Raw genomic sequence first — 670,698 nt, 5'->3', positions numbered from 1 at the left:
GCCGTCATCTTACTTTCGTTCAAGACCCGGACGACGGCCTTTCGTAGCGTTCCGTTCATGAACGAAATCGGGGGTTTCAGGAATCCTGCGGCCGAAAAACGCTACTTCGCCGCCTATGACCGCGCCATGGCCGAATGCCCGGAACCGGACGCGATCTTCGACGTCGAAACCCGTCACGGCACCACGCGGGTCTACCGCTACGGCGACGGTGGCACTCCGATCGTCCTGCTGCCCGGACTCCTGGCGACCTCGGCTTGCTTCGCGGCACTGATTCCCGCCTTGGCGTCACGGCACGCCGTCTACGCGATCGACACCCTCGGCGAAGCGGGTCGCAGCGTGCAGAAGGTGCCGTTCAAGGACGTCCGCGACCGCGCGAGCGCCCTCGACGACGTCTTCGAGGACCTGGGGCTGACCGGCGTGCGTCTCGTCGGCGGTTCGACCGGTGGCTGGCACGCGGTCAACCAGGCGATCCACGCGCCCGGCAGACTCGGCTCCATCGCGTTGCTGGACGCGACCACCGTCACGGCGCCGTTCACGCGGAAGGTGTTCCTGTACGGCCTGGTCGCCGCCGTACTCGACAGCGACCGGCTGTGGCGCCGGTTCTTGACGTGGTCCGCCGGCGAGGACGTCTTCGATCAGCCCGCCGCCCGGCTCGTGCTCGCCGGGATCCGTTGCTATCGCGCCCGGGTGCCGTTCCAGGCCTGCCCGGCCGAGGAGGCGTTGCGGTCCATCGAAGTTCCCACGCTCGCGTTGTTCGGCGGGCACAGCGTCGTGCACGATTCCGCCGCGGCCGCGGCACGGCTGGAAAGCCTGCTCCCCCATGCCGACGTCGAAATCCTGCCGGACGCCGGTCACTATCTCTATCTCCGCCCGCGGGATCGCGATCTGATCATCGAGCGAATCCTCGGCACGGCTGCTTAGGCCGCCCGCGCGCCGGCGCCGCGGCGTGCCGCGGCCAAACTCGCGCGACAGGCGGCGATCAGACGGGCCGAGGCGGCGCTTTCGCCGTGGCCACACCGAGGACAGGACATCGTGACGTCGCCGGACAGCTCGTCGACGGAGACGGTCAGCGCGGTCGCGCACGAACGGCACCAGCGGTGCCGCGTGATCGGGTTGACGTGCAGCGGGGAAGCCACGCACTGGTGGATCCAGCGGCCGTGCACGTGGCAGGTCAGGCGGTCGTCCGGGGACAGGCGGCCGACGTCTTCGGCGTCGTCCTCCATCGCCAGCAGAACCGGCAGGGTGCGGCTCACCGGGTTCAGCCGCGTGGTCGAGGCCAGTGTCGTGGTGTTCATCGCTTTCTCCTTCCGGCTCTTATCAGGACGTCGAACGGGAAGCGCCAGATACGACACGGCCGGGCAGCCTTCTCGCCGAAACCTCCCTCAGCCGGGTGAATTGATCTTGGTCGAATCCGAACCGTTACCCCGTTCGGGTTAATCGCGCGTATCTTTCGGATCATGACGGCCGCACTGGTTTCACTGTCCACATCAGACAGTCGCGGACCCGGCTACCTGCTGTTTCCTCCCGCGGGCGGCATCAGCCGGGCGTTCGACGCGCTCGCGGGCGCGGTCGACGCGGATCTCCGAGCCTTCGAATACCCCGGACATGGAGAACGGCTCGCGGAATCCCCGGCGTCGTCTCTCGAAGAACTCGCCACACACCTTGCCGCCGAGACACCGAGGGCCTGGTTCTCCAGTTCCGTGGCGATCGGATTCGGAATGGGCGCCTTCGTGGCGTTGGAGACCGCTCAACGGCTCGGCGTCGCCCCCGGCGCGCTGATCGTCGTCGACGCGTGTGCCCCGCAGCGGCGCTCACCGGACAAGAACGCCAAGGCGGGCGCGTCGGCGATGGGACGGGTGTTCGGCCGCACCGGGCTCACCCCCGTCGCGGGCTACCGCGACTCGCCCGAAAGCTGGGAGTACGCGCTGGACCTGCTTCTCGGCGACCTCCAGTTGCTGAACGCCTACCGCGGGCCCGCCAGGACGCGGCTCCCGTGCCCGATCGCGGCGATCCGTGGCACCGACGATCCCGCGTCCGCCTCGGGCGACGACGCCACGGGCGGCTGGCGGGTCTGGACGTCCGGGCCGTTCGTGGGGCGCGTCGTACCCGGTGGATATCTGGGCGTACTCGAGGCCGGCAGGGAGGCCGAGTTCTGGGCCCGGATCCGCCGGCTGGAAGCGGCCTTCGTGGACGTCGAGCCGGAAGTCGCCTAGTGACTTACACCGGTGACGTCGTCCGACGGTCGCCGCGCCAGGAGTCGTCCTCCTAGTTTCGTCCCGTACCAGGCGTTTCGCGGGAGGAATCAGGATGCTCAGCAGGAGAAGGTTCGCGCAGGCCGTCGTCGCCGCCACGGCGGGAGCCACCGTGGCGGGCTGCTCGGCCCAACCCGCGGCGGCACCGGCGGCCGCGCCCGCCACGACCGGCGGTAACACGTCGTTCGGCCCGATCAAGCAGATCGACGCCGGGGAACTGAGCATCGGTTACGCCGAAGCGGGCCCCGCCGGCGGTCCGGTGGTGGTCCTCCTGCACGGCTGGCCCTACGACATCCACAGCTACGTCGACGTCACCCCGCGCCTGGTCGCGGCCGGGTACCGGGTGATCGTGCCGTTCCTGCGCGGCTACGGGCCGACCCGGTTCCTGTCGAAGGACACGTTCCGCAACGGCCAGCAGTCCGCGATCGCCGCCGACATCGTCGCGCTGCTGGACGCCCTCAAGATCGAGAAGGCCGTCTTCGGCGGCTTCGACTGGGGCGCCCGCACGGCCGTCATCATCGCCGCGCTGTGGCCCGAACGGTGCAAAGCGCTCGTCTCGGTGAGCGGCTACCTGGTCACCAACCGGGAGACGAACAAGCAGCCGCTCTCCCCGGCCGCCGAGCTCGGCTGGTGGTATCAGTACTACTTCGCCACCGAGCGCGGCATCCTCGGCTACACGAAGAACCGCCACGACTTCAACAAGCTGATCTGGAAGATCGCCTCGCCGAAGTGGGCCTTCGACGACGCGACCTACGACCGTTCCGCCGCCTGCTTCGACAACCCGGACCACGTCGCCATCGTGATCCACAACTACCGGTGGCGGCTGAGCCTCGCCGACGGCGACCCGAAACTCGACGCGCTGGAAGCGAAACTCGCGCAGGGGCCGGCGGTTTCGGTGCCCACCATCACCATCGGCAGCGATTTCGACGGCCCGAACACCGACGGGAAGGCGTACCGGTCGAAGTTCTCCGGCAAGTACGAGCACCGCGTACTGAACGGGATCGGCCACAACGTCCCGCAGGAGGCCCCGGCGGAGTTCGCCAAGGCCGTCCTGGACGTCGACCGGTTCTAGCGTGCCCCGGTGAGGTGTTCGAGGGCCAGCTGGGACAGGCGGATGAAGCCGTAACCGCGTTCCGCGGCCTTGTCCGGATCGAAGTCCTCGAACGCCGATCGGTCGGCCAGCAGATCCGCCGCCGTCTCGCCCTCGCCGAGGGTCGGCGTCGCCAGTTCCGGGACAAGCGCGGTTTCCAGCGCGGCACGCACCTCGGGATCGGCGCGGAACGCGCGGGCGCGCTCGGCGAACAGGAGGTAGCTCGCCATGTTGGCCTCGGCACTGGCCCAGACGCCGTCCATGTTCTCCGTGCGCAGCGGCTTGTAGTCGAAATGCCGCGGCCCGTCGTAGCCGCCGTGCTCCAGCAGATCGACCAGGAAGAACGACGACAGGACGTCGCCGTGCCCGAACACGAGGTCCTGGTCGAACCGCGGGCCGCGCTGGCCGTTGAGGTCGATGTGGAACAGCTTGCCCTGCCACAGGGCCTGCCCGATGCCGTGGACGATGTTGAGCCCGGCCATCTGCTCGTGCCCGACCTCCGGGTTCACGCCGACGATCTCGTGGTTGTCCAGCGTGGAGATGAACGCCAGCGCGTGCCCGATGGTCGGCAGCAGGATGTCGCCGCGTGGTTCGTTCGGCTTCGGTTCGAGCGCGAGCCGGAGGCCGTAGCCCTGGTCGAGGACGTACTGGGCGAGGAAATCGATACCCTCGCGGTAGCGGTCCATCGCCGCGCGGACGTCCTTCGCGGCATCGGTTTCACTGCCTTCGCGGCCGCCCCAGAGCACGAACGTCGACGCGCCGAGTTCGGCGGCGAGGTCGAGGTTCCGCAGTACCTTCCGCAGCGCGTACCGGCGGACGTCTCGGTCGTTGCTGGTGAGGCCGCCGTCCTTGAAAACGGGGTGGCTGAACAGGTTCGTGGTGACCATCGGGACGACGAGGCCGGTCTCGTCGAGCGCGCCCTGGAAGCGCTTGAGGTGCCGTGCGCGGTCCGCGTCGGCCGAGCCGAACGGGACGAGGTCGTCGTCGTGGAAGGTGATCCCCCAGGCGCCGAGATCCGAAAGGCGGTGCACGGCTTCGACCGGATCGAGCGGCGGACGGCTCGCCGGGCCGAACATGTCGTTCGCCTGCCAGCCCACGGTCCACAGCCCGAAGCTGAACTTGTCCTCACGCGTCGGTGCCTGAGCCATCTCGCCTCCCAATTAGTTTGATGCCTGAACTTATCGACGGCACTCGGGCGGGTCAAGGCTTTCGTTCAGGCATCGAACGAATACAATCGCGCGATGATCGGCACGCGCCCGGCGGGACAGCACACCGTGCGGCAGCACAACGCCGCCCTCGTCCTCGGCGCGATCGCGGACGGGCCGGGTACTTCGCGGGCAGGCCTCGCCGCCGCCACCGGACTCACGAAGGCCACCGTGTCCGCCGTGGTCGACCGCCTCATCGCGGCGGATCTCGTGGCCGAAGGCGAGCCGGAACAGCGCGCCGGCCCCGGACGGCGCGGCACCGTGGTGTCGCTCTCCCCCACCGGCCCGCATGGGCTCGGCATCGAAATCGGCGTCGACTACCTGGCGTCCTGCCTCGTCGACCTGACCGGCACCGTCCGGGCGCAGGAGGTCCGGTACGCGGACAACCGGACCCCGCGCGTCTTCCAGCGCGTCTCGGCGTTCCTGCGCAAAGCACGGAAGCAGGCGGACGCGCTCGGTGTCCCCGTCGGCGGCGTCGGTATCGCGGTTCCGGGCCTGGTCGAATCCGGGCTCGTGCGGCTCGCCCCCAACCTGGGCTGGCGCGACGTCGACCTCGCCGACCGGCTCGGCGAAACGTTCACCGTCGCCAACGAAGCGAACTTCGCGGCCCTCGCGGAGCTCTGGCACGGCTCGGCGTTGCCGGATTTCGTCCACGTGTCCGGGGAGATCGGGATCGGCGCGGGCATCGTGCTGGACCGCGCCCTGTTCGAAGGCGTCCGCGGCGCGGGCGGCGAGATCGGCCACCTGCCCGTGGCGCCCGACGGACCGCCGTGTTCGTGCGGCGCGAACGGCTGCCTGGAACGGATGGCGGGCCAGGAGGAGATCCTCCGGCTCGCGGGCGCGGACACGGTGGACGATCTCGTCTCCGCGCTGGAATCCGGCGACGGCGCGGCGGTTTCCGCGGTGACCACCGCCGCCGGGCACCTCGGCGTCGGACTGTCCACTGTGGTCAATCTGATGGACGTTCCGGCGGTGGTGCTAGGCGGAACCTACGCGCGACTGGAGCCGTGGCTGCGTGAGCCACTCCTCGCCGAGCTGGAACGCCGCGTGCCCAGCACGGCGTGGTCGCCGGTGCGGGTCGTCCGCTCGGCGCTCGGCACCGGAGCCGCCGTTCGCGGGGCCGCAGGCTCGGTGATCCGCGGCATCCTCGCGGACCCCGAGCACCATCTCACGACTCACTGGCCATCCGATCAGGACGCTCGGGATCGGTGACCCCGGGCAACGAGGGCTCGATGGACTGCGCGCGCTCCTCGATGTCGGCACGCTGGACGCGCCGGGCGTAGGCGATCAGTTCGTCGCGATCCGCGTGCGGGAGCCAGCCCTGCTCACAGCCGGTCTCCAAGCGCACGAGGTACCGCACCAGCTCCACCGATTCGGCACCGAAATCCCGCATGCGACGCGTCAGCAGCTCCGCCGCGGCGAGGTAGCCGTTGTTCCACGCGTGGACCGCCAGCAGCTGCGCCGTCGCGGCGAGGATGTCGCCGAGGTGGAATCCGCCCTCCGCCGCGAGATGCCCCGCGAGGCGGAAGCTGCGCCTGCCCTCGCCGACCGGCCCCTCCTCCCGAATCGCTTCGAGCAGAGCCCCGATCTGCCGCGTCAGGTAGTCCTGACCCGCGCCCTCCACCGTCACCGCATTCCTCCACCCAGTCGCCGCGATCGTAGGAAGGTGTCAATGGGGAGTAGGTCAGATACATCGAATGCCGAACCGTTATCACCCGAATGGCGTGTGTCGTTCAACAGGGGGCCACCGCTCCGGTCTCGCCCGCGGCGCACCAACCCGGATGCCGACGGAGCCACTCGTCGCGCTGCTTCTCGACGTCACGTTGTGTCATCCCGCGTCCGGCGTTGACGCAGCCGCCGGTCTGGCATTTGGTGTCGGTCCCCGGTTCGGAGCAGTGATTCTCGTCCTTGCGGCAGGCCACCCGCCCCTTCGTCTTGGCCGGGACCTTGCTCGTGGTCGGTGTGGTTGTCGTCGAGGTGCTCACGACGCTCGTGGTCGGCGTGGCGGTGACGGGTGGTCGCGCCGGCGGAGCGGGCCTCGCGCAGGCGACCGCCACGAAGCACGACACGGCTACTGACAGCAGGAGCAGGACCCGCGCCATGATTCCTCCGCATCCGCCATCGAACCCGCCTGTACTCGGCGGGAAGGCGAAGACCGTTACAGCGCCGACGCGAGGCGAAGGTCGGCCGGTGGCGGCGTGACCGGATTGCCGCAGCTCAGGCCACTAGTCGCTCGGCGACCAGGACCGTTCCCACCAGGATCATCGAAACCCCCGAAATCCGCGAAACGGTCCGTGTCACGGCGGGGCGGGTGCGCAGCAGGGCTTGTGCCCCCGCCCCGACACACGGATAGACCACCGCACAGGTGCCGACGAACGTCAGGCCGAGCACCCCCAGCTGGACCGATACCGGCCAGCGCGCCCCCGGGTCGGTGAATTGCGGCAGCATCGCGACGAAGATCAGTAGTCCCTTGGGATTCAGCCCGCTGACCGCCATTCCCGCCAGCAAGGTGCCACAGCGACTTCCGATGTCGGCGGGAGCGCCGGAGGGCTCCGCGGGATCGCGCACCGTCTTGAACCCGAGCCGGACGAGGTAGATCCCGCCCGCGACGGTGATCGAGAGCAACGCGGCGGGCGTCGAAGCGATGACGACGCCGAGCCCCGCCGCGACCACCATCGTCATGGCCAGGTAGCCGAGCACGATGCCGCCGGCGGCGGGCAGGACGTGGCGACGCAGCCCGGCACTGATGGTGAACGCCCAGTCCGCGCCGGGCACCGCGATGAGGAGGGCGGCGACGCCCCAGAAGGCGAGAACGGATCCGAGAGGCATCTTCGAAAGCTATTCGCGCTCTGCCCGAAGGTGCTTTCAAGTTCCGCCTGGGATCGCGCACAGCGTGGAAGGATCTTCTCCATGGACGCTGTCGACCGGAAGATTCTTGCCATCCTGCAGGAAGAGGGCCGCCTGACGCTCACCGAACTGGCGCAGCGGGTCCGGTTGAGCGCGTCACCGTGCCACCGCCGGCTGCGTGCACTCGAACGGGACGGCACGATCAGCGGGTACCGGGCGGTGGTCGACCCGGCCGCGCTGGGGCTGAACTTCGAGGCGCTCGTGTTCGTCACCATGCGGCAGGAGGACCGCGAGACGCTGCTGGGCTTCGAAGACGCCGTCGCGCGGATCCCGAACGTCCTGCTCGCGCAGCGTCTGTTCGGCGACCCCGACTATCTGCTGCGCATCCTCACCGCCGACCTCGCCGCGTATCAGCGGCTCGAGGACGACGTGCTGTCCGCGTTGCCGGGGGTGCAGCGGCTGAACTCGACGCTCGTGATGAAGCAGGTGGTCAACGACCGGCCGCTGCCCACGGACTCGTGAGTGGTAAGGACGGTTAGAACCGTCCTTACCACTCACGAGGGGCGGCGCCCGGCTGCTCCTCGAAGATCAGCCAGGTCCGCGTCGACCGCACGCCGTCCAGCGCCTGCAGCCGTTCCAGCACGACATCGCGCAGCGAAGCGTTGTCCGGCGTCCGTACCAGCAGCAGGATGTCGAAGTCGCCGCCGACGAGCGAGACGTGCTCGACGAACGGGATCTGCCGCAGTTCGGCCGACATCGTCCGCCATGACGTCTGCTCGACGGTGATCAGGATGTACGCGCTCGTCCCGAGTCCGGCGCGCCGCGGATCGATCCTCGCGCCGAAGCCGGTGATGACGCCTTCGGCCATCAGCCGGTCCAGTCTCGCGTAGGCGTTGGTGCGCGAGATGTGCAGCCGTTCCGCCAGGGCGCGGACGGCGAGCCTGCCGTCGGCGGTCAGTTCGGCGAGGATCGCGCGATCGATGTCGTCGAGGGCAAGGACCGTTCGTCCCGGATCCGCCCCGTGAGCCACGCCACTACTGGACGGTTGGCTCGACTGAACCGATCCGGCGGACAGTTTGTCGCTCATTTCGCGTGCCTCTTGAACACTGGGACTCCGGAAACCACCATCTCAGCATCATATGTCTGTGAAAGGTGGTGCTGCGCCATGTCGCGGGAGACCCCTGCCGCCGCGTTGCTGCCGTCCGAAGTCCCGGTGCGGTTCCTCGCCGAGGACGGCACACGCGTCGACGAGCACGGTCACTACTCCGAGCCGCCGTCCGAGCGGCTCGTCGAGGCCTACCGGCTGATGGTGCTCGGCCGCCGGTTCGACGCCCAGGCGACCGCCTTGACCAAGCAGGGCCGCCTCGCGGTCTACCCCTCGAGTGCCGGCCAAGAGGCTTGCCAGGTCGCGAGCGCGATGGCCCTCACCGACGCCGACTGGCTCTTCCCCACCTACCGTGACTCCGTCGCGCTCGTCGCCCGCGGGCTCGAACCGGGCGAGATCCTGACGCTGCTTCGGGGCGACGCGCACTGTGGCTACGACCCCGCCGAGACCCGTGTCGCCCCGCAGTGCACGCCGCTGGCCACCCAGACCCTCCACGCGGCCGGGCTCGCCCACGCGATGCAGCGCCGCGGCGAAGACAGCGTCGCGTTCGCGCTCATCGGTGACGGCGCCACCAGCGAAGGCGACTTCCACGAGGCGCTCAACTTCGCGGCCGTGTTCAAGGCGCCGGTGGTGTTCTTCGTGCAGAACAACGGTTTCGCGATCTCCGTGCCGTTCGAGAAGCAGAGCGCCGCCCCCGCGCTGGCGTACAAGGGCGTCGGCTACGGCGTCCGCTCCGAGCAGGTCGACGGCAACGACGCGGTCGCGGTCCTTTCCGTGCTGGACGACGCCGTCGCGCACGCGCGGTCCGGTCGCGGGCCCGTCCTGGTGGAGGCGCACACCTACCGGATCGACGCGCACACCAACGCCGACGACGCGACCCGCTATCGCGACCAGGCCGAGGTCGAGAAGTGGCGCGCGGCCGACCCGGTTCGCCGTCTCGAAACCTATCTCACCACCAAGAACCTGTTGTCCGACAACGATATCGAGCGATTCCGGGCCGAGGCTGAGACGTTCGCCGCCGGGGTGCGCGACACCCTCAACGCCGACGTCGAGCCGGATCCGATGTCGCTGTTCGAGCACGTGTACGCCGTCCCGACCCGCCAACTGGCCGCCCAGCGCGCGCTGGTCGCCGCCGAACTGGAGGCCTGATGACCGAGATCTCGATGACACAGGCACTCAACGCCGCTCTGCGCGACGCGGTCAAGGACGACGACCGCGTGCTCATCTTCGGCGAAGACGTCGGCCCGCTCGGCGGCGTGTTCCGGGTGACCGACGGCATCACCGCCGACTTCGGCGAGGAGCGCTGTTTCGACACGCCGCTGGCCGAGTCCGGCATCGTCGGCTTCGCGGTCGGGATGGCGATGGGCGGGTTCCGGCCGGTGGTCGAAATGCAGTTCGACGCCTTCGCTTACCCCGCCTTCGAGCAGATCACCTCGCACGTCGCGAAGCTGCGGAACCGCACTCGCGGCGCGTTGTCGCTGCCGATGGTCATCCGCATCCCCTACGCGGGCGGGATCGGCGGAGTCGAGCATCACTGCGATTCGAGCGAGGCCTACTACACCCACACGCCCGGCCTGCGCGTCGTCACGCCCGGCACTCCGCAGGACGCCTACGACCTCCTGCGCGACGCGATCGATTCACCGGATCCGGTGATCTTCCTCGAACCCAAATGCCGCTACTGGTCGAAGGAACCCGTGTCCTTCATCCGGGAGGGCGCGGCCATGGACCGAGCGGTCGTGCGCCGCGAGGGCAAGGACGTCACGCTGATCGCGTACGGCCCGATGGTCGCCACCGCACTGGAGACGGCGGAGGCCGCGACCGCCGAAGGCTGGGACGTCGAGGTCGTCGATCTCCGGTCGCTCAGCCCGTTCGACGACGAGACCGTGACCGCTTCGGTGCGCCGCACCGGGCGCGCGGTCGTCGTCCACGAGGCGGCCGGGTTCGGCGGCTACGGCGCCGAGGTCGTCGCCCGGGTCACCGAGCAGTGCTTCCACCAGCTGCACGCGCCGGTCCTGCGGGTCACCGGCCTCGACATCCCCTATCCGCCGCCGAAATTGGAGCGCCACCAGCTCCCGGACGTCGACCGGATCCTGGACACCGTCGCCCGGCTGCAGTGGAACGACGAACCGGTGGTGGCCGGTGCCTGACTTCCTGCTCCCGGACCTCGGTGAGGGGCTCACCGAAGGCACCATCGTCACCTGGCTGGTCGCGGAGGGCGACACCGTCGGCGTCGACCAGCCCGTCGTCGAAGTGGAGACCGCGAAGGCCGCGGTCGAGGTGCCGGTGCCGTTCGCCGGCGTCGTCACCCGCCTCCACGGCGAACCCGGTCAGTCGCTGCCGGTCGGCGCTCCCCTGCTCACCATCGGCCCCGGTTTCACCGAACCCGGCGTGACGACCGCGAGCGAAGGCAGCGGCAACGTCCTCATCGGCTACGGCACGACCACCACGACGAGGCGCCGCCGGACGCGTACCGTCGTCACCGCTCCCGAAAAGCCGTCGAAAGCGCCCGGCGTGATCTCGCCGTTCGTCCGCAAGATGGCCGCGGACAACAAGATCGACCTGACAAAGCTGACCGGCAGCGGCCCGGGCGGCATCATCCGGCGCGCCGACGTCGAAGCCGCGCTCACCGTGCCCGAACAGAGGGACGGCGAAACTCGGATCCCGCTGACCGGCGTTCGCAAGGCGGTCGCCGACAAGCTGACGACTTCGCGCCGTCAGATCCCCGAAGCGACTGTCTGGGTCGACGTCGACGCGACCGGACTCGTCGCGGCGCGCAAGGCGCTCAACGCCTCGGCACCGGATCGCCCGGTGAGCCTTTTGGGTCTCGTCGCCCGATTCGCCGTGGCGGGCCTGCGGAAGTACCCGGAGCTGAACTCGCGCGTCGAGGGCGATGAGATCGTGCAGCTGCGGGACATCAACCTCGGTTTCGCCGCGCAGACCGACCGCGGTCTCGTCGTACCGGTGGTCCGTGACGCGGGCTCACTGTCCACAAGGGAGCTTTCAGCCGCGATCGAAGAGCGGACCACGCAGGCCAGGGAAGGGAAACTCGGCCCGGCGGGCCTCACCGGCGGGACCTTCACGGTCAACAACTACGGAGTGTTCGGGGTCGACGGCTCGGCCGCGATCATCAATCACCCGGAAGCGGCGATCCTCGGCCTCGGCCGGATCATCGACCGCGCCTGGGTGGTCGACGGCGCGCTCGTGGCGCGCAAGATCTGCGAGCTGACCCTGGCGTTCGACCACCGGGTGTGTGACGGCGGGGTCGCAGGCGGGTTCCTGCGGTTCGTCGCCGACTGTGTCGAGTCCCCGGTCACCGCGCTCGGGGACCTCTGAGCGGGTCGCACAACCCGCGGTTGTGACCCGCCAACGACCCGTTGTTCGACTTGCGCGACCCGGCTTGCTTGGATCTCGCGAGTGGGTGGGAGATCGCTGGGGCGACGGTTCGGCTGGCTGTGGGCGGCGTACGCGGCGAGCGCGTTCGGAACGAGGTTCGCGTTCGACGCGTTCAGCCTGATCGCCATCGTGGCGCTGGGCGCGGGCACCACGGAGGTGTCGCTTCTGGCGTCGGCCGGGCTCGTCGCCGGCGCGGTGGTCGCGCTGCCGCTCGGCCCCTGGGTCGAGTTCCGCCGCAAACGGCCGGTGATGATCGCGATGGACCTGATCCGGTGTGCGGCGTTGCTGACCGTCCCCGTGGCGTACGCGTTCGGGCTGCTCGGATTCGGCCAGCTGCTCGCCGTGTCCGTCGTCGTCGCCGCGGCCGACATCACGTTCCTCGCCGCCAGCGGGGCGTTCCTGAAAACCCTGCTGCCACGGGAGGACTTGCTCGTCGCGAACGCCCGCTTCGAATCGACGACCTGGACGGCGACCGTCCTCGGCCCGCCGCTGGGCGGTTTCGCCGTCGGCCTGTTCGGTCCGGTGGTCACGATCGCCGCCGACGCGGTCAGCTATCTACTTTCGGCGCTCGGGATCCGGGCGGTCGGTGGTTCGGAGCCACCACCCATGAAACCGGAAAGCCCCCGGCTGACCGGCCGCGACCTGCGGGAAGGCTGGCGGTTCATCCTCACCCACCCGGTGCTGCGGCCGCTGTTCGTCAACACGATCGTCGTCAACGGCCTGATCATGGCGACCGCGCCGCTGATGGCCGTCCTGATGCTCGGGCAACTGGGGTTCGCGCCGTGGGAGTACGCGGTGGCCTTCGCCGTGCCGTGTCTCGGCGGGCTGCTCGGGGCGAGGCTCTCGCGGACCGTGGTCGCCCGGTACGGCCGGGACAGGGTCCTGTTCGTCGCCGGTTGGCTGCGGGTCTGCTGGCCCGTGGGGCTGGTCTTCATCCAGCCCGGTGTTCCCGGTCTGATCCTGGTGATCGTCGTCGAATTCGGCCTGATCACCTGCATCGGCGTGTTCAACCCGGTGCTCGCCACCAGCAGGCTCGAGCAGGTTCCCCTCGACCGCGCCGCGCGCACGCTGTCGGCCTGGTCGATCGCCGGAAAGCTCACCACCGCCTCGCTGACCGCGCTGTGGGGCTTCCTGGCGGCGTTCACCGGACCGCGCGCGGCGGTCGGCATCGCCGGTGCGCTCATGCTCGCGACCCCGCTCCTGCTCCCCCGAAACCGTCGGACCCCTGTGCGAGTATCCGCACATGCCGATCAAGAGAGTGGTAGCCGACCTCGAGACCAAGTCACTTGAGCAGGCGAGGGCCTTCTACGAGCGTGTGCTCGGCTTCGAAGTGGTGATGGATCACGGCTGGATCGTGACCCTGGCCGATCCGGAGCGGCCGGAAGTGCAGCTGAGTCTCATGACCCACGACGAGACGGCGCCCGTCGTCCCGGCCGTCTCGATCCAGGTGGACGACGTCGACGCGGCGTACGAGGAAGCGAAGGCGTCCGGTGCCGAGATCGTGCACGAACTGACCGACGAACCTTGGGGCGTCCGGCGCTTCTTCGTCCGCGACCCCGGTGGTCACGTGGTCAACGTGCTCGCGCACCGCTGAGGAGGTTTCATCAAAATTTCATGACTCGTCCCTAGCGTTCGGACACGCACCGTAATCGAACGAAAGGACGATGGATGAAGAAACTCAGGGGGGTCCTGGCCGCCACCGCACTGGCCGCCGGTCTGCTCGGCGCCGTCGCGCCGACCGCGCAGGCCGATCAGTCGCGCTACTACATCCTCATCGGCGGCACCTGCGACGGGGCCGCGACCGTCTACAACGACGCCTGGTTGCGGGGCGGGATCAAGAAGGTGGTCCACTACCCGGCCGGGGCCGCCGGAGCACCCAACTGCGACCAGACGCCGATGGACCAGAGCGTCGCGCGCGGGCACGAAGAAGCCCGCCGTGTCGCCCAGAGCTCCTTCGACGAGAACCCCGGCGCCGAATTCACCGTCGTCGGCTACTCGCAGGGCGCGCTGGTCGCGAACCTGGTGCTGAACGACATCGCCGACGGGAAGCTGGCGGTGGACAAGTCGCGGTTCAGGGCGAAGATCTTCGCCGACCCGATGCAGCCCGTCGGTCCGCCGGGACGCGGGATCAGCGCGGTGCTCCCGCCGGGCACCGGGGCGCCGTCACCGTTCGGCGGTTACGTGTCGTTCGGGCCCGGCCGCACCGATTTCGGCGGTATACCGTACATCCGCTACTGCATCGAAACCGACGGTGTCTGCCACTTCGACACCCTCGAAGCGCCGGGCGGGTACTTCGCCCAGCACCTGTGCTACCAGTGGGCCCGGCCTGCCGATCGGCGCTCGATCATGGAGGACACGATCGCGGACGGCGTGTACACCAACGGATCGCACGCGCTGCCGCGGCAGAACTGCCGTCCGCCGTGGCCGGCGGCCTGACCGGCTGAAAACGGCTGTCACCCGGCGCCCGATCGCCGGGTGACAGCGGTTCGGGCGATGGCCCGCCCACAGTGCTGTGGGCGGGCCATCGTCGAGCTACCGGACCGGTTCCACCGGTGCCGGGGCGTGCCCGGTCGGCCGGGCGGTGAACGTCCCCCGGCCCTGGGTCCGGCTGCGCAGCCGCGTCGCGTAGCCGAACAGCTCGGCCAGCGGCACGGTCGCGGTGACCACGGTCGTGCCCGCGCGCACCACCGAACCCAGCACCCGGCCACGCCGGGCGGCGAGGTCACCGAGCACCACGCCGACGGCGCTTTCGGGCACGGTGACGGTCACTTCGGCGACCGGCTCCAGCAGTGTCATCGCTCCGGCACGCAACGCCTCCCGGAGCGCGAACCGCCCGGCCGTACGGAACGCCATCTCCGACGAGTCCTTCGAGTGGGTGGCCCCGTCCGTCAGCGTGACCCGGACACCGGTCACCGGATGACCACCGAGCGGGCCTTCCGCCAGCGCGTCACGGCAGCCCGCTTCGACGGCACGGACGTATTCCCTCGGCACCCGGCCACCGACCACAGTGGACTCGAACTCGAATTCCCCTTCCGCCAAGGGTTCCGTGTCGATGACGACGTGGGCGAACTGCCCGGCGCCGCCGTCCTGCTTGACGTGGCGGTAGACGAAACCGGACACGCCGCGTGCCACCGTCTCCCGGTAGGCGACGCGAGGCCGCCCGACGCCGACGTCGAGCCCGTGGTCGCGCCGGACCTTCTCCACCGCCACCTCCAGATGCAGTTCACCCATTCCCGAAAGCAGGGTCTGGCCGGTCTCGCGATCGGTCCGGATGCCCAGCGACGGGTCTTCCTCGACCAGCCGCGCCAGCGCCGTCATCAGCCGTTCCGTCTCGGTTCCCGTCCGTGCCTCGACGGCGACCGACACGACCGGATCGGCCACGACGGGCGGCTCGAGCAGGAGCGGCTCCGACGGCGTGCACAGCGTCGTGCCTGCCCGCGCCGTCTTCAGCCCGACCACCGCGACGATGTCACCCGCGACGGCACTGTCCACCCTGGTGTGCCGGTCCGCCTGGACCCGCAGGATGCGGCCGACGCGCTCGACACGACCGGCGCCCACGTCCATCACCGCCTCCGAAGTCCGGATCGTCCCCGAATACACCCGCAGGTACGTCAACCGCCCGGTGGCGGTCGAAGTCACCTTGAACACCAGTGCCGCGAACGGCGCCGCCGGATCGGCGGGCCGTTCCAGGGTCGTGCCTTCGTACTCGCCCCGCACCGGCGGCACATCCGACGGCGAGGGCAGGTACGCCACCACGGCTTCCAGCAACGGCTCCACACCGCGGTTCCGGTAGGCCGAGCCGCACAGCACCACGACGCCGTCCCCTGTGCGAGTCAGCTCGCGCAGTGCCGAGACCAGCGTGCCGGTCGACACCGCCGAAGACTCGCAGAACTCCTCCAGCGCGGCCGGATGGAGTTCCGCCACGGTCTCTTCGAGCAGCCGCCGACGCCGGTTCGCTTCGTCCACAAGGGACTCCGGAACCGGTCCTTCCTCGGCCGCCCCGGCGCCGTCGGCCCAGACGAGCGACCGCATCCGCAGCAGGTCGACGACGCCCACGAAACCGTCTTCGGCCCCGATCGGCAGCTGGACCACCAGCGGGCGCGGATGCAGCCGCTCCCGGATGGACTCCACGGCCGCGTCCAGATCGGCGCCCGCGCGGTCGAGTTTGTTGACGAACGCGATCCGCGGTACGCCGTGCCGGTCGGCCTGGCGCCACACCGATTCGCTCTGCGGCTCGACCCCGGCGACGCCGTCGAACACCGCGATCGCCCCGTCGAGGACCCGCAGCGACCGCTCGACCTCGTCGGAGAAGTCGACGTGGCCGGGGGTGTCGATCAGGTTGACGAGATGACCGTCCCACGTACAGCTGACGGCGGCGGCGAAGATGGTGATGCCACGGTCTCGCTCCTGGGAATCGAAGTCGGTCACGGTCGTGCCGTCATGGACCTCACCGCGTTTGTAGGTGGTGCCGGTGACGTACAGGATCCGTTCGGTGAGGGTGGTCTTGCCGGCGTCGACATGGGCGAGGATGCCCAGATTGCGGACGGCGGACAGCGGGACGGTGCGCATGGCGCGGGCCTTTCGGAAGTGATCTCCAAAGCTCGGAACGCGCGATTCGGGCGAACGCGGGCACGCGCCCTCGCCGCCGGGGAACGACGGGAAAGAGGGCGCGAAGAAGCCAGGCGTTCGTCAGCGGGCCGGTGCTAGCCGCGCGGCAGGCACCGGACGCGCGGAGACACGAGGATCACCTCGTAGCGGGCCGAGGGGACGACGACGGCGTGGTGACGACGCACTGTCCTGTCCTTCCTCGCCGGGATGATTCGCGAGGAGTGTAGCCACCCGGAGGCGGGCCGGGAACCGGTTTTCCTCGGATTCGGAGGAAACTGGGCGACGACCGACCAGTTTCCGGCGACGCCGGTGTCCATCCTTTCGAGGGACACCACAGGAGGAAGGAACCGGCATGGGGGCGGACGAGCTGCTGACCTTGGCGAAGACCGGTGACGGCGAGGCGTTCCGTGACCTCGTCGCGCCGTACCGCCGTGAGCTGCAGGTGCACTGCTACCGCATCCTGGGCTCCGTGCAGGACGCCGAGGATCTGCTGCAGGAGACGTTGCTGGCCGCGTGGCGCGGGATCGGCGCGTACGAGGAACGCGCCTCCGTGCGGACCTGGCTGTACCGGATCGCGACCAACCGCTGCCTCAACGCGCTGCGTGCGGGCGACCGCCGCCCGCACGACCACGCGGCCTACCGACCGGAGGTCGAGTTGCCCGAGCCGTCGCGCCGCCGCCCCGAACCCAGCTGGCTGGAGCCCTACCCCGACGTCCTGCTCGACGGCATCGCCGATCAGCTGCCCGGGCCGGAGGCGCGCTACGAGACCAGGGAGTCGATCTCGCTCGCCTTCCTGGCGGCGCTCCAGCAACTTCCCCCGAAGCAGCGGGCCGTGCTGGTGCTGCGGGACGTCCTCGGCTTCCGCGCCGCCGAGGTGGCCGGGATCCTCGACACCACGGAGAACGCCGTGACCAGCGCGCTGAACCGGGCTCGTTCGGCGCTGGCCAAGGAGATGCCCGGTAGTGGACGCGAGACCGCTCCCTTGCCGGATTCGCCGCGGGAACGCCGGATCGTCGACGAGTTCACCCGCGCCTTCGAGGCCGGCGACGTCGACGCCATCGTGGCGCTGCTGACCGACGACGCGTGGCTGACCATGCCCCCGCTTCCCCTGGAGTACCAGGGTCCGGACGCCGTCGGGCACTTCCTGGCGACCGTCGCGTACTGCGACGGCCGCCGGTACTCGCTGGTCCCGACCCGGGCGAACGGCCAGCCCGCCTTCGGTTGCTACCTCCGTGATCCGGGGACGCCGATCGGCCACGCGCACGGGGTTCTCGTGCTGGAACTGGCCGGTGACCGGATCACCGCGGTGACCCGGTTCCTCGACAACTCGCTGCTCGCCGCCTTCGGCCTTCCGCGCTCGCTGCGCGACTGATCACCCGCTCTTCCGTGGCCACGCCCGCCGGGCAGCGTTCGGTCGTCGGGGCGCCCGAGATCGGGCAGTCGTCGGGCGTGTTCATGACGTTGCGGATCTTCGGCGGGGTGTTCGGCGTCGCGGTGGCGGTCGCCGTCTTCGCCGGCTCCGGAAGTCACGGGTCGCCGGAGGAATTCGGCGGCGATTTCACCGCGGCGATGGGCACCGTCGTCGCGTTCGCCTTCACGGGACTGCTGGTCGCCTTGGGGATGCCGGGCAGGCGACCGGCCGGAACACCACGGGCATCCGCCCTGTCCGGTACCGATCGAGGAGGAGACCGATGACCGACCTGAACGCTGGAGCCGAGACGCTCCGTGCCCTGCACAGCGGGGAAATGCTGGTCCTGCCGAACGTCTGGGACGCCGCGAGCGCCGAAATCGTGGCGGAGGCTGGGTTCCCCGCGATCGCCACCGCCAGCGCCGCCGTGTCGGCGATGCTCGGCTATCCCGACGGTGAAGGCGCGCCGTGGCAGGAGATGTTCGCGGCCGCGGGCCGGGTCGCCCGCGCGGTCTCCTTGCCGGTCACCGTGGACGCGGAAGCGGGCTACGGCCTGGCGCCGCGGGAATTCGTGGACCGGCTGCTGGAGACCGGCGCCGTCGGCTGCAACCTGGAGGACACCGATCACCGGACCGGCGAGCTGATCGACGCCGGCCACCACGCTCAGCGCCTCGCGGAGATCCGCTCGGCCGCGACCGAGGCGGGTGTCCCGATCGTCGTCAACGCCCGCGTCGACGCGTTCCTGGGTGATCGCGGGGTCCCGGAGCCGGAAAGGCTCGCCGAGGCCATCCGGCGGGGCAGGCTCTACCGGGAGGCAGGTGCAGACTGCGTGTACCCGATCGGCGTGCGACGTCGCGCCGACATGGCCGCGCTGGTCACCGAACTCGCGTGCCCGGTGAACGGCAACGTCGGTGAGGAGCTGGATCTGGCCGCGCTCCGCGAGATCGGCGTGGCCCGGGTGTCGTACGGCCCGCGCTTCTATTTCGCGGCCCTGGAGGGATTCCGGACGGCCATCGAGAACCTGTAGCCCGTGGGTCGGGGTGGTCGTGAGTGGCGATTCGGGTTAGAACCCGAATCGGCACTCACGACCACCTGCACCCGTCACTTGCAGAACGCGGCGTCCACAGTGGCCATGACCGCCTTGGAACCCTTCTCACCGTCACCGAAGGTGCCCGGCATCGCGGTCACGGCGAGCCCGACGCCCCGGCCGTCTTCCGTTGCCCCACCACGGGTTTCGAAGCCGTGGATGTCCCCGCCGTGGCCCCAGTACACGCCACCGCAGCTGAGCGGATTGCTCATCAGGCCAAGGCCGTACTTGGTGCCGGGGAACAGCGGCGCGTCGACCGTCTTCCGCATTTCGGCCAGCTGCGCGGCGGGCAGCAGCCTGCCATCGAGCAGGACCTTGAAGAACTTGCCGAGGTCACTGGGCGTCGAGATCAGCTGCCCGGCGGCGCCGCCCCAGGACGGGTCGAGCTCGGTCGCGTCGATCACCTTTCCAGTGGCGGCGTTGCCGATGGCGTAGCCCTGCGGATGCCGTCCCTGGATGGTCTGGTCGCCGACCTGCGGCCAGTAGGTGTGCTTCAGGCCCGCCTTCTTGATCACGCGTTCGGTGATCTGTTCCTGGATCGGGCGTCCGGTCACCTTCTCGATCAGCATGCCCGCCAGCAGGTAGCCGGTGTTGCTGTACTCCCATCCGGTGCCGGGCGCGAACTTCGCCGGGTGGCTCAGGGCCGCGGCGAGCAGCTCGTGGTTCGGGATGTACCGGTGCTGCACCTGCTCGAAGTTCTCCAGGCCGAGGTACTCGGTGTAGTTCGGCAGCCCGCTCGTGTGCTGAAGCAGCTGCCGGACGGTGATCTTGGTGGCGTCGATGCCCTCACCTCGCACGATTCCGGGCAGGTACTTCTCGATCGGCGCGTCCAGCTCCACCTTGCCCTCGGCCACCAGTTGCAGGACCGCGACCGCCGTGAAGGTCTTGGTGTTGCTGCCTGCCCGGACCGTGCCGTCCCGGGGAACCGGGACCTGGCGATCGATCCGCGAAGACCCCGCGACCAGCGACACCGTCCGCCTTCCCTCCGCCACGTAGGCGAGCGCGGCCGGGAACTTCTCCTGACGCACCAACGAGTCCAGGCTCTTCTGCAGCTCCGTCCCCTTGGCCGGGGCCGCGTCCGCCGCCGTGGTCCACGCGGCGCCCATCAGGCCAGCCACCGTCAGGACGACGACACCCTTGCGTACTGTCATTCGCACTCCTCGTTCGATCGGATCGACGTCTACGACCTTGGCCGAACCGGGCACGAAGATCAGGAGTGCTGACTGCCGAATCCCGGGTAGCGCTGGCGCTACCCCGCCGAAAATTTTCGGACCAGAATTCGTCCCACCATTGTCGGCGCGGGATGCGGCTGACTAAGGTCAGTTCGGTAAGTGGACTAGACCACCCGAGGCCGGGAGGCGACGATGCCCCTCGACGAACAGCAGACCTGGGCGCTGCTGCGCGAGCTGGACCAACCCGGCCACTGGGAGGTGCCGCACGACTTCGACGGACCGGCCGAACGGGCCCGCTTCGAGCGACTGGCCGAACGGCTGGGCCACCGATTCGGCTGCACCTGCGAAGTCGACCGCAACGTCCAGGACGCCAGCCACCTCGGCAGGATCACGATTCCGGCGAGCGCGACCTCCGCCGGAGATCTGGTGACCGTCACGGTCAGCAATTTCGGTGGGCTCGTCGCGGTGACACTGGGGAATCCGGGCAGCTACGACGAAGACGAGGAACAACAGTTCTTCCCGGCACCGGCCCGAAGACAGGTCGAAGACGAACTGGAAGCACTCGGCTACCTGCCCGTCTCCGAACACCCGTTGTGGACCAAGTACACCGGGATCAGCGGGTTCGACACCCTCTACCCCCGGGACCGGCCGCCGTCGTGGTGGAACCGGTTCTTCGACTACCTCTAGGCGTTGCTCGGCGCGAGCGCGCCGGCGAGTTCCGCCGCGTTCGGCACGCTGACGAGCACCTCGTCGAACGGGAGCCCGGCGGCCTCGCGATCGACCGCGATCCACAACCCCGGCATACCCCTGCGGACGGACACCAACTGACGGACCCCTGCGCCCAGCCCCCAGTAGCCGACCTTCAGCACCCCGCTGATCAGCGCGCCTGCCCGTCCCCCACGCGTCCGCCGCAGGGGCGCGTCGACGTACTCGACGGCCTTGATCGCCGCTCGCGGCACGACCACTTCGTCACGCCACACCGCCAGCCGCTCCCAGGCCGAGAACCGCACCCGCACTCCGCCATCGGTGATGTCCATCATCGCCATCGTGACCACTTCCCTCCATAGCCAGCTGATGTAGTTGTTATAGCAAGTGTATAGCAGATATCCTAGTGGGGTGTTGCTGACTCTCGACCTCGACAGCGAGGTTCCGATCTACCAGCAGATCCGCGACCGGATCGTCGAAGCCGTCGCCGACGGCGTGCTGGCCGAGGGCAGCGCCCTGCCCTCCACCCGGCAGCTCGGCGCCGATCTCGGGATCAACTTCCACACCGTCAACAAGGCCTACGACCTGCTGCGGACGCAGGGCTTCATCCGGATCAACCGCAAGACCGGCGCGGTCGTCCGGCGGGACGCGTCCTCCGGTCCGGCGGAAGACGGCTACGCGGACGAATGGCAGGAGCGCCTGCGTACCTTGCTCGCCGAAGCCGTCGCTCTCGGTCTCGGCCCGCGCGAGGTGACCAGCCGGTGCGAGTCCGTGCTGGACTCCTTCGCCGTGAGCGCCCGGCGATGACCGGACCGCTCTGGCTGAACCTGGCCCTGATCGCGTTCACGGCGGCCACTTTCGCGTCCGCACCCGCGCTGGCACGGCCGACCCTTCCCTTCGGCGTCCGGGTCCCGGCCCGGCGCACCGGCGAGGCCGTCATCCTCCTCGCGCGCCGCCGCTACAACCGGGGAATCGCGGTGGGTGCGGTCGTCGCCTGCGGCGTCGTCCTTGTCGGCGGGATCGGCCCCGAGATCGTCCTGGTCGGTCTCGTCGCGGCCTATTCGCTCCTCGGCGGCCTGGCCGGTCGTTCGATCGCCGCCGCGAAACGCGAGGAGGGCTGGTACACCGGGACACCGCAGGCGGTCACCGCCGACACGTCGCTGCGCTCGGATCCGGTCCGTCCACAGTGGATCCTGCTGGCGCCGGCAGTACTGCTCACCGTCGTCACGGCGGTCATCGGCCTGTTCGCGGACACGGCGAACTTCTCGACGGTCCTCACACAGCTCCTGGTCCTGGTGCTCGTCCCGATCCTGACCATCGCCATCTCACGGGCCCGGCCCGAGATCGACGCCGCACAGCCGTCCGCGTCGGCTTCGCGCTACCGGGAGTACCTGCACGGGGTGCTCAGCCTGCTCCTGATCTCCGTGGGCTGTGTCAACGCGACCATGCTCGTCGTTTCGCTCCAGCTCTGGCAGGTCGTGGAGACGACGGTGCCGACCACGATCGTGGCCTACCTGCCCCTCGTCGCCGCCTTCATCGCGTGGATCGTCTTCTCCGTCCGGGCAGGCGACGCCGGGCACCGGTTGTCGCCAACCGGCGACGAACCGGAGACCCGGTACGAACAACGCGACGACGACCGCTACTGGCACGCCGCCGGAATGGTCTACCTGAACCGGAACGATCCCGCGCTCCTGGTGCACCGGCGGGTCGGGACCTACTGGACGCTCAATCTCGGGCATCCGATCGCCTGGGTCGTGCTCGCCGCGGTCGCCGTGACCGGGCTGCTCGCCGGGCTCGGCGTCGTGACCCTCCCGGCGAAGAGCGGCTGACGGTACCCTGGCCGTGGGTGAGGAATCGTGGCCGTGGTGCCGGACTTCGTGGGAAAGCAGGCTCTCGACGCCTGGCTGGCCGGGCACGACGCGGGTCTGTCGCTGCAAGGCCCCGATCCGGACAGCCCCCATCCTCTGCTGAACGGCCAGGTCGTCGCGCAGGTGCCCGCGGCCGGGACGCGGCTGCCGCGATGGAGCGTGGTGACCGTCTGGATCACCGGCGGCGGCGACCCCGCCGGCGTCCGTGAGCCGCGTCGGCCGCTGCCGAACCTGCTCGAAGACCAGGCCGAGGGCTGATCACCGGGTGTGATCGGCGGTGCCCGGGCCGCTCGTTACCCTGAGGGAATGACGTCGCAGAAAACCCCTCAAACCATGAAGCCCGCGACAGCGGCGAAGAAGCTGGGTGTGTACCTCGAGGCGACCCCGGCGGAGTTCCAGGAGGGTGTCGTCTCCCGCGACGAGCTGAACGCGCTGCAGGCCGAGCCGCCCGAGTGGCTGCGGGAACTGCGCCGCAACGGGCCGCATCCGCGTCCGGTCATCGCGGCGAAGCTGGGCGTCTCCATCAGCGGTCTGGCGCGGGGCGGGATCACCGGCGCCCTCACCACCGAGCAAATCGACGCGATCAAGAACGAGAACCCCGATTGGCTGAAGCGGGAGCGCGAGACACAGGCCGAGGTCCGCAAGGAGGAGGCGCGCCTCAAGGCCGCCCGCAGCGAGAGCTGACCTCAGTTCAGGCCGTGCCGGAGGACGTCGCGAAAGCCACTTTCGGGACGCCTGATGTCCCGAAAGTGGCTTTCGCGACGTCCTCCGCGACCAAGTGCGGCCCCGGCCACCGGTGCTAACCGCGACGACGGGGTTTGCCGCGCTTCCCGCCCTGAGGAGCGCGGCGATTCCCGGCCTGCGGCTTCCGGCCGGCGGGCTGAGGGCGTTTGGCCTTCGCGGGGGTCTTCTTCTCCGGCGCCGGCTTTTCCTGGGCCTGCTGCCGCCCGCGCGTGCTGTTGACCGTGCGGCCGCGCACGATCCCGATGAACTGCTCCATCAGGTCGGAGGTCTCTTCGTCCGGCCAGGACAACGCGACACCGGATTCGGGCGTGCCGGAGATCGGGCGGTAGGTCAGGTCACGCCGGTGGTGCAGCCGTGCGAGCGACTGCGGGACGACGAGGAGCCCGACACCGGCGGCGACCAGCTCGATGGCGTCCGCCGTGGTGGCGGGTCGCTCCAGCGCGGGTTTCCCCGGCGGCTGTTCCCAGTCCAGCGTGTCGTCGAGCGGGTGCAGCACGATTTCGTCGGCGATGTCGTCGACGGAGACCTCGTCCGCAGCGGCGACCAGGTGGTCCTTGGGGACGACCACGACGGTCGTCTCGGTGTAGAGCGGGATCGCGTGCAGTCCCTCGCGGTCGATCGGGAGCCTCAGCAGGACGGCGTCCACCTCGCGCTCCCGGACCAGCCCGGCGGCCTCGGCCGCGGTCGTCTGGACGAGTTCGAGCGGCACGTCGGGCGACCGCTCGTTCCAGATCCGGACCCACTTCGAGGGTGTCACGCCGGGGACGTACGCGAGCTTGAAGGAGGCGGGTGTATCCGGGCCGGTCATGAGCGCAAGGTTACCGGGCGTGGTCGGCCGGGTCGTGAGTGGCGATTCGGGTTAGAACCCGAATCGCCACTCACGACCCACCGGGCCGACTACGGAGCCCAGGCCGAGGACACCGCCCACGTGACGTCCTGGTCGTACGAGACCGGGTTGTCGAACGGGTGGCCACCGCCGCTGGCGGCGACGTAGACCTCCTCGGCGTAATGCCGCATGTTCGTGCCCAGTTCGTTCAGCGACGCCAGCCGCACTCCACCGGCCCCGGGCTGCGCACAGAACGTCGCGTCCTTCCGGAACAGGTCGGTGTTGTCGTTCCCGCCCAGCCGCACCCGGAAGTCCGCGTGCCGCAGGAACCGGCCCGGATAGTTGCGCGCCTCCAGCGAGTAGCACGACGGATCCGCGAGACCGCGCCGCACGACGAACGTCGCGTCCGCCTTCAGCAATGCCGCACTCGACGCGTTCACCACGTCCGTCCGCGCGAGACCGTCACGGTGCCGCAAGAACCGGTCGGTGAAGCCGGGAGTCGTCACCTTGAACGACCGCGCCTGGTCCAGCGGCAGATCCGCGCCGCTGCGCCAAAGCGGGACCGAAGCCGCCCACGTCGTGTCCGCCGCGAAGCTCGACGGAGTGTCCCACGGGTTCGGCCCGCCGCTGCGCGCCAGGTAGACGGTCGCGCCGTAGTGCCGCAGATACGCGCCACGCTGGTTGAAGGACTCCAAAGCCGTTCCGCCGGCCCCCTCCCTCGCGCAGAAGGTCGCGTCCCCGGCGAACAGCGCCGAGCCGTCGTTCGCGTCCTTGCGGATCCGCGACGACGCGTGCCGCAGGAAATGCCCGGGGTAGTTCCGCGACTCGAACGACAGGCACGACGCGTCGGCCAACCCCTGGCGGGCCCAGAACGTCGCGTCCTTCTTGGCGAGGTCCGCGCTGCCCTCGCCCAGGACGTCGGTCCTCACGAAGTCGTCCTGGTGCCGAAGGTAACGATCCGTGTACCCCGCCGTCGTGACCCGCAACGACACGAGTTCACCCCGGCCGACCTCGGTGCCCTTGGCGATGGCGAGCACCTTCTGGTTGATCTCGCGCACCCGCGCCTCGGTCATCTTCAGCACGCGGCGGTCGTAGGTGTAGAAGCCGTTGACCTCGTTCTCGACGTCGTACGGCTCGGTGTAGACCGACGCGGAAAGCCCGCGGTCGTGCACGAACCGCCCGACCTGCTTCGTGATCTCCACGTACCGGTTCGTCAGCGACGTCTCGTCCGGATACAGCGCGCCGTACGCGAAACCCTTGCCCGGTTCCCATTCGTGCCCGGTGACGCGTCGCCCGAGGCCGCCGTACTCGCCCAGGACGGCGATCCGGCGTGCGTCGGGTTGCCTGGTACCGGTGGAGACCTGATACGCGTGATCGTCGATCACGTCGCCGTTGCCCGGGTCCGGATCGGACACACAACAGTTCGATCCGGAGTTGTGGTTGATCAGCCTGGTGTCGTCGATCGAGCGGACCAGATCCACGATGCGCCCGGCCTCGTACTCGCCCCAGCCTTCGTTGAACGGCACCCACTGCACGATCGACGTGATGCCCTTGTGCTGCTCGATCATCCGCCGCAGTTCGGCCTCGAAGTTCGCGTGCCCGTTCGGGACCTCGTCGATCGAGTCGAGCGACGGCATGTCCTGCCAGACCATCAGCCCGAGCCGGTCCGCGTGGTAGAACCACCTCGCCGGCTCGACCTTGATGTGCTTGCGGACCATGTTGAAGCCCAGCGCCTTCTGCCGTTCGAGATCGAACCGCAGCGCCTCGTCGGTCGGCGCGGTGTAGATGCCGTCCGGCCAGTATCCCTGGTCCAGCGTGCCCAGCTGGAAGACGAACTTCCCGTTGAGCAGCGGGCGCATCACGCCGCCGATCATCGCCTTGCCCAGCGACCGCATGCCGAAGTACCCGGTGACGGCGTCGCCTCCCGGCAGCCGGACGCGCAGGTCGTAGAGGAACGGATCGTCCGGTGACCACAGCCGCGCGTTCGGCACCGGTATCCGCAGGTGGGAACCGACGGCGCCGGTGGCGGTCCCGACCACCTGACCGCCCGAAAGCACCTCGGCGGTCGCCTGCTGCCCGGGTGTCCCCTGCACGACGAGGTCGAGCGCGCCACCAGGAACGTCGGGAGTGGTGTCGAGCCGCGTGATGTGCTCGGCGCGCACGGGTTCCAGCCAGACGGTCTGCCAGATTCCCGACGCCGCCGTGTAGAAGATTCCGTCGGGCGTCTTGCGCTGCTTCCCCACCGGGTACCGGCTTCCGTCGACCGGCGACGCGACGCCGACGACGATCTCGTTCTCCCCGGCCTTGAGCGCAGGCGTGATGTCGAACGAGAAGGCGTCGAAACCGCCGGTGTGGCTCCCGATCGACGTCCCGTTGACCCAGACCCGCGTCTCCCAGGTGACGGCACCGAAATTGAGCTTCACCCTGCGACCGTCCCAAGTGGACGGTACGGTGAACGTCCGACGGTAGAACATGTTGTCCTCATGCCGTTTGATCCCCGAAAGCATCGACTCGATCGGGTAGGGCACGAGGACGTTTTCGCTCAGCGGCCTGCCGATCGGCGGCGAGTTCAGGTTCGGAGCGCCGGTGAAACCCCAGGTGCCGTTGAGGTTGAGCCATTCCGAGCGCACCAGTTGCGGGCGCGGGTACTCGGGCAGCGCGTTCGACGGGGAGACCTGGTTCGTCCACGGCGTCGGGAGGGGGACGGGGGCGGCTTGGGCGACGGGGACGAGTGTCGTCGCGGCGGCCAGCAGACCGGCCACGACGCTCAGGGCGCGCGCGGTTCTTCGGTGCATGCGATCTCCCTATCTCCGGGCGGTCGTACGGGCCAATGACCGTTGCAGCACAACGACCACCAAGAGGAACGCACCGCTGACCACCGACTGGTAGTTGCTGTCGAGAGTTCCGATCTGGTTGATGACGTTCTGGATCACCGTCCGGATGCCCACTCCGATGACCGTGCCGAGAATCGTGCCCATTCCGCCGGTCAGCAGGGTGCCGCCGATGACGACCACGGAGATGGCGTCCAGTTCGAGGCCCACCCCGATCACCGTGACACCGGATTGCAGGTACGCGGCGGTGAGCGCGCCCGCCAGCCCGGACAGGACGCCGCTCATCACGTAGACGGTGACCTTGGTGCGCGCCACCGGCAGCCCCATCAGTTTCGCGGACTGCTCCGACCCGCCGGTCGCGAACACCGACTGCCCGAACCGGGTCCGCCGCAACAGCAGCCCGCCGATCAGGCAGAGCGCCGCCGCGATGAACACCGGATAGCCGAACCCGAACAGCGTGCCGCGCCCGAGTTCGACGAACGCCTCGCCTTCCGGGATCTTGTACGTCGTCGCACCCTCGCTCGTGATCGCGAGCAGCAGCCCGCGGGCGAACAGCAGGGACGCCAGCGTGACGATGAACGGTGCCATCCCGGTCTTCGCGACGAGCAACCCGTTGATCAGGCCGATCAGCCCGCACACCGCCAGCGGCAGCAGCAGCGCGACGAGGAATCCCCATTGTGACCCGTAGGCGGCGAGGACCCCGCCGAGCGCGTAGACCGACCCCACCGACAGGTCGATCCCGCCGGTGATGATCACGAACGTCATCCCGAGCGCGATGATGGCGAGGAACGAGCTCTGCAGCGCGATGTCGCGCAGGTTGTCCAGACTGCCGAAGCGCGGGAAGAGCAGCCACGCGACGGCGACCATGAGCACCAGCGCGATCGCCGCGCCCTGTTTCTGCAGGACCCCGGTCATCAGCTCGCGCCGCGTGGAGTCCTGGGCGGCCATCGTGGGCGCCGCGGTCATCGGCTGCTCCGTTCCCGTGCGACGTACACCGCGCCGACGATGATCGCGGCCTGGATCATCTGCGCGGTCGAATCCGGCAGGTTGTGCTTGATCAGCGTGGCGCGGACGAGCTGCATGAGCAGGACCCCCATCACCGTGCCGAGGATGCGGACGCGCCCGCCGGTCAGCGGGGTGCCGCCGACCACGACCGCGGTGATCGCGGACAGTTCCATCAGGAGGCCGGCGTCCGCCGGGTCGCCCGCGCCGAGCCGGGCCGTGGAGAGCACTCCGGCCAGCGCCGCGAGCAGCCCGCAGATCGCGTAGACGCCGATGAGGACGCGGGTGACCGGCAGCCCGGCGAGCACACTGGCCCGCCGGTTGCCACCGATCGCGACCAGCCGCCTGCCGAACGCCGTCTTCCCGACCAGCGCGGCCATCAGCACGGCGAGGACGGCCGCGATGAGCACGCTCACCGGGATCCCGAGCACCTCACCGGTGCCGAGCGCGAGGAAACCCGGATCGTGCAGCTGGATCAGCTGGCCGTCGGCGAGCACCAGCGCGAGGCCGCGCCCGCCGACGAGCAACGCGAGCGTCGCCACGATGGGTTGAATCCCGACTCTGGCCACGAGAACCCCGTTGAACGCCCCCGCCGCCAGCCCCGCGGCCAGCGCGATGGCGACCGCGGGCAGCGTTCCGTAGCCGAGGTAGAGCGGGACGAGCGCGGCCGACAGCGCCATCACCGCGCCCACCGACAGGTCGACGCCCTCGGTGCCGATCACCAGCGCCATCCCGAGCGCGACCACCAGTACCGGCGCGGCCTGGATGAGCTGGGTGCGGAAGTTGCCGACGGTCAGGAAGTTCGCCGTGAACGCGATGTTGAACAGCACGAGCGCGACGACGGCGACGTACACGCCGTACTCCTGGAGCCACCGCGCCGCCCGGGTCCGGTCCACCGTTTTCGCTGTATCGGTCATGGTGCTTCCCGGATCCTCTGTTCGTTGCCGGGTGCTAGTGGTTGCCATCGGAAGTCCTTCGGGGGTATTCGGCGGATCCAGGTTTCCGCTGGGCGTGCGGCCGCGAGGGCCTCGTACCGGGTTGTACTCGGGTCTCGCGGCCGTGCGTCCAGCGGGAAGCTGGGCCGTCGAGACCTCCGGAGGACTTCCGATGGTGACCACTAGTCATCCGCGCCTCCCGAAGCGATCGCGGCCAGCACGTGGTCCTGGGTCAGCTGCTCCCCCGCCAGTTCCCCGACCACCGCGCCGTCCTTGAGCACGATCAGCCGGTCGGCGCCGTCGAGGAGTTCGTCCATCTCCGACGAGATCAGCAGGACGGCGAGCCCGTCCTTCGCGAGTTCGTCGATGAGCGCCTGCACCTCCGCCTTCGCGCCGACGTCGATCCCCCGGGTCGGCTCGTCGAGCAGCAGCACCTTCGGTTCGGTGCAGAGCCACCGGGCGAGCAGCACCTTCTGCTGATTCCCGCCGGAGAGCTCCGCGACCTTCTGGTCCGGGCTGGACACCTTGATCCGCAGGCGTTTCACGAACGTGTCGACGATCCTGTCCTGCTTCGCCCGGCTGACCAGGCCGAACCGCGACAGCTTCGGCAACGCGGCGAGCACGATGTTCTCCCGTACCGACAGATGCGGGATGATGCCCTCGGTCTTGCGGTCTTCGGCGAGCATGCTGACGCCCGCGCGCATCGCGGCCGCCACGTTCCCTTGCGGGACTTGCCTTCCGCCGACGAGGACGGTGCCACCGGACAACGGCAGATCGCCGACGATCGCCCGCGCGGTCTCGGTCCGGCCGGAGCCGAGCAGGCCCGCGAGGCCGACGATCTCGCCGGGCCTGATCTCCACCGAGACGCCGCTGAGCCGGTTGCCGCTGGTGAGGTCCTCCGCGCGCAGCACCGGCTCCCGGCCGGCCTCGTGGTCGCCCTCGAACGCCGTCGCGCCGTGGGAGCGGATGTCGCCCACACTGCGGCCGAGCATCATCGACACCAGTTCCAGCCGCGGCAGGTCGGCGAGCGGTCCGGTGTGGACCCGCTTGCCGTCCCGCAGCACCGTCACGCGTTCGCAGATCCGGTACAGCTCGTCCATCCGATGGCTGACGTACACGATCGCGATCCCGCGTTCGTGCAGCCTGCCGATGACCTCGAACAGCGTCTCGACCTCACGTGGCTCCAGCGAGGACGTCGGCTCGTCCATGATCACGACGTCGGCGTCGACCGACACCGCGCGGGCCAGCGCCACCATCTGCTGCGCGCCGACCCCGAGTGTCCCGAGTGGACGGCGGACGTCGGCGTCGATGCCGTAGTCCTTCAGCAGCGCCGCCGCGTCGGCGTTCATCCGCGCCCAGTCCACCAGCCCGAACCGCTTCCGCGGCTCGCGGCCGAGGTACACGTTGCTCGCCACGCTCATCAGCGGGATGAGATTGACCTCCTGGTAGATCGTGGAGATCGCGCCCCGCGCGTGGATCGTGCCGGAATCCGGCCTGTGCACGCCGGTGAGCACCTTGATCAGCGTCGACTTCCCGGCGCCGTTCTCGCCCACCAGCGCGTGCACCTCGCCCGGCCGCAGCGCGAACGACACGTCGTCGAGCGCGCGCACCCCGGCGAACGTCTTCGTCACGCCTTCGACCTCGAGAACCGGTTCCATCGTCAGTACGCGTTCCCGAGCTTCTGGGCCGCGTTCGCCGAGTCGTACTGGTCGTCGGAGATCACCACGGTCGGCGGGATCTCCTTACCGGCGGCGAAGTCCTGCAGCGTGGAGAAGGCGAGCGGGCCGAAGCGCGGGTTGGACTCGATCACCGCGTTGTAGCTGCCGTCGGCGATGAGCTGGACGGCGTTGCGGGTGCCGTCGATCGAGACGATCTTGACGTCCTTGCCCGGCGTCTTGCCCGCGGCCTTGAGCGCGGTGACCGCGCCGATGCCCATCTCGTCGTTCTCGGCGTAGACGGCGGTGATCTCGGGGTTGCTCTGGATGAGCTGCTCCATCACCGCCTGGCCCTTCGACCGGTCGAACTCGCCGGTCTGCTCGGCGACGATCTGGATCCCCGTGGTGGCGGCGATCTCGTCCTTGAAGCCCTTGGTGCGGTCGGTGGTCACGTTGTTGCCGGACGCGCCGAGCAGGATCGCGACCTTGCCGGTGCCGCCCGTGGCCTTCACCATCTCCTGCGCGGCGCGCTTGCCCTGCTCGACGAAGTTGGAGCCGATGAAGGTCAGGTAGTCGGTGCACGGCTGCGAGGTCACCTTGCGGTCGATCGTGACGACCGGGACCTTCTTGGCCTTCGCCGCGTCGAGGGCGGGCTGGAGGCCGTCGGAGTTCAGCGGGGCGACGATGAGCAGCTGCGCGCCACGGTCCAGCAACGACTTGATGTCGCTGACCTGCTTGTTGAGGTCGCTCTGCGCGTTGGTGATCAGGAGTTTGTCCGCCGGGACGCCGAGTTTCGTCGCTTCGTCCTTGATGGACTGCGTCTCGGCGATGCGGAACGGGTTCGCCTCCTTCTCCGACTGGGAGAAGCCGATGACCGCGTTCTTCACGTCCACCTGCGGGTAACCGGTCTTCTCGCGGGCGCATCCCGGCCCCGCGGCCTGGCTCGGCGCCGCCGAGGCGGCCGGGCCCGCCCCCGACGGGGCGGATTGCTGGTTCTCGCGGCTGGTGCAGGCCGTCAGCGCGAGCGCGAGGCCGGTCACCAGGAGCAGGGTGCGGCGGATGGGCAGGGACATCGATCGCTCCTCGGGGAAGTCGAGCACACGGATCTGCGGTGACCCATGTCACTCATAGGGACGATGCCAGATTTACATCGTTGGTACAACGTTGTAAATCCGCCGTTCGCGCGGCTAGGCTGTGCCGGATCTGTGCCGGAGCACTGCAGAGGGGAGCGAGGGTGGCCACGCTCAAGGACGTCGCCAAGCTTGCGGGCGTCTCGGTCAAGACCGTGTCGAACGTGGTCAACGGCTACGACTTCGTCAAGCCGGAGAACCGCAAGCGCGTCGAGGAGGCACTGGCGTCGACCGGATACCGGCCCAACCTCGGTGCCCGGAACCTCCGCCGCGGCCGCACCGGGTTCCTCGGGCTGATGCTGCCCGAGCTGAGTATCCCGTACTTCGGTGAGCTGGCGGGTCTCGTCCTGCAAGCGGCGCAGGAACACGAGTGGAACGTCCTGATCGAACAGACCCTCGGCACCAGGGAACGGGAGCGCAACGCCCTGTCCGCGCTGGGCCCGCATCTGATCGACGGCGCGATCATCAGCCCGGAAGCGTTGCACACCAACGACTTCGAGGATCTGGCGCCGGGCGTGCCGCTGGTGATGCTCGGCGAGCACGTCGTCGACGTCCCGATCGACCACGTCGGCATCGACAACGTCCAGGCCGCCCGGATCGCGGTGCGGCACCTGATCTCGCTCGGCCGCCGCCGGATCGCCGCGATCGGTGCGCATCCGCAACGCCACACCGCCGCGCAACGACTGGAGGGCTACCACTCCGCGCTCGAAGAAGCCGGTCTCACGCCCATTCCCGAGCTGGTCCTGCCCGCCCTGCGCTACCACCGCGCCAACGGCGCCGAGGCGATGGCGCATCTGCTCGCGTTGCCGGAACCGCCCGACGCGGTCTTCTGTTTCAACGACCTTCTCGCCATCGGCGCTCTTCGTGCCGCGGCCGAACGCGGCGTCCAGGTGCCGTCGGACATGGCGATCGTCGGCTTCGACAACAACGAGGAGAGCGCGTACAGCCTGCCTTCGCTCACGACGATCGCGCCGGACAAGGCGGCGATCGCGCGGGCCGCGGTCGATCTGCTGCGGCGGCGTATCGCCGGCGGGAGCGACCTGGAACCGGAAGACGTCCAGACGCCGTTCTCGCTGGAGATCCGGAACAGCACCATCGCTTGACCCCCCCGGGGCCGAGTGAGGTTGCGAAAGCCACTTTCGCAACGTTGAAGGTTGTGAAAGTGGCTTTCGCAACGGGCCCTTCCGCCGCCTACCCGGAAGCCAGCACCCTCACTTCGGCGCCGGTTTCGACTGTCGCGAGCCCCGCGGAGCCCGCATTCAGAGGACGAAACGCGGGACTCGTGGCATGGTGTGTCCGTGAACCGGGCCCTGGCCGTGCTGACCCTCGTCGCGTACGTGACGTTGCCGCTCGGCTCGGCCAAATACGAAACGCTCGTGCTGCCGACGCTCCTCGCCGGGCTGGTCTACGCGGCGATCGCGATCGCCGGCTTCCCCTGGGTGCAGAAGCACGGGCGCGCGTGGGCGATCGCGTACGTCTGCGTTCAGTTACCGCTCGGCTTCACCCTGTTCTCGCTTTCGGGCGCAGCTGTCGGCGCCGTCCTGCTTCTCGTGGTCCTCGTCTGCCACACCGTGTTGCTGCTGCCGCTGCCGGTGGCCTTCGGGGTCGCGGTGGTGATCCCGTTGATCCACCTGCCGATGGCGCCGCTGGACGGGCTCCGCGAGGGGCTCGGGACGCTGGCGGTCATGGTCTTCGCCGCCGTGGTTACCGAGCTGGTCGTCCGTGAGAAGCGGGCCCGGGAGGAACTGGCCGAGGCGCACGAACGTCTGCGCGACCAGGCCGCGCAGGCCGAACAACTCGCCACGATCCAGGAGCGCAACCGCGTCGCGCGCGACATCCACGACGGGCTCGGTCACCATCTCACCGTCGTCCAGATGATGCTGCAGGCCGCCCGCGCGGTGATCGGCACCGGCGACACGGAACGGGCCGACGGGATGCTCGCCAAGGCACAGGACCAGTCGCGGGAGGCACTGGCGGAGGTCCGCCGGTCGGTGTCGGCGTTGCGGGAGCCGCGTTCCGAACCGCTCACGGACGCCGTGCGGACACTGACCGAAGAGACTTCCGCGGCGGGCGTGCCGACCGGGTTCGAGGTCAAGGGAACTCCGAGGGACACCCGCGCCGACGTGGAGGAGTCGCTGTTCCGGGCGGCTCAGGAGGGACTGACCAACGTGCGCAAGCACGCGCGGGCCACCGCCGCGACCGTGGTACTCGACTACGCCGTCGCCGATCGAGTCCGGCTCGAGGTCCGCGACGACGGTATCGGGTTCACCGGAGATCCCCAGCCGGACAAGGGTTTCGGTCTCGTGGGACTGCGCGAGCGGGTCGCCGGGCTCGGCGGCAGTGTCTCGGTCGACTCCGCGGAAGGCCACGGCTCGACGCTCACCGTGGAGGTGCCGGGATGAGCGTCCGGGTGCTGATCGTCGACGACCAGGCGTTGTTCCGCGAAGCGTTGGCGACCCTGCTGGAGGTCCAGCCGGAGATCGACGTCGTCGGTGAGGCTGGCGACGGCGAGGAGGCCGTCCGGCTCTGCGCCGAACTCCGTCCCGACGTCGCGCTGATGGATCTGCGGATGCCGGTGTTGGACGGAATCGCCGCCACAGCCCGGCTTCGGGCCGAGCAACCGGACGTGCGCGTCCTGGCGTTGACGACGTTCGACGACGACGAGGACGTCTTCGCCGCGTTGCGCGCGGGCGCGGTCGGCTACCTGCTCAAGGACGTCTCGTCGACGCGGCTGGTCGAAGCGCTGGTCGCGGCCCAGCGGGGCGAATCGGTGCTGCAGCCGTCGGTCGCGGCGAAACTCGTCGCGCACGTGGCGCGGCTGCCCGCCGAGACACCCCGGCCGTCGACGACGCCGCTTTCGGATCGTGAACTGGAGGTCGTCCGGCTCCTGGCGGACGGCCGCAGCAACCGCGAGATCGCCAAGACGTTGTTCCTCGCCGAGGGCACCGTGAAGAACCTCGTGACGAGTGTCCTGTCCAAGCTCCAGGTGCGAGATCGCACCCAGGCGGCTCTGCGCGCGAAGGAACTCGGCCTGTTCTGAGCGGTGGGTCGTGACCGGATAGACGACACGCGTGACTGGACGGACGACACGGTCACATGACCTCGCGCATGACTTCCGGCACCTGCCCGCGTGACCCGCCCCGGCCGAACATTGCTCCCGTCGCACCGACCGAGGGAGCTGGAAATGAAGCACACGACCGAACCGAAGACCCGCAAGCAGGCCGTTCTGCACTTCGTCCGCCACGCCGTGGAAATGCTGATCGCGATGGTGGCCGGGATGATCGTGCTGGAACCGGTCTGGTCGTTCCTGTGGCCGGGTCTTGCCGGGAACGTGACCGCGAACGCGCTGGTCATGGCGACGAACATGTCGCTCGGCATGGCGCTGTGGATGCGGATCCGGCGCCACGGCTGGGCTTCGATCGCCGAGATGTCGGCCGCGATGTACGTGCCCTATCTGCTGTTCATGCCGTTCTTCTGGACCGGCCTGATCTCGGGATCGACGCTGATGACCGCAGGTCACGTGCTGATGGTGCCCGCGATGCTCGCCGCCATGCTCCGCCGCCGCGCCGAGTACGGGCTCTGACCATGCGATCCTTCCTGCGCGTCACGCTGACCGTGCTGGCGTTCACCGTCGCCGCCCTGGCCCTGCCGGTTACCTTCGGCGCGGTCACCCTCAACGCCAGCTTCGAAGACCGCTACACGCCGAGAAACGACGGCATCGTGCCGCGTCCCGCCCACCGGCCGCACGATCCCGCGAAACCGACCGCGGTGGTCGTGGTGGGCAACGAGGGCGCCGTCGTCTCCGACGCGCTCGCGCCCTACGAGGTCCTGGCCGCGTCCGGCGCGTTCAACGTCTACACCGTCGCGCCGGAGGTCCGGCCGGTCACGCTGACCGGCGGGCTCGACCTCATCCCGGACCTGGGTTTCGCCGACCTCGACAGGCTGCTCTCGTCCGCCGCGCCGGACGTCGTGGTGGTGCCCGCGTTGCCGGATCTCGGCGAGCCGACCACCCGGCCGGTGACCGAGTGGCTGATCCGGCAGTCGGCGCGGGGCTCGCTGCTCATGAGCGTCTGCAACGGTTCGGGCGTGCTCGCCACGGCCGGGCTCCTCGACGGGCGGAAGGCCACCGCGCACTGGATCCGCATCGACGGCTTCGACGACGAATTCCCCTCCGTGGACTGGATTCGCGGCAGGCGCTACGTCGACGACGGGAACATCCTGACCACGGCGGGGATCCTCTCCGGGATCGACGGGGCGCTCCGGCTCACCGAGCGCTTCGCCGGCACCGAGGCCGCGCGGAGGGCGGCGGAAGCCGTCGGCTGGGCCCACTACTCCCCCGGCTCCAGCCCGCCGATGGAGCAGAACAGCTTCGAAGCGGCGGACACCGTGGTCGGGTTCAACACCGCCTTCCGATGGGACAAGCCCAGGCTGGAAGTCCTGCTGACCACCGGGATCCGTGAGCTGGAACTGGCCGCGGTGTTCGACACTTACGGCCAGTCCCTCGCGGTCGAAACGCGAGCGGTCGGTCTCGACGGCACGCCGATCCGGTCCCGGCACGGCCTGACCTTCGCGCCGCGCGGGACCCCCACCACCGAGCTCGACCGGCTGATCGTGCCCGGCACCGACGCGGCCGCGAGTCACGCCGCCGACCGGTATTCCGGCCTCTCACCGGTGTACCTGCACGCCGAACCGGCATTCCCGTTCGACGCCGTCCTCGAAGACCTGGCCCGTACGACGGACGCCGCGACCACGCGATGGACGTCGAGGACGCTGGAGTACCGGCCCGCCCACCTCGCGCTCGACGGCGAAGCGTGGCCGAGGACGGTCACGCTCCGGCCGTTCGGGCTGGCCGCCCTCGGCTTGCTCGCGGCCTTCGGGATCCGCGCCGTCAGCCGGCGATTCGCGGGCCGGGGCCCGTCTCCCGCACGACGCGGTAGCGGGGATTCGCACTGACCAGCGACTCGACCTCGCCGGGCAGGCCGTCGAGCGCGGCTTGGATGGCCGCGAGCCGTCCCTCGGTATCCGACGTCTCCTCGAAATGCCGGTAGTCCGCTTCACTCGCCCAGCTGACGACGTTCACGACCCTCGTCCCGTCCACGCTCGCGTGGAAACGGGCCGAAACGTAACCCGGGTAGAACCGGACCCAGCGGTCCTGGATCTCCGCGAAGGCCTCGACCAACGCCGCCTGGGTCTCCGGTCCGTCGACCGCGTACTCGATGATCGAGTAGAAACCCTTGTCTTCGCCCATGTTCACTCCTTGACGCGATTCGGTGAACACCAGGCTTCACCCTCCACCGAACTGGAGATCAAGTCCGGCCCGCCTCGTGGGCGACGATCGCGAGCTGGATCCGGTTGGTCAGGTCGAGCCGGGTCAGCGCGCTGGAAACGGTCGCCTTGATGCTCGACCGGGAAAGATGCAGGCGTTCGGCGATCTCCGCGTTGCTCAGCCCCTCCGCGACGGCGTGCGCGACGTCACGTTCCCGCTCGGTCAGCAGCTCCATCCGGTCCCTCGCGGTTCCGCGATCCGGGCCCCGCCGCGCCGCCATCGCGATCACGGTCCGGGTCACCTCCGGCGACAGCACCGGTTCCCCGGCCGCCGCGCGCCGGACCGCCTCGACGATCTGCTCCGGCGGAGTGTGCTTCAGCAGGAACCCCGCCGCGCCCGCCCGTAAGGCCGCGAGCACGGTCTCGTCGGCGTCGAAGGTCGTCAGGATGACCACGGCGGGTGCGTGCTCGCCCGTCCGCCCGGCGAGCGCGGCGGTGGCGGCGATCCCGTCGAGCACCGGCATGCGGACGTCCATCAGCACGACGTCCGGCCGTAGCCGGGTCACGGCGCCAGCGACGTCGGCGCCGTCGGCCGCCTCACCCACGACCTCGACGTCGACCGCTCCGCCCAGCATGAGCCCGAGCCCGCCGCGCACGAGCGGATCGTCGTCGACCACCAGTACCTTGATCACGGCACACACGGTATCCGGGCCCGTACGCGGAACTTGCCGTCGCTGATCTCCCTGCTCAGCTCCCCGCCGTGCAGCGCGATCCGCTCGGCGAGCCCGATCAGTCCCGCGCCCGCGCCGGGGATCTCGCTGGTGGTGACGCCGATCGGCGCGGCGTTGGCCACCTGCACCAGCACCTCCCCCGTCGCCGATCCGCTCACCAGCACGTCGACGGCCGCGCCGGGGGCGTGTTTCCGCGCGTTCGTCAGTCCTTCTTGGACGATGCGGTAGATCGTGCACTGTAGCTGCGGCCGCAACTCCCCGAGTCCCTCGGCGAAAGCGGCCCGCACCTGCTGTCCGCTCTGGCGGGCTTCGTCGACCAGAGCGGGCAGCCGGGCCACCGTCGGCTGCGGCGCCTCTCGGCCGTCCTCGCCGTCGGGCCGCTGACGCAGCAGGTCGAGCACCTCGCGCAGTTCGTCCAGCGCCTGGTTGGCGTTGGACCGCACGACCGCCACGACGTCGCGGACTTCGGCCGCCGTGGGTTCCGGCGCGGCACCGCGTTCCGCCTGCGCCGTGCGGTATTCCAGCGCCCCGGCGTGCACCGCGAGCAGCGAGATCCGGTGTGCGAGGACGTCGTGCATCTCGCGCGCGATCCGCTGGCGTTCGGCCAGGCGGCTCTCCTCCAGTTCGCGGCTATGCGCCCGTCGCTCAGCGTCCGCGCGCATCCGCAACGCCAGCACGACCTGACGGCGGGCGCGCACGCCGATCCCGGCCGTCACCACGAGCGCGGCGCCAAGCACCAGGCTGATCAGCCAGGGCAGGGGTTGCGCTGCCACGCCGGGGAAGTACGCGTGGATGTACGGGACGCTGATCAGCACCGCCACCGACGTGATCGGGACCGCCGGCTTCCAGCCCCGGTGCAGGGCGAGGGAGAACAGCAGCAGGATCATCGCCGCCGCCGCGGTGTTCGCGAGCGCCCCGGCCGTCGCGGCCAGGACACCGCCCGTCACCGGGAACAGCCGTCGCCACCAGAGCGCCAGGCAGACGATCCCGCCAAGGACCGCGTCGGCCACCTGCGTCCAGCTCGGCAGCCCGAGCACGCCGGGAAGGACGAAATACCGGAACTCGAGGAACCAGACGAGGGCCGCGACCGCGAACATCGTCACGTCCACCGCCCAGTCGCGCGGCGTGCGCGTCCCGGACCACTCCCCCGGCTCGGCGGCACGGGCGAGCTCACCGGGCAGCATCCAGCGGTCCACCGTCACGGCCATCCTCGCAGTGTAGATACCGACAGACCGGACAAGTGGCCACGATCTTCCTGGCCACCCGGCCATCGAATCGGTCCCGTAGACCGAAGCGGCGCGCGTACCGCGGCGGTCAGGGTGGGCCCCATGCTGAGCGAACCGGCGCCCGCCCTGCGACTCGACGGGCTCACCAAGGCGTTTTCCGGGAAGACCGCCGCCGACCACGTGGGGCTCACGGTGCCGCCCGGGTCGCTGACCGGGCTGGTCGGCCCGAACGGCGCGGGCAAGACCACCTCGCTGGCGATGGCCGTCGGGTTGCTGCGCCCCGACTCGGGGAGCGCGCTGGTCCACGGCGTCGACGTCTGGGCCGAACCGGCCAGGGCGAAGGCCATGCTCGGCGTCCTGCCCGACGGCCTCGCCCTGCCCGAACGCCTGACCGGCGCCGAACTGCTGACCTACTGGGGGCTCCTCCGGGGCATGGACGCCGCCGTCGTCCGGTCGCGGGCGGCCGAACTGCTGCGGATCCTCGAACTCGAAGAGGCCGAGGAACGCGGGGTGCTCGTCATCGAGTACTCGACCGGGATGCGGAAGAAGATCGGGCTGGCGACGGCCCTGCTGCACGCGCCGAGGGTGCTCGTGCTCGACGAACCGTTCGAGGCCGTCGACCCGGTTTCGGCGCGGGTGCTGCGCGCGATGCTGCTGCGGTTCGTCGCGGCGGGCGGCTCGGTCGTCCTCTCGTCGCACGTGATGTCGCTGGTCGAGGACCTGTGCGATCGGGTGGCGATCATCGCGGACGGGAGTGTCGTGGCGAGCGGCACGCTTGCCGAGGTGCGCGGTGATTCGACCCTCGAAGACGTGTTCGTGCGGCTCGTCGGCGAGCGTTCGGTCGGAGCGGAGGACCTGGCGTGGTTGGCGACCTGATCCGGCTGAAACTCACGATCCAGCGGCATACGCCGAGCTGGAAACGAGTGCTCGGCCTGCTCGCCGGAGTGCTGGCGGCCGCGGCGACCTGGGCGGCCGTGTTCTTCGCGGAACCGGCCTCCCGCACCGACGTGCTGCTGCTCGTCCTGGCCTTCTGGACGGCGGGCTGGCTGGTCGGCCCCGTCCTCACCTCCGGCGCCGCGATGCTGCGCCCGGAATACTTCACCCTGCTGCCGCTCGCGCGGCGCGGGCTCGGCGCCGGGCTGCTGGCGTCCGCGTTCGCCGGAGTCGGCGGTGCCGTGACGACGATCGCGGCGCTGGCGTTGATCCCGTACGCCCTCGTCACGGCGACCGGCGGCACCGCGATCGCCTCGGTCGCCGTGGCCGTCGTGGGCGCGGTACTCCTGGTCGTGTTCCTGGTGGCGCTCTCCCGGACCGTTTACGCGTTGCTGGGCGCCGCGATGCGCACCCACCTCGGCGTGGAGCTCGCCGCGGTGCAGTACGGCCTGCTGTTGTCGTCGATGACGGCGGGCTGGGCCATCGTCCGGCCGGTACTGGAGTCGATCCCGGCGTTCCTGCGTGACGGTTTCGGTACCGTCCCCGCCCGTGCGGCGCTGGAGTGGACGCCGTTCGGGCTGCCGCTGCGCGCCGTCGGCGAGATGGCCGCGGGACGGCCGATACCCGCGCTGGGCTCGCTCGCGTTGCTCGCCGGTGCGGCGGCCGCCGTGGCGACGGCCGCGATCGTGTTGCTGACCCCACATGTCGGCGCCCGCACCGCGCGACGCCGTCGCCGCCCCCTCGGCAGCCGCGTGCTCACCCGCGCCCGGCTGCTCCCCGCGAGCCCGCTCGGCGCCGTCGTGGGCAAGGAACTCCGTACCTGGTGGCGAGATCCCTGGCGGAGCCTGGAGGTCCGTTCGGCCATCTGGTTCGGGGTGTTCATCGCGGTCTACGGCGCGATCGCAGGAGTACCCGAGATCGCCGGGCTCGCCGGTGCCGCCGTCGCGCTCACGGTGGCGCTCAGCGGCGCGAACCTCTACGGCCAGGACGGCACCGCGCTGTGGCAGCTCGTGGTGGCCGAGAGCCCGGCGACGGTGCGTGCCGACGTCCGCGGCCGCCAGATCGGCATCACCGTCCTCTTCGGACTGCCCGCCCTCGTCCTGTCCGCGGCGATGATGGCCGTGACGGGGATCTTCACCTACGCCGTGCCGATCCTCGCGGTGCTGATCGCGCTGCTCGGGGTCGGCTGCGGTACCGCGGTGGTGATGTCGGTGCTCGGCGCGACACCCGGCGTCGACCCGCACCGGCGCGTCAACGCCACCGATGCCGGCGAGAACACGGCCGGGATCTTCGCGGCGTTCCAGATCCAGCTGTGGGCGACCGCGCCGACGGCCGCGGCGCTGACCTTCGCCGGTGATGCGCTCCCGGCCTGGTTCGGGGCGGCGACGCTCGCGGTCGCCTCGGTCAACGCGGTGGCGGGCGCCTGGATCGGCGGTGCCCTCGCGACCCGCAGGCTGGCGGCACGGCTCCCCGAGACCTTCGCGAAACTGCGGTGAACCGGGCACGTTGCTCCGGCCGGGTCTGGCGGGCGGGCGTCCACTCGACAAGGATCGGCCGATGCGCGAGAGCAAGACGTTCGGCCTGATCGCCCGAGGCGGGCTCGTCTGCTACGCGATCGTGCACCTGCTCGTCGCCTGGCTCGCGGCGCAGGTCGCGCTCGGCGACAAGGCGAAGGCGGACAAGGCGGGCGCACTGCAGATGGTCGTCGCCGAGGGCGGCGCGTGGTTGCTGTGGCTGATCGCGGGCGGTCTCGCCGTCCTGGCGTTGTGGCAGCTCAGCGAGGCGATCACCGGACACCGGCACGTCAAGGCGCGGCGGCGGACCGTGCGCCGGATCGTCAGCGCCATCGAGGTCGTGCTGTACGGCCTCGTGTCCTACAGCGCGGTGAAGCTCGCCACCGCGGGCGCCGACGACGGGCAAGGTTCCCTCGTCGCCGGGATCCTCGCGGAGTCGTACGGGCCGGTCCTGGTCACCGCCGCCGGGATCGCCGTGGTCGCGGTGGCGGTGTTCCTCGCCCAGCGCGGATTCCGGAAGACGTTCGTGCGGGAGCTCGACTTCGGCGGCGCCTCCAGCCAGACCCGGACCACGACGATCCGGCTCGGGCAGATCGGCTGGATCGCGCTCTCCGCCGCGTACGGCACCATCGGCGTGCTGACGGTCGTCGCCGCGGTCACCTTCGATCCGGCCAAGGCGAGCGGCCTCGACGCCGCGCTGAAGACGCTGTCGGCCCAGCCGTACGGCGGCCCGATGCTCCTCGCGCTCGCGGCCGGTATCGCCGCGTTCGGCGCCTTCGCGCTGCTGGACGCGCGCTTCCGCAAGATCTGATCTGCCCGCCCGCCCGACCTGTGGCACCGTGAACGACGTCTGGAGGTCGTGATGGCAGGTGTGATCGAACTGATTCGCGAGGGCGGCGAGGACGACCGTCAAGCGCGGATCGTCGAAGTGCTGGTGGACGCCTTCGAGGACCTCATGCGCGCGGACGCCGACGCGTTCCGCCGCAAGTTCCGCAAGATGGCCGCCGCGCCGTTCGCCTTCTACCGCGGTTCGGCGTGCCTGTTCTACGCGGACATGGCGCACGAGGACGACCCGTGGGCGAACGCGGAGACGAGTCGCGTGTGGATCCAGGGCGACCTGCACGCCGAGAACTTCGGCAGTTACATGGATTCTTCGGGGACGCTGGTGTTCGACGTCAACGACTTCGACGAGGCGTACCTCGGCTGCTTCACCTGGGACCTCAAACGACTCGCCGCCAGTGTCGCGTTGCTGGCGTGGAGCAAGGCGATCTCCGACGACGACATCGAGACGCTGATCGGCACCTACCTGCGCGCCTACGTCAAGCAGGTCCGCGAGTACGCCGAGCGTCCCGGCGACGAACTCGTCCGCCTCCAGCTGGACAGCACCGAGGGCGCGCTCCACCAGGTCCTGCTGAGGGCCCGGCTCAAGACGCGGATCGACCTGCTCGACGAGCTGACCACCGTGGAGGATTACGACCGCAGGTTCCGGCACGGGCCGGGCGTCCGGGTACTGGACAAGGCCGAGCACGAGATCGCGGCCAAGGCCTTCGAGTCCTATTTGGACACCATTCCGGAGAACAAGCGGTTCGGCAGCATCACCTACCGGGTCAAGGACATCGTCGGCCGGACGGGATTCGGTATCGGTTCGGCCGGGCTGCCCGCGTACAACATCCTCGTCGAAGGCCGCACCCAGGCGTTGGAGAACGACGTCGTCCTCTCGATGAAACAAGGCAACGTCGCGGCGCCGAGCCGGATCGTGTCCGAGGAGAGCATCCGTGGCTACTTCACCAACGAGGGGCACCGCACCGCCGTCTCCCAGCGCGCGTTGCAGGCGCACGCGGATCCCTGGCTGGGATACACGGAGATCGACGGGACCGGGTTCGTCGTCTCGGAGCTCTCGCCCTACGTCGACGACCTGGACTGGTCGGATCTGACCGAACCGTCGGAGATGGGGCCGGTCCTCGACTACCTCGGCCGGGCCACCGCGAAGATGCACTGTGTGTCCGATTCGGACTCCGAGCAGACCCTCGTCGATTTCCAGAGCGAAGCGGCCATCGCCGCGGTGATCGGCGACCGCGAGGAGGAGTTCGTCCGCACGCTGACCGAGTTCGGGATGGCCTACGCCGAGCAGTCACGGAACGACCACCGGCTGTTCGTGGATGCCTTCCGCGGCGGGAAGATCCCCGCCGTCCGGCCCGCCGCGGAGGGCTGACCGGACGACGGGGACGCGCTACTCGCGGAGACCGATCGCCTCGATCGGCTTCGACCGCAAGGCCACGCGGGTGGCGAGGCCGAGCGACAGGACACCGAGCAGGATCGCCCCGGCGATGACACCGCCGAAGACGGTGATCGTGCCGGACGGGAGCGGCGTGCCGCGCAGACCGAGGTTGAGCAGTACCAGCGGAACCCCGGCGACCACGGTCCCCAGCAGCGCCGCGACACCGGCGGTCGTCAGCGCTTCGAAGCGCATCATCCGCACCACCTGGCGTTTCGACGTGCCGACCAGGCGCAGGAGCGCGAACTCCCGGGAGCGCTGCGCCGTGCTCATCACCAGCGTGTTCGCCACGGAGATGACGACGTAGCCGAGGATCACGCCGACCGCGACCAGGTTCACGTAGAACTGGGCCTGCTGCTGCCCGCCCGCGGGAGCGGCCACCGCCGATCCCGGTGTCACGGCCAATCCCGGGTAGCGGGTCGCGAGATCTTTCAGCGCGGCGGTGACGGTTGCGGCGTCCGCGTCGGGCTGCTGCCGCACCAGCACCGCGTCGTCCATCCGGTCCCCGGTGTGCGCCCTGGCGAGGTCCGCGGGCAGCACGTAGCGGCCGAACGCCTGGTCGCGGGTGTAGGTGGCGACCAGCCGCAGTTTGGCCGGGGCGCCGTCACCGAAGAAGAACTCGACCTCGTCGCCGACCTTCTTCTCGTACCAGCCTGCCTCCGATTCGCTCATCGCGACGGTGTTCCCGGTCAGGTCGGTGATCTTGCCCGACACGACGCCCAGTTCGAGGTTCCCGCGGATCTGCGCGCCGTCCAGTCCCTGCGCCGCGTACCGCTCGACGCGCAGGCTGTCCTGTTCCCGCACCGTGTTGATCACCTCGGTGCGGACGACCGGGGTCGCGGCCGCGACGCCGGGGATCCGCCGTGCCGCCTCGGCGACCTCCGGCGAGAGCCCGCCCGTGGCACTGGCGAGCACGTGGTCCGCGGTCGTCGACTCGACGGTCTCTTCCTGGCGCGCGGCGGCCGCGGAGGTCTGGCCGTAGAACATCGTCAGCGCGAACGAGACCGCCAGCATCACCGGCGTCACCGCGGCGGCGAGACGGCGCGAGTTGGCCTGGTTGTTCGCCGCGGCCAGGTAGCCGCTGATCCGCGACGTCCGGTTGAGCACCGGCGCGATCAGCCGCGTCATCACCGCGACCACCTTCGGGCCGACCACGGCGAGCCCGATCACGATGACCAGCGACGAACTTCCCGAAGCCGCGAGCCCCGCGTCACCGCTGAGGAACATCGGGACCATCGATCCGCCGAGACCGGCCACCACCAGCGCGCAGCCGATGAGGACGCGCACGCGCCCGAGTTCACGACGCTCCACCGCGGCCTCGCCGAGCGCCTCCACCGGGCGGATCGACGACGGGCGCCGCGAAGCCGACCAGGCGGCCAGGCGGGCCGTGCCGAGGCCGAGCGCCAGCGCGGCGACGAGCGGGATCGGGCTGATCGCCAGTTCGAAGTCCGGCGGGATCACGCCGATGGCCCCGAACGCGTTCCTCAGCCCGAATCCCACGGCCACACCGAGTCCGCTGCCCAGTACTCCGGCCACCACCGCGACGATCATCGTCTCGGCGCCGATGAGCTTGCGGATCTGCTGCGGGGTCGCCGCGATCGCCCGCAGCAGCGCGAACTCCCGGCGTCGCTGGTTGATGACCAGCGCCAGCGTGCTGGCCACGACGAACACCGCGATGAGGAGCGCGAAACCGCCGAACGAACCCGCGAGCGCCATCAGCAGCATCCGGGTCTGGCTGACGTCGAGGAACTCGACCGTGCTGCGCTCGACCCCGGTCGTCACCGTCACCTTGTCGGTGCCGACCGCTGCCCGGATCCGGTCGGCGAGGTCCCCCGACGTGACTCCAGGGTCCGCCAGCACACCGATCGCGTGCGCCTGTCCGGGTGTCCCGGCGAGTTCGGCGGCCCTCTCCGGAGAGAAGAACACCGCGGATTGCCGGGCGAGGCCGTCACCCGACTTCGGCGCGGCGATACCGGAGACGCGGAACTCCACCGGCGTCGAGCGGACGGCGATCTTCACCCGCTGGCCAGCCGACACTCCGCTGCGCGACGCCAGGTCCGCGTCCAGGACGACCTCGTCGGCACCCGCGGGTGCCCGGCCTTCACGCAGCGAGAACGGCGCCAGCACCGCGGCGTCCCAGTTGTGCCCCAGCGACTGCCCGCCTTTCGGACCGCTCAGCGTCCGGCCGTCGGCCGTCACCACGGTCGCCGGGAAGCTCTGCTCCGCCACCACGCCGCGGACCCCCGGCACCGCGGAGATCACCCCGGCGAGGCTCACCGGCACCGAAGCCTGCTCGGCGACCTGCTGGGTCTCGAGCGGACCGGCGCCCGGCGGGTCGACCTTCTGCTGACCGCCGACGACGACCGCCGCGTCCGCGTACCGCTGTGTCGGGACACCCGCGCGCAGACCGGACTCCATCAGGATGCCGCAACCGGCGACCAGCGCCGTCCCGCAGAGGATCGCGACGAACGCGCCGACGAAACCGCTCAAGCGGGTCTTCGTCGTCTGCCAAGCCAAATCCCACATGACGTCACCACTCCCCGAGGTGGGTCATGCGCTCGGCGACCCGTTCGGGAGTCGGCTGCGGGAGATGGCCCGCCAGCTTGCCGTCGGCGAGGAACAGCACGCCGTGCGCGGCCGAAGCCGCGACCGGATCGTGGGTGACCATCAGCACGGTCTGCCCCATACCGTCCACAATGGAGCGAAGCAGGTCGAGGACCTGGCGCGCGGTGCGCGTGTCCAGTGCCCCGGTCGGTTCGTCGGCGAGGACGACTTCGGGCCGGGTGATCAGCGCGCGGGCGATCGCGACCCGCTGCTGCTGACCGCCGGAGAGCTCCGACGGACGGTGTTCGAGCCGCTTCGCGATCCCGACTCCCTCGACGATCTCGCGCAGCCACCGCGGATCCGGCTTCTTCCCGGCCAGCCGCGTCGGCAGCGTGATGTTCTGCAGCACGTTCAACGACGGCAACAGGTTGTAGGCCTGGAAGATGAACCCGATCCGGGTCCGCCGCAGCTCGGTGAGCGCTTTCTCGCGCAGCCTGTTCAGTTCCGTGTCCCCCAGCAGCACCCGGCCGGAACTCGGCTTGTCCAGCCCCGCCGCGCAGTGCAGGAAGGTGCTCTTGCCCGATCCCGACGGTCCCATCACCGCGGTGAACGAGCCCTTGCGCACCTCGACGGTCACCCCGTTCAAGGCCGTGACCGCGCCGTCGCCGGATCCGTAGACCTTGCTCACGGATTCCAGCGTCAAGGCGCGTGTGCCCCCTGAATTCATCATTTCCCCTTAACCGGTGGTGATCTCTCTCGAGGAAACCTACGGCCGGCGAGGGTCCGGATCGATCCCGCGTGAGGGAAGACTCGTGGTAGCGCTGGCACCACCATGACGCCGGTCACCCCGGCCTGCGGGCGGTGTGACCACCGGCTTTCTCCAGCGCGTGCGCGATTCCGAGAGCGCGCAGGTCGGCGTGGTGTGCCGTGACCACCTGGACACCGACCGGCAGTCCTTCGGCGGTGAAGCCGGCCGGGACGGCGGTCGCCGGGCATTCCGTGGCGGAGATCAGGTAGGCCGCCCGCATCCAGTGCAGGTAGTCCTCCACCTCGGACCCGCCCACCGTTTTCGGGTACTCCAGTTCCGCGTCGAACGGAAGTGCCTGGCTGGCGGGAAGAACGACGGCGTCCACAGTGGAGAAATAGGCGCGGACACGGTGGAAGAGTTCGGTGCGCAGCCGGATGGCCGTCGCGACGTCGGCGCCGGTGAGCGCGCGTCCTTTCGCGACGTTCCAGCGGATGGCCTGCTTGACCTTGTCCGGTTCGGCGTCGATGAGGTCACCGACCCCCTGCGCGTAGTACAGGGCCCGGAAGGTCTGGAAGACCTCCTCGGCTCCGGTCAGGTCGGGACAGCCGGAGACGACTTCGGCACCGAGGCCGCGCAACACGTCCACCTGGGCTTCCACGATCGCCGCGACCTCCGCGTCGACAGGTACCCGGCCGTCCAGATCGGGTGAGACCGCGATGCGGAAGCCGTCCAGCCGCGTCGGCAACCCGGCGGCGAACACGGCACCGGATTCGGGCAGCGACAGCGGCGCGCGCTCGTCCGGTCCCGCCTGGACGGACAGCAGCAGGGCCGTGTCGGCGACCGTGCGCCCCATCGGACCTTGAACACCGAGGGTGAACCAGGCGTCTTTCGCCGGCCACGCGGGGACTCGTCCCGGACTCGGCCGGTGGCCGACGACGTTGCAGAACGAGGCCGGATTCCGCAGCGATCCGCCCATGTCGCTGCCGTCGGCCAGCGACGTCAGCCCCGCCGCGAGCGCGGCGGCGGCGCCTCCGCTCGAACCGCCCGCGGAGCGGTCCGGCGCGTAAGGATTGCGGGTCAGGCCGAACACCGGGTTGAAGGTGTGCGAACCCGCGCCGAACTCGGGAACGTTCGTCTTGCCGAAGACGATCGCCCCCGCCGCCCGCATCCGGGCGACGACAAGCTCGTCCGCGTCGGGCACGTTGTCCTCGAACGCGGGCGAGCCGTAGGTGGTGCGCATGCCGGCGGTCGCGTGGAGATCCTTCACGGCGAGCGGGAGCCCGTGCAGGGGCCCGAGCGACCGCCCGGCCGCGTGCGCTTCGTCGGCGGCCGCGGCGGCGGCCCGCGCGCTCTCCTCGTCGATGCTGACCACGGCGTTCAGCTTCGGGTTCAGCTTCGCCACGCGGTCGAGCGTGGCGTCGAGCAGTTCCCTCGCCGACAACTCGCCGGAGGCGAGCATCCGGGCCTGGGTGGTGGCGGGCAGATCGTTGATCGCGCTCACGCGCGGACCTCCTCGGGGTCGGGGACTCGGTAGGGAAATCCTTCAGTCCGGCAGCGGGTTCCTCCAATAGGCGGGGCACGCGGAGCTTCCTACGTTGGGACGAACGTTGCCGGGGAGGGGCGCAACGTCGACCGTCCCGTCACGTTCAAGGAAGAGCGCATGACAGCATCCACCGCTCCATCCAAGACCACCTCCGCCCAGACCCGCAGGCTCGCGATCGGCGCGGGCGCCGGAACCTCGCTGGAGTTCTTCGACTTCTCGATCTACACGGTCGCCTCCGCGCTGGTCTTCCCGAAGGTGTTCTTCTCCGGCGACACCGATCCCTGGTTCGCCTCGTTCATGAGCCTGGCGACCTACACGATCGGCTACGTCGTCGCGCCGCTGGGCGCGATCGTGATGGGCTGGGTGGGCGACCGCTACGGCCGCCGCCGCGCCATGCTCATCACCTTCTACCTCATGGGCGCGGCCACCGTCCTGATGGGACTCCTGCCCGGCTACGCCACGATGGGGGTCGCCGCGCCGTTGCTGCTCGTCCTGTTGCGCCTGGTGCACGGGTTCTCCCGAGGCGGGGAACTGGGCGGCGCTTCGGTGCTCGCCGTGGAGCACGCGCCACCGTCACGGCGGGCGGCGTTCGGCGCGTTCGTCGCCTTGGGGTCGCCGGTGGGGGCGCTGCTGGCGAACCTGGCCTTCGTGCTGATCTTCTACTTGCCGCAGGGGGTGATCACCAGCTGGGGCTGGCGGATCCCGTTCATCGCGGGCGCGGTCGTCCTGGCCATCGGTGTCTGGGCGCGGCGTGCCCTCGAGGAATCGCCCGTGTTCCACGAGCTCGCGGCCAGCAAACTGGACAAGAAGATCGTCAAGCTGCCGATCTGGAACGTCATCCGGGACAACTGGGGCAAACTGCTGCTCGCCGCGGGCGCGAACACCGGGCTCAACGGCGTCATGTTCGTCCTGGCCGGGTTCATGCTCTCCTACGCCGCCGGTCCCGCGCCGAAGGGCCTCGGCCTCGACATCCAGGACGTGCTGTGGGGCACCCTGCCCGGCCTCGCGCTCCACGCGGTCACGGTCGTGATCGGCGCCCGGCTCTCCGACAAACTGGGCCGCAAACCCGTGATGCTCGCGTCGGCCGTCGCGGTACTGGCCTACATGTTCCTGCTGTTCCCGATCGCGCGGATCGGCACGCTGACCGCGTGGGCGCTCGCCATCGCCGTCGGTTTCGCCCTCACCGGCTTCCTGTTCGGCCCGCTGATCACCTACCTGACGGAGCTGTTCACGCCCGAACAACGGCAGTCCGGCGCCGGGCTGGCCTACCAGCTCGGCGCGGTGCTCGGCGGTGGCCTCGCGCCGTCGATGGCGAACCGGCTCATCGAATGGACCGGCTCCTCGACGTCGGTCGGCTACTACCTCGCCGGCGGGATGGCGCTGACCGTCGTCTGCCTGCTGGCCCTCCCCGAAACCGCACCAGTGAGGACCCGCCGATGAAGGACGAACTCGCCGAACTGCGTCACCGCGTCGAGGTGCTGGAGGCCGAGGCCGAGATCCGCCGGATCCAGGCTCGCTACATGTTCCTCTGCGACACCCCCTGCCCGGAGTACGGCGTCACCGGCGACGACCACCGCATCGAGCTGATCCTCGGGCTGTACACGGAGGACGCCGTGTGGGAGGGCGTCGGCGAGTACTACGACGGGCAGTTCGGCCGCGCGGTCGGCAAGGACCGGATCCGGGCGCATTTCGAACGGTTCTGGGGCGAGAAGCGGGATCCGGCCCTGGTCCTCAACGCCCACTACCTGACGTCCGAGCAGATCCACGTCGACGGCGACCGGGCCGAGGGGCAATGGATCCACGTCCAGCCGTGGCTGTACGCCGACGGCACCGGCCTGCTGCGCTCCAGCAGGCTCAACAACGCGTTCCGGCGCCAGGACGGCCGCTGGCTCATCAGCCGCACGCGGACCGAGAACGTCTTCATCGCTCCGCTGCCCGGGGGTTTCGCCTCTGACTTCCCGGCGTCGTCGGTGCTGATGGCGCCGGGGGCTCGTGAGTGAGGACGGTGTGACTGGACGGACGCCACACGTGTGGGGATGGACGACACGCGTGATTGGACGGACGACTCGTGGCGGAGCCTGGCCGCGCGTCGTGTCGTCCGCCGGATACGTGTGTCGTCCGTCCAGACACGTGTGGCGTCCATCCGGTCACACGACATCGCCGGTGCTGATGCCAGGCCTAGTCCGTGAAGGCCCCTTGAGGAACCCAAAGTCCCTCAAGGGGCCTTCACGGACTCCGCAATCGCCCCCTGTGCATCAGCAGTCACAGCGGCTGCGCGTGAAGGCCCCCTTCCCTCGGCTCAGCCGAGGAAACTCGACCTTCACACCTTCCCGAGTACATGAAGGCCCCCTTTCTTGCGTCTAGGTATAGGAAGGGGGCCTTCATGTACTTCGGCGGGCAAGAAGACCCCTGTGCCTAGACGGTGACCTGGTGCTGCAGGACATCGCGCACCAGGGTGCCGAGGCTGTCCGATTCGGTCTTGGCCTTGATCCGGGCCCGGTGCACGTCGACGGTCTTCACGCTCGTGCCCAGCTGCCGCGCGATCAGCTGGCTGGGCAGGCCGTCGATCACCAGCCGGAGCACCTCCCGCTCCCGCGGGGTCAGGGTCGCGATCCGCTCGGCGACGGCTTTGCGGCAAGCCGCCGCCGAGAACCGTTCCGACGCGACCACCAGCTGCGCCTGGACGACTTCCAGCATCCGCTGCGGCTCGTACGGCTTCTCGAGGAAGTCCACGGCGCCCAGCCGCAGCGCACGCACCGACATCGGGATGTCGCCGTGCGCGGAGCAGAAGATCACCGGGGCCGGGAATTCGCGCGCGACGAGCTTCTCCTGCAGTTGCAGCCCGCTGAGCCCGGGCATCCGGACGTCGATGATCAGCACGCTCGGCTCGTCGGGGTCGAACTCCTCCAGGAACGTCGGCCCGTCCGGGTAGACGAGCGCCTGGATACCGACGCTCTCCAGCAGGAACACCAGGGATTGGCGGATGGCCTCGTCGTCGTCGACGATGTAGACCACCGGCGACGTCTCGCCGCCGGGCGCGGACTCAGTGGTGGTCATGCGGAGCTCCTCCTGGTCGAAGGGTAAGCCAAGGGGCGGACGCGCACGGTCGGAGGCCATGGCGCGAAAGCCACTTTCGCAACACCTCGCGGGCACTCCAAGAGGCCCCTCACTCCCCAGATGACGGCCCGGCGAGCACCCGTTCCACCCAGCACGCGTGTCCGAGCAGTTCGGCATCCCCGCCATGGCGGCCGACGAGTTGAAGCCCGAGCGGCAGCCCCGCCGCGTCGGTGAACCCGGGCAGCGCGACTACCGGCAGGCCGAGCGCCTGCCAGCCCCGGCTCAGCACGGGATTCCCGGTCGCGTCCAGTCCTCGTGGCGCCGCGCCGGGCGCGGCCGGGCCGAGCACGACGTCGTACGAGCCGAACACCTCCGCGAGCCGGATCGCGCCGTCGGCGATGGTCGCGCGGGCGCTTTCGTACTCGTCGGTCGAGGTCGCGGCGCCGGTCCGCAGCAACTGCGCCAAGGGAGCGCTCAACCGGTCGGCCGAGGCGAGCTCGGCAGCCCGTTCGCGGGCCGCTTCGTAGGCCATCACCACGGGATGGGCGGCCGTGAGCTCGGCCATCAGCCGTTCATCGAGGAAAGCCGAAACGGTCGCCCCTGCCTCCCGCAGCCGCTTCGCCGCTTGTGTCACGGCGTGCCGCATCGGCGCTTCGACGACGTCGAGCGCGTCGGCGGACCACACCAGGATCCGCGGCGGCCGCGGTTCCGGATCGGGATCGGCGGTCAGCGCCGACCAGGCGATCGCGAGGTCGGAGGCAGTGGCCGCGAAGACGCCGTGACTGTCCAGGCTGGGGCTCAGCCCCGTCACACCGGTGACCGGATATCGGCCACGGCTCATGACCAGCGACGCGACCCCGCAGTACGACGCCGGTCTGGTGACCGATCCGGCGGTCTGCGAGCCCAGCGCCAGCGGGACCTGCCCGGACGCGACGGCGGCGGCCGATCCGCTCGACGAACCGCCCGGGGTATGGCCGGGAGCCGCGGGATTATGGGTCGGGCCGGGGGCGAAGAACGCGAACTCGGTGGTGACCGTCTTCCCGAGCGGCACGGCGCCGGCCGCGCGCCAGGCGGTCACGATCGCCGCGTCCGAGGCCGCCGGAGCGGCTTCCGCGCGCAGCGCCGAACCGCACCGGGTGGGCACGCCCGCCAGATCGATGATGTCCTTGACCCCGAGTGGCACGCCCGCACCCGGCAGGAAGGCCGTCCGGTCGACCCAGGCGTGCAGATCCGCTTCCGTCTCGGCGATCCGGGCCAGCGCGCGCTTGTGAGCATCCTCCGGAGTGGTCCGCCCCTCCCGCAGATCCCGGACGAGTTCCCGCAGCGACCACCGGCGCGAGAGCTTCATCGCTCCACCCAGGCGGCGTCCGCTTCCCAGAAGTCCACGCCGCCGGCGCTCACCCCGTGCCGCCACTCCGAGGTGCGCCTCAGCAGGGGTTCGACCCGCGCGGTCACCTCGTCGGCGGCGTCGGGGCCGTCGGCCGGGACCTGCCAGTGGACCCACTCCAGTTCGCGGCCCTCGGCGTCGTGCACGAACAGGTCCACATGACGCCAGCCGTACCCGTGGTTGTCGTTGTAACACATCAACGTGGTGCGCTCGCTCATGGCGCGATCCGGTGGAATTCGCGGCGGAAGTAGGCGAGGCCGCCGGCGCCCTCGTCGACGAAGACGTCCTCGACCTCCACGAAGAGCACGGTGTGCGTGCCCTGGGTGAACTCGGCGCCGACACCTCCGATCAGGACGGCGGCCGCGTCGCGGACGACGGGGATGCGGAACCGGTCGTGATCCCAGACCTCGGACCGGAACCGGTCGAGCATCGGCACGTCCGTCGCACCGGCGAACTGCAGGGCGAGGTCCTTGTGCTGGGGCGCCAGGACGTTGATGGCCATCCGCCCGTTGGTGCGGAAGATGTCGTGCGTGTAGCTGGACTGGTTGACGCAGACCAGCAGGGTCGGGGGTGAGTCGGTGACCGAGCAGACCGCGCTCACCGTGATGCCGGCGCGGCCGCTGACGCCGTCGGTGGTGACGATGTTGACAGCCGTCGAAAGGTTCGCCATCGCCGCGCGAAACCGTCGCTGGGTCGTGGTCAGCTCATCGGGCATACCTCGACGCTAGAGCCGTGGCCGAAACCGGCGATATCCCGAGTTCCACCGCGCCGCCTGAGGATTTCCCTTACGTGGCCAGCGGCAGCGCGAACCCGAACCGGGAGCCGCCGCCGTCGCGCCGCTCGGCCCAGATGCTTCCGTGCTGCCGGGTGATGATGCGGTGGCTCAGCGCCAGCCCGATACCGCTGCCTCCGGGTTTGCTGGTGAAAGACTCGGCGAAGGGATCCCTGGCGACGCCACGGCCGTGATCGTCGACGGTGAGGACGCCGACGCCCTCCTTGGCGCGGGTGCCCACCGTGATCCGCCGTTGCGCCGGTTCGCATTCCGCGGTCTCGTCGATCGCGTTGAGGCACAGGTTCATCACCACCTGACCGGTGAGGACGCGTTCGCACCGCACCAGCACCGGCGCCGGATCGAGCCGGACGCGGACCTCCACGGCGTGCGGCGCGGCGCTCAGCTCGATGAAGTACAGGCATTCCCGGACGATCTCGTTCAGATCGACCATCTGCTCGACCTGCTCCAGATGCCCGACGAAGGACCGCAGTGATCCGACGATGTCCTTCGCCCGGTCGATCTGGCGAGCGACGCTGTCCAGGCCGTAGCCCATCTGCTCACGGACGTCACCGCCGGTCGCGATCGTGGCGGCACGCGCGCGGATGCCCGCGATGAAGTTCGCGGCGGCGGCCAGCGGCTGGCCGAGTTCGTGCGCGATCGCCATCGCCATGTCCCCCATGGCGTTGTAGCGGGCCAGATAGTTCTCGTGCCGCAGTTCCAGCTCTCGCCGCGCCTCGCCACGCACCCGCTCGGAGACGTCGTGCAGGATCATCAGATACGCGTCGACCTCGGACTCCGACAGCCGCTCCAGGCTCCCTTCCAGCCAGGTCGCGTTCTCCCCCGGCAACTCCAGCTGCACCGGCCCGACCGGATCCGCGCCGGCCACCACCTCGGTCCAGCGCACCGGCCTGCCGCCCAGATGCAGCCGCGCGTACGCGGTCAGCGGCTCCCCGGCCAGCCGATCGTCGTCGCCGGTCAGGCCGAGGAAGGTCAGCGCGCTGTCCGTGGCGAACCGCACCGCTCCGGCGGCGTCGAGCATGAACGCCACGGTCGAGGTGTGCCGCGCCAGCGCGTCGACGTACGACGTCGTCAGCTTCAGCTCCCGCTCGACCTCCTCCGCGCGCTGGATGTCGCGGAACTGGACCATCACCGCGGGTCCCCGCTCCAGTTCGACCCGGATGGCCACCGCGTCGGTGGGGATCACGCGGCCGGATTTACTCCGGTAATGCCACACGATGCGGCTCGAACCGTGTTCCACCGCGGCCTGGAGCCAGGCCCGCCCGATGACCCGGTCGTACTGCTGCGCGGAACTGCTCATGTGGTCGGCCTTGAGCGGGCGCAGCTCCGAAAGGCTGAATTCGAGCATCTCGCACGCGGCGGGATTGGCCCACAGGATGTTCTTGGTCGCCGCGTCGTGGACGAGCACGCACACCTTCGAGGCGTTCATCATCGCCACGAAGTCGCCGGTGGCCAGCTCGGGCGCGATCGGATCGACGTCCACGGCCTCAGCATAGGAGTTCGCCGCCGGGCCCTCCGGTAAGGATTTCCCCTACCGCCCTGCGTGGGAATCCCCCGCCGTCGGCAGGCAATGACCAATGGCCACGCGCGCCGGTGATCCCTAGCGTCGGAGACATCTTCCCTACGACGCGAGGAGCGCCAGATGGCCCAGATCCAGGAGAGCCCGGCCACGACGCTCGAGGATGTCCTGGCCGAACTCCTCGAGCGCCGTCAGGAGTTCCGCGACCAGCGGTACGTGCCCCGCGACTTCGTCACCCGGCTCAAGGAAGCGGGCGTCTACCGCTCCGCGACACCCGAACGGTTCGGCGGTGCGCCTCTTCCGCCCGCCGAATTCCTCCGGATCGTGGAGCGGATCTCCGTCGTCGACGGATCCACCGGCTGGGTGGCCAGTTTCGGCTCCGCGTTGGTCTATCTGGCGGCGCTGCCCGTCGAGACGCAGGCGGAGCTGTACGCCGACGGTCCGGACGTGTGCTTCGCCGGCGGTCTCTTCCCCGTGCAGCGGGCCGAACCCACCGCCTCCGGCTTCCTGGTCGACGGCCGCTGGAAGTTCGCGAGCGGCTGCATGGGGGCGGACATCCTCGGCGTGGGGATCCCCGGCGACGACACGACCGCCGGAAAGCCGCGCACCGCGCTGCTGCGGCCCGAGCAGGTCAAGATCATCCAGGAGTGGGACGTCGTCGGGATGAAGGGCACCGGTTCCTTCGACCTGGTCGTCGACAAGGTCGAGGTTCCACGCGAATGGACGTTCATCCGCGGCGGTGAACCCACGATCGACGAGCCGCTGTACCGCTACCCCACCCTCGCCTACGCCTCCCAGGTGCTCGCGGTCGTCGGCGCCGGGGTCGCTCGCGCGGCGCTCGACTTCGCGACCGAGGTCGGGAGCGGCCGTTCGGGTGTGACGGGCGCACCGAAACTCGCCGACCGCGCCTACTACCGGACGGGCCTTGCCGAAGCCGAGGCGACGATGCGTTCGGCGCGCGCGTACTTCTACGAGGTCACCGACGAGGCGTGGCGGACCGTGCTGGATGGCGACCCCGTGACGCCGGAGCAGAACGCGCATCTCCGCCTCGCCTCGACCCACCTCGCCAAGACCGCCGCGGAGACCGTCAACCGGGTCATCGGCCTGTCCGGGACCGGCGCCATCGCCAACGACCACCCGCTGCAGTGGCTGCTCGGCGACGCCCTGGTCCCCCAGCAGCACGCCTTCCTGGGGCCGGCCATGTACGACGCCGCGGGTGCCGTGCTGATGGGGCATCCGCCCACCGTTCCCGGCTTCCAGTGACCCACCACCGACCACTGACGAGGAGTTGGACCACCACCATGAGCGATACCCCGCTGCGCGTGCTGTTCTGCATCGGTATCAACCAGAACTTCTTCGACCTTCCCGAAGGCGGCGTCGCCGCCGGCGACGTCTGGACGGCCTTCGTCGCGCTGATGGACGGCATCAAGGGCCTTCCCGGCGTGGACTTCATCGGCGACATCGACGACGACTCGCATATGGTCGGCCCGTCCGACGGCTGGCCGTGGACGTGTTATCTGCTCTGCGACGTCGACTCGCAGGAGACCGTCAAGCAGGCGTGCGACTTCCTGCGCTCCACGCCGGTCGGCGACAGCCCGTGGAAGCTGTGGAAGTACGCCAAGATCGAAGCGCGTATCGGCCGCGCCCTCACTCCGCGCGAATACCGGGGTTGATCGCGATGACGACAGAATTCACCGCAGCGACCGTGCACGACCTGCCGCCCGCGGACCTCGTCCTCGGCGACCGGGTCGCCGGGCGGATGTACACCGACCCGGCGATCTTCGACCAGGAGATGACGAAGATCTTCGAGCGGGCCTGGATCTGGGTGGCGCACGAATCGGAGCTGCCCAAGGCGGGCAGCTTCAAATCGACGCACGTCGGACGTCATCCGGTCATCGTGACCAAGGACCGCAAGGGCGAAATCCGCACGCTCGTGAACCGCTGCCGTCACCGGGGCGCGTCACTCTGCGAGAAGAAATCCGGTCACGCCAACGGGTTCACCTGTCCGTACCACGCCTGGTCCTACGGCCTGGACGGCAAGCTTCGCGGCATCCCGTACCCCGACGGGTACGAGGGCGTCATGGACAAGGCCGATCTCGGCCTGAAGACCCTGCGCACCGAGTCCTACGGCGGGATGATCTTCGCGACCTTGAACGCCGACGCCGAACCGCTGGCCGATTTCCTCGGCGACGTCAAACTGTGGATCGACCGCTTCATGGCGCAGGGCGGCGGCTATCCGGTGAAGGTGCTCGGCACGCACCGGTTCACCTACCGCGGCAACTGGAAGATCCAGCTGGAGAACACCACCGACGGGTACCACTTCCCCATCGTGCACCGCTCCTGGATGGCCTCGGTCGACGCGGAAACCGCCGAGATGATGTCGTTCATGATCGATCCGACGGCGGTCACCCACGACCTGGGGAACGGCCACTCGGTGATGCAGATGGTCCCCGAGCACTCCGATCTGGAGGCGGACGACGGCAGCGAGCCGCTCCAGCCTCGGTTCGACGGACTGGTCGCCCGGCTGGAAGCCGCCGGAGCGGACGAAACCGAAGTCCGGAGGCTCGTCCGTGCCGTGCACGGCACCGGGTTCAACCTCAACCTGTTCCCCAACGTGTCGATGTCGATCTCGTTCTTCCGGGTACTGCGGCCGATCAGTGTCGACGAGACCGTCATCGAGCACGTCGCGCTCGGCAGTGACGGCCCGCCCGAGATCGTCGGCCCGGTCAACCGGGAGCGGTTGCGCGCCCACGAACATTTCCAGGGTCCGTTCGGTTTCGGCACGCCGGACGACTCCGAAGGCTGGGACCGGGTCCAGCGCGGCGCCCAGGGCGCGCCCGAGATGCCGATCATGGTCAACCGCGGTCTCGGCCGCGAAAAGCCCTCCCCCGAGGGCTGGCCGACCAGCCACGTCACCGACGAGACCGGGATGCGGGCGGCGTACGCCCAATGGAAGCGGATGATGAGCGATGACTGAGACCCTCACCGATCCGCGGGTGGTCCGCGCGATCGAGCTGGCGTGGCGCGAGGCCGCGTTGCTGGACGCCAAGGATTACGAGGCCTGGCAACGGCTTTACGCCGACGACGGGATGTACATCATCCCGATCGACCGTGACGCCGAGGACTTCGACGACGTCCTCAACATGGTCCACGACGACGCCCGGATGCGCGGGCTGCGGGTGCGGCGGATGACCGAGGGTTACGCGCTCGCCGCGGTCGACTCGGCGATCACCGTGCGGACCGTCTCGCGTTTCATCCCCGCCGACGTCGACGACCGGTCGGTTACGCTCAAGGCCGCCCAGATCATCGTCGCGTACAAACGGGGCCGCCACGACTTGTGGGCCGCGGACGTCGACTACGTCGTCCGCCTCGGCGCAGGTGGCGACGAGGATCGCTTCGCCCGCAAGGTCGTCCGGTTGGTCAACGCCGACGAAGCTGTTCCCGCCGCGGGATTCCTGCTGTGAGCGCCACCGCGCCGGTCGCCGTGGTCACCGGCGGGGCGACCGGGCTGGGCGAGCGGATCGCGCGGCGTCTGCACAGCGGTGGCCATCGGGTGGCGATCGCCGACCTCGACGAGGCGGCCGCGAAACGCCTCGCGACCGAACTGGACCGGACCGGGGCACACGCCCAGAGCTACCGCGTCGACGTCGCCAGCCGTCCGGACATCGACCAGCTGCTCGCGTCGGTGCTCGGTGACTTCGGCAGCGTCGAAGTTCTGGTCAACAACGCCGCCCGCACCCAGGCGCGGCCGTTGCTGGAGATCACGCCGCAGGAGCTCGACGAGGTGATGGCGGTGAACTTCAACGGCACCTTCCACGCCTGCCAGCTTTTCGGCGCGCATATGGCCGAGGCCGGGTACGGCCGGATCGTCAACATGGCCTCCCTGGCGGGACAGAACGGCGGCACCACGACCGGCGGGCACTACGCGTCGTCCAAAGGCGCGGTCCTGACGGCGACCAAGGTGTTCGCCCGCGAGCTCGCCGCCAGGGGCGTCACCGTGAACGCGGTCTCCCCCGGCCCGCAGGACAGCCCCATGGTCCACCGGCTCGTCGGCGAGGAGAACCTCGACCGGCTGACAGCCGGGATCCCGGTGGGGCGGCTGGGCAGTATGACGTTCATCGCCGAAATGGTGGCGTTGCTCGCCTCCCCCGAAGCCGCCTCCGTCACCGGCGCCTGCTGGGACGCCAACGGCGGCCTGTTCATGCGCTGATCTGGAGGCACCTGGATGACGAACGTCCTCTTCCGCGTCGTCGAAATCACCGAAGAGACGCCGGAAATCCGTACCCTGCGGCTGGTCCGGCAGGACGACGAGCCGCTGCGCGTCCGGTACCGGGCGGGGGCGCACGTCGACGTGGTCGGTCCGACGGGGGTGTTGCGGCAGTATTCGTTGTGCGGCGCCCCCGACGATCCGCGTTCGATCCTGATCGCGGTCAAACGGGAGCCGAATTCGCGGGGCGGATCCGCGGCGATGCATCAGGTTTCGGTCGGTGATCACCTGAAGATCAGCGAGCCGCGCAATCTGCTGACCGTCGCCGAAGACGCCGACCGGCATGTCCTCGTCGCCGGCGGTATCGGTATCACCCCGCTGCTGTCGATGGCCTACGAGCTCTACACCTGGGGCAGCGAATTCGAGCTCCACTATTTCGCGCGCTCGCGGGAAACCGCGGCGTTCGTGGAACTGCTGGAAGAACGGGTGGAGTTCGCCGACCGGATCCGGCCGCATTTCGGCGTGCCCCGCGGCGAACATCCCGCCGTCCTGCGGGCGATCGCCGAAGACCTGACACCGTCGGCGCACGTCTACACCTGTGGCCCGGACGGTTTCATGCGGCAGGTCGGTGACGTGCTCGGGCCGGTCGTCGGCGCGGACCACGTGCATGTCGAGCATTTCGAAGCCGCCGAGGCGGACACGTCGGCCGACCGGCCGCTCACCGTCGAACTCGACACCGGTGAGGAATTCGAAGTACCGGCGGGGAAATCCATCCTGTCGGTCCTCGAGGACAACGGCATCGAGGTCTTCAAGTCCTGCGAGGAAGGCATTTGCGGCTCCTGCGTGTCCGGCGTGCTGGAGGGCACCCCGGACCATCGGGACAACTGCCTGACCGCCGCCGATCGTGAGAGCCAGATGGCGCTTTGTGTCTCACGCGCGCTCACCGACAGGCTCGTCATCGAGCTGTACTGAGCGCGAATTCGCCACCGAATGGCGAATAGCCGGGCGACGGCGCCGCTGGCAGGGTGGATTCGGTCCGCTCCGCCGAGAAAGGGTGATCCCCGGTGACGCGTCCCCTGGTGCTGGACCCGAACGGCCACGACATCCACGCCGAGAACGAGCGATTACGCGAGCTCGGCCCGATCACCCGGGTGGAGTGCCGGGCGGTGTGGTGGCGTGGTCGGTCACGGGTCACGAACTCCTGCGAGACCTGCTCAGTGACCCGCGCGTGTCCAAAGACGCGCGTCAGCACTGGCCTGCGCTGGCCGACGTCAGCGCGGACTGGCCGTTGCTGGTGTGGGTCTCGGTGCGGAACATGTTCACCGCATACGGCGCCGACCACAAAAGGTTGCGCTCGCTCGTGACACAGGCCTTCACGGCACGCCGGATCGCCACGCTGGAACCCTGGATCACCAAGGTCGTCGACGACCTGCTGACCGGGCTCGAAGCCCTGCCCGCCGGCGAACCCGTTGACCTGCGGGAGAATTTCGCCTACCCCGTGCCGATCGAAGTGATCTGCCACCTGTTCGGCGTACCGGACTCCGCGCGCGGCAGACTGCGCAACTCCGTCGACGCCTTCTTCCGGACCTCGGCGAGCCAGGAGGCGATGCTGGCCGCCTACCAGGACATCCACTCGGTGTTCACCGAACTCGTCGCCGAAAAGCGGGCGAATCCCGGCGAGGACCTCACCACCGCGCTCATCACCGCGCGGGACGACGGCGCCCGGCTGGACGAAACCGAACTCATCGACACCCTGATCCTGTTCATCTCGGCGGGCCACGAGACCACCGTGAACCTGCTCGACCAGGCCATCACCGCCCTGCTGACCCATCCCGGCCAGCTCGCCATGATCCGCGACGGCCGCGTCTCGTGGAGCGACGCGATCGAGGAAACGCTGCGCTGGCAGGCACCCGTGGCGAATCTGCCGTTGCGCTACGCCGTTGAAGACATCGCGGTCGCCGATGTGGTCATCCGCCAGGGTGACGCGATTCTGGCCGGATACGCCGCCGCGGGACGCGACCCGGCGGTGCATGGGCACGACGCCGACGCCTTCGACGTCACGCGCGCCGACAAGGCGCACGTCGCGTTCGGCTACGGCGCGCATTACTGCATCGGCGCCCCGCTGGCGCGGTTGGAAGCGGCGATCGCCCTCCCGGCCTTGTTCGCACGGTTCCCGGACCTGAGCCTCGCGATCTCTCCCGACGCGATGCGGCACCTCGACTCGTTCATCTCCAACGGGCATCGTGCCCTGCCGGTGATGCTGAACCGCCGGGTGGCCGCGTCGTAGCTCAGTCCTGGCGCTCGCGTCGCGAAAGCCACTTTCGGGACGTCTGATGTCCCCAAAGTGGCTTTCGCGACGTGCTCCCGGAGCCGCCAGGGTGTCAGCGCCGCCGGAACCGTGCGGCCAGCGCGGCCATCGGCGACCGCCGCGCCCGCACCGGCAGCCTGCCGGACGTGATGTCCTCCAGCAGCGTCGCCACGGTCTCCCGCGCGCAAGTGCGGTTCGCGCCGATACCGCCCGAGGGACCACGTTTGATCCAGCCGACCACGTAAGCGCCGCTGCGCCCGTCGACGCGACCGGCGGTGTTCGGGATCGTGCCGCGCGTGTCGTCGAACGGAAGGTCCGGCACCGGGACACCCCGATAGCCGACCGCGCGGACGACCTGACCCGCCGCGATCTCGACCGGCTCGTCCCGGCCCGTGACCCGAAGGCCCCGCACCTGGGTGTCGCCGATGATCGCGGTGGGCGCGGAGTGGAAGCGCAGGACGATCCGGCGCGCGTCCGAGGCCGGCGGCACGGTCCAGTCGACGGTCTCGCGGCCGAGTTCGCGCAGCAGAGCCGCTTTGCCTGTGCCCGCGTCGATCGCGGCCGTGGTGCGCGGGTCCGCGTCGTCGACGACGAGCGGCACACCGTCGCGCCCCGCCAGCGCGAGCAGCTCCGGAGAGGTGTACGCGGCGTCCTCCGGCCCCCGCCTGGCGAGCAGCACGACTTCCCGGATCTTGCTGGTACGCAAGCATTCCAGCGCGTGCGGGGCGATCGTGGTCCCGGCGAGGTCGTCGGGGTCGGCGGTGAGGATCCGGGCGACGTCGAGCGCGACGTTCCCCGTGCCGACCAGAACGACCCGTTCCGCGGACAGGTCCACCGCGTTCGCGGGCACGTCCGGATGACCGTTGTACCAGGCGACGACGGTGGTCGCGGCGATGCTGCCGGGCAGTTCCTCGCCCTCGATGCCGAGACCTCGCGCGGAAGAGGCACCGACCGCGTAGACGACCGCGTCGTGGCGCTCGGCCAGTTCGTCCACGGACACGTCGCGGCCGACCTCGGTGCCCAGGCGCATCCGCAGCCGCGGATGCTCGTGAAGGCGCGAGAAAGTCTCGCCGATCCGCTTCGTGGCGGGGTGGTCCGGGGCGACGCCGTAACGGACGAGCCCGCCCGCGACCGGCAACCGGTCGATCAGGGTGACCCGCGCGTTCGTGTGGAGGAGCAGGTCCTCCACGGCGTACATCCCGGCCGGGCCGGTGCCGACGACGGCGATGTCCGGCGGCGCGAAATCGCTCGGGATGGCCCGGTCGAACGTCGGCGGCGCCCACCGATGGAAGTTCGGCGCGGGATCCGCCGACGGGACGGGCTCACGGTCGGCGTAGAAGGCCGCGTTGATCCCCGCGTAGACCTCCAGCGGTCCGGTCAGCAGGTCCGCCGGGAAGATCGCGTCCACCGGGCAGGCGTCCGCGCAGGCTCCGCAGTCGATGCACGAGGCCGGATCGACGTAGAGCATCTCGGTGGTGCCGAAGTCGGGCTCGTCCGGCGTCGGGTGGATGCAGTTGACCGGGCAGACCGACACGCAGGTGGCGTCGTTGCAGCAGGTCTGGGTGATCGCGAAGGCCATGTCAGATCAGGTTCGCCCGCTTGTAGAACACCAGCGCGGGGCGGGTGAGCAGACCGCACGAGCCGAGGAACTCCATCAGACCGGCGCAGCTCGACCGCATCATCGCCTTGTGGTGCTCGTTGGCCTTCGCCTCGCGCAAGGCGCGCTTGGTGTCGAGCCCCGCGTTCTTGTAGACGTCGCGGTTGATCATGCTGCTGACGATGAAGTACGACGCGATCGCGATGACCAGCGCGTTGATCCGGCGGCGCACGAAACCCGCGCCCTCCAGCTGTTCCCGCGTCTCCTCACGGGCGAACTTCATGTGCCGCGACTCTTCGACCACGTGGATGTTGTTGATGGTGCGCACGAACGGGACCACGCGCTCGTCACGCATCCAGTCGCGCTGCATCACGTCGAGGACCTCTTCGGCCACGAGGATGGCCGCGTACGCCGCTTCGCCGCTGGCCGTCGCCTTGAAGACCCGGCCGAGTTCGACGGCGAGCCGGCGTGGGCGGTACGGGGGCGCACCGAGCTTCTCGGCGCCGCGCGCGAACATGATCGAGTGGCGGCATTCGTCGGCGATCTCGGTGAGCGCCCACTGGAACGCCGGGTCGGTCGGGTCCTTGGCGTAGAAATCCCGGAGCACCATCTGCTGCAGGATCATTTCGAACCAGATGCCGGTGCTCGCGACCGAAGCGGCTTCCTGGCGCGTGAGCTCCTTCTGCTGCTCCGTGCTCATCTCGGCCCAGTAACTCGTGCCGTAGAGCGTGCTCCACTCCGGGCTGGCGCCGTGGAAGTTCTTGTCCAGCGGCGTCTCCCAGTCCACCTCGGTGGCGGGGTCGTAGGACAGCATCGCGGACGAATCGAGAAGCCGCCGCGCGGTCTCGTGGCGGCCTGCCCCGGCCGTTGCCGCGGTGCGTGGCACATCGGTGCTGGTCATACGGACCTCCCTGACGACGTCGACAGAGTGCGCGGCTACCTGTTACCGCGATTCACTGTTACTCAAGGTAACATATAGGAGCAGTCCACGAAAGAAGGGGAGATCCGCCCATGACCACACCCCGCCGCATCGCCACCTTCGACCACGACGGACTCATCTTCGACGTCCGGGACACCGGCCCGCTCGACGGCGCCGTCGTCGTCCTGCTGCACGGTTTCCCGCAGACCGGCGCCTCCTGGGCAGAGACCGCCACCCTGCTCCACCAGCGGGGATATCGCACGATCGTGCCGGACCAGCGCGGCTACTCACCCCGTGCCCGCCCGCGAGGCCGCTTCGCCTACCGATCCGGCCGCCTCGTGGCCGACACCGTCGCCCTGATCGAGACCCTCGGCTCCGGACCGGTCCACCTCGTCGGACACGACTGGGGTGCCGTCGCCGCCTGGTCGACCGCGGCACGCCGACCGGACCTGGTCACGTCGCTGACCACCGTGTCGGTCCCGCATCCCGCGGCGTTCCTCCGCGCGATGCTCACCAGCGACCAGCTCGTCCGGTCGTATTACATGTTCCTGTTCCAGCTGCCCTGGCTGCCGGAACTCGCCCTCCGGCGCCTGCCACGCGTACTGGAACGCACGCTGGCGGGAACCGGGATGACGCCGGCCCAGATCGAGCAGGTCCGCCGGGAAATCGTCCACGGTGGAGCCCTCACCGGCGGATTGAACTGGTACCGCGCGATGCCCTTCCAGCGCCCGGGCGCCCTCCGCGCCCGGGTCACCGTGCCGACCACGCACGTCTGGAGCGACGGCGACACCGCGCTGTCCCCGCGAAGTGCCGAACTCGCCGGGCAGTACGTCGACGCCGGCTACCGGCTCGAAATCCTGACCGGCGTCAGCCATTGGGTCCCCGAGGAAGCGGCCACGGCACTCGCCGCGATCATCGACCGCACCGCCACGGAGGCGGCTAGTCGACCGGCGTGACCTCGGCCATCTCCGACCACGCGTCGCCGTCGAGGTTCTGGTAGTTGATCCGCGGTTTCGCCGCGACGACGGTCGCCATGAACGGGAAGAACTCCTGGGCGTGCCGCGTGGCGACGTGCGCGTCGCCCGCGGCGCTGTCGGCGAAGACCTCGACCAGGACGAACTCGTTCTCGTCACCGGCGTTCTGGTAGTAGTCGAACGAGATGTTCCCGGGTTCGCTGCGCACCTGCTGCGTGTAGCGCTCGATACCGGCCAGCCATTCGGTTCGCTTCTCGGGACGGATCTGTGCTTTGAGGACGATCAGGATCATGGCCCGAGTATCGCAAAGCGGGCCTTCACGCGCTCCGCTCCGAGGCCGGATGAAAGACTGTCCCCGTGATCACGCGGCTCCAGTCCTGTTGGTCCGCGATCCGGTACCTGGCGGTCGGCGCGGCCTCCTCGATGGTCGCCTGGTTCGTCCTCGTCGGCATGCTCTTCGTGCTGCTGATGTGCCCGTTCGGCGTCGGGATCCCGGCGTTGCCGATCGCGCTCCAGCTGATCCGCCGTCCGGTCGGCTTCGAACGCCGCCGGGCCGCCCGCCTGCTGGGTGAGCCGATCCCCGAGCCGTACCGGTCCGGGAACCCGGTGACCGACCCGGCGTCGCGCCGGGACCTGGGCTGGCTCCTCTTCCACGGCGCCACCGGTTTCGTCGTCGGCATCTTCGCCATCGCCCTGCCGCTCGGCGGGCTCCGGCAGATCGTCACGGCGTTCATCTGGCCGATGGTGCCCGGCGGGGTGGAAAGCTCGCTCGGCTTCATGGTGACGTCGTGGCCGATGGCCGCCCTCAGCCTGGTCACCGGTGTCGGCATGGTCGCGCTGATCTTCCTGTACCCCCGCGTGGCCCGATGGCAGGCCTCCGTCGCGCGCAGGCTGCTCGCGCCCGCGCCGGGTGTCGTGCTGACCGACCGCGTCGTCGAACTGGCCGCGTCGCGTGCCGCCGCGCTGGAGGCGCACGGCGCCGAACTCCGCCGCCTCGAACGGGACCTCCACGACGGGACGCAGGCGAGGATCGCCGCGGTGGTCCTGCAGCTGGGGATCGCCGATTCGCTGTTCGACAAGGACCCTCAGCGGGCCAGGGAGCTGCTCGGCAAGGCGCAGGACACCGCGACCGGAGCGCTGGCCGAACTCCGGACCGTCGTGCGCAGCATCCACCCGCCACTGCTGACCGACCGCGGCCTCGACGGCGCCGTCACCGCGCTGGCCGATCGCTGCCCGGTCCCGTGCACCGTGGACGTGCGCAGCCGCGGCCGCCGTCCCGCCGCCGTCGAAGCGGCCGCCTACTTCGTGGTCGCCGAGATGCTGGCCAACATCACCAAACATTCCGGCGCCGGACACGCCTGGATCACCCTCGACGGCACCGCCGACACCCTGCTCATCGAGATCCGCGACGACGGCCACGGCGGCGCGGACGAAGCCGCGGGCAGTGGCCTGTCCGGGATCCGCAAACGGGCCGAGGCGTTCGACGGGACCTTGGAACTGTCCAGCCCCGCCGGTGGGCCGACCGTACTGAAAGTGGAGTTGCCATGCGGGTCGTGATCGTCGAGGACGACGCGCTGCTGCGCGAAGGCCTGGTGATGCTGCTGAACACCTCGGGCATCGACGTCGCCGCTGCCGTGGACGACGTGGACCAGTTCCTCGAACTGGTCGCCGAGGACCGGCCCGACGCGGTGATCACCGACGTCCGGCTGCCGCCCACCCACACCGACGAAGGCCTCCGGGCCGCCGTCAAAGCACGGAAGATGTATCCAGGGCTGCCCGTGCTCGTGCTGTCCGCGCACGTCGAAACCAGCTATGCGGCGGAACTCCTCGCCGACGGCAAGGGCGCCGTCGGGTACCTGCTCAAGGAGCGGGTCGGGAAGGTGGAGAAGTTCCTCGACGCGCTGGACCGCGTCGTCAAGGGCGGGACGGCCATGGACCCCGAGGTCATCACGCAGCTGATGGCGCACCGCCGGGCGACCGACCCGCTCGAAGGGCTGACCGCGCGGGAGCGCGAGGTGCTCGGGCTGATGGCGGAGGGCTACAACAACACGACCATCGCCGAACTGCTCGTGGTGAGCGACGGCGCGGTGCACAAGCACATCCGGAACATCTTCGCGAAACTCGGGCTGCCGGAGGACAGCGGGCACCGTCGGGTCCTGGCGGTGCTGGCCTACCTGGGCGGCAAGGGCTGAACTCACGAGCCTCCGAGTTCTTCCGCGAGCCCGACGACGATGCCCTCGGGACCCCGGACGTAGCAGAGCCGATAGATGTCCTCGTACCGTTCCACCGCACCCACGAGTTCCGCGCCATGGCCACGCAGGCGGGCGACGACGTCGTCGATGTCGTCCACCGCGAACATGACACGGCGGATCCCCAGCGTGTTCGCCGGAGCGACCTTCGGTTCGGGCGTGATGGCCTTCGGCCGATGGAACTTCGCCAGCTCGATCCGGCCGGGACCGTCCGGGACCCGCAGCATCGCGACGTCCTGGCGGACGTCTTCGAGCCCGACCACCCGTTCCGCCCCCGGCCAATCGAGTGGCCCCTTGCCCTCCAATTCCATTCCTAGTTCGACGAAGAACGCGATGACCGCGTCAAGGTCTTCGACGACGATGAGCACGTTGTCCATCCGCTGGATCGCCACGTTGGATCTCCTTCGCTCGGCGCGGTCGCGAAGGTAGCGCCAGCACCACCTCGCGACGGGGGCCACTCCCCTGTTCGCCCGCGCTGCCCGACCGTAGCGTCTTTCTCATGAACGACACCGAAAAGTCCGGCGGCGCACTGGTCACCGCTTCCCTCTGGCTCGTCCTCCTCGTCAGCGCGGCCACCAACGCGATCGGCCAGTTCGCCGGGATGGACTACACCTTCCGCATGATCGCCGGTGCCATCGCGATCGTGTGCATCGTGCTGCTGATCATTCGCCATCTGGCTCGCCGGAAAGCCTGAGCCATTCGACGGCCCGCGCCGCGGCGAACCCGATGAACGCGTCCCGCTCCGGCACACGGGACCGTGCGTCGACGGCGTCGGTGAAAACCCCGACCGCGTAACGGCCGCCATCGGGATACTCGACCACGCCGACCTCGTTGCGCACGGACGGAAGAGTCCCGGTCTTGCCGCTGACGCGGATCCCGTCGTCCGGGAATCCGGAGCGGAGCCGGTGCGGCCACACCTGGAGTTCCATCCAGCGCCGGACGTCCGCGCACGCGGACGGCGACGCGGCCTCGTCACGCCAGATCATCCCGAGCAACCGGGTGATCTCTTCGGCCGTCGTGGCACAGCTCTGCTCCGGTTGGAGCGCGCGCAACGACGCGATGCGCTCCATTGGGAGTTCGGTCAGCACCTTTTCGTCGTCCTCGTAGGAGATCCCGAGGTCGTCGCCGATACCGCGGAGCACCTCCCCGCAGTCCTGTGACACGGTGGTGTGCTCGAAACCGAGGCCGCGCAACGTTTTCTCCGTCGCTTCCTTGCCGACGCGGTCGAGGATCAGGTCGGTGGCGACGTTGTCGCTGATCCCGATCATCAGGATCGCGAGGTCGTACCAGGACATCGAGATCTCGTGCCGGAAGGTGGCGAGGCCGTACGGGCTCGGCGTGGGGTGTCCGGGTGGGACGGTGACCCGCTCGCCGAGGTCGAGCCCGCCCTCGGCGCCCTGCTTCGCCAGCTCCAGCGCGATCGGGACCTTGAAGACCGACGCCGTGACGACGGGGGCGTGCTCGGCGACGCCGATCCGCCGGGTGCCGTCGATTTCGGCCGCGTGCAACCGGACGCGGACGCCGGCCTGCTTAGCTCGTTCGGTGATCGTTTCGATGACTTCGGACTCGGTGGGCATGGGACTCCTGTCTGATCGAGGCGAGGCGGGCTGGGGCGGTGATGCGAAAGCCACTTTCGCAACGTTGAAGGTTGCGAAAGTGGCTTTCGCAACGTCTTCCGGTGGCTCACGTGGCAGGTGGTCATGGGGCCCAGGTGGTCGTGAGCACGCCGTGTCGCGAAAGCCACTTTCGGGACATCAGGTGTCCCGAAAGTGGCTTTCGCGACCCGCGCCGAACTACCGAACACTCACGAGGCCGAGCTGGATTTCGCTGGAGCGAAAGAGAACTGCCCCGGGTTCTGCGGCACCCAGAACGCCATCACGGCGGTGAGGAACGTGGTACCGATGAGGAATCCGAACGCGGCGGTGTAGGAGAAGGTGTCGGCGAGCCACCCCATCGCCACCGGCGCGACCGCGCCCGCCACCTGGCCGCCGAAGTTCATCACTCCCATGCCGATCCCGGTGACCGCGGTGGGAAGAACCCGCAGCGGCAGGCCGAAAACGGCCATCGTCGCCATGCCGAACACCGCGAGGGCGAGCGTCTCGTAGAGAGTGAACTCCGCGGTGCTGTCCGCGTTCACCATCAATGTCAGCAGTACCACGGTCACCAGCGAGATCGAGCCGAGGTACCAGCGGCCGTGATCGTGGAAGTACCGGTCGAACAGCCAGCCGCCGAGAATGGTCGTGCCGATGCTGACGAGCATCGGGATCGCGGCCAGGATCCCAGTCTGGCTCAGCGACAGTCCCCTCGACTCCAGCAGGTAGCTGGGCACCCAGGTGATCATCCCGTAGTTGAGCATGTTGGTGACGCAGAAGAGCAGGGTGAACTTCCAGATCACCGGCGACTTCAGGACCTGTTTCCGGGACACCTCGGGGGTTTTGACCTCGTCGCGCGGGAGGCTGCTCAGCCTTTCGGGCAGTGCCTTGGGCAGGATCGTCCACACGGCCACGCCGATGAGCGCGCCGACCCCGGCCATCCAGAAGAACGTGTGCCGCCAGCCGACCGCCATCAGCAGCGGGCCGACGATCAGCGGCGCCAGGCCGGCGCCGATACCGCCCGCGGACAGCATCACACCGGTCACCGTCGCGCGATTGCCGGGGGTGGTCCGTTCGGCGATCGCCTTGAACGACGCCGCCGGGAAAAGCCCTTGGCACACACCGAAAAGGCCACGGACGACGAGCAGCATGCCGAAGGTGCCCGCCATCCCGGTCATCGCGGTGAACGCCGACCAGAGCAGCAGCGTGACCAGCATCGGCCCGCGCGAGCCGTACCGGTCGGCGAGGAAACCCGCCGGGATCTGGCAGACCATGTACACCAGCGCGAACACGGTGACGAGCCAGCCTTGTTCGGTCTTGCTGAGCTCGAATTCGGCGCCGATCATCGGCAGCGCCATCCCGATCGAGAACCGGTCGATGTAGTCGACCGCCCACGCGCACACCATCACCACCATCGTGATGAGCGCCGTCCGGTTGATCCGCCGTGCTGTCCAGGTGTCCTCGTTGACCACTGCCGTCATGGCGCCTCCGCGGGATCTTCGGGAGAGGAAGGGAGACCGGCGCGAGCGTGGCGCCGATCACTCATTCTGAAACGCGGTCGCCGGACGGAGTTCGTGCGATCACACGAACATCGGCCGTCCTTTCGGGACGGGAGACCAAGGTCAGTCTTCGGCGCCCGGCGGCCCGGTCCGCGCGTCACGGGGCAGCAGCCGCAATTGCAGCATCGCGGCGAACCGCTCCCCCGCGTCGTCGAGGTCGATCTCGCCGACTTCGGCGAGGCGCCGCAGCCGGTAGCGGAAGGTGTTCGGATGGACGTAGGCCGACGCGGACGCCGCCCCGATGTCACCGAAGGCGTCGAGCCAGCACCGAAGGGTGTGCACCAGTTGTGACTGGTGCTGGGCGTCGTAGGCGAGCAACCGCGCGACCGGTCCGGTCGCGACGTCCCCTCTGGCCGCGGCGAGGTCGGCCAGCTCCAGCATGAGCGCGTCGACGTGGGCGTCTTCGGCGGTCGCGACGCGTTTGGCGCCACCGTTGGTGAGCAGCACGCGCAACGCCCGGTCCGCGCCGTCGCGGGAGGCGTGTAGTCCGGACGCGTCGAGCGCCAGCGGTCCGATGCCGATCGCGGCCGCCGCCCGGCGGCCCGTGCGCTCCAGGAAGGTCGACGCGACCCGCACCGAACGCTCCTGGCAGTCGGTCTGACCGCCGGGCATCGGGAGGATGCCGTAGGCGACGTCGCCGACCAGTGCCACGGCCGAACGCGGCTGGACGGCGCTCAGGTGCATGGCCAGCGCGTCGGCGACCCGCTGGCGATCCGCGACCAGCCGGAGATCGTCCTCGGGGTCGGGTGCGCCGAGCAGGCCCATCGCGAGCACGATCGACGGCTGGCCGAGCAATCCGAGCCGGGCGATGGCCTCCGGCGCACCGGAGCCTCCTTCGAGTGCCGTGCTCACGAGATCCGCACGCAGCCGCCGTTCGACGTCGGCGCCCGCGCGCAGCCGGAGCAGGTGCAACGCGACGAGTTTGGCGGCGTCGATCAACGCCTGGGTGCGCTCCGCGCTGAGCGGTTCCCGGACCGCCGCCCAGATCGAGCCGAGCACCTCGTCGCCGGCGCGGACGGCGAGCGCCACGCGGGGAAGCGCGATGGCGTTGTCGTCGTACCGCTGGGGATCGACGTACACGGGCGCGTGGTCCCGGTACAGCTTCTCGAAGACGCCGTCCTGTTCGAGGCCGCGGGCGAACCGCTCCGGCACCTGCCTGCCGAGGATGGTTTCCACCCGGGACGGATCCGCTTCGTCCTGGCGCCCGGAGAACGCGAGAATCCGGTTGTTGCGATCCTCGATGGTCACCGGAGCGTCGATGAGCGCGGCGATCGCGTTGGCCAGCGCGAACAGATCACCTGAAGGCATTCCGCCGAGGGTCTGCGGCGAGACCTCGCCGACGTCCTCTTCGGCGAGCAGCGTCCTCAGCATGGCGGCGAGCTGCGCCCAGGAGGCGCCGCGCGCGAGCCCCAGCAGGGCGACGCCGGACGACTCCGCGGCTCGCCGGAGTTCCGGCGCCGGGGTGACGGGAGACCGGACGACGAGCGCCGCCGCTCCTCGCGCACCCACGTCGTGCAAGAGGCGGACGACCTCGTCCCGGTCCCGCACCCCGACGCCGAGCACGACGGCCCCGCCAGGGATTTCGGATTCGTCGTGCGGATCGTGGATGACCACCCCGCCGAGCTGCTTGCGGGTGGTCCGGCCGACCACGACCGGCTCCAGGAGCACGTCCCCGAGGTCTTCGAGGACGCGTCCCAAGCTCGTATGCGGCTTGCTGGGCACCGGTGTCAGCACCCCCCGAAGTTAAACCCGGCCTCACCGAACCGACTGGTCCGATCCGACCAAATCTAGCCTCGGATTTCGTAGTCCGCTACGAACCGATCCACGCTTTCTCCGTGGTGACCTCGTCCAGAAGATCGGGAATCGGAGTCACGCCGAGTCCCGGCCCGGTCGGTACCGGCAGGTGCCCGGCGTCGAGCACGAACGGTTCGGTGATGTCGGTGCGGTAGAACCGGCCGGACGCCGAGGTGTCACCCGGCAGCGTGAATCCGGGCAGGGAGGCCAGCGCGACGTTGGCCGCCCGGCCGAGCCCGGTCTCGATCATCCCGCCGCACCACACCGCGATCCCGTGCGCCGCGCAGACGTCGTGCACCCGGCGGGCTTCGAGGTACCCGCCGACCCGGCCCGGTTTGATGTTGACGATCTGGCAGGCGCCGAGCTTGATCGCGTCCGCGGCCGCCTTGGCCGAGACGATCGACTCGTCGAGGCAGATCGGTGTCCGGATGCGTTTCGCCAGTTCGGCGTGGCCGAGCACGTCCTCCTCTTCGAGCGGCTGCTCGATCAGCAGGAGGTCGAACGGGTCGAGCCTGGACAGCAGGGGCGCGTCGCCCAGGGTGTACGCGGTGTTGGCGTCGACCTGCAGCAGCACGTCGTCGCCGAAGCGCTCACGCACCCGGCAGACCGGTTCGACGTCCCAGCCGGGTTCGATCTTGAGCTTGATCCGGACGTAGCCCTCGTCGAGGTAGCCGCCGACGACGTCGAGCAGATGCGGGATCGAGTCCATGATGCCGACCGAGACCCCGCACGCCACGGAGTCCCGGGTGGACCCCAGCTCGGCCGCGAAGGACCGTTCATGCGCGCGGAGTTCGGCGTCGAGGACCGCCATCTCCAACGCGCCCTTCGCCATCCGGTGGCCCTTGAACTTCGCCAGCAACGGCGTCACCTTGTGCGCGGTCACGTCGTCGGCGGCCAGCAGGGCGGGGATCAGATGGTTCCGCAGCACGTGCTCGGCGGCGTCGTTGTACTCCGACGAGTAGAGCGGCGCCTCCATCGCCACGCATTCGCCCCAGCCCTCGCCCGCCGGGGTCACCGCGCGGACGAGCAGCAGTTCCCGTTCGGACTGGGTCCCGAACGACGTCCGGAACGGGGCCACGAGCGGCATCCGGACCCGGCGCAGTTCCACACCGCTGAGTTTCACGACTGCTCCTTGGAGATCACGTACCAGCCGGCACGATCGAAACCGGCGACGTGGGCGTTGTCCGCCATCAGTCCGCCGAGGACTTCGCGTAGGGCGACCCGCCACGCGTTGCCGCGACCGGGATCGGTGCGGCGTAACCGTTCGATGTCGGACGGGACGGCGACGAGGACGGTCGGCCCGGCGGTGGATCCGATGCTCGGGCCGCCGTCGGGGCCGACGGTGAGCGCCTTCGCCGCGCCCAGCGCTTCCGCGTCGATCAGTACCGGTTCGCCGAAGGCGGCGGCGCGGACCTCCGGGCTCCGGAGGTCCCAGCCGACCATCAGCCGGTCGGTGTCGCCCGAACCGTTGATGTCGTCCTCCATCGGACCGTAGAAGTCGCGCAGGTAACCGATCGGGCGCGCGCCGAGTTTGCCGAGGTTGAAGTAGGCGTTGCGCCGCACCAGCGGGTCGAACGTCCAGGTGATCACCGAAACGCCCTGCAGCAGTGCCCACCCGCGCTGGTGCAGTTTGAGCGCGTGCCCGATCCCGCGGCCCGCGCCCGCCTTGGCGACACCGGCGATATGGCTGTGCAGGCTCGCCTTTCCGGGGCTCCCGAAGAACCCGAAACAGGCACCCAGCAGTTCACCGTCCGCGAACGCGCCCGCGACGTAGTTCCCGGCCGTGGACATCGCGCGGAGCAGTTCCGTGCTCACCGGCCTGCCGCCCGGCCCGGACCGCCAGATCGACTCGAACAGGCCGACCACCGCGGCCAGATCGGCGATTTCGGTCAGTTCGCGGATTTCGACGCCCGAAGCCACGGCCGCGGCCCGCGCGGCGGCGACGGCCTCGTCACGCACCACCGCCGGCGCCGGACTGTCCGCGTTCGTAGCAAGATTCGTCACGGGGCAATCCTTTCCCGGCGCGTCGGCCGAGTCACCGTCGTGCCCTACCAGATTCGCCCGCGGGATTCGTCGCGCCGGACGGACCCCGCTTCGCGAGGACGTTCTCCACGAGCGCGGCCAGCAAAGCGGTCCGGCGCGGCAGTTCCGCCACGACGACGTGTTCGTGATCCGCGTGCGCGCCGCCACCGACGGCACCCAGGCCGTCCAGGGTCGGGACGCCCAACCCGGCGGTGTAGTTGCCGTCCGAAGCACCGCCGACCGACGCGGAAACCAGTTCTCCGAGACCGAGCTCCTCCGCCAGATCCTGCGCCAGGGCGAACAATGCCGCCGACGAGCCCTCTTCGAGCGGCGGACGGTTGATCCCGCCGGTCACCCGGACCTCGGCGTCCGCCACGACCGGGCGAAGTTCTCGGATGGCCCGGTCGACACGGAGTTGTTCCGCCTCGTTCCAGACACGGACGTCCACGGCCACCCTCGCCGCGGCGGGAACGGTGTTGACCGTCGTACCCGCCGAGACGACGGTGGGGGTAACGCTGGTCCCGGCATCGGGATCGGCGAGCGCGGCCACCGCGAGGATCTGGTGGGAGATCTCGATTCCCGCGTTGACGCCCTTCTCCGGTTCGAGTCCGGCGTGCGCGGCGCGGCCGGTCACCTCCACCCGGTAGTGGGAAACGCCCTTACGGCGGCACTTCAGCGCGCCGCCGTCGGCAGCGGCCTCCAGCACGAAGGCCGCGTCGCATCCCGCGGCGCTCTCCTCGATCAGCGCGCGGGAGGACGGCGAGCCGATCTCCTCGTCGCCGGTGACCAGGATGGACAGTCCACCGCGATCGGGCACGGTCGCGGCGGCGTGCAGAGCCATCACGACTCCCGCCTTCATGTCGAAGCAACCGGGTCCGCGCAACACTCCGTCCCGCACGGAGAACGGATGGGTCTCCAGAGAACCGTGCGGCCATACCGTGTCGTGGTGGCCGAGCAGCAGGACACGCGGCGGTCCGGCGCCGAAGCTCCAGCGCAGATGGGTGACGCCGTCGACGACGATCCTCTCCGGATCCACGCCGAGCAGTCTCCGTCCGAGTCCGGCCACCACGTCGGCGCTGCGGGCCACCGCTTCGTGGTCCGACGACGGCGATTCGCAGCGGACGAGCGTTTCGATGTCCGCGAGCAGGTCGCTCATCGCGGCTCACCCCGCAGCGGCTTGCCGGGGAAGGCGTCCGTGCGCAGATTCCCGTCGGTGACGACCGGGACACCCGAGACGAACAGGTGCCGGACACCGACGGAAGGCCTGGTCGGGTCGAAGTAGGTGGCCGCGTCGGTGATCGCGTGCGGGTCGATCACGACGATGTCCGCGTCGGCACCGACGTTGAGCCGCCCCTTGGCCAGCGCCCCGGGGGCGACCTCGTCGAGCACGCGCGCCGGCAGGTAGGAGCATCGCCGGAACGCCTCCAGCCAGGTCCAGGCCTTGCTTTCACGCACCATGAGGCGCAACGTCTTGGCGTAGGTGCCGGAAGTGCGCGGATGCGTCGCACCGCCGGGCGGAAGCGGCCATTCGGTGCTCTCGCTGGTGCCGTTCTTCCAGTACACGGGCAGCGCGTCGCTGGCGACGATGGCGTCCGGGAACGCGAGCGCCTGGTGCAGCAGGCCGAGGTCGTGCGGGCTGCTCTCGTCGAGGAACTCGAGGATGCACGGCGCGCCGGGATCCTCGGCGCGCACCTGGAGCAAGCGGCCTTCGTCGGCGATACGCTCCCCCGACTCCAGCATGATCACGCTGGACGGGGACAGCCCCTTCATCTTCAACCGCTCGGGCGAAAGGAAGGCGGCGCCGATACCCGTGCTGCCCGCCCCGTATGGATAGGCCTCGACGGTCACCCTCGACCCGGCCGCCCGTCCCGTTTCGAGCGCCGCGAGCACCCGCTCGATCTGGTGGCCGGACGTGCTGTTCACGTGACAGTGGTGCATCGCGGCACCGGTCTCGGCCGCGACGATCGCGATCTCGGCCGAACCGTCGATCGGTGTCTCCGGGTTCACCTCGACCAGTTCACGGACATGGGTGTACGTCGGCGCCCCGGCCTCCTTGGCCAGCCGGGCCAGCGCGAGGAACTCGCCGGGGTCGGTGTCGGGCGCGTAGCCGAGCAGCACGCCGACGCCGAGCGCGCCCGCGGCCAGTTCACCGTCCACAAGAGACAGCCAGTCCGCCAGTTCCTTCGGTGACGAAGTCCTTTGCCAGGCAGGGTTTCCGAGCACCGCGAGCCCGCTGTCGATATTCGCGTCCGGCTCGATCCCGGCGAGCACCTGCGCCCGCGCGGCACCCCAGGACGCGGAAAAACCGTAGTGCAGCGGGCGACCCGCGGCGGCCGCCTCGGCGTAGGCCCGCTCGATCGGCATCAGCCCGGCTTCAAGGTCGAGCGCGGTGGTCACCCCGTCCATCGCCTGGAGCCGCTGGCCCGCGATGGTGTGCACGTGGCTGTGCAGGTCGATGAAACCCGGCCCGACGACGAGCCCGGAGACGTCGATCTCCACGTCGCCCGCCTCCGCGGTCAGCCCCTCGCCGACGGCGGTGACCACCCCGTCGGATACCAGCACGTCGGCCGTGCCGTCGAACCCCGTCGCCGGATCGATGACACGACCGCCACGCAAGAGTGTCCGCATGCTTCGCCTCCTAGGATCGCCTCGTTCATGGCGACCCTAGGAGGTTTCGGCGGGCGTCCGTTCGTACCGCGCGACGAATCCGGACCCCTCGATCCATCCGCCCGTACCAACCGCTCGTGAGTGGCAAGGACGGTTCCAACCGCCCTCGCCACTCACGAGCCCGCTGGCGGTTCCCAGCCGGTCCGGGCCCGCGGAGCCACGTCGCGAAGTCTCGTTCTCAGCGGCCGCGAGCTTGAGTGTCGCGAAAGCCACTTTCGGGACGTCTGGTGTCCCGAAAGTGGCTTTCGCGACGCGGGCCTTCGGCGCGAAGGAAGCCGGTCAGCGGCCGCGGTGCTCGGCGATGATCTCCGCGTACCGGTGCCCGCTCGCCTTGACCGTGCGGACCTGCGTGTCGTAGTCGACCCGCACCAGCCCGAACCGTTTGCTCAGCCCGCTGTCCCATTCGAAGTTGTCGAGCAGCGACCACGCGAAGTAGCCCTTCACCGGAGCCCCCGCTTCGGCGGCGCCCGCCACCGCGCCCAGATGTTCCTCCAGGTAGGCGATGCGGTCCGCGTCGTGGATCGATCCGTCCTCGGCGACCTTGTCGTCGAAGGCTGCCCCGCTCTCGGTGACGTAGATCGCGCGGGCCCCGTACTCGTTGGCCAGCCGGTGGATCAGGTCCGCCAGCCCCTGTCCGTGGATCTCCCAGCCCATCGCGGTGGTTGCCGCGCCCTCGACCGGCACCTGCCGGGCACGCGGGGCCGGCCCCTCCGGGTCGTCCTCGACGATCTGCCGGAAGTAGTAGTTCAGCCCGTGGAAGCCGACCGGCGCCGAGATCACCTCCAGGTCGTCACCGACCACGGGTGGTTCGACGCCGTAGACCTCGATCATGTCCGCGGGGTAGCCGCGGCCGTTCGACGGGTCGAGCCACCAGCGGTTGACGTGCCCGTCCATCCGCGCCGCCGCCTCGACGTCCGCGGTGGAGTCCGACGCGGGCTCGATCCCGCTGAGATTGACCACGAGACCGATGTTCGCGGGCTGGACGGCGTTCGCGGTGATCGCCTGTACCCCGAGGCCGTGCGCGAGCAGGAGATGGTGCGACGCGTGGACGGCCTGCTCTAGATCCTTGACGCCGGGGGCGAAACGGCCTTCGAGGTAGCCGAGCCAGGCCGAGCACAGCGGTTCGTTGACCGTGTTCCAATCCTTCACGCGGTCGCCCAGCCGAGCCGCCACGACCGCCGCGTAGTCCGCGTAGGCATACGCCGTGTCACGCTCGGGCCAGCCGCCCTCCAGCGCGGAAGGCAGGTCCCAGTGGAACAGCGTGGCGAACGGCCGGATCCCGGCTTCGAGCAGCGCGTCGACCAGCCGGTCGTAGAAATCGAGACCAGCCGCGTTGACGGCGCCGCGACCGGTCGGGATCACCCGCGGCCACGCGACCGAGAAACGGTAGGCGCCGAGGCCCAGCTTCTTCATGATGGCGAGATCCTCCGGCCAGCGCCGGTAGTGATCACACGCGACGTCGGCGGTGTCGCCGTTCAGGACGGCACCCGGGACCCGGACGAAGTCGTCCCAGATGGACGGGAGGCGGCCGTCGGCGTCGACGGCACCTTCGACCTGGTACGCGGCGGTGGCCGCACCCCACAGGAAATCGGCGGGCAGGTGCAGATTCAAGGCGGACCTCTCTGTACGGAGCGACGGGCGGGTCATTTCACGGCACCGGCGGTGAGCCCGGCGACGAGATAACGCTGCAGCAGCAGGAATCCGGCGACGACCGGGACGGAGACGATCAGGGACGCGGCCATGACCTGGTTCCAGTACACCTGGACCTGGGTGGAGTACTCCTGGAGACCGACCGCGAGGGTCCGCGTGCCCGAATCGGTCATCACCGACGCGAACAGCACCTCGCCCCAGGCCGTCATGAACGAGTAGATCCCGACCGCGACGATGCCCGGCATGGCCGCGGGGATGACCACCCTGATCAACGCGCCGAGTGGCCCCGTGCCGTCGACCATCGCGGCCTCGTCGAGTTCCTTGGGGATCGAGTCGATGTAGCCGGCCAGCATCCAGATCGCGAACGGCAGCGAGAAGGTCAGGTAGGTGATGATCAGCCCGAGCCGCGAGCCGTACAGGACGATGCCGGTGGTGTTGCCGATGTTGACGAAGATGAGGAACAGCGGCAGCAGGAACAGGATGCCGGGGAACATCTGCGTGGACAGCACGGTCATCTTGAAGAAGTTCTTGCCCCGGAACCGGAAGCGGCTCAAGGCGTAGGCCGCGAAGATCGCGATCACCACCGACAGGATCGCGGCCGAGCCGGAGATGATCAGGCTGTTCACGAAGTATTCGGCGAGCGGGATGGTCTCCCAGATGTCGAAGAACGGCTGGATGGTCAGCGTCGTCGGCACCCATTCCCAGGCGCCCTGCACGTCCCCGAGCGGCTTCAGCGACGAGGAAACCATCGCGTACAACGGCACCAGCGTGAACAGGGCGAGGAAGCCGAGGACGAATCGGCGGGCCCACGGGACCCAGCGGGGCTCAGACAACGGCGTTCCTCCTCCGCGCGGTCAGTCCCAAGTAGACGGTGCTGACGATGAGCAGGAACAGCAGCAACAGCACCGACATCGCCGAGCCGAGGCCGAAGTTCCAGGTCACGAAGGAACTCTGGTAGATGTGGATCGAGATCAGCGACGCCTCCTTCGGCGCGGACGCTCCGAAAAGGACATACGGCGTGTTGAAATCGTTGAAGGTCCACAGGAACAGCACCAGCAGCAGCACCTGGTTGACCGGACGCAGCATCGGCTGGGTGATCGCCTGGAACTGACGCCACCAGCCCGCGCCGTCGATGGCCGCCGCTTCGTACAGTTCGCCGGGGATGTTCTGCAGCCCGGCCATCACGATCAGGAACGCGAACGGCCAGTTCCGCCAGACCGAGACCACCACCAGCGACCAGAAACTGTTGTCCCCGATGAGCCAGAAGGAGTCGGTGCCCAGCAGATCGTTCACCAGGCCGGTGTCCTTCTGGAACATGAACGACCAGGTGATCACCGCGGCGTACATCGGCAGCGCGTACGGCACCAGGAACAGCGTCCTGAGCAGGCCACGTCCGCGGAAATTCTTCTGCATCAGCACGGCGGCCGACGTGCCGAAGAGCCAGCAGAACCCGACCGAGAGCACGGTGTAGAGGACGGTGATCCAGAAGGAGCCGAGCAGCGACTTGCCCGCCGCCGAGTCGAAGTCCAGGACGAACCTGTAGTTGTCCAGCCCCGCGGCCGGGGCGGACGAGAAGTCCCGGATGTAGAACTGCGTCAGCTTGAAGAAGCTCATCACGAGCCCGGCGACCATCGGGATCAGGTGGACGAGCAGTTCGAGCAGGATCGCGGGCAGCAGGAGCAGATACGGCAGCGCGACCATGCGCCGTTTGCGCCGGACACGCCGCGGCCGGGGCGCCCCGGCCGCCTTCACGGCCGGGGCGTCGTCGAGAGCGGTCGGCATCAACTACCGGCCGCGATCTGCTGGTCCGCCTGGTTCAGCTGGTCCCGGATCTTGGCTCCGTCGACCGGCTTGCCCGCGGCGACGTCGGCGAACATCGCCTTCATCGCGGTGCCGATCAGGGTCTCGAACTGCGACTCCTGCGGGACCTGCGGCATCGGCTCCGCCGAATTCGCGAGCACGTTCTGGAAGACCTTGACGTCTTCGGTCTGGAACGCGGCGTCGCCGTAGGCGTCCTGGACGGTCGGCAGCGAGCCGTAGGTCTTGTTGAGCAGCGCCTGCTCCGGCGCCGAGATCATGAACTTCACGAAGTCCAGTGCGGCGTCGGGGTTCTTGGTGTTCTTGAAGACCGCCATGTTGATACCCGCGACGAAGCTGGTCACCTTCCGGCCGTTCGGCGGCGCGGCGGCGGGCAGCGGGATCGGCGCGACGCCGAGGTTCGCCATGTCCATCCCGATGTTCTTGAACGACCCCGCGGAGGCCTGGTTCATGAACATCGCGGCCTTGCCGTCCGACAGGTCCTTGAGGGATTTGGCGGTGTCGGCGTACTCGGCGTTGGCCGGATCGACGATCTTGTCCTTCTGCATCAAGTCGACGAACTGCTGCACGGCCGCGACCGACGGCTCCGAAGCCAGCTGCGGCTTGCCTTCCGGCGTGAAGAACCGCGCACCGTGCTGGGCACCGAGGATCGCCGCGTGGTGGCTGTTCTCGGTGACCTGACCGGCCTGGAGCGACAGCCCCCACTGGCCCTTGTCGGGTTTGGTGAGCTTCTTGCCCTCCTCGACGAGCTCCTCCCAGGTGGCGGGCGGCTTGGCGATGCCGGCCTCCGCGAAGAGTTTCTTGTTGTAGTACAGGCCGTACGCCTGGCCGTAGAGCGGTACGCCGACCGGCGGCTGCCCGCTCGCCCCGGTGGCCGCCAGCGACGGGCCGAGGAAGCGCGATTTGCCGCCGACCTTCTCCAGCGCGGCGTCGTCGAACGGCAGGAACGCCCCGGTCGCCTGCAACGAGGCCGACCACGTGTTGCCGATGTTGAGCACGTCCGGGCCCTTGCCGGAGGTGGTGGCCGCGAGGATCCGGTTGAGCAGATCCGTCCACGGGACGACCTCGAGCTTGACCTTGATCCCGGAGGCCTTCTCGAACTTGTCGAGTTCGGGCTGCAGGACGGCCTTGTCGTTGTCGAGACTGGTGCCCTGGTTGGACGCCCAGTACACGAGCTCCTTGGGGGCACTGGACGACGTGTCGCCGCCGCCGCACGCCGTCGTGGCGGCGGCCGCCAGCGCCAGGACGAGCGCGGGAGCGATCTTTCCGATTCGCATCGATGGTCCTCGGGGTGAGTGGCCAAGCCGCGCCCGGAACCTGTGACCCGGGACACGTCTTATTTCAGGGCTTGAGTTAAGCCTTGGCCAACCTTGCCGTCAAGACCTTGAACGCCAATTCGTCCGGCTCGTTCACTCCCTCGTCAGCACGGCGAAGGCCTCGCCGCGATGGACGGCGAAGAGTTCGAGCGCCTTCTCGCCGTCACGAGCACGAAGAGCGGCCGCCAGCCGGCGATGTTCGGCCGGGATGCTCGCGAGGTAGCCGTCGGAGCTCACGCCGATCCGGGTCAGCAGGAACAGGTGCACCTGCGACCGGATCGCCTGCCACGCCTCGACGAGCCGCCGATGACCGGACGCCGCGTAGACCGCGTCGTGGAAGTCGATGTCACAGCGGACCATCTCGTGTTCGTCGCGTGCCCGGTCCATCCGGTCGACGACCTCGTCGATCGCGGCCAGGTCCGCGTCCGGCGCGTTCGCGACCACGAGCCGGACGGCCAGCTGTTCCAGCGCCGACCGCAGGCTGTCGAGTTCCGCGACGTCCACATCGGACAGGGTCGTGACGATCGCGCCGCGGTGCCATTCGCTGCGGACCAGGCCCTCGCGCTCCAGTTTCAGCAGCGCTTCGCGCACCGGACCGCGGCTGACGCCGAGCGCCTCCGAAAGCTCGACCTCGCGCAACTGCGCGCCGGGCGGATAGGCGCCGCCGAAGATGGCGTCCCTGACCCTGTCGGCGACCTCGTCCGCCAGCCCGCGACGACGTGCCGGCACCACCCTGCCGGGTTCGCTCATCCTCATCCTTCCGACCGGAACGCCCGATACTAGCGACCCTGCTCTTGTCCTAATGTTAACATTGCGACAACCGCCGTCCCGCCGGAAAGGATGCCCCGGACATGACCGTCCTCGACTCCCCCATCCCCCGCTTCCACCTCGCCATGCCGGTCGACGACCTCGCCGCCGCGCGCACCTTCTACGGTGAGGTCCTCGGCCTCGAACAGGGCCGCAGCTCCGACACGTGGATCGACTGGAACCTCCACGGCCACCAGTTCGTCACGCACCTCGCGCCGGAGCGGCCGCAGAGGATCCACAACCCCGTGGACGGGCACGACGTTCCCGTGCCCCACTTCGGGTTGATCCTCACCGTGCCGGAGTTCCGGAAGCTCGCGGACCGGCTGCGCGCGGCGGACACCTCGTTCGTCATCGAGCCTTACGTCCGCTTCGAGGGTCAGACCGGGGAGCAGTGGACGATGTTCCTTCTGGACCCCGCGGGCAACGCCCTGGAGTTCAAGGCTTTCGCCGACGACTCGCAGGTTTTCGCCGCCTGACCGCGGTCCGTGAAGGCCTCCTTGCCTACCCTGACGGTAGCGAAGGAGGCCTTCACTACCGCCAGGGTCGCCACTCTCGGCCCAGATACACCAGCGACCACACAGCCACAGCGGCGGCTGCGCGTGAAGGGCCCCTTCCCTCGGCTCAGCCGAGGAAACTCGACCTTCACACCTTCCCAGCACATGAAGGCGGGCCCGCAATCGATAACCTCCGCATTATCGATCGGGTCGACTTTCCGCGTTGATCAAGGGCAGGCGCGGCGAGAAGCTGGTCCTGTCAGATCACGAAGGACCAAGGAGACGCCGCCATGTTCGACCCCATCCTGCTCCGAGCCGCCGACGCCGAGATCGTCAGCGACGCGCCGGGCAGCGAAATCACGCTGCTGGCCGACTCGGACACCACCGGCGGGGGCTTCACCGCGAACCGCGCGACCCTGAAGGACGGCGTCTTCGGTACCCCGGCGCATTTCCACACCCGGGCGACCGAATTCTTCTTCGTGCTCGAAGGGAAACTCCAGGTGCTGGTCGAGGAAACCCTGCACACGCTGGAGAAGGGCGACTTCCTCGCGGTGCCGCCCAAGGTGCCGCACGCGTTCGGCCCCGCCGCCGGATCGGACGCCGACGTCCTGGTCACCTTCACGCCGGGCATGGCCCGTTTCGACTACTACCGGCTCCTCGACCGGGTCGCGCGTGGCGAAGCCGACCCGGCGGAGATCGCGGCGACGTCGAAGCAGTACGACAACCACTACGTCGACAGCCCGGTCTGGCGCGCCGCGCGCGGTCAGTGAGCGCTCAATCGACGACCGCCGTCGCCTCGACCTCGACGAGGTGTTCGGGTACGTCGAGGGCCGCGACCCCGATCAGCGTTCCCGGCGGGACCGGGGTACCGCCCAGCTTGGCTGCCGCCCGGTCCACCCCTTCGAGGAACAGCGCGAGTTTGTCCGGCGTCCAGTCGACGACGTAGACGGTCATCTTCGCGACGTCGTCGAAGGTGGCGCCGGCCTCGGCGAGCGCGGTGCCGATGTTGAGGTAGCACTGTTCGACCTGCGCGGCGAGGTCGCCCTCGCCGACAAGGGCGCCGTCTGCGTCCCAGGAGACCTGCCCCGCGACGAAGACCAGTTTCGACCCGGTCGCGATCGAAACCTGCCGGTAGGCGGGGATCTCCGGCAGGCCCGCGGGGTTCACCAGGGTGATGCTCATCCGTACTCCTCGTAGTCACTTGTGGTTACCCAGGAACTGTAGGAGAGTGTGCGGCGGCCTGGAAGAACGCACTTTTTCGTGACTGGGGAACCTCATGGTGACCAAGCAGCTCAACGGTTCGGACGACGCCGATGTGATGCGGGCGGACTCGCTGGCGCGGGAGATCTTCTCCGACGTCGCCAACAAGTGGGCGCTCCTGATCATCGAGACGATCGGTGACCACACCCGGCGGTTCACCGAGCTGCGGAACGACATCGAGGGAATCAGCCACAAGATGCTCACCCAGAACCTGCGCATGCTGGAGCGCAACGGCCTGATCGAGCGGACGGTGCACCCGACGGTGCCACCGCGCGTCGACTACACCCTCACCGAGGCTGGGCACGGCCTGCGCGCGACGGTCGACGGGATGTGCGACTGGACCCATCGGTTCCTCGGCCACATCGAAGACTCGCGACGACGGTTCGACGCGCCCATCGACAGTTGACGAGGTCCCGCACCGGCGATGTCACGTGACTGGATGGGACGACACGAAGCCCTACGGCAAACGCACGACCCGCAGGAAGGCGGGCAACAGCCACGGTCGCGGACCGCTGACGACGATCTTGCGCGTCAGCGCGGAACGCACCTTGCCGACCCGGTGGAACAGCATCAGGTTCAGCGTCGGCGGGTCGAAGGAGATCCGCACGTCGACCGGCCCGCCGGGCTCCTCCACCGTCACCCGTCCCCGCTGCAGCACCAGCACGACCGGGGACGTGTACGCCGACCGGAACGCCACGGCGATCCGCCGATCCCGCGGTGGTTCGTCGGTGTCGAGAAGGTGCCCGACGTCGTGGCTCAGCACACCCACCAGGAACAGATCGAAGAACAACGCCGCGTCAGCCGGGTCGATCGTCCACGGCAGCTTCTGCGCCTTGGCGATGTCCCAGCCGTGGATCTGCAGTTCGTCGACGAGGTGCGCGAGGACGCCGGCCAGCGGCACCTTCGAGCCGCCGAGCCAGTCCAGCGGCGTGCCGGGGTCCGCGTCCTCGGTCCCCCGCAGTACTTCCTCGATGTCCGCGAGCAATCCGGCGACGAGCACCTCGGTGTCGCGTTCGCGAAAATCGCGCAACACCAAGGTGTTCAGCACGGAAACGGTGTCCACAGTGGTCTTCTCGACCTGGTCCTGCCCGCGAGCGTCCAAAACCGACGCGCTTTCCGGGCGCACCAGGGAGGTGTACATCTTCGCGATCATCGCGACGTGGGCGACGGTTTCGGCCACCGTCCAGTCCGCGGTGACCATCGCGTCCGGATCCGGAACGCGGGCGACCAGTTCCGCGAATCGCGCGCCCGTCACCCGATAGGCTCGCCGCACCGAATGCCACCGATCCGCGGCGATCGCTCTGGTCACCTCCCGATTTTATCGTGCTGCCACCGGAAATCCGTTCCGCTCGCGTGCGGTCCGCCGCTGCCCGAAAGCGCAGTGACCGTACTCACTACGGAAATTCACGTGACACACACCGACCGGCACAGGCAGACTGAACGAAAGACTCAGCCTCGCCTTCGCTGTCACCGCTGCCGGCGCCGAAGGCGGCCGACGCGGACCCGCGCCCTTCCAGGAGCCCTTCACTGATGACCGAGACCCTGCCCGAAACCGCCCACGACCAGCAAAGGGCACCGGCGAAAGCCGGCCTCCTGATCGGGGTCCTGGTCCTTTCCGCGTTCGTGATGATCCTCAACGAGACCATCCTGAGCGTCGCGCTGCGTGACCTGACCGTCGACCTCCAGGTCCCGACCACCACCGTCCAGTGGTTGACCAGCGGCTTCCTGCTCACCATGGCGGTCGTCATCCCGACCACCGGGTTCCTGCTCGAGCGGTTCACCCCGCGCCAGGTGTTCCTCGCCTCGCTCACCCTGTTCAGCACCGGCACCCTGGTCAGCGCGCTCGCCCCGGGCTTCGCCCTGCTGCTGACCGGCCGGGTCATCCAGGCCTGCGGGACGGCGGTGATGCTGCCGCTGCTGATGACCACGGTGATGCGCCTGGTCCCGGTCGAGAAGCGCGGCGCCACGATGGGCACGATCACCATCGTCATCGCGGTCGCTCCTGCGATCGGCCCGACCATCGGCGGTGCCGTGCTCTCCTCGCTCGGCTGGCGCTGGATGTTCTGGATCGTGCTGCCGCTCTCGCTCGCCGCCCTGGTGGTCGGCATGATGCAGCTGCGGCTGGACAGCGACACCCGCAAGGTGCCGCTCGACGTGCTGTCGGTGGTCCTCTCCGCGCTCGGTTTCGGCGGCGTGCTGTACGGCCTGTCGGTGTCCGGCGAATCCGCGGGCGGGCATCAGCCCGTGCCGCCGTGGGCGCCGATCGCCGTCGGTGTCGTGGCGCTCGTGGTGTTCACCTGGCGCCAGCTGCGCCTCCAGAAGGAAGACCGCGCGCTGCTGGACCTGCGTCCGTTCACCCACCGCAGTTTCGTCGTCTCCCTGGTGCTGACGGCCCTGCTGTTCATGTGCCTGCTCGGCGCCGCGGCGATCCTGCTGCCGCTGTACCTGCAGACCGTCCTGCACACCACCACGTTCGTCAGCGGGCTCGCGGTGCTGCCCGGCGGACTGGTCCTCGGCCTGCTCGGCCGCCCGGTCGGCGCGTTGTACGACCGCTTCGGCCCGCGGCCCTTGGTCGTCCCCGGTGCGGCCGCGATGGCGATCTCGCTGTGGCTGTTCGCCCTGCTCGGCGCGGAATCACCGCTGATCGCGGTCATCGCCATCCACGTCCTGCTGATGGGCGGGCTCGGCCTCATGATGACGCCGCTGATGACCGAATCCCTCGGTTCGCTGCCCGAACACCTCTATTCACACGGCAGCGCGATCCTCGCCACCCTTCAGCAGCTCGCCGGCGCCCTCGGCACCGCCATGTTCATCGCGGTGGCCACGGCCAGCACCACCACCGCCGGGGCGGTCAGCCCCGACGCGGGCGGCATCCGCACGACGTTCATGGTCGCCGGCTGTGTCGGTCTCGCCGCGTTCGTCGGATCGCTCTTCGTCAAGAAGAGCGCCGGCACCGGTGCGGTGGCCGCGCAGCACTGACGTTCGCCTCGCGCCCGCCGTCGCCTCCGCCGGAGGAACGGCGGGCGCGCGTCGTCCGATCACCTTCCGGCCGTAGGCGATGGCGGGCTGTTCGATCCAGCGGCGCAGCGCGCAGGCGAACACCAACGCGACACCGGTGGTCGCGGCGGCCTTGGCGAGCCCGCTGGGCAGCAGCCAGCCCGTGACTCCGGCCGCGCCGGTCTGGGCGAGGTAGAGCGCGTACGAACGGTCTCCGACGAAGGTCAGCGGCCTGCTCGAGAGCAGCGTCCGGACCGGGCCCGGCGACACGACGGCCACGAGCAGCAAGGCCGAGCCCGCCGCGTAGACCGGCACCACGGACTGCCAGTGCCCGCCGAGCGCCTTCGCCAGCGGGCCGACGGAGAACTGCAGCACGACGAACCCGCAGCCGATCGCCGTGGCGACGGCCGGGCTGGTCAGCGGCCGGACAAGGGCGAAACCGCGCGGATGGTGGAGCGTCATCGCCAGCAGGCAGCCGACGACCAGCGAGCAGTAATGCACCGAAAGACTCGCCCAGGTGTGCGAGGGTGCCAGCGGCAGCGCGAACAGCACGACACCCAGGACGGCCGACGCGCCCAGCAGCAGGCGCAGCGCCGTCTTCCCGCTTCGCGCGAACGAAGTCAGCACCAGCAGCGCGGGCCAGACCAGGTAGAACTTCTCCTCCACGCCCAGCGACCACGAGGTCGGATAAGGCGTGTTGAAGTCGACGAGTTCGTTGCCGAAGACGAGGTAGTACGGCATGGCGTCGGCGAGCCTGCTGCTCTGGTACGTCCCGCCGAGCAGGACCGCGACCGTGGTCAGCGCCAGGAGCAGGAAGTACACCGGCATGATCCGGAAGACCCGGCGAAGGTAGAACCCGCGCAGTGAGATCCGGCCGTCACGGTCTTCCTCGCGCAGGGCCAGCGTCGTGATGAGGAAGCCGGACAGCACGAAGAACAACTGCACGGCGATCCAGCCTTGGAGGCGGTCGACGACCGGGCCTCCGTAGTGGAAGAACACGACGGCCACGGCGGCGAGCGCGCGTACGCCGGTCAGGCCGGGGAACCACGACGATGCCAGGTAGTCGGCGTGGTCGAGGGGGCGCCACCACGAGCGGCGTGCGGGAGCGAACATGCCCCGAAGGTTCGTGCGCGGACGCTGAACCGAAGCTTAAGGAAGCTGAAGAGGTCTTCAGCTTCGCGCTTTCGCCAACGGCAGGCGAACGACGAGCCGGGCACCGCCGTCATGGTCGGCGACTTCGACGGTGCCGCCGTGCGCATGGGCGATCTCGGCGACGATCGCCAGCCCCAGACCCGCGCCACCGTCGTCACGCGCACGTCCGTCGTCGAGACGCACGAAGCGATCGAACACCCGGTCACGGTCCGCGGCGGGAATGCCTGGCCCGTCGTCGGTCACCTCGACCACGGCGTACTCGTCCACAGTGGACACCCGCACTTCGACACCGGTGCGGGTATGGCGTTGCGCGTTGTCCACCAGGTTTCGCAGCAACCGCTCCAGCCTGCCGCGGTCGCCGAGGACCATCGGATCCCCGTCGATCCCGGCCCGGACACCCCGCCGGCCGGAGAGGCAGGATTCGACCACTTCGGACAGTCGCACCGGGGTGGTCCGTTCCGGTTCCGCGTTGTCCAGCTTGCCGAGCAGCACGAGATCCCCGACGAGGTCCTGCAGCCGGGTGATGTCGAGGAGCGCGTTGCGGCAGGCGTCACGCCAGTCCAGCCGGTCCGGATGCGCGAGCAACACCTCCAGCTGGGTCCGCAGGGAAGCCAGTGGAGTACGCAGTTCGTGCGACGCGTCCGAGGTGAAGCGGCTCTGCCGGGTGACCGCCGTGTCCAGGCGGGCGAGCATCGTGTTCATCGTTTCGGCGAGCTTCGCGATCTCGTCGGCGCTGTCCGGGGCCGGGACCCGGCGGGAGAGGTCGTGCGCGCCGATCTCCGCGACTTCCGCGCGTATCGCCTCGACCGGCCGCAGCGAACGGCGTACGGCGAGCCACGCGACCGCCCCGATCAGCAACGCGATCACCGGGACACCCACCAGCAGCGTCACGCGTACCGCGTCGAGCGCCGCCTGCCCGGACTCGTCGACCACGGCGGCGCCGTAGATCCGGTACTTGCTGTCGCCGCTCGTCTCGGCCGCGACGTGCACGCGTGTCTCGGTGGTCTCGACGTCACGTCCGAGCACTCCCCGGCAGCCGACCGAGCCCGCCATCGACTCGTCGACCGCGCCCGCCTCGAGAACCGACACGGAATCACCGCGCTGATAATCGTCCGCCTGGACCAGCAGACCGTGCCGCAGACCCGGGCATCCGACGACGCGCATGCCGGACTGGTCGACCACCTCGTAGGCCGAATCCCGGACGAGCAGGAGCAGATCGGCCGGCGCGGCGCCGGTGTTCAGCAGCTGCACGATCGCCGCCGCGCGAGCCCTCGCCACCTGCGCGGCCCCCGCCCCCAGCCGGTTCTCGGCGTCGAGCACGAGCCAGGCCGAAACGACGCCGAGCGCGACGAGCGACGTCACGAACGAAGTCAGCGCGACCCGGAAGCGGGTCGTCCGCAGGAACTCACGCACCGGAGCCCACCACGTGATAGCCGGCGCCGCGCACCGTGCGGATCGTCTCCACCCCGAACGGCAGATCGATCTTGCGCCGCAGCGCGCTCACGTGGACCTCGACGAGATTCGCGGTCGCCGACGCGGTGAAATCCCAGAGGTTCTCCAGCAGTTCGGCCTTGGTGACCACCTCGCCCTGCCGTTGCATCAGATACGCCAGCAGGGCGAATTCCTTGGTGGTCAACGGGATCTCGGCCGTACCGCGACGGCAGACACGGCTCGCCTGGTCGAGTTCGAGGTCGCCGAGCCGCAGCGTGCCCGGCCGGGTCGCTCCCCCGCGCCGGATCAGCGCCCGGAGCCGGGAGAGCAGGACGCCGTAGGAGAACGGCTTCGGGAGGAAGTCGTCGGCGCCGGTGTCCAGCGCCTCGATCTCGTCGTCCTCGCCGTCCTTCGCGGTCAGCATGAGGATCGGCGTGGTGTCGCCCCGTTCGCGCAGCCTCCGGCAAACGCGGTAGCCGTTCAGCCCCGGCAGCATGATGTCGAGGATCATCGCGGAATACGGATGTTCGGCGGCGTACCAGAGCGCGTCGCGGCCGTTGTGCGCGACGTCCACGGCATAGCCCTCGGCGCTCAGCCCCGCGCGCAGCGACTCGGCCAGCCGTCGCTCGTCCTCCACGAGCAAGATCCTCATCCGCTCACGATCCCATACGGCCCGGCCACATTCGGTCACCGCCCGCCCGCTGTCCGGGTGAAGGCTTCGCCGCCGTCAGGACGAGTCCTCCACCGGCCGGCTCAGTCCTTTGGTCGTATTCCGGGAGCGATCCCACATTTCGGATCGCTCGGCCTTGTCACGGCCCGGCCGCCCCTTTACGGTCCTCGATGGGAGCGCTCCCACAAATCGGATTCCGGTCGCAAGGAGGCGACGTATGAGATTCCGCAGAAAGGGTGTTTCGGCACCATCGGCCGTCTGCGCGGTACTCGCGATGGTGGCGGTGCCGGTGGTGCTGGGCTCGAACGCCGAAGCGGCGCCGGGCTGCAAGGTCGACTACACGATCACCAACCAATGGGACACCGGTTTCGGGGCCACCGTCACCGTCACCAACCTCGGCGACCCGATCAGCGGCGGCTGGACGCTGAGCTGGGACTTTCCCGGAAACCAGCAGGTGCAGCAGGGCTGGAACGGCAACTTCGGTCAGCAGGGCGCACGGGTCACCGTCCGGGACGCGGGGTGGAACGGCTCGCTCGGCACCGGCGCCACCGTCTCCCCCGGCTTCAACGGCACCTACTCCGGCACCAACGCCAAACCCGCCGTCTTCACCCTGAACGGCACCACCTGCACCGGTTCCACCGTCCCCACGACCACCACCCCGACCCCGACCACGACCACGACGACCCCCGGTCCCGGCGGCCCCAAGGCGGACAACCCCTACGCCGGCGCCGGGGTGTACGTGAACCCGGACTGGTCGGCGAAGGCCGCGGCCGAACCGGGTGGCGCCCGGATCGCGAACCAGCCGACCGGCGTCTGGCTCGACCGGATCGCCGCCATCGAGGGCACGGCCACGAGCCGCGGGCTGCGCGGCCATCTCGACGAGGCGCTCCAGCAGGCCGCCGGGAAACCGCTGGTCGTCCAGCTGGTGATCTACAACCTGCCCGGCCGTGACTGCTCCGCGCTCGCGTCGAACGGCGAACTCAAGGCGGACGAACTCCCGCGCTACCAGGCCGAGTACATCGACCCGATCGCCACGATCCTCGCCGATCCGAAGTACGCGGAGTTGCGGGTGGTGACCGTGATCGAGATCGACTCCCTGCCGAACCTCGTCACCAACGTGACACCGCGGCCGACGGCCACGCCCCAATGCGACGTCATGAAGGCCAACGGGAACTACGTCGCCGGCGTCGGCTACGCGCTGGCGAAGTTCGGCGCGATCCCCAACGTGTACAACTACATCGACGCCGGGCACCACGGCTGGCTCGGCTGGGACGACAACCTCGGCCCGTCCGCCGCGCTGTTCGCGCAGGCCGCGAAGAGTTCCGGCAGCACACTCGCCAATGTGCACGGCTTCATCGCGAACACCGCGAACTACGGGGCGCTCAAGGAGCCGTACTTCACCGTGAACGACAGTGTCGGCGGCACTTCGGTGCGGACGTCGAAGTGGGTGGACTGGAACCGCTACGTCGACGAACTGTCCTACGCGCAGGCGTTCCGGCAGGAGGCGATCCGGGCGGGCTTCCCGGCGGACGTCGGCATGCTCATCGACACCTCCCGCAACGGCTGGGGCGGCGCCGCACGGCCGACCGGACCCGGGCCGTCCACCACGGTCGACGCCTACGTGAACGGGAGCAAGACGGATCGCCGCATCCACCTCGGGAACTGGTGCAACCAGGCGGGCGCGGGACTCGGCGAGCGCCCCAAGGCCGCGCCGGAACCCGGGATCGACGCCTACGTCTGGATCAAGCCGCCGGGTGAATCCGACGGTGCCAGCAAGGAGATCCCGAACACCGAGGGCAAGGGTTTCGACCGGATGTGCGACCCGACGTACACCGGCAACCCGCGGAACCAGTACAACCTGTCCGGCGCGCTGCCCGACGCGCCGCTCTCCGGGCACTGGTTCTCCGCCCAGTTCCAGGAGTTGCTGAGGAACGCCTACCCGGCTCTGTAGGCCGTGGGTCTCGTGAGTGGCAGGGACGGTTCTAACCGTCCCTGCCACTCACGAGGCTTCTCCTTGCGCCGCACCGGTGATGTTGCGGACCATGCCACCGAAGACGACACCGTGGAACGGCGCGATCCCCTTCCAGTACGCGTGCCCCGCCAGCCCGTGCGGCTCGAACACCGCCCGCTGCCGGTACACGGTCCGACCGTCCTCATCGGACTCGACGCCGAGTTCGAGCCAGGCGCGGCCCGGCAGCTTCATCTCCGCCCGCAGCCGCAGCAGGCGCGGCCGGTCGAGGTATTCGACGCGCCACCAGTCCAGTGCCTCGCCGAGGTGCAGCCGTCGCGGATCCCGCCGCCCGCGCCGCAACCCGACGCCGCCGACGAGCCGGTCGGCCCAGCCGCGGACCGACCAGGCCAGCGGGAACGAGTACCACCCGTGTTCCCCGCCGATCGACTCGATGACGTCCCACAGCGCCTCCGGGGAGGCGTCCGTCCGCTGTGCCCGATCGTCCTCGTACACCGTCCCGCCCGCCCACTCCGGATCACTCGGCAGCGGGTCCGAAGGCGCCGCGGCGCTCGACGCGTCCGACCAGCGGGTCGGCACGTCGGCGTTGCGGATCCGGGTCAGCGCCAGTTCGACGGCGTGCTCGTAGTGCGTCAGCCCGTCCTCGGGATCGGGGATGTGCTCGGCGATCGAATGATCGTGACAGACCACCTCGTGCACCAGCGATTCGATCAGCGGTACGGCGATCGACTTCGGCACGGGAGTGACCAGGTTGACCCATTGCGCGGACAGCCACGGAGTGAGCACCGGCACCGGTACGACGGCTCGCCTCGGCAGACCGGCGACGACGGCGTACCGGCGCATCATGTCCAGATAGGTCAGCACGTCCGGCCCGCCGATGTCGAAGGCTCCGTTCACCTCGGCCGGGAGATCGGCCGCGTGCACGAGATAGTGCAGCACGTCCCGGATCGCGATCGGCTGGATGCGGTTGCGCACCCAGCGCGGGGTCACCATCGCCGGGAGCCGCTCGGTCAGGTAACGCAGCATCTCGAAGCTCGCCGAACCCGAACCGATGATCACCGCGGCCTGCAGGACGACGGCGGGCACTCCGGAATCCAGCAGGGCCCGGCCCACTTCGGCGCGCGACGCCAGGTGCGGCGACAACTCCTCGTCGTCCGGCACGATGCCGCCCAGGTACACCAGCCGCCGCGCGCCCGCCGCCTTGGCCGCCTCGGCGACCGTGCGCGCCCCTTCCCGGTCGACGTCGACGAAGTCCTTGCGCGCCAGCGAATGCACGAGGTAGTAGACGACCTCGCAGTCGCTCAGTGCCGTCTCGATGGAGGCCGGATCGGTGACGTCGCCGCGTTCGACCTCGACACGGTCACGCCACGGCTCCTCGGCGACCTTCTCCGGCGAGCGCGCCACCACGCGCACCTCGTGACCCGCGTCCAGCAGTTGCGGTACCAGCCGTCCGCCGACATAACCCGTCGCTCCCAGCACCACACATCGCATGTCCCCGAGTGTTCACGGCGCCAGGCGACCGCGCACTTCGACGGTCGCGGCGATACTGCTCCGGAGGAACCGGGCGACCGTCCGCCGCTCGTCCTCTCCCATGTCCCGCCACGCTTCGGCGTAGCGCCGTCCGAGCGGCTGGAAGAACTCGGAGCCGATCTCCCGCGCCTTCTCGTGCATCCGCAGTTCGACCTTGCGCCGGTCGGTCGCGCTCCGGTCCCGGAAGAGGTGCCCGGCCCGCTCCAACCGGTCCAGCACCGCCGTCGTCGCCGACGCGCTCAGGTGCAGGGCGCTCGCGAGCCTGCTCGGGCTCATCGGGTCCCCCATCCGGGCGGCGTCCATGATCACGGCGAGCGCATTGAGGTCGGTCCGGTGCAGGCCGTGTGCCTCGCCGAACATCTCCGCGAACCGGTCCGACTCGACCGTCAGCTGCCGCAGCAGGAGGACGAGCAAGTCGTCCGTGACGGGCTCCGTGTCCTCAGGCATGTCCGGAACCTCCCCTCACGCTGCCCCGTCCGGGCCACCACTCTACTATTTCGATGGTCGAACTATTCACTCGTCGAAGTAGCACTGCCACGGGAGCCATCCGTCCATGATCTCGGAAGTCGAACGCCCCGCCCGCACGCGGTCACGTCTGCGATGGCTGCTCCCCGCCCTGATCGCGGTCGCGTGGCTGATCTTCGGCGGATTCAGCGGACCGTACGCGGGCAAGCTGAGCCAGGTCACCGAGAACGACAGCAGCAGCTTCCTGCCGGCGTCCGCCGAGGCGACCGAGGTGGGCGAACTCCAGAAGCAGTTCTCCAGCGCCGCCGTCATCCCGGCGATCGTCGTCGCCGAACGGCCCTCCGGCCTGACCGAGGGCGACAAGCGGTTCCTCGCCGACCGGACCTCGAACGCCCGGCTCGTCCCGGCTCCGCGGAGCGACGCGGGCGCGCAGGTCGTCGTGCTCCTGGACGCCACGGGCGACCCCGGGGACGGCGTCGAGGCGCTGCGAGAAGCGCTCGCCCGTGACACCCCGGCCGGGTTGAAGGTGCTCGTGACCGGCCCGGCCGCGCAGGTCGCCGACCTGAAGGAGGCGTTCGGCGGGATCGACGGCCTGCTGCTCCTGGTCGCGGGCGCGGTGGTCGCGGTCATCCTGGTCGTCGTCTACCGGAGCCCGCTGCTCCCCCTGCTCGTGCTGCTGTCGGCGGTGTTCGCGCTGGGAACGGCGAGTCTCGCGGTGTACCTGCTCGCGGATCACGACGTCCTGGCGCTGAACGGGCAAAGCCAGGGCATCCTGTTCATCCTCGTCTTCGGCGCCGCCACCGACTACGCGCTCCTGATGGTCTCGCGGTACCGCGAAGAACTCCGGGCGACCGACGACGCTCGCTCCGCGCTCCGCACAGCCTGGCGCTCGACCATCGAACCGATCGCGGCGTCGGCCGGCACCGTGATCCTCGGCGTGCTCTGCCTGCTGTTCAGCGATCTGAACTCGAACAAGGGACTCGGCCCGGTCGCCGCCATCGGCATCGGCGCCGCCTTCCTCACGACCATCACGTTCCTTCCCGCGGTCCTGGCCTTGTGCGGCCGCAACGCTTTCTGGCCTTTCCGCCCCGTGGTGTCTCCGCCTCGCGAGGAGAACGGTGGACTCTGGAGCCGCGTGTCGGGCTGGGTCGCCCGCGCACCGCGCACGATCTGGATCGTCACCACGGTCGTCCTGCTCGCGGGCGGCGCGTTCCTCCCCCAGCTCAAGGCCTCCGGCACCGCGCAGTCCGACGTCTTCCTCACGCCGGTCGATTCCGTCGCGGGGCAGGAAGTCCTCTCGCGCTACTTCCCCGGCGGCTCCGGTTCGCCCACGGTGATCATCACCCCCGCCGGCCAGACCCCGGCGGTCACCGCGCTGGCCCGTGTCCCCGGCGTCTCGGACGTCCGCCAAACCGGCGAAGCGGGCGGGCTCGCGAAGATCGACGCCGTTCTGGCGGATCCCCCGGACTCCGACGCGGCCGTCGCGACGGTTCAGCGGATCCGCGAAGCCGTGCACACCGTCGACGGCACCAAGGTCGGCGGCCCCACCGCCACGCTGCTCGACACGAGGGAGACCTCCGAGCACGATCGGTTGCTCATCATCCCGATCGTCCTGGTCGTGATCTTCCTCGTGCTCGCCCTCCTGCTGCGGTCACTGCTCGCGCCGCTGCTGCTGATCGGCACGGTGGTGCTGTCCTTCGCCGCGACGATGGGCGTCTCGGCGCTGGTGTTCAACCACGTCTTCGACTTCCCCGGCGCCGATCCGGTCGTCCCGCTGTTCGGCTTCGTCTTTCTTGTCGCGCTGGGGATCGACTACAACATCTTCCTGATGACCAGGGTCCGCGAGGAGGCGGGCTGGATCGGCACGCGGGACGGGACGCTGCGCGGCCTCCGCGTCACCGGCGGCGTGATCACCTCCGCGGGAGTCGTGCTCGCCGCGACCTTCGCCGCGCTGGCCGTCCTGCCGATCCTCTTCCTGGCCCAGCTGGCGTTCATCGTCGCGTTCGGCGTCCTGCTCGATACGCTCCTGGTGCGCTCGCTGCTGGTACCGGCTCTGGCGGTGGACGTCGGACGGAAGATCTGGTGGCCGTCGAAGCTGGCGAAGTCCGGCCGGGAATGAACACGGCGATCGCCAGCGCGAGGAGCGCGGTCGCCGAACCGAGTCCCATGATCAGCTGGAAACCGTCCTGGGACGGGACCTGCACCGGTTCCAACGAGACGGTCAGCTGCGCGAGGATCACGCCGGCGACGGCGCTGGAGATCGACGCGGCAGCCGCCGCTTGCCGTACATGTCGCCGAGCCTGCCGACGACCGGTCTCGCGACGGCGCTCGCGAGCAGCGTCGCCGCGATGACCCAGGCCGCGTCCGCGGGCGACGCGCCCAGGAGTTCCGGCAGTTTCGGGATCAGTCATGCGAAGCCTCCGGGAGATCGCGAGCGAGCTTCTTCAAATTAAGTCAGTTGATTGACTTATGCCAACAAGCCGGGCACTGTGTGAACCACCGAACCCCCGCCACGCTGAAGGAGCCTTCGATGACGGAGCGTCCGCCGAGCTTCCCGTTTTCCACCGAGGCCGCCCTGGCACCGCCCGCCGAATGGGCCGAGTTCCGCGCGAAGTGCCCGGTCGCCAGGGTCTCCCTCGCGAGCGGAGACGAGGCGACGCTGATCACCCGCTACGAGGACGTCAAACGGGTCCTTTCCGACCCCCGGTTCACCAGGCCGACTCCCGCCGACAAGGCGGCGCGGGTCGCGGACACCGAATCGGGTGGGGTCTTCAACAGCGAGATGGCGGGCGTCATCCCGCAACACGGTGAAGCGCACCTGAAATGGCGCCGGATGCTCGGGAAGTGGTTCACGGCCAAGCGGATGAACGCCCTGCGGCCGGGGATGGAGGCGATGGCCGTCCAGCTGATCGACGAGATGGTGGCGAAGGGACGGCCCGCGGACCTCAAGGCCGGGCTGGCCTTCCCGCTGCCGGTCTGGGTCATCTGCGACATGCTCGGCGTCCCGGACACCGACCGGGAACGGTTCGCCCACTGGTCCGACGTCATGCTCAGCATGACCCGCTACACCCAGGCCGAATTCGACGTCGCCCAGGCGGAATTCGGCCGGTACATGGGCGGGCACATCGCGGCCAAGCGGGCGGAGCCGGGCGAAGACATCCTCAGCGCGCTCATCACCGACACCGACGTCGACGGCGAGCACTGGACGGACGCGCTGCTCGTCGCGACCGGGATCGGCCTGCTCATCGCCGGGCACGAGACCACCGCGAACATGATCGCGAAAATGGTGGCGATGCTGCTGGAGGACCGGAGCCGCTGGGAAGCGCTGCTCGCGGACCGGTCGCTGATCCGCACCGCAGTCGAGGAATCCCTGCGCATGGACGCCAACGCGGGGATCGGCATGTCGCGCTACCTCACCGAGGACTTCGAGGTCGGCGGGACGATCCTGCCGTCGGGCACCACCGCGATGTGCAGCATGGCTTCGGCGAATCGCGACGAGAGCGCCTTCGACGGCGCCGCCGACATGGCGCTCGACCGGAGCCCGAACCCGCATCTGGCGTTCGGCGCCGGAGCGCACGCGTGCCTGGGACAGCCGCTCGCCCGTACCGAACTCCAGGTCGTCCTCGGTGTCCTGCTGGAGAAACTGCCCACGCTGGAACTCGCGGTGGCGGCGGAGGACCTGCGCAAGGTCGAAGGGCTCGCCGTCGGCGGACTGCGGGAACTGCCCGTGCGATGGTGATGCCCATGACGAGTGAGATCACCGGTGCCCGCGCCGAACGGGCGCACGCGACGCGGGAACTGATCCTGACCGCGGCGGAACGCCTGTTCGCCGAACACGGCGTGTTCGCGGTGTCCAACCGCCAGGTCAGCGAAGCGGCGGGGCAGGGCAACAACACCGCGGTCGGCTACCACTTCGGCACCAAGGCCGATCTGGTGCGCGCCATCGCCCGGCGGCATTCGGGGCGGATCGAAGAGATCCGCCGCCGGATGCTCGCCGGTATGGGCGAGAGCACGGAGCTGCGGGACTGGATCGGCTGCCTGGTCACGCCGGTGGCCGAGCACCTGGCCGCGCTCGGGAGCCCGACCTGGTTCGCACGGTTCGGCGCGCAGGTGATGACCGACCCCGCGCTCCGCCCGATCATGGTCGAGGAATCGCTGACCTCGCCGTCGCTGGTGCGGATCGTCGAAGGGCTCCACCGGTGCCTGCCCGACCTGCCCGCCGAAGTCCGCGCCGAACGCGGCGACATGGCCCGCCAGCTGCTGGTCCACATGGTCGCCGAACGCGAACGCGCCCTCGCCGAGGGCACCCCCACTCCCCGGTCCACCTGGCACGACGCCGCGACCGGGCTCATCGACGCACTCGCCGGGATCTGGCTCGCACCGGTCACTCCCGGCCCGGACGAAGGAAAAGGACCATGAAGATCACCGTCGACCAGGACAAGTGCTGTGGCGCCGGAACCTGCGTGCTGCTCGCCCCCGACGTGTTCGACCAGCGGGAGGAGGACGGCATCGTGCTCCTGCTCCAGGAGACTCCCGACCCCGGCTCGCACGACATCGTCCGCGAGGCCGCCGATGTCTGCCCCGGCGCCGCGATCACGGTGAGCGAATGACCGTGCTCGTGGTCGGCGCCTCCGCCGCCGGCCTCGGCACGGTGGAGGCCTTGCGCCGCAAGGGTTACCGGGACCGGATCATGGTACTGGGCGCGGAGCCGCATCTCCCCTACGACCGGCCCCCACTGTCCAAACAGGTCCTTTCCGGACAGTGGGAACCGGGCAGAACCCAGCTTCGCCCCGCCGAACGCTTGTCCACATTGGACGTCGAGTTCCTGCTCGGCGACGCGGCTGTCGCGCTCGACGTCCGCGAGCGGACCGTCCACACCGCCTCGGGGCGCGCGCTGACCGCCGACGAAATCGTGCTCGCCACCGGGCTGCGACCGCGCACTTTTCCCGGCCAGAGCGAACTCCGCGGCGTTCACGTTCTCCGCACCCTCGACGACGCGCTGGCCTTGCGGGCGAACCTGCTGTCCTGCTCGCGGGCGGTCGTCGTCGGCGACGGCGTCCTCGGCACCGAGATCGCCGCGAGCGCCGCCGGGATGGGTGTCCCGGTCACGCTGGCCGGTCCGCAACCGGCACCGCTGGCTTCCCAGTTCGGCCCGCTCGTCTCGGATCTCTTGGCGGATCTGCACGCCTCACGCGGTGTCGGCCTGCGGCTCGGCGCGGCGGTCGCCGGACTGGACTCGCGCGACGGGCGCGTCACCGGGGTACGCCTGGAGACCGGCGAGGTGCTCCCCGCGGACGTCGTCGTGGTGGCGTTCGGCGCGGCACCGGCGACGGAATGGCTCGAAGGCAGCGGGCTCGCGCTGGCGAACGGCGTCGTCTGCGACTCCCGGTGCCGTGCGGCGCAGGGTGTCCACGCCGTCGGCGACGTGGCCCGCTGGCAGCACGAAACCCTCGATGTGGCCTTGCGCCTGGAGAACCGGACCAACGCGACCGAGCAGGCGGGGCACGTCGCCGCCGTCATCCTCGGCGACGACCGGCCCTACACCCCGGTCCCCTACTTCTGGACCGACCAGTTTCGACACCAAGATCCACGTCTACGGCACCCTGTTCGCGGATGCCGAAGTGTCCATTGTGGAGGGCTCGGTGCCCGAACGCCGGTTCGTCGCCGAATATCGGCGGAACGGCGTGGTGACCGGTGTCCTCGGCTGGAACATGCCCAAACAAGCCCGCCTGCGTGGCCTTCGGCTTCGGCGTGCACCATGCCCGTAACCTGGTGCCATGAGCGCTGATCAGGACGCCATCGACGAGCGGATCCAGGACGCCGGGGAACGCGGCGACCTGGACGAACTACGGCGGCTGGCCGACGCCGGCAGCAGCGACGCGGCGGACCAGCTGATCGAAACGGCGACCGAACTCGGCGCGCTGGACGAACTGCGTCGACTCGCGGAAAGTGGCAACCGGGACGCTGCGGAGCAACTGGCCGAACTCACCGAGGAGTAAGCCGGTCCCGCATCGCCGGAATCAGCACGGGGAGCGCGGCCAAGAGCGCGAGGCCCCGCGCGACACCCGCGACCGGATACGGGATGCGAAGCCCGAACCTGTGTGCGAGCAGTCCCCCGGTCAACGCGCCGAGCGGCATCAGCCCCCAGCCGAGCAGCCGGTAGACGCTGTTGACGCGGCCGAGCAGCGACGCGGGGACGTCTCGCTGCCGGACGCTGACCGTGACGACGTTCCAGATCGTCGTCACGAAACCGCTCACCGCCAAGAGCCCGCCGAGCACGACGACGTTCGGGCTGAACCCCATTCCGACGAAGACGGCGGCGTTCACGGCGAGCGAGATGAGGAGCGCTCGGAGGTCGCCGAGCCGGGCGGCCAGGCGCGCGACCACCAGTCCGCCCACGATGCCGCCGAACGCCGCACCGGCGAGCAGCAGACCGAACACTCCCGCGCCGAGATGCAGCACGTCGGTCACGAACAGGACGAGAGTCGCGTTCCCGAACTGACCGCAGAACGTGTTGACGCCCAGGAGCAGAGCAAGAGTGCGGAGCACGCGGTGTTTGCTCAGCCAGCGAAGTCCGTCGAGGACCTTCACTCGTTCCGAGGGCGCGGGGCGTCGCTTGGGCAGCCCTGCCAGAAGCAAGGCGGCGAGGACGAAGGACACCGCGTCGACGGCGAACGGGACCGTCCAAGCGAGCGCGAAGAGCAGGCTCCCCAGGGGCGGCCCCACGAACTGCCTGCCGACGACCAGCGCCATCTGCTGGCCGCCGTTCGCCTGGTGCAGCAGGCTTTCCGGGACGAGGTCCGGGAGCGCCGTCTGCGCCGCGTTGTCGTAGAAGACGTCGCAAGACCCCAGCGCGAACGCGAGTACGACGAGCACCGGCACGGTGACGGCCTCGGCCGCGACGAGCGCGGTGAGCACGCCGACGATCAGGGCTTGGAGCGTCTGCGTTCGCCACATGAGGGTGGTCCGGTCGACCCTGTCGACGACGGAACCGGCGGTGAGGGACAGCAGAAGCCACGGCAGGTACGTCGCGGCGGAGACCAGGGCGACATCCCGCGCGTCGCGGCTCACCGTCACCGCCAGCAACGGCAGTGCCGCCGTGAAGACGCCGTTCCCGAGACTGTCGATTCCGGTGGCCCACCACAGTCGTCGGTAGGCGCGGGGCAGGTTGCGCATGATCGGATCGTGGCCGGGTCCGGTGTTCCGGAGACACCATTTAGCTCCCGCCTACATACTCGGGCGATGCCGATGACCATCGAAGTCGGTGTCGCCGAACTGGCCGCGACCCGGTTCGCGATCTCGCCGCTGTCCGAGACCGTGGCCGGTGTGCAGCAGCTCGCCGGGATCGACCGGAACGCGGTCAACCTGCCCTGGCTTCGGTGGGCGCGCGAAGAACTCGATCGCGAGCCACTCGACCTTTCGAGGACCTGGCCGTTGCTCGTGACCGGCAGGCTCGTCTGGCCGGAGTTCCTCGCCCCCGCCCCGCGAGACTCGGGGGATTCCCTCGACAACGACCTCGACGCGCTGCGGCGAACCCCGGCAGACCGGGTCAGGGCGAGCCTCGGCCGGGTCTTCGGCGCGAACCTTCCGGGTGCCGTCGCGGCCCTCGCCGACGACCCCGCGTCCGTACTGCGGGAGGTCGCCGAGGAACTGCGCGCCGCCCACGACCGCCTTGTCGCGCCGCATTGGCCGCGGATCCGAGCGGTACTCGACGCCGACGTCGGTTACCACGCCCGTGCGCTGACCGCGGGCGGTGCCGAGCGGTTGTTCGCGGACCTGCATCCGGATCTGCGCTGGCACAACGACCGGGTGATCCTGGCCGGCGAGCGGTGGCGCGATCAGCATCGTGTCGTCGCGCGCGGGCCGGGCGGTCTCGTGCTGATGCCGGTCGTCCTCGGGTCGCCGTATGTCCTGGTCAAGGGGAACACCTCGACCCAGACCACGATCCGCTATCCGGCGAGGGGAACCGGCGCCCTGTGGACCGCCGGAACCCGGCCGCCCCGGTCCGCCACGGTCCGGCTGCTGGGGCGGACGCGGGCGGACCTCCTCTCGGCGCTGTCCTCCCCCGCGACCACGACCGATCTGGCCCGCGCTCTCGGCGTGACGCCGAGCGCCGTTTCCCAGCACCTCAAGGTCCTGCGGGACAGCGGCCTGGTCGCACGGGAACGCTCCGGCCGCAGCGTTCTCTATCTCACGACACCGCTCGGCGAACGCCTGCTCTGACGGTCAGAGGTCGATCAGCTCGACGGTCACCTCCGCCACATCACCCTCCTCGATCCCCTCGGCTTTACGAACGGCTTTCTTCACCGGCAGCACGTACGCGCCTCGTTTGGCGTCCGGGAAGATCGACGTCTTCCATTCGCTGCCACCGATACCGGCCTGGACCCGGACCGCGCCGAACCCCCGGCGCGGGCCGTCGGTGATCTCGCGGATCTCCTCGGAGACGTCCTGGGGCAGGCTGACGAAGGTCCAGGTCTCCCCGCGGCGGGCGTCCCAGACCCAGAGCTCGGCATCGAACACGACGATCATCGGTGGAGCCTCGCACACGGGTCCGACAGTTTCCGCGTCGTGTCACATGCGGGCAAGGACGGAGGGATTTGGACGCTGGGCATCGGGCGGCACGCGCCCAGCGGAAAGCGGCAGCGCCCTAATCCTGCGAAGGATGCCGCAGTGACCGAGCCGTCGTCGCGCCGAGCACTCGCGAAGCCATCCACGCCAGCGCGTCGGCCGTGCGCGCCGGGGTGTCCGACGGCTGCATGATGTGGCTCAGCACGGTCCGCACCACGACGTCGATCGCCACATCCAGCTGCGAAGCGTCCAGCGGCGGGCCGTAGGCGCGGACACGACCGCGCAGCATGACCGTCGCTTCGCTCAGCAGGCTCCCGGCCCGCGACGTCAGCAGCGGCAGCAATTCGGTGTCGGCACCGTGCGTCGCCGAGACGATGGCGCGCAGCAGGAGGTTGTCGTCGGCGAGTTCGAGGACGCCGCGGACGGCGTCGTGAATGGCCTCGACGAGGTCTTCGGGGTGCCGCTCGAACGCGTCCCGGACCACGGAGAGGAACCGGGCGAGTTCGTGCGAGATCATCGCTTCGGCCAGCCGGCTCTTCGAACCGAGTTCGTTGTAGACGGTCTGACGGCTGACGCCGACGATCTCCGCGATTTTGCTCATCGTCACCGAGGACCAGCCGGAACGCACGGTCAACTCGATCGCCGCCGAGACGATCGGTTGACGGTACGGACCTCCCGCGACCGGTGCCTCACTCATGATCGTCATTCTAGGCGGCCGTTCCCGTCGCGAACGCCAGCGCGTCCGGCCACGGCGTCCGCCCCGCGATATGGCGGCGGTACTTCATGATCTCGCGCGGCCGGTCGATCGTCAGCGCCCCGACGACCCGGTCCCCGCGCCGGTACAGCGCCGTGAAGCCGCCGGCCTCCGGGACGGCGGCCACCACCTCGTCCGCCAGCGGGGTGCCGACGAATTGGATCCGGTGGTCGTACCAGTCCGACCAGAAGTACGGCACCGGCGCCAGCTCGCGGGCCGACTCCGGGGCGAGCGCGTGCCGAGCGGCCGCGGCACCCTGCTCCGCGGCGTTCGTCCAGTGTTCCAGCCGCATCAGCTCGCCGTCGAACAACGGGTTCGGGGCGTGCGCGACGTCCCCGGCGGCATACACGCCGGGGATTCCTGTCCAGAGCGTCGCGTCGCACACCACGCCACCGTCGCGCTCGTGCAGCGGGACCCCGCTCCCCGCCAGCCAGCCGGTGGCCGGGACGACGCCGATACCGGCGACCACCAGATCCGCGGGCAGCACCTCGCCGGTCGATAGCCGGACACCGGTCACCGCACCGCCGTCGGATTCCAGGCCGGTGACCGTCGTGGACAACCGCAGTTCGGTGCCCGCTTCGCGATGCAGCGAAGCGCACACCGCGCCGGCCTCGGCCCCGACGGACCTGGTCAGCGGGACGTCGAGCGCCTCCACGATCGTCGTCGCCAGCCCGCGTTTCCGGGCCGTGGCGGCGACCTCCGAGCCGATGAAACCCGCCCCGATCACGACCGTGCGCGCGCCGTCGTCGAGGGCGGCACGGACGGCGAGCGCGTCCTCGGCGGTCCGCAGCGTGTGGACCCCCGCGATCCCGTCGCTTCCGGGGAGTCGCCGCGCGGTGGCGCCGGTCGCGATCACCAGCGCGTCGTAGGGAACCGTCCTCCCGGCGACCGACACCTCACGAGCGGCCGGGTCGAGCCCGTCCGCCGGCGCGCCGAGCATCAGCTCGACGCCGAACTCGTCGCGCAGTACGGCTCCGGTGTGGAAGGGGTCGACCCGCCCTGGGCCTTCCGTGGCCAGGAAGGACTTCGACAGCGGGAGCCGGTCGTAGGGCGGGTGGTCCTCCGCGCCGATCAGCACGATCCGCCCCCGGTACCCGTCCCGGCGCGCGGCCTCGACCGCGCGCAGTCCGGCCAGCGACGCTCCCACGACGACCAGTGCCACGGTCAGTCCCGCAGCTTCAGGGCGAGGACCGGGCAGGCGTCGACGGCGGCGGACAGGTCCTGGCGGTGTTCCTCACCGGGCCGCTCGTCGAGCACGACGACCGTCCCGTCGTCGCCCACCTCGAAGAAGTCGGGCGCCATCGCCTCGCACATGCCCAGCCCGTCGCATTTCGCGCGGTCCGCCTCGATCCTCATCATGCTCCGACCCTTCCCGGTGTCACGAAATCGACCTTCTCCCGCACGCCGCAGTCCGGGCAGCACCACGAGTCCGGGATCGCCGACCACGGCGTTCCGGCGGGGAAACCCTCACGCGGGTCGCCGAGTTTCTCGTCGTAGACGTAGCCGCAGCCCGGGCACATCCCGCCTTCGGTCGCGTCGCCGTGCGTGTCGGCGACGACCCGGGAGGGCACGGTGACGCGTGTTCCGTAGCGCGCCAGGATCTTGGCCCGTTTCGAGGGCTGGATGTTGGCGCGGGACATGTCGCCGTCGAAGTGCGCGAGGACGCGCGGGTCCATCACGCGCCGCCACACCGGCGGGAACAGCGCCAGCACGATCATCCCGGCGTAGCCCGTCGGCAGCACCGGCGATTCCGCGAAATCACGCAGTGTCTGGTAGCGGCGGGTCGGGTTGGCGTGGTGATCGCTGTGCCGTTGAAGGTGGTAGAGCAGCACGTTGGTGGCGATGTTGTTGGAGTTCCAGCTGTGGCTGGGATCCACCCGTTCGTAGCGGCGCCGGTTCGGCGGGCCGACCTTCTGCCGCCGCATCCCGTAGTGCTCCATGTAGTTCACGACCTCCAGCAGCGAGAAGCCGATCACGGCCTGGATCACCAGATACGGCAGGATCCCCGGCCCCAGCCACACGGTCATCGCCGCCCACAGCACCGCCGACATCAGCCAGGCGTTGAGCACGTCGTTGCCGATGCGGAACGGATGCCGGTCGCGCCGGGCGTACCGCTTGCGCTCCAGGCCCCACGCGGATTTCAGCGAGCCGAACACCGTGCGCGGCCAGAACCGGTAGAAGCTCTCCCCCACCCGGCTGCTGGCCGGATCCTCCGGGGTCGCCACCCGGACGTGGTGGCCGCGGTTGTGCTCGATGTAGAAGTGGCCGTAGAAGCTCTGTGCCAGCGCGATCTTCGACAGCCAGCGTTCGTGGCTCTCCTTCTTGTGCCCCAGTTCGTGCGCGGTGTTGATGCCGATACCGCCGATGCAGCCGATCGAGATCGCCAGCCCGATCTTGTCCGCGACGGACAGGTCGCCGCGAGCGATCAGCCAGAACGCGAGCACGAAACCCGCGTACTGGATGGGCAGGAAGGCGAAGGTGATCCACCGGTAGTAGCGATCCTTCTCCAGCCGTTCGATCACGTCGTCGGGCGGATTGCTGCGGTCCAGCCCGGCGAGCAGGTCGATCAGCGGCACGATCACCAGGATCACGATCGGCCCGATCCAGAACCACACGCCCCAGCCGGTGGCCGCGTGCAGCCCGATGGCCAGGAAGGCGAGCGAGGGGACCACCAATCCGATCAGCCAGAGGTACCGCTTGCGGTCCGTCCACCGTTCGGTCGAGCCCGCCGGGATCGTGCCCGTCATCTCGCTCATCGCACCCTCCTCCGTTGGCTGGGTTTACAAAACTGTAGGTGATGTACACCAGGTTTGACAAGTGGACACTATTTGTAAATCCGGCGTTGCTTCGTTTCGTGGGAACCTGGCGATATCTTGTATTCGTAAGGAAACTTACTTAACTTGTGAAGACACGCCGCGACCCACTTCGTCCGCCCCCGAAGGAGCGCGAATGCCCCGATCAACCCGCCGGATCCGGCCCGCCGCCGCGGCCGCCGTAGCCGCCGCCCTGCTGGTCCTGCCCGCCATGCCCGCCGCCGCGAGCACTTTGGCGAACAGCCCCTGGCCTGGCGCTTCAGCCGTCGCGAACGCCGACGGTTCGAACGTCCTCGGCGGCAACATGAGCGGCCTGTCGTTCGGCAGTCCCGACGTCCTGTGGGCGGTCAAGAACGGTCCCGGGACGCTGTACCGCCTCGTGCGCGACGGCGCCAAGTGGCGGCCGGACACCACCAACGGCTGGTCGTCGGGCAAGGCGCTGCGCTACCGCGACGGCAAGGGCGACCCCGACGCCGAAGCCGTCGTCGCCACCCCGGACGGGGTGGTCGCGGCCACCGAACGCGACGGCGACAACAGCAAGACGAGCGCCCTCAAGGTGCTGCGGTACGACGTGTCCGGTTCGGCCAAGACGCTCAGCGCCAAGGCCGAATGGAACCTGACGGCGGACCTGCCGAAGGTTTCGGCCAACGACGGCCTCGAAGCCGTCTCGTGGGTCCCGGACAGCGCCCTCACCGCCAAGGGATTCGTGGATCAGCGCACGAAGGCGCCGTACAACCCGAGCACCTATCCCGGCCACGGCACCGGCCTCTACCTCGTCGGCCTCGAAAGCAACGGGATGATCTACGCCTACGCGCTCGACCAGGCGGGCGGGAAGTACACCCGCGTCGCGAGTTTCGCGAGCGGGCTCGGCTCGATCATGGAACTCGAGTACGAGGCTTCGACCGGCAAGCTGTGGGCGGTCTGCGACGACACCTGTGGCGGTGACTCGACGACGCTGGCCGTCGACGCGCAGGGCAAGTTCGCCGTCACGGCCACCTACGACCGTCCGGCCGGGATGCCGGACTACAACAACGAAGGGTTCGCGATTTCGGCCACGTGCGCCTCCGGGAGCAAGCAGGTCGTCTGGGCCGACGACGGCAACGAGGGCGGCCACGCGCTGCGCGCCGGCACCCTCTCCTGCGGCTGAACGGGGCGCGACATGAAATTCGCCTCCCTCGCGATTCTCCCGGCCTTGACCATTCCCCTGTTCCTGCCGTCCGCCGCACTGGCGGACGACGGCTGGGAATCCATCGGCACCGGCATGACGTCCGGCGCCAGCGGTATCGCCGTCCTCGACCGGGACGACGACCGGATCGACGCACTTGTCCTCCGGGACAACAAGAAACCCGGCGAGAATCGCGCCGTCCGGGTTCGTCTCGACCACGGCAAGGTGTCCAAGGTGGACACCATCGACTGGCCCGGCGAGCTCCCGGTCGATCTCGAAGCGGCCGAACCCGTACCGGGGAAGAACGGCGAATTCGTCGCGCTGGCCAGCGACGGCAACGGCTTTCACTTCGCCTTGAAGGACAGGCGCCTGAAAGTACTCGGCACTTTCCAGGTGCCGAAGGGCGACCCGGAGGACAATTACGAGGGTTTCGCACTGAAAAAGGTGAATGACCGGTTGTTCGCGGTCTGGGCGGACCGCGGCCAGGACGCCCGCCCGGCCACGCTCTACTCGGCGGAGTTCTCGGTCTCGAAGCTGTCCTTCAAGAAGCCGAAGTCGATCCCGTTCCGCGTCACGTACCCGGCCACCCACGTCCGGCACACCTCGGACGTGGAGATCACCGCGGACGACCGAGTCCTGATCTCGGCCGCCTCGGATCCCGGCGACGAAGGCCCCTTCGATTCGGCCGTGTACGAGGCCGGTGTCCTCCGTTCCGACGGTTCGATCGCCCTCTCCCCTGTCCCGGTGAAGATCGGCGACTTCCCCGGCCACAAGATCGAGGCCATGACATGTCTGTCCCGCTCGTGTGGCAGCCTGCTCTACGGTACCGACGACGAGGCTGCGGGCGGTAGGCTCCGGATCGCGACCAGGACCGGCCCGGAGGACCAGTGATCAGCGAAGACCTGCGCGAGCGCCGCCTCAAGATCATCGAAGAGCACATGGACACCGAGGTGGCCCACGAGTTCGACCGCACGCTGGGCACCTTCAACGGGCATCCGCACTACGAGATCATGGCCACCGGGCAGATCTTCGACGGTGACGAAGAGGTCATGGCGTACTACCGCATGACCCGGACGGCGTTCCCGGACCAGCGGCACGACAACGTCCGGTATCACTTCGCCGACGAGTCGGTGATCGTCGAATTCGACCTGCTCGGCACGAATCTCGGCGAGTTCTACGGCCGCCCGCCCACCGGCAAGGCGTTCCGGGTGCCGATCATCGCGGTGTTCTTCTTCGACGAGGACCGGATCACCAACGAGCGCATCTACTTCGACGCCGCCAGCCTGATCACCCAGGCCGGGCACGCCGAACTGCTGACCCTCCTGGCGTCCGGCGACGTCTGAGCCGACACCGGCCGAGGATTACCCCGGAGCACCCGGGGTACCCGGCCGGCATGGCAGAAGCAGAACGAGCCGACGGCGCACAGCGCACCGGACGGCGTCCTCCGCAAGTGGCCGCGCAGGTCGTCGGTGCGGTCTTCCTCGTGGTCGGCGTCCTCGGCTTCATCCCGGGCATCACCACCGGCTACGACGGGCTCGAATTCGCCGGGCACCATTCCGAAGCCCGGCTGTTCGGCGTCTTCGCCGTGTCGATCCTGCACAACCTGGTGCATCTGCTGTTCGGCGTGGTGGGCGTGTTCGCCGCGCGCAAACGCGCCGCTTCGCGGATCTTCCTGATGGTCGGCGGTGGGAGCTATCTGCTTCTGTGGATCATCGGCCTGGCGATCCCGCAGAGCAGCCCGGGGAACTTCCTGCCGTTCAACGTCGCCGACAACTGGCTGCATCTCGGCCTCGGCGTCGGCATGATCGCGCTGGGTGTCTTCACCACCGCGCTCGAACGCAAGGCGGGCGACTATCCGGAACCGGATCTGCAGCACCAGTGAAAACGTCCGGGCCCGCCGTGGAAGCGACGGGCCCGGACGTTCCGATCAATCTCAGACCAGGTCGTACCGGTCGAGGTTCATGACCTTGTCCCACGCGGAAACGAAGTCACGGACGAACTTCTCCTTCGCGTCGTCGCTGGCGTAGACCTCCGCCACCGCGCGAAGCTCGGAGTTGGACCCGAACACGAGGTCGGCGCGGGTACCGGTCCACTTCACCTCGCCGGTCGCGGAATCGCGGCCCTCGAAGGTCTCCGCGTCCTCCGACGTGGCGGTCCACCGGACGCCCATGTCGAGCAGGTTCACGAAGAAGTCGTTGGTCAGCGACCCCGGCTTCTCGGTGAACACGCCGTGCTTGGACTGCTGGGCGTTCGCGCCGAGGACCCGCAGGCCGCCGACGAGGACGGTCATCTCGGGCGCGCTCAGGTTCAGCAGATTCGCGCGGTCGATGAGCAGGTACTCCGTCGGGAGACGGTGCCCCTTGCCACGGTAGTTGCGGAATCCGTCGACGGTCGGCTCCAGCGGGGCGAACGACTCGGCGTCGGTCTGCTCCTCGGTCGCGTCGGTGCGGCCCGGGGTGAACGGCACGGTGACCTCGAAGCCGCCCTCCTTCGCGGCCTGCTCGACGGCGGCGACGCCGCCCAGCACGATCAGGTCGGCGAGCGAGACCTTCTTGCCGCCGGTCTGGGCGCTGTTGAACGCCTCCTGGACACCCTCCAGGGTCCGCAGCACCTGCGACAGCGTCTGCGGGTCGTTGACCTCCCAGTCGCGCTGCGGCTCGAGGCGGATGCGGGCACCGTTCGCGCCACCGCGCTTGTCGCTGCCGCGGAAGGTCGAGGCCGACGCCCAAGCGGTGGAGACCAGCTGCGAGACCGAAAGGCCCGAAGCGAGCAGCTTCTCCTTCAGGGAGGCGATGTCCGCCTCGTCGATCAGCTCGTGGTCGACGGCGGGCACCGGGTCCTGCCAGATCAGCGTCTCCTGCGGCACCAGCGGGCCGAGGTAGCGCTGGATCGGGCCCATGTCACGGTGGGTCAGCTTGAACCAGGCGCGGGCGAAGGCGTCCGCGAACTGGTCCGGGTTCTCGTAGAACCGGCGCGAGATCTGCTCGTAGACCGGGTCGAAACGCAGCGCCAGGTCGGTGGTGAGCATGCCGGGCGCGCGGTTGAGCTTGCCGTCCTCGGGGTCCGGCACGGTGTTCTTCGCCTTGCCGTCCTTCGGGACCCACTGGTGGGCGCCCGCCGGGCTCTTGGTCAGCTCCCACTCGTACTCGAAGAGGTTGTGGAAGAACCAGTTGCTCCACTGGGTCGGGGTCGGCGTCCAGGTGACCTCGAGACCACTGGTGATAGCGTCGCGGCCCTTGCCGCTGCCGAAGGTGTTCTTCCAGCCCAGGCCCTGCTCCTCGATCGAGGCGCCTTCGGGCTCGGGGCCGACGTACTTGTCCGGGTCGGCCGCGCCGTGCGTCTTGCCGAAGCTGTGGCCGCCGGCGATCAGCGCGACGGTCTCCTCGTCGTTCATCGCCATCCGGCCGAACGTCTCGCGGATGTCGCGGGCCGCGGCCAGCGGGTCCGGGTTCCCGTTCGGGCCTTCCGGGTTCACGTAGATGAGACCCATCTGCACGGCGGCCAGCGGGTTCTCCAGCTCGCGGTCGCCGGTGTAGCGCTCGTCGCCGAGCCAGGTGCGCTCGGGACCCCAGTACACGTCCTCGTCCGGCTCCCAGACGTCGGCGCGGCCACCGGCGAAGCCGAAGGTCTTGAAGCCCATGGTCTCCAGGGCGCGGTTGCCGGTGAAGATCATCAGGTCGGCCCACGAGATCTTGCGGCCGTACTTCTTCTTGACCGGCCAGAGCAGGCGGCGGGCCTTGTCCAGGTTGCCGTTGTCCGGCCAGCTGTTGAGCGGGGCGAACCGCTGCATGCCAGCGCCCGCGCCACCGCGGCCGTCCTCGATGCGGTAGGTGCCCGCGCTGTGCCACGCCATGCGGATCATGAAGCCGCCGTAGTGGCCGAAGTCCGCGGGCCACCAGTCCTGCGAAGTCGTGAGGACGGCGTCGACGTCCTTCGCGAGCTCGGTGAGGTCGAGGGTCTTGAACTCGGCCGCGTAGTCGAATCCGGCGTCCATCGGGTCGGACGCGGCCGAGTGCTTCCGGAGGATCTTCAGGTTGAGCTGGTTCGGCCACCAGTCGCGGTTGCCCGCGCCTTCGGTGGGGTGGTTGCGGCGGCCCGACGAGAGGGGGCAGCCGCCCGCGCTCTCTTCGTTCATTTCGCCGATGACGGCGTCCGGGCTGTCAGACACGGGAATCCTTCCGGGAATCAGAACTGCAGGGCTCAGGAACGGGGTTCGATGGCACAGTCGGGACACAGGCCCCAGTAGATGACCTCGGCCTCTTCGATCACGAAGCCTTGGTCGTTCGACGCGGTCAAACAGGGTGCGGGACCGACGGCGCAGTCGACGTCGGCGATGGCACCACAGGTCCGGCACACGACGTGGTGGTGGTTGTCCCCTACCCGGGACTCGTACCGTGCCACGGATCCCGACGGCTGGATCCGCCGTACGAGACCCGCGGCGGTCAGTGCCCGCAACACGTCGTAGATGGCCTGGTGAGAGACCTCGCCGAGTTCCGCGCGCACGGCCCCGATGATCGAGTCGGTGTCGGCGTGCGGGTGGTCGCGTACCGCTGTCAGCACGGCCACCCTGGGACGCGTCACGCGCAGGGAGGCCCCGCGCAGCATCCGCTCGAAGTCCGGGGTCGTGGGCACGGCCGCAGTCTGGCCCATTTTCTGGAATGAATCAAGTTCTTGCGTCCCGGGCGTGTCCCCGCCCACGCCGGCCTCGCGAGTGGCTAGGACGGCTCGGTGGCGCGGACTGGGCTTGACTGGGGTTGCGAAAGCCACTTTCGAGACGTCTGGTGTCCCGAAAGTGGCTTTCGCGACACCGCCTCCAGACCCCTGGCGCAGGATCGACAGCGGCCGGGAGCCAGTGGACACGAGGAGATCCCGTCACTCGTCGCGCGCCAGCAGTTCCCGGACCCGTTCCTGCAGCACCTCCCTCGGGTACGCGTTCACCTGGGCGCCCGCCATGCGCACCGGGTCGCCGAAGAAGAAGTACTCGTACAGCGACTCCCGTCCGGCGAAGCTCGAGACCGACGCGTCGAACGCCAGCTTGAACAGCCGAGCGCGGTCCTTGGCCGGCAGCGTGGCCGACTGGAGGTACGTGTCGATGTCGGGACGGCCTTCGGCCTCGAAGTCCGCTTCACCCGGCAGGGCCATGAGGCCGGAGGCGGAGAACTTGCGGATGATCTCGGTCAGCCGCGGCGAGACCTTCGTGGGGTACCAGTTCCGGGCGGCGTTGAGGACTTCCCACTTGGGCAGGAAGACGCCGTCCTCGCTGAGTTTCCCGTCGGCCTCGGCCGCGCGCAGCACGGCCTTCTCGATCTCGACGTAGGAGATCAGCTCCGACAGGTCCTGCTGGATGTGCTGGAAGCCGCCGATGCCGATCGCGGCGGCGATCTCACTGGCGAGGCCGAGGTAGAACTCCGTCTTGGCCAGCGTGCGCGTGACGACCTGGTGGGTCATGAGCGCGCCGGCGCCGGTCTCGGAGTACCAGGCGTTGCACAGTTCCGGGTGCCCCAAGAGGAAGACCCGCTCGTTCGGGACGAAGACGTCGTCGAACACCACGACCGCGTCCATCTCCTCGAAGCGGGAGGCGAGCGGCTCGTCGAAATGCGATCGGCCGTGGTCGAGCCCGGCCCGGCAGAAGTACTTGAGGCCGGGCGCGTCGTTCGGGACGGCGAAAGCGTACGAGTACGGCGCGTCCTCAGGAGTACCGCGCAGAACCGTCGACGGGAAGACCAGGAGTTCGTCGGCGATCGGCGCGATGGTGGCGAGCATCCGGGCGCCGCGGACGACGATCCCGTCTTCCCGTTCCTCGACCACCTTCGCCGACAGGTTGCCGCCACCCTGCTGGCTGCCCGACACCGAACGGTTGACCTGCGGCGGGATCAGGGTGTGCGTCGCGAGGAGATCGTTCTCGCGCGCCATCTCGTAGTACTTCTGGATGCGTTCGCCGTAGACGGGATCGGCCTGGGAGAAGAACTTCTTCGCGGTCGAGAGCGCGGTGAGCGACGAGTTCATGTAGTCGCCGGTGCGGCCGAGGAAGCCGTTGGAGTACTGGGCCCACACGGAGAAGGCGGCGCGACGGCGCTTGAGGTCTTCCTCGCTGCGCGGCACCAGGAACGACGTGCCGACCCGCTCCCCCGTGGTCGGCGATTCGTAGGTCAGGACGTCACGGTGCGCCGGATCGTGCTGGAGGTCGAACAGCTTCGCGTAGGTCAGCGCGTTGTTGCGGAACGCCGGGTGCTCGGCGACCTTCGAGGTCACCTTCTCGCCGTCGACGTACAGCTCCGGCGTCATCGCGTTGAGCTTGTCGAGGTACTGCTGTCCGGTACGGGCTCCCATGTCGTGCTCCTTCTCGGGTGGACGTCGTTGTCAGAACAGGGATTCGTGGCCTTGCGCGGATTCGTGGATGGTCGAGAACTGCCCGTTGACGAAGCCGAGCGCGTCGCCGGAGCGGTAGTCGAACTCCTGCACCTCGCCGAGGAACAGGGTGTGGTCGCCACCGTCGTAGGCGGCCCACGGCGTGCAGTCGAACCAGCTGAGGACGCCGCCGAGCCGCGGCGCGTGCCCGCCTTCGACCCACGTCGGCGCGCCTTCGGGGGTCGGGCGGCCGGCGAAGTTCATCGCCAGCGCCTCCTGTTCGGCTCCGAGGACGTTGACCGCGAACGGGCGCCCGGCGAGCAGGTCGTGGCTTTTCACGGTGCGCTGGATGGAGACGAGCACGAGCGGCGGATCCATCGAGACCGCGGTGAAGGAGTTCACCGTCAGGCCGTGCCGTTTCGTGGCGGCATCGAAGGTCACCACCGCGACACCCGTCGCGAACCGGCCGAGGCAGCCGCGGAAGAACTGCGCGGGCGGCCGGTACAGGCTCGATCCCGGCGAGAAACTGGTTTCGCGTGACATCATGACCATCCCGCCTGTTCCTGTTCTATAATCGAACAGCCAGTTCAACTATCGAAATGGATCGTATACGATGATTTCGGAGTCCCGCAAGACCGCGAGCACGTCCCAGACGCTCAGCCGCGGCATCCGTGTCCTCGAAGTCCTTGCCGACGCCCAAGAACCGCTCAGTGTCGACCGGATCGCCGAACGGCTCGGGGTGCACCGCTCGATCGCGTACCGGCTCATCCGCACCCTCGAAGAGCACGGGCTCCTCACGCGGGAACCCGCCGGGAAATACGAACTGGGCGCGCGATTGGCCGCGCTCGCGGCAGGCATCAAACACGATCTGCAGGCCGCGGCCTTGCCAGAACTGACGGCGGTCGCGAACGAACTCGGCATGACGTGTTTCGTGGCGGTGATGGACCGCGAGGAATGCGTGACCCTGGTCAGCGTGGAACCCCGGCACGCCGTCGCGTCCGTCGCGCAGCGCCCGGGGTCCAGGCATCCGTTCACCGCCGGCGCTCCCGGCCGCGCGATTCTTTCCCAGCTACCGGAAGAGGACTGGCCGGAGGGGATCAAGGAAGTCACCGACCGCGGCTACGCGGACAGCCACGGCGAGGTGATCGAGAACCTCAGCTCGGTGGCCGTGCCACTCCCCCTGCGCGGACACGCTCCCGCGGCGCTCGCGGTCGTCTACCTGTCCAGCACGCGAACCCCCGCCGAGCTCGCGGAGCGGCTCAAGGCGGCGGCGAAGGCCGTCCGTGACGCTCTCGGCGGGTGAGCGTCACGGACGGCGGGATCACTTCGAGAAGCGCAGCGGGCTGACCGCCTGCTCGGCTTCGTGATCCGGCCCGAGCGGGATTCCCGACCGGTCACGCAGCAGCAAGGTGGCGATGAGGCCGATGACGGTCATCCCGCCCAGATAGACGGCCACGGACACCGACGTGCCGGTCGCGCCGACCAGCGCGGTGGCGATCGTCGGCGCGAACGCGCCACCGAGGATCGCGCCGAGCGCGTACGAGATCGAAACACCGGAGAACCGGATCGACGCGGGGAACAGCTCCGCGTAGAACGCCGCCTGCTGGCCGTAGGTGAACCCGAGCCCGACGCTGAGGATGATCAGGCCCAGCGCCAGCAACACGATGTTCCCGGTGTCCACCAAGGGAAAGAGCAGCGCGACGCCGGCGAGCTGCGCGATCCAGCCGACCACGTAGGTGCGCCGCCTGCCGATCCGGTCGGACACCGCGCCCGCCGCCCACGTCGAGAGCAGCCAGGTCGCCGCCGACGCGGTCACCGCCCACAGCACCGGGCCGCGGTCGAGCCCGATCGGGCCCTTCGGGTTGGTCGCGTAGTTCTGGATGTAGCCCCCGGTGGTCATGTAGCCGACGGCGTTGTTGCCCGCGAACACCAGCGCGGCCACCAGAACGAGCACGGCGTGTTTGCGGAACAGCTGGATGATCGGGGTCCGGGTCTGCTCGCGGCGTTCGGCGATCTCCCGGAAGACCGGGCTTTCCTCGACGCGGCGCCGCACGTAGTGGCCGACCAGGATCAGCCCGACACTGAGCAGGAACGGGATCCGCCAACCCCAGTCGAGGAACGCCTGCCCCGGCACGAGCAGGCTGGTCAGCGCCAGGACACCGGAGGCCAGCAACAGCCCGAGCGGGACACCGATCTGCGGCGAGGCGCCGAAGAGTCCCCTGCGCTTCGACGGCGCGTGCTCGACGGCCATCAGGACGGCGCCACCCCATTCACCACCCGCCGAAACGCCCTGCAGGATCCGCAGCAGGATCAGCAGAACCGGCGCGAGGACACCGATCTGATCGAACGTCGGGAGCACGCCGATCAGCGTGGTCGCGACGCCCATCAGGATCAGGGTGAGCACCAGGACCACCCGGCGGCCGTACTTGTCGCCGAAGTGCCCGGCGAGGAACGCGCCGAGCGGACGGAACAGGAAGCTCACGCCCACCGTGGCGAAGGAGACGAGCGTGCTGTTGGCACCGAGGCCGGAGAAGAACAGTTTGCCGAAGACGAGACCGGCGGCGGACGCGTAAACGAAGAAGTCGTACCACTCGACCGTGGTGCCGACGACGGTCGCGAACGCGACCCGGCGCCGATCGGAAGACGGTGGAGCGGTCCGGCCGGGCGTGCGTTCATCCTGCGCTGGATTCGACACCTTGACTCCTTTGACATAGGCCTGACGCGAGTGGCGGCCCGCAGGGATCCCCGGGCGAGGCGAAGGCCACTCGGTGACCGCCTTGCCACTGTGGCACGGAATCATATACGTTATTAGATACGAAGCAAGGGTCGAGGATTCAGGGGAACATGGGCACTTACGAGGCAGCATCGCCTTCCGGCCGCGCGTCCGGTCCGCTGGACACCCGGCCGGGCAAGATCATCGCCGTCCATCTCAGTTACGCGTCCCGCGCCGAGCAGCGCGGGCGGCGGCCGGCGAACCCGTCGTACTTCTTCAAGCCGTCGAGCTCGATCGGCACTTCCGGTGGCACGGTCGAACGTCCGGCGGGCACCGAACTGCTGGCCTTCGAAGGCGAGATCGCGCTGGTCATCGGCACCACGGCCCGCTGGGTGAAACCGGACAAGGCATGGGAGCACGTCGCCGCGGTCACCGCCGCGAACGACTTCGGCCTCTACGACCTGCGCGCCGCGGACAAGGGCTCCAACGTCCGTTCCAAGGGCGGCGACGGCTACACCCCGCTCGGCCCCGGCCTCATCGACGCGCGCGACATCGATCCCTCGTCGCTGCGCATCCGCACCTGGGTGAACGGCGACCTGGTGCAGGAGGACAGCACGGCCGGGCTGCTGTTCCCGTTGCGGCAGTTCGTTTCCGACCTGTCCCAGCACTTCACGCTCGAACCTGGCGACGTCATCCTCACCGGGACCCCCGCCGGCTCGACGGTGGTCTCCCCCGGTGACGTCGTCGTGGTCGAAGTGGACGTTCCCGGCACGTCCCTCAGCAGCGGGCGGCTCCACACCACCGTCACCCAGGGCATCCGGTCCTTTTCGGACATCGGCAGCCTGCCCGAGGTCGACGACAAGCAGCGCGCCGAAGCTTGGGGAACTTCTGCCGAAGCGGTCGAAGAGAACTCGCCAACACTCAGCGAGGAACTGCGCGCCAAGCTTCTTCGCGCACCCGTCGCGGGTTTGTCGGCGCAGCTGCGCAAACGCGGGCTGAACAACGTCGCGATCGACGGCGTGCGCCCGAATCTGCCCGGCTCGAAGGTCGTCGGCACGGCGAGGACGCTGCGTTTCGTCCCGAACCGCGAAGACCTCTTCAAGTCCCATGGCGGCGGTTACAACGCACAGAAACGCCTGTTCGACTCTGTCGGCGCCGGCGAAGTGATCGTCATCGAAGCCCGCGGTGACAAGGGTTCCGGGACGCTCGGGGACATCCTGGCGCTGCGGGCGCGCTACCTCGGCGCCGCCGGGGTGATCACCGACGGCGGGGTCCGCGACTTCGAGGCCGTCGCCGCGACCGGCCTGCCGGTGTTCTCGCAGGGCCCGCATCCGGCGGTCCTCGGCCGCAAACACGTGCCGTGGGACACCGACGTCGCGGTCGCCTGCGGCGGGGCCACCGTGCTGCCCGGCGACATCATCGTCGGCGACGACGACGGCGTGGTCGTCCTCCCGCCGTCGCTGGCCGAAGAGATCGCCGACGCGGCGCTCGTCCAGGAGGACGAAGACGCTTGGATCGCCGAGCAGGTCGGACAGGGCCGCCCGATCGAGGGGCTCTTCCCGCTGAACCCGTTGTGGCGGGAAAGGTATGAGGCATGGCAGAAGAAGCAGTGAAGACGACCAGCAAATCCGAACTCGCCTACGAGTGGCTGCGTGAGCGGATCGCCCGGCACGAGTACGGACCCGGCTACCGGCTCGTCCTCGCCGAGATCGCCGGCGCGCTCGACATGAGCGTCGTCCCGGTGCGCGAGGCGATCCGGCGGCTGGAGGCCGAACGGCTGGTGACCTTCGAGCGCAACGTCGGCGCGCGCGTGGCGATGGTGGACCAGAACGAGTACGTCCACGCGATGCAGACCCTCGGTGTCGTCGAAGGTGTCGCCACCGCGCTGTCCGCGCCGCAACTGTCCGAAGAGAACATCGCGCGGGCGCGGCGGGTGAACGAGCGCATGATCGCGCTGCTGGACCACTTCGACGCGCACGAGTTCACCGCGCTGAACCAGCAGTTCCACTCGCTGCTCTTCGAATGCTGCCCCAACCCGCAGATCCTCGACCTCGTGCACCAGGGCTGGACCCGGCTGTCCGGGCTGCGCGACTCCACGTTCGCGTTCGTGCCCGACCGCGCGCACCGGTCGGTCGAGGAACACGAAGAGATCCTCCGGCTGATCATCGAGAAGGCCGATCCGCTCGACATCGAATTCGCCGCGCGCAATCACCGCTGGGCCACCATGCAGGCCTTTTTGGACGCTCGAGAGCGCGCGAACCGCTGACTGAGGAGGGCTAGTCTTGACCACCACCACTCCCCGGCCGATCCCGGACGGTGTCCCGGAGCGGATCCGGCACTACATCGGCGGCGAACTCGCCGATTCGGCCGACGGCGCCGTCTTCGACGTGCTCGACCCGGTCACCAACGAGGTCTACGTCCAGGCCGCCGCGGGGAAGAAGGCCGACATCGACCGCGCCGTCGCCGCCGCGCGGAAGGCGTTCACCGAGGGGCCTTGGCCGAAGCTGCTGCCGCGTGAGCGGTCGCGCGTGCTCAACCGCATCGCCGATCTCGTCGAGTCGCGGGACAAGCGGCTGGCCGCGCTGGAGAGCTTCGACTCGGGTCTGCCGATCTCGCAGGCGCTGGGCCAGGCGCGCCGGGCGGCGGAGAACTTCCGGTTCTTCGCCGACCTGATCGTCGCGCAGGCCGACGACACCTACAAGGTGCCCGGCCGTCAGATCAACTACGTCAACCGCAAGCCGATCGGCGTCGCCGGCCTGATCACGCCGTGGAACACGCCGTTCATGCTGGAGTCGTGGAAACTCGCGCCCGCGCTCGCGACCGGCAACACCGTCGTGCTCAAACCGGCGGAGTTCACCCCGCTTTCCGCGTCGCTGTGGGCGGAGATCTTCGAGGAGGCCGGGCTGCCGCCGGGCGTGTTCAACCTCGTCAACGGCTTCGGTGAGGACGCCGGCGACGCGCTGGTGAAGCATCCGGACGTCCCGCTCATCTCGTTCACCGGCGAGAGCGGCACCGGCAGCCTGATCTTCGGCAACGCGGCACCGTTCCTCAAAGGACTGTCGATGGAGCTGGGCGGCAAGTCGCCCGCCATCGTCTTCGCCGACGCCGATCTGGAGACCGCGATCGACGCGACGATCTTCGGCGTCTTCTCCCTCAACGGCGAGCGCTGCACAGCGGGCAGCCGGATCCTGGTCGAGCGCGCGATCTACGACGAGTTCGTAGAGCGCTACGCCGCGCAGGCCAAACGGGTCAAGGTGGGCGACCCGAGCGACCCCGAGACCGAGGTCGGCGCGCTGGTGCACCCCGAGCACTACGACAAGGTCATGAAGTACATCGAGATCGGCAAGACCGAGGGCAGGCTCGTCGCCGGCGGCGGCCGCCCGGACGGCTTCCCGACCGGGAACTACGTGGCGCCGACGGTGTTCGCCGACGTCAAACCGGACGCCCGGATCTTCCAGGAGGAGATCTTCGGCCCGGTCGTCGCGATCACGCCGTTCGACAGCGAAGAAGAGGCGCTGGAGCTCGCGAACAACACGAAGTACGGGCTCGCGGCCTACGTCTGGACCAACGATCTCAAGCGGGCGCACAACTTCGCGCAGTCCGTCGAGGCGGGCATGGTGTGGCTCAACTCGAACAACGTCCGCGATCTGCGCACGCCCTTCGGCGGGGTGAAGGCGTCCGGGCTGGGACACGAGGGCGGATACCGCTCGATCGACTTCTACACCGACCAGCAGGCGGTGCACATCAACCTCGGCGAGGTGCACAACCCCGCCTTCGGCAAGGGCTGAACCCGTTCCCCCGTCCACAAAGGATGACGCAATGAAGCCGATCCCCACCCCTAAATCACCGCCGCCGGACGTCCTGCGCTGCGCGTACATGGAACTCGTCGTCACCGATCTGGCGCGGTCGCGTGCCTTCTACGCCGACGTCCTCGGCCTGACGGTGACCGAGGAGGACGAGACCACGGTCAGCCTCCGTACGATCGACGAGTTCATCCACCACAACCTCGTGCTGCGCCAGGGTCCGGTCGCCGCGGTGGCGGCCTTCTCGTACCGGGTGCGGTCGCCGGAGGACCTCGACAAGGCCGTCGCGTTCTACACGGAGCTGGGCTGCCGGGTCGAACGCAATGAGAACGGGTTCACCAAAGGCATCGGCGACTCGGTGCGCGTGCAGGACCCCCTCGGCTTCCCGCTCGAGTTCTTCCACGACGTCCAGCACGTCGACAGGCTCAGCTGGCGCTATGACCTGCACGTCCCCGGCGCGCTGGTGCGGCTCGACCACTTCAACCAGGTCACGCCGGACGTCCCGCTCGCGGTGAAGCATATGGAAGACCTCAACTTCCGTGTCACCGAAGACATCCAGGACGACCAGGGCGTCACGTACGCGGCTTGGATGCGCCGCAAGCCCACCGTGCACGACACCGCGATGACCGGCGGCGACGGGCCGCGGATGCACCACGTCGCCTTCGCCACGCACGAGAAGCACAACATCCTGTCCATTTGCGACAAACTCGGCTCGCTGCGGATGTCGGACCACATCGAACGCGGTCCCGGCAGGCACGGCGTCTCGAACGCGTTCTACCTGTACCTGCGTGACCCGGACGGGCACCGCGTCGAGATCTACACGCAGGACTACTACACCGGCGATCCCGACAACCCGGTGGTGACCTGGGACGTGCACGACAACCAGCGCCGCGACTGGTGGGGCACGCCGGTGGTCCCGTCCTGGTACACCGACGCCTCGCTCGTGCTCGACCTCGACGGCAAGCCGCAGCCCGTGGTCGCGCGGACCGAGGAAAGCGAACTGGAGGTCACCATCGGCGCCGACGGCTTCTCCTACACCCGCAAGGGCGACGACGAAGGCGAATTGCCGGCGTGGAAACAGGGCGAGTACAAACTCGGCAACCAGCTCTGAGGCGGGGACATGCTCGAACAGGAAACGATCGCCGCGATCGCCGACGAACTGGCGGCCGCGGAGGAGGCCCGGGAGACGATCCCGCTGCTGACGGCGCGCTATCCGGACATGACCGTCGAGGACTCTTACGCCGTGCAGAACGAATGGCGGCGCCGGGGTATCGCGGCGGGACGCCGTCCGGTCGGGCGCAAGATCGGGCTCACGTCGAAGGTCATGCAGGCCGCGACCGGGATCACCGAACCCGACTACGGCGCAATCTTCGCGGACATGGTGTTCGAGAACGGCTCCGTGATCGAGCACGGCCGGTTCTCGAACGTGCGCATCGAGGTCGAGCTGGCCTTCGTCCTTCGTGACTCCCTCTCGGGGCCGGGCGCCACGGTGTTCGACGTGCTGCGGGCGACCGAGTACGTCGTGCCCGCGCTGGAGATCCTGTCGTCGCGGATCGAGATGGCGGGCCGGACCATCGTCGACACGATCAGCGACAACGCCGCCATGGGTGGGATGGTCTACGGCGGCAACCCGGTAGCCGTGGACGCCGTCGACCTGCGGTGGGTTTCGGCACTGCTGTACCGCAACGAGACCATCGAGGAATCCGGAGTCGCCGCCGCGGTGCTGAACCATCCCGCGAACGGCGTCGCCTGGCTGGCGAACAAACTCGCCCAGCACGGTGACAAGCTCGATCCGGGCGACATCGTGCTGGCCGGGTCGTTCACGCGGCCGATGTGGGTGCACCCGGGCGACACCGTGACCGCCGACTACCGGGATCTGGGGGCGATCACATGCCGCTTCGTCTAGATCCGCCGTTCCGGGATCGGCTGGGCGAGCGGCCGCTGGTCGGCATGTGGGTCACGTCGGGCAGTCCGGTCGTCGCGGAGATCTGCGCGGGCTCCGGGCTCGACTGGCTGCTCGTCGACACCGAGCACTCCCCCGCCGGGCTCGAGACGGTGCAGTCGTTGCTGCAGACGATCGCCGCGTATCCCATCACGCCGATGGTGCGCGCCCCGTCCGGTGACGCGGTCGCGCTGAAGCAGCTGCTCGACCTGGGCGCGCAGAACCTGCTGGTGCCCATGGTCGACAGCGCGGAGGAGGCGGAGGCCGTCGTGCGGGCCGTCCGCTATCCGCCTCGTGGCGTGCGCGGTGTCGGCAGCGCTCTGTCGCGGTCGGCGCGCTGGAACCGAGTCGAGGACTATCTCGCGAAGGCCGAGGAGTTCACGTCACTGTTCGTGCAGATCGAGTCGACGGCGGGAGTCGCGGCGGCCGCCGAGATCGCCGCTGTCGATGGCGTCGACGGGGTGTTCGTCGGGCCGTCCGACCTGGCCGCCTCGATGGGCCTGCTCGGAAAGCAGACGCACCCCGACGTCACCGCGGCCGTCTTGGGCACCTTCGAGGCCGTTCGCGCGCAGGGAAAACCGGTCGGCGTCAACGCTTTCGACCCGGCGCAGGCCCAGCGTTATCTCGACGCCGGTGCTTCGTTCGTGCTGGTCGGCGCCGATGTCACCCTGCTCGCTCAAGGTTCGGAGGCCCTCGCGAGGCGGCATCAGGCTTAAGGTCTTGGCATGCTCCCGTGGCTGCTCGACTCCGACCCCGCCCTGCGCTGGCAGGTGGAACGCGACCTCGCGCACGAGCCGCCGGAGGTCTGGGAGGCGACTCGGGCGCGGATCGCGACCGAAGGTTTCGGCGCGCGGCTGCTCGCCCACCAGGACCCGGACGGCCAGTGGGCGAGCGGCGCGTTCTTCCCCGCCGGGTTCACCGGCGCGGAAGGCGAGCAGCCGTGGACCGCGACGACGTGGTCGCTCAACACCCTGCGTGAGTGGGGCATGGACGCCGCGGCCCTTTCCGGGACGGCCGAACTCCTCGCTCGGAACAGCCGTTGGGAGTACGACGATCTCCCGTACTGGGGTGGCGAGGTCGACTGCTGCATCAACGCGTGGACCCTCGCGAACGGTCTGTGGCTCGGTGCCGACGTCGCCCCGCTCGTCACCTGGTTCTCGGAGCATCAGCAACCCGATGGTGGCTGGAACTGCGAGTGGGTCTCAGGTTCCCAGCGCTCGTCCGTGCACTCGACGCTGAACTCGCTCAAAGGCCTGCTCGCCTTCGAAACCGCGACCGGTGGCACTCCGGCTTCGCGGGCCGCGCGGCGCGCGGGTGAGGAGTACCTGCTGGAGCGAGGCCTGTTCCGGCGGCTGTCGACGGGTTCGGAGATCGCGCCGTGGATCACGGTCTTCGCGTATCCGTTCCGCTGGTTCTACGACGTGCTGAACGCGGCCGACTACTTCCGGGAGGCTTCGCTGCACGATGGTACGGCTCCGGATCCGCGAATGGCCGAAGCCGTCGAACGCATCCGTGCCGCACGACAGCCGGACGGGACCTGGCTACAGGCCCATCGGCACGCCGGGAAGGTGTGGTTCGAGGTCGACGTCGCGGCGGGTGAGCCCTCGAAGTGGCTGACGTTGTATGGCAGCCGGGTGCTGAACTGGTGCGACGCCGCGGCGTAGGTCGGAGTTCGTGGGTTTGGTGCCGGGTCTTCTGGTTGTGGCTGCGGTCGGCCGCCGTTCCGGCCTGGCGGGAGCTACACAGACGCGATGATCGCCAAGCATCAGCGTCCACCGCGATTCATGCCGTCCGAGGCTCCGTTCTACCCGTGGGCATGCCGAAGGGCCCGTCGCCGGTGTGGCCGACGGGCTCCTCGGGTTCAGCGGTGATGCAGGGTGTTGCGGCGGGGTTGTCGGAGCGGATCCCGGTATTGGGGCGGGATGAACTCGGGTAACCCATCGGCGGCCATGCGGACTTCCCAGTCGCCGTGGTGGATCAGCCGGTGGTGGAACCCGCACAGCAGCACCAGATTCCGAAGATCCGTGGGTCCGCCGTCTGCCCAGTGCTCAATATGGTGGGCGTGGCAATTCTTGGGTTTCCGATGACAGCCCGGGAACGCGCAGCCACCATCGCGGATGTTCAACGCGCGCCTTTGCCCTGGGGTGACGAAGCGTCGTAGCCGTCCCACATCCAGGGGTTCTCCGGCGGCGCTCATCACGACCGGCAACATCAGGCAATCGCAAGCGGCGAGCCGGGCTTCGCGGGCGGTCATCGTGCCGACGAAGTCGAGGCAGGCGGTGCCGAGGCCGGATTTGAGTTCGTCGAGTCCGATGGTGACGTTCACGAGGGTGCGGTAGCCGCTGGTACCTGGCTGGTCGGGGCAGGCGATCGCGAGGTCGAGGAGGTCGGCCCAGGCGTCGCCCAGGCGTTCGCATTTCATCCGCAGGTCGGCTTGGCCGAATTCGTCGACCGGCCGTGGTTGGGCGTAGGCCTCGAGTGCGGCGGCGGTGCGGGCACCGGTCTCGTCGTCCAGGAGGCCGGTGAGTTTCCAGAACCCGTCCCTGCGGCGTTCCAGTGTGATCTCGCGGCGTGGTTCTTTGGGTTCGGGGTCTTGGGGTTCGTTGCCGTCGGGGTCCAGCCAGCCCAGCAGGTTCGCCTCAGCCTTGGCGAGCTGCTGCGGACCGGCGGTCGGGGCCAACTCGGCGAGGATCTTCTCCGCGACCGCCCGATCCTCAACCGAGGTGTCAGCAGGCAGCCTCTTCAAGATCTCCAGGATCTGGTCGATCCGCTCATCCCCGACCAAACCTTCCGCGGCGACCGCGGCCGTCTCGGGTGCCACGGCCGGGGCTTCGGTGCCATCCAGGTTCCGCGTCGGATTCAAAGCGACCGCCCGCTTCACCACCGCACCCGCCTCAGCCCGCGACAACCCCGCCATCTCCGCGAACCAACTCGCCGTAGTCCCATACCCGAACAAATCTTTCGCACCCCGAGACTCGACCTCCGCAAGAAACCGCCCCAAACCCGCGGCGGCCATCCTGATCACCCGCAACGACTGCAGCACACCATGCGCAAGCTCCAGCTTGCCGGCACGCCACAACTCCTGCGGCAACTCAGGGAGGAAGGTCTCGGACACGCCTTCATGATACCAAACTTCATCGAACAGGTGTTCGTAATTTTAAGCAACAAGCGAAACGCGCGCGCAACACTGAAGGGTGAATCCGTCACCAAGAGCGGTTCACTCTGAGCACGTCTCGCAATTAGTCGACTAATTGCGAAGTAAGCCGAGCATCTCAAGTCCGCTCGCGAAACGTGCCCTGGCCAGAGGCCAACCGAAAGCCGGGGCCGCAGCCACTCGCCCAGCCTCCCACAAGCGTTGCGAAAGCCACTTTCGCAACCCTCAACGTTGCGAAAGTGGCTTTCGCAACCCCACCGCGAGGACCGCCGGAGGCGACACCCTCCGATCCACAGGGCATTAACGCGACCCAAGCAAAGCACCCGAACCACCGCAATTAGCCGACTAATTGCGAAAGGGCGACCTCAAGCCACCTCGATCACCCGAGAGCGCCCAGGCAGCCGGAGCGCGGCCGCGACACCACCGACGGCGACAAGACCGACGAACCCGAACACGACCCCGAAAGCCAAGCCCGGCCGCGATTCGAGGCCCGCCAGGATCGCGCCGGTCGCCGCCACCCCGGCCACCGCACCCACCTGCCTGACCGTGTTGAACAGACCAGAGGCACCGCCCGCGACAGCGGGGTCGACGGACGCCATCGCGATGGCGGACAGCGGTGACCACGCCATCGCGTTGGCAGCGCCCAGCAGCGCGGCGCCCACCGAGATCCACCAGGGATTCAGGTTCAAGACCACTACCAGCCCGATGAGCAGAAGGCTCGTCGCGAGAAGGCTCATGCCGAGTATCGCCGGCCGGCGCCCGCCCACCCGGTCGACCCAGCGGCCGGCCGGTGGCGACAGCAGGATCGCGACGACGGCGTCCGGCGCGAGGACCATCGCGGCCTCCATCGGGCCGAAACCACGGCTGTCCTGGATGTAGAGCATCGTGGGCAGTGCCATCGCGAGAACCGTCGCACCGAGCGACGCCATCGCGAGGCTCGCGGACAGATACCCGGGCGAGCGATAGAGCCGCAACGGCGCGAGGGCGTCCTCGCCTTGCCCGCGCTCTCGGAACCAGAAACAGACGAGCAGCGCGACGGCGAGGGCGGCCGCGGGCAGCGAAAGCGGGCTCCATGACAGCAATGCCCACACCAGAAGACTCAAACCCGCCGTACTCGACACGGCTCCGAGCAGATCGAAGCGTGTCGCACTTCCTTGGCTTCCCGGAATCAGGCGGATGCCCACGACCACGGCGATGACGCAGAGCGGCACGTTGACCCAGAAGATCCAGCGCCAATCCAGGCTCGCTGTCAGCAGCCCGCCCAGAATGGGCCCCAGCAAGGTCGCGGCCGCCGCCACCGAGCCCCAGATGCCGAACGCGCGACCCCGCTCGTCTTCGGCGAAGAGCCGCCGGATCAACGTGAGTGGTTGCGGTGACATCGCGGCCGCGGCCAGGCCTTGCAGGATCCGGAACGCGATGAGCCAGCCGATCGACGGCGCGATCCCGCACAGCGCCGAGGCGACGCCGAAGCCTGCCATGCCGAACAGGTAGACACGTTTGGGGTCGAAGAGATCGCCGAGACGACCGGCGACCAGCAGCGGAACCGAAAACGCGAGCAGGTAACCCGCCGTCACCCAGAACAACGCGGCGACGTCCCCGCCGAGATCGGCTTGGATGCTCGGGCTCGCCACCGCGACAATGGTCGTGTCCAGCAGAAGCACGAAGAATCCCGCGAGCAGGGCCGCGAGCCCGCCCCACCTCGAGGAACCCATGTCACACACCTTATCCACGCGAAACAGCGAGTCTTCGCCATGAGCGCTCTTCCGCGCGGCGGACGCCCCGCCGAGGCCCTGGCCGCCGTCGAAACGAGTATCGAAGACCGATGGCGGTTGTTCCTCGCGGAATACGGGGTGGTAGCCGGGACCAGTGACGAGGTCGACCTCGCCGAATCGGTCGTCGCCGACACTTCCGTGTTCGAATGGCGGGTCGTCGACGCCGCCTTCGACAGGCTGACCTGCTCCGACTGCGGCAACGGGCTCGGCTCGGGGCCCGTCGGCTGCGGGAAATGCGACCAGGCCGACGGGTTCCGTTTCGCGGCCATCGAAACCGACCGGCCCGCCACACCGCCGGGCACCGAGCACGGTCTCCGCGTCGCCACCGCGGTCGCCCGCACCCGGCACCGCTACGGCGCGCGGGCGCGCTGCGGTTTCGAACTCGGTCTTCCGCTTCTCCTCGACGGCGAACTGCCCGGTACGCCTCAAGCGCAGGCTTACCGGGCAGCGATCAACAGGCTCACGGAAGAGGAATGCGAACTCGTGACCTCGTTCGACGAGGTCACGCGGCTCAGTAGTCGTCGCGTCCGGTGAACTGCTGTTCCAGCAGCTCCGCCGAGCCCGCGACGAGTTCGAGCGGGTCGGTGAACTCGTTGATGTCGAGGTTCACCAACGGCAGGGAATGGCGCAGCACCAGGTGCTCGCCCATGACCACCAGTCCCCCGACGACGATCGTGTTGCCGATCTCGGTCAGCACGGTCGTGAGGTCGACCTGGTCGACGCGCGCGAACGGCGTCGCGATCTGCACCCAGTCCTCGCGGCGGTCGAAGACCTCCCGCGCGATGACCACGGTCTGGGCCCGCTCCTCGTAGTCGTCGTCACCGTAGGACAACCGGATGCGGATTTCGTCCGGTTCGTCCTTCACCACCCGATATTCGTGCCGTACGAACGCGACCAGATCGGCCCATTCCGCCATGAATTCAGTCTCCCTCGCAGTCGAAGATCAAGACTAGCGACTGCCGCAACTCGTGAGTGGTAAGGACGGTTAGAACCGTCCTTACCACTCACGAGGCGCAAAAGGTCAGCCGCCGGTCGGCACCCCCGCCCGCGCTTCCTGCTGCGTCAACGGCCGGAGCGACAGCGTGTACTCATACGTGCTGTCCGGTTGGACCTGGCTGCGTTCCCGCACCGGGTTCGGCGTGTCACCGACGCCGGTCACCGCGTGACTCGCGTGCAGGGTGAACCAGCCCTTGTTGCGCTGCAACTGGAAGGGATACGCCGCCCGGTCGAGATCGTCGAACGGTGTCACGCTGACGTCGTTCGCGCCGCCGACCAGCAGGCCACCGGTCCGGCCGTCGGTGAGCAGCGCCCACCGGCTGTCGGTGTGGTTTCCGTGGTCCTGCGGCCGGTGGTACTCGACGTACTGCTGGTCCACCGTGCTCGACTGCACGCCGATCGGCGTCCCGTCCTTCCGGTCGACGTAACTCTCGGCTTTTCGCCCATACCAGGCGAACCGGTCGTATCGGTCCGGTACCGCGAGCGAGACACCGATCCGGGGCAGATACGGCAGAGTGCGCACACTCCCCTGCGGAATCACCCGATTGCCGAGGCTCAGCGTCCCGGTCCGGTCGACGGTGTAGGTCATCGTCTGGTCGAACCACGCCCCGGTGACGTCCGGCGCCGCGACCCGGCTGTCGACGATCACCCGCACACCGCGCGAGCCGTCCTTCTCGACCCGCACTCCGGTGACCGTGGTCTTCAAGCGGTCCAGGCCCGCTTTGCGCCAGTCCTCGCCCTCGGCCCTGCCCCAGGCGAAGGTCTCGTTGCTGATGGGGGCCCGCCACGCGTCGAGCTTCGGCCCGGCGGTCAGCAGTTCCTTGCTCTGGTGCCGGATCGACGCCAGCGCACCGGTGGCCTTGTCCACCCGGTACGTGACACCGGCCGCCGACGCCGTCACCGAACCCGCGTCCTCGACGACGCCGACGGACTTCCCGTCGAGCGGCGACCGGTCCAGGCCCGGAACCCGCTTCCCGCCGAGAGAGAACTGGTCGTGGGCCAGGACGTGTCCCCGCGCGAGCATCGGCTCGCCCTGGGTCGTCACCGCCTCGACGGTGAGGAACCGCTCCCGGTCCGCGGGATTCGGCGGCACGGGTACGGCGATCCGTCCGGTCGTCCCGGCGCCGACCCGCAACGGCTGCTCGCCACGGGCGACGATCCGGGAGCCTTCCTGGATCCGCCACCGCAGGTTCAGCTCGTCGGTTCCCTTGAACTGCCGTTCGTTGGTCACCGACAACGAACCACCCGAGTAGGCGAACCGGAGCGGCTGATGCGCCCACGCCATCTGCGCGGTCTCCGGCTGCGCCGAACGATCCGAGTCGATCAGACCGTCCACACCGGACAGACTGGAGCCGTAGGACAGGTGGCTCCCCCGGTCCGCGACGCTGTCGAAGTCCAGCGCCAGGACGGCACCGCCGGCCGGAGTGGAGCCGGACAGCTCCGCGGCGGACAGCGGCTTGTCGTAGATCCGGACGTCGTCGACCGCGCCGCGGCCCATCCAGCCGATACTCGACGGATCGTTCCACGACGTCTCGAAGTCACGGCCGATGTTGACCTCCGCCGAGGACGAATCGATCGCGCCGGTGAACGGTTTGCTCCCGATCTCCTTGCCGTCGAGGAAGAGCCGCAGGGCGGTTCCGTCGTAGGTACCGCTCACCCGGTGCCAGTTGCCGTAGAAATCGGCGGGCACCTTCGCCTGCACCGCCTGCCACGTTCCACTGTGGATGAAGAACTCCAGCGTGTCCTGCGTCTTCATCTTGAGCGCGTACTGGTGGTCGCCCTTGCCGAGGATGCGGAAATCGCCGGTCCACTTCCCCGGTTTCACCCAGGCGTCCAGGGTCAGCGCCTTCCCGGTGATGTCGAGCTTCCGGTCGCGGTAGACCTCGACGAAATCGTCCAGCCCGGACAGCGCCAGCGCCTTGCCACGATGACCGTCGACCAGCTCCGGCTTCCCGCTGAGATGCGCCGAAATGTCGTTACCCGACGAATCGGGCGTGATCCGGATGCGCTGCCGGATGTTCTGCTCCGCCCAGTCCCAGATGAACCCGCCCTGGGTCTGCGGATTCGCCCGGATCGTGTCCCAGAACTCCCGGAAGTTGCCGAGGCTGTTGCCCATGGCGTGGGCGTACTCGCCGAAGATCAGCGGCTTGGTGGTGTTCTTCGCCTGCTCCTCGAACTTCTCCGGAGACGGATACCGCGGCCCCCACACGTCCGCGAACGGCGCGTCCCCGTCCGGGCTGTTCGACTGGTGGTAGATCGGCCGCGTCGGTTCGTTCGCGTCCAGCCATTCCGCCAGCGCGAAGTGATGCGCGCCGAGGCCTGCCTCGTTGCCGGTGTCCCACAGGAAGACGCTCGGGTGGTTCTTGTCCCGCTCGACCATGCCGATCATGCGGTCGAAGAACGCGTCCCGCCAGGCCGGGTCGTTCGCCTGGCAGTACCGGGCGCAGTTCTCGTGGTTGTGGGTCTCGATGTCGATCTCGTCGTCGATCCAGAGGCCGTGCCGGTCGGCCAGCTCGTAGAAATAGGGATCAGACGGATAGTGCGAGGTGCGGACCGCGTTGACGTTGAGCTGCTTCATCAGCGCGACGTCCCGTTCCTGCGCGCGCCGGGGCACGTGCCTGCCGTGGTCGGGGTCGGTCTCCGCCCGGTTGACCCCCTTGAACAGCACCCGTTTCCCGTTGACCAGCAACTGTTTGTCGCGGATCTCGATCTCACGGAACCCGACCGTCTCGCTGGTGATGTGCGTGACGCGGCCGTCGGGCGCGGTCAACGTGAGCACCGCCGTATACAGGTTCGGCGTCTCGTCGGTCCACTTCGCCGGATTCCGGACGAGCAGGCTCAACGCGGTCTTGCCACCCGCGTCGACCTCCCCGCTCGTGGTCCCGACTTCCTTGCCCGCCGCGTCACGCAGGCTCAGTCCGGCACGATGCTTGCCCGTGGTCCCGCCGGGTTTGGTGGCGACCTCGACCGCGGCCTTGAGGGTGGCGTCGGTGTAGGTCGAGTCGAGGTCCGTCGTCAGTCCGACGTCCTGGATGAACGTCCGCGGCGCCGAATGCAGGGTCACCGAGCGGAAGATGCCGGAGTACCGCCACTGGTCGACGTCCTCCAGGTACGCACCCGCGCTCCAGCGGTGCACCTGCACGGCGATCCGGTTCGGGCCAGGGCGCAGCGCGGAGGAGATGTCGAACTCCGCCGGCGTGTAGCCGCCCTGGTCGTAGCCGATGTACTTCCCGTTGACCCAGACGAAGTACGCCGACGTGACACCCTCGAAGCGCAGGAAGGTCTCTCGTTCCGTCCAGTCCGCGGGCAGGGTGAAGTCGCGGACGTAGGCGCCGGTCGGGTTGACGTCACGTGGGACGCGCGGCGGGTCGTCGGGCTGGATCTCGGTGGCGATGTTGCGGAAGATCGGGTGGTCCAGACCGTCCGTCTGCCAGGTGTGCGGGACGGACACCTCGCGCCAGCGCGACGCGTCGTAGCCGTCCTCGTGGAATCCCTTCGGGACCTGCGACGGGTTGTCCGCCATCGCGATCCGCCACTTGCCGTCGAGCGACTGGGTGTACGGACTGCGTTCATCGCGGCGGGCCGCGGCGGAGACGTCGGCGTAGGGGCGAAGGAAGGCGTGCGGTGGCTCCTGTCCTTCGGCGACTTTGCGTGGATCGTCGAGATAGGACTGGACGTCGGCGGCCGCCGGAGCGGCGGCCGCTACGAGGGTCCCGGCGAGCATCGCCAGGACCACGACGATGGGGCGTGTTCGCAGCACTGCGTTCAACCTCCCAGAGAGTTCAGCTGAGCCGGAAGCTGACCCGTTGACGATCCCGCACCGCGGTACCGGGGCGGAAGACCAAGATCCTTCCCTTGTCGTGGGCCAAATAGGTGGCAGGTTCACCCGCGAGGCGGAACGACACCGCCAGCCGGTCGGAAAGACCAGGCACCTGGGTGAAACTCGCCGCCCGGCCGTACGCGTCGCTCTCGTCGTACGGGTCGATCCGCACGGTCGTCGCGTCCACGACCCGGACGTACCGATCCGGGAAGTTCACCGACTGCAGCGCGACGGTGCCCGCTCCTCGGAACCCCGCCACGATGCGGAACTGCGAATCGGCGAGCTCGCGGACGTTGCCGTCGGCGGTCAGCCGGTACTCGTAGTGCCGCACGTACAACGCCGGGTCGTCCAACGGGGACAGACGGACGCAGGGGCCGCCCTTGCCCACTGGGACACCGAAACTCGGTGTCCCGTCGTCGTTCCAGTACAACCGCTGCACCCGGGTGTGCCGGTTCGGGTCGTACAACGGGTCGCCGGTGATGTCGCGGTAGTCGCGGGCGTGGTACACGAGCACGTCCGAGCCGTCCTCGGCGACGGTGAACGAGTTGTGCCCCGGCCCGTACTGCCGGGTGGCCTCGTTCGTGGTGAACACCGGCTGCGGTGACTTCGTCCACGACCGCGGGTCGAGCAGGTCCGAACGTTCGTCCGCGGTCAGCAGGCCCATGCAGTACCGGGCGTCGGTGGCACTCGCCGAGTAGGTCATGAACACCCGCCCGTTGCGGATGAGCACCGCCGGCCCCTCGTTGACCTTGAAGCCCTGGATCTCCCAGGGCAGGGTCGGCACCGCGAGCCGGACGGGATCACCCTTGAGGGCCAGCGGTGAGGCCATCTCGGCGAGGTACAGGTTGCTGTTCGTCGCGATCCCGGGTTCGCTCTGCGCCCAGGCGAAGTAGCGTTTGCCTCGATGCTCGAACGTCGTCGAATCGAGCGTGAAGGTGTCCCATTTGGTCACCATCTGCCCGCGCAACACCCACGTGCCCGCCCGCGGATCGTCCGAAGTGGACTCCAGCACGTACGTGCGGATGCGGAACACGTCGTCGGAGTCACCCGCGGCGAAGTAGACGTACCAGCGTCCGTCGATCCGGTGCAGTTCCGGCGCCCAGATGTGGCCGCCCATCTTCCCGGACGACGGACGACGCCAGATCGTCGTCTCCCTGGCGGTGGCCAGGCCGTCGATCGTGGCGGCGCCGCGCACGACGATGCGGTCGTACTCGGGCACCGAACCGGTCAGGTAGTACATCCCGTTCACCGGCCGGGTGATGAACGGGTCGGCCCGCTGTTCGACCAACGGGTTCCGGGTGGTCAGCGACGCGGGAGCGGCCTCGGCGGCTTGGGCCGTACCCGGCACCAGGCTGCCGACGGCGGTGACGGCCAAGAGCCCGCCTCCGGCTTTGAACAGGTCACGACGGTCGATGGTCATGGTCATCCCCTCACTCGGGCCGGGAACCGTAGGAAGGTCACGGAGTTCGGCGGGAACGTGTAGGTGAAGCCGTTCGACACCCCGGAGAACCGCGACTCCCGCGGTGCGATCGGCGTGGCGAAGGCGGTGTTGACGTCGTCCGGAGAGCCTTGGAGCGTCGTCACCCGGGCGGTCGAACCCGGCTGGACGCGGGTGCCGAGATCGACGCGGGTGCGGGCGGCCGCGGCTTGGGCGTTGACGACCTTGACCACGAGTTCACCGGTCTTGACGTCGCGCGTGACGACCTGGCGGAACGGCTCGGCGACCTTGTCGTCGGTGAACGAGCCCCATTTCTGTCCGTCGAGGAACAGGGTCACCTGACGGCCGCGGACCTCGACCCGCAGGTCGTACTGCCTGCCGGTCTCGATCTTGGTGTCGTTCTGGAGCAGGGTCGATTTGCCCCCGCCTTCGGTCTTCTCGACGGCGGAGACGGTGTTGTTCCAGCCGCCGAGGTTCCACCAGTAGTTGTTGCCGGTGTCCTTGACGCCGAACGCGACCAGGAAGCCTTCCCTGCCGCCGGTCTTGGTCGCCTTCACCGAGAAGTCGTAGTTGCTCCACGAGGGATCACCCGCGGTCACCAGCGTGTTCTCGGCGGCCTGGTCCGACTGGACGTAGGCCCCGTTCGACACCGCCCAGGAACCCCGTCCGGCCACCTTCGACCAGCGCGAGTCGTCGCCGGAGAAGTCGTCCGAGAACAGCTGCGCCCCGTCGGCCGACGTGACCTTGACGTCGTCGTAGGCCGCGCTCGTCGCCCAGGTGGACAGTCCGATCGCGCCCGAGATCGGCGCGATCGTGGCGGGCGTGGCCGATGCCTTGCTCGGGACGACGTGGTCACCGACGTTGGTCATGAACAGCTTCTGCGTCTCATAGCTGGCCGAACCCCACGAGCGCTGGTTGTCGAACCAGATCATGTCCGGTTTCCACTGCACGTAGTCGGTGTTCGCCAGTAGCGGCGCGTACGACGCGAGCTTGACGACGTCGGCGTTCCGCTCCAGCCCGGTCATGTACGCGGCTTCGGCCAGCGCGTTGCCGAACTTGTTGTCCAGCGACGCGTACTCGCCGAGGAACACCTTCGGGCCGTTGCGGTCGTAGGTGTCGTACCGCTGGTTGTTCTGCAGGAACCACTGCGGGCTGTTGTAGTAATGCTCGTCGACCATCGAGACCTTCGCGTTCCGGTTCAGGTCCCACAGCCGGTCGAACGTCGTGCCGGTGTCGTCCGGTCCCGAGTTGCTGATCACCGTGATCCCCGGGTACTTCGCCGCGATCGCCTTGCGGAATTCGGTGAAGCGGGCGAAGAACTCGTCGGGCAGGTTCTCTTCGTTGCCGACGCCGACATGCGTCAGGTTGAACGGCGCCGGGTGCCCCATCTCGGCCCGCTTCTTGCCCCATGTCGAGGTGACCGGGCCGTTCGCGAACTCGATCAGGTCGAGGGTGTCCTGGATGTGCCGCCGCAGCAGCGCCGGATCGTCGGTCGCCTTGTTCTGCCCGCAGCCGGTGACCAGCGCCGGCACCACGGGCAACGGCATCGCGCCGATGTCCTCGGAGAACTGGAAGTACTCGTAGTAGCCGATGCCGTAAGTCTGGTTGTAGCCCCAGAAGTTCGCGTTCGTGGCCCGCTGCTCGACCGGGCCGATGGTGTCCTTCCACTGGTACGAGCGCTTCCGCTCCCAGTTCGGCGCCTCGTAACCCTGGTGGCTGCCGGTGTTGACCAGGCAGCCGCCGGGGAACCGCACGAAACCGGGCTTGAGCGCGGCGATCTTCTCGGCGAGGTCGGCCCGCATGCCGTTGGGCCGGTTCTTGTAGGTGTCGCGCGGGAACAGCGACACCATGTCCAGCCGCAGCGTGCCACCGCCGGACGCGGTCAGCGCGAGCCTGCCCAGCGCGCTCGACTCCCGCGCGCGGAACGCGCCGGTGTACTTCACCCAGCCGTCGCCGCGGACCTGCACCCGCAAGGGATCGGCGAGCGCCTTGCCCGCCGGATCGGTGACGGCGGCCGTGAGCGGGGTGCCCGCCGCGCGATCTGTCCGTGCGAACACCGAGAAGTCGTACTGCTTGCCCTTCTCGACCCGGATGCCCGAGTTGTAGCCGGAGTTCGCGACGCCGTACTCACCGCCGGCGAGGTCGAGTTTGAGGTAGCGGCGGTTCCGCTCGTTGAGCCGCCGGTCGTCGTCGGCCACCGTCGCCGTGCCGGTTCCGCCGTTGAGCGACGTGGGCGCCCATGAGGTCAGCGGCGTATACGACGCGTTGTCGGCCTTGTCGTACTCGAAGGACCGGTTCTGCACGAGTTCGGCGTACAGCCCGCCGTCCGCCGCGCGGTTGATGTCCTCGAAGAAGACGCCGTACATCGAACGGTCGATCGTGGCACCGCGTCCCGCCGCGTCCACGGCGAGGCTGTAGTCGGTCGTCGGTGTCTGGCCCGAAGCGGTCTGGACGGGCACGAGGACACCGGCGGCGATGGTCAGGGACAGCACACTGATCCGGGTTGACCTGCTGCGCACAGCACTTCCTTTCGCGACGTTGCGAGGGGAACCGGGGGTGAGGCGTCGGTCAAGTTGGTCGTGAGTGGCGATTCGGGTTAGAACCCGAATCGCCACTCACGACGTCAGGCGGCGGTCCGGGCCCGCCGTTTCGTCCAGATGTCGTAGGCGACGGCGGCGAGCAGCACGAAACCCTTGACCAGGTTCACGCTCTCGGTCGGCGCGCCGATGAGGGACATACCGTTGTTGATCACGCCCATGATCAGACCGCCGGTGATCGCGCCGACCACCTTGCCGACCCCGCCCTGCACCGCGGCGCCGCCGATGAACGCCGCGGCGATCGCGTCGAGTTCGAACATGTTGCCCGCGGTCGGCCCGGCCTGGTTGAGCCGTCCGGCCACGATGATCCCCGCCAGGGCCGACAGCACGCCCATGTTGACGAAGATCCAGAACGTCACGGACTTGACCTTCACCCCGGACAACGTCGCGGCCTGGAGGTTCCCGCCGATGGCGTAGATGTGGCGGCCGAACACCGCGCGCGTCGTCACCAGCGAGTAGCCGATCACCAGCACCGACAGCAGGATCAGCACCCACGGCAGGTTCTTGTACCGCGCCAGCTGCACCACCACGAACAGCACGACGGCGGCCGCCGCGACGATCTTCAGCAGGAACATCGGCAGCGGGTCCACCTCCTGCAGGTAGTTCAGCCGCGCCGTCCGCTTGCGCCACCGCGACACGACCGCGCCCGCGATCGCCAGCGCGCCCACCAGGAGGCTGACCACGTCGGCGCCGCCGAGCGGACCGAGCCCGATGTTGCCGAGGTAACCGCCGGTGAACCCGTTCGCCAGCGTCCGCACCTCGTCCGGGAACGGGCCGATGCCCTGGTTCCCGAGCACGGTCAGGGTGAGGGCGCGGAAGATCAGCATTCCCGCCAGCGTCACGATGAACGCCGGGATGCCGAAGTAGGCGACCCAATACCCTTGCCATGCCCCGATCACCGCGCCGACGGCGAGCGTGATGAGCAGCGCGAGCGGCCACGCCATACCCATGTTCACCATCAGCACGGCCGAGATCGCGCCGGTCAGCGCCACCACGGAACCCACCGACAGGTCGATGTGCCCGGCGATGATGATCAGGATCATGCCGATCGCGAGGATCAGCACGTACGAGTTCTGCACGATCAGGTTCGAGATGTTCTGCGGTTCCAGCAGCGCGCCGCCGGTGAGGATCGAGAACAACACGACGATCAGCGCGAACGCGACGTAGATGCCGCTCTCGCGCGGGTTGAACGAGATCCGGCGCGGCGCCCTGGCCGGCGCGGCTCCCTGCTGGTCACCGACACCGGTGACGGTGTCGGCGGAGGCGGTGCTCATGTCTTACTCCTGTTCCCTGGTCATCGCCCGCATGAGGACCTCTTGGGTGGCCTCGGCCCGGCCGACCTCACCGGTGATCCGGCCCGCCGACAGCGTGTAGATCCGGTCGCACAGACCGAGCAGCTCCGGCAGCTCGGAGGAGATGACCAGCACGGCCTTCCCCTCGTCGGCGAGCCGGTTGACGATCGTGTAGATCTCGTACTTCGCGCCTACGTCGATGCCGCGGGTGGGCTCGTCGAGGATCAGCACGTCCGGATCGGTGAGGATCCATTTGGACAGCACGACCTTCTGCTGGTTGCCGCCGGAGAGCGTGCCGGTCACGCTGCGCACGTCCGGTGCCTTGATGTTCATGCTCTTGCGGAATTCCTCGGCGACACGATGTTCTTCGTTCTCGTCCACCCAGCCACGCCGGGCGAGTTTGCCCAGCGCCGCGCCGGAGATGTTGCGCTGGATGTCCTCGATGAGGTTGAGCCCGTAGCGTTTACGGTCCTCGGTGGCGTACGCGATCCCGTTGGCGACGGCGTCGCCGACCGTGCGCACCTCGATCTCCTTGCCGTCCTTGACCAGACGACCGGAGATGTCCTTGCCGTACGAGCGGCCGAACACGCTCATCGCGAGCTCGGTCCGCCCGGCGCCCATCAGCCCCGCCAGCCCGACGATCTCGCCGCGCCGCAGCGTCAGGCTCGCGCCGTCCACCACCACCCGGCCGTGCTGCGTCGGGCTGTGCACGGTCCAGTCCTCGATCCGGAGGACCTCGTCGCCGATCCGCGGTTCCCTCGGCGGGAACCGGTTCTCGAGCTTCCGGCCGACCATCCCGGCGATGATCCGGTCTTCGGTCACCGTGCTCGCGTCGAGCGTCTCGATCGTCCTGCCGTCCCGCAGGATGGTGATCGAGTCGGCGATCGCGGCGATCTCGTTGAGCTTGTGCGAGATCAGGACGCAGGTGACGCCGTCGTCGCGGAGACCGCGCAGCAGTTCGAGCAGATGCGCCGAATCGTCGTCGTTCAGCGCCGCCGTCGGCTCGTCCAGGATCAGCAGTTTGACCTCTTTGGACAGTGCCTTGGCGATCTCCACCAGCTGCTGTTTGCCCACACCGATGTCGAGTACCGGCGTCACCGGGTTCTCCCGCAGGCCGACGCGTCGCAGCAGCTCGCCGGCCTCGGAGTTGGTCCGGTTCCAGTCGATCAGCCCGCCGCGCGCCTTCTCGTTGCCGAGGAAGATGTTCTCCGCGATGGACAGCTGCTGGCACAGCGCGAGTTCCTGGTGGATGATCACGATGCCGCGGCGTTCGCTGTCGCGGATCGCGGAGAACGCGCACGGCTCGCCGTCGAAGACGATCTCGCCGTCGTACGAGCCGTGCGCGTAGACGCCCGAGAGCACCTTCATCAGCGTGGACTTGCCCGCGCCGTTCTCGCCGCAGATCGCGTGGATCTCTCCCCGGCGCACCGACAGGTTGACGTCCTGCAGCGCCTTGACGCCGGGGAAGGTCTTGGTGATCCCCCGCATCCGAAGGATTTCGTCGGTCACGTCGCTACCTCAGCTGTTCCGCTTTGTAGTAGCCCGAGTCGATGAGTTCCTTCTGGTAGTTGCCCTTGTTGAGGATCACCGACTCCAGCAGGAACGCCGGGACGACCTTCTGGCCGTTGTTGTAGTCCGTCGTGTTGTTGGTCTCGGCCTTGCCGCCCTTGAGCACCGCGTCGGCCATCTTGACCGTGGTCTCGGCGAGTTTGCGGGTGTCCTTGAAGATCGTCGAGTACTGCTCGTTCGCGATGATCGACTTCACCGACGCGACCTCGGCGTCCTGGCCGGTGACCACGGGGTACGGCTGGCCCGGGGTGCCGTAGCCGTTGCTCTTCAGCGCCGAGAGGATGCCGATCGAGAGCCCGTCGTACGGCGAGAGCACGCCCTGCACCTTGTCGCCGGAGCTGTAGGTCTTGGTCAGCAGGTCTTCCATCCGCCGCTGCGCGGTCGCCGCCTGCCAGCGCAGGATCGCCGCCACGTTGAACGCGGTCTGGCCGCTCTTGACGACCAGCGTCCCGTTGTCGAGGTACGGCTTCAGCACCGACATGGCGCCGTTGAAGAAGAACGTCGCGTTGTTGTCGTCCGGCGAACCGGCGAAGAGCTCGACGTTGAACGGTCCCTTGCCCTCACCAGGCGAACCGTCCTCCTTGAGCACCTTGAGCCCGGTGAGCAGCGAGGTCGCCTGCTGCACGCCGACCTTGAAGTTGTCGAAGGTCGCGTAGTAGTCGACGTTCGGGGTGTTGCGGATCAGCCGGTCGTAGGCGATGACCGGGATCTTCTTGTCCGCGGCCTCCTGCAGCTGGGTGGTGATCGCGGTGCCGTCGATCGAGGCGATCACGAGCAGCTTCGCGCCCTTGGTGATCTGGTTCTCGATCTGGTTCACCTGGGTGGGGATGTCGTCCTCGGCGTACTGCAGGTCGACCTGGTAGCCCAGCTTCTCCAGCGCCGCCTTGATGTTGTCGCCGTCGTGGATCCAGCGCTCCGACGATTTGGTCGGCATGGTGACGCCGACCAGGCCGCCCGCGGCACCGCTCGTGGCCGCCTGCTGATCGACGGTCTTCTCACTCGAACCGCAGGCCGTGAGCGCGGCACCGAGGCCGACCGCCACGGCCAGTGTGGCCAGTTTCGTGAACTTCATTGTTCCTTCTCTCCGGTGGGGACCGATCAGAATCCTTGTGCGAGCCGGTAGTAGGCCTGGTTCCAGCGCATCCGGTCGGCGATCGAGGCAGGGGTCGTGGTCTGGTCGATCACCAGCAGTTCGACGTCGAGCATGGTGGCGAAATCCCGGATCGTTTCGGCGCCGACGGCCTGCGTGAGCACCGTGTGGTGCGGCCCGCCCGCGGTGATCCACGCTTCGGCGGACGTCGCCAGCGACGGCGCCGGCTTCCACACCGCACGCGCCACCGGCAGATTCGGCAGCGGCTCGTCCGGAGCGACGACCTCGACTTCGTTGGCCACCAAGCGGAATCGGTCGCCGAGGTCGGCGAGGCCGATCACGACGGCGTCACCGGCGGCGGCGTCGAACACCAGCCGGACGGGATCCTCGCGGCCACCGATCCCGAGGGGGTGGATCTCGCACGAAGGTTTGGCGGCGGCGATGCTCGGACAGACCTCGAGCATGTGCGCGCCGAGGATCTTCGGTTCGCCGGGCCCGAAGTGGTAGGTGTAGTCCTCCATGAAGGACGTTCCCCGCTCGGAGTCACGGCCCATCGCCTTCACCGCGGTCAACAGCGCGGACGTCTTCCAGTCGCCCTCGCCGCCGAAGCCGTAGCCATCGGCCATCAGCCGCTGCACCGCGAGACCCGGGAGCTGCCGCAGGCCGCCGAGGTCCTCGAAGTTCGTGGTGAACGCTCCGAAGCCGCCGTCCGTCAGGAACGTGCGGAGCCCCTTCTCGATCCGGGCGGCGTACCGCAGCGACTCGTGCCGCTCCCCCGCCTTGGTCAGCTCCGGCGCGAGCGCGTACGTCTCGGCGTACTCCTCGACGAGCTTGTCGACCTCGGCGTCGGGCACCGCGTCGACCAGCGCGACGAGTTCGTTGACGCCGTAGGTGTTCACCGAGACGCCGAACTTCAACTCCGCCTCGACCTTGTCCCCGTCGGTGACCGCGACGTCGCGCATGTTGTCACCGAACCGTGCGAGCTTGAGCGAGCCGATCGTCTGGCGGCCGACCGCCGCGCGGACCCAGGCGTCGATCCGGTCGGCGACCGACGGATCCGCCGCGTGCCCGGCGATGGTCTTGCGCGGCACCCCGAGCCGGGTCTGGATGTAACCGAACTCGCGGTCGCCGTGCGCGGCCTGGTTCAGGTTCATGAAGTCCATGTCGATGGACTGCCACGGCAACGCCTCGTTGAGCTGGGTGTGCAGATGCAGCAGGGGTTTCCGCAGCGCGTCGAGCCCGGTGATCCACATCTTCGCCGGCGAGAACGTGTGCATCCAGGCGATCACGCCGACACAGGCGTCGTCCGCGTTCGCTTCAAGCATCACGCGCCGGATCGCCGACGGCTCGGTCAGCACCGGCTTCGCGACGATCCCGGCCGAGATGCGGCCGGTGTCGGCCAGCATCCGCTGGATCTGCAACGACTGGCCCGCGACCTGTTCGAGGGTTTCCTCGCCGTACAGCGCCTGGCTCCCGGTGAGGAACCAGACCTCGGTCTTCCGCTGTGTGCTCACTTCTCTCCCTGCTGGCCGTAGACGTTCTGGTAGCGCGCGTAGAGCCGGTCCACGTCCTGTTCGGACAGTGGTTCCGGCGTTCCCAGCGCGGAAGCGATGTGGACGGTCTTCGCGACGTCCTCGACCATCACCGCGGCCTTGACCGCGTCCCGTGCGGTGCGGCCGACGGTGAACGGGCCGTGGTTGCGCATCAGCACCGCGGGCGAGCGGCTGGACCGCAGCGTCTCGACGATGCCCCGGCCGATCGAGTCGTCACCGATCAGCGCGAACGGCCCGACCGGGATCTCGCCGCCGAACTCGTCCGCGATCATCGTGAGCACGCAAGGGATGGGCTCCCCGCGCGCCGCCCACGCGGTGGCATACGTCGAATGCGTGTGGACGACTCCGCCGACCTCGGGCATGTGCCGGTAGACGTAGGCGTGCGCGGCGGTGTCCGAAGACGGCGCCAGGTCACCGTGGACGACTTCGCCGTACAGGTCGGTGACGACCATCGTGTCGGCGGTCAGGTCGCCGTAGGACACCCCGGACGGTTTGATCACCATCAGGTCGTGCCCGGGGACGCGCGCCGAGACGTTGCCCGCGGTCCAGATGACCAGTTCGTAGCGGGTCAGCTCGCTGTGCAGCCGCGCGACGGTGTCCCGCAGTTCTTCGAAGGTGTCCGTGATCTCCACGGCGAGGCTCATCGGTGCTGTCCTTTCCTGACGGCGCGACGGCGGGCGGCGAGCCGGTGCATGACGTCGTTGGTCCCGCGGCCGAAGTAGTCGTGCAACGCGGCGTACTCGGCGTAGAGGTCGTTGTAGGCCTTGACGTTCTCGGGGATCGGCCGGTGGACCGCGCGGCGGACCGAGCCCATCGCGAGCGCGGCGGCCGGGACGTCGGCGTGCGCTCCGGCGGCGACGGCGGCGTGGATCGCCGAGCCCAGCGCGGGACTCTGCGCCGAGCCCGCCACGGAAAGCGGCAGGTTCGTGACGTCGGCGTAGATCTGCATCAGCAGCGGGTTCTTGACCAGGCCGCCGGCGACGATCAGTTCGGTGACCGGCACCCCGGCACGGTCGAAGGTCTCGATGATCGTCCTGGTGCCGAACGCGGTCGCTTCCAGCAGTGCGCGGTACGTGTCCTCGGCACGGGTCGCGAGCGTCTGCCCGACGACGACGCCGGACAGTTCGTGGTCGACCAGCACCGACCGGTTCCCGCTGTGCCAGTCGAGCGCGACAAGACCGTGCTCGCCGATCTCCTGCGTCGCGGCGAGCCGGGTGAGCAGTTCGTGGACGGAGATCCCCGCCTCCCTGGCGTCGTCCACATAGGACGCCGGGACGCCGTGTTCGACGAACCACGCGAAGATGTCCCCGACCCCGCTCTGCCCGGCCTCGTATCCCCACTCCCCGGACACGATCCCGCCGTCGACGACGCCGCACATGCCCGGCACTTCGCGCAGTTCGGCACCGTTCATCACGTGACAGGTGGACGTGCCCATGATCGCGACCATCTGGCCAGGCTCCACAGCCTGGACGGCGGGCGCGGTGACATGCGCGTCGACGTTGCCGACGGCGACCGCGATCCCTTCCGGGAGCCCGGTCCATTCCGCCGCCTCGGCGCTGAGGCTTCCTGCCTTGGCGCCGAGAGCGCCCAGGGGATGGACGAGTTTGTCGTCCACAAAGGACCCGAAGCCGGGCGCGAGCTCTTCCAGGAACTCGGCGCTCGGGTAGTGGCCGTCCTGGAGAATGCCCTTGTAGCCGGCGGTGCACGCGTTGCGGACGTAGGTCCCGGTGAGCTGCCAGACGATCCAGTCGGCGAGTTCGACCCAGTGCCGCATCCGGTCGTAGACGTCAGGCGCCTCTTCGAAGACCTCCAGCGCCTTGGCGAACTCCCACTCCGACGAGATCAGCCCGCCGTAGCGCGGGAGCCAGGACTCGCCGCGCTTGCGCGCCAGCGCGTTGATCCGGTCCGCCTGCGGCTGCGCGGAATGGTGCCGCCACAGCTTCACGTAGGCGTGCGGGTTCCCGGCGAACTCGGGCAGCTCGCACAGCGGCGTGCCCTCGGCGGTGGTCGGCACCATCGTGCAGGCGGTGAAGTCGGTGCCGATGCCGATCACGTCGGCCGGATCCGCGCCGGCGGCCCGAATGGCTTCCGGCACGGCGGTGCGGAGGACGTCGACGTAGTCCGACGGGACCTGCAGCGCCCAGTCCGGCGGCAGACCGTGCCCGGTCTCGGGCAGGATCCGGTCGATCACGCCGTGCCGGTACTCCGAAACCGCGCTGCCCAGTTCCGCGCCGTCACGGACGCGGACCACGACGGCCCGGCCGGACAGCGTCCCGAAGTCGACGCCGACGACCAGCGGCTCCCCTGTACTCACTTCTTCTCCCGCATTGTTAACGTTCACATTTCTGGTCGGAAACCACGATCACGCGTGTTTGAAGCCGTAACTCACGTGATTGAAGGCGTAACTCACGTGATTGGGGGCGATCCGGCTCCAATCACGCGAGTTACGCCTTTGATCACGCGAGTGACGTCATGGCGCTCGCCTGCCGACGAGGCGCTGCAGGACGATGAAGGCGAACAGCAGCGCACCGGTGATGATCGAGGTCCACCACGAGTTCAGCGTGCCGTCGAAGGTGATCAGGGTCTGGATGATGCCCAGCACCATGATCCCGAGCACCGTCCCGAGGACGTAGCCGGAGCCGCCGGTGAGCAGCGTGCCGCCGATGACGACGGCCGCGATCGCGGTCAGTTCCAGCCCGACGCCGTTGAGCGGGTCGCCGGAGGACTTGTACAGCACCAGAAGCAGACCGCCGAGTGCCGAGCAGAACCCGCTGAGCGTGTACACCGAGATCCGCGTGCGGCCGACATTCAGCCCCATGAGCAGCGCCGACTTCGGATTCCCGCCGATCGCGTACACCGTCCGGCCGAACCGCGTTCCGTAGAGGACGTACGCGGCGGCCGCGACCACGACCAGCGCGACGACCACGCCGATCGAGATGTGCAGATCCGCACCGAGCGGGATCTGCGTCTGCGCGAGGCTCGCGACCGTCGGGTCGTCGATCGAGTACGCCTGGGTGCTGATCGTGTAGCAGAGCCCCCTGGCGAAGAACATCCCGATGAGCGTGGCGATGAACGGCTGGATCTCGAAGACCTGGATCAGCACGCCCATCCCGAAGCCCAGCGCCGCGCCGATCGCCAGTACCGCGGGGATCACCGCGAAAACCGGCCAGCCCTGGTTCTGCAGCAGGTCGGCGGAAACCACAGTGGACAGCGCCACCACCGAACCGACCGACAGGTCGATTCCGCCGGTGAGGATCACGAATGTCATCCCCACGGCGACGACCAGCAGGAACGCGTTGTTGATGAACAGGTCGAGCACGACCTGCCCGGAGCCGAACGCCGTGTAGCTCGACGCGCCGTAGATGTAGGCGGCGATGAGCATCGCCATCGTCGCCAGGATCGGCAGATGCCGCTGCCTCGGCCGATAGCCCTTGATGCGGTCGAGTGTGGTCATACCCCGGCCTCCACCTTTTCCGGCACGACGGCGGCAGACGGCGGGGCCGTCTTTCGCCGCCTCGCGAGCTTCTTGCGGAACACCGGCGACTGCAGCAGGCAGACCGCCAGCACGACCACGGCCTTGAACAGCATGATCGCCTGCGGTGCGATCCCGAGCGCGTACACGGTCGTCGTCAACGTCTGGATGAGCAGCGCGCCGATCACCGAGCCGGTGAGCGAGAACCGGCCGCCGGTCAGCAGGGTCCCGCCGATCACGACGGCGAGGATCGCGTCCAGTTCGATGAACTGCCCGGCGTTGTTGCCGTCGGCGCTGTGCACGTTCGCGCTGATCATCAGTCCGGCGATGCCGGCGCAGAGCGCACAGAAGACGTAGGTGAGCCAGATCAGCCGGGCCGAGCGGAGCCCGGCGAGCCTGCCCGCCTCCGGGTTCCCGCCCACCGATTCGACCAGCAGTCCCAGCGCCGACCGGCGGACCAGCACCGCGGCGATGGCGAACACCGCCAGCGCGATGAGGATCGCGCTGGGCAGGCCGAAGGTGAAGCCGCTGCCGATCCACTCGTACGGATGGGAATTGACGGTGATGATCTGACCGCCGGTGATCAACTGGGCGATACCGCGACCCGCGACCATGAGGATCAGCGTCGCGATGATCGGCTGAATGCCCAGGACCGCGACGAGCCAGCCGTTCCACACCCCGAGCGCGAGCGCCAGCCCCAGCGCCATCCCGACCGCGGCGAGCGTCCCGCCGAGGCTGTTCTGGTCACCGAGCCCGCTGATGTGCAGGCAGGCGAGCGCGCCGCTGATCGCCACGACCGCGCCGACGGAGAGGTCGATCCCCCGCGTCGCCACCACGAGCGTCATGCCGATCGCGATGAGGATCAGCGGGGCGCCGTTCTTGAGGATGTCGATCAGGTTCCCGTAGAGGTGCCCGTCGCGGAATTCGATCGCGAAGAACGCCGGATGGACGATGAGGTCGCCGAGCAGCAGCGCCAGCAGCGCGACGACGGGCCAGAACAGACGATGCTTGGTCATCGTGCGACTCCTTCGGCCATCGTCGCCATGACGCGGTCCGCGGTCAGCGATTCGTTGTCCAGTACGGCGACCACCGCGCGGTCGCGCAGCACGACGACCCGGTGGCTCAACCGCAGCACCTCCTCGAGTTCGGCGGAGATGAACACGACGGCCATCCCCTCACTCGAAAGCCGGGCGACCAGCCGCTGGATCTCGGTCTTGGCCCCGATGTCGATACCGCGCGTCGGCTCGTCGAGGATCAGCAGCCGGGGCTCGGTGATGAGCCACCTCGCCAGCAGCACCTTCTGCTGGTTGCCGCCGCTCAGGTCGCCGACCTTCGCTTCCGCGTTCGCGGGCCGGATGTCGAGCATTTCGATGTAGCGCTCGGCGATCTCTTCCTGCCGCTTCCGCGGGATCGGCCGCGCCCAGCCCCGTGAGGCCTGCAGCGCGAGCACGATGTTCTCCCGCACCGTGAGCTCTTCGACGAGCCCCTCGGTCTTGCGGTTCTCCGAGCAGAACGCGATGCGGTGGTCGAGCCCGGTCCGCGGCGTCTTCAGCGACACCGGCTCACCGTCGATCCGCACGGAACCGCTGTCCGCGTGATCGGCGCCGAACAGCAGCCGCGCCAGTTCGGTGCGGCCCGAACCGAGCAACCCGGCGAGGCCGACGACCTCGCCCGCCCGGATGTCGAGCGAGAACGGCGCGACACCGCCCTTGCGGCCGACGTCGCCCGCTTCGAGGAACACCGGCGCTCCGGCGAGGTCGTGCCGGCTGTGGCCCGCGTCCTCGATGTCTTCGAGTGCTTCGAGTTCCTTGCCGATCATCCTGGTGACCAGGTCGACCGGGGTGATCTCCTCGGTGCGGTACTCGCCGATCAGCTTCCCGTTGCGCAGCACCGTCATCCGGTCCGCGACGGCGAAGACCTGCTCGATGAAGTGGGAGACGAAAAGGATCGCCATCCCTTGGTCCCGCAGTGAACGCACCACATTCAGCAGTTGCTCGACCTCCCCGGCGTCCAAACTGGACGTCGGTTCATCGAGCACGAGCACCCGCGCGTCGACGTCGAGTGCTCTGGCGATCGCGACCAGTTGCTGCACCGCGATCGAGCAGCTGCTCAGCTCGGCCGAAACGTCCACTTCGACGTCCAGCCTGGCCAGCAGCGCGGCCGCCTGGCGGCGCGTCTCACGCCAGTCGATGCGGCCGCGCCGTCGCGGCTCCTTGCCGAGGCAGATGTTCTCCGCCACCGACAGGTTCGGGCAGAGGTTCACTTCCTGGTAGACGGTGCTCACGCCGGAGCACTGTGCTTCTCCCGGGCCGCTGAACGCGACCGCGGAGCCGTCGAGTTCGATCGTGCCCGCGTCCACCCCGTACACGCCGGTGAGCACCTTGATCAAAGTGGACTTGCCGGCGCCGTTCTCACCCATCAGTGCGTGCACTTCGCCGGGGAACATCCGGAAGGAGACGTCGTCGAGGGCGACCACGCCGGGGAATTCCTTCCGGATATGGCTCATCCGCAGAATCGCAGGGGGTTCTGTCATCGCTGACCTTGTTCTCGGGGGACGCGGGTCCGGGATCAGTACTGGCGTTGCGGCAGTGCGGCCTTCGCGGCGGCCTGGTCGAATTCGGTCTCGGTGGTCTCGATGCGCGGGGGCACCTGCTCACCGGCGGCGACCTTCTTCACCAGCTCCATCAGCTGCGGGCCGAGCAGCGGGTTGCATTCGACGACGTGGTTGATCTTGCCGTCGGCCAGTGCCTGCAGGGCGTCACGGACACCGTCGACCGAGACGATCTTGATGTCTTTGCCGGGTACCTTCCCGGCCGCCTCGATCGCTTCGATGGCGCCGAGCGCCATGTCGTCGTTGTGCGCGTACAGCACGTCGATCTTGGGCTGGGACTTCAGGAAGGCCTCCATGACCTCCTTGCCCTTGGCCCGGGTGAACTCACCGGTCTGCGAAGCGACGACCTTGAACTTCGGGTTCGAGGCGATGACGTCCGCGAAACCCTTCTTGCGGTCGTTCGCCGGCGCCGAACCGGTGGTGCCCTGCAGTTCCACGATGCTGACGTCGCCCGCCGCGGAGCCGAACTCCTTGGCCAGCCACTCGCCCGCCTTCCTGCCCTCGGCGACGAAGTCCGAGCCGAGGAAGGTCTTGTACAGCGACTTGTCCGGCGAGTCGACGGCCCGGTCGGTCAGGATCACCGGGATGTTCGCCGTCTTCGCCTCCTTCAGCACGGTGTCCCAGCCGGATTCCACGACCGGCGAGAAGGCGATCACCTTGACCTTCTGCTGGATGTAGGACCGGATCGCGGCGATCTGGTTCTCCTGCTTCTGCTGCGCGTCGGAGAACTTCAGCTCGATCCCGGCCGCCTTCGCGGACTCCTGGATCGACTTCGTGTTCGCCGTGCGCCAGCCGCTCTCCGCGCCCACCTGTGCGAAGCCGAGGGTGAGGGCGCCGCCGCCACCCGCTCCGCCGCCACCGCCGCACGCGGAGAGCAGGAGCAGCCCGGCCACTCCGGCCACGATCGCCGTCCACGGTTTTCTTGCCACATCGACTCCTAGATCCGCACTGATCATTTGAGTTAGCGTTAACACTCGCGCCTTGAGCCCTGAAAACGGCTCCCGGCGCTACGAAAGACCGGTGCTCTCCCGCACGATCAGTTCGGGGACCACCAGGTCGCGGTCACGGTTCTCACCGCCGTTCATCCGGCGGCGGAGCAGGTCGAACGTGCGCCTCCCGACTTCGACGAAGTCCTGGCGCACCGTCGTCAACGGCGGCGTGTAGTAGGCCGCCTCGGGAACGTCGTCGAAGCCGACGATCCGCATCTCCCCCGGCACGTTGACCCCGGCTTCGGTGCAGGCGCGAAGGAAACCGAGGGCCATCTGGTCGTTGGCCACGAACACCGCGTCCAGGCCCTTTTCACCGACGAGGGATCGCCCCGCCGCGTACCCGGAACGTGCGCTCCAGTCGCCGCGGATGACGGGCGGGATCCGCGCGCCGTGCCGCTGCAGGGTCTCGCGCCAGCCACGTTCGCGGTCGAGCGCCTCCAGCCAGTCTTCGGGCCCGGCCACATGCCAGACCGTCTCGTGGCCGAGGCCGAGCAGGTGCTCGGTGGCGCGCCGCGCGCCGTCGTACTGGTCCACCGAGATCACCGGGACCGGCGCCTTCTGCCCGCCGCCGACCGCGACGAGCGGCACGTCGCTGGGCGCCGCCTCCAGCGCGCGTGCGGCGGTGACATGCGGCGCGATCACGACGATGCCCTCGACGGCCTGGCGGCGCAGGCGCTCGACCGCGTCCGCGATGGACGACCGGCCAGGACGGCTGATGCTGGTTATGGTCGTCGCGTAGCCGGCCTCGCGGGCCGCGTGCTCGATCCCGCTCAAGGTGCTGGCCGGACCGTAGAGGTTCGCCTCCAGTGCGACCACGCCGAGCGTGCCCGAACGGCCGGTGACCAGGGCGCGGGCGACCGAGTTCGGCCGGTAGTCCAGCTGCTCGATGGCGGCGTTGACCCGGACACGCGTCTCGGCGCGGACCGGCCCGGTGCCGTTGATGACCCGCGAGACCGTCATATGCGAAACACCCGCGAGCGCGGCCACGTCGGTGAGACTGGCCTGCTTGCTCTCGGTGGTGTCGCGCGCCATCGCCTGTCTCCCAATCCCGGTACCGTGTGACGAGTGCCGCAAGTGTTAGCGATAACACGAGCCGGGTCAAGCGCTCTTCGAGTCACAGTCGGGTCACGGAGCCGCCTCCGTGCGCGGAGAGGTGAATCGAACGCGGTGTGCCGCGAAAGCCACCTTCGGGACATCTGATGTCCCGAAAGTGGCTTTCGCGGCTTCGATCGCCGGAGGCGCGTCCAGCCCGGAAGCGGCCGAGTCAGCTGGAGGCGCGATGCGTGAGCGAGACCGGCAAGATCCGCTGGCGGGGCTTGAACTCACGGTCGTCCATCACCGCGAGCAGGGTCTCGACCATCACGCGCACCTGTTCGCGCGGGTCCTGGTGGACAGAGGTCAGCGGCGGGTCCATCTCCGGCGCGAGGGTCGCGTTGTCGTCGAAGCTGACGACGGCGACGTCCGACGGTATCCGCCGTCCGGCGGAATGCAGGGTGCGGAGCGCGCCGAGGGCCATCATGTCGCTGGCCACGAAGACGGCGTCGAGGTCGGGGCGCCGGGCGAGCAGGTTCGACATCGCCTTCGCCCCGCCGGTCAGGGTGAAGTCGCCTTCCTCCATCAGGTCCGCCGGGTCGAGCCCGGCGTCGAGGAGGGTCTTGCGCCAGCCGGAGAGCCGGTCGATCGCCGCGCTCTGGTCCTGCGGGCCCGCGATCGTGGCGATCCGGCGGTGGCCGGCCTCGACCAGATGCGCGACCGCGAGCTTCGCGCCGCCCTCGTTGTCGAAGTCGACGACGTGGACACCGCGTTTCAGCCCGGCCGCCTGCCCGCCGTACACCACCGGGATCCTCAGCTGCCGCAGCGCCTTGGGCAGCGGATCGGTCCGGTGCGGCGCGAAGACCAGCACGCCGTCGACGTGCCCGCCGTCGAGGAACCGGACCGTGCGGTCGAGATCCTCGCGGGTGTCGCTGAAGATCAAGACCATCTGGCAGCCGACGTCGGCGAGTTCGCGGTAGCCCGCGCGCATGACCGCGGTGCGGTACGGGTCGTCGAGCAACCGCGCCTCCGGCTCCGACAGCACGACCGCGACCGCGCCGGTCCGCCTCGTCACCAGCGATCTGGCCGCCTGGTTCGGCGAGTAACCGAGTTCGCGGGCCGCGGCCTGGACCTTCTCTCGGGAGCGCGCGCTGACGTAGCCGTCGTCGTTCAGCGCACGGGACGCCGTCGACCGGCTGACCCCGGCGGACGCGGCGACGTCCTCCAGCGTCGGCCTGCCGTCTTCCTCTGGTCGAGGCCCCACCCGCGCCACCTTCACTCTTCAGCTCCATCCGGACACCGACAGCTTAATGCTCGGCGAGCGGCGACACTGAGAGCGCTCCCCTGATGGAAACACTCTCATTACAAGCCCTTGACACCGCCATACCTTGGCGACAGACTCTGCGCATCCTGGGAGCGCTCCCATTTTCTCCTCACCCCATCAGCAAGGGACGCAAGAGCGTGAAAAGAGTCCACCAACCCATCGGCGCAAGGGGTTAAGAACCGTGAGAAGCATCCGGAACGGCCTGGTGCTGGCACTGGGTATCACGATGACGACGTTCGGCCTGGCGGCGTGCGGCGGTGACGACGGCGGCGCCCCCGCCGCGTCGGACCCGAACGCGAAGGTCGAGCTGTCGCTGGCGACGTTCACCGAATTCGGCTACGAGGAGCTGATCCCCGAGTACGAACGGCTGCATCCGAACATCAAGATCACCCACCGCAAGACCGGTCAGGGCGGGCCGTACCACCAGGACCTGATCACGAAGCTGGCCGCGGGGTCCGGCCTCGCCGACGTCACCGCCGTCGAGGAAGGGCACCTGTCGAACGTTCTCGACAAGGGCTCGAAGTTCAACGACCTGACCAAGATCGGCCCGGCGGAGGCGTCGCCCGACCGCTGGCTCGGCTGGAAGTACGAAGCGGCGAAGACCAAGGACGGCAAGGTCATCGGATACGGGACGGATATCGGCCCGCTGGCGATGTGCTACCGCAAGGACATGCTCGAAGCGGCGGGGCTGCCGTCCGATCCCGAAGCGGTCAAGCCGCTGTTCGCGACCTGGGACAGCTACTTCGCCGCCGGTGACCAGTACGTCGCCAAGACCGGCGGGAAGGCGTGGTTCGACTCGGCCGCGCAGAACTTCAACGCCATGGTCAACCAGCTCCCCACCGGCTACATCGGCAACGACGACAAGCCGACGCTGGAATCGAACCAGGGCATCAGGGACGCGTGGACCAAGGTGACCGGCGCCGTCGCGAAAGGACAGTCGGCCAAGCTGACCGCGTTCAGCAACGAGTGGAACTCCGGTTTCAAGCAGGGCGCGTTCGCCACGAAGGTGTGCCCCGCGTGGATGCTCGGCGTGATCGAGGAGCACTCCGGCCCCGAGAACACCGGCAAGTGGGCGGTGACCGCGGCCTTCCCCGGGGGCGGCGGGAACTGGGGCGGCTCGTACCTGACCGTGCCCACGCAGTCGAAGCACCCGAAGGAGGCGGCCGAACTCGCCGCCTGGCTGACCGCGCCCGAGCAGCAGATCAAGGCGTTCAAGGCGAAGGGCACCTTCCCCAGCCAGGTCAAGGCGCTGGAGGACCAGGCGCTGCTGAGTGAGACCGACGCCTACTTCGGCGGCGCCAAGATCGGCCAGCTGTTCGCCGAGCAGGCGAAGAAGGTCGCGAAGCCGCAGTACAAGGGCCCCGGCGACGGCCAGATCCAGGAGAACGCGTCGAGCCCGGCGCTGCAGGCCGTCGAACAGGGCAAGTCCGCGGACGAGGGCTGGGCGCAACTGATCGACGCCGCGAAGAAGATCACGCGCTGACCGATGACCGTCGTCGACAAGGTCGCGCCGGACGAGGAGAAGGCCGGGGTGCGCACGTCGCCCCGGCCCACCCTCCGCCATCGGCTGAGCCGGTGGGACGTCAAGGTCTCGCCGTACCTCTACATCGCCCCTTTCTTCGTCGTGTTCGGGATCGTCGGGCTGTTCCCGCTGCTCTACACGGCGTACGTCTCCCTGTTCAGCTGGGAGGCGGGTGACGACAACCCCGTTTTCATCGGGCTGGACAACTTCAAGGAGCTGTTCGCCGACACCCAGTTCTGGAACGCGCTCGAGAACACCGTCAGCATCTTCCTGCTCTCCAGCGTTCCGCAGCTGATCATCGCGGTGCTACTGGCGGCGCTGCTCAGCGCCAGGCTCCGCGGGGCGACCGGCTGGCGCGTCGGCGTCCTGCTGCCCTACGCCGCCAGCCTGGTGGCGCTCGGGATCATCTTCGCGAACCTGTTCGGGCCGAAGTACGGGCTGGTCAACGGCCTGCTGCAGACGATCGGGCTGGATCCGGTCGACTGGCAGGCGGGCCGGTTCAGCAGCCACGCCGCGATCGCGATCATGGTGAACTGGCGCTGGACCGGGTACAACGCGCTGATCGTGCTCGCGGCGATGCAGGCCATCCCGAAGGAACTGCACGAGGCCGCGCTGATCGACGGCGCGGGCGCCGCACGCCGGTTCTTCAGCATCACGCTCCCCTTGCTGAAGCCGACGCTGATCTTCGTCACGATCACCTCGACGATCGGCGGCCTGCAGATCTTCACCGAGCCCAAGCTGTTCGACGCCATGCCGGGGTCGAACAACGGTGGCTCGTCCAACCAGTTCCAGACCGTGACGCTGTACCTGTACCAAACGGCCTTCGAGAACTACGAACTCGGTTATGCCTCGGCGATCGCGTGGGTGCTGTTCGTGATCATCGTGCTGATCGCGCTGGTGAACTTCTTCCTCACCGGCAGGCTCACGGCGGTGAAGAAGAGATGACGGTCATCCACAGTGGACTCAAGCGAGGCGTTTCGGCGCTGGGCAAGCCGCGCAGGGCGACGTATGTCGTGCTCACGATCTTCGTGCTGGGCTCGCTCTTCCCGTTCTACTGGTCGTTCCTGGTCGCCAGCCGGGACAGCGGGATGCTCACCGAACGGGTCCCGCCCTTCCTGCCCGGCGGGAACTTCTTCGCCAACGCGGCGAGGGTGTTCGACACCGTGCCGTTCTGGAAGGCGCTCGCGAACAGCCTGATCGTGTCCGGGACGGTCACCCTCACCACGGTGCTGTTCTCGTCGCTGGCCGGGTTCGCCTTCGCCAAACTGCGGTTCCGCGGACGGAACGGCTTGTTCGTGTTCATCGTGATCACCCTCGCCGTACCGACCCAGCTCGGCATCATCCCGCTGTTCATGGCGATGTCGGAGTTCGGCTGGGCGGGCGGGTTGCAGTCGGTGATCGTGCCCAACCTGGTGACCGCGTTCGGTGTCTTCTGGATGCGTCAGTACACAGTGGACGCCGTCCCGTACGAACTGATCGAGGCGGCACGGGTCGACGGCTGCAGCATGATCCGGATCTTCTGGAACGTCTGCCTGCCCGCGGTGCGCCCGGCGGCGGCGATCCTGGCGATGTTCACGTTCATGACTTCGTGGAACGACTTCCTGTGGCCGCTCGTGGTGCTGGACGCCGGCAACCCCACCGTCCAGCTGGCTCTGGAGAAGCTGCAGAGCGGCTACTACGTCGACTATTCGCTGGTGCTGGCCGGAACGACCCTGGCCACCATCCCGATCCTCATCGTCTTCCTCCTCCTCGGCCGTCAGATCGTGGCCGGGATCATGCAAGGTGCCGTGAAAGGGTGACCATGTCCGCTCATCCCGACAGTGTCCGGGCGAAGACCGCGCTGCTGTTCCCGCCCGGATTCGTGTGGGGCGCCGCCACCGCCGCCTTCCAGGTCGAAGGGGCGACGACCGCCGACGGCCGGACCGATTCCATCTGGGACGTCTTCGCCCGCCGCCCCGGCGCCGTCGTCGGCGGCGACACCGGGGAGCCGGGCGCCGATCACTACCGGCGCTACGCCGAAGACGTCGATCTCATGCGACGGCTCGGGCTCGGCGCGTACCGCTTCTCCCTGTCGTGGCCGCGGATCCGGCCCGACGGCGGAGCTCCGAATCCCCGGGGTCTCGCGTTCTACGACCGGCTCGTCGACAAGCTGCTCGAAGCCGGAGTGGAGCCGTGGGCGACGCTGTATCACTGGGACCTCCCCCAGTCGCTGGAAGACGAGGGCGGCTGGGCGGCGCGCGAGACCGCGTTCCGGTTCGCCGAATACGCTGAAACGGTCGTGGCGCGCCTGGGTGACCGGGTGCCGCGCTGGTCCACCCTGAACGAGCCATGGTGCGCCGCGATGCTGGGCTACGCGCGCGGGATCCACGCGCCCGGCAGGCAGGAACCCCGCGCCGCCGTCGCGGCCGCGCACCACCTGCTGCTCGGACACGGGCTGGCGATGGACGTCCTGCGGCGGCACGCGCCGGCCGCGTCGTCGGGGATCACGCTGAACCTGTACCCGGTGTCCGCGGTCGATCCGTCGTCCACTGTGGACTCCGAAGCGGCGCGCCGGATCGACGGCCTGCAGAACCGGCTGTTCCTGGATCCGGTGCTTCGCGGCTCCTACCCCGAGGATCTGCTGACCGACCTGGCGCACCTCGGCATCGGTGAGCTGGTGCGGGGCGACGACCTCGCGACCATCGCCGCTCCGATCGACTGGCTGGGCATCAACTACTACCGCGGCTACCAGGTCGCGGGCACCCCGATGCCCGGCAGCGAACCGGCGGGCGCCGACTGGCTCGGCTCCCCCGACGTCCATTTCGTGCCCGACGAAGCGGCGCCTCGCACCGACTCCGGCTGGGAGGTCCAGCCCTCGCGGCTCACCGAGTGCCTCCTCCAGGTCCATCGCGACTATCGGCCGATCCCGTTGTACATCACCGAAAACGGTGCGTCCTACCCGGACGCGCTGATCGGCGGGGACATCGCGGACACCGACCGGATCGCCTTCCTCGACTCGCATCTGCGCGCCGCGTACGAGGCGATCGAGGCGGGCGTCGACCTGCGCGGCTACTTCTACTGGTCGCTGCTCGACAACTTCGAGTGGGCCGAGGGGTACGGCAAGCGGTTCGGGCTCGTCCACGTCGATTACGCGACGCAGCGGCGGACGCCGAAACAGAGCGCGCTCTGGTACGCCCGGGCGATCAGTCTCAACGGGCTGAGCTGAGGCCGAGTGTCGTTCAGGACGTTCTTCGTCCTGAACGACACTTCGCTGGGGGGGATTGCGGTGGCCGCGCTCCGGCAGGTCTTGTTATCGTGGATACGGACCTGATCAACGAGCAGTGGAGACCAGACGTGGCAGGTGAAGACGACATCTCCGGGTGAGCCGGAGTTGGCAGGCCACCGGCGTCGACGCCGAGGCGGCCTCTTTGTCGTCCCCTCAAGCCACGTCCACCGCGGTGCAGCCTCGAGGCGCCCGCTGTCTTCCACGAGGTCATTTCCATGTCAGACGCCTTCGTCGTCGTGTCCGCCCTCTCCTTCTCCTGGCCGGACGACACCCCGGTCTTCGACGACCTGTCCTTCACCGTGCCCGGTGGCCGCACCGGACTGGTCGCGCCGAACGGGGCGGGCAAGAGCACGCTCCTCAAACTGATCGCCGGCGAACTGCGTCCGACGTCCGGGTCCGTCTCCGCCCAGGGGGTGCTCGGCTACCTGCCGCAGTCGCTGCCGCTCACCGCCGACCTGACAGTGGCCGAGGTGCTGGGCATCGCGCCGCAGCTCGCGGCGCTGAGCGCGATCGAGTCCGGCGACGCGAGCGAAGAGCACTTCACCACCATCGGGACCGACTGGGACATCGAGGAACGCACCCGCGCCCAGCTCGACCGGCTCGGCCTCGACGGCATCTCGCTGGACCGGAGCCTGCACACGTTGAGCGGCGGACAGATCATCTCCCTCGGCCTGGCCGCGCAATTGCTGAAGCGGCCCGACATCCTGCTGCTGGACGAACCGACCAACAATCTCGACCTCGACGCCCGCCGCAAGCTCTACGGGGTGCTCGAAGACTGGTCCGGCTGCCTGCTGCTGGTGAGTCACGACCGGGAACTGCTCGACCGGATGGACCGGATCGCCGAACTCGACCGCGGCGATCTCCGGTACCACGGCGGGAACTTCTCCCAGTACGAAGCGGCGGTCAAGGCCGAGCAAGAGGTCGCCGAACGCAACGTCCGCAGCGCCGAACAAGAGGTCAAGCGGGAGAAGCGGGAGATGCAGCAGGCGCGCGAGCGGGCGGCGCGCCGAGCGGGCAACGCCGCCAGGAACCTCGGCAACGCCGGCCTGCCGAAGATCTTCGCCGGCACCATGAAACGCAACGCCCAGGAGTCCGCGGGCAAGGCGAACGAGACGCACGCCGCCCGGGTGAGCGAGGCGAAGAGCCGCCTCGACGAGGCCGAACGCTCACTCCGCGACGACCACAAGATCGCGCTGATCCTGCCGGGCACCAACGTCCCCGCCGGGCGCACGATGTTCCAGGGCGAGCACATCCAAGTCCGCTACGGCGACCGGAACGTCTTCGCGGGCGACGGCGTCGACCTGACGATCCGCGGCCCCGAACGGATCGCGCTGACCGGCGGGAACGGCACCGGCAAGTCGACCCTCCTGCGGGTGCTCAAGGGAGATCTCACGCCGGACAGCGGCGTGGTGAAACGCGCCGAAGGCCGTATCGCGTACCTTTCCCAGCGGCTCGACCTGCTGGACCTCGACCGGACGATCGCCGAGAACTTCGCCGCGTTCGCCCCAAGCCTCCCCGAATCGCAACGGATGACCCTGCTCGCCCGCTTCCTGTTCCGAGGCGCGCGAAGCCAGCTTCCCGTCGGCGTGCTCTCCGGGGGCGAACGCCTGCGAGCCACCCTGGCCTGCGTCCTGTTCGCCGAACCCGCGCCACAACTCCTGCTGCTCGACGAGCCGACCAACAACCTCGACCTCGTCAGCGTCGGGCAGTTGGAGAGCGCGCTGGGTGCGTATCAAGGGGCTTTCGTGGTCGTGAGCCACGACGAGCGGTTCCTCCGGGAGATCAAGGTGGACCGGCGGGTGCGGTTGACCGATGGAGCGCTCGTGGAGTCCTGAGGCTCGCGTTCCCGCTCACACCGGATCTGCTCGTGTCTTGAGGCGTTTCCTTGGCTACGCGAGCAGGTCCGGTGTTCCGGCCTGCAGATCGGGCCCTTTCCTGCCTTCGGATCCGGCATGGCACCCGGCCGGTCACTCGAACGCGAAGATCGCGGCGAGACTCTCATTGCTCTGCATGGCTTCTCCCGGGACACCGCGGCTTCCTGGAAGACGCGCAATTAGTCGGCTAATTGCTTTAGGGTAATCGCCGCTTCGCCACTAAATCACTCGTCAGTGTTATTTGCACGTTTCGCTTGTCGCTTAAAATTACGAACACCTGTTCGATTTTGCCGGGTATTATGGAGGTGTGTCCGAGACCTTCCTTCCCGAGTTGCCGCAGGAACTGTGGCGTGCCGGCAAGCTGGAGCTTGCCTATGGCGTGCTGCAGTCGTTGCAGGTGATTCGGATGGCCACCGCGGGTTTGGGGCGGTTTCTGGCGGAGGTCGAGTCTCGGGGCGCGAAAGACTTGTTCGGGCATGGGACTACGGCGAGTTGGTTCGCGGAGATGGCGGGGTTGTCGCGGGCTGAGGCGGGTGCGGTGGTGAAGCGGGCGGTCGCTTTGAACCCCACCCGCGCTTTGGATGGCACGGAGGTTCCACCGGTCGCGCCTGCGACCGCCGCGGTCGCTGCCGAGGGGTTGGTCGGGGATGAGCGGATCGATCAGATTCTGGAGATCTTGAAGAGGCTTCCTGCCGATACCTCGGTTGAGGATCGGGCGGTCGCGGAGAAGATCCTCGCCGAGTTGGCCCCGACCGCCGGTCCGCAGCAGCTCGCCAAGACTGAGGCGAACCTGCTGGGCTGGCTGGATCCCGACGGCAACGAACCCCAAGACCCCGAACCCAAAGAACCACGCCGGGAAATCACCCTGGAACGCCGCAAAGACGGGTTCTGGAAACTCACCGGCCTGCTGGACGACGAGACCGGTGCCCGCACCGCCGCCGCGCTGGAGGCCTACGCCCAACCACGGCCAGTCGACGAGTTCGGTCAGGCGGATCTGCGGATGAAGTGCGAACGCCTGGGAGACGCCTGGGCCGACCTCCTCGACCTCGCGATCGCGTGCCCGGACCAGCCCGGAACCAGCGGCTACCGCACCCTCGTGAACGTCACCATCGGACTCGACGAACTGAAGTCCGGTCTCGGCACCGCGTGCCTGGATTTCGTCGGGACGATGACCGCCCGGGAAGCGCGGCTCGCCGCTTGCGACTGTCTGATGTTGCCGGTCGTGATGAGCGGTGCCGGAGAACCCCTCGATGTGGGACGGCTACGACGGTTCGTCACGCCCGGTCAGAGACGGGCGCTGAACATCCGCGACGGTGGCTGCGCGTTCCCGGGCTGTCACCGGAAACCCAAGAACTGTCACGCCCACCACATTCATCACTGGGCAGACGGCGGACCCACCGACCTCCGGAATCTCGTGCTGCTATGTAGTTTCCATCACCGCCTGATTCATCACGGTGACTGGCAAGTCCGGATGGCCGCCGACGGGTTACCCGAGTTCATCCCACCCCAATACCGAGACCCACTCCGAAAACCCCGGCGCAACACCCTGCATCACCACTAAATGTCGAGGAGCCCGTCGGCCACACCGGCGACGGGCCCTTCGGCATGCCCACCGGCCGCCACCCAGGTCACGCCGTTCACGGGCCCCTTGCTGATCGGACCGATCACGCACGACTGTGTGGATTTCGGGACGTCAGATGTCCCGAAATCCACACAGTCGTGCGATCGTGCCGAACATCCGGTTCATGGCCACCGACGGCGCCTAGTTCACCGGCCAGACGATGTTCCCCAACGGCGGCTACACCACCCGCTGACCTTGCCCTGGCCAGGACACCGTAGCCCGGACACCAAGGGCAGTGAACAAGTCCCTCACTACCCGCCACAACGCGATCACACCCGATCCTGAGGCGGCGGTGCCGGCTAAAGCGTGACGTGCCGTTTAATCCCTCCGAAGCCGGACCGTACGCGCGCGCCCACAGCCGGACGACGAGAGTTCTCCTGCCGCGACATGCAACCACTCGAGCAAAGAGAGACTCCCTCCCGACATCCAAGGTCGGACAACGGCCCAAGGACCACCGCTTCGAAAGCACCGACCACGAAAAAGCCCGCCGCCGGACCGGCGACGGGCGAGGAAAGAAAAGGTCCCGCTTCCGCTCAGCGAAGGCTGGGGGTTCCTGCGAGCAGGAAGCGGGAGTTTGTGGCCGGTACGGGGGCCGCCTCTCGGCGAAAGGCTCAACACGGCTCCGGCCGAACCGGTATTCCGTGAAGGCGAAGGGTGAGGCCCGGGGGCACCATCCGTACCGACACTCTCTACAACGCACCACCGTTCGAAATGTTCCCCGGCGCCGATCCCGAATAGGTGTGACCCGTGTCTACACTCGAATGCACGACTCGAATGCTCAAAAAACGTCCGCCTCCGCTCAGCGAAGGCCTGGGGGTTACCTGCGAGCGGAAGCGGACAATTGTCATAACGCGGCGACACACCGAAATGTTCCCATCGAGCGAGTGACCTGGGTCAAGCCGAAAACCGCCGGACGAAAAAGACCCGCTCCCGCTCAGCGAAGGTCTGGGGGTCACCTGCGAGCGGAAGCGGGAGCGAAGGCCGATACGGTGGGCCGCCTCTCGGCGAAAGGCACGACATGGCTCCGGCCGAACCGGTATTCCATGAAGGCGAAGGGTGAGGCCCGGGGGCACCATCCGTACCGACACCCTCTACAACGCCACGACCCGGAAAACGTTCCCCACGAAAGAAGTGACGCGCGTCAACACACGAATGCGGTAACGCTCAACAGGGCGGCGGAACCTGATCGACCAGTTCTTCGGGAGCGGACAGCCGCCATGCCTCGTAGACCAATTCGTTCAGCTCGTCGGATTCGATGCCGTCGAGGTACACCACCACCCAGCCGAATCCCCCGGCCGTGAACTGCACCTCGAAGACGTCCGGCCGCTCGGCCACGAGGGCTTCCTGTTCCGAGAGCGTCTGCTTCAGGCCGACGGTCTGGGTCCGCGGCCAGAAGTAGCCGAACCGCTTCCCGCGCACACTGAACGACTCCCACTCCTTCGCGTCGGATCGCTCGACCTCGGCGAGCGTCTTCAGCATCCGGTGGAACTCGTCACTCGACACGCTCATCGTGAACCCCAAACCCCAGTAACTCCGTCGGCCTCAGTCTAGGTGCCCGGGTGGTCCCGGCATTCGAGGACGTCGATCGGTAGATTCGCCGGAGGAAGATCCACTCGACCCGGGGAGCTGTGCCATGGACCGTCCGGCCACGGCGGCAGAGTTGTTCGACGCCATAGGTTCCGCCTACGAAGACGTCTTCGGCCGGGCGCCGGTGGTCGACAGGGCGGTGCGGCAGCTGCTGGACGGCCTGCCGCCGTCATCGAGGGTGCTCGACCTCGGCAGCGGCACCGGCAGGCCGGTGGCCGAGGACCTCTCCGCCGCGGGCCATCGGGTGACCGGGCTCGACGTGTCCCCGGTGATGATCGATCTCGCGCGTGAGCAGGTTCCCGCCGCCACCTTCGTCCACGCCGACGTGCGTGACTGGACCTCGCCGCCCGGGTCGTGGGAGGCCGTCTGCGCCTTCTTCCCGTTCCTCCAGATGCCGCGCAGGGACACCGAAGCTGTGCTCGCCGACATCGCGCGCTGGCTGGTACCGGGTGGGCTCTTCGCGCTCGTCACCGTTCCGCGTGACGCCGAGGACGCGCACGCGGAGTTCTTCGGCCGCACGTTCCGCGTGACCAGTTTCGCCCCGGACGACCTCGTCCGGCGGGTCGAGGCGGCCGGGATGGAGGTCACCGGCACCCATTCGGAGGTCTTCACGGCGGACGAACCGGGGACACCGCCAGAGGAACACCTCCTGATCACGGCTCGACGCCCGGTCTGATCGTGCGTGTCGTCAGCGTGATCACCCCGGTCCACCCGCCGAGCCTTCCGTACCTGGCCGAGGCGTACGAATCCCTCGCCGCGCAGGAACTCCCGCCGGGCTGGGCCTGGGAATGGCTGGTGCAGGAGGACGGCGAGACCGGTCTGCTCGACGGCGTCCTCCCCGCGGACGACCGCGTACTGCCCGGCTCGGGGCGCCGGGGCGGCCCCGGGGTCGCGCGGATGCTGGCCCTGTCGCGCTCCACCGGTGAGCTGATCAAGGCACTCGACGCGGACGACCTCTTGGCACCCGGCGCGCTCGCGCGGGACATCGCGGCGCTGGAGGATCCCGACGTCGGCTGGACGACCTGCCGGGTGCTCGACCTCTTTCCCGACGGGACCACGGCCGGCGTCGACAGCGACCCGGAAGAGGGAAGGATCGAACGCGGCGCGATCCTGCGCCACTGGCAGCGAAACGGCTACGTGTCGTCGGTGGTGGCCGGGACGCTGTGCATCCGCCGTGAGCTGTTGCTGGAGCTCGGCGGCTGGATGGCGTTGCCCGCGTCGGAGGACACCGGGCTGGTCCTCGCCGCGAACGCCTGCTCCGACGGCTACTTCGTCTCCACGTGCGGCATGTTCTACCGGAAGTGGGCCGGGCAGGTCACCCGGTCCGCGGCGCACAACGACGACGGCGAGCGGCTCGCGCGAATGAAGCTGATCGAGGAGCGCGCCGAGGTCATGCTGGCACGTCGACGAGGTCGAGCAACGCCTTCGCGCACAGATCCCGGATCTCGTCCCGGGTCAGCTTCCGGTACTTGAGCCAGTCGAGGCAGACCGCGACGACGAAGGCCAGCCAGCCCCGCACGAGCACCCGCAGGGCCTCCGGCGGCTCGCCGTCCGGGCACAGCACCTCCAGGATCCGGCGTCCCTGCTCGGCGAAGTTGTTGTCCAGGACTTCGCGCACGCCGTCGACGGCGATCGACGTACCCGAGTGCAGCGCCCGGTAGCCGTCCTCGTTGGCTTCGACGTAGCGCAGGTACGCGTCGAGGCCCGCGGTCAGCTGCTCCGCGACCGGGAGTGTGCGATCGGACTCGGTCATCTTGAGGAGCCGCTCGCCCTCGGCCCTGATGACCTCGGTGACGAAGTCCCGCTTCGTCGGGAAATAGTGGTACAGCAGCCCGCGCGACACCTCGGCGATATCCGCGACCTGCTCGATCCACACGTCGTCGTACGGCCGCTCCGCGAACAGGCGGGCGCCGATCCGCAGCAGCTGTTCCCGTCGCTCGGCGGTGCTCAGCCTGCTGCGGGGTTTCCCGGAGGTACTCGGCGCCATCTGGGCATCGTACTTACTTGACACGAGTTCAGTAACAGGCCACGCTCGCTATTGGATGCCGGTTCAACAGTGCACACAGTGCTCATCAGGAGGGGCTCGATGGCCACCGCTCTCCCCCATCCCCCGCGTCGGATCCCGCTGATCGGCGACGTGCTCGGCGTGTCGCCGAAGACGCCGGTCCAGGACTCGATGCGGCACGCGGCCGAGCTGGGGCCGGTCTTCGAGCGCAAGGTATTCGGCCGGAGCATCGTGTTCGTCAACGGTGCCGAGATGGTCGCCGACCTCTCCGACGAGAAGCGCTTCGCGAAGCACGTCACGCCCGCGATCTCGAACCTGCGCCCGCTCGGCGGCGACGGTCTGTTCACCGCCCACAACGAAGAGCCGAACTGGCGGCGCGCGCACGAGATCCTCGCGCCGGCGTTCAGCCGCAACGCCATGCAGCGCTACCACCCGACGATGCTGGCGATCACCCGCGAGCTGCTGGACACGTGGGACAAGGGTGGCGAGGTCGACGTCGCGGACGACATGACCAAGCTGACGCTGGAGACCATCGGCCGGACCGGATTCGGTTACAGCTTCTCTTCCTTCGAACGCGCCGAGCCGCATCCGTTCGTCGCCGCGATGGTTCGCACGCTGCGTCACGCGCAGCGGATGGCCATCCAGCCGCCGGTCATCGGCCCGCTCCTCAGCCGCAAGGCGAACCGGCGCAACGAAGCCGACCTGGCGTTCCTCCACTCCGTCGTCGCCGACGTCATCGAAGCGCGCCGGGACGACACGAGCACCGAAGACCTGCTCGGGCTGATGCTGAACACCACGCAGCCGAGCACCGGTGAGGCGCTGGACGAGGACAACATCCGGCACCAGATCATCACCTTCCTCGTGGCCGGGCACGAGACCACGTCGGGCGCGCTGTCGTTCGCCCTGTACTACCTCGCCAGGAACCCGGACGTCCTGGCCCGCGCACAGTCCGAAGTGGACAAAGTCTGGGGTGCGAATCCGGACCCGTCCTACGAGGAAGTGGCGAAGCTCCGTTACGTCCGGCGAGTGCTCGACGAAGCGCTCCGGCTCTGGCCGACGGCGCCGGCCTTCGCGCGCCAGGCCCAGGTGGACACCGTCGTCGGCGGCGAGTACCCGATGCGGAAGGGACAGTGGGCGCTGGTCCTCATCCCGGCGTTGCACCGCGACCCCGTGTGGGGAGAAGATCCCGAGTCGTTCGATCCGGACCGCTTCTCGCCGGAACGCAACCGTGCCCGTCCGGCGCACGTCTACAAACCCTTCGGCACCGGCGAGCGGGCCTGCATCGGGCGGCAGTTCGCCCTGCACGAGGCGACGCTGGTGCTCGGGATGCTGCTGAGCCGGTACGAGCTCCGTGGCGACCCGTCTTATCGGCTGAAGGTGCAGGAACTGCTGACCCTCAAGCCGGAGGGCTTCAAGCTGGAGGTTTCGCTCCGCGACCGGGCATCGGTGGCCGCGACCACCTAAGACCTCAGAAGCCGGTCACATCTCCGTTCCGGGATCCGTCAGTGCGGTGAAAGCAAGACGGAACCCCGGAGGAGAACGAATATGGAAACCCGCATCCCGAATCCCGCCCTCGCGAACCCCGCCACTTTGAAGGCCTTGATCGCGCTGGCGGAGTCGACCGGCGACACCGGTGTCCCGAAGACCACGCACTACCTCATGCACGTCCGCGCGAGCCAGATCAACGGATGCAGCGGCTGCCTGGAGATGCACACCAAGGAGCTGCGCAAGGCGGGCGAGTCCGACGAGCGGATCTTCACCGTCGCGGCATGGCGCGACACGGCCTACTTCACCGACGCCGAACGGGCCGCGCTCGCGCTGGCCGAGGCCATCACCCGGATCGCGGACCGAGCCGACCCGGTCGACGACGAGGTCTGGAACGAGGCGGCCCGGCACTACGACGAAGCGCAGCTGTCGAGCCTGGTCCTCTCCATCGCCGCCATCAACACCTGGAACCGGCTCAACGTCGCCACGCGGCAGATCGCCGGCGCCGCCTGATCGGCCTACTCGGCCTGCCGTAGTTCCACACAGCACTCCGCCGCGCCGGGAACGAGGGCCGCCTCCACGTTCCCGGCGCGCACGCCGTTCAGGAAACCGGCCAGGAAGGCCTGATTGATCCCGCAGACCAGCTCCGGAGCCTCGGCGGCCAGCGGATGGAACGGGCAGTTCCGCAGCCGGACACAGGTCCTGCTGTCCCGGCTCGGCTCGAAGCCGTAGCGGCGAAGCACCCCTTCGGCGACGGTGAGCGCGCGTTCCGCGCCGAGCCTGCCCGGACGCGTTCGTACGCGTTCCTCTTCACCCGCCGCGAAACCGCGCTCCCCCGCGACCCGCAGCACCGCTTCCCGCGCTGTCTCACCGCTCCCTTCGGCGAGCACGGCCTCGGCGAGGATGCCCGCCAGGATCTCGTGCCGCCGGGCGGGAAGCTGCACCTGGATGGCCTCGTCGACGGGTTCGTAGACCTTCGGCCTCCGCCCCACCTTCACCACCGGGCCTGCCGCGAAGCCGAATCTGAGCAACCCGGCCGCCACGAGCTTGTCGAGATGGAAGGCGGCGAGCTTGCGGGAGATCCCGACCGCCGCCGCGGCTTCGTCACGCGTGACAGGCCGCCTCGCGCGCCGGGCGTAGGCGTACATGCCGCGACGGAGGTCGTCGTCGAGCGCCGCCACCGCGGCGATGGCGGGGGCGTCGAGGCCGTCCGGGTCTGGCGGGTCGGGCACTGTCACGTTCACCACGATATCGCCTATCTCAACCGGCGGAACATTCTGGAGTGTCGATCTACCATGTAAGATAAGCCGCCGGGTGCCAAAACACCCAAAAGTCTTGGTTTAATCCACCGGGGGATCGGTTCAGCCTAGGAGGCCCAATGTCCACTCCTGCCTTGCGCGTCGTGCACGAATCCGGGCCGGGGCCGGACCTGGCGGCTGCCGAGACCGCGGCCGCCGATCTCCTCACCGCACTGGGCATCTCGCTGGACTCCGAGAGCCTCCGCGGCACGCCCGGCCGGATGGCGCGCGCGTACGCCGAGCTGTTCACCCCTCGGCCGTTCGATCTCACGACCTTCCCCAACGATGAGGGCTACGACGAGCTCGTCCTCGCCAGGGGGATCCCGGTCCGGTCGGTCTGCGAGCACCACCTGCTGCCGTTCGTCGGGGTCGCGCACGTGGGCTACCTGCCGGGAGACCGGATCCTCGGCCTGTCGAAGCTGGCCAGGATCGTCGAGCATTTCGCCTGCCGTCCGCAGGTTCAGGAACGGCTCACGAAACAGGTCGCCGACTGGCTCGAAGAGCAGCTCGAACCGCGCGGCGTCGGCGTGGTGATCGAAGCGGAGCACTCGTGCATGACGTTGCGCGGGGTCCAGGCCGTCGGGTCGAGCACCGTCACCTCGACCCTGCTCGGCACGCTGCGCGAAGACGCTCGTTCGCGCCAGGAGTTCTTCGCGCTCACCGGGATCAACGGCTGACAGCGGGCTCTTGCGCGTAGGCCGCGGAGACGACCTCGCGGTCGAAAACCCGCCAGGTGAGCGCGGAAACGATCACCGCCACCACGAAACCGGCCCAGTACGGTGTCGTCAGCCCGAACTTCGACGCCACCGCCCCGCCGAGCAGCGCACCGACGCAGTTGCCGCCGGCGATGACGAACAGACTGGTGCTGCCGACCCGGCCCAGCATGCCGGGCGGGGTGAGCCGCTGGCGCAGGGAACTGCCGACGATTCCCCACAGGGCGCCGTGCACCCCGAAGAGGAACAACGTCACCCCGACGACCGGCCCGCTCGTGCTGGTCGCGAGGACCAGATGGGTCCCGGCCTCGATCAGCAGCCCGATCCGCAACGTCCAGGTCGGCGTGCACCAGGCGATCAGCCGGGCCCCCATGACCGAGCCGAGCAGCCCGCCCACCGCCATGCAGGTGAAGAGCAGGCCGTACCCGACGGAACCCAGCCCGAGCCGTTCCTTCGCGAGCAGCACCAGGACCGAGGTGGCCGCGACGAGCGTCAGGTTCAGCATCCCGATCAAGCCGATCATGGTCCGCAGCAGACGCTGGCCGGCGAGCCAGCGGAACCCCTCGGCCACCTCCGATCGCATCGACCGGCGCTCGGCCGGCTCGACGGGCCGTGACCGGTACGCGCCGGCGATCAAGCCGAGCAGCAGGGCGCTGACCGCGTACGTGCCGGCGTTGACGTAGAACGGGATGCTCGCCGCGACGCCGAACAGGAATCCGCTCAGCGGACCGGAAAGCATGCCATGGGCCAGCGTCGTCCCGGCGTACAGCCGCCCGTTCGCCCGCTCCAGCAACGCCTTCGGCACGATCGCGGGCAGCATCGCCCCGCTCGACGTCCGGAACACGACCTCGCACGCGTTGATCACGAAGAGGACGGCGTACAGCAAGGCGATACTGACGTCGCCCATCGAGATCGCGATGGCCAGCAGGGCGACGGCGGGCACGCGGATCCAGTCCAGGGTGATCATCAGCTTGCGCCGGTCCACCCGGTCGGCCAGCACTCCGCCGGGCAGCGAGAAGAGCAGCCAAGGCAGCCACGCCACGGCGAACCCGCCCGAGACCACGAGCGGCTCGTCGGTGCGGGAAGCGATCAGCAACGGCGCCGCCACCGTCGCGAGACCGCTGCCGAGCGCGGACGTCGTACTCGCCGCCCAGAGCTTCGCGTACCTTCCGTCGAGCCTCTCCCCCGTCATGGGACCAACGTAGCGACCGGTGACCGAGCGGATGCGGAGTTTCACCCACAGCTGAGCGACTGCCCCCTAGACTGCCCTTCCGTTCGGCCTTGGGAGGGGAGCACGGATGGTGCTGGTGCGCGACGTCGATCCGGTGAGCCTGCTGAAGAACTCGCCCATCGGCGGCGACCCCGGTCCGTATCTGCCGCGGGACGTCGACCGGGATCTCCGGGCCGCGCTGTCGGCCGCGTCGTTCACCGTGATCGTCTACGAGCACAATTCGGGTGCCCGGCGGACCGCCTACGAGGCCTTGCTGGCGTCGTGTCCCGACCACGAGCTGATCGTCAAGCCGCGGAGCGTCGACCTCGCCCGGCAGCAGGGTGCGGCCATGGCCGTCGTCTGGCTGGACGGAGAGCTGGACGAGAACTTCACCGATTTGAATCGCCCCTTGGCGGCCTGGCTCGACAGGTACAGCTCCCGCCGCGCACTGGGTGTCATCCGCGAAGACCGGTACGAGAACCCGAAGTTGCGAGGGGTTCTTGATCCTCTTCGCCCCACGGTCGTACGGCTCGCCGCCGATCTTTCCGGCGGCGAGCGTCTCGTCGGAGACCAGATGTTCCCCGCGGCGGCACCCCTTCGCCAGGCGGGACAGCTCGCCGGTCTGCGGCCATCGGGGCCGGTCCGCACCCCGGTCCCCGATCCGTTCGCCGCCCACGTCGCCGATTACCGGCCCGACACCGACGACGGCGTCGACCGCCTCGGCATCGGTCCCGACGTGCGTATGCTCGCCGACCTCGTCGTCTCGCGGATGATCACCCCTCCGCTGTCGATCGGCCTGTTCGGCAGCTGGGGTTCGGGCAAGAGCTTCTTCATGCGCCAGATGCAACTGCGCGTCCGCGAGCTCGCCGATTCCGCGCGAGTGGCCGAAACCGAGGCAGGCGCGCACGGGAAGTCCGTGTCCTCCTACTGTTCGAGCGTTCGCCAGATCAGCTTCAACGCGTGGCACTACAGCGAAGCGAACCTCCTGGCCAGTCTCGCCACGCACATCTTCGACAACCTCGCCGCGAGCGGCGCCGAGAACGACCTTCAGCGCCAGGCCGACCTGCTCGCCGAACGCCGCAAGGCAGAGAAGACCCTGCTCGGCAGGCTCAGCGCGGTCCGCCTCGAACGCAGAACCTTGACAGCTCAACAGAAACAAGCGAAGCGGCGGCGCCGGAAGCCGCGCGAGTACGTCCGCGCGGTGTTCGACAGTCTCACCGAGGCGGACAAGGCGTGGATCGCGTCCAGGATCGGCGTCGACCGGCCGACCGCCGAAGACCTCGAACGGCTTGCCCAGGAAACAGGCGGGCTCCGGTCGGACGTCGCCGAATTCTGGCGACGCCTGCGGCAGGATCCGGTTCCCCTGCTGGTCCTGATCGGTGGGCTGGTGACGGTCCTGGTGGTCACGTTGCTCGTCGGCCGGTCGCAGGTGTCCGGCGTGCTCGGCGGGCTGACCGCGGTGAGCTCCGTGCTGACCGTCGTCCTGCGGATGCGCGCCAGCGCGGGCCGGATCCACCAGGCGCTCGACAAACTCGGCGGACCGTCCGAAGAGGACGAAGAGACCGAGCGGCGGCTCGCCGAACTGGACGCCGAATCCGACCGGCTCGAAAAGGCGGTCGCCGAACTCGCGCCCGGGCTCGATCTCGTGTCGTTCGCCGAGTCCCGGGTTTCGGACTACGTCGAACATCTAGGCGTGGTCTCCTTGCTGCGCAAGGATCTCGAGACGTTCGCGACCATGCTCGCCGAGGTGCCGCACGGTTCGGGGAAGATCGAACGGACCGTGTTGTACGTCGACGACCTCGATCGCTGCCCGCCCAAGGTCGTCGTCCAGGTTCTCGAAGCCATCCATCTCCTGCTGGCGCTGCCGGTGTTCGTCGTCGTGGTCGGCGTCGACTCCCGCTGGCTCAAGAAGGCCGTCGAGCAGCATTACGAGGAGATGCTCGGCGACGACCCCGAATCCTTCGCCGAGAGCTACCTCGAGAAGATCTTCCAGGTGCCGTTCACGTTGTCCCCCATGGACGATCCAGGGTTCGCGGGGCTCGTGCGCGGGCTCGCCGATACCGAGGTCCCGGAGGCGGGCCCGGCGCCCGCTCCCGCCGGAACGGATCAGGCCACCGGCGAGCGTCCTCTCCTGGCCGCGGCCGCTCCGGCTCCTCGCGCGGAAGCACCGAAACCGTCGTCCGAACAGTCCACAATAGACGTACGACCTCCTCGACTGGTGATCTCACGGGCGGAACTGGACTTCCTGCCGACGCTCGCCCCGCTCATCCGCTCCCCACGGGCCGCGAAGCGGCTGCTGAACCTGTATCGCCTGCTGCGGGCGCGTTTCGCCGGTGAGGAACTGGCCGAGTTCCTCACCGACGGCGACCGCGAGGCACCGTTCCGCGCGGTGCTGGTGCTGCTCGCGGTCCACGTCGGGCATCCGGACGCCGTCCGGTGGTTCTCGAGCCTCGAAGGGACGGACCCCGAAGACAAGGCCGTCGAGATCGTGTCGTCGATGAACGACCACGAGCTGCGGCCGAAGCTGGAACGCGGCCTTTCCGGCGAAATGTGGCCACAGCTGGCCGCGTCCTATCAGCGCTGGCTGCCGCTGGTGAACCGGTTCTCGTTCGCCCGCGACCGCTCGATGTCCGGCCCGCGGTAGAGCCGTTCCGGGATCCGCGCCAGTGTCGACGGATGGACCTGCGGGCCGAGGCCGTAGAGCTTCTGGAAACTCATGATCAGCGGCCGCCACCGGTCCGGGTCGATCCGGTCTTCGGTACCCGGCATCCGCACGTCGTCGTGAACGTGGACGCGCTGCACGCGCACCTCGAACACGAGGACGCCGCCGCGCTGTTTCGGGTCGTCCTCCGCGAGCGGGTGGAAGGCCTCGACGACGGCCTCCATCGTCACGGGGCATTCCGTGACCCGCGGCGGCCGGACCGTCTCCGAATCCACCGGCGTGAGGCCCGCTCGGGCGAACTTGTCCGGTTCGTGCCGGTAGCCGCGTTCGTACTTGCGGGCGGGGACGGGATCCGACCCGGTGGTCAGCGCCAGCCTGTCGACTGCGGCAGCCAGCGCGTCGGAAGGGAGATTCAGAACACATTCGCGGTTACGCATGAGATTCTGCGCCGTCTTGGATTTCGCGCCCAAGCCGAGCATCCCCCGCCACCCGAGCCAGAACGCCGACGACATCGGCGCCAGGTTCGGCGCGCCGGCCTGGTCGACCGTGGAAATGAGCACCACCGGGGTGCCGAAGTACAGGATTCCGGGCTCGATACGGGTGTGCGCGGCCTCGGCCGCCGTCGTGGAAACTGTCACGTTCGCCAGCTTCGCCGCCTCTCGCGTGGGAGACCGGCGTAAATCGGACGTCGCGATCGACACCGTCGGCGGACGGCGTCGCGCCACGCGAACATCTACCCTTTCCGTGGTGGTTCCCCTTGAACGAACGCGAACCCGCGGTCGTTCGGAGTATTGCGTTCGGCCGATTGCTGGTAGGTTCGCCGGACTTGAACGACGAAGGAGGCGCCGGCAGCGGCCCGGTCAACACCCGAACGCGCGTGGTGAGGCGAATCGCATGCGAGACGATGTGGTCCAGGCGAGCTCGATTCTCGGGCATTCCCCCGGCCAGGTTTGGGAAGTGATCGGCGATCCCGAGTCCTACTCGAGGTTCGTCGCGGAGATCAGCTGGTGCGAGATCCAGCGCCCCGCCGAACGCGGGCGCGGTCCGAAATGCCTCGTCCGGCTGGAGCCGCGGCCGGGCACACTCGTCGTCGGCGATATCGAAGCCCGCGTCTGGCGGCCGGGCGAACACGTCGTCTGGTGCGGCGTCGAGGACGACGGGAACTGGGTCTCGGTCGAGCTGAGGCCGGCTCCCGACGGCGGCACGGAACTCACCGCCCAGCTGATGCTTCCGGCGCCGCACGCCAGTCTGGTGTCCGCCGCGTCCTTCAAACGCACCGTCCGCGCGACGGCCCGCCGGATCGATCTGCACCTCTCGGGCCGGGCGGCGTCGCCCCAGGAGGAACCGGCGCACACCAAGGCCACCACGCTGCACACGGCGAGCACGCTCATCAAAGCCGGGGTGCTCGCGGCCGCGCGACCGGACAAGATCGCCCGGCAGCTCACATCGTTGTCGCAATGGGGCGCCACCGTCGCCGGCGGCTACACGGCCAACGCCGCCCGCGTGCCGGACGACGTCGCGTTGCGCGACGAACGCAACGTCCGGACGTTCAAGCAGACGGCCGATCGCAGCAACCAGCTCGCGAACGCGCTCGCGGCCCGCGGCGTGCGCGCCCGTGACCGGATCGCCTTGCTGTGCCGCAACCACGCCGCGATGGTCGAGTCACTGATCGCGTGCAGCAAACTCGGCGTGGACGCGATCCTGCTCAACACCGGGCTTTCCGCCGGCGCGGTCGCGGACGTGATCGGGCAGCACAAACCGGTCGCGGTGCTCGCCGACGACGAGTTCTCGCAGATCATCGCCGGCATCCCCGGCGATTTCCTGCGGCTGTCCACCTGGCCGGAGACCGAGAACGGCTACCCGACCATCGATCAGCTGATCGCCGGGGTGCCCGCCACCAAACTCAAACCGGTGGACCGGATCGGCAGGCTCGTCGTCCTCACGTCGGGCACCTCGGGAACCCCCAAGGGCGCGCGCCGCCCGACCCCGAAGGGGTTGTCGACATCGGCCGCCATGCTCGACCGCATCCCGCTCCACTCCGGAGACCGGTTCGTGGTGGCCGCGCCGCTGTTCCACAGCTGGGGGCTCGCCGGGATGCAGATCGGGATGGCCGTGCGCGCGTCCTTGTCGCTGATCCGCCGGTTCGACGCCGAGGAGATCCTGCGGACCATCGCCGAACACCGCTGCGGTGTGCTGTTCGCCGTGCCCATCATGTTGCAGCGCATCCTCGACCTGCCGGAACGGATCCGCGCCCGCTACGACCTGTCGTCGCTGCGGATCGTCGCCAGCAGTGGATCCGCGCTGCCGGGCCCGATCGTCACCGAGTTCATGGACACCTTCGGCGACGTGCTCTACAACTTCTACGGCTCCACCGAGGTTTCGTGGGCCAGCATCGCCACGCCCGAGGACCTGCGCGCCGCGCCGACGACGGCAGGCCGGTGCCCGCCCGGCACCCGCGTCGCCATCCTCGACGACGACCACAATCGGGTCCCGCCGGGCTGGGAGGGACAGATCTTCGTCGGCAACGACATGCTTTTCGACGGCTACACCGACGGCGCCAGCGTGCCCCGCGCCGAGAACCTGATGGCGACCGGCGACGTCGGCTACCAGGACGCCGCCGGACGCCTCTTCGTCACCGGCCGGGCGGACGAGATGATCGTGTCCGGTGGGGAGAACGTGTCCCCTCGCCCGGTCGAGGAGGCCATCGCCGCCCTGCCCGGCGTCCACGAGGCCGCGGTGATCGGCGTGCCGGATCGTGAGTTCGGGCAACGGTTCGCGGCGTACATCGTGCCGAAACGCGGTGCCCGCATGAGCGCGGACGACGTCCGCGCCTACATCCACCACCGGCTGGCGCGCTTCGCGGTCCCTCGGGACGTGTACTTCGTCGAGGAACTGCCCCGCAACGCGACCGGCAAGGTACTCAAGCGGTTGCTGAGGGACGAAACGTGGCCGATCGATCAGTAGCATGCCGCTCCCGCAGGAGAAAGCGCTGGATCTTCCCGCTGGGTGTCTTGGGCAGCTCCGTCACGAAGTGCACCTCACGCGGGTAGGCGTGCGCGGCAAAGCGGGTCTTCACCAGCTGCTGCAACTCGGCCACCAACGCGGTGTCGGCGGAAGCACCGTCCCGCGCGACCACGTACGCCACGATCACCTCGCCGCGCAGCGCGTCCGGGACACCGACGACGGCGCATTCGGCCACCGCGGAATGCTGCTGCAGAACGCTTTCCACGTCGAACGGGCCGATCCGGTAGCCCGCCATCAGGATGACGTCGTCGTCCCGCGAAGCGAAGGTCAAGTAACCGTCGGCGTCCTTGGCGGCGACGTCGCCGGTGTAGTACCAGCGGCCGTCGGGGCTGAAGCGCGCGGCGGTGCGCTCGGGCGCGTCGCGATAGCCCCGGAACCACACCAGCGGGCTCGCCGGGAGATCCACGGCGACGCGTCCCCGTTCTCCCGGCTCGGCCACCACGTCGGCGTCTTCGCGGAGGACCTCGACCGCGAAGCCCGGCAGGACCCGCCCCATCGAGCCGGGTTTGACCTCCGAGCGGAGGTCCGGATGCCACGCGTTGCCCACCACCATGCCGAGTTCCGTCTGTCCATAGTGGTCGTAAACGCCGACGCCGAGCTTCGACGACGCCCACTCCAGGACATCCGGGGTCAACGGTTCCCCCGCCGAAGAACAGTGCCGCAGGCGAAGACCGTCCGGCACCGGGGCGGCCGAGTTCCGGAGCGCGCGATACACCGTCGGAGCCGCGGCGAAGTTGGTGACACCGAACCGCTCCAGTACCGCCCACGTCAGTTCGGCCGAGAAACCCGCGTGCAGCAACAGACTCCGCCTGCCGGTCGCCATCGGCGTCATGATCGCGTAGTACAGACCGTAGGCCCAGCCGGGGTCGGCGGCGTTCCAGAAGACGTCGTCGGCGCGGACGTCTAGCGCGAAGTCCTGGTACGCCTGGAAACCCGCGAGCGCGCGGAGCGGAATCGGGACGGCTTTGGGCGTTCCCGTGGTCCCGGAGGTGAACAGCTCGACCAGTACCCCGGCCCCTCCGGTCACCGCGGCTCCCCGCAGCGGCGCGGCGTCGGCCAGCATCTCCCGGAACGACAGATCGCCCGGCTCGCCGTCACCGACGACCACGATCCGCCGCGAGGGGTCGTCCGGCAGGTCAGCGGACGGCGTCAGCTTCGAGCGCTGGCCGGCGTCGGCGATGACGACCTTCGTGTCGTTGCCGGTGACGCGCAACGCGATGGCGGGCGGCGCGAACGCCGTGAACAGCGGGACGTGCACCGCGCCCAGCCGCCAGATCGCCAGCAGCGCCACGACCAGCTCCGTCGACTTGCCCATCAGCGTCGCGACGCGGTCCCCCGGCCCGACCCCGAGGCCGAGCAGTGCCCCGGCGAAGCGCTCCGACTGCTCGCGCAGCTCGCCGTAGGTGAGATCGTGGCTGGTCAGATCCGCTTCGACCACGGTGAACGCCACCGCCTCCGCCGGATGCCGGTCGCACAGCAGCGTCGCCGCACTGGCCCGCTCGTCGTCGTAGACCTCGAGCAACCGCCGGACGTGAGCTTCGGTCATCGTTTCTCCCGGGACGTTGGCGAAGGCGTACAGTTCCGGGAATCGTGCGGGCGGGCCCGATCCGTCCACCACCCCCGATCGAGGGGGATCACCAAGGAGGGTGAGCCGATGCCGGTCGACGACGCCCAGCTCCTCGGCGCGGTCTCGGACCTGCGCCGCGACACCGGTCTGCCGGTCGGCTTCGCCGGGGTCGCCGGCACGTCACCGCGGATGCGGCTGACCGCGTTCCTCGGCAATCGCGGCACCGCGCTGAACGGCCTGTCCGTCCGCGCGGGCCGCGGCCTCGGCGGCAAGGCGCTCGCGCTGACCCGGCCGGTGGTCGCCAACGACTACCACAGCGCGACCACGATCAGTCACGACTACGACGAGCCGGTCCGCGACGAGGGCATCCACTCGGTGGTCGCGATCCCCGTCGTCGTGCGCCGGCGTGTCCGCGCCGTGCTCTACGGCGGCCTGCGCGACGAGGCAACCCTCTCCGACCGGACGATCACCGCCGCCCTGCACGCGGCGCGCGATCTCGAACAGACCCTGGCCGTCGAGGACGAGATCGAGCGGCGGCTGGCCGAAGCACGGCCGCTGGCGGAGCATCGCGAGGAGGCCGCGCCGCGGGAACGGCTGCGTGAGGTCTACGGCGAGCTTCGAGTGCTCTCCGGTCAGATCGCCGACGGCGTTCTGCGTGACCGCCTCGACGAGGTGTGCGCCAACCTCACCGGCGCCACTTCCCCCGTGGTGCGCCTGGCGCCGAGGGAACTGGACACCGTCGCGCTCGTCGCGCTCGGCCTGACGAACGCCGAGATCGCGCACCGGCTGGGGCTGACCGCGGAGACGGTCAAGAGTTACCTGCGGGACGCGATGCGCAAGCTCGACGCGACCTCCCGGCTGCAAGCCGTCACGCACGCGCGGCGGATCGGCCTGCTCCCCTGACTCAGCCCGCGGGCACGGGCGAGACCGAAGCGATGCAGTACTTGTCGCTCGCCTCTCGCCGGACCTCCATCGTCCCGGTGAAGTTCTCGCTGTAGTTCAGGGTGCCGGTCATGGTCACCACGATCAGGTCCGGGCCCGCCGCGCGCGGTTCTTGCGCGGTGAGCGACGCGTTGCGGTCGCCGTACTCCTTCGCCGCCTTGCGGACCGCGTCCTTGGCGTCCGCGCAGGCCGACTCGGCGGCCTTGGCCGGCTCGTCGCCGAACACCGCGAGCATGAACTTGCCCGCCAGCACCGGGCCCCAATCGAGGTGCAGCGGGGCCTGCGTCGCGCTCGCCGAGCTCGAGGATTTGCCGTCGCTCAGCAGGAATCCGGGCGCGACGAACGCGAGGATCACGAAGACGACCACCACGAGCGCGCCGCCGCCGGCGATCAGCCCGATCAGCAGGCCGTTGCCCTTCTTCGGCGGCTGCTGACCCGGGTACTGTGGCCCGCCGTAGCCCGGCGGCGGGTAGCCCTGCTGGGGATACTGCTGCTGGGGATGTTGTTGCTGGGGATAGCCCTGCTGCCACTGCGGCCCTTGCGGTCCCTGCGGGTACGACATCGACGCTTCCTTCCCCCTGGCAACCTGTGCGCGAGGAATCTACCGTCCCCTTCGGACAGTCGATCACCGGCTCCGCCGCAGGTCAGGTCTCGTGAGCGGTAATGACGGTTAGAACCGTCCTCACCACTCACGAGTCTCTAGAATCGCCCCATGAGACGGCTGGCCGTGGTGGTCTTCAACGGGGCGTCGCTCGGTGCGATGTCCTTCGCGTTCGGCGTGTTCGAGATGGCTTCGGCCTTCGGGGAGTTGCCCGACCTCGAACTCAAGGTAGTCGGCGGCGAACCGGGGACCGCGTTGCGTGGCGGCGGGCTGACCGTGCCGGTCCCCGAAGACCTCGCCGCGGTCCGGGACGCCGATCTGGTGCTGGTCCCGAACTGGCGGTCGCCGATGGAGGATCCGCCGGAAGCCGCCCTGGAGGCGCTCCGCGCGGCACACGACCGGGGAGCCAGGGTGGCCGGGCTGTGCAGCGGCGCCTTCGTCCTGGCCGCCGCCGGCCTGCTCGACGGACGCCCCGCCACCACGCACTGGGCGATGGCCCCGCTGCTCGCCGCCCGGTTCCCGGCCGTCCTCCTCGACGAATCGGTGCTCTACATCGACGACGGCGACATCCTGACCGCGGGCGGCGGCGCGGCGGGGATGGATCTCGGCCTGCACCTGATCCGCTCGTGGTGCGGCGCGGAGGTGGCGAACCGGCTGGCGAAGGGCATGGTCGTCCCGCCGCACCGGCCCGGCGGGCAGGCGCAGTACATCGAGTCGCCGATGCCGGAACTCGACGAGGGCGACCCGGTGTCGGAGACGATGGCCTGGGCGCTGACCCGGCTGGACACGGCGCTCCCGGTCGACGAACTCGCCAGGCGGGCGCATATGAGCAGGCGCAACTACGACCGCCGGTTCCGCGAGATCACCGGTGCCGCGCCCGGCACGTGGCTCACCCACCAGCGTGTCATCCGCGCGCAGCAACTGCTCGAATCCACCGACCTCCCGGTGGACGAGATCGCCAGGTACTGCGGGTTCTCCTCGTCCGCCGCGCTCCGCCCGCATTTCCGGCGGCAGGTCGGGGTCACGCCGGTGTCCTACCGCGAGACGTTCGGGACCAGGCTCAGCGTGCTCGAACCCATGCTGTCTTGACCGGGCTGTCTCAAAACAGACCCCGGTTGGCGAAAACACCGCTCACGGTCGGAGCCTGGGCCCGGCCACGATCGAGGCATGACCGAGAACAGCCGTTCCTTCCTCAACCGCCGGTCCATGCTCACCCTCGGCGCGGGTGCCGCGGCCGCGCTGGTGGCCTCGGGTGGCATCGCCGAGGCCGGCCAGTCCGGCGTCCCTGGCGACGCGGAACTCGCCCGGTCCCTCCCCGGCGGTTTCCGCAGCGAGTACGCCCACGTCAACGGGACGCGGCTGCACTACGTCGCCGGCGGCCGCGGCGAGCCGCTGATCCTGCTGCCTGGCTGGCCGGAGACGTGGTGGCAGTACCGCAAGGTCATGCCGGAGCTGGCGAAGCGATACCGCGTCATCGCCGTCGACCTGCGGGGCATGGGCGGCTCGGGCAAACCGCGAGGCGGGTACGACAAGAAGACGATGGCCCGCGACATCTTCGAACTCCTGCGCTCGCTGGGCCTCCGGCAGGCGCATATCGCCGGGCACGACATCGGCGCCATGGTCGCGTTCGCCTTCGCCGCCAACCACCCCGAGGCGACGAAGACCGTCACGCTCATGGACGTCTCGCATCCCGACGAAAGCCTGTACCAGCTCCCCATGCTGGCTCCGCCCGGGCAACCGGTGAACGTCTGGTGGTTCGCCTTCAATCAGGTCGCGACCCTGCCCGAACAGCTGCTGGCCGGCCGGTCACGTTTCCTCGTCGACTGGATGTTCGACCATCTCGCGGCCGATCCGGCCTCGATCGGTGCCCGGGACCGGGCGATCTACGCCGCCGCGTACGACCGCCCGGACGCGATCCGCGCGGGGAACGGCTGGTACCAGGCGTTCGGAGCGGACATCGAGGACCAGAAGGCCTACGCGAAGATCACCGCCCCGATGCTGGGGCTGGGTTCGGAGTTCAACTACGACTACCTCGCCGCGGTCCTGCCGTCGAAGGCGGCCGACGTCCGGGTGCGGAAGATCTCCGGTTCCGGGCATTTCGTCGCCGAGGAACAGCCGCGAGCGGTCGCCGACGAGCTGCGCACCTTCCTCGGGTGAGCCCATACCCCGAATGGGTCAATGTCGCCCGCCGAACGGACCGATTCACTCGGTCAGGTGAAAGACGCGGCCACGCGTCATTCTCGCGACGGGGTTCCCTCTTCTCTGGTGTGTCGGTACCGGCCGGACAGCCCCCCGAACGGCCGGTACCGACATGGAAGTTCAGCTCAACCGATCCACCAGCGGGCCTTGTAGATCCACGCGCCGTGCAGCGCCAGCTCGGCGCGTGGAAAGGCCAGCCGGACGGTGTCCGTGCACCACGTGCACAGGTGCCCGTCCTGCACCGAGGCGGTCACGACCTGCCCGGTCCGGGGGTTCGTCGACACACTCTTCACATGCGGCCGGTCGATCTCCCGCGCGCCCGCGTAGCGCTGGGTGAACCCGCCGCTCGTCTTCGAGAACTGGTACACCCCCGCTTCCGTGGTCACCCACAGCAGATCCGGCCTGCCCGGGACCGGCTGGAGATCGTGCCCGCCCTTCGTCGGCACCGGCACGGAGCGCTGCTCGGCCAGCACCGGCGCGGCGGGCGTGCCGCCGACGGTCAACGCGACGAGCGCGTCCGTGCCCAGCGCCCACAGCACGTTCCGGCCGGCGTCCCACACCACGCCGTGCGCCCCCACCAGCCGGTACTCGGTGTAGGTCGTCGAACGCTGCCCCTGTGAAGCGGTGTAGACCCGCACCCAGCCACCGGTGCTGGCCGCCACGGCGACGTTCCCGTCCGGCAGCAGCTCGATGCTGTGCGGGTTGGCGGGCCCGCCGACGTTCGCCGCCCAGTACGCCCGGTCACCCGCCGGATACGGTACGACGGCGGCGAAACCGCCCGACGCCGACGTCAGCAGGTACTTCTCGCCGCCTCGCTCGGCGAGCTTCGCGTCGCTCGGGTTGCTCCACGAACCCGCGAGGTCCGCCAGCCCGTTGGCGGCGTTCGGGGCCCACGCCCAGCTCACCTTCCGGTTCTGCCAGGAGGCCCGGTCGGCGGGCAGGACCAGGATCCGCTTGGACGCCTGCTCGGTGATGACGATCGAACCGCGATCGCGTGCGCCGGCGTCCGCCACCGCCGGCGCGGACGCCGCGACCGAGAGGCCCGCGATCACCAGCGCCACCCAGGATTTCCGCATGATCTTCATAAGGGAGACCGAACCCGCCCCGGGTGACGGGTGGGTGGCGGCGGCCCGAAACATGGATGTCGGCCAGATGACCCCGGATCAGAGGCTCACCCCGGACCGCCGGAGCAGGACTTCACCGACCTCGCGGCGGGCCGTCATCGGCACCGGGCGGCCGTACCCGAAGCGCACCACGGCGTGCGGCCGGCCGAGGTCGGCGAAGACCCGGTCCATAGAGGCCCGTGTCTCGGGGGTTTCGAACGGCCTGCCGACGAACGACGTCGCGAGCCCGGCGGCCGTCGCCGTCAGCAGTACCCGCTGCAGCACCATTCCCGCCCGAAGATCCGCGGCAGGTCCGCCGTCCGCGGTCAGCACCGCGCCGAGCACCGGCTCACCACCCTCGGGTTCGGCGGCGAAGAAGGGCTCCTGCGCCGGAACGGGATGGGGTGACGGAGGCCTGGTCGCCGCCGGGACGCCGTCCGGCGCGTGCGGCGTCCGCCTGGTCCACAACGCGACTTCCGCCTGGAACGCTCCGTTGCGTGCCTGCGCGGCCTCGGCCCGGTGCAGGACGCGCGCGACCGCGTTCGCCCGGTCGCCACGCCCGAACAGCTCCAGCAGCCCGCCTTCCACGAGCGCGGCCGCCCGCACCGTCGTCCGCGCCCACACGGGCACCGGCCGGTCCAGGAACGGACGGCGGTTCGTGTGACGGCGGAAGACGACTTCGGCCAGCCGCCGCTCCTCCGGCGAGGAGAACCGGTCGCCGTCGATCTCGAGTTCGGCGAGCAGATCGGGCTCGTCCGGCTTCGGCATCGCCCGCAGCGAAAGGGTCTTGCCGTTGGATCGCAACGAAATCATCAGGTTGAACATCGCCGCGCCGCACGACAGCCGCGCCTCGCGGGCGTCCGGGTCGGCGATCCGGAGCACCCTCGCGCGGTCGAGCCACACCTCGATCCGGTCCCGGTCGGCGACGAACCGCCATGGCTGGGTGTTGAGCGGGGACGGCGCGCGGACGGCGGCCGCCACCGCCTGGTCGACATGGGTCGGCAACGGGATCTTCATCGTGGTCTCTCTCCGGAAGACAAGGGTTGGTCCACCTTCGGCCGGGGTACCCGGCGACCGCAGCGGCCGCCGGTCACGACTTCCGAGGACTTTCGCCCCCGATTCGCGGGAGCGAGGACTTAGGACCCTGTGCCACGAACGGCGGTGATGGGAGTCTCGATGACCGGAACGGAGCCGACGATGACGGACAAGTGGACGATCGACGTGTCCCTGCAGCACGAGCCGTACCGGGTGCGCGCGGAAGCGTTGCTCCGGCTCGAAGACGGCGGCGAATTCGTCGGTGTCGGAATCGCGGAGGCCGGGCTGAGAAACGGTTCCGCCTCCCAGATCGGCTCGTACCTCGCGGTGACGCGGGCGCTTTCGGACCTCACCGCGGAACTGCTGGAGACCGTGGCTTCCGACGTCGCCCGCTCGGTCGAAGTCGACGGGGTCCTGACCACGCAGTCGACGAACTGACCGCGGTCAGCGCAAGGGGGCGGACCACTCGATCCTGGTTCCGCCCTCTTTCCGCGTCTCCGCCTGGAAAGCTCCGCCCGCCTTCTCCGCGCGATCGCGTAGGTTCCGCAGCCCGCCGGGCTCGACGGGTTCACCGCCGATACCGGTGCCGTCGTCGGTGACGACGATCCGCAGAACGTCGTCCTTCACCGCCACGCTCACCGAAACCCCGCTCGCCCGCGCGTGCCGGACCACGTTGCCGACCGTTTCCCGCACCACCGCTTCGGCGTGTTCGGCGAAGGCGAGCGGCATGGAGTCGAGCGGCCCGGACAGGCTGACCGTCGGGTGGATGGGCGTGTCGTCGGTGAGTTCGGTGATCGAGTCGTAGAGCCGGTGCCGCAGCCGCACTCCCTGCTGGCCGGCCTCGCCGCCGTGGAGATCGAAGATCGCCGTGCGGATCTCGTGCACGATCTCGTGCATCTGGTCGATGCTCTCGCCGATCCGCCGCCGCAGTTCCGGCGACTCCGCCCGGCGGTGGGTGCTCTGCATGGCGAGCCCGACCGCGAACAGCCGCTGGATCACGTGGTCGTGCAGTTCCCTGGCGATCCGGTCGCGGTCGGCGAGCACGTCGAGTTCCCTGGCGGTGCGCTGCCGCGCCGCCAGTTGCAGCGCCAGCGCGGCCTGGTCGGCGAACGAGGCCACCACCGGCAACTGGGAGAGTTCGAAGGGGACGGCGCCCGGATTCCGGACCGCCATCAGCACGCCGGACGTCCGCTCTCGCGCCCGGAGCGGCACCACGAGCGTCGGCCCGAGGCGCAACTCCTCCTCGGCGCCGAGCACGAGTTCGGGCACGCTGCGCGGCGTCCGGTCGCGGTAGACCGCCCCCGGCAACGAGGTGGCGACCTCGATCCGTGTCCCGGTCAGCTCCGCCGCCCGCGCGCCCGCGCAGACGGCGATCGTGAGTTCGTCGGCCTCGTCCTCCCCGTCCGGGCTGACGTCGAGCCTGCCGGAACCGGGCAGTGCCAGCAAAGTGAGGTCGGAACCGGTCAGTTCCAGTGCCCGGCCCGCGATCAGGTTGAGCGCGTCCACCGGATCGGTGCCGCCCAGCAGTTCCGTGGTCACCTCGCTGGTGGCGGCCTGCCACTGCTGGCGGATCCGCGCCCGCTCGTAGAGATGGGCGTTCTCGATCGCGATCCCGGCCGCGGCGGCGAGGGCCTGGACGACCACTTCGTCGTCCTCGGTGAAATTCTCCCCGCGTTTCTCGGTGAGGTAGAGATTCCCGAACACTTCGTCGCGCACCCGGACCGGCACGCCGAGGAACGAGCGCATCGGCGGATGGCACGGCGGGAACCCTGCCGACGCGGGATGCCGCGAGATGTCGGCCAGCCGCACCGGTTTCGCCTCGTCGATGACGAAACCCAGCAGGCCGTGCCCTTTCGGGAGATGCCCGATCTGTTCCTTCGTCTCGCCGTCGATACCGAGATAGACGAATTCGGCGAGGGAACCGTCGTCCGCTATCACTCCCAGCGCGCCATAAGTGGCTTCGCCGAGATCGATGGCCGCCTGCACGATCCGGCGCAGCGTCGCGTCCAGCTCCAGCCCCGAGGCGACCGCGAGCACCGCTTCGAGCAGGCCGTCCATCTTGTCGCGGGTGCCGACGAGCCGCTCGATGCGGTCATGGAGATCCCGCAGCACCTCACGAATCCGCAGCTGGGAAAGGGCACCGGTGATCCGGTCGTCGTTTCCGCCCAGCCGGTCATGAGCCGACATCCTGCCGCGCCTCCGAAGATCGGGACGACTCGCTGCCGTGGTGACTTTCTCCTCTTTCGGCCCCGCACCGCGGGCGGGGACCGTTTCACGAGACAACCTTATTGCCCGTGGCGCGGCGGCGGGGGAAACCATGACCATACAAGTCACCAGGGTCGGACGCTTGAACTCCGAACAGGTGAATTCCGTGCTCCGGTCGGCCACGCTGGCCCCGTCGACGCACAACACCCAGCCATGGCTCTTCCGGTGCACCGGCACCGGAATCGAAGTCCACGCGGATCCGCGCCGGCTCCTGCCCGCCACCGATCCCGACGGCCGGGAAATCGTTCTCTCGTGCGGCGCGGCCCTCTTCACCCTCCGGACGGCGATTCACGCACTGGGCTTCCATCCGGCGACGACGCTGATGCCGAGCCGCGCCGATCCCGATCTGCTGGCCGTCGTCCGCCCGCTCGCCGAGCGCACGCCGGATCCGAAGGTCGTCCGGCTCGCGCGTGCGATCCCCCGACGGCGGACCAACCGGCGGCCCTTCCTGTCCAACGCCGTCCCGGAACCCACGCTCACCGCGCTCCGCCACGCGACCGAGCTCGAACACGCGTGGATGTCGAGCCTCGACGCGGACCAGTGCCGTCTGCTGCACGACCTCACCTCCCGCGCCCGGCGCGAGCAGCTCTCCGACCCGGCGTTCCTCGCCGAACTCGGCCGCTGGACCGGGCTGGCCGCGAGCACTCGCGACGGAGTGCCGTCTTACGCGACCGAGGGCTCCCCCGTCAACGAAAGCTGGCTCCTCGACGAATTCGGCGAAGGCCACAGCGGCACGCCGCCACTTCCGCTCGTGGTGGTGATCGGATCGCTGACCGACGAACGGCTCGACCGGCTGCAAGCCGGCCAGGCACTGCAACGGGTGCTGCTGACCGCGACCTCCGCGGGGCTGGACGCGTCGTTCATCTCGCCGCCGATCATGGTCCGCGGGGCACGCGCCGAACTCCGGCGGCTCCTCGGCTGCGGGGTGTGGCCGCAGGTGCTGCTGCGGGTCGGCTACGGGTCGCCGCTGCCGTGGACGCCGCGGCGCCCGCTGGAGGACATGCTGCTCGACACGCTCATCTCCGCGTGAGTCAGGGTCACGGCCATCAACCTCGCGCGAACGGCGATCTCGCGTGCTTGAACGGACGACACGCGTGACCGGATGGACGACACGTGTGTCCAGCCGGACGGCACGAGGCCGGCTCCGGCCGGGCGCTGTGTCGTCCGGCCAAGCACGCGTGTCGTCCGTTCAATCACGCGTGTCGTCCATCCGAGCACGTGGGCTTACTGCCGCCGAAGTTCCGTGGCCAGCACGGCCGCCTGGGTCCGCCGCTGCATTCCCAGTTTCGTCAGCAGCCGGGACACGTAGTTCTTCACGGTCTTCTCCGCGAGGAACATCCGCTCGGCGATCTGCCGGTTGGTCAGTCCCTCGCCGATCAGTTCCAGCAGGGTGCGTTCCTGGTCGGAAAGCCCGGCGAGCGGCCCCTTCTTGACCGCGTCGTCGCGGAACTTCGCCATCAGCGTCGCGGCGGCCCGCGTGTCCAGCAACGACCGGCCGAGGCCGACCTCCTTGACCGCCGCCACCAGGTCCATCCCCCGGATGTCCTTGATGACGTACCCGCTCGCGCCCGCCATGATCGCGTCCAGCATCGCCTGCTCGTCGGTGTAGGACGTGAGCATCAGGCATTTCAGCCCGGGCATCTTGGAGCGCAGTTCGCGGGCGAGCTCGACGCCGTTGCCGTCCGGCAGCCGCACGTCGAGCACGGCGACATCCGGCCGCAACGCCGGAATCCTCGCCAGCGCTTGGGAAAACGTGGCGGCCTGGCCGACGACGCACAGGTCGCCGTCCTCCTCGAGCATGTCCGCGACCCCGCGACGGACCACCTCGTGATCGTCGACCAGAAACACCCGGAGCATTCCGACCTCCACGGTTTCCCTCCTCGGATATGAGCGTACGGCGCACGGCCGGTCACTGCGACAGGCCAAAGGGCCCTGTTCGGCGCCCGTTCGAGTGGCCGCCACCGGCCGGACCAGGTCCATTTGCATCATTCGAGTCAGGACGTTCTCTTCTTCCGGAGCAGTCCGGCCGCTGCGACGATCGACCTCATGTCCGAGACCACGCTTTCGACGGCCCCTTCGGCCGGATCCCCCGACCCGGCCGACGACCTCGTGGCCATGCGCGACCGCATCCGCTTCTACCGGGCCCGCGCCGAGCAGCTCCAGTACGCGCTCGACCACCGGCTTCCCATTGAACAGGCGAAGGGGATCCTCGCCGAGCGGTACCAGATCGACGTCGACGCGGCGTTCGAACTGCTGCGCTCGTTCTGCCGCAACAACAACATGAAGATCCACGACGTCGCCAGGACGCTCATCGAGCAGCCCAGCGAGGGCGACCGCCGGATCTCCTGCTGAGTCACGCCAAGTTCGGCGGGGGGCCCGCGACCACCACCGGCGCCGCAGACCGCGCGGGCTCGGACCGGGTGATGAACCGAACGCCGCCCCCCAGACTCCGGGTGCTCGTCGCGGACGACAACCCGGTCATCGGGGACGCCCTGCGGGCCCTCCTGGATTCCGAACCGGACATCGAGGTGGTCGCCGTCGCGGTCGACGCCGGTGAAGCGGTCGCGCTCGCGGAGCTGCTGGTCCCGGAGGTCGCGCTGCTGGACGTGCGGATCCCCGGCGGAGGCGGCGCGTGGATGGCGCGGGAGATCCGGCGGCGGGTGCCCCATACGCGGCTGATGGCGTTCTCCGCGCACAGCGACACCCGGTCCATCGCCCAGATGGCGTCCGCGGGTGTCACCGAGTACCTCGTGAAGGGCAGCCCCAACACGGAGATCGTCGCGGCCATCCGCCGCGTCTGCGCGAGCGGCGCCAACGGGACCGAGTAGCCGCCGCTCAATCCGCGAGCCAGCGTTCCATGCACGCCAGCAGTTCCTCCGCGTTCACGGGTTTGGTGACGTAGTCGCTCGCCCCGGCGGCGAGACTCTTCTCCCGGTCCCCCTCCATCGCCTTCGCGGTCACCGTGATGATCGGCAGGCCGGCGAACTTCGGCATCTCGCGGATCGCGGCGGTCGTCGCGTGGCCGTCCATCTCGGGCATCATCACGTCCATGAGGATCAGGTCGATGCCGTCGTCGGCCAGCAGTTCCTCGATGCCTTTGCGGCCGTTGGGCGCGTGCACGACCGACAGTCCGTGCAGTTCGAGCATCCCCGAGATCGCGTACACGTTGCGGGGATCGTCATCGACGAGCAGCACCTTGCGGCCCTGCAGCCGCGGCCGTCCGGCGGGCAGGCCGGACGGCCGGTCCGACGACGGCACCGTCTCCTCGGGCTGCTGCATCAACGGAAGGATGCCTTCGAGCTCGCTGGCCGAGATGTGCAGCATGATGCGTTCCCGCAGCATGTCCAGCGACGGCAGCAGCTCGACCGGATGCACTTTCGCGTGTCCGTGCAGCAATCGCTCCTGCGCCGCGCTGAGTTTGCGGGTCGCGTGCGCCAGCACCGGGACCTCGACGGGGTCCGGCCCCTCGGCGAGCCGTTTGAGGAAGCTCAACGCGCTCGTCCCGGGGATGCTGGTGTCGAGGACGACGCAGCGGTAGCTCTCCCGCTTCACTTCCTCGAACGCTTCCACCGGATCGGCCACCGCCCGGACCTGGACCGAGCCGTGGCTGTCCGCGACGTCGGCCGCGACACCGCGGGCGAGCAAGGTCAGCAGGCTGTTCTGCTCGCCCTCCACGACCAGCACCCGCCGTTCCGCGCCAGCGTTGTCCACAATGGACTCGTCGAGGCTCGCGGGCGTGGCGAACCTGGCCACCGGCAGGTAGAGGGTGAACGTGCTGCCCGTCCCCAGCACGCTGTCCGCGCGGATCTCCCCGCCGAGCAGGTACGCGACCTCTCGGCTGATCGACAGGCCGAGCCCGGTGCCGCCGTATTTGCGGCTGGTTGTGCCGTCGGCCTGCTGGAAGGCCCCGAAGATCGATTCGAGGTTCTCCTCGGCGATCCCGATCCCGGTGTCGATGACGCTGAACGCCACCAGCGCTTCGTGCGGGAGCGCGCCCGACGGCGAAACGACGGTGTCGACCAGTTTGACCCGCAGTTCGACGCTGCCGCGTTCGGTGAACTTGACCGCGTTCGACAGCAGGTTCCGCAGGACCTGCCGGAGCCGCTGTTCGTCGGTGAAGAGCAGTTCCGGCACGTTGGGTTCGACGGTGACCTGGAAGTCGAGCCCCTTCTCCGCGGTCAGCGGCCGGAACGTCGTGCCGACGTAGTCGAGCAGCTGCCGCAGCGGGAACGGCTCGTGATGGATGTCCATCTTGCCCGCCTCGACCTTCGACAGGTCGAGGATGTCGTTGATCAGCTGCAGCAGGTCGGTGCCCGCGGACTGGATCACCTTGGCGAATTCGACCTGTTTGGGCGTCAGGTTCTGGGTCGAGTTCTGCGAGAGGACCCCGGCGAGGATCAGCAGGCTGGTCAACGGGGTGCGGAGTTCGTGCGACATGTTCGCCAGGAACTCCGACTTGTACTTCGAGGCCAGCGCGAGCTGCTGCGCGCGTTCTTCGATCTCCTGACGTGCCTGCTCGATTTCGAAGTTCTTCACCTCGATGTCGCGGTTCTGCCGCGCGAGGAGTTCGGCCTTCTCCTCCAGCTCCGCGTTGGACACCTGGAGCTTCGCCTGCTGCGCCTGAAGCTCCTCGGAGCGGGCCTGCAGTTCCTCGGCGAGCCGCTGGGACTCCTCCAGCAGGGAGTCGGTCCGCGCGTTGGCGATGATCGTGTTGACGTTGACCCCGATGGTCTCCATCAGTTGTTCGAGGAAATCCTTGCGGACGGCGGTGAATTCGCCGAACGACGCCAGCTCGATGACACCGAGCACCTGATCCTCGAAGACGATCGGCAACACGATCAAGGTGACCGGCGGGGCGGAGCCGAGGCTCGACGAGATCTTCACGAAACCCGGCGGTGTCCGGTCGACCACGATCGGTTTCTTGGTCTGCGCGGCCTGGCCGATCAGCGACTGCCCCATCGCGAAATCCGCGGGCGTGTCCGGATCCTCGCTGTGCCCGTAGCTGGTTATCAGCCGCAGCCGGGTGCCGTGTTCACCGGATTCGGTGAGGAACAGCGTCCCGTGCTGGGCGCCGACGAGCGGGGTCAGTTCGTTCATGATGAGCGTGGCCACCACCCGCAGGTCCCGGTGCCCCTGCATCAGCCCGGAGATCCGCGCCAGGTTGGTGTTGAGCCAGTCCTGTTCCTCGTTCGCCCGCGTTGTCTCGCGCAGCGACTGGACCATCGCGTTGATGTTGTCCTTCAGCTCCGCGACCTCGCCCTGCGCCTCGACGGAGATCGACCGGGTGAGGTCGCCGGTGGCCACGGCGCTAGTGACCTCGGCGATCGCCCGGACCTGGCGGGTCAGGTTCCCGGCCAGCTCGTTGACGTTCTCCGTCAGCCGTTTCCAGGTGCCGGAAACGCCTTCGACCTCGGCCTGGCCGCCGAGCCGTCCCTCACTGCCGACCTCGCGCGCGACGCGGGTGACCTCCGCGGCGAACGCCGAAAGCTGGTCGACCATCGTGTTGATGGTGGTCTTGAGTTCCAGGATCTCGCCCCTCGCGTCGACGTCGATCTTGCGGGACAGGTCGCCCTGCGCGACCGCGGTGGTCACCTGCGCGATGTTGCGGACCTGGCCGGTGAGGTTGTTCGCCATCGAGTTGACGTTGTCGGTGAGGTCCTTCCAGGTCCCGGCGACGTTCGGCACCCTGGCCTGCCCGCCGAGGATGCCCTCGGTGCCGACCTCGCGCGCCACCCGCGTGACCTCGTCCGCGAAGGCCGACAGCGTGTCGACCATGGTGTTGATCGTCTGCGCGAGGGCGGCGACCTCGCCCTTGGCCTCGACGGTGATCTTCTGCGACAGATCGCCCCTCGCGACCGCGGTCGCGACCTGGGCGATGGACCGCACCTGATCGGTCAGGTTGTCGGCCATGACATTGACCGACTCGGTCAGGCCCTTCCATGTCCCCGACACACCCTTGACGTCCGCCTGACCACCCAGCCGGCCTTCCGTGCCGACTTCGCGGGCGACCCGCGTGACCTCGTCGGCGAACGACGACAACTGGCCGACCATCGTGTTGATGGTGTCCTTGAGTTCCAGGATCTCGCCGCGGGCGTCGACGCGGATCTTCTGCGACAGGTCGCCTTTCGCGACCGCCGTGGTGACCTCGGCGATCGACCGCACCTGATCGGTCAGGTTGTCGGCCATGACGTTCACCGACTCGGTCAGGCCCTTCCACGTCCCCGACACACCCTTGACGTCCGCCTGACCACCCAGCCGCCCCTCGGTACCGACCTCCCGCGCGACCCGCGTGACCTCGTCCGCGAACGACGACAACTGATCCACCATCGTGTTGATCGTGTTCTTCAACTCCAGGATCTCGCCGCGGGCGTCCACGGTGATCTTCTGCGACAGGTCACCCTTCGCCACCGCCGTGGCCACCTGGGCGATGGAGCGGACCTGCGCGGTGAGGTTGCCCGCCATGAAGTTCACCGACGTCGTCAGATCCCGCCAAGTGCCGGCGACGCCGGGAACCTGGGCCTGCCCGCCGAGCGCTCCCTCGGTGCCGACCTCACGCGCCACCCGCGTGACCTCGTCCGCGAACGACGACAACTGATCCACCATCGTGTTGATCGTGTTCTTCAACTCCAGGATCTCGCCGCGGGCGTCCACGGTGATCTTCTGCGACAGATCGCCTTTCGCCACCGCAGTCGTGACCTCGGCGATCGACCGCACCTGATCGGTCAGGTTGCCCGCCATGAAATTCACCGACGTCGTCAGATCCCGCCAGGTCCCCGCCACCCCGGGGACTTCGGCCTGCCCGCCGAGCCGCCCTTCGCTGCCGACCTCACGCGCCACCCGCGTGACCTCGTCCGCGAACGACGACAACTGATCCACCATCGTGTTGATCGTGTTCTTCAGCTCGAGCATCTCGCCCTTGACGTCGACGGTGATCTTCTGGGACAGATCACCCTGTGCCACCGCCGTCGCGACCTCGGCGATGTCGCGGACCTGGCCGGTGAGGTTGCCCGCCATCGCGTTCACCGAATCGGTGAGGTCCTTCCAGGTCCCCGAAACCGAGGGCACCGCCGCCTGGCCGCCGAGCTTCCCGTCGGTCCCCACCTCGCGCGCGACCCGCGTGACCTCGGACGTGAACAGCGCCAGCTGATCGACCATCCCGTTGAAGACGAGCGCCATCTCGTCCATCAGGACGTCGTCCACCTGGGGCAGCCGGGTGCTGAAGTCACCGTCGCGGACGGCTTTCAGCCCCTCCAGCAGGCGCTGCAGGCCCTGGTCGTCGATCGCCCCGCCGACCCGGGCCGTCTCTCTCGATCCACGCTTGCTTCCCGGTTCCGGCATCGGGATGCCTCCTTCGTTCTGCTACTCGCGGGGAGGGCCCAGTGGAATCCAGAAGGTCACCGACGTACCTTCGCCGGGTCTGCTGGAGATCCGGAACCAGCCTTGCGCCGCTTCGGCACGTTCACGCATCGACGCCATGCCGATGTGCTCGCCCGACAACGTTTCGTGCCCGCTCTCGCCGTCCGGTTTCATCCCGTCGCCGTCGTCGGCGACCGTCACCAGCAGGCCGCCGTCCTGCCCGGTCAGCGAGACCACGACGGAGGTGGCGTTCGCGTGTTTGCGCACGTTCACCAACGCCTCCTGCAGGATCCGGAAGGCGGTGACGACGAGATCGGGCGGCGGCCGGACCGCGAGGTCGTGCCGCAGCGTGCATTCGAGGCCCCAGCCCGCGACGACCTCGTCGAGATAGTCGCGGACGGAAGCGATCAGATCCTCGTCGTTCAACGCGGGCGGCCGCAATTGGGCGACGAGGATCCGCAATCGCCGGATCGCCCCTTGAATCGCTTCGTCGAGTTGCTTCAGCGCGGGATCCCGACGTTGCGCGGCGAGCATCTGCAACCGCATGCTCACCGCGATCATCGACTGAATGGAATCGTCGTGAACATCCCACGCGATACGGCGACGTTCGGTTTCCTGCGCCCGGACCAAATGCGCGAACGCCTGGCGGCGTTCGGTCCTTTCCTCCAGTGTTCTCCGGCGTTCGGTGAGATCACGGGTGACTTTGCCGAAACCGACGAGGTCGCCTTGTTCGTCCCGCAAGGCGGTGATCACGGTGTTGGCCCAGAACCGTTCGCCGCCGCGCCGGACGCGCCAGCCCTCGTCCTCGTGACTTCCCATCTCGGCCGCGACCAGCAGTTCCGCGGCGGGTTTGCCGGCGGCGACGTCGTTCTCGGTGTAGAAGACGGAAAAATGACGGCCGAGGATCTCCTCCTCGGAATAGCCCTTGATCCGCTCCGCCCCCGGATTCCAGCTGATCACCCGGCCCTCGACGTCCAGCAGGTAAATGGCGTAGTCGACGACGCTGTGCATGAACAACTCGAAGAGCACAGCGCTGCGGTGATCGGACGGCTGTTCCGATGGCAGCATGGCCATAGTGCAGCTTGGCACTCGGATACGGCTCCCCGCTACGGCCGTTCGAGGAGGCCATTCTTGCGCGCGTGCGCCACGGCTTCGAGTTTCGAATGGGTCCCGGTCTTCACCAGGATCCGCTGCACATGATTCCGCACGGTATTCCGCGCCAGCCGCAGCTCTTCGGCTATCCGGTCGGTTCCCGCGCCTTCGGCGATCAGGCCGAGCACCTGCCGTTCCCTCAGGGTCAGTACCGGCCCGAGCCTGCCAGGGCTGCCTGCCAGCATGGCCAGCGCACCGCTGAGCAGTTCGGGGTCGATGACCACGTCGCCAGCCGCGATGGTCCGGATCGCCGTGACCAGTTCGTCGAGGAGACCGGATTTCAGCAGCAGCCCGGCCCCGCCGACCTCCAGGATCCTGGCGGCGATGGCGCTGTTCGCGTCGCCGGTCAGCACCAGCACCCTGCTCGACGGCGAGATCGCGCGGAACCCGGCGATCGCCTCGATCCCGTCGCCGTCCGGCAGCCGCCGGTCGAGCAGCACGATGTCGGGCAGCTGCTCCGCGGCCGCGGACATCCCGTGCGCCAAGGACTCCACCGACGCCACCAGGTCGATCTCCGGGAATTCCTCGAAGGCCGCGCCCAGCGCTTCGGCCACCATCTTGTGGTCCTCGACGAGCAGCACCCGGATCGGTGCCGGGGGCACGGGCCGCGGGGAGTTCGGGTTCGGCATGCACCTTCTCCGTCGATCGTCGTCTCGCCGGACCATTGTCCGGCGGATTCCCGGAAATCGATCCCGCCGGCGACCGGCGCATTGTCCCACCGGCTCCGGCCCGGCCGCGGTTTCGAGGCCAACCCGTGACCCGCCGTACCCGCCTCGCGACCGAGTGGGGTCTTTGTGCCCTCGATGGCACAACCTTCGGCGCTGACCGGAACGGCCCTCCGTGGCCCATCGTCGTACGTGACGAGAGCGCGGGGAAGGGCGGCGGTGACGTGACCACGAGAATCTGCGAGACCCACCGCCGTTCCGGCACCCACGCCGCCAGACGCCTAGCGCGGGTCGCCGGCGAACCCGGGCGGCCGCCGAGGGTCGTGGCGAAACCCGAGACGCACGCTTCGCTGCTCGACGACGTCCTCACCGCCATCCGGCATTTCGACGGCGCGGCACTGGCCACGCGGTCGCGGCGACGTCTGCCGGGATGGAGCCCGCGAGACCGCCGCGTCCAGCGATTGCGCGGCTGGCTCAGCGGCGCACCGGGCTGATCAGCGGGCGACGGTCACACCGGGCGCCACCGGCCGATGTCGGACTCCATCGGCACGATCCGCGTCAGCGACGAGCGGATCTTCAGTTCCAGCGCCCTGTCCCGGCCATGGGATCCGCGGCGCGCGTACGGGTAGAAGGTGCCGCGCTCCCGGCGATAGACCATGGTCAGCTTCGGATGACGCATGTCCCGCAGCTCGGCGAAGTCCACCGTCGTGTGCAGCAACCAGGACGCGAACCCGGCCTGCGCCAACCGCTCGTTGACGTCGGCGAGATCGTCGAGCAGCCAGCCGAGATCCCCGTTCTCCCGCCAGCAGCGCACGATCGTCCGCCCGAGCGCGTCGTGATCGACCACGTTGCGGCGGACGGAATCCCCGGCGAGCCCGGCGACGATCTCCGCATCCGTCCCCCGGCCCGGACGGCCTTCCGCGACGAAGCAGACCGTCCCCGATCCGGTGGGCGCCAGCCCGTACCCGGACCGCAGCGCCAACGCCGCGGACCTCAGCTCCAGCAACGGAAGCAGGCTCGGCCGCACCGACCGGCCCCGCCCGCGCAGACTTCCCAGCAACGCCATGACCTCACCGCACCCTTCCGATGCGTGAAGCCTCTCCGATGCCGGCCTCGCCCCCTAGGGCCGCACGGTCGCGCGTCGCCCGGGACAAGTCCCCGGTTCCGGTGACCAACGGCCCTACCAGCGTTTCGCGCGCCGTTCCCGGCAGTTCTCACCCAAGTTCCCCGGCGTCCAGCGTGCCGTCGACGACGCCGCGCGCGACCTCCGACAGCTTCCTGTTCGTGCCGCGGGCGACGGAACGCAAGCGTTGGAAGGCGGTGCCGACGTCGACACCGCCGCGTTCGGCGAGCATGCCTTTCGCCTGTTCGATGACGACCCGGCTGTCGAGCGCGGTCTGCAACTGCTCCGACAGCTTCCGATAGTGCCGCAGTTCCCGCTGCTGCAGGAGACACGACGTCGCGACGTCGGCGAGTGCCCGGCCAAGACGGCGGTCTTCGACGCTCAGCACCACGGTTTCGGCACTGAAGAAGGCGATCGCACCGACGGTTTCGTCCACCGTGCGCAACGGCAGCGCGGAAACCGCGGCATAACCCTTTCTCGCCATTTTGGCGGCATAACCCGGCCAGCGCGAAACCTCCGCGGAGAGGTCGTGGACGGCGATGTCGTTCCCGGTTTCGAACGACTCGCGCGCGGGCCCTTCCTCCACCACCGCGGGATGACGTCCGAGCTCCAGGCCCGGCAGGAAGATCTCCGTGGAAGCGATCGGAAGCAGCCGGACACATTCGCTGGACAAGGTGTCCACCACCCGATCCGGCCCGAGGTCTTCCGCGACACTCGCGGTCAAACTCGCGAAGGCGGCACAGACCGCGGGTTCCCGGTCCGCTCGCCAGCTGCTCACCCGAGCGATTCTGGCCCCCACCGCGACCAGCGGCAACGACCAGATGGAGGATCCTGTACCGACGGTGTCACGCACGGCGACGGCCGTTGATCTCGGCGGGATAACGGCGAAGGTTCTCAGTTCCGCCGCAACGAAAACGGCGGGACGGTGTTCGCCCTCAACGCGTCCTCGTCCATTGTGGACTCCCCGATTCCCGCCTTGCCGATCCTTTTTGCGACGAACGAGCCGGGATCTTCGAGAGCGTCCACCCTGCCGGTCAGGAACGCCCACTCGTGCTCGTCCGAACCGTAGTAGAGAACGGTCCCGAACGACTCGGTGAACCGGCGCCACGACGAGATCAGCGTCTGGTTGCGCCAAAGCGTCGGGCAGCCTGCCTGACACCCGACCACTCCACCGTCGGTGAGCAGTTCCGTGCACCGGGCCAGGAAATCGGTACCGTACAACCGGTTGTGCTGCGCCTCCGGATCGTCGTTCTCGTCCGGCAGGTCGATCACGACCACGTCGTAGGAGTCCCCGCGTTCACGCGCCTCGGCGAGGAATTCCCAGCCGTCGCGGTAATGGATCCGGATCTTCCCGTCTCCGCGCTCGGCCCGGGCCAGATCGTCGAGCGTGTAGCCGTAGGGAAGGTGCTCGGCGCAGGCCCGCACCGCTTCGGCGTCGATGTCGACGTGGTCGACCACCTCGGCGCCCGCGGCGACCGCGAGCTCGGAAGCGACCCCTTCGCTGGAGCCGATGATCAGCACCCGCTCGACGCGCTCGGCGAGCAGCAGCGACGGGACCATCAGCGCCTCGTGGTAGACGAGCTGGCTCAGCTCGGTGCTCTGCCGTTCGTCGTCGCAGAACAGGGAGATCCCCTGCGCGGTCCGTCCGATGAGGACGTTCTGGAACGCGGTGCGGCCCTCGAACAGGACCTCCTCGACGTCCCAGTTCCGGGTGAGCCCCGCGCCCATCGGCTCGACGATCACTCGCTGCGCCATCACTTCTCTCCTCGTTCCACGGTGGACATCCGGACGGTCCCGGCGCCGAGCAGCTTCGCCAGCAGTGCGACCGCGCGTTCCGGATCCGCCCGGTCCCCGCAGGTGAACACGTCCACGAACACCGAGCCGATCTCCGGATAGGTGTGCACCGACGCGTGCGATTCCGCCAGCAGCGCGAGCACGGTGACCCCTTGCGGGGCGAAGGAATGCGACACGACTTCGCAGACCGTCGCCCCCGCCTCGGTCACCGCTTCGGCGAGTGTCTGCTTGAGGAGCAGGGCGTCGTCGAGCAACGACGGCTCGATCCCCTCGAACTCCGCGAGTACGTGGCGGCCGGCGAACCGGCCGACGAGTGGTACTTCACCCGGCATCGGCGAACCTCCCCACACAATAAGTACGCAACGGCTCGATTCCGTTGAACGCGACGGACGAATAGCTGGCGGTGTACGCACCGGTGCCCGGGATGTCCAGCCGGTCACCCGCCTTCAACGACAGCGGCAGGGCGCACGACGTCCGCTGGTAGAGCACGTCGTCACCATCGCAGGTCGGCCCGGCGAGGACCACGGGTCCTTGCGGTCCCTTGACGCCGACGGCCTCCAGCCGATACGCGACGGCTTCGTTCTCGCACTCCGCCATTCCGTTGTACCTGCCGACGTCGAGATAGACCCAGCGGCGTTCGTCGGCGGCGGCGCGGGTCGTGACCAGGACGACCTCGGTCCTGATGAGCCCGGCGTCGCCGACGATCACGCGACCGGGCTCCAGCAGCAACTCCGGCCCCGGCAGATGCTCGCGGCGGGCGTCGTGGATCACCGCGGCGTAGTCCGTCAGCGACGGCACCGGCTCCCGGTGTTCGGTGGCGAACCCGCCGCCGATGTTGAGCCGCTCCAGCGCGACTCCGGCGTCGGCGGCGACCTTGGCCGCGGTCGCGATCCCGATCTCCCAGGCGGCCGGATCCGGCTGCTGCGAGCCGACGTGGAACGCGATTCCCGGCCGCAGGCCGGCTTCCACGACCTGGCGGAGCAGGTCGGCGGCAACCGCGGGCTCGCAGCCGAACTTGTGACCGAACGGCGTGACCGAGTCCGGGCCGCCGGTCAGGAGACGGATCGAGACCAGCGAACCGGGCGCCTGCCGGGCCAGGTTCGCCAGATCACCAGCGGAATCCGTGGTGAATTCACGGACCCCGCGTGCGTAGGCGAAGGCGATGTCCACCGGTTTCTTGATCGTGTTGCCGTAGGCCAGGTCCGCCGCCCGCGCGCCACGGGACAGGCACAGCTCGATCTCCGCCGTGCCCGCCACGTCGAAGCCGGCGCCGGTCGACGCGACCGCGTCGAGGACCTCGGGAGCCGGATTGGCCTTGACCGCGTAACGGATCAGCGCGTCCGGGAACGCCGCCGAGACCGCGGCCGCACGCTCCGCGACCAGGTCGGTGTCGACGACCAGGCACGGTGTCGGCGGCTCACGGTCCGCCAGGAAGGCGCGGATCCGGTTCAGGCTTGCGGTCACCAGCCCAGGGTGTCAAAGGCCGATCACCGGCTCGGAACCCGGGGTCACGCCCGGACGTCACCAGAGGATTGCTCCGGCAGTTCCACACCGTGTTCGGCGGCCAGTCGCTCCAGGTTGGCCAGATCGGCGCCGACGGCCGAAGCCCTGTCCTCGTCCGAGGCCTGTTTGGCGATCTGGACGTCTTCCCTCGCCTGCCGTACCCGGTCCCGCAGATTCACCGCGAACTCGCTCATCGTGCACCCCCGATCTCCCGCACCTTGTCTGCTTTCACCCTAGGACCCTCCGAATCGGTCACCCACGTGATCTGCGTCATCACGGGTTCGTTCGTGTCGGAGTGAAGCAGTATGACGGCAGGCCCCGGGTTTCGCAGATCAGCGGAGCCCGGCTTTTTCGGCGGGTTCCGGCGCGGGCGCCCGGCGGCCGATCACCGCGAGCGGGGCGAGGGCGCACAGCCCGCCCGCGACCGCGACCAGAACGTATCCGCCCAGGCCGAAGAGCTGCCCGGCGAGCAGGCTCGCGGCGGCCGAGGTCCCCCAGACGAAGGCGTCGACGGTGCCCTGCGCCCTCGTCCGCTGAGCGGGCGGGAGATCGCGGCTGAGCAGGCTGCTGCCGCCGACGAACACCAGGTTCCAGCCGTAGCCCAGCAGGAACAGCGCGACCGGGATTCCCACGTGATGCGAATCCGGGGCGCCGATGACGGTCACCGCCGCGACGGTGAGCGTGCCGATCCCGCCGAAGATGGTCGCGCGGCCACCCCAGCGGTCGGCGATCCAGCCGGACAACGGCGCCAGCGCGAACATCCCGGCCAGATGGGCGCTCAGCACCCAGCCGACGACGTCGAGCCCCTGACCGTGCTGGTGCAACTGGACCGGCGTCATCGTCATCACCGCCACCATGGCCAGCTGCGCGCCGACCATCGCCACGAGCGGCCCGAGGATCGCCGGGTTCCGCACGGACATCCGCTCCCGCCTCGGCACCCCCTCCGCCGGGGCGGCGAGCCCTCGCGGAAGGGTGGCGACGGCGACCACGGCGATGGCCACGACGATCGCGCCCGCCACGATCGGGCCGGACAGGGCGGGCAGATCCGCGGCTTCCGCCTTCGCCGCGGCAGGCGCGATCAGTGCGGGCCCCGCGATCGCGCCGACGGTCCCCGCCCAGACCATTGTGGACAGTGCGAATCCCTTGCGGTGCTCGGGCGACAGGTCGGCGGCGGTGTACCGGGACAGCTGCGCTCCGCTGTTGCCGAAGCCGATCAAGGGCATCCCCGCCACCAGCGCGAGCACGGATCCGCCGAGCACGCCGGCGAACGAGATCAGCGCGCCGGCCACCGCGGCGCCGTACATCAGCACCAGGACGAGCCGCCTGCCGTAGCGGGCGGCCAGTGCCCCCGACCACAGCGAACCCGCCGCGGAACCGAGTACCAGCACGGCGTTCGGCAGCCCGCTCCACGCCGCGCCGGCGTGTTCGACCACGATCAGCGCCGCCGTGGTGGACAGGCCGACGACCGCGGTGCTGAGACAGGCGACGCCCATGAAGAGCGCCAACATCGGTTTCATGCTTCAAACCTAAGGATTCCGGGCGCCGCGGCGAATAGGCTGTCGAAGGCCTCGGGGGGGTGCGAGGCGCATGATGGAAGGAATCCGGGCGGTATGACCTTACGATCGGAAAGGGCGCTGGACGACCTCGACTGGCGGCTCCTCGAAACGCTCCAGAGCGACGGGCGGCTCTCGTTCAAGGAACTCGGCCGCCGCGTGAACCTCTCCGCCCCCGCCGTCGCCGAACGGGTCCGGCGGCTGGAGGAGGCGGGGGTCATCACCGGGTACCGCGCCCAGGTCGACGCCAACCGCGCCGGATACGGCCTGCAGGCGTTCGTCGAGATGCGCTGCTCGCTCGGTAGCTGCCTGCTGCGCACCAGCAAGTCCGAGGACTATCCCGAGGTCGTCGAGCTGCACCGGCTCAGCGGCGACCGCTGCACCATGCTGAAGGTGCGGGCCGTGTCGCTCGAACACCTCGAAGGCCTCTTCGAGCGGCTGGGCAAACACGGCGAGCTCCGGTCGTCGGTGGTGCTGTCGACCCAGTACGAGGGCAGGCCGGTCGGCCCGCCGGTCGAGGACTACCTGAAGGCGACGAAGAGCGAAGGCTGGAGCGTCTGAACGTCACCGATCAGGAATCGAGAAGCGGGCGGCCCCCGAACTCACCTAGCGTGATCATCGACGAGGACGAACGGCTCGAACCTGGTTAGATCGAGCCCGGTGAGGCTGACGGACAGTGCACGCGGCCCCCTGAGGATGGAGAGAAGATGCGCAAGACCACCCGGCCGCAGCCGCCCGAGCAGCACCCCGCCGACAGCCACGACCTGATCCGCGTGCTGGGCGCGAGCGAGAACAACCTCAAGAACGTCGCCGTCGAGCTGCCGAAGCGACGGCTGACGGTGTTCACCGGGGTTTCCGGTTCGGGCAAGAGCTCCCTGGTCTTCGACACGATCGCGGCCGAGTCGCAGCGGCTGATCAACGAGACGTACAGCACCTTCGTCCAGGGCTTCATGCCTACGCTGGCCCGGCCCGAGGTCGACGTGCTCGACGGCCTGACCACGGCGATCATCGTCGACCAGCAGCGGATGGGCTCAGACCCGCGCTCCACGGTCGGCACCGCCACCGACGCCCACGCCATGCTGCGCATCCTCTTCAGCCGGCTCGGCAAGCCCCATATCGGCTCGCCGCAGGCCTTCTCCTTCAACGTCGCGTCGATCTCCGGCGCGGGCGCGGTGACCGTCGAGAAGGGCGGGCGGACCACGAAGGAACGGCGCGAGTTCAGCATCACCGGCGGTATGTGCGCCCGTTGCGAAGGCCGGGGGCAGGTCAACGACATCGACCTCACCGCGCTGTACGACGACACCAAGTCCCTCAACGAGCATGCGCTGACCATCCCCGGCTTTTCCATGGACGGCTGGTACGGCCGCATCCTGCGCGGCTGCGGCTTCTTCGACCCCGACAAGCCGATCAAGAAGTACACGAAGCGGCAGCTGAACGACCTGCTCTACAAGGAGCCGGTCAAGCTCAAGATCGAGGGCATCAACCTGACCTACTCGGGATTGATCCCCACGATCCAGAAGTCGTTCCTGTCCAAGGACCGCGAGGCGATGCAGCCGCATATCCGCGCGTTCGTCGACCGGGCGGTCACCTTCGCCACCTGCCCCGAATGTGACGGGAGCAGGCTCAGCGAGCTCGCGCGTTCGTCGAAGATCAAGCGGATCAACATCGCCGACGCCTGCAAGATGCAGATCAGCGACCTCGCCGACTGGGTCCGCGGGCTCAAGGAGCCGTCGGTCGCGCCGCTGCTCGAGAAGCTCCAGCACACGCTCGACTCCTTCGTCGACATCGGTCTCGGCTACCTCTCCCTCGACCGGCCGTCCGGCACGCTTTCGGGCGGCGAGGCGCAGCGCACGAAGATGATCCGGCACCTGGGCTCTTCGCTCACCGACGTCACCTACGTCTTCGACGAGCCCACCATCGGGCTGCACCCGCACGACATCCAGCGGATGAACAACCTGCTCCAGCAGTTGCGGGACAAGGGCAACACGGTGCTGGTCGTCGAGCACAAGCCGGAGACCATCGCCATCGCCGACCACGTCGTCGACCTCGGGCCCGGCGCGGGTACCGCGGGCGGGACGATCTGCTTCGAGGGCACCGTCGAAGGTCTGCGTGCCAGCGACACCATCACCGGCAGGCACCTCGACGACCGGGCGTCGCTCAAGGACAGCGTCCGCACGCCGACCGGCAAACTGGAGATCCGCGGCGCGGACCGTCACAACCTCCGGAACGTGGACGTCGACGTTCCGCTCGGCGTCCTCTGCGTGGTCACCGGTGTCGCCGGTTCCGGCAAGAGTTCGCTGATCCACGGTTCGATCCCCGCCTCCGAGGGCGTGGTCTCGGTCGACCAGACCCCCATCCGCGGCTCGCGGCGGAGCAACCCGGCGACCTACACCGGGCTGCTCGAACCGATCCGCAAGGCCTTCGCCAAGGCCAACGGGGTGAAGCCGGCGCTGTTCAGCGCCAACTCCGAGGGCGCCTGCCCGAACTGCAACGGCGCGGGCGTCATCTACACCGACCTCGGCATCATGGCGGGTACCGCGACGACCTGCGAGGAATGCGACGGCAAGCGGTTCCAGGCGTCGGTGCTGGAGTACACCTTCGGCGGCAAGAACATCAGCGAAGCGCTCGAAATGCCGGTGTCGGAGGCCGTGAAGTTCTTCGGCGAGGGCGACGGGCGTATCCCGGCCGCGCACGCCATCCTCAGCAGGCTCGACGACGTCGGTCTCGGCTACCTCAGCCTCGGCCAGCCGCTCACCACGCTTTCCGGTGGTGAACGGCAGCGGCTGAAGCTCGCGACGCATATGGGTGACAAGGGCGGCGTCTACGTCCTCGACGAGCCGACCACCGGTCTGCACCTCGCCGACGTCGAGAACCTGCTGGGCCTGCTGGACCGGCTCGTCGACGCGGGCAAGTCCGTGATCGTGATCGAGCACCACCAGGCGGTCATGGCGCACGCCGACTGGATCATCGACCTCGGCCCCGGCGCCGGCCACGACGGCGGCAAGATCGTCTTCGAGGGCACGCCGTCCGACCTCGTCGCGAGCGCTTCGACGCTCACCGGCGAACACCTGGCGGCCTACGTCGGCAAGTGACCCTCCCCCTTCCGAATTTAGTCCTCTGAATGCGGAAGGGCGCGGGTTCGCACGCGTCGCGAAAGCCACTTTCGGGACATCTGGTGTCCCGAAAGTGGCTTTCGCGACAGCCGAAGCCGGCGCCGAGGAGGGGGCGGGCTCCACGGGAGGCGGCGGCAGGGCACGTTGCGAAAGCCACTTTCGCAACCTTCAACGTTGCGAAAGTGGCTTTCGCAACCCCTCACTGGCCCCACCAGAACGGCATTTAGCCCTCTGAATGCGGGTCGCTTACTCGCTCGCCCTTCGCGGTGCCGCCTCCGGGGAGATCACTCGCCGTCGGTGTCGAGGCCTTCGCGGTCCGCCCACTCCAGCAGGGTGTCGAGCGAGTAAGCGGTGTCGTCGATGCCCGCGTGCAGGTCCCCGAGTTCGGCGAAGCGCGCGGGCACGGTGGCGATGGTGAACTCACGCGGTTCGACGTCGTCGATCTCGTCCCACCGGATCGGCGTCGAGACGACGGCTTCGGGCACGCCCCGAACCGAGTACGCGCTCGCGATGGTGTGGTCGCGGGCGTTCTGGTTGTAGTCCACGAACAGCTTCGAAGGGTCGCGGTCCTTACGCCACCAGGTGGTGGTGACCTCGTCGGGCATCCGGCGCTCGACCTCGTGCGCGAAGGCCAGCGCCGCCCGGCGCACCTCCTGGAAACCCCAGCGTGGCTCGATCCGGACGTAGACGTGCAGGCCATGCCCGCCGGAGGTCTTCGGCCAGCCGGTGATCCCGAGTTCGTCGAGGGTCTCGTGGACCGTGTGGGCGACCTTCCGCACGGTGGAGAACGGGCAGTCGGGCATCGGGTCGAGGTCGATCCGCCATTCGTCGGGGCGTTCGGTGTCGGCGCGGCGGGAGTTCCACGGGTGGAACTCGACGGTCGACATCTGCACCGCCCAGATCACGTCCGCGGGATGGGTGACGCACAGTTCGTAGGCGTGCCTGCCGGAGGGGAAGTCGACGCGGACGGTCTGCAACCAGTCGGGAGCGCCGTTCGGCACCCGCTTCTGATGGACCTTCTCCCCCGAAACGCCGGACGGGAACCGGTGCAGCATGCACGGCCGTTCCCGCAGCGCCCGCACGATCCCGTCGCCGACGGCGAGGTAGTACCGCACGAGGTCGAGCTTGGTCTCGCCCCGTGCCGGGAAGTAGACGCGATCCGGGTTCGAGACGCGCACCGTCCGGTCGCCGACCTCGATCTCCACCGCCGAGCTTTTCGCCATACAGGGAAACTAGCCCGAAAGCCGCCGGTCCGCGTCCGCTCGACGGCGATCCTCGCTCTGCCAGGATGACCGGCATGGCACCACGGACACGCGCGGAGGCACTGTCCCGCGAGCGCATCGTCGAGGCCGCCGTCGAAATCCTCGACGCGGCGGGCGAGCGCGGGCTGACCTTCAAGAGGCTGACCGAACGCCTCGCCACCGGCCCCGGCGCGATCTACTGGCACGTGCCGAACAAGGGCGCGCTGCTGGACGCCGCGACCGGGTCCGTCATCGCCGCCGCGCTGAGCGTCGGGGCCGGCGGCTCACCGGAGGACGAGATCCGGGCAATCGGGCTCGGTCTGTTCGAAGCGATCGAGCGGCACCCGTGGCTTTCCCCGCAGCTCGCCCTCCAGCTTTCCCGTAGCCCTCGTGGCTCGGTGACCCCGCGCATCTTCGAAGGCATCGGACAGCGGGTCAGCGCGCTGGGCATCCCCGAAACCACCTGGTTCACGGCGACCTCGGCACTGGTGCACTACATCTTCGGCGCCGCAGGCCAGAACGCGGCGAACTCCCAGGTGGCCGGGCCAGGGGTGGACCGCGCCGAATTCCTCCACGCGGCCGCGAACGCCTGGGAAGGGCTCGATCCCGGCGAGTTCCCCTTCCTCCGGGCCGTCGCCGCCGAGGCCCGCGAGCACGACGACCGGGCGCAGTTCCTCACCGGGATCGAGCTGATCCTCGCCGGGATGACCGGCGCCGGTGGATCGCGGCGACCATGACCGCGAACACCGCGCCGAGGAAGGTCAAGTCCACGGCCGGGACCCAGCGCACCTCGCCGCCTTTGAGGACGTACGCGCCGACAGGCCGCGCGGCGAGGATGAAACCGCCACCCTCGCCTTCCTTGTCCTGCTCGGCGCCGTGGCCGCCACCTCCGCCGCCGATCACGCTCGCGGCCGGGATGACCACGACGCCGTCCTTCTCCACGGGCTCGCCGTAGACGCGCCGGACGGTGAGGTTGTCACGCATGACGCCGACGACCTTTTCGAGTCCCATCGAGGTCAGCCTTCCTGAGGCAGCGCCGACATCACTTCGGACACCGGGCGCAGATGTTCCTCCAGCAGCCGCGACGCCTCTTTGACGTCATGGGCGTCCAGGGCGGCGACCAGCGCCCGGTGTTCCTCGTTGATCACCGTCAGCCGCTCCGGGCGCGCTTCCAGCGCGCGGACCGTGACCCGCTGCTGCCGTGAACGGAGCGTGTCGTACAGCTCGGTCAGGACGGTGTTGCCCGCGGCGTTCACGATGGCGCGGTGGAACCGCCGGTCGAACCCCGAAACGGCGAACCAGTCGCGTTCGGCGCCGGAGCTCACCATCGCGTCGATGAGTTCCGGCAGTTCGGCGGGAGCGCCCGCCCGGTTCGCGCAGAGCGTGGCGATGGCGTGCCCTTCGATCAGCCGCCTGCTCTGGTAGACCTCTTCCAGTTCCCTGGAGGTCACCGTGCGCACCTGGGCGCCCTTGCGGGGCAGGAGGCTGATGAACCGCTCGGCGGCCAGGCGGTGGAACGCCTCGCGCACCGGTGTCCTGGACACCCCGACGACACCGGAAACCCACATCTCGTCGAGGAAGCGGCCGCCTTCCAGCTCGCCCGAGATGATTCCGTCGCGCAGCCACGTGTAGACCCGCTCGCGCGCCGGGCCGCCCCCTTCGGCGGTCACAGTCATCTCGTTCCCCCTCTATTCCGTCACTTTCCGCGACAGAGCCTACACCTGGACCAGCCAAGTATCCATCATGTATACAAGAGTTCCACTGATTGGAAGGGGTCCCATGGTGCACGTCGCGGTGGCGCAGTTCGCGCCCGGCAACGATAAAGAGGCCAACCTCGCCCGAGTCGCCTCCCTCGTCGGCGAAGCGGCCGACCGCGGTGCGCGGGTGGTCGCCCTGCCCGAGTACTCGCTGTTCACCGTACCGACGATGAGCCGGGAATTCGTGACCTCGGCCGAAGAACTCGACGGGCCGTTCGTCACGGAGTTACGCGGCCTCGCGAAGGACCGGCAGATCACCGTCGTCGCGGGCATCAACGAAGCGCTCCCCGGCGGCGAGCGGATCTCGAACACGCTGGTCGCGGCCGGTCCCGACGGCGCGATCGCCGCGCTCTACCGCAAGCTGCACCTGTACGACGCCTTCGGTTTCCGCGAATCGGAACTGGTCCGGCCCGGCGACATCGAAGCGCCGGAGACGTTCGAGGTCGACGGGATCACCTTCGGTCTCCAGACCTGCTACGACCTGAGGTTCCCGGAGGTCACCCGTCGTCTGGTCGACGCGGGCGCGGATGCGGTGCTGCTGCCCGCGGAGTGGATGCCCGGCCCGCTCAAGGAGGACCACTGGACCACCCTGGTCCGGGCCAGGGCGATCGAGAACACGATCTACCTCGTCGCGGCGGGGCAGGCCGCGCCGGCGGGTTCGGGGCACAGCATGATCGTCGACCCGATGGGCGTCGTCGTCGCCTCGCTCGGCGAGCGGACGGGCACCGCGACCGGCGAGGTCTCCGCCGAGCGGATCTCCGAGGTACGCGCCAAGAACCCGGCGCTGCAGCTGCGCCGGTTCGCCGTCACCCCGAAGTCCTGAGTATCTTCTGACCCGGAGGTCCGTTCGTGAAGACACGCCCTCGGGCGTGGTGACGCGGCTTCCGTTCGCCTGGGTGCCGGGTGGCCGCCCGGCACCCAGGCTCGTTTCACGGCACCAGCAGTCCCCAGTGGACGGCCCACGGGACGAACAGCACGGTCCCTGCCAGCAGCAGGCCGACCCGGACTCCCCCGCGTTCCTTCTTCCGCCACCACGAAACCGCGGTCGCCGCCGCGGCGGCGACGACTCCGGCCGCGACCAGCTGCAGCGCGAGCCACGGCAACGTCCGTCCCAAAAGGACCGGACCCGGCGCCATCGCCGCCCCCGTCGTCAGCACGACGTAGTAGACGAGGAATCCCACCGTCCCGAGCAGGCCGGCCGACGCCAGCCAGCGTGCGGGCCTGGCGAGCGGAACCTCCTTACGACGGCGGAACAACGCCGTCACCGGGTAGGCCGCGAACGCCAGCAACGCCAGCGCCCAGACCCCGATCTGCAGCCACGGCGCCTCGTACCAGGCGAGCGGTGCCAGCGCGGAGCTCTGGCTCGCCTGGACCGGCGGCGGGTCGGCCGACGGCCCTTCTTTCGCCCCGTTCACCCAGTTCGCGACGAGATCGAGGTAGCCGGGAGCGAACCCGTCGAGCTTGTCGAAACCATCGGTCGTCCGCCGGAGCCCGTGCTGGGCCTGTGGGAACACCTTCAGCGTGTACTGCCGGTTTCCGGCCCGGTCCAGCGTCTCCCGGAAGATCCGGACGGCCTCGCCGGGCGGGGTGAGCCGATCCAGTTCACCCCAGAGGCCGAGCACCGGCTGACGCACCTTCTCCAGCACCGGGACCGGGTCGTATCCGGCCTCGGGGAACACGCCCGCGCCCGCGAGGGTGCGCATGTTCGTCGACGACACCATGTCCACCATCGAACCGGTGACCCCGCCGCGGCGCAGATAGGTCTCGAAGGCCCACGACTGCTGACGATCGGGTGAAACGCCGTTGGCGCCGACCGTGACCACGAATCCGACGTCCTTCGACTTCGACGCCGCCAGCGGCGCGACCCAGCCTCCCTCGCTCAAACCCCACACGCCGACCCGGGCCGGATCCACTCCGGGATGTGAACGCAGCGCCTGGACGGCGGCGAGAGCGTCGTCGGCCAAGACCGAGTAGTCCCGTTCGAACAGCGAATAGCCCTCGGTCCGCTTGTCGTAGATCAGGGTCGCGATCCCCGCCTTGGCGAAGGATTCCGCCTCGGCGCGATAGTCGTCCCGGTCGTGTTCGCCGGATCCGTGCACCATGACGATGCCTGGAGCCGGACCGCCGCCCGCCGGCGCGACCACAGTTCCCCGCAAGGTGACCCCGTGACTGGTGAACGAGACTTCGCCGTCCGGAGCCGCGGCGGGCAGCGGTGACGAGACCGCCACGACGGCCGCGAGCAAGGCGGCGATCATCGCCTGCTCACCCGGACGACCTCCAGCGACGGCGACGAGAGGATGTCCTTCTCGCAGTACCGTTCGGTGACCCATCGCTTCCGCGAGTACAGCTCCGTCTGGTCGCTGTGGTGCGCGGACTCCGGGTTCGCGGACTGCGAGTAGGTCATCAGCGTCGTCGTGTCCGGGCAGCCGGTCCCGTTGAACGCCACGACGTGCAGATACGTCCCGCCGTGCGTGAACTCGGTGTAGCCATGGGCCGGATCCCAAGGGCCGCCCAGGGAGTCGTAGACACCACGCCCGGCGGTTCCGCCGCCCAGCGGGATCTTCCGGCCGTCACGGACGACGTAGTGGTTGTCGCCGTACGGCGCGTCGAGCGGGATCTTCGCCGCTCGCAGCTCCGCGACGGCATCGGAAAGCGCCTTGCGGATCGCCGCGTTCCCCGTGTCGAGGGTGTTCGGCGTGTGGACCGGATCCTTGGCGTCGAACGGGATCTTCCAGATCGACGGCCCCATGCGATCGACGAGTGCCCAGAACCGGTCGAACAGCAGCGCGCCCCGGCTGTCCGCGTCCGAACGGCCGTCCCAAGCCGCCAGCGCGGCGCACGCGGCCTCCATTCCCGGCATCGTGCGGCACATCGCGACGACGTCGGCCCGGACGAGTTCGGCGGCGTGGTCCCGGTGCGAGAACATCAGGTCCCGCATCGCTTGCCCGGTGAAGCCGCCCTTCTTCAGCTGATCGGCGATCTCGACGAAGCCGCCCCGCGTCCGCATGTTCTGTTCGTAGCGGACCGGTCCCACGATCCGGGGGAAACCGGCCTTCGGCGCCGCGGGATTCGGCAGCCAGTAGCTGTCGTTCGAGTTCGCCACGTAGTCGGTGCGGCTCAGGCTCGGCAGGCTGGACGGGCCGAAGACGCCCGGCCTCAGCGCATCGCGATCCCGGCCCCACGCGCAGGCAGTCTTCGAGCCGTCGAGCACCGCGACCCCGTCGGCATCGAACAGTTCCTTACCCAGCGGGGTGTTGCAGCGCGCCGCCTTCTCGTCGGTGACGTGCGGGACCCCGTGGATCTGGCTGAACTCCACCCGGCCGCGGTCGTCGGTGGCGAGGATGTTCATCCACGGCAGCCCCTGTGTCTCGCGGACCGCGCCGATCATCTCCCCCGCCGTCCGGCCGCGGGCGATCGCGAACATCGAGTTCGTCATCCCGAGGTTCGTGGCGTTGGCGTCCGCGATGGCGTACGCGGCCGACGCCGTCCACGGCAGTTCCCGCTGCCCGAGCCTGGTCGTCACCGGCCCGTACCGAGTAGTCCACTGTGGACGCACGATCCGTTCCAGAGTGCCGTCCGCCTTGCGCGACAGGACACTCACGTCGTGGCGGCGCATCCGCTCGGGCTTCCCGTCGACCAGATACGTCGTCGGCGAACCGGGCACGAGCTTCAGCTCGAACAGCGTGTACGTACGCGTGGTGTCGGTCGCGGTCCCGCTCCAGGCGGCGGTTTCGTTGTGTCCCAGCCACATGAGCGGAATACCGGGGATACCGGCGCCACTGACGTTCAGCTTGCCGGGCAGCGTCATCTGCGACTGCCACAGCCTGGTCCCGCTCAGCTGCCACGGCAGGTGCGGGTTGGCCAGCGAGACACCACGTCCGTTCGCCGACGCGGCCGAACCGATCGCGATCGCGTTGCTGCCGATCCCGGTCTCCCCGAGCATCTGTTCGGTACCGCCGCCCGACGGCGGGGCACCCGGCAGTGACGCGGTGATCGAGTCCGCGACACCGCCCTGTCCGAAGATCATGCCGACCGCGTGGGCGTGCCGGTGGACGTCGAGTTCGGTGATCGGCTTCAGCCAGCCGGCGCCCCGGCAGGCCGGATCGGTGATCTCACCGGTGCGCAGGTACTTGTTGACCCCCTCGACGTACCCGCGGATCAGTTCGCGGACCTCCCGGTACGGCCCGCGCGGCGCGGGCGCCGAAAGGAGCCGCTCGATCACCCCGCTGTCGTTCAGGCCTTGGAAGTACAGGTCGCTCGCGAGGTTCGTGCTCGCCTGGCTCACCCCGCTCGTCGGCGGCGCGTCGGGCCCCAGCCAGCGGGAACGCTCGGCCCGCGTCGTGACCGCGACGTCCGCGATCGCGCAGATGTTGTCCTTGGCCGCGGCGAACCCCTGCCCGAAGCCCAGGTCCGCCCAGTCGTTCGCGACGATATGCGGGATGCCGTATTCGGTGTAGCGGATGGTGGCGTCCGGCCGGGATACCCCGTCCGGCGGTTGCGCGGCCGTCGCGGTCCCCGCCGCGAGCAGGCCCGCCGCGGCGCAGACGGCCGCGATCCTCTTCCAGAGCAGCATGCTGCTCCCCCTTGTCTGTGGAGTCGTTCGTGAAGACACGCCGTCCGGCGTGGTGACGCGTTACCGGTGGTCGAGTGGCCGCTCTCCCACCGGTTTCTCACTTCCCTTCCCTCACCTCCCCGTCGGCGTCCGGGAACGCCGTCCAGCGCACGAGCACCTTCCGCGCGTCCGGCCCGGGTTCCGGCCGCCAGTAGCGGCGCAACAGGTCCAGGTACTCGTCGAAGAACTCCTTCAGCTCTTCGAGGTTCAGATAGACCGAGCCGCGGGAGAACACCAGCGCGTCACCCCATTCGCCCAGCTCACCGCGCCGCTCGAGGAAACGCGCCAGCTGTTCGAGGTCTTCGGTGAACGCGGCGCGCTGCGCCTCGTCGAACACGGCGCGCATCTCGTCGTTCTGCTCGCTGTGCCGGGGCCAGCGGATGTCGCGTGGCCGGGCGCGCCACCAGCGCTCCTTGCCGTGCGCGAGCTCCGGTGCCTCGTCGACGAAGTCGTACTTCGCCAGTTCCCGCAGGTGGTAGCTGGTCGCGCCCGAACTCTCCCCCAGTTCTTTGGCCAGCTTCGTCGCCGTCGCGGGTCCGCGGCCCAGCGCCTCCATGATCCGGCGGCGCAGCGGGTGCATCACCGCCTTGAGCACGGCGGCGTCGGCGATCTCTTCGGGCGGCGGCGGACCGGTCATGGCACCAAGGTAGCCGTGCAAAGGAGATTGTGCAAAGGTTTCTTTGCACGCGGTTCAGACCACCCCCCGCGGAGCGGTCGAGGATTCTGCTGACGTTTCGGTGAACTCAGCGTGAAATTGACAACTTCACTACGAAGGTCTTGTGCCGGGCGGACGAAAACTCGACAGGTTCGCGGGTTTTTCGTTGCGTCGTCCCCGAAATTCGGTTGTATCGGATAGTTTTGCCCGGAGTCGACCTAGCGGGAGAGAACATGCCGAAGCACCGCCCTCGACAGACGGACAAGTTGTCCGCCCGGCACCGGACGGCCTTCGCGCTCGCCGGTGGCGCGCTCGCCGTCCTGCCCGCGGTCACCGCGTCGGCGGGCCCTGACGCCCCGGTCGCCGCGCCGAAACCGGCCGCACCGCAGAACCAGGCCGCGGCCTGGCAGCCGCCCGCGGGCACGGTCCCGGAGATCGCCGTCGACGGCAGCCTCCCCCAGCCGCCCACGCCGGACCCGCTGACCGTCCCCGGCCACAGCGGCAACGTCGGCGGCGCGTTCGCGCCGTCGGGCGCGCTCGGCATCCCCGCCAGCATGATGAAGGCGTACAAGAACGCGGCCGACATCCTCGCGAAGGAACTGCCCGGCTGCCACATCGACTGGGCTTTGATCGCGAGTATCGGCCGCATCGAGTCCAATCACGCACGCGGCGGTTACGTCGACGCGAAGGGCGACACCCTCGAACCGATCCTCGGCCCGCAGCTCAACGGCGCCGGGCCGTTCGCCGCCATCTCCGACACCGACGGCGGCAAGTACGACGGCGACACGGTGTGGGATCGCGCCGTCGGCCCGACGCAGTTCATCCCGTCGACGTGGAAGGGCTACGCCTCCGACGGCAACGGCGACGGCGAGTCCAACCCGAACAACATCTACGACGCGACGCTCGCCTCGGGCCGGTACCTCTGCTCCGGCGGCGTCGACCTGACGTCCGAGCAGACGCAGCGTGTCGCCGTGTACCGCTACAACCACTCGCTGTCCTATGTGGACACCGTGATCCGATGGGCGGTCGCCTACCGCGGCGGCGTCGCGACCACGCCGGACAGCCAGGTGCCCGTCGGCGCTCCCGACTCGCCGGACGTCGCCGCCGGCACGCCCGGCGGCGAGGTCCCGGTGCCGACCCTGCCCGGCGCTCCCCCGCCCGGCACGACCACGCCGCCGCCGACCTCCCAGCCCGGCACGTCGCTCCCGCCGAGCAGCACCACACCGCCGAGCAGCACGTCGCCCTCGAAGCCGACCAGCACCCCGCCTTCGTCGACGCCTCCCTCGTCGACACCGCCTTCGAGCACGCCTCCGCCCTCGACGACGCCTCCTCCGTCCAGCACGTCTTCCGCGCCGCCGGCCTCGACCCCGGCCGAGAACACCGGTGAGACGAGCCCGACCAGCACGACCGCTTCCCCGACCCCGTAACGCCTCGTGAGTGGTAAGGACGGTTACAACCGTCCTTACCACTCACGAGGCCGAGCGCCCGGAATGCCCCGAGGACCGGCCGCGTTATCGCTTCTCGTAGCTCACCAACCGAGAGAAGCGAGACACGGATGTCGTCTTTCGTCATGACCGCCGAAGAACGGGAAGCCTTCCTGAGCGAGGTCCACATCGGGGTCTTGGCCGTGGAGCGGGAAGGCCGGGCCCCGCTGGCCGTGCCGGTCTGGTACGACTACGAGCCCGGCGGCGAACTCCTGATCTGGATGGACGGCGGTTCGGTCAAGGACAAGGCGATCAAGAAGGCGGGCAGGCTCAGCCTGGTCGCGCAGACGGAGAACTTCCCCTACAAGTACGTGACGGCCGAGGGTCCGGTCATCGCGAACGACACGCCCCCGACCCGGGAGCAGGCGCTGAAGATCGCGCACCGCTACCTGCCCGGCGAAGAGGGCACGAAGTACGTCGACGGCGCGCTCAGCGAAAACTCCGTGCTGGTCCGCGTCCGGCCGGAGAAATGGCTGAGCAACGACCAGAGCAAGGCCTGACCGCATGACGGTGTCCCGGCGGGAGGCCCGCCGGGACACCGTCGTCAGCCCGCGATCGGTTCGAACTCGACGACGCTGTCGAGCGCCTTGCCCATCGCGGCGTTCCCTTCGCGTTCGATCATGATCTCCACCAGCACCGGCCGCGACGTCCGCTCGGCCTCCTTGCGCGCCCACTCCAGTGACGTCCGGATCTCGCCCGGTTCGGTGACGCGGGTGCCGGAGCAGCCGTAGGCCTCCATGACCTTCACGTTGTCCGTGCCGATCTTGTCGTAGTGGATGTCGACCTCGAAGTTCATCTCGTAGCCGGTCTCGGCCTGCCGGATGAGCCCGAGGTACTCGTTGTTCAGCATGATCAGCACGAACCCGACGTCGTACTGCGCGGCGACCGCCAGCTCCTCGACCAGGAACTGGAACGAGTAGTCCCCGACGACGCCGACGACCTCGGCCTCCGGTTTCGCCTTCTTGACCCCGATCGCCGCCGGGATCTCCCAGCCGAGCGGTCCGGCCTGGCCGCACACCTGATAGTGCCGCGGCTTGTGCGCGCGCTGGAACTGCCCGGACCAGATCTGATACAGCCCGATCGCGGTGACGAAGTAGGCGTCCTCGCCGTAGAACTCGTTGATCTCCTTGAAGACCCGGGGCGCCTTGATCGGCGTGTCCTCGAAGTCCTCACGTCGCGGCAGGCTCTCCTTGAGCTCGCCGATCCGCCGCGGCCACGCCCGATCCCGCGCCGGGGAACGCTTCGACGCCGCCTCGATCAGCGCGTCCAGGAAGGCGCCCGTGTCCGAGACGATGCCGAGATCCGGCCCGAACACCTTGCCCAGTTGCGTCGGCTCGATGTCGACGTGGATGAACTTCCGGTTCCCGCGGTAGACGTCGAGGTCACCGGTGTGCCGGTCGCCGAACCGCGCGCCCAGCGCCAGCACCAGATCCGCTTCGAGGAACGCCGCGTTCGCCCAGCGCTGCGAGGTCTGGATCCCCGCCATGCCGGCGAACAGTTCGTGGTCCTCGGGGAAGGTCCCCTTGCCCATCAACGTCACGCCGACCGGGACACCGAGCAGTTCGGCCGCGGTGCGCAGCCGGTCGCTCGCGTCGCCGAGCACCACGCCGCCACCGGCGAGGATCAGCGGTCGTTCGGCGGCGAGCAGCAGGTCCAGCGCTCGCTCGACCCTGGCGGGCGACGGCGTCGCCTTCGTGACCGGCAACGGCGAGTCGATACTGGAGTCCCACTCGATCTCCTGCCGCTGGACGTCGATCGGCAGGTCGATCAGCACCGGCCCCGGGCGGCCGGACCGCGCGATCCGGAACGCCTCACGGAACACCCACGGCAGCTGGGCCGCCTCCTTGACCTGCACGGCCCATTTCGTCACCGGTTTGGCGATCTCGACGATGTCGACGGCCTGGAACGCCTCGGTGTGCAGCTTCCGCGAATCGGCCTGCCCGGTGATGCACAGGATCGGGATCGAGTCGGCCTGGGCGGTGTAGAGACCGGTGATCATGTTCGTCCCGGCGGGCCCGGAGGTACCGATCGCGACGCCGACGTTGCCGGTGGTCCTCGCCCAGCCGTCGGCCATATGGGTCGCGCCCTCTTCGTGGCGCACGATCAGGTGCTCGATCCCGCTGTCCTGCATCGCGTGGTACAGCGGGAGGATCGCGGCGCCGGGGCAGCCGAACGCGGTGTCGACGCCCTCACTGACCAGGACGTCGACGACGGCCTGCATGGCGGGGATTCTTGGCATGCGTCACTCCTTGTTTTCCGCGCCGGACAGCGTTTCGACGACCTTCAGCAGTGCGGAGTGATCGAGCGAGCCGTGGCCCATCGCCCGTCCGGCGGCGACGAGCTGGGCGACCAGCCCGGTGAGCGGTAGCGCGACATCCGCCTGCCTGGCGGCGGCGAGCGCGATGCCCATGTCCTTGTGGTGCAGATCGATCCGGAAGCCCGGCGCGAACTCCCGCGCCACCATGGACTTCCGCTTCAGTTCGAGGATCCGGCTGCCCGCGAGGCCGCCCGCGAGGACGTCCAGCCCGACACCGGCGTCCACGCCGGAGGCTTCGAGCAGCACGATGGCCTCGGCGATCAGCGCGTAGGTTCCGCCGACCACCAGCTGGTTCGCGGCCTTGACGACCTGGCCTGCGCCGTGCGGTCCGACGTGGACGATCGTCTTGCCGACCGATTCCAGGATCGGGAGCGCCGCGGCGAAGTCCTCGCCGTCGCCACCGACCATAATGGACAGTGAAGCCTGCTCGGCTCCGGCCTGGCCACCGGAAACGGGCGCGTCCAGCACCCGGATCTCCCGTTCGGCCGCCCGCTCGGCCACCTCGATGGAGGTCTCCGGCCGGATGGTACTCATGTCGATCAGCAGGGTGCCCGGTTTCGCCGACTCCAGCACCCCGCCCGCCGCGAGCACGACGGCCTCGACCTGCGGGTGGTTCGGCAGCATGGTGATGACGACCTCCGCGTCCGCCACGGCGTCCGTCACCCCGTTCGCGGCCCGGCCGCCCGCGGCTTCCAGCCTCGCGAGCGCTTCGGCGTTCGTGTCGAATCCGCTCACCTCGTGGCCGGCGGCGACGAGATGTCCCGCCATCGGCCCGCCCATGATCCCCAGGCCGATGAATCCCAGCTTGGTCATGCCAGTCCCCTTCGTTCGAAAGGCAGCCACGACAGCGACTCCGCGCTCGGCCCGTCGGGTTTGTACTCCACGCCGACCTGCCCGCGGTAGCCCGCCGTCTGCAGCTTTTCCAGGTATCCCTCGATGTCCAGCGTTCCGGTCCCCGGCTGGTGGCGCCCTGGGGCATCGGCGATCTGTACGTGGCCGATCCGTCCGGTGTGGACGGTGGTGACCGTGTCGAGGTCGTCACCGTTGACCGCCAGGTGGTACAGGTCGGCCAGCAGCTTCACGTTGTCCCGCCCGAGTTCGTCGAGCACCTTCAGTACGTCGTCCGCGGTCTTGAGCGGGTACTTCTCCGCCCCCGACAACGGCTCCAGGACGATCTCCGCGCCGATGCGCGCGGCCGCGTCCGACGCGAGCGCCAGATTCGAGAGGCCGAGCTTGTCCTGCGCGGCCGGATCCGCGCCGTCGATCCGGTTGCCGTAGAGCGCGTTGAACCGGCGGCAGCCCAGCCGCTCGCCCAGGTCGATCGCCGAGGCGATGCCGCGGGCGAACTCGTCCTCACGACCGGGCCAGGTGACCAGGCCGCGATCGCCGCCCGCCATGTCACCGGGGAAGAAGTTCAGCCCGGTCACCGCGACGCCCGCCCGCTCGACCGACGCCACGAAGGCGTCGACCTCGGCGGCGTCCGGCACCGGCGTCTCGAACGGCCACCAGTACTCGACCGCGGTGAAGCCCGCCGCGCGCGCCGCCTCCGTACGGTCGAGCAGCGGCAACTCGGTGAAGACCAGCGACAGGTTCAGCACGTAGGGCAGCGTGTGGCGCGAACCGGCAAGATCAGCCATCAAAACCTCAGTTATTTCGCTATGCGGAAACTTTCTTTCGTATATCGAGAATAGCCCGCTGACCTGTCCTCGGTCAACGGGCTTGTGCCGGGGTGAAGACGCGCGCGTGTCGCGTTCGGGTAGGCGGTCGGGCGCCTGGCGCTGATGTCCCGAAAGCCACTTTCGGGACATCAGAGGTCGCGAAAGTGGCTTTCGCGGCACGCGCGCCGCCGCCGCGGGGCATGTCACGATCGGCCCGCACCCTGCCCCAGCGACGCGTTGCGAAAGCCACTTTCGCAACCTTCAACGTTGCGAAAGTGGCTTTCGCGGCACGCCACCTGGCGCCGCTCACGACCTCAGCGGTTCTGGACGTGCTGCCAGCCGAAGCGGCCCTTGATGCAGAGGTTCCCGTGGGTCACCGAACTCTCGTGCGGTGAGGTGACCTTGACGATCTCGTTGTCCTGGACGTGCAGGGTGAGATTGCACCCCACGCCGCAGAACGTGCAGACGGTGGTCGTCGCGGTCTGCCGCGACTCGTCCCAGGTCCCGTCCTCGCGCTTGTCGTGCTCACGTTTGAAGCTCAGCGCACCGGTCGGGCAGACTTCGATGCAGTTTCCACAGTAGACACACGCGCTGTCCGGCAGCGGGTTCGCGAACTCCGTCGAGATCCGCGCGTCGAAACCCCGTCCCGCCATGGTGATGGCGAAGGTGTTCTGCCACTGCTCACCGCACGCGTCGACGCACTTGTAGCACTGGATGCATTTCCCGTAGTCGCGGACGTACAGCTCATTGTCCACTTTGACCGGCTGGCGTACCGTCGCCGCCGTCATCCCGTCCGGGATCTCGTGCTCTCCCGGGCGGCGCTCGTCCCGGTCTTCCGCCGGCGGCGCGGGCGGCCCGAAACGTTCGGGTGCCGCACCGCTTTCGGCCATCCAGTCCGCGACGCCGGGAGTGGTGGACAGATCCGTCGCCGAGCCGAGGAGTTCGAGCACCACCTTGCGGCTGAGCCGCGTCCGATCGGTCTCGGTCCGCACCACCATGCCCGGTTCCGCCTTACGGGAGCACGACGGCACGAGCGTGCGCGAACCTTCGACCTCCACCATGCAGACGCGGCAGGCGTTGGCCGGTTCGAGGGTGTCGCCGTAGCAGAGTGTCGGGATTTCCTTGCCCGCCGCGGTACACGCGTCGAGGATCGTGGAGCCCTCCGGAACCCGGACGGACGCACCGTCCACAGTGAACTCGACGAGCCGACGCGGGAGTCCTATCTCGACAATGGTCACGGCTGCTCCTCCAGTGCGCCAAGGCGGTCGATCGCCGACTCGATGGCGTTCCATGCGGTCTGGCCCAGCCCGCAGATGGACGAATCACGCATCACCTGCCCGACCTCACGCAGCACCACGAGGTCGTCCCCACCCGTACCGGGCTTGCGTCCGCCGACGATCCGGTGCAGCGCCTCCTCCTGCCGCACGGTCCCGATCCGGCACGGCACACACTGCCCGCACGACTCGTCCCGGAAGAACGCCGCGATCCGCAGCAGGAACCCGCCGAGGTCGGCCTGATCGTCCAGCATCAGCACGACACCCGAACCGAGGGTGGTGCCCGCCGCGCGGGCGTCCTCCATGGTCAACGGCAGGGTGGTTTCGTCCGGGCGCACGAAACCACCCGCTGCGCCGCCGAGCAGGATCGCCCGCAATTCGCGGCCCGCCGGCACTCCCCCGCCCAGGTCGATCAGTTCACCCAGCGTCGTCCCGAACGGCACCTCGTACACGCCGGGGCGCCGGACGTTGCCGGACAGGCAGAACAGTTTCGGTCCGGACGAGCGTTCGGTCCCGATACGGCGGTAGGCCTCGCCGCCCTCGGTGAGGATGAGCGGAACGTTGACCAGGGTCTCGACGTTGTTCACCACCGTCGGCTTGCCGAACAGCCCCTTCTCCACCGGGAACGGCGGTTTGGTCCTCGGCTCACCACGGAAGCCTTCGATTGAGTTGAAGATCGCCGTTTCCTCGCCGCAGATGTAGGCGCCCGCACCCCGCCTGATCTCGATGTCGAACGAGAAACCTCGACGCCCCATGATGTCCTCGCCCAGGAACCGTCGTTCGCGGGCGATGTCGATGGCGTTGCGCAGCACCCTCAGCGCGCGTGGATACTCGCCGCGAAGATAGACGTAGCCCTTCTGCGCCCCGATGGCGAAAGCGGCGATCGTCATCGCCTCGACGAGCGCGAACGGGTCCCCCTCGATCAGCACCCGATCCTTGAACGTGCCCGGTTCGCTTTCGTCGGCGTTGCAGACGAGGTACCGCGTTCGCACCGGTTGCCTGGCGGTGGCGTCCCATTTCCGGCCGGTCGGGAACGCCGCCCCGCCGCGGCCCATCAGCCCCGAGTCGGTCACCTCGCGGATGACCCCGGCCGGTCCGAGCAGCAATGCGTTCCTCAGCGCCGCGTATCCACCGGAAGCCCGGTAGGCGTCGAGGCTCTCCGGGTCGACGACGCCGACGCGACGCAACAGGCGTAGCCCCGGCTCGCCTTGCTGGGGCACCGATACCGGCGGTTCGTCCCTTTTGGACGTTCTACGGGCGAAGTCGCCCGGCGTGGCCGGAGCGAGGACTCGGTACTCAGCGGGGTCGCCCGCCTCGAAGTCCAGCGCGGCGGGGGCTCGTTCGCAGACACCCAGGCACGGACTGCGATGCCACTCGTGCCCCGCCGCGTCGGCGGCTCCGGTCAGCGCCTCCGCACCGTTGACCCGGCACGCCAGGTCCGTGCAAACGTGGAGAACACGCGGTGGCCGCTCCTTGAGCGAGAACAACGCGTAGAAGCTCGCCACACCGTACGCCTCGGCCGGAGGGACGTTCAGCCGTCGGCAGATGTGGTTCAGCGCTCCCTGGCTGACCCAGCCGATCCTGTCGTTCACGGCGTGCAACGCGGGAAGCAGCTGATCGCGGCCTCCCGCGCCGAGCGCGTCGACCGCGGCCCGCTCGATGTCCGTCGGTTCGGCGTTCAGGAAGCGCAGGTCCATTCCGGACTCCTCACACGGTGGCGGACAGCTTCTCGACCCGGATCGCGGCGGCCTTGTACTCGGCCGTGCCCGCGACCGGGCAGGTCGCCTCGATGGTGATGACGTTGACGTCGATCTCGTCCGGGAAGTGGAAGGTCATGAACGCCAGCCCGGGGCGCAGTCCCTCGTCGATCCGGACCGGCGCCTCGATCTCGCCACGACGGGAGGAGATCCGCACGACCTCGTCCTCGACGACGCCGAGTGCGGCGGCATCGGCCCGGCACAGGTCGAGTGTCTCCCCGCGACGCAGTGGCGAGGGGAACCCGCCGGACTGGACACCGGTGTTGTAGGAATCCAGCCGCCTGCCGGTGGTCAGCCGGATCGGGAAGTCGTCGGTGAGCAGATCCACCGGCGGGCTGTGCGCGATCACGGTGAACGGCGCCGGGCGGCCGCGTTTCACCGGATCCTCCTCCCAGAGGCGGCCGTGCAGGAAGGTCGGCTCGAGTTCGTCCTCGCGGAAGCACGGCCATTGGATGCCGCCGAGCTCCTCCAACCGCGCGTAGCTCATGCCCGCGTGCATCGGTGACAGCGTCCGGAGCTCGTTCCAGACGTCCTCGCCACCCACGTAATTCCAGTCGTGGCCCAGGCGCCGGGCCAGTTCACACAGCAGCTGGATGTCGTCGCGAGCGCCCTCCGGCGGTTCGAGCGCCTTGCGGACGCGCTGGACCCGGCGTTCGCTGTTGGTGAAGGTGCCGTCGGATTCGCACCAGGCCGCCGAAGCCGGCAGCACGACGTCGGCCAGCCGCGCGGTCTTGGTGAGGAAGATGTCCTGCACCACCAGATGCTCCACATTGGACAGACGTTTGATCGTGTGCTCGCAGTCCGCCTCCGACTGCACCGGGTTCTCCCCGATGATGTAGACGCAGGTCAGCTCCCCGCGCTCCATCGCGTCGAGCATCTGGGTGAGGTTGAGGCCCTTGTGCGGCGGGATGGCGGAGCCCCACGCCGCGTCGAACTTCGCCCTGACGTCCGCGTCGAGGATGTTCTGGAATCCGGGCAGCCGGTCCGGGATCGCGCCCATGTCCCCGCCGCCCTGGACGTTGTTCTGCCCGCGCAACGGGTTCAGCCCGGCGCCGTACCGGCCGACGTGTCCGGCCAGCAGCGCGAGATTGATCAGGGACAGCACGTTGTCCGTGCCGTTGTGGTGTTCGGTGATCCCCAGCGTCCACGACAGCTGCCCGCGGTCCGCGCGGGCGTAGGTGTGCGCGAGTTCGCGGATCAGCTCGGCCGGGACGCCGGTGACCTCCTCGGCGGCCTCGAGTGTCCAGGGTTCGACCGAGGCGGCGAACTCGGCGAACCCCTCGGTGGCACGTTCGATGAAGGCGGTGTTGGCCAGTCCGGAGTGGATGATCTCGCGGGCGACCGCGTGCGCCAGCGGGATGTCCGTGCCGACGTGCAGCTGGAGCTGCCGGTGCGCCCAGCTCGCGGTGCTGGTCCGGCGCGGGTCGATGACGAACAGTTCGGCGCCGCGGTGGACGGCCTTGAGCACGTGCTGGAAGAAGATCGGATGCGCCTCGCGCGGATTGCCGCCCCAGACGACGATGACGTCGGCGTCCTCGATCTCCTGGTACGACGACGTCCCGCCGCCGCTGTCGAACACCCGCGCCAGCCCGGCGACACTCGGCGCGTGACAGGTGCGGTTGCACGAGTCGACGTTGTTCGTGCCGATCACCGCGCGCGTGAACTTCTGCGCCACGTAGTTCATCTCGTTGGTCGCCCTGGCACAGGAGAACATGCCGAAGGCCTCGGGCCCCTTGGTTTCGAGCGTGCGCCGGAACCCGGCGGCGGCGCGCTCCAGCGCCTCCTCCCAGCTCGCCGGGCGCAGCTCGCCCGAGTCGCGGACCAGCGGCTGGGTGAGGCGGACGTACGGTTCGGTGTTCCTGCGCTTCATCGGGTCCCTCCGATTCAATGCGCTCCGACGGGAACGGCGTTCACGGTCTGGTCGAGCAGGCCGATCGCCGCGTGGACGTGCCGCAGCGCCGGTGCGGGCACGCCGGTCAGCTCCGAGAGTTCGACGACGGCGCCGATGATCGCGTCGATCTCCAGCGGCTTGCCCGCTTCGAGGTCCTGCAGCATCGACGTCTTGTGGTGGCCGACCCGCCAGGCGCCGTCGATACGTTTCTCGACCGACACCTTCGGGTCGGAGCCGGCGGCGCGGGCGATCGCGAGGGTCTCGTTCATCATCGCGGCGACGAGCTCCCTGGTCTCCGGGTGCTCGCAGATCTGGACCATGGTCGCCCTGGTCAGCGCGCTGAGCGGGTTGAAGGCGACGTTGCCCATGAGCTTGACCCAGATCTCGTCGCGCAGGTCGAGTTCGACCGGCGCCTTCAGGCCGCCCGCGATCATCGCGTCGGCGAGTGCCGCGCACCGGGACGAAACGCCGCCTTTGGGCTCACCCAAAGCGAACCGGGTCCCTTCGAGATGCCGGATCACGCCGGGCTCCTCGATCACCGTCGAGCAGTAGACGACGCAGCCGATCGCGCGGCGTAGTTCGAGGACATCGCTGACCGCGCCGCCGGGGTCGACCGTCTCGATGCGCCGGTTCTCCAGCGGATGTCCGGTGAGACCGTGGAAATACCACCACGGGATCCCGTTCTGCGCGGCCACGATCGCGGTGTCCTCGCCCAGCAACGGCGCGATCAGTGGTCCGCACGAGGCGTACGAGTTCGCTTTCAGGCCGAGGAAGACGAAGTCGACCGGACCGACTTCCGCGGGATCGTCGGTGACGTGGGGCCGGGCGGTGAAGTTCCCGCGCGGGCTGAGCACCCGCACTCCGTGCGCGCGCATCGCGTCGCCGTGCGCCCGTCTCGCGATGAGGTGGACCTCCGCCCCACCTCGGTGCAGCGCGGCCCCGGCGTACGCGCCGATCGCCCCCGCACCCAGAACAGCGACCTTCATACGTGCCTCCTGCTCACCCGAAGACCAGATTGCATACAGTATCCTGTAGATGGTCTCCGCGCTAGACCTCCCGCATTTCGTCCTCTAAATGCGCCCACGTACGCGTGCTCGCACCGGCACCTCGCGTGCTCCAACCCGTAACTCGCGTGATTGGAGGCGTAACTCGCGTGGTTCAGCCCGTAACTCGCGTGCGTGAAGCCGTAACTCGCCGAGCGATCGAGACCCGGCGAGTTACGCCTTCAATCACGCGAGTTACGCCTCTAGTCACGCGAGTTCCGCGCCCAAGCACCGGAGTCGCGCCTTGCTACCCCGCATTCAGAGGACGAAATGCGGAACTAAGCGGGGATTGTCGGGATTTTGCATACCAAAACCTGTATCCTGAACCGGACGAGTCTTCCGGAGGTCCTGTGAGCCAGCCCGTTTCACCCCTTCCCGACCGCGGTCCCACCGGCCGCAGGACGAAGGGCACGCTCAACCCGGCGACGGCCAAACGCGTCGAGCGGCCCGCTCCCCTGCGCCAGGTCGTCTACGACGCGCTCGCGGAGCTGATCATCAACCGGACGCTCGAACCCGGCCAGCACCTGGTCGAGGCGGACCTCGCCGAGTACCTGGGCGTCAGCAGGCAGCCGGTCCGCGAAGCGTTGCAGCGGCTGCAGAGCGAAGGCTGGGTCGACCTCCGCCCCGCGCAGGGCGCCTTCGTGCACATGCCCACCGACGAGGAGGCCGACCAGCTGCTCAGCGTGCGCACCGTGCTGGAGGCGCACTCCGCCCGGCTCGCCGCCGACCGGGCCGGCGAGGAGGACGTCGAACGTTTGTGGGAACTGCAGAAGACCGGGCTGGAGGCGTTGGCCGCCGACGACACCGAAGGCCTCGTCGCGGCCAACGCCGCGCTCCACGCGTTCATCACCGAGCTGTCCGGCAACACGGTCCTCGCCGAGATGATCGGCATGGTCGATCGCCGGGTCCGCTGGTACTACACGCCGATCGCCCGTCCCCGCAGCCACGACGCCTGGCAGGAACACGAGGAACTGATCAAGGCCATCGCCGCCGGGGACGCCGTCGCCGCCGAAAAGATCATGAACCAGCACACCGAGCGCACCCGGCAGGCCTTCCACGAACGTCCGAAGGAGGACTAAGCCGGGTTCAGCTCCTGCTCACGACGCGGGGTACGCGTGCGCGAACGCCCCGGCTGGCGCAGCAGGAGGCTGAGCGCGGCCGCGAACAGACTCGTCGCACCGGCGAGGAAGAACGCGCCGCCGTAGCCCCAAGCCACCACGACCATCGCCCCGACACCGGAGCCGACCAGGCCCGAGATCAGCTTCGAGCTGTACACGAGGCCGTAGTTGCTGGCGTTGTTGTTCTCGCCGTAGAAGTCCGCCGTCATCGCCGCGAACAGCGGGAAGATCGCGCCGCCGCCGAAACCGGAGATCATCGACGCGAGCAGGAACAGCGGCATGCTGCCGATCGAGCCCGACAGGTACACGGCGAACTGCGCGAGGCCCAGCACCACGCAGACCATGAACAACGTCTGCCGCCGCCCGTAGCGGTCGGAGATCCAGCCGATCACGCCGCGGCCGGTGCCGTTGATGATCGCCTTCAGGCTCATCGCGAGCGCGACGATGCCGCCCGCGAAGCCCATCTCGTTGCCGAACGGGACCTGCATCGCGATGCCGAAGATGTTCACCCCGGCCGTGCACAGCAGGCAGAACCACATCAGCGGCAGCATCCCGGTCCGGAGTGCCTCCTTCGGCGTGTACTGCCGGACCGCCGGCGGGTTCTTCAGCAGCGACCGGCGGACCCGCGGGTCGTCGGAAACCTTCAGCGGGTCCACATGCGACGGCCACCAGTTCTTCGGCGGGTCCTTGAAGAAGAAGCCGCTGACCGCGACGGTCGCCGCCAGGAAGAGGCCGACCACGAGCAGGACGCCCGAAAAGTTGGAAAGATCCATATAGGACGTGAAGATGAAGATGAAGGGCACCGAGCCGTAGGCGAATCCGCCGTTGACGAACCCGGTCTTCCCGCCCCTGCGCTCGGGGTACCACTTCCCCACCATGTTCACGCAGGTCGCGTAGACCAGGCCGGCCCCGCCGCCGCCGAAGAAGCCGAAGCCCAGATACGCCCAGAACTCACTGGGCGCGTACGCGAGGGCCAGATAGGACAAAAGGGTGCCTGTCGCGCCCAGCAGCATCGCCGCTTTGGCTGGTAACGTCCCGTTCTCCCGCATCTTCCCTGCGGGGAACGCGACGATCGCCTGGAAGAACACCCAGACCCCGAGCAACCAGAAGATGGTCGCCCCGTGCCAGCCGTGCGCGCCCGCCAGCGTCTCCTCCGCCGACGTGAACGCGTATTCCGAGGAACTGATGGCCATCATGGCGATCCAGGGCAGGATCACCATCGTCCATCGTGGACGGCCCATGATGTCTCGATCGGTTTCACCGACGCGATAGATCCGGCCGTTCGAATCGACTACTTCGTTGTACGCTCCGGGTGGTTGTGCCGCGGTCGATGACGTCATTGTCATTCTCCTTGGTCGGGTTGATCCGGAAAGTCAGCCGAGCAGTCCCGCTGAACGGGCCCAGCGATACTTCGCGCCGAGCACGGCCACGGGTTTCTCCGTCGTGTACGGATAGGCCACGACGCCGTGCTCGTACAGGAAACCGCTGGCCTGTTCGACCTCGACATCGCCTGCCAGCGAGGCGACGACGGGCTTGTGGATCCCTTTCGCGCGATATTCGGATACGACTTCCGAAACGAGTTCCGCGAAGATCATCGGCGGGGTGACGATAGTATGCCAATAGCCGAGGATCAAGGCGTGGATTCGCTCGTCCGCCAAACCGAGCGCGATCGTGTTCCGGTAGGTGGCAGGTGGTTCGCCGCCGGTTATGTCCACCGGATTGCCCGCCGCGCCGAACGGCGGGATGAATTCCCGGAACGACGCGTCGAGATCGGGCGGGATCTCCATCAGGTTCAGCCCGTTGTCCACACACGCGTCGGAAAGCAGGACTCCGGAGCCGCCCGCGCCGGTGATGATGACGACGTTCTCGCCCTTGGGCGTCGGGAGAAGCGGGATCCCGCGCGCGTATTCGAGCAGATCGTTGAGCCCGGGCGCCCGGATGACGCCGCTCTGGCGCAGGATGTCGTCGTAGACCTTGTCGTCGCCGGCGAGCGCACCGGTGTGCGAGCCCGCCGCTTTCGCGCCTTGGGAGGTCCGGCCCGCTTTGAGCACGACGACCGGTTTCCGCACCGAAACCCGTTTCGCCGTTTCCGCGAACGCCCGTCCGTCTTTGAGATCTTCGAGATGCATCGCGATCAGGTCGGTGTTTTCATCCTGCTCGAAGAATGTGAGCAGATCGTCCTCGTCGATATCGGCCTTGTTGCCGACGCCGACGATCGAGGAGACACCCATTTTCGCCGACCGGCTGAACCCGAGGATCGCCATCCCGATGCCGCCGCTCTGCGAGGAAAGCGCGACCCCGCCCTTGACGTCGTACGGCGTGCAGAACGTGGCCGACAGATTCTCGGGCGTGTAGTAGTAGCCGTAGATGTTGGGGCCGAGGATCCGGACGCCGTGCTCCCGCGCGATCGCGACGACCTGGTCCTGCAGTTCGATGTTGCCCGTCTCGCCGAAGCCGGACGGGATGAGGATCGCCCCGGCCACCCCCTTCCGGCCCGCTTCCTCCAGCGCGGCGGGCACGAACTTGGCGGGAATGGCGAACACCGCGACGTCGACGTCGCCCGGCACCTCGGAGATGCTCGCGTAGGCCTTGCGGTCGAGGATCTCGGTGGCCTTGGGGTTGATGGGGTGGATCCCGCCCGCGAACCCGCCGTCGACCAGGTTCCTCATCACCGAGTTGCCGATCTTGCCCGCCTCGGCCGACGCGCCGATGACGGCGATCGACGCCGGTTTCATGATCCGGGTCATCGACGCCAGGATCTCCTCCTGGCTGAACCGCACGGGCTCCCGCGCCGCTTCGGGGTCCACCAGGATCCGGACGTCGACGGCGGTGGCGCCGCCGGGGGTGGCCAGCACCGGGTTGAGGTCGACCTCGGCCAGTTGCGGGAAGTCGGTGACCAGGGCACCCACACGGGTGAGCACGTCGGCCAGCGCGTCCCTGCTCACCGGCTCCGCACCGCGGACGCCGCGCAGGATCTCGGCGGCCGCGATGCCGTCGATCATCGAGAACGCCTGGTCACGGTCGAGTGGGGCGAGCCGGAACGTGACGTCCTTGAGCACCTCGACCAGTATCCCGCCGAGCCCGAAGGCGACGATCTTGCCGAAGGTCGGATCCGTGGCGGCGCCGATGATCACCTCTTGCCCGCCGCTGAGCATCCGCTGCACCTGGACGCCGGTGATCTCGGCGTCGGCGTCGTACGCTTCGGCGTTGGCGACGACGGCCCGGAAACCGTCCGCCACCGCGTCCGCCGTCGCCAGGCCGACCAGCACGCCGCCGGCCTCGGTCTTGTGCAGGATGTCCGGCGAGACGATCTTCAGCACCACCGGGAGGCCGATCTCCTCCGCCTGCGCGACGGCCTCATCCGCGGTGGTGGCAAGCCGTTCCGCCGGGGTCGGGATGCCGTACGCCTCGCACACCTGACGGCCTTCCGGCGCGGTGAGCGACGCCCGTCCCTCGGCGGCGACCTTCTCGAGGATCTTCTCGACGATCTCTTTGTCTGCCATGAAGTCCTCCTCAGATCACGCCGGCCGCGCGCAGCCGGTCCAGGTCGTCCTCGCCGTAGCCGAGTTCGCCGAAGACCTCGGCGTTGTGCTCACCGAGCAGGGGCGAGCGTTCGACCTCGACCGGCGAATCCGACAGCTTCAACGGGCAGCCCACCGTCTTGAAGGCACCTCGTTCCGGGTGCTCGACCTCGACGACCGAGCCCAGTTCGGCCAGGGTCGTGTCCTCGGCGAGCTCCTTGGTGGACAGGATCGGGCCGCAGGGGATGTTGTGGGCGTTGAGCGCCTCCATCACCTCCCACTTGGTGTGCTTCTCGGTCCATTCCTCGATCATCCCGAACGCCTTGTCCAGTTTGGACAGTCGCGCTTCGGGGGTGGCCCAGTCCGGGTCCTCGGCGAGTTCGGGTTTCCCGATCAGCCGGGTGATCGGCGCCCAGCCGACCGGCTGGATGATCACGTAGATGTAGTCGTTCGGCCCACCCGGCGCGCATTTCACCGCCCAGCCCGGTTGCCCGCCGCCGGACGCGTTGCCCGAACGTGGGACCTCGTCGCCGAAGACGTCGTTCGGGTACTCGCCGAGTGGACCGTGCGCCAGCCGTTGCTGGTCACGGAGTTTGACGCGGCACAGGTTCAGCACGGCGTCCTGCATCGCGACCTGGACCCGCTGCCCCCGGCCGGTGTTCGTCCGCTGGTACAGCGCGGCCAGGATCGCGGCGACCAGGTGGATCCCGGTGCCCGAATCACCGATCTGCGCGCCGGTCGCGGTGGGCGGGCCGTCCTCGAAACCGGTGGTGCTCATCGCACCGCCCATCGCCTGCGCGATGACCTCGTAGGCCTTGAAATCCGCGTACCGTCCGGGGCCGAACCCCTTGATGGAGGCGTAGATCAGCCGCGGGTTCAGCTCCGCGAGCCGGTCCCAGGGGTAACCGAAGCGATCGACCACTCCGGGGCCGAAGTTCTCGACCAGCACGTCCACACTGGACACGAGCCGCTCGAAGACCTGCTTTCCCTGCTCGCTCTTCATGTTCAAGGTGATGCTGCGCTTGTTGGCGTTGAGCATCGTGAAGTAGAGACTGTCCACCCCGGGGAGGTCCCGGAGCTGGCCGCGGGTGATGTCGCCGCGGCCGGGTGTCTCCAGTTTGATCACGTCCGCGCCGAGCCAGGCCAGGATCTGCGTGGACGAGGGTCCTGATTGGACATGCGTCATGTCGAGGACACGGACGCCGCCGAGTGCCTTTCCCATCGGTGATCCCTCCCGGCTACTTGTACATGGTCTGGTTCATGGTTCCGGGCGCGTAGACGTCCGGGTCGATCCAAACGTTGATCAGGGACGGCTTTCCGGACTCGCGGGCGCGCAGCAAAGCGGGCCCGATGTCCGCGGGGTCGCGTACCGCCTCGCCGTGCCCGCCGAGCATGCGGGCGAACTCGTCGTAGGGGACGTCGCCGAGCGTGTTGCCGACGCGTTCCCGGCCGAGACCGTACTTCGCCGCCTGGCCGTAGCGGATCTGGTTCATCGAGGAGTTGTTGCCGACGATCCCGACGAACGGCAGGTTGAACCGCACCAGGGTCTCGAAGTCCCAGCCGGTCAGGCTGAACGCGCCGTCACCGAAGAGCGCGACGACCTCCTTCTCCGGACGTGCGTGCTTCGCGGCGAGGACGAACGGGATCCCCACCCCGAGGGTCCCGAGCGGGCCGGGGTCCATCCAGTGCCCCGGCGCCTTCGGCTGGACGACCTGCCCGGAGAAGGTCACGATGTCTCCGCCGTCGCCGATGTAGAGCGAGTCCTCGGTGAGGAACTCGTTGATCTCGTGCACCAGCCGGTACGGGTGGATCGGGCTCGCGTCGGAATGCTGGAACGGCAAGCGCTTCTGCTTCGCCTTCGTCTCGACGTCCTGGAGTTCCTCGAGCCAGGCCTTGCGCGCCACGGCACCGTTGTCGACCCGGCCGGTGGCCGCCTCCGCGACCGCGGCGAGCACCTGACCCGCGTCGCCGACGATGCCGAGGTCGACGTCCCGGTTCTTCCCCACGGTCCGGTAGTCGAGATCGATCTGCACGACGGTCGCGTCCGGCGAGAGCCGTTTGCCGTAGCCCATCCGGAAGTCGAACGGGGTGCCGACGATGACGATCACGTCGGCGTTGTCGAACGCGTACCGGCGCGAGAGCTGGAAGTGGTGCGGGTCGCCGGGCGGCAGCGTGCCGCGCCCGGCACCGTTCATGTAGGCCGGGATGTTCAGCCCGCGCACCAGCTCGGTCGCCGGTCCGGTGGCGCGGGTCGTCCACACCTGGCTGCCGAGCAGGATGGCCGGCTTCCTCGAATGGACGAGGAGATCGGCGAGTTTCTCGATGTCGGCCGGGTCGCCGGCGTTGCGGGTGGACGCGCGGTACCGGCCTTCGGCGGGGATCCTCGCCTTCTCCACCGGCACCTTTGCGTCGAGGACGTCGCGGGGAATCTCCAAAAAGGACGGTCCGGGCGCACCGTGGTAGCACTCGCGGAAGGCCATCGAGACCAGGTCCGCCACCCGCGCGGTGTGCGGGACGGTCGCGGAGAACTTGGTGATCGGCGCCATCATGTCGACGTGCGGCAGATCCTGCAGTGAGCCCATCTTGTGCTGGGTCAACGCACCCTGCCCGCCGATGAGCAGCATCGGGCTCTCCGCGCGGAGGGCGTTCGCGACACCGGTGACGGCGTCCGTCGTTCCCGGCCCCGCGGTGACGACGGCGCAACCGGGGCGGCCGGTGATCCGCGCGTAGCCGTCGGCCGCGTGCGCCGCGACCTGCTCGTGCCGGACGTCGATGACCTCGATGCCCTCGTCGACGCAGCCGTCGTAGATGTCGATGATATGGCCGCCGCACAACGTGAAGATCGTGTCGACACCCTCCGCCTTGAGCGCCTTGGCCACCAAGTGGCCGCCGGAGATCAGCTCCGGGGCGGGTTCGGAACCGTTGGTGGTGGCCTTCGTCGCGGTGTCCCGCGCAGCGGTGCCGGTCGTTGGCGACATCGTTCAACTCCTCCATCTCGCACGCCGGACCTCTCTGATCCGTGCGCTCGTTTCCGGTTCTGCTCCGTCCGCCGGCCCTGGCCGAAGCCGCTGGCAGCGGCAGACTGTAGATTGCATACCGTATGAGGTAGGCATATAGTTACTCTTCGAACGCTCCGGTGTCCAGGGCCGCTAGCAGGTTTCCTCTCCCTTCGCGAAAGGATTTCGCGTGGACCTTTTCGAGCACGAGGCACGAGATCTCTTCGAGCGGCACCACGTCCCGGTCCCCCGGGGGAAGGTCGCCGTCACCCCGGAACAGGCGAGGGCGATCGCCGTCGAACTGGGCGGATCCGTCGTGGTCAAGGCCCAGGTGAAGACCGGCGGGCGAGGCAAGGCCGGCGGTGTGAAGGTGGTCCGCTCCCCCGACGACGCCGAGCAGGCGGCCGAAGACATCCTCGGCATGGACATCAAGGGGCACCGCGTACACGAGGTGCTCGTCACCGAAGCGAGCGCGATCGCCGAGGAGTACTACCTCTCGTTCCTGCTCGACCGCGCCGAACGGACGTTCCTCGCGATGGCCTCGGCCGAAGGCGGGATGGACATCGAGACGGTCGCGGCCGGGAAACCCGAAGCCCTGGCACGGATCCCGGTCGATCCGCGGACCGGCGTGGACCGAGCCCTGGCGGGCCGGATCATCGAAACGGCCGGGTTGCCCGAGGCCGCGGCCGACGCCGTCGTCGCACTGTGGAACGTCTTCGTCGCGGAAGACGCGACGCTGGTGGAGGTCAACCCGCTGGTGCTGACCACGGCGGGGACGGTCGTCGCGGTCGACGGGAAGGTCACCCTCGACGCCAACGCCGCGTTCCGGCACCCGGCTCATGCCGTCTTCGTGGACTCACCGGACGAGGATCCGCTCGAACGACGTGCCCGCGAAGCCGGGCTCAACTACGTCAAACTCGACGGCGACATCGGCGTGATCGGCAACGGCGCCGGACTGGTGATGTCCACATTGGACGTCGTCGCGGCCGCGGCGGTGGACGCGGGGGGCGTCGGGCCCGCGAACTTCCTCGACATCGGTGGCGGCGCGTCGGCGGAGATCATGGCGGCCGGGCTCGGCGTCATCCTCGGTGACCCGCAGGTGCGCAGCGTCTTCGTCAACGTCTTCGGCGGGATCACCGCGTGCGACGCGGTCGCCGACGGGATCGTGCGCGCGCTCGCGCAGCTCGGCGAACGCGCGGCCAAACCGATCGTGGTCCGGCTCGACGGCAACAACGTCACCGAGGGGAGGCGGATCCTCGTCGAGGCCGCGCATCCACTGGTGACCCTGGCGGACACGATGGACGACGCCGCGGGCGCGGCGGCGAAACTGGCGGCCGCGGAACAGGAGGCGTGAGATGGCGATCTTCCTCGACGAACACAGCAGGATCGTCGTCGCCGGCATGACCGGCGCCGAAGGCCGCAAACACACCGCGCGCATGCTGGCCGCGGGAACGAAAGTCGTCGGCGGGATCAACCCGCGCAAGACCGGGCAGGAGATCTCCCTCGGTGGGCGCGCCCTGCCGGTGTTCGGAGATGCCGCGGAAGCCGTCGGCGCGACCGGCGCGGACGTGTCGGTGCTGTTCGTGCCGCCGCCCGCGGTGAAGGACGCCGTCATCGAGGCCGTGGACGCCGGAATCGGGCTGGCGGTGGTCATCACCGAGGGTGTCCCGGTGCACGACGCGGCCGCTTTCTGGGCCCATGCCAAGGGAAGTCCGACCCGCGTCATCGGGCCGAACTGTCCCGGCGTGATCAGCCCCGGCCGGTCCAACGCCGGGATCATCCCGGACGGGATCACGAAACCCGGCCGGATCGGGCTGGTCTCCAAATCCGGCACCCTGACCTATCAGCTGATGCACGAACTGCGCGACCACGGCTTTTCGACCTGTGTCGGCATCGGCGGCGACCCGATCATCGGCACCACGCATATCGACGTCGTCGAGGAGTTCGAAAAGGACCCCGAGACCGACGTGATCGTGCTCGTCGGCGAGATCGGCGGCGACGCGGAAGAACGCGCGGCCGAGTACGTCCGGGCGAGGGTGAGCAAACCCGTCGTCGGCTACATCGCCGGGTTCACCGCACCGGCGGGGAAGACGATGGGGCACGCCGGCGCGATCGTGTCCGGATCGAGCGGCACCGCCGAGGCGAAGAAGAAAGCACTCGAAGCGGCGGGCATCCCGGTCGGCCGCACCCCCAGCGAGACGGCGGCGCTCGTGCGGGAAGTGCTGTGAGCGAGATCGACGCACTGCTGGTGAACGCGCGCGGCTACAAGGAGATCATGGGCGCGGCGCCGCGACGGCCGCGACGGCGGATCGCGGTGGTGGCGTGCATGGACGCGCGGATCAGCGTGTACCGGCTGCTCGGGCTGCGCGAGGGCGAGGCACACGTCATCCGGAACGCCGGCGGCGCGGTGACCGAGGACGCGATCCGGTCGCTGACGGTGAGCCAGCGGCTGCTCGGCACCCGCGAAATCGTGCTCATCCACCATCACGACTGCGGGATGCGGACGTTCACCGACACCGACTTCGCCCGGCAGATAGAGGCGAGCACGGGAATCCGGCCGCCGTGGGCGGCGGAGACGTTCACCGATTCGGCACAGGACGTCCGGCAGTGCATCGCCCGGCTGCGGACGTCACCGTTCCTCCTGCACACCGCCTCGGTTCGGGGTTTCGTCTACGACGAGCGGACAGGAAAGCTCGCCGAGGTCTCCTAGCTCCCTTATGCATTTAGTCCTCTGGATGCGTGCAGTCAGGACAGGCCGAGGCGGTCCGGGCGGGTGTACACGTTCATGGAGGCGCCCCGCAGGAAGCCGACCAGGGTCAGGCCCATCTCCGCGGCGAGGTCCACCGCCAGTGACGACGGCGCGGAAACCGCCGCCAGCAGCGGGATTCCGGCCATCACCGCCTTCTGCACCAGTTCGAACGACGCCCGTCCGCTGACCATCAGCACCGTCCCGGACAACGGCAGCCTCCCGTCGCGCGCCGCCCAGCCGACCACCTTGTCGACGGCGTTGTGCCTGCCGACGTCCTCCCGCAGGCACAGCAGTTCCCCGTCGGCGCCGAACAACCCGGCCGCGTGGAGCCCGCCGGTGCGGTCGAAGACCAGCTGCGCCGTCCGGAGCCTGCCCGGCAGTTCGGCCACTGTGGACGGTGTGATCACCAGATCGTCGCCGTCCACCGGCCAGGTCGCGGTGGTCCGCACGGCGTCGAGGCTCGCCTTTCCGCACAAGCCGCACGAAGACGTGGTGTAGAAGTTCCGCTCCAGGGAGGCATCGGGCGGAGCCACGCCATCGGCGAGAACGACGTCCAGCACGTTGTAGGTGTTGGCACCGTCGGTGGTCGCGCCCGCGCAGTAGCGGATCGAGTGGATGTCCTTCGCGGACCGCGAAACCCCTTCGCCGACAAGGAATCCGGCGGCGAGGTCGAAGTCGTGCCCTGGGGTCCGCATCGTGATCGTCAACGGCTTCCCGCCGACGCGGATCTCCAGTGGCTCTTCCACGGTCAGCGTGTCCGGGCGGGCACCCGGCACACCTTCGACGACGCGGACCACGCGCCGTCTGGTCGTCACCCGGCCCATCAGCGGATCGCCGGCAGCAACGACTTCGGCCGTCCCGGCTGGGAAAGCCGTCCGCCGAGCAGAGCGCCGAGGACGCTGAGCGCGCCCGCCACCGCGAACGCGCCGAGATACCCGTGCGTGGACACGACGAACGCGGCCAGACCGACTCCGAGCAACGCGCCGACGGCCTTGGCACTGTACAGCACCCCGAAGTTCTGCAGTGCCGACTCCTCCCCGAAGTAGTCGCGGACCAGCGACACCAGCAGCGAGTAGCAGCTCCCGTTCCCGAGCCCCGCCAGCGCGGCACCGGCGACGAGCCCCACCGCGTGATCGCCCGAGTAGAGCAGGACGAACTGCGCGATCCCACCGGTCGCCAGTGCCAGTCGCAGGATCCGGCGCCTGCCGAGCCGATCGGACAGCCCACCGAGCAGGACGCGTCCCGCGCCGGTCACCCCGGCGAGCACCGCGAGCGCGACGGCGGCGAGTTCCGGTCCGCCTCCCTGCGCCGCCACGAAAGTCGCGAGGTAGGCGACGTCGAAGAGGAGGACCGCGGCGGCCAGCACGACGATGAGGTACATCGCCACCGCCGTCGGACAGCGGAGCACCTCCCCCGGCCGGTACTCGCGCAGGGCGGGCCGGTTCACCGCGACCCCGGGGTTGCGCACCTTGTCTGCCGCCCACGTACGCGGATCCGGCCGCTCCGGCCACCACCGGGGCGGCGGATCGCGCAGCAGGACCGCGGTACCCGCGATCATCATGAGCACGGCCACCGCGACGACGTCCAGGAACGGGCGGCGGTTGGCCTCCGACAGCCAGAAGCCCGCCCCCAGCACGAAAAGCACACTGCCGTAGGCGAAGGCGCCGCTGACCGCGCCCACCCGCGCCGGGACGCGATCGGGGAACCAGTTCATCACCGTGCCGACGCAGGTCGCGTAGACGACGCCCGTCCCGATCCCGCCGAGCACCGAGTAGCCGATGAAGATCGCGGCCAGGTTGTTCGCGTGCCCCAGGGTGAACATCCCGGTGGCACAGAGCACTCCGCCGGCGATCACCGCGACCGAGGGCGGGAACATCCCGCGCTCGCGCAGACGGGCGACCGGGTACACCGCGCACGCCTGGCACACCGTCCAGAGCGCGAAGGAGGCGATCACCTCGGGGAACGTCCAGCCGTAGGTGTCCATCAGGACCGGTGCGACGACGCCGAAGCCGTATTGCTGGATCCCGGCGGCGAACATCGCGGTCCAGCAGAGCCAGAGCATCCACGACCGGGGCCTGCCGATCAGGTCCACGTCGCTTTCGCCGACGCGGTACCGGCGGCCGTAGTGGTCTCGCAGGATTCGAGGATCGGGCATGGGTCCCACCCCGCTCACGGCAGATTGTATACAGTATGTAGTTTGGTTATAGCATTCAGGCGGCCGGAAGTCCACGAATTGTCGGACCCCTTCGTTAGCGTCAGCCGGCATGGACAGCACGCCGTTCCAAGCCCGGATCCCGGAGGCCGATCTCGAAGACCTCCGCGATCGGCTCCGCCGTGCCCGCTGGCCGGAAGACGAGACCGTCGACGACTGGTCGCAGGGCGTACCCGCCGCCTACCTGCGTGAACTGTGCGCCTATTGGGCGGAGGCCTACGACTGGCGGGCAACCGAGTCGCGGCTCAACGCGTTCCCCCAGTTCCGGACCGAGATCGACGGACTCGGCATCCACTATCTGCACGTCCGCTCCCCACATCAGGACGCGCTGCCGCTGGTCCTCACGCACGGCTGGCCGGGCTCGGTCTTCGAGTTCCTCGACGTGCTCGGCCCGCTCACCGATCCGGTCGCCCACGGCGGGGACGCGGCGGACGCCTTCCACGTCGTCGTCCCGTCCCTGCCCGGGTACGGCTTCAGCGACAAACCCACGCGGGCCGGCTGGTCGATCCAGCGCATCGCCGACGCGTGGATCCGCCTCATGGAGGGGCTGGGATACGAGCGCTACGGCGCCCAAGGCGGCGACTGGGGCACCAGCATCACCACGCTCATGGGCCGGACGGCGCCCGAGCGGCTGGCCGGGATCCATCTCAATCCACCGCTGGCTGCGCCGGACCCGGCGACGTTCGGCGAGCTGACCGAGTCCGAACGGAAATCGCTCGCCGACCTCGAACGAGCCAAGGCCGACGGCTCGGGCTACGCGATCCAGCAGGCGACGAGGCCGCAGACGATCGGCTACGCGCTGGCCGACTCACCGGTCGCGCTGTGCGCGTGGATCGTCGAGAAGTTCCAGTCGTGGACGGATTGCGACGGCCATCCGGAGAACGCGCTGAGCCGCGACGCGATGCTCGACGACATCACGCTCTACTGGCTGACGGGCACCGGCGCCTCGTCCGCCCGGTTGTACTGGGAGAGTTTCGCCGAGGTGTCGAGCTGGTTCGCCGAGTCCACTGTGGACACGATCACCGTGCCGACCGGCTGTTCGATCTTCCCGCGCGAGACCCCGCGCCCGTCCCGCCGCTGGGCGGAGCGCCGCTTCACCGACATCCGGTACTGGAACGAACTCGACCGGGGCGGACACTTCGCGGCGTTCGAACAGCCCGACTTGTTCACCGAGGAGGTGCGGTCGTTCTTCCGGCTCGTGCGGTGACCGCTTGACTGTGACACCGTGTCAGGCTGTGCGCTGGGAGGCGTCATGTTCAGTATCGGAGATTTCGCCAAACACGGCCGGGTGTCGGTCCGGATGCTGCGTCACTACGACGCCATCGGGCTGCTGCGCCCCGCCCACGTCGACCCGTTCAGCGGCTACCGGTCCTACAGCGGCGAGCAGCTGGCCCGGCTCAACCGGGTGATCGCGCTCAAGGATCTCGGCTTCACCCTCACCCAGGTGCAGGAGATCCTCGACGCGGAGATCGGTGCGGACGAATTGCGCGGCATGCTGCGGCTGCGCCGCGCCGAACTCGAAGCGGCCATCGAGGCCGACGAGGCGCGGCTCAAGGCCGTCGAAGCGAGGCTCCGGTCGATCGAAAGCGAGGGAACCATGCCTTCCGAAGACGTCGTGGTCAAGAGCCTGCCCGCGGTGCGCGTCGCCGAACTGACCGGGACGGCGAGCGGTTACGTGAACAACGAGATCGGGCCTGTCGTCCAAGGGCTCTACAAGGAGCTGTTCGGCGCGCTCGGCCCGATCACGCCGTCCGGGCCGCTGATCGCCTACTACGAAGACGACGCAGACGGCGAACGGGTGCTGATCCACGCCGCGGTCCCGATCTCGGCCGAAACCGATGGCACCGAAGGATTCTCGACGGTCCGTCTCGCCGAAGTCGCGACCGCGGCGACGATCCTGCACCGGGGTTCGATGGAGACAGTGCTCCCCAGCTACCAGGCACTGGCGAAGTGGGTCGACGCCCACGGGTACCGCGCGAGCGGCCCGGCGCGGGAGTTCTACCTCGAATGCCCGGAGGACGGGGACAAATGGGTCACCGAGCTGCAGCAGCCGATCACCAAGGCCTGACCGTCATGAGTCGATGAGCGGTGCCGCGAAAGCCACTTTCGGGACACCACACGTCTCGAAAGTGGCTTTCGCGACACGCCTCCGCCAGCGCCGGAGGTCCCATCGCGTCCGGCCGATCCGACGTTGCGAAAGCCACTTTCGCAACGTCGAAGGTTGCGAAAGTGGCTTTCGCAACCCGTTCGCCCGCCTCTGTTGCGGGAAACTCCCCTTCATCCCGAACAATGCGGGGCGGTCAGGAAGTCGAGCACGGCAGAACGGAACTCGTCCGGCGCCTCCAGCCACGGCACGTGCCCGACCTCCTCGAACCGCACCCGCCGCACCGACGGCAGAGCCCGCTCCAAGGAGTCGACGGCCCACCGGGGCCGGTTGTCGGCCATCCCGTCCACGATCAGCGTCGGCACCCGCAGCGACTCGCAGGCCGAGATCAGCTCCCGCTCCGGCACGGTCCGCATCTCCTCGCTGAGCGCCGCGTTCGCCTCGTAGTTCACCCGGAACCAGGGCGTCGCCATCGCTTCGGCATGGCGCGCGCCGTCGGTCACGAAATCGGCCGTCCACTGCCAGATCGCGCGTTCGCGTCCGTCGTCGCGAGGCTTCTCCCCCGCCACCCGCTCGAAGTTCCGCTTGAACTCCGCGTGCCATTCGTGCCCGAGCCCGACGCCCGACACGTACACGAGCGCACTCACCCGTTCCGGTCGTGCGAGCGCGTAGAGGAGACCGAGATGCGCACCCCACGAATGCCCGAGAACCGGGACGCGGTCGAGGCCGTGCCACTCGCGGACGGCGTCGACGTCGGCGACCATCCGTTCGAGCGTGTACGGGCCACACGCTTCCGATCGGCCGGCACCGCGCTGATCCCACCGGATCAACCGGAAACGCGGTCCGAGATCGAGGGTGCCGAACATGTCCCACAGACCGGGGCCGCCGTGACAGCACAGGATCGGTTCGCCAGGGCCGGTCGCCGAGGTCCACAGCTCGCAGCCGTCGTCGGTGATCATCACGTGATTATCCGGTAGGCGGAGCCACGGCAGTTGGCTATCTTCCGCGACATGACGACGTACACGCCTCAGCAGCGGACGGCCACCCTCGCCGACGCTCCCGCCATCGCGGCGCTGATGCGGGCCTCGGTGCTGGAGTTGTTCCCCCGGTTCTACGACGAGCGGCAGACCGCGAGCGCCGCCGACCACATCGCGCGCCTCGACCTCCGGTTGATCGAAGACGGCACCTACTTCGTGCACGAGGCGGACGGCGAGATCGTCGCCTGCGGAGGCTGGAGCAGACGCAACAAGACCCACGCGGGCGCCGGCGACGCGTCGGACGACGACCGTCCGCTCGACCCGGCCACCGAACCCGCGCGCGTGCGCGCCATGTTCGTCCGCGGCGACTGGACCCGCCGCGGTCTCGGGCGCGCGATCCTCGAGTCCTGTCGTCTCGCCGCGAAGGCCGAGGGCTTCACCTCGCTGACCCTGACGGCGACCCTGCCCGGCGTTCCGCTGTACCGGTCGTTCGGCTTCACCGAAGTCGAACGGGTGACCGTCACGACGCCCGACGGCGTCGACGTACCGGGCGCCGTGATGGCCAGGGGCATCGACGAGCCGGATAGCATCCGGACATGATCTCCGGGGCCACCGCACTCTCGTTCGTCCTGATCTGCCTGCTCGGCGCGATGGCACCGGGCCCGGATTTCCTGGTGGTGACCCGCAGCGCGATCCTCGGCGGGCGCAAGGCCGGGATCGCCGCCGGACTCGGGATCGCGCTCGGCGTCTTCGTCTGGGTGGTCGCGATCGCGCTCGGCGTCGCCGCGATCCTCACCGCGTCGGCCATCGCCTTCACCGTGGTGAAGCTGATCGGCGCCGCGTACCTGATCTTCCTCGGTGTCAAGGCGTGGCTGGCGGTGCGCCGCGGCGACTACAGCGAACTCAAGGACAAGGTCGCACCGGTCGTCGCGCCCAAGGAGGCCTTCCGGCAGGGATTGCTCACCAACCTGTTCAACCCGAAGGTCGCGATGTTCTTCCTCGCGCTGATCCCCCAGTTCCTCCCCCATTCGGCCTCGACCGCGCAAACCCTGCAGCTGGCCGTGCTGGCCACCACGGTCGCCGTCGTCTGGACCTTCGTCCTGGCGACGCTGGTCGGTTCGCTGCGGAGGTTCTTCGGCTCCGGCAGGGTGCGTCGCACGATGGACGCGGTGATGGGCACCTTCCTGGTCGGCCTCGGCATCCGGGTCGCGGTGCAGAACTGACCGAAGGCGCCCATCACCCGGCGTCAGAGGGATTCGGCGGCGAGGCGCGTGCCTTCGACGCGGGCGGCGATCTTGGCGAACGCGATCTCCCGCGACGTCGAGGTGTCGTCGGCGAACGGTGAGAAACCGCAGTCGTCGCAGGTGCCCAGGCGGTCCAGCGGGATGTACCGCGCCGCCTGGAGGACGCGGTCCCGTACCTCTTCGGCGGTTTCGACGCGCGGGTCGATCGGATCGGTCACGCCGACGAAGACCCGCTGCTCCGGCCGAGAGTGCTCGGCGATCACCCGCAGTGCCCGCTCGGGATCCGGCTCGCTGGCCAGCTGGACGTAGACGTTGCCCACCTTCAGCTCGAACAACGTCGGCAGCAGGCCGGCGTAGTCGACGTCCAGGCTGTGCACGGAGTCCTGGTCCCCACCGGGGCAGGTGTGCACGCCGATCTTCTTCCGCTCCTCCTCCGAGAACCGGTCCAGTACGGTGTTGTTCAAGTCCACAAAGGACTTCAGCAGACCGCCGGACGGATCGAGCTTCAGCGACAGCCGGCCTTCGGTGAAGTCGATCTGGACGCTGTCCGCGCCCGCGTCGAGGCTGCGGCGGATGTCGGCCTCGGCCTCGTTCACCAGGTCGGCGATGAACTGCTCCTTGTCGTATCCGGCCAATTCTTCACCGGGGTAGACGAGACTGATCGCCGAAGCCGCGATCACCGCCTGCTTCACCGGCCGGGTCGCGTACTTCTTGGCCGCACGCAGATAGCTGTCGGCGTAGGTCTGATAGCGGAACGGCCCGGCGGTCAGCCTCGGAAGCTGCCGGGTGTGCCCGTCGGCGAACGGGATGACGACGCCGTCCGGCGCCAGCGAAGTGAGGCCCGCCAAGGGATACGTGGCGAAACTCGGCTTGCCCTGTTCGCCGTCGGTGATGACCGGCGAGCCGGTCGCCTCGAATCGTTCGATGGTCTCCACGAGAGCTTTTTCCTGCGACTCGCCGAGTCCGTCGGCGTCGAGCCGTCCCGCCGCGTACTCGCCGAGCGCTTCGACGAGATAGGCGGGACGGGGAATACTGCCGATCGGTTCGGTGGGGATGGTCATCGCTCGCGTCCTCCCAGCTGGCACCGCGGCCGCCCTGGCCACAAGCGTGGAAACTACCGAGCCTTTCCCCTCCTTGACGATCTTTCGGCGTGCCGAAACCCCCAATGGCGCAATGGTTAGGGCTTCGAAGAATCTTCGACGGCGATCCGTATAGGTCGTTATACGAAGCTCGGTGAAATTCGATGCTTATCCGGCCCTCCCCCTGGGTATTCCGTGGATGTCGACGGCCGGGGCGCGCCGAAGGAGAAACCGATGCTGAGCCATCATGATCGGCAAGAGCTGGAAAAGATCGAGCGCTGGTTCGAGCTCACCGAGCCGGCATTGGCCGCCCAACTCCGGTCCGGCAGGCCCGCCCGGCCACCGCTGCTCCGGCTGGCGCTCGTCCTCAGCCTCGACATCACCGCCGGACTGTTGATGCTGCTCGGCATCGTGGTGAACAGCCCGGCCCTGCTCTTGATGGGAATGATCACCGTGACCGCGGCGGTGATCGTGCATCTTTCCCGGTTCGGGCGCGCCTGATCGTCTTCCCGTCCACCGGTAGAGTCCGGGCGATACGTCCGGTTCACTGGGAGGAAGACGCATGCGGTTCATGATCATCATCAAGGCGGACGAGGATTCCGAAGCCGGGAAGATGCCGCCGATGGAGGCTCTGACCGCCATGGCGAAGTTCAACCAGGAGATGCTCGACGCCGGAGTGCTGGTCGGTGGCGAAGGCCTGCAGGAAAGCGCGAAGGGTGCACGGGTCACACTCAACGCGGCCGGGGCCACCGTCACCGACGGCCCGTTCACCGAAGCCAAAGAACTCGTCGGCGGCTTCTGGATCGTCGACGTCCCTTCGCGTGCCGAAGCGATCGAGTGGGCGAAGCGCTGTCCCACTCCCCCGACCGGCGACACCGTGCTCGAGGTCCGCAAGATCCTCGAAGCCGAGGACTTCGGCGAGAACTTCACCCCGGAGCTGCAGGAGAACGAGCAGCGGATGCGCGACGAGATCGCCGAACGGTCCTAAGCTCGGTTCCATGGCCGCCGGGGAGTGGGTACTTCACGTCGACCTCGACCAGTTCATCGCGGCGGTCGAGGTCGCCCGGCGGCCTGAGCTGCGCGGTAAGCCCGTCATCGTCGGCGGCACGGGCGATCCCACGGCACGGGCCGTCGTGGCGACGGCGTCGTACGAGGCGCGGGAGTTCGGCATCCAGTCCGGGATGCCCTTGCGGACCGCCGCGAAACGCTGCCCTGACGCGATCTTCCTCGCCACGGACGCACCCGCGTACCAAGAGGTGTCCGATCGGGTGATGGCGGTACTGCGGGAATTCCCCGTGGTCGTCGAAGTGCTCGGCTGGGACGAAGCGTTCCTCGGCGTCAACACCGACGATCCCGAAGCCCTCGCCGCCGACATCCGGCGGCAAGTGGCCGAGGAGACCGGCCTTTCCTGCTCCGTCGGCATCGGGGACAACAAGCTGCGCGCCAAACTCGCCACCGGATTCGCCAAACCCGCGGGGATCTTCCGGCTCGTCCAGGACAACTGGTGGGACGTCATGGCCGAGCGGCCGACGGACGCCCTGTGGGGTATCGGCAGCAAGACCACGAAGAAGCTCGCCGAGGCCGGCTACCACACCGTGCTGGAACTGGCGGGCGCCGATCCGGCGGACCTCGCGGCCCGGTTCGGCCCGAAACTCGGCCCTTGGTACCGGATCCTCGCCGGCGGGATCGGCGACGCCGAGGTCACCGCGACGCCGTACGTCGCGCGATCCCGCAGCCGCGAGACGACCTTTCAGCAGAACATCTCCGATCCCGAGGCCATGGCCGCGGAGGTCGTCGTGCTGGCGAAACGTGTCTCACAGGACGTCGCCGAGGAAGGCAGGCCCGCCGCGCGGGTCGCGGTCAAGGTCCGGTTCGCCCCGTTCCAGACCCATACGCACAGCATGACCCTGCCCGCACGGACCTCCGACCCCGCCGAAATCGAGAAGGCGGCGCTGGCCGTTCTCGGCATGTTCGACCTCGGCAGACCGGTCCGCCTGCTGGGTGTCCGCGCCGAATTCCCCTCGACCGCGGAGCGATCCGCGTCGCCTTGACAGCGCTCGCGGCGCTTTGCCATTCTGGTTCCGGGTCGAGAGGCGCTGCGACGGAATTCTTCCGCCACGCTCGGCCCGCCGCGACAGACGTAAGGGCGCCTCCCACTGTGGAGGTGCCTTTGTTGCGTCCGAACCCTTTTCCGGTCTTCGAGGCCGAGCACTGAAACCCCCGCACTGACGTCGTCCTTCCCGCCACCGGCGAAAAGGACCGCTCCACCCTGCCTTTCCTGATGATTGGAGAACCCATGAGCCCGACCCTGTCCAAGGTCAACGGGATCGAATTCGCCGTCGCCGATCTCTCCCTTGCCGAGGCCGGCCGCAAGCAGCTGCGCCTCGCCGAGGTCGAGATGCCCGGCTTGATGGCGCTGCGCCGCGAATACGCCGGCTCGCAGCCACTGAAGGGCGCGCGGGTCGCGGGTTCGCTGCACATGACCGTGCAGACCGCCGTGCTGATCGAGACGCTCGTCGCGCTGGGCGCCGAGGTGCGCTGGGTGTCCTGCAACATCTTCTCCACGCAGGACGAGGCGGCCGCGGCCGTCGTCGTCGGCCCGGACGGCACCGTGGAGAAGCCGTCGGGTTCGCCGGTGTTCGCGTGGAAGGGCGAGACGCTCGCCGAGTACTGGTGGTGCACCGACCAGCTCTTCGACTTCGGTGACGGGCGCCTCCCGAACATGATCCTGGACGACGGCGGCGACGCGACCCTGCTGATCCACAAGGGCGTCGAGTTCGAGGCCGCCGGTGCCGTACCGCAGCCGACCGAGGAGGACCCCGAGGAGTACCACCTCGTGCTGGAGACCCTTCGCGAAAGCCTCGGTCGCGACACCAGCCGGTTCACCCGTATCGCCAAGGAGGTCCGCGGGGTCACCGAGGAGACCACCAACGGCGTCAAGCGGCTCTACAAGCTCGCCAAGGAAGGCGAACTGCTCTTCCCGGCGATGAACGTGAACGACTCGGTGACGAAGTCGAAGTTCGACAACAAGTACGGCATCCGCCACTCGCTCATCGACGGTCTCAACCGCGGCACCGACGTGATGATCGCGGGCAAGGTCGCGGTCGTCTGCGGCTACGGCGACGTCGGCAAGGGCGCCGTGGAATCGCTGCGCGGCCAGGGCGCCCGCGTGGTCGTCACCGAGATCGACCCGATCTGCGCGCTGCAGGCGGCGATGGAGGGTCTCGACGTCGTGGAACTCGACGACGTCGTCGAGCGCGGCGACATCTTCATCACCACCACCGGCAACTTCGACATCATCATGGCCGACCAGATGGCCAAGATGAAGCACAACGCGATCGTCGCGAACGTCGGGCACTTCGACAACGAGATCGACATGGCCGGCCTCGCGAAGATCCCGGGCATCCAGAAGATCGAGATCAAGCCGCAGGTGCACGAGTGGGTCTTCCCCGCGACGGCGGACCGCGAGGCGCACTCGATCATCGTGCTGTCCGAAGGCAGGCTGATGAACCTCGGGAACGCGACCGGCCACCCGAGCTTCGTGATGTCGAACTCCTTCACCAACCAGACGATCGCGCAGATCGAGCTGTTCACGAAGCAGGGCGAGTACACCACCGACGTCCACGTGTTGCCGAAGCACCTCGACGAGAAGGTGGCCCGCCTGCACCTCGACGCGCTGGGCGTCCGGCTGACGAAGCTGACCAAGCGCCAGGCCGAGTACATCGGCGTGGACGTCGAGGGCCCGTACAAGCTGGACCACTATCGGTACTGAGGCTCAGCGACCGTAGCGGTCCCACAGGTGGTGAAGGCCTCCTTCCCTCCCCTCAGGGTAGGCAAGGAGGCCTTCACGGACCGGGAAAGGTGTGAAGGTCGAGTTTCCTCGGCTGAGCCGAGGGAAGGGGGCCTTCACGCGCAGTCGTGCCGCCTCCAGCCGTCCTAGCCACTCACGAGGCGGGCAGCCACTAGGCCGAATGCGTGAAAACTTGCGCCGGATGGACCTGTTTTCGCCCCGATCGAGGCGGGAATCCCTCCAGTAGCCACACCCCGGCAGCACTCGGGCCGGGCGACTACGAAGGAGAAGGTGTTCCCGTGATCATTCTCGGCGTCATCCTGATTGTCGTCGGTGTCATCGCCAGCATCCCCGTCCTGTACTCCATCGGGATCGCGCTGGCGGTCATCGGCATCATCCTGGCCGTTCTCGGGAACACCGGGAAGGCCATCGGCGGTCGCGCCCACTGGTACTGAGCACCGGACCGAACCGGTACCGAGCCCCCGGTACCGCGCTGAAAAACGGCCCGGGCACCCGGCGTTCCCCTCACGCCGGGTGCCCGGGCCGTTTTCGTACTCCGCCCGCCGGGTATCCACCCCGGACGAGGAGAAGGAGGGAGAGCCGATGACAGGGATGGACCCTCGCCCGTACCTGGCGGACGCGAAGTACCCGTGTGGACGTGACGAACTCCTACGGGCCGCCGCGGCGGCCGGGGCGGGCGACGATGTCCTGGGCCCCTTGGGCACGTTGCCCGCCGACGACTACGCGGACGGGGACGGCGTGTGGGAGGCCGTCCGCTCCTGCAACGGGGCGCCGATCCACGACACCGCGAAGGAAGCACCGTGACATGAAGGGGCCCCCCGGCTCCGAGGGGGAGGGAGAGCCGGAGGACCCCGTCATAGTTAACACATTCCCGGCCGCGATGTACACGAACGCATACACCTTCGAGTGGCAATCGGGCACGAACGCCCGAATCGGGCCGGACTGGTGTATTGGCCGCCGGTCAAGAAGCCCGCAGCAGCAGCTGGGCCGCCATCTCGGCGCACGAGCAGCCGCCGTCGACGTCGAAGCAGTCGATCGTCAGCGTGTGCCGGGAGAAGTCGAGGTCGACGCAGCCGTCTTCGCTGCATTCGGTGAAACCACCGTCGACGTGGACCACCAGGGTCCCGTGGCAGTGGTCGAGCTCGCCGGCGCAGAACGCGCACTCCATGTTCATGCCGCCTCCCGCGATCAGGTCGAAGATCGCTTCGGAAAAGTTCTCCTCGATTGCCTTACTACCACCGAGGGGCGACAATTTCCGGCATACGCGCGGCGTGTCGGAGCACCCGGTGCGGTGACACCGGGCACAACCGTCCACAAAGGAGAGTCAGGCGCTCTTCGGGGTTCGCTTGGCCGACGCGGGTTTCTTGGCCGCGGTGGCTTTCTTCGCCGCGGTGGGCTTCCGGCTCTTCTTCGCCTCGCTCACGCTGGCCTGCAAGGCTTCCATGAGGTCGACGACGTCGGCCTCAGCGCCGACGGACTTCGGTTTCGTCGTCTGGTTGCCCGCGGCCTTGGCCTCGATCATGGCTTCCAGTGCCTCGCGGTACGAATCGCTGTACTTCTCCTGCTCGAACACCGGCTCCGAGAGCGAGTCGATCAGGGAGCCCGCCATCGTCAGCTCCTGCGGCCGCACCTGCGGCGGATCCTCGTGCAAAAACCCGAAATCGGGGACGCGGACCTCGTCGGGCCACAACATCGTCGTCATCGTCAGGACGTCGCTGTGGACCCGCAGGATCGCGAGCGTCTCCCGCTGCCGGATGGCGACCTTCGCGACCGCCACGTGACTCGCCTTCTGCAGCGCGTCACGCAGGACCACGTACGGTTTGACGGCGTTCTTCTGCGGTTCGAGGTAGTAGGTCTTGTCGAACTGGATCGGGTCGATGGACTCCAGCGGCACGAACTCGAGCACGTCGATCGCCCGCGACGACGCCAGCGGCAGCTCGGACATGTCCTCGTCGGTGAGCACGACCATCTCGCCGTCGGGCAGTTCGTAGCCCTTCGCGATCTCGGCGTAGGGCACTTCCTCGCCGTCGATCGTGCAGAACCGCTTGTACTGGATCCGGCCGCCGTCGGCCTCGTGCACCTGGCGCAGCGAGACGTTCTTGTTCTCGGTGGCCGCGTAGAGCTGGATCGGGATGCTCACCAGCCCGAAGGACACCGAGCCCTTCCACATCGAACGCATCGAGCCGCACCTCCGCTGCCGTCACCGACCGTACTCACACACGGTGACCACGGTAGCCCGAAACGGCGCACCGCGACAGTCCCGCGAACCCGATCGCGGGACTGTCGCGGTCCCGGAATCAGACCTCGGCCAGGTACTTCTCCGCTTTCGCGGGGTCCAGGAACCAATGCTGGAAGTCGGTCGGATCGGAGAACCCGTTCGCGAACCGCTGCGCCACGGCGGGCTTCTCCCCCGCCGCGCCGATGATCTGGAGCACGTGCGGGGGCGGCGGCTGCAGCATCGCGTTGGTCCAGATCGTCACGTGCTGGGCGTACTCCCAGTACTTCTCGAACGACGCGGACATCCACTCCTCGTCGAACGGCTTGTCACCGCGTTCGAGAATCGAGTCCAGATAGGACGCCGCGCAGTGGCTCGCGTTGTTGGAGCCCTGGCCGGTGATCGGGTCGTTGGCCACCACGACGTCGGCCATGCCGAGCACCGCGGTCCCCGAGTCCAGCTTGCCGACCGCGTTCCGCACGACCGGCGTGTACCCGCCGGCCAGCGTCGCCTTGTCGTCGGTCAGCACGGCGTTCCGGGACCGCTCGTACTCCCACGGGAGGAACTGCTTCATCAGCGACAAGATCCGGTCGAGATGCTGCTGCGGCGTCGGCCGGTCGTCCCAGCAGTCGAGCGGGCCGCCGGGGATCCCTTCGAAGAAGAGGATGTCGCAGTTCCCGCTCAGCGTGTACGCGGGGATCATGAACAGCTCACCCACACCGGGGATGATGTTGAACCGCACCGCCGCCTTGTCCGGGTGCTCGGGCCGCCGCTCGACACCGTGCACGTAAGCGAGCGAAAGCGCGCGCTGGGGTTCGGTGTACGGCGAACGCTCCGGGATCCGGTCGAACAGCTGGACCAGCTCGCCCTTGCCCGCCGCGATGACCACCAGGTCGTACAGCTTCGCCAGCGGCGCCAGGTCCGAGGTGGTGACGCCGTGGATGACGACCTTGCCGCCGCGGTCCTCCACCAGCTCCAGCCAGGCGGCCATCTTCACCCGCTGGTCCACCGACTGCGCGTAGTGCTCCAGCGGCCCGAACCAGTCCAGCACGCGGCTGGAGTCCGGTCCCGCGATGGAGACGCCGAGCCCCTCGACCTTGACGGTCTCTTCCTCCCACAGGTTCAGCTTGTGGTCCCGCTCGTGCTGCAGAGCGGAATGGAACATGCACTGGGTCGACATCACCTTGCCGGAGCGGATCTCGTCCGGCGTCCGCGCCGACATCACCGTGACGTCGTAGTCGTGGGCGAGCAGGCTCAAGGCCAGCTGCAACCCCGACTGCCCGGCACCGACGATCAGAACCTTGCGCATCCTCTGTGTTCCTCCCAGAACCCGTTCAGCTGAGTGAGGCGAACTCGCGGCCAGGCCCCGAGACCACCGCGAGGGACAGCGTGTGCGACACCAGTTCCTGCAGCGTCGCGACCGCCGACTTCGGGTCGCGGGCGTCGCAGGTGACCAGCGGGATGTCCGGGGACAGCGCCAGCGCGTCGCGCACCTCTTCGAGGTCGTGCACCGGCATGCCCTCGAACTGGTTGACCGCGACGATGAACGGCAGCTCGGAGTCGTTCTCGAAGTAGTTGATCGCGGCGAACGACTGGTCGATCCGGCTGGTGTCGACCAGTACGACGGCGCCGAGCGCGCCGCGCGAGAGGTCGTCCCAGAGGAACCAGAACCGGGCCTGTCCGGGGGTGCCGAACAGGTACAGGAGCAGGTCTTCACGCAGGGTGATCCGGCCGAAGTCCATCGCGACCGTGGTGGTGGATTTGGTTCCGGGCGGCACGAGCTCGTCGACGCCGGCGCCCGCTTCGGTCATCCAGGCCTCGTTGCTCAGCGGGGGGACCTCGGAGACGGAGCCGACGAAGGTCGTCTTGCCAACGCCGAATCCACCGGCGACCACGATCTTGGCGGAAATCGCCAGCAGACTGGGGTCAGACCGGGAGGCGCTTGAGTCCATCGAGGATCCTCTCGAGCACGTTCGTATCGTGGTTGTAGGCGTGGGCCGTCGGGTGCACGAAGACGGCACCCTGGGTGGCGAGGTCGCCGACGAGCACCCGGACCACGCCCAAGGGCAGATCCAGTCCCACCGAAAGCTCGGCGATCGACGAGCGATCCCGGGCGCGCTCGTACAGGGAGCGCGATTCGGGCATCAGCGCCTCGGCCAGTGACGGGTCGTAACGCGGGACCGAGATCAGGGTCTCCACCAGCAGCAGCTGGCTGCTCTTGGTCCGGCCGCCGGTCAGCGCGTACGGCCGGATTCTGCGGCTGCGCATCTTGACGGGCCGGTCCGGAGATTGGTCGCTGGACACGGTCATCCCTTCCTTCTCCGGATTCTCAGGCCTGCGGCCGTCGGGCGGTCAGGACCTGCCGGAGTCCCGCTCGCACCTCGGGGGTGAGCGCGTGACCGGCGTTGGTGATGAACTGGGTCATCTCGTAGGCGACGACCTTCATGTCGCAGTCCGGTTCGGTGAGCACCGCCAGCCCCGCCTCGGCACCGATCCCCATGAACAGGAAGTACCCGCGGGTGAGCCGGATGATGATCTGCTCGCAGTTGCCCTTGCCGAACAGCGCCGCGCTGTTGCCCGCGAGGCTGAGCAGTCCGCTCGCGATGGCCGCGAGCTGCTCGGCGTCGTCGCTGGACACCGATTCCGAAGCGGTCAAAGGGAAACCGTCGACGGACATGATCAGCGCGTGGCTGGCACCGTGCACCTTGCGCACGAAGTCGTCGAGCAACCACGTGAAATCCGTGGTCGCGTCCTGGGCGGTCACTGGGTGTTTCCTCCGGTCTCACGCTCGTGCCGGTCGTCGAGGGCGGCACGCTCGCCGTCGGTGAAGGCATCGAGGTCGGCCAGCAGCGCCTCGTGCCCGTCCGCCGCGTCGGCGGGCGGGGTGGTCGGCGGGGCCGGTTCGTCGGGCAAAGTCCTGATACTGCGGGAAACCCGGCGCGGCAGGCCGCTGGCCGTGGTGCCGCCGTCGGCGGGCGGCTCGAAGGCCGTGCGCGGTCGCGGGCTGGGCTTCCGTTCCGGTTCCGGTGCCGCCGAAGGAGCCGGGCGGCGCCGCGGCAGGCCGGACGGTGTCGCGACCGGGGTCCCCACGGGTGCTCCGTTGGTGATCCTGGCCTGCGGCAGCACGACGGTCTGCGAACCGGACCACTGCTTCTCGGCCAGTTCCGACACCACCGGGACCGGCAGCAGCACGGTCGCGACCGTGCCGTGCGGGGTGCGGCGGTCGAGTTTGACGGTGATCTCGTGCCGGTCGGCGAGCCTGCCGACGACCGCGAGTCCCATATGCCGCACGGACTCGTCGTCGAGCACGGGGCCGGCCGCCAGCCGCTCGTTCAGCGCCGCGAGACGTTCGGGCGGCATGCCGATGCCCTCGTCCTCGATGCGGATCAGCACGCTGCCCTGTTCGGTGAGATGCGCGCTGACGCTGACCGGCGAACTCGGCGAGGACTGGTTCGCCGCGTTGTCGAACAGTTCGGCGAGGATCCGGCTGACGTCTTCGGCGGCGAAACCGACCACACCGAGCGAAACGACCCGGCCGATGGTGATCCGCGAGTAGTGGTCGATCGACGACATCGCGGCCCGCATCACGTCGAGCACGGACGAGATCCCGGCCGTCGTGTCGTCGGCGTCGCGGCCGGCGAGGACGCGCAGGTTCTCGGCGTTGCGCCGCAACCGGGTCGCCAGGTGGTCGAGCCGGTAGAGCTCGGCGAGGCGGTCGGAGTTCTCCTCCCCCGCCTCCATCGTCTCCAGCTGCGCGAGCAGCTGGTCGAGCAGGTTGAGGTCGCGCAGCGCGACATTGGAGCAGACCCCGGCGAGCGCGCCGGCGTCCGGCGCCTCCACGGCGGGCCTCTGCTCCACCTCCGGTTCGGCAGGCGGAGCCGACGGAGCGTGCCGGGGCGGGGCGGCGAGGAACTGCGCCGCGGCGACCCTGGAACGGTCCAGAAGAACCCGTGAGCGGTCAAGCAAGCCTCGAGCCCGCGTCACCATGTGCTTCCACTTCTTTCTCTTCGCATACCCGGACCCGTGTCGCACTCCCCAGCACAACGACGGCCATGCAAGCAGAAGTCACTATCCGTGTCCACAGTCGGTTTCCGTTCAACCGCTGGCAGTGACGTGGTCACGAACGCGTTACGGCTGGTGAGCGCGGCGCGCTAGGCCATTCGGCTGCATCTGAGTGTTCCGCGCCACGGGGGATGCCCGAAAAGTGCGTGCCGCGCATTAATTTGCGCGCCCCGCAACTTTTCCCTAGGCTGAACGCATGTCCTCCGACCCGAACCCGCCGCTGGGGCTGCGCGAACGCAAGAAGCGTGCGGCCCGTCGCGCCATGAGCGAGGCAGCGCTCAAACTCGCCATGGAGAAGGGCGTCGAACAGGTCCGCGTCGAGGACATCGCCTCCGCCGTCGGGGTCTCGCCACGCACGTTCAACAACTACTTCTCCAGCAAGGAGGAGGCGATCTGCTCGTTCATCGTCGAACGGCAGGAACTCCTGCGGGAGGCGCTGCGCGCGCGGCCTTCGGAAGAGACGCTGTGGGAGGCTGTCGGTACCGCGACGGTGGAGGCCTACGGCAGCTTGGGAGAACCGAATCGCGGCTCGGTCGAGCTGGCGCGGTCACTGCTTTTGCACCCGTCCGTGCAGGGCGAGTTCCTCAAGGCGCATGCCAAGGTCGAACAGGTGCTGGCGGACGCCATCCTGGAACGTGCGGGCGCGGGCCCGGAAAACGCGTTGAACGCGCGGCTCATGGCGGCGATCGTGGAGTCCGCGGTGAAGACCGCGTTCTTCAGCTGGCTGATCGATGAGGGCTCCAGGCCGTTCCTGGAGACGCTCGACGTCCTCCTGCACGAGGCCGCGGCGGGCATTCCCTCGCTCACCGGCCCGAACAAGAAGTAACACCCTACCCACCACTGGGGAGAAACCGTTGTGCTGACCAAGCTGTTGCGCGTTCACCTGCGCCCGTACCGGCGAGACCTGTGGCTCATCGTGCTGCTGCAGTTCGTCCAGACCCTCGCCGGGCTCTACCTCCCCACGCTCAACGCCGACATCATCGACGGCGGTGTGGTCACCGGCGACATCGACTACATCCTCGGTGTCGGCGGCGTCATGCTGCTGGTGTCGCTGGTGCAGATCGCCTGCTCGATCGGCGCCGTCTACTACGGCGCCCGGACCGCGATGGCGGTCGGCCGGGATCTCCGCGGCGCGATCTTCCACCGGGTCCAGGACTTCTCCGCCCGCGAAGTCGGCCAGTTCGGGACGCCGTCGCTGATCACCCGCACCACCAACGACGTCCAGCAGGTGCAGATGCTGACGTTGATGGCCTTCACCCTGATGGTGTCCGCGCCGATCATGTGCTTCGGCGGCATCATCATGGCGCTGAACCAGGACGTCACCCTTTCGTGGCTGCTCGTGCTCGCGGTGCCGATCCTGGGTGTCTCGGTCGGGATCATCATCGCGAAGATGCGCCCGGCGTTCCGGCTCATGCAGGAGCGTCTCGACAAGATCAACCAGATCCTGCGCGAGCAGATCATGGGCATCCGCGTGATCAGGGCGTTCGTCAAGGACACCCACGAACGGCGCCGGTTCACCAAGGCCGACACCGAACTGCTGGACGTCTCGCTCGTCGTCGGCAGGCTGATGGCCCTGATGTTCCCCATCGTCATGTTGGTGATGAACGCCTCCAGCGTCGCCGTGCTGTGGTTCGGCGGGCTGCGCATCGACGACGGCAGCATGCAGATCGGCGCGCTCACCGCGTTCCTGTCGTACCTGATGCAGATCCTGATGGCGGTCATGATGGCCACCTTCATGTTCATGATGGTGCCCCGCGCCGAGGTCAGCGCCGAACGCATCACCGAGGTGCTCGACACGCACACCAGCGTCGTCCTCCCGGCGAACCCGGTCAGCCCCGGCGAGGTGCACGGACGGCTCGAACTGTCCGATGTGGAATTCCGGTACCCCGGCGCGGAGAAGCCGGTGCTCCAGGAGATCTCGCTGCTGGCCCTGCCCGGCGAGACCACCGCGATCATCGGCAGCACCGGCAGCGGCAAGACCACGCTGCTCAACCTGATCCCCCGCCTGATGGACGCCACCGGCGGCTCCGTGCGGGTCGACGGCGTCGACGTCCGGGAACTGGATCAGACCGTGCTGTCCGACGCCGTCGGGCTGGTGCCCCAGAAGCCGTACCTGTTCGCCGGGACGGTCGCGAGCAATCTTCGCTACGGCAAATCCGACGCCACCGACGAAGAGCTCTGGCACGCGCTGGAGGTCGCCCAGGGCAAGGACTTCGTCGAGCGGATGCCCGAGGGGCTGAACTCCCCCATCGCCCAGGGCGGGACCAACGTCTCGGGCGGGCAGCGGCAGCGGCTCGCGATCGCGCGGATGCTGGTGCGGCGCCCCGAGATCTACCTCTTCGACGACTCCTTCTCCGCGCTCGACTACGCGACCGACGCCGCGCTGCGGCGGGCGCTCACGGCCGAGACCGCCGAGGCGACCGTGGTCATCGTCGCGCAGCGGGTCAGCACGATCCGCCACGCCGACCGCATCGTCGTGCTCGACGAAGGCCGCGTCGTCGGCAGTGGAACCCATACCGAACTCATGGACACGAACGAGACCTATCGGGAGATCGTGCTGTCCCAGCTGACCGAGCAGGAGGCCGCCTGATGAGCGCGCCCGAATCCACACAGTCTTCTTCGGACACCCCGGCCAAACCGGTGGGCGAGCGCGCGAGCGCCGCGCGGGGACCCGGCCCCGGAGGCGGCAGTCTCGGCCGTGGCCCCGCCGGCTTCATGGGCGGGCCGTCCGCCGAAAAGGCCTTGGACTTCAAGGGATCCCTGAAACGACTGCTGCGTCTGCTGCAACCGCAGCGCGCCATGCTGTACGGCATCCTGATCTTCGGCATCGCCAGTGTCACGCTGAGCGTCATCGGCCCGAAGATCCTCGGGATGGCCACGGACCTCATCTTCGCGGGCGTCGTCGCGAAGGACATGCCCGCGGGAGTGAGCAAGGAACAGGTCATCGCCGGGCTGCGGGCCGCGGGCGACAACACCGTCGCCGACCTGTACTCGGGGATCGATTTCGTCCCCGGTCAGCGCATCGACCTCGACGCCGTCGGCCAGGTCCTGTTGTGGGTGCTGCTGCTCTACATCGTGGCGTCGTTCTTCTCGCTGCTGCAGGCCAGGCTGACCACGAACCTGGTCCAGCGGGCGGTGTTCGACCTGCGGGAGCGGATCGAGGAGAAGTTCGCCAAGCTCCCGCTGAGCTACTTCGACCGTCAGCCGCGCGGCGAGGTGCTGAGCCGGGCGACCAACGACATCGACAATCTCGCGCTGTCCCTTCAGCAGACCCTCGCGCAGATCGTATCGTCGCTGCTGATGGTCGTCGGCGTGCTGGTGATGATGTTCGTCATCTCGCCCCTGCTGGCCCTGGTCGCACTGCTTTCGGTGCCGGCGTCGGTGCTGGTCGCGGCCAAGATCGGCAAGAAGGCGCAGCCGCAGTTCATCAAGCAGTGGTCCACCACCGGACGGCTCAACGCGCATATCGAGGAGATGTACACCGGGCACTCGCTGGTCAAGGTGTTCGGCCGCCGCGAGGAGGCCGAAGAGGTCTTCCGTGAGCACAACGACACCCTGTACGGCGCGAGCTTCAAGGCGCAGTTCATCTCGGGCACCATCCAGCCCGCGATGATGTTCATCGGCAACCTGAGCTATGTGCTCGTGGCCGTGATCGGCGCGCTGCGGGTGGCGTCCGGAACCCTGTCGCTCGGCGACGTCCAGGCGTTCATCCAGTACTCGCGGCAGTTCAGCCAGCCGGTCACGCAGATCGCCAGCATGGCGAACCTGCTGCAGTCCGGGATCGCGTCCGCGGAGCGGGTCTTCGCGCTGCTCGACGCGGACGAGCAGGAACCCGAGCCCGCCGAACCCGCACGGGTCGAGGAGGTACGGGGGCAGGTCGAGTTCGAGCACGTGTCGTTCCGGTACACCGAGGACACGCCGCTCATCGAGGACCTGTCGCTCACCGTCGAACCGGGGCACACCGTCGCCATCGTCGGCCCGACCGGGGCGGGGAAGACCACTCTGGTCAACCTGCTCATGCGGTTCTACGAACTCGACGGCGGCCGGATCACCCTCGACGGCGTCGACATCGCCGGGATGGACCGCGAGGACCTGCGGGCCAAGACCGGCATGGTGCTGCAGGACGCGTGGCTGTTCGGCGGCACCATCGCGGAGAACATTGCCTACGGTTCCGAAGGCGCCACGCACGACGAGGTCGTCGCGGCCGCCAAGGCGACCCACGTCGACCGGTTCGTCCGCACCCTTCCGGACGGCTACGACACGGTGATCGACGACGAGGGCGGCACGGTCAGCGCCGGTGAGAAACAGCTGATCACCGTCGCGCGGGCGTTCCTGGCGAAACCCGCGATCCTCATCCTCGACGAGGCCACCAGCTCCGTCGACACGCGGACCGAGGTGCTGATCCAGCGGGCGATGAACTCGCTGCGCGAAGGACGGACGAGTTTCGTCATCGCGCACCGGCTTTCCACCATCCGCGACGCGGACGTCATCCTGGTGATGGAGAACGGGTCGATCGTCGAGCAGGGCGACCACGAAACACTGCTGCTCACCGGCGGTGCCTACTCCCGGCTCTACGCCGCGCAGTTCGCGGAGGCACTGGCCGAGACCGACTGAACCGCATCGGCGTGAAGGCCTCTTTTCCTGCCGTAACCGTGGGAAAAGGGGCCTTCATCGCACGAAAGGACCGTGAACGGCGCTAGGCTTGCGGGACCCGATCCGAAAGAGGGGTGCGCTGGCCGGCCATGGCGGAGAAACTCGGCGAATACCGCCGTAAGCGCAAACCGGGACGAACTCCCGAACCTCTCCCGGATCGCGACGGGGACACCGGGTCCGACGATCTCTTCGTCATCCAGGAACATCACGCGAGCAGCCTGCACTGGGACATCCGCCTCGAACGGGAGGGTGTGCTCGTCTCCTGGGCGGTGCCGAAGGGCCTGCCGATGTCACCGGATCTCGAACGGCTCGCCGTGCACACCGAAGACCACCCGATGGAATACCTCACCTTCGAAGGCGAGATACCCGCGGGCGAATACGGCGGCGGCACCATGAAGATCTGGGACACCGGCCGGTACGAAACGCTGCACTTCAACGACCACAAGGTCGAAGTCGTCTTCCACGGCGAGCGAGCACGCGGGAAATACCTGTTCCTCAACGTGAAGAAGGACGGCAGGGACAACGGCTGGCTGCTCAAAAGGCTCGACCCGGCCGATCCCGGCCGCGCGGAACTCCCCTCCTTCCTCGCCCCGATGCTGAGCAAACCGGGGCGGCTTCCGTCGACGAGTGAAGACGCGGACTGGGCCTACGAATTCGACTGGTCCGGGCGCCGGACGCTGATCCGGGTGTCCGGCGGACGGATCACCGCCTACGACGATTCCGGGGACGACGTCACCGGGCTGTTTCCCGAATTCCGCGGCCTCGGTGAGCAACTCGGTGCCACGGAAGCGTTTCTGGACGGGGAAATCGTCGTCTTCGACGGTGGGAAGCCGAGTCCGGAAGGGCTCGGGCACCGCGCACGGGCGACGAAGAGTTCCGCGAAGCGGCTCACGTCCCGGTATCCGGCTTTCTACCTGGTGAACGATCTCCTGCATCTCGACGGCCGCTCCTGTGTCGAGACGCCTTATGTCGAACGACGGGAACTCCTCGACGAACTCGGGCTCGCCGGGTCGCATTGGCAGGTCCCTCGGTACTACCTCGGGGACGGCGGCGCGGTCGCGCGGGCCGCCCGCGAACACGGGCTCGCCGGCATCGTCGCCAAACGGGCCGGCTCCGCGTACCACCCGGGCAGGCGCACCGGGGAATGGCTTTCCATCACCGGAACCCTGGTGCAGCAGGTGGTTCTGGGCGGCTGGCGGCCGGGTGGCGGCAGCCGGGCGGACACGTTCAGCTCGTTGCTGCTCGGCGTCCCGCACGGGGATGGCCTGCGGTACATCGGAAACGTCGGTGTCGGCTTCGCGGGCGACGAACTGGCGGAGCTTTCCCAGCGGCTGTACCGCTTGGAGCGCAAGACATCCCCGTTCCACTCCGTCCCGGACAAACAGGCGCGGGACGCGCGCTGGTCGCGGCCGATCATCGTCGGCGAGGTCGTCTTCGGCGGCTGGACCGACGCGGGCTGCCTGCGCAATCCGCGCTGGCGCGGCCTGCTGCCGGACGTCACGGCCGCCGAGGTGGAGCTCGACGGCGGCCGGGACTAGACGCGCACGTCCTCGAGGTCCCACCGGACGTCGAGATCGGCTCCGACCCCGCTGACGTCCAGGATCCGTGACACCAAAGCGGTCTTCACGATCACCGAGAACCGAGGTGAGACCGCGTTCGCCTCCTCGAGCGCCTGCAGCCCGGCACAGCTGAGGAAGCGGACACCGGAGAGGTCGAGGATCACGTGCTTTCCTTTGCCACACGCACCGCTGAGCTCGGTGCGGAACCGGCCGACCGTGGCGGCGTCGATCTCCCCCACCGCGGTGAGGACGAGGACGCCGTCCTTGCGGCGGCTGGTGGTCACGGCCAGGGGCGGCGCTTCGCCGGGTACGCGCTGGCCAGGCAACATTGGGGGCGCCTCTCTCCAGACCACCAAGTTCCCTCGACGGTACTCGGCGACGGCGAGAGGTCAACCCGGGCTACCTCATTTGAGCCATTTCGGGCGGGAACCTTTACCCAAGTCTTGCCATTCTCCGGTGAAGCGCCGGTGCGCGGACTCGGCCGCGGCGATCGAGCGGCCGTGCAGAACCCCGAAGGTGAAAGCGTTTTCGTTCTCGGCGTACGCGCGCAGGCCGAGAAGCCGCAGGACGTCCCGGGTGACCACGATGTCGTGATGCGTACCGAGCGTGGACTGCACCGCCTTGACGTTCTTTCGCCATTTTCGAAGTTTCCGACCGGATACCGGCCGGACCGTATCCGCCGCGTACCTGGCTCGTTTGGCCTTCTTGCGCACCTCGTGCAGTGCGGCGTCCTGCTCCGCGCCGGGCTCCAGCTCGCGTGCCGCGGCGACGGCCTTGCCGAGCTTCCGGCTCGACCGAGCGACCGCCTTGCGCAGTTCCTTCTTGCCGTCCTTGATCTTCCGGGGTTTGCGGACGAGCTTTTCCAGTGCTCGCAACAGCTCCGTGTACCGCTTGCTGTCGAGCGCCCGGATCGCCCGTGCCTTGGCCTCTTCGGCCTCGCGCGCGAAGTGCCGCGTCATCAGCTGCTCGACGTTGCCCAGCACCAGCTCGGCCGGCAGCGCCTTGACCTCGTCGTGCAGGCGCGCCGACATCACCTCCGTGTCCCTCGCCGGCCCGAGTTCACCCGCGAGCCAGCGGAGTTCGGCGGTCAGCCCGTCCGCGACGTCCGGATCGAGGGAGCGCCGGAACGTCCGCAGCGCGCTGCGCAACCGCCTGCTCGCGACCCGCATCTGGTGCACCGCGTCCTCCGCGTCGCGGCGGACCCCGATGTCGTTGCGTCGCAGCGCGTCCAGCTGCGCGGCGAGGTAATCCGCCAGCACCGAACCCGACTTCCCCCTCGCGGAGGGCACGAGCTCGTCGGTCAGGCGCCGGAGCTTCGACGGCCAGCGCGACCGCTCCGCCCCCGCTTCCAGGACCGCGTGGTCCAAACTGTCGAGCACTTCGGGATCGGCACCGGGTGAGAGTTCGATCTCGATCTCCCGCCAGCGGTCGAGATGCGCCTTCTCCCCGCCCGCTTCCCCGGTGACGACGTCGTCGGTCAGCGTCGCGACCTCGCGGCCTCCGGCGTCGAGCAGGGCATACGAAGTGCGCTCGGTTCGCAGATGCGCGGCCTGGACGAGTTTGGCGCCGAGGGTGTGCGCCCGGACCAGCTTCGCCAGCGCACCCGGCACCTTGTCCGGCTTGCCCGCCAGCGGGAGGCGGAGTTCTTCACGCCGGTCTTCCCCGACCGGGAGTTTGAGGTGCCAGCCCTCGTCGCTCCCGCCCAGCCGCCGCCGCAGCGTGATGCCGGCCTGGGCGAGACGGAAGTCGGAGGTGTCGAAGTACGTGGCGTCGAGGACGTCGACCCTCGGCTCGGCCTGGTTCGTCACGGGGCCGATCGGAACCAGCGGCGGGATGGGCCGGTCGGCCGCCAGGTCGTACTTCCGCTCGATCTCCGTCTCGGCGACCGGGGCACCACCCTGCGTCTTCGTCACCACGAACTCCTTCTTTCGGCTACCCGGAAGGATTACCCCCGGAAGTGCCCGCGGGAAACCTCGGACGGTTCACTCCTCCATCCGGTCGTACCGGTCCGCCCATTCGGCGAGCGTTTGCCGTGACCTCTCCTCGGTGAGGGTATCGCTTTCCAGTCTCGCGACAAGGGAATAGTAGGCCTCGACCGCCACCCGGTCGTCGATGAACACCCCGGCCGCATAGGAATCCGTGTACACCACCGCCGGATGTTCCGTGAATTCCATGATGGTGAAAGAATTCTCGAGCACCGTGCCGACGCCGCCGCTTTCCGGGACGATACGAATGGAGCAATACGGCAGGTTCGCCGACAGGACGAGGTGCAGCAGTTGCTCGTGCATGATCCGGGGGCCGCCGACGACCGACCGCAGCGCGCGCTCGTGGACGTAGAACCGGCACCGCGGCGGACGATCGCGTTGCAGCAGCCGCTGCCGCTCCATCCTGGCGTTCACGACCTGATCCAGCTGTGCCTGATCGCGGTTGCCGATCAGCTCGAAGGCGGTGCGGGCGTACTGTTCGGTCTGGAGCAGCCCTGGCAGGGTCAGCGACTCGTAGCGCACCAGTGTGTGTGCGAGATTCTCTTGGATAGCAAGGGATTTCATCGGATCGACGAGTTCGTCGAAGTACGGCCGAACCCAGTACAGGTCTCCGCCGGGCTGGGTCAGTTCCAGCAGCAGGTCACGCTCGGGCTCCGCCTCGCCGCAGGTCGCGAGATACAGCGCCGCGTCCACCACGGACAGCTCGCGCAGCCCTTGTTCCCACCTCGTGACCTTGCTCTGCAACCAGCCGTTACGGCGGCTGACGTCGGCTCCGCTGAAGTGCCTGCGCTGCCGGAACGCCTTCATGCGGTGGCCCAGTTCCCGGGTCCGCGCCGTCGAATCCTTCTCAACCATGCGGGCAAAACTAGGGCCGAACTCCGGCCGCGCGGTGATTGCCACGCGGTGATTCACCTCAACTGCTGATAACTTGCGCTCGCGCATTTCCGCGAAGGGCCACTTCGCAAGCGAAGCACCTTCGCGCGCGAAGCGTTCTTAAACTTTATAGCGGACGAATGGAATGGGGGCGAGTTGTCCGGGAAGTGCTTTTCTTGCGGCACGGCACCCGGGGGCCTGGTGCGGTCCAGCGTCGGGGGCCATCGCGGGCTTCCGCCAGCCGAACGTGCCGCGAAAGCCACTTTCGGGACATCAGGCGTCGCGAACGTGGCTTTCGCGACGCGGGCGCCGGTGGCGAGGAGTCGGGGCGGGCGCTTGGCTCGCGCGAGGTCCGGCACCTGACGTCCTGTTTGAGACTTTCGCGAGTATCTAGCAAGAGACCTCGCCCTAAGTTTCAACCGAAGCATCAACGATACGCTTGAACCTCATGAGTCAAGACATCCGAGACTTCGTGACCCCCTCCTGCGACCTGCTCGCCCTCGGCGAGCCGACGCACGCGACCCCGGTCTTCGCGGACGTCCGCAACACACTGTTCGCCCAGCTGGTCGACCGCGGCTTCCGCTCGATCGCCCTCGAAACCGATCGCGTCGCCGCGCTCGTCGCGAACGACTTCGTCCGCGACGGCACCGGGACTCTCGACCTCGCGATGAGCGAAGGCTTCTCGCACGTCTTCGGTACCGTCGAGGCGAACAGGCGACTGATCGCCTGGATGCGCGAGTTCAACGAGAACCGGCCTTCCGAAGAGCGGCTTTCGTTCCACGGCTTCGACACCCAGACCGAGAACACCTCCGCGCCCAGTCCGCGGCCCTACCTCGAGTACGCCCGCGACTTCCTGGGCATCGACGTCGACATCGCGGGCCCGGCGGGCGACGACGAACGCTGGAGCCGCACCGAAGCCGTCATGGACGCGGCTTCGTCACCTGGTGCCTCGGCCGACGCTTACCGGCTGCGCGCGATCGCGGCCGATCTGCTCGCCGCGCTCCGCTCCCGGAAACCGGAGCCGGTCACGGACGACTGGTCGCGGGCGGAGATCCAGCTCATGGCCGGCATCGATCTGCTGCGCTACCACCGGCAATGCGCCGAACCGCTGGAGCCGCACGAGCGGTACGCACCCCTCGTCGCGACCAGGGACGCCATCATGGCGCGGAACCTGCTGGACATCCGCGCCACCGAAGCCGTCCGGGGCAGGACGCTCGTCTTCGCCCACAATCTCCACCTGCGCCGCCAGGCGAGCACGATGCGGGTGGCGGGGACGGAGACCACCTGGTTCCCCGCCGGCGCGCTGGTGGCCCCGCTGCTCGGTGACCGCTACGTCTTCGTCGCGACCAGCCTCGGCCGAAGCGACGCCATAGCGCTCGACGAGCCGGAACCCGATACCTACGAAGGGTTTCTGCAGAAGCACGTCACCACGGACTGGGCCCTGCTCACCGCGTCCGAGATCCCGCCTGCGAGCGTCCGGACCGACCCCATCCCGCGACAGGGTTACTTCCCGCTCGACCAAGGGATCCTGACCGACGCGGACGCGATCCTGCACGTCCGGGCCTAGCCGTCGAACCGGGTGACGCCTCCTGCCCTCGGAAGGCGTCACCCGGCCACGAGCACGCGCCGCCACCCCCAGTGCCGCGAATCCGGGGCGGCGCGAAGTCCGCTCACTTGAGCAGGAGTCAACACGCCGGTGCCATAACTTCGCCAAACGCCGCGGCCGGCGGTGGTCCACCGGGCTATGCCGGAGTCGCCCCGAAGCGGATCTTCGTCAAGGCTTCACGAGCCCGGTCCCGCTGGCGGCCGCTCTGGTCCACGGCGGAAAGATCCTTGAGCGCGCGCAATTCCCACACCGGGAAGCCCAGTTCACGGAACAGCCCCGCCGCGGTCCGGAGCCCGTCGGCGGCTTCGGACGCGACGCCTTCGTCGGCCCGCAGCCGCCCGAAGCTGAGCAGGGCGTATCCACCGCCCCGGCGGTCGCCGAGTTCACGGAAGGTGCTCATCGCCAGGTTCAGGTGCTCGGCGGCGCGGCCGTGTTCACCCGCCAGGCGTAACGACTCGCCGAAGCTCCGGTGCGTGTACGCGGCCGCATGCCGGTGTCCGACGTATTCGAACAGCTCCAGCGACCGCGCGAGGCATCGTTCGCTCTCCCCCGCGTCGCCGGCCTTCGCGTGGAGATCGCCGAAACTCCGGAGGACGTGCGCCTCCCAGTGGCGTTCCCGCGAGCTGCGCGTGCCGATCAGCGCGCTGGTCAGCAGCTCGCCCGCCTCGTCCATCCGGCCGTTGCGGCGCAGGACGTCGGCGTAGCGTTTGGCGGACCTGTCGTGCTGCCGCCCGTCCTCGCAATGGAGCGAAAGCATCAGGCTCGCGTCGAAACATTCCTGCGCCCGCCGGAAATCGCCGAGGTCGTCCCACAACGAGCCGAACTGCGCCGACGCCATCGCCTGCCCGGCGAGGTCACCGCAGTCCCGCAACAGGTCCAGTGCCTCCCTCAGCGCGTGGACCGCCGCACCGGTCCGCCCGGTGTCGGCGTCGACGTCGGCGAGCGCGATGAGCGCGGACCCGGTGCCGGGATGGTCACCCACGGAGCGGAACCTGGTCTCCGCCAGCGAGAAGCAGGTCCGCGCCCGCGCCAGATCCCCCGCGTCGGCGTGGGCATGCCCGAGCTTGAGCAGCTTCCCCGCCTCGGCTGGGAGATCGACGCGGTCGCGCACGATGCCGAACCCGAGCCAGGCCGGGGATCCGCCTTTCGCCGGGCCGACGAGATCGCTGTAGGCGTCGGCCAGCCGCATGGCCAGCTCGGTCCAGCCGTGGTTCTTCGCGGTCCGGACGGCGAGCGCGAGGTTCGCCCTTTCCGTGTCACGCCAGCCGATCGGGTCGGCCGCGACGCGATCCGAAACCGCCGCCGGGACGTCTGGGCGCCGAGACGGCGGGTACTCGGCGCCGAGGGCCGCCAACGCGTGTTCGGCCAACGCCGCCATGGCCGTCAGCGCACGCCGAAGGGCTCCGGGATCCGGCGGTTCCCGGAGCGCGAGCCTGGTCAGGGCCGGTAGCCGGTACCGGACGACGCCCATTCGATCGGGCTCGGCGTGCAGCATGTGGTCGTCCACCAGCTCGTCGAGCAGTTCGGCCGCCTCGCCTTCCGATCGGCCGAGCATCGCCGCCGCGAACCAGCCGGCGAACTCGGTGGCGCCGGGGAACCCGAGCAACCGCAAGGATTTCCGTTGCCGTGGCGACAGCTCGGCGAGGGCATCGGCGAGCACCGGGCGGACGCCGAGGTCACCGGCGGCGAGTTCGTCGAGGCGCCGGCGCTCGTTCTCCAGGCGCGCCGCGAACTCGGCGACGCTCAGCCGCGGCCGCTGCAGCAGCTTCATTCCCGCTGCCCGCACCGCCAGCGCGAGACCGTCGCACCGGGTCAGCACCCGGCGGACCGCGTCGGGTTCGGCGGACAACCGGGCCTCACCGGCGATCGCGCCGAGCAGGTCCCGCGACTCCGCGTCGGACAGCGCGCCGACTTCGACGAATCTGGCGCCGACGAGCCCGGCCGGCCGCCGCCGCGTGGTGACGATCGCCGCGCAGCCTGGCCCGGTCGGCAGCAACGGCCTCACCTCGGCCTCGGACCGGCAGTTCTCGAGGATCACCAGCAGCCGCCGGTCCGCGGTGTGGCTCTGCCACAACGAGATCCGCCCGGCCCGCTCGGTGGGGATCTCCTCATCCGCGAGGCCGAGCGCGCGGAGGAACCCGGTGAGCACGTCGCCGGTGTCGCGCAGATCGCCGACGAGCTGCCCGTCCGGGAACCGCTTGCGCACCCGCCACGCGGCTTGGACGGCCAGCGCGCTCTTCCCCGACCCCGCCGCTCCATGGAGCACGACCGGCGCCGGACCGCGCAGCGCGCGTCCCACCTCCGCCAGTTCCCCGGCCCTGCCGGTGAAATCCGGCGTCGCCGGCGGCAGACGGCACGGCGCGCCGCCCGCGGACCAGCCGGTGCCCGTGATCCGGCGATGGGCCGCGAGCAGCTCCTCCCCCGGCGAGACACCGGCGTGCTCCCACAACGCCTGACGGCATCGGTCGAGGACGGCCAGCGCCGCGTCCCGCCGCCCGAGCCCGTGCAGCGCCTCGGCCAGCCACCCGGCCAGACGCTCGTCACCCGGCCGGGCGGCCAGTTCGGGTCCCAGCCTGTCGGCGACCGCCTTGTGGTCACCGGCCGCCAGTTCCAGCTCCACGAGCTTGCCCAGTGCCGAACTCCGCTGGTCTTCGAGCCACAGGCGGTGCGCCTCCACCAACGGGCCGACCGGCACGTCGGCGAAGGCCCGCCCACGCCACAACCCCAGTGCCTGTTCGAGCAAGACCCTGCGCTCGGCTCCGGTCGCCTTCGCGGCCGCGGCGGTCAGTTCGGAGAACGCGGTGACGTCCAGTTCTCCGTCCGACACCGTCAGCCGGTAACCGCTCCGGCCGGACCGCAGCCGCTGGCCGACGTCGTCGACCGGCACCCCGGGCGACAACGCCTTGCGCAGCTTGGAAACCGCCATCTGCACGACCGCGGCGGCACTCGACGGCGGCCCCTGCGGCCAGAGTTCGTCGACGAGGGTGTCCCGGTGGACGAACTCGTTCGGCCGGGCCAGGAGCACCGCGAGCACCCGGCGGGGCTGAGCCGCCGACGGCAGCGGGACCGAGGCCGCGAGCGGGCCGAGCACCTTGAACTCCACGAACCACCTATCACCTGGACGGATGACCCAGAATGTAACCCGGTGCCGTCCCCGTGACAGCGACTTCTCACCCGGATGGCCGCCTCTTACTGCCCGGTGTGCGCGAGCAGCTTGTCCCGGAGCGCGGGTTCGTCCGCGAGTGCCTCGTTCAGCGTGTGCTCCAGCAGGGGCTTGAGATCCCCGTACGGCCGCTTCGACCAGTCGAGCGGGCCCAGCGGCGGCTCCGGGTCGTATTCGATGACGAACTGGATCGTCCTGGCGATCTCGGTGCCGACGAGCCGCTCGACCAGATGCAGCGCGAGGTCGATCCCCGCCGACACCCCGGCGGCGGTGATCACGTTCCCGTCCTCGACCCAGCGCTCGGCGACGGGCTCCGCGCCGAAAGCGCCCAGCAGGTCACGGAACATCCAGTGCGTCGCGGCTTTGCGGCCCTTCAGCAGTCCGGCCTGTCCCAGCAGTAGCGAGCCCGTGCACACCGAGGTCACGAGTTCGGCGTTCGCCCCGGCGGTCCGCAGGTATCCGACCAGTTTCTCGTCGGCGAGCGCCTTCAGCGTCGGCGCGGCGCCGCCGGGCACGAGCAGCGCGTACGGCGATGGGACTTCGTCGTAGGTGTGGGTCGCCACGAGCTTCAGCGGGTTGTCGGTGGTGACCGCGTCCTTCGTCTCACCGACCACGACCGTCCGGTACTCCTGCGCCGTGCTCGCCATCCCGTCCAGCACGGTCAGCGGACCGACCATGTCCAGCGGGGTCATCCCCGGGTATACCACGAACGCGATCGTCTTCTTGTCGTCTGTCATGGGACAACGGTGTCGCAGGCGCGGGACCGTGGTGGCCCCGATGTCCGGATTCCTGCGAACAACGTCCGACGGCCGGGCACTACTGGTAGCGTTCGATCATGCCGGGTTCACCCAGACGAGTGTTGATCGTCGGCTACAGCAACGCCGAGCTGCTCGACATCGCCGGTCCGTCGGACGTCCTGGACGCCGCGACCAAACTCGGCGGCAAGCCGGGGTACGAGATCATGCTCGCGAGCGTCGACGGGCGCGGCATCCGCTGCGAGTCCGGGCTGACGCTGCAGGCGCAGCACCGGCTCGACCAGGTGACCGGCGAACTGGACACGCTGATCGTCGCGGGCGGCACCGGGCACGAGGCGGCCGCCGCCGACCCGAGGGTCGTCACGCACGTCCGCAGGCTCGCGCAGCAAAGCCGCCGCGTCGCTTCGGTGTGCACCGGCGCCACGGTGCTCGCCGCGTGCGGGCTGCTCAACGGGCGGCGCGCCACCACGCACTGGCGGTTCGCGAACCGGCTCGCGACGAGCTACCCGCAGGTGAACGTCGATCCGGTGCCCTTGTACGTGCGCGACGGCAACGTCTACACGGCGGCGGGTGTCACCAGCGGGATCGACCTCACCCTCGCGTTCGTCGAGGCCGACCACGGCCCGAGTGTGGCCAGGGAGGTCGCCCGCATGCTGGTGACCTACCTGCAGCGGCCGGGCAACCAGGCCCAGGTGAGCATGTTCCTGTCCGGCCCGCCGCCGGAGAACCGGCTCGTCCGCGACATCACCGCGTACGTGGCGGAACATCTGGCAGGCGATCTCGGCACCGCCGTCCTCGCCGAACGGGCCGGGATCAGCACCCGGCAGCTGACCAGGCTGTTCGACGCGCATCTGAGCACCACGCCGAGCAGGTACGTGCGGGCGGCGAGGACCGAGAACGCGGCGAAACTGTTGTGCGGCACCGAACTTCCGCTGACCTCGATCGCGAGACGCTGCGGTTTCGGTTCGACCGAGACACTGCGCCAGGCCTTCCTCGATCACTTCGACACCCCGCCTTCGGCCTATCGCCGTGTCCACCTTCGGCAGGCGTTCGGCTAGGCCGTGTGCGGCGCGCGCCGCCGACTGTGGAGGATGTGCGGGTGAACCGCCGCGACATCTCCGACGACGACACCGGCCCGATTCGCCGGGTCACGGACGCCCCGTCCGATCGTTCGCCCGGAACGTCCCGTTCGCCGCGCCGGACTCCGCCGCCCGAGGGGACACGGCGCCCCCGTCCTCCGGCCCAGCGGCCGCGGCAGGCGGAATCGGGCCGGCGTCGCGCCCCGGAACCCAAGCCCGAATCAAAGCCCGAACCGCCGGTCGGTCACGGGCATTCGCACGGCCACGGGACGGCGGCACCGGCGTCGCGCCGGGTCCGGCTCCTGCTGATGTGGCTGCTGATCCCGCTCGCCGCCGCCACGGTCGTCGGGATGATCGTGCTCTACCCGTGGGGCGGGGATCCGGCGAAAAGCGTCTTTCCCCAGGGGACACCGGTGAACGCGACGATCACCGGGACGATCACCGGCCCGTGCCTCGCCGAAGGGCAGGTGCAGGTCGGCGAGCCGCCGCCGGACGCGAAGCCGTGTCTCACCAGCGAGCTGACGATGACCGACGGCCCCGGGACCGGGAAGTCGCTGAAGCTCACGCTTCCCATCGAGCCGAGCACGCCGCGGTTCGCCGCGGGCGACGACGTGGTGCTGTCCTACAACGGCGGCGACGTCGCGAACCCCGCGTCGTTCCAGATCGTCGACTTCCAGCGCGGAACCCCGTTGCTGCTGCTCGCCGGGTTGTTCGCGCTCGCGGTGATCGTGCTGGGCCGCTGGCGGGGACTCGCCGCGCTGGTCGCGCTGGGGCTGAGCTTCCTGGTACTGGCGTTCTTCGTGCTGCCGTCGATCCTCGCCGGGGAAAGCCCGCTGCTGGTGGCGATCGCGGGCGCGGGCGCGATCATGTTCGTCGCGCTGTACCTGACGCACGGGTTGTCCGCGAGAACGTCGGTGGCGGTGCTGGGCACCTTGGTGAGCCTGGTCCTGATCGGCGTCCTGTCCGCGATCTTCTCGGCCGCGGCGTCGCTGACCGGGCTCGACGACAGCACTTCCCAGCTGATCGGTTCGCTCGGGCACGGGATCGACGCGCGCGGCCTGCTGCTGGCGGGCGTCGTGATCGGCGCGCTCGGTGTGCTGGACGACGTCACGGTGACGCAGACGAGCGCGGTGTGGGAGCTCCGGCGCGCGAACCCGTCGCTCGGCTGGCGTGAGCTGTACGGCGCGGGCCTGCGGATCGGCCGCGACCACGTCGGCTCGGCGGTCAACACGCTCGTGATGGCGTACGCGGGCGCCGCGCTGCCGGTGCTGCTGTACACGTCGCTTTCCGGGGTCGGGCTCGGCTCGATCCTCGGCGCGGAGGACATCGCGCAGGAGATCGTCCGGACGCTGGCCGGCAGTGTCGGCATCGTCGCGGCGGTCCCGGTCACCACCGTGCTGGCCGCGCTGATCGCCTCGCGGGAGCCCCAAGAGTCCCTGTAACCACAAGCGCCCCAAAGCGCGAGCCCGCCGCGCGATCACGGGCCGGAGTCGGGTACGAAGAGGCCGCACCCGAGGTTCGCCGCGTGATCGGAGGGGCCATGTTCGACGTGTTCGCCGTCCCCAGACAGCTGACCGCCGTCGCGCGGCGCGTGCTCGGCTCGGCGTGGGAAGCCGTCGAGGCGGTACCCAAGATCGCCGCCGCGCTCGACGACGTCCGGTCGACGCTCAAGCACTCGGAGCGGCTGGCGACCTTCGCCGCGGGCGAGCTGCCGGAGATCGTCTACCAGCTGGAGGAGATCAAGGCGCGGCTGGAGAAGCTGGAGACCCGCACCGAGAAGGCCTAGCCGGTGTCGCGAAAGCCACTTTCGGGACATCAGACGTCTCGAAAGTGGCTTTCGCGACATGACCACCAGGACGAGCACCCCGCAGAATCCCGGTACCGAGCGGGTCTGGTCTCGTGAGTGGTAAAGACGGTTCTAACCACTCGCGAGGCCGAGCGCCGTCCGCGCGGCTCAGTCCAGGGTCGCCACGAACCGGCTGACCGCCTCCATCGTGAACCGCTGGATGTACTTCCCGGCGGGCGCCGCCGAAGCCAGCCGGTAGAGCGGGCGCTCCGCCGCCGCGTCCCCGCGCGCCTCCGATTTCAGCTGCGCCACCAGCAGTTCCGAGAACACCAGTCCGTTCGCGTCGGTGTTGTTCAGCAGCGCGTTCGCCAGCTTGCGCAGTTGCAGGATGCCCAGCTCCCGGCCGCCCGCACCGGAGTAGACGGCAAGGTCGACCTTCGCGACCTTGCGGCGTTTGCCCGCGTTGACCAGCAGGCTGACCGTCCGGGTGCCGCGCACGTCGCTGATCACCAGGTCGATGCGCTCGGCCGCGGTCAGGTCGATCCGCCGCACACCCCAGGTCCGCACGATGAGCGTGTCGCCTTCGAGCCACACCCGGCGCCGCAGGTTGTAGAACATGATGTAGAGCAGCGGTATCGCGATCACGCCTGCGACCACGAGCCCGGCGATCTCACCGCCGATCAGCCCGGCGATCCCGCCGAACGCGGCCGCGAAGATCACGACGCCGACGACGCTGGAGCAGCCCCGCCTGCGGCGCAGCTTGGGGTCGTCGTGGAACAGCGGGAGACGTTCGGGGGTCTCCGGGGTCCCGGTCGGCTCGGCCATCACGCGCCCGTCCCGGCCAGGAACGGGTTCCCCGCCCGCTCCTGCCCGATCGTGGTGGCCGGGCCGTGCCCCGGGAGGACGACGGTGTCGTCGGGCAGCGTCATCACCTTGGCACCGAGCGACCGCACGAGTTCGTCCCCGTCCCCGGCGGACCGGCCGATCGAACCGGCGAACAGGCTGTCCCCGGTGAGCACGATCCGGCCGCCCTCGGCGGAGGTCAGCCCGAACACCACCGAACCGGCGGTGTGCCCCGGTGTACCGGACACCGTGATCTCCAGTCCGGCCAGCCCGAGCGGGCCATCGGCGAGTGGCACGATCCCGTCCTTCCGTTCTCCGGCGTCCCGGCCGAGCAGTGGCCGGTCCGCCTCGTGCAGATAGAGAGGTATTCCGTGGCGCGCGCCGATCTCGTCCGCCGAAGCGACGTGATCGGGGTGGCCGTGGGTGGCGAGCATCGCGACCGGTGTCAGGCCGTGGGTGGAAAGCGCGGCCGCGAGCGGTCCGGCGACGTCCTCCCCGGGATCGATGATCACGCACTCCCCGCCGCCTTCAGGGGCGAGCAGGTAGCAGTTGGCTTCGAGGGGGCCTGCCGGAAAACCGACGACCAGCACGAAACGCCTCCTCAGTTCTTCCGCCGAACAGGTGACAGGATGGCCCTGATCACGATCAAGTAAGCCTAGCGGCCCCTGTACGGGGGCCTCACAGGCTGTGCCAATAGACTCCCGCTACCTCAGACGTGTGACATCGAGTGGAAACCGGGAGGGCGGGTGCCGACCAACCAGCAGCGCCGCGAAGCCGCGAAGCGCAAGCTCGAGCGACAGATCGTGCGACGGGCCGAACAGGCCAAGCGGCGCAGGATCGTCGGCTCGGTAGCGGTCGTCGGTGTCGTCGCCATCGTGGCGGGCGCGGTGTGGTGGATCGTCAGCAGCAACAGTGGTGACGATGCCGCCTCCGACGCTTCCCCGAGCTCGGCCCCTCCGACCCCCGAGGTCACCATCCCCACGGAGCGCGCTCCGATGCCGAAGCGGCCGACGCCGCTGGCGAACCCGGTGGCCTGTGACTACAAGGACGACTCCAGCAAGCCGGCTTCGAAGAAGGTGAACAAGCCGGAAGGCAAGGACGTCTCCTCGAACGGCACGGTGAACGTCGTGCTGAAGAGCACCGCGGGCGACATCCCGCTGACGCTCGACCGGGCGCTCGCCCCGTGCGCCGTGCAGAGCTTCATCAGCCTCTCGCAGCAGGGCTACTTCAACGACACCAAATGCCACCGGCTCGGCACCACCGGCCTGCAGATGCTGCAGTGCGGTGACCCCGAAGCCAGCGGTATGGGCGGCCCGGGCTACACCATGCCGGACGAGGCGTTCCAGGAGATCAAGTACGGCCGCGGCATCCTCGCGATGGCGAAGACGCAGCAGCCGAACTCCGGTGGCAGCCAGTTCTTCATGGTCTACGGCGAGGCCGAGCTGTCCCCGGACTACTCGGTCTTCGGCAGCATCTCCGACGAGGGCCTGAAGGTGCTCGACAAGGTCGCCAAGGCGGGCGCGAACGCGCAGGCAGGCAACGGCGACGGCACCGGCCCGCCCAACACCGAGGTCAAGTTCACCGGCGTCACGGTCAACGCCTGACGTGAAGCTGGAAGTCAACGGCGCGCCCGCCCGGTCGGAAGACCTGGCGGGCGCGTTCGGCTATGGCCACTTCACCGCGATGCAGGTCCGCGACGGCAAGGTCCGCGGGCTCGACATTCACCTTCACCGTCTCGCGACGAGCACGCGGCGCATGTTCGCCCACGACCTCGACACCGAGGCGGTGCGCGGGTACGTACGGCAGGCGATCCGGGGTGAAGACGCGTTGTCCGTACGGGTGCTGATCTTTTCCCGGGCGTTGGACTGGTCCGATCCCGGCGCACCGGCCGCACCGGACGTCCTCGTCCGCGTCGGGCCGCCCCGTGAGCACGAGATGACACCGCTGCGCCTGCGATCCGTGCGCTACGAACGGGTTCTCCCCGAGGTCAAGCACGTCGGCACGTTCGGGCTGCTCCACCACACGCGCGAGGCGAAGCTGGCGGGCTACGACGACGCGCTGTTCGTCGACCACCAGGGCCGGGTCAGCGAGGCGTCGATCTGGAACGTCGGTTTCCTCGACGGCGGCACCGTGGTCTGGCCGCAGGCACCGGTGCTCGACGGGATCAGCCAGCAGCTGGTGCGTCGCGGCCTCGAGCGAAACGGGATACCGCAAGAGATCCGCGACGTCCGCCCCGCCGATCTGCCGGGATTCGACGCCATGTTCCTGACCAATTCGGAGTCGGTCGGCTGGCCGGTGGCGTCGGTGGACGACGTCGTACTGCCGTTCGCTCCGGAGACGGGGCGGATCCTCACCGAGGCGTACGAAAGCAACCCCTGGGACGAGATCTAGCGCGCTGACCGATCGGTCCAGGTGGTCGTGAGTGGCGTTTCGGGTTCTAACCCGAAACGCCACTCACGACCACGGCGAGCTCAGCGGTAGGTGAACTTCGGCGGCCGCCGCGCCAGGAACGCGGCCACTCCCTCCGCGTAGTCCTCACCGTGCAGGGCACCGAGCCGGATCTCGTCGACCTCGGCATCGGATTCCTGTTGTCCCGCCACGATCTTCTCGATGATCCGGTTCATCCCGCGCACCGACGCCTGCGAACGCGAAGCCAGCGTCTCGACGAACTTCGTGGTCGAAGCCTCCAGCTCATCGGCCGGGAAGACGTCGTTCAGCAACCCGATCTCCCGCGCCCGGCGGGCGTCGACGAGTTCACCCGAGAGCAGGAAGTACTTCGCGTGCGCCGGGCCGACCAGCGAGACCAGCCGCCGCGTCGAGTCGAAGTGGTAGACGATCCCGAGCTTCGCCGGCGTGATGCCGAAACGCGAGCCCTCCGCGGCGAAGCGGAAGTCGCAGGCGACCGAGATCTGGCATCCGCCGCCGATGCAGTTCCCCTGGATCATCGCGACCGTCGGCTTCCGCGACGCCGTCAGCGCCGCCACGGCCCCGTCGACGGCCTTGTCGTAGGTCTCGGCCGCGTCGGCGGTGGAGCGCAGCTCCCGGAACTCGCTGATATCGGCGCCCGCCGAGAAATGCGCGCCCGCGCCGGTCAGCACGAGGACCTTGATCGCCGGATCCGCCTCCACCCGCGCCACCACGTCCGGGATCGCCGACCACATCCCGTAGGTGATCGCGTTCATCTTCTCCGGCCTGGTGAACGTCAGCCGCGCGACCTCGCCGTCGCGAGTGAACTCGAACCCGTCAGTCATGCCCGGACTCTAACCGGGACCGACCGAAGATCACGAAGCCGAAGTGACCCGATACACGTCGTAAACGCCTTCGACGCCCCGGACCACCTTCAGCACGTGCCCGAGATGCTTCGGGTCGCCCATCTCGAATGAGAACCGGCTGACCGCGACCCGGTCGCGTGACGTCGTGACCGACGCGGACAGGATGTTGACCTTCTCGTCCGCGAGCACCTTCGTGACGTCCGAAAGCAGGCGGTGCCGGTCCAGCGCCTCGACCTGGATCGCGACGAGGAACACCGAAGACGCCGACGGCGCCCATTCCACCTCGACGAGCCGCTCGGGCTGGGCCCGCAGGTCGTCGGCGTTGGTGCAGTCGGTCCGGTGCACGCTGACGCCGCCGCCGCGGGTGACGAAACCGAGGATCTCGTCGCCGGGCACCGGCGTGCAGCAGCGGGCGAGCTTGGCCCAGATGTCGCTGGCGCCCTTCACCACGACGCCGACGTCGTTCGAGCCGCGGCGGCGGGTGACCGTGGACGGGGTCGCGCGCTCGGCGAGCTCCTCCTCCGCCTCGTCTACCCCGCCGATGAGCGCGACCAGCCGCTGCACGACGTGCTTCGCGCTGGTGTGGCCCTCGCCGACGGCCGCGTACAGCGAACTGATGTCCGGATGCCGGAGCTCGGTGGCGACCGCGCCCATCGACTCGGCGGAGACCAGCCGCTGGATCGGGAGGCCGACCTTGCGGACCTCCTTGGTGATGGCCTCCTTGCCGCCTTCGATCGCCTCGTCGCGGCGTTCCTTGGCGAACCACTGCCGGATCTTCGCGCGCGCCTTGGGCGAACCGGCGAACTGCAGCCAGTCGCGGCTCGGCCCCGCCGTCTCGGCCTTCGAGGTGAAGATCTCGATGACCTCGCCGTTCTCCAGCTTGCGCTCGAGCGCGACGAGCCTGCCGTTGACGCGGGCCCCGATGCAGCGATGACCGACCTCGGTGTGCACGGCGTAGGCGAAGTCGACCGGCGTCGAATCGACCGGCAGCGTGATCACGTCACCCTTGGGCGTGAACACGAAGATCTCGCGCGAGGCGAGCTCGTAGCGCAGCGACTCGAGGAAGTCCCCCGGGTCCGCCGCTTCACGCTGCCAGTCGAGGAGCTGGCGCATCCACGCCATCTCGTCGACGTCCATGGCGTTCCCATTGTGGGTGCCCTTGGTCTCCTTGTACCGCCAGTGCGCGGCGATGCCGTACTCGGCGGTGCGGTGCATCTCGTAGGTGCGGATCTGGACTTCCAGCGGTTTGCCGTCCGGCCCGATCACCGTGGTGTGCAACGACTGGTACACACCGAACCGCGGCTGCGCGATGTAGTCCTTGAACCGGCCGGGAACCGGCTGCCACAGCGCGTGGACGACGCCCATCGCGGCGTAGCAGTCACGGACGTCCTCGACCAGGATCCGCACGCCCACCAGGTCGTGGATGTCGTCGAGGTCGCGGCCGCGGACGATCATCTTCTGGTGGATCGAGTAGTAGTGCTTCGGCCTGCCCTCGACCTTGGCGGTGATCCGCGAGCCTTCGAGGTTGCTGGTCAGCTCGGTGATCACCGAGCGCAGGTAGGTGTCGCGCGAAGGCGCGCGATCGGCGACGAGGCGGACGATCTCGTCGTACTTCTTCGGCTGGAGGATGGCGAAGGCCAGGTCCTCCAGCTCCCATTTGACCGTCGCCATGCCGAGCCGGTGCGCCAGCGGGGCGAGGACCTCCAGGGTCTCGCGCGCCTTGCGGGCCTGCTTCTCCGGCGGCAGGAAGCGCATCGTGCGCATGTTGTGCAGCCGGTCGGCCAGCTTGATGACCAGCACGCGCGGGTCGCGTGCCATCGCGATGACCATCTTGCGGATGGTCTCGGCCTCGGCGGCCGTGCCGAGCTTGACCTTGTCCAGTTTGGTGACGCCGTCGACGAGCTCGCCGACCTTCTCGCCGAAATCGGCCTTCAGGCTCTCCAGCGAGTAGCCGGTGTCTTCGACGGTGTCGTGCAGCAGCGCCGCGACCAGCGTCGTGGTGTCCATGCCGAGTTCGGCGAGGATGGTCGCGACCGCGAGCGGATGCGTGATGTACGGGTCGCCGGACTTGCGCCGCTGCTCGCGGTGCAGCTCTTCGGCGACGTCGTAGGCGCGCTGGAGCTGCGCGAGATCGGCGTTGGGATGCAGCTCGCGGTGGATGACGGCGAGCGGCTCGAGAACCTGCTTGACCGGCGCGGCGCGCTGCGCGGTGATCCGGCGGGCGAGGCGGGCGCGCACGCGGCGCGTCGCGGACGGCGTCGGCGCTGCCCCCTGTCGCGCCGCACCGTTCTGCTCGGTGCCGTCCTTCGAGGACACCGCGGCATCGAGCTCTTGGCTCACCCGCACCTCCTGCGCTTCGTGCGGCCTTCGGACATCAAGGGTAACCGCTCCCCCTCGCGGCTCACTTGGTACGCCCGGTCAACACACCCGGAGGGCCTCCACACGGCGCCCTTCAAGCACGGAACGACCACCGAGCGCGCCGAGTTCCATGACCACAGAAACCCCGGTGACCTGCGCCTTCGCGTCTTCCAGCAATTTGCAGGTGGCCGCGACAGTGCCACCGGTGGCGAGCACGTCGTCGAGGACCGCGACACGCTGGCCGGGCTCGACGACGCCTTCGGGGAGTTCGACGGTCGCGGTGCCGTACTCCAGCGTGTACCCGACCCTGCCCGCGACCCGGGGCAGCTTGCCGGGCTTGCGGATCAACGCGACACCGAGCCCACGGGCGTAGCCGACGGCGGCGGCCAGCAGGAATCCGCGTGCTTCCACCCCGGCCAGCAGATTGGCGTCGGGATCGACGGTGGCGGCCAGCGCGTCGGTGACGGCCTTGAAGCCCGCCGCGTCGGCGAACAGCGGGCTCAGGTCCCGGAACAGCACGCCGGGTTCCGGGAAGTCCGGCACGTCGGCGATGAGGTCGAGTGCCTTGTCCAGCTCCATCTGCTTCCTGCTCTCCTGAACACCAGGAAAGGTCCTTCCCTCACGGAGTTCGCAAGGAAAGGACCTTTCCGGGGGTTTGAACTCGATTACCTCTTGCGCTTGCCCGACGGACGGCCCTTGTGGGCCTTCTGGTTCCGGGCGGGGACGCTCGCCGCGGCGGCGTACGCCTTCTCCTTGCGGAGCTCGGCGGCCAGGGCGTCCTCGTCGTTCGGGTCGAAGTCGTCGTCGCGCTCGGCGGCCTTGCGGGCCTGGTTCGCGCGCCGCGCGGCGACCCGGTCCGCCTGCTGGCGGAACTTCGGGTCACGCATCTTCAGGTCCACCAGCAGCGGGGTGGCCAGCGCGACCGACGACAGCACACCGACCAGGGTGCCGGTGAGCTGCACCAGCGCCAGGTCCTGCAGCGTGCCGGAGCCGAGCAGGATGTACCCGACGACGAGCAGGCCGAGAATCGGCAGCATCGCGATCAGCGCCGTGTTGAACGACCGCATCAGCGTCTGGTTCAGCGCCAGGTTGGCCGCCTCGCCGAAGGTGCGGCGGGTGAGCCCGAGCAGACCGCGCGTGTTCTCGCGGACCTTGTCGAACACCACCACCGTGTCGTACAGCGAGAACCCGAGGATCGTCAGCAGACCGATCACCGTCGCCGGCGTGACCTCGAAGCCGATCAGCGAGTACACACCCGCCGTCACCACGATGTCGTGCAGGAGCGAGATCAGCGCCGCGGCGGCCATCCTGACGTCGAAGTACAACGCCAGGAACAGCGTGACCGCCAGGAGGAACACCCCGAGCGCGATCAGCGCCTGCCGCGAGATCTCCCCGCCCCAGGACGCGCTGACCGCGCTGTCGCTGATGGCCTGGACACTCGGCTGGCCGCTGCTTCCGATCGGGCCGAGGTCCCGGAACAGCGCTTCCTTGATCTTGGCGACCTCGCCGGCGTCCAGGGTGTCCGAACGGAGCTGGATGGTCGACGAGGCACCGCTGCCGACCTTCTGCGCCTCGTCGGCCGGACGGCCGAGCGCGTCGGCGAAGACGTCCTTGGCCTGCTGTTCGGTGATCTGGCCGTTCTTGCCGTTCGCGGGCAGCTGGATCTGGGTGCCGCCTTCGAAGTCGATCCCGAAGTTGAAGCCCTTGATCCCCATCGACGCGATGCAGACCAGCACCAGCGCGCCGAAGAAGATGTACCAGCGCTTGCGCTTGCCGACCACGTCGAACGCGCCCGTGCCCACATAGAGGCGGCGGAAGATGCTCTCGCGCTTGCCCGCGGTGGTGGTGTTGTCGTCGACCACGGTCACGCCTCCTTGACGTTCGGGCGGCCGGCGGCCGGACGGGCCGCCTTGCGCTCCGAGCCCACCTGCTGCACGGCACCGAGGCCGAGGTTCTTGGGGTTGGACAGGAACTTCGACTTCGAGCGGGACACCATCGAGACCAGCGGGTGGGTCACGAGGTAGACCACGACGAGGTCGAGGACCGTCGACATGCCGAGGGTGAACGCGAAGCCCTTGACCTCACCGACGGCCAGCCAGTACAGGATGGCGGCGGCGAGGAAGCTGACCGCGTCCGACGCGAGGATCGTGCGCTGGGCACGGGACCAGCCTCGCGGTACCGCGGAGCGGAACGTTCTGCCTTCCCGGATCTCGTCCTTCAACCGTTCGAAGTAGATGACGAACGAGTCCGCGGTGATACCGATCGCGATGATCAGGCCCGCCACGCCGGCGAGGTCGAGGGTGTACCCGATCCACCGCCCCAGCAGCACCAGCACCGCGTAGACCAGCGAGAACGACAGGGCGAGCGACAAGATCGTCAGCACACCCAGCAGCCGGTAGTAGAACAAGCAGTAGATGAAGACGATCAGGAGGCCGAGGCCACCGGCGATCAGGCCCGCCTGCAGCGACGCGAGACCCAGGGTCGCGGACACCGTCGTCGCGTCCGAGGACTCGAACGACAGCGGCAGCGAGCCGTACTTCAGCACGTCGGCCAGGTCCTTGGCCTCGGTCTGGCTGAAGCGGCCGGTGATCTGGGTCTGCCCGCCGAGGATCGCCGACTGGATGGTCGGCGCGGAGACGACCTGCGTGTCGAGGACGAACGCGGCCTGCTTCTGGACGTTCTTCGAGGTGAAGTCGCCCCAGATCCGGGAGCCCTCGCCCTTGAAGTTCAGGTTGACGACCCACTGGGAGTTCTGGGTGTCGTAGCCCGAGGAGGCGTCGGAGATCTCGGTCCCGGGCAGGAACTCCGGCTCCAGCAGGTACTTCATGGTGTTCTTGTCACCGCAGGCGACCAGCGGCTTGTCCGTGAGGTCGTTGCCGACCAGCGGGTCCGACACCTTGGGGTCGCAGTTGAGGGCCGCAAAAGCCTTCTCTGCGGCCGCGGCCTGCTTCGCCTGGTCCGTCGAAAGCAGATCGGGGTTCTGCCGGAGACTCCGGGCTTCCTCGATCTCCTTCTTGGTCTGCTCGTCGGAGTCGCCCTGCTGCTGCGGCGCTCCGACAGCGCCACCGCCACCGTTGGCCGGGCTGGTCGGCGGGGCGCTCACACCCGGCGAGGTCGGCGGCGCCGAAGACGGCGTGCCCGAGGCGGGCGGGGCCGACGGCTGCTGCACCGGGGTCACCGGCTGCGACGTCACGACCTTCCGGAAGCCGAGCTTCGCGGTCTTGCCCAGCGTCTTGGCCTGGTCGCCCTGCTCACCGGGGACGGTGATGACGACGTTGCTGCCGTCGAGGACGACCTCGGTGCCGCTGACGCCGATACCGTTGACCCGGCGCTCGATGATCGAGCGGGCCTGTTCGAGGGACTCTCGCGGAGGGTCGCCGCCGTCGGGGTTTCGGGCGGACAGGGTGACCCTCGTGCCGCCTTGCAGATCGATGCCGAGCTTCGGCGTCGGCTTGCCGCTACCGGTGAAGAACACCAGGGCGTACAGCGCCACCACGATCAGGGCGAAGAAGGCGAGATAGCGTCCCGGGCGGAGATGCCCGGCCGGTGCGGCCACTGTGCTTCGGTCTCCTCGGACGGACTGGGTTTTTCCCCAATGGACTTGGCTGTTCACTCACTGGACGGGAGTCCGGCGGTACCGCGAACGAGCACGACTATGACGACGGACACGCACGCAGCACCGAGACACTACTCGGTGCTGCGTGAGCCCGGCGTTGGCCCCGCACCTACGAAAGTCTGGTGTCGGGGATGGCCTTACAACCGCTACTTCTTGCCGTGCTCCAGCGGAGGAGCGATCTGCGCGCCCGACTTCTCCTCGACGCGCTCGTCGTCCTTCGACTCGACGACCGGCGCTTCGACGACCTCGTCGGTGTCGGTGGCGTCGGTGACGTCTTCGTCGGTCTCGACGACCGGCTCGACCTTCTCGCGGACGGCCTGGCGCAGCCAGGTGGTCACGACGCCCGGAGCGATCTCGAGGTCGATCGTGGTGTCGGCGGAAGCGTCGGCGACGGACGCGTAAAGACCGGAGGTGGTCATCACCCGGTCACCGGGAGCCAGGCTCGCGAGCAGCTCCTGCTGCGCTGCCGCCGCCTTCTTCTGCTTACGGGTGCCCATGACGAGCGGAATCGCCACAACGAGCATCAGGAGCAGCGGCAGCAATAACTGGTTCATGATTCTCCATTTCGAGCGGACGCCGCGCGGTGCGCTGTTTTGTCCGGTTTGGCGGGGTGTGCTCTCTCCGAGTGTGCCAGGTGCCAGCGGAAACTCCACCACCACCCGTCGTCACCACGGGCCTCGGACCGCGTGAACGGTCCGGTCAGTCCTGGTCGAACAGGGTCGGTCCGCCCTGATCGCCGCGCGTGGCGCCGGCCGGGACCGGCAGGCCGAGGTGTTCCCACGCGGCCGCTGTGGCGACCCGGCCGCGAGGAGTGCGGGCGAGCATACCGGCGCGGACCAGGTAAGGCTCACACACCTCTTCGACGGTGGTCGGTTCCTCCCCCACCGCGACGGCCAGCGTCGACACGCCGACCGGGCCGCCGCCGAAGGAGCGGACCAGCGCGGTCAGCACCGCGCGGTCGAGCCGGTCGAGGCCGAGTTCGTCGACGTCGTAGACCTCCAGCGCGGCCCGCGCGATCTTGCGCGTGACCTTGCCGTCGGCCCGGACCTCGGCGTAGTCGCGCACCCGGCGCAGGAGCCGGTTCGCGATCCGGGGTGTGCCGCGGGACCGGCGGGCGATCTCCGCGCAGCCGTCCCGGTCGATGTCGATGTCGAGGATCGTGGCGGCGCGGCGGGCGACGAGTTCGAGTTCGCTGTCGCTGTAGAACTCCATCTGGCCGGTGAAACCGAACCGGTCGCGCAGCGGGCCGGTCAGCGAACCGGACCTCGTCGTGGCGCCGACCAGCGTGAACGGGGCGATCTCCAGCGGGATGCTGGTGGCGCCGGGCCCCTTGCCGACGACGACGTCGACACGGAAGTCCTCCATCGCGAGGTACAGCATCTCCTCGGCGGGACGGGCGATGCGGTGGATCTCGTCGATGAACAGGACGTCGCCGGGCGCCAGGTTCGACAGCATCGCGGCCAGGTCGCCCGCGCGTTCCAGCGCCGGTCCCGAGGTGATGCGGATGGCGGCGTTGAGTTCGGCGGCGACGATCATCGCCATACTCGTCTTGCCGAGCCCCGGCGGACCGGAGAGCAGGACGTGATCCGGCGGGACACCCCGGCGTCGCGCGCTCTCCAAGACGAGTTCGAGCTGTTCACGCACCCGCGGCTGACCGACGAACTCGTCGAGTTTGCGCGGGCGCAGCGTGGTCTCGACCTCGCGTTCGCCCGTCTGCGGCAGCGCCGAAAGCGTCTCGTCGTCGGCGTCGAATTCCGTCACGGCCTCATAGTCCATGTGGCCGGTTACCGCTTACGCCCGAGGGTGGCCAACGCGGCGCGCAGCACGGACGACGTCGTGTGGCCTTCGCCTTCGCCGAGCACCTTGTCGACGGCCTGTTCGGCCTGCTTGGCCGGGAAGCCGAGACCCGCGAGCGCCTCGACGACCTCGCCTCGCAGCGCACCGGGCGCCACGACCGCGGGCGAACCGTCGGTCGGACCGGCGAGCGCGGTGACCTTGTCCCGGAGTTCGAGCGTGAGCCGCTCGGCACCCTTGCGGCCGATACCGGGCACCTGGGTGAGCACGGTGATGTTGCCTTCGACCAGCGCGGAACGCAGCTTGTCGGGATCGAGGACGGCGAGTGTCGCGAGCGCGAGCCGCGGGCCGATCCCGGAGACCGTCTGCAGCAGGCCGAACAGTTCGCGGGCGTCGGCGTCGGCGAAACCGAACAGCGTCAAGGAATCCTCGCGGACCACGAGCGCGGTGTGCAGCATCGCCTCCTCACCGCGGCGAAGCGTCGCGAGGGTGGCGGGGGTGGCCTGCACGGCGAAGCCCACTCCCCCGACCTCGATCACGACGTGGTCGAGACCGATGGAGAGGATTTCACCGCGTACCGAGGAGATCATCGAGCCGCTCCCTGCGTTTTGGCTTGTTTGGCCGCGGCGGCGAGCCTGGCCTTGTGGTTCTTGGCGATCTCGGCCGCCCTGGCCTCGGCTTCGGCGAGCCGGACCCGCATCGGCTCGCGCCACAGGTGGCAGATGGCGAGCGCGAGCGCGTCCGCGGCGTCCGCCGGATGCGGTTTGACCTCGAGACCGAGCAGCCGCATGACCATACCGGTGACCTGCGCCTTGTCCGCGCGCCCGGAGCCCGTGACGGCGGCCTTGACCTCGCTCGGGGTGTGGAACACGACCGGCAGCCCGCGCCGGGCCGCGGCGAGCGCGACGACGCCACCCGCCTGCGCGGTGCCCATCGCGGTGCGCACGTTGTGCTGCGCGAAAACCCGTTCCACGGCGACGGCCTCGGGCTTGTACCGGTCGAGCCAGCGCTCGACGGCGTCGGAGATCCCCAGCAGCCGCACGGAGAGATCGGCGTCCGGCGGGGTCCGCACGACGTCGACGGCCACGGCGCGGACGGTGCGGCCCGTGCCGCCGTCGACCACTCCCAGCCCGCACCTGGTCAGACCGGGGTCGACCCCGAGTACCCGCACGCGTTTTCCTCCGCTCCAGCGAACATCAGTTCGAGATCCGAGGCTACCCGGAGCGGGGTCGGGGCAAGATGAGGACATGCCGAGTCCCGACGACTTCACCGCCCATCTGGGTCTCCAGCCGTTGCCCGTCGAGGGTGGCCGCTGGGCACAGAGCTGGCGCGACGAAACCGCGTCCGCGATCTACTACCTGCTGGCGCCTCCGGAAACCTCGGCGCCGCACCGGCTGGACCGGCTGGAGATCTACGCGCACCACGCCGGGGCGCCGGTGCGGATGCTGCTGCTGTTCCCGGACGGGAGTGTTTCGCGGCCGGTGCTCGGACCGGACGTCGCCGCAGGTCAGCGACCGCAGGTGGTGGCGCCCGCCGGGGTGTGGCAGGCGTCGGTGAGCACCGGCGAGTGGAGCTTGGTCGGGACCGTGGTGGTGCCGCCTTATACGGACGACTGCGTGGAGTTCCGGTCCGCGGCGGCTTTGGCCGCCGAGTGGCCGGACGCGGCGGAGGACCTGGCGCCCTGGCTTGAGTGAGCGTGGGTCTTTGCATGTCCTTGCCTGACGTCCGCCCCAGCACGCCGACTGTGTGGATTTTGGGACGTTGGATGACCAAAAACCCACACAGTGCCCACGTGACCGGTCCGGTCACGATGCCAGACCACCGGAGACGTGAGGGGTGTGTGGAAATAGAGACGTTGAACGTCTCTATTTCCACACACCCCTCACCTGCGTTAACACTCGGCGCACGCCTGCCCCAAGTCCGTGATGGCCCCCTTCACTGCGTCTAGCGCAGTGAAGGGGGCCATCACGGACTTAAGCGAACCTCAGGGGCCGTCGACGCCGGGCGTCCAGCTCTCCGGGTCACCGGATTCGGTCAGCACCGGCTGGTACCGCGCGAAGCCCTCGGGCGCGTCCGCGTGCCACGGGAAGTGACCGTCCGGCGTGGCGACGATCAGTTGCAGCGCCGGGAAGTCCCCGTCCGGGTAGATCAGGAACGCGCTCCCGAAGTACTCGGGATAGTGCCCCTTCGCGACCCGTTCGAAGACCACCGGCGCGCCCTCGAAGAAATCGTCGTACTGCTTGCCGACCTCGAAGATCTCGCCGGCGGCCGCGCGGTCGACGTAGGCGTCGAGCAGGACCGGCCCCATGTGCTCGGGCAGTCCGATCACGACCGCTTCCGCGACGTTGTGCAACGCCCAGGCGCACGCGGTGAAGCAGAACGGCGCTTCCTCCTCGTCGCCTTCGACCGCGATGACCGCGTTCCCTCTCGCCTTCGCCTGTCCCTCGATCCACTGGATGAGTTCGGTTTCTTCGGCGGTGAGGGCGTCGGCTTCGGAGGTCGTCACGCGCGACATTGTGCCCCACGCGAGCGCCCGCACCTAGCCCCGGGACCGATTTTCCGCGGCATGGCGGGAAAATCGATCAGCCGACCTCGGCCATGACCTCGTCGGACACGTGGAATCCGGCGCAGTGCGTAGACGTTCTGCCCGTCGTCGCGCGCGACCGATCAGCCGACCTCGGCCATGACCTCGTCCGAAACGTCGAAGTTCGCGTACACGTTCTGAACGTCGTCGCAATCCTCGAGCGCGTCGATGAGCTTGAAGACCTTCTTCGCGCCTTCGACGTCCAGCGGGACGCTGACCGACGGCAGGAACGTGAGATCCGCGGACTCGTACTCGAAACCGGCTTCCTGCAAGGCTTTCCGGACCGGGACGAGGTCGGTGGCCTCGGAGACGATCTCGAAGTTCTCGTCGAGGTCGTTCACCTCTTCGGCACCCGCGTCGAGTACGGCCATGAGGACGTCGTCCTCGCCGGCGTCACCCTTGGGCATGATCACGACGCCCTTGCGGTTGAACATGTAGGCGACCGAACCCGGGTCGGCGAGCGAGCCGTTGTTCCGGGTGAGCGCGGTCCGCACCTCCATGGCGGCGCGGTTCTTGTTGTCGGTGAGGCATTCGATCAGCACGGCCACACCGTTCGGGCCGTAGCCTTCGTAGGTGATGGTCTGCCAGTCGGCACCACCGGCCTCTTCACCGGCGCCGCGTTTGCGGGCGCGCTCGATGTTGTCCTGCGGGACCGAGTTCTTCTTGGCCTTCTGGATGGCGTCGTAGAGCGTCGGGTTGCCGTCCGGGTCGCCACCGCCGGTCCGGGCCGCCACCTCGATGTTCTTGATCAACCGGGCGAAGAGCTTGCCGCGCTTCGCGTCCAGGTTGGCCTTCTTGTGCTTCGTGGTGGCCCACTTGGAGTGGCCGCTCATCTCTCCTCCATCTACTCCTGTGCCCGCCGCTGAGCACAGTGTCGGTTTTGCTAAGCCTGCCGCACGAGGTCGACGAACAGCCTGTGCACGCGTTCGTCCCCGGTGAGTTCGGGGTGGAACGACGTGGCGAGTACCGCCCCCTGCCGGACCGCGACGATCCTAGCGGCCGCGTCCTCGGAGCCCGGCATTTCGGGGACACTGGCGAGTACCTCGACCCCGTCGCCCGCCTTTTCGACCCACGGGGCGCGGATGAACACAGCGTGCACCGGGCCGCCTTCGACCCCGGTGAAGTCGAGGTCGGCTTCGAACGAGTCCACCTGCCGCCCGAATGCGTTGCGCCGGACGACGACGTCGAGACCGCCGAGTTGCCGCTGGTCAGGCCGTCCGTCGAGGGCCTGGCGGGCGAGCAGGATCATCCCGGCGCAGGAGCCGAACGCGGGCATCCCGTCCGCGATGCGCTCGCGCAGCGGCTCCAGCAGTTCGAAGGTCTCCAGCAGCCTCGACATGGTGGTCGACTCGCCGCCGGGCAGCACCAGGCCGTCCACTTCGGACAGTTCACCCGGGCGGCGGACCGGCAGCGCACGCGCACCGGCGCGTTCCACCATCGCGGCGTGCTCCCGCACGTCGCCCTGCAGTGCGAGCACGCCGACCACCGGCCGTGCCCCCGTCGCGATCGCCACCCGACCTCCCGAAAGACCTTCCCCCTAGCTTAGGCGCTTCGGGGAACGGCCAGGTCAGGGGACCCCGGCCAGCCGCAGCAGGGCGGCGGTCGCGGCGGCCGCCACGACGACCAGCGCGAACGGCAACTTGCGCCAGGCGAGCACGCCGCCGACCAGGACTCCCGCGGGCCGGGCGTATCCGGCGAACTCGTGTCCTTCGGTGAGCGCGGCGACGGCGACCAGCGCGGCCAGCAGGACGACGGCCGAACGCGCCATCAGTTTCTCGGCCTTGGGCGACACGGTGAACCGCGCCTTCAGCACCGGCCCGGCGAACCGGAAGGCGAAGGTCCCGGCCGCGAGGACCCCGCCGGCGATGATCAGTTCCAGCGGGTCCATCAGTGCACTCCCTCGGGTTCGCGTTCGGCGGGTTCCTTGGCGGCCACCCCGGCCAGCACGCCGACCAGCGCGAGCAGGACCGGCAGCCCCGCGGGCAGGAACGGCGTCGTGGCCAGCGCGACGGCCACGCCGACGAGCACCGGCAGCCGGGCGGCACGGTCGCGCAGCGACGGCAGGACCAGCGCGAGCAGGACCGCCGGGAAGGCGGCGTCGAGCCCGAAGGCGTCGGTGTCGCTGATCGCGGTCCCGGCGTAGGCCCCGGCGAGGACGCCGACGTTCCAGCAGACGAACAGCCCGATCCCGCACACCCAGTACGCCGCCTTGCGCCGCTCTTCATCGCGCTGGGCGAGGGCGAACGCGACCGATTCGTCGATCATCAGATGGCTGCCGACGATCCTCGACGACCACCGCTTCCCCAGGACGTCGCCGATCGCGAAGCCGAAGGGCAGATGCCGCGCGTTGGCGAGCAGACCCGCCGCGACGGCCGCCACCGGGCTGCCGCCGGCGGCGATGATGCCGACGAACATGAACTGCGAGGCACCGGCGAAGACCAGGACCGAAAGGAGCATGGGCGCCCAGATCGGGAAGCCGGAGCCCACCGCGATGGCGCCGTAGGAGATGCCGACAATGGTGTCGGCGAGGCAGACCAGCCCGATGTCACGGAGAAGATCGCGCCCCAGGACACGAGTGGTTGTTCGCCATATCGAACGCATAGCGTCATACAATGAACACAGCCGTGTTCGTCAAGGCGAACGCAACGACCGATGGAGCGAACGCATGTCCCCGACCGCGTCCGACGGCGCACCTCTGGACGTCATCGCCATGTCCCTGCGCCGGGAACGGGCCCGCACCGGACTGTCCCTCACCGAGGTCGCCAAACGCGCCGGCATCGCGAAGTCCACGCTCTCGCAGCTGGAATCCGGGACCGGGAACCCGAGCGTCGAGACGATCTGGGCGTTGTGCGTCGCGCTCGACGTCCCGTTCTCCCGCGTCGTCGAACCCGAACGCCCCCGCGTGCAGGTCATCCGCTCGGGCAGCGGGCCGACGGTGTTCGCCGAGCACGCCGATTACGCCTGCACGCTGCTCAGTTCCTGCCCGCCCGGCGCCCGGCGCGACGTGTACCTGATCCGCGCCGAGCCCGGGAAACCACGGCTCTCCGATCCGCATATGAGCGGCATCGTCGAGCACATCGTCCTCAGCGCGGGCCGCGCCAAGGTCGGGCCGCTGGACGAGCCGGTCGAACTGCTGCCAGGCGACTACATCTGCTACCCCGGCGACGTCCCGCACATCTTCGAGGCGCTCGAACCGGGCACGTACGGCGTGGAGATCGCCGAGTACACCTGATCAGGCCGGCTCCTTCTCTTCGGTGACCTCGGCGAGCTTCCAGCCGCCCTTCCGCCGCAGAACCAGGACGTAGTAGGCGATAGACAGCAGGGCGACGCAGGCCGTGACGATCAGGCTGGGCCGCCCCACCGCCGGATCGAGCAGGTTCTGGTAGACCACGAACACCAGCACCGCCAGCGCCAGCACCGGCGCGACCGGGAACCACGGCATCCGGTACTTGGCGTGCGCGGTGGCACCGGTGCGCCTTCCGACGATCGCGCCGAGGCAGAGCGCCGCGTAGACCGCCACGATCGACGTGCTCGTCACCACCAGCAGCAGTTTCGGGTCGACGAAGCAGAGCAGCGCGGCCACCAGGCCCGTGCCGACGGTGGCCACCCACGGCGTCCCGAACTTCGGGTGCACCGCGGCCAGCGCCCGGTTGACCGGCCGGGGCCACGCGCGGTCGCGGCCGCTGCTGAACAACATCCGCGAACTGATCAGCACGATCGCCAGCACGGCGTTGATGATCGCGAGCGCGACCGCCAGCCCGAGCACCGTGTCGAGGGTTCCGCCGCCGCGCGAGTCGATGAAGTAGGACAGCATGTTCTCCGAGGCGAACAACGCGTTCAGATCGGGCGCGCCGAGCAGGACCGCGGTCACCGGGATCAACTCGGCGAGCACCGTGATGCCGAGGGCCATCAGGATCGCGCGGGCGATGCCGCGCGAAGCGTCCTGCGTCTCCTCGCCGAAGTACACCGCCGAGCCGTAGCCGTTGTAAGCGAAGATCGCGACCGAGGTGGCGATCGCGATGGCGCCGACCGTGGCCGGTCCGCCGTCCGAGGCGACCGGATGGGCCAGCAGGTCGGTGAAAGAGCGCGCCGGGTTCAGCAGTCCGAGCGCGCTGACCACGATCAGCGCGAGGATCTCGATCGCCAGGAAGATGCCGGTGACCCAGGCGTTGAGCTTGATGTCGAACACGCCGACGACGGCCGCGACCACACAGGTCACGGCGGCGATCACCGAGCCGGGTACGCCGGGCAGGAGCACGCCGAGGTAGGTGCCGACGCCGAGCGCGATCACCGCGACGATGAGCACCTGCGTGATGATCATCAGGCCGAGTACTGCGAACCCGGGCAAGCGGCCGAGAGTGCGGGTGACGATCGCGTACTCGCCGCCCGCCAACGGGAACGCCGACGCCAGTTCGGCGTAGACGAAGGCCATGAACACTCCGACCACCGCGGCCGCCACGAAGCTGTAGAAGGCGCCCGTCCCGGCACCGGAGATCACCCCCGGCGCGATGATGAAGACCGACGAGGCGGGGCTGATCGCGGAGAGCGTGATGAGCAGCGTGCCGAGGGTGCGCAGACCGCGGCGCAGGGCTGGAGTGGACACGGCCGACCTCCTACAAGGTGGGTTCCTTGAATCTCCTTCGAAAAACCGTTGAGCACGCATCAAAGGCCTTCGGCCGTGTGACGTCAAGGGTTGATCGCGTACAACGCTTGCGTTTTTCGAACGAGATTCGAAGAATGGGGGCATGGCGAGACCCAGCAAGGCGGCGGAGCGACGGACCGAACTGATCGAGGTGGCCAGACAGGCCGTCCTCGAACGCGGCGTGCTGAACCTGCGGCTGAGGGACGTCGCCGAGGGCGCGGGCCTGTCGCCGGGCTCGGTCCTGTACTACTTCCCCACCCTCGCCGACCTGCTCCAGGAGGTGCAGCGCGAGGCGGTGGCGCGATTCTGTTCGGCGAGGGAGCTGGCCGCGGGCGCGAAGACGACCCCGTCCGGCCGGCTGCTGGCGATGATCCGCAGCGGCCTGCCGACCGGTCCCGACGACGAACTCTGCGTGCTGCTCTACGAACTCGGCACGATCGCCCGCCGCGATCCCGTGTACGCCGCCCGGCACATCACGCTCTACGAGCAGCAGGTCCGGATCTACACCGGAATCCTCGAAGCGGGCGCCGCCACCGGCGAGTTCACGCTGACCGCGGACGCGGTGTCGATCGCGCGGAACCTCGTCGCGCTGGAAGACGGCTACGGCCTGCACCTCACGCAGGCCGTGCCGACGCTGGAAACCGCCACCGCCGAGGCGATGTTGCTCTCTTACGCCCGCACAGCCACCTCGAACCCCTTGGAGGACCGTCCATGACCCGCGCCCGCGACCTGGGTGTCCCGCTGCCCGGCCGGACCGGCGAGCACAACGCGCTCACCGACGTCCCCGGCGTCGAGATCGGTTTCACGACCCTCGTCGAAGGCGAGTCGGTGCGCACCGGCGTCACCGCCGTCCTGCCGCGCGGGCGAGCGGACTTCGCCGTACCGTGCGCGGCGGGGACGTACGCCCTCAACGGCAACGGCGAGATGACCGGTACCGCGTGGCTGGCCGAAACCGGTTCGCTGACCCTGCCGGTGCTGATCACCTCCACCCACGCCGTCGGCGCGTGCCACCGCGGCACGATCGACTGGGTGGTACGGGAACGGCCCGACGTGGCCGCCGAATGGCTGCTGCCGGTGGTCGCCGAGACCTGGGACGGCTACCTGAACGACAGCACCGCACCGACCATCCACAGTGGACACGCCATCGCCGCGATCGACGCCGCGCGAACGGGTCCGGTCGGCGAGGGTTCCGTCGGCGGCGGTACCGGGATGACCTGTTACGGCTTCAAGGGCGGCACCGGCACGGCCTCCCGCGTCGTGTCCTACGGGGACGACGAGTACACCGTGGGAACGTTGGTACAGGCCAACTTCGGCTCACGTCGCGAGCTCACCGTCGCGGGCGAACACGTCGGAGCCGAACTCGGCGCCGACAACCCGATGGAGGAGGACTGGGCGGCGCCGTCCGGCGCGGGTTCGGTGATCGTGCTCGTGGGTACCGACGCTCCCCTGCTGCCCGGCCAGTGCACGGCTCTCGCCCGCCGTGTCCCGCTCGGCCTGGCCCGCACGGGCACCGCGGGTTCGCACTTCTCCGGCGACCTCTTCCTCGCCTTCAGCACGGCGAACCCGGGAGCGCTCACCAGCCGGTTCCCGCGGACGGAGGCTGCCGAGTACGAAAGCATGCGCTTCATCCCGTGGGGCAGGCTCGACCCGTTCTTCGAGGCCGTGGTGCAGGCGACCGAAGAGGCGGTGCTCAACGCCCTGTTCGCGAACGAGGAGATGACCGGTCACCGCGGCCACCGGGTCCCCGCACTCCCGACGTCACGTTGGCGCGCCTAGAAGCGGGGCTGTATCAGTCTCCATCGACGGTGAACCGCACCGCACCGGCCAGCCTCCGCGCGAGGTCGCGGGCGGCTTCCGGGGTGTCCGCACCGACCACCACGACGCCTGCCCGGTCGCCGGACTGGTGCACCGGGCCGATCCGGTCTCCGGGACGGACGGTCAGTTCGGCGTGCAGCACGGCCGGATGATCCCGCACCCGCTCCCAGCCCTCGATCCGGACCAGGCGCCCTGGCCGCGCGGTGAAAAAGCGGGCCGCTCCCGCGCGGCTGGGCGCCGGGCACCCGGTGGACGGGCGTCCGAGCAGATCGTCGAAGATCAGGCCGAACAGCTCCAGACCGGGAATGGCGTGCGCGAGCAGCCGGTGCAACCAGTCCCCGCCGGGCCGGACGTGCACTTCGCCGAGCACGACTTCCCCGGCACACAGCCACAATTCGACGTGGAAGACGCCGAAACACAGGCCGAGCGCGGTGAGCGCGGCGGTGACCTGCCGCTCGATCTCCCGGGTGCACTCCTCCGGCAGGTCCGCGGGAAGCAGATGCCCGCTCTCGACGAAATGCGGTGGTGGCAGCTTTTCCTTCTCAGTCACCGCGAGAACACGCGGCCGCCCGCCGAGGAAGACCCCTTCCACGCTGAATTCGGGACCGGACACGAATTCCTCGACGAGGAACAGTTCGCGATCGGGTAGTGCCTCGATCGCGGCGGGGAGATCGGCGGGCGCGGACACCTTCCGCACGCCGATGCTGGCCATGCCGTCTCGGGGCTTGACCACCCACGGGCCGGTGGAGGCGGCGAGGAATTCGGCCGCCTGGCCGGCGCCGGCGCACAGCCGCACCGACGGCTGGCGGAACCCGGCCGCGGCGAGCGCCTCCCGGCAGGTGTCCTTGTTGCGGACGCGGGAAACGGCGTTCGGCGAGTTCCCCACCGCACCGAAGACCCGTGCGCATTCGGCGACCGCGGCGAGCACGGTGTCCCGCAGTCCCAGCACCAGCTCGAACCGGTCGCCCGCCGCGAACCGCTCACGCGCCCATCGCGCGCAGGCCACCGGGTCATCGGGATCCACCACGGACACCTCGTCGGCGAGCGCGGTGACCTCCTTGGTCTCGGCCAGCAGTTCGGCCCGGCTGAGGATGTGGGTGCGGATTCCGCGGGCACGTGCCTGGTTCAGGGCGTCGGAGACGATGTCCCGGCTCGAGGAGATGGGGCCCGCACCGCCGACGAACAACAGGCGAGGCTCGTCTGACACGCTCATGATCTACCGTGCCAGCAGACGGCGCAGCCAGTCGAGCCGCGCACGCTGGGCGGTTTTCGAGACGACGGCGTCCGGCACCCATTCGTCGAAACTGTGGAACGCACCGGACCAGACGTGCAGTTCGGCCTCGCCACCCGCCTGCCAGATCCGGCTCGCGTACCGCACCGCTTCGTCACGCAGGGCCTCCACCGAACCGACGTCGATGAACGCGGGGGGCAGGCCCGCCAGGTCGTCCGCCCTCGCCGGTGCGGTGTAAGGGGAAACGTCGTCGGTGCCCCGGCGCTCGCCCAGCAGCGCCGTCCAGCCCGCGAGGTCGGAGAGCCGGTCCCACAGGCCGACGCCCTCCATCTGGAACGAGGACGGCGTGTCACACCGGTCGTCGAGCATCGGGCATTGCAGCATCTGTCCCAGCAGCGCGGGCCCGCCCCGGTCGCGGGCGAGCAGGCTGACCCCGGCCGCGAGGCAGCCACCCGCGCTGTTGCCAGTGATGACAATCCTGGCCGGGTCGAATCCGTGTTCGCCGGCGGCCGCGGCCACCCACTCCAGCACGGCGTAGCAGTCCTCCAGCGGTGCGGGGTCCGGGTTTTCCGGTGCCAGCCGGTAATCCACCGCGACCACGGCGAGCTGGAGTTCCTGGGCGCGGTCGAGCTCGCCGGCGAGTTCGACGGTCCGGTTGTTGCCCGCGACCATTCCGCCGCCGTGCGTGTTGTAGAGCACCGGATGCGGTCCTGGGCTCCCGGTCGGCAGGCATACGAGCACGGGGACCTCCGGTGCGTCCGGTGGCCCCGGCACCCGCAGCTCCCGGAGTTCGAACGCGCCGCCGCGCCGGATGTCCTCGTCCGACAGGCTCCCCGCCACGGTCCGCGCCCGGCGGTCGGCGAAGAGTTCCGGTGTCAGCGGCCCGCCCAGATCCGCGAGAATGTCCCGCAGCGGCGCGGCCAGCTCGTGGTCGAGCGGGGGTGGCGGGCCGACACGCGTGTCTTCGGAACCGGGGTGGGGTTTCGTGCCGGTCATTCCGCTCCTGCCGGGTTCGACGCCGGGTCCAGGTAGCGCTGGAGCAGGGCGTATGGCGGTCTCGGGGTCAGATAGAAGTGGTCGCCCGGTACGACGTGCTCGTCCAGGGTCGACGCGGTCAGCTCGCGCCACGGCCTGCGATCGGCGTCGACGTCCTCATCGCCGAAGATCGTCGTGACCGGGCACCGCAGGATCGGTTTCAGTGGATTGGCGTAGGCGTGGAACATCGCGCCATCGCCGATGATGTAGGGCAGCACCAGCTCCTGGAAGTACGGGTCCGCGGCCAGCTCGGCGTCGGTGCCGCCGAGCTCGATCAGCCGCTGGGCGACCGATTCCGGCGCCGGGTCCTCGTACTCGCCGGCGTCGGGCAGCGGGGCGTCCCGCGACCCGGAGGCGAACAGTCGCGCCGGGCCGCGGCCGAGTTCTTCCAGCCGCCGGGCGGTTTCCAGCGCGACCACCGCGCCGAGGCTGTGCCCGAACAAGGAAACGGGCAGGTCGTCGCCGAGCGCCGCCACCGCGTCGGCGATGTCCCTGCCGAGCCGGATCAGATCCGTCGGCGGCTCCTCGGCGATCCGCTCCGCGCGGCCCGGGTAGCACACCGCGAACACCTCGACGTCGTGCAGCTTCGCGCCCCAGTCACGGAAGAACGACGCCGATCCGCCGGCATGGGGGAAGCAGACGAGCCTCGCTTTCGCCAGCGGCCGTTCGACCGTCCGGTGCAGCCAAAGCGTGGCGGCCCCGGTCATCGGGCCGGTCCCTCGGTCGCGCGCTGCCTTCTGGCCCGCAGGGCACGGGCGCGCCGGGCCGCGGCCTGACGCTGCTCGGCCGACGCGCCCTGCGCTCCCCTGCCGCCCCCGCTGATCAGCTCGGCCTGCGCGGACACGGTGGTGTGCCGGAACAACGTCACGACCGACGGGCGGGTCCCGGTGTGCTGTTCCAGAGCGTTCTGCAACTGGAACAGGGTCAGCGAATGACCGCCGAGGTCGAAGAAGTTGACGTCGACGGGCACGTCGGGAAGCTGGAGGACCTCGGCCCACGCCGCCGCCACCCTGGCGGGCATTCCCTCGGTCGTCCGGTGGCCGTCGCCTGCCGGGCCGGGCCGCCGCAGGACCTCGTCCGCCGCCTCGCGTAGCCCGACGCGGTCGAGCTTGCCGGTGACGGTGACCGGCAAGGTGTCGACCAGCTCGAACCGGCTGGGCAGCGCGGCGGGGCCCAGCCGTTCGGCCAGGTGTGCGCGCAGCGAGTCCGCGCTTGCCCCGGGAGACGCGACTACGAACGCCACCAGCCGGGTCAGTCCGGAGTCCGGCGAAACCGCGCCCGCCCGCACACCCGGCGCGCCGAGCAGGGCCGTCTCGACCGCGCCGAGTTCCACCCGGTGCCCGCGGATCTTGACCTGGTGGTCGCTCCGGCCGAGAAAGTCCAGGGTGCCGTCGTCGTTCCAGCGAGCCCGGTCACCGGTGCGGTACATCCGCGCGCCTTCCACGCCGGCGAACGGGTCGCCGGTGAACACGCGGGTGGTCGCTTCGGGACGGCCGAGATAGCCGAGAGCCACGCCCGTCCCGCCGATGTACAGCTCACCGGCCACGCCTCTCGGCTGTGGAAGTCCTTCTTCGTCGAGCACGTAAAGGCGGGCGCCCGGCACCGGAACGCCGATGGAGACCGGGCCGGGGCGGTCGAACCTGCGGTAGCTCGCCCAGACGGTGGCCTCGGTCGGACCGTACTCGTTGATTAGCGCGACAGAGCGGCTGTGCCAGGCGAAATGCCGCTGTACCAACGGTTCCGGCAACGCCTCCCCCGCGACGATCACGGTGTCGACGGTCGACAGGCGGTTCCCTCCGGCACGTTCGGCCGCGTCCAGCAGCACACCGTAGAGGGAGGGCACGCACAGGAACCTGGTCACCCGGTGCGTGTCGATGAGGTCGACCAGCCGCGCCGGGTCACTGACCTCGTCGGGTCCGGCAACGACCAAGGTGCCGCCTGCCGTCAAGGTGCCCCACAACCCCGCCACCGACGAATCGAAGGCCAGCGGGGAGACCAGCAAGAACACGGAACGCCCGGGATAGACGGACCTGCGGGCCGCCGTCGAAGCGGCGAGAGCGCCGTGGTCGACCAGAACGCCTTTCGGCTCACCGGTGCTGCCCGAGGTGTAGATGACGTAGGCGGGGTCGCCGATCCCGGCCACGGGAAGGGTCGCGTCCGGTGCCGGGCCGTCGTGTTCGGCGGGCACCAGCCGCACGTCGAGCCCGTCGAGGCGGTAAGCCGACTCGGCGGCGACCACGGCGATCTCGGCCCCTGAGTCTTCCAGCACCGCGGCAACGCGGCGGCGGGGCTGGGCGAGGTCCACCGGGACGTAGGCGGCGCCCGCCCGAAGCACGCCGAGCACGGCGGCGATCATCGCCGCGGACGGCGGCACCAGCACGGCGACCCGGCTGCCCGGACCCGCTCCCGCCGCGAGCACCCGAGCCGCGACGCGCCCGGCCCACTCGTCGAGTTCGGCGTAACCGAGCGCTTCCCGGCCGGACCGGACGGCGACGGCATCCGGCGTGCGCCGCGCGAAGTCCGCGACCAGTTCGTGCACGGGCCGGGGCTCGTAGTCCGGTGGCGGGGCGTGGCCAAGGGCCAGCACGTCGGCTTCCGGGCTGTCGGTCCGGTGCCAGGTTTCGCGCAGGCGGTCACTCTGTCGCAACGAGAACATCACAACTCCTCCGGCGATGGTCGGATGCGGTGTTCGGGCCGGGGGCCACGGCAGGACCACCGGGTGGTTCCGCCCGCCGCAGGCTTTCGGTCAGGACGGCGATCTGACGGCCGAGGGTGCGGCCCGCGAGCATCGCCCGCAACGGCACCCGCACCCCCAGTCTCTGGTGGACGCGCCGGGCGAGATGCGTGATCAGCAGCGAATCACCGCCCAGCTCGAAGAAGTCCGACTCCGCGCCGACCTCCGGTGTACCGAGCAACTCCTGCCACAGCGCGGTCAGCAGTTCCGCCGGGCCCGGCGGCGCGGTGTCCGGGGTCTCCGGCGCCGGTTCTTCGGCGGTGACGGGCTTTCTCCCCAGCTCGGGTGCCATCCACCGCGGTCCTCCGAACGGGTACCCGGGCAGGTGGATCCGACGTCCGTCCGCGCACACGGACGTGATCGCGAGCGGCTGACCGCGCACCCACAACTCCCCGAGCGCGCCGAGCACTTCACGTCCGGGGGCCGGCGTCCGCTGTGCCGACAACGGGACGGTGGCCAGGCCCACCGCCTCGGCCAGCCCGGACAACGCCCGCCCCGGCCCGACTTCGACCAGCAGGGCACCGGGGAACCGCCGCGCGATCGCCGCGAGCCCGTCGCCGAACCGCACCGGGTGGCGGGCCTGCTCGACATAATCGCGCGGGCCGATCACCGCACCCGGGTCCAGCAGCTCGCCGGTGCGGTTCGAGACGAGCGGCAGCCGTGGGCTGCCGAACTTCACCCCTGCCAATTCCCTTGCCAGCGCGGGCAAAGCGGGCTCGATCAGCTTGGTGTGGAAGGCATGGGAGGTGTGCAGGACCTTCGCGTGCACACGATCGCCGAGAAAACGCCGGAAGGCGGCCACCTCGTCCGAAGCGCCGGCCAGCACACAGCTGTCCGGTCCGTTGGCCGACGCGAGCTCCACGTCCGCGCCCGCCTCGACTGCCAGCGCCATCGCCGTTTCCCCGTCACAGCCGAGCGCGAGCATCGTCCCCTGTGGACACTGGTGCATGGCGAGCCCGCGGGCGGCCACGAAGCGGGCGGCGCTGCGAAGGTCGAAAATCCCGGCGAAGCAGGCGGCGGTGATCTCGCCGAGGCTGTGCCCGGCGAGCGCGACCGGCTCGACACCCAGCTCGCTCAGCCCCACCGCGGCCGCGTACTCCACCGCGAACAGCGCGGGCTGGGCGAGATCGGTCGCGGCCAGCTCGGTCGCGGGGAACCCCGGATCGGACAACGCGGCACGCACCCGCTCCGCGAGCGGCGGCGCGAACGCGTCGAGGCACCGTTCCAGCACCTCGCCGAATCCGGGCAGCGCGTCGGCGAAGGCGGCCGCCATCCCCGGCCGCTGAGTGCCCTGGCCGGGGAACAGGAACACCACCGGCGCGCCGCCTTCGGCCGGGCGCTCGGCCCGCACGACCCCGGATCCACTGGTGAGGCGTTCCGCGAGTTCCAGCGGATCGCGGCCGGCCACGGCCAGCCGGTGGGCGAGTTCGGCCCGGCCCGCGGCGAGGGTGAACGAGACGTCTCCGGCGGGCGGCCGCTCGGCGGACAGGAACGTGGCAAGCCGCCCGGCAGACCGGGTGAGCGCCCCCGCGTCCGCGGCGGACAGCACCACCAGCCGGTCGACGTCGACGTCGGCACCGTCCGCGGCGAGCACGGGTGCCTGTTCGAGGACGACATGGGCGTTCGTGCCACCGATACCGAACGAACTCACCCCGGCCCGGCGAGGCTCGGGGCCGGACCATTTCTCACACGTGGTCGGGACGTACAGCGGCGAATCCTCCGGTTCGAGCAGCGGGTTCAACCGGGTGAAGCCCGCCACCGGCGGCACGAGCCCGTCCCGCAGCACCAGCATCGTCTTGATGAGCGAGGCGAGACCGGAGGCGGAGTCCAGGTGCCCGATGTTGGCCTTGAGCGCACCGACGGCCACCTGCCCCGGCACCGCACCCATCCCGGAAAGCGCGGCCGACGCCGCCGACCACTCGATGGGGTCGCCGACCCGGGTTCCGGTGGCGTGGGCCTCGAGGTAGCCGAGGGACTCCGCCTCGACGTCGGCGGCCGCGAGCGCGGCGCGGATCACCGCTTCCTGCCCGGCGGCCGAAGGGGCGTAGTAGCCGACCTTCGCCATCCCGTCGTTGTTGACCGCCGAGCCGAGGATGACGCCGTGCGGCTGCGGACCGTCGTCGAGTACGTCGGACAGGCGGCGCAGGACCACCGCCGCCACACCGGATCCCGCGACGACGCCATCGGCGTTCTCGTCGAAGGGGCGGCAGTCGCCGGATGCCGACTGGATGCCGCCGGGGACGTGCAAATGCCCGCCCTGCGGGAAGTCGATGCCCGCGGCCACGACGACGGCCTGGTCGCAGTCACCGTTCAGCAGCGCCTGCCCGGCGAGGTGCAGCCCGACCAACGACGACGAACAGGCGGTCTGCACCCCGACCGCGAGCCCGGTGAGCCCGAGCTTGTAGGAGACCAGGCTGGCGATGAAATCCGGGTCGGTGCCGTGGATGGCCTGATCGAGGGTCTGCGGGTCCAGCGGTCCGTTGGCCAGCATGGTGCGCAGGTAGCCGCTGCCACTGCCGCTCGCGAACACGGCGGTCACCCGGTCGCCGCCGGGACGGCAGGCACCGGCGTCCTCCATCGCCTCCCACGCGACCTCGAGCATCAGGCGGTGCTGAGGATCCATCAGTTCGGCGTCGCGGGCACCCACCCGTAACAAGGTGTTGTCGAAGCGGTCCGCGTCGGCCAGCCTGCCGCGGACGGGGACGTAGTCGGGGTCATCCGCGAGATCCGCGGGCACCCCGGCCTCGGACAGCTCGTCGCGGGTCAGCCGGGTGGTCAGCGTCCGGCCGTCGAGCAGCGCCGCCCACCACGCGGCCAGGTCGGCGGCGCCGGGCACGCGGATCGCCATTCCGGTGACGGCAAGGTCCAAGGACCGGTCGCGCTCCATTCCCCACCCCTTCGGTTCCCGCCTCCGGGCCCTTCACGCACGGATACATGGCAACAGATTGCCATTCGCACTAAGCGATGGCAACCTTGTTGGCAGAAGTTGGCAACCCGCTGTGCGGGCAAGCCACCCTCCCCGTCCGAGGAGCCAGCCATGACCGATCCCGCCCGGCTCACCGATCCCGCACTGCACGCGGACGGCGATCCACACGCGGTGTGGCACTGGATGCGCGGGCACTCGCCGGTGCACCGGCACGAAGCGAGCGACCTTCCCGCGTTCTGGTCGCTGACGAGATACGAGGACGTGCGTGCCGCCTATCGCGATCCGAAGGTGTTCAGCTCCGCGCGCGGGGTGCTGTTGCGCCCGTCGAAGTTCGGCGAGGATCCCGGCGCCGGAATGACGCTGGCGCTGACCGATCCGCCACGGCACAAGGATCTCCGTGCCGTGGTCGCCGGCCGGTTCACCACCCGCGCGGTCCGGGAGCTGGAGGACTACATGCGCAAGGCCGTGCGCACGATCCTCGCCGATGCGATCGAGCGGGAGCGGTTCGACTTCGTCCACGACGTCGTCGGACGGCTTTCCATGTACACGATCGGGCACATCATGGGCGTGCCCGACGAGGATCACGAACAGCTCTACCAGTGGACCAACGAGGCGTTCGAAGCGGGAGTTTCCCTTGCCGCGCACCAGGAACTCATGCGGTACTTCATCGATCTGATGTACGCCAGGATGTCCGGCCCCGCCGACGACGTGGTGAGCCTGCTGGCCGGGGACACCGTTCAAGGAGAACTGCTCCCCGAGGAGGAGATCCTCCTCAACTGCGAGAATCTGGTCGGTGCCACGGAAAACGGACGGCTGGCGCTGGCAGGCGGGATAGAGGCCTTCCTCGAACACCCCGGCGAATGGGAGCGGCTGCGAGCCGATCGCGATCTGCTGGCCCCGGCGATCGAGGAGATCCTGCGCTGGACTTCCAGCGCGGTCCACAGCATGCGTTCGGTGACGGAGCCGGTGGTGATCGGCGGGCAGCGGATCGAAAGGGGCGACTGGGTCGTGCTGTGGGTCCCCTCGGCCAACCGCGACGAAGAGGTGTTCCCGGAGGCCGGCCGCTTCGACATCGGGCGGTCCCCGAACCGCCATCTCGCGCTCGGCGGGGGCGAGCATTTCTGCCTCGGCAGCGTCCTGGCCAGGGCACAGGCCCAGCTCCTGCTCACCGAACTCCTCGACACACCACACCGCATCGAACAAGACGGGCCCGCGGCCAGAGTGCGCTCGATCGCCGTCAGCGGACCCGAAACCCTGCCCGTACGGCTGGCATCCGTCTGACCGGGCGGAGGAAGGACACTTGATGGCGAAGGGGAATGTCCTGCTCATCGGCTGGCGTCCGGAAGCGGTGCGGGCCCTGCACGCGCTCGGCGCCGAGGTCACCTGCGTACTCGCCGCGGGTGAAGATCGCGACCGGGAGGGCGTACTCGACGACGCGCACGTCGTGCCGGTGCAGGATCCGGCCGACACCGAATCCACCCTGGCCGGGCTGCAACGCCGCGGGATCTCGGCCGACGCCTTCGATGTGGTGTGCAGTCAATACGAGTTCACCCTTGTCAACGCCTCCGTGGTCGGCGGGCCGCGGGCGCCACACTCCGCGTCGGACGCGTTGTTGTTGCGCGACAAGGATCTCCAGAAGCGAAGCATCCGGGCGGCCGGCATCCCCGTCGCGGAGTCGGCACTCGTGGTCCAGCCTGGGGATCTGGCGGCGTTCGACCAGTCGCGCGGGGCGCTCAAGCCGCTGGCCGACTCCGGCACTCGGGGCGTGCGAGCTTGGCGCACCCCGGCGGACCGCCTCGAACTGGCGCGCGAGCTGGACGTCGCGGCCGGGCCGTGGCTCGCCGAGGAATGGATCGACGGACCCGAACTGCACGTGGACGGGATCGTGCGCGACGGCCGCGTGCTGTTCGTCTCCGTCGGCCGCTACCTGGACAACGTGCTGGCGATCCGCGAGGGCGGCATCGTCGCGACCGTGGTGCAGCATCCGCTGGCGTGCGACAAACTCTACGATCGTTGCCGGGCACTGGCCGATCGCTGCATGGCCGCGCTGCGGCACCGCGACGGGGTGTTCCACCTGGAGGTCTTCGAAAACGACGACCGGCTGGTGTTCGGCGAATGCGGTGGCCGGATCCCCGGCGGGTCGTTCGACGAGATGATCCGCCTCCAGCACGGGGTGGACCTGCACGACGAGTGGGCGAGAGCAGTGCTGGAACTGGGCTCCGCCGTGGCGCCCGACGTCGCGGACGGCTGGTTCGGAGACGTCTTCCTCGCCACCGGGCCGGGCACGCTGCGCTCTTGTCCCGGCGAGCGGGAAATCCTCGCGCGGCCCGGTGTCCGCCATGTCGCCCTGCGGTCACGCCCCGGTGACACGCTGGCCGACTCCTCCACCGCGTCCAACATCCACGCCGGAACGGCCGTGGTCGAGGGGACCGACGAACACGACACCGCGGACCGGATCCGGCGGCTCGCCTCGTGGTTCTCCAGCGAGACCGTGCTCACTCCTGGCTGATCGCGCGGTCCGGGCTCAAGCCCGGCGGCGGGCGGAAACGACCAACAGGACGCCGATGCCCGCCAAGGTCGGCCAAGCGAGCAAATGCCAGTAGAGCCAGGCTTCCCCGCGAAGCCGCAACCACAGGTAAAGGCCGCCACCCGCCAGCGAACCGAGCGCCTCGCCGACGGTCCAGCAGACCTGCCGCAGGTTGAACGACTCCAGGCTGGACTCGATCGGCAGCCCGGCGAACGCCGTGCTCACCATCGGGGTGAACAGCATCTCCGCCAAGGAGAACATCGCCGCCGCGAGAACCGCCCCGGCCACCAGCGGCAGTCCCGCCCCCAGGAACAGCATCGCCACACCGAACACCATGGTCCCCGCACCGAGCACGGTGAACGGTTTGACCCCCGCCTCGAGCAACCGGGTGACCACCTTGGTCACGGCGGCCTGCAGCAGCACGATCAGTATCGCGGGAGCGGCGAGCAGACCCGCGCGCAAAGCCACCGAACTGAACGAGTCGGCGACGAAGAGCGCGAAGGCGGAGAAGAACTGAGCGTAGACGAACGCGCCGACCACGCACACCACCAGCACCCGCACGATTTCCGCGCTGCGAAGGGCTCTCCCCAGGACGGCCCGGCTCACCGGCCACCTGCCGCTGGTGGGCGGCGGATATTCCCGGGACGGCATGGCGAAGCACAGCGATGCGGCACCGCCGACGTAACACAGGGAAACGATGGCGAGCAGCAACCGCGGGTCGGCGGCGAACGTCACGCTCGCGACGAGCGGTCCCACCGCGGCCGCGGCGTTCACCGCGATCTGCAGCAGGGAGTAGATCCGGTTACGGCCGATGTCGTCTCGCACCAGCTCGGCGACGAACACCCTCGACAGGACAAAATGGACACTCACGCCGAGCCCGGCGAGTACGAGCAGCCCGCACAACACCCAGCCCGCACGGACGTAAGGAAGCAGCCCGAACGCCACGGCCGACAACAGCGCGCTGCCCGCCATGCCGTGCCGATAGCTCAGCCGGGGAAGCCATCGATTGAGCAACAAAGCGGAAAGACCCGCCGAAGCCGTGTAGCAGAAGAGTCCCACACCGACCAGGGCCGCGTTCGACGCCGACCCCTGCGATGCCAGCATCACGCCCAGCACCGGGAAAAGGCTGAACAGACCGAGAGCGACCAGCAGCTGATCCACCGCCAGTACCACGCGCACCCGGCGGCCGCCCGGCGAAACCGTGCTTTCTCCAACCTCGGCACCCAGCATGGCAAAAATATTGCCAGCCCATACCTGGATTAGCAAACGGTTTGCGCTTGCCACCGCACGTCGAGTTCGGTCACGCCCTCGCTGAACTTACCGTCCAGCCATCGGAAATTGCCAAGTTTGGCAATTTCTGGCAGCATGGCTCCGAACCTCCGGTCTGCCCTCCCTCGACGTCTGTCCGAGCACCCAGAGAAAGGCTTGCCCCATGACCGAGACCATCGCGCCGGCCGATATCGAGATCACTCGGCTGGCCGGGAACATCGGCGCCGAGATCCACGGCGTGGACACCACCGGCCCGCTCAGCGACCAGACCATCGCCGGCGTTCGCAAGGCGTTGCTCGACCACAAGGTGGTGTTCCTGCGGGATCAAGGCCTGGACTACGACAGCCAGGTGGCGTTCGCCCAGCGCTTCGGCCCGTTGACGCTGGGGCACCCGATCTACGGCGGCCCGGAGGAACGGCCGCTGGTACGGGAAATGGATTCGCGCGGCGAAGGCACCAGGGCGAACCACTGGCACACCGACCTGACCTACCTCGCGCAGCCGCCCTCGTTCGCGTTCCTGCACAACAAGGTCAATCCCCCGCTGGGCGGGGACACCCTGTGGGCGAACACCGCGATCGCCTACGACAGCCTTCCCGAGGGGCTGCGCACCCTCGCCGACGGACTGCGGATCGTGCACTCGAACGACTCCGACTACACCGACGACACCTACGACGGCGACCAGAGTTTTCGCGCGAACTACCTCGCCTCGATCTTCGAAGCCGAGCACCCCGCTGTCCGCGTACATCCAGAGACGGGGGAACGATCGCTGCTGATCGGTGGCTTCGCCCGCCGCGTGATCGACTACAGCCCGCAGGCCGGCCGCGACCTGATCCGCATGCTGCACGAGTACGCGACGAAGCCGGAGAACACCGTGCGCTGGCGCTGGCGCCAGGGAGACCTCGCCATCTGGGACAACCAGTCGACGATGCACTACGCCATCTACGACTACGGCAAGGCACACCGCCGGGGAGAACGGGTCACCTCCGTCGGCACCGTTCCGGTCGGCGTCGACGGCCGCCCGAGCGTTCCGTTGCGCGGACAGGCCGACTCGTTCAGCACCAGCGCCGAATGACCGGCGGAGCCGGCGCGCCTGCCGCGATCTGAGCATCGGGCCACCGGACGAGCGAATGAGGGTGACGGCAGGCGCCGTCACCCTCATTCGGTCGTCCGGTGCTCACCCGCAGACGCGCCCGGTCACCCCTCCGGGAGGATCGCGAGGCCGTCGATCTCCATCAGGAGCTCCGGCCGGAACAACGCCACCACCTGGACGACGGTGCTCGCGGGAGGGCGGGTGGTGTCGATGAATTCGTCGCGCACGGCGAGAATCGCGGGAACCTGACTGATATCGGTGAGGTAGTAGTTGAGCCGGACGATGTCGTCGAAGGACGCCCCCGCCGCCGCCAGGCAGCGGCCCATGTTCTCGAACACCTGCCGGGCCTGTCTCGCGGGATCGCCTTCACCGACGATCTCGCCGTCGGGAGAAAACGGCATCTGACCGGCCAGCGCGATCACGCGGCCGGGGCCGGTGACGACGTGGCTGTAGCCGTCACTGGGGAAAACGCCGTCAGGGGCGGAAATGTGAGTGAGTGCCATGGTCCTTTCCCAGGCCGGAGGAGCAGGTGGCCGACAAGCCGTCGTCGGTCACATGTTGCCGCACTAGACAACTTTAAGGCAAGCTTGTGACATTCGGTTGGCAACCCAGCCGCTTGGCGACTCCACCGAGGGGACACCGTGCTGCCAGACACGAAATGGACGAAGGGGCGCCCGAACATCGCCCCTGGCGAAGGCCTGCACCAAGCCGTCGCGCGCGTCGCGCTGCTCCGCCCGGACGCGATCGCACTCGTTTCCGGCGGCAGGCGGATCACCTACGCCGACCTCGATCGCACAGCCGACGCCTGGGGAGCGCTGCTGGCGGAAACCGGAGTGGGCCGGGGAGACGTGGTCCCGATCGTCCTGCCGAGGGGCCCGGAACTGATCCTCGCGCTGCTCGCCGTACTCAAGACCGGCGCGGCGTACGCCCTCCTCGACCCCTCGTGGCCGGAGGCACGGGTCGGCGAAGTGATCGACCTGCTCGACGCGCGCCTGCTGATCTCGGACACCGCGAACCATCCCGCGCTCCAAATCTGGTCACCACCACGGCACCCGGTCGAGCCGCCACCCACGTTCCGGCCCGCGACGGTCGCCGGAACGGATCCGAGCAATGTCTTCTTCACCTCCGGTACGAGTGGCCGTCCGAAAGGCGTGCTGGTCCCGCACCGGGCGACCCTGCGACTGTTCCAGCGCAACGGATTCGCCCGCTTCACCGCCACCACCGTCATGCCGCTGGCGGCGCCGGTGGCCTGGGACGCCTTTTCCCTGGAGCTGTGGTCGGTGCTGGTGAACGGCGGTACGTCACTGATCATCGACGAGCCGTATCTGTCCTCGGCCGCGCTGAGGGCGGGCGTCGCCGGACACGGGGTCGACTCGGTCTGGCTCACGAGCAGCCTGTTCAACATGATCGTCGACGAGGACCCGGCCGCGTTCTCCGGTCTGCGCCAGGTGATGACCGGCGGGGAACGCCTCTCGCCCCGGCACGTCGGCCGGTTCCTCGGCGAGCACCCGGAAACAGCCCTGTTCAACGGCTACGGGCCGGTGGAAAGCGTCGTGTTCGCCACCACGCACCGGATCACCGCGCAGGACGCGGCGCGACCGGACGGCATCCCCCTCGGCCGTCCCGTTCCCGGCACCGGGGTGCACGTACTCGACGGCGGCAGGCCTTGCGCGGTCGGCGAGACCGGCGAGATCTGCCTGTCCGGTGCCGGGCTCGCGCTGGGCTATCTCGGCGATCCGGCGCTCACGGCCGAAAAGTTCGCCGACACCGTGATCGACGGAGAAGAAGTCCGCGCCTACCGTACCGGCGATCTCGGCGCCTGGGACGAGGACGGGCTGCTGCGGTTCCGTGGCCGGGCCGACCGCCAGCTCAAGATCCGCGGCCACCGGATCGAGCCCGCCGAGGTCGAACGCCGGATCGAGCGGCTCGGCCCGGTGCGTCAGGCCCGTGTGCTCGCCCGCCGGGACGACGCGGGAACGGCGGTGGATCTGGTGGCGTTCTGCGTTCCCACCGAACCGGGGGACCCGCTCGAAGGCGTGCCGGAGCTGCTCGAGTCCACGATGGCCGCCTATCAACGTCCGGCGGAAGTGCGCAGCGTCGACGCGTTTCCGGTCACCGCACAAGGAAAACTCGACGAGCGGGCGTTGCTGGCGATGCTCACGGACGCACCCGCGCCCGGCGGATTCCGCCATGAAGATCCCACGGTCCGCCTGGTGGCGGAGACGTTCGCGGCGGTACTCGGCCGGACGTCCGTGCCCGCCGGCCGGTCGTTCTTCGCGCTCGGTGGCGACTCATTGGGCGCGGGCCGGGTCTGCGCGCGCTTGGCCGCTCGGTCCGCCTCTCCTGTCCCGGTTTCGCGGCTCTACCGGCATCCGACCGCCGCCGGTCTGGCCGCCTGGCTGGATTCCGCCTGCCCGGAACCGGCGGACGTCCGACCGGACGCCGTCGAAGTACCGCTCACCCCGATGCAGGAGGTCTTTCTGACCCGGCACCTGCTCACGCCGGACGACCGGACCGCGAACTGCCTGCTGCTCTGGTCGGTCGAAGGCGACCTCGACCGCGCCGCGCTCCAAGCCGCCGTCGAGGAAGTGCATTGGCGGCACGAGCCGCTCAGCGCGACCTACGCCGCCGACCCCCGGCCCGCCGCCTGGCTGGACGACGTGCCCCCGCCGGCACTCGAGGAGCTGCCACCGCAACCGGCACTGGACGCCGGAATCCGGGTGCTCAGGGAAACTCTGTCCGCACGGCTGGAACCGGCCAAGGGCGAGGTGTGGCGCACGGCGCTGGTCGAGGCGGGCACGGTGACCCTGTTCGGCTGCGTGGTCCACCACATCGCCTTCGACGGGTTCTCTCAGTCGATCCTCGCCCGTGACCTGGCCGCCGCCTACAACGGCACGACGAGCGACCTCCCGAAACCGCCCGACCTCGCCGAGGCCTGGCACCGATCCGCCTTGTCACGCAACGACGTCCTCCCGCAGGAAACCCAGCTGGCGAAGGAATTCGACGGCGTTCCCGATCTTCGGTGGCCGGACGCGCCCCGGCAGGCGGGCACGGAGCCGGGCAGGGTGGAGGTCATCCTCTCTCCCGGGATCCTCGCGGCGGTGGACACCCTCGCGGCCGCGGCGGGCCGGACCAGGTTCGTCGTCCTGCTCGCGCACTGGGCGAGCGCGCTGGCCGAGGTCACCGGGCAACGCGACTTCGCCGTCGGCGTGCCCGTGTCCCAGCGCGCGGATCCGGCCTTGGAGCACGCGATCGGCTGTCACATCACCACCGTCCCGCTTCGCTTGCGAGGTGCCGCGCTGGACGGCGATCCGGAGCTGATCGGGCGGATCGTCACGCGCGCGTTCACCACGCAGGAGATCCCCTTACGAGACATCCTGAACCGGCTGAACCGGCCGCGATCGGCCCGGCCACCGCTGTTCCAGGCGATGTTCGCCGTACAGGACAACCCGGTCCCCCGGCTGGAACTGGCGGGCCTGCGCACCGCCTTCCTCCATCAGCCGTATATCGACCTGCCGCTGGAGCTGCACACCGAACTCTGGCCGCACGAAGACGGCGGCCTCCGCGCCGAGATCGCCTACCGCCCGGAGGTGGTTCCCTCCCGGGTCGCCACCTCACTGGCCCGCTGTTTCCTGGACCGCCTGTCCGCGGGACCACGCTCTTGACCGCGCCCGCGCTCGACACGGGGACAGGAGACCTAAGCCGCGCTGACCTTGCCTCGGCGCGGCGATGCCGGGTTCACCGATCCGACGTCAGCGATTCGGCGAGCGCTCGCCAGATCTCGGCCGCGAGATCGATGTTGAGGCTCTCCTGTGCCTGCCTGGCCAGCTCCTGCAGCTCGCGGCTGCCCGCCTCGACGTCTCCCCGCCGGATCGCGATCCGGCCGCGCAGCATGTCCAGCCGTACCCGGTCGCGGAACGCCAGATGCGAACCGTCACCGACCGAGCCCGCCAGCTCGGCCGCCTCGTCGAAGCTGCCCGCGGCGAAAGCGAGGTGTGCGCGCAGGGCGCGCAGTTCCTGGTCGTGCTGCACCGAACCGACCAGCACCACGGCTGCGGCCGCTTCGTCGAGCCACCGTGCCGCGAGCTCGGTTTCCGGATCGGGGCCCTGCAGTTCCATCGACGCCGCCGCGAGCCGGAGCCGCAGCCACAGGATGACGTCCTGGTTGCTGTCGATCCGTTCGAGCGCTTCGGTCATCAACTTCATCGCGCCGCCGTCGTCGCCCTGGCGCTTGTACACCGACGCCGCGGTCCACAACGCCTTCGCCCGGACTTCCGGTGGCGCGTCACGGGTGAGGGCGGAAAGCTCGTCGGCGCGGGCCCGGGCTTCCGAGATCAGCCCGGCCTCCGTTTCGGCGGCCACGAGCGTCATGAGCGCGGCCGCCTTGTCCGCGACCGGGAGCCCGCCGTCCTGGCACAACTCGACCGCCGCCAGCGCCGTCGTCCTGGCGTCGTCGTTGCGGCCGAGCACGCGGAACAGGCCGGCGAGCTCCACCCGGGACCGGACCCGCAGTTCGAGTACCGCGAGTTCGTCGCTCAGCTCCACCAGTTCGGCCAGCAGTTCACGTTGTTCCTCGTGCTCGCCGCGCTGGTTCATCGCCGCCGCCAGCAGCCACAGCGCCTGCCAGCGCAGCGTCAGATTCCCGGTATCGGCCCGCAAAGCCCCCGCGAGCGCTTCGACGTCGTCCACCACACCGTTCGCCGAGACGACGGTGGCGAGCTGCTCGGCGAGCCGGGACTCGGAAGCCTTCTCGAACGCCGACGACGAAACGCCGAGCCGGTCCACCAGATAGTTGAGCACGCGCGGGGTCGGCGGACGATCACCCGACTCCAGCCGGGACAGGTAACCGGTCGACAGGCCGTCACTGGCCAGCGCAGCCTGCGTGAGCCCCTTCTCCAGGCGCAAGTCCCGTAAGCGCCTACCGAAATGCGGCTGCTCCAACACCTTGCCCACGCTCCATCAGCGATCGACGTCACGCGAACCCGGTTCGCGACTGCCGACATCCTACCCTGGGGCAACAACGCTGGCAAATCATGGAAACTCGGCGTGGCGAGCCCCTGGCCGCAAGTGGCAAGTCGCGTTCCGGCCCGAACTCCCCCCTTTCACGATCCTCTCAACGAGAAATCGGCGAGAACCTGGCGAACCACGAAACGGGCGTTGGCGGAAATGACCGGGTTCGTCGCGCGGTAGTACGGGAGCTGGACGATCGCCATGCCCAGTGCCCAGCCGCGGCCGCGCGACCAGGTATCGGCGTCGACACCGGCCTCGCCACGGAAGGTCTCCCGCGCCGGTGGCGTCAGCAGGTTCCAGGCCGGAATGAGGTCACTGGCGGGATCACCGACTCCGACGGTGCCGAAGTCGAGGACGGCGGCGAGCCCGCCGTCCGCGACCAGCAGATTGCTCGGCATCAGGTCGGAATGGACCCAGCACGGCGGCCCGGACCAGCCAGGGACGGCGAGCGCGTGGTCCCAGGCCGCCATCGCGGCTTCCGCGTCGAAGGATTCGCCGGTGCCGCGGAGCTTCTCCATCGCCGCGCGCACTTCCCGATCGATCTCGGCGAGCGGCCCGCCGCGATGCGCGACGGGGCCACCGGGGAGATCGACCTCGCGCATCGCGAGGACGAAAGCCGCGAGGTCGCGCGCGACGCGCTCGGGTCCGGCCAGCCGGCCTTCGATCGCCGGCTCGCCATCGATCCAGCGATACACCGCCCACGGCCAGGGGTATTCCCGCGTGGCTTCACCCACCGCGACGGCTTCGGGAACGGCGACCGGCAGGAGGGGCGCGAGCCGTGGGAGCCACCGCAGTTCGCGGCGCAGATCCTCGACGCCCCCTTGGGTGAGGGGCAGCCGGACGCTGAGCCGTTCGCCGAGCCGGTAGATCGCGTTCACCGTGCCGCCGGAAGCCGACCGTCGCACCGGCAGCCCCGCCCACTGCGGGAATTGCGCGCGCACCAGCGACCGGACGAGCCCGGCATCGATGTCCGCCTCGTCGGCATGCATCTTGACCATAGGACGAATGAGACCACAATCAGGCGATGTTGCCAAATTGTCAATTCTCCTTGTCAAGATTGCCCGCCTTAAGGCAAGCTGGTGCTGTCGGCTTCGTCCGCGCCGGCTTTACCTGCGGGATGGGCATGAAGATCTGCGAGACAGTGAAGCCAGCGAAACCCGGAAGCTGGCTGGTGGTCGGCGGCGCCGGATACATCGGCTCTCACGTGATCCGGCGATTGCGCGCGGACAGGCGCGGTGTCGTGGCGCTGGACGACCTGTCCACCGGCGACGCGGCACGGGTGCCCGGCGACGTGCCACTGGTCATCGGTTCCGTCGCCGATCGCACAGTCGTGAGCGCGGTGTTGCGTGAGCACCGGGTCGACGGCGTGATCCATCTGGCCGCGCGGAAATCGGCGACCGAATCGGTCGCCTACCCGCGGCGCTACTACCGCGACAACGTCGAAGGCATGCGGATACTCCTCGACGAGATGATCGACACGGGCGTCAAGAGATTCCTGCTCTCGTCGAGCGCCGCCGTCTACGGGGTGCCGAACAACCCGTTGGTCACCGAGACGACCCCGACGGCCCCGATCAGCCCGTACGGCGAGACAAAGCTGATCTGCGAATGGCTGCTCCGGTCCGCGGGGACGGCCAACGGGCTGTCCTGGGTGGCCCTGCGCTACTTCAACGTGGTCGGCGCCGTACACCCCTTGCTCGCCGACACCAGCAACGACAACCTGTTCCCGCTGGTGTTCCAGGAAGTGACCGCGGGCAGGCCCGCGATGGTCACCGGCATCGACTACCAGACGAAGGACGGCACGGGAGTGCGCGACTACGTGCACATCGCCGATGTCGCCGACGCCCACGCCGCGGCCGTCGAGCGGCTGGAAAGGCAGCAGTCCGCGGACATCTACAACGTGGGCACCGGCGTCGGCTACTCCGTACTGGAGGTGCTCGACGCGATCCGGGCCGTCTCCGGCCTTCCCGTCGAAGTGACCGCACTTCCACGGAGACCGGGCGACGCGCCCGAGATAGTCGCGAACGTCGACAAGATCGCGCACGATCTCGCCTGGAAGGCACGGCACGACCTCAACGCCATGGTGCGGAGCGCCTGGCAGGCGTGGTCACGACTGGACACGGCGAGCGCGCGCTGACCCGGCCGCGTAGCCCTTGCCAATCACCACAGAGGGGAGTTCCGAACACCATGACAACTCATCGACGTCCGGCCTCGGCATCACCTGTGCTCGATGCCACCGAACTCGACCGGTTCCACCGGCTCGGCTACCTGATCCTGCCCGGATTCCTGCCGGCGGAGCTGGTGAACCGGATGCGCTCCGAGGTCGACCGGTGGGTCGACGACGGCTTGCGGGCGAAGTCGATCGCCGCGGCGAAGGATCCGGAAACCCACGGGTCGCCTCCGGTCGTGGAGCTGGAACTGCCCGCCCATGGCGAGCTCATCACCCACCGGCCGCTCATGGAACTGCTCGAAGCGCTGCTGGGCACCGAGTTCGTGTTCCACCACCTGCACAGTGACCGGCAGGCCCCGGATCTGCCGGGGAAGCCGTGGCACCACGACTACGAGCAGGGTGAGGGAAGCGACCGTTCCCCCCTCATGGTCCACACGTTGCACTATCTCGACGGGCTCGCCGAGGACACGGCCTCGCTCGTCGTGCTGCCCGGTTCCCATCTCGAAGAGGCGGGCAAGTCGGCACGGGCGCATCTGGGCACCGCCGTGCTACCGGGCGAGGTCGTCATCGACCGGCTTCCTCCCGGCTCGACCGTGGTCCTGCACTCGGCGCTCTTCCACGCCCGCCGCACGAAGGAGGGGCAGTCGGCCAAACCGCGGTACTTCGTGGACAGCTCCTACTGCCAGACCGGAACGCGGTGGCCGCCGGTGAAGCCGTACTGGCGGCACATCCTGAACAGGGCCCGCGAGCTGGGACTCGGTGACGACAGGCCGGAACTGTTCGCGGAACGGCACTTCACCGAGTTCTCCGCACACGGTGCGATGTCGTGACCGGCCGTCCCGTCCGGATCGGACTGCAGTTGCAGCCCCAGCACGCCGGCTACCGGAAGATCCGGGAAACCGCGGCGGAAGCCGAAGCGCTCGGTGTCGACATCATCTTCAACTGGGATCATTTCTTCCCGCTGTGGGGCGATCCCGACGGCCCGCATTTCGAATGCTGGACCATGCTCGCCGCGCTGGCGGAGTCGACCAGCCGGGTGGAGATCGGCCCGATGGTGTCCTGCAACGGTTACCGGAACCCGGAACTGCTCGCCGACATGGCGCGTACGGTCGATCACATCAGTGAAGGCAGGCTGATCCTGGGCATCGGCTCGGGCTGGTGCGAGCGGGATTACGCCGAGTACGGCTACGAGTTCGGCACCGACGGCACGAGGCTCGCCGACCTGGCGCGGTCGCTCCCCCGCGTCGAAACCAGGCTCGCCAAACTGAATCCACCACCCACCAGGAAGATCCCGATGCTGATCGGTGGCGTCGGGGAGAAGAAGACCCTCAGGCTGGTCGCCGAGCACGCGGACATCTGGCACGGCTTTCACGACCCGGAAACGCTGGCGCACAAGGTGAACGTACTGAAGGGCCACTGCGCCGCGGTGGGGCGCGACCCCGGTGAGATCGAGATCTCCACCGGGGTGTTCGGCACCCCGTCGCACGTCGGTCGACCGGACGAGCTGGGCCCCCGGTTGCGCGGGCTCGGTGCTTCCTTGTTCACCGTCGGCATCGACGGCCCGGACTACGACCTGAAACCACTGCGAGAATGGATCTCCTGGCGCGACAGCCAGAATGGGTGACCTCGCACGAATGTCATGACCGAGCCCCTGTCGCGGAGAGCTTCGCGACAGGGGCTCGGTCATGGCAGCAGCCGGCAGGAACGCCTACCCCTGCCCGAAGATGTCCTCCACGAAGGCATTGCGGAACTTGCCTTCGGGGTCGTACTTGCGCATCAACCGCGCGAAGTCGGCGGCCCGCTCGTGCACGCCGGCGATCTCGGAAGGCGCCATCGTGGTCAACTTGCCCCAATGCGGGCGGGCGCCGAGTGGCAGCAGCCGCTTCTCCACTTCCGCGAGCACGGGCTCGACGGCGTCGAAGTAGTCGATCCAGGTGAAGTGGAAGGTCACGGTGTCCCGGTGATAGGCGGGACTCAGCCACAGGTCGTCCCCGCGTACGGTGCGCACTTCCGCGATGTGCATGACCGGCGCCACGAGTTCGCCGATCTCGCGGATCGCGGCGAACGCCGCCGGCGCGGCCGCGCGGGGCAGATAGAACTCGGACTGGAGTTCCTCGCCGGCCCCCGGGGTCAGTTCGGGCCGGAAGTGCGGCAACCGCTCGTGCCACGGACCGCCCACGTCCAGCTGCTCGGTGCTGAGCTCGACCGGCATGCCGGGCACGGGATGCATGGGTTCCTGGGCCCGCTGACCGCCGTCCCAGCCCGACTCGGGCCTGCCGAGGCGGCGCTTCAACCAGACGTCGCCGGTGTCGCGCCAGTCGGTGAACAAGCTGACGCTGTAGGCGGCCCCGAACACCTCGTCCAGCGACGATGCCACCTCGTCCAGTGGAACGAGCAAGTGAACTCGTTGTGCCATGGCGAAAGCGGGCTCGATGTCGAGGGTCATCCTGGTGACGACCCCGAGCGCTCCCAGTGCCACCACCGAACCCGCGAATTCGTCCCCGTCGGCCACGCGGCTCACCTCGATCAGATCACCGTCCGGGCCGACGAGCTCCATCCCGGCGACGGAAGAAGCGAGGCACCGCTGCGTGTCGCCGGAACCATGCGTGCCGGTCGCGCACGCTCCGGCGATCGAGATATGCGGGAGCGAAGCCAGGTTCGCGAGCGCGAAACCCTGCCGGTGCAGCACGTAGATCAGGTCCGCGTACCGCAGGCCGCCGCTCACGGTCACCGTCCGCGCGTCGTGATCGATCACCACCCGGCGCGGCAACCCGTCCAGTCGCACGAGGTCGTGCTCGGTACCGGCCACGCGGCTGAACGAGTGCCCGGTACCGAGCGCGCGAACGCGCGGAGAGCGAGCCACGACGCGCCGCAACTCGTCGACCGATTTCGGCCGGTGCATGCGGTTCACGTCAAAGGTGACGTTCCCTGCCCAGTTCGTGATCGGGGCGTGTGTCGTTGTCATCTTCCCCCCAACGGTGACTAGCTGCCGATGCCCGGCTCAACTGAGGTGAATCCGGGTAGCTCATTCAGCCGTTGACAGGTCGTCGACGGCGACGAAGCGGAACTCGCGTGCCAGCAAGCCTTCGATCATTTGCGGCAACGCGCCCACGGTCTGCGTACGGTCGCCGCCGGAATCGTGCAGGAGCACGACCGAACCGGACCGGGCCCCGTCCAGGACCAGCCGGGAGATGAAATCGGTGCCCGGCATCATCCAGTCGTCCGGCGCGACGTCCCACAGCACGGTCGTCAGATCCAGCTCACCCAGCCAGCCGACCACCTCGGGAGAACAGAGGCCGTAGGGTGGCCGGAACAACGTCGTCTTCGAACCGGACGCCTCGGCGATGGCGTCCCCGGTCCGTTCGATCTGCTCGATCAGCTGTGGCCGGGTCAGCTCCGGCAGGAACGGATGCGACCAGGTGTGGTTGCCGATGGCGTGTCCCTGCTCGGCCATTCTGGCCAGCGACTCCGGATGTGCCTTCGCGTAAGTCCCGACGCAGAAGAAGGTCGCGGGCACCCCGTAGCGCTCGAGGATGTCGAGAACCAGGTCGGTGTAGGGAGGCTGCGGACCATCGTCGAAGGTCAGCGCGACCTGGTGACGCTCCCGGCTGCCGTGACCGAACCAGCGGCCCTGCGCGGCGAGCTCACCGGCCGCCGCTTCGTTCCCCGCGAAGCCCGCCTCGAGTTCGTCCTCCCGCCCGGTCTGGGTGCCCCGCGCGCGTTCCAGCTTGGTCAGCGCCCGCACGTTCTGCCTGCCCACCCGCGCGAGGTCGATCGCCGGCACGGAACCGAAGACCGGACGCGCGGGCAGCACGGCGGGATCGGCTCGGTGGACCTCGATACCCGCCGCCATCAGGCGGCCGTCGAGTACCCCGTTCGTGCTCTCCACGACCACGACCGGAGTCCGCGGCAACCCGCGCAGGTACGCGATCAGGTCCCGGATCCGTCCCGGGGCGAACCTCTCGGCGGGAAACGCGGGTTCTCCCTGGTCGTCGATGACCTGTACTTCGAAGCCGGTCTCGCTCCAGCCGATTCCCGAGTACAACATCCGACTCCCCCTCGTCCGGCGAAGACTGGTGGCCCGGCGAGCGAGCCCGAAGTCCAGAATCAGCCATATTGCCAACCTTGTCAACATTTGTGACACAAATTTGCCCGTTCGGCTGGCTGCCTGAGGTACCCCCGCGTTACAGTACGGCCGTGGACGAATCTGACGGATATTTCGGAGAAGACGTCGCGGCGACCTATGACCAGTCGTCCGCGAGCATGTTCGAGCCGAGCGCCGTGGACCCGGTCGTCGATCTGCTGGCGGAACTGGCGGGCAAGGGTTCCGCACTGGAACTGGGGATCGGGACCGGACGCGTCGCGCTTCCGCTGGCGCGCCGCGGAGTCCCGGTACACGGCATCGAGCTGTCGCGGGCGATGGTGGCCAAGTTACGCGAGAAACCCGGCGGTGAAGCGATTCCGGTGACGATCGGCGACTTCGCGACGACCAAGGTCGACGGAACGTTCTCGGTCGCCTACCTGGTCTACAACACGATCAACAACCTGACGACACAGGACGAGCAAGTGGCCTGCTTCCGTACCGTCGCCGACCATCTCGAACCAGGCGGCTGCTTCGTCATCGAGGTCGGCGTCCCGGAATTGCGGAAACTCCCGGCAGGCCAGAACGTCGTCCCCTTCCATGTCAGCCCCACGAAATGGGCGTTCGACATCTACGACGTGGCGACCCAGGCGATGAGCTCGAACTACGTCGAGGTCGTCGATGGCCGCGGCAGCTATCACACGATCCCGTTCCGCTACGTGTGGCCGTCCGAACTCGATCTGATGGCCAGGCTGGCCGGGCTACGCCTGCGGGACCGATGGGCGGGATGGTCACGCGACCCGTTCACCAGTGAAAGCGATCAGCACGTTTCCGTTTGGGAGAAACCGGCGGCCTGACCTGGAAAGCGGAGTGCCGGCGATGGTCACGAACCATCGCCGGCACCGCCGTCGCTAAGCCGTCACGAGTTTACGCGAGACCCGGTTCGCTTCCCGATATACGGCTTCACGGTACTTTTCGCTCAACTTCGGGATCGGCGCGAGAACGCGGCACTCCTCGAAGAACCGGTCCTCGAAGGGCATCGCGAAGCCGACCAAGGGGATGACCTCCAGCTCGGAACGGCAGTCGAACCATTCGCCGAGTTCGGGATCATCGAGTTCCGCCTGTCCATCCAGCACGGCCCCGACCACCAGGGTGGGGATCCCGTCGATCTTTCCGCGGACGAGACCGAGCGAACCACCGGGGGCCACGCCCGCCAGCTCCCGCTCGATCTCCGGACAGATCGCATCGATCTCGACCCAGCCACCGAAGGTCAGCGCCAGTTCCAGGTCGAGACGCGGCCACTTGGCGAGGTAGTAGCGGTTGGTGATGGACGCCGAGACGTCCTGGGCCGCCTGGTCCCGGCGATGCGGAAGATGTATCCCGTACACGTCGTGCGCGAGCACGAGCGGTGTTCCGCTCCGGGAGATCCTCAGTGCCCATTCCTGATCCTCCGGCCCCCAGCTGACAAAGCCTTCGTCCAGCATCAGATCGTGCCGCCGGATGGTCTCCGCCGGAAGGGCCATGAGGCCGGTACGGGCGAACGCCCACGGATACCTGGCATAAGCCGAGGCGTATTCGGCGGAGAAACGAGGATCCAGTTTCACCCGGTCCGCCGTCGCCAATTCCTCGAGCACCTTGCGGTAGTGCTCGAACGGCCGCACCTCGACATCGCCGACCTCGGTGGGGACGACCTCCTCGTAGCCGAGCACCTGGCCCATCGCGCAGATGTTGTGACCGTGCCGGAAATACCGGTCGCACAGGGTCTGCAGCGCCGTGGGCGCCAGCACCACGTCCGCGTCCACCAGGCAGATGATCTCGCCGGAGGCCTGGCGGATGCCCAGATTCGTGGCTCTGCTGGTGTTCCAGTCCTCCTCGACCTGCACGGAGAGGACTTTCATCTTTCCGGTGTACTCACGGCACAACGCGGCGAATTCCGGATCGTGCTCCAGCACACCCAGTACGACTTCGAACTTCGCCCTGTCCAGCGTCTGCTCGGCAAGCGACCGCAACACCGGTTTCAAGGTCTGCAGTCGCTGCTTGTACGGGATCACGATACTGAGCACGGGTTTATTCACGGCCACTCCTCGCACGGCTCGACACCGGCCGAAGCATAGGACGCGTGCGCACATCATGGCAAGTTATTGACAAGACCCTGGCAACCCTGGGGTAGGATGGGGTGGCTCCGGCCCGGAGCCGGCAAGACAGCGTTGAGACGACGACCTTTTATCGGGAGCAACCGTGACACCACCTCCGATCCGGCTCTCCGGCGCCGTGATGACGCATCCGAAGCGGATCGACGCGGCGCGCGCCGTGGCCGACGGCCTGCCGGAACTGGGGTTGAAGGTCGTGGTCGACCCCGAACCCGAAGGTCCCCCGGCCGCGTTGCGCGCGGCCCGGCTCGCCTGGGCCGCGGTCGATCCCGGCGCCACCCATCACCTGGTCATCCAGGACGACGCGGTGCCGTCCGCGGACTTCACCCGAAGGCTGAACTCCCTGATCGCGGCGCAACCCGACGCCGCGGTGAGCCTGTTCACCGAATGGGGCTCACGCACTTCGCACGTCATCCGGATCGCCGCGATGCTCGGCTACACCATGGCCCCGGTCGTGGACGACTACATCCCGGCCGTGGCGCTGGTGCTGCCCGCCGAAGTCGCACGCGGTTTCGAGGAATACGTACAGGCCAAGGTCGACGAGGGCGCCCCGGACGATGTCGCGCTCCTGGACTACCTGAGCGACCTGGGCATCCGGACGGTGATCCCGGTGGCCAATCTCGTGGACCACCGGGACGACATCAGCCTCGTCGGCAACAACGTCATGGGTAACCGCTCGGCCGCCTGCCTCCCGCCGCCGGACGCCGTCCCCGACGGTCCTCATTCGCTGCTGACCGCGCCGGCCACCGTTCCGTACTACGACTTCTGGGGGCAGTACGCCGACGCCTGCGTCCCCGACGAGTCCTCTGTGGACGGACGGGTGCGGTCTTCGGCGCGGGTCTGGCTGCGCGAACGCGGTGTCACCTACCAGGACATGATGGTCCTGCTCGAGGAAGCACTGGACAGGCATCCGCAACGCGAGTTCCTCGTCGACCGGCTCAGCGAAATCTCCCTTTCCGAGCTGTGGATCGTCGCGTACCTGCTCGGGGTGATCACGGCCGAACACGCCCGCGCCGTCGGCAGGACACCGGACTTCACCGGACCGCTGACGAAGGCCGCGCTCGCGACGTTCGGGCCGGGTGCCGTGCGCCGCGTCGTACCGGCCCGCTGGCTGCCGGCGGTCGGCTCAGCACTCGAACCGCTGATCCTCGACGGCGTGCGTGCCGGCGCGGCGCGGGAGGCGTCCCGCACGTCGGACTGAGCACGGACTTCGCACCGCGCGGGTCGTGGCCGCCGGAAACCGGCTCGACGGGCGACGGCCCGCGTGGTGTGATCGACCGCGGAAGTCCAGGACCGCGAGACAGATCATCGAGGAGATGTCCGTGACGATCGAGCAGACCGGCGCGAACCCGGTGATCGACGCCGCCTTGGTCGAGCGGCTTCTCGCCGCCCAGCTGCCGGACCTGGCGTCACTTCCGTTGAAACGCCTGGAGCCCGCCGGATCGGACAACGTGATCTACCGGCTCGGGGACGACCTGGCGGTACGCCTGCCACGCGGAGACTGGTCCACCGGCCAGCCGCGGAAGGAGTTCCAGTGGCTTCCGCGTCTCGCTCCGCGACTGCCCTTGCCTGTCCCCACGCCCATCGCGCTCGGCTCGCCGGGTGAAGGCTATCCGTGGTATTGGTGCGTTTCACGGTGGTTCGAAGGGGAGACCGCGACCATCGGCGGACTCGCCGACGCGGACAGGACCGCTGTCGAACTGGCGGAGTTCGTGAAGGCCCTCCAGCGGGTGCCGCCGGACGAGACACTCGTTCCCGGGCCGCACAACAGCTTCATCGGCGCCCCGCTCGCCCGTCGTGATCCCGCGACCCGCGCCGCGATCGAGGCCGTGGACGGCGTTTTCGACGGCACCGCGCTCACCGAGGTCTGGAACGCGGCCATGGCCGCTCCCCCGTGGAGCCTGCCACCGGTCTGGATCCATGGCGACCTGCACCCTGGCAACCTCTTGACCGTGGACGGCAACCTCAGCGCCGTGCTGGACTTCGGCGGGCTCGGCGTGGGCGATCCGGCGTGCGATCTGCTGATCGCCTGGACCCTCCTGCCCTCGCCGGCGCGGGAGACCTTTCGTGCCACGCTGGACGTCGACGACGCCACCTGGGCCAGGGGCCGCGGCTACGCCCTGAGCACCGGGTTGAACGCTTACACGGCTTATGCGGCCACGAACCCCCGGGTGGCGGAGAACACCCGCCACCAGATCACCGAAACGCTGAAGGATTTCCGATAGCGTGCCCGCCGGGCCGGAGCGCCCTGGACATGTACACGGCATCTTCACCGTAGCCTGCCGGAAGCCCTGCCCCGGGGTACGCCCAGTAACCGTTCGCCGACCAGAAACCACCGCTGCCGGCGACGGCCACCAGCGAAATCCGTTGGTAGGACAGCGATACCGCGCGGAGCGTGAGGTGGCGCACGAGACGAGTGGCCAGGCCATGGCGGCGAAAGTCCTTGGCGACGACCAGATCGTGCAGGTGCAGGTTCCGCGAGTCCCGGTGGCCCACGCTTTCCGGCCTCGCGAGGTCCGGGCACCCGAACAGCGGGTAGGGCAACGCGATCAAGTACCCCGCCGTCCGGCGTCCGGCGTCGAGCACGAAGCAGGTGAGCGGAGACAGCGCGGCGCGTGAGCGCAGCGCATCCTCGCCCTCCGAGAGCCCGGAGGCTTGGTAGGCCGAGGTTTCCAGGCCGCGGATGTCCGGCCAGTCCCGCGCCGAGATATGCCGGATCCGGATATCCGCGGACATCACGTGAAGCTCGTCGACCGCGAGACCGGTGTGGCCGTCACCGTGGTGAACACTCGTGGGGGCCGCTTGCGCTCATCGGGGTCACCGCCGTGTGCCACCGTGTACGGGAGCGGGCTGAAACCGTTGAACCCCAGCGTGGTGTAGCTGGTCGTGTAGGCGCCGCTCGAGAGTATCCACACCGGATCGCCCGAGACCACGCCGAGGGGAACCCGCGCCGGGTACCGGCCATGACCGGCGGCATCGTCGCTGTCACAGCTCGGTCCGGCGACGATGGCTGGACCGTACTCGCCGTCCCGGTGCGCCGGGAACTCCAGGCGGTACTGGATCTGGTCCATCTCGTACAGGCCGTTGAACTTGCCACAGCTCAGATACAGCCAGCGCCGACGCCGGCCGTCGAGCAGCTCCCGGTCGGACAGTCGCGCCACGTGGGCACGGATCGCGCCGTGGTCGGCGACCAGGTACCGGCCGGGTTCGATGACGAAGGCCAGTCTGGTCCCGGCCGCTCGCCGAAGCCGCCCCATGCCCGCCCGGATCGTCTCGAATATCCTGTCGAGCGGGGGAATCAGGGGTCTCCCCCGTTCGTCGAGGTAGCCGAGCGCGGGAAGACCACCACCGAGGTTGACGTGTTCGAGCAGGATCCCCTTCCGCTTCAGGGCGATCAGCACCTCCGCCAGGGAATCGAACGCGTCCGTCCACGCTTCGGTGGTCATCTGCTGCGAACCGACATGCACCGACAAACCCGAGAATCTCAAACCCATCGCTCGCGCCGTCTCCGCCACTCGCACCGCTTCCGGGCCTGAACATCCGCTCTTGCCGCTCAGCCCCCAAAGCGCTCCGTCCCCGGTGGTGGCCAGACGGCAGAACACTTTCGCCGCCGGCGCGTGCGCGGCGATCGCGCGCACGTCCTCGACGCTGTCCGTGGCGAAGTCCCGCACGCCCAGCCGGAAGGCGTCGAGAATGTGCTGATCGGATTTGACGGTGTTCCCGTAATGCACCGAACCGGGCGGCGCTCCCGCGCCGAGCGCGGTCGCTATCTCACCGGGGCTCGCTGCGTCGAACCCGGCTCCCTGCCGGGCCAGGAACTCGACGACGGCGTCCACCGGACAGGCCTTCATCGCGAACCGGACGGCGACGCCGGGCAGTTCGCGTTTCAAAGAGGCGTGGCGTTCGCCGATTCCCTGGAGGTCGAAGACGATCTGGTCCTCGGAGGCCGCCGCCAAGGCGGTGAGCAGTCGCTTGTCGTCGAACATGGTGTGGCTTGTCCTCATCCGCAAGGCGGGGATACGAGATCCGCTTCCCTGCTCGCCGACATCAGTCGTTCCCAGTGGTCGATCAACAGTGCGAAATCCGCCATGTCCTGCCGAGCTTCGGAAAGCAAGCGGGATCCTCGCGCCGCGAGGATTTCAGCGAGTTTCGTGTACTTGCCGCCGAGCTTTCGGTAGGCGCGCTGGAGACAGGCCAGCCGCAGTACGTTCTCCTCGTCGTCCAGTTCGAGACTTTCCCTGACAAGCGCCGAGATCGCGGACGCGCGCACGTGATCCCGTTCGTCGCACAAGGACTCGCCCGCCGTCTTCATCCGGCCGTAGATGAAGTTCAGGTACTGCATCGAAAGGAAGAACTTGGCCAACCGCAGCTGGTAGCCGACGAAACCGGATTCGGTTCGCCGTTCCGGTGTATGGAAGTTCACGATGTCGCGGTTGTGCTGAACCGCGGGCAGCCCGGTGGCGTGGACGACGTGGAGCAGGAAATAGTCACTGCCGATCGTATCCGTGGCAGGCAGCAACGGTATCTGCTCATGCACCCGCGAAAAGCCGATGTTGCACATGTCCACGCGCATCGGGTCGAGGACGGTCAGTGTCGAACGGTCCCGGGTGAACGGGCCGGCACCGGACCCGCGGAAGGACTCCTTCACCAGGTTCCGCTTCTCTTCTTCCGATGCGTGGGCAGGAGCCCAGAGGCTCACGATGTCGTAGTAGACATCCTCGTCCATGCGGTGGATCTCCTCGATGTCCACCGAGGGTTCGCCGACGAAGGAGCCACCCACCAGGACGACAGGCCGCTCCGCGAGACCCGGATCCAGCACGGATTCGGAAACACCGGGCGCCGCGTGGGCCGCGCTCTTGCCGAGCGAAGCGAGCTCATGGTGGATCGGGAAGATCTTGGCGTCGTTCAAGACCTGATAGCGGCTGTCGGAATCCCGGCGATGGACCGACTCGCAGCCGAGTGCCGCGCCGAACAGGAACGCGCGGTTGGTGCAGGCGCCATAGGACACACCCGCCGGCAGCATCAAGTCTGGCAGCCGCGACTGCCGGTCGAGGCCTGCTCGCCGGATCACCCCGTTCAGGAAGCTTCGCTGGTACGCCTCGTCCAGATGCCAGAGGCTCACCTTCGGCACCCGGCGAGCCGCGCGGACGACCTGGGCATATGCGGCGAAGTCGTGCGCGTCCGAACTGTCCAGTACCAGCACGCGCACTTCGACGTCGAATCGTTCGACGGCGTATCGCGCCTCTTCGATGACGGCGGACAGGGTGTCCGCGCAGGCTCTGTTCGTCGGCAGGGTCAGGCAGATCTTCCGCATGCCTTCTCTCCTCGTGGCGAAGTGTGTCGCCGTCGCCACGGTTCGAGGCCGAGCAGCTTCGCACCCAGGTCGTTCAGCTCGGCGGCCGGATACCTCTCGCATTCGGGCCGTTCCCTGGCACCGACCAGCGTTCGGTTCCACTCCGGCGTCTTCAGCCACCGCCAGGACTCGACCCGCGATCGCTTCAACGTGGTGTGCGATTCCAGCGAGGGCATCATGGCGAGGTACTGGACCGCCCGCACACCGTTCCCGGAGGTGTTGGGCGCCACCCCGTGTGCCAGCATTCCGTTCCAGATCAGCAGGTCGCCAGCCTCGAGTTCCGGCCTGACGACCGGAGTCCGCGCCCGGCCGATCGACGGCCGGATCGGATCGCGATCCGGTGGCTGCTCCGCCTTCCACTCCTCGAACGTCCGGAACAGTTCCGGCGCGCACTGGAAGCCGCCGAGTTCGGGCCGCGTGTCGTTGAGCGCGATGATGCCCTGCACGCGTTGCGGTGGCTCCGGCAACGTGCTGTCGAGGTCCCAGTGCAGCTCGATGTCGAACCCTTTCTCCGTGGGCTCGATGAGCGACCGGGACCGGTTCCCGACATTGGGCGGGTTGAGGTTGAGCCGGTCCAGGCTCACCCACAGTTCTTCGCAGTCCCACACATCCACGAACGCGTCGTAGACCCGCCGCGTCTGCCGGGAGTCCCACAGGAGCTGGTGGTGGTAAGCCTCGACGAAGCCGTAGATGTACAGATCCCGTTCCAGTTCCGTCCGGAACTCGCGCTCGGCGTACCAGCTCTCCGGCCGCCGGGGGTCGAGCCCCTGGAACTCCCAGGCGAAATCCAGCAGCGATTTCGCGGCCGAGGCCGAGATCGCCCTTCGCACGACGACATAGCCCCAGGTTTGCCAGAAGTCGAAATCCGCTTCGGAGAGGACCCGCAACGGCCGGGTCTTCCGTATTTCCTTCAACGGGACCTGCGCGACATACGACTCGCCGTCGGAACTCCAATAGGGAATGTCCGAATCCGCTCGATACAGGTCATGGCCACGTGGTGGCATCTACCCTCCAGACGTTGAACGACAACGAGTCTAGAGGGCCGATCAGCTCTTGGCAATATGTTGCCAAGAGCTTGGCAATGCCAGGTGACGTCAGCTGTAACTACGGGCCTGCAGTTCGAACAGATCGGCGTAGAGCCCCCGGCTCGCGAGCAACTCGGCGTGGTCACCGATCTCCGCCACCCTGCCGCCCTCCAGGACGACGATGCGGTCGGCCATCCGGACCGTCGAGAACCGGTGCGAAACGAACAGCGTGACGCCGCCGTTCCTGCCCACCTCACCGGCGGAACCGGCGTACTGCTCGAAGGTCGCGTGCTCGGCCGCCGCGTCGAGTGCCGCGGCGGGCTCGTCGAGCACGAGCATCAGTGGCTGGTCGCGCAGCGCGGAACGAGCGAGCCCCAGCGTCTGCCACTGCCCGCCCGACAGTTCCGCGCCATCCGTGTAACCGTGTCCCAGCGCGCCGTCGAGACCACCCGGTACCCGCCGCACGATCGGCTCGGCACCGGCCCGGCCGAGCACGCCGGTCAAGACGTCGTCGTTCCCCATCCGGGCGAGGTCGCCAACACCCACGTTTTCGCGCAACGTGAACTCCAGCCGCGCGAAGTCCTGGAACAGCGTGGAGATCGCGGATCGCCATTCCTCCGGAGGCATTTCCCGCAGATCGACACCGTCGACCAGTATCCGGCCCGCCGTGGGCTCGTACAGCCCGCACAGCAGTTTGACGAGTGTGCTCTTACCCGCGCCGTTCTCCCCCACCAGCGCGACAGTGCGGCCGGCGGGCAGGTCGAGGTCGACCTCACGCAGCACCGGCCGATCGCTTCCCGGGTAGCTGAAGCTCACCGCTTCGAGCCGGATGCCGTGCCGTAACCGCGCCGGGACGGGCCTGACCGCGGCCGGTGTCCGGGGCTCCCTCGTCGGCCATGTCTTCAGCGAATCCAGCCTCCGCAGGGTGTGGCCCGCCGCGTGCAAGGTCGACAACACGCTCAACGCGGCGGCGACCTGCGCGTTGACCTGCACGGCCAACGTGATGACGAGGACGACGTCGCCGACGGTCACCAGCCCGCGGACGGCCTGCAGCAGCACGAGATAGACGGTGGCGCAGACAGCGGCGGCGAAGGTCACCTGGCCGAGCGCGCGCAGCGCGGCTCCCGCCAGCTGTCCACGCCACAGCTTCGCCGTCGCCTCCCGCCAGCTTTGGTCATGCCGCCGCTTCAGTGCCACCTCCGCACCGAGGATCCTGGCTTCCTTCGCCGACGAGGACGAGGTCGCCACGTGCAGCAGATGACGGGCCAGCCGGTTCTGTTCCACCGCGGCGTCGCGCGAGCGGTCGATGGACCGCTGCGCGTAGCGGCCCATGATCACCGGCGGCAGCGCGCCGAGGGGCAGGAGCAGCAGCCAAGGTTCCAGCGAAGCCAAGATGACGGTGGTGAGGATCAGTTGCCCGCCGAGCAGCACCACCTGCAGCAGCGCTTCGATGTAGGCCCGCGCCTTCTGGATCTCCTCGCGCACGAGGGTGACCGTGTCGGCGAACTTCGCGTTGTCCAGATGCTCGACCCCGGGAGTGCCGTTGACGTAGCGGATGAGCTCGGAATTGATCCGCGACTCCGCCAGTTCGCCGACTTCGTAGTAGTACAGATGCGCGAAGTGCCCCATCATCAGTTCGGCCACGAGGACCAGGGCGATGAGCACCCCGATGACGAAGGTGGCACCAAGCCGGCCATCGAGCAGGTTGTCGGTGAAGGCTCCCAGGGCGAGTGCGATCCCCGGCGTCGCCAGGTAGCCCAGTGTCAGCAGGACGATCGCCTTGAGCAGGCGAGCCCGGTCGGCCTGCCAGGCGAGGGTGAACAACCACCGTGCGGTGCGAGCAAGGTTCTTCATGAAACCTCGTCCATTGTGGATTCGAGAACCGGCGGCGCCGTTTCGTCGGTGAACCGTTCCGCCTGCAGGCGGAACAGGGTGGCGTACCGCCCGCCCGCCGCGAGCAGCTGGTCGTGAGTGCCGCGTTCGGCGACCCGGCCGTGTTCCAGGACCACGATCTGGTCCGCCCGGCGGACGGTGGAGAACCGGTGCGAGATGATCACCGTGGTCAGGCCGCGGGTGATGTCCAGGAAGCGGTCGAAGAACTCGACCTCGGCGCGCACGTCGAGTTGCGCGGTGGGCTCGTCGAGGACCATCACCGATGCTCCCGCGTTCACCGCGTGCAGGGCGCGGGCCAGTGCCACCCGCTGCCACTGGCCGCCGGAAAGGTCCCGGCCACCCTCGTACTGACGGGACAACACGGTCCGCGGACCGTCCGGCATGGACCCCAGCATCTCCGCCGCTCCCGCGCGCCGGGCCGCCGCCAGCAGATCCTCGTCCGAGGCGTCGAACTCCGGCGCGCCGAGCGCGATGTTGTCGGCGAAGGAAAGTTCGTAGCGAACGTAGTCCTGGAAGATCACCGCGAGCCGCCGATGCCAGTCCCGCGGTTCGATGTCGCGCAGATCGCGTCCGTCGACGGAAATCCGTCCGCTGGTCGGGTCGTACAGCCGCGTCAGGAGCTTGACCAGCGTGGTCTTGCCGGCGCCGTTGAGGCCGACCACGGCCAGCGAAGTGCCGGCCTGCACTTCGAGATCGAGCCCCGCGAGCACCTCGCGGCCATCGGGGCGATACCGGAATCCGACGTCGTGGAACCGGATCGACCGCCGCGGCAGGCCGTCGGACGGCAAGGACAGGCCGGATTCGAGCGGGCGCAGGGAGCGGCCTTTGTCGCGGAACGCCAGCAACGCCTCGTAGGCCAGCGACCCGTACTGGGTCTGCACGTCGCATTCCGGGAAGTAGACGCCGAACCGCATCAGGATCAGCACCGATTGCAGCGCGATGCCCAGTTCGAGCAGGCTCAGTCCACCGTGCCCGGCCAGCAGGAGGAACACGACCGTGGCACCGACGAGCCCGGCCGCGGACAGCCACAGGAACGGCGGCCCGAGCAGCGCCCGCCTGCCTCGCCACATCGTGCGCAGGTAACCGAGGTCGTCCCGGCGGTGCCGGTCGCGCAGCCAGTCGACCAGCCCGAGAAGACGGATCTCCTTGGCCGCCCGCGGACCGGACGCGAGTGCCTTCACATAGGACACCTTGCGCCGCTCCCCGGCCAGCCCGTCGTAGAAATCACCGAACTTGCCGAGGGAACCGCGCTGACCGAAGCGGATCACCACGGCCGTCACGCCGATCACGACGGCGGCCAGCGGACTCAAGGTGATACCGACGAGGACGACCGCACCGACGAGTTGCGTGTACCTGGCCACGAGGGCCACGGCACCCGCGGCCGCGTCGCCCGGCGACGCGGAAGCGCGGTCGAAAGCCTCTCGCGCGGCGTTGACGTCGTCGAGCAGCTCCGGGTCGTCCAGCGCCATCGCCGGCGCATCCACCAGCGCGGCGCGCATGAGCAGGACACGGCATCGGCCGTCGACATGCCGCATGACCAGTTCACCGGCCGCGGCCTGGAACGGCGCGAGTGTCTGCTGCAGCCCGAAAGCGGCACCGGCCACGGCCAAGACGGCGAGCAGGGCCGTCCACGCGGCGGGATCGCCGCCGATCGCGGCGGGCACTCGCTGCAGCAGCACGCTCATGGCGACGACGAAGCCGATGGGGAGCAACCCGAGCAGCACGTTGAGCAGCAGCGCCATCGCCAACGTGGCGGGTGGTACGTAGCGCAGCAGACTCAGTATCCGCAGCCAGCGGCCCGCACGCCGCCACACCAGGCCCACCAGAGCGGTCACGTGCCAACCTCCGTCACCGTGCCTCACCGCCTCCCGCGGGATCACCGGAGGTTTCCACAGCTTGCCAGACTGTGCGACACTATGGCAAATCTAAGGGCCCAGATTGGCAAACCGGGGTTCCCGCAGCGCACTCCGCGTGACGGACTGCCTGGCGCGTTGGCCCGGAAGACGGACAAGGACGGTTCGGATGGAGCAGAGGACATTCCGCAGGACCGGGCAACGGGCTTCGGTGATCGGCCTCGGGACCTGGCAATTGGGCGCGGACTGGGGTTCGGTGGACGAGGACGACGCGGCGGCGATCCTGCGGGCGGCCGCGGATTCCGGCATCACGTTCTTCGACACCGCGGACGTGTACGGAGACGGGCGCAGCGAGCGCCTGATCGGCCGGTTCCTGCGCGAATTCGACGGCAAGGGCGCTGAGAACCTCCTCGTGGCGACGAAGATGGGCAGGCGCGGACCGCAGGATCCCGCCGAGTTCACCTTGGACAACTTCCGGGCCTGGACAGACCGCTCACGGGCCAACCTCGGCGTCGACACGCTCGATCTCGTGCAGCTCCACTGTCCGCCGACACCGGTCTTCGGCACCGCCGCGGTTTACGACGCCCTGAACACGCTGGTCGACGAGAAGCGTGTCGCCGCGTACGGCGTCAGCGTGGAACGGTGCGACGAGGCACTGGCCGCGATCGCCCAGCCTGCTGTCGCCAGTGTGCAGATCATCGTGAATCCCTTCCGCCGCAAGCCACTCGAACGCGTCCTGCCCGCCGCGCGAGCCGCGGGCGTCGGCATCATCGCCAGGGTTCCCCTGGCGTCGGGCCTGTTGTCCGGGAAGTTCCGTCACGATACGGCTTTCGCGCCCGACGACCACCGCACCTACAACCGGAACGGCGAGGCCTTCGACGTCGGTGAGACCTTCTCCGGCATCGACTACGCCACCGGTGTCGCGGCGGCACGGGAATTCGGTGAACTCGCACCGGGGCAGCAAACTCCGGCGCAGCTCGCACTGCGCTGGATCATCGACCAGCCCGGGGTGACATCGGTGATCCCGGGCGCCACGCGCGTCGAACAGGCGCGGGAGAACGCGGCCGCCGCCGGCTCGCCCCCGCTTTCCGCGGCGACGCTCAGCGCCGTCGAGGAGATCTACGACCGTCGGATTCGGGGGCAGATTCACCATTTGTGGTGACCGGCGCGGCCGCGGTTCGCGTTCGGCCTGACCGTTCCTACCACCGACGATCAGGCCGAACGCGCTATCCGCACTGCGAAACGGTACCTATGGGCGACGACCGGGACGCCCGGTCAAGCCGAAATCGCCTTACCCCGCCTATAGCCGGCCAGAGTGACTCGGCCAGTCGACTTCCGAGGAGGTCGACCCCCCGGAACCCGGTGACCGGAATTCCACTGTTTCACCGTTCGATGTCGCGTCGGACGACTTTCGCACAGCCTTCTCCTACCTTTCTCAGGCTTGAACAAGAACAGGTGGAATGGTTTTTCCCTCGGCGCGATTCGCCGGGCTTACCACCCAATTTCCCCAGTAGAGACCAGGTTCGGATTCGGGAATTTCCCGAAGGCGAGAACGTCCGGCGCAGCCGATTCCGGACGCGGCTTGGATCACCCCAGTGAACGTTCCGGCCTTCCAGAAAATTGTTACACGCACCACTACCAGGTGGAGACTCGTCTACTACTCTTGCTGGTCAGGGGTTCGTCCGGTCGGCCCGCGCCCGGTACGAACCTGTTACCGGCGTGGCGTCGCCAGCCGATTCTCCACGGCGGTGAGTTCCTGCTGGACGGCGACCAGGGAACGCAGGGCCGTGTAACCCATCTCGCGGTTGACGCGGATCATGTGCGCGTTCTCGGCGCCGGTCGTGGTGCCGATCCGCTCCAGTGCGGGACAATCGACGAGCAGCCACCGCATCATGTGCGCCTTGACGCACCGCCCCAAGCCCGCACCGCGGTGCGCGGCGAGCACGGCCGTGTCGCGCTGATATCCCCAGTCGGGGCGCCGGGGATGGGTGCAGAGTTCGGTGAATCCGGCGACCGTCCCGGACAGCTCGTGCAAGGCGACGACCACCCGCTGCACGAGCCCCTGCGCCCGCAGCTCCGCTTCCTTCTCCCGCACCCGTGGCACCGACCATTCCGGCCACCGGTAACCCGATTCCCCCAAGGGGGCGTCGTGGATCGCCCCTCGTGCCACGGCGTAGGAATCGACGACGCCGTCCGGGGCGGATCCCCGCCACCGCAGCAGCCGGTACCCGGCGGGCACGTCGACCTCCCACGACCTCCGGTCGACGTCGGCGATCACCAGCACCTGCCTGGTGATCACGCGTACCGGCCGGAACCCCAGCGCCTCGGCCCACCGCTGTCCCGCGGTGCCCGCGACCACTTCCCAGCACTCGACGACCCGGCGCGCCTGGATCCTCAGCTCCGGGAGCAGCGCACGCAACATCGCGACCCCGATCCCCTGGCGACGGTATGCGGGATGCACCCGCACGTCGGTCAGCCCGATATCACTGTTCTCCTCGTCGAGGAAACACACCTGGGCGAACGCCACGACCTCCCCGCCGCGACGGCCCAGCCAGTACGCGACCGCGCCCGAACCCGGCATGGGCCTTTTCATCCGCGCGACCAGCTCCGCGAGTGGCAGTGGAGGTTCTCCGGGCCGGTCCACGACCTGGCTGGCCAGCATCACCCGGTGGCAGACGACGAAGTCCGCTTCCGTGGCCAGAGACGGGTCGAACCGCTCGATCACCAGGCCGGTGGTCACCGGCCTCGGCCCGCCCCCGCCAGTTCGGGCGCGGGCGCCGCCACGCGCCCACCGCCTGACGAAGATGCGGCGCAGAGCAGCAACGCGATCATCACCGTTCCGAAGCCCGGCAACCCCAGCAGCAGACCGATGGCGACGTGCAGGGCGATCCCGCACCCGACCGCCGGCTTCCGCCCTTTGCCGCCTGCCAGGATCGCGACGGCGATCAGGTACTGGAGCGCGACCACGCCCCAGGTCGACGTCGCGATGAGCCCGCTCGAAGCGAGCAACGGGCCCAGGAAATCGCGGATCGGCAGCGGGAAGCCGAATTGCGCGTCGAAGGCCACCATGTACAGGGCGTCACCTCGCGACCACGCCGGGTCCAGCACCTTGTGGGTGGCCGCCGTCAGGTAGATCAGCGACAGCTGGCCGCGAAGACACCACAGGGCGGCGAACGAACCGCCTCGCCACCGCATGGGCAGCGGAGCCACGGGGGCGCTCCAGTGCCATGTCCGGCCGTCCCCGAGGCAGAGGGGGACGAACAGCATCGCCCCGATCGCGGCCGCTCGGTCGCCCCCGTTGGCCAACGGCATGCTGACCGCGAGGCTGAAGGTGACGTACCAGTGGGGAAGGCAGGTCCAGCGAGGCCGGTAACCCGACAGCACGACCAGTAGCGTGGCGATCGCCAAGAGCCTGGGGAGCGCCTGCCCCGTCTCCGTTTCGGCGGCCAGGCACCACAATGAGGCCGAACGGATGCCACCACAGCGCAGTCCCTGCGGTGCGTCGGGCGAAGCCACGAACAGCGTGGTATCCGCGTTGAAGAGCAGAACGCTCAAGGTCGCCGCGGCGAGGAGGCTTCGCCCCATCGCGAAGGCCCGCCCCCGCGGTTCGTGCCGCTCGATCGCCGTACCGAGCCTGCGCCGGAGGCCGGTCAGCCGCTGCATCGCAGATCCACCGAAGCGACTCGGTAGGCCGCCCAGGGCCCGTCGCGCCGGGATCCGGCTTCCGAGGACGACGCGCGCTCGATGGCGAGCACGGCGCGGCCGCAGAGGGTCGGTGACTTCAAGGGGTTTTCCGTCCGGTAGAGCAAAGCCGGGTCCGGTACCTTCTCACAGCGCATTTCGCCTCCCTGGCCGCATTCCTGCCAGTACCGATCCGGGATCCGGTCGGCGATCTGCCGTGCCTCGGTCGTGTACACGTCGTGTTCGCGGTTGAGTCCGCCGAGCCGTGTGCCCCAGACCTCGCGTTCGTGCAGGCGGACGAGCCGGCCATCGTGCCCGGCGCGATAGGGCACGACCGAGCTCTTGTCCAAGCCGATGAAGAAGACCCATTCCTGCGGCCACAACACGCGATACGCGTCAAGGCGGTCCCGGAGTCCCCCGGATATCCCGAAAAGGTCGGCCTGCGCGAGACACGCGAGGACGAAGCCGAGCCCCAGCACCAACGAAGTGAGCACGAAACCCCGGAAACCTTGCTCCGGATCCTCGCCTTCGCTGATGCCGTGAGCGCCGGCTCGACCTGCCTCCGAATCGGTGCTAGCCGCGGTCGGCATCTGAGACGTTGTCCCAGTTCACCCCGGAGAACGGCTCCTGTTCAACCACGCTGTTCTGCGAGCGCGGTTTCCGGTCGTACATCTCGTCGGACGGTGTACCGATCGCGACCGCGATGGCGAGCGTCGCGGCGACGCAACCTAACCCGAGCATGACTGTCCGCATCACTATCCCCCAGTTCAATGGTATAAACCACCGCGATGCACTATTCCAGGCGATGGTGGTTCATAGACACCACCGAGATTAGCCGCGGTGGCTACCTTGGAGCTACCGGTTCGCTACTCTTGAGAGGATCTTGGACTCAGTGGCAGGTCGCACCCCTGCCGGAGCCTCTTGCCGGGTACGGCGGTGAACGGTTCGCGGTGCAGCGACCAGCGCGAGAGGGGAGCCGTGGAGCTGCGGATCTTGGGGCCGATCGAATTGTGGGCGGCCGGTCGTCCGATCGGAATTCCGGGCACCAGGCAGCAGAAGCTGCTCGCGCTCCTGGTACTCAGCGCCAACCAGGTGATCCCCGACGGGCAGTTGATCGGTGATCTGTGGGAAGACCCGCCCCAGTCGGCACGGCAGCAGGTCCACAACGCCGTCGGCAGTCTCCGCCGGACGCTGGAAGCCCTGGGCGAAGAGGTCCGCATAACCAGGACGGACCTGGGATACCGCCTGGACGTTCCGCCGAATGTCGTAGACGCGTACCGCTTTTCCGACACGGCGCGGCAGGCGAGGGCGGCGGGGTCCGCCGGACGGATCCCCGAGGCGATCGAACTTTTCGAGGCAGCGCTCCGTCTTTGGCGGGGTCACGCACTGGCCGGGCTCGAAGGGGACACGATCACCAGTGCGGCCGCCAACCTCGACGAGCAACGTCTTTCCGCCATCGAGGACCTGATATCCCATCGCCTGCGGGCAGGTGAAGCCGCGTCGCTGGTCGCCGAACTACGTCAGCTGGTCGCCGACCATCCACTCAGGGAGTCACTGCGGAGCCTCCTCATGCAAGCGCTTCACCTCAGTTCCCGACAGGCGGACGCGCTCGCCGTCTATGACGAGGGAAGGCGGATTCTCGCCGGAGACCTCGGCATCGACCCTGGTCCAGACCTCCGCAGGCTCCATGCGGTGATCTTGAGCGGCGACGCCGATCCCGATGACGTCGTGCCGGGCCGTACGCCGCCCGACGACGGCTTACCTCATTCGGGTGACTCACCACCTTCGCCCGCCCTGAGCGGACCGGCCCGCCGGTTCTACCTTCCACATGACATCGGGGACTTCTCCGGCCGCTCCGCCGAACTGGCCCACTTGCTTTCCACGACGAGGGACACCTCGCCCACCGCCTTGGTGATCTCCGCCATCGACGGGATGGGCGGCGTCGGCAAGACGACCTTGGCCGTACATCTCGCGCACCAGATCGCCGAGCACTATCCGGACGGCCAGTACTTCGTCGACCTCCACGGATTCAGCCCCGGACTGGAACCCGTCGCGCCGGAACAAGCGCTCGACACCCTCCTTCGCGGCAGCGGTGTGCCCCCCGAACTCGTTCCTCCCCAGCTCGAAGCCCGTAGCGCGCTGTGGCGGTCGCAAATGGCCGGACAGCGAGCACTTCTGGTGCTCGACAACGCGATCGACGCCGACCACGTGCGTCCGCTCCTGCCGGGTACGGCCGGCGTGCTCGTGCTCGTGACGAGCCGTCGCAAACTCACCACGCTCGACGGCGCCGTTCCGATGTCCTTGGACGTGCTCACCCGTGACGACGCCATCGCCCTGTTCGAACAGGTCGCCGGCAGGGACGGCCGCGATGACGCCGACGAGGTGGCCACCGTCGCCGAGCTGTGCGGCAGGCTGCCGCTCGCGATCCGCATCGCGGCCGCCAGATTGCGCAGCAGACCACACTGGACGATCGCGGATCTCACGGACCGGCTGCGGAACCAGAGCCAGCGCGCGCGATTCCTGGCGGCCGACGACCGCAGCGTGATCTCCGTGCTGCGTCTGTCGTACCGGTATCTCCGGCCGGAACAACAGCTTGTCTTTCGTTTGCTCGGGGCACATCCGGGGATCGACTTCGACGCCTACCTCGTCGCGGCGATCTCCGGCCTGTCCCACGGTCAGGCCGAGTACATCCTGGAATCACTGTTCGACGACAACCTGGTCAAGCAGCGGTCGAGCAAGCGTTTCTACTTCCACGACCTGGTGAAGGACTGCGCACGCCAGATACTCGGAGAGCTCGAAGACGGCAACGAGCACCAACTCGCGCTGGAACGTCTGCTCGACTATTACCTGCATTGTGCGGCCATGTGGTGCGAATATCTGGACAGCGGTGCCGGCGGCGCCGCCGTCCAGGTCAAGCACCCGCCCCGGCACGTCAAACGAGTCAGCTCGTCCGACGAGGCCGTCGATGCCCTGAATCTCGAATACAGCAACCTGCTTTCGGTCGCCAAGTACGCGGCGGAGAACAACTGGCTCAGGCACGCGTGGCAGCTCCCCTGCGTGATACAGCCGCTCATGAAGCTGCGCAACAACTACGGAGGTTCCGCCTTTTCGCTGTTCCAAGGTGCCTTGCGCGCGGCACGCGGATTGCGGGACAGCCAAGGGGAATCCACCTGCCTGCAGGGGCTGGCGGCGATCTGCCGCGAGCGCAAGTCACCCAATCAGGCCAAGGACTACATCGAGCAGGCCCTGAAGATCAGCCGCGACCTCGGCGACCGGAGGGCGGAGGCCGAGCAGCTGGTCGAACTGGGCAACCTGCACCTGGACGAAGACCGGCTACGGGAAGGCCGGGACGCCTTCGTCTCCGCCGAGCAACTGATCTCCTTCACCCCGAAGACCTTCGTCCGCGCCGCGATAGCGAACAATCTCGGGGTCATCTACCGCGATCTGGGACAGTTCGACCTCGCCTTGCGGTATCTCAACCGGGCCATCGGCATCCTCGCCGACGACAGCCATCCGCGACGAAGAGCCTTGACCTCCTGGTGTATCGCGGCGGTGCTCCACTACCGGGGTGATCACCGGCAAGCGATCGAGCTCTTCGGGAAAGTCCTCGAAGCGAGCACCAAAGGCAGGTTCGAACACGGCCGTGCGGTGGCGATGCTCGGCTTCGCCGAAGCACACCGATCGCTGGGAGACCTGAGCGAATCCGTCGAATACGGCCGGGCCGCGCTGTCCTTGTCCAGGAAATTCGACCTGTGGAAGGTCGAATGCGAGGCCTTGAACGTGCTCGGCGAGGCGAATCTCGCGCTGAACGACATCGACCAGGCCCGGCAGGTGTTCGACCACGCGCGGGAGCAGGCCGTCCTCTACGGGTCCAAGCGCTACGAGGCGAGAGCTTTGGAAGGGCTCGCGCACGTGGCGTCGCTTCAACGGGAGATCACCACCGCGAAGGAGCGCTGGGAGCAGGCGATCGAGCTGTACCCGGACGGCATGGTCGACGCCGAGTTCGCTCGCGCCCACCTTGAGTCGCTCCGGCTCGACACGCGCTGTTTTCGCTGCAGCGGCGCCCGCACGAGGTGACCGGCGAGGGTCAGCCGAAGCGCCGAGGATCCACCCCTTCGACGTGGATCCGGTGCCACACCGCGAAACAGACCAAGACCCACAGGCGGCGCCAGTCGAAGTCGTCCCCTCGCCGGTAGTCCCGGAGCATGGTCAGCGCGGTGTCCCGATGGAGGTAGTCACCGATCTCCGCTTCGGTGAGGACGGCCTCGGCGAAGTCGTAGAGCTCGTCGCGGAGCCAGAACCGGATCGGCACCGGGAAGCCCAGCTTGGGCCGCCTGGCCACCTCGGGCGGAACGAGGTCCGCGACCGCCTCGCGCAGCGCGGACTTCGTCGTGTCCGGGCTGATCTTCTCGCTGTACGCCAAGGTCTCCGCGGCGGCCAGTACCTCGCGGTCGAGGAAGGGCACACGCAGTTCGAGCCCGTGGGCCATCGTCATGCGGTCGGCCTTGGTCAGGATGTCGCCGGGGAGCCAGAGCGCGAGATCGACCGACTGGCGCAGGGTCACCGGGTCCCATCCCGCCTTCCGCGCCCGTTCCCGCAGCGGTGCCGCCAGTTCGTCGGCCGAGCCGCCGGTCAAGGGGGTGACGAGCGCCAGCTCCGACGGCTCGTAGACCAGATCCGCTCCCAGGTATCCCGCTCCGGTGCCGCGATAGACGTGATAGCCGCCGAACAGCTCGTCGGCGCCTTCGCCGGAGAGCACCACCTTGACCTGTTTGCGTGCTTCCCTTGCCAGGAACCACAACGCGACGGCCGCCGCGTCGGCGAACGGTTCGTCGAACTGCGCCAGGATCTCCGGCAGACGCGTGGCGAACTCTTCCGCGCTGATGAAGTACGGATTGGACTTCACCCCGAGCGCGTCCGCGGTGGCCACGGCGTGCTCGATCTCGCTGTAACCCTCGCGGCCGAAGCCCACTGTGAACGTCTGCAAAGAACTGTCGTGCGTCGCGGCCAGCGCGCAGACGACCGCCGAATCGACGCCGCCGGAGAGGAAAGAACCGACCGGGACGTCACTGCGCAGATGCGCGGCCACGGAGTCCTCGAGCGCCTCGCGGATCCGCCGTCCCGTGTCCGGCCGGGCCGCGGCCGCCGGGCGGAACACGTGCGAGTGATACCGCCGCACCCGTAGCTCACCGTCGGGTCCGTAGGACAACTGGTGACCCGGCGGGAGCACCCTGATCCGGGGCGACATCGTTCCCGGGCCGGGAACATACTGCAGCGAAAGGAAACGGCGGACCGACTCGGGGTCGACCGGGCCATGCGCGCCGGGCCGGACGAGCGCCTTCTTCTCCGAGGCGAACCGCAGCGACGTGCCGTCCAGGCGGTAGTAGAACGGCTTGATCCCGAACGGGTCCCGCGCGGCGAACAGCGTGCGTTCCTCGGCGTCCCAGACCGCGAACGCGAACATCCCCCGCACTCGGTCCAGGCAGGCGGGCCCGTACAGAGCGAACAGTTCGAGCAGGACCTCGCTGTCACTGGAGGATCTGAGCTCCACCCCCTTGGCCGTCAGTTCCGCGGCGAGCCGGGGGGCGTTGTAGATTTCGCCGTTGTAGACCATCCGGTAGCGGCCGTCGGCGGACATCATCGGCTGATGCCCCGCCTCCGACGGATCGACGATGGCGAGCCGCCGGAATCCCAGCGCCACGCCTTCGCCGGTGTAGCGGCCCTCATCGTCCGGGCCGCGGTGGGCGAGCAGGCCGGTGGCCTCCCGGACCCAGTCCACCTCGGCCTCCTCCAGCGGCGTCGCGCCGGTCACCCCGCAGAAACCACACATTTCCCCTCCAGCGTCAGGAAACCGAACCGACCAGACCAGGCAGGACGGCGGGCAGCAAGGCGTCGACGCCGTACCGCAGCACGTCCGTCGCGGGCAGGCCGGTCTCGTCCGTCAACCGCCTCAAGGCCGCACGGGCCTCACCGTCGTCGAGTCCCGCGGTGACCACCGACAGTCCGGCCACCCTGGGGGCCCGCTCCGGATCGGCCCACCTGGCCGCTTGTTCGTTGATCTCGATGGCCCGTCGCATCGAGGGCAACGCGACCCCTGGCAGCAGGCCGAGCCCGGTACGCCGCAGGTCGTGGCACAGCACCATCGCGTCCGGCCGCGTGCCGTGCAACAGCCCGAGTGTGACGGCGGAGTAGCGAGGGTGGTTGAGCGCGCCCTGGCCTTCCACCAGGACGACGTCGTGCTCCTGAGTGGCGTGGAACACGACGTCCTCGACGGTGCTGTTGAGGAAGTCGGAGATCAGGCCGTCGACGGCGACGCCGCCACCGGAGATCATCATCCCGACCTGACCGGTGGCCAGGAACGAGGCGTCCGTCCCGCCTTCGCGCAGTGCCCGCTCCAGTTCGAGCATCGTCGTCATCTTGCCGCTGGAGCAGTCGGTGCCGACCGCGAGCACGGTGCGGCTGCCGGGCCGGTGGTCACGGAAGTGCAGGACCGGCCTGCCCTCGGCGTCGAACGGGGTGAGGTATTTCTCGGCAGGCGGCTTGCGCAGGTCATGGATCTTCGCCCCGGTGCGCCGGGCGACGGCGCTGAGCTCCGGGTCGTCGGAGATCAGGAAGTGCAGGCCGCTGACGACGTCCACCCCGGCCTCCAGCGCGACCCGGACCTGGTCCCGCCAATACGACTGCAGTGCCGCTCCGACCGGCTCGTCGGCCAGCAGCACCGCGTCGGGACGGTGCGCGTCGAGCGCCGCCCGCACGTCCGGTACCACCGGGATGCCCAGCTCTCCGGGGAAACCGGCGACGGTGGCCGCGTCCTTACCCGCGGTGGTCCGATCGATGACCGCGACGACCCGGTCGGAGCGATACCGCAGAATCGCGACCAGGGTCTTTGACGGCTCGGGGACGATCTCGTCGTCGGCGAGCACGGCGATACGGCCCAGCTTGTCCATTTCGGCTCCTCATCCGGTTCCGGCGGGCACCGGCTGGTGCACGCCCGGCCCGCCGCGGCCGGCGAGGCGGCGCGCGGCGAGACCCACGATCACGAAACCGGCACCGATCCCGGCCCAGCCCCAGAACCCGAAGGACAGGGCGACGGTGGTGCACAGGATCGGCCCGGCCAGCACTCCGATGCCCGAGGTCATCTCGAACACGCCCTGGTACTGGCCGTGCGCGCCCGCGTCGGCCAGGTCATAGCTCAGCGTCCAACTGCTCGCCGAGGTCCACATCTCACCGAAGGTCAGTACCACCGCTCCGGCCACCAGTACGGCGACGGTCCACAGCCCACCGGTCCCCCCGGCCAGCCCGAACAGCACGCAGCCGACGGCGAGGGCGGCCCCGCCGGCACACAGGACGCGGGCCGCGCCGCCCACGGTGGCCGCTCCCCTCGAAGCCCGCACCTGCAGGGTGATCACCAAAGCCGTGTTCACGAACAGCAGCGCCGCGACGACCGGCTTCGGCGCGTCGGTATGCGAGACCACCCACAGCGGCAGGCCCACGGTGAGCACGCTGTCGCGGATCTCCATCAGCCCGCACAGCAGGCCGACGGCGACGTACCGGCGGTCACGGATGGCCCGCCACGCCGTCCTGGCCCGGCGTGGGACGGACACCGGCGCACCGGGGACCGCGCGAAGGAGCAAGGCGCCGACGGTGATCACGGCGGCGTTGAGGAAGATCACCACCAGGTAGGCGGCCCTCGTGTCCAGATAGAGCGGGATCGCCGCGGCGGCCGTTCCCAGTGAGAATCCGATGTTCTGCACGGATCGCTGGTACGCGCGGAATTTCGTGCGGGCATCGACCAGCTGGCCGATCAGGGCGTTCTCGCCTATTTGACGCCCCGTGCGCAAGGCCGCCACCAGCAGATGCACCAGGACGAAGCCGAGGAGGTCGAAGACGAGCGCGTAGGCGGCCACCGCCCCGGCCATCGACAGCCCGAGGCGGAACGCGACGGCCCGCGCCCCGGTACGGTCCACGATCGGCCCGATCACCACCGCCAGCGCCATCGACGTCAGCGCCGCGGCGCTCTGCACCGCCCCGACCTCCCCGGGAGCCAGCCCGACGATATGGACGAAGAACACCGCGTTGCAGGCCATCGCGGCACCCTGGCCGACCGACTGGGCGAGCGTCGCGCCGAGCAGGTACCCGCCGCCGGAGGCGGTCAGCTCGTCCCGGAGCGCGGCCAACCGAGCGGGAAACCCCCGCCCCTTCGTCACGCTGTCGTTCCCTGGACCCGGTCGTCCACCCCCGCCGCCATTCCCCTGGTCGCGGACTCGACCACGAACGCGGTGATCTCCGCGGCCGCGCGGGCCACTTGTGCGGGCCCGGACGGCCCGTGGTGGCCTCCGTCGCCCAGTTCGGTGCGCAGCAGGATCGTGTTCCCGTGGGTGTCCGCCTGCCGCAACGCCGCCGTCCACCGCGCGGGCTCGTGCACCAGCACCCGGGGATCGTTGGCGTACGCGGTCACCAGCAGCGGCGGCCGCGGCAGATCGGAGACGTTTTCGTAGGCGACGTACTCACGCATGCTCCGGTAGATGGCCGGATCCCGTGGATCGCCCCATTCCTCCCACTCGTTCACCGTGAGAGGGAGCTTCTCGTCCAGCATGGCGTTGAGCAGGTCGCACGCGGGCGCCTCGGCGACGACACCCGCCCATTTGCCCGGTGTGTCGGTGTAGGCCTGCCCGACCGCCACACCGCCGGCGCAACTGCCGTGGGCGACGACCCCGCCGGCATGGGCCCAGCCGGTCGCGACCAGGTGGTCACGGGCCGCGGCCAGGTCGCGGAACGACTGGGGCGTCGCCAGCATGCTCCCGTCGAACCAGCCGCACCGGCCCAGCTCCCCACCACCGCGGACGTGCGCGATCGCGTAGACGAAGCCTCGGTCCAGGAGACTGAGCACTTCCTGGGAGAAAACCGGTTCCCATGGCCGTTCGTAGGCGCCGTAACAGAAGACGACCGCGGGGTTGCCGCCGTCCGGCCGCACCTCGGCCCGGTGGGCGATCGTGACCGGTATCGCGGTGCCGTCCGCCGACTCCGCGAACAGCTTCCGGGTGCGGTAGTCGCCGGGGTCGAACCCCGCGACGGCGACCTCGTCGAGCGTGTCGCAGGCGCCGGTGCGCAGGGAGAGACGCCGGTAGCGCGGAGGCCCGGACAACGTGTGCTCGGTCAGCACGACGTCGTCGGCCTCGTACGTGGTCCGCTGGTCCATCTGGACCCGGAGCGCGTCCCTCCTGCCTTCGAAGATCAGACAGCCGCCGGGGCTGGCCGGCGTGACATCGCGGGTGGCGCCGTCGGGACCGAGCAAGGTGAACACCGTGGTCCCCCGCCGGTGCCCGCTGAGCAGCAGTCCGGCGGCGAACACGTCGAGCCGCTGCCAGGCCGTGTCCGCCCGGCGGTCGAGGATTTCCCGCCATTGCTGCGTTTCCAGCTCGGCGAGCGGGAGCCCGACCAGCCGCCGTTCCTCGCGGCCTTCCGCGACGAGTGCGACCAGCCGGTCCTCCCTGGTCGTCCGCTGGTGGTCGGCGAAGTACACCCGGCCGTGACGCCGCGGCATGACCGGCCGTGGCGTGGCGGTGAAATCGTCCGTGGGGAGCAGGAGTTCTTCGGTCGTGGTCCGGCTCTGGTTGGTGATGACGAGCCAGTCATGGGTGCGCGTGGTGCGGACGGTCGTGGTGAAATGCTCGTCCTCCTCGTTCCACAGGACGGCGTCGGGTACGCCGGGGTCCGCGGTGAGGTCGTGTGCCAGTACCCGGTACGGCCGCATGGCGGCGTCGTGGACCACGTAGACGAACGTCGACGAGGACGCGTCCCAGGCGCCGGTGTAGTACGTCTCCTGCCTGGTGCGCGGCAGATCGGTGCCGGTGGCCAGATCCCGGAACCGGAGCTCGTAGGACTCGTAGCCGACGTGATCGACCGAGTAGGCCAGCCAGCGGCCGTCCGGGCTGGGTTCGAAGAGGCCGATACGGGTGAAGTCGTGGCCCTTGGCGAGGTCACCGAGGTCCAGCACCACTTCCGGTTCCCCGTCCTCGCTCAGCTCCCTGCGCACGTAGCGGGTGTAGCGCCCGCCCTCGTCCGCGAGCCGGGTGGAGTACTCGTGATCACCCAGCCGCCAGCTGAAAGGCCGCTCGCCGACCTTGCGCCTGCCCGCTCCCGCGACCAGTTCGTCGATGAGCGGACCGATCTCCCGCGCGTAACCGTCGAAGTACTCGCGTTCGCGCACCAGGTATTCGCGCAGGCGGGGATCGGCGTGGTCCCGCATCCACCCGAAGGCGTCGACGACCGTCTCGCCGTGCAGGGTCCGTTCGGTCGGCTGCACCGGGGCGGACGGGGGAAGTGGGACCGATTCGGGACGAGTGGTCTTCACAGTGCCTCCTTGGCAGCCGGATCCGCGATGATGTCCAGGCCGAACCGGCGCCACCACGAGGTCTCCCCCCGTGCGCCGCGGCGGCTGAACGAGATGTGGACGTGGTCGGTGTGCGGGTGCGGCCCGGTGTACGGGCGCCACCCCTGTGCGGCCGCGTAGGCGCCCCAGATCCGGGAATCCCAGATCAGGTACATGATCCCGAACCGGCGGGCGGCCGCGAACGCGTTGCCGTGCCGGTCGGTGGCCAGCAGCCACGACAGCAGTTCCTCCGCCTGCTCGCCCTGGGTGTCACGGCAGACCTTCCAGTCCCATGCCCGGCCCTCCTTGTGCTCGCTGCGTCCCGGAACGTGCGCGGGCCGGAGGATGCCGAGGCTGCCAGTGTCCGGAAAAGCCCGGAGCACCAGCTCCCGGAAGGCGACCACACCTGGCTGGGCCACCGGCGAGATGCCGGTCTGCGGCTCGTGGACGGCGGGATCGTCGATTCCCGGCCCGAACTCGCGGAGCGCCGCGACAAGGCACTCGACGGTGCCGGGACGCCAACCCGTCGTGGAACGGAGGATTTCCGTGGTTTCTTCTTCGGTGGCGCGCGAGCTGAGAGGTCGAGAAGTGATCACGTAGCACTTCCAATGCGGCCGTGACAACGAACAGCGCCAGCATGGCAACCTTTGGCAAGTCTGTCAACAGAAGCTTCGCGCTACCACCAAGACTTCTGGCAAGTTCTGCCCGGTCACTCGCATTGCTCGCCTGCCTTCTTGACCAAGGGTTTGGCAACCCGCCCTGGCCCGCTCGTCGGCGAACGCTCCCCTTTCTTGCTATCCACAGGAAACGGCCCGGCGCTCATCGATGAGCGCCGGGCCGTGTCCGCGGTCGAGTCGGCTTACCAGCCGCGCTCGGAAAGACGGTGCGGCTCCGGAACGTCGTCGACGTTGATGCCGACCATCGCTTCGCCGAGGCCGCGCGAAACCTTCGCGATGACGTCCGGGTCGTCGTGGAAGGTGGTGGCCTTGACGATCGCCTCGGCACGCTGCGCCGGGTTGCCGGACTTGAAGATGCCGGAGCCGACGAACACGCCTTCGGCGCCCAGCTGCATCATCATCGCGGCGTCGGCCGGGGTCGCGATACCACCGGCGGTGAACAGCACGACGGGGAGCTTGCCCTTCTCCGCGACCTCCTTGACGAGGTCGTACGGGGCCTGGAGTTCCTTCGCCGCAACGTAAAGCTCGTCCTCGGGGAGCGAGGAAAGGCGGCGCAGCTCCGCGCGGATCTTGCGCATGTGCGTGGTCGCGTTCGAGACGTCGCCGGTGCCGGCCTCGCCCTTGGAGCGGATCATCGCCGCGCCCTCGTTGATCCGGCGCAGCGCCTCGCCGAGGTTGGTCGCACCACAGACGAAGGGCACGGTGAAGGCCCACTTGTCGATGTGGTTCTCGTAGTCGGCCGGGGTCAGCACCTCGGACTCGTCGATGTAGTCGACGCCGAGCGACTGAAGCAGCTGCGCCTCGACGAAGTGGCCGATGCGGGCCTTCGCCATGACGGGGATCGAAACGGCCTCGATGATGCCGTCGATCAGGTCCGGGTCGCTCATCCGGGCGACGCCGCCCTGCGCGCGGATGTCCGCGGGGACCCGCTCGAGCGCCATCACCGCGACCGCGCCGGCGTCCTCGGCGATCTTCGCCTGTTCGGCGGTGACCACGTCCATGATCACACCGCCCTTGAGCATCTCCGCCATCCCGCGCTTGACCCGGGCGGTGCCGGTGAGCGAGGTGGTGGCCGTGTTCGTGGAGTCGTCAGACACTGCTGGACCTTTCGGAAAGCGCGCGAGGTGGGGTGACACCTCCGAGGGTAGGCCGCTTTTGGACCTCTGAAGCAGGCCAGTTCGCGGCGATTTCAGCAGTCCACTGGGTGATCTGGCCCGCACCTCTCCCCCGCGTTCCGTCAGCGGGCGAGGCCCTGCTCGAAGGCGAACAGGCCGTCCGGGTCGTACTTCCGGGCCACCCGCCGCAGGCGCGGCAGGCTGTCGCCGTAGTACGCCTTCGCCCACTCGGGCATCTCCGGGTCGATGTAGTTGACGTACCCGGCCTGCCCGTATTCCCGGCCGAGCTCGTCACGGACCCGGCCGATCACCTGGCGCGCGTACGCCTCGCCGCCGTCCAGGCCGCGGATGATCTGGACACTGCCTAGCGCGGACCGGTGCGGGAAGCACGACTCGCTCGACGGCACCCGCGCGATCGCGCCGCCGTACGCGTCCACGATCGAGTACAGCTGCGGATCGCTGCTCAGCAACGCGGCGAGCGCGTCGGGGTCGGGCACCGGATGGGTCAGCATCCGCGAAGTGGCCACGTACTCACCTCGCTGCGCGACCGCGGCGGGGAACTCGGCTTCCTCGGCGAAGGTCCGCATCGCGGCCAGGTGACCCTGCTCGGTCACCACGCGTTCGGTCGGCTGAACACCGACGCGGCGGACCAGATCGTCCAGCAACGGATTCACCTGCGCGGCGGTGCCCACGAAGCAGCCGCCGCAGTTCGCGGCCGTCGCGCCGAGCCCCATCCCGGCCCACAGTTCGTCCGGCATCGCGGGCTGCCACTCCTGCCAGGCCGCGACCAGCGCGGCCAGCGCGGCGGGCGGGAAGACCAGGCTGAAGTTCGCCAGCGTCCTGGCCGCCGCCGTCCGGAAGGTGAACGACGTGACGACGCCGAAGTTGCCCCCGCCACCGCCGCGCAACGCCCACAGCAGGTCCGGCGCCGTCTCCTCCGACACCAGGCGCGCCTTCGCGTCCGCGCCGACAAAGCGAACGGACTCGACGTTGTCGCAGGTCAGGCCGTACTTCCGGCCCAGGACCCCGATCCCGCCGCCGAGGGTCAGCCCGGCGATACCGACCTGGGGACAACTGCCGGCGGGCAGCGCGCGGCCCGCCGCGGCCAAGGCCTCGTACACCTGGCCGAGCTGCGCGCCCGCCCCGATCTCCGCCCGGCCACCGGGCAGGATCCGGACCGCGTTCAGCCGGGAAAGATCGACGACCAGCCCTTTGTCCACAATGGAATATCCGGCGTAGCTGTGCCCGCCCGAGCGGGCCGCGATCGGAATCCGCTGCCTGGCCGCGAAATCGACGCAGTGCCGGACGTCGTCCTCGGTCGCGCAGACCGCGACACCGGCGGGCAGCCGATGGTCGTAGAGGCTGAAGAACCCGAGCCTCTTTTCGTCGTACCCCGGGTCGCCGGGCCGGAACAGCTCACCGGTCAACCGGGCGCGCAACCGTTCCCACGGACCACCGCCACCGGGGATCCCCGCGGGCACCGCCGCCATCACCGGGACCGCCCCCGCCAGCCGCAACACGGTTCGCCTGTCGAGCTCCATCGCTCATCCCCCACCGTCGGATCCGCCTCCGGGTGTCCGCCATCGAGCATAACGGCGGGTCGACATTCGGGGGTTCCCTCGCCGGTCGCCTTGCCGCGACGCCCGTCGCGGGTGTGTGATCGAGGACACACCTGTACGCGGCATCGTGTGGTGAGGAGACCGGCATGGCCGACAAACAGAGCAAGAACGGAGACTCCGGGGCCGCCGTCGCTGTGGACGACCCGGCGAAGGTCCGCAACGTCGTCCTGGTCGGCCCGTCGGGATCAGGCAAGACGACGCTCGCCGAAGCGCTGCTCGCCGCGTCCGGCACGGTGACCAGGGCGGGCTCGGTGGTCGAGGGCACCACGGTATGCGACCACGACCCCGCCGCGGTCCGGCAGCAGCGGTCGGTCGGTCTCTCGGTCGCCCCGGTGCTGCATCAGGGCCACAAGATCAACCTCATCGACACCCCGGGGTACGCCGATTTCGTCGGCGAACTGCGCGCCGGGCTCCGCGCCGCCGACGCGGCGCTGTTCGTGGTCTGCGCGGCGGAAGGCGTCGACGCGGCCACGATCGCGGTCTGGGAGGAATGCGCCGCCGTCGGCATGCCGAGGGCGGTGGTCGTCTCCCGGCTGGACCATCACCGCGCCGACCCCGACGGCGAGATCGCGGCCTGTCAGGAGGCTTTCGGCGCCGGAGTCCTGCCGCTGTACCTGCCCGCGCGCGACGGGCTCGTCGGGCTCATCACGCGCCGCTACTTCGACTATTCGAACGGCTTCCCACCTCGGGTCGGCGAGCCGGACGAGGCCGATCTCGCCCGGATGACCGAGGCCCGTAACGAACTCATCGAAGGGGTCATCGCCGAGAGCGAGGACGAGTCCCTGATGGACCGGTACCTCGCCGGCGAGGAGATCGCCGAGGACACGCTGATCGCCGACCTCGAGACCGCCGTCGCCCGCGGGTCCTTCCATCCGGTGATCCCGGTGTGTTCGACGACCGGGGTGGGGCTCGCCGAAGTGCTCGACGGGATCGTGCGCGCCTTCCCCTCGCCGCTGGAGCACGTCCCGCCGGAGGTCACCTCCCCCACCGGCGAACCGCATGCCGGGCTCCGCGCCGATCCCGACGGCCCGCTGGCGGCGGAGGTGGTCCGGACCGCTGTCGACTCCTACGTCGGCAGGGTGTCCCTGGTGCGGGTCTTCTCCGGGACGCTCCGCCCCGAACGGCCGGTACACGTCTCGGGCCACGGCCTCGCCGAACGCGGACACGAGGATCACGACGCCGACGAACGGGTCGCGCATCTGTACTCGCCGCTCGGGGCGAACCTCCGCGAAGTCCCGTACTGCGTCGCTGGCGACCTCTGCGCCCTCACCAAGGTCGGCTCGGCGGAGACCGGTGACACCGTTTCCTCACCGGACGATCCGCTGATCATGAAGCCGTGGGCGATGCCGGAACCACTGCTGCCGGTCGCCGTCGTCGCGAAGACGCGCAGCGACGAAGACACCTTGGCGCGCAACCTTTCCCGGCTCGTCGCGGGCGATCCGACACTCCGGCTGGACCGCAACGCCGAGACCAACCAGCTCGTCCTGTGGTGCATGGGCGAGGCCCACGCCGACGTCGTGCTGTCACGGCTGCGTGCGGGAGGCGCCGACGTGGACACCGAGCCCGTCCGCATCAGCCTGCGTTCGACCTTCGCCGGGCCGGGCCGGGGCCACGGACGGCATGTCAAGCAGTCCGGCGGGCACGGCCAGTTCGCCGTCTGCGACATCGAGGTCCAGCCGCTGCCGAGGGGGTCGGGCTTCGAGTTCGTGGACAAGGTCGTCGGCGGCTCGGTGCCGCACCAGTTCATCCCGAGCGTCGAGAAGGGAGTCCGGGCGCAGGCACAGCGCGGGATCGTCGACGGCCATCCGCTGATCGACATCCGGGTGACGCTCGTCGACGGCAAGGCGCACAGCGTCGACTCGTCGGACGCCGCGTTCCAGACGGCGGGGGCGCTGGCGCTGAAGGAGGCCGCCGCGGCGGGCAAGATCGCGCTGCTCGAACCGCTCGAAGAGGTGGCGGTGCGGCTTCCGGACGAACACCTGGGCACCGTGCTGGGTGATCTCTCGTCCCGGCGTGGCCGCGTGCTCGGCACCGAATCGGGTGAAGGCGGCCGCACGGTCATCCGCGCCGAGGTCCCCGCGGTCGAGCTCCTCCGCTATGCGATCGACCTGCGTTCGCTGACTTCGGGAACGGCGACGTTCACCCGCAGGCACGCCCGGTTCGAGCCGATGCCGGAAGGGGCGGTGGCCTACTGAAACTCGAAGCCGCCCGGCCGCCCGTTCCGGTCGGCCAGCAGACCGGCCAGGGTGGCGACGGCGATCTCGGGCGGCGTGCGTGAGCCGATGTTCAGCCCGACCGGGCGATGGACCCGCGCGATCTCGTCGTCGGGGACGTCCAAAGCCTTGAGCGCGGCGACGTGCGGGCCCGCGTGGCGCGGATTACCGAGCACCCCGACCCACCGCGCCGGGCGCTCCAGCACGGCCTTGAGGACCTCGCCGAGCTCGGGCCGGTCGTGATCGGTGACGACGACGTCGGCGTCCGGGCCGAGATCCGGCACCGTCGTGAGGGCGTCCAAGCCGTCCTCGTCGTCGGTCACCCGTGCACCGTCCGGCTCGAACAGCACCGCCTTGTAGCCGAGATCCTTGCCGTAGCGCAGGAGGAACGACGCCACGGGCGTCGCGAACACCGCCACCAGCAGCCGCTCGCTCATGGATCCGTCCTCCTACAGCTCGGGTTCGGCGATCTCGAAGTATTCCGGAAGCCGGGCGGTCCCGGCGAGTCCGAAGTACCGGACCTTCCGCCGCCGCCGCAGATGCAGCGTGTCCCGGACGGCGTCGTTGTGCACGCGCCGCGCGATGACGACGCGGTGCTCGGCGTCGGTCAGCTCCTCGGCCAGCGGCGCCGGCAGGGCCGACCGGTCGACGCGCGCCAGCCTCAACGTCAGTTCGCTTTCCTCGGCTTCGCGATCCGGCCTCGGCGCCCGCTCGGCCCGCTCGCCCAGCGCGCGCAGCTCCTCGTCGCCCAGGATCGCGGCGGCCGCCCTGGCGACGACGGCGCGCCGCGCGAGGGCCGCGTCGAGCGCCGCCCAGCCCGCGTCCGTGCGGACGTGCAGCCGGTCCAGCCTGTTCGCCGTCGCGAGCAGGAAAAGCCCGCCCAGCACGACGATCACGGCGACAAGACCGCCGATCCACACCCAGGTCGTCATCGGCTGAACTCGCGTTCACCCGCTCCGACGCGCCGGGGATCGGCGGCGATCGCGGTCTCGTACACGCGCAGCACCTGCGTGGTGACCACGGACCAGTCGAACATCGCGACCCGCTCCCCCGCGGCCGCCGCCAGCGACACCCGCCGGGCCGGGTCGCCGAGCAGTTCGCGCAGGCCGTCGGCGAGTGCCGCCGCGTCGCCGGTCTCGGTCAGCATCCCGGCCTTGCCGTCGTCGAGCACCCGGCGGAACGAATCCAGCCCGCTCGCCAGCACCGGCGTGCCCGCCGCCATGGCCTCGGTGAGGATCATCCCGAAACTCTCGCCGCCCGTGTTCGGCGCGCAGTAGACGTCGACGCTGCGCAGCGCCCGCGCCTTCGTCTCGTCGTCGACCTGGCCGAGCAGGGCGATATGCGGCGCCAGCTCCGGCCCGGCCTCGCGGCGGAGCTGATCGGCGTCGCCACGGCCGACGACCAGCAGGCGCAGCTCCTCGAACTCCGGCAGCAGCATCCGCAACGCCTCCAGCAGTACTCCCATCCCCTTGCGGGGCTCGGTGTACCGCCCGACGAACCCGACCGTGCCGCCCGCGCGCGGGTAGCCGTCCAGCGGGAGCGCGCGGGAGAAGAAGTCGACGTCGACGCCATTGGGCACCTCCACCGCGTCGCCGCCGGCGTGTTCGACCTGGACCCGGCGGGCCAGCGCCGAAACCGCGATCCGGGCGGTGATCTTCTCCAGCAGCGGCCGCAGCACCGGCTGGAACGCCGCCAGCGTGCGCGAACGCGTCGTCGCGGTGTGGAAGGTCGCCACGATCGGGCCGTCCGCGACCTTCAGCGCCAGGAGGGAGAGGCTCGGCGCGGCGGGCTCGTGCAGGTGCAGGACGTCGAAGTCGCCGTCGCGGATCCACCGCCGCACCCGGGCGTAGGACACCGGGCCGAACTGCAGCCGCGCGACGGAGCCGTTGTAGGGGATGCCGAGCGCCTTCCCCGCGGGGACGACGAAATCCGGGACGTCGGAATCCTCGTCCGCCGGAGCGAGGACGGAGACCTGATGCCCGCGTGCCAGCAGCGCCTTCGCGAGATCGATGACGTGGCCCTGCACGCCACCCGGTACGTCGAACGAGTACGGGCAGACGATCCCGATCTTCATGACCCGCGCCTGAGCCATCGGCTCAGCTCGCTTCGCCGAGGGCGGCCTGTTCCCCGGCTTCGAAGTCGGAGAGCCAGAACTTCTGCATCATGTGCCAGTCGGCCGGATGCGCCGCGATGTCCCCGGCGAAGATGTCCGCCAGCGCCTGTGTGGCCGCCGGGACCTCGGACCGGTTCGTCACCCGGATCCGCGGGTGCAGCCGGATCTGCCAGCCGTCCTCGGTGAACCAGCAGCCTGCCGGGATCAGCGCGGCACCGGTGGTGGCGGCCAGCCGGGCGGGCCCGCCCGGCATCCGGGTCTGCTCGCCGAAGAACTTCACCGGTACGCCGGAGTTCGTCAGATCCCTGTCGCCGACCAGACAGATCGCCTTGTTCTCCCGCAGGCGCTTGAGCAGCACGCGCATCGCGGAGCTGTCGCCGGTCAGCGGGACGATCTCGAAGCCGAGCGATTCCCGGTAGGACACGAACCGCTGGTACAGCGACTCGGGTTTCAGGCGCTCCGCGACCGTGGTGAAACCGCCGAGGTAGTCCGCCAGCCAGACGCCGGCGGCGTCCCAGTTCCCGCTGTGCGGCAGCGCCATCACCGCGCCGTTGCCCTCGGCGAGGGCGGCGTCGAGGTTTTCCACGCCGGTGATCGACTGGGCGACCTTGCGGCTGACCTCCTTGTGGTCCATCGAAGGCAGCCGGAACATCTCGTGCCAGTAGCGGGCGTAGGAGCGCATCGCGCGGCGGGTCAGCTCGTCGAGTTCGACACCGTCGGCCTGCGGTACGACCCTGGCGAGGTTGCGGCGCAGCTGGCGGACGCCGCCGCCGTCCCGCCGGACGGCCAGATCGGCGCCGAGCCCGAAGGTCACCGCGCCCGCCGACTCCGGCAGCCAGCGCGCGAGCCGCCAGCCCGCCGCGTACCCGAAGTCGCTGAGCCGCTGGGAGAACCCGCTCATGCCCCGCCCTCCGCGGGGGGTGGCCCGGCCGCCTTGGCGGCCCTCGCCGCCTTGGCCACCGCGGCCGTCCGCTGCAGCAGGGTGATCACCGAAAGCACCGCGAGCAGCCAGAGGGTGATGTCCACGGTGTACGGAACGCCCAGACCGTGCAGTCCGGTTCCCACGAGGGCGATGATCAGGCGTTCCGCGCGTTCGACGAGCCCGCCGTCCGCCTCCAGCCCGGAGGCCTCGGCGCGGGCCTTGACGTACGAGATGACCTGCGCGAGCACCAGGCAGATCAGCGCGGCGGCCGCGGCCGGGCGGTTGTCGTCGTGGACGAAGCACCACCACGCGATCGCGGCGAACAACGCGCCGTCGACCAGCCTGTCGCAGGTCGCGTCGAGGACGGCCCCGAACGCCGTGCCGTACCCGCGGGCGCGGGCCATCGCGCCGTCGAGCAGGTCCAGCATCGCGAAGCCCCAGACGGTGAAGGTGCCCCACAGCAGCATGTCGTTGGGAAAGAACCCGAGTGCGCACAGCACCGCCCCGGCCGTGCCGATGACGGTCATCGCGTTCGGGGTCAGACCGGCGCGCACGAGCACCTTCCCCATCGGGTCGGTGACGCGGGAAACGGAGGCGCGCGCGAAAATGTTGAGCATCGGTTCTTCAGGTGCACCTAAGCAGCAGGGTCGGGTGGCCGCCCGAAGCCTATCCACCCGCACCGACACCCGTCGTCGCGCCCGCCCCCGGACCGGGTTCCGGTCAGTCCGCTTTGGCCAGTTCGGCCGAGTCCTCGAGGTCCGCGAGGGTCTCTTCCCGGAGCGCCAGTTCCGCCTCGGCGGCGGCGCATTTCGGCGACAACCGCCCCAGGACGGCGGCGCTGATCTCGCCGAGTGCCTTCACCTGTTCGGGGGTCAGCGGGTCGAAGAGGCTCTCGCGGACGGCCTCGACGTGCCCGGGCGCGGCCTCCTCCAGCGCGGCGAAACCCGCGGGAGTGAGCACCGCCCAGGAGCCGCGTTTGTCCGTGGGACACGACTCACGGCGCACCCAGCCGTTCGCCTCGAGCCGCGCGACCGCGTGGGAGAGCCTGCTGCGCGACGCCTTGCGCGCGTCGGCCAGTTCGCTCATCCGCAGCCGCCGGTCCGGGGCCTCGGACAGGGCGACGAGCACTTCGTAGTAGGTGTGGGGCATGCCCGCCTCGTGCTGAAGCTGGCCCTCCAGGTGCGCTTGCAGCATGCGCGTGGCCGCGGAGAAGTCGCGCCAGACTTTTTGCTCCTCGTCGGAGAGCCATCGGGGTTCGGACATGCCACCCATTCTACCCCTGGTTGAACGCTCAACCAAATTGCGCTACAGTCATGGTTGAGCGCTCAACCAGACGAGGGTTCACCACGAACGCACCCAGACTTTTTGGAGATCGACTTTCATGACCACCACCGAGATCCCGGGCTACGTCGCAGGCAAGTGGACGATCGACACCGCCCACTCCGACATCGCCTACACCGTGAAGCACCTCGGCCTGGCGAAGTCCCGGGGCAACTTCACCGCCTTCACCGGTGAGGTCGTCACCGCCGACAACATCCTCGACTCGTCGGTCACCGTCGAGATCGACGCCTCGTCGGTCGCCAGCGGTGTCGACGGGCGCGACACGCACCTCAAGTCCGAAGACTTCTTCCACGTCGACGAGCACCCGGTCATCACGTTCCGCTCCACCGGCATCCGCGAGGACGGTGGCGACTACGTCATCGACGGTGAGCTCACCTGGCGCGGCAAGACCGTCCCGGTCTCGCTCGAGGCGGAGTTCAACGGCATCGGCACCAACCCGGCCAACGACAACGCCACCACCCTCGGCGTCTCGGCCACCGCGACCGTGAACCGTCGCGACTTCGGCATCGGCCCGGAGGGCAACGCCTTCCTGTCCGAGAAGGTCAAGATCGACATCGAGCTGCAGGCCGCGCTCAACGCCTGAGGCACCGCGCGTGAAGGCCCCCTTCCCTCGGCTGAGCCGAGGGAAGGGGGCCTTCACGCGCTTCACAGCCCAGGCGACCTACCAGGCATCCGCGAGCAGTTGCCGGGTCTCCCCCAGCAACTGCGGCAGCACCTTCGTATGCCCGATCACCGGCATGAAGTTCGCGTCGCCACCCCACCGCGGCACCACGTGCTGGTGCAGATGCGCGGCGATCCCCGCGCCGGCGATCACGCCCTGGTTCATCCCGATGTTGAACCCGTGCGCCGACGAAACCTCACGGATCACCCGCATCGCGTGCTGGGTGAACTCCGCCACCTCGACGGTCTCGTCCGCCGTCAGGTCCGTGTAGTCCGCGACATGGCGGTACGGCACCGCCATCAGGTGACCGGGGTTGTACGGGTACAGGTTCAGCACCACGTACACGGTCTTCCCGCGCGCGATGATCAGCGCGTCTTCGTCACTCTTCCCGGGAAGATGGCAGAACGGGCAGCCCTCATCGGGCTTCTTCGACCCTTGCACGTAGGCGAGCCGGTGCGGGGTCCACAGGCGCTGCAACGCGTCCGGGACCCCCACACCGTCCTGTCCGACGACTTCAGGGCCATCGGGGCCCGTCACCGGAGTACCGCCTCCAAGCCCGCCACGGTCGGCGAAGCGTTCTCGCGGCGCTGGACCCAGCCGGCGATCGCCTCGACCGCGTCCGCCACTGGGACACCGTTGATCTGGCCGCCGTCGCGGAACCGGAACGACACCGCGCCCGCCTCGACGTCCTTCGCGCCCGCCAGGAGCATGAAGGGCACCTTCTGCGTGGTGTGGGTGCGGATCTTCTTCTGCATCCGGTCGTCGCTCGCGTCGACGTTGACCCGGATCCCCTTGGCCCGCAGCGCCTTCTCGACCCCGCGCAGGTGCTCGACCTGGTCCTCGGTGATCGGGATGCCGACCACCTGGACCGGCGACAGCCACGCCGGGAACGCGCCCGCGTAGTGCTCGGTCAGCACGCCGAAGAACCGCTCGATCGAACCGAACAGCGCGCGGTGGATCATCACCGGGCGCTGACGGCTGCCGTCGCCCGCGGTGTATTCCAGCTCGAACTTCTCGGGCAGCATGAAGTCCAGCTGGATGGTCGACATCTGCCAGGTGCGGCCCAGCGCGTCCTTCGCCTGCACGGAGATCTTCGGCCCGTAGAACGCGGCGCCGCCCGGATCCGGCACCAGCTCCAGCCCGGAGTCCACGGCGGCGGTGCGCAGCACCTCGGTCGCCTCGGCCCAGACCTCTTCGGAACCGATGTACTTCTCTTCGTTCCGAGTGGACAGTTCGAGGTAGAAGTCGTCGAGACCGTAGTCGCGCAACAGGTTCAGCACGAAGTCCAAAAGGGACTTCAGCTCACCTGGGACCTGCTCCAGGGTGCAGAAGATGTGCGCGTCGTCCTGCGTCATACCGCGCACGCGGGTCAGGCCGTGGATCACGCCGGACTTCTCGTAGCGGTACACGGAGCCGAACTCGAACATCCGCAGCGGCAGTTCCCGGTAGGAACGCCCGCGCGAACGGAAGATCAGGTCGTGGAACGGGCAGTTCATCGGCTTGAGGTAGTAGTCCTGGCCGGGTTTGCGGACCGAACCGTCCTCGTTGTGCTCGGCGTCGAGGTGCATCGCCGGGTACATGCCGTCGCGGTACCAGTCGAGGTGACCGGAGGTCTCGAACAGCGCGCCCTTGGTGATGTGCGGCGAGTAGACGAAGTCGTACCCGGCTTCGACGTGCCGCTGGCGCGAGTAGTTCTCCATCTCCTGCCGGATGATCCCGCCCTTGGGGTGGAACACCGGCAGCCCCGAGCCGATCTCGTCGGGGAAGGAGAACAGGTCCAGCTCGACACCGAGCTTGCGGTGGTCACGCCGCTCGGCCTCGGCCAGGCGCTCCAGGTAGACGTCCTGCGCCTCGGCGGATTCCCAAGCGGTGCCGTAGATCCGCTGCAGCTGCGGGTTCTTGTCGTCACCGCGCCAGTACGCGGCGGCGACGCGGGTGAGCTTGAACGCCGGGATGAACTTGGTGGTCGGCACGTGCGGGCCGCGGCAGAGGTCGCTCCACACGCGCTCCTTGGTGCGCGGGTCGAGGTTGTCGTAGATGGTCAGCTCGCCGCCGCCCACCTCCATCACCTCGGAGGTGTCCACTGTGGAGTCTTCGGACTTGATGTCCACGAGTTCCAGCTTGAACGGCTCGTCGGCCAGTTCCTTCTTCGCCTCGTCGACCGAGTCGAAGACGCGGCGGGAGAACTGCTGCGCGCCCTTCACGATCTGCTTCATGCGCTTTTCGAGCGCCTGCAGGTCTTCCGGGGTGAACGGGGTGTCGACGGCGAAGTCGTAGTAGAAGCCGTCCTTGACCGGCGGCCCGATGCCGAGCTTGGCCTGCGGGAACTGCTGCTGCACGGCCTGGGCGAGCACGTGGGCGGCCGAGTGACGGATGACGCTGCGGCCGTCCTCGGTGTTCGCCGCGACGGCTTCGACCTCGACCTCGGACTCCGGGGCCCAGGAAAGGTCGCGGAGGTCGCCCTCGGCGTCGCGCACGACGACGATCGTGTCCGGCCCCTTGGTCGGCAGCCCTGCTTCGCGGACCGCGGTGCCCGCCGTAGTGCCGGCCGGTACCACCACGCGAGGGGCGGTTGCGGCTGCTACTGACGACGGCTGGGACACGATGGACTCCTCGCGATGAAGGCGGATGTTTCGTGTGATGTTAGTCGTCACCCACCGCGCGGCTCACGCGCATTACCCCAAGCACCACGAAGGCCTCCTTCCCATCGGAAGAAGGCCTTCGCGTACCGGGGAACGAGGTCAGACGGTCTCGACGACCTCGTCGAAGTCCAGCCGCGGCAGGCGGTCGAACCAGGGGTTCTCGCCCGGCTTGCCGACGTTGATCACGACGAGGGACTTCCACGGCTTGTTCGCGAAGAACTCCTTGTCGATGCCCTCGGCGTCGAAGCCGGTCATCGGGCCGGCGGCCAGCCCGGCGGCGCGCACACCGATGATGAAGTAGCCGACCTGCAGCAGCGCGTTGAGCTTGGCGGTCTCGACGCGGCCCGCCTCGTCGGCGAACAGGTCCTTGGCGCCCGGGAAGTGCGGGAACGTCCGAGGCAGGTTCTCGTGGAACTCGGTGTCGGCGGCCAGCACGACCGTCACCGGCGCGGCCTCGGTCTTGGCGCGGTTGCCCTCGGACATCAGCGGGGCGAGGCGCTTCTTGCCCTCTTCGGTGCGGATCACCAGCGCGCGCAGCGGCTGGTTGTTCATCGACGTCGGCGCCCACTTGACCAGCTCGTAGATCGCGCGGATCTGCTCGTCGGTCACCGGCTCGTCGCTGAAGCTGTTCGCGGTGCGGGCCTCGCGGAACAACAGGTCCTGAACGTCCTGCGGGAGGTTCAAGGCTTCGGTCGGCTCAACGCTGGTGGTCATGGGTGGATCTTCCTTCCGTACGCGTCCTGTACCCGTCCCAACCTAGTTGAGCGCTGAACTATTTCTCGCTCAACTATCTCTTCGTGTGGGTACGGTCACAGAAACGCGTCAGTAGGCACCTCGCCCCTGCACCACGGCACGGAAGGTCTTCCACAGGATCACCAGATCGAGGGCGAGCGACCAGTCCTCGACGTAACGCAGGTCGAGGCGGATGCTCTCGGCCCAACTGAGGTCGCTGCGGCCGCTGACCTGCCACAGCCCGGTCAGCCCCGGCTTGACCAGGAGACGGCGGCGCGCGTCCGGAGCGTACTTCGCGGTCTCCTCGGGCAGCGGCGGGCGAGGGCCGACGAGCGACATGCGCCCGCTCACGACGTTGAACAACTGCGGCAGCTCGTCGAGGGAGTACCGGCGAAGCAGTCCACCGACCCGGGTGACCCTCGGGTCCTTCCGCATCTTGAACAACGGGCCCGCGCCTTCGTTTTCCGCCTGGAGTTCCCGCTTCAGCTTGTCGGCGTCCGTGACCATCGTGCGGAACTTCAGCATCGTGAAGGTGTGACCGTCGCGGCCGACGCGGCGCTGCCGGTAGATCACCGGGCCGCGGTCGTCGAGCCGGATCGCGACCGCGATCACCAGCAGCAACGGGGAAACGAGGGTGAGGAGCAGGGCGGAACCGAACCGGTCGAGCGCCTCCTTCACCAGGCGGCGGCCGCCGGTGAACATCGGCGCGGTGACCCGCAGCAGCGGCATGCCGAGCACGCCGGAGACGTTCAGCCGGGGACCGGCGACCTCCATCAGCATCGGCGCCACCACCATCTCGGCCGAAGTGCCTTCGAGATCCCAGGCGAGCCGCTGCAGGCGTTTCGGGTTCCAGTGCTGGTCGGCCGTCACGGCGACCACCCGGTAGCCGCCGCGGCGGACGTGGCCCGCGAGATCGTCGAGCTTCCCGACGACCGGGACGCCTTCCACCTCGCCGCTCCCCCGTTCCGCGCCGGCACCGGAATACGTGCAGACGGCTTCCACCCGCCAGCCGACATGAGGATCGGCCTTGGTGCGCGCGATCAGATCGGCGACCGTGTCGGGGCTTCCCGCCGCGAGCACCGGCAGCAGGCATTCACCGAGCCGCCTGCGCCGGTGCAGCACCTGTCTCAGCGCGTACCGCTGCAGGAACATGAAGACGGAGATCATCGGGACGACGATGAAGACCCACGGCTGCACGGCGAGCGCCCCGAAGAGCAGGCCGCCCAAGGCGACCAGAACAGCCGTGGTCACCAAGCCGCGCCCCAGCGTCCGGTACTCCTCCGCGCCCTCGCCCAGCACACGCGGACTCCAGGCACGGCAGACCGACAGCCCGAACAGGAAGGCCGCGGCGGTACCGAGCGCGTGCATGTCGTGCGGATCGGATCGATCGATCAAGAAGGCGCTCATCACGATGAGCACGAAAGCGGTGAAAACGTCACTGCCGATGACCCAGGCGCGGTAGCGCGATTCCCAAGCCGCGTATGGCGGCCGTGCCGACATCGTGTCGACCGCGGCGGCATGGCCCGCATCCCGTTGCGGGGGAAGCGGGATCGACTGAAGGTCGATGTGCTGCGGCGTCCCGTTGACGGTGGACGACGGCCGCACCGACTCTTCCATCAGACCTCCCGGAGAGGGGATTCCCGAACGCCGGATCAACACGCTGAGTAAATGAGAGTGATCTCGAAGAGTGATCGATTCTCAAGGTCTCTCCGCGGCCGATGGGGCGACACACGCCAAGGTATCGGCCACTCTCCGGCCATCGTTACAAGGATTTCCAGCCACACCCTTGGCGAGCATCCGGCAAATGAATGCCGTGTCGATAACAACATGATGACGATGCGTAATAGACCGTATCCTGCGAACAACTACTCAAAGTAGTCACGAATTCCCCTGTCTCGCGGCCACTTGGAGCACTGCCTCCCCGATCGGCCGAACAGCCCCGAAAACTCCACAGTGGACTGTTCCGGCGAGTCGATCTCCGGTCGGTCCACTGTGGATTTCACGACCCCGGCGGAGGGGCGGCCGCCCGGCGCGCCCACCGCGAGCCGACCTACCTTGTCAATCGGTCACCGGAGTGGCGTTTCGTCACATCACGTCAGCATCACGGCGACTCCGCCGCCGCGGCCGGACGGGTGAGCCGCCCGGCCATGTCCCACATCACCTTTCTCGTGGTCTGGACCTTTCGGCGGACACTTCGTGCCGAGGATCACAAAGATGTCTCAATGGCCGGATCGTGCGACATTTTCACGACGTGACACGCGATCCCCGGCGAGTGTCCACACCGGCCGCAACGAGAGGCTTCGGAGATCGTCGAACCGTGACCGGCGGTCAGGCGGGCGGATTCGGCCGCGCCGGTGGCGCCGCCCGGGACGGCAGAAGTACCGCCCCCACACAACCCGCGTCCGACCTGGGGATCGACTGCCGCCGGACGGCGCACCCCCGAGAATGAATCAAGGCCCCGGACCATCGGTCCAGGGCCTTCATCCGGTGGGCGATACTGGGATCGAACCAGTGACCTCTTCGGTGTGAACGAAGCGCTCTCCCGCTGAGCTAATCGCCCGCTCGCGGTGTCCGGCAGACTCTACCCCACGACTTTAGGGGGCCTGCAAACGGGTGGTTCCGTCCGACCACACTCCGCTCACCAGCAAATACGGAGCGAACAACCGCGAGCTAGCCGGGGCTGTCCCGGCCGGGGGCCGCCCGCGACGCGTTTCGACATTCGTGCGACGGTGCTATCGCGTGACGACTAAACCGCGCAGTATGTACATGTGGACTGCCTGCAGGGCGCATGGATGGCTGCGCGTCGCGCGGGTGATGATGGGGTGACCCGGGGTCCGATGACCCCGTCCGGGTGATCTGCGGCAAAACCGCGTTCCGATCAGCCGGCCGATACGTCACATCATCGCCACTCGGTTCGACCGGGCCGGGAAGGAGACGAAGGGTAGGACGATGCGCAACGATCACGTGACGCTCCGCTCGACGGCGGTGTTCGACCTCCTGGCGCCGCGGACCCCCGCGGTCCCGGTCAAGGTGGAACTGCGATACGACACACGCGACCCGTACGCGGTCGTGGCCGCCTTCCGCACCGGCCGCGCCGGCTGGGTCGAGTGGGTCTACGCGCGCGACCTCCTCGCGGACGGCCTCCTGGCCGACGCGGGCGACGGCGACGTACGCATCCGCCCCTCCGTCGAAGACCCCGAGTCCGTCCTCATCGAACTGAACTCGCCGTCCGGGCACGCCATGTTCGAGGCGTCCGCTCAGGAGCTGGCCGACTTCCTCGACCGGACCTACGACGTCGTGCTCCCGGGCAACGAGCACCTCTGGGTCGACGTCGACGACGCCCTGACCCACCTGATTCCCAACGATCTGGCCTGATGACGGGCTTGCGAACAGCAAGTGGCACCCCGGTTGCAGGGCCGATTTCGGGGTCCGATAGTGTTCACACACACCACGGCGACGGGGTGAGGAACAGAACCGCGAGGTTCTGAGCTTCAGCCGGACCGAGGATGTGCGGATGTAGCGCAGCTGGTAGCGCATCACCTTGCCAAGGTGAGGGTCGCGGGTTCGAATCCCGTCATCCGCTCGGAAGGCCCTCTCGGGCCTGACACGGTGGAGTGGCCGAGAGGCGAGGCAACGGCCTGCAAAGCCGTGTACACGGGTTCGAATCCCGTCTCCACCTCGCGCGATTAGCTCAGCGGGAGAGCGCTTCCCTGACACGGAAGAGGTCACTGGTTCAATCCCAGTATCGCGCACCATCTGTTTTCGCAGGTCAGAAGCCCTGCTCCTCGTCGGAGGGGCGGGGCTTCGGTCGTAAAAGGACCCACGAGGCGGTCTCGAGCCGCATGTCGACCGAACGTGGCGTGTAGGTGCGGGAGCCACTCCCCCAGCTTCGTCCGCTCACTCGGGGTGAGCGCGGCCAGCGACCCGATCCACCGGGTCTCCAGTGCTTGCAGAATCTGCTGGCGCATCAGCGGGGTCACGTGGTCGTAGACCCTCGCGATGCCATCCGCCGATCTCCTTTGACGGCTCGCGGATCTGGATCGCACCTGCTTTGCTGTCGTACTCGTGCCGCTGCTGGTAGAAGTCGAGCAGGCCGAGCACGAATCCGGCGAGCCCGAGTCCGCTCTCGTAGGGGTCTGCCGAACGAGCGGTGTAACTCGGGTTGGAGGGGAACTACTTGCGTCCGGCAGCCAGGCGGCCGTCGAAGGCGATCTCGCCACGCGTTCAACGCGGGTTTCCACCGCATCGTCCAGCGTTTGCGGCCGGTGCCGGTCGGATCCAGCTCATGATCGCCACGTATCAGCGCGGCCTGCTCGTTGGGGAGGTGCCCGCGGGCCTTCACAGCGCGGCGGATGCCGGCGTTGACGCTCTCGATGGCGCTGGTCGAGTAGATCAGCCGCCGGATCTCCGGATCGAACGCGAGGAACGGTACGAACTCGGCCCAGACGTTGTCCCACAAGCGCACGATGGCCGGATATCGGCGCCCCAGGTCTCGGTGAACTCGGCGAACCGCTCGTGTGCGGTCGGCGCGGTGTAGACCGGTTTGAAGGCCTTGGCGACCGCGTCCCAGTGCCGACGGCCCGCGTAAGGGAAACTGTTGCGCAGCAAGTGCCCCACGCAGGTCTGGGTGATCGTCTGTGGCCAGACCGTGGTGATCGCGTCGGGCAGCCCGTCGCAGACGATCATGAGTACGTCGGCCACGCCGCGGTTCTTCAGCTCGGTCAGCACATGCAGCCAGTACTTGGCGCCCTCGCCGCCGTCGCCTGCCCACAAGCCAAGGATGTCCCGGCGGCCCTCACAGGTCACCGCGAGCGCGACATAGATCGGCCGGTTGGCCACCTGCCCGTCACGGATTTTGACGTGGATCGCGTAGATGAAGATCACCGGATAGACCAGGTCCAGGAGCCGGTCCCTGCCCTTCGCTCATGCCCTCGATCACCTTGCCGGTGATCGTGGAGATGGTCTGCCGCGACACGTCGGCGCCATAGACCTCGGCCAGGTGTGCGGAAATCTCCCCGGTGGTCAATCCCTTGGCAGCCAAGGAGATCACCATCTCGTCCACACCGCCAAGGCGCTTCTGCCGCTTCGCGACGATCGTGGGTTCGAAGCCGGCGTCCCGATCCCGCGGCACGTCGCTCTCGACCGGGCCGACATCAGTCAGCATGGTCTTCGAGCGGGCGCAGTTGCGCGGGTTACCGGTCCCGCGGCCGGCGTGCTCGTCATAGCCGAGGTGATCAGTGATCTCACCCTCGAGCGCGGACTCCAGCAACCGCTTGGTCAACTGCTGCAACAGCTTCAGCCCGCTGGCCCTGGCACTGCTCAGCAGCTGCGCGACGAGCTACTCGTCCAAGCCATCCAGACCGGTCAAGGGTTTCGAGTCCTCAGCGTTCTCCACGCCGGGCATCATGTCGGTCATCAGGTGCACTTCCATGATCGGGAGTTGCACCGCTCGTTTTACAGTCCCGTTTGCGGCCGCAGCTTACCCATTAGGTTGCCATTGTTTCAAGAACGCCGGTAGACTAATTCTCGCAAGGCTCGATTTGGGTTCGACGGACCGCGGCAGGGGCGACGCGGTCCACGCATGGATGATCTGGGGGGAAGATGATCCATGCACCAGAATTATATCAAGCGGAAACACTGAACGTTGGCTTGGCCATACGGAGCGAAGTCACCCGCTATGGCCTGGAAAGACTACTCGGACTGTTGCCGTCCATCGGAAATCTCAGTACGTTCAACTCGCCGGGTTCAGTACTTGGCACACTCGAAGAAAGACATGAAACCGATGTGCTGATAATCGCCCTGTGCGATATCTCCGACGAGCAGATCCGTGACTCCTGTATCCCGAGCCGTGAGCGGTGCGTCAAGATCCTGTTGCTGCTGGACAGCTCGTCCGAACAGGACATGACCCGATCGACCGGCGTGTCCTGCGACGGCTTCCTCGACATCGGCAATCTGACCGCGCCGGGGATCCACGACGCTCTCCACCGGGTATGCAAAGGCGAGGTGCCGATGCCTGCCGCCTTGACCAAGAATTTGCTCGCTCAAGCACGCAATGGTTCGACAATGACCCGAAACGGAACTCCCGTTTCACTGACACCGCGCGAACAGCAGGTGCTCTCGTTGATGGTGGACGGTTTGAGCAACAAACAGATCGCCCGCACGCTGACAATTTCACTACACGGAGCGAAACGCCTGGTGGCCAATGTACTGGCAAAGCTCAATTGCTCGAACCGCACTCTCGCGGTTTCCCGCGCACTGCGCGAAGGCCTGCTGCCGTCGAAAGCGGATCGCGCCGATTCCTGACAATCAGAAGAAACGATCACAAAAGTGGCTTCCGGTCAGCAGCTGACCGGAAGCCACTTTTGTGGGCGCGAGCCGGCGATCACTCCGGTGCCGCACCACCGGCCGCGACCGGCGTGGCCCGGCGCCAGGTGGCCCCGTGGTCGCGCTTGAGCAACAGTCCGACCAACGCACCCACCGCCGCGACACCCGCCGCTACCCACAGCGCGACCGACTGTCCGGACGAAACGGCCTGCGCCCGATCCGGCGCCCCGCCCGCCAGCAACCCGGTCGTATGGGTGGCGGCCACGGTGGTCAGCGCAGCGATACCGATGGCGCCACCCACCTGGTTGGCCGTCACCACCATGCCCGAGGCGGTACCACTGAGTTCACCGCTGACATTGGAGGTGCCGATCACGAACACGCATACGATCGCCGCGCCAAGGCCGAAGCTGGCCACGCTCGCCGGCAGCACCGTCGACAGCCAGACATTGTCGTGCGCGTCGAGAACGCTCGCCCACCAGACCAGTGCGACGGCTTGCAGCCCGAGCCCGGAGGACAGCACCGTACTCGGCCCCATCCGCGCCATGACCCGCCCGGCGACGCTGGTGCCGGCGAACAGGCAGATGTCCAGTGGAATCAGCAGCAACGCGGCCACGATCGCGCTGTAACCCCTGGCCTGCTGCAGGTTCAGCGTGTTGGTGATGAAACTTCCGTAGAGCGCCATGCCGAGCAGACCGCTCGCGGCGACCCCGAGCACCACCGTCGGCACGCCGAACAGCGACCGCGGCAGCAGCGGGTTCGCCGCCTTCACCTGCCGGGCGACGAACGCCAGCAGCAGTACCACCGCCGCCCCCAGCGTGAGGACCGTGACGGCCGAGCCCCAGCCCTCGACCGCACCTCGCATCACCCCGAAGACCAGCAGGCACAAGCCCGCCGTACCGGAAAGCGCGCCGAAGACATCGAGGTCGCCCTTCACGTATCGCTGACCGCCTGGGAGCATGCGCAGCCCGAACACGATCACGGCGATACCGATCGGCGCGTTGATCATGAAGACCAGTTCCCACGCCACCTCCGACAGCGCGCCGCCCAGCAGCACCCCGGTCGGCCCGGCGACCCCGGCGATCCCGCCCCAGATCGCCATTCCCCGGGTGCGGCTCGCCCCCTCCGGCAGGACCTGCAACACCAGGGCCAGCGCGGCGGGGCTGGCGAGCGCACCACCGAGACCCTGCACCATCCGGCCCACCACCAGCATCCACGGTTCGGTGGCCATCACGCAGAGCACGGAACTCAGCACGAACAGGGTCATGCCCAGCACCAGCATCCGGCGTCGACCGGCGAGATCCGCCGCACGGCCGCCGAGCAGCACGAACCCGCCGAAGACCAGCATGTACCCGTCCATCACCCAGGACAGTCCCGACGGGGTGAACCCCACGTCACGCTGGATCTCCGGTAGCGCGATGGCCACGATCGTGGTGTCCAGGATGACCATGAACTGGGTGACCGCCAGCAGCCAGAAGATCGGCCAAGGCCGATGGGCGACAGGCGCCTCAGTCATTTTCGGAACCTCACATCATGCCAGGGCGCCACCGCGTGCCCGGATCGGGCATTTCGGCAGTGACGCCTCCACCTGCGGAACCAGAAAACCTTCTCTCCCGGCGAGGACCGCCCGCATCACGTCTTCGCGTGATGTGGCCGCGCGCCACCCGTCAGTGGACGCAGTCGGGCGGGAACACCCGCAGAGATGGCGTGAACGGGTGACGCCAACGCCCGTCGCGGTGGGGTTGGCTCGGCACCACGAGACCGAACAGGGAGGCCAGGGTGTCGCAGGAGAGCCAAACCATCAAGACCACCAGGGGCCAGGTCGTGCACACCCCGGCAGGCGAGGGACAGACGCTGTGGGTCATGGGTGACACCTACACGATCAAGGCCACCGAGAAGGACACGAACGGCGCGCTGTCGCTCATCGAAGCCTCCGTGCCGCCGGGCGAGGGGCCGCCGCCGCACTGGCACGCCCGCGAGGACGAGGCCTACTACCTGCTGTCGGGCAGTCTTGAAGTGCTCGGCGACGACCGGACCTTCATGGCGCACGCGGGGGACTTCGTGTTCATCCCCCGCGGCACCCGCCACCGGTTCAAGAACGTCGGGCTGCACACCGCGCGGCTGCTGTTCCTCTTCACCCCAGGCGGATTCGAGGGCTACTTCACCAAGATCGGACATCCGGCCAAACCCGGCGAGCTGCCGCCGCCGCTGACCGAGGCCGACGTCCAGCGCTCCGCCGACGCCGCACCCGAGTACGGCGTCCATGTCACCTGGGACGACTCGGCGCTGCACGTCTGACCCCGCCCAGCCCAGTCCTCATCGCACGAACGGAACAGGAGCACAGGAATGACCGGAAGACTCACCGGCAAGGTCGCACTCGTCACCGGCGGCGGCACGGGTATCGGCCGAGCCGTGGCCACGACCTTCGCCGAGGAAGGTGCCACGGTGGTGGTGAGCGGCCGCAGCGAGGAACCGTTGGCGCAGACCGTGAAGCTCATCCAGGACGCGGGCGGCGAGGCGAGCTCGGTGGTCGCGGACACCACCAGCGCCACCGAAATGGCCGAGCTCGTCAAGACGATCGTGTCCCGCCACGGCGGGCTGCACGTGGCGGTGAACAACGCCGGTGTCTTCGCCGCCGGCGGCATGATCACCGATATCGACGTGGCGGAATGGACGGACCAGCTCCGCACGAATCTGACCGGCACGCTGGTGTCCATGCAGCAGGAGATCGCGCATATGCGGGCCAACGGCGGCGGCGCGATCGTGAACCTCGCCTCCGCGGTCGGGCGTCATGTGACCGTGCCGGGAACCGGCGCCTACGCCGCGAGCAAGGCCGGGATCAGCGCGCTGTCCGCCACCGCGGCACGCGAGTACATCCGCGAAGGCATCCGCATCAACGTGGTCAGCCCCGGGCCGATCAACACCCCCATGTCCTTGCTGCCGGGGGAAAGCGAAGCCGAACGGGACGTACGGATGGCCGAGGGCATGCCGATCGCCCGCGTCGGGCGCACCGAAGAGGTCGCGGCCGCGGTGCTCTACCTTGCCTCGCCGGAATCGGCCTATGTGGTCGGGCAGGATCTCGTCATCGACGGTGGCGCCAGCTCCTGACCACGCGAGGGCTGATTCGCCGCTCCCCGCCGTGGTCGGCGGATCAGTCCCCGTCTTGACCGTGTTCGAGGACCTTGCGGGTCACCTCGACCCGGCTGGACACATCCAGTTTGGCGAAGATGTGCCGCAGATGCGTGTCCACGGTGTGCGGGGACAGGAACAGCCGGGCGGCGACGTCCCGGTTGGTGAGGCCCTCGGCCACCAGCCTGGCCACCTTCAGTTCCGAGCGGGTCAGGCTGTGCCAGCCGGAGGTGGCCCCACGCTGGCCCGCGGGGGCCGCGAGGTGGACGCCGAGCCGGCGCATCCGGCCGCGAACGCGAGCGATATGGCGTTTGGCGCCGCTCGTGGTGTGCAGTCCGAGCGCGGATTCCAGCAAGCCCACCGCCTCTGTGCGGTTGCCCGCCGTCTGCTCGGCCGCCGCCGCGTCCTCGTACGCCGCGGCCACGGCGGGCGGGCGCGGGCTCGCCTCGTACAACCGGACCGCCTCGCGCAGATCGTCGAGATCTCCACGCACGAGCGCGTCGGCGTGCAGCCCGGCCGCCACGAGTGTCGGAACCCCCGGGTTGGCTTCCGCGAGTGTGCCTGCCGCCCGCGCCACCACCGCGGCCAGCTCCGGGCGCCTTGCCCGCAACGCGATCCGGACCAGTTGCGGACCGGCGTACGGGTGATAGGTGAGCAACAGCAGCCGCCGCGGCAGGGCCGAGTAGATCTCGGCCAGCTCCGCCGCCGCTTCGTCCGGCTTACCGCCGCTGTCCAGCAGCAGGGCCGAGGTCCAGGCAAGGTCCTCTGAGACCACGCCCACCCCCTCCTCCGCCAGCTGCTTCGCGCGGCGCAGGTACTTGCGGGCCTGCGGCACTTCGTCCTGCCAGAGCGAGATCCGCGCCAGCGCGAGCTGCAGGGACGGAGCCAGCGCCAGCGCACCGAGCTGTTCGGCGACGGCGAGCCCCGACTCGAACTCGGCGGCCGCGTCGTCCAGCCGCCCGGCTGCCGCGTGGAGTTCGCCGCGGTAGTAGTGCCACAGCGGCAAGGTCCACGCGGTGCCGAACCATTCCGCCTCGCGCTGCCCCATCTCGTACACCGCGGACGCCTCGTTCAGCCGGTCGGCCGCGACCAGGGCGGGCGCCAGCCACAGCCGGGGATGCCATTGGCTGGCCGCCCCGCCGACCTCGTTCGCGAGCCGGACGGCCTCGCCCGCGATCTCGATGGCGGCCGCCACCTCGCCACGATCCTGCGCGCCGACCGCGCAGGCGCCCAGGGCGTAGACCACCGCGGAGTGCTCCCCCGCCGCGCGGCCCAGCCGGACCGCCTGCTCACCCACCTCGGCGGCGTTCACCAGCTCACCCGTCTGAAGCAGGGCGTGCGCCTCGCTGGCCAGCAGCTGCGCACGAGCCGACTCGTGGACGCTTTCGTGGGCCAGCGCGCGGCGGGTGAACTCCAGTACCGCACCGGACTGGCCGGCGTGCTTCATCGCCTCGGCCAACCCGAGCAGTAGCCCGGCTTCGACCGGCTCGGGCAACCCGGCGCGCAAGGCCCGCTCGCCGAGTTCACGGGCTTCGGCCAGCCGCCCTGCCGAGGCCAGCAACCGGACGGTGGCCGCGACCAGATCCGGGCGTGCACTGTCCTGCGGGTCCAGCAGTTCGAGACCCCGGAGCATCAGCTCCGCCGCTGTCCCGGGCGAGGTGGAAGCGACCTGATCGGCGGCCGACCGCAGCACCTCGATCGCTTGCGCGTCGGCCTGGCGTGCCCCGCGAAGCAGATGCGAGGCCACCTCCAGCACCGGATGCCCCTCTTCCCGCACCACCTCGGCCGCTTCCCGGTGCAACGCCCGGCGCACCGGCTCGGGCAGCGCGTTGTAGACGGCCTCCCGGATCAGGTCGTGCCGGTAGGCGAGGGCGGCGCCGTCGTCGACCAGCGCGCCACTGCGCACCGCCTCTTTGGCCCCGATCACCAGGTCCACCGCCGACCGGCCCGCCAGACCTGCCGCCTCGTGCAGGGTGAATCGCCTGCCGAGCACCGCCCCGGCCACCAGCAGCGCCCTGGTGTGCTCGGAGAGGTCCCGCAACCGATGCTCCACCGACAGCAGGAAACTCGATGGCAGTTCCTCGCCGGTCACCGTGGCTCTGCCGGCGGTCACGGCGATCCGGCCCGCGTCCCGTAACGAGGTGAGGAGGTCACCGAGGAGGAAGGGATTCCCGTCGCTGCGTTCGGCGAAGGCCAGCAGCTGCTCGTCGGGAGCCGCGCCGAGCAGCTCGGAGCACAACTCGGCGACGCAGTCCCGCCGCAGCGGTTCGAGCTGGAGCCGCGGCGCGCCCTCCGCCAGCAGCCAGTCCACGGCCTCCTGGCCCGGTGCGCGTTCTGGCAGCGGGCGCCGGGCCAGCACCCAGCACACCGGCGAGGAGGCCAGCGCGGGGACCAGCACCCGGAGAGCCAGCGCGGTGAGCTCGTCGGCCCATTGCACGTCGTCGAGGACCACCAGCATCGGCCTGGTACGCACCTGATCCTCGATCAGCGCGCCGAGCCGGTCGATCAGCCAGAAGCCGTTGTGCTCGGCGCCGGCCCCGATCTCCGCGGGAGGCACGGGCAGTACCGGACGCAAGGCCCCGAGCAGCACGTTGAGCGGGGCGACCCGGTCCAGTTCGGTGGCCCGGCCGGTGACAACGGACAGCTCGAGCCCGGCGGCGTACTCGGTCCCCTCGCTCAGCAACCGGCTCTTGCCGATACCGGCCATGCCCTCCACCACAAGGCATTGCCCGAGCCCCCGCGCGGTCGCGTCGATCGCCGCGTGGATCGCGGCCACTTCTTCCACCCTGCCCACCAACCTGGGCGCGACCATGGGTTCTCCCCATTCCTCGTTTCGAAATCTCCCCCACACAGACGAGAAGCGCCCACGATACCCCGGTACGCGGGCCACTCGCGATCACTATCGGGCGATACCGGGCCGCTTTTCGGGCAATGGACGGAAAAGTCACGTGAGCAAGGGATACGCGACGCGGAATTCCCGGGCACCATGCAACAACGGGTCCTCTTGGCGCACCAGCCGGAACGAGCCCGCCCCAGCCCGCCGAGGAAGTGAGTACACGATGGTTCCCTTACGAGTCGCAGTGATCGGCGCCGGGATCGCGGGCCTGACCGTGGCCGCCGCCCTCTCCCGGCAAGGAATCCGCTGCGAGGTGTTCGAGCAGACCCGGCACCTGCGGGAGATCGGCGCCGGTATTCAGCTGGCACCCAACGCGACCCGTGTCCTGCGCGGGCTCGGCCTCGGCGATTTCCTCGGTGTGGTGGCCGTTCGCCCCGAGGCGATCGAAATGCGGCGCTGGGACGACAATCAGGTCGTGGCGCGGACAACGCTCGGCAAGGAGTGCGAAGAGCTGTACGGCGATCCGTACTACACCGCCCATCGCGCGGATCTTCACCGTGGCCTGCTGGAACTGCTGCCCGCCGGGACGGTGCACCTCGGCCGTCGCTGCATCGGGATCGAGGAGAACACCGATGAGGTCGTACTGCGTTTCGCCGACGGCTTCACGACCACCGCCGACGTCGTGATCGGCGCCGACGGGATCCATTCCGCGGTCCGCGAAGTGCTGCTCGCCGATTCGCCGGAATTCTCCGGGCAGACGATCTACCGGGGACTCGTTCCCGCCGACCGGCTGCCATTCCTGCTGACCGAGCCGAAAGTCGTGCTCTGGCTCGGACCTGAGCAGCATGGCGTGTGTTATCCCGTTTCAGCGGGGAAACTGATCAGCTTCGGTGCCACGACTCCCGCCGCGGACTGGCGGACCGAATCTTGGACAGCACAGGGCTCGGTGACCGAGCTGGCCGGGCAGTATGCGGGCTGGAACCCGGAATTCCAGCAGGTGCTCTCCGCCGCGGAAGCGGTGAACCGGTGGGCACTGCACGACCGCGGGGCCTTGACCACCTGGAGCACCGACCGGGTCACCGTGGTCGGCGACGCCGCCCACCCGATGCTGCCGTTCATGGCGCAGGGCGCCAATCAGGCCATCGAGGACGCGATCGCGCTGGCCGGCTTCCTGCGGGGCGCCACCCCGGACAGCACCGGCGCTGCGCTGAAGCAGTACGAAGAGCTGCGCAATCCCCGGACAAGGGACATCCAGCAGAACTCGCGGGCCAACGCCAAGGTCCTGCACCTGCCGGACGGTGAGGAACAACGCGAGCGGGATTCCGAACTGATCGGGCGGGCGAATCTGCGGAATCAGGCGTGGCTGTACGAGTATGACGTGGAGCGGATCACCGCCGAGATCGTGAACGGACGGTCGTGATGCCAAGAATGCGGCCCCGGCCCTGACCACGGGCCGTCGAACGTCATGAAGGTGACCTCCCCATCGGGAAGGTCACCTTCATGACGTCATGGCGAAGCTCAGGGAGCGACGGCCGGTTCCACGGACTGTCCGTGCCGGAAGAAGTCGCGCGGATCCCATTTTCCTTTGATCCGCCGCAGCCGCGGATAGTTTTCCTTGTAATACAGCGTCGACCACGGCACGCCTGACTTGTTGAACTCCGGATCGGACAGATCCGTGTCGCAATAGTTCACGAAGCAGCCGTCGGTGGTCTCGTCGGGCACCGGCACCCCTCCGGAACCCGCGTACACCTCTCGGTAGAGCCGCCGGATCCAAGCCAGGTTCGCTTCGTCCTGCGCCGGATCGGTCCAGCCGACGACGTAGAGCAGTTTCATGATCGAATCCCGGTGGGCGACGGCCGTCTCCGAAGACGCGACGGTGTTCGTCCGGCCGCCGTACGAAGCGATCGAGACGACGGCGCCACGGTTCGCGGACTCCGCGCTGGTCAGGTTGCGGTAGAAGGCAGCCGCCTGCTCGGGAGTGAAATTCGCCCGCATATAAGCGGATTTGAAGTCCTCACGTGCGGTCTGGATATTGGTGAACAACCCCAGCCAGGTCGTCGCGCGCCACCACGGCAGGCACTGGCGTTCCATGGTGAACGGCGTGACGTCCACGCCTTCCCCCAGTGCCGCGAGGTATTCGTCGATCAGCTTCTCGGCGCCCGGCACGGTGGCGTCCATCTGCAGGGCCACGTTGAGCACACCCGCCGTGCTGGGCATGAGGCCGAGCCTGCTGAACAGGCCCGCGTAGGGCGAATCCGCGTCGCTGTTCCGCTCGTGCCAGGCGCCGTAGTTCCGCAGCAACCGGGTGAACGATGCTTCGCTCATCCCCGCCCACGGCCAGTTCACCGATGCCACCCAAACCCGCGCGGGCGGCCGGGGCAGCAGCCGCGCCGGGTCGGAGCCGGTGGCCCCTGGAGTCCGGAACCAGTACCGCGTGACGATGCCGAAGTTGCCACCGCCACCGCCGGTGTGTGCCCACCACAGATCGCGGTTCGGGTCCGAGCGTTCGCGGCTGGCGTAGACCAGTGACGCCCGCCCCGAACGGTCCACCACTACGACCTCGACCGCGTACAGGTGATCCACGATCAGGCCGTGCAGCCGGTTCAGCGGCCCGTAACCACCACCGACGACGTGCCCGCCGACCGCGACCGTCGGGCAGGATCCCCCGGGGAGGGTGACGCCCCAGTTCTTGAACAGGGTCTCGTACACCTTCCCCAGCGGGGTACCCGCGTCGACCGCGAACGCGCGACGCCGCGCGTCGAACCGGATCTCGGTCATCTGCGACAGGTCCACGATCACTTCGGACTCCGGATCGTCCACGAAGTCCTCGTAGCAGTGCCCGCCACTGCGCACGGTCAGCCGCTTTCCCGCACGGGCGGCGGCCTGCACCACCGCACGAATCTGTTCCGGCGAACGGACCAGCTCCACCCTCTCCGGTGTGCTTACCCACCTCCCGTTGGCACCACGGGTCAAATCAGCGTATCGCGGATCTTCCGCCTTCACGGTCACCGCGGACTGTCCTGCGGATTGGTCCCCAGACATCTTCCGTCCTCTCAGCCGTCGCGTCAGTCGATCAGCGCCTGATAGGCGAGCTGCCGCAGGCGACCATAAAGCGGATAAGTCTTCACCGGGGCGAAAGACGAGAAGAACTGCACACTCAGCTGCTCGATCGGGTCGACCATGAACAGCGTGCTGTATCCGGAATACCAGGAGATCTCACTGGGACTGATGAGGATCTTCGTCGCCGCGGCGTCCACCACGGTCTGGAAGCCGAGCCCGAAGCCGAGTCCCTCGTAGGTCGGCTGCCCGAACATCACCCGCCTTCCGACCGCGGCCAGATCGGCGCCGCCGGGAAGGTGGTTCTTCCCCATGTACGCCAGGGTCCGGGTGCCCAGCAGCCGGGTGCCGTGCAGTTCTCCACCGCCCAGCAGGAACTGGCAGAACCGGTGGTAGTCCGACAAAGTGGTGAACAGCCCGCCCCCGGCGGACAGGAAGGTCGGCTTGCTCGTCGGCAACGGGCTCAGCGGATCATTGCGGAAGGCGGGCCCGCCTTCCGGGCGCGGGCTGTACACCGGCACGACCCGATGGGTCTGTGCCTCGTCGACCCAGAAGCTCGTCTCGGTCATCCCCAGCGGACCCAGCACCAGATCGGCGAGCACCTCGTCGATCGACTTCCCGGTGACGACCTCCAGGACGCGCCCGAGCACGTCCACCGAAACTCCGTAGTTCCACTGGGTTCCCGGCGTGAACAGCAGCGGGAAACCTGCCCAGCCCTCACAGGCGCCCGCGAGATCGACCCCAGGCGGCGCGTCCCAGATGTAGCCGGCCTGCGCGTAGATCTGCTCGACCGGATGCGCCTGCCAGGCGCCGACGGTCAAGCCGGAGGTGTGGGTCAGCAGATGCCAGATGCGGATCGGTTCGAGCAACGGATCGGTGTTCGGCGAACCGGCCATGCCATTGCGGTAGACCCGGGTCTCGCCGAACGCGGGAATGTAGTCGCTCACCGGATCGTGGAGGCCGAACGCGCCTTGTTCGTAGAGCATCATGGCCGCCACGGAGACAATGGGTTTGGTCAAGGACGCCAGCCGCCAGATGGTGTCGTCGTCGACCCGCAGGCCGTTCTCCACATGCCGGTACCCGGCGTGCGCGAGATGGGCGACCTGCCCGCGCTTGCTGACCAGCAGGCTCCACCCGGGCATCCGCCCGTCGTCGACATAGGCCTGGAAGTAGTCGTCCATCCGCCGCAGCCGTGCCTCGTCCAGCCCGACCTCAGCCGGGTCGACCTCGATCTTCAGTTCCCCCACCGGGTTCCTCCTGCCTTGCCGGGCGAACGCCGGCCGTGACTGATACCGCCGAGTACAGGCTCGGCGGTCAAACCGGTCCGGTCAAGGCTCACTGGCACCGGCCGGGAGAGCACGCCACCTGGCGCGCCGGGGGTGGCCAGGTGGCTACTCCACCTGGCCAGGGCGTCCGAGCGGGAGATCTGGGGCCTCACTCGCGCCTTGTCGCGCTGCCGCGGCCTCTCTTGACTTGTCCACGCGAAGACGGCCGGATTCCAGCCGTCCTCAGGGGTTCAAGCGCGATCAGGAGGGCTACGAGTGAGCGAAACGCAGGCGAGCGCACCGGACCAGGTTCCGGCCGACCGGTACCCCTTACCGCTGGCCCCGCTGGCCGAGCCGCCGCGAAGGTACAGCGAGCTGCGCGACAAATGCCCGGTGACCAAGGTTTCCCTGCCCAGCGGTGACACCGCCTGGATGGTCACCGGCTTCGACGAGGTGATCACGGCGATGACCGACCGGCGCCTGTCCCGGGCCGCACTGCGCGATCCCGGTGCGCCACGGATGATCCCGGGCCCGGATTTCTCCGACAACCCGTTCAACCTCCTCAACCAGGAGGGGCCCGATCACGCCCGGCTGCGCCGGTTGATCGCCCCCGCCTTCACCCCGCACAAGGCGCGGATCTGGCGGCCGCGGGTGGAACGCATCGCCGATGAGATCGTCGACCGCCTCGAAGCCGGGCCGCGGCCGGTGGACCTGCACCACGAATTCGCCGCGCTGCTGCCGATCTGGGTCATCTGCGAGATGGTAGGCGCGCCGATCGAGGACCGGCCGAAACTCCAGGAGTGGACCGACCGGCTCATCAGCGTCACGGCCTACACCTCCGAACAACGCCTCGCCGCACGGGAAGAAGCGGCCGCCTACGTCGCGGCACTGGTCGCGGAGCGCCGCAAAGATCCCGGCGAGGACCTGCTCAGCGCGCTGATCACCGCGCAGGACGAGAAGGACCGGCTCTCGGATCGGGAACTGGTCTGGCTGGGCATCAACCTGCTGGTGGCGGGGCACGACACCACGGTGAGCGCGCTCTCCCGCGGCCTGTTCATGCTGATGCGGCACCCGGATCAGTGGCGGATCCTGTGTGAGCGCCACGAACTGACGGAGCGGGCGGTCGAGGAACTCCTGCGGTACGCCCCGTCCTCGGAGATCGGCTTCATGCGGGTCGCCACCGACGATCTGCGGATAGCCGACGTGGACGTCGCCAAGGGTGAAGCGGTCATCCCGGTGATGCACGCGGCAGGCCGGGATCCACGGCGTACCGAGGATCCCGACCGGCTCGACCTCACCAGGGAGGAGATCCAGCACATCGCCTTCGGCGCGGGCGTGCACTACTGCCCCGGTGCCGGAGTGGCCAGGATGGAGCTTCAGGTCGCGTTCTCCTGCCTGGCTCGGCGGCTGCCCTCACTGCGGCTCGCCGTGCCCGCGGAGGACGTGCGTTGGCTCGGCGGACTGCTCACCGTGCGCCCGGAAGCCCTGCCCGCCACCTGGTGATCCTGAAGAACCACCCGACCGAGAGGTGACCGAGATGTCCGGCATCGCCGGCTGGCTCGACTGGCAGCGTGATCTCACCACCGAACTGCCGACGATACGGGCCATGACCACCACGATGACCAACCGTGGACCGGACGACGGCGGGGTCTGGACGTCCCGGCACGCCGCCCTCGGCCACCGCAGGCTGGCCGTCATCGACGTATCCGGCGGCACCCAGCCGATGCTCGACGGTGACGAAGACAGCCACACGGTACTGAGCTTCAGCGGGGAGATCTACAACTACCGCGAGCTGCGTGCCGAACTGCGCGGCCGGGGGCAGGTGTTCCGCACCGACTCGGACGCGGAAGTGCTGCTGCGCGCCTATCGCGAGTGGGGCGAGGAATGCGTCACCCGACTGTACGGGGTGTTCGCCTTCGCCATCTGGGACGAACGGGAGCGGACGCTGCTGCTCGGGCGGGACAGGCTCGGCGTGAAACCCTTGTACTACGCGGAATACGATGGCGGGCTGCTCTTCGGCTCCGAGCCGAAGGCGGTGCTGGCGAACCCGTTGTTCGAGCCGGTGGTGGACGCGGAAGGTCTGGTCGATGTGTTCGTGGTCGCCGCGAAACGACCGGGCGACGCCGTTTTCCGTGGCCTGCGCGAGGTCCGTCCCGGCTACACGGTGCGAGTCACCCCGGACGGCACGCGGCAGCGCCGATACTGGTCACTGCGCAGCGCCGAACACGAGGAGAACCTGGCCGACACCACCGCGAAGGTGCGCGAGCTGCTGGAAACCGTGGTGCGTGAGCAACTCGTGTCGGAGGCCCCCTTCGGCGCCCTGCTCTCCGGTGGCCTGGACTCGAGCGTGCTGTGCGCACTGGCCGCGGCGGATCCGGACGGCACCGGCCCGCTGGAAACCTACTCCGTCGATTTCGCGGACAGCGAGACCGACTTCACCGCGGACGCGCTGCACATCAGCCGGGACGCGCCGTACGTGTCGGCCGTCGTGGCGCATCTGGGCACCAAGCACACCGAGGTCGTGCTCGACGCGCCTGCCCTGCTGGAGGAAATGGGCACCACCTTGCGTGCCAGGGACATTCCCGGCGTCGGCGATCTGGACGTCTCGCTGTACCTGCTGTTCCAAGAGGTCCGCAAGCACGCCACGGTCGTCTTCTCCGGCGAGGGCTCGGACGACATCTTCGGTGGTTTCCCGTGGTTCACCGCTGTCTCGCCCGAACCGGCGACGAGCTTTCCGTGGTCGGCTGGCGTCGGCGATCGCAATGCCGTGCTTTCCGCGGATCTGCGGGCGCATCTCGACCTCAACTCGGCTGTCCTCGAACGCTATGCCGAAGCGCTGCGCGAAGTGCCCCGCCTGGACGGGGAATCCGCGGCCGGGCGGCGGATGCGTGAAATGTTCTACGTGCAGCTCACCCGTTTCCTGCCGTTCCTGCTGGACCGCAAGGACCGGATGAGCATGGCCTCCGGACTCGAGGTCCGGGTGCCGTTCTGCGATCATCGCCTGGTCGAGTACCTCTGGAACGTGCCTTGGTCGCAGAAGTACACGGGACAACAGGAAAAAGGACTGCTGCGGGACGCGGTCGCCGATCTGCTGCCGGAGGATGTGGTGCGGCGCAAGAAGAGCGGCTTCCCGTTCGGGCAGAATCCGGAGTACCTCCTCGCCGTGCGCGACGGTGTCCGGGACATGCTCTCCGACTCCACGTCCCCCGCGCGGCAGCTGTTCGACGAGGGGACCTTGCGCGCCATGGTGGACAGTGACGCCTGGTCGAACGGGACCTACAGCCCGCCGCCGGTGCTGCCGCGGGCGTTGCTGCTGGACGCGTGGCTCCGGCAGTACCGGATCGCCGTCCGTCCTTGAGCGGGTGGCGGATTCGCGTGATCCCGGCAGCCGTGCGACGGCCCTAGCCTGCGTTTCGTACGAATGAAGGCAACCGCCGAGGAGCTGGACGCGATGCGCCGTTACGGTCTCACACTGCCCATCGAGACAGTGCCGCTTTCGGCATACCGCGAGCTGGTGACGGAACTTCCGGATCTCGGCTTCACCGATGTCTGGTCCGGGGAAGCGGGCCACGCGGACGGTTTCACCCCGCTCGCACTGGCCACCGCTTTCGCGCCTTCCCTCCGCGTCGGCACGGCGATCGTGCCGGTGCAGACCCGGGGACCTGCGCTGCTGGCGATGACGGCGGCCACCATGGCGAACGCGGCGCCCGCCGGGTTCGTACTGGGGGTCGGCTCGTCCGGGCCGATGTTCGTCGAACGGATCAACGGCATCCCGTTCGAACAGCCCTTCGACCGGGTCCGTGACATGGTGCGGTTCCTGCGGCGCGCGCTGGACGGCGAGGTGGTCGCCGGCGACTTCGGCACCTTCTCCATCGAACGGTTCCAGGTGAGCCTTCCGCCGCGACAGGTTCCGGTGATGGTCGCGGCACTGCGCCCGCGCATGCTCCGCTTGGCGGTGCGTGAGGCCGACGGCGCCATCATCAACTTCCTTTCCCCGGCGGACGTCAAACAGGTGGCCGCCACGATCGGCGCGGACGGGGACGGCAAGGAACTGGTCGCCAGGCTGTTCGTCTGCCCGACCACCGACGCGGACTACGCGCGGGAACTGGGCAGGCGCATCATGACCGGCGTGATCACCTCGCCCAATTACGCGGCCTTCCACGAATGGCTCGGGCGTGGGGAACTGCTCGCCCCGGCACAGGCGGCGATGGCGGCTGGCGACTACCGCGGTGCCCTGTCGGCTGTGCCGGACCAGGTGATCGACGATCTGCTCATCCACGGCAGCCCAGGGCAGTGCCAGGACCAGGTCCGGGCCTATGTCGAGGCCGGAGTCACCACCCCGGTCCTCTCGGTCCAGCCCGCCCCCGAATACGGCACCGGCCTGCACGGTATGCGGCAGGCCGTGCGCGCGCTGGCCCCCTGAACCGACGAGGACGAGGGGCTCGTGAGTGCACTCACGAGCCCCTCTGTGGGGGGGGTCAGCGTTCGGCGACTTCGAGCAGGGTGGCCTGGACGATGGCCAGGATCGGCTCGGGGAGCCGGTCCCAGTTGCGTTCCTCGTTGAGGTCCAGCACCCGTGACAGCTTCCAGCCGAGGTACTGGCCGAGCGAGGCCAGCGGTGGCAGGGTCGGCACCGCGCGCACCAGCACCTCGTAGGAACCGAAGAGCGGCCGCAGTTTCCCGGCCAGCCTGGCGCTCCACTCGTCACTGCCGTCGCCGTCGGTGGTGACCAGCACGAGGACCCGGTGGTTCTTGACCACCATCATGTAGTTGAACACCGTACCGCCGACCGGTTCGTCCGCCCACAGCGCCGCTTCGAGATCACCCTGCCGGATGCCGTTCTCCTCCAGCACCAACAGGTCCTGCGCGCGGCCGAGGGTGTTCAGCACGGGCAGCGAGAGACCGCACGGGCACGGGGTGTCGTCGATCTCCACCAGGTCACCGGTGCGGTAGCGCAACAGCGGCCGGGCGGGCATGTCCAGGGTGGTGATCACCAGCTCGCCGCGGTCGGCGGCGCCGGTCACCCTGCGCACGCCCTCGTCGTCGACGAGTTCCAGCAGGAAGCTCTGCGGTTGCAGATGCAGTTTGCGGTGCCCGCAGGTGACCGCCGGCGTGCCCGTCTCGGACGAACCGTAGGAAGCGACGTACGCCGTCGCGCCGGTCAGCCGCTCCAGGTGCCGGACGAAACTCTCCCCCGTCTGCTCGGCCATCAGTAACAACCGGTCGAACCGCGGCGCGGGCAATCCCTTGCGGTACGCGAACTGCACCATTTCCAGCAGACGGGAAGGCGGGCCGATGAAGACGTTCGCCTCCAGTTCCTCGACCAGCCGGAGTACCCGGGTGTAGTCGCCGGTGATGTTGTCCACCCACGGCCGGAAGGACATCACCTGGAGGTATTCGAGGATTTTCTCGAACTGGTAGGCGGCCGGGGCGAACGGCGCGTTGATCAGAATCAGCCCCACGTCCTCCGGCCGCAGGAACCGCCCCCACATCTCACCGATGTTGATGGTGTTGACCACGAGGTCGTCGATCGCTTTCGGCGCGGCGGACGGACTGCCCGTGGTTCCGGAGGATTCGTAGTAGTGCAGGAACTCCGACACCGAGCGGGTGAACGCCGAGCGCCCGCGTTCGCCAAGTTCCTGTTTGCCGAGAAACGGCAGCTTGTCGAACAAGGCGTGGATCTCCGTGCCGCCGGGCACTCTGCCACTGGCCAGCACCTCACGCACTTCGGGCGGGATCATCGAGTCGTACATCCGCGAGCCGAGCGCCGCCCGCATCGTGGCGAACAGCTTTTCCGACTGCACTCGGGCCAGATCCGCCTCGCCACGATGGACCGCGCCGACCAGCTCGGTGTGTTGCTGTTGCAGGGAGGCACATTCCGCGCGAGCGCGGTCGTCACGTAGCAATAGCATGGAAACTCCTCTATTCGCTCGGTTGTCCGGCGGCGACGGCTCGCAGCGCGCCGGATCGGATCAGCTCGGCGACCCGGCGGATGTCGCCATCCATCCGCCGGTCCCGATCGACGAACGGCGCCTGCGCACGTATCAGCTCGTGCACCCGGCGGCTCGCGGTCGAGGCGAGGCGCACCCCGCGCAGCTCGATCGCCTGCGCCAGCGCCAGCAGATGGATGGCGGCCACGTCCCTGGTCAGCTCGACCACGGTGCGGGCGTCCCGTGCCGCGATCGTGCCCATGCTGACCTTGTCCTGGTTGTGCGCCTCGGTGGACCGGGAGAACGCGGTCGCCGCCGAGGTGGTTTTCAGCGCCTCTGCGGTCACCGCCGAGGCCGCGATCTGCATACCCTTGAAACCGTGGTGCAGCCCGGCGTCGTGGTCGGCGGCCTCCCTGGGCCGCACCAGGTTCGGCGGCAGCCCGCCGTTGAACTTCTCGTCCACGACCAGTGCCAGCTGCCGGTCAAGCAGATCGGCGACGTTCGCCACGGCGATCTTCAGGCTGTCCATGGCCTGCCCGACATGCCCCGCGTAGAAGTTCCCGCCGTTGTGCACCTCTTCGTTCTCCTCATCGAACAGCGGGTTGTCGGTGGACGAATTGATCTCGATCTCGATCCAGCGATCCGCCCACTCCAGGGTGTCGCGGAGCATTCCCGTCACATGGGGTGCGCACCGGACCGAGTACTTGTCCTGGATCCGGGCCCGGAGCTCGGTGAAGCCACGACCGTCCAGCGCTTCCTCCTCCGACACGATCTGCCGGTAGTCGGTGGTGAGCGCGGACCCGTCGAGCAGCTCGCGGATCAGGGCGGCGCTGGTGCGCTGACCCGGATGTGGTTTCGCCCTGTGCAAGAAAGGATGGAAGTGTGAGGCGCTGCCGCCGAGCGCCTCACAGGTCATCGCGGTCGCCACATCCGCCGCGAAGGCGATCTCCCGCGCGTCCCACAACGCCAGTGTCGCGAAGGCGGAGGTGAACGCGGTTCCGTTCACCAGGGCCAAACCTTCCTTGGCGGCGAGTTCGACCGGGGCCACACCGGCCTCCGCCAGCGCGTCCAGCGCGGGGCGGGTCCGGCCGCGGTGGCGCACCTCCCCTTCTCCGATCAAGGCGGCCGCGACGTAGCAGAGCGGGACCAGATCACCGCTGGCGCCGAGCGAGCCGCGTTCCGGAATGGCGGGCACCACATCGGCGGAGAGCAGCCCGAGCAACGACCGGACGGTGTGGGGGCGGATCGCCGACGGCCCGCGGACCAGACAGTTGGCGCGGATCAGCATGGTCGCCCTGACCACGTCGGCGGACGCGATCGGCCCCACCCCGTTGAGGTGGTACAGCACGAGGTTCCGCTGTAGTTCCGGCGCCTTGTCCGGGGAGATCTGCCGGATGCAGCTGTCGCCGAACCCGGTGGTGACCCCGTAGATCGGGATCTCCTGGTCGATGAGCTTCTGTTTGAGCCGGACCGAGGCGTCCATCCCGGACACGGCGACGGGGTCGATGTCCACCGGCACCGGCAGCTCCCCCGCCCGCGCGACCCGCACCACGTCCTCGATCGTCAGCGAGTCGCCGTCCAGGACGAGCCCGGCCACGTCACTGTCAACGAAGGACTCCGGAGAAACCGTCTCAGTCATGGGCCCTGCCGTTCCTGGTGGGCAGAGAACCGGCCATGAGCGACTCGGGAGCGGCCGCCAGTCCGGTGTCCAGCGCGCCGGCGATCCTGCCGACATGGGCGCTGAGTGCGTGGAACTGCTCGAAGTCCAGCGACTGGTCGCCGTCCGAAAGCGCTTCGTCCGGGCGGGGGTGGACCTCGACGATCAGCCCGTCGGCGCCCGCCGCGATCGCCGCGGCGGACATCGGCGCGACATAGCGGCTGGCTCCGGTGCCGTGGCTGGGATCGACGATCACCGGCAGATGCGACAGCTCCTTCACCACCGGGACCGCGTTGAGGTCCAGGGTGAACCGGGTGGTGCGCTCGAAGGTCCGGATGCCCCGCTCGCACAGGACCACGTCACGGCAACCGTAGGCGAGCAGGTATTCGGCGGCGTTGAGCCAATCCGCCACAGTGGCCGCCATTCCGCGTTTGAGCAGCACCGGCCTCCCGGTGCGGCCGATCTCGACCAGCAGCGAGTAGTTCTGCATGTTGCGGGCGCCCACCTGCATCAGATCCACCGAATCGGCGACCGCGTCCAGATCACGGACGCTCATCACCTCGCTCACGATCGGGAGACCGAACTCCTGGCGGGCGTCCCGCAGCGCAGACAGGCCGTCGCGGCCGAGCCCCTGGTAGCTGTACGGCGAGGTCCGCGGTTTGAAGATGCCGACTCGCAGCATCGACGCACCCGAGGCCTTGACCGCCGCGGCGGCCTCCATCAGCACATCAGGGTTTTCCGCGGAGCAGGGGCCGGCGATCAGCACCGGCCGACCGCCACCGATCCGCACTCCGCCGATGTCCACGACGGTCCGCTCCGGATAGGCCTTGCGACCCGCGAGCGGATGGGGCCGGTCGCCGTCGAAGATCCTGGCCACCTGGGCGCTGCGGGTCAGCTCGGCTTCGAGCACGACCGCGGAATCCGCCTTGGTGATCAGCAAGGTGCGCCCGCCTGCGGAACGGGTCTCCAGCGTGCCGCCCAACGCGGTGATCCGATCGGCCAGTTCACGGAGATCGGACTCCTCGGCTCCTTCGCGGGTGAGACAGATGTAAGTGGCCATCGTTGGTGTCACTCCTCAAGCCCTGATGGACTGGTTCGCTCGGTGCTTTCTGGTGATGCGGTCCGCGCCCGGCGTCGGGCGGCGTGCCAGCGGCGGAACCGGGATCGCGAAGCGTAGGCGGCATAGAGCATTTCCCTGCTTCGGACCAGTTTTCCGTTGTGGGTACGGGGAATCTCCGGTACCAGGTAGACGTCGTCCGGCGAGATGTGCAGTCCGATGTGGTCACTGCACCAGCGGGCCAGCTCCGCTTCACTGACCGCGCCCGCCGTGCCGATGTGGAGCTCCAGCGCCGGTTCGGCGACCACGACCACCTCGGCGACCTCGGCGTGGGTCCGCAGCTTCGCCTCGATCTGGCTCAGGTGCATCTCGCCGATTCCGACGGAGACGGTGGAATCGCCGCGGCCGTGCAGCCGCAGCACACCGGTGGCCGGGTCGAAATCGCATCTGTCGTGGGTGTTCAGCCACCCGTCGGCATAGCGGGACGGTGTCGCGTCCGCTCCCGCGTCCAGCAGGTTCCGCAGGTACGGGGTTTGTGCCGTACGGACCCAGAGCTCACCGTCGTGCAGCTGGATGTCCACCCCGGGGGCGGGCCTGCCCACCGATGGCGGTGGCCAGTTCCCGGCCAGATCGGCGGCGATGACACCGACCTCGGTGGTTCCGTACGCCTGGCCGATGCGCACGCCGAAGCGTCGCTCGAACTGGTCGGACAGCCGAGGGGGCAGGATCTCCCCGCTGGACACCGCGAGCCGGAACCCCGGCAGCTCCGGCACCTGCTCGGCCCGGTTGAGCAGCGAGAAATGCCACGGCGTGCCGAACACCGCCTCGGCCGCCGAAGTGGACAGGGTCCGGAGGATCTCGTCAGGCCGGTAGCTCTGCCCGAAAACCAGCCCCACGCCTGCCCGCATCGCGTGCAGGACACCGCCGACCAGGCCGAACGGATGCACCAGTGAGCTGAGCAGGAGGAGCCGCTCACCGCGTCGGGGCATGTCCGGGATGCCACCGAATCGGTCGATCTCGTCCAGCAGGGACTCGGCGGTCCGAGCCACCACCCTCGGCTTGCCGGTGGTTCCGGAGGTGAGCTGCACCAGGCAGTGCTCCGTCTGCGCCGGCAGCCCCTTGCGGCGCGGCTCGATGACGACCTCGCACTCGGAGTGGAACGGCACGATCGCGGAATTCGCCCCGCCCGAGCTGAGATGGTGCTGCGGCTGGCAGAACTCCACCAGCCTGCCGACCTGCTCGCGGGTCAGCCGCGGATCGACCAGGATCACCTGCGCTCCCCGCGACCACAGCGCGAACAGCGCCCACAACAGGGTCAGGCTTGGCAACAGCCGCAACACCACCGTGCTGCCCGGCCCGATACCCGCGATACCGAACACGTTGACCAGTTGCGCCACCCGCTCGCGCAGCTCGCCGTACGACACGTCCCGGCTGCCGGACGCCCAGACGGCGTCGGAAGGCCAGCGGTTCAGCAGCGGAGATCCCCACCAGTGTTCGGTATCCACGATCGTCCCATCCCCCGCGTGGCGGCTACTTCTCGATGCAGAACTCGCCGACTGGCCAGCCGACGTGACGCTTGTCGGTGGCGAGATAGCCGAGCACGTGGTCGCCGGGTTTCAGCTCGGTCACGTTGAGCACGGCGCCGCCCGGACCCAGCACGCGGACATGCCAGTCGTCCTGCACGATCAGGCTCACCGAATGGCCGTCCTCGGACACCGTTTTGATGGTGAGCAGCGGGCGGGATTCCAGCTTCACCCGGCCCACCACGACGCGCCGGGTCCGCCCGTCCGCGGCGACCGCCAGCACAGTGCTTCCGGCTTGCAGCTCGCTGAGGTAGTTGGTGCGGTTGTCCAGACCGACCGCGTACGAGTGCAGCGCGCCCGCGTTGACCCGGAACGGCCGGGTCGGCATATAGGGCAGCGGGTGGGTTTCGCTGGCACACAAGATGAAACCGTGCGCGTACGAACCGACCAGGATGCCTTCGTCCTTCTCGAAATGGGTGCAGGTGTCCACGCAGACCCGGTCGCCGAGACCGCTGTGCTCGATCGACTCGACCGTCAGCTTGGTCAGGGCGAGCTGCGGGGTTTCGCTACGCAGCAACCGTTCCAACGCGAAGACCTCTTCGACCTCGCCCGACGCGAGAAGCACGCCTTCGGAGCCCTTCTCCAGCACGTCCAGGATGATCTCGGCCTCGGCCACGTCCTCGGCCGCGCAGATGAGCACACCGGGGCTCTTGTCGGCCGCGGCGATCACGATCTCCAGCGGGATCTTGGTGGGATCACGGAAGCGGACCACGGTGCAGGGCAGGACCATGGCTGCCGCGCAGGCCAGCTGCAGCGAGGCGTCGTCGGTGATGTAGACATACGCGCCGAGCTGCTGTTCGGCCGTGCCACGCAAGGACTTCAGCCGGTCCAGCTCCGCGGTCGAGCTGATCTCACACACGAGCACGTCGGCGACCGGGTTGTGTTCGACCTCCACAGAGCCCGTGTCGGCGGGCATCGGGCCCACCAGTACCTTCCGCACGGTCGGCGGCAGGGTGGCCAGCACGTCGGGCTTGTCGTCGACCACCGCGTCCACCCGGGCGTGCACCGCGGCATCCACCACGGCGTCACGCCGCTGTCCGGACAGCGAACGAAGATCGATCCATGCGAATTTCACGAAGAACCTGCCAATGCTCGTAGCGGATCGGTAAGGGAATTGCCCATGTCCTGATGCACCACCTCGGCGAGCCGCCGGACCATCACGCCCGGCTGCGGGTGCTGGAAGACCCGGCGGCCGATCGCCAGGCCACCGCACCCGGCCGCCATCGCCGCCTGCCCGTAGGCAACCAGGTCGGCGCCGCGGCCGGGGCCGCCCGCCACCAGGACCGGAATGGGGCTGCTGGCTACCACCGCGGCCATCTCCTCGACCGGGTCGCACCAGGTCGTCTTGACCAGGTCGGCGCCAAGGTCTGCGGCGATGTTGACGACATGGCGCAGCAGCGCGACCTCGTGCGGGTTGTCCACCCGGGGGCCGCGGGGGTAGATCATCGCCAACAGCGGCAGGCCCCACTGATCGCAGCGCGCCGCCACCGCACCCAGATCGGCGAGCTGGGCCGCCTCGGTGTCCGAGCCGATGTTGACGTGCACGCTCACCGCGTCGGCCCCCAGCCGGACGGCGTCCTCGACGGCGGCGACCAGCACCTTTTCGTCCGGATCGCGGCCTTGGGCGGTGCTCGCGCTCATATGCATGATCACCGGGCACTCCGCCAGCAGCGAGGGCGGCAGCGACCGTGCCCTCCCCCGGTGCACCACCAGCGCGTCGGCGCCGCCGGCGACCAGTGACCGCACCAGATCACGGAAGGGGGCCGCGTCGGCGATCGGACCATCCGAGACAGAATGGTCCAGGGGGATGAAGAGAAAACGTCCGTCGCGAAAGCGGGAAAGCCGGTTGAGCCGCACCGCCGTGCCGACGTGGCTGTGACTGGTCACTCCTGACCACTCTCCCTTCGTCATGCCGCCTCCTCCCGTGGTGGCACAGAGCATCTCCCGGGCGGGACAAGGGGATAAGACTCCTCGGATATGCCCATCCGGCTACACCAGGAGCACGGCCGAGGTGGCGAGGTCGCGGGCGCGCTCTCGCGGCGGAGCAGCGCCTGCGAGGACGACTTCCGGGCGGGGATCGCCGCGAGCCAGGCACGGCTGTAGCCGACCGGGCTAGGCGAGCCCACCGTCGATGCAGCGCCCCGCCGCCCGCAGCGACGACACGGCCGAAGCCCTCTGTATCCACTAGATTTCGGCGAGCACTACGGCGGCCCCGACACCCACCCGGTCGCAAACGTCGACGAGAACCCGACCATCAGATGCGGACAGCACGGATCGCCCCGCCACGGCTGCGTCACCGGACGGTTCCGGCGCCCGCAGACGTGCGGGCTCGTGACAACGGATCAGCTGATCAGGCGCTGCAGCGTCGGTCGATCGCCAGCTGAAACAGCTGGCGCACAAGGCAAACCTGAGCCGAGCCGGAGACCTGCCCGATCGGGTGAACCACCGCTCCGCCCGGATCTCCCACCGCGTTCGCCGGCCCCGTCGACACCACGGGACTCGCGTGGTCGGGACACTGTGGACCAACCCGCCTGCGACCGGACGAAACCCCGCCGCACGCAGACTCGCTCCGCTCTCCCCGTCCTGCGTGTAGGTGATCAGGCGCAGGAACCCGAGGGGCCGAGCGACACGCCACGAAACTCCGCACGGCTTGGAGTTGGCGTTGCGAGTCCCGGTCGTGCGGGTGCGTGTCACCTCGACGCTTACCACCTCCAGGTCGCCGAAGAACTCGCCGAGCTGTTCCCGCGACCAGCATGATCGGCGTGGTGGTCGGTCCGCCGCCCGTACTCCTGCGCCACCTTCTTGCCCGCGTTCTGGGTCTCGACGTCCTCGGGCACGACGTGGATATGGGAGACCGCCAGGAAACTGCCCGGGGGAAGCATCGCGCGGTGGAAGCCGGGCGCGGCGCGCGGGGTCTGGTCGTCGGGCATGAAACGCAACAGGGCGACCAGCGCAGCCTGATCGGCCGGCCTGCGGTAATCCTTTACCCGTTCTGCCAGTTCGGACTGTCGCGACGTGAACGCCGATCCGGTTCACCTGAAAGAAACACAGTATTTCCACTGAGGACGGATTCGGTACCCACTGAACGTGAGGAGGCGCTGACTGTGAGCCAGCAAAGGAAAACGGTGCCAACGGAAGTCCATTGTGGACATAAACGACCACCACTGCCGATGTAGGTAATTTTGCCGCACCGCGATACGAATTTCTGACCGACTGATCGGTATCACGCCTGAAAAGGAAGTCATTTCGGACGAAACGTTGCGCCGTTGGACTGATCCAGTACCGCCGTTCGGGCGAACATGTTTCCCCCGTGACCTAGATCACTCCCAGATGCGAACATGCCCCTTGCTCGTGTGGCGGTGCCCAGGTAATCATTGCTTCGATAGTTCGAGGAACCTAAGACTATCGAAGCCTTGTTCTGAGGCGATGATTCCATTTGGGGATGGGGGAAAATTGTCATTGGATGAAGCTTTGCCGCGCCTTCTCGACCGGCCGCAGCCAACCCGCGAAATTCAGGAATGGCTGGCAAAGGTCGACAAGATAGCGCCCGTGATCGAGAAGTACAGAAACGACAACGAAGATCGGCGCGTGACCTCGGCCGAGACGCTCGACGCCGTTCGCGAAGCAGGACTGCACAGAATGTGGGTCTCCCGCGAATTCGGCGGTGGCCAGGTGGGCATCGCCACCGGCTCGGCCGTCATCCAGGCACTGGCGCGCCTCGACGCGTCGGTGGCCTGGCAGGTCGGCGTCCAGGGCGCGATCGGCAGGCTCTCCGACTACCTGCCCGAAGAGACCTCCCGCAAGCTCTTCGCCGAGAGCGACAAGCTGGTCGTCGGAGGGGTCAACCCCTCCGGGACCGCCGAAGCCGTCGAAGGCGGTTTCCGGCTCAATGGGAAATGGTCCTTCGCCAGCGGCTCGGCGCACGCCGACTGGCTGGTGTGCGCGGCCCGTGTCACCGACGACGGGAAGCCGCGGCTCGGGGAAGCGGGCCCGGTCCTCCGGATGCTGTTCCTTCCGCGTTCCAGCGTCACGTTCGTCGACGACTGGCACACGCTCGGCCTGCGGGGCACCGGAAGCGTGAGTTACCTGGTCGACGACGTCTTCGTGAGCGAGGACCACACCGTGGACGTGGCCACCATGCACGCGGCGCCGCTTCCTCGCGACTCCCGGGCCTACGGGATCAGCTATTACGACTTCGGGCCGTTCACGTCGTCGTCCACCGCGCTGGGAATCGCCCAGGACGCGTTGCGCACGTTCAAGGACCTCGCGCTCCACAAGACGCCGGCCGGCGGGTCGAGCACCCTGGCGGGCAGCCACGTGGTCCAGGACAAGCTGGCCAGGATGGAGATGGCCGTGCACAGCAGCCGCCTCGTCCTGGCACACGCGGCCCAGCAGGCCACCGAACACGGCGCGGACGGCGGTGACGAACTGACCTCGCTGATCCGGCTGACGGTGGCGACGGTCGCGGAGAACGCCTGCCAGGTCGTCGACACCGCCCACCAGTACGCGGGCACGAGTTCGCTGTACACGGCGAGCAGGCTCGAACGGAATCTCCGGGACGTGCGTTCGGCGGTCAAGCACGTGACCCTGTCGCATTCGCATTTCGAGATGGTGGGCCAGTACCTGTTGACCGGGAAATTGCTCATGCGCCGCTGACGCGCCCTTTCCCGAGTCCGCACATTTTCTTGTACTTTTCTGAGGGGATTGATGATGACCACCTCCGTGTCCACGACAAAGGGCCGTTCGGACCTTCCGCTTCCGGCCACCATGAAGGCCTTCCACCTGACCGCGCCGAGGAAGACGGAATTGGCGACGGTGCCCGTTCCGGCGACTCCCGAGGACGGCCTGCTGCTCAAGACCCGCTGCGTCTCGATCTGCTCGACGGACATTTCGGTGTTCGAGGGACACCTGTTCCCGCCGCAGTACCCCGTCGTGCTCGGCCACGAGTACCTCGGCGAGGTCGTCGAGATCGGCTCGAACTTCGACAACGACAGCGCCGGCCTGGAGATCGGCGACCGGGTCGTCTACTGGGGACAGACGGACTTCGAAGGGCTGGCCGAGTACCGGTCGGTCCGGCCGATCTTCTCCGGGCAGGTAAAGCGGGACGTCTTCTGGACCGACCGGAACTTCCTCGACGACCGTCGCGCGGCGGCGGTGAAGATCCCGGCCGAGATGAGCGATCTGGAGTGCTCGTTCATCGAGCCGACCACGGGCGCGCTGCGGTCCATCCTGAGCAACCCGCCCCACATCGGGGACAAGGTCCTGATCCTCGGCACCGGGCCCATCGGGGTCATCGCCGGCCGGATCATCAAGCGGCTCTTCGCCCCCAATTCGGTGGTCTCGGTGGACCTCAACCCGAACCGGAACGAGTACGCCGCGCAGAACTTTTCCGACCACGCGTACCTGCCGGACGAACTGAACACGGCGGTCAACGAGGGCACCTTCGACTACGTCTTCGACACGCTGCCCACCATCAAGAACGTCGACGAAGAGCGTGATCCGCGCCGGATGGCGATGCGCAAGCTCAAGCCGCGCGGCCGCTATGTGCTCTACGGGGCCTCGCAGGAGATGCAGAAGTTCGACACGTGGCTGATGCTGGCCAAGGGGATCAACATCATGTCGGCGCCGTTCGACGTGTCCAGTTTCCCCATGCACCACAGTGCCAACGTGATCTACTCCGCGATGCAGATCCTGATGAGCGGCGTCGTCGACGGCCCGAGCCTGCTGTCGTCGGTCTGCCGGTTCGACGACTACGACCAGCTGGTGTCGATCTTCGAGAACTACCGCACCACCACCGACCTGAAGACCATCGTGGACTTCAGGGGGTGATCTCACCGGGAGGGGGGACAACGGCGTCCCTCTCCCCGGCGGCTTCGCTTCCTTGGTCGCCCTCACCGGGAGAGGTTCATGACCGATCGTTCGGAATTCGTGGTCGTCGCCAACCGTTTGCCGGCGAGCATGCACCGCACCGGAACCGGGGCCGAGGTCTGGCGCCGGAGCCCAGGAGGTCTGGTGAACGCGCTGGAACCGTTGCTGCGCAAGCGAAGCGGTACCTGGGTCGGCTGGCCGGGGATCTCGGGCGACGTGACCCCGCCCGACTCCGTCGGCGGGGTCCGGCTTTCGCCCGTCTCACTCGACGAGCACGCTGTCGCCTCGTTCTACGAAGGATTCTCCAACTCCACGTTGTGGCCGCTGTACCACGATGTCGTGATGCCGCCCGAGTACCGGCGAAGCTGGTGGGACAGCTACGTCGAGGTCAATCGGCGGTTCGCCGAAGCCGCCGCGGAAGTCAGCGCGCCCGGCGCCACCGTGTGGATCCACGACTACCAGCTACAGCTGGCTCCGGCGATGGTGCGCGAGCTGCGTCCCGACGTCCGGATCGGTTTCTTCCTGCACATCCCGTTCCCGCCGGTCGAGTTGTTCATGCGCCTGCCCTGGCGGACCGAGATCGTGCGCGGGCTGCTGGGGGCCGACCTGATCGGGTTCCAGCGGCCGGGCGCGGCCCAGAACTTCCTCTGGCTCAGCCGCACGCTGACCGGGGCGGCGCAGGTGCCGAGACAGGTCGGCACGGGGCCGCTGGGCGGCGCGATCGACCTCGGCCACCGGTCGGTGTCCGTCGGCTCATTCCCGATCTCCATCGACGCGGGCACCTGGGACACCCTGTCCAGGGATCCGCGAGTGCAGGAGCGCGCGGAGCAGATCCGGGCCACGCTCGGGAATCCGCGGCGGGTGCTGCTGGGGGTGGATCGCCTCGACTACACCAAGGGCATCGACGTCCGTCTCCACGCGCTGGGAGAGTTGCTGCGCGAAGGGCGGCTCCACGCCCGGGACACCGTCATGGTGCAGATCGCCATCCCCAGCCGCGAACGGGTCGAGCACTACCGCCTGATGCGGCGCGCGGTGGAGCGCGAGGTGGGCAGGCTCAACGGCGAATTCGGCGCGGTGGGTCACCCGGCCGTGCACTACCTGCACTCCTCGATCGACCAGCGCGAACTGGCGGCGTTCTACCGCGCCGCCGACGTGGCGGTGGTGACCCCGCTCAGGGACGGTATGAACCTGGTGTGCAAGGAGTACGTCGCCAGCCGCCACGACCTGACCGGCGCGCTGGTGCTGAGCGAATTCGCCGGCGCCGCCGGGGAACTCACGGATTCGTTCCTGGTCAATCCGTACCACGTCGACGAGGTCAAACAGGCGATCACGCAGGCCGTCTCCCTGCCCCCGGCCGAAATCCGGAGCCGGATGCGACGGCTGCGTGACCACGTGCTCGACCACGACATCGACCATTGGGCATCGTCGTTCCTCGACGAACTCGCGACCGAGCACGTCAAGGTCGCGTTCTAGCCACCACACAGCAATTGGGGGAAACATGCCTGTTCTCGCGGAAGACTTCACCCGCGCCATGACCCGCGTTCCCGGGCCGGTCACCGTGGTCACCACGGCGGACGAGTCGGGGCGGCGCTGGGGCTTCACCGGAACCTCGTTCAGTTCCCTGTCCCTGGACCCGCCGCTCGTTCTGGTGTGCCTCGGCAAGAAGGCCAGCACCCATCGCGCGTTCACGACGTCGGCCAGGTTCCTGATCAACGTGCTGGGCCAGTCCCAGGAAGACGTCGCTTCGCGCTTCGCGACCTCGGGCGTCGACCGGTTCAGCGCCGGCGACGCGGTCCCCGTCGAGCACGGGCTGCCCGGATTGCCGCAGGCGGTGGCGCGGTTGTCGTGCTCCACCCATTCCATCAAGGACGGTGGGGATCACAGCATCCTCATCGGCCTCGTGGAGGCCGTGCACGTGGGCGACGGTGATCCCCTGGTGTACGTCGACCGGTCGTTCACCCGGCCGGAGCCCCGGTGACGCCGGTGCGGGTCGCGATCCTCGGGAGCGCGCATCCGCACCTGGCGGACCACCGCGAGGCGATCCGGCGCGATCCCCGGGCCACCGAGGTCTCCGGACTCGACCACGCCGACGCCGTCATCATCGACTCCGTGACCGCGGATCATCCGCGGTTGCTGCGAGCGGCGATCGCCGCGGTGAAACCCACGTTGGTGGAAAAGCCGCTCGCCGCGACGGTCGCGGAGACCGGCGAGCTCACGTCCCTGATCGATGCGGCCGCGGTCCCGGTGACCACGGCCATGTTCCTGCGGTGCGCACCCGCCTTGCGCGGGCTGCGCACCTTTCTTTTGGAGGAACCCTGTGGTCCGGTGACGTCGGTGCGGGCCCGCTTCTCCCATCCGGGATTGCTCGACGGCTGGTTCCGCGGACGGACCGCGTGGATGCTGGAGCCCCGTCAGGGCGGCATCGGCGGCTTCGCCGACCTCGGGATCCATTTGCTCGACCTGCTGCTGTGGCTACGGCCCGGTGCCGGTCTCGGGGTCGTCTCCGCCGTCAAGGACCGGGCTCCGGGAATCGCGGTGGACGTCGGCGGAACGGCTCGCCTGGACTGGGCCGGTGTGCCGGCGACGCTCCATTGTGGATGGAGGTCGAGACCCGGCGGCTTCGACGTCCGCGTCGACTGCGCGCGGGGATCGAGCACGGTGAGCGGCGGGCGGCTCGTGGTCGTCACCGATACCGGGCACCGGGCCGAGACGCACCCGCCACCTGACGCGGCCGCCGTGGTCCCCGCCTGGCTGGACGAGCTCCACGGCGTCGTGAGTTGGGAACCGCCCACCAGCGGCGACATCACCCGCTGCGCGCGGCTGCTCGAGGAGATCGACGCGGCAGCCGGGTGAGGGGTGGGGGTCGCGGCGGTCCGGCCCGCCGCGACCCCCGAGGCGGCTACGGGACTCGCGCTGTCGCGGGCTCGCTCTCGCCGGCCTTCTGGTCGCCTTCGGGGACGGGCGACTCGGAAGTCCTGGGGTGGACGAGAGTGATCAGCAATCCCAGCAGCATTCCCGCGGCCGCGAGCAGAACGGCGACGAATCCGCCGTCGGCCGACGCGATGCGCGCCTCTTCACCGGAAAGCCCGGCGGTTCCGGCGTTGGCGACGGCGATCAGGATGGCGAGGCCGATCGCGTAACCGAGGTTCAGCGTCGTGGTGGCCATCCCGTTGGCGACGCCCTGTTCCTCCGGTGCCACACCGGACGACGCGGCGATGAACATGGCTGTCCACACGAGACCCTGGCCCACGCCGGAGATGATCAGACCGGGCACCGCGACCAGGTACGAACTGTTCGCGTCGAAGCCGATGGCGAGCGCCGCGGTGCCGACGATGCCGATACCGAAGCCGATCCACAACGTCGGGCGGACTCCCAGCCGGGTCGCGATCTTGCCGCCGAGCTGAGTGCCGGTCGCGATGGCAAGCGACGGGACCAGGAAGGCGAGCCCTGTCTCCAGCGCGGAGAACCGGTGGACGCCCTGGAACAGGGTCGTGAGGAAGTACGGCAACGCGCCGAAGGTCCCCATGTAGATGAAGGTGACCGTGATACCCACGAGGAGACTGCGGTTGCTGAACAGCCGCAACGGCATCAGCGGGTCCGAGCTGCGCGCCTCGATGACGGCGAAGGCGATCAGCAGGAGAACCGCCAGCGCGGCCGCGACGAGGATGCCGACGGAGTTCCAGCCGTCCTCGGGGCCCTGGACCAGGACGTACACCAGCAGCGTCGCGCCGATGGTGACCGTCAGCGCGCCCGGGAAATCGAACTTGCGGGAGTCGGTCCGGCGCTCGTCGCGCGGGATGAAGTACAGCGCGGCGAGGGCCACGATCCCCGCGAGCGGGACGTTGACGTAGAAGACCGCGGGCCAGCCGAATCCCTGGGTGAGGAGCCCGCCCAGCAGCGCTCCCACCGTGAGACCGCTCGCGCCTGCGCCGCCCCAGACGGCGAGTGCCTTGTTCCGGCGAGGGCCTTCTTCGAACAGGGTGTTGATCAGGGACAACGTGGACGGCAACAGCAGCGCGCCGCCGATGCCCTGCACGGCGCGGGCGACGATGATCATCGTCGGGCTGGTGGCGAGGCCGCCGGCGAGCGACGACAGCGCGTAGAGCGTCAACGCGATCACGAACACCCTGCGGCGCCCGAACAGGTCCGCCGCCCGGCCGCCGAACAGCAGGAAGCCACCGGCGAAGACCGCGTAGGCGCCGACGACCCACTGCAGGGTCTGATCGGAGAAGCCCAGGTCCGCGCCGATCTCTGGCAGCGCGACGAAGACGATGTTCAGGTCGAGGGAGAAGATCAGCTGTGCCAGCGCGAGCAGCGCCAGAGTCCAGCCGAGCGAACGGTGGCCCGCCGCTGTAGAGGGTGACGACATGGCACGCGACTCCAAGTTCAGGTCAGCAGAAGTACGACTGTACGAAATTTAACGTACTATCGAGCTAAGGGGAACCCGGGTCGCGGGTTTAGTTCGTGAGTTGACGTACTGTAGCCGGAAAGCGACCGTACGATAGTGCGCGTCCGGCCGCACAATCGTCTACACTCGCGGGCATGATTGCCCAGCACCCCGAACGTGACCAGATCCGACTGGAGAACGTGCTCGCGGCCTTGGGCAACCCCATCCGGCTGAACATCGTCCGGATCCTCGCTCAGCGTGGCGAGCAGGCCTGCGGGACCGTCGGCGCCGACCTCGACGCCACGATGTCGAAGTCCACCCTGACCCACCACTGGCGGGTGCTGAGGGACTCCGGCGTGATCTGGCAGCGCCCGGCCGGCCGCGAGAACCTGCTCTCGTTGCGCACCGAAGACCTCGCCGAGCGCTACCCGGGTCTGCTCGCGTCGATCCTCGGCTGCGCACAGGAGTCCGAGAAGACTTCGCTGCCCGTTTCCGCGGGCTGAGTTGCCCCTTCGGCGGGGTGATTGTGAGTGGCGATCACTCACGACCACCGATGGCTATCCGTCTTGCCGACCTGCGCTCAAGTCACCTGATCGCCGGGATCCGCCATCGCGAGACCAGGGAATCGTCGCAGCAACGCCGGCAGGGCGGTGCGCAATTCCGTCCGCGCCAGCGGTGCCCCGAGACAGTGGTGTGCACCGTGCCCGAAGGCGACGTGGCCGGTGGTTCCCCGGGTGATGTCGAGATCTCCGGATCGCTGATCAGGCCGGGATCCCGATTGGCGAACGGAAGAGAACAGATCACGAGTGATCCCGCGGGGATGGTGTGCCCGCCGATCTCCACCTCCGTCGTGGTCGTCCGCGGGGCGGCGTCTGCACGACGGACAACCAGCGCAGCAGGTTCTCGACGGCGGGTTCGACCAGCCCCGGATCGTCGCGAAGCATCGCCAGCTGGTCGTCGCTGTTACCTCTGAACCGGCTCATCCGTCATAGCGGCGGAAGCGTCCTATTGGCTGAGACCTCTGGAGCCGTGGCCCATGACTATTGCCTACGTCATCGTCGCCGTAACGACCATCGCGTACTGCCTGTTTTCGGCCGGTGCCGACTTCGTGCGGTGGGAACGTGTCGGCGTCGCCATGGACACGGTCGGCGTGCCTCGGCGGTGGATGCCCTGGCTGGGAGTCCCCAAGGCAGTGGCCGCGCTGGGACTGCTCATCGGTTTCTGGATACCGATGATCGCCATCGCCGCCGCGGCCGGTCTGGTTCTCTTCTTCGACGCAGCCATCGTGACCCACTTGAGAGCACGAGACTACTCCTTTGGTCTGCAATACCCGTTTCTCCTCTTGGCCATCGCCACTTTGGCCTTGAGCACAGCCGTCTGAGGAGCGCCCCGCGACCGCTCTGTGCTGTGAGAGTGCGGATCCGGTGCGGCGCGCGGGGCCGCCGAAGAGGTCTGCGTGCTCATCGACCCGGCCTGTCTGTACCCGCGCCTATCTCGAAGGCGTCCCGTTCAGCCTGCTCGGCCGGCCGACCACCTGCGGCCCGCCTTAACCTGCCCGTCCTTAGTGGACTGGCGGTGCGAGCGGACGTTCGGCGGGCATGAGAGCCGGGCGATCACCGCTCGGCTTGCTCTGGCTCCGTCGGCATCTTGAACTAGGTGCGGCACCGTCACCGAAGCGGCGGCCCCGCCATCCAGGCCCTGACCTCATGCCTCACACGCCGACGGGCAGCACCGCACTCGCCGGTCGCGCGATCAGACTCCGCCGCCCGACAGCGGAGACACGTTGAAGCTGTAGTAGTTCTTGTGGGACTCCGACCGGCTCCCGGAATTGTCCGGCGGGAAGATGGCGTCGATGAACAGGCCGCCGCCGCAGTCGGGTTCGGAGAACAGGTTGAGCACCGACGACTTGGTCCGGTTCGCCAGGAAGTTGGCCTTCTCCCCGAGCAGGCCATGGACGTTGTAGCAAACACGCGGTTTCAGATCGTGGATGGTGACCGGGATCGGCACCGTCGGTGCCGACCAGATGGCACGGTCGGCGGACGGATGCGCGTTCGCGCTGCCGGCCGCGGCGGTCAGCAATACGGCGGACACGCCCAGCGCACCCACACCGGACAGAACATGACGGACGACCATCCCGGAACCTCCCAGACCAGCTTGACCCTGACCCGGAATGCTGCCAGAGAGCCCCGCCTGCCGAAAGGCCGCCTTCACGGCACGCGGCGGTGCCACATAGCGCACCCGGGGATATGCCAGGCGCGAGCGTTCTGCTCCCAGGCCGAAGCTCCGCATCGAACTCTCCGCCGAGATCGGACGTTGGCGCTTTTCGGCACTGGATCGTCGTCGATTTTCGTCAGCCGTGCCTCAGCCCTCAACTAACGAACCTGGCCCTGCGGATGCCGAGGTGCGAGGTACCTAGTTAGCCGGGCTACGGCGTTCGAGGAAGACGGTGTCGTGCCAAATGCCGTCGCGTTGGGCGATGCGTTCGCGGATGCCGACGGTGCGATAGCCGGCGCTGTGGTGCAGGGCGATGCTGGCGCGGTTGTCGGTGAAGATCGAGGTCTGCAGGGTCCAGAGCCCGGCGGCGTCGGCTTCGGTGACCTGTTTGAAGAGCAGCGCTTTGCCCACGCCGCGGCCGCGGTGGCTTTCGGCGACGTAGACCGATGTCTCGGCGACTCCCTGGTAGCACTCGCGCTGCGAGACTGGGGAGGCGGCGGTCCAGCCGGCGACCTCGCCGTCGATTTCGGCGACCCAGCGATGCCCGGTCAGCCACTTCGCGTCGAGAGCCTTCCGCGTCGGGACTTCGGTTTCGAAGGTGGCGAGTCCGGTGGCGATACCTTCGGCGTAGATCCGGCGCACCGCGGTCCAGTCGTCATCGCGTTGGGCGCGAAGGAGCACGTCGTCAGGCAGGTCGTCCGGGCAGCAGGGTCGCGGGGCGAGCAGGCCCATGACCGCGTCGGCCGCGTGCGGGAGTCCGCTGCAGCACGCCTGGTTGATCGTCACGACCGTCGCGGTGCCCTCTTTGCGCAGATGCACGAAACCCACATCGGCCAGCTTCCGGACGTGGTGCGAGCACGTCGACTGGCTGGTCCCGAGGATCTCGGTCAGCGCACCCACGGTCAGGCCGCGCGGCGCGGTCGCGACCGCGTGCAGCAGTTTCACCCGCATCGGCTCGGCCAAACAGGCGAACCACCCGGCATACGTCGCGGCTTCGCGTTCGGGCAGGAGACCGGCGAGGGGAACGACCGTCGTCATAGCGCCCAGTATCGACCAGAATCGATGGTTGCGTCAATCAGCCCGCGTCGATAAAGTCCCTCGCATCGCTTCAATCGAGCCGTATCGATGAAAGGTGCATCGGAATGAACGAGCTGCCCGTCGTGGTGATCGGGGCCGGGCCGGTGGGGCTGGCGGCCGCCGCCGAGCTGGTGGAGCGGGGTTTCGAGCCGCTGGTCCTGGAGCGTGGCGCGCAAGCGGGTTCGGACGTGGCGGCGTGGCATCACGTGCGCTTGTTCTCGCCGTGGTCCGAACTCGTCGCCCCCGCGGCCGGACGGCTGCTGGAGACGACCGGCTGGATCCGGCCCGACGGCGAGGCGTACCCGACGGGCTCCGACTGGGCCGGCCTGTATCTGCGACCGCTGGCGGCGGCGCTCGGTGACCGGGTCCGATTCGGCGCCGAGGTGATCGGTGTCGCCCGCCGGGGACGAGACCTGGTCGTGGACAGCGGCCGTGACGACGAGCCGTTCACCGTGCACGTCCGCGCCGCCGACGGCGCGGAGGAGCGGATCGCGGCTCGGGCCGTGATCGACGCGTCCGGCACGTGGTCGACGCCCAACCCGCTCGGCGGTGAAGGTCTCCCCGCCGTCGGAGAGCGTGCGGCGGCGGAGCGGATCGCTTACCGGGTCCCGGATCTGGGCGCCGAAGCGGTGCGGGCGCGGTATGCGGGCAAGCACGTGGTGGTCGCCGGAAGCGGGCATTCGGCGCTGACCGCGCTGGTCGCCTTGTCCGGCCTCGCGAAAGACGGCACGCGGATCAGCTGGGTGCTGCGTCGCGGCGCGGTCGGCGACACCTTCGGCGGCGGCGAGGCCGATCAGCTTCCCGCGCGCGGCGCTCTCGGCCTGCGCGCCCGGGAAGCGGTGGAATCCGGACTGATCACGGTGATGACCGGGTTCCGCACCGAGGCGGTCGAACGCGGCACCGACGGGCGGCTGACCCTGATCTCCGCCGGCGGGCAGCGGATCGAGCAGGTCGACGAGGTCGTGACCCTGTCCGGTTTCCGTCCCGACCTGACCTGGCTGTCGGAGATCCGGCTGGAGCTGGACCCGACACTGCAGGCGCCGGTCGCGCTCGCGCCGCTGATCGACCCGAACGTCCACTCGTGCGGAACCGTGTATCCCCACGGTGCCAAGGAACTCGCGCATCCGGAGAAGGACTTCTACCTGGCGGGGATGAAGAGTTACGGCCGGGCACCGACGTTCCTGGCGATGACCGGGTACGAGCAGGTTCGCAGCATCGCCGCCCAGCTGGCCGGCGACCATGAAGCGGCCGCGCGGGTCGAACTGCGCATGGCCGAGACCGGCGTCTGCGGCGGCGCGGGCCTGTTCGACGAGCCGGACGACGCACCGGCCGCCGGTGGCTGCTGCGCGACCCCGGAGCCGGAAGTTTTCACACTGTCCGCGCCGTCGGCCGCGGGGCGTTGACCGCCACCCATTACGGGCGGCCCGACGCACTCCCCTGGGCGCCACCATCCTCGCTCTCGCGGGCGACACCTAATTCCGGAAGGAACCCATGACCGACCACGACGTGATCATCGTGGGCGGCGGCCAGGCCGGTCTCGCCGCCGCCTACGCCGCCCGCGAACGGGGGCTGACACCGGTGATCCTCGAAGCCGGTGCCGAACCGGTCGGCTCCTGGCCCCGCTACTACGACTCGCTGACCCTCTTCTCCCCCGCCCGCTACAGCGGCCTCCCCGGCTTGACCTTCCCCGGTGACCCCGAGCATTACCCGCATCGCGACGAAGTCGTCGACTACCTTCGCCGCTACGCCGGTCGTCTCGGCACCGAGATCCGTACCGATCACCGGGTCGACGCCGTGACCCGGGACAACGGCGCGTTCACCGTGCACGCCGCCGGGGAAACCGCGTTGACCGCGCCGTTCGTCATCGCCGCGTCCGGCGGCTTCTCCCGCCCCTACCGACCGGCACTGTCCGGTTTGGACACCTTCACCGGACACGTCCTGCACAGTGGCGAATATCGAAACCCCGCACCGTTCGCCGGACAACGCGTGATAGTCGTCGGCGCGGGAAACTCCGCCGTCCAGATCGCCACCGAACTCGCCGGACACGCCCACGTCACCCTCGCCAACCGGGCACCGGTGAAGTTCGCACCGCAACGGCCGTTCGGGAAGGACGTGCACTTCTGGTCCGTCGCCGTCGGCTTCGACCACCTGCCGATCGGGCACCTGCTGAAGAACGCGCCGACCACCGCGGTGAACGATCCCGGCAGCTACAAAGCCGCGATCCACAAGGGAAAACCGGACCAGCGGCGCATGTTCACCACCATCGACGGCGACACCGTGCAGTGGCCGGACGGAACCCGCGAACGCGTCGACACCATCCTGCTCGCCACCGGCTTCAGGCCTGAACTGTCCTATCTGGACACTCTCGGCGCATTGGCCTCCGACGGCCGCCCGCGGCAGGATCGCGGCCTGTCCACCACCCATCCGGGGCTGGGTTACATCGGGCTGGAATGGCAGCGCAGCTTCGCCTCCGCCACCCTGCGCGGCGTCGGCCGCGACGCCCGCTACGTCCTGCGGAAACTGACGGGAACCCGTGCCGGTGTCAGTCGTGACGCCATACCTTGATCGCGGACAGCAGAAGCAAAGCGATCAGAACGGGGATCAGCACGGCGCCCGGCACGACGTCGAGCAGCAGACCCCCGAGCACTGTTCCGACGACGGAGCCCACTGCCATGACCGCGACGAAGGAGGTGTTGGCGCGCAGAACCTGGAAGCTCTGATCGCGGCTGTACCGGGCGAACGCGACGAGCATCGTCGGCAGCGACACCGCGAGCGAGAGCGACCCGGCGAGTTTGATGTCCACCCCGTACAGCAGGACGATCGTCGGGATGAGCAGCTCGCCGCCGGCGACGCCCATGAGCGCGGCGACCACCCCGATCGCGACACCGGCGCCGACACCCGCCACTGCCCTGGCGACCGGCGGGAGTGACACCGTGCCCACCTCGCCGAGGTGATTCCACGCCAAGGCCGAGGCGATGACGAGAAGCAACACGGCAAGCAGCCGGTACAGCGTCGCCGAGCGCATGCGGGTGGCCAAGGTCGCGCCGAGCCACGCGCCCAGCAGGCTGCCGCCCAACAGGTTCACCACGATCGGCCAGTGCGGAGCCGCGTCATCGAGGGGCACGGCCACCAGACGGGCCGGTAGCGCGGTGATCACCACGATCAGGCTCATCGCCTTGTTCAAGATCACCGCCTGCAAGGCGACGAACCCGAAGACACTGATCAAGACGGGCAGCCGGAACTCCGCGCCTCCGAGACCGATCATCCCGCCGAGCAGGCCGATCGCGGCGCCCGAACAGAACACCGTGGGCCACGACCGTCGTCCGCGGTGGACACCCGAACGCTCGGCGGCGTCGTCATCGGGTTTCCGCTGCCGTGAATACGCCACGAGGCAGGCTAACCGGAGCGGCCCTGCGCGCGGGGAACAGGAGTTGCCTGATCGCGTCGTCGAGTACCGATGAGCCATCATGCCCGCATGACCGAGGTTCACCTTCACACCACCACCGCCGAGTTGCGCGGCGGAGTGGTCGAGTACAGGTTCGATCGACGGACCGGTCCCGCGGTGGTGATATTCCACGGCGGCCACATGAACGCCGGGCTCGCGCTCGGCGAAGACACCTTCGCCGATGACGATTACTCGGTGCTCGTGCCCTCCCGACCGGGCTACGGGCGTACTCCGCTCTCGACCGGCAAGACGACCGGTAGGTTCGCGGACGTCACCCGGTCGTTGTGCGCGCATCTCGGCATTGACAGCGTCGCGGCCGTCGTCGGTATCTCGGCCGGCGGTCCGACCGCGATGGCGATGGCCGCGCGCCATCCTGACCTGGTGGAGCGAGTCGTGCTCCAAAGCGCGGTCGGCCCACTGCCATGGCCGGACCGTCGAACCCGTATCGGCGCTCGTCTCGCGTTCGGTTCCGCCACCGAGCGCCTTACGTGGTCAGCGGTGCGCGCACTCATGCGCGCCGCACCAGACGTCGGCTTGCGCATCCTGCTGAGCGACCTGTCCACCCGACCGGCCCGTCAGGCCTTGACGAACCTTTCACCCGCGAACCGCGAGATGGTGCTCGGCCTGTTCGCCGGAATGGGATCCGGCCACGGATTCCTCAACGACCTCAGTGAAATCGGGAAGACCTGCGGTGAGGTCACGCAGCCGACGTTGGTGCTCGCCAGCCGGAACGATGGTTCGGTGCCCTTCACCCATGCCGAGGCACTCGCCGCCACCATCCGCGACAGCAGGCTCGTCGAAAGCGCCGCTGACAGCCACTTCATCTGGCTAGGCGAGGACTGGCCGGCGCTCAGCGCCGAGATCCGTCGATTCCTCGCCGGTTGACCCCACAGCCGACTCGCCACCAGGGCGCCGCTGCCGGATCGGGGGCGGCGCGACGCCGCCTCTTCAGCCGATTCGCTCGAAGACGAGGTCGTAGTCCTTGCGCCAGGTCGATCCGCGGTCTTCGGAGGCTTCCCAGCGTCCGGCGATCCGGTCGGGTTCGACGTCGGCGACGAAGCGTTGGTACATGTCGGGGTCTTCGCGATTCAGGATCCAGTGTGTGCCGTCGAAGGTCATGGCGAAGACCCGGCAGACACCTCGTTCGTCGTGGTAGAGGGCCGTGTAGGCGTCGCGGCTGTCGCTGCGGCCGAGAACGAGGGTCAGCTCGCTCCCGGCTTGGCCGTCTTCGTCGCCCATGGTCCAGCGTAGAACCACGAAGGCGTCACCGAGCCACTCGACGGTCGCCGAACCCGGCACCTCCTGACCGGCCGGTTCCAGGAACCAGGCGTCGCTCAGCGTCGTCCGCCACGTCCCGACCAGGATGGCCAGCTGTTCCATGGTCTTGTTGCGCATCGTTTCTCCTGACGTCGAGTCGCGGTGAGCACATGCTCGACCAGTACATCAGGCTGCTCAGGCGATCACGTGGGATTCGCCGTGTTGGGCGCGTCAGAGCTGGGTCGGACGACCGAGGCGATCCTCGCCAGTCCACTATGGACGACCGCTGACGGCAAGACCGCTGTCATGCCACCTTGATGACCACCTTGCCCGCGGCGTGACCGTTTTCGACGGTGGCGAGGGCAGCGGGGGCGTCGGAGAGCGGGTGAACCTCGGTGATCACCGGAGCGAGGACACCGTCGAGGGCCAGCCGGGCGGCCCGCTCCAGGTTCGCGCGGTCGAGGCGCCTCTCGACGAATCGGCCACCGAGGTCCGGCACCGACATGTCCCCCACGGAGATGACGTCGCGGGACTCCCGGGCCAGTGGAGCGACCGTCCGCAGCGAGGTGCCCCCGGCCAGATCGACGATCCCGTCGAAACCGTCCGGAACCAGCTCGCGGGCCACCGCGACGACGTCCTCGGCGGTGTAGTCGATGAACCGCACACCGATGGCTTCGGCGTGCTCACGTTTGGCGGTGCTCCCGGTGCCGATCACCCGTAGTTCCCGTCGAGGGCCTCCCGGGTTTCGATCAGGTGCGCGATGTCGGCGTCGATCCGATCGCGCTGGCGCATCATGGCCGTGAACGTCTCCTCGGCGACGCCGAGGTCGTCGGGGATGTCCACGCACGGCAGCACGGTCGCGATCATCTGGCTGGACAAGCCCGCGTCGAACAGTTGCCGGATGAGCGACAGGCGCTGAACTTCGGCGTCGGAATAGTGCCGCTGCCCCGCGCCGGAACGCGAACTGGTCAGCAGGCCTTGCTCTTCGCAGTACCGCAGGGAGCGCGGACTCACTCCCGTGCGCTTGGACAGCTCGCCGATCCGCATCCCCGAAGCCCTACGCCCGCCTGCTCCCGGCCCGATGCCACTGACCGGCAAGCGGCAGTTTTGGCGAACGGGGGTCACAATCGCTCCGCATTCTGTGACACTTTGACGGGCTGTGTCCCGCAGCGACAGCGCGAGAAGGGAATCTGCTTTGTCCGGAATGCTCAACAGACGCAAGGCGCTCGCTCTCGGTGGTGGTGCCGCGCTCGGCGTCATGGCCGCCGGTACCGGCACGGCTTCCGCCGCGACGGGATGGATCCGCCTGCCGATCGTCACCGCCAACGTCGGCCGCGACAACCTCGGGGCCCGCGAGGCCGCGATCGACGCCGTCCGCAACTGTGACCCCCTGGTGCGGCCTCTGGTCGGCTGGCAGGAGATCAACGAGGGCGACACCGGGGAGCCCGCGATGATCGACCACTACTTCGGGCCTCTCTACAACAACGCGTTCCTCCGGCACAGCTCGTCGTTCCGGATCCCGATCTCGATCCCGCAGCCGTGGGAGGTGGCGAGTTCGAAGACCACGTATGTGCACGGCGGCATCACCGGGGTGACCCCGCCGCGCTGGATCAACGAGGTCGTGGTCCGTCACCAGAGCCACCCGACGCTCCAGTTCGCGCTGATCAACTCGCACTACATCGCGAACGCGTACAACGGCGACCAGCGCGCCGACCTGCGCGACGAGTGGAACGAGCACAAGAGGATCCACGCCAGTCGCGTGCTCGCGCACCACAACGTCGGGCGCCTGGTCTTCTGGACCGCGGATGTCAACAACCCGAACTACTACAAGGCCACCAACCTGGAAGCGGAGCGCCGGTGCTTCGGCACGGGGATCGACCGCATCAACTGGCTGGCGGGCAACGGCGTCGTCCAGGAGCAGTTCATCGACACCAAGACCGTGGACATGCGCGTGGACGGGCATGACGCCCGGGTCGCCGTCTTCCAGGTCCGCTTGGCCTGACGGCACGCACGGGCCGGGTGCCCCGCCCGGCCCGTGCCATGGCTGAGGTCTCGAAGGGGCAGCTCCCTCATCCCCGGCGAGCTCACAAAGTAGAGCTGGACCTACAGCACCCGGCCCGCCTCCGCCGCGATACCGGCCAGCTCAGTGGCGCGGCGACCCCGCTGGGCGCGCTCGTCGCGATGACACTGTGGGCGACCGCCGCCATCTGCACCGGACTGACCGCCATCGGCAACCGCGACGCCTGACCACGGGCGCCATCCCGCCGGTTCAGCTGATGAAACCCCCGGCCTTGAGCCAGTCATGGGCGACCGCGGCGGGCTTCTGGCCGTCGACGCTGACCTTCTTGTTCAGATCCGTGAGCGTCGCGGTGTCCAGCTTCGCGGCGATCGGCGTGAAGACCTGCTCCAGCTGCGGGTATTTCTGGGCGAGCGGGGTGGCGATCGTGATCGCGGGGTTGTACGTCGGGAAGAAGTGCTTGTCGTCCTCGAGCACGGTGAGCTGCTGCGCGGCCACGCGTCCGTCAGTGGAGGCGACCGAGCCGAAGCCGCACGGCTCCCCCTTGCCGATGCTCGGGTAGACGACGGCGTCGTTGAGCAGGTGCACCTGCGGGTCGGGCAGGGTGAACCCGTAGGTCTTCGCCAGGCCGGGGAATCCGTCGTCCCGGCTCTTGAACTCCGGGCCCATACAGGTCGAGGCCGCGGCCGGATCGCGCTTCACCAGTGCCGCGTAGTCGGACAGCGTCTTGACGCCGGTCCGGGCCAGTGTCGCCGGGTTGCCGGCGAGGGCGTAGGTGTCGTTGGCCGGCGAGCGTGCCCACCAGGTGACGCCGTTGGCGATGTCGGCTTGTTTGACCGCGTCGTACTGCGCCTGCGGGTCGCTGATCGGCTTGGTCTGGTTGAGGTAGCTGATCCAGGCGGTACCGGTGTATTCCCAGTACAGGTCGACCGCGCCGCTGGTGAGCGCCTGGCGGACGTTGCTCGATCCGGTGATGTTGGTCTTGTCCTGCGGGCTCGCCCCTGCCGCCTGCAGTGCGACGATGGCGATCTGGCCGAGCAGCAGCTGCTCGTCGAATTCCTTGGAGCTGACCCGGATCTGGACGCCGTTCAGCGCGTCGATCTTCTTGATGGATCCCGCGCCCACCTGTGCGCCGGTCTCGTCCTTGCCGATCGTGCAGCCTGCCGAGAGCGCCGCCGCCGTGACGAGCGCGAGCACCGCGGCGGTCGTGCGCTGGAGCATCCGCATGGGTTGGTCCTCCTTGAGGTCGGTCGAGCTACATGCCGCGTGGGTGCAGGATCTCCTCGGCGACCAGCCCCAGCCAGTCGACGAAGAGCGCCAGTACGGCGACGATGACGCCGAAGGTCAAGCTCAGCATCGGGCGGTACAGCCCGATTCCGGCGACGAGCCCGCCGCCGAGGCCACCGCCGTCGATGAACGTCGCCAGCGTCGCGCTCGCGACGGTGAGCACCAGCGCGGTCCGGATCCCGGCGAGGATCACCGGTACCGCGAGCGGCAGTTCGATCCGCCACAGAATGGCCGTCTTGCCCATTCCCATGCCTCGCGCGGCGTCGACGAGGGTCGGATCGACACCGTCGAGCCCGACGATCGTGTTGCGCAGCACCGGCAAGGTCGCGTAGACGACGAGTGCCGTCACCGCTGTCGCGGTGCCCGTGCCGATCCAGAGCGCGAGCAGCACGACGAGCCCGATCGACGGGATCGCCTGGCCGAGATTGCCCAGCCCCAGCCCGATCGGCCTGGCCCAGCGGGCGCCGGCGCGGGTGAGCAGGATGCCGAGCGGGAGGGCGATCGCGATGGTGCACGCCGTCGAGATCGCGGTGAGCCGCAGGTGCGCGCCCAGTTCGGTGAAGATCTCGCCGGCGTTGAGAAATCGCTGTTCGATCGAGTCGAGCGGATGCGCACGCACGATCAGGAAGAGCGTCAGCAGGGTGAGGATCAGCAGGACCGGGCGCACCAGAAGCCCGAGCCGTCGCCGGCGAGGCCGCGCGGGCTCGTTGGCGTCCGGGCCCGCGACAGGCGCCTCCTCGGCGGCCGGGATCGCGGGCGCCTCGTCGATGGGTCGCAGCGCCGCGACGAGGCTGGACACGTCGCACACCCCCAGCGGCTGCCCGGAGCTGTCCTCGGTGACCACGACCGAGGTGCTGCCGGTCCGCACCATCACGTCCAGCACGTCCCGCAGGGTGACGTCGGGCCGGACCGGAGGCAGGCCGTCCGGCCCGGCCGCCGGCCGGAGCTCCAGGTCACCCACCCGGATCAGCGCGAGCCGCTTCAGGTTCCGCTTCGGCCCGACGAAGCTCGCGACGTAATCGTCCGCCGGCGCGGCGAGGATCGCCTGGGGCGTGTCGTACTGCGCGATCACCGATCGCGGCCGCAGCACGGCGATCCGGTCGCCGACCTTCAGCGCCTCGTCGAAGTCGTGCGTGACGAACACGATCGTCTTGCGCACTTCCCGTTGCAGGCGAAGGAATTCGTCCTGCAACCGGGCGCGTGTGATCGGGTCGGTGGAGCCGAACGGCTCGTCCATCAGCATGACCGGCGGGTCCGCGGCCATCGCCCGCGCCACCCCGACGCGCTGCTGCTGACCGCCGGAAAGCTCGCGCGGGTACCGGACGCCGTGCTCGCGGGTCAGGCCGACGACGTCGAGCAGCTCGCGCACACGGTCGGCGATGCGTCGCCGGGTCCAGCCGAGCAGCCGCGGCACCACGCCGATGTTGGCGTCCACGCGCAGGTGCGGGAAAAGCCCGATCTGCTGGATGACGTAGCCGGTGTTGCGGCGGTGTTCGTCGAGGTCGAGCGCCGACACGTCGGTGCCGCCGATCGTGACGACGCCCGCGGTGGGCTCGACGAGCCGGTTGATCATCCGCATGGTCGTCGTCTTGCCGCACCCCGAAGGACCGGCCAGCACGACGATCTCACCCGCGGGGATGCGCATCGTCAGGTTTTCGACCGCCGGCACCGCTCGTCCGGGGTAGTGCTTGCTGATGTCCCGTAACTCGATCGTCTCACCGCCCATTCCGGCGGCTCTCCCCTTCGCCGCCGGAGCCACCTCTCGGAGGGCGCGGGGACGTCGCCGTGCCGTCAGCTTGCCGACCACCACGAAGGCCAGGTCGAACAGCAGCGCCAGCACCATGATCCCGAGCGTTCCGGTGAGTACCTGGTTCAGGGAGTTGACCGAGCCGAACCGGCCGAGCCCGTCGAAGATCTGGTTGCCGAGGCCGGGGCCCTTGACATACGCCCCGATGGCCGCGATGCCGATCGTGATCTGCGTCGAGACCCGGATGCCGGAAAGGATCACCGGCCAGGCGAGCGGCAGTCGCACGCGGAACAGCAGCCGCAGGCGGCCGAGCCCCATCCCGCGCGCCGCGTCCACCACGGCCGGATCGACGCCGCGCAGCCCGACGATCGTGTTGCGCGTGATCGGCAGGAGCGCGTAGAGCACCAGAGCGAACAGGACATTCGTCAGCCCCAGCCCGAACGGGCCGATCAGGATGCCCAGCAGCGCGATCGACGGGACGGTCAGGAACGCCGCCGTCGTCGTGGTCGCCATCGCGCCGAGCCAGCGCCGCCGGTACGTGAGCAGGCCGATCGTCATGCCCACCAGCACGGCGAGGCCCATCGCCGCCAGGGTGAGATCCACGTGCAGGATCGCGTCGTTCACGACGTCGATCCAGTTCTCCCGGAGGTACTCCGACAGGCTCAGGGCGGCACTCCTCGACGTCGCAGGAAGGAAATCGCCGACCACAGCCCAACATGGCGGCGGGGTTCCTGTCCAGCTCAAGGCCGGGAAGGAACGATCGCGTCACGTCCGCCACCCTGGCAGGGGTGACGAACGAGGGACAATCGATATTCGACGGCAGCAGGCACTAGGGTTTGCGGGCGACAACCCCGGCGATGCACTGCTCGACTTCGTTGAGCGGCGCGAGTTTCGGCCCGTCCGGCCACCAGAGATCGCACAGCTCCAGGCCTGGTTCCTTGCCAGGACCGGAGGGCATGATCTCGAGGCCCTCGACGAAGCTCGTAATCTCGCTTGCCGTGCGGAACCGGCCCGAGCCCATCGGGCTGTGCATGAACAGCTCTTCCATCTTCCTGGCGAGCTCGCTCAACCCGGGCTTCTCCGGATCGAAGAAGTGCGCGATGACGACGAACGAGCCACTGGGCAGCGCGTCGATGTACTCGCGCATCAGGTCCGCGCCGTTGTCGGCGGTGTAGTGATGCAGGGTGCCCACCTGCAGTAAGGCCACCGGACGCGTGAAGTCGAGGTGCTCGCGAACCGCCGCGTCGGCCAGGAGCCGCTCGGGTTGGAAAATGTCCTCGGCGACGAAGTGCGTGTTCGGGTTGTTCTCGAGGATGGCCCGGCCATGGGCGAGCACCACGGGATCGTTGTCGACGTACACCACCTGCGTGCCGGCATTGACCCGCTGGGCGATCTGGTGGGTGTTCTCCGCCGTCGGCAGTCCCGAACCGCAGTCGAGAAACTGGGTGATCTTCCCCTGCTGGGCGAGGAACCGCACGGCCCGGGTCAGGAAATTGCGGTTGGACCACGCCAGATCCCGGACTTCGGGTGCCTTGGTCGCGACCTGCCGCAGGACCTCACGGTCGATCTCGTAGTTGTCCTTGCCGCCCAGCGCTGCGTCGTACACGCGCGCGATGCTCGCCCGAGTCGGGTCCACCCCGACCGGAACGGAACTCGGCGCGGTGTACCCGGACTCGTACGACGGCATTTCCACCCTCACAACCGAACGCCGGCAAAGATCGACCCCACTACGTTAGCGATTAACCTACTGTACGCGACTACCGGGCGGCGGCCCAGGAGATCAGCTTGCCCATGTTGGCCACATAGGTACTGGTGCTGATCACCGGCGGCCGCGCCTTAGGCCGGTACGGCGGCTCCTCGGGCGGGTTGAGCGGATCGTAGGGCGACGTGTCGTACAGGTCCCCCACGTGCTTGCTCATATACGCCTTTCCGGCGTAAGGCGTGGCCGGCGAAGGGCCGCGATACGGGTTGGTGATCGCGTCCCCCGGGGTCAGCCAGTAGTCGTTGCCGCTCAGCCCGTCGGCCAGCGCCTTCGCTTCCGCGTCCGACACGACCGGCAGCTGTGGCGGCGCGCCGAGGAAGAGGTCGGTGAGCTGAGGCTCACGCGGGGTGAAGTAGCGAGGGAGCGGGACCCGGACGCCGCTGAGTGGTGAGCGGGCCTTCAGATCGGCGACCTGCGCCGGGGTGAGGGCGCGCAGTTGCTCGTAGGTGGCGCGCAGGGCGGCGGTGTCGATCACCCGGCCGCCGGAATAGTGGCTCAGCGTCGCGCGGTGGTCGTTGTCGGTGTAGTAGGCGCCGTTGCGGACGTTCGAACCGAAGCGGTGGACGAACCGCGCCCGGTTGGTCTCCAGATCCACGAAGGTGGGATGGGTTCGCCCGGCCAGCAACGGGTTCTCTGCGTGCTGCCGCGCGGTGAGCGGGCAGCTGTCCAGCCAGGCGATGGCTTCGGGAACACGGTCGAGGAACCCTCGATCGCCGGTGAGCCGGAAGTAGTGGAACAGCTGCTGCACATTGGTCTGGGTGGTGTGCGTGGCCAGGGCGCGGGGTTCGTAGGATCGCGCACCCGCCGGAGCCCCCGCCGGCCTGCCGCCCGACGCCCTGGCGAGGTGCTGCAACGCCCAGCCCGCCTGCGGTCCTGGCTGCTGCAGACGGCGCAGGCAGTCCATCGCGCGCCGGATCGGCTCGGCCAGCCCCGGCTTGTCCAAAGTGGACATACACATCAACAGGAACTTGATGTTCTCGCCGAGGACGTCGTCGTTGAAGGTGACGTGGCCGGTGTAGTCACCGTCCTCCATGCCGTGGCGGATGTCGGTGGGTAACCACGGCGGCAGCACCTCGGGCCACGGTGTGTCCTTCGCGGCCCCCGCGAACCGGGGGAAGCGCTGCGGCCAGCCGCCATCGGCGATCCCTCCGCGGATCTGCGCCTTCACCACGAAGCGCAGGGCGCGGTCGAGGGCCGCGCCGAATCGGTGATCGCCGCGTTCCAGGTAGAGGCGCAGCATGAACTGAGCCGCGGAGGACGTGCCCGCGTCGTCGAAGGTCGCGTTGCCGTAGTAGTGCTGGAACTCCTCCAGTCGCCAGCCGTTCGCGCCGACGGTGTCGTACCACCGGCGCAGCGACTTCGTACCCGCGAAATCGTGCACGTAGTTCCAGCCGCCGACCGGCAACTGGGCGGCCGCCAAGGCGAGACCGGTGCGCGAAGCGGCGCGGTAGAAGGATTCGTCGCCGGTGGCGTGGTACGCGTCGAGCAGGCTGTGCCCGATCGACGGCGTTCCCGGCGGCTGCACCCAGCACATGGTGCGGTTGGCCGCCATCTCACCCCAGGTCTGGGACCGGTCGGGCAGGTAGCTCCAGACATAGGCGCCGCGATAGGAGAGCCCTTCGTCGAAGAACGCCGCGGCCCGGCGCATGGCCTCCGGGATTCCCGGCACGGCGGCCTGAACGGCCTGGTTTCCACCCGCGAGGACGGCCACCGGCACAGCGGTGGCGAGGAGTCCGAAGCTGCGGCGCGTGAGGTTCATGATCACATCTCGATTCACATATATGAACACCATCCACACTTGTAAACGCATCGTGATAGCTGAGAGCGCTCCCGTCAAGCCCGGGTCGTCCGCCTGGAGCAATATCGGCGAATCGCGGTGCAGCTGGCCTCACGATTCATCAGTGTGAATCGGGAATCGGCGATCGAGGGTTGACGCGACGCCGGTTCATTGGTCTCCTGTTCTCGGCACTTCGCCATCGGATCCGAATAAATCCTTTTAGGACATTCAGTTTTCATCGACCGCAAGGAGGCGGCGTGATGAATTTGCGTCCTTCTCGATTCCTTTCGATTCTGACTTCGGCCGTGATCACTTCGACGGCCGTGGTGACCACCGGCGCCGATGCGGAACTCCCCGCACAGGAGGCACCGATCGGCTGGGCGAGCCAGAACGGCGGCACGCAAGGCGGCGGTGGCGCGGCGCCGATCACGGTGACCTCGGCGTCCGCGCTGAGTTCGGCGATCAGCGGGACCACGGCGGCGGTGGTGCGGGTATCCGGCACCATTTCCTGCTCCGGCATGCTCAAGGTCGGGTCCAACAAATCCATTCTGGGCAACGCGGGCGCGACGATCGACGGCTGCGGCCTGACCTTGAGCGGATCCAAGAACGTGGTGATCCGGAATCTGTCCTTCCGGGACTGGGACGACGACGCGATCAACATCGAAAAGGCGTCGACCAACGTGGTCGTCGACCACAACACGTTCACCAACGGATACGACGGCGCCGTCGACATCAAGCGCGCTTCGGACTACATCACGGTGTCCTGGAACCGCGTGCACGGGCACGGCAAATCGATGCTGCTCGGGCACAGCGACGACAACGGGAGCCAGGACACCGGAAAGTTGCGGGTGACCTATCACCACAATTACTTCGACGGCTCGGGGACACGGCATCCGCGGGTGCGATTCGCCAATCCGGTGCACGTGTTCAACAACTACTACCGGGACAACGAATACGGTGTCGCGTCCACCTGCAACGCCGGCGTACTGGTCGAGAACAACCATTTCGACAACGTCGACGAGCCGACGTTGGTCGGCTACGCGGGTTCGCCGGCAGGCACCCTGGTGCAGCGCGGGAACCTCTTCACCGGATCCGGTTCACCGGAGGCGAGCGGCACGGTGGCCAAGATTCCGTACGCCTACAGCCTCGAGCCCGCGAGCGCGGTGAAGGGCAGTGTGACCGCCGGAGCGGGAGCGGGCAAGATCCTGCCCTGACCGGCCGGGCATGACGCGAAAGCCACTTTCGCAACCTTGTGTGTTGCGAAAGTGGCTTTCGCGTCATCCGTCTGGGGATGCCCATGGCCCTGGAGCCGGTACAACCGCGGGCCCGGGATCTCACGCTTCACGATCCTGCAGGGAGGCCCGCATTCGAGACAGGGCACGCAAAACGTCGTCGCGGTTCTTCGCCGATTTGATCCAGGCGGGAAGGCGGCTGGCCAGACTGCCGTTGCGGTTCGGAACCTGCTCGCGGATTCCGGCCGCGACATACCGTTCCAAGTAATCGAGGTGTGCTTCGTGGTAAGCCCAGAGAGTCTCCCCTTTGCACGGGGCCTGTAGCCACAACTCAAGACCGCGGTACCGGGGCACCACCGGAACAGACGGAGAGCACACCGCCGACACCGGAAGAGCGGTCATGGCCCGGCAGTGGCGGCAAAGCACGCTGAGCGCGCGCGGCCGGGCACGCCGCCATCGCCGCAGCCGTTGCGCCATCGGCCGCCCACAGTTCCCACAGCGGCCGTTGGCGAAGAGCTCCAGGCGGTCGCCTGCGGCGCCACCGCGTCCGTCCACAGAGGCGTACCCGCACCCCGTGCAACTCACCCTGGTGTCGGTGGCCACCGCCCGGCCGGCACATCGCGGGCAGCGCACCAGCACCTTGCCCGGACGCAGGTAGAACATCGGCTCATCGCGATCAGCAAACCGGTCGGACATTCCGTCACTCTGACATACCCCGGCGTCCAGGGCGTGTCCGCGGAACGGATCCGCCCGTCCTCATGCGCAGGATCAAGGCGACCGCGTCCCGCGAGTGGCCTTGCGGAGTCAGGACCTCCTGGAGGAGCAGGCCACGAATCGCGGCGATGGTGACGGTGGCCGTGGTCAGCGCTTCGTCGGCGTCGAGCCCTTCGCGTTCCGCGAGTGAGGCCAGCATCTTGGTCAGGTCGTCGAGCGAGTCGACGAACTCACGGAAGTCCCCTGGGCTGTAGGCGGCCAGCCCGACGACGTGAAAGAAGCCGCGGACTCGCGACAGTTGCTCCGGGCGGGTGTAGGCCCGCCAGATCGCCACGACGAAGTCGTCGAAGGTGCCCTGCCGGGCGGCCTCGAAAAGCGCCTCGTTGTCGCGAGATCGCTGCTCCTTGAGCATCGCCGCCAAGACGCCCGGGAGCGACCCGAAGTGGTAGCGCAGGAGGGCGTGGCTGGTCCCGGCCCGGGCGGCGATCTCGCGGAGCGACACCTCCGGCGAGGGAAGCGCCTCGCCGAAGGCGTCGAGAAGCCGAGCCAGGAGGCGCTCGCGTGCGTCGCCCTTGCGTTCCGCGCTTGACAAGATCACTCCCGCAGTTTATCCATTGGAAAAGAAGAGCCGACAGTACCGTGCCGCGCGTCACACGTGTTCAGGCAGTCGGCGTCAGCGTTGAATGTGAAGGGCCTTCGATGAGCACCATGTGGCAGGGCTGCCTTGCCGACACCGACTATTTCGAGCTGCGTTCGAGCGGAGGGCACGACTACGGCGTCTGGGTCACCACTCCCCCGGGCTACGACCCCGCCACGACGCGAGCGCCCGCCGTGTACGTGCTCGACGGCAACTGGGCCGTGGGCCAGACGGCTCCGCTCATCGTCACCCAGGCGGACCCCATGCAGCGGATCCAGCCCTACATCCAGGTCAGCGTCGGCTACGCGGGTGAAGACGCACAGCACTGGGATCGGCTGCGCAACAGGGACCTCGTGCCACCCGGCGAGCCCATCGCCAAGGAGCTCGTCGACGCCGTGGAGTTGGGGGTTCGAATGCGCGCGAGGACCCGAGAGGAATCCGACGCCTACCTCGCCGAACTACGCGACACCCACGCCGACGCGTTCTTGAACTTCCTCACCACGGAACTGCACCCGCGGATCGAACGCGACTACGGCACCGCCACGAGCGGTCACGGCCTTTTCGGCTACTCCTACGGCGGCCTGTTCAGCCTCTACACCTGGCTCACCGGTTGCACTCTCTTCGAGAGCATCGGTGCGGGCAGTCCCGGCGTCGCCAGTGAAGACAGTCAGGTCTTCGCCCGGCTCCAAGAGCTGGGTGAGCAGGCCGCCAGACTCCACGTGACCCTCAACGAGCAAGAGTTGCTCGGAGACCTGGCCATCTACCAGAGCCTCACGAAGAACACGGCGACTCTCCTGCACCGCCTCACCGCACGCGGCGAAGCCGTCACCAGCGCGGTCCTGCGCGAAACGCACGTGACCGGCCTGCAGGCTTCGTTCCTCAGCTACCTCAGGACCTGCCGGGCACCGAATGGATGACCTTGCCCGCTCTACGATCACCTTCGGGAGGACCGCCTGCTGACCTGCGGACAGCCATGAACCTCACGATTCATCACCTCCGGTGCTTCCTGGCCGTGGCGGAGGAGCGTCATTTCGGCCGCGCCGCCGCCCGGCTGCACCTGAGTTCGTCCGCGGTGAGCGAGCAGATCGCCGCGCTCGAACGACGGCTGGCCCGCACGTTGTTCCAGCGCACCTCCCGCAGCGTCGAACCGACCGAACACGGCCGGGAGCTGGAGCCGCGGGCACGGGAGGCCATCGCGGCCATGGACGAGGTCCTGGCCTGGGCACGAAAGACGGCCGACGAGCCGGGCGTCCGGGTCGGCCTGATGGTCTCCAGCCCGAGGTTCCGCCGGATCATGGCGGCGGTCGCGGACGAACTGCCGCAGGTCCGGTGGCAGATCAGGCAGCTCGGTTTCCTCGGCTGTCACGACGCGCTCGCCGGCGGCGAGGTGGACTGTGCGTTCGTCGCCGAACTCGGCCGGAATCCGTCGCCCGCGTTCGAATCGTTGCCGTTGTGGGAAGAACGGTGCGTGCTGGTGGTACCCGACCGGCATCCGCTCGCCGCGCGGGACTCGGTACGGCTGGCCGATCTGGACGGCGAGACCTTCGTGTCCGTCGAGGACGAGACGGCCGCGCGGCACTGGTCTTCGCCACTCACCGAGGCCGGCATCACGCCCACATTGCTGCCGATCGCCAGGAACTTCGAAGAGGTGCTCGAATTGTGCGGCGCCGGGCAAGGCGTCAACGTGGCCGGGGAATCCGCGCCCGAAACCTACGCGCGGCCTGGCTTGACGTTCGTGCCCATCGAGGACTCCCCGCCGGCCACGACGTACCTGTACCTGCGCCGGGAACGCCGCTCCGGCGCGCTGGAGCGGTTCGTCCGGATCGCCGTCGAACTCGGTGACGCGCCAGGCTGATCATCCGGATCCGCCGAACGATCGTGCGGATGATCGCGCTGGTATGTCGTGGCGCGGCCGACGAAGCTTGCGGACATGGCATCTCGCTCCACGCCCCCGTCCGAAACGATCCGCGTAGAGGCCGACGTCGTCTTCGCCCGGCGGGACACCGGGGACCTGCTGCTCGACCTGTACCGCCCGGTCACCGTCGGCACGGTCCCGGTGGTGCTGTGGCTGCACGGCGGCGGCTGGTTCGCCGGTGACCGGACGCTGGCACCCGACCTCGCAAGGCATGCCGTGGCCACCGGCTGCGCGATGGCGAGTATCGAATACCGGCTCTCGTCGCAGGCGTTGTTCCCCGCCCAGTTGCACGACGTGCGCGCCGCCGTCCGGTTTCTGACCGCGCATGCCGGGCCCTATGGTCTGCGCCCCGGGGCCGTCGGGCTCTGGGGCGCGTCGGCCGGTGGTCATCTGGCCGCGCTCGCCGGGCTCACCGGGCACCTCGCCGAGGTACCGGGTGAGCGGGAAAGCGGTGCCGTACCGGTAAAAGCGGTGGCGGTGTCCTATCCCCCGGTCGATCTCGCCGAGGTCGTCGCCGACGCGGAGACGGCCCGCCCTGGGCTCGACGCGAAGTCCACTCCGGAGGCACGGCTGCTCGGTGGGCATCCCGCGCGGCTGCCGGAGCAGGCCCGGCTGGCGAGCCCGCTCACCTGGATCAGCCCCGGCGCACCGCCGTTCCAAATCTCCCACGGCACCGCCGACGTGCTGGTGTCCCATCGGCAGAGCGAACGCCTGCACGCCGCGCTCGTGGCCGCCAGTGTGCCGAGCGAGCTGCACCTCCTCGACGGCTACCGGCACGGTTTCCTCAATCCTCCCGGCCGTCTCGACGTCGCACTCGGCCGGGTGATGGACGACGGCAGGCTGGCGGCGGAGGGCGAACAGGCCGCGTTCGGCTTCTCCGACATCCACGACTTCTTCCGAAAGCACCTCATGACAGAAGAAAACCGGTGACCACTCCCGATCCGGAGACCATGCACGGAGTCGTGCCCGTGGTCGGCGCCCTACCCGGCGAACCGGTCCCCTACTACCTGGCGAGCGGCGAGGGCCTGCGGTTCGAGACCGGCGGTCTGTTGTGGACGGTCATCGCCCGGACTCGCGACACCGGCGGCCTGTTCGACGCGGCGTTCGTGCTCGGCCCGCGGGGGGCGGAAATCCCGTTCCACAGCTTCACCGAGCACCAGCGTTCGTTCTACGTCTTCGAGGGCAGCGCTCAGTTCTGGCTGCCGGGCGAGAGCCGGGTGCTGGTTCCCGGTGACTCCGTGCACGTCCCGCCGGGAACCCCGGTGGCCTGCCGCATGCTGAGCCATTTGACGAAGGTGCTGCAGTACTCCGCCCCCGGCGGCGCTCTGGACGGGCTCTCCGAGGCGGCGAAGGTCGAGCGGCACCTCTACGCCGCGGGCGCCACGGTCACCGGCGAAGCGCCGTCGAAGGCGACGCGGCACGACCTTCCCCTCGTGGCCCCGAGCACCGAATGGGACGACACCCTGCCCGGGGGAACCGAGGGCTATTTCCTGCGCTCCCGCACCGGGGAACGGCGGGGATGGCCGGACGCGGTCAACTCTTTCCTGGCCCGCGGCCGCAACACCGGCGGCCGCTATTTCGCGGTCAACACCCTCGCCGCGCCGCAGCCGTACGTCATCCGGCATTTCCACCGGCGGCACACCGAGAACTTCCTCTGTCTCTCCGGCCGGATCTGGCTGTGGGTCAACGGCGAGGAGATCCTGCTGACGCCCGGCGACTTCCTGCACGCGCCGGCCGGGGCCGTGCACAGCTTCGCCGTCACGGCGCACAACACCCAGCTGCTCGGGCTGCTCACCTCCGACATCTTCGAGCCGTTCTTCGACGTGACCGGGGTGCCGACCGACGATCACGTGCACACCGAAGGACTCATCGACCCGTCGGTGGTCGTCGGCGGCATCCGGGCGAACCCGGACCTGGACGTCGTAGTGGTGGGCGGGCCCCCGGACCGGATCCGTGCCACCGGGCTGTAATCGCCGGCGGCGCTGCCCGGCCACCACGCATCGGTGACCGGGCAGCTCCCCCTCAGCCGGGCAGCCGTCCGCCGGTGACGGCCGCCCGGACCCGGTCGGCGTCCCGGCCCGGCAGGGTCCGGTCCGCCGTGATCGGGGTGATCGACACCTCGCCGCGGCGGATGGCCTCGGTGTCCGAATCGCGTTTGGTCTCGGGCAGGCAGTACCGGTCCGCCGGGCAGAGACCGAGACCGAGGGTGAAGGTGTCGGCGTCCACCGGGGTGAAGGTGGCGACGCCGAGCGGGCCGGTGCCCATGCTGGTCCAGGACACCCGGCTCGCCTTGCCTCGCGCCGCGTCGGGGTAGTTCACGTTCAGCGCGAACCGCGGGGACAGCAGGTCGCGTTGCCGCAGCCGGGTCAGGAGGCGGGCACCGAACTCGGCCGCGGCCTCGTAGGTCTTCCGGCCGACCACCAGCCCGTCCCCGACCATCCCGCTGAACGCCACCGCCGGGACCTCGCCGTCGAGCGCGGCGATCGCGGCGCCCACGGTGCCCGAGTCGTTGACCGCCGAGCTGACGTTCGGCCCCGAGTTGATCCCGGTCACCACGACGTCGGGCGCTTCGCGCCAGCCCACCAGATGACCGAGCCCACCGCGCAGCGCGAACTTCACCGTGTCGGCCGGGGTGGCCGAAGGCGAGGCCGGCGTGCACGGCGAAGCTCCCCGGCACAGGCCGAACACCGCGCCCGCGCCGGGCGCTCCCCCACAGTCCTGCTGGTATCCGGCGGGCATCGCGGTGCGCCGCTGCGCGGAGACGGTGCCACCGGTGGTCACCGCTCCGCTCGCGCCGCTCATGTACGCCCACGGCGCGACCACGACCACGTCGGCCCCCGCGGCGCAGAGACGTTTCCGCAAGTCGTACAGGCCGATGCCGTCGGCGCCGTCCGGCCGCGCGGCCTGCATCGAATCGTCGTTGCCGAGCAGGACGCGCATCCCGGCCAGCGGCGCCGCGGGCGCGCCCACCGCACCCGAGGCGCCGGTGAGCACCACGGTGGCGGTGGCCGCCAGCAGGGCACCGGCCTTGAGAGCCGAACGTGTTTTCATGGAAGGTTTCCTTTCCGGGGAGATCCATCGAGAGGTAAGGACAAGCAGGACGTCCAGACCGTGGGAGACCCCGGCGACAGGACCGGCTGCCGAAGTCCCTGCCAGCAGGTAGCGATGGGCCCCTTCCTTACCCTCAAGGCAGGGAAGGAGGCCTTCACGGACCGGGGGTCATGGCACGCACCAGCCGGATGTCGGCGGCCGACCGTCCGATGTGGAGCTCGAACTCGCCGGGTTCGACCGTCCACGCGCCGTCCCAGTGCGCGAAAACCCGCTGGGGAAGGGCGATGTCCACCGTGGCGCGCGCCCCGGCGGCGCACTCCACGGTCGCGAAACCGGCGAGCCAGCGGTGCGGCCGGTCCACCGCGCTGTCCGGGCGGGAGGCGTACACCTGGACGACCTCGCGGCCGTCGCGGATGCCGGAGTTGCGCACGGTCACCATGACCCGCACGTCACCGTCCACAGTGTCCGGTTCGACGACACGGGCGTCCTCATAGGACCAGTCGGTATAACCGAGTCCGTGCCCGAACCAGTAGGCCGGTTCGGCGTCGCCCCGCTGCCAGGCTCGGTAGCCGATGAAGACACCCTCGTCGTAGCTGAGCTTCCCGTCCCGAGGGCGCACCTGGGTGACCGGCGCGTCGTCCAGCCGGACAGGCCAGGTGGTGGGCAGCCTGCCACCGGGTTCGGCGTCGCCGAGCAGCACGTCGGCGAGCGCGGAACCGCCCTCCTGCCCGGGGAACCAGCTCAGCATCACCGCTGCGACCTCGTCGCGCCACGGCATCTCCACCGGGGAGCCCGCGTTGACCACGACGATCGTGCGCGGGTTGACCGCGGCCACCCGGTGCACCAGTTCGTCCTGGCGGCCCGGCAGACGCAGGTCGGCGCGGTCGAATCCCTCGCTCTCCACGCGCTCGGTGGTCGCCACGACCACGATCGCGGCGTCGGACACCGACGCGGCGGCCACCGCCTCTTCGATCAGCTCGTCGGCGTCGAGCTGCGGCTCGCGGTGCACCAGCGCGCAGCTGATGCTCGCGACCGGCGCCCCCGACAGATCGGGAACGGTGTAGACCAGGCCGACTTCGACGGTCTTTCCCGCGACGAGCTCCGCCTTGGCTCGCTCGGCCGGGGCGGCGAAGAACGCCTCGAAGGGGTCGAGGCCGTCGGCGACCGCGACACCGTCGAAGAGCACCGTGCCGTCGACGGACAGGGTGAACGCGCCGAGACCCTTGGTACCGAACGAATGCAGCCCGGACTCGCGCGGGGTGAACCTGCCGGTGATCTCGACCGAACGCAGGCGGTCGAGCGTGACCCCCTCGGGCAGGTCGCTACCGAACCACTGCACCATGCCGTGGGGCAGCGTGTCCTCGCCCAGCACCGTTCCCTCGGCGTCCCGGCACACCGCGCGCAGCTCGAAACCGTTGCCCGCGACGCTGAGCTCGTCGGTCGGGTCGGCGCCGATACGGTAGGTCAAGGCCCCCTCCGGCAGCGCTGCCCGCAGACCTTCCAGCGGGGACACCACGTGCTCCGGGAACACCTGGGCCGAGCCGCCGCCCAGCACCCGGGCGTCCCGCGCGGCCGCGCCGATCAGGGCGACGGTGCCGTGGCGGGCGGCGTCCAGCGGGAGCACCTCGTCCCGATTGCGCAGGAGCACGAACGCCCGTCCGGCGAGTTCCCTCGCCATCGCCACGCCGTCGAGCGGGGCGGGCAGCTCGTCCGCCGCCACCGCCGGAGCGACCCGGTCCCAGGCGCCGGTCCGCGCGGCAAGGCGCAGCACCCGGCGTACCGCATTGTCCACTGTGGACTCTTCCACCTCACCGGCGCGAACGGCCGCGGCCAACGCTTCGCCGTATACCGTGTGCGGACCGGGCATCGCGATATCGAGCCCGCCGCCGATGGCGCCCGTGGTGGACCGGGTGGCGAACCAGTCCGAGACGATGGCGCCGTCGAAGCCCCACTCCCCCCGCAGGACCCCGTTCTGCAGTTCGTCGTGCTCGGTCATCGTCGGGCCGTTCACCGAGTTGTAGGCCGCCATCACACCCCACGGCTTCGCACCGGCGACGATCATCTCGAACGGCGTCAGGTACAGCTCGCGGAGCGTGCGCTCGTCGACGAGGTTGTCGACGGTGAACCGGTCGGTCTCGGCGTCGTTGGCGACGAAATGCTTGACGGTGGTTCCGACGCCGCCTTCCTGCACGCCGCGCACGTACCCGGTCCCGATCGCGCCGGTGAGGAACGGGTCTTCGGAATAGCACTCGAAATGCCTGCCGCCCAAGGGCGAACGGTGCAGATTGACCGTCGGCGCCAGCAGCACGTGCACGCCCTTGCGGCGTGCTTCCTGCGCCAGCAGATGGCCTGCCCGGCGGATGAGTCCGGGATCCCAGGTGGCCGCCATCGCGGTGGGACTCGGTAGGGCGATCGAAGGATCGGCCGCGGTCCATCGCACCCCGCGGACCCCGATCGGGCCGTCGGACATCACCAGCGACCGCAGGCCGATCTCCGGCAGCGCGGGCAGGGACCACATGCCCTGGCCCGCCACCAGCCTCGCCTTGACGTCGAGGCCGAGCGTGGGCAAGGCGGCGTCGATCGCCGCCTCGATCTCGGCCCCGTGATCGGCGTGGTGACTGTTCACTGCGACTCCCTCTGTAGTGACCCGGCGGCCGGTCCGACAGGACGTCCGTGCCGGCCATCGTCACCCACTGACTTGACGGTCGGTAGGTTTCGTTTCCATTCCGTTATCTACAGGCCACCGGTTACCCTTGTCCCGTGCGCGCGACAGACGAGGCCGGGCACGCCGACGCGGCCCGCCCAGGGCGGCGACGCGCGGACCGGCGCAACGAAATCCTCCGGGCGGCCATGGCCGTCATCGCCGAACGCGGCTACCGCGGCGCCTCCCTGGCCGCCGTCGCCGACCGCGTCGGCATCACCCAGCAGGGCCTCCTGCACTACTTCCCCACCAAGGAGGACCTGCTCGTCGCCCTGCTCGAGGCGCGCGACGAATGGGACACCGCCGGCGCCACCGAGCAGGCGACGGGCCCATGGCCACTGGACCTGCTGGCCACCCTCGTCGAATACAACGCGAGCAGGCCAGGCGTGGTCCAGACGTTCTCCGCCCTACTCGGCGAGAGCGTCACGGGCGACCACCCGGCACGCGAGTTCTTCACCCGCCGCTACACCACGATCCGCGCCTCGCTGACCGAGACCCTGCGCCGGGAATTCGGCGACCGCCTGCCGGGGAACCTCACCCCGGAAGCGGTGGCGCCCCTGGTGATCGCGGTGATGGACGGCATGCAGTTCCAGTGGCTCCTGGACGCCGACGAGGCGGACATGACCGCCTCGTTCAACGCGCTGATCCAGTTGCTGCGCCAGGCCACCTGAGCCGGCCGGACGCTTTCCGACCCCGACAGAGGCTGAGGGCCGGTCTTGACCGGGGTTGCGAAAGCCACTTTCGCAACGTTGAAGGTTACGAAAGTGGCTTTCGCAACGTCGATGGCCGGGCCCGCCACAGTTCTGGCGACACACCCAGAGCACAGACCGAGGTAGGAACCGATGTCACACACGTGACCCTAATAGGTCACGAACGCATATACAGACCGACTAAGCGGTCGGTCGCCGTGATGTGATGCGCCGCATTCGCCGTGGCAGTGGTGCCCGGCATTCGCGTCCAGGAGGCGGCCATGGCCCCCACACTGCCTGACCCAGCACCGCACACCGCGACCGTCGCGCCGGACGATGTCCCCGGTCCCCGCCCTGGTCCAGGGCGCGGGCGCGTGCTCATCGGGTCGCTCTTGATCGGCAACTTCTCCCTCTTCCTCGCCTATTCGGGCCTGCTGGGCATCCTGCTGCCGAACCAGGTCGCCGAGGTCGACCCCGCGGGAAAGGTCGGCAGCCTCGGCCTGGTGGTCAGCGTGTCGGCGTTCGCCACACTGTTCGTGCAGCCCATCGTCGGCGCGCTGTCCGACCGCACGCGCAGCCGGTTCGGCCGCCGCACCCCGTGGATGATGCTCGGCGCGCTGTTCGGCGCGGTGTTCCTGGTGACGCTTCCCGTGGCCGGCTCGGTCGCGCTGCTGGCCGTGCTGTGGCTCCTCGTGCAGGTCTCGCTCAATATCGTCCAGGGCCCGATGACGGCGATCCTGGCCGACCGGCTGCCGGCCGGGCAGCGTGGCACGGCGTCCGCCTTCGTCGGTGTCGGCAGCATGGTCGGCGCCACCGCGGGTGTGCTGCTGGCCGCCCGGTTCGCCACCGACCTCGGGATCGGCTACAGCGTCTTCGCCGCCGTCGTGCTCGTGGTCATCTTGGTGTTCGTGCTCATAAACCGCGACACCTCCAGCGAAGGACGGCCACGTGCCGCCTGGTCGTGGCCGGCGTTCCTGAAGGGCTTCTGGGTCAGCCCGCGCCGCCACCCCGACTTCGCCTGGGCCTTCGTCGCCCGGATGCTGTTCGTGCTCGGCTATTGGGCCGTCTACAACTTCCAGCTCTACATCCTGGTCGACCACGTGGGTATCCCGCTGGAGCGCGCGAACGCCGTCACCGGGCAACTGTCCTTGGTGATGCTCGTCGGCACGGTGCTCTCCAGCTTCGTCACCGGCCCGTGGTCGGACCGCGTCGGCCGCCGCAAGCCGTTCGTGATCGCCGCTTCGGTGATCATCGCCGTCGGCCTGGCGTTTCCTCTCTTCAGCCCGACCATCGGGGGCATGCTGGCGTTCGCGGCGATCTCCGGCTTCGGGTTCGGCACCTACATGACCCTCGACGTCGCGCTGATGACCCAGGTGCTGCCGAGCGACGACGACGCGGCCAAGGACCTCGGACTGCTCAACGTCGCCACCAACTTCCCCCAGGCGGTGGCGCCGACCTTCTCCGCCTTCCTCATCACCCTCGCCGGGTACCACGTCCTGTTCGCCGTCGCCGGATTGCTCGTGCTCATCGGCGCCGCCGCGTTCCTGCCCATCCGATCCGTCCGCTGACCCCGAGGAGCGACCGTTGTACTCCCTTCCCTCCCATGCCCGCACACTCACCGTGCCCACCACGGCGGGCCGGCTGTCCGCCGTTCGGGCCACGCCCGACGGCGGCGCGGCCAACGGCGTCGCCGTGCTCGTCCCCGGCTTCACCGGGTCCAAAGAGGACTTCGTCCCGATGCTGCGCGGGCTGACCGATTCCGGTTACGACGTCCTGACCTACAGCCAGCAGGGACAATGGCTGTCCGAAGGCCCGGACGACGCCGACGACTACACCGTGGAGGCCTTCGCCACCGGCCTGCTGGAGGTCCTCGACACCGCCGTGCCGGACGAGCGGGTCCACCTGGCGGGGCACAGCTTCGGCGGCCTGGTCACACGCGCGGCGGTGATCCGGGAGCCGGACCGCTTCCGCAGTTACACCATCCTGTGCTCGGGCCCCGGCGGCTCCACCGTCACCGGTCCGGCCGGACCGACGCTGCAAGACGCCATCGCCGCCGAAGGTTCCGCCGGCGCCTGGCGATTCCTCGAACCGTTCTTCGCGGCCGGGGCTCCGGAACCGGTCGTGACGTATCTGCGGACCCGGATCCACGAGACCAACCCGGCCAACCTGCTCGGCATCGCCCGCGCCATCGCCGGCGAACCGGACCGGGTGGCGGAACTGCGGGCGACCGGGGTCCCGATCATGGTGGCCCACGGAGAAAACGACGCGGCGTGGCCGCCGGAGGCGCAACGCGAGATGGCGGCCCGTCTCGGCGCCCGATACGAGGTCATCGCCGGTACCGGCCACACGCCGAACGAGGAAAAGCCGGACGTCACGGCGCGCCTCTTCGCGGAATTCTGGGCTCAAGCGGGCTAGAACGGCCTGGTTCGCGCCCGGCCGGCCATGGCGGACTACCCTGCGCTCGTAACCCCGTCGGGCGCGCGAGCGCAGGACCGCCAGGAGCAGCACTTCATGTCCCTCCCCGCCGAAAGGCCGACCACGCGCGGGGAAGCGGCCGGCGCGGCGTCGCGGGCGGCCGTCGTACGAGTGGCCACCGAACTGTTCTCCGCCACCGGATACCGCGGCACCTCGATCGCCACCGTCGCCCGCACCGCCGGGCTTTCGCAGTCCGGGCTGCTGCACCATTTTCCGAGCAAGACCGCCCTCTTGACGGCGGTGCTCGAAGCGCGCGACGCGGAGGACACCCGCTTCCTCCGGCAAGACGGCGACCGGATGCCCTTGAGCTGGGCCGCGTTCGCGGCGCTCGAGGCGCTGGTCGCCCGCAACACCACGCGACCGGAACTGGTGGGGTTGTTCGTCCGCGTGACCGCCGAGGCCACCGATCCGCGGCACCCCGCGCACGAGTGGACGCGATCGCACTACACCACGGTGACCCGGTGGCTGACCGAAGCGATCCACAGTGGACAGAACGCCGGGGAGATCCGGGCCGACGCCCCGGTGGCCACGCTGGTGCGCACGACGATCGCCGTACTGGACGGTCTGCAGCAGCAGTGGATGCTCGACCCCGGCACGGTCTCGATGACCGTGGAGTTCGGCGCCTTCGTCGACGCCGTGAAACACCGGTGGGAGACCCGGCGGTAGCGTGTGCGCCAGACGAGCTGGAGGGAAGATCGGCGCGTGACTCGACGGCTGGCAGCGAGAGATCGTCCCGGAGTCAAAGGCGTACTCGGTCCTGTCTGTCTCGTGCTCGCCTTGCTCGCCTGGGTGCTCCCCTACGGAGAGGTGGCCTCGGTGCTGGCCTTGGCCGCCGGAGCGACGTCGGCGTTCACCGACCGGCAATATCGGCTGGACGGCCTTGTCGTCGCGGGCGTCTGTATCGCCGCACTCCAATTGTTCTTCGCGCTGCTTCTGTTCACGATGGATCTGGCCGGCCACTGAGCTCACGCGTCCGGGGCCCGATGACGGCGAGAAGCTGGAGCTTCTCGTGGCTTTCGCTGCCGGGGACCGCGGTGTAGACGAGGAGCAGGTGGGACTGGTCGGGATCGATCAGGGTCTGACAGGTCAGTTCCAGTGCGCCGACCTCGGGGTGCACGAACCGTTTGACGCCGTTGTAGTGGACGCCGATCTCGTGGTCGTTCCACGCGGTGCGGAATTCCTCGCTGCGGTCGAGCAGGAGATCCAAGAGGTGCGCCGCCCGTGAACCGGGTCCGCGGAGGGTGACCATCTTGCGGAGCCCCGCGGTGAAGACGCGCGTGTGCAACGGATGGTCGTCGGGGTGGTAGAGCGACCGGGTGGCCTCGTCGGTGAACCACCGGTAGCCGATGCTGCGGGACGGGCCGGTGTACCGGGTGGTGTCGCCGGTGAGGGCGATACCGAGCGGGGTCTGCCGGAGCGTCTCGCCGAGCTCGGTGACGATCTCGGCGGGCGTGTCGGTGAGCCGGTCGAAGATGCGGAGCAGGCCTGGGCTGATGTGTTCGCTGGTCGTGCCCCGCGCGGGCGGGTTGTGCCCGGCGAGCCGGAAAAGGTGGTCCCGTTCGTCGAGCGACAGATGGAGGCCCTGCGCGATCGAGGCGATCATCTGCTCGGACGGGTGAGGTCCGCGTTCCCGCTCCAGCCTGCTGTAGTAGTCGGTGGAAATGTGACAGAGCGTGGCGACCTCTTCGCGGCGCAGGCCGGCGGTTCTGCGCCGTTGCCCGCGCGGGAGCCCGACGTCTTCGGGCTGGAGCGACTCGCGGCGACGGCGCAGGAACCCGGCGAGCCCGGCTCGATCGATCACGGCTGCTTCCTCTCTGGTCCCGGTGCCGGTTCAGTCTGCCTCCGCCGCCGGAGGTTTGCCTGGGATCGACAGGCCGTGGCTAGTGCCGTCGATCCGGCGCAGCCTGGGAGGGAACACATCGACGGCCAGGAGAACCAGGAGCAGCACATGGCACGCACCCGACCGGATATCACCGTTCCCGATCTGTCCGGGAAGCTCGCCGTCGTCACCGGCGCCAGCGACGGGGTCGGATTGGGACTGACGGCCCGTCTGGCCGCCGCCGGCGCCGAAGTCGTCATGCCCGTCCGCAATCGCCGCAAGGGCGAAGCGGCCATCGCGAAGATCGAGCAGCAGCACCCGGGAGCGAAGGTCTCCCTCCGGGACCTCGACCTGTCGTCGCTGGACTCGGTCGCCGCGCTGGGCGCCACGCTGCGTGAGGAGGGCCGGCCGATCCACCTCCTCGTCAACAACGCCGGCGTGATGACCCCGCCGGACCGGCAGACCACCACCGAGGGATTCGAGCTGCAGTTCGGCAGTAACCATCTGGGGCATTTCGCTCTCGTCACCCACCTGCTGCCTTTGCTGCGCGCGGGACGAGCGCGGGTGACGTCGCAGATCAGCGTCGCCGCGAACCAGCACTCCATCAACTGGGACGACCTGAACTGGGAACGGTCCTACAACGGCCGCCACGCGTACAGCCAGTCCAAGATCGCCTTCGGCCTGTTCGGCCTCGAACTCGACCGGCGCAGCCAGGCCGGGGGCTGGGGAATCACCAGCAACCTCGCCCACCCCGGCGTCGCCGCCACCAACCTCCTCGCCGCGCGCCCCGAGGTCGGCCGGACACGGGACACCGTCGGTGTCCGCGTCATCCGGGCTCTCGCCGGCCGCGGCATCCTCCTCGGGACGGTCGAGACGGCACTGCTCCCCGCCTTGATGGCCGCGACCTCGCCCGAGGCACAAGGCGCCCGCCTGTACGGCCCCAGCGGACTCGGGCATCTGGCGGGCGCCCCCGCCGAGCAGACCGTCTACTCGCGACTCCGCGGCAAGGACGACGCCGCACGGATCTGGCGGATCTCCGAGGAACTCACCGGCACCACCTTCCCCGCCGGCGAGGACGCCCACCACGACCCGGGGTCGAAGCGCCGGTCTTAGACAGCGGTCTTGGAACCGGCCTCCGCTTTCGCCTTCTCGTGCAGGTCGACGCCGCGGGTCTCCGGGAGGGTGAAGACGACCAAGGCGCTGATGACCATGAGCACCATGCCGTAGACGACGAACAGCGACGGGTAGCCGTTCTTGGCGAGGAGCGTCTGCAGGTACGGCGCGGTTCCACCGAAGGCCGCGACCGCGATCGAGTACGGCACACCGACGCCGATGGTGCGGATGCGGGTCGGGAAGATCTCCGCGTAGACCGCCGGGCCGATGGAGGAGAACCCGGCCATGAAGACCAGCGCGATCGACATCGCCACGAACAGCTGCCAGGCCTGGTCGCCGACCATCGCGTTCAGCGGGAAGCTCAGCACCAGGAGGCCGACGATCGCGATGAACAGGACCGGCTTCCTGCCGATGCGATCGGACAGCCTTCCCCACAGCGGCAGGGCGATCAGGAAGATCACGTTCGCGAACACGCCCGCCCACAGCGCACCGGTCGGGTCGACGCCCCGCACGGTGATCGCGTACGACGGCGCGGCGACGGCCCACATGTAGTAGATGACCGTGGCGCCGACGGTCAGCCCGACGACCTGCACGAGCAGTTTCGGGTGCTGCTTGATCGTCTGCCAGATCCGGCCCTTCTCGGCCTTCTTCCCGGCGGCGTCGTCCTTGGCGTTCTCGGCGAGGAAGACGCCGGTTTCCCGCATGCGCATCCGCATGTAGAGCGAGTAGAGCCCGAAGACGCCACCGAGCACGAACGGGATCCGCCAGCCGAACGAGAGCATCTGATCGTGGCTCAGCACACCGGAGAGGACCGCGCCCAGCAGGGTTCCGGCGAGCACGCCGCACGTTCCGGAGAAGTAGATCAGGCTCGACCACAGCCCGCGGCGGGCGGCGGGGGCGACCTCGGCGATGTAGGTCTGCGCCGATGGCAGCTCACCGCCGTGCGCGAGACCTTGGCCCAGCCGTGCCACCACGAGGATCACCGACGCCCACACGCCGATCTGGCCGTAGGTCGGGGAAAGACCGATGACGAGGCTGCCGCCGGCGGCGATCGCGACCGTCAGCGTCATCGCCAGCTGACGGCCCTTGCGGTCGGCGATCCAGCCGAAGACCAAGCCGCCGAGGGGCCGGGCGGCGAAGCCGACCGCGAAGACCGCCAAGGTGCTCAGCAGCGCCGAAACCTCGTCTTGCGCGTTGAAGAACTGCGCGGCGAAGAACGACGCGAACGTCGCGTAGATGTTCCAGTCGAACCACTCCATCGCGTTGCCCGCGCCGAGCCCGAACAGGGTGCGGCGGCGATCCGGGATGGTGGCCGTGCCCGCGGTCGCGCTCATCGGGTGGCTCCTTCGGCGAAGCGGTCGAGACGGCGGACGGCGAGTTCGGCGTAGACGGTGGCGGCCCTCGACAGCACGGACGGATCGAAGTCGGCGTACGGGCTGTGGTTGTTGGGCGCGGTGTCCGGCTCGAGCCCGGGCATCAGCGCACCGAGACCGAGGAACGTGCCCGGCACCTCGGCCAGCACCCGGGAGAAGTCCTCGGAACCGGCCACCGGATTCGGCAGTTCGGTGTAGTACTGCTCGCCGATCGTCTCGCGGACGACCTCGGCGCCGAACGCGGTCTCGTCGACGTCGGTGACGGTGACCGGGTACTCGCTCTCGAACACGACGTCGGCGGTGACCGCGTGCGCTCGCGCGACGCCGTCGATCGTCTCCCGGATCGCCGTGTCGAGCAGCGCGCCGGCGGCGTCCGAGAAACAGCGGACGGTGGCCTCGAACTCGGCGATGGCGGGGATGACGTTGCGTTTGGTGCCGCCGCGGATGACGCCGACGGTGAGCACGGCCGGATCGAAGATGTCGAACCGCCGGGTGACCATCGTCTGCAACGCGGTGATCATCGCCGCGGTCGCGGAGATCGGATCCTTGGCGCGGTGCGGCATCGACCCGTGGCCGCCCTCTCCGTGCACCGTGACGAGCAGCCGGTACGACGCGGACATCAGCGTGCCGGGACGGCTGGCGAACTGCCCGCTGGGCAGCATCGACGAGAAGACGTGCAGCCCGTAGGCCGCGTCGGCGCGCCTGCCCGCGGCGTCGAGCACGCCTTCCCGGAGCATCACTCCGGCGCCGTCCCAGCCCTCTTCGCCGGGCTGGAACATCAGGACGACGTCGCCGTTGATCCGGTCTCGGTGGGTGTGCAGGAGCCGGGCCGCGCCGACCAGCGACGTGGTGTGCAGATCGTGGCCGCAGGCGTGCATCGCGCCGTTCGTGGCGGCGAAGTCCAGCCCGGTCGCTTCGGCCACCGGGAGGGCGTCCATGTCCGCGCGCAGCAAAACCGTGCGCGGCCGGGCCGAATCCCGGGCCGTGCCCTCGCCGCGCAGCACCGCGGTCACCGAGGTCGTGCCGGTCCCGGTGGAGACCTCCAGGCCGAGCCCGTCGAGTTCACGCAGAACCCGCTCCTGGGTGCGGGGCAGGTCGAGACCGATCTCGGGCTCGCGATGCAGGTCGCTGCGGAGCCGGACCAGCTCGTCCTGCAGGCTTCGAGCGTCGTCGTGAAGGTCCACCGGTCGATCTCCTCTTCGTCGGACGTCGGCGTCTTGGTCGTCGAGTGTGCGAATCCGCGTCCGATATCGAGCTAGAATTGTCGGAATCGCTCAACGATCGGCCCCTGGAAGAACAAATGGTGATCGATTCCCTGGATGAGGAGGACTTTTCGCTCATCCACGCTCTGCAACTACGGCCGCGCGCCACCTGGGCGCAGCTGGGCGACGCCCTCGGCTCGTCGCCGGTGACGCTGGCGCGGCGATGGGAGCGGCTGCGCGATGGAGGCGGAGCCTGGGTGACGGCGTATCCACGCGTGCCCGGGCGGTCCCGGGTCCAGGCCGCGTACGTCGAGATCCGGTGTGCGAGCGGCCGGATCCGGGAACTCATCCGCGAACTGTCCACCTGGCCGTCGGTCGTCAGCATCGAGGAGGCTTCGCGCGAGTACAGCCTGGTGCTGACGGTGTTCGGCCTCGGCATGCACGACCTCTCCACCCTGCTGCTGGACGCGATCCCCGGGCTTCCCGGCGTCCTCAACATCCGTTCGCATCTGGTGTCGCGGCTGCACGTCGAAGGCAGCTCGTGGCGGGTGGGCGCGCTGGACCGGGAGCGCGTGCAGGCGTTGTCGCAGCTGCCGCCGTCGTCCGGCGGCGCGGGCGGACGGCAGACGGCGCTACAGCCGTGGCAGGAGCCGTACGCCGCGCTGACCGAGGCGCTGGGCGAAGACGGCCGCCGCACCGCCGCGGACCTCGCCAGGCTCACCGGCCGCCCGGTGTCGACCGTCCGGCGCCAGCTCGGTCACCTGATCGCCGCCGACGCGCTGACCTTCCGGTGCGAGATCGCGCAGGGGCTCACCCCGTCGCCGATCGTCGTCAACTGGTGGTGCCAGGTGCCCGTCGCGCACGTGCCGACCTGCGTGGACCGGCTGAGGGCCAACCCGGCCATCCGTCAGATCGCGAGCCTGCCGGGCCCGGCGAACCTGCTGGTGACCACCTGGATGCGCTCGATCGAGGAATCGATGCGGATGCAGGAACATCTGGAACAGGACCTGGCCCCCCTGTCGGTCGTCGACTCGGCCCTGATCCTGCGGACGGCCAAACGGATGGGCTGGCTGCTGGACGATTTGGGGCGCAGCACGGGATTCGTCGTCACGATGCCTGCTCGACGGGGGTGAGCCTTGTGCGGGGTAGGGCCCTGGGGTGTTGCGAAAGCCACTTTCGCAACGTTGGCGGTTGGGGAAGTGGCTTTCGCAACGTGAGTGGCCTCGGCGCGTGTCGCGAAAGCCACCTTCGGGACATTGGAGGTTGGCAGTCGCACATTGCCACTCGGTCTGCGACAGTGACGGCAGGAGCGGCTCATCCAGGAGATCTCGACTGTCCACAAGAGACTCGATTTGACGCCTCGGGGGTCGTGAGTGTCTCGGGTCGTTCTAACCTCCTTTACCACTCACGACCCCTGCGCAGAACGGCACATAGGTACAGCAATCGGACATCCAGCCGTCAAAAAGTGTCCCTTGTGGACACTCTTGGGTTGCGCCATCTCGACTTCGCCGAGACCCTGACGCTGAAGGCTGGGAAAGCGGCTTTCGCAGCGTGAGTGGCCTCGGCGCGTGTCGCGAAAGCCACTTTCGGGACATCACACGTCTCGAAAGTGGCTTTCGCGACACCACAGCAGCCGCGCATCCGATCGGGGCCACCGACCCCGCCCCAAAGACGAAGGTCACGTCATCGCGACCAACGTCCGCCGCTTGCCCGTGAACGGCTCCCGCCCATGCGCCATCAGCATGTTGTTGATCACCATGATGTCGCCCGGCTGCCACGGGAACGCGTAGCTGACCTCGTCGTACGCCGCCTTGATCGCGTCCAGGTCCGCCTGCGGGATCGGTGAGCCGTCGGCGAAGAAAGCGTTGCGGGGCAGGTCTTCCACGGGATACAGCTCCAGCAGCGCCTCGCTGACCTCCTCCCCCAGGCTCGACACGTGGAACAGATTGGCCTGGTTGAACCACACCATCGCGCCGGTGTGCGGTTCCTCGGCGAAGGAGGGCCGCACGTGCCGCGTCCGCAGGCCCTCGTCGGTCCACTCGAACGTCTGCCCGTTGGCGGCGCAGTAGTCCTCCACCACCTGGCGGTCGTCGGTCTGGAACGCCTCCTGCCAGGTCAGCCCGAGGCCTTCGCGGAACGCTCGGGTGTAGGTGACGCCGCCCGCGAAGCGCTCGCGCAGGTCCTCCGGCAAGAGGCGGTACATCGCGCGACTGTCGGCGATCGGCGTCGCGCCACCGGTTTCGGCCGCCGTGTCGCACAGGAAGAAGAGGCGGGCGGGCCAGTGCGCGGAGTAGGAGTTCTCGTTGTGCATCGGGATCGACTCGGCGGGCGGGTACTCCGTCGAGGTGTAGATGTTGCCCGAGACCGCCGACCGCGGCGTCGACCGTTCCGTGTACGTCAGCAGCGAGCCGCCGATCTCCTCGGTGATCTGGTTGAACACCGTCAGGTCGGCCGGCATCCCCCGCAGCAGGATCGCGCCGTGCTCGCGCAGCCGGTCTTGCAACACTTCGCGGTGCGCGCGCACCCAGTCCAGGCCCGTGGCCGCGTACACGGTGAGCTTCGTGTGTTCGTTTCCCTCGATGTGGCCGAGGTTCGCCGCGAGTTCGGCGGTCATGACTCCTCCAGTTCGAATCGGATCAGCTTGGCGGCCTCGGCGTGCAGCGCGGCGAGGTCTTCGGTGTCGGCGAACCCCGCGGCGAGCACGTTCACCGCGTAGATCTCCTGGTCGTCGGTGAGCAGCTGGCCGGGGCGCACGATCGTGACGACCTCCAGGACCTCGGGCAGGTCGGCGACCTCGTCGGTGCCGTCGACGCGGACCAGCCGACCGGTGCCCTCGGCGTAGAAGATCAGGTAACCCACCGGAACCGGCAGGCCCGCACCTCGCGCGGGCGGCGTCGTGCCCAGTGCCAGCGACACGGCTTCGGCGATGACGTCGATGCCGGTCGCGAGTTTCAGCAGCACCGGCTGGGCGCCACCGGCCGGGCGGCCCGCGTTCACCTCGACGATCGTCGCGCCCAGCTCGGCGTCGTCGATCAGCTCGAGATGCGCGCAGGTGTTGTCCAGGCCCAGCGCGAGCGCGGCGGCCGTCGCGGCCGCCATCAGCCGTTCGGTGTCCTTTTCGGACAGTTCGAGCGGCGGGCAGACCATGCCCAGTTCGAATTTGCGCTCGTCGATCAGCGGCTTCTCCACCACGGCCACCGGTTTCGCGACACCGTCGCGCACCAGGACGTCGACAGCGTACTCCGGGCCGCGCAGCAGGCCTTCCACGAGGAACACCTTCAGCGGGTCGATCGGATCCGGTCCGCCGCCGACGAGCCGGTGGTACCGGGCGTCCTCCGACAGCGGCAACCGCTCGGCCAGCAACCGGTAAGCCGCCGCAAGTTCGTCCACGGTGGACACCGTGCGGACGAGATTGCTCGCCGCGCCGTTCACCGGCTTGACGATCGCCGGGAGCCCGACCTCCGAAGCGACCGACGCCGCCTCGGCGGCCGACGAGATCAGCGCGCAGCGCGGGCCGGGCAACCCTGCCGCGGCCAGCGCTTGCCGGACCGCGAACTTGTTGTGCGTCACGGTGAACACCGACGCCGGGCAGCGCGCGACGCCGAGCAGCTCGGCCGCACGGGCGACGCTCGCGATGATCCCTTCGGCGGCGGTCATGACCCCGGCCGGACTCGTGGTCCGCTCCCGGATCGCCGCGGCCAAGGCTTCGGCGTCACGGACGTCGTCGACCACGACGACGCCGTCGACCAGTTCCGCGACCTGTGCCTGCTCGGCCGGTTCGAGGGGTTGCGTGACCAGTTCGACCCTCGGCCCACTCGCGCGTACGGCGGCCACGAAGTCGGCGATCCACTGCCCTGCGGTCTCGCAGACCACGAACGCGGTGTTCACACGTCCTCCAGTTCCAGCCGGACGAGCTTGCTCGCCTCGGCGTGCAGGGCGGCGAGGTCGTCGTGATCGGCGAACCCGGCCACGACGAGGTTGACCGCGTAGATCTCCTGTTCGTCGGTGAGCACCTGCCCCGGCGAGACGGTGGTGACGACGTCGATCACCTCGGGCAGCTCGGCGATCTCGTCGAGTCCGCCGATGCCGGTCAACCGGCCCGAACCGGCCGCGTAGAGGATCAGCATGCCCAGCGGGATCGGCAGTTTCGCCGGTTTCCGCACCGGTGGCGGAGCGCCCACCGCGAGCGCCGCCAGCTCGGCGAACACGTCGATGCCGGTCCGCAGCTTCGCCAGCAGCGGCATGATCGATCCGGCGGGCCTGCCCGCGTTGACCTCGACGATCGTCGGACCTCGCTCGGTGTCGTCGATCAGCTCGACGTGGGCGCAGGTGTTGTCGAGCCCCAGTGCGCGAACGGCCGCGACCGCCGCCGCGGTGACCAGCTCGGCCCGGCCGGCACTGAGCCCGGCGGGCGGGCACGACAACGCCAGCTCGAACTTCCGCTCGTCGATCAACGGCTTGTCGAGGATCTCGACCGGTTCGGCCACCCCGTCACGGACCAGCACGTCCACCGCGTACTCCGGGCCCGACAGCAATCCTTCGACGAGGAACGTCACCGAAGGGTCCAATGTCCCCAGTGGACGGTGGTAACGCGGATCCGCGGACTCGGGCAGCCGAGCGGCCAGATGCTCGTACGCGGCCGCCATTTCGTCCACAGTGGACACGGTCCGGACGAGGTTGCTGCCCGCGCCGTTGACCGGTTTGACGATCGCCGGGAGCCCGACCTCCGAAGCGACCGACGCCGCCTCGGCGGCCGAGGAGATCAGGGCGTGCGCGGGCCCGGGCAGCCCGGCCGCGGCAAGCGCCTCCCGGACCGCGAACTTGTTCGCGCACAGGGTGAACACCGACGCCGGGCAGCGCGCCACCCCGAGCAGCTCCGCGGCTCGGGCAGTGCTCGCGATAGCGCCGTCCGAGCCGGTGAAGATCCCGGCCAGCGCACCGCCGTCGACCTCCCGGACCTTCGCCGCGACAGCCTCCGGGTCGTGGACGTCGTCCAGCGCGACGACGTCGTCCACCACACCGTCCAGCGCCGCCCGCTCGGCCGCGTCCATCGGCGGGGCGAGCAGCACGACGCGGTGCCCGGCCGCCCGGATGGCGGGCGCGACCTCGCCGACCCAGTGCCCCCGGGCCTCCCTGACCAGCACTGCCGTACTCATGCGGCTTCCTTCCCCGCGAGCTTGCGCTCCCGTTCCTGCGCCCCCACCAGGTCGTCGGGCAGCGAATCGGGCACTTCGGTGTCGAACCGGCGCAGCAGCCGCAGTGAGAACCCGCCCACGTTGATCAGCAGCAGGATCAGCGCGAAGACGACGTAGGCGAGCCCGATGCCCCGGGTCTCGCCGGTGCCGAGCACGGCGCCGACCGACCCGGTCAGCGCGCCGCCCGGCGCCAGCAGCGGCGAGAACCAGCCGACGGCCAGCGGCGCCAGCACGGCGAATCCGATCGGCAGCGTCGACCACGTGATCGTCTGGTTGATCGCGAACACCCGGCCGTGGAACCGCTGCGGCACCTTGACCTGCACCAGCGTCGCGTAGATGCCCTGCGACACGGACATCGCGGCGGCGAGGAGGAACACCCCGGCCGCGACGACGATCAGCGACGGCCGCAGGCCCATCACCAGGCTGCCGAGCGCGATCCCGACGTTGCCGACGAGCACGCCGACCATCCGCCGGTGCCGCGGTCCGCCCCACAGCGCCATCCCGATGCCGCCCGCGACCGCGCCGACGGCCTCGGCCAGCGCCACCTGCGCGACGTCGGTGACCGAACCGAACGACAGCACGAGCGGCGAGAGCAGCACCAGTGCGGGAGCGAGGAAGACGTTCGCCAGCGCGAAGTACAGCAGCATCGTGCGGAAACCGCGGTGGTTCCACGAGTACCGCAGCCCGCCCGCGATCGCCGTCAGCAGCGGTTCACGCGGGCGCCAGCCCAGCATGTCCGGGAAGCGCACCAGCAGCAGGCCCACGATCGCGAACGCGTAGCTCGCCATGTCCAGGATCAGGATCCCCGACAGCTGGATCGTCGCCAGCAGCCCGGCCGCGATCACCGGCATCAGCAGCTGGGCGAAACCGGTGGACAGCTGCGCGAGACCCATCGCGTGACCGAGGTACTGCTTCGGCACCAGCTGCGCCACCGAGGACTGATAGGCGATGCGCTGGAACGAAGCGGCCACCGACCCGAGTGGGATCAGCACGTAGAACAACCACAGCTGGACGTGCCCGGTGATCAGCAGCAACGCCAGTATCAGCTGGATCCCGCCCGCGATGCTGCTGGCCGCGATCATGATCCGCCGCCGGTCGCCGCGGTCGACCAGAGCGCCCGCCACCGGCAGGACGAGTACGCCGAACAGCAGCGCGAGCGCCCACAGCAGGCCGAGGTCGGCGACCGAGCCCGTGCGGGTGTAGAGCCAGATCGGCACCGCGAACGACGTCAGCGCCGAACCGGTCGAGGACACCAGCTGCCCGATCGTGATCGTGACGAACCGGCCCATGCTCGGCCGCACCGCGGGTTTGTCGTCCGCTTCTGCCCGGTGGGTCTCGTGCACCGCCCAGCCGGCGTCCTCGCCGCGGACCCGGACGTCGAGCTCGCCGGGATCGTCCAGCGCCGGGTGCACGCGCGTGACGATCTCCGCGAGTTCTTCGGCCCGGTACCGCAGGAAGAAGTGCCCAGCCTGGTCGAGCACCACGAGCCCGGTGGTGTCGGTGAGGAACTCCCATTCCCGGTACCGCTCGGCATAGAAGTCGGTGACCGGGTCCTCGGAGCCGACCACCGACACGATCGGCGCGCGCAGCTTGGCCACGCGGGCGTCGAGCAGGCCGCTGAAATACTCCTCGGCGGCGCGGCTGTCGGCACGCATGTTCGTGATGATCCGGTCGGCCTGCGCCGGGTCGAGGTCGTCGGTGTCGACGCCCATGCCCTTGAGCCAGTTCGAGTAGTACCGGTTGCTGCGCAGCTTCTCCAGCCGCGTGCGCAGCGTGCCCACCGCGCCCTTCATGCGGGCGAACGGGAAGATCGCGCCGATGTAGACGACCTCCAGCTCGCGGCCGCGCTCTTCGAGCATCCGGGCGACGGCGACGGCGAGCGCGTTGCCGACACCGCAGTGGCCGTAGATGGCCAGCGGGCCGTCGATTCGGTCCAGGATCTCGTCGGCAAGCCGCTCGACCAGGTCGTCGAAGGGCAGCGCCTCCTCGGACAAGCCGACGTCGTGGCCGGGGATGGCGACCGAGTAGAGCGAGTAACCCTCCGGGAGCGCGTCGGCCAAAGGCTGATAGACGATCGCGCTGCCACCGCCGTAGGGGAAGCAGACATAGGTCAGCGTCCGCTGCTTCGCCGGCTTGGTCAGCTCGTACAGCAGATGCCGCGGCCGGTCGGTGTCGTCACCGTCCATGAAGGACGCCAGCTCGCGGATCGTGCGGTGCTGGAACAGGTCCATGACGCCGACCTGGCCCGCGCCCGCCTTGCCGATCCGCGCCACCACCTGGGTGGCCAGCATCGAGTGGCCGCCGAGGTCGAAGAAGTCGTCGTCGACGCCCAGCTCGTCCACCTTGAGCACGTCGCGCCAGATCTCGGCCAGCAGGGTCTCGACCGGGGTCGACGGCGCGACCAGTTCCTTGGTCGCGTCCCGCGACGCGACCGGAGCGGGGAGCGCCTTGCGGTCGAGTTTGCCGTTCGGGGTGAGCGGCAGCTCGTCGAGCGCGACGAACGACGGCGGGACCATGTAGTCGGGGAGACTCTGCTTGAGCGCCGTCCGCAACGCGCCGGGCTCGGCGTCGCCGACGACGTACCCGACCAGCCGCTTGTCCCCCGGCGTGTCCTCGCGGACGATCACGGCGGCGTCGCGCACGCCCGGCTGGGCGCGCAACGTCGTCTCGATCTCCCCCAGTTCGATACGGAGGCCGCGCAGCTTGACCTGGTGGTCGATCCGGCCGAGGAACGCGATCGTCCCGTCCGGGCGCCAGTGCGCGAGGTCACCGGTGCGGTACATCCGTCCACTGTGGAACGGATCGGGCACGAACCGCTCGGCCGTCAGCTCCGGGCGGTTGTGGTAGCCCAGCGCGAGGCCGACACCGGCGATGTGCAGTTCGCCGGGCACGCCGACCGGGCAGGGCCGACCGGCACGGTCGAGGACGTAGATCCGGATGTTCTGGATCGGCGCCCCGATCGGCACCGACGCGACCTCGGCGAGCGCGGTGGGCGTGCAGTGCCAGGAGGTGACGTCGATGGCGGCTTCGGTCGGGCCGTAGAGATTGTGCAACGCGCAGTCCGGCAGTCGCCGGACGAACTCGCGGGCCGCGTCGAGCGGCAGCTCCTCACCGCTGCACACGACCCGTCGCAGCGCCGTGCACGTCTCGACGCCTTGTTCGGCAAGGAAGAGCGTGAGCATCGACGGCACGAAGTGCGCGGTGGTGATGCCTTCGGACGCGAGCAGCTCACGCAGGTACGCGGCGTCCTTGTGGCCGCCGGGTTCGGCGAGCACGAGCCGCGCGCCGGTGATCAGCGGCCAGAAGAACTCCCAGACCGACACGTCGAAACCGGCCGGGGTCTTTTGCAGCACCGAATCGGTGCCGTCGAGGCGGTACGCGCGCTGCATCCAGTCGAGCCGGTTGACGATGCCGCGGTGACCGTTGGGCACGCCTTTCGGCTGTCCCGTGGAGCCCGAGGTGTAGATGACGTACGCCGGGTCCTCCGGGCCGGCGAGCGGCTCAGGCGGCTCTGTCGTCTCGGCGAGATCGGCAGTGTCATCTACGACAACGACGGTCGCGTCACCCGGCGGCAACGTTTCGCGCAACGCCGCCTGCGTCAGCACGACGGGCGCGGCCGCGTCCCGCAGCATGAACGCCAGCCGGTCGGCCGGGTACTCCGGGTCGAGCGGGACATACGCGCCACCGGCTTTCAGCACCCCGAGGAGCGCGATGACCAGTTCGAACGACCGTTCCGCGAACACGCCGGTGAGCACGCCCGGCCCGACGCCGAGGCCACGCAACCGGTGCGCGAGCCGGTTGGCCCGCTCGTCCAGCTCGCGGTAGGTCAGCGACGCGCCGCGGAAGGTCACCGCGGGCGCGTCCGGCGTCCGGGCGGCCTGCTCCTCGACGAGCGCGTGCAGTGTGGTCTGCGGGAATTCGGCCGTCGTGGCGTTCCAGCGCTCCAGGACGAGCTCGCGCTGGTCGGCATCGAGGATGTCCACTGCGGACAGCCGTCGATTCGGGTCGGCGACGATCGAGCGCAGCAGTGTGACCAGCCGCCCGGCCATCCCGGCGACCGTGTCCGCGGTGAACAGCGCGGTGTTGTACACGAGCTTGCCGATCAGCCCGCGTTCGAGCTCGATCGCGTGGAACTCGAAGTCGAACCGGGTGGCGGGCAGGTCCATCGGCAGCCAGCGGAAGTCCACTTCGGACTCCCCCGCCTCGCCCATCCGGCCCATCTCGTAGTTCTGCAACACGAACATCGCCTGGAACACCGGCGACCGGCTGACGTCGCGGGGCACGCCGAGCGCGTTCACCAGCCGCTCGAACGGGACGTCGGCGTGCTCGAACGCGTCCAGCACGTGCCGCCGGGTGCGTTCGAGCAGCTCGGCGAACGTCGGGTCGCCCTCAAGCTGGGCACGCAGGGGCAGCATGTTGATGAACATGCCCGCCACGCCCTCCAGCTCGGGCAGGCCGCGCCCGGCCGACGACGAGCCGATCGCGAAGTCCTCCTGGCCCGAGTACCGCGACAGCAGCACCTGGTAGGCGGCCAGCAGGGTCATGAAGAGCGTGACCCCGTGCTCGCGGCTCAGTTCACCGAGGGCGCGGGCGAGATCGCGTTCGACGAAGAACTCGTGGATCTCGCCGTCGAAACTCTGCTTGGCGGGCCGGGGCCGGTCCGTGGGCAGCTCCAGCGGCTCGACTCCGGCGAGCTGCGCCTTCCAGTGCTCGAGCTGCCGGTCGAGTTCGCCGCCGGTGAGCGTGCGGCGCTGCCAGTGCGCGAAGTCGCCGTACCCGATGCTCAGCGCTGGCAGCTCGGCGGTGCCGCCGGTGCTCAGGGCGTGGTACTGCGCGGCGAGGTCACGGAGCAGCAGGTCGACCGACCAGCCGTCGCCCACGATGTGATGCGTGCACAGGACCAGCAGGTGTTCCTCGTCGGACACCCTGGCCAGGGTCGCCCGCAGCAGTGGGCCCGTGGCCAGGTGGAACGTCTCGGCCGCGGCGGCGTCGACCGCGGCGCGGGCGGCTTCCTCACCGCCTGCGTCCACTATGGACAGAGATACCGATACCGAAGGTTCGATGTGGACGGTCGGCTGCCCGTCCTCCCCTTCCGGGAACCGCATCCGCAGGGCCTCGTGCCGCGCCGGCAGGGAGTCCAAAGCGGACTGAAGCGCGGCGACGTCGAGCCTGCCGGTCAGCCGGATCGGCACCGGGATGTGGTACGACCCGGTGCCCGGCGCGAACTGCTCCATGAACCAGACGCGTTCCTGCTGATACGACAGCGGGACAGCGGCGTCGGCGGGTCGCGGTGTGATGGTCGCGGCCGTCTCCGTGCGCCGTCGCAGCCGTTGTTCGAGCAGGGCGCGGCGCGCGGCCGCGCTGGTTTCGTCGATCGCGGTCATGACTTCTCGCCTTCGGCCAGCTGACGCTGGACCTCTTCGTCGCTGAGCTGGTCGAGGTCCTCGGCGAGCCGCCGCTCGATCTCGGCGGCGAGCCCGGCGACGGTGGTGAGGGTGAACAGTCCGCGCACCGGGATGTCGACCTCGACCTGCTTGCGGATCCGGGCCATCGCGCGGATCGCCAGCAGCGAGTTGCCGCCACGGGCGAAGAAGTCGTCGTTCGCGCCGAGATCGTCGATGCCGAGCAACTCGCCGAGCACTTCGGCGACGAGTTCTTCGGCCGCGGTCTGGGGTGCGACGTACGCCGGCGCCTCGCCGGGTTCGGGATCCGGCAGCGCGGCCCGGTCGAGCTTGCCGCTGGCCGCCATCGGCAGCGCGTCGAGCGTCACGAATCTGGTCGGAACCAGGTACTCCGGCAACGTCTTCCGCAGGGCCTCGGCCGCGCCCCCGGCACTGCCGACGACATAGCCGACGAGGGTGTCGCCGCGGACCGCCACGGCCGCGTCCCGCACTTCCGGCAGCTCACGCAGCGCCGCTTCGACCTCGCCGGGCTCGATGCGGTAGCCGCGCAGTTTCACCTGCTCGTCGATGCGGCCGAGGTAGTCGAGCGTGCCGTCGCGGCGCCAGCGGACGAGGTCACCGGTCGCGTACATCCGGCCGGACGGACCGTCGGTGAACTTCTCCGCGGTCAGCTCCGGCAGGCCGAGGTAGCCGCGGGCCAGCTGCGGCCCGGCGACGTACAGCTCGCCCGGGACGCCCGGCGGCACCGGCTGCCGCCGCACGTCGAGGACGTGCACGCGGATGCCGGGCACCGGACGGCCGATCGAGACGGGTCCGGAAGGCAGCGTGTCCCCGGGTTCGATCCGGTGCACGACGCAGCCGACGGTGGCCTCGGTCGGGCCGTATTCGTTGACGACGAGCGTGCCGGGGTGGCGGTCCCGCCACGGCTGGACGGTCTCGGCGGTCAGCGCTTCGCCCCCGAGCACCAGCTCGCCTGTGGGGAAGAGGTCCTCGGCGAGAACGGCGAGGTGTGTCGGCGTGGCCTTGACGAACGTCGGGCGGCCGCCGTCGACCACCGCGCCCCCGGCGGTGAGCGTGCCGAGCAGTGTCGTCACGGTGAGGTCGAACGACGCCGACGTGTGCAGCAACGCCCGCCCGGCCAGTCCGGGGTACGCCTCACGCGCCCAGGCCAGGTACGTGTCGACGGCCCGGTGCTCGACCTCGACGCCCTTGGGCCGCCCGGTCGAACCCGACGTGTAGATCACATAGGCGACGTCGCCCGGTCCGGCCGCCGGTTCCGGGTCTTCGGTGGCCGCGGCGGACCACTCCGCCGGGTCGTCCAGTGCGAGCGTCTTGGTGTCCAAAGAGGACTCACCGGTGACCAGCACGAACGGCACACCCGCGTCGGCGAGGATGAGCGCCTGCCGGGGAGCCGGGTTGTCCGGGTCGAGCGGGACGTAGGCCGCGCCGCTCTTCAGCACCCCGAGCACGCCGGTCAGCAGGTCCGCCGAGTTCGGCACGCATACGCCGACGACGGAGCCGGGACCGGCGCCCAGCTCACGCAGCCGGTGGGCGACGCGGTTGGCTCGCGCATTCAGCTCGGCATACGTCAGGCGAACCCCGCCGAAGTCGACGGCGGGTGCGTCCGGGGTTCGCCGCGCCTGATCCTCGAATCGGGCGTGCACGGTCTTAGCGTCCGAAGTGGACACTTCAGGGTTCCAGCCGGTCAGGACCAGTTCACGTTCGGCATCCGACAGCAGCGGCAGATCCGCGATCGATCGAGCGGGATCGGCCAGCGCCGCGTTAAGCAGTCGCACGTACCGCTCGGCCACGGCTTCGGCGGTCTCGCGGTCGAACAGGTCGGTGCGGTAGACGAGCCTTCCGTCCACGGCGGTCAAGTCGATCGCGATGTCGTCCTTCGCGGTGGCTGAGCGGATCGGTTCCAGCCCCGAGTCGGGCAGGAAGTTGAATCCCAGCTGGTACAGCGCCTGCACGCCGGGGTCGCGTTCGGCCCCCACCGCTTCGGCGACCGCCTGGAACGGCACCTGACTGTGGTCGATCGCCTCCAGCAACGTTGTCCGGACCCGGCCGACCAGCTCGGTGAACGCGGGCGCGCCCGAGCAGTCGACGCGCACGGCCATCTGGTTGACGAACATGCCGATCAGGTCGGCCAGCTCGGGAAGGTCGCGGCCGGCGACCGGGACGCCGACGACGATGTCGTCCACTCTGGACAGTCGCGACAGGAGCGCCGCGTAGCCGGCCAGCAGCACCATGAACGGCGACGCCGACAGCTCCCGGCTCAGCTCACCGACCCGGTCGATCAGTCCTTCCGGGAGGGCGAAGTGCACCTGGTCACCGGCGAACGTCAGCTCCGACGGCCGCGGCCGGTCGGTGGGCAGGCCGTGCACCGGCGGCAGCCCGGCGAGCTGCTTGCGCCAGTAGTCCAGCTGCTCACTGGATGTTTCGAGCTGCCCGCGCTGCCAGGCCGAGAAGTCCGGGTACTGGATGGACAACTCGGGCAGCTTCGGCTCGCGGCCCTCGAACACGGCGTCGCACGCCTCACCCAGCTCGGTCCCCAGCACCAGCACCGAACCGGCGTCGAACACGGTGTGGTGCACCACGAACGTGAGAACCCACTCGTCGTCGGCCATCCGGCACACCTGCGCCCGCCACGGCGGTGGCGAGTCGAGCGGGACGGCCTCACGTGTGACGGCGCCGACGAGTTCGGCGAGCCGGTCTTCACGGGTGCCGGCGGGCAGATCCCGCAGGTCGTGGACCTCGGGCTCGATCGGCACCTCGGCGTGCACCACCTGCATGAGCGCGCCGCCGTCCATGCGGAAGGACGTGCGCAGCGCCTCGTGCCGCCCGACGATGACGCCGAGCGCGGCACGCCACTGCTCCGCGGTCAGCGGGCGGTCCAGCCGGGCCTGGCAGTGCAGGTTGTACACCGGGGACGCCGGGTCGAGCTGGCCGGACAGCCAGATCCGCTCCTGGCCGAACGAGGCCGGGAACGTCCATTCCTTCGTGTCGCTCATGATTTCCTGTTCAGTGAGAGGTCACGCGAGAGTGCCGCGTCGGTCCAGGTGGTCGTGAGTGGCGTTTCGGGTTCTAACCCGAAACGCCACTCACGACCCGCCGCACGGTTCAGCGCTCGAGCTTCGGGATGGTGGTCCTCGCGGGTTCTTCGGCGGGCGCCTCGGTCTTGCCTGCGCGCAGTTCCTCGATCCGCTCGGCCAGAGTGGCCACTGTGGACGCTTCGAACAGCGTCTTCATCGCCAGCCGCGTACCGGTCGCCTTGCGCACCTGGGCGATGAGCTGGATGGCGACGAGCGAGTTCCCGCCGAGGGCGAAGAAGTCGTCGTGCACGCCGATCTTCTCCACGCCGAGCAGCTCGGTCCACTGCCGGGCGATCTCGGCCTCCAGGTCGGTGCGCGGGGCGACGTAGTCGTCCTCCGACACCTTCACCGGCGCTTCGCCCGGTTCGTCCAGCTCCTCGGCGGTGACCCGGTGCTCGATCAGCTCCCGCACCGGGAGGGTGCTGATCACCACCTGCCCGCCGAGACCGGGGGCCAGCGCCCGGACGAACGCCTCGGCGCCGTCCACCGGCCGGATCCCGGTCGACGTCTTGTCCACAGTGGACACGGTGGACATATCGGACGCGGCATTCAGCCCACCACCGACCGCCTCCTGATCGACCTGGCGCAGCACGAAATCCTCGATCGTGACGAGCACGCGGCCGGTCTCGTCGCACAGCGAGAGGTCGGCCGCCACCACCTGGTCGCCGCCGGAGTCGCGGTAGCGCAGGTGGCTGCGGAAACTCGCCGGGAGCGTGTCGTGCACGACGATCCGGCCGTAGCTCATCGGCAGGTAGGTGCCGCTCCCCCGGCCCCGGCCGAACGCGGTCGCGACGTCCAGCAGTGCCGGATGCAGCCCCCACGCGCCGATGTCGCCCGCCGCCGCGTCGGGAGCCGTGATCGTGGCCAGTTCCTCCTGTGCGCCGATGCGGTGTTCGCGCAGCGCGGCCCAGCGCGGGCCGAAGGTGACCATGCTGGTGCGGCCGGTGCCGAAGCCGTGCCCGTCGTCGATCGGCTCGGTCCGCGCGGTCACCGCTTCGATGTCCACAGTGGACGTCGCCCCGGCCGTGACCCAGCCGGCGGATCCGCGGACGTGGGTCCGGCTCGCGCCGGCGACGTGGCCGGTCACGGTGAAGTCGTCGCCGTCGAACTCCACGCGGTACTCGGCGGTCGAGCCGTCCGGAACGCCGAACGGTTCCAGGAACGCGACGTCCCGCAGCTCGACGACGTGTCCGTCGCCGGGCTTCGGCAACGCCGCGGCCACCGCCGCACGGACGGTCTCCAGGTGTCCCGTGCCCGGCACCACCGGCACCCCGGCGATCCGGTGCTCGTCGAGCAGCCAGTGCGTGGCCGCCGAGACGAGGCCGTGCGCGCCGTCCTCGGACCGCGTGGTGAGCACGGGGTGCTCGACGGGACCGAGCGCCCGCGACCGGGCGGTGCGGATCGTGGTCGGCGCGGCCACCTCCGCGGCCATGCCGACCTCGTCCCAGCCGCCCCAGGCGTGCGAGACGAGCCGAGCTCGCCAGCCGTGGTCACCTCGCGCGTAGGCGTCGAGGAAGTTGTTGGCGGCGCAGTAATCGACCTGGCCGATGCCGCCTGCCACCGCGGTGATCGACGAGCACAGCGCGACGAAGTCCATCGGCAGGTCGGCGAACGCCTCGGCCAGCGCCAGCGTCCCGGCGATCTTCGGGGCCAGCACGGCCTCGGCCGCGGCCCGCTCCTTCACCTCGGCGACGCCGCCGCCGGGCAGCCCGGCGGCGTGCACGATCCCGTCGAGGCCGCCGAACTCGCGCTCGGCCAGCTCACGCACCTCACGCAGGCGCGCCGCGTCGGTGACGTCGGCGGCGGCGACGTGCACCTCCGCGCCCGCGGCCTCCATCCGCCGGACGGCGAGCATCGCGCGCCCGGCGCGGTCGGTGCCGCCGTGCGCGGCGAGGTGTGCGTCCCACTCCGCCCGCGGTGGCAGCCCGGCGCGGGTGACCAGCACGAGCTTCGCCCGCACCCGGCGGGCGAGGTCCTCGGCGAGCGTGATGCCGATACCGCCGGTCCCGCCCGTGATCAAGTACCGGCCGCCGTCGCGCAGCACCGGCTCGGCGGCCGCGGGCAGTTCGAGCTGGGTGTAGTCCAGCACCCAGCGACGACCGGCCCGCAGCGCGACCTCGGCCGCCGCGTCGGCCGGGCGGAACAGCTCGGCGACGACGTCCTGCAAACCATCAACGTCGATCCGGCGCACCACCGTGCCCGCGATCTCCAGCGGCACCACCCGCGCGATACCGGCGAGGGTCGCGTGCTCGGGCCGGGTCAGGTCGGCGCCGGTGACGTCGGCGGTACCGGTGCTCAGCACGTCGATCCGCACCGGTTCGCCCCAGGCCTGAACAAGATTGAGCACGCTGAAGAACCCGAGGTCCTGTGCGGCCATGCCGCGCTCCTCCCCGGCCAGCGTCCAGGCGTGCACGACCCGCTCGGGCCGGGCGGGCAGCGCGGCCACGAGCGCGTCGTAGTCCTCGCGCACCCCGGGCCGGACGGTGAATCCGGTCTCCGTCGCGGCGAATCCGTCGCCGGGGCGCACTTCGGTGACCGTCACACCCGCGTCGCGCAGGAGGCCGGGCAGGACGTCGTCGGCGGCGAAGACGAGCGCGTTCGCGAACGGCTCGCGTCTCAGGTCCGGTTCCGCTTGCCGCCACGCCGGGACCGCGAACCATTCGGACAGCGGCAGCGGACCGCTCGGCCGCACGGGCTGGGCGGCCGTGACCGGATCCGGGTCGACCCAGTACCGCTTGCGCGCGTACGGGTAGCCGGGCAGCGGCACCCGCTGGCCGGGCGCGCCGAACGTCCGCGGTTCGAGGGAAACCCCGTTCGTCCACAAGAGACCGGCCGCGCCGTACAGCGTTTCGACGTCGCCGATGCGCTCGTTGCGGCCTGGCAGGCTCGGCTGCGGTGCGGGCATCCCCTTCGGAACCTGGCCGCGGGACAGCCCGGACAGCTGATGACCCGGACCGCATTCGACGAGCGCCCAGCGGCCGCTGTGATCCCCACGCACGAACAGGGTCTTGACGCAGTCGCCGAACCGGACGGCCTGACGCAGGTGAGACGCCCAGTAGGCGGGGTCGGTGGCCTGGGCGTCGGTGATCCACTCGCCGGTGACGTTCGACAGGAACGGCAGCGCCGGCGTGGTGCGGGCGACGGCGGCGACGGCCTCGGTGAACTCGGCGAGGATCGGGTCCATCATCGGTGAGTGGAACGCGTGCGAGGTCACCAGCTCGCGGCACTGCACGCCGCTGGCCTTGAGTGTCGCCGCGAACTCCGCGACCTCGTCCGAAGGCCCGGCCACGACGCAGGTGCCGGGCCCGTTCACCCCGGCGATCGCGAGGGTGCCCGGCAGCCGCGTGGCGACGCCCTCCTCGTCGAGCTGGACGGCCAGCATCGCCCCGGCAGGCATCGACTGCATCAACCGGCCGCGCGTGGCGACCAGGTTCAGCGCGTCCGGCAGGGTGAAGACCCCGGCGACGGTGGCGGCGACGTACTCACCGACCGAGTGACCGATCATCGCCGCGGGCCGCACGCCCCAGCTCTGCCACAGCATCGCCAGCGCGTACTCGACGACGAACAGCGCGGGCTGGGTCACGCGGGTTTCCCGCAGCGCCTGCTCGCCGCCGCGCCCGAAGATCAGCTCGCGCAGCTCCGGCAGCTCGGATTCGAGCAGCCGCAGGCACTCGTCGACAGCAGCGGCGAACACCGGCTCGGCGTCGTAGAGCTCGGCGCCCATCCCGGCGTACTGGGAACCCTGCCCGGGGAAGAGGAACGCCACGTTCGTCTCCCCTACCTGCCCGGAAACGAGGCGCCGGGAGTCGCGCAGGCCGTCGACCGCGTCCTCCAGATCACGGGCGACGACGACCGCTCGATGTGGGTACTCGGTGCGCCCGGCGGCCAGGGTGTGGGCCACGTCGGCGAGATCGAGGTCGACGTCCCCGGCCAGTCGGTCGGCCAGCCGGTCGACCGCGGCCGAGAGCGCCTCCTCGGTGTTGGCCGACAACCGCAGCAGGTGCGCCGGGTGCGGTGTCCGGGACCGCTCGGGGACCGGCGCCTCCTCCAGGACGACATGCGCGTTGGTGCCGCCGACACCGAACGAGCTGACGCCCGCGCGCCGCGGCGCCTGGCCCGCCTCCCACTTCGTCACCACACGCGCCGGGAAGAACGGGCTCGCCGGGAAGTCGATACCGGGGTTGGGTTCGTGGTAGTTGATGGTCGGCGGGATCAGCCCGTGCTCCATCACGAGCACGGCCTTGATCAGCGAGACCACGCCCGCCGCCTGCGACAGGTGGCCGATGTTGGACTTCACCGAGCCGATCGCGCACCAGCCGGTGTCCTCGGTCCCGTTCCCGTACACAGTGGACAGTGCGGTGATCTCGATCGGGTCGCCCAGCGCGGTGCCGGTGCCGTGCGCCTCGACGTAGCCGATGGTGCGCGGGTCGACACCGGCCATGCCGACGGCCTGCGCGACCGCCTCGGTCTGCCCGGACATGCTGGGCGCGGAGAAGCCGACCTTGGTGGCGCCGTCGTTGTTGATCGCGTTGCCGAGCACGACGCCGCGGATGTGGTCACCGTCCTCGATCGCCTGCGAGAGCCGTTTCACCAGCACGACCCCGACGCCGCTGCTCCAGACCGTGCCGTTGGCTCCGGCGTCGAACGCGCGCACGTGGCCGTCCGGCGAGGTGAAACCGTCGACGCCCATGTAGCCGACGCCGTGCGGCATCTCCACGTTGACCCCGCCGGCCAGCGCCATGTCGCACTCGCCGTTGCGCAGCGCCTCGCAGGCCAGGTGCACCGCGACCAGTGAGGTCGAGCAGGCGGTGAACACCGCGAGGCTCGGGCCGCGGAGGTTGAGCTTGTACGACACCGAGGTCGTCAGGTAGCTCGGCTGGTTGCCGGTCGAGATGCCGATACCGCCGTGCTGCGAGGCGAGGAGCCGTTCGTTGCGCATCAGGTTCTCGGTCAGGTATCCGGTGCCCCCGGATCCGCCGTAGACGCCGATCGCGCCGCTGAACCGGGCCGGGTCGTAGCCCGCGTCGGTCAGCGCCGCGTGGCACGACTGGAGGAACAGCCGATGCTGCGGATCGGTGATCTCGGCCTCACGGCTGGTCATCCCGAACAGTTCGGCGTCGAACTCGTCGAAGCCGTCGACCACGGCGGTGGCGTTCACCCAGCTCGGATCGTCCACTGTGTCCGGTGAAGCACCGCGGGCGATCATCTCCTCGCGGGTGGCGGGCACGATCGATTCGACGCCGTCGACGAGATTCCGCCAGAACTGGTGCGCGTCTCGCGCGCCGGGCACGCGCACGTCGAGCCCGACGATCGCGATCGGTTCGGCTCCGGGATCGCCGGTGCCGGTTTCGGGGTGGTGGGTCACGGTGGTGCTCCTATCAAGGGCCGGTGGGGCCGGCGGTGCGACGGGGTCTTCTGGACTGGGTACGGCCGCGGCGGGCGGCGACGCGTTCGGCGGCACGGGCCAGTTCGGGGCTGGCGGCGGCACCGGAGTGCAGGTGCGCGGCTAGGGCGCGGACGGTGGGATGGCTGAACAGGTCGACCATCGGGATCCGGCGGGCGAGCCGGTCGGTGAGCTGGGCGTGGACCCGGGCCAGGGCGAGCGAATTCCCGCCGACGTCGAAGAAATTGTCGGTGTGCCCGACTTCGGCGACACCGAGGACGTCGCACCAGGCACGCGCGATCACGGCCTCGGTCGCGGCCAGCGCCGCCGGATCCGCGGCCACCGTTGGCGGCCGTGCCCGGACGCGGGTCGCCGCGGCAGGCGCGGCGGTGCGGACGTCCGCCCGCGGCAGCTCCGGCACGCTGGTCCCGACCGGCGCGTCCGGCGCCGCGGCCAGCGCGCCGAGCAGCGCGACGTAGTCCTCGGCGAGCCCGGCCATCCGGGCGTGGTCGAACAGGTCCGGGTTGTACAGCAGTTCGACGCCGTCGTCGTGGACGTACACCGTGAGGTCGAACGGCGACCCCGGCTTGTCGACCGGCAGCCACGCCGAGGCCACGCCGGGCAGGTCCAGCCGCGGCTCGGTGAAGTTCAGGACGTTGAACATCACCTGCACGAGCGGGGCGTGCGCGGGGTCGCGGGGCACGCCGAGCGCCTCGACCAGCCGCTCGACCGGCGCGGCCGGATGCGCGGTCGCGGCGAGGAGTTCCGCGCCGCCGTCGCGGACGTGCGTGGCGAAGTCCGCAGTGTCGTCGGCCCGCAGCCGCACCGGCACGATGTCCACGAAGAACCCGGCGACCTCTTGGCATTCGGCGAGCTGCCGGTCCGCGACGACCGTGGCGACCAGATGGTCGGTCGCGCCGGTGAGCCGCCGCAGCAGCTGGCCGAACGCGGCGAGCAGGACCCCGGCACGCGTCGTGCCGGTGCGGGCGGCCAGCACCAGGACCGACTCGGCGACACTGTCCGAAAAGGACTGACGCAGGCTCGCACCACGGTAGGTCTGCACGATCGGGCGGGGCCGGTCGCGCGGAAGGTCCACTGTGGCCGGTGCACCGGCGAGATGTTCTGTCCACCATGCGACATCCACGGCCTCACGGCGTTCGTCGCGTCCGGCTCGCCACACCGCGTAGTCCGCATAGGACGCCACCGGCGGCGGCAGCGGCTCACCCCGGTAGGCCGCCGACAGGTCGGCGCACAGCAGCTCCTGCGACCAGCCGTCGAACACCGCGTGATGCAGCGTGAAGCCGAGCACGTGCTCCGTCGCGCCGAGCCGGTAGAGCCGCACGCGCCAGGGAGCCTCGCGGTCGAGACGCACCGGCGTCGCGGCGTCGGCGGCCAGCCGGGCCCGCAGACCGTCCTCGGTCACCGGCGCCACCGGCAGCGGAACGTCCGACGGCGGAAGGCGATCCGCCACCGGCGCTCCGTCGACGGCCCGGATCCGCCAGCGGAGCACGTCGTGCCGCTCGGCGACCGCGCGCAGGGCGTGACGCAGCGCGTCGACGTCCAGCGCGCCGGTCAGCCGGAACGCCATCGCGATGTTGTACGGCGCGGCGTCCGGGGCGAGCTGGTCGAGGAACCACAGCCGCCGCTGCTGCGGGGACAGCGCGGGCGCGTGCCCGGTGGTCAGTCCCGGCCCGGTCAGCGGTGGCGCGGAGGCGACCCGCCGGGTGAGCCCTTCGAGCGTTCCGCCTGCCAACACGTCCTCCGTGGCGACGTCCGCGGCCAGCTCCGTCCGTAGGGCCGCGACCAGCCGCATCGCGGCGATCGAATTCCCGCCCGAGGCCAGGAAATCCGGTCCCGCGCCGGAGCCGAGCACGCGGCGCCAGATGGCCGCGACCGCGCGTTCGGCCGGGGTGCCGAGCGGACCGAGGTCCTCTTGTTGTCCCGCCAGCGCCGCTTCGGCGAGGTCGCGCAGCGCGGGCCGGTCGATCTTGCCGGTGACCGGGTTGACCGGCAGCCGGTCGAGCACCCGGACCGCGGCCGGGCGCATCGCGGCGGTGAGCCGGTCCCGGCCGAGTTCGTCCACATCGGACGGTGCGGACGCCGGTGCGAGGAAGGCCACCAGCCGGGTGCCCGCCGGCCCGGGGACGGCCGCCACCGCGGCGGCGTCGACGTCCGGGTGACTCGTGAGCGCGGCCTCCACCTCGCCCAGCTCGATCCGCTGGCCGCGGACCTTCACCTGCCGGTCGGCGCGGCCGAGGAACTCCAGCCGGCCGTCGGGCAGCTCGCGGGCCAGGTCGCCGGTGCGGTAGAGCCGCTCTCCCGGTGTGGTCGGATCGTCGACGAACTTCGCGGCGGTCAGCTCGGGGCTGCCAAGGTAGCCGAGCGCGACGCCCGGGCCGCCGATGAGCAGCTCGCCGATCTCGCCGGGCGCGACCGGCCGCAACTCGGCGTCCACGACGAAGGCCCGGTGGTTCGGCGTCGGGCGGCCGAGCGGCAGCGGGTCGGCCGGGATGCCGGTGACCTCGTCGGTGACGACCACGACGGTGGTCTCGGTCGGGCCGTAGGCGTTGAAGAACCGCCGCCCCGGCATCCAGCGCGCGGCGAGCTCCGCGGGCACCGGCTCGCCACCGCAGGCGATGACGCGCCAGCCGGGGACGGCCGCAGGGTCCACCATGGACAGCAGCGTCGGCGTGACGAAGCCCCACTCGACGTCGTGCTCGACGAGGAACCGCCGCAGCCGTTCGGGGTCGGACCGGTCGGCGGCGCTGGTGAGCTGGACCGATCCGCCGTGCGCCAGCGGGACGAACACGTCCATGGTGAAGGCGTCGAAGGCGGGCGACGAGATGCCGAGCGTCCGGGTGCCCGGCCGGATCCCGAGGGCGGCGGGGAACCCGGTGACGAACGCGACCACGTTGCGGTGGCTGGTCAGCACGCCCTTGGGCCGTCCGGTGGAGCCGGAGGTGTAGAGAAGGTGGACGAGGTCGTCCGGCCCGGCGGGGCACTCGACGGGCCCGTCCACGGGCGCGGGCACGTCGAGCGCCTCGATGCCTTCCGTGGCCCCGAATTCGGCCTTCGCGCGGTCACCGACGACCAGCGAGATCCCGGCGTCCGCGGCGATTTCGGCCAGCCGGGCCTTCGGGCCGCCGGGTTCGAGCGGCACGTAGGCGGCCCCGGACAGCAGCACCCCCACGACGGTCGAGATCAGCTCCGGCCGCCGGTCCGCGCAGACACCGACGCGGACGCCGGGTCCGGCACCCCGGGCGCGAAGCAGCCGGGCGACGCCGGTCGCCGAAGCGACCAGTTGGCGGTACGTGAGCCGGGCGTCACCTTGCCGGACGGCGACGGCGTCCGGCGTACGCGCCGCCTGAGTGAGGATCAGCTCCGTGAGCGTGGTGTCCGGATAGGACAGTGGCGGGCCATGGCCGCCCGTGACGGGCAAGGTGTCGGTCACCGAGGGGTCTCCTGGTCGGCTGTGTGGTGCGGTGGTTCGATCCAGTACCGCTCCCGCTGGAACGGATAGCCCGGCAAGGGGACGCGGCCGGGATCGCCGTCCGCGCTCCACTCGACGTCGGCGCCTCCTGTCCAGCGGGCGGCCAGGTCTCGCTCCGCCCCGGCCGGGCCCTCGACGTCGGTTCCGTTCGCCAGCAGGGCGTCGAGCGCGTCGACCGCCGACGCGACCGAGTCCGCCACCACGGCGGCCCGGCAGGCGAACGCCCTCCGGCCCGACAGCGTGTACGCCACGTCCCTGAGGTCCGGCGTGTCCGTGGCGAGCCGGTCGCGCAGCCTGGACACCGCCTCGCGCAACGCCTTCGGGTCACGCGCGGACACCGGCAGGACGAAGGAACCGCTCGCCGCGGGCCGCGGCGCGGCGACAGGCGCCTCCTCGACGATCATGTGCACGTTCGTGCCGCCCATGCCGAACGAGCTGACCCCGGCCACCCGCCGCTCGCGGGCGGGCCAGTCGGCGGCCTTCGCCGGGACGTACCAGGGACCGCCCGCCAGGTCGACCTCCGGATGCGGGGCCGTGAAATGCGGGTTCGGCGGGATGACCCCGTGCCGCACGGACAGCACCGCCTTGATCAGCCCGGCGATACCGGCCGCCGCGTCGAGGTGCCCGATGTTCGTCTTCACCGAGCCCAGCGCACACGATTCCGGCGGCGCGTCCCGGTAGACGCGGTTCAGCGCGGCCACCTCGATCGCGTCACCCAGCGGAGTGCCGCTGCCGTGGGCTTCGAGCAGCGCGACCTCGTCCGGGGCGACCTCCGCGACGGCCAGCGCTTCGGCCACTGCGGCCGCCTGCCCTGCCGGTCCCGGCACGGCGTAGCCCGCGCGGTCCGGGCCGTCGTTCGTGATCGCCCAGCCGGGCAGCACGGCGTAGACGTGGTCGCGGTCGGCGATCGCGTCCGCCAGCCGCCGAAGCACGACCGCTCCGGCGCCCGAGCTGAACCCGGCGCCCGCCGCGGCGACGTCGAACGCGCGGCACCGGCCGTCCGGTGAGACGAGGCCGCCACTGCGGTATCGCGGCCACGTCACGCTCGCCCCGCCTGCCAGCGCGACGTCGCACCGGTAGTCCGCGAGACTCTGCGCGGCCAGCGCCACCGCCGCGAGCGAGCTGGAGCACGCGCTCTGCACGGCCACCGCCGGCCCGGTCAGCCCGAGCCGGTAGGCGACCTGGCCGGGCAGGTGGTCGGTGAGCTGGCGGCCGGTCAGCCGCCCCTCCCAGTCGTCCGGGTCGACGTCGCCGGTCACCGCCGGGTTGCCGAACAGGTGGAAGAGGAAGTAGCGGTTCACCGAGGTCGCCGTGAACACCCCGACCGGCCCGGTCTCGGCGGCGGGGTCGCGGCCCGCGTCTTCGAGTGCCTGCCACGCCGTTTCGAGGAAGAGCCGGTGCTGCGGGTCGGTCCTGGCGGCCTCGTCGGCGGTGAAGCCGAAGAACCCGGCGTCGAACTCCTCGATCCCCTCGATCCGGCCGCCCGCCCGCACGTACGCCGGGTCGGCCCGCAGGCCCGGCCCGATGCCCAGCGCCGTCAGCTCGTCGTCGGTGTAGTCGTGGATCGAGTCGACGCCCGCACAGAGGTTCCACCAGAAGGAAGCGGTGTCCGGCGCGCCGGGGAACCGGCAGGCCAGCCCCACTACGGCGATGAGATCCCCGGCCTGCTCCTCCGCGGTGACGGACGTCCGAGTGTCCGAAGTGGACTTCGTGAGCCAGGCGGCCTGCCCGGCGATGGTCGTGCGCTCGAACAGGGCGAGCAGCGGGACGTCCACGCCGAACTCGTCGGCCAGCCGCACCTGCACCCGCCCGAGCCGCAGCGAGTCGCCACCGGCGTCGAAGAACGCCTCGGTGCTGCCGATCCGGTCACGGCCCAGCACCTCGCACCAGATCCGGTGCACACGTTCCTCGGCCGGGTTCAGCCGCTCGGCCGGGACGGTCGCGGCCGAGCGCGGATCCGGCAGCGCCCGTTCGTCGAGCTTTCCGGTGACTGTCAGCGGAAAACTGTCCAGTACCGCGACGGCCGCGGGCACCGAGTAACCGGGCAGGGCGTCCACCAGCGCGGCCCGGAGCACCCGGCCGTCCGGACGCGGGCCTGCCGCGGTCACGTAGGCGAGCAAATCGCCGTCTCGCACGATCGCGCGGGCTTCGGCGACGCCAGGCTGTTCGGCGAGCTTGGCTTCGATCTCGGTCAGCTCCACCCGGAATCCGCGGACCTTGACCTGCCGGTCGAGCCTGCCGAGGCAGACGAGGTTCCCGTCCGGCAGAAGCCTGCCGAGGTCGCCGGTCCGGTAGCGGCGGCCGCCGTCGGCGGTCACCCCGAACGCCGGGCTCGGCTGGTCGAGGTAACCGTCGACGAGGTGCCGTCCGCGCACTTCGAGTTCGCCGCTGTCCAGCACGGTGAGTGTGAACCCGGGCAGCGCGCGCCCGATCGGCAGCGGCCCGTCGGCGTCCGGGTCCAGCTCGGCGGCGGTCGTCCGGTAGTGCGCGGCGAAAGTCACCTCGGTGGCGCCGTAGCCGTTGACGAACACGCATTCCGGCGCGAACCGGCCGCGGCGGACGTCGGCGTGGGTCGCCTGTTCGCCGCCGAGCAGCACGGTCCGCACGGACGGCAGGCCGGTCTCTCCGAGGACGTCGAGCAGGTGGCGGTAGACCGTGGGCGTCGAGTGGTAGACGGTCACCTCGTGCCGGGCCAGCTCGCGCGCGGCGTGGGCGACGCCGTGCGCACGCAGGTCGACCGGTACGAGCGCGGCGCCGGTGAGCAGGGCCGGATAGAGGTCCGGGATCGCCGCGTCGAAGCCGAACGACGCGAGCAGGCTGAGCCGGTCGGCCGGGGTGATGCCGAGCGCGTCGATCTGGTTGTCGACGACGTGCAGAAGGTTGCGGTGGGTCTGCGCGACGGCCTTCGGCCTGCCGGTGGAGCCGGACGTGAACAGCACGTACGCCAAGCCGTCCGGGTCGGATTCGGGCACCGGGAGCGGCGCGGTCTCCGCACCCGAACGCACCAGCCGCGCGGATCCGGTGCGGCACAAGAACTCCGCGAGCTCGACATACTCCGGGTCCGCGAGCACGGCGGTCACCCGCGCGGCCGCGAGCTGGTACTCGAGCCGCTCCCGGGGGAAGGACGGGTCCAGCGGGACGTAGGTGCAGCCCACGGCGAGGGTGCCGAGGATCGCCGCGATCGCGGCGCTGCCGTGCCCGGTGACGAGCCCGACCCGCTCCCCCGGCCGCACACCGGCGTCGTGCAACCGCAGCGCGCGGCCGCCCGCGAGGCCGGCGAGCCGGGCGTAGGTGATCCCGCCGCCGTGCTCGAAGACCGCGATCCGGTCGGGCGTTTGCCGGGCGTTTACGTCGAATCGGCTGACGCAGCCGGGTCGTGTCATCGGGCGTCGAGCAGTCGCTCCGAGGTTTTTCGGGCGCGCGACAACAACAACGGCGTGGACTTCATCTTGCTCCCCAGTGCAGATTCAGGTGAAGAATCACGCAAGGTTAAGACGACCGGCCGCGCCGTGGAATACGAATTTCGCGGATTTAGTCCGAACGCTCCATCCATATTGGACCATACGTCGCAGTTTTCCGCGCCTTACCCCCGAATCGGCGCCCTGGCCAGCACTTCGCGACGGTCCTTCGGACACAAACGACACTCGATCGATCACTTTCGGTGACACGTCGGATATTAACCGACACCTTGTCGGAAAATACCTTCACCGACAGCAGACGGGCCGATTTCCGCGATCGATTCAGAAATACGGTCGCGCGGGCGACCGCCGACCTGAGGCGGCTTCCCGGGCACGGCCATCTCCGGCGACCAAATGAAGCCGAAACGCATTTCAGCGAGAATTAAATTCCGCGACGGCGAATAATCAGCGTTCAGTCTTTGCCGGGTTCGCCCATCACGAGACCTTCGATGGTGTGCTTCTGCGTGATGGGCCGCAGGGTGTCGACGATCGGGCAATCGAGGTGGGCGCGCACCGAGTCCGGCAGGGTCGCCCAGTATTCCCTCGTCACGGCGGTGTCGTGGCGGGCGTCGTTGCCCGCTCCCGGCCCGTCGAGACCGAGGACGAGAACGGGACGGCTCTTGGCCGAGTGGTTCGCGGTTCCTCTGTGGACGGTCAGCGCCGACCGGATCGAAATGTCGCCCATACGCGGGAATTTGCGGACGGCCAGCTCGCGGTAGCGCGGGTACGCCTCCCGGGGCGGGAACATGCCGTGCTCGAACGTGCCGCCGTCCTCCCAGTGCGTGCCGGGCGCGATCTCGAAGGGCCCCATGTCCGGTTCGGTGTCGACGGCGGTCACGTTGACGGCCAACGAGTTCAGCCTGCCGTGGCGGGCGGTCTCCTCGGGCATCGGGAAGTCGCGGTGCCATGGCTGGTCCATCGCGCCCGCCAGCGGGACGTCGAAGCCGACCTCGACGATCCGGTACTCCGGACCCAGCACGGCCTCGGCGACGGCGGTGATCCACGGATGGGATGCCAATTCCGCGAAGCCGCGCAACTGTTCGGGATGGATTTCGACGTAGAACCGGTTGGGTCCGCGACCGACCGCGCCGTTCTCGCGGCCGCGCGCCTCGGCGAACGCCGTCTCGATGTCTTCGCCCAGCCGTCCGACCCACTCACGAGTGAACGCCTGCGGGAGACCGATGATGCCCTCCCGATGCAGGCGGGCCGTCAGGGATTCGAGTTCTTCGGCGGGCAGCGGGGCGGGGGTGGGGGCGGTGTGATTGACGGGCATCTCGACCTCCGGGCGACACGGCACTGTCACTCCAGTTTGCAACGTGGCATGCCACGTTGCAAGAGGTATCCTCGCCGCGAGCGAGAGGACGAGGATGAACCCGAAACTGCGGGATGTGGCCGAGCACGCCGGGGTGTCCGTGCGGACGGTGTCGAACGTGGTCAACGGCTTCCGCTACGTCGCCCCGGCGACCAGGGAGCGGGTGCAGGCGAGTATCGACGCCCTCGGCTACCGGCCCAACATGGCCGCCCGGACACTCCGGCAGGGCCGGACCGGGCTGGTCGCGCTGGTGATCCCGGAAATCGACTCGCCCTACTTCTCCGAGCTCGCCGCGCGGACGGTGCGTATCGCCGAAGCCCGGGGACTGACGGTCCTCATCGACCAGACCGACGGCGACGCCGAACGGGAGACGCAACTGCTGCACGGACGGCGCAGCCAATTGGTCGACGGCGTGCTGTTCAGTCCGTGGGCGGTGACCCCCGCGGAACTGGCCTCCCGGACCGACACCGCTCCCCTCGTGCTCCTCGGGGAGCACGACGGTACCGCCGGGGTCGACCACGTCGCGATCGACAACGTCGCGGCCGCACGCGAGGCCACCGCGCACCTGCTGGCGCGCGGCCGTCGGCGGATCGCCGCGGTCGGGAGCCAGCCGCGTTCGCTCAACGCGACCGCCCGCCAGCGGCTGGCCGGATATCGGGAGGCGCTCGCCGACGCCGGGCTGCCGGCCGAGCCCGAGCTTGAAGTGACCGTGCCGAGTCTGCATCGCGCCGACGGCCATCAGGCGATGCTGCGGCTGCTGAACTCTCCCCGTCCGCCCGACGCGGTGTTCTGCTTCACCGACGAACTCGCGCTGGGCGCGTTGCGAGCCGCCGCCGACCGCGGCGTCGCGGTGCCGGATTCCTTGGCACTGATCGGTTTCGACGACATCGAAGACGGCAGGTTCAGTGTCCCGGCGCTCACCACCGTCTCCCCGGACAAGGATCGCATCGCCGAACTCGCCCTCGACCGGCTGGCCGAGCAGATGTCGAGCCCGCGATCACCGCGCTCGATCGTCGCCCCGCACCGGCTGGTCGTCCGGGAAACGAGCTGAGCCCGGGCCGTGATCACTGCGGCGCGGGTTCCTTCGAGTACCGTCCCAGGCCGCCGATCGCGGCCATGATCAGCACGACCCCCACGACACCCGCGACCGTCAGCCGTTCATCCAGCCAGACGACGGCGATCAGGACGGCGGTGACCGGTTCGAGCAGGGTCGCCACCACCGCCGCGCCGCTGGGGGTGGACCGGAGGCCGGTGAACAGCAGCGCGTAGGCGAGCGCCATGGTCACGGCCCCGAGGTAGCCGATCAGCGCCCACGACCGGAGGTCGCCGGTCCACATCCCACCACCGGTCGCCAGCGGCACGATCAGCCCGGCGGGCACTAGGACCATCGCGGCGACACAGGTCGTCGTCGTGGTCATGGTCAGCGTGTCGAGCCTTAGGGACAGTGGACCGGCTGCGTCGGCGGAGAGGGCGTAGGCGGCGCCGGACGCGAGTGCGGCGAGCACACCTAGAACCGGATACGGCGCTTCGCCGTCAGGGCTGCCGGCAACGCTGACGAGGAGGAGCCCCGCGAGTGCGACTGCGACCGTGAGGAACTGGCCGGCGGAGGGCCTGCGGCGACGCCTGACGCTGCCGGTGATCAGCAACAGCACCGGCGCGAATCCGAGACACACCACGGTGGTGATGCTCACCCCGGCCCACAGGACGGCCACGAAGAAGAGCAGCTGGAAGATCGCCGTCGAAACCCCGACCACGGTCACTCGCCGCCAATGCCGCCGCCCGAGCCGCACGCAGTCACGCGACCGCCGCAGCACGGCGGCGGCGATCACCAGGACGACGACCGCGACCAGGGCGCGATACCCGCCGATGGCCAGCGGCGAGAGGCCAGAAGCGTCGTGGACGACCGGGATTACCGGGCCGATCGTGCCCCAGAGCACGCCGGCCAGACACACCAGGACCAGTGCTCTCCCCCGGCCGGCGGACGCTTGAACGGGCTCTGTTTCCGTGGTTGCCACACCGGCAGCATGACAAACGGTCTCGGACCCGGTCGACGCCGGACCCGGAGTTCGCCGATTTACCGGTTTTCGTTCCGGCGAAAAGGTGTGTACGCGGACCGCGCCTATCGGTGAGGGTGATTCCCACGCCAACGGAAACAGCCGGGCGAATTCCACAAAGCTCAGAGAGGGGTAAATCGTGCGTGAATTGCGATTCGTCGGCGTCACGACCGCCGTATTGTTGGCGCTGGGCGCCGGGTCGGCCTCGGCCGCCACAGCCGCGGACGGCGGGCTGGAGGGCCAGAACGAGGACTCCGTGACCCAGGACAGCGAACGCTACCGGAACTTCGACCTCCAGGAGGTCGGCGGGCCGCTTCTCGCCAGGGTCGTCGTCGACCTGAAGGACCGCGATTTCACCGTATGCGACAAGAAGGCGAACGGCTACTGGGCCTACGCTTCGTTCCAGGAAACGGTGAGTTCGCCTCCGGCGAAGCCCTACTACCGGGACACGACTTCAGGTCCGAAGTGCACCCATTACGACAAGACGATCTCGAAGAAGAAGGACATCGTCACGATCTGCCAATCCGACCCGCTGTGGGACACCTGCATCGACCGCGGCGTCCGGTGGTGGTGACCGTCCACAGATCCGGGCCACGTCGCGAAAGCCACTTTGGGGACACCTGATGTCTCGAAAGTGGCTTTCGCGACGTGACCGGACTCAGACCTTGCGTCCGACGCCGGCGTAGACGTCGTCCGGTTCGATATCGCGGAGACCGGGCTCCGGCCGCCACAGCGGCGCGCTCACCACACCGGGGTCGACCAGCTCCAGTCCTTCGAAGAGAGCGGCGACTTCGGCGTACGGGCGGAAATACATGGGATCCCTGCTGTTCTTCATCGCCTCGGTGACCGCCGCCATTTCCAGGGGCGCGTGGTCCGCGGTCAGATGCGACAGCGCGACCAGGCTGCCGGCAGGCAGTGCCTCGCGGTAGCGGGTGACGATCTCGGCGGGGTGCAGGCTGTCCGGGATGAAGTGGAACACGGCCACCATGAGCAGCCCGATCGGCTCGCCGTCGGCCAGCAACGCCCGCGCCGCCTCCGAGTTCAGGACCGCTTCCGGACTGCAGAGATCTTCCTCGACGACACTGGCGTTCGGGTTGCCGTCCAGGATGAGCCTGCTGTGGGCGACGGCGACCTTGTCGTAGTCGACGTAGACCACCCGGCATCCGGGGTCCATGTCCTGGGCGATTTCGTGCACGTTGCCGACGGCCGGGATCCCTGAGCCAAGATCGAGGAACCGGGTGATGCCCTGCCCGACCATGTACTGCACGGCGCGGCGAAGGAACGCCCGGTTCGACGCGGCGACCTGGCGGCCCGTCGGCAGGACCGCCATGACCTTCTCACCGACGGCGCGGTCGGCGTCGAAATTGTGGCTGCCGCCGAGCAACCAGTCGTAGACCCGTGCCGCACTGGGCACTCGGATGTCGACACCTTCTGGAACCCGTTCGCCCGCCACGGACACCCCACACCTCGCAACGCATCGGTTCTCGGTACACCCTGTCGCCGGTACGGTACCGACCGCGACACCTCTCTCGAAACCCGCATTAGCATCGTTTTAGATGTATCGTTATCGATGTGAAGGCCAGTGAGTTGTATCTTCTCGGCAAGCACCTGATGGAGCTCGCCGCCCGGGGCATGCGTGACGATTCGGATCCGGAGACCCCGGAGATCCACGACGTGCTGATCTCGGTGCTCGTCGAGGAGCCGGGCTTGTCGATCGGCGAATTGACCGCCCGTACCGGTTTCGCGCAAAGCCACGTCTCGGGTGCCGTCGCCAGAATGCGGGCGGCGGGCGCGCTCGTGACACGTCCTGATCCGGCGGATCGGCGCCGCACCCTGGTCGTCCCGGTCGACGCGTTGGTCGAGGCCGTCGCCCGGCGTCAGCAGCGTGCCGCCGAAGAGATCCTCGCCGCGGCGCTCGCCGAGCTCGATCCGGACGAGGACTCGGTCGCGGACCGGGCCGCGCGCCTCACCCGCGCGGCGGACGAGCTGTACCGGCTGCTGACCGCTCGCGCGCTGGGGGTGGACGAGGATTCCGCCCTCACGCCGTTGCATTCGCTGGCCGAGAAGACGACCGGAAGACCGAAGAACGGAGAGGGAACATGACTGGGGCAGCCGAATACCCGTTCAAGGACACGGAACCGTTGCGGTGTCCCGCGGAATTCATCCGCCGTCAGGACGAGGAACCCGTCGGCCGGGTGCGCCTGGCCTCCGGCGAGGACGCCTGGCTCGTCACGCGTTACGCGGACATCCGGGGCTTGCTCGGCGATCCGCGGTTCCGCCCCTGGGTACCGGGGACCGGCTCGGCCGACGGCGGAGGACTGCTCTTCACCATGTCGGGCCCCGCGCACGCGCGGCTGCGGCGTATCGCGGCCAAGGCGCTCACCCCGCGCCGGATCGAACTGTTGCGCCCGCGCCTGGAAACCCTCGCGGCGGAGTCGGCCGCGAAGCTGATCTCGCAAGGCCAACCCGCCGACGTGCTGAACGGGTTCGCGATTCCTTTCGCCCTCGCGTCGCTCAGCGAGCTTCTCGGTGTCCCGCAGTCGGTTCGCGACGAGCTGCGGTCCTGGACCGACAGCATCGTCGCGGTGTTCACCGCGCCGAGCTATGAAGAAATGGCCGAAGCGGCCCAAAAGCTGGGCGGCTATCTCGCGGAATTGGTGGAGACCAAGCGAAACGCTCCCGGTGACGATCTGCTGACCGGCCTGATCGAGGCCCGCGACGACTCCGGCGACTCGTTGCGCCCGGACGAGATCACGCAGCTCGCCTTCGCGATCGTGATCGCCGGATACGTCCCGCCGTCGAACGCGCTGGCTCAGGCCGTACTCCGGCTGGCCGTCGAACCGGCACTCCCCCGCGACCCCGCCGGGATCCCCGCACTGGTCGAGGAACTCCTGCGCCAGGACCAGAGTTCGGCCACGGACCAGGGACGGGTCGCTGTCGAGGACGCCGAGATAGGCGGAGTTCCGATCCGTGCCGGCGAATTCGTCCTCGCGCCCTTGCGGGCGGGCAACCACGATCGCCGGCGCTTTCCGGAACCGGAGCTGGTCGATCCCGCTCGTACGCCAGGCCATCTCACTTTCGGGCACGGGCCACACCATTGCCTCGGGGCGGCCCTGGCCCGCACGGAACTCCAGGCCGGGCTCACCGCCTTACTCGCCGCCGCACCACGGCTGCGGCTGGCCGTGCCGTTCGAAGAACTCGCCTGGCGGCGGATGTTCCTCACCCTTCGCGGCCCCGTCGACGTCCCTGTCACCTGGTGACGCTTTTCCCGTCGGGTCTTGTATCCGCACTGAAGTTGACCCTGACGCAGGGTCAACCCCTCAGCATGGCTGCCATGAACACGCGAGACAGCCATTTCACGGTCCACCACGACGGCGTCGCGATCCGGGTCTCGCGCGGCGGCCGGGGACGGCCGCTGGTGCTGTGTCCCGGGCTGCTCACGCCACAGGCGGATCTGCACGAGCTGATCGGGTTGCTGCGCCTCGACCACGACGTGGTGACGTTCGACTTGAGAGGCCACGGCCTCTCCTCGCCCGGCGACCGGTACACCTTCGAGGCGTTCCTCGGCGATTTCGGCGCTGTCATGGCGGAGTCGGGCTACGTCGGCCCGCGGGCCGTTCTCGTGGGGCATTCGCTGGGCGCGGACCTGGCCGTGCACTACGCCGCCGGCCATCCGGACGCCGTGTCCGGGCTCGTCCTCGTCGACGGCGCGAACCCGGTGCCCGAACCGTTCCTCACCGAAGCCGACCTGCCGGAGTTCCGGGCGATGGCGGAGGGACTGCGGCACGAGTTCGAGCGGGTCGCGGGCACCGCGCGTCAGGTTCTGCTGTCCCCACAAGACTTCCTCGATCTCAACATCGAGATCGAAGCGGTGCGCTCCGGCATCCTCGACCAGTATCGGAGGATCGACTGTCCGATCCACCTGATCATGGCGGCCTCGATGGCCGGGGACGGCGATGACGAGCGTGCGCGGTGGCGCAACGAGAACTGGCGCGCCGGGGTCGAACGGCTCACCCGCGAGCGGCCGCACGTCTCCACGTCGTGGCTCGACGCCGACCACCGGCTCGTCGTCACCCACGCGCGGGAGATCGCCCGCCTGATCCGCGTTGCCGCACACTGAGCGCATGTTGACCATCGGTGAGCTGGCGTCGTGCGCGGGGGTGACGGTGCGCGCGGTGCGGCACTATCACGCCAAGGGCCTGCTGCCGGAGCCCGAGCGCGACCATTCCGGTTACCGGCGCTACGACGCCGGGGCGGTGATCGAGCTGGTCAGGATCAGGACCCTCGCCGAAGCCGGGGTCCCGCTGTCGCGAGTGCGGGAACTGCTCCAGGCCGACGAACGCGGGTTCGCCGCGGCGGTCGCCGACATCGACGAGCGGCTGCGCGCCGAAATCCGCCAACGGCAGCGGCATCGCGAGCGGATCGCCCGGCTCGCGTCCGGGGACGCCCTGGTGCTGCCGCCGGAGGTGGTCGAGATTCTCGACGTGCTGCGGGCGCACGGCGTCGACGAGAGGATCGTCCAGGTCGAGCGGGACGGCTGGATCCTGCTGGCCGCGCACTCACCCGAACGGATCCCGGAGTGGGCGGCGCGCAAGAAGGAGCAGCTCGCCGATCCGCCGCTCATCGATTTCTATCGCACCCTGGGGCAGGCGCTCGACCGGAGCGACGACGATGCCGAGCTGATCGAGCTCGCCGACAAGCTGGCCGTCCACATCACGCGGATCGCGGACGAGCGGAACGAGGCCTATGTCGGCGACACCGACGTCGCACCGCCGTTCGCCGAACTGATGGACGCACTCGCCTTCGACACCGCGCCGCCGGCCCGCCGGCTGATCGAGCTGCTGAGAACGCGAGGCTGGACCGGCTGGACGAAACTCGAACGCGTGACGCCTGCACCACCGTTGCCGTGAGGTCGAGGGCACTTCAATGGCGCGGGCGAGTACTCGGCTTCCCTTTCGGCGGCGCTCAACGAGCGAGCCGGAAGGCGCGAGGCGGACCTCGACCCGGATAAGGAAGGTGCCCAGAACTGACGACTCGCGGGCTGGCCGCTTCCCCGCTCGCGTGTCCCCACCGGTGGGCGCCGATGTCCAGTGCCCACGTCGCGGAGGTGGCTTTCGAGACATGCCCGGCGTTGCGAAAGCCACTTCCGCAACCTTCAACGTTGCGAAGGTGGCTTTCGCAACATACCCCGCCCCTCAAGGAAAACCGGCACTACGAGAGCGTGAATCCCAGTTCCCGGCCTCGCGTCACGAGTTCTTCCCGGGCCGACGGATGCGCGACGTGGTCGACGATCTGCTGCGCCTGTTCGCTCGAATCGTTGCCCCAGATGGTCGCGACGCCGTGTTCGCTCACCAGGAAACTGTGCTGGAACGACGTCACCGGCCCGGCCAGCCGCGGCACGACCGTCGAGACGTCGGCCTTCGGATGCCACGACGGCAGCGCGATGATCGCCCGCCCGCCGGGTGAGTGCAACGCCCCGACCACGAAGTCGGTCTGACCGCCGAATCCCGAATAGATCGCGCCTCGCACCCGGCTCGCGTTGGCCTGCGCGAACAGGTCCACTTCGAGAGCACTGTTCACCGACACCAGGCCGCGCTGCCGGGCGATCACGGCGGGATCGTTCGTCTTTTCCGTGCGCAGCAAGCGAACCCGCGGATTGCGGTCGAGCCAGCGGTACAGCTCCGCGGTGCCGAACACGAACGACGCCGTCACCGGCACCGCCGGATCGAGGGCACCGGCGCGGTCGAGCGCGAGCACACCGTCGCTGAACATCTCCGACCAGATCGCGAGCCCGCGCCGTCCGGTCACCGCGGCCAGTGTCGCGTCCGGGATCCCGCCGATGCCCAGTTGCAGGGTCGCGCCGTCCTCGACCAGCCCGGCCACCCGCTCACCGATGGTCCGCGCCGTGTCCCCCACCGGCCGCGGGACGGGTGACAGAAGCGGCTCGGCCACGTCGAGGGCGTAGTCGATCTCGCTGACCGGCAGGACTCCGTCGCCGTGGACGAAGGGCATCTCCGGGTTGAGTTGCGCGACGACCAGGCCACCGCGCGCCCGCACCGCCTCGACGGCCGCGGGCAGGATGTTCACCTCCGTACCCAGCGACACCATGCCGTCCACCGGGACCGAGGTGTGCAGCAGGACCACGTCCGGCGGCAACGCCGTCTTGAGCAGTTGCGGCACCAGCGACAACCGCGACGGGAAGTACCGCAGCCCGGCGCGGCCGCGCATCCCGGCACCCACGAACGGCGTCTCCAGCAGCACACCTTCGCGGTCCGGCATTCCGGCCTGCGCGTTCAACGCGAACAGCCGGTACTCCGCGAGCGCCGTGTCCAGCACTTTCAGCGCCCGCATCGGGGTGGCGAAGTTCCCGCTCACCACCACCCGGGGGCATGACGCGGGAACGCCCGCCAGGATGGAACCGAGCTGACTCTCCGACAAGACGCGCATGAGCCGATCATGCCCGAGGGACCGCGTGCCGGGTCTGGAGGAGGTCCCGCACCGCGCCTTCGTCCCCCTCGATGTCGACGAGCCCGGCGACGTCGTCGAGCTCGAGCGCACCCGCCGCCAGCCCGAGAACGATCGCCGCGTCCGCCCGGAGGACGGCGTCGAGTTCACCGCCGTCGTGCTTCTCGACCTCCGTTCCACCGGGCGCCGCCCGCAACCGGAACAGGCTCCCGTCCACCTCGATACCGATCGCCGGCGACCGGTGCCCGCCGGGCAGCAACGCTCGAAGGGCGACGACGAGCCATGCGGCGTCGAAGCGATCATCTTCCGGCCCGCGCGTCATGAGCGGGGTGGACCACCGGACGAGGCCCTCGATCGGCTCTCGCAGCCCGGCGCCCCACTCCGTGAGCGCGTAGACGACGGCGTTGGTCCCCTCGGCCAGGTTCCGTTCGACCACGCCGGCGGCCTCGAGGTCGCGAAGGCGATCGGCGAGCAGATTGGTGGCCACGCCGGGAAGCCCGTCGAGCAGCTCCCGGTAGCGGGCGGGGGCGATCAGGAGCTGGCGGACGATGAGCAGGTTCCACCGGTCGCCGACGACGTCGAGCGCCCGGGCGAGCCCACAGTACTGACCATAACTCCGCATCGCTTGACCTTCTCAAGTGAGCGTGAAAAACTCAAGCATCCCGAGGCCGGAGGAGGCCGCGATGGCCGACATCACCGAGAGCGTCCGGCCCTCCTGGGTCGACGACGACCTGTTCCCCTTCGAGAGCCGCTTCGTCGACATCGACGGGAACACCGTGCACTACATCGACGAGGGCTCGGGGCCCACCCTGGTGTTCCTGCACGGAAATCCGACCTGGTCGTTCCTCTGGCGCGACGTGATCCGCGCGCTGCGCGGAGACTTCCGGTGCGTCGCCCTCGACTATCCGGGCTTCGGGCTGTCGACGCCGAAACCCGGCTACCACTACTGGCCCGAGGAGCACGCGGACGTGGTCACCGGGTTCATCGACGCGCTCGGCATCGAGAAAGCGACCCTCGTCGGGCAGGACTGGGGTGGCTTGATCGGCCTGGCCGCCGCTCAGCGACGGCCAGACGCCTTCGATCGGCTCGTGCTCGCGAACACCTGGGCCTGGCCGGTCAACGGGATTCTCCATTTCGAGGCCTTCTCCCGCATCATCGGCGGGCCCGTCGGCCGTTTCCTCGTCCGGCGATTCAACCTTCTCGTCAACACGTTCATCCCCACGGGCCACCGGCGGCGGAAACCGACCGCGGCCGAGATGACCCAGTACCGCCGGGCGCTGGACACCCCCGCGCGGCGGCAGTCTTCCGCCGTGTTCCCCGGCAGGACGCTCGCCAGCCGAGCCTTCTTCACCGAGGTCGAGGCGGGCCTCGCCGACGTCGCCCACCTGCCGACGCTGATCGTGTGGGGCGACGCCGACATCGCCTTCCGCCCCCAGGAACGCGAACGCCTCGAAGCGACCTTCCCCGACCACCGCACCGTGATCGTCGAGGGCGCCGGCACCTACGTCGAGTCCGACGCGCCCGAGGAATTCGTCGCCGCGATCCGCGACTGGCTGGGAACGGGCTGACTGTCACAAAACGGTGCCGGCCGGGGTCGTATGGGCGAAGCACGACCGAGACGACCCGAGCGAGGACCGGCGATGAGTGAACGACCCGAGGCGCAGGGCGCCATGGACCCGGCGACCGAAGCGTTCGTGACCCACCGCAACCTGCTTTTCACCGTGGCCTACGAGATGCTCGGTTCGGCCACCGACGCCGAGGACGTCCTGCAGGAGACCTGGTTACGCTGGGCGGGCGTCGCGCTCGACACGGTGCTGGATCCGCGTGCGTTCCTGGTCCGGATCACCACCCGGCAGGCGCTCAAACGGCTGCGGACGCTCGGCAGGCGCAAGGAGTCCTATGTCGGCCCATGGCTACCCGAACCGCTGCTGACCACCCCCGACGTGGCCGAGGACGTCGAACTCGCCGCCAGCGTGTCGATGGCGATGCTGCTGGTGCTGGAGACACTCGCGCCGACCGAGCGGGCCGTCTTCGTGCTGCGGGAGGTTTTCGCCGTCGGGTACGGCGAAATCGCCCAGGCCGTCGACAAGACTCCCGCCGCCGTACGCCAGATCGCCCACCGGGCACGGGCCCACGTCGCCGCGCGCAGACCGCGCGGCACCGGGTCACCGGCCGAGCACCGGGCCGCGCTCCAGGCGTTCCAGTCGGCGGTGGAAACGGGCGATCTGCAAGGCCTGCTCGACATCCTCGCACCGGACGTCGTCGCGCTCAGCGACGGCGGCGGGGTGAAACACGCCCTGCTGCGGCCGATCGTGGGCGCGGACAAGGTGGCCAGGCTGCTGGCCGTCGGCTGGTGGAAACGCGAGGCGGAAAGGTCCGTCGAACCAGTGCAGGTCAACGGCGGCCCCGGTCTGCTGATCCGCGTCGGCGGGGAGATCGACGGCGTGCTCGCGGTCCGGGTCGAAAACGGCTTCGTCACCGGTGCCTATCACGTCCGCAATCCCGAGAAACTCGCCAGCGTGACAAGGGAGTTCACGGTGAGCCGGTGATCCGCCGGGTTGAAAGCGTCCTTCACCGCGTCGGATGCGGTGAAGGACGCTTCAACCCGTCCAGCTCACTCCCGGACGGTCGCCGGGGCGCGCTCGGGTTCGTCCGGGACGGGATCGACGGGCCCGGACGGCGCCTTCGCCACCGGCTTCCCCCGCCGCCGCCGGATCTCGAATCCGAGGAGGATCAACGCGAGCGTCACCGCGCTGAGCCAGAACTGCGAGCGAGTCGACGGCAGTAGCGCCATCGCCAGGATCACCGCGGCCATCAGCGCGATGGTCGCGTAGCTCAGCCACGGGAACAGCCACATCTTGAGCGTGAGCTTGTCCGGGTCCTCTCGCTCCAGCCTGCGGCGGAGCCGCACCTGCGCGAGCGCGATCGAGAGGTACACGAACAGCGCCACGGCGCCGTAGGAGTTGACCAGGAACTGGAAGATCAGGTCCGGCGAGGTGTAGGCGGCGATGACGGACACGTACCCGATCGCGGTCCCGGCCAGGATCGCGCGCCGCGGCACACCGCTGCGGGAAAGCCTGGTGAAGGCCTTCGGCGCGTCACCGTTGCTGGTGAGCGCGAACAGCATCCGAGACGAGGTGTACAGCGCCGAGTTCAGGCAGGAGAGCACCGCGGTCAGGACGATCGCGTTCATGATCGTGGCCACGGCCGGGATGCCGAGCACCTCCAGCACCGCCGCGTACGGGCTCACCGCGGTCGCCGGATCGTCCCAGGACTTGATCGCGACGACGAGGAACACCGAACCGACGTAGAACAGCACCACCCGGAAGATGATCGACCGCATGGCCTTCGCGATCGCCTTCTTCGGTTCCGCGGACTCGGCGGCGGCGATGGTGACGATCTCCGCGCCGGTGTAGAAGCCGATGCACGGGACCACCGCCGCGAGTACCGCCCCGATCCCGAGTGGCGCGAATCCACCGTGGGAGACCAGATTCGTCAGTCCACCTTGGGCACCCGGCCAGAAACCGAACAGGTAGAGGGCGCCGACGACCAGGAAGACGACGATCGCGACGACCTTGATCGAGGAGAACCAGTACTCGAACTCGCCGTAGGACCGGGCCGAGACCATGTTGGTGCCGGTGAGGATCAGGAGCAGGCCGAGACTGAGCACCCACAGTGGCACGTCCGGTACCCACAGCTGCAGGATCCGGCCGCCCGCGACGGCTTCGACCGCCACGACGATGACGAAGAAGTACCAGTACATCCAGCCGACGGCGAAGCCCGCGCGATTGCCGAGCGCTTCCCTCGCGTAGACGTAGAACGAGCCGAGCGCGGGTTTGGCGATCGTCATCTCCGCGAGCATCCGCATGATGAGCACGGTGATCAGGCCCGCGATGAGGAACGAGACCACCGCGGCCGGACCGGCCGACTGGATGACCACGCCGCTGCCGACGAACAGCCCGGCCCCGATGACGCCGCCGAGGGCGATCAGGTTCATATGTCGCTGCTTGAGCCCTGGTTTCAGGCCGCTGCTCTGTGCCGGGTCGGACGCTGAAGTCACGTCTCCTCCTTCTCGCACGCACCGCCGGGGCGGTGGCGCTGGGAGCTCCATTGTGGTTCCGGTCACCGTAGGAACAAGTCGGGCCCTGAGCGAGGGCCAGTTACGATGTGGGAAAGGGGTCCAGATACCACTCAGGACGGCTTGCGCGTCGCCAAGGCCAGCAGTTCCGCCGCCGGGCCGTCGAGGCGCCGCCCGGCGGGCCACACCGCGCGCAGGACGCGTCCGAAGTCGACACCCTCCACCGCGACGGGCACGAGATCGTGGCCGGTGACGTCCAGTGCGCTGATCACCGCGGGGCCGGCTCCCGCGATCACGGCGTTGCGGACGGCGGAGGCGGAACCCAGCTCCAGCAACGGTTTCACCGCCCCCACCCCGGCCCCGCGCAAGGCGGCGTCGACGGTCTCCCTGGTTCCGGAACCGTGTTCGCGCACCACGAGCGGCGTGCTCGCCAGCTCCGCCGGGGTCAGCGGACGACGTTCGCGCGCCCAGGGATGGGCGCCGGAGACGACCACCACGAGGTGGTCCCCCGCGACCTTCCGCGAGGTGAGACCGGGCAGCGCGCCGGGCGATTCGACGAAACCGAGGTCGACCTTGCCCTCGCGGGCCAGTACGGCGACCTGATCCGAATTCGTGACCTCGAGGCCGAGGTAGAGGCCCGGGTTCGCGCGTTTGAGCTCGCCGATCCAGCCGGGGACCAGATGCTCGGCCAGTGTCATGCTCGCCGCGACGCGGAGTCCGGCCTCGTGACGGGTCCGCAGGGCCCCGGCGCCGTCGAGCAGCCCGTCGAGCTCGGTGAGCACGCGGCGCGCCCAGCCGGCGATCACGCGGCCGTCCGGGGTGAGCACGGAACCGCGGCGGGTCCGGTCCAGTAGCACCAGGCCGAGCCGCCGCTCCACAAAGGACAGCCGCTTGCTCGCCGACGCCTGCGCGATCCCGAGGGTGGCCGCGGCCTGCCCGATGCTGCCCAGTTCGCCGACGAGGACGAGCAGGCGCAGGGAGTCCAGCTCCGGCGCTGTCATAGCCAAACTGCATGACCTACCCGCCGCATTCGCGGCTACCGGCACTGTCCTCTCCGGACGACGCTCGTCACCATGAGCACCACGTATGCGCGGCGGACGAAGCCGCATCTGACCGGTCTCGCCGTCACTGCGCTCGGTGTGGCCGTCGCGTACCTGCTGAGCACCGCCGTTCCGGTGCTCAGCGCCCTCACGCTCGCGGTCGTGCTCGGGGTGCTCGCCGGCTCGCTGCCGGTGCTCTCGGACGGCACCCGGCAAGCCATCGCGAAGGTGACGAAGAAGCTCCTGCGCGCCGGTGTCGTCCTTCTCGGCTTGCAACTCGCGCTCCCTTCGGTGCTTTCCCTCGGTCCCGGCACATTGCTCGCGGTCGTGCTGACGGTCGGTCTCACGTTCCTCGGCACGATCGGGCTCGGGAGGCTGATCGGCGTCCCGCGCGGTCTCGCGATGCTGGTCGCGACCGGGTTCTCCATCTGTGGCGCGTCGGCGATCGCGGCGATGGAAGGCGTCGTCGAGCGTGAAGACTCCGACGTCGCGACCGCGGTCGCCCTGGTCACCTTCTACGGAGGCCTGGCGATCGCGGCGGTCCCGCTGCTCGGCGGCTGGCTGGGCATGGACGCGCTGCGGATCGGCGGCTGGGCCGGGTTGGGCGTGCACGAGGTCGCGCAGGTCGTCGCGGCCGCCACCCCGGCGGGAACCGCCGCCGTCGCGGTCGCCGTGGTGGTGAAGCTGAGCCGGGTCGTCCTGCTGGCGCCGATGGTCGCGGCGGTCAGCGTGCACGAACGCCGTCGCCGCCCGTCCGCGGGCGGGAAGCGCGCGCCGCTGGTCCCGCTGTTCGTCCTCGGTTTCCTGGCGATGGTGGTGGTGCGCAGCACCGGGATCCTGCCGGGCGTCGCGCTCGACGTCGCCAAGGTGATCTGCACGCTGTTGCTGGCGGGAGCGCTCTTCGGGCTCGGTTGCGCGGTCCGGATCGGCACCCTGGTCCGCACCGGCGGCCGGGCGCTGCTGCTCGGCCTGCTCTCCACGCTGCTCGTCGGCACCATCGCCTACGTCACCCTCGCCCTGCTCGGCTAGCTTGGACCGCGCTCAGCAGCGCGAGCGTTTCGATGTCGGAGGACGAGCAACCGCGGGAGAGATCGTTGAGCGGCGCGGCGAGGCCCTGGAGGATCGGGCCGAGCGCGACGGCCCCGCCGAGCCGCTCGGCGATCTTGTAGCCGATGTTGCCGGCGTCCAGATTCGGGAAGACGAGGACGTTCGCGCGGCCGGCGACCGCGGATCCGGGCGCCTTGGCCGCCGCGATCGACGCCACCAGCGCCGCGTCGAACTGCAACTCGCCGTCCACGGGGAGACCGGGTTCCCGCTGCCGCACCAGCGAAGTCGCCTCGCGGACGACGTCGACGCGCTGATGGGCGGCGCTCCCCTGCGTGCTGAACGACAGCATCGCGACCACGGGGTCTTCGCCCGTCAGGCCGCGGTGGGTCGCCGCGGCGGCGAGGGCGATGTCCGCCAGCTGGTCCGCGCCCGGTTCGGGGACCACGGCACAGTCCGAAAAGGTCAGCCGCCGCCCGTCCGGGAGCAGCAGCAGGAAGCAACTGCTCAAAGTGGACACTCCCGGGGCCAGGCCCACGACCCGGAGCCCCGCGCGCAGGACGTCGGCGGTCGGCCGGGCCGCGCCGGCGACACAAGCGTCCACGACGCCCGCTCGCAAGGCCGCGGCCGCCACGAACACCGGATCGCGCCGGGCGGCGTCGAGTTTCTCCGGACGACGCTCGAATCCCGCTGCCAGGGCGGACTCGATCCGGTCGTCGGTGATGGCCTCCGCGACGTCCACGATCAGGTCTTCCGTGGCCCCTGCCGCGCGAAGGCATGCCCCGTCACCGAAAAGCAGCGGCCGAACGATGCCTTCGTCCCGCAGCGCCAGCGCGGCCTGGACGGCGCGATCGTCGTCGCCGTCCGGCAAGGCGACGCGGAGATCCCCGCCGCGCAACGTCTCCCGCCAGCCGTCGAGCGTGGCGTCCGGCGTGACCTCGGTGGTCAGGCTCATCGAAGTACCTCCACGGACGAAGTGGGGGCCGCCGGAAGACGGCGACCCCCACGTGGTGAACAGAGGATCAGGGCTGGACGGCCTTCTCGACGTCGTTGAGCATCGCGTCGACGCCGTGCAGAAGCTCGGTGAGCACCTCGCGATCGGCGACGAGCGGCGGCGAGATCATCAGCATCGTCGCGCCGCGATCGTCGCCGCGGAGGATGACGCCCGTGCGCCGGAACGCCTCCGGGAGCACCTCGCGAAGCACCTTCAACGACTCGGCCTCGGTCAGCTCACGGCCGCTGTCGCGGTCGGCCATCAGCTCGATGGCGTAGAAGAACCCGGTGCCGCGGACGTCCTTGACGCAGCGATGCGCGGACTTGAGCGAGTTCAGCGCGGCGAACAGCTCCGGGCCCTCGATGCGCACGTTGTCGAGCACGCGCTCGTCCCGCATCGCGGTGAGGTTCGCGACGGCGACGGCGGTGGCGACCGGATGCCCGCCCCACGTGGCGCCGTGGGTGAAGACGCCGCCCTTGGGCGAGTCGTACAGCTCGGTGACCAGCTTCTCGCGCACGATCACCCCGCCGAGCGGCGCGTACCCCGACGTCGATCCCTTGGCGAAGGTGATCAGGTCGGGCACCACCCCGGTGACGCCGTGCCCGAACCAGTGGCCCAGCCTGCCGAATGAGCAGATGACCTCGTCGGACACGAGCAGAATGCCGTACTTGTCGCACAGGGCGCGCAAAGCGGGCCAGTATCCCTTCGGCGGCACCAGCGCGCCGCGGCCGTTCTGCACCGGCTCGGCGAACAGCGCCGCGATCGTCTCCGGCCCTTCCTCCAGGATGACCCGCTCGATCGCCGTGACACAGTCCAATTCGGACGCCGGACCGCAGTCTCCCAGCAGTCCCAACGTGTTCGGCACGTGCCGGACGCCCGGCATGAGCGGGCCGAAGGGTTCCTTGATCTTCGCCAGCCCGGTCACCGAGAGGGCGCCGATGGTCGTGCCGTGGTACGCCATGTCGCGGCTGATGATCTTCGTCCGCTCGGGCTGCCCCTGGCTGCGGTGATACTGCCGGGCGAACTTCAGCGCGGTTTCCACCGCCTCCGAGCCCGAGTTGACGAAGAACGTCGTCCCGAGGTCGCCGGGCGCGAGCTCGGCCAGCAACGTGGCCGCCTCGATCGCCGGGGTGTGCGCCGAACCCCAGTTGCTCGCGTAGGCCAGGGTGCCGACCTGGTCGGCGGCGGCCTTGGCGATGTCGGCGCGCCCGTGGCCCATGTTGACGCAGAAGAGCCCGGCGAGACCGTCGAGATGGCGGCGTCCTTCGGTGTCGATCAGGTAGCTTCCCTCGCCGCGTACGAACACCGGGAAATCCGAGGCCCAGGTGTCCTTGCGGGTGAAGTGCGGGCCGAGATGCCTGCGGGCCTGCGCTCGCAGCTGGGTGACGTCCACCGGAGACCTCCTTCGAGACACGAGTCTGTGCCTTGACTTTCGCAACCCGGCTGGCACCGGCCCAGCACCAGAGCGGCGGCGTTCGATGGGTCCAGTTGGCTGGGGGCCGGCACCTTGGTGGCACCGGCGCCGCGCCTCCCCGGGGCGTCGCGAAAGCCACTTTCGCGACGCCTGATGTCCCGAAAGTGGCTTTCGCGACATGCCCCTGCCCCACCTGCGCCGCTTCTCGCGGCCGCCTCCGGGCCCGACGTTGCGAAAGCCACTTTCGCAACGTTGAAGGTTGCGAAAGTGGCTTTCGCAACGCACCCCTGCCCCAGCGACCAACCCGACGCCAGCAGTGAGGTGTTGATGAAGGAATCTGGACGTCGAGGGTCCCAATTCCTTCATCAACACCCCAATGCGCGTGAAGGCCCCCTTCCCTCGGCTGAGCCGAGTGAAGGGGGCCTTCACGCGCGAAACCGCGGACTACACGTAGTCCTTGTACTTCTCCAGGAACCGCACCGGCTTGGACAGCGCGTCCCGCCGGAACGGGTCGCCCAGCTCACGGGTGCACATGATCTCGATGACGGTCGTCTTGCCCTCGTTCATCTGCGCGTCGACGGCGCGCTGCAGGGCGGGACCGACCTCGTCGAGCTTCTCGACGACGATGCCTTCCGCGCCCATCGCCTTCGCGATCCCCGCGAAGCTCTCGCTCTCCAGCTCACCCGCGACGAACCGCCGGTTGTAGAAGTCGACCTGGTTCTTCTTCTCCGCGCCCCACTGCCGGTTGTGGAAAACCACCGCCGTGACCGGGATGTCGTGGCGGACCGCGGTCATGATCTCGCCCATGCTCATCCCCCACGCGCCGTCGCCGGCGTAGGAGATCGCGGGCCGGTCGGGCGCCGCGGCCTTGGCGCCGATGATGGTCGGCAGCGCGTACCCGCAGTTGCCGAAGCTCATCGGGGCGAAGAAGCTGCGCGGCTCCTCGAAGCGCAGGTAGCTGTTCGCGACCGAGTTGATGTTGCCGATGTCGGTCGACACCATCACGCGCGGCGGCATCGCCTTCTCCAGCTCCCGCAACACTTCCCGCGGGTGGAGCCAGTTGCCCTCCTCGCTCTCCTGTTCCGCGATCATGTCGAGGCTGAACGGGTCGGTCTCGTGGGTCCAGGCGTCGAGTTCGGCCTCCCACGCGTCCTTCTCCGCCTTGATCTTGGCGGCGCGGGCGTCCTTTGTGGAGTCACAGGCCAACGTCCTGTCCGCGAGGCGCTTGGTCAGCGCGACCGCCGCGTCCTTGGCGTCGCCGCAGATACCGACGGTGATCTTCTTGACCAGGCCGAGCATCTTGTGGTCCGCGTCGATCTGGATGATCTTCGCGTCCTTGGGCCAGTAGTCCATGCCGTGCTGCGGCAGGGTGCCGAACGGGCCGAGCCGCGAGCCGAGCGCGATCACGACGTCCGCCTGCGAGATCAGTTTCATCGCGGCCTTGGAGCCCTGGTATCCCAGCGGCCCGCACCACTGCGGGTGACTCGCCGGGAACGAGTCGTTGTGCAGGTAGCTGTTCACCACCGGCGCGCCGAGACGTTCCGCGAGCGCCTTGCACTCCTCGACGCCGTCGGCCATCACGACGCCGCCACCGGAGATGATCACCGGGAACTCCGCCGTGGCCAGGAGCGCCGCGGCCTCGTCGAGGCTCCGCTCGCCGCCGGGACCGCGATCGAGCCTGGCGGGCTCCGGGATCTCGGCCTCGATCTCGCCGTAGAAGAAGTCGCGCGGGATGTTGAGCTGCGTCGGCCCGAGCTCCGAGTGGGCCCGGTCGAAGCACCGGCCGGTGTACTCGGCCATCCGCTTCGGGTTGTTGACGTGCCCCTGGTACTTGGTGAACTCCTGGAACATCGGCAGCTGGTTGGCCTCCTGGAAACCGCCGAGGCCGGTGCCCATCGTGCCCGCTTCCGGCGTCACGATGACGACCGGGCTGTGCGCCCAGTAGGCGGCGGCGATCGCGGTGACGCAGTTGCTGATCCCGGGACCGTTCTGCCCGATGACGACGCCGTGCCTGCCGCTCACCCGGGCGTAGCCGTCGGCCATGTGCCCCGCGCCCTGTTCGTGCACGACCGGTACCAGCCGGATGCCGGCCGGCGCGAAGATGTCCATCGCGTCCATGAACGCCGACCCCATGATGCCGAAGATGTCGGTGACGCCGTTCGCCACGAGCGTCTCGACGAAGGCCTCGGACGGGGTCATCTTCTTCCGGCCGCTGACGACCACGCGGCCGTCACCCGTCTTCCGTTCCGTCATGTTCCGCTCCTTCGACAGGCAGATTTACAAAAAACGATACGTGGCGTTCCTGAAATCAGGATGCGACCGACGATAGGACGCGGATCGACGAGCGTCAACGTCAGATTCTGGAAACCGAGACGCTGTGTGCTACTTTTCGGAACATGGAGCTGCTTCGCGAACCCGATCCGATCAACGGGGACACGCCGACCATGCGGCTGTTCTCCCTGCTCGAGCTGATCGCCGCCAAGGACCAGCTGGTCTCGCTGCAGGGGCTCGTCGAGGAGACCGGCCTGCCGAAACCGACGCTGCACCGCATGCTGCAGCAGCTCGAAGGGGCCGGCCTGCTGGTCCGCCAGGCCGACGGCCGCCACTACGGCACCGGCCACCGGCTGCGACGGCTCGCGGAGAACCTGCTCCTCAACGCGACCCACCACGGCGCCCGGCACGCCGTCCTGCGCCACCTCGTCGACGAACTCGGCGAGAGCTGCAACGTGACCACGTTGTCGGGCAACGAGATCGTGTACCTCGACCGGGTGGAGACGCCGGAACCGCTGCGGTTCTACCTCCGGCCCGGCTCGCGCGTGCCGATCCACTGTTCGGCCAGCGGCAAGATGATCCTCGCGCAGATGAGCCCGTCGCAGCGGCGGAAGCTGCTCGCGCACGCGCCGCTCAAGCAGTACACGAACAAGACCCTCACCGACCTCGACGCGCTCGAAGCCGAGTTCACCCGCATCCGCCGCGACGGGTTCGCTCTCGACGACGAGGAGTTCCTACCCGGCTTGGTGTGCGTCGCGGTCCTCGTGCCAGGGCGCGCCAACCTCTGCGTCGCCGTGCAGGCACCCGTCATGCGGCTGACGCCGGACAAGGCGCTGCAGACACTCCCCGCGTTGCAGCGCGCGGCCGAAGCGATCAGCCGCGTCGACGCCGAGGGCGCGTCCGAACCGGAAAGTGTTCCGTCGTAAGGAGTTCTCATGGTCCCCGAGCTACGGCTCCCGGTACGCGAAGTCTTCGGCATCGATTCGGACCTCGTCGTCGGCGCGTTCCGTGAACGCGGCGAACACGTCCCCGAGATCGACGAGGCGTACCGCTTCAACCCGGACGTGACGCTGGCCCTGCTCGCCGGCTTCACCCGCGACCGCCGGGTACTGGTGCAGGGCCTGCACGGCACCGGGAAATCGACCCATATCGAGCAGGTCGCCGCGCGGCTCAACTGGCCGTGCGTGCGCGTCAACCTGGACGGCCACCTCAACCGCCTCGACCTCGTCGGCCGCGACGCCGTCGTCCTCCGTGAGGGCAAGCAGGTCACCGAGTTCCAGGAGGGCATCCTCCCGTGGGCGCTGCAGCGGCCGGTCGCGCTGGTGCTCGACGAGTACGACGCCGGCCGCCCGGACGTCATGTTCGTGCTCCAGCGGGTGCTCGAACGGGACGGCAAGTTCACCCTCACCGATCAGAACCGCGTCCTGCGTCCGCATCCGTCGTTCCGGCTGTTCGCCACCGCCAACACGGTCGGGCTCGGCAACCTCAACGGGCTCTACCACGGCGCGCAGCGACTGAACCACGCGCAGATCGACCGTTGGAACATCGTGGCGTCGCTGAACTACCTGCCCGCCGCCGAGGAGATCGCGATAGTGCGGGCGAGGGTCCCCAGCGTTTCCGAGTCGCTGGCGGCGTCGCTGGTCGCGGTGGCCGCCTTGACCCGCAAGGGTTTCCAGGCCGGTGACCTGTCCACCCTGATGTCCCCGCGCACCGTGATCACCTGGGCGGAGAACATCGAGATCTTCGGCGATCCGGCGACGGCGTTCCGGCTGTCCTTCGTGAACAAATGCGACGAAGCCGAGCGCGACCTGGTGGCGGAGTACTTCCAGCGCTGCTTCGACGACGAGCTCCACCTGCTCTCGGCATGACCGCGGGGCAGGCCGAAACCCGGCGCCGCAACCAGGTCGAGGAGCTGTGCGCGGCCGCGGTCCGCGCGCTCACCGGCGATCCGGCGCTCCACTTCCGGGCACGGCGCCTGCACCGCGGGCGCGACCCGCTCCCCCTGCACGCACCGCATCTCCGCCACTCGGCCGACGACGATCTGCTGTCGTCCCGCGGGATCGCGGACGGGATGGCGCTGCGCCTGACGTCCTCCGACGCCGCCTTGCACCGGAGCCTGTGCCCGCGAGACCCGGCCGAACGCGGGATTTTCGAGCTGCTGGAACAGTTCCGCGTCGAATCGCTCCCGCCCGCGGACCTGCCGGGAATGCGGCGGAACCTGCGCCTGCGTCATCTGCGCTGGTCACTGGAGTTCCACCGCTCCGGCCTGACCGAGACCGCACGCGGGTTGCTGCTGTACACGGTCGCGCAGATCTGCCGGTCGAGGATCACCGGCGAACCGGTGGTCGAGGAGACCGAGGACCTCATCGAGGCGACCAGGTTCGCGCTGGCGCCTTCCCTCGGCCACGACCTCGCCGGGCTTCGGCGGCACCGGACGGACCAGAAGGCGTTCGCCGAACACGCATTGGCGATCGCCCGGACGGCCGGCGGCCTGCTCGCCGGGACCGAGCAGGCCGCCGAAGACGAGAGCGATCCCACCGACCCGCGGTTCAGTCTCGTGATCGACTTCGACGCGAGCCACGGCGAACAGATTCCCACCGCGACCGCCGGCACCAGCCGGGCCTTGGGCGAATCCGGTGCGGCGTACCGGGTTTTCACCACCGCGTACGACCGCGAACGGCGGGCGTCGGACCTGGTGCGCCCCGGGCTGCTGGCCGAACTCCGCGAACGGCTCGACCGGCGTGTCGGCAGGCAGGGCGTCGGGCTAGGACGGCTGGCACGCGACCTCAAGGCGGTGCTGGCCGAGCCCGCGCGCGACGGCTGGGACGGCGGCCAGGAGGAAGGCCAGCTCGACGGCCGCACGCTGGCACAGCTGATTAGCTCCCCCACCGAACGCCGCATCTTCCGCACCGAACGGATCGAGCCGGTGGCGGACACCCTCGTGACGTTCCTGATCGACTGTTCGGGTTCGATGACCGCGCACGCGGAACCCGTCGCCTCGCTGGTCGACCTCTTCGCGCGGTCGATCGAACTCGCCGGCGCCACCTGCGAGGTGCTCGGCTTCACGACCGGCGCCTGGAACGGCGGCGGACCCGGGCGGGAGTGGAGACGAGCGGGACGGCCGCGCCATCCCGGCAGGCTCAACGAACGCCTGCACCTCGTGTTCAAGGACGCCGAAACCCCGTGGCGCCGGGCACGCCCGGACCTCGCGGCGCTGCTGAAGGCCGATCTGTTCCGGGAAGGGATCGACGGCGAGGCGGTGGCCTGGGCCTGCGGCCGGATGCGCGCGCGAACGGAGGCACGCCGGATCCTGCTCGTCCTCTCCGACGGCAGCCCCATGGACGGCGCGACGAGCCTCGCGAACGATCCGCACTACCTGGACGAGCATCTGCGGGAAACGGTGTTGCGAGAGGAGAACGGCGTCGAGATCCGCGGGATCGGCGTGGGGCTCGACCTCAGTCCCTTCTACCGCCGCTCCCGGGTTCTCGACACCTCGGTCACGTCCGGGTACGCGCCGTTCCGGGACGTCCTCGAACTGCTCTCCCGGGGCTGAACGCCGCCGGTTCCCTTCCCTGAGCCGCGGATGGCTCAGCGGCCGTAGCCACCCTCTTCACCGCTGTTCCCGCCGAACTCGGCGCGCTGTCCTTGGTCACCGCCGTATTCGTTGCCCTGGTCGCCGCCGAAGTCGGCGCGCTGCCCTTGGTCACCGCCGTACTCGTTGCCCTGGCCGCCGCCGAAGTCGTTGCCGCCCTGGCCGCCGGGTGCGTCGTTACCGAAACCGCCGCCCTGCTGTTGCCCTTCGTTCTGCTGTTCGCCACCGGACTCGCCGAGGAAACCCTTGGCCTTGTCGGCGGCCGAGTCGATCTTGTCGGAGTGTTCACCGAAGCGGGACTTCGCGAAATCGGCGGCCTTGTCGACGTGCTCCCCGCTCACCTTGTCCTTCATGCCTTCGAAGTCGATACCCACGAGAACTCCTCACCTGGTTCGAATACGCCGAAGACCGGCGCATACCTCCATCAAAGTCCATTCGCCGGGTGCGGCAACTCGAACGCGACGGATGGGTGAGTCGGAGAGTTCTCCTTTCCAGTAAGGGAAAACCTCCGTGAGCAAGACGCGGAGACGGCAGGGGTGGTCGCTCACTCGGGTGGACTTGCCGACCGTTCGCGGCCGTACGAGTGCGCCCAGTGAGTCCGTCACGCCAAAAGGTTTCCTGGTCGACGCGATTTCTCCACACAATGCCCACGACACGGCCGAGGTCGGTCACACACGATCACGGTTGGCGCATTTAGCCCGTTCGTGTTCGTATCCCTGGGGTCAGCCAAAGCGGACACGGCCAAAGGGAGTTCGAACTTCATGCGCAGGAAAATTGCCCGGACGGTAACGGGCGTCGCGATCGTGGCCGGCCTGGTCGCCGCGTGCGGATCCGAGGGCGAAAACGGTGCGGCTGGGACATCCGGCGCGAATGGAACCGCTTCAAGCGCGGCCGCCGCGTCGTCCTCCGGCGCCGGCGCCCCGGCTTCTTCGGGAGCGGGCACCGGAGACGCGGGTCAGGCCGGCGGTGAGGCGGCGCAAAAGGTGACCGCGGCGATCCAGCAGGCGCTCCAGCAGTCGCCGATCACCTTCACCACGGAAAGCGCCGAACTGACCGAGAAGAGCAAGACGGCACTCGGCGAGATCGCCAAGGCCATGCAGGGCAACGACGTCAAGATCACCGTCGCCACCCATGCGGGTTACCCCGACGCGGAAAAGTCCAAGGCGCTGTCGGAAAAGCGCGCCGAAGCGATCACCGCCGCGCTGGAAGCCGCGGGCGTGGCCAAGGATCGCGTCAAGACCGAAGCGACCGGCAACGAGAAGGCGCAAGGCGATCAGGCGTTGGACACGCAGATCACCGTCGCGCAGTGACCTTCGACGGAAGCGCGGGTGGGCGGAGCGATCCGCCCGCCCGCGCTTGTCACTATCTGATCGGCCCGAGCGGTTTTCCCAACTACGGCGACGAACTGATCGCGGCGACGTGGCTGCGCCACCTGGCGCGGATCGATCCGGAGGCCGACGTCTGGCTCGACACCCACTCGCCGGGACCCGCGCGAGTGCTCTTGGACGGGCTGCATCCACGCCTCCGCTGCACGGACACCCTGTGGCGCCTGTGCGGTGAGGCGCCGTCGGACGATCCGTGGGAAGTGGCGCGCTGGGTGCAGTCGGCGGTGGACGACCCCGGGCTCGCGCCGCGGTGGGACGCCGGTATCGACCTCCTCGGCCGGACCGACGTGGTGCACCTGATCGGCGGTGGCTACCTCAACGCGTTGTGGCCAAGGCATATCGGGCTGATCGCGGGCGCCGCGGCCGCCGCCCGGCGATCGGGTGCCCGCACGGCCATGACCGGGCAGGGCCTGACGCCGTTCCCGCCCGGCGCCACCGACCTGCTCCGGTCGCTCACCGACCGGTTCGACGTCGTCGACGTCCGCGACGATCCGTCGGCGGAACTGCTTCCCGGGGTCGCCCGGACTTGCGACGACGTCTTCCTGGAGCCGCCCGAGCCCAGAGCCGCCGCGCAGGCGCGCGAATTCGTCCTGTGCGTACAGTCCGACATCGGCGCCTTCGAGCCGTCCGAACTGGCCGCCCAGGTGCTGGGTCTGGTGCGGGCGTGGGAGATCCACCCCGAGCAGCTCGCCGTCGTCGAAGGGATCCCCCGGGTCGACCGCGCCGTTCCGGCGCTGCTGGAGCACGAACTCGCCGGCGCGGAATTCCATCCGTTCCGTGACATCTGGCGCCACGGCCCGCCGATGGCGCCCGGGCAGACCTGGATCTCCAGCCGGTACCACCTGCACCTCGTCGCCGCGGCCGCGGGCGCGACCGGCCTCGCGATGAGCGTGACGCGCGGGTACTACACGACCAAACACCGCAGCCTGATCGAGCTCGGCTCGGGCTGGACGCCGTTCGACGCCGAGACGGGCGGGACGCCGGACCGGCCGACCGGTACCGGCTTCCCGCCCCACGTCGTCCGGCGGTGCCGCGAGCTGAAACTCTCGGTCGCGAAGGCGGTGTACGGAGAGCAGGTGCCCGAGGAAGCCACGGCACCTCCGCCCGCGCGGCGTCTCGCCCTGCGGTCGTGGCGGACCCGGTCGAGCTAGCCGGATGATGCGTGTCTGAAGCCGTAACTCGCGTGATTGGAGCCGTAACTCGCGTGATTCCGGGCGGATGACACGCGGTGCGTGAGTTACGCCTTCAATCACGCGAGTTACGCCTCTGATCACGCGAGTTACGCCTTCAATCACGCGTGATCGCTCGTCTCATCGGCTGAGCGACGGCACCACTTCCGGGTCCGGAGCGCTGTCGGCCGACCGTGCCACCGGGGTCCGCGCCTTGTCCGGCGCCGCCAGGCTCCAGATCACCACCACGGCCAGATTCACCCCGAGCGACACCAGCCCCGCGTTGAAACCACCGAACGTCGCACCGGTGACGTACAGGGCGATCGCCGTGAGCACCCCGGTGACCATCCCGGCGGCCACCGCGGCCGTCCGCACCCGGCGCACGAACAGGATCGCGAGCCAGCCGGGGACGACCTGGGCGAGCAGGTTGTAGGTCAGGTTCAGGATGGTGAGCATCAACGTCGACGCGACGAGGGTCAGTACCGCTGCCAGCACCAGGAAACTCGCCACCGCGACGACCGTCCACCGCCGTTGCGCGGCGGCCGGGACGTTCGGCGCGAGGTTGCGGCAGACCATCCCGCCGATGGTGAGCGCGGTCGCGGCGAGCACCAGCACACCCGACAGCGCGGCGCCGGCGGCGACGAGGCCCAGCAGCCAGTCGGGCAGCAAACCCTTGGCCGTCACCATGAACACCGTGTTGGGGTTCTCCAGATCCGGATGCGCGCGCACGCCGTAGTAGGCGGCCAGCACCAGGAACGGGTAGATCAGCATGTACATCGGCATCCACACCGTCGAGCTCTTCACCGCGCGTTCGGAACGGGCCGGGAACACGTAGGCGCCACCGAAACCGAGGTAGAACACGATGCTCTGGAAGAGGATCGTGGTCATCGCGAAGGTGAGTTCCGATCCGCCCATGGTGGTCTGCGCCGCGCTCAGCACCTCGGGTCCGCTGACCTTCGCGGTACCGCCCGCGGCGATCACGACGGCCACCCCGACGAGCACGACGCCGAGCAGCATGAAGAAATCCTTGAGGATCGACACGAACGCGGGCGACCGCACGCCGGAGACGGCGATGTAGACGAACGCCACGATGCCCGCCAGCACCACACACTGCACGGGATCCAGCCGCAGCCCCAGATTGCTCAGCACCACCTGGAGACCGATGAACTGGTACTGCCCCCACGGGACCAGCGCGATCAGCATCGTGACGCAGGTGATCAGTTCCAGCCGCCTGCTGCCGAAATGCCGCCCGAACACGTCGGGCACGGTCATCGCGTCGTACCGTTTCGCCGCCCGCCACACCAGCGGCGCCAGGAAATAGCCCAGTGAGTACGCGAGCAGGATGTAGCCGAGGAACCAGATCCCGTAGCTCGCGCCGTGCGCGTAGATGCCGCTCGGGAACCCGATCATCGTCCCGATGCTGTACACCTCGCCGACCGCGAGGAAGTACACCAGCCAAGCCGGGAACGACCGGCCGCCGACGAGGAACTCCGAGATCCCGCCGCCGCGTGTCGACCGTCCCGCCCATACCGCGAGCCCGATCGAACCCGCCATCACCGCCACGATCGCGATCAGCATCAGTCGTCCTCCGGGTAGTGGGCGCGGTCGAAGAAACGCCAGCTGATCCACAGGCACAGGGTGGTCAGCGGGCAGCAGCAGAACACCCAGAAGAACAGCACCGGGATGCCCAGCACCGATGCCGTCGATCCGGAGAGCAGCAGAATCCCCGCCAGGAGGGCGATAGCAGGAACGAACAGTCCTATGAGGACACTCGGCCAGCTGCGGATCATCGCCGTGCTCCCGTCGTCTCGCGCCGCCAGACGACCTCGCCGCCACTGACGGTGGCGTCCACGGTCAGCTCGCGGATCCGGTCCGGATCGACCGTGGTGGGGTCATCGGAGAGCACCGCGAGATCGGCGAGCTTCCCGACCTCCAGGCTGCCCTTGACGTCCTCCTCGCCCGCCAGGTACGCGGCGTCGATCGTGTAGCCACGCAGCGCGGCGTCGACGTCCACGGCCTGTTCCGGGCCGAGCACCTTGCCCTGCCTGGTGATCCGGCGTACCGCGCACCAGATCCCCTCCAGCGGCGGCACCGGGGTCACCGGGGTGTCCGAATGCAGTCCGAAGTGGATTCCGCGCGAGCGGGCCGAGACCAGCGGGCTGATCCGGCGGGCCCGCTCGGGGCCGAGGAAGACGTCACGATGCCGGTCTCCCCAGTAGTAGACATGTTTGACGAAGAACGACGCGAGGACGTCGTGGGCGGCCATCCGGTCCAGCTGGTCTTCGCGCACCGTCTGGCAGTGCTCGATCCGGTGCCGCCTGCCGGTGCCGCTCGGCGAGCCCAGCCGCGAATAGCCGTCGATGATCGCGTCGATCGCCGCGTCCCCGTTGCCGTGCACGGCGACCTGCCAGCCCGCCGCGTCGAGCGCGGCGATCCGGCGGCCGAGGTCGGCGGGTTCGAGCAGCATCATGCCGTGCTCGTCCGGGTCGCAGGTGTAACCCTCCGCGAGGCAGCCGGTCTTGCCCTGGATCGACCCGTCCGCGACGATCTTGACGCCGGTCATCGCGAACTTGTCGTCCGCGCCGTCTTGCGGGGCTTCCGGTTCGCCCTCGGCGAGGCCGGGAAGCAGGCCGTCGAACAGGTAGCCACGCACCCGGACACGGAGTTTCCCGGCTCGCCTCAGCAGCGCGTACGCCTCGAGTTCCGCCGCGCCGCCGATGAGACCGATCCCGGTGTCGTGCACGGAAGTCACGCCGTTTGCGAGGTATTCCTCATCCGCCAGCAGCAGGGCTTCGGCCAGTTCGCCCGCGCTCTGCCCGGGAAGCCGGGACGTGACGAGGAAGGCCGCCGTCTCGACGAGTACCCCGGTCGGCTCGCCCCGGGCATCGCGCACGATGAGGCCGCCTGGCGGGTCCGGGGTCTCGGCGGTGATCCCGACTTCGCGCAGGGCGAGCGAGTTCGCGGTGCAGAAGTGCCCGGAAACATGGGTCAGGACCACGGGATTGCGACCGGAGACGGGATCGAGGTCCGCGCGCGTCGGATGACGGCCGTCCGCGAGCAGCGTGTCGTCGTACCGGAAACCGCGGATCCACTCCCCAGGACCGAGATCCTTGGCCGCCTGCGCGACCCGGCCGGCGATGTCGGCGATGGTGTCGTTGGGCGGGCTGCCGGCGTCGACCGGCGCGGCCAGCGTCATCCCGAAGAACGCCGGATGGTTGTGGGACTCGACGAAACCGGGGATCACCGCGCGCTCCGCCAGGTCGAGCACGGTGGTCTCCGGGCCGATCAGCCGTGAGATCTCCCGTTCGGAACCGAGCGCGGTGATCCGCCCGCCGGTCGCGGCCAGCGCGCGGACCCGTCTCCCCGCCGCGTCGAGGGTGAGGACGGTGCCGCCGAGCGCGACGAAATCGGCTGCACGCTGGGGATCTTCTCGAAGGAATTCCACACAGGCCTCCCGGGCTCACGAGGGATCCCCAGAGATTGCGGCACGTCTGGTCGCCTGAACAGGTCCAGAACGCTCCGCTGCGGTGGTACCAGTTACGCGAGCAGGTCGCGGCAGGCCTCACCGAGCAAGCGGATACCAGGGTCGATGTCGCGCAACGGGACGGCCGCGAAGCCGATCCGGAAGTGGTTGCGCGGCGGCTCTTCCCCGACGAAGAAGATGTCTCCGGGCTCGATCAGGACGCCGTCGCGCTCGGCGCGTTCGATCAGCGCCCGGCAGTCCAGTTCGGACGGCCCGGTCATCCAGAGGCTGACCCCGCCCGGCGGGTACGCCGCCTGTGTCCACGGCAGGTGTTCGGTGACCGCGGCGCAGGTCGCCTCCCATTTCCGCATCAGTTTCGTGCGGTAGCGGCGCAGGGACCGGTGATACTCGCCGCTGTCGATGAGCAGCGCCAGCGCCCGCTGGAGGTGACCGGGCGGATGCCGCAGCACGTACCGGCGGATCTCCCGCAGTTCCCGCACCAGCTCGCGCGGCCCGACCAGGTACCCCAGCCGCAGGCCGGGTGAGAGGAATTTGGAGAAGGTGCCGAGGTAGATCGCGTCACCGGTGCCGTCGAGCGCCTTGAGCGCGGGCGTGGGGCTGCCGTGGTACCGGAATTCGCTGTCGTAGTCGTCCTCGACCAGGACCGTGCCCGCACTCGCGGCGAGGCTGAGCAGGCGACGGCGGCGGCCGATGCTCAACGTCGCGTTCGTCGGATGGTGGTGGCTCGGGGTGAGATAGAGCAGGTCGACGCCGTCGAGCGTCTCCGGCGGGCGCAGGCCGCTCTGGTCGACGTCGACGCCGCGCAGCCCGGCGCCGGTGCGCAGGAAGATGTGCCGGGCGTCGAGGTATCCCGGGTTCTCCATCGCCACGACGCTGTCCGGGCCGAGCAGCGCGCGGCCGAGCAGGTCGAGGCCCTGCTGCGAACCGACGGTGATCAGCACCTCGGACGGGTCGGCCTCGATCCCCCGCGCGGTGAGCAGCTGGCGGCAGATCAGGTCGACCAGCATCGGGTCGTCCGAGCCGACACTGTCCTGCAGGCTCGGGAAGACGTGCGGCCGGTACAGCGCGTCGCGCAGGCAGCGGGTCCACGACCGCGCCGGGAACGCGGTGACGTCGACCTGGCCGGCGAGGAACGGATACGGATAGGTGTGCCAGTCCGGGCGTTTCTCGATATGGGGCACCCCGGCGTCCGGGTACCGGCGCACCCGCGCGCTCCAGTCGATGGCCGGGGTGGTGCCGCGCTCCTGCACGGCGCAATGCGGCCGCATCTCCGCGTTGATGAACAGCCCGCTGCGCTCCCGGCTCTCCACGAACCCTTCGGCGACCAGCTCCTGGTAGGCGAGGTTGATGGTGTTGCGGGAAACGCTCAGTTCGGCGGCCAGTTCACGCGAGCTCGGCAGCCGGTGCGCCGGGTCGAAGGTGCCGATCGCGATGCCGTGCTCGATGGCGCGCCGCACCTGCCGGTAGAGCGGCTCGGCGGACGTCCGGTCGATTTCGATCAACGTTCGCGGCAACGGCACCTCCCTCTCGGCGACGGGGCCGGGATCTGAACCTAGCTCCAGATCCCGGCCCGCACCACCTAACCGAGCACGTCGTCCAGCGCGACCGAGTCGATCCCGAGCGCCTCGCCGACCGGCGCGGACGTCAGCCGCCCGTCCACCGTGCTGACCCCGCCGCGCAGCTCCGGGCATCGCGCGAGGGCGCCGGAGAGACCGTTGTTCGCCAGCTCCAGCGCGTACGGCAGCGTGACGTTCGTCAGCGCGTACGTCGAGGTGTGCGGCACGGCGCCGGGCATGTTGGCGACGCAGTAGAACACCGAGTTGTGCACGGTGAACGTCGGTTCCGCGTGCGTGGTCGGCCGCGTGTCCTCGAAGCAGCCGCCCTGGTCGACGGAGATGTCGACGAGCACGCTGCCCGGCTTCATCCGGGAGACGAGCTCGTTCGACACCAGGCTCGGCGCCTTGGCTCCCGGCACGAGCACCGCGCCGATCACAAGGTCGGCCTCGACTACGGCCTCCTCGATCGAGTACGCGTTGGCCGCGGCGGTGCGGATCCGGCCCTGGTACATCCGGTCGGCGGCACGGAGCTTGTCGACGTTCTTGTCGAACAGGACGACGTCGGCCCAGGTCCCGGCCGCGCCGGCGACCGCGTTCATGCCCGCGACACCGGCGCCGAGGACGACCACGCGCGCCGGGGCGACGCCGGAGACGCCGCCGATGAGCACGCCCCGCCCGCCGTTGGCGCGCATCAGCGTCTGCGCGCCGACCTGCGGGGCCAGCCGTCCGGCGACCTCGCTCATCGGGAACAGCAGGGGCAGCGAACCGTTCGGCAGCTGCACGGTCTCGTAGGCCACCGACGTCGTGCCCGCGTCCAGCAGCGCCCGCGTGCAGGGCTCGCTCGCGGCGAGGTGCAGGTACGTGAACAGCAGCTGGTCGCGGCGCAGGCGGTGGTACTCCTCCGCGATCGGCTCCTTGACCTTGAGCACGAGGTCTCCGGTCGCCCAGACGTCGTCGGCGCTGTCGAGCACCTTCGCGCCGGCCGCAGCGTAGTCCTCGTCGCGCACGGAGGACCCTTCGCCTGCTCCGCGCTCGACGAACACCTCGTGCCCGGCCGAAGTGAATTCGTGCACGCCCGCGGGCGTCACCGCGACCCGGTACTCGTGGTTCTTGACTTCACGAGGGACACCGATCTTCATCTCACGCTCCCGTCTGTTCCAAAGGCAATGACGCTGAGCGTGCGGCACGGCTGGAACGGCCAGAAGTGCCAGAACCCGCGCGATCGACGGGTCCAGTTCGCGGGAAGGCCTCCTTGGCGGGTTTACTCACCAAGGAAAGTGACGTCCTGTCATAGCGATGGGCTATGACGTCCTCGCCGGATACCGGCTACCGGTGTTCGAGCACCGGCTCCACAATGGACCGGTGGGAACCCTGGCCATGACCTCGCTCGCGGCGGCGGCCGGGGTCGTCGCCCAGCGTTTGTCAGGTATGGGGCTTTCCCTGCTGTGCGTACCGTTTCTCGCGCTGGCACTGGGCCCGCTCGACGCCGTCCGGCTCACCCTGCTACTCGGCTTCCCGGTCTACCTGGCGGTCGCGATCACCCATTGGCGGGCGATCAGGTGGAAGCAGGTCGCGTGGCTGACGGTGCCCGCGGTGGTCTTCACCCCGGTCGTCGCGTTCGTGGTGCGCGGTGTTCCCGCGCGGCCGCTGCTGCTCGCCGCGGGCGGCTGCTGTGTCGTCGCGGTCGGCATCCTGGCGAGCGGCATCACCAGCAGACGGCTCGCGGGTAAGACGGGTGCCGTCGGCGCGGGCGTGCTGAGCGCGGCGATGAACTCCGTCGCCGGGCTGTCCGGTCCGGCCGTGGCGGTGTACGGGGCGAGTGCGGGCTGGGGCGCGGACGAGACACGCGGGACGCTGTCGATCTACTTCTTCCTGCTCGGCCTGGTGGCACTGCCCAGCCTCGGCTGGGTGGAGGTGCCCGTGAGCGTCCTCGTCGCGGTGGCGGGTGCGGCGCTCGCCGGTGATCTGCTGGGACGGGCGCTGAGCCGCCGGGTCGGCGAACGCTCCGTCCGCTGGTCCGTTCTGGTGCTTTCGGCGGCGGGTGGTGCGCTGACGCTGGCGCATGCGGCGTGAGGCTTGGCTCGCGACCGCGTGGCGGCCATGTCGCGAAAGCCACTTTCGAGACATCAGACGTCGCGAAAGTGGCTTTCGCGACACGTCTCGGCCGGGGAGCCACTCACGACCATCGCTGACATCCGTGAAGGGCCCCTTCACGGATGTCAGGGTAGGCAAGGAGGCCTTCACGGACACCGTCGGTCGGAGAACTGCCGGTCCCGTTGGTCGTGAGTGGCGATTCGGCTTAGAACCCGAATCGCCACTCACGAGACCAGACCCACTCGATACCGCCGGGTGCTGGGCTTGACCGGGGGTTGCGAAAGCCACTTTCGAGACGTCTGGTGTCCCGAAAGTGGCTTTCGCGACACCGGCTCCAGCCCCCAGGCCCCCACAGACCGGGCCCGGGGGCAACGGCGGCCGGAAGCCAGTAGGTACCTAAGACACCCTCGGCTAGAACCCGAATCGCCACTCACGACCAACGGGACCGCGCACCGTCAACGTTGCGAAAGTGGCTTTCGCAACCCCCTCACAACAGCTTTCGCAAAGCGTCCCGTAAAGCGCCGAGGGCGGCCTCGGGCTCATCCCAGAAGATCATGTGCCCGGCCCCCGGGATCTCGACGAGTTCCGCCGACGGATTGCGTTCGGCCGCTTCGGCCGCGCCGTCGGCGGTGACGACCGGACTCGCGCCGCCGTACAGGAAGTAGGTCGGAGAGGGCACCTTCGGCCAGTCGTCGAAGAAGTCCTCCGATTCGAAACCGGCGTGGGTCGCGGCGATCGCGGACCGGGAGCACGAAGAAAGCCAGCGAGCACGCAGTTCCTGTTCCCGGCGCGGCCATCGCGGCCAGGACCGGGCGACCTCGTCGGCGTCGGTGCCCCGGCGGGCCTGGGCGAGTTGCCCGAGGAAGGCGTCGAGGGTGGTGGGGTACGGCGCCCGTCCGGGGCCGCTCAGCGGCGGGTCGGCCAGCACCGTGCCCCGGTACGGCCGGCTGGTGGCGGCCCGTGCGGCGATCCGCGCGCCCATGGAGTGTCCGAACAGGATCGGATCGCGCAGCCCGAGTCCGTCCACGACCGCCTCGACGTCCGCGGCGTAGCTCGCCAGGTCGTAGTCCGGCGCGTCATCGGACAGCCCGCGCCCGCGGACGTCGAGCACGAGCGGGCGCACGAGGTCCGTGAGCTCCCGCGCGACGAAGTCCATCGTGACCGCCGGGCTGGTGATCCCCGGCAGCACGAGTACCGGGACTCCGTCGGACGGCCCGTAGTCGAGCACGTGCAGCCGGACCGATCCCGAGCGCACCCACCGGCTGGTCGCCGGAACGTCGCCGAGATCCGCCAACGCGGGTTGACCGAGCGTGCGGTGATCCTGTTCCGCGAGGTACGCCAACGCATCGTCAAGGTCGACGACGTCCGCGTATTTCGCCTGCAGGTCGAACAAAGCGGCGTCGTGCGGTCCCTGAGCGCGGTCACCGCAGGCTTCCCGGACGACCAGCGTGTTGAAGCCCGACTGGACGGCATCGACCGCGGTCGCGCGGACGCATCCCGAAGTCGTCGCGCCGCAGACGACGACGGTGTCCGTGCCCAGACTCGTCAGGAGCGCGGCCAGCGAGGTCCCGTTGAACGCCGACGCGCCCTTCTTCAGGATCAAATGGTCGCCTTCACGCCGTTCGAGCCGTGGGTCGAGGGCGATCGCCTCGCTTCCTTCCCGCAGCGCCCGCATCCCTGGCGCTTTCCGAAGCCACGCGACGCCGTCACCGTCGGCTTCGGCGGGTGTGTAGCTGATCGCGGTGTAGATCACCGGGATGTCCTGCCGACGCGCCTCGGCGACGAGAGCGGCGGTCGCGGTCACTTCGGCGGTGAGGTCTGCCCCAGACGGGAAACCGGGCTCGGTGAACCCGCGGGTCAGGTCGACCACGACCAGGGCCGGGCGCGATCCGCGCGGCACGCTCGCGCCGAAACCGGCTCGGTCGTACACGCTGTCGAGGCCTTTATCGACGGGCACGCTGCAACTCCTTGATCAGTTTGTCCTGAGTACGGATCCGGCCCAGCAACCAGCCCTGGAACAACCCGAGGGCCGCGGCGGCCGCGATCACGCCGTAGCGTTTGACGTTGTCGGGCACCAGCATCGCGAGACCGTCGAGGGCTTCGCCGCCGTCGGCCGGAGCGGGTTTCGCCACCGGCGCGGGACCTCCTTCCAGCTGGTCCGCGAGATTGCGGGCGAACTGGTCGAGCAGCCGGGTGGAGACGGCGCCGATCGCGCCCTTGCCGAACTGGGCGAGCTTGCCGCGGATCGAGAGATCGGTGCGCAGCTCGATGGTGGCGCCGCCGGGTGCCTCGCGCACGGTCAGCGTCACGTCCGCCTCGGCGTCGCCGTTGCCATGGGCGTCCGCTCCCCTGGCCACCAGCCGCAGGCTCCGGTCGGCGGCGGTGACGTCGGTGAACCGCACGGTGCCCGAGTAGGCGGCGGTGATCGGGCCGACCTTGACCTTGACGCGGCCGAGATAGGCGTCGTCCTGCCGCCCGTCGAGGGTCGCGCCCGGCAGGCAACCGGCCACCCGCTCGACGTCGTTGATCAACGCGAAGACCTCGTCGGGTCCGGCCGGTACGGACAGCTGGTTTTCCAGGATCACGCTGTCGCCTCCTTCTGCTGGGCGTGGCATCGGCGGGTCGCGGTCGCCTCGATCGCGTCCACGATGGTCTGGTAACCGGTGCAGCGGCACAGGTTCGCCGAGACGGCCTCCCGGATCTCCTCGCGCCCCGCGTCCGGCCGCTGGGCGAGGAATCCCTCGGCCAGCATGAGGAACCCGGGCGTGCAGAACCCGCACTGCAGGCCGTGGTGCTCGCTGAAAGACCGCTGCAGATCGGAAAGTTCCCCGTCGCGTCCCAGCGATTCGACCGTGCGGATCTCGGCCGACTCCGCCTGGACGGCGAACATCAGGCACGCCCGCACCGGTTCCTCGTCGACGAGAACGGTGCAGGCACCGCACACGCCGTGCTCGCAGCCGACGTGGGTGCCGGTGAGCCCGAGGTCGTGGCGCAGGACGTCGAGCAGGGTCTTGCGCGGTTCGACGAGGGCCTCGTGCGCCTCGCCGTTGACGTTCAGGACGATCAGGTGCCGGTCGCTCATGATGGGACGCTCACTTCCTGGTGGATCTCCGCGTCGAGCGCGGCGAGCACGGTCTGCGGGTGGACCGGGGTCGTGTCGAGTTCGACCCCGGTGCGGCGCAGCGCGTCGTTGATCGCGTTCAGCACCGCGGCCGGCGCGCCGATGGTGCCGCCCTCCCCCGCGCCCTTCGCACCGTTTTCCGTGAAGGCGCAAGGGGTTTCGAGGTGGGTGACGGTGATGTCGGGGATCTCCGTCGCGGTCGGGACGAGGTAGTCGATGAAGCTCGCGGCCGACGGTTCCCCGTTGCCCGCGTAGGTGACCTCCTCGAACAGCGCGCCGGCGATGCCCTGCGCGATCCCACCACGGCACTGGCCGTCGACGACCTGCGGATGGATCACCACGCCGCAGTCCTCGACACAGGCGTAGCGCAGGATCTTGATCTGGCCGGTGCCCGGATCGGCCTCGACGACCACGGCGTGCGTGGCGTTGGAGAACGTGCCGTCGCCGGGCACGTCGAAGCTCGCCGTGGCCGTCAACGTCGGTTCGACGTCCTTGGGCAGCAGGTGACTGCGCAGGTAGGCCACGTCGGCGATCTCCTCGAACGACGCGCGCCGCTCCGGATCGTCGATCTGGACGACGCCTCCGTCACCGTCGAGCCGGACGTTGTCGGGACTCGTCTCGAGCAGGTGCGCGGCGATCCTGCACAACAGTTCGCCGAGCTTGCCTGCCGCGAGGGACACCGCCGAGCCACCGATCGTCACCGAGCGGGACGCGAAAGTCCCCCACCCGTAGGCGATACGCTCGGTGTCGCCCTGGCGGAGCTTGACCTGGTCGAGATGCAGCCCCAGCCGGTCGGCCACGATCTGCGCCAGCGTCGTCTCGTGGGACTGGCCGTGGTTCATGGTGCCGCTGGTGACCACGACGGAGCCGGTGGTGTCCATCCGGATCTCGGAGATGTCGAAACCGGGGACCACCGCCATCTTCCGCTTGGCGAAGGCACCCGAGCCGTATCCGGTCCGCTCGGAGAAGCAGCAGTAGCCGATGCCGATATGCCTGCCCTCGGCGGCGGCACGGTCCCGGAACTCGTACCAGCCCTCGTCCCGGATCGCCGCTTCGGCGAGTTCGAGCGATTCGCGGTAGGTGCCGGGGTCGTAGGTGATGGCGTTGACGCCGGTGTACGGGAACTGCGTGATCACGTTGCGCCGCCGGATCTCGACCGGGTCGAGGCCGAGTTCCCTGGCCGCGCGTTCCATCACCCGTTCGATCGCCATCACGTACTGCGGACGGCTGACCCCGCGGTAGGGCGCCGTCGGTGCCTTGTTGCTCGCGATGGCGCGGGCACGGACGCGGTACTCGGGCACCTGGTACACGCTCGGCATCTCGGCCGACGCCATCAGCGGCTCGATCCCCGCCGTGAACGGGTAACAGGAGTACGCGCCCATGTCGCAGACCACGTCGACGTCCAGCGCGGTGATCCGCCCGTCCTCGTCGAACGCCGCCAGCGTGCGGTAACGCTGTTCCCTGGCAAGGAATCCGGCCGTGAGCGCCTCACGGCGGTCTTCGATCCACTTCACCGGCCGGTTCAGCCGCCGGGCCGCCGCCGCGACCGCGATCTCCTCACGGCCGACGACGCATTTCTGCCCGAAACCCCCGCCCATGTCCGGGACGGTGACGCGAACGGTGCGTTCGGGGACCCGCAGCGAACGGGCCATCGCCGTGCGCACCTGATGCGGCACCTGCGTGCACATCTGGACGAGCAACTGGTCGTCATGGTCGTCCCAGGAGGCGACCACTCCCCGCGTTTCGAGTGGGAGCGCGTTCTGCCGTCCGCTCTTCGTGACGACCTCGACGACGCGGCCGCCGCCCGCGCGGGCGGCCTCGAACGCCGCGTCGACACCGGGTGTGTCGAACATCGACACGTCGACCAGCACGTTGCCCGGCGCCTCGTCGTGGACGAGCGGCGCGTCCGCGGCGAACGCCGACTCCTCCGACACGATCGCCCCGAGCGGCTCGTAGTCCACCACCGCGGCTTCGACGCCGTCCTCGGCGCTGTACGGATCACGCGCGACGACCAGCGCCACCGGTTCGCCGGTGAACCGCACCTTCTCCCTCGCGAGGATCGGCATCGCGGTCGGCGAGAACTCCTCGGGCGGACGGTCGAGGAGGGCGACGATGTCACCGAGATCGAGGTCGGTTGCCGTGTAAGCGGCGACAACGCCGTCGACCGCCAAGGTGGCCGACAGATCGATCCCGGTGATCGTGCCGTGCGCGACCGTCGAACGGACGAAGGCCGCATGCAGCATTCCTGGCAGTTGGATGTCGTCGACGAAGCGGCCCCGGCCGGTGAGGAACCGGGGGTCTTCGCGCCTGGGCACGGACGCGCCGACCCAGCGGCCGTTACGCCCGTCGAACCGCGGAGTCATCGCGTTTCTCCTTTCTCCCAGGCCTCGTGCAGCGCCCGGGTGACGAGGGTGCGCGCCAGCCGCCGTCGGTAGGCGGCGCTACCCGCCGCGTCGTCGGGCGGATCGATGGCCGCCGCGGCGGCCTCCCCGCACTCGGCGAACAGCTCCGGTCCCGGGACGCCGCCGTCGAGCAGCGCCTCGGCCTCGGGCACCCGGACGGGCGCTGGGGCCACACCGCCGAGCACGACCCTGCCCCCGTGCTCCGCGTCGATGCTCACCGCGGCGTCGACGATCGCGAAATCACCGTGACGGCGGGCGAACTCGGTCAGCGCGGCCCGGGGCGACGGACGGGTGAAGCGCACCGCGGTCACGACCTCGTCGGGTTCCACGGCCGTGGTGTAGAAGCCGTGGAACATCTCCTCGGCCGGGATCTCCCTGGGCCCGCGCGGACCTTCGGCGACGATCACCGCGTCGAGCAACAGGGCGAGCAGGCACCATTCCGCGGTCGCGTCACCGTGGACGACGCTGCCCGCCACCGTTCCGCGGGACCGGATCGGCAGATGCCCCACCCACCGCATCGCGCGGGACAGCACGTCGAAATCCGGCCCGAACTCGGCCACCTCGACCGCCCGATGGGTGACCAGCGCGCCGATCGTGAGGCTGGAACCGTTACGCCGGAACGAGTTCAGCGCCGGTTCCCGCCGCAGGGGGCCCAGATCCACCAGCGCCGTCGGCCGGGCGAGCCGGAAGTTCATCATCGGCATCAGGCTCTGCCCGCCCGCGATGAGCTTCGGGTCCTCGCCCGCCGCGGCGAGTTCGCCGAGCAGGCCGACGGCGTCGGTGACGTCGTGGGCCCGGTGGTACCGGAACGCGGCGGGCTTCACAGAGCCGACCTGGTTTCGGCGGATGGCCCGGCCGGGTCGACGATCCGGTCGAGTTCGCGGCCGCGGGTCTCCGGCGCGCCCACCTTCATGAACAGGACCGCGGCCACCACGAGCACACCCAGCACGGCGAAGGTGAGGGGCAACCCGAGCACCGGCCACAGCACGCTGCCGAACAGCAGGGGCGCGAAACCGGTGATCGCCCGGCTCGACGACGACGCCCAGCCGAACCCCGAGGCCCGGAGTTCCGTCGGGTACAGCTCGGACACGTAGGCGTACATCACCGGGATGACCACCAGCGCGAACAGGCCGAACGCGCCGATCGCCACGACCGCCGCGGCAGGCGTGTCGAGCAGCAGGGAGAACACCACCAGCGACAGCGCGGTGAGCGGACCGGCGACCATGATGATCCGCTTGCGGCCGACCTTGTCGACCAGGAGCACGGCCACCGCGACACCGACGATGCCGGTCGCGTTCATGAGCGCGGTCGACGCGAAGGCGGCGATCTCACCGAATCCCTGAGCCCGCAGGATCGACGGCATCCAGCTGAGCGCGGCGTAGTAGACCAGCATGACGCTGATGAACAGCGACCACGCGACCGCCGTGATGCGCGGGTTGAACGCCCACACCCGGCGCAACTGGTCGAACGCGGCCGCGACCGCGCCACCGCGGGTGTCCTCGACCACCGCGGGCGGGACCGTGTACGGCTCCGGTGTCGCGCCCGTGCGGCGCACGAGGTCGTCGATCACGGCCCGCGCCTCCGCCTCACGGCCCTTGCGCACCAGGTACAGCGGCGATTCCGGGACCCCACGCCGCACCCAGAACAGCAGCAGCGCCGGCAGGATCATCAGCACCAGCATCCAGCGCCAGTTCCCCTCGACCGGGAGCAGCAGGGTCGCGGTGACGGCGGCCAGCGTGGTCCCGATCGGCCACCAGCCGTCCATCGCGGACAGGACCCGGCCTCGATGTTTACGCGGGGAGAACTCGCTGACGATCGCGTAATCGACCGGGATACAGCCGCCGAGGCCGATCCCCGCCAGGAAACGCAGGGCCAGGAACGTCTCGACGTTCGGCGCGAACGCCCCGAGCACGGAGAACAGCGCGAACAGCAGCAGCGTGACGCTGAACGCCCGCTTCCGGCCGATGCGGTCCGCGATCGTGCCCCAGACGACCGCGCCGACGGCCATGCCGATCAGGTTCGCGGTGGCCACCAGGCCCTTCCCGCCGGCGGACAACCCGAATTCCGTCCCGACCAGCGGGGTGAGGAATCCGTTCAGCGCGACGTCCCAGGCATCGAACATGTAGCCCAGCCCGCCGATGAGGAAGATCTTTCCCTGCACACTCCAACGCCAGGGCAGGTCCTGGACGATCTGATCACCAGTACGCATGAACCACTCCGATGCGATTGCCGGCCAGCGCGCCTCAGCGGGCGAACTGGTAGTGGATGGACTCGGTGTCGGGGTCGGTGAGCGGGCTGCCGTTCCACAGCCAGTCGTAGGACACGTCGGATTCGCCGTCGAAGCGCCGCAGCTTCTCGTCCCGTTCGCGCTGCTCGGGACCGTCGGGCAGATGGTAGAAGTCCATGTTCTGCAGCGAAGCGTCCTGGACCATGCCCGCGTGCTTGGCACGCCGGTCCACGTAGCGGACCAAGGCTCCGTCGATCCCGTCGCGGGTGACCCGCCCCAGCTCCTCGGCCAGCACCGCGGCGTCTTCCATCGCCTGGGACGCGCCTTGCGCCTGGTACGGCAGCATCGCGTGGCACGCGTCGCCGAGCAGGGCGACCCGGCCGTCGACCCAGACCGGGTCACGGCGGCGGCGGTACATCGCCCACACCGAGACGTCCTCGTCCTTCGCCTTCGCCAGCATCGTCGGAACCCGATCGTCCCAGTCGTGGTACTCGGCGGCGAGTTCGGCGGCGGTGGCCGGGCCGCTCCAGTCCTTGGCGACCGCTTCGGTGCACGGCACGATCGCGACCACGTTGAGGTACTCCCCGCCGCGGATCATGTAGTGCACCAGGTGTTTGTTGGGGCCGTACCAGATCGTGGAGTGGTACCGGTCGACGAGGAACCGGGTGGCGGGGTCCTGCGCGATGAGATCGCCGGAGATCAGGGCGCGGTAAGCCATCTCGCCGGAGAACGCGAGGGTGTCGTCGAACCCGGCGAGGTCGCGCACCGAAGACCGGATGCCGTCCGCTCCGACCACGATGTCACCGGTGAACCGGCGTCCGTCGGCGGTGATCACCGCCGGCCGGTCCGGCACCGTCCGGTCGAGGTCGACCACCCGTGCGCCGGTCGCCACCCGCACCACCGGACCGGGGACGTCCGGATCGAGGCAGGCGTCCAGCAGGACTCCGTGCAGGTCGGCGCGGTGATAGTGCCAATAGGGCGCGCCGTACTGGTCGGTCACGCGCCTGCCGAGCTCCAGCTGGGCGATGATGCTCCCGTCGGCCCAGCGACGGCGCACCTGGTCCTGCGGCTCGGTCCGCACCCGCTCGAGCCGGGCGCGCAGGCCGAGCCCGATGAGGATCCGGCTGGCGTTCGGCGCGGTCTGGATCCCCGCGCCGATCTCGCCCAGCGCAGGGGCGGCCTCGACCACGGTGACGCGCAGACCTCGTTGCCGAAGGGACAACGCGGCACAGAGCCCACCGAGCCCGCCGCCGACGACAACGACCTCAAACGACTGACTCGCGGCCATGGCCGCCTCCCGTCTTCGTCATGGCTTTCGCGCCCTTGAGCAAGCTCCCCGCGCCGGGCACCCACGGCTCCACGCCGAGTTCCGACAGGATCCGGAAAGTCGTGGCCGTCGCCGCGGACAGGACGGGGATCCCGATCTCGTCCTCCACCGGCTGGATCGCGGGCAGCGAAGGCATCTGGACACAGGCGGAGAGTACGAGTGCGTCCACATCGGACAGATTCAGTTTCCGGTGATGCTCCCGCAGCCCCGCCGGGTCGAGCCGGGCGACGGCGAGATTGTCGGAGACCTCGAGGGAAAGCGCGTCCGCGACCTCGAACCCGGCGTCCTCGATGTAGTCCGCCACCGCCTTGGTCAACGGCTTCATGTACGGCGTGATGATCGCGACCTTGCGGGCGCCGAGCGCGCTGAGCCCGGACAGCAGCGCTCCGGCGCTGGAAACGACCGGCGACTCGCAGCCCTCTTCGCGCAGCACGCGCGTGATGTCGTCCTCGGCGGTGCAGTGATAACCGGGGCCCTGGGCCATGATCGCCACCAGGCACGCGGTGGCGACCACGTCGGGCTTGGCGTCGGCGAGTTCGGCCGCCGCGCGCCCGGCCTGGGCGTTCATCGCCCGCAGCTGTTCGGGTTCGACGTGCCGCATCCTGGCCCGCGCGGAGTGGAAGACGAACCGGTCCCCCGGCTCGGCCTCCTCCCTGGCGCGCAGCATGCGTGGCAGCTCGGTCTCCATGGTGAGGTTCGAGCTGGGGACGATCATCCCGATGTGGTGGTCGGTCATCGGCGGGCCGCCGGACGCATCTCGGCGACGGTCAGCTCACCGTTGTCGACGATCAGTTCGTCGTCCAGGTACAGGGAATTGCCGCGCATCGGGATGTCGAAGTGGCAAGGCGTGTCGTTCGGGCCGCCGAGCTCGTTGTTGGGGCCGATGGAGAACATGACGTTGCCGTAGAAACTCCGCAGTTCCATGCCCATCCCGCCGGGGAACTGGGTCAGGCCGTGCCAGTGGGCGCGTTCGTCGAGCCCCCAGCCCACGTGGCTCATCCCGTAGCCGCGCGGATCGTCGAAACTCTCGATGTACGAGCGCAGCAGATCCGCGTCCAGTCCGGACGATCCGGCGCCACCGCGGATGTCCCGGATGAACCCCTGCTCGATGGTGATCTCCACCGGCGTCTGTACGTAGGTGTTGAACGGCAGCAGCACATCCCCCGGCGACAGCACGATCTTCCCGTCGACGCCGTCGTCGGCCCCGCCGGTGAACACGAACGCCGCCGGCCAGTGGTCCCAGCGGCCGGGGGTGTCGGTGTAGCCGTATTCGGACATCGTCGGGTACACGCCGAGCTGATAGGTGACGTCGGTGCCCGCCGGGCTGGTGATCCGCATCGTGCCCGCCTTGGCGAGGAGTTCCGCGCCGATCTCCACCCGCTCGCGCAGTTCCTTCGTCGGCATGAGCCTGGCCAGCAGCTCGGGCGGTTCGACGGCGGTGAGGATCCGGGTGCCCGCGTCCTGGATGGCGAACTGTTCCTTGCTGAACAACAGGAACGTGCAGTCGACCACCATGTCCACGCTCTTGAGCGCCTCGACCGCCAGCGGGATGTTCCCGAGCCCCGAGTCGCCGACCGCCCACGCGCCCGCGGCGCTGACCGGCGACGGCAGCCGCATGTGGTACGCCGAGGCACCCAGCTGCTGGGCGGCCCACAGGAAGGCGTCGGCGTACTCCGCCCGTTCACCGCCGCGGGTCAGCACCACCACGGTCTCGCCCTCGTGCACCCCCGAGAACGTCAACTGGCGCAAACAGATGTCGTTGAACAGGTTCCGGTCCATCGCCGACCACCTCCATATTGATCCGAGCACGTACTATCCGGGTACGGAAGACCGGTCTTCATACGAACACGTACCATCCGGATACGCAAGAGGTGACCGCGGACAGATCTCGGCGGCCTGCCGGTGAGCAACCGTCCGGACACGTAGGATCACCGCGGGGGCCCGGGCAGCGGGTTGGAGCCGACAAGGAGCAACGATGGGTGAATCGGCGCGCACGGGCCGGCGCAGGGACGACACGCCGGCCGTCGCTCCCGCGACGCCGTCGGACCTGCTGGCGGCTCCCGGCTACGGCGCGCGCAGGCTGTACCAGGCGTACCTCGCCGCGTGGAACCGCCATGTGGATCCGGTGCTGACCGGCCCGCAGTTCGCGGTCCTGTCGGCGGTCCGCGCCTATCCCGGCAGCGACCAGAGCTCACTCGCGGGCGCCGTCGCGCTCGACACCTCGACGATGGCCGACCTGTGCCGCAGGCTCGAACGGCGGGGTCTCATCCAGCGCGTCGAATCCCCGCACGACGCGCGCCGCAAACTGCTTTCGCTCACCGACGAAGGCAAGTCGGTCCTGAGCCAGGTGAACCGCCGCGCCCGCCGCCTGGACAAGGCGCTCCTCGACGGCGACGACGACGTCGACATGGCGGCGTTGCTCAACGCGCTCGGTGCCCGCTGGGAGCGGATCGCCGAGGTCGACAAGCTGCGCTGAGAGCCTGTCGGCGGAGCTGCGACGTGCCTCGCGACGTCGATCGCGGACGCGGGTTCACCAACAGACACCGAGGCCGACACGCCGGGTTCCGGCGCTCCGGGGTTGACCTTGACATCGTGACAAGGTCTTCACTGAAGCGCAGGAGGTGGTTCCCATGAACCCGACCACGGACACACCGCTGCTCGACGCGCTCGGCGCCGAGGACTCGTCGACGCGGCTCAAGGCCGCCATGGCCGCAGGCACCCGGCCCGACCCCCGCTTCACCGACGCCCTCGTCGCGCGCTGCGCGGTCGAGCCCGACTTCTTCGTCCGCGACATGCTCACCTGGGCGCTGACCCGGCTCCCGCCGGCGAGCACGGTGCCCAAGCTGCTGGTGGAGCTCCGATCCGAGCGGGCACAGGCGCGGAGCCAGGCGCTGCACACCCTGTCGAAGATCGGGGACCGCACCGCCTGGCCCGCGATCACCGAGTCCCTGTTGCACGACGCCGACGACGAAGTCGCGCGGAGCGCTTGGCGTGCGGCCGTCATCCTCGTGCCGGAGGACGCACGGGCCGGGCTGGCCGCGGAACTGGCCATCGAGCTCGGCCGAGGTGACCGGAACAGGCGGCTGAGCCTCAGCCGGGCGCTCGTCGCGCTCGGGGATGCCTGCGAGCCTGCCCTGCGGAAGGCCTCGGAGAGCCGCGACGACGCGGTGCGCGCGCACGCCTTCGCCACGGAGCGGCTCCGCCGCGACCCGGAAGCGAGTTTCGACGTGACCGCGGACGAGGCGAAACGGATCGTGGCGCTCGGCCCGCAGGCCGGAGGATCGGCGTGCTGATCGGCGAGGTGGCGCGGCGTTCGGGAGTGAGCTCCCGGATGCTGCGCCACTACGACTCCCTCGGGCTGGTGCGGCCGACGGGACGCACCGTCGGCGGCTACCGGGAGTACCAGGACGAGGACATCCGCCGGATCTTCCACGTGGAAAGCCTGCGCTCGCTGGGATTGTCGCTGCGCCAGATCTCGCGCGCCTTGGAGGATCCGACCTTCACGCCGTCGACGCTGGTCGGCGACCTCATCCGCCAGGCGGAAGACCGGCTGAACCGGGAACAGGAGCTGCTCGCGCGGCTGCGCACGGTCGACGCGTCCGCGCCATCGGACTGGCAGGACGCCCTCCGCATCGTGGAACTCCTGCGAGGGCTCACTTCGCCTCACGCGGCACGTCGCCAGCAGGCCGTCCTGAATCCGGCCGAAGACCTGCCGGTTCCCGCCGACCGGATCGCCGGCGCGATCCTGACCGAGGCCGACCCGAACGTCGCCGGAGCCCTGCGCTGGGCTCTCGCGCGGGCGGGCGGCGAGGGGGTGGCCGAGGTGGCGGCGGGGCTGCGTACGGACGACGCCGACGTCCGGCAGCGCGCTGTACTGGCGCTGGCCGAGATCACCGGCGAGGAAGCGGACAAGGCGCTCACGGAGGCGCTTGGGGACTCCGACGCAAGGGTGCGCGGGCCCGCCGCACTCGCCCTGGGCGGGAGAGGCACGACCGCGGCCATCCCCGTCCTGGTCCGCATGATCGTCGACGGCACGAACGACGTCGAAGCCGCGGAGGTCCTGGGCGCGCTGGTGGAGAACCCACGATCGGAGGAACGGATCGTGGCCGCCTTGGCCGACGCCCTCACCGAGGATTCCGCGGTCCGGATCCGCGTGGTCCAGGCCCTGGCGGAGATTCCGGGGGCCAAGGCGGGCGGCCTGCTGGAGCGGCTCGCCGGGGACGCCGATCCGGCTGTCGCGCTGATCGCGGCCGCCCTGGCCGGCCGGGACCGGACGGTTGAAGGATAAGCGGTCTTGTCCGTCCACAAGGGACACTTCAGGGCGGTGCGTTCGTGGGCCCGTCGGCTTTCTCGACACGCAGCCAACCACCAACCCGGCCTGCCTGTGGACAACTCGGCTCACGCGGCGCTTGCGGCGGCACGCTGGGTTCGGGTGTTCCCAATGTCGCATTAGAGACACTCAGCGTCCCGAATGCGACATTGGGAACACCCGAGCGGCGAAACGGCAACAGTGGCAGCAGGAGCGTGTCAGGAGAAGCAGCGGATCGGCGCGCCGTTGAAGGCGACCATGTCCGCCAGCGCGGCCTCGGCAGACCGTTGACGTTGCGAAAGCCACTTTCGCAACGTTGATGGTTGCGAAAGCGGCTTTCGCGACACGTCACCTTTGCCTTACCCGCGCCAATCGCTTAAGTCGGGCGCCTGCTCATCCACGCGGCTCGTACCGTTCGTGATGCAGCACGGCGTCGAGCGGAAGACGTTCCCGCCAGCCGTGCCGCTCCAGATCGGGGACGGTGGGCAGGTCCCGCACCGGGCCGACGCACAACCACGCCACCGGACGGACGTTTCCGGGGAAACCGACCAATTCGCGCAGGAACTCCTCGCGATAGAAGCTGACCCAGCCGACGCCGAGCCCTTCGGCGGTCGCCGCCAGCCAAAGGTTCTGAATGGCCAGGCACACCGAGTACAGGCCGGCGTCGGCGATCGCGTGCCTCCCCAGCACGTCCGGCGCGCCGCGTGCCGGGTCGTAGCCGACCACGATCCCGGCGGAGGACTCGACGATCCCCTCGATCTTGATGTTCGCGAAGACACCGGCCCGTTCGGCGTCCAGCCGATCCTCGAAAACCTCCCGTTCGGCCAGCACGTGCTCGCGAAACCGCTTTCGAAGGTCCACATCGGACACCACGACGAAATCCCAGGGCTGCGACAGGCCCACACTCGGCGCGGCGTGGGCCGCGCTCAGCACGCGGCGCAGTACCTCTTCCGGAATCGGCTCCCCGGTGAACTCGGCCCTGGTGTCCCGTCGCCGGAAGATCGTGCCGTACAGCGAACCGTCCTCTGTCTCACGCGTCATGCGCTTGATCGTGCCTGGGACTCAAGGGACGGCGAGGAACGGGGTCAGCAGGCGGAGCAGTTCCGCGGGCCGGTCCAGCGGGATGATGTGGCCGCAGTCCTCGATGAGGTGACCGGTGAGGTCGTCGGCGACGGGGCGCAATTGCCGTTCCAGCGCACGGCCGACCGGATGGGCGCCGATCGTCATCGTGGGCATCGCCAGCCTGCCGCCCGCCACCGCTTCGCCGATCTGCCGCGCGGAGTCCGGCATGGCGCGATAGTAGGAGAAGGCGCAGCGCAGGGCGTCCTGCCCGGTGTAGGCGTCGACGAAGGCGTCGCGGATCTCGGGCGGCACGCCGCGCCCGAGCGTGCCCGCCGCGAGGAACCAGTCGATGTACTCCGCCTCGTGCCCGATCAGGACCTTTTCGGCGAGGCCGGGAACGGCGTGGAAGCCGAACCACCACGGTGGGCCGCCCGCCAAGAAGTCCTCGGCGCCGGGCAGCGAACCCGCCAGCGACTCCATCACGACGAGCCGCCGCACCAGATCCGGCCGCCGCAAGGCGAGCAGGAGGGCGACCGGTGTGCCGGCGTCGATGGCGACGACGTCCGCGGTGGATTCGCCGAGGGTGTCGAGGATGCCTTCGGCGTCGGCGACCAGCGTGCCCGCGTCGTAGCCGTCCGCGGCGCGGGTGCTGCCGCCGAGCCCGCGCAGATCCGGGGCGATGACCCGGTGGTTCCCGGCCAGCGGGCCGATGACCTCGCTCCAGAGCCGCCAGGTGTGCGGGAAGCCGTGGAGCAGCAGGACCGCGGGTCCGCTGCCCGCGACGGCCACGTCGACCTCGATGCCGTTGATGCCGATCCGTCGTACCTCGGGCACGTCGCCTCCACTGTGGTTACCATTGGTTACCAGAAAACCGTAGGTAACTTCCGGCGTGCCGCCAAGACGGCACTTTCCCCACAGGTGGTGAGCTCCAGGTGACCTCCGAGCGGACACGGCGTGGCGATCTGTTCGACCCCGAATGCCCCACTCGCCGTCTGCTGGATCGCATCGGCACGAAATGGACGTCGATGGCGGTCAAGGTCCTCGCGGAGGCGGCTCCGGACGAGGTCCGGTTCGCCGAGTTACGGCGCAGGATCCCCGGCGTATCCCAGAAAATGCTCTCGGTGACCTTGCACAGCCTGGTCCGCGACGGGCTCGTCGACCGCCGGGTCGAGCCCACCGTGCCGCCCCGCGTGCACTACCGGCTGACCGACCTCGGCCGGTCGCTCGACGTGCCGCTGGCGGCGCTCCGGAACTGGGCCGAAGAGCATATGGCCCGGATCGACGAGGCCAACGCGAAGGCGGACGAGGCCCCGGCTCAGAGCGGCTCCAGATAGGACCGCTCGGACCAGTCGTCGTCTTCGTCGTCCCGGGGACGGGGTTTCCGCGCGGGCGGTTCCGGCGCCGGCGCGGACAGCTTTTCCAGCTCCGCGACGGCGTCGTCGACGTCCAAAGTGGCCAGTTCGCCGACCTGCCGTTCCAGGGACGACCAGGCTTCGCCGGCGAGCCGCTGACGTTCCTCCGCGGGCAACGCGTCGATGATCCGCCACCAGCCGCGCGCCTCCTGGACGAATTCGTCCAGTACCGGGCCGTGGGCCAGCAGTTCGTGCGGCCGCCGTCGCCCGGCGAGCACCTCCCCCGCGAAGTCCCCGGCGGCGCCGCCGGTCGCCGCCAGCAGCCGCATGGCCGTCTGCCGTGCCCGCTCACCCTGCTCGGAGCCGAAGAGCTCGTGTCCCGTCACAGCTTCACCCGCCTGCTCTTGGCCGGGCACTCGGCGTCCCGGTGTTCGTAGTCCTGCGGCCACTGCGGCGGTTCGCCCATCGCGATGGTGGCTTCCAGCAGTTCGTCGAGCGTCTTCTCCCCCGCGAAAGCGTGTGCCAGCCCGAGTGCGGCGCTGATCCAGGTCTGGATGATCCCGACGATCTCGTTGAACGACAGCACCAGGTGGATGATGTCGCGCAGCTCGGGATCCTGGAAGATGTTGACGAGCTTGCCGCGGCGTCCCAGCTCGGACAGTGCCTCGCTGATGATCTCCGCCACCCGGACCCCGCGCTCCAGCCCGAGTTTCTTGCCCTTGGTGAGGATCAGCAGCGCGATGTCGATCGCCGAGCTGTAACCGTGCCTGATCTCCTGCATCATGTGGTACGCGAGCTTCGCCAGCGCCTGGATCGCCCGGCACGCGCCGTGGAAGTACTGAGCCAGCTGCAGCACACAGGCGCGGTAGTCGGCCAGCCAGTTCTTCGCGCGGTCGGCGGCCTCCCCCGCCCACACCCCCTGGATCCCGAACCGGCCCTGGTTGATGTTGGCCGCGATGTTCTCCAGCCCGATCGCGGCGTCGTGGTAGAGCACCGCCTGCTCCTGCAGCACGGTCCAGTCGCCGACGAGCAGGTCGGCGAGCATGGTGATGAAGTCCTTGTCGGACCCGGTGAGCATCTTGATCACCTCGGCGACGTCGCCCAGCGACCCGCCGAGATCGAGCAGCTTCTCGCGTTCCTGCTCGGCCTTCACCGGCCACCAGGACGGATCGGTGACGGCCGCCGGGTCGGGTCCGCCGTATCCGACCAGGACGGCGTCGCGGAACGCCGCGGCCCCCGCCGGGTCGCGCACTTCGTCCACCGGGATCCGCGCGGCGTCCGGCTCCGGGTTGAGCCGGTCCAGCAACTCGGCCGCGCGTGCGTCCACCACGCCGTACCAGTGCGCGACGCACCGCAGTTCGTGCCCGCCGCCCGCGGCGAGATTGGCCGCGAACCCCGACTGGGTCAGCGCCGCGCGCTGCCACTCGTCCAGTTTCGGCCAGGCGGCGGCCAGGAAACCTTCACCGCGTTCGGTGTCGAACCCGGCCCCGACCAGCCGTTCGAACCAAAGCCGATAGGAGTCCGCGCCCGCGCTCGCCCGCAGGACCAGGTCTCCCAGCGCGCGCACTGCGGCCGGCTCGACCGAGAACCCCTGCCCCATTCGTCCCCCTCGTACTCCGGAAGTGTTCCTTCGACGCTCCCGAAGTCTGACAGGTTGCCATGAAATGTCACATCACTGGAACGGAGTACCGCGTGCGAAACTGACCCGATCATCGGCGAAAGGAGATCACGCTGTCTCGCCAAACGGCTCGGATCTGGCTGTCCGAGCGCCGCAGGAGCGGCTTGAGCGCCGCGTTCGCGCTGGTCGTCGCCACGTTGACGATCGTGTTCCGCGAGGACGTGCTGTCGATCTCGTTGGTCGACGCGGGTGTTCTGGTCCTTCTCGCGTATCTCGTCGGCTACCTCGTCGTGACGGTGGCCGCGTTCGGCGTGGCGACCTCGGAGCAGATCCACGACTGGGCGAGCCGGGAAAGCCGCGGCACGTTCGCCCAGCGATACGTCTTCGGGACCGCGCCGGGGCCGGGAGTGTCGATCACCATCGCGGCGGCCGCGCTGGCGGTGGCGGTGGTGTGGATGCCGGGCCTCGGTGGTGAGAGCCTGCCGGCGGGCGCGCGCGTCGGCGTCGCGGTGGCGCTGGTCGTCGTCGCGTGGATCTGTGTCCTGGTCTCGTTCGCGATCGCCTACCACGCGGACGACGTGGTCGAGCAAGGCGAGGCCCTGCGGTTCCCCGGCGACGGATCCGCCGAGTGGTCCGACTACATCTACTTCGCGGTGTCCGTGATGACGACCTTCGGGACGACCGACGTGGACGTCGTCTCCCGGGAGATGCGCAGGACCGTGACCACGCACGCGGTCATCGCGTTCGTGTTCAACACGGTGACCGTGGCGGCGGTCGTGTCCACTTTGAACAGCGGCTGAAGCCTCAGCCCAGTTTCAGGAGGATCGGGCTGCCGGTGACGGTGACATCCGCACCGGGTTCCACCAGCGTGCTCCTCCCGTCGAGGTCTTCGGCCGACGTGGCGCCCCGAGCCGCCGGGATCCGCTCGGACCGGTCGATGGTCCACCAGATCAGGAAGTCCTTGCCGCCCTGATCGAAGCGGCATTGCCACAGGTGATCGGGCAATCCGGCCGCGCGCCCTTGCCCGCAGGAATGGATCCGGCTGCCGGACAGCCAGGTGTGCAGGCGTTCCACGTGTCGCGCCGCCTTCGTGTGCGGACCGCCCGCGGGCTGCAGCACGATGGGGATCTTGGCGCTGCCCCAGTTGTAGAAGTACATGCGGCGGTATTGCGCGTAGAGACCGGACAGGAAGAACCGGACAGCGTGCTGCGCACCCCGATCCTCGTCGACGGGCCGCTGCCTGTTCACGTCGTAGGCCGAGCCGGTGCTCCACAACCTGATGCCGGCGCCGGCTTCCTGCAGCACCTTTTCGATCTCCTGCGCCAGCGGCAGCATCGTCTCCGGTGGGTCGGAATCGTTGCGGGGAGCCAGTTTCATCGCGGCGGCGTCGCAATGGTCGTAGCCGCCGAGCTTCGCGAACCGCCGGAACCCCTCGAACGCCGCGGGATCCCAGAGCTCGCCCATGGACGGGCAGACCACGGTGGCGGCTGAGTCGGCGGATTTGATCACCTGGCTCGCCCTGCGCGTCATCTCCACCAAACCGGCCATCGATCCGGAGAAGAAGTCCTGATGATTGGCCATGTCCCACAGTTCGTAGGCGTCGATCCGGCCTCGATACTGCTCGACGACGGCCCGCACGAACCGTTCCCAGTCGGCGAGGTCGTCGGGCGGACCGGTGCGGGAATCGTCGGTGTAGACGGACTTCGGGCTGTTCGGGCTCGCCCACGACGGGGTGCCGCCGAAGGTCAGGGCCACCGGGAAACCGGCACCACGGGCACCGGTCACCAGCCGTTCGAGTGTTTTCCAGTCGTACTGACCGCGGGCGGGCTCCAGGTTCTGCCACCGGGTGCGTGTGTTCCACAACCGGACGGAGCCGACGCGGAACGTCGGCATCAGCCCGGTGTTGGAGTTCGTCGTCACCCCGACGAACTCCGGATCGAGCGTGCGTGGCGCGTTCGTCCACATCGCCGCCTGGACCGCGGGTGCCGTGACCTGCGCCTGCCGGTCCGGCGGGGTCGCCACGGCGCCTCCGGCGAGCAGGACCGCCGCGAGGACGACGACGAGCGCGATATGCGTCAGCGGCCGCCTGCGATGGGGCTCCACCGCGTCGGTGTCAGGGATGACCAGCGGTTCGGGGACGGGGGTTTCGCCCAGGTCCGCGCGCTCCCACACCCGGTACAGTTTCGCGAGATCCTCGCGGCTCGCGCCGCACACCGTCGCGATCGCCTCGATCGGCGCGAAGGTGGCGGGAACGTTCCTTCCGGTGCAGTAGCGGTGCACGGTCGACCGGCTCGAATGCACCTTGCGCCCGAGCTGTTCGTAGCTCAGGCCGCTCCGCTCCTTGTACTCGGTGAGAAGTGCCGCCAGCGTGGCAGCCGCCTCACTCGCCATCCCGCTGCGCCCCCTCCGCGCCATGTCCCGGACGGATATCAGTGTCCCATCGCGGGCCTTTCGCCGCGCGAATTCGCGAGATCACGTCTCCCGACCCGACGTCGCCGCAGGTCAGAGGCGAGATTTCGTCCCAGCGTCCCATTCCGCGCCGTTGCGCTTGCCACGCCGTCCCGCGCTGGAGAGCGTGGACCCGCCGGCAGATCCGGCCATGGGGAGGAATCGGAATGAAATCGCACAGGAAGACCTTGCTTCGAGGAGCACTGGCAACCGCGCTACTGGTAGTGGCGACCAGCGTCCCGGCCGCCGCCGCGACGCCGCGGCTGACCACGCGCGCGGACTTCAACACACCGGGCGGCGGACAGATCGTCGAATACCTCGAAAAACTGATCCGTGGCGCACCCGAGAACTCGACCATCAAGACCGCGCAGTTCCTCTTGCGGGACAAGCCGATCACGGAGGCGCTCGCGGACGCCGCGGAGCGCGGGGTGCACGTCCAGGTCCTGGTCGACGGGCGGACGACGGACCATCCGAACTACCAGGACCTGAAGAAGCGGCTCGAGAAGACCGGCGACAAGAACTCGTGGGCGAAGAACTGCAAGGCCGACCGAGGGTGCAACGGCGGAAACGTCATGCACAACAAGTTCTTCCTGTTCGACCGGACGCTCGACGCGTCGACGGTGGTCGCGACCGGATCGGCGAACTTCAGCGAGAACACCACGGGTGGCAAGGGCGGCTGGAACAGCTACTACACCGACGTCGGGAACCCCGCCCTGTTCGCCAGGTACAACGACTACTTCGGCGACCTCCGCAGGGTCGCGGACGGGAGCACGGCGAACCCCGACTACTACGAAGCCAACCCGCCCGTGATCACCGGGAACACCAAGAGTTACTTCTACCCGAGGCTGAAGGACGCGGGGAACGACACCGTCGAAAACACCCTGAAGGAGGTCGGGTGTTCGGCGGAGAAGTCCAAGATCCGCATCGGGGTGTGGTCACTCACCCGGATGAAGATCATCGAACGGCTGCGGGTCCTGGCCGCCCGCGGCTGCTCCGTGGACATCGTGGCCTTGCGGATGACCGCGGGCTCGTGCGAAGCGCTGATGAAGGGTCAGCCGGACCGTGTGCGGCTTCGTGGTTTCAAGAAGGGCAACGAGGCGGGCATCCACGAGAAGAACATGATGATCGAGGGCGACTACCTGAAGCCGGGTACCAAGGTCGTCTTCACCGGCAGCCAGAACTTCAACAACCCGTCCCTGCACGAGAACGACGAAAACGTCATCCGGGTCCTGGACGACGATGGGATCTACCGGAGCTTCGCGCGGAACTTCGAGCAGGTGGCCCAGGCCGCCGACCAGGAGATCAAGTCGCCTGGGGACTGCTGGAAGATGGTGCCGGAGGACTGATCCGGCCTACGGGCATCAGCAATCACAACAGCTGCGCGTGAAGGCCCCCTTCCCTCGGCTGAGCCGAGGGAAGGGGGCCTTCACGCGCAGGGCCGCGGTTTCCGGAAGGACTGGGGCTGGCACGGCACCGCCTGCGGGTCAACGGAGGTACATGAAGGCCCCCTTCCTTGCGCCTGGCGCAAGGAAGGGGGCCTTCATGTACTCAGGCGAGCAACCGACACCGGTAAGGGTCAGGGACGCCAGGTGTCGTTCAACGCCATCGTGCAGCCGCTCGAAGCGGTGCCCGCCCGGTTGGCACCCGATTCCCACGTGACGGCGCCGCCCTCCTTACGGATGTACTTGTACTGGAAGGCGGCTCCCTTCGGCAGCGTGACGTTCGCCGTCCACAAGGGATAACCTGCCGACGACATCGGAACCGCGTTCGCCGGGTTCCACGCTCCGAGTTCGGGGCGGTCGCCGACGACGAAGATGTTCTGGCCCCACGAAGTCGTGGCGTTCACCGTGAACTTCGCCGAAACCGCGGAGCACGCCGCGCTGTAGCGCTGCTTGACCACCGACGGCGTCTCGACCGGGGCACCCGCGTCGATCGAATGCGCCAGCCGTACGAACTGCGCCATCGACCAGGCCAGCGGCGTCGCCGAGCCGGTGCCTTCGCCGAAGGTGAAGCCACCGGCGCTTTGCCGGTCCCAGACCTGTTCCGGGATCAGGAAACCGGGATTCGCCGACGCGGCCATGGCCGCCAGATGCGTCGTCGCAGGGCGTCCGTTGGCGAGCTCGTACTCCCCGCGCTCACCGGTGAGCAGCGGCCACAGCCGTCCGACTCCGGCACCGGTGTACGGCCCGCCGGAAGCGGTTTCGCCGTAGCCGTCGTGGTTGTACCGGTACCACATCGGGCCGTTGGGGGTGTTCACCTTCAGCGTGGAGTCCACTTCGGACAGTGAAGCGGCGACGTCCGGATCGGCAGGCGGCTTCACCCCGAGGCGGACGAGGTCCAGGAAGCCCGCGTCGATGATGGCGCGTTCGTCGTGGTTCCCGCCACCGTTCTGCAGGAAGACGTTCTGGCCGTCGTTGGGATTGCCGTTGCCGTCGATGCGGTGGAAGTACCGGCCGTCGCCGAGCGGACCGGACGTGGTGAACGTCCAGGCGCTGACCTGCGCCTGCCACCGGTCCGCGGTTTCGCGGTACCGGGCGGCCGCCGTCGTGTCGCCGTTGCGTTCGGCGATGTCGGCGGCGCAGATCAGCCCGGCGATCTCCGCGGCGATGGTGGACGGCGAGTAGCCGCCGTTCTCCTCCCAGCGTTCCTGCGGGGTCGAGGGGCCGTTCGCGACGAGGAAGTCCGCGGACTTCTTCACCTTCGCCCACATCCCCGCGTCGGACCGGCCCAGCTGCCACGCGAGCACGATGGGGAAGGCGACCTCGTCCATCTGCAGGCTGGTCCAGCAGTTGGTGCCGTCGAGCCGGGTGTTCTGCGGGAACGAACCGTCCGGCCGCTGCTGAACGGTGAACAGGTAGTCGACCGAACGGTTGGCCGCCGCCGAGTCGCCCGCCGCGATCTGCGCGGTCGAGACCTGGTACAGGTCACGGGACCAGACCGCGTGATACCCGCAGTCCCCCGTGCCGTTCGCGTCCTTCGCCTCGCCCCAGGGATTGGTGAGCGAGGCGACGTTCGCACCCGAGTAGGTCTTGTCTTCGTGGGCCTTGAGGGTCATCAGCGCCACGTTGTACTGCGTGGTCAAGCCGGCGCCGGTGATCGACCTGGGCACCGCGGCCAGCGAGGAGAGATAGCCGCTCCAGCCGGACCGGTACGCGGTGTCCGCCGCCCCGAAACCACCGGCGAGCGAGGCCGACGCGTTCGCCGACGCGGCGCCGCGATCACCGCCGAACCCGATCGCGAGGGTGAAGGTGGTGTCGGTCCCCACGGGGATCTGCCCCAGCTGCACCAGGTTCCCGGGCGTCGACGCCGAGTCGTACTGCGTGCCGAGAACGTGGTCGCCGCTCAGGTCGACGTAGCCGTCGCTCGCGGTCCCGCTGTAGCCGCTGGTCGCCTTGACGAAACCGGTGGAGGCGGCCATGGCGCTGGACACCGGCCCGTCCGAAGCGACCAGCTGCCCGCCGGAGGTGGCGCCGGTGTCCCCCATTCCGCTGTTGTTCAGCGACGGGTTGTACAGCGCGTACAGCTGCAGCGGACCGCCGCTGAGCACCTCGAACCTGGTCTGGATCAACACAGTGGACCGCGCCGGGTCGGCGGTGTGGGTCTTGGTGATCCGGTACCGCCCGTTGGTGGCGGTGTTGATCTGCCGGTAGCTCAGGGAACGCGGATCGGTAAGCACCAGCTGCTTGGTGGTGTGGTCGCGTTCCAGCTGCGTGAAGCCGGCACCGTCGGACACCACGTACTGCAGGTCCTGGACGTTGGCGACGTCGACTGTCGGGTAGTAGATCTCGTGGTTGATGCCCTGGCCGAGGGTGAACCAGACCTTCGACGCCGCGTTCGTGGCGGTGCCGAAACCCTCCTTACCCCCGGTCGTCCAGGCCGCGCCGGTACCCGGCGCACCGGGCGCGTCCGCCAGCGGTGCGGCGCTCACCGGCGTGGACGCCAGGAGCACGCCAGCGGTCAACAGCGCGACTGTCGCGCGACGCCGCTTCGGAGATTTCATGTCGATCCTTCCCACAGGCTTCATCGACGGCAGGATTTGTTGTTAGCGGCAACTTATTCGCTGGCCGTCTCCACCGGCAGGGCCGATCGGAGTAACCCGGACCACCGGCGCCGGTGGTCCGGTCATGGAGCCGGCCCCGCCGCGGGACGCGACGGGGCCGGATCAGGGATTCCGTGGGATCAGCCGACCGGACGCGGCTTCAGGTTCACCTCCACCGTGTTGCCGGGGCCGGAGGCGACACCGCTGACGATGTCGTTGAGGAACCCGCAACCCTGCAGCGGCGGCAGGGTGTAGGAGCCGGTGAGCTTGCCACCGGCCAGCGGGTCGAAGCCCGCCTTCGACTGCAGCGGGATCTGGGCCGGTGTCTTCGTCTGGCAGGTCGGGCTCGCCGAGACCGGGAAGCCGAAGACGCTGACCCGCGGCAGCTTGACCGTCACCGCCGAGGTCGACTTGAGCACCCCGTTGGCCAGGGTTCCCGTGGTCTTGCCCGCCGAAGCGAACTCGATCTTCGCCTTGACCGGGACGAAACCCCAGAGCGTGAGGTTCGCGCTCGTCGGGTTCAGCGTCAGGTCGGCGTCGAAGGTCCCGTTCGCCAGGCTGATCGCGGCGTTGATGCCACCGCGCAGGTCGATCGGGCCCGCGAGCTTCTTCAGCTGCGTCTTTCCGGTCAGGTCGTAGCTGTACTTGACGACCGGGGAGGTGTTCGGCTGCGTCTTCGCCGTGACCGGCGCGCTTGCCGCCGACTTGTTCCCCGCGGCGTCCTTGGCGACCACGGTGAAGGTGTACTCCGTGCCGGCCGTGAGACCGTCCACAATGGCCGAAGTCCCCGTCACCGACTTCACCAGCGTGGAGCCGTTGTAGACGTCGTACCCGGAGACGCCGACGTTGTCCGTCGCGGCATCCCACTCGAGGCTCACGCTCGTCTGCGTGGTCCCCGTGGAGCGCGGGTTGCCCGGCACGCTGGGAGCCACCACGTCCGGCGAGGCCTGCGTCCGGACGGTGATGGCGGCGCTCGGAGTCGAGAGGTTGCCCGCCGCGTCCTTCGCGACCACCGTGAACGAATACTCGGTGTCCGGCGCGAGACCGTCCACAGTGGCCGAAGTCCCCGTCACCGACTTCACCAGCGTGGAGCCGTTGTAGACGTCATAGCCGGTGACACCGACGTTGTCCGTCGCCGCGTTCCATTCGAGGCTCACGCTCGTCTGCGTGGTCCCGGTCGAGCGCGGGTTGCCCGGTGCGACGGGCGCCTGGGTGTCGGGCGCGGTCTGCGTCCGTGCCGTCGCGGCGGCGCTGGGCGCCGAAGCGTTGCCCGCGGCGTCCTTCGCGACCACGGTGAACGAGTACTCGGTGTCCGGCGCGAGACCGTCCACAATGGCCGAAGTCCCCGTCACGGTCTTCACCAGCGTGGAGCCGTTGTAGACGTCGTAACCGGTGACACCCACGTTGTCGCTCGACGCGTTCCAGGACAGCGCGATGCTGGACTGGGTGACGTCGGTCGTGGCCAGACCGGCCGGAACGCTGGGCGCTTCGGTGTCGGGGACCGTGGCGGTCCGGGCGGTCACCGCCGCGCTGGGCTCCGACCTGTTGCCCGCCGCGTCCTTGGCGACGACGGTGAAGGTGTACTCGGTGTCGGCGGCGAGGCCGTCGACGGTGGCGTTGGTTTCCGTCACCGACTTCACCAGGGTGGTGCCGTTGTAGACGTCGTAGCCGGTGACACCCACGTTGTCACTCGACGCGTCCCACGCCAGGCCGACGCTGGTGGCCGAAGTACCGGTCGAGTGCAGGTTGCCCGGCACACCGGGAGCCTGCGTGTCGGGCGCGGCCTGCGTCCGGGCCGTGACCGCGGCGCTGGCCGCCGAAGCGTTGCCCGCCGCGTCCTTCGCGACCACCGTGAAGGTGTACTCGGTGTCGGCCGTCAGACCGTCGATCGTGGCCTGCGGTTCCGTGACGGACTTGACGACCTCGGTGCCCCGCAAGACGTCGTAGCCGGTGACACCGACGTTGTCGCTCGACGCGTCCCAGGCCAGCGTCACGCTGGTCTGGGTGGTTCCGGTCGAGTGCACGTTCGCGGGAATCGTCGGCGCCTGCGTGTCCGGGGCCTTCGCGGTCCGGGCGGTGGCGGGCGCGGTGGCGGGCGAGACGTTGCCCGCCGCGTCCTTCGCCTTGACCGTGAACGAATACTCCGTGTCGGGGGCCAGACCGTCGACCGTTGCCGACGTTCCGGTCACCGTCTTCACCAGCGTGGCGCCGTTGTAGACGTCGTAGCCGGTCACGCCGACCTCATCGGTGGCGGCGCCCCAGGACAACGCGACGCTGTTCTGGGTGACCTCGCCGACGGTCACCGCACCGGGAGCCGAGGGCGGGGTCGTGTCCGCGGCCGCGGTGACGGTGAAGGTGTGCAGCACGTTGGCCTGGCCGTTCGCGGGCGTGCAGTCCGCGACGAACGTGCCGAGGCCGGTCTCCGCGCCGGAAGCCGTCAACGGCGTCATCGTGAGCACCAGATCGTGCACCGAAAGCGTCGCCGTCCCGGGCTTGTCGAAGCGCAACGACGGCGCCGCGCCGCTCGCGTTGACGATCAGGTCGTTGCCCGTCGGCGGGATCGGCTGCAGCGGGACGGGTGTCGGCACGCCGACCGCGAGATGTCCCTGCGGGCTGGAGACCAGCGAGGTGGCCAGCGCCGATCCCTTGATCTGTTCGGCGCCGACGAGCCGGAGCCCTTCGGTCGCGGTCTTGCCCGCGTTGGAGACGGCCGTGATGTCGATCTTGGGCGTGAACTGGCCGACCGGGATCGTGTCGGGCAGCGTGGCGTTGATGTCGACCGTGACGTCCTGGTTCCCGATCAACGGGAACGGACAGCTGTAGACCTGCCGCAGCGGCGGGTGGTTCCCTGTGCCGACGACGGCTTCCGGGGCGACCGGAGAGCCGGTCACCGTGTAGGTCTGCAGGACGGTCTCGGCCCCCGCCGCCAGCGTGCAGTCCGAAGTGAAGGTGCCGAGACCGGTCGGCGTGCCGTCGGCCTTCAGCGGGGTCATCACCAGCTGGAGCCCGGTCACCGCGAGCGACGCGGTGCCCGGCTGGTCGAACCTCAGCGCGGGCGCGCTGCCCGTGGCGTTGACGACGAGGTCGTTGCCCGCGGGCGGGATGGGCTGGTTCGGCACGTCGGAGTCGACCTTCACCGTCATCGTGCCCTGGCTGCCGGGCATCGTGACGGTCGAAGTCGCCTTCGCGGTGCCCTTGATGGACTCGGCACCGACGAGCCGAAGACCTTCCGTCGCCGTCTTGCCCGCGTTGGACACGGCGGTGATCTCGATGGCGGGAGTCAGTTTCCCGGTCTCGATCGTCGAAGGCTGCGTGGTCTTGATGGTGACCGAGACGTTCTGATTTCCGATCAACGGGAACGGACACGAGTAATTCTGCGTGAGCTCACCCGGAGCCGCGGCACTGGTGCCCGAGCCTATCGCGAGACCCAGTGCCACCAAGGCCGCCGTGCTCACCACGGCGATGCCCCCAGTGGCCAGTCTTCGACTACGTCTTCTGTGTTTCACAGGTACCTCTCCAACACATAGACCACGCCCGCCGAAACCACTGGACAAATGATTAATGCCCGCTTTCGCGGGCTCTTCCCGGCGGGCGCGTGTGCACATTTACGGGTATGCCACAGGGAATTAACACACCCGCAAGGCTCGCCAGGCAAGGAAAATCACAGAGCCCGCGCGACCATTCTCCGTCTTTGTCATACGCGGTCGATTCGCCGTTCGCGAATCTGTCAGCCGCACCCCCAAAACGCTCGACCACACCTCGGCGATGGTGGTTACTGGCCAACAAGGCCGCGATCGGGTCGGCCGACTCGGCGCGCCAGGGCGGGACCCAGCCGAGGCGTTTGCAGACCGTGCCGACGTCGGGATCGGTCAGGCTCCGGCGGTCGGAGAGGTCCGCCGACCGCGGTACCCGGATCGCCGATGTCCTTGCGAACCTCGATCAGGAAGTCCGCGTGGAGCCTGGACTGAATGCCGGCCGGGAGCGCCTGCATGAGCCGGGTGTAGCCCCGGACGGTGCCGTACACGTTCACCCAGGCCCGAGCCAACCACGGATCGGCCACGGGCAACGGTCAATCGCCCAGGATCCCGGCCAGCACGCGACGTGCGTTCACCGCTTCCCCGTCGGCGCGGCCGCGCGTCCTGGCACAGGTGACCAAGGTCTTCCACAGCGCCCAGCCACGCCCACGTTCCCATTCCGGGCCGTCGATCGAAAGCCGCTCTCGGAACGCCCGCCTGCCGTCGGCCGTCAGCAAGGTCCAGGCGATGGCCAGGTCGCAGGACGGATCGCCGACTCCGCAGGTACCGAAGTCGATCACGGCCGCCAGCCGCCCGCCGCCGAGCAGAAGATTCCCCGGCGCGACGTCGCCGTGGAACCACCGATCGACGCCGTCCCGGGGAACGTCCAGCGCCGACTTCCAGAGAGCGCGGTAGGGGCCGACGTCGATTTCACCGTCGAGTTCCGTGAGCGCGCGCTCGGTCAAGGCGTCGAAGGTGCGCAGGGTGCCGCCGCGGAACCAATTGTGCTTACCCGGCTGAGGACCGTCCGCGGCATCGATGTTCCTCAACTCCACCAGGAATTCCGCCAGTTCGAGTGCGAAGCCCACCGGGTCGGAGATCCCGTCCGCGCTCGCGGGTTCGCCGTCGAGCCACCGATTGATCGACCAGGAGAACGGGTAGCCGTCGCCGGGATTCCCCTTCGCCAGCGGGATCGGGACGGGCAGCGGCAGCCGCGGAGCGAGCACCGGCAGCCACCGTTGCTCCTTGTCCACCGCCAAGGCGTATTCGGCGGCGCTCGGCAGCCGCGCCACCATTGCGTCGCCAACACGGAAAGTCCTGTTGTCCCAACCGGACTCGGCCACCGGCCGGACCGGAAGACCGGCCCAGTCCGGGAACTGCCCGGCGACCAGGCGGCGCACCTGTGCCACGTCGACGGTGATCCGCCGCGGCGGCGGGCCGAGATCCGGTGTACTGCCCAAGACGACTTCCTTCGCTCGATGTGGTGTCCCACACCGAGTCTGGTCGTGCCGTCCAGTGGATAAATCGGAGGACTCCAGGCCCGGAGTCGGGCAGAGTGGATCTCGTGCGAGAAATCCGGCGCGAGGTCACCGCCGTCGCGGGCGCGAAGGCGCTGGCCTGGATCGGGGAAACGCTTCACCACGTGTCCCCGGATTCGACGTTGTTCGGCGAGTACAGCGAAGTCTTCGACGCCGTGGCGGTCTCTCCCCGCGGTGAGCTGGTCGCGCTGATGGCCGATACCGGTACGACGGGGCTGCTGCTGTCGGCTGACGGCCGTCCGATCCGCGAGCTCACCCGCAGCGGCTACCAGGCCGAGGCCTACCGCTACCCGCTGGTGTTGTGCACCCTTCCCGACGGCCGGACGGGTTTGATCCACTGCCCCGACGAGTACAACCGGCTCGAGGTCGAGGTCGCAGAGACCGGCGAGCGACTCACCGACGGCCCGGCGCGTGAGCCGAGCGACTTCTTCCATTCGCGCCTGGCCGTCTCGCCGAGCGGCAGGTACCTGCTCAGTGCCGGCTGGGTCTGGCATCCCTGGTGCTCCGCGGCGGTCTACGACCTGGAGAAGGCGCTGACCGAACCCACCACGCTCGATTCGGTCGGCGACGTGTACACACAGATCGGTCTCGTGCAGGCTGAGGTCGCGGGTGCTTGTTTCGTCGGCGAAGACGTCGTGATCAGCACGTCCACCGAGGAGAACGACCCGGACGGACCCGACGACCTCGCCCCCACCATGCTTGCCCGGTGGTCGGCCACCACCCGGACGTTCGTCTGGCGCCGTCGGCTGGAGCTGCCCGCCGGCGACGTCGTTCCGTTCGCCGGCGATTTCCTGGCCTTGTACGACCACCCGCGTCTCTACGACGGAGCGACCGGAGACCTGCTCGGGGAATGGCCCGACCTTCCGACCGGGCACGCGGATGGCCCGATCGTGTGGAGCAAGTCCTTTTCAGGACCGGCGCGCGTGGCCGTCGACGAAATCCGGCGACGCTTCGCGGTGACCGACGGCGAACGGACCACGATCGTCCACCTCGGCTGACCGATTCCGGCCGTCAGGTGCTCGCGCCGAGCCGTTCCCCCTGCGTGAGTTCAGCGAGGAGCGCGGACTGTTCCCGCCGGTAAGCCTCGACGTTCGCCAGTTTGACGTCCTCGTAGCCGCGGACCAGATCGGGCAGTTCGGCCAGCGCCAGGAGCCTGCCCCGGTCCGCGCCCTCGGCGCCGAAAGCGGCGAGGATCGTTTCCCGGTACTGCCCGACGAGTTCCCGCTCCACCTTCCGGACATGCGCCTTGCCGAACGGGTCCCAGCGGGTGCCGCGCAGTTTCCGCGCCGCACGCAGCGCGACGAACACCGGGCGGAACTTCGGGCCCAGCGCGATCTTCCGCTTCATTCCCAGCGCGCGGAGCACGGGCGGGTGCAACCGGTAGGCATAGCGGCTGCCGACGCCGAACTCCGCCTCGATCCCGGCGAGTACGGCGGGATCGAGCGAAAGCCGCGCGACCTCGTACTCGTCCTTGTAGGCCATCAGTTTGTGCAGGTTTCGCGCCACCGCCTCGGTGACGGCGGTCGAATCCCCTTCCAGGACACGGACCCGCTCGACGAATTCGGCGTACTCCCGCGCATACCGCACGTTCTGGTACCGGACGAGCTCCGGCACGCGGATGTCCAGCAGCCGCGCGAGTTCCGACCCCGGCTCGGCGTGGACCAGCGCGCGGGCGCGCAGCGTGGCGGCCGACGGGGCGGGGGTCGCGGAGACGGTGGGCGGTGCGACCGCGGCGTGCAGCCCCTCGGGATCGGCGACGAGCTGCCTGCCGCGCCGGAAAGCCTGGAGATTGCCCGCGACCGCGACCCCGTTGAGTTCGATCGCGCGCTCCACGCTGGCCGCGTCCAGCGGGATGGCGCCGGTCTGGAGGGCGGCGCCGAGCTGGAGGATGTTGGCGAACTGGTCGTCGTCGAACAGGGTTTCAGCCAGCGCCCGCGCGTCGAGCGCCACGGTCCGCGCCGCGCTGTCGGAGATCGCGCCCCGCACCGCCGCCGCGTCGGGGAACGAAACGGTGGTGTCGACGACCATCCGGCCGGTCGGCACCTCGGTCGTGGAGACCACGGCCGTGGTCCGGCCGGGGTCCGTCACCGTCAGATGCGCGGGGTCCGCGCCGACGAGGACGTCGCAGGCCAGGTAGAGATCGCATTCCCCGGCCGCGAGTTTCGGGGCCTGCGGCGCCGGCTCGGCGGTGATCTTCAGGTCCGAGACGACGGCGCCGCCCTTCTGCGCGAGCCCGGTCTGATCCAGTGTCCGGACCTGCTTGCCCTCGATCACGGCGGCCGTGGCGAGGATCTGCGCGACGGTGACCACGCCGGTCCCGCCGACGCCGGTGATCCGCACGGTGAAATCGGTACCGGCGGTCTCGGGCTCCGGCAGTTCGGCCGCCGCGATCTCCGCGAGCCGCGCCCGGTGTTTGCGCCCGGTGGGCACCACCGTCATGAACGACGGGCAGTCCCCGGCCAGGCACGAGTAGTCCACGTTGCACGACGACTGGTGGATCGCGGTCTTGCGGCCGAACTCGGTGCTCACCGGCTGCACCGAGAGGCAGTTCGACTTCTCGCCGCAGTCGCCGCAGCCCTCGCACACCCGCTCGTTGATCACGACCTTGGCGGAGGGAGTGTCCAGTTTGCCGCGACGGCGTTTGCGGCGTTTCTCGGCGGCGCATTCCTGGTCGTGGATGAGCACGGTGACGCCGGGAACGCGGGCCAGTTCTTCTTGTGTGGTCAGCAATTCGTCGCGGTGCCGGACCTCGACGCCGTCGGGCAGGCGGACGCCGCGGAGCCGCTTCGGCTCGTCACTGGTGATGACCACCTTCGCGACGCCTTCGACAAGCAGCAGCGACGCCAGCCGGTCCACCGAAAGCCCGCCGACGGCGTCCTGACCGCCGGTCATCGCGACCGTCGCGTTGTAGAGGATCTTGTAGGTGATGTTCACCCCGGCGGCCACCGCCGCCCGGACGGCGAGGCTGCCGGAATGGGTGAACGTGCCGTCGCCGATGTTCTGCACGAAATGCGAGGCGTCGACGAACGGCTCCATCCCGAGCCACTGCGCGCCCTCGCCGCCCATCTGGGTCAGCCCGACCACGTCCCCGACCTGTTCCGGTTCCATGAACAACGCCATGGCGTGGCAGCCGATCCCGCCGCCCACCACGGTCCCCTCGGGCACCTTGGTCGACGAGTTGTGCGGGCAGCCGGAGCAGAAATACGGCGTCCTGGTCAGCAACGGCACCGAGATGCGCTCACGGCGCCGCCGTTGCCGCCACGCGGTCACCGACGGGATCTCGTGGTGGTCGCTCAAGCGGGTGGCCAGCACCCTGGCGATGGCGTCCGGGTCGAGTTCGCCGAGTTCGGTGCACAGGGTGCGGCCGTCCGGGCCGGTCTTGCCGTGCACGGCGGGCGCGCCGGCGGTGCCGTACAGCACCTCCTTGATCGCCGATTCGACGAAGGAACGCTTTTCCTCCACCACGACGATCTCGCTCAGTCCGTCGGCGAACCGGCGGACGATCGACGGTTCGAGCGGGTGGATCACGCCGAGTTTGAGGATCCGGATGCCGTGCCGGGACAACGCTTCGGCGTCCAGGCCGAGCAGCCGCAACGCCTGCATGAGGTCCAAATAGGACTTTCCGGCGGTGACGATGCCGACGCGGTCCGCGGGCCCTTCCTGGACGATCCGGTTGACCCCGCTCGCGCGCACGTACTCCACGGCCAGCGGCAGACGTTCGGTGTACAGGCTGCGTTCGAGCGCCATCAACGTGGTGCCGAGCAGCCGGGAGGTGGGCTTGTGCCGGTACGCGGGCAGGGCGAGTTCGGGCGCGGTCCATCGCGGGTGGACGTGGGCGGTGCTCGCGGCGTCGGCCACGTTCGCCACGAGTTTCATCGACGACCACAGCCCGCTCGCCCTGGACAGCTCGACCGCGTGCAGGCCGAAGTCCAGCACGTCCTGGGAATCGGACGGGAAGAACACCGGCATCGCGAGGTCGGCCAGTGCGAGCTCGGAGGCGCACGGCACCGAGGAGGACTTGGCGTTCGGGTCGTCGCCGACCAGCGCCACCGCACCGCCCGCCGGGTCGGTCCCCGCGAGGTTGGCGTGCCGCAGGGCGTCCGTCGCGCGGTCCAGGCCGGGTGCCTTGCCGTACCAGAATCCGGTGACTCCCCCGCGGGACGAGCCGACCGACGAGGTGAGCTGACTGCCCATGACCGCCGTCGCGGCGAGCTCCTCGTTCAGACCGGGACGGTGCGCGACGTCGTGTTTCTCGAGCAGGACGGAACGGCGGCCGAGTTCGAGGTCGTATCCGGCGAGCGGGGATCCCTCGTAGCCGGAGACGAACACGGCGGGCGACGCCCCGGCGGCGCGGTCGTGCCGCACCCGGTCGAACAGCATCCGGACCAGGGCCTGGACGCCGCTGAGGTACACGGTGCCGTCCTCCCGCAGATACCGGTCCTCCAACGTGAACTGCTCCACCAGACCTGCCTCCTTCGGCACCCCCGCGCGACGTCACGACAGGAGACCCGACCCCCGCGGGCCGCCGCAACAGGCGGCAGTCTATTGGCCCCCGGGACGCAAAAAATCCGGCCCGTCTTCTCCACTGGCCGATATCCGTTGCGTCTGCGTACCATCCTGGCCCATGGCGGACCAGCTCATCGACGAGACCGATCGCGAGATCCTCGAACTCCTGCGGGAGGACGCCCGGCGCACGCTGGGCGACATCGGAGCCCGCGTCACGCTGTCGACCGCGGCCGTCAAACGCCGGATCGACCGCATGCAGGAGAACGGCGTCATCGTCGGCTACACCGTCCAGATCGACCACGCCAAACTCGGCTGGGGTATCGAGGCGTTCACCGAACTGCGGTTCACCGGGACCACCAAGGTCGGCGAGATCGTCCGCACCACCACCCGGATGCCGGAGGCCCAGGCGGTCTTCACCATCGCCGGCGACCCCGACGCGCTCGTCTGGCTGCGGGTGCGGGATATGGGCCACCTGCAGCGCACCATCGACGAGATCCGGCGGCATCACCAGGTCACCGGCACGAAGACGCTGATGGTGCTGGACTCCTGGACGCGCGGCCAGCAATGGCCTCACCCCTCGTGAGTGGTAAGGACGGTTCCAGCCAAGGTGTCTCAGGCACCTGATGGCTTCCGGAGGCGGTGTCGCGAAAGCCACTTTCGGGACACCAGACGTCTCGAAAGTGGCTTTCGCGACATGATCGCGCGGGTGAGCCCGGCACGGCCCGAGATTGCGGCGATGCCACGTGACTGATCGGACGACACGCGTGATCCGGTGGACGACACGCGTGACTGGACGGACGACACGACCGCGGCCGGGATCACGCCACGAGTCGTCCGCAGGATCACGCGTGTCGTCCATCCAAACACGCGAAAGCGCCATCCGTGCGCCTGCAAGCGGTCGTGGCCCTAACCCGTGGGGCGGGTGGCGCCCCGCAGCAGCCGCTCCCCCGTCCGCGCGAGGTACTCGCCGAATTCCGCCGGTTCCTCCACCGTGAACCCGATGTCGGTGAGCAAGAGAACGACGGCCAGCCACTCGAACGAGTCGACATGGGCGACGTACCGGCACCTGTCGTCGCCCAGGGCTTCGAAACTCCCGTCGATCCGATGCAGCCGGGCCGCGGCCTCGTCCGCGCCGACGTCCAGGGTCAGCGTGATCCGCAGCGATTTCGGGCTGTGAAAGCGTTCCTGGAGATGAGCCGCGACGTCGTCGACCGGGAGCTCACGCGGCTCGAACGCCACGTCCGTCGTCTTCGGTCCGGCGATCCGGTCGAGACGGAAACTCCGCCAGTCCCGCCTGCCGAGGTCCCACGCGTACAGGTACCACCGCCTGCCGAGCTGGACCAGGCGCATCGGCTCGACCGTCCTTGACGACGGGCCGTCCTTCGCCGTGTACGCGAATTCGAGGCATCGGCGAGCCGCGATCGCCGCGGCGAGGACGTTCAGGACGTCTTGGGTGACCCGCGGCTGTTCGCCGCTCCCGAACTCGACCGCGGCGAGCATTTCGTCGGTCCGCCTGCGCAGTGCCGCCGGGAGGACGCGCCGGAGTTTCGCGGCGGCGCGGTCGGCCGATTCGGCGGTCAGGTCGACGCCGGTGCCGCCCGCCGCGGCGAGCCGCAGCCCGAGCACGGTGGCGATCGCCTCGTCGTGTTCCAGCATGAGCGGCGGCAGCGCGGTTCCCGCGACGAGCCGGTAGTTGCCGCCCGGGCCGCGGCTGCTCTCCACGGGATATCCCAGCCCGCGAAGGTGGTCGATGTCCCGGCGAAGCGTGCGCGGCGGGACTTCCATGGCCGTCGCGAGTTCGGCCGCGGGCCACGCCCGGCCGGACTGCAGGAGCGACAACAGCCGCAGCATCCGTTCCCGTGGTGCCGTCACGACGCCTCCCGTAATTGTGGCCGAAAACCGGCCACATCTCATCGTAGCCTCGAGTCATGGCGAAAGTTCAAGCAGACCGTGGCCGGTGGATCACCGTGGAAGGCGCCCGGACGCACAACCTCCGCGACGTTTCGGTGCGGGTGCCGAAACACCGGCTGACCGTGTTCACCGGCGTGTCCGGATCCGGGAAGTCGTCGCTGGCCTTCGACACGATCGCGGCCGAGGCCGAACGCCTGGTCACCGGGAGCTACCCCGCCTTCGTGCGGAACCGGCTGCCCCAGCATCCGCCCGCCGACGTCGACCGGATCGACGGGCTGGTCTTCACGACGATCGTCGATCAGCGGCGGTTCACCGGCAACGCCCGGTCCACCGTGGGCACGGCGAGCGACATCGCGCCGTTGCTGCGGCTGCTGTTCTCCCGCATCGGCGAGCCGAACGCCGGATTCTCGCCCGCCTACTCGTTCAACGATCCGGCCGGGATGTGCCCGCGCTGCGAAGGGCTCGGCGTGGTCGACGAGATCGATCTCGACCGGCTGCTCGACCGCTCGCGGAGCCTGCGCGACGGCGCCGTGCGCTTCCCGACGTTCGCGCCGGGGACCTACCGGTGGAAACGGCTCGTCCACTCCGGACTCGTCGACCCCGATGTCCCGCTGGACCGGTTGCCGCCGGCGAAGGTCGAGACCCTGCTGCACGCCGAAGGGCTCCCCCTCGACGATCCGGGTGACGACTACCCCAAGCACGGCCTCTTTGACGGGATCGTCCCGCGGCTGCGAGACACGTACCTGCGCAAGACGCCCTCACGGCTCACGGCCGAGGAGCGGGAGGGACTCGCCGGAGTCGTCACCCGCGGCGTCTGCCCGGAGTGCGCGGGAACCCGCCTGTCCGAGGCGGCACGCGGCAGCCTGATCGACGGACGCTCCATCGCGGACTGGTCCGCGCTGCCGGTCGGCGAATTGCGAGACGTCGCCGCGAAAGTGTCCGATCCGTCGGTGGCGCCGCTGCTGCAGGCGATCCGCGAACGCCTCGACGCCCTGGACTCGGTCGGGCTCGGTTACCTCAGCCTGTCCAGGGAGTCGAGGACGCTGTCCGGCGGCGAAGCCCAGCGCGTCAAGATCGTCCGCCATCTCGGCAGCGCGCTCAGCGACGTCTGCTACGTGTTCGACGAGCCCAGCACCGGCCTGCACCCGCACGACGTGCACCGCCTCCTCGAACTGCTCGCCAAGCTCCGCGACGCGCACAACACGATCCTCGTGGTCGAGCACCATCCCGCGGTCATCGCGGCCGCGGATCACGTCATCGATCTCGGGCCCGGCGGCGGTGACGGCGGCGGGCAGGTCCAGTTCGAAGGCCGCCCTGACGAACTCATCGCGGCCGGCACCGAGACGGGGCGGATTCTCGGTACCCCGCTTCGGTTCCGGGAGCGGACCCGCGCCGCGCGAGGAGCCGTGACGATCTCCGGCGCCCGCAGTCACAACCTGCGTGACGTCACCGTCGACGTGCCGCTCGGCGTTCTGACCGTCGTCTCGGGTGTCGCCGGTTCCGGCAAGAGCACCCTGATCACGGGCGAACTCCCCCGGCAGCATCCCGATTTCGTCGTCGTCGACCAGGCCCCGCTGCGCGGTGGCATCCGGTCCACCCCCGCCACGGTGCTGGGCGTCGCCGAGCCCATCCGCGAAGCGTTCGGGAAGGCCACGGGGAAACATCCGTCGTGGTTCGGCGCCAACGGCCGCGGCGCGTGCCCGGTCTGCAAGGGAAAGGGCGTCATCATCACCGACCTGGCGTTCCTCGACGACGTCCAGACCGGCTGCGACGCCTGCGGCGGCACCCGGTTCAACCCGGAGGCGCTCGCCGCGCGCTTGAACGGGCGGACCATCGCCGACGTCCTGGCGATGAACCCGGCGGACGCCGCCGCGCTCTTCGGCGAACACCCCGCGATCGCTCAGCGGTTGCGCTGGCTGGACCGGGTCGGGCTCGGTTACCTGACCATCGGGCAGAGCCTCGACACCTTGTCCGGCGGCGAACGGCAACGGCTGCTGCTCGCCCGCCATCTCGCCGACGCCGGCCCCGCGGACGAACTGCGCCTGGTCCTCGACGAACCGACCGCCGGGCTGCACGGCAGCGACGTCGACCGGTTGCTGGCCCTCTGCGACGAACTCGTCGACGGCGGCGCGACGCTCGTCCTGATCGAACACGACCAACGGGTGATCGCGCACGCCGACCACGTCATCGACATCGGGCCGGGGGCGGGAGCCGACGGCGGGACGGTGGTGTTCGAGGGCGAGCCGTCGGCACTGGCCGAGGACGCCGCGTCGATCACGGGGCGCCACCTGCGAACGCGTTCCCGGCGCCGGACGGCGCCGGGAACACCCACCCGCCCGGGAACAGTTCCCGGGCGAGCGCGATGATTCCCCATCGGGCTTTGCCCGACACGCCGGTACCGAACAGTTCTTCGCCCTGATGTTCCGCCGCCGCCTGGCACTTCGTCCCGCGGAACGGAATGCTGTGCGGCGGGAGGACGAAATGACCGAGTCACTGCCCCAGCGGATGTACCTGCTCGGCTACGACACCGAAAAGAACCGGCTCGACCCCACCAGCGCCCCGGTGCGAGGCACGCTCCTGCGGGCGGCCGCGGTGACCGAGCTGGTCACCGCGGGTCTTCTCGCCGATCGCGACGGGAAGGCCGCCCGCACGGCAGCGGCGGGCCTCACTCCGGGAGACCCGTTCCTCGCGAAAGTGCTGGAAGACGCTCGCGAAGAGAAGCCCCGCCGCTGGTTCGCCCTCATCGACCACGACTGGCACAAGGCCGAGAACATCGTCCGCGACCAGCTCGCCGCTTCCGGGACGATCAGGGTCGACAAGCGCCGGGCGATGGGCATCTTCCCGGTTCGCGACATCACCCTGGCCGAACCTCACCGGACGCGGGCGCTGCGCGAGCCGATCCGGAACGTGGTGCTGAGCGGCGAAGACCCCGGCACCTTCCCGATCGAGGACGCGGTCCTCGCCATGCTGTCGTACGAGGGCGACGTCCGCACGGTCTTCACGTCGAAAGAGAATCGCGCGAACCGGAAAGCCGTCAAGGCGCTTGCGGCGCATGTCGACACCGCCCTGCCCGGACTGCGGAAGGCGGTTCAGTACTCGGTGGCCGCCCGCCGCTCGGCCGTCAGCGGCTAGCCTCCGCCCTGTCGACGACCTTGGTGAGGAAATGCTGCTGTCCCAGCGTCCATACGTTGGTGGCCAGGAAGTACAGCAGCACCCCGATCGGCACCGGGAAGAACGATCCCGAGACCAGCATGCCGGCCGGTGCCAGGTACATCATCAGCTTGGTGATCCCCGCCGTCTCGGGGGCGGTCGCGGTCTGCCGGGCGAGTCCCGAGCGCATCGAGAAGAACGTCGCCAGGCTCGCGAGCAGCATCAGCGGCACCCCGACGGCGATCATGTGGACGTGATCCGTGCCGAACGCGGCCAGCTCGGCCGCCGGTTGCGAAAGCCAGTTGCCGAGCTTCGCGCCGAAGAGGTCGGCGTTCAAGAACGACCGCACGCCGGCGGCGTCGAACACGTGATTCGACTGCGCTCCTGGGGTGAAATCGCGCAGAACCCAGTACAGGGAAAGGAAGACCGGCAGCTGGATCAGCGCCGGGAGACAACCGCCCAGCGGGTTCGCCCCGGTTTCGGCGTGCAGTTTCTGGATCTCCTTCGTCATCCGCTGGCGATCCTTGCCGTACTTCTCCTTGATCTCCCGCAGCCGCGGCGCGAGCGCCTGCATGCGACGGCCCGCGCGCAAGGCGCCGAGGGCGGGTTTGACCAGCAGCAGGCGCAGGGTGAAGACGAGGAACACGATGGACAGCACCCAGGCCACGCCGGAGTCGGGACTCCAAACGGCGCCGAAAACCTTGTGCCAGAACCAGAGAACGGCGGAAACGGGGTACAGGAAGACATCGAACATGACCAGGTCACTCCGTCGGTCGAAGGTGGGTGGGCAGGAGTGACTGCCTCACCTTCGAACGGAAGGGTCAGGCAGTCGCGATGCCCGGTGACGGAGCCCGGGGCCGCACGCGGCCACGCGCGTCGGGGTCGCGCAGGCTCAAGAACAGCTGTGCGCGTTCGCGCAGGCTGATGGCGCGCACCCGCATCGCGGCGGCGGCAGGTTCCAGGCGGAAATGCGCCGCGAGCGCGAGCAGGACGGCGGCGAGGGACGCGGTCAGGGCTGCGGCCAGGCCGAGCGGGTTGATCCCGGCGACGACCGGGAGCAGGACGAACAACCCGGGCAGGAACAGCGCAAGCATCAGCTTGAGCCGCACGCCGAAGTAGGTTCGCTCCACGTCACCGACACTACCGGAGATATTGCGTTGCGTGACTCCCGATCGCGCGGGCAGGCTGTCGAGATGGGTCACGTCGAGGTCGCACACGTCGAGTACCACCTGCCCGACGGACGACTGCTCCTCGACGACGTCTCGTTCCGCGTCGGTGAGGGCAGCGTCTGCGCGCTCGTCGGCGCCAACGGGGCAGGCAAGACCACGTTGCTGCGGCTGATCTCGGGGGAGCTCTCCCCCACCAGTGGATCGGTGACCATCAGCGGCGGGCTCGGGGTGATGCCCCAGTTCGTCGGCTCGGTGCGCGACGAACGGACGGTACGGGATCTGCTCGTCTCGGTGTCGCCGGAAGCACTCCGCGCCGCCGCCCGCGCGGTCGACGAGACCGAACTCGCCTTGATGGAACGCGACGACGAAGCGAACCAGATGGCGTACGCGCAGGCGCTCGGCGATTGGGGCGACGCTCGCGGCTACGAAGCCGAAGTCGTGTGGGACAAATGCACGACGGCGGCCCTCAACCTGCCGTACGAAAAGGCGCGCTGGCGTGAGGTGCGCACGCTGTCCGGCGGGGAGCAGAAGCGGCTGGTGCTGGAGGCGCTGCTCCTCGGCGGGTCCGGCGTGCTCCTGCTCGACGAGCCGGACAACTATCTGGACGTCCCCGGCAAACAGTGGCTGGAAGAGCGGCTGCGTGAGACCCAGAAGACCGTGCTGTTCGTTTCGCACGACCGGGAGCTCCTCGCGCGGGCCGCCAACAAGATCATCAGCGTCGAACCTGGGCCCGCCGGCGGCGACGTGTGGGTGCACGGCGGCGGCTTCGACAGCTACCACCAGGCCCGCGCGGAACGCTTCGAGCGCTTCGAGGAACTCCGCCGTCGCTGGGACGAAAAGCACGCCCAGCTCAAGAAACTCGTGGCCGACATGCGGCAGTACGCCGCGCGCAGCGACGAGATGGCTTCGCGCTATCACGCCGCGCAGACGCGGTTGCGGAAGTTCGAGGAGGCCGGCGCGCCCGCCGCTCCCCCGCGCGAACAGAAGATCACCATGCGCCTGCGCGGCGGCCGGACCGGTGTCCGCGCCGTCACCTGCGAAGGCCTCGAACTCCGCGGCCTGATGAAGCCCTTCGATCTGGAGGTCTTCTACGGCGAACGGGTCGCGGTGCTCGGCTCGAACGGCTCCGGCAAATCGCATTTCCTGCGGCTGCTGGCCGGGGAGGACGTCGCCCACGACGGACTGTGGAAACTCGGCGCCCGCGTCGTCCCCGGCCATTTCGCGCAGACGCACGCCCACCCCGAACTGCTCGGGCACACGCTCGTCGACATCCTCTGGACCGGCTACGCGCGAAGCCGCGGTCCCGCGATGAACATCCTGCGCCGCTACGAGCTCGACGGCCAGGGCGACCAGAGGTTCGAGAAGCTGTCCGGCGGCCAACAGGCACGGTTCCAGATCCTGCTGCTGGAGATCGGCGGCGCGACGATCCTGCTCCTGGACGAGCCGACCGACAACCTCGACCTCGCCTCGGCGGAAGCGCTGCAGCAGGCGCTGGAAGCCTACGAGGGGACCACGATCGCGGTGACGCACGACCGGTGGTTCGCGCGCTCCTTCGACCGGTATCTCGTGTTCGGCTCGGACGGGCACGTGCGCGAAACCGCGGAACCGGTGTGGGACGAGCGGCCGGTGCAGCGCGCCCGGTGACCCACTCGGGTCGGGAAAAGCGACACACCAACGAGAGGTCGCCTTAGGCGGCTCCCTCGTGTGCTTGAATGCCGCCGCGTGCCGACACCCGAGTGCCCGCATCGTCCCCAGGCTGGAGTTCTCGTGAAGGCCGCTGCAATCCCCTTCGCCATCGCGGCCTTGTGCTGTGCGGCGTTCCTCGTGAGCTTCCTTCGCGACCGGCGCCGGTTGAGGAACGGGTTCTATCTCTTCTTCGCGTTGCTGTTCCTCGGCGTGACGTTCATCGCGCTGCTCGCCTCGGTCTCCCCCGAGGCGGCGGGTTTCGTCGCGGTCGGGGTGATCCTGATGATCGTCCCGACGGTGCTCGCGCTGACGGTCTTCCTGATCTGCAACGGGATCACCATGCTGCGCCGCGAGGGGCGGCGGCTGGCCAACGTCCTTTCGCTGCTGACGGGGCTCGGCATCTGCGCGCTGATCGTCTTCAACGCGACGGTCACCCAACTCGCCTGGGAGCCGCTCGACATCGTCCGGGGCATCCTGAACGGACTCGTCGTCTACTTCTCGTTCCTTTTCGTCTGTTTTCTCCTGTACTCGATCGTCTACGGCCGCATCCGCACCGAAAAGGGCATCGACTTCGTCGTGGTGCTGGGTTCGGGCCTGCTGGACGGGCACCGGGTGCCGCCGCTGCTGGCGGGCCGCCTGAACCGGGCCAAACGCGTCATCGAAGCCGAAGCCCGACGCGGCCGGGAGCCGATGGTAATCACCTCGGGCGGGCAAGGACCCGACGAGGACCTGCCGGAGTCCCACGCCATGGCCGCCTATCTGGTCGAGAACGGGCTGCCGAAGGAGCGGATCCTCCTCGAAGACCGCTCGCGGACGACGTTCGAGAACCTCACCTTCAGCGCCGAGATCATGGAGCAGCGGAAAGCCGACTACCGGTGCACGGTGGTCACGAACAACTTCCACGTGCTCCGCGCCGCCCTCATCGCCCGCCGCGCCAAGGTGAACGGCCAGGTCATCGGATCGCCGACGGCCTGGTACTTCTGGCCGAGCGCCACCCTCCGCGAATTCGTGGCCATCCTGGTGGACCACAAGTACAAGAACCTGATCGTCTGCGGGCTCATCGTGCTTTCGCAAGTCTCGCGCGCCTTCTATTGAGTGGTGCGCGTCGGGCCTCAGGTACCCATGGATTCCGGCTGCGGTTGATCTCAGGCCCGGTCCGTGAAGGCCCCCTTCCCTCGGCTCAGCCGAGGAAACTCGACCTTCATGTACTCAGGACGAGCAACAACACCGGCACCGAGTCGATCCGGTGAGCGCGCGTGTCGCGAAAGCCACTTTCGGGACATCAGACGTCTCGAAAGTGGCTTTCGCGACATGATCGCCAGGGGCGGCGCAGGGGCCACCCGGCCGGCGGAAGAAACCGGCACGCCGGGACGAACTCCGCGCACCAACGCTCGGAGCGGCATGACAAATCCCCCGCAACCGTTTGACAACACCGTTTTCGCGGGGTCATCGTCCTGCGCATGAGCGCTTACACCCGGCAGGCGATGGCGCGGCTGTTCGACCGGACGGCGGAGACCTACGACGCGCTCGGCGTCGACTTCTTCGGCGCGTTCGCCACGGAACTGCTCGACCGGGCCGGGCTCGTCCCCGGTGAGCGCGTGCTGGACGTCGGCTGCGGCCGGGGCGCGGTGCTGTTCCCGGCGGCCGAGCGGGTCGGCCCGGAAGGATCGGTGCTGGGGATCGATCTTTCCGCGGAGATGGTCGAGCGCACCGCGAAAGATATCGCGGCGCGCGGAGTCAACGCCTCGGTTTCCCTTATGGACGCCCAAGAACCGACGCTGGACGACGCCGCCTTCGATGCCGTCCTCGCGTCGTTCGTGGTGTTCTTCCTGCCCGATCCGGTCGCCGGCCTGCGGTCTTGGCATCGCCTCCTCGCGCCCGGCGGCAGGCTGGGCGTCACCACGTTCGGCGCCGACGATCCCCGGTGGGCGGCCGTGCGCGAGGTGTTCAAGCCGTTCGTTCCGCCGGAGCTGGCCTGGACACTGGCCGTCAGGTCGGGCCTGTTCGCCACCATCGAAGGATTCGGCCAGGCCGTTGAGTCGGCGGGCTTCACCGGTGTCACGTCCGTGGAACGCGTCTATCCGGTGAAGTTCGCCGACCCCGGGCACTGGATCACCTGGTCCTGGTCGCACGGCCAGCGGATGTTCTGGGAGCTGGTCCCGGAAGACCGCCTCGACGCCGTCCGCCGGGCCGTGCTCGCGGAGCTCGAACCGCTCCGCGAGCACGACGGGAGCGTGGTGCTCGCGCAGACCGTGCGCTACACCCTCGCCCACCGCGGTTGACGGCTCACAACGCGAGCCTCGGCCAGGACTCCGTGTCCCGTGACAACTGCCGGTCGTGCGTGGCGATCACCACCGCCGCCGGGGTCGTTTCGAGCGCGGCGGTCAGCTCGTCGACGAGTGCGGCGGAGAGGTGGTTGGTCGGCTCGTCCAGCAGCACGACGTGCGGACGCCGGGCCAGCACCAGTGCCAGGTCCAGCCGCCGCCGGGCACCGACCGACAGCTCGGCCACCGGCCGGTGCCGGTCGTAGCCTGCGAGCAGTCCCAGTTCGCCCAGCCCCGGCCCGGGGATCCCGGTCCTGGCGAGCTGTTCGTCGTACAACTCCATCGCCGTCCGCCTGCCCGGCAGGTCGGATTCCTGGCCCAGCCTGCCGATCCGCGCGGACCGCGAACGTGTGACCGTGCCGGTCCCGGGCTCCAGCTCCCCGGCCAGCACGGCCAGGAGCGTCGATTTACCCGCGCCGTTGCGGCCGGTGACGACCAGCCGGTCGCCGCTCTCCAGCGCCAGGTCGACCGGACGCGTGAGCCGCCCGGCCACGGTCACCCCGGCGGCGCGGAGGAGCGTCGCGCCTCCGTGCGCCGGCAGCTCCGGCATGGCGAACCGGGCGGGCGGCGGCGGAACGGCGACCACGTGCTCGGCCAGCTCTTCCTGCCGCCGGTGGACCGCGCGGACCAGCCCGGGCGCGCGTGTGGCGCGGACGTGCCTGCCGGTGCCCTTGGGCGGCCGCCAGTTGTCGCGCAACCGGTTCCGCGCCGCGGACAGGTCGTCGGCCAGCCGTTGCCGCTCGGCGATCTGGTCGGCGTGCGCCGACTCCCACCGGGCGCGTTCGGCCCGGCGGGCCTCCACATAGGCTGCGTACCCGCCGCCATAAACGCGTGGCCGTCCGTCGCTCGACGGATCGAGGTCGACCACCGTGGTCGCGACGTCGGCGAGCAGGGCCCGGTCGTGGCTGACCAGGACGACCACGCCCGGATGGGCGCGCAACCGCTCGGTGAGATGGTCGAGCCCCGCCGCGTCGAGGTGGTTGGTCGGCTCGTCGAGCAGCAGGACCGGATGCCCGGCGCCGAGCAGGCAGGCCAGCCGGACCCGGTGCCGTTGCCCGACCGAAAGTGTCCCGAGTGGACGGTCGCGGTCGTCGACGGCGTTCAAGGCGGCCAGTGACACTTCGACCCGCCTGTCGGCGTCCCACGCGTCGAGGGCCTCGGCTTCTTCGAGTGCGGCGGCGAAGGCGTCTTCGGCTCCGGGACGTCCGTCGCTGAGGGCCTCGGTGGCGGACTCGAGCCGGGCCAGCGCGCTGCGGACGGCTGCCAGTTCGAGGTCGATCAACGCGCCGACGGTGTCGTCCGGCCCGAGCGGGATCTGCTGGTCGGCGACTCCGGCCGACCCGGAACGGTGCACCTCGCCGCGGTCGGCGGCCAGGTCACCGGCGAGTACCCGGAGAAGGGTGGTCTTGCCGCGACCGTTCTCCCCGACGATGGCGACCCGTTCGCCGGCACCGGCGACGAGGTCCACCCCGGCGAGGACGGGCCGTCCCCCGTAGGAGAGGTGGACGCCGGACAGGCGGACGTGCGCCGCGCGCACAGGCGCGGGCGAAAGAGGGGATGACATGAAGGAACTGCCTCCGGTGAAGTGATGAGCAGGAAGAACGAAATCCGGTATCGCGGCTCGCGGTACCGGTGGAGGCGTCGTTCCTCAGAGGAACAGCAGTTGCTGCATCACGATCACGAGGGTAGGTCACGTCTCCGGAGCCCCGCATCCGATTTTCGTGATCACACGTTCGCGCCATCCCCCGCGACCGGCGGTCACCTCCCGGAGACCCCCTTTCACCTGCGACGACACCGCTCCCCTAGCCCGTGATCGCGGCTTCAAACCACCACTTTCCGGGGTCACCCACAGGTGCCTCACGACGGTTGCCGTGATCACCGGCCCGTTCGACGGTGGGCTTCACAGCAAGGATCTTCCGAGAGGAGCGGGACCGATGGCGAAGACCATGCAGCCGCAGGAACTCATCGACAGTGCCGTGGTCGACCCGACCGGCAACAAGCTCGGCAAGGTGGGCAACGTCTACCTCGCCGACGCGACTCGCCAGCCGGAATGGATCACCGTCAAGACGGGCCTGTTCGGCACCAAGGAGAGTTTCGTGCCGCTCTCCGGGGCGCACGCGGACAAGGACGGTGTGCACGTCCGCGTCGACAAGGACGCGGTCACCGACGCACCTCGCATCGAGGCCGACGGCCACTTGTCGGCCGAGGAGAGCGCGCAGCTCTACAAGCACTACGGGCTGCCGATGCCGCGGACCTCGCCGGACGGCCGGATGGACGACCGGGCGCGGGGCCGGGGCCGCGACCAGGACGAGGCCGGCCGGACCAGGGCAGGTATGGACACGGGAACGGACACCGGCAAGAAGCGCCGGGACGCCGATCCCACCATGACGCGGTCCGAGGAACGGCTGAACGTCGGCACCGAGCAGGTCGAGACCGGACACGTCCGGCTGCGCAAGTACGTCGTCACCGAGGAACAGCAGGTCACCGTGCCGGTCAGCCACGAGGAGGTGCGGATCGAACGGGAGCCCATCACGAAACAGGGCGGCGAGCGCGCCGAGATCGGCGAGGACGAGCAGGAAGTCGTGCTCCACGCCGAGAAACCGGTGGTGAACAAGGAAACCGTCGCGGTGGAGCGGGCGAGGCTCAAGACCGAGACCGTCACCGAGGACCAGACGATCTCCGGCAAGGTGCGCAAGGAACAGTTCGAGGTCACCGACGACGACGGCAAGCACCGCAAGTCGTGATCCCGTAGCGGGGGCGGCCCAGGGCGGCCGCCCCCGGGGATTCAGCGCGTGCGCCGGGCGCGGGCGGCCGCGACCACGAAACCGGCCGCCACGGCACCCGCGATCGAACAGCCGACGCCGAAAAGCACCGCTGGCTCGTGCACTCGCAGGACCGAGACGCACAGCCACGCCGTCGCGCCGAACAGCAGGCCGAGCACCGGGCCGCCGACGAGCGCGCCCCGCCAGCGGTGACCGTTCCGGATGGTCCGCAACCCGGATTCCAGATACGCCAAGGCGAACAGGGCGAGGATCAGGCTGCCCGCGCCGAGCGCGCTCGCGAGCGGATGCTGCCGGGTGACGACGGTGAACGTCCTCGGGACGCCGTCGGCCGTCAAGGTCGCGGTGACGGCTCCGCCGGCGATCCAGCGGGTGAGCCCGGGAAAAGCGAGATCCGCGCGGAATCCCTCGCCGTCGGGTTTCGGCACCGCCGACGCGGAACCGAGCGGGATCCCGGCGGCCGAAAGGTCGAGGGTCACCTGTTCCGGGCGTCCCTCCCCGGTCACGGCGAACGTCTTGCTGAGGTCCAGTGGCGCGGACGAGGCGCCGACGCCGTCGATCTTCAGCGTCGTGGCCTCGTGCGGCAGCCGCTCCGGCGTGAGCAGGGTGAGCACCACGATCGCGATCGCGACGACCGCCGCGGCCAGCCGGAACCAGAGCACCGAGCCGGCCCGGGACTCGGACTCGAAGCTCGCGCGAGTCGCCGACAGCGTCGGATCCGGCGCGGGGCGGTGGACTGGCCGAGTCGGGCCGTCCTCTGTCGGTGTGGGCGTGCCGAACGCGGCGATCACCCGAGGGGTCAGGTGCCGCACCGGCACGCGGGACCGCTCCAGCCAGCCCGGTCCGTACACGGCGGTGGCGGCCGAGGCGAGGTCGGCGGCGAAGGTCTCCGCGTCGCGGTACCGGGAGTCGAGCTCGCGCGAGAGGCTGCGCATGACGACCCCGGCGATCGGCGACGGCACGCCGTCGATCGGGCGCGGATCGGTGAACATGTGCTGGCGCATCATGCTGATCGCGCCGCGGGTGTTGTCGAACGGCAGCTTCCCGGACAGCAGTTCGTAGAGCACCGTGCCCGCCGAGTAGACGTCGGCCGCCGGGCTCAGCGCGTTGCCCATGGCTTGCTCCGGCGCGATGTAGGCGGGGGTGCCGAGGACCTCGCCGCCGTGCGTGACGAGGGTGGCGCCCTCGCTGATCACCTTCGCGATGCCGAAGTCGGCCACCTTCATCACACCTTGGGTGGTGAAGAGCAGGTTCTTCGGCTTGACGTCCAGGTGCAGCACGCCCGCTTCGTGCGCCGCGTGGAGCCCGGCGAGCATCGCCAGCCCGATCGCGCACGCCTGCTCCCCGCCGATCTCCCCGCTGCGGAAGCGGCTGTGCACCGTGCCACCGTCGAGGCGTTCCATCACCATCAGGTGCTCGCGGCCGGTGCGCACGTAGTCGTACACGGGCACGATATGCGGGTGGTCGAGGCTGGCCAGTACCCGCGCTTCGCGGTCGAAGAGCTCGCTGCTGACGGCGTGGTTCAGCACGTCCCACGGCAACTGTTTGATGGCGACGTCGCGGCGCAGCGAGCGGTGGACGCCGGCGAAGACGACCCCCATCCCACCCTGGCCGATCGCGGGCCCGATCTCGTACTGCGGCAGCGCGGCGACGACCTCGGCGGGTGCGCTCATCGGTTGAATTCCTTGGTGGAGTCGGGAAAGCGGACCGTTTCGTCACCGGCGGGACCCGGCGCGGGATGCGGGGTCAGGTAGCCGAGCAGGAACGCGATGACGGCGGCGCCGAGCACCACCGGGATCTCGATCGCGGGCTCCGGCGGGACGAGCCGCAGCACCGACAGCGAGACGACGGCGACGAGCCCGGTGCCGAATCCGGCGGGCAGGAAACGCAGACCGCGGCGCCACCGGTTGGCGGGAAGCCGATGGCGGGCGAGCGCGAGCAGGGCCGTCAGCCACGCCAGCACGGTGAGCACGAGCATCGCGAGCCCGAAAGCGCCGTAGACCGACCAGAAGGACCCGCGGATATCGGCGACCGTGGTGGCCTCGCCGAGGGTTCCGCGCTGGGCGTCCAGGAGTTCGACCGTCGACGGGAGCAACCCGATCGCCTGACCGGAGAGGTCGGCCATGTCCAGTACGAAGGTCCTGGTGACGCGGCTGTGCGCGGGGACTTCGAACGGCGCGGTCGTGTCGTAGGCGAAGAAGGTCAAGGCGAGCGCCACGCCGGACACCCGCACACTACGGACCTTGACCGCGGTCCCGCCGCTGTTGGTCGCCGTGACGGTGAGTTCGAGTGGTTTCGCCGGATCGATCACGACCGTGGCGTTGGTGATCGGCCGGTCGTCGAAGGTGACCGCCAGGTCGAGTCCGCCACCGTCCGCGACCGCCGGTGACGAGCTCAGGAGGACCGCGCACAGACCCAACGCAACCCCTGCCGCGATGACACGTCCCATTTTGCGCATCCCCTGTTCGCGTTATCCGACGGGCCGGAATACTACAGCGAGTACCGACCGGAGAGGGACGTCCCAATGCGTATCGTGGTTCGCCTGATATTCGGCATCGTGACCGGGTTGTTGTTCCTGATTTCCCAGGTGGGGGCGGGAAACGCGCAGCAGTCTCCTTATCAGTCCACGGTTGGTTTGAAACCTTCGAGCGGCCCCGTGGGGAGTTCGTTCACCATTTCCTGGAATTTCTCTCCGTGCAAAGGCCCGATTTCTTTCACCTGGGAAGGAACGGCCATTACGTCGGTCAGCGCGCCCAGCGGACAGATCGGGGCGACGGTGCCCGGCAACGCGACTCCCGGCGGCCACCCGGTCACGGGCACGTGCACGAACGCGCGGACCGGTCATCCGTTGACCGGCAGCGCGACCTTCCAGGTGACCGGGACCGTGACCACGGCGCCGCCGACGACGAAGGTGCCCCCGACCACGAAGCCGACCGCCCCGGTGACCACTCCGACCAGACCCGGGACGACCACCACTCCGACCACCCCGGTCACCACGACGACGCCGCCCACGACGCCACCGTCCACAACGGACACTCCCCCGCCGTCGACGGACGTCCCGTCGTCGAGCAGCACGCCGCCGGGCCCGGACGACCTGATCCTCGACCGGCCGAGCGTGCGCCCCGGCGACGCGCTGTCCGCGACCGGCAAGGGATGCACGCCCGGCGAGCGGGTCACGCTGACGTCGGACGGCGAGCGCGTCGGCGGCGCCTACGCCGACGGCACCGGCGCCTTCACCGCGGCCGTCGAGTTCACCCGGATCGAGGCGGGCAGGCACACCGTCGTCGCCGACTGCGGCGTGCGGCTGACCGGCGCCGTCGAACAGGTGGTGACCAGTTCATCGGGCGGGCAGAGCGGCACCCTGGTGGTGCTCGTCTTCTTCGTGCTCGCCGGGATCACCGTGATCCGGTTCCCCTGAGTCAGCGCGGCAGTTTCACCACGGTGACGAAGAAGTTGTCGATCTGGCGCACCACGTCGATGAACCGGTCGAAGTCCACCGGTTTCGTGACGTAGGCGTTGGCGTGCAGGTCGTAGCTGCGGAGGATGTCCTCTTCGGCCTCGGACGTGGTCAGCACGACGACCGGGATGGTGCGAAGTTCCGGCGACGCCTTGACCTCGCTGAGCACTTCGCGGCCGTCCTTGCGGGGCAGGTTGAGGTCGAGCAGGATCAGCCCCGGCCGTTGCGCGTCCTCGTACGGTGCTTCACGGCGCAGGAACTGCAGTGCCTGCTCGCCGTCGGAAACGACCGAAAGGGTGTTGCGGATCTTGTGGTGCTCGAACGCCTCCTGCGTCATGAGGACGTCACCGGGGTCGTCCTCGACCAGCAGGATGTGGATCGGTTCCAGTGACTCGGTCATGGTCGCTCGTTTCCTTCGTCGGCGTGCTGCGCTGCGGGCAGGGTGAAGCAGAAGCGGGTCCCGGCCTGGACGGTGGTGTCCAGCCAGATCGTCCCGCCGTGGTGTTCGAGGATCTTGCGGCACAAGGCGAGTCCGATCCCCGTCCCCGGATACTCCCCGCGGCCGTGCAAGCGCTGGAAGATCACGAAGATCCGCTCGGCGTACTCGTCGTTGATGCCGATTCCGTTGTCGGTGACGGAGAACCGCCAGTCCTCGCCGTCACGTTCCGCGACGATCTCGACCTCCGGCGGCTCCTCGCCGCGGAACTTGATCGCGTTGCCGACGAGGTTCTGGAAAACCGCCGTGAGGAGGGTCTTCTCGCCTCGCACCACGGGAAGTTCACCATGGGTGACCCGGGCACCGGACTCGCCGATCGCGTCTTCGAGGTTGCCCAGCGCGGTCTCCAGCAGGTCGCCGGTTTCCAGGAGGACGTTCTCCCCAGGACGGCGGCCGACGCGCGAAAAGGCGAGCAGGTCGTTGATGAGCGCTTGCATCCGTTTCGCGCCGTCGACGGCGAAACCGATGTACTGGTCTCCGCGTTCGTCCAGTTTCCCCTGATACCGCTTCTGGAGCAGCTGGCAGAAGCTGGCCACCTTGCGCAGCGGCTCCTGCAGGTCGTGCGAGGCCACGTAGGCGAACTGCTCCAGATCCGAATTCGACCGCTCCAGCTCACGCGTCCGGGTCACGATCAGTTCCTGCGCCCGCTCCAGCTCCGCGACCTCGTCGAGGATCCGCGAACGCAGCGACTCCACATCGGACGCGAGTTCACGCATCTCCTTCGGACCGGAACCACGGACCGCGCGGTGGATGTCGGTCTGCGCGACGTCGCGGACCTCGACGGCCAGTTGCCGGATCGGCCGGATCAGTTTCCGGTGCAGGACCAGGAAGACCAGTGCCAGTGCGCCGATGAGCAGGACCGCGATCACGATGAGCATCACGCGCAGGACGTCGGCCGAGGCGGACAGGTCGTCGCGGGCGTCCAGCCGTTCGGCCTCCAGCCGGTTCTGCAGGACGCTCAGTGAAGCGCGGACCTCGTCGAACAGCGGTTTGCTCGCGTCCACCAGCTCGCCGGTGGCCGGAGCGCCGGCGAGCAAGGGCTCGATGATCGTCCTGCGCCAGGCCGTGGCGGCGTTCAGCACCCGGTCCAGATCGTCGCCCGCCGCCGTCCCCGGAACGGCGCCGAGCCGGCGCAACTCGGCCACGGACGCGTCCTGTGCTCGCAATCCCTCCCGGTACGGCTCCAGGAATTCGCTCCGCCCGGCCAGGATGTAGCCGCGGACACCGGTTTCCTGGTTCAGCATCGCGGTCGCGAGAGAGTTGGACCGCAGCACCTGCGGACCGGTGACGTCCAGCAGCCTGGCGCGCGAGTCGGTGAGGTTCGTCAAGGCCAGCGACCCGGCCACGATCGCGCCGCCGAGCAGCAGGACGGCGATCACCCCGGACAGCGCGGCCCAGCGGCTGATCGACCAAACGGACTTCATCGGGCCTGCTCCCCGGAGTCGAACGTGAGCAGTGCCAGCGCGACGTCGTCGTCCAACGGCCCGCCGTGCAGGACGTCCATCTCGCTGATCAGGTGGTCGAGCGCCGAGTCGGAACCGCCTTCGGCCTTCAGGCTGTTCAGTGCGGCGGCGGCCATCCGTTCGAGCCCGACCCGTTCCCCGCTGCCTTCGACACGTCCTTCGAAAAGTCCGTCGGTGTACAGCAACAGTGACCATCGCGGCCCGATCGGCACCGTGAGCTCCTGCCAGCCGATACCCGGCACGACGCCCAGCGGCGGGCCGAGTTTCTCCCTGGACAGCAGCCTGCCGCCCGACTCGTCGATCAGGAGCGGCTGCGGATGACCGGCCAGCGCCATCTTCAGCGACCGGCGGTCCGGGGCGACCGTGATCATGCAGACGGTGGCGAACAGCGGGTCCAGTGCCTCGTGTTCCAGCATCTTCTCCACCATCGCCAGGGTTTCCGCCATCGGCAGCCCGGCGAGCACGACCGAACGCCACGCGATCCGCAGCGCGACACCGAGCGCCGCTTCGTCCGGACCGTGTCCGCACACGTCCCCGATGACCAGCTGGAGCGTGCCGTCGGGGAGTTCGACGGCGTCGTAGAAGTCACCGCCCAGCAAGGCCCCGTTCCGCCCCGGCCGGTACCGCACCGCGAGGCTGAGACGAGGATCGGTCACCAGCGGGGTCGGCAACAGGCCGCGTTCGAGACGCGCGTTCTCCCTGGCCAGCAACTGATGCTGGAGCAGTTGCTGCTCGACGCGTTCGGCGCGGCTGCGCTCCCAGGAATACCGGAGGGTTCGTGCCAGGAGACTGCCGTCGACATGCTGTTTGACCAGGTAGTCCTGGGCGCCGGCACCCAGCGCCGCCACCCCGGTGGCTTCGTCCTCCTGCCCGGTCAGGACGATCACCGCGGTCGACGGGGCGTGCTGCCGCAGCCTGGTCAGACCGGTCAGGCCGGTGGCGTCCGGAAGCTGGAGATCCAGCAGTACGCAATCGGCCGTGATCCTGCGCTCGAGTGCCCGTTGGAGCGTCGTCACCCTGTCGAGCACGACCTGTTCCAGGCTGCCGGCGGCGTCGGCGAGCATCTCTTCGACCAGGAGCGCGTCGCCGTCGTCGTCCTCGATCAGCAGGACATGCAACCGGGTCGGCTGGAACGAAGACCTACGAGGCGGAGACTGCTCGCCGTAACGCACGGCGTTGGACACGGACAGCCACCTTTCCTCACCGGTTTGTCCGGCGCACGAACAGAAGACGGCTGTCTTCTCAACCTCCCGGAGCCTACCGGCTGTACCGGACATGCCGCCGGTCCGGACACCCGGCCTGTCCGCCGTCCCAAGATCAGGGGTCGCGTGGCGGCCGCGGTGGCCGCATCGCCCCGAACACCAGGAACACCGCGGCCAGGAAGAGGGCGGCGACCGCAAGATCGATCAGGAAGCCGACGACGAGTGCGGTGATCATCGCTCACTCCTTGGCCGTCCGGGCGGCTTCACGGCGGCGCGCGTACAGGCTGGTGAACGAGACCGTGACCAGGACGGCGACGATCACGCCCAGCGAGGCCGGGGTGGGGACCTGCGGCACCGACGGCCAGATCCCGTGTGCCCAGTGCAGGACCAGCTTCACCCCGATGAAGGCGAGGATGATGGCGAGGCCGTGGTTCAGGTGGACCAGCTTCGCGAGCGCCGTGTGGAGCACGAAGTACAAGGCGCGCAAGCCCATCAGCGCGAAGGCGTTGGTGGCGAACACGAGGTACGGGTCTTCGGTGATGCCGTAGACCGCGGGTACCGAATCGACCGCGAACACCACGTCGGTGGCGAACACCGCGACGACGACGACCGCCAGCGGGGTGAGCGCGCGGCGCCCGTGTTCACGCACGGTGAGCCGGGTGCCGCGATAGTCGTCGGTGACCGGCATCAGCCGTCGCAGGAACCGGACCGACCGCAGTTTCGACAGATCCAACTCGTCCTTGCCGCCGGACATGGCCTCGCGCAGGATCTTGACCGCCGAGACGAGCAGGATCACGCCGAAGACGAGGAACGCCCAGGTGCCCGCCGACAGCATCGCGGCACCGGCCGCGATGAACACACCGCGAAGCACCAGCGCGCCCACGATGCCGTAGAGCAGCACCCGCTGCTGCACTTCCGCGGGGACCGCGAAGGCGGCGAGCAGCAGCATGAAGACGAACAGGTTGTCGACCGACAGGGACTTCTCGACGACGAAACCCGTCATGAACTCCAGCGCCTGGCCGCCCCCGTACTCGAGCCACAGCCAGAGCCCGAACACGACCGGGAGCGCGAGGTAGAAGACCGACCAGCCGGCGGCCTCCCGCATCGACACCTCGTGCGGGCGACGGGTCACGGCGAAATCGGCGACGAGCAGCGCGAGCAGGACGGCGATGCTGATCGCCCACAACCCCGGCGATCCCACGGTTGCCACGGACTCGGGCATGGAGCCTCCTCGAACTCGAAGTTCGAGGTCTCCTTCACCCCTGCGGGGCGGTCTCCCGGGGACACCAGCGGAGCGTCCGTATTGACCGGGCAGACCCTTGGGAAGTACTCCCCTCGCCGGTCCAGTATCGCACTTGGTAAAGAGTTATTAAAGGTTGGGTCAAGCCGGGCCATCCCGCAGCACTCCGCGCACCGCGTCGACGGACAGGTCGTCCCAGGGGAATTCGGCCATCCACCAGGTCGCACCCGCCCGTTCGTAGGGCGCCAGATCCGTACCCGCTGGGACACCGATGGCGAAGTCGTACGGCTTCTCGACGTCTTCGCGCAACGCGGTGATCGTCTCGACCACCTCCGCGAACTCGTCCGCGTGCGGCAGGTGCACCGGGAAGAAACCGTCGTAACGCGCGGCCCGGCGCATCGGCTTCGCCTTCCCGGGGAAACCCGCCAGCCACACCGGGATCGGACGCGCCGGCCGGGGCAGGAAGGTGATGTCGTCGACTGTGTAATGCGTGCCGTAATGCCGCACGGGCTCACCGGACCACGCGGCGGTGAGGATTTCGAGCGACTCGTCGAGCATCTCGGCGCGTTTGCGATCGTCCGGTTCGTCGCCGGTCTTCGAGAACTCGCCGCCGAAGCGGTCGCTGCCGAGCCCCGCGCCGAGGATCAGCCTCCCACCGCTCAACTGGTCGAGGGTGGCGGTCTCCCGGGCGAGTTTGACCGGACGGCGGCGGGCCAACGGCGTCACCATCGGTCCGATGGCGAGATTCTCGGTGGCGGACGCGATGGCGGCGAGGGTGATCCACGGATCGGCGATCGCCCGCACCGGCTCACGCCAGCGGACGTGATCCCAGACGAACAGGCCGTGCCAGCCCGCTTCCTCGGCTTCGGCGGCGAGACGCGCGATGATCACCGGATCGGCCAGTTCGTCGAAGATCGGCAGCCAGAGTGCTGAGCGGAGGGTCATGACCGCGACCGTACGGACCGGCACCGACAGTCTCGACAAGTTCCGGACGTGCGCCAAGCCGTAACTCGCGTGCTTCCAGCCGTAACTCGCGTGCTTGGAGGCGCAACACACGGCACCACGCGAGTTACGCCTCCAATCACGCGAGTTACGCCTCTGATCACGCGAGTCGCGCCTCACCGCTTGACATGACCCCTAAAATTCAACCAGTACATTGATTAACTGACGCGTTGAATACCCTGCGGAAGAGAATCCATGGCCGACCTGACGATCACCCGCCTCCTCGACGCGCCCCGCGACCTCGTCTTCCGCGTCTGGACCGACCCGGACCACCTCGCGCACTGGTGGGGCCCGACCGGGTTCACCGCCACTTCCTGCACCGTGAATCTCGCCGAGGGCGGCAAGTGGCGCATCTGCATGAGCAACGGCGAGACCGACCTGTGGGCGTCGGGCGTCTACCACGAGATCGTCCCGCCGGAGCGGCTCGTCTTCAGCTTCGCCTGGGAGGAGCCGGCAGGCTTCCGGGGGCACGACACGCTCGTCACGGTCACCCTCTCCGACCTCGACGGCAAGACCGAAATGGCGTTCCACCAGGCGATCTTCGAGACCGTGGCGGACCGCGACAGCCACGCCGAAGGCTGGCAGTCCTGCCTCAGCCGCCTCGTCACCCACCTCGCGGAGCATGCAGCCGATGCGAGCGGTCGATGAGATCGCCCATGGCCGCCTGAAACTCGCTTCGCCGCTTCTCGCTCCATCCGGCGGTCAGCTGATCGAAAACCTGTTCCTGCCAACGGTGGGCCTGGTCGAGCATCGACCGGCCCGCCGTGGTCAGTGACACCTCGCGCCGGCGCCCATCGTTCCGCGAGGCCTCCACGGACAGATAGCCCGCCTCGATCGCCGCCTTGACCAGCCGCGATGCGCCGCTCTGGTCGAGGCCGATCTCGACGGCGATCGCGTTCACCGTCGTCTCGGTCCCGCGCTCGGCGAGGGAGTGGACCGCCTCGCCGACGAGGACGAGACGGCCCTGATCCGCGACGGCCGCCGTCCGGCGCGACCAGTGCCGCACGAAGGCGAACAGAGCCTGACCCGGACCTTGGGCGCTCATTCGGTGGCCGCCATCTCACGGCAGATGTAGGCCAGTTCGAGCGCGGACTTCAGATCGGGCAGCCGGAGCGCCGCGGTGACCTTGCCGCCGCCCACCCGGAACACGGTCGCCACCCGGGTCGGTCCCGCGCTTTCGGGCCAGGTCGCGTCCTCTTCCACCACCATCAGGCGATCGCTGACCGGATGCCACGAGCGCGGCTTCAGCTTGATCCCCGAGCGATCCACCCAGTCGGCGAACTGCGCGGACGTGATCGGCCCGGCACCCTTCGACCCGAGGACCACGACAGGATCCCCGACGGCGTCCGCCGATCGCCTCAGGTCACCTTCGTTGACGCTCTCGTGCCATTCGTTGATCGCCGCCTCGAGTTCCATGACTCAACTATATGCAAATCGCATAGAATTAGCCCACCGATCGCAGTACCTGCCGGGCCCGCGCCACCCCGTCCTCTCCCCGCAGCCGCCCGGCGACGTACTGGGCGCCGCGCCGGAACAGCAGGTTCCCCGACAGCTCCAGCAGCCGCGCGGTCAACGAGTCCGCCGTGAGATCCCGCAGCGGCAACGGCCGCGGTCCCGCGCCGAGCCGGAACACCCGGTCACCCCAGTACGGCTGATCCGAGAACACGGGGCAGATCAGCGAAGGGACGCCCGCGCGCAACGCGGCCGCGGTCGTGCCCGCGCCGCCGTGGTGCACCACCGCCGCCGTGCGCGGGAACAGCCACGCGTGCGGGACGTCTCCGATCGTCAGCAGGTCGTCGTCCTCGGACCCGGCATCGGTGCCGAGCAGGCCGCGCAACCCCGCCCGGCGCAGCGCCGTGCGGACGTCGGCGAACGTCCGCTCCGCCTCAGACGGCCGCATGCTGCCGAAGCCGACGTACACCGGAGGCGGCCCGGACGCGAGGAAATCCCGCAGTCGCGGGTCCGGCCGCCACGCGGCGGGCGCCTCGAGAAACCAGTACCCGGTGACGTGCACCCTCGACGGCCAATCCTTCGGCCGCGGCACGACCGCGTCGGAAAAACCGCACAGCACGGGGGTTTCCGAACGCCGCGGCCCACGGAGGCCGGCCGCGGGCAGGCCCAGTGACCGCTCGCGCCACCGGTCCACCTCCGGCCTCAGCACCTGCCACGCGACGGTGTCGACGGCGTGGAAACTCAGCCATCTGCCGCACGGCCCGGTCCTGGCGGCCCACGGCGCCAGCGGATGCGCGAACGCCCGCGTCGGCACGCTGGGCTGGTAGTGCAGTTCGACGTCGGGCACGCCGAGCGAGGCACCCAGGTGCGCGCCGAGGAAGCCGAGCGTCGGAGCGAGAACGAGGTCGGCACCGGCCGCTCCTCGCCGGACATCGGCGAGCAGACGCTCCATCACCGGGGCGAGCGCGCCGCGCAGCCCGCGCAGGAAGCCCGCGGGCGTGCGTCCCTCGGTCCATTCCCGGCCACCGTCCGAGCCGAGGATCTCGCTCGGGTCGGCGGAAAGCGGCGCGAAATCCAGGCCGTGCGAGGTCACCAGCGTCCGGAACCGCTCGGCCGCCAGCACGCGGACCCGATCACCGTCGAGACCACGGCCCAGAGCGATACACGGCTGTACGTCGCCGCGGGAACCCGGAGCGACGATCACGACGAGCCGGGTCATCGCTTCGCCGCCGTCAACCGGTAGCGGAGGCGGAACGGCAGCTTCGCCAGTACCGCCGCGACATGCGCGTCCCTGCCGACCAGATACCGCGGCGCGACCCGCCGGGCGGTCAGCGCGTGGACGACGACTCGCGCCGCCCGCTCGGGCGGCACACCGTTCCGCGCGGACCGCTCCGCACTGCGTTCGGCCTCGTCCAGTTGCGCCGCATACCTTTCCCGCGCGGCTTCCGGCAGGGCGGCGCGCACCTCTTCGGCGGCGGCGCGGGCGCGCGGCCAGATCGACGTGGCGACGGCACCGGGCTCGACGAGGACGACGCCGATCCCGGACGGCGCCAGTTCGGCGCGCAGGCTGTCGGTCAACCCGACCAGGGCGAACTTCGACGTGTGATACGGCCCGACCATCGGCCCGGCGATCCGCCCGCCCATCGACCCGATCGTCACCACCCTGGCGGCGGACGCGGCTCGGAGCGCGGGCAGCATCGCCTGCGTGACGGCCAGCTGACCGGTCACGTTGACCTCCAGCTGCTGCCGGAAATCCTCGAGCGGGACGTGTTCCAGCGGTCCCGGCCGGGCCATCCCCGCGTTGTTCACCAGACCGCGCAGCGGGCCCGCCGCCGCGACCTTCTCACCGCACGCCGCGATCGACGCCGCGTCGCGGAGGTCCATGCGCAGCACGGTGACCGCTTCGCCGAAAGTGCGCACGAGGTCCGTTTCATCCGTGTCGGTGCGTACTCCGGCCCAGACGTGGGCGCCCCGCCGGACGAGTCCGGCCACGCACGCCCGGCCGATCCCGCTCGAAGCCCCGGTGACCACAAAGGACGGACGGGTCACGACGCCTCCCCCGCTTTCACCGGCGCGGAAAGCGCCCGCAGCATCTTCGGCCAGGTCTTGTGCAACTGGTCCTGCCAGTACGCCCAGTGGTGCGTGCCCGGCCCGTAGAAGTCCGTCATGACCGGGACGCCGAGCCGGTTCAGCCGGTCCGCCATCGCGGTGGTCTGGCCGGAGCACAGGAATTCGAGCAGCATCGCGCCGGGCAGCACGTCGATCGGGAGCTTCCCGTCGAACGGCCCCGGCAGGCCGTTGCCCGTCGACAGATACAGCTCGGTGCCACGCAGGCGGTCGGCGTTCACCAGCGGATCGTGCGCGTCCCAGCGGGACGACTCTCGCCGCCGGTCACCCCAGAGGGCTTCGGGATCCTGCCGGGCCGAGGCGACGATCGCACTGGTCAGCAGCTCGCCGTACGGGCCGGTGGGGTTGAGATTGCCGCTGAACGACCCGGCGAAGCGGAACACCCCGGGCCGCCGGGCGGCGAGTTCCACCGCGCCGTACCCGCCGAGCGAGAGCCCCGCCGCGACCCGCCGCCCGTCCCCTCGATAGCCGCGTTCGATCAGCTGCGGGATCTCGACCGCGGTGAACGTCTCCCACTGGTTGAGCACGACGTCCTTGCCGTAATTCCACCAGTCGGAAAAGAATCCGGCGGAACCCGAACCCGGCATCACCACCAGCGCGCCGGAATCGTCGGCGAGTCTCCGGATGTCGGTGTTGGCGGTCCAGCCGCGGTAGTCCTGCAGGCGGGTCTCCCCGGCGAGCAGGTACACCGCCGGCCACTTCCGGTCCGGTTCCGCGGCCCACCGCGACGGCAGGATCAGCCGGACCATCGCATAACTCCCGACGCCGACCGAGCGCACGGTGAGATCCAGCATCCGGGGGTCACCGTCCACAGTGGTCTGGGCGACGACGTGCGAACCGTCGTCGGCACGGGCGTCCGGGACGCCGCTCTCGGCCAGCGCCGGTGCCGCGACGACGCTCGGCAGCAAGCACGCCGCGACCGCCAGCGACGCGACGGCCCGCAGCCGCCTCGAAGTAGTGCGCATACGTAATCCTTTGTCCCGATCGTTCGATCGAATTCGAAAATGTGACGGCGATTACCCGGGAAAGAAAATCGGAGGTGGCGACACGTTAAGCGGACGAACCCCTTCCCGGCAATTGTCCTGCCCACAATCCGGGAGGACAATGTGAATGCCAGGGAAACAAGAAATGCGCCCGCATCCCCCACTAGGGTGACCCATCACTCACGGACAGTGAGCAACTGTGGCACGGTGGTACCAGACCTGCTCGCGCACCAGCGAAAACCTCGGAAGCCGCAGGTCACACCAAGTACACGAAGGACATTTACGTTCTCTTGACACCTTCCGGTATTCGATTTCCCGTCGTAGCCTTCGTCGTGCCGCCCGGGTTCGGCGTCCGCTGACGCGACCCGGCGCCCCGCGTCCCACCGAAGGGACCAGACCCCATCAGGACCCTTCCGAAAGGGCTATTCATGGCTGCCCGAATTCGCGCTCTCGTCGTATCCGCCGCCGCGGTGGCGACCATTTCCGGCGCCTCCGCAGAATCGATTCAGGCTGCCCCCGCGCCACCTGGGCCCGCTGTTCCGCCCGCCGCCCTGCTGCCTCCGGAAACCGTCCCGGACGCGTCCGGGCGCGACGGCTTCGACGTGGCGGCGGCTCTGTCCACTTCGGACGGCAAACGCGGCAGGGTCGACGTCGGCGGATGCGAGGACGTCGTCCACGGCAGGCTGGTCGGCGACGGCGCCACCGGCCAGGGCTTCCAGTCCGCGGTGCCCGGCGGCCAGGTCTCCGAACTCGTCGCGCGCACGACGAACCCGCCCGATCTGGCGGCGTGGGCCGCGCAGGCCGGGCGGTGCTCGAAGGTGACGGTCGACGACGCGGCCGCTACCGCGGTGTCGACCGTCACCGTCCACCCCGCTCCCGCCGTCCCGGGCGCGAAAACCCTTTCCTACGAACAACTCCTGACGCTTCCCGGCCAGCCCCCCGAGCTGCCTGGACTGCGTCTGCGCACCGTCGCCATCGCCGCCGACGACGTACTGGTCGTGCTTCGTGACGCCGGAACGACCGGTCTCGATCTCGACGCCCTCGCCGTCGCCGCCTGGCGGCACGCCGCAGGGCCGCTCGGCCGCTGATCCCCCGCACCAACCCCGCCGACCCCCGAGGAGACGTCATGTCCCTGGCCCCCGGAAACACCCTCCCCGCCTGCCTCCGGCATTGGGCGGACGCCGACGGCGACCGGCCCGCGCTGACCTTCGCCGACTTCTCGTCCGATCGCGCCGGACGGCGGAAGACACTGAGCTGGAAGCAACTCCAGGAGCGTGTCGACGCCGTCGCGGCGGCTCTCCCTGTCGCGCCTGGTGACCGGGTCGCGATCCTCTGCCCGCAGAGCGCCGACTACGTCGTCGCTTTCCTCGGCGCGATCGCCGCGGGCGCGATCGCCGTACCGCTGTTCGATCCGGGGCTGCCCGGGCACGCCGGACGGCTCGCCGCGGTGCTGACCGACTGCTCCCCCACCGCGGTGATCACCACCGCCGCGGCCGAGGACGCGGTCCGCGAGTTCCTGGCGGGCCTGCCCGGCGGCGAGCACGTCACTGTCGTCGCGGCCGACAAGGCGGGGCCCGTCCGCGCCTGGCCCGCCCCGGCTCCGGCACCGGACGACGTGGCGTACCTGCAGTACACGTCCGGTTCGACCCGCAGCCCGGCTGGAGTGGTGCTGACCCACGCGAACGTGCTCGCCAACGTCGGCCAGGCGGTGCGGGGCCTCGGCATCGACCCGTCGGGGACCACCGTCTCGTGGCTGCCGCTGTTCCACGACATGGGTCTCGTCCTCGGCCTGATCACGCCGCTGGCCATGGGCATGCGGTCGGTGCTGATGGACCCGCTGGCCTTCATCGAGCGCCCCGTGCGCTGGCTGGAACTGCTCGGCGACCACAACGCGAGCTGGAGCGCCGCCCCGAACTTCGCGTTCCATTACGCCGCGAGCCGGGTGCGTGAGCAGGACCGCGCCAAGCTCCGTCTCGACCGCGTCGCCGCGATCGTCAACGGCGCCGAGCCGATCAACCCCGGAGTGCTCGACCGGTTCCATGACACCTTCGCCGAGGTCGGGTACACCCCGGACAAGACACGGCCCGCGTACGGGCTGGCCGAGGCGACCGTCTTCGTCACCACCGGCCCCGGCGTCCCTCCGCGGGTGACCACGTTCGACCGCGCCGCGCTGGGGGCGGGAACGGCACGGCAGGCGGAAACCGGTCTCCGGCTGGTCGCCTGCGGTGTCCCGGTGGGGCAGCACGTCGCGCTGGTCGACCCGGAAACCGGTGTCGCGCTCGAAGACGGCGCGGTCGGCGAGATCTGGGTCCACGGCCCCAACGTCGGCACCGGCTACTGGCAGAAACCCTTGGAGAGCACCGAAACCTTCGGCGCCCGGCTGACCGGTGACCACGGGGACCTGCCGACGGGTCCCTGGCTGCGCACCGGTGACCTCGGCGTCCGGTACGACGGCGAGGTCTACATCGCGGGCCGGATCAAGGATCTGCTCATCGTCGACGGCCGCAACCACTACCCGCAGGACGTCGAAGCGACCGCGGCCTCGGCCGATCGCGACATCCGCCCTGGCAGTGTCGCCGCGTTCGCGGTCGAAGGCACCGACACCGAATCCGCGGTCGTCGTCGCCGAGCACCGCGGGCACGGCACGCTGACCACGGAGGACGAACGGGCGCTCGAAGCGTCGATCCGGCGGCTCGTTTCCGACGCGCACGGCCTCGCGCTGCGTGACGTCGTGCTCGTCCCGGCGGGCCTGGTCCCGCGGACCTCCAGCGGGAAGATCGCGCGAAGCGCCTGCCGCGACCGCTACCTCGCCGGCGATTACGGAAAGGCCTTGGTGCGATGAGAAACCCGACGTTCGACGCCCCGGCGCTGCGCCGCTGGCTGCTCGACACCGTCGCCGGGCACACCGGCGTCGACGCGGCCCGGCTCGAAGCCGACCGCCCGCTCAGCGACTACGGCCTGTCCTCCCGTCAGGCCGTCGGTATCGCCGCCGACCTCGAAGATCTGCTCGGCACTCCGCTCCCGGCCACCCTGCTGTGGGAAAGCCCGACCATCGACCACCTGGCCCGCTCGCTGACCGGAGGCACGGAGCCCGAACCGGAGCAGACGGGCACGGACCGTCGCCGGACCGACCCGATCGCCGTCGTCGGCCTCGGCTGCCGCTGGCCGGGCGCGGACGGCATCGACGAGTTCTGGGATCTGCTCCGCAGCGGACGGGACGCCGTCCGGACCGCGCCGCCTGGCCGGTGGGACGCCGAGGCGGCCCCGATCGTGGGCGGATTCCTCGACGACGTGGCCGGTTTCGACGCCGACCACTTCGGCATCACCCCGCGCGAAGCGTCCACAATGGACCCTCAACAGCGGATGCTGCTGGAGGTCGCCTGGGCCGCGCTCGAACACGCCGGGATCGCCCCTGCCTCGCTGCGCGGCAGCCGGACCGGCGTGTTCACCGGTATCTCGACCCACGACTACGGGCATCTCACGATGGCGGGCGGCGAAGTCGACCTCTGGACCGCGACGGGTGCCGCCGGGAGTATCGCGGCCAACCGGCTCTCCTACGTCTACGACCTGCGCGGGCCGAGCATGGCGGTGGACACCGCCTGCTCGTCGTCGCTGGTCGCGGTGCACCACGCGGTGCGCGCGCTGCGTGACGGCGAGGCGGATCTGGCCTTGGCGGGCGGGGTGAACCTCATGCTGCTGCCCGGGCCGACCGCCGCGTTCGCCGCCGCCGGCCTGCTCGCCGGGGACGGGCGGTGCAAGACCTTCGCCGCGGAGGCCGACGGCATCGCGCGAGCCGAGGGCTGCGGCGTCGTCGTGCTCAAACGGCTGACGGACGCCGAGTACGACGGTGACCGGGTGCTGGCGGTCATCCGCTCCACCGCGGTCAACTCCGACGGCCGGTCACAGGGTATGGCTGCGCCGAATCCCATCGCCCAGCAGGACCTGCTGCGCACGGCGTACCACGGCGCCCGGCTCGATCCGTCCACTGTGGACTACGTCGAGGCGCACGGCACCGGCACCTTGCTCGGCGACCCGATCGAGGCGCGCTCGCTCGGCGCCGTGCTCGGCAAGGACCGCCCCGCCGACGCTCCGCTGCTGATCGGTTCGGTGAAGACGAACATCGCGCACGCGGAGGCGGCCGCGGGGATCGCCGGGCTGATCAAGGTCGTCCTCGCGATGACCAGGGACGAACTGCCGCCCCAGCTGCACTTCTCCGCGCCCAATCCGCATATCCCGTTCGACGACCTGCGCCTGAAGGTGGTGACCGAGCCGACGCCGTGGCCGCGCCGGTCCGGCCGGGCCACGGCCGGCGTGTCCGCGTTCGGCTTCGGCGGAACCAACGCGCACGTCGTCCTCGAACAGGCGCCGCCCCTGGAACCGGTGCCGGATCGTGCCGGCGTCCGGATCGGGCTGCTGTCCGCCCGCACCCGCGACCGGCTCACCGAACGCGCGGCTCAGCTGGCGGACTGGCTGGAATCCACGCCGTCGCCGTCCCTCGCCGGCATCACCCATACGTTGTCCCGGCGCGACAACGGCGGACCACACCGCGCCGCCGTCGTCGCGGGCGACACCGGCGAACTGGCGGAACTGCTGCGCGCCGTCGGTGACGGCGCCGATCCGCTTCCCGCGGGCGCCGTCACCGGTACCGCCGTGAGCGGCGACGGCCCGGTCTTCGTGTTCTCCGGGCACGGCTCGCAGTGGCCGGGGATGGGGCAAGGGCTCTTGCGCGCCGAACCCGCGTTCGCCGCGCAGGTCGACAAGCTGCACGACCTGTTCACCGAGCACACCGGCCGCTCGCTCCGCGCACTGCTCACCAGCACGGAACCGCTGTCCCTGCCCGAAACCCAGACGGCCATCTTCGGGACGCAGGTGGCGCTGGCCGCGCAGTGGGAGGCTCTCGGAGTCCGGCCATCGGCCGTGGTCGGGCACTCGCTCGGCTCCGCGGCCGCCGCTGTGGTCAGCGGCGTGCTCACCCCCGACGAGGCCGTCCACCTGGTCGCGACCCGTGCCCGGCTGCTGGGCACCCTCGGCCCGGGCGGCGCGATGGCGGCGGTCGAACTGGCGCCGGAGGAACTGGATCTGTACCCCGACATCGAACTCGCCGTCGAATCCGCGCCGGGGCAGCTGACCGTGGCCGGGGACGCGACCGTACTCGACCTGCTCGTCGCGGAACTCGAAGCCGCCGGGCTGACCGCGCGGCGACTGCCGGTCGAGGTCGCCGGGCACTCCGCCCGGGTCGATCCGGTGCTGCCCGCGCTCCGGGAGGCACTCGCCGAACTGGGCGGCCGCCGTCCGACGGTGCCCTGGTACGACACGGTTCTCGCCGATCCGCGGGAGCTGCCGGACTTCGACGCCGGGTACTGGGCCGCTCACCTGCGCCGTCCCGTGCGGTTCCGGCAAGCGGTGGCGTCCGCCGCCGCGGACGGGCACCGGGTCTTCCTGGAGGTGTCGCCGCATCCGATCCTGCGGGGCTCGGTGGTGAGGACCCTCGAAGCCGAGGGGATCGACGACGCCGTCGTCACGGGAACGCTGCGCCGGGGGCAGGACGAAGTCCGCACACTGGGCGCCGCCGCGGCCGAGTTGTACTGCGCGGGCACCCGGATCACCACCGCCGATCCGGACGACGGTTCCCGGCTGGTCGACGTCCCGCCGATGCCGTGGCGGCACGAACGCCATTGGTACACCACCTCCGAAGCACCGCCGTCGTTCGCGGCACGCACGCCGGAACCCGAGCCGGTCGCCGCCGGCGGCGACCGGCTGACGGAGATCGTCGCCGCCGTCATGGGGTTGCGTCCCGACCGTCTCGACGCCGACGTCCCGCTGGTGGAACTCGGACTGGATTCCCTGATGGCGAACCGGATCTCCGAAGCCGTTCGCCGCGAGTTCGGTACGGAACCCGACGCGGCCGGCGTGCTCCGCGGCGCCACCCTCGCCGACCTCAGCCGTGATCTCGCACCCCGGGAAAACGAGGAACCACTGCCGTCCCGAGGTCGCGCCTGGGACGCGGCGGATCGCCTCGTCCTGCGTCTGTGGCAGGAGCACACCGGGATCGAAGCGACTGGCACGCACGTCCGGCTGACCGAGACAGGCACACCCGACCGGCTGGCCGAACTACTCGCCCAGGGCCTCAGCACCGAACTCGACAGCCCGGTCACCGCCGCCGAACTCCGGCGGCACGACTCGCTCGCGGCCATCGCCGACGTCGCCCGCGCCATCCTCGACACGAGGGAAGAGCGGGGGCCGGTGCACATCCTCGCTCCCGGCGAAGCGGGCGTCGCGCCGCTGCTGCTGTTCCACCCGGGCGGCAGCACCTGCACCGTGTACCGGCCGTTGCTGGAGCGGCTGCCTTCCGGTGTGCCGTGCGTCGGATTCGAACGCGTCCCCGGGGTCAGCATCGAGGACCGAGTCGAGCAGTTGCTGCCGTTGGTGCGGGCGCAGAGTCGCGACCGGCCGTACCGGCTGGCGGGCTGGTCGTTCGGCGGGGCGCTGGCCTACGGCGTCGCCGCGCGGCTCGCCGAAGAGGGTGAGGAGGTCGAGTTCGTCGCGCTGATCGACACCATGCTCCCCCTTCCGGAACCGGACCTCGACCCGAGGGCGTCGTCCGCCCGGCGGTTCCTGCGGTTCACTGGCTACGTCGAGGGGACCTACGGCCGCGAAGTCCGGCTCGGCCACGAGGAGCTGGCTCCGCTCCCCGAAGAGGAACAGATCGAGCTGACCATGCGGCGTGTCGCCGAAGCAGGCCTGCTCAGCCCCGGTGTGCTCCGGCACCAGCGACAGTCCTTTTTGGACACACTCGCGGCCGAACGCGGTACGCCGCGCCGTTACGACGGACGGGTCGTGCTCTACCGGGCGACCGAGCAGTACGCGGCCGGGCTGGCGATGGAACCCCGGTATTCGCGCACCGACCTCGCGGCGGGCTGGGCGGAGCTGTGCCCGGGGCTGGAGATCGTGCCGGTCGAGGCGCATCACCTGTCGGTCGTCGACCCGCCCTGCATCGATGTCGTGGCGAGGCATCTGACGGGACTCCTGTGACCACGGCCCGGGCCGAGCGAGCGGTCGACCGCGCCTGGCCGCTGCTGGCGGTACTCGGCGCCGGGCTCTTCCTCGTGGCGGTCGACGCGACCGTGCTGCACGTCGCGTTGCCCGACCTCGTCCGGCAGCTGCGGCCCGGCGCGTCGGCTCAGGTGTGGATCGTGGCGATCTACCCCCTGACCGCCGCGCCGCTGCTGCTGCCGTTCGGCACGCTCGGCGACCGGTACGGACGGCGGCGCGTGCTGGTCGCCGGGTACGTCGTGTTCGGGATCGCGTCGCTCGGCTGCGCTTTCGCGCCGAACGTCCCGGCGCTGCTGGCGTTCCGCGCGTTGCTCGGCTGTGGCGGCGCGATGATCATGCCGGTGACGATGTCGCTGCTGCGCGAACTGTTCCCGGAGCAGCGGCATCGCCGCACGGCGATCGCGGTGTGCAGCGGGATCGCGGGCACCGGGTCGGTGTTCGGGCCGATCCTCGGCGGGGTGCTCGTCGAGGCGTGGGGCTGGCGGGCGACGTTCCTGCTGAATCCGCCGGTGATCCTGGCTGCGGTCGTGCTGGCGCTGCTGTGGCTTCCCCGGAATCCGCCGGGCCGTGGTCCGTGGGACGCGCTCAGCGCCGCCCTCGCCGCGGGCGGTGTCCTCGGGATCGCTTTCGCCGTCGGGCATCCGGGCTCCTGGGCCACGGCCGTCGCCTCGGGGGCGGCCGGGTGTGTCCTCATCGGACTGTTCCTGCGCCGCCAGCGGCGGACCGATCCGCCGCTGCTGGACCTCACCCTGTTCCGCCGGCCGGGAGTACGTGCCGCGGTGGGCGGGGTGCTGCTGGTGATGAGCGCGCTCGTCGGGCTGGGTCTGCTGTTCGCCCAGTACCTGCAGGTGGTGCTCGGGCTTTCGCCCACCGCGGCGGCGAGCCAGCTGCTGCTGGTGCTGGGTGCTTCGGCCGTCGGCAGTGTCGTGACCCCTTCACTGCTGGGCCGCTTCGGCAACGCGCGGGTCCGCACGGCCGGGTTCGCCGTCGCGGCGGTGTCATTGCTGGTCCCCGCGGCGGGATCGGCCGCGCTCACGTCACCGGTCCTGCTGGGCGTGGGGCTGACCGGGCTGGGACTCGGGATGGCGCTCGCGCTCACGTCGAGCACCGACACCCTGCTTTCGGCGACCTCGGCGGACCAGGCGGGCGGCGCCGCGGCGGTGGAGAAGACGGGGTACGAACTGGGCGCCGGCTTCGGGACGACGGTGTTCGGTTCCCTGGCCGCCGCGGTGTACGCGGGGCACTTGGCCGTCCCTTCCGGCGTACCGGAACCGGCGCGGCTGCTCGCCCTGTCAGGCCCGGCCCAGGCGGAAGCGGCCGCGTCGGGTCTCTCCTCGCATTTGGCCGACGAATTGCTGGCCGCCGCGAAGGCCGCCTGCACCACGGGGTTGCAGGTGTCGGCGGCCGTCGCTTGTGGGCTGTTCGTGGTGGCCGTGCTCGTCAGCTCGGGCGGGCCTCGTCGGTGAACTGCTCGGCGAACTCCCCGATCGGCGGGATCTCCTGGATCACGTCGATCAGCACGCCGTTGGGATCGGCGACGATGAAGTGCCGCTGCCCGAAGTCCTCGCTGCGCAGGGAAAGCGCCTCGGGCAGGCCCGCCTCCACGATCAGCCGCCGGTGCTCGGCGTCGACGTCTTCGACCTCGAAGTTCAGCAGCAGCCCCTGCACGGGCTTGCCCGCCCCGGCGGGAATGGTCTCGTGCCCGGGCGCGAGGATCGCCAGCTCCCATGCGCCGCGTTTGAGGCTGACGTACCAGTCGGCTTCGAAAGTGGGCTCGAAGCCGAAGTGGCGGCAGTAGAAGTCCCGTGTCTCGGCGATCTTCTCGGTCATGAGGACGGGATAGAAGCTGGTCAGACGCATAAGGCCACCTTGCTCGCGAACAATACCGACCGTCGGTTTGTTTCTTTGAAGTTAGCCAACCGACGGTCGGTATGTCAAGATTCGGGCCATGGCCCGGACGAAACAGCAGCAACGCGAAGAGACGATGGAGGCGTTGACCGCCACCGCCCGGCGGCTGTTCGCCGAACACGGGTACGGCAAGGTCGGGCTGGAGACCATCGCGCAGACCGCGGGCGTGAGCAAAGGCGCGCTCTACCACCACTTCAGCAGCAAGGCGGACCTGTTCCGGCACGTGCTCGGCGTTGTACAGCACGACGTCGGCGAGGAGATCGCGCGGGCCGCGGACGCCGCGCCGGACTCGTGGACCGGGCTGCTCGCCGGCTGCCGCGCGTTCCTCGCCGCGGCGACCGATCCGGAGACCCAGCAGATCATGCTGCTGGACGGCCCTTCGGTGGTCGGCTGGCAGGACTGGCGTGAACTGGACGCGGAGTCGTCCGCCCGGCACCTCGCCGAAGCGCTGACCGTCCTGATGACCGACGGCGTCCTGGCGAAGCGACCCGTCGAACCGTTGGTACGCCTGCTTTCCGGCGCGATGAACGAGGCAGCCGTCTGGCTCGCCCACTCCCCCGACCCGAAGGCCGACCTCGCCGCGACCATGGACACGCTCACGCCGATGATCGAGGCCTTGAGGCTTCCGAGTTCGTTGCCCGCTTGAGGAAGGGTTGCGAAAGCCACTTTCGCAACGTCGGCCGGGCCGCGGCCGCCCGGCGGATCCTGTCGCGAAAGCCACTTTCGGGACGTCTGATGTCCCGAAAGTGGCTTTCGCGACACCCCAGCACACTCGTCACCAAGAGACGCGAAAAGGCCCCACCCTTGCCGGGTAGGGCCTTCACTGCGGTGGGCGATACTGGGATCGAACCAGTGACCTCTTCGGTGTGAACGAAGCGCTCTCCCCCTGAGCTAATCGCCCGCGGTACGAACTCCGGTCCGCCGGGGAAGCGGACCTGGTGCGCGATACTGGGATTGAACCAGTGACCTCTTCCGTGTCAGGGAAGCGCTCTCCCGCTGAGCTAAACGCGCGTGGTGTGTGTCGTTCGTACTGGCGATAGCTTAGCGGACCCCGTTTCCGGGCCGTCACAGGGGTTCCCCCTCCGCGAAAGCTCAGGGTTTCGGCAGCCTCGAAGCGACCGAGCCCGCGATCTCCTTCGCCCGGTCGCAAGGGCTTCCGCTCCCCTCGCGCCCCAGCAGCCGGACGGCGACGTGTTCGGCTTCGCGGTCCGGCAGCGCACGATGCCGCCAGGTGACGGCGCAGTTCGAACCCCCGAACTCCCGCATGTCGCCGGTGACACCGCCGCCTAGGTCGACCGGCGAACCCTCCGGCGCGTAGGAACCTCGCTGCAATTCGATGGTCATCGTCTCCCCGCCGCCCAGCCACTCGCAGATCCGCAGCGTCCGCGGGGCAGGCTGCGCGTTGGGCATGGTCTTGGCGAGCACCGCCGGATCGGCGATCGTGCACGGATCGAGCGGGAGAAGGCTCGCCGGATCACCCGCGCGGTCGACCTCGTGCGTACGCAGCCGGGTGAGCGCGGCCGTCAGCATGTCGTCGGCGGCCTTGCAGGGGTCACCTTGCCGGCCCGGATGGGAGACGACGACGCCGAGCCGCCGGTCCGTCGGCAGCTGGGCGACCGAGTCGCATCCGCCGCTGATCGTGCTGCGCAGCAACGGAAGCCCTTCGGCCGTGCGGTCCGTCCGTTCGAGGCTGCTGGTGCTCACCCCTTCGCCGAGCCGGAGTTCGAAGGTGACGCCCTTGAGACCGGTGTACTTGCAGCGGGCCGGGTAGATCAGGTCGGTATCCGGTTTCAGGGTGCCGAACTCCTGCACGAACCGGCCCGCGAGCACCTTGCACGGATCCACCAGGCGCAGACGTTCCGCGCCGAGGGCCTCGTTCGCCGACAGCGAGGTCGTCCCGGGGTTCTCGGGTTTGGCGTGCTCGGCGACGACGAGGCCGAGCGCGACCATCCCCGAAACGACGAGCAGGACGACCGCGGCGAGCGAGCCGAACAGGATCTTCTTCGTCCGCGGCGCCATCTTCTTGGGCGGCGGACGCCAGATCGGCAGGGGCAGGGCCAGCACCGAGCGTACGTCGGCGTCCTGCCGCTGGATCCGGGCGTGCACGGCGGGTGGCCAGGGCGCCGCGCCCGGCGGCACCGGGCCGAGGAAGTCCAGGATCTGTTCCGGAGTCGGCCGTCGCGCGGGATCCTTGGCCAGACAGGGCTCGGCGATCCGCCGGATCTCGTCCGGGACGTCGCTGAAATCCGCCGCGGCGTGCACGACGTTATACAGCGTCTGCGGGGCGGTCGGCCCGGTGAAGGGGCCGCGTCCGGTCGCGGCCATGACCAGGATCGCGCCGAGGGAGAACACGTCGCTCGCGCCGGTGATCCGCCCGCTGCCCGCCTGTTCCGGGGACATGAACGCGGGCGACCCGATGATCGCGCCCGTTCCGGTGAGATCCTGCGCGTCCTCCGCCACTCGCGCGATGCCGAAGTCGATCACCCTGGGACCATCACTCGTCAGAATGATGTTGCTGGGCTTGAGGTCCCGATGGATCAGCCCGGCGCGATGGATCTCGGTCAGCGCCGCGGCGAGCCCGGACGCCAGCAACCGCACCGACTCGACGGGCAGCGGCCCGGCACCGTCCACGGCCTCCTTCAAGGACGGTCCGGTGACGAAGACGGAGGCGAGCCAAGGGGTTTCCGCTTCCGCGTCGGCGTCCATGACGGCGGCCGTGTAGGCGCCGGAGACCAGCCGCGACGTGGCCACCTCGCGCCGGAACCGTTCACGGAAGCGGGGATCGTGCGCGAACTGGGCGTGCAGCTGTTTGACGGCGACGAGCCTGCCGTCCGGGGCGAGGCCGAGCACGACGCGGCCCATCCCGCCTTCACCGAGCTCGGCGACGATCCGGTACGGGCCGATCTGCCGGGGTTCCCCGGGGTTCAACGGTTTCACTGGTCAGCCCTAGGGTTTCGGAAGTTTCGGCAGCAACGCCCCGGCGAAGCCCTTCGCCTTTTCGCAGGCTTCGTCGGCGGTCATCTTGGTCCCGCTGGTCCCGACCGTCAGCTCGACGTTCTCCCCGTCGCGTTCACTGACGGACCGATGCTGCCAGGTCAGCGAGCAGGTGGACCGCGCGATGCCGTCGTCCACCTTGGCCAGGTACACCTCGGCACCGCCGAGATCCAGGGTGGCGACCTCCGTGTAGTACGAGTCCTTCGATTGCGCGGGCGGGTACGCGCGCACGAAGCTCAGGCGGACGTTGCCCGCGGCGTCGTACCGGCATTGGTGCAGATGCTCGCGGATCGTTTCGACGACCGGCCCGATCAACCGGTCCGTGGTCGCGGGGCCGAGCAGCGCGCACGGGTCCAGCGGAGCCAGCGTGCCGGCCGGGAGTTCGCGCTCGTGGCCTCCGGCGCGGATCCGCTTGACCGCGTCGGCGAGCGCCGCCTTCACCACCGAGCACGCCTGGTCCTTTGTGGACAGCCTGTTCACGTCCACGCTCAGCTTGGTGTTCGGCAGGCCGCTGACCGGGACGGCGACCGCGCACGTGTCGCCGGACCCTTTGATACGCAGCGGAAGCCCTTCCAGCTCCCCGCCGGCCTCGCCTTCCACCAGGTCACCGCCGACGCTCAGCTCCAGCCACTCACCCGACGGCGAGGAGTAGGTGCACGAATCGAACTGGATGTCGATCTCCGTGCTCAGCTTGCCGAACCCGGGCACGTCCCGGCCCGCGAGCACCTTGCACAGGTCGACGCGGCGCAGGTTGTCCGGGCCGAGCGGGTCCTGGTTGACCGGCGTGGCGACCGGTTCGTCCGGCTGCGGCGGCGAACTCGGCGCGATGGCGGCCGGCGGCGGGTCGTCCCCGGAGAGCGAGACCGCCGCGACGGTGCCGCCGGCCAGCAGCACCACGGCGGCCGCGGCCAGCCCCGCGTACAGGCCGCGCCGGGATCGCTTCGGCGGCGGCGGGTTCAGCAGCCGCCGGACCTCGGCCTGCTGTGCCTCGATGAGATGGGACACCACCGGCGGCCACGGGCTGGTCGTCGGCGGGACCGGGCCGAGCCGCTCCAGCACCCAGGCGGGTGACGGCCGGTCGGACGGGTTCTTCGCCAGGCACGGCTCGACGATCTGGCGCAGCTCCGGCGCCAGTTGCCGCAGGTCGGGCTGGAGGTGCACGACGTTGTACAACGTGTGCGGAGTCGACGTCCCGGTGAAGGGTCCGCGTCCGGTCGCGGCCATCACGAGCAGCGCGCCGAACGAGAACATGTCGCTCGCCGGGGTCAGCGGCTTCCCCTCGGCCTGTTCCGGGGACATGAATCCGGGCGAACCGATGACGGCACCGGTGTGCGTGAGCTCGGAGTCGCCTTCGACGGCGCGCGCGATCCCGAAGTCGATCACGCGGGGTCCGTCACCGGTGAGGATGACGTTGCTGGGCTTCAGATCGCGGTGGATCAGCCCGGCACGGTGGATGTCGCCCAGCGCCAGCGCGAGCCCGGCGGCGAGATGGCGGACGGCCATCGGCGGCAGCGGTCCGGCGGCGGAGACCGCCTCGGACAGCGACGGCCCGGGCACGAACACCGACGCCAGCCACGGTGTCGGCGCGTTCGGGTCGGCGTCCATGACCGGTGCGGTGTACGCGCCGGACACCAGGCGGGAGGTTTCGACCTCCCGGCGGAACCGCTCGCGGAAGCCGGGATCGTGCGCGAAACCGGGGTGGACCTGCTTGATCGCGACCAGGCGCCCGTCGGCGGAGATCCCGAGCAGCACCCTGCCCATTCCGCCCTCGCCGAGCGCGGCGAACACCCGGTAGCGCCCCACCGCGGTGGGTTCACCGGTGTTCAACGGCTTCACGAAGGCCCCCTTGTCCCGAGGGGCGATGGTACAAAACCACCCGCAAGTGTCACGCGGCGCGTCGGAAGTCCTTGAGCCGGAGGCTGTTGGACACCACGAGTACCGACGACAGCGACATCGCCGCCCCGGCGATCAGCGGGTTCAGCAGGCCGAGCGCGGCCAGCGGGATCGCGGCGACGTTGTAGCCGAACGCCCAGGCCAGGTTTCCCCGGATGATCCGCAGCGTACGGCTGGCGAGCAGGATGGCGTCGGGGACCACGCGCAGGTCTTCGCGGACCAGCACCAGGTCGGCCGAGCGCACCGCGATGTCGCTGCCCTGTGCCATCGCCATGCCGAGATCCGCGGTGGCCAGCGCCGGACCGTCGTTGATCCCGTCCCCGACCATCGCGACCCGCGCTCCCCCGGCCCGCAGTTCCTCGATGACCGCGGCCTTCTCCGCGGGCAGCACTCCGGCACGCACGTCGGCGACGCCGATCTCGTCCGCGACCACGCGGGCGGCGGCTTCGTTGTCGCCGGTCAGCAGCACGGTCCGCAGGCCGAGCGCGTGGAGGGCCTCGACGGCCGCCCGCGCCGACGGCTTCACGACGTCCCTGATCGCCAGCTGCCCGGCGAGCCCGCCGTCGACCGCGACGAGGATCGCCGTGGTGCCGTCCTCCGCCATGAAGTCGCCGGGCACGGCGATACCGCGTTCGGCGAACAGGCGCGCGTTGCCGACCAGGACCTCCTGCCCCTCGACCTCGCCCTTCGCACCGAGCCCGGGCAGCGCGCCGAATCCTTCAACCGGGGGAAGGTCCGGCAGTTCCGCCCGCGCCGCGGTCACCACGGCCGCCGCGATCGCGTGCTCCGAACCGGCCTCCACGGCCCCGGCGAACCGCAGCAGCTCGCCGCGGGTGAACCCGTCGGCGGGACGGCACGCGGTGACGGTCATCTTCCCGGTGGTGACGGTGCCGGTCTTGTCCAGCACCACGGTGTCCACCGTGCGGCTCGCCTCGAGCGCGTCCGGTCCCTTGATGAGGATGCCGAGCTGAGCTCCCCGGCCGACCCCTGCCATCAGCGCGGTCGGCGTCGCCAGCCCGAGCGCGCACGGGCAGGCGATGATGAGGACGGCGACGGCCGCCGCGAACCCTTCGCGGGCTGGTGCCCCGCCGAGCAGCCAGGCCGCGAGCGTCAGCGCGGCCACGCCGAGCACGGCGGGGACGAACACCGCGCAGATCCGGTCGACCAGCCGTTGCACCGCGGCCTTGCGGGCCTGCGCGCGTTCGGCCAGCGCGGTCATCTGGGCCAGTTGCGTATGCGTGCCGACCGCGGTCGCGCGGACGACGAGCCTGCCGTCCCGGTTCACCGAAGCGCCGACGACCCGGTCGCCGGTGGCGACCTCCGCGGGAACCGGCTCGCCGGTCACCGCGCTCACATCCACAGTGGACAGTCCGTTGTGGACGACGCCGTCGGCGGCGATCGACTCGCCCGGCTTGACCACGAACAGGTCCCCGACGGCCAGTTCGCCGACCGGGACCATCCGCTCGACGCCGTCCCGCAGCACCCGGACGTCCTTGGCGGCCAAGGCGTCCAGCGCGGCCAGGAGCCCGGCGGCGCTGCGCCTGGACCGGCTCTCGAAATACCGGCCGGCCAGCAGGAAGGTGGTAACCCCGGCGGCGACGTCGAGGTAGATCGCGTCGGCGCCGGCCGCCGTCGGGCCGAAGCCGATCCAGTACCCCGGCTCCGTGCCGCCCGCGAAGGCGGACCACGCCGACCACGCGAACGACGAGAGCACGCCCAGTGACACCAAAGTGTCCATACTGGACGACCGATGACGGAGATTCCGCAGCGTGGCGCGGTGGAACGGCAGCGCGGACCAGAAGACAACGGGAACGGCCAAGGCGAGGCACAGCAGTTCCCAGCCGGGGAACCGCAGCCGCGGCACCAGTGCGAGAGTGATCGAGAGGTTCCCCAGCGGGATCGCCAGCAACGCGGCGACGACCAGCCGTCGCCGGAGATCCCGGACCCGGGCGAAGCCGATGTCCGGATCCTCCTCACCGCGGATTTCCGCCGTGTAGCCGGATTTGCGGACCCGCTCGATGAGGACGTCGTCGTCCAGCGCTTGAGGCACCTGCACGGTGGCGCGCTCGGTCGCGTAGTTCACCGACGCGCGGACGCCGTCCAGCTTGTTCAGCGTGCGTTCCACCCGCGCCGAACAGGCGGCGCAGGTCATCCCCGACACGGTCAGTTCCACCGTGCGGACGGCGGCCTCCGGCGCGGAAATCGTCATTTCGTGGCACTCCCAGGATTCACCAGTGGTTCCTCGGTGGCGGAACAGGTGTCCGGGTCGTGTCGCGAGGCAGATTACCGCCGCCGGGAACCGGGGCCGCCCCCGGCCCGACTACTGCGGTGGTGGTGGAACAGGTGTCTCGAGTCAGGCTTCGGTCCAGGTGGTCGTGAGTGGCGTTTCGGGTTAGAACACGAATCGCCACTCACGACCAGCTGGACCACTAGGCCTGCCGCGGGGTCAGCGTGAGGTCGAAGGTGTTGCCGTCCCCCTGGACCAGGGAGCTCACGTAGGAGGTGAACGCGCCGCAGCCGGTCAGCGGCGCCAGCGAGTAGGTACCGCGCAGCGCGCCGCCCTTCGCCATGGTGAAACCGTCGCCGGTGCGCAGTTCCGCCGTCGACGGAGCCGACGTCCGGCAGCCCGGCCCGGTGCTGACCGGCATGCCGACGAGCGTCACCAGCGGGAGGACGGTGGTGAACCGCGATCGCGCGACGAAACCGGTCCCGGCGAGGTCGCCGCCCTGCGGCCCGTCGGCGACGAACTCCAGATCGGCCGAACCCGGCAGGAAGCCGAACAGCCGGAAGTCGGTGTGCGCCTTGTCGAACGCCGGGCCGCCGCTGAACACCGTCGCCGCGGTCGGGCTCAGTTCGAAGGTGCCGGTCAGCGGCGCGTCGGCACCGAGTGCCTTGACGCCCGTCTTCCCGGCGATCGCGAACCGATGCCCCGACGGCTTGTCGCCGAGTTCGAAGGACAGCAGGACCGGATCCTGGCCGGGGTCGAGCGTGCAGTCCGAGGTGAAGGAGCCGAGCCCGGTGAAGGAGCCATCGGGCTTCTTCGGGGTGAGGCGCGTGGTGAAGTCGCCGACGGTCAGCGTCGTCTTGCCCGGTTTCGCCAGCGTGATGGTGGGCACGGAGCCGGTCGCCACGGGGCTGAACGTGCCTGACGGCGGGATGTCGGTCTTGGCGACGTTCAGCGGGATGCGCACGGGAAGCGGGTTCGCGTCGCCGTTGACCAGTGTCACGCCGGCCGCCGCGGTGCCCTCGATGGTGGTGGCACCGACGAGGTTGAGCCCGCGCGCCGCCTTGTCCGGAACGGTCACGGTGATGGTCAGCCCGGAGGTGGTGAGCGTGCCGCCGGGCGCCGTCGGCACCTCGAAGTCGGCCTTGATGTCGACGTCGAGCTTCTGCAGCCCGATCAGCGGGAACGGGCAGGTGAACGACAGTTTCTTGTCGACGGGTGTACCGGCGGCCGCGCTGCGGACGGCGACGAACAGCAGGCAGCCGGCGGTGATCAGCACGACGAGGCCCGCCGCGAGCAGCATCCGGACGTTGATGCGAAGGGGCATGGTCGCCTTCCTGGACGGCTCGGAAACGGCACCGGTCCCCGTCACGGAACGCGACGGGGACCGGCTGCCTGACTTACTTCTTGGTGAGGTTCAGATCGAGCGTGTTGCCGTCGCTCTTGGCGAACATGCTGATCATGTCGTTGAACGAACCACAGTTCTGCAGAGCCGACAGCGAGTAGGTGCCGGTGAGCTTCCCGCCCTTGAGCAGGTCGAAGTCCGGACCGGTGGTCATCTCGCTGGTGGACGGGCTGACCGTGCCGCACTTCGGGTCGTTGCTGATGGGGATCCCGAAGATCTGCACGCTCGGCAGGAACACGTTGAACTTGATGTGCGCCTTGAACCCGGTGCCGACGAGTTCGCCGGTCTGCTTGCCGACCTGCTCGACTTTGATCTCCGAGCGGCCGTCGACGAACCCGAACAGCTTGAACTGGGTGGACGACGGGTCGAGCTTCAGGTCACCGGTGAACGTCTTCGACGCGAGGTCCACGTCCGCGTCGAAACCACCGTTGATCGCCGCGGTGCTGCCGAGCGACTTCAGCGCGGTCTGTCCCTTGATGCCGAACGCGTACTTGATCCCGCCGCCACCGGGGGTGGTGGTAGTGGGCGTGGTCGGCGTCGTGGTCGGCGTCGTGGGGGTGGTGGTGGGCGTGGTCGGGGTGGTGGGCGTGGTCGTGCCGCCACCGCCGTCACCGATCTTGATCGTGGCCAGGGTGTTGTTCTGGCCGGGATCCTGCTTGCACGGCGCGTCGATCGTGCCGTCCGGCGTGATGCCGGTGACCGAACCGTCGGCCTTGCGCGGGGTGACCTTCAGCCGCAGGTCGCCCACGGTGATCTTCGCCTCGCCGGGCTGGTTGAAGGTCAGCGAAGGCGTCTTGCCCGACGCGTTGACCGTCATCTCGCCCGAGGTGGGGATGTTCTGCTTGGCGATGTCGTTCGGGACGCTGACCGGGAGGTTGAGCCCCGGTGCCGCCACGGTCGCCGCCGCGATGGCCTGGCCTTCCAGCGTGGTCGCACCGATCAGGTTGAGCCCGCTGACCGTGTCCGCGTTGATCGTGGAGACGGCCTTGATGTCGAACGTGCCGGTCGGCTGACCGGTCTTGACCGACAGCGGGAGATCGGTGTTGATCACCACCTTCAGCGACTGCGACCCCACGAGCGGCAGGTCGCAGTGGTAGTTGAGCGGGAGCGAGATGGGATCGGCGACACTGGACTGCGCCCCGACCACGAGTACCGCGGCGGCGAGGCCAACGGCACCGGCAGCGGCGGCGGCGACCGCCTTCTTGGTTCCTCTTCGGTGACTCACGATCGTCCTTCCGTGGTATCAACGATGATACGAAACGGCGTACAATTCCCCAGAGCAATGAATATCGGCCCGGGAGAATTCTCCGGGTAGCGACGATGTCTGACGGATCGCAACCGAACAGTAAACTAACGACGCGTCCGCACCGCTATCAAGTGCTTCACCGGAAAAATCGACCCGCCGCCGGTAAATTGTCACACGGACACGGTAGAACCGGGTGGTTCCTAGTAGCGGCACATGGGTTTCCCCAGTTCAGAGCCAAGTGGACGCGCCGGCGGAACCGCTGACGCGGGTGACAATCATGCCACTGAAAATTATCTCGCGCGTGCCAATCACCCTTTCCCGGGCCGTCGCCGCCTTGCCTGCCGGAATCTTTCGTGAGTAACCTCGCGGTTCAGCAAGCCGGTCACCGCCGACCATCGCGGAATCGCGCTCGTCGCGGGCGGGACAGGCACTCTTTCGCCGAATTCGACGGGGAAATCATGAAAAGAATGCGCCGCACGGCAGCGCGAACCGCGTTCGCCGCCGTCTCCGTGACCGCCGCGGCGGTCCTGCTGAGCGCCTGCGGGTCCGACGAACCCGCCGACGCCGGCAAGCACGCCGACCCGGCCGCGCTCGCCTGGGTGGACAAGGTGTGCTCGGGCGTCGCGACGGGATCGGCGAAGCTGTCGAAGCCGCCCGCGTTCGACCCCGCCGACCCGCAGGGGACCAAGACCGCGATGGTGGGCTTCCTGAACTCGCTCACCGCCGCCCTCGACGACATGGCGGGCGGGATCCGGAACGCCGGTGTGCCGCCGGTCCCGGATGGACAGTCCGCTGTGGACAAGGCCACCACCACGCTCGGCGAGACCAAGTCGAAGGTGTCCGCCACCCTGACCCGGATGCAGGAGGCGAAGGTCACCGACCAGGCGAGCCTGCAGAAGGTGGTCGCCGACGCCGACAGCACGATGAGCGGGCTGAGCGAGCCGGAAGGCCCGATCAAGCATCTGCGCGCCAACCCCGAACTGGATCTCGCGTTCACCGAGTCCACGACCTGCCGCCAGGTCTACGGCGGCAACGCCTGAGTACCGTGCCCGGCGCGGAAGCGGTGTCGCGAAAGCCACTTTCACAACCGTCAAGGTTGCGAAAGTGGCTTTCGCAACGCGCCGATGCCCGGGGCGGGCCCGCGCGTGCACTACCCGAATCCGACATCGAGTCCATCCGCCCTGGAGGCCCGGCCGTGCCGACCACGTTCCCCCGCCCGTCCCGCCGGACACTCGCCGTCGCGCTGGCGATCGTCCTGTCCGCCGGTCTCCTGACCGTGCTGAGCGGGAACCCGGCGAGTTCCGCCGCCCCGCCGGCGTCCGACGACGCGTTCTACACCCCGCCGTCCCCGCTCCCGGCGGGCAAACCGGGTGACATCATCCGCTCGCGTGTCTCGAAAGCCGGTCCGCGTAAGGATTCCGTCAACGCCTGGCAGGTGATGTACCTGTCGACGGACGCCCTCGGACGGCCGGACGCGGTGACCGGGACCGTGCTGGTACCGAAGAACGTGGACCCGGCGAAGGCACCGATCGTCTCGTTCGGCGCCGGCACGCACGGCCCCGCCTTCCACTGCACGCCGTCGAAGATGATCGACATCGGCGCGTTCTACGAGCAGTCCGGCCTCGACGACGCGCTCGACGCCGGATTCGCCGTCGCGCTCACCGACTACGAGGGCTATCGCCAAGATCCGAAGACGACGTACGTGGTCGGGCGTTCGGAAGGGCCGGCGATGATCGACGCGGCCCGCGCCGCGCAGCGCCTGCCGGAGGCGAAGCTGTCCACCGACGCCAAGGTGCTCTTCCGCGGGTACTCGCAGGGCGGCGGGGCGGCGGCCTGGGCAGGCGAACTGCAACCCGCGTACGCGCCGGAGTTGAATCTCGTCGGTGTCGCCGCCGGCGGCGTACCCGCCGACCTCGTCCAGGTCACCCTGCAACTCGACGGGAAGTTCGGTTTCGGCGTCTTCGCCTACGCCCTGATCGGCCTCGACCACGCCTACCCCGAACTGAAACTGGACTCGTTCCTCAGCGACAACGGCCGCGTGAAGCTGGCGGAAATGCAGAAGAGCGCTTGCACGTTCGAGCTGCTCACCACGTACGCGAACCAGAAGATCGCCGACTACACGACCAGCGCCGGTTACGTGCGGCCGGAATGGGTGAAGCGGCTCAACGAGAACAAGCTCGGCGGCACTCCGCCCAAGGTCCCGGTGCTCCTCTACCACGCCACCCAGGACCAGCTCGTCCAGTTCGCCCAGGCCGACGCGCTGCACAAGGCCTACTGCGCCGCGGGGGTCAAGACGACCTGGAAGACCTTCGACACCGACCACATCACGGCGGTCTACACCGGCAACGCCGACGTGCTCGCCTTCCTCAAGGACCGGGTCGCGGGCGCCCCGGCGACGTCGAACTGCTGAGCGGGCGGTGCTCGGAACCGCCCAGGAGTCCTTTGTGGACGACGGTGCGCGGACCGGCGGGCGGCGTGAGCTGCTCCGGTTCGCCACCGTCGGTCTCGCCGCTTTCGGGCTCACGCTCGGGGCCAACTACGGGCTGAAACTCACCGTACTGCCCGAGAAACCGGTCACGGCGCTCGCGATCGCGACCGTCGTGGCGACCGTCTTCGCGTATCTGCTGTCCCGGCGCTGGGCTTTCCACACCCGCGGCGGCAGACGCGGCTTCCCGGAAGCGGTGCTGTTCTTCACCGTGAACGTGATCGCCGTGACGATCAACCTGTGCCCGCCGCTGATCTCGCGCTACGTCCTGCGGCTCGAGGTGCCCGAAGTCAGCTTCCTCGTCCAGGAGATCGCCGACTTCGTCAGCGGCATGCTGCTGGGCACGGCGGCGGGTTCGGCGTTCCGCTGGTGGGGCTACCGCCGCTGGGTGTTCCCGGTGGCGGGGGCGCGTCAGACGTCGGCGGGGCGCAGCCGTTCCGCGCGCAGCGCCAGCTCGATCCGCAGCCGCTGATCCGGATCGTCCAGCCGTTCGCCGAACAGCTCCGTGAGCCGCCGCAGCCGCGCCCGCACCGTCTGCGGATGCACGGCGAGCCGCCGGGCGATCTCGGGCGCGCTCCCCCGCGTCTGCACCTGCGTGAGCAGGGTCGCCGCCAGTTCGTCGTGCTGGCGCGGCGCCAACCCCGACAACGGTTCGAGCGCCTCCCCTGCCAGCCGGTCGAGCAGGAATTCGTCGGCGAGCAACAGCAATGTGGTGATGTGCTCCTCGCACCACAGCACCGGTCCGACCGTCGTGATCATCCCCCGCCGGGTGAGTTCGGACGCACGCCTGGCGATCCGGAACGACTCGGCCGCCTGCGCGACCGGGACGGACACCCCGACCGTCGCCGACCAGCCGGACGGCAGTTCCCGCAGGCCGCCGAGGTCGGCCTCCGGACAGGCGACCAGCGCGCCGGGCACGTCGGAGACGAGGTCCACCGGAACCGCGGGGGGCAGCAGGCCGGGCGGGAACGAGGGCGCGCCGGGCGTCGCGGTGAAGACGACCGCGGTGATCCGTTCGGGGATCCGCCAACCGATCGCGACGGCGAGAGCGCCGGCGTCGGCCTGGCTGTACCCGGAGCCACCGGTCAACAGCCGGAACAGCCTCGCCCGCTGCTCCGCGGGCCCCGTCGCCTCGGCTTGGGCGGCGTTGTATCCGTCCGTCAGCGCCATCGTCACCTCGACGACGTCACCGAACAGGCACTCCGCGGCGCCGTAGAGGACGTCGCCCGGCAACTGGAGCTGTCGGCCGATCGCGGCGATCGAGCGCCACAGCACCCGGCTCGAGACCCGGAACGCCGCCTGTGCGGCCTCCCGGCTGAGCCCTTGCTGGAACGCGATTCGGCCCTGCGCGCGGAAATCCACCAGGAGATCGTTCTGCAGGAGTTCGGGGACGCCGACCCGGTCGATGGCGCGTTCGATACTGCGCCTGGTCAGCTCGACGGCCGCGGCACGGGCCTCGCCGTCGCTGAACACTTCGGCGCATTCGCTGATCTCGGACACCACGGCGTCGACGCAGTGCCGGGCGATCGCCGGGATCCGCGGGCGGACGGCGTCACCGAGTTCCCTCGGGAGGCGTTCCCACAACACGCCGACGGGCTGCCAGCTCACGTGTGCGATCCCCCGCTGTGAAGTAGGCCGACGATTACGGGCACACATTCCCTTTCGTCCGCGCGCCACCGGCGCACTCGAATGCACGGAGCGTAGAACCGCCGACACATCCGTGTCAAAAGACGTCACACCGAAACGCCCGCTCGTTGTCACGTGGCTGAGCGTCGCGACTTTCCGTTGCAAATTCAACGTCACATTCGGGGTACACGCCGTCCGCCGATCCAGTACAAACGGCCCGCACCGTTCCCGTCGATCCGACGCGGTTATGCAAACGGATTCATGTTTCCTTCCGGCGTTCGAAGAAAATCAAAGGGTGGTCCTGGTGGTGGAGTACCGCGGTTTCGGCATGCTGGCGGCGTTGCCGCGTTCGCTCGGCGAAGAACTGCGTCCGTATACCGGGCACGCCGCGGCCGCCATGGTCAAGCAGGTGCAGCGTTCGGTCACCGCGTATTCGCAGCCGTTGCGCGGTGTCTTCGGCCGCGTCCTGGTCGTCTCCTGCGAACGGGCGGTGCGGCACTACGTCGAGTGCATCGGCGATCCGGACGTGCCCCACGACCGCTGGATCGACTTCTACCGCATGCGCGGGCGGATCGAATTCACCGAGGGCCGCAGCCTGGAACCGTTGCACGACAGCGTGACCGTCGGCGCACGGGCGGCATGGCGGGCGATGCGGCCCATCGTGCGCGGACTCGGCGTCGGCTCCGACGTCATCGCGCTCGCGGCCGAGTCCGTCTTCGTCTACGTCGACGAACTGTGCGCCACGACGATCGAGGGGTATCAGGAGGCGGAAGCCAGGGCGGCGGGCGCGATCCCGCTCCGGCGCCGTCGCCTGCTCGAACTGATCGCCCAGGCGCCGGAAGGGTCCGCGTGCAGCATCGCCAGCCTCGCCGACGGCGCCGGCTGGCGGGTTCCGGGAGCCGCGGCCATGGTCGCGCTGCAGCGCGCTCCCGGCGCGGCGGACTTCCCGGTCCACCTCCTGGACACCACCGTGCTGGCCGACCTCGACACGGCCGAGCCGTACCTGCTCACCGCGGATCCGGACACCGATCTCGCCCCGCTGAAGGACGCGCTGGACGGCTGGCGCGTGGCGGTCTCCCCCGTCGTGCCGCTCGCCGATGCCCCGGCCGCCCTCCGCACCGCCCGCCGCGCGCTACTGCTGAACAGCGACGACGCGCCCGGCCCGGTCATCTGGTGCCGGGATCACCTCGCCACGCTGTGGCTGCTCGCCGAGGACTTCCTCGGCGCCGAACTCGCCAAGCAGAGCCTCGACCCGTTCACCTCGCTGAGCGGGAAACAGCGGGAGCGGCTCAGCGAAACCCTGCTGGCGTGGCTGGAGACGCGCGGTGGCGCGCCGGAGATCGCACAGCGGCTCGGCGTGCATCCGCAGACCGTGCGGAACCGCCTCCGTCAGTTGGAGGAACTGTTCGGCGACCGCCTCAAGGACGCCGACGACCGGCTGAACATGCAGCTCGCGCTCCGCGCGCAACGGCTCATGCGCGCCCACCGCCGCGACGAAGGGCCGCCAGGGAACTGACCCGCCGGACCCGGCGTTCCGGCGGTCGCACGGTGGGGAGCACCCAGCGGAGGCCGCGGCGGGCGCGTTTCGCCCTCGGCTGATCGAGGTGGAAGTCCGCCCGGCAGGCCATCGCGTTCTCCGTCGTTACGGGTGTTTACCGACGCTTTCCTGAATACCGGGACGGCAGGGAAAAGTCGATGCGTAATTGGCGGGGCCGCGCGGTTTTGGCATCCGGCTCGGGGTCGGCCGCGGCATTCTTGTCACCTGTGTCGCAATTGCCGGACGTGTCCGGCGACACGCTGACACACCCGGCGTTCTACACGTTATTTTGACGCCTGACAACGGAAAGGCGGGACATGGCCCTCGAAGCGCGCACACTGACCCTGCACGGGCGGGAAATCCGGCTACGGGAATACGTTCCGTCCACAAAGGACGCTGTGGGCGAACCGCTCGTGCTGCTGCACGGGATCTCGGGCAGCAGCGAGACCTGGGTCCCGCTGCTCGGCCATTTCGAGCGGACCGGGTTCGGACGCCACGTCCTCGCCCCCGATCTGCCCGGCCACGGTGATTCGGCCGCCCCTCGGGCCGACTACGGCCTCGGCGCGATGGCCAGCGTGGTCCGCGACGTCCTCGCGCTCACCCGGAACCGGCACGCGACCATCGTCGGACACTCCCTCGGCGGCGGGATCGCGATGCAGTTCGCCTACCAGTTCCCCGAGATGTGCGCCCGGCTGGTGCTCGTGGACAGCGGCGGGCTCGGCCCGCAGGTGTCCCCGGTACTGCGCGCGACGGCGCTGCCCGGGGCCAGCGCGACACTCACCCTCGCGGTCAACCCGGCCACCGTCGCGATCGCCCGCGGGATCGCCGCCGCCTGCCGCTCGTTCGGCGGAAAGCTCTCTCCCGAGACCCGGGAGCTGATCCGTCACTTCGCGTCACTGGCCGACCCGGGCAGGCGGCGGGCGTTCCTGTCCATCGCGCGCGGCCTGATCGACCTCAGGGGTCAGCGCGCGAGCGCGCTCGACAAGCTCTATCTCGCCCGGGAGGTGCCCACCCTCGTCGTCTGGGGCGCGCGCGACCCGCTCATCCCGGTCGCCCACGGCCGCGCGACCGCCGAAGTGCTGCCGGACAGCCGATTGACGGTGTTCGAAAATGCGAAACACTTTCCACATGTGGCCGACCCGGCCCGGTTCGGCGAGGAGCTCGGACGCTTCCTCACCGGGACCGCGCCGGCCCGGTTGACGCTGGACGAGGTCGTCGAGGTGCTCATCCGCGCCAGCGAGGCGGCGGAAGCACCCGGAAACGCGTCGGAAAAATTGTCATCCGGACGCCATCTCAAGCCCGCCTAAATGTCACTCGTCATCGGATCGGACCACCCGTTCGGGTGTAGTCCATCCAGGTGGCCGATCAAGCTCCCGCCAGCCGTTGACAGTGCCCCCGGGCAATTTTATGTTGCGTGAGCCACAAAATCTGGATCGGCTTCACCGTTGAAGAGGCTGATTTTGTTGCCAGCAAGGATAAAAACATGACCGACTTGGATACCGGATACTCGCGGCACGATCTGCGGACCGCACGACCCGAACCCGGCGTGCGCCACCCCGCCACCCCGCTCCGCCAGCCACCGGGTCCGGTCCAGCGACCGCACGCCTTCACGCCGGCACCGAGAACCCCAGTGGAGAACCGACCTGTGCGCAGCACCGGTGCGAATGGACTGTGGGCGTCACTGCCCAGAGACCTGGGCGAGCGGTTCCGGCCGCGGGCCGACCCCTTGGCACGAGCCATCCTGCAGGAGGTGCAACGAGCCGTTCCCGAATACGCGCAGCCGTTGGAAGGCGCGTTCGGACAGATCATCACGCAGGGTATCCGGCAGGCGATCCTGCACTGCCTCGATACCGTCGGTCAGGGGACGGCGCCGCTCGACAAATGGTCGGCGGTGTTCCGCAACCTCGGGAAGGTCGAATTCAACGAGGGACGCAGCCTCGACTGTCTGCAGACGGCCTACCGGGTCGGCGGCCGCGTCGCGTGGCGGCACGTTTCGGAATTCGGGCAGGCGATCGGAGCGGACGCCGATCTCCTGTGCACCGCGGCCGAAGCGATTTTCGCTTACGTGGACGAGATTTCCGCACTGTCCATCGAGGGCTACACGGCCGCGCAGGAGCGGGCCGCGGGCACCAGGGCCAGACGCAGGCGCCGGCTGCTCGAACTGATGCTCTCCGATCCCCCGGCGTCACCGCAGTCGATCGCGTCCCACGCCGCCAACGCGCAGTGGGCGCTGCCTGCCGAGATCACGGTCGTCGCGCTGGAGCGACGGCTCGGCCCGCTGGACCCCGACAGCGCCGACCTGGACGCCGACGTCCTCGTCGACTTCGAGGGTCCCAAACCCTGCCTGGTCACCGGCGACCCGGACAAGCACCTGAAGGATCTCGCCGAACGGCTCCCCGGCTGGCGCGCGGTGATCGGCCCGGCCGTGCGGCTCACCGAAGCGCCGCGCTCCCTGATGTGGGCACGCCGCACGCTGCGGCTGGTCCAGCGCGGGGTGCTTCCGGACAATCCGGTCACGCGGTACAGCGATCACCTGTCCACCCTGTGGCTGCTCGCGGACGAGTTCCTGGTCCGTGAACTGTGCACGCGCAGCCTCGCCCCGTTCGACGACCTCACCCCCAAACAGCGGGCGCGGCTCGGCGAGACGTTGCTGATCTGGCTGCAATCCCGGGGCAGCGCTCCGGAGATCGCGAAGAAACTCAAGGTCCACCCGCAGACCGTCCGGTACCGCATGCACCAGCTCATCGATCTCTTCGGTGACCGGTTGAACAACGCCGACGACCGGCTCGACATGGAGATCGCCCTGCGCGCGGAGGCCCTGCTCGCCGAGGACTGACCGACCAGCGTTCCCACTCACAACGAGGTGACGAGGTGACCCGACCGCAGGACGCCCGCAGCGGGGTCGAGGCGACGTACGGACCGCTGCTCACGCCTGCCCGGCCGGGTGGGCCGGGCGGGCGCCCGGTGCAGCTCTGGGCGCTGCTGCCGAGAGAGCTGGCGACGGTGTTCAGACCGGTGCTGGCCGACGTGGCCGGGGAGGTGGTCCGCGAGATCCAGCGGACCATCCCCGACTACGCGCGGCCACTGGACGGCGCGTTCGGGAAGGCGCTCAAGACCGGTGTCCAGATGGCGTTCCTGCAGTTCGTGGAGCGGATCGGGAACCCGGACGCGCCGTCGGAGGACCGCCGGAGCGTGTTCCTGAGCCTGGGTGTCCAGGAGTTCCATCAGGGCCGCAACGTCGACGTCCTCCAGGCGGCGTACCGCGTCGGCGCCAGGGTGACGTGGCGCCGGGTGGCCGAAGCGGGCCGTCGCGCGGGAGTTCCATCGGCGACGCTGTGCCTGCTCGCGGAGGCCATCTTCGCCTATATCGACGAACTGTCGGCGCTGTCGGTCGAGGGTCACGCGGAAGCACGGGAAAAGGCCGCCGGCGCACTGGAGCGCCGGCGGCACCGTCTGATGGAGCTCCTGCTCGCCGAGCCGCCGTCACCGCCCGAGGTCGTCAAACACGCCGCCGACCTCGCCCGCTGGCAACTACCGGACCGGCTCGTCGCCGTCGCCCTCGACCGGCCCTCGGACGAAGCACCGGCGGCCGCGCCGAGCGCGCTGGCCGACTTCGAGAGCGCCACCCCCTGCCTCCTCATGCCCGCGCCGGAACCGGACGAACGGGACCGATTCGCGGGAGAACTGGCAGGCTGGCGGGCCGCGATCGGCCCCGCCGTGCCACCCGTTTTCGCGGCACGCTCGCTACGGGCCGCACGCGAAGCCCTGCGGCTCGTCGACTCGGGGGCGCTCGCCGACGAGCCCGTGACGTGGTGCGTAGACCATCTTTCGCGTCTGTGGCTGCTCAAGGAACCGTTTCTGGCCACCGAACTCGTCCGGGAACGGCTCGGACCGCTGGCCGGGTTGACCGGCAAGCAGCATTCGCGGCTGGCGGGGACGCTGCTGGCGTGGCTGGAGACCTGCGGGAACGTGCGCGAGGTGGCGGAACGGCTGGCCGTGCACCCGCAGACGGTGCGGTCGCGTGCCCAGGAACTGGAGGCGCTTTTCGCGGACGGGCTGCGGGATCCTGAGCGGCGGTTCGAGATGATCCTGGCGCTGCGGGCCGCCCCTTCGTGAGGCTTAGCGCGTGAAGGCCCCCTTCCCTCGGCTGAGCCGAGGGAAGGGGGCCTTCACGCGCAGCCGGGACCTCATGGAGCGCGCGGGTGGTGTTGCGAAAGCCACTTTCGCAACCCCTCCAGCCAGGCACGACACCCGGCCGTGTGCTGGAGGTACGGGAAAGTCACTCACGGGAGCGGTCGAGGGACCTTGGTTGCGTTGAGTGAGGGGTGTGTGGAAATAGGGACGCTGAATGTCCCTATTTCCACACACCCCTCACCAAGGCGACCGCTGACAGCAGGCTCATGCCGGACCGTGTGGATTTCGGGTCACCTAACGCACCAAAATCCACACAGTCGTCGCCATGCCCGTCAGACGGTCTGCACGCACCCCTCAATTACCAGCGGGTGCCATGGCTCCCTTTCCCGAGTGCATGAAGGCCCCCTTCATGTACCTCAGCTCCCCGACGTCAGGCGGCGGCCAGTGCGGTCACCCGCCACTTCCCCTCGGCCCGTTCCGCATTGACGCTCAGCTGAGCCGCACCGGTACTGCGCTGCCCGTCCCCGCGCACGCCGGTCTGGTCCAGGAACACCAGCAGCGACGCCCGGTCCCCGTCGAGGACCTTCACCCCCGAGACCACCGCCGTCGAGGTCACGACCAGCTTCTGGTCCGCCGCGAGCCCGCGGACCTGCGCGAACAGCTGGTCGTACTGCCCCAGCGCCGGCCCGGTGAGGACCTCTTTCGCGGCTTGCTCGCTCTTGGCGGGGTCGTCGTACCGGTAGGAGAAGACCGTGCCGAGCGCCTTGCCGATCTGATCGCTCACCTCCGCGGTGGTGGCGACGTCGGTCAGCGCCGTGTTGTGCGCCAGCACCGCCTTGACGTCCCGCGCCTCGATGGCGAACCACCCCGCGAGGCCCGCCATCACCAGCGCGACCGCGCCGAACACCATCGCTCCCCGCCGGCGCACCGGAGCGACAACGGCCGGCGGCTCCTCAAGGACGTCCTCGGGAACGTCCTCGGCGGGCGCTTCGAGAACCTTTGTGCTCCCGCCCATCTTCCCGGCGACCTTCACCGCGCGCCGCGGCGGTTTGACGGCTCGTTTCGTGGTCATCCCGTCCTCCGTCAGGGCTTTCCGGTGTCGGTCACCGGCACCTGGCCGAGCGACGTGACGCGCCACCCGTCCGGTGTCCGGTTCAGGCCGGCGCGGAACCGGTTGTGCTTGGTCACCGCCTCCCCGCCTTCGGGCCGCACCTCGAGTTCGACCGAAGCGATCACCTCGGCCGTTCCGCCGCCACTGTCCACTTCGGTCACCGCGGCGTCGACGACCCGGCCGGTGGTGACGGTCTTCGCCTGGCCGATCCGGCCGAGTCCGCCTTCGCGGTCGCGCGCCAGTTCGTCGTGCAACGCGCCGCCGGACAGGTTCAGCCAGTTCTGGTAGCCCTGCTCCGCCTGCCGATAGTCCAAAGTGGTCAGAGCGGCGACGGCCTGTCTGCCCACCTGCAACGCCTCCTCGCGGACCGTCGCCCGCGCGACGCCTTCGTCGTGGCTCGCATCCCACCATGAGTAGCCGAACCAAGCCGCCAAAGCCGTAGCGGCAGCGGCGAGGAACGCGGCGATTCGAGTCATGGCCTTCACCTTCCCGGCACGTTCTGCGAGCCGCGCACGTTCGTGGGGTTGCCCTTGGGCAGGGCACAGCGCGCCGCGGTGTTCAACGGCCGCGGGGACGTGTCGAGTCCGTCGCGGTAAGCGGTCCCGTAACCGGTGACGCACGGCGGCGGATCGAAGAACGTCAGCGAGAGGCCGACGCGCGCGCCGTCCGGCCCCATGATCGCGTGCCCCGCGGCCACCGCTTTCGGCGCGGTGACCAGCAGCTGCTCGATGCCGTCCTGGCGCGTTTCCAGCACGTCCGCGGTGGTCAGCAGATTGGCCAGCAGGATACCGAGACTCGGGCCGGACTCCCGGAGAAGCGTGCTCACCTCGTTCGCGGCCGCCGGGACGGCCGGGATCAGCCGTCGCAGATCGCCGTCGGAGCTCTTCAACGTCGCGGCGAGCAGTTTCGCGTTGGCACCGAACGAGCGGATCGCGTCCGCCTGCGAAACCTGGGTGTCGAGTACGGTCTGCGCGTCGGTCACGAACCTGGTCAGCGGGCCGACGTGCGCGCTCGCCTCTTGCACGAACTCGATCCCCCGCCCGACGAGCTGATCCAGCGCGGGGCCGGCGTCGGACGTCGCCTTGTACAGCTCGTCGACCACGGTCCGCAGCGCGGGCTTCGGCACCGAGTTGGCGAAAGAGTCCACACTGGACAGGACGACGTCCACCGGCAGCGGGATCTTCGTGTCCGCCTCGGCGATCACCGAACCGTCCCGGAGCATGGCTCCGTTGTCGCGGCGAGGCCGCAGGTCGACGTACTGCTCGCCGACGGCGGATCGATTGGCGACGACCGCTTCCGTGTCCGCGGGCACCTCCGGGCCGCCCGGCTCGATTTCGAGGTCGACCTCCATCCCGGAGGCCGTCAGCCGCAGCTCGCCGACCCGTCCGATCGGCACGCCCCGATAGGTGACTTCGGCGTTGCTGAAGATGCCGCCACCGGTGGCGAGCCGCACTTTGACGGTGTACCCGCGATCGAGCACCAGTTTGTCCAGCCCCGCGTACGTCGCGCCGACGTAGGCGACGCCGAGGACCGCGATGGTCACGAAGACCACCAGCTGCACGCGGACGAATCTGGTCAGCATCAGCGGCCACCACTGTTCTTGAAGGTCAGGAACGTGTTCAGGTAGTCGCCGCGGATGGCCTCCAGCGCGGCGTCGGGGAATGGGAAGGTGAAGATCATCTCCATCGCCTTCGGCAGTTTGTCCCCGGAATCGGCCAGCTTCCGCAGGAGGGGTTCGAGCGCCTTGAGATCGGCGACGAGGTCGTCCTTGCTGCGGTTAACCGTGTCCACCGCGACCGAGGTGAGCCCGTCCAGCGACTTGAGCATCCCGACCAGCGCCTGACGCTGCTGGTTCAGCACCTCGATCCCGGGGGTGAGCCCGTTCAGCGTCGCCTTGATCTCCTCGGTGTTCGCGTTCAGCGTCGCCGCGAGCTTGTTGACGCTCTCGATGGCGCGGGTGATCTCGGCCTTGTGCTCGTCAAGACCGCGCACGAATTTGTCCAAATTGGACAGCAGGCTGCGCGCCGCGCTCTCCTTGCCGCGGAGCGCGTCGTTGAGTTCACGGGTGATGTTCTGCACCTGCGCGACGCCGCCACCGTTGAGCAGCAGGGAAAGCGCGCCGAACACCTCCTCGATCTCCGGCGTCAGCGAAGAACTGGCCAGCGGGATCACCGCGCCGTCGACCAGCCGCCCGCTCGGCGTCCCCTCGGGTGGCGGCGCGAGCTCGACGAACTTCTCGCCGAGGATGCTCGCCTGCCGCAGCCGTGCGACCGAATTGGCAGGCAGGTTCACGTCCCCGTTGATGAGCAGGCCGACCACCGCGCTGCGACCGTCCGGCGCCAGCTCGACGGTCCGCACCTGGCCGACCGGGACGTCGTTGACCTTCACCCCGGACTGGGGCACGAGATCCAGCACGTTCGTGAAACTCGCCGTGACGTGGATCGGTCGCTCACCCAGCGCGGCCCCGCCCGGCAGCGGGATGTCGTAGACGTCGACGCCGCCGCTGCAACCGGTGGCGGCCAGGACGAGCACCAGGACGGCAGCGAGCCGGGTTTTCATTTCGCCCCCGAGAATTCGGTGAGGTTCCCCCGGCCGTCCAGCGTGCCCGCGCCCTGGTTGTACGCGCCGAGCACGTTCGCCAGCGCGTTCGGCGCGGCGTCGAGTGCCTCGCTCAGCGACTCCTTCTGCCGGCTGAGCAGCTTGGTGATCTCGGCGAGTTTGTCCACATCGGACTTGACCTTGCCGCGGTTGTCCTTGATGAACCCCTGCACCACACTGAGCGCCTCGGTGAGTTCGGTCATCGCGCCGGAGAACTGGTCCCGTTGATCGGCCAGGATCTTGCTGAGCGAGGACATCTGCTGGATCGCCTGTTTCACCTTGTCGTCGTTCGACGCGAGCATCGCGGTGAACTTGCTGATGTTGTCGACCGAGTTGAACAGGTCGTCCTTGGAATCGCTCGCGGTCCTGGCGAACTCGCCGAGGTTCTTGATCGCCTCGCCGAGTTTGCCGCCGTTGCCGTCGAGGTAGGCCGCGGCCTTGGTCAGGACGTCGCTGACCGCGCCGTCCCGGTTGGCGCCCTTCGGCCCCAGCGCGGTCATCAGCTGGTTGAGGCTGCCCAGGAGTTCGTCGACCTCCACCGGGGTGACGGTGCGCTCGGGCGGGATCCGCCCGTCGTCGCCCAGCTCCGGCCCGCCGACGTACACCGGGGTGAGCTGCACGTACCGGTCGGCGACCAGGCTCGGCGTGATCACCACGGCGCCGACGTCCGCGGGCAGTTTGACGTCCGGCCGGACCGTCATGGTCACCTCGACGGTCGTGCCGCGCGGTTCGACCTTGGTCACCGAACCGATCGGGACGCCGAGCACCCGCACCTCTGTGTTCGGGTACACCCCGACGGTCGCGGTGAAGAACCCGGTCAGGACGCGGTCGGCCTGCCTGGTCAGCAGCGGCCAGGCCGCCGTCACGAGCAGCCCGGCGACGACGGCGAGCGCGAGCCTCCGCACCCAGGCCCGCCGCCGGGCCTGCGCCCCGAGATCCGACAACGTGAAGTGGCGCCCCATCAGCGTCCCCCCTTCCTCGAAGGCATGCAGCTGCCCGGCGTGCCGCCGGTCGGGACTAGCCCGCAGATGTAGGTGTCGATCCAGCGGCCGTTGCCGACCGCGTTGCCGAGCAGGCGGTAGAAGGGCCCGGCCAGCCGGAGGCTCTCGTCGAGCTTGTCCTGGTTCCGCAACAGCACGGTGGCGACGCGATCGAGCTGGTCGAGCGCCGGGCCGAGCGTCTTCTGGTTGTCCGCCACCAGTCCCTTGAGCTGGATCGACAGGTTCTTCACGCCGCTGAACAGCTTCGCGATGGCGTCCTTGCGCGCGTTCAGCTCCGTCAGCAGGGTGTTGCCGTCGCGGATCAACGCCTCGATCTGCTGCGAGCGATCCCCGAGCGTCTTCGACACCTTGTTCGTGTTTTCGAACAGCTTCACCAGCTCCTGGTCGCGGGAGGCGAGCGTCTTGGACAGCGCGGTGATGCCGTCGAACGCGGTCCGCACGTCCTGCGGCGTGGAGGCGCCGAGCGTTTCCGACAGGGTTCCGAACGCCTTCGCCAGCTGGTCGGTGTCGATCGCGCCCACCGTGTTCGCGAGGTCGTTGAACACCGTGGTGACGTCGTACGGCGAGCTCGTGCGCTGCACCGGGATCGGCTCGTCCGGATCGAGTTCCGCGTTCCCGACCGGGTCGAGGACCAGGTTCTTCTGCCCCAGCAGCGTCTTGATCTTGATCGCGGCGGTGGTGCGGTTGCCGATCCAGGTGTCCTTGACCCGGAACAGGACCTTGACCCGGCCACCGTCCAGCAGGACGTCGGAGACCTCGCCGACCTTGACCCCGGCCACGCGGACCTCGTCGTTGCGTTTGAGGCCGGCGGCCTCGGTGAACTCGGCCGCGTACGTGGTCCCGCCGCCGACCAGCGGGAGGTCGTCGGAGAAGAAGGTCGCCGAGCCCGCCACCGCCATCAGCAGCGCCGTGACGGCGCCGACGACGATCGGGTTGCGGCTGCGGAAGGGTTTGATCCTCGGCGCTTTCACCGGCACCGTCCCTGGGTCAGCGGGATCCCGACCGGCGGGCCGCCCGGGGCGGGTGGCGCGTCGGACTTCACCGAGCACAGGTAGAAGTTGAACCACGAGCCGTACGAGACCATCGAGCCGATGCGGTCCAGCTTCTTCGGCAGGTTCGCCAGGAACTGCTCGAACACCGGCGTGTTGTCGGCGAGGTTCTTCGACAGGTCGCCGAGGGTGTTGATGCTGTCCTTCAACGGCGCGCGGCCGTCCTGGAGCAGATCCGCGGTGGCGGTGGTGAGCTCGCCGAGCCCGCCGATCGCCTGCCCGATCGGTTTCGCGTCACCGGCGAGCCCGGACACCAGCTGCGCGGTGACGTCGACGAGTTTGTCGAACTGATCGCCCTGGGAATTGAGCGTGTCGAGCACCGTGTTGAGGTTCCCGACCACCTGGCCGATCACCTCGTCCTTGCCCGCCAGCGTGTTCGTGAGGGACGCGGTGTGTTCGAGCAGGCTGTCGATGGTGCTCCCCTCGCCCTGCAGCACCTGGACGATCTCGAACGACAGCTGGTTGACGTCGCTCGGCGAAAGCGCCTGGAACAACGGTTTGAACCCGTTGAACAACGCGGTCAGATCCAGTGCCGGCTGCGTCCGCTCCGGCGGGATCAACGCGCCCTCGTCGAGCACCGCCGGCCCGTCCGGGCCGGGGTCGATCGAGAGATACCGCTGGCCGACGAGGTTGCGGTACCTGATGGTGACGGTGGCCCCGGCGGTGAGGCGGCGCTTGTTCTCGATCGAGAACCGCACGTCCGCCAGCCGTCGTTCGACCACACCGACCGAATCCACCTGGCCGATGCGGACACCGGACATCCGGACCTCGTCGCCGGGGTTGACCGACGTGGCGTCGGTGAACCTGGCGGTGTAACCGACCGTGGTGCCGACCCCGGAGTTGGCGATGGTGATGGCCAGGATCCCGGTCGCCACCACGGTGACCACGAAGAAGACCAGGCCCTTGAACGCCGGCCCCGTGATACCCCTCATCGGACGGTCACCTCCGTACCACGCAAGGCCGGGCCCACGAGCACGCTGCTCCAGTCCGGGACCTCGGCCGGCTTCATCCCGAGCGACGGCGCCAGCAGCTCGGCGACCAGCCCCCGCTCCCCCTTCGAATTGGCCGGGCCGAGGTCCCCATCGGCGGCGAACGCCACCGCCGCCGAAGTCCCGCCGCCGCCGTAGCAGCGCGGCCCGCCCTTCTGGTCGAACCTCGGATCGTCCCGGCCCGGCACGTATTTGTCGCGCGGGTCGTGGACGGACAACGTCACGTGCAGCCCCGGTTCCCCGGTGCCCTTGCCCAAGGCCTTCTCCATCACCGGCTTGAGCCGGTTCACCGCGTCGAACAGGCACGGGAACTCTGGCGAATAGCGGGACAGCAGTTCCAGCGTCGGCCTGCTCTTCACACTGACCCCGATGATGTTGTCCTTGTTCTGTACCAGGAACTTGTTCAGGTCGCCGCTCGCGGTGGTGACGCTGGTGTACAGCTTGTCGAGATCCGCCCGGGTGTCCACAATGGTCTTCGCGGTGGTGGAGAGATCCGAGAGCGCCTTGAGGATGTCCGGTGCCGCGCCGGTGTAGAGGTCCGCCACGTCGGCGAGACCGGTGACGTCGGCCTTGAACTGCGGCATCAGCGGATTCACCTGATTGAGCAGATCGTTGAGCTGGACGATGCTGTCCCCCAAGGACTTCCCGCGGTTGTCGAGCGCGAGCGAGATCGCGCCCAGTGAACTGTTCAGCTTCTGCGGCTGCACCGCACGCAGCAGCGGCAGCAGATCACCGAGGACGCGTTCCAGCTCGATCGCGTTGGAAGACCGGTCCTGGCCGATGACGTCGCCGTCGCGCAGCGAGCCTCCCGCGGGCCGCTCCGGGAGCACGAGGTTGACGTAACGCTCGCCGAACACCGTCTTCGGCAGCAACCGCGCCGAGACGTTGCGCGGCAGCTGATCGATCTTCGCCGGGTCGATGGCGAGGTCGATCTCCGCGCCCTCCGCGGTGCCCCGCACCGCCCTGACCTCGCCGAACGGCACACCGCGGACCTTGACCTCGGCGGGCGGGGCCAGCTGGTTGCCGACCCGGTCGGTCTTGAGCGTGACCAGTTCCGCGCGTTCGAAGTCCTTGTTGAAGATGGCGACGGCGAGCCAGCCGAGCAGCACCAGGATGACGAGGAAGACCACCCCCGCCGCCTGCGTCCGTGCGCGCGTGCTCATCCGGACACCTTCACGGTCGTGGTGGCGCCCCAGATCGCCAGGCTGAGGAAGAGGTCCAGCACGCTGATCAGCACGATCGACGTCCGCACGGCGCGACCGACCGCGACCCCGACGCCCGCCGGGCCGCCCGCGGCGCGATAGCCGTAGAAACAGTGCGTGAGGATGACGCCGACGCTGAACACGAGGACCTTGGCGAAGGACCACAGCACGTCTTCAGGGGGTAGGAACAAGGAGAAGTAGTGGTCGTAGGTCCCGCCGGACTGTCCGAAGAAGACGACCGTCGTCACCCGTGAGCCGAGGTAGGAGATCAGCAGGCCGATCACGTAGAGCGGGATGATCGCGATGAACCCGGCCACGATCCGGGTGGTGACGAGGTACGGCATGCTGCGCACGGCCATCACTTCGAGCGCGTCGATCTCTTCGGAGATCCGCATGGCGCCCAGTTGCGCGGTGAACCCGGCGCCGACCGTCGCGGACAACGCGAGGCCGGCCGAGAGCGGCGCGATCTCGCGGGTGTTGAAGTAGGCGGTGAGGAAGCCGGTCATCGCGGAGATGTTGATCTGGTTCAGCGCGCTGAAACCCTGTAGCCCCACGGTGATCCCGGTGAACACGCACAGGCCGACCATCACGCCGACGGTGCCGCCGATCACCGCGAGGGCCCCGCTGCCGAAGGTCACTTCCGCGAGCAGGCGCACCACTTCCCGGAAGTAGCGGGTGACCGCCATCGGGATCGCCGCGAGCGCCCGGATGTAGAACAGCAGCTGGTCGCCCAGCTCGAAAAGACTGTTACCGGGGCGTTTGAACGCCTCGCGGGCCCGTTCGGGGACGCTGGTCACGGGATCAGGTTCCCTTCGCCGGAACGAGCTGCAGGTACAGCGCGGTCAGGATCGTGTTGACGAAGAACAGGAGCAGGAACGTGATCACCACCGACTGGTTGACGACGTCGCCCACGCCTTTGGGGCCGCCCTTCGGGTTCAGGCCCCGGTAGGCCGCGACGACGCCGGCGAGGAAACCGAAGATGAACGCCTTGATCGAGCTGACCACGAGGTCGGGCAGCTGGGCGAGCGCGTTGAAACTCGCGAGGTACGCGCCCGGCGTCCCGCCCTGCACGATGACGTTGAAGAAGTAGCCGCCTAGCACGCCGACGACGCTGACCAAACCGTTCAGCAGCACCGAAACGCCGATGGCCGCCTGCACACGGGGCACGATCAGCCGGTGGATCGGCGAGACACCGAGCACCTCCATCGCGTCGATCTCCTCGCGGATGGAGCGCGCGCCCAGATCCGCGCAGATCGCCGAACCGCCCGCGCCCGCGATGATCAGCGTGGTCACGATCGGGCTTGCCTGCTGCACGACGGCGAGGACGCTCGCGGCGCCGTTGAACTGCTGTGCGCCGATCTGGCTCGTGAGCGAACCCAGTTGCAGCGAGATGACCGCGCCGAACGGGATCGACACGAGGATCGCGGGCGTGATCGACACGCTCGCGATGAACCAGAACTGCTGGATGAACTCGCGGACCTGCACCGGGCGGCGGAACATCGCGAGGACGACGTCGATCCCCATGGCGCACATGCGGCCGAATTCGCGCAGGCCCGCGGCGGCCTTCTCCGGCGCGCGGACGAGGAGGGAGACTGGACTGGCCATCGTCAGGCTCCACATCCGTTGGGGGGCGGGCCATCGCCGACGCATCGCAGCCGGAGGTTGGTGACCAGGGTGTTGCCGGGGCCGGACACCAGCCCGGTCAGCAACGGGCTCAGATCCTCACGGACCCCGCAGCCGGCGAAACCCGGTGTCGTGAAGGTGCTCGTGACCTTCACCGGCGGGGCGGGGAACGCGAGCGGCACCAGCGCTTTGATGTTCACCGCGACCGATTGCGCGGTCCGGCAGTTCGGGCCGACGTCGAGGACCTTGCCGTCCACTTTGACGTTCGTGAGTTTGATGAACACCTTGTTCGTGACGTCGGTGTGCGCGCAGATGTTGGTGCCGACCTCCTTGCAGTCGCCGGTGGCACCGGTGTCCACGTCGACCACGCCGGTCGCGTCGCCGTCCGGGATGAGTTCGACATCGCCGGTGGCGGGCATGAACCGGAAGGAGACGAAGTAGCTCGACGTCGGCGGGATGGCCAGTTTGCCGGTGATCGGCGAATTGTCGCTGAAACCGAGGATCTTGCCGTCGAACCGGCCCTGCGGGAAGGTGATGTCCGAACCCAGTTTCGCGACCCGGCTGGTCGTGGGCTGTTGTTCGTCGCCGACGTAGAATCCGAACTTCAGCCCGGCCTGGGCGATGGCGGGCTCCTGCGCGAAGGCTTCTCGTGTCTGCTGTGTCCGCGCGGGGTCGGCGGAGGCGGAAGCCAAGGAAAGCGCCCCCAGCCCCAGCACCGCCGGGAGCAGGAAGGCGCGCAGAACGCGCCCGGTCAGCACTGACATACGGGCTTCCTCATTTCGACTTATCCGGCCGAACGGCCAACTGGAGCAGCACGCTACTGACGGAATGCCGGAGGGACAAGTAATCCGGGAATGGCGGCTCCACGAGGGGAAAAGATTGTAATGGGCGTAACTGTTTTGCCTCGGGTCTCGTGAGTGGTAATGACGGTTCTAACCGTCCTTGCCACTCACGAGGCCCTGGGCATTGCGGCCGCACCGAAGGCCCCGCTACGTTCGGCGAATGGAGCAGGCTGCCATCGAGGTGTCCGGCCTCGCCAAGCACTACGGTGAGGTGACCGCCCTCGCCGGCGTCGATCTCCGGGTCGGCCGCGGCACCGTGCTCGCGGTGCTCGGCCACAACGGCGCGGGCAAGACGACGCTGATCGACATCCTGAGCACGCGCGTCAAACCGGACGGCGGCAGCGCCAAGGTCTGCGGATTCGACGTCGTGCGCGCCGGGCACCACGTCCGGCGGCGGATCGGGGTCACCGGCCAGTTCGCGGCGGTCGACGACGCGCTCTCCGGCCGCGGCAACCTCGAACTCGTCGCCAGGCTGCTGGGCGCGAACCGGCGTCAGGCCAGGGCCCGCGCGGCCGAACTGCTCGCCATGTTCGGCCTCGACGACGCGGCCGACCGTCCCGCGCGGACGTATTCCGGTGGCATGCGGCGGCGGCTCGACCTGGCCGCCGGGCTCGTCGGCTCCCCCGACGTCCTCTTCCTCGACGAGCCGACGACCGGCCTCGACCCGCTCAGCCGCGCGGGGCTCTGGGACGGCGTCGAACGGCTCGCCGCACGCGGCACCACCGTCGTGCTCACCACGCAGTACCTCGAGGAGGCGGACAGACTGGCGGATCACGTCATCGTGCTGGGGCTGGGGCACGTCACAGTCTCCGGGCGGCCGTCGGAGCTAAAGGCCCGGCTCGGGGAACGGACCGCGACCCTGACCTTCGGCACCGACCTCGCCGCCCGCCGGGCGCTGGCCGCGATCCACCGGCTCGGCATGAGCTGCACGACGTCGGCCTCCGGGCTGGTGGTCGGTGTCGCGCTGTCCGGGCCCGCCGACATCACGGTGCTGGTGCGCGCGCTCGACGCGGCGGGCGCGCCGATGAAGGACCTCACCGTCGCGGAGCCGACGCTCGACGACGTCTACCTTTCGCTGCACCGGAATCCGGCGGTCGCGTCATGACCGAGGCACGGCATCGCGCGCCGTCACCGCCGGTACTGGGTGACCCGTCGACCTGGCCGCCGAGCACGTTCGCCACCCAGGTCCGAGTGCTCGCCGCCCGGTCGCTGAAGACGGCGTTCGGCGACCGGCGCCTGGTGTTCTTCGGGCTGCTGCAACCGATCGTGCTGCTCCTGCTGTTCAGCCAGGTGTTCAACGGCGTCAGCACGCTGCCCGGTGTCGCGGCCTACCAGGGTTACGTGAACTTCCTCGTCCCGGCGACGCTGGTGAACATCGCGATGACGACGGCGATGAGTTCGGGGGCCGGCCTGCTCGCGGAGATCTACAGTGGATTCACCGGACGGCTCCGCTGCATGCCCATCAGCCTTTCGGCCGTCCTGGTCGCGCGCACCATCTCGGATTCCGCCCGGCTCGCCGTGCAACTGCTGGTGACCGCGCTCGCCAGCGTGGTACTGCTGGGTTTCCGGCCGACCGGCGGTGTTTTCGGCGTCACCGCGGCTCTTCTGCTCACGCTCGTCGTCGGCTGGTGCCTGAGCTGGATCTTCGTCGCCATCACGACCTGGCTGCGCAAGGCCGAAACGCTGCAGATGGCGTCCTTCGTGGTCATGTTCCCGCTGATGTTCTCCTCCAGCGCCTACATGCCGCTCGAAACGATGCCGACCTGGCTGCGGGTGGTCTCGGCGCTCAACCCGCTCACCTACGCGATCGACGCGACCCGCGCGCTCGCGCTCGGACGTCCTTCGGGCTGGTCGGTCCCCATTTCGCTCGCGATCGCCGCCGTGGCGGCCGCGGCAGGCGGGTGGATCGCGGCCCGGACTTTCCGGACACCACGGGATGTCGCCCCGATGTGACACGGCGAGCCCGGCTGGCAACGGTGCCCAGCGTTGCGAAAGCCACTTTCGCGACGTTGAAGGTTGCGAAAGCCACTTTCGCAACCTCCAGCGGCGGGCGATGTGGCCCTTGGTCGAGTCCCGGGTCAAGGCGCATGTCGCGAAAGCCACTTTCGCGACGTGTGATGTCTCGAAAGTGGCTTTCGCGACATCACACGAGTGGACGGCCGGGGCGACCGGACCGGGGTGGCCGTGAAGGTCTCCTTGCCTACCCTGAAGGTAGTGAAGGAGGCCTTCACGGACAGTCGGTAGTACATGAAGGACCCCTTCCTTGCGCTAGACGCAAGGAAGGGGTCCTTCATGTACTTACGGCGTTACGCTCAGCACGCCAGGGACTCCAGGTGGTCCGCGGCCGCCACGACTCCCCCGGCCGCCGCGAACGAAGCCCGCACCCGCGCGGCCGCGGCGGCGTAGGCGGGGTCGGTCAGCACCTCGGTGACCGTGTCGCGGATGTCGGGTGCCTTCACCCGGTCGAAGCGCAGCCGCAACCCGGCACCGGCGGCCTCGACCTGCTGCGCCAGCATCGACTGGTCGTCCCGGATCGGCGCGATCACCAGCGGCAGGCCCGAAGCGAGGGTCTCGCTGACGGTGTTGTGCCCGCCGTGGCAGATCACCGCCGCCGCCTTCCGCACCACTTCCGCCTGCGGGATCCGCTTGACCACCAGCACTTCGTCGCTGAGCAGCTCACCGGTGGGGTCGACGACGAGGCCTTGGACTTCCGGCATCCCGGCGAGCGCGTCGACGCATTCGGACAGGAAACGGCGGCCGAGAGCGGCGTTGGCGGTGCCGAGGGTGGCGAGGACGAGCGGTCGGCCGTCGAGCCGGTCCCACGAGAAACCCACCGGGGGCGCGGGGGCCAGCGCCGGGCCGACGAACCGGACCGTGCCCACGTCGGCGATCGGGCCGGTCAGGGACACGGTGGTGAACGCCAGGATGAGCTCCGGCGAGAACCGCAGGTCCCCGCAGGACACCCTGTGCCGTGTGCGCAGGTCTTCCTGCAGTCCGTCGACCCAGGCGGCGATCTTCGGCATGGCGCCCAGCGGATTCCCGAGTTCGGTGGACGTCGACGCCGACGTCACCCACGGCAGTCCGCGACGGCTCGCCACGAGGGCGCCGGCGAACGCCTGCTGGTCGGCGAGGACGACGTCCGGCCGGAACTCTGCCACCGCCTTCTCGACGCCTGGCACCATCGCGTCCGCGAGCGGAACCAGATACCGCTCCCACAGGTATTTCAGCGCCGCGAACCCGCGCAGCCCCTCGGGACGACGTTCGACGGCGAACTCCAGCGCGTCCCCGGCCGCGTAGACCCGGCCCGCCCGCGTGAGCTCGGACGTCGTGGGTTCCGGACCGCACCAGGCGACGTCGTGGCCGCGCCCCACCAGTTCGGCGGCCACCGCGCGCAGCGGCGCCACGTGCCCGGTGAGCGGCGGGACGACCAGCAGAAATCTCATCCGCGTGGCCTTCCGTGCCGCGAGATCCAGTTCAGCAGCAGCTCCCGGACCTCCCGGTGCTGCTCGACCAGCACCGAATGACCCTGCCCCTCGAACACGTGCAGTTCGCCGCGGGGCAGCACCGACGTCAACGCGGTGAGATCGTCGGCCTGATAGCCGTGACTGCCCAAAATGGACAGTACGGGGCAGTCGATCCCGGCCACCTGGTCGAGGGTCAGCAAGGGACCGAGCGGGACTTCTTCGGCCATCGACGTGGACATGATCCGCTCGGCCGCCATCCGCGCCAGCCGCCGGTGATGCGCGCTGTAGTTGGCCTCGATCCAGTCGAAGCTCTCCTCGACCTTCAAGAAGCGCACAGTGTGTTCGAGGATCTGCGCCATCTTGCCCGCCCACAGTTCAGTGGCGGGCTCCGATTCGATGCACACGATGCTGCGCACCCGCTCCGGTTTCGCCACGGCGTAGCTGTAGGCGAGGGTGCCGCCGAAACTGTTGCCCACCAGGTGCACCGGCCGGTCGAGGTCGAGCTGATCGAGCAGGTCGTCGAGGTCGGCGACGAAGTCCGCGATCGTGTACCCGCGTTCGGGGCGTTCGGTCTTGCCGTGCCCGCGCAGGTCGTAGCTGACCACGTCCACCCCGGCGGCGGCGACCGGCGGGGCGAGCGTGAGGTAGAAGCTCGCGAGGCTGTCAGTGCCCATACCGTGCAGGAACACCACGGTCTCCGTGCCCCCGCCGGGCACGAGCTGCACGTTGGTGCGCAGCCCGTTGACGGTCATCGTCGGCATCGCCTCACCCCCGTTCGCCGAGGCGGGCGGCCACATAGTCGGCGATGTCGCCGACGCGGAGCCCGATCACGTCGTCCAGGTCCTTCTCCGCCAGGAACTCCGCGAGGTTGACGTCCTCGCCGAAGAACTCGGCGAGGATGCTCGCGAAGGTCACCAGATCGATGCTCTCCAGCCCGAGATCCTCGTGGAAGGTGGTCCGCGGGGTGATCTCGATGCCGAGGACGTCGACGTCCCCGACCAGTTCTCGCAGCAACTCCGCCACGGTGCCGAAGACCGACGCCGGGCTCTGCTGTTCGACCGTCATCCTCTTACTCCTTGCTCTCACCCGCGGTTCCAGGCCACCACGTGACCCGGGATCCCGGCGAATTCCGCCCCGATACCGATCTCCTCGGCGAGCCCGGCGAGCTCGCCTTCCGCCCGGACGGCGATCCTGGGCGGCGTCGCGCCCGGTTCACGCACGAGGGCGACCGCGACCTCTCCCGTGGACGCGACGGCCACGTCCAGCGGCGGCACCGTCCGGCCGTGGAGCCCGGTCACCCTGGTCCCGTCGGCGCTCACGCGGAGTTCCGCCGGGTACACGCCGTCCAGGCCGAGTTTCGCGCGGACCGCGTCCTTGATCGCGATCCGTTCCAGCAGCCAGCCGCGCTGCCGCCGGGGCGCGCAGGCCGCGAACTCGGCACGTTCCTCCGCGCCGAGGTGGATGCCGGCGTAGATGTCCCGCGCGGCCGGGCTCGGCCACCGGTCGGTGACCAGCGTCCAGCCGCCGTGGTGGTCCTCGGAAAGCCGGTTCCGGTCCGGGAAGGCGTACACGCGGTGGGCGGGCCGGTCGCACGGGAACCGGATGTCCCGCCACTGCTCGATCCTGGCCAGCACGGCGCCGTCCAGCACGAGTTCCGCGTCCATCTCCAGCACGTCCGGCCGCGGCAGCCGGACCCGCACCACGCACCGCAGCCGGGTGCCCGGCGGCGGTTCCGGCGCGTACCAGGTGATCCGGCCCATCGACGTCGGGAACGCCAGCAGCGCGTCCGCCTTCGTGGCCATCAGCCAGCAGCCCAGCAGCTGGCCGACGTTGTCCAGCAGCGCGCCGGGCGCCGACGGCACGACGAGGTCGCCGCGGATATGCCGTTCGCCGAGCCCGATGAGCTTGTCGAGCCCTTGGTACGCGGGGCCGTGGAACATCTCGCGGCGGGTGTAGATCTCGGCGGCGGTCAGCGGCGGGGCGGTTTCCGGCCCCGGTGGCGGGGACGGCCGGGGAGCCGTCGGATACCGCTGCGCCAGATGGACGTCCATACTGGCGTGCGGTCCTATTTGGACACTGATCCGGTCGCCCTCTCGGGTCATCGAAACCGGCACGCGCACGGCGGGGGCGGCGATCAGCCACCGGGAGAACGCCGCGTTGCTCACCCCGGTCGCGACCGTGCCCGGCCAGGCGCGCTCCGCTTCCCGGCAGGCCAGGTCGACCAGCGTCGTCGCCGGGACGGTGGGACGGAAGTCGGCTTCGTCCGGCCAGCCCTCGCGCTGGCGGAAGAACCGGTGATCCACCAGATACGGCATCGTCGCCAGCGACACGTCCACAGTGGACCCGAAGGTGCGCCGCGCGGCCGCGTTGGCGACACTCGCGGCGGCTTCTCTGGTCTCGGCCAGCAGCGCGGTGAACTCCGCGACGATCGCGTCCGGGATCCCGTCGGCCAGCTCGGGAACCGCGCCGTCGAACATGCCCTTGACGTCGCCCTCGACCGAGAGCAGCGTGCCCGCGGTGTCGATGCGGGTGCGGCGCGGCTCCAGTGCCTCGAACGCGGGCCGCCCGCCCTCCACCCACAAAGCGGTGGCGACCCTGCGCAGCTGCGCGAGACCGGGCCTCGTACCGGACGACGCCGGGATGACCAGATGCGGCTTCGAGCCGAGCGTGTCCGACACGAACGAGCCGAGCTGTCCGGCGCCCGCCTGCACGAAGACGCGCGCGCCCTCGGCGTAGAGCGCGTCGACGAGTTCCCGGAACCGGACCTTGCGCACCAGGTGCGCCAGGTACAGCTCGCGGACCTCGACCGGATCCGCGGGATACGGCCGCGCCGTGGTCGCCGACCAGACGGGCACCCGCGGCGGTTTCAGCTCCAGTTCAGCCGCGAGCCGGGTGAACGGACCGAGCCGGGACCGCATCAGCGGAGTGTGGAAACCGGACCGGAACGGCAGTGTCCTGGCGACGACGCCGTGCTGCGTGCACAGTTTGGCGAGCCGGGCCGCGGCGGCCGGATCCCCGCAGACGATCGTCTGCCGCGGCGCGTTCTCGTGCGAGATCATCAGCTCCGGTTCGGCCGCGAGCAGCGACTCGGCGCGTTCCGCGGAGCAGCCGAGTACGAGGAATTCGGCGTCCGGGAGCGTGAATCCCTGCGGCCAGTACCGCTCCAGCATGTCCTCGGTGGACATTCCTGGGTACATTCCGGCCGCCTGCATCGCGGTCCATTCGCCGACGCTGTGCCCCGCGAGCAGATCCGGTTTGATGGCCAGCCGCCTCAGCGCGGCGTCGAGCAGCAACCCGACCTGGGACACGCTCGAAGCGCGCGAAAGCACGCTCGTCGTCGACCACTCCGGCCGGTCCAGGCCGAAGTGTCTGGCGACGTCGGCACACCGCGGTTCCGCGTCCGCCTCCAGCCCCGGGTAGACGAACGCGGTCTTCGCCCCGGGCTGCTCCAGCAAGGGCGCTGTCGTGCACCAGATGTCGTTGGGCCCGTGCCAGGACCCGCCCTCGGCCGCGACCTTGGCGAGCACCCTCCGCGCGACTTCGAGTCGTTTCCCGTCGGGCCGCACGATCCCGATCCGGCACGGGCCGTCCCCACCGGATTCCGGGTCCGGCCGGTCGAGCAGGACGCGCAGCTCCCCGGGGGAGGGCGCCGCGAGCAGCAGGACACGCTCGGGTTCCGCGGTCACCGTGGCCCGGCGTGGCCGCGCGGGCGCCGGATCGGCCTCCTCCAGCACCACGTGCGCGTTGACGCCGCCGAAACCGAAGGCGTTGACCGCCGCCCGGCGCGGGACGTCTCCCGAACGCCAGCGCTCGGCGGTGGTCAGGGTACGGAATCGCGTCTTGTCCAGCAGGGGGCTCGGATCGGCGCAGTTCATGGTCGGCGGCAGGATCGCGTGGTGCAGGGCGAGCGCCGCCTTGACCAGCCCGGCGGCCCCGGCGGTCGGCATGGTGTGGCCGATCATCGCCTTCACCGCGCCGATCGCGGCGCGGGGCCCGTCCGGTGGGCCGAACACCTCGGCGAGGGTGGCCAGTTCGGCCGCGTCCCCGGCAGGCGTCGCGGTGCCGTGCGCCTCCAGCAGGCCGAGCGAGCCGGGCGCGGCGGGATCAAGACCCGCCGACGCCCAGGCGCGGCGCAGCGCCAGCGTCTGACCGGCGACGGCCGGGCTGAGCAGGCTCGCGCCCTTCCCGTCGCTCGACGTCCCCGAACCGCGCAGCACCGCGTAAACCCGGTCGCCGTCGCGGCGCGCGTCGTAGAACCGCTTCAGCACGACGATCGCGGTGCCTTCGCCGATCAGCAGCCCGTCCGCGTCCCGCGAGAACGGGCTGATCCGCTGGCTCGGCGAGAGCGCGCCGAGCTGGGTGAACATCGACCAGAGCGTGTCGTCGTGGCAGTGGTGCACGCCGCCGGCCAGCACGACGTCGCAGCGGCGGCGGGCGAGTTCGCCGATCGCCTGGTCCACGGCGAGCAGCGACGACGCGCAGGCCGCGTCCACCGTGTACGCGGGGCCGCCGAAGTCCAGGCGGTTGGCGACCCGTGACGCGGCGAGGTTCGGCACCAGCCCGATCGCCGTGTCGGGCCGGAACTCGCCGAGCGGCTCCAGCAGCGCTTCGCGGAGCCTGTCAAGCATCTCCGGACGCGCCGACGGCAGGAGCTCCCGGACGGCGCCGGTGATCTGGCGGACCGACCGGACCCGCTGATCGAACCGCTGGAGGCCGGGCGAGAGATAGCCGCCCCTGCCGAGGATCACGCCCACGCGTTCGAGGTCCCCGAGCCGTCGCAGGCCACCGGCGTCGTCGACCGCGGAGGCCGCCACGGCCAGCGCGACCAGCTGGTCCGGCTCCATCCCGGCGACGGTGCTGGGCGCGATACCCAGTGCGGTCGCGTCGAAGTCCAGGCTGTCGGCGACGAACCCGCCACGCCTGCCGTAGGTGCGGTCCGGGGTGCGGCCGTCGCCGTCGTGGAAACTCGGGTCCCAGCGGTGCGGCGGGATCTCGGTGATCGCGTCGGTACCGGAGACGATGTTCTGCCAGTATTCGTCCACAGTGGACGAGCCGGGAAGGAGGACGCCCATCCCGACGATCGCGACCGGCTCCTGATTGTTCACCACAGCGACGCCGTGTACAGCACCGAGCGGACGTCGGCCGGGCCGTAGGCAAGCTCGCGCAGGAGCGCGGCGGTGCCTTCGTCCGGGTCGATCAGGGCCACCTCGCGGCGTTCGTACTCACGCGCCAGCTCGGGCGAGACCATGCCCGCGTGGTCGTCCGAGGGCGCCCACGGTCCCCAGTGGACGGTCAGTGCCCGGCAGCCGGTGCGTTCCGCCCACTGCTCGCCGAGGCTTTCGAGCGCGTCGTTCGCCGCCGCGTAGTCGGTCTGGCCCCGGTTTCCCAGCACCGCGGCGATGCTGCCGAAGAAGGTGACGAACCCGGGCCGCACACCGAAATGCTCCAGCGCGTCGAGCAACGCCCGCGCACCGTCCACTTTGGTCCCGTAGACCGTGCGGAACGAGTGTTCGTCCTTGTCGGCCATCAGCTTGTCGTCGATCACCCCGGCCGCGTGGACGACGCCGTCGATCCGGCCGTAGCGGGTGTGCAGATCCTTGACCACCTGCCGGACGGCGGCGGCGTCGCGCACGTCGAGCGACCGGTACGCGGCGACACCGCCCGCCGCGCGGATCTGGTCGAGCGTCCGCGCGATCTCGCGCTGGGCCAGCACGGTGCGCACCCGGCGTTCGATATCCGCCACCGAACCCCCGCGAGCGGCCAAGGCCGAGCGCATACCCGGCGCGTCACCCGGAAGGTCCTCGTCGCCGGGTTCGGCCGGCCACGGCGTGCGGCCTGCCAGTTCGATCCGGCAGCCGCTCGCCGCCAGCGCGACCGCAGCCCGCGCGGTGATCCCGCGGGCGCCGCCGATCAGCAACAGCACCGAATCCGCGTCGAGGCCGAGCGCCTTGACCTCTCCCCCGCCGGGGCCGGCGCCCGCGTACGCGATCGAACCGAGCGAGCCCGCGGCAGGCTCGAACGCCGCACGCCCCGCCGTGTCGTAGCGAACGGCCACCGGACCGTCGGCGATCACCTCTTCCAGCACGATCCGTGCGAGATCCACTGTGGACTCCAGCTCGACCAGCCTGGTGGGCTCGGTCCGCTCCCGCGCCGCCGCGCGGACGAGGCCGCGCAGTCCGGCGGTGTGGGCGGCGCCCGGCCTCGCCATCACGACCACCGCGCCCTTGGCGCTCTTGAGCAGGCCGAACACCTGCGCCGCGACGGGTTCCTCGGCGTCCGACAACGGATTCAGCACGACGACGACGTCGGCCTCGTCCCGCTCCCCTGGCAGAGCCCCCGCTTCCGTGAACACCGCGCGGACCGACTCGGCCAGCCCCTCCTGGCCGGGCTCGAAGGTCACCGAGACCGTCTTGCCCACCACCTTGCCGAGATCGGGCGTGCCGAGGGGCGCGGACACGCGGTCCAGCAGATACCGGCCGGGGGCGGATCCGGCAGGTGTCCCGGCGGGAGCCGGTGTCACGGCGGCCGGTTCGAGCCACTTCCGCAGCCGGGCGGCCAGCGCGCTCGCCGTCCGGTCCCGGCTGAGCTGGTCCTGGGCGTCGTGCACCCGGCCGGTGAGGCCGAGCTTCGCGAGCAGCGAGCCCGCGATCTCGGTGCGTTTGATCGAGTCGATGGAGAGATCCGCTTCCAGATCGAGATCGGCGTCGATCATCTCGGCCGGATAGCCGGTGCGTTCGCTGATCGCGCCGATCACGGTGGCCAGGACGTCCGTGACCGCGGCTTCCTTGGCCGGTTCCGGCTCGGGCACGACGACCGGAGCCTCGACCGGCGGCAGCAGCGCGGGAACGACCGGCGCCTGCACCGGAGCGGGGGCGAGTGGCGCGGTGCCGAGGTACCCCAGCATCACGTCCCGTTGCGCCGCCAGCATTTCACGGCTGGTACGGAGGAATTCGACGACGGCCTGGTCACGTCCGGGCGCGGGCTGGTTCATGGTCGTCCTCGGGATTCGTCGGGCGGGCACGAGCCCATGGGCGGGGACCTCGCCGCCGGGTGCGCGGACGGTCTGGCCGTCCACGGTCCAGGCGGGCTTGGGGAGCGGGCCGACACGGACCCGGCCGCGGAAGAGTCGTTCGGTGCGCACGTCGACACCGGTGACAGCCAGGCGCGCGAGCGCGGTGAGGAACCCGCGCAGCCCCTGACCGCCGGGGTCGCACGCGATCACGGTGTGCGGCCGGTCACCTAGGATGTCCTTGACCAGCCGGGAAAGCACCTGACCGGGGCCCGCCTCGACGAACGTGCGCGCACCGGCCGCGTACATGTCCTCGATCAGCTCGACGAATCGCACCGACGAGCCGATCTGGGCGGCGAGCTCAGCGCGGACCGCACCTGCCTCGTACGGCCGGGCGGTGCGGTTCGACCACACCGGCGGGCCTGGTTCGCCGATCTCGGCGTTGTCGAGATCCACGGCGAAGACGTCGCTCGCCCCGGCCACCAGCGGACTGTGGAAGGCACACGCGACCGGGATCCGCTTCGCGCCGATCCCCTGGCCCCGCAGTTCGCGGACCGCCTCCTCGATGGCGGCCGTCGGTCCGGAAAGGACGGTCTGCCCCGGCGCGTTGTGGTTGGCCAGTACGACGTCCGGGTGATCGAGGGCGGCGGCCAGTTCGTCACGCGAAGCCTTCACCGCGGCCATCGCGCCGGGATCCGCGCCCGCGACTTCGGCGATCGAACGGGCCCTGGCCCGGCTGAGCGCCACCAGGGTCGGCGTGTCGAACGCGCCCGCGACCGACAGCGCGGTCAGTTCGCCGTAACTGTGCCCGGCCAGCAGATCCGGCCGGACGCCGAGGTCGGCGAGCAACCGGCAGACGGCCGACTCGACGAGCCCGAGCGCGGGCTGCGCGACGCGCGTGTCCTTGAGCGCTTCCTCCTGTGCGACACGGGCGTCTTCGGTGAACGCGCGCGGCGGGAACGCCGCCGCGGCGACGTCGGGGGCGAGCCGCAGGACGTCGGCCAGTTCGGGGAAGTGCACGAACAGGTCCGCCAGCATTCCCGTCCGCTGGCTGCCCTGGCCGGGGAACAGGAACGCGATCGCACCGGCTTCGGTGCCGTCCGCGACGATTCCGCCGCCCTCGGCGGCCTCATGCAGTTCCGCGACGTCACTCGCGACGACCGCGAGCCGGACCGGCTCGGATCCCCGTTCGGCGGCGAGAGCCGCGATTTCCCGCAGCGGACGTCCTTCGTTGGCCGCCAGCAGATCCCGCAGGGACGCGCGGGCGGCGTCCACGTCGGTGCCGCGGAGCAGGACCAGCTCGGCATCCCAGTCACGTGGGCCGTGCCGCCGTCCCGGTGGGACTCCCGGCGCGGCGAGCACGGCGTGGAAATTGGTCCCACCGAACCCGAACGCGCTCACGCCGGCGAACTCGCGTCCGCGCGGAACCGGCGTCGGCCGGGCGCCGGTGGAGAAAGTGAAGGGACTGCGCTCGGCGTCCCAGGCGGGGTTCGGCCTGCTCAGGTGCAGCGTGGGCGGCACGACCTCGTGCCACAGCGCCAGCGCCGCCTTCATCAGGCCCGCCAGCCCCGCGGCGCATTTCGTGTGCCCGATCTGGCTCTTCACCGAGCCCAGCGCGCACGTGCCCGGTTCGGCGCCCGCGGCGAGGAAGAACTCGGTGAGTGTGGTCAGTTCGGTGGCGTCGCCGACGACCGTACCCGTGCCGTGCGCCTCGACCAGCGAGACGTCCGCCGGGGACACGCCGGCGTCGCTGTACGCGCGGGCGAGGGCTCGCCGCTGCCCCTCGGGACGCGGCGCGGTGAGGCCGAGCGCCTTGCCGTCGCTAGCGGCGCCGACACCCTTGACCACGGCGTACACGCGGTCGCCGTCGCGTTCGGCGTCGGACCGCCGCTTGAGCACGAGACACGCGACGCCCTCGCCGAGCGCGATACCGTCCGCCGACGCGTCGAACGGACGGCACCGGCCGGTCGGCGACAGGGCACCCGCCGAGGTGAACATGAGGTAGTCGTTGACACCGTTGTGCAGATCGACCGCTCCGCACAGGACCATCGAACTCGTCCCCGCCCGCAGTTCCTTCACCGCGAGATCCAGCGCGGCCAGCGAGGAACCGCACGCGGCGTCGACGGTGTAGTTGGCACCCCCGAGGTCGAGCCGATTGGCGATCCGGCCGGAGATCACGTTGGCGAGCGTGCCGGGGAACGAGTCCTCGGTCAGTTCCGGCAGCTGGGCGAGAAGTTCCTCCGGGACGTCTTCGAGGTAGCTAGGGAGCAGCGCGCGCAGGACTCCGGCGTTCGCCAGGTCTCCCCCGGCTTCGGCACCGAAGATGACGCTGGTGCGCTCGCGGTCGAAGCCGCCTTCGCCGTAACCGGCGTCTTCGAGAGCGCGGCGCGCGGTCTGCAGGGAGACCAGCTGTGCCGGATCGATGCTGCCCATCGATTTGGGCGGGATGCCGTAGGCGAGCGGGTCGAAGTCCACCGGGGGAAGGAATCCGCCCCATTTCGACGTCGACTGGTCCGCGTAGACGTCGGTGTCCCAGCGCTGGTCCGGCACCTCGGTGACGGCGTCCGCACCGCGCAGGACGTTGGACCAGAAGGCCGGGAGGTCGGGCGCCCCGGGGAACACGCAGGCCATCCCGACGATCGCGATGTCACCGTCCACAACGGACTCTTCGGCGGGAGCGCGGGCGGCGAGCAGTTCCGCCGCGCCTTGGGTGACTTCCCGGTGCAGGGCGGCGATGTCGGTGCGGTCCTCGCGCAAGACGGTCACCTGGCCCGCCATGTACATTCCCTCCGCGAGCTGGCCGAGTGGGTCGACCTCGACGAGCGCGTCGCCATCCCGCCGGATGCCCTTGCTCGCGATCCGCAGCCGCCCGGTGTTGAGCTCCTCCAGCCGCTGCCAGGCCTCCTGCGGCGGGACGCCGTCCGCGCGGAGCCCGGCCTTCAGCGCGGCGAACTCGTCGGTGTACGGGCTGGGCAGGCAGCGGGTCAGGTGCCCGGGCGCGGTCTCCAGGGTGACCGTGGACCCGGCGTCGAGCACGCGGTCCTGGAAGGTCCCGGTGATGGCGCCGTGGGTCACGGCCTCTTCGGTGAACAGGTACGCGGTGCCCATCAGGACGCCGACGCCCGTGAGCGGCTCGGCCATCGCCGAAACCATCGCGGCGGACCGGGCGTCGTGGATCCCGCCCGCGAACAGGACCTCGACGTCATCGGCGCCGTGTTCGCGCAGGACGTCCAGCTGCTGTTCCCACAGCACGAAGCTCGACCGCGGGCCGATATGCCCCCCGCATTCGGCGCCCTCGAAGACGAACCGGCGGATCCCGGCGTCGAGGAACTGCCGAAGGAGGATCGGCGACGGCACGTGGAGGAAGGTCGCGATGCCGTCGGCCTCCAGTGACTTGGCCTGCGCCGGTTTCCCGCCCGCGATCAGCACGCAGCGTGGGCGCGCCGTGCGGATCGCCGCGAGCTGTTCGGCGCGCAGGGCCTCCGGGACGAAGCCGAGGATGCCCGCTCCCCAAGGTCGTTCGCCGAGCGCTTCGGCGGTGCGGCCGAGCAGTTCGGCGGTCTTCGCGCCGTTCGCGGTGGCGACCGCGACGAACGGGAAGCCGTCGTTCGCGGCCACGGCGGCGGCGAATCCGGGCTGGTCGCTCACCCTCGTCATCGGGCCCTGCACGACCGGCAGCCGGGTCCCCAACGTGCGGCACAGCCGTTCGCCTTGGTCCGCGGGGATCGCCGCCGGCATCGCGAGCGACCGCACGACCGAGCGGACAGCGCTTTCCGCGTCCTCGAAGCGATTCGCGAGCATCGCGCTGAGCCCGTCGTCGGCCCTGGCCAGCTCGACGCGGTCCGCCTCGGGCAAGTCGGCCTCGGGGAACAGGCCGAGCCCGTCGAGCACCACGCCCGCCGCGCCGCCGGCGATCGCGGCGGCCGCCGTCCTCGGTCCGATGCCCCCGTACGCCCACACCGGGACGCCCTCACCGAACCGCTCCAGCAACCGCTGCAACAGGACGAACGTGGTGAGGTCCGAGCCGCCCGCTTCGGCTCCCTTCGCCACCAGACCGGAGGCGCCGGCGTCGAGCATCCGGACGGCCTGCTCGACACCGGTCACCTCGGCCAGCACGGGGAGGCCTGCCCTGCCCCGCCAGACCGCCCCCTCGGCCAGCAGCACGAGCCCCGCGCCGCTTTCCCGCACCTCTTCCTCCCGCACGTGGCGGCCCGCGGGGATCCGGACGCCGAACGGGAAGCCTCCGTCCACTATGGACCCGATCGGCACGATCCCGAGACCGCCACCCCTGGCGACGGCGGCCGCCAGCCCCGGATCGGGACGTCCGAGCGGATTGACGCCGAGTACCCGCGTGCGCGCCGTCGCATGACTCACCGGCGGACCTCCTGTTCGGCTGGGCTGGTCGAACCTCGCCGGGTTCGGCGATCTTTCAGCGGGATTCCCAAGAAATAACCTACTTGCCGCAGAGAGCGCAATAGTCTCGCGCGAAAACTCGGAAAACAAGGGAACGCGTGCTAAAGTCCGGCGCCGGAAACAAATATGTCGACACCCGTGAAACAGGGCTCTGACCTGCACTTTTATCATCCGCGTCGCATATTTTGACAAGGCGTTGCTCACCGGCGTAACAAAACAGAAGAATTGTCACCGAAAGCAGACACGATAACCATGGAGCGCATGTGGAAGTAACAGGACGAGTCGTCGTGCTGACCGGCGCGGCACACGGTATCGGCGCGGCCATGGCCAGGCGGTTCGCCGCCGAGGGCGCCGCCGGGGTGGTCGTCTCCGATCTCGATCTCGAGGGCGCGGAGAAGGTGGTCGCCGAGATCACCGCCGCGGGCGGCGCCGCGATCGCGCGCCACGCCGACGCGTCGTCCAAAGAGGACTTGAAGAAGCTGGTGATCGACGCCCGCTCGGCGTTCGGCGCGGTGGACCTCTTCTGCTCCAACGCCGGCGCCGCGTTCGGGACCGGTGTGCACGCCGCGGACGAACAGTGGACGCGGTCGTGGGCGATCAACGTCATGCAGCACGTGCACGCCGCGCAGATCGCGCTCCCCGCGATGCTGAGCCGCGGCCACGGCTACCTGCTGATCACGGCGTCGGGCGCGGGTCTGCTGGGCACCCCCGGTGACGCGCCGTATTCGGTGACCAAGCACGCGGCCGTCGGGCTCGCCGAATGGCTGGCCATCACCTACCGTCCGCGCGGGGTGCGGGTCAGCGCGCTGTGCCCGCTCGGCGTGCGGACCGCGCTGCTGGAACCCGGCATCGCGGCCGGTCACCCCGCCGCGCTCGCGATCGCCGCCGCCGCGCCCCTGCTGGAACCGGAGGACGTCGCGGAGTCCGTCGTGCACGGGCTGGCGTCGGAGGAGTTCCTGATCCTGCCGCACGAATCGGTACGGGAGACCTACGCCCGCAAAGCGGCCGGTCTCGACGAATGGATCGACCGCACCATCCTCGAAACCGGCGCGCGGAAGAGGTGACCATGGAGTACCGCAGGCTCGGCGCGAGCGGCTTGTCCGTCAGCGAGATCTCCTACGGCAACTGGCTCACCCACCAGGACGGCGCGGAATGCGTGCAGGCCGCGCTCGACGCGGGTATCACCACCTTCCACACCGCCGCGGCCTGGGACGGCGGCGCCGCCGAGGAGAACCTCGCCGCGGCGCTGAGCCACGCCCGCCGCGACGATCTCGTCCTGTGCACCGGCGTCTTCTGGCCGGAGGGCCCGGGCGTCAATGACGCGGGCCTCAGCCGTAAACACCTGGTCACGTCGCTGCACGGCTCGCTCCGGCGACTGCGAACCGACTACATCGACGTCTACCAGTTGCTGCGGTTCGACTACCGGACGCCGCTGGAGGAGACGTTCCTCGCGCTGTCGGATCTGGTGCGGCAGGGGAAGATCCTCTACGCGGGCACCGCGGAATGGACGGCGGAACAACTGCTGGAGGCGCGGCCGATCGCCGAGCGGCACGGCGTCCCGCTCATCGCGAACCAGCCGCACTACTCGATGCTGTGGCGGGTCGCCGAAGCCCAGGTGATGCCGGTGTGCGAACGCTCGGGGATCGGGCAGTTCGCGTCGGTCCCCCTCGCTCAAGGCGTGCTGACCGGCAAGTACCGGCCGGGCGAGATCCCGCCGGGCTCACGGGGCGCCAAGTCGGCCGAGGCGCGTCCGCTGCTCCTGCCGGACCTCCTCGAACGCGTCGGCATGCTGCGCGGCGTCGCCGACGAGGCCGGGCTGACCATGGCCCAGCTGGCGCTCGCGTGGACGTTGCAGCACAACACCGTCGCCTCCGTGGTGACCGGCGCGAGCACCGCCGCCCAGGTGACCGAGAACGCCAAGGCGGCAGGCGTGGTGCTGGACCTCGACGCGCTGACGCGGATCGATCACCTGCTGGGCAGTTTCGTGCAGACGGATCCGCGGCTGACCTGGTCACCACCCGCGACCACCTGAAGTCCGTGAAGGCCTCCTTCACTACCTTCAGGGTAGGGAAGGAGACCTTCACGGACACTCCATGCCTCCGACGATGTTGCGAAAGTGGCTTTCGCAACGTTGAAGGTTGCGAAAGTGGCTTTCGCAACGCGCCTCCCTACCCCCTCACGAGGGCAAGGCGGTCCGCAGGATGGCCTCGAAGCGTTCCGCCGTCGGCGGTTCGTCGCGCAGCAATCCCTGCAGCAGCACTCCGTCCACCAGCCCCACCACCATCTCGACCCGCACCGGATCGGCGGTGTAGCGGCGGGCGAAGTCGGCCAGCGCCGCCAACCAGCGATCGGTCGACTCGCGCAGCTTCGGCTCCCTCGCCGCCAAGAGATACAACTCGTACTCCGCCAGCAGATGGGCGGGCTTGGCGACGACTTCGGCCATCAAGGCGGCGAATCCACGCAGCGCGTCCTCGCCCCCGTCGGCCTCGGCGGCGAGTGCCCGCATCCGTTCGGAGTCCTCGTCCATGCACTGGGTGAGCGCGGCGGTCAGCAGGTCTCCGATCCCCCGGAAGTGGTACGCGGCCGCTGTCGCGGGCAAACCCGCCTCACGGGCGACCGTGCGGTGACTGACCCCCGAGACCCCGTCCCTCGCGACGATGCGCAGCGTGGCCTGGATCAGTTCCCGTTTGCGTTGTTCACCTTTGGCGAGACGGCCGTCGGTGCTCGGCTCGTTCAGCGTGCCGCCTCCTCGCTGATCGCGGTCTTCCTGCTCAGCAGAGGATACGAGAGCAGGGCGATGACGATGGTCAAGCCGCCGGCGGCGACCGCCACGGCGAACCCGCCGTCCGGCCCGAACCGGTCGACGACCTCACCCGACACCGCGGCGCCGAGCGCGACACCGATGCTGAGGCCGGTGATCGCCCACGTCATCCCCTCGGTGAGTTTCTCCGCCGGGACGACCTTCTCGATCATCTCCATCACGACGATCATCGTGGGAGAAAAGAACAATCCGGCAACGAACACCACCGCGCACAGGCTCACGACGCCGTCGACGACCAGCAACGGCAGCACGCTCGCGGCGGTGCCCGCGGTGCCGATCAGCAGCAGCCGAGGCGGTGTCATGGCCGGTTTGAGCGTCCCGAAGACCAGTCCCGAGATCGCGGAGCCCACGGCGTAGACCGAAACGACGACGCCCGCCGCCGACGGCGACCCGACGTGCCGGGCGAACGCCACGCTGACCACGTCGACCGTGCCGACGATGACGCCGCCCGCCATCAGCGTCAGCACCAGCATCCGCACCGCGCCCAGGCGGATCGCCGAACTCCCGGCCGATCCGCTCGGCGGCAGCACGGGCGGTTCCGTCTCGCGTTGCGCGACGAACAGCAGCACTCCGACGGCGAGGAAGACCACGGCGACCAGCGGCCCGGCCTCGGGGAAGACAGTGGTGCACAGCGCTACCGACAGCGCGGGCCCGATGACGAAGGTCAGCTCGTCGACCACCGATTCCAGCGCGAAAGCGGTGTGCAGCCGGGGCGAGCCGCGGTACAGCCCCGACCACCGGGCGCGGACCATCGCCGCCATACTGGGCATGAACCCGGCGAGGATCGCGGACACGTACAGCGTCCAGACCGGTGCCCCGAAGCGTGCGCAGAGCAGGAGCGCGCCGAGCGCCATCACGCTGATCCCCGTGACAGACAACAGGATCCGGCTCTGTCCCCGGCGGTCCACCAGCCTCGACACCTGCGGCCCGAGCAGCGCCATGGACAGCGTGAACGCCGCCGACACCAGACCGGCGAGCCCGTAGTCGCCCCGTGTCTGCGCCAGCATCGTGATGATCCCGATCCCCATCATCGGGACGGGGATCCTGGCGACCAGACCGGCGGCGGAGAAGGCGAGAGAACCCTTCGCGGCGAACAGCTCTCGATACTGGCCTGGCACGACATCCCCCACAACTTGAACGATCGTTACATTTTGAACGGTCGTTTCACTTTATACACGCGGCCGGCCCAGCCCCGCAACGAGTACTCACCCGCCGTCTCATCACCCGGCCGACCGCTCCCCGAAGACGCGAAAGCCACTTTCGCAACCTCGAAGGTTGCGAAAGTGGCTTTCGCGTCATGCCGGGCCAGCGACGACCTCGGCGTCGAGGTCAGCTCAGACTCGAGCAGGGCCTCGCATCAGGGTCCTGCGCTCCCTTGGGCACCCACCGCACGTTCGCGAACGAAGCGGAGAACTTGGCGTCCGTGTAAACCAGGAACGGCGTGTTGACGTTCTCCAGATCCAGCCCGTTGGCGAAGCACGACACCGGGATCTTCACCGTCGACTTCGGCGCTCCCGCCAGATCGGTGAACAGCTTGGTCGCGTTCACCTCGGAGAAGCACGGGTAGACGCAGTGCATGCTGATCACCGTCCGGCCGGCGGGCGCCTCGTGCACGATCGTGTCGAACTCCAGCGCCGCGTCGGCGTTGAGGTAGCCCCGCAGATCGTTGGTACCGGCCGGGTTCTGGAAGTAGAGCTGCGCCGGCCCGGTGCCGGTCCAGGTCGACTTGAGCCCGTCCTGCTGCACGTTCACGTCCGACTGGACGACGTTGATCTCGGCGTGCGAAGCGGCGCCGTCGGGACCGATCTCGGTACCGCCCCAGTTCTCCGCCGAGCCGATGAAACCCTTGTACGGCGCGACATCGGTGCGGTTGAACACTTCGAGATCCTCGGTCGCCGTGCCGCCGCCACCGGTCGAGCCGCAGGTCACCGGCCCGGCCGTCTCGTCCAGCTGGCCGATGGTGACGCGCTGCCCGGTCTTGAGGCCATAACCGAGTTTGAACAGCGGGTCGTAGTCGGCCGAACCCGCGTTCAGCGGCGTCTGACACGCGCTCTTCGGCCACGAGTACGGCAGCGTGCCCTTGAAGCCACCCTTGAGCAGGACGTCGGCGACACCGCCGCCTTCGGTGCCGGGCAGCCAGGCCGCGACGAACGCGTCGGAGCGGTTGAGCTCCTTGTTCATGTACAGCGGGCGGCCGCCGACGTAGACGGTGACGACGGGAGCGCCCTTGCCACGGACCTTGTCCAGCACGGCCAGATCCTCGGGGTAGAGCTTCGAGGCCTCCAGCGTCTTGCGGGTCAGGTCACCGACGCCTTCCGCGTACGGCGTCTCACCGATGACGGCGATGACGGCGTCGTAGCCCTTCGGGTCCGTGTCGCCCTTCTCGTCGAAGGTGACGTTGACGTCACCGAGCTGTTGCTTGAGCCCGGCGAGGATCGACGTCGCATTGGGGAAATCGGCGTTGGTGTTACCGGTCCCCTGCCAGCTCAGCGTCCAGCCACCGGTCTGGTTCTGGATGCTGTCCGCGCTCTTGCCGACCACGAGGACCTTCGACTTCGGCTTCAGCGGCAGCACGTTGCCGTTGTTCTTCAGCAACGTCTGCGAAGAACGGACGGCGTCGCGCGCCAGCCAGGTCTCCTTCAGCGCCTCGTCGGAGTTGGCGTAGGACCGGTCCGACGGCTTCTGCGACTCGTACAGCCCCGAACGCAGCTTGACCCGCAGGATCCGGGTCACCGCGTCGTCGATCCGCGAAAGCGGGATCCGGCCGTCGTTCACCTGGGCGACGGTGTTGGCGATGAACGCCTTCCAGTCGTTCGGCACCATCACGATGTCGATGCCGGCGTTGATCGCCTGCGGGCAGGAAGCGTTGGTGCAGCCGGGAACCTGGCCGATACCGTTCCAGTCGGACACGACGAGGCCGTCGAAGCCCATCTTTCCCTTGAGGATCTGGTTCAGCGCCTTGTCGCTGCCGTGCAGCTTGCCCTCGTCGATGCCGAGTTCGGCGTTGGTCCAGCTGTTGAACGACACCATCACGGTCTGGGAGCCCGCCGCGAGCGCGCCGTAGTAGCCCTGACCGTGGACGTTGATCATCTCGGCTTCGGACGACGGATTGACGCCCTGGTCCTGGCCCTTGAGGGTGCCGCCGTCCCCGATGAAGTGCTTGGCGGTACCGATCACGCCGTTGTAGCCGATGCGTTTGGTCGAGCCGTCCTGGAGACCGTTGATCGCCTCGTAGCCGTAGGCCCGGGTGATCCGCGGGTCCTCGGAGAACCCTTCGTAGGTGCGGCCCCAGCGGTCGTCCTTGACGACGGCCAGCGTCGGCGCGAAGGCCCAGTCCTGGCCGGTGGCGCGGATCTGCCGGGCCGTCGCCGCGGAGATGTCGCGCACCAGGCACGGATCGTGCGCCGCGCCGAGACCGATGTTGTGCGGGAAGACGGTGGCGCCGTACACGTTGTTGTTGCCGTGCACGGCGTCGATACCCCAGATCACCGGGATCTTCGTCCGGCTGCCCTTCGCGGCTTCCCAGTAGGCGTCCGCGAGCTTGAGCCAGTCCTGCTGGGAGGCGTGCTTGTCCTTGTTCGGCCACGAACCGCCGCCGTTGAGGACCGAGCCGATCGAGTACTGCCGGACCTCGTCGGGGGTGATCGCGGCGATCTCGGGCTGCGTCATCTGCCCGACCTTCTCCTCCAGGGTCATCCCTTCGAGGATCCGGGCGATCCGCCGCTCGTCCCCGCCCTTGCCCTTGAACCGGCTTTCGACCTTCGGCCAGTCGGCGAGCGTCGGCAGGCTCTTCTCGATCCGGGCACAGCCGTCCCGGTCGAACGCGGGCTTCCCGATCACCGGTCGTTCGGCGGCGACGGCGGCGGGCGTGGCGACCACGGCCCCGCCGAGCAGCGTGAGACTCATCAAGGCGATCAGCGGACTTCGGCGCGCACGGGCACGTCTTGCCATGGTCTGGTCCATTCTGCGGAAGGCGGGGACCGGCCGATCCTCACCGGACCCGGCGGCCGCGTCAAGAGTTTCCGGCCGGTACGGCGAGTGTTAATTTTTGCCATGAACTAAGATTCGGCGAGTCACCCGGCCACGCGCCGCCGGTTCCGCCGCTTGGCGGTATACGGCAGCGCGAACAGGTAGAGACCGCTGAACATCAGCAGGAAGAGCGGCGGCAGTGGGGTGTAGAGCACCCACTCGGCCGGGTCGCCCGACGCGACGACCACGAAGCACACGACGACGGTGGCGACGAAGACGAGCGACGTCCACCGGTGGAACGTCCGGATCCGCTTGCTCACGGGAACCTCCTGGAGTCGTTTTGCCCGTGGCGAAGACGCTAGGGATCCCGTGGACCTCGACGCTTCTCGATTCCTGACCGGTCCGCTTGACCTCCAGATTACTTGAGCTTTTACCGTCACGGGAAACGAAGGGAATCACTCATGACCGTCTTGGTAACCGGCGCCACCGGGAACACCGGCCGCCACGTCGTCGCCGAACTCGTCTGCCGCGGGGAACGCGTCCGGGCACTCAGCAGGAACCCCGCCGCGGCGCGGCTTCCGGCAGGCGTCGAACTCGTGGAAGGCACGCACACCGCGCCGGAAACGCTGAACGACGCCCTCGACGGCGTCACCCGGCTGCACATCACCGTGACGGCAGGGCTCGCCGACGTCGGCGCCGATCTGGTCAAACGTGCCGTGGACGCGGGTGTCCGGCGCATGACCGTCGTCTGGGGCGGCTACGTCGGGCCGACGGAACAGGCCATGGCCGAGTCCGGCGTCGAGTGGACGCGGCTGGAGCCGCAGGAGTTCATGTCCAACGCCCTGACCTGGGTCGACTCCGTCCGCGCCGACGGCGTGGTCCGTGAGCCGTTCGACCTCCCGAGCGCGGTCGTGCACGAGGGCGACATCGGCGCCGTGGCCGCCACCGCGCTCGTGGAGGACGGGCATTCGGGCAAGGTCTACAACCTCACCGGCCCGGAAGCGCTGACCACGAGCGAACGGATCGCGATCCTCGGCTCCGGCGTCGGCCGCGACATCGCGCTGGAGCGGATCACGCGGCAGCAGGCGATCGACCGGCTGCTGGCCGAAGGCGTCTCGGTCGCGGACGCCGAGTACGTCGTCGGCTGGCACAGCGATCCGCCGGTGGAGGCGCGCACCGTCGTCGACACGATCGAGAAGGTGACCGGACGCCCTGCCCGCACCTTCGCGCAGTGGGTCGCCGAGCACGCCGACCGGTTCAAGGCGTGAGCGGTCCGACCTGCGTGACGCGCCCCGTGCGGTAAACCCCGGCCGCCCGCCTGGTCACCGTGGTCGTGAGTGGCGTTTCGGGTTCTAACCCGAAACGCCACTCACGACCACCCGGACCGGCAAGCCCTCGCTACCCCTCGGCGGACTTGAACCACGCGCCGATCCCGGCGAGCGCGCCCGGACCGTAGTCGCCCCGGACGTCGTCGGCCAGATCCGCGATGGAGACCCCGCGCAACGCCGCCCGCCACTGGACTTCGGCGTTCGCCATCGCGCGGCTGATGGCGCACGGCGTCGCGCACGCCTCGGGCGGCGTCGCCATCGGGCCGCGCTGCCGGATCTCGGTGCAGACGAAGGCCGGGCCAGGGCCGTCGATGGCCTCGACGACGTCGAGCACGGTGATCTCCGAAGGCGGCCGGGTGAGGACGTATCCCCCGGCCTTCCCCTGCACCGACCGGATGAGGCCGGCCCGGGAAAGCGCCTGGAGCTGCTTCGCGAGGTAACTCGGCGAGACGTCGTGCAGCTGCGCCAGGCGCGCGGCGGGCGCGGGTTCGTCGACCGAGGTCAGCACGACACAGCAGTGCAGTGCCCACTCGACCCCACCGGACATCTTCACCCGGATGACTCTAACCCGCCTCTTGACTCGGACACAATGTATCCGAGTATTATCTCGGACATGAGTTGTCCGGGTTAACCGGACGACACCGGCGAAGGGCACTGGGTCATGAAATTCGCGATCATCGGCGGGACCGGGCTGATCGGTTCGCAGGTCGTGCGCAATCTGAATGAGGCGGGGCACGAGGCCGTGCCGCATTCGCCGTCCACCGGGGTCGACCTGCTCACCGGCCAGGGGCTGGACAGCGCGCTCGACGGCGCCGACGTGGTCGTCAACCTCACGAACTCGCCGACCTTCGACGACGCCTCCCCCGCGTTCTTCCGGACGTCGATGGACAATCTCGTCGCGGCCGCGAAGAAGGCGGGCACCGGGCATTTCGTGATCCTGTCGATCGTCGGCGTCGACCAGGTGCCCGACCTCGACTACTACCGGGCGAAGACGCTGCAGGAGGACATCCTCAAGGAGAGCGGCGTCCCCTACTCGATCGTCCGCGCCACCCAGTTCATGGAGTTCGTCGGCGCGGTCCTGTCCTGGACCTCCGACGAGACCGCGGTCCGCCTGCCCACCACCCCGATCCAGCCGATCGCCGCGGCGGACGTCGCCGCCGCCGTTTCCGAGGTGTCGGCAGGGAAGCCACTGAACGGAACCCTCGACGTCGGCGGCCCGGACGTCTACCCGCTGGACGAGCTGGGCCGGATCACGTTGTCCGCCAAGGGAGATTCGCGTCCGGTGACCGTCGACGAGACCGCGGGCATGTTCGCCGCCGTCAAGGGCGACGTCCTCACCACGAAGGACGGCGCCCGCATCGCCGGGACCCGCTACCTCGACTGGCTGAAGTAACGGCACAGCGCGTGAAGGCCCCCTTCCCTCGGCTCAGTCGAGGGAAGGGGGCCTTCACGCGCTTCGGGATCAGCTCGGCAGCAGCGCCGGAGCAGCGAGACGGCTGGCGTTGGCCGCTTCGTCGTCCGGCTGGGCCTGCGCGGAACGCTCCGCCTCGACCCGCGCGAGGTAATTGGCGACCTCGCGCTCCTGCTTGTGCGAGTCCCAGCCCAGCAACGGCGCCATCAGTTCCGCCACCACCGGCGCCGCCGTCACACCGCGGTCCCGCTCCTCGATGGAGATGCGGGTGCGCCGCGTCAGGACGTCCTCCAGGTGCAGCGCGCCTTCGTGCGAGACCGCGTAGACGACCTCCGCCTTCAGGTACTCCGCCGTCCCAGGGATCGCTTCGCCCAGTTCGGGACGTTCCGAGATCGACTCCAGGATGTCCTCGATCGCGGTGCCGTAGCGCTGGAGCAGGTGCTCGATACGGGCGATGGGCAGTCCCGTGCGCTGCACCAGCGAGTGCCGCGCGCCCCACAGCTCGTGGTAACCCGTCGCGCCGACGATCGGCAGCCGCTCGGTCCACGACGACGGCGCGGGACGGCCGAGGTCCTCCACCGCCACGTCGACCGCGTCGGCCGCCATCACGCGGTACGTCGTGTACTTGCCGCCGGCCACGATCACCAGACCCGGCACCGGATGCGCCACGGCGTGCTCCCGCGACAGCTTCGTCGTCGACGTCGCCTTCGCGGCCAGCAGTGGCCGAAGCCCCGCGTAGACACCTTCGATGTCGTCCGCGGTGATCGGCGTGCGCAGGACCGCGTTGAGGTGATCGAGCACGTAGTCGACGTCCGCCTGGCTGGCCGCCGGGTGTTCGCGGTCGAGGTCCCATTCGGTGTCGGTGGTGCCGACGATCCAGTGCCGTCCCCACGGGATGACGAACAGGACGCTCTTCTCGGTGCGCAGGATCAGCCCGGTGTCCAGGTCGATCTTCTCGCGCGGCACCACCAGGTGGATGCCCTTCGACGCGCGCACGGTGAACGGCGCGGGGATGCCCGCCGCTTCGGCCATGTCGTCGCTCCAGACGCCGGTGGCCGCGACGACCGTCTTCGCCCGGACCTCGATCTCCGCTCCGCTCTCGCGGTCGACGACCTTGGCGCCGACGACGCGTTCGCCGTCGCGGATCAGCGACGTGACCCGGGCACGGGTGAGGACGGAGGCGCCCTGCTCGGCCGCGGTCCGCGCGATGGTCATCGTGTGGCGCGCGTCGTCGACCTGCGCGTCGTAGTACTGGATGGCGCCGATCAGGGCGTCGTCCGCGAGGCCGGGAGCGACCTTGCCCGCGCCACGCTTGGACAGATGCCGGTGCCGCGGCAGGGCCCGCGCTCCACCGAGGGTGTCGTAGAGCGTGACCCCCGCGCCGATGTAGCCGCGTTCCCAGACGCGGTGCTTGAGCGGCACGAGGAACTTCACCGGCCGGACCAGATGCGGCGCCAGCGTCTGCAGCAGCAGGCTCCGCTCCTTCAGCGCCTCACGGACGAGCTTGAAGTCCAGGTTCTCCAGGTAACGCAGCCCGCCGTGGATCAGTTTGGACGATCGGCTGGACGTGCCCGCGGCGAAGTCACGGGCCTCGACGAGCGCGACGGAGAGCCCGCGCGACGCCGCGTCGAGCGCGACGCCGGCACCGGTCACTCCCCCGCCGACGACGAGGACGTCGATCTCCTCGCGAGCGAGCTTGCGCAGCGTCTCAGCACGGTAGACCGGGGAAAGCGGTACGGGTGTCACTCTGTTCCTCCTGTTCATCGGGCTCACTCGACCTCGACCCAGTCGAGCGTGCGGCCGACGGCCTTCTGCCAGCCCGCGTAGCCCTCGGCGCGCTGTTCGTCCGTCCACGACGGCTCCCAGCGCTTGTCCTCGTTCCAGTTCTGTTCCAGCTCGTCGGTGTTCTTCCAGAACCCGACGGCGAGCCCGGCCGCGTAGGCGGCGCCGAGCGCGGTGGTCTCCGCGACGACCGGCTTCGACACCGGCACACCGAGGATGTCCGCCTGGAGCTGCATGCAGAGTTCGTTCGCCGTCACGCCACCGTCCACACGCAACACGTCGAGCGTGACGCCCGAGTCGTTCTGCATGGCCTCGACGACGTCGCGCGTCTGGTAGCAGATCGCTTCGAGGGTCGCCCGCGCCAGATGCGCGTTGGTGGTGGCGCGCGTGAGGCCGACGATCGCCCCGCGCGCGTCGGATCGCCAGTACGGCGCGAAAAGCCCGGAGAACGCGGGGACGAAGTAGACGCCGCCGTTGTCCTCGACCTGGCGCGCGAGGCTCTCGCTCTGGGACGCGCCGCTGATGATGCCCAGCTGATCGCGCAGCCACTGGACGGCGGAGCCCGTGACGGCGATCGAACCTTCCAGCGCGTACACCGGCTTCTCGTCGCCGAACTGGTAGGCCAGCGTCGTGAGCAGGCCGTGCTTCGAGCGCACGACCTCGTGCCCGGTGTTGAGCAGCAGGAAGTTGCCGGTGCCGTAGGTGTTCTTGGCCTCGCCGGGACGGAAGCACACCTGGCCGACGGTCGCCGCCTGCTGGTCGCCGAGCACGCCGGTGATGGCGACCTCGCCGCCGAGCGGGCCGTCCGCGCGGGTGACGCCGAAGCGGCCGTTGTTCGACGACGGCGCGATCGACGGCAGCATCTGCTTGGGGACGCCGAAGAACGACAGCAGTTCGTCGTCCCACTCCAGCGTTTCCAGGTCCATGAGCATGGTGCGCGACGCGTTCGTCGGGTCCGTCACGTGAACGCCGCCGTCGGGCCCGCCGGTGAGGTTCCAGATGAGCCAGGTGTCGGTGGTGCCGAAGAGCGCGTCACCCTTTTCGGCGTCCTCGCGGACGCCCTCGACGTTCTCCAGGATCCACTGGAGCTTGCCGCCGGAGAAGTAGGTGGCGGGCGGCAGACCGGCCTTCCGCCGGATGACGTCGCCCTTGCCCTCGCGCTCCAGCGCCGACGCGATCCGGTCGGTGCGGGTGTCCTGCCACACGATGGCGTTGCAGTAGGGCCGCCCGGTGCGGCGGTTCCACACGACGGTGGTCTCACGCTGGTTGGTGATGCCGAGCGACGCGAGGTCGGCGGCGGTCAGCTTCGCCTTGTTGAGCGCGGTGGCGATGACCGAACGGGTCCGCTCCCAGATCTCGGTGGCGTCGTGCTCGACCCAGCCCGGCTTGGGGAGGATCTGCTCGTGCTCGAGCTGGTGGCGGGCGATCTCGTTGCCGCCGTGGTCGAAGATCATGAAGCGCGTGCTGGTGGTGCCCTGGTCGACGGCGCCGATGTAGTCAGGCATGGTTCGCTCCTTAGGAAACGCGCTCGATGTCCTTGGCGGGCAAGGCTTCCGGCGCCGGTTCGGCGGGCAGGTAACGCTCGATGAAGAACTTGTAGATCGCACCGCCGATGACCGCGCCGATGACCGGCGCCACGATCGGGATCCACCAGTACGGATAGCCGTATTGGTCGGTGAACGCGGTGTCGTAGCCGGTCAGCCAGGACATCAGCCGCGGGCCGAAGTCGCGGGCGGGGTTGATCGCGTAGCCGGCGTTGGTGCCCCAGGCCATGCCGATCGCGACCACCAGGAAGCCGACGACGACCGGGGCGAGGTTCGCGGCGGGCGCGGTGTTGCGGAGGTCGGTGATGGCGAAGATCACCAGCGCGAGGATCGCGGTCCCGATGATCTGGTCGCGGAACGCGCCCCAGTCACCCACCGGCAGGGTTCCGTTACCCGGAAGGGTGGAGAAGACACCCTGGGTCTTGATCGTCAGGCCGGGGTCGGCGGCGTTGAGCACCTCGGTGTAGTTCCAGCGCACCAGCAGCGCGCCCAGGAACGCGCCGGCGGTCTGCGCCAGGGCGTACGGGGCGACCTTGCGCCACGAGAAGCCCTTGAACACCGCGAGCGCCACCGTGACGGCGGGGTTCAGATGCGCGCCGCTGATCCGTGAAGCCACGTAGATACCGAGCGTGACACCGATGCCCCAGGCCCACGCGATGCTGTCGTGGTCCCCGATGCCCGCGGCGACGACTTGAGCCACCACCCCGCAGCCGAACAGGATGAGGATCATCGTCCCGACGAACTCCGCCGCCAGTTCGCCCGCCAGTCCGCGAGCCTTGAGGTTTCGCACCATTGCTTCCTCCACAAAGGACACCGTTGCCCTGTTGAGGCCGAAGTTAAGTTCGCGGAAACACGGGGTCAACGGACGCCGGTCGGCATTGTCGAACGGCCGAAGACGATGTTCGACATTGTCGAATCAGGGCCGGTCGGGCTACGGTTGAGCCGTGCCCGGTCCGATCCAGTCCATCGAGCGCGCCGCCGCGATCCTGCGGTTGCTGGCGCGCGGTTCGGGGCGTCTGGGGGTCGGCGAGATCGCCGATTCCCTCGAACTCGCCAAGGGAACGGCGCACGGGATCCTGCGCACCCTGCAAGGGGTCGGCTTTGTCGAACAAGACCGCGACACCGGGAAATACCAACTGGGCGCGGCACTGCTGCACCTCGGCACGAGCTATCTCGACGTCAACGAGCTCCGGTCGCGCGCGATCAACTGGGCCGACGCGCTGGCCGCGCGCAGCGGTGAGGCCGTCCGGATCGGCGCGCCACTGGAAGGCCGGGTCCTGGTGGTGCACCACGTCTTCCGCCCCGACGACAGTCTGCAGACCCTCGACGTCGGGACGCTTCTGCCGTTGCACGCGACCGCGCTCGGGAAAGTGCTTCTGGCCTACGACACCGGTCTCGTGGCATCGTTGCGCACCGGCGAGCCGGAGGCCTACACGCGCCGGACCCTGGTCACCCAGACCGCCATCAAACGCGCCTGTGGCAAGGTGCGCGAGGCGGGCTGGGCGTGCGAGAACGGCGAGATGATCACCGGCGAAGCCGGGATAGCGGCGCCGATCCGCGGCCACGGCGGCATCGTGGTCGGCGCGATCGGGGTGTCCGGCGCGACGGAACGGATCTGTGAAGCCGACGGCAGCCCGATCCCCCGGCTGCTCGGCCACGTGCGCGACGCGGCACGGGCGGTCTCCCGCGATCTCGGCGCGTCCCGATGGTGATGGAGGTGCTCGCGTGGTCCAGCGCTACGTGATGTCGATCGACCAGGGCACCACCTCGACGCGGTGCATCCTGTTCGACGCGCGCGGCAGGCTGGTGTCGGTCGCGCAGCGCGAACACCAGCAGCACTTCCCCCGGCCGGGGTGGGTCGAGCACGACGCGACGGAGATCTGGCGCAACGTCGGCCGGATCGTGCCGCAGGCGCTGGCCGACGCCGGCGTCGAACCGGCGCAGGTGGTCGGCCTCGGCATCGCGAACCAGCGCGAGACGACGGTGCTGTGGGACCGGCACACCGGCAACCCGGTCGGGCGCGCGATCGTCTGGCAGGATACCCGCACCGACGCGATGCTCGAACAGCTCGCCCGCGAGCCGGGCGCCGACCGCGTCCGGCGGCTGTGCGGGCTGCCGCTGGCGACGTACTTCTCCGCTCCCCGGATCCGCTGGATGCTGGAAAGGACTCCTGGCCTGCGGGAACGCGCCGAGCGCGGCGACGTGCTGTTCGGGACGGTCGAGAGCTGGCTGATCTGGAACCTGACCGGCGGGCCCGACGGCGGCGTCCACGTCACCGACGTCACCAACGCCTCGCGCACCATGCTGATGAACCTGCGGACGCTGTCCTGGGACGACGAGCTGCTGGAGTTCTTCGACGTCCCGCGCGCGATGCTGCCGGAGATCCGCCCGTCGACCGAGGTGTACGGGACGACGTCGCGGGTGGTGCCGGGGATCCGGATCGCGGCCGCGCTCGGCGACCAGCAGGCGGCGCTGTTCGGCCAGACCTGCTTCGCGCCCGGCGAAGCGAAGTGCACGTACGGCACAGGCAGCTTCCTGCTGCTCAACACCGGCCCGACGCCCGTGCTTTCGACCCACGGCATGCTGACCACCGTCGGGTTCAAGATCGGCGACGAGCCCGCCGTCTACGCCCTCGAAGGGTCGATCGCCGTCACCGGGTCGCTGGTGCAGTGGTTCCGCGACGGGCTCGAACTGATCGGCAGCGCGCCCGAGATCGAGACACTGGCGCGGACGGTCGAGGACAACGGCGGCTGCTACATCGTGCCCGCCTTCTCCGGCCTGTTCGCGCCGCACTGGCACAGCGAGGCACGCGGCGTGATCGCCGGGCTGACGTCGTACATCACCAAGGGGCACCTCGCCCGCGCTGTGCTGGAGGCGACCGGCTGGCAGACGCGTGAGGTCGTCGACGCGATGAACGCCGATTCGGGGCTCGCGCTCTCGACGCTCAAGGTGGACGGCGGGATGACCGCCGACAACCTGCTGATGCAGTTCGTCGCCGACGTCCTCGACGTGCCGGTGGTGCGCCCGATGGTCGCCGAGACGGTCTCGCTGGGCGCGGCGTACGCGGCCGGGCTGTCGGTCGGGTACTGGCCGGACCTGGAGGGCCTGCGGCGGAACTGGCACCGCGCCGGGCAATGGCTGCCGACGATGGACCCGGCCCGCCGCGACAGCGAGTATTCGCACTGGCGCCAGGCCGTGGAACTGACGTTCGGCTGGATGCGCCCGGGCCCGACCGCCGCTCCCCCGGGCTCCGACCTGGTCGAGGTCGTCCTGGCCGACCACCGCCGGATCGAACAGCTGTTCCGGGACCTCCGCAACGACGAGGCCGATCGCCCGGCACTGATCGCCGAGCTCTCGGCGGCGCTGGTCGCCCACGCCACCGCGACCGAACGGATCATCCGTCCCGATGCGAGCGACCGCGGGCTCGCGGACGAGCTGCTGGCCGTACTGGAATCCGCCGATCCCGAGAAAGCGTTGGCGGTACTGGAGAACTCGGTGGACGCGCATATCCGCGCCGAGGAACGCGGGTTGCTGAACGAACTGCGGCGCACACTGTCCACTTCGGACCGAACGGGGCTCGGCCGGGCGTTCGTGGCCGAACGGCAGCGGCAGCTGGACCTCGACTGCGGCTCCGCCGCGCACGTCCGCGAGCAGGGTTCCCGGCTACGGCTTTCGTGACGTGCTAGCCTGTCGCCGTGCGCCGCTTTACCCGACTCGTAGTCAAGCGCGCCGGCTGAACCAGGTCGCCGGCGCGCAATCCGGCGACCCCTCGATACGGGGCATCTCCCGGGACCTGGCCCTCCATGGCCTGTACTTTTCCCGCCCTTGGAGTCCACGATGTCCGCTGTTTCGTTCCAGATCCCCGCACCCCGCTCGTCCATGCTGGTCCGCCGCCGGATCGCGACCTACTTCGTCGGTGGCGTCGAGCAGATCCCCGGCCTGGTCGAGGCGCTCGGCTGCCTGGTCCACGATCTGTCCGTCGACGTCCGCGACGGCGTCCGCGAAAGCACCATGACCTGCGCCGTCCTGATCGACGCCGATGAGGTCGAGCCGCTGCTGGAGAGGCTGCGGGAGCTGTCGTCGGTCGTCTCCTCGGAACTGGTCTGACCCGAAACTCGTAACTCGCGTGCTCAGAGGCGTAACTCGCGTGATTGGAGGCGTATCTCACGAGTTACGCCTCCAATCACGCGAGTTGCGTCTCCAAACACGCGAGACCGGCGTCAAGCCCCGTATGCCCGAAGTCGCTGCACGGTGTCACCGCCGACCTGGCTCCCCGTCTGCGAAAGTGACCTCGGCCGTGTTCTCCACGATCACTCTGAAAGCGCTTACAAGAAGCTCGGCGAAACAGGCCCCGGAAGCCGCCGACACACCGCCGGTCTGGGCTTTGAGCGCGGCCAGCTGCTCGCCCGCCAGCGGCGCGACCCGGTCCATGAACTGTCCGAGGAACCGCAGGGCCGCGGCGGGCGGGACCCCGGCTCCGGCGAGCTCCGCCACCGCGCGCGAGACCGACGGGCGCACGACGGCCGGCGTCCCCGCGTCGTCCCGCCCGAGCACGCCGTGCCGCTCCAGGCAGCGGACGAGGGCGGGCTGGTCACGGGCGATGTCGGCCATCGCCGTGTCCAGCCCGTCGGCGCGGTCCACTGTGGTCGTTCCGAGCATCGCGGCGATGGACACCAGGTTGAAGCCCTGTTTCTGCAGCATCGTGATCCGCCGGAGGCGCCGCAGGTGGGTCGGCCCGTAGTAGGCGGTCCTGCCGTGCCGCACCGGTGGGGCGAGCAGGCCCCTCGTCTGATGTGCCCGGATATTGCGCGCCGACATGCCGACGATCGTGGAGAGTTCTTCGATCGTGTATCCGGCCGGTCTCGGCGAAAAGGGCTTCACGCCGATCAGCTTAACAATGGTCGGATGAGTGCACCATGAAGCCACGGCAATGGCGCCGCCACTGTCAACCGGCTGAATCAGCGAGTTGCCATAAGTTGATCGGTTCGCGCGCCTGGACACAAGACGAACGCCTGGTTTACATGGTTTCGTGCCAAGTAATGCCGGTTTTGGGGCGTTCCGCGCCCATCGGCTGCTCCAGTCAGGCGATCTTGATGGGCCGCTGACTTCCCTGCCGTTTAAATGCACCTGAGACATCTGATGTCTCGACTCTGTCGACGCCTGCGGAGCGCCGCTGAACCCGACGGCCGGTCGTCAAAGTTTCAACTTTCGCCCAGGAGGTTTCAATGTTCTGGAAACGGATCGCGGTCGCGGCCGTTGCCGCGACCGGGCTGGCCACGGCGCTGGTGGTGTCCCATCAGGACACTCCCGCCGCCGCGGTCGAGCCCACCGCGGCGGCGGTGCCCAAGTTCGACCACATCGTCCTCGTGATGTTCGAAAACAAGGACTACAAGGAGATCAGCGGCAGCTCGAAGGCGCCCTACTTCAACCAGCTCGCCGCACAGGGAGCCAAGTTCACCAAGGCCTACGGGACGACGCATCCGAGCCAGCCGAACTACATCGCCCAGTTCGCGGGCTCGACGCACGGGGTCGACAGCAACAAATGCCAGGATCTCGGGAACAAGGAGAACCTCGCTTCCCAGCTGGCGGGAATCGGCAAGAAGTTCGTCGGCTATGCCGAAAGCATGCCATCCGACGGCTACACCGGCTGCACGAAGGGAAAATACGCGCGCAAGCACAACAGCTGGGTCAGCTTCAGCAATGTGCCGCCGTCGGCGAACAAACGGTTCTCGGCGTTCCCGAGCGACTTCACCAAGCTCCCGGACGTCGCTTTCGTGACCCCGGACCTGTGCAGCGACATGCACGACTGCCCGGTCGACACCGGTGACAAATGGCTGAAGAAGAACCTCGACGCCTACGCCCAGTGGGCCAAGACGCACAACAGCCTGCTGATCGTCAATTTCGACGAGGACAGCGGGACGTCGGTGAACCAGATCTTCACCACGTTCGTCGGTGCCAACGTGAAACCGGGCAGCTACAGCGAATCGATCAACCACTACTCGATCCTCCGCACGATCGAGGCGGCGTTCGGCCTGCCGGGCATCGGCAACGCGGCGAACAAGCCGCCGATCACGAACGTCTGGCGGTGACCGAGTGAACCCCGCGGGCGTGTCCACTGTGGACACGCCCGCGGGCGGCCTTGTCGGGCGCGGAAAGCTCCACGCCCGAGACGCGGCGACGGTGTCGAAAGCCACTTTCGGGACGTCTAATGTCCCGAAAGTGGCTTTCGCGACACGTCTCGACCAGGGGGCACGTCACGAACTCGTCAGCGTCGCACCCGGACTCGCCTCACCCCACAACAGTTCTTCGGCTCCCCCGCAGGAAGGCACGACCGTGAACACCCGCACCCGCGTCTTGATCGCCGTCATCGGAACCCTCGCGCTGGCCGCGGCCGCCGTGCTCTACGTCGGGGCGGCGGGCGCGCGCAACCAAGGCGCCGCCTCGGCGGGTACCAGCGACGCCGTCACCCTCGAAGGCCCTCGATTGCTGTTCCGCAGCACCGCCGACGCCGACCGCGGGCACGTGTCCAGTGTCAGCGCGACCGACCCCGGCGGGCCACGGGCGGTGTCGACCGTGTCCTGCAGCCGGGTCCACGCCGCGGGCGGCACCGCGATCTGCCTGCGGCCGGAAACCGGGCTGACCACCTACCAGCTGGCCGTGCTCGACCGCCGTCTCGCGGTGACGCAGGAGATCCCGCTGGTCGGGGTGCCCAACCGGGCGCGGGTCTCGGCCGACGGGCAACGGCTGGCGTGGACGGTGTTCGTCACCGGCGACTCCTACAACGGCGGCCGGTTCTCCACCCGCGCCGGCACCCTCGACCTCACCACCGGCGACGTCGAGGGCACGCTGGAGGACTTCGCCGTGACCGTGGACGGCAAGCCGTACAAGGCGGCCGACGTCAACTTCTGGGGCGTCACCTTCGCCCGGCAGCCGAACCGGTTCTACGCCACCATGTCGACCGGCTCGCACCGGTATCTCGTCGAAGGCGACTCGAAGGCCCGCACCGTGCGGACGGTGCGGGACAACGTCGAATGCCCGTCCCTCTCCCCCGACGAGACCCGCGTCGCCTACAAGTCCGCCATCGACGGCGACCCCGCGAAGGGCTGGCGGGTCTCGGTGCTCGACCTCTCCAGCGGCACGGTGACCCCGCTGGCCGAGACCCGGAGCGTCGACGACCAGCCGGCCTGGCTCGACGGCCGCACCGTCGCCTACGCCCTCCCCCGCACGCAAGGACACTCCGACGTCTGGGCCGTCCCCGCCGATGGGACCGGCTCGCCCCGGCTGCTCATCCCGGAGGCGGAGTCGCCCGCCGCGCTGCCCTAGGCTGCCGCGTATGAGGGCCGCGCTGCTGATCGTCGACATGCAGGAAATGCTCGTTCCCCTGGTCTGGCGCGGTGAGGAGCTGGCGGCCCGGATCGCCGGTCTCGCCCGGCGGGCCCGTGAGAACGGCGTCCCGGTGATCGCGCTGCGGCAGATCGGCGCTCCCGGCACCGACTTCGATCCCGCGTCGCCGGGCACCCGGGTCAGCGCGCTGCTCGGTCTCGAACCGGTCGACGTCGTGGTCGACAAAACGGCGACGGACTCCTTCTACCGCACCGGCCTGGCCGGTCTGCTGGCCGACCGGGGCGTCGACACCGTCGTGCTGACCGGGCTGGCCACCGACTACTGCGTCGACGCGACCGCCCGGTCCGCGCAGAGCCACGGGCTGGACGTCGTGCTGGTCGCCGACGGCCACGCGCCGTCCGCCGACGGCGACCCCACCACGGGCCTGACGGCCGAACAGGTCATCGCCCGGCACAACCTGCTCCTGAGCACGGCGATCCACCCCGGCGGACGGGTGCGCGTGGTGCCGTCGGCGAAGGTCGGGTTCACCGGCTCGTAGGATCGGCCCGCCATGATCACGAACTTCCTGCTCGACCACTCCGCCCTCGTGCCGGCGGCGATCCTCCTGCTCGCTCTCGTCTGCGCTGCCCTGGGCTATCTGTTCGCGGGCAGGCGCCGGATCCTGTGGACCCTCACCGGCGCGTCCCTGGTGCCGGTCTTCGCGCTGACCCTGGTGCCGACCGCGCACACGATCGACGAGGTCGTCTGCACGGCACAGTTCTTCCTGCCCACGCTCGGCTCGGTCGAACTCCTGGCCAACATCGCGCTGTTCCTGCCCCCGGTGTACTTCGCCGCGCTGGCGTCCCGGCGGCCGTTGACGATGCTCGCGGCGGGTTCGGCCCTGTCCGCCGCGATCGAGGCGTTGCAGGCGTTCGTCCCCGCCATCGGCCGCGCCTGCGACACCGGCGACTGGCTGATGAACACCGTCGGCGCCCTCCTCGCGACAGGCATGGCGTGGCTGGTGGGCCGCCGCGCTCAGTCGGGCAGTTCGACGGGCGCGATCTCGTCGTAGACGTCACCCGGTCCCGGGTTCGCCGGGTCCGTCTCGCCGCCGAAGTGATGCAGGACGCCCCACACCGCGTTGAGCGCCGTCTGGACGGCGCCCTCGGCCCAGCCCGCCGTCCACGAGACGTCGTCGCCCGCCAGGAACAGACCGCGGTGGCGTTCCTCCAACCGGTCCTGTTTGAAGTGGGTGAACAGCCGGTGCTGGTAGCGGTAGTGGCCGGGCAGGTTGGCCTTGAACGCGCCCATGAAATGCGGTTCGGCCTCCCACGACACGGTCACCGGGTCGCCGATGATGTGCCGCCGGACGTCGACGCCCGGATAGATCTCCTTCAGTGACTGCAGCATCACCTCGACCCGTTCGGAGACCGAGAGCGGCAGCCACTTCAGCGAATCGTCTGCCCACGTGTAGGACAGGCAGATCACCGCGGGCGCGTCCGGATCGTCGCCGAGCAGGTACGTGCCGCGCGGCATGCGGTCGGTGAGCGTCATGCTCATCGTGTCGCGGCCGGTCGCCGGGTCCTTGTCCAGCCAGAAGGGCCGGTCGACCGGGACGAAGACCTTCGAGGACTCCATGTAGTGCGTGCGCTCGATCGCCGTCCAGTGGTCGATCGGGAACAGCGCCTCGTCGCAGGCGATCTTCGACAGCAGCATCCAGCTCTGCGCGGTGAACACCGCCGCCGGATAGGTGCGGATGCGGCCTTCGGTGTCGGTCACGGTGATGTTGTTCGGCGCGGTGCGGTGCAGCCTCGCGACACCCGGGTTCGGGCTTCCGCCGTGGAGCGAGCTCAAACTCGTTCCCGCGGGCCAGAACGCGATGTCCTCGGGGGCGTGTTCCCACAGCCGCAACGGAAGCTGCCTGCTCCCGCCGACGATGCTGCGGTGCTCGTCGTCGGCGCCGGTGTAGACCACCCGCAGGATCTCCAGGATCGAGTTCGGGAAGTCGGTGTCCCAGCCGCCGGTGCCGAAGCCGACCTGCCCGAAGATCTCGCGGTCGCGGAACGAGGCGAACGCGGGCGAGTCGCAGAGGAAACCGTAGAAGGTCTGGTTGTCCAGCTTCGGCACGAGTTCGTTCCACAGCCGCTTGATCGTCTTCACGTCGCGGTCGCGGATCGCCTTCTGCATCTCGGGGAACGCGGCCTGCTCGGACAGCGTGCTGTCCCAGGCGGCCGCGACTTTGCCGAAGACGGCGGGGAGTTCGTCGGCGGTGCGCGCGTAGTGGCTCTCCCCCTTGAGGTCGACGACGGTGCTCGGCGTCCCCTCGGCCAGCGGGTTCGGGAACGGCGTGGTCTCCAGGCCGACCTTGTCGATGTAGTGGAAGAGCGCGGTCGACGAAGGCGGGAAGCGCATCGCGCCCATCTCCGCGACGACGTCGTCCGGGCAGCCGGGGAAGTTCACCGTGCGCAGGCGGCCGCCGATCTCGGCGATCTCGTACACGACCGGGCGCAGGCCGAGTTTCATCAGCTCGTACGCGGTGACGATGCCCGAGAGGCCACCGCCGATCACCGCCACCTCGGTGCCGTGGCGTTCGGCGGGGAGCGAACCGAGACCGGCGGGGTGGGCGAGGAAATCGTCGTAGGCGAACGGGAAATCGGGGCCGAACATGGTGATCGGGCGGCCCGCCGGTTCGTCGTGGTGGATCGCGGTCGGGAGGGCGGAGGTCATGCGGAAAGTCCTCGGTACAGCTCGGGCCGTCGGTCGGCGAGGTGGGTGTTCTCCAGACGCGACGCGACGAGCGCGTCACGGGTGACTTCGGCGCTGATCAGCTCCGGGCCGTCGTCCGCGCGGGCGAGCACTTCGCCGGTCGGGGCGACGACGCAGGAGCGGCCGCAGTAGGTCAGCTCCTGTTCGGTGTCGCACCGGTTCGCGTAGGCGACGAACAGCTGGCTCTCGTAGGCGCGGGCGGGCACCAGCGTGTCGGCGACCAGTTCGTACGGGCTCATCAGCGCGGTCGGGACCACGAGCAGTTCGGTCCCCGCCAGCGCGTGCGCGCGCACCAGCTCGGGGAACTCGACGTCGTAGCAGATCAGCAGCCCGACGCGGAGACCGCCGAGCTCGGCCTGCACGATCGCCTCGGTGCCCGGCTCGAACCAGTCACGGTCGATGTCGCCGAACAGATGCGTCTTGCGGTAGTTCGCCAGCCGCTGCCCGGCGGGGCCGATCAGCTGGACGCTGTTGTATACGCGGCCGTCGTCCGACTCGGGGTACCCATAGGCCAGCGCGACGCCGGTTTCCCTTGCCAGCGCGGACATCCGCGCCGCTGTCGGACCGTCGGCCGGTTCGGCGAGCTCGTGGGAACGGGCGCCGATGTGGTAGCCGGTGGTGATCATCTCGGCGGCGATCACGAGATCGGCGCCCGACGCCGCGACGGCGGACGGCAGCTCGGCGTACGAGCCCTGATGGACGGCGACCTTCATGGGGACGACGATATCCGCCGTTCCGATGCGCCGATAAGGGCTGATCGTTGCGTTGAAAATTGGCAGACCATCGAATCAGTGCAGTATTCCGCAATTCAGCGGTGATCTGTTGTCTGGATCACCCTCCCGGCGGTGGCTCCTCCGCGTGATCGTCCGCCCAGCCGAGGGCCTCGGTGATCGCCTTCTCCGCGATCGCCGACATCGTCGACATGTAGGTCCCGCTGACGTGGTTGTCGTCGAGGTAGACGAGCACGTTGCCGATCACCGGCGGGCAGACCTCGGCCGTGCAGAAGTAGTCGCTGAAGTCGAGGAAGCGCACGTTCGGCGGCAGATCCGGCAATGCCTCGTACGGCGGCTCCGCCGCATAAAGGTCGTAGCGCGGGGTCGCGCACTCGGGCGCCTCCGCGCCACGGCTCTCGACACACGCCGACGGCGACTGGCCGAAGCGCGGGTTGTCCCGCACCGCGAGCACGGGGATGCCCGCTTCGTCGACCTTGCGCCACTGGGCGATGTAGCCGGCGGGAACCCGTTCCTCGACGCCGACCTTCACATCCCTGGTGCCGATCGTCATCACCGCGTCGGGCCGCGTCGTGACGATCTCGTCCACGACGGCGCTGTTCCAGTCGATGCAGGCCTGGTCGCCCGGCACGGTGTCGGAGTCGGTGGAGAACGGGCAGCCGCCGCGGAGGATCGCCGTGACCTCCCAGTTCTTCTTCTCTGCGATCGGGAGCAGGGCGCCGAGGAACTGCCCGGCGTGGGAGTCTCCGGCGACCACGATCCGGCGGGCGGGATGCCCGGAGGTCTGCGACGTGCAGACCTCGAGGTCGGCGTTGCGCGGGGAGGGACCACAGCGCCCGGGGTCGATCCCTGCCCAGTCTTCGGACACCGCGACGAACGACGGGACGAGCGCGGCGTCGGCGGCACCCCAGTAGGTGAATCCTTCGGTGTGCGCGAGCGCGCCGGGGTGGTCGGGATCGTCCACCGCGATCGCATAACCCTCCGCCTGGCTCACACTCACCCACTGCCAGGCGCCCGTCGCGGCGAGCACGGCCGCGAGCGTCGCGACGCCGAAACGGTAAGCGCCCCAACGGTTCCGCGTTCCGATCGCGGAACCGCGGACCGGTTTCTCGACCAGGTGATGGGTGAGGACGGCGAGGACGAACGACAGCGCGATGATCACCGCGCCGCCACGCAGGCCCACTTCCTCGCGGTCACGGGCGACGAGGTAGAACACCAGGACCGGCCAGTGCCAGAGGTAGAGCGCGTAGCTCAGGTCGCCCAGATACTTCAGCGGGCGGCTGCTGAGGAAACGATCCGCGCCGCCCTTGAAGGCGGTGTCGCCCGCGAGGATCACCAGCGCGGCGGAAAGCGTCGGCCAGAGCGCGAGGTAGCCGGGGAAGACCGTGCCGACCTGGAGCACCAGACCGCAGGAGACGAGCCCGGCGACCCCGGCCCAGCCGAACACGACGCGCGCCGGGCGGGGCAGCGGAACCCGGTCGAGCACCAGCGCGAGCAGACCCCCGAGCGCGAATTCCCAAACCCGCGTCAGCGAATCGAAATACGCCAACGGCTGGTCGACCGCGGTCAGCCACACCGAATACGCCAGCGAAGCCGCGAACACGGTGCCGAGTACACCGAGGAGCATCGGCCGGACGTTGCGGCGTGTCCGCGTGGCGACCAGCAGCACCAGGCCGACCAGCAGCGGCCAGACCACGTAGAACTGTCCCTGGATCGACAACGACCAGAAGTGCTGGACGACGCTGGCCGAGTCGTGCTGCGCGAAGTAGTCGGCGGAATCCGCCGCCAGCCGCCAGTTCTCCACATAGAGCGCGGAGGCGACGACCTCCTTGATCGTCTGGAACCAGCGGTTCTGCGGCAACAGCACCATGCTCACCGCGACGACGAGCAGCAGCACGGTGAGCGCGGCCGGGAACAGCCGCTTGATCATCCGGCCCCACATCGGCCGGTACTCGATCCTCCCGCGCGTCGCCGCGCGGTAGAGCTGGCCGGTGACGAGGAAGCCGGAGATCAGGAAGAACGCGTCGACGCCGCCGGAGATCCGGCCGAGCCAGACGTGGTAGACGACCACGAGAACGCAAGCGAGGGCCCGCAGTCCCTGGATTTCCGGGCGGAACCGCCGCTCCGTCTCCCGCACACGACCACCACCAAGATCACCTGCCACCGACGGGCGGGGACCCTACGGCAGGAAGCTGTGAGCGAGCTATGCCCCCTCGTGAGCGGCGAGCGGTCACCTTGGGGCTGGGCGGCGAAGGCGGCAGGTTGCGAAAGTGGCTTTCACAACCCCCAACGTTGCGAAAGTGGCTTTCGCAACGTCGGTGGGCGGGTAGCGCAAGCGCCCTGCCTCCGGGCTGCAGCGAAGGCGCGGGGTGTCGCGAAAGCCACTTTCGGGACATCCCACGTCCCGAAAGTGGCTTTCGCGACACGATCGCACGAACGGTCAGGTCGACTTCTGGCCGTCGATGCTCTCTCGCAGGATGTCGGCGTGGCCGGCGTGCTGCGCGGTCTCGGCGATGACGTGCGTCAGCACCCGGCGCACGCTGCGCACCGCGCCCGGCGGGTTCCAGGGCGCGTCCGGCAGCGGGTGCGTCGCGGAGAGGTCCGGGATCGACGAGACGATCTCCTTCGTCCGCGCGGCGACCTCCTCGTAGCGCGCGAGGATCCCCGCGAGCGTGTCGCCGGGCAGCATCCTGAAGTTGTTCTGGTGGTCGATCGCCCATTGCGGGAACTCGCGGGCGGTCCCGGCGCCGAGGTCGGCCCAAGTGACGCCTTCCGGCAGGTCGTAGGTCATCGCGGACGGGCCCTCGACCGCGAACCGCAGCCACATCTCCTCGATCGAGGCGACGTGTTTGATCAGGCCGCCGAGGCTCAGTTCGCTGACCGTCGGATGCTCGTCGAGTTGCTCGTCGGTGAGCCCCTGAACGGTGGTGGTCAGCGCGGCGCGGACGGTGTCGAGGGCTTCGAGCAGGTCGGCGCGCTCGGCGTCGAGGATGGTGGCGGTCATCGGGCCCTCCGGATTGTCGTTTTCTGGCACAAGACGACTCTCGCAGGGGAAGAGGACAGGTTGTGTCCTCTACTGGAGGCATCATGGAAAACATGCCGAAGACCTCCGCGCGCCTGCTGTCGATGCTCTCGTTGCTGCAGGCCCGCCGCGACTGGCCGGGGGCGCTGCTGGCCGAGCGGCTGGACATCAGCCCGCGCACCGTCCGGCGCGACGTCGACAGGCTGCGCGAACTCGGCTACCCGATCGCGACCATCAAGGGCCCCGACGGCGGATACCGGCTCGACGCCGGGTCCGAACTGCCGCCGCTGCTGTTCGACGACGATCAGGCGGTCGCGCTGGCCGTCGCGCTCCAGATCGCCACCACCAGCGGCGCGGGGATCGAGGAAGCGGCGATGCGGGCGCTGCACACCGTCCGGCAGGTGATGCCTTCGCGGCTGCGGCGCCGGATCGACACCTTGCGGGTCACCGCCGTCGAATCGCCCGCGAGCCGGTCGGAACCCCGTGTCGACGGCGATGTCCTGCTCGCGCTCGGCGCGGCCGTGCACGCCCGCGAGATCCTGCGGTTCGACTACGCGGACACGCCGCGCCGGGCGGAACCGCATCACCTGGTCACCTGGCACGGCCGCTGGTACCTCGTCGCCTGGGATCTCGAGCGCGCGGACTGGCGCACCTTCCGGGCCGACCGGATCTCGCCGCGCACACCGACCGGCCCACGGTTCAGCCCACGGGAACTGCCGGCTCCCGACGTCGCCACCTTCGTCGCGAGCCGCTTCCGTGGTTCGTCCGAGACCGGCGAGTGGCCCTGCCGCGGGGAAGTCGTCCTCGATCTCCCCGCGGCGACGGTGTCCCACTACGTCCGCGACGGCGTCGTGGAAGAGCTCGGGCCCGATCGGTGCCGTCTGGTGCTGGGCTCGTGGTCATGGGCCGGGCTCGCGGCGAGTATCGGCCGGTTCGACGCCGGCATCGAGGTCGTCGGGCCGCCCGAACTCAAGGAGGCCTTCGCGTTGCTGGCCCGCCGTTACGCGAAAGCCGCCCGCTGAACATGGGTACGACGCCGGGAACCGCCCAGGGTCTGGAGGCGGTGCCCGACGCCGTCGACCGCCCGTGGTCCGGGGGCGGTGCCCTCCGGTGCCGGCCCGCCCGGGGTCCGGCACCGAAGCCTTAGGTCATCACGCCTTGTGGTGCACCTCCTGGAGGCCGTACACCGGCGTCGGGATGCCCTCGTAACGCGCTTTCAGTTGCAGTGCCAGGTAAAGCGAGTAGTGCCGCGACTGGTGCAGGTTCCCGCCGTGGAACCAAAGACCTTCCTGCCGCGTGGGCTTCCACATGTTGCGCTGCTCCCCCTCCCACGGGCCCGGGTCCTTCGTCGTCCCGGAGCCGAGGCCCCAGCATTTGCCGACGAGGTCCGCCGTCTCCTGCCCGACCAGGTCGGCGACCCAGCCGTTCATCGAGCCGTAGCCGGTCGCGTAGACGACGAGGTCCGCCTTCAGTTCCGTACCGTCGGACAGCACCACGGCGTCCCGCGTCAGATGATCCACCTGCCCGTGGGCCAGCTTGATCTTCCCGTCGGCGACCAGTTCCGAAGCGCCGACGTCGATGTAGTAGCCGGAGCCGCGGCGCAGATACTTCAGGAACAGGCCGGATCCGTCGTCGCCCCAGTCGTGCTGGAACCCGGCCGCTTCCAGCCGCGCGTAGAAGTCCTTGTCCCGCTCGCGGATCGCGTCGTACACCGGGATCTGGAACTGCGGCATGATCCGGTACGGGATCGACGCGAAGATCATGTCCGCCTTGTCCGTGGTGATCCCCGACCGCACCGCGCGTTCCGAGTACAGATCGCCGAGCCCCAGCTCCATCAGCGAATCCGACTTCACCACGTGGGTGGAGGACCGCTGCACCATGGTGACGTCCGCGCCGTGTTCCCACAGTGCCGCGCAGATGTCGTGCGCGGAGTTGTTGGAGCCGACCACGACGGCCTTCTTGCCCGCGTAGGCGTCCGGGCCGGGGTGCTGGGACGAATGGTGCTGATCGCCCTCGAACACGTCCATTCCGGGGAACGACGGGAGGTTCGGCTTGCCCGACATCCCGGTCGCGAACACGACGTGCCGTGGCGTGAGCACCAGCTCCTCGCCCTCTCGGACCACGGTCACCAGCCACTGCTGTTGTTCTTCGTCCCAGGACGCCGAGGTGACCTCGGTGCTGGTCCAGTACGGCACTTCCATGAGCCGCGTGTACATCTCGAGCCAGTCGGCGATCTTGTCCTTGGGCGCGAACACCGGCCAGTTCTCCGGGAACGGCAGGTAGGGCAGGTGGTCGTACCAGACCGGGTCGTGCAGGCAGAGGTTCTTGTACCGCTTGCGCCACGAATCGCCCGGCCGCTCGTTGCGTTCCAGGACCAGCGTGGGCACGTCGAGCTGCCGCAGCCTGGCGCCGAGCGCGATCCCGCCCTGCCCGCCGCCGATGACGACGACGTACGGCTGCTGCTCGTAGCCGAGCCGGGTCTGTTCCTCCTCGCGCTTCTCGGCCCACGACTTCCGGCCGCGCACGACACCGTGCTCGACGCCCTTCGGCCGCTGCTCGTTGCGACGTTCCTCGAAGCCCTTGAGCTCGCGCAAACTCGTCAGCAGCGTCCAGGCGCCTTCGTCCTTCAGCCTCAAGTGTCCCTTCGCGCGTCCGGTCGCGGTTTCGAACTCGAGCCACGCCTCGGTCACGCCGTCGGCCTCGGTCGGCGTCTCGGTCGTACGGAACCCGGACGGGTCGATCCGGTCCAGGCACGCGCCGAGCATGCCGGCCACCTCGTCGCGACCTTCGACCGTCTTGATCGTCCAGGTGAAGGCGACCAGGTCACGCCAGTAACTGTCGACGGCGAAGAGCGCCGCGGCGGCGTCGGCATCGCGGGCGGCGAGGGCCGATTCGAACCGGCTCAACCAGGCGTCCACCCGGGCCTGCGGCGAGCCCGTCGCCTCGATCCGGTCCACCGTCTGTGTCATGGCCACTCCTGAACTTCGACGTTCGGCTGTTACCCCGATCACACGCCCCGGGCGGGCACGACGGCAAAGGTTGCAGCGTGTTGCACCTCCGGCTCCTTGGCGCGCCTCGGCGGGCGGTCCTATGCTGGTCAGTCGACGCGATGGTGCGGAGGTGGCCTGTGAGCGTGCACAGCTCGGTCCCGCCCGGCGTCGACCTGCCGATGCACGCCCGGGACCTGATCCGCATGCACGAAGCCGTGATCGGCGGCGGCCGTCCCCGGGTCCGGCCGCGGCCGCTGGTGTCGCGGTCGTGGTCACGGATGCTGAGCCTCGGGCTCGCCGCCGACGGGGTGAACACGCGGGATTCGGTGCCGTTCGACGAGGTCGCCCGCCGTCGCCGCGCCTCCCCGCTGCGGCTGGTGGTCGAGGACCTCGGACAGGTGGTCGGCGCGACGGCCGACACCGCGAACATGCTGCTGGTGGTGACCGACGCGGAGGGGATCATCCTCTGGCGGGTGGGCTCGTCCGCCGTGCGGCGCCGGGCCGACACCTTGGGTTTCACCGAAGGCGCCGTCTGGACCGAGACCAGGGTCGGCACCAACGCGATCGGCACCGCGCTCGCCGAGGCCGCGCCCGTGGAACTGCTCGCGGGCGAACATTTCGAACAGGGCCAGCATCCCTGGTACTGCACCGCCTCGCCGGTGCACGATCCACGCACCGGTGAACTGCTCGGTGTGATCGACGTCAGCGGTCCCGCGCTGACCCTGCACCCGGCGATCGGCGCGCTGGTGGAGACCGGGCGGCGCCTGGTCGAATCCGAGCTCTGGCGGCACCATCAGCAGGGTCTCGACCGGCTGCGCCGGACCGCGGAACCGGTGGTCACCGGCGTGGGCGGGCCGGTACTGCTGGTGGACGACGACGGCTGGGTGGCCCACTCCGCCGGGGTCGCCTCCGGCGCGCGGATCGCGGCGCCCGCGGAAGGCCAGATCCTCGCCGTGCCGGGACTCGGCGCCTGCCTGCCCGAACGGCTGACCGAAGGCTGGCTCGTCCGCCCCGCCGACACCGCGCGCCGCGTCCGGCTGGATCTCGAACTCGGCCACGCGCCGATGCTGCGGATGGCGTCGGGCGACGTCGGCTGGGTCCGCACGGTGACCCCGCGGCACGCGGAGATCCTGGTGCACCTCAACACGGCCGGCTCGTCCGGGCTTTCGGCCGAGGCGCTCAGCCGGGCGCTCTACGGCGACGCCGAACACCTCGTCACCGTCCGCGCCGAGGTCTCCCGGCTGCGACGGCTGCTCGGGGCCATTGTGGACACGCGGCCGTACCGGCTGGCCGCGGGTGTCGCCCTGACGGTCCACAAAGGACTTGAGGTGGGCGGCTGAGTCCCGCCCGGTTGGCGGAGGAGCGGCCCGGGTACTCCGGGCGAATGGAGATCTTGCTCGCCGGGGCAGGCGTTCTGGCGTTGTGTGCCGCCGTGCTGCCGAACCTGCTGCACGAACGCGCGCTTTCGATGCCGTTGGTCCTCCTGGTGGGCGGACTCGTCTTCGGGCTGCTCCCGTTCGGACACCCCTATGGCCAGGGTGTACTCGACCCGCGGTCGCATGTGGGCGCCGTCGAAGTGATCACCGAACTCGGCGTGCTGGTGTCGCTGGTCGGCGCGGGACTGAAATCCGACCGGTTGTTCGGCTGGCGGTCGTGGAACTCGACCTGGCGGCTGCTGGCGATCACCCTGCCGCTGTCGGTCTGCGCGGTCGCCCTGCTCGGCTGGTGGGCGCTCGCCATGTCCCCCGCCGCCGCGCTGCTGCTGGGGGCCGTGCTGTCGCCGACCGACCCGGTGCTCGCGAGCGACGTCCAGGTGCCCGCACCGCATACCGACGACGGCCGGGGCTCGGACAACGAGATCCGGTTCACGCTGACCTCGGAAGCCGGGCTCAACGACGGCCTGGCGATGCCGTTCGTGCTGCTGGCCCTCGTCTGGGCCGGGACCGCGAGCACGTCACCGGTCCCCTGGCTGCTGACGGAGGTCGTCGTCCCGCTCGCGGTCGCCGTACTGGTCGGCCTCGTCTGTGGCCGGTTGCTGTCGTGGCTGATGTTCCGGGTGCGGCACGAAAGACTGCGCCTCGGCGAATACTCCGACGGGCTGGTGGTGCTGGCCATCGCGTTCCTGCCCTTCGCGCTCTGCGAATGGCTGGGCGGCATCGGCTTCGTCGCGGTGTTCACCGCGGCCGCGACCATCCGCGCCAGCGAGCGATCGCACGAGTACCACGGGGTGCTGCACGAATTCGGCGATCAGCTGGAACGGCTCTTCGTCGCGCTGGCCTTGCTCGGTCTCGGCGTCGCGATGGGCGACGGGTTACTGGACGGGCTGAAGCTCGCCGAAGTCCTGGTGGCGGTCGCCGCCGTGGGCATCGTCCGCCCGTTGTTCGGCGGCCTGGCCCTGCTCGGCGGCACCACCACCCGCCCGGCGGCGACGGCGATCGCGTTCTTCGGTATCCGCGGGATCGGCAGTCTCTACTACCTCGCTTACGCGCTGGGGCACGGCGATTTCCCCATGGCCGACTCGCTGTGGCGGATCACGGCGCTGACGATCGCGGTCTCGGTGCTCGTGCACGGCCTGCTCTCCGGCCCGGTGATGCGCAAACTGGAGAACCGGGGGATGCAGAACTTCGAGTGAGCTGCCCCACCGGTACCGACTGACTCCCGGCCGCGCCCGACGTTGCGAAAGCCACTTTCGCAACCCTCAACGTTGCGAAAGTGGCTTTCGCAACCTGCGGCCGAGCGAGGGGCACCGATACCGAGCGGGCCGGGTCTCGTGACCGAGTGGACGGCACGCGTGATCCGGCGGACGACACGCGTGACTGGACGGACGGCACGCGTGACCGGACGGACGACACGGCCACGACCAGGGCCAGGGAGAGCCGCTAGCGGCGCCACTCCCGGCCTTCGAGCCGGGCCTTCACCCGCTCCAACGTGGCGGCGATGTTGGCCCGGTTGGTCCCGGCTCGATCCGGCTCGCCGGTGATGAGGATCGCGATCGGGACGAACCACGGCGGCACGAGCAGCCAGTTCGCCACGGCGAGCCGGGCGCCGTCGCCTTCGGGGGTGATTTCGTACTCCCACCGGGAGATCGGCACGAAGAACGGCGTGCGTACCCGGTAGGCGAACCGGCGTACGGGTTCGGCCTCGACGATCTCGGCGTGGGTCACCCAGCGCCGCCATCCATTGCGGTTGCTGCCGGCGAACCAGTTCCCGACGCGCGCCTCGGTCGCGCCGCGGATCCAGCGTGCCTTGCGGAGTTCTTCGGCGCACTCGGCCATCGAGACCGGATCGCTGACGAGCCGGTACACCTGCTCCGGGGTGGCGTCGATCAAGACCTCCCCGGTGGCGATCGGTTCGGTGTAGGTCAGGCTGTCCCTCGGCTTCGTCACCATCGCGCCTCCCAGTCGACTTCGCCAGCCCACCAGCACGAGCCCGCCTGGTCAAGACCGGTGGGGTGAGCACCGCACGGACGCGGAATCCGGGCGGGATCAGGTGGCCGGTTCCGCCCGGAAGGTGACCTGGAAGCCGAGCCCCCGCAGCAGCTGTGTGAGCATCGCCCTGGTGTTGGCCTTGGCGCGTTCGAGCAGGCCGGAGTGTTGCGCGGCCTCACCGATGCGTTTCTCCGCGGCGAGGTAGAACGGCCGCTGGTCCTGCGCGGAGACCAGGGCGCCGAGCCGGTCGATCAGGCCGCGCTCCTGACCGAATACGTAGCTGCGTTCGTTGTCCAAGTTGGGTTTCGCGAGCTTCGGCTCGGGCAGCCGCACCTCGACCGATCGCCGGTCCTCGGACACGGTCAGCGAATTCTCCACCAGCGGGCCGAAATCGACGTACGCGTCGACAGAGCCCGCCGCGACGAACAGGGTGCGTTCCCCGGCGATGCTCGCGGGTACCCACTGGACGTCCTTCTCGATGTCGACGACGACCTGGTAGTCACCGACCGCCGCGTGGTACTGGCTCAGATCCCGGACCGCCTGGAGCACCGCGGGCTGCGAACGGTCCACAGTGGACGTTCCGAACGGGTCGAGTTTCGGCAGCAGCCCGGTGATCTGCAGTGCCGCGGCGACGACGAGGAGCCCGGCCAGTGCGAACGCCCCGAGCCGCACCCAGCGCTTCTTCACGCGCACCACCGCCTCTCCACGGCGTGGAGTACCCGGCGGACGCGGCCCCGAAGCGTCCGGGCCGGTTTACCGTGCGATCGGCCGAACCGGATTTCGCACTTGGAGTAGTTTGGCCGCATGCAGAACGTCTTGCCCGCGCCGGAGAAGACCGGGCTGAACATCTCGGCGTTGCACTGGGCGGGTTTCCTCGGAATCGCCGTACTGGTGCTGGTCACGTCCGGGATCGGCCTCCCTTCGGTGCTGGTGGTGGCGCTGGGTGTCGCCGGGATGGCCACCCTCGTGCTCTCCTGGCTCGGTATCGGGCGGCTCGCCGCCGGGCTGCCGGAGCGGCGGCTGTACTGGATCGCGGTGTCGTGGTGCGCGCCGCTGCTGGTCGCGCGCCCGCTGTTCAGCGGCGACGTCAACAGTTATCTGGCACAGGGCCTGATCGCGGCCAAGGGATTCGACACCTATCTGGTGGGGCCCGCCGAGGCGCTCGGCGCCGATTCGCCGGTGACGATGGCGGTCAGCCACTACTGGCGGGACACGCCCGCGCCGTACGGTCCCGCGTTCGTCGCGCTGGCCCGCACGATCGCCCAGGTCGCGGGAGACGCCTTCGTGCCGACGGTGCTGCTGCACCGGTTGCTCGGGCTGATCGGGATCGTGCTCATGGCGTGGGCGCTCCCCCGGCTCGCCCGCCGCGTCGGGGTCTCGCCGTCGATCGCGCTGTGGCTGGCCCTGCTCAACCCGCTCGTGCTGTGGCACGTCGTGGCGGGCGTGCACAACGACGGCCTCATGGTCGGGCTGATGGTCGCCGGGCTGGAACTCGTCCTCATGGGCGCGGCGAAGACCGGCGCGGCCCGGCCCGCACTGATCGCGGCCGGCGTGATCGCGGTGAGCGCGGCCGCGAACATCAAGATCGTGGCCGTCGCCGGTCTGCTGTTCGTCGGCGTCGGCCTGTTCCGCCGCGCGACGCCCGCCGGCCGGGTGGCGGTCGCGCTCGGGCTGCCCGCCGGTTTCGCCGCCGTCACCGCGGCGATCTCGCTCGGCAGCGGGCTCGGCTTCGGCTGGGTGCGCGTGCTGTCCGGCGTTTCCGGCCAGGTGCACAGCTGGATGGCCCCCACCAACGAACTCGGTTTCCTCGTCGGCGGGATCGGCAAGATCTTCGGGGCAGACCTGACCGACAGCGCGATCGAGGTGTTCTCGCTGATCGGCGCGATCCTCGGTCTCGCCGTGGGCGCCAGGCTGTTGTGGCTCACCTACCGCGAGAAGCTGCACCCCCTCTACGGCGCGGGCTTGACCTTCGCCGCGATGCTGGTCCTCGGGCCCGTCGTCCAGCCCTGGTATCTCTTGTGGACGGTCGCCCTCCTGGCCGTGAGCCTGACGACCGACCGCGGGCGCTGGATCCTCGCCGTCGTCAGCGCGGTGTTCGGGGTGCTGCTCCCGCCCGCGAACGGCGGCGCCGTGTCGTTGGCGCTGGGCTACCTGATCGCCGTCGTGCTCATCGGCGGCACTTTGTTCCTGCTCAAGCGAAAGGGCCTCTTGCCGGAGATCAGCCTCCGCAAGAATCGGACGTAAAGGCTCCATCGCGCGGGCTTCCCGACCGTGCCGGTGAGCTCACGCTCGGCACGGTCGAGGCAGTCTTCCAGCAGCGCGTCGTGCATCGGCCGCCACAACAGCGGGTAGGTGAGCCAGGCCGGGTGCCGAAGCCGCAGCACCATGAGGTGCGCGAGTTCGGTCCCCCCGGTTTCCGTCGACCGCAGGGTGAATTCGTGGAACCCGTCGAAGCCGCGGGGCGCGGTGAACCTGAACCGCACGGACCTTCCCGGCTCGTAGGACTCCACGTGGTACCGCACCGGTCCGTGCCCGCCGTCGGCGCCGACCCCGAGTGGCCGGTCGAACCGCAACGGCGGCCACTCCTCGACGGGCCAGAGCCTGTCCCCGTCCGTGGACAGAGTGTCGATCAGCGCGCCGGCACGTTCCTGTGCCACGTCGACGATCCGGTGATGCCTGTTCCACACGCGCATCGCGCCTCCCAGTTCTAGAGACCTTCCCCTAAAACCATAGTAGAGGATAGTCTCTGAAAATGGGACGGCCACCGCGGCACACCGCCGACGACTTCCTCGACGCCGCCGTGCGGATCTTCGCCACCGAAGGGGCCGCCGGGGTGACCATGTCGGCCGTCGCCCGCGAGGTCGGCGCGCCGAGCGGGTCGATCTACCACCGCTTCCCCGGACGCCCGGCGCTGCTCGCCGCCGTCTGGCTCCGCACGGTGACCCGCTTCCAGCAGGGGTACCTCGAAGCACTCGAACAGGAACCCGTCACCGAAGCCGCCGTCGAGGCGGCCGCGCAGGTCGTCCGCTGGTGCCGCGCCCATCCCGCCGAGGGGAAGCTGCTCTATGGCGGTGACCGGGCGCTCGGCGTCGACGACTGGAGCGCAGAAGACCGCGCACGCGTCGACGAGGCCAACCGCCGCCTCGACGCGGCGATCGCCAAGGTCCTGCGACGGCTGCGCCCGCTGACCGGCCGGAGCACGGACGAGCTGATGCTGGCGCTGGTCGACCTTCCCTACGCGGCGGTGCGGCGGCATCTCGACCGCGGCGAGGCGCCACCGCCGCGCACCGTCGACCTGGTGGCCAGGACCACGCGCACGCTGTTGGCGGGCTGAGCTCAGGCCCGGCTGGGGATCACGAAGGAGAACTCTCCGCCGTCGACCAGATCGAGCAGCAGCCGGGCGGCGCGGCTCGGCGGCCGCTCTCCCCTGGTGGCGATGGTCAACGGCCAGGTGAGGCCGGGCTCGTCGAGCGGGATCGTCCGGACCTCCGCGAGCAGCTTGAGATCGGGCACGACCGCGACGCCGAGCCCCGCCGCGACATAGGACGGCACGGCGCGCAGGTCGGCGACCTCGACGATGACCCGCCGCGGCGCCCCGAGCGACTCGAAAGCGCGGTCCAGGGCCACCCGGTTGCCGAAGCCGCGGGGATTGTCCACGAACGACTCGCCCGCGAGGTCGGCCAACGTCAGCGAACGCCGTCCGCTCAGCCGGTGGCCGTCGGGCAGCACGGCGACGAACGGCGCCGAACCGAGCAGTTTGGCTTCGAGCCCCGCGAGATCGGATTCGGGCAAGCCGAGGAGGGCGACGTCGAGCCTGCCCTGACGCAGGTCCTCGGCCAGCCCGGTCGATCCGGTGATCGACACCGAAACACGCAGGTCGACCAGCGGATAGCGGCGGTGGAACGCGCCGAGCAGATCGGGCAGGTCGAGATCGCCGACGCTGGTCAGGGTGCCGATGCGAAGGCTGCCCCGCAGGCCGGCGGAGGCATCGGTGACCACCTCGCGTGCCCTGTCGAAGGCCTCCAGCGCGGCCTTCGCCTCGGGCAGGAACACCTTGCCCGCCGGGGAGAGCTCGACCCTTCGCGTGGACCGATCGAACAGCTTGACCCCCAGTTCGCTTTCGAGGGCCTGGATCGTCGCCGAGACGGTGGACTGCACCGCGTACAACCGCTGAGCGGCGCGAGTGAAGCTGAGCTCCTCGGCGACGGCGACGAAGCATTCGAGCTGGCGGGTCTCCACAGCATCATTATCGCATTCATCGATAACTGTGACCAGGATTGTTCGTTGGACTTGGATGATCCGAAGATTCACAGTGGAGACATGCTGAACAGCGTCGCCCTTCCCCGTCCCGCGTTCCGGCGGATCAGCCACGGTCGCGGTTTCTGGGTCATCGCGGCGGCCTACGCCGCCTCACTCGCCTTTTCCACCGTCCCCACCCCGCTCTACGTCCTCTACCAGCAGCGCGATGGCTTCCCGACCTACGTCGTGACCATCGTCTTCGCGGCGTACGCCGTCGGCGTGATGGGCAGCCTGTATCTCGCCGGCCACGTCAGCGACTGGCTGGGCCGACGGCGGGTGATCCTCGCCGCGACCTTGACCCAGGCGCTTTCCGCGACGCTTTTCCTGGCGTGGCCGGATGTTCCCGGGTTGATCCTGGCCAGGCTCGTCGGCGGCGCGGGCATCGGCGCGCTGACCGCGACCGCCACCGCGCACCTGTCCGAACTCCGCGCCGTCGCCCGGCCCCGGGAGGACCATGGCCGCGCGGGACTGATCGCGACCGTCGTCAACATGGGCGGGCTGGCGCTCGGACCGCTGTTCGGTGGCGTGTTCGCGAGCTATTCGGCCGAGCCGCTCACCACTCCGTTCGTGTTCTTCCTGGTCCTGCTGCTCGCCGCGGCCATCGCCGTCGCGCTCGTGCCGGAAACCGTGGAGCGCGCCGAAGAACGGCCCGCCTATCGGCCGCAGCGCGTCTCACTGCCGTCGAGCGCACGGCCCGCCTTCTTCGGTGCGGCGATCGGCGCCTTCGCGGCGTTCGCGATCACGGGCCTGTTCATGGCGCTGACGCCGACACTGCTGGCGCAAGGCATGCACGAGAGCTCGCGGATGCTGGCCGGTCTCGCGTCGTTCTCCGTGTTCCTCGCGGCGGCCGGGGCGCAGGTGCTTTTCGCCGGTCTGGCCAGGAAAACCCAGCTACAGCTCGGCCTCGGGCTGATGGTGAGCGGGCTGGTGGCGCTGCCGATCGCGGTGACGACGTCCCAGCTGTGGCTCTTCGTCGCGGGTGGGATCGTGGCGGGTGCCGGCGTCGGGCTGGGCTTCCGCGCCTCGGTGGCCACCGTCGCCGCCCTCGCCGAACCGCCGGTGCGCGGTGAGGTCCTCGCCGCCCTGTTCCTGGCCGCCTACGCCGGGCTGGTCCTGCCCGTCCTGCTCGTCGGGATCGCGCTGATCTGGCTGCCGAGCGCATGGGCGCTGATCGGATTCTCGGTGCTGGAACTGGGTTTGCTCACCTGGTCGGCGCCCAAGGTGCTGGGCTGACCGTCCACAATGGCGCGCCCGCGTGGTGACCCTCGTCAAACCGGCGAGCGGTCCGCGCGGGTGGTGTGCCATCCTGGTCGTGGAACCTCGTGATCGAGGTCCCCGGACGAGTGGGTGCCGTACCCGGCCAGCGACAAGACGGCGCTCTGGGAGCGCGTCATGTCGTGGCTTGTCCTGATCGTTTCGGGTGTACTGGAAGCCGTGTGGGCCACCGCCCTCGGCAAATCCGAAGGCCTGTCCCGGCCCGTACCGTCGGTGATCTTCGGCGTGACGCTGGTCGCCAGCATGGTGGGTCTCGCGTACGCGATGAAGGATCTCCCCGTCGGCACCGCCTACGCCGTCTGGGTCGGGATCGGGGCTTCGCTCACCGTCGCGTACGGCATGTGGTCCGGCGCGGAAACCGTTTCGGTGGCCCGGATCCTGCTGATCGTGGGGATCGTGGCCTGCGTGGTGGGCCTGAAAGTCCTGCACTGACCCCGTAACTCACGTGATCGGACACGTAACTCGCGTGCTTGAAGGCGTAACTCGGGTGTTGCGTGTCTGATCACGCGAGTTACGCCTTCAAACACGCGAGTTACGCCGTGAAGGGGGACCGCCCCCGACGCACGGACGACGTCGGGGGCGGTCGGTCCGGGCGCACCCCTGCGTGTGGCCCGGACGGCTAGGCGGTCAGGCGCGCGCCCAAAGCGCTGGGACGTTCGGCGGCTCCCAACCTGCCTGTGCTGTGTGGCCCTGCAGGGCCCGGTAAGTGGCACCGCCGTAGGTGACCGTCGCGCCGACGGCGTAGGTGGTGCCCGCCGCCCAGGTTCCGCCGGGCGGGTTGTTCGACGTCGTGGTGGTCGGCGTCGTGCTGGAGGGCGGGTTCGAACCCGAGGTCACCAGGCGCAGGTTGTAGACGCTCAGGATCTCCGAGATCGGCTGGAAGTAGAACGTGCCGCCCGAGCTGCAGTTGCCGGAGCCACCGGAGGTGACGCCCTGCGCCTGGTCGCCCGCGAGCCACGAACCGCCGGAGTCGCCCGGTTCGGCGCAGGCGTTGGTCCGGGTGAGACCGGAAACGGTGCCCTGCGGGTAGTTCACCGAGGCGTTCTTCTGCTGGATGGTGCCGCAGTGCCAGCCCGTCGTGGAACCGGAACGGCAGACCGAAGCGCCGATCGCGGCCTCCTGCGAACCCGCCACGGGCACGGTGCCCGGGTAGCGGTTCACCAGCGGACGCGGGGTGTTGCCCGCGTCCACGCGGACCCACCCGTAGTCGTTTCCGGGGAAACTGGAGCCCGCGACGCTCCCGCTCGGGTTCGACGTCCGCGTCCCCGTGGTCCCACAGTGTCCTGCGGTCACGAAGCCGCCCTCGACCGAGAAGCCGATCGAGCACCGTCCCGAACCGAAGGTGTAGGCGTTGCCGCCGATGACGTCGATCAGCGGGACCGGGCTTTCGGTGCTGGTCTCGACCCGCACGGCGTCGGCGCCCACGCCCGCCGCGGTCGCCCACGACTTCGCGGCCGCCTCGCCACCGGCGTTGGCCAGCACCACGACGGAGTTCGTGGTGGCGTCGACGTACCAGCCGGGCACGGTCTTCGGCGCGCTGGTTCCCTTGGTGTCCAACGACAACTTCGCCGCGTCGAGTTGCGCGGCGCTCCGCGCGACCGTCTTCGGGGTCGCGCCGGCCGCACGGACGACACCCTCCAGCGCCGCGTCGGTGACCGCGACGGTCAACGTGCTCCCGGCCGCGTCGAGCCAGGATCCGGCGTAGGACGAGCCGAGCCGCGACTTGAGGTCGCTGTCGGCGCGAGCGGCTTTCTGCTCGGTGGCGAGGCGGGTCCTTGCCTGATCCGGGCTGATCTTCAGGTCGCGCGCCAGTGCGGCGACGATCTCCGACTGGACCTGGTCGGCGGCAGGCACGTGCTGGCCCGCGCTGGCGCTCGGCGTCAGCGCGATGGCCGTGACCAGGCCCGCGCCGGTCAGGGCCGCCGCGGCGGCCGCTACGATCTTTCGGTTCATTTCAGGCGTTTCCTCACCGCGTTCCGGAAGAAGATCTCGTTCCAGACCGTACGAGGCACCCGCCATGAATGGTACATACCATTTAGGTCATATCCACCCCAGTGGACTGGACCTTTCGACCGCTTCCGCGCAGGTCAGCGCATCCCCGCGTCCGTGTAGTCCACGCCGTACCCCGGGTTCAACTCCAGGTACTTCGAGTAGGTCGGCCGCCGGTCGATCAGCTCGCCGTACACCGCGCGGGACAGGGCGATCATCTCCGCGGCGAAGGGGCCCATCTCCCCCCGCTCCGACCAGCCGACGAGATTCCGCCAGCTCAGCGGATTCCCCGCGATCGGGACCGCGACGATACCGGGGATCTCATGGAACAACGGCTGGCACAGCACAACCGCGTGTCCCGATTCGACCATCTCGATGCAGGTCAGCACGTCGGTTTCGTACAACGAACGCGGCGTGAACCCCGATCTGGCGCACGCGGAGGCGAAACAGTCGCCGAAACAGCCGTCACCCGGCGTCGCGCACCACCGTTCGTTCGCGAGCGCGCCGAGTTCGACCTCGGGCCGCTGCGCGCGCTCGTCCCGCGCCGACATCAGCACGAACACCGGATGATGCGCGAGCGTCCGCCAGCGGAGGCCGGGCTCCGGTGGTGGCGCGGCGTCACCGCAGACGCCGACGAAGGCGAAGTCCAGCGCGCCCTCGGCGGTCATGTCCGCGAGTTTGTTGGCCGACCACGACGTATGCGTGGCGACATGGATGTCGGGATGGGTGGTGCCGAGACGCTGCAGGAGCGCCCCGAGCATCGGCCCCGTCGCCGAACCGAGCCGCAGGGTCACCGGCTCGCCGGTACCGGCGTGCTGGGCGAGCCGTGCCGCCTCGTCGTGCAGCGACGACACGGCGGGGAGCACCATCTTCGCCCTGTCGAGGACGAGGAGGCCGAGCGCGGTCGGCCGGGTGCCCGTGTGGTCGCGCAGGAACAGCTTCCCGCCGAGGGTCCGCTCGATGCGCTTCAGTTGTGCTGTCAGTGCCGGCTGCGCCATTCCGAGCGTGTTCGCCGCCTTGGTGATACTCCCGAGTTCGGCGATCGCGCACATGATGCGCAGGTGGCGCAGTTCCAGCTCCATCCCTCTACGTTAGTAGACATAACTGGACTGGACCAGACAAACGATTGAGCCAAATGGCTTCGTATCGCTTGGTTCGGCGATGCCATCGATGTCAGGAATCCCGGACACGCCAGTGCTCCGGCCGATACTGTCACCACGGAACCGGCGGCGAGGGGAGTTCAGTGGCGGGCGAGCGTGGACGGATCAGGCGGGCGCTGGCGCGCGTGATCACCGACGACAACCTGGATCTGTACGTACTGGGCACCGTCGCACTGGCGTTCACCGTCCTCGGCGCGACCGGGATCTCGGACGTCAAAACGCTTTCGTCCGTGGTGACGGCGCTGCTCGCCCTGCTCGCCTTCTCCCAGATCCGTTCACGACGGCTGACCGAACAGGTCCGGGACGCCAACCGGGGCGGCCCGGCGTCGTTCTTCGAACCGGAATTCCCCGCGGATCTCATCTCCCGGCGTGCGGCGGCGTTCGACATCCTGCTCATCGGCCATTCGATGACCAGGACCGTGCAGGGTATGCGCGGTGACATCCGGTCGATCCTCGAATCGGGCGGACGGATCCGGGTGCTGGTGCTGGATCCGACCGACGAAGAGCTCGTCGCCATCGCCGATCGCCGGATCTCCCAGAGTCTCGGCCAAGGGCGGCTCCGGCAGCGGATCCTGGCGACGCTGGACGAGTTGACCTCCTTGAAGAGCAGGACCGGTGGCAGACTGGAGATCCGGGTGTCGTCGCGGATCTCGTCCGCGGGCTTCAACTGTCTCGACGTATCGGGCAAACGCGGGCTGATCTGCGTCCAGCACTACGAATACCGGCCGACCGGTGAAGCCGCGCCGGTGTTCACGGTGGAACCGAAGGACGCGCCCTGGTACCGGCACTTCGCCGACGAGGCGGAACGGCTGTGGGAGGACGGCACGCCCTGGCCGCTGTCCCCCGCGGACCGGATCGCCCGGGCGCGCCGTCCCGCGTTCAGCGAGGACTTCGGCCCCGCGCTCGCCGAGGCGATCGACGGCACGAACGAACTCCTGGTCACCGGGATGGCCCGCAACACCCTGGTGAACAACGGTTACGGCAGGCTCGAAGAGCGGTTGCGCGCCGGCGCCAAGATGCGGTTCGTGCTGATCGACCCGCATTCTCCCGCGATCGACACGGCCGCCTCCCGCTACTACGCCGTGCGATCCCCGGAAAGCGCGCGGGAGCGTGTCCTCCACACGCTGCGGGTGCTGGCCGAACTGAAACGCTCGACCGGCGGCGACCTCGCGGTCCGGCTCGTCGCGCATCCCATCGCCACCGGGGTCGTCGCCACCGGTTCGGCACTGTTCGCCGAGTACTACACCTATCAGGCCGCGGGTGAGCCGAAGTTCGTGCTGCAGCCCGCGGACGGCGCGGCGTACCGGACCTTCGCCGGCGAGGCGGAGGCGTTGTGGAACAGCGCGGCACCGTACGACCTGACCGTGGACGACGTGGAGACCGCGGGCAACTGAGCCGGTAACGGTTCGGGAACGGCGCCCGCCCCGGCCGATTCCACTCTCGTAGAGTGCCTTCTTCCGCGCCCAGGGGAGGGTTCGTGTACATCCACGCCAGACGCCGTTCCATCAGCTTCAGCGGCCGGACGGTCACCATCAAGGCCGCCGTCAAAGGGCTCAACACCAAGAAACACACGTTCACCGTCGAGAAGATCAGCGGGATCACGAACATCCCGCCGACGGCGTTCAAGCCGGGAAGACTCGTCTTCGACGTGAAAGGCGCTTCCAAGGCCGTCGTCGAGGACGTTCCGCTGTACGCCGACAAGGTCGACATGAACACCTTCACCTACGGCGGCATGGATTCCAAGCACGTGAAGGAGCTGGAGGCGGCGATCAGGAAGGCGATGAGCGGCTGACCGGGGTCACCCGGCGCCATCATGCGCCGAGGCGCGTCGCGAAAGCCACTTTCGCGACGTCAGATGTCTCGAAGTGGCTTTCGCGACACCCGTGGCCGGACGACAAGGCGATGAGCGGCTGAACAGCGGGTCAGTGCCTCTTCGACTTGCGGTTCAGGAACGCCGAGGCCCCGACACCGTGCGCGGCGACACTCAGCAGCACGGTCACCGCCATCACGCTCAACGCGACGTCCGCCGCGTCCCCTTCCAGTGAGTTGAAGGCGAGCAGGCCGAACACGATCGACGCCGCGCCGCGGGGGGCCAGCAGGCCGATGGTCATCCGGTCCTTCCACCGGAAATCCGTCCGCAGCAAGGTGAGCAGCACCGGGATCAGCCGCGCGACGGTCAGCGCGACTACGCTGACGAGCACGATGCCCCACGTGAGGCCGAAGGACAGCACCAGCACCGCGGTACTGCCGAAGACGAACCACATCAACAGTCCGCACAAGGAACTGACGTCCTCGGCGAGCCCGAGTTCGTCTTCGCTCGGATGCCGGGCGGTCTTGTAGGCGATCCCGCAGATGAACGCGGCGACGAAGCCGTTGCCGCCGATCGCGACGGCCGCGGTGTAGGTCAGCAGCGGCAAGGCGACGGCCGCGACCCGCGCGGAGTGCCTGGTCGACCAGCCGTGCCTGGTCGTCACGTTCATCGCCACCGCGGCCAGCGCGCCGATGACGGAGCCCGCCAGCACGGCCAGCAACGCCGCCGGGATCGCGGTCTGGAGCGCCTCCCCCGGCGTGTCCGCCTGGTGGTGACTCCCCGCGAGCGTGAGCGCGAAGATGAACACCGGGGCGACGACGCCGTCGTTGTAGCCGCTCTCGACGTTCAGCAGGTGCCGCACGCGTTCGGGCACCCGGACGTCGTGCACCACCGAAGTCGCCGGCGCGAAATCCGTCGGGGCGATGATGCAGGCGATCAGCAGGACCGCCGCCCAGCCGAGGCCCGGCAGCGCCAGGAGGCCTACCCCCATGACGATCAGGATCGTCAGCGGCAGCGCGATCAGCAGCAGCCGCACCGCGGTCTTGGCGTCGTGCCCGAGATAGCCGCCCTTGACCGCGGTGGCGTCCACGAACAGCAGCAACGCGAGGATCAGTTCCGCCGCGTTGAGCGCGATCTCGGTGTTGAGCCCGGTGCCGAGATCGTTGCGGGTGGTGAACCCGATCGCCAGCCCGGCCGCGACCATCGCCATCGGCGCGGTGATCTGCCACCGCTCCAGCCTGGCCGCCGTCATCGTCCAGGCCAGCACGACGACCGCGCCGACGAGCACGCTCTGGATCATCTTCCCGCCCCTCGTTCCCGGTGGACTCCCTTGCCACCGGGAACGAGTTTAGAGGCCGGGCCGGGTGCGACGGTCCACAAAGGAACGTCGATCACACCACCGCGCCGTTGTCGTCACGCTGTCGCGCGGGCGACGCCTTCCTGGCCGGACGTCCGGCCCCGGGCCACCGCTTGTCGAGCAGGATCGCGACGGGACCGGCAGTGGCCACTGTGGACACTGTGCCCGCGACGAGACCGAGCAGGAGCGCGAGCGCGAAGTCGGCCAGCGATCCGTCCCCGAGGAACAGCAGCGCCCCGAGGACGAACAGCACCCCGATGCCGGTGTTGATCGTCCGCGGCAGCGTCTGCAGGACCGCCGTGCCGACGACCCGCGAGAACGGCTCCTTGCGGCGTTGCCCCCGCACCTCCCGCACCCGGTCGAAGACCACCACCGAGTCGTTGACCGAATAGCCGATCACCGTCAGCAGCGCGGCGAGGAAGACACCGTCCATGGACTTGCCCAGCCAGGCGAAGATCCCGAGGATGATCAGGACGTCCTGCGCGAGCGCGGCCACGGTGGCCACGCCGAGCCGCCAGTCGAACCGCACCGCCAGGTAGATCAGCTGCGCCAGCACCGCGAGGCCGAGGGCGATCATCGCCTTGGTGCGCAGCTCGGCACCGAGGCTCGGGCCGATCTGCTCGTCGCGGATCTCGGTGGCGTCGCCCGCGACCCCGGCGACGGCGGTCCGGATCCGTTCGGTGGCGTCCTCGTCGATCGGTTCGGTGCGGACGGAGATGTCCTTCTCCCCGGACGTCTGCACGACGGCGCGGGGGAATCCGGCGTCGGAGACCGCGTCCCGGACCCGTTCGACGTCGGCGGGCGCCGAGGTGCTGTATTCGACGACCCGGCCACCGGTGAATTCGACGCCGAGGTTCGGCCCCGCCACGAACAGTCCCGCGATCGCGGCGATGACGACCGCGCCGGCGACCATCAGCCAGCGTTTCGGTTTCCCGAGGAACCCGGGGTCGCGGCGGTTCACCCATCGCCGGACGCGGCCTTCGTGGGTGAGCCCGGACCACCGCGGTCTGCGCGCGACCGGACCCCGCATCGTGAGGTGCAGCAGCAGACGCGTGAGCACGAGCGAGATGAACAACGCCACGACGACGCCGATGGACAGCGTCACCCCGAATCCGCGCACCGGGCCGGACGCCAGCCAGAACAGCAGGCCCGCCGCGAGCAGAGTGGTCACGTTCGAATCGACGATCGCCGACAACGCCCCGCTGAACCCGCGGCCCACCGACCGCGGCAGTGAACCTCCCCGTTTGACGGAGTGTTCCTCTCTCGCCCGTTCGAAGACGAGCACGGTCGCGTCGACGGCCATGCCGATCGCCAGGACGAACCCGGCGAGCCCCGGCAAGGTCAGCGTCGCGCCGACGGCGAGCAACGCGGCGTAGGAGACGGCGGCGTACGCCACCAGCGCGCCCACGGCGATCAACCCGGCCAGGCGATACACCGCGAGCAGGAACAGCGCGGTCAGCGCCAGGCCGATCACGGCGGCGCGGGCGCTGGCGTCGATCGCGGCGGCACCGAGCGTGGGCCCGACGGTGCGCTGCTCGATGATCTCGACCGGCGTCGGCAGTGCGCCCGCGTTGATCAGCAGCGCCAGATCCTTGGCTTCGGCCGGCGAGAACTGCCCGGTGATCTGCGTGCTCCCGCCGACGATCCCGACCCCGCAGGCGACCTGCGGGCTCACCTGCGGCGACGAGATCACCTTGTCGTCGAGCGCGATCGCCACCCGGCGGGTCGGATCACCCGGCGGTGAGCAGGCCGCCTGCCCGGTCAGCCGCTCCCAGGCACGGCCGGCGTCGCCTTTGAAGTCGACGGAGACCAGCCAGCCGCCGCCTTGGGAGTCGACCGACGAGAGCGCCTCGTCGACGCCTTCGCCGGTCAGCGCGGCGGGCCCCAGGGTGATCGGCTGCCCGCTCTCGTCGTTGAGGACGCGGGAGTCGCCGGACGCGGCGGCGAGTACGGGATGGAAGGACAGTTGCGCGGTGCGGCCGATCACCTCGACGGCCTCGCGCGGATCCCGCACGCCGGGCAGTTCGACGATGATCCGGTTGTCGCCGGAACGGGCCAGCATCGGCTCGGCGACGCCCAGCGCGTCGACCCGCCGTCGCAGCACTTCGAGTGTCCGGTCGGTGGTCTCGGCGTCGGCGGTGACGGTGGGCGAATCCTTGGTCTCCAGCACGATCTGCGTGCCACCACGCAGATCGAGCCCCAGTCTCGGGGCGGTGGTCAGCAACAGGTACACGGTCGCGGCGAGGACGACCAGCGAGACGACGGCTCGCCCGGTCATGCCTCGCCGCGCGGTTTCGCGCGGCACGAAGTTCTCCTTGGTGGTTTCCCGGTCCGGGCACGCGAATACGCGCCCGTCAGCGTCAGACGGCTGCCGGGAAAGGAGGAGCGCGATCCCCCAGCGCGAGGCGGTTCGCCGTGCGCGAGGGAGGGGTGACGTCTTCGTGGAGTTCGCTGAGGCGGAGCAGCGTCGTGGACGCCGGACCGTGCGGGACGGTGCCGAAGAGAGGAAGGTCACCGTGACCGTGCACACCCAGGAGGGCGGGTTCGGCGGCGAGCCTGCCCGCGGCGCGCACCGGCGCGACGGCCTTGGAGACCGAGGAGTCGATCGTCGCGTTCGCCCCGCGCGGTTCGCCCGCCGAAGCGGAACCACCCGAGTGGAGCGCGAAGAGCAGGCCGAGCGCGGTCAGCACGGCGGCGAGCAGTACCGGCACGGCCTGCCCGGCCGTCCTCCGGCTCTCCACCATCATCGACACACTCCCGGGGTCCTCGCCGCCACCCTACTGGGATCCGGCCAGCCGCCACAGGCGCGCGATCCCGGCGCGGACGCGGTCCTCCCCCAGCTCCGGCAGCAACGCGGTCAGATGCTCGGCGGCGAGCGGGGCCAGCAGCGCGTGCGCGGCGTGCTCGGGGTCGGGCGTGCCGTCGAGCAGGATCGCGACGTGCCGGTGCCAGAACCGGTAGGCCCCGATGCGATAACGCGCCCCCGGCGCGGCGGTCTCCGACATCCGTACCAGCGGAAGGTGTTCGAGCACGTAGTCGACGTACGCCTCGGCGAAGGCCACGAGCCGTTCGACCGGCGGAGCGCCGGGCCCCAGCGGGGGCGGGCCGTGCAGGATCCCTTCCTGGAGCAGGCGTTCCCGCGCGTCCAGCAAGGCGACGGCCAATCCTGCCTTGTCACCGAAGCGGCGGAAAAGCGTGCCCTTGCCCACTCCCGCGGCGGCCGCCACCTGATCCATCGACACCGCTTCGACGCCGTGCTCGGTGAACAACGCCGCCGCCGCGTCCAGGATCGCGGCCCGGTTGCGCGCCGCGTCGGCGCGCTCCTTGGGCGGCGGCGTGCGCAGAAGTTCCAGCGAGGTTGCAGAAGCGGACTGCGGTCCGTTATGGTCGTGAGGCACATCCGGACTATAGTCCGATTAACTGGAGGTAGCGACATGACCGCACTCATCACCCGTGACGAACTCAAGGCCGCGATCGACGCCAAGACCGTGACGGTGGTCGACGCACTGGGTGGCGAGTACTACGCCAAGCAGCATCTGCCCGGCGCCGTTCCCCTGGTTCTCGCCGATGTCGACGCGCACGCCGCGACCGTGCTGCCCGATCGTGGCGCCGCCATCGTCACCTACTGCTCGAACCCCGCCTGCCCGAACAGCGGCCAGGTCGCCGACCGGCTCACCGCCCTCGGCTACACCGACGTCCGCAAGTACCGGGAGGGCATCGAGGACTGGGCGGGCGCGGGACTGCCCCTCGAGTCTCAGTCCTGAGAAAGGACGCGTTTCCGCAGGGCCGGGACCCCGTCGCCGTCGAGTTCGTCGAGGTAGGCCGCCCGTCCGGTCATGGCCATGATCAGCGCCAAGGTCGTGCCCGAGACGAGCGGCCCGGCCCCGGTGTCGAAGGAGCCATCGGTGGCTCGCAGCCGGAGCCCACCGATGCGTCCCTTCGCGACCACCACCATGTCCGAGCCCCGGTAGTACCCGGCCAGCGCGGTGAGGACGTCGATCGGGTGATCGCGGCGGATCCCGAGAGGACGGCGGATGTCCTCGCCGTGCACGATCGTCTCGCCGAGCATCGCCATCTTCGGCAGGGGCGGTTTCGTCGTGCTGGTGACGACGCCGCGGAACCGCTCCAGCGTCTCGGCGCCGTCGTCCCCCAGCTGCTCGGCCAGGCGCATGGCGACCTGCTTGTCGAAATCCCACCGGCAGCGGATCACGCCCGCCATCCACCGCAGCGGGGTGAGACTCGCGGCCGAGGTCAGATGCGCGAGCACCTCGCGTACCGTCAGCCCCTCGCAGAGCGACGGTGTCCTCCACCGCTCCTCGGTGAGCCCCGCCAGGTCGTCCGCCAGTGCCGCCCGCTCGGCGTGGATCAGCGGCCAGACCTCGGTCTTCGTTCGTGAATCCGGCATCCGGAGTCCTTCCAGTAGTCGTCGTCGAAGGTGAGACTCCCGGCGCGGGGCGGAATCATCGGTACCTTGGAGACGATTTTCCTCAGCGGACGAGAGAAGGGCACCGATGATCCAGCGCTGGAATCCGGAGACCGTGGCGGCGCCGATCGGCCCGTACAGCCATCTGGTCCGCGTTCCCGCCGATCACGAACTGGTCGTCGTGTCCGGTCAGATCGGCGTCGGACCCGACGGCGCGCTCGCCGGACCCGACGCCGAATCCCAGACCCGGGCGTTGCTCGCCAACCTCGAGCGGCTCCTCGAAGCGGCGGGCGCCGGCCCGGAACACCTGGTCAAGGTGTTCAGCATGCTTTCCGGCACCGAGCACCTCGCCGGGTTCCGCACGGCGATGCGCGAGACCTTCACCCGCTGGTACCCGGACGCGGACTGGCCCGCCCAGTCCCTCATCGTGGTGGCGGCGCTGGCGAAGCCCGAACTGGTCGTCGAGGTCGAAGCGCTGATCGCGGTACCGAAGACCGCTTGACGGTCGCTACCGATGTGACATCGGGAACGAGTCGGCGGCGCTGCTGTTTCGCACAGACTGAACGCCCGATTGAGGTAACAGTGTCCGATTCCACCTGAGGTCGTGAGTGGTAAAGAGGGTTAGAACGAGCATTGCCACTCACGCCCCCCGCGCAAAGCGCTCAAATCGGGCATTGGACGAGCTCCAGCGTCCCTTGTGGACTGTTCAGACCAGGAACAGCCCCACAGGTCGATCTCCGGCTCGCGACACGACATGTTGCCTTACCGCCCGATAACCCGCATCGCCACTCACGACCCACCCGGGCCGAGCCGGTACTTTCGCGTGACTGAGCGGACGACACACGTGATCAGACGGACGACACGCCCGCGGTCGCGGTCCCACCACGTGTCGTCCATCCAGACACACGTGTCGTCCACCTGATCACAGGTGTCGTCCCTCCGGTCACGCGAAATCGCCCGCTGTCCTAGGACTCCCGGCGCCTCCGTCCGGCGAGGAGCAGCAACGCGCCGATGGCCAGCATGCCCAGCGCCAGCACCGTCATCGTCTTCACCGGTGAGCCGGTCACGGCCAGCCCGGGCGGACGCGGGGTGGTCGGCGGCTGCGGGTTCGGCTTCTCCGGCGGTTGCGGCGCCGGAGGCTCGGGCGGCACCCGGGTGTCGGTCCCGCAGTCCGGATTGCCCGAACCCGGCGGGCAGTTGCCGCCGGGGGTGTCCGACGTGACGACGTTGCGGAGGCGGTGGTCACCGGTCGCCGGCTTCCGCACGGTGACGGCGTAGGTGACGGTGGCCTTCTCCCCCGGCTTGAGCTCGCCCTTCCACGTCAGCTTCGGCGCGGAGTAGGTCACCGACCCCGTACTGGCCTTCGCCGTGCCGTCGAAGGTGGCGTCGTCCAGCACCTGGGTGAGGTCGTCGGTGAACGTCGCGTCGACGGCGGTCTGCCCGGTGTTCTCCACCGTGACGGTGTACGTGACGACCTCGCCCGGCTTCGCCTCCGCCTTGTCGACGATCTTCTTGATCTTCAGGCTGGACAGCGGCGTCGTCGTCCCGCACTTCGGGTCCTTGCTGCCCGGCGGGCAGTTGCCGCCCGGGGTCTCGGAGGTGACGACGTTGGTCAGCTTGCCGTCGCCGCCGGTCTTGGTCACCTTGACGCTGTAGGTGACCGTCGCCGTCTGCCCGATCTCCAGGTCGCCGGTCCAGGTCAGCTTCGGTTCCGCGTAGGTCACCGAACCGATCGTCGCCGCACCGTCCTTCTGGAACACCGCGTCGTCGAGCACCTCGGTGAGGTCGTCGGTGAACGTCGCACCGGTCAGCTTCGTCTTGCCGGTGTTGCGCACGGTCACCGTGTACTTCACGACGTCGCCCGGGTTCGCCGTGGCCTTGTCGGCCTTCTTCTCCAGTGAGATGCCGGGCACCGGGGTGACGGTCGCGCACGCCGGGTCGTCGGACTGCGGCGGGCAGGTGCCCGGGGTGTTGGTGCTGACGGTGTTCCGCAGTTCGTGATCGCCCGTCACCGGGTTCTTCACCTTCACCGAATACTTCAGCGTGGTCGACGCGCCCACCGGGAGATCGCCGGCCCACACCAGGTTCGGCGCGGTGAAGGCGAACTTCCCGGCGACCGGGGCCGCCACGGCGTCGTCGGAGTAGTCGGCGTCGTCGAGCACCTCGGACAGGTCGTCCGTGACCCGGGCGGCGTCCTCGCCGACCAGATCGACCTTGCCGGTGTTGGTGACCGTGACGGTGTAGGTGACGACGTCACCGGGGTTCGCGGTCTGCTTGTCCGACGTCTTCTTGACCGTCAGCTCGCGGGACGGCACGTCCGCGACGCAGTTCGGGTCGGTCGAATCCGGCGGGCAGTTGTTGCCCGGCGTGTCCGAAGTGACCACATTGGACAGTTTCTTGTCGCCGGGGTTCGGGTTCTTGATCTTGACCGTGTAGGTGACGGTCGAGGTCTGCCCGATCTCCAGCGTGCCGGTCCACGTCAGCTTCGGCGCCGCGTACGTGACCCCGCCGATCGTCGCCGCGCCGTCGTTCTGGTAGTCGGCGTCGTCCAGGACTTCGGTCATGTCGTCGGTGAAGGTGGCGTTGTCCTGCTTCGTCTGCCCGGTGTTGGTGACGGTGATCGTGTACTTCACCGTGTCGCCGGGGTCGACCGACTTCTTGTCGGCGGTCTTCTTGATGAGCAGCCCGGAGACCGGGGTGGTCGTGCCACAGTCCGGATCGGTCGAACCCGGCGGGCAGTTCCCACCCGGGGTCTCCGAAGTGACCACATTGGACAGCTTCTTGTCGCCGTCTCCCGGGTTCTTCACCTGGACCGAGTAGGTCACCGTGGAGGTGGCGCCGATTTCGAGATCGCCGGTCCACGTCAGCTTCGGTGCCGCGTAGGTGACGCCGCCGATCGTCGCGGCACCGTCGTTCCGGTAAACGGCGTCGTCGAGCACCTGGGTCAGGTCGTCGGTGAAGGTGGCGCCGGTCAGCTTCGTCTGACCGGTGTTCTTGACGGTGATCGTGTACTTCACGACGTCACCGGGGTTCGCGGACTGCTTGTCGACCGTCTTCTTGATCTCCAGGCCGGAAATCGGGGTTTCCGTGCCGCAGTCCGGATCCGTGGAGCCCGGCGGGCAGTTGCCACCCGGCGTCTCCGACGTGACCACGTTCTTGAGCCGGTTGTCACCGGTGTTCGGGTTCTTGACCTTCACCGAGTACGTGACCGTCGACGTGGCATCGACTTCCAGATCGCCGGTCCAGGTCAGCTTCGGTGCCGCATAGGTGACCCCGCCGACCGTCGCGGCGCCGTCGTTCTGGTAGTCCGCGTCATCGAGAACCTGCGTGAGATCGTCGGTGAACGTCGCACCGGTCAGCTTCGTCTGACCCGTGTTCTTGACCGTGACCGTGTACTTCACGACGTCACCGGGGTTCGCGGACTGCTTGTCGACCGCCTTCTCGATCAGCAGACCCGACACCGGCGTGGTCGTGCCGCACTTCGGATCCGTCGAACCCGGCGGACAGTTGCCACCCGGCGTCTCCGACGTGACGGTGTTTATGAGTTTCTTGTCGCCGGGGGCCGGATTCTTGACCTTCACCGTGTAGGTCACCACCGACGTGGCACCGATTTCGAGGTCTCCGGTCCAGGTCAGCTTCGGTGCCGCGTACGTGACGCCACCGATCGTCGCCGCACCATCGTTCTGGTAGTCCGCGTCATCGAGAACCTGGGTCAGATCATCGGTGAACGTCGCTCCCGTCAGCTTCGTCTGACCCGTGTTCTTCACCGTGACCGTGTACTTCACGACGTCACCGGGGTTCGCCGACTGCTTGTCAACGCTCTTCTCAATCAGCAAACCGGAAACCGGCGTCGTCGTGCCGCATTTCGGATCCGTCGAACCCGGCGGACAGTTACCGCCCGGAGTCTCCGACGACACGACGTTCCTGAGCACGTTATCGCCATTGTTGGGGTTCTTGACCTTCACGCTGTACGTGACCGTGGAGGTGGCACCGACTTCCAGGTCACCGGTCCACGTCAACTTCGGCGCCGCATAGATGACGCCACCGATCGTCGCCGCACCATCATTCTGATAGTCGGCGTCATCGAGAACCTGCGTCAGATCATCGGTGAACGTCGCACCGGTCAGCTTCGTCTGACCGGTGTTCTTCACCGTGACTGTGTACTTCACGACGTCACCGGGATTCGCCGACTGCTTGTCGACCGACTTCTCGATCGTCAGACCCGACACCAGCGTCGTCGTGCCGCACTTCGGATCCGTCGAACCCGGCGGACAGTTACCACCTGGCGTCTCCGAAGTGACCACATTGGACAGCTTCTTGTCACCGGGGTCGGGGTTCTTGACTTTCACCGAATACGTGACGGTCGACGTGGCACCGACTTCGAGGTCTCCGGTCCAAGTCAGTTTCGGTGCCGCATAGGTGACCCCGCCGATCGTCGCCGCTCCATCGTTCTGGTAGTCGGCGTCATCGAGAACCTGGGTCAGATCATCGGTGAACGTCGCACCGGAGATCTTCGTCTGACCCGTGTTCCGCACGGTCACCGTGTACTTCACGACGTCACCAGGGTTCGCCGACTGCTTGTCGACCGACTTCTCGATCAGCAAACCGGAAACCGGCGTCGTGGTCCCACACTTCGGATCCGTCGAACCCGGCGGACAGTTACCGCCCGGAGTCTCCGACGACACGACGTTCTTGAGCACGTTATCGCCGGTGTTCGGATTCTTGACCTTCACCGAGTACGTGACCGTGGAGGTGGCACCGACTTCCAGGTCACCGGTCCACGTCAACTTCGGCGCCGCATAGATGACGCCACCGATCGTCGCCGCACCATCATTCTGATAGTCGGCGTCATCGAGAACCTGCGTCAGATCATCGGTGAACGTCGCACCGGAGATCTTCGTCTGACCCGTGTTCCGCACCGTGACCGTGTACTTCACGGCGTCACCCGGATTCGCCGACTGCTTGTCCACGGCCTTCTCGATCAGCAGCCCGGAAACCGGCGTCGTCGTGCCACACTTCGGATCCGTCGAACCCGGCGGGCAATTCCCACCCGGCGTCTCCGTCGTGACCACGTTCTTCAACCGGTTGTCACCAGTGTTCGGGCTCTTGACCTTGACCGTGTAGGTGAACTCCGCGCTCTGCCCCGCCGCGAGCGTGCCCGTCCAGGTCAGCTTCGGCTCCGCGTAGGTCACCGAACCGGGCGACGCGGTGGCGTCGTTCTGGTAGACCGCGTCGTCCAGCACGCCGGTCAGATCGTCGACGACCTTGAGGCCCGCCGCGGTCACCTTTCCGGTGTTGGCGACGATGACCTTGTAGCGCACGACGTCGCCGGGGTTCGCGGATTCCTTGTCCGCGGTCTTCGTCACCGTGTACGACGGCGGCGGCACCTTGGTCTTCGCGCACGCGGCGGCGGGATCGTCCGGGCAGCGGTTGTCCGGTGGGACGACCGGCGGCGGCCCGACCGGGACGTTGGCGCGGTTCACCAGCTCCTTGCCGATGGCGGCCTCTTCGACCTTCACGCGCACCGTCAACGTGGCCGTCTCCCCGACGGCGAGGCCGTTCACGGCCCAGTCGATCGGCCCGGTACCGGACGCGGTGCCCTTCGACGGCGTGGAGGACACGTAGGTCGTCCCCGGCGGCAAGGTGTCGCGCACCGTCAGCGCGGGTACGGGGATCACCCCGGTGTTCCGCAGGGTCACCTGGTAGGTCAGGGTGTCGCCCGGGATCGCCTCGGCGAGGTCGACCGTCTTCGTCAGCTGGTATCCGGGCGAGGTGACCGTGTTCCGCACCGTGTTCGACGTGCGTTCCTGCGGCCGCCCGGTGTCCTCGCCGCGGAAGGTCAGCTTGGCGGTGTTGTCGAGTTTGGTGCCGTCCGGCACGGAAGCGCCGACCTTGACCTTGAAGTCGACCTTCTGCGCTTGCCCCGGCCTCAGGTTCCGCAGGTTGCAGGTGACCAGCTGGCCGACGGCCGAACAGTTCGGGTTGGATCCGGCCACGAACGTGACGCCGTCGGGCAGGGTGTCGGTGAGCACCACGTTCGTCGCGGTGTCGAGGTCGGTGACACTGCCGTCGGCGTGCCGGTTGGCGACGTCGAAGCTGTAGGTGACCTCCCCGCCCTTGGTGACGTAGCCAGGCGGGTTGTCGTCGGTATTGCCGACCGGGTCGTTGGCCTTGGTGATCTGGAGGTCGGGTTCGAGCGCGTCGGTGACGAGCCAGATCGTCTGCGGGTACAGCGCGTCGCCGACGGTGCCGATCTTCACCTGGAGCGCGGTGGTCCCCGCGGGGACCTTGCCGGTGATGTCGACGCTGCGGGAGTCGTAGCCGACGTTGTTGACCGGGTTGGGCACGCGCGAACTGACGTTGGTGCCCGAACCGGTGGCCGTGACCCGGTCGATCCGGCTGCTGAACGCGTTGTTGGTCGCCACGCCGCCCGGCGCGGGCATAGCGATGGTCTGGAGACTGGACGCGTCCGGGCCGACCTGGAGGTAGTCGCCGGTGATGGGCGCGTCGCCGTCACCCGCGACGATGCCGAGTTCGACGTTGGGCTGACGCGAGGTCGGCGCCTTGATGCCGCTCAGCGCGATGGTCGCCGAGCTGGGCGTGGTACCGCCGGCGACCCGCTGCAATCCGTCCCACACCTGCAGGTAGCGCAGCGGCTCGCTGGGCAGTTCGTACGCGACCACCAGAGACCAGCCGCCCCAGCAGCCGAGGTTGGTCCCGCTGATCGACTGGCCCTGGCAGGCCTGGATGTCGGCCACCGTGTACTGCCCGGTGCCGGCGCTCTCCACGAGAGACGTGACGTCGGCGGCGCCACCGTAGGCGTACAGGGTCGGGAACCCGCCCGTGGTGGTCGCGGGGAACCAGTCGTAGGTCTCGGCGGTGATCCGCTGATACGTACCGGAACCCGGGGCCTTCACGGAGACCTGGTTGCCGCGGCTGCCGTCGCCGGAGGTCCCGCTGCTGGCGACCGGGTTGAACTGCCAGTACAGGCGGGCGTTCAGCACCTTCGCACCGGCCGGGACGTTCAGGTCCGCCGCGGAGGCGGTGTTGCCGGGCGCGGCCGGGTCGGTCTTGATCCACGACACCGGGCTCGCGTTGCTCGTGGACTCGTTGCAGACCACGCCGACGCCGCACTGCACGACGGAGTTGGCCGCCATCGTGATACCGCCGTGCGCCAGCCCGGAGTACACCGGTTCCGGCCCGATCGGCCGTTCGGTACCCGCTCCGCGCGGCTGGATCTGGGCGTTCGCGGGCAGCGGCGCACCCATCAGCAAAGCCACGAGCGCCACCGTGAGCACCGCGATGCCCCGGCGCCACCGATTACGCCCCCGACGTTCCGCCATGCCGCCTCCGCCTCACCCCTCGCTCCCGTCGGCCCAGGTCAGGACAGCGGGGACAGCGAGCCCAAGTCGTGGTCATCCTGGGTCGGCTTGATCGTCGAGCACAACTGGGACCGGCGGTGTCGCCTGGATAAAACCCGTTGAGTGGCCCCGAAACCCCCGGACGGGTGATAAAAGCACTGTCCACAACGGACGCGACCGGGAGTGGCGTTTTCCGCCGAAAAATGCCATCGTCGAACACGTGATCGATATTCCTTATCGCGGCTCCGGCCCCTATTGCTACGCTCATTCCCTCGCGATGATGCTCGGCTCCGATGCGCCGGGAGCCGACGTGCTCGAAACCGTGACCGGCAGCCCCTTCGGCATGCAGCTGATCGGCGGTTCGCTGCCGTTCTTCGACGCCTTCGGCTGGGATCCCGATCTGGGTATCGGCGAGGCCCTCGACGCCCTCGGCTGGCGCGCCGAAACGACGAGCGAGCCGGATCCGGACGCCGCCTTCGCCGGACTCGTCGAAAGCCTCGCCGACGGTCCGGTGCTGCTCGGTCCGGTCGAAATGGGGCATCTGCGCCACCAGCCGGGGATGACCGGCCCGATCGGGGCCGACCATTTCCTGGTCGCGCTCGCCGTGGACGACGAGTCCGTCACCGCCCACGACCCGCAGGGTTACCCGTACGCGCGGATCCCCCGGGCGGATTTCGCCGCCGCCTGGCGCGCCGAAACGGTCGCGTACGGCAAACCGCACACGATGCGGACGAAGTTCGTGCGGCACACCGTCGTCGAGGACGAGGCCGCGATCGTGGCATCACTTCCCAGGGCGATCAGGCGGCTCAGCGGGCAGGAGGACACCGGCCTCCCGCCTGGCACGCTCGGCAACGGCGACGCGGCGCTCGCGCTCGCCGCGCGGATCGGCGACGGCTGCGACCCTGAACTGCGCGGGCTGCTCGTCCATTTCGTGGTCCGCCTCGGTGCCCGGCGGACGGCCGACGCGGCGGCGTGCCTGCGCCGGATCGGCCGCGACGAAGCCGCCGCCGTGCTCACCACGCAGGCCCGGCTGATCGGCTCGTTGCAGTACGACCTCGTCGTCGAGGACGACGCACGCGCCGCCGCGACCCTTCGGACGCTCGCCCCGACCTACGAAGAGCTCAGGCGGGCGCTCGCGTCAACCTGACGATTTCACGGACGATCACCTCGGGTTCGGTCAAGGGGACGTAGTGGCCGGATCGCTCCGCGATGACGTGCCTGCCGCTAGGCGAGAGGGCCACCCGACGGGCGTGTGAGGCGTTCGCCTGGGCCCTCATCCCGGCGGAAAACCCGCTCCCGCCGAGGCCGCCGGACACCACGGTGACCGGGATGTCACCGAGCACCGGCGGATCCTGCCGCCAGACGGCCAGTTCGTCGAGGAAGGTGCGGGCCTGTTCCCGCTGGGTCCGCACCGTCCCGACGGTGAACGCCTCCCGTTCGAGGTCGCGGCTGACGTCGTCCGGAATCCCCTTCAGCAGGCCGCGGAAAAGGAACTTGAGCAGTCCCAGCCGCGCCAGCACGGCGCCGAGCCGGAGCGTGACCCGTTCACCGGTGCGGAAGACGCGGCCGAAGAGGACGTCCGCGGCTTCGTCGGTCGGGTCGACCAGCACCAGCCCGGCGATCCGCTCCGGGCGGCGGGCGGCGGCCTGCCGCACGATCGGCCCGCCGGCGCTGTGCCCGGCGAGGACGTACGGCCCCTGGCCGAAATGGTCGAGGACGTCGTTGAGGTCGTCGGCCATCCGGCGCAGGGTGCGTCCGCCGGGGTCGGGGGCGCTGCGGCCGAGCCCGGACCGGTCGTACACGATCGCGCGGGCGTGCCGGGCGACCTCCGGCTGGACCGCCGCCCAGGACGAGCGGGTGGCGGCGGCTCCCGCTTCGAAAACGACCGTCGGCCCGGTGAAGCCCTCCGGTCCCGGGTGCACCATCGCGTGGAGCCGTCTTCCGTCGCGGGTCACGACCCATTCCGGCTCGCCCTGGGTGTGGGTCATCTCGCGGTGATCCTCCAGCCGGTGGCGTCGATCCGCCGCCGCCAGAAGTCGGCGAAACGTCCTTGCGCCGCCAGGAGTTCTTCGACGGTGCCGTCCTCGGCGATCCGCCCGTCCTCCAGGAAGAGCACCCGGTCCGCGTGCTGGATCCCGGCGATCCGGTGGGTGACGATCACCCGCGTCCTCGGCACGGGGTCGGCGCTGAGCGAGCGGACCACGGCGTCCTCGTTCTCGGTGTCCAGCGCGCTGGTGGCCTCGTCGACCAGCAGCACGGGCGCCGGTTTGAGCAACGCGCGGGCGATGGACACCCGCTGCCGCTCACCGTCGCGGTCACCCCCAGCCGGACCGCGACCGCCTTGACACTGAGCCGGCGCATCCCCAGCTCACGACCGGCACACAGGATGTCGTCCCGCGCGATCGTCGCCGGACGGCCACCGATCTTCGGCATCTCGCCCCCTTTGGAAAGTTACAGGGGGAAACTAAGGGTAGCCTTAGTTAGTGTCAAGGCACGGTTCGGCCGGTGCCGGAAGCTGCCAAGGGGTTGCCGGACCAGGGCCGGGGTGTGTCGCGAAAGCCACTTTCGCAACGTTGAAGGTTACGAAAGTGGCTTTCGCAACGTCTCCGGGTGGGCAGCCACCCCACGGCGAACGTCGCCTGCGCGAGGTGTCGCGAAAGCCACTTTCGGGACATCAGAGGTCGCGAAAGTGGCTTTCGCGACACGCCGCAGGCGAACGAACACCGGCGGGACCGCCGAAGCGGCCCCGCCGGTGCTTCCCTCCCGCCCTGCCGGCGAGCCTCAGTGGGTTCAGAACGTGATGGCGAACCCATCGATCGAGCCGGTGTCGAACCGGTAGACGTCCTGCGCGCTCAGCTTCCAGGTGCCGTTGGCCGCCTCACCGGAGGCGTCGACCGTGAAGGTCTGGTGCACACCGTCGGCCGAGCCGACGCCGCCCGGCTCCTTGAGCCGGTAGGCCTTGCCGCTCGGCCCGATCAGGTCGAGCACGAGGTCCGCGGTGTAGGTGTGCGAGACGTCCACCTTCACCGGCAGCGACGCGGAAGCCCTGCCGTCGCAGCCCTCCTGGGTCACCGAGCTGGTCACCGCCGCCCCGGCGTCCGGAATGGACACCGGCGTGGTGTTCGACTTGACCCCGCATTGCGGGCCGGGGCCACCGCTGCCGATCGAGGAGACGTTCAGCAGCTTGTTCGGCGAGCCGCTGCCCGCGTTCTTGATGACGCCCGCGGTCGCGCCGTTCACCAGCGCGTCCCGCACCTGCTGCGGGGTGGCGCCCGGGTTGGCCGACAGGTACAGCGCGGCCGCGCCGACGACGTGCGGTGTCGCCATGGACGTCCCGCTCATCCCGGCGGTACCACCGTTGCTCGGGCTCAGCGACGTGATGTTCGTGCCGGGCGCGAAGATGTCGGTGCAGCTCCCGTAGTTGGAGAACGAGGACCGGTTGTCCGAGGAATCCGAGGCGTTGACCGTGATCGCCTCGGGCACCCGGGCCGGGCTGGTGTTGCAGGCGTCGGTGGAGGCGTTGCCCGCCGCCACGCCGTAGACGACGCCCGACGCGATCGACCGCTTCACCGCGTCGTCCCCCACCCCGGGGGCGTCCATGGTCAGGCTCATGTTCGCCACGGCGGGCTTCCGCGCGTTGGCCGTCACCCAGTCGACGGCGTCGATGATGCCCGAGTCCGGCCCGGAGTTGTTGCAGCCCAGCACCTTCAGCCCGACGATCTTGACCTTCTTCGCGACGCCGTAGGTCTTGCTGCCGATCGTGCCCGCCGTGTGACTGCCGTGCCCGTGGCAGTCTTTCCCGTCACCGCCCATGAAATCCTTGCCAAGGCTGGCGCGGCCTTCGTACTCCGGGTTGGACGGGTTGATGCCACTGTCGAGGTCGTACGCGGTGACACCCGCGCCCTCGTTGGGGTAGGTGTAGGACTTGTCGAGCGGAAGGTTCTTCTGGTCGACCCGGTCCAGGCCCCACGTCGGGTTCGGCTGGGTGCCGGTGCCGCGCGCGGTGCCGTCCTCGTACACCGCCTTGACCGACGGGTCGGCGGCCAGCTTCCGTGCTTCCTTGGGTGTCATGCTCTTGGCCGAAAAGCCGCGGACGGCCGACGTCCAGACCGAACGCACCTCGCCGCCGTACCGCTTCGCCAGATCGGCCGACGCCGACTGCCCCGCGGCGGCGACGTCATGGAGAACGACGATGTACTGGTCGCCGTAGTGCTCCTTGGCCGGGATCACGACGCCTTCGGCCTCGGCGGCGACGGCCGTCCCGGCCCCGAGCGCGAGCAGCGGGCTCAGCAGGCCGAGCGCCAGCAGGGTTTTCGTCTTGTCACGCATGGGAAGTCCCCTCTGTTTCGACGAAGATCACTGGACGGTGAGGGTGTACGTGGTGGTCGCGGTCTTGCCGCCGCCGTCCTTGGCGGTCACCGTGACCGGATACGTGCCCGGCTGGAACGGCGCGAAGACCTGCATGGTCGAACTGCCGCCGCTCGACACGCTCTGCGGCGAGAAGAACGGGTTGATCGGCAACCCGGATCCGCTGGCGGACAACGTGATCGAGCCGGTTCCGCCGGTCGCGGTGACGGTCGCGCTCACCAGTGAACCCGCGCGTCCGGATCCCGAAGACGGGTTCACGGTCACTTTCAGATCGCCGGCGGGAGGTTCGCCGGCGCCGACGGTGAGCGACAGGCCCGCGGTCGCCGTTTCGGTGGTTCCCTTTCCGGAAATCGTGACCTGGTAAGCCTTTTCCGGAGTGCCGGATGCGGTCTCGATGGTCAGTTTCGCCACCTCGCCCGCCTTGATCGTGGCGGGCTGGAACGTGGCTTTGGCCCCCTCGGGCAGGCCCGACGCCGACAGCGTGATGTTTTCGGCGCCGTTCTTGCCCGGCTTGCTCGTGACGCTCGCCGACACGTACTTGCCCGGCAGTACCTTCACGGACGAAGGCGAAGCCGCGAGGGTGAAGACGTCGCCCGGCTGTTCGCCGCCGATCTGCTGGGCGACCCAGTCCCCCATCTCGTTGTTGAGCCTGCTGTAGACGCTGTACCAGCGGAAGTCGCTGCGGCTCCACGAAGCGACGCCGACGACCTTCCCGTCGACGACGAACGGGCCGCCGCTGTCACCGGGGAGGATGGTCTTGCGGCCGTCGGAGTAGCCGGCGCAGATCATCGTCTTCGGGTCGACGCCGTTCTCCACGCCGGTGCACTGGCTCGCGTTCACGATCGGCAGGGTCAGCTTGTGCAGCGTGACGTCCTGAGTGGAGTCGTTGATGTCCTTCTTGCCGTAGCCGAGGCTGAACCCGTCCTTGCCAGGCGTCTCCAGACCGGTGTCCGCGGAGGTGGCGACCTTCGCGTAGCCGCCGGGCGGGACCGGGATGTCGCCGTCGACGGTGATCACCGCGACGTCGTAGCCGTACCAGGGCTGGGTGAACTTGGGATGGATCTTGTAGTCGACGGCCTTCAGCTGGGTTCCGCCCGCGCTCTTCAGGTCGTCCAGTCCATAAAGGACACTCTTCTCGCCTGCCAGTTCCTTGCAGTGGGCGGCGACCAGCACCTTCCGGGGCGCGATGACGGAGCCGGAGCAGCTCTGCCCCTTCGGCCGGGAGCCGCCTTCCCGCAGGGCGGCGATGGCGTACGGGTAGTCCTTCACCGACGCGGGCGAACCGCCGATGCTCTGGCCGTGGACGCCACCGGTCGGCAAGGGCGCGGCGTCGGTCGGGGTGATGGCGCGAAGAGGGTCCGCCGGCGCCGCACCGGCGAGACCCGCCGCCGGCGCCAGCGCGGCCAAGGTCAGGGCGACCACGCCCAAGATCCGTTTTCTGCTCACGGTGATTCCTTTCGAGGAAAACGCGACTGCCCGACAACTGTCGATCGGCGGCGGAAACGGAACAATAGTGGAATACGGCGATCGCCCCACTATTTAAAGAAACCACTCCTGACCAGCGGTTTCTTAAGCCTTACCCAGCGAACCGACGAATACGTGCCCTTAGGTAATGTCGCCGAGCAGGTCGGCGGTCAGGACGGTACGTGAAGGCAGCCCCAATTTCCGGAGCGCCCGTCCGACGTGGATTTCGACCGTCCTCGGCGACAGGAACAGCCGCTCGCCGATCTCCCGGTTCGTGAGGTTCTGGGCCGCGAGCCTGGCGACTTCGAGCTCTCTCGGCGACAACGCTTCGCCGTAGCCCTTGCGGCCACGTCGGGGCATCTCCGGATCGCATCGCCGCAGCGACCGGCGGCAGCGAAGCGCGTCCACAGCGGCGCCGAGACCCGCGTACGTCGTCTCCGCGGTGGTGAAGGAAGCCACGGCGCGCTCCTGCGCTCCGGCTTCGGAGAAGCAACCGGCCGCGAGTTCGTCGGCGTAGGCGGCGAAATACGGGAGCGGTAGCGCGCTGTAGGCCTGCGCGGCTCCGAGCAGCAGCTCCGCGGCGGGAAGCGTTTCGCCGCGCGCCTGGGTGAGCATGCCCCGGCACAGCAGCGCCGACGCGTTCGCGACCGGGGCGTCCTTGCCGTCGATGCCCTGCCGGTACTCGGCGAGCAGCTCCCGCGCCTCGACGTGCTGCCCGAGCCCGAGCATCGTGCGCACCGCGAACGGCATCAGCTCGGCCGCCCAGACCCAGTTGTTCTTGCGGCGCACGGTCTCCAAGCCGAAGTCGGCCAGGCGCCGGGCCGCTTGCAGATCCTTGCCCGCCTGGTGGACCGCGACGCGGCCCGCGTACGCCGAAGCCTGCACCGGGACACTGCCCGCGGAAAGCGCGAACGCCGCGTCGAAACTGCGCAGGGCCGCCGTCGGCCGGTGCTGCCCGTACTCGTACCAGCCGAGCACGAGCAACGGCTCGGCCGCCAGCGAACCGTCCTTGTCGACCCGCGTCAGCATCGCGCGCGCCTTCTCCGCGACACTCGCCCACTCCCCCATCGCGAGATCCAGGCGCAGTTCCGTGCCGTCGGCGAGCGCGTCGAGATAGGGCTGATGGTCGTCGCGGATCAGCCGCCGCGCCGTCGTGAGGTAGGCCCGCGCCACCGGGTAGTGCCCGTTCCACGCCACCGCGTCGGCCAGATTGATGTAGGTGCGGGCCACCTGGCGGCAGACCTCCGCCGACTCCGGTGCCCTCGGCAGATCCGCGATCTCCTGCCAGGCGGCCGGATCGGCGATCTGCATACGCGCCGAAAGCCGGTTCGCGGTGATCGCGGCGAGCAACCCGGCGTCGTGCTCCCCCTTGCTGACCTGTTCGGCCTCGGCGAGCCAGCGGAGGTTCTCCTCCACCGGGACGGTGCCGATATGCGGCAGCGCCAGGGTGACCAGCCCTCTGGCGAGCAGCGCCTGCCGCCTGCCGAGATCGGCCGCGCCCAGTTCGATCTCGAGCCTGCCCGCCTCGACCTTGCCGACCTGGTTGATCAGCACCTGCCCGAGGTGGACGCGGATCTCGCCCCGCGCGGCCTTGCTCAGCGGCCATTCGCGCAGGATCTCGCGCAGCAGCCGGACCGTGCCGGCGTGCGCGATACTGCGCGGCAGTTCCCTGCCGAGCCGGACGGCGAACGATTCGCGCGCGGTCCGCGGGAGATCCGTGTCCCGTAAGGCCGCTTCGAGCAGGCGGCTCGCTTCCTCGGTGCGGCCGTCTTCGATGGCGTTGTCGACCGCGACGCCGGTCCACTGTGTCCACGCGGCGATGTCGCCTGCCAGCCGTGCGTGACGGGCGATGAGGGATGCGAAAGGTTCCGCGCTCGCGGCGAGGCGGGCGGCGGCTCGTCCGTGCATCGCGCACCGCTGAGGTCCGGCCAACAACGCGTAGACCGCTTCGGCGATCAGCGGACTCCCCGAGACGTAGCGGCCGCGGTCGAGATCCCGCAGCAGCCCCGCCTCCACCGCTTCGGTGATCGCACCGGCGACCTCCGCTGACGCGCCGGCGACCGCGCCCAGATCCTGTTCCCCCGCGGGCGATCCCAGTACCGCCGCCGCGCGGATGACGTCCTGTGCGGCCGGGCCGATCGCCGCCATCAGCTCGGAAACCCGGCTCCGCACGGTAGGCGGCACCGTCGCCGAGGCCAGCTTGTCCGCCGAAAGGGATTCGGCCGTGTCACCGACGCTCTGGACCAACGCCGTCAGGTCGACGGCGATCCCGGACGTCCGCCGGTGCGCCGCTTCGGCGACATCCGGTGCGCAGCGGCCGAAGGACGCGTCCAGCAGCGTCCGCACCTGGACGGCGGTGAACGCCGGGAGCGAGAGTTGCGCGGCGGTCTCGCGCGGCGCCGGGAATCGCCGCGGCCCGCACGCCGCCGTGCTCACCACCACGCTCAGCCCCGCGGCCGGGGACGCCGCGAGCCCGCGCACGAACTCCCTCGTGTCGTCGTCCGCGCAGTGGACGTCGTCGAGCACCAGCACCGCCGGACCGCAGCCGGCCAGCACTTCGCGCACGGCTCGGAACTCCTGCTGCCGGACGGTCTCGGCGTCCGCGTTCTCCGGGAACGGCGGCAGCCACGGGGACCATTCGGGGATCAGCCGCCGGAGGACCCCGGTCACCGGTGAGAAGCCCGCCGCGTGGGCGGCGGCCATCGCGCTCCTGGCGAGCAGCGCGTCGACCAACGGCGCCAGCCGGCACGGCCGCGCGAACGAACCGCACCGGGCGGACCAGACCACGCGCGTCGCGATCCCGGGATGGGCGGCCAGTTCTTCGAGCAGCCGGCTCCGGCCCACCCCCGGCTCGCCCTCGACGACGGCGACCGACGGCGGGCGCGTGGCGACGCGCACCAGTTCGGCCAATTCGGCGTCGCGGGCCACGAACACCGGTGCCGTACCGATCGTCGGCATGCCCGGGACCATACCGAGAGGACACCCGCCGAAAGGCGGGAACACGAACAGTGACCAAGAGCCGCGCGCTTTCCGCTGGTCCACACCAGCGGAGTCACGACCTCACCGCGCCGTTAACTCGAACGGTCGACGCCGACCTGCGGTGACACCGACCCTCGCATCGGCAATACGGACCCTTAGGTATTGCCGCGAACCTTGCCACGAGACCACCGGAGGGTGAATCTCAGACCGTTCGCAGTGCCCCTCTGTCACTTCGCCACAGCGCAGACCCCCTGCTCGCGCCGGTCGGCCACTCGTTCGGGTAGCCGGAGTCCCCACCTGATCCCTTACGGGTAGCCGCCCGCGCGTGCTTCGCGTTCGATCATCCAGTTAGGAGTGTTCCGACGGTGAAAACCTCGTTCAGGCGCGGGCTGGCCACGGCCTGCGCCGGTGTCGCCGCGCTGGTCGCCCTGCAGGCGCCCGCCACCGCGGCACCCGCCATCACGGCGGCCACCACGATCCCGATCAGGATGCAGGCACAGGAGAAGAGCAACTGGTGCTGGGACGCCAGTGGCAACACGATCGCCGCGTGGTGGGGGCATTCCCTCACCCAGACGAAGTTCTGCCAGATCGCGCACAACGAGTCCGGAACGGACTGCGCGAACAACCAGGGCTACCTGAGCGATCAGCAGCGGGTGTTCCGCTGGCTGGGGTTCAGCAACGTCGGCACCTACAGCTCGTCCGGCCAGACGCTGAGCTTCGCCTCCATCAAGGGCCAGGTCGACGCGCGGCAGCCGATCGGCACCCGGATCGGCTGGCGTAACGGTGGCGGCCACATGCACGTGCTCTACGGCTACGACAACACGAACGGCGCGACGACGGTGTACTACGGCGACCCGTGGGGTTCGAGCCCCCGCTACAACCAGATGAGCTACAACGCCTACCGGTCCAACAACTCGTTCACCTGGACCCACACCGTCTACGGGATCAAGGACTGAAACCATGAAGCGAACCTTCCTCGGCGCCACGATCCTCGCTCTCGGACTGTCACTGGCACTCGGCGGCCAGGCCTCCGCCGCCGACGGCCCCAGCGGCGCGCCCACCGCCGCCGACCTCGCCGCGGTGTCCACAGTGGTCACCAGTGACGCGACCACCCAGCGGCTCGCCAAAGCGCAGTTCCCGGGCGCCGCCAAGGCGGACACGGCGATCGCGGCCAGGACCGCCAAGGCCGATCCGCGGTCACCGGTGGCGGTGTACCAGCCGACCGCCGCCTTCATCGCCGGCACTTCCTCCGTCCCGGCCGAGCTCGCCTACGTCGCCACGCCCGCCACCCTGGGCAATGGCGACGCCGCCACCGTGTGGTCGCAGCGCGAAGGCACGGGCTGGTCGGTCTACAACGTCGCCTCGGGTGACGTCGAAAAGCGCCTCGCGGCGCGGGTCGGCAAGGGCTACCTCCTGAGCGAACCTCAGGCGGGCGCCTGGTACGCCGTCGACGGGGACACCGTGACCGTCCTCGACGGCTCGTCGGTGGCGAAGACCGGCGAGACGATGACACTCGCCGCGTACCGCGAAGCCCTGCAGAGCCGCTACGGCGACAAGCTGCCCGGCTCGACCTACGACCGCACCGGCGCCGCCGGTGGTTACGGTTCCGCCCCGGTGGGCGACAACGAGGTTCCGTGGTGGCCGTACGCGCTCGGCGCGGTCTTCCTCGCCGCCGCGGGCGCTGCCGTCACGATGCGGCTTCGCAAGCAGTAAGCGTCAAGGGTGCCGGGACCGCGCGGGGTCCCGGCACCCTACGCGAACGTGTAGTCCTCGATGGGGAAGCTCTGTGCCTCCTTGATGGCGTTCAACGTGGAAGACGGCCGGAGCAACGTCGCCTCCCCGTGCGGGTTGAAGTAGTAGCTGTTCGCCGGGGCACAGTTCCCGAGGGTGAAGATGGAGTCGCCGAGGCGTTCGGTCATCCGGTCGAGGAACGCGTCGTTGGCCTCCTGCGTGACTTCGAACTCGGTCGCGCCGCGCCGCCGCATGGCGCCGAAAAGCCGGTCCATATGCCGCATCTGCGTCTCGATGGTGGTGAAATAGGACAGTCCCGAGTAGGAATACGGGCTGTTGAGCGAGACGAAGTTGGGGAACTTCGGGATCGCGACCCCCTCGTAGGCCTGGAAACGGTTCTCCCGCCACCACTTCCCGAGGTTCCGGCCGTCACGGCCGATGATCTCGATCGCCGGGAAATTCGCCTCCCACAGGTCGAATCCGGTCGCCAGCACCAGGACGTCGATCTCCCGCCGACGGCCGTCGGCGGTCTCGATCCCGGTTTCGTCGATCTTCGCGATCGAGGTCGTCTCCAGGTGCACGTGGTCCTTGGTGAAGGCCGGGTAGTACTCGTTGGAGAACGTCGGGCGCTTGCAGCCGAACGAATAGCGCGGCGTCAGTTCCGCGCGCAGCCGCGGATCCCGCACCTGACGCCGCAGATGCGCCTGGCACCACAGCTTGCCGAGCCGGTTCGCCATCGGCAGCTGCTTGTAGTGCAGGACACCGGAGACCATCATCAGTTCGAGCAGCGCGGTCCCGGTCAGCCGGGCGGCCCGCTGGGTGAGCGGGACCGCGGCGAACGCGCGCCGGACCGCCTTGGGCACCGGGAAGTCCAGTTTTGGGCTCACCCAGATCGGCGTCCGCTGGTACACGGTGAGCTCTCGCGCGACCTTCGCGATCTCGGGGATCAGCTGGACCGCGGTCGCGCCGGTGCCGATCACCGCGACCCGCTCGCCCGCGAGGTCGTGGTCGTCGTCCCAGGCGGCGGTGTGGATGACCTTGCCACGGAACGTGTCGATCCCGGCGATGTCGGGTTTCTTCGGCTGGGAAAGGAAACCCGTCGCGGTGAGGAGGTACTTGGCGGTGACCGGCCCGCCCTCGGCTAGCGAAACCGTCCAGTGCGCCTTCGCCTCGTCCCACACCGCGCCGGTGACCACCGAGCCGAACCGCATGTAGCGCCTCAGCCGGTACTTGTCCGCGACGTGTTCTGCGTACCGCTTGAGTTCCGCGCCCGGCGCGAAGAGCCGCGACCAATGCGGATTCGGCTCGAACGAGTACGAGTAGGTGGCCGACGGGATGTCGACGGCCAGCCCGGGATAGCGGTTCACATGCCAGGTGCCGCCGAGGTCGGACTCACGTTCGAGGATGAGCAGGTTGTCGTAGCCGAGCCGGTTGAGCTGGATCGCCGCGCCCATCCCGCCGAAACCGGCCCCGACGACGACGGCGTCGTACTGCGCGTTCATGCGTTTTCCTCCCGGTGGGTGTCCTGGTGGAGACGGGCGCGATAGCCGGCCCGCTCCGGTGGATCGGGCCGCAGTGCGCGGTCGTCGCGGACCAGCCGCCGGAACGCGGCGAGCGCCGGTTCGGGTGTCACCGCGGCGAGGGTGGCGAGCGCGCCGACATAGCCGGGCACGGCGATCTCGGCCGCACGCGTGCGGACGGAAGCCACGACGGCGTCGGCGATCCGGCCCGGTTTCACCTTCGGGATCGGCCGCATGTCGAGCCCCGAGGCCAGCGCGGTGTCGACCGCCGACGGCAGCACGGCGGAGACGCTCACGCCGTGGGGCGCGTACTCCAGCCGGGTCGCCGCGGTCAGCCCGACGACGGCGAACTTGCTGGCGTTGTAGATCGCCAGCCCCTTCACCGGGAACTTCCCGGCCAGCGACGCGACGTTGACGATATGGCCGCGACCCCGCTCCAGCATGCCGGGCAGGGCCAGCCGCATACCGTGGACGACGCCGAAGACGTTGACCTCCATGGTCGCCCGGTTCAGCTCGTCGGAGAGGTCGAGGAAGCCGCCGTTCGGCATGATCCCGGCGTTGTTGACGAGTACCGCGAGCGGCCCGTTCGCCTGTTCGGCGTCACCGAGGAAGGCGGCGAACGACGCCGGATCGGCGACGTCCAGGGGACGCGCGGTGCCACCGACGTCGGCGGCGGTCCGTTTCGCGGCTTCGAGGTCGAGATCGCCGATGGACACGCGCGCACCGAGCGCGGCCATGCGTTCCGCGGTCGCGCGGCCGATCCCCTGCCCCGCGCCGGTGATCGCCACGTGCGCGCCGTCGAGGTCGAGTTCCGGGTACTTGCTCATGCACGCACTCCCTCTCGTGCGAAGGCGTCGGCGACCAGGCCCGGCGCCGTCCTCAACGCCGTGGCGACCACGTGCTCGCGCCGCCGTCCGTCCATGAAATTGGCGCCCATGGCGGCGAGATCCGCCGGCGCCGGTTCGATCCGGACCACCCGGACGCCTGCCGCGCGCAGCCGCCGCACCTCGTCGTCGACACGCCTGGTCATCGCCGCCCGCAGCAGGCGTTCCAGCCGGGCCGCGCCGCGGGCCGGTGCTCCGCCCTCGCTGCTCATCGGCGCGATGAGCACGACCTCGCCGATGTCGTGGCCGAGCAGGAAATCCGCCGACGTCGGGGAGACCGTGCCGCCGTCGACCAGCGGACGTCCGTCCACAACGGACGGAGGGAACCAGCCAGGGATGGCCCAGGACGCGGCGATCGCCTCACCGAGGCGCGCGGGCGGCGCTCCCGGGGAGCCGAGCGCGATCCGCTTCCCCGTCGGATCCGCGGCCATCAGCCAGGTCGCTGGATGCGGGACCCAGCCGTCGGGCGCCAGCGCGTCACCGAGCTCGCGCAGCCAGCTCGCGTCTCCCCTGCCCTGGGGCAGAAGGCCCGCGAGACCGGCGAGCGGGTCTACCTCCCGGCGCAGCGCGGCCCGGACCAATCCGGCCGCGGGCCAGTGCGGAAACGGCACCGGCGGGAGCATGCCCGGCATCCGCCGCACGTGCGCGGCGACGACGGCGTCACCGCCGGGCGCGCCCGCCACCGCGTCGAGGATCGCCTTCGCCGGGATGCCCGCACCGAGCATGGCCACCGCCTCGGCCCCCGCCGAGGTCCCGACCAGGACGTCCGCCTCGCGGGGATCCCAGCCGAGCGCGTCGAGGACCGCGGCGGTCCAGGCGAACCCCAGGGTCCCGCCGCAGCCGAGCACCAGCGCCCTCGCGGAATGACGTGTCATTTCCGGAACGGTATGTCATTTGAACGCGCCGGGCAATAAGCTGGCGGGATGACGACGGAGACCCCGGTCAGCAGGGCCGCACGGAAGAAGCAGGAACTACGGCGCGAGATCGTGGAGACCGCGTTCGACTGCTTCGCCGAACGCGGCTACCACGCGACGGGGATCGCCGACATCGCCGCCCGGCTGGGCATCGGGCACGGCACCTTCTACCGGTACTTCCAGAACAAACGGGACATCGTCGACCACGTCATCACGGACCTGGTCGAGAAGGTGGTCGGCGCGCTGGCCGCGGACAACGCGCCGGACGCGGTCAGCAGCCTCGCCGAGTACCGCAGGCAGAGCGCGCGGATCGGCGACGCGCTCGCCCGGATCTTCGGCAGCGACCCGCGGATGGCCCGGTTCCTCCTGCTCGAAGCGGCGGGCATCGACGCCGAGATGCGGGAACGGGTGCTGGACTTCTACGAGACCGCCGCCGAACTGACCGCAGGCTACCTGCATCACGGCGTCCGCCTCGGTTACCTGCACGAGGACCTGGACGTCGACTCCACCGCCCGCGCGATCAACGGGATGATCCTCGCGTCGATCCTGTCCGAACTGCGCGACCCGTCACCGGAGAGGCAGGCCGCGATGAGCCGGGCGGTCCGGCGGGTCATGTACGACGGGATCGCGGCCCGTCAGTGACCGGCGCGCTTCAGGATCGCCCTGGCCCGCGCTTCGACCGGCTTGTCGACCATCTGGCCGCCGGCGACGGTCACCGAGCCGTCCCCGGCGCGCGCGATCACGTCCCGCGCCCACTCGATCTCACCGTCCGACGGGGAAAGCCCACGGCTCGCGGCGGCGACCTGGCGCGGATGCACGCAAAGTTTCCCGGTGAACCCGAGGGTCTTGGCGTGCTCCACATCCGCGGCGAGCGCGGCGTCGTCGTCGAGTGCCGTGGTGACACCGTCGATCGGGGCCGCCCTTCCCGTGGCCGCCGCGGCGACGACGATCGCGGACCGCGCGTACCGCAACGCCTCGTGTGACCGGTGGTCGACCCCGAGCTGTACGGCCAGGTCGACGCTGCCGAAAGCGGGCCGCACCACCGCGTCCGCACCGCAGACCTCCACCGCGCCCGCGATCCCGGCCGCAGTCTCCACCAGCGGGAGGATCGGAACACCCGGCAGCCGCCCGGCGAGGGAATCGATCTCCGCACGGTTCTCGGCCTTGGGCAGCATCACCGCGAGCGCGCGCCCGGCACTCGCGACATCGTCGTCGTACCAAGCGGTTCCGGCGGCGTTGATCCGGACGACCGCCTGCTGGCCTTCCGCCAGCCACGCCCGGA

At 69.3% G+C, this 670,698-nt stretch carries 574 protein-coding genes, 6 tRNA genes, 6 pseudogenes and 1 riboswitch (1 of these 587 cut by a window edge); of the genes and pseudogenes, 242 read left to right on the top strand and 344 right to left on the bottom strand.

Going from position 1 to position 670,698, the window contains the following annotated elements:
• Window positions 1-57 precede the first annotated feature (57 nt).
• The gene (locus NQK81_RS45245) at window positions 58-921 is read left to right on the top strand and encodes an alpha/beta fold hydrolase (RefSeq protein ID WP_257486429.1); all 864 of its coding nucleotides are present in this window, start codon (window positions 58-60) and stop codon (window positions 919-921) included.
• Here NQK81_RS45245 and NQK81_RS45240 read toward each other — a convergent pair.
• A complete protein-coding gene (locus NQK81_RS45240) occupies window positions 918-1,295 on the bottom strand; it encodes a hypothetical protein (RefSeq protein WP_126735117.1) in 378 nt (125 codons plus the stop codon). The two genes, NQK81_RS45245 and NQK81_RS45240, sit on opposite strands and share 4 nt — an antisense overlap.
• A gap of 162 nt (window positions 1,296-1,457) precedes the next feature.
• On the opposite strand from NQK81_RS45240, the gene NQK81_RS45235 reads away from it, so the two are divergent.
• Together NQK81_RS45235 and NQK81_RS45230 are read left to right on the top strand one after the other, a co-directional pair.
• Window positions 1,458-2,213: a thioesterase II family protein gene (locus NQK81_RS45235; RefSeq protein ID WP_257486428.1), complete on the top strand. Its 756-nt coding sequence runs from the start codon at window positions 1,458-1,460 to the stop codon at window positions 2,211-2,213.
• Between the two features lie 94 nt (window positions 2,214-2,307).
• Complete coding sequence (locus NQK81_RS45230; RefSeq protein WP_257486427.1) at window positions 2,308-3,324, top strand: alpha/beta fold hydrolase; 1,017 nt, start codon at window positions 2,308-2,310, stop codon at window positions 3,322-3,324.
• Here NQK81_RS45230 and xylA read toward each other — a convergent pair.
• A complete protein-coding gene (gene xylA / locus NQK81_RS45225) occupies window positions 3,321-4,490 on the bottom strand; it encodes a xylose isomerase (protein ID WP_192742287.1) in 1,170 nt (389 codons plus the stop codon). The genes NQK81_RS45230 and xylA overlap by 4 nt on opposite strands.
• Before the next feature lie 93 nt (window positions 4,491-4,583).
• On the opposite strand from xylA, the gene NQK81_RS45220 reads away from it, so the two are divergent.
• Window positions 4,584-5,759 (top strand): ROK family transcriptional regulator, encoded by a 1,176-nt coding sequence (locus NQK81_RS45220; RefSeq protein ID WP_257486426.1) that lies wholly within the window; start codon window positions 4,584-4,586, stop codon window positions 5,757-5,759.
• Here NQK81_RS45220 and NQK81_RS45215 read toward each other — a convergent pair.
• The 3 genes from NQK81_RS45215 to NQK81_RS45205 form a co-directional block, all read right to left on the bottom strand.
• A complete protein-coding gene (locus NQK81_RS45215; RefSeq protein WP_257486425.1) occupies window positions 5,716-6,177 on the bottom strand; it encodes a hypothetical protein in 462 nt (153 codons plus the stop codon). The two genes, NQK81_RS45220 and NQK81_RS45215, sit on opposite strands and share 44 nt — an antisense overlap.
• 103 nt (window positions 6,178-6,280) lie before the next feature.
• The gene (locus NQK81_RS45210) at window positions 6,281-6,649 is read right to left on the bottom strand and encodes a hypothetical protein (protein WP_257486424.1); all 369 of its coding nucleotides are present in this window, start codon (window positions 6,647-6,649) and stop codon (window positions 6,281-6,283) included.
• A gap of 115 nt (window positions 6,650-6,764) precedes the next feature.
• Window positions 6,765-7,376: a LysE family translocator gene (locus NQK81_RS45205; protein ID WP_257486423.1), complete on the bottom strand. Its 612-nt coding sequence runs from the start codon at window positions 7,374-7,376 to the stop codon at window positions 6,765-6,767.
• A gap of 81 nt (window positions 7,377-7,457) precedes the next feature.
• On the opposite strand from NQK81_RS45205, the gene NQK81_RS45200 reads away from it, so the two are divergent.
• Complete coding sequence (locus NQK81_RS45200; RefSeq protein WP_257486422.1) at window positions 7,458-7,916, top strand: Lrp/AsnC family transcriptional regulator; 459 nt, start codon at window positions 7,458-7,460, stop codon at window positions 7,914-7,916.
• 25 nt (window positions 7,917-7,941) lie between these two features.
• Here the strand turns inward: NQK81_RS45200 and NQK81_RS45195 are convergent, their stop codons facing one another.
• A complete protein-coding gene (locus NQK81_RS45195) occupies window positions 7,942-8,424 on the bottom strand; it encodes an Lrp/AsnC family transcriptional regulator (protein ID WP_257486421.1) in 483 nt (160 codons plus the stop codon).
• 135 nt (window positions 8,425-8,559) lie between these two features.
• Here NQK81_RS45195 and pdhA point away from each other — a divergent pair, with 135 nt between their 5' ends.
• The 6 genes from pdhA to NQK81_RS45165 all read left to right on the top strand — a co-directional run bounded on the left by pdhA (window position 8,560) and on the right by NQK81_RS45165 (window position 14,328).
• Window positions 8,560-9,648: a pyruvate dehydrogenase (acetyl-transferring) E1 component subunit alpha gene (pdhA, locus tag NQK81_RS45190; RefSeq protein WP_257486420.1), complete on the top strand. Its 1,089-nt coding sequence runs from the start codon at window positions 8,560-8,562 to the stop codon at window positions 9,646-9,648.
• The gene (locus tag NQK81_RS45185) at window positions 9,648-10,646 is read left to right on the top strand and encodes an alpha-ketoacid dehydrogenase subunit beta (RefSeq protein WP_257486419.1); all 999 of its coding nucleotides are present in this window, start codon (window positions 9,648-9,650) and stop codon (window positions 10,644-10,646) included. The genes pdhA and NQK81_RS45185 overlap by 1 nt, the downstream gene beginning before the upstream one ends.
• Window positions 10,639-11,832 carry a dihydrolipoamide acetyltransferase family protein gene (locus NQK81_RS45180; RefSeq protein ID WP_257486418.1) on the top strand — a complete coding sequence of 398 codons (1,194 nt, stop codon included), beginning with the start codon at window positions 10,639-10,641 and terminating at the stop codon, window positions 11,830-11,832. Before NQK81_RS45185 ends, NQK81_RS45180 begins: the two co-directional genes overlap by 8 nt.
• A gap of 81 nt (window positions 11,833-11,913) precedes the next feature.
• Window positions 11,914-13,182: an MFS transporter gene (locus tag NQK81_RS45175; protein WP_257486417.1), complete on the top strand. Its 1,269-nt coding sequence runs from the start codon at window positions 11,914-11,916 to the stop codon at window positions 13,180-13,182.
• Window positions 13,136-13,486 (top strand): VOC family protein, encoded by a 351-nt coding sequence (locus NQK81_RS45170; RefSeq protein WP_185927244.1) that lies wholly within the window; start codon window positions 13,136-13,138, stop codon window positions 13,484-13,486. Before NQK81_RS45175 ends, NQK81_RS45170 begins: the two co-directional genes overlap by 47 nt.
• A gap of 74 nt (window positions 13,487-13,560) precedes the next feature.
• Window positions 13,561-14,328, top strand: a complete 768-nt coding sequence (locus NQK81_RS45165; RefSeq protein ID WP_257486416.1) for a PE-PPE domain-containing protein — start codon at window positions 13,561-13,563, stop codon at window positions 14,326-14,328.
• Window positions 14,329-14,424: 96 nt separating this feature from the next.
• On the opposite strand, the gene fusA is transcribed toward NQK81_RS45165, so the two are convergent.
• Window positions 14,425-16,461: an elongation factor G gene (fusA, locus tag NQK81_RS45160; RefSeq protein WP_257486415.1), complete on the bottom strand. Its 2,037-nt coding sequence runs from the start codon at window positions 16,459-16,461 to the stop codon at window positions 14,425-14,427.
• Window positions 16,462-16,852: 391 nt separating this feature from the next.
• Here fusA and NQK81_RS45155 point away from each other — a divergent pair, with 391 nt between their 5' ends.
• The 3 genes from NQK81_RS45155 to NQK81_RS45145 are packed head-to-tail and all read left to right on the top strand — an operon-like array spanning window position 16,853 to window position 18,935.
• Window positions 16,853-17,872, top strand: coding sequence for a sigma-70 family RNA polymerase sigma factor (locus NQK81_RS45155; RefSeq protein ID WP_257486414.1), 1,020 nt, complete (start codon window positions 16,853-16,855; stop codon window positions 17,870-17,872).
• A 14-nt stretch (window positions 17,873-17,886) separates the two neighbouring features.
• Window positions 17,887-18,195, top strand: coding sequence for a hypothetical protein (locus tag NQK81_RS45150; RefSeq protein WP_257486413.1), 309 nt, complete (start codon window positions 17,887-17,889; stop codon window positions 18,193-18,195).
• Window positions 18,192-18,935, top strand: a complete 744-nt coding sequence (locus NQK81_RS45145; RefSeq protein WP_257486412.1) for an isocitrate lyase/PEP mutase family protein — start codon at window positions 18,192-18,194, stop codon at window positions 18,933-18,935. The genes NQK81_RS45150 and NQK81_RS45145 overlap by 4 nt, the downstream gene beginning before the upstream one ends.
• 74 nt (window positions 18,936-19,009) lie before the next feature.
• On the opposite strand, the gene NQK81_RS45140 is transcribed toward NQK81_RS45145, so the two are convergent.
• Window positions 19,010-20,146 (bottom strand): serine hydrolase domain-containing protein, encoded by a 1,137-nt coding sequence (locus NQK81_RS45140; protein WP_257486411.1) that lies wholly within the window; start codon window positions 20,144-20,146, stop codon window positions 19,010-19,012.
• A gap of 213 nt (window positions 20,147-20,359) precedes the next feature.
• Between NQK81_RS45140 and NQK81_RS45135 the strand changes: the two genes are divergently transcribed.
• Window positions 20,360-20,854: a hypothetical protein gene (locus NQK81_RS45135; protein WP_257486410.1), complete on the top strand. Its 495-nt coding sequence runs from the start codon at window positions 20,360-20,362 to the stop codon at window positions 20,852-20,854.
• Here the strand turns inward: NQK81_RS45135 and NQK81_RS45130 are convergent.
• The gene (locus tag NQK81_RS45130) at window positions 20,851-21,213 is read right to left on the bottom strand and encodes a hypothetical protein (RefSeq protein WP_257489970.1); all 363 of its coding nucleotides are present in this window, start codon (window positions 21,211-21,213) and stop codon (window positions 20,851-20,853) included. The two genes, NQK81_RS45135 and NQK81_RS45130, sit on opposite strands and share 4 nt — an antisense overlap.
• A 70-nt stretch (window positions 21,214-21,283) precedes the next feature.
• Here NQK81_RS45130 and NQK81_RS45125 point away from each other — a divergent pair, with 70 nt between their 5' ends.
• From NQK81_RS45125 to NQK81_RS45110, 4 genes are all read left to right on the top strand, one after another.
• Window positions 21,284-21,679 carry a GntR family transcriptional regulator gene (locus NQK81_RS45125; protein WP_126735097.1) on the top strand — a complete coding sequence of 132 codons (396 nt, stop codon included), beginning with the start codon at window positions 21,284-21,286 and terminating at the stop codon, window positions 21,677-21,679.
• Window positions 21,676-22,701 carry a DUF1648 domain-containing protein gene (locus tag NQK81_RS45120; RefSeq protein WP_257486409.1) on the top strand — a complete coding sequence of 342 codons (1,026 nt, stop codon included), beginning with the start codon at window positions 21,676-21,678 and terminating at the stop codon, window positions 22,699-22,701. Before NQK81_RS45125 ends, NQK81_RS45120 begins: the two co-directional genes overlap by 4 nt.
• Window positions 22,702-22,728: 27 nt before the next feature.
• Window positions 22,729-22,998 carry a PASTA domain-containing protein gene (locus NQK81_RS45115; protein ID WP_257486408.1) on the top strand — a complete coding sequence of 90 codons (270 nt, stop codon included), beginning with the start codon at window positions 22,729-22,731 and terminating at the stop codon, window positions 22,996-22,998.
• A 75-nt stretch (window positions 22,999-23,073) separates the two neighbouring features.
• Complete coding sequence (locus tag NQK81_RS45110) at window positions 23,074-23,424, top strand: DUF5997 family protein (protein WP_257489969.1); 351 nt, start codon at window positions 23,074-23,076, stop codon at window positions 23,422-23,424.
• 115 nt (window positions 23,425-23,539) lie between these two features.
• On the opposite strand, the gene NQK81_RS45105 is transcribed toward NQK81_RS45110, so the two are convergent.
• From NQK81_RS45105 to NQK81_RS45080, 6 genes are all read right to left on the bottom strand, one after another.
• On the bottom strand, window positions 23,540-24,292 hold the full coding sequence (locus tag NQK81_RS45105) for a LysR family transcriptional regulator substrate-binding protein (RefSeq protein WP_257486407.1): 753 nt from the start codon (window positions 24,290-24,292) through the stop codon (window positions 23,540-23,542).
• A gap of 89 nt (window positions 24,293-24,381) precedes the next feature.
• Window positions 24,382-27,105, bottom strand: coding sequence for an AbfB domain-containing protein (locus NQK81_RS45100; protein ID WP_257486406.1), 2,724 nt, complete (start codon window positions 27,103-27,105; stop codon window positions 24,382-24,384).
• Between the two features lie 9 nt (window positions 27,106-27,114).
• Window positions 27,115-28,107 (bottom strand): ABC transporter permease, encoded by a 993-nt coding sequence (locus NQK81_RS45095; RefSeq protein WP_191252469.1) that lies wholly within the window; start codon window positions 28,105-28,107, stop codon window positions 27,115-27,117.
• On the bottom strand, window positions 28,104-29,060 hold the full coding sequence (locus NQK81_RS45090) for an ABC transporter permease (protein WP_126735093.1): 957 nt from the start codon (window positions 29,058-29,060) through the stop codon (window positions 28,104-28,106). Before NQK81_RS45090 ends, NQK81_RS45095 begins: the two co-directional genes overlap by 4 nt.
• 200 nt (window positions 29,061-29,260) lie before the next feature.
• On the bottom strand, window positions 29,261-30,736 hold the full coding sequence (locus NQK81_RS45085; protein ID WP_257486405.1) for a sugar ABC transporter ATP-binding protein: 1,476 nt from the start codon (window positions 30,734-30,736) through the stop codon (window positions 29,261-29,263).
• 2 nt (window positions 30,737-30,738) lie between these two features.
• A complete protein-coding gene (locus tag NQK81_RS45080) occupies window positions 30,739-31,806 on the bottom strand; it encodes an ABC transporter substrate-binding protein (protein ID WP_126735091.1) in 1,068 nt (355 codons plus the stop codon).
• Between the two features lie 161 nt (window positions 31,807-31,967).
• Here NQK81_RS45080 and NQK81_RS45075 point away from each other — a divergent pair, with 161 nt between their 5' ends.
• The 5 genes from NQK81_RS45075 (at window position 31,968) to NQK81_RS45055 (ending at window position 36,816) form a co-directional block, all read left to right on the top strand.
• On the top strand, window positions 31,968-32,966 hold the full coding sequence (locus tag NQK81_RS45075) for a LacI family DNA-binding transcriptional regulator (protein ID WP_034318806.1): 999 nt from the start codon (window positions 31,968-31,970) through the stop codon (window positions 32,964-32,966).
• A 195-nt stretch (window positions 32,967-33,161) separates the two neighbouring features.
• Window positions 33,162-34,265: a sensor histidine kinase gene (locus NQK81_RS45070; RefSeq protein WP_257486404.1), complete on the top strand. Its 1,104-nt coding sequence runs from the start codon at window positions 33,162-33,164 to the stop codon at window positions 34,263-34,265.
• Window positions 34,262-34,903 carry a response regulator gene (locus NQK81_RS45065; protein WP_257486403.1) on the top strand — a complete coding sequence of 214 codons (642 nt, stop codon included), beginning with the start codon at window positions 34,262-34,264 and terminating at the stop codon, window positions 34,901-34,903. The genes NQK81_RS45070 and NQK81_RS45065 overlap by 4 nt, the downstream gene beginning before the upstream one ends.
• Before the next feature lie 144 nt (window positions 34,904-35,047).
• Entirely contained in the window at window positions 35,048-35,446 is a 399-nt protein-coding gene (locus NQK81_RS45060) for a hypothetical protein (protein ID WP_257486402.1), read from the top strand.
• Window positions 35,447-35,448: 2 nt separating this feature from the next.
• Window positions 35,449-36,816: a DJ-1/PfpI family protein gene (locus NQK81_RS45055; RefSeq protein WP_257486401.1), complete on the top strand. Its 1,368-nt coding sequence runs from the start codon at window positions 35,449-35,451 to the stop codon at window positions 36,814-36,816.
• Here NQK81_RS45055 and NQK81_RS45050 read toward each other — a convergent pair.
• From NQK81_RS45050 to NQK81_RS45040, 3 genes are read right to left on the bottom strand one after another with little or no spacing between them, the layout of a single operon-like run.
• Window positions 36,752-37,111 (bottom strand): antibiotic biosynthesis monooxygenase family protein, encoded by a 360-nt coding sequence (locus NQK81_RS45050; protein ID WP_126735085.1) that lies wholly within the window; start codon window positions 37,109-37,111, stop codon window positions 36,752-36,754. The genes NQK81_RS45055 and NQK81_RS45050 overlap by 65 nt on opposite strands.
• A 58-nt stretch (window positions 37,112-37,169) precedes the next feature.
• A complete protein-coding gene (locus NQK81_RS45045) occupies window positions 37,170-37,820 on the bottom strand; it encodes a response regulator (RefSeq protein WP_257486400.1) in 651 nt (216 codons plus the stop codon).
• Window positions 37,817-39,067, bottom strand: a complete 1,251-nt coding sequence (locus NQK81_RS45040) for a sensor histidine kinase (protein ID WP_257486399.1) — start codon at window positions 39,065-39,067, stop codon at window positions 37,817-37,819. The genes NQK81_RS45045 and NQK81_RS45040 overlap by 4 nt, the downstream gene beginning before the upstream one ends.
• A gap of 120 nt (window positions 39,068-39,187) precedes the next feature.
• On the opposite strand from NQK81_RS45040, the gene NQK81_RS45035 reads away from it, so the two are divergent.
• From NQK81_RS45035 to NQK81_RS45020, 4 genes are all read left to right on the top strand, one after another.
• The gene (locus NQK81_RS45035; protein WP_257486398.1) at window positions 39,188-39,961 is read left to right on the top strand and encodes an ABC transporter ATP-binding protein; all 774 of its coding nucleotides are present in this window, start codon (window positions 39,188-39,190) and stop codon (window positions 39,959-39,961) included.
• Window positions 39,946-41,514, top strand: coding sequence for a hypothetical protein (locus tag NQK81_RS45030; protein ID WP_257486397.1), 1,569 nt, complete (start codon window positions 39,946-39,948; stop codon window positions 41,512-41,514). The genes NQK81_RS45035 and NQK81_RS45030 overlap by 16 nt, the downstream gene beginning before the upstream one ends.
• Before the next feature lie 61 nt (window positions 41,515-41,575).
• Window positions 41,576-42,343 (top strand): DUF1206 domain-containing protein, encoded by a 768-nt coding sequence (locus NQK81_RS45025; RefSeq protein WP_257486396.1) that lies wholly within the window; start codon window positions 41,576-41,578, stop codon window positions 42,341-42,343.
• A 51-nt stretch (window positions 42,344-42,394) separates the two neighbouring features.
• Window positions 42,395-43,744, top strand: a complete 1,350-nt coding sequence (locus tag NQK81_RS45020) for a DUF2252 domain-containing protein (protein WP_257486395.1) — start codon at window positions 42,395-42,397, stop codon at window positions 43,742-43,744.
• Between the two features lie 18 nt (window positions 43,745-43,762).
• On the opposite strand, the gene NQK81_RS45015 is transcribed toward NQK81_RS45020, so the two are convergent.
• The 3 genes from NQK81_RS45015 to NQK81_RS45005 form a co-directional block, all read right to left on the bottom strand.
• Window positions 43,763-46,333 (bottom strand): FtsX-like permease family protein, encoded by a 2,571-nt coding sequence (locus NQK81_RS45015; protein WP_257486394.1) that lies wholly within the window; start codon window positions 46,331-46,333, stop codon window positions 43,763-43,765.
• A gap of 4 nt (window positions 46,334-46,337) precedes the next feature.
• Window positions 46,338-47,078 (bottom strand): ABC transporter ATP-binding protein, encoded by a 741-nt coding sequence (locus NQK81_RS45010; protein ID WP_257486393.1) that lies wholly within the window; start codon window positions 47,076-47,078, stop codon window positions 46,338-46,340.
• 115 nt (window positions 47,079-47,193) lie between these two features.
• Window positions 47,194-48,600 carry an amidase gene (locus tag NQK81_RS45005; protein WP_257486392.1) on the bottom strand — a complete coding sequence of 469 codons (1,407 nt, stop codon included), beginning with the start codon at window positions 48,598-48,600 and terminating at the stop codon, window positions 47,194-47,196.
• 159 nt (window positions 48,601-48,759) lie between these two features.
• Between NQK81_RS45005 and NQK81_RS45000 the strand changes: the two genes are divergently transcribed.
• Together NQK81_RS45000 and NQK81_RS44995 are read left to right on the top strand one after the other, a co-directional pair.
• Window positions 48,760-50,082, top strand: a complete 1,323-nt coding sequence (locus tag NQK81_RS45000) for an MFS transporter (protein WP_126735079.1) — start codon at window positions 48,760-48,762, stop codon at window positions 50,080-50,082.
• Window positions 50,079-50,642 carry a nuclear transport factor 2 family protein gene (locus NQK81_RS44995; RefSeq protein ID WP_257486391.1) on the top strand — a complete coding sequence of 188 codons (564 nt, stop codon included), beginning with the start codon at window positions 50,079-50,081 and terminating at the stop codon, window positions 50,640-50,642. Before NQK81_RS45000 ends, NQK81_RS44995 begins: the two co-directional genes overlap by 4 nt.
• Window positions 50,643-51,057: 415 nt before the next feature.
• Here the strand turns inward: NQK81_RS44995 and NQK81_RS44990 are convergent, their stop codons facing one another.
• The 5 genes from NQK81_RS44990 to NQK81_RS44970 form a co-directional block, all read right to left on the bottom strand.
• Entirely contained in the window at window positions 51,058-51,699 is a 642-nt protein-coding gene (locus NQK81_RS44990; protein WP_126735077.1) for a response regulator transcription factor, read from the bottom strand.
• 109 nt (window positions 51,700-51,808) lie between these two features.
• Complete coding sequence (locus tag NQK81_RS44985; protein WP_257486390.1) at window positions 51,809-53,047, bottom strand: amidase; 1,239 nt, start codon at window positions 53,045-53,047, stop codon at window positions 51,809-51,811.
• A complete protein-coding gene (locus tag NQK81_RS44980) occupies window positions 53,044-53,304 on the bottom strand; it encodes a hypothetical protein (RefSeq protein ID WP_257486389.1) in 261 nt (86 codons plus the stop codon). The genes NQK81_RS44985 and NQK81_RS44980 overlap by 4 nt, the downstream gene beginning before the upstream one ends.
• Window positions 53,301-53,801 carry a flavin reductase gene (locus tag NQK81_RS44975; RefSeq protein WP_257486388.1) on the bottom strand — a complete coding sequence of 167 codons (501 nt, stop codon included), beginning with the start codon at window positions 53,799-53,801 and terminating at the stop codon, window positions 53,301-53,303. Before NQK81_RS44975 ends, NQK81_RS44980 begins: the two co-directional genes overlap by 4 nt.
• Before the next feature lie 70 nt (window positions 53,802-53,871).
• A complete protein-coding gene (locus tag NQK81_RS44970; protein WP_257486387.1) occupies window positions 53,872-55,359 on the bottom strand; it encodes a PAS domain-containing sensor histidine kinase in 1,488 nt (495 codons plus the stop codon).
• Between the two features lie 159 nt (window positions 55,360-55,518).
• Between NQK81_RS44970 and NQK81_RS44965 the strand changes: the two genes are divergently transcribed.
• The 7 genes from NQK81_RS44965 (at window position 55,519) to NQK81_RS44935 (ending at window position 61,889) form a co-directional block, all read left to right on the top strand.
• Window positions 55,519-56,658, top strand: a complete 1,140-nt coding sequence (locus NQK81_RS44965; protein WP_257486386.1) for an acyl-CoA dehydrogenase family protein — start codon at window positions 55,519-55,521, stop codon at window positions 56,656-56,658.
• Window positions 56,659-56,696: 38 nt separating this feature from the next.
• Window positions 56,697-57,068 carry a hypothetical protein gene (locus NQK81_RS44960; RefSeq protein ID WP_125676914.1) on the top strand — a complete coding sequence of 124 codons (372 nt, stop codon included), beginning with the start codon at window positions 56,697-56,699 and terminating at the stop codon, window positions 57,066-57,068.
• A 5-nt stretch (window positions 57,069-57,073) separates the two neighbouring features.
• On the top strand, window positions 57,074-58,372 hold the full coding sequence (locus tag NQK81_RS44955) for an aromatic ring-hydroxylating oxygenase subunit alpha (RefSeq protein ID WP_257486385.1): 1,299 nt from the start codon (window positions 57,074-57,076) through the stop codon (window positions 58,370-58,372).
• Window positions 58,365-58,859 (top strand): aromatic-ring-hydroxylating dioxygenase subunit beta, encoded by a 495-nt coding sequence (locus NQK81_RS44950; RefSeq protein ID WP_257486384.1) that lies wholly within the window; start codon window positions 58,365-58,367, stop codon window positions 58,857-58,859. Before NQK81_RS44955 ends, NQK81_RS44950 begins: the two co-directional genes overlap by 8 nt.
• Window positions 58,856-59,605 (top strand): SDR family NAD(P)-dependent oxidoreductase, encoded by a 750-nt coding sequence (locus NQK81_RS44945; protein ID WP_257486383.1) that lies wholly within the window; start codon window positions 58,856-58,858, stop codon window positions 59,603-59,605. Before NQK81_RS44950 ends, NQK81_RS44945 begins: the two co-directional genes overlap by 4 nt.
• 15 nt (window positions 59,606-59,620) lie before the next feature.
• On the top strand, window positions 59,621-60,574 hold the full coding sequence (locus NQK81_RS44940; protein WP_257486382.1) for a PDR/VanB family oxidoreductase: 954 nt from the start codon (window positions 59,621-59,623) through the stop codon (window positions 60,572-60,574).
• 256 nt (window positions 60,575-60,830) lie between these two features.
• The gene (locus NQK81_RS44935; protein ID WP_257486381.1) at window positions 60,831-61,889 is read left to right on the top strand and encodes a cytochrome P450 family protein; all 1,059 of its coding nucleotides are present in this window, start codon (window positions 60,831-60,833) and stop codon (window positions 61,887-61,889) included.
• A gap of 94 nt (window positions 61,890-61,983) precedes the next feature.
• On the opposite strand, the gene NQK81_RS44930 is transcribed toward NQK81_RS44935, so the two are convergent.
• Window positions 61,984-63,489 (bottom strand): FAD-dependent oxidoreductase, encoded by a 1,506-nt coding sequence (locus tag NQK81_RS44930; protein ID WP_257486380.1) that lies wholly within the window; start codon window positions 63,487-63,489, stop codon window positions 61,984-61,986.
• A 1-nt stretch (window position 63,490) separates the two neighbouring features.
• Complete coding sequence (locus tag NQK81_RS44925; protein WP_257486379.1) at window positions 63,491-64,408, bottom strand: AurF N-oxygenase family protein; 918 nt, start codon at window positions 64,406-64,408, stop codon at window positions 63,491-63,493.
• 110 nt (window positions 64,409-64,518) lie between these two features.
• Between NQK81_RS44925 and NQK81_RS44920 the strand changes: the two genes are divergently transcribed.
• Window positions 64,519-65,382: an alpha/beta fold hydrolase gene (locus NQK81_RS44920; RefSeq protein WP_257486378.1), complete on the top strand. Its 864-nt coding sequence runs from the start codon at window positions 64,519-64,521 to the stop codon at window positions 65,380-65,382.
• Here the strand turns inward: NQK81_RS44920 and NQK81_RS44915 are convergent.
• Entirely contained in the window at window positions 65,366-65,692 is a 327-nt protein-coding gene (locus NQK81_RS44915) for a putative quinol monooxygenase (protein ID WP_257486377.1), read from the bottom strand. The genes NQK81_RS44920 and NQK81_RS44915 overlap by 17 nt on opposite strands.
• A gap of 65 nt (window positions 65,693-65,757) precedes the next feature.
• Here NQK81_RS44915 and NQK81_RS44910 point away from each other — a divergent pair, with 65 nt between their 5' ends.
• On the top strand, window positions 65,758-66,957 hold the full coding sequence (locus NQK81_RS44910; RefSeq protein ID WP_257486376.1) for a sensor histidine kinase: 1,200 nt from the start codon (window positions 65,758-65,760) through the stop codon (window positions 66,955-66,957).
• Window positions 66,945-67,592 (top strand): response regulator transcription factor, encoded by a 648-nt coding sequence (locus NQK81_RS44905; RefSeq protein WP_257486375.1) that lies wholly within the window; start codon window positions 66,945-66,947, stop codon window positions 67,590-67,592. The genes NQK81_RS44910 and NQK81_RS44905 overlap by 13 nt, the downstream gene beginning before the upstream one ends.
• A 2-nt stretch (window positions 67,593-67,594) precedes the next feature.
• Here the strand turns inward: NQK81_RS44905 and NQK81_RS44900 are convergent, their stop codons facing one another.
• Window positions 67,595-68,041 (bottom strand): VOC family protein, encoded by a 447-nt coding sequence (locus NQK81_RS44900; RefSeq protein ID WP_257486374.1) that lies wholly within the window; start codon window positions 68,039-68,041, stop codon window positions 67,595-67,597.
• A 107-nt stretch (window positions 68,042-68,148) separates the two neighbouring features.
• On the opposite strand from NQK81_RS44900, the gene NQK81_RS44895 reads away from it, so the two are divergent.
• Window positions 68,149-68,343, top strand: coding sequence for a hypothetical protein (locus tag NQK81_RS44895; RefSeq protein ID WP_126735059.1), 195 nt, complete (start codon window positions 68,149-68,151; stop codon window positions 68,341-68,343).
• On the opposite strand, the gene NQK81_RS44890 is transcribed toward NQK81_RS44895, so the two are convergent.
• From NQK81_RS44890 to NQK81_RS44835, 12 genes are all read right to left on the bottom strand, one after another.
• On the bottom strand, window positions 68,312-69,226 hold the full coding sequence (locus NQK81_RS44890; protein ID WP_257486373.1) for a serine hydrolase: 915 nt from the start codon (window positions 69,224-69,226) through the stop codon (window positions 68,312-68,314). The two genes, NQK81_RS44895 and NQK81_RS44890, sit on opposite strands and share 32 nt — an antisense overlap.
• A 227-nt stretch (window positions 69,227-69,453) precedes the next feature.
• Window positions 69,454-70,722 carry an MFS transporter gene (locus NQK81_RS44885; protein ID WP_257486372.1) on the bottom strand — a complete coding sequence of 423 codons (1,269 nt, stop codon included), beginning with the start codon at window positions 70,720-70,722 and terminating at the stop codon, window positions 69,454-69,456.
• A 141-nt stretch (window positions 70,723-70,863) separates the two neighbouring features.
• Window positions 70,864-72,534, bottom strand: a complete 1,671-nt coding sequence (locus NQK81_RS44880) for a PucR family transcriptional regulator (protein ID WP_257486371.1) — start codon at window positions 72,532-72,534, stop codon at window positions 70,864-70,866.
• Window positions 72,535-72,610: 76 nt separating this feature from the next.
• Entirely contained in the window at window positions 72,611-73,717 is a 1,107-nt protein-coding gene (gene menC / locus NQK81_RS44875) for an o-succinylbenzoate synthase (RefSeq protein ID WP_257486370.1), read from the bottom strand.
• Window positions 73,714-74,598, bottom strand: a complete 885-nt coding sequence (locus NQK81_RS44870; RefSeq protein ID WP_257486369.1) for a GNAT family N-acetyltransferase — start codon at window positions 74,596-74,598, stop codon at window positions 73,714-73,716. The genes menC and NQK81_RS44870 overlap by 4 nt, the downstream gene beginning before the upstream one ends.
• Window positions 74,599-74,629: 31 nt before the next feature.
• Window positions 74,630-75,772: a M20 family metallopeptidase gene (locus tag NQK81_RS44865; protein WP_257486368.1), complete on the bottom strand. Its 1,143-nt coding sequence runs from the start codon at window positions 75,770-75,772 to the stop codon at window positions 74,630-74,632.
• Complete coding sequence (locus NQK81_RS44860) at window positions 75,769-77,244, bottom strand: amidohydrolase family protein (RefSeq protein WP_257486367.1); 1,476 nt, start codon at window positions 77,242-77,244, stop codon at window positions 75,769-75,771. The genes NQK81_RS44865 and NQK81_RS44860 overlap by 4 nt, the downstream gene beginning before the upstream one ends.
• Before the next feature lie 318 nt (window positions 77,245-77,562).
• Window positions 77,563-78,894, bottom strand: coding sequence for a GH1 family beta-glucosidase (locus NQK81_RS44855; protein WP_257486366.1), 1,332 nt, complete (start codon window positions 78,892-78,894; stop codon window positions 77,563-77,565).
• Window positions 78,895-78,926: 32 nt separating this feature from the next.
• Window positions 78,927-79,766 (bottom strand): carbohydrate ABC transporter permease, encoded by an 840-nt coding sequence (locus tag NQK81_RS44850; RefSeq protein ID WP_257486365.1) that lies wholly within the window; start codon window positions 79,764-79,766, stop codon window positions 78,927-78,929.
• The gene (locus NQK81_RS44845) at window positions 79,759-80,715 is read right to left on the bottom strand and encodes a carbohydrate ABC transporter permease (RefSeq protein WP_257486364.1); all 957 of its coding nucleotides are present in this window, start codon (window positions 80,713-80,715) and stop codon (window positions 79,759-79,761) included. The genes NQK81_RS44850 and NQK81_RS44845 overlap by 8 nt, the downstream gene beginning before the upstream one ends.
• Window positions 80,715-82,028, bottom strand: coding sequence for an ABC transporter substrate-binding protein (locus NQK81_RS44840; protein WP_257486363.1), 1,314 nt, complete (start codon window positions 82,026-82,028; stop codon window positions 80,715-80,717). Before NQK81_RS44840 ends, NQK81_RS44845 begins: the two co-directional genes overlap by 1 nt.
• 132 nt (window positions 82,029-82,160) lie before the next feature.
• Window positions 82,161-82,817, bottom strand: a complete 657-nt coding sequence (locus NQK81_RS44835) for a GntR family transcriptional regulator (RefSeq protein ID WP_257486362.1) — start codon at window positions 82,815-82,817, stop codon at window positions 82,161-82,163.
• A 101-nt stretch (window positions 82,818-82,918) separates the two neighbouring features.
• On the opposite strand from NQK81_RS44835, the gene NQK81_RS44830 reads away from it, so the two are divergent.
• Both NQK81_RS44830 and NQK81_RS44825 read left to right on the top strand, forming a co-directional pair.
• Window positions 82,919-83,350: a VOC family protein gene (locus NQK81_RS44830; protein WP_034318920.1), complete on the top strand. Its 432-nt coding sequence runs from the start codon at window positions 82,919-82,921 to the stop codon at window positions 83,348-83,350.
• 308 nt (window positions 83,351-83,658) lie between these two features.
• Window positions 83,659-84,138, top strand: coding sequence for a cupin domain-containing protein (locus tag NQK81_RS44825; protein ID WP_257486361.1), 480 nt, complete (start codon window positions 83,659-83,661; stop codon window positions 84,136-84,138).
• Between the two features lie 4 nt (window positions 84,139-84,142).
• On the opposite strand, the gene NQK81_RS44820 is transcribed toward NQK81_RS44825, so the two are convergent.
• The gene (locus NQK81_RS44820; protein WP_126735045.1) at window positions 84,143-84,550 is read right to left on the bottom strand and encodes a RidA family protein; all 408 of its coding nucleotides are present in this window, start codon (window positions 84,548-84,550) and stop codon (window positions 84,143-84,145) included.
• Between the two features lie 94 nt (window positions 84,551-84,644).
• On the opposite strand from NQK81_RS44820, the gene NQK81_RS44815 reads away from it, so the two are divergent.
• Complete coding sequence (locus NQK81_RS44815) at window positions 84,645-85,034, top strand: winged helix-turn-helix transcriptional regulator (protein WP_257486360.1); 390 nt, start codon at window positions 84,645-84,647, stop codon at window positions 85,032-85,034.
• A 51-nt stretch (window positions 85,035-85,085) separates the two neighbouring features.
• Here NQK81_RS44815 and NQK81_RS44810 read toward each other — a convergent pair whose 3' ends face one another.
• Window positions 85,086-85,859 carry a maleylpyruvate isomerase N-terminal domain-containing protein gene (locus NQK81_RS44810; RefSeq protein ID WP_257489968.1) on the bottom strand — a complete coding sequence of 258 codons (774 nt, stop codon included), beginning with the start codon at window positions 85,857-85,859 and terminating at the stop codon, window positions 85,086-85,088.
• Window positions 85,860-86,158: 299 nt separating this feature from the next.
• Between NQK81_RS44810 and NQK81_RS44805 the strand changes: the two genes are divergently transcribed.
• Window positions 86,159-87,607 carry a DHA2 family efflux MFS transporter permease subunit gene (locus NQK81_RS44805; protein ID WP_257486359.1) on the top strand — a complete coding sequence of 483 codons (1,449 nt, stop codon included), beginning with the start codon at window positions 86,159-86,161 and terminating at the stop codon, window positions 87,605-87,607.
• Window positions 87,608-87,772: 165 nt separating this feature from the next.
• Here the strand turns inward: NQK81_RS44805 and NQK81_RS44800 are convergent.
• From NQK81_RS44800 to NQK81_RS44790, 3 genes and pseudogenes are all read right to left on the bottom strand, one after another.
• Window positions 87,773-88,738, bottom strand: a pseudogene (locus NQK81_RS44800) (acyltransferase family protein); the annotation flags it as partial.
• A gap of 57 nt (window positions 88,739-88,795) precedes the next feature.
• Entirely contained in the window at window positions 88,796-90,190 is a 1,395-nt protein-coding gene (locus NQK81_RS44795) for a sensor histidine kinase (protein ID WP_257486358.1), read from the bottom strand.
• Window positions 90,183-90,860: a response regulator transcription factor gene (locus tag NQK81_RS44790; RefSeq protein WP_257486357.1), complete on the bottom strand. Its 678-nt coding sequence runs from the start codon at window positions 90,858-90,860 to the stop codon at window positions 90,183-90,185. The genes NQK81_RS44795 and NQK81_RS44790 overlap by 8 nt, the downstream gene beginning before the upstream one ends.
• A 235-nt stretch (window positions 90,861-91,095) precedes the next feature.
• Between NQK81_RS44790 and NQK81_RS44785 the strand changes: the two genes are divergently transcribed.
• Complete coding sequence (locus tag NQK81_RS44785; protein WP_306856022.1) at window positions 91,096-92,829, top strand: glycoside hydrolase family 6 protein; 1,734 nt, start codon at window positions 91,096-91,098, stop codon at window positions 92,827-92,829.
• 48 nt (window positions 92,830-92,877) lie between these two features.
• On the opposite strand, the gene NQK81_RS44780 is transcribed toward NQK81_RS44785, so the two are convergent.
• Both NQK81_RS44780 and NQK81_RS44775 read right to left on the bottom strand, forming a co-directional pair.
• On the bottom strand, window positions 92,878-94,338 hold the full coding sequence (locus NQK81_RS44780) for an SDR family oxidoreductase (RefSeq protein ID WP_257486356.1): 1,461 nt from the start codon (window positions 94,336-94,338) through the stop codon (window positions 92,878-92,880).
• Window positions 94,339-94,350: 12 nt separating this feature from the next.
• On the bottom strand, window positions 94,351-94,824 hold the full coding sequence (locus tag NQK81_RS44775; protein ID WP_192742210.1) for a MarR family winged helix-turn-helix transcriptional regulator: 474 nt from the start codon (window positions 94,822-94,824) through the stop codon (window positions 94,351-94,353).
• 106 nt (window positions 94,825-94,930) lie between these two features.
• On the opposite strand from NQK81_RS44775, the gene NQK81_RS44770 reads away from it, so the two are divergent.
• From NQK81_RS44770 to NQK81_RS44745, 6 genes and pseudogenes are all read left to right on the top strand, one after another.
• Complete coding sequence (locus NQK81_RS44770) at window positions 94,931-96,961, top strand: MMPL family transporter (RefSeq protein ID WP_257486355.1); 2,031 nt, start codon at window positions 94,931-94,933, stop codon at window positions 96,959-96,961.
• 411 nt (window positions 96,962-97,372) lie between these two features.
• Window positions 97,373-98,581 (top strand): cytochrome P450, encoded by a 1,209-nt coding sequence (locus NQK81_RS44765; RefSeq protein ID WP_257486354.1) that lies wholly within the window; start codon window positions 97,373-97,375, stop codon window positions 98,579-98,581.
• Window positions 98,582-98,586: 5 nt separating this feature from the next.
• Entirely contained in the window at window positions 98,587-99,261 is a 675-nt protein-coding gene (locus NQK81_RS44760; RefSeq protein ID WP_257486353.1) for a TetR/AcrR family transcriptional regulator, read from the top strand.
• Window positions 99,258-99,452: a ferredoxin gene (locus NQK81_RS44755; protein ID WP_257486352.1), complete on the top strand. Its 195-nt coding sequence runs from the start codon at window positions 99,258-99,260 to the stop codon at window positions 99,450-99,452. Before NQK81_RS44760 ends, NQK81_RS44755 begins: the two co-directional genes overlap by 4 nt.
• Window positions 99,449-100,610, top strand: a pseudogene (locus tag NQK81_RS44750) (NAD(P)/FAD-dependent oxidoreductase). Before NQK81_RS44755 ends, NQK81_RS44750 begins: the two are co-directional and overlap by 4 nt.
• A gap of 9 nt (window positions 100,611-100,619) precedes the next feature.
• Complete coding sequence (locus NQK81_RS44745) at window positions 100,620-100,841, top strand: hypothetical protein (protein ID WP_257486351.1); 222 nt, start codon at window positions 100,620-100,622, stop codon at window positions 100,839-100,841.
• On the opposite strand, the gene NQK81_RS44740 is transcribed toward NQK81_RS44745, so the two are convergent.
• A complete protein-coding gene (locus tag NQK81_RS44740) occupies window positions 100,828-102,018 on the bottom strand; it encodes an MFS transporter (RefSeq protein WP_257486350.1) in 1,191 nt (396 codons plus the stop codon). The genes NQK81_RS44745 and NQK81_RS44740 overlap by 14 nt on opposite strands.
• Before the next feature lie 66 nt (window positions 102,019-102,084).
• Here NQK81_RS44740 and NQK81_RS44735 point away from each other — a divergent pair, with 66 nt between their 5' ends.
• Window positions 102,085-103,065: an ArsR/SmtB family transcription factor gene (locus NQK81_RS44735; RefSeq protein WP_257486349.1), complete on the top strand. Its 981-nt coding sequence runs from the start codon at window positions 102,085-102,087 to the stop codon at window positions 103,063-103,065.
• Between the two features lie 3 nt (window positions 103,066-103,068).
• Here NQK81_RS44735 and NQK81_RS44730 read toward each other — a convergent pair whose 3' ends face one another.
• The 5 genes from NQK81_RS44730 to NQK81_RS44705 all read right to left on the bottom strand — a co-directional run bounded on the left by NQK81_RS44730 (window position 103,069) and on the right by NQK81_RS44705 (window position 106,920).
• Window positions 103,069-103,371, bottom strand: coding sequence for a DUF1905 domain-containing protein (locus NQK81_RS44730; protein ID WP_219151582.1), 303 nt, complete (start codon window positions 103,369-103,371; stop codon window positions 103,069-103,071).
• 118 nt (window positions 103,372-103,489) lie between these two features.
• On the bottom strand, window positions 103,490-104,116 hold the full coding sequence (locus NQK81_RS44725; RefSeq protein ID WP_257486348.1) for a TetR/AcrR family transcriptional regulator: 627 nt from the start codon (window positions 104,114-104,116) through the stop codon (window positions 103,490-103,492).
• A gap of 1 nt (window position 104,117) precedes the next feature.
• Window positions 104,118-105,326 (bottom strand): NAD(P)/FAD-dependent oxidoreductase, encoded by a 1,209-nt coding sequence (locus tag NQK81_RS44720; RefSeq protein ID WP_257486347.1) that lies wholly within the window; start codon window positions 105,324-105,326, stop codon window positions 104,118-104,120.
• Between the two features lie 2 nt (window positions 105,327-105,328).
• A complete protein-coding gene (locus tag NQK81_RS44715; RefSeq protein ID WP_126735032.1) occupies window positions 105,329-105,523 on the bottom strand; it encodes a ferredoxin in 195 nt (64 codons plus the stop codon).
• On the bottom strand, window positions 105,520-106,920 hold the full coding sequence (locus tag NQK81_RS44705; protein ID WP_306856021.1) for a fatty acid desaturase: 1,401 nt from the start codon (window positions 106,918-106,920) through the stop codon (window positions 105,520-105,522). Before NQK81_RS44705 ends, NQK81_RS44715 begins: the two co-directional genes overlap by 4 nt.
• Before the next feature lie 193 nt (window positions 106,921-107,113).
• Here NQK81_RS44705 and NQK81_RS44700 point away from each other — a divergent pair, with 193 nt between their 5' ends.
• Genes NQK81_RS44700 through NQK81_RS44685 form a run of 4 tightly spaced genes read left to right on the top strand, consistent with a single transcriptional unit; the run spans window position 107,114 to window position 110,024 of the window.
• Window positions 107,114-108,124, top strand: a complete 1,011-nt coding sequence (locus tag NQK81_RS44700) for an SdiA-regulated/phytase-like domain-containing protein (protein ID WP_257486346.1) — start codon at window positions 107,114-107,116, stop codon at window positions 108,122-108,124.
• A 12-nt stretch (window positions 108,125-108,136) separates the two neighbouring features.
• Window positions 108,137-109,033, top strand: a complete 897-nt coding sequence (locus NQK81_RS44695; RefSeq protein ID WP_257486345.1) for a hypothetical protein — start codon at window positions 108,137-108,139, stop codon at window positions 109,031-109,033.
• Window positions 109,030-109,485, top strand: a complete 456-nt coding sequence (locus NQK81_RS44690) for an ester cyclase (RefSeq protein ID WP_034318989.1) — start codon at window positions 109,030-109,032, stop codon at window positions 109,483-109,485. The genes NQK81_RS44695 and NQK81_RS44690 overlap by 4 nt, the downstream gene beginning before the upstream one ends.
• 50 nt (window positions 109,486-109,535) lie before the next feature.
• Entirely contained in the window at window positions 109,536-110,024 is a 489-nt protein-coding gene (locus NQK81_RS44685; RefSeq protein WP_257486344.1) for a DUF4383 domain-containing protein, read from the top strand.
• A gap of 51 nt (window positions 110,025-110,075) precedes the next feature.
• On the opposite strand, the gene katG is transcribed toward NQK81_RS44685, so the two are convergent.
• The 4 genes from katG to NQK81_RS44665 form a co-directional block, all read right to left on the bottom strand.
• Entirely contained in the window at window positions 110,076-112,310 is a 2,235-nt protein-coding gene (gene katG, locus NQK81_RS44680; protein WP_257486343.1) for a catalase/peroxidase HPI, read from the bottom strand.
• Window positions 112,311-112,342: 32 nt separating this feature from the next.
• Entirely contained in the window at window positions 112,343-112,774 is a 432-nt protein-coding gene (locus NQK81_RS44675; protein WP_257486342.1) for a Fur family transcriptional regulator, read from the bottom strand.
• Window positions 112,775-113,014: 240 nt separating this feature from the next.
• The gene (gene hpaB, locus NQK81_RS44670) at window positions 113,015-114,472 is read right to left on the bottom strand and encodes a 4-hydroxyphenylacetate 3-monooxygenase, oxygenase component (RefSeq protein WP_257486341.1); all 1,458 of its coding nucleotides are present in this window, start codon (window positions 114,470-114,472) and stop codon (window positions 113,015-113,017) included.
• 30 nt (window positions 114,473-114,502) lie between these two features.
• A complete protein-coding gene (locus NQK81_RS44665; RefSeq protein ID WP_257486340.1) occupies window positions 114,503-115,033 on the bottom strand; it encodes a flavin reductase family protein in 531 nt (176 codons plus the stop codon).
• Window positions 115,034-115,103: 70 nt separating this feature from the next.
• On the opposite strand from NQK81_RS44665, the gene NQK81_RS44660 reads away from it, so the two are divergent.
• Complete coding sequence (locus tag NQK81_RS44660; protein WP_219151565.1) at window positions 115,104-115,793, top strand: IclR family transcriptional regulator; 690 nt, start codon at window positions 115,104-115,106, stop codon at window positions 115,791-115,793.
• Window positions 115,794-115,811: 18 nt separating this feature from the next.
• Here the strand turns inward: NQK81_RS44660 and NQK81_RS44655 are convergent, their stop codons facing one another.
• Window positions 115,812-117,185: an MFS transporter gene (locus tag NQK81_RS44655; protein ID WP_257486339.1), complete on the bottom strand. Its 1,374-nt coding sequence runs from the start codon at window positions 117,183-117,185 to the stop codon at window positions 115,812-115,814.
• Between the two features lie 149 nt (window positions 117,186-117,334).
• Here NQK81_RS44655 and NQK81_RS44650 point away from each other — a divergent pair, with 149 nt between their 5' ends.
• From NQK81_RS44650 to NQK81_RS44620, 7 genes are read left to right on the top strand one after another with little or no spacing between them, the layout of a single operon-like run.
• Entirely contained in the window at window positions 117,335-118,816 is a 1,482-nt protein-coding gene (locus NQK81_RS44650; RefSeq protein WP_257486338.1) for a fumarylacetoacetate hydrolase family protein, read from the top strand.
• Window positions 118,798-119,469, top strand: coding sequence for a GntR family transcriptional regulator (locus tag NQK81_RS44645; protein ID WP_257486337.1), 672 nt, complete (start codon window positions 118,798-118,800; stop codon window positions 119,467-119,469). Before NQK81_RS44650 ends, NQK81_RS44645 begins: the two co-directional genes overlap by 19 nt.
• Window positions 119,470-119,485: 16 nt before the next feature.
• Entirely contained in the window at window positions 119,486-120,991 is a 1,506-nt protein-coding gene (gene hpaE, locus NQK81_RS44640; RefSeq protein ID WP_257486336.1) for a 5-carboxymethyl-2-hydroxymuconate semialdehyde dehydrogenase, read from the top strand.
• A 31-nt stretch (window positions 120,992-121,022) separates the two neighbouring features.
• A complete protein-coding gene (gene hpaD, locus NQK81_RS44635; protein ID WP_257486335.1) occupies window positions 121,023-122,117 on the top strand; it encodes a 3,4-dihydroxyphenylacetate 2,3-dioxygenase in 1,095 nt (364 codons plus the stop codon).
• Between the two features lie 9 nt (window positions 122,118-122,126).
• The gene (gene hpaH, locus NQK81_RS44630; RefSeq protein WP_257486334.1) at window positions 122,127-122,912 is read left to right on the top strand and encodes a 2-oxo-hept-4-ene-1,7-dioate hydratase; all 786 of its coding nucleotides are present in this window, start codon (window positions 122,127-122,129) and stop codon (window positions 122,910-122,912) included.
• On the top strand, window positions 122,897-123,664 hold the full coding sequence (locus NQK81_RS44625) for an HpcH/HpaI aldolase family protein (RefSeq protein ID WP_257486333.1): 768 nt from the start codon (window positions 122,897-122,899) through the stop codon (window positions 123,662-123,664). Before hpaH ends, NQK81_RS44625 begins: the two co-directional genes overlap by 16 nt.
• Before the next feature lie 9 nt (window positions 123,665-123,673).
• Complete coding sequence (locus NQK81_RS44620) at window positions 123,674-124,612, top strand: prenyltransferase/squalene oxidase repeat-containing protein (protein WP_257486332.1); 939 nt, start codon at window positions 123,674-123,676, stop codon at window positions 124,610-124,612.
• Between the two features lie 197 nt (window positions 124,613-124,809).
• On the opposite strand, the gene NQK81_RS44615 is transcribed toward NQK81_RS44620, so the two are convergent.
• Both NQK81_RS44615 and NQK81_RS44610 read right to left on the bottom strand, forming a co-directional pair.
• The gene (locus NQK81_RS44615) at window positions 124,810-126,063 is read right to left on the bottom strand and encodes an HNH endonuclease signature motif containing protein (RefSeq protein WP_257486331.1); all 1,254 of its coding nucleotides are present in this window, start codon (window positions 126,061-126,063) and stop codon (window positions 124,810-124,812) included.
• A 404-nt stretch (window positions 126,064-126,467) separates the two neighbouring features.
• The gene (locus NQK81_RS44610) at window positions 126,468-127,814 is read right to left on the bottom strand and encodes an MFS transporter (protein ID WP_257486330.1); all 1,347 of its coding nucleotides are present in this window, start codon (window positions 127,812-127,814) and stop codon (window positions 126,468-126,470) included.
• Window positions 127,815-127,853: 39 nt separating this feature from the next.
• On the opposite strand from NQK81_RS44610, the gene NQK81_RS44605 reads away from it, so the two are divergent.
• Window positions 127,854-128,408 carry a hypothetical protein gene (locus NQK81_RS44605; protein WP_257486329.1) on the top strand — a complete coding sequence of 185 codons (555 nt, stop codon included), beginning with the start codon at window positions 127,854-127,856 and terminating at the stop codon, window positions 128,406-128,408.
• Here the strand turns inward: NQK81_RS44605 and NQK81_RS44600 are convergent.
• The 16 genes from NQK81_RS44600 to NQK81_RS44525 form a co-directional block, all read right to left on the bottom strand.
• Window positions 128,386-128,790, bottom strand: coding sequence for a hypothetical protein (locus NQK81_RS44600; RefSeq protein WP_126735010.1), 405 nt, complete (start codon window positions 128,788-128,790; stop codon window positions 128,386-128,388). The two genes, NQK81_RS44605 and NQK81_RS44600, sit on opposite strands and share 23 nt — an antisense overlap.
• A gap of 105 nt (window positions 128,791-128,895) precedes the next feature.
• The gene (locus NQK81_RS44595) at window positions 128,896-132,630 is read right to left on the bottom strand and encodes a glycoside hydrolase family 2 TIM barrel-domain containing protein (protein ID WP_257486328.1); all 3,735 of its coding nucleotides are present in this window, start codon (window positions 132,628-132,630) and stop codon (window positions 128,896-128,898) included.
• A gap of 22 nt (window positions 132,631-132,652) precedes the next feature.
• On the bottom strand, window positions 132,653-134,110 hold the full coding sequence (locus NQK81_RS44590) for a family 43 glycosylhydrolase (protein ID WP_257486327.1): 1,458 nt from the start codon (window positions 134,108-134,110) through the stop codon (window positions 132,653-132,655).
• Between the two features lie 2 nt (window positions 134,111-134,112).
• A complete protein-coding gene (locus tag NQK81_RS44585) occupies window positions 134,113-136,647 on the bottom strand; it encodes an alpha-L-arabinofuranosidase family protein (protein WP_257486326.1) in 2,535 nt (844 codons plus the stop codon).
• A gap of 104 nt (window positions 136,648-136,751) precedes the next feature.
• Window positions 136,752-137,999 carry a multiple monosaccharide ABC transporter permease gene (gene mmsB, locus NQK81_RS44580; protein ID WP_192742180.1) on the bottom strand — a complete coding sequence of 416 codons (1,248 nt, stop codon included), beginning with the start codon at window positions 137,997-137,999 and terminating at the stop codon, window positions 136,752-136,754.
• Between the two features lie 3 nt (window positions 138,000-138,002).
• Entirely contained in the window at window positions 138,003-139,526 is a 1,524-nt protein-coding gene (gene mmsA / locus NQK81_RS44575; RefSeq protein WP_007032200.1) for a multiple monosaccharide ABC transporter ATP-binding protein, read from the bottom strand.
• A 4-nt stretch (window positions 139,527-139,530) separates the two neighbouring features.
• The gene (gene chvE / locus NQK81_RS44570) at window positions 139,531-140,658 is read right to left on the bottom strand and encodes a multiple monosaccharide ABC transporter substrate-binding protein (RefSeq protein ID WP_126735006.1); all 1,128 of its coding nucleotides are present in this window, start codon (window positions 140,656-140,658) and stop codon (window positions 139,531-139,533) included.
• A gap of 26 nt (window positions 140,659-140,684) precedes the next feature.
• A complete protein-coding gene (araA, locus tag NQK81_RS44565; protein WP_257486325.1) occupies window positions 140,685-142,190 on the bottom strand; it encodes an L-arabinose isomerase in 1,506 nt (501 codons plus the stop codon).
• The gene (locus tag NQK81_RS44560; RefSeq protein ID WP_125782774.1) at window positions 142,187-142,873 is read right to left on the bottom strand and encodes an L-ribulose-5-phosphate 4-epimerase; all 687 of its coding nucleotides are present in this window, start codon (window positions 142,871-142,873) and stop codon (window positions 142,187-142,189) included. Before NQK81_RS44560 ends, araA begins: the two co-directional genes overlap by 4 nt.
• Window positions 142,870-144,543, bottom strand: coding sequence for a ribulokinase (gene araB / locus NQK81_RS44555; RefSeq protein WP_257486324.1), 1,674 nt, complete (start codon window positions 144,541-144,543; stop codon window positions 142,870-142,872). The genes NQK81_RS44560 and araB overlap by 4 nt, the downstream gene beginning before the upstream one ends.
• A 156-nt stretch (window positions 144,544-144,699) precedes the next feature.
• Window positions 144,700-145,683: a galactofuranose ABC transporter, permease protein YjfF gene (yjfF, locus tag NQK81_RS44550; RefSeq protein ID WP_257486323.1), complete on the bottom strand. Its 984-nt coding sequence runs from the start codon at window positions 145,681-145,683 to the stop codon at window positions 144,700-144,702.
• On the bottom strand, window positions 145,680-146,717 hold the full coding sequence (locus NQK81_RS44545) for an ABC transporter permease (protein WP_257486322.1): 1,038 nt from the start codon (window positions 146,715-146,717) through the stop codon (window positions 145,680-145,682). The genes yjfF and NQK81_RS44545 overlap by 4 nt, the downstream gene beginning before the upstream one ends.
• On the bottom strand, window positions 146,714-148,234 hold the full coding sequence (locus NQK81_RS44540) for a sugar ABC transporter ATP-binding protein (protein WP_257486321.1): 1,521 nt from the start codon (window positions 148,232-148,234) through the stop codon (window positions 146,714-146,716). Before NQK81_RS44540 ends, NQK81_RS44545 begins: the two co-directional genes overlap by 4 nt.
• A gap of 35 nt (window positions 148,235-148,269) precedes the next feature.
• A complete protein-coding gene (locus NQK81_RS44535; RefSeq protein WP_126734999.1) occupies window positions 148,270-149,268 on the bottom strand; it encodes an ABC transporter substrate-binding protein in 999 nt (332 codons plus the stop codon).
• A gap of 51 nt (window positions 149,269-149,319) precedes the next feature.
• Window positions 149,320-150,333 (bottom strand): LacI family DNA-binding transcriptional regulator, encoded by a 1,014-nt coding sequence (locus NQK81_RS44530; protein WP_257486320.1) that lies wholly within the window; start codon window positions 150,331-150,333, stop codon window positions 149,320-149,322.
• A 232-nt stretch (window positions 150,334-150,565) separates the two neighbouring features.
• Window positions 150,566-151,612 (bottom strand): LacI family DNA-binding transcriptional regulator, encoded by a 1,047-nt coding sequence (locus NQK81_RS44525; protein WP_257486319.1) that lies wholly within the window; start codon window positions 151,610-151,612, stop codon window positions 150,566-150,568.
• 226 nt (window positions 151,613-151,838) lie between these two features.
• On the opposite strand from NQK81_RS44525, the gene NQK81_RS44520 reads away from it, so the two are divergent.
• The 6 genes from NQK81_RS44520 (at window position 151,839) to NQK81_RS44495 (ending at window position 159,879) form a co-directional block, all read left to right on the top strand.
• Window positions 151,839-153,140, top strand: a complete 1,302-nt coding sequence (locus NQK81_RS44520) for an ABC transporter substrate-binding protein (RefSeq protein WP_257486318.1) — start codon at window positions 151,839-151,841, stop codon at window positions 153,138-153,140.
• Window positions 153,141-153,143: 3 nt separating this feature from the next.
• The gene (locus tag NQK81_RS44515) at window positions 153,144-154,124 is read left to right on the top strand and encodes a carbohydrate ABC transporter permease (protein WP_257486317.1); all 981 of its coding nucleotides are present in this window, start codon (window positions 153,144-153,146) and stop codon (window positions 154,122-154,124) included.
• Window positions 154,121-154,978: a carbohydrate ABC transporter permease gene (locus tag NQK81_RS44510; RefSeq protein WP_034323760.1), complete on the top strand. Its 858-nt coding sequence runs from the start codon at window positions 154,121-154,123 to the stop codon at window positions 154,976-154,978. The genes NQK81_RS44515 and NQK81_RS44510 overlap by 4 nt, the downstream gene beginning before the upstream one ends.
• Window positions 154,979-154,980: 2 nt before the next feature.
• Window positions 154,981-156,384: a GH1 family beta-glucosidase gene (locus tag NQK81_RS44505; protein WP_257489965.1), complete on the top strand. Its 1,404-nt coding sequence runs from the start codon at window positions 154,981-154,983 to the stop codon at window positions 156,382-156,384.
• A gap of 275 nt (window positions 156,385-156,659) precedes the next feature.
• A complete protein-coding gene (abc-f, locus tag NQK81_RS44500; RefSeq protein ID WP_257486316.1) occupies window positions 156,660-158,279 on the top strand; it encodes a ribosomal protection-like ABC-F family protein in 1,620 nt (539 codons plus the stop codon).
• A 346-nt stretch (window positions 158,280-158,625) separates the two neighbouring features.
• Window positions 158,626-159,879: an HNH endonuclease signature motif containing protein gene (locus NQK81_RS44495; protein WP_257486315.1), complete on the top strand. Its 1,254-nt coding sequence runs from the start codon at window positions 158,626-158,628 to the stop codon at window positions 159,877-159,879.
• Window positions 159,880-161,103: 1,224 nt separating this feature from the next.
• Here NQK81_RS44495 and NQK81_RS44490 read toward each other — a convergent pair.
• On the bottom strand, window positions 161,104-161,448 hold the full coding sequence (locus NQK81_RS44490) for an MmcQ/YjbR family DNA-binding protein (RefSeq protein ID WP_257486314.1): 345 nt from the start codon (window positions 161,446-161,448) through the stop codon (window positions 161,104-161,106).
• A gap of 124 nt (window positions 161,449-161,572) precedes the next feature.
• On the opposite strand from NQK81_RS44490, the gene NQK81_RS44485 reads away from it, so the two are divergent.
• Both NQK81_RS44485 and NQK81_RS44480 read left to right on the top strand, forming a co-directional pair.
• The gene (locus tag NQK81_RS44485) at window positions 161,573-162,202 is read left to right on the top strand and encodes a class I SAM-dependent DNA methyltransferase (protein ID WP_257486313.1); all 630 of its coding nucleotides are present in this window, start codon (window positions 161,573-161,575) and stop codon (window positions 162,200-162,202) included.
• A 2-nt stretch (window positions 162,203-162,204) separates the two neighbouring features.
• Window positions 162,205-162,999 carry a glycosyltransferase gene (locus tag NQK81_RS44480; RefSeq protein WP_257486312.1) on the top strand — a complete coding sequence of 265 codons (795 nt, stop codon included), beginning with the start codon at window positions 162,205-162,207 and terminating at the stop codon, window positions 162,997-162,999.
• Here the strand turns inward: NQK81_RS44480 and NQK81_RS44475 are convergent.
• Window positions 162,917-163,513 (bottom strand): TetR/AcrR family transcriptional regulator, encoded by a 597-nt coding sequence (locus NQK81_RS44475; protein WP_257486311.1) that lies wholly within the window; start codon window positions 163,511-163,513, stop codon window positions 162,917-162,919. The genes NQK81_RS44480 and NQK81_RS44475 overlap by 83 nt on opposite strands.
• Before the next feature lie 99 nt (window positions 163,514-163,612).
• On the opposite strand from NQK81_RS44475, the gene NQK81_RS44470 reads away from it, so the two are divergent.
• Window positions 163,613-164,995 (top strand): cytochrome P450, encoded by a 1,383-nt coding sequence (locus tag NQK81_RS44470; protein ID WP_257486310.1) that lies wholly within the window; start codon window positions 163,613-163,615, stop codon window positions 164,993-164,995.
• Window positions 164,996-165,076: 81 nt separating this feature from the next.
• On the top strand, window positions 165,077-165,529 hold the full coding sequence (locus NQK81_RS44465; protein ID WP_126737353.1) for a carboxymuconolactone decarboxylase family protein: 453 nt from the start codon (window positions 165,077-165,079) through the stop codon (window positions 165,527-165,529).
• Between the two features lie 5 nt (window positions 165,530-165,534).
• Here the strand turns inward: NQK81_RS44465 and NQK81_RS44460 are convergent, their stop codons facing one another.
• Window positions 165,535-166,260: a helix-turn-helix transcriptional regulator gene (locus NQK81_RS44460; RefSeq protein WP_257489964.1), complete on the bottom strand. Its 726-nt coding sequence runs from the start codon at window positions 166,258-166,260 to the stop codon at window positions 165,535-165,537.
• 134 nt (window positions 166,261-166,394) lie between these two features.
• Between NQK81_RS44460 and folE the strand changes: the two genes are divergently transcribed.
• Complete coding sequence (gene folE, locus NQK81_RS44455; protein ID WP_257486309.1) at window positions 166,395-166,991, top strand: GTP cyclohydrolase I FolE; 597 nt, start codon at window positions 166,395-166,397, stop codon at window positions 166,989-166,991.
• Here the strand turns inward: folE and NQK81_RS44450 are convergent.
• Window positions 166,981-168,219, bottom strand: coding sequence for an MFS transporter (locus tag NQK81_RS44450; RefSeq protein ID WP_257486308.1), 1,239 nt, complete (start codon window positions 168,217-168,219; stop codon window positions 166,981-166,983). The two genes, folE and NQK81_RS44450, sit on opposite strands and share 11 nt — an antisense overlap.
• Before the next feature lie 106 nt (window positions 168,220-168,325).
• On the opposite strand from NQK81_RS44450, the gene NQK81_RS44445 reads away from it, so the two are divergent.
• Complete coding sequence (locus NQK81_RS44445; protein ID WP_257486307.1) at window positions 168,326-170,881, top strand: P-loop NTPase fold protein; 2,556 nt, start codon at window positions 168,326-168,328, stop codon at window positions 170,879-170,881.
• Here NQK81_RS44445 and NQK81_RS44440 read toward each other — a convergent pair.
• Window positions 170,812-171,462 carry a flavin reductase family protein gene (locus NQK81_RS44440; RefSeq protein ID WP_306856076.1) on the bottom strand — a complete coding sequence of 217 codons (651 nt, stop codon included), beginning with the start codon at window positions 171,460-171,462 and terminating at the stop codon, window positions 170,812-170,814. The two genes, NQK81_RS44445 and NQK81_RS44440, sit on opposite strands and share 70 nt — an antisense overlap.
• Before the next feature lie 331 nt (window positions 171,463-171,793).
• Between NQK81_RS44440 and NQK81_RS44435 the strand changes: the two genes are divergently transcribed.
• Complete coding sequence (locus tag NQK81_RS44435) at window positions 171,794-173,863, top strand: AMP-binding protein (protein ID WP_257486305.1); 2,070 nt, start codon at window positions 171,794-171,796, stop codon at window positions 173,861-173,863.
• Here the strand turns inward: NQK81_RS44435 and NQK81_RS44430 are convergent.
• Entirely contained in the window at window positions 173,820-175,469 is a 1,650-nt protein-coding gene (locus tag NQK81_RS44430; RefSeq protein ID WP_257486304.1) for an AMP-binding protein, read from the bottom strand. The genes NQK81_RS44435 and NQK81_RS44430 overlap by 44 nt on opposite strands.
• A 108-nt stretch (window positions 175,470-175,577) precedes the next feature.
• On the opposite strand from NQK81_RS44430, the gene NQK81_RS44425 reads away from it, so the two are divergent.
• Window positions 175,578-176,393, top strand: coding sequence for a helix-turn-helix transcriptional regulator (locus NQK81_RS44425; protein ID WP_257486303.1), 816 nt, complete (start codon window positions 175,578-175,580; stop codon window positions 176,391-176,393).
• Window position 176,394: 1 nt separating this feature from the next.
• Here the strand turns inward: NQK81_RS44425 and NQK81_RS44420 are convergent, their stop codons facing one another.
• On the bottom strand, window positions 176,395-176,994 hold the full coding sequence (locus NQK81_RS44420) for a hypothetical protein (protein WP_257486302.1): 600 nt from the start codon (window positions 176,992-176,994) through the stop codon (window positions 176,395-176,397).
• Window positions 176,995-177,144: 150 nt separating this feature from the next.
• Between NQK81_RS44420 and NQK81_RS44415 the strand changes: the two genes are divergently transcribed.
• Both NQK81_RS44415 and NQK81_RS44410 read left to right on the top strand, forming a co-directional pair.
• On the top strand, window positions 177,145-178,122 hold the full coding sequence (locus NQK81_RS44415; RefSeq protein ID WP_257486301.1) for a GlxA family transcriptional regulator: 978 nt from the start codon (window positions 177,145-177,147) through the stop codon (window positions 178,120-178,122).
• A gap of 78 nt (window positions 178,123-178,200) precedes the next feature.
• On the top strand, window positions 178,201-179,190 hold the full coding sequence (locus NQK81_RS44410) for an alpha/beta fold hydrolase (protein ID WP_257486300.1): 990 nt from the start codon (window positions 178,201-178,203) through the stop codon (window positions 179,188-179,190).
• A gap of 167 nt (window positions 179,191-179,357) precedes the next feature.
• Here NQK81_RS44410 and NQK81_RS44405 read toward each other — a convergent pair whose 3' ends face one another.
• Together NQK81_RS44405 and NQK81_RS44400 are read right to left on the bottom strand one after the other, a co-directional pair.
• A complete protein-coding gene (locus tag NQK81_RS44405; RefSeq protein WP_257486299.1) occupies window positions 179,358-180,317 on the bottom strand; it encodes a DUF6528 family protein in 960 nt (319 codons plus the stop codon).
• 78 nt (window positions 180,318-180,395) lie between these two features.
• Window positions 180,396-181,352, bottom strand: a complete 957-nt coding sequence (locus NQK81_RS44400) for an Acg family FMN-binding oxidoreductase (protein ID WP_257486298.1) — start codon at window positions 181,350-181,352, stop codon at window positions 180,396-180,398.
• Between the two features lie 159 nt (window positions 181,353-181,511).
• On the opposite strand from NQK81_RS44400, the gene NQK81_RS44395 reads away from it, so the two are divergent.
• A complete protein-coding gene (locus NQK81_RS44395; protein WP_192742150.1) occupies window positions 181,512-181,808 on the top strand; it encodes a dsRBD fold-containing protein in 297 nt (98 codons plus the stop codon).
• 6 nt (window positions 181,809-181,814) lie between these two features.
• Here NQK81_RS44395 and NQK81_RS44390 read toward each other — a convergent pair whose 3' ends face one another.
• Window positions 181,815-183,557 (bottom strand): sensor histidine kinase, encoded by a 1,743-nt coding sequence (locus NQK81_RS44390; protein ID WP_257486297.1) that lies wholly within the window; start codon window positions 183,555-183,557, stop codon window positions 181,815-181,817.
• A 160-nt stretch (window positions 183,558-183,717) separates the two neighbouring features.
• On the opposite strand from NQK81_RS44390, the gene NQK81_RS44385 reads away from it, so the two are divergent.
• Complete coding sequence (locus NQK81_RS44385) at window positions 183,718-184,665, top strand: Acg family FMN-binding oxidoreductase (protein ID WP_443092892.1); 948 nt, start codon at window positions 183,718-183,720, stop codon at window positions 184,663-184,665.
• 194 nt (window positions 184,666-184,859) lie between these two features.
• On the opposite strand, the gene NQK81_RS44380 is transcribed toward NQK81_RS44385, so the two are convergent.
• Window positions 184,860-185,492, bottom strand: coding sequence for a response regulator (locus NQK81_RS44380; RefSeq protein WP_257486295.1), 633 nt, complete (start codon window positions 185,490-185,492; stop codon window positions 184,860-184,862).
• Between the two features lie 189 nt (window positions 185,493-185,681).
• On the opposite strand from NQK81_RS44380, the gene NQK81_RS44375 reads away from it, so the two are divergent.
• Window positions 185,682-185,987, top strand: a complete 306-nt coding sequence (locus NQK81_RS44375; RefSeq protein WP_126737337.1) for an ANTAR domain-containing protein — start codon at window positions 185,682-185,684, stop codon at window positions 185,985-185,987.
• A gap of 71 nt (window positions 185,988-186,058) precedes the next feature.
• On the top strand, window positions 186,059-186,463 hold the full coding sequence (locus NQK81_RS44370; RefSeq protein ID WP_257486294.1) for a response regulator: 405 nt from the start codon (window positions 186,059-186,061) through the stop codon (window positions 186,461-186,463).
• A 7-nt stretch (window positions 186,464-186,470) separates the two neighbouring features.
• Here the strand turns inward: NQK81_RS44370 and NQK81_RS44365 are convergent, their stop codons facing one another.
• From NQK81_RS44365 to NQK81_RS44355, 3 genes are read right to left on the bottom strand one after another with little or no spacing between them, the layout of a single operon-like run.
• Window positions 186,471-190,973: a HAMP domain-containing hybrid sensor histidine kinase/response regulator gene (locus tag NQK81_RS44365; protein WP_257486293.1), complete on the bottom strand. Its 4,503-nt coding sequence runs from the start codon at window positions 190,971-190,973 to the stop codon at window positions 186,471-186,473.
• A 21-nt stretch (window positions 190,974-190,994) separates the two neighbouring features.
• On the bottom strand, window positions 190,995-192,065 hold the full coding sequence (locus NQK81_RS44360; protein ID WP_371878845.1) for a PAS domain-containing sensor histidine kinase: 1,071 nt from the start codon (window positions 192,063-192,065) through the stop codon (window positions 190,995-190,997).
• Window positions 192,066-192,097: 32 nt separating this feature from the next.
• Window positions 192,098-192,772: a response regulator gene (locus tag NQK81_RS44355; RefSeq protein WP_257486291.1), complete on the bottom strand. Its 675-nt coding sequence runs from the start codon at window positions 192,770-192,772 to the stop codon at window positions 192,098-192,100.
• 260 nt (window positions 192,773-193,032) lie between these two features.
• Here NQK81_RS44355 and NQK81_RS44350 point away from each other — a divergent pair, with 260 nt between their 5' ends.
• Complete coding sequence (locus NQK81_RS44350) at window positions 193,033-193,302, top strand: hypothetical protein (RefSeq protein WP_257486290.1); 270 nt, start codon at window positions 193,033-193,035, stop codon at window positions 193,300-193,302.
• Window positions 193,303-193,316: 14 nt separating this feature from the next.
• Here NQK81_RS44350 and pspAB read toward each other — a convergent pair whose 3' ends face one another.
• From pspAB to NQK81_RS44315, 7 genes are all read right to left on the bottom strand, one after another.
• Complete coding sequence (gene pspAB / locus NQK81_RS44345) at window positions 193,317-193,874, bottom strand: PspA-associated protein PspAB (RefSeq protein ID WP_257486289.1); 558 nt, start codon at window positions 193,872-193,874, stop codon at window positions 193,317-193,319.
• A gap of 148 nt (window positions 193,875-194,022) precedes the next feature.
• Window positions 194,023-194,709 carry a GAF and ANTAR domain-containing protein gene (locus tag NQK81_RS44340; RefSeq protein ID WP_257486288.1) on the bottom strand — a complete coding sequence of 229 codons (687 nt, stop codon included), beginning with the start codon at window positions 194,707-194,709 and terminating at the stop codon, window positions 194,023-194,025.
• A gap of 116 nt (window positions 194,710-194,825) precedes the next feature.
• Window positions 194,826-195,686, bottom strand: a complete 861-nt coding sequence (locus tag NQK81_RS44335; RefSeq protein WP_257486287.1) for a spermidine synthase — start codon at window positions 195,684-195,686, stop codon at window positions 194,826-194,828.
• The gene (speD, locus tag NQK81_RS44330) at window positions 195,686-196,057 is read right to left on the bottom strand and encodes an adenosylmethionine decarboxylase (RefSeq protein ID WP_257486286.1); all 372 of its coding nucleotides are present in this window, start codon (window positions 196,055-196,057) and stop codon (window positions 195,686-195,688) included. Before speD ends, NQK81_RS44335 begins: the two co-directional genes overlap by 1 nt.
• Window positions 196,047-197,189 carry a type III PLP-dependent enzyme gene (locus tag NQK81_RS44325; protein WP_257486285.1) on the bottom strand — a complete coding sequence of 381 codons (1,143 nt, stop codon included), beginning with the start codon at window positions 197,187-197,189 and terminating at the stop codon, window positions 196,047-196,049. Before NQK81_RS44325 ends, speD begins: the two co-directional genes overlap by 11 nt.
• A gap of 44 nt (window positions 197,190-197,233) precedes the next feature.
• Window positions 197,234-197,422, bottom strand: a complete 189-nt coding sequence (locus tag NQK81_RS44320; protein ID WP_125683248.1) for a hypothetical protein — start codon at window positions 197,420-197,422, stop codon at window positions 197,234-197,236.
• Window positions 197,423-197,560: 138 nt separating this feature from the next.
• Window positions 197,561-198,745, bottom strand: coding sequence for an MFS transporter (locus NQK81_RS44315; RefSeq protein ID WP_257486284.1), 1,185 nt, complete (start codon window positions 198,743-198,745; stop codon window positions 197,561-197,563).
• A 93-nt stretch (window positions 198,746-198,838) separates the two neighbouring features.
• On the opposite strand from NQK81_RS44315, the gene NQK81_RS44310 reads away from it, so the two are divergent.
• Both NQK81_RS44310 and NQK81_RS44305 read left to right on the top strand, forming a co-directional pair.
• Window positions 198,839-199,342, top strand: a complete 504-nt coding sequence (locus tag NQK81_RS44310; protein WP_257486283.1) for an Lrp/AsnC family transcriptional regulator — start codon at window positions 198,839-198,841, stop codon at window positions 199,340-199,342.
• Between the two features lie 146 nt (window positions 199,343-199,488).
• A complete protein-coding gene (locus NQK81_RS44305; RefSeq protein WP_257486282.1) occupies window positions 199,489-201,873 on the top strand; it encodes an ATP-binding cassette domain-containing protein in 2,385 nt (794 codons plus the stop codon).
• Between the two features lie 305 nt (window positions 201,874-202,178).
• On the opposite strand, the gene ligD is transcribed toward NQK81_RS44305, so the two are convergent.
• Complete coding sequence (gene ligD, locus NQK81_RS44300) at window positions 202,179-203,117, bottom strand: non-homologous end-joining DNA ligase (RefSeq protein WP_257486281.1); 939 nt, start codon at window positions 203,115-203,117, stop codon at window positions 202,179-202,181.
• Window positions 203,118-203,191: 74 nt separating this feature from the next.
• On the opposite strand from ligD, the gene NQK81_RS44295 reads away from it, so the two are divergent.
• A complete protein-coding gene (locus NQK81_RS44295; RefSeq protein WP_257486280.1) occupies window positions 203,192-203,872 on the top strand; it encodes a TetR/AcrR family transcriptional regulator in 681 nt (226 codons plus the stop codon).
• On the opposite strand, the gene NQK81_RS44290 is transcribed toward NQK81_RS44295, so the two are convergent.
• Window positions 203,811-204,146, bottom strand: coding sequence for a sporulation protein (locus NQK81_RS44290; RefSeq protein ID WP_126737328.1), 336 nt, complete (start codon window positions 204,144-204,146; stop codon window positions 203,811-203,813). The genes NQK81_RS44295 and NQK81_RS44290 overlap by 62 nt on opposite strands.
• Before the next feature lie 5 nt (window positions 204,147-204,151).
• Window positions 204,152-204,811 carry a GntR family transcriptional regulator gene (locus NQK81_RS44285; protein WP_185927406.1) on the bottom strand — a complete coding sequence of 220 codons (660 nt, stop codon included), beginning with the start codon at window positions 204,809-204,811 and terminating at the stop codon, window positions 204,152-204,154.
• Window positions 204,812-204,914: 103 nt separating this feature from the next.
• Here NQK81_RS44285 and NQK81_RS44280 point away from each other — a divergent pair, with 103 nt between their 5' ends.
• Window positions 204,915-205,715 (top strand): carbon-nitrogen hydrolase family protein, encoded by an 801-nt coding sequence (locus NQK81_RS44280; protein WP_034307677.1) that lies wholly within the window; start codon window positions 204,915-204,917, stop codon window positions 205,713-205,715.
• Window positions 205,716-205,821: 106 nt separating this feature from the next.
• Here NQK81_RS44280 and NQK81_RS44275 read toward each other — a convergent pair whose 3' ends face one another.
• The 3 genes from NQK81_RS44275 to NQK81_RS44265 form a co-directional block, all read right to left on the bottom strand.
• Window positions 205,822-207,147: an alpha/beta hydrolase family protein gene (locus tag NQK81_RS44275; protein ID WP_257486279.1), complete on the bottom strand. Its 1,326-nt coding sequence runs from the start codon at window positions 207,145-207,147 to the stop codon at window positions 205,822-205,824.
• Window positions 207,144-209,465, bottom strand: coding sequence for a penicillin acylase family protein (locus NQK81_RS44270; RefSeq protein WP_257486278.1), 2,322 nt, complete (start codon window positions 209,463-209,465; stop codon window positions 207,144-207,146). The genes NQK81_RS44275 and NQK81_RS44270 overlap by 4 nt, the downstream gene beginning before the upstream one ends.
• A 97-nt stretch (window positions 209,466-209,562) precedes the next feature.
• Window positions 209,563-210,141 (bottom strand): ArsR/SmtB family transcription factor, encoded by a 579-nt coding sequence (locus NQK81_RS44265; protein ID WP_126737323.1) that lies wholly within the window; start codon window positions 210,139-210,141, stop codon window positions 209,563-209,565.
• A gap of 251 nt (window positions 210,142-210,392) precedes the next feature.
• On the opposite strand from NQK81_RS44265, the gene NQK81_RS44260 reads away from it, so the two are divergent.
• Window positions 210,393-211,586, top strand: coding sequence for a lytic transglycosylase domain-containing protein (locus tag NQK81_RS44260; protein WP_257486277.1), 1,194 nt, complete (start codon window positions 210,393-210,395; stop codon window positions 211,584-211,586).
• Between the two features lie 128 nt (window positions 211,587-211,714).
• Window positions 211,715-212,143 carry a pyridoxamine 5'-phosphate oxidase family protein gene (locus tag NQK81_RS44255; RefSeq protein WP_257486276.1) on the top strand — a complete coding sequence of 143 codons (429 nt, stop codon included), beginning with the start codon at window positions 211,715-211,717 and terminating at the stop codon, window positions 212,141-212,143.
• Between the two features lie 44 nt (window positions 212,144-212,187).
• Here the strand turns inward: NQK81_RS44255 and gcl are convergent, their stop codons facing one another.
• The 7 genes from gcl to NQK81_RS44220 form a co-directional block, all read right to left on the bottom strand.
• Window positions 212,188-213,864 carry a glyoxylate carboligase gene (gene gcl / locus NQK81_RS44250; RefSeq protein ID WP_443092904.1) on the bottom strand — a complete coding sequence of 559 codons (1,677 nt, stop codon included), beginning with the start codon at window positions 213,862-213,864 and terminating at the stop codon, window positions 212,188-212,190.
• 21 nt (window positions 213,865-213,885) lie between these two features.
• Window positions 213,886-214,773 (bottom strand): 2-hydroxy-3-oxopropionate reductase, encoded by an 888-nt coding sequence (locus NQK81_RS44245; protein ID WP_257486274.1) that lies wholly within the window; start codon window positions 214,771-214,773, stop codon window positions 213,886-213,888.
• Complete coding sequence (locus NQK81_RS44240; RefSeq protein WP_257486273.1) at window positions 214,770-215,597, bottom strand: hydroxypyruvate isomerase family protein; 828 nt, start codon at window positions 215,595-215,597, stop codon at window positions 214,770-214,772. Before NQK81_RS44240 ends, NQK81_RS44245 begins: the two co-directional genes overlap by 4 nt.
• Before the next feature lie 335 nt (window positions 215,598-215,932).
• On the bottom strand, window positions 215,933-216,856 hold the full coding sequence (locus NQK81_RS44235) for a 2Fe-2S iron-sulfur cluster-binding protein (RefSeq protein WP_257486272.1): 924 nt from the start codon (window positions 216,854-216,856) through the stop codon (window positions 215,933-215,935).
• Window positions 216,853-218,589 carry an NADH-ubiquinone oxidoreductase-F iron-sulfur binding region domain-containing protein gene (locus NQK81_RS44230; RefSeq protein ID WP_257486271.1) on the bottom strand — a complete coding sequence of 579 codons (1,737 nt, stop codon included), beginning with the start codon at window positions 218,587-218,589 and terminating at the stop codon, window positions 216,853-216,855. The genes NQK81_RS44235 and NQK81_RS44230 overlap by 4 nt, the downstream gene beginning before the upstream one ends.
• 10 nt (window positions 218,590-218,599) lie before the next feature.
• The gene (locus NQK81_RS44225) at window positions 218,600-220,519 is read right to left on the bottom strand and encodes a molybdopterin oxidoreductase family protein (RefSeq protein WP_257486270.1); all 1,920 of its coding nucleotides are present in this window, start codon (window positions 220,517-220,519) and stop codon (window positions 218,600-218,602) included.
• 14 nt (window positions 220,520-220,533) lie between these two features.
• A complete protein-coding gene (locus tag NQK81_RS44220; RefSeq protein WP_257486269.1) occupies window positions 220,534-221,526 on the bottom strand; it encodes a 2-dehydropantoate 2-reductase in 993 nt (330 codons plus the stop codon).
• A 407-nt stretch (window positions 221,527-221,933) separates the two neighbouring features.
• Here NQK81_RS44220 and NQK81_RS44215 point away from each other — a divergent pair, with 407 nt between their 5' ends.
• Window positions 221,934-222,662, top strand: coding sequence for a GntR family transcriptional regulator (locus NQK81_RS44215; protein WP_192742080.1), 729 nt, complete (start codon window positions 221,934-221,936; stop codon window positions 222,660-222,662).
• Here NQK81_RS44215 and NQK81_RS44210 read toward each other — a convergent pair.
• The 4 genes from NQK81_RS44210 to NQK81_RS44195 are packed head-to-tail and all read right to left on the bottom strand — an operon-like array spanning window position 222,659 to window position 229,200.
• A complete protein-coding gene (locus tag NQK81_RS44210; protein WP_257486268.1) occupies window positions 222,659-224,041 on the bottom strand; it encodes an OFA family MFS transporter in 1,383 nt (460 codons plus the stop codon). The two genes, NQK81_RS44215 and NQK81_RS44210, sit on opposite strands and share 4 nt — an antisense overlap.
• Before the next feature lie 33 nt (window positions 224,042-224,074).
• Window positions 224,075-226,204: an acetate--CoA ligase family protein gene (locus NQK81_RS44205; protein ID WP_257486267.1), complete on the bottom strand. Its 2,130-nt coding sequence runs from the start codon at window positions 226,202-226,204 to the stop codon at window positions 224,075-224,077.
• A 10-nt stretch (window positions 226,205-226,214) separates the two neighbouring features.
• Window positions 226,215-227,444: a formyl-CoA transferase gene (frc, locus tag NQK81_RS44200; protein WP_257486266.1), complete on the bottom strand. Its 1,230-nt coding sequence runs from the start codon at window positions 227,442-227,444 to the stop codon at window positions 226,215-226,217.
• Between the two features lie 16 nt (window positions 227,445-227,460).
• The gene (locus NQK81_RS44195) at window positions 227,461-229,200 is read right to left on the bottom strand and encodes a thiamine pyrophosphate-binding protein (protein ID WP_257486265.1); all 1,740 of its coding nucleotides are present in this window, start codon (window positions 229,198-229,200) and stop codon (window positions 227,461-227,463) included.
• A 208-nt stretch (window positions 229,201-229,408) separates the two neighbouring features.
• Between NQK81_RS44195 and sucC the strand changes: the two genes are divergently transcribed.
• From sucC to NQK81_RS44180, 3 genes are read left to right on the top strand one after another with little or no spacing between them, the layout of a single operon-like run.
• On the top strand, window positions 229,409-230,572 hold the full coding sequence (gene sucC, locus NQK81_RS44190) for an ADP-forming succinate--CoA ligase subunit beta (RefSeq protein ID WP_257486264.1): 1,164 nt from the start codon (window positions 229,409-229,411) through the stop codon (window positions 230,570-230,572).
• Window position 230,573: 1 nt separating this feature from the next.
• Window positions 230,574-231,446, top strand: coding sequence for a succinate--CoA ligase subunit alpha (gene sucD / locus NQK81_RS44185; protein ID WP_257486263.1), 873 nt, complete (start codon window positions 230,574-230,576; stop codon window positions 231,444-231,446).
• On the top strand, window positions 231,443-231,928 hold the full coding sequence (locus NQK81_RS44180) for a beta-class carbonic anhydrase (protein ID WP_371878844.1): 486 nt from the start codon (window positions 231,443-231,445) through the stop codon (window positions 231,926-231,928). The genes sucD and NQK81_RS44180 overlap by 4 nt, the downstream gene beginning before the upstream one ends.
• Window positions 231,929-231,963: 35 nt before the next feature.
• On the opposite strand, the gene fdhD is transcribed toward NQK81_RS44180, so the two are convergent.
• Window positions 231,964-232,791: a formate dehydrogenase accessory sulfurtransferase FdhD gene (gene fdhD / locus NQK81_RS44175; RefSeq protein ID WP_257486262.1), complete on the bottom strand. Its 828-nt coding sequence runs from the start codon at window positions 232,789-232,791 to the stop codon at window positions 231,964-231,966.
• On the bottom strand, window positions 232,791-234,122 hold the full coding sequence (locus NQK81_RS44170; protein WP_257486261.1) for an OFA family MFS transporter: 1,332 nt from the start codon (window positions 234,120-234,122) through the stop codon (window positions 232,791-232,793). Before NQK81_RS44170 ends, fdhD begins: the two co-directional genes overlap by 1 nt.
• A gap of 109 nt (window positions 234,123-234,231) precedes the next feature.
• Here NQK81_RS44170 and NQK81_RS44165 point away from each other — a divergent pair, with 109 nt between their 5' ends.
• Window positions 234,232-235,386, top strand: coding sequence for an epoxide hydrolase family protein (locus tag NQK81_RS44165; RefSeq protein ID WP_257486260.1), 1,155 nt, complete (start codon window positions 234,232-234,234; stop codon window positions 235,384-235,386).
• A gap of 45 nt (window positions 235,387-235,431) precedes the next feature.
• Window positions 235,432-236,247 carry a MerR family transcriptional regulator gene (locus NQK81_RS44160; RefSeq protein WP_257486259.1) on the top strand — a complete coding sequence of 272 codons (816 nt, stop codon included), beginning with the start codon at window positions 235,432-235,434 and terminating at the stop codon, window positions 236,245-236,247.
• A gap of 209 nt (window positions 236,248-236,456) precedes the next feature.
• Here NQK81_RS44160 and NQK81_RS44155 read toward each other — a convergent pair whose 3' ends face one another.
• Window positions 236,457-237,242 (bottom strand): alpha/beta fold hydrolase, encoded by a 786-nt coding sequence (locus NQK81_RS44155; protein WP_257486258.1) that lies wholly within the window; start codon window positions 237,240-237,242, stop codon window positions 236,457-236,459.
• A gap of 51 nt (window positions 237,243-237,293) precedes the next feature.
• On the opposite strand from NQK81_RS44155, the gene NQK81_RS44150 reads away from it, so the two are divergent.
• Together NQK81_RS44150 and NQK81_RS44145 are read left to right on the top strand one after the other, a co-directional pair.
• Window positions 237,294-237,860, top strand: coding sequence for a GNAT family N-acetyltransferase (locus NQK81_RS44150; RefSeq protein WP_257486257.1), 567 nt, complete (start codon window positions 237,294-237,296; stop codon window positions 237,858-237,860).
• On the top strand, window positions 237,857-238,483 hold the full coding sequence (locus NQK81_RS44145; RefSeq protein WP_257486256.1) for a LysE family translocator: 627 nt from the start codon (window positions 237,857-237,859) through the stop codon (window positions 238,481-238,483). Before NQK81_RS44150 ends, NQK81_RS44145 begins: the two co-directional genes overlap by 4 nt.
• A 23-nt stretch (window positions 238,484-238,506) precedes the next feature.
• On the opposite strand, the gene NQK81_RS44140 is transcribed toward NQK81_RS44145, so the two are convergent.
• A complete protein-coding gene (locus tag NQK81_RS44140) occupies window positions 238,507-239,565 on the bottom strand; it encodes a cobalamin-independent methionine synthase II family protein (protein ID WP_257486255.1) in 1,059 nt (352 codons plus the stop codon).
• Window positions 239,566-239,817: 252 nt separating this feature from the next.
• Between NQK81_RS44140 and NQK81_RS44135 the strand changes: the two genes are divergently transcribed.
• The 6 genes from NQK81_RS44135 (at window position 239,818) to NQK81_RS44110 (ending at window position 244,198) form a co-directional block, all read left to right on the top strand.
• Window positions 239,818-240,084 carry a DUF3040 domain-containing protein gene (locus tag NQK81_RS44135; RefSeq protein ID WP_257486254.1) on the top strand — a complete coding sequence of 89 codons (267 nt, stop codon included), beginning with the start codon at window positions 239,818-239,820 and terminating at the stop codon, window positions 240,082-240,084.
• Window positions 240,085-240,145: 61 nt separating this feature from the next.
• Window positions 240,146-240,571, top strand: coding sequence for a YciI family protein (locus NQK81_RS44130; protein WP_257486253.1), 426 nt, complete (start codon window positions 240,146-240,148; stop codon window positions 240,569-240,571).
• Window positions 240,572-240,581: 10 nt separating this feature from the next.
• Window positions 240,582-241,634 (top strand): DNA polymerase IV, encoded by a 1,053-nt coding sequence (locus NQK81_RS44125; RefSeq protein WP_257486252.1) that lies wholly within the window; start codon window positions 240,582-240,584, stop codon window positions 241,632-241,634.
• A 245-nt stretch (window positions 241,635-241,879) separates the two neighbouring features.
• Entirely contained in the window at window positions 241,880-243,355 is a 1,476-nt protein-coding gene (gene ahcY / locus NQK81_RS44120; protein WP_257486251.1) for an adenosylhomocysteinase, read from the top strand.
• A 317-nt stretch (window positions 243,356-243,672) separates the two neighbouring features.
• Window positions 243,673-243,828, top strand: coding sequence for a DUF6131 family protein (locus NQK81_RS44115; RefSeq protein WP_007034891.1), 156 nt, complete (start codon window positions 243,673-243,675; stop codon window positions 243,826-243,828).
• A gap of 148 nt (window positions 243,829-243,976) precedes the next feature.
• Entirely contained in the window at window positions 243,977-244,198 is a 222-nt protein-coding gene (locus tag NQK81_RS44110; RefSeq protein WP_257486250.1) for a DUF2795 domain-containing protein, read from the top strand.
• Window positions 244,199-244,355: 157 nt separating this feature from the next.
• Here the strand turns inward: NQK81_RS44110 and NQK81_RS44105 are convergent, their stop codons facing one another.
• The 7 genes from NQK81_RS44105 to NQK81_RS44075 all read right to left on the bottom strand — a co-directional run bounded on the left by NQK81_RS44105 (window position 244,356) and on the right by NQK81_RS44075 (window position 249,596).
• On the bottom strand, window positions 244,356-244,568 hold the full coding sequence (locus tag NQK81_RS44105) for a hypothetical protein (RefSeq protein ID WP_126734587.1): 213 nt from the start codon (window positions 244,566-244,568) through the stop codon (window positions 244,356-244,358).
• A gap of 150 nt (window positions 244,569-244,718) precedes the next feature.
• Window positions 244,719-245,573, bottom strand: coding sequence for a non-homologous end joining protein Ku (ku, locus tag NQK81_RS44100; protein ID WP_257486249.1), 855 nt, complete (start codon window positions 245,571-245,573; stop codon window positions 244,719-244,721).
• A 118-nt stretch (window positions 245,574-245,691) separates the two neighbouring features.
• The gene (locus NQK81_RS44095; protein WP_257486248.1) at window positions 245,692-246,918 is read right to left on the bottom strand and encodes a styrene monooxygenase/indole monooxygenase family protein; all 1,227 of its coding nucleotides are present in this window, start codon (window positions 246,916-246,918) and stop codon (window positions 245,692-245,694) included.
• Between the two features lie 25 nt (window positions 246,919-246,943).
• Window positions 246,944-247,561, bottom strand: a complete 618-nt coding sequence (locus tag NQK81_RS44090) for a GTP-binding protein (RefSeq protein WP_125683190.1) — start codon at window positions 247,559-247,561, stop codon at window positions 246,944-246,946.
• Window positions 247,536-247,919: a DUF742 domain-containing protein gene (locus NQK81_RS44085; protein WP_125683188.1), complete on the bottom strand. Its 384-nt coding sequence runs from the start codon at window positions 247,917-247,919 to the stop codon at window positions 247,536-247,538. Before NQK81_RS44085 ends, NQK81_RS44090 begins: the two co-directional genes overlap by 26 nt.
• A 19-nt stretch (window positions 247,920-247,938) precedes the next feature.
• Complete coding sequence (locus NQK81_RS44080; RefSeq protein ID WP_005159022.1) at window positions 247,939-248,373, bottom strand: roadblock/LC7 domain-containing protein; 435 nt, start codon at window positions 248,371-248,373, stop codon at window positions 247,939-247,941.
• Window positions 248,370-249,596: a sensor histidine kinase gene (locus tag NQK81_RS44075; protein WP_257486247.1), complete on the bottom strand. Its 1,227-nt coding sequence runs from the start codon at window positions 249,594-249,596 to the stop codon at window positions 248,370-248,372. Before NQK81_RS44075 ends, NQK81_RS44080 begins: the two co-directional genes overlap by 4 nt.
• Window positions 249,597-249,867: 271 nt before the next feature.
• Between NQK81_RS44075 and NQK81_RS44070 the strand changes: the two genes are divergently transcribed.
• From NQK81_RS44070 to NQK81_RS44055, 4 genes are all read left to right on the top strand, one after another.
• A complete protein-coding gene (locus NQK81_RS44070) occupies window positions 249,868-250,497 on the top strand; it encodes a TetR/AcrR family transcriptional regulator (protein WP_257486246.1) in 630 nt (209 codons plus the stop codon).
• Window positions 250,498-250,527: 30 nt separating this feature from the next.
• Window positions 250,528-252,261 carry an ABC transporter ATP-binding protein gene (locus tag NQK81_RS44065; RefSeq protein ID WP_257486245.1) on the top strand — a complete coding sequence of 578 codons (1,734 nt, stop codon included), beginning with the start codon at window positions 250,528-250,530 and terminating at the stop codon, window positions 252,259-252,261.
• Window positions 252,261-254,285: an ABC transporter ATP-binding protein gene (locus NQK81_RS44060; RefSeq protein ID WP_371878843.1), complete on the top strand. Its 2,025-nt coding sequence runs from the start codon at window positions 252,261-252,263 to the stop codon at window positions 254,283-254,285. The genes NQK81_RS44065 and NQK81_RS44060 overlap by 1 nt, the downstream gene beginning before the upstream one ends.
• A 128-nt stretch (window positions 254,286-254,413) precedes the next feature.
• A complete protein-coding gene (locus NQK81_RS44055; RefSeq protein WP_257486244.1) occupies window positions 254,414-255,862 on the top strand; it encodes a DNA polymerase ligase N-terminal domain-containing protein in 1,449 nt (482 codons plus the stop codon).
• Here NQK81_RS44055 and NQK81_RS44050 read toward each other — a convergent pair.
• The 3 genes from NQK81_RS44050 to NQK81_RS44040 form a co-directional block, all read right to left on the bottom strand.
• Window positions 255,859-256,212 (bottom strand): STAS domain-containing protein, encoded by a 354-nt coding sequence (locus NQK81_RS44050; RefSeq protein WP_257486243.1) that lies wholly within the window; start codon window positions 256,210-256,212, stop codon window positions 255,859-255,861. The two genes, NQK81_RS44055 and NQK81_RS44050, sit on opposite strands and share 4 nt — an antisense overlap.
• A 75-nt stretch (window positions 256,213-256,287) precedes the next feature.
• Entirely contained in the window at window positions 256,288-257,796 is a 1,509-nt protein-coding gene (locus tag NQK81_RS44045; protein WP_257486242.1) for a CYTH and CHAD domain-containing protein, read from the bottom strand.
• Window positions 257,797-257,865: 69 nt separating this feature from the next.
• On the bottom strand, window positions 257,866-258,723 hold the full coding sequence (locus NQK81_RS44040; RefSeq protein ID WP_126734598.1) for a helix-turn-helix domain-containing protein: 858 nt from the start codon (window positions 258,721-258,723) through the stop codon (window positions 257,866-257,868).
• A gap of 466 nt (window positions 258,724-259,189) precedes the next feature.
• On the opposite strand from NQK81_RS44040, the gene NQK81_RS44035 reads away from it, so the two are divergent.
• The gene (locus NQK81_RS44035) at window positions 259,190-260,308 is read left to right on the top strand and encodes an erythromycin esterase family protein (protein ID WP_257486241.1); all 1,119 of its coding nucleotides are present in this window, start codon (window positions 259,190-259,192) and stop codon (window positions 260,306-260,308) included.
• 175 nt (window positions 260,309-260,483) lie between these two features.
• Here NQK81_RS44035 and NQK81_RS44030 read toward each other — a convergent pair whose 3' ends face one another.
• Both NQK81_RS44030 and NQK81_RS44025 read right to left on the bottom strand, forming a co-directional pair.
• A complete protein-coding gene (locus NQK81_RS44030; protein WP_257486240.1) occupies window positions 260,484-263,450 on the bottom strand; it encodes an AfsR/SARP family transcriptional regulator in 2,967 nt (988 codons plus the stop codon).
• Window positions 263,451-263,536: 86 nt separating this feature from the next.
• Window positions 263,537-264,247, bottom strand: a complete 711-nt coding sequence (locus tag NQK81_RS44025) for a DJ-1/PfpI family protein (protein WP_257486239.1) — start codon at window positions 264,245-264,247, stop codon at window positions 263,537-263,539.
• 98 nt (window positions 264,248-264,345) lie between these two features.
• Between NQK81_RS44025 and NQK81_RS44020 the strand changes: the two genes are divergently transcribed.
• The 3 genes from NQK81_RS44020 to NQK81_RS44010 all read left to right on the top strand — a co-directional run bounded on the left by NQK81_RS44020 (window position 264,346) and on the right by NQK81_RS44010 (window position 267,130).
• Entirely contained in the window at window positions 264,346-265,323 is a 978-nt protein-coding gene (locus NQK81_RS44020) for a GlxA family transcriptional regulator (protein WP_034307757.1), read from the top strand.
• A 41-nt stretch (window positions 265,324-265,364) separates the two neighbouring features.
• Window positions 265,365-266,786 (top strand): YibE/F family protein, encoded by a 1,422-nt coding sequence (locus NQK81_RS44015; protein ID WP_257486238.1) that lies wholly within the window; start codon window positions 265,365-265,367, stop codon window positions 266,784-266,786.
• A gap of 83 nt (window positions 266,787-266,869) precedes the next feature.
• Window positions 266,870-267,130: a hypothetical protein gene (locus NQK81_RS44010; RefSeq protein WP_257486237.1), complete on the top strand. Its 261-nt coding sequence runs from the start codon at window positions 266,870-266,872 to the stop codon at window positions 267,128-267,130.
• Between the two features lie 168 nt (window positions 267,131-267,298).
• On the opposite strand, the gene NQK81_RS44005 is transcribed toward NQK81_RS44010, so the two are convergent.
• Both NQK81_RS44005 and NQK81_RS44000 read right to left on the bottom strand, forming a co-directional pair.
• Window positions 267,299-267,955 carry a hypothetical protein gene (locus NQK81_RS44005; protein ID WP_257486236.1) on the bottom strand — a complete coding sequence of 219 codons (657 nt, stop codon included), beginning with the start codon at window positions 267,953-267,955 and terminating at the stop codon, window positions 267,299-267,301.
• The gene (locus NQK81_RS44000; protein WP_257486235.1) at window positions 267,955-268,563 is read right to left on the bottom strand and encodes an MBL fold metallo-hydrolase; all 609 of its coding nucleotides are present in this window, start codon (window positions 268,561-268,563) and stop codon (window positions 267,955-267,957) included. The genes NQK81_RS44005 and NQK81_RS44000 overlap by 1 nt, the downstream gene beginning before the upstream one ends.
• Before the next feature lie 156 nt (window positions 268,564-268,719).
• Between NQK81_RS44000 and NQK81_RS43995 the strand changes: the two genes are divergently transcribed.
• On the top strand, window positions 268,720-269,577 hold the full coding sequence (locus NQK81_RS43995; RefSeq protein WP_126734605.1) for a peptidylprolyl isomerase: 858 nt from the start codon (window positions 268,720-268,722) through the stop codon (window positions 269,575-269,577).
• Between the two features lies 1 nt (window position 269,578).
• Window positions 269,579-270,364, top strand: coding sequence for an aminotransferase class IV family protein (locus tag NQK81_RS43990; RefSeq protein WP_257486234.1), 786 nt, complete (start codon window positions 269,579-269,581; stop codon window positions 270,362-270,364).
• A gap of 80 nt (window positions 270,365-270,444) precedes the next feature.
• On the opposite strand, the gene NQK81_RS43985 is transcribed toward NQK81_RS43990, so the two are convergent.
• From NQK81_RS43985 to ruvC, 9 genes are all read right to left on the bottom strand, one after another.
• The gene (locus tag NQK81_RS43985; protein WP_126734607.1) at window positions 270,445-271,224 is read right to left on the bottom strand and encodes an enoyl-CoA hydratase/isomerase family protein; all 780 of its coding nucleotides are present in this window, start codon (window positions 271,222-271,224) and stop codon (window positions 270,445-270,447) included.
• A 30-nt stretch (window positions 271,225-271,254) separates the two neighbouring features.
• Window positions 271,255-273,585: a RelA/SpoT family protein gene (locus NQK81_RS43980; RefSeq protein ID WP_126734608.1), complete on the bottom strand. Its 2,331-nt coding sequence runs from the start codon at window positions 273,583-273,585 to the stop codon at window positions 271,255-271,257.
• A gap of 78 nt (window positions 273,586-273,663) precedes the next feature.
• Complete coding sequence (locus NQK81_RS43975) at window positions 273,664-274,182, bottom strand: adenine phosphoribosyltransferase (protein WP_257486233.1); 519 nt, start codon at window positions 274,180-274,182, stop codon at window positions 273,664-273,666.
• A gap of 86 nt (window positions 274,183-274,268) precedes the next feature.
• Window positions 274,269-275,471, bottom strand: a complete 1,203-nt coding sequence (gene secF / locus NQK81_RS43970) for a protein translocase subunit SecF (RefSeq protein ID WP_257486232.1) — start codon at window positions 275,469-275,471, stop codon at window positions 274,269-274,271.
• Window positions 275,468-277,159, bottom strand: coding sequence for a protein translocase subunit SecD (secD, locus tag NQK81_RS43965; protein WP_257486231.1), 1,692 nt, complete (start codon window positions 277,157-277,159; stop codon window positions 275,468-275,470). Before secD (NQK81_RS43965) ends, secF begins: the two co-directional genes overlap by 4 nt.
• Before the next feature lie 206 nt (window positions 277,160-277,365).
• Window positions 277,366-277,773, bottom strand: coding sequence for a preprotein translocase subunit YajC (gene yajC, locus NQK81_RS43960; RefSeq protein ID WP_034307779.1), 408 nt, complete (start codon window positions 277,771-277,773; stop codon window positions 277,366-277,368).
• Window positions 277,774-277,918: 145 nt separating this feature from the next.
• Entirely contained in the window at window positions 277,919-278,995 is a 1,077-nt protein-coding gene (ruvB, locus tag NQK81_RS43955; protein ID WP_126734611.1) for a Holliday junction branch migration DNA helicase RuvB, read from the bottom strand.
• A gap of 8 nt (window positions 278,996-279,003) precedes the next feature.
• Window positions 279,004-279,603, bottom strand: coding sequence for a Holliday junction branch migration protein RuvA (gene ruvA / locus NQK81_RS43950; protein WP_125683140.1), 600 nt, complete (start codon window positions 279,601-279,603; stop codon window positions 279,004-279,006).
• Window positions 279,600-280,184 carry a crossover junction endodeoxyribonuclease RuvC gene (gene ruvC / locus NQK81_RS43945; RefSeq protein ID WP_126734613.1) on the bottom strand — a complete coding sequence of 195 codons (585 nt, stop codon included), beginning with the start codon at window positions 280,182-280,184 and terminating at the stop codon, window positions 279,600-279,602. The genes ruvA and ruvC overlap by 4 nt, the downstream gene beginning before the upstream one ends.
• Window positions 280,185-280,260: 76 nt before the next feature.
• Between ruvC and NQK81_RS43940 the strand changes: the two genes are divergently transcribed.
• Complete coding sequence (locus NQK81_RS43940; RefSeq protein ID WP_257486230.1) at window positions 280,261-280,707, top strand: cupin domain-containing protein; 447 nt, start codon at window positions 280,261-280,263, stop codon at window positions 280,705-280,707.
• 290 nt (window positions 280,708-280,997) lie between these two features.
• Here the strand turns inward: NQK81_RS43940 and NQK81_RS43935 are convergent, their stop codons facing one another.
• The 5 genes from NQK81_RS43935 to NQK81_RS43915 all read right to left on the bottom strand — a co-directional run bounded on the left by NQK81_RS43935 (window position 280,998) and on the right by NQK81_RS43915 (window position 284,198).
• Window positions 280,998-281,528, bottom strand: a complete 531-nt coding sequence (locus NQK81_RS43935; RefSeq protein ID WP_192742037.1) for a DUF4262 domain-containing protein — start codon at window positions 281,526-281,528, stop codon at window positions 280,998-281,000.
• Window positions 281,529-281,680: 152 nt separating this feature from the next.
• A complete protein-coding gene (locus NQK81_RS43930; protein ID WP_016334762.1) occupies window positions 281,681-282,430 on the bottom strand; it encodes a YebC/PmpR family DNA-binding transcriptional regulator in 750 nt (249 codons plus the stop codon).
• A gap of 50 nt (window positions 282,431-282,480) precedes the next feature.
• Window positions 282,481-283,110 (bottom strand): pyridoxal 5'-phosphate synthase glutaminase subunit PdxT, encoded by a 630-nt coding sequence (gene pdxT, locus NQK81_RS43925; protein ID WP_306856020.1) that lies wholly within the window; start codon window positions 283,108-283,110, stop codon window positions 282,481-282,483.
• A 54-nt stretch (window positions 283,111-283,164) separates the two neighbouring features.
• A complete protein-coding gene (locus NQK81_RS43920; protein WP_257486229.1) occupies window positions 283,165-283,485 on the bottom strand; it encodes an AzlD domain-containing protein in 321 nt (106 codons plus the stop codon).
• A complete protein-coding gene (locus NQK81_RS43915; protein ID WP_148116051.1) occupies window positions 283,485-284,198 on the bottom strand; it encodes an AzlC family ABC transporter permease in 714 nt (237 codons plus the stop codon). Before NQK81_RS43915 ends, NQK81_RS43920 begins: the two co-directional genes overlap by 1 nt.
• Before the next feature lie 64 nt (window positions 284,199-284,262).
• On the opposite strand from NQK81_RS43915, the gene NQK81_RS43910 reads away from it, so the two are divergent.
• Window positions 284,263-284,829 carry a helix-turn-helix domain-containing protein gene (locus tag NQK81_RS43910; RefSeq protein WP_034308044.1) on the top strand — a complete coding sequence of 189 codons (567 nt, stop codon included), beginning with the start codon at window positions 284,263-284,265 and terminating at the stop codon, window positions 284,827-284,829.
• Here the strand turns inward: NQK81_RS43910 and NQK81_RS43905 are convergent, their stop codons facing one another.
• A complete protein-coding gene (locus tag NQK81_RS43905) occupies window positions 284,830-286,200 on the bottom strand; it encodes an APC family permease (RefSeq protein ID WP_257486228.1) in 1,371 nt (456 codons plus the stop codon). It lies immediately after the preceding gene.
• A 142-nt stretch (window positions 286,201-286,342) separates the two neighbouring features.
• Between NQK81_RS43905 and NQK81_RS43900 the strand changes: the two genes are divergently transcribed.
• Together NQK81_RS43900 and NQK81_RS43895 are read left to right on the top strand one after the other, a co-directional pair.
• Window positions 286,343-286,954, top strand: a complete 612-nt coding sequence (locus NQK81_RS43900; RefSeq protein WP_126734619.1) for a TetR/AcrR family transcriptional regulator — start codon at window positions 286,343-286,345, stop codon at window positions 286,952-286,954.
• Window positions 286,951-288,015: a DmpA family aminopeptidase gene (locus NQK81_RS43895; RefSeq protein ID WP_257486227.1), complete on the top strand. Its 1,065-nt coding sequence runs from the start codon at window positions 286,951-286,953 to the stop codon at window positions 288,013-288,015. The genes NQK81_RS43900 and NQK81_RS43895 overlap by 4 nt, the downstream gene beginning before the upstream one ends.
• Before the next feature lie 13 nt (window positions 288,016-288,028).
• Here the strand turns inward: NQK81_RS43895 and NQK81_RS43890 are convergent, their stop codons facing one another.
• Genes NQK81_RS43890 through NQK81_RS43870 form a run of 5 tightly spaced genes read right to left on the bottom strand, consistent with a single transcriptional unit; the run spans window position 288,029 to window position 295,941 of the window.
• Window positions 288,029-289,267, bottom strand: a complete 1,239-nt coding sequence (locus tag NQK81_RS43890; protein ID WP_257486226.1) for an ATP-grasp domain-containing protein — start codon at window positions 289,265-289,267, stop codon at window positions 288,029-288,031.
• 3 nt (window positions 289,268-289,270) lie between these two features.
• Window positions 289,271-290,281, bottom strand: a complete 1,011-nt coding sequence (locus NQK81_RS43885) for an alpha/beta hydrolase (protein ID WP_257486225.1) — start codon at window positions 290,279-290,281, stop codon at window positions 289,271-289,273.
• Window positions 290,278-291,027, bottom strand: a complete 750-nt coding sequence (locus NQK81_RS43880; protein ID WP_257486224.1) for a thioesterase II family protein — start codon at window positions 291,025-291,027, stop codon at window positions 290,278-290,280. The genes NQK81_RS43885 and NQK81_RS43880 overlap by 4 nt, the downstream gene beginning before the upstream one ends.
• Window positions 291,024-292,976 carry a non-ribosomal peptide synthetase gene (locus tag NQK81_RS43875; RefSeq protein ID WP_257486223.1) on the bottom strand — a complete coding sequence of 651 codons (1,953 nt, stop codon included), beginning with the start codon at window positions 292,974-292,976 and terminating at the stop codon, window positions 291,024-291,026. Before NQK81_RS43875 ends, NQK81_RS43880 begins: the two co-directional genes overlap by 4 nt.
• Entirely contained in the window at window positions 292,954-295,941 is a 2,988-nt protein-coding gene (locus tag NQK81_RS43870; RefSeq protein ID WP_257486222.1) for a type I polyketide synthase, read from the bottom strand. The genes NQK81_RS43875 and NQK81_RS43870 overlap by 23 nt, the downstream gene beginning before the upstream one ends.
• A gap of 150 nt (window positions 295,942-296,091) precedes the next feature.
• Between NQK81_RS43870 and NQK81_RS43865 the strand changes: the two genes are divergently transcribed.
• Together NQK81_RS43865 and NQK81_RS43860 are read left to right on the top strand one after the other, a co-directional pair.
• A complete protein-coding gene (locus tag NQK81_RS43865) occupies window positions 296,092-297,261 on the top strand; it encodes a cytochrome P450 (RefSeq protein ID WP_257486221.1) in 1,170 nt (389 codons plus the stop codon).
• Window positions 297,262-297,283: 22 nt separating this feature from the next.
• On the top strand, window positions 297,284-298,489 hold the full coding sequence (locus NQK81_RS43860; protein WP_257486220.1) for an ATP-grasp domain-containing protein: 1,206 nt from the start codon (window positions 297,284-297,286) through the stop codon (window positions 298,487-298,489).
• A gap of 15 nt (window positions 298,490-298,504) precedes the next feature.
• Here the strand turns inward: NQK81_RS43860 and NQK81_RS43855 are convergent, their stop codons facing one another.
• On the bottom strand, window positions 298,505-299,737 hold the full coding sequence (locus tag NQK81_RS43855; protein ID WP_257486219.1) for an MFS transporter: 1,233 nt from the start codon (window positions 299,735-299,737) through the stop codon (window positions 298,505-298,507).
• A 202-nt stretch (window positions 299,738-299,939) separates the two neighbouring features.
• Between NQK81_RS43855 and NQK81_RS43850 the strand changes: the two genes are divergently transcribed.
• Window positions 299,940-300,848, top strand: coding sequence for a TauD/TfdA dioxygenase family protein (locus NQK81_RS43850; protein WP_257486218.1), 909 nt, complete (start codon window positions 299,940-299,942; stop codon window positions 300,846-300,848).
• Window positions 300,849-300,970: 122 nt separating this feature from the next.
• Here the strand turns inward: NQK81_RS43850 and NQK81_RS43845 are convergent, their stop codons facing one another.
• Window positions 300,971-301,369, bottom strand: a complete 399-nt coding sequence (locus NQK81_RS43845) for a RidA family protein (RefSeq protein ID WP_257486217.1) — start codon at window positions 301,367-301,369, stop codon at window positions 300,971-300,973.
• A gap of 138 nt (window positions 301,370-301,507) precedes the next feature.
• On the opposite strand from NQK81_RS43845, the gene NQK81_RS43840 reads away from it, so the two are divergent.
• Window positions 301,508-304,531, top strand: coding sequence for a non-ribosomal peptide synthetase (locus NQK81_RS43840; RefSeq protein WP_257486216.1), 3,024 nt, complete (start codon window positions 301,508-301,510; stop codon window positions 304,529-304,531).
• A 73-nt stretch (window positions 304,532-304,604) separates the two neighbouring features.
• On the opposite strand, the gene NQK81_RS43835 is transcribed toward NQK81_RS43840, so the two are convergent.
• On the bottom strand, window positions 304,605-305,771 hold the full coding sequence (locus NQK81_RS43835) for a helix-turn-helix domain-containing protein (RefSeq protein ID WP_257486215.1): 1,167 nt from the start codon (window positions 305,769-305,771) through the stop codon (window positions 304,605-304,607).
• Window positions 305,772-305,968: 197 nt separating this feature from the next.
• Window positions 305,969-306,874, bottom strand: a complete 906-nt coding sequence (locus NQK81_RS43830; protein WP_257486214.1) for an aminoglycoside phosphotransferase family protein — start codon at window positions 306,872-306,874, stop codon at window positions 305,969-305,971.
• Between the two features lie 125 nt (window positions 306,875-306,999).
• Between NQK81_RS43830 and galE the strand changes: the two genes are divergently transcribed.
• The 3 genes from galE to NQK81_RS43815 are packed head-to-tail and all read left to right on the top strand — an operon-like array spanning window position 307,000 to window position 309,667.
• The gene (galE, locus tag NQK81_RS43825; RefSeq protein ID WP_257486213.1) at window positions 307,000-308,010 is read left to right on the top strand and encodes a UDP-glucose 4-epimerase GalE; all 1,011 of its coding nucleotides are present in this window, start codon (window positions 307,000-307,002) and stop codon (window positions 308,008-308,010) included.
• A 50-nt stretch (window positions 308,011-308,060) separates the two neighbouring features.
• Window positions 308,061-308,873, top strand: coding sequence for a phytanoyl-CoA dioxygenase family protein (locus NQK81_RS43820; RefSeq protein ID WP_257486212.1), 813 nt, complete (start codon window positions 308,061-308,063; stop codon window positions 308,871-308,873).
• Window positions 308,870-309,667, top strand: coding sequence for an LLM class F420-dependent oxidoreductase (locus NQK81_RS43815; RefSeq protein ID WP_257486211.1), 798 nt, complete (start codon window positions 308,870-308,872; stop codon window positions 309,665-309,667). The genes NQK81_RS43820 and NQK81_RS43815 overlap by 4 nt, the downstream gene beginning before the upstream one ends.
• Before the next feature lie 84 nt (window positions 309,668-309,751).
• Here the strand turns inward: NQK81_RS43815 and NQK81_RS43810 are convergent, their stop codons facing one another.
• Both NQK81_RS43810 and NQK81_RS43805 read right to left on the bottom strand, forming a co-directional pair.
• Window positions 309,752-311,008: an FAD-binding protein gene (locus tag NQK81_RS43810; protein ID WP_257486210.1), complete on the bottom strand. Its 1,257-nt coding sequence runs from the start codon at window positions 311,006-311,008 to the stop codon at window positions 309,752-309,754.
• 60 nt (window positions 311,009-311,068) lie between these two features.
• Window positions 311,069-312,091, bottom strand: coding sequence for a polysaccharide deacetylase family protein (locus tag NQK81_RS43805; protein ID WP_257486209.1), 1,023 nt, complete (start codon window positions 312,089-312,091; stop codon window positions 311,069-311,071).
• A 149-nt stretch (window positions 312,092-312,240) separates the two neighbouring features.
• Between NQK81_RS43805 and NQK81_RS43800 the strand changes: the two genes are divergently transcribed.
• Window positions 312,241-312,981 (top strand): class I SAM-dependent DNA methyltransferase, encoded by a 741-nt coding sequence (locus tag NQK81_RS43800; RefSeq protein WP_257486208.1) that lies wholly within the window; start codon window positions 312,241-312,243, stop codon window positions 312,979-312,981.
• 54 nt (window positions 312,982-313,035) lie between these two features.
• Here NQK81_RS43800 and NQK81_RS43795 read toward each other — a convergent pair whose 3' ends face one another.
• A complete protein-coding gene (locus tag NQK81_RS43795; RefSeq protein WP_257486207.1) occupies window positions 313,036-314,199 on the bottom strand; it encodes a glycosyltransferase family 2 protein in 1,164 nt (387 codons plus the stop codon).
• Window positions 314,200-314,362: 163 nt separating this feature from the next.
• Here NQK81_RS43795 and NQK81_RS43790 point away from each other — a divergent pair, with 163 nt between their 5' ends.
• Window positions 314,363-315,475, top strand: a complete 1,113-nt coding sequence (locus NQK81_RS43790; protein ID WP_257486206.1) for a hypothetical protein — start codon at window positions 314,363-314,365, stop codon at window positions 315,473-315,475.
• 115 nt (window positions 315,476-315,590) lie between these two features.
• Window positions 315,591-316,499, top strand: coding sequence for an aminoglycoside phosphotransferase family protein (locus tag NQK81_RS43785; protein WP_257486205.1), 909 nt, complete (start codon window positions 315,591-315,593; stop codon window positions 316,497-316,499).
• Here NQK81_RS43785 and NQK81_RS43780 read toward each other — a convergent pair.
• The 6 genes from NQK81_RS43780 to NQK81_RS43755 form a co-directional block, all read right to left on the bottom strand.
• Window positions 316,471-317,010: a GNAT family N-acetyltransferase gene (locus NQK81_RS43780; protein WP_257486204.1), complete on the bottom strand. Its 540-nt coding sequence runs from the start codon at window positions 317,008-317,010 to the stop codon at window positions 316,471-316,473. The two genes, NQK81_RS43785 and NQK81_RS43780, sit on opposite strands and share 29 nt — an antisense overlap.
• Window positions 317,010-318,260: a type III PLP-dependent enzyme domain-containing protein gene (locus tag NQK81_RS43775; protein WP_257486203.1), complete on the bottom strand. Its 1,251-nt coding sequence runs from the start codon at window positions 318,258-318,260 to the stop codon at window positions 317,010-317,012. Before NQK81_RS43775 ends, NQK81_RS43780 begins: the two co-directional genes overlap by 1 nt.
• 14 nt (window positions 318,261-318,274) lie before the next feature.
• Window positions 318,275-319,588 carry a DUF6271 family protein gene (locus tag NQK81_RS43770; protein ID WP_257486202.1) on the bottom strand — a complete coding sequence of 438 codons (1,314 nt, stop codon included), beginning with the start codon at window positions 319,586-319,588 and terminating at the stop codon, window positions 318,275-318,277.
• Complete coding sequence (locus NQK81_RS43765; protein ID WP_257486201.1) at window positions 319,570-320,631, bottom strand: phytanoyl-CoA dioxygenase family protein; 1,062 nt, start codon at window positions 320,629-320,631, stop codon at window positions 319,570-319,572. The genes NQK81_RS43770 and NQK81_RS43765 overlap by 19 nt, the downstream gene beginning before the upstream one ends.
• 90 nt (window positions 320,632-320,721) lie before the next feature.
• On the bottom strand, window positions 320,722-322,506 hold the full coding sequence (locus NQK81_RS43760) for an ABC transporter ATP-binding protein (RefSeq protein ID WP_257486200.1): 1,785 nt from the start codon (window positions 322,504-322,506) through the stop codon (window positions 320,722-320,724).
• Window positions 322,503-324,380 (bottom strand): ABC transporter ATP-binding protein, encoded by a 1,878-nt coding sequence (locus NQK81_RS43755; RefSeq protein ID WP_257486199.1) that lies wholly within the window; start codon window positions 324,378-324,380, stop codon window positions 322,503-322,505. Before NQK81_RS43755 ends, NQK81_RS43760 begins: the two co-directional genes overlap by 4 nt.
• A 187-nt stretch (window positions 324,381-324,567) precedes the next feature.
• Here NQK81_RS43755 and NQK81_RS43750 point away from each other — a divergent pair, with 187 nt between their 5' ends.
• Window positions 324,568-325,560 (top strand): aldo/keto reductase, encoded by a 993-nt coding sequence (locus tag NQK81_RS43750; RefSeq protein ID WP_257486198.1) that lies wholly within the window; start codon window positions 324,568-324,570, stop codon window positions 325,558-325,560.
• Window positions 325,561-326,109: 549 nt separating this feature from the next.
• Here the strand turns inward: NQK81_RS43750 and NQK81_RS43745 are convergent.
• From NQK81_RS43745 to NQK81_RS43730, 4 genes are all read right to left on the bottom strand, one after another.
• Window positions 326,110-327,138, bottom strand: coding sequence for a GNAT family N-acetyltransferase (locus tag NQK81_RS43745; RefSeq protein WP_192742004.1), 1,029 nt, complete (start codon window positions 327,136-327,138; stop codon window positions 326,110-326,112).
• Window positions 327,135-328,061 carry an HTTM domain-containing protein gene (locus NQK81_RS43740; RefSeq protein ID WP_257486197.1) on the bottom strand — a complete coding sequence of 309 codons (927 nt, stop codon included), beginning with the start codon at window positions 328,059-328,061 and terminating at the stop codon, window positions 327,135-327,137. Before NQK81_RS43740 ends, NQK81_RS43745 begins: the two co-directional genes overlap by 4 nt.
• Window positions 328,049-328,573 carry a hypothetical protein gene (locus NQK81_RS43735; RefSeq protein ID WP_257486196.1) on the bottom strand — a complete coding sequence of 175 codons (525 nt, stop codon included), beginning with the start codon at window positions 328,571-328,573 and terminating at the stop codon, window positions 328,049-328,051. Before NQK81_RS43735 ends, NQK81_RS43740 begins: the two co-directional genes overlap by 13 nt.
• A gap of 79 nt (window positions 328,574-328,652) precedes the next feature.
• Window positions 328,653-328,820: a hypothetical protein gene (locus NQK81_RS43730; RefSeq protein ID WP_192742001.1), complete on the bottom strand. Its 168-nt coding sequence runs from the start codon at window positions 328,818-328,820 to the stop codon at window positions 328,653-328,655.
• 237 nt (window positions 328,821-329,057) lie between these two features.
• Between NQK81_RS43730 and NQK81_RS43725 the strand changes: the two genes are divergently transcribed.
• The gene (locus NQK81_RS43725) at window positions 329,058-332,156 is read left to right on the top strand and encodes an AfsR/SARP family transcriptional regulator (protein WP_257486195.1); all 3,099 of its coding nucleotides are present in this window, start codon (window positions 329,058-329,060) and stop codon (window positions 332,154-332,156) included.
• 10 nt (window positions 332,157-332,166) lie between these two features.
• Here the strand turns inward: NQK81_RS43725 and asnB (NQK81_RS43720) are convergent, their stop codons facing one another.
• The 7 genes from asnB (NQK81_RS43720) to NQK81_RS43690 form a co-directional block, all read right to left on the bottom strand.
• Window positions 332,167-333,891, bottom strand: coding sequence for an asparagine synthase (glutamine-hydrolyzing) (gene asnB / locus NQK81_RS43720; protein ID WP_257486194.1), 1,725 nt, complete (start codon window positions 333,889-333,891; stop codon window positions 332,167-332,169).
• Between the two features lie 31 nt (window positions 333,892-333,922).
• Window positions 333,923-335,026 carry an N-acetyltransferase DgcN family protein gene (locus tag NQK81_RS43715; RefSeq protein WP_257486193.1) on the bottom strand — a complete coding sequence of 368 codons (1,104 nt, stop codon included), beginning with the start codon at window positions 335,024-335,026 and terminating at the stop codon, window positions 333,923-333,925.
• Between the two features lie 9 nt (window positions 335,027-335,035).
• Window positions 335,036-336,286 (bottom strand): MFS transporter, encoded by a 1,251-nt coding sequence (locus NQK81_RS43710; protein ID WP_257486192.1) that lies wholly within the window; start codon window positions 336,284-336,286, stop codon window positions 335,036-335,038.
• Window positions 336,283-338,433, bottom strand: coding sequence for a prolyl oligopeptidase family serine peptidase (locus tag NQK81_RS43705; RefSeq protein WP_257486191.1), 2,151 nt, complete (start codon window positions 338,431-338,433; stop codon window positions 336,283-336,285). Before NQK81_RS43705 ends, NQK81_RS43710 begins: the two co-directional genes overlap by 4 nt.
• Window positions 338,430-339,047, bottom strand: a complete 618-nt coding sequence (locus NQK81_RS43700; protein ID WP_257486190.1) for a VldE C-terminal domain-containing protein — start codon at window positions 339,045-339,047, stop codon at window positions 338,430-338,432. The genes NQK81_RS43705 and NQK81_RS43700 overlap by 4 nt, the downstream gene beginning before the upstream one ends.
• A 263-nt stretch (window positions 339,048-339,310) precedes the next feature.
• Window positions 339,311-340,159: a pyridoxal 5'-phosphate synthase lyase subunit PdxS gene (pdxS, locus tag NQK81_RS43695; RefSeq protein WP_225949134.1), complete on the bottom strand. Its 849-nt coding sequence runs from the start codon at window positions 340,157-340,159 to the stop codon at window positions 339,311-339,313.
• Window positions 340,160-340,365: 206 nt separating this feature from the next.
• Window positions 340,366-341,784, bottom strand: coding sequence for an FAD-binding oxidoreductase (locus NQK81_RS43690; protein WP_257486189.1), 1,419 nt, complete (start codon window positions 341,782-341,784; stop codon window positions 340,366-340,368).
• 164 nt (window positions 341,785-341,948) lie between these two features.
• Here NQK81_RS43690 and NQK81_RS43685 point away from each other — a divergent pair, with 164 nt between their 5' ends.
• Window positions 341,949-344,057 carry an elongation factor G-like protein EF-G2 gene (locus NQK81_RS43685; RefSeq protein WP_257486188.1) on the top strand — a complete coding sequence of 703 codons (2,109 nt, stop codon included), beginning with the start codon at window positions 341,949-341,951 and terminating at the stop codon, window positions 344,055-344,057.
• Here NQK81_RS43685 and NQK81_RS43680 read toward each other — a convergent pair.
• The 6 genes from NQK81_RS43680 to NQK81_RS43655 all read right to left on the bottom strand — a co-directional run bounded on the left by NQK81_RS43680 (window position 344,051) and on the right by NQK81_RS43655 (window position 348,373).
• Window positions 344,051-344,512 carry an XdhC family protein gene (locus NQK81_RS43680; protein WP_257486187.1) on the bottom strand — a complete coding sequence of 154 codons (462 nt, stop codon included), beginning with the start codon at window positions 344,510-344,512 and terminating at the stop codon, window positions 344,051-344,053. The two genes, NQK81_RS43685 and NQK81_RS43680, sit on opposite strands and share 7 nt — an antisense overlap.
• 12 nt (window positions 344,513-344,524) lie before the next feature.
• Window positions 344,525-345,007 carry an NUDIX hydrolase gene (locus tag NQK81_RS43675; protein ID WP_257486186.1) on the bottom strand — a complete coding sequence of 161 codons (483 nt, stop codon included), beginning with the start codon at window positions 345,005-345,007 and terminating at the stop codon, window positions 344,525-344,527.
• Window positions 345,004-346,149: a glycosyltransferase family 4 protein gene (locus tag NQK81_RS43670; protein WP_126734628.1), complete on the bottom strand. Its 1,146-nt coding sequence runs from the start codon at window positions 346,147-346,149 to the stop codon at window positions 345,004-345,006. The genes NQK81_RS43675 and NQK81_RS43670 overlap by 4 nt, the downstream gene beginning before the upstream one ends.
• A 22-nt stretch (window positions 346,150-346,171) precedes the next feature.
• Window positions 346,172-347,089 carry a phosphatidylinositol mannoside acyltransferase gene (locus tag NQK81_RS43665; protein WP_034307832.1) on the bottom strand — a complete coding sequence of 306 codons (918 nt, stop codon included), beginning with the start codon at window positions 347,087-347,089 and terminating at the stop codon, window positions 346,172-346,174.
• Window positions 347,086-347,727 carry a phosphatidylinositol phosphate synthase gene (pgsA, locus tag NQK81_RS43660; RefSeq protein ID WP_257486185.1) on the bottom strand — a complete coding sequence of 214 codons (642 nt, stop codon included), beginning with the start codon at window positions 347,725-347,727 and terminating at the stop codon, window positions 347,086-347,088. Before pgsA ends, NQK81_RS43665 begins: the two co-directional genes overlap by 4 nt.
• Window positions 347,728-347,830: 103 nt before the next feature.
• A complete protein-coding gene (locus NQK81_RS43655) occupies window positions 347,831-348,373 on the bottom strand; it encodes a MarR family winged helix-turn-helix transcriptional regulator (protein WP_257486184.1) in 543 nt (180 codons plus the stop codon).
• A gap of 118 nt (window positions 348,374-348,491) precedes the next feature.
• Here NQK81_RS43655 and NQK81_RS43650 point away from each other — a divergent pair, with 118 nt between their 5' ends.
• Window positions 348,492-349,034 (top strand): YceI family protein, encoded by a 543-nt coding sequence (locus NQK81_RS43650; RefSeq protein ID WP_034307837.1) that lies wholly within the window; start codon window positions 348,492-348,494, stop codon window positions 349,032-349,034.
• Between the two features lie 78 nt (window positions 349,035-349,112).
• Here the strand turns inward: NQK81_RS43650 and NQK81_RS43645 are convergent, their stop codons facing one another.
• The 5 genes from NQK81_RS43645 to NQK81_RS43625 all read right to left on the bottom strand — a co-directional run bounded on the left by NQK81_RS43645 (window position 349,113) and on the right by NQK81_RS43625 (window position 355,046).
• Window positions 349,113-349,649, bottom strand: a complete 537-nt coding sequence (locus NQK81_RS43645; protein WP_257486183.1) for an HIT family protein — start codon at window positions 349,647-349,649, stop codon at window positions 349,113-349,115.
• Window positions 349,646-351,673 (bottom strand): threonine--tRNA ligase, encoded by a 2,028-nt coding sequence (gene thrS, locus NQK81_RS43640; protein ID WP_257486182.1) that lies wholly within the window; start codon window positions 351,671-351,673, stop codon window positions 349,646-349,648. The genes NQK81_RS43645 and thrS overlap by 4 nt, the downstream gene beginning before the upstream one ends.
• 180 nt (window positions 351,674-351,853) lie before the next feature.
• Window positions 351,854-352,468 (bottom strand): malonic semialdehyde reductase, encoded by a 615-nt coding sequence (locus NQK81_RS43635; protein ID WP_257486181.1) that lies wholly within the window; start codon window positions 352,466-352,468, stop codon window positions 351,854-351,856.
• A gap of 108 nt (window positions 352,469-352,576) precedes the next feature.
• Entirely contained in the window at window positions 352,577-354,103 is a 1,527-nt protein-coding gene (locus NQK81_RS43630; RefSeq protein WP_257486180.1) for a sugar transferase, read from the bottom strand.
• Between the two features lie 871 nt (window positions 354,104-354,974).
• Window positions 354,975-355,046 (bottom strand) — tRNA-Val (locus NQK81_RS43625).
• A gap of 389 nt (window positions 355,047-355,435) precedes the next feature.
• On the opposite strand from NQK81_RS43625, the gene NQK81_RS43620 reads away from it, so the two are divergent.
• The 4 genes from NQK81_RS43620 to NQK81_RS43605 all read left to right on the top strand — a co-directional run bounded on the left by NQK81_RS43620 (window position 355,436) and on the right by NQK81_RS43605 (window position 356,241).
• Window positions 355,436-355,861 (top strand): SsgA family sporulation/cell division regulator, encoded by a 426-nt coding sequence (locus NQK81_RS43620; RefSeq protein ID WP_005159130.1) that lies wholly within the window; start codon window positions 355,436-355,438, stop codon window positions 355,859-355,861.
• 135 nt (window positions 355,862-355,996) lie between these two features.
• Window positions 355,997-356,069 (top strand) — tRNA-Gly (locus tag NQK81_RS43615).
• 25 nt (window positions 356,070-356,094) lie between these two features.
• Window positions 356,095-356,165: transfer RNA gene (locus tag NQK81_RS43610), tRNA-Cys, on the top strand.
• Between the two features lies 1 nt (window position 356,166).
• Window positions 356,167-356,241, top strand: a tRNA-Val gene (locus NQK81_RS43605).
• A 221-nt stretch (window positions 356,242-356,462) separates the two neighbouring features.
• Here the strand turns inward: NQK81_RS43605 and NQK81_RS45510 are convergent.
• Together NQK81_RS45510 and NQK81_RS45505 are read right to left on the bottom strand one after the other, a co-directional pair.
• A pseudogene (locus tag NQK81_RS45510) lies at window positions 356,463-357,370 on the bottom strand (IS256 family transposase).
• On the bottom strand, window positions 357,333-357,776 hold the full coding sequence (locus NQK81_RS45505) for a transposase (protein ID WP_371878841.1): 444 nt from the start codon (window positions 357,774-357,776) through the stop codon (window positions 357,333-357,335). Before NQK81_RS45505 ends, NQK81_RS45510 begins: the two are co-directional and overlap by 38 nt.
• Before the next feature lie 311 nt (window positions 357,777-358,087).
• Here NQK81_RS45505 and NQK81_RS43595 point away from each other — a divergent pair, with 311 nt between their 5' ends.
• The gene (locus NQK81_RS43595) at window positions 358,088-358,789 is read left to right on the top strand and encodes a response regulator transcription factor (protein WP_257486179.1); all 702 of its coding nucleotides are present in this window, start codon (window positions 358,088-358,090) and stop codon (window positions 358,787-358,789) included.
• A gap of 79 nt (window positions 358,790-358,868) precedes the next feature.
• Here NQK81_RS43595 and NQK81_RS43590 read toward each other — a convergent pair whose 3' ends face one another.
• Window positions 358,869-360,323 (bottom strand): MFS transporter, encoded by a 1,455-nt coding sequence (locus NQK81_RS43590; RefSeq protein WP_257486178.1) that lies wholly within the window; start codon window positions 360,321-360,323, stop codon window positions 358,869-358,871.
• A gap of 263 nt (window positions 360,324-360,586) precedes the next feature.
• On the opposite strand from NQK81_RS43590, the gene NQK81_RS43585 reads away from it, so the two are divergent.
• Window positions 360,587-361,105 carry a quercetin 2,3-dioxygenase gene (locus NQK81_RS43585; RefSeq protein ID WP_257486177.1) on the top strand — a complete coding sequence of 173 codons (519 nt, stop codon included), beginning with the start codon at window positions 360,587-360,589 and terminating at the stop codon, window positions 361,103-361,105.
• A 48-nt stretch (window positions 361,106-361,153) separates the two neighbouring features.
• On the top strand, window positions 361,154-361,915 hold the full coding sequence (locus NQK81_RS43580) for an SDR family NAD(P)-dependent oxidoreductase (protein ID WP_257486176.1): 762 nt from the start codon (window positions 361,154-361,156) through the stop codon (window positions 361,913-361,915).
• Window positions 361,916-361,958: 43 nt separating this feature from the next.
• On the opposite strand, the gene NQK81_RS43575 is transcribed toward NQK81_RS43580, so the two are convergent.
• Entirely contained in the window at window positions 361,959-364,748 is a 2,790-nt protein-coding gene (locus tag NQK81_RS43575; protein WP_257486175.1) for an ATP-binding protein, read from the bottom strand.
• A 247-nt stretch (window positions 364,749-364,995) separates the two neighbouring features.
• Here NQK81_RS43575 and NQK81_RS43570 point away from each other — a divergent pair, with 247 nt between their 5' ends.
• Window positions 364,996-366,192, top strand: coding sequence for an FAD-dependent monooxygenase (locus tag NQK81_RS43570; protein WP_257486174.1), 1,197 nt, complete (start codon window positions 364,996-364,998; stop codon window positions 366,190-366,192).
• Window positions 366,193-366,290: 98 nt separating this feature from the next.
• Here NQK81_RS43570 and NQK81_RS43565 read toward each other — a convergent pair whose 3' ends face one another.
• The gene (locus NQK81_RS43565) at window positions 366,291-367,664 is read right to left on the bottom strand and encodes an FAD-binding oxidoreductase (RefSeq protein ID WP_257486173.1); all 1,374 of its coding nucleotides are present in this window, start codon (window positions 367,662-367,664) and stop codon (window positions 366,291-366,293) included.
• Between the two features lie 173 nt (window positions 367,665-367,837).
• Window positions 367,838-369,076, bottom strand: coding sequence for a serine hydrolase domain-containing protein (locus NQK81_RS43560; RefSeq protein ID WP_257486172.1), 1,239 nt, complete (start codon window positions 369,074-369,076; stop codon window positions 367,838-367,840).
• A gap of 294 nt (window positions 369,077-369,370) precedes the next feature.
• On the opposite strand from NQK81_RS43560, the gene NQK81_RS43555 reads away from it, so the two are divergent.
• The 3 genes from NQK81_RS43555 to NQK81_RS43545 all read left to right on the top strand — a co-directional run bounded on the left by NQK81_RS43555 (window position 369,371) and on the right by NQK81_RS43545 (window position 373,517).
• Window positions 369,371-370,597, top strand: coding sequence for a cytochrome P450 (locus NQK81_RS43555; protein WP_257486171.1), 1,227 nt, complete (start codon window positions 369,371-369,373; stop codon window positions 370,595-370,597).
• 34 nt (window positions 370,598-370,631) lie between these two features.
• Entirely contained in the window at window positions 370,632-372,452 is a 1,821-nt protein-coding gene (gene asnB, locus NQK81_RS43550; protein ID WP_257486170.1) for an asparagine synthase (glutamine-hydrolyzing), read from the top strand.
• 93 nt (window positions 372,453-372,545) lie between these two features.
• The gene (locus NQK81_RS43545; protein ID WP_257489961.1) at window positions 372,546-373,517 is read left to right on the top strand and encodes an LLM class F420-dependent oxidoreductase; all 972 of its coding nucleotides are present in this window, start codon (window positions 372,546-372,548) and stop codon (window positions 373,515-373,517) included.
• Between the two features lie 55 nt (window positions 373,518-373,572).
• On the opposite strand, the gene NQK81_RS43540 is transcribed toward NQK81_RS43545, so the two are convergent.
• From NQK81_RS43540 to NQK81_RS43515, 6 genes are read right to left on the bottom strand one after another with little or no spacing between them, the layout of a single operon-like run.
• Entirely contained in the window at window positions 373,573-375,006 is a 1,434-nt protein-coding gene (locus NQK81_RS43540) for a phenylacetate--CoA ligase family protein (RefSeq protein ID WP_257486169.1), read from the bottom strand.
• 10 nt (window positions 375,007-375,016) lie between these two features.
• Window positions 375,017-376,663 carry an HAL/PAL/TAL family ammonia-lyase gene (locus NQK81_RS43535; RefSeq protein ID WP_257486168.1) on the bottom strand — a complete coding sequence of 549 codons (1,647 nt, stop codon included), beginning with the start codon at window positions 376,661-376,663 and terminating at the stop codon, window positions 375,017-375,019.
• On the bottom strand, window positions 376,656-377,741 hold the full coding sequence (gene aroF / locus NQK81_RS43530) for a 3-deoxy-7-phosphoheptulonate synthase (RefSeq protein ID WP_257486167.1): 1,086 nt from the start codon (window positions 377,739-377,741) through the stop codon (window positions 376,656-376,658). The genes NQK81_RS43535 and aroF overlap by 8 nt, the downstream gene beginning before the upstream one ends.
• An 8-nt stretch (window positions 377,742-377,749) precedes the next feature.
• The gene (locus NQK81_RS43525) at window positions 377,750-379,243 is read right to left on the bottom strand and encodes a class I adenylate-forming enzyme family protein (protein WP_257486166.1); all 1,494 of its coding nucleotides are present in this window, start codon (window positions 379,241-379,243) and stop codon (window positions 377,750-377,752) included.
• 25 nt (window positions 379,244-379,268) lie between these two features.
• Window positions 379,269-380,396 carry a 3-dehydroquinate synthase II family protein gene (locus NQK81_RS43520; protein WP_257486165.1) on the bottom strand — a complete coding sequence of 376 codons (1,128 nt, stop codon included), beginning with the start codon at window positions 380,394-380,396 and terminating at the stop codon, window positions 379,269-379,271.
• Window positions 380,393-381,232, bottom strand: a complete 840-nt coding sequence (locus NQK81_RS43515) for a 2-amino-3,7-dideoxy-D-threo-hept-6-ulosonate synthase (protein ID WP_257486164.1) — start codon at window positions 381,230-381,232, stop codon at window positions 380,393-380,395. The genes NQK81_RS43520 and NQK81_RS43515 overlap by 4 nt, the downstream gene beginning before the upstream one ends.
• Before the next feature lie 66 nt (window positions 381,233-381,298).
• Between NQK81_RS43515 and NQK81_RS43510 the strand changes: the two genes are divergently transcribed.
• The gene (locus NQK81_RS43510; RefSeq protein ID WP_257486163.1) at window positions 381,299-381,424 is read left to right on the top strand and encodes a hypothetical protein; all 126 of its coding nucleotides are present in this window, start codon (window positions 381,299-381,301) and stop codon (window positions 381,422-381,424) included.
• Between the two features lie 81 nt (window positions 381,425-381,505).
• On the opposite strand, the gene NQK81_RS45500 is transcribed toward NQK81_RS43510, so the two are convergent.
• Window positions 381,506-382,015, bottom strand: coding sequence for an XF1762 family protein (locus NQK81_RS45500; protein ID WP_371878840.1), 510 nt, complete (start codon window positions 382,013-382,015; stop codon window positions 381,506-381,508).
• Between the two features lie 8 nt (window positions 382,016-382,023).
• Window positions 382,024-382,251 (bottom strand): hypothetical protein, encoded by a 228-nt coding sequence (locus tag NQK81_RS43505; RefSeq protein ID WP_306856019.1) that lies wholly within the window; start codon window positions 382,249-382,251, stop codon window positions 382,024-382,026.
• A 658-nt stretch (window positions 382,252-382,909) separates the two neighbouring features.
• On the opposite strand from NQK81_RS43505, the gene NQK81_RS43500 reads away from it, so the two are divergent.
• From NQK81_RS43500 to NQK81_RS43480, 5 genes are all read left to right on the top strand, one after another.
• Window positions 382,910-383,977 (top strand): acyl-CoA dehydrogenase family protein, encoded by a 1,068-nt coding sequence (locus tag NQK81_RS43500; protein WP_257486162.1) that lies wholly within the window; start codon window positions 382,910-382,912, stop codon window positions 383,975-383,977.
• A gap of 54 nt (window positions 383,978-384,031) precedes the next feature.
• Window positions 384,032-385,150 carry a zinc-dependent alcohol dehydrogenase gene (locus tag NQK81_RS43495; protein WP_126734655.1) on the top strand — a complete coding sequence of 373 codons (1,119 nt, stop codon included), beginning with the start codon at window positions 384,032-384,034 and terminating at the stop codon, window positions 385,148-385,150.
• Between the two features lie 78 nt (window positions 385,151-385,228).
• Window positions 385,229-386,662, top strand: a complete 1,434-nt coding sequence (locus tag NQK81_RS43490; protein WP_257486161.1) for an alpha,alpha-trehalose-phosphate synthase (UDP-forming) — start codon at window positions 385,229-385,231, stop codon at window positions 386,660-386,662.
• Between the two features lie 25 nt (window positions 386,663-386,687).
• Complete coding sequence (locus NQK81_RS43485; RefSeq protein WP_126734656.1) at window positions 386,688-387,167, top strand: flavin reductase family protein; 480 nt, start codon at window positions 386,688-386,690, stop codon at window positions 387,165-387,167.
• Window positions 387,164-388,042 carry a Gfo/Idh/MocA family protein gene (locus NQK81_RS43480; RefSeq protein ID WP_257486160.1) on the top strand — a complete coding sequence of 293 codons (879 nt, stop codon included), beginning with the start codon at window positions 387,164-387,166 and terminating at the stop codon, window positions 388,040-388,042. Before NQK81_RS43485 ends, NQK81_RS43480 begins: the two co-directional genes overlap by 4 nt.
• Before the next feature lie 46 nt (window positions 388,043-388,088).
• Here the strand turns inward: NQK81_RS43480 and NQK81_RS43475 are convergent, their stop codons facing one another.
• On the bottom strand, window positions 388,089-389,558 hold the full coding sequence (locus NQK81_RS43475; protein ID WP_257486159.1) for an MFS transporter: 1,470 nt from the start codon (window positions 389,556-389,558) through the stop codon (window positions 388,089-388,091).
• A gap of 173 nt (window positions 389,559-389,731) precedes the next feature.
• On the opposite strand from NQK81_RS43475, the gene NQK81_RS43470 reads away from it, so the two are divergent.
• The gene (locus NQK81_RS43470) at window positions 389,732-390,079 is read left to right on the top strand and encodes an ArsR/SmtB family transcription factor (protein WP_126734659.1); all 348 of its coding nucleotides are present in this window, start codon (window positions 389,732-389,734) and stop codon (window positions 390,077-390,079) included.
• Between the two features lie 77 nt (window positions 390,080-390,156).
• On the opposite strand, the gene NQK81_RS45315 is transcribed toward NQK81_RS43470, so the two are convergent.
• Both NQK81_RS45315 and NQK81_RS45310 read right to left on the bottom strand, forming a co-directional pair.
• Window positions 390,157-390,315: a cytochrome P450 gene (locus tag NQK81_RS45315; protein WP_306856074.1), complete on the bottom strand. Its 159-nt coding sequence runs from the start codon at window positions 390,313-390,315 to the stop codon at window positions 390,157-390,159.
• Between the two features lie 61 nt (window positions 390,316-390,376).
• Window positions 390,377-390,559 (bottom strand): hypothetical protein, encoded by a 183-nt coding sequence (locus NQK81_RS45310; RefSeq protein ID WP_306856018.1) that lies wholly within the window; start codon window positions 390,557-390,559, stop codon window positions 390,377-390,379.
• Window positions 390,560-390,612: 53 nt separating this feature from the next.
• On the opposite strand from NQK81_RS45310, the gene NQK81_RS43460 reads away from it, so the two are divergent.
• Window positions 390,613-390,957 (top strand): DoxX family protein, encoded by a 345-nt coding sequence (locus NQK81_RS43460; protein WP_257486158.1) that lies wholly within the window; start codon window positions 390,613-390,615, stop codon window positions 390,955-390,957.
• 371 nt (window positions 390,958-391,328) lie between these two features.
• On the opposite strand, the gene NQK81_RS43455 is transcribed toward NQK81_RS43460, so the two are convergent.
• Together NQK81_RS43455 and NQK81_RS43450 are read right to left on the bottom strand one after the other, a co-directional pair.
• Complete coding sequence (locus NQK81_RS43455) at window positions 391,329-391,709, bottom strand: hypothetical protein (RefSeq protein WP_257486157.1); 381 nt, start codon at window positions 391,707-391,709, stop codon at window positions 391,329-391,331.
• A gap of 279 nt (window positions 391,710-391,988) precedes the next feature.
• The gene (locus NQK81_RS43450) at window positions 391,989-392,828 is read right to left on the bottom strand and encodes a helix-turn-helix domain-containing GNAT family N-acetyltransferase (protein ID WP_257486156.1); all 840 of its coding nucleotides are present in this window, start codon (window positions 392,826-392,828) and stop codon (window positions 391,989-391,991) included.
• A 104-nt stretch (window positions 392,829-392,932) separates the two neighbouring features.
• On the opposite strand from NQK81_RS43450, the gene NQK81_RS43445 reads away from it, so the two are divergent.
• Both NQK81_RS43445 and NQK81_RS43440 read left to right on the top strand, forming a co-directional pair.
• A complete protein-coding gene (locus NQK81_RS43445; RefSeq protein WP_257486155.1) occupies window positions 392,933-394,270 on the top strand; it encodes an FAD-dependent oxidoreductase in 1,338 nt (445 codons plus the stop codon).
• 88 nt (window positions 394,271-394,358) lie between these two features.
• Window positions 394,359-395,432 carry a flavin-containing monooxygenase gene (locus NQK81_RS43440; protein ID WP_257486154.1) on the top strand — a complete coding sequence of 358 codons (1,074 nt, stop codon included), beginning with the start codon at window positions 394,359-394,361 and terminating at the stop codon, window positions 395,430-395,432.
• Here the strand turns inward: NQK81_RS43440 and NQK81_RS43435 are convergent.
• Window positions 395,410-396,255, bottom strand: a complete 846-nt coding sequence (locus NQK81_RS43435; protein WP_257486153.1) for a sulfite exporter TauE/SafE family protein — start codon at window positions 396,253-396,255, stop codon at window positions 395,410-395,412. The two genes, NQK81_RS43440 and NQK81_RS43435, sit on opposite strands and share 23 nt — an antisense overlap.
• Window positions 396,256-396,453: 198 nt before the next feature.
• Between NQK81_RS43435 and NQK81_RS43430 the strand changes: the two genes are divergently transcribed.
• Entirely contained in the window at window positions 396,454-397,197 is a 744-nt protein-coding gene (locus NQK81_RS43430) for an alpha/beta fold hydrolase (protein ID WP_257486152.1), read from the top strand.
• A 63-nt stretch (window positions 397,198-397,260) separates the two neighbouring features.
• On the opposite strand, the gene NQK81_RS43425 is transcribed toward NQK81_RS43430, so the two are convergent.
• The 3 genes from NQK81_RS43425 to NQK81_RS43415 form a co-directional block, all read right to left on the bottom strand.
• Window positions 397,261-397,707: a hypothetical protein gene (locus NQK81_RS43425; RefSeq protein WP_257486151.1), complete on the bottom strand. Its 447-nt coding sequence runs from the start codon at window positions 397,705-397,707 to the stop codon at window positions 397,261-397,263.
• Window positions 397,708-397,873: 166 nt separating this feature from the next.
• Window positions 397,874-398,284, bottom strand: coding sequence for a zinc-binding dehydrogenase (locus NQK81_RS43420; RefSeq protein ID WP_257486150.1), 411 nt, complete (start codon window positions 398,282-398,284; stop codon window positions 397,874-397,876).
• Window positions 398,281-398,616, bottom strand: coding sequence for a MerR family transcriptional regulator (locus NQK81_RS43415; RefSeq protein WP_257486149.1), 336 nt, complete (start codon window positions 398,614-398,616; stop codon window positions 398,281-398,283). The genes NQK81_RS43420 and NQK81_RS43415 overlap by 4 nt, the downstream gene beginning before the upstream one ends.
• Window positions 398,617-398,773: 157 nt before the next feature.
• Here NQK81_RS43415 and NQK81_RS43410 point away from each other — a divergent pair, with 157 nt between their 5' ends.
• Window positions 398,774-399,571, top strand: coding sequence for a hypothetical protein (locus tag NQK81_RS43410; protein ID WP_257486148.1), 798 nt, complete (start codon window positions 398,774-398,776; stop codon window positions 399,569-399,571).
• 38 nt (window positions 399,572-399,609) lie between these two features.
• Window positions 399,610-399,816 carry a hypothetical protein gene (locus NQK81_RS43405; RefSeq protein WP_257486147.1) on the top strand — a complete coding sequence of 69 codons (207 nt, stop codon included), beginning with the start codon at window positions 399,610-399,612 and terminating at the stop codon, window positions 399,814-399,816.
• Window positions 399,817-399,838: 22 nt separating this feature from the next.
• Here NQK81_RS43405 and NQK81_RS43400 read toward each other — a convergent pair whose 3' ends face one another.
• The 6 genes and pseudogenes from NQK81_RS43400 to NQK81_RS43375 form a co-directional block, all read right to left on the bottom strand.
• Complete coding sequence (locus NQK81_RS43400) at window positions 399,839-400,813, bottom strand: glycine betaine ABC transporter substrate-binding protein (RefSeq protein WP_126734667.1); 975 nt, start codon at window positions 400,811-400,813, stop codon at window positions 399,839-399,841.
• Window positions 400,814-400,841: 28 nt separating this feature from the next.
• Window positions 400,842-401,312: pseudogene (locus NQK81_RS45560) on the bottom strand (ABC transporter permease); the annotation flags it as partial.
• 501 nt (window positions 401,313-401,813) lie between these two features.
• Window positions 401,814-402,599 (bottom strand): annotated as a pseudogene (locus tag NQK81_RS45555) (ABC transporter ATP-binding protein); the annotation flags it as partial.
• 135 nt (window positions 402,600-402,734) lie between these two features.
• Window positions 402,735-403,133, bottom strand: a pseudogene (locus NQK81_RS45550) (ABC transporter permease); the annotation flags it as partial.
• A 316-nt stretch (window positions 403,134-403,449) separates the two neighbouring features.
• Entirely contained in the window at window positions 403,450-404,307 is an 858-nt protein-coding gene (locus tag NQK81_RS43380; protein WP_257486146.1) for an SAM-dependent methyltransferase, read from the bottom strand.
• A 70-nt stretch (window positions 404,308-404,377) separates the two neighbouring features.
• Window positions 404,378-406,141: a pectate lyase gene (locus tag NQK81_RS43375; protein ID WP_257486145.1), complete on the bottom strand. Its 1,764-nt coding sequence runs from the start codon at window positions 406,139-406,141 to the stop codon at window positions 404,378-404,380.
• Window positions 406,142-406,464: 323 nt separating this feature from the next.
• Between NQK81_RS43375 and NQK81_RS43370 the strand changes: the two genes are divergently transcribed.
• The gene (locus tag NQK81_RS43370; RefSeq protein ID WP_257486144.1) at window positions 406,465-407,373 is read left to right on the top strand and encodes a pectate lyase family protein; all 909 of its coding nucleotides are present in this window, start codon (window positions 406,465-406,467) and stop codon (window positions 407,371-407,373) included.
• A gap of 120 nt (window positions 407,374-407,493) precedes the next feature.
• Here NQK81_RS43370 and NQK81_RS43365 read toward each other — a convergent pair whose 3' ends face one another.
• Both NQK81_RS43365 and NQK81_RS43360 read right to left on the bottom strand, forming a co-directional pair.
• Window positions 407,494-408,087: a hypothetical protein gene (locus tag NQK81_RS43365; RefSeq protein ID WP_257486143.1), complete on the bottom strand. Its 594-nt coding sequence runs from the start codon at window positions 408,085-408,087 to the stop codon at window positions 407,494-407,496.
• Between the two features lie 4 nt (window positions 408,088-408,091).
• Entirely contained in the window at window positions 408,092-408,703 is a 612-nt protein-coding gene (locus tag NQK81_RS43360; RefSeq protein ID WP_257486142.1) for a TetR/AcrR family transcriptional regulator, read from the bottom strand.
• A gap of 101 nt (window positions 408,704-408,804) precedes the next feature.
• Between NQK81_RS43360 and NQK81_RS43355 the strand changes: the two genes are divergently transcribed.
• From NQK81_RS43355 to NQK81_RS43340, 4 genes are all read left to right on the top strand, one after another.
• A complete protein-coding gene (locus NQK81_RS43355; protein WP_257486141.1) occupies window positions 408,805-409,659 on the top strand; it encodes an alpha/beta hydrolase in 855 nt (284 codons plus the stop codon).
• 56 nt (window positions 409,660-409,715) lie between these two features.
• Window positions 409,716-410,597 (top strand): LysR family transcriptional regulator, encoded by an 882-nt coding sequence (locus tag NQK81_RS43350; RefSeq protein ID WP_257486140.1) that lies wholly within the window; start codon window positions 409,716-409,718, stop codon window positions 410,595-410,597.
• A 75-nt stretch (window positions 410,598-410,672) separates the two neighbouring features.
• Window positions 410,673-411,587 (top strand): alpha/beta hydrolase, encoded by a 915-nt coding sequence (locus NQK81_RS43345; protein ID WP_257486139.1) that lies wholly within the window; start codon window positions 410,673-410,675, stop codon window positions 411,585-411,587.
• Complete coding sequence (locus NQK81_RS43340) at window positions 411,584-412,627, top strand: quercetin 2,3-dioxygenase (RefSeq protein WP_257486138.1); 1,044 nt, start codon at window positions 411,584-411,586, stop codon at window positions 412,625-412,627. The genes NQK81_RS43345 and NQK81_RS43340 overlap by 4 nt, the downstream gene beginning before the upstream one ends.
• A 52-nt stretch (window positions 412,628-412,679) precedes the next feature.
• Here NQK81_RS43340 and surE read toward each other — a convergent pair whose 3' ends face one another.
• Window positions 412,680-413,708 (bottom strand): 5'/3'-nucleotidase SurE, encoded by a 1,029-nt coding sequence (gene surE, locus NQK81_RS43335; RefSeq protein ID WP_257486137.1) that lies wholly within the window; start codon window positions 413,706-413,708, stop codon window positions 412,680-412,682.
• A gap of 154 nt (window positions 413,709-413,862) precedes the next feature.
• On the bottom strand, window positions 413,863-416,334 hold the full coding sequence (locus tag NQK81_RS43330; RefSeq protein WP_257486136.1) for a beta-glucosidase H: 2,472 nt from the start codon (window positions 416,332-416,334) through the stop codon (window positions 413,863-413,865).
• 134 nt (window positions 416,335-416,468) lie between these two features.
• Here NQK81_RS43330 and NQK81_RS43325 point away from each other — a divergent pair, with 134 nt between their 5' ends.
• The 5 genes from NQK81_RS43325 to NQK81_RS43305 all read left to right on the top strand — a co-directional run bounded on the left by NQK81_RS43325 (window position 416,469) and on the right by NQK81_RS43305 (window position 420,536).
• Window positions 416,469-417,080 carry a TetR/AcrR family transcriptional regulator gene (locus tag NQK81_RS43325; protein WP_257486135.1) on the top strand — a complete coding sequence of 204 codons (612 nt, stop codon included), beginning with the start codon at window positions 416,469-416,471 and terminating at the stop codon, window positions 417,078-417,080.
• 299 nt (window positions 417,081-417,379) lie between these two features.
• Window positions 417,380-418,666, top strand: coding sequence for an MFS transporter (locus NQK81_RS43320; protein ID WP_257486134.1), 1,287 nt, complete (start codon window positions 417,380-417,382; stop codon window positions 418,664-418,666).
• Between the two features lie 16 nt (window positions 418,667-418,682).
• Window positions 418,683-419,513: an alpha/beta fold hydrolase gene (locus NQK81_RS43315; protein WP_257486133.1), complete on the top strand. Its 831-nt coding sequence runs from the start codon at window positions 418,683-418,685 to the stop codon at window positions 419,511-419,513.
• A gap of 96 nt (window positions 419,514-419,609) precedes the next feature.
• Entirely contained in the window at window positions 419,610-420,239 is a 630-nt protein-coding gene (locus tag NQK81_RS43310) for a TetR/AcrR family transcriptional regulator (protein WP_257486132.1), read from the top strand.
• A gap of 102 nt (window positions 420,240-420,341) precedes the next feature.
• On the top strand, window positions 420,342-420,536 hold the full coding sequence (locus tag NQK81_RS43305) for a hypothetical protein (protein ID WP_192741939.1): 195 nt from the start codon (window positions 420,342-420,344) through the stop codon (window positions 420,534-420,536).
• Here NQK81_RS43305 and NQK81_RS43300 read toward each other — a convergent pair.
• Window positions 420,511-421,374 carry a helix-turn-helix transcriptional regulator gene (locus NQK81_RS43300; RefSeq protein WP_257486131.1) on the bottom strand — a complete coding sequence of 288 codons (864 nt, stop codon included), beginning with the start codon at window positions 421,372-421,374 and terminating at the stop codon, window positions 420,511-420,513. The genes NQK81_RS43305 and NQK81_RS43300 overlap by 26 nt on opposite strands.
• A gap of 147 nt (window positions 421,375-421,521) precedes the next feature.
• Here NQK81_RS43300 and NQK81_RS43295 point away from each other — a divergent pair, with 147 nt between their 5' ends.
• Window positions 421,522-422,505 carry an SDR family oxidoreductase gene (locus NQK81_RS43295; protein WP_257486130.1) on the top strand — a complete coding sequence of 328 codons (984 nt, stop codon included), beginning with the start codon at window positions 421,522-421,524 and terminating at the stop codon, window positions 422,503-422,505.
• Here NQK81_RS43295 and NQK81_RS43290 read toward each other — a convergent pair.
• Together NQK81_RS43290 and NQK81_RS43285 are read right to left on the bottom strand one after the other, a co-directional pair.
• The gene (locus NQK81_RS43290) at window positions 422,502-423,839 is read right to left on the bottom strand and encodes an MFS transporter (RefSeq protein WP_192741936.1); all 1,338 of its coding nucleotides are present in this window, start codon (window positions 423,837-423,839) and stop codon (window positions 422,502-422,504) included. The two genes, NQK81_RS43295 and NQK81_RS43290, sit on opposite strands and share 4 nt — an antisense overlap.
• Window positions 423,836-425,062 carry a M20 metallopeptidase family protein gene (locus NQK81_RS43285; protein ID WP_126734670.1) on the bottom strand — a complete coding sequence of 409 codons (1,227 nt, stop codon included), beginning with the start codon at window positions 425,060-425,062 and terminating at the stop codon, window positions 423,836-423,838. The genes NQK81_RS43290 and NQK81_RS43285 overlap by 4 nt, the downstream gene beginning before the upstream one ends.
• 116 nt (window positions 425,063-425,178) lie before the next feature.
• On the opposite strand from NQK81_RS43285, the gene NQK81_RS43280 reads away from it, so the two are divergent.
• Window positions 425,179-426,213, top strand: coding sequence for an Lrp/AsnC family transcriptional regulator (locus NQK81_RS43280; RefSeq protein WP_257486129.1), 1,035 nt, complete (start codon window positions 425,179-425,181; stop codon window positions 426,211-426,213).
• A 545-nt stretch (window positions 426,214-426,758) separates the two neighbouring features.
• Here the strand turns inward: NQK81_RS43280 and NQK81_RS43275 are convergent.
• The 9 genes from NQK81_RS43275 to NQK81_RS43235 form a co-directional block, all read right to left on the bottom strand.
• Window positions 426,759-427,694, bottom strand: coding sequence for a TauD/TfdA family dioxygenase (locus NQK81_RS43275; RefSeq protein WP_257486128.1), 936 nt, complete (start codon window positions 427,692-427,694; stop codon window positions 426,759-426,761).
• Window positions 427,691-428,968, bottom strand: coding sequence for an ATP-grasp domain-containing protein (locus NQK81_RS43270; RefSeq protein WP_257486127.1), 1,278 nt, complete (start codon window positions 428,966-428,968; stop codon window positions 427,691-427,693). The genes NQK81_RS43275 and NQK81_RS43270 overlap by 4 nt, the downstream gene beginning before the upstream one ends.
• Window positions 428,965-430,236, bottom strand: a complete 1,272-nt coding sequence (locus NQK81_RS43265) for an ATP-grasp domain-containing protein (RefSeq protein ID WP_257486126.1) — start codon at window positions 430,234-430,236, stop codon at window positions 428,965-428,967. Before NQK81_RS43265 ends, NQK81_RS43270 begins: the two co-directional genes overlap by 4 nt.
• A complete protein-coding gene (locus tag NQK81_RS43260) occupies window positions 430,233-435,659 on the bottom strand; it encodes a non-ribosomal peptide synthetase/MFS transporter (RefSeq protein ID WP_257486125.1) in 5,427 nt (1,808 codons plus the stop codon). Before NQK81_RS43260 ends, NQK81_RS43265 begins: the two co-directional genes overlap by 4 nt.
• On the bottom strand, window positions 435,656-438,691 hold the full coding sequence (locus NQK81_RS43255) for a non-ribosomal peptide synthetase (RefSeq protein WP_257486124.1): 3,036 nt from the start codon (window positions 438,689-438,691) through the stop codon (window positions 435,656-435,658). Before NQK81_RS43255 ends, NQK81_RS43260 begins: the two co-directional genes overlap by 4 nt.
• A gap of 109 nt (window positions 438,692-438,800) precedes the next feature.
• On the bottom strand, window positions 438,801-444,137 hold the full coding sequence (locus NQK81_RS43250) for a type I polyketide synthase (RefSeq protein WP_257486123.1): 5,337 nt from the start codon (window positions 444,135-444,137) through the stop codon (window positions 438,801-438,803).
• A 13-nt stretch (window positions 444,138-444,150) separates the two neighbouring features.
• Window positions 444,151-447,606 (bottom strand): non-ribosomal peptide synthetase, encoded by a 3,456-nt coding sequence (locus NQK81_RS43245; RefSeq protein WP_257486122.1) that lies wholly within the window; start codon window positions 447,604-447,606, stop codon window positions 444,151-444,153.
• The gene (locus NQK81_RS43240; protein WP_257486121.1) at window positions 447,603-451,028 is read right to left on the bottom strand and encodes a beta-ketoacyl synthase N-terminal-like domain-containing protein; all 3,426 of its coding nucleotides are present in this window, start codon (window positions 451,026-451,028) and stop codon (window positions 447,603-447,605) included. The genes NQK81_RS43245 and NQK81_RS43240 overlap by 4 nt, the downstream gene beginning before the upstream one ends.
• Window positions 451,029-451,515: 487 nt before the next feature.
• Window positions 451,516-452,376 carry a phytanoyl-CoA dioxygenase family protein gene (locus NQK81_RS43235; RefSeq protein WP_257486120.1) on the bottom strand — a complete coding sequence of 287 codons (861 nt, stop codon included), beginning with the start codon at window positions 452,374-452,376 and terminating at the stop codon, window positions 451,516-451,518.
• Between the two features lie 94 nt (window positions 452,377-452,470).
• Here NQK81_RS43235 and NQK81_RS43230 point away from each other — a divergent pair, with 94 nt between their 5' ends.
• Window positions 452,471-453,466: a LacI family DNA-binding transcriptional regulator gene (locus tag NQK81_RS43230; protein WP_257486119.1), complete on the top strand. Its 996-nt coding sequence runs from the start codon at window positions 452,471-452,473 to the stop codon at window positions 453,464-453,466.
• A 13-nt stretch (window positions 453,467-453,479) separates the two neighbouring features.
• Here the strand turns inward: NQK81_RS43230 and NQK81_RS43225 are convergent, their stop codons facing one another.
• On the bottom strand, window positions 453,480-454,430 hold the full coding sequence (locus NQK81_RS43225) for a DMT family transporter (protein WP_257486118.1): 951 nt from the start codon (window positions 454,428-454,430) through the stop codon (window positions 453,480-453,482).
• 178 nt (window positions 454,431-454,608) lie between these two features.
• Here NQK81_RS43225 and NQK81_RS43220 point away from each other — a divergent pair, with 178 nt between their 5' ends.
• Window positions 454,609-455,043, top strand: a complete 435-nt coding sequence (locus NQK81_RS43220; RefSeq protein ID WP_257486117.1) for a hypothetical protein — start codon at window positions 454,609-454,611, stop codon at window positions 455,041-455,043.
• Between the two features lie 84 nt (window positions 455,044-455,127).
• On the opposite strand, the gene NQK81_RS43215 is transcribed toward NQK81_RS43220, so the two are convergent.
• Window positions 455,128-455,883 carry an SAM-dependent methyltransferase gene (locus NQK81_RS43215; RefSeq protein WP_257486116.1) on the bottom strand — a complete coding sequence of 252 codons (756 nt, stop codon included), beginning with the start codon at window positions 455,881-455,883 and terminating at the stop codon, window positions 455,128-455,130.
• A gap of 158 nt (window positions 455,884-456,041) precedes the next feature.
• On the opposite strand from NQK81_RS43215, the gene NQK81_RS43210 reads away from it, so the two are divergent.
• From NQK81_RS43210 to NQK81_RS43195, 4 genes are all read left to right on the top strand, one after another.
• Window positions 456,042-456,572, top strand: a complete 531-nt coding sequence (locus NQK81_RS43210) for a MarR family transcriptional regulator (RefSeq protein ID WP_257486115.1) — start codon at window positions 456,042-456,044, stop codon at window positions 456,570-456,572.
• A complete protein-coding gene (locus tag NQK81_RS43205; protein ID WP_257486114.1) occupies window positions 456,569-457,729 on the top strand; it encodes a cytochrome P450 in 1,161 nt (386 codons plus the stop codon). Before NQK81_RS43210 ends, NQK81_RS43205 begins: the two co-directional genes overlap by 4 nt.
• Before the next feature lie 74 nt (window positions 457,730-457,803).
• On the top strand, window positions 457,804-458,589 hold the full coding sequence (locus tag NQK81_RS43200) for an alpha/beta fold hydrolase (RefSeq protein ID WP_257486113.1): 786 nt from the start codon (window positions 457,804-457,806) through the stop codon (window positions 458,587-458,589).
• A gap of 4 nt (window positions 458,590-458,593) precedes the next feature.
• Window positions 458,594-459,379, top strand: a complete 786-nt coding sequence (locus NQK81_RS43195; protein ID WP_257486112.1) for a MerR family transcriptional regulator — start codon at window positions 458,594-458,596, stop codon at window positions 459,377-459,379.
• A 301-nt stretch (window positions 459,380-459,680) separates the two neighbouring features.
• Here the strand turns inward: NQK81_RS43195 and NQK81_RS43190 are convergent, their stop codons facing one another.
• Window positions 459,681-460,916 (bottom strand): acetyl-CoA hydrolase/transferase family protein, encoded by a 1,236-nt coding sequence (locus NQK81_RS43190; protein WP_126734239.1) that lies wholly within the window; start codon window positions 460,914-460,916, stop codon window positions 459,681-459,683.
• 7 nt (window positions 460,917-460,923) lie between these two features.
• Window positions 460,924-461,556, bottom strand: coding sequence for a winged helix-turn-helix transcriptional regulator (locus tag NQK81_RS43185; RefSeq protein ID WP_257486111.1), 633 nt, complete (start codon window positions 461,554-461,556; stop codon window positions 460,924-460,926).
• A 61-nt stretch (window positions 461,557-461,617) separates the two neighbouring features.
• Between NQK81_RS43185 and NQK81_RS43180 the strand changes: the two genes are divergently transcribed.
• Window positions 461,618-462,502: an alpha/beta fold hydrolase gene (locus NQK81_RS43180; RefSeq protein WP_257486110.1), complete on the top strand. Its 885-nt coding sequence runs from the start codon at window positions 461,618-461,620 to the stop codon at window positions 462,500-462,502.
• A gap of 72 nt (window positions 462,503-462,574) precedes the next feature.
• The gene (locus tag NQK81_RS43175; protein WP_257486109.1) at window positions 462,575-463,483 is read left to right on the top strand and encodes an RNA polymerase sigma-70 factor; all 909 of its coding nucleotides are present in this window, start codon (window positions 462,575-462,577) and stop codon (window positions 463,481-463,483) included.
• Window positions 463,484-463,548: 65 nt separating this feature from the next.
• On the opposite strand, the gene NQK81_RS43170 is transcribed toward NQK81_RS43175, so the two are convergent.
• On the bottom strand, window positions 463,549-464,931 hold the full coding sequence (locus NQK81_RS43170) for an amino acid permease (RefSeq protein ID WP_257489958.1): 1,383 nt from the start codon (window positions 464,929-464,931) through the stop codon (window positions 463,549-463,551).
• Window positions 464,932-465,125: 194 nt separating this feature from the next.
• A complete protein-coding gene (locus NQK81_RS43165; protein ID WP_257486108.1) occupies window positions 465,126-466,013 on the bottom strand; it encodes a LysR family transcriptional regulator in 888 nt (295 codons plus the stop codon).
• Window positions 466,014-466,085: 72 nt separating this feature from the next.
• Here NQK81_RS43165 and NQK81_RS43160 point away from each other — a divergent pair, with 72 nt between their 5' ends.
• Window positions 466,086-467,081 (top strand): YeiH family protein, encoded by a 996-nt coding sequence (locus NQK81_RS43160; RefSeq protein WP_257486107.1) that lies wholly within the window; start codon window positions 466,086-466,088, stop codon window positions 467,079-467,081.
• Here the strand turns inward: NQK81_RS43160 and NQK81_RS43155 are convergent.
• The 3 genes from NQK81_RS43155 to xsc form a co-directional block, all read right to left on the bottom strand.
• Complete coding sequence (locus NQK81_RS43155) at window positions 467,059-468,051, bottom strand: phosphotransacetylase (protein ID WP_257486106.1); 993 nt, start codon at window positions 468,049-468,051, stop codon at window positions 467,059-467,061. The genes NQK81_RS43160 and NQK81_RS43155 overlap by 23 nt on opposite strands.
• A 67-nt stretch (window positions 468,052-468,118) precedes the next feature.
• Window positions 468,119-469,483 (bottom strand): aspartate aminotransferase family protein, encoded by a 1,365-nt coding sequence (locus NQK81_RS43150; protein ID WP_257486105.1) that lies wholly within the window; start codon window positions 469,481-469,483, stop codon window positions 468,119-468,121.
• A 465-nt stretch (window positions 469,484-469,948) separates the two neighbouring features.
• The gene (gene xsc, locus NQK81_RS43145; RefSeq protein ID WP_126734247.1) at window positions 469,949-471,757 is read right to left on the bottom strand and encodes a sulfoacetaldehyde acetyltransferase; all 1,809 of its coding nucleotides are present in this window, start codon (window positions 471,755-471,757) and stop codon (window positions 469,949-469,951) included.
• Window positions 471,758-471,900: 143 nt separating this feature from the next.
• On the opposite strand from xsc, the gene NQK81_RS43140 reads away from it, so the two are divergent.
• From NQK81_RS43140 to NQK81_RS43130, 3 genes are read left to right on the top strand one after another with little or no spacing between them, the layout of a single operon-like run.
• Window positions 471,901-472,701 carry an IclR family transcriptional regulator gene (locus tag NQK81_RS43140; RefSeq protein ID WP_126734248.1) on the top strand — a complete coding sequence of 267 codons (801 nt, stop codon included), beginning with the start codon at window positions 471,901-471,903 and terminating at the stop codon, window positions 472,699-472,701.
• A 9-nt stretch (window positions 472,702-472,710) separates the two neighbouring features.
• A complete protein-coding gene (locus NQK81_RS43135) occupies window positions 472,711-473,643 on the top strand; it encodes an AAA family ATPase (RefSeq protein ID WP_257486104.1) in 933 nt (310 codons plus the stop codon).
• Window positions 473,640-475,328: a cobaltochelatase CobT-related protein gene (locus NQK81_RS43130; RefSeq protein WP_257486103.1), complete on the top strand. Its 1,689-nt coding sequence runs from the start codon at window positions 473,640-473,642 to the stop codon at window positions 475,326-475,328. The genes NQK81_RS43135 and NQK81_RS43130 overlap by 4 nt, the downstream gene beginning before the upstream one ends.
• Before the next feature lie 35 nt (window positions 475,329-475,363).
• On the opposite strand, the gene NQK81_RS43125 is transcribed toward NQK81_RS43130, so the two are convergent.
• A complete protein-coding gene (locus tag NQK81_RS43125; protein ID WP_257486102.1) occupies window positions 475,364-475,741 on the bottom strand; it encodes an antitoxin in 378 nt (125 codons plus the stop codon).
• A gap of 330 nt (window positions 475,742-476,071) precedes the next feature.
• On the opposite strand from NQK81_RS43125, the gene NQK81_RS43120 reads away from it, so the two are divergent.
• Together NQK81_RS43120 and NQK81_RS43115 are read left to right on the top strand one after the other, a co-directional pair.
• Window positions 476,072-476,677: an OmpA family protein gene (locus NQK81_RS43120; RefSeq protein ID WP_257486101.1), complete on the top strand. Its 606-nt coding sequence runs from the start codon at window positions 476,072-476,074 to the stop codon at window positions 476,675-476,677.
• Complete coding sequence (locus tag NQK81_RS43115; protein ID WP_257486100.1) at window positions 476,674-477,903, top strand: polysaccharide pyruvyl transferase family protein; 1,230 nt, start codon at window positions 476,674-476,676, stop codon at window positions 477,901-477,903. Before NQK81_RS43120 ends, NQK81_RS43115 begins: the two co-directional genes overlap by 4 nt.
• Window positions 477,904-478,062: 159 nt before the next feature.
• Here the strand turns inward: NQK81_RS43115 and NQK81_RS43110 are convergent, their stop codons facing one another.
• The 5 genes from NQK81_RS43110 to ald all read right to left on the bottom strand — a co-directional run bounded on the left by NQK81_RS43110 (window position 478,063) and on the right by ald (window position 484,100).
• Entirely contained in the window at window positions 478,063-479,499 is a 1,437-nt protein-coding gene (locus NQK81_RS43110) for a sodium:solute symporter family protein (protein ID WP_257486099.1), read from the bottom strand.
• Entirely contained in the window at window positions 479,499-479,711 is a 213-nt protein-coding gene (locus NQK81_RS43105) for a DUF3311 domain-containing protein (RefSeq protein WP_257486098.1), read from the bottom strand. Before NQK81_RS43105 ends, NQK81_RS43110 begins: the two co-directional genes overlap by 1 nt.
• Window positions 479,708-481,366 (bottom strand): amidohydrolase, encoded by a 1,659-nt coding sequence (locus tag NQK81_RS43100; protein WP_257486097.1) that lies wholly within the window; start codon window positions 481,364-481,366, stop codon window positions 479,708-479,710. Before NQK81_RS43100 ends, NQK81_RS43105 begins: the two co-directional genes overlap by 4 nt.
• Window positions 481,367-481,458: 92 nt before the next feature.
• Window positions 481,459-482,919, bottom strand: a complete 1,461-nt coding sequence (gene pdxR, locus NQK81_RS43095; protein ID WP_257486096.1) for a MocR-like pyridoxine biosynthesis transcription factor PdxR — start codon at window positions 482,917-482,919, stop codon at window positions 481,459-481,461.
• Window positions 482,920-482,984: 65 nt separating this feature from the next.
• Window positions 482,985-484,100, bottom strand: coding sequence for an alanine dehydrogenase (ald, locus tag NQK81_RS43090; RefSeq protein WP_257486095.1), 1,116 nt, complete (start codon window positions 484,098-484,100; stop codon window positions 482,985-482,987).
• Window positions 484,101-484,257: 157 nt separating this feature from the next.
• Between ald and NQK81_RS43085 the strand changes: the two genes are divergently transcribed.
• Window positions 484,258-485,034 carry a sulfite exporter TauE/SafE family protein gene (locus NQK81_RS43085; protein ID WP_257486094.1) on the top strand — a complete coding sequence of 259 codons (777 nt, stop codon included), beginning with the start codon at window positions 484,258-484,260 and terminating at the stop codon, window positions 485,032-485,034.
• 508 nt (window positions 485,035-485,542) lie between these two features.
• Here the strand turns inward: NQK81_RS43085 and NQK81_RS43080 are convergent.
• From NQK81_RS43080 to NQK81_RS43040, 9 genes are read right to left on the bottom strand one after another with little or no spacing between them, the layout of a single operon-like run.
• Window positions 485,543-487,012, bottom strand: coding sequence for an isochorismatase family protein (locus tag NQK81_RS43080; RefSeq protein ID WP_257486093.1), 1,470 nt, complete (start codon window positions 487,010-487,012; stop codon window positions 485,543-485,545).
• Entirely contained in the window at window positions 486,999-487,640 is a 642-nt protein-coding gene (locus NQK81_RS43075; RefSeq protein ID WP_257486092.1) for an SRPBCC family protein, read from the bottom strand. The genes NQK81_RS43080 and NQK81_RS43075 overlap by 14 nt, the downstream gene beginning before the upstream one ends.
• Entirely contained in the window at window positions 487,637-488,137 is a 501-nt protein-coding gene (locus tag NQK81_RS43070; protein WP_192741901.1) for a (2Fe-2S)-binding protein, read from the bottom strand. Before NQK81_RS43070 ends, NQK81_RS43075 begins: the two co-directional genes overlap by 4 nt.
• Window positions 488,134-490,539 carry a xanthine dehydrogenase family protein molybdopterin-binding subunit gene (locus tag NQK81_RS43065; protein ID WP_257486091.1) on the bottom strand — a complete coding sequence of 802 codons (2,406 nt, stop codon included), beginning with the start codon at window positions 490,537-490,539 and terminating at the stop codon, window positions 488,134-488,136. Before NQK81_RS43065 ends, NQK81_RS43070 begins: the two co-directional genes overlap by 4 nt.
• Window positions 490,536-491,402 carry an FAD binding domain-containing protein gene (locus NQK81_RS43060; protein ID WP_126734261.1) on the bottom strand — a complete coding sequence of 289 codons (867 nt, stop codon included), beginning with the start codon at window positions 491,400-491,402 and terminating at the stop codon, window positions 490,536-490,538. The genes NQK81_RS43065 and NQK81_RS43060 overlap by 4 nt, the downstream gene beginning before the upstream one ends.
• Window positions 491,399-492,787 carry an MFS transporter gene (locus NQK81_RS43055; RefSeq protein WP_257486090.1) on the bottom strand — a complete coding sequence of 463 codons (1,389 nt, stop codon included), beginning with the start codon at window positions 492,785-492,787 and terminating at the stop codon, window positions 491,399-491,401. The genes NQK81_RS43060 and NQK81_RS43055 overlap by 4 nt, the downstream gene beginning before the upstream one ends.
• A gap of 34 nt (window positions 492,788-492,821) precedes the next feature.
• A complete protein-coding gene (locus NQK81_RS43050) occupies window positions 492,822-494,093 on the bottom strand; it encodes an FAD-dependent monooxygenase (RefSeq protein WP_257486089.1) in 1,272 nt (423 codons plus the stop codon).
• Complete coding sequence (locus tag NQK81_RS43045; protein WP_306856017.1) at window positions 494,071-494,868, bottom strand: maleate cis-trans isomerase family protein; 798 nt, start codon at window positions 494,866-494,868, stop codon at window positions 494,071-494,073. Before NQK81_RS43045 ends, NQK81_RS43050 begins: the two co-directional genes overlap by 23 nt.
• The gene (locus NQK81_RS43040) at window positions 494,865-495,911 is read right to left on the bottom strand and encodes a 2,5-dihydroxypyridine 5,6-dioxygenase NicX family protein (protein WP_257486088.1); all 1,047 of its coding nucleotides are present in this window, start codon (window positions 495,909-495,911) and stop codon (window positions 494,865-494,867) included. Before NQK81_RS43040 ends, NQK81_RS43045 begins: the two co-directional genes overlap by 4 nt.
• 196 nt (window positions 495,912-496,107) lie before the next feature.
• Here NQK81_RS43040 and NQK81_RS43035 point away from each other — a divergent pair, with 196 nt between their 5' ends.
• The 3 genes from NQK81_RS43035 (at window position 496,108) to NQK81_RS43025 (ending at window position 498,420) form a co-directional block, all read left to right on the top strand.
• Window positions 496,108-496,608, top strand: a complete 501-nt coding sequence (locus NQK81_RS43035) for a MarR family winged helix-turn-helix transcriptional regulator (protein ID WP_126734265.1) — start codon at window positions 496,108-496,110, stop codon at window positions 496,606-496,608.
• Window positions 496,609-496,762: 154 nt separating this feature from the next.
• Window positions 496,763-497,425: a HEAT repeat domain-containing protein gene (locus NQK81_RS43030; RefSeq protein WP_257486087.1), complete on the top strand. Its 663-nt coding sequence runs from the start codon at window positions 496,763-496,765 to the stop codon at window positions 497,423-497,425.
• Entirely contained in the window at window positions 497,419-498,420 is a 1,002-nt protein-coding gene (locus NQK81_RS43025; RefSeq protein ID WP_257486086.1) for a HEAT repeat domain-containing protein, read from the top strand. Before NQK81_RS43030 ends, NQK81_RS43025 begins: the two co-directional genes overlap by 7 nt.
• Window positions 498,421-498,834: 414 nt before the next feature.
• Here the strand turns inward: NQK81_RS43025 and bluB are convergent, their stop codons facing one another.
• Together bluB and NQK81_RS43015 are read right to left on the bottom strand one after the other, a co-directional pair.
• The gene (gene bluB / locus NQK81_RS43020) at window positions 498,835-499,482 is read right to left on the bottom strand and encodes a 5,6-dimethylbenzimidazole synthase (protein ID WP_257486085.1); all 648 of its coding nucleotides are present in this window, start codon (window positions 499,480-499,482) and stop codon (window positions 498,835-498,837) included.
• A gap of 21 nt (window positions 499,483-499,503) precedes the next feature.
• Window positions 499,504-500,337, bottom strand: coding sequence for an alpha/beta fold hydrolase (locus NQK81_RS43015; RefSeq protein WP_257486084.1), 834 nt, complete (start codon window positions 500,335-500,337; stop codon window positions 499,504-499,506).
• 98 nt (window positions 500,338-500,435) lie between these two features.
• Here NQK81_RS43015 and NQK81_RS43010 point away from each other — a divergent pair, with 98 nt between their 5' ends.
• Window positions 500,436-500,837: a winged helix-turn-helix transcriptional regulator gene (locus tag NQK81_RS43010; RefSeq protein WP_257486083.1), complete on the top strand. Its 402-nt coding sequence runs from the start codon at window positions 500,436-500,438 to the stop codon at window positions 500,835-500,837.
• On the opposite strand, the gene NQK81_RS43005 is transcribed toward NQK81_RS43010, so the two are convergent.
• Window positions 500,819-501,241 (bottom strand): hypothetical protein, encoded by a 423-nt coding sequence (locus NQK81_RS43005; RefSeq protein WP_255632516.1) that lies wholly within the window; start codon window positions 501,239-501,241, stop codon window positions 500,819-500,821. The two genes, NQK81_RS43010 and NQK81_RS43005, sit on opposite strands and share 19 nt — an antisense overlap.
• Window positions 501,238-502,455: a hypothetical protein gene (locus NQK81_RS43000; RefSeq protein WP_257486082.1), complete on the bottom strand. Its 1,218-nt coding sequence runs from the start codon at window positions 502,453-502,455 to the stop codon at window positions 501,238-501,240. Before NQK81_RS43000 ends, NQK81_RS43005 begins: the two co-directional genes overlap by 4 nt.
• 182 nt (window positions 502,456-502,637) lie before the next feature.
• On the opposite strand from NQK81_RS43000, the gene NQK81_RS42995 reads away from it, so the two are divergent.
• Window positions 502,638-503,273, top strand: a complete 636-nt coding sequence (locus tag NQK81_RS42995; protein ID WP_257486081.1) for a DUF1345 domain-containing protein — start codon at window positions 502,638-502,640, stop codon at window positions 503,271-503,273.
• A 4-nt stretch (window positions 503,274-503,277) separates the two neighbouring features.
• Here NQK81_RS42995 and NQK81_RS42990 read toward each other — a convergent pair whose 3' ends face one another.
• The gene (locus tag NQK81_RS42990) at window positions 503,278-504,888 is read right to left on the bottom strand and encodes a helix-turn-helix domain-containing protein (RefSeq protein WP_257486080.1); all 1,611 of its coding nucleotides are present in this window, start codon (window positions 504,886-504,888) and stop codon (window positions 503,278-503,280) included.
• Between the two features lie 200 nt (window positions 504,889-505,088).
• On the opposite strand from NQK81_RS42990, the gene NQK81_RS42985 reads away from it, so the two are divergent.
• Window positions 505,089-506,267 carry a phospholipase D-like domain-containing protein gene (locus NQK81_RS42985; RefSeq protein ID WP_257486079.1) on the top strand — a complete coding sequence of 393 codons (1,179 nt, stop codon included), beginning with the start codon at window positions 505,089-505,091 and terminating at the stop codon, window positions 506,265-506,267.
• Window positions 506,268-506,497: 230 nt separating this feature from the next.
• Here NQK81_RS42985 and NQK81_RS42980 read toward each other — a convergent pair whose 3' ends face one another.
• The 3 genes from NQK81_RS42980 to NQK81_RS42970 form a co-directional block, all read right to left on the bottom strand.
• Complete coding sequence (locus tag NQK81_RS42980; RefSeq protein ID WP_257486078.1) at window positions 506,498-508,921, bottom strand: glucan 1,4-alpha-glucosidase; 2,424 nt, start codon at window positions 508,919-508,921, stop codon at window positions 506,498-506,500.
• A 179-nt stretch (window positions 508,922-509,100) separates the two neighbouring features.
• Window positions 509,101-512,418, bottom strand: coding sequence for a fibronectin type III domain-containing protein (locus NQK81_RS42975; protein WP_257486077.1), 3,318 nt, complete (start codon window positions 512,416-512,418; stop codon window positions 509,101-509,103).
• A 611-nt stretch (window positions 512,419-513,029) separates the two neighbouring features.
• Window positions 513,030-513,935 carry an aminoglycoside phosphotransferase family protein gene (locus NQK81_RS42970; RefSeq protein WP_257486076.1) on the bottom strand — a complete coding sequence of 302 codons (906 nt, stop codon included), beginning with the start codon at window positions 513,933-513,935 and terminating at the stop codon, window positions 513,030-513,032.
• A 104-nt stretch (window positions 513,936-514,039) separates the two neighbouring features.
• Here NQK81_RS42970 and NQK81_RS42965 point away from each other — a divergent pair, with 104 nt between their 5' ends.
• Window positions 514,040-515,011: a hypothetical protein gene (locus tag NQK81_RS42965; protein WP_257486075.1), complete on the top strand. Its 972-nt coding sequence runs from the start codon at window positions 514,040-514,042 to the stop codon at window positions 515,009-515,011.
• Between the two features lie 13 nt (window positions 515,012-515,024).
• Here NQK81_RS42965 and NQK81_RS42960 read toward each other — a convergent pair whose 3' ends face one another.
• Entirely contained in the window at window positions 515,025-518,474 is a 3,450-nt protein-coding gene (locus NQK81_RS42960; RefSeq protein WP_257486074.1) for an indolepyruvate ferredoxin oxidoreductase family protein, read from the bottom strand.
• 163 nt (window positions 518,475-518,637) lie between these two features.
• On the opposite strand from NQK81_RS42960, the gene NQK81_RS42955 reads away from it, so the two are divergent.
• A complete protein-coding gene (locus NQK81_RS42955; RefSeq protein WP_038512105.1) occupies window positions 518,638-519,102 on the top strand; it encodes an Lrp/AsnC family transcriptional regulator in 465 nt (154 codons plus the stop codon).
• A gap of 323 nt (window positions 519,103-519,425) precedes the next feature.
• Here the strand turns inward: NQK81_RS42955 and NQK81_RS42950 are convergent, their stop codons facing one another.
• Window positions 519,426-520,391 carry a helix-turn-helix transcriptional regulator gene (locus NQK81_RS42950; protein ID WP_257486073.1) on the bottom strand — a complete coding sequence of 322 codons (966 nt, stop codon included), beginning with the start codon at window positions 520,389-520,391 and terminating at the stop codon, window positions 519,426-519,428.
• A 56-nt stretch (window positions 520,392-520,447) separates the two neighbouring features.
• Here NQK81_RS42950 and NQK81_RS42945 point away from each other — a divergent pair, with 56 nt between their 5' ends.
• Together NQK81_RS42945 and NQK81_RS42940 are read left to right on the top strand one after the other, a co-directional pair.
• Window positions 520,448-522,796, top strand: coding sequence for an excinuclease ABC subunit UvrA (locus NQK81_RS42945; protein WP_257486072.1), 2,349 nt, complete (start codon window positions 520,448-520,450; stop codon window positions 522,794-522,796).
• 115 nt (window positions 522,797-522,911) lie between these two features.
• The gene (locus NQK81_RS42940; protein ID WP_257486071.1) at window positions 522,912-523,562 is read left to right on the top strand and encodes a GOLPH3/VPS74 family protein; all 651 of its coding nucleotides are present in this window, start codon (window positions 522,912-522,914) and stop codon (window positions 523,560-523,562) included.
• Here the strand turns inward: NQK81_RS42940 and yidC are convergent.
• Together yidC and NQK81_RS42930 are read right to left on the bottom strand one after the other, a co-directional pair.
• Window positions 523,552-524,334: a membrane protein insertase YidC gene (gene yidC, locus NQK81_RS42935; RefSeq protein WP_257486070.1), complete on the bottom strand. Its 783-nt coding sequence runs from the start codon at window positions 524,332-524,334 to the stop codon at window positions 523,552-523,554. The genes NQK81_RS42940 and yidC overlap by 11 nt on opposite strands.
• 67 nt (window positions 524,335-524,401) lie before the next feature.
• Window positions 524,402-524,710 (bottom strand): DUF6412 domain-containing protein, encoded by a 309-nt coding sequence (locus tag NQK81_RS42930; protein WP_257486069.1) that lies wholly within the window; start codon window positions 524,708-524,710, stop codon window positions 524,402-524,404.
• A gap of 63 nt (window positions 524,711-524,773) precedes the next feature.
• Between NQK81_RS42930 and NQK81_RS42925 the strand changes: the two genes are divergently transcribed.
• The 3 genes from NQK81_RS42925 to NQK81_RS42915 all read left to right on the top strand — a co-directional run bounded on the left by NQK81_RS42925 (window position 524,774) and on the right by NQK81_RS42915 (window position 528,717).
• Window positions 524,774-526,393 (top strand): ABC-F family ATP-binding cassette domain-containing protein, encoded by a 1,620-nt coding sequence (locus NQK81_RS42925; RefSeq protein ID WP_126734281.1) that lies wholly within the window; start codon window positions 524,774-524,776, stop codon window positions 526,391-526,393.
• Window positions 526,394-526,516: 123 nt separating this feature from the next.
• Window positions 526,517-527,530 carry a YdcF family protein gene (locus NQK81_RS42920; protein ID WP_257486068.1) on the top strand — a complete coding sequence of 338 codons (1,014 nt, stop codon included), beginning with the start codon at window positions 526,517-526,519 and terminating at the stop codon, window positions 527,528-527,530.
• A gap of 365 nt (window positions 527,531-527,895) precedes the next feature.
• Entirely contained in the window at window positions 527,896-528,717 is an 822-nt protein-coding gene (locus tag NQK81_RS42915) for a class I SAM-dependent methyltransferase (protein ID WP_257486067.1), read from the top strand.
• 4 nt (window positions 528,718-528,721) lie between these two features.
• On the opposite strand, the gene NQK81_RS42910 is transcribed toward NQK81_RS42915, so the two are convergent.
• Window positions 528,722-530,323: an ABC-F family ATP-binding cassette domain-containing protein gene (locus tag NQK81_RS42910; RefSeq protein ID WP_257486066.1), complete on the bottom strand. Its 1,602-nt coding sequence runs from the start codon at window positions 530,321-530,323 to the stop codon at window positions 528,722-528,724.
• Window positions 530,324-530,693: 370 nt separating this feature from the next.
• On the opposite strand from NQK81_RS42910, the gene NQK81_RS42905 reads away from it, so the two are divergent.
• Window positions 530,694-531,503 carry a DUF2382 domain-containing protein gene (locus NQK81_RS42905; RefSeq protein WP_257486065.1) on the top strand — a complete coding sequence of 270 codons (810 nt, stop codon included), beginning with the start codon at window positions 530,694-530,696 and terminating at the stop codon, window positions 531,501-531,503.
• A gap of 41 nt (window positions 531,504-531,544) precedes the next feature.
• Here NQK81_RS42905 and NQK81_RS42900 read toward each other — a convergent pair whose 3' ends face one another.
• The 3 genes from NQK81_RS42900 to NQK81_RS42890 form a co-directional block, all read right to left on the bottom strand.
• Window positions 531,545-533,212 carry a serine/threonine-protein kinase gene (locus tag NQK81_RS42900; protein ID WP_257486064.1) on the bottom strand — a complete coding sequence of 556 codons (1,668 nt, stop codon included), beginning with the start codon at window positions 533,210-533,212 and terminating at the stop codon, window positions 531,545-531,547.
• On the bottom strand, window positions 533,209-533,988 hold the full coding sequence (locus NQK81_RS42895) for a hypothetical protein (protein ID WP_257486063.1): 780 nt from the start codon (window positions 533,986-533,988) through the stop codon (window positions 533,209-533,211). Before NQK81_RS42895 ends, NQK81_RS42900 begins: the two co-directional genes overlap by 4 nt.
• A 170-nt stretch (window positions 533,989-534,158) precedes the next feature.
• Window positions 534,159-534,326 (bottom strand): hypothetical protein, encoded by a 168-nt coding sequence (locus tag NQK81_RS42890; protein ID WP_257486062.1) that lies wholly within the window; start codon window positions 534,324-534,326, stop codon window positions 534,159-534,161.
• On the opposite strand from NQK81_RS42890, the gene NQK81_RS42885 reads away from it, so the two are divergent.
• The gene (locus NQK81_RS42885; RefSeq protein ID WP_257486061.1) at window positions 534,316-534,957 is read left to right on the top strand and encodes a hypothetical protein; all 642 of its coding nucleotides are present in this window, start codon (window positions 534,316-534,318) and stop codon (window positions 534,955-534,957) included. The two genes, NQK81_RS42890 and NQK81_RS42885, sit on opposite strands and share 11 nt — an antisense overlap.
• 1 nt (window position 534,958) lies before the next feature.
• On the opposite strand, the gene NQK81_RS42880 is transcribed toward NQK81_RS42885, so the two are convergent.
• The 5 genes from NQK81_RS42880 to NQK81_RS42860 all read right to left on the bottom strand — a co-directional run bounded on the left by NQK81_RS42880 (window position 534,959) and on the right by NQK81_RS42860 (window position 540,342).
• On the bottom strand, window positions 534,959-535,396 hold the full coding sequence (locus NQK81_RS42880) for a response regulator (RefSeq protein WP_126734288.1): 438 nt from the start codon (window positions 535,394-535,396) through the stop codon (window positions 534,959-534,961).
• The gene (locus NQK81_RS42875) at window positions 535,393-536,916 is read right to left on the bottom strand and encodes a sensor histidine kinase (protein WP_257486060.1); all 1,524 of its coding nucleotides are present in this window, start codon (window positions 536,914-536,916) and stop codon (window positions 535,393-535,395) included. The genes NQK81_RS42880 and NQK81_RS42875 overlap by 4 nt, the downstream gene beginning before the upstream one ends.
• A complete protein-coding gene (locus NQK81_RS42870) occupies window positions 536,913-538,139 on the bottom strand; it encodes a PP2C family protein-serine/threonine phosphatase (protein WP_257486059.1) in 1,227 nt (408 codons plus the stop codon). The genes NQK81_RS42875 and NQK81_RS42870 overlap by 4 nt, the downstream gene beginning before the upstream one ends.
• Window positions 538,140-538,395: 256 nt before the next feature.
• Window positions 538,396-539,379 (bottom strand): TerC/Alx family metal homeostasis membrane protein, encoded by a 984-nt coding sequence (locus tag NQK81_RS42865; RefSeq protein ID WP_257486058.1) that lies wholly within the window; start codon window positions 539,377-539,379, stop codon window positions 538,396-538,398.
• A gap of 159 nt (window positions 539,380-539,538) precedes the next feature.
• On the bottom strand, window positions 539,539-540,342 hold the full coding sequence (locus NQK81_RS42860; protein WP_257486057.1) for an LLM class flavin-dependent oxidoreductase: 804 nt from the start codon (window positions 540,340-540,342) through the stop codon (window positions 539,539-539,541).
• Between the two features lie 252 nt (window positions 540,343-540,594).
• Between NQK81_RS42860 and NQK81_RS42855 the strand changes: the two genes are divergently transcribed.
• On the top strand, window positions 540,595-541,047 hold the full coding sequence (locus tag NQK81_RS42855) for an SRPBCC family protein (protein ID WP_257486056.1): 453 nt from the start codon (window positions 540,595-540,597) through the stop codon (window positions 541,045-541,047).
• Here the strand turns inward: NQK81_RS42855 and NQK81_RS42850 are convergent.
• Genes NQK81_RS42850 through NQK81_RS42830 form a run of 5 tightly spaced genes read right to left on the bottom strand, consistent with a single transcriptional unit; the run spans window position 541,004 to window position 544,943 of the window.
• Window positions 541,004-541,444 carry a MarR family winged helix-turn-helix transcriptional regulator gene (locus NQK81_RS42850; protein ID WP_257486055.1) on the bottom strand — a complete coding sequence of 147 codons (441 nt, stop codon included), beginning with the start codon at window positions 541,442-541,444 and terminating at the stop codon, window positions 541,004-541,006. The genes NQK81_RS42855 and NQK81_RS42850 overlap by 44 nt on opposite strands.
• Window positions 541,441-541,815: a hypothetical protein gene (locus NQK81_RS42845; protein ID WP_257486054.1), complete on the bottom strand. Its 375-nt coding sequence runs from the start codon at window positions 541,813-541,815 to the stop codon at window positions 541,441-541,443. The genes NQK81_RS42850 and NQK81_RS42845 overlap by 4 nt, the downstream gene beginning before the upstream one ends.
• Window positions 541,816-541,843: 28 nt before the next feature.
• A complete protein-coding gene (locus tag NQK81_RS42840; protein ID WP_257486053.1) occupies window positions 541,844-543,070 on the bottom strand; it encodes a glycosyltransferase in 1,227 nt (408 codons plus the stop codon).
• Window positions 543,067-543,900, bottom strand: coding sequence for an SDR family NAD(P)-dependent oxidoreductase (locus tag NQK81_RS42835; RefSeq protein ID WP_257486052.1), 834 nt, complete (start codon window positions 543,898-543,900; stop codon window positions 543,067-543,069). Before NQK81_RS42835 ends, NQK81_RS42840 begins: the two co-directional genes overlap by 4 nt.
• Window positions 543,897-544,943 carry an alpha/beta hydrolase gene (locus NQK81_RS42830; RefSeq protein ID WP_257486051.1) on the bottom strand — a complete coding sequence of 349 codons (1,047 nt, stop codon included), beginning with the start codon at window positions 544,941-544,943 and terminating at the stop codon, window positions 543,897-543,899. The genes NQK81_RS42835 and NQK81_RS42830 overlap by 4 nt, the downstream gene beginning before the upstream one ends.
• Window positions 544,944-545,389: 446 nt before the next feature.
• Between NQK81_RS42830 and NQK81_RS42825 the strand changes: the two genes are divergently transcribed.
• Genes NQK81_RS42825 through NQK81_RS42810 form a run of 4 tightly spaced genes read left to right on the top strand, consistent with a single transcriptional unit; the run spans window position 545,390 to window position 553,480 of the window.
• Window positions 545,390-546,049, top strand: coding sequence for a hypothetical protein (locus NQK81_RS42825; RefSeq protein WP_257486050.1), 660 nt, complete (start codon window positions 545,390-545,392; stop codon window positions 546,047-546,049).
• A gap of 38 nt (window positions 546,050-546,087) precedes the next feature.
• Window positions 546,088-547,803, top strand: coding sequence for a fatty acyl-AMP ligase (locus tag NQK81_RS42820; protein WP_257486049.1), 1,716 nt, complete (start codon window positions 546,088-546,090; stop codon window positions 547,801-547,803).
• Window positions 547,800-551,993: a type I polyketide synthase gene (locus NQK81_RS42815; protein WP_257486048.1), complete on the top strand. Its 4,194-nt coding sequence runs from the start codon at window positions 547,800-547,802 to the stop codon at window positions 551,991-551,993. Before NQK81_RS42820 ends, NQK81_RS42815 begins: the two co-directional genes overlap by 4 nt.
• A complete protein-coding gene (locus NQK81_RS42810; RefSeq protein WP_257486047.1) occupies window positions 551,990-553,480 on the top strand; it encodes an MFS transporter in 1,491 nt (496 codons plus the stop codon). The genes NQK81_RS42815 and NQK81_RS42810 overlap by 4 nt, the downstream gene beginning before the upstream one ends.
• Here NQK81_RS42810 and NQK81_RS42805 read toward each other — a convergent pair.
• A complete protein-coding gene (locus tag NQK81_RS42805; protein ID WP_257486046.1) occupies window positions 553,455-553,874 on the bottom strand; it encodes a VOC family protein in 420 nt (139 codons plus the stop codon). The genes NQK81_RS42810 and NQK81_RS42805 overlap by 26 nt on opposite strands.
• 88 nt (window positions 553,875-553,962) lie before the next feature.
• Here NQK81_RS42805 and NQK81_RS42800 point away from each other — a divergent pair, with 88 nt between their 5' ends.
• Window positions 553,963-554,568 carry a TetR/AcrR family transcriptional regulator gene (locus NQK81_RS42800; RefSeq protein ID WP_257486045.1) on the top strand — a complete coding sequence of 202 codons (606 nt, stop codon included), beginning with the start codon at window positions 553,963-553,965 and terminating at the stop codon, window positions 554,566-554,568.
• Between the two features lie 183 nt (window positions 554,569-554,751).
• On the opposite strand, the gene NQK81_RS42795 is transcribed toward NQK81_RS42800, so the two are convergent.
• From NQK81_RS42795 to NQK81_RS42765, 7 genes are all read right to left on the bottom strand, one after another.
• Window positions 554,752-554,823 (bottom strand) — tRNA-Val (locus NQK81_RS42795).
• A gap of 35 nt (window positions 554,824-554,858) precedes the next feature.
• Window positions 554,859-554,933: transfer RNA gene (locus NQK81_RS42790), tRNA-Val, on the bottom strand.
• 81 nt (window positions 554,934-555,014) lie between these two features.
• Window positions 555,015-556,859 carry a serine/threonine-protein kinase gene (locus NQK81_RS42785; RefSeq protein ID WP_257486044.1) on the bottom strand — a complete coding sequence of 615 codons (1,845 nt, stop codon included), beginning with the start codon at window positions 556,857-556,859 and terminating at the stop codon, window positions 555,015-555,017.
• A 9-nt stretch (window positions 556,860-556,868) separates the two neighbouring features.
• Window positions 556,869-558,752 carry a serine/threonine-protein kinase gene (locus NQK81_RS42780; protein WP_257486043.1) on the bottom strand — a complete coding sequence of 628 codons (1,884 nt, stop codon included), beginning with the start codon at window positions 558,750-558,752 and terminating at the stop codon, window positions 556,869-556,871.
• Between the two features lie 49 nt (window positions 558,753-558,801).
• Window positions 558,802-561,018: a heavy metal translocating P-type ATPase gene (locus NQK81_RS42775; protein ID WP_257486042.1), complete on the bottom strand. Its 2,217-nt coding sequence runs from the start codon at window positions 561,016-561,018 to the stop codon at window positions 558,802-558,804.
• 220 nt (window positions 561,019-561,238) lie between these two features.
• Complete coding sequence (locus NQK81_RS42770; RefSeq protein WP_257486041.1) at window positions 561,239-562,360, bottom strand: DUF6801 domain-containing protein; 1,122 nt, start codon at window positions 562,358-562,360, stop codon at window positions 561,239-561,241.
• Window positions 562,361-562,433: 73 nt separating this feature from the next.
• Window positions 562,434-563,663: a DUF6801 domain-containing protein gene (locus NQK81_RS42765; RefSeq protein ID WP_192741856.1), complete on the bottom strand. Its 1,230-nt coding sequence runs from the start codon at window positions 563,661-563,663 to the stop codon at window positions 562,434-562,436.
• A gap of 488 nt (window positions 563,664-564,151) precedes the next feature.
• On the opposite strand from NQK81_RS42765, the gene NQK81_RS42760 reads away from it, so the two are divergent.
• From NQK81_RS42760 to NQK81_RS42750, 3 genes are all read left to right on the top strand, one after another.
• On the top strand, window positions 564,152-564,724 hold the full coding sequence (locus NQK81_RS42760) for a hypothetical protein (protein ID WP_126734307.1): 573 nt from the start codon (window positions 564,152-564,154) through the stop codon (window positions 564,722-564,724).
• 155 nt (window positions 564,725-564,879) lie between these two features.
• Entirely contained in the window at window positions 564,880-566,094 is a 1,215-nt protein-coding gene (locus NQK81_RS42755; RefSeq protein WP_257486040.1) for a lipase family protein, read from the top strand.
• 7 nt (window positions 566,095-566,101) lie between these two features.
• Entirely contained in the window at window positions 566,102-566,641 is a 540-nt protein-coding gene (locus NQK81_RS42750) for a GtrA family protein (RefSeq protein WP_257486039.1), read from the top strand.
• Here the strand turns inward: NQK81_RS42750 and NQK81_RS42745 are convergent.
• Window positions 566,581-567,777, bottom strand: coding sequence for a PucR family transcriptional regulator (locus NQK81_RS42745; RefSeq protein ID WP_257486038.1), 1,197 nt, complete (start codon window positions 567,775-567,777; stop codon window positions 566,581-566,583). The two genes, NQK81_RS42750 and NQK81_RS42745, sit on opposite strands and share 61 nt — an antisense overlap.
• Before the next feature lie 313 nt (window positions 567,778-568,090).
• Between NQK81_RS42745 and NQK81_RS42740 the strand changes: the two genes are divergently transcribed.
• The 4 genes from NQK81_RS42740 to NQK81_RS42725 all read left to right on the top strand — a co-directional run bounded on the left by NQK81_RS42740 (window position 568,091) and on the right by NQK81_RS42725 (window position 573,448).
• The gene (locus tag NQK81_RS42740; RefSeq protein WP_257486037.1) at window positions 568,091-569,311 is read left to right on the top strand and encodes a PucR family transcriptional regulator; all 1,221 of its coding nucleotides are present in this window, start codon (window positions 568,091-568,093) and stop codon (window positions 569,309-569,311) included.
• 338 nt (window positions 569,312-569,649) lie between these two features.
• On the top strand, window positions 569,650-570,639 hold the full coding sequence (locus NQK81_RS42735) for an alpha/beta fold hydrolase (RefSeq protein WP_257486036.1): 990 nt from the start codon (window positions 569,650-569,652) through the stop codon (window positions 570,637-570,639).
• 338 nt (window positions 570,640-570,977) lie between these two features.
• Window positions 570,978-572,168, top strand: a complete 1,191-nt coding sequence (locus NQK81_RS42730) for a PucR family transcriptional regulator (protein WP_185927192.1) — start codon at window positions 570,978-570,980, stop codon at window positions 572,166-572,168.
• A gap of 35 nt (window positions 572,169-572,203) precedes the next feature.
• The gene (locus NQK81_RS42725) at window positions 572,204-573,448 is read left to right on the top strand and encodes a PucR family transcriptional regulator (protein ID WP_126734313.1); all 1,245 of its coding nucleotides are present in this window, start codon (window positions 572,204-572,206) and stop codon (window positions 573,446-573,448) included.
• A gap of 448 nt (window positions 573,449-573,896) precedes the next feature.
• On the opposite strand, the gene NQK81_RS42720 is transcribed toward NQK81_RS42725, so the two are convergent.
• The 11 genes from NQK81_RS42720 to NQK81_RS42670 are packed head-to-tail and all read right to left on the bottom strand — an operon-like array spanning window position 573,897 to window position 583,803.
• Window positions 573,897-574,538, bottom strand: a complete 642-nt coding sequence (locus NQK81_RS42720) for a hypothetical protein (RefSeq protein WP_257486035.1) — start codon at window positions 574,536-574,538, stop codon at window positions 573,897-573,899.
• Between the two features lie 11 nt (window positions 574,539-574,549).
• Window positions 574,550-575,053 (bottom strand): Rv1363c family protein, encoded by a 504-nt coding sequence (locus tag NQK81_RS42715; protein WP_126734315.1) that lies wholly within the window; start codon window positions 575,051-575,053, stop codon window positions 574,550-574,552.
• Between the two features lie 5 nt (window positions 575,054-575,058).
• On the bottom strand, window positions 575,059-576,159 hold the full coding sequence (locus NQK81_RS42710; RefSeq protein ID WP_257486034.1) for an MCE family protein: 1,101 nt from the start codon (window positions 576,157-576,159) through the stop codon (window positions 575,059-575,061).
• Window positions 576,159-577,136, bottom strand: a complete 978-nt coding sequence (locus NQK81_RS42705; RefSeq protein WP_257486033.1) for an MCE family protein — start codon at window positions 577,134-577,136, stop codon at window positions 576,159-576,161. The genes NQK81_RS42710 and NQK81_RS42705 overlap by 1 nt, the downstream gene beginning before the upstream one ends.
• Complete coding sequence (locus NQK81_RS42700) at window positions 577,133-578,137, bottom strand: MCE family protein (protein ID WP_257486032.1); 1,005 nt, start codon at window positions 578,135-578,137, stop codon at window positions 577,133-577,135. The genes NQK81_RS42705 and NQK81_RS42700 overlap by 4 nt, the downstream gene beginning before the upstream one ends.
• Window positions 578,137-579,147 (bottom strand): MCE family protein, encoded by a 1,011-nt coding sequence (locus tag NQK81_RS42695; RefSeq protein WP_257486031.1) that lies wholly within the window; start codon window positions 579,145-579,147, stop codon window positions 578,137-578,139. Before NQK81_RS42695 ends, NQK81_RS42700 begins: the two co-directional genes overlap by 1 nt.
• Window positions 579,144-580,157, bottom strand: a complete 1,014-nt coding sequence (locus tag NQK81_RS42690; protein WP_257486030.1) for an MCE family protein — start codon at window positions 580,155-580,157, stop codon at window positions 579,144-579,146. The genes NQK81_RS42695 and NQK81_RS42690 overlap by 4 nt, the downstream gene beginning before the upstream one ends.
• Entirely contained in the window at window positions 580,154-581,377 is a 1,224-nt protein-coding gene (locus NQK81_RS42685; protein ID WP_126734320.1) for an MCE family protein, read from the bottom strand. The genes NQK81_RS42690 and NQK81_RS42685 overlap by 4 nt, the downstream gene beginning before the upstream one ends.
• On the bottom strand, window positions 581,374-582,213 hold the full coding sequence (locus NQK81_RS42680) for an MlaE family ABC transporter permease (protein ID WP_034315131.1): 840 nt from the start codon (window positions 582,211-582,213) through the stop codon (window positions 581,374-581,376). The genes NQK81_RS42685 and NQK81_RS42680 overlap by 4 nt, the downstream gene beginning before the upstream one ends.
• A 4-nt stretch (window positions 582,214-582,217) precedes the next feature.
• Complete coding sequence (locus NQK81_RS42675) at window positions 582,218-583,021, bottom strand: MlaE family ABC transporter permease (protein ID WP_257486029.1); 804 nt, start codon at window positions 583,019-583,021, stop codon at window positions 582,218-582,220.
• Between the two features lie 2 nt (window positions 583,022-583,023).
• On the bottom strand, window positions 583,024-583,803 hold the full coding sequence (locus NQK81_RS42670) for a hypothetical protein (RefSeq protein WP_126734321.1): 780 nt from the start codon (window positions 583,801-583,803) through the stop codon (window positions 583,024-583,026).
• Window positions 583,804-584,041: 238 nt separating this feature from the next.
• Here NQK81_RS42670 and NQK81_RS42665 point away from each other — a divergent pair, with 238 nt between their 5' ends.
• Both NQK81_RS42665 and NQK81_RS42660 read left to right on the top strand, forming a co-directional pair.
• On the top strand, window positions 584,042-584,986 hold the full coding sequence (locus NQK81_RS42665) for an ATP-binding cassette domain-containing protein (RefSeq protein WP_126734322.1): 945 nt from the start codon (window positions 584,042-584,044) through the stop codon (window positions 584,984-584,986).
• Complete coding sequence (locus tag NQK81_RS42660) at window positions 584,983-585,834, top strand: ABC transporter permease (RefSeq protein WP_126734323.1); 852 nt, start codon at window positions 584,983-584,985, stop codon at window positions 585,832-585,834. The genes NQK81_RS42665 and NQK81_RS42660 overlap by 4 nt, the downstream gene beginning before the upstream one ends.
• A 359-nt stretch (window positions 585,835-586,193) precedes the next feature.
• Here NQK81_RS42660 and NQK81_RS42655 read toward each other — a convergent pair whose 3' ends face one another.
• Genes NQK81_RS42655 through NQK81_RS42635 form a run of 5 tightly spaced genes read right to left on the bottom strand, consistent with a single transcriptional unit; the run spans window position 586,194 to window position 598,728 of the window.
• Window positions 586,194-587,324, bottom strand: coding sequence for a glycosyltransferase (locus NQK81_RS42655; RefSeq protein ID WP_257486028.1), 1,131 nt, complete (start codon window positions 587,322-587,324; stop codon window positions 586,194-586,196).
• Window positions 587,321-588,106 (bottom strand): alpha/beta fold hydrolase, encoded by a 786-nt coding sequence (locus tag NQK81_RS42650; RefSeq protein ID WP_126734325.1) that lies wholly within the window; start codon window positions 588,104-588,106, stop codon window positions 587,321-587,323. The genes NQK81_RS42655 and NQK81_RS42650 overlap by 4 nt, the downstream gene beginning before the upstream one ends.
• A 4-nt stretch (window positions 588,107-588,110) precedes the next feature.
• Window positions 588,111-588,410, bottom strand: a complete 300-nt coding sequence (locus NQK81_RS42645) for a phosphopantetheine-binding protein (protein ID WP_126734326.1) — start codon at window positions 588,408-588,410, stop codon at window positions 588,111-588,113.
• A gap of 17 nt (window positions 588,411-588,427) precedes the next feature.
• Window positions 588,428-592,450 (bottom strand): beta-ketoacyl synthase N-terminal-like domain-containing protein, encoded by a 4,023-nt coding sequence (locus NQK81_RS42640; RefSeq protein WP_306856073.1) that lies wholly within the window; start codon window positions 592,448-592,450, stop codon window positions 588,428-588,430.
• Window positions 592,447-598,728, bottom strand: a complete 6,282-nt coding sequence (locus NQK81_RS42635; protein ID WP_257486026.1) for a type I polyketide synthase — start codon at window positions 598,726-598,728, stop codon at window positions 592,447-592,449. Before NQK81_RS42635 ends, NQK81_RS42640 begins: the two co-directional genes overlap by 4 nt.
• Window positions 598,729-599,030: 302 nt before the next feature.
• Between NQK81_RS42635 and NQK81_RS42630 the strand changes: the two genes are divergently transcribed.
• Complete coding sequence (locus tag NQK81_RS42630) at window positions 599,031-599,831, top strand: SDR family oxidoreductase (RefSeq protein ID WP_257486025.1); 801 nt, start codon at window positions 599,031-599,033, stop codon at window positions 599,829-599,831.
• Between the two features lie 2 nt (window positions 599,832-599,833).
• The gene (locus tag NQK81_RS42625) at window positions 599,834-600,799 is read left to right on the top strand and encodes an aldo/keto reductase (RefSeq protein ID WP_257486024.1); all 966 of its coding nucleotides are present in this window, start codon (window positions 599,834-599,836) and stop codon (window positions 600,797-600,799) included.
• A 144-nt stretch (window positions 600,800-600,943) separates the two neighbouring features.
• Here NQK81_RS42625 and NQK81_RS42620 read toward each other — a convergent pair whose 3' ends face one another.
• The 4 genes from NQK81_RS42620 to NQK81_RS42605 form a co-directional block, all read right to left on the bottom strand.
• The gene (locus tag NQK81_RS42620) at window positions 600,944-601,366 is read right to left on the bottom strand and encodes a TetR/AcrR family transcriptional regulator (protein ID WP_257486023.1); all 423 of its coding nucleotides are present in this window, start codon (window positions 601,364-601,366) and stop codon (window positions 600,944-600,946) included.
• Window positions 601,367-601,500: 134 nt separating this feature from the next.
• A complete protein-coding gene (locus NQK81_RS42615; RefSeq protein WP_257486022.1) occupies window positions 601,501-602,706 on the bottom strand; it encodes an MFS transporter in 1,206 nt (401 codons plus the stop codon).
• Between the two features lie 211 nt (window positions 602,707-602,917).
• Entirely contained in the window at window positions 602,918-605,494 is a 2,577-nt protein-coding gene (locus tag NQK81_RS42610) for a glycoside hydrolase family 3 protein (protein WP_257489956.1), read from the bottom strand.
• 167 nt (window positions 605,495-605,661) lie between these two features.
• Entirely contained in the window at window positions 605,662-605,877 is a 216-nt protein-coding gene (locus NQK81_RS42605; RefSeq protein WP_192741834.1) for a hypothetical protein, read from the bottom strand.
• A gap of 141 nt (window positions 605,878-606,018) precedes the next feature.
• On the opposite strand from NQK81_RS42605, the gene NQK81_RS42600 reads away from it, so the two are divergent.
• The gene (locus NQK81_RS42600) at window positions 606,019-606,825 is read left to right on the top strand and encodes an NmrA family NAD(P)-binding protein (protein ID WP_257486021.1); all 807 of its coding nucleotides are present in this window, start codon (window positions 606,019-606,021) and stop codon (window positions 606,823-606,825) included.
• Between the two features lie 130 nt (window positions 606,826-606,955).
• Here NQK81_RS42600 and NQK81_RS42595 read toward each other — a convergent pair whose 3' ends face one another.
• Window positions 606,956-607,432 carry an RrF2 family transcriptional regulator gene (locus NQK81_RS42595; RefSeq protein ID WP_257489955.1) on the bottom strand — a complete coding sequence of 159 codons (477 nt, stop codon included), beginning with the start codon at window positions 607,430-607,432 and terminating at the stop codon, window positions 606,956-606,958.
• Window positions 607,433-607,546: 114 nt separating this feature from the next.
• On the opposite strand from NQK81_RS42595, the gene NQK81_RS42590 reads away from it, so the two are divergent.
• Entirely contained in the window at window positions 607,547-608,278 is a 732-nt protein-coding gene (locus tag NQK81_RS42590) for an SDR family oxidoreductase (RefSeq protein WP_257486020.1), read from the top strand.
• A 69-nt stretch (window positions 608,279-608,347) separates the two neighbouring features.
• On the opposite strand, the gene glpD is transcribed toward NQK81_RS42590, so the two are convergent.
• From glpD to NQK81_RS42575, 3 genes are read right to left on the bottom strand one after another with little or no spacing between them, the layout of a single operon-like run.
• Window positions 608,348-610,060 carry a glycerol-3-phosphate dehydrogenase gene (gene glpD / locus NQK81_RS42585; protein WP_219151115.1) on the bottom strand — a complete coding sequence of 571 codons (1,713 nt, stop codon included), beginning with the start codon at window positions 610,058-610,060 and terminating at the stop codon, window positions 608,348-608,350.
• 5 nt (window positions 610,061-610,065) lie between these two features.
• Complete coding sequence (gene glpK, locus NQK81_RS42580; protein WP_126734335.1) at window positions 610,066-611,583, bottom strand: glycerol kinase GlpK; 1,518 nt, start codon at window positions 611,581-611,583, stop codon at window positions 610,066-610,068.
• Between the two features lie 10 nt (window positions 611,584-611,593).
• Entirely contained in the window at window positions 611,594-612,415 is an 822-nt protein-coding gene (locus NQK81_RS42575; RefSeq protein ID WP_063274356.1) for an MIP/aquaporin family protein, read from the bottom strand.
• Between the two features lie 151 nt (window positions 612,416-612,566).
• Between NQK81_RS42575 and NQK81_RS42570 the strand changes: the two genes are divergently transcribed.
• The 3 genes from NQK81_RS42570 to NQK81_RS42560 all read left to right on the top strand — a co-directional run bounded on the left by NQK81_RS42570 (window position 612,567) and on the right by NQK81_RS42560 (window position 615,729).
• A complete protein-coding gene (locus NQK81_RS42570) occupies window positions 612,567-613,334 on the top strand; it encodes an IclR family transcriptional regulator (RefSeq protein WP_257486019.1) in 768 nt (255 codons plus the stop codon).
• Window positions 613,335-613,347: 13 nt separating this feature from the next.
• Window positions 613,348-615,300, top strand: coding sequence for a glycerol kinase GlpK (glpK, locus tag NQK81_RS42565; RefSeq protein ID WP_257486018.1), 1,953 nt, complete (start codon window positions 613,348-613,350; stop codon window positions 615,298-615,300).
• A 159-nt stretch (window positions 615,301-615,459) separates the two neighbouring features.
• Window positions 615,460-615,729, top strand: a complete 270-nt coding sequence (locus NQK81_RS42560) for a hypothetical protein (RefSeq protein WP_257486017.1) — start codon at window positions 615,460-615,462, stop codon at window positions 615,727-615,729.
• A gap of 147 nt (window positions 615,730-615,876) precedes the next feature.
• Here the strand turns inward: NQK81_RS42560 and NQK81_RS42555 are convergent, their stop codons facing one another.
• The gene (locus NQK81_RS42555) at window positions 615,877-616,503 is read right to left on the bottom strand and encodes a helix-turn-helix domain-containing protein (protein WP_257486016.1); all 627 of its coding nucleotides are present in this window, start codon (window positions 616,501-616,503) and stop codon (window positions 615,877-615,879) included.
• 344 nt (window positions 616,504-616,847) lie between these two features.
• Here NQK81_RS42555 and NQK81_RS42550 point away from each other — a divergent pair, with 344 nt between their 5' ends.
• From NQK81_RS42550 to NQK81_RS42535, 4 genes are all read left to right on the top strand, one after another.
• Window positions 616,848-617,711 (top strand): alkaline phosphatase family protein, encoded by an 864-nt coding sequence (locus tag NQK81_RS42550; protein ID WP_257486015.1) that lies wholly within the window; start codon window positions 616,848-616,850, stop codon window positions 617,709-617,711.
• A 244-nt stretch (window positions 617,712-617,955) separates the two neighbouring features.
• Window positions 617,956-618,945, top strand: coding sequence for a TolB family protein (locus tag NQK81_RS42545; RefSeq protein ID WP_257489954.1), 990 nt, complete (start codon window positions 617,956-617,958; stop codon window positions 618,943-618,945).
• A 10-nt stretch (window positions 618,946-618,955) separates the two neighbouring features.
• Window positions 618,956-619,504 carry a cysteine hydrolase family protein gene (locus tag NQK81_RS42540; RefSeq protein WP_257486014.1) on the top strand — a complete coding sequence of 183 codons (549 nt, stop codon included), beginning with the start codon at window positions 618,956-618,958 and terminating at the stop codon, window positions 619,502-619,504.
• Window positions 619,505-619,516: 12 nt separating this feature from the next.
• Window positions 619,517-620,017: a VanZ family protein gene (locus tag NQK81_RS42535; protein ID WP_257486013.1), complete on the top strand. Its 501-nt coding sequence runs from the start codon at window positions 619,517-619,519 to the stop codon at window positions 620,015-620,017.
• Here NQK81_RS42535 and NQK81_RS42530 read toward each other — a convergent pair.
• The 4 genes from NQK81_RS42530 to NQK81_RS42515 form a co-directional block, all read right to left on the bottom strand.
• Window positions 619,981-621,672, bottom strand: coding sequence for a flavin monoamine oxidase family protein (locus NQK81_RS42530; protein WP_257486012.1), 1,692 nt, complete (start codon window positions 621,670-621,672; stop codon window positions 619,981-619,983). The two genes, NQK81_RS42535 and NQK81_RS42530, sit on opposite strands and share 37 nt — an antisense overlap.
• Complete coding sequence (locus NQK81_RS42525) at window positions 621,669-622,424, bottom strand: carbon-nitrogen hydrolase family protein (protein WP_257486011.1); 756 nt, start codon at window positions 622,422-622,424, stop codon at window positions 621,669-621,671. Before NQK81_RS42525 ends, NQK81_RS42530 begins: the two co-directional genes overlap by 4 nt.
• Before the next feature lie 118 nt (window positions 622,425-622,542).
• Window positions 622,543-624,579, bottom strand: coding sequence for an acyltransferase family protein (locus tag NQK81_RS42520; protein WP_257486010.1), 2,037 nt, complete (start codon window positions 624,577-624,579; stop codon window positions 622,543-622,545).
• Window positions 624,580-624,882: 303 nt separating this feature from the next.
• Window positions 624,883-625,446: a DinB family protein gene (locus NQK81_RS42515; protein WP_126734347.1), complete on the bottom strand. Its 564-nt coding sequence runs from the start codon at window positions 625,444-625,446 to the stop codon at window positions 624,883-624,885.
• Window positions 625,447-625,538: 92 nt separating this feature from the next.
• Here NQK81_RS42515 and NQK81_RS42510 point away from each other — a divergent pair, with 92 nt between their 5' ends.
• Entirely contained in the window at window positions 625,539-626,486 is a 948-nt protein-coding gene (locus NQK81_RS42510; protein WP_257486009.1) for a helix-turn-helix transcriptional regulator, read from the top strand.
• Window positions 626,487-626,615: 129 nt separating this feature from the next.
• Here the strand turns inward: NQK81_RS42510 and NQK81_RS42505 are convergent, their stop codons facing one another.
• Entirely contained in the window at window positions 626,616-628,433 is a 1,818-nt protein-coding gene (locus NQK81_RS42505; RefSeq protein ID WP_257486008.1) for a flavin-containing monooxygenase, read from the bottom strand.
• A 158-nt stretch (window positions 628,434-628,591) separates the two neighbouring features.
• Between NQK81_RS42505 and NQK81_RS42500 the strand changes: the two genes are divergently transcribed.
• A complete protein-coding gene (locus tag NQK81_RS42500) occupies window positions 628,592-629,794 on the top strand; it encodes a sigma-54-dependent transcriptional regulator family protein (RefSeq protein ID WP_257486007.1) in 1,203 nt (400 codons plus the stop codon).
• Between the two features lie 44 nt (window positions 629,795-629,838).
• On the top strand, window positions 629,839-631,086 hold the full coding sequence (locus NQK81_RS42495; protein WP_257486006.1) for a cation:proton antiporter: 1,248 nt from the start codon (window positions 629,839-629,841) through the stop codon (window positions 631,084-631,086).
• A gap of 247 nt (window positions 631,087-631,333) precedes the next feature.
• Here the strand turns inward: NQK81_RS42495 and NQK81_RS42490 are convergent, their stop codons facing one another.
• Window positions 631,334-631,843 (bottom strand): SRPBCC family protein, encoded by a 510-nt coding sequence (locus NQK81_RS42490; RefSeq protein ID WP_257486005.1) that lies wholly within the window; start codon window positions 631,841-631,843, stop codon window positions 631,334-631,336.
• 96 nt (window positions 631,844-631,939) lie between these two features.
• Window positions 631,940-632,575 (bottom strand): DUF4230 domain-containing protein, encoded by a 636-nt coding sequence (locus tag NQK81_RS42485; protein ID WP_257489953.1) that lies wholly within the window; start codon window positions 632,573-632,575, stop codon window positions 631,940-631,942.
• Between the two features lie 111 nt (window positions 632,576-632,686).
• On the opposite strand from NQK81_RS42485, the gene mptB reads away from it, so the two are divergent.
• Window positions 632,687-634,126: a polyprenol phosphomannose-dependent alpha 1,6 mannosyltransferase MptB gene (gene mptB, locus NQK81_RS42480; protein ID WP_257486004.1), complete on the top strand. Its 1,440-nt coding sequence runs from the start codon at window positions 632,687-632,689 to the stop codon at window positions 634,124-634,126.
• Here mptB and NQK81_RS42475 read toward each other — a convergent pair.
• Window positions 634,030-634,575 (bottom strand): SRPBCC family protein, encoded by a 546-nt coding sequence (locus NQK81_RS42475; RefSeq protein WP_257486003.1) that lies wholly within the window; start codon window positions 634,573-634,575, stop codon window positions 634,030-634,032. The two genes, mptB and NQK81_RS42475, sit on opposite strands and share 97 nt — an antisense overlap.
• A 59-nt stretch (window positions 634,576-634,634) precedes the next feature.
• Here NQK81_RS42475 and NQK81_RS42470 point away from each other — a divergent pair, with 59 nt between their 5' ends.
• A complete protein-coding gene (locus tag NQK81_RS42470; protein ID WP_257486002.1) occupies window positions 634,635-635,216 on the top strand; it encodes a TetR/AcrR family transcriptional regulator in 582 nt (193 codons plus the stop codon).
• 2 nt (window positions 635,217-635,218) lie between these two features.
• Here NQK81_RS42470 and NQK81_RS42465 read toward each other — a convergent pair whose 3' ends face one another.
• Window positions 635,219-636,121, bottom strand: a complete 903-nt coding sequence (locus NQK81_RS42465) for a LysR family transcriptional regulator (RefSeq protein ID WP_257486001.1) — start codon at window positions 636,119-636,121, stop codon at window positions 635,219-635,221.
• Window positions 636,122-636,202: 81 nt separating this feature from the next.
• On the opposite strand from NQK81_RS42465, the gene NQK81_RS42460 reads away from it, so the two are divergent.
• Window positions 636,203-637,414, top strand: a complete 1,212-nt coding sequence (locus NQK81_RS42460) for an MFS transporter (protein ID WP_257486000.1) — start codon at window positions 636,203-636,205, stop codon at window positions 637,412-637,414.
• 79 nt (window positions 637,415-637,493) lie between these two features.
• A riboswitch (guanidine-III (ykkC-III) riboswitch) is annotated at window positions 637,494-637,562 on the top strand.
• Window positions 637,563-637,573: 11 nt separating this feature from the next.
• Window positions 637,574-637,888, top strand: a complete 315-nt coding sequence (locus NQK81_RS42455; RefSeq protein WP_063277207.1) for a DMT family transporter — start codon at window positions 637,574-637,576, stop codon at window positions 637,886-637,888.
• A gap of 195 nt (window positions 637,889-638,083) precedes the next feature.
• On the opposite strand, the gene NQK81_RS42450 is transcribed toward NQK81_RS42455, so the two are convergent.
• Window positions 638,084-639,409, bottom strand: a complete 1,326-nt coding sequence (locus NQK81_RS42450; protein WP_257485999.1) for an alpha-lytic protease prodomain-containing protein — start codon at window positions 639,407-639,409, stop codon at window positions 638,084-638,086.
• A gap of 134 nt (window positions 639,410-639,543) precedes the next feature.
• Complete coding sequence (locus NQK81_RS42445; RefSeq protein ID WP_034316722.1) at window positions 639,544-640,527, bottom strand: LysR family transcriptional regulator; 984 nt, start codon at window positions 640,525-640,527, stop codon at window positions 639,544-639,546.
• 161 nt (window positions 640,528-640,688) lie between these two features.
• Here NQK81_RS42445 and NQK81_RS42440 point away from each other — a divergent pair, with 161 nt between their 5' ends.
• Both NQK81_RS42440 and NQK81_RS42435 read left to right on the top strand, forming a co-directional pair.
• Entirely contained in the window at window positions 640,689-641,999 is a 1,311-nt protein-coding gene (locus NQK81_RS42440) for a DUF5919 domain-containing protein (RefSeq protein ID WP_257485998.1), read from the top strand.
• 83 nt (window positions 642,000-642,082) lie between these two features.
• Window positions 642,083-642,397, top strand: a complete 315-nt coding sequence (locus NQK81_RS42435; RefSeq protein WP_257485997.1) for a hypothetical protein — start codon at window positions 642,083-642,085, stop codon at window positions 642,395-642,397.
• Between the two features lie 130 nt (window positions 642,398-642,527).
• On the opposite strand, the gene NQK81_RS42430 is transcribed toward NQK81_RS42435, so the two are convergent.
• From NQK81_RS42430 to NQK81_RS42415, 4 genes are all read right to left on the bottom strand, one after another.
• Complete coding sequence (locus NQK81_RS42430; protein WP_257485996.1) at window positions 642,528-643,715, bottom strand: cation:proton antiporter; 1,188 nt, start codon at window positions 643,713-643,715, stop codon at window positions 642,528-642,530.
• 91 nt (window positions 643,716-643,806) lie between these two features.
• Entirely contained in the window at window positions 643,807-646,077 is a 2,271-nt protein-coding gene (gene secD, locus NQK81_RS42425) for a protein translocase subunit SecD (protein WP_257485995.1), read from the bottom strand.
• Window positions 646,078-646,132: 55 nt separating this feature from the next.
• Window positions 646,133-646,519, bottom strand: a complete 387-nt coding sequence (locus tag NQK81_RS42420) for a hypothetical protein (RefSeq protein ID WP_257485994.1) — start codon at window positions 646,517-646,519, stop codon at window positions 646,133-646,135.
• Window positions 646,520-646,549: 30 nt separating this feature from the next.
• A complete protein-coding gene (locus NQK81_RS42415; RefSeq protein WP_126734399.1) occupies window positions 646,550-647,125 on the bottom strand; it encodes a TetR/AcrR family transcriptional regulator in 576 nt (191 codons plus the stop codon).
• A gap of 81 nt (window positions 647,126-647,206) precedes the next feature.
• Here NQK81_RS42415 and NQK81_RS42410 point away from each other — a divergent pair, with 81 nt between their 5' ends.
• Window positions 647,207-647,536 (top strand): rhodanese-like domain-containing protein, encoded by a 330-nt coding sequence (locus NQK81_RS42410; protein WP_125682618.1) that lies wholly within the window; start codon window positions 647,207-647,209, stop codon window positions 647,534-647,536.
• Here NQK81_RS42410 and NQK81_RS42405 read toward each other — a convergent pair.
• Window positions 647,527-648,177, bottom strand: a complete 651-nt coding sequence (locus tag NQK81_RS42405; RefSeq protein WP_257485993.1) for a maleylpyruvate isomerase family mycothiol-dependent enzyme — start codon at window positions 648,175-648,177, stop codon at window positions 647,527-647,529. The two genes, NQK81_RS42410 and NQK81_RS42405, sit on opposite strands and share 10 nt — an antisense overlap.
• A 106-nt stretch (window positions 648,178-648,283) precedes the next feature.
• Here NQK81_RS42405 and NQK81_RS42400 point away from each other — a divergent pair, with 106 nt between their 5' ends.
• Window positions 648,284-648,697 carry a RidA family protein gene (locus tag NQK81_RS42400; protein WP_257485992.1) on the top strand — a complete coding sequence of 138 codons (414 nt, stop codon included), beginning with the start codon at window positions 648,284-648,286 and terminating at the stop codon, window positions 648,695-648,697.
• A 463-nt stretch (window positions 648,698-649,160) separates the two neighbouring features.
• Here the strand turns inward: NQK81_RS42400 and NQK81_RS42395 are convergent, their stop codons facing one another.
• Window positions 649,161-655,538, bottom strand: a complete 6,378-nt coding sequence (locus NQK81_RS42395; RefSeq protein ID WP_257485991.1) for a DUF7927 domain-containing protein — start codon at window positions 655,536-655,538, stop codon at window positions 649,161-649,163.
• Window positions 655,539-655,776: 238 nt separating this feature from the next.
• Between NQK81_RS42395 and NQK81_RS42390 the strand changes: the two genes are divergently transcribed.
• Complete coding sequence (locus NQK81_RS42390; protein ID WP_257485990.1) at window positions 655,777-656,703, top strand: YobF C-terminal domain-containing protein; 927 nt, start codon at window positions 655,777-655,779, stop codon at window positions 656,701-656,703.
• On the opposite strand, the gene NQK81_RS42385 is transcribed toward NQK81_RS42390, so the two are convergent.
• The 5 genes from NQK81_RS42385 to NQK81_RS42365 all read right to left on the bottom strand — a co-directional run bounded on the left by NQK81_RS42385 (window position 656,678) and on the right by NQK81_RS42365 (window position 664,346).
• On the bottom strand, window positions 656,678-657,544 hold the full coding sequence (locus tag NQK81_RS42385) for an alpha/beta fold hydrolase (protein WP_257485989.1): 867 nt from the start codon (window positions 657,542-657,544) through the stop codon (window positions 656,678-656,680). The genes NQK81_RS42390 and NQK81_RS42385 overlap by 26 nt on opposite strands.
• Window positions 657,541-657,849: a hypothetical protein gene (locus NQK81_RS42380; protein WP_306856016.1), complete on the bottom strand. Its 309-nt coding sequence runs from the start codon at window positions 657,847-657,849 to the stop codon at window positions 657,541-657,543. The genes NQK81_RS42385 and NQK81_RS42380 overlap by 4 nt, the downstream gene beginning before the upstream one ends.
• A gap of 497 nt (window positions 657,850-658,346) precedes the next feature.
• Window positions 658,347-659,885 carry a S8 family serine peptidase gene (locus tag NQK81_RS42375; RefSeq protein WP_257485988.1) on the bottom strand — a complete coding sequence of 513 codons (1,539 nt, stop codon included), beginning with the start codon at window positions 659,883-659,885 and terminating at the stop codon, window positions 658,347-658,349.
• A 27-nt stretch (window positions 659,886-659,912) separates the two neighbouring features.
• A complete protein-coding gene (locus NQK81_RS42370; protein WP_257485987.1) occupies window positions 659,913-661,370 on the bottom strand; it encodes a S1 family serine peptidase in 1,458 nt (485 codons plus the stop codon).
• 159 nt (window positions 661,371-661,529) lie between these two features.
• A complete protein-coding gene (locus NQK81_RS42365) occupies window positions 661,530-664,346 on the bottom strand; it encodes a LuxR C-terminal-related transcriptional regulator (RefSeq protein WP_257485986.1) in 2,817 nt (938 codons plus the stop codon).
• A gap of 386 nt (window positions 664,347-664,732) precedes the next feature.
• Here NQK81_RS42365 and NQK81_RS42360 point away from each other — a divergent pair, with 386 nt between their 5' ends.
• A complete protein-coding gene (locus NQK81_RS42360; RefSeq protein ID WP_126734369.1) occupies window positions 664,733-665,323 on the top strand; it encodes a papain-like cysteine protease family protein in 591 nt (196 codons plus the stop codon).
• Between the two features lie 4 nt (window positions 665,324-665,327).
• Window positions 665,328-666,080, top strand: coding sequence for a hypothetical protein (locus NQK81_RS42355; RefSeq protein WP_257485985.1), 753 nt, complete (start codon window positions 665,328-665,330; stop codon window positions 666,078-666,080).
• Between the two features lie 38 nt (window positions 666,081-666,118).
• Here NQK81_RS42355 and NQK81_RS42350 read toward each other — a convergent pair whose 3' ends face one another.
• Genes NQK81_RS42350 through NQK81_RS42340 form a run of 3 tightly spaced genes read right to left on the bottom strand, consistent with a single transcriptional unit; the run spans window position 666,119 to window position 669,377 of the window.
• A complete protein-coding gene (locus NQK81_RS42350) occupies window positions 666,119-667,600 on the bottom strand; it encodes a flavin-containing monooxygenase (RefSeq protein ID WP_257485984.1) in 1,482 nt (493 codons plus the stop codon).
• Window positions 667,597-668,445: an SDR family oxidoreductase gene (locus tag NQK81_RS42345; RefSeq protein ID WP_257485983.1), complete on the bottom strand. Its 849-nt coding sequence runs from the start codon at window positions 668,443-668,445 to the stop codon at window positions 667,597-667,599. Before NQK81_RS42345 ends, NQK81_RS42350 begins: the two co-directional genes overlap by 4 nt.
• Entirely contained in the window at window positions 668,442-669,377 is a 936-nt protein-coding gene (locus NQK81_RS42340; RefSeq protein WP_257485982.1) for a patatin-like phospholipase family protein, read from the bottom strand. The genes NQK81_RS42345 and NQK81_RS42340 overlap by 4 nt, the downstream gene beginning before the upstream one ends.
• Before the next feature lie 48 nt (window positions 669,378-669,425).
• Here NQK81_RS42340 and NQK81_RS42335 point away from each other — a divergent pair, with 48 nt between their 5' ends.
• Window positions 669,426-670,058, top strand: coding sequence for a TetR/AcrR family transcriptional regulator (locus NQK81_RS42335; protein WP_257485981.1), 633 nt, complete (start codon window positions 669,426-669,428; stop codon window positions 670,056-670,058).
• On the opposite strand, the gene NQK81_RS42330 is transcribed toward NQK81_RS42335, so the two are convergent.
• On the bottom strand, window positions 670,052-670,698 hold the 3' portion of the coding sequence (locus NQK81_RS42330) for an HpcH/HpaI aldolase/citrate lyase family protein (protein ID WP_257485980.1). The gene runs 157 nt beyond the window's last position; only the last 647 of its 804 coding nucleotides appear in the window; its start codon lies beyond the right edge, outside the window; its stop codon occupies window positions 670,052-670,054. The genes NQK81_RS42335 and NQK81_RS42330 overlap by 7 nt on opposite strands.

It is taken from the genome of Amycolatopsis roodepoortensis (assembly GCF_024628825.1).
Lineage (GTDB): Bacteria > Actinomycetota > Actinomycetes > Mycobacteriales > Pseudonocardiaceae > Amycolatopsis > Amycolatopsis roodepoortensis.
This window is presented reverse-complemented; position numbering and strand designations above follow the sequence as displayed.

Coding starts and splice junctions, on each gene's coding strand:
- NQK81_RS45245 (WP_257486429.1), top strand. CDS start 58: ATGAACGAAATCGGGGGTTTCAGGAATCCTGCGGCCGAAAAACGCTAC.
- NQK81_RS45240 (WP_126735117.1), bottom strand. CDS start 1,295: ATGAACACCACGACACTGGCCTCGACCACGCGGCTGAACCCGGTGAGC.
- NQK81_RS45235 (WP_257486428.1), top strand. CDS start 1,458: ATGACGGCCGCACTGGTTTCACTGTCCACATCAGACAGTCGCGGACCC.
- NQK81_RS45230 (WP_257486427.1), top strand. CDS start 2,308: ATGCTCAGCAGGAGAAGGTTCGCGCAGGCCGTCGTCGCCGCCACGGCG.
- xylA (WP_192742287.1), bottom strand. CDS start 4,490: ATGGCTCAGGCACCGACGCGTGAGGACAAGTTCAGCTTCGGGCTGTGG.
- NQK81_RS45220 (WP_257486426.1), top strand. CDS start 4,584: ATGATCGGCACGCGCCCGGCGGGACAGCACACCGTGCGGCAGCACAAC.
- NQK81_RS45210 (WP_257486424.1), bottom strand. CDS start 6,649: ATGGCGCGGGTCCTGCTCCTGCTGTCAGTAGCCGTGTCGTGCTTCGTG.
- NQK81_RS45205 (WP_257486423.1), bottom strand. CDS start 7,376: ATGCCTCTCGGATCCGTTCTCGCCTTCTGGGGCGTCGCCGCCCTCCTC.
- NQK81_RS45200 (WP_257486422.1), top strand. CDS start 7,458: ATGGACGCTGTCGACCGGAAGATTCTTGCCATCCTGCAGGAAGAGGGC.
- pdhA (WP_257486420.1), top strand. CDS start 8,560: ATGTCGCGGGAGACCCCTGCCGCCGCGTTGCTGCCGTCCGAAGTCCCG.
- NQK81_RS45185 (WP_257486419.1), top strand. CDS start 9,648: ATGACCGAGATCTCGATGACACAGGCACTCAACGCCGCTCTGCGCGAC.
- NQK81_RS45170 (WP_185927244.1), top strand. CDS start 13,136: ATGCCGATCAAGAGAGTGGTAGCCGACCTCGAGACCAAGTCACTTGAG.
- NQK81_RS45165 (WP_257486416.1), top strand. CDS start 13,561: ATGAAGAAACTCAGGGGGGTCCTGGCCGCCACCGCACTGGCCGCCGGT.
- fusA (WP_257486415.1), bottom strand. CDS start 16,461: ATGCGCACCGTCCCGCTGTCCGCCGTCCGCAATCTGGGCATCCTCGCC.
- NQK81_RS45155 (WP_257486414.1), top strand. CDS start 16,853: ATGGGGGCGGACGAGCTGCTGACCTTGGCGAAGACCGGTGACGGCGAG.
- NQK81_RS45145 (WP_257486412.1), top strand. CDS start 18,192: ATGACCGACCTGAACGCTGGAGCCGAGACGCTCCGTGCCCTGCACAGC.
- NQK81_RS45140 (WP_257486411.1), bottom strand. CDS start 20,146: ATGACAGTACGCAAGGGTGTCGTCGTCCTGACGGTGGCTGGCCTGATG.
- NQK81_RS45135 (WP_257486410.1), top strand. CDS start 20,360: ATGCCCCTCGACGAACAGCAGACCTGGGCGCTGCTGCGCGAGCTGGAC.
- NQK81_RS45130 (WP_257489970.1), bottom strand. CDS start 21,213: ATGGCGATGATGGACATCACCGATGGCGGAGTGCGGGTGCGGTTCTCG.
- NQK81_RS45120 (WP_257486409.1), top strand. CDS start 21,676: ATGACCGGACCGCTCTGGCTGAACCTGGCCCTGATCGCGTTCACGGCG.
- NQK81_RS45110 (WP_257489969.1), top strand. CDS start 23,074: ATGAAGCCCGCGACAGCGGCGAAGAAGCTGGGTGTGTACCTCGAGGCG.
- NQK81_RS45105 (WP_257486407.1), bottom strand. CDS start 24,292: ATGACCGGCCCGGATACACCCGCCTCCTTCAAGCTCGCGTACGTCCCC.
- NQK81_RS45100 (WP_257486406.1), bottom strand. CDS start 27,105: ATGCACCGAAGAACCGCGCGCGCCCTGAGCGTCGTGGCCGGTCTGCTG.
- NQK81_RS45095 (WP_191252469.1), bottom strand. CDS start 28,107: ATGACCGCGGCGCCCACGATGGCCGCCCAGGACTCCACGCGGCGCGAG.
- NQK81_RS45090 (WP_126735093.1), bottom strand. CDS start 29,060: ATGACCGATACAGCGAAAACGGTGGACCGGACCCGGGCGGCGCGGTGG.
- NQK81_RS45085 (WP_257486405.1), bottom strand. CDS start 30,736: ATGGAACCGGTTCTCGAGGTCGAAGGCGTGACGAAGACGTTCGCCGGG.
- NQK81_RS45080 (WP_126735091.1), bottom strand. CDS start 31,806: ATGTCCCTGCCCATCCGCCGCACCCTGCTCCTGGTGACCGGCCTCGCG.
- NQK81_RS45065 (WP_257486403.1), top strand. CDS start 34,262: ATGAGCGTCCGGGTGCTGATCGTCGACGACCAGGCGTTGTTCCGCGAA.
- NQK81_RS45060 (WP_257486402.1), top strand. CDS start 35,048: ATGAAGCACACGACCGAACCGAAGACCCGCAAGCAGGCCGTTCTGCAC.
- NQK81_RS45055 (WP_257486401.1), top strand. CDS start 35,449: ATGCGATCCTTCCTGCGCGTCACGCTGACCGTGCTGGCGTTCACCGTC.
- NQK81_RS45050 (WP_126735085.1), bottom strand. CDS start 37,111: ATGGGCGAAGACAAGGGTTTCTACTCGATCATCGAGTACGCGGTCGAC.
- NQK81_RS45040 (WP_257486399.1), bottom strand. CDS start 39,067: ATGGCCGTGACGGTGGACCGCTGGATGCTGCCCGGTGAGCTCGCCCGT.
- NQK81_RS45035 (WP_257486398.1), top strand. CDS start 39,188: ATGCTGAGCGAACCGGCGCCCGCCCTGCGACTCGACGGGCTCACCAAG.
- NQK81_RS45025 (WP_257486396.1), top strand. CDS start 41,576: ATGCGCGAGAGCAAGACGTTCGGCCTGATCGCCCGAGGCGGGCTCGTC.
- NQK81_RS45020 (WP_257486395.1), top strand. CDS start 42,395: ATGGCAGGTGTGATCGAACTGATTCGCGAGGGCGGCGAGGACGACCGT.
- NQK81_RS45015 (WP_257486394.1), bottom strand. CDS start 46,333: ATGTGGGATTTGGCTTGGCAGACGACGAAGACCCGCTTGAGCGGTTTC.
- NQK81_RS45010 (WP_257486393.1), bottom strand. CDS start 47,078: ATGAATTCAGGGGGCACACGCGCCTTGACGCTGGAATCCGTGAGCAAG.
- NQK81_RS45000 (WP_126735079.1), top strand. CDS start 48,760: ATGACAGCATCCACCGCTCCATCCAAGACCACCTCCGCCCAGACCCGC.
- NQK81_RS44995 (WP_257486391.1), top strand. CDS start 50,079: ATGAAGGACGAACTCGCCGAACTGCGTCACCGCGTCGAGGTGCTGGAG.
- NQK81_RS44990 (WP_126735077.1), bottom strand. CDS start 51,699: ATGACCACCACTGAGTCCGCGCCCGGCGGCGAGACGTCGCCGGTGGTC.
- NQK81_RS44985 (WP_257486390.1), bottom strand. CDS start 53,047: ATGAAGCTCTCGCGCCGGTGGTCGCTGCGGGAACTCGTCCGGGATCTG.
- NQK81_RS44980 (WP_257486389.1), bottom strand. CDS start 53,304: ATGAGCGAGCGCACCACGTTGATGTGTTACAACGACAACCACGGGTAC.
- NQK81_RS44975 (WP_257486388.1), bottom strand. CDS start 53,801: ATGCCCGATGAGCTGACCACGACCCAGCGACGGTTTCGCGCGGCGATG.
- NQK81_RS44965 (WP_257486386.1), top strand. CDS start 55,519: ATGGCCCAGATCCAGGAGAGCCCGGCCACGACGCTCGAGGATGTCCTG.
- NQK81_RS44960 (WP_125676914.1), top strand. CDS start 56,697: ATGAGCGATACCCCGCTGCGCGTGCTGTTCTGCATCGGTATCAACCAG.
- NQK81_RS44955 (WP_257486385.1), top strand. CDS start 57,074: ATGACGACAGAATTCACCGCAGCGACCGTGCACGACCTGCCGCCCGCG.
- NQK81_RS44950 (WP_257486384.1), top strand. CDS start 58,365: ATGACTGAGACCCTCACCGATCCGCGGGTGGTCCGCGCGATCGAGCTG.
- NQK81_RS44940 (WP_257486382.1), top strand. CDS start 59,621: ATGACGAACGTCCTCTTCCGCGTCGTCGAAATCACCGAAGAGACGCCG.
- NQK81_RS44930 (WP_257486380.1), bottom strand. CDS start 63,489: ATGGCCTTCGCGATCACCCAGACCTGCTGCAACGACGCCACCTGCGTG.
- NQK81_RS44925 (WP_257486379.1), bottom strand. CDS start 64,408: ATGACCAGCACCGATGTGCCACGCACCGCGGCAACGGCCGGGGCAGGC.
- NQK81_RS44920 (WP_257486378.1), top strand. CDS start 64,519: ATGACCACACCCCGCCGCATCGCCACCTTCGACCACGACGGACTCATC.
- NQK81_RS44915 (WP_257486377.1), bottom strand. CDS start 65,692: ATGATCCTGATCGTCCTCAAAGCACAGATCCGTCCCGAGAAGCGAACC.
- NQK81_RS44905 (WP_257486375.1), top strand. CDS start 66,945: ATGCGGGTCGTGATCGTCGAGGACGACGCGCTGCTGCGCGAAGGCCTG.
- NQK81_RS44895 (WP_126735059.1), top strand. CDS start 68,149: ATGAACGACACCGAAAAGTCCGGCGGCGCACTGGTCACCGCTTCCCTC.
- NQK81_RS44890 (WP_257486373.1), bottom strand. CDS start 69,226: ATGCCCACCGAGTCCGAAGTCATCGAAACGATCACCGAACGAGCTAAG.
- NQK81_RS44885 (WP_257486372.1), bottom strand. CDS start 70,722: ATGACGGCAGTGGTCAACGAGGACACCTGGACAGCACGGCGGATCAAC.
- NQK81_RS44865 (WP_257486368.1), bottom strand. CDS start 75,772: ATGAGCGACCTGCTCGCGGACATCGAAACGCTCGTCCGCTGCGAATCG.
- NQK81_RS44860 (WP_257486367.1), bottom strand. CDS start 77,244: ATGCGGACACTCTTGCGTGGCGGTCGTGTCATCGATCCGGCGACGGGG.
- NQK81_RS44845 (WP_257486364.1), bottom strand. CDS start 80,715: ATGCCGACCGCTCTCGACGACGCCCCGGCCGTGAAGGCGGCCGGGGCG.
- NQK81_RS44840 (WP_257486363.1), bottom strand. CDS start 82,028: ATGCGAATCGGAAAGATCGCTCCCGCGCTCGTCCTGGCGCTGGCGGCC.
- NQK81_RS44835 (WP_257486362.1), bottom strand. CDS start 82,817: ATGAGCGAACCCGGCAGGGTGGTGCCGGCACGTCGTCGCGGGCTGGCG.
- NQK81_RS44830 (WP_034318920.1), top strand. CDS start 82,919: ATGACCGTCCTCGACTCCCCCATCCCCCGCTTCCACCTCGCCATGCCG.
- NQK81_RS44825 (WP_257486361.1), top strand. CDS start 83,659: ATGTTCGACCCCATCCTGCTCCGAGCCGCCGACGCCGAGATCGTCAGC.
- NQK81_RS44820 (WP_126735045.1), bottom strand. CDS start 84,550: ATGAGCATCACCCTGGTGAACCCCGCGGGCCTGCCGGAGATCCCCGCC.
- NQK81_RS44815 (WP_257486360.1), top strand. CDS start 84,645: ATGGTGACCAAGCAGCTCAACGGTTCGGACGACGCCGATGTGATGCGG.
- NQK81_RS44805 (WP_257486359.1), top strand. CDS start 86,159: ATGACCGAGACCCTGCCCGAAACCGCCCACGACCAGCAAAGGGCACCG.
- NQK81_RS44790 (WP_257486357.1), bottom strand. CDS start 90,860: ATGAGGATCTTGCTCGTGGAGGACGAGCGACGGCTGGCCGAGTCGCTG.
- NQK81_RS44785 (WP_306856022.1), top strand. CDS start 91,096: ATGAGATTCCGCAGAAAGGGTGTTTCGGCACCATCGGCCGTCTGCGCG.
- NQK81_RS44780 (WP_257486356.1), bottom strand. CDS start 94,338: ATGCGATGTGTGGTGCTGGGAGCGACGGGTTATGTCGGCGGACGGCTG.
- NQK81_RS44775 (WP_192742210.1), bottom strand. CDS start 94,824: ATGCCTGAGGACACGGAGCCCGTCACGGACGACTTGCTCGTCCTCCTG.
- NQK81_RS44770 (WP_257486355.1), top strand. CDS start 94,931: ATGATCTCGGAAGTCGAACGCCCCGCCCGCACGCGGTCACGTCTGCGA.
- NQK81_RS44765 (WP_257486354.1), top strand. CDS start 97,373: ATGACGGAGCGTCCGCCGAGCTTCCCGTTTTCCACCGAGGCCGCCCTG.
- NQK81_RS44760 (WP_257486353.1), top strand. CDS start 98,587: ATGACGAGTGAGATCACCGGTGCCCGCGCCGAACGGGCGCACGCGACG.
- NQK81_RS44755 (WP_257486352.1), top strand. CDS start 99,258: ATGAAGATCACCGTCGACCAGGACAAGTGCTGTGGCGCCGGAACCTGC.
- NQK81_RS44745 (WP_257486351.1), top strand. CDS start 100,620: ATGAGCGCTGATCAGGACGCCATCGACGAGCGGATCCAGGACGCCGGG.
- NQK81_RS44740 (WP_257486350.1), bottom strand. CDS start 102,018: ATGCGCAACCTGCCCCGCGCCTACCGACGACTGTGGTGGGCCACCGGA.
- NQK81_RS44735 (WP_257486349.1), top strand. CDS start 102,085: ATGCCGATGACCATCGAAGTCGGTGTCGCCGAACTGGCCGCGACCCGG.
- NQK81_RS44730 (WP_219151582.1), bottom strand. CDS start 103,371: ATGATCGTCGTGTTCGATGCCGAGCTCTGGGTCTGGGACGCCCGCCGC.
- NQK81_RS44725 (WP_257486348.1), bottom strand. CDS start 104,116: ATGACGATCATGAGTGAGGCACCGGTCGCGGGAGGTCCGTACCGTCAA.
- NQK81_RS44715 (WP_126735032.1), bottom strand. CDS start 105,523: ATGATGAGGATCGAGGCGGACCGCGCGAAATGCGACGGGCTGGGCATG.
- NQK81_RS44705 (WP_306856021.1), bottom strand. CDS start 106,920: ATGAGCGAGATGACGGGCACGATCCCGGCGGGCTCGACCGAACGGTGG.
- NQK81_RS44700 (WP_257486346.1), top strand. CDS start 107,114: ATGCCCCGATCAACCCGCCGGATCCGGCCCGCCGCCGCGGCCGCCGTA.
- NQK81_RS44695 (WP_257486345.1), top strand. CDS start 108,137: ATGAAATTCGCCTCCCTCGCGATTCTCCCGGCCTTGACCATTCCCCTG.
- NQK81_RS44685 (WP_257486344.1), top strand. CDS start 109,536: ATGGCAGAAGCAGAACGAGCCGACGGCGCACAGCGCACCGGACGGCGT.
- hpaB (WP_257486341.1), bottom strand. CDS start 114,472: ATGGGAGCCCGTACCGGACAGCAGTACCTCGACAAGCTCAACGCGATG.
- NQK81_RS44665 (WP_257486340.1), bottom strand. CDS start 115,033: ATGTCACGCGAAACCAGTTTCTCGCCGGGATCGAGCCTGTACCGGCCG.
- NQK81_RS44660 (WP_219151565.1), top strand. CDS start 115,104: ATGATTTCGGAGTCCCGCAAGACCGCGAGCACGTCCCAGACGCTCAGC.
- NQK81_RS44650 (WP_257486338.1), top strand. CDS start 117,335: ATGGGCACTTACGAGGCAGCATCGCCTTCCGGCCGCGCGTCCGGTCCG.
- NQK81_RS44645 (WP_257486337.1), top strand. CDS start 118,798: ATGGCAGAAGAAGCAGTGAAGACGACCAGCAAATCCGAACTCGCCTAC.
- hpaD (WP_257486335.1), top strand. CDS start 121,023: ATGAAGCCGATCCCCACCCCTAAATCACCGCCGCCGGACGTCCTGCGC.
- hpaH (WP_257486334.1), top strand. CDS start 122,127: ATGCTCGAACAGGAAACGATCGCCGCGATCGCCGACGAACTGGCGGCC.
- NQK81_RS44625 (WP_257486333.1), top strand. CDS start 122,897: ATGCCGCTTCGTCTAGATCCGCCGTTCCGGGATCGGCTGGGCGAGCGG.
- NQK81_RS44620 (WP_257486332.1), top strand. CDS start 123,674: ATGCTCCCGTGGCTGCTCGACTCCGACCCCGCCCTGCGCTGGCAGGTG.
- NQK81_RS44610 (WP_257486330.1), bottom strand. CDS start 127,814: ATGGGTTCCTCGAGGTGGGGCGGGCTCGCGGCCCTGCTCGCGGGATTC.
- NQK81_RS44605 (WP_257486329.1), top strand. CDS start 127,854: ATGAGCGCTCTTCCGCGCGGCGGACGCCCCGCCGAGGCCCTGGCCGCC.
- NQK81_RS44600 (WP_126735010.1), bottom strand. CDS start 128,790: ATGGCGGAATGGGCCGATCTGGTCGCGTTCGTACGGCACGAATATCGG.
- NQK81_RS44590 (WP_257486327.1), bottom strand. CDS start 134,110: ATGACCATCGACCGTCGTGACCTGTTCAAAGCCGGAGGCGGGCTCTTG.
- mmsB (WP_192742180.1), bottom strand. CDS start 137,999: ATGAGCACCGCCTCCGCCGACACCGTCACCGGTGTCGGTGACCAGCAG.
- chvE (WP_126735006.1), bottom strand. CDS start 140,658: ATGAAGTTCACGAAACTGGCCACACTGGCCGTGGCGGTCGGCCTCGGT.
- NQK81_RS44560 (WP_125782774.1), bottom strand. CDS start 142,873: ATGAGCCTCGCCGTGGAGATCACGGACACCTTCGAAGAACTGCGGGAC.
- yjfF (WP_257486323.1), bottom strand. CDS start 145,683: ATGACCACACTCGACCGCATCAAGGGCTATCGGCCGAGGCAGCGGCAT.
- NQK81_RS44545 (WP_257486322.1), bottom strand. CDS start 146,717: ATGACCAAGCATCGTCTGTTCTGGCCCGTCGTCGCGCTGCTGGCGCTG.
- NQK81_RS44540 (WP_257486321.1), bottom strand. CDS start 148,234: ATGACAGAACCCCCTGCGATTCTGCGGATGAGCCATATCCGGAAGGAA.
- NQK81_RS44535 (WP_126734999.1), bottom strand. CDS start 149,268: ATGATCAGTGCGGATCTAGGAGTCGATGTGGCAAGAAAACCGTGGACG.
- NQK81_RS44530 (WP_257486320.1), bottom strand. CDS start 150,333: ATGGCGCGCGACACCACCGAGAGCAAGCAGGCCAGTCTCACCGACGTG.
- NQK81_RS44515 (WP_257486317.1), top strand. CDS start 153,144: ATGACCGTCGTCGACAAGGTCGCGCCGGACGAGGAGAAGGCCGGGGTG.
- NQK81_RS44510 (WP_034323760.1), top strand. CDS start 154,121: ATGACGGTCATCCACAGTGGACTCAAGCGAGGCGTTTCGGCGCTGGGC.
- NQK81_RS44505 (WP_257489965.1), top strand. CDS start 154,981: ATGTCCGCTCATCCCGACAGTGTCCGGGCGAAGACCGCGCTGCTGTTC.
- abc-f (WP_257486316.1), top strand. CDS start 156,660: ATGTCAGACGCCTTCGTCGTCGTGTCCGCCCTCTCCTTCTCCTGGCCG.
- NQK81_RS44490 (WP_257486314.1), bottom strand. CDS start 161,448: ATGAGCGTGTCGAGTGACGAGTTCCACCGGATGCTGAAGACGCTCGCC.
- NQK81_RS44485 (WP_257486313.1), top strand. CDS start 161,573: ATGGACCGTCCGGCCACGGCGGCAGAGTTGTTCGACGCCATAGGTTCC.
- NQK81_RS44475 (WP_257486311.1), bottom strand. CDS start 163,513: ATGGCGCCGAGTACCTCCGGGAAACCCCGCAGCAGGCTGAGCACCGCC.
- NQK81_RS44470 (WP_257486310.1), top strand. CDS start 163,613: ATGGCCACCGCTCTCCCCCATCCCCCGCGTCGGATCCCGCTGATCGGC.
- NQK81_RS44465 (WP_126737353.1), top strand. CDS start 165,077: ATGGAAACCCGCATCCCGAATCCCGCCCTCGCGAACCCCGCCACTTTG.
- folE (WP_257486309.1), top strand. CDS start 166,395: ATGTCCACTCCTGCCTTGCGCGTCGTGCACGAATCCGGGCCGGGGCCG.
- NQK81_RS44450 (WP_257486308.1), bottom strand. CDS start 168,219: ATGACGGGGGAGAGGCTCGACGGAAGGTACGCGAAGCTCTGGGCGGCG.
- NQK81_RS44445 (WP_257486307.1), top strand. CDS start 168,326: ATGGTGCTGGTGCGCGACGTCGATCCGGTGAGCCTGCTGAAGAACTCG.
- NQK81_RS44435 (WP_257486305.1), top strand. CDS start 171,794: ATGCGAGACGATGTGGTCCAGGCGAGCTCGATTCTCGGGCATTCCCCC.
- NQK81_RS44430 (WP_257486304.1), bottom strand. CDS start 175,469: ATGACCGAAGCTCACGTCCGGCGGTTGCTCGAGGTCTACGACGACGAG.
- NQK81_RS44425 (WP_257486303.1), top strand. CDS start 175,578: ATGCCGGTCGACGACGCCCAGCTCCTCGGCGCGGTCTCGGACCTGCGC.
- NQK81_RS44420 (WP_257486302.1), bottom strand. CDS start 176,994: ATGTCGTACCCGCAGGGACCGCAAGGGCCGCAGTGGCAGCAGGGCTAT.
- NQK81_RS44415 (WP_257486301.1), top strand. CDS start 177,145: ATGAGACGGCTGGCCGTGGTGGTCTTCAACGGGGCGTCGCTCGGTGCG.
- NQK81_RS44410 (WP_257486300.1), top strand. CDS start 178,201: ATGACCGAGAACAGCCGTTCCTTCCTCAACCGCCGGTCCATGCTCACC.
- NQK81_RS44405 (WP_257486299.1), bottom strand. CDS start 180,317: ATGAAGATCATGCGGAAATCCTGGGTGGCGCTGGTGATCGCGGGCCTC.
- NQK81_RS44400 (WP_257486298.1), bottom strand. CDS start 181,352: ATGAAGATCCCGTTGCCGACCCATGTCGACCAGGCGGTGGCGGCCGCC.
- NQK81_RS44395 (WP_192742150.1), top strand. CDS start 181,512: ATGACCGGAACGGAGCCGACGATGACGGACAAGTGGACGATCGACGTG.
- NQK81_RS44390 (WP_257486297.1), bottom strand. CDS start 183,557: ATGTCGGCTCATGACCGGCTGGGCGGAAACGACGACCGGATCACCGGT.
- NQK81_RS44380 (WP_257486295.1), bottom strand. CDS start 185,492: ATGCTCCGGGTGTTTCTGGTCGACGATCACGAGGTGGTCCGTCGCGGG.
- NQK81_RS44375 (WP_126737337.1), top strand. CDS start 185,682: ATGTCCGAGACCACGCTTTCGACGGCCCCTTCGGCCGGATCCCCCGAC.
- NQK81_RS44370 (WP_257486294.1), top strand. CDS start 186,059: ATGAACCGAACGCCGCCCCCCAGACTCCGGGTGCTCGTCGCGGACGAC.
- NQK81_RS44365 (WP_257486293.1), bottom strand. CDS start 190,973: ATGCCGGAACCGGGAAGCAAGCGTGGATCGAGAGAGACGGCCCGGGTC.
- NQK81_RS44360 (WP_371878845.1), bottom strand. CDS start 192,065: ATGGCCATGCTGCCATCGGAACAGCCGTCCGATCACCGCAGCGCTGTG.
- NQK81_RS44355 (WP_257486291.1), bottom strand. CDS start 192,772: ATGCCGAACCCGAACTCCCCGCGGCCCGTGCCCCCGGCACCGATCCGG.
- pspAB (WP_257486289.1), bottom strand. CDS start 193,874: ATGGCGTTGCTGGGAAGTCTGCGCGGGCGGGGCCGGTCGGTGCGGCCG.
- NQK81_RS44335 (WP_257486287.1), bottom strand. CDS start 195,686: ATGGCGCAGCGAGTGATCGTCGAGCCGATGGGCGCGGGGCTCACCCGG.
- speD (WP_257486286.1), bottom strand. CDS start 196,057: ATGCCGGGTGAAGTACCACTCGTCGGCCGGTTCGCCGGCCGCCACGTA.
- NQK81_RS44320 (WP_125683248.1), bottom strand. CDS start 197,422: ATGAGCGAGTTCGCGGTGAATCTGCGGGACCGGGTACGGCAGGCGAGG.
- NQK81_RS44315 (WP_257486284.1), bottom strand. CDS start 198,745: ATGAAACCGATGTTGGCGCTCTTCATGGGCGTCGCCTGTCTCAGCACC.
- NQK81_RS44310 (WP_257486283.1), top strand. CDS start 198,839: ATGACCTTACGATCGGAAAGGGCGCTGGACGACCTCGACTGGCGGCTC.
- NQK81_RS44305 (WP_257486282.1), top strand. CDS start 199,489: ATGCGCAAGACCACCCGGCCGCAGCCGCCCGAGCAGCACCCCGCCGAC.
- ligD (WP_257486281.1), bottom strand. CDS start 203,117: ATGGCGAAAAGCTCGGCGGTGGAGATCGAGGTCGGCGACCGGACGGTG.
- NQK81_RS44295 (WP_257486280.1), top strand. CDS start 203,192: ATGGCACCACGGACACGCGCGGAGGCACTGTCCCGCGAGCGCATCGTC.
- NQK81_RS44290 (WP_126737328.1), bottom strand. CDS start 204,146: ATGGGACTCGAAAAGGTCGTCGGCGTCATGCGTGACAACCTCACCGTC.
- NQK81_RS44285 (WP_185927406.1), bottom strand. CDS start 204,811: ATGACTGTGACCGCCGAAGGGGGCGGCCCGGCGCGCGAGCGGGTCTAC.
- NQK81_RS44280 (WP_034307677.1), top strand. CDS start 204,915: ATGGTGCACGTCGCGGTGGCGCAGTTCGCGCCCGGCAACGATAAAGAG.
- NQK81_RS44275 (WP_257486279.1), bottom strand. CDS start 207,147: ATGATCGCCGCCTTGCTCGCGGCCGTCGTGGCGGTCTCGTCACCGCTG.
- NQK81_RS44270 (WP_257486278.1), bottom strand. CDS start 209,465: ATGCTGCTCTGGAAGAGGATCGCGGCCGTCTGCGCCGCGGCGGGCCTG.
- NQK81_RS44265 (WP_126737323.1), bottom strand. CDS start 210,141: ATGACCGGTCCGCCGCCGCCCGAAGAGATCGCCGACGCCGCCGTGCTC.
- NQK81_RS44260 (WP_257486277.1), top strand. CDS start 210,393: ATGCCGAAGCACCGCCCTCGACAGACGGACAAGTTGTCCGCCCGGCAC.
- NQK81_RS44255 (WP_257486276.1), top strand. CDS start 211,715: ATGTCGTCTTTCGTCATGACCGCCGAAGAACGGGAAGCCTTCCTGAGC.
- gcl (WP_443092904.1), bottom strand. CDS start 213,864: ATGCAGGCCGTCGTCGACGTCCTGGTCAGTGAGGGCGTCGACACCGCG.
- NQK81_RS44245 (WP_257486274.1), bottom strand. CDS start 214,773: ATGACCAAGCTGGGATTCATCGGCCTGGGGATCATGGGCGGGCCGATG.
- NQK81_RS44240 (WP_257486273.1), bottom strand. CDS start 215,597: ATGGCTGATCTTGCCGGTTCGCGCCACACGCTGCCCTACGTGCTGAAC.
- NQK81_RS44230 (WP_257486271.1), bottom strand. CDS start 218,589: ATGGACCTGCGCTTCCTGAACGCCGAACCGACGGACATCGAGCGGGCC.
- NQK81_RS44225 (WP_257486270.1), bottom strand. CDS start 220,519: ATGAAGCGCAGGAACACCGAACCGTACGTCCGCCTCACCCAGCCGCTG.
- NQK81_RS44220 (WP_257486269.1), bottom strand. CDS start 221,526: ATGAAGGTCGCTGTTCTGGGTGCGGGGGCGATCGGCGCGTACGCCGGG.
- NQK81_RS44210 (WP_257486268.1), bottom strand. CDS start 224,041: ATGACGTCATCGACCGCGGCACAACCACCCGGAGCGTACAACGAAGTA.
- NQK81_RS44205 (WP_257486267.1), bottom strand. CDS start 226,204: ATGGCAGACAAAGAGATCGTCGAGAAGATCCTCGAGAAGGTCGCCGCC.
- frc (WP_257486266.1), bottom strand. CDS start 227,444: ATGGGAAAGGCACTCGGCGGCGTCCGTGTCCTCGACATGACGCATGTC.
- NQK81_RS44195 (WP_257486265.1), bottom strand. CDS start 229,200: ATGTCGCCAACGACCGGCACCGCTGCGCGGGACACCGCGACGAAGGCC.
- sucD (WP_257486263.1), top strand. CDS start 230,574: ATGGCGATCTTCCTCGACGAACACAGCAGGATCGTCGTCGCCGGCATG.
- fdhD (WP_257486262.1), bottom strand. CDS start 232,791: ATGGGCCGGGTGACGACCAGACGGCGCGTGGTCCGCGTCGTCGAAGGT.
- NQK81_RS44170 (WP_257486261.1), bottom strand. CDS start 234,122: ATGCCCGATCCTCGAATCCTGCGAGACCACTACGGCCGCCGGTACCGC.
- NQK81_RS44165 (WP_257486260.1), top strand. CDS start 234,232: ATGGACAGCACGCCGTTCCAAGCCCGGATCCCGGAGGCCGATCTCGAA.
- NQK81_RS44160 (WP_257486259.1), top strand. CDS start 235,432: ATGTTCAGTATCGGAGATTTCGCCAAACACGGCCGGGTGTCGGTCCGG.
- NQK81_RS44155 (WP_257486258.1), bottom strand. CDS start 237,242: ATGATCACCGACGACGGCTGCGAGCTGTGGACCTCGGCGACCGGCCCT.
- NQK81_RS44150 (WP_257486257.1), top strand. CDS start 237,294: ATGACGACGTACACGCCTCAGCAGCGGACGGCCACCCTCGCCGACGCT.
- NQK81_RS44145 (WP_257486256.1), top strand. CDS start 237,857: ATGATCTCCGGGGCCACCGCACTCTCGTTCGTCCTGATCTGCCTGCTC.
- NQK81_RS44140 (WP_257486255.1), bottom strand. CDS start 239,565: ATGACCATCCCCACCGAACCGATCGGCAGTATTCCCCGTCCCGCCTAT.
- NQK81_RS44135 (WP_257486254.1), top strand. CDS start 239,818: ATGCTGAGCCATCATGATCGGCAAGAGCTGGAAAAGATCGAGCGCTGG.
- NQK81_RS44130 (WP_257486253.1), top strand. CDS start 240,146: ATGCGGTTCATGATCATCATCAAGGCGGACGAGGATTCCGAAGCCGGG.
- NQK81_RS44125 (WP_257486252.1), top strand. CDS start 240,582: ATGGCCGCCGGGGAGTGGGTACTTCACGTCGACCTCGACCAGTTCATC.
- ahcY (WP_257486251.1), top strand. CDS start 241,880: ATGAGCCCGACCCTGTCCAAGGTCAACGGGATCGAATTCGCCGTCGCC.
- NQK81_RS44110 (WP_257486250.1), top strand. CDS start 243,977: ATGACAGGGATGGACCCTCGCCCGTACCTGGCGGACGCGAAGTACCCG.
- NQK81_RS44105 (WP_126734587.1), bottom strand. CDS start 244,568: ATGAACATGGAGTGCGCGTTCTGCGCCGGCGAGCTCGACCACTGCCAC.
- ku (WP_257486249.1), bottom strand. CDS start 245,573: ATGCGTTCGATGTGGAAGGGCTCGGTGTCCTTCGGGCTGGTGAGCATC.
- NQK81_RS44095 (WP_257486248.1), bottom strand. CDS start 246,918: ATGCGCAAGGTTCTGATCGTCGGTGCCGGGCAGTCGGGGTTGCAGCTG.
- NQK81_RS44090 (WP_125683190.1), bottom strand. CDS start 247,561: ATGGACTCAAGCGCCTCCCGGTCTGACCCCAGTCTGCTGGCGATTTCC.
- NQK81_RS44085 (WP_125683188.1), bottom strand. CDS start 247,919: ATGACCGTGTCCAGCGACCAATCTCCGGACCGGCCCGTCAAGATGCGC.
- NQK81_RS44075 (WP_257486247.1), bottom strand. CDS start 249,596: ATGGTGACGCGGGCTCGAGGCTTGCTTGACCGCTCACGGGTTCTTCTG.
- NQK81_RS44070 (WP_257486246.1), top strand. CDS start 249,868: ATGTCCTCCGACCCGAACCCGCCGCTGGGGCTGCGCGAACGCAAGAAG.
- NQK81_RS44060 (WP_371878843.1), top strand. CDS start 252,261: ATGAGCGCGCCCGAATCCACACAGTCTTCTTCGGACACCCCGGCCAAA.
- NQK81_RS44055 (WP_257486244.1), top strand. CDS start 254,414: ATGGCGGAGAAACTCGGCGAATACCGCCGTAAGCGCAAACCGGGACGA.
- NQK81_RS44050 (WP_257486243.1), bottom strand. CDS start 256,212: ATGTTGCCTGGCCAGCGCGTACCCGGCGAAGCGCCGCCCCTGGCCGTG.
- NQK81_RS44040 (WP_126734598.1), bottom strand. CDS start 258,723: ATGGTTGAGAAGGATTCGACGGCGCGGACCCGGGAACTGGGCCACCGC.
- NQK81_RS44035 (WP_257486241.1), top strand. CDS start 259,190: ATGAGTCAAGACATCCGAGACTTCGTGACCCCCTCCTGCGACCTGCTC.
- NQK81_RS44025 (WP_257486239.1), bottom strand. CDS start 264,247: ATGACAGACGACAAGAAGACGATCGCGTTCGTGGTATACCCGGGGATG.
- NQK81_RS44020 (WP_034307757.1), top strand. CDS start 264,346: ATGCCGGGTTCACCCAGACGAGTGTTGATCGTCGGCTACAGCAACGCC.
- NQK81_RS44005 (WP_257486236.1), bottom strand. CDS start 267,955: ATGGCCGAGCCGACCGGGACCCCGGAGACCCCCGAACGTCTCCCGCTG.
- NQK81_RS43985 (WP_126734607.1), bottom strand. CDS start 271,224: ATGACTGACGGGTTCGAGTTCACTCGCGACGGCGAGGTCGCGCGGCTG.
- NQK81_RS43975 (WP_257486233.1), bottom strand. CDS start 274,182: ATGGAGCTGGACAAGGCACTCGACCTCATCGCCGACGTGCCGGACTTC.
- yajC (WP_034307779.1), bottom strand. CDS start 277,773: ATGAACCAGTTATTGCTGCCGCTGCTCCTGATGCTCGTTGTGGCGATT.
- ruvB (WP_126734611.1), bottom strand. CDS start 278,995: ATGGACTATGAGGCCGTGACGGAATTCGACGCCGACGACGAGACGCTT.
- ruvA (WP_125683140.1), bottom strand. CDS start 279,603: ATGATCTCCTCGGTACGCGGTGAAATCCTCTCCATCGGTCTCGACCAC.
- NQK81_RS43940 (WP_257486230.1), top strand. CDS start 280,261: ATGCCGAGTCCCGACGACTTCACCGCCCATCTGGGTCTCCAGCCGTTG.
- NQK81_RS43935 (WP_192742037.1), bottom strand. CDS start 281,528: ATGTCGCGCGTGACGACCTCCGAAGCCGACGCCCTCACCGCCGAAGAA.
- NQK81_RS43930 (WP_016334762.1), bottom strand. CDS start 282,430: ATGAGCGGCCACTCCAAGTGGGCCACCACGAAGCACAAGAAGGCCAAC.
- NQK81_RS43920 (WP_257486229.1), bottom strand. CDS start 283,485: ATGGACCCGCTGGAACTGATCATCGCCGGCGGGGTCCTCGCGGCCGGG.
- NQK81_RS43915 (WP_148116051.1), bottom strand. CDS start 284,198: ATGCGTTCGATATGGCGAACAACCACTCGTGTCCTGGGGCGCGATCTT.
- NQK81_RS43910 (WP_034308044.1), top strand. CDS start 284,263: ATGTCCCCGACCGCGTCCGACGGCGCACCTCTGGACGTCATCGCCATG.
- NQK81_RS43900 (WP_126734619.1), top strand. CDS start 286,343: ATGGCGAGACCCAGCAAGGCGGCGGAGCGACGGACCGAACTGATCGAG.
- NQK81_RS43895 (WP_257486227.1), top strand. CDS start 286,951: ATGACCCGCGCCCGCGACCTGGGTGTCCCGCTGCCCGGCCGGACCGGC.
- NQK81_RS43890 (WP_257486226.1), bottom strand. CDS start 289,267: ATGAGCGTGTCAGACGAGCCTCGCCTGTTGTTCGTCGGCGGTGCGGGC.
- NQK81_RS43885 (WP_257486225.1), bottom strand. CDS start 290,281: ATGACCGGCACGAAACCCCACCCCGGTTCCGAAGACACGCGTGTCGGC.
- NQK81_RS43880 (WP_257486224.1), bottom strand. CDS start 291,027: ATGACCGGGGCCGCCACGCTTTGGCTGCACCGGACGGTCGAACGGCCG.
- NQK81_RS43875 (WP_257486223.1), bottom strand. CDS start 292,976: ATGTTCTCGTTGCGACAGAGTGACCGCCTGCGCGAAACCTGGCACCGG.
- NQK81_RS43870 (WP_257486222.1), bottom strand. CDS start 295,941: ATGGAGCGCGACCGGTCCTTGGACCTTGCCGTCACCGGAATGGCGATC.
- NQK81_RS43865 (WP_257486221.1), top strand. CDS start 296,092: ATGACCGATCCCGCCCGGCTCACCGATCCCGCACTGCACGCGGACGGC.
- NQK81_RS43860 (WP_257486220.1), top strand. CDS start 297,284: ATGGCGAAGGGGAATGTCCTGCTCATCGGCTGGCGTCCGGAAGCGGTG.
- NQK81_RS43855 (WP_257486219.1), bottom strand. CDS start 299,737: ATGCTGGGTGCCGAGGTTGGAGAAAGCACGGTTTCGCCGGGCGGCCGC.
- NQK81_RS43850 (WP_257486218.1), top strand. CDS start 299,940: ATGACCGAGACCATCGCGCCGGCCGATATCGAGATCACTCGGCTGGCC.
- NQK81_RS43845 (WP_257486217.1), bottom strand. CDS start 301,369: ATGGCACTCACTCACATTTCCGCCCCTGACGGCGTTTTCCCCAGTGAC.
- NQK81_RS43830 (WP_257486214.1), bottom strand. CDS start 306,874: ATGGTCAAGATGCATGCCGACGAGGCGGACATCGATGCCGGGCTCGTC.
- galE (WP_257486213.1), top strand. CDS start 307,000: ATGAAGATCTGCGAGACAGTGAAGCCAGCGAAACCCGGAAGCTGGCTG.
- NQK81_RS43820 (WP_257486212.1), top strand. CDS start 308,061: ATGACAACTCATCGACGTCCGGCCTCGGCATCACCTGTGCTCGATGCC.
- NQK81_RS43810 (WP_257486210.1), bottom strand. CDS start 311,008: ATGACAACGACACACGCCCCGATCACGAACTGGGCAGGGAACGTCACC.
- NQK81_RS43805 (WP_257486209.1), bottom strand. CDS start 312,091: ATGTTGTACTCGGGAATCGGCTGGAGCGAGACCGGCTTCGAAGTACAG.
- NQK81_RS43785 (WP_257486205.1), top strand. CDS start 315,591: ATGTCCGTGACGATCGAGCAGACCGGCGCGAACCCGGTGATCGACGCC.
- NQK81_RS43780 (WP_257486204.1), bottom strand. CDS start 317,010: ATGTCCGCGGATATCCGGATCCGGCATATCTCGGCGCGGGACTGGCCG.
- NQK81_RS43775 (WP_257486203.1), bottom strand. CDS start 318,260: ATGTTCGACGACAAGCGACTGCTCACCGCCTTGGCGGCGGCCTCCGAG.
- NQK81_RS43770 (WP_257486202.1), bottom strand. CDS start 319,588: ATGCGGAAGATCTGCCTGACCCTGCCGACGAACAGAGCCTGCGCGGAC.
- NQK81_RS43765 (WP_257486201.1), bottom strand. CDS start 320,631: ATGCCACCACGTGGCCATGACCTGTATCGAGCGGATTCGGACATTCCC.
- NQK81_RS43760 (WP_257486200.1), bottom strand. CDS start 322,506: ATGAAGAACCTTGCTCGCACCGCACGGTGGTTGTTCACCCTCGCCTGG.
- NQK81_RS43750 (WP_257486198.1), top strand. CDS start 324,568: ATGGAGCAGAGGACATTCCGCAGGACCGGGCAACGGGCTTCGGTGATC.
- NQK81_RS43740 (WP_257486197.1), bottom strand. CDS start 328,061: ATGCAGCGGCTGACCGGCCTCCGGCGCAGGCTCGGTACGGCGATCGAG.
- NQK81_RS43730 (WP_192742001.1), bottom strand. CDS start 328,820: ATGCTCGGGTTAGGTTGCGTCGCCGCGACGCTCGCCATCGCGGTCGCG.
- NQK81_RS43715 (WP_257486193.1), bottom strand. CDS start 335,026: ATGGACAAGCTGGGCCGTATCGCCGTGCTCGCCGACGACGAGATCGTC.
- pdxS (WP_225949134.1), bottom strand. CDS start 340,159: ATGGCGGAGATGCTCAAGGGCGGTGTGATCATGGACGTGGTCACCGCC.
- NQK81_RS43690 (WP_257486189.1), bottom strand. CDS start 341,784: ATGGAGCTCGACAGGCGAACCGTGTTGCGGCTGGCGGGGGCGGTCCCG.
- NQK81_RS43685 (WP_257486188.1), top strand. CDS start 341,949: ATGGCCGACAAACAGAGCAAGAACGGAGACTCCGGGGCCGCCGTCGCT.
- NQK81_RS43680 (WP_257486187.1), bottom strand. CDS start 344,512: ATGAGCGAGCGGCTGCTGGTGGCGGTGTTCGCGACGCCCGTGGCGTCG.
- NQK81_RS43675 (WP_257486186.1), bottom strand. CDS start 345,007: ATGACGACCTGGGTGTGGATCGGCGGTCTTGTCGCCGTGATCGTCGTG.
- NQK81_RS43670 (WP_126734628.1), bottom strand. CDS start 346,149: ATGAAGATCGGGATCGTCTGCCCGTACTCGTTCGACGTACCGGGTGGC.
- NQK81_RS43665 (WP_034307832.1), bottom strand. CDS start 347,089: ATGAGCGGGTTCTCCCAGCGGCTCAGCGACTTCGGGTACGCGGCGGGC.
- pgsA (WP_257486185.1), bottom strand. CDS start 347,727: ATGCTCAACATTTTCGCGCGCGCCTCCGTTTCCCGCGTCACCGACCCG.
- NQK81_RS43655 (WP_257486184.1), bottom strand. CDS start 348,373: ATGTCCGAACCCCGATGGCTCTCCGACGAGGAGCAAAAAGTCTGGCGC.
- NQK81_RS43650 (WP_034307837.1), top strand. CDS start 348,492: ATGACCACCACCGAGATCCCGGGCTACGTCGCAGGCAAGTGGACGATC.
- NQK81_RS43635 (WP_257486181.1), bottom strand. CDS start 352,468: ATGACCACCAGCGTTGAGCCGACCGAAGCCTTGAACCTCCCGCAGGAC.
- NQK81_RS43630 (WP_257486180.1), bottom strand. CDS start 354,103: ATGGAAGAGTCGGTGCGGCCGTCGTCCACCGTCAACGGGACGCCGCAG.
- NQK81_RS43620 (WP_005159130.1), top strand. CDS start 355,436: ATGCGCAACGATCACGTGACGCTCCGCTCGACGGCGGTGTTCGACCTC.
- NQK81_RS43595 (WP_257486179.1), top strand. CDS start 358,088: ATGATCCATGCACCAGAATTATATCAAGCGGAAACACTGAACGTTGGC.
- NQK81_RS43590 (WP_257486178.1), bottom strand. CDS start 360,323: ATGACTGAGGCGCCTGTCGCCCATCGGCCTTGGCCGATCTTCTGGCTG.
- NQK81_RS43580 (WP_257486176.1), top strand. CDS start 361,154: ATGACCGGAAGACTCACCGGCAAGGTCGCACTCGTCACCGGCGGCGGC.
- NQK81_RS43575 (WP_257486175.1), bottom strand. CDS start 364,748: ATGGTCGCGCCCAGGTTGGTGGGCAGGGTGGAAGAAGTGGCCGCGATC.
- NQK81_RS43570 (WP_257486174.1), top strand. CDS start 364,996: ATGGTTCCCTTACGAGTCGCAGTGATCGGCGCCGGGATCGCGGGCCTG.
- asnB (WP_257486170.1), top strand. CDS start 370,632: ATGTCCGGCATCGCCGGCTGGCTCGACTGGCAGCGTGATCTCACCACC.
- NQK81_RS43545 (WP_257489961.1), top strand. CDS start 372,546: ATGCGCCGTTACGGTCTCACACTGCCCATCGAGACAGTGCCGCTTTCG.
- NQK81_RS43540 (WP_257486169.1), bottom strand. CDS start 375,006: ATGCTATTGCTACGTGACGACCGCGCTCGCGCGGAATGTGCCTCCCTG.
- NQK81_RS43535 (WP_257486168.1), bottom strand. CDS start 376,663: ATGACTGAGACGGTTTCTCCGGAGTCCTTCGTTGACAGTGACGTGGCC.
- aroF (WP_257486167.1), bottom strand. CDS start 377,741: ATGGCCACTTACATCTGTCTCACCCGCGAAGGAGCCGAGGAGTCCGAT.
- NQK81_RS43515 (WP_257486164.1), bottom strand. CDS start 381,232: ATGACGAAGGGAGAGTGGTCAGGAGTGACCAGTCACAGCCACGTCGGC.
- NQK81_RS43510 (WP_257486163.1), top strand. CDS start 381,299: ATGCCCATCCGGCTACACCAGGAGCACGGCCGAGGTGGCGAGGTCGCG.
- NQK81_RS43505 (WP_306856019.1), bottom strand. CDS start 382,251: ATGCCCGACGACCAGACCCCGCGCGCCGCGCCCGGCTTCCACCGCGCG.
- NQK81_RS43495 (WP_126734655.1), top strand. CDS start 384,032: ATGACCACCTCCGTGTCCACGACAAAGGGCCGTTCGGACCTTCCGCTT.
- NQK81_RS43490 (WP_257486161.1), top strand. CDS start 385,229: ATGACCGATCGTTCGGAATTCGTGGTCGTCGCCAACCGTTTGCCGGCG.
- NQK81_RS43485 (WP_126734656.1), top strand. CDS start 386,688: ATGCCTGTTCTCGCGGAAGACTTCACCCGCGCCATGACCCGCGTTCCC.
- NQK81_RS43475 (WP_257486159.1), bottom strand. CDS start 389,558: ATGTCGTCACCCTCTACAGCGGCGGGCCACCGTTCGCTCGGCTGGACT.
- NQK81_RS43470 (WP_126734659.1), top strand. CDS start 389,732: ATGATTGCCCAGCACCCCGAACGTGACCAGATCCGACTGGAGAACGTG.
- NQK81_RS45310 (WP_306856018.1), bottom strand. CDS start 390,559: ATGAGCCGGTTCAGAGGTAACAGCGACGACCAGCTGGCGATGCTTCGC.
- NQK81_RS43460 (WP_257486158.1), top strand. CDS start 390,613: ATGACTATTGCCTACGTCATCGTCGCCGTAACGACCATCGCGTACTGC.
- NQK81_RS43455 (WP_257486157.1), bottom strand. CDS start 391,709: ATGGTCGTCCGTCATGTTCTGTCCGGTGTGGGTGCGCTGGGCGTGTCC.
- NQK81_RS43450 (WP_257486156.1), bottom strand. CDS start 392,828: ATGACGACGGTCGTTCCCCTCGCCGGTCTCCTGCCCGAACGCGAAGCC.
- NQK81_RS43445 (WP_257486155.1), top strand. CDS start 392,933: ATGAACGAGCTGCCCGTCGTGGTGATCGGGGCCGGGCCGGTGGGGCTG.
- NQK81_RS43440 (WP_257486154.1), top strand. CDS start 394,359: ATGACCGACCACGACGTGATCATCGTGGGCGGCGGCCAGGCCGGTCTC.
- NQK81_RS43430 (WP_257486152.1), top strand. CDS start 396,454: ATGAACGCCGGGCTCGCGCTCGGCGAAGACACCTTCGCCGATGACGAT.
- NQK81_RS43425 (WP_257486151.1), bottom strand. CDS start 397,707: ATGCGCAACAAGACCATGGAACAGCTGGCCATCCTGGTCGGGACGTGG.
- NQK81_RS43415 (WP_257486149.1), bottom strand. CDS start 398,616: ATGCGGATCGGCGAGCTGTCCAAGCGCACGGGAGTGAGTCCGCGCTCC.
- NQK81_RS43410 (WP_257486148.1), top strand. CDS start 398,774: ATGCTCAACAGACGCAAGGCGCTCGCTCTCGGTGGTGGTGCCGCGCTC.
- NQK81_RS43405 (WP_257486147.1), top strand. CDS start 399,610: ATGGCTGAGGTCTCGAAGGGGCAGCTCCCTCATCCCCGGCGAGCTCAC.
- NQK81_RS43400 (WP_126734667.1), bottom strand. CDS start 400,813: ATGCGGATGCTCCAGCGCACGACCGCCGCGGTGCTCGCGCTCGTCACG.
- NQK81_RS43380 (WP_257486146.1), bottom strand. CDS start 404,307: ATGCCGTCGTACGAGTCCGGGTACACCGCGCCGAGTTCCGTTCCGGTC.
- NQK81_RS43375 (WP_257486145.1), bottom strand. CDS start 406,141: ATGAACCTCACGCGCCGCAGCTTCGGACTCCTCGCCACCGCTGTGCCG.
- NQK81_RS43365 (WP_257486143.1), bottom strand. CDS start 408,087: ATGTCCGACCGGTTTGCTGATCGCGATGAGCCGATGTTCTACCTGCGT.
- NQK81_RS43355 (WP_257486141.1), top strand. CDS start 408,805: ATGAGCACCATGTGGCAGGGCTGCCTTGCCGACACCGACTATTTCGAG.
- NQK81_RS43350 (WP_257486140.1), top strand. CDS start 409,716: ATGAACCTCACGATTCATCACCTCCGGTGCTTCCTGGCCGTGGCGGAG.
- NQK81_RS43345 (WP_257486139.1), top strand. CDS start 410,673: ATGGCATCTCGCTCCACGCCCCCGTCCGAAACGATCCGCGTAGAGGCC.
- surE (WP_257486137.1), bottom strand. CDS start 413,708: ATGAAAACACGTTCGGCTCTCAAGGCCGGTGCCCTGCTGGCGGCCACC.
- NQK81_RS43320 (WP_257486134.1), top strand. CDS start 417,380: ATGGCCCCCACACTGCCTGACCCAGCACCGCACACCGCGACCGTCGCG.
- NQK81_RS43310 (WP_257486132.1), top strand. CDS start 419,610: ATGTCCCTCCCCGCCGAAAGGCCGACCACGCGCGGGGAAGCGGCCGGC.
- NQK81_RS43295 (WP_257486130.1), top strand. CDS start 421,522: ATGGCACGCACCCGACCGGATATCACCGTTCCCGATCTGTCCGGGAAG.
- NQK81_RS43290 (WP_192741936.1), bottom strand. CDS start 423,839: ATGAGCGCGACCGCGGGCACGGCCACCATCCCGGATCGCCGCCGCACC.
- NQK81_RS43280 (WP_257486129.1), top strand. CDS start 425,179: ATGGTGATCGATTCCCTGGATGAGGAGGACTTTTCGCTCATCCACGCT.
- NQK81_RS43275 (WP_257486128.1), bottom strand. CDS start 427,694: ATGACCGCCGAACTCGCGGCGAACCTCGGCCACATCGAGGGAAACGAA.
- NQK81_RS43265 (WP_257486126.1), bottom strand. CDS start 430,236: ATGAGTACGGCAGTGCTGGTCAGGGAGGCCCGGGGGCACTGGGTCGGC.
- NQK81_RS43260 (WP_257486125.1), bottom strand. CDS start 435,659: ATGACCGCGATCGACGAAACCAGCGCGGCCGCGCGCCGCGCCCTGCTC.
- NQK81_RS43255 (WP_257486124.1), bottom strand. CDS start 438,691: ATGAGCGACACGAAGGAATGGACGTTCCCGGCCTCGTTCGGCCAGGAG.
- NQK81_RS43240 (WP_257486121.1), bottom strand. CDS start 451,028: ATGACACGACCCGGCTGCGTCAGCCGATTCGACGTAAACGCCCGGCAA.
- NQK81_RS43235 (WP_257486120.1), bottom strand. CDS start 452,376: ATGCCCGTCAATCACACCGCCCCCACCCCCGCCCCGCTGCCCGCCGAA.
- NQK81_RS43230 (WP_257486119.1), top strand. CDS start 452,471: ATGAACCCGAAACTGCGGGATGTGGCCGAGCACGCCGGGGTGTCCGTG.
- NQK81_RS43205 (WP_257486114.1), top strand. CDS start 456,569: ATGACTGGGGCAGCCGAATACCCGTTCAAGGACACGGAACCGTTGCGG.
- NQK81_RS43200 (WP_257486113.1), top strand. CDS start 457,804: ATGAACACGCGAGACAGCCATTTCACGGTCCACCACGACGGCGTCGCG.
- NQK81_RS43195 (WP_257486112.1), top strand. CDS start 458,594: ATGTTGACCATCGGTGAGCTGGCGTCGTGCGCGGGGGTGACGGTGCGC.
- NQK81_RS43190 (WP_126734239.1), bottom strand. CDS start 460,916: ATGCGCGTCTTGTCGGAGAGTCAGCTCGGTTCCATCCTGGCGGGCGTT.
- NQK81_RS43185 (WP_257486111.1), bottom strand. CDS start 461,556: ATGCGGAGTTATGGTCAGTACTGTGGGCTCGCCCGGGCGCTCGACGTC.
- NQK81_RS43180 (WP_257486110.1), top strand. CDS start 461,618: ATGGCCGACATCACCGAGAGCGTCCGGCCCTCCTGGGTCGACGACGAC.
- NQK81_RS43175 (WP_257486109.1), top strand. CDS start 462,575: ATGAGTGAACGACCCGAGGCGCAGGGCGCCATGGACCCGGCGACCGAA.
- NQK81_RS43170 (WP_257489958.1), bottom strand. CDS start 464,931: ATGAACCTGATCGCCCTCGGCGGCGTCATCGGGGCCGGGCTGTTCGTC.
- NQK81_RS43165 (WP_257486108.1), bottom strand. CDS start 466,013: ATGACAGCGCCGGAGCTGGACTCCCTGCGCCTGCTCGTCCTCGTCGGC.
- NQK81_RS43160 (WP_257486107.1), top strand. CDS start 466,086: ATGAGCACCACGTATGCGCGGCGGACGAAGCCGCATCTGACCGGTCTC.
- NQK81_RS43155 (WP_257486106.1), bottom strand. CDS start 468,051: ATGAGCCTGACCACCGAGGTCACGCCGGACGCCACGCTCGACGGCTGG.
- xsc (WP_126734247.1), bottom strand. CDS start 471,757: ATGACGGAACGGAAGACGGGTGACGGCCGCGTGGTCGTCAGCGGCCGG.
- NQK81_RS43140 (WP_126734248.1), top strand. CDS start 471,901: ATGGAGCTGCTTCGCGAACCCGATCCGATCAACGGGGACACGCCGACC.
- NQK81_RS43135 (WP_257486104.1), top strand. CDS start 472,711: ATGGTCCCCGAGCTACGGCTCCCGGTACGCGAAGTCTTCGGCATCGAT.
- NQK81_RS43130 (WP_257486103.1), top strand. CDS start 473,640: ATGACCGCGGGGCAGGCCGAAACCCGGCGCCGCAACCAGGTCGAGGAG.
- NQK81_RS43110 (WP_257486099.1), bottom strand. CDS start 479,499: ATGCTGATCGCGATCGTGGCGGTGATGGCGGGTTCGATCGGGCTCGCG.
- NQK81_RS43105 (WP_257486098.1), bottom strand. CDS start 479,711: ATGATCCGCAGCTGGCCGAGTGTCCTCATAGGACTGTTCGTTCCTGCT.
- ald (WP_257486095.1), bottom strand. CDS start 484,100: ATGAAGATCGGTGTCCCTCGTGAAGTCAAGAACCACGAGTACCGGGTC.
- NQK81_RS43085 (WP_257486094.1), top strand. CDS start 484,258: ATGGGCTATGACGTCCTCGCCGGATACCGGCTACCGGTGTTCGAGCAC.
- NQK81_RS43070 (WP_192741901.1), bottom strand. CDS start 488,137: ATGAGCGACCGGCACCTGATCGTCCTGAACGTCAACGGCGAGGCGCAC.
- NQK81_RS43065 (WP_257486091.1), bottom strand. CDS start 490,539: ATGACTCCGCGGTTCGACGGGCGTAACGGCCGCTGGGTCGGCGCGTCC.
- NQK81_RS43055 (WP_257486090.1), bottom strand. CDS start 492,787: ATGCGTACTGGTGATCAGATCGTCCAGGACCTGCCCTGGCGTTGGAGT.
- NQK81_RS43050 (WP_257486089.1), bottom strand. CDS start 494,093: ATGGCCGCGAGTCAGTCGTTTGAGGTCGTTGTCGTCGGCGGCGGGCTC.
- NQK81_RS43045 (WP_306856017.1), bottom strand. CDS start 494,868: ATGACCGACCACCACATCGGGATGATCGTCCCCAGCTCGAACCTCACC.
- NQK81_RS43040 (WP_257486088.1), bottom strand. CDS start 495,911: ATGGACCGGAACCTGTTCAACGACATCTGTTTGCGCCAGTTGACGTTC.
- NQK81_RS43035 (WP_126734265.1), top strand. CDS start 496,108: ATGGGTGAATCGGCGCGCACGGGCCGGCGCAGGGACGACACGCCGGCC.
- NQK81_RS43030 (WP_257486087.1), top strand. CDS start 496,763: ATGAACCCGACCACGGACACACCGCTGCTCGACGCGCTCGGCGCCGAG.
- bluB (WP_257486085.1), bottom strand. CDS start 499,482: ATGACGCGTGAGACAGAGGACGGTTCGCTGTACGGCACGATCTTCCGG.
- NQK81_RS43000 (WP_257486082.1), bottom strand. CDS start 502,455: ATGGGGCAGGGGTTCTCGGTCGAGCCGGCCGCAGTGCGCGCGCTGGGA.
- NQK81_RS42990 (WP_257486080.1), bottom strand. CDS start 504,888: ATGGCGCGGAGGGGGCGCAGCGGGATGGCGAGTGAGGCGGCTGCCACG.
- NQK81_RS42985 (WP_257486079.1), top strand. CDS start 505,089: ATGAAATCGCACAGGAAGACCTTGCTTCGAGGAGCACTGGCAACCGCG.
- NQK81_RS42980 (WP_257486078.1), bottom strand. CDS start 508,921: ATGAAATCTCCGAAGCGGCGTCGCGCGACAGTCGCGCTGTTGACCGCT.
- NQK81_RS42955 (WP_038512105.1), top strand. CDS start 518,638: ATGGCGGACCAGCTCATCGACGAGACCGATCGCGAGATCCTCGAACTC.
- NQK81_RS42945 (WP_257486072.1), top strand. CDS start 520,448: ATGGCGAAAGTTCAAGCAGACCGTGGCCGGTGGATCACCGTGGAAGGC.
- NQK81_RS42940 (WP_257486071.1), top strand. CDS start 522,912: ATGACCGAGTCACTGCCCCAGCGGATGTACCTGCTCGGCTACGACACC.
- yidC (WP_257486070.1), bottom strand. CDS start 524,334: ATGTTCGATGTCTTCCTGTACCCCGTTTCCGCCGTTCTCTGGTTCTGG.
- NQK81_RS42925 (WP_126734281.1), top strand. CDS start 524,774: ATGGGTCACGTCGAGGTCGCACACGTCGAGTACCACCTGCCCGACGGA.
- NQK81_RS42915 (WP_257486067.1), top strand. CDS start 527,896: ATGAGCGCTTACACCCGGCAGGCGATGGCGCGGCTGTTCGACCGGACG.
- NQK81_RS42910 (WP_257486066.1), bottom strand. CDS start 530,323: ATGTCATCCCCTCTTTCGCCCGCGCCTGTGCGCGCGGCGCACGTCCGC.
- NQK81_RS42905 (WP_257486065.1), top strand. CDS start 530,694: ATGGCGAAGACCATGCAGCCGCAGGAACTCATCGACAGTGCCGTGGTC.
- NQK81_RS42900 (WP_257486064.1), bottom strand. CDS start 533,212: ATGAGCGCACCCGCCGAGGTCGTCGCCGCGCTGCCGCAGTACGAGATC.
- NQK81_RS42895 (WP_257486063.1), bottom strand. CDS start 533,988: ATGGGACGTGTCATCGCGGCAGGGGTTGCGTTGGGTCTGTGCGCGGTC.
- NQK81_RS42880 (WP_126734288.1), bottom strand. CDS start 535,396: ATGACCGAGTCACTGGAACCGATCCACATCCTGCTGGTCGAGGACGAC.
- NQK81_RS42875 (WP_257486060.1), bottom strand. CDS start 536,916: ATGAAGTCCGTTTGGTCGATCAGCCGCTGGGCCGCGCTGTCCGGGGTG.
- NQK81_RS42865 (WP_257486058.1), bottom strand. CDS start 539,379: ATGCCCGAGTCCGTGGCAACCGTGGGATCGCCGGGGTTGTGGGCGATC.
- NQK81_RS42860 (WP_257486057.1), bottom strand. CDS start 540,342: ATGACCCTCCGCTCAGCACTCTGGCTGCCGATCTTCGACGAACTGGCC.
- NQK81_RS42855 (WP_257486056.1), top strand. CDS start 540,595: ATGGCCGACCTGACGATCACCCGCCTCCTCGACGCGCCCCGCGACCTC.
- NQK81_RS42850 (WP_257486055.1), bottom strand. CDS start 541,444: ATGAGCGCCCAAGGTCCGGGTCAGGCTCTGTTCGCCTTCGTGCGGCAC.
- NQK81_RS42845 (WP_257486054.1), bottom strand. CDS start 541,815: ATGGAACTCGAGGCGGCGATCAACGAATGGCACGAGAGCGTCAACGAA.
- NQK81_RS42840 (WP_257486053.1), bottom strand. CDS start 543,070: ATGACCCGGCTCGTCGTGATCGTCGCTCCGGGTTCCCGCGGCGACGTA.
- NQK81_RS42830 (WP_257486051.1), bottom strand. CDS start 544,943: ATGCGCACTACTTCGAGGCGGCTGCGGGCCGTCGCGTCGCTGGCGGTC.
- NQK81_RS42825 (WP_257486050.1), top strand. CDS start 545,390: ATGGCTGCCCGAATTCGCGCTCTCGTCGTATCCGCCGCCGCGGTGGCG.
- NQK81_RS42820 (WP_257486049.1), top strand. CDS start 546,088: ATGTCCCTGGCCCCCGGAAACACCCTCCCCGCCTGCCTCCGGCATTGG.
- NQK81_RS42815 (WP_257486048.1), top strand. CDS start 547,800: ATGAGAAACCCGACGTTCGACGCCCCGGCGCTGCGCCGCTGGCTGCTC.
- NQK81_RS42805 (WP_257486046.1), bottom strand. CDS start 553,874: ATGCGTCTGACCAGCTTCTATCCCGTCCTCATGACCGAGAAGATCGCC.
- NQK81_RS42800 (WP_257486045.1), top strand. CDS start 553,963: ATGGCCCGGACGAAACAGCAGCAACGCGAAGAGACGATGGAGGCGTTG.
- NQK81_RS42775 (WP_257486042.1), bottom strand. CDS start 561,018: ATGACGATTTCCGCGCCGGAGGCCGCCGTCCGCACGGTGGAACTGACC.
- NQK81_RS42770 (WP_257486041.1), bottom strand. CDS start 562,360: ATGCCCCTTCGCATCAACGTCCGGATGCTGCTCGCGGCGGGCCTCGTC.
- NQK81_RS42760 (WP_126734307.1), top strand. CDS start 564,152: ATGCGCCGCACGGCAGCGCGAACCGCGTTCGCCGCCGTCTCCGTGACC.
- NQK81_RS42735 (WP_257486036.1), top strand. CDS start 569,650: ATGGCCCTCGAAGCGCGCACACTGACCCTGCACGGGCGGGAAATCCGG.
- NQK81_RS42720 (WP_257486035.1), bottom strand. CDS start 574,538: ATGACCACGAAACGAGCCGTCAAACCGCCGCGGCGCGCGGTGAAGGTC.
- NQK81_RS42715 (WP_126734315.1), bottom strand. CDS start 575,053: ATGACTCGAATCGCCGCGTTCCTCGCCGCTGCCGCTACGGCTTTGGCG.
- NQK81_RS42710 (WP_257486034.1), bottom strand. CDS start 576,159: ATGCTGACCAGATTCGTCCGCGTGCAGCTGGTGGTCTTCGTGACCATC.
- NQK81_RS42705 (WP_257486033.1), bottom strand. CDS start 577,136: ATGAAAACCCGGCTCGCTGCCGTCCTGGTGCTCGTCCTGGCCGCCACC.
- NQK81_RS42700 (WP_257486032.1), bottom strand. CDS start 578,137: ATGGGGCGCCACTTCACGTTGTCGGATCTCGGGGCGCAGGCCCGGCGG.
- NQK81_RS42690 (WP_257486030.1), bottom strand. CDS start 580,157: ATGAGGGGTATCACGGGGCCGGCGTTCAAGGGCCTGGTCTTCTTCGTG.
- NQK81_RS42685 (WP_126734320.1), bottom strand. CDS start 581,377: ATGAGCACGCGCGCACGGACGCAGGCGGCGGGGGTGGTCTTCCTCGTC.
- NQK81_RS42675 (WP_257486029.1), bottom strand. CDS start 583,021: ATGGCCAGTCCAGTCTCCCTCCTCGTCCGCGCGCCGGAGAAGGCCGCC.
- NQK81_RS42670 (WP_126734321.1), bottom strand. CDS start 583,803: ATGTCAGTGCTGACCGGGCGCGTTCTGCGCGCCTTCCTGCTCCCGGCG.
- NQK81_RS42665 (WP_126734322.1), top strand. CDS start 584,042: ATGGAGCAGGCTGCCATCGAGGTGTCCGGCCTCGCCAAGCACTACGGT.
- NQK81_RS42660 (WP_126734323.1), top strand. CDS start 584,983: ATGACCGAGGCACGGCATCGCGCGCCGTCACCGCCGGTACTGGGTGAC.
- NQK81_RS42655 (WP_257486028.1), bottom strand. CDS start 587,324: ATGAGATTTCTGCTGGTCGTCCCGCCGCTCACCGGGCACGTGGCGCCG.
- NQK81_RS42650 (WP_126734325.1), bottom strand. CDS start 588,106: ATGCCGACGATGACCGTCAACGGGCTGCGCACCAACGTGCAGCTCGTG.
- NQK81_RS42645 (WP_126734326.1), bottom strand. CDS start 588,410: ATGACGGTCGAACAGCAGAGCCCGGCGTCGGTCTTCGGCACCGTGGCG.
- NQK81_RS42625 (WP_257486024.1), top strand. CDS start 599,834: ATGGAGTACCGCAGGCTCGGCGCGAGCGGCTTGTCCGTCAGCGAGATC.
- NQK81_RS42610 (WP_257489956.1), bottom strand. CDS start 605,494: ATGAGTCTCACGCTGCTCGGCGGGGCCGTGGTCGCCACGCCCGCCGCC.
- NQK81_RS42600 (WP_257486021.1), top strand. CDS start 606,019: ATGACCGTCTTGGTAACCGGCGCCACCGGGAACACCGGCCGCCACGTC.
- NQK81_RS42595 (WP_257489955.1), bottom strand. CDS start 607,432: ATGTCCGGTGGGGTCGAGTGGGCACTGCACTGCTGTGTCGTGCTGACC.
- NQK81_RS42590 (WP_257486020.1), top strand. CDS start 607,547: ATGAAATTCGCGATCATCGGCGGGACCGGGCTGATCGGTTCGCAGGTC.
- glpD (WP_219151115.1), bottom strand. CDS start 610,060: ATGAACAGGAGGAACAGAGTGACACCCGTACCGCTTTCCCCGGTCTAC.
- glpK (WP_126734335.1), bottom strand. CDS start 611,583: ATGCCTGACTACATCGGCGCCGTCGACCAGGGCACCACCAGCACGCGC.
- NQK81_RS42575 (WP_063274356.1), bottom strand. CDS start 612,415: ATGGTGCGAAACCTCAAGGCTCGCGGACTGGCGGGCGAACTGGCGGCG.
- NQK81_RS42560 (WP_257486017.1), top strand. CDS start 615,460: ATGTCCGCTGTTTCGTTCCAGATCCCCGCACCCCGCTCGTCCATGCTG.
- NQK81_RS42550 (WP_257486015.1), top strand. CDS start 616,848: ATGTTCTGGAAACGGATCGCGGTCGCGGCCGTTGCCGCGACCGGGCTG.
- NQK81_RS42540 (WP_257486014.1), top strand. CDS start 618,956: ATGAGGGCCGCGCTGCTGATCGTCGACATGCAGGAAATGCTCGTTCCC.
- NQK81_RS42535 (WP_257486013.1), top strand. CDS start 619,517: ATGATCACGAACTTCCTGCTCGACCACTCCGCCCTCGTGCCGGCGGCG.
- NQK81_RS42530 (WP_257486012.1), bottom strand. CDS start 621,672: ATGACCTCCGCCCTCCCGACCGCGATCCACCACGACGAACCGGCGGGC.
- NQK81_RS42525 (WP_257486011.1), bottom strand. CDS start 622,424: ATGAAGGTCGCCGTCCATCAGGGCTCGTACGCCGAGCTGCCGTCCGCC.
- NQK81_RS42515 (WP_126734347.1), bottom strand. CDS start 625,446: ATGACCGCCACCATCCTCGACGCCGAGCGCGCCGACCTGCTCGAAGCC.
- NQK81_RS42510 (WP_257486009.1), top strand. CDS start 625,539: ATGCCGAAGACCTCCGCGCGCCTGCTGTCGATGCTCTCGTTGCTGCAG.
- NQK81_RS42505 (WP_257486008.1), bottom strand. CDS start 628,433: ATGACACAGACGGTGGACCGGATCGAGGCGACGGGCTCGCCGCAGGCC.
- NQK81_RS42495 (WP_257486006.1), top strand. CDS start 629,839: ATGGAGATCTTGCTCGCCGGGGCAGGCGTTCTGGCGTTGTGTGCCGCC.
- NQK81_RS42490 (WP_257486005.1), bottom strand. CDS start 631,843: ATGGTGACGAAGCCGAGGGACAGCCTGACCTACACCGAACCGATCGCC.
- mptB (WP_257486004.1), top strand. CDS start 632,687: ATGCAGAACGTCTTGCCCGCGCCGGAGAAGACCGGGCTGAACATCTCG.
- NQK81_RS42475 (WP_257486003.1), bottom strand. CDS start 634,575: ATGCGCGTGTGGAACAGGCATCACCGGATCGTCGACGTGGCACAGGAA.
- NQK81_RS42470 (WP_257486002.1), top strand. CDS start 634,635: ATGGGACGGCCACCGCGGCACACCGCCGACGACTTCCTCGACGCCGCC.
- NQK81_RS42460 (WP_257486000.1), top strand. CDS start 636,203: ATGCTGAACAGCGTCGCCCTTCCCCGTCCCGCGTTCCGGCGGATCAGC.
- NQK81_RS42455 (WP_063277207.1), top strand. CDS start 637,574: ATGTCGTGGCTTGTCCTGATCGTTTCGGGTGTACTGGAAGCCGTGTGG.
- NQK81_RS42450 (WP_257485999.1), bottom strand. CDS start 639,409: ATGAACCGAAAGATCGTAGCGGCCGCCGCGGCGGCCCTGACCGGCGCG.
- NQK81_RS42445 (WP_034316722.1), bottom strand. CDS start 640,527: ATGGAGCTGGAACTGCGCCACCTGCGCATCATGTGCGCGATCGCCGAA.
- NQK81_RS42430 (WP_257485996.1), bottom strand. CDS start 643,715: ATGATCCAGAGCGTGCTCGTCGGCGCGGTCGTCGTGCTGGCCTGGACG.
- NQK81_RS42420 (WP_257485994.1), bottom strand. CDS start 646,519: ATGATGGTGGAGAGCCGGAGGACGGCCGGGCAGGCCGTGCCGGTACTG.
- NQK81_RS42410 (WP_125682618.1), top strand. CDS start 647,207: ATGACCGCACTCATCACCCGTGACGAACTCAAGGCCGCGATCGACGCC.
- NQK81_RS42405 (WP_257485993.1), bottom strand. CDS start 648,177: ATGCCGGATTCACGAACGAAGACCGAGGTCTGGCCGCTGATCCACGCC.
- NQK81_RS42400 (WP_257485992.1), top strand. CDS start 648,284: ATGATCCAGCGCTGGAATCCGGAGACCGTGGCGGCGCCGATCGGCCCG.
- NQK81_RS42395 (WP_257485991.1), bottom strand. CDS start 655,538: ATGGCGGAACGTCGGGGGCGTAATCGGTGGCGCCGGGGCATCGCGGTG.
- NQK81_RS42385 (WP_257485989.1), bottom strand. CDS start 657,544: ATGACCCACACCCAGGGCGAGCCGGAATGGGTCGTGACCCGCGACGGA.
- NQK81_RS42375 (WP_257485988.1), bottom strand. CDS start 659,885: ATGCGTGACAAGACGAAAACCCTGCTGGCGCTCGGCCTGCTGAGCCCG.
- NQK81_RS42365 (WP_257485986.1), bottom strand. CDS start 664,346: ATGCCGACGATCGGTACGGCACCGGTGTTCGTGGCCCGCGACGCCGAA.
- NQK81_RS42355 (WP_257485985.1), top strand. CDS start 665,328: ATGAAGCGAACCTTCCTCGGCGCCACGATCCTCGCTCTCGGACTGTCA.
- NQK81_RS42350 (WP_257485984.1), bottom strand. CDS start 667,600: ATGAACGCGCAGTACGACGCCGTCGTCGTCGGGGCCGGTTTCGGCGGG.
- NQK81_RS42345 (WP_257485983.1), bottom strand. CDS start 668,445: ATGAGCAAGTACCCGGAACTCGACCTCGACGGCGCGCACGTGGCGATC.
- NQK81_RS42340 (WP_257485982.1), bottom strand. CDS start 669,377: ATGACACGTCATTCCGCGAGGGCGCTGGTGCTCGGCTGCGGCGGGACC.
- NQK81_RS42335 (WP_257485981.1), top strand. CDS start 669,426: ATGACGACGGAGACCCCGGTCAGCAGGGCCGCACGGAAGAAGCAGGAA.